We start from the raw sequence: 914,688 nt of genomic DNA, 5'->3' as shown, positions 1-914,688 counted from the left end.
TCCGCTCTGGGCGCCGAGCTCGTGCCGCTCGACGACGCCCTCGCGCGGGTGCGCATCGTCGCCGTGCACGCGCCGACGCTGCCCCAGACGCATCACCTCATCGGGCGCCGCGAACTCGCGTTGATGCCCGACGGTGCGGGACTCGTGAACACCGCGCGCTCGTGGCTCGTCGACGAGGAGGCGCTCATCGACGAGGTGCGCGCCGGGCGGCTCAGCGCGGCGGTCGACGTGTTCGACGAGGAGCCGTTGGGGGCGGAGCATCCGCTGCGATCCCTGCCCGGCGCGCTGCTCACGCCGCACCGCGCGGCCGGCACGACCGAGGGCCGGCTGCGGCAGGGGCGCATCGTGGCCGACGAGCTCGACGACTTCGCGGCGGGGCGACCGCTCTCCCATGCCATCGATCGCGCACACCTGGCATCGATGGCATGAGCACGAAGACCTCTGGGGGCTCTGGGGACTGAACCGGATGTTGCGTGACGACCGACAGGCCGCACGCCCGACCGCGGCCACGCTGCCGCAAGGAGGTACGACATGACGATCACGCACGATGACACGACCCAGTCCCTGAGCGAGGAGCGCAGCGACGCCCTTCGTCTCGCTTCGCTCGCTCAGGAACCGACGAAGGGCGCCGCGCTGCGCAGCAGGCGCATGCTGCTCGCAGGCTTCGGCGCGGCCGCCCTCGGCGGCGTGGCGGCGGTCGCGGTGCAGACGCCCGCGCAGGCCGCCGGCCCCGCAGTGCCGATGAGTTCCTCGGGCTCGAAGGACGTCGGCAACGCCGGGCTCGCCACCGACCTGTCCTCGCTCAAGGGCAAGGCGGGCGACCTCGTACGCACGAGCGGCTACGCGGCGCCCGGTGACGGCGGGCACGGCCTGTACCGCTACGTGAAGAAGGATGCGCCGGCCGCGAACGGCGGCACCGTCATCGCCGCGCGCAAGGAGGGGGCGTGGGTGCTCGTGCACCACGGCGCCGTCGACTTCCGCGTCTTCGGGATCTTCGATGCCTCGGTGAACGCCGACGATGCCCTCGACGTGATGGTGAACGATCCGAGCATCCGTCTGATCGAGGCGCACAGCGACCTCAACTTCGTGCGTCGGCACATCTTCCGCCGCTCGGGCGTCTCGTTCGACTTCGGCGGCCACCTCATGACCACCGTCGGCATCGAGAACGCGGGCAAGGACGACCCCTTCGCCGCCGTGATGTTCTTCCAGGGTGAGGTGACGGATGCCGTGCAGGAGGCTCGCCTGAACGAGCCCGTGCCCGACCTCGGCGACGTCTTCCCGGTCGCCGATTCGTCGTTCTTCACGGTCGGCGACTGGTACGCCGCCGAGGTGAACGCGCTCGCCGGCCGCTGGGAGCGCGAACTGCAGCGACTGGTGCAGGTGACGCAGATCGTCGACGGCACGCACATCCGCATCAACTACAAGAACGGCTGGCCGCTCGCCGCCGACCGCACGATGACCTGGCGCCACGTGCTGCCCGTGCAGGACGTCACGGTGTCGAACCTGAAGTTCCTCGGCACGGGGACCGACGAGTACACCGGCTCGCACCCCCTCGCCTTCGAGTACGCGGTGCGCTGCGACGTCGACCACATCGACGGAACCGGGACCTTCTGGCCGCTGATCCAGCGCCGCTGGAACACCTACTACTCGACGGTGAGCTGCACGCTCAAGAACCCGACCTCGGTGACCTGGGGCGGTGCGGGCTACCTGACGCAGCAGATCTACTGCCTCTACGGCTACGTCGCGAACTGCCACACGGCCAACGCGCGCCACCTCAACGACTTCACCGCGAGCGCCTACTGCCTCGTCGAGAACTGCCACGGCGACGGTGACGACCAGGGGCCGTTCGTCACCCACGGGCAGTACGAGCACGACCTCACCTACACCGGCAACTCGGGGCTCATGACCTTCGCGAACTCGGGGGCGGCGTGGGGCTCGGCGGCCAAGCGCATCACGGTGCGCAAGCACGTGTGCTCGTGGTTCGTCGCCCGCGTGCGCATCACCGATCTCACGCTCGAAGACGTGCAGGTGATCGGCAAACCCTCGCTCGCCGGCTCCGGCATGCTGTGGATCAACGCCGACGGGGCGCAGCTGCGCGGGTGCACGGCATCCGACACGCTCATCATCACCCAGCAGTCGGATGCCTCGTCGCGGCCGAACCTCATCGAGGGCTCGCACTTCACGTTCGTCGCCGCCGGCGGTGAACTGACGAGCGCGGCGGTCACCACCCCGGTGACCTTCGTCGACTCGGTGCTCAGCGGGGTGGGCGGGCTGAAGGTCACGGGTCCGGGCGCCGTGACCTTCCGGGGGTCGACGCTCGTGGGGGCAGACGACGCCGCCCCGATCGTGTCGCAGTCGGAGCGGCTGCGGTTCGAGGGCTCGACGCTGCGCAACGCCCGCGTGGCGGCGGCACGGGGCGAGCGCCAGACCATCGAGGTCGCCGGGACGGACGTCGTGAACGTCGGGGGCACGGGCCTGGCGCGCACCGGAGCGGGCGAGCTGCACGTGGCGCTGTCCGACAGCACGTTCCGCGCCGAGGGGGCGGCGACGCACGTGAAGATCACCACCGGCGCCACGCACTACCGCGCGGTCGGAAACCGCTTCGAGGGCGGGTCGGTCGAACTCGGCGACGGTGCCTTCGGGTCGAGTTCCACGCTCGTGCACACCGCGAACGTCGAGTCCGGCGTGACGCGCACGGCCTTCCCCGCCGCGGGCGATCGCGTCGTCGACACCGCGAACATCACGGTCTGAGGGGCACGCGTTGCGCAGGAGTTCTCGCGTTGTGCAGGAGCGGATGCGGCATCCGCTCCTGCAGAGCGCGCGTTCTCCTGCGCAGCGTGTGCGTGGGGGGCGCTTCGACAGGCTCAGCGACCCAGCTCCTTGCCCGTGGGTCCCTGAGCTCGTCGAAGGGCCCCGCCCCGCGGCATCCGCGTCAGTAGCGGGCCGAGAAGCCGCCGTCCGTGTGCAGGAGCTGGCCTGTGATCCAGCGACCCTCGGGCGAGAGCAGGAATGCGGTGATGCCGGCGATGTCGCGCGGCGTGCCCGCACGGCCGAGCGGATGCATCGGGGTCAGCGCATCGCGGATCTCGTCGTCCATCCATCCGGTGTCGATCGGCCCCGGGTTGACGACGTTCGCCGAGATGCCCTGCGGGCCGAGCTCGCGCGCCGCCGAGATCACGATGCGGTCGAGCGCCCCCTTCGACGCTCCGTAGGGGAGGTTGCCGGTGGTGTGGTCGCTGGTGAACGCCACGACAGCGCCGCCCTCGGGCCCGACCTGACGCGCGAACGCGGCGATGAGCAGCAGACTCGCGCGCGCATTGACCGCGACGTGCCGGTCGAAACTCTCGGCGGTCGTGTCGAGAATGCCCGACTCCACGTCGTGGGCATGGCTCAGGACCAGGGCCGAGAGCTCGCCGTGGTCGCGACGTACACGGTCGATCAGGGCTTCGGGTGCGGCCGGGTCGGAGAGGTCGGCAGGGTGGTCGCCGCTGTCGAGGTCGCTGGTCACGACGGTCCAGCCGTCGGCGCGCAGACGGGGCACGATTCCCGCGGCGATGCTGTTCGACCGTGCGGCTCCGGTGACGAGTGCGAGAGGCATTCCGGAAGAGTATCGAAGTCGCCGGATCCCCTACACCCCGACGAGCTCGGCGCTGCGCTGCCAGAGGGCCTCGGCGAGGGCGGGGTCGTCGACCTGCGGGTTGGTCTTCGACGACAGGGTGCGCTCGTCGTAGTACGCGCCCGAGAACCACGTCTCATCGGGCGTGCCCTCGATGAACCAGCGCAGGATCGCGCCGCCCTCCTCGGTGCTCGTGAGCAGCAGCCGGCCGAGGAAACTCCGGTAGACGAGCCGCATCAGGCTCGACGAGTCCGAGGCGAAGTTCGTCTGCACGGTGCCGGGGTGGAAGGCGACCGAGCTCAGGCCGTCGGGGTGGAACTTCGTGTGCAGGCTCTTCGTGAAGAGCACGTTCGCGAGCTTCGCGTCGCCGTAGGCCTTGTTGGCGCTGAACTTCTTCGAATTGTCGAGGTCGTCGACGTCGATGTGCCCGAAGAGGCGGTGCCCGACGCTCGACGTGTTGATCACCGCCGCCTTCGACGCCAGCAGCGTCGGCATCAGCAGGTTCGTCAGCAGGAACGGCGCGAGGTGGTTGACCTGGAGGGTCTTCTCGAAGCCGTCGACCGTGGGCGTGCGGTCGCCGAAGATGCCGCCGGCGTTGTTCGCCAGCACGTGGATGCCGTCGGCGCCCACGGCATCCGTCAGCTTCGCGGCCAGCTCGCGCACGTCGTCGAGGCGGGCGAAGTCGGCGAAGAAGTACTCGGCGCCGGTGTCGTCGGCGACGGCCTTCGTCTTCTCGGGCGAGCGGCCCACGAGGATCAGCCGGTGGTCGCTCGCGGCCAACTGGCGGGCGGCGGCCGCACCGATGCCGTCGGATGCCCCGGTGAGGACGATCGTTCTTCCGGTCATGCGTCTGCTCCTGTCGTCGGGGTGATGCGCTCGACCGCGCGGGTGATGTGCCCGGCGACGACCGTGCGCACGCGGTCGGGGTCGCCGCTCGCGAGCGCGTCGACGATCACTTGGTGGCTGCGCACGTGCTGCTCCTGCTCGTCGACGTCGAGTGCGGCGTTCGCGGCGCGGATGAACCCGGCGATGCGTCCGCGCAGCTGCGCGCTCACCTCGTCGAGGAAGCGGTGCTCCGCGAGATCGGCGAGCGTCTCGTGGAACAGCCGGTCCTGGCGCAGCACCTCGTCGACATCGCCCGGGGCGGCGGCGCCCATCGCCGCGACGATCGCCTCGAGGCGGGCCGCGGCATCCGCGTTCCACCGCTCCTGCACCCGGATCGCCATGAACTGCTCGAGCACGATGCGCAGGCTCGAGATGTCGTCGAGATCGGATGCCGTCAACTCCGCGACCCGTGCACCCCGGCGGGGTTCGCGCACGATGAGCCGCTCCTCGGCGAGGCGCGTGAGGGCTTCGCGCACCGGGATGTGGCTGACGCCGAGACGGTCGGCGAGCTTGCGCTCGACGAGGCGCTCGCCGGGGGCGAGCTCGCCGGAGTGGATCGCGGCGCGCAGCTCGTCGGCGACCTGCTCGGCGATGTTCTGGTCTGACACGGTGCGCATCGGGGGAGTCCTTCCGAACGGGCGGCGATCGACGGAGCTCGGGGTTCCGAGGTCGCACGCTCGCACCGATGCTATGGCATCGGCCGATGAGACGGTCGAACGACGGGAGCAGCGACGATGAACACCGCTCTGGGCGACAGCATCCGCATTCCGCGCAGCGCGTTGCGGGTCGGGGTGGCGCGCCGAGACATCACGCCGCCCACCGGCATCCGCGCCAAGAACTGGGGGCCCGCCGACTGGGAGCGCTCCGAGGGCGCGCATCGGCCGTTCGAGCTGACGGCCCTCGCGATGATCGGCGACGACGACCGTCCGCGTGTTCTGCTCGCGGTCGACGGCACCTGGTGGCGGCGGGTCGCCGACGAGCAGGGGGTGCGCGGGTCGATCCTCGCGGGCCTCGGGCTCGCTCCCGACCAGCTCATGCTCTCGCTCTCGCACACCCACGCGGGCGCCGTGCTCTGTGCCGCCGATGCGCATCTGCCCGGCGGTGAGCTCATCCCCGGGTACCTCGATGCGCTCGCCGCCGCGGGCATCGAGGCCGGACGCGAGGCGCTGAGCACCGCCGAGGCCGGCCTGATCGAATGGACGACCGGGCGCTGCACCCTCGCCGCCGACCGCGAACTCGATCTCGACGGGCGTGCGCTCGTGGGTTTCCACCCGGATGCCGTCGCCGACGACACCGTCGTGATCGGCCGGGTGAGCGTCGCCGGGCGCGTGCGCGCGACGCTCGTGAACTACGCCTGCCACCCGACGACGCTCGCGTGGCAGAGCCGCGAGGTGTCGCCCGACTACGTGGGCGCGATGCGCGAGGTCGTGGAGGCGGCGACCGATGCTCCGTGCCTGTTCGTGCAGGGCGCGTCGGGCGAACTCGCCCCGCGCGAGCAGTACACGGGAGATGTGACGGTGGCCGATCGTCACGGCCGCTCGCTCGGGCACGCCGTGCTCGCGGCGGTGGACGCGCTGCCGGTTCCGGGCGAGGAACTCACGCTCGATCGCATCGTCGAGTCGGGTGCGCCGCTGGCGGTGTGGGCGGGGCGCAAACGGGTCCCCGAGCGAGGAGCGGAGCGAGACGAAGGGTCTACCGCTGGCGCCGCGGCATCCGTCGCCTTGCCCCTGCGCGACCTGCCGACGCTCGACGAACTGGCGCGCGAGTGGTCCGACATCGATCCGCGCTCCCGCGAGGAGCGCCTCGGTCGCGCGCGCAACCTGCGTGACGGGTACATCGACGGTCCGACGGTCGCGCACCCCGTGTGGGCGTGGCGTCTCGGCGATGCGGTGATCGTCGGACACCCGGGCGAGGCGTACTCGCGGTTGCAGACGACCCTGCGCGCGAGGTTCCCCGAGAACCCGATCGTCGTGATGAATCTCACGAACGGACCCGGCTTCGTCTATCTCCCCACGCGCGACGCCTACGACCGCGGCGCCTACCAGGCCTGGCAGACCCCGCTCGCCCCCGGCGCTCTCGAGCTTCTCGAAGAGCACGCCGCCGACCTGATCGCGCGTCTGTTGTTCCATCCCACTAAGACCCCAGGAGAGAAATGACCCGCCTCGTCGCCATCGTCACCGGAGGTTCCGCCGGCATCGGCTGGGAGATCGGCCAGCGTCTCGCGGCCGACGGCTATCTCGTCGTCGCCGCCGATCGCGTGCCCGGACTCACCGCCGGCGAGAACCCCGCCGGCATCCTCTGGCGCGAGCTCGACGTCACCGATCATGACGGCGTCGATCGCGTGTTCGGCGAGATCGAAGCCGAACTCGGACCGATCGAAGTGCTCGTGAACAACGCCGGGATCCAGAGGCATCGCGGGATCGAAGACCTCACGTGGAGCGAATGGCAGGCGGTGGTCGACGTGAACCTGCACGGTGTCTTCTCGGCACTGCAGGCGGCCGGACGCCGGATGCTCGAGCGCGGCGACGGCCGCATCGTGAACATCTCGTCGATCTCGTCCCGCGGTTCGGCAGGACGCGCGCCGTACGCCACGACCAAGGCCGCCGTGATCGGCCTCACCGCGACCGCCGGTGCGGAGTGGGCCGCCCGCGGCGTGCGGGTCAACGCGGTCGCCCCGGGCTACGTCGACACCGGGGTGTTCCGCCAGGGCGTCGAGGCGGGCACGCTCAGCCTCGACACGATCCTGTCGCGCATTCCGGCCCAGCGGTTGGCCGAGGCGAGCGAGATCGCGGCGGCCGTGAGCTTTCTCGTGTCCGACGAATCGCGTTACATGAACGGGCAGACGCTGTACGTCGACGGCGGATTCCTCGTCGACTACGGCGTTCCCCTCGCGAAGAAGCCCGCATGACCGGCATCGCGCGCATCGACACGGCGACGGCGGTGCTCCCCCTTCCGGGGCCCCTGCACCTCGGCGCGATGACGGTGACCCGGCGCGAGTACAGCGCGGTGCGGGCATCCGACGCCGATGGTGTCTCGGGCGTCGCCTACTGCCTGTCGCGCGAGGCGCCGATGGCCGAGATCGTCGAGCGGCTCGTGGCGGGGCACGCGATCGGAGCGGATGCCGACGACCCCGCGTCGACCTGGGAGCGGATGCTGCGCGGCAGTGCGATCGTCGGCCGCGTCGGCCTTGTGCGCCGAGCGATCGGGCTGGTCGACATCGCGCTGTGGGATGTCGCGGCGCAGCGGGCGGGCGAGCCGCTGTGGCGGATGCTCGGCGCCGGCGATGCTCCGCGGGAGGCGATGCTCGTGGCCGCGTACCCCTCTCCGGAGCGTGCGCCTCGCGACGTCGCCGACGAGGTGCTCGCCCAGGCGGACGGGTGGTCGCAGGTGAAGATCTCGCGGATGCCAGATCCGGCATACATGCGGGAGCTATTGGCTCTGCTCGGCGATGAGCTGCCGTCGGGGACCGGTCTCGTCGTCGATGTCGGCTTCGGCTGGCGCGATGCTGACGAGGCGCTGGCCGAGATCGCGCAGTGGGGTGACCCGCGACTCGCCTGGCTCGAGGACCCGCTGCTGCCCGAAGACGCGGTCGGGTGCGCACGCATCCGCCGCAAGAGCGGGCTGCGCGTGTCCGTAGGCGACGAGGTGACCGACCCTGCCGTGTTGCGCGCACTGGTCGAGGTCGAGGCCGTCGACGTGCTGCGCCTCGACGTGGTGGCGATCGGAGGAGTGACACCGGCCCGCGAACTCATCGCCTGGGCGTCGGATCGCGGCGTTCCGGTGTCGGGCCACGTGTATCCCGAGGTCACGGCGCATCTCGGCATCGGCGTCGAGACCTTCGCGCGCGGCACGAACCCTTACGATCCGGCGCCGTCGTTCATCGTCGGAGGGCCGGTGTTCGCGGGGTCGGTGTGGCCGACGGTTGCCCCGGGGCTGGGCTTCACGCTGGATCCGGGTGTCTTCGAATTCGGTGCGTCGTCGGGAGCGAACGGAGATGGGTGAAGCGGTGCGCAGCGTCGTGGTGACGGGCAGTGGGAAAGGCATCGGGCGGGCCGTCGCCGAGCGATTGACGGCCGACGGGTGGATCGTGGTCGGGCTCGAACGCTCACCCGGATCGGGCACGGTCGAGGCGGGCGTCGTGGCCGAGGTCGTGCTCGGCGATGCCGCCGATCGCGCGGCGCACGAGCGTGCGGCATCCGTCGCCCGGGGTCTCGCGCCGCTGGCGGGGTGGGTCAACAACGCGGGGATCACGAAGCGCACACCGCTGCACGAGCTCGACGAACGGATCGTGCGCGAGATCCTCGACATCAACGGGTTCGGGTACATCTGGGGATGCTCCGTCGCCGTGTCGGCTTTCGTCGATCAGGGCATCGCGGGCGCGATTGTGAATATCGGGTCGATCCACGGGCGGTCGTCGTTCGTCGACCACGCGGCGTACGAGTTCACCAAAGGTGGGATCGACGCGCTGAGCCGCAGTGTCGCGGTGACGTATGGCGGTCTCGGCATACGCGCGAACACGGTCGCCCCGGGTGGCGTGCGCACCCCGCATCTGGAGGCGCAGATCGCGGCATCCGATGATCCCGTCGCGGCCGAGCGCGCCCTGGCCGAGGGGCCGCCGATGGGGCGCATCGCGCGGGCCGAGGAGGTCGCCGCGGTCACCGCGTTCCTGCTGTCGGATGCGGCGCCGTACCTCTCGGGGCAGTCGATCGCGGTCGACGGGGCGTGGACGGCATCCTTCGGCGACGTCGCCGTCGACCCCGCGCTGCGCGAGCGTTTCTCGGCTTCCGGTCCCTGAGCGAGCGAAGCGAGACGAAGGGCCGCCCCGTGATGCTTCGACAGGCTCAGCAACCCAGGGCTGTGTGTCTCGCATGACTGGGTCCCTGAGCTTGTCGAAGGGTCCCCCCGTGGTGCTTCGACAGGCTCAGCAACCCAGGGCTGTGTGTCTCGCATGACTGGGTCCCTGAGCTTGTCGAAGGGTCCCGCCCCGCAGCAACTACTACGCCTTGAGCATCGAGGCGCGCGAGATCAGCCCGTCCACCACGTCGAAGGTGGCGATGGTCTCGGTCGCGACACCGTCGTTGACGACCTGCTCCTGCGCGACGACCCAGCGGTCGCCGAACAGCACCATCCGGTCGATCACGCACGAGAGGTCGGGGTTCTGCAGCCGCGGCTCGTAGAAGTCGCGGATCGCGGCGGCGCCGACGATCGGCTCGGGAGCGACGCCGGTGATCACGGCATCCGCTGCGTAGGTCGCGACGAACGCCTCGAGGTCGTGCGCGTTGAACGCGTCGAGCTGGTCCTGCACGGTCCGCTCGGACGTGCGAAGAGAGTGGATGCTGTCAGTCAATGCGAACTCCTCCGTTGACGTCGTACGTGGCCCCGGTGATGAATCCCGCCCGCGGCGAAGCGAGGGAAGCGATGATCCAGGCCACATCGGCGGGTCGGCCGAACGCACCGAGCGGGATGGACGCCTCGAGCTTCGCGCGCCCCTCGCCCTGCAGCTGATCGGTGATGGCGCTGGCGACCGGCCCGGGCGTCACGGCGTTCACCCGGATGCCCTCCGGCGCGAGGTGCCGGGCGAAACTGCGCGTCAGCGCCAGGATCGCGCCCTTGCTCGCGGCGTAGTGCAGTCCGGTCTGCAGGGCGCCCATCTGTCCGGCGATCGACGACAGGTTGATGACGCTGCGATCGCCCGCGGCGGCGCGCAGCAGCGGCAACGATCCGCGCGTGAGCAGGAAGGCGCCGCGCACATTCGTCTCGAGTACGCCGTCCCACTCCTCGATGTCGATCTCGTCGTAGGGCGTGTAGGGGCATACGCCGCCGTTGTTCACAAGCACGTGCAGTTCGCCCCAGGCATCCGTCATCTCGGCGACGAGCGCGTCGATCGAGGCGGGGTCGCGAAGGTCGAGTCGCGAGACCCGCACATCGGATGCCCCGGCCGCGCGGCATTCCTCGGCGACCCGAGCCGCCTCGGCCTCGCGCCCGGTGTAGGTGAGCCAGACGTCGAGTCCTTCGCGGGCGAGTTCGAGGGCGGCGGCCGTCCCGATGCCGGAGCTGGCCCCGGTTATGAGTGCGCGGCGAGTGTCCATCCCTAAACGCTATAGCAAAGCATCGATTGCGCCAACCGGTGCACTCGGATGCCGCACCCTCAGCGCTCGAACACGACCTCGCCGCCGACCACCGTCGTGGTCACGTACTGCTCCGCGATGCGCTCGGGCTCGATCTCGTACAGGTCGTCGCTGAGGGCGATGAAGTCGGCCAGCATCCCGATCTTCAGGGTGCCGGTCGCGTGCTCCTGGCCGACCGCGTACGCCGACCCGTAGGTGTACGCCCGCACGGCCTCGTCGATCGTCACGCGCTCGCGCTCGCCCAGCACCTCGCCGCCGCTCGTGCGCCGCAGCACCATGTCGCGGATCGACATGAGAGGGTTGGCGTCGGAGATGGGTGAATCGGTCGAGCCGTTGATCACGATGCCGGCATCCGCCAGCGACTTCACGCGGTAGATGTCGTCTCGCCGGTCGGCGGCCACCGCGGCCGCCATGCCGTCGCCGAAGTCCGACACGAACACGCCCTGCGGCACGGGGATGACGCCCAGTCGCGCAGCGCGGGCGATGTCGTCGTCGCTCGCGAGGGCGAAGTGCTCGATGCGGTGCCGCACGTCGGGGCGCGGAGCGATGCTCTGCGCGTGCTCGATCGCGTCGAGCACGTGCGTGATCGCCCGGTCGCCGATCGCGTGGGTCGCGACCGTCCACCCGGCCCGGTGCGCGCCGACGATGTAGTCGCGCAGCGCCTCGGGCTCGTGCAGCAGCACGCCGAAGTTGTCGGCCTCGCCGTGGAAGCACGCGTGCATGGCGGCCGAGCGTCCGATGAACGATCCGTCGGCGACGATCTTCACCGGTCCGACGCGCAGCATGTCGTCGCCGAGACCGGTGCGGATGCCGAGGTCGAGGCCGAGCACGTCCTTGTCGGGGAGGTCGGTGAAGGGGTGCAGCACCGTGATGTACGGCATGAGGGTGGTGCGCACCCGCAGCTGCCGCTGCTCGACCGCCGACTGGTAGGCGTGGTAGTCGAGCGGACTGTTGCCCACCATCCGGATCTCGCCGATCCCCGGCTCGGTGACCGAGGTGAGGCCGTAGCTCAGGGCCTGATCGCTCGCGAGCCCCAGGTTGCGCTGCACCTCGTCGAGGCTCATCGGCCGCACGAGCGCGAAGATCGGGGCCATCGCCGACTCCTGCAGCAGTCCCTGCGGCCGACCGTCGGCGTCGCGGGGGATGCCGCCGCCCGCGATCTCGGGGAACCCCTCGCGTCCGGTGTACCCCGCGAGCTCGAAAGCCTTCGTGTTCGCGACCATCATGTGCCCCGAGACGTGCTCGAGGATCACGGGTCGCCCGCCCGCGACCCGGTCGAGCCCCTCGGCCGTCGGATGCGCCTCGAGGAAGTTCTGGTCGTAGCCGGAACCCCGCACCCAGGCATCCGGCGCCAGCCCCTCCGCGTGCACGCGCACCGCCTCGTACAGCTCGTCGAGCGAGTTCACCGCGCCGGGGCGCAGGTTCAGCGACGCGAGACGGAAGCCCGTGAGCGAGAGGTGGTGGTGCGCGTCGTGGAACCCGGGCAGCACGGGCTGACCGCCGAGGTCGACCACCCGGTCCGCATCGACGCCGTGCAGGTCGTCGTCGAAGCCGACGATGCGGCCGCCCAGCACGCCGATGCTGTGCGCCGCGGGGCGGTCGGCATCGAGCGTGCGGATGCGGGCGTTGGTGAAGATGGTGTCGACGCGCATGGTCTCTCTCGGTTCTCGGGGGTCGCTCGGGTGGTCGCTCGGACGGCGGGACGGATGCCGGTCGGGCCGGGGCTGCCGTCAGGCCACGGATGCCGTGGCCGTGGCCGCGGTCTCGGCCTCGACCGATCGGGTGATGCGTCGCTGGAGTCCCCAGACACCGGCGATCGTGATGAGGATCATCACCGCGTAGAACACGGCCACACCCCACACGCTGCCGCCGGTGGAGTTGAGGATCCATTGGGCCACCAGCGGGGTCGATCCGCCGAAGACGGTCGCGCACAGCTGGTAGGCCAGCGAGACGCCGGAGTAGCGGATGCGGGCCGGGAACGCCGAGGCGAGCAGCGTCGCGAGCAGTGCGTAGTACGCGGTGCTGCCGATGATCGTGGCGTAGAGGGTGACCGTGATCCACAGGGGGGAGGCGGCCTGAATGGCGAGGAAGTACGGCACCGTGAGCACGACGCTGAGGATGAGGCCCGCGAGCATCACCCGGGCGATGCCGAACCGCTCGGCGATCTTGGCGGCGATCGGCTGCCAGATGAACTGCAGGATCGCCATGCCGAGCAGGATGTTGAGCATGAGCTGCCGCTCGATGCCCAGGGATCCGGTGGTCCAGGCGAGCAGGAACGTGTTCGAGAAGTAGGCGTTCGAGATGCCCATGACCGACGCGAGCACGCCCAGGCCGATCAGCAGCGGTGCGGTGCGGATCGCGACGAGCACCGGGGCGCTCACGACCTCCTTCGACTGCTTCGCCGCTTCGAAGTCGGGCGACTCCTCGACCTTCACGCGGATGATGAGGCCCACGATCACGAGGATCGCCGACACGAGGAACGGGATGCGCCAGCCCCAGGTGATGAACTGCTCGTCGGGCAGCAGACCCACGAGGAGGAACATCACGGTCGCGAGGATGGATCCGGCGGGCGAGCCCTGCTGCACCCAGGCCCCGGCGAGGCCCTTCTTCTTGGCGGTGGCGTTCTCGGTCGACAGCAGCACCGCGCCGCCCCACTCGCCGCCGACCGCGAAGCCCTGCAGGCCGCGCAGCACGACGAGCAGGATCGGCGCGAGGATGCCGATCTGCGCGTAGGTCGGCAGCAGGCCGATCAGCGTGGTGGCGGTGCCCATCAGGATGAGGGTGAGCACGAGCACGTTCTTGCGGCCGAACTTGTCGCCGAAGTGGCCGAACACGAGGCCACCGACCGGGCGCATCAGGAAGCCGACCCAGAAGGTGGCGAACGAGGCGAGCAGCGCCGCGCCGGGTGCGACGTCGGGGTAGAACACGCGGCCGAACACGAGGGCGGCGGCCGTGCCGAAGATGTAGAAGTCGTACCACTCGATCGCGGTGCCGACGAAGGCACCCACCATCGAGCGTCGTTGCCGGGCAGAACTGATATCAGTGCGGGAAGCAGCCATCGGGAGGGCTCTCTGTCTCGGGGGAAGGAGGGGAAGTTCGGGTTCTGCCCATCCTGCGGTGATCACCCCATGCTCGTCCAATGAAGAAACCGGGGTGAGGTATACGGTTTATGTATGTACGGGGAACGCGAGCTCGAGGCATTCGTCGCGGTGCTGGACAGCGGTTCGGTCAGTCTGGCGGCAGAACGCCTGATCAGGACGCAACCGACGGTATCGCGGCAGATCGCCTCGCTCGAGCGCCAGGTGGGGGCATCCCTGTTCCGCCGGATGCCGCAGGGCATGGTCGCGACGTACGCCGGCGACCGCCTGGAGCCGATGGCGCGCGACCTCGTGCGCCGGGGTCGGCGCGCCCGCGAGGTCATGAGCGGCATCGTGCTCAAGGAGCGCTCGTTCGTCGCCGCGGCCCCCGAGATGACGAGCGTGCTCGTGCTCGCGCCCTTCATCGCGGGCGGTGGACCGATCTCCGACGTCGTGGTCGCGACGCCGGTCGAGACCTATGACCGGCTGCGCTCCGGGGCCGATCTCGCCGTGACCACGAGCCCGCCGGACTCGCGGCTGAGCAGCATCCGCATCATGAACCTGCCCCTCTACTGCCAGTTGCCGGCGTCGCATCCGCTCGCGGCCGGGGAGCGTCTTGAACTGGAGGATCTGCTGGCCGGCCCGTTCCTCACGTCGGGCAGCGGATCGGCCGCATGGACGCAGATCCAGCGGGCGGCCGAGAGCGAGGCGTGGTCGGTCGAGATGGCGAGCTTCGGAGCGGATGCCCCGATCATCCAGGCCCGGTCGGCCGCAGGCCACGGCCCCTGCGTGGTCGTCGAGCCGCCGCGCTTCGGGTTGATCTCGAAGCCGCTGCACCACCGCGGCATCCCGATGCAGTGCGCGCTGTACGCGAGTTGGGAGCGCACGCACTACGCGCGCGACGACATCCGCGGGGTGGCCGAGCAGCTCAGCGCCTTCGCCGCCGACCACGTGCTGAGCCTGTACGACGCGGAGGACTGAGTGCCGGCCGGAACTGGGTCCTGAGCGCCGTCAGGAGCTGGGTCCCTGAGCGCCGTCAGGAACTGGGTCCCTGAGCGCCGTCAGGAACTGGGTCCCTGAGCCTGTCGAAGGGCCCCACCCCGCACACATCTGCTAGATGCTATAGCATCGCACTCATGACAACGCCGTTCATCCTCGTCAGCGACTGCGACCTCCCCGGAACCGTCATCGAAGACACCCTCCGATCCGCTGGACTCCACGCCGAACGGGCGGAGTCCCCGGCATCCGACGACCTCGCAACTCTCGGGGCGGATGCCACAGGGCTCGTCGTGCAATGGGCCCCGATCACGGCCGAGGTACTCGATCGGATGCCGAACCTGCGCATCATCAGCCGCGTCGGCATCGGCTACGACATGATCGATGTCGAGGCGGCCACCGCTCGCGGCATCGCGGTCGCGAACACCCCGAGCTACTGCATCGAGGAGGTCGCCGCGCACACCATCGCGATGATCATGACCCAGGCGCGGGGGCTGCCGGCCTACGACCGTGCGGTTCGCGCCGGCACCTGGAAGGCCGTGGACGCCCGGCCCCTCGCCGTGCGTCCGTCGACGACCACGGTGTCGGTGCTCGGCTTCGGCCGCATCGGATCGATCGTGGCCCGCGGATGCCGGGCGCTCGGTTTCCGGGTGCTCGTCGCCGACCCGTACGCGTCCGCCGACGGCATCCGCTCGGCCGGGTGCGAGCCCGTCGCGATCCCGGATGCCGTGGCGCAGGCCGACATCCTCACCCTGCACGTGCCGCTCACCGAGGCGACCCGGCACCTGATCGACGCCGAGTCGATCGCGACGATGAAGCCCGGAGCCGTGGTCGTGAACACGTGTCGCGGACCGCTCATCGACGAGCGGGCGCTGGCCGACGCGCTGCGCTCCGGGCGCCTGGGCGCGGCCGCCCTCGACGTCTTCGACGGTGAGCCGCTGGCCGACGGCTCCCCGTTGCGCGACCTCGACCAGGTGCTGCTCAGCCCGCACGCGGCGTGGTTCTCGCCCGAGGCGCTCGCCGACCTGCCCGTGCACGCGGCAGAGAACGTGATCCGCTTCCTCGCCGGGGAATCAATCCCGATCGTCAATCCCGCCTACGCCGGCTGAGGTTCTCGGGTGGGGAACCCTTCGACAGGCTCAGGGACCCAGTGTCTGGTTGTGGGGAACCCTTCGACAGGCTCAGGGACCCAGCTTCCGACTGGGTCGCTGAGCTTGTCGAAGCGTCCATCCTCGCCCGACGGGAGGAGATCTCGTCTTGCGTAGGAGGCATCCGCTGTTCTGATCCTGCGCACGGTGTGTTCTCCTCCGCTCCGGCGCCCTTCGACAGGCTCAGGGACCCAGCGTCTGGTTGTGGGGAACCCTTCGACAGGCTCAGGGACCCAGCTTCCGACTGGGTCGCTGAGCTTGTCGAAGCGTCCCAACCCCGCGCGAACCCCGTCAGCCGGCGAACGCGACCACGGGCATCCCGTGCACCCCGGGCCGCACGGCGAAGAGTGATCCGGCGTCCGTGCCGTGATCCGGCCCCAGCCCCTGCGCCGAGGTCGTGATGAACAGCGTGCCGAGGTCGTCGCCGCCGAACGTGCACGCGCTCACCTGCGGCACAGGCAGTTCGATCCGGGCGATCTGCGAACCGTCCGCGGCATACCCGTGCACCGCCGACCCGCCCCAGAGCGCGACCCACACCGATCCATCGGCCGCGACGGTGAGGCCATCGGGCGCTCCCCGCTCGTCCGGGATCGTCACGAACCCGCGGCGCCCGCGCAGCTCGCCCTCGACGACGTCGAACACGTCGATCCGCTGCGTGACGGTGTCGACGTAGTACGCACGCGAACCGCCCGGAGCGAAGGCGACACCGTTCGACACCGTCACGCGAGACAGCACATCCGTCGCCGTGAGGTCGGCGCCGATCCGCAGCACGCGCCCCACGGCTCCCGCGTCGCCCGTCGCCATCGAGCCGGCCAGCAGCCGCCCGCGTGGATCGACCGTGCCGTCGTTGAACTGCGCCTCGCCCAGATCGAAGGTCGCCGCGACACGAGCGGGGCCGTCCACCGAGTCCGACAGATGCAGCGATCGCGCCCCGAACGCCACGAATCCGCCCCCCACGCGCGGGCGCACGAATGCCGCGTAGGTGTCGTCGAGGTGCAGGCGATGGATGCCGTCGTCGCGCAGCGTCACGAGATCTGCGGCGTCGCCGTCGACCCAGCGGATGCCGCCCCACGACGTCGACCAGACCGGTGCCTCGGCGTGCACGCAGATCGGGCCGGTGAGGTTCTCGGCCTTCACGGCTGCTCGTCGGTGCGGCGCAGCGGCATCCGCTCGGGTTCGGGGGCGGGCGCGGCGTCGGGCGCGGGGGTCGCACCCGGAGTCGACCCCGGCGCTGCGGGCGCCGCGATCTCGCGCGCGACCTGCTTCTCGAGCACCTGCACGGCGTCGTCCGACAGCAGGATGAGACCGTCGAGCTCTTCGCGCACGCGCTTGTAGGCGACGTTGCGCTCGGCCTGCGTGGCCGACTCGTCGACCGCGACCTTGAGCAGCTGCTGCGCGCGATCGAGGCGCTTGCGCTCGGCCTCGGTGAAGGTCGAGTCGCGCAGGCGCCGGGCATCCTTCTCGGCGATCTCGAACGCGACGGCGTACGCGCCCACCGCGTCGAGGTACTCCGACACCTGCTGCTCGGTGACCTTGGCCTCCGGCGATGCCGGGCGCAGAGCATCGGCGGTGCGCTTCGCGCGCAGGAACGCGGCCGTGAGCGGCTGGCGGCCGTCGCTCATGGCGGGGAAGGCGATGAGCTTCGCGACGTCGAGCTCGTAGTCGAGCCAGCGGGCGGTGATCTCGTCGTGCTCGGCGATCAGCCGCGCGAGCAGGTCGTTCGGAACCGGGGACGCCGTGGTGTCGACGATCGTCGCGCCGCGGTTCTTCGGCGGGTGGGTCAGCGCCCGCGCCTCGATCTGCGCGGTCTTGAGCTGCGCCTTCATGCGCAGCGTCTCGAGACGGCGCTCGTGGCGGTTCTTGGCCGACCGTTCCCACGCCTTTGCCGCGCCTCCGGCCATGCCCATGATCGGGAAGATGAGCCACCAGAAGTCGCCCGCGAAGTCCAGCAACGGTTGCATGATGTGCCCAGCCTACTGGCGCGCGGCGCCACCCGAGAGGCCCGTCTTCGAGAGGATGGAGGCATGGCAGCGCACCGTATCGGGATCGTCGGCATCGAGAACACCCACGCCGACGGGATCGTGCGCGCCCTCAACGTCGACGGAGTCGGCGACGCCCTGGTCACCGCCCTCGTCGCCGGCGACCCCGAGCGCACGGCCGCGCTCGCCGAGCTCGGCGGGATCGAGCGCATCGCGACGGCATCCGCCGAGCTGATCGGCGAGGTCGACGCCCTGATCGTGGCCACTCGCGACGGGGCGACGCATCGCGCCCTCGCCGTGCCCTTCCTCGAGGCGGGCGTGCCGGTGTGGGTCGACAAGCCGCTCGCGCTCTCGGTCGCCGACGCCGACGCGATCCTCGCCGCCGCCGGGTCGACGCCCGTCACGTCGTCGTCGACGCTGCGCTGGTTGCCCGACACGGATGCCGTCGCCGCCGCGCTCCCGTCGATCGGGGAGGTGCAGAGCCTCGCGGTGACCGGGCCGGCCGATCCCGACGGACCCTACGGCGGCCTCTTCTTCTACGGCATCCATCTCGCCGATCTCGCCCAGCGCCTGGTTCCCGGGGTGCCCGAAGAGGTCGAGGTGGAGCACTCCCCGGGGCGCGTGCGCGCCCGATACGCCGTCGGCGGGGTCGGGGTGACGCTCGATTTCGTGCGCCCGGAGGGTGAGGCGTCGGCGCCGTTCCGCGTGACCGCTGTCGGGAGCGGCGGGACGGAGGGCCGTGAGATCGTCGTCGGGTCCGACTACGTGCGTCCCGGTGTCGAGGCCTTCGTGCGCATGCTCGACTCCGGTGAGCTCCCGGTACCGCGGGAGCAGATGACCGCGACGGTCGCCGTGCTGGCCGCGGTCGTGGCCGAGAGGTCGTGAGGCGCCCTCTTCGATGACGTCAGGCGCAGGAAATCGGTTTCCCGGTGGCATTCGAACCTAGAATGTGCGCATGGTGGCGCGGGGAAGGTACGCGAAGGGTGTGGCGAAGCGGGAGGAGATCCTGCAGGTCGCGCTCGACGTGGTGGCGGAGGTCGGCTACCGCAAGGCGTCGAATCGTGAGATCGCCGCGCGGGTCGGTCTGACCCAGCCCGGGCTCATGCACTACTTCGGCTCGCGCGAAGAGCTCTACATGGAGGTTCTGCGGGCCCGCGACGAGCGCGACCTCGGCGAGTTCATGGACCCCGACCCCACGTTCGCCGGGTTCCTGTCGATCATCGAGCACAACGTCTCGGTTCCCGGTCTCGTGCGTCTCTTCGTCGAGTTCTCGGCCGAGGCCACGATGGTCGGCCATCCCGCGCACGAGTACTTCGTCGAGCGGTACGCCTGGGCGCGCGGCGTGCTCACGGGCGTGATCGACCGCGCCCAGAAGTCCGGAGAGCTCGGGTCGACGCTCGACCCGAAGATCGCGGTCGACATCGTGCTCGCCGCCGCCGACGGGCTTCAGGTGCAGTGGCTCCTCGACCCCGAGGTCGACATGGTCGAGCGTCTCTCGCGGCTGTGGGACGGCATCCGCCTGGCCTCCCGCCGCGACTGACGCTGCTCTCGCTCGGGATCAGCCGCGAGTCAGGTCCTGGGCGAGCATCACGATGATGCCGCTCGGGCCGCGCACGTAGGCGAGGCGGTAGACATCCTGGTAGTTCGCGACCCCGCGCAGCGGGTGGCACCCGTGACGAGCGGCGATCGCGAGCGACGCATCGATGTCGTCGACCGAGAAGGCGACGCGGTGCATCCCGATCTCGTTCGGGAGGGTCGGCTCGGTCTCGATCGCATCGGGGTGGATGTACTCGAACAGCTCCAGCTGCCCGTGGCCGTCGGGGGTCTGCAGCACCGCGATGCGCGCGTGATTGCCGTCGAGCCCGACGGCCGTGTCGGCCCACTCGCCGCTGATGGTGTCGCGGCCGACCACCTCCAGGCCGAGGTCGGTGAAGAACGCGATGGTGGCGTCGATGTCGCGCACGGCGATGCCGACGTTCTCGAGTCTGATGGGCATGTCTCGCATGCTCCTCCGGGCGTCGACGGAAGTCAACGCCCGAGCTTCTCGGCGCAGGCGACGCAGTACTCGGCGAACGGACGCACCTCGAGTCGGGCGGCCGGGATCGGGCGACCGCAGTTCAGGCAGACGCCGTAGGTGCCGGCATCCATGCGGGCGATCGCGTCGTCGACCTGGTGGAGTTCGGATGCCGCGGCCTCCGCGAGCCCGGTCAGACGTGACCACTCCGACGACAGCGTGACGCCCTCCGGGTCGTGTTCGTCGTCGTCGTTCGAGCCCTCACGGTCGTGGGTGAGATCGGAGAGGACCGCCGCGGTCGCCCGGACCCGGGCATCCGCCTGCGACCGCATCGCGGTGAGCAGTGCACGCAGTCGGCCGTCGTCCTCCTCCATGCGGCTACCCTACTGGGGGGGGGGGGGGGGGCTCGGGGCGGGACGCTTCGACAGGCTCAGCGACCCAGAACTGGGTCCCTGAGCCTGTCGAAGGGCCCACCGCGGAAGGGCTCAGCCCTGGAGGCGCTTGCGCTCCGCGCGCGTCTTCGGCTCGGGTGTCTCGACCGTCGGGATGCTGTCGGTGTGCACGGCGGGGTGGTCGCGCTCGAGCGCTGCACCCTCCATGTCGACGTTGGGCAGCAGGCGGTCGAGCCAGCGCGGCAGCCACCAGGCCGAGCGTCCGAGCAGGTGCATGAGGGCGGGCATGAGCAGCATCCGCACCACGAACGCGTCGAGCAGCACCCCGAACGCGAGGCCGAAGCCGATCGAGCGGATGATCGTCGATTCCGAGAAGACGAACCCGCCGAACACCGACACCATGATGAGCGCGGCGGCGATCACGACCGAGCGACCGGCGCGGAAGCCCTGCGCCACGGCATCCCGGGCCGATGCCCCGTGCACGTACGCCTCGCGCATGCCCGAGGCGAGGAACAGTTGATAGTCCATCGCGAGCCCGAACAGGATGCCGACGAGGATCACGGGTAGGAAGCTGAGGATCGGTCCGGTGCTGTGCAGCCCGATGATCTCGGCGCCCCAGCCGAACTGGAACACCGACACGATCAGGCCGTACGTCGCGAACAGCGACAGCACGAAGCCGCCGGTGGCGATGACCGGCACGAGCAGCGAACGGAACACGACGATCATGATCAGCAGCGACAGCCCGACCACGACCACGAGGTACAGCGGCAGGACTCCTGCGAGAGCCTCGGAGATGTCGATGTTGACGGCCGCCTGACCGGCGACGCCGAGCGTGATGCCGCCGTCGAGCTGCGGCAGCGAACGGATGCTCTGCACGAGCTGTTCCGTCGAGGAGCTGTTGGGGCCTTCGGTCGGCAGCACCTGGAACGCGAGGAGCGTGTTGTCGTCGGAGGTCGCGACGGGCGCGACGGCGACGACGTCGTCCTGATCGGCGAGCTTCTGCGCGACCTTGACCTGCGTGGCGAGCAGGTCATCGTCGCTGACCGCCTCGTCGAGGGTGGCCGTGACGAGCAGCGGGCCGTTGGCACCCTCACCGAACTGCTCGTTCACGGTGTGGAAGGCGCGGTAGCTGGTGGAGTCGCTGGGCTCGCTGCCGCCGTCGGGCAGACCGAGCCGCATCGACATCGAGGGGATGGCGATGATGAGCAGCCCGACGATGCTGACGAGCACCGTGACGACGGCGCGCAGGGTCGACATCTGCTTCACGGGCTTGCCCGTGGCGTGGGGCTTGCCGATGGTCGCGCGCGCCTTCTTGCCGAGCAGGCGGTCGCCGACGAGGCCGAGGATCGCAGGCGCGAGGGTGATCGCGACGAGCACGGCGACCGCGACGCACACGGCGCCGACGGTGCCCATGAGGCCGAGGAACGGCACGCCCGTGACGTTGAGGGCGAGGAGCGCGACGATCACGGTCGCACCGGCGAAGACGACGGCGGTGCCCGAGGTTCCGGTCGCGAGCCCGATCGATTCGCGCACGGGGGATCCGGCGAGCAACTGCTTGCGGTGGCGGTTGACGATGAAGAGCGAGTAGTCGATGCCGACCGCGAGTCCGAGCATCACGCCCAGCACGGGGGTGACGGATGCCATGTCGACGACGCCCGAGAAGGCCAGCGACGAGGTCACGCCGACGCCCACACCCACGATCGCGGTGATGATGGGGAGTGCCGCGCCGATCAGCGAGCCGAGCATGACGATGAGCACGACCGCCGCGAAGGCGAGTCCGATCGCCTCGCCGATGCCGAAGATCTCGGGAACGCCCTGGGCGATGTCGGTGCCGAAGTCGACCGTGGTGCCTTCGACGTCGGTGTCGTCGAAGTGCGAGATGGTTCCCTGCTTGACCTCTTCGGAGAGTTCGAGGCGCGGCTCGGTGAACGAGACGTTGACGATGGCGGTCGAGCCGTCGTCCGACACGACGCCGATGCCGTTCGCGAGGTCGAGGAGCGTCGAGCCGAGATCGGCCTGCTCGGCGTTGGCCTCGAGCTCGTCGCGGTTCTGGTCGAGCGTCTGCTGCTGGGCGTCGAGCGCGGCGAGCTGCGAAGTGAGCGCTGCCTTCTGGCCCTCGAGCACGGTGATCTGCTGCGCCGGAGCGCCGGCCGCCTGGGCCTGCGCGATGCCGGCGTCGATCTGCGCGATGCCGTCTTCGAGCTGGGTGCGTCCGCTGTCGAGCTGAGCCTGACCGGCATCCAGCTGGGTGCGGCCGTCGGCGATCTGCGCGGCGCCGTCGGTGAGCTCCTGCTCCTGGTCGGCCTGCTGCTGTTGGGCGTCGAAGGGGTCGATGACCCGGGCGACGCCGTCGAGGTCTTCGGCGCTCGCCGCGAGCGCCGAGATCTCCTTCTTCTGCTCGTCGGTGAAGGGCTCGCCGTTCTCGGTCCGGTAGACCACGGTGCCCGTGCCGCCGGCGGTGTCGGGCAGCTTGTCGGCGAGCTCGTCGATGACCTCGCCCGAGGCGGTGCCGGGGATGTCGAAGCTGTTGCTGAGCGTGCCGCCGAGCGTGAGGAAGACGCCGACACCCAGGCCGAGGATCACGACCCACGAGATGACCACCGTCCACGCCTTGCGCGCAGCGAAAGAACCCAGACGGAAAAGCAGTGAAGCCAAGACGATCTCCTTCAGACTCTTTGATCATACGGTGCGTATCGTCTAGGGATCTGTGGCTATCCTGAATGGATGGTGAACGAGCATCGAAGCGGACCCGTGCGCAGCACCGCCGCGCGCGAGGCGATCCTCGACGCCACCGCCCGACTGTTCCACAACCAGGGCTACGACCGGCTCACGATCGAGGGCATCGCGAAAGAAGCCGGGGTCGGCAAGCAGACCATCTACCGGTGGTGGCCGTCGCGCGGAGCGCTGATCGGCGACTGCCTCGTCGAGGGACGCCTCGTCCCGGTCGACTTCGACGTGCCCTACACCGGAGACCTCGCCGCCGACGTCGAGACGTGGCTGCGCAGCGTGCTCGCGATCCTCGACGAACCCCAGGGCGGCGCGCTGCTGCGGTCGCTGGTCGCGGCGGCGACCGAGGATGCCGGCGTCGGCCAGCACCTCGGCGAGAGTCTGGGCGTCGAGGAGCATCTCGGCTCGCGGCTGCGCGCCGGCATCCGCGACGGTCAATTGGCCGAGGACGCCCCCGTCGCACAGATCGGCCGCGCGATCCTCGGCGCCATCATCGTCGAGTCGCTCGGCCGCGAGAAGCGCGACCCCGAGGGCGTCGTGCGTCTCGCGCGGTTCCTCTTCGCGCGCTGACCCTTCGCTCCGCTCGCTCAGGGACCGGTTTCGAGGAACTCGGTTCCTGAGCGAGGAGCGCAGCGACGAGACGAAGGCGCCCCCACGCAGGACGGGAGGGGATCTCGCGCATCGCAGGAGCATCCGCCTGATCAGCTCCTGCCGAACGAGAGATCTCCTCCCTTGCGGGGCGGGACCCTTCGACAGGCTCAGGGACCCACTCTCTCGCTCAGGTCGGCGAGTTCGTGCGCAGGTCGGCGAGCACTGGGTCGCTGAGCCGAGAGTTGGGGCGCTGAGCCTGTCGAAGCGTCGCGGGGCGTGCGTTCGTCTCGCAGATCTGCCTCCTTCTCGCACGGATCAGCGAGAAAGATGCGAGTTCGGTGCAGATTGCCGCGAACAGCGCCGGCGAGAACCGGACGGATGCCTCAGCCGAAGAGCAGCGTGAGCACGGTCGCCCCGCCGCCGCCGAGGATCAGCGCGATGATGACCACCCACGACACGATGCGGATGCGCCGGTTGCGACGCTCGCCGAGGTCGCCGTAGTCCTCGCTGAGCTCGGGCCGGACGCTCTCGCGCCGGGCCGGCTCGTTCGGCTCGCGCCGGCTGAGGTCGCTCATCACGACACCTGTTCGGTGACGGTCGGGCCGAAGTACGACGGCAGCGTGGCGGCCGAGCGCTCGCGCAGTTCGGCGACAGGGATCGTGAAGACGTCCTGCACCTCGAGCTGCGGTTCGCTGTCGGTCACGCCGATGCGCATGACGGGGTAGCCGCGTCCCTCGCAGAGCCCGCGGAACTTCACGTCGTCCTCGCGTGGCACGGTCACGATGACGCGACCGGTCGACTCGGAGAACAGGGCGGATGCCGCATCCACACCGTCGCGGTCGATGATCTCGGTGAGCCACACACGGGCGCCGACGCCGAAGCGCATGACACCCTCGGCGAGGGCCTGGCCGAGGCCACCCTCGGAGACGTCGTGCGCCGACGAGATCAGCCACTCGTCGCGCGCGGCGGCGAGCAGACCCGCGAGGCGCTTCTCGCCCGCGAGGTCGACCTTCGGGGGCAGACCGCCGAGGTGCTGGTGCACGACCTCGGCCCATGCCGAACCCGAGAGCTCGGTCGAGGTGGTGCCGAGCAGGTAGATGTTCTGGCCCTCGTCCTGCCATCCCGAGGGGATGCGGCGCGAGACGTCGTCGATGATGCCGAGCACGCCCACGAGCGGGGTCGGGTGGATCGGCACGTCGCCGGTCTGGTTGTAGAACGAGACGTTGCCGCCGGTGACCGGGGTGCCCAGTTCGAAGCATCCGTCGGCGAGGCCGTCGACCGTCTGGCCGAACTGCCACATGACCTCGGGGTTCTCGGGGGAACCGAAGTTGAGGCAGTCGGTGATCGCCGTCGGAACGGCACCCGTGACGGCGACGTTGCGGTACGCCTCGGCCAGCGCGAGCTGCGCACCCGCGTACGGGTCGAGCTGGCAGTAGCGGCCGTTGGCGTCGGTCGAGATCGAGAAGCCGAGGCCCGACTCCTCGTCGACGCGGATCATGCCGGCGTCGTCGGGGAAGCTCAGCGCCGTGTTGCCGAGCACGTAGTAGTCGTACTGGTTGGTGATCCAGCTCGTGTCGGCCAGGTTCGGCGAGCCGACGAGCGCGAGGAACTGCTCGCGCAGGGTGTCGGCGTCGTTCGCGCGGGGCAGCAGCTCGGCGGCATCCGCCTGCAGTGCGTCGATCCACGTCGGGTAGGCGACCGGGCGGTCGTAGACCGGGCCGTCGACCGCGACCGTCGACGGGTCGACGTCGACGATGCGCTCGCCCTGCCAGTCGATGATGAGGCGGCCGTCGCCGGTCACCTCGCCGAGCACGGAGGTCTCGACCTCCCACTTGTTCACCACGGCGAGGAACGCGTCGAGCTTCTCGGGCGCGACGATCGCCATCATGCGCTCCTGCGACTCCGACATGAGGATCTCTTCGGCGGTCAGCGAGGGGTCGCGCAGCAGCACGTTGTCGAGCGACACCTTCATGCCGCTGTTGCCGTTGGCGGCGAGCTCGCTGGTCGCGCACGAGATACCCGCGGCGCCGAGGTCCTGGATCGCCTCGACCAGCTCGTCGCGGTAGAGCTCGAGGCAGCACTCGATGAGCACCTTCTCGGCGAAGGGATCGCCGACCTGCACCGCGGGGCGCTTGGTCGGGCCGCCGTCGGCGAACGTGTCGGAGGCGAGGATGCTCGCCCCGCCGATGCCGTCGCCACCCGTGCGGGCACCGAACAGCACGACCTTGTTGCCGACGCCGGTCGCATTGGCGAGCTTGAGGTCCTCGTGGCGGAGCACACCCACCGCGAGCGCGTTGACGAGCGGATTGGCCTGGTAGACGGAGTCGAAGACCGTCTCGCCGCCGATGTTCGGCAGGCCCAGGCAGTTGCCGTAGAAGCTGATGCCGCTCGTCACGCCATGCACGACGCGGGCGGTGTCGGGGTGGTCGATCGCACCGAAGCGCAGGGCGTCCATGACCGCGACCGGGCGGGCGCCCATCGAGATGATGTCGCGCACGATGCCGCCGACGCCGGTCGCCGCGCCCTGGAACGGCTCGATGAAGCTCGGGTGGTTGTGGCTCTCGGCCTTGAAGGTGACGGCCCAGCCCTCGCCGACGTCGATGACGCCCGCGTTCTGGCCCATGCCCACCATGAGGCGTTCCTTCATCTCGTCGGAGACCTTCTGGCCGAAGCGGCGCAGGTAGTTCTTGCTGCTCTTGTACGAGCAGTGCTCCGACCACATGACCGAGTACATCGCCAGCTCGCCCGAGGTGGGACGGCGTCCGAGGATTTCGCGGATCTTCGCGTACTCGTCGGGCTTGAGTCCGAGCGCCGCGTAGGGCTGCTCCTTCTCGGGCGTCGCGATCGCGTTCGAGACGGAGTCGGGGACGTGCTTGCGGGCAGGTGCAGGGGCGGTGGTCACGCACACTCCAAGAGGAAGGGGCCGGCGGGGCAGTGCCAGTCTACCGGGGCGCGGTCGGGCCGGAACCCGCGGTCGTCGGCCCCGGGGCCCTCCCGCCCGCCCCCTGCCGGCCCCCTCCCGCCTCCTCCCGGGGGCTGCGGGATCGATATGTCACGTTCCCGGGGCTTTTGGCGTGACATATCGATCCCGCAAGGCCCGGGTGGGAGCGGCGGCGAGGCGGGCCGAGAGAGCGGCGGATGCTTCGGACAGGGCCGCGGGGCCCTCGATCGTGAACGGGGCGTCGAAGCGGACGACGAAGGCGAGGATGCCGGTCCACGACCACGAGCCGACCGTGAGGCGGCAGTGCCCGGCGTCGAGCTCCTCGAGGGTCGCATCTTCGAGGTAGGGCGCGATCTCGCGGGCGGGGAGGTCGATCACGACGGTGCCGATGCAGGGCCAGCGGTCGGCGGCATCCGATCCCTTCGACCGCGCCGCGAGGAAGGTGCGGGCGTCGACCCCGCCGGGCAGCGCGCGCGGGGTGAAGGCCGGACCGGTCGGGATGCGCGGATGCAGGCGGTCGAGGCGGAAGATGCGCCAGTCCTCGCGGTCGAGGTCCCACGCGATCAGGTACCAGCGGCCCTGGCGCGACACGACGTCGTGGGGCTCGACGCGGCGGCGCGCGGCATCCGATTCCGTCGCGCCGTAGTCGAATCGCAGCACGTGCCGGTCGCGCACCGCGGCGCTCACCGCTTCGAGGACCGCCGGGTCGACGCGGTCGGCGGCCGGCGATCCCTGGAAGCGGATGCCGTCGATCCGGTGCCGCAACCGGGACGGCATGACCTGGCGCACCGTGGCGAGGGCGCGCTCGGCCCCCTCGTCGATGTCGATCCCGCTCGCCGGGATGCTCTGCAGGGCGACCGCGACGGCGACGGCCTGTTCGTCGTCGAAGAGGAGGGGAGGGAGCTCGGAGCCGGCGGCGAGCCGGTACCCGCCGTCGGGGCCCTTGATCGCGCCGATCCGGTAGCCGAGCTCGCGGAGTCGATCGACGTCGCGGCGCACCGTGCGCGGGCTCACCTCGAGACGCTCGGCGAGCACGGCGCCGGGCCAATCGCGCTGCGTCTGCAGAAGGGAGAGGAGCGCGAGCATCCGTGACGAGCTTCCGGCCATGTCTCTCATTGTGCTCCGAGTAGAGGACTGAAACTGACCTCTTCTGTCGAGAGAGTGGTCGTACGGGCATCCGCTCGGCTCATCTCTCACAGGAGGAATCATGACCGTCACCACCACGACCCACCTCAACTTCGCCGGCACCGCACGCGCGGCGCTCGACTTCTACGCCGAGGTCTTCGGCGGCACCGTCACGGCGGCGACCTATGGGGACTTCGGCATGCCTGCCGACGCGCCGGGGGCCGACAAGGTCGTCTTCGGGCAGATCGCCGGGGGTGCGATCGCTCTGATGGCCTACGACATCCCCGGGGCGACGGATGCTCCGGCCGGCGTCACCCGTCGGGAGAACGGTGTCACGATCACGGACCGTCCGTTCTTCCAGTCGCTGCGGGCGACGTCGCTCGATGAGCTCACCGGGTACTGGGAGGCGCTCGCCGTGGATGCTGTGATCGTCGAGCCGCTCGCCGCCTCGGCCTGGTCGGCCGGATTCGGCATGCTCACCGATCGGTTCGGGGTGACCTGGGTGCTCGACGTGGCGTGAGGCCGGTCGGCGCTGTACCCAACTCAGGAAGAACTGGTTGAATCGGGCCGGAAGGGCGGGTTCTTGGGCCGTTTCGGCCGACTTTTCCTGAGTTGGGTACGAGGGGCGGGCGAGTCGGCGTGCGTAACTCCGGACATTCGACGCCGAAGGGCCCCTACTCGGTGGATTCGGGGCCCTTCGCGTGTGGTTCTCCGGAGTTATGAACCGCCGGCGCGCGTCACTCGGGCCGCTGCAGGCGCTGTGCCCGCAGCGCGAAGTCGAGATGCTGCTGCGCGATCGAGCGGATGCCGACGAGCAACAGGCCGATGAACAGCGACAGTGCTCCGAACCAGAAGATGACGGTGCCGAGCTGTGTCTGGAAGATCGCCCAGTCGAAGTCGCGATCCGCGTTGATCGTGCCGAGGAAAGCGCCGATCGGCAGGAACAGCGCGGCGACGACGAACATCGTCGGTGCGAGCGCGGGCAGGGCGATCCGGTTCGGACGCACGTGGGGTGCGGGGGAGTTCGTCATGCCGCCGAGTCTAGGAGTGGCCGTCCCCGCGACACCACCGCCGGAGTCAGTCGCGGCGGGTGCGATCGATCAGCCGCCAGGTGGCGGGGAGGAGTCCGGCCATCGCGACGATCTTGATCGCGTCGCCGATAAGGAACGGCACGACGCCGAGACCGATCGCGGTGGGGATGTCGACTCCCGCGAAGGCCGCGAGCCACGGCACACCGCACGCGTAGATCGCGAGCGAGCCGAGGCCGGCGAGGCCGAGTGTCGAGAGCACGGAACGATCGGCTCGGCGGCGTGCCAGAGTGCCGACCAGCAGTGCGGCGACCACGTAGCCGAGGATGTACCCGAACGACGAGAAGGCCCAACCCGCATTGCCGCCGGCGAACAGCGGCACGCCGATCACGCCGAGAGCCAGGTAGAGGAGTGCGCTCGCGCTGCCGCGCAGGGGCCCGAGTGAGGCGCCCGTCAGTAGCACGGCGAACGTCGCGAGCGACAGCGGCACGGGCGTGAACGGCAGCGGGATCGCGATATACCCGGCGACCGTGATGAACGCGGTACCGGCGAGCGTGAGCGCGATATCCCGCACCCGCGCACCGGGAACGAGGTCGGCGAGCACCAGAGCGGGACGCGGGGAGACGGCGGATGCTGACATGGAAACTTCCTCCTGAACACTGTTCACCTGAACACTGTTCGGTACAGTAGCACCATGAACGCGGCATCCGCAGATCAGCCCGCCCCGAGGCGCAGCAAACCCGACGTCGTCGACGCGGCCATCAGCGTGCTCGCCGAGAACGGCATCGCCGGGCTGTCGATGCGCCGGATCGCCGACGAACTCGACGTGCAGGTCAGCGCGCTGTACTGGCATTTCCCGAACAAGCAGGCGCTGCTCGCCGCGGTCAGCGCGCGCATCGTCGCGGGCGCGTCGGATGCGGAACCGGATGCCGCCGCCCTCGCCGACATCGCCACGTCGCTGCGCGATCGTCTGCTCGCACACCGCGATGGCGCCGAGGTCGTGTCGAGCTCGCTCGCGCTCGGGCTGCTCGACCTGCCCGCGCGGCAGCGGCTCGTCGAGGCGGCGCTCGTCGCGGGGCTCACGGATGCCGCGGCCGAGGTCGCCGCCGACACCCTCGTGCACTACGTGATCGGCTTCACGTTCCACGAGCAGCAGCGCGTGCATGCCGCGGTGGTCGGGGCCGCGGATGCCTCGGTCGATCTCTCGCCCGCGAGCCTTGCCTCCCCCGGCGCCAGCCCGGACGAAGACTTCGCCGCCGGCCTCGCGCTCATCGTCTCCGGCATCCGCTCGGCCGCCCGCGCGGCATCCTGAGCTTCCGCGGGGCCGGACGCTTCGACAGGCTCAGCGACCCAGGTCGGCTCAGCGACCCAGCATCAAGACTGGGTCCCTGAGCTTGTCGAAGGGCCCGGCCCGAGACACCTCTCCGCACGCGAAAGCGCCCGTCCCCGGAATCCCGGGGACGGGCGCTCGCATGAATCAACCGATCAGACCTCAGACCTCGAGCCCCGGCGTCGGGCGGCGACGAACATGCCTCCGCCGACGAGCAGCACGAGGGCCAGCAGGCCGAGTGCCGTGGGCAGTTCGCCCCCGGTCTGGCTGAGCTCGCCCGAGGCATCCGGGTCGCCGGGGGTGACGGCTCCGCCACCACCGGTGCCCCCGCCGGTGCCTCCACCGTTGTCGGGGTCTTCGCCTCCGCCGGGAACCTCGGCGGCGGCGACCGCGACGGTCGCCTCCGAGGTGACCGATCCGCTGCGGAAGCCCTCGAGGGTTCCGGTGACCGTGACGCTGATACGGGCGCCCACGGCGGATGCCGGGATCACGAAGCTCGGTCCGGCATCGGCGGCGCGAGCAGCCATCAGCCCGGCGGGCTGGTCGACCGGCTCCTCCTCGTCGTCCGCGGGGACCTCGACCGGAACGCCGTCGATCGCCCACTCGTAGGTGAGGTCCGTGCCCCCGGGCCAGCCCTCGGAGGTCGCGGTCAGCGTCTCGCCGACGACGGCCTCACCCGTGATGGTCGGCAGCTCGGTCGGGGCGACGATCTCGACGACCGAGGTGTCGACCGCACACGTCTCGGCGCAGCTTCCGCCCAGGGTGAGGGGCTTCACGGCCAGCGCGAACGAGCCGCCGACGGATTCTTCGCTGATGGTCGCGTCGATGGTCAGCGACGCGCTCGTGCCGACCGCCGTGCCGACCGGGATCGGCCAGCTGAGCGTGGTGCCGTCGAGCGTGGCGCCCTCGGGCACGACCAGGTCGGCGTTCGCGAGCAGCGCGCTCACGTCGACCGACACGACCGACGAGGCCAGCGGCACGCGACCGGTGTTGAGCGCCGTGACGGTGTACGACACGGTCTCGCCCGGGTAGAGCGCGACCTCGGGGCTGCCGCCGCTGAGCGCGACCGAGTACTTGTCGGGCCAGGCGGGCTTGCCGGGCTCGAGGATCCAGTCGGTCCAGAAGGCGGTGAGGTCGAAGCCCGAGAGCTCCTCGGCCAGCGCCTTGAGGTCGGCGCCCGCGACGCTCTTGCCCGCGTTGTCGATCTGCCACTGCTTGATCAGGGTGAAGAACGCCTCGTCACCCATCGCGACGCGCAGGGCCGCCCAGAAGTGCGAGCTGCGCGTGTAGGTCTGGTAGCCGTAGAGGCTCGCGGAGTTCGTCTGAGCGCCCGGCGCGATGTTCCAGTTGGCGCTGGTCGGCGAAGCGTTGTTCCAGGCGGTGAAGTACGTCTGCTCCGAGAGAGCACCGGTGCCGAACGCCTCCGAGGAGTTGTAGTACGTCGGACCCCACGTCGCCATGCCCTCGCCCATCCAGATGTCGGTCCACGTCGACGGGGCGACGTTGTTGCCGTACCACTGGTGCACGAGCTCGTGGATGAGCGTGTTGCCCGCCACAGAGTTCGCGCTCGGGAAGAACGAGCGGTCCTGCGTCTCGAGCGCGTAGTTGATCGCGCCCGGCACCGTCTTCACGATGACGCCGGTGCTGTTGCCCGGGTAGGGGCCGTAGAGCGTCTCGAGGTTGCGGGTGATGGTCTCGAGCTGGCCGATGCGGGTGCGCACCGTCGCCTTCTGCGTGTCGGTCAGGCCGAAGTCGATGAACGACCACGACGGGATGGTGCGACCGTCCGTCAGCGTGACCGATCCCTCGACGACCTCGTACCGGCCGATGCCGATGACGACCAGCTCCGACGCCATCTGCTTCTGCTGGCGCCAGGTCCACGTGGTGCGCTCGCCGGACTGGCTGACGACCTTCGACTGCAGCTCGCCGTTGCTCGCGACGGCGCCGGGGGCGCTCACGCCCGCGGTGTTGGTGAGGGTCGACGGGGCATCCACCGTGATCGTGTAGGTGGCCTTGTCGCTGGGGGTGTTGTTGTGCGGGAAGCCGGTCATCATGCCGATGGGCTGGCCCAGCAGCATCGCGCCGTCGTTCGTGCCGCTCCAGCCTTCCTGGCTGGCGTCGGCGTCGGTGTGGAACACCGGGACGCCGCTGTAATTCACCGTGACGGTGAACTCGCCGGTGACGGGGGCCGCCGGGGTCACGATGAGCTTGTACTTGATGGCCGCCGCGTCGATGTCGCGGGTCCAGGTGGCGGGCTGGCCGTTCACGAGCACGCTGTCGACGGTCAGGCCCTCGAAGTCGAGCGAGAACGAACGCAGCGGCGCGAGGGCGCGGGCCGTCATGGTGGTGGATGCCGAGTCGAACTGGCCGGTGACGACGTTGTTCGCGACGCCGGTCGGCGACCAGGCGATGTCGATGTCGTAGTCGAGGGCGTCGTATCCGCCGTTGCCGACGTTGGGGAACATGGCGTCGCCCGAGGTGCGGGCTCCGTCGATCGGGTCGTCGGCGGCGGATGCCGGAACGGCGGTGGCGAGGAGGGAGCCGGCGAACAGCGCCGTGACCATGGTGGTCGCGAGCAGCCGCCGACGTCGGGGAGGAGTCAGTCGGGTCATGAGTGCTTTCGGGTAGGCAGGAACGAAAGGCGACCGGTCACGTCGTCGTGGTGCAGGGGGGTGGCTTGTGGCCGGGGTCGCGAATGCGGGTTGATCGCAACCTAGGGAAGTCCTATGTCGGCAATATATCGACATTATGTCGGTCAGATTGCAGGAATTTTTCCTGTCCCGTTACCTGCCGTCGAAGGATCCGGCAAGGGGGTTCTGTTCGGCGCTGTCGTCACGTAGACAGGAGACAGATCGAAGGAGAGATAGGGCATGGCTGCCGGCGACATAGTGACGTTTCACCGCAACGGAATCTGGTTCAACCGCATCGAAGGAGAGGCGGGGGTGATCGGGTCGGGGTATTTCACCGAAGCGGATGCCGTCGTCGCAGGTCGCGGTTCGGCCGCTGCGAGGCAGGTCGACCACCTCATCCACGACGAGGAACCTCCCGCCGACGCCGATGACCCGTACGCGCGGCATCCGCGTGATCGCGTCGGGGTGTCGATGCAGGGGTGAGCGGGCTGCTGAGCCCCACGAAGCATCCGGTCGCGTCCGCGCGCCCGGGCAAGGATCGAGAGCGCACCGCCACCACCCCTGGGCGGTGCGCTCTCGTGTGTGCGGGGTGGGCGCTCGGGCAAGCTCAGGGGCCAAGCTTCTTGCTCACGGCTCAGCCCTGGGTTGCTGAGCGTGTCGAAGCATCCGGGGCGGCACGCGAGCGGAGGACTTCTCGCCTTCCGCAGGAGCAAGTCCGGCATCGGCTCCTGCGCAACATGAGATCTCCTCCCGAGCGGCGTGCGGTTGTGCGGAAAAATCCCGCGGGGCCCTTCGACAGGCTCAGGGACCCAGTTTCTGCGCGCGACTGAGCCCTGGGTTGCTGAGCCTGTCGAAGCATCTCGGGGCGGCGCTGGCTACGGTGGGACCGTGATCTCGGACTACGTGCGGGCGATGCGCGAGCGCGTCGGCCACGACCTGCTGATGCTCCCGGGCGTCACGGCGGTCATCCGCGACGGCGACCGTTTCCTGCTCGCGCGCAGCGGCGGATCGAAGGTATGGAGCGTGATCGGCGGCGGAGTCGAGCCCGGCGAGCAACCCGCGGATGCCGTGGCCCGTGAGGTGCGCGAGGAGCTCGGCTCCGGCATCCGTATCGTCGGCATCGTGGGTGCCTACGGCGGTGAGCCGCTGATGGTCGAGTACCCGAACGGCGATCGCGTGGCGTATGTCACGACGGCCTACGCGTGCGAACTCCTTGACCCGATCGCACCCGACGGCGAGGAGATCGTCGAGGTCGGGTGGTTCACGGCATCCGAGATCGCCGGTCTCGATCGCGAGCCGTGGATCGATCGCGTGCTGGCGGATGCCGCGCGCTGAGGCCGCGTCGGTCACACGGGCTTCTGGATCCCGGCCTCGGCACCGTGCTGCTGCTCGAACGCGTGGCGAGCGGCGTGCGATCGCGCCCATCACCACCGGGTTGCGGGATCAAAAACGCACGCCCCAGACCTCGGGAGCGTGCGTTTGTGAACTCTCAGCGAAGCGGAGACCGGGTTACTGCACCGACCAGCCGCCGTCGGACGCCAGGATCGCGCCGTTGATGTTCACGCCGTCGTCCGAGAGCAGGAAGGTGATCGACGCGGCGAGCTGCTCGGCGGTCGCGACGGTCGGGATCGCCTGCTGGAACGGCGCGAGGCGGGCCGAGCCGTACTCCGACATGTTCGGGGGCATCGGGATGCCGGTGGCCACCCCGCCGGGCGCGACCGAGTTCACGCGGATGCCCTTCGGCCCGTACATGAACGCCGCCGACTTGGTGACGCCGATGATGCCGTGCTTGCTGGCGGTGTAGGCGTTGCCCGAGGCGTTGCCGCGCAGGCCCGCCTCGCTCGAGACGTTGAGGATCGACCCGCGTCCGGCGGCTTCCATCAGAGGCAGCACCGCGCGCATGAGCTTGAAGGGCGCGGTGAGGTTGATCGCGATGACGCGGTCCCACACGGCATCCGGGGTCTCGCCGGCGGGCGAGAAGTCGTCGTTGATGCCGGCGACGTTCGCGAGTCCGTCGATCGTGTCGCCCGCGGCGGCGATGACGGCGTCGATCGCGTCCTGCTTCGTGAGGTCTCCGGCGACGGTGACGATATCGGCATCCGGGTTCCCGGCCTTCAGGGCGTCGAGCTTCTCGGCGGCGATGTCGCTGGCGATCACGCGGCCGCCTTCACGGGCGATGCGCTCGGCGGTCGCGCGCCCGATGCCGGATGCCGCGCCCGTGACGATCACGGTCTTGCCGGCGAACCGGGCACTGGCCTCGACGGCAGGCTCGGCCTCTTCGACCGGCACGACGCCGCCGTTGGCCGCGCGCACGAGGTCGTCGACGACCGATTGCGGCATGGCGCCCTGGCTCATCGCGACGAGCTGCTGCAGGGGCAGGCCCAGCACGGGGGTGAGGAGCGACGGGTCGGCGCCGGTCTGCTCGAAGAGTCCGCGGATGAGCGGGCCGCCGGTCGGGTCGTCGAGCCATTCGCCGATGGTGGAGTGGGCGGTGAGGGCCATGTCGTGCTCCTTGTTCGGGTTCCTGCGAGTTTCGCAACGGTGCGTCTACTTATGGATCAGTGTACGCGCGAGTAGCCTCTGATGGTGCCCCGTCCTCGCAGTGAAAAAGCGCGCCAGTCGGTTCTCGACGCGATGCGCGCCGCGGTGTCGTCGGGCGCCTACGAATCGGTGACGATCGAGGGGCTCGCCGAGGCTGCCGAGGTGTCGAAGCAGACCATCTATCGGTGGTGGCCGTCGAAGGCCGCGATCCTCGGTGAGGCGCTGCTCGAGGGCTCCGTGCCCGGCGCCGATGTGTCGGTGCCGTTCACTTCTGATCTGGCGGCGGATCTCCGCGCGTGGTTCTCGGCCATGAGCCTGTCGCTGGGTGACGCCGAGGGCGTGGCGATCGCGCGGGCGCTGATCGTGGTGACGGCCTCGGATCCGGCTTTGGGGTTGTCGTTGAACGAGCGCCTGGCGGCGCCGATCCGCCAGTGGGTGCGCGAGCGGTTGGCGCTCGCGGTCGCCGACGGCGAAGTGCGATCGGATGCCGACGCCGAGGTCATCGCCGACCAGTTCGTCGCCATGGCCAGCTACGCCGCACTGCTGGGTCGGCCGCTCGGGGATGAGCGGGTCGAGGCGACGGTGCGGGTGCTGCTGCGGGGGATCGCGGCGGTTTGAGTTTCTCGCAGTGGGTGCTTCGACAGGCTCAGCAACCCAGGTGGTGGGCCCCTGAGCCTGTCGAAGGGCCGCCGCGTGAAGCTGGGTCCCTGAGCTTGTCTAAGGGCCCGCCCCGCGCACACCTGCAGGGAGAAGTCACGCGTGCAGGGAGCATCCGCCCGTTTCTCCCTGCAGATGTGATTCGTCCCTGCAGATGAGCGGGCAGGATGAGCGGATGTCGAACACCCCTTGACCCCGCACTTGTATTTTGCAAGTATGTCCGCATGAGCCTCTTCCTCACCTGTCCCGTCGCGGACGTCGAGCGAGCGACTGCCTTCTACACCGCCCTCGGGTGGACCCTCAACGCCGACATGTCGGACCACAACGTGTCGTGCTTCCAGATCGCGCCCGAGCAGTACGTGATGCTCGGCAGCAGCGAGATGTACGCGAGCGTCGGCGGCACCGAAGACCTGATCGGCGGGCCCGACACCCCGTCGAAGGTCACGGTCTCGTTCGACCTCGACAGCCGCGAGGCGGTCGACGAACTCGTCGCGCGCGCCGAAGCCGCTGGTGGTCGGGTCGGCGACACCGACGACTACCCCTTCATGTATCAGCGGCAGTTCGACGACCCCGACGGCTACCACTACTCGCCGTTCTGGATGAAGCCGGCGACCGACCAGACCGCGTGAGCGACCTCTCCGCCGCCCTCGACATCGTCGGTGCGCGCTGGGCGCTGCTCATCGTGGAGCAGCTGCTCGAGGGCCCGCAACGGTACGGCGACCTGCAGCGCGAGCTCGGGGTGCCGACGAACATGCTCGCGACGCGGCTGCGTGAGCTCGAGGCCGCGGGGGTGCTGAGGCGGTTGCCGTTGAAGCACAACACTCGCGCGTACGCGCTGACCGAGCGCGGGGAGGCGCTGCGCGGCGCGATCGATGCCCTGGGCGCGTGGGGTGCCGCGGGGCGGGATGCTTCGACAGGCTCAGCAACCCAGTAATTCCGGCTCCGCAACCCCGTAGTTCAGGCTCAGCAACCCCGTAGTTCGGGCTCAGCAACCCCGTCGTTCGGGCTCAGCAACCCCGTCGAGGGTCACTTCGTCCGTGTGAAGACGACGTTCCCGTCGGCATCCGCGGTGACGGTGCCCGCGTACGCGGCGGTGAGGGGGAAGCCCTCGCCGTCGGATTGCACGGTGAACGGGAGCGTGTACTCGACGACGCCGTCGCCGATGTCGAGCTGCCCGATGTCCGGGAACCAGGAGACGGTGGATGCGGCGACGAGAGGCCCGTCGTACGCGAGCACCTCGGGCGGGCACGACGGACCGGCCAGCGATTCGGCCACGCAGGCTTGGGTGAGACGGTCGATCTCGGCGTCGACGGCCTTGATCGTTCCCGATGGCGGAGAACTCGTGATCGACAGGCTCGCGGCGGTCACGTTCACGTCGGAGGGAAGGCCGAGGATCGGGCCGGGCACCGGGAAGGCGAGGCGGAACTCGTTCGTGCCATCGGGGTCGAGATGCGTGGTGCCGGTGCGGTCGACGTACTCGAAGTCGTACAGGCCCGGGAGCAGCGTGAGCTCCTGCGCATCGTCGCTCTGGGCGAACTCGAGCTCGTCGTTGACGACGATGCGTCCGGGCGAGCCGGGCATGATCACCGAGTACGTGGAGTACTCCCAGCCGATCGTGCGCTCGCCGTCGGTGTTGGTGACCTTGAGCTTCGCGGTCGCCGGGCGGTCGGGGTCGTCGAGCACGAACTCGACGGTGGCGGTGACGGCGTAGCTGTCGTCGCCCGTGGTCTCGACGATCTTCAGGTCTGACGGAGTGAAGCCGGATGCCGTGTAGAACTCCTCGTCGAGCGACTCCTGGGGGAAGTCGATCTCGGTCATCGCCGCGGCCTCGGTCGTCTCGCCCGCTTCGAGGTGGGCGAAGAACTCCTCGATCACGGCGGTGCTCGCCGAGACTTCTCCCGGGGCATCGACGTCGGCGCTGGCGGTGCAGCCGGCGAGGGCGAGGACGGATGCTGCGGCGAAAGCGAGCGCGGCAGCGAGGTGTCGGCGTGGTGAGGGCATGAGGGCTCCGGTCGGTCGGACGCGCAGCTTCCCCCCGCGCGAACCTGTGGCTCCACGGTAGCGGGTGCCCGTGCAGACGAGCGGATGCCGCCGGCACCCAAACGCCTCACCCTATTCACTTTTCGTTCACTCCCGCGCCGCCTGCCGGCATCCGCGATCCCTAGGTTCGGAGTCGGCGCGGCGAGACCCCTGCTCGTGCGCGCTCCGAAAGGACCCCCGCATGAGAACCCTCTCTCGTCGTGCCCGTCGGCGTGCCCTCGCGACCCTGAGCGTGGCCGCCGTCACCTCCCTCGCCCTGCTGCCCTCGATCGCGGTCGCCGAGGCCGATCCCGATCCCGCGCTGCTCGGTGAGCCGACCCCGTTCCTGATCGAGAGCCTCAGCGCTCCCGGCAAGGTGATCGAGATCGGCAACCCGAACGCGCAGACCACCGTGCCCGACAGCACCCCCGCTGCCGCCGCGGTCTTCCCCTTCGCGAAGACACCCGCCGAGCTCAGCGCCCAGGCCGTGCTCGCGTACCCGGTCGAGGGCGCGAGCAACACCTTCGTGCTCGCGAACGACGACGGCCAAGTGCTCGCCCGTCGCGCGAACGACGACCCGAACTTCCGCTACCTCACCCTCCCCGGCGTGACGCTCGACGAGGCCGCGGCGAGCCCCCTCGCGCAGTGGACCGTGAGCGACGCCGGCAACGGATACAGCTACCTGCGGGGCGTGCAGGCCTACGGCAACGGCGCGATCGCCGGCCTCGACATGTACAACTGGGCGACGGCGGCGGGCAGCGAGGTGCAGACCTACGACGCCGGCGGCGCGAACGTGCAGAAGTGGCGGATGCATCCGCTCACCGCCACCGTTGACACCCACCGGCAGCGCGTGGACACCGGCACGACACCCGCGTTCCCGACGGCGTTGACCGGCAAGTACTCGTGGGGCCTCACCGCTCCGCTCGCGAACATCGCGTGGAACGCGCCGGCATCCGACGTCTGGAACACCGACGGCACCGTGACCGTCGAGGGCACCGGCACCGGATACTTCGGCGAGACCGTGCCCATCACCGCCGAGTACCTCGTCGGCTCGCTCGGCGGCGCGGCCGACGCGACCATGTCGGGCTACGTCGGCCAGACGCTCAAGGAACTGCAGATGCACGCGCCGACCCACGTGGAGCGCACGATCTCGGGCTCGGCGACCACGGTCCGCGCGAAGGTCACGTGGGACTGGGCGGTGCTCGCGGCGGATGCCACGGCATCCGCCGGTGTCATCGAGGTCCCCGCCACCTCGGCGACCGGCTTCGAGGCCCGCCTCGTCATCACGATCTCGCCCGCCGAGAGCGTGAACATCCTGCGCGGCGCCGGCATCCACTACGACTACACGCACATGAACGGTACGAACTTCCGCCTGACCGACGGCAACCGCACGGTCACCGGATTCGACGACTGGCGCAGCGGCGGGGCGACGAACCGCGTCAACCCGAACACCGTGAGCTTCTCCTTCGACCAGCCGCGCCAGCTCACCGGGGCCGGGGTCTTCGACCTCAACGGCCTGAAGAACGTCGGCGGGGTGACGGTGCAGTACCGCGATCTCATCGGCGGCTGGATCGACATGCCCACGGATGCCGTCGCCTGGCCGTATATGAATGCGACGCCCGACCTGAGCCTCGAGTTCGAGAGCACCCCCGTGCTCGCCACCGGCCTGCGTGTGATCATCACGAACAAGGCGAGCAGCAACTGGATGAGCCTGTCCGAGATCGAGGCCTACGGGCCCGCGCTCGCCGGCTGATCCCCTCTCCCTTCTTTCCCCTTCTCCCTGAGGAAGACCATGACCTCCCCCACTTCGCGCCGCCCGTGGCGCGCTCTGTCCGCCGCGGTCGTCGCCGCCGGCCTTCTCGCTGCGTCCGTCGTTCCGGCGGCTGCCGCCGGTTCGACCGATTCGATCGGGGATGCGCTGGCGCAGGCATCCGCTGTCATCGCCGGTGAAGCGCGCTCGAGCTTCGTGCTGCCGGTGCTGCCCGACACGCAGTTCTATTCGCGGTACAGCGCCTCGCAGTTCTACCCGAAGTACGACACGAACCCGTTCGAGGTGCAGACCGACTGGATCGTCGAGCACCAGGACGACCTCAACGTGCCGTTCGTCGTGCACGTCGGCGACGTCGTCGACCAGGAGTGGGTGACGGGCGAGTGGGATGCCGCGGCCAAGGCCATGCAAAAGCTGACCGACGGCGGCGTGCCGTACTCGGTCGTGCCCGGCAACCACGACGTCGCGAACATGAGCGCGCGGTCGTCGGAGGCGAACTCGTGGCAGTACCTGCAGCGGTTCGACGCGGGGCGGATGGCGGCGCAGGGCGGCGAGACGTTCGTCGACAGCTTCCAGAACGGACTCTCGACGGCCTACATCTTCGAGGCCGAGGGGCACGAGTGGATGTCGCTCGCGCTCGCGTGGAACGCCTCGGCCGACACGTTCGCGTGGGCGCAGCGCGTGATCGACGCGAATCCGGGCATTCCGGTGATCCTGTCATCGCACGCGGTGATCAACATCGCGCTCGACCAGACGTCGCCGGCCGACTGGTGGTGGGGCGAGGAGCTGTGGAACGCGCTGATCCGCTCGAACGACGAGATCATCATGACGGTCAACGGACACTTCCACGGCACGACGATGCGCGAGCGCACGAACGACTTCGGTCACCCGGTGTACCAGGTGCTCACGGACTACCAGATGGCTGCCGACGGCGGCAACGGATACATGACGCTGTTCGAGTTCGACCTCACGAACGACCGCATCGACGTCGAGTCGGTGTCGCCGTGGGTGACCGTGAAGGACAAGGAGTCGCTGACCGCGAACGACACCCCGGTGCTGGACGGGAAGTGGCAGTCGTTCTCGATGGCGTTGGACTTCGAATCGCGGTTCGGATACTCGCCGGCTGCCGGTTCGGAGACGAAGGGCGACCTGTCGGAGCGGGCCAAGGAGATCGTCCTGGAGGGCTGGGACGGCACCGGCGTCGGCGAGCAGTGGGCTGCGGCCGGTCGGGCGGATGACTACGTCGCGGTCGACGGCACGGTGGCGCACTGGCGGTTCGGGACTGTTGCGGAAGGCGTCGTGGATTCGTCCACCGTCATCCCGGATGTCGCGGGCGACAGCCCGATGTATCGCAGCGCGATCGAGAACACGGATGCTCCCGAGAAGCTCGAAGACGTGCAGGTATCCCACTCCAACGTTCCGTTCTATTCGTCGGATCGCGGAGCCGTGTGCTTCAGCGACGTGCACCGCAACGCGAGTGGACCAGACAACATGTCGTACATCTCGACCGAGTACGGGGCTCCGGCGACGTTCGCGGACCTGTCGTCGTCGTCGGGATACACGGTCGAGGCGTTCCTGCAGCTCGACGAGGAGTGGACCGAGGCGGCCAACCGCTGGAGCGCCGCGCTGACGCGTGGGGGCGCGCGGCAGTGGATCGGGATCAACGACTCGTCCGACCCGGGTGCCGGGGCCGCGTGGCTCGGCATCTCGAGCCTGCGCGAGTACCAGTTCTCGGCGGGGGACTCTGACTCTCGGAACTCGTACACGCTCTGGTCGGGCGAGATCATGCCCGGGTCGTGGCACCACGTCGCGATCGTGAACGACCCTGCCGCGGATACCGCGATCATGTACGTCGACGGTGTGCCGGTGCTGCGCAACGCCTCGAACGTGGGCGGCATGATGGCCGCGGACTTCATGCCGTGGATCATCGGCGCCTCGACCTGGAACACCGAGGTCGAGCACGGCTGGCACGGGTGCGTGGGGGAGACGCGCGTGGTGGATCATGCGCTTTCGTCTGGTGAGTTCTTGTATCAGCGGGCCGATATTGGTTCTTCGTTCTCTGTTTCTGGTGATTTCGGTGCGGTGCTGCCGGCGGATGCTGTCGTCTCGTCGTTCTCGGGGCGCGGGTATGCGGGTTCTGCGGTGCGTGTGATGTCGGGCGCTGAGGTTCTGGGCACGGCTGACGTGCTCGCGGACGGCACCTGGAGCCTGTCGCTGTCGTCGCCGATCTCCGGTGCGGGAACGCACACGGTGTCGTTCGTGCCGTCGATCGGTACGCGTGACGCGGCTGCGGTGGAGCGGTCGATTGTGATCGGCGAGGCGCCGGGTGGCTGGACGCCGGTCGAGACGGATCTGACGGACGCGCTGGAAGGCGCGATCTCGGTCGACCCGTCGCGCTTCGCGCCGGGGTCGGTTGTGTCGGTGTCGCTGCCTGCCGGGCACGAGGGGGCGACGGTTTACGGGTATCTGTTCTCTTCGCCGGTGTCGGCGGGGTCGGGGGTCGTGGCTGATGGTGCGGTCTCGTTGACCGTGCCGGAATCGGTGCCGTTCGGTGAGCACCGGTTCGCGCTGTATGCCGCGGATGGTGCGGTCATCGGGTGGGACACGGTGACGGTGATTGATCCGACGATGCCGGGTGGCGGTTCTGGTTCCGGCGGTGGCTCTGCCGGTGGCGGATCGGATGCCGGGGGTGCTGCGTCGGATCACTCGCTCGCGACGACCGGTCTCGACGGATCGTGGATGCTGCTGTGGATCGCGCTCGGCGCGGGCACTACGGCTTGGGGGCTGACGCTCGTGCTGCGACGGCGTGGTCGCGCGCAGTGGCGTGAGATGTGAGCGTCTGAGGCGAAGTTCAGTTCTCCCTGGTCGCGCAGGCGGCTAGGGAGAACCAGTATCCGCGCCGACGAACACGACTCTTCCACGCGGAACTAACGTTCGTCGCTGACCGAGCGCGTGTTGTGACGGGAATGTCGGCGCTCAGGAATAGAGTCTATTTCGTGAACGAAACCCTCGCCGTACCCGACTCCCTGATGGATGTTGAGAGAGCCGCAGTTGCTCTCCGCGTTACCCCGCAACGTGTTCGCTCGCTAGCGCGTGCCGGGGTTTTGGCTGGACGTCAGGTGGGTAGGACTTGGCTTCTCGAAGCAGGCTCTGTCAAGCAGCACGCTGCGGAGACAGGTGTGCTGGTTCAGCCGTCCACGAGCGCGCTTGACGACGGCGGCCTGAAGGTAATGAGCTTCTTCTCTGGTGCCATGGGGCTTGACCTCGGCATGGAGCGCGCGGGTTTGGAAACTGTGTTTGCGAGTGACGTCGACGCGTGGTGCCGCGCGTCGATCCACGCTAATCGTCCGCAGATGCCCGTGATCGGTGACGTTTGGAAGTACTCGCCTGCCGAGATGCTGGAGCTTGCCGGCTTGCGGGAAGGCGAGGTGGATGTGATTGCTGGTGGCCCGCCGTGCCAGGCCTTCAGTACCGCTGGGCGTCGCAAAGGTGTCGCCGATGTTCGAGGAAATGTCTTTCTTCGCTACCTGGATATTCTCCGAGAGATAAAGCCGCGATACTTTGTCATCGAAAATGTCCGTGGACTCTTGTCGATGGCGGTGTCGCCTGGATCGAAGCATAACGACGAGGAAATTCCCGCCGAGTACCACTCGCATGCTGGAGTGATCCGCTATGTCTGCGCGGTGATGGAGCGAGCCGGGTACAAGGTTTCTTTTAACCTTTACAACGCAGCAAACTACGGTGCCCCGCAGAAGCGCGAGCGAGTCGTAATCTTGGGCACACGGGAGGGAAGTCGGATAGCGCATCTGCGCCCGACCCACGCAGAAAGCGGTCAATTAGGTTTGCCACAATGGCGCACTTTTCGTGACGCGGTAGATGGCCTGGGCGCGCACGACCATCTGGATTTTCCGGCTTCCCGTCTAAAGTACTATCGCATGCTCAAAGATGGTCAGTACTGGAAGGATCTTCCAAAGAATGTCCAACGGGAGGCGATGGGGCGGGCCTTCGACAGTGGTGGCGGTCGCACTGGCTTTTTTCGGCGCGTCGCGTGGGATCTCCCGTCACCCACATTGGTAACTTCGCCAACAATGCCCGCGACGGATCTCGCTCATCCGGAAGAACTTCGTCCACTTAGTGTGCAAGAGTACGGCCGACTTCAAGAATTCCCTGATGGATGGGAACTAGCGGGGCCCATCAAAGAGAAGTACCGCCAGCTTGGAAACGCTGTGCCGCTTTCGCTCGGCGAAGCCATCGGTCGCACTCTGATCGCCCATAGTGTTGGCGAGAGTTTGGAAGAAATCGCTGACTTCCCGTACTCGCGTTACAGGAATACCAGTGACCATGACCTGCTCGATCGGCCTCGTTAGGGGTGATCTTCCCCTCTTCCCCCTCCACGGGAAGAGGGGAAGAGGGGAGAGGATGTGAAGTCATACACTGTCTGGCGAGTCGGGAACTGACGACGGGATGTAGCCGGCATAATCCTCGGCGACGCGGCGTCCGTACTCGAGGATTTCGTCCCGAGTAACATGGCCTGCCTCGGCTGCTACTTCGAGAATTTCGGAGTAAGTCCCGCTGCCGCCTAGAGCATCCCAGTACCCACTACCGATAAGGACGGGTGCGTCGCTCGTAAAATTAAAGATGCGAGCTGCAGGAGCCCAGAAGTACTCTTTCGGTTCCTCGCCGAACGGGTTGTAATACAGACCGAAGTAGACTTTTCGTTCAGGATCCTCTGCGGCCAGGTGTAGCAGGTCGAGTTTTGCTTGGGCGGTCTGATCAATGTTGGGCTTCACCGTCTTGATGCTGGCATAGTGCTGAATGCCAGATTCCTCCCAGTAAAGGTCAGATATCACTCGTCGTGTGTCTGGTACGCCGAACGACGCTGCATCCAGCATTCTTTGGAGGTCATTCTCCCAGTTTGGGGTATAGCCAGACCCTGCCGTGCGCGCTTCGCGGTTAATTCGATCAGCTTCGTCCCACTGGGTCGTAGTCAGGGTGACAGATGTTTCATGTTGGTTGCTCGCGGGGTCCGCTCCCGCGCCGACGCATACGAGTCGTGAGATCTTCTCGATTACCGATTGTCCGAAGGACGTCGAGAAAGACCTTTCGAGGCGGCTCCAGGCGATTGCCTCGGGCGTCAGAAGGGCAGCGTGAAACGGTCGAAGCGTGTCAGTTGCTTCGAGTCGACGAAGGGTTCTGCGGATACAACTTACAAACTCTGCGCGGATTTCTGTCCTGATGGTGGGATCGATCATGGAAGTGACTATAGCGCTAAGTGGGTTCGCAAATGCGCAGCGATCGGTGCCGATGGTGGTCATCTGCTTCCTATTAGGTGCGTGGAAGAAGTGGCCCGAGCTGTCGGATGCTGTGAAGGTGGATACCGGCGTTCGATAGTTCAGTGGGGCCGAGTTTGCTCGTTCGTCCGCTTTGCCGTGGCGCGATAGATCGCTCAGTCGCAGGCGATGCCATCCCCATCGCGATCCAGGTCGTACACATCCGGCCCGACGACCTGCAACGGCCCACGCACGTAAGCGGGCCCGTTTCCGCTTCCACCTTCACAGTCGACATCCGACGCGATCGGCACGCACACCCCCGCATAGCTTCCGTGGCACTCCGCGGCGGGCTGAACCAGCGGCACCGGTGCAGGCGGGGGCGGCGGCTGGCGCGTCCCGTTCGACGTGACCTCATTCACTGGCTGAACCGTCACTGCCTCGCTGATCACGTCGCGCGAGACCTCGATACCGTCAACGTAGGTCACCCGGTATGTCGTGACCTTCGTCCCATCCGCCCCCACCGTAGTGATCGGCGCCTGGCCGATATCGACGTTGGGGTCGTCGACGGCGGTGCGCTCGAACGGAATGGCTGTCGACTCCTCGATCTCCTCGAACGTCGTGGGCTTTGGGGTTGGTGAAGGTGTCGGCTTCGCCGTCGGCGTTGCCGCGAATGGCTTGGGATCAGCTGCGGCGCCGCCCGAGTCAACCTCGCTCGAACTCGACCCGGGGCCACCCAACGCTGCGTTCGCGCCCGAGCCTGCGAACATCAGCACAAGCGCGATGCCGAGAGCGGCCAACGCGGCCCCGCGCGAACGGACGCGGAAGAGTTTCGCAGACCCCCGCACGATCCCGTAGATCGCGACGAAGAAGAGGAACAGCCCGGCGAACATCATCAGCACCCCGAGGCTCCGGGTAAGGAGCGTGATCGCGAGGATGACGCCACCGACAATCAGCCAGGTCTTGAGCTGCGATGACTTCGCCGCGGGCGCCTCGGCGACGGCCGCCGCAGGTGCCTGACCCAGAGGAGCCGTGTGCTCGCTCCACTGCGCTCCGTCCCACCACCGCTGCTGCGCTGGCTGGTGCGGGTCGGCGTACCAACCTGCGGGCATGTCGAGCATCATCGCCGTCCTTCGACTCGGGTATGCCTGAACCATACCGATATTTCGGCATCTGTATCCAGATGCATCTACGCGCACCCGTTCCTGCCAGGATGATCGCGTGAGATCTGTGAACACGGCAAGCAAGATGGGGCGAGACATCGCACGCGCGATTCCGGATCCGTGGGTGGATGATGAGCTACTTCGCAAGCATCTTCGCCGGACGATCGGCCCGAAGATCAACCTTCACCGTTCCGACGAAGACAGGTCGAGTGAGGCGTGGCAGGCGTGGGTCGCGATGTTCGTGGTTCTGGCGATCGTCGCGGCTGCCGTCACTGTCCTCCGGCTTCTGCCCGCGGACATCCCTGATTTACCCGACTGGCTCGACTCACCGCGTCAGTGGTTGGCGGAGTACCCGGCGCTTTCATTCATCGGCGTAGCGGCATCCCTCATCATCCTCGTCGCCCTGCTTTCCATCGGCTCGCGCGCCGCGTCGAAGCGCGCGAGCGCAAAGTACGACCGAACGGTGGCCGAGTTGCACGAGGCGGCTTTCCAGGGAGCGCTATCGGTGCTGGAGGGACGTCGCCGCAAAGTTGGCATGCCCATCGAGCCGTCGCGCCATCGGGCCTTCCCGCCGCCGTCCCCTCGCCCGGAAGGCGTCACCCCGCGCGGCGCGGAAGAGGTTGTCGCTCAATGGATGCGTCACCTCGGTGAGGCGGATGCCGAACTCACGAGCTACACGGGCGACGGCGGCATGGATGTTGTCGGGCAGAAGAGCTTCGCGCAGGTGAAGCACTTCTCGAAGGCGGTGGGCGTTGCGCCCATGCGCGAGCTCGCCGGTGTCGCGGCGAATGATCGCCAAGGTCGCCACGCTCTCTTCTTCACGAGCGTCGGTTATGCGTCCGGAGCGGTGGATTTCGCTGACAACGCGGGCATCGCACTCTTCGTCTACGACGTGGAGAACGCCGGACTCGAAGCGATGAACGCTCGCGCCAAGACGCTCATGTACAACGGGATTTCCTAGCGAATTCGTTGCAGGTGGGCCGACGCCGAGATGGCACTCACCCGCCTGCAGCTTCACTCTCGACGATCCGTCTCTGCCGACCAGCGAGCACGATTCTGCCGGTACCTCTTCATCATGAAGAGGTACCAGATCACCACGGGTGCGGCGCCCACGATGCCGAGCAAGGCCATCCACGGCGGATTCACGACGGACAGCACAACGCAGGCGATGAGGACGATGAAGACGGCGCACGTCGCGACGAGGTGACTCGCCGGACGAGTGATTGTCTCAAGCCACGGATCTCTCATACGCACGGCCCTCCCGAATAGTTGTCAAGAGATTGGATTGGGCACCGGCGACGATACGTACCTCGAAAGGCGATGTCTGTACGGGTTTACCCGTACAGCGCCACCGCCCGCTCCACCTGCCCCCGCAGATCCCCCGCCGAATACCCCGGCCACCCGTGCAACACCCCGACCCACTCCGCGGGCAACACCGAAGCACCCCACACCGCCCCACCCAACGCACCGGCGATCGCGGCAACGGTATCCGTATCCGCCCCGCCCCGCACGGCCCGCTCCAACGCGTCGACCAGTGACGACGCCCCAACCACCGCCGCCAACGCCCCCTGGAACGCCCGCACGACCCACCCGTTCTGCGCCATGAAGTCCCGCGGATGCGCCCCGGGAACCAGCGCCTCATCGATCAACGCACCCCAGCGCGCAGCATCCGCCGCTGGCAGCAACGACAGTTGACCCCGCACGTCGAGCTCGCCGGTGAGGATCGCGTGCCGGATCGCCGCCGACCAGAGGATGCAGGCCGAGGCGCTGTCCTGCTCCCAGTGTGTGAGCTTCGAGATCGCTTCGGCGGCGGCCGCGAGTTCCGTTGCGGGGCGGTCCAGATACCCGAGCGCGAGCGGGCCCGTGCGCATGAGCGCCCCGTTGCCTCCGCTGCGTCCGGCGCGTTCGTGCTCGGCGCGGGATGCCGCGAGCACATCGGCCTCCGTGAACGGCTGCGGAATGCGCGCGAGCACCGCGCGGGTCTGCGCGCCGACGTCTTTCGCGGTCTGCGCCCATCCGATCCAGCGGCCGACGATCTCCTCGCGCGACGCGGCATCCTCCAGCCGATCGCCGCGCGCGAGCACGTCGAGGATCGGCACGGCCATGCTCGTGTCATCGGTCCACTCGCCGACGCCATGCCCGAACTGCCCGACGCCGAACACGGGCGTCACCGCATCGTCGAGCACCGGACCGAACTCGTACTGCGACCCGAGCGCATCGCCCGCGGCCGAGGCGAGCACCGCGCCGATCGCGCGGCCGAGCTGAGGAGCGGTGAGGGGCATGGGTGGGGCCTTCCGGTCGTTCGGTCGCAGTCGAATCAGTGCGGCGGCTGGGAGGTGTGAATCACCCGTTCAGCGGCCTGCGTCCGCCTATGGCGTCAGCCTAGTAAGGCGGCTGAGCACGTGCTCCTTCACGCGGGCGGGCGGCAACGAGGCACGGCCGTACAACGCGTGGTCGAGGAGAATGCCATCGATCGTGTCGTAGATCGACACGCGCGAGAGCCGCACGTCGCCCGCTCCCGCACTTGCGTCCTTGACCGAGTCGTAAAGTGCGCGCTGCTTCCATCGCGAAGACCCATGGTCGCCGAAGACGCCATCCGGATCAGTTCCACCGAACATGCGCGTTGCCGACGGCGATGACCATCGTCGTCCTCCGGTGCCTGAATGGCGCTCGTGTTGGGTGCAATAGTCAAGATACGCAGATCGCCAGGGCAGATCGCGCGCCCACCCGCTGTCGAGAGTCGTTGCTCGGTAGCGATTGAAGTGAAACCCCTCATCGAGCTCAATCAGAATCCCATCGAAGCTCAGGTCCCACGTACCCGGACGAAGAGGTGGCTCAAGCAGAGTTCCTCCGAGGCGGTAGTAGATATCCATGACGTTGGCTGCCGCATCCGCGGTCAGAGTGGAAAGCCGCGGTGCGGGCGGCTTGCCGGTCGGTGTCATCCCCGCGCGTGCCAGTACCTTACTCAGCGCGGACGCGCGGGCTCCTGTCGTAACCACGTGTGTCCTTCCTGGCCGACACGCCTGCGCCGGAGCCTCTTGTCCGATCATGGCGGAGAGTCATCTGCCGAAGGGGGAGTTGTTCGAATCGCGCGTCGTCAATAATGCGTTCGCATGTATCACCGAAGGCGTCGATGGCTCCTCTCGTATGAGGCACCGGAGGTCTTCTCCGGTGCCAAAGATGCAAAGGAGCAACATGCGAGTCCCTGCCTACCACTCGACCAACCCCAGCGATCCTGACGTTCACCACGTCTACGACGACTGCGTCAGCGGCAAGCAGATCCCGTTGCGCAACCGGCAGCGTGGAACGAACAACTACCGAATGTGCGACCACTGCGCACGTCGATGACATGAGTGAGCGGAGCGCTCGATGAGAGCGTTCCGCTCGCCTGCCGTGGCGTGGGTCACTTCGCGAGTGTCTGGGGCCCGGCCCTTCGACATGCGTAGGGACCGGACCCAGTAGTACTCAGTCGCTGGAGTGGTGGGGCCCTTCGACAAGCTCAGGGACCCAGTTATGCGACCCTTCGTCTCGTCGCTGCGCTCCTCGCTCAGGGACCGGGGGCTGTCAACCCGCCCCACCCCCACCCGCCCCACCCGCTAACCTGGCCCCACCGACACCGACGATCCCAACCGGAGGGGACCCGCATGTCATCCGAAGCCACCACCACGTTCCACTCGAACGCCGATGCCACCACCACCGCGGCGGCCGTGCAGAAGACCCTCGCCGACACCAAGGCGAAGGTGCTCGGGCAGAGCCCCGACGGCACGCAGATCGACTTCCAGACCCGCAAGACGATGCTCAACTGGGAGCTCATCGGGCGCGCGACCGTCGTCGCCGCGGCATCCGGATCCGACGTGCACCTCTGGCTCAACGTGCACCACAACCGTCCGCCCGCAGTCATGGACGGCATGAAGAACAAGAAGGCCGTCGAGAAGCTCGCAGGTCAGATCCAGGCGAACCTCGGTTGACGGCATCCGCTGTGCCCTCTTTCGTTCAGGTCGCCGACGGCCTCGCGATCATGCAGGAGGTCGAGCGCATCCGGCGGGGCGAGCGCCGCGGGCTGAACGGACGCATCGACGTCGAGGTGCACTGGCGCGAGCTGACGCCGTGGGCGATCGTGAAGCAGCACGTCACGATCGTGCCGCTCGCGCGTTCCGACGGGTCGTCCGACGCCGACGCGCAGCTCGCCGCGCTCGCGCAGACCCTCCTGCGCGACTTCGTGCACTTCTTCAGTGGCGACGACTTCCACGCCGAGTCGCCGCTCGATCCCGACGACGGCTACGGGCGACGGCTCGGCCGGCAGAACCTGGTCTCGTTCCCGCGCTACGTCTGGCGCGTGAGCGACTACGCCGTCACGATCGTGCGCGAGGTCGATCCGCGGGCAGCGGATGCCTCGACCCTCGCCCTGCACGTCTTCCCCGCCGGCTGGCGCTTCGCCTTGCCCATCAACGACGAGACGAAGCGGGCCGCCTCGCGCCGCCGCACGATGGCGAAGCAGGCGGATGCCGCCGACCTCGACTGGATCTGGCCGGAGGATGCCGATGGCTGACCGGCATCCGTGCTGCGGTCCGTACCGCGCCGACGACCGCACCGACCCGAATGACGAGCAGCGCGCGGGGCGCGTGCGGATCGTCGAGACCTCCGAGCCCGGCTGGTCGATGGCCTACCGCGTCGAGTGCACGACCTGCGCGCGCCGCTTCACCGTCAAACAGATCGACGGCCCGGCGCTGCAGTGGAAGTGGGTGCCGCAGGGCGAGAAGCGCACGCGCTCCTGACTACGCCCGCTCCTGAATCAGCCCCGCCGCACCCGCAACCCGAACGCCACCGCCGCCAGCGCGATCACGACCACGCCATATTCGAAGCACACCGCCTCGAGCCCGACGATGCCCACGAGCAGCCCCGCAGCCACCGCCGGAATCCCGAACGCGACGTATGCCAGCACGTAGATCACGGCGAACGTGTCGGCGCGCTCGGTCGCGGGGATCTTCGGCGCCAGCGACGCGACCACCCCCGAGAACGCGGTGCCGAAGCCCATGCCCGTGACACCTGCGGCGACGAGGTAGAAGGGGAGCGACTGCACCGAGAGCGCCGCGAGCGACAGAGCGGTGCCGACGGCGAGGGCCGCCGTGCCGAACAGCACGGTGGTGCGCGCCGGCATCCGTCGCAGGGTGAAGGCCGTCACCGCGCCGACGCCCGCGAGCAGCACGACGCCCAGCCCCTGCCACACGTGCGCCTCGCCGCCGAGCTCGCCGCGCACGATGTTCGCGCCGAGCGAGAGGAACAGCCCGCCCGTCGCCCAGCCCGCGATGATCGCGGGTGCGCCGCGCCAGAGATCCGAACGGATGCCGGCGGGCACCGACAACCGGAAACTCAGCGACGCCCAGACCCCGGGCCGACGCGGCGCGGTCTCGGGGATCGCGAAGAACAGCGCGGCGAGCAGCACGTACGCCGCCGTGAGCGGAGCGAACACGTCGAGCAGTGCCTGCCCGGTGACGTCGAGCAGCACCCCCGAGACCAGGGCGCCGGTGGCGAGACCGATACCGGGGCTGAGGGAGTTCCAGAGGGCCGCGGCCTTCGGGCGTCCGGTCGGGGCGAAGTCGAGCACTGTCGCCGAGAGCGCGGAGATGAGCAGACCGCTCGCCGCGCCCTGCAGGATGCGGGCGAGGAACAGGGTGGCGACGGCATCCGCATGCCAGAACAGCACCATGCTGGCCGCGAGCAGCAGGAATCCCCCGATCGCCACCGGCCGTCGGCCGACGTGATCGGAGAGCGAACCGGCCGTGAGGAGCGTGAGCAGCAGCGCCACCGCGTACACGGCGAATACCGCGCTGATGACGATCGCGTCGAAGCCGATCTGTTGCGCGAGCACCGGGTAGAACGGCGACGGCGCGCTCGCGCCCGCCATCATCAGGATCTGCGCGACGACCGCGAGCGGGAAGCCGAGGCGGGAGCGGATGCTGCCACGGCTGGGTCCCTGGGCCTGTCGAAGGGTCCCGCCCCGCACAACCGTGATCGACTCGGTGCTGGTCATCCGCTGCTCCTCAACCGTTCGAGATTTGTCGAACCATCCGACCGTACTCGCCATCCGTCGATTGTTCAACTATTCTCGAACTATGCCTGGCGATCTTCCGCACCCGGAGCGCTCCGAGATCCAGCTGACCGACGTGCTCTTCGCGCTCAGCGACCCCGAGCGCCTCGCCATCACGCGCCAGCTCGCCGACGGCCCGCTCGACATGGCCGCCTGCCACGCCACCGACCCCAACCTGCCGAAGTCGACCAAGTCGCACTTCATGAAGGTGCTGCGCGAGGCCGGCGTCATCCGCAACGAGCCCGACGGCCGGCGTCGACGCCTGACGCTGCGCCGCGATGACCTCGACGCACGCTTCCCGGGGCTCTTGGACTCGGTGCTCGCGACCTAGCCCCACCCATTGCGTCCGCCCGCGACCTCGGGGAGGCTCGATGCATGACCATCAGCGCCGACCGCCTGCAGGACTTCTTCGGCCGCTACGCGGCGAACCTCACGAGCTTCGATGCCGAGGCATCCGCACGGCTGTGGACCGAACCCGGTGTCATCGTCGACGACCGCGCCTCGATGGTGGCGGAGTCCCGCGAGAGCATGGTCGAGGGGCTGACCATGTCGTACCCGCTGTACAAGAAGCTCGGACTCGTCTCGGTGCGTCACGAGGTGCTCGACAGCACCGACGTGTCCGAGAAGCTCGCGATCGTGCGCGTGCGCTTCGTCTTCCTCGACGCGGCCGGCGACGGGCTCACCGACACCACGAGCTACTACCTGCTGCGCGACGGCGGCTCCGGGCTGCAGGCCACGGTGTGCATCGAGACGGATGCTGCCGAGAAACTGCAGGCGCTCGCCGCGTCGCGCGGGGTGGAGCTGCCGGGCTGAGTCGCCGGCGGTTCATAACTCCGGAGAATCGGCAGTCGAGGATGGATGGGTGCGCAGTTTCGGGGCGGATCGCGACGGATCTCCGGAGTTGTGCGCGCACCCCGGTGAAGACCGGATGCCGCGGCCCGCGCTCGTCCTAGTCGTCGCCGAGTTTCCCACTGAGGAACGGGCCCAGGATCGTCGCGCCGATGAGCGCTCCGATCGCCGCCCCGGCACCGAGGCCCAGCCAGAGGTTGTCGCCGAAGACCAGCAGCCCACCCGGTGTGCCGAGCGCGGCGCCGAGGAGGCCGCCGAGCGTGGTGCCCATCGGGGTCGCCCGACGGGGAGCGGCCGGCTCCCGCGGATCTTCGGGCCCGTGCGTCACGACGCCACGCGACCCGGGGTCGCGGCATCCGCCCCGATCTCGGCCCACACGGCGTCGAGTGACAGTCCCAGAACCCCCGCGATCGCGGCGATCGTCGAGAAGGCCGGCGTCGCGACCCGGCCCGACTCGATCTTGCGCAGCGTCTCGGGCGAGACCCCGGCGTCGAGCGCCACGCCCAGCATCGAGCGCTCGCCCCGCGCGGCGCGCAGCAGGGCGCCGAGTCGCTCGCCGCGTTCGACCTCGGCGGGGGTGAGCGGCATCCGGACCATCATGATGCCAATACTAATCCCGGGATAGGATTGCCGGGATAGTTATTGGTCGCCACCCGGAAAGCACCCCATGATCGAAATCCTCACGCCCGACGAACTCGACCGCGCCCGCGCGACCGGCGCCCTCGTCGGCGACATCCTGCACGCGCTCAAGGCGAAGGCATCCGTGGGCACGAACCTGCTCGACATCGACCGCTGGGCGAAGCAGATGATCGAGGATGCGGGTGCCGAATCCTGCTACGTCGACTACGCGCCGTCCTTCGGCGACGGCCCCTTCGGCCACTACATCTGCACCGCCGTGAACGACGCCGTTCTGCACGGCATGCCCCATGACTACACCCTCGCCGACGGCGACCTGCTCACCCTCGACCTCGCCGTCTCACTGCGCGGCATCGCCGCCGACGCCGCGATCAGCTTCATCGTCGGCACCACCCGAGACCCCGAGGACGAGCGCCTGATCGCGACGACCGAGCGCGCGCTCGCCGCCGGCATCGCCGCTGCCCGCCCCGGCGCCCGCATCGGCGACATCTCGCGCGCGATCGGCACGGTGCTGAAGGCCGAGGGGTACCCCGTCAACATGGAGTTCGGCGGCCACGGCATCGGTTCGACCATGCACCAGGACCCGCACGTCGCCAACAACGGACGCCCTGGTCGCGGCTACGTGCTGCGCCCGGGCCTGCTGCTCGCGCTCGAGCCGTGGATCATGGCCGACACCGACGAGCTCGTGACGGATGCCGACGGCTGGACCCTCCGCAGCGCGACGGGTGCCCGCACCGCCCACACCGAGCACACGGTCGCGATCACCGACGACGGCGCCGAGATCCTGACGCTGCCGACGCGGTAGCGGATGCCGCGGGGCGGGGCCCTTCGACGGGCTCAGGGACCCAGTTCCGCGGGGCGGGGCCCTTCGACGGGCTCAGGGACCCAGTTCCGCGGGGCGGGACACCTGTATCGGAGGAGTTCTCGCGATACGGAGGACTGTTCTCGGCATCCGCTCCTGCGTTGCGAGAGATCTCCTCCGTTGCGAAAGGCCTCCTCCCTCGCGAAAGGTCCCGAAGGGCGCGCCCCTACGTCCGCCGCACCAGCTGCCGTGCGCGTCGCGCCGACCGCCCGGCCAGGTCGCGCAGCCCCGTGCCCGACCCCTCGCGCTGCAGCTCGACGCCGCCGCTCGAGCCGGTCGTGAGAAGCACGGCGCTGCCGGCCAGTAGAGGTGAGGATCCCGCACGCATCAGTGCGCCGGCATCCGAGGTCACGGGCACGTCGAATGTCCACCCGGCCCGGCGCACCTTCGCCATCAGGCGGAGGGTCGAGGAGGGGCCGTGGTCGGCGAACACCCTCAGCGGGTCGATCGCGACCGAGATGCCGGAGCGCGCTCGGGGTCGCTCGCTCGCGATGCGGCGTTCGTCGCCCGGCTCGTCGCCCAGGAGGAACAGTTCGATCCGGTCGTTGGTGCGCTCGCGCCCGGCGACGAGCGCCTCGGGCGGCAGGTCGGTGAGCGACTCCAGCGGCAGCGACGACAGGCGGTCGGTCTCGGTGTCGAAGACGAGCGCCTCGCGCCCGTCGCGCAGGATGCTCACGTCGATCGACAGGTGCAGCCCGCCGCCGCGCGACCAGTTCGCCGAGGTCACCGCCGCCACGCACGACAGCTCCGTCTCGAACTCCGCGAAGCGCACGAGGTCGTCGCGCAGCCCGGCACGCAGCAGTGCCGCGCGGATGCGGTGGGGGAACGAGAGCCCGGCGTCGACCCCGGGGCCGAAGCGCCTCTCGACGATGGGGGTCACCACGTCGATCAGTCGGTTCCGGTACTCGGCGGGGTAGCGCAGCATCTGTCTGCCGCTCAAGCGCTTGAGGATCTTGCCGCGGAACCAGTGCCGCAGCAGTCGGTCGCGCAGGGTGCCCGGCTCGGTGTTCGCCTCGACGACGTCGAGCACGTTCTCGAGATGCGGGTAGTACGTCTCGGGATCGATCCGCGAAGCGCTCGCGCTGCCCGGATGCTTGACCCACGCGTAGCAGGGCACGCTCGCGAGGATCGAGATCTTCGACGCCGCGAAGTACGCCTGCATCACGTACAGGTGGTCCTCGAGGCGCACGCGGCCGTCGGGGAAGCGGATGCCGTTGTCACGCAGGAACTGAGTGCGGAACAGCTTGTGCGGCGTGAGCATCTCGAGCAGCGGGTGCTCGCCGAGTACGGCATCCGGAATATCGCGACGGAAGATGCGGCTCGGCAGGGCGCGTCCGATGCCCACCTCCTTGCCGACGACGACGTCGGAGCCGTTCGCATCGGCGTAGTCGCAGAGGGCCTGGAGCGCGGTGTCGAAGAGGTAGTCGTCCTGGTCGACGAACTGCACATAGGTGCCCTGAGCGGCCGCGACGCCCTCGTTGCGCGGCGTGCCGGGCCAGCCGGAGTGAGGCAGGTTCAGCACGCGAACATGCGGACGATCCTGGGCGACGCGGTCGAGGCGCCGCTTCGTCGCCTCATCGGATCCGTCGTCGCAGAGCAGGATCTCGAACTGATCCGGGCGCAGGCTCTGCCGGTCGAGCGAGGCGATGAGGTCGCGGAAGCCATCGCCCGGGTTGAACACGGGCACGATCACACTGACCCGGATGGACGGCTTCTGGATTCCGATATACGACGACATTGACGCCAGTAGAACAGCCGTCGCTGTGACGCGCACCGGGATTGCATTTCCCCCGGGCGTGTGGTGCGCACGATCGAGGCGGGCGCATCGCGGAGACGGCCTCTCGGCGCAGGGGCCCTTCGACAGGCTCAGGGACCCGGTGTCGCGGGACCCTTCGACAGGCTCAGGGACCCAGTTTCGAGCAGGTGCCCACCCCTGGGTCGCTGAGCTTGTCGAAGCGTCGCAGGGGCGGTCTCAGGGGTTCGGCGTTGCCGGAGGCTCGGGCGGCGCTTCGGGCGAGGCATCCGTCTTCTTCTTGTTCTGCGCATCGATCGCCACGCCGATCGCGATGCCGAGCGACAGCCCGAGGCCCATACCGAGGCCGAGGTTGTCGAAGAACAGTAGGCCGGCCACCATGCCGAACGGGATGCCGAGGGCGATCCCCAGAGCGAGCCCGTTCTGGGTCTCCTTCTCGGACTTCTCTGCCTTCTCTTCGGGATCTGTCATGCCTTCGACGGTACGGAGGTCGGACGAGCGGCGCATCCCCCTCGTGGGGGACCCTTCGTCTCGCTCCGCTCGCTCAGGGACCGCCCTTCGTCTCGCTCCGCTCGCTCAGGGACCGCGAACTCCCACCCCGCACCCAGGTGAACGATATATCGTTGAGTATCGTTCACCACCCCATCTGGAGGTCATCATGAACAACGCATTCCCCTTCGGCGGAACCGGCAGCAACAGCGCCGACAACCCGCTCGGCAACATCTTCGGCACCGGCGGCCTCGGCGGCCCCAACGGTCCGGCTGGCGCGCTCTTCGACGCCTTCGACCAGCTGCGCAAGTCGTTCGACCAGCAGCGTCCGTCCGGCGGCAGCCGCATGGCCCGCGGTGATGTCCGCGCCGCGGTGCTCTCGCTGCTCGCCGAGCGCCCGATGCACGGCTACCAGATCATCAACGAGATCTCCGAGCGCAGCGGCGGCTCGTGGAAGCCGAGCGCCGGCTCCGTCTACCCGACGCTCCAGCTGCTCGCCGACGAGGGCCTGATCGAGGCTGAGGAGCAGAACGGTCGCAAGACTTACTCGCTCACCGAGGCGGGTCGCGCCGTCGCCACCGAGACGACCGAGACGAAGGCTCCGTGGGAGTCGACCTCGAAGGACGGCCACCGCAACGACCCGCGCTTCCATGCGCTGCCCAAGGCCGGTGTCGACCTAGCCGCCGCCGCCGCTCAGGTCGGCCGCAGCGGATCGCCCGAGCAGGTGCAGGCCGCGATCGACGTGCTCGACGACGCCCGCCGTAAGCTGTACAGCATCCTCGCGCAGGACTGATCCGGCCGGGATGACGCGCTTCTGCCCGCCCGGTCTCCGGGCGGGCGTTCCCGACGGCGGAGGAAGAACACGATGACGGATGCCCCGGCGCAGAGCGCCCACCGCGCTCGCTACCGTCGCATCATCTCCTTCGCCGCTCGGGAGTTCGTGAAGATCTGGTGGTTCGAGCTCGTGCTGCCGCGCTTCGGCATGAGCGGCCTCTCGGAGCGCACGCGAGCCCCGCGCATGCAGAAGTTCGCGCGCCGGTTCCACGGCCTCGCGGTGGAGCTCGGCGGACTCATGATCAAGGTCGGCCAGTTCATGTCGTCGCGCCTCGACGTGCTGCCGCCCGAGATCACGGCCGAGCTCGCCGGTCTGCAGGACGAGGTGCCGGCCGTACCGTTCGCCGAGATCCGGGTGCTCGCCGAGGCCGAGCTCGGGATACCCCTCGGGCGTGCGTTCGCGTGGGTCGACGAGACGCCGCTCGCCGCGGCATCCCTCGGTCAGGCCCACCGGGCGAAGCTGTCGGAGCAGGATGCCGCCGACACCGGGCTCGACACGGTCGTGGTGAAGGTGCAGCGCCCGGGGATCGACGGCATCGTCGCGACCGACCTCGCCGCCCTGCGCCGGGTCGGCAAGTGGCTCACGCGGGTGCGCATCGTGTCGGACCGGGTGGATGCCCCCGCCCTCGTCGAGGAGTTCGCGGCCACGAGCCTCGAGGAGATCGACTACCTGCACGAAGCGGCATCCGCCGAGCGTTTCCGGGAGGCCTTCGCCGACGACCCGCGCGTCGACGCACCGGAGATCGTGTGGGAGCGGTCGACCCGCCGCGTATTGACCCTGTCGGACGTCACCGCCATCAAGATCAACGACACCGACGCGCTGCGCGCCGCCGGCATCGACCCCGCGCAGGTCGCCGAGGTGTTCGCCGAGGTCATGTTCGACCAGGTGTTCACGCACGGCTTCGTACACGCCGACCCGCACCCCGGCAACATGTTCGTGACGCCGCGGGCGGCGGGAGTGGATGCCGGTGACCCGCCGTGGCACCTCACCTTCATCGACTTCGGCATGATGGCCGAGGTCCCGGCGAATCTGCGCGCCGGCCTGCGCACCCTCCTGATCGCGGTGACCGCGCGGGACAGCCGCGGACTCGTCGCCGCCGCGAAGGAGATCGGGGTGCTGCTGCCCTCGGCCGACACCGGCGAGCTCGAACGGGCGCTCACCGCCCTCTTCGCACGGTTCGGCGGCATGGGCTTCGCGGAGCTGTCGAAGGTCGACCCGCGCGAGTTCGCCGACTTCGCCGATGAATTCGGCGACATGGTGCGCCGTCTGCCGCTGCAACTGCCCGAGCACCTGCTGCTGCTGATCCGCGCGGTGTCGCTCACCTCGGGCATGTGCAGCGCGCTCGACCCGACGTTCAACGTGTGGGATGCGGCCGAGCCCTACGCCAACCGGCTGCTGCGCGACGAGAGCGGCAACCTCGTGCAGGACATGGCGCAGCGCGCGATGAAGACCGCCGGCATCACGATGCGCCTTCCCGACCGCATTGACGCGATCATCACGCGCGTCGACGACGGCAACGTCACCTTCGACACCTCCCGGCTCGAACGCCGGCTCGACCGGCTCGAGGGCATCGCCCGCCGCATCGGCTCGGGCGTGCTCTTCGCCGCGATGCTCGTCGGTGGCGCGCTGCTCGTCGACCCCGTGCCCGGTCTCGGCTACACGCTGCTCTGGGCATCCGCTCTGCCCCTGTTGCACTCGGTGTTCTCGGGGTTCTTCCGCCGGTAGCCGCGGGGCCGCCCTGCGACGCTTCGACAGGCTCAGCGACCCAGGTCGGGTGTCTTTGAACTGGGTCCCTGAGCCTGTCGAAGGGCCCCGCCGCGCCCGCGAGCGGAGGAGATTTCGCGTTCGGCAGGAGCATCCGCCGCTCTTGGTCCTGCGCAGCGCGAGTTCTCCTCCCGAGCGAATGGATGCTGCCGCCCTGCGACGCTTCGACAGGCTCAGCGACCCAGGTCGGGTGGGGCCGACGGAACCAGGTCGGGTGGGGCCGACGGACCCAGGTTGGGTGGGGGCGACGGGACTGGGTCCCTGAGCCTGTCGAAGGGCCTCGCCCCGCGCAAGCCCCCGTGCCGATGAACGAGCCGTGGGAGAATGGTTTCTCATGGAGACCCCCGAAGAGAAGCCTCCCCGCACGACCGCCACCAACATCGTCCCCAAGGCCACCGAGACGGGCCGCAAGATCGTCCGCGACATGTCGGCCGTCCCGCCGCGCGGACTGCACCCGGCGCTGATCCCCGGAGTGTCGGTCGAGGAGACCGGGCGCACCTATCGCACCGACCACCTCGTGTTCGGTGTCGCGCTCGCCGCGACCGTGGCGTTCATCGCCTGGGGCGTGTTCGCGGGCGACAACCTCTCGGGCACGGCGAGCAGTGTGCTCGCGTGGGTGGTCGAGTACTTCGGCTTCTTCTTCACGACGATCGCGACGGTCATCCTCGTGTTCATGCTGTTCGTCGGCTTCAGCCGGTACGGGCGCATCCCGCTCGGCCGCGATGACGAAGAGCCCGAGTTCTCGATGTTCTCGTGGATCTCGATGCTGTTCGCCGCCGGCATGGGCATCGGTCTGGTGTTCTGGGGTGCCGCCGAGCCGCTCACGTTCTTCGAGTCGCCCCCGCCCGGCACCGTCGAGGCCAACACCCTCGAGGCGATGCACACCGCGCAGGCCCAGGTGCTCTATCACTGGGGTCCGCAAGCCTGGGCGTTCTACGCACTCGTCGGCGGCGCGATCGCCTATGGTGCATTCCGCCGCGGCCGCACCCCGCTGATCTCCTCGATCTTCGCGCCGCTGCTCGGCGAGGGCCGCACGACCGGTCCCCTCGGCCGCACGATCGACATCTTCTCGATCATCGTCACGCTCTTCGGCACGGCCGCCTCGCTCGGACTCGGCGCCCTGCAGATCGGACACGGCGTCGAACTCGTCACCGGCATCGGCGAGGTCGGCAACGGCATCCTGATCGCGGTCATCGCCGTGCTCACCGCCTGCTTCATCGCCTCGGCCGTGTCGGGCGTCTCGAAGGGCATCCGCGCGCTCTCCAACACCAACGCCGTGATGGCACTGGTGCTCGCGTTCTTCGTGTTCTTCGTCGGACCGTCGATGCTCATCCTCAACGTCATCCCCTCGGTCGCCGTGCAGTTCCTCGGAGACCTGCCCACCATGATCGCCCGCTCGGCGTCGCAGGGCGCCGAGGTCGAGACGTTCCTCTCGGGCTGGACGATCTTCTACTGGGCCTGGTGGATCTCGTGGTCGCCGTTCGTCGGCATGTTCATCGCCAAGATCTCTCGCGGCCGCACGCTCCGCCAGTTCGTGTCGGTCGTGATCGTCGTGCCCTCGGCGATCTCGCTCATCTGGTTCGCGATCTTCGGCACCACGGCGATCAGTCAGCAGATGGACGGCGCTGGGCTCGTGGTCGACCCACCCGAAGAGGTGCTGTTCGGCGTGCTCGAGAACCTGCCGTTCCCGCTGATCACGAGCATTCTGCTGATCCTGTTGATCTCGATCTTCTTCATCACCGGCGCCGACTCGGCCTCGCTCGTGATGGGCACGCTGTCGCAGCAGGGTCGTCCGGAGCCCGCGCGCTGGGTCACGGTCACCTGGGGCGCGTTGGTCGGCGCGATCGCCGCCGTCGTGCTCGTGTCGGGTGAGGAAGGGAGCGGACTGCAATCGCTGCAGAACGTGACCATCATCGCGGCGCTACCGTTCGCGGTGATCATGGCGTTCATGATGGTCGCGTTCATGATCGACCTGCGCCGCGACCCCATGATCCTGCGCGACCGGTATGCCCGTGCGGCGGTGCGCCACAGCGTCATGGCCGGACTCGAGGAGTACGGCGACGACTTCGCCCTCGTGCCCGTCGAGTACGACCACTCGGGTGACGACCTCGCCTGGATCGACGAGGAGACCGTCGACGAGACGCTCTCCGAGGTCTACGAGGCGGCGACCGAGGCGATCGACATCATCCCGCAGGGAGACGTCGACGCCGCGGTGGATGCCGCGGTCGACCCCGCGCAGTCGGATGCCCCGGAGCGGCCGCGCGTTGACTGATCGGGTGTGCGGGTGCTTCGACAGGCTCAGCAACCCAGTGAGTGGCTCAGCAACCCAGTTTCGGTGCAGGATCAGCAACCCGGTACTGGGGCCCTGAGCCTGTCGAAGGGCCCCAGCGGCCCCGTCAGCCCGCGAGGCGGGTCAGACGCACGACGAGCAGGCCGACCGAGGTGATCAGCACGAAGTAGCTGAGCACGAGCCCGAGGATGGCGGCGAGGAGCATCCGGCCGCGGTGGCGCACGGCGTTGTGGCCGACGAACACCGCGGCGCCCGCGACCACGATCGACACCAGATAGCCGATCACGCCGCTCGTGAACGTGAGGAACACGATCAGCGCCACGATCCCCGCAGCCAGCGCGATGAGGTGACGGTACGGGTTCGGTTCGGCCTCGGTCATGCCCCGAGCCTATCCAGACGACGGGTGCACGCCCGGCGCTACTCCTTCGCGCCCTCGGCGGCTCCGGTGATGCGGGCGGCCATGCCGGCGAAGATCGCACCGTGGAACGGCAGCACGGCGAACCAGTAGAGCCGACCGCCGAGCCCGCGAGGGAAGAACACCGCCCGCTGCTCGTAGGTCGCTCCGCCCCCGTGCGGCAGGGCCCGCAGCTCGAGCCATGCCGACCCCGGCACCTTCATCTCGGCGCGCAGACGCAGCAGTCCGCCGCTCGCGTCGGATGCATCGGTCTGCACCCCCGGCTCCTCGACCGCCTCGACCCGCCAGAAGTCGATCGCGTCGCCGACCCGAGCCTCGGTGCGGCTGCGGCGTCCGCGGCGCAGCCCGACGCCGCCCACGAGGCGGTCCATCCATCCGCGCACGGCCCAGAGGAACGGCGAGGAGTACCACCCGTTCGTACCGCCGATGCCTTCGATCACGCGCCAGAGCTGGTCGACGGATGCCTTCGTCTCGAGCGTCCGGGCATCGGTGAACACCGTTCGCCCGGCCCAATCGGGGTCGCTCGGCAGCGGGTCGCTCGGCGCACCCGAGACTTCGGAGTCCTGCCAGCTGGTCTCGATCGTGTCGTTGTTCGAGCGGCCGATCGCGAGCGAGACGGCCCGCCGGTAGGGGGTGAGTCCGCCCGTCGGTCGGGGGATCAGGTCGTCGACGTCGCGGTTCTTCACCACGCACTCGTTCTGCAGCGAGGCGACGAGCGGGCGGGCGATCGAGCGCGGCACCGGCGTCACGAGGTTCACCCAGTGCGAGGCGAGCCCCGGGGTGAGTACGGGCAGGGCGGCGATCGCCCGCTGGGGGAGCCCGGCTTCAACCGCGTATCCGTTCATCATCTGGCCGTATCGCAGCACGTCGGGGCCGCCGATGTCGACCGCCCGGTTCACGCTCCCGTCGACCCGGGCGGCGCCGAGCAGGTAGTGCAGCACGTCGCGGATCGCGATCGGCTGGATGTGATTGCGCACCCACTTCGGCGCGGGCATGTACGGGAGGACCTCGGTGAGGTGACGGATCATCTCGAACGACGCCGAGCCCGACCCGATCACGACCCCGGCCTGCAGCACGAGCGTCGGCACGCCCGATTCGAGGAACACCTCGCCCACCCGCACGCGTGAGCGCAGGTGCGGCGAGAGCTTGACGTCGTCGGGGTGCAGCCCGCCGAGGTACACGATGCGGCGGGCTCCGGCCTTCGCCGCGGCATCCGCCACCGTCTGCGCCGCGCGCTCGTCGGCCTCCTCGAAGTCCTTGCCGGCGCCCATCGAATGGATCAGGTAGTAGACGACATCGACGTCGCGCATGGCCTCGGCCACGGCATCCGCATCGTCGGCCGATCCCTCGACGATCTCGCAGTCCGCACCCCAGGGGAAGGATGCCGCGCGCGTCGCGTCGCGCGCCAGAACCCGCACCCGATACCCGGCGTTGAGCAGGCGCGGAGTGAGGCGTCCGCCGATGTACCCGGTCGCCCCGAGCACGAGGGCCACGGGGGCGCTGCCGTCGTCTCGGGGGATCGCGCGCAGGTCGTCTTCACGTCCGGTGGGCTGGGTGAGCTCGGTCATGTCCCGAGCGTAGGTCGAAGTCGACGGAATATCACTAGGCTGGCATTTCACTAGTCAACCTAGTAATCTTTCGGACGAGGAAGGTGATTCGATGTCCCAGGCAGTGGAAACGACCCGCACGATCGGCTCCCGACGCGCCCTGCGCCGCTCGACGGCGGTGAAGCCCGTCGCAGATCTCGACCTCACGCCGCTCTCCGCCCGCCAGGCCGTGGGACGCATCTCGGGCATTCCCGCTCCCGTCGAACGCCGCTCGTTCCTCCGGTCGGCCGGCATCGTCGGCGGAGTCTCTCTCGTCGCCGCGGCATCCGCCCCGCTGATGGCGGGACTGCTGCTCGCCGGTTGATCCGGAATACCGGAACACCCCCACTGGACCACGCACGACCATCGAGAAGAAAGGAGCCCCCCATGGGACTCGACGACAAGATCAAGAACGCCGCAGAAGACATCGCCGGTAAGGCGAAGGAGGCTGCGGGCAAGGTGACCGGCAACGAGAAGCTCGAGGCCGAGGGCAAGGCCGACCAGGTCAAGGCCGACGCGAAGAAGGCCGGCGAGAACGTCAAGGACGCGTTCAAGAACTGAGCGAACGCAGGAACTTCGGGGAGGCGGTGGGTGTACCGCCTCCCCGAACTCTGTCCCGGGGCATTCGCCTCGCGACGGGAAGAAAGTGAGAACGACATGTCCGAACCCGTGAAGAGCGAATCCCTCTGGCAGCGGCTGCTCCGCCGCTTCCGACCGGCGCCCACCGAGCCACGGCGCCTCACGGTCGACGACGTGACGGTGGTCGACCGCCCCATGCTCCGACGCGCGGTCGCCGGAACCGTGGTCGGCAACGTCATGGAGTGGTACGACATCGGCGTCTACGGCTACCTGGCGGTCATCATCGGACGGGCGTTCCTGCCGGATGCCTCGGCCGGCGCGCAGTCGCTCTTCTCGCTCGGCGTGTTCGCCGTGACCTTCGTCGCACGCCCGCTCGGCGGCATCGTGCTCGGCCAGCTCGGCGACCGGATGGGTCGCCAGCGCGTGCTCGCGTTCACGCTCATCATGATGGCGGCCGCGACCTTCCTCATCGGCGTGCTGCCCGACTTCTCGGTCATCGGCGTCTGGGCGCCCATCCTGCTCATCGTGCTCAAGCTCGCGCAGGGCTTCTCGACCGGTGGCGAGTACGCCGGTGCGACGACCTTCATCACCGAGTACGCACCCGACAAGCGTCGCGGGTTCTACGCCTCGCTGCTCGACCTCGGCTCGTACATGGGCTTCGCGATCGGCGCCGCGTTCGTCTCGATCCTCCAGCTCACGCTGTCGGCCGACGTCATGCAGGGCTTCGCCTGGCGCATCCCGTTCCTGGTCGCGCTGCCGCTGGGCCTGATCGCCATCTACTTCCGACTCAAGATCGAAGACACCCCCGCCTTCCAGGAGGCGCAGGATGCCGCGGCCCACGCCGCCGACGAGGCGCAGGCCGCGGCCGATGCGCCCAAGGGCGTGATCGCTCTCATCCGCGCGTACTGGCGCGAGCTGCTCACGGCCTTCGTGCTCGTCGCCGCGGCGAACACCGTCGGCTACGCGCTCACCTCGTACATGCCCACGTACCTCACCGGAACCCTCGGTTACGACGAGGTGCACGGCACGCTGCTGACGCTGCCGGTGCTCGTGGCGATGGCCCTCTGCATCCCGCTCACCGGTCGGCTCTCCGACCGCATCGGGCGCAAGAAGGTGCTGTTCATCGGCTCGATCTCGGCGATCGTGCTCGCGGTGCCCGCGTTCCTTTTCATGATGCACGGCGAGATCTGGTCGACCGTGCTGGGCCTCGTGCTGCTCGCGTTCCCGGTGACGTTCTACGTCGCCAACCTCGCCTCCTCGCTGCCGGCGCTCTTCCCGACGTCGTCGCGCTACGGCGGCATGGGCATCTCGTACAACCTGGCGGTGGCGCTGTTCGCCGGTACCGCGCCGGTCGTGATGGAGGCGCTCGTGCAGATGACGGGCTCGTCGCTCGCGCCGGCCTTCTACGTGATCGGCACGTCGATCGCCGGGTTCATCGCCGTGGTCGTGCTCAAGGAGTCGGCGCGCCGACCGCTGCCCGGCGCGATGCCGAGCGTGCAGACCGAGCAGGAGGCCATCGAGCTCGTCGAGGGTCAGGACGACAACCCCGACCTCGACCTCGACGAGCTGTTCCCCGAGCGCGTCGAGCAGGCAGCGGATGCCTCGGGCGGCGCCGACGGCGCGGAGCCTGCGGAGCCGGCCGAGCCCGAGAAGGTCTGAGGCGGGCGGGCGATTTCGAGGATTGTCGCGACAGAAAGATAACAGCCCCGGGGCCGTTGCAGGACGCTCCGCTCGGTGCGTATACCGGCATCGATCGACCTGCTAGCTTCTCGCATATGGTGGCATATGGTTTTCGCATTCACACTCTTCAGCCTCGAGTGAGGCGCTCGCAAAAATTCTTGCGTATAGAAGATGTGTCGGAGGCCGCAGATACAGCAGACGCGTGCGAAGCCGTCTATCGGGCAGCGCAAGCATTGGAGGGGGAACTTAGCGTCGGGGCGCCAGCGTTTTATCAGGATCCCGAGTCGGAAGAGATTCGTCAGAGCGAGCTGGAGAAGTCGGACAACCTTCCGTATTTCTTGCTCAAGTCAGTCTCACTTAGTGGGCGTGTGCTCAAGTTCGTTGTGCGCACGGGGCGAGAGTCAGATCACGATGGGCTGATGAGCCGCGGGGGCGCATCTGAGTCGATGAAACAGAAAGCCGCGGTTCGGCAGCTGAGGGTGTGGATGGTGTTCCCTACCGCTGGCGACTTCGCCTTTATGATCTCGGAGACCCGAGGGCGAGGACATGCGGGAGAGCTGCTATTGAAATGGATCACGCGCACGCTGCAGAGGGAGTCCGTCACGATCAACGCCAAGGGCAAGCGGGAGGAAGCCGATTGGCTCCACTGGAAGGTAGAGCCTCGCATCGACGGATCTCGGCTCGATGGAATCCTGCAAGACTCGACAGATCATAGCCTGCGCCTGAAACGTCGCGGAGTGTCTTCCACGGGAGAACGGGGTAGCCTCGAACTCGAACTCGTGCAGTTCGGGCTGAAGCAGACGCCAATCGAGAAGATCGCAGAAGCGATCTCGAAGATGGCGGCGCGTCGGGACAGCGGGAGTCGTGCGCAACGCGAGGTTGAGGCTGCGAAGGATGTTGTTGAGCTTGTCGACTCTGATGTCGGTGGCCTCGACTTTAATGATGGAGAGATCTCCTTCAAGGAGAACGGAAAAGTACAAACGATTAATGCGGAAACCGTCGATCGCTTGTTCGTCTATCCGCTCGGGGGCAAGAGGCCCAAGGCGGATGCAATCTTCGGGGCCGGGAGTCTGGTCGTCGAAAAGATCGCACCCACGCTGGGAGTCCAGCTGACCTAGTACCAAACGGCAAGGAGCCAATCATGGCGAATCGCTTGTTTCCGTCGCAACTGTTCCGAGGGCATTGGAAGTCCCTCAGTGACTATCGAGATCGCAGGCCCACACCAGACAGGCTGACTCGAGGAATTCTATTGCTCGTACCAGTGCTGTCCGCCACCGCGGTCTGGGTATTCGGTGGCACTCTCGCGTCACCCGGCGCGCTCCTATCAGGCATAGCCCTTCTGGCGGGGGCGCTGCTCGCTGCCTTCGCGCAGGTCTCTAACCTGCGTTTTCGCCTTACCGAGCGGATGAGGGAACTGCCAGACGCCGAGCAGCTCGATAGAGATGCGTTAGATGAGACTGCGAGCCACCTGCTCGTCGCGGCATATCTTTCGGCGTTCACGGCGCTTTGGCTCGTTCTGGCTATGAACTGGGGTCTGAATGAATCCGGGGCTGTGTATGGCCCGTGGGCGGCACTCGTGGTGCTGTTCGCCGTGTACGTGCTCTTGACCTTCTTGATTGCGATCCCACGTCTGTACACGGCGTACGTCACTTACAACTCCGTGCGTGCTGAGCTAAGTGGCACGCACCGGGGCTAGGACGGTTCCGAGCCGGCCGAACCCGAGAAGGTCTGAGGTGGGCGTGCGGGCGGGCTACTCGCCCGCCGCTCCCTCTTCCTGCGACTCTTCGTGATCGCGGATCACGTCGCGCAGTTCCTGGTCGAGATCGGATGCCTCTTCGATCGCCGAGGTCATCCCAGCGAGGAAGCGGGTGACCACCGCGCGCTCCTTGTCGGACATCTCGTCGACGAGCGACAGCATCCGCCGGTGCATCGCACCGAGGGTGTGGCGCACCTCGTCATCGCTGCTGACCGTGGGGACGACGATGCCCGCACGCCGGTCGGTGGGGTGCGCCTCACGGCGGACGTGTCCGCCCTTCTCGAGGCGGTCGATGAGGGTCGTGGTGGATGCCGTCGAGATGTCGAGCATGCGGGCGATGTCGATCGAGCGCACGATGCGTCCGGCGCGCTGCTCGCGCAGCAGGAAGCGCAGGGCGACCAGGTCGGTCTCGTTCATGCGCATCGACGCGCGCGTGCGGGCGCGCATCGCGGTCTCGGCCGAGCGGTAACGGCGCAGCAGGTTGAGTACGTCGACCGTGGTCGCGGAATCGGCGTCGGGGTACCAGTAGCCCGAGCGCGTGAATTCTTCGGAACTCTCCATCACGCCACCACCTCGCCGTCGTCGCCGACCCGCGTGGCCTCGCGCTCGAGCATCTCGATCGTGCCGTCCTCGACCTCTGCCGGGACGATCTGGAGTTCGCCGCCGGTGATCGCATCGTGCTCGGCGGCGACGACCTGTTCCAGCCGCCAGACCGGGACGGCGGGGAAGCGCGCCCGCAGGCGCTCGACCATGTCGGAATACAGGATGTATCCCGCATCGTCGAGAGTGAGTCGCTCAGCCATATCATCCTTTCCGGCGGGGCGGTATTCCATCCTCTCATCCGAAAGAGCCCCTGGTCTCCATTGAAAAAGGCTAGGCAGCCTCGTAACGAGATGATCTTGTAGCATGGAGGGGTCAGGGGGTGACACATGCTGAACGAAACGACGACGATCACATCCGATCTCGTGCACAGCGTCGACGAGTTCCGTCGGGCCGATGCGCAGTACGCGCGACGCCTCGCGGCCGTGCGCGCGCCGAACGACACCGACCGCGTCGCGATGCGCTTCATCGCGGATGCTCCGGCCGATGCTCCCGTCACTCCCGGCGATCTCGCGGGGCACCTCAGCGTGAGCACGGCCGCGATCACCAGCGTCATCCGCCGCCTGCAGGAGCGGGGGCAGATCGTGATCGCCCCGCATCCGGCCGACGCGCGTTCGAAGGTCCTGCGCCCCTCGCTGCGCGACATCAATTCCCCCGCTGACGACCTGACTCGTCGGATCGAGGAGATCGCCGACGAATTCACCCCGGAGCAGACCGATGTCGTCTCCCGATTCCTGCGCCGTCTGACCGAGGAGATCGCAGACCTTCCGTAAGGCTCGAGTAACCGTTGTATCGGTTGTCGAACGATCTGGTTGGAAATTTAACTAGGTTACCTAGTAATATAAATCTCACGCAGTCTCGACCACGAGGAGAGCAGCATGGGACATCTGACCTACGGAAACACCGACGCATCGATCGATGTGGACGACGCCCTGCTCGTCCACCTCCGCGCCGTCACCGTCACGAAGCTCCGGCGCAACGAGTCGTTCGCGCTGACCGTACCCGCCGCCAACGGCGCCAACCAGACGCTGTGGATCCACGCATCGATCCCGCTTCGCTTCTCCTTCGACGGCGACCCCGCACTGCACCGCCCCCTCCTCGCGTCGATGATGGAGGCTGCGAACTCCGCGAACGGCCTCGACCTCTCCCGCGAGGAGTACGCCTCGTCGCTCGAGCAGGCGCGCGAACTCCAGGCCGTGAGCGCCTGACATGCCCGGTCGAGATCGCAAGGCGTCGCGCGCGTCCCTCGCGAGTCCGCGGCGCCGCTTCCCGCTCGTCCGTCCACCTCGCGGCCTGTGGGTCGAGGTCGAGCGCGGATTCCACGTCGGCAACGAGCGCGGGTTGTTCCTCGGCTCGGTGAAGGCCGCCGACCCCGAACCCGGTTACCACGCCTTCGGGCCGACCTCCGAGCACATCGGGTGGTTCGACGAACTCGAAGCCGCGAAGGTCGCCGTGGTCGCGGCATCCGCCGTCTCCGCGCCGGGTGAGCTGACCCACTGAGGTTTCTCTGGTGGGGCCCTTCGACAGGCTCAGGGACCCAGTGTCTGGGGCCCTTCGACAGGCTCAGGGACCCAGTGTCTGGGGCCCTTCGACAGGCTCAGGGACCCAGTGTCTGGGGCCCTTCGACAGGCTCAGGGACCCAGTGTCTGCAACTGGGTTGCTGAGCCTGTCGAAGCACCCCCCACGAGGCGCGGAAGAGGGGCCCGCAGGCGTACCTGCGGGCCCCTCTCCGTTCGCTCAGACCTGCGCGCCTCGGCGGCGGATCACCAGCCCCGCGCCGGCGAGCAGGGCCAGGATGCCGAGCATCCACAGCAGCGATGCCTCGCCGCCCGTCGCGGGCAGCGTGCCGTCACCGGCATCCGTCCCGTCTCCGGGGGCGACGGCCCCGCCGTCACCCGGCGTGCCGGGGGCACCCGTGCCGGGGTCGGTCGGATCGGCAGGCGGCACCACCGTGACCGCGCTCTGCGCGACCGCCGTCGTGCCGTAGTCGTCGGTCACCGTGTAGACGAGCGCGTACGCGCCCGCCGACGGCCCGACCATGCGCGCCGCGCTGGCCGCCTGCACCAGCTCGACCTCGATCCGGTCGGTCAGATCGACACCGTTCGCGTCCTTCGCCGAGACCCCGGCGAGCTCGTCGAACTCTTCGCCCTCGACGACGGTGCGGGTCGGCGGGACTCCACCGAACGTCGGCTCGACCGCGGTCACGGTCACCGTGCGCTCGACGACCGTCTCGTTGCCGGCCAGGTCGGTCACCCGGTAGGTGAGCGTGTAGACACCGGGCTTGGTGGTGTCGACCGCGCCCTCGACCGTGATCGCCGAGGTCACGTCACCGTCGATCTCATCGGTCGCCGAGACTCCGGCGAGCGGCTCGAACGGCTGGCCCTGCGCCACCGCTGACTCGGCGGGAAGACCCGCGAACTCCGGACCCTTCTCGTCGTTCACCGTGCGGGTGAGCGTCACCTCGTCGATCACCTTGCGATCCATCGTCTGGTAGGTCGTGAGGGTGATCGCCTCGGGCGTCACGTCGACGTCGGTGTACTGCGGCTGGTTCGACTGGTCCTTGATGGCCGCCTCGGGCGACGACGCGTCGAGACCGTAGAACTTGCTGCCGCTCGAGGAGTTGCCGGTCACGTACAGCACCTGCCCCTCCTCGGCCGCGAGCGTCACTCCCGACTTCTCCTGCGCCTCCAGGTCTCCGGCCGGCGTCGTGCCGTCCATGAGGTAGCTGCGCGTGTAGATGTGGTCGTGACCGGCGAGCACCAGGTCGATGCCCAGTTCGCTGAACACCGGCGCGAGGGCCGCACGGCGCTCCTTCACGTCCTGCTCCACGGAATGGAACGCGGCCGAGTAGAGCGAATGGTGCATGACGACGACGATCCAGTTGGCGTCGGTGCCCTGCTCCTCGACGACCTCGCGCAGGAAGGTCGCGTGGTCCTCCTCGTTCGTGCTGCGGGCGTTGGTGTTGATGTTGAGGTAGAGCACGCCGTTGTAGGTGTACCAGTAGTCGCCTCCGGCTCGCCCGTCGATGCCCTCGTACCCGTGGGTCTCGGAGCGGTTCGGGGTGAAGAAGTGCGAGTTGAACTGGTCGGACTGGTTGTCGTGGTTTCCGATCGTCGCCTGGAAGGGCACCTGCTTCAGCAGCTCGGGGGCGATCAGCGAGGCGTACTCGTCTTCGGAGCGGTGCGTCTCGATCTGGTCACCGCCGCTCACGATCATCGAGGCATCCTTCTCGTACTGGTCGATCTGACCGAGCGATGCGGCCCAGCGGTCGCGGTCGTTCTGCCAGCTGCCCGACGCACCGATCTGCGCGTCCGTCAGGTAGACGAAGCTGTACGTCTCGTCGAACGTGCCGGTCCACAGCTCGTACGAGCGCGACCATCCCATCTCGTCGTTGCCGACCCGGTACAGGTACGAGGTCTCCTCGGCCAGTCCGTCGATGACGACCTGGTTCGAGTAGCGCCCGTCGCGGGCCTGCGCGGTGGTGGCGTCGAGCGTGCGCGCCTCGGCGACCGGGAACCCGGCGCCGGTGCGTGCGGATGCCGGTGCCACCTGCACCTGCGCGGCGATCTGACGGTCGGTGTAGAACGTCAGGTTGCGCTGCGTCTCGTCGGATCCCACGTGCAGGAGCACGTCGGAGATCGCGGCGGGAGCGCCCTTCGCGGCGATGGTGAGCGAGGTCAGCTGCAGGAACACGTCGGAGCTCGTGGCGTTGGTGTTGTGCACCTGGATCGCGATGGTGTTCGCGCCCGCCTGCAGAGCGGAGGCCGGAACCGTGAACGCACCCGTCAGCGGCGCCGATCCGTTGTCACCGGCGTAGACCATGTTGCTCGGTCCGTTGCCGATGCGCGCATCCGCGAAGCCGCCGACGAGCTGCCCGTTGACGTACACGCGTGCCGCGTCGTCGTAGGCGATCTCGCCGTTCAGCTGGGTGATCTGCGCGAGGTCGGCCGCGTCGATGTCGAACGTCGCGCGGAAGAAGAACGCCTCCGTGTTGGTGGTGCCCGTCTTGTACTGGGTGACGAGGGTGGTCGGCGTGTAGCCGCCGCCCAGGTCGCCGATCACGCCGTTCTTCGCGCCGAAGCTGCCGGTGCCGGTCTTCCACGACGCGTCGTCGTAGTCGGCGGCGGTCCAGCCGGTGTGGGTCGTAAGACCCGCGGCGGGGTCGTCGGCCGTGTCGTGGACGCGCCAGACGGTGTCGGCGTTCGTGACCGCGGTGCCGTCGATGTCGATCGGCGCCTGCACGGTGGGCTCGGTCGGCTCCTGCGCGTCGGGGCGCGTCGGCAGCGCCGGCTCACCCGGTTCGGTCGTGTCGAGCGGGCGCAGTGCGACGTCGAAGACGTGCATGATGCCCTTCGAGACGTCGTTCGGCAGGGTGACGCTCTTCACGGTCTTCTTCGTGTCGAGCGGCACGACCGCCGTCGCGAAGAGGGTCGGCTTCGCGGTGTCGGAGCCGCCGCTGAGCGTGTTGCGCTTCGTGAGCGGAACCAGCCGGATGTTGCCGGGCTCGGCGCCCGAGTTGGTCCAGTCGGTGAGGCGCACGTCGACCTTCTTCGTGGAGCCGTCGGTGTACGTCACCAGCGCGGTACCCCGCGAGGGGCCGTTGGTGGCGAGACCCAGGAACGAGATCCCGGATGCCGCGACGTCGCCGAAGTCGAGGACCTGGCCGTTCGGGATCCAGTGGTCGGCCTCGCCGGCAGCCGTGTCGGGCCACGTGAACTCGACACCGGTGTCGCCGAGGGGGAGCTTCGCCCCGCCGGTGGCGCCCGCAGCCGCGAGGTCCTCGCGCGAGAGGCCGATGCCGCCGGCATCCAGCCCTCCCATGTTGACCGCGCCGTCGGAGGTGATGCCGACCGAGTTGCGGTTGTCGCTGCCCTCGCGGAACGACGGGGGCACATCGCCCTCGCCGGTGCCCCACGTCGAAGCCGTCGCGCCCATCGTGAAGTCGAGCGTTCCGCCCGAGCGCGCGAAGTCGGCGGGCAGCCATGACGCGGTCTGCGCCTGGCCGTTCACCGACAGGCCCGTCGTGTAGCGACGGTCGTCGCCGGCACCGGGGGCGTCGATCGAGATGGTGCGGTCGGAGCCGATCGAGGTGATCTCGATGTGCTCGAACATCGGAGCCGAGACCAGCAGGTCGGCGGTGCCCCAGATCGCGGGCATCAGGCCGATGTTGGCCCAGACGTACCAGGCGCTGAACGAGCCGAGGTCGTCGTTACCGGCCAGGCCGTCGGGAGCCGTGGTGAACAGCTCGTCGGCCGCGCGGTACAGCGTCTCGATCGTCTTGTGCGGAGCCTGCAGCCAGTTGTAGACCCACGGGAGGCCGAAGCTGGGCTGGTTGGCGATGTACGCGGCGTCGCTGAACGCGCCCGCGTCGAGGTCGCGCAGGATGCGGTCGAGCTGCTCGGTGGCCTTCTCGGTGCCGCCGCGGGCCTCGATGAGATCGGCCATGTTGTGCGACACGTTGAAGCCGTACTGGTAGCCGGTCGACTGCTCGAACTGCGCGCCCTGCGTGGTGAGCGAGGTGTTCAGGAAGCCGTTGCGGTTGCGGGCGTCGATGTGCCCGGTGGCCGTGTTGAAGATGTTCTTCCAGTTCTGCGACCGGGTCGAGAACTGCTCGTACGCGGCCTCGTTCCCGAGGCGCTTCGCCATCTGCGCGATCGCGAAGTCGTTCGTCGTGTACTCGATCGTGCGCGAGGTCGCGGCGCCCTGCTTGTCTCCGTCGATCCATCCATGGATGCCGTACATGACGGCATCCGATCGCCCGGTGTTCGTCATCGGCAGCGTCTGCGTCGCGAGCATGCTCTCGAGAGCTTTCGCGCGGTCGTAGTCGGTCGAGCCGAAGTCATCCGTCGCCGCGACGATGTTCTGCAGCGAGTCGCCGCTCATCTTCGTCTGGATCTGGTTGTAGGTAGGCCAGCTCGTCCACTTGCCCGACTGTGAGACCATGTCGACGATCGACTGGTTGATGTCGCTCGCGCGGTTCGGGTAGAGCAGGGCCAGCAGCTGCGACTGCCCGCGGTAGGTGTCCCAGCCCGAGAAGTTCACGTAGAAGTCGTGGCCCTCCTCGACGCTGCGGATCGTTCCGTCGTATCCCGTGTAGCGGCCGTCGACGTCCTGGAACGTGTTCGGGTGCAGCAGCGAGTGGTACAGCGAGGTGTAGAAGGTGATGCGGTCGCGGTCGGTGCCGCCGGTCGCATCGATCGATCCGAGTCCCTCTTCCCAGGTCGCGCGCGCCTGAGCGCGGGTCTGGTCGAAGTTGAGGGCGTCGGTCTCGGCCCGCGCGTTCGCTCGGGCACCGTCGACCGAGACGTAGCTCAGGCCGATCTTGGCGGTGACGTCGGCGCCGTCGGCGAACGTCAGGTAGGCGCCGGCGCCGTGCTTGGTGGCGGCGGATGCCTCGGTGCCGCCGGCCTGCACGCCCGCCGGGGTCCACGTGCCGAACGACGCGACCGGCTGGTCGAAGGTCGCCGAGAAGTAGGCGGTGTACTGCGAGCCGCCGTTGCAGACGATGTTGGCCTTCACCGAGCCGGTGAGCTCACCGGTCGCGGGGTCGAAGGCGATGTCGGAGGCGTGCACCTGGTTGTTCGAGCCGCCTGCTTCGAAGAGCAGCGTCGAGGTCGCAGCCGTCTCGTCGAAGGAGTAGCGGCTGACCGCGGTGCGGGTCGTGCTGGTGAGCTCGGCCTGCACGTTCTCGAGGCCGACGGCGTAGTATCCGGGCTCGGCGGTCTCGTCGTCGTGCGAGAAGTCGAGGAAGTAGTCGCCGATCGCGCTCGCCGGGTTGCTCGGCAGGGCGCCGTCGGTGAGGGCGCCGGTGAAGGGGATCACCGGGAAGTCGAAGCCTCCGAAGTTGGAACGGCATCCCGTGCCGGAGAGGCGGGTCATGCCGAAGCCGCGGATCTGGTCGGCGTCGTACTCGTAGCCGCCGAACTGCTGGCCGTTGCCGGTCTCGAAGGTGGTCGGGCTGGACTGCACCATGCCGAACGGCACGGTCGCGCCGGGGAAGGTGTTGCCGTAGTGGTCGTTGCCGCGGGCGTTGTTGGCGTCGTTCATCTGGGTGCCGATGAACGGGTCGACGGCCTCGAACGGGGTGAGGGTCGAGATCTCTTCGGCGTAGGCGGCGGGCGTCACGAGGACGGACGACGCCGTGAGGGCGGTGATGACTCCGACGGCCACGGCCGTGCGTCGTCTTCTCATGTGTCGGCTGGGGGATGCCGAACGCATGGGGGGCATGCGATTACCTCCGTGTGGTGGGTGGATGCGCTGCCCGCATTCTGACAACGCTGTCAGGAACACTATGGAGGTTTATGGACGCGATGTCCAACAAAAGATGAACAGAAGATGTCGGTGGGCTCGCCCGCGTCAGTTCGGGGGCCGAAAAGACAGATGTCGGATGCTTTCGGCGAAAGCATCCGACATCTGTACTTCTGTCCGACGGGCGACCCCGCGGCATCCGCTTACTGCGCGGTGTAACCGCCGTCGACGAGGTGGTAGCTGCCGGTGACGAAGCTGGCCGCGTCGCTCGCGAGGAAGGCGATGAGGTTCGCGACCTCGTCGGCCTGGCCGAGGCGGCCGATCGGGTGCTTGCTCACGAGGTACGCCTTCGCCTCTTCGCCCATGGTCGCGAGCAGCGGGGTGTCGATGAAGCCGGGGCCGACCGAGTTCACGCGCACGCCCTGCGCCGAGTACTCGAGTGCGGCCGACTTCGTCATGCCGACGACGGCGTGCTTCGCGGCGACGTAGGCGGGGGAGTTCGCGAAGCCGACGCTGCCGAGGATCGAGGCGACGTTGACGACCGAGCCGCCGCCGTTGGCGAGGATCGCGGGCAGCTGCGCCTTCATGTTGCGGAAGACGGCGTTGAGGTTGATCGAGATGACCTTGTCCCAGGCCTCATCGGTGTACTCGGCGGTGGGGGCGGATGCTCCGCCGATACCGGCGTTGTTCACGCCGATGCGCAGCGGGGCGAGCGAGTTCGCGAGCTCGACCGAGGAGGCGATCCAGGCCGGGTCGGTCGCGTTGCCGACGGATGCCTCGGCGACGCCGCCCACGGCACGGATCTCTTCGACGACCGCGTTCGCGTGCTCGGCGTTCAGGTCGTTGACGACGACCGCGGCGCCGTTCTTCGCGAGGAGGAGCGCGGTGGCCTTGCCGATTCCGCTGCCTGCTCCGGTGACGATCGCCGAGCGGTCCGAAACGTCGTACTGAGCCATGGGTGGGCTTCTTCCCGGGCGGGCACTGCTTCCGGGAGATCTTCTCGGACGGTCCGTCCTTCTCTTCAGCCTACGCCCGTTCGGGGCGGGTGGATTCGCGTGAATGGAGTTTTCGGGTGGTGTTCGGCATCCGGTGCGGGGTGGGGCGCTTCGACAGGCTCAGCGACCCGGTTCTCGGCTCAGCGACCCGGTTCTCGGCTCAGCGGCCCGGTTCTCGGCTCAGCGGCCCGGTTCTCGGGTTCATTCACGACTGGGTCCCTGAGCTTGTCGAAGGGTCCCCGCACGAAGGGCCCGAACGCGGAGAGGGCCCCCGCGAAGCGCGGGAGCCCTCTCGAGAAGCCGGTGGATCAGAAGTCGAACTCACCGATGTTGTCGGCGTCGAACACGAACGGGTCTCCGAGGAGCACCGTTCCGTCGGCTCCGACCGTGTACTCGCCCAGGTCGCCGGCGTCGAAGGTGTCGCCCTCGGCGCCGGTGATGTCGCCCTCGATCAGAGCGGCGGCGGCGAAGGCCGCGAGGTAGCCCAGGTCCTCCGGGTTCCACAGGGCGAAGGCGGTGACGGTGCCGTCCTCGACGTACTCGCGCATCTGGTTCGGCGTGCCGAGGCCGGTCAGCGCGACCTTGCCCTTGTAGTCCGAGGTCGAGAGGTAGCGTGCGGCGGCCGCGATGCCGACGGTCGTGGGCGAGACGATGCCCTTGAGCTCGGGGTGCGTCTGCAGCAGCGCCGCGGTCTTGTCGAACGAGGTCTGGTCGTCGTCGTCGCCGTAGACCGTCTCGACGAGCGTGATGTCGGGGTACTCGCTGGCGACGTACTCCTTCATCAGGTCGATCCAGGCGTTCTGGTTGGTGGCGTTGGCGGATGCCGACAGCACGGCGATCTCGCCGGCGTTGCCGATCTGCTCGGCGATGAGGTCGATCTGCACCTTGGCGATGCCCTCGGCGTCGGCCTGGTTGATGAACAGGTCGCGGCACTCGGGGTTGGTGTCGGAGTCGAAGGTCACGACCTTCACGCCGGCGTCGCGGGCTTCGTTCAGCGCGTCGCAGATGGCCTTCGGGTCGTTCGCCGAGACGACGAGCGCTCCGACGCCCTGCTGCGTGGCGGTGTTGATGTAGCTCACCTGCGCGTCGGGCGTGGCTTCGGCGGGGCCGACCTCGGCGAACGTTCCACCGATCTCCTCGACCGCGGCCTTACCGCCCTTGCTCGACGTGTCGAAGTACGGGTTGCCGAGGTTCTTCGGCAGGAAGGTGATCGCGAGGTTGTCGGACCCACCCTCCGAGCCGCCTCCACCCGAGCCCGCGCCGGTGTCGACGCAGCCCGTGAGAACGAGGGCGGCGGCCACGGCGAGAGCCGCGAACGCGCCGGCCTTCTTGGTTCCAAACTTCATTGTTCTTCCTTTCGTGGTGATCGCCGCAGGCGGATGCCGTCGGCGAGAGGCGGCCTCAGGGTGCGGAGGCGACGCGGGGGAGGGGCCCTGCTTTGGCGCGGATGCGCTGGGCCCAGGCGAGCACGCTCGCGGCGACGACCGAGAAGATCAGTAGGCCGCCGGTGATGATGTTGATGACGTCGGAGGTGACGCCCGCCAGGCGCAGTGCGCTGGAGATGACGCCGATGAGCAGAACCGCGGCGACGACGCCGTGCAGCTGACCGCGCCCGCCGAACACCGAGACGCCGCCGAGCACGACCGCCGCGATCACCTGCAGCTCGAGCCCGGTGGCGTTGTCGCCGCGGGCGCTGCCGAAGCGCAGGGTGTAGAAGATGCCGGCGAACGCGGCGACCGCTCCGGCGAGCACGAAGAGGATGAACTTCGTGCGCTCGACGTGCACGCCCGAGAACCGGGCGGCGTCCTTCGAGAGTCCGATGGCGTAGACGCCGCGGCCGAAGGGCGTGAAGTGCAGCAGGATCGCGAAGGCGACGAGCAGCACGAGGAACGGGATGATGATGTACGGGATCGTGGTGCCCGCGATCTTCGCCTTCGCGAGTGCGGTCCATGCCTCGGGGAAGTCGGTCACGGCGGTCGTTCCGAGCAGACCCACCGCGAGCCCGCGGAACAGGGCGAGCGTGCCGATGGTCACGGCGAGCGACGGCAACCCGACGACGGTCACGAGGAAGCCGTTGAACGCCCCGCCGACGACGCCGACGAGGAGGGCCGCGAGGGCGGCGACCTCGAAGGGCGCTCCGGCTTCGGTGAGGACGCCGGTCACGACCGAGGCGAGGCCGACCATGCTGCCGACCGACAGATCGATCTCGCCGGTGATCATCACGAGCGCCATCGGCAGCGCGATCAGCAGGATCGGCGTCACGTCGAGCAGGAGGTAGTTCAGGGTGATGGGCTGCGCGAACCCGCGCACCGAGGTCATCGACACGACGACCACGAGCACGAGCAGTGCGACGATGGCCGCTTCGCGGTTGATGAACAGCCGCTGCCAGAGCGAGCGGTCGTGCGCGCGGATGACGCGGATGCTCCCCGTCGTGGCGGGGGCGGGGCTAATGGTGGTCATGAGTCGTCCCTCGCCTCGATGAGCCGCCGTTTCTGCCGCACCGCGAGGACGCGGTCGAGCACGATGGCCCCGATGATCAGGGCGCCGACGACGGCGCGCTGCCAGAAGTCCGGGATGCCGAGGATCGGCAGCGCCCGGTTGATGGTCATGAGGAGGATCGCGCCGATGGCCGCTCCCCACACGGTTCCGACGCCGCCGGTGATGGCGATGCCTCCGATGACGGCCGCGCCGACGGCATCCAGCTCCCATCCGGAACCGGCCTGCGAGCTGACGGATCCGTACCGCGCGGCGTAGAAGACGCCGGCGAGGCCCGCGAGTGCGCCGGAGAGCACGAACGCGGTGAGCAGGCGGCGAGTGACCTTCAGCCCGTAGAGCTGAGCGGCGGCCGGGTCGGACCCGATCGCGTAGTACTCGCGTCCGGAGCGGGTGTTGCGCATGTACCAGGCGGCCGCGGCGAGCACGATCAGGGCCACGATCGACAGCACCGGCACGAAGAGGATCTGCTGGGTGCCGAGCGCGAGGAAGTCCTTCGGCATGTCCGAGGCGTTGACGCGGTTGCTGCCGGTCCAGAGCACGTTGATGCCGCGGTAGGCGTAGAGCGTGCCGAGGGTGATCACCATTGCGGGCACCTGCGCGAAGGCGACCAGGGCGCCGTTGATCAGGCCGAGCAGCGCGCCGAGCACGACGGCGGCGACCACGACCAGGACGATCGGGATGCCGGGGATGTCGATGAAGAGCCGTCCGGTGAGATAGGCGGTGAGGCCCATCACCGATCCGACCGAGAGGTCGACGTTGCGGGTGATGATGACGATCGCCTGGCCGACGGCCACGAGCACGAGGATCGACGGCGTCAACAGCAGGTCGCGCCAACCGTCGGCGCTGAAGAGGAAGTTGGGGTTCTTCGCCGTCGCCGCGACGACGACGAGGGCGAGGGCGACGAGGATGCCGAACTCGCGGGCCCGCCCGACGCCTCCGAGCGTCTTGCCGATCCGTACGGCCGCGGTCGTGGTCGTTGTCGTAGTCACGAGTGGATCTCCGATGCGTGGGTGGCGGCGCGCATGACGTTCTCGCTGGTGGCGTCGGCGCGGTTGATCTCGGCGGTGATGCGGCCCTCGCGCATGACGAGCACGCGGTCGGCCATGCCGAGCACCTCGGGGAGCTCCGACGAGATCATCAGGATGCCCATCCCCTCGCCGGCGAGCTGCGACAGCAACCGGTGCACCTCGGACTTGGTGCCGACGTCGATGCCGCGCGTGGGCTCGTCGATGATCAGCACCTTCGGGTGGGTGGCCAGCCACTTCGCCAGCACGACCTTCTGCTGGTTGCCGCCCGAGAGGGTCGAAGCCACGGTGTCGAGGGCGTGGGTCTTCACCTCGAGGCGGGAGGCCCACTCCTTGGCGGCGCGGTTCTCCATGCCGGTGGTGAGCAGACCGAAACGGGAGAGCTGTCGACGGATCGAGAGCGTGATGTTGCCGCCCACGCCCGACTCGATCACGAGTCCCTGTCGGCGGCGGTCCTCCGGGACGAGAGCCAGACCGCTGCGCATCGCCGCGGTGGGGTTGTTGCGCGGAACGGCGGCGCCGAGCATCCGCACCTCGCCCTCGCGATAGCCGTCGACGCCGAACACCGCGCGGGCGACCTCGCTGCGACCCGCGCCCACGAGCCCGGCCAGCGCGACGATCTCGCCCGACCGCACCTCGAAGTCGATGTCGTGGAAGACGCCGGGACTCGTCAGCCCGCTCACCTCGAGCAGCGGCTCGCCGATCACGGCATCCTGCTTGGGGAAGAGGTCGGTCACGTCGCGGCCGACCATCTGCCGCACCAGTTCGTCGACCGTGGTGTCGGCGATGGCGGTGGTGGCGATGTACGCGCCGTCGCGCATCACGGTGACGGTGTCGCAGAGGTCGAAGACCTCGTCGAAGCGGTGCGAGATGAAGAGGATCGCCCGGCCCTCGTCGCGGAGGCTGCGCGCCACGGCGAACAGGCGGTCGACCTCGACGCCGCTGAGGGCCGCGGTCGGCTCGTCCATGATGAGCACGCTGGCGTCGAGCGAGATGGCCTTCGCGATCTCGATGATCTGCTGGTCGGCGATCGACAGCCCCTCGGTGACGCGGTCGGGGTCGAGCGTGACGCCGAGGCGGCGGAAGATCTGCTCGACCTCGGTGCGCATGGCCTTGCGGTCGATGCGCCCCAGTCGGCCGGTGGGCTGGCGGCCCATGAAGATGTTCTCCGTCACCGACAGGTCGGGGAAGAGCGTCGGCTCCTGGTAGATCACCGCGATGCCGGCGGCCTTCGACTGGGCGGTGCTGGTGAAGTCGACGTCTTCGCCGTGGAAGCGGAAGTCGCCGGAGTCGCGGCGGTAGAGCCCGGCCATGATCTTGACCATCGTCGACTTGCCGGCGCCGTTCTCTCCGATCAGTGCGTGCACCGATCCCGAGCGCAGCTCGAGGCTTCCGGAGCGCAGGGCGATCACGGGTCCGAAGGACTTCACGACGCGGTGCAGCTCCAGAGCGATGCCCGGAGTACCAGGGGGGACTTCAGCGGCCACGGGGGTGCCCTCTCCTTCGAGGTTTCGCAGATTCCGGCGGTGGATTCGACGTTCTGAACTTTACATGAATCGATTCATGCTGTTTCAAGATAATGTAACCCACAGCACTCATCGGTCAAGTCCTCATCGGACAGGTGACCGAATCGTGACCCCGTCGATGGAGAGGAGGAGTCGTGCCCGTCAGCATCCGTGACGTCGCCCAGCGCGCCGGCGTGTCGGTCGGAACCGTCTCGAACGTCCTCAACCGACCCGACGAGGTCTCCGCCGACTCGGTCGAGCGGGTCAGCCGCGCGATCGACGAGCTCGGCTACGTGCGCAACGAGGCAGCCCGCAAACTGCGCGCCGGCGTCAGCGCGACGGTCGGATTCGTCGTGCTCGACGGTCAGAACCCCTTCTACGCCGATGTCGTGCGGGGCGCGGAGGACGAAGCCTCCAGCCACGGGATCGCGGTGCTCTACGGCAACACCGACGAGGACCCCTCCCGCGAGAAGGTCTATCTCGACCTGTTCCGCGAGCAGCAGGTGCGCGGGCTGCTCATCGCCCCCTACGGCGACGTCATGACACAGTTGCGGAAATTCCGGTCGAGCGGGATCGCGACCGTGCTCGTCGACCGCTTCAGCGCCGACGGCGCGTTCTCGAGCGTCTCGGTCGACAGCGTCGCCGGGGGACGCCTCGCCGTCGATCACCTCATCGACGCGGGACGACGGCGCATCGCGTTCGTCGGCGGACCCTTCGACATGCGCCAGGTCACCGACCGTCTCGCCGGCGCGCGCAGCGCCGCCGAGAACGCGGCCACCCGGGTGAGCCTCGAAGTCATCCCGACCGCCGCGATGACCGTCGAAGAGGGTGTCGCCGCCGGTGCGCGCCTGCTCGCCCGCCCGCGTCGCGAGTGGCCCGACGCGCTCTTCGCGGCGAACGATCTGCTGGCGCTCGGGCTGCTGCAGTCGCTCGTGCTCGACGGGCGCCTGCTCGTACCCGACGAGATCGCCCTCATCGGGTTCGACGACATCCCGTTCGCCGCGGCGGCGGCCGTTCCCCTGTCGTCCGTGCGGCAGCCGAGCCGGATGATCGGGCGCACCGCGCTGCGGATCCTGCTCGAAGAGGCATCCGACGCCGACAGCATCCCGAGGCAGACCGTCTTCCCGCCCGAACTCGTCGTGCGTCGATCGACCACCGGCTGACCCCGAAAGGACCCGTCATGACACGCGTCGCCTTCCGCCTGCAGGTGAAGCCCGAGATGCTCGACGAGTACGTCGCGCGCCACACGCCGGTGCCGCACGACATGCTCGCCGAGATCGCCGCCGCCGGGCGTCGCAACTACTCGCTGTTCCTCGCCGAGGGCGGGGTGCTCATCGGGTACTACGAAACCGATGACGACGAGGCCGCGCAGGCGTATCTCGCGGCATCGCCGGTCGCAGCGCGGTGGGAGGCGCAGATGGCGCCGTTCTTCGTCGGACTCGAGGGGCGCCCCGACCAGGCGGCGACCCCGCTCGCCGAGGTCTTCCATCTGGAGGACCAGCTCGGGTAGGCGCGTGGCGGGGCGCTTCGACAGGCTCAGCGACCCAGTTGGGCTCAGCGACACCAAGCCACTGGATCCCTGAGCCTGTCGAAGGGGCCCCCGCGAGGCCGCGTCAGCGGATGCGGGCGATCTGCAGCTGGATCCGCGCGCTGTCGGGGGTGTGCGCGAGAAGCGTGTCGGCGACGCGGCGCGCGGTGGCGACGCTGCTGTCGTCGACCGAGGTGGCGATGCGGGTCGAGACGACCGAGGTCCCGTCGGGTTCGGTCGAGACGAGGATGTCGGCCACCGGGCCGTCGGAATCCTTCGCGGATGCCGCCGCGACGACTTCCGGCAGGCGGGCGAGCAGCGGGCGCGCCGTGAAGACGTTCGTGACACCCGGGATCGTGCGCACATGGCGGGCGAGGTCAGCGGGCTCGTCGGGAGAGATGAGGCTCATGACACGTCCTTGATGTCGGTGTGAATGTCTTCGACGGAGATGTTCACCGCGGTGACGTTCAGATCGGTGTGCTTCGCGAGGGCCGCGTAGGCGACTTCGCGGAGCTCGTCGGTGAGCTGCTGGATCGACGTGCCGAAGCGCACGGATGCCGTCAGGTTGATCTCGACGGGCGCGCCGAGGGTCTCGGCGTCGCCGACGATCTCGGTGCGGCTGATGAAGACGCCGTCGATCGCGTCTCCGCTGTCACGGAGTAGTGCGCGCACGGCGCCCTCGGTGACGGTGATCTGCACGCGAGGGTCGGGATGGCTGATCGGCAGGCTGCGCCCGGCGTGCAACTCTTCCTGGATCGAGGTGAAGATGCGCTCGAACCACGACTCCGGCGGGGCGGGGAGCTCGGCGGCATCCGCATCGATGAGCTCGCGCGAGAGGCGACCGACGCGCTCGAGCGCCTCGAGGGCGTTCAGGCAGTCGGGGCAGCTCTCGATGTGCGGATCGGCCGGCGTGCGATCGCGGTCGAGGTAGTCCGAGAGCTCCTCGATGGTCGTGCCGCAGTCGAGGGCGTCGTCACGATCGTGTGCGGTCATCGCCAGCCCCCCATCTGGATCGCGATACTCGAACGGGCACGGGAGAGGAGTCCTCTGACCGTGCTGGGTGAGGTGTCCATTTCCTCCGCAATCTCGGTGTAACTGAGCTCTGCGACCTGCCGCAGCAGCCAGCACCGTCGTTGATCTTCGGGAAGCGTATCGAGGGCCTTCGACAGGGCTGCGAGCTGGGCGTTGCGGATCGCGATCTGCTCGGGTTGGGTGCTCTCGGTATGAGGGGCATCGTAGCCGGTGAGCGTGGCATCCGTGGGGCGTCTGCGAATGAAGGCGAAGGCCTCCCGGCTGGCGATGCGCATGAGCCAGGACTTCACGGCATCCGGATCCCGCAGCGAGTCGAGCTGGCGCCACGCCGTGACGAGGGCGTTCTGCACGACGTCGTCGGCTTCGCTCAGAGAGCCGACGATGCGAGACACGTACGCCCGCATGGAACCCGCGTACCGCCGCACGATCTCACGGAAGGCTGAGGAGTCGCCGTCGACGGAGCGATGCACCAGGACGCGATCCGAGATGACCGTCAGATCGCCGCTGCGCGGGCCTGTCGTGCGGGCCATCAGACCTCCACCAGAACTTTCTGAAACTTTTTTGTGACGGATCGCGTGATCCGCGCCTCTTACTTGTGAGCGACGTTATCGCTCCCGATCCGGATCCCCCAGGGGTTGTGATCGGCCGTCGAAAGAGATAGGACACGTCATGGCAACGCAGGATCAGAAGAACACGTCGACCAGCCCCGCTGAGAAGGAGCTGCCCGACACCACCGGCACCCCGACGCCGGCCGTCGTCGCTCCCCGCGTGGACCGTTCCGCCGGGTTCTCGACCTCGCGCATCCCGACGGACGTCGATGCCGCCGGTACGACCACGATCGCCGAGGGCGTGGTGGCCAAGGTCGCCGGTATCGCCGCTCGTGAGGTTCCCGGTGTCTACGCACTGGGTGGCGGTGGAGCACGCGCGTTCGGCGCGATCCGCGACGTGATCAACGCCACCGACCTCGCACAGGGCGTGAAGGTCGAGGTCGGAGAGACCCAGGCTGCGGCCGATCTGACCATCGTCGTCGAGTACCCCGCACCCATCCAGACCGTCGCGAACAACGTCCGCGCCGCCGTCGCCGGAGCGATCACCCGTCTCGTCGGCCTCGAGGTCGTCGAGGTCAACGTCGAGGTGAACGACGTGCACGTGCCCGGTGACGACAACGACCACGAGAACGAGGAGTCGCGCGTCTCATGAGCCCCACCACCACCGGCGCCCTGATCGGCGCACTTCTCGCCCTCGCCGCCCTGCTCTTCGGCTTCTGGGGATTCCTCCTCATGGCCGTGTTCGCAGGGGTCGGAGCGATCGTCGGACGCATCGCCTCCGGCAAGCTCGACGTCCGCGGTCTCGCCGACGTCATCACGGGGCGGCGAACCTCCTGATGCGCGTCGACCAGAACGTCATCGCCGGTGGCCACCCCACGGGGCAGGCCACCGGCGGGGAGTCCGTCCCGGGCCGCGTCGAGGTGAAGGAACGCGTCTATCGCACGGTCGCGGAACAGGCATCCGCATCGGTGATCGGCGTCTCCCGCAGTGACGTGAAGGCCGACGTCGTCGCGCGAGGTGCGGGGTTCGCCCTGCGCATCTCGTCACCGCTTCCCGTACCCGATCTCGACGACACCGCCGCGATCGCCCAGACCACCCCGGTGCTCGACCGGGCCCGCGAGTTGCAGGAGCACCTGCAGCAAGAGCTGACCGGCCTCTTCGGCCAGGAGGTCACCCGCGTCGCCCTCACCATCACCGGCGCCATCATTCCCGAAAGGAGACGAGTGCGATGAGCACCCCCGCACTGCGCCGCGTCGTCCGACGCGAGACCCACTCGCCGCGCACCGTCGCGATGTTCGTCGCGGTCGTCCTCCTCATCCTCGCCCTCGCCTACGTCGCCCTCGAGATCGTGTTGAGCCTCGCCGCTCAGCCCGCGCTCCTCGTCGGCCCGGCGGCGGCCGCGGGGTGGCTGGTCGGTCTGCCCACGCAGCCCGCCGGTCTCGTCATCGCCGGCAGCGTCGTGCTCGCGCTCATCGGCTTGGTGTTCGTCATCCTGGCGATCACCCCGGGGCGACTGTCGAAGCACACCCTCGATGCGGGCGACCGCGCGGTCGTCGTCGACAACGGCGTGATCGCGAGCGCCCTCGCCCAGCACCTCTCCGAGGAGACCGGGCTCGCGCGCGATGCCATCACCGTCGGTGTCGGCCACCGCAGCATCGACGTGACCGTGCGCCCCGGCGCCGGAGTGCCCCTCGAGCAGAGCGAGGTTCTCGCCCTCGCCGAGGCCGAGCTGCAGACGTATCGGCTGACCCGCAGCATCCGCACCCGCGTTCGCATAGAGCGCGCGATCGAGAAGGACGCCGACCTGTGAACGCCACCAACCGTGCGCTGAACCGCACCCTGCTCCTCCTCATCGGCCTGATCTTCCTGGCCCTCGGTGCCGTCGGCATCGCCCTCCTGAGCTGGCCCACCGCGGCCGACGTCTGGACGGAGGCCGGCAAGAACGCCGAGACATGGCTCGATCAGGCGGGCGCCGCGACCGCGATCGCCGGCGGAGCCGCCTCGTGGATCGGTGTCGGGGCCGTCGTCGCGATCGTCGTCGTGATCGCGTTGCTGATTCTCGCCCTCACGAGCGTCTCGGGCCGTCGGTCGAAGACCGCACTGCGCTCCTCCGGCGCGCAGAACCCGCTCGGACGCGTCACCGTCACGGAGTCGTTCGTGTCGGATGCCGTCAAGAAGTCGCTCGCGGGCCGCGACGAGATCCTCTCGGCGAGCGTGACCGCCAACGACGTGCGCCACGAGCCGGTGCTGCACGTGTCGGTCACGCCGCGGCAGAACACGGATCCGCGCGAGCTGGTCGATCACCTCGATCGGCTGCTGACCAACCTCGCCACGCTCACCGGCCGCGACACCGCCGCCTACGTGTCGATCCATACCAGCCTGCGCGCACGTCTCGCCCACGATCAGAGGCGGTTGTCGTGACGGCATCCGCCCGCTGACCGGGATCACAGACTCGCCGTCGGTCGCGCATCGGCCGACGGGAGGACGGCGGGGGCAGGACTCCGCCGCCAGAACCACCATCACGAAGGGAAACATCATGGGACTCGACGACAAGATCAAGAACGCCGCAGAAGACATCGCCGGTAAGGCGAAGGAGGCCACGGGCAAGGTCACCGGCAACGAGAAGCTCGAGGCCGAGGGCAAGGCCGACCAGGTCAAGGCCGACGCGAAGAAGGCCGGCGAGAACGTCAAGGACGCGTTCAAGAACTGAGATACCTCCCAGCCGAGCGCTGGGTAAGACCTGCTGGGGACAGTAGGAGGGGGCGGGGCCATTCGACGGCCCCGCCCCTGTTTTCGTGTGCGGGGGCGCTTCGACAGGCTCAGCGACCCAGTTTTCGGCACAGCGACCCAGTTTGCGGCGCTGGGTCCCTGAGCCCGTCGAAGGGCCCTCCGCGTGGATCGGCCCTCCCGTTCGGGGATCTGACGACCGCGTTCTCGTGGCGGTGGGCCTTCGGGATCAACATCCCGCTCGGCGTGCTGATCATCATCGGCGTCGCGCTCACGGTCGCCGAGTCGCGCAGCGATCGCACCGAGCGCATCGATGGGGTGGGGGCCCTGCTCTCGGTCGTCACGATGGGCAGCCTCGTCTTCGGTCTGATCGAGGGGCGCACCTACGGCTGGTGGGGCGTCGAGCAGCGGCCCGCGATCGGCGACTGGACCTGGCCCTTCGACATCTCGCCCATCCCGTTCGCGTTCGCGCTGGCGGTGGTCGGGCTCATCGCCTTCATCGCCTGGGGCGTGCACCGCGAGCGCGCCGGTCGCTCGACCCTCCTCGCGCTGCGGCTCTTCTCGATCACGTCGTTCCGCAACGGCAACATCGCCGCCGCGGTCGTCTCGCTCGGCGAGTTCGGGATCATCCTCGCCCTGCCGCTGTGGCTCCAGTTCGTGCTGGGCTTCGACGCGCTGCAGACGGGTCTGTTGCTGCTCTCGCTCGCCGGCGGCTCGTTCCTCGCGAGCGGCATCGCCGGGGCGACGAGCGGTCGGATCGCGCCGGTGTGGATCGTTCGCATCGGACTCCTCGCCGAGATCGTCGGTGTCGCCGGCGTCGGCCTCGCGATCGGTCCGGATGCCTCGTGGGTTCCGCTCATCCCGCTGCTGTTCGTCTACGGCGTGGGCGTGGGGCTCGCGACCGCCCAGCTCACGGGCGTCGTGCTGGCCGATGTTCCGGTGGCCGACAGTGGCGCGGCTTCGGGCACGCAGTCGACCTCTCGGCAGCTCGGTGCGGCACTCGGTGTGGCGATCCTCGGGACCGTGCTGTTCACCAGCACGGCCGGCATCCTGTCGTCGTCGCTCGATGAGCAAGGAGTGCCGGCGGCACAGCGCGATCAGGTGGTCTCGTCGGTGGTCGACAGCGCGGGGGCGGCGATCAGCGGCCTGGCGGCGAACCCCGAGACGGCGGATGCCGCGGATGCCGCGCGCGAGGCCTTCTCCGACGGCACGCGCTACGCCGCGTGGACCGCCGCGGGGTTCCTCGCCCTCGGCCTCCTCTCGACGGTGTCGCTCGGGGGCGCGGCGGCGCGGTCGGGCAGGTCGGAGGATGAGGGTCGCCCTTCGGAGTCGTGACCCCTCCGGGTGTGCGCGGGGCGGGACGATTCGACAGGCTCAGCGACCCAGTTCTCGTGCGGGGCCCTGCTGGGGCACTGAGCTTGTCGAAGGGCCCCGCCACCCTTGCCCCTGGGTCCCTGAGCTTGTCGAAGGGCTCCGCCACGAAAAGCCGCCGGCATCCGTTCGGGAGGAGAACTCACGCACAGGAGGACGGATGCCGCAGCATCCGTCCTCCCATCGCGGAGATCTCCTCCCGAACGAACGCGGGAGAGACGTCGATCAGCCGGCGGCCGGCGCGATCTCGTTGGGCGTGACCTCGAGCTCGGTGCTCGCGAGCACCTCGCCGGTGGTGAGATCGACGGCGTGCACGCTGTTCGCGGCGGGCTCGGTGACGTAGGCGATGTCACCCGCCACGACGATCGCGGGGTGGGCGTCCTGCCATTCGGCGGGGCCCTCCCACGCGTCGATCACGGGGTAGGTGTCGGTGATCTCGCCGGACTCGGGGTCGAGCACGTGGATCGCACCGTCGGATCCGAGGATGTACGCGAGCTCACCCGGGCCGCGGGCGACGTCGCGGAACGTGTACTCCGCACCCTCGGGCAGGTCGACGACCTCGTACGTCAGCGCCTCGGTGTCGATGAGGGTGACGGCGCCGAGCAGGTAGCCCTCGGCATCGGGGTCGTTCTTGTAGTCGCCGACGATGATCGGGCTGGACTCGCTCACGTAGGCGTTGCCCATGCGGCCGTAGGGCTGATCGGGAGCGGAGAGCTTCGTGATCTCACCGTCGGCGTAGACCAGAGCGCCGTCCTCGCACCCGAAGACCACGACCTCGTTCGCGGCCGTGCCCTCACCGTGCACGCCGGGGCACTGGTCCGACGTCGCGATCGTCGCGCCGGAGGCGTCGCGCACGACGATGCCGTTGCGTCCGTCGGCGTTGCCCACCGTGGTGAGGAAGGTGCCGTCCTCGAGCACGATCGAGACGCCGTGGTGCGCCTCGACGCCCGCGATCGTCTCGACCTCGGGAAGACCGTCGGATGCCGCGAGATCGGCCGTGTCGAAGATGGTGGTGTCGCTCGTGCCGTCGGCGTAGAGGATCGTCTTGCCGCCGTGGCGCACCACGTGACCGGGGGTGTCGGCCGCGAAGACCGTGTCGGTGAGCGCCGCGTCGTCCGAGGAGCCGGCGCCGGTGTCGAGCACCTGGAAGCCTTCGCTCATCGTGACCATGACGTGCCGGTCGTCACCCGCGGCGTTCAGCCGGGTGAAGGGTTCGGAGTCGAAGTCGGCGACGGTCTCGAGGGTCTCCCCGTCCAGCACCAGGATGCCGCCGTCGTACGAGATCGCGACGCGGGCGCCGGCATCCGTCGTCGAGCTCTCGCTCGCCGGGGCATCCGCAGCGGGGGGGGTCGAGCAGGAGGCGAGGGTCACGACGGCGCCGAGGGCGACGGCACCGACCAGCGCTCTGCGCAGGGGGAGTTTCTTCATGCAGGTGCTTCTTTCTCTGTGAGGGGTGGTCTCAGCGGGTGAGACCGGAAACGATGCGCTCGGTGTTAACGCGCATCATGGTCAGGTAGTCGGGGGCGCCGCCGCCGGCGTCGGTGAGCGACTCGGTGAACAGCTCGATCACGTCGACGTCGATGTCGGCCTCGTCGGCGAGTGCCCGAGCGAGTCGGTCGGGCGACGAGGACTCGGCGAAGATCGCCGGGACGCCGGTCTCCTCGACCGCGTCGACGAGGTCGGCGAGATCGGATGCCGAGGGCGCCGCGAGCGTCGTGCCGCCGGGGATCACGGCCCCGACGACCGCGAAGTCGAAGCGCTCCGCCAGGTAGCCGAAGACGTGGTGATTGGTGACGAGGGCGCGGCGGTCGGCGGGGATCGTGTCGAAGGCCGTCGTCATCTCGGCATCCAGCTCGTCGAGTTCGGCGCGATAGTCGGCGACGCTCGACTTCAGGGCATCGGGATCGATGCCGTCGATGTCGGCGAGGGCGGGTTCGAGGGCGTCGACGACCGCGAGCATCTGCGCGGGGTCGGTCCAGAAGTGCGAGTCGGGCATGCCCGCGGCGTCGCCCTCGCGGTACTCGAGCACATCGATCGCGTCGCCCGCCACGAAGGTCGGTACGTCGGTGGCGGATGCCGCGTCGAGGTGCTGCTGCAACCCCTCCTCGAGGCCGAGGCCGTTAGACACGACGAGGTCGGCGTCGCGCAGCGTCGCCGCCTCCTGCGCCGAGATCTCGAAGGAGTGCGGGTCGGCGTTCGGCTTCATGAGGGTGACGACGCGGGCCTGGTCGCCGACGAGCTGCTCGACGACGTCGCCGAGGATGTTGGTCGAGACGACGACGAGGGGGCGCGCGTCGGTCGCGGGCGGAGCGCACGCCGTGAGCGTCGCGGCGAGCAGGACGGCGGTGGCGAGGGCGGCGGCGGTCGCGGCGCGGGAGCGGAGGCGGGGCAGTCGCATGTCAGCGTCCTGTCTCGGCGACGAAGGCCGGCTCGGTGGCGGTCTCGAAGGTGCGGGCGATGCGGGCGGCATCGGCATAGTCGATCTCGAACAGCTGTCGCTCGACGGGGCCGCTGAGGTACGCCCGGTGCTGGTCGGCGACGAGCACCGGGGTCGCGCCCGCCGCGAGGGAGGCGCCGACGAGGGGCGCCGTCTCGGCGAGCAGTGAGCCGTCGGCGGCGCTGAGCACGAGCATCCGTCCGTCGTCGGCCAGCCCGAGAAGGTGACCGTCCTCGTCGTCGACCGCGGTCACGTGCACGAGCGGGGCCGGTGCCGTGAGCAGCGTCCAGGTGCGCGCCCGGGTGTCGAGCAGGCGGATGTCGGTCGGGCTCGCGAGGCCGGCGACCGTCGGTCGTCCCTCGCGGTTGTCGAACGAGGCGACCGCCCCGGTGCGAGCATCCGCCGGGTACGGGATGCGCTCGACGACGAGCTCGCCGTCGTCGACGTGGGCGAGAAGGGCGCCGTCGGCGCAGCCGATCACGGCGCCGACTCGGGTCGTGATCGTGCCCGAGGGAGAGGCGCACGCCTCGTCGAGTTCGGTCGGCTCGCCATCTGCGGTGTATCCGCCGACGCGCGCGCCGACTCCGTCGACCGCCTCGGTCACGAGGGCGAACGACCCGACGGGCACCACCAGTCCGTCGTGCGGTTCGCGCTCGAGGCGGAACTGCTCGCTGATCTCACCCTTGGAGAGGGCCTCGGTACTGAGCAGCACGGCATCCCCCGAATCGGCGAAGGAGATGCCCGTGCCCCCGGACGTCGAGCTGTTCGTCGTCGCGACCGTCGCTGCACCCTCGCCGTCGACCGCTCCGAGCAGGGCCGGGGTGGCGCGGTAGTAGTGGAAGTGGTCGACGTGGTCCCACGTCCACACCCCGCTGTCGACGATCTCGATGCCCTCGCCGACGTCGGCGAAGAGGTAGCGGCCGTCGGTGCTCATCGCCCGCGGTGCAGTGATCGCGCCGATCTCGGTCATGGTCTCGTCGAGCAGGTCGAGGTGCGTGACGGTTCCGTCGGGATCGATCGCGGTGAGGCCGAGCGGCGGTTCGGCGACCTCCTCGGCTCCGGCGATCGCGCCGTGACCGTCACCGGTGGAGGGGGCGTCGGTCGCCGTCTCGGCTGGGAGGTCGGCGGGCGCGCCGGTGCAGGCGGCGAGGCCGAGCGTGAGGGCGCCGAGAAGGGCGAGGGAGGTCGAACGGGAGTGCACGGCATCCTTTCGGGAAGAGGGGCGGGTGAGGTCGGTTCGGGCGGTCATGCCGCCACCGGTGCGGTCGTGGCGTGGCTCGTCGAGCGGAAGCCGGTGACGGCGGCGCGGGCGACCCACGAGAGGCAGGTCAGGGCGATCGCCGCGGCGGCGACGGAGGCTCCGGCGGCGGTCGCCGCGAACCACGAGGTCATGAGGCCGAGGAAGACGGCGACGATGCCGAACACGCAGGCGAGCAGCATCCGTGTGGGGATGCGCGTGGTCCAGTGGCCGGCGGCCACGGCAGGAGCGAGGAGCAGTCCGACCACGAGCATCGATCCGACCGCCTGGTAGGAGGCGACGACCGCGAGGGTCACGAGCCCGACCAGCACGGCCTGCGCGAGGCGCGGGCGCAGGCCGAGCACGGTGGCGATGCGGGAGTCGAGGGCGAGGGCGACGAACGAGCGGTGGAAGCCGGCGGCCACGGCGATGCCGAGGGCGGCGGCGATCGCGAGCAGCACGAGGTCGGCCGGTGTGATGGCGAGGATGTCGCCGAAGAGGATCGCGGTCGCGTCGGTGGCGAAGCTGCCCGAGTGGGAGATGACGATCACCCCGAGGGCGAGCATCGAGACGAAGAGCAGTCCGATGCTCGTGTCGTACGAGAGCTTCGCGCGGCGCTGGAGCGCGCCGATCCCGACGCTCATCGCGATGGCGCTCAGCGCTCCGCCGACCAGTACCGGCAGGCCGAGCACGGTGGCCAGCGCGACCCCGGGGAGCATGCCGTGGGCCAGCGCCTCGCCGAGGAACGCCATGCCGCGGATCACGACCCACGTGCCCACGACGCCGCACAGGATCGCCACGAGAGCGCCACCGAGCAGGCCGCGCTGGACGAACTCGAGCGCGAAGGGGGCGAGGAGAGGAAGGGTCACGTTGAGCGAGCCTAGGGCTTTTTGAGAATGATTATCAAACTCATAAGATGAAGCCATGAGTTCCCCGACCTCCATCGCCCCCGCCGCCCGCCTCTCCGACGTGCACGTGGCCTTCGACGGCGTGGACGTGGTGTGCGGCGTGGATCTGCACGTCGCTCCGGGAGAACTCGCGGCGATCGCCGGGCCCAACGGGGCGGGAAAGTCGACGCTGCTCGAAGTGCTCGCCGGCACGCGCTCACCGCGGCGCGGTCAGCGAGCGGTGCCCGGCGCCGTCGCCTTCGTGCCGCAGCGCGCGGCGATCCCGCCGCGCCTGCCGGTCACGGTGCGCGATGTGGTCGCCGTCGGCGCCTGGGGTCGGCTCGGGCCGTGGCGGCGGGCGGATGCCTCGGCGCACGCGGCTGTGGCGCGCTCGCTGTCGCGCATGGAGATCACCGAACTCGCATCGAGCCCGTACGCGTCGCTGTCGGGCGGGCAGCAGCAGCGCACGCTCCTCGCCCAGGGGCTCGCGCGTCAGGCCGACCTGCTGCTGCTCGACGAACCCACGACCGGGTTGGATGCCGACAGCAGCCGGCGCATCCGATCGGTGCTGCGCGAAGAAGCCGATCGCGGCGTCGCCGTGGTGTGCGTATCGCACGACGCCCCGCTGCTCGAGGCGGCGGATCGGGTGGTGCGGCTGGAGGCGGGGAGGGTGGTGGGGGCTCCTCGCACGTAGCGGAGGAGATCTCACGCAACGCAGGAGCGGATGCCGCGAACGCACCTGCGTTGCGAGGGATCTCCTCCTGCGCTGACGCCGCGGCATCCGCTCGTCTGTACGGAGCGCGCACGTCTGCACGGAGATGCGGGCGGATGCTCCGTGCAGACGTGATACGTCCGTGCAGATGAGCGGGGCGGGGCGCTTCGACAGGCTCAGCGACCCAGTTTCCGTTCAGCCGCTGCCACGGGGTCCCTGCGCTGCCACGGGGTCCCTGAGCAGCCCCTGGGTCCCTGAGCAGCCCCTGGGTCCCTGAGCCTGTCGAAGGGCCCCCGCCCGAGACGCCCTACGGCACGAACTGCGGTTCGGGCACTGCGACCTCGGGCGCGACCCGCGGGGTGCGGGCGTGGTCGACCACCGCGATGGCCGTGGCGGCGACGAGGAAGATGCTGACGGCCCAGAGTGCCCACATCGCGCCGGATGCCGGCCGGCCGGCGAAGCTCGTGTCGGAGAAGAACGCGTAGTAGATGATGAGGGCGAGCGCCATGCCGATCGCCGAACCCGTGCGCTGTGCGAACTGGATGAGCGATCCGGCCACGCTCGAGCGGTGCCCCGGGGTGTGGAGCAGCGTGCGCGCCTGGTTCGCGGGGGCGGAGAGACCCGAACCGAACGCGCTGACGCAGAGGAGCGCGGCGATGAGCGGGGGAACGGCACTCGTCGCGGCCGCGGCGAACACGAGCCCGCTCCCCGCCAGCGCGAGTGCGCCGGTGCCGGTGCCGAGCGCGACCACGTGGCCGTTCGTCGGCGAGACCCGCGTCGCGATCCAGGAGCCCAGGAGGCTCGCGGCGGCGGCCGGCAGCATCCACATCGCCGTTTCGAGCGCCGACAGGTGCGCGAGCTGCTGCAGGGCGATCGTCACGACCAGGGTGCCGGCGGTCGCCGCCGCGTGCATGCATCCGGAGATCAGCACTCCCGCCGGGAGGTGAGGCAGGTGGAACAGTTCGGGGTCGACGAGGGGTTCGCGACCGCGCCGGGTGACCCGTCGCTCGTGGGCGATGAAGGCCGCGAGGAAGGCGATGCCGAGTCCGATGCCGAGGAAGATCCACGGTGCGGGCGGCTCGGTGCCGGAGATCGCGCTGAGCGGGCCGATCGTGAGGACCACGCCGACCGCGAGCAGCACGGTGCCGATCGTGTCGTAGCCCCGGCGGCGATCGCCGGCGGGTTCGTGCACGACCACGAACGCGAACGGGAGGATGATCGCGCCGGCGACCACGGTCACGAGGAACAGCAGTCGCCAGCCGAGCTGGTCGCCCGCGACGTCCATGATGAACCCCGCGAGCACCGGGGCTCCGAGCGAGGTGAGCGATGTGATGGCGGCGAGGGCGGCGAGCGGCTTGGCGCGCTCTCCGGCGGGGAACACGCGTTGGATGAGTCCGAGCACCTGCGGCATGAGCAGGCCGGCTCCGAGGCCCTCGATCACCCGCGCCGCCACCAGCCACTCGATCGTGGGGGCGAAGGTGCAGGCGACGCTCGAGGCGACGAACACGATCATGCCGGTGAGGAACACCGTGCGACGCGGCACCACGTCGCCGATGCGGCCGGCGGGCAGCAGCATCGCGGCGTAGGCGAGGGTGTAGCCGACGAGCATGAACTGCACGGTCGCGGGGTCGCCGCCCATGTCGGCCTGGATGGCGGGGAGGGCGATGCCGAGCTTCGAGACGTCGAGGATCGTCAGCGCGGCGGCCCCGGCGAGCACGGCGAAGACCGCCCATTTCCTGCGACCGCGCGTGCCGTCGATGGTCGTCGCATCCGACACGTTGATCCTCCTGAAAGTAATACCGACGTAACGTAAAGGACTATATAACAGTATTGGACTATCAAGACACACTACGAGATTGGGTTTGACATGGGCTCGAGAACAGCGCTGATCATGATCGACATGCAGAACATGTACCTGCAGCAGGAGCGACGGAGCGCCCTGGGGTGGCCACCGATCTGGAACTTCGACGAGGTCGTGGCCGAGTGCGCCGAGCTGCTCGCGGCTGCGCGCGCGCAGGGCATGCCGGTGATCTACACGCGGCAGACGTCACGCGCCGACGGCGCCGATGCGACGCCGAGCATGCGCCGTCTGCTGGCGGCTTCGGCCGAGAGCGACGAGGAGTCGCCGATCGGCGACGACGGTGACTGGGGCTCCGAGGTGCTCGACGCGGTGCGTCCCGAGCCGGGTGACATCGTGATCGAGAAGCACCGGTGGGATGCCTTCTTCAACACCGATCTCGACCCGATCCTGCGCAACCTCGACGTCACCCGCCTCATCGTCGCCGGCCTGCAGACGAATGTGTGCGTCGAGACGACCTCGCGAACCGGCATGATGAAGAACTTCGACGTGGCGGTTCCGCTGGATGCCGTCTCGACCGACGGTGAGGCGCTGCACCGCGCCGCCCTGGACTCGCTCCGCGTGCTCTACGTCGAGGTCGCACCGTGGCGCGAACTGCTGGCCGAGGATGCCGAGTGGGATCGACGGTTCACGACGCCGGGCTACGGCCGGACGGCCGAGGATCTGGCCACGATCGGCGCCTGAGCGGCACCGCCGCAGGGCGGCTCCCGAGGGGTCGTCTCCGCACGCATCACGCGCGTGCGGGGGCGGCCCCTTCGAGTGCGTCCGGCACGGGGATCTCGGGATGCTCGAGTACGACGCGCAGTTCGTCGAGCCAGTCGAGGGTCAGCGTCGTCTGCCGCAGCCACAGCGTGTAGAGCGCGCGTCGGCTGCGCCAGACCGGGCTGTCGTAGTCCTCGCGCTCCTCCTCCCAGTTGGAGAGGAGGTGGGTCAGGCTGAACTGACGCTGGCGCTGGAAGGTCACCTCGGCGTCGAGGAGGTAGGCGGCGTCGGCGGCGTCGAGCGTCCAGAGGTTCAGCAGCCGCAGCATCGCGTCGTCGCGCACGCCGTGGTCGGGCTGATCGTGGAGCAGCCAGCGCCGGAGCTCTTCGAGGCCCTCGTCGTTGATGATGTAGCTCGTGCGGCCGCGCTGGTTGCGCTCACTGATGTCGATGAGGCCGAGCTTCTCCATCTTCGTCAGCTCGGAGTACACCTGCGAGGGGCTCGCGTGCCACGCGCGGTCGTTGACGTCGTTGAAGCTCGAGTTGAGGTCGTATCCGGTTCGAGGCTTTCCTCGCGAGAGGGCGGCCAGGATCGCGTGCCGGAGGGCCATGGGGGTCCTTTCTCTGACGGACGTCGTGCAGATTTCTTCGGACTGCGACGCGATTCTCGCGTGCCGGATGCCCGGAAACACGGGGCTCGTCCCGACGGGGACAACAGTGTCATCAATACGAAACAGTACCGAAACAGTACATCAGTGCATAATTCCAATTATGGACTACAAAGCCATCGCACAGAACCGGTTAGTGCGTCTCGTGAGCGGTCGGATCGTGATGACCGTCGTGACGGCGCTCTTCATCGCCGTCGTCGTCTTCTTCGCCATCCGCGCCATCCCCGGTGACCCCGCGCTGACGATCTTGGGAACGGACAGCAGCCCCGCCGAGCGCGAGAAGCTGCGTGAGGTGATGGGCCTCGACCAGCCCCTGATGTCGCAGTTCACGATCTGGATCGGGCAGATGCTCGGCGGCAACCTCGGCTTCTCGTACAGCCAGGGTCGCCCCGTGACCGACATCATCGGACCGGCGCTCACGAACACCCTGCTCCTGGGCGGACTCGCCAGCATCCTCGCGATCGGTCTCGCCATCGTGATGGGCAACCTCGCCACCACTCGGTTCCGCGGCGTGCGCCGCACGACCGACTGGGTCGAGTCGCTGTTCCTGTCTGCCCCGCAGTACACGGTCGCGCTCGTGCTGCTCATCGCCTTCGCGGTGGTCTGGCCGCTGTTCCCCGCCGGCGGCGTCTCGACCCGCGGCGACGGTTCGGTCGGCGACCTCGCCGCCCACCTCCTGCTGCCGGCGACCGCGCTCGCCCTCGCGCCCGGTGCCCAGATGGCGCGGTCGCTGAAGACGTCGATCTCGACGCTTCAGTCGACCGACCTGCTGCCCACGCTGCAGGCGCGCGGCCTCTCGCCCTGGCGGCTCACCGTGCACGCGCACCACAACGCCCTGCCGCCGATGATCACGGTGCTCGGCATCCAGGTCGGCACGATGCTGGGCGGCGCACTGTTCGTCGAGCAGATCTTCAGCATCCCCGGCCTCGGCGCCCTCATCGTGCAGTCGGTCAGCCTGCGCGACTACACGCTCGTCCAGGCCGTCGCCCTGATCATCGCGATGATCTTCGTCCTGGTGCTCCTCGTCGCCGACGTCGTCAACGCGGTCCTCGACCCGCGAATCAGAAAGGGACGCGCATGAGCGCACTCGCCGAACCCCCGGTCCTCACCGCCTCCGTCGCGGCGTCGGATGCCGTGCCCCGATTCCGTCGCCGATCGGTGCTCAGCCGGATGCCGCTGCGATCCGTCGTCGCGCTCGGCATCGTCGCGCTGCTCACCGCCGTCGTGCTCGCGGCTCCGCTGCTGCCTCTCGCCGACCCGCTCACGGGGTCGCTGTCCGAGCGTCTGCTCCCCTTCTTCACCGACGGCCACGTGCTCGGTACCGACACGCAGGGGCGCGATCTGCTCAGCCGACTCGTCTACGGAACCCGCACCTCTCTCATCGTCAGCGTGGTGCCCATCGTCATCGCCACCGTGCTCGGCCTCGCGATCGGCACGATCGCCGGTCTCGCCGGCAAGGTCACGAACACGATCCTGATGCGCGGGGTCGACCTGCTCTTCGCCTTCCCCGGAGTGCTGCTCGCCCTGCTGCTGGCGATCTCGTTCGGTGTCGGCCTGGGCACGCTGATCCTCGCGCTCACCCTCGTGTGGATCGCGCCGGTCGCCCGCATCGCCGAGACCGAGGTATCCCGCATCCGCGAGCTCGACTTCGTCACCGCGGCCCGTTCGAGCGGGGCGACGGGCGGCACGATCCTGCTGCGGCAGATCGTCCCGGTCACCCTCCCCGCCGTTCTCGCCTATTCGACCTCGCTCGTCGGCGCCAACGTCGCGATCTCGGGCGGTCTCGGATTCATCGGCCTCGGCGTCCCCTCGCCGCAACCCGAGCTCGGGTCGATCCTCTACGAGATGCAGGCGGCGGTCTACACGAACCCGACACTCGCGCTCGCGCCCGTGGTGATGATCCTGCTGCTCTCGATGCTCTTCCCGCTCGTCGGCGACGGCATCCGCGATGCGATCTCCGGAAAGGGACAGAAGTCATGACCGAGACCCTCCTCGCCCCTCCCGCCGGAGGCCTCGCCGACCCGGCCGCGCTGGTGCTCGACGCCACCGGCATCAGCGTGTCGTTCCCCCGCTCGGGCGGCGGCGCCAGCACCGTCGTCTCGAACCTCGGCCTCGGACTCGAGAAGCGTCAGGTGACCGTGCTGCTCGGCGAGTCCGGCAGCGGCAAGTCGGTGTTCGCCCGGGCGGTGACCGGCCTGGCGGCGCGGACCGCGACGGTGAGCGGAACGTCGTACTTCGACGGCGTCGACCTCATCGGCGCCCCGGCATCCCGTCTGCGGATGCTGCACGGCGACCGCATCGGAATGGTGCCGCAGGATCCCAACTCCTCGCTCGATCCGATGCGGCGTATCGGATCGCAGATCGTCGAGACCCTGCTGCAGCACCGCCAGTGCCCGAGTCGCGCGGCCGCCAAGCTGCGTGCGCTCGAGCTGCTCGAGCAGGTGCAGATCCGCGACGCCGAGCGGGTGATGCGCTGCTATCCGCACGAGGTCTCGGGCGGAATGCGCCAGCGCATCGCCATCGCGATCGCGATCAGCTGCGGGCCCGAGCTGATCGTCGCCGACGAACCGTCGAGCGCGCTCGACGCGGCCGTCGGCGCACACGTCGTCGGCCTGCTCGACGATCTGCGCAATCGGCTGCACACGGCGATCCTCTTCATCACGCACGACATCGGTGTCGCGACGCTCATCGCCTCGCAGGCGCAGGACCGCGTGGCCGTGATGCTGGGCGGTCAGATCGTCGAGCTGGGCTACGCGCCCGACGTGTTGCGCGCTCCCCGCCACGAGTACACCCGCGCGCTGCTCGCCGCGGAGCCCTCGGCCGGAGTGCCGCGCGGAGGGCTCGCCGTCGTTCCCGATTCCGTGCGGATGCGCCGCGACTGGGGAACCCTGCACGAGGTCGCGCGCGGCCACGCCGTCGCCGACGGAAGTGTCGTGAGCGTCGGATCCGACGGACCCGACGGAGCACAGGAGGAGGCAGCATGACCGCCGTACTGGAAGGCACCGGCATCGTGAAGCGTTTCGGCGACTTCACCGCCCTGCACGGCGTCGACTTCTCGATCGAGTCCGGGCGCACGCTCGGGGTCGTGGGTGAATCCGGCAGCGGCAAGTCGACGCTCGGGCGCATCGTGATGCGCCTGATGCGACCGGATGCGGGCACCGTGCGGCTCGATGGGCGCGATCTCTTCGCGCTGAGCGCGAAGGAGCTTCGGCAGGCCCGTCGTGACTTCCAGCTCGTGCCGCAGGACCCCCGCAACGCCCTGAACCCGGCGATGACGATCGGTGACAGCCTCGCGTTCCAGCTGCGTGCGCAGGGCATTGCCCGCCGCGAATGGGCGTCGCGTTCGGCCGATCTGCTCGCGACGGTCGCGCTCGCCGCCGACTACGTGCACGCCTTCCCGCACGAGCTGTCGGGCGGACAGGCGCAGCGCGTGGCGATCGCGCGCGCCATCGCCAGCAAGCCGAAGCTGCTGATCTGCGACGAGGCGGTGTCGGCGCTCGACAAGTCGGTGCAGGCGCAGGTGCTGAACACGTTCGCCGACCTGCAGGCGCAGCTCGGGGTGGCGATGTTCTTCATCACGCACGACCTCGCCGTCGTCGAGCACATCGCCGACGACATCCTCGTGCTCAACCGCGGCCACGCCGTGGAGTCCGGCGAGACCGCCGCCGTGCTCGCCGACCCGACCGATCCGTACACCCGAGAACTTCTGGCCGCGCGCACCCTGATGCACGCCTGAAGACCGCACCACCCCTACCCGCACCACCGCACCACCACCCGCACCACACACAGCGAACCTGAGGAGAGACATGAACACCCCATCCCCACGCCGCAGAGCGGCAATCGTTGCAGGCCTCGTTCTGGCGTCGAGTCTCGCGCTCTCTGCCTGCTCCTCCGGTGGAGCGCCGACGACCGGCGGATCCGACGGCGAGCAGGAACTGGTCATCGGCTCGCAGATGGCCTCGTTCCCGAGCCTCGACACCGGCGCGATCACGACCGCCGGCTACGAGGGCCAGCGCCTCATCGGCAACCTCGTGTACGAGGGCCTCACCAAGCGTGATGTCTCCGACCCGAACGCTCCTGCGGGCGTTGCTCCCGCGCTCGCCGAGTCGTGGGACGTCTCGGAGGACGGCCTTCAGTACACCTTCCACCTCCAGGAGGACGTCACGTTCCACGACGGCACCCCCTGGGATGCCGATGCCCTGATCTACAACATCAACCGATACACCGACGAGTCCGACCCGAACTACGACCCGGTGCTCATCACCTATTACACGGTGCTCACCTTCGTCGACTCGGTCGAGAAGGTCGACGACCAGACCGTCACGTTCACCCTGAACCAGCCGTTCGCCTTCTTCCTGGCCGATCTGTACAACGTGTACTTCGCGAGCCCCACGTCGCTCGATGAGTCGGGGGCCGCGGGCCAGGCGACGAACCCGGTCGGCACCGGCCCGTTCGTGTTCGACTCGCTCGCCCAGAACCAGTCGATCTCGTTCACCCGCAACGAGGACTACTGGGGCGATGTCGCCAAGCTCGATCGCCTCACGGTCGAGCTGATCCCCGATCCCTCCGCACGCACCGCGGCTCTGCGCTCCGGACGCGTCGACTGGATCGAGGCCGCGCTCCCCGACGACCTCGCGAGCCTCGAGGACGCGGGCTTCGTCGCCACCGGCAACCCGTTCGACTGGGAGTGGTCGTGGCAGCTCATGACCCAGGAGGCGCCGTTCGACGACATCCGCGTGCGTCAGGCGATGAACTACGCGATCGACCGCGACGCGATCGCGGAGGACCTGCTGCACGGCACCGCCGCTCCCGCCGCCCAGATGTTCGCCGAGGCGAGCCTGTACTACACCGCCGATGACGACCTCTACACGTACGACCCCGAGAAGGCCAAGGCGCTGCTCGCCGAGGCCGGCTACCCCGACGGCGTCGAGGTGACCGTGGGCTACATCACCGCCGGATCGGGCTCGATGCAGGCCAAGGCCATGAACGAGGCGCTGCAGGCGCAGCTCGCCGAGGTCGGCATCGACGTCTCGCTCGAGCCGGTGGACTTCTCGGGCATGTACGCGCAGCTCGGCGAAGGCAACACCGGATGGCAGGCCGCGAACCAGGCGTTCAGCCTGGAGCAGCCCTCCAGCTGGAAGGGCTTCTGGTTCGGCTGCGACGGCAACTTCTTCGACTACTGCAACGAAGAGGCCGAGGCGCTCTACGACCAGGCCCTGGTCACCGTCGACGACGCGGAGCGCGCCGCGCTGCTCACCCAGGTCGGACACCTCGTGACGCAGGATGCCGCGTGGCTGTTCGTCGCCAACGACACCGCGCCGCGTGCGATGTCGTCGGCCGTGCAGGGCTTCGAGCAGCCCAAGAGCTGGTGGCTGGACTTCACGTCGGTGTCGATGGCCGAGTGAACGGATCACCCCTGAGGTGACTGAGGGGAGGAGGGCGACGGGGTTCCGTCGCCCTCCTTCTGTGTGTTGCTGGGTTCGGCATCCGCCACTGGGTCCCTGACCGCTACTGGGCCCCTGAGCTTGTCGAAGGGACCCGCCCCCCTCAGCTCTCGGTCGGAGCCGGGGCCGACGGCATCCGCGGAACCGGCTCCCACACGACCAGGAAGAACGCCGCGATCGGCCCGAAGAAGAGCGTGAGCAGGAACCAGGTCCACGCCGAGCGGTTGCGCGTGCGGGCGTAGCCGCCGGCGAGGAGTGCGACGGATGTCCACATCGCCGAGACCAGGGGGAACAGGGAGTTGTAGTCCATCTGCTCGACCCTAGGTCGAGGTTCCGGGCGGTGGCGGCGCTGGTCGGGCGCGCCTCCCGATCACCTGCAGGGAGTTCTGACACGTGCAGGGAGAAACGGGCGGATGCTCCCTGCAGGTGTGTTCTCTCCCTGCAGGTGAGTCCACGCGAACCTCTTGACACGGCATCCGATCAGGCATAACATACAACCAAATGGTTGCACAACGAGAACTGAGCGAAGCGGAGGTCGACCGTGTCTTCCACGCACTGGCCACGTCGACCCGGCGCGACATCCTGCGCCGGACGATCGAGAACGAGCAGTCGGTCTCGACCCTCGCCGCCGAGTACGAGATGTCGTTCGCCGCGGTGCAGAAGCACGTCGCCGTGCTGGAGGCCGCGAACCTCATCGTCAAGCGCGCCGAAGGACGCGAGCGCCTCGTCCGCGCGAATCCCGAGATGATCGCCCGCGCCAAGGCGCTGCTGGCCCGGTACGAAGAGCTCTGGCGATCGCGCATCGCCCGCCTCGACGACCTGCTCGCCGCGCCCACCCCGACCACCGACAGCACCACGAAGAACACCGAACACACCGAACACGAACAAGGAGACTGACAATGCCTGTCACCGATGTCACGACGGATGCCGAGAACCTCACCATCACGGTCGTCGCCGATCTGGCGGCCCCCGTCGAGCGGGTCTGGGATGCCTATAGCGACCCGCGCCAGCTCGAGCGCTTCTGGGGTCCTCCCGGATGGCCCGCCACCTTCACGCACTGGGACCAGACGGTGGGCGGCAAGGCCAACTACACGATGAACGGCCCGCGGGGGGAGAAGGCCTCCGGCACCTGGGAGTTCCTCAAGATCGACGGACCACGCAGCTTCGAGGTGCTCGACTCGTTCGCCGACGAAGACGGAACGCCCAACGACGCCCTCCCCGGAATGCGCATGGTGATCGCCTTCGAGCCGACCGCCGAGGGCACGCGCATGGTCAGCACGAGCTACTTCTCGTCGGCCGAAGCGCTCGAGCAGGTCGTCGCGATGGGGGTCATCGAGGGCACGACGCTCGCGATGAGCCAGCTCGACGCGGTGCTGCAGGACCTCCGCGACTACGCGCAGGGCAAGGGCACGCGGGTCGAACTGCTCGACGACACCCACGTGCGCATCACGCGGCTCGTCGAGGGGCCGCGTGAGCTGGTCTGGCGGGCGCACAACGAGCCCGAGCTCATGAAGCAGTGGCTGCTCGGTCCGGACGGCTGGGTGATGACGGAGTGCACGGTCGCGACCGAGGTCGGTCAGGGCTACGTCAACTCCTGGGCCCCGGTCGGCGACACCGAGGGCGAACCCTTCGGATTCGAGGGCGAGGCGCTGCTGATCGACGCCCCGAAGCGGTCGGTGCAGACCGAGCGGATGATCGGGATGCCGGTCGAGACGCTCAACGACCTCAATCTCTACGAGGAAGACGGCGCGACCCTCATCACGCTGTACATCGAGTACCCCGACAAGGAGACGCGCGACATGATCCTCGCCACCGGCATGGCCGACGGCATGGAGGCCTCGTACGCCCGCCTCGAGCGGGAGCTGCTCGCGGTCTGACCGCAGCATCCGACGCAGGCGATCGCGCCGCGTCAGGCTGATTCTCTCCAGAACGGCCTGACCCGGCGCGATCGCCTGTTCTCGCGCCCTCGAATGCGCCATCCGAGCAGCCACCGTCCACCCGGGCGGGATAAAGTGGCGACACGATGAGGATCACGCGCCGCACTCTGCTTCTGGGCGCCGGGGCCGGAGCCCTTTCGGTGCTGCTCGCCTCGTGCACGCCCGAACCCGAGCCCACGCCCACGCGCACACCGACCCGTTCGCCCGAGCCGCAGCCCACGAACGGGGTGCCGCTTCCGGCCGGCAGCATCCGCTCGACCTGGACCAGCGACCAGTACGCGTTCGGCGCCGTGAGCTTCGTGCCCGCCGGCGTCGGGGCCGAGACCCGCAGCGCCCTCGCGCGTCCGGTCGACGACCGCCTCTTCTTCGCGGGAGAGGCCACCGATGAAGAGGCCCCGGCCACGATGCGCGGCGCGATCGCCTCGGGTGAGCGCGCCGCCGACGAACTGCGGGATGCCGCGGGCGACGGTGAGCGCATCGCCGTGATCGGTGCGGGCCTCGCGGGCGCCACGGCAGCCGCGCGACTGAACGATGCGGGCTTCGATGTCACCGTTCTCGAGGCGCGCGATCGCGTCGGCGGGCGCGTGTACTCGCGGGTCGACGACGCCTGGCCCGTGCCTCCGCAGCTGGGCGCGTGGCTGTTCGGCGAGTCGGATGCCGACCTCGTGCAGACCCTCGAGGCCGAGGACATCGCCGTCGTCGATCTCGCGGGCTCGCTCTGGCGCTCGCCCGAGGGAGACACGGATGCCGTCGCCACCGAGTCCCTGACCGCCGCGCTCGCCGCAGCTCAGGCCGCCCCCGTCGACAGCTCGGTCGCAGACGCCCTCGTTGCGGCTGACGTCGACACCGCCGACCCCACGACCCTCGCCCTGCTGGCGCTCCTCGCCACCACCTCCGGCGCCGAGGCCGCGAAGCTGTCGAGCTGGTTCGCACCGCCGCTCCCTCCGGCCGAGCCGCGTGCCGCCCGCGACAGTCTGCTGCCGTTCATCGAGCACACGCTCGACGGCGTGCAGGTCGGCCTCAACCAGCCGGTCACCCGCCTCGCCTACGACGACACCGGCGTGAGCGTGCGCATGGGCACCGGTGAAGCCCTGTCGTTCGACCGCGTCGTCGTGACGGTGCCGCTCGGAGTGCTGCAGGAGCAGGGCATCGAGTTCGACCCGCCGCTGCCCTTCGCCAACCGTGGCGCGATCTCGGCGCTCGCGATGGGATCGATCGAGACCGTGTGGCTGCGCTGGGACGAGCCGTTCTGGGATGCCGAAGAGGCGGTGTGGCACACGGTCGGCGGCGATGTCGGCATCCGTACCTGGATCAACCTGCTCCCCGCCACCGGCGAGAACGTGCTGGTGGGGATCGTCGGCGGCGATGCCGCGGCGAGGTTCTCGGAACTCGGCAAGGACGAGGCGGTCGCGCTCGCGCTCGAGGCGCTCGGGCCCTACGCCGCCTGAGGCGGCAGCGCGTCGACTACTCGGCCTGATCCTGCCGGAGGCGTCGGGGCAACGGCATCCGACTGATGAGCACGAGCGCGGTCGCGACGGTCGCGAACGTCGCGAGGGCGATACCCGACGACACGAGGAACTCCGCCGGTCCGCTGATCTGCCGCGGGTCGAGGAAGTAGTACGGGTACCAGCCGATGATCGGGCCGCGGATCATCGTGAACCCGCCCCACACGAGCGGGTAGATTAGCGTCGCCGGCACCACCCGCCACGGCACCGCGCGATGGCCGGGCGCGAGCGCCCAGGCGAGCGCCGCGCAGGCCGGCAGGTAGAAGTGCAGCACCTGATCCGACCACGGCACGTCGATGCGGATGCCGCGCAGCCCCGCCTGCCAGACGAGGATCGCGAACACGATCCCGGCCGTGATCGTCCAGGTGAGCACGAGGGCGAGGGTGACGGTGAGCCAGCGCGGATCGCGGGCTTTGCGGAGCGCGATGATGCCGGCGATCGTGAGCAGCACGACGAACGCGACGTTCGACTGGTTGGTCAGGTAGGCGAAGAAGTTCTGGCTCGCGACGGTGTGCGAGGCGAGCCCCCACGCGAGGCGGTGGATGAGGGCGACCAGGCAGAGCGCGGCGGCGCCGAGTCGGAGCAGGCCGAAGACGGTACGCGTCTTCACCGCTGCGTCACCCGCCGTCCACTCATCCGCCGAGTCTACTTTCGGGCGGCTCAGCGGGTCGTGGGAACGCGCCTCAGCGGCGGGTCCGGGTCGACCAGGCGGCCAGCGCGACCAGCGCCGGTTGGAAGAACAGCCGCACGAAGCGCTTCATGTCTGTGTCGAGGCCGAACCCGTCGCGCTGGTGCATCCACTGCGAGACGTTGCCCGGGAACACCGCGACGAAGAACAGCGCGGCGATCGTGCCGACCAGCCGCCGGCGCTTGCGGGCGAGCAGCAGTGCCGAGCCGAGACCGACCTCGACGACGCCCGAGGCGAGCACCGTGACGTCGGGGTCGACCGGCAGCGATTCGGGCACCTGCGCCTGGAACTCCCGGCGGGCGAACGTCAGGTGCGAGACCCCCGCGAAGACGAGCGAGGATCCGAGGAAGATGCGGCCGATCGTGCGTGCGGTTGTCGACATGAGGCGAGTGTACGCGCGTCAGATCAGACGGCGGAGCGCCGCTTCGAGCGAGATCCCCTGCGCCTCGGCGCGGTCGCGCAGGCGGGCGTGCTCGTCACCCGTGAGGGTCAGGCGCAGCTCGATCGGGTCGGCGGAGGGGGTGTCGAAGTCGTCGAACAGCGACGAGGTCTCGGCCCAGAGCGGGGCATCCGAGGGGGCGGTCGTGACGGGGTCGGAGGCGGCTGACGGGGCGTGCTGAGCCGAGGCCGCGATCGGCGCGGACGCCGCGACGGCGGCTCCGGCACCCGTGGCGAGCGTGTAGCCGGGGCCCCGGCGCGGCTCCTGCTTCGCCTGATAAGCCTTCGCCGCGGCGTTTGCCCGCTCGTCGGCGGCCTCGTTCAGTCGGTCGCCGGCGTGCCCCTTGACCCACGAGAACTCGACGTCGCGCCCGCGGATCGCCTCGTCGATGCCCTCGAGGATGTCGCGGTTGAGCACGGGGCCGCCGTCGGACTTGCGCCAGCCCTTGCGCTTCCAGCCCGGCATCCACTTCGTCACCGAGTCGATCACGTAGCGGCTGTCGCAGCGGATGAGCAGCTTCTCGTCGCTCCCGGCCGTCGCGCGCAGCAGCTCGAGCACCGCCTGCAGCTCGCCCTGGTTGTTGGTGCCGTGGGGAGACCCGCCCGCCGCCCAGTTGTCGTCGTCGATGTACCAGGCCCAGCCGTTGGGGCCGGGGTTGCCCAGGGCGGAGCCGTCTGCGGCGGCGGTGATCGTCATCCCTCCACCGTAGCCGGGGCCGCAGACGTCGCCGGGCGGGTCGCGGCTCACGAACGCGAGGGGGTGTACGGGCGCCGGGGGCGTGAGGAGTCGCAACACGCCGTTGTGGATGCCGGTCGCGCGGCGTGTCTTGACCCCTCACGAGGAAAGAGGGCGCGTCAGCGCAGGGTGCGGCGCATCCGGATCTCGCGGCGGCCGTCGGGCAGGAGGTCGCCGGGCTCGTCGAGGGTCGCGAAGCCCGCGCGCTCGTAGGCGCGGTGCGCCGTGGGGTTGTCGGGCATGACCGAGAGTTCGAGCACGGATGCTCCGCCCTCCGTCGCCCAATCGACGATGCGATCGATCAGATCGGCGGCGAGTCCCGTGCCGCGCGCCGACGGAGCGACCCACATCGAGATCAGTTCGGTGCGGGAGGGGTCGTCGGCCACCGGCATGCCGGTGATCATCCCGACGACGTGCTCGCCGTCGACCGCGAGCAGGTCGTGCGCCCCGGGAACCGACAGCCTCTCGCGCCACCGCGACTCGGGCGCCTCGATCCAGTCGGTGAGTTGCGAGCCGAAGGCGGCGGGCGACTCGCGCAGGGCTTCGAGGCGCGCGGCTCGCCACAGCATCCATTCGTCGGCCGTCACGCGGCGGACCTCGATGCCGTCGGATGCGGGGGAGGTCATGTCAGTCCTCGTCCGGTTCGCGATTCTCGGTCGACACCGCGGACGGTGCCGGGGGTGCGACGGGGAACACGATCGACCCGACCTCGGCGCCGAGGCCGATCGACAGCGGGTCGACGGCGGGCGTGGTGGCGAGCGCGTCGACGCCGTCACGTTCGAGCGGCTCGGACGGAAGCCCGGCCCACTGGTTCTCTTCTTCTTCCGGGCGGTGCTGGAACAGTCCCATTTCCCCATTGTCTCTCCGCCGCGGCTGGACGGGGCCGGATTCACACCGGATCCACGGGGCTCGCGCGGTGGCAGGCATGAGGGGTCAAGGCACGCCGCGCCAGAGGCGTCGCGTGCGGCGTGTTGTGACCCCTCGCGGGGCGAGCGAGGTGAGCGGGGTGAGCGGCGCGAGTCAGGCCGAGGCGGCGCGAGTCAGGCCGAGGCGGCGCGCACGGCGTCGACCAGGTCGCGCCAGGGGCCGGCGACAGCGCCGTCGGGCAGCTCGCGTTCGAGGTGCTCGGTGGGCGTGCGCGCTCGGATGCTCCACACGAAGCGGTCGGCGCCGCCCGAGTCGTCGAGGTTGGCGCTCCAGGGGCAACGTTCGATGAGCGCGATCCACGGTTCGGCGTCGGGGGAGTCGGATGCCGCGATCTCCACGCGCCAGCGCCGACTGATGCCCGCGATCCCGCCCGAGCGCACCACCGCGATGATGACCCCGGGATCGTTCGATCGCCCATCGCGAGCCGAGGACTCGGGCGCGGCAGAGGACTCCGCGTCAGTCGGCTGCGGGGACTCGCTCATCTTCATAGACTCCCACGGTCGTCCAGGCGCGTCGAGCGGCTGTCGCGCTGGCCTCGTCGACGTCGGATGCCGCGGCCACGGTCGCATCGGCGAAGGCCGTGAAGTTCGCCGTGCTCGAGAGGCCTCCGGTGAGCGCGCGGTACCAGACGGTGCCGGCGGTCTCCCATGCGTTGCCCCCGAGGTCTGTCGCGAAGAGGGCGAAGGCACGGTTGGGGATGCCGGAGTTGATGTGCACGCCGCCGTTGTCTTCGGTCGTGCGCACGAAGCCGCTCATGTGGTCGGGCTGGGGATCCTTGCCGAGCTCGTCGTCGTCGTAGGCCGTGCCGGGCGCGATCATCGAGCGCAGCGCCACGCCCTCGACGGCCTCGGTGAAGATCTCGGCGCCGATGAGCCAGGTGGCATCGGCGGCGCTCTGGCCCTGCGCGTACTGCTCGGTCAGGGCCCCGAACACGTCGGCGATCGATTCGTTGAGCGCCCCGGGCTGTCCCTGGTACTCGAGGTTCGCGGTGTGCTGCACCACGCCGTGAGCGAGCTCGTGCCCGATCACCGTGAGCGATCCGGTGAACCCGCGGAACACCTCGCCGTCGCCGTCGCCGAACACCATGCGCTCGCCGTCCCAGAAGGCGTTGTCGTAGTCGACCCCGTAGTGCACCGTCGCATCGAGCGGAGCGCCGGCGTCGTCGAGCGAGTTGCGGCCGAATGCCGAGAGCAGCAGCTCGAACGTCGCCCCCAACCCGTCGTAGGCCTCGTTGACCGGAGCGTCGGCAACCGGTGGATCGTCTTCGGAACGCACGACCGCGCCCGGGAGGGCTTGCGTGTTCGCCGCGTCGCTGATCGTGCGGTTCGGGGCATCCGACAGCTGTGCGACCAGGTCGCCGTTCTCGTCGATCGAGAGGTCGATGCGCGCACGGAACGGCGGTCGCCCCGCGGTGAGGGTCTGCCGCGCGGCGGCGGCCGCACGCGGGAACCGCCCCGATGCAGCCAGCCGGGCGAGCAGATAGGACGGGACGACTCCGTGACGTTCGATCTCTGCGCTCATGCAGCGACCCTACGCCGGGCCGCCGACACTCGGGCAGGGCCTTGCGTGACCACGCCATACGCCTCACATCTCACGCCGGTTCGATTCACGCCGAATCGATGCTCATCACCGTCGTGCGCAGCACCCCGCCGTCGAGTGGAACCTCGTATCGCACCGGCATGCCGGGGTGGGCGGGCGAGAACCAGTACGTCTCCACCGGGGCATCCGGCCCGTCGGAGGTGTCGTAGCGCGTGCACTCGATGCGTCCGAGCGGGATGACGATCGCCTCGGTCGTGACGGTGGTGTGGTCGGCGGGGAACGCCGCGTGGTGCTGCAGATCGGCCCAGGTGACCCGGGTCGTCACGACGTCGGCGGGGTTCTCGGCGAACCAGGCGCGGAGCGTGGCGCCCTCGGCATCCGTCTGCTCGAATCGGTTGAACCGCTCGTGCTGAGATCCGTCGGGTGACTCGACGAACAGGCGGATCGTCTTGCCGTCGCCGGTCGCCTCGCGGATCTCGGCCGCGGTGAACGGCGTCGGCAGCAGGCCGGGGCCGAGGACATGCGCATCAGTGGGCATGCAGACATTGTGCCCCCGGTGGTGGGCCCGGGTCGAGGGCGTACCCAACTCAGGAAGAAGGCGGCTACGGATGCCGATTCGGCACCGTTTCGGGTCGAGCGGCATCGTTCTTCCTGATTTGGGTACGCAGACCCGCGACGCCGCTCCGCCCCGCAGGGCACGCCCGGGTTTCTCGCGTAAAATCGGCACAATGACCGATGCGCCCCGCGACGACCTCAGCGATTCCGGCGACCTCGGCCCCGGCATCGATCCCGACGATCTCGCCACGACCCTGCGCGTGCTGAGCGAGCTGCACGAGATCGACAACGAGCACCCCGACTTCGTGGCCGTGCGCCACGCGACCGCCGCGATGTTCAAGGCCGTCAAGCGGGTGCGCCGCAAGGAGATCCGCGACGCCATCGCCGAGGCCGACAAAGCCGTCGTCGCTCGCACGGCGACCGGTGCCCCCGACCGCATCGACGACGAGACGCGCGGCCACGACCTCGCCACGAGCGTGGTCGACGCCCCCATCGCCGGCGAGCTGCTCAAGCCCCGCAACTGCTACATCTGCAAGCAGCCGTACACGCAGGTCGACGCGTTCTACCACCAGCTCTGCCCGGACTGCGCCCGCTTCAGCCACGGCAAGCGCAACGCCCGCACCGACCTGACCGGCAAGCGTGCTCTGCTCACGGGTGGCCGCGCGAAGATCGGCATGCACATCGCGCTCCGGCTGCTGCGCGACGGCGCGCACACCACGATCACCACCCGCTTCCCACGAGACGCGGTGCGCCGATTCACCGCGCTGCCCGACTCGGCCGACTGGCTGCACCGTCTGCGCGTGGTCGGCATCGACCTGCGCGACCCCGCCCAGGTGATCGGTCTCGCCGATTCGGTCGCGGCCCAGGGGCCGCTCGACATCCTCATCAACAACGCGGCGCAGACCGTCCGCCGCTCCCCGGGTTCGTATTCGCTGCTGGCGGATGCCGAGCTCCACCCGCTTCCCGACGGCCCTCTCCCCGAGATGGAGACCTTCGGGCACACCGCCGATCCGCACCCGCAGGCGCTGCAGGCATCCGTCGATGCGCACCCGCTGCTGTCGGTCGCGGCCCTCGGCGGAACCGTCGCCGAGCAGGGCGGCCAGGCGCTCACCGCCGAAGACCTCGCCCGCGTCGCGATGGCCCCCGGTTCGTCGTCGCTCGAGAAGCACGCCGACGGCACCGCGATCGACGCCGGGGGGCTCGTGCCCGACGTCAACACCGTCAACAGCTGGGTGCAGTCGATCGAACAGGTCGACCCGCTCGAGATGCTCGAGGTGCAGCTCGCCAACACGACCGCGCCGTTCCTGCTCATCAGCCGCCTGCGTGCGTCGATGGCGGCCTCGTCGGCGCAACGCAAGTACGTGGTGAACGTGTCGGCGATGGAGGGGCAGTTCTCGCGCCGGTACAAGGGGCCGGGGCATCCGCACACCAACATGGCGAAGGCCGCGCTCAACATGCTCACGCGCACCAGTGCCGGTGAGATGCTCGAGAAGGACGGCATCCTGATGACCGCCGTCGACACCGGGTGGATCACCGACGAGCGCCCGCATTATACGAAGGTGCGCCTCGCGGAGGAGGGCTTCCACGCCCCGCTCGACCTGGTCGACGGCGCCGCCCGCGTGTACGACCCGATCGTGCGCGGCGAGGCCGGCGACGACATCCACGGCGTGTTCCTGAAGGACTACGAGCCCAGCCCCTGGTGAGGCGCGGCTTTCACCCTTCCCTTCGACTTGCGAATCGCTTGACTTGCGAGTTTCGGCGCGTGGAGGCGACAGTTCGCGCGATTCGAAAGCCCGGGACGGATGCCGTCAGCGGCGCACGAGGTTGGCGGAGGCCCAGGTGCCGAGGTCGTCGAGGATCGGCAGCAGTCCCTCGCCGCCGGGCGTGAGCGCGTAGGAGACGGTGACCGGTGGACCGGCATCGACGGTGCGTGCGACGAGGCCCGTGTCGGCGAGTTCGGCGAGGCGGTCGGAGAGCACGGTGTCGCTGATGCCCGCGACCGCTCGGCGCAGGGCGACGAACGTCGAGGGGCCGCCGCCGAGGGATGACACGATCATGCCGTTCCAGCGCTTTCCGAGCACGCTGAAGGCCAGTGTGACGGCGGCGTCGCACCGGTGCAGATCGTGCTCGATCTCGGCCATGCCCCCATTCTAGCGTGCTACGTTAACCGATATCGCTAAGAAAAAACGAGCGACTACGAAAACGAGAGGTGTCATCCATGTCCCTGTTCCGCCTCGATGCGAGCATCCTTCCCGCGTCGTCCGCCAGCCGGTCGCTCGCCGACCTCGTCGAAGCCGAGTGGACCGCGTCGCACCCCGACTCCACCGTCACCCGGCGTGACCTCGCCGCCGACCCCGTGCCCGCGACCGTGTGGGCGGATGCCGTCACCGGCGGCTTCGTCGACGAGGCGCAGCGCACGCCCGGCCAGGTCGAGGCTCGCGCCCTCGCCACCTCTTTCGCCGACGAGCTGATCGGCGCCGACGCGCTGCTCTTCGCCGTGCCGCTCTATAACTACGGCGTCTCGCAGCACTTCAAGACCTGGTTCGACGTGGCCTACACCGACCCGCGCATCGACCCGACCGGCACCGCACTGCGCGGAAAGCCGGCGACCCTCGTCACGGTGCTCGGCGGCAACTACGCGCCCGGCACCCCCAAGGAGGGCTGGGACCACTCGACCGGTTGGCTGCGCCGCGTGCTCGAAGACGTGTGGGGCCTCGACCTGCGCGTCGTGGAGCGTCCGTTCACGCTCGTCGGCGTGAACCCGGCACTCGACGCCTTCGCCGACACCGCGCGCGAGCTCAAGGAGAACGCCGAGACGGATGCCCGCACCTACGGGCGCGAGATCGCGGCGCTGCGCGGCAACGTCGCCTGACGCGCGGCAGTTTCGGGAGGCGCCGGGCAGCCGCGCGCTCGTCTGCACGGAGATGTCACGTCTGCACGGAGCATCCGCCGGTTTCGTCGTGCAGGTGTGCAGATGAGACGGCGGGAGGCGCGGCACCTGGGTCCCTGAGCTTGTCGAAGGGCCCCGCCCCGTGTGCCCTGCAGGGAAGATGCCGTGTCAGCAGCCGGGGGCGGTGGGTTGTTCGGTGCAGGTGTGGGCGACGAGGGCGGTGTGGGCTTCGTAGATGCGGATGCGTTGGGTGGGTCCGGGGGTGGTGAGGGTGCCGTCGAGGGGGATCCAGCCGGTGCCGAGGTCGATCTCGGCGGTGTAGTGGATGGTGACAGTGGTGTCGTAGGTGCCGCGGTCGGTGTAGGTGTGGCTGGTTGCGGTGGGGGTGAACTGGGGTTGGCCGAGGGTGTCCCAGGTGGCGCCGCCGGTGGTGGTGTGGGCGGTGGTGCCGTCGCCGTAGGTGAAGTCGTAGCCGGTGGGGGTGAAGCGGGCGGTGAGGGGTGCGCCGAAGAGGGTGCCGGTGCGGGTGTGCACGGATGCGGTGGCGACGAAGTTCGTGGGCAGTCCGGCGATGCCGACGTTGCCGGGGTCGGCGGTCGGGGTCGCGGTCGCCGGGGTGAGGGTGACGAGGTCGGTGATCGAGATCGTCGGGGCTGCGGGGGCGGATGCCGGGGCCGGGGTTGAGGGTTCGGCGCGGCTCCGGGGCTCGAGGCAGACGCGTGCGCGGCCGGCGTCGGCGCGGCAGCGTTCCAGCTCGCTCGGGCCGGTGTCGACCGGGGTGCCGGGGGAGCCGGAGTTCGAGGGGGACCAGGAGGAGGACGGGGAGCCGGGCGACTGAGCGGCGGATTGCGTGCCGGTCACGGTGATCGATGTGCCGTCGTTTGCTACCCCGCATCCGCCAGAGACGATCGACCCTTGCGAACACCCCGCACTTGCTGAAGCCAGCAGGGGGAGTGAAATCGCGATGGTCAGAGACACGATCAGCCTTCGCATACCGTCCCCGTGCCTACCTCATACTTCGAGATCAACAATGACGAGCTTGACCCGACGAACGTGACGACGATGCTGTAGACGTCGCTCCGTTCGGCAGGGGTGACATCTTTTCCGGCAGCGTCGATCACGTGCGCCGACGTGATGTCGAGACATGCGATGCCAGTCACGGTTGCTTGCACCGCATCGATGGTCGTCTCGTCTCCGACGAACCCAAGAACGACCGTGTCTCCTTCGATGTGTAAGCCAGACGCTTCGAGTGCACGGCTGTTCTCGAGTTCAGACTCGAGAATCGTGCCGGTGAGGTAATCATGCGAGTCAGCGCTGGCATCGCCTCCATGCTCTGCATTGACGGCGTCTATGTACTCCCGATACACCTCCTCGGCGGCGGCGAACGCCTCCTCCTCACTCGCGAAGGCGGGGGTCGGAGTGGGGGAGGGCTCCGGGGCGGGCGCGCAACCGCTGAGAGCGGCGGCGGCCAGGACGAGAGCGAGGGTGGCAGCGGGGTATCGGGTCGACATCACCGCCACAAAGTAGCCCGATTCTGAGCGCACCCGCGGAAGTTATCCACAGGCCGTCATCGGGCATCACGGAGTGGGACCCTTCGACAGGCTCAGGGACCCAGTTGTGTGGGAGCGGGCCCTTCGTCTCGCTTCGCTCGCTCAGGAACCGAGTGGGGCGGGCCCGTCTCGCCGCGCTCGCTCAGGAACCGGACCGGCGGCATCCGTTTGCAGGGAATGACGACGGATGCAGGGAGGAATCGGGGTTTTCTCCCTGCAGATGTGATTCGTCCCTGCAGATGGCGCGCGCTCACTCAGGGGCGGGGCGCGGCAGCCACACCGTCACGATGAGGCCTCCGGCGGGGCGGGGCGTGAGCACGAGCGAGCCGTCGTGGGCCTGGGCGATGCGCTCGGCGATCGCGAGGCCCAGTCCGACCCCGACGTGGTCGTCGCCGCGGGCGCGCTCGGCGCCCCGCTGGAACGGTTCCACGAGCAGGTCCAGGCGATGGGCGGAAACGATCGAACCCGTGTTCTCGACCACGACCGCGAGCCCCTCGGGGAGGTCGTGGGTGCGCACGGCGACGCGTCCGTCGAAGTCGAGGTTGTGCACGATCGCGTTGTGCACGAGGTTCGTCACCAGTTGCTGCAGCAGCGCCGCCGACCCCGAGACGACCGCAGGAACCCCGCCGACCTCGATCGTGACCCCGCGTCGGTCGGCCAGGGGCAGCAGCGCCTCGACCGCCTCTTCCGACACGAGCGACAGGTCGACGGGTTCGTGCGTGAACGACCGCCGGTCGGCACGGCTCAGCAGCAGCAGCGCCTCGGTCAGTTCGATCGCCCGGACGTTGACCTCGCCCAGCCGCGAGATCAGGGCGTCGACGTCGCGATCGGGATCGGTGCGGGCGACCTCCAACAGCGTCTGCGAGATCGCGAGAGGGGTGCGCAGTTCGTGCGAGGCGTTCGCCGCGAACCGGCGCTCCTCCTCGACGTGCGCCTCGATCCGCTCGAGCATCGCGTCGAAGACGTCGGCCAGGTCGCGGAACTCGTCGCTCGGACCCTCCAACCGCACCCGGTGCGACAGCGACCCCTGGGCCGCGAGTTGTGCCACCGCACCGATGCGCGACAGCGGCGCGAGCATCCGCCCGGCCAACAGCCACCCGCCGACGAGCCCCACCGCGATCAGCCCGATCATCGCCCAGGTCGCGAACGGGGTGAACGCCCGAACGAGGTCGGAACGGTTGGGCACGAAGATGCCGTTGCCGGGGTCGATGTTCTGATCCGGCACGTACCGCAGCAGCCACAACCACACGACCGCCAGCAGCACGAAACCCGCCAGCGCCACCACCCCGGCGTAACTGACGGCGAGTCGCAGTCGGGCGCTCACCCCCCGACGCCTAGGCATCGGCATCCGCTCCGGCATCCGCCGCCGCACCTCCGGCATCCGCGCGATCCCCGGCATCCGTCGCGATCCGATACCCGACGCCCGGCACCGTCACGATCACCCAGGGTTCCCCGAGGCGCTTGCGCAGCGACGACACGGTGATGCGCACGGCGTTGGTGAAGGGGTCGGCGTTCTCGTCCCAGGCGCGCTCGAGCAGCTCCTCGGCGCTCACGACCCCGCCTGCCGCATCGACCAACACCTCGAGCACCGCGAACTGCTTGCGGGTGAGCGCGACGTACCGCTCGTCACGAAAGACCTCGCGGCGGAACGGGTCGAGCCGCAGCCCCGCGACTTCGAGCACCGGCGGGCGGGCGCGCTCGCGGCGCCGCCCCAGCGCACGCAGCCGCAGCACGAGTTCGCGCAGCTCGAAGGGTTTGGTGAGGTAGTCGTCGGCGCCGAGCTCGAACCCCGAGGCCTTGTCGTCGAGGCGGTCGGCGGCGGTGAGCATGATGATCGGGATACCGCTGCCCGAAGCGACGATCGCGCGGGCGATGTCGTCGCCCGACGGGCCCGGGATATCGCGGTCGAGCACGGCGATGTCGTAGGAGTTGATGTCGAGCAGTTCCAAAGCGACGTGCCCGTCGCCGGCGATGTCGGCGGCGATCGCTTCGAGCCGCAGCCCGTCGCGGACGGCCTCGGCGAGGTAGGGCTCGTCCTCGACGATCAGCACACGCATGGCTGCGATCCTACGCACCCGCACATATCGGGAGCATATGCAGAACCGCATACGCCCCGGCAACAGCCCGGCGACTGCACTGGGGGGATGAACAGCACCACCTCCACCACCCGCCGTGCGCGGCGGATCGTCTGGTCGGCGATCGCCTTGATCGTCGCCGTCATCGCCGCCTTCGCCGTGCAGCAGTCGCTCGCCGCCGCGGATGCCGTGCTCTCCCACAGCTTCACCGCCGGTCCCGGGCCCGATGCCTCCACCGACGACAGCGCCGCCGAGACATCGACGGGTGCCGCTTCGATCCCGCCGGGAGGATCGGTGCTCGCTCCGAGCGACGCCGACGGTGTGATCCGCGACGGCGACCAGCCGACCGTGTTCGACACCGACCGCGTGGCCGTCGGCAACCTCGACCCGGCACTGCTCGACGCGTTGCAGCGCGCGGCATCCGACGCCGACGTCACCTTCCTCGTCAACAGCGGCTGGCGCTCGGCGGCCCTGCAGCAGCACATGCTCGACCAGGCCGTGATCAGCTACGGATCCGCCGAGGAGGCCTCGCGGTGGGTCGCGACCCCCGAGACCTCGCTGCACGTGTCGGGCGAGGCGGTCGACCTCGGCGGTCTTCCGACCCTCGACTGGCTCGCCCAGCACGGCGCGGGCTACGGGCTCTGCCAGATCTACGCAAACGAGCCCTGGCACTACGAACTCCGACCGGATGCCGTAGCTCAGGGCTGCCCCGAGATGTACGACGACCCGACCGACGACCCGCGGATGCAGCGATGAGCGCGGTCATCGAGGGCGTCGCGCTCTCGCGACTGCACGCACCGACGCTCACCACTCTGCCCGCGGCGGTGGCGGCGAACGTCGCGCGCGTGCGCGCCTCCACGCACGCCGCGATCATGGCGGTCGTCAAGGCCGACGGCTACGGACTCGGGGCCGTGCCGATCGCGCGGGCCGCCGTCGCCGCCGGGGCGACCTGGCTGGGAGTGACGGATGCCGCCGACGCCGTCGAATTGCGCGAAGCCGGGCTCACGGAGCCCATCCTCGCGTGGCTGAATCCCGCGGGTGTCGATGCGCGGCTCGCGCACGCATCCCGCGCCGACATCGCGGTGGGCTCGGTCGAGGAACTGCGACAGCTGTCCGCGGATGCCGTAGCTCCCGTGCGCGTGCACCTGCACCTCGACACGGGCATGGCCCGCGGCGGATGCCCGGTCGACGACTGGGCCGAACTGCTGCGCGTCGCGCGGGCGGCGCGCGGGCGGATCGACGTCGTCGGTGTCATGGGGCATCTGCCGCGGGCCGACGCCGGCGATCCGTGCGCGAACGCGGCGGCGGTGCGGCGGCTGCGCCAGGGGAGGGATGCCGTGCTGCGGGCCGGCTTCGGGCCCCTGATCGTGCACCTCGCCGCCACCGCCGGGACACTCACCGACCCCGCGACCCATTTCGACCTGGTGCGGATCGGGGCCGGCCTCGTCGGCATCGATCCCTCCGAGACCACAGTGCTCGCCGGGGCCGCGCGGTGGACGGCATCCGTCGTGCACAGCGCGCGCGTGCCAGCGGGAACCGCGGTCGGGTACGGCGGAGACCACATCGTCGAGCGCGCGACGTGTCTGAGCGTGATCGGCGTCGGATACGCCGACGGGATTCCCCGCGAGCTGTCGCCGGCGGCGGGAGTCGCGATCGAGGGGGCGCGGCATCCGATCGTCGGGCGGGTGTCGATGGATCAGATCGTCGTCGACACGGGCGATGCCGAGGTGCCGCGCGGCACGGAGGCGGTACTGCTCGGACCCGGCGGCGGTGCCGAGCCCTCGCTGCAGGACTGGGCGCGCTGGGCCGGAACGATCCCGCACACCATCCTCACGGGCATCGGCGCGCGCGTGCAGAGGAGCATCGCATGACGGTGCACGTGCTGGTGATCGGGGGAGGACAGAACGCCGAGCACGAGGTGTCGCTCGCCTCCGCGGCGGCGGTCGCGGCGGCCCTGCGCATGGGCGACCACGCGGTGACGTGCGTCACTATCGACCGTGACGGGATCTGGCGTGCCGACGGCATCCGGGCGGGGGCCTCGGCGGCGGAATCGCTGGCGCTCGCGATGCCGCTGATCGCGCGGGCCGACGTCGTCTTCCCTGCGGTGCACGGCTCGCCCGGTGAAGACGGCGCGCTCGCGGCGCTCTGCGCGCTCGCCGGAGTGCGCGTGGTCGGCTCGGGGGTGCGCGCCGGCGCGCTCGGGATGGACAAGTGGGCGACGAAGCTGGTGGCGGATGCCGTCGGCATCCGTACTGCGCGGGGGCGGGTGATCTCGGCCGACGACATCGGCGACGTGGAGTTCGACGGTGCGGTCGTCGTCAAGCCGGTCTCGGCGGGGTCGAGTCACGGGGTCGCGCTCGTGCGCGACGAGGCCGAGCTCCTTCCCGCGCTGCGCGCGGCGGCGCGGCTCGACCGCCGCATCCTCGTGGAGGAGGTCGTGCGCGGGCGCGAGATCGACGTCGCCGTGCTGTGCGAGGCGGGCGGCATCCGCTGGGCGGCGCCGCCGCTCGAGATCCATGCCGAGGGCCTCTTCGACACGGCGACGAAGTACGACGGGACGGCGCGTTTCACGGTCCCGGCGCAGCTCGCGTCCGACGAGGTGGCGGGCCTCAAACGGGCCGCCCTGGCGATGTTCGACGCCCTCGGGTGCGGGGGTCTCGCCCGCATGGACTTCTTCCTCACCGACGACGGGCCGGTGCTCAACGAGGTCAACACCATGCCGGGGCTCACCGCCGCCTCGCAGGCGCCGCGCATGTTCGCGGCCGCCGGTGTGGCGTATCCCGACCTGGTGGCGCGGCTCGTGAAGGGAGCGAGGGTACCCGGGGCGCTGGGTCCCTGAGCCTGTCGAAGGGTCCCGCCCCCTGGCCGACTAGAGCCGGTCGACGGCCGTGACCGTCACGACGGCCTCGCCGGCCTCATCGGATGCCGCGAGGTCGACCGTCGCCGAGATGCCCCAGTCGTGGTCGCCGGCGGGGTCGTCGAAGATCTGACGTGCCGTCCACGCCGTCTCGCCGGGGGTCAGGATGAGCAGCGCGGAGCTGCGGGCATCCGCCCCGGTGAGGATCTGGTCGTGCTCGGCGAAGTAGGCGTCGAGGGCGTCGTTCCAAGCATCCGCTCCGAAGGCGGGATCGAGTTCGGCGAGGGCGTCGACGTCTTCGCGCGCGGCGAGCTGCACCCGCCGGAACAGCTCGTTGCGCAAGAGGGTGCGGAACGCGCGCACGTTGCTCGTCAGGCGCTTCGGCGCCGGCGGCACGATCTCGTCGGGGGAATCCACGCGTCCGTTGTCGATGCCGGCCCGCAGTTCTTCCCACTCGTCGAGCAGGCTGGAGTCGACCTGGCGCACGAGCTCGCCGAGCCACTCGATCAGGTCGCGGAGGTCTTCGGTCTTGAGCTCTTCGGGGATGGTCTGGGATGCCGCGCGATAGGCATCCGACAGGTAGCGCAGCACCACGCCCTCCGAGCGCGCGATCTTGTAGAAGGCGACATATTCCCCGAACGACATGGCGCGCTCGTACATGTCGCGCACGACCGACTTGGGGTGCAGTTCGAAGTCGCGGATCCACGGTTGCGCGGCGCTGAACGTCTCGAACGCGGCGGTCAGCAGCTCGTCGAGCGGCTTCGGATAAGTGACCTGCTCGAGCAGTTCCATGCGCTCGTCGTACTCGATGCCCTCGGACTTCATCGCCGCGACCGCTTCGCCGCGAGCCTGGAACTCCTGCTGGCTCAGCACCGCGCGCGGATCGTCGAGCGTGGCCTCGACGATCGAGATCATGTCGAGGGCGTAGCTGGGCGACTCCTCGCCCAAGAGCTCGAACGCCGCGAGGGCGAACGGGGAGAGCGGCTGGTTGAGGGCGAAGTTCGGCTGCAGGTCGACGGTGAGCCGCACTTCGTCTCGTCGCTGCGCTCCTCGCTCAGCAACCGGGCCTTGTGGGATCTGTTCCACCACACCGGATTCGAGCAGGGTGCGGTAGATGCCGATCGCGCGCAGAGCGAGTTCGCGCTGGCGTGCGCGCGGCTCGTGATTGTCGTATACCAGCGCACGCATATTGCCGAACACGTCGCCCCCGCGGCCGATGACGTTGAGCATCATCGCACTGGTGATCTGCATGTGCGAGGTGAGCGTCTCGGGCGTCGCGTCGATGAGCTTGCGGAACGAGGGCTCTCCCCACGACACGAATCCGTCGGGCGCCTTCTTGCGGATGATCTTGCGCTTCTTCTTCGGGTCGTCGCCCGCTTTGCGGATGGCGGCGAGATTCTCGCTCTCGTGCTCCGGCGCCTGCGCGACCACGGTGCCGGCGGTGTCATATCCGGCGCGGCCGGCGCGCCCTGCGATCTGGTGGAACTCGCGCGCGTTCAGCTGGCGCATGCGGGTGCCGTCGAACTTCGTGAGTGCCGTGAGCAGCACCGTGCGGATGGGCACGTTGATGCCCACGCCGAGCGTGTCGGTGCCGCAGATCACCCGCAGCAGACCGCGCTGCGCGAGCTGCTCGACGAGGCGGCGGTACTTCGGGAGCATCCCCGCGTGATGCACGCCGATCCCCGCCCGCAAGAAGCGCGAGAGCGTCTTGCCGAACGCCGTCGTGAAGCGGAAGGAGCCGATCAGATCGGCGATCGCATCGCGCTGCTCCCGGGTCGCGACCTTCGTGCTCGACAACGCCTGCGCCCGCTCCATCGCCGCGGCCTGCGAGAAGTGCACGATGTAGATCGGCGCCTGTCCCGTGCCCAGCAGATCGTCGATCGTCTCGTGGATCGGGGTCTGCTCGTAGAAGAAGTGCAGAGGTACCGGGCGTTCGACGCCGGTCACCGTGGCGGTGCCGCGCCCCGTGCGGCGGGTCAGGTCGGACGCGAGCTCGGTCACATCGCCGAGTGTGGCCGACATCAGGATGAACTGCGCCTGCGGCAACTCGAGCAGCGGCACCTGCCACGCCCAGCCACGGTCGGGGTCGCCGTAGAAGTGGAACTCGTCCATCACGACCTGGCCGACCTCGGCATCCGTCCCCTGCCGCAGCGAGAGATTCGCGAGGATCTCGGCCGTGCAACAGATGATCGGAGCATCCGCGTTGACCGACGAGTCGCCCGTGACCATGCCGACGTTCTCGGCGCCGAACACCTCGACCAGTGCGAAGAACTTCTCGCTCACCAGGGCTTTGATCGGCGCGGTGTAGTAGCTGCGGCGTCCGTCGAGTAGGGCGGCGAAGTGCGCGCCGATCGCGACGAGCGACTTTCCGGTGCCGGTCGGGGTCGACAGGATCAGGTTGTTGCCCGAGACGATTTCGATGATCGCCTCGTCCTGCGCGGGGTAGAGGGTCAGGCCGGTCGACTCGGCCCACTCGACGAACGCCGTGTAGACGGCATCCGCATCGGATCCGTCGGGAAGGGTGGCCGGGTCGAGGAGGGATGCCATGGTGCTTCGATCATCCCATCCGGCGCGGGCGGTCGCCGCAATCCGAGGAATTGTCCGACCGCTTGCGTACCCAACTCAGGAAGAACACGGCGTCGGCGCACGAGAACAGCCCGATCCGACCGAATCACCACCGTTCTTCCTGAGTTAGGTACAGGCCTCCGGCTCCGCCCCGAGCCGGCTCCGCCCCCAGCGGATGCCTCAGACCGAGGTCGCGGCGCGCAGCGCGATGCGGATCATGTCGCCGAACGTCTGCTCGCGCTCCTGCGCCGTGGTCTCCTCGCCGGTGACGATGTGGTCGGAGACGGTGCAGATCGCGAGCGCGCGGCGGCCGTGGAAGGCCGCGAGCGTGTAGAGGCCGGCGGCTTCCATCTCGACGCCGAGGATGCCGTGCTTCACGAAGGGCTCCGTGAGTTCGGGGCGCGTGCTGTAGAACTGGTCGCTCGAGAACAACTGGCCCACGTGCACGGCCGAATCGAGGTCCTCCGTCTCGCTCGCCTCGACCGCCGCGCGCAGCAGGGCGAAGTCGGCGACGGGGGCGTAGTCGAGTCCGTGGAAGCGCACGCGATTGATACCCGAGTCGGTGCTCGCGGCGTTCGCGATGATGATGTCTCGCACCTTCAGCTTCTCGGTCAGCGCGCCGCACGATCCGACGCGCACGATCGTCTGCACGCCGTACTCCGCGAACAGCTCGTTCGCGTAGATCGCCATCGAGGGCTGGCCCATGCCCGAACCCTGCACCGAGACGCGGTGGCCCTGCCAGGTGCCGGTGAACCCGAGCATCCCGCGGGTCTCGGAGTACAGCTCGGCGTCGTCGAGGAACGTCTCGGCGATCCACTTGGCCCGCAGCGGATCTCCGGGGAAGAGGACGATGGGGGCGATCTGACCGGGCTCGGCCGCGATGTGCGTGCTCATGCTCCCAGGGTAATCAGCCGCCGGCGCGACGCACCATCTCGCCGATCCAGATCGGGGCGAAGGGTGAGGTGCAGCCGGGAGCCGTCGGGTAGTCAGCGAGCACCTGCAGGCGGTCGCCGATCGCGAGGGCCCGCTCGCGCAGCTGCGGGTGATGAATACCGATCTGCGCGAGCGTCTCGTTCATCGACCACTGCGGCCGTGCCGGGGCATCCTTCATCTGCGCCTCGATCAGGTCGAGCAGATGATCGAGGTCGAGGCCGTCGGGGTCCTTGACGACCCGCACCGACGTGAGCGACCAGGCCGCCGCGGCGACGGTCGGATCGGCGTCGTCGAACCAGCGCAGGCGCATCTGCTCGGCGAGCGGGGTCTTCTTGGCGACGTAGTTCACGAACCAATCGTTGACCTTGGGCCGGTCGGTCTCGCGGAGCATGGCGTCGAGTTCGTCGGCGGTGAAGTCCTTCGGGCGGCAGACGAGCAGGGCGAGCAGTCGGGCGGGCGTCTCGCCCGTCGCCCACAGCTCCTGCGCGAGCGGCTGGTCGGTCTTGATCTTCTTCGCGACCGCTCGCAGCCGGCTGAGGTTCATGCCGTGGTCGTCGCCGCGCTTCTCGTTGGCCGCCCGCATCTTCGGGTCTTCGAGCGCGGCGAGCTCGGCGAGGGCCTGGTCGAGGGTGACGTCGCTCATGAGACCAGGGTAGGCGGCGCGGCGGACATTCGGACGAGCGGATGCCGTCGCCGGATCAGTCCTCGTCGACGAGCTCGCCGCGGATGCGCCGGAGGTCCTCCATGAGCGATCCGATGAGGATCCAGTGCTGGCTCGACGGCGGCCGGATCACGAGCGGTGCGGTGAGGGCCGGGATGGCGGAGGTCAGCGTCTCGGGCTCGGGGGCGACATCGGCGATCTGCACGGCGAGGCGCACGTCGTGCCCGGCTCGTCGAAGTTGCTCGGCGATCGCGATCACCGCGGGTTCCTCGCCGATCGAGTCGTCGTAGTGGTCGGCGTAGGCACGGGTCATGCCGATCACCTGGGTGACGATCGGCGAGAGCCGCTCGAGCAGCGCGCGCATCTCCCGCAGATCCGCGCGGTGCGTGGACCGTCGGGGATTGAGAGTGAGCGATTCCTCGCCTGCGGCGATCGCGGCATCCGCGGCATCCTTCATCGGGCGCAGCAGGCGGGCCTCGAGCATCAGTTCCTGCATCCGCGCCGGGGGCTGCGGGTGCGGGAGGGCGTCGGCCAGCCGGTCGAGGCTCGCCGCGAGTTCGGCGCCGAGCAGGCCGAGGTGGTGACGTGCGGGTGCGACGAGCACGGGCGGCACGATCAGGGCGTTCACCACGATGCCGATCGCGACGCCGATGAGCGTCTCGATGATGCGGGCGAACGCGTACTCGGGGCTCGACGAGCCGAGGGCGAGCACGAGCATGGCCGAGATCGCGACCTGGTTGCCGGTGCCGGGGGAGGCGCGGAAGATCCACGCCACGAGCATCGCGACGACGATCGCGAGCAGCACGATCCAGCTCGGTGAGCCGAGGAGCAGGCCCAGACCCATCGCGATCACGACTCCCGCGATCACCCCGATGCTGCGTTCGAGAGCCTTCGAGAGTGATTGGTTGACGCTCGGCTGCACGACGAGAAGCGCGGCGATCGCCGCGAACACGGGCAACTGCGAGGGGAAGACCCATCCGGCCACGAGCCAGGCCGCGATGGTCGCCGCCGCGGATTTCACGACCTGCAGCAGCGGGGATCGCTGGCTGGCGCGGATCGCGGCGGGAATGCGCATGTCCCCACGGTAGTCCCGGAGCGCCGCTGCTCGCGGCCCGCGCGGGAACGGGTGGATGCTTCGACCAATTGCTGATATACCGGCGTAACCAGTTAGTGGTTCGATGTACCCATGGACCAGGGACAACGGCTGCGCGGTGAGACCGTCGCGGTCTGGGCGACGGTCGTGTGCTTCGTGCTCGGCACCGTCGCGGGATTCGTGCTCCTGGGTCCCGAGCCTCGGATGCTCATCGGCAGCGGCTCTCTGGCGCTGCCCGCAGCCTCCGCCGCCGGTGTCATCGCCGGCGGCGCCTTCGTCGTGAGCACCCTTCGGCATCGCCGGAACGAGACCGCCCCCATGCCGCGGTGGCAGCGCATCATCACCGATATCTCGGCGATCGCTCTCACCGTGGCCTTCGCCGGTGTCGCGGGCATGGGAGTGCTCCTCGGCACCCAGGTGTTGGCGATCGGTCTGCAGGGCCTCGAGCTGACCCTCGTCGGCGGCGCCCTCGTCACCGGTTTCGCGGCAGCCGTGGGCGGACGCTTCGCCTTCGCCGCGGGCATCGGGTTGCGCACGGCCGACCTGTCGAGCATCCTGTTCGGCTATCTGGTGATCGGCACCCTCTTCGCGATGGTGACCGCCGCCGACCCCCGTTGGTGGGAGATCAACTTCTCGCAGCTCGGGATGGGCGACGATGCCTGGGCGTTCAACGGCACCCTGGTCGTCGCCGGTGCGCTGGTCGGCACGGTCGGTGCGTACATCGGCCGCGACCTGCACCGCATCCTCGGCGACCCGGCGCTCGGACGCATCGCGGTCACGTCAGGACTGTGGATCGTCACGGGGTTCGCGCTCGCCGGAGTGGGGCTGCTGCCGCTGCACCGCTTTCCCGACGCGCACAACATCGTGGCTCCCATCACCCTCCTGTTCTTCGCGGCGTCGATGACCGTGACCGCGGTCGTCGTGCCCGGGGCGCCGCGGGCGCTGAGCATCACCACGATCGGAGTGGGTGCGCTGGTCACGGTCGCGTTCGTGCTGTTCGCGGTGTTCGGGCTCATCACGATGACCGCGCTCGAAGCGATGGCGGTCGGGCTCGGACTGCTCTGGATGACGACCCTCGTGCGCGTGCTCGCGATCCTCTCGCCCGACGTGCCGCGTCCGTCGGCGCGTGCGCACCTGCTGCACGCCTAGCCCGATCGCCGGGCCACCCCTCTGCGGTCCAGCCACCCCCTTCTGCCCCGTGCAGCAGGGGGTGCTCGCGCATAAGGGGGTGGGTCGGCCGAAGATAGGGAATCCGTCCGATGCCGGGAGGGGGCCTCAGAGCGTTGTCTAGGGATATCGATAACGAGGAGGCGTCATGTACGAGCAGACCTATTCGCACCAGGTGGTCACCGCATTCGAGCAGCAGCAGCGGGAGTGGGCGATCGAGCGGCGCCGGTCGATCCGCGAGCACACCGACCAGATCGTGCCGCGCCCGGTGGGCGTGATCGGGCGGATGCTGGGGCGTCGGGCGAGTGCGGTCGCGGTTGCGCGTGGCCGGCGTGAGGCACGTGCCCCGCAGGGTCCGACGACGGATGCCGCGCCTGCGCGCAACCGCGCCGCCGGCGTGCCGCGCGAGCCGGTCGCGGCCCGGTGAACCCGGTCGTCGCGCTGCGCCGAGACCGAACCGGCGCCGGCGATCGGGCGAGCCCGGCGGATGTCGGAGGGGAGTGGCACGATGAAGGCATGTCCTCCTTCGCGCCGAGTTCCGCGATGGTCGGGCGCGATGCCGAGATCGGCCTCGTGCGCCGGCTCTTCGACGGTGCGGCCGAGGGGGTGCCGGTCGGTGTCCTGATCGACGGCGAGGCCGGCATCGGCAAGTCTCGGCTGCTGCGCGAGTTCGCGATCGAGGTCTCGACGCGTGCCGATGTGCACGTGGGCTGGTGCCTCGATCTCGGCGCGGCCCGCACCGCGTACGGGCCCCTCACGGCGATCCTGCGCTCGATCGTGGGGCATCTGGGTGCCGAACGCGTGCGCGAGGCCGTCGGCGTCGGTGCCGAGGCCCTCGGCATGCTGCTGCCTGAACTCGTCGACGAACCCGCCGACCGCGCGCGCACGAGCCCCGACCGCCTGCGCGACGCGATCGCCACGCTCATCGAGACCGCGGCCGAGGCGGCCCCGCAGGTGCTCGTGATCGAAGACCTGCACTGGGCCGACGAATCGACGCTCGCGCTCCTCTCCTTCCTTCTGCGCACCCTCGCCCGCGGACGTGTCCTCCTGCTGCTCAGCTGCCGCAGCGACGACGTGCGCCGGGGCGATGCCGTGAGCCGGTTCATCGTCGAGGCGACGCGCTCCCGCCTGATCGAGCGGGTCACGCTGCCGCGGCTCGACGGCGACGCCGTGCGCGCCCTGGCCGAGCAGCTCACCGGCCGCTCGGTGTCCGACGGCGCTCTCGCCCGCATGCAGGAGCGCGCCGAGGGGGTGCCGTTCTTCGTCGAGGAGATCGCCGACTGCACGACGGGTCCGCTGCCCGACGGCCTGCGCGACGTGCTCCTCACCCGCTTCGACCGGCTCGGAGACGACGCGCAGCGGGTGGCGCAGGTCGCTTCCGGCGCCGAGCGCCCGCTCTCGCACCCCCTGCTGTCGATGCTCGCGGGGCTGCCCGAAGACCGGCTCGATGAGGCGATCCGCGAGGCGGCGCGCGGCGGCATCCTGGTGATCGATGCCGACCTCTACCGGTTCCGGCACGCGCTGCTGCGCGAGGCCGTGCACGACGACCTCCTCCCCGGTGAGCGGTCTCGCCTGCACCGGGCCTACGCCGAGGCGCTCGAGGCGGAGCGCGACGGGACCGACGGCGTCGACACGGCGTCGCTCGCGCACCACTGGCATCTCGCGCAGGACGAACCGCGGGCGCTCGTCGCTTCGATCGACGCCATGCGCGATGCGAAGGGGCGCTTCGCCTTCGCCGCCGCCGCGCGCTTCGGCGAGCTCGCGCTCGAGATCTGGCCGAGCGTGCCCGAGGCTGCGACCGTCGCCGGGCTCTCGCACGTCGACCTGCTGCAGACGCTCGGGTCGGTGCTGCGCAACGCCGGAGACGGTGAACGCGCGCTCGCCGTGATCAGCGCGGCGCTCGACGAGATCGACCCCGCGACCGTCGCGCCGCGGCTCCACGCCCGCCTGCTGCGAGACAAGGCGCAGTACCTCGCCAACCTCGGGCGCCCCGGGGCGATCCCGCTCACCGAGCAGGCACTCGACCTCGCGGCGCGGGTCGGCGACGATGCGCTGCACGCCACGGTGCTCAACCAGCTCGCCAGCCGCTACATGGTCGCCGGCCGACTGCACGATGCGCTCCGCGTCGCCGACGAGGCCGAGCAGATCGCGAGCCGTGCGGGCGACCGCGATCAGATGTCGATCGCCGCGAACGTGCACGGCGTCTCGCTCGCGCACCTGGGCGACATCACGGGCGGCATCGTGGAGTTCGACCGCGCGCGCGACCTCGCCCGCAGCTCCAACGCCGACCTGCGCTACCGCGTCAACTACTCCGACGCCCTCACGCTGCTCGGTCGCTACGGCGAGGCCGTTCTCATCGCCGAAGAGGGCCTCGCCCTCGCGCGATCGCTGGGTGTCGGTCGCAGCTCGGGCTCGATCATGATGCAGAACATGTCGGTCGCCCTCTTCGAGCGCGGCGAGATCGAGCGGGTCGATGAGATGATGTCGCGCGATCATCGGCAGGGAGCGCTGCGGGTCTTCCGCATGTACTCGAGCATGACCCGGGTGCGCGCCCTCGCCTGGCGTGGGCGGTCGACCGAGGCCGCCGACATGCTGCGCGAGTGGCGCCCGGCCTTCGTCGAGACCGGGCAGACCGAGCGACAGATCTGGTACGACCTCATCACGATGACGGTCGCCGTGGCCGAGAGCGCCGGAGACCTGCGCGGCGCGCTCGCCGAGATCGTCACGATGCTCGACGACGACGGCCCGGTGCTGCTGCATCAGCGGCGGCTGCTGCTGCAGGCTGCGGCGATCATCGCCGAACTGCGCGCCGGGGGCGATGACACCGCAACGGTGTCGGAACGGGTGGCGGATGCCTGGACGGCGCAGCCCGCCCAATTGCTCGCCGACTCGTGGTCGCCGATCGTCGAGTCGCTGCTCGCGCCGTCCGACACCGCGTTGCAGCGGGCGATCGACCTGGCCGAGGGTGAGGACGTGCCCGTCGTGTTCCGCGTGATCACCCGTCTCGAGCGGGCACGTGTGCTGCTGCGCGCGGGCGACCGTACGGCCGCGGCGATGCTGCTGGCCGACGCCGCGACGATCGCGCGAGCCCTCGGGCACGTCCGTCTCACGACCACGGTCACGACGTTCGCGCACGCGGCGGGGCTCTCGCTCGATGCGGTCAACGGCGACGGGTCGGGGCGCGGGCACGGGGAGGCGGCGGCATCCGCGTCCGATCCCGACGCCCTCACCGCCCGTGAACGGCAGGTACTCGAGCTCCTGGCCGAAGGGCTGAGCAACCGCCAGATCGGCGAGAGACTCTTCATCAGCGTCAAAACGGTGAGCGTGCACGTCTCGGCCGTGCTGCGCAAGCTCGGTGTCAGCACGCGCACCGAAGCGGCGATCGCGGCGGGTGCGCGCGTGCCCGCCCAGGTGAACTCCCGAGCGGGCGTGATACGGTGACCTTGCTCCTCCTTCCGGGGGATCGTTCATCACCGGCCCGCGAATCTCTACGAGACGTGTGCGGCCCTCAATACGGATCCGACTTCTGCGCCGATCGGTTCGGCACGGATTCCGAAAAACTCTCAGCTCACGCCTCCAGCCGGAGTGCGACACCCTGTACCCATCGGATGCTCCGGTGCGGTGCTGCGGCCGTGCATAACAGCGGCCACATCAAAAAGAAAGAAGAAAACACATGGCCACTGGCACTGTGAAATGGTTCAACGCGGAAAAGGGCTTCGGCTTCATCGCTCCCGATGACGGCACGGACGACCTGTTCGCCCACTACTCGGCGATCACCGGCAGCGGCTTCAAGGAGCTGCGCGAGAACCAGAAGGTCGAATTCGACGCTGAGCGCGGCCCCAAGGGCATGCAGGCTGCGAACATTCGCCCCCTCTGATCCCTCGTGATCGTATGAGGCCGGTCGGCTCCTTCGGGAGCCGGCCGGCTTCTTCGTTTCCGGGTGCGGCCTGTCGTCTCGCTCCGCTCGCTCGGGAACCGGGCCGCCGAGGGGGCTCGGGGACCACTGGAATACGGGTAACGATGCGGCCTCTCGAATTGAGGTTCGCCTAACTTCGGGTTACATTAGGTCAGCCTTACCAAACCGGCGCGACTCTGCGCCTCACCCCTCCTCAACCCGAAGGGATCTGCTGTGCGCACTTCTCGTCTCCTCGCCGTCGGCGCCGCCGCGGCACTCGCGCTGAGCCTCACGGCCTGTGCGACGTCCGCCACCGAGAGCGGTTCGGATGCCGGCGCCAACCCGGCCTCCGACGACGCCTTCCCTGTCACGATCGAGCACGTCTACGGTGAGACCACCATCACCGAGAAGCCCGAGCGGGTGGCGACGGTCGCCTGGGCGAACCACGAGGTGCCGCTGGCCCTCGGCATCGTGCCGGTCGGCTTCAGCAAGGCCAGCTGGGGCGACGACGACGACAACGGCATCCTGCCCTGGGTCGAGGAGAAGCTCGACGAGCTGGGCGGCGAAGAGCCGGTGCTCTTCGACGAGGCCGACGGCATCGACTACGAGGCCGTCGCCGACACGAACCCCGACGTCATCCTCGCCTCGTACTCCGGCCTGACGCAGGAGGAGTACGACACCCTCTCCAAGATCGCTCCGGTCGTCGCCTACCCCGAGGTCGCCTGGGGCACCCCGGTCGACGAGATGATCGAGATGAACTCGAAGGCCCTGGGCCTCGAGGAGGAGGGTCAGGCCCTCATCGAAGATCTCCACGCCGACGCCGAGGCCGCCCTCGAGGCGAACAGCGCCCTCAAGGACAAGAAGGTCATCTTCGCGTTCTTCGACCCGACCGACCTGAGCCAGATCGGCTACTACACGGCCATCGACACGCGCCCCGGCTACCTGCACGACGACCTCGGCCTGCCGTTCCCGTCGCTCGTCGAGGAGACCGCCGACAGCAAGGAGTTCTACCTGTCGGTGAGCGCCGAGGACGCCGCGAAGTTCGACGACGTCGACGTGATCGCCACCTACGGCGACGAGTCGCTCATCGCGACGCTGCAGGCCGACCCGCTGCTGTCGAAGATCCCGGCCATCGCCGAGGGACGCATCGCGATCCTCCCCGACGCCACCCCGATCGCGGCATCCGCCAACCCGTCGCCGCTGTCGATCCCGTGGGGTCTCAGCGACTACCTCGCCCTGCTGGCCGCGCCGCTCGCTCAGTAATCGATCAGTCCGCTCGCGCGGAGTGACACCTCAGTGACCGCCACCACCACCATCGCACCGGGCGCCGCAGACCTGCGGCGCCCGGTGCTGGTGCGCACGCTCTGGCTTCTCGCCGGAGTCGCGCTCCTGCTCGTCCTCAGCATCCTGTCGGTGTCGTTCGGCGTGCGCGCCGTGTCTTTCGACGACATCGTCGCGGCGTTCAGCGGCCACAGCGACACGATCGAGCAGGCCGCGATCGTCAAGCGAATCCCGCGCACGGTGCTCGCTCTGCTCGTCGGCGCCGCGCTCGCGCTCTCGGGTGCCACGATGCAGGCCGTCACCCGCAACCCGATCGCCGACCCGGGCATCCTGGGCGTCTCGAACGGCGCATCGCTCGCCGTCGTCATCGGGATCGCGTTCTTCGGGCTGGCGAACCCCTACGGTCAGATGGCGTTCGCGATCGTCGGCGCGGCCGCCGCCGCCACCTTCGTCTACACGGTCGGGTCGCTCGGCCGCGGCGGTGCGACGCCCCTCAAGCTCGCGCTCGCGGGCGCCGCCACCTCGGCCGCGTTCGCCTCGCTCATCAGCGCCATCATGCTGCCCCGCGTCGATCTGCTCCAGACGTTCCAGTCGTGGCAGGTCGGTGGTGTCGGCGGCGCCGAGTGGCCGCGCATCGCCCTCACCGCCCCGGTGCTCCTCCTCGGCGCCCTCATCTGCTTCGCCAGCTCGCGGGGCATGAACTCGCTCGCGCTGGGCGACGACATGGCCAAGGGTCTGGGCGAGCACGTCTTCCGCACCCGGATGCTGTCGGCCCTGGGCGCCGTGATCCTCGCCGGCGCCGCCACCGCCATCGCCGGCCCGATCGGGTTCGTCGGCCTCGTCATCCCCCACGTCTGCCGCATGCTGATCGGCACCGACCATCGCTGGCTGCTCCCGTTCTCGGCCGTCGCCGGTGCCGCGCTGCTGACCGCGAGCGACATCGTCGGCCGCGTGATCTCGCCGTCGTCCGAAGAGATCCAGGTCGGCATCATCACCGCGATCATCGGCGCCCCGTTCTTCATCTGGATCGTCCGCCGTCAGAAGGTGCGTGAGCTGTGACCACGACCGACCGCACGAACTCCTCGGGAAACCCCGGCGCCGCCGGAACCCCCGATCACACGCTCGACCGCCCGGAGCAGACGGCATCCGCCCGCGTCGCCGCCGTCGTCGCCGGACGCCGTGCGCGCCACCGCCGCCACGCGACCGCGACGATCGTGCTCGGCGCCATCGTCTTCGCGCTGTTCGCGGTCGCGCTCATGGTCGGCAACACCTTCTACACGCCGGGCGAGGTCATCCGCGTGATCCTCGGCGAGACGGTGCCCGGGGCCTCGTTCACGGTCGGCGACCTGCGTCTGCCGCGCGCGGTGCTCGCGATCCTCACCGGTTTCGGGTTCGGCATCGCGGGTGTGAGCTTCCAGACGCTGCTGCGCAACCCGCTCGCCTCGCCCGACATCATCGGCATCTCGGCGGGGGCGGGTGCGGCGGCCGTGTTCGGCATCATCGTCCTGTCGCTCAACGGCCCCGTCGTCTCGGTGTTCGCGCTGGCCGGCGCCGTGCTCACGGCGCTCGTGATCTACCTGCTCTCGATCAAGGGCGGCTTCGCGGGCACGCGACTGATCCTCATCGGCATCGGCGTCGCGGCCATGCTGCAGAGTCTCATCTCGTACATGCTGTCGCGCGCCGCGAACTGGGACATCCAGACCGCGATGCAGTGGCTCACCGGCAGCCTCAACAACGCCTCGTGGGAGCGGGTGCTGCCGATGGCGATCGCCGCGGCCGTGATCGTTCCGCTGATGCTGTCGCAGGGGGGGGCGCTCGGTGCCCTGCAGCTCGGCGACGACTCGGCATCCGGTCTCGGCATCCGCGTGAACCTCACCCGCCTGCTGTTCATCCTCGGAGCCGTCACCCTGCTCGCGTTCGCGACCGCCGCGACGGGCCCGATCGCCTTCGTCGCGTTCATGGCCGGTCCGATCGCCGCACGCATCACCGGCCCCGGCGCGAACCTGCTGCTGCCCAGCGCCTTCGTCGGCGCCGTGCTCGTGCTCAGCAGCGACCTGATCGCCCAGTTCCTGCTCGGCACCCGCTACCCGGTCGGCGTCGTCACCGGTGTGCTCGGCGCTCCGTATCTGATCTACCTGCTCATCCGCACCAACCGCTCGGGAGGATCGCTGTGACCGTCTCGCACAGCCTGTCGGCCGAAGGGGTCACCCTCTCCTACGGCGACCGCACCATCATCGACGGCCTCGACCTCACGGTCGCGCCCGGCAAGATCACGACGATCGTCGGCGCGAACGGATGCGGCAAGTCGACGCTCCTGCGCTCGCTGGCGCGCCTGCTCTCGCCGGCCGTAGGACAGATCGTGCTCGACGGTAAGTCCGTGCACGCGCGACCCACCAAGGAGGTCGCCCGCATCCTCGGCCTGCTGCCGCAGTCGCCGGTCGCCCCCGAGGGGATCGCCGTCGCCGACCTCGTGGGTCGCGGACGGCATCCGCATCAGAAGACGCTCGCCCGCTGGAGCGCCCACGACTACGAGGTCGTCGCCGATGCGCTCGATGCCACCGGGGTGACCGAGCTCGCCGATCGCAGCGTCGACGAGCTGTCGGGCGGCCAGCGCCAGCGCGTGTGGATCGCGATGGCGCTCGCGCAGGAGACCGACATCCTGCTGCTCGACGAGCCGACCACTTTCCTCGACGTCGCCCACCAGGTCGAGGTGCTCGACCTGCTCACCGACCTCAGCGTCGCCCGCGGCACCACGATCGTGATGGTGCTGCACGACCTGAACCTCGCCGCACGCTACGCCGACGAGCTCGTCGCGATGAAGGAGGGGCGCGTGCATGCGATCGGCGCCCCGGCCGACGTCGTCACCGCCGAGCTCGTCGAGGAGGTCTTCGGCCTCCCCAATCAGATCACCATCGATCCGGTCTCCGGCAAGCCGATGGTCACACCCATCGGGAGGCACCATGTCCGTTGAGACCACCACCGCCGAGAAGCCGGCCTACATCCTCGCCCGCGCCGAGGTGCGCCGCGTCGAACGCGTCTCGCCCAACTTCGTGCGGGTCACGTTCGGCGGCGACGACCTCGACGACTTCGGGACCCCGGGCGGTGTGTTCGATGCCCGCATCAAGCTGATCTTCCCGCCGGCATCCGGCATCCTGCCCCCGCTCGAACGCGACACCCCGGACTGGTGGGCGTCGTTCCTGGCCGTGCCCGAAGATGAGCGCGGCACCATGCGCACGTACTCGATCCGCGATCTGCGGGTCGATCCGGTCTCGGGCGACACCGAGGTCGACATCGACTTCGTGCTGCACCTCGCGCCCGGGCTCACCGGTCCCGCGTCGCGCTGGGCGAGCGCGGCCGAGGCCGGGCAGGAGCTCATCATCATCGGACCGCGCCGCGGCGTGATCGCGGGCGGCGGCACCGAGTACCGACCGGGCGATGCGCCGTCGGTCGTGCTGGTGGGCGACGAGACCGCGGCCCCCGCGATCGCGCGCATCCTCGAAGACGCCCCGCGCGACCTGCGCGGCACGGCGTTCATCGAGGTTCCGTCGGCCGCCGACGAGCTCGCGATCGATGCCCCCGCCGGCGTCGAGGTGCACTGGCTGGCGCGCGACGCCGACCAGGCCCACGGACTCCAGGTCATCCCGGCGGTGCTCGCGCACCTCGGTGATGCGGATGCCTCGGACGAGATCGCGGTCAAGGACATCGAGAGCGACGATCTGCTGTGGGAGACGCCGGCGTACTCGGGGCTCGGCGAGGAGATCGCGGCATCCGATGCCCCCGGCGATCGGTACTTCTGGATCGCCGGCGAGAGCGGTGTGGTCACGACGCTGCGCCGTCACCTCGTGAAGGATCTCGGCATCGACCGCGGCCAGGTCGCGTTCATGGGCTACTGGCGACGCGGCGTCGCCATGCGCGGCTGAGTAGCCCGTCACGCACAGTGCGGGATCGATATGTCACGTCAAATACCTCTGAGGCGTGACATATCGATCCCGCAGCGGATGCCGGCGAGCCGGGCTTACTTCGCGAGGAAGTCCTTCAGGGCGGCGTTGACCTCGTCGGCGTGGGTCCAGAGGAGGCCGTGCGGGGCGCCTTCGACCTCGACGTACTCGGCCGCGGGAACCGCCTGGTGGAAGCGGCGGGCGGTGGCGTCGATCGGGAGGATGTTGTCCTTCGTGCCGTGCAGGATCAGCGTGGGCTTCGCGGCGGCGGCCACGGCCTCGACGTCGGCGCGGAAGTCCTCGATCCACGACGAGACGACGGCGTAGGCGGCGACGGGGGCGCTGCCGATCGCGACGTTCCAGCTGCCGGTGACGGCCTCCTGGCTGATGCGCGATCCGAGGTTCTCGTCGAGGTTGTAGAAGTCGTTGTAGAACTGCGTGAACCAGGCGAAGCGGTCGCCCTTGGCTGCGGCCTCGATGCCGTCGAAGACGTCCTGCGGCACGCCCTCGGGGTTGTCGTCGCGCTGCACGAGGAAGGGCTCGAGCGAGGCGAGGAAGGCGAGCTTGGCGACGCGGTCGGCGCCGTAGCGGCTGACGTAGCGGGCGAGCTCTCCGGTGCCCATCGAGAAGCCGACGAGCACGACGTCCTGCAGGTCGAGGGTCTCGAGCACGGTGTGGAGGTCGGCGGCGAAGGTGTCGTAGTCGTAACCGGCGTTCACCTTCGACGATCCGCCGAAGCCGCGGCGGTCGTAGGTGATGACGCGGTAGCCCTGGGCGAGGAGTTCGCGGGCCTGGCGCTCCCAGCTGTGGCCGTCGAGCGGGTAGCCGTGGATCAGGACGACGGGCTGACCCGAACCCTGGTCTTCGTAGTAGAGCTCGATCGGGGTGCTGTTCTCGTTCCCGACGGTGATGTAACCCATGATCCTGATCCTTTCGATGAGGTGAGAACGATCGTTCTCGCTCGATACGTCCAACATAGAGAACGATCGTTCTCATGTCAAGTAGACTTCTGTCATGACCGAAGACGAGGCACGCGAACGCATCCTCTCCGCCGCCGAGGAGCTCTACTACCGCAAGGGATACGCGGCCGTCGGCATGGACGAGCTGCGTCAGGCCGCCGGCGTGTCGCTGCGCCGCCTCTACGGCCTCTTCCCCGCGAAGAACGACATCGTCACCGCGGTCCTCACGCGCAAGCACGGTGAGTGGGAGTCCGGCCTGACGGCCGCGGTGACGGATGCCGGTGACGACCCCCGCGCCCGCCTGCTCGCCGTCTACGGGTACCTCGAGGACTGGTTCTGCACCGACGACTTCCGCGGCTGCGCCTTCATCAACGCGTTCGGCGAACTCGGCGGCACGAACCCCGAGGTCGCCGAGATCGTGCGCGCGCACAAGGCCTCGTTCCAGGAGTACATGTCGGGCCTCGTCGCGAGCACGGGAGCATCCCCCCTGCTCGCCGCGCAGCTGTCGATCCTCGCCGAGGGTGCGCAGAGCACCGCGGCCATCTCAGGCGACGCGGAGGTTGCGGTGCAGGCGCGCGGGGCGGCCGAGGTGCTGATCGACGCGGCCGTCGCCGGCTGACCTCCGAGCCCATTCGCTAGCCAGGCTAGACAATTGCCAGGCGAGAGTCAAGGGTCCTGTGCAGCGGTCGCGAGGTCGGTAGCGTGCGTCGCATGGAGACACAGACGACGGGCATCGCCCGACAGAGCCTGGTCATCGCCGCGGCATCCTTCATGCTGATCGCGGCGGCCGTCGGAGCGGGGGCATTCGGCGGAGCATCCGTCGACGACCTGCAGGACGGCGCACTCTCGGCTCAGGGGTCGTACCTCGCGCCCGCCGGCCCCGCGTTCTCGATCTGGTCGCTGATCTACATCGGCCTGCTCGCGTACACGGTGTGGCAGGCGCTGCCGGGGCAACGGGCGGATGCTCGGCAGCAGGCCGTCGGCGGATGGATCGCCGCCTCGATGGTGCTGAACGGCCTCTGGCTGGTGACCGCGCGGTTCCTGACGCTGTGGCTCACGGTGATCGTGATCGCGCTGCTGGTGGCGGTGCTCGCCCGGGTGATCGTGTTGCTCGGGAGGTTCCCGGCGAAGAACCTCGTCGACCGCATCCTCACCGACGGTGCCAACGGGCTGCACTTCGGGTGGGTGACGATCGCGACCGTGGCGAACACCGCGGCGTGGTTCACGCAGATCGCGCCCGAGAGCTGGGCGCAGCAGGCCGACATCTGGGCCGTGGCCGTGCTCGTGGTCGTGGCGGTCATCGGCGTCGCGGCGGCTCTCGTCACCGGGCGCATCGCTCCGGCGCTCGCGACCGCCTGGGGCCTGGTGTGGCTCGCGGTCGGACGTTTCACGGACGCGCCGGAGAGTGTGCCGACCGGCATCGCCGCGATCGTCGTGGCCGTGGTGCTCGTGCTCGCGGGCGTGATCGGGGTCGCGCGGGGGCGGGGCCCTTCGACAAGCTCAGGGACCCAGTAGCTCAGGGGCCCGGTGATGCGGGGGCGGGGCCCTTCGACAAGCTCAGGGACCCAGTAACTCAGGGGCCCGGTGATGCGGGGGCGGGGCCCTTCGACAAGCTCAGGGACCCAGTAACTCAGGGGCCCGGTAGCGGAAGTGGGTCGCTGAGCCTGTCGAAGCGTCCCACCCCGGGGCACCCGTCAGACGACGAGGCGGTAACCCATCCCGGACTCGGTGAGCAGGTGCACCGGGGCACTGGGCTCCTGCTCGAGCTTCTTGCGCAGCTGCGACATGTACAGCCGCAGATATCCCGAGTCCGAGACCTGTTCGCTGCCCCAGATCTCCTTCAGGAGGTCCTGCCGGGTGACGAGGGCTCCCGGATGCCGCGACAGGTGCTCGAGCATGCGCCACTCCGTCGGGGTGAGGTGCACCCGTGATCCGCCTCGCGTGACGGTCTTGGTCGCGAGGTCGACGACAACGTCGCCGAAGGTGACCGTCGACTCGCCGCCGGCCGGAACCGCCCGCCGTGACAGCGCCCGCAGGCGGGCGAGCAGCTCGTCGACCTGGAACGGCTTGGTGACGAAGTCGTCGGCCCCGGCATCCAGCGCCTCGACCTTGTCGGCGGAACCCGTGCGCCCAGAGACGACGATGATGGGCACGTTCGTCCAACCGCGCAGAGCCTGGATCACCTCGATGCCGTCGAGCCGCGGCATCCCGAGGTCGAGCATGATGAGGTCGGGATGCGTCTGGGCGGCGGCGGCGACCGCGGCGGCGCCGTCGGCCGCGACGACCACTTCGTATCCGTGCGCGGCGAGCGTGATGCGCAGCGCCCGCACCATCTGCGGATCGTCGTCGGCGATGAGGAGCTTCACTCCGTGTCCTCCGTGTCGGCGCCGGCCAGCGGCAGTGAGATGACCATCGTGAGGCCGCCTCCGGGGGTGTCCTCGGGAGTCAGGCTACCGCCCATGCCCTCGGCGAAACCGCGTGACAGGGCGAGTCCGAGACCCAATCCGGTCGTGTTGTCGGTGTCGCCGAATCGCTGGAACGGCTGGAAGATGCTGTCGCGCCGCTCGACCGGCACGCCCTCGCCGCGGTCGATGATGCGGATCTCGGCGCGCTCGCCGAGGGCGCTCGTCGACACGAGCACACGGGTTCCCTCGGGCGAGTGGCGGTGGGCGTTCGCGAGCACGTTGACGATCACACGCTGCAGCAGCACCGGGTCGGCCCGCAGGGCGGGGAGGGCGGGATCGAGGGCGAGCTCGACATCGGCGGGGCCGAGTCCGAGTTCGTCGACGGCGGCGAGGACGGGGCCCGTGGCGTCGAGGCGCGTCGACGAGACCGCGAGCACGCCCGCTTCGACCCTGCTCACGTCGAGCAGATCGGTGACGAGGGTCGAGAGGGTCGCGAGACTCTCGTCGGCCGTGGCGAGCAGTTCGGCACGGTCATCGGGTGACAGGTCGTGGGCGCCCCGCAGTCCGCCGATCGCCGCGACCGCCGAGGCGAGCGGGCGGCGCAGATCGTGGCTGAGCGCCGAGAGCAGGGCGCTGCGCACCTGGTCGGTCTCGGCCAACGCGGCGGCCTCCTTCGCGGTAGCGCGAAGCCCGGTGTGCTCGATCGCGGCCGAGAGCTGCGCCACGATCGCGTCGAGCAGGCGCCGAGCCGGGGCGTCCAGCGCATCGCCGCTGAGTTCGAGCACGGCGTGCGAGGCGCCGACCTCGACCGTCGTGGTGCGCCCGTCGGCCAGCGGCTCGCCGTCGCTGGCCAGCACCTCGCCCTCGGCGGTGAGCAGCCGCACGCCGCTGAGCCCGAACGCCTCGCGGGTGCGGCTGACGAGCGCCAGCACGGCGTTGTCGCCGCGCAGCACGTTGCCGGCGACGGCCGCGAGCAGTTCGGCCTCGGCGGTCGCGCGCTTGGCGGTGCGGGCACGGCGGGCGGCCTGGTCGACGATGATGCTCACCAGGATCGCGATCACGACGTAGAGCGCGAGGGCGAGCACGTGCAGGGGGTGCGCAACGGTGATCGTGAACAGCGGCGCGACGAAGAGGAAGTCGAGGGTGATGCCCGACAGCACGGCTGCGAACACGGCGGGACGGATGCCGCCGATCAGGGCCACCACGACCACGAGCAGTTGATACGCGAGCACCTCGGAGGTGATCGACTCGGGACTGCGGAACGCGAACATGATCCACGACAGCGAGGGCCCGAAGGCGACGGCGACCGCGAAGCCGAGCAGCTGCCGCCGCCAGCCGAGCGCCCCACCGGTGATGCGGGGGAGGGCGATGCGTCCGCCCGCCGCCGCGTGCGTGACGATGTGCACGTCGATGTCGCCCGAGCGGCGGATGACTTCCGAACCGATTCCCGGTCCGGTCAGTGCCGCCATCAGTCGCCCGCGACGGCTCACACCGATCACGAGCTGCGTGGCGTCCGCTCCCTGCGCGAACTCGACGAGCGCACCGGGGATGTCGTCGCCGATGATCTGGTGGAAGCTGCCGCCGAGCGACTCGACCAGCGCGCGTTGCGCCGCGAGGGCGCCGGGGGTCGAGTCGCGCAGGCCGTCCTGCGTCGAGATGTGCACCGCGAGCAGTTCGCCGCCCGCCGAACGCGCGGCGATACGGGCGCCGCGGCGCAGCAGGGTCTCGCCCTCCGGCCCGCCGGTCAGCGCGACGACCACGCGCTCGCGCGCCTGCCACGTGCCCTCGATGCCCTGCTCGGCGCGATAGCTGCGCAGCGCGCTGTCGACCTCGTCGGCGAGCCACAGCAGCGCGAGTTCGCGCAGCGCGGTGAGGTTGCCCAGGCGGAAGTAGTTCGACAGCGCGGCGTCGATGCGCTCGGCCGGATAGACCAGTCCTGCCGAGAGCCGGTCGCGCAGGGTCTGCGGAGCCAGGTCGACGACCTCGATCTCGTCCGCGGCCCGCACCACGGCATCCGGGATCGTCTCCTGCTGCGCGATGCCGGTGATCTTCTCGACCACCGCGTTGAGCGACTCGATGTGCTGCACGTTCACGGTCGTGACGACGTCGATGCCGGCATCCCGGATCGCCTCGACGTCCTGCCAGCGCTTCGGATGCCGCGAACCCGGAACGTTCGTGTGGGCGAGTTCGTCGACCAGGGCGATTTCGGGGCGGCGGGCGATCACGGCGTCGACGTCGAGCTCGGTGAAGGCGACGCCCCGGTGCTCGGTGGTGCGCCGCGGCACCTCGGGCAGACCGATCGTCTGGGCGAGGGTCGCGGCGCGGCCGTGGGTCTCGACGACCGCGATCACGACATCGCGGCCGTCGTCGAGCAGGCGTCGCCCCTCGGCGAGCATCTCGAAGGTCTTGCCGACGCCGGGGGCCGCGCCGAGGAGAACGCGGAGCCGGCCCCGCCGCTCTCGTGTCATTCGCCCTCCCGCTCATCGAGCGCGAGATTGAGTTCGGCGACGTTGATGCGCTCTTCGCCGAGGAATCCCAGATCCCGCCCTTGAATCCTAGACTCCACGAGCCGGCGCACCGTGCCTTCGTCGAGGTCGCGCGCTGCCGCCACGCGCGGCACCTGCAGCAGGGCGTACGCGACGCTGATGTGCGGGTCGAGTCCCGAGCCGGATGCCGTCACCGCATCGGCCGGCACCGCGGCGGGGCTCACGCCCTCGCGCTCGGCGATGGTGGCTTTGCGCTCCTCGATCGCGGCGATCAGGTCGGCGTTCTCGGGGCCGAGATTGCTGCCGCTGGAGGCTGCGCCGTCGTAACCGTCGCCGGCGGCCGAGGGGCGGGACTGGAAGTACTCGGGGAGGGCTTCGCCGTCGGCCGTGCCTGTGCTGAGCTCCGTCGAAGCAAAGGACTGGCCGATCAGCGCGCTGCCCCTGTCGTCGGCGAGGGGCGAGCCGTTCGCCTGCCAGGGCAGGAGCAACTGGCCGATGCCGGTGACGACGAGCGTGTAGCCGACGCCGAGCACGAGGGTGAGGACGAGCATCGCGCGGACGGCGACGCCCGCGGTGCGGACGGTGGTGCGGGTGGACGACATGAGGGGGGGCCTTTCGGAAGTCTTGTGGTGGGGCCCTTCGACAAGCTCAGGGACCCAGTGAGTCGCTGAGCCTGTCGAAGCGTCCCGACGCGGGCTAGAAGCCGGGGAGGAGGCTGACGACGAGGTCGATCAGCTTGATGCCGATGAACGGGGCGATCACGCCGCCGAGTCCGTAGACGAGCAGGTTGCGCTGCAGGATCTGCGAGGCGCTCGCCGGGCGGTACTTCACCCCGCGCAGCGCCAGCGGGATGAGGAACACGATCACGATCGCGTTGAAGATGATCGCGCTGGTCACGGCGGATGCCGGCGAGTGCAGTTGCATGATGTTGAGCACCGCCAGCCCGGGGAAGACCCCCATGAACATCGCCGGGATGATGGCGAAGTATTTGGCGATGTCATTGGCCAGCGAGAACGTCGTGAGCGCTCCGCGCGTGATGAGCAGCTGCTTGCCGATGCGCACGATGTCGATGAGCTTGGTCGGGTCGGAGTCGAGGTCGACCATGTTGCCGGCTTCCTTCGCCGCCGACGTGCCGGTGTTCATCGCCACGCCGACGTCGGCCTGCGCGAGCGCCGGGGCGTCGTTCGTGCCGTCGCCGGTCATCGCGACGAGACGCCCGCCCTCCTGCTCGCGCCGGATGAGGGCGAGCTTGTCTTCGGGGGTCGCCTCGGCGAGGAAGTCGTCGACCCCGGCCTCGGCGGCGATCGCCTTCGCCGTGAGCGGGTTGTCGCCCGTGATCATGACGGTGCGGATGCCCATGCTGCGCAGCTCGTCGAACCGCTCGCGCAGGCCGTCCTTGACGATGTCCTTCAGGTGCACGACGCCGAGGATGCGGGCGCCCGCGGGGTGGGACGCTTCGACAGCCTCAGCGACCCGGCTCTCGGGATCGGATTCATGGGTCCCTGAGCCTGTCGAAGGGCCCTTCACCGCGACGACGAGGGGGGTTCCGCCGCTTTCGGCCACGGCATCCGTGCGACTCATCAGCTCGGCATCCGTCTGCGCGGACCCCTCGCCCACCCACGCCCGCACGGCCGACCCGGCGCCCTTGCGGATCTGCGTGCCGTCGGCCAGGTCGAGGCCGCTCATGCGTGTCTGCGCCGTGAACGGCACGACGACGGCATCCGTCGGTTCGTCGAGGCGGATGCCCCGGCTCGCCGCCAGATCGACGATCGAAGCCCCCTCGGGGGTGGGGTCGGCGAGAGACGCGAGGGCCGCGATGCGCAGCAGCTCCTCGGCGTCGACACCCGGCAGCGGTAGCACCTCGTGGGCGCGGCGGTTGCCGTAGGTGATCGTGCCGGTCTTGTCGAGGAGGAGCGTGGTGACGTCTCCGGCGGCTTCGACCGCGCGGCCCGACATCGCGAGCACGTTGCGCTGCACGAGGCGGTCCATCCCGGCGATGCCGATGGCCGAGAGCAGGGCGCCGATCGTCGTGGGGATGAGGCACACGAGCAGCGCGATGAGCACCGGGATGCTGACGGGCGACGCCGCGTACGAGGCGATCGGGTTGAGGGCGAGCACCACGATCACGAACACGATCGACAGGCTCGCGAGCAGGATGTTCAGGGCGATCTCGTTGGGCGTGCGCTGGCGGCTCGCGCCCTCGACGAGCGCGATCATGCGGTCGACGAACGTCTCGCCAGGCTTCGAGGTGATGCGCACGACGATGCGGTCGGACAGCACGCGGGTGCCGCCGGTGACGGCGCTGCGATCGCCGCCCGACTCGCGGATCACCGGGGCGCTCTCGCCCGTGATCGCCGACTCGTCGACGGTCGCGATGCCCGCCACGATGTCACCGTCGCCGGGGATGAGCTCGCCCGCCTCGACGATCACGCGGTCGTCGCGCTGCAGTTCGGCCGACGAGACCTCGACGGTCTCGGTGCGGGCGGCGAGAGCATCCGTCACGGCGTCGTATCCGACGACCCGCCGCGCCATCGTGCTCGTGCGGGTCTTGCGCAGGCTGGCGGCCTGCGCCTTGCCGCGGCCCTCGGCGACCGACTCGGCGACGTTCGCGAAGAGCACGGTGAGCCACAGCCACACCGCGATCCCGGCCGTGAACGGTGCGGGCACGGGGGTGCCGCCCGACTCACCGGGGCCGCCGAGGAACGGCTCGGCGATCGCGAGCACGGTCGTGAAAGCGGCGCCGACCCAGACGATCAGCATCACGGGGTTGCGCACGAGCGCCGCGGGATTGAGCTTGCGCAGTGCCCCGGGCAGGGCAGCGGCGAGCTGCGGCCAGCCGAACGTGCGGTTCTTCGGGGTCTCGGGCCCTTCGACAGGCTCAGGAACCGAGGGTGTCTCGGTGGATGGGGTGATGAGTGTCATGGTCAGACGAGTCCTTCGGCGAGCGGGCCCAGGGTGAGCACCGGGAAGTAGGTGAGCGCGGTGACGATGACCGTCACGGCGAGGAGCAGGCCGACGAACTGCGGCCGGTGGGTGGGGAGAGTGCCTGCGGTCTCGGGCACCTTCTCCTGCGCCGCGAACGAACCTGCCAGCGCGAGCACCAGCACGATCGGCAGGAAGCGCCCGAGCAGCATCGCCACGCCCAGCGCGGTGTTGAACCACGGGGTGTTGGCGGTGAGGCCGGCGAACGCCGAGCCGTTGTTGTTGGCCGCCGAGGTGAAGGCATAGAGCACCTCACTCATGCCGTGCACGCCGGGGTTCAGGATGCTGGTGGCCTCGACATCCGCCCGGATGCCGGGGATCGCGAAGCTCAGCGCCGTGCCGAGGAGGACGAGGGTCGGTGTGACGAGAATGTACAGGCTCGCGAGCTTGATCTCCTTCGGGCCGATGCGCTTGCCGAGGTACTCGGGCGTGCGGCCGACGAGCAGTCCGCCGACGAAGACGGCGATGATCGCGAGCACGAGCATCCCGTACAGACCCGATCCGACACCGCCGGGGGCGACCTCGCCGAGCATCATGTTGAGCATCGGCATCATGCCGCCGAGCGCCGTGTACGAGTCGTGCATCGAGTTGACCGCGCCGGTGGAGGTGAGGGTGCTCGCGCTGCCGAACAGCGTCGAACTCAGGATGCCGAACCGCACCTCCTTGCCCTCCATCGCGGCTCCTGCCAGCTCGGGAGCGGTGCCGCGGCCGGCGAGCTCGAGGGCCGAGAGCGCGAAGGTCGAGATCAGGAAGATCGTGCCCATGACGGCGGCGATCGCGTAGCCCTGGCGGTGGTCGCCGACCATGCGGCCGAACGCGCGGGGGAGGGCGAACGGGATCGCGAGGATCAGCAGGATCTGCAGCAGGTTGGTGAAGCCGGTGGGGTTCTCGAAGGGGTGAGCGGAGTTGGCGTTGAAGAAGCCTCCGCCGTTCGTGCCGAGCAGCTTGATGGCCTCCTGCGAGGCGACGGGTCCGCCGGGGATGGTCTGCGGATTGCCCGCGACTGTGGTGATGTCGGTGAAGCCGGCGAAGTTCTGCACCACGCCGCCCGCGAGCAGGGCGAGGGCCGCGAGGATCGAGATCGGCAGCAGCAGGCGTCCGAGCCCGCGGATGAGGTCGACCCAGAAGTTGCCGATCGTGGTCGAGCCGCGGCGGGCGATGCCGCGGATCAGCGCGACCGCGACCGCGAGGCCGACCGCCGCCGACACGAAGTTCTGCACCGTGAGGCCCGCGAGCTGCACGGTGTAGCCCATGGTCTGCTCGGGCGAGTACGACTGCCAGTTGGTGTTGGCGACGAACGAGGCCGCGGTGTTGAACGCGAGGCCCTCGGGCACGGCGGGCAGACCGAGCGACTCGGGCAGGAACGCCTGCAGCCGCTGCAGACCGTAGACGAGCAGCAGACCCACGACCGAGAACGCCAGCACACTGCGGGCGTAGGCCCGCCAGGTCTGCTCGGATGCCGGGTCGACGCCGATCACGCGATACACGCCGCGTTCGATGCGCGCGTCGCGCGGGCTCGTGAACACGTGGGCGATGTAGTCGCCGAGCGGGCGGTAGAGCAGCACGAGGGCGACGATGAGCACGGCGGCCTGCAGCACGCCGAACCAGATCTCGGCGCCCATCAGATGCGCTCCGCAGCGACCAGGGCGATCACGAGGTAGACGACGGCCGCGGCGGCGAGGGCCGCGGCGATGATCTCGAAGACGATCACAGCTTCTCCACCCCCTTCGCGGCGAACGAGACGAGGGCGAACAGCGCGAGAGTCAGCGCGAGGTAGAGGATGTCGAGCACGTCACCGATACAAGTCCTTCCGCGGCGTCGTTTCCCCGTTCCTCACGGTTCCCCTACGGGGCCCGCGCCGATGCATGCGCGTTGCTCACGGCATCCGCCCGTCGAGGGCTCGGGAGATCTATGCTCACGAGGTGGGAGACAGGATCCGGCGGCTTGGAGCCGGGACGTGGGTCGTCGGCGGGCTCGCCGTGGTGGCCGTCGTGTGCGTGCTCACCGGCATGCTGCCGGGGGCGGATGCCGGAGCCCTCGGCGAGCGCATCGCGCCCGTGCTCGGGTTCGTCGTCGCGATCACGATCGTCGCCGAGCTCGCCCGCGACGCCGCCGTTTTCGACGTGGTCTCGCAGCGCCTCGCGCGCTGGGGACGCGGTCGGGTGCTGCTGCTCTGGGCGCTGGTGGTGGCGCTCGCCGTGGTGAGCACCGTCTTCCTCTCGCTCGACACGACCGCCGTGATCGTCACGCCGGTAGTGATCGTGCTGGCGCAGAGCATCGGGGTGCCGCCGATCCCGTTCGCGCTGGCGACCGTGTGGCTCGCGAACACCGCATCGCTGGCGCTGCCGGTGTCGAACCTCACCAACCTGCTCGCCGCGTCGCAGGTCGGTGGCCCCGCGGCGTTCTTCGCGCTGAGCTGGGCGCCCACCCTGGTCGGCATCCTGATCCCCGTCGCGATCCTCACTCTCGTGCACCGGCGCACCCTGTTCTCCGCCTACGAGGTGCCACCGCCGCGGCGCTCGGCCGATCCCGTGCTCTTCTGGTCGGCCACCGGCATCCTGGTCGTCCTCATGCCGCTGCTCGCTCTCACGCACGACGTGTGGATCCCGGCATCCGTCGCCGCCCTCGCGCTGATCGCGCTGTTCGCCGTGCGCCGCCGCCCTGCCCTGCGGCTCGGTCTCGTGCCGTGGCAGGCGCTCGCGCTCGCCGCGGCCCTCTTCGTGATCGTCGAGACGCTGCACGCCCGCGGCATCCTGGATTTCCTGACGGCCCCGATCGCCGGTGACGGTCCGGGCGACCTGTTCCGACTCGCCGCCCTCGGCGCGGTCAGCGCCAACGCGATCAACAACCTGCCCGCGTATCTCGTGCTCGAGCCCGCGGCCGGCGGCCCCGTCGCTCTCATGGCGTTGCTCATCGGCGTGAACCTCGGCCCGCTGATCACGCCGTGGGCGTCGCTCGCGACCCTGCTCTGGCATCACCGGATCACGGCGCTCGGCGTCGAGATCCGCTGGGGCCGGTTCATGCTCTGGGGCGCGATCGCCGCGATCCCGACCGTCGCGGTCGCGGTGCTGGCGCTGATGCTGGTGGCGTGAGTCGCGCCGCGACGGGCGGAGAACTCCCTGTGGGGCGGATGTTCTCGTCCGATTCGTCCGCCCCACGGTGAGAACTCCGCCCCACGCCGAGGGCTCCGCCTCCGAAGAGGCGCGCTCTACTCCTGCGGCGGCCCCTCGGGTCGGTGCGCGCGACGGCCCGAGACGACGACCGGGCGGCCGGCGCGCTCCTGACCGGGCAGGGGGCGCGAGCGGCGGCCGTAGATGAGCTCCGACGAGTCGAGCAGCCACGGCACGAGTGTGATCGAGACGCCGTGCACGAGCATGAGCTGATTCGCGAGGCGGCGGGCGCGGCGGTTGTGCAGGAACGACTCCCACCAGTGCCCGACGATGTACTGCGGCAGGTAGACGGTCACCACCGACGAGCCGTGCTTCTCGCGGTACTGCGTGATGAACTGCGTGACCGGTTGCGCGAACGACCGGTACGGCGACTCGACGATCACCAGCGGGATCGGCACGAGGTGGTCCTTCCAGTCCTTCTGGACGGCGGCTGCGGCATCCGCCGAGACGGCCACGTGCACGGCCAGGGTCTTGTCGTGCTTCGCGGCGATCGCGTAGTCGATCGCCTTCATGACCGGCTTCTGCAGGTGGTTGACGAGCACGATGGCGACGTCGCCGGATGCCCCGAACCGCGTCGTGTCATCGATCGCGATCTCGTGGTCGACGTCGCGGTAGTACCGCTTCACGCCGAGCATCAGGAAAGCCAGGATCGGAATCGCGAAGAACACCAGATACGCGCCGTGCGTGAACTTGGTGATCGTGACGATCAGGAGCACCAGCACGGTGAGCGTCGCGCCTGCCGAGTTGATCACGAGGCCCACGCGGGCGGATCGACGATCGGATGCCGCGGCCCCGTCGTGAGACGCCGCACCGTGCCCGCGCAGCACGCGCCGCCAGTGCCGCACCATGCCGATCTGGCCGAGCGAGAACGACACGAACACACCGATGATGTAGAGCTGGATCAGCGTCGTCAGCTTCGCCTGGAACACCACCAACACGATCATCGCGGCGATGCCCAGCAGGATCATGCCGTTCGAGAACACCAGGCGGTCGCCGCGGGTGTTGAGCGACTTCGGGGCGTAGCCGTCGCGGGCGAGCACCGCGCCCAGCAGCGGGAACCCGTTGAACGCGGTGTTGGCCGCGAGCAGCAGCACGCAGGCGGTCGCGGCCTGCACGACGAAGAACAGGATGCTTCCGCCGCCGAACGTGGCGGACGCGATCTGCGCCATGAGGCTGGGCTGCGGGTTCGTGCAGTCGAAGCCGATCAGGTCGCAGGGGTTCTCGGCGTAGTGCACGCCGGTGATGAGCGCGAGGGCGGTGAGGCCGGAGAAGAGGCAGATCGCGATCGTGCCCATCAGCACCAGGGTCGACTGGGCGTTGCGCACCTTCGGCGCGCGGAACGCTGGCACCCCGTTCGACACGGCTTCGACGCCGGTGAGGGCGGAGCATCCGCTCGAGAAGGCGCGCAGGATCAGCAGGATCACCGCCGCCTGGCTGAGGTTCTCGGCCTGCACCGAGAAGTCGGCGCTGGAGGCGACCGGCGCATCGCCGAGGAACGTGCGCACGAGGCCGGTCACGATCATCAACCCGACCGAGCCGATGAAGACGTAGGTGGGGATCGCGAAGACGAGCGATGCCTCGCGCACCCCGCGCAGGTTCACGATGATGATGAGGATCACGAACCCGACCGCCAGTTCGACGCGGAACGGGTCGAGGCCGGGCAGTGCCGAGATGATGTTGTCGACGCCGGAGGCGACCGACACCGCCACCGTCAGCACGTAGTCGACGAGCAGAGCCGCCGCGACGATCACGCCGGGGATCTCGCCCAGGTTCTTCGAGGCGACCTCGTAGTCGCCGCCGCCCGAGGGGTAGGCCTTGATGAGCTGGCGGTAGCTGAGCACGACCACGATCAGCAGCACCACGACCGCCACCGCCACGAGGGGGGTGAAGGAGAGGAACGTGAGCCCGCCGATCAGCAGGATCATCACGAGTTCCTGCGGGGCGTAGGCGACCGAGCTGAGGGCATCCGACGCGAAGATCGGCAGGGCCATCCTCTTGGGCAGCAACTGATCGTCGACCTGGGCGCTCGTCAGGGGTTCGCCGATGAGGATGCGCTTGACCGCCGGCGCATCGCCGCCCTCTCTGAATTCTTCCGACACGTCCGGCGACACTACTCCTCGCGGACGGCGTCCTGACGGCATCCTCACGGAATCCCTACGGCCCGCCGGGGCGCCCTCACGAATTCCTTACGGGGATTCGCCCCGCCGCGGCATCCAATTCGGAGGAGATCTCGCGCAACGGAGGAGCAATGGGGGCGGATGCTCCTGCGGAGGGCGAGATCTCCTCCCGCGCGGGTGTGCCCGTGGGGAGGTGCCTCCGGGCGTGCCGGCGGGCGGAGTTCTCCGTATCGGGCGGATGCTTCGAGCAGGGTTCTCCGCCCATCGGGGAGTTCTCCGCCCGACGCGGTGCACCCGACCCGCGGATGCACAGCCGTTTCCGATCACGGGTGGATAACGTCGACATCATGACCACCCTCCCCGTCGATGAGATCTCGATCCAGGAGACCAAGGCCCTGCGGGACCAGTTCCAGCGGTTCCTGCGCGAGTACGAGTTCGGCATGCGCGAGGTCGAGACGAAGATCTCGATCCTGCGCGACGAGTTCACCCACGACCACGCGTACAACCCGATCGAGCACGTGAAGAGCCGGCTGAAGTCTCCCGACAGCATCGTCGAGAAGCTCGCGCGCAAGGGCATCGATGAGCCCGACTTCGAGCTCATTCGCTCCGAGATCACCGACATCGCGGGTGTGCGCGTCACATGCAGTTTCGTCGCCGACGTCTACCAGCTGTTCGACCTGCTCACCGCGCAGGACGACATCACGGTGCGGGTCGTGAAGGACTACATCGCCACGCCCAAGCCCAACGGCTACAAGAGCCTGCACGCGATCATCGAGGTGCCGGTGTTTCTGTCGACCGGGGCGCTGTCGGTGCCGGTCGAGGTGCAGTTCCGCACGATCGCGATGGACTTCTGGGCCAGCCTCGAGCACAAGATCTACTACAAGTTCTCGAACCAGGTGCCCTCGCACCTCGTCGACAGCCTGAGCGATGCGGCCGAGGCCGCCGCCGAACTCGACACCCGCATGGAGCGGCTGCACCGCGAGGCGCACGGGGTGCCGAAGCGCCAGCTCGCGCCGCCGCCGCCCCCGCACATCGTGCAGGTCTGATCCACACGCCCCATCCGATCCCGGGGCGACTCCGAACAACACGTGGTGACTCCGATCGTCCGGGAGTACCGTCACGGGTGGACCAGGAGGAGACCATGGCCGAGCGCCGAAGTGGAAAGCGATTCATCGCCTGGGCGGCGCTCGCCGGCCTGATCAGCGGCGCGGTCTTCCTCGCCGTCGCCGAACTGTTCGCGCTGCTCGTCGCGCGCGCCGCGAGCCCGGTGCTGGCCGTCGGCGGCTTCGTCATCGACATCGTGCCGCAGCCGTTCAAGGAGTTCGCGATCGCGACCTTCGGCGAGTACGACAAGATCGCCCTGCTCGCCGGACTCGGACTGGCGGTGGTCATCGCCTCGGCGATCGCCGGCATCCTGCAACTCGTCCGCGCCCCGCTCGGCGTGATCGCACTCGGCATCGCCGGAGTGCTGTCGACCGCGGCGATCGTGACGCGCGCCGGGGTGACACCCCTGGCCTTCCTGCCTCCTGTGCTCGGCACGGTCGCGGGGGCCGTCATCCTCGTGCTGCTGATCCGTCGCCTGCGCCGCTGGCGCGAGGCCGCCCTGGCCCCGGCCGCGGCGAAGAAGCCCGCCGTCGACCCGTCGACGCCCCCGATCACCAAGCCGTCTCCGACCGACCTCCCCGCCTCCGCGACGAACGCCGGTGTCAGCCGACGCGGATTCTTCGGTCTCGCCGCGATCGCCGGTATCTCGGCCGTCGTCGTCGGGGTCGCCGCGCGCGCCGTGAGCATGACGGTCTCGTCGGTGGAGAGCATCCGCAAGGCGTTGAAGCTCCCCACCCCGGCCAGCACCGTCACCATCCCGGATGGCGCCGAGCTCGACGTGCCGGGGATCAGCCCGCTGTTCACCCCCAACGAGGACTTCTACCGGGTCGACACTGCGCTGACCGTTCCCACCATCGACCCCGACACGTGGCGTCTCGTGATCGACGGCATGGTCGACGAGCGGGTCGAGATGAGCTTCCAGGATCTGCTCGACATGGGGCTCGACGAGTACGTCATCACCCTGACCTGTGTGTCGAACGAGGTCGGCGGCGAACTCGTCGGCAACGCGAAGTGGCTTGGGGTGCCAATCCGCGACGTGCTCGCGAAGGCCGGGGTGAAGTCCGGTGCCGACATGGTGCTCTCGCGCAGTGTCGACGGTTACACCGCCAGCACGCCGTTGGAGTCACTGACCGATGACAACCTCGACGCGATCCTCGCGGTGGCGATGAACGGCGAACCGCTGCCGCTCGAGCACGGGTTCCCGGTACGGATGGTCGTGCCCGGTCTCTACGGCTACGTCTCGGCGACGAAGTGGCTCACCGAGCTCAAGGTCACGACCTTCGCCGACGATGAGGCCTACTGGACCCCGCGCGGCTACAGCGCCGAGGCGCCGATCAAGTTCTCGTCGCGCGTCGACACCCCGAAGCTCGGCGAGGCGGTCGAGGCCGGACGCATCCCGATCGCCGGGGTCGCCTGGGCGCAGTCGGTGGGCATCGACCGGGTCGAGGTCAGCATCGACAACGGCGAATGGACGCCGGTGACGCTGTCGAAGGCCATCAACGACGACACCTGGGTGCAGTGGTTCATGGAATGGGACGCGACTCCGGGCACCCACTACGTGGCGGTGCGCGCGATCAACAAGAACGGCGACACGCAGATCGAGGAGCGCGCGCCGATCGCGCCGAACGGCTCATCGGGCTGGCAGCGATCGCTCGTGCGGGTGAACTGACCGGTGCAGGCCCGCATCTCGCGGCCTAGGGTGGACGCATGACGTCGCCCTCTGCCTGCGTGATCACCGTGTCCGATCGATCGTTCGCCGGAGAGCGCGAGGATCGCGGCGGCCCCATCGCCGTCGGCCTCCTGCGCGAGGCGGGCTGGCACTGCCCTGATGCCGAGATCGTCGCCGATGGCGCCGCCTCGGTCGCCGATGCTCTGCGACGCGCACTGGCCCGCGGCGCGAAGCTGATCGTCACGACCGGTGGCACCGGCATCGCACCGCGCGACGAGACGCCCGAGGGCACCCGTCCGGTGATCACGCGCGAGCTTCCGGGGATCGCCGAGGAGCTGCGTCGTCACGGTCTCGCCGACACCCCCAAGTCAGTGTTGTCGCGGGGCCTCGCGGGCGTCGTCGATCCGTTCGGCGCCCTCGTCGTGAACCTGCCCGGTTCGACGAATGCCGTGTCGTCCGGCATCCCGATCGTGCTCACGGTCGCCGCGCACATCGTCGACCAGCTCGCCGGCGGGGACCACGGATGAACGACGTCCGCATCGCCGCGATCGTCGAACACCCGCTCGACCTCGACGCGCACCTCGCCGCCGTCGACGACCCGCGTCTCGGTGCGGTCACGACCTTCATCGGGCGTGTGCGCAACAACGACCCCGACGCCGAGACCCCGGTGATCGGGCTCGAGTACAGCGCCCATCCGGATGCCACCGTCACGCTGCGACGCATCGCCGCGGATGCCGTGGGTGAGACCGGCTCGCTCGTCGCGGTGAGTCACCGCATCGGTCAGCTGGCGGTCGGAGACGCCGCCGTCGTGATCGCGGTGGCGTCCGCGCACCGGGCCGAGGCCTTCGCCGTTTGCCGCGAGATCATCGAGGCGATCAAGCGCGACCTCCCGGTGTGGAAGCGGCAGCACGAGTCCGACGGCACCTCGTCGTGGAAGGGTATCGGCGGCTGACCCTTCGTCTCGCTGCGCTCGCTCAGGGACCGCCGAACGCGACCCGGTCCCTGAGCGAGGAGCGCAGCGGCGAGACGAAGGGCGCCGCCACGCGAAGGGCTGTGTCGTAGCGGGCTCAGCCGCCGGCGAACGGCGGGAGCACGTCGATGAGCTCGACTCCGTCGAGGGGGCGATCGTCGTCGGTGCGCACGCCGTCGACAATCACGGCGCAGCGCGGCAGGATGTCGGCGAGTGCCGGGTGCTCGGCGACCACCGCGGCCCGGAGCGCGGCCAGCGTGGTCTCGGTGCGCTCCTCGGCATCCGTCCCCGCCGCTTCGGCGGCTGCGGCGAAGTAGCGCACGCGGGTCATGCGGATGCCTCGCCGGAATCGGACTCGCCGGGGCGCACCCAGTCGCCGGAGCGCCCGCCCGACTTGGCGGTGATGCGCACGTCTTCGATGACGACCGAGCGGTCGAGTCCCTTGACCATGTCGACGACCGCGAGTGCCGTGACCGAGACGGCGGTGAGCGCCTCCATCTCGACACCGGTGCGGTCGGCGGTGCCGACGGTGGCTTCGATCTGCACGCCGTCGTCGACGATCTCGAGGTCGACGCTCGCCCGATGAACGCCGATCACGTGGGCGAGGGGCAGGAGGGATGCCGTCGACTTCGCGGCCTGGATGCCGGCGATGCGCGCCACGGCGATGACGTCGCCCTTGGGTGCGCTGCCGTCGCGCAGCGCGGCGACCACGTCGGCGCTGCAGCGCACGAACCCACGGGCGGTGGCGGTGCGGACGGTCGGCTGCTTGAGGGTCACGTCGACCATGTGTGCGTGACCGGCGGCATCCAGGTGGGTGAAGCTCATTCCACCAGCATGACATCGATCCGATCGCCGACGGCGACCGCCTCGACGTCGGCGGGAACGATCGCGAACGCCTGCGCTCGCGCGAGCCCGCCGGCCAGGTGCGATCCCGAGCCTCCGGCCGTCGCGGGGCGCACGGTTCCGGCGACGAGGTCGACCACGGCGGGAAGGTACTGGCGCCGGGCCGGAGGCGTGGTCCACGCGGCATCCGCGGTCAGAGAGGTGCGCGTGCGGTGGATCACGCTTCGCCCCTGCAGGGCCAGCAGAGCCGGGCGCACGAACACCTCGAACGACACGGCGACGCTCACCGGGTTGCCGGGCAGGCCGAAGACGAGCGTTCCCGAGTCGAGCACGCCGAAGGCCTGGGGCTTGCCGGGCTGCATCGCGACGCTCGCGAACTCGACCTCGCCGCCGCCGTCGAACGCCCCGCGCACCGGCTCGTAGGCACCGGCACTCACACCGCCGGTGAAGACGATCACGTCGGCGGCGAGGGAGACGGCCTCGGCCGTGACCGCGCGCACGGCATCCGCTTCGTCGGCCACGCGGGCGACCAGCACCACCTCGGCATCCGCTCCGGCGACCAGCAGCTCGAGGAGTGGGCCGTTCGAATCGGGGATGCGCCCCCGCGCGACGTCATCGCCGGGGGCGAGCAGCTCGCTGCCGGTCGACACCACGGCCACGCGCGGCGCGCGGGTCACGGCGACCTCGGCGATCCCGGCGGCGACGGCCGCGGCGATCTGGAACGCACCGAGTCGCTCGCCGGCGCGCACGACGGGATCGCCGGTGCCGAGGTCGGCGCCCCGGCGTCGGACGAATGCGCCCGGCTTCGCCGGCGCGCGCAGTACCTGCACCTCGCGGAGCGAGTCGGCGAGACCCCCTGCGGTGTCTTCGAAAGGGACGATCACGTCGGCGTCGGACGGCGTGGGCGAACCGGTCATGATGCGGGCCGCCTCGCCGGGAGCGAGTGTCGGGTCGTCCGAGACCCCGGCGGGCAGATCGGCGACGACGCGCAGGGTGACGGGGGCGTCGGCGGAAGCCGTGGCGACATCGGCGAACCGCACGGCGAACCCGTCCATCGCCGAGTTGTCGAACAGGGGGATGTCGTGCGCGGCGGTCGCGTCGGCGGCGAGGGTGCGCGCGGCGGCGTCACGGATCGCGCGGGTCTCGTGCGGGAGAGGGCGCACCGCATCCAGCACGCGCGCGAGCTGCTCCTCGACCGTGCGGCGGCCTCCGGACGTGGCGCTCATACCGAGGCCTCCGTCGCGATGCGTGCCGGGCCCGCTGGTCGAATCGCGACCTCGTGCTGGCGCGCCGTGAGGGCGTCGATCACGGCGAGGCGGCCCACGAGAGGGGTGCCTGCTCCGGTGACGAGCTTCACGACCTCGCCCGCCAGCATCCCGCCGACCTGCACGCACAGCGCACCGAGCACGCCGACCTGCGCGCAGCTCGGCGGCTCGCCCTCGGTGCCGATCGGGAAGAGGTCGGCCAGCACGACGGCATCCGATTCGGGCGGATCCGACCAGAAGACCGTCACCTGCGCATGCCATTCCTGCACGGCGCCCCAGACGAGCGGAACGCCCAGGGCTTCGGATGCCGCAGCAACGGCTCGACGCGTCTCGAAGGAGTCGCTCGTGTCGACGACGATGTCGGCACCGGCGAGCAGCCGTGCAGCGTTGCCGGGGTCGAGGCGCTCGGCCGCCTCGGTGACGACGGTCTGCGGCGCGAGCGCCGTGATCGCGCGCGCGGCGGATGCCGTCTTCGGCGTGCCGATGTCGTCGACGCGGTGCGCGAGCTGGCGTTGCAGGTTGGTGAGCTCGACCACGTCGTCGTCGATGACGGTGAGGGCTCCGACCCCGGCTGCCGCGAGGGCGAGCAGCACGGGGGACCCGAGTCCACCCGCGCCGACGACGGCGACGTGCGCGGCATTGAGGCGCCGCTGACCCTCTTCGCCGATGCCGGCGAGCACGGCATGGCGCGCGGTGCGCACGAGCTCGGTGGGATCGAGGGCCGGTGCGGGGGCGACGAGCGGGTGCATGGGTTCAGGGTATGCCGTCGTTCCGCTCGTGGGGTGGGTGCCGAAGGCGGTGAGGGGTCACAACACGCCGCGCGGGGGTCTTGCGTTGCGGCGTGTCCTGACCCCTCACGGCGGGGTGGTCGTGAGGGAGGTGTGCGCCGGGTCCGCGGGTGCGGATTTTTTCGGGAAACTCTTCCTTATGTGCGGTACGGTCGAGACATGCAGACCTATCGGATAGCCCGCGCCGCGCAACTGCTCGGGGTCAGCGACGACACGGTGCGCCGCTGGATCGACCAGGGGCTGCTGCCTGTGACCGACTCCACGCCGGCCGAGATCCCCGGTGACGCGCTCGCCGCCCGGGCGATCGAACTCGCCGACGAGGGGCCCGCGCAGGGCGATGTGCTCTCGAGCGCCCGCAATCGTTTCGTCGGCATCGTCACGCGCGTGCAGATCGAGGGGCTGATGGCGCAGGTCGACATCCAGGCCGGCCCCCACCGCGTCGTCTCGCTCATGTCCGCCGAAGCCGCGCGCGAGCTGCGGCTCGAGGTCGGCTCGCTCGCCACCGCCTCCGTCAAAGCGACGCAGGTCGTCATCGACGTCCCGAAGGGTTGATCATGCACCGCTCTCTGCGTCGCGCCACCGTCGTCGGCATCGCCGCGCTCGCACTCGCGCTCGCCGGCTGCGCGAGCGCCGCGCCGTCTGCGCCCGCCACATCGTCGACGGATGCCGCCGCCGACACTCTCGACGGCGAGCTCTCCGTCTACGCCGCAGCCTCGCTGGCGGGTGCCTTCGACGAGATCGCCGCGGCGTTCACGGCCGAGCACCCCGACGTGACCGTCGTGCCCGTGTACGACGGCTCCTCGACGCTCGTGACGCAGATCGGTGAGGGTGCGCCGGCCGACGTCTTCGCCTCGGCCGACGAGGCCAACATGGACAAGGCCGGCGACGCCGCCGTCGATCCGGAACTCTTCGCCTCGAACACCCTCGTGATCGCCGTTCCCGCCGGCAACCCGAAGGGCATCGCCGACCTCGCCGACCTCGCCGGCGTCACGACGGTGCTGTGTGCCGCCGAGGTACCGTGCGGCGCGGCATCCGCGAAGCTCCTCGACGCCGCCGGCGTCTCGATCGAGGCCGCGAGCCTCGAGCAGAACGTGACGGCGGTGCTCACGAAGGTCGAGACCGGCGAAGCCGACGCCGGCCTCGTCTACGCCACCGATGTGATCGGCCGCGACGACGTCGAGGCGGTCGTGCCCGAGAATGCCGACGACGTCGTGAACCACTATCCGATCGCCGCCCTCGAGGATGCCCCGAACCCGGATGCCGCGCAGGCCTTCGTCGACTTCGTGCTGTCGGATGCCGGACAGGCCATCCTCGCGGAGTTCGGATTCGGGAAGCCGTGAGCGCGACCCGCGTGCCGGGGTACGCCCCGCGCGCGCTCGCGATCCCCGCGACGGTCGGGCTCGTCTTCCTGCTGCTGCCCCTGATCGCGCTGATCTCGCGGGTCGAGTGGGCCACGTTCCTCGACGACGTGACGTCGGATGCCGCGCGTTCCGCACTCGCCCTCTCGCTCGGCACCGGGCTCGTCGCGACGCTCCTCTGCATCATCGTCGGTGTGCCGCTCGCGCTGTTCATCGCGCGCTCGGGGGCCCGCGTCGCGGCGGTGCTGCGCGCCGTGGTGACCGTGCCGCTCGTGCTGCCGCCGATGGTCGGCGGTGTCGCCCTTCTCTATCTCTTCGGGCGTGCCGGGTGGCTCGGCGGGCTCGGCCTGTCGTTCAGCACCCCGGCGGTCGTGCTGGCGCAGTCGTTCGTCGCCCTACCGTTCCTCGTGCTCGCCGTCGAGGGTGCCGTGCGCGCCTCGGGCGTCGACCACGAGCGCACGGCCGCTGCACTCGGAGCCGGACGCTGGACGATCCTGCGCCGCATCACCCTCCCCCTCGCCGCACCCGGCATCGTGGCGGGCGTCGTGCTGTGCTTCGCCCGGGCGATCGGCGAATTCGGGGCGACCGCGCTGTTCGCCGGCAACCGACCCGGCGTCACGCAGACCATGCCGCTCGCGATCTACACCGCGTTCAACGGCGCGGGGGTGACGCAGGGGGCGGCGGTCGCTCTCGCCCTGCTGCTGCTCGCCACGGCGATCATCGTGCTGCTGCTCGTGCGGGGTTGGCGTCCGGGGGCTGCGCGATGACGGCGCTGCAGGGCCGAGTGGTCGTCGCGCGCGAGCATTTCGTGGTCGATGTCGCGCTCGAGGTGGCCGCGGGCGAGACCGTCGCGGTGATGGGACCGAGCGGGGCGGGCAAGTCGACGCTGCTGCAGGCGCTCGCAGGCCTCGTGCCCCTCGGCGGCGGCGAGATCTCGGTCGACGGGCGCGTCGTCGACCGGGTGTCGTCGCCGCGCGTGCAGGTCGCCCCCATGCACCGCGGAATCGTGCTGCTCGGGCAGGACGCCCGCCTCTTCCCGCATCTCTCGGTGCGCGAGAACGTCGCCTTCGGCCCGCGGTCGGCGGGCGTCGCGGCTCGTGTTGCCCGGGCATCCGCCGACGAGTGGGTCGCGCGCGTCGGGCTGCCCGGCGCCGGCGATCGCATGCCGCACGAACTGTCGGGCGGCGAGAGCCAGCGCGTCGCGGTCGCCCGCGCGCTCGCCGCCTCACCGAAGGCCGTGCTGCTCGACGAACCGCTCGTCGCGCTCGACCCCGACACGGCGGCCGGCATCCGTCGCATGCTGCGGGAACAGCTCGACGGCGTCACGACCGTCGCCGTCACCCACGACGCCGCCGATGCGATCGCGCTCGCCGACCGGCTGCTCGTCATCGAGGCGGGACGGGTCACGCAGAGCGGGCCGGTGCGCGATGTGCTGGGCGAGCCGGCGTCGGACTTCGTGGCCAGCATCGGCGGGGTGAACCGCCTCGTCGGCGTCGCGGACGGCGGGGACTGGGTTGCCGGCGAGGTGCGACTCGCGAGTGCGGATGCCGCGTCGAGGGCGCTCGCCGCGGTCGACGGGGCGCCGCTGGCCGCGGTGTTCCGCCCGGGGGATGTGCGGCTGGTCGGGGGCGAGAGGGCGGGTGCGGACGCCTGGGCGGTCACCGTGACGGACCTGGAGCAGACCCTCAGCGGCGTGCGCGTGCGGACCGGTGTCGGGGTCGTCGACGTGCCGCTGGCGGATGCCGGGGGGCTCGCGGTCGGGGGTACGGTGCGCGTGCGGATCGACCCGGGCACCGTGCGGTTCGTGGCCGTCGACTGATTCGGCCACGGCAACCGTCCGGTGGCGTCCGCCCCACGGCCCTCCGTGCGCCCTGGCAATCCCCCGTCGATCGCCGACGCGCCCGCCCCGACCGGTATTCCACGGGTTAGTCTCGGAGGATGACGGGGACAGTGGGGCAGCGATGACGGCCGTACCGGTCGTGATCGGCCGCCGAGCGCCTGCCGACGCGCCACGCGAGCGGGCGGAGATCGATCCGCGCGGACTCGTCGACACGCATGGCCGTGTGCACCGCGACCTGCGCATCTCGCTCACTGATCGCTGCTCGCTGCGCTGCACCTACTGCATGCCCGAGCAGGGCAACGAATGGCTCGCGCGCACGAGTATCCTCTCGACCGACGAGATCGTCGAAGTCGCCGAGGTCGCCGCATCCCTCGGCATCCGCACCTTCCGCCTCACCGGGGGTGAACCGCTCCTGCGTCCCGACATCGTCGACGTCGTGCGGCGTATCTCGCGCATCCAGGGCGAGGACGGCCCGGTCGAGGTCGCGATGACGACCAACGGCATCAGCCTGGCGCAGAAGCTCCCCGCACTCATCGACGCCGGCCTCGCGCGCCTCAACATCAGCATCGACACGATCGACCGGCAGAAGTTCGCCGACCTCACGCGGCGAGACCGGCTCGACGACGTCTTCGAGGGGATCGCGGCGGCCGCGGCATCCGGTCTGCGCCCTCTCAAGCTCAACGCCGTCGCGATGCGCGGAGTGAACGACGACGAGCTCGCCGACCTCGTGGCCTTCGCGATGGAGGTCGGTGCGCAACTGCGCTTCATCGAGCAGATGCCACTCGACGCCGGGCACACGTGGGATCGCGCGACGATGGTCACGCGCGAGGAGATCCTCGAGGCCCTCGGCGAGCGGTGGTCGCTGGACCCGGTGCCGGGGCGCGGGGGAGCGCCCGCCGAGAAGTGGCGCATCGACGGCGGACCGCACAAGGTCGGCGTGATCGCCTCGGTCACCGCCCCGTTCTGCGGCGCGTGCGACCGGCTGCGGCTCACCGCCGACGGACAACTGCGCAATTGCCTCTTCTCGAACGACGAGTACGACCTCACGGGGCTGCTGCGGGGCGAAGCATCCGTTCCCGGTCAGCGCGATGACGCGATCGCCGACCTGCTGCGCTCCTGCATCCTCGGCAAGCTGCCGGGGCACGCGATCGACGACCCGTCGTTCCTGCAGCCCGCGCGCGGGATGAACGCGATCGGCGGCTGAGCGGGCCCGTCTCCGCGGTTACGCGCACGGCGGGTGGCACTAACTCAGGAAAATCTCGTCGAAACGCGCTGAAACCGGGCTCGAAGGGGCAATCTGACCCGTTCTTCCTGAGTTGGTGCACGCGTTCGCCCGGCGAGCGTCGGGGCCGGAGTGGCCGCGCGCCGACGATTTCTCCGGAGTTGTGCGCGGGGTGGGTGGCACTAACTCAGGACAAACGGGCTGAATCGCGCCGAAACGGTGGTCGGAAAGGGCGACCCGTCCCGTTCTTCCTGAGTTAGTGCACGCCCCGCCCCGGCATCAGCCGAGGAACTCCCGCGCGGCGGTCGACATCGCGGTGACCCCGACCTCGATCGTCGGGTGGATGACCGGCGCAAAGTACGGCGAGTGGTTGGTGGGGATGTCCTTGTCGAGCGTGCCGCCGGCCATCGCCGCTGCGAACGTCGCCGGGTCGACGCCACCCCAGAACCAGAACACGAGGGGCGCGCCGGTGTCGCGGGCGAACCACGAGACGTCCTCGCTGCCGGTGAACATGCCGGGATCGACGACGGATGCCTCGCCGAGAACACTCTGCAGTGCCCGGGTGACGCGCGCCGTGGCATCCGCATCGTTGATCGTGGGCGGCAGGGTGTGGTCGGTGCGGATCTCGGGCTCGCGCTCGGCTCCGGATGCCGCGGCCTCGGCGCGCACGATCCGCTCGACGCTCGCGAGCACGCGGTCGCGCATCTCGTCGTTCGGGTAGCGCAGGCTGAGCTCGAGCTTCGCCTCGGCCGGGATGATGTTGTTCTTGAGGCCGGCGTGGATGGAGCCCACGGTCACGACGGCGACGTCGCGCGGGTCGACCTCGCGTGAGGCGATGGTCTGCAGGCGCATGACGGTGGCGGCTGCCATCACGATCGGGTCGATCGTGGAGTGCGGGCGCGAGCCGTGCCCGCCGCGGCCGTGCAGGGTGACGGTGAGGCCGTCGGATGCCGCCATCTGCGTGCCGGGGCGCACACCGATCGTTCCGGCGGGCAGCGGGGTGACGTGTTGGCCGAGCACGATGTCGGGCTTCGGGGCGATGTCGAGCAGGCCGTCGTCGAGCATCGCGCGGGAGCCGGCGCCGTACTCCTCGGCCGGCTGGATGAGCACGACGAGGGTGCCCGACCAGTCGGCGCGATCGGCCACGAGCTTCTCGACGGCACCGATCATCGCGGTCACGTGCATGTCGTGGCCGCACGCGTGCATGACCGGCACCGTGTTGCCGGCGGGGTCGATGCCGGTCGCGGTGCTGGCGTAGGCGAGGCCGGTCTGCTCGCCGACGGGGAGGGCGTCCATATCGGCGCGCACCCACACGACGGGGCCGTCGCCGTTGGTCAGGATGCCGACCACACCCGTCACTCCGACGCCCTCGTGCACCTCGAGTCCGAGGTCGCGCAAATGGCCGGCGGCGATGCCGGCGGTGCGGGTCTCCTGGAAGGAGAGCTCGGGGTGCTGGTGCAGGTCGACGTAGAGCGCTTCGAGATCGATCGTCATGGCCCGAGCCTATCCGGCGGGCCGGTATGCCGCCCGGGCGTCGCCCCCGGCTCAGGCGCCGGCGACGTAGGTCTCGAGGGCGGGGCCGGGCCGCAGTACCGCGGTGACGATCGCCCGGATGGCGAAAGCGCTGGTCTCGCCGAGCTCGATGAGGTCGGGGTGCAGCAGCCACTGCAGTTGCAGGCCGTCCATGACGGCGAGGATGCTGGCGGCCGCCGCCGCGATCGTGTCGGGCTCGGTGACCCCCTCCTGTGCGCAGAGCTCGCGGAACGCCGCGGTGACCTCGCGGCGGAGGGTCGTGTAGCGCTCCTCGAAGTACTCGCGCCCGGGGTGGTGGTCGGTGACCGACTCCGATGACAGCACGGTGTACGCCTGCACGATCCCGGGGCGCAGCTCGTTCGCGAAGGCCGTGCGTACGAGGTGCAGGAAGAGTTCGGGGCCATCGGGGATGTGCTTCTCGGCGAGGTCGGCCACGTCGGCCTGGTCGCGGTAGGCGAGCACCTCGAGCAGCAGCTTCTGCTTCGACCCGAAGTGGTGGAGAACGCCGGCGTGGGTCATGCCCACCTGCTCGGCGACGTCGGCGAGCGTGCCGTTGGTCGATCCTTTGTTGCCGAAGATCTCGACGGCGGCCTGGAGGATCGACTCGCGCTTGGCGCGGGTCGCCGGGCGCACCCGCGACTTCTCGCTGCTCTCGTTCACGCGACCCCCGTCTTCGATGTTCAGGCTTGCCATCTTACTCACCAGTAGGTAACCTCACGAAAGCTTACTTTCTCGCCAGTAAGCAAATCACGACGCCGCCGAGCGACCGACCGCTCGACGGCAACGCAGCACAATGACCCGTGCCCCAAGGAGAAGCAATGAAGCTCAGAAGGTCCTTGATCGCCCTCGCGGCGGTCACCGCGCTCGGCACCACCGCGCTCGCCGGATGCTCGTCCGGTGGATCATCGGATGCCGGTGAGGGCTCCGGCTCCGCCGCCCTCACGATCGCCAAGCCGGACGGCGCGATCACCACCGAGTCGAACAACCCCTACGTCGGCGACTCCGCCGCCTCGAAGTACGGGTACGGCAAGGTCATCTTCGAGACCCTCGGGCTCGTGAACCAGACCGGCGACCGCGGAGTCACCCCGTGGCTCGCCGAGAGCATCGAGTGGAACGACGACTACACGCAGCTCACGGTCGTGCCCCGCGAGGGCGTCACCTGGAGCGACGGCGAGCCCTTCACCGCCGACGACATCGTCTTCACCTACGAGCTCGTCTCGACCCCCGCGCTCGACACCGCCGGCCTCAAGTTCGAGGGGGCGACCGTCGACGGCGACGCCGTGACCCTCACGTTCGGCGAGTCGAAGTACGTCAACCAGGCGCGCGTGCTGCACGTGCCGATCGTGCCGAAGCACATCTGGGAGAACCTCGACGAGCCCGCCACCGACCCCGTCCTCGGCGACGACCTCGTCGGCACCGGCCCGTACGCGATGTCGAACTGGTCGACCGAGTCGGTCACCCTCGAGGCGCGCGACGACTACTGGGGCGGCGACCTCGCCGTGCCCGAGCTGCACTACGTCTCGTACGGCGACAACACGGCGCTGACCACCGCTCTCGCGCAGGGCGAGGCGGACTGGGCGCAGGCGTTCATCCCGCAGATCCAGCAGCAGTTCCTCGACGCCGACCCCGAGCACAACCAGTACTTCGTGGCTCCGACCACGGGCTCGGCCACCCTGTTCATGAACCTGCAGGAGAAGCCGTTCGACGACCCGGCGTTCCGTCAGGCGCTCGCCTGGGTGATCGACCGCGACGCCTACGTCGACATCGCCCGCGAGGGCGCCAGCGAGGCCGTCTGGTCGGTGACGGGTCTGTCGTCGATCCTCGAGGACGAGATCCAGCCCGAGTTCGAGGGCCAGAACTACGAGGTGGATGCCGAGAAGGCCCGCGACCTGCTCGAGGGAGCGGGCTACACCTGGAAGGACGACGCGCTCGTCGACCCCGACGGCGCCCCCGTCTCGTTCACGCTCTCGGTGCCCTCGGGCTGGAGCGACTGGAACACCGCGCAGGAGCTCATCGCCGAGGACGTCAAGGAGTCCATCGGCGCCGAGGTCAAGATCGACATGCCCGACTGGGGCGGCTGGGCCGACCCGCGCGACAACGGTACGTTCTCGGCGATCATCCACTGGCTGGAGGACAGCGGCACGGCCTACGGCCTGTACACCTCGACCATGGATCCGCGGTGGATCTCGCCGGAGGGCGTCGCCGGATTCAACTTCGGCCGGTTCGAGGACCCCGCCGCGACCGAAGCGTTGAACACCTACGCGAACGCCTCGTCGGACGAGGAGCGCACCGCGTCGCTCGACACGCTGCAGAAGATCTTCGTCGAGCAGGTGCCGGCGATCCCGCTCGGCGCGCACCCGCTGCTGGGCGAGTTCAACACGCGCAACTATGTCGGCTGGCCGTCGGAGGACGACCCCTACGCCTCGGGTGACCCGACGCAGCAGAACATCGTGCTGATCCTCACGAAGCTCAAGCCGGCCGAGTAGACCACAACGAGGAGGCCGGGGCTTCGACAGGCTCAGCCACCCACGCGGTCCTGAGCCTGTCGAAGGCCCTCGCCCCGCCGGTACTGGGTCCCCTGAGCCTGTCGAAGGGCCCCAGTGCCGCACCCCCACGAAGGAACCCCCATGCCAGACCCCCTGCTCACCGTGCGCGACTTCTCGGTCGTGTACGACGTCGACCCGCCCGTCGCGGCGGTGAAGAACGTCACCCTCGAACTGCAGCGCGGCGAGATCCTCGGTCTCGCCGGCGAGAGCGGATGCGGCAAGACCACGCTCGCGTACGGTGTGCAGCGTCTGCTGCGGGCGCCGGCTGTGATCACCGGCGGCGACGTCACGTTCCACGACGCGTCGGGCGTCGACGTCGACATCAACTCCCTCGACGTCGATGCGATGCAGCGCTTCCGCTGGGACAAGGTGTCGATGGTGTTCCAGGGCGCCATGAACGCCCTGAACCCGGTGGCGACGATCGGTTCGCAGCTCGAGGACGTGTTCGAGATCCACCGTCCCGACATGAACCGCCGTCAGCGGCGGGCCGAGGCCGAAGAGCTGCTCGAGATCGTGAAGGTGGGGCGGCAGCGCGTGCGCTCCTTCCCGCACGAGCTGTCGGGCGGCATGCGTCAGCGCGTGATGATCGCGATGGCGCTCGCTCTGCGACCGCAGCTGATGGTGATGGACGAGCCGACCACCGCCCTCGACGTGCTGGTGCAGCGCGAGATCCTCAAGCAGATCTCGCAACTGCGGCACGAGTTCGGCTTCTCGGTGATCTTCATCACCCACGATCTGCCGCTGCTGCTCGAGATCAGCGACCGCATCGCGATCATGCGCGAGGGGGAGATCATCGAGCTCGCCACCGCCGAGCACATCTGGCGGCAGCCGCAGCAGGAGTACACGCGCACGCTGCTGTCGTCGTTCCCCCGGCTCACCGGGGAGAGAGGGGTGCTGGTGCGATGACCACCCTCGAGTTCCAGAACATCACCAAGACCTACACGGTGCGCGGCGCCGGGCAGATCACCGCGCTCGACGACGTGAGCTTCACCCTCGACTCGGGGCGCACGCTCGGCCTCGTCGGGCAGTCGGGCAGCGGCAAGTCGACGATCGCGAAGATCCTCACGCAGCTCGAGACCCCCACGGGCGGGCGGGTGCTGCTCGACGGTGCACCCGTGCCCCGCCGCGGGAAGGGCCTGCGGCGCTACCGCCAGCAGTTGCGCATGGTCTTCCAGGATCCGTTCGCCTCGCTCAATCCCTACCATTCGATCCGCTACCACCTCGAGCGGCCGATCCGCCTCGACGATGTCGTGCCGAAGAAGGAGACGGAGGACGAGGTGCGTCGCCTGCTCGCCCGGGTGCGTCTCGATGCGGATGCCGTGATCGATCGCCGCCCGCACGAGCTGTCGGGCGGCCAGCGTCAGCGCGTCGCGATCGCCCGCGCGCTGGCCTCGCGCCCGTCGATCCTGGTGGCCGACGAGCCGGTGTCGATGCTCGACGTCTCGATCCGCCTCGGCGTGCTGACCCTGCTCGCCGACCTCCAGCGCGAAGAGGGGCTCGGCGTGCTCTACATCACGCACGACCTCGCCACCGCGCGTCACTTCAGCGACGAGATCATGGTGCTCAACCAGGGGCGGGTGGTCGAGTACGGCACCGCCGACGACGTCATCCTGAACCCGCAGGACCCGTACACGCGCGAGCTGCGCGCGGCATCCCCCGATCCCGAGAAGCACTTCGCCTCGGCATCCGCGAACGGAGGCGCGCTGTGAGCACCGCATTCCCCCAGCTCGACGACAACGACCTCATCCAGCAGGACGCGCTCGAGGTCGGCACGACAGCGACGACCGCCGAGCGCGGGCGACGCCCGGTCGCCTGGCGCTTCTTCCTCGGGCGCGCGGGCTTCTACCTGTTCACCCTCTGGGCCGCGATCACGATCAACTTCTTCCTGCCGCGCTTCATGAAGGGCGATGCGGTCAGCTCGTACCTCGCGCGCAACCGCAACGTGAGCCCGGAGGCGGCGGAGTCGCTGCGCATCCTGCTCGGCATCGACAGCGACAAGTCCATCTGGCAGCAGTACGTCGAGTACTGGGGCATGCTGTTCCGCGGCGACCTCGGCATCTCGACGCTGCACGGGCTGCGGCCGGTGGGCGAGGTGCTCGCGGCCGCCCTGCCGTGGACGCTGGGCCTGGTCGGCCTCGCGACGATCATCTCCTTCCTCATCGGCACCGTCGGCGGCGCCATCGTCGGCTGGAAGCGGGGGAGCAGGCTCGACGCGCTCATCCCGATCACGACCTTCTTCAACACGATCCCGTACTTCTGGCTGGGCCTCATCGCGATCGCGATCTTCTCGTCGACGCTCAAGTGGTTCCCGTCGTCGCACGCCTACGACAAGGGGCAGTCGCCCGAGTGGAGCCTCGACTTCATCGGGCAGGTGATCATGCACGGCACGCTGCCCGCACTGACGATCATCATCGCCTCGCTCGGCGGGTGGATGCTCGGCATGCGCAACATGATGCTGACCGTGCTCGACGAGGACTACATCACCGTCGCGCAGGCGAAGGGCATGCCCAACCGGCGCGTCCTCTGGGCCTACGCTGCCCGCAACGCGGTGCTGCCGCAGATCCAGAGCTTCGCTCTGTCGATCGGCTTCATCGTCGGCGGCACGATCGTCATGGAGATGGTGTTCAGCTATCCCGGCCTCGGCAAGCTGCTGCTCGACGCCACCAACGCCAAGGACTTCGCGCTCATGCAGGGCGTCTTCCTGGTGATCACGCTCTCGGTGCTCGCCGCCAACATCCTCGCCGATGTCGTCTACGCGTACCTCGACCCGCGCACCCGCCAGACGGAGGCCTGAGATGACCGTTCCCACCACCACCGGCAGCGCTGCCCCCGACGGGTCGCCCGTCGTCTCGGGCATGCCCGAGACCGCGACGCTGCGCACCCCGGCATCCGTCCCGCCCGAGCGCAAGACCTTCTGGTCGCAGCTCGCGCAGGCGTTCGCGATGTTCCGCAACCGCAAGTCGATCGCGGGGCTCGTCATCCTCGGCGTCTTCGTGCTGATCGCGATCTTCGCCGACTGGATCGCGCCCTACGGCCCGACCCAGAAGGACCGCTCGGCGCTGCGTCAACCGCCGTCGTTCGAGCACTGGCTCGGCACGACGCACATGGGGGAGGACGTGCTCAGTCAGATCATCTTCGGCACCCGCGGCGTCATCGTGGTCGGCTTCCTCTCGGCGGCGATCGCCACGGTCATCGCGATCACGGTCGGCGTCATCGCCGGGTACGTGCGCGGCTGGAAGAGCGAGTCGCTGTCGGCGCTGACGAACGTGTTCCTCGTGATCCCCGGCATCCCGCTGATCATCATCATCGCCTCGCAGTTCGACAACCCGCCGCTCATCCTCATCGCCGCGGTGCTCGGTCTCACCGGCTGGGCGTGGGGTGCGCGCGTGCTGCGCGCGCAGACCATGTCGCTGCGCAACCGCGACTTCATCCAGGCGGCGCGCGCGAACGGCGAGCCCCTGCGCCGCATCATCACGGTCGAGATGCTGCCGAACCTCATGGCGCTCATCGCGTCGAGCTTCGTCGGCACCGTGACCGCCGCGATCCTGGGACTCACCACGCTGGCCTTCATCGGGGTGATCCCGGTGAACAACCTCAACTGGGGCACGATCCTCTTCTGGGCCCAGCAGAACGGCGCGTTCCCGCGGCTCTGGTGGTGGTACGTGCCCGCCGGACTCTGCATCGCGATCATCGGCGTCGCGCTCTCGCTCATCAACTTCGGCATCGACGAGTACGTCAACCCGCGCCTGCGCTCGGCCGGCGAGCGGGCGCGCGCGATGAAGAAGAAGGGGCTCGACGTGAACGACGCCGTCACCGCGGTGCGCAGCATCCCGATGGCGAACACCGATGCTCCGCCCAGCTCGACCCGCGACGATACGACCACGCAGAACTCATCGAACATCTCGACACGGAACGCGAAGTGATGACCTCTCCCACCCTCACAACGGCTCTGCCGTACCAGGACCCCACCCTCTCGATCGACGAGCGCGTCGCCGACCTCCTCGGACGCATGACGCTCGAGGAGAAGGTCGGGCAGATGCTGCAGCTCGACGCGCGCGACGACCTCGACGACCACGTCCTGCGCCGTCATGCCGGGTCGATCCTGCACACGTCGCCCGAGCGGATCCTGCGCGCGAACGCGTTGACCGCCGAGACGCGCCTGCGCATTCCGCTGCTGGTCGCCGAGGACTGCATCCACGGACACTCCTTCTGGCCCGGCGCGACCATCTACCCCACCCAACTCGGCATGGCCGCGTCGTGGGATGCCGGTCTCGTCGAACGGGTGGCCCGGGCCACCGCCGTGGAGGTCGCGGCCACCGGCATCCACTGGACCTTCTCTCCCGTGCTCTGCATCGCCCGCGACCTGCGCTGGGGGCGCATCGACGAGTCGTTCGGTGAGGACCCGTTCCTCATCGGCGAGCTCGCCTCGGCCATGGTGCGCGGCTACCAGGGCGACGGGCTCGACGACCCGACCGCGATCCTCGCGACCGCCAAGCACTTCGCCGGGTACTCCGAGACCCAGGGTGGGCGCGACGCCAGCGAGGCCGACATCTCGCGCCGCAAGCTGCGCTCGTGGTTCCTGCCGCCGTTCGAGCGGGTCGCCCGCGAGGGCTGCCGGGTGTTCATGCTGGGGTACCAGACGATGGACGGCGTGCCGATCACGACCAACGACTGGCTGCTCACCGACGTGCTGCGCGGCGAGTGGGGCTACACCGGCACCCTCGTCACCGACTGGGACAACGTCGGGCGCATGGTGTGGGAGCAGCATGTGCAGCCCGACTACGCGCACGCCTCGGCCGCCGCGACGCGCGCCGGCAACGACATGATCATGACCACCCCCGGGTTCTTCGAGGGCGCGCTCGACGCCGTCGAGCGCGGGCTGCTGCCGGCGGATGCCTTCGACGCCGCGGCCGCGCGCATCCTCACCCTCAAGTTCGAACTGGGTCTGTTCGAGGACCCGCGCCTGCCGCGCGACGACCTCGACGGGATCGTCGGCAGCAGCGCGCACGCCGACCTCAACCTCGAGATCGCGCGTCGATCGATCGTGCTGCTCGAGAATGACGGGGTGCTGCCGCTCTCGGCGTCCACGCCGACGAAGGTCGCCGTCGTGGGACCGCTCGCCGACGACGCGCAGACGCAGCTCGGCGACTGGGCCGGAGGGTCGGGCCAGGCCGGATGGCTCGACGGGCAGCCGCGCGAGATGATCACGACCGTGCTCGACGGGCTGTCGGGCGTCGGCGGCTGGGAGGTCTCGCACGCCCGCGGCGCCCACATCCTCACCCTCGAGGACGACCCGCAGGGCGCGCTGTTCCCCGACGGGCAGCCGCGCCCGCGCATCGTGAAGCCGTGCGCCCCGGATGAGGCACTGATCGCCGAAGCGGTCGCCGCCGCCGAGGCCGCCGATGTCGTGGTCGCCGTCGTCGGAGATCGCATCGAACTCGTCGGCGAGGGCCGCTCGACCGCCACGCTCGAACTCATCGGCGGGCAGAACGCCCTGCTCGACGCGGTGATCGCGACCGGCACACCCGTGGTGGTGGTGCTGATGGCGTCGAAGCCGCTCGTGCTGCCGGCATCCGTCTCGCAGGCCGCCGCCGTGATCTGGGCCGCGAGCCCGGGCATGCAGGGCGGGCGCGCGATCGCCGAGATCATCGCGGGCGAGGTCGAGCCCTCGGGGCGTCTGCCGATCTCGTTCGCGCGCCACGTCGGCCAGCAGCCGACGTACTACAACCAGATCCGCGGCCAGCACGGCGACCGGTACGCCGATCTCACGCAGGCGCCGGCCTGGGGATTCGGAGAGGGGCTGTCGTACACGACGGTCGCGTACTCGGACCTCGCGCTGGAGCGTTCGGAGCTCGGCCGCGACGACATCGTCGTCGGGCACGTGACGGTGACGAACACGGGTGCGCGGCCGGTGCGCGAGACGGTGCAGGTCTACGTGCGGGATGCCGTGACGAGCGTCAGCTGGACCGATCGCGAACTCAAGTCGTACCGCCAGGTCGAGCTCGCACCGGCGGAGTCGGCGCGGGTGCGGGTCGAGGTGCCCGTGGCCGACTGCACGATCGTGGATGCCGCGGGCGTGCGCGTCGTCGAGCCGGGCGAGTTCGCCCTGCTGGTGGGCCCGTCGTCGCGCGAGGAGGTGCTGCTCGGGGTGGAGTTCACGGTGGAGTGACGGCGACACGACGTCGGCGGATAACCTGGCGTCGTGCATCGATATCGCGAGATCGCCCGCGACCTCACGATCCAGATCGCCGACGGGGGTTTCGACGCCTCCGGGATGCTGCCGTCCGAAGCGCAGCTCGCGGCGACCTACGACGTCTCGCGCGGCACCGTGCGCAACGCGCTCGTGCTCATGGCGCGGCAGGGGGCGATCGCTCCCCGCCGCGGGTCGGGCTGGTTGGTGCGCACGGCAGCCCAGAGCCAACGCTTCTCGGAGATGCGGTCGTTCGCGCAGTGGGCGTCGAGCCGCGGCATGGAGCCCGGAGGGCACGTGCTCTCGCAGGTGCGTCGTCCGGCGACCGCGACCGAAGTGCGTCGGTTCCGGGGTGGTCGCGGCATCGGCGAGGTGCTGGAAGTCGTGCGACTGCGGTCATTGAACGGCCGCGTCGTCATGCTCGAGCGCACGGCCTATCCGTCGTGGATCGCCCCGATCATCGAAGAGCTCTCGCCCGACGAACCGTCCGTCGTCGGTGCGTTGGAATCGCGCGGCGTGCGGATGCTCTCCGGGGAGCAGACGATCGACGCGATCGCGGCGTCCAGCGAGGATGCCCGTCTTCTCGGCATCCGACGGTCGAGTCCGCTGCTGCGCGTGCAACGCGTCAGCTATTCCGGCGACGGGCGCGCGATCGAAGCCGGCGACGACCACTACCTTCCCGATGCCATGTCTTTCCAGATGCAGGTGTCGTTGCAGGGATCCTCGCTCACTCGCCACCCGGGCTGAGCCGGGCGCGGGCTGTACAACTGTGCATCGTGGGCTCCCGGATTCGGAGCGGATGCCGTCGCCGTCGCCGCCCGGACGAATCGCGTTCATCGTCCGGTCATCTTGCGGCTGTTCTGTCGCTGCAGGAGGCGATCACGACCTCCGAGGGGCGTCCCGTCGGGGACGCCGACACCGTTCCCGGAAGGATCACGTCAGACATGTCCTCGTCACCTCCCCGCGCGGTGCGCCCCCGTCGGAGTGCGCACCTGCTCGCCGCGCTCGCCGCAGCCGGAGCACTGCTCGTGTCGCCCCTGCTGGCCGCGTCGCCCGCCGTCGCCGCGGCATCCGGCGTCACTCTCGCAAGCTCCGACGTCGCGGTCGGGGGAACCCTCTCGGTCGCGTACTCGACGGATCGCCCGACGGCCACGAACTGGGTGGCGATCTACCCGGAGTCCACGCCCGAGCCCTGCGACGCCTGCGGCATGGCCTGGGCGTATGCGCCCGGCGCGACCGGCACGGTGCAGCTGCCCACGAGCGACCGCACCGGCAACCCGCTTCCCGCGGGGAACTATCGCGTCGAGTACCTCTACAACGACGGCTACTCCCGAGTCAGCGAGCCGACACCGTTCACCATCGCCGGCGGGCCGGTCGTCGAGGAGCCGGGTGAGGGCCCGGAGGTCGACCCGACCAAGCCGATCGACCTGTCGGTCGTGCAGCTCAACGTCTGGGGCAAGACCACCGACGCGACGATGCTCACCGAGATCGGCGCCGATCTGATCTTCGTCGAGGAGGCGCAGAGCGCGACGGCGGCCGTGGCCCGCGACCTCGGCTTCGACTACCACTCCACCGGCGGCAGCGCGGGCGTCATCTCGCGCTACCCGATCGTCGACGCGGGAGTCGTCGCGGTGCCCGGCACCCAGGGCGGTTGGACGAAGGCGATCGTGCAGGTCGGCGACACGCAGATCGCCGCGTACGGCGGCCACCTCGAGTACCGCTACTACGCCACCTACCTTCCCCGCGGATACGCGGGTGACGTGCTCGCCCCCGGGTTCCCGGCCGAGTGGCGCGGGTGGAACAAGCTCGCAGCCCCCGTCACCGACGTGCCGCAGATCCTCGCGGCCAACGAGGCGTCGGGGCGACCGGCCGCCGCCGCCGCGCTGACCGCCGACATGGCGACCGAGCGCACCGCCGGACGACTCACGATCATGGGCGCCGACATGAACGAGCCGTCGGTGCTCGACTGGACCGAGACCACGGCGAACCTCTACGACCACAACGGCGTCGTGGCCCCGTGGAAGACGACCAGCGTGCTCCGTGACGGCGGCCTCGTCGACGCGTACCGCGCCGTGTACCCCGACCCCGTGACCCACCCGGGATTCACGTGGCCGGCCGACACCCCCAACGTCAGCGTCTCGCAGCTCGCGTGGGCGCCCGAGGCCGACGAGCGCGACCGCATCGATTACATCTTCTTCGCGCCGGATGACCGCCTCACCCTGACGGGGACGCGCATCGTCGGACCGAAGGGCGACATCGTGCGCGGCGCCCGCGCCCTGCCGGTCTCGGACGAGGAGATCTTCACTCCGCAGACGCTGTGGACCAGCGACCACAAGGGTCTGCAGTCCGACTTCGTGATCTGCGGCGAGGCCTGCCAGGCGGCGGAGCCCGAGCTCGGCGAGCTCGTCGTCGGCACGCCGTCGATCACCGGAACGGCAACGGTCGGCGCCGAGGTCACCGCGGCGCCCGGCGAGTGGACCGAGGGCACCACGTTCTCCTTCCAGTGGCTGGCGGACGGCGAGGCCATCGAGGGCGCGACCTCGGCCACGTTCTCGATCCCGGCGGACCTCGCAGGCCGCGCGCTCTCCGTACGCGTCGGCGGGACCCTCGAGGGATACGTCCCGGCCGAGGCGACCAGCGCAGCGGTCACCGTAACCGCTGCGGAGGAGCCGGGTTCGGATGCTCCCGCCGTGGTTCTCGGATCGTCGACGGTGGTCGCGGGCGGAAGCCTCAAGATCAGTGGTGCCGGTTTCGCCGCCGGGGCTCAGCTGAAGCTCGACCTGCGCTCCACGCCGGTCGCCCTCGGATCCGTGACCGCGTCGGACGCGGGAGCCTTCTCGACGACCGTCACGATCCCGGTATCCGTTCCGGCCGGAGCGCACACGCTCGTCGTCATCCTCCCCGACGGCACCGAGGTGACCGCCGCAGTGACCGTGACGGCGGCACCGGGCGCCGGTGCGGGTGCGGATGCCGGTGGCGATGCGCTCGCCCAGACCGGTGGAGAGATCCTGATGCCGGCGGTGTGGGCCGCGGTTCTGGCGCTGATGTTCGGCGCGGGGCTGATGGTGCGCCGCCGGGTGCGTCGGTCGTAACGTCACATCCCTGTCAGCCGTGGCCGTCCCGGGTGATGCCGGGCGGCCACGGCTGTTCGAGAAGCGAGTGTCCGAGGCGATCGGGCGTCTCACGCCTCGAGCTGATCGAGGACCAGTTCTCCTCGCGAATTGAGCGCCTCCATCAGGCGTTCGATGCGACGGCCGTCGATCGGCGGCAGAGCCGCCTCGTCGAACGAGAAGACCAGAGGGATGCTCGGATGCATCCAGATGGTCAAACGGCCGGCCGGGTTCTTCACCTCGGGAAGCCACGTCATCATGAAGCTCTCCTGACGACGCAGCTTCGTGCCGATCACGATCTTCAGATGCGCCAGCGTCCGATCATCGATCTCGACCGGAGGACGGGCGCTGTTGTACTCCAGGGTTCCCATGGAGCAACCATACGTCTTCACCGGACTTCTCTCGCAGGGCATCCGTATTCGCGCAACCCCGATCCCGCCCGGGTCGACGCGGGCGTAGGGTTCCGGGAAGGATGGCATGCGAACGATGGAGAGAACAGAGATCCTGATCGACGGCGTCAGCGCGCACCTCGCCCAGGAACAAGACCTCGTCGAGCTCCTGCGACAGATCGAGACGGCGGCGAACGGGCCTGCGGCGTTCGTCGAGTTCGTCGTCGTCGGGAATCGGCGGGTCAAGGTTCTCATCACCCCGAGGTCCCGCGTCGTGATCTCCACCGAGACGGTGCAGCACGACCCCGTGACACGGGGAACGAAGCTTTCCCTTCGGAGGCCTCTTCGACTTCGACCCTGAACCGCTCGGCTGACCGGGGGCGCTGCGGATCGCTCGCCGATGGTGCGGGCGGGCAGGGGAGCCGAGGCGAGGGGGCATGGTGCGTCGAGCCGGGGCTCATCCGCATCGACGGGTGTGCACGGCAGCGGTGCGTCGGGGTCAGCCCGATCAGCGCCAGACGGCGACCAGCACCTTCCCCGATGCTTCCGAGTCGCGAGCCGCAGCGAACGCCGCTTCGATGTCGTCGGCGGCGAACTCGTGCGTCACGACGTCCTCGATGCGAGGCTGCGCCAGCAGCAGCGCGACGGCCGCGTCGATCTCGTCGTTGAATCGGAACGTGCCGAACCAGCGCAGTTCCTTGGAGATGAAGGGCGCGATGTTGATGGGGCGCGGCTCGTTGGGAACCATCCCGACCTGCACGACGGTGCCGGCGATACGAGCCGCCCTCAGCGCCGTCGACACGGATGGGGCGACACCGGAGCATTCGAGCACGACGTCGTAGGCGCTCTCGGGCACCTCATCGCGCGTGACGTCGAACACCTCGGTCGCACCGAGCGCCTTGGCGCGGGAGAGCGGTCCATCGAGCACATCGGTGGCGTGGACCTCCGCGGCACCCGCCGCGACCGCCGCCGCGATCGCGAGCAGACCGATGGGGCCGGAACCGGTCACCAGCACGCGCTGCCCCGCGACATCCCCGGCCTTGGCGAGTCCGTGGAGGGCCACGGCGAGCGGCTCGGCGAGCGCTGCGCGGCGTACCGGCAGCCCCTCGGGAAGCACTCGCAGCATGGCCCGGTCGACGATCAAGAACTCGGACAGCCCTCCCTGCGTGTGCGGCCAGGTCGACGCGCTACCGAGATAGGCACCACCGGGCCACAGGTGCGGCTCATCGGCGATCTTCTCGCTCGGCGTGCCGAAGGTCGCCGGGTGGACGGTGACCGGCGTGCCGGCCGCGAACTCACCGCTCGGGTCGACGTCGACGTGCCCCGACACCTCGTGGCCCGGCACGAGCGGCTCACGCACGACGAACGCGCCGTTCGCGCCCTCGTAGTAGTAGTGGAGATCCGATCCGCAGATTCCGACGTACTCGATGCGCACGCGCACCTGCCCCTCGCCGGGTTCGGGCGTGGGCACGTCGCGGATGACGATGTTCTTCGCGGACTCGATGAAGGCTGCGCGCATGAGGGCTCCCGGGAAAGAGGTGGTGATCGGATCAGACGACGGCCGTCATGCCGCCGTCGACGAAGATGTTCTGCCCCGACACGAAGCTGGACGCGTCGGAGACGAGGAAGAGGAGTGCGCCGTCGAGCTCGGCGAAGTCCCCCCAACGCCGGGCGGGGGTGCGCTCGGTGAGCCAGCCGCTGAACGCATCGTCATCGACGAGCGCGCGGTTCATCTCGGTGGCGAAGTACCCGGGCGAGAGCGCATTCACCTGCACGTTGTGTCGCGCGAGGTCGGCGGCCATGCCCTTGGTGAGCTGTGCGACGCCGCCCTTCGTGGCGGAGTAGGGCGCGATGGTCTGACGCGCGAGCTGCGACTGCACGCTCGCGATGTTGACGATCTTGCCGCTGCCGCGCTCCACCATGCCGGGCGCGACGAAGCGCGCCACGTAGAAGACACCGGACAGGTTCGCCGCGACGATGTCGTCCCAGTCCGAGACCGAGAACTCGGTGAACGGGGCGCGGCGCTGGACGCCCGCGTTGTTGACGAGGATGTCGGGTACCCCGACGGTCTCGAACAGGTCCGTGATGGCCTGCTCGACGGCCGCGGCATCCGTCACGTCGAAGACGACCGCGTGCGCGGGGCGACCACTCAGCCGTTCGGCTTCGAGTCGCGTCGCCTCGACGGCATCCGCGTCACGCCCGTGCACGACGATGCGCGCACCCGCACGAGCGAGAGCGAGTGCGAGGGAGCGACCGAGGCCGCGGGACGACCCGGTGATGAGGGCGAGGCGGTCGGTGACGTCGAACAGCTGAGACATGGGAGTCCTCTCGGAGATGATGCGGATGGAACGAGAACGGGGCGGGCCTGGCGTGTGCCCGACTCGCCCCGTTTCGCATGCCGGGCGTGCTACAGAACCGACGCGAGGCCGTAGACGCCGAGCACCAGGACGAACGCCGTGATGGATTCGATCGTCTGCTGCACGGTCCAGGTCTTCAGCGTGGTCTTCACGTCCATACCCATGAGGCGGCCGACGAGCCAGAAGCCCGAGTCGTTGACGTGACCGGCGAACACCGAACCTGCGGCGGTGGCCAGCACGATCGCGACGACCTGCAGCTCGTTGAAGTCGCCGGCGATGACGGCGGGGGCGGCGAGTCCCGCTGCCGTGACGAGCGCCACGGTCGCCGAACCCTGTGCGAGGCGGATCACCACGGCGATGATGTACGCCGCGACGATGATCGGCAGGCCGAGGTCGCTCAGCGTGTCGGCGAGGGCGTCGCCGATGCCCGACGCGCGAAGCACTCCACCGAACATGCCACCGGCGCCCGTGATCAGAATGACGGATGCCACGGGGCCGAGCGCCGAGTCGACGACCTTCTCCAGCGCGGAGCCGTTCTCGCCGCGGCGCGTGCCGAGAACGAACGTCGCGACGAGCACCGTGATGAGCAGCGCCACGAACGAGTTGCCGAGCAGCACCAGCACCTGCACCCAGAGGTCGTCACGGGAGACGACGCCGGCCGATGCCAGCGTCGTGAGACCGGTGTTGAGGAAGATGAGGAACATCGGCAGCAGAAGCAGCCAGATGATCGTCGACGCCTTCGGCGGGTTCTTCGGCTGGTCCTGGTCGATCTCGCCGAACAGCGCGGGAACCGGAAGCGGGATGCGGGTGGCGACGAACTTGCCCCAGAGGTAACCCGAGACGTACCAGACCGGGAAGACGATGACGAGGCCGACGAGCAGGACGAGGCCGAGGTTCGCGCCGTACGCTTCGGTCGCGGTGACGGGACCGGGGTGCGGCGGCAGGAACACGTGCATGACCGAGAAGGCCGCGGCTGCCGGGATGCCGAAGATCAGGACGTTGTTCTTCGAAACGCGGCGCGCGATCGCGAAGATGATCGGCAGCATCATGACCAGGCCGGCGTCGAAGAACATCGGGAAACCGAGGATCAGCGATGCGATACCGAGGGCGAACGGTGCGCGCTTCTCGCCGAAGATCTGGACGAAGCGGTCGGCGAGTGCCTTCGCGCCACCGGAATGTTCGATGAGCCTGCCGAGCATGGCTCCCAGGGCGACCAGTAGGGCCACGCCGGCGAGTGTGCCGCCGAACCCACTCGTCAGCGTTTCGCTGATCGCCGCGATCGGCACCTGCGCGACCACTGCGGTGAGCAGCGAGACGATGATCAGCGTCAGGAAGGCGTGAACCTTGAAGACGATGATCAGCAGCAGGATGAGCGCGATCGCTCCGGCTGCGATGAGGAGCAGCGGTCCGGCACCCAGCGTCTGGGTCCAATCTTCCATCGGTATCTCCGTTGATGTCGAGTAGCGGGGTCCCCGGCCTCGTAGCCGTTCGGGCGTCGCGCGTTAGGATTCGATCTACTCCTACCGAGCGTCGGTGGAGCAGTGCGAGCTTTTCACAAAAATCGTATCTTTCGCAACATGTGATCGTATCAATGGGAGACCGTCATGGCGCAGGCATCGCACGGCTCGGTGCTCGACGCCCTCGGGCTGCGCATCGCCGCGGGCGAGCTGGCGCCCGGGGCGGTCTTCACGCTCGCAGACCTCGAGGCGCAGTACGCGGTGTCGCGCACGGTGATCCGCGAGGCCGTGCGCGTGCTCGAATCCATGGGGATGCTGGCGTCCCGGCGCCGTGTCGGGCTCACCGTGCGCCCGCCCTCCGAGTGGAGCGCGCTGAACACCCAGCTCATCGGTTGGCAGCTGGCCTCGCCGCGCCGCGCCCAGCAGATCGTCGTCGTGAACGAGATGCGCTCCGCGGTCGAGCCGATCGCGGCCCGTCTGGCGGCCGTCCGCGGCAGCGACGTGCAGCGCGCCGAGATCGTCCGACTCGCGGCAGAGCTCGAGAAGCACGGGCACGCCGGTCGCGGGGCATCCGCGGCGTACCTCGAAGCCGATGTCGCTTTTCACGACCTCATCCTCGACATGAGCGGCAACCTCATGCTGGCCGCGAACAAGGCCGCGATCGCCGCCGTCATCACCGGACGCACCGATCTCGGCCTCACGCCCGCAGACCCCTACGAGGAGTCGCTGCACAATCACGTGCAGACCGCCGCGGCCATCGCGCGAGGCGATGCCGAAGCGGCTGAGCACCACACGCGCCGCTACGTCGACGCCGTGCTGTCGGAGGTCAGGGCGCTGGTGTGACGAGCCCCTCGGGCACGCCGCCCTCGATCATCGCGATGACCGCGTCGATCGACTGATCCGTCATGCGGCGCACCGCGCCGGCCGTGTGCCCTCCGGCGTGCGGTGTCGACACGACGCGGTCGTGACCGACCAGCGGCGAACTCGACGGCGGCTCGGCCTCGTACACGTCGATGGCGACGCCGTGCAGGTGCCCCTCATCGAGCAGGGCACGCGCCGCCGCCTCATCGAGCAGACCCCCTCGAGCCGTGTTGACGACGATCGCGCCCTTCGGCAGCAGCGCCAGGCGACGTGCGTCGAGGATGTGCGCGGTCTCCGGCAGGAGCGGCACGTGGAGGCTCACGACGTCGGATCGCTCGCACAGGGTGTCGAGGTCGAGTCGCTCGACACCGGCGGTCTCGAAGACGGCATCCGGCAGCATGGGATCGTAGGCGACGGGCGTCATCCCGAGCCCGCGGGCACGTTCCGCCACGAGGCGGCCGATCGCACCGAAGCCGATGAGCCCGAACACACCGCCGGTGAGCTCGCGCCCCTCCTGGCGGGGCCAGCCGCCCGAGCGCACGCTGGCGTCGAGGAACGGGATGCCGCGGGCGACGGCGAACACGAGTCCCACCGCGAGTTCGGCCACCGCGAGCGAGTTCGCACCGGGGGTGCGCGCCACGCTCACACCGTGCGCCGCCGCGGCATCCAGGTCGACCCGGTCGACGCCGACGCCGTATCGGGCGAGGGCGCGCAGCCGCGGGGCGGCATCGAACACCTCAGCGGTGTACTCGTCGAGCCCCGCCACGATCGCGTCGACGTCTCCGACCAGCGGCACGAGCTCGTCGGCGGTCAACGGACGTCCGTGCGGATTCAGCACGATCTCGTCGAACACGGCGCGAAGGCGCTGGATGCCGGGGCCGTCGGGGTCGCGGCAGAGTGAGGTCGGGGTCACGAGGATCTTCATGCGCGGGCTCCTTCCGATCCGGGGACGGTTCGGGTGTAACGGTCGAGATACCGGGCGAAGCCGGCGTCGTACTGGGCGCGGCGCTCGAGGCGCGGCGTGATCGTGCGCACCTCGGTGTCGTCGAACGCCGGATGCATCAGCGAACCGCGGGTCGCGAGCAGCCCCATCCGCACTGCGCCCACGATCGAGGTGTGCTGCTGGGTGGACACCTGCATCTCGACACCGAAGACGTCGGCGACCAGCTGCGTCCAGAACGGCGACGATAGAACTCCGCCCGAGAGGATGATGCGACGCGGCACGCCGCCGAGCGCGGTGAGCTCCTTGTAGCAGTGGAAGAGGGAGTACACGATGCCCTCGAGCACCGACTGGTACATGTCTACGCGCGAGTGCTGGGGCGAGAGATCGAGGAAGCCCCCACGGCGCTGGTCCTGCCACCCGGGGCTGCGTTCGCCGAACAGGAAGGGCATGAAGACCGGCGTATCGACGCGGTCGGCCGACAGCAACGGCTCGATCTCGGCGTAGTCGGTCGAGGCGCCGAACAGACGGTCGCGCGCCCAATCCACGCAGTTGCCGCAGCCGGAGGTCGCGGCGCCGCTGAGCGCCCCGAGCGGCGACCGGTACGACCAGGTGCTGAGAGTCGGGGAGAACGACGGATGCCGAGTGGCCACCCGCAGCGCTCCGCTCGTGCCCATCGAGAACGTCATGTCGCCGGGCTCGATGGCGAGGTCGCCCACCTGGTTGAGGCCGCCGTCGGGGCCGGGGGTCAGCACCGGGATGCCCGCGGGCAGCCCGAGCAGCGTCGCGGCCTCCGCGGTCAGCGGCGCGGTGTCGGTCGTTTCGCGCAACTCCGGAAGCCGCACGCCGCCGAGGCCGAAGCGCTCCAGCACCTCGAGGTCCCAGCCGGTGCCGTCGGCGCGCAGCATCCCGGTGCCGGAGGCGAGTGCCGGGTTCGACCAGATCTCGCCGGTCATCCGTGCGAAGTTGAGGCTCGACTGATCCATCGCGATGAGGCCGTCGTGATCGATGCCCTGCTCGCGCAGATACTGCAGCTTGAACACCGGGTAGATCGCGTTGACCATGCATCCGGTGCGCTCGTAGAACCACCAGGTGAGCTCGTCGTCTTCGCGGAGCTTCGCGCAGAGATCTTGCGCGCCCGTGTACGGCCACTCCATGACCGGGCTGACAGAGGAGAGGTCGGCGCGGCGAAGCGTCAGGCCGTGCCAGGTGCCGCTCAAGACGATGAGGTCGATCTGGTGGCCGGCCGCGCTCTCGCGCCCGAGGGCCATCAACTGCGCATAGATCGAGTCGCCTTCGCGGACGGCGGTGTCGGGTCCGTCCACCTCGAAGCGGCGGTTGCGCACGCTCATCTCGCCGGTGTCTGCGTCGAACACCATCGTTTTCGCGGAGGTCGTACTCGCTTCGAGCGCGAGGATCTTCATGAGGAGCCCATCGTCGGAGTCTCAACGGAGGGCAGGCACCCTCACCACCGCCAATAATATGATCATTTCGTCGACGTCCGACACCGTCGGAGGGGAAGCCGTCGCATTACCGGCCGAGGCTCGTCGTCTCAGAGGGGGGATCGGTTCACTCGCACCGTCGTCTCCCAGCGGCGATCGACCTTCCTGCGACTGACTCTGGTGGTGGGGCTTCGCGAGACGCAATCCGGTGGTCGTCGAGCCGAGAGGTCTGACCGTCCAGGATTAGAGTGGATCGGCCCCACTCGGGCCCTCACCCCCCTCTGGAGCATCCGTGACCTCCGTCGACGACCGCGCGCGCTATCGCGCGAATCCCTCCGTGCTGACCGCGCTGAAGAGCCCCCGTCTGCTGACGCGCGAGGTGCTCGCGGGCCTCGTCGTGGGCCTCGCCCTGATCCCCGAGGCGATCTCGTTCTCGGTGATCGCCGGCGTCGACCCGGCCGTCGGTCTGTTCTCGTCGTTCATCATGGCGATCGCGATCTCGTTCCTCGGCGGGCGCCCCGCCATGATCACCGCCGCGACCGGCGCCGTCGCCCTCGTGATCGCGCCCGTCGCCCCGACCTACGGCATGGACTACTTCATCGCCACCGTCATCCTCGCCGGGGTCTTCCAGGTGCTGATGGCGGTGCTCGGCGTCGCGAAGCTCATGCGCTTCATCCCCCGCAGCGTCATGACCGGGTTCGTGAACGCGCTCGCGATCTTCGTGTTCAGCGCCCAGGTGCCGCAGCTGATCGGGGTGCCGTGGCTGGTGTATCCGCTCGTCGCGCTCGGCATCCTCGTGATGATCTTCATGCCCAAGATCACCAAGCTGGTGCCGGCGCCCCTCGTCTCGGTCGTCATCGTCACCGCCGTCGTGCTGGTGTTCGCGATCAACGTGCCCACCGTCGGCGACCAGGGCGCCCTGCCGCGCAGCCTGCCCGAACTCTTCATCCCGAATGTGCCGTTCACGTGGGAGACCTTCACGATCATCGCGCCGTACGCACTCGGCGTCGCGCTCGTCGGACTCATGGAGTCGCTGATGACGGCGAAGCTCGTCGACGAGATCACCGACACGCACTCCCGCAAGACCCGCGAGGCCTGGGCGCAGGGCGCGGCGAACATACTCTCCGGCATCTTCGGTGGCATGGGCGGCTGCGCCGTCATCGGCCAGACGATGATCAACGTGCGCTCCGGCGCCCGCACCCGCATCTCGACGTTCTTCGCCGGCGTCTTCCTCTTCCTGCTCGTGGTCGTCTTCGGCGACTTCGTCTCGACCATCCCGATGGCCGCGCTCGTCGCCGTCATGATCATGATCTCGATCAGCGCGTTCGACTGGCACAGCATCCGTCCGTCGACCCTCAAGCGGATGCCGAAGAGCGAGACGTTCGTGATGATCGTCACCGTCGTCGCCGTGGTGCTCACCCACAACCTCGCGGTCGGGGTCGTGGCTGGGGTGATCACGGCATCCGTCCTGTTCGTGCGCCGAGTGGCGCACGTCGTCTCGGTGACTCGCACGCTCTCCGACGACGGCGCGGTCGCGACCTATGTGGTCGACGGGGCGCTGTTCTTCGCATCGAGCAACGACCTCACGACGATGTTCGAATATGCCGATGATCCCGAGCGGGTGGTCATCGACCTGTCGAAATCTCACGTGTGGGATGCCTCGACCGTCGCCGCGCTCGACGCGATCGAGACGAAGTACGCGCGGCACGGCGCGACCGTCGAGCTCGTGGGGTTGAACGAGGCGAGCGGTGCGTTCCACGGACGACTGACGGGGCAGCTCGGCGGCGAGGGGTAGCGCGCATTACGCTGCATCACGGCGACCGGCCCTCGGGGCTCCGGGGTGATTTAGCGTGAGGGTATGACTGCAGAGCCCCGCGTGTACGTGATCCACGAGAACGCCGAATGGTTCCCGCCGTTCGCCGCGGCCTTCGAGGCCGAAGGCGTGCCCGCGCAGGAATGGCTGCTCACCGACGGGTCGATCGACCTCAATGCCGAACCGCCCGCCGGCGTGTTCTGGTCGCGGCTGAGTGCCTCGGCGCACACGCGCGACCACGGCGACTCGAAGGAGTTCGGCCGTGCCGTGCTGCGGTGGCTCGAAGCATCCGGTCGCACCGTCGTGAACGGCAGCCCCGTGCTCGAGCTCGAGGTCAGCAAGGCCGCTCAGCACGCGGCGCTGCAGCGCGCCGGCATCGAGGTGCCGCGCACCGTCGCCGTCTTCGGCACCGCCGCGCTCAAGGAGCGGGCCCGCGAGTTCACCGCCCCCTTCATCAGCAAGCACAACCAGGGCGGTAAGGGACTCGGTGTTCGCCGCCACGACAGCCACGACGAGTTCGACGCCTGGGTCGACGGCCCCGACTTCGAGCCTTCGCCCGACGGCATCACGCTGCTGCAGGAGAACCTCTTCGCGGCCGCCCCGTTCGTCACCCGCGTCGAGTTCGCCGGCGGGGAGTTCGTCTACGCCGTGCGCGTCGACACCAGCGCGGGCAGCTTCGAGCTGTGCCCGGCCGAGGCATGCGCGCTGCCCGGCGCCGACGGCGTCGAGCCCGAGCCGCTGTTCCGCATCCGCGAGGAGATCACGGCGCAGCATCCGCTCGTGCAGCAGTACCTCGCGTTCTTGAAGGACGCCGGCATCACGGTCGCGGGCATCGAGTTCATCGAGACCGTCGACGGCCGCGTCGTCACCTACGACGTGAACACGAACACGAACTACAACCCCGACGTCGAGGCGGGTGCCGCCGTCTCGGGGCCGCGCACGATCGCCCAGTACCTCGGCGGGCTGCTCGCCCGCGACGCGGCACCGGTCGGGGTCTGACGCCGCTCGCGATCACAACTCCTCAGTTTCGGGCCGTCGCGCCCGCGAAAGCCCCGGGAGCCAGCGTTCCGGGGGCTTTCTTCCGGAGTTGTGCACCGGGAACTCCGTACCTAACTCAGGAAAAACCGCCTCAAAGTCGCCAGAATGCCCCCGATTCCGCGGATTCGGGGGCATTCTTCCTGAGTTAGGGCCGCGGGCCGTCGACGCCCTACCGCCCGCTGCCGGCGATCACGCCCTCCTTGACGTACCGCTGCGCGGCGAGAACCAGCACCAGCGCCGGCAGGCTGGCGATCAGGGATGCCCCCATCGTCGCCGCCCATGTGTTCATGTTCGAGTTCGCGAGCGCGTAGATGAACACGGTTACGGGGTACATGTCGGTCTTCGTGACGAGGGTGAGGCCGAACAGCAGATCACCCCAGGCGAAGAGGAATGTGAACACCCCGGCCGTGATGATCGCGTTGCGCGACAGCGGCACGACCACACGCCACAGCGACCCGACCGGTCCGAGTCCGTCGAGGGTGGAGGCCTCGATGACCTCGGTGTCGAGGCGCAGCATGAACGAGCGCAGCAGGATGATCGCGAACGGGATGCCGGCGGTAGCGTTCGCGAGGATCAGCCCGATGTAGCTGTTCAGCGCGCCCCACGTGTTGAACATCGCGTAGAAGGAGTTCGCGAGCACGATGCTCGGGATCATCTGCGCGAGCAGCAGGATGACGAGCCCGAGGCTCACTGCCCGCGACCGCAGTCGGCTGAGCGAGTAGGCGGCGGGCACCGCGACGACGAGCGTCAGCAGCACCGATCCGATCGCGGTGATCAGGCTGACGCGCAGGCCGTCGAGACCGCCGTCCTCGAACGCGGTGACGTACCCGTCGAGGGCCGGGGCGGTCGGGAACCAGGCGGTGTCGGTGGAGTTGGCATCGGGCTGGAGGGATGCCGAGATCATCCAGTAGATCGGGAACAGGTAGACGATGAGGATCGAGACCGTGAGCACGGTCCAGAACCAGCCGCGGCTGCGGCGGGGAGTGCGGGTGCTCATCGCTCGGCACGCTCCTGTCGGGCGGAGAGCCACGTGTAGACGGCGGCGAAGCCGAGGCTGATGACGAGCAGCAGCATGCCGTAGGCCCCCGCGTGCCCGAACTCGAACAGGCTGAACGCCGAACGGTACGAGAGCACGCCGAGGGTCATGGTGCTGTTGGCGGGGCCGCCCTGGGTGAGCGCGAGCACGAGGTCGACGATCAGCAGGTTGAAGACGACGCTCATGACGACGAGCACCGAGATCACCGGCCAGATGCTGGGGATGATGATGTGCCACAGGCGCTTCAACGCCCCGGCGCCGTCGAGGGATGCCGCTTCGAGGTGTTCGACCGGCACCTGCTTGAGGGCCGCGGCGAGGATCGTCGACCAGTACGGCAGGCTCGCCCACACGGTCACGATGATCACGGCGGCGAGGGCGGTGGCGGGATCGGCGAGCCAGGCGTTGCCGGGCAGGCCGAGGAACCCGAGGATGTCGTTGATCGCCCCGTCTCCCGCGAGCAGCGACTTCCAGATCGTCGCGACGACGACCGCGGGCAGCAGCCACGGGATGAGGATGAGGGCGGGCAGCCAGCGGCTGCCCGGGAAGCGCCGCGTGAACAGCAGCGCGAGTGCGAGGCCGATCACGAGCTCCGACGTCACCGCGACGACCGTGATGGTGAGGGTGTTGACGACAGCGATACCGGTGGCATCCGCGCGGAAGATGTCGATGAAGTTCTGGAACCCGACGAACGGTGCTTCGCCGGTGATGAAGGTTCCGGTCGTGAAGTCCGTCGTGCTCATGAACACGCCGTACCCGAGGGGGAACAGGAAGAACGCGGCGAAGAACACGATCGCGGGCACCAGGAAGGCCCACAGCTCGAGGTTCCGTCGCCGCACCAGGGTCAGGCCGAAGCGGCCGGAGACACGAGTCCCCGGCCGCTTCGGCGCTGTGGCAGCGGCTGTCATCAGCCCTGGTCGGCCTTGCTCAGCGCTTCCTCGGCGCTCACGCCGTTGACGGTCGCGTTCTGCAGCGCGTCGACGTACTTCGCCTGCAGGGCGCTCCACTCGGTTCCGAGCGTCGCCGGGTTGAAGGCGTTCGCGACGGGGGTGACGAAGGCCTCGGCGGCCGGAACCTCGGCGACGAAGGCCTCCTGAGCCGACGTCAGCGCCGGGACGTACCCGCCCTGCACCGCGGTGTCGATCTGGTTCTCCTCCGAGGCGCGGCACTCGATCAGAGCGGCCGCGGCCTTCTCGCGCTTCTCGTCGCCCTGCACCGGCACGGTGTAGGCGTAGCCGAGGAGTCCGACGCTGCTCTCGTCGGCGCTGGTGCCGGCCGGAACCGAGAACGTGCCGTACTCGAAGTCGAGGCTCGTGTCGACGAGGTTCCAGGGGCCCGAGACCGTGATCGCGGCCTTTCCGGACTTCCACTGGTCGATGCCGTCCCAGCCCCAGTTGACGAACTCCTTCGAGAGGCTGCCGTCGTCGACGAGGGTCTTGTAGAGGTCGACCGCCGCGACCGCCCCGTCACCGGTGAGGTCGGCCGGGTCGCCGCCCGCGCTCAGCAGGAACGGCAGGAAGTACGACGAGGTCGAGCCGTCGCCGGCGATGCCGGGCAGCGCGATGCCGTAGTGGTCGGCGGTCGTGGTGGCCTTCGCGGCGGCGATGAGCTCGTCGAACGTGGTCGGCAGCTCGGTGATGCCCGCCTCTTCGAAGTACGCCTTGTTGTAGAAGACCGAGTAGTCCTCGACCTGCGTGGGCAGACCGTAGAAGGTGTCCTCGTACTGGCCGAGGGCGGCGACCGGCTCGGCGAGTCCGTCGGTCGTGAGGCCGAGGGTGTCGAGGTCGGAGAGCACGCCCTGCGCTGCGAGCGTCGGCAGCTGGGTGTCGGTGTTGACGAGCGCGATGTCGGGTAGCGACTTCGAGCTGGCGGCCTGCAGCAGGCTGGTCGTGTAGTCGCCCGAGAGGGTCTGCGCGTCGATGGTGATGCCGAGGTCGGCGGCGCACTTCTCGAAGTACTCCTTCTGCAGCGTCTGGTACGGGTCGAAGTCGATGCTGCTCCACGATGTGAGTTCGACGCCCTCGAAGTCGTCGGCGTCGCCGGAGGTGCTCGAAGGGGCGGACGTTCCGGTGCAGCCGGCGAGGAGGACGACGGAGGCGACTCCGGCGGCGGCCGACAGCGCGACCCGGGTGGCGCGCGTGCGAGAGGTGCTCATGAGGGTGCGGGATCCTTAGCTCGACCGGGCTGTGACCGATCGTCGGGAGAAGGTCGGGCGGATGCCCGTGGCATGAGTCTCTCGGACGCGGGGGCGTGTGGTCACGGTGTCGGAAACACGGCGAAATGATGTGACGCAGATCGTCATTCCCGCGAAATCTGCGCGTTACGCGGGGGCGGTTCGGCACGCTTCGACAGGCTCAGCGACCCAGTTTTCGTAACCGGGGACGCTTCGACAGGTTCAGCGACCCAGTTTTCGTAACTGGGCACGCTTCGACAGGCTCAGCGACCCAGTTTCTGTAACCGGGGACGCTTCGACAGGCTCAGCGGCCCAGTTTCTGAGACTGGGTCCCTGAGCTTGTCGAAGGGCCCCCCCACGAAACCCCCTCAGCGCCGCCGAGCCCCGGCGGGGTGGTCGGTGCCCAGTCGGTCCGCGCCGTCGGTGCGCAGGCGCGAGCGCAGCGTGCCTTCCGACGGACGTCCGCCGAACAGCCCCCGCTCGCGCAGACGCGGTGCCAGCAGCGTCGAGAAGTCGTCGAGCGACCCGGGCGACAGGTACTGGTGCAGCAGGAATCCGTCGACCCCGGACTCCTCGACGAACTCCTCGATGTTCGCGGCGACCTCGTCGGGGGTGCCGATGAACCGGTCGTCGGCGAAGGCGGTCACCGAGGCGAAGCGGCGTCGCACGTCTCCCGCGGTGAGGGGCGGAGCATCCGACCGGGTCTCCTTCGTCTGCGTGTGGTTCGTCGACTGCTTCACGATGGGCTCGTCGTCGGCGTAGGCGGCGAAGTCGATCCCGCTCCAGCCGGCGTACGCGGCGAGCTGGGCGTCGGCGTTGTAGTGGGACTGATAGGCGTCGAGCTTCTGCTGCACCTCGATGCGGGTGGGCGCGAGCACGGGGTTCATCCCCACGACGGCGCGGATCTGCCCGGGGTCGCGGCCCAGCTCGGCGGCGCGGGCACGGATGCCGGCGAGCCCCTGTCGGATCGCCTGCGGGTCGGAGTCCCCGACGAAGATCAGTTCGGCATGGCGGGCGGCGAATTCGCGCCCGCGCGGCGACCAGCCGGCCTGGATCAGGTAGGGCGTGCGCTGCGGCGACGGCGGGCTGACGTGCGGACCGGCGACGCGGAAGTGCGCGCCCTCGTGGTCGACGCGGTGCACCTTCGACGGGTCGGCGAAGCGCCGCACCTCGCGACTGCCGACGTAGGCATCGTCTTCCCAGCTGCGCTCCCACAGGTCGTAGACGACCTCGAGGAACTCGTCGGCCCGGTCGTATCGACTGTCGTGCGCGAGCACGTCGAGGCCGAAGTTCGCGGCGGCTCCCGGCAGGTAGGACGTGACGATGTTCCAGGCGATGCGCCCGGCGGTGAGGTGGTCGAGCGTGCTGAAGCGGCGGGCGTGGGCGAACGGATGCTCGTACGTCGTCGACACCGTCGCGCCGAACGCGATGCGCTCGGTGACCGCGGCGAGAGCAGGGATGTGCAGGAGCGGGTCGTGCGCGGGCAGCTCGACGCCCCACTCGAGCGCGGTCGCGGGGCCGCCGCCGAGCGTGTCGTACATGCCGAGCACGTCCCCGAAGAAGAAGAGGTCGAACTCGGCCTCTTCGGCGCGACGGGCGAGGTCGATCCAGTAGCGCAGGTCGAGCGCGCCGAGGCGCCGGTCGTCGGGGTGGGTCCACAGGCTCACGGCCCCGGACCCGTTGCCGACGCACGCCTGCTCGTACAGGCCGAAGAAGAGGGGCTTCGGGTCGGTCATGCGCGTGCTCCCTCGAACGGGGCCCCTGAGCCCGTCGAAGGGCCCCCTGCAAGAGACGCGGCCCCTGAGTTGATCTGGGTCCCTGAGCCTGTCGAAGGGCCCCGCCCTGCAGGAACTCCGTCCCACAGCATCCGCCCGTCGACCACCGTGCCGAGCGCCTCGGGCGCCCCCTCGACGATCTCGGCGAGCGCATCGCGCGGATCAGCGGATGCGGTCGCGAACACCGCGAGGTCGGCGCGAGCGCCTGCGACCAGGGTGCCGGCCGGTGCGGGCCCGTCGGCGAGGCCGAGCGCGCGGGCACCACCGGCCGTCGCCGCGTGCAGCAGGCGTGCGTGCAGGTCGTCGGCCGAGTACCCCTGCGCGCGGGCGAGCCGGTGCAGTTCGGCGACGTCGTCGAGCACCCGCAGCGAGGGCGACGACGACAGCGAGTCGGTGCCCACCCCGATCGGATTGCCTTCGGTCAGGTACGCGGCGATGGGCGGGGCATCCAGTCCGATGACGGCGTTCGAGCGCGGACACAGCGCGACCGACACCCCGCGTTCGCGCAGCAGGGCACGGTCGGCGGCGTCGACGTAGATGCCGTGCGCGAGGTGCGAGTGCGGCGTGAGCACCCCGACCGTGTCGAGGTAGTGCACGACGCCGTTGCCCGAGCCACCTGCCGAGAGCAGCTGCATGTCGGAGTGCCCGAGGCCGCGCCAGCGCTCGGCGAGGGGTCCGGTGCCGAAGCGGGCGAACTCGTCTTCGGACGCCGACTCCGCGGCGTGGATGTGCAGACGTACGCCGTTCGCCTCGGCGAGCCGCTGGAGCTCGCGGAACACGTCGGTGTCGAGCGAGTAGATCGCGTGCGGCGAGAGGCCGGTCGCGGGAGGGGAGGGGAGCGCATCGAGCTGGGCGAGCACCCGCTCGGGCCCGTCGTGCTGCCAGGCGGCGCGCTTCCAGCCGAACACCTCCCAGAACACGACCCCGTGGAGCCCGGCGTCGTGCACCGCGCGCCCCGCCTCGGGGTCTGTGACGATCTCGGCGACCGCGGTCGTGCCCGACTCGATCGACAGGCGCACGCCCTCGGCGGCCGACGCCGCCCAGTCGTGCTCGACGCGGTAACCCTTCTCGAAGGCGAGCGCCCAGGTCTCGAAGCTCGGATACTGCCCCCGGCCCACCGCCGCCATGTCGGTGTACTGCAGGTGCGTGTGGGCGTTGACGAGTCCGGGCGTGAGGGCGCCGTCCCACTCGCGGCGCTCGCCGATCGCGTCGCCGAGCTCGGCGGTGAGGGCGTCGTGCGCGCCGACCGCCACGATGCGTCCGTCGCGCACGGCGACCGCGCCATCGGCGATCGGGGGCGCGGCGACGGGCAGCACGGTGCGCGCGCGGTGGAGGGTGATGTCGCTCATGGTCGTCTCTCGGGTGTTCGGGTCGGGTCGTTCTGGTTCAGGGAGTGACGTCGCGGGGACGCCACGAGGTCAGGTAGTCGCTCTGCGCGGACGAGACGGCATCCAGCCCGCCGCCGAAGGCGCCGAGAGCGAGCGCCGCCACCCGATCGTCGGCGCTGCGGGGCAGGATGTGCACCGCGGGCGTGAGGGTGCCGCGCCCCGCGAGCAGGTGGTCGACGGCCGAGAGCTGCACCCCGAACGACAGGTCCATGACCTGGATCGGATTGCCCTCGGCGGCGCTCACGTTGATGCAGTGGCCGTCGTCGAGCACGCGGATGCTGCGCCCGTTCGCGAGTCGCAGCACCGACACCGCGCCCCGCCGCGACGTCTCGACCGCGCCGGCATCGAGGGCCGCGAGCAGCGAGATCTCCTGGAACGCTCCGCCGCCGACCGCGACCGCCGCACCCTCGGGCAGGCGTTCGAGGTGCTCAACCGCGACGGTGTGCGCGATGCCGGTCGTCGAGATGAGCACATCGGCGTGGGCTGCGGCATCCGCCAACGGCTCGACCGCGTACCCGGCGAACGCCGCCTGCAGCGCCGCCACGGGGTCGACCTCGGCGACCGTCACGCGTGCGCCGAGGGCTGCGGCGTGGCGGGCGACGCCGCTGCCGACGCGTCCGAATCCGACGACCACGACCTCGCTGCCGGCCCATGACCGGTCGAGCAGATCGGCGACCGCCAGCACGACCGACTGGCCGGTGCCGTGCGCGTTGTCGAACAGCGACTTGGTGCGGGCGTCGTTCGCGGCGAGGATCGGGATGCGCAGGGCTCCCTCGCGCTCCATCGTGCGCAGCGGGCGCACGCCGCTCGTGGTCTGCTCGGTCGCCCCGGCCATCGACCCCAGGATGCCGGGGCGCTCGGTGTGCGCGAGCCGGATGGTCGCGGCGCCGTCGTCGACGATCACCTCGGGGTGGTGGTCGAGCAGGGCGAGCACGTTGTCGCGGTCCTCGGCGTCGGTCGCTCCGCGGTGCGCGTAGGTCGGGATGCCGGCGTGCACGAGAGCCGCGGCCACCGCGTCGTCGGTGTCGCGTCCGACGCACGACACGGCGACGTCGGCGCCCGCTTCGGCGAGCAGCAGGGCGACGGTCGCGGTCTTCGGTTCGAGCACGTCGGAGACGGCGATGCGGATGCCGCGCACCCGACCGCTCTCACGCAGCTCGGCCGCGAGTGCCGTGGTCGCGGGCATGAACTGCCGTGCCCACGCGATGCGCTCGGTGCCCTCGCGCCAGAGCGTCGGGTCGGCGATACGGCCGGTCATGCGAGGGCCGATCCGGCGAGCACCAGCCGGGCGAGATGGGCGTCGGCGGCAACGGGGCGGCTGAGCTTCGCAACTGGGTCGCTGAGCTTGTCGAAGCGCCCCTCACTCTCGGGGCGGGATCCTTCGACAGGCTCAGGGACCCAGTACGGCTCAGGGACCCCGTACGGCTCAGGGACCCAGTACGGCTCAGAGACCCGCCGGGTGAGGATCGACAGGGCGACGAGCGCATCGGCGACGGGACTCGGCTGCCCGAGCGTCTCGAACACGCCCGGGGCCTCGACGACCCAGGTGCCTTCTCCGGCACGGGTGACGAACGGACGAACCGTGTCGCCTGCCCGCGACGGCACGAGGCCGTTGGCATCCACGGACGCGTCGATCAGCACACCGGTGGCGGATGCCGGATCGACGGGGGAGTGTCCCTCGCCGGTCGCCAGCGCGAGGTCGGCCGCGGGCCACGGCTCGGTGACGAGACGCGCGCCGGCGAGGTGCGCGCGGAGGTGCGCGACCGGGTCGGAGATCCCGCGGATCACCCGACTGCCCCCGATCGTGAGCGTCGCGGCGAGACGATCGGCGAGCGGGCCGTCGCCGATCACGAGAGCGGATGCCGCGGGCAGCACGAGATTCGTGCGCCGGGCGAGCGCCCGCACGATCTGCTCGGCGCGCGCGTGCGCGAAGATCGCCGCGAAGGCGGGCAGGTCGCGGGGGTCGGGCGCAGCGGCATCCGACACGACATCGACGCCGAACGCCGAGCGCGCGGCATCCGCGACCGCCTCCGGCAGCGCCGCGAAACGCCACGACACGGGGGCCGGCGCGTCACCCGACTCAGGGAAAGGCGCCGGGAAGGCGGACGCCGCGGCCGCCGCCCACCGGAATCCCGGGGGCGTCACGGCATCCGTCGACGGGGTGCGGGAAGGGGCAGCGGTCACGGTCGTGACGCTATCCGTTCGCCGTCGCGCACCGCCGGTCTGTGACCTCTCATGACGCGCGGGCGAGCGCCGCGGGCGCGCGTTGTCTAGCGTCGGGGCAATGAGCGAAGGCATCCGTCCCGAATCCGTCCCGCACGAAGTGCTCGAACCGGTGTACGACTGGACGGGCTTCGGCTTCGACACCCGCCAGATCCATGCGGGGGAGTTCGAGGAACCCGCCCACGGGTCGCGCATCGCGCCGATCTACCTGAGTGCGGCGTTCCGCTTCGACTCGTTCGATGAGAGCACGCGCCGCTTCGGGGGCGAGGACGGGCAGATCTACTCGCGCAACCTCAACCCCACGAACGAGGTCGCCGAGCGCCGCATCGCCGCGCTCGAGGGCGGCGTCGGCGCGATCGTCGTCTCGTCTGGACAGGCCGCGATCAGCGCCGCGATCCTGTCGATCGTCGGCAACGGCGACCGGTTCGTCTCGACCGCGAGCATCTACAGCGGCACGCGCATCCTGTTCGGCCGCTCGTTCGCCCGCTTCGGCGTCGGCGTCGACTACGTGCAGGATCCGACCGACGAGGCCGAGTGGGAGGCCGCGATCGGCCCCGACACCAAGGCGATCTTCACCGAGACGATCCCGAACCCCAAGAACGACGTGGTCGACATCGCCGCCGTCGCCCGCATCGCCGAGCGCCACGGCATCCCGCTCATCGTCGACAACACGATCGGCACGCCCTACCTCGTGCGCCCGCTCGAACTGGGCGCGCACATCGTCGTGCACTCGGGCACCAAGTTCCTCACCGGCCACGGTGCCGCGATCTCGGGCATCGTCGTCGACGGCGGAACATTCGACTGGGCCGGCAGCCCGCGCTCCTACGCCGGGATCACCGACTCGCCGGCACCCGGCGTGCCGAGCGCCCTCGAGACCCACGGCCCCCGCGCCTACGAGTACTTCGTGCGCGGCGGCATCGTGAACGATCTCGGTCCGGCGCTGTCGCCGTTCCACGCGTTCCTGCTGCAGCAGGGCATCGAGACCCTGTCGCTGCGCATGGAGCGGCACGTGTCGAACTCCCGCGCGATCGCCGAGTTCCTCGCGCAGCATCCGGCGGTCGAGTACGTCGACTACGCCGGTCTCCCGGGGCATCCGCAGCACGAGATCGCCCAGCGCACCCTCGACGGCCGCAGCGGGTCGGTGTTCGCCGTCACCGTGCGCGGCGGGCGGGCCGGGGCCGAGATCTTCATCGACAGCCTGCGCGTGTTCAGCCGCATGACCAACATCGGCGACGTGCGCTCGATGGTGCTGCACCCCGCGACCACCACGCACCTGTCGTTCACGCCCGAACTGCGGGCGCAGCTCGGTATCGACGAGGGGCTCGTGCGGCTCTCCGTCGGCATCGAGACGGTCGCCGACCTCATCGCCGACCTCGACTCGGCGCTCGCCGCGGTGAGCGCGTATCTCTCCGACGGTTCGGATGCCGCGGCGGTCGCACCGTGACCGCCCGCAGCCAGTGGACCGGGGTCGCGACCCGCGAGGAGAACGCGCATTGGCGCTCCGTCGCGCAGGCGGCGGCTGCGGAACTCGCGGTCGACGTGCTCACGCGCGAACGCGCCGGCGCCGTGCCGCACGCCGAGTCGGCGCTGCTGCAGCGCTCCGGGCTCACGACCCTGCTCGACCCGGCATCGCTGGGCGGAGGAGGAGCGCACTGGTCGTCAGCATTCCTCGCGGTGCGCGAGATCGCCCGGGTGGATGCCGGCATCGCGCAGTTGCTCGGCTACCACTACGCCAACTCGGCCACGATCGCCCTGGTCGCGAGTGCCGAGGAGCGTGACGACTGGTACCGCCGGTCGATCGAGGGCACGTGGCTCTGGGGCGACTCGGTGAACCCGGTCGATCCCACGCTGTCGCTCACTCCCGATGGAGACGGATTCCGGCTGGCGGGGGTCAAGCGCTTCTCGACGGGGTCGTCGGTGGGCGATGTGATCCTCGTGAACGCGGTGGTGGATTCCGGTCCCGACGAGGGGCGGTTCGCGTTCCTGGTGCTGCCGGCGGGGCATCCGGGTGTCGAGGTGCAAGACGACTGGGACTTCCTCGGTCAGCGACTCTCGGCCAGCAATTCCGTTCGGTTCGCGGATGCTCCGGTCGGGCGCGAGCATCTGCTCGGCTTCGGCACCGACGAATGGTTCCAGGCGCTGCTCACGCCCGCCGTGCAACTGCTGTTCGGCAACCTGTACCTCGGCATCTCGCAGGGCGCGCTCGACCAGGCGCGCGAACTCACCAACGCGCGGCCGAACGCGTGGTTCCTCAGCGGCGCCGAGCGCTACCGCGACGACCCCTTCGTGCAGCGCCTCTACGGCGAGCTCGTCGCGCAGGTCGCCGCGGTCGAGGCGCTCGCCGATCGCGTGAACGAGGAGTACGACGCGGTCGTCGCGCGCGGGGACGAGGTCGACGAGCAGGCCCGCGGCGACATCGCGATCCGCGTCGCGCAGCTCAAGGTCGTGTCGAGCGAGACGGCGACCGACGTCGCGCACCGAGTGTTCGAGGCCACGGGCTCGAGCTCGACCGCGTCGAAGATCGGCCTCGACGCGCACTGGCGCAACATCCGCACGCACTCGCTTCACGACCCCATCGACTACAAGAAGCTCGAGGTCGGCGCCGACTTCCTCCTCGGCATCCGCCAGCCCCTGTCCCTCTACACCTGAGGTCGCCGAGGTTCCTCGGGGTGGGACGCTTCGACAGGCTCAGCGACCCAGGAGCTGGGTCCCTGAGCTTGTCGAAGGGCCCCACTACGTGAAGCTGTGTCGTGTGGGGGACGCTTCGACAGGCTCAGCGACCCAGTTGGAGGCTCAGCGACCCAGTTGGAGGCTCAGGGCCTGGCCCTCGAGGTCGTGCAGGCGGGTCCAGAAGTGGTGGAGACCGTGCTCCGACAGGGTGGCCGAGGCGCCGAGCGTCTCGAACAGCGCCCGAACGGCATCGCCGGCCAGCGGCACGAGACCCGCGGCCACGAGCTCGACATCGGCGACGGATGCTTCGCCCTCCGCCGCGCGACGCAGCACCGACTCCGCGGCGGCGGAAGCCACGGCCGAGCGGGCGGCGGAATCGGCGAGAACCCGCAGGAACTGGGGGTCGTCGGCTGCGCGCTCGGTGTTGCCGTGCTGCTGACGGCGGGTGCGCGCCGCGGTCTGAGCGGCACCCGCCTCGGTGACCTCGGCGATCAGGTCGGCGAGGTCGCGCACCAGCCCGGTGGCGCGGTCGGACGGCAGAGCAGAGGCGGGCATGGTTCTCCTCGGAGAAGTGAAGCGGCGGGAAGCTCCGACTGTATCGAACGGCATCCGCCCGAACGTCATGCGCGTTAACAGGGCCGACCCGACCCGTCGCCGCTGGATACGCTGAAGCCATGACCTCCCGTCCGTTCGGCTCCCTGGATTGGGCGCGGAGAACTCCCGGAATCCCGGCGCTCCTCGACGAGATCCGCCAGGCGAGCACCGCCGATGCCCCCGAGCTCCCGCAGAGCTTCTTCACTCGTCTCGCCGCCGCCGGCTTCGGCCGCATCCGCGTGCCCGTCGCCGAGGGCGGTCTGGGCGGTGACGTGCTCGACCTGCTCGACGCCCTGCTCGCGATCGCGGCGGCCGACTCGAACCTCGCGCAGGCCTGGCGCACGCATGTGCTCGCCACCGAGCGCCACGTGAAGTCGCCCGCCGGTGCCCTGCGTGACCGCTGGATCTCCCGCGTCGCCGAAGGTTCGATCATCGGCGGTGGCTGGACCGAGGCCGATGGCTCCGGTCCGAGCGTCTTCACCACCCGCCTCTCGACCGAGACCGGTGTCCCGCGTCTCACCGGCCGCAAGTTCTACTCCACGGGCAGCCGCTACGCCGACTGGCTCGAGTACAGCGCGGTCGACGACGCCGGCGACCTCGTGATCGCGGCTCTGCCGGTGGATGCCGAGGGCGTCACGCTCCTCGATGACTGGACCGGCTTCGGCCAGCGCGCCACCGCCAGCGGAACGACCGTGCTCGACGGCGCCCCCGTCGACCCCGATGACGTCGCCCCGTGGCAGACGCAGCATCTCGGTACCCCGGGCTGGCAGCAGATGATCCTGCTCGCCGTGCTCGTGGGCATCGGCGAGGGCGCTCGCGCCGCGGCATCCGATCTCGTCGATCAGATCGACCGCGCGCACGGCGGATCGCCGATCCTCGTGCTCGAGGGCTACGGCCGCATCAGCGCGCTCGTCGCCTCGGCCCGGGCCTCGCTCGGCGAGATCGGGCGGCTGAGCGAGATCGCGCACCAGGCGATCATCGCCGGAGATGCGGATGCCGAGACCCTCGCCGATGACGCCGTGAACGCCGTCTTCCAGGCGCAGGCCACGATCGTGCCGCAGGTCATCGAGGCGGCCGACAAGCTGATGACCCTGCCCGCGCTGCTCGAGGACATCGCCGAGGCGCAGAACCTGCGCCAGTCGTTGCGCCTCGACCGGTTCTGGCGCAACGCCCAGACCCTGTCGACGCACAACCCCGTGCTGCACCGCCTGCGCGCGATCGCCGACCGGGAGATCTACGCGATCGACCGCATCGCCGATCCCGCCGAGCGCGAGGTCGCGGTCGCGCAGTCGATCGCCGACGGCATCCGTCCGCTGACCGTCGTGCGGCTCGATGCCGCTCTCGCCGCCCGCCTCGCCGCCGCCCCGCGTTCGCTCGATGCGGTGGCCGCGGCGTTCGGCGGGCGCGAGCCCGTGCTCTTCCAGTTCGACGAGCGCCCCGGCGCGCACTTCGACGCGGCGGTCGCGATCGCGACCCTGCTGCACCGCCTGCCCACGGCGTGGTTCGCCGTCGGCACCGGCGATCTGTCGCTCACCGGCCACCCCTACAACCTCGCCCGGCGCATCGCCTCGCTCGAGCAGCTGTCGGGCGGACGCACCGCCTGGGTGCTCGACGACGGCGACACCGAGACCGAGGAGCAGCGCGACCGCATCCGTGTGGTGCAGCAGCTGCTGCGCACCTGGCCGCAGGAATCGATCGCCGCGGATGCCGGTGCCCGCCACTTCGCGCAGACCGAGAGCATCCGTCGCATCAACGCCGACGGCGCCTTCCCGACGGCGGGCCCGCTGAACGTGCCGAGCAGCCCGCAGCACCTGCCGGTGTTCGTGTCGTCGCGCAGATTCGACGACGTGCACCGTTACGTCGACCTGCTCGTGCGCGACGACGCCTGGGTGCTGCCCTACGCGGATGCCGCGGGCCACCCGCTCGCGACCGGCCATGCGGCGGATGACATCGACGGACTGCTCGCGATCGCGGGTGCCCTGCCGGTCATCGCCGACGGCAGTGCGGATGCGGGGTCGGATGCCGTCGCGGATGCCGCGCCCGAGACCCTGCGCGCCCGGCTGCGGCTGCCCGCGCCGGCCCTGTACGAGCTCCCCGGAGCATCCGCCCGCTTCGAGCGCGGCAGCGAGACGGAGGCATCATGAGCGACGAGAGCCGCCTGCTCACGGTCAACATCAACGTGCTCGGCGTCGGGCAGCGTCCCGCCGCGTGGCGCGCCCCCGACATCCGCCCTGACGCGATCGTCGATCTCGCGCACTGGCAGAACGTTGCCCGTATCGCCGAGCGCGGTCTGGTGGATGCGATCTTCCTCGCCGATCGCCCCGCGATCACCGACCCGCGCAGCCGCCCGGTGCAGTACCTCGACCCGGGCGTGCTCGTGCCGGCGATGGCGGCCGCGACCGAGCACCTGGGCTTCGTGGCGACGGCATCCACCACTCTCAACGAACCGGTCGAGCTCGCGCGCCGCCTGTGGGCGCTGCACACCGCGACGCAGGGGCGCTTCGCGTGGAACGCCGTCACCAGCTGGGACGTCGAGGCCGTGCGCAACTTCGGCATCACCGAGGTTCCCGAGCGCGCGGTGCGGTACGCCCGCGCCGAGGAGTTCGTCACCGTCATCAAGCGCCTGTGGGAGACCGCGGGTACTCCCGACATCGTGGATCACGACGGCTCGTTCTCGGTGCACGCCGGGCTCGAGATGGACGCCCTCGTGCCCGAGCGGCCCGCCATCGTGCAGGCCGGCGGGTCGGAGCCGGGCTGGCGCCTCGCGGGACTCGTCGCCGACGGCGTGTACTCGGTCGACCACGACCCGGCATCCGCGGCGGAGCACCGTCAGAAGATCCGCTCCTACGCGGTCGAGGCCGGTCGCTCGGCCGACGACGTGCGGGTGTTCCCGGGGCTCGCGGTCGTCATCGGCAGCACTGAGCAGGAGGCCTGGGACCGCTTCGACCATTGGGAGCACCTCGCCCCCGCGACCTACAGCCTCAACGAGCTGTCGAAGGCGCTCGGCGCCGACTTCTCGGGGCTCGACCTCGACGCGCCGGTGCCCGCGCAGATCCTCGCGGATGCCGAAGCGCAGGATGCCGGATGGTCGGCGGCGTACCGCCGGGTGCTGATCGAGGGGATCCGGTCGGAGCAGCCGACGATCCGCCGCCTGCTGCGCGACTTCGGCGGCTACGGGCAGCGGTTCCTCGCAGGCACGCCCGAGCAGATCGCCGACACGATGGAGGAGTGGTTCCGGTCGGGTTCGGCCGACGGCTTCAACATCATGCTCGACCTGTTCCCGTCCGGGCTCGAGGACTTCGTCGACCAGGTCGTGCCCGAGCTGCAGCGCCGCGGGATCTTCCGCCGCGAGTACGGTCAGGGCGGGGTGCTGGAGCGCTTCCGCCGGCCGTGAGGCGGTCGGCCCCGTCGCCTCGCGGTCAGTCCCGCCGAAGCTCCGGATCATCGGGGGCGACGTTCTTGACCCACTGCTGGATCTCGGGTCGCTCGAACCCGAACGGCACGAATCCCTCTTCGGTGGCGCGCGGGTCGTCGGCGAAGAGCGACACGTCGCCACGCGGCACCGGCACGATCTCCACCCGGATGCCGCGGTACCTGCCGAAACGCGTCATGCTCCGAGCGTATCGGCGAGCAGAGAGGAGTGGCGCTCCGCACCCGAACGGTGCGGGCGGAGATCTCACCGTCGGGCGGAGATTCTCGCCCGATCCCTCCGCCCATCACGGAGAAGTCCGCCCCACGCGATGCGGGCCCCTTTGCCGAGTGACACGACCCGGTTCCTGAGCGAGCGCAGCGAGACGAAGGACTTCAGACCTGGTCGAACCGACCCGACCCGGCGAAGGCCGGAGCTCCGGAAGCGATCGCCGCCGACGCCCCGAGGCCGAAGGCCGTACGTGCCCCGACGATGTCCTCATCGCCCTCGTCACCGATCACCGGCACCGTTCCCCACACCGGCAGCGCGGCCGCGTCGAGCACCACATCGACCCCCGGCCCCACCTGGGCCGACGGCGACAACAGCACCGTCACGGGCTTGTCCGCAACATCCACCGGCACCGTCAGCGGCCCGCCGATCGATGGGAACGCGAGATCCGAGATCCGCACGATGCGCGAATCGTCGACGTACACCCCGGCCTCGGAATCACCGACCATCGCATCGAGCGGCCACGACTCGAACAGCCGCGAGATCAGCGCCAGCACCGGTGCCGACGTCCCGGCGAGTCCGATCCGCCGTCCGTGCAGGTTCGAGAGGGTCGAGATGTTCCGGCCGAGGTTGATCGGATGCTGCCGCTCACCGATGATCGGCACCACGACGGCCCGCTGCGTGATCGCGAGAAGCGCCCCCGCGGCGGCGGTGCGGTCGGGCCCGGGGCCGGTGAGGTCGCCGAGCAGCAGCACGTCGGCCGCGGCATCCAGTTCGGCGCCGAGTGCGGCGCGCGCCGCACGGCCGGACCCCGAGCGCACGGCGAAGGAGGCGAGGGTGGCGTCGTCGACGCGCAGCAGACGGGTCATCGGCGGGCCTCTCTCATCCAGCGGGTGAACGGTTGATCGCCCGGCGAGGCGAGCAGCCCGCGCGACTTCAGCACCGGCGTCACGTGCTCGGCGAACTCTCGCAGTCCCCACGGGTTGGTGTCGAACAGCAGGTTGAAGCCGTCGGCGGCCCCGGCATCCACCCAGTCGGTCATGATGTCGACGAGCCGCTCGGGGGTGCCGACGAAGAGTTGGTGCCCGAATCCGGCGAAGTAGCGCAGGAGTTCGCGCACCGTGAGGTTGCCGGCGGCGCCGTAGGCGGCGATCGCCTTGCGGAAACCGATGGGTGCGGCCGAGGGATCGCCCGACAGTCGCTGGATCTCGCCCTCGGCCGGGGCGTCGAGGTCGAGGCGCGAGCCGTCGATGCCGAACATCGCCGTGAAGCGCTTGAGCACGTAGCCGTCGGGGCTGCGCTCGTGGATGGTCAGGAATCGGCGCTCGGCCTCTTCCTCGGTCGAACCGACGACGAGGTGGATGCCGGGGAGCACGAGAGGCGCGGGTCGCCCGAGCTCCGCCGACCGACGGCGCAGGTCGAGGCGGTTCTCGGCCGCCGTCTCTTTGACGGTTTCGGCGGCGAACACGGCTTCGGCGCTCGCGGCGGCGAGCTGACGCCCGCGCGGCGAGCCACCGGCCTGCACCACGAGGGGCGCGACGTCGGGCAGCAGGGCCCGGATCGCGGGGTCGACGCCCAGATCGGCACGACGGATGCTGTCGCCGAAGTACTCGCCCTCGTGCACGTAATCGGTGTCGCCCTGCACGGCGGCGAGGAACGCGGTGTAGGCGTCGACGAACTCCTCGGCGCGGGCGTAGCGCTCCTCGCGTCCGGGGTCGGAGGTGTAGCCGAAGTCGGTGACGGCGGGACCGGTGACACCCGTGACGACGTTCCACCCGAACCGCGAGCCGCTGAACGCGCTGACTCCGAGAAGGCGGCGAGTCAGCTCGACCGGGTCGTTCGTGCTCGACGAGACGGTCGAGATGATGCCGAGGTGCTCGGTCTCGGCGGCGACGGTGGCCAGCGCCGCGAGCGGCTCGAGGAGGCGGCTCGGACGGATCGCGGGGTTCGACGCGAGCCCCGGGGTGTCGGCGAGGAAGATCGCGTGGATGCCGGCGTCCTCCGCCGTGCGGGCGGCGTCGCGCCAGAAGTCGGAACCGAACACGCGCAACGGGTCTTCGCCCGGCGCGCGCCAGGCACCGGCATCCGTTCCGTAGTCGTAGACGTTCGCGCCGATCACGAGGGGGCGGGTCATCGGGCGGTCTCCTTCTCGGCGGTCGCGGACGCGGGCGTGGCTGCGGTGGCGGATGCCGGAGCGGCTGCGCCGAGCCGACCCGTGCCGACGTACCAGATCTCGGGCAGGTCGCTGCCGACCAGGGCGCGTTCGCCGAGCGCCCGGGCCTTGAGGTGCACGGGGTTGTGGTTGCTGAGCGTGCGGGCGTTGCGCCAGTGTCGATCGAGGGCGAGGCGGCCGTCGACGAGCGATCCGCCGCCCAGGTCGAAGACGCTCTGCGCGGCCTGCTGCACGAGCGCCGGCACGGTGATCTGCGCGCGCGTGACGGCGAGGTGCCCGTCACCGGTCTGCTCGGCGAGGGGACGTTCCAGGTCGGCTCCGAGCAGCGTGGCGGCGGTGCGCACCGACGCCACCACGGTCTGCGCGAGGCCGTCGAGCGTGCCGATGCGCTCCTGCAGCTGCGGGTCGTCGGCGGGCACGACGGTCGAGGCGTGGCTGAAGTTGCGAGTGCGTGAGCGCAGCCAGGCGATCGCGTCGTCGCGGGTGCGCAGCGCGATCCCGGCCAGCGTCGCGAGGTGCGTGAGCTGCAGCACGGCGTCGAGGTTGCCGAGTCGATCGGCGCGCGAGCCCTCGCCCACGCGCACGCGCTCCGGGTCGACGACCACGTCGGTGAACTCGACCGTGCCCGACGTGGTGAGCCGCTGGCCCACGCCGTCCCAGTCGTCGTGCAGCACGACGCCCTCGGCATCCGCAGCGACGATCGCGACCAGATGGCGGCCGTCCTCGTCGGAAGCGAGCACCGAGATCCGGTCGGCGTAGCCCGTGCCGGTCGCATAGGCCTTGCGGCCGTTCAGACGCAGGATGCCGTCGGCATCCGTGCGCAGCGTCGTGCCCACCGTGCCGATCTCTCCGGCGCCCTCGGTGGTCGCCCCGGCGAAGAGCAGGCCGGCAGCGATCTCGGCGGTCGCGGCATCCGTCTCACCACGGGCGATGGCGCGGGCGGCGCGGTCGCTGGTGGTGAAGTGCGTGCGCAGACTCTGCGTGACGTTCGCGTCGGCGCGGCCCAGGAGGATCTGCAGGTCGACGAGCTGCGGGTACGTGAGCCCCGCGCCTCCGGCGGCGACCGGCAGGCGCGCCGCCGTCAGCCCGAGGCGGGCGAGCTCGCGCACGTCGGCGCGAAGTCCCCGTTCAGGGTCGCGGTCGTGGTCGCGCGCCGGCGATTCGGCGGCGATGCGGCCGATGACCTCATCGATCTCGGCGACGTTCGGCAGGGCGACCCCGACGTCTGCGACCGAGGTGAACGCGAGCAGATCCTCCGGCATCCGTCAGACCGTTCCGCTTGCACCCGACGGGCCGGAGTTCGGCCAGCCCGCGGGGGCCGTGCGGCCGGCCGGGTCGAGCGCCGGACGCGTGCGGCCGTAGGCGAGCGCGTGCACGAAGCGGCGGCGGAACTCGGTCAGATCGAACGAGGTCACCGCCCGCGTCGAGGCGCCCTCGGGCGTTCCCCACACCAGCGGCAGGCCGTCGCTCGTGAGCGCGACCCGCGTCGCGAGCGAGCCCGCGGCCGGGGTGAAGTCGACCGGGCCCTCGATCCAGCCCGTCACGATCTCGGGCCGGTGCAGGATCACCGACGACAGTCCGTCGTGGGCGGCCGAGATCCGGCGCCCCCACTTGTACTGGTAGAAGTCGTTGTACGCGTCGAGGATCGTGCCCGCGAAGTGCGCCGCCGGCAGGTCGGAGCCGAGCAGCAGAGCCGTGACGTCCTCCTCGAGCAGCGCCTGCGAGGTCACGTTGACGCCCACCATGATCACGTTGCCGTTGTTCACGGCGCCGAACACGGCCTCGGCCGCCGCGCGGTCGTTGTTCGTGTTCGCGTCGGTCACGGTCGGGGTGCCGGGGGCGGGGTACGGACCCGCGCCGCCCATGATGACCACGGAACGGAACTTCAGGAACAGCTCCGGATCCTTCTCCAGCGCCAGCGCGATGTTCGTGAGCGGCCCGAGCGGGTGCAGGTCGATCTCACCCGGGTGCTCGTTCGCGATGCGCACGAGGTAGTCGGCCGCGGTCTCCGCTTCGAGCGTCGGCTCGGGGCGTTCGAAGCCGCGGTCGCCGAGGCCGTCGTGGCCGTGCACGAACCAGGCGATCGACGGGTCGCCGTCGAGGGGGCCGCTCGCGCCCAGGTAGATCGGGATGCGCGGGGCATCCGCCACGTCGAGCACGTACGCGACGTTGCGGGCCGAGTCCTCGACCGCGCAGTTGCCGTAGATCGTGGTGATGCCGACGATCTCGACGTCGGGCTGGGCCAGCAGGTAGAGCAGGGAGTGGGCGTCATCGATACCGGTGTCGGTGTCGACGACGATCCACTGCTTCTCGGGGGCGAAGTCGGGCATGATCCTGCTCTCAGTGCTGGTGCTGGTGCGCGGGCTCGGCGAGCTTGAACGCGAGGCGTCCGTGCGCGAAGCCACCACCGGCGCGAATCGCGGTCGCGACCCAGGCGGCCTCGGCCAGTTCGGCCTCGTCGGCACCGGCCGCGACGGCCTTCTGCGAGTGCGCGTCGATGCAGTACACGCACTGCGTGGTGATGCCCACGGCCAGCGCGATCAGCTCGCGGTACTTCAGCGGGATCGCCCGCGACTCGTCGGGAGCGAACACCGCGCTGTCGAACGCCGCGAACGCCGCGAGGATGTCGGGGGTGTGCTCCTTGTAGACCTTCGTGTAGGTCTTGTCGGCTTCGCTGTCGAAGTACGCGCTCATGCTCTGCTCTCTGCTGGTGTGCGTCGGGTGCTCCCGCCGCCGGGCGCGACGGCGCCACGGAGGAAGGAGGGTCTACCGCGACGCTAAGACCTGCGGCATCCGCCCCGCACCTCGGAGTGCAACACGAGGTCATCCGGAGCGAGCGGTCAGACCTCGTCCTCGTCGCTGAGCCGGCGGGGGCCCGCCCCGAGACTGCCGAGCGCGTCGTCGGGGTTCAGCAGACCGCACGCCTTCATCGACAGGCATCCGCAGCCGATGCATCCGGTCAGCTCGCGTTCGAGGCGCTCGATGCCCTCGCGACGCTTCTCGAGCGCGCGCTTCCAGCGGCGCGAGGCGCGCTGCCAGTCGTCGTGGCTCGGGGTCTCGGTGAGCGGTACATCGGCGAACGCGGACTGCACGTCGGCGAGCGGGATGCCGAGGCGCTTCGCCACCGCGATCAACGACACCCGTCGGATCATGTGGCGGGGGTAGCGGCGCTGGTTGCCCGGCGTGCGGAACGAGGCGATGAGGCCGATCGACTCGTAGAAATGCAGAGCGGATGCCGCGACCCCCGTGCGCCGCGTCATCTCGCCGATCGAGAGCGGCTCGTCGGCGGTGTGGGAGGTGTCGGTCTGCGCGGTCATCCCTGCCTCCGTCCCCGCTCGCCGCCCGCCGAGCCGAGGCTGGCGGATTTGACCTAAAGTGTACTTGAGGTTTTAGCGTGGAACGCTGACCCGAAGGAAGCCCCGATGACCTATGTGATCGCCCTGCCGTGCGTCGATGTCAAAGACCGCGCGTGCATCGACGAGTGTCCCGTCGACTGCATCTACGAGGGTGAACGATCGCTCTACATCCACCCCGACGAGTGCGTCGACTGCGGTGCGTGCGAGCCGGTGTGCCCCGTCGAGGCCATCTTCTACGAGGACGACCTGCCCGACGAGTGGACCGACTACTACAAGGCCAACGTCGAGTTCTTCGACGAGGTCGGATCCCCCGGGGGCGCGGCCAAGATCGGCATGATCGCGCACGACCACCCGCTCATCGCCGCACTTCCCCCGCAGGAGGGTGCCGAGTGAGCACCGCAGAATCCGGTATCCCCGTCCCCAGCGCCGTCGGCGAAGGGCTCAAGGCGGCGTTCCGCACCCACCCCGCCGGCGTCGCGATCATCACGGCGGCGACCCCCGAGGGCCCCGTCGGGCTCACGGCGTCGAGCGTGGCATCCGTCGCCGTCGACCCCGCCGCGATCGTCTTCTCGGTCACCCGGGCGACCGGAAGCGCGGGCGGACTCCTCTCGGCCTCCACCTTCGTCGTGCACCTGATCGACCACGACCACTCCGAGCTGGCGCAGAGCTTCGCGGTGAGCGGGTCGGAGCGCTTCACGCCCGAGCAGCAGTGGAGCACCCTGCCGACGGGCGAGCCGTATCTGCCCGCCGCCCGCTTCGCCCTACGCTGCCGCGCGATCCAGACCGTGCCCGTCGGCACGTCGAGCGTGGTGATCGCCGAGGTGCTCGAGGTGTTCGCGGGCCCGCAGGGCCGCCCCCTCGTGTACGTCGACCGCAAGTTCCACAGCCTTCCGCACCAGCCCTGACCGGCCCCGCGCGTACCCAACTCAGGAACATCGCCCTTCGAACGGCACTTTCCGCCGCTGAATAGGACCATCGCGCCCGTTCTTCCTGAGTGAGGTACGCCGCCCGCGGCGCACAACTCCTCAGAACCGGCCCCCGAACCGCGGTTTCGGCTCCGAACGGCCCCGGAACGCCCGTTCTCTCCGGAGTCGTGAACGCGGTTCGCCGCCCGAATCGCCTACGTTGGGGGCCATGACGCGACGATTCATCGTGAAGGCGCCGGTCGATACGGCGTTGGGTGACCGAGCCGAGGTCGATCAGGACCCGGAGCATCGCATCAACGGTCGCCCCCGCATTTCGGTCATCGACGTTGTTCTCCTTGAAATGCCGACGTCGGACATCTCGCGTCTATCGGGCGTGCACTTCCTGAGACCCGCGCTCTTCCACGCCATTCAGACGGAGGGGCTCAGTGGGCTGGAACAGCGTGGCTTCACGATGTCGTTCGATCGTCAGCAGCGAGAACTCGGTGGGCTCAGCGGATCGCAAGTGCCCGAGCTCTTCTGCGTCGAGGTGCACGGTCGTGTGGAAGCAGACGACTTCGCACACGTCGAAGGCGAGTCCGGGCTCATCGTCTCGCATGCTGCGCTCGCGGTCCTGCGGCGCTTCGACCTCACGGGCGTTCGAGTGGAGTCGTTCTGAGCAGTATGTGACTTCACCGGCGCCCCGGAGGCTCGTGCACTAATTCAGGACGGACGCCCGTTTCCCGGCCGTTCGGGCCCGATTCCGGGCCGATCGACCCCGGTTGTTCTGAGTTGTGGCCGGCCCCTCGCGCGCACAACTCCTCAGAACCGGCCCCCGAACCCCGGTTCTGGCCGAAAACCACCCCGGAACGCCCGTTCTCTCCGGAGTTGTGAACCCCGACCCGCTCACACCGCGGCGGTCGAACCCCGATCGGTGAGCACGAACGGCAGATCGGCGGGCGGGACCTCGCCCTCACCCAGCTGCGCGAGCACCGCGGCGGCCGCCCGCTCACCCTGCTGCAGCGGGAACTGATCGACCGTGGTGAGCCCGAAGATCTCGCCGAGCTCGTGCCCGTCGATGCCGACCACCGAGAGGTCCTCCGGAACGCGGATGCCGCGCTCCCGCGCCGCGAGGATCGCCCCGATCGCCATCTCGTCGGATGCCGCGAACACCGCGGTCGGCCGTGGACCGCCCCCGCCCAGCAGCTGATGCGCCGCGCGCAGACCGCCCGCGATCGTGAAGTCGGCGGCCACCACGAGCGACGGGGCGACCGGAATGCCCGCATCGGCCAGCGCCTCTTCGAACCCGCGGCGACGGTTGGTCGGCACGTGGAACTCCTCGTCGAACTCGGCGGTCGCGCCGATGTACGCGATGTCGCGGTGGCCCAGCCCGATCAGGTGCTCGGTGGCGAGGCGGGCGATGCCGAGCTCGTCGACCGTGAGGGTCTCGAGGGTCGGATGCGGTCCACCGATCGCGATGATCGGCATCCCCAGCTCGAGCAGTCGGCGCGTCTCGTCGTCGTCGAGCCGGATCGACACGGCGATCACGGCATCCACCCCCTGGCGCCGCAGGAAGGTGTCGAACACGTGCCGCCGCGTCTCGCGGTCGGGGGTGATGTTGTAGAGGGTGATGTCGAAGCCGGCGCGCATGAGCGCCGACGACACCCCCGACAGTACGGTGCTGAAGAACCAGCGGTCGAGGTAAGGGACGATCACGCCGACCGTGCGCGTGCGCCCGGAAGCGAGGCTCGACGCACGCGACGACACCACGTAGCCGAGGCTGTCGGCTGCGCCCAGAACCCGCGCGCGCGTTTCGTCCGAGACCTTGCCGCGCCCGCTCAGGGCACGCGAGACGGTCGCCGTCGAGACGCCGGCCAGCCGTGCCACGTCGTCGATGCTCGCCATCTCGCCGCCTTTCGAGGATCGTTCGAATCGAAGAAGAGAAGATCGGATGCCGGGGCCGCACGCGAGCGCGACCCCGGCCCGATCGCCGAGGGGTCAGCCCCGCGTGAACCAGACGGTCGTGTCGACGGGGAGCTCGGCCCCCGCGAACGGCTGGCTCTTCACGAGGAACGTCGCGTCGTCGGGCAGCGCGATCGGTGCGGTGCCGAGGTTCGCGACCACGTGCACGTCACCGCGGCGGAAGGCGACGGCATCCGCACCGAGGTCCTCCCACACCAGCGAGCCCGAGCCGAAACCGTGCGAACGGCGCAGCGACAGCAGTTCGGTGTAGAGCGAGAGGGTGGAGTTCGGGTCGGCCAGCTCGACGTCGCGCGCGTAGGTCGCCCATTCGTCGGGCTGTGGCAGCCACGAGAGTCCGGTGTCGTTGAAACCGAACGCCGGGGCATCCGCTTCCCAGGGCAGCGGCACGCGGCATCCGTCGCGTCCGTAGCGCTCGTGCTTCGTGCGGAACCAGGTCGGGTCCTGACGGTACTCGTCGGGGATCTCCATGGCCTCCGGCAGGCCGAGTTCCTCGCCCTGGTAGAGGTACGACGAGCCGGGCAGCGCGAGCATGAGGGTCGTCGCCGCGCGGGCGCGGGCGAGGCCGATCACGGCGTCGGGCTTGTTCGGGGTGTTCGGGCCGATGCCCTCGCCCTGCGGGTTGTCGACGGTGAGCGCGAGGCGGGTGGCGTGGCGCACCACGTCGTGGTTCGAGAGCACCCAGGTGCTGGGGGCGCCGACCGCGCCGAAGTCGTCGAGCGATTCGCGGATGACGTCGCCGAGTGCCTTCGCGTCCCACGCCGTCATCAGGTACGGGAAGTTGAAGGTCTGGTGCATCTCGTCGGGGCGCACCCACAGCGAGGTCTTCTTCAGCGTCGGCAGCCAGGCCTCGCCGCAGAGGGCGCGGTCGCCGTCGTACTCGGCGAGCAGCCGGTGCCAGTCGCGGTAGATGTCGTGCACGCCGTCCTGGCCCCAGTACGGCACGTTCGCCTCGCCGCCACCCATCGAGTCGGCATCCGTCGGCGGGGTGTAGTCGGGCAGGCCGTCGGCCTTGATCATGCCGTGGGCCACGTCGACGCGGAAGCCGTCGACGCCGCGGTCGAGCCAGAAGCGCAGGATCGAGCGGAACTCCTCGCGCACCTCTTCGTTGGTCCAGTCGAAGTCGGGCTGGGTGGCGTCGAAGATGTGCAGGTACCACTGGCCGGGGGTGCCGTCGGCTTCGGTCACGCGCTGCCACATGCCGCCGCCGAATACCGACTCCCAGTTGTTCGGGGGCAGTTCGCCGTTCTCGCCCTTTCCGTCGCGGAAGATGTAGCGGGCGCGCTCTCGGCTGCCGGGGGCCGCCTTCAGCGCCTCCTGGAACCACACGTGCTGGTCGGAGGAGTGGTTGGGCACGAGGTCGACGATCACGCGGATGCCGCGGGCATGGGCTGCCTCGAGCATGGCGTCGAAGTCGGCCAGGGTGCCGAAGAGCGGGTCGACGTCGCGGTAGTCGGCGACGTCGTAGCCGGCATCGCGCTGCGGGCTGGTCATGAAGGGGCTCAGCCAGATCGCGTCGACGCCGAGGTCCTTCAGCGAGTCCAGGCGGCCGGTGATGCCGGGGAGGTCGCCGATGCCGTCGCCCGAGGCGTCGGCGAAGGAGCGGGGGTAGATCTGGTAGATGACGGCGCTGCGCCACCACTCGGATCCGGGCGCGGCGAACTGTTCGATTTCAGGCATCCCCCGAGCCTAATGCAAGCGCTTGCATCACTCGCGCACCGCCGGCGCGGGAGTACGCTGACGGCACCATCACGAGGAGGTGTCGCATGATTCCCGAGATCAACTACTGGGCCGTTCTGCTGGCCACGCTGTCGAGCATGATCGTCGGCTCGATCTGGTACTCGCCGAAGGTGTTCGGCACGCGCTGGTCGAAGCTCGCGAACGTCGACATGGATCGCCCGGCGGCCACCGCCGTCTGGCCGATCATCACGACGGTCATCGTGAGCTTCATCACGGCCTGGGTGCTCGCCGGAGCCTCCGTCATCTCCTGGCACTTCTACGGCGGATCCTGGTTCTGGGGCGCCGTCATCACCGCGGTCACCCTCTGGGCCGGCTTCACGGCGGCCCGTTTCATCACGCACGACGCCTTCGAGGGGCGTTCGACGCAGTTGACGACCATGAACATCGCGCACGAGCTCGTGACGGTGCTCGTGATGGCGGCGATCATCGGGGTGTGGCCGCCCGCGATGACCGTGTAGGCGGCTCGCGCACCGGCCGGTTATCCACAGATTTGGGTATATCGGTCAGGGGTCTCTCCTCGTCGCTACGCTGGCCCGGCACCGGTCTGCGGTGCGCGGCGACAGGGGGTCGGGGTGAGCAGGATTCAGGCGGATGCCGGAGTCGACTATCGAGTGGATCCGGACGGGGTCCTCGGGATGATGGCGGCGCTGGACGATCTCGGTGCGGACTTCGAATCCGCGCATCGAGAGATCGACAGCGCGGCGGCCGAAGGGCCGCCGGCGCTGACCGTCGACGGGCGCACGGCGGTCGCGAACGCGTGGCGCACCTTCATGGAGGACCGCCGCGTCGTGCCCGGCGCCGTCATGTATTCGATCAGTGCGTCGGCGAAGGCGGTGGGCGACGCCACGGTGGTGATCGTCACCGGTGATGAGCAGATGGCGCAGGACCTCGTCGATGCGAGCTTCGGTGTGGACGTGATGCGGTGAGCGCGGTGCGCGGCGAGTTGCTGCTGCTGCTCGATCCGGTTGCGCTCGAGATGCTGGGCACCCAGGTGTTCACCGCCGCGAGCACGCTCGCCGATGCGGCGAACCAGGCGAACGATCAGTGGAAACGCCTGCCCGAGGTGTTCGTCGTCGAGGATGCCGGCATCGCCGAGACGATGCTCGACGGACCCGCCGAGACCGCTGCCGACTTCGTCGAGGCGATGAAGTCGGCCCGCAGGGTGCTCGACGAGTTCACCGTGACCACGATCCCTGCGCTGCAGAAGCGACGCGACGAGCTCGAAGCCCGCATCCTCACCGTGAATCAAGAGCACGAGACGGCGCAGTCGGGGCTCGAGTCGGCGGATGCCGCGTATTGGCGGTCGTACGAGACCGATCCGGCATCCGACTCGACGCGGCGGGCGGGCGAGGCGCACACCGACGCGACGGATGCCTGGCGCGACGCGCAAGATGCCGTCATCGCTCTCGAAGCCGACGTTCGCGTCTTCCGCATTGACGTCGAAGCGGCCGAGGACTTCCTGGCCTCGGATCTCAAGGGAATCAGCGGGGGAGATGATCCGCGCGGAGCGTGGGGGTGCCGGTCACCAGCACGCAGAGCTCGTGGGGTGACACGGCCGCCCCGTACCCGGGCGGCCCCGTGAGCGACGAGACATTGGCCGACCGGCTGCGTGGAGACATGTCGGATGCCGTGGCGGCCCGGATCATCGCGCTCGGCAACGGCGACCCCGACGATGCGAAGGAGTGGCTCGGGGCGCACCCGGACTTCGCCGGGACCGTCGGGTTCGTCGACGTCGAGCGCGCGGGCGACCTCTGGGATCGGCTCGTGAACGGGTCGGTACGCGGCGACGACGGTGCGTGGACGTCGGGACCGCTCGCGGTACTGCTCGGCTCGGCGCCCGCGCTCATCGGCAACCTCAACGGCATCCCGGTGGGCGCGAAGGATCAGTTCAACCGGGCGGAGCTGGGGCGGTTGCTCGACGGGGAGCTGACGGAAGATCAGCGGGCGAAGTTGGAGAGTGTGCAGGACCTGCTGCGACGCGGAGATCGAGGTGAGTACCCGCCAACGGACCTGCTCTCGCTCTTCCTGGAGACGAATGACGCAAGTCCCCGAGTGAGTCTTGGTTTCGGAGATGTGGACACGGCAGATCAAGTGACCACACTTACGCACGGGATTGCGACTGATGTCGGGCAGATCGACGACTGGGCCGACAGTGCAGTAGCGCTGAACCGTCGCGCGGCGATCGAACTGGAGAAGCGCGGATCGTCCGCGGATACCGCCGTGGTCCACTTCATGGAGTGGGACTCAGGAACCCCGGGCAACGTCTGGGAACTGGAGAGACCGAAGGAGGGCGCCGAGCGGCTCGCGCAGCTCCTGGACGGGTTCGCGGTGACGAACCCCGGTGTCCAGCTCGACCTCGGCTTGCACTCCCTCGGCACGACGATGGGAACCGAGATGATCGTGAGCAACCCGGGGCTCGTACAGAACGCCTGGCTCTACGGTTCGGCCGGCGTCACCGAGAGTACTGCGCGCGATCTGGAGAATCTCATCCGGCGCAACGAACTGAACCTGTTCGTCACACACGCCGATGACGACATCATCGCGCCGGTGGGGCGCGTGGAGCTCTCCACGCACGACGTCGACCCGCGCACGGTAGCCGGAGCTGAGGAGTTCAGCTCCGACGGCGGGGGGGTCGATGGCTACGGGAGCGGCGAGGGCGAGTGGGGTATGCGCGTCGAGGGCCACAACTCTCAGGCGAGCACGGAGTGGTACTACCGGATCGACGGCGTCGTCGTCGTGCCGCCCTCACCGATCGTTCCGGGACCGATGCTCCTTCCTCTTCTCGACGATGAGGCGATCGGATACCTCGACCCGCGCTCGGAGTCGTTCAAGCGGACGGTCGTCGAGCTCGCCGACGCGATCGTCCTTGCGGACGGAGTGCGGGGATGAGTGGGTCGAGACGCCGATCGATCGCGGCGATCATGATCGGTTCTTTGTTGATGACGAGTGGATGTGGGGCCCCGATGACGGAGGAAGAGTTGTTCGACCAGGCCCGTGAGGTGAGCTTCACCTTTAGGGCTCCGGTTGTGGACGTGCAGTTGAGAATTCTCGACAGTGAATGGCGGATCTGGGACTACGGTGATGCGCCGTCGACGTGTGCTGGCAGCGGGTACGAGTTCGAGATGAGCCGTGTCACGCCGGAGGGGTGGCGGCTCGATGGTGCCCCTTTGGAGTTGGCGGAGGAGATCGCGGCGTGGTTGGACGAGAAGGGGTGGACGGGCATCAAGACCCGGGGGTACTCGGGCGAGATCGCCGATGTCGTCGTCGAGGCGGAGTACCCGGAGAAACACGTCGATCTTCTGATCGTGGACATCAGCCCCGGAGAGCTCTTCGACTCGGTGACGGTCTCTGCGACGTCGACGTGCCAGCGCGGTGATGCGCACGACGTGTTCGAGCTCGTGTACGCGGATGGTGATCTCGAGGGTTCTCCTGTGGAGCAGTTCCCGGAACTCGAACATCCGCAAGCCGAGATGAGCTTCGGCTTCACCGAGGACGGAAAACGGAGATTCCCCGGTGCTGCCCAGTGAGATCGCGCGCAGCAAGGTCTGGCCTTGCTCTCGTCGCTCTGCTCGCGATGAGTGGATGTGGGGCCCCCATGACGGACGAAGAGTTGTTCGAGCAGGCGCGTGCGGTGAACTTCGGGTACAAGGAAGCGGTTGCGGGGGTGCAGCTGGAGATCTTGGATGCGGATTGGCAGACCAGCGCGTATGGGGATTCGCCGTGGGAGTGCCCTGGTGATGCGTCGGGGTACGAGTTCGATCTGACGCGGCGCACGCCGGAGGGGTGGCGGCTCGGCGGAGCGCCGATGGAGTTGGCGGAGGAGGTCTCTGCGTGGTTGAACGAGAACGGGTGGACGGATATCAAGACCCGGGGGTACTCGGGTGAGATCGCGGATGTCGTCGTCGAGGCGGAGTATCCGGAGAAGCATGTCGACCTCCTCGTCGTGGACATCAGCCCGGGCGAGGTCTTCGACTCGGTGACCATCTCGGCGACCAGTACCTGCGAGCCGGGTGACGCGCATACGATCTCGACGATGAGGCGGCCTGGAGACGGTGAGCGCGAGAAGCTGCCGGCGTCTGAGCATCCGACCGCGCCGCCGAGTTTCGGTCACACCGAGGACGGCAAGCGCCGCTTCTGGAAAGACAGCGAGTGACCGCACCAATGAAGCCTTTATTCATACACGAGCAGAAACTGTAAGAAATCCCCTTCCCTCTCGGCGACGGAACTGCGATGATCATCGCGTGACCTTCGGGTCGCCCGTGTGCGTTCCCCCACCGCGCACGGAGTTTGACGAGAGGTCCCCCAATGTCTCGTTCCCGTTCGCCCCGTCGTGCTGTCGGCTGGACGGTGGTCGTCGCGCTCGTCGCCACCGCCGTGCTCGCCGGCGCGGCATCCGCTGCCACCGGAGATCCCGTCCCCGCCGACGAGACCGCCGACCCGACCGCTCCGGAGCCCTCCGTGTCGATCGCCCTCGCCTACGAGTTCCTCGACGCGCGCACCGATCAGTTCTGCGACGGCGAGGGCATGTGCCTGCCGCGCAGCTACGAGGGCGGGTTCTTCACGACGCCGACCTGGGACTTCACGCCGTCGTTCGTCTACGACGACGCGCTGGTCATCATCGCGTACACCGCCCGCGGTCTTCCCGACGACATCCGCCGCGCGAAGAGCATCGGCGAGACGCTGCTCTTCGTGCAGGAGAACGATCCGATCGGCGACGGACGCGTACGCACGCACTACGAGCCCCACGCCATCCGTCAGGGCCGCATGGAGATCACCGGACCCGGCACGTTCACCGGAAACCAGGCCTGGGCCGGCCTCGCCCTCACCCGCCTCTTCCACGCCACCGGCGACCAGCGCTACCTCGACGGTGCGCTGCGCATCGCGAACTGGATCCAGACGAACACCGCCGACATGGTGCGCGCCCCCTTCGGCTACACCGGCGGGCAGACGGATGCCGGAGACCCGCTCCTCTGGAAGTCGACCGAGCACAACGCCGACATCGCCGGTTTCTTCGGGCAGCTCGCGCAGCTCACTGGTGACAGCGTCTGGGCCGACCGCGCCGCCGTCGCCGCTACGTTCGTCACCGCGATGCAGAGCCCCGACGGCCACGTCGACACCGGCACGCTGCTCGACGGCAGCACGGTCAACACTCACCCCGTCCCGCTCGACGCGCAGACCTGGACCTCGCTCGCCACCGGCGACCCCCGCTACGACGCGGCCCTCGACTGGACGCTCGCGAACCTCATCGGCACCGACGGCCCCTACATCGGCCCGGGCATCAGCAACGTCGACACGTCGAAGGTGTGGTTCGAGGGCGCCGGGCATCTGGCTCTCGCCCTGAAGCTGCGGGGGGCTGCGGGCGACGCCGCCTACGCCGAGACGTTGCTCGACAGCATCCGTCTCGGTCAGCGCGATGCCGCGAACGGCGACGGCAAGGGCATCGTCGCGACCTCGACCGACGGCCTCGACTCCGGGTTCGGCGACCTCTACTACGCGAGCCTGCACACCGGCGCGACCGCCTGGTACCTGCTGGCCGAGGCCGGCGACAACCCCTTCGCTCTCCCCGCCGACTGAGCGGCGGCAGAAACGAAGAAGGGGGACGGATGCCGAAGCATCCGTCCCCCTTCTTCGAAGAAGTTACGCGGCGACGCGGGCTACCGCGGCGATCGCGCTCGCGAAGAAGCCGATCCCGTCGATGCCGGAGCGCATGGCCACCGAGGTGTCGGGGCCGAAGCCGGCCTCGGTCGCGTGCTCGGGGTGCGGCATGAGCCCCACGACGTTGCCCGCCTCGTTGGTGATGCCGGCGATGTCGCGCAGCGAGCCGTTGGGGTTGACGCCCGCGTAGCGGAAGGCCACGAGACCCTCGCCCTCGATGCGGTCGAGGGTCTGCTCGTCGGCGATGTAGCCGCCGTCGGCGTTCTTGAGCGGGATGACGATCTCCTGACCGCGACGGAACTCGTTGGTCCACGCGGTGTCGGAGTTCTCGACCGTCAGCTTCTGATCGCGGCGGATGAAGTGCTGGTGGCTGTTGCGGATGAGGCCGCCCGGCAGCAGGTGCGACTCGACGAGCATCTGGAAGCCGTTGCAGATGCCGAGCACGGGCAGGCCCTTGGCGGCGGCATCCTTCACCTCGGCCATGATCGGCGAGAGCGCGGCGATGGAGCCGGCGCGCAGGTAGTCGCCGTAGCTGAACCCGCCGGGCAGCACGAGGGCGTCGACACCCTCGAGGTCGTGCGAGCCGTGCCAGAGGGCGACGGGCTCGGCGCCGGCGATGCGCACGGCGCGCTGCGCGTCGCGGTCGTCGAGTGAGCCGGGGAAGGTGACGACCCCGATGCGTACGGTCATTCGACGACCTCGATGCCCACGACGTCTTCGATCACGGAGTTCGACAGCACCTCGTCGGCGATGCGGGTCGCCTCGGCGAGGAGCTCGTCGGTGACCTCGCCCTCGACGGTGAGCTCGAAGCGCTTGCCGATGCGGACGTCGGAGAAGCCCTCGACACCGAGGCGTGCGAACGCTCCGGAGACGGCCTTCCCCTGCGGGTCGAGCAGTTCGGACTTGGGCATGACGTCGACGACGATGGTGGGCATGAACGGCTCCAGAAGTCGCGGGCAGGAAGGCGCGTCCAGTCTACCGCCACGCTTCGGCCCGGATTCGCCGCCGAGCGGGGCGCTGCTCAGGCGTGGAAGACGGTGTGCAGGTCGCCGATGAGGTCGCGACCGCCGAGACCGTCGATCTCGAAGAGCACCGAGATGCCCACGACGTGGCTGCCGAGCTGCTCGACGAGCTGGCGGCCGGCTGCGAGGGTGCCGCCCGTGGCGAGCACGTCGTCGATGAGCAGCACGCGCGATCCCGTCGGCAGGTCGTCGTGCATCTCGATCGTCGCGGTGCCGTATTCGAGGGCGTAGTCGACGGATGCCGCGGGGCGGGGCAGCTTGCCCGCCTTGCGGATCGGGATGAGTCCGGTGCCTGCGGCGATGGCGGCGGCGCTCGCGAGGATGAACCCGCGGGCCTCGATGCCGGCGATCACGTCGAACTGGCCGGCGAAGGGCTCGATGATGGCCTCGGTCGTGACGCGAAGGGCCTCGGCGTCGGCGAGCAGCGGCGTGATGTCGCGGAAGATGATGCCCGGCTGCGGGTAGTCCGGCACGTTGCGGATCAGCGACTGGGCGCGGACGAGGGCGGGGGAGAGTTCGGCTTCGGGCACTGAGCAAGGGTACTCCCCGTACCTAACTCAGGAAAAAGCGGTCTGCCGCCTCCGTTGCAACGATGCAACCGGCGGGCGGGTTCGGTTTGTCCTGAGTTAGGGACAGCAACCGAGGTCTTGACAACCGTGGGAGCGCTCCCATATCGTGGCCGGAACGTCGTGGGAGCGCTCCCATCGCGGAGCCCACGGCTCGGCACCATCCCGACGCACCACCCACCGCACCACCTCACAAAGGAGTGAACTGTGAACGCACGCGCCCGCCACCGGGTCCTCACGACCGCAGCCGTGGCATCCGTCTCGGCCCTCGCCCTCGCCGGCTGTTCCACCGGCGGAGGAGGCGAGGGTGGCTCGAACGCCGACGAGGAGATCACCCTCACCGTCACCACGTTCGGCACCTTCGGCTACGACGACCTGTACGAGGAGTACGAGGACGCGCACCCGAACATCACGATCGAGGCCACCAACATCGACACCGGTGGCAACGCCCGCACCGACGCCTTCACCAAGATCGCAGCGGGCTCCGGCCTCAGCGACGTCGTCGCGATCGAGGAGGGCTGGCTCGGCGCCGTCATGGACGTCTCCGACACCTTCGTCGACCTGCGCGACTACGGCATCGAGGACCGCAAGGACGACTGGGTCGACTGGAAGTACGGCCAGGCGACGGATGCCGAGGGCCGTGTGATCGGCTACGGCACCGACATCGGCCCCTCGGGCATCTGCTACAACGGTGCCGCGTTCGAGGCCGCCGGGCTCCCGAGCGACCGCGAGTCGGTGGCGGAGCTGTTGAACGGCGACTGGGAGAACTACTTCCAGGTCGGCGCCGACTACACGGCCAAGACCGGCAAGGCCTGGTACGACCACTCCGGCTTCGTCTGGAACGCCATGGTCAACCAGCTCGACGAGGGGTACTACACCGCCGACGGCGAGCTGAACGTTGAGGGCAACGCCGAGCTGCAGGAGCGCTTCGAGCTGCTCGGAGCGGCGACCGAGGGCGGCCAGTCCGCCGCGCAGACCGCGTGGGACTGGAACGGCGGCAAGTCGTTCGTCGACGGCACCTTCGCGACCTTCGTGTGCCCGGGCTGGATGCTCGGTGTCGTGCAGGGTCAGGTCGAGGCCGGTGGCGGCGACGCTTCGACCGGCTGGGACTTCGCGGACGTCTTCCCCGGTGGAGCGGCGAACTGGGGCGGCGCGTTCCTGTCGATCACCGAGTCCTCGCAGCACAAGGAGGCCGCGGCCGAGCTCGCCGACTGGCTGACGCAGCCCGAGCAGCAGGTGAAGCAGTCGGCCGCTGCCGGCAACTTCCCCTCGACGGTGAAGGCGCAGGAGACCCTCGCCGCCGACGCCACCCCGAACGCGTTCTTCAACGACGCCCCCACCGGCGCGATCCTCGCGGAGCGAGCGAAGGGCGTGGTCGCGCAGTTCAAGGGCGCCGATGACTCGGTGATCCAGGAGAACGTCTTCGGCCCGGCGCTCAGCGCGCTCGACCGCGGCGAGACCGACACGAAGGGTGCCTGGGACCAGGCGATCTCCCTCCTGAACGACCTGGTCGGCTGACCGGACCTTCGACAGCGGGTGGGCCCTTCGACAGGGTCAGGGACCCATCCGCTGTCGGCCCATCGACGGCTCCGAAGGAACCCCATGACTCTCACCGCACCGCCCGCGCAGCAGCGGGCCGCGGCATCCGCCCCTGAATCGGATGCTCCGCCGAAACGCTCCTGGCGCCATCGCGTCTCCCGCTTCGACCAGAACGCCTCGCCGTACTTCTACATCTCGCCGTTCTTCCTGCTGTTCGGTCTGGTGGGTCTGTTCCCGCTGCTGTACACGGTGTACGTCGCCGTGCACGAGTGGGACCTGCTCAAGGGCGAGGGCGGGTTCGTCGGCTTCGGCAACTTCGTCGAGATCCTCGGCGACGGGATGTTCTGGAACTCGATCTTCAACACCCTCAGCATCTTCCTGCTGTCGGCGATCCCGCAGCTCGCGGTCGCCCTGACGATCGCCTACCTGCTCGACCGCGGGCTGCGCGCCCCGACGTTCTGGCGCATGAGCGTGCTCATCCCCTTCGTGGTCACCCCGGTGGCGGTCGCGATCATCTTCTCGAGCATCTTCAACGAGGCCGACGGCCTCGCGAACAATCTGCTCAACCTCATCGGCATCGCCGACCAGCAGTGGAAGCACGACACCGCGCTGTCGCACATCGCGATCGCGGTGATGGTGAACTTCCGCTGGACCGGGTACAACGCGCTCATCCTGCTGGCCGCGATGCAGGCCGTGCCGCGCGACCTCTACGAGTCGGCGGCTCTCGACGGCGCGGGCGCCGCCCGCCGCTTCTTCTCGATCACGATCCCGACGATCCGCCCGACGCTGATCTTCGTCATCATCACGGCGACCATCGGCGGACTGCAGATCTTCGCCGAGCCGCGGCTGTTCGACGTCTCGACCGCCGGCGGCATCGGCGGCAGCGATCGGCAGTTCCAGACGACGGTGCTGTTCCTCTGGGAGCTCGCGTTCTTCCGGCGCGATCTGGGCGAAGCATCCGCCGTGGCCATCCTGCTGTTCCTGCTGATCGTCGGCATCGGCGTGATCAACTTCCTGATCTCGCGCCGCATCTCCACCGGCGACGCCCCGAAGAACCGCGCCGCGCGCCGCCGTGCCCGCGCGACCGCCGCCACCCTCGAGGAGGACGCCCGATGACCGCGACCATGGCACTGAGCGTGCCCGAGAAGATCCGCCGTCGCCGCGGGGCCACACTCGGCAACGCGGGCATCGGCAGTCGGCCCGGCTTCCTCACCTACGGGCTGCTGGCCGCGTTCATCATCGGCAGCGTGTATCCGCTGTGGTGGTCGGTCGTCGTCGCGAGCGGCACGAACGCCACGCGCGGCGAGACCCTGCCGCTCATCCCGGGCGGCAACTTCCTCGCCAACGCCGCCAAGGTGTTCGACGCGATCCCGTTCTGGCTGGCGCTGGGCAACTCGTTCCTCATCTCGGGCATCATCACGATCTCGGTCGTGACGTTCTCGACCCTCGCGGGCTACGCGTTCGCGAAGCTGCGTTTCAAGGGACGCGACGGCCTGATGGTGTTCGTGATCGCGACCATGGCGATCCCCACGCAGCTGGGCATCATCCCGCTCTTCATGCTCATGCGCGAGCTCGGGTGGACGGGCTCGATCGGGGCCGTGATCGTGCCGACGCTCGTCACCGCGTTCGGCGTCTTCTTCATGCGGCAGTACCTCGTCGACGTCATCCCCGACGAATTGATCGAAGCCGCACGCGTCGACGGTGCCAACCAGTTCCGCACGTTCCTGACGGTCGGGATCCCTGCTGCCCGCCCCGCGATGGCCATCCTCGGACTCTTCACGTTCATGACCGCGTGGACCGACTACCTGTGGCCGCTCATCGTGCTCTCGCCCTCGAACCCCACCCTCCAGACCGCGCTGAGCCAACTGCAGTCCGGTTACTACATCGACTACTCGATCGTGCTCGCCGGTGCGGTGCTCGCGACCCTTCCGCTGCTCGTGCTCTTCGTGGTCGCGGGCAAGCAGCTGGTCAGTGGCATCATGGCGGGCGCGGTGAAAGGATGACTCCATGACCCGTGCGTTTCCCCAGAACTTCCTCTTCGGCGCCGCCACCGCGGCCTACCAGATCGAGGGGGCGGCTTTCGAAGACGGGCGCACCGCGTCGATCTGGGACGCGTTCTCGCGCGTCCCCGGAGCGGTGATCAACGGGGACAACGGCGATGTCGCCTGCGACCACTACCACCGGTACCGCGACGACGTGGCGCTGATGAAGGACCTCGGGCTCCAGACCTACCGCTTCTCGACCTCGTGGTCGCGGGTGCGCCCTGACGGCGGAGCCGTGAACGCGCAGGGCGTCGACTTCTACGAGCGCCTGGTCGACGAACTCCTCGCCGCCGACATCCTGCCGTGGCTCACGCTGTACCACTGGGACATGCCGCAGGCGCTGCAGGAGAAGGGCGGCTGGACGAACCGTGACACGGTCGACCGCTTCCTCGAGTACGCGGGCACCATGCACGACGCGCTCGGCGACCGGGTGAACGTGTGGACCACCCTCAACGAGCCGTGGTGCTCGTCGTTCCTGTCGTACACGGGCGGTGAGCACGCCCCCGGTCACACGAGCGTCGCCGAGGGTCTGCTCTCGGCCCACCACCTGCTGCTCGCCCACGGCGAGACGGTGCGCGAGCTGCGCGGGCGCGATGCCTCGCTCAACCTCGGCATCACGCTCAACCACACGGTCGCCGACCCCGCCGACCCGACCAACCCCGCCGACGTCGACGCCGCGCGCCGCATCGACGGGCAGTTCAACCGCTGGTTCCTCGACCCCATCTACCGGGGCGAGTACCCGGCCGACATCGTCGAGGACATCCGGGCGGTGGATGCCGCGGCCGTCGCGACCTTCGAAGCGGCGATCCACGACGGCGACCTCGCCACGATCGCGCAGCACATCGACACCCAGGGCGTGAACTACTACCACGGCGACCTCGTCTCGGGCGCGGTGCCCGAGAATGCCGCCGTCGAGAGCGTGCCCGACACCGAGCGCAAGGTGCGTAGCCCCTACCCGTCGTTCGAGAACATCCACAACGTCGAGCGCGGCCTGCCCCGTACTGCGCAGAACTGGGAGGTGCAGCCCGAGGGACTCACCCGCCTGCTGCAGCGCGTGTGGACCGAATATGCGCAGCCCGCCGGCGCCGTGCTGTACATGACCGAGAACGGTGCCGCCTACGACGACGTCGCGGTCGTCGAAGACGGCGAGACGCGCGTGCACGACGACGACCGCGCAGAGTTCCTGCGCCTGCACCTCGCCGCCGTGCTCGACGCGGCGGATGCCGGGGTCGACGTGCGCGGGTACTTCTACTGGTCGCTGTTCGACAACTACGAGTGGGCGTGGGGCTACGACAAGCGCTTCGGCATCGTGCGCGTCGACTACGACACCCAGGAGCGCACGCTCAAGGACTCCGCGCGGGAGTACGCTCGCATCATCGCCGCTCGCTCTCTCTGAGACCGGGCGGCGAGGGCGGTCGGAGCATCCGATCGCCCCGCCGGATCGGAGGAGAGCTGTGTCGCGAGCGACGATCGAAGAGGTGGCCGCTGCCGCCGGAGTGTCACGGTCGACGGTCTCGCGCGTCGTCAACGGATCGACCGCGGTCAGCCCCGAGGCGCTCGCCGCGGTGCACGACGCGATCGAGCGGTTGAACTACGTGCCGAACCGCGCGGCGCGATCGCTCGCATCGAGGCAGACGCACGCCATCGCCCTGATCGTTCCCGAAGACACCACGCGGTTCTTCGGCGACCCGTTCTTCGCCGCGATCGTCGCCGGTATCACGGGCACGCTGCGCACCTCCGACTACCTGCTGAACCTGCTCATCGCGAGCGACGACCCCGGCGACAAAATGACGGGTTTCGTGCGCAACGGCGGCGTCGACGGCGCTCTGCTCGTCTCGCACCACACGAGCGACGCGTTCATCGACCGGATCGCGGATGCCGTTCCGGTCGTCTACGGCGGGCGCCCCGTGCGCACGCGCGAGACCGACTACGTCGTCGATGTCGACAACGTGGCCGGCGCCCGCGAAGCGGTGCGGCACCTCGTCGACATCGGCCGCACCCGCATCGCGACGATCTCCGGTCCGCTCACGATGCTCTCGTCGATCGACCGGGTGCAGGGTTTCCGCGAGGCACTGGCGGATGCCGGGCTCTCACCGTTCGCCGAGGAGGAGGGTGACTACAGCGAGGCGAGCGGCGCCGAGGCCGCCCGTCGCATCCTCGCGGCGGGGCGCCCCGACGCGATCTTCGTCGCGAGCGACCTGATGGCCCGGGGTGCTCTGACGGCGCTGCGCGCCTCCGGCATCCGCGTTCCCGACGACATCGCCCTCGTCGGCTTCGACGACTCCTCGGTCGCGCTCAGCTGCGACCCGCAGCTCACGACCATGCGTCAGCCGATGTACGCCCAGGGCGAGGCCATGGCGCAGGTGCTGCTGTCGCGGCTCGCCGGGGGAGACCCGCCCCGCACGACGATCCTGCCGACGGAGCTCGTGGTGCGGGGTTCGGCCTGACGGAGTTTCTCGGGGCGGACCCTTCGACAGGCTCAGGGGCCCAGTGTTTGCGGGCCCTTCGACAGGCTCAGGGACCCAGTGTTTGCGGACCCTTCGACAGGCTCAGGGGCCCAGTCTCGGTACTGGGTTGCTGAGCCGCTCCGCTGGGTTGCTGAGCCTGTCGAAGCACCCACCACAGGGGAATGACTCGGGTGGGTCCCTGTCGCCCCCTCAGGTACAGGAACCCACCCGAGGGTCTAGAGCCCGCCGAAGAGCGCGAGGGCGGTGACGCCCGCCGAGAGCAACAGGATGCCGGCGGTGCTCGCCACGGCCAGCACTGAGATGCCGTGGCCGCCGAGGCGCTGTCCCCGAAGCCCCACCGAGACGCCCGCGCGGGACGCGAGCTCGCCCGCCGCGTCGTCGCGGTACAGCTCGGTGCGTGCGGCGAAGCGGCGGTGGAACTCCTCGGCGAGAACGAGCGCCGCGGCCATCGTCGCGGGGCGATCGAACCGCGTGCTCCCCGGCAGATACACGTACAACCGGTCGGAGACGAGTTCGATCTCGGCGCCGCGTGCGAGGTCGAGCACGCGCGTCATCACGTCGGGCGTGAAGATGTACAGAGCGTCGGTCTGATACCCCTCCGGCACGATCAGCCGGAACACCTTCGCGAACTCGCCCTCGAGCTCCATCCGGGCGGCGCCGCGGCCGAGACCCAGCGTCGGGACGATGCTGCGTCGCCGGTTCGCGAGCACGATGTGCGGCACCGACGACGGCAGCGGCAGCTCGATGAACGCGAACGGGCGCTGCATCGTCGCGCCCTCCTGACCGCGCGAGAGGGAGTGGTGGATGCCGAGTTCGAACGGCATCCGCGGATCGTCTCCCGCGATCACCGCACGTTCCTGACCGCGCAGCACGCGGCTGAAGGGAGCGCCGGGGCGACGGGTGTGTTCGAGGCGATCCGCGTAGGCCCAGCCGTTCTGCCAGGCGAACGCCGCGATCTTCACGCGACGGCTGAGGGCCACCGCGAACCACACGAATCCGACGGCCGCGAGCAGCGTGTAGCCGATCACGAACACCGCGAGGATCGGCGCGACGGCGAGGATGTCGGTGCGTCCGAGGAACCACAGGCCCACGAGCATCGCCGCCGCGAACAGCAGCACGACCACGAGCAGGAACACGAAGCGACGGTGCAGCGGCGTCTTCGTGATCCGCTCGTAGGCGACGATGTCGCGGATGCCGGCGCTGCGCTGCAGCGGAGCGAGGTCGACGGCTACAGCGTCCACGGCAGGGTCGCCCACGGCCCATTGCGTGTCTCGGTCGCTGCGGCCTTGAAGTCCGCCCACCCGTCGCCGAACTTCTCGAACGACTTCTCGTCGACCCGTCCGTCGGACCAGTGCATGACGCGGCCGGCGATGTAGCTGAGGCCGAAGTCGGCCCACGACGAGAACGCGGGACGCGCCTCGACGTTGATCGCATGGATGATCGAGCGGGCCTCGGGCACGTCACCGTGTCCGAGGGCGACGCCCCAGGTCGCCATCGCGACGGCCTGGCCGATCGCGTACCCGTCGAGGGTCTGCACGAAAACGCCCGGCGTCACGATGTCCTTGCCGACGCGCTTGCGCACCTCGGACTCGATGTACTCGATCGCCGTGACGAAGGCCTTGGCGTCGCGCTTGTCGCCACCCTCCTCGACGATGGCCGCCAGCCACTCCTTCGCCTTCGGGGCGCGGCCGAGGCGCTCGGCGAGGGCGACGCGCACCGCGAGGTACAGCTCCCAGACCTCGCGGCGACGGCGCACCGTGGTGAGACGCTCGATGTTCGACAGCCACTCCTCACGGGTGTGCACGCCCCACTGCTCGACGAGCACCGACTTCTCCGACGGCCCGAGGTCGCTCGCGGTCGGGTCGTTCCACGGGCCCGAGGGCAGGTTGCGGATCTGCAGGAAGCCGAGCGCGATCTCGTTCGCCTCGGCATCCGTGGTCGAGAACTTCTCGGAGGGCTTCACCTTGGCCGCAGGGATGATCCAGAGGATCAGGAAGATGAGGGCCACTGCGCCCACGATCGCCCATACCCACCACTGGCCGATCAGCCATCCGACGATGGATCCGAGGTCGTTGAAATCGACGGGCGCGAAATGGCGCATGGAGGCTCCCCAGAGATAATTAAACTGAACGTACATTCAGCGAGTAATCTATAGTACGGGGACGCACGTAAGTGCACATTTGGGGGCAACGGGGAAGTGAACGTCACATGGCGCGATCGGAAGACCAGAATCGACTTGCGCGCGAACGCGCCAAAGAGGTCATCCTGCAGGCTGCGATCGAGGTGTTCGAGGAGCGGGGTGTCTCGGGTGCCAGCATCGCCGAGATCACCAAGCGCGCGGGCGTCGCGCAAGGCCTCGTCAGCTACCACTTCGGCGGCAAGGATCAACTGATCGCCGCGGTCATCGACCGCTGGTTCCTCACGATCCTCGAGCTGCCGAGCGTCGAGGGCAGCCCCGACGAGGTGCTCGCCTCGATCATCGACAGCGTGTTCCAGGCGACGGCCTACGCCGTGCCGCTGCAGCGCGTCGTGCTCGCGATCCAGCAGCAGCCGGCGACGCACCGCCTCTTCGCCGAGTCCGAGGATCGTTTCAGCGAGCAGGTCACGATGGCCGAAGACGCGGTGCGCAACCTGTTCCGCGCGCGCGGGGCAGCAGACCCCGGCCTCGAAGAGGTCATGTTCCGGAGCGTGCTCGAGGGCGTGTTCGTCAAGTACTCGGTGTACCGCGACACGTATCCGCTCGAAGACGCACGCCGCTGGGTGCGTCGGCTCTACGACCTTCCGGAGCCGACCGTGCCCCTGCCGCTCGCCGTCGCCCCGCGCGAGGGTGAACCGCGCCCACGCGCCCGCGGCGGCGTCTGCGAGGGCGCCGGTTCCGACGACTGACTCGGTCTCTCGGGCGGGGCGCTTCGACAGGCTCAGCGACCCAGCGACCCAGTTTGCGTACTGGGTCCCTGAGCTTGTCGAAGGGCCCGCCCCGCAGCAACGCAAAGGTCCCGGATGCTTCGCGCCGAAGCATCCGGGACCTCCTGTCGTGCGGGCCGGGGTCAGGCGGGGTCGCCGCCCAGCGGACCGACGGGCTCGAGCGGCTTGGGGTCGTCGGCGCCGGTCTTGCGTGCGCGGGCGATGAGGTTGCCCACGTGGTAGATCAGCAGGGCCGCGACGGTGCCGAGCACGATGCCGCCGAAGGCGAAGTCGCCCAGGTTCATCGAGAACCCGGCGATGCCGATCACGAGCGACACCGCGGCCGTGTACTGGTTCACCGGGCGCGAGAAGTCGACGCGGCTGTCGACCCAGATCTTGATGCCGATGATGCCGATGAGGCCGTAGAGCGCGGTGGTCGCGCCACCCAGCACGCCGGCGGGGATCGAGTTGAACACCTCGCCGACCTTGGGCGAGAAGGCGAGCAGGATCGCGAACAGACCCGCGACCCAGTAGACGGCGGTCGAGTAGACGCGGGTGGCGGCCATGACGCCGATGTTCTCGCCGTACGTCGTGGTTCCCGAGCCTCCGAAACCACCGGCGATGGTCGTCGCGACACCGTCGGCGATGAGCGCGCGACCGGTCTGCTTGTTGACCGTCGGGTCCTCGGTCATGGTGGCGACGCCGCGCACGTGTCCGATGTTCTCGGCGACGAGCACGAGCACGACCGGCAGGAACATCGCGATCGTCGACCAGGTGCCGGGGGCGACGAAGTCGGGGAACTGGAAGTCGGGCAGGCCGACCCAGGATGCCTCGGCGATCAGCTCGTTCGGGGTCTTGCCGCCGCGCAGCGCGTTCGGCACGTCGAACGAGCCGTTGAACGCCGCCCAGATGAAGCCGACGGCCACGCCGAGGAAGATCGAGATGCGGCCGAGGAATCCGCGGAACAGCACCGCGAACACGATGATCGCGACGAGGGTGATCGTGGCGGTGACCGGGTCGAGGTTGAAGTTGTTCCACGCGGTCGGCGCGAGGTTGAAGCCGATGAGGGCCACGATCGCGCCGGCGACGACCGGAGGCATGAGGGCGTCGACCCAGCGCAGGCCGGCGAACTGCACCACGAGACCGACGACGGCGAGCAGGATGCCGACGGCCACGACTCCCGCGAGCGCCGAACCCGTGCCGCCCGCGGCGACCGCGGCGGTGATCGGCGCGATGAACGCGAACGACGAGCCGAGGTAGCTGGGGAGGCGGTTCTTGGTGATCAGCAGGAAGAGCAGGGTGCCCACACCGCTGAACAGCAGCGTGGTCGAGACGGGGAAGCCCGTCAGCGTGGGCACGAGGAACGTGGCGCCGAACATCGCGACGACGTGCTGCGCACCGATCGCGATCGTGGCGGGCCAGTTCAGACGCTCTTCGGGGGCGACGACGGCGCCGGCTTCGACGGTGCGGCCGTTGCCGTGGATCTTCCACAGGGGCATGCGGGCTCCTCAGGGATTCGGGGTGGGGGAGTGCTGGAGCAACACTACCGATTCCTGAGTGTTCCCTGGGTGCCCGGGTTTCTCGTGGGGGACGCTTCGACAGGCTCAGCGACCCAGCCACTGGGTCCCCGCGTCACTGGGTCCCTGAGCTTGTCGAAGGGCCCCGCCCCGAGTCACCGGGTCCCGGAGTCACTGGGTCCCTGAGCTTGTCGAAGGGCCCCGCCCCGAGTCACCGGGTCCCCGAGTCACTGGGTCCCTGAGCTTGTCGAAGGGTCCCGCCCCGTGCTGGCTACGCTCCGAGGCGGTCGATCAGTTCGCGGTACCGGTCGGCCGTGCGCGAGACGATGTGCTCGGGAAGCGCGGGCGGCTCGCCCTGCTTGTCCCAGTGCGACGCCAACCAGTCACGCACGATCTGCTTGTCGAAGCTCGCCATGCGCTGGCCCGGGGTGACGCCGGTGCGCCAGGCCTCGGCATCCCAATACCGCGACGAATCGCTCGTGAGCACCTCGTCGGCCAGGCGCAGGGTGCCATCGGCATCCGTGCCGAACTCGAACTTCGTGTCGGCGAGGATCAGGCCCTTCTCCTCGGCGATGGCTGCCGCGCGCGTGTAGAGGTCGAGCGAGACGTCGCGCAGCTCGGCGGCGCGCGCCTCGCCGACCAGCTCGACGGTCTGCGCGAAGGTGATGTTCTCGTCGTGCTCACCCATCGGCGCCTTGTACGCGGGGGTGAACAGCGGCTCGGGCAGACGGTCGCCGTTCTTGAGTCCCGCGGGCAGCGGGACGCCGCAGACCGTGCCGCTCTCTTCGTATTCCGCCCAGCCGGAACCCGTGATGTACCCGCGCACGACGCACTCGACGGGCAGCATCTCGAGCGACTGCGCGAGCATGGCGCGGTCGGCGACGGCATTCGGGATCTCGCCCTCGGCGAGGTGGTTCGGGGTGTCGAGCTGCGCGAACCACCAGCGGCTCAGCCGCGTCAGCAGGGCGCCCTTCTTCGGGATGCCTGGCGAGAGCACGAAGTCGAACGCGCTCACGCGGTCGCTCGCGACGACCAGGATGCGCGTGTCGGCGGGGTCCTCCGAGGCGTACAGGTCGCGGACCTTGCCCGAGTAGAGGTGACGCCAGCCGGGGATGCTCTGGGACGTGCTGTCTGCAGGAGTGCTCACCCGCCCCATTATCCCGGTCGCGCGCGGATGCCGTGTCAAGGGGAGTGGCGGATGCCGCGGCATCCCCCATCCTCGATCCGACCGAGTGGAGGACGAGATGTCGAAAGAGCTGTCGAAGGGCGACCGGGTGAGTTGGAACACCTCGCAGGGGCGCACGCGGGGAACCGTCGAGGAGAAGCGCACGAAGGACTTCGAGTTCGCGGGGCAGAAGTTCACGGCGACGGCCGATGACCCGGCCTACATCGTGGAATCGGAGAAGAGCGGCGACCGTGCCGCCCACAAGGGGTCGGCGCTGCGGCGACTGAAGGGCTGACGGCGCGCTTCGTGAGCTTCACCTTGATGTGTCCCGCCTTCGTCCAGAGCTCGAGCTCGGAGTTCCCGTCGAGGGTGCCGGCGTTCTCGGACGACCACATGAGGATCGAGCTGTACGGAAGAGAGTAGATCTCGACCTTCTTGCCGGTGATCCCCTGCGCAATCGCGTGCAGGTCGGTGTGCTCCTCGAGCGCGCAGGGCTCGGCCCGGCAGAAGTCTGACGAGCGCGCGGCATCCGTTCGTGGCCATCCGTCGGCCGCGTGTTCGTCGCCGATCTGCAGGGAGCGATGACGTCTGCAGGGAGAAAACGGCGGATGCTCCCTGCAGAGCGTTCGTCCTCCCTGCGAATCGCGCGGGAGAACGCTGCTTGCCCATAGGTCGCGCACAGGCGTATAGTCCATGTGGACTAATCGGAGTGGAGCAGGTGATGAAGGACCCGATCGACACGCTCACGCCCATGGGCGTGATGGTGCTCGCGCTGCTGCGCGAGGGCGACATGCACCCCTACGAGATGGTGCGGCTGCTGCGCTCGCGCCACGACGACCGCCTGCTCACGATCACCAACGGCACGCTCTACCACACGGTCGCGCGCCTGCAGAAGACCGGCCTGATCGACGAGATCGGCATCGACCGCGACGGCAACCGTCCCGAGCGCACCACCTACACGCTGACGGATGCCGGACGCGACACCGTCATCGCGTGGGTGCGCCGCGAACTGCCCCGCGTCGATCGCGAGACCGACTTCCGCATCGCGCTCGCCGAATCCCACAATCTCGAGCGCGACGACGTCACCGCGCTCCTGCGCGGGCGCCGGGCCGCTCTTGTCGAGGCGCACACGATGCACCGCGACGGGCTCGCCAAGGCGCACGCCAAGGGGGTACCTCCGCAGGTCCTCGTCGAGGTCGAGCGTCAGGAGGCGCTCCTCGACGCCGAACTGCGCTGGCTCGACACCCTCCTCACCCGACTCGACGGCGACGGGCTCCGCTGGGGCCCGAACGACTTCGACGACACAGACCGCTACCTCGCTCAGCGAAAGGCTGCACAGCAATGACCGAATCCCGACAGGCCGCCGCGCCCCAGACCGGCCCCTTCGCCGCGGGGCAGGCGCCGAAGAGCCCCTGGCCCGCCCTCTGGGCGCTCGTCATCGGCTTCTTCATGATCCTCGTCGACACGACGATCGTCTCGGTCGCGAACCCCGCGATCAAGGCCGCCCTCGACCCGAACACCAACAACCTCGACAACGTCGTGTGGGTGACCAGCGCCTACCTGCTCACCTACGCCGTGCCGCTGCTGATCACCGGCCGTCTCGGCGACCGCTTCGGCCCGAAGAACATCTACCTCATCGGACTCGCGATCTTCACCGCGGCATCCCTCTGGTGCGGTCTGTCGAGCTCGCTCGAAGGCCTCATCGCCGCCCGCGCCGTGCAGGGTCTCGGCGCCGCGTTCATGACCCCGCAGACGATGGCCGTGATCACCCGCACCTTCCCGCCCGAGCGCCGCGGCGCGGCCATGGGCCTGTGGGGTGCGACCGCCGGTGTCGCGACGCTCGTCGGTCCGCTGCTCGGCGGCGTGCTCGTCGACGGCCTCGGCTGGGAGTGGATCTTCTTCGTCAACCTGCCCGTCGGTGTGATCGCCTTCGTCGCCGCGTGGATCCTCGTCCCCAAGCTCAAGACGCACCCGCACCGCTTCGACATCCTCGGCGTCGTGCTGAGCGCCATCGCGATCTTCCTCGTGGTCTTCGGGCTGCAGGAGGGTGAGAAGTACGACTGGGGCGTCATCTGGGGCCCGATCTCGGTGTGGGGCATGATCATCGCCGGCATCGTCGTGCTCGCGATCTTCATCGTGCAGCAGTGGAAGACGAAGTCCGAGGCCCTCGTGCCGCTGGAGCTCTTCAAGGACCGCAACTTCTCGGGGGCGAACGTCGCGATCGCCGCGGTGGGCTTCACCGTGACGAGCATGTCGCTGCCGCTGATGTTCTTCCTGCAGACCGCCCGGGGGCTCACGCCGACCGAGGCCGCGCTGCTGATGATCCCGATGGCGGTGCTCTCGGGTGTGCTGGCACCGGTCGCGGGCAAGATCCTCGACCGCACCGATCCCCGCATCATCCTCATCCCGGGTCTGCTCGCCGTCTCGGGAGCCCTGTTCTGGTACTCGTCGCTGGTGAACATGGACACCCCGATCTGGATGTTCCTGTTCCCCTCCGCCCTCATGGGCCTCGGCAACGCCGGCATGTGGGGTCCGCTCGCGACGACCGCGACCCGGATGCTGCCGATGCGCCAGGCCGGTGCCGGTGCGGGCATCTACAACACCACCCGCACGATCGGATCGGTCGTCGGATCGGCCGCGATCGCCACGTTCATGCAGGCCCGCCTCGAGGCGAACCTGCCGGGCATGGACGACGCCGGCGGGTCGATCGGGTCGGGCGGAACCCTCCCGGACTTCGTCGCCGAGGGCTTCTCGACGGGCATGTCGCAGGCGATCCTGCTGCCCGCCTGCGTGATCCTCGTCGCGCTCATCGCGTCGCTGTTCCTGCGCGGTGCGCCGAAGCATCCGACCGTCTGACCCTCACCGTCGCCGAGATCCCCCTCTGCGTACCAGAGACCCCCTTGCGGGCGTGGTGCAGAGGGGGATCTTGCACGTAGAGGGGGATCTCGGCGGAGGCGGGGAGACGAGGCCGCGCGCGAGGTTTGACTAAGGTAGACGGGCGGCGACCGGCCGGTCGCCACCCCGATCCGAGGAGCATCCGTCGTGATCCCACACCCCTCTTCCCTGCGCGCCCGGCTCCGCCGCCTCGCCCGCACGACCGGAGCCGCCGTGCTCGCGACCGCCGTCGCCGGCGCCGCGCTGCTCGGTGGCGCAGCCCCCGCCACGGCCGCAGACGGCGAGACGTACGTCATCGGCACCGACACGACCTTCGCGCCGTTCGAGTTCACGAACTCCGACGGCGAGCTCGTCGGCATCGACATGGACCTGCTCCGCGCGATCGCCGACGACCAGGGCTTCGAGGTCGAGATCCGCCAGCTCGGATTCGACGCGGCCCTGCAGGCCCTCCAGTCGAACCAGGTGGATGCCGTCATGGCCGGCATGTCGATCACCGAGGAGCGTCAGCAGACGTTCGACTTCAGCGAGCCGTACTTCACCAGCGGCATCCAGCTCGGTGTTCTCGAGTCGAGCGACATCGATTCGCTCGACGACCTCGACGGCAAGACCGTCGCGGTGAAGACCGGCACCCAGGGCCAGACCTTCGCGGAGGACAACCAGGACGAGTACGGCTTCCGCATCACGCCCTACTCCGACACGACCGACATGGTGGATGCCGTCAAGGCGAACCAGGCCGTCGGCTACTTCGAGGACTTCCCGGTGCTGGCGTACGGCATCCAGCAGGGGTCGGGCTTCCGCCTCGTGGGCGAGCCCGAGCTCGGCGGCGAGTACGGCTTCGCGGTCAACAAGGGCATGAACCCCGAGCTGATCGAGAAGTTCAACGCCGGCCTCGCGAACCTTCAGGAGAGCGGCGAGTACGACGAGATCGTCGACACCTACCTCAGCGCGGGCGAGGCATCCGCGCAGCCGACCGACATCATCTCCGTCGCCGTGAAGTACTGGCCGGCGCTGATGAGCGGCCTCTGGCTGACGATCCTCGCGACCCTCGTGGCGCTCGTCGCCGCGTTCGTGCTCGGCATCGTGTTCGGCTTCGGGCGCATCTCGAAATTCCTGCCGTTCCGCTGGCTCGCGACCGCCTACGTGTTCGTGTTCCGCGGCACCCCGATCCTGGTGCAGGCGTTCTTCGTGTTCTTCGCCATCCCGCAGCTGTTCCCTGGACTCACCTTCAACCCGTTCGTGGCCGGAGCGATCACGCTCTCGCTCAACACGGGTGCCTACATGACCGAGATCATCCGCGGCGGCATCCAGGCCGTCGACCCCGGTCAGAACGAGGCGTCGCGCTCGCTGGGTCTCGGCCACTGGAAGACCATGCAGAAGGTCGTGCTGCCGCAGGCGTTCCGCATCATGATCCCCTCGTTCGTGAACCAGGGCATCATCACCCTCAAGGACACGTCGCTGATCAGCGTCATCGGCCTCGCCGAGCTGACGTTCCAGTCGCGTCAGATCATCGCGTCGACGTACCTGTCGGCGCAGGTGCTGACGATCGTCGCCATCATCTACTTCGTCGTGATCACGCTGCTGACGCTGCTCGCGAACCGCCTCGAGAGGAAGTTCAACGCATGAGCAAGATCGCCGTGCAGAACCTGCACAAGTCGTTCGGGAGCAACGAGGTGCTCAAGGGCATCGACCTGACGGTCGACGACGGCGAGGTCGTCGCGGTCATCGGACCCTCGGGCTCGGGCAAGTCGACCCTGCTGCGTTGCCTCAACAAGCTCGAGGAGCCCACGTCGGGCAAGGTCGTCATCGACGGCGTCGACCTCACCGACAAGAGCGTCAAGCTCGACGAGGTGCGCCAGCGCATCGGCATGGTCTTCCAGCACTTCAACCTGTTCCCGCACATGACGGTGCTCGAGAACATCACGCTCGCGCCGATCGAGCTGGGTCGCCTGTCGAAGTCGAAGGCGCGCGAGCGCGCGCTGGCCCTGCTCGAGCGGGTGGGCCTGTCGGAGAAGGCGGATGCCAAGCCCGCTTCGCTCTCGGGCGGTCAGAAGCAGCGCGTGGCGATCGCCCGTGCGCTCGCGATGGACCCCGAGATCATGCTGTTCGACGAGGCCACCAGCGCCCTCGACCCCGAGATGGTCGGTGAGGTGCTGCAGGTCATCCGCGACCTCGCCGAGGGCGGCATGACGATGGTGCTCGTGACGCACGAGATGGGCTTCGCCCGCGAGGTCTCCGACCGCACGGTCTTCATGGACGGCGGCGTCGTCGTCGAGGAGGCCGCTCCGGCCGACCTGTTCGAGGCGCCCAAGAACGAGCGCCTGAAGGAGTTCCTCTCGAAGGTGCTGTAGTCGCGGCATCCGTCCTGTTGCCTGCGTCGAGACCCACCACCCGCGTCGAGACCCACCGGTATCGGCGTCGGGAAAGGTGGGTCTCGACGTTTGCGATGGGTTTCGACGACAGGCGGGCGGTTTGCGACCAGACGCCGCCATCTGATGGGGTGGGGCGATGACCGTGCAGCTCGTTCGACCGACCACCGACCTCTTCGACTCGTGGGCGTCGGCCGTGGCGGAGTTCGGTGACGGGCACGTCGACGGATCGGGCCTGACGGCCCCGGTGACCCCGGATCGCGCGACGCTCGACGAGCTGATCGAGAGTGCGACGCGGCTCGCCGACACGACCATCGCGCCGCCGGAAGACCGGGTGCACAACGACCTCTACTGGGTGGTCGACGGCGACGAGGTCGTCGGGTTCCTCTCGTTCCGGCACGCCCTCAACGCCTGGCTCGCCGAGGCCGGTGGGCACATCGGGTACTCCGTGCGAGCGTCGCGCCGACGGGAGGGCATCGCGTCGGCGGCGCTGCGCCTCGGCCTCGAGCGCGCCCGAGAGATCGGCCTCGATCGCGTGATGGTCACGTGCGACATCGACAACGCGGGCTCGTACCGCACGATCGAGGGTGCCGGCGGAGTGCTGCAAGACGTGAGCGACCAGTCCGAGCGCGGCATGGGGCTACTGCGCCGCTATTGGATCGCGTTGTAGAGCAGCGTTACTCCGCGACGCGGGCGGCGATGTCGGTGCGGTAGTGCGAGCCTTCGAGGGCGATGCGTCCGATCGCGTCGTACGCGCGGGCGCGGGCCGTGCCGAAATCGGATGCCGTCGCCACCACGTTCAGCACGCGGCCCCCGGTCGCGAGCAGATCGCCGCCCGGAGCATCCGGTCCCGCCGTCGCAGCGTGCACGATGCGCACACCTTCGACGGATGCGGCATCCGCGAGGTTCTCGATCGGGCGGCCGGTCTGCGGAGCCTCGGGGTACCCCTCGCTCGCGAGCACGACGGTGATCGCGACCTCGTCGCTGAAGACGGGGTCGGGCTGGTCCTCGAGGGTGCCGGATGCCGCGGCGAACAGCAGCTCCGACAGCGGCGTGACCAGGCGCGGCAGCACGACCTGCGTCTCGGGGTCGCCGAACCGGGCGTTGAACTCGATCACGCGCACACCCGAAGGGGTGAGGATGAGGCCGGCGTAGAGCAGCCCGATGAAGGGGGTGCCCTCGGCATCGAGCTGGCGGATCACGGGCAGGGCCACGTCGCGCGTGACCTCGGCGACGAACTCCTGCTCACTGCCGAACTGCTCGGCGAGCCAGGGCAGCGGCGAGTAGGCGCCCATGCCGCCCGTGTTGGGGCCGGCGTCGCCGTCGAGCGCGCGCTTGAAATCCTGCGCGGGGCTGAGGGCGCGCACGGTGTCACCGTCGCTGAGGAAGAAGAGCGAGACCTCGGGGCCGGAGAGGAACTCCTCGACGAGCACCGGGCCGGCGGGGAGGTACTGCTCGGCGTGCGCGAGGGCCTCGGCACTGTCGGAGGTGACGATGACGCCCTTGCCGGCGGCGAGACCGTCGGCTTTCACGACGTACGGGGCGCCGAGGTCGTCGAACGCCGCCTCGACCTCGGCGGTGGTCGTCGCGCGCACGGCGCGACCCGTGGGAACACCCGCGGAGTCCATGATCCGTTTGGCGAACGCCTTCGAACCCTCGAGCTGCGCGGCGGCCTTGCCCGGGCCGAAGACGGGGATGCCGCGCTCGCGCAGCGCATCGGCCACCCCGGCGACCAGGGGCGCCTCGGGGCCGATCACGACGAGGTCGATCGCGTTCTCGTTCGCGAACGCGGTGACCGCTCCGCCGTCGAGCACATCGACCGTGACCGGGGTCGCATCCTGTGCGATGCCGGCGTTGCCGGGGGAGACGAAGATCTCGTGCTCCGCCTTCTCTGCTCGCAGAGCGAGGATGATCGCGTGCTCACGTGCACCGGAACCGAGGACGAGGATCTTCACCCGCCCAGCCTATCGAGCCTCGCCGGGCGCGTTTCGGTGGATCGTCGGTGCGGGCGGGATGCGTGGGGTGGCACTAACTCAGGACGATCGCGCCCGAGAGGCGATCTCGGCCCGCAAAACGACCGAACGGGGCGATTTGTCCTGAGTTAGGTACAGCAGGGCAGGCGCAACTGGGTCCCTGAGCCTGTCGAAGGGCCCGCCGCCCACGAAACTTCAGACCGGCCGCTCGTCGGCGACGTCCCACGGCACCGTCCAGCCGGCGGCGTCGAAGAGGCCGCTGAGCACCATGGCCGTGAAACCCCACACGATCGTGCCGTCGACATCGAAAGCCGGTGCCCGGAACGTGCGGTCGCCGAACGTGCGCACCGAGGTGTACCGCGTCGCGGGGTCGAGCAGCTGCGCCACCGGCACCCGGAACACCTCCACGGTCTCGGCATGATCGACCGCTGCCACCCGTGACGGCGTGCGCCACCAGCCGAGCACCGGGGTGACGCGATGGTTGCTCGCGGCGAGCGGGATCTCGGGCAGGGTCGCCAGCACGTCGACGCCCGCGGGGTCGAGCCCGGTCTCCTCCTCTGCTTCGCGGAGCGCGGTGGCGACGGCATCCGCATCTCCCGGCTCCGTCCGTCCGCCCGGGAACGACACCTGTCCCGGGTGCGACGAGAGCGTGGGGGCGCGGCGCTGCAGCAGCACGTCGAGGTCTCGGGCGACGGCCGCATCGGGAACCACGGCGGGTTCGCGATCGAGCACGCCGAACAGGATGAGCACCGCCGCATCGTGCGCGTTCTCGGGGTCGAGCAGTGCGGGGAAGGGCCCGCCCCAGCTGTGCCCCGTGGCCGCAGCGACCAGTTCGGCGCGGGCGCCTTCGGGATGCATGCTCATGCTGCGAGCCTACGCGCGGTCGTAGGCTGGGGAGATGGCCAAGAAGATCGACATCGTCGACGGGCGGACGGCCCTTGACGTCGTGAAGCAGGCGGATGCCGCGGGCGAGAAGCCCCCCCGCACCGCCCTCGCCACGGCCGTGCGATACCTGCTGCAGCTGCTCGACGAGAAGGCACCGGGCAACAGCGTCGAGGTGCGGGTGCCGCCGTTCGGTGCGGTGCAGGTCATCCAGGGCCCGCGGCACACGCGCGGAACGCCCCCGAACGTGGTCGAGATGGATGCCGCGACGTGGCTCGCGGTCGCGCTGGGCGAGGAGCAGTGGGCGGATGCCGCGGCATCCGGTCGCATCGCCGCCTCGGGGACGCGCGCCGACCTCGTCGACGTGCTGCCGCTGCGGCCGTAGCCCCCACCCGTGTTGCGTGCGGGATCAATATGTCACGTTCCTGCGCTTCGGGAGCCGACACATTGATCCCCCACGACGCGCGGGAGGGGGAGGGGGGAGACCCGCTAGCGTCGCGCGACCACCAGCGGGACACCCGTGACGGGATGGGGGAAGACGTCGACGGGCTGCCCGTAGACCTCTTCGATGCGCTCTGCCGTGAGCACCTCGGCGGGGGTGCCCGTGGCGACCACGCGCCCCTGCGACAGCAGGGTGACGCGGTCGGCGTGCGCGAGGGCGGCGTTGAGGTCGTGCAGCACGATCGCGACGGCCACGCCGTCGGCCGCCTGCAGGGCGATGAGCCGCATGACGTCTTCGTGGTGCTTCAGGTCGAGGGCGGCGGTGGGTTCGTCGAGCAGCAGGATGCCGGTGCTCTGGGCGATCACTCGGGCCAGCGCCACGCGGGCTCGTTCACCGCCCGACAGCGAGGTGACCGAGCGGGCGCTGAGCGGCAGCACCTCGGTCGATCCCATCGAGGTCGCGACGATCGCGTCGTCGTCGTCGGCCGCGGGCGTGCGCGCCCAGGGCGAGCGCCCCATGCGCACGACCTGCTCTGCCGTGAACGGGAACGTGACGGTGTTCTCCTGCAGCAGCACCGCCCGCTGCTGCGCGAGCGTGCGCGAACGGATGCCGGTGACCGGCGCCCCGTCGAGCTCGACCCGTCCGGTCTGGGCCGTCACGTCACCCGCGAGCACGCCGAACAGGGTCGATTTGCCGGCGCCGTTGGGGCCGACGAGCGCGTGGATCTGCCCGGCGTGGATGTCGATCGAGGCGTCGTCGAGGATCGCGCGGCCGTCGCCGACGCGTACCGTGAGGCCGGCGCCCCGCAGTCTCAGGCTCATGCCCAGCCTCCCGCCCGGCGGCGCGTGCGCACGAGCAGCCACAGGAAGAAGGGGCCGCCGACGAGCGAGGTGATCATGCCGATCGGCAGGTCGGCGAGGGGCACGGCGGTGCGGGCGACGAGGTCGGCCACGGCGATGAGCAACGCGCCGCCGAACGCCGAGGCGATCACGAGCGGCAGGTGCGCCGGGCCGATGATCATGCGCATGAGGTGCGGCACGACGAGTCCGGCGAACCCGATGATGCCGGCGAACGCGACCGCCGCGCACACCAGCAACGCCACGGTGACGATGACCGTGATGCGCAGCAGTTCGACGTTGAGTCCGAGGTGCCGTGCGGTGCGCTCGCCGAGAGCGAAGAGGTCGAGGCTCGGAGCGACGATCAACGCCACGACGATGCCGATCGCGACCAGCGGTGCGACGAGGGCGACGTTCTGCCACAGCGCGCCGTTGAGCGATCCGAGCTGCCAGAACACGATCTGCTCGCGCGTCGATGTCGTGCCGATGAACGTGAGGAACGCCATCCCGGCGCCCGCGATCGCATTGATCGCGATACCCGTGAGCAGGAGGGTGACGACCTCGGTGCGCCCGCCCGAGCGGCTGATGAAGTAGACCGAGAGCACCGCCACGAGTCCGCCGATGAAGGCGAACGCGGGGGTGGTCCACATGCCGAACGAGGCGAGTCCCAGCGTGATGCTCGCGGCCGCGCCGAGGGCGGCGCCCGACGAGACGCCGACGACTCCGGCATCCGCCAGTGGGTTGCCGAAGATCGCCTGCATGAGCACGCCCGACACCGCGAGCGCGGCGCCGACGAGCAGGCCGAGCACCAGCCGCGGCATCCGGATGCTGTTGATGACGCCGTAGTCGGTGGCGTTCGCGGGTGCCCACGCGGTGTCGATGCCGATGCCGTGCAGCAGCACGCCGACGAGGTCGGTGGGGGAGAGGTCGTACTGGCCGCTCGTGATCGATGCGATGCAGGTGATCACGAGCGCTGCGAGCAAGCCGATCAGGACCAGCGCGAAGCGCAGCCCCCGGCGCGTGGTCGGCGTCGGGGTGACGACCTCCGAGGTCATTTCGCGGGCTCGGGCGCGTACAGGGCGCGGGCGAGGGCGCTGATGATCTCGGCCGAACGGGGCCCGAAGCTCAGGATCTCGCTGTCGGCCATGTCGATCACGCGGCGGTTGGCTCCGGCGGGCGTCTCGGCGACGGCGGGCACGCGCTCGATCAGACCGTCGATGCCCCCGACCGATTCGAGTCCGTCGGTCATCATCACGAGCACGTCGGGCTTCGCCGCGACGAGCGCTTCGGCGGTCATGGGCTTCATGCCCTCCCAGCCGATCTCCTCGGCGACGTCGACGCCGCCGACCGCGTCGATCAGGGAGTCGGCACCGGAGTCCTCGCCGAAGATGTAGTAGACGTTCGCGCTGCCGCGCACGTAGAGGAAGAGCATGCGGGCGCGGTCGGCCTCGTCGGTGGGCACGATCTCGGCGATCTCGGCCTCGGCGTCGTCGAGTTCCCCCGCGAGGCGCTCGATCAAGGCGGCGCCGCGGGTGGGCACACCCAGGGCGGTGGCGATCTCGGTGACGAGCTCGTCGGTGGTGTCGATGCGACGGTCGCTCGAGATGACGACGACGGCGATCCCGGCGTCGCGCAGCTGCTGGCGCACCTCTTTCGGCCCGATGGTCGTGTCGGTGAGCACGACGGTGGGGGCGAGTTCGAGGATCGCCTCGGCGTTGAGGCTGTGCCCGCTCTGGGTGACGACGGGCAGATCTTCGGTGCCCGTGAACTGGGTGGAGGCGTCGCGTCCGACGACCTGGTCGCCGAGGCCCAGGGCGAAGACGGTCGAGGCGATGGTGCCCGAGATATCGATCGGCAGGATGCGGTCAGCCGAGGCGATCGTGACCTCGCGGTCTTCGCTGTCGGTCACGGTGACCGGCAGGTCGGGGCCCGTGTCGTCGTCGATCGGGGTGATGGCGTGGCTCGACAGGCAGGCGGTCGAACCGCCCTCGACGGCGCGCACGTCATCGACGAGGTCGAGATCGGCGAGAGCGACGGATGCCTGGGGGCAGTCGTCCACAGGCGACGCGGAGGCGTCGGGGGTTGCGGCATCCGCACCGGGCTGTGCGCAACCGGCGAGTCCGATCGCGAGCGAGGCAGCGAGGAAGACGGCAAGAACGCGGCGCATAAGGCAAGGCTATCCTAAAACTTGACGCGAGCCTCGCGCACAGCCTACGCTCAGAAAAGGCGGCTGCTTAGCTCAGCCTAACCTAATCCCCTTCGCCCGATTGCATAGCGGCACCGCCGGCGTGCGTGCCCGCGCACCCCGGGGCCCGGAGAGAAACCGTGAACTCCACAGCACCCAGCACCACAGTGAGTCACCGCGTCCGCGCGGCGATAGCTGCCCTGATATCGCTCTTCCTCGTCGTGACCGGCCTCACCGTCGCTCAGCCTGCGCTCGCGGCCGACACCGTCGTGACCACCAGCGTCACCGTCGCCGACACGTCCGGTGTGACCGTGCGGACCACGGCATCCGGTCTTCCCGAGGGAACGGCCGGCGCCTACGCCGCCGTCATCGAGAAGGGCACCGAGAGCGGCGTGACCGCCGGCGGTGGATTCGCGGCCATGCAGTTCGTGCGCACCGTCACCGACGGCGGCTTCACGGTCGACCTCGCGGGCGCGGCATCCGCCTTCGACCGCACCAAGACGTACGAGGTCATCGTCTGGCAGCAGCACACGATCCCGGACGCCACCAACATCTACGCCCGCGCCGATGTCGCCATCAGCGCCGAGCAGTGGGATGCCGTCTTCCCGCCGGTGACCGAGCCGGAGACGCCGACCGAGCCGGAGACGCCGACCGAGCCCGAGACGCCGACCGAGCCGGAGACGCCGACCGAGCCCGAGACGCCGACCGAGCCGGAAACGCCGACCGAGCCCGAGACGCCGGCCGAGCCCGAGACGCCGGCCGAGCCCGAGGTTCCCGCCTCCGCCGCGATCTCCGTCTTCCTCGCCGACGGCGTCACTCCCGCAGCCGGAACCGCGCTCAAGGCCGGCGACAAGGTCGTCGTGAAGGGCACGGGCTACGACCCGACCGCCAACGTCGGCGGCCGTGGTGCTCCGATCCCCGCGAACCTGCCCCAGGGCACGTACGTCGTGTTCGGCAACTTCGCCGAGAACTGGAAGCCGTCCGCCGGTGCCGCAGCCGCGACCCGCTCGGGTTCGGTGCAGGCGTGGGCGCTCGCCGAGAGCGTGCTCGAACAGGTTCCCTCGCAGTACCAGTCCGCAGTTCGCGCGCAGTGGGTGCCCCTCACCGCCGATGGTTCGTTCACGGCGACCCTGACGCTCAAGGACACCACGGCCACCCCCGGCTCGTACGGCGTCTACACCTACGGTGCCGGTGGCGTGAACAACGCCGACCAGGAGCGCAGCGTCGCCCTCAACTACGCGCCGGCCCCGAAGGTCGCAGTTTCCGACCTCGTCGTCAGCGATGCCGGCATCACGGCGAACGTCAACGGCACGCTGTTCGGCGCCGCGACCGGCGTCTACGCGGCGGTCATCGAGACCGGCACCGAGGCGAACGTCACCGCCGGTGGCGGATTCGCGGCCATGCAGTTCGTGCGCAACGTCGCGGGCGGCGCTTTCTCGGTCGCGCTCGCGGCCCCGGCATCCGCTCTCGACCGCACGAAGACCTACGAGGTCATCGTCTGGACGCAGCACACGCTGCCGAACGCGCAGACCATGCTCGCGCGCACGCCCGTCACGATCTCGACGGCGCAGTGGGACATCGTCAAGCCGGTTCCGGCTGCTCCGTCGATCTCGGTCTTCCTGGCCGACGGCGTGACCCCGGCCGAGGGCGCCGCCCTCAAGACCGGTGACAAGGTCGTCGTGAAGGGCTCGGGCTACAGCCCGACCGCGAACGTCGGTGGCCGTGGCGTGCCGATCCCCGCGACCCTGCCGCAGGGCACGTACGTCGTGTTCGGCAACTTCGCCGAGAACTGGAAGCCGTCGGCATCCGCTCCGTCTGCGAACCGCTCCGTCGGCTCGCAGCTCTGGGCGCTCTCCGAGACCGTGCTGAACCAGGTTCCCGAGGCCTTCCAGCCGACCATCCGCAGCCAGTGGGTCGACATCGGGGCTGACGGCACGTTCACCGCGACGCTGACGCTGAAGGATTCCACGGCCAAGCCCGGTGCCTACGGTGTGTACACCTACGCCGCCGGTGGTGTCGTGAACGCCGAGCAGGAGCGCAGCGTCGCCCTCAACTACACCGAGGCCGCGGTCGCGACCGCGACGGTGAAGTCCGCGACCGCTGACGACCTGACCGTGACGGCGGGCGGCTCCAAGCTCGGTTCGATCACGGGTGCGTATGTGGCACTCATCGAGGCGGGTACCGAGGCGGATGTGACCGCCGGTGGTGGTTTCGCGGCGATGCAGTTCGTCCGCAACGTGTCCGGTGGTGCGTTCAGCGTGGATCTGGTGGCGGCGAAGGCGGGTCTTGACCGGTCGAAGTCGTACGAGGTCATCGTGTGGCAGCAGCACACTCTGCCGACGGCCTCGACGATCTACGCCCGTCAGGCCGTGACGGTGTCGGATGCGCAGTGGAACACGGTGTTCCCGCCGAGCGCGCCGTCGGTGTCGGGTTCGGTGTCGGTGGCGTCGACCGAGGGTCTGACCGTTGCGACGTCGGGCTCGAACCTCGGTTCGATCACGGGTGCGTATGTCGCGCTGATCGAGGCGGGTACCGAGGCGGATGTGACCGCCGGTGGTGGTTTCGCCGCGATGCAGTTCGTCCGCAACGTCTCGGGTGGTGCGTTCACGGTGGATCTGGTGGCGGCGAAGGCGGGTCTTGACCGGTCGAAGTCGTACGAGGTCATCGTGTGGCAGCAGCACACCCTCCCGACCGCGTCGACGATTTATGCGCGTCAGGCCGTGAACGTGACGTCGGCCCAGTGGGATGCCGTGTTCGGCTCCCTGGATGGTCCGGCAGTCAAGACCACGGTGAAGTCGGCGACCGCCCAGAACGGCCTGACCGTCACGGCGACCGGCTCGAAGCACGGCTCGATCACGGGTGCGTACGTCGCGCTCATCGAGAAGGGCACCGAGGCGGACGTCACCGCCGACGCCGGCTTCGTCGCGATGCAGTTCGTGCGCAGCGTCTCGGGCGGCGGCTACTCGGTCGACCTCACGGCGGCGGCGAGCACGCTCGACCGCACCAAGACGTACGAGGTCATCAGCTGGCAGCAGCACACGATGCCGACCGCATCGACGATCTACGCGCGCAGCACCGTCACCGTGACCGAGGCGCAGTGGGACAAGATCTTCGGACCGAAGCCGGAGACCCCGCAGCCCCCGAAGCCGCCGGTCACCCCGACCGCTCCGGTCGCGACCGTCCCCGGTGGATCGCTGCGCTGGGACGTGTCGAGCTCGTTCCTGCGCTACATCACGGGCGACATCGCCAAGGGCGCGATCGAGGTCACGGGTGGGGCCACGCGTGCCGACGGGCTGTTCCAGTTCGGACAGGCGACAGGCAGTACCTACGACCCCGCGACCGGCCTCGGCACGGTCTCGTACGTGGGCGCAGTCCGGTTCACCGGTCACGGCGGCATCCTCGATGTCACGGTCGCGAACCCGCAGATCCGCTTCACCTCGGCGAACGCGGCGACGCTCTACGTCACCAACGGCGGAAGCCAGGTGCCGTTCGCGACGCTCGACCTGTCGCGTGCGGGCAAGACCACGGCGAACGGCGCGGTCACCTACACCTCGGCCCCGGCATCCATCACCTCCGCCGGTGTCAACCAGGTGTTCCAGGGGTACTCGACGACTCTGAGCCCGGTCACGTTCACGATCGGTTCCGCAGCCGCGGCTCCGAGCGGATCGACCGGCACCGTCGCGGCGGCCGCCGCGGTCGTGAAGAAGGCGGCCCTCCCGGCCACGCCTCCGGCGACCACCGGCATCGAGATCGACGATGAGAACCTCACCGCCCTGCAGTCGGGCAAGACGGCGACGATCACGGCATCCGGTTTCGAGCCGAACGAGAAGGACATCCAGGTCGTCGTGTACTCGACGCCCGTCCTGCTCGGCACGGTGGATGCCGACGCCAACGGTGTCGCCACGTGGACCGGCACGCTGCCCGCCACGCTCGAGAACGGTGAGCACACGCTCACCCTCCAGGGCACGGTGACCCGCGGACTCGTCTTCACGCTCACCCGGGAGACCGTCGTGATCGGCGCCTGCACCGTCGAAGGCGCGAGCCTGAACTGGGGCTACAAGGAATCGTTCCGCACCTACATCGAGGGCATCGCGAAGGGCGGTTGGACGCTCACAGACGTGGTCTACCAGTACCCCGACTTCGTGTGGTCGAACGGCTCCGGCTCGTACGATGACGAGAGCGGTGCGGGCCTCGTGACCTACGGCGGCAGCATCAACTTCACGGGCCACGACGGCGCGCTGAACACGACGCTGGCGAACTTCCGCATCGAGCTCGCGGGCGACACCGGCTACATCGTGGTCGACGTCACCGGCACCACGCAGTCCGGTGAGGCCATCGACCTGAAGGACGTGCGGTTCGCGGAGTTCTCGCTGGCCGAGGTCGCACCGGTCGACGGAGTGATCACGCTCGACGGCATCCCGTCGACGCTCACCGAGGCCGGTGCCGCCGCCTTCGGCACCTACGCCGCGGGCGAGGCACTCGACCCGGTCAGCGCCGTCATCCCCGTCGGTGCGGACTGCGGAGTCGCGGCCCCGGCCGACGACGAGGAGACCGAGTCGGAGGCGACCACCGCGACCACCGCGGTCACCGCCGTCACCGAGGTCGCCGACGAGCAGGGCGGCGTGCCGGTCTGGGTCTGGATCGTCGGCGGACTCGTCGTCGTGGCCCTCGTCGGCACGGGCGGCGTGCTCATCGGACGCCGCAGCCGCTCGACGGCAGAGTCGTCCGTCACGACCACCGAGGTCTGACACCTCATCGAACCGCCCTTCCGCATCGCGCGGGAGGGCGGTTCGTCGTGGGTGGGTCGGGCGGAGTTCTCGGTGATGGGCGGAGCGACGCGGTGATGGGCGGAGTTCTCGGTGTTGGGCGGAGGTCTGGGCGAAGCATCCGCCCGACGCGGAGTTCTCCTCCCGTGACGGAGGAGACCTCGCTTTCCCGACGGAGGAGAACTCGCCTTCCGCAGGATCAGAACGGCGGATGCTTCCTGCGGAGCGCGAGTTCTCCTCCGCTGCGTGCGGGGTGGGGCCCTTCGACAGGCTCAGGGACCCAGCCTTCTGCGAGGGACCGGCCCCCGGGTCGCTGAGCCTGTCGAAGCGTCCCGCGGAGCGACGCGGTGGTGGGCGGAGTTCTCGGTGATGGGCGGAGGTTTCTGGGCGAAGCATCCGCCCGACGCGGAGTTCTCCTCCCGTGACGGAGGAGACCTCGCCTTCCCGACGGAGGAGAACTCGCCTTCCGCAGGATCAGAAGAGCGGATGCCTCCTGCCGAACGCGAGTTCTCCTCCCTTGCGGGCGGGGCCCTTCGTCTCGCTTCGCTCACTCAGGGGCCGCAGACACCCGGTTCCTGAGCGAGGAGCTGAGCGACGAGACGAAGGACGTGCCACGGCCCGCAGGGAACGGTGGGAGAATGGGGGCATGTCCTCCTCCGAGACCCCGCAGACCGTCGAAGCGACCGTGCGCCACGTGCCGCGGTACGGCGTGTTCATGGCTATCGGTGTCGTCGTGGGTGTGATCGCCGCCGGCATCCTCACTTTCACCGGCAGCTTCGAGGAGTCGCAGGCGCTCGATGTCGTCTACCCGCCCGGGCTGGTCTTCGGATTCCTGCTGTTGTGGACGGTCCCGATCGGCCTCGCCCTCGGCGGTGTCGTCGCGCTGATCCTGGAGCGCACCGGCCGTCGGCACGATCGGGTCGTACGGGTCGACCGCGAGACGATCATCGAGATCGACGACGAGGCGCCCGAGGCGCAGACGGCACCCGAGAGCGCGGCATCCGACGCACCTGCCCCCGACCGCGACTGACCCTCAGGCCAGTTCGGCGATGACCGGCCGGATGGCCGAGTCGAACGCCACGATGTCGCGGCGCAGGCCGTCGGTCACCGCGACGGTCAGATCACCGATCCACCAGATGCCGCGCTGCGAGAACGGCAGCACCTGCACGTTCAGCTCGAACGAGTGCGCCCGCCGGCCGATGTCGCGCTCGAACTCGGCGATCGCGCTGGCGTACGCCCGGTAGGCGTCGCCGCCCGTGTGGCTCTTCATCGACTTCACGTAGCGGTCGTGCGCGGCGCGCGCGTAGCGCAGAGCGGATGCCGCGTGCCCGGCGATCCCCGCCCCGAGCTCTTCCGCGCCGGAGGCGGGCAGCGCCACGAGCGTGTCGAAACCGTCGATCAGTTCGAGGGGGACTCCGGAGGGGTGCGCGCGCGGTTCGACGGTCATGTCCCAATAGTCGCGCCACTGCTTCTCGACCGCCGACGTGGCGTCGGCGGCATCCGGCGCGCGCACCGGCAGATCGCGCAGAGTCGGCAGATCGTCGGGAACGCGGATGCCGAGGGCCTGGCGCAGCGCGAGCGCCACGAGCACGGGGACGCTCGCGTCTTCGCGGATGAGCCACTGCGGCTTGTCGGCCATGGCCCCATCGTAGGGCTGTGGCCGCGCTCGGGGTGAGAATCCGGGAAGCAGTGCTAACCGCTGCCGCGCGCCGCGTCAACCCGCGCGCCCTTTCGGCCGTCGAGGCGTAGACCGGGGGAAACGGGCCATCCGCTGCCCGCGGACGAGAGGAAGAGATGATGCGCAATCAGGAGAACGAACGCACGGGCGAGGGCCCGGCAGCCGACGGCGCCGACGGAGAGTCCGGAGCGATGAGCGGGATGGAGACGGGGACCGCGCCCTGGGGCGTGACCGGCGAAGGCGACGCGCGGCACGGCGACGCCGCGGATGCCGGAGGAGAACGCGACACGACCGACGATGCCGACGGGGCTGACGACGCGCAGCGCTGACGGCGACGCCGATGCGATCGCCTCCTCCTTCGGCAGGAGCCGATCGCATCTCGGCACGCCCGGCGGGCGGTAGGCTGGACGCGTGGCTGCCTCCCCCACCAATCCCTATTCCGAAGCCGGCGTCGATACCGCTGCCGGCGACCTCGCCGTCGAGCTGATGAAGTCGTCCGTACGGGCGACGCACGGCCCCGAAGTGCTCGGGGGCGTCGGCGGATTCGCCGGTCTCTTCGACGCGAGCGCGCTGCGCGACTTCCGCCGCCCGCTGCTCGCGACCAGCACCGACGGCGTCGGCACGAAGGTCGCGATCGCGCAGGCGATCGACAAGCACGACACGATCGGGCAGGACCTGGTCGGCATGGTCGTCGACGACATCGTCGTGGTGGGAGCGAAGCCGCTCTTCATGACCGACTACATCGCCTGCGGCAAGGTCTTCCCGCAGCGCATCGCCGACATCGTGCGTGGCATCGCCGAGGCGTGCGCCGCGACGGGCACCGCGCTCGTGGGCGGCGAGACGGCCGAGCACCCGGGTCTGCTGGGTCCGCGCGACTACGACGTCGCGGGTGCGGCGACCGGAGTCGTCGAGGCCGATGCGATCCTCGGTGCCGACCGCGTGACCGACGGCGACGCGGTGCTCGCGATCGCCTCGAGCGGTCTGCACTCCAACGGCTACTCGCTCGTGCGGCACATCATCACCGGTGCCGGCATCTCCTACGGCGACAACTCGGCCGACCTCGGGGGCACGTGGGGCGAGGCCCTGCTCGAGCCGACCCGTCTCTACACGCTTCCCCTGCTGCGTCTCATCGACGCGATCCCGGGTGCTGTGCACGCGCTCAGCCACGTCACCGGCGGCGGCATCGCAGCGAATCTCGCCCGTGTGCTCCCGCAGGGCAGCTGGGCCGAGGTCGACCGCAGCACCTGGTCGCCGAGCCCGGTCTTCCGCGTGCTCAGCGACATCGCCGGTTCGTCGCTCGAGTCGGCGGAGGGCACCTGGAACCTGGGTATCGGGTTCCTCGCGGTGGTCTCCGACAGTGCGAAGGATGCCGCGATCGCGGCACTCCAGACCGAGGGCATGCCCGCGTGGCAGGTCGGCACGGTGCGCTTCGACGGGCGTCCGGCAGGAGAATTCGAACAGGGCGCCAAGGGCGTCGACGGTGGAGCGGTGCGCCTCGTGGGCGCTTACGCGGACGGAGCGAAGTAAACCCCCATGTGCGGCATCGTCGGAATGGTGGGGACGGCCCCGGTCAACCAGGACATCTACGACGCTCTCCTCCTGCTGCAGCATCGCGGCCAGGATGCGACGGGCATCGCCACGGCAGAGGCGAACGGCGTCATGCACAACGCCAAGGCGCAGGGGATGGTGCGCGAGGCGTTCCGTACCCGCGACATGCGTGCGCTGCTCGGCAACGTCGGTCTCGGTCACGTGCGCTACGCGACCAAGGGCACGGCGTCTAACGAAGAGGAGATGCAGCCGTTCTACGTGAACGCGCCGTACGGCATCATCCTCATCCACAACGGCAACCTCACCAACACGCGTGAGCTCACCGCCGAGATGGCGAAGCGCGATCGCCGCCACCTCAACTCGTCGAGCGACACCGAGCTGCTGCTCAACGTGCTCGCGGGCGAGCTGCAGAACACCACCTCGACGGTCGACCTCGACCCCGAGCGGGTCTTCGAGGCCGTCGAGCGCACGCACGAGCGCATCGAGGGCGCGTACGCCGTCATCGCCGTGATCGCCGGCTACGGTCTGCTCGCCTTCCGCGATCCCTTCGGCATCCGCCCGCTGATCCTGGGGCGTCGCCCGTCGACCGTGCCCGGCAACGAGGGCAAGGACGAGTGGGTCGTCGCGAGCGAGTCGCTGGTGCTCGAGAACGGCGACTACGAGGTCGTGCGCGAGGTCGAGCCCGGTGAGGCCGTCTTCATCACGACCGAGGGTGAGCTGCACACCAAGCAGTGCGCCGCCGAGACGCAGCTCTCGCCGTGCGCGTTCGAGTACGTCTACCTCGCGCGTCCCGACTCGGTCATGAACGGCATCTCGGTCTACGAGTCGCGTCTGCGCATGGGCGACCGTCTCGCCGACACCATCGCGAAGCACGTGCCGATGGACAAGATCGATGTCGTCATGCCCATCCCCGACTCCTCGCGCCCCGCCGCGATGGAGGTCGCACGCAAGCTCGGCATCGAGTACCGCGAGGGCTTCTACAAGAACCGCTACGTCGGCCGCACCTTCATCATGCCGGGGCAGGCGGTGCGCAAGAAGAGCGTGCGCCAGAAGCTCAACGCGATGTCGACCGAGTTCCAGGGCAAGAACGTCCTGCTCATCGACGACTCGATCGTGCGCGGCACGACGTCGAAGGAGATCATCCAGATGGCGCGCGACGCCGGCGCGGTGTCGGTGACGTTCGCCTCGGCGGCGCCCCCCGTGCGGCACCCGCACGTCTACGGCATCAACATGCCGTCGCGCCATGAGCTCATCGCGCACGGACGCACGATCCCCGAGATCGCCGAGGTGCTCGGCTGCGACCACCTCGTCTACCAGGAGGTCGACGACCTGAAGGCCGCGATCACCGAGGGGTCGGTCGTCGACGACCTCGACATGAGCTGCTTCGACGGCCGGTACGTCACCGGCACCGTCAGTGACGAGTACCTGGCCTGGGTGGAGAGTTCGCAGACCTCCTGATGAGTGAGCCCGCGCCCTTCGTCTCGCTGCGCTCGCTCAGGAACCGGGTGGGGGCGCTGCGCTCGCTCAGGAACCGGGTGGGGGCGCTGCGCTCGCTCAGGAACCGGGCGCGGTCGTGATGGGCGCACGCCCGCTCTGGCAGGGACGGGCTCTCGCGCTGATCGGGATCGTGCTCGTGGCGTTCTCGCTGCGTTCGGCGGTCGCCTCGCTGTCGCCGGTGATCGACCACATCTCCCGCGACTTCCCGGTGTCGCCCGTGATCGTCGGTCTCATCGGTGCCGCACCGCCGGTGTGCTTCGCCGTGTTCGGGCTGGTCACCCCGCTCGTCGAACGACGCTTCGGGCTCGAGCGCGTCGCGGTCGGCGCGCTCGCCCTGATGTCGCTCGGACTGATCCTGCGCGGGTTCGCGGGCGACTCGACGAGCCTGCTCGCGGCCACCGTTGTCGTCTTCGCCGGTGTCGGAGCGGGCAACGTGCTGCTGCCGCCGCTGGTGAAGAAGTACTTCCCCGACCGTCTCGGCGTCATGATGACGCTGTACTCGACCATGATGGCGGTCTCGACGTTCGTGCCGCCGCTCGTCGCCGTGCCTGTCGCCGACTCGCTCGGTTGGCGGGTGTCGCTCGGGCTCTGGGGCGGGTTCGCGGTGCTCGCGCTGCTGCCGTGGATCGCGCTGCTCATCGGCGAACGCGGCCGCGTGGATAAGGCATCCGCCCCCGCCGACGTCGTGCTCGACCCGACCGACGGGGTCGACGATCTGACGGATGCCGCGGCCGTCGCCACCGGCCCCATCGCGATCGTGCCGGCCAGCCCGCGCGCGTTCGGCCGGCTGTGGCGGATGCCGTTGCCCTGGGCGCTCGCGCTGGTGTTCGGCACGTCGTCGACCATGGCCTACGTCGCGTTCGCCTGGCTGCCGACCATGCTCGTCGACATCGCCGGCGTCACCCCGGCAACCGCCGGATTCCTGCTGTCGCTGTTCGCGCTCGCCGGTCTCCCGTGCGGTCTGCTGGTGCCGATCCTCATCGTGCGTTTCCAGGCGACGCGGCCACTGTTCCTCTTCGCGGTCGCCTGCGGCGTCGTCGGCGTCGGCGGACTGCTGCTCGCCCCGACGGCCGCCCCGGCGCTGTGGGCGATCATCTACGGGCTCACCGCGATCCTGTTCCCGCTGAGCCTCGTGCTGTTGAGCATCCGCGCGCGCACGCCCGAAAGCGCCGTCGCGCTGAGCGGGTTCGTGCAGAGCATCGGCTACGGCATCGCCGCGGTCTTCCCGCTGCTGATCGGCCTGCTGCACGAGACCACCGGTGGGTGGCAGGTGCCGTTGATCGTCATCATGGGCGTGCTCGTCGTGTCTATCCCCGCGGGTCTCGTGGCCGGGCGCCGCCGCACGATCGAAGACGAGTGGGAGGCGCGGCACGGCCGCTGGTGAGCGCGACGCTCAGAGCACGTGCACCTCGTCGCCGACGCGGATGACTCCCGCCGGCGTGCGCTCGTCGCCCCGCGGGGTGAGCGGGAGGAAGAGGCGTCCGAGCGTCGGTTCGTTCTGTCCGAGCGCGCCGGTGAGGGTCGTGAGAACCTTGACGTCGCGTTCGCCGGTGTCGGGGTTCGCGTGGGTCGCGAGGCAGCGCACGATCGGACCCTCCGTCGTCAGCGTGACGTCGCCGATCCGCACCTCGCCGTCCCAGTCCAGCTCGGCCCAGGCCTCGACACCGTCGATGACGATGTTCGAGCGGAAGCGCCGATCGTCGATCCCCGTGCCCGCCGCCTTGCCCAGTGCCTCTGCGCTGCCGCGGCTGTGCAGAGACACGTAGCCGCGGGCGCGGTCCTGGAAGCGCGAGGTCTCGCCATCGCCGACCAGCACGAGTGGGAGTCGCCCGGGACGCTCGAGGCGTCGACCCTCCCGCGTCGCGCGCACATAGGCGGTGACGGCATCCGTCAGCTCTGCGCGTCCGCCGTCGTCGAGGCCGGCCTCGACGATCACGGCCCCGTCGTGCTCGATCCGTACCCGTGCGCGGGCGTCGTCGTAGCGGGTACGCAGGGCGGCCAAGGCCGGGAAGTCCTGCAGGGCGAGGCCCTTCGCCTTCGGCCAGTGATCGAGGCCGTCACGCTCCTCCGGCGCCGCGGCATCCGCGAAACGGAACGCGAGCACGCGGTCGCCGGCGACCCGTCCGTCGGCCTGCACCGTCAGGGACTCGACCGGTTCGGGGGTGAAGCCCTTGATCGGATGGCGGTAGAGGGCGACGACATGGGGCATGCGTCGATCCTCTCAGATCGTTCGCCGACAACCCGGTGTCTCGCGGGGACGCTTCGACAGGCTCAGCGACCCAGTTTCCGCGACTGGGTCCCTGAGCTTGTCGAAGCGTCCCGCCATCCCACAGCCGGGTACGACGAAACCCCCGTAGGTCGTACGGGGGAGAAGTCGAACAGAGGGGCGGTCAGGCCTTCTCTAGTTCGTCCTCGTCTTCGTCGGCATAATCGTCGGCCCACTTGTCGACGTAGGCGTCTTCGTCGGTCGGGTGACCCAGCTCGCGCTCGAGAGCGGAGTAGTTCACCGACGGACTGTACGCCTTGAGTTCGCGGGCGATCTTTGTGTGCTTCGCCTTCTGACGGCCACGGCCCATGCGCGAGACCCCCTCACGAGTTAAGCGGCGGGTGGTCAGGTCCCGCGGCATTCACGACACCGGTTCGAAGCCGGTAAGAGTAGCATTCAGAATAGCACGCGGGTCAGACCCCCTGGCCTCAGGCGGGCTGGTGAAGGGAGCGATCATCATGACCGAGAACACCTCCACTCCGTCCGACGAGGCGGCGCAGAACGCGGCTCTGCAGAAGGCCGTGATCGTCGGAGTGCAGCCCCACCAGGACGGCCGTGTGGTCGACGAAGCCGTGCGCTACGCCCGATTGCTCGGCGCTCCCCTCGTGGTCGCCCACGTCGACGTGACGCGCTTCGTGACCTACGAGGACCCCGACGGCTACGTGCACTCGGCCCCCATCGACATCAACTTCGATGCCGGTGCCGCCGAGTTCGAGGCCGTGCAGGCGGCGGTCGCCCCGGCCCTCGACGCCTCGGGCATCACCTGGACCGCCCGTCAGCTCGTCGGCGACCCGGCGCTCGCGATCAAGCAGCTCGCGCACAAGCTCGACGCGCAACTGATCGTGATCGGCACCCGCAAGCGCGGCATCGGCGAGAGCATCCGCGAGTTCTTCACCGGGTCTGTCGCCGCCCGCCTCGCGCACCGTCAGCACCGCTCGATCCTCGTCGTGCCGCTGGGAGACCTCGTGCCCGATTCCCAGAAGGAGATCTGGCCGGAGGCTGCGGAGTAGGTCGGGATCGCCGCTCAGGCGCGGACCCAGCCGGGATCGTCGAAGAGCCGCTGAAGGTCGTCGACCAGGCGGCCGGTGTGGAAGCCGTCCGCCGCCGCGTGGTGGATCTGGATCGCCAGGGGCTGGAGCACGCGGCCGTCGCGTTCGACGTAGCGGCCGAGGGTGAAGATCGGCGGGAGATGCGTCCAGGCATCCTTGATCTGCAGTGAGAACGCAGTGAACGTCGTCCACGGCAGGCTCGAGATGTCGAAGGTGTTGGGCGGCGCGTCGGACTGCGGGAACATCTCGGTCGCCGAGCGGTGTGTGCGCAGGAGATCGACGGCGTGATCGTGGAAGGTCGCGAAGTCGGGGTCGTAGGGAGCCCACACGCTCGCGAACGTCTCGCGTTCGGGATTGAACACGGTGAATGAGGGGTGCACCACGTCCCACACCCCCGGTGCGCCGTCGTCCGTCAGCCCCATGCAGAATTGTTCGTGGCGGTTCACGACGTCGGCGAGTGCCCAGATCTGCGTCGGGTACGTCTTGCGTTCTGCCTCGCGGATGGCGGCGGCGAGTCGGGTCGCATCGAGTTCGACCGTGATCGCGTACGTGCAGGGGACCGCGTCCGAGTAATGGCGGAAGTGCTCGGCGCGCGGCCACACGTCGAGATCGATGGGACGGAGAGAAGTCATCCCGTCATCCTTTCATCGGTCGTATCGACGCTTTCCGCATCCCGACGGGGCTGACAGCATCCGCAGGCTTCTGGAATACTCGCGTCATGGCCGACTCCTCGCTTCGCGTACGTCCTCGGGTCTGGATCGGCTTCGCGATCTGGCTCGCCTACATCCTCATCGTTTTCGGCGTGCAGTCGGTGAGCGGCGTCCCGTACGACGAGTGGGGCGACAGCGGGGCCAACCTCTTCCTCGGCGCCGGCGTTTCACTGATCGTCGCCACGCTCCTGCTCGCCGTGACGGCGTCGGTCCTCGGGTGGTGGCGCCCCGCGCTCTTCGACGACGCCCGGAGTCGTCATCGGTGGCCGATCGTCGCGCCCATCCTCCTGGCGATCGTCGCGGTGTTCACGCTCACGCTGACCGACTGGTCGGCCTACGACGGGGCGTTCTTCGCCGCATCGCTCGTGCTGCTCCTCGTCGGCTTCACCGAGGAGATGACCGCTCGCGGCCTGATGGTCGTCGCGCTGCGGAGCCGCCTCTCCGAGGTCTGGGTGTGGTTCCTCAGCTCCGCCGCGTTCGGTCTGATGCACTTCATGAACTTCTTCCTCGGGCAGGATCTCGTTCCGACGATCCAGCAGGTCGGAAGCGCCTTCGCGATCGGGACGGTGTTCTACATCCTGCGCCGCACCACGGGAACGCTCATCTGGGCCATGATCCTGCATGCGCTCTGGGCCTTCTCCGTGTTCGCCGTGGGGCACGGCACGCCCAACCCGCTCGCCCAGTCGGTCGGCCTGCTGCAGATGGTGATCGGCATCCTGGCCATCGTGTTCGTCTGGTTCACCTTCCGCTCCGTGCGGGTCGGCGCGCGCGGCGAATAGCGCGCCGACTCTCCCGAGGAGGAGCCCGCGTTGACACCCGTGAACGAGCCGCGCCAGGATGAGCGTGCGTCGCCGAATCGTCGCGCGCATTCTCGGGAGGGGCGGGGCATGGCCGATTTCTGGCAGTCGAAGGACGGGTTCTGGAATCGCGGCGGATGGTGGAAGGCCCTGCTGGTCACTGTCGCCTACCTCGCCGTCTACCTGGGCATCGGTCAACTCGTCGGCCTCTGGCTCGGGCATCTCATCGACGAGGGCGGTGTCTTCGCCAGCGCCCGGAACGTCGCGATCGAGCTGCTGCTGCCGATCGGAGCGGGCGCGGTGATCATCGCCGCGTTCCTGGTCGCGATCGGATGGCTCAAGCCCGTGCTCGGACGCCAGCCGGTCCGGGGGAGGCCGTGGATGTGGATCGCGGTGGCCGTCGTCGCCTACCCGATCATCCTGCGCCTCATCGGCGTCGACTATGGAGGCTTCGCCGACGGCGTGGTCGTCGTCGCCCTCATCACGGGACTGTTCATCGGCATCGCCGAAGAGCTCGTCACGCGCGGGGCCGGGGTCGCGCTGCTGCGCAAGGCGGGGCACCGCGAGATCACGGTCGCCGTGATCTCATCGGCGCTGTTCGCGCTCATGCACCTCGTCAACGCGATCGGCACCGGTTTCTCGCTGACGATCGTCGTGTTGCTCGTCTACACGTTCTTCTTCGGCATCTGCATGTACCTCATCATGCGGGTCACCGGGAGCATCGTCTGGGCGATCATCGCCCACGGGCTGACCGACCCCACACTCTTCCTGTCCACCGGAGGCATCGACACGGCGGTCGAGGGAACGCAGAACATCTGGCTCACGGTCGCGAGCACCGGCAACTGGGCGGTCATCCTGTTCGGCCTCGTCGCACTGTTCCTCATCCGCGGTCGGATCGGCGAGCCCGCACCGGTCGCCGCCGCGGCTCCCTGAACGGCGGCGAGAATGCGCGTACCGGAGGGTTCATAACTCCTCAGACGCGGGGGTGAAGGGCCGCTTTTCGTGCCCATCGGGGCGGGGCCGGGGAGTTTCTCCGGAGTTATGGCCGGAGAGCTGAAGGTGCACGCAGAAGGTCCCGGTATCGGTGGGCGATACCGGGACCTTCTGCGGGTTGTGCGGGGCAGGGCGCTTCGACAGGCTCAGCGACCCAGTTGCGAGGTCAGCGACCCGCTTGCGAGGTCAGTGACCCAGGTGCGAGGTCAGCGACCCGCTTGTGAGGTCAGGGGTGGGTCTCCGAGATGCCGACGGTGACGGCGCGGGCGGCGGCGTCGAGGGCGTTCTCGAGATCCGTCACGACGCTCGCGGGGAGTGCACCGCCCTGCGCGACGTGGGTGCGCAGATCGGTGCGGATGCGTGCGCGGAACGCGTTGATCACGGCATCCGCCCGATGCATCTCCTCGCGACTCGTCGCGCGGGTGTCGTCGGATGCCGAACGGGGGCGGCTCTTGGCCGACTGGCGTTCGTCGTGCGCGGCGGAGGCGAGGTCGGCCCGGAGGGTCTTCATCGCGTCCTGCACGCTCTGACGCACCTCGTTCGCGATGAGGCGCACCGAGTCGGCGAGCCCCGACTCGATCCCGGCCAGGTCGTTCTCGCGGGAGGCGAGTTCGGCGCGGCCCGCGTCGGTGATCGCGTAGATCGTGGTGCGCCCGTCGACCGTCTTGGTGACGAGGCCCTCTTCTTCGAGCTTCGCGAGGCGCGGGTAGATGGTGCCGGCGCTGGGTGTGTAGGTGCCGCCGGTGCGATCGGTGAGCGCCTGGATGATGCCGTAGCCGTGCTGCGGCGACTCGGCGAGCAGCGAGAGCAGGTAGAGGCGCAGGTCGCCGTGCGAGAAGACGGCGGGGGTCATGCTTCCTCCTCCCATTCCGCGTCGTTCGTGATCGACTCGGGGGTGCGGCGCAGCACCGTGACGCCGCCCGAGACGGAGTTGACCCGCAGGTCGACGAAGCGCCCGGCGAGCTCGCCCTTGGTGCCGGTGTAGTTGCTCGGCCCCGAGGTGCTGCGCTCGATGCCGTCGATGAGGAGGCGGCCGCTCAGCGAACGGATGACGTAGTTCGCGGCGAGCGACTCGTCGAGGCGCACCGTGGTGCCGCCCGAGACGGAGTTCACCGAGATGGTGTTCACGTCGCCGGCGGCGTCGACGGTCGTCGAGCCCGAGACGATGTCGACGGTCGCTTTGCGCACGACGCCGGTGACGGCCACGTCGCCCGACACGCTGTTCGCGTTGATCGAGCCGGTGAGGCCGCGCACCTGCACGTCGCCCGAGACGGTGTTGACGGTGAGGTCGCCGATCAGGGTGTCGACGATGAGGTCGCCCGAGACGGTGCTGAGGCGGGCGTCGTTGCGGATGCCGGAGACGAGGGCGCCCGCGCTGACGACGCCGAGGTTCAGTGCGATCGAGCGGGGCACGGCCACGCTCACCTCGGCGCGCGGGCCGCCGCTGCCGAAGTTGCGGAACACCTCGAGGAAGTTGTCCCAACCCAACTGCGGGTGGTCGATCTCGACCTCGCCGTCGTGGGATTCGATGCGGAGGTCCTTGGTGGTGACGCCGTGGACCTCGATGCGGATGCCGGGTTCGTCGTGTGCGATCACGTCGACCTGTCCGCCGACGAGGCCGACCTTGAGGCGCGTCACGGATTCGATGTCGATGACGCGTTCTTCGCCGGGGGCGATGAGCCACTTCTCGGTCATGTCTGCTTCTCCTGGGTCGAGGATCGAGATATATCGTGTTCAAGGAACATAACACGATATATCTCGACATTGTCAAGAGGTCAGGAGATTCTCGGGTTGGTGGGCGCTTGACATTGACGCTGCGTCAACTTCTACGGTGGAAACATCCACACGGAAGGGGAGAAACGCATGAGCAGTCGGGACTGGTCGATCCAGGAGATCGCCCGCCTCGCCGGCACGACCAGCAGAACGCTTCGTCACTACGACGACATCGGCCTGCTGGCGCCGACGCGCATTGCGGCGAACGGCTACCGCCACTACGACGAGACCGCCCTCGTGCGCCTCCAGCGCATCCTGCTGCTGCGCGAGCTCGGGCTCGGTCTGCCGCAGATCGCGGAGGTGCTGGGCCCTTCGACAGGCTCAGGGACCCAGGGGGGAACAGGCTCAGGGACCCAGGGGGATGAGGCATCCGCCCTCGAGACCCACCTCGCGCTGCTGCGCGAGGAGCAGACCCGGCTGGCGCGGCAGATCGCGTCGGTCGAATCCACCATCGACGCACTGAGAGGAGGTGAAGAACTCATGGCAGAGAACATGTTCGACGGCTTCGATCACACGCAGTACAAGGGCGAGGTCGAGCAGCGCTGGGGCACGAAGGCCTACGCCGACGGTGACCGCTGGTGGCGGAGCATGACGGATGCCGAGCGCGCCGACTGGCAGCGCACCGTCGCCGACCTCGGTCGCGACTGGATCGCCGCCGCCGAGAGCGGCATCGACCCGGCATCCGACGAGGCGCAGGCCCTCGCCCGCCGCCACGTCGAGTGGCTGACGGGAGTGCCGGGGACTCCGGCATCCGCCCTTCGACAGGCTCAGGGACCCAGCGCTGACGTGAAGGGCTACGTGATCGGGCTCGGGGAGATGTACGTCGCCGACCCGCGCTTCGGGGCGAACTACGCCACCTCGTCGGGTGGCACCCAGGGTGCCGAGTTCGTCCGCGACGCACTCCGCGTGTACGCGGAGGCGAACCTGTAGTCCGCCCGATCGGGCCCTTCGACAGGCTCAGGAACCCAGCTTCAGCCGAAACACCCCTTTGTGTACGACCCACCCCGATGCGTGCCGTACCCAAGGGGGTGTTTCGCGCGCAAGGGGGTGGCTCGGCGGAGGAGGGGCGGGCGTATTGTCGGGTCATGACGTGGAGGCGAAGGCGGCGACGCAGCACGGCCGCACCGTTGTTCGTCGTCGCGGCATCCGCTTACGGGGCCAACGCCGCGCTCGGCACCGCCGTGGCCGCGAAGATCATCGACACGCGGAACTTCCGCTGGGTGCACCACGCCCTCTACATCGCGACGTGCGTCACCACCGGACTCGCCGTCGCCGCCGGCCTGTGGGCGCGCCCGCGCCGCGCGAGCCGACGAGCCGCCCTCGCCCTGCTCCCCGCTGCGGCACCGCTCGCGGCCATCCCCTACCTCGGCACGCACAGCGCACGGCATCCGCTCGTCGCGCTGGCCGCCGCACCCTTCATCGTCGCGGGCCTCGTGTGCTCGCGTCTGCCGTCCGCCGACCGGAAGTGACCCCATGGAACTGCTCGACGCCATCCGCCGCCGCAAGACCACGAACGGCGGATTCCTGCCCGATCCGGTGAGCGAGGAGCACCAGCGCATCCTGCTCGAAGCGGCTGGGCGCGCACCCTCGCAGCTGAACAGCCAGCCCTGGCGTTTCGTCGTGATCGAGAACCCCGACACGATCGCGCAGATCTCGCGCATCTCGGGCGAGAGCATGACCGAGGCGATGTCGAACGGCACGTTCTTCGAGCGGTACAAGCCGTACTTCCGGTTCAGCCAGGCCGAGATGGACGAGAAGCGCAGCGGGATGCTGTTCGACAAACTGCCCGCGGCGCTGCGTCCCTTCACGAGCCAGGTGTTCACCAAGCGCGGGCAGAAGCTCATGAACACGTTCGGCGTCCCCAAGACGCTGGGCGAGGAGAACCGCAAGCTCGTCGCCGGTTCGCCCCTGCTGCTGGGCGTGATGCTCGACCGCAGCGAGTACCGGCCGGGGCAGCTCTCGTCGTTCTACTCGGTGTTCAGCATGGGTGCCGCGATGGAGAACATCTGGCTGACGACGGTCGAGCTGGGCATGGGCATCCAGTTCATCTCGTTCCCGATGGAGGTTCCGGGGCGGTGGGACGAGATCGTGCGCCTGCTGCGCGTGCCCGACGAGCTCGAACTCATGGCGGTGTATCGGCTCGGCTACCTGCCGCCCGAGCAGCGTCGCCCGGCGATCGACTGGTCGAGCAGCCAGCGCAAACTCGCCTCGCAGTACGTCTTCCGCGAGGACTGCGAGACGCCGCAGCAGGGGTGGGATGCCGCGCCCCCGCACGCGGACTGATCCCACCGACGTGAGGGGTCAGGACACGCCGCGCCCGCGGCATCCGTTGGGGCGTGTCTTGACCCCTCAGCGGATGCAGGGGCGCGTCAGCGCCGCCCGGTGCGGGGGAGTTCGCGGAGGTCCTTCAGAGCCGGCCCCTCGATGCGCGTGCCGTCGGAGGCGAACCGCGAGGCGTGCAGCGGGCAGTCCCACGTGCACTCGGCGTCGTTCCAGGCGAGCACTCCGCCCAGGTGCGGGCAGACGGCGTCGACCGCGCGCGTGACGCCGTCGACGGTCGAGACGCCGACCGGGAGTCCGGCGCGGTTCGCGACGACGCCCTCGCCCTCGGCGGGGCGCGGAACCGGAACGGGGTGCGTCTCGGCATCCGTCCATCCCTTCACCGCCTCCTTGCCGACCTCGAGGCCCTCCTGCGCACCCTTCGCGAGATCGGCGGGCACCGTCATGCGCGTGGCGATGGTCGTCATCCAGTGCGGCCGCTCGCGCCAGGGCGTGCCGAGGATCTCGGAGGCCAGGCGGATCGCCGCCGCCGGGCCGTTCGACAGGCCCCACTTCGCGTAGCCGGTCGCGAAGCGGATGCGGCCGAGGCCGCGCGGCATCGCGCCGACGAAGGGGAGCTGGTTGTGCGACTGGTAGTCCTGCGCCGACCAGCGGTGCGTCTCCTCGGCGCCGGCGAAGTGCTCCTGCGTCCACCGCACGAGGTCTTCGACCGCCGCCTCCTCGCTGTCGGATCGTCCGACCGGATGCCCGTTCCCGCCCACCACGAGCTGGGCGATCCCGCCCGGGCCGTCGGCATCCGCCACCGGACGGATCGATCGGCTGGGCGAGTCCACCGAGAGGAACGTCTCGGCGGGCACTTCGCCCGGAACGCGGAACGAGACGCAGTACGACCGCATGCCGCTCGTCTTCGTGAAGTACAGCCCGCGGTCGAGGATGGCACTGCCGGTCGCCAGCACGATGTCTCGGGCGAAGATCGGTCCGACGGCGGTCTTCACGTGCGTCTCGGGGATCACTCGCACGCCGGTGGCGCGGATGCCGGTGTGCAGCGTGCCCCCCGCGGCGAGGAAGACCCGGGCCAGGGCATCCGCGACCTCGACGGGATCGATCGTCACCTGATCGTCGAGGGCGACGGCCCCGGCGATGGCGAACGGCAGCGCGTCGAGGTCGCCGGCCGCGAGCATCCGCGTCGGCAGGCCGGCTTCCTGCGCGGCGGCGTGCTGCGCCTCGAGGGTCTCGAGTCCGCTGCGGCCCTGGGCGTACGAGTGGTCGGTGCGGCGGAGGTACGACACGTCGGCGCCGTCGGCGAAGGCGGTGAGCCAGTCCATTCCGGCGCGGTTCGACTCGACGTAGGCGCGGACGAGGCCGGCGGGGTGGTGCTCGCGGATCTCGGCCAGGCGCTTCCCCTGCAGGAGGGAGAGCTTGCCGGTGTTGCCGCCGGTCGCGAGCTCGGCGACATCGCCGGATTCGATGACGGCGACGTCGAGGCCGGCGCGGCTGAGCATCACGGCGGTCGAGAGACCCGTGATCCCGGCGCCGACGATCACCACGTCATGACGCGCGCCGGGCTCGAAGGGAGTGCCGAGGGGAGCGAGGGCGTCGGACTTCCACAGGGGCTTCATGCGCGCCAGTCAACGCGGCCCGCACCGCACCGCCCACGCCCTTGACAAGAGCACGGCGGGCGCTCGCGAGGAGTAGCGTGATGGCGTGACCCTCCGCCGCCTGCTCCTCGTGCTGGCCGGCGGCACGATCGGCACCGCGGCACGGTTGGCCCTGATGCTGCTGATCCCCGATGACGAGGGGTTCCCGTTCGCGATCCTCATCGCCAACATCGTCGGAGCTTTCCTCATCGGCGTCGTCGCGGCACGGCTGCCGGGGTCGCGAGACCTGCGGGTGTTCCTCGCCACCGGCATCCTGGGCGGTTTCACGACGTACAGCACGTTCATGACGGGCACGCTTCTGCTGTCGGCGGATGCCCCGTTGTCGGGTGCGGTGTACGCCGTGGGGTCGCTCGTGCTCGGCCTCGCCGCCGCGGCGGCCGGGCTGCGATTCGGGCGGCCGCGGCGCCCGGCGGAGGTGGAGGCGTGAGCCCGCTGCTCTTCGCCGCCGCCGCGCTCGCCGGAGGCGTCGGCAGCGTGCTGCGGTACGTCGTCGATCAGAGCGTCGCCCGCTTCGCGGGTCGCCGGTATCCGTGGGGCATCCTGCTCATCAATCTCACCGGGTCGTTCGCGCTCGGGCTCGTGACGACGGCTCTTCCGGAGCAGCTCTTCCTGGTCGGCGCCGGCCTGATCGGCGGCTACACGACCTTCAGCACGGCGATGCTCGACACCGTGGCGCTGCAGCGGGGAGGCGCACGTCGAGCGGCGGCCTTCAACGCCGTCGGGATGCTGCTGCTGGGGCTCCTCGCCGCTGGCGCGGGGCTGACCCTCGGCGCGGTGCTGCGGTAGACGTCATCCGCTCCCAGGTTCCTCCCACCCCGAAAATGTACAAATGTACATGTACGGACGTACGGAAGGACCCCGATGATCACGAAAGCGCGGCGCAGACGCGACCCTGAAGCGCGCCGTCGCGAGATCGTCGAAGCGGCCGCCGAGCTGATCGTCGAGATCGGCGTCGACGCCCTCACCCACCGCAAGGTCGCCGCCCGTGCCTGCGTTCCACTCGGCGCGACCACCCAGTACTTCGACACCCTCGACGACCTGCGCGACGCCGCGCTCGGCTTCCTCGTGCGCGAGATAGAGATGCGCATCGAGGCCACCCGCCAGGCCGTCGAATCGGTCGGTGTGACGCCCGAGGCGCTCGCCCGGCTCATCACCGAGAGCCTCGCCGACGCCCGCGCCCTCGAGACCGACCGGGCCGTCGTGACCGCCGCCGTGCACGACCCGCGCGTGCGCGAGCTGGCCCGGCGCTGGTCCGACCAGGTCGTCGAGTTCATCGCCCCCGTGCACGGACCGGACCGCGCCCGGGCAGCGGCCGTCTTCATCGACGGCATACTCTGGCACGCCCAGATCAGTGACGATCCCCTCGAGGAAAGCCTCATCCGAGACGGCCTCGCCGGGATCCTCACGCCGCACACAGCATCCGATTCATCTGAACCGTACACAGCACCCGCAGCATCACCAGCACCCGCACCGACAGCATCCTGAGGAAGCAACCTTGTCGAAACTCGCCGTCCTGAGCCTGAAGAACCGCGCGCTCATCGCCCTGATCACGATCGTCGCCGCGGTCTTCGGAGGCCTCGCGCTCACGAACCTCAAGCAGGAACTCATCCCCTCGCTCGAGCTGCCCGCGCTCGTCGTGATGACCACCTACCCCGGCGCCTCGCCCGAGGTCGTCGAGAACGACGTCTCGACGCCCATCGAGGCAGCGATCCAGGGTGTGCCCGACCTCGAGTCGACCACCGCCACGAGCACCACCAACGCCTCGATCATCCAGGCGAGCTTCACCTACGGCACGAACCTCGCGACCGCCGAGCAGAAGATGCAGCAGGCGATCAACCGCATCTCGTCGACGCTGCCCGAAGACATCGACCCGCAGGTGCTCGCGATCTCGATCAACGACCTGCCGGTGATCCAGGTCGCCGTGTCGGGCTTCGACGACGCCGACAATGCGCAGGCCGAGCTCGAGACCGTCGCGATCCCCGAACTCGAAGACGTCGATGGCGTGAACGCCGCCGAGATCGTCGGCGGGGTCGGCCAGCGCATCACCATCACCCCGGACGTCGCGGCGCTCGCCGCAGCGGGTCAGAGCACCCAGGCGATCAGCGACGCCCTCGAGCAGAACGGCACGCTGTTCCCCGGCGGTGACATCACCGAGAACGGCGAGACGCTCACCGTGCAGACCGGCGCGAAGATCGCCTCGGTCGACGAGATCGCGGCCCTGCCGCTCGTCGGCACCGACCTCGCCGTCGGCGACGTCGCGACCGTCGTGCAGGAGTCCGACCCGATCAGCTCGATCTCGCGCGTCGACGGCCAGGATGCGCTGTCGATCTCGATCACGAAGCTCCCCGCCGCGAACACCGTCGAGGTGTCGGCCGGGGTCATCGCCGCGCTCGACGAGATCGGCGAAGCCTTCCCCGACGCCACCTTCACAGTGATCTTCGACCAGGCGCCGTTCATCGAGCAGTCCATCGAGACGCTCGCGGTCGAGGGCCTGCTCGGGCTCGTGATGGCCGTGCTCGTCATCCTGCTGTTCCTGATGTCGGTACGCTCGACGCTCGTCACCGCGATCTCGATCCCGACCTCGGTGCTCGTCACCTTCATCGGTCTGCAGGCATTCGGCTACTCGCTGAACATCCTCACGCTCGGTGCGCTCACGATCGCGATCGGCCGCGTGGTCGACGACTCCATCGTCGTGATCGAGAACATCAAGAGGCACTACGTCGGCGACGCCGACAAGGGCGATGCGATCCGGTTGGCGGTGCGCGAGGTCGCGATGGCGATCACGGCATCCACCATCACCACGGTCGCCGTCTTCCTGCCGATCGTGTTCGTCGGCGACATGGTCGGCGAGCTCTTCCGACCGTTCGCGATGACCGTGTCGATCGCGATGATCGCCTCGCTGCTCGTCTCGCTGACGATCGTGCCGGTGCTCGCGTACTGGTTCCTCAAGCCCGGTAAGCCGTTGCTCGACGAGAACGGCGCAGCCATCGATCCCGAGCACCAGGATGCTCCGCCCACCCGTCTGCAGAAGGCGTACCGCCCGATCCTCGGCTGGACGCTCAAGCACTCGGGCGTCACCGTCGTGCTCGCCGTGATCGTGCTGGGTGCGACCCTCGCCGCCGCTCCCTTCATGAAGCAGAACTTCCTCGGCGACTCCGGTCAGAACACCATGACCATCACGCAGGACCTCGGCCCGACGGCCAGCCTCGAGACCAAGTCGGATGCCGCGATCAAGGTCGAAGACGCGCTCAGCGGCATCGACGGCATCGAGCACGTGCAGGCGTCGATCGGGTCGAGCGGCTCCTCGGTGCGCGACGCGTTCTCGGGCGGATCCTCCGGCGTGACCTACTCGGTGCTCACCGATGAGAGCGCCGACCAGGAGAAGCTGCGCGCCGACGTGCAGGACGCGATCGACGGTCTCTCCGACGTGGGCGACGTGTCGGTCGCATCGTCGGCCGGATTCGGGTCGAGCGATATCGAGATCACGGTCTCGGCGTCGAACGGCGACGACCTCTCCACCGCCACCACCGCGGTGATGGACGAGCTCGACGGACGCGATGGCATCGGCCAGGTGAGCGACAACCTCGCCGCGGCCCTGCCCTACATCGCCGTGGTCGTCGACCGCGAGGCCGCCGCCCAGCGCGGGCTCTCGGAGGTCGCCGTCGGTGCGATCGTGTCGAACACGATGCGCCCGCAGCAGCTCGGGTCGGTCGAGATCGACGACACCGCACTCACCGTGTACCTCGTCACCCCCGAGCCGCCGACCACGGTCGAGGCGCTGCGCGAACTGACGATCCCGACGCCGCTCGGCCCGGTCGCGCTCAGCGACATCGCCACGGTCGAGCAGCGCAACGGCCCCACCTCGATCACCACCGAGCAGGGACAACGCACCGCCACGATCACCGTGCCTCCGGCATCCGACGACCTCGCCGTGGCGACGGCATCCGTCACCGCCGCGCTCGACGCGGTCGACCTGCCCGCCGGTGCGTCCGCCGAGGTCGGCGGCGTCGCCTCGCAGCAGGCCGACTCGTTCTCGCAGCTGGGTCTGGCGATGCTCGCCGCGATCCTCATCGTGTACGTGGTGATGGTCGCGACCTTCAAGTCGCTGCGCCAGCCGCTGCTGCTGCTCGTCTCGGTGCCGTTCGCGGCCACCGGTGCGATCCTGCTGCAGATCATCACGGGAGTGCCGCTCGGTGTCGCGTCGCTGATCGGTGTGCTGATGCTCATCGGCATCGTGGTGACGAATGCGATCGTGCTCGTCGACCTCGTCAACCAGTATCGGGAGAAGGGTCTGTCGACGGTCGCGGCCGTGCAGGCGGGATCCGAGAAGCGTCTGCGGCCGATCCTCATGACGGCGCTCGCGACGATCCTCGCCCTCACCCCGATGGCGCTCGGAATCACCGGGCACGGCGGATTCATCTCCCAGCCGCTCGCGATCGTCGTGATCGGCGGACTCATCTCGTCGACCGTGCTCACCCTGATCGTTCTGCCGACGCTCTACAACCTCGTCGAGGGTGCCCGCGAGCGTCGCCAGGCCCGCAAGGGCGGGGGAGCGGATGCCGCGCCGACGGGTTCGGACCCGGAGGCGCCCGAGGGGCCGGACGCGGGTTCTGCGGGTTCGGCGGGTTCTTCGGACGAGCTGGAACTCACCGAGGCCGAGGTGTCGGTCGTGGCACATGGTGCGACGCTCAGCCGCCGGGAACTGCGCGAGCGTCCGTGGCTGTCGCAGTGATACGCCGTACCTAACTCAGGAAGAAGGGCCCCGGAACCGCGCCAAAGCGTCGGATCCGGGGCCTTTCGAGCGGTTGTGCCTGAGTTGGGTACAGGGTTGCCGGGGGAGTCAGCCCAGCGAGATGCCCCAGTCGAGGGTCCAGGTCTCGCCGGGAGCGAGGCGACGGATGCCGAGGCCGCTGTTGAACGCGTCGGCGGGTGCGGTCATCGGCTCGATCGCGACGGCCAGGTCGTGGCCGGGGTAGTTGGTCGCCGTGTAGACCTGCACGAAATCGAAGCCCTCACCCTGCCAGAGCGTGAGGCGGCGGCCATCGGGCGCGGTCAGCGAGTGCCGCACGCGTCCGTCGGGGTCGCGAGCGAGATCGGTGAAGCCGGTGTCGAGCTTCGCGTCGCCCAGACGGATGCCGTCGCGCAGCGCCGCCTCGACCGGACGGGTGCCGGTGGGAAGCATCCGCTCGTCCGTCTCGAACGCGGTCGACGCCGGCACGCGCAGCACGAGGTCGTGCGCGTCGACATCTCCGATGGTCACGTAGGGATGGGTTCCGAGCGCGACCGGGGCCGCGGCATCCGATCGGTTCGTCAGAGTGTGCGTCACCGCGACCCCGTCGTCGGTGAGGGCGTAGGTGACCGAGGTCTCGATGAGATACGGGTATCCGGTCTGCGGCACGATCGTCGCGCGCAGGGTGGCCGAAGCATCCGTCTGCTCGATCCCGTAGGCCGTGAATCGCAGCAGCCCGTGGCTGGCGTTCGCGAATTTCGGCTCGGTGATCGCGAGCTGCCGAGCCGTTCCGTCGTCGTTCCACCGGCCGTCGCGGATACGGTTGGGCCAGGGTGCGAGGACGACGCCCGAGCATCCCGGAGTCGGCTGATCGAGCGGATACGGGGAGATCAGGTCGACGTCGCCGATGCGCAACGCGCGCAGCGAGGCGCCGACCTGGGCGATCTGCGCGGTGACGTCGCCGCGACGGAGGGAGACCTGGATGCCGGTGGGATTCACCTCGCCATCGTACGGCGGCGGGGGAGTCTTTCAGGTGCGACCGGTATGCTGGGGAAGTCGGCTTCGGACACCCGCGCAGCGCGCGGACGTTTTACCTGTTTGAAGTGTGAGTCCAGGGGCCGATGGTGAGCGTCCATCGACGCGCATTCAACCATCACATGAATGGCCCCGGCCCTTGAGCGTCCGGCACCCCTGATCCACGGGTGCTTTTCCGCGTGCGCCGTGCTGTTCTCGTGCGAGAACGAAAGACACACATGCCGAAGAACAAGAAGCCCCAGGGCGGCCGAGCCGCTCGCAACTTCGAGCCGCGCTACGGCGCGAACAAGACCTCCTTCCACGACCGTCACCACGGTGGTGCGTCGCGTGACGGCGGCCGCGACGAGCGCGGCGGACGATCGGATGCCGGCGACCGCCGCTCCGCTCCCGCCGCCGGCGGCTACGACCGTCGCCCCGGCAGCCGCAGTGCCGGCCACCGCGGATACCGTCCGGCCGAAGCCGAGTCGGGTGCCCCGAAGCAGCGCTGGGGTGCGCAGGAGCGTGCCGGTCGCGACGAGGCCCGCGGCATCCGCAACCGCGCCGAATCCGGCCGCCGCGAGGCGCCGCACCGTCGCGACGAGCGTCCCCGTTTCGAGGGCGGCGCCGAGCGTCCCCGCTACAACGACCGCCCGACGGCCGGCCGTCGCTTCGACGACCGTCCGCGTCGTGATGACCGTGGCGGCGCCGAGCGTCCCCGCTACAACGACCGCGGCAACGACCGTCCCCGTTTCGATCGCGATGAGCGTCCGCGTCGTGACGACCGTGGCGGCGCCGAGCGTCCCCGGTTCAACGACCGCGGCGCCGATCGCCCCCGTTTCGATCGCGACCAGCGGTCCTTCTCGCGTCCGGCTCCTGAGCGAGGAGCGCAGCGACGAGACGAAGGGCGTGGAGCACGCGACGTCGAGCGTCCCCGCTACAACGACCGCGGCAACGACCGTCCCCGTTTCGACCGCGACGAGCGTCCGCGTCGCGACGACCGTGGCGGCGACCGCCCTCGGTACAACGACCGAGCGGCATCCGAGCGTCCCGAGCGTTCGTACGACGCCGACCGTGCCCGCCGCGCCTTCGACCGCGACCGCACGCAGCGCTCCTACGACGCTCCGGGCGAGCGCAGCCGCCCCTCGACTGGTGGCGCGTACCGCACCGATCGCCCGCGCCGCGACGAGCGTCCGAGCCGTGACGCGCGCCCCGGACGCAACGACTGGAACGCTAAGCCGAAGGCGGCCTTCGAGCCGACCGACGACGTCGTGCACGAGCGCCTCGAGGCGAAGTCCGTCGCGGCCGTCGAGGTCGACGGTGTGAGCTTCGGCGACCTGGGCCTCGGCTCGAACATCGTCGAGACCCTCGCCGGTATGGGCGCGGCGACGCCGTTCCCGATCCAGGCTGCCAGCATCCCGGCCGTGCTCGGCGGACGCGACGTGCTCGCCCGCGGACGCACCGGCTCCGGTAAGACCATCGCCTTCGGCGCCCCGCTCGTCGAGCGCGTGCTGCAGTCGCAGGCCGGCAAGCGTCGTGAGTTCGGTCGGTCGCCGCGCGCGATCATCCTCGCTCCGACCCGCGAGCTCGCCCTGCAGATCGACCGCACGATCCAGCCGATCGCTCGCAGCGTCGGTCTCTTCACCACCCAGATCTACGGCGGCGTGCCGCAGGGTCGCCAGGTGGGCGCGCTCAAGAAGGGCGTCGACATCGTGATCGGCACCCCCGGTCGCGTCGAGGACCTCATCAACCAGGGCAAGCTCGACCTCTCGGACTGCCGCATCGCGGTGCTCGACGAGGCCGACCACATGTGCGAGCTCGGCTTCGTCGAGCCCGTGCAGCGCATCCTGCGTCACACCGCCGACGGCAGCCAGAAGCTGCTGTTCTCAGCGACGCTCGACCGCGAGGTCGCGGCTCTCGTCGACGAGTTCCTCGTCGACCCGGCCGTCTACGAGGTCGCCGGTGAGGACCAGGAGTCCAGCACGATCGAGCACCGCGTGCTCGTGATCGAGCACCGCGACAAGGCCGAGATCCTCACTTCGCTCGTCGACCGCGAGGGCAAGACGCTCGTCTTCGCCCGCACCCGCGCCTACGCCGACATGCTCGCCGAGCAGTTCGATGACGCCGGGATCCCCGCGGTCTCGCTGCACGGAGACCTGAACCAGGCCAAGCGCACGCGCAACCTCGAGCGTCTGACCTCGGGCCGCGTGAACGTGCTCGTCGCCACGGATGTCGCCGCCCGCGGCATCCACGTCGACGACATCGATCTGGTCGTGCAGGCAGATGCGCCCGACGAGTACAAGACGTACCTGCACCGCTCGGGCCGCACCGGCCGCGCCGGTCGCTCGGGCCGCGTCGTCACGCTCATCACGCGTCAGCGTCAGCGTCGCATGACCGAGCTGCTCGACCGGGCCGAGATCGACGCACCGTTCGAGAACGCGCGCATCGACGACGACATCATCGACGAGATCACCGGTCGCACCCCCACCGCGGAGGCGCTCACCCGCTGAGCTGAGGGTCGCGCGGGCTGAGGTTCGCGTGGGCTGAGGGGTCACGAAAGGCCGGGTCGGAAGCATCCGACCCGGCCTTTTTCGACCCCTCGCGCGGGAGTGGCCGCACAACTTCGGAGTTCTGAGGCGACACGCCGGAGTGCAGGGCTGTCTGCGCGGCGCGTCTCACCCGATCTCCGAAGTCATGTGGGCCGGTGGCGGGTGCGCGCGTTGCGAAGGAGATCGCACGATGCGCAGGAACGGATCCGCGAAAGGCTCCTGCGGAACGAGAGATCTCCTCCCGGGAGCGGAGAGTGCGGCCCGTGAGGGGTCAAGACACGCCGTATCGGATGCCGGGGGTGCGGCGTGTCTTGACCACTCACGCGCGACCGGCGGGACCTACCCGAGCTCGTGCTCGTGGATCGCGGTGGTGAGGTTGGCGCCGTTCAGGTCGAGGTAGAGCACCTGCTCGGTCACCGTGAGGGTGAGCGTGTTGCGGCGCTCGATGTGCGGAGTGACCTGATCGATGAAGCCGGGGTCGAAGCTGAAGACGCGCAGGTCCTCGGCGCGGTGGATGCGTTTGCCGGCCCAGGGGAGCATGACCTTCGCGGGGTCGCGGTGGGTGTAGACGACGGTGCGTTCGGCGAGACGGCTGCCGTAGTGCAGGCGCTCGGCGTCGGGGGCGCCGACCTCGATCCAGGCGGTGATCGCGCCGGTGAGGTCGCGGACGAGCACGGCGGGCTCATCGGTCTTCGAGATGCCCTCGCTGAAACCGATGCCCTCGGCGAACTCGAGGCCGTAAGCGAGGATGCGGGTGATCATGTAGGCGTCGGTCTCGGACGGATGCTTCGCCACGCGCAGCGAGTAGTCCTCGTAGACCCCGCGATCGGTGTCTGCGAGTTGCACGTCGAACGTGTGGATGGTGGAGCCGGTAGCCATAGTCACCGAGCCTACGGGCCTGCGGCCCTCCGCCCCGACCAGCGGATGCCGCCGTGCACCCTCAGAACAGCATGGGCTGCGCCGGGGTCGAGGTCGCCGACCCGGTCGTCCGGAAGGTGACGGCGGGGCTCGGGCGGACGGCGTTCGCGCGCCCGGCGTTCGGCATCCCGTTCTGCACACCGTCCTGCCGCCAGATCGAGTCGACGTGCCCCTGTCCCGGACGGAATCCGCGCCGGGGGTAGTCGTCTTCGTGGCGCGCGTCGAGACCGTGCACCCGGATCAGCGGCTTGACGCGCTTCGCGAGCCACTGCCGATAGGGCTTCGGCGCCTCGGCGGAGGCTCCGGGATAGAGGCCGCGGTACGACGAGACGAGGTCGGGTCGATGCTCTCCGAGCCACTGGAAGAACCATGGCTTCACGCCCGGCCGTAGGTGCAGTGCTCCGTAGATCACAGTGCGCGCGCCCGCTTCTTTGATGCGCGCGAGCGCATGCGCGATCGCCTCGACCGAGTCGGTCATGTGCGGCAGAATCGGCATGAGGAAGACGGTGACGGGGAACCCGGCATCCGACAGGGCCTTCACCGTGTCGAGCCGCGCCTGTGTACTCGGGGTTCCCGGTTCGATGGCCTTCTGCAGCTCGTCGTCGTACATCGCGATCGACATCTGCACGTCGATCGGCACGCGCTGCGCCGCCTTCACGAGCAGGGGGATGTCGCGCCGGATCAACGTGCCCTTCGTGAGGATCGAGATCGGCGTGCCCGAAGCCGCGAGGGTCTCGATGATCCCGGGCATGAGCTTGTAGCGCCCCTCGGCCCGCTGGTACGGATCGGTGTTCGTGCCGAGCGCCACGGTCTCGTGCTGCCAGCTGCCCTTGCGCAGCTCGCGCTCCAGTACCTCGACGACATTGACCTTCACGACGATCTGCGAGTCGAAGTCGGATCCACCGTCGAGGTCGAGGTACTCGTGGGTGCCGCGAGCGAAACAGTAGACGCATGCATGACTGCATCCCCGATAGGGGTTGATCGTCCAGGCGAAGGGCATGCGCGATGCGCCGGGAACGTGGTTGAGCGCCGACTTCGAGAGCACCTCGTGAAAGGTCATGCCGGCGAACTCGGGGGTCGTCACCGACCGCAGCACGCTCGACCGGTCTTCGAGGCCGGGGAGTGCCGCGGCATCCGTCTCTCCGACCGTTTGTCCCTGCCATCGCATACGCTCATTCGAACATGCATCCGAAGTTAACGCAAGCGAGGTTCGAAGAAATTGACGAAGAGGCTACGCCGTCGGTTCGGTCGCCCGTATCAACCCGCACTCGACGCACGACCAGACGACGAGGAAGCGCTCGTCGTCGAGGATCTCGAACGTCAGCGCGCCGCCGCAGGTCGGGCAGACCAGGGGGTTCTGCACGTGCGCGTTCATCCCCTCAGCCTACGGACGTCCGCCTACCCCTGGGTCGGCAGGAACGGGTCGACGCCGGTCGGCGCACCCAGCGGATGCCGTCGCTCCGACACCGGCCGCGGCCCGGCGCCGCGCACATCCGGCACCCGGATGCCGAGCTCTTCCGCCGGCGACCCCTCCCGCACGCGCAGGTCGCGCGCCGCGGCATCCACGAACAGCGGATCCGCGGTGACCGAGTGCCGGTCATGACCCAGCCGCGCCCACTCGTCGTCGAGGCGCTCGACGATCTCGAAGCCGAGCCGCCCATCCGGCCCTGTCGAGCGATCGGCGTTCGCCGCCCGCACCGCGCCGTCGAGCGGTGCCGCATCCCAGAACAGGTTCAGGTCGCTGTCGATCCCGAAGCGCCGCAGGTCGCGATGATCCGGATAGCCGACGAACGCGGGCATGCCCTCGCCCACCACGATGTTGCGGTGGAACGTGAAGGACACGTGCTCCTCGGGGCGGGTGATCGACACCTGCCCGTTGCGCCCGAAGGCCCAGACGTTGTCGCGGATGATCACCTCGCGCCCGTAGTGCTGGTGGTAGGCCTGGCTCGACACGTCGTGCACCACGTTCTGCTCGATCACCACGTGCGACGAACCCTCATCGAGGTAGATGCCCCAGCCGCCGTAGTTCGCGCACTCGATGTCGTGGATGTGGTTGCTGCGCACGACCGTGCCCGGCGCGATGCCGAGCAGGTAGACGCCGCCCATGTCGTTGAGCAGCCCCTGGCCGAGGTGGTGGATGTGGTTGCCCGCGATGAGGTTGCCCTCGGACGGGCTGTGCAGGTAGTCCCACATCCAGCCGACCGAGATGCCGGAGTAGAGGAGATCGCTGATCTCGTTGTGGGCGATCACATTGTGCGAGCCGTGCTGGAAGAGCACGCCGACGGCGTTCGGGTAGACCTGACCGCCGCGCGCGATCGTGCAGTCCGAGACCTCGTTCGCGCGGTTGTAGTCGGGGGCGAGGGCGTCGATCCCTCCGCCCGAGCGCACGGCTCCGGCCCCGAGATCGCTGAACGAGACGCCGCTCAGAAGCGCCCCGCGCGTGCCGGGTCCGAGGCTCACGCCATAGCCGCCGACGCGGGCGATGCTGCCGCCGACGATCGCGCACGATCGGGCGAAGCCGAACCGCACGGCGGCGGGAACGGTGCTCGCCGCTTGCACGTCGGCCGCATACCGGCCCACCGACGGCAGTTGCGGATCCTCGCGTACGCCGAAGGGCGGCACGGCCGGCGGCACGGCCTCGAAGTCGGCCTCCGCGAAATGCACGCCCTCGAACCGCACCTCGCGCACCGGTGCGTCGGCGGTGCCGTCGAGCGTCACGAAGGCCTCGGTCACCGGCATCCGCACGTCGAGCGCGTCGATGTCGACGCCGGGCTCCGGCAGGTACAGCACGTGCGGACCCGACGCGCCGACCAGTTCGCCGGTCGCGTCGAGGTACCACTCGCCCGCGACCTCGCCGAAGCGCTCGGCGACGTTGTCGAGCCAGTAGCGCGCGAAGAGCTCCGCGGCGTCGTCGCGCAGCGCGAAGATGCTGCGCAGCGAGCTCGTGAGGGTGCGGGTGTCGCGGTCGATCGCGGTGATCGGCATCCGCTCCTGCACCCAGTAGTGCGGCACGACGACCTCGACCGCCCGCTCCTGCGCGAGCTCGGGGATGTCGCCCTCGGCGAAGCGGAACGACGCCGACCCGTCGAACAGCGTGCCGACGAAGCTGCCCGCCGGGTCGAGGCCCTCCTGCTCCTCGACGCGCAGGAATCCCTCGCGCGGATGCCGGGGGCGCTCCGCCGCGACGCCTCCGACGTAGAGCCGCCGAGCCGCCGCCCGCGGCGAAGGCGCGGCGTAGGCCGCGACCCCGTTGATGGTCACCGGGCGCCAGCCCGTCAGGCGCAGGGATCCGCGCAGTACCGGCGGGTTCGCGGCATCCGTCGCCACCACCGCGGTGAAGGAGTCGGATGCCGTGAACGAGACGGGCTGGTGGTGCCGGTACTCGCCCCCGGCCATCCAGATCACGGCCCGCTGACCCGGCTCGCGCCGAGCCCGCACGAGGGCGAGGCCGTGCGCCAGATCGTTCGCGGGGTAGCCGTGCGAGCCGTCGGCGTAGGGCGACCCCTCCGGGTCGACGTACACCTCGATCCGGTCGGTGCTCATGGAATCAGCCCTTCGTGGCTCCGGCCGTGACGCCGGCCGAGATCTGCCGCTGGAAGATCAGGTAGACGATGATGATCGGCAGCACCGCCAGCAGCACGCCGGCGATGTACGTCGGCACGTTGTCGGGGTACTGACCGCGCAGCGCGCTCACACCGACCATGACGGTGCGGTTCTGCGGCGACTGCATGATCAGCAGGGCGATGAGGATGTCGTTCCACACGAACAGTGCGTTCAGGATGCCCATCGAGATCAGCGCCGGCTTGCCGACCGGGATCATGATGCGCGCCCACACGCCGAACAGCCCGTTGCCGTCGACGCGCGCCGCTTCGGTGAGCTCCTTCGGGATGCCCGAGTAGTAGGAGGTCATGAAGAACACGGTGAACGGCAGGAACTGCGCCACGTACGCGGCGATCAGACCGGGGAAGGTGTTGATCAGCCCCATGTCGCTGAGCACCTTGATCGTCGGCACCATGATCACCTGGAACGGGATCATCATCATCGCGAGGATGATGAGGAACGCGACCTTGCTGCCGCGGAAGGTGAGGTGGCTGAGCGCATAGCCGCACATCGACGCGAGCACGAGCAGGATCGCGACCGAGCACACGGTGACGATGATCGTGTTCGCGAAGTAGCGACCCATGTCGGCGTTGTTCCACGCGTCGAAGAAGTTCTGCACGTTGAAGGTCTGCGTGACCCCGAGACGGTCGAGGACGTAGTCCTTGCGCGTCTTGAGCGAGATGTTCAGGCCGTAGAGCATCGGGGCGATCGTGGCGATGGCGAGCAGCATCATCGGCACGGCGATGATCCACTTGCCCAGGCGTTCGCGGCGCATCATGCCTCCTTCGTGGCGCGACGCAGCACGCGGATCTGGATCAGGCCGATGACGAGCACGATCAGCAGCAGGAAGACGGATGCCGCGGATGCGAGCGCCGGGCGGGCCTCGCCGTTGAGCTTCCAGATGAGGAACTCGGGCAGGTAGCTCGCCGCCCCCGGACCGCCGGCCGTCATCGTGTACAGCAGGCCGAAGAGGCCGGTGAGCATGCCGATCGTGGTCGTGACGAACACGAACTGGATGGTCTGGCTGAGGCTCGGGATGATGACGTGCACGATCTGCTGCCAGAGGTTGGCACCGTCGATCTTCGCGGCGTCGAGCAACTCGGCGTCGAGGGTCGCGAAACCGGCGAGGAAGATCGTGAACGCCATGCCGAACGTCGCCCAGATGTGCACGACGAGCACCGAGGGCAGCGCCGTCGCGGGGAGTCCGAGCCAGTCGACGCCCGGGATGTTGATGGTGTTCAGCGCGCCGTTGATCGGACCGTTCGCGGCGAGCAGGATGTTGAAGATCGCACCGATGATGATCGGCGAGAGCACCACCGGCAGGAAGTACACGCTGCGGTAGAAGCGGTGGCCCGGGATCTTCAGGAAGACGAAGGTGGCGAGGATGCCGGCGACGAAGACCTGGATCGGCACGAAGAGCAGCACGACCAGTACGTTGCGCGCGGATGCCTGGAAGCGGGCGTCGCCGAGAAGGGTGAGGTAGTTGTCGAGGCCGACGAACTGCCCGTTGAGCTCCTTGTCTCCCGTGAACGAGTAGTTCACGCCGAGCAGGAGCGGGTAGAGACGGAAGACCGCGAGGATGAGGATGACCGGCAGCACCATGAGGTAGGGCGCGAGCCGTTCGGACGTCCACGGCTTCTTGCGCAGCGGCTGGCCGAGATCGCGGCGTGCGCCGCGTTCCCGGCGGCCGCGGCCCGGACCCTTGTTCGCGAGAACAAGGGTCCGGGTCGAGGTGGTGTCGATCGCCAAGGGATCAGCCCTCCGACGCTGCCAGCTGGGCTGCGGCGTCCTGCACGGTGACCTCGCCACCGAGCAGCTGCTGACCGAGGCGGTGCAGCAGGTCGAGGGTCTCGGCCTCGAGCGCGGTGTGCAGCAGCGGCTTGCTGCCGGCGGCATCCGCGACGATCTCGTTCGCCGACACGATGTCGGTGTCGAGCTCGATGGTCGTGTCGGACGTGATCTGACCGCCCGCGAGCGAGTACGCGGCAAGGGCGTCGTGGTCGACGGTCGCCTTGATCCAGTCGACGCCGAGATCCTTCTTGTCCTCGTTGAGCACCGCGTATCCGATGCCGCCCTCGGCCGGGAGGGCCAGGGTGGTGCCGTCGTTGACGGTGACCGGCATCATGAACCCGAGGTCCTCGCCGAGGAACTCGTCGAACTGCTTCCAGTGCGCCGTGCCGCTCATGAGGCCGATGACCATGGCCGACTTGCCGCCCGAGAACAGGTCGAACGAGTCGTTGAACATCGCGGTGGAGTTCGCGCCCTCGTTGTACCAGCCGTCGGCCGCGGTGTCGGCCCACATCTGCAGGACCTGCACCGCGTGCTCGCTCGTCCAGTCGCGGTCGCCGTCGATCCAGGCGTCGTACTCCTCGGGGGTGAAGACGCCCGAGCCGAAGCCCGAGAGGAAGAACTCGATGCCGAGGCCCTCCTTGTTGCCGAGCGCGAAGCACGAGGCGTCCGTCTTCTCGGTGATCGAGGCGCAGGCGGCCGCCAGCTCGTCCCAGGTCTGGGGCGGGTTGTCGGCGTCGAGGCCGGCCTCGGTGAAGAGGGCCTTGTTGTAGTAGATCGGGAAGCCCTGGAGGAACATCGGGGCGGAGTAGGTCTCGCCGTCGGCCTGGAAGGCGGGCCAGCCGGCGAGGGTGTCCTCGAGGTCGGCGAGCTCGTCGGTGACGGGGATGAGCGAGTCGGCGCGGCTCTTGAGCTGCGTGCCGCCGTTGAACAGGGCGACGTCGGGGCCGGTGCCGGCCTCGATCGCGCTGCCGAGCAGTGTGTAGTACTGGTCGAACGGCTGGTTGACGATCTCGACCTCGACGTCGGGGTGCTTCTCGGCGAATGCCGCCTTGACGTCTTCGGTGTACGCGGCCGCGGCCTCGTCGGCGTCGCCCCAGTTCCAGACGACGAGCTTGTCGCTCGTGCCCGAGCCTCCGCCGGTCGATCCGTTCGGCGATGCTCCACCGCATCCGGTGAGTGCCAGTGCCGCCACGCCGATGGCGGCGGGGATGGCGATCCTTCGCTTCATTGCGATCCTCTCAACATTGATAGGGAAGTTGCTGCAGGGACCCGAGGGTGCAGGCCTTGCGTCGAAACATACTACGTCTTACGAAAACGATCAAGCAAACATCACATGACTGACGTTCGTCGTCTCCGTTGCGGGCTCAATATGTCGGCTTCCGGGGCTTTCGCGGGAGTGATTTTGATCCCACCCCGGAGGCGCAGGCCGTCAGGAACGCTTTTTCGACGGCAGACGCCGACGCGACCACGAGCCGAGGATGTGCTCACTCATCGCGAGGCGCGCGGCCTCGGCGTCACCGGCCGAGATCGCCTCGAGGACGGCGGTGTGCTCGGCGAGGGTCAGCTCGAACGCGTGCGCAGGGTCGACGCCGGTGAAGCGGTCGCTGCCCACGGCGTGAGCGATGAGTACGCGCGCGATGTTCTCGGCGAGGCCGTTGTCGGCGAGCTCCATCACGGCCAGGTGGAACTGCACGTCGGCCTCGCGGAACGCGGCCGAGTCGTCGACGTGGGCGTGCATCGCCTCGAGGTTCTCGCGCAGGCGGGCTCGAGCGTCGTCGTCGACGGTGCGGGCGGCGGACGCGGCCATCGCGGCTTCGAGCGCGCCGCGCACCACGCTGAGGTCGTCGAGCACGCCGAGGGTCGAGTCGTTCTCGATCATGGCGGTGAGCACGGAGGGGTCGAGCACGTTCCAGCTCGTGGAGGGGTTCACGTGGGTGCCGCGCCCCTGGGCGACCGTGACCATGCCCTTCTCCTGCAGGCGCTTCATCGTCTCGCGGATGACGGTGCGGCTCACGCCGAACTGCACGCTGATGACGCTCTCGGGCGGCAGCAGGTCGCCCGGTGCGTACTCCCCGGTGACGATCGACTGGACGAGCTCGTTCAGTACGGTCGCGCCGATGCGATCGATGGGGGTGCGTGCGCGACCGGCGGTGGTGGCGTCTGCGGGCGGGGTCATGAACGCCACTCTATTCACCCCGTCGGTGGGTGCATCAGAGACACTCGCGAAACGACAGACATATGATGTATGTTGTTTTCACATTCGATCTCTCACACTCAAGGGCGACATGAAGATCACCGGCTACCGCACGCTGCGCACCGTCCACGACTGGGGGCGCCCCGTCGGCGACGTCAACGGGTTCATCGCATCCGGCGTCACCGACGTGCCGCTCGTGATCCTCGAGACCGACGAGGGCGTCGAGGGCGTCGGCATGGGGTCGCACGCCGACCTCGAGCGCCTGTTCCCCGCCCTCGAGGGGCAGGATCCTCGCGCCGTCACCACCCTCTACGACGCGATGCTCGCGCGGGTGTTCAAGTCGTCGCACGGCGGCGCGACCTTCGGCGGCATCGGTGCGTTCGACACCGCGCTGTGGGACATCAAGGCCAAGCTCGCTGGCGAGCCGCTGTGGCGCCTGCTCGGAGCGGGCGACCGCTTCGTGCCCGGCTACGCCTCGGGCCTCGACGCCGCCCTCGACGACGAGCAGCTCGCCGCCCTCTACCGCCGCTTCGGCGAGCGCGGCTACACCGCCGCCAAGCTCAAGGGCGGGCGAAACGTCGAGGCAGACCTGCGCCGCTTCGGCATCCTCGCCGACGTCCTCCAGGCCGGCGGCGCGGCGCCCGCCCTCATGCTCGACGCCAACGAGTCGTGGAACCTCAAGCAGGCCGTCCGGCACGTCAGCGCCCTCGAGGAGCGCATCGACCTCACCTGGGTCGAGGAGCCGCTGCGGCGGTGGGATGCCGCGGGGCACGCGCGCCTGAGCGCGGCGATCAAGGCCTCCGTCGCCACCGGCGAGAACCTCACCGGGCTCGAGCAGTACCGTCCTCTTCTCGACGCCGGCGGTGCCGACATCGTGCAGGCGGGCGCCGTCTGGGGCGTCACGCACTTCCTGCGCGTGGCGATCGCCGCGCACGCCCGTGATCTGCCCGTCAGCCCCGTCGGGCTCACCGCGAACCACACCGTGACGGCGGCCGCCGCCGCCGTGCCCAATCACCTCTCGGCCGAGGTGCAGGACCTCGGGTCGCCGTTCGGGCTCGTGCTCGACCAGGAGTTCACCGACGGCGGCGTCGTGCTCGGCGACCGCCCGGGCGTCGGCATCGAGGTCGACGAGGCGCTCATCCTCAAGGCCCGCAGCGAGGCCACCTGGCAGGAACCGGCCGGGCCCCACGTGCGCTCGAAGCGCGCAGGTCTCCGCCTGATCGACCACGGCACCTGGAGCGAATGATGCAGGTGCGTCACGGCATCCACCGCATCCAGGCGCCGCTCGGCGAGCGCTTCATCGCGATGTACCTGCTCACCGGTCCGGCGGGCGCGCTGCTGTTCGACACCGGTGTCGCCGATTCCGTACCCGGCGCCCTGCTGCCGACGCTCGAGGAGATCGGGTTCGACCTCGCCGACCTGCGCTGGGTGATCAGCTCGCACTGCGACTTCGATCACACGGGCGGCAATGCGGCGCTCGCCGCGGTCGCCCCGCGCGCCGAGTTCCTGGCCGGCCGCGCCGATGTCGCCATGACCGAAGACGTCGAGGAGCTCATCGCCGGGCGCTACGGCGAGTTCGCCGCGCGCGACGGCTTCGACGATCCGCCCGAGACGACCGCCGAGGTGCGGCGTTCGACCGGTCTCGTGCCGGTGGCGCGGGCGCTCGACGGCGGCGAGACGTTCGATCTCGGCGACCGCACGATCGAGGTGCTCGCGGTGCCGGGGCATTCCCCCGGGCACCTGGCACTGTGGGATGCCGCGAACGGCACCCTCCTCATCTCCGACGCCGTGCTCGGTGAGACGGTTCCGACGGCCGATGGTCGCGCGGCCTTCCCTCCCACCTATCGCGACACGGTCCGGTACGTCGACAGCATCCGTCGTCTGCGCGCCCTCGACGCCGAGCTGCTGCTCACGGCCCACTATCCCGTGTACGAGGGCGCGGCGGTGGCCGGGTTCCTCGACGACTCGCTCGCGTACGTGGAGCGCGTCGACCGGGTGATCGAACAGGTTCTCGCGGGCGGTGAGGAGCTCACCTCGCTCGAACTCATCCGACGCGCGGCATCCGATCTGGGGCCGTGGCCGGAAGCTGCGGCCGAGTACCTGATCTTCCCGATGACCGGCAACCTCGAGCGCCTCGTGCAGCAGGGCCGCGTCGTCGAGGGTGATCGCGACGGCACCCGCACCTGGCGGTGGCTCGCATGACCGCCGCGAAGGTGCGCCTCGGCGCGATCGGCGCCGGCTGGTGGGCGACGAGCAACCACTTTCCGCTGTTCGCGGCGCGCGACGACGTCGACCTCGTGGGCGTCTGCGGCAAGGGCGATGGGCTCGAGGCCGTGCGCGAGAAGTTCGGTTTCGGTTTCGCGACGGAGGACGCGACGGAACTGCTGGATGCCGACATCGACGCGGTCGTGATCTCCACCCCGCACGACCTGCACCATCCGCTCGCCGCTCAGGCGCTCGACCGCGGGCTGCACGTGCTGTGCGAGAAGCCGATGACCCTGCACGCCGACGAGGCGTGGGATCTCGCCGCCCGCGCCGAGCGCGCCGGCACCGTCTTCCTCGTGCCCTACGGCTGGAACTACAAGCCGTTCACGGTGGCGGCCAAGCGGATGCTCGACGCCGGGGCGATCGGCGAGATCCAGTACGCCCTCTGTCACATGGCCTCGCCCACCCGCGGACTGTTCGGCACCGACCCGACGCACATGCTCGAGCGCTGGAACTCCGACACCGCCCCCGACCCGACCACATGGTCGAGCCCCGAGCACGGCGGTGGATACGCGCACGGCCAGATCACCCACTCCTCGGCGCTGCTGTTCTGGCTCACGGGGCTGCGCGCGGCATCCGTCGCCGGTCGGGCGATCACCGCCGGGGCGCCCGTCGACCTGTACGACGCGGGCGTGATCCGCTTCGAGAACGGGGCGCTGGGCTCGCTGTCCGGGGCCGCGACGCTCGCCGACGGCGACAAGTACCAGGTCGACATCCGCCTGTTCGGCACCGAGGGCGTGCTCATGATCGACGTCGAGCGCGAGCGCGTGACCCTCAGCCGCTACGACGGCCGCCGCGAGGAACTCGTGATCCCCGAGGGGGAGGGCGAGTACGAATGCCTCGTGCCGCCCGCCCGCTTCATCGAGCTGATCACCGGCGCGAGCCGTGAGAACAACTCCGACGTGACGGTCGCCGCCCGCTCGGTCGAGCTGATCGACGCGCTGCTGCGCTCGTCGGCCGCCGGCGGCGTCGACACCGCCGTCTGATCCCGACGTCTGACAACCAGAGGAACGACATGTCCGACACCCCCACCCGCGGCATCCTCGACGGATACCGCGTCATCGACTGCTCGATCGCTATGGCCGGGCCCTTCGCCGCGCAGCGCCTCGGCGACCTGGGCGCCGACGTCATCAAGGTCGAGCCGACCGCCGGTGAATGGCAGCGCTTCGCCTCGGCCGGCGGCGCGCAGGGCAACGAGATCAACGTCTCGTTCCTCTCCCTCAACCGCAACAAGCGTTCGCTGGCCGTCGACCTGAAATCGGATGCCGGGCGCGAGGTCGTGCGCGATCTCATCGCCGGGGCCGACGTCTTCCTGCAGAACTACCGCCCGGGGGTCGCCGCGCGCCTCGGCCTCGACTACGAGAGCCTGGCGGCGATCAACCCCTCGCTCGTGTATGTCTCGATGTCGGGCTACGGCGAGGACGGCCCCTATAAGGACCGCCCGGGCCAGGACCTCATCCTGCAGGCCATGAGCGGTGCGATGCTGTCGGCCGGGCGCGCGGGCGAGCCGCCGACGCCGGCGGGCCAGTACCTGGCGGATGCCGTGACCGCGTCGACCGCCTTCGAAGCCGTGCTCGCCGCCCTGCTGCACCGCGAGCGCACCGGCGAGGGTCAGCTCGTGACCGTCAACATGCTCGATGCGCTCACCACCCTGCAGATGCAGGAGCTGAGCGTGTACACGGTCGGCGGGGTGCCGCAGAAGCGCGGCACCGAGCCGAACGCGCACGTCTACATCCGCGCACCCTACGGCGTCTTCGCGACGAGTGACGGCTACCTCGCGCTCGGTTTCGCCGATCTCGAGAAGCTCGGCGAGGTGCTCGACGAGCCCTCGTTCGCGGGGCTCGACCCCGAGGTGCACGGCTGGACGCACCGCGACGAGCTGTACGCGACGGTGGCCCGCCACCTGCGTGAGCGCTCCACCCAGCACTGGCTCGACACGCTGCTGCCCGCCGGCATGTGGGTGGGGCCGGTCTACGGTTACGAGGACCTCGTGGCCGACCCGCAGATCATCCACAACGGCACGTTCGTCGAGTACGACCACCCCACCGAGGGGCGCATCAAGACGCCCGGGTTCCCGTACCGGTTCGCGAAGACGCCCGCGCGCATCGACCGCGGCGCCCCGCTCACGGGCGAGCACACGGCCGAGATCCTCGCCGAGCTGGGAGTCTCGCCCGAGCGCACGCAGGAGCTGCTCGATGCCGGGGCGGTCGCCCAGACCGCCGTTCCGGTTCCGGTGCCGTCGTGACCGACTACGTCGGTCTGACCTGGGATCACCCGCGCGGCCGTCACGCTCTGGAGGCGGCGGCCAGAGACCTCGGCGACGGCGATACCCTGCGCTGGGAGGTGCAGTCGCTCGAGGGGTTCGAGTCCGCGCCGATCGACGAGCTCGCCCGCCGTTACGACCTGCTCGTGCTCGATCACCCGCACCTCGGCGATGCGCTCGCGAGCGGCGGCATCCGTCCTCTCGGTGAACTGTTCGACACCGCGCGGATCGCGGAATGGGCGGATGCCGCGGTCGGCCCGAGCATCGCCTCGTACACGCTCGATGGCCGGCTGTGGGCGCTGCCGCTGGATGCCGCGACGCAGGTGTCGGTGCGGCGCCGCGACCTCGTCGCCGAAGCGCCCGAGACCTGGGACGACGCGCTCGCCCTCGCCGAGCGCGGGCTCGTCGCGACGAGCCTGGCCGGTCCGCACGCGTTCCTGTCGCTGTGCTCGATCGCGGTGTCGCTCGGCGACGACCCGGGGCGCGGGGAGGGGCTGTTCGACCGCACCATCGCACGGGGGGCGCTCGACCTTCTCACGCGGCTCTCGGCTCATGCACCGGCGGGCACCGACCTGCTCAACCCGATCGGTCTGCTCGACCGGATGCGCGACCGCGGTGACATCGGGTACATCCCGCTCGTCTACGGCTACGTGAACTACAGCTCCCCGATCGTCGCCTTCGACCGCGCGCCCGCGCACGCCGGACGCATCGGATCGACGATCGGTGGCACCGGCATCGCCGTCACCCGCCGCTCCGTGCCCTCGCCCACCCTGCTCGCGCACCTGGGGCACCTGCTCAGCGACGACGCGCAGCGCGGGTTCATCCCCGCGCACGACGGCCAGCCCGGCCTGCGCGCGGCGTGGACGGATGCCGCGGTCGACCGGGCCGCGTACGGCTTCTACTCCCGCACGCTCTCGACCATCGAGGCGGCGTGGGTGCGACCCCGGATCGCCGGGTACATCCCGTTCCAGTCCGCGGCATCCGCTCTCGTGCGCGACGCGGTCGCCGGGCGCCGCAGCGCCGACGACGTGCTCGACGAGATCGAGGCGCGGTTCGCCGCGCTTTCCACCGACGCCGTGACCGCCGACAACCGTCTGCAGAAGGAGACCGCATGACCGACTCGGCCATCACCGACGAGCCGTTGATCGTCGTCACACGAGAGGGGCACGTCGCGACCGTGCGACTCAACCGCCCCGCCAAGCTCAACGCCGTGACCCAGGCCATGAGCGACGAGCTCGTGGGCATCGTGCGCCGCCTCAACGACGACCCCGAGGTGCGGGCCGTCGTCTACACCGGCACCGGTCGTGCGTTCAGCGCCGGCAGCGACATCTCGACCCTCGACCAGTACGAGACGCCGTGGGAGTTCCGCAACCGCCGCGACTACTGCGACGCGTTGCGCGACCTGCGCAAGCCCGTGATCGCCGCGATCAACGGGTACGCGTTCGGGGGCGGGCTCGAAGCGTCGCTGACGTGCGACATCCGCATCGCCGCCGACACCGCGAGCTTCGCCGCCCCCGAGATCAAGCTCGGCTGGATCGGCGGGGGAGGGATGTCGGTACTGCTGGCGAACTCCATCGGCGCGAGCAACGCCGCCCTCATGCTGCTCACCGGCGACCCGATCGACGCGCAGCGCGCGCTCGCCTGGGGCCTCATCAGTGAGATCGTGCCCGCCGATGATCTGCTCGCCCGCGCGCAGGAGCTCGCCGCGACGATCGCCGCGCGTCCGCCGATCGCGGCCGAGACCGCGAAGGCCAATCTGCGCGCCGCGTTCAACCTGCCGCAGGACCAGGCCATCGCCTACGAGCGCGAGATGCAGGGCATCACCTTCGCCACCGCGGATGCCGCCGAGGGGCGCGCCGCCTTCGCCGAGAAGCGCCCCGGCGTCTTCCACCGGCGCTGACGCCGGCTCCGATACCCCACCGACCTCCCGAGGAGAGACATGAGCGACACCTGGACCGGAGACGCCACCGGCATCCTCCCCGCCGATGCGAGCGACGCCCTGCTCGTCGGGCGCGTGCAGACGCCGGCAGGGCCGAGCGTGGTGGTGCTTCGCGACGGCATCCTGCACGACCTGTCGGCCACCTTCCCGACGATGACCGCACTCACCGAGAGCGCCGACCCGGCAGCCGCCGCGCGTGCCGCGGACGGGCCGTCACTCGGTGCGTTCGCCGACGTCTGGGCGAACACCGCGCCCGACACCCGCGGCGATGCCCACCCGTGGCTGCTCTCGCCGATCGACCTGCAGGTCGTCAAGGCCTCGGGTGTGACCTTCCCCGTATCGATGCTCGAGCGCATCATCGAGGAGAAGGCGCGCGGTGAGGCCGAGTCGGCCGACGGCATCCGCGCCACGATCCTCGACGCGCTGGGCGGCGACGTGCGCGACCTCGTTCCGGGGTCGCCCGAGGCGGCCCGCCTCAAGCAGGTGCTCATCGCCGCGGGACTGTGGAGCCAGTACCTCGAGGTCGGCATCGGCCCCGACGCCGAGATCTTCACCAAGGCACCCGTGCTCGCGACGGTCGGCGGCGGATCCGACGTCGGCGTGCTCGCCGAGTCGCACTGGAACAACCCCGAACCCGAGGTCGTGCTCGTCGTCTCCTCTCGCGGCGAGATCGTCGGGGCGACGCTCGGCAACGACGTCAACCTGCGCGACATCGAGGGGCGTTCGGCCCTGCTGCTCGGCCGCGCGAAGGACAACAACGCCTCGGCATCCGTCGGCCCGCTCATCCGCCTCTTCGACGGAGGGTTCTCGCTCGACGACGTGCGCGCCGAGTCGGTGTCGCTCTCGGTCGAGGGCGACGACGGCTTCCGCATGCGGGCCGAATCGCACATGGCGCAGATCAGCCGCGACCCCGCCGACCTCGTGCGGCAGGCGTCGGGCGACCACCACGCCTACCCCGACGGCTTCGTGCTCTACTTGGGAACGATGTTCGCCCCCACCGACGACCGCGACGAGCCCGGCCACGGCTTCACCCACCACCTCGGTGACATCGTGCGCATCTCATCGCCGCACCTCGGCGCGCTCGTCAACCGCGTGCAGCACAGCGAGCGGCTCGCCCCCTGGACCGTCGGCATCGGCGCGCTCATCACCTCCCTCGCCCAGCGGGGACTGCTCGGAAAGGCCAGTGCATGACCACCCTGACGACCACCGACCCCCGCACCGGCGCGCACTCCGACACCGGCATCGAAGCCACGGATGCCGCGGGCGTGGGCGCCGCGACCGCCGCTGCGGCATCCGCCTTCGCCGACCTACGCTCGCGCCCGCGGGCCTGGCGGGCCGGACTCCTGCGCGCCCTCGCCGACGGCCTCGAGGCCGACCGCGCCCCGCTCGTCGACGCCGCGCTCGCCGAGACCGGGCTGCCCGAGGCGCGCCTGAACGGCGAGCTCTCGCGCAGCGCCTTCCAGTTCCGCCTCTTCGCCGACGCCGTCGACGAGGGCGGCTACCTCGAGGCGATCATCGACCACGCGGGCCCCACGCCGCTCGGCCCGGGCCCGGACGTGCGGCGGATGCTCGTGCCGATCGGCCCCGTCGCCGTCTTCGGCGCCAGCAACTTCCCGTTCGCGTTCTCGGTCATCGGCGGCGACACCGCTTCGGCGCTCGCCGCGGGCAACCCGGTCGTCGTCAAGGCGCACAGCTCCCACCCGGTCACCTCGCAGCGCTCGTTCGAGTCGCTCGCGCGGGCGGCGTCGGCGTACGGGGCGCCCGAGGGCTCCTTCGGGATCGTCTACGGGCAGCAGGCGGGAGCGGTGCTCGTCGCCGATCCGGTCATCACCGCCGTCGGGTTCACGGGGTCGCTGTCGACCGGCAAGATCCTGCAGGGGATCATCGACGAGCGCGAGACGCCCATCCCGTTCTACGGCGAGCTGTCGAGCCTGAACCCGCTCGTCATCACGCCGGGGGCCGCTGTGGCGCGCACCGCGGCTCTCGGTGAGGGCCTGTTCGGATCGGTCACGGGGTCGGCCGGGCAGCTGTGCACCAAGCCCGGCATCGCTTTCGTTCCGGCAGGGGTCGAGGGCGATGCGCTCGTCGCCGACGTGGTGGCGCGGGCGCAGGATGCCGCGGCGCAGACTCTCCTGAACTCCCGGATTCACGGGGCGTTCGACGAGATCCGCGAGCGACTGATCGCCGAGGGCGGGGCGCGCAGCCTCGTCGCCCCGCGCGCCGGAGCCGACGGCTTCTCGCTGACGCCCGCGGTTCTCGAGATCGCCGCGACGGATGTGACCCCGGCGGTCGCCGAGGAGGCGTTCGGGCCCCTCGTCGTGCTCGTGCGTTACGCCTCGACGGGCGAGATCACTGCGGCGCTGCAGGCTGTGCCGCACTCGCTGACGGCCACGATCCACTCGCAGCCCGAGGAGGCCGAGGTGCGCGGCGAGCTCACCGACGCCGCACGCGACCTCGTCGGTCGCATCGTTTACGACGGGTACCCCACGGGTGTGCGGGTGTCGTGGGCCATGAACCACGGCGGCCCCTGGCCCGCGACCAACACGCAGCACACGTCGGTGGGTGTGACGGCGCTGCGGCGGTTCCTGCGTCCGCTCGCCTGGCAGGATGCCCCGGTCGATGTGCTTCCGGCCGAGCTGCGCGACGGTCCGGTCGACGTGCCCCGCCGCGTCGACGGCGTGCTGGAACTCGCCGGCGCCTGACCCTCGCGTGGGGGCCCTTCGTCTCGCTGCGCTCGCTCAGGAACCGGTTCCTGAGCGAGCGCAGCGACGAGACGAAGGGCCCTCAGCCGAAGACGCCCTCGGGGAGCAACCCGCGCGAGATCAGCACGCCCCAGAGGTCCTCGTCGACGACGGCATCCATGCGCCCGACCCCCTCGGCGACCTGGCGCGCGTCGCGGCATCCGAGCACGACCGAGGTGACCGCCGGATGCCGCAGGCTGAACTGCATGGCGGCGGTCGGCAGGTCGGTGCCGAACTCCTCGCACACCTCGGCGATCGCGTTCGCCCGGGCGATGAGCGCGGCCGGTGCCTGGACGTAGTCGTAGGTCGCGTCCGCCGCGACCCGCGGCCGCGCCAGCAGCCCGGAGTTGTAGACGCCGACGTTCACGATGCCGACGCCCGCCGCGAGCGCCGCGGGCAGCAGATCGGCCAACGGCCCCTGCTCCAACAGGGTGAAGCGCCCGGCGAGCATGACGACGTCGATGTCGGTCTCGCGCACGAACCGCGCCGGCAGCGCCGACTGGTTCATGCCCACGCCGATCGACGTGACGACGCGCTGCTCGCGCAGTTCGATCAGCGCGCCGATGCCCTCGGACGACGCCTGTTCCCAGTGATGGTCGGGGTCGTGCAGGTAGACGATGTCGAGCCGGTCGACGCCGAGCCGTTCGAGGCTCTCCTCGACCCCGCGCAGGATAGCGCCGCGCGAGAAATCGAACTCGCGGCGATACGCGGCGGGCACAGCGAATCCGCCCTCGTCGAGCTCCCCGGCCGCGTGCACCTGAGGCACGAGTGTGCGCCCCGCCTTGGTCGACAGCACGTACTCATCGCGCGGGTGCTCCGCCAACAGATCGCCCAGTCGGCGTTCGGAGTAGCCGAGGCCGTAATGCGGCGCCGTGTCGAACAGCCGCGACCCCCGCGCCCACGCCTCCTCGACCGCGCCCCGTGCCTGCTCGTCGGTGGTGACGCGGCCGAGGTTGCCGAGCTGCGCGCCGCCGAGTCCGAAACGGGTGAGCGGGGTGCCGGTGCGCAGGCGCGCACTCGGCATCGTGGAGGGGAGCATCAGCGCCCGAGCCATCCGCCGTCGACCGGCAGCACGATCCCGTCGACGTAATCGGATGCCGCCGACGAGAGGAACACGGCGGCTCCGCCGAGATCGGATGCCGCGCCCCACCGTCCGGCCGGGATGCGGGCGAGGATCGACTCCGACCGCTCGGGGTCGTCGCGGAGTGCCCGCGTGTTGTCGGTGGCGATGTAGCCGGGGGCGATCGCGTTGACGTTCACGCCGCGCCCCGCCCACTCGTTCGACAGTGCCTTCACGACCCCGGTGAGCCCCGACTTCGCCGCCGCATACCCGGGCACGTTGATGCCGCCCTGGAAGCTGAGCAGCGACGCGGTGAACACGATCTTGCCGCGTCCGCGCTCGAGCATCGATCCGCCCACGGTCTGCGCGAGGGCGAACTGGCTGGTGAGGTTGATGCGCAGAACGCGTTCGAACCACTCCATCGGATGCTCCGCCGCCGGAGCCCGCAGGATGGTGCCGGCGTTGTTGACGAGGATGTCGACCTCGGCGGCGCGCAGTTCGGCGCTGAGGTCGGCGACGGCGTCGGCATCCGACAGATCGCAACGGATCGCGCGGAACCCGCGCCCGCGCGCGGTGACGGCCTGCTCGATGTCGCTGCCGGAGGGTTCGATGCTCGTGCTGACCGCGATGATGTCGGCGCCAGCGTCGGCGAGGGCCGTGGCGATCCCGAAGCCGATGCCGCGATTCGCGCCCGTGACGACGGCGCGCTGACCGGTGAGGTCGAAGAGGCCGGTCATGCGCCGGCCTGCACGTCGACGAGGATCTTCATGGCGCGCCCGGCTTCGAGTTCGGCGAAGGCGTCGGCGGTCTCGGCGAGCGGCACGATGCGCGTGATCACCCGGTCGGTGGGGATCACGCCGTCGGCGAGCAGTTCGATCGCGGTCTCGAAGTCGGCGCGCTGGTACACCCGTGCGCCGAGCAGGCGCAGTTCGCGCCAGAACACCCGTTGCAGGTCGACCTCGCGCGGGGTGGGGTGGATGGCGACGACGACGATCGTGCCGCGCACCTTCGCGAGCGCCGTCATGCCGCGCACCGCAGCAGCGGCGCCCGAGACCTCGAACACGACGTCGGCGCCGGTGCCCGCGGTCCACTCCTCGACCCAGGCGACCTGGTCGGATGCCGAGGGGTCGAGCGTCGTGAATCCGAGCTCCTCGGCCTGGGCGCGACGCTGCGCGTCGATCTCGATCACCACGACCTCGGCACCCGTGTGGCGGGCGACGGTGGCGATGAGCGTGCCGATCGGGCCGCCGCCGATCACGACGGCCTTCTGCCCGGCGGTGAGGTCGGAGCGCCGCACGTCGTGCACGGCGACGGCGACCGGCTCGACGAGGGCGGCGTGATCGAGGGCGATGTCGGCGGGGAGCGCGAGGAGCGTGTCGGCCGGCACGTTCCAGAACCCCTGCAGCGAGCCGGGGGAGTCGATGCCGATGAAGTTCAGGTTCTGGCAGATGTGCTCGTTGCCGGCGAGGCAGGCGGGGCAGGTGCCGTCCCAGTCGAGGGGCATGACGGTGACCTTGTCTCCGATGCTCCAGCCGGTGGCCCCGGAGCCGAGGGCGTCGATCGTGCCGCTCATCTCGTGCCCGAAGACGAGTGGGCGCTCGACGCGGGAGTCCATGTTGCCGTGCAGGATGTGCAGGTCGGTGCCGCAGAGGCCGGTGTAGGCGACGCGGATGCGCACCTCTCCGTCGCGCGGGTCGGTCCGATCGGCCGTGCGCACGTCCAGTGTGCGATCGCCTACGTAGTTCACAGTCAGCACTGATTGCTCCTCTTCTCGCAGACCTCCAGATTACTCATACGTATGATGAATTTCCACCTGCCTGTGAATGCATATCGGTGACCGCGCGGCGATCGGGGCAGAATGGAGATCATGCCCGAATCGCCGCACGCTCAGCATGCGGCTCCACGCTCCCCGATCCGTGGTCCCGCCCTGCCGATCGGCGTCGCGGTGACCGCCATCGGCATCCTCCTCTCCCTCGCCTCGGCGCCGGCATCCTCCACGCCCGAGGCCTCGCGCTTGCCGGAGCCGGTCGCGGTCGTGCAGGTGCCCTCCGTCGATGTCGAATCCACCCCGGCCGCCGACCCGTGCGCCGAGGCATCCGTGCAGGAGGCCCTCGCCGCCGGTGACGACGCGGCCACCATCGCCGGCTTCGGCGGGGGCGAGGCCTTCCGCGCCGCGGTCGTGGCGGGCAACGCGCCGTGCATCTCGCTCTCCGACCCCGCGCGGGTGTGGGTCGTCGTCAACAAGGCGCGACCGCTCGACCCCGCCGACTACGCGCCCGGCGCCCTCGCCGACGTGCCTTTGCAGATGACGACGGCGTCCGGGCAGGTGCGCACCGACGTCGCGACCGCGGTCGGCGACATGGCGAACGCGGCGATCGAGGCCGGCGTCGGACGCCTCGGCGCGAACAACGGCTACCGCTCGTACGGCCTGCAGGTCACGACCTACGAGTCGCACGTGCGCGACCAGGGGCAGGCCGGGGCGGATGCCGGATCCGCGCGCCCCGGACACTCGGAGCACCAGACCGGCCTCGCGGTCGACGTCGTCGCGTGCGGCCTGGGCTGCGGCGGGCTCGACGGGTTCGGCGGCACCACGCAGAGCGACTGGGTCGCTGCCCACGCATGGGAGTACGGGTTCATCGTGCGCTACGAGGACGGGGGCTCCGGCGTCACCGGCTACGCGCCCGAGCCGTGGCACCTGCGTTACGTGGGGCGCGACCTCGCCGCGGCCTACCAGGCGGGCGGGTTCCACACGCTCGAGGAGTTCTTCGGCCTCCCGGCCGCGCCCGACTACCTGCCCTGAGCGGTGCTCGGAGGCATCCCACAATCGCGGTACCCAGTACCACGATGGGCGGGATGCATTCCCACAACGTCCTGTCGCGGCATCCGTCGTCGCTCTAGAATCGCGGGAGCAAAGACGCCGAGATGTTCAGGAGGACGCGCAATGGAACGCGACATCTATGAAGAGGATCACGAGGCCTTCCGCGACCTCGTCAAGGACTTCGTCAAGCGCCACGTGACGGGTGCCGACATCGAGCGGTGGGATGCCGCGGGCGAGGTCGACCGCGACACCATGCGTGCGGCGGGCGAGGCCGGGATCATCGGTCTGTCGGTTCCCGAGGAGTTCGGCGGGGCCGGGATGCTGCAGGACTACCGCTTCCGCGCGGTCGTGAACGAAGAGGTCATCGCCGCCGGTGCGGGCTCGCTCGCCGGGGCCTTCGGCATCCAGGACGACCTGGCCGTGCCGTACCTCGTGCACATGGGCACCCAGGAGCAGAAGTCGAAGTGGCTGCCGCGGATGGCGACGGGCGAGGTCGTCGGCGCGCTCGCGATGACCGAGCCCGGTGCGGGCAGCGACCTGCGCGGCATCAAGACCACCGCCAAGAAGGTCGACGGCGGGTACATCGTCAACGGTGCCAAGACGTTCATCTCGTCGGGCGCGACCGCCGACCTGGTCGTCACCTTCGTGAAGACAGGTGAGGGCAACCGACCGGATGCCTTCAGCCTCGTGCTCATCGAGAACGGCATGGAGGGCTTCGACCACGGCAAGAAACTGCACAAGATGGGGTTCCAGGGCCACGACACCGCCGAGCTGTCGTTCAGCGACGTGTTCGTGCCCGACGCGAACCTCATCGGCGGGGTCGAGGGCAAGGGCTTCGTGCAGCTCATGATGAACCTGCCGCTCGAGCGCCTGTCGATCGGCGTCGCGGGTGCCGCGGCCGCGCAGGCCGCCCTCGACTGGACCGTCGCCTACACGAAGGACCGCGAAGCGTTCGGCGAGCGGATCATCGACTTCCAGAACAGCCGCTTCGCGATCGCCGACATGGCCACGACCGTCGACGCGCTGTGGGCGTACATCGACCGCGCGCTGCTCGCGTACTCGCAGGGCAAGCTGTCGGCCGAGGAGGCCGCGAAGGTCAAGTTCTGGGCCACCGAGCGCGAGTGGGAGGTGCTCGATCAGGGCGTGCAGCTGCACGGCGGCTACGGCTACATCACCGAGTACCCGATCGCCCGTGCCTTCCTCGACGCCCGCGTGCATCGCATCTACGGCGGCACGAACGAGATCATGCGCGAGATCGTCGGCCGCCAGATCGCCGGCAAGCGCTGACCTCGCGGGGGTGCTGCGCGCACCGCGTCGGGCGGAGTTCTCGCCGTGGGGCGGAGATTTCGGGCGGATGCTTCCGCCCGACGCGGAGTTCTCCTCCCGTGGCGGGTGGGAGGGTCCTGGGGCCCACGCGATGTCCCGAGCGCGAATGTGAGACGGTAGCAAGAGTCTTGCTACCCGAGTAGTATCGAAGCGTGACGAACAGCAAGGTCAGCCTCAGCCTCCGTGCGAGCGACGTCGCTTTCCTCGACGCGGAGGTCTTGGGGGGAAAGTACGCCACCCGGTCGGCGGCGGTTCAGGATGCTGTGGCGCTCCTGCGCGAGAGCCGCCTGGCAGATGCCTACGCCGAAGCATTCGCGGAAGGCTACGACGACGAATGGGACACGGCTGCCAGCGACGGACTCGCGTCAGCGTGAGTGCGCCGTCGACCACGCTGCTGCGGCGCGGCCAGATCGTGCTGGTCGCCTTCGACCCGGTTGTCGGTGCCGAAGCTGCGAAGACTCGTCCTGCCGTCGTCGTCAGCAACAACACGGCCAACACCGCTGCTGTACGCAGCACGCGCGCGACGGTGACGGTCGCGCCGGTCACGTCCAAGGTCGCGCGAGTCCTCCCGTTTCAGGTTCTGTTGCCTGCGGCGGGCACCGGGCTCAGCGTCGATTCGAAGGTTCAGATCGAACAGGTCCGCACGATCGCGACCTCGCGCATCGTTCGGCCGGTGGGATGGGTGCCTACCGAACTGATGGGCGAGGTCGACGACTGCCTTCGCATACACCTCGCACTGTGACCGCTGTTCGGCGCTAGGTAGCGCGTCAGCGGCGCCCGCTGCGCAGATCGACGGCGACGGCGACGGCCGACGAGTATCGGTGCGCGGCGGTAGCGAGATGACCGGCGATCCTAGTATGGGCGGGTGAAGGTCACCACTGAACGGGCGCGAGCGGGCGGGATGCTGCGCGACGGCTCTCCGGGTCCACCGCTTCGAAGGTGGCTGACCGCCTCGCGGACAGCGCTTTTCTCGGGGATCATCTTCGCGGTGATGTGGCTCACCGTCTCCACTCAGGGTGACCTGCGCGCGTGGCAGCTCGTGTGGGGAATGACCGCGATGCTCGGCGCAGTGCTGAGCGCATGGGTTCCCCTCGTCGGCGTCTTCGTGGCCGGGACGGCCACAGCGGTCGCATGGTCCTTCGGTGTGACGGCCGATCCGTTCTTCTTGGCGGGCATCGGCGTGTTCGCTCTTGCAGAAAGTCACGGGTCGCGGCGGTTTCCCTGGTGGCTACTCCTTTCCTGGACGGGGCTCGCGGTGATCTCGCTCGTTCTGGGCAGCCCGCCTGATGCCCAAGGGTTCGAGGACTGGATGCGTGGAGCATTGTTGAGCGCCATCGTCCTGGCTGCCGCCTGGGTGCTCGGCGCGCGCACGCGCGAAGCTCGGCTCGCGGCCGCTGCCCGTGCCCGGACGGAGGAGCGGCTGCGTCTGGCGCGGGATGTCCACGACGTACTCTCACACTCGCTCGGCACCATCGGCGTCCAAGCTGGGGTGGCGGCTCATGTCACCGCTCTGGCCGAGGTCGAACTGCGCGCGACCCTTCAGGCGGTGGAGTCTCAGGCGCGCCGTTCGCTGACCGAGTTGAACAAGCTGCTGCGCAGTGAACGATCCGGGTCAACGGAGACGAGCGCCGCGTCGCTTCCGTTGACACATCTTCTTCGAGAGACTGCGCGCACGGCGGAGCGCTCCGGGCTGGACGTCGAACTCGGCAGCACGGGGGACCTCGATTCGCTACCTGCTGATGTGCGGACGACGGCTCATCGGATCGTTCAGGAGGCGGTCACGAACGCGATCCGGCACGCCGACGCGAAGACACTCCGCGTCTCGGCCACGGTGCGAGCGGAGGCCGTCGAGGTACTTGTAAGAGATGACGGCATCGGTGCGCCCGAGGGTGCGGAAGAGGGGCATGGGCTGACCGGGATGCGGGAGCGGGTGGCACTGGCCGGGGGAGAGCTGAGCGTCGAATCCACATCGACCGGATTCACGGTGAGCGCTCGCCTGCCGATACCGGGCGAGGACGAGAACGAGGCGCAGGCGTGAGCGCTATCCGGGTGCTGATTGCAGACGACAACGCCGTGATTCGTGCCTCCCTGCGGCTCCTGGTCGAGCACGAGCCGGGCATGTCGGTGGTCGGCGAGGCGACTGATGGCGAAGAAGCCGTCGATCTGGCGCGGGCGCACCGCCCCGATGTCGTGCTGATGGACGTTCAGATGCCACGAATGAACGGGCTCGAAGCGACTCGCTCGCTCTGCTCGGAGGCAGCGGGGCCGCGGGTGATCGTGTTGACGATGTTCGATCTGGATGAGTACGTGTTCGAGGCGCTGCGCGCGGGGGCCTCGGGCTTCCTGCTCAAGAACAGCCCGCCGAGCGAGGTCCTGCGCGCGATTCACGTCGCGCACGACGGGGAGGCGCTGCTCGCACCGGAGGTGACACGGCGCCTCATCGACCGCTTCGCCGGTGCGTCACGCGAGTGGAGAACCGAATCCGGGGTAGGTCGCCTCACGGAGCGGGAGCGGGAGACCCTGCAGTTGATCGGGCGGGGCATGTCGAACGGGGAGATCGCAGCCGCGTTGTTCGTCACCCCGACCACGGTGCGCACCTATGTCAGTCGCATCCTGTCGAAGCTGGGGGCGCGAGATCGTGCGCAGCTCGTCGTCGCCGCCTACGAGTCCGGACTGGTCGGCACGCTGCCATCGGGGTGAACATCTGAGGTTGTCAACTCTCGCAGACTGACGCGGCGGGGCGTTCTCGGTTGGCTGGAAGACATGATCGAAGTCAGTCACCTCGTCAAGCGTCACGGCTCGCGAACAGTCCTCGAGGATGTCAGTTTCAGCGCCGTTGCCGGGCGAATCACCGGGTTCCTCGGGCCGAACGGCGCAGGCAAGTCGAGCACGCTGCGCATCCTGCTCGGCCTCGACCGGGCCACCTCCGGTACCGCTCTGGTCGACGGCAGGCCATACCGTTCCCTGAACCGGCCATTGCTCCGAGTGGGGGCGATGCTCGACGGTCCTGGCGCGAACAAGGGGCGGACCGCCAGGGCGCACTTGCGTTGGGTGGCGCAGTCCAACGCGATCCCGGTTGCGCGCGTGGACGACGTGCTGGCTATGACCGGACTGCAGGAGGCGGGGAGGAAGCGGATCGGCGCCTTCTCGCTGGGGATGGGACAGCGACTCGGGATCGCGACCGCCCTACTCGGCGACCCGGATGTTCTGGTGCTGGATGAGCCGACGAACGGCCTCGACCCTGACGGCATCCGCTGGATGCGCCGATTCCTGCGCTCGCTCGCCGACGCGGGCAAGACTGTGCTCGTGTCCAGTCACCTGATGAGTGAGATGGAAGACACGGCGGACGAATATGTCGTGATCGCCAAAGGTCGAATCGTCGCCTCCGGCACCGGAGCTGAGGTCAAAGGCGTGCATACGAGTCTGGAAGACGCATTCTTCGCGCTAACCGATGCGCACACGGAGTATCCCGCCGAGAGCGACTACCCGGGCATCGGAGACGGCGGGCGGCAGCGATGATCGCGCTCATCCGCTCGGAATCGACGAAGCTCCTGAGCGCCACAGCGACATGGGTTCTCGCGCTCGTCACGGTGTTCGGCACACTGCCGATGGCGTGGACGAATTCGGCCTCGTCTACCGATCTGCCGACCGACAGCGACCTGCTGTTCTCTTCTGCGCCCATCCCTCTCGAATATCAGGGATTCGAGATGGCCGGGCTCGGATACGTGATGATCGTCGCCCTGGCCGCGCTGTGGTCGGGCAGCGAGTACGGCAGCGGACGACAGATCCGCACCACGCTTCTCGCCACACCGAAACGTCTTCGCGTCTTCGCCGTAAAAGCCGTACTCCTCGCCGTCGTCGTCAGTCTCATCGCGTTCGTCACGATGACGGGGTCAATCATCATCACTCACATCGCGGCCCGCACCGGGATCGACCCGTGGACCTTGACGCCCGCGATCTGGGCGCACCTCGGTGGGGTCGCTCTCGCCTGGACGCTGACCGCGCTGATCGCCTTCGCGGTCGGCACGCTCGCCCGCAACGCGATCCTGCCGCTCATCCTGATCGTGCCGCTCGTGATCGGCGTCGGCGATTTTCTCGCAGGCTTCTGGTCCGGCGCGAGATTCCTGCCCACGACTGCGGGATCCGCCATGTACGCCGATCCTGCCTCCGGTACTCTCCTCGACCCGGCGATGGGCGCGCTCGTGCAGACGGGATGGACCGTGGTCGTCCTCGCGGCAGCCGGAGTCGTCTTCACGCGCCGCGACCTGTAGGAGAGACCAATGGCCCGTATCGGTTTCCGCCATGCCCTCCGTGCCGAGTTCACCAAGACGCTCACGCTCCGTAGCATCCGAGCAACCCTCGTCGCAGCGCTCGTCGTCCCCGCCGTGCTCGCTTTTGCATCCGGGCTGACCTTCGATCCCGTGAGTGGCTCGCGGTTCTCCCTCGAATCGCACGGCTTCGAAACGGCAGGGTTCGGGCAACCGCTCGTGATTCTGCTCGCCGCCCTCATCTCCGGAAACGAGTACCTCGACGGCCAACTCCGGACCACTCTGATCGCAACGCCGAAACGCGGGCGCGTGCTCGCCGCGAAACTCGTCATCGTGACCGTTGCCGGCGCAGCCATCGGCTGGGTCGCCATCGGTTCCGCTGTGCTGATCGAACACGCGGCCCTCGGTGAGTACGGGCTCCCCCTCGCTCAGTTCACAGTCGGGATGGGCTGGAACCTCCTCGGCGTCGGCATCAACTACGCCCTGATCGCTCTGATCGCCGCAGCCGTCACCGTCATCGCGCGCACGGTCATCGTGACCCTCGTGGTGCTCGTGCCCCTCGTTCTCGGCATCACGATCTCGCTCGTCGGCACGGTCCCGATTCTGAAGTACCTCCCGGACCTCGCTGGCATACAGCTCCTCATGCCCTACCCGGGAGTCGGAGTCCTCGACCCACTTCTCGGAGGGGGCGTCATGATGCTGTGGGCGGTGGTCCTGATCGGGATAGCGTGGGCGTTGTTCCGCACCCGCGACACGCCGGCCGGCTAGCTCGGCTCAGCCCATTCACTGAGTCCCTGAGCTCGTCGAAGGGCCCCGCCGCGCACGCGCGCGGACTGCGCCTCAGCGTCGCCCGCCGACTCCGGCGCGGCGCAGGCGGTCGGCGATCAGGATGCCGAGGGCCGTCGCCCCGACGCAGCTCGCCAGGGTCAGGGCGAAGAAGCCGATCTGCACCCACAGCACCTGCGCGCCGAGCTGGAAGAAGTCCCAGGCGACGATCGGGTACACGAGCCCGAGCACGATCGCCCCGGCGTAGTGCTGCCAGGTGTACCAGTACCGCCACAGCACGATGAGGAACGGGATCTCGGCGAACGCGGCCCATGAGACATTCGACACGACGCTCATGAACCCGTATCCGGAGAACGGCATGATCACGAGCCCCGAGATGATGCCGACGAGGATGCCGACCAGCGGCTTCTTCAGCAGACGCAGCGCGATCACCGACGGCAGCAGCCACAGGCCCGCGATCGCGACCGAGAACAGGGGAGCGGTGGCCAGGATGCCGGTCGACAGCCAGTTCGCCGGCGCGAGCAGCACCGCGCCGGCGACACCGAGCGCCGCGCACGTCAGCAGCAGCGCAGTGGGAAAGCGGAAGCGCCGCGGCGCGGCATCCGTCCCGCTCATCCGAGCGGCTCCGCGGCGGCCTCGCGGGCGGCCTTCGACGTCGGCGATGCGGCGCCGATCTTCCAGTAGCCGCAGAAGCTGACGGTGTTCTTGTCGACACCGCGTTCGCCGACGAGCAGCTTGCGCACGCCCGAGGCGAGCGACTGCTCACCGGCCGCGTAGGTGTGGAACGTCTCGGCCGGCAGGTCGAGCTCGGCGACCCGCTGCAGCGCGAGCGCTCCGGGCTGCTCGTCGTGCGGGCGCAGCACCCACTCGACCGACAGGCCCTCGGGGCGGGGGAAGTCGAGGGCATCGTCGAGCGACGGCACTTCGATGATCGCGGTGCCGGTGGCGCCGGCGGGAACGGATGCCGCGATCGACGCGATCGCCGGCAGCGCCGTCTCGTCGCCCACGAGCAGCACCCGGTCGACTCCGCGCTCGGGGTTGAAGGTGAGGCCCTCGTCGATGATGAGCACGTGCTCGCCCGGGGCGCAGGTCTCGGCCCAGCGCGAGGCGGGCCCGGCAGTGCCCTCGGCGGCCGATCCGTGCAGCACGAAGTCGACGTCGATCTCGGCGCCGCGATCGCCCTCGGCCGGGCGGAAGGCGCGCACGCTGTAGTTGCGCATCACGGGGCGCTCCCCGTCGGGGATGCGCAGGAACTTCAGATACCCGAACATCTTGTTGGCCTTGGCGGGCACACGGTCGAGTCCGGCGTCGCCGCCGATCGGCAGAAACAGGCGGAACCACTGGTCGAAGCCCATCGGCCGGAACTTCTCGATCTCACCGCCACCGAGGGTCACGCGCATCCAGTGCGGGGAGAGACGCTCGGAGCGCAGCACGGTGAGGTGCACGAGCTCCTGAGTCTCGGGCTTGACGAGCTTGCTGAACGCCATCGGGGTGCCTTTCAGAGGGAGGGCGATTGCCAGGGGAAGAACACGAGGAGGATCACCGCGGATGCCGCGAGGCTCAGTGCGACGAAGATCGTGTCGCGCGTGCGGAACGGCACCAGGTGCCGTTCGGTGCGGGTGGGGTGGGCGCCGAAGGCACGGGAGTCCATCGCGAGGGCGACGCGCTCGGCATGCCGGATGGCGCCGGCGAGCAGCGGCACGATGTATCCCCAGCCGCGCGCGACGCGCGAGAACGGGCCGTTGCCGCCGTGGTGTCCGCGCACGCGGTGGGCGGCCCGGATGACCGAGAGCTCGTAGCCGAAGCGCGGCACGAAGCGGAACGCGGCCAGCGCCGTGTAGCCGATCCGGTAGGGAACCCGCAGCTGCTGCACGCTCGCCCGCACGAGGTCGGGGCCGCTGGTGGTGAGTCCGCCGATCAGGGCGAGCGAGATGATCGCGCCGAGGCGCAGCGCCGTGGCGAACCCGAGCATCAGAGCTCCGCTGTAGAGCGTCCAGTCGCCGATCCGCAGCACCGGGTTCGTGTCGCCGACGAGCGCGGTGTCGACCCAGAGCGAGAAACTCACGCCGATCACGGCCATGCCGACGGGCAGCACCGCGAGCAGCAGGAGCAGACGCCAGGTGAGACGGGCCCCGACGAGCAGCAGCACGTAGGCGAGCAGCAGGAACGCGGCCGGGGTGGCGAGATCGCGCACGAACACCAGGAAGATCATCGCGGGGGCGAAACCCGCCACCTTCGCGAGCGGGTTGAGGGCGTAGAGGAACTGATGCCGCGAGGTCGCGGTCATCCGCGCGTAGGGGTCGACGATGGTCGAGGTCATGCGTCCGCCCCCTTCGCGTGCGCCGCGAGCACCCGCTGCAGGGCGGGCAGGCGGAGTCCCGCCGAGGTGAAGGTCTGCTCGTCGCGGAAGAGGTCGGCCGTGCGGCCGCTCGCGTGCACTCGTCCGTCGGCGAGGATCAGGGTGTGCGTCGTGTGGTCGGCGACGAGCTGCAGGTCGTGGGTGACGATCACGATCGTGGTGCCCTCGGCGCGCAGGCTCTGCAGCAGCGCGAGCAGCTCGGCCGCGCGTGCGCGGTCTTGGCCGAACGTCGGCTCGTCGAGGGCGAGAACGCGGGGGCGGGTGATGAGCGCCGTGCCCACCGACAGGCGTCGCTTCTCGCCGCCCGACAGCAGGAACGGATGCACGTCGGCCTTGTGCGCGAGACCGAAGCGCTCGAGCATCTCCGTCACGCGCTCGGTGATCTCGGCATCCGCCACATTCCGCAGCCGAAGCCCGTGCGCGAGCTCGTCGAACACCGTGTGCGCGATGAACTGGTGCTCGGGGTTCTGGAACACGAAGCCGATGCGGGCGGCGAGGTCGCGGGGAGCGGCCGTGCCGGGGTCGATGCCGTCGACATCGACCTGCCGCTTCGGCGGCGGAACGACGCCCGCGAGTGCCTGGATGAGCGTCGTCTTGCCGGCCCCGTTCGCGCCGACGATCGCGGTGAGGCTGCCGGGGGTGAGATCGAGGTCGATGCCGTGCAGGATCTCGGTGCGGCCGCGGCGCACGGTGAGCCCGCGCGCACGGATGATCGCCTCGCCCGAGGGCGCGGCATCCGTCGTCGGATCGGACGCGCTCGCGGTCGCAGCCGCGCTCGCGGGATCGGATGCCGGGGGCAGCTGCGCCGCCAGCTCCTCGGGTGTCAGGGGCAGGGGGTCGAGACGGATGCCGTCCTCGCGCAGTCGCAGCGCCGCCAGCGTCGCCGCGGGCAGCCACACCCCCATCGCGACGAGTTCGTCGGTGTGCGCGCGGATGATCTCGGCGACCGGACCGTCGTACGCGACGCGTCCCTCGCGGTCGAGCACGATCGTTCGGGTGACGAATCCCATCGCGGCGTCGAGGTTGTGCTCGACGAGGAGGATCGCCCGGTCGCCCGCGGCGATCACGTCGGCGAGGGCGGCGTAGACGTCGTCGATGCCCTGCGGGTCGAGGTTCGCGGTCGGCTCGTCGAGCACGATCAACGGCGATCCCATCGCGAGGGCGCAGGCGATCGCGAGGCGCTGGCGGCCACCGCCCGAGAGCCGGTCGGGGTTGTCGTCGCGGCGCTCCCACAGCCCGACGCGGCGCAGGGCGTCTTCGGTGCGGGCGGTGACCTCGGCGACGGTCAGGCGCAGATTCTCGGGGCCGAAGGCGACCTCGTCGTAGAGGGTTCCGGTGACGATCTGAGCATCCGGGTCTTGGAAGACCATCGCGACCCGCGTGCTCAACTCGGAGGTCTGCGCGGCGGCGGTGTCGACCCCGCCCGCCTCGACCGTGCCGGTCATGGTGGCGGGAAGTGCGTGCGGGATGAGTCCGTTCAGCGCGAGGGTGAGCGTCGACTTGCCCGAGCCCGAGGGGCCGAGCAGCAGCGCGACCTCGCCGGGGTGGATGTCGAACGACACGTCGCGGGGCGAGGGGTGCGCGGCATCCGCGTGGGTGAGCGAGACATCACGCACGCGGAGAAGAGGCGCGGATGGGCGCACGGCGAGACCCCGGGTCGGTGGAACGTACGTCTTCGGTGGAGCGTACGCCTCTAACTTAGCCGAGCCTTACCTGGCCTCGCGACGTGAGATCGGCTGCCCTCGAGACCCCCCTTTGTCGCCGAGACCCCCTGTTGCAGACGTACGCAAGAGGGGGTCTCGACGATAAGAGGGGGTTTCGGCGGCTTCCCACGCGCTCAGCGACGGGCGACGCCGGCGCGGCTGAGCGCCGTGCCGACCGCGAGGCCGACGGCCGTCCAGGCGATGGGCCCGAGCACCGAGATCGTCAGGTACGTGATCTGCGCCCACAGCGGCATCGTGCCCAGGTGAGCGGCGAAGAACACGGCGACCGCCACGACGACGCCGATCAGCGCCGCCGAGATGAAGAAGCGCCAGGCACCCCACGCGCGGTAGCGGGTGAGTGCCGCGACGCCCTCCTGGATCGCGCCGAACAGCAGCGCCGTACCGATGAAGCGCAGCGCCCAGGCCGGGTTGAACGCGCTCGAGACGAGGGCGGCGATCAGGTGCGTGATGAGGGCGACGAACGGGCGCCGCAGCACCTCTTGCGCGATGATCCCCGGCAGCACGTGCGAGCCGAGCACGAGCCCGTAGAGGAAGAGCAGGGGGCTCGCGAGCAGGATCGGCGTGACCCATCCGGCGATGCCTCCGATGAGGCCGGTCGCGACGCCGATCGCGGCGCAGATGAGCAGCACGCGGGTCGGCAGGACAGGGTTTCGGGCCACGGTTCCAGCCTAGTTGCGCGCAGGATGCGCGGATGCCGAGTCGGCCGTGCAAAAGCACGGCGTCGATGGTCAGCGCAGACGTTCGGCCAGGTAGGGCGCTGTGCGGCTCGCGGAGTTCTGCGCGACGTGCTCCGGGGTCCCCGAGGCGATGACACGGCCACCCGCGTCGCCTCCCGCAGGCCCGAGGTCGATGACCCAGTCCGCCGCAGCGACGACATCCATCTCATGCTCGACGACCACCACCGTGTCTCCGGAGTCGACCAGCGCGTGCAACTGCGCGAGCAGCCGTTGCACGTCGGCCGGGTGCAACCCGGTGGTCGGCTCGTCGAGCAGATACAGAGTGTGGCCCCGACGCACACGCTGCAGCTCGGTCGCCAGTTTGATGCGTTGCGCCTCGCCGCCGGAGAGCTCGGTGGCGGGCTGTCCGAGGCGGAGGTATCCGAGCCCGACGTCGAGAAGAGCACGCAGGCTGCGCGCCGCCGCGGGGATGGAGGCCAGCGCCTCGGATGCCTGCTCGACGGTGAGGGCGAGCACGTCGGCGATGGTTCGGCCGTCGTAGGTGACCTCGAGCGTTTCCGCGTTGTACCGGGCGCCGTCGCACGTCGGACAGCGTCCGTAGCTGCCGGGGAGGAACAGCAGCTCGACCGAGACGAATCCCTCGCCGAGGCAGGTCTCGCAGCGCCCGCCGGTGACGTTGAACGAGAAGCGTCCGGCGCCGTACCCGCGCTCGCGGGCGAGGTCGGTGCGGGCGAAGGCCGCACGCACGGCATCGAACAGGCCCGTGTAGGTCGCGAGGTTCGAGCGCGGTGTGCGGCCGATCGGCTTCTGATCGACACGCACGAGACGATCGATGTGCTCGAGACCGCGCACGTCGCGCACGGTCAGGGAATCGACGCCCGCATCCGGCACGGTCGCCTCGGACGGCCGTGAGTCGTCGCCTCCGGCATCGATCGGGGCATCGTCGATCTCGTCGGGGGTGTCGTCCGCGCGCAGGTGCTCGCGCACGACATCGGGGAGCACCCGACTGACGAGTGTCGACTTGCCCGACCCCGAGACACCGGTCACGGCGACGAGGGTGCCGAGCGGCACGGATGCATCGATGTCGGCGAGATTGTGCAGGCTCACGCCCTCGACCGTGAGCCAGGCCGATGCCTCGCGGCGCTCGCGGCGCGTCTTGGATGCCGCCTGCGCGTCGGGAAACAGGAACGGCCGCGTGACGGATGCCTCGACAGCGGCGAGCCCCGGGACCGCGCCGCTGTAGAGCACGTGCCCACCGCCTTCGCCGGCACCGGGGCCGACGTCGACGATCCAATCGGCGTGCCGGACGATGTCCATGTTGTGCTCGACCACGAAGACCGAGTTCCCGGAGCGCTTGAGCTGTGCGAGCACGTCGAGCAGCTGTTCGGCGTCGGCGGGATGCAGACCCGCCGAGGGCTCGTCGAGCACGTAGACCACCCCGAAGAGTCCCGACCGCAGCTGCGTCGCGAGCCGGAGCCGCTGCATCTCACCGGGGGACAGGGTCGTAGTCGCCCTGCCCAGACCCAGGTATCCGAGCCCCAGGTCGGTGAGCACCTCGATGCGCGCGAGCAGATCGGTCGTGAGGGCGACGGCGACGTCGGTGCGCTCGCCCGAAAGAGTGGTGGGGAGCGCAGGCGTGACCTCGGTGAGCCGGGTGGTCGGGCGGATGATGTCGGCGAGGTCGGTCAGCGGGAGCGCGTTGAGCTCGGCGATCGATCGGCCGGCGAACGTGACGGCCAGGGCCTCGCGCCGCAGTCCGGTGCCCCCACACAGCGGGCACGGCCCGGAGCGGACGAACTGGAGCACCTTGGTGCGCATCATCTGGCTCTTCGAGTCGGCGAGCGTGTGGAAGACGTACTTCTTGGCGCTCCAGAACATGCCGTTGTAGGGCTTGGCCACGCGGTCGCGCTGCGGGGTGATCTGCACGACCGGCTGCTCGTCGGTGAAGAGCAGCCACTCGCGATCGGCACGGGGAAGATCCCGCCAGGGGACGTCGACGTCGTAGCCGAGCGCGATCGTGATGTCGCGCAGGTTCTTCGCCTGCCACGCGCCCGGCCAGGCGGCGATCGCACCTTCGCGGATGCTCAGCGAAGGGTCGGGCACGAGCGAGTCCTCGGTGACGGTGTGCGCGACGCCGATGCCGTGACACTCCGGGCAGGCTCCGGCGACGGTGTTGGGAGAGAACGCATCGGAGTCGAGCCGGGTCGTGAAGCCCTCCGGGAAGGTGCCCGCCCGGGAGAAGAGCATGCGCAACGAGTTCGACAGCGTCGTCACGGTTCCGACGCTCGATCGCGAGCTGGGCGCGCCGCGCCGCTGCTGCAGGGCGACCGCCGGGGGCAGGCCCGAGATCGATTCGACGTGCGGATCGTGGCCCTGCTGGATGAGCCGCCTCGCATACGGCGCCACCGACTCGAGATATCGGCGCTGGGCTTCCGTGAAGATGGTGCCGAACGCGAGCGACGACTTGCCCGATCCCGAGACTCCGGTGAACGCGACGATCCGATCGCGTGGCATGTCGACATCGACGGAGCGGAGGTTGTTCTCGTTCGCCCCGCGGACGCGGACGAACGAGTCGGGTGCGTTCTCAGAGGGGGAGGGCATTGTCGCGAGTGTATCCGCGACGTCGGACATCGCCCTGGGTGCCGTCCAGGAACGGATGCCGCGGCATCCGTTCGTCGCATCGTCGATGCCGCTCGTCGCACGGCATCCGCTCCCGCTCCTCGACCCCCGCGCCCGTTTCCTAGCGTGGGGGAACGCAATGACGCGCACCCCGAGGAGAACCCCATGACCGCACCTTCGTCGCACCGACGCGGCGCCGGAACCGTCGACGACGAGCCCATCATCGTCACCGATCCGAAACTCCCACCCGTCGCCCTCTCTCCCGAGCACGAGGAGAAGAGCCGGCGCTGGACCCTCCCGAAGATCCTGATCTGGACGGCGATCGCGCTGCTCGGCGGTGTCGCCTGGGTGATGCTCGCGATCGTGCGCGGCGAGACCGTGAACGCGATCTGGTTCGTCTTCGCGGCGGTCTGCACCTATCTGATCGGCTACCGCTTCTACTCGAAGGTGATCGAGAAGTACATCACCCGCCCCGACGACCGCCGCGCGACACCGGCCGAGGTCAAGCAGGACGGCAAGGACTACGTCCCCACCGACCGCCGCGTGCTCTACGGGCACCACTTCGCCGCGATCGCCGGCGCCGGCCCGCTCGTCGGTCCCGTGCTCGCCGCGCAGATGGGCTACCTGCCCGGCACGATCTGGATCATCGTGGGTGTCGTGCTCGCGGGCGCCGTGCAGGACTACACCGTGCTGTTCTTCTCGATGCGCCGCGGAGGCCGCACCATCGGCCAGATGGCCCGCCAGGAACTCGGGCGGATTGGCGGCACCGCCGCGATCATCGCCTCGCTGCTGATCATGCTGATCATCGTCGCGATCCTCGCGCTCGTCGTCGTCAACGCCCTCGGTGAGAGCCCCTGGGGCGTCTTCTCGGTGGCGATGACCATCCCGATCGCGATCTTCATGGGCATCTACCTGCGCTTCCTGCGCCCGGGCAAGGTCACCGAGGTCTCGATCATCGGGTTCGTGCTGCTCATGGCCGCGATCATCGGCGGCGGCTGGGTCGCCGGCACCGAGTGGGGCCAGGCGATCTTCCACCTCGACCGCACCACGATCGCGTGGGGCATCATCATCTACGGCTTCATCGCCGCGGTGCTCCCGGTGTGGCTGCTGCTGGCTCCCCGCGACTACCTCTCGACGTTCATGAAGATCGGCGTGATCGTGATGCTCGCCGGCGCGATCATCCTCGTGCGCCCCGAGATCACGGTGCCCGCCGTCAGCATCTTCGGTGAGAACGGCATGGGGCCGGTGTTCGCCGGTCCTCTCTTCCCCTTCCTCTTCGTGACGATCGCCTGCGGGGCCCTATCGGGCTTCCACGCCCTGATCGCCTCCGGCACGACACCCAAGCTCGTCGAGAAGGAGCGTCAGACGCGCTTCATCGGCTACGGCGGCATGCTCATGGAGTCGTTCGTCGCGATCATGGCGCTCGTCGCCGCGATCTCGATCGACCAGGGCATCTACTTCGCGATGAACGCGCCATCGGCGGTGACGGGCGGCACGGTCGAAGGCGCGGTCGCCTTCGTGAACTCGCTGGGGCTGACGGGGGTGAACCTCACACCCGAGATGCTCACCGGAACGGCCCAGGCGGTCGGCGAGGAGTCGATCGTCTCGCGCACCGGTGGCGCCCCCACCCTCGCGCTCGGCCTCGCGCACATCATGCAGCAGGCGCTCGGCGGGCAGGCGCTCATGGCGTTCTGGTACCACTTCGCGATCATGTTCGAGGCGCTGTTCATCCTCACCGCGGTGGATGCCGGCACCCGCGTCGCCCGCTTCATGCTGCAGGACTCGATCGGCGCCTGGTTCCCGAAGTTCCGCGACGTCTCGTGGCGGCCCGGCGTGTGGATCTGCACGGCGATCATGGTGGCCGGGTGGGGAGCGATCCTCATCCTCGGCGTCACCGACCCGCTCGGCGGCATCAACACCTTCTTCCCGCTGTTCGGCATCGCGAACCAGCTGCTCGCCGCGATCGCGCTCGCCGTGGTGATGGCGATCGTCGCCAAGCGCGGCCGCAGCTACATCAAGTGGCTGTGGATCATCGGCCTGCCGCTCGCGTTCACCGCGGTCGTCACGGTCACCGCGTCGCTCTACAAGATCTTCTCGCCGGTCCCGGCGATCGGATACTGGGCGAACCACTTCCGCTACCTCGAGGCGCTGAACACCGGCGACACGTCGCTCGGCGAACGCGAGGTGCTCGAAGCGGTCATCCGCAACACGGCCGTGCAGGGCACGCTCTCGATCATCTTCGTGACGCTCGCGCTGATCGTCATGATCGCGGCGATCGTCGTCACCATCAAGGCGATCCGCAACGGCGGCGGCGAGAACACCGAAGACGAACCGGTCGCCTCGCGCCGGTTCGCCCCGGCGGGCTTCCTTCCCAACGCCGACGAGCGCGAGCTCGAGAAGCAGTGGGAGCCGATCCTCGCCGACGAGCGCAAGGTCTCGAGCCACTGACATGGTGATCTCACGGACGGATGCCGCGGCCTCACCGCTGCGCACGGCGCTCGCCGCCGCGGCGCGAGTGGGGCGCGGCATCCGCTGGTACATGACGACGCTGATGGGCGACACGGCCTATGCGACCTACGTCGCCCATCACCGTCGCCATCATCCGGACGAGGAGCCGGTGACCGAGCGACAGTTCTGGCGGCAGCGCATGGACGACCAGGACCGCAATCCCGGCGCCCGGTGCTGCTGACCGGTGCGCGTGGGGCCCTTCGACAGGCTCAGGGACCCAGTTGTGCGTGGTGGGGCCCTTCGACAAGCTCAGGGACCCACAAGGGCTGGGTCGCTGAGCCTGTCGAAGCGTCCCCCACGAGGCACCCTGCCTAGGCTGATCCCATGACCGACGTCGTTCTCGCCGCCGTGCTGGGCGTGCTCGGCGGCATCGCGCTGACGGTGCTGCTGCTGCTCGCGCGGCGTCTCGCGCGCGGCGCGGCCGATCTCGGCAGCGAGGGCGAGCAGGCGGCTCTGCGGGCGCTACATCACGCGAGTCTCGCCGCTCCGCATCTGCGCGCGGGGCTCTCGGCGCCGGAGGTTGTGAAGGCCGCTCGGCACCTGCGCGTGCTGCTCGGCAGCGCCGCGGTCGCGATCGTCGCCGACGACGACACCGTCTCCTTCGACGGCGCGACCGACGGGCTCGACGCCGCGGCCGTGCGGATCGCGACGCGCGTACGCGAATCGGGCCGCCGACAGGTCTTCCCCTCGCAGGCCGCCGACGACCATCTCGAGGGCGTCGGAGCGCCGATCGTCGTCGACGGCCACGTGATCGGCGTTGTCGTCGCATTCGCCGCCCCGGTGCGGGCGGCGCTGGTGCGCGCTGCGGAAGAGGTCGCCGACTGGTGCGCGGCACAGGTCGAGCTGGGCGGACTCGACGCCTCGCGCACCCAGCTCGCCGAGGCCGAGCTGCGCTCGCTGCGCGCTCAGATCTCGCCGCACTTCATCTACAACGCCCTCACGGCGATCGCCTCCTTCATCACGACCGACCCCGCCCGCGCCCGCGAACTCGTGCTCGAGTTCGCCGACTTCACTCGTTATTCATTCCGGCGACAGGGCGAGTTCACGACCGTGGCCGATGAGCTCGAAAGCATCCGTTCCTATCTCGAGCTCGAGCGCGCCCGATTCGGCGAGCGCCTGCGCGTGACGCTGCAGATCGCCCCCGAGACGCTCGCGACGGTGATCCCGTTCCTCTCGGTGCAGCCGCTCGTCGAGAACGCGGTGCGGCACGGGCTCGAACCGGGCGAGGGAGGGGGAGAGATCCGGATCGTGTCGCGCGACGAGGGCACGCACACCGAGATCACGGTGGAGGACGACGGCATCGGCATGGACCCGGATGCTCTGCGCTCCACCCTCACGGCGGCCGACGACGGCCTGCACGTGGGGCTGCGCAACGTCGATACGCGTCTGCGCCAGCTCTACGGCGCGGACGGCGGTCTGGTCGTCGAGACGAACACGGGCGCGGGTACCCTGGTGCGCATGCGGGTGCCCAAGTCGCAGCCGCTGAACGACCCCGACAACGAGGTGCGGCCATGATCGACGTGCTCGTCGCCGACGACGAGAGACCGGCGCTCGACGAACTCGTGCACCTGCTGCGCACCGATGAGCGCATCGGCGACATCCTCACCGCCACGACGGGTGCTGACGCTCTGCGGCAGCTGTCCCAACGCGCGGTGCGCATCGCCTTTCTCGACATCCATATGCCCGGGCTGCTCGGCACCGAACTCGCGCGCGGACTGCTCTCGCTCGCCGAACCGCCCGCCGTGGTGTTCGTCACGGCCGACGACGCCCGCGCCGTCGAGGCGTTCGAACTGCGCGCGGCCGACTACCTGCTCAAGCCCGTGCGCGCGGCCCGTCTGCGGCAGGCCGTCGATCGGGTGATCGAGCGCGGCGACGCACCCTCGGCGGGCGACGACGAGGTGCTGCCCGTCTCGATCGGCTCGGCGGTGCGTTTCGTGCGTCGCAGTGACATCCGCTGGGTGCAGGCGCAGGGCGACTACTCGCGGCTGCACGCCGACGGCGATGCCGGGCATCTCGTGCGCATCCCGATCTCCGAACTCGAGGCGCGATGGGCGGGTGCCGGATTCCTGCGCATCCATCGCTCGACACTGGTTCGGTCATCCGCCGTCACCGAGGCCCGGCTCTCCGGCACCGATCCGTCGGTGTCGGTGGGCGAGATCGTGCTGCCGGTGAGCAGGCGTCTGGTGCCGACCGTGCGCGAAGCGCTGGTGCGCAGCGAGGGGATGCCGTGACCGAGGCGCCGAAGCGGGTCAAGGTGACAGCGGATGCCGTGCCGCGCCGCCCGACCACGGCGACGCGCGGGATCGCTCTGCCGGGCTCCCCGGTCGACGAAGCGGATGCCGTGTACGCGCGCGCCCTGATGCGCAGCCAGTTCCGACTCGCTCTCGGCACGATCGCCGGGTTCGTGCTCGTCGTGCTGGCGATGGCGCTCACGATCGCGCTGATCCCCGAGATCGACCGGATCGTGCTGTGGGGGCTGCCGCTGTCGTGGCTGCTGCAGGCGTTCGCGTTCTACCCGGTGATCCTCGTGTTCGCGCTGCTCTACGTGCGCACCGCCGCGCGCAACGAGCGCCGGTACCGGGCGCTGCGGGACCGCGAGTGAACGCGGTCCTCGATCTCATCGGGGTCGCGCTCGTGGTCGTCGCGACGCTGCTGATCGGCGTCTACGGTCTGCGGATCTCGCGTACCACGAGCGACTTCTTCGTCGCCTCGCGCACCGTGCGCCCGGTGTGGAACGCCTCGGCGATCAGCGGCGAGTACCTCTCGGCGGGCACCTTCCTCGGGCTCTCGGGGCTCGTGCTGCTCGACGGGGCGCGCGGGTTCTGGTTCCCGATCGGCTACGCGGCGGGGTATCTGCTGGTGCTCGCGTTCGTCGCCGCACCCCTGCGCCGCAGCGGGGCGTACACGATCCCCGACTTCGTCGAAGCTCGGCTGGAGTCGACCGCGGCGCGACGGGTGACGAGTGCGGCGGTGCTCATCATCGGATGGCTGTACATCGTGCCGCAGCTGCACGGGGCGGGCATCACGCTCGTCGTCGTCGCGGGGCTACCCGAGTGGGTGGGCGCCGTGACCGTGGCGGTGCTGGTCGCCGCGGCCGTCGCGGCGGGAGGCATGCGCGCGATCACCTACGTGCAGGCGTTCCAGTACTGGCTCAAACTCACGGCACTGCTGGTGCCGGTCATCCTCATCGCCTTCGCGCTGAGCGGCGGGCCGCACGACTTCGACCCCGCGCTCGTGTTCCCCGCCGAGGCCGGTCCCTCGGGATTCGACGCGTATGAGACGGCATCCCTCCTGCTCGCTCTGCTCCTGGGCACGATGGGCCTGCCGCACGTGCTCGTGCGCTTCTACACGAGCCCGACCGGGGTCTCGGCGCGGCGCACGACCGTGATCGTGATCGCGATGGTGAGCGCGTTCTACGCGGTCTCGAGCGGCATGGGGCTGCTGGCGCGCATCGCCGCCCCCGACCTCGCGGTGCCGGGCCTCGCCGACACCGTCGTGCTGCAGCTGCCGTCGCGGGTGTTCCCCGGCATCATGGGCGAGCTGCTGACGGCCCTCATCGTCGCCGGGGCTTTCGCGGCGTTCCTCGCGACGTCGGCGGGGCTCGTCGTGTCGCTCGCCGGGGTGATCAGCCAGGACGTCTTCTCGGGTTCGGTGCGCTCGTTCCGCGTCTCGGCGCTGCTGTGCGCGCTGGTGCCGCTCGCGATCGCGCTGCTCACGGTGCCGGCGGGGCTGGTCGCGAGCGTCGGCGTGGTGTTCGTCGTCGCGGCATCCACCCTGTCGCCGGTCGTGCTGCTGGGCGTCTGGTGGCGCGGGCTCACCGCGCGTGGGGCCGTGGCCGGGATGGTGAGCGGCGGGGTCGCGTGCGGGCTGGCGCTGCTCGTGCATGCGGCGATCGACGGTGTCGGAATCGCCGCACCGTATCTCGCGCAGCCCGCGGCCTGGACGATTCCGCTCGCCGTCGCGGTCACGGTCGTGGTGTCGGTGCTCGATCCGCGCGGCCCCTCGCCCCGTACCGATCGCTTCCTCGCCCGGGTGCACACCCCCGAGCGCGGGTGACGGGTCGCAGCGGCCGTCAGAGCTTGCGGCTGCGGGGCATCAGGCGCACGGGCGGCAACGGCGGCGCCGGGATGCGCACGTCGTGCCCCTCGACCTCGCCGAAGCGGGCGGATGCCGCCTCCCACTCCTCGCGCGCCTCGGCGATCTCGTCGTGCGAGCGGCCCGCGAAGTTCCACCACATGACGATCTCGTCTTCGAAGGGCTCGCCGCCGAGCACGAACAGCAGGGCGCCCTCTGTGCTCTCGACCGTGACGGTGTCGCGGGAGTCGCCCAGATAGAGGGTGTCGTTGAGCGAGAGCGGATGCTCCGCCACCTGCGCATCGCCCTCGACGAGCATCACGGCGTGCTCCCAGTCGGGGTGCAACGGCAGTCGCACGCGGGTTCCCGCGGGCACGACGATCTCGGCGCCGATGATCGGGGTGTGCACGGTCGCCGGTGAACGGACGCCGGCGAACTCGCCGAGAACGACGGTGGCCGAGGCATCCGCTCCCTGTTCGGCGGGCAGGGCGAGCCCCGGCAGCGACGTGTGCCGCTCGAAGCCGGCGGCTCCGTGCCGCGCGGACTCCGGCAGCACCACCCAGAACTGCAGGGCGTCGAGGGGGATCGGCTCGTCGCCGATCGAGTACTCGGAGTGCGAGATGCCGTTGCCCGCCGTCATGAGGTTGAGCTGGCCGCGGCGAAGATCGGCATCGCTGCCGAGCGAGTCGCGGTGGCGGATCTCGCCGACGAGCGGCCAGGTCACGGTCTGCAGGCCGATGTGCGGGTGCGGTTCGACACGCATGCGGGTGTCGGCGGGACCGAAGCGGTCGAGGAAGCACCAGGCACCGATGGTCGGCAGGTTGCGGTGCGGCAGCGCCCGCAGCACGTTCATACCCCGCACCCCGCCGAGGGGAACCTCCCGGGGCTCGAGGATGACGCGCCGCTCGCCGATCATTCGCCCGGTCGCTTCGGCCAGCGGATCTCGGCGCCCGGGATCTCGTGCGTCTCCAGATAGGAAGCGATGTAGGGGCACAGCGGAACGATCGCGGCGCCGCTCGCCGCGGCATCCGTCAGGGCGGCCTTCGCGAGCTTGCCCGCCAGCCCCTGCCCCTGGAACGCGGGGTCGATCTCGGTGTGCGTGAACCGGATCCGACCGTGCTTCGTCTCGAACGCGGCGAAGCCGGCGAGCAGGTCTCCGGTGCGGATCTCGTAGCGCGAGGCGTCGTCGTTGCGGGTGACGGTGATGTCGGTCATCGGATGCTCCTTCGGGCGTCTGGTTCAAACCTACGCCCGCGCGGGGGAGTGCGGTCCTCCCGGTGAGGGGTCACAACACGCCGCGCGCCCCGCGGCCAAGGCGGCGTGTTCTGACCCCTCAGGGTGTGGGGATGGCGATGCGGATCACGAGGTAGGCGATGAGACCGCCGACGGCCAACAGAAGAATGCCTCCCGCGGGTATCCACCACGTGCGTTCCCAGCGTTTCGCGCGCAGAACATAGACAGGCATCACCGCCGCGAACAGGATGCCGTCGAAGGCGAAGAAGGTGAGGGTCGTCCACCAGGTCGTCGTGCTCTCGCATGTCTCGCCGCACCCCGCGGCGCCGAGGTGCAGCGCGAACAAGTAACACGGGAGCAGCAGAGACATCGCAATGAAGATCGTCACCAGGGCGAGCCCGACATCGGCCTCGTCGATCCATCGTCGTCGTGCCATCACGCCGTCCAACGTAGAGGTTTCTGTGCAGGAAAAGTGGGCGTGCAGCAGAGTTGTGGATAACCGCTCCGGTGTCGGTGGCCGTCAGCAGGATCGCCTCATGACGATGACGCACGACATGGCTCCCGACGACTACCTCACCACGCTCGAAGATCTCAAGACGCACGTGCGGCAGGCGCGGGTAAGGGCTCAGCGCGTGGCGAACACGGAGCTTCTGATGCTCTGGTGGCGGATCGGTAGAACGATCCAGCAGCGTCTTGCTACAGAAGTATGGGGATCTGCGGTACTCTCGCGACTCGCGGCGGACCTGCGGGCGGCGTTCCCGGGTATGACCGGGTTTTCTCCAGCGAATCTGCGCTACATGCGCCGCTTCGCCATGGCTTGGCCCGCTCCCAATTCAATTCGCCAACAAGCCGTTGGCGAATTGCCCTGGAGCCATGTCATCCAGCTTCTCGACAAGGTCGACGACCAGGGCCTGCGCGACTGGTACGCAGCGAAGGATGCACACCACGGGTGGAGTCGAGCTGTGCTCGCGCACCAGATCACCACTCGCCTGCACGAGCGCGAGGCGGCGGCGCCCACGAACTTCGAGGGTGCGCTCGATCGGGACGATTCGGACCAGGCGCGCGAGATCACGAAGGATCCGTACGCGTTACAGTTCCTCGCGATCGATGGCAACGCATCGGAACGGGAGCTCGAGCAACGGCTGGTCGATCGCATTCTCGACACGATGCGCGAGCTCGGCCCGGGGTTCGCGTTCGTCGGTCGGCAGGTGCACTTCGACATCGATGGTGACGATTTCTTCGTAGACCTGTTGTTCTTCCACATCGAGCAACTGCGGTACGTCGTGATCGAGCTCAACACGACGAGGTTCACGCCTGCGGATGCCGGGCAACTGGGGTTCTACGTCAGTGTCGTCGACGATCGGCTCCGCGTTCCGGAGAAGCATCTCCCCACGGTTGGCATCCTGCTGGTCGCGGGGAAGAACGATACGGTCGTGCGATACGCCCTCGCGTCGACGAGCCAGCCGGTCGCCGTCAGTAGATACGAGCTCGCGGAGGAGGAACAACGGGCGCTTCCCGATGAGGAAGCCATGAGCGCGACATCCGACTCGTCCAGCCGTGTGCGTCTCGTCATCACGTCGTTGTGCGGATCTCCTCCGCTGCGGTGCGACCGCGACCCACGTGACCGACCTGTGGAGAGCACTGGGCCGGCGTCGGCGGGGGTCGTTACGCTGGAGGGATGCCGCAGACTCCCCGTGACCCGTACGCGGATCTGCCGTACGCCGACGAGCCCTACGACGACGGGTGGGAGCCCAGCGCCCCGCCCGAGCCGATGGATTGGGAGCCGCAGGGCGCCGGTTTCGAGCCGCCGCTCGACTGGGGCCCCGGCCCCACGACCCCGGTCTCCCCGGCATCCGTGCCTCGCCCGAACAGCGCCCCCATCACCCGCCGTGCCACGCCGAGCCGCTATACGACCGCACGCGAAGCGCTGCACACGGTCTTCGGCTACGACGATTTCCGCGGCGACCAGGCCGCGATCGTCGATCAGGTGATCGCCGGCGGCGACGCGGTGGTGCTGATGCCGACGGGGGGCGGTAAGAGCATCACGTACCAGGTACCCGCACTCGTGCGCGAGGGCACCGGACTCGTCGTGAGCCCGCTCATCGCGCTCATGCACGACCAGGTCGACGCGCTACGCGCCAACGGCGTCAACGCCGCCTACCTCAACTCCACCCAGTCGCCGCAGGAGCGTGCCGAGGTCGAGCGCTCCTACATCGCGGGTGAGCTCGACGTCATCTACGTCGCCCCCGAGCGTCTGTCGAACGCGCAGACCACGGCGCTCCTGCAGCGCGGCACCCTCAGCGTGATCGCGATCGACGAGGCGCACTGCGTGTCGCAGTGGGGGCACGACTTCCGCCCCGACTACCTCGCGCTGGGCGACCTGGGCGAGCGGTTCCCCGGGGTGCCCCGCATGGCCCTCACGGCCACCGCCACACGCGCCACGCACCAGGAGATCACCGAGCGCCTTCAGCTCAGCACCGCGCAGCACTTCGTCGCCAGCTTCGATCGGCCGAACATCCAGTACCGGATCGTGCCGAAGGTCGACCCGCGCAAGCAGCTCGTCTCCTTCATCAGGTCGCAGGAGTCCGCCGAGGGCGCGGCCACCGGTCCCGCCGGAATCGTCTACGCGCTCAGCCGCAAGTCGGTCGAGCAGACCGCCACGTATCTCGCCGCGCAGGGCCTCCTTGCACTGCCGTACCACGCGGGGCTCCCCGCCGAGGTGCGCGCCGCCAATCAGTCGCGCTTCCTGCGCGAAGACGGCGTGATCATGGTGGCCACGATCGCTTTCGGCATGGGTATCGACAAGCCCGATGTGCGCTTCGTCGCCCACATCGACCTGCCCAAGTCGGTCGAGGGGTACTACCAGGAGACGGGTCGAGCGGGGCGCGACGGTGAGCCGTCGGTCGCGTGGATGGCCTACGGCCTGGGCGATGTCGTGCAGCAGCGTCGCCTGATCGATCAGAGCCCCGGCGACCGCACCTTCAAGATGCGCATGGGACAGCACCTCGACGCCATGCTCGCCCTGTGCGAGACCGTCGAATGCCGCCGACAGAACCTCCTCGGCTACTTCGGCCAGGAGTCGCAGCCCTGCGGCAACTGCGACACGTGCCTCGAAGACACCGAGACCTTCGACGGCCTCGTCCCCGCCCAGAAGCTGCTCTCGACGATCGTGCGCCTCAAGCGCGAACGCAACCAGGCCTTCGGCGCGGGCCACCTGATCGACATCCTGCGGGGCGCGTCGACCGAACGCATCCGTCAACAGGGACACGACAAGCTCGCCACCTACGGCATCGGGTCCGATCTCTCGGATCAGGATTGGCGCAGCGTCGTGCGCCAACTTCTGGCCCGCGGCATTCTCATGGCGCAAGGGGAATATGGAACCCTCGCGCCCGGGGAACAGGCGGCCGGAGTGCTGCGCGGAGAGACCGCGGTGCCCCTGCGTAAAGACACGATCGGGCGCGCGACGACCACGCGCGCCCGCAAGGCGACGGCCGCCGATGCGGTGGATGCCGACGATCGGCCGCTCTTCGAAGCGCTCCGAGTGTGGCGTGCAGAAACCGCTCGTGAACTGGGCAGACCTGCCTACATGGTGTTCAGTGACGCCACGCTCCGCGCACTCACGGAGCGCCGCCCGTCGAGCCTCTCCGACCTCGACGGCATCAGCGGCATCGGAGCGAAGAAGCGCGACGACTACGGCGACGCCGTGCTCTCGGTGATCGCCACCAACTGATTCCTTCCGCCAGCGTCTCCGTCGATGACACGGGGCGAAGAGGCTGTTTGGTGAGCCTTCATATTCTCGAAATGGAATTCACTGAACGCCTAGACAACCATCGAAATCTCCCGTAGAAACACTCTTACTTGCGCCTGATCGGTAAAGATGCCGGTTCCTGGGGGGGCCTAGTGACGACGAACTCAGTTCGACATCACGGGAGGGCAAATGAGCAGTACACGAAGGAGGACTCTGCCCAAAAGCAGAATCCTCGCAGTAGCAGCAATCAGTGCAGTGGTCGTCGGGAGCGTCATCGCCCCGACAGCGGCTGTGGCAGCTCCAGGGGACGAGTCTGCCTCCAGTTCGCGATTCCTCACGGGCAGTCTTCTGCTCGGCGGGCTACCGCTCGACGACGTCGTGGCGCTGCAAGGGGTGCAGACGACCAACGACGGCTCGACCGGGCAACCGAACGTCTCGACCGGGGCGCTGAACCTCACCGCGTTGAACGCGCTGAGCATCGGCATCCCGAGCGGACTCAGCGTTCCCGCGCTCTCGAACTTCCTGTCCCTCGGGGCGGTGAACCAGTACTCCGTGTCGAATCCCGACGGTTCGAGCCGCGCCGTCGCCGGCGCGGTGGCCGACAACGGCGTGGTCGATACGACCGGCACCGGGGCCTACCCGTCGAATGCATCGCTCAACCTGCAGGGCCTTCTCGGCTCGACGGTCACCGGCGTGGTCGCCGACCTCGACGTGTCGCTCGGTGCGATCAGCGCCGAGGTGGCCCTCGCGGCAGATGGAACCGTCACCCGGGACTACAACGTCGCCGGTGGCAATGTCACGCTGCAATTGCCTGCGGTGACCGGCCTGACGAACACCCTCACCGGAACCGGCGGGGTGGTCTCCACCGTCGATGCGGCGGTCAACACGCTGACCGGGCCCAATGGACTTCTGGCCGGCGCGCTCGCGGGGCTGAACGCGGCCCTCGCGCCCCTGCTCGGCAATCCCGGGCTGAACATCACCATCACGACCCAGGTGAACACGGCGATCAACACCATCCTCGATACCCCGCTGACCGACGGTGTCGTGACGGTGAACCTGCGCACCGGTGTGGTCAGCGCCAACCTCGATGCGCTGCTGACGAGCGCCGCGGGGCACGGGCTCAACAACCTCGGCGTCAACGAGGAAGTGCTCTCGGCACCCGTGCTCAATGCGCTGATCACGCGCGTCGGGACCCTGCTCAACACGGTGCCGAACCTCGTGCGTACGACGTTGACGACGACGCTCAACGCCGCGACTCTCAACATCGGTGCGGCGATCTGCCTCGTCGGAGCGGCACCGACCTGCTCCACCGGCTTCCCCGATCTGGGTACCGGTATCACCGTCAGTGTGCCGAATCAGACGCTCGCGAGCGTCGTGGCCGGCACCGCGACGGCCACGATCTCGGTGAAGGCGGTGGGACTCCCGGTCACGATTCCGGTGGCTACGCTGCTCGGTGCTCTGGCGACGCCGATCAACAACGTCCTGCTCGGAACGGGCGGTGTCGTGAACACCGTCGTGCCGACCGTGACGACGGCGGTGGGCAACATCATCACCGCGATCGCCCCGGCGGTCAGCCTGCTCAACGGCGTCGTCTCGCTCCGCGGGAACGTGCAGCCCGACAACGGCCCGATCTACAGCCAGGAGGCGTTCGTCCTCACGGTCGGCGCGATCGCCGGCGGAGGCGGGGTGGGCACGCTCGTGCTCGCTCGAGCCGAAGCAGGGCCGAACGCGCTCGCGCCTCTGCTCGAGGCGACGAGTCCGGTGAAGCCGGGGCAGCCCACCACGCTCACCTCCGGCGGATGGCCGGCGAACACGGCCGTTAGCGTCCAGCTCGAAGACGGGGACGGTACGGCGGTCGGTGCCCCGATCACCGTGACGACGAACACCGACGGAGACTTCCCGGCCGGAACGACGCTGACGGTTCCGCCCACGGCGGCAGCCGGCGACTACACGGTCACGGCATCCGCCGGTGATCAGACGGTCGAGGCGCCTCTGGTCGTCGAGGCCTACACGCCGACGGTGTCGGCGACCGGGCCGATCACGGTCGGAGAGTCCACGACGCTCACCTCGGGCGGCTGGCCCGCTGAGGCCGAGGTCGCGTTCGAACTCGAAGACCCCACCGGCGCCGCTGTCGGCACTCCGGTGACGGTCACGACCGACGAAGACGGCAACATCCCCGCCGGCACGACGCTGACGGTTCCGGCCGGCTCCGCGATCGGCGACTACACGGTCGCCGGTGAGGACGAGTTCGGGAACACGGCCGAGGGCACCGTCACGGTGCTCGCCGTTCCGGGCACGCCGCAGCTGACGGCATCCGGTCCGGTGAAGCCGGGTCAGACGACCACGATCGCATCGGGCGGGTGGCCGGCCGAGGTCGACGTCACCTTCCAGATCGAGACCGAGGACGGCGATCCCGTCGGCGACCCGGTCACGGTGACGACCGACGTCGACGGAAACATCCCCGCCGGCACGACCCTCACGGTTCCGATCTCGACCGACCCGGGCGACTACGTCGTCACGGGTGAAGCCGAGGGCGACACGGCCGAGGGGCCGCTCGTGGTTGCTCCGTGGACTCCGACGGTCGACGCATCGGGTCCGGTGAAGCCGGGTCAGACGACCGCCATCACTTCGGGTGGATGGCCGCCGGCGACGTCGGTGACGTTCCAGCTGGAAGACGCCGAGGGTGAGCCCGTCGGTGCACCCGTGACGGTCACGACGGATGCCGAGGGCAACGTTCCCGCAGGGACCGTGCTCACGGTTCCCGTCGGCACCGAGCCGGGCGACTACACGGTCGTCGGCACGGGCGTCGAAGGGATCACCGGGGAAGCGACGGTCACGGTGGAACCGTGGACGCCGACGGTCGCGGCATCCGGTCCGGTGAAGCCGGGCCAGACGACCACGATCACCTCGGGTGGGTGGCCGCCGCTGGCGAGCATCACGTTCCAGCTGCAGGATGCGGCGGGCGACCCGGTCGGTGACCCGATCACGGTCGAGGCGGATGCCGACGGCAACATTCCCGCGGACACGGTGCTGACGGTTCCCGTTGGATCCGAGCCCGGTGACTACACGGTTGTCGGTACGGATGCCGACGGCAACACGGGTGAGGGAGACGTGACGGTGGAGGCCTGGACCCCGACCGTCGAGCTTTCGGGTCCGGTGAAGCCGGGGCAGCCCACGACGATCACCTCGGGTGGGTGGCCGCCGCTGGCGGAGATCACGTTCCAGTTGGAGGATGCCGACGGCAACCCGGTCGGTGACCCGATCACGGTCTCGGCCGACGAGGACGGCAACATCCCCGCGGACACGACGCTGACGGTTCCGGCGGATGCGGATCCGGGCACGTTGACGGTGGTCGGTACGGATGCCGACGGCAACACGGGTGAGGGAGACGTGACGGTGGAGGCCTGGACCCCGACCGTCGAGCTCTCGGGTCCGGTGAAGCCGGGGCAGCCCACGACGATCACCTCGGGTGGGTGGCCGCCGCTGACCGAGGTCACGTTCCAGCTCGAAGACGAGGACGGTGACCCCGTGGGCGAGCCCGTCATCGTCACGACCGACGAGAACGGCGACGTTCCGCCCGGAACGACGATCACGGTTCCGGCCGATGCCGACCCCGGCACGTTCACGGTCGTCGGTACCGACGAGAACGGCAATACCGGTGAGGGAGACGTGACGGTGGAGGCGTTCGCGCCGACGCTCGACGTGACCAGCCCGGTCGCGCCGGGAGCTGCGACTGACATCACCTCCGATGGGTGGCCGCCGCTGACCGACGTCACGTTCCAGATCGAGGATGCCGCGGGCGACCCGGTGGGTGCTCCCGTCACCGTCGAGACCGACGAGAACGGCGTGGTGCCTGCGGGTACGCAGCTCACGGTTCCGGGAACGGCCGAGCCGGGCGACTACACGGTCGTCGGCGAGGACGCGAACGGCAACACCGCCGAGGCCGCCCTCGTGGTCGAGGCCACCGGAACCGACACCGATCCGGTGACGGACCCCGGTACCGACACGGATACCGATCCGGGTACCGACACGGACACCGGTACCGACACGGACACCGGCACGGACACGGATACGGGTACGGACACCGACACGGGTACGGACACGGATACGGGTACGGACACCGATCCGGGTACCGACACGGACACTGATCCGGGTACGGACACGGACACTGATCCGGGTACGGACACGGACACTGATCCGGGTACGGACACCGACACCGGTACGGACACCGACACGGGTACGGACACGGACACTGATCCGGGTACGGACACGGACACTGATCCGGGTACGGACACGGACACTGATCCGGGTACGGACACGGACACTGATCCGGGTACGGACACCGATACGGGTACGGACACCGACACCGGTACGGACACGGACACTGATCCGGGTACGGACACTGATCCGGGTACGGACACGGACACTGATCCGGGTACGGACACCGACACCGGTACGGACACGGACACTGATCCGGGTACGGACACGGACACTGATCCGGGTACGGACACCGATACGGGTACGGACACCGATACGGGTACGGACACCGACACGGGTACGGACACGGACACGGGTACGGACACGGACCCGGGAACCGATACCGACACGGATCCGGGCGCTGACCCCGGCACCGACACGGGTACGGACACCGATACGGGTACGGACACCGACACGGGTACGGACACGGACACGGGTACGGACACGGACACGGACACGGACCCGGGAACCGATACCGACACGGATCCGGGCGCTGACCCCGGCACCGACACGGGTACGGACACCGACACGGGTACCGACACCGGAACCGACACGGGCACGGACACCGGAACCGATCCGGGCGCCGAGCTCGGGATCACGATCCTCTACCCGGAGCGCGCACAGGGCGAGTCCCAGTCCGCGACGGGAACCGGGTTCCGGCCGGGTGAGGTGGTGACGGGCGTCATGCAGTCCGCGCCGCTCAACCTCGGCACGCAGGTCGCGAACGCGGCCGGTCAGGTGACGTTCACCTGGACGATCCCGGCCACGCAGGATCTCGGCATCCACACCGTGACGCTCACCGGAGCGGAGTCCGGATCGGTCTCCATCCAATTCCGGGTGACCCCGTCGGGTCTGGCGACCACGGGTGCGGAATCCGGACCGTCGCTGGTCTGGGGCCTGGCATTCCTGTTGGCCGGAGCGGCCCTCGCGGCCGGCGCACGCAGGAGGCGGATGTCGGTGACGTCGAAGACGTGACCGATCGCGATCGGCGGCACCCGGGATCCCCCGGCTCGGGTGCCGCCGTACGTCTCCGCAGCAGGCCGAGCAGAGGACGCAGATGACCCACACGTCGACGAGAGCGCAGCCGATTCCGAAGGCGGCGAAGGTCGCCAGCGCGGCAGCGCTCCTCCTGGCGGCGGTCCACATCGCTCTCACCGCCGTATTCAACGTCCCGTCGACGGAGGTCAAGTACGAGGCGCTGCCCGGTCGGGCGGCGGATGCCTGGATCCGGCCCTACTTCGTGCAGGACTACCGGATCTTCGCCCCCGACCCGGCCAGCGCCGACCGCAACCTCTGGGTGCGGGCCTGGGTCGAGACGCCGGACGGCGAGCGGGTCGAGACGAAGTGGGTCGACGTCACGGCCATCGAACTCGCCGAACCGTACCGTCGCGTGCTGCGCAAGCAGCTCACGGTGATCGGCGCCGAGCAGCTCATGACCTCGTTCGGCAAGCTCACCGACGCTCAGAAGGCGGTGGTCGAGGAGAACTTCCACACGAGCCCGGATCTGGCCGAACTGAACGAGGCGCTGCTCGCGGCCGACGGCGCGAACGCGGGTGATGTGCGTTCCTTCATCCGCGCCACAAACTACACGACCTCGTATGCGACGCAGGCCGCACGAGCGCTCTGGGACGACGACGGCGAGATCCTCGCCGTGCAGACCCGGTCGGTCTACAGCCCGGTGATCCGGTGGGACGACCGCAACGACCCGGATGCCGTCCGCCCCGACTCCTCTTATACGCAACTGGGCTGGCGCCCCGTGCTCGACTGGTCGCAGCAGAGCGAAGACGCGTTCGCCCGGACGTTCCTCCACTGGGCCGAGGCCGCCGGCGTCACCGGCTCGCTCACGGGCGACGAGGAGGATGCCGGATGAACGCCGTCACCCGGCTCTGGGATTCCTTGCTCCACTGGCTGCTCGATCGCCGGCACGCGACCTACGGCCTCGCCGTGATGCGCATCGGTTTCGCGGGGCTCACGATCGTCAGCATCCTGCTCTATCTGCCGGACTACTCCTATACGTTCGGCGAGGGATCGCGCTGGGGGGAGTCGCTGTACCGGCCGAGCGGGGTGAACACCTACGTCTGGCCGATCTCGATCCTGTTCTCGCGCAGCGATCCGGACTGGTTCACCTATATAAAGGTCGCCCTGCTGCTCGCGGTCGCGGTCGCCTACCTGCTGGGGTGGCGGATGCGGATCATCGCTCCGCTCTTCGTCGTGCTGTGGCTCGGCTACGCATCGACGAACCCGCTCGTACTCAACACGGGGCACTACCAGACGTTCCGCGTGATGCTCCTCTTCCTCCTGCTCGCCGACACGTCGCAGCGCTGGTCGCTCGACGCGCGCCGTCGACGGATCACCCGCGACGAGCATCCGCTCTCGTTCCGCGGCCACGTGCTGCCACGCTGGGTGCCGGTGCTGTCGAACAACGTCGCCGTGATCCTCATCGGCGCGCAGCTGTGCATCGTCTACATCACGAGCGCACTGTGGAAGCTGCAGGGATCGATGTGGACCGAGGGCATCGCCGCCTACTATCCGCTGCGTCTCGAGCAGTTCATCCTCTTCCCCTGGTTGAACGAGATCGCCTGGCACGTGACCCCGGCGATCTTCATCGCCTCGTGGCTGAGCGTCTACATGCAACTGCTGTTCCCGCTGACGCTCCTCAACCGGTGGACGCGCATCTTCGGACTGATCGCGATCACGGGCATGCACGCGGGCATCGGCATCCTGATGTCGCTGCCGTTCTTCTCTCTCGTGATGATCTTCAGCGACATGATCTTCGTGCGCGACGTCACCTGGCGCAAGGTGCAGCTCTGGGTCCTGCGCAGGTGGAAGCGGGGCCGGACTGTGAGCAACCGACAACACGCAGAGGGCACGCCCCGACAGTCCGTTGGAGAGGATGCACAGGTGACTTCGCCCGAAGTTGTCGGAGTCCTACGATAAGAGCACTCCACCTTCTTCTCCGAGAGGAATGCTCATGGTCGACGCCGCCGTCCGCACCACGAAGACCCCGATCGTCGAGGCCACCAGCCCCGTCATCGATGTCGCCCGCGTCAACGATCTCCTGCTGGGGACCTGGGGCGACACCCGCCGCGAGGCCCGCGAGATGATCAAGGACTCCGCCTTCTGGCGGCAGGACGACCTCGGCAAGGACGAGCATCGCGAGCGCGTGCTCAGCCAGCTGCACCTGCTCGTCGAGAACAAGGCGGTGCACCGGGCGTTCCCGAAGTCGCTCGGCGGCGAGGAGAACAACGGCGCCAACATCGCGAGCTTCGAGGAGCTCGTCGTCGCCGACCCCAGCCTGCAGATCAAGTCGGGTGTGCAGTGGGGCCTCTTCGGATCGGCCGTGCTGCAGCTGGGCACGAAGGAGCACCATGAGAAGTGGCTGCCCGGCATCATGGACCTCTCGATCCCCGGCGCGTTCGCGATGACCGAGATCGGCCACGGATCGGACGTCGCCGCGGTCGGCACCACCGCGACGTACGACCCCGCCACGGAGGAGTTCGTCGTCCACACCCCGTTCCGCGGGGCGACGAAGGAGTACCTCGGCAACGCGGGGCTGCACGGCATCGCCGCGACCGTGTTCGCACAGCTCATCACCAACGGTGTGAACCACGGCGTGCACTGCTTCTACGTGCCGCTGCGCGGAGACGACGGCATCGACCTCCCCGGCATCGGCCGTGAGGACGACGGGCTCAAGGGCGGCCTGAACGGCATCGACAACGGGCGCCTGAGCTTCGAGCAGGTGCGCATCCCGCGCACCAACCTGCTCAACAAGTACGGCGACGTCGCCGCCGACGGCACCTACACCAGTGCCATCGACAGCCCCGGTCGCCGCTTCTTCACGATGCTCGGCACCCTCGTGCAGGGCCGCGTCTCTCTCGACGGCGCGGCATCCTGGGCATCCGCCCTCGGACTGCACATCGCGATCACGTACGCGACCCAGCGTCGCCAGTTCGACGGCGTCGACGGGCAGGAGGTCGTGCTGCTCGACTACGGCAAGCACCAGCGCCGCCTGCTGCCGCGCCTCGCCACGACCTACGCGCAGATCTTCGCGCACGACGAGTTCCTGCGGAAGTTCGACGGCGTCTTCTCGGGGCGCACCGACACCCCCGACGACCGCGAAGACCTCGAGACCCTCGCCGCGGCGCTCAAGCCGCTGTCGACCTGGCACGCACTCGACACGCTGCAGGAGGCCCGCGAGGCGTGCGGCGGGGCGGGCTTCATGTTCGAGAACCGTCTCGTCGGGCTGCGCGCCGACCTCGACATCTACGTCACCTTCGAGGGCGACAACAACGTGCTGCTGCAACTCGTCGGCAAGCGCCTGCTCACCGACTACGCGAGCCAGTTCAAGGGCAAGGATGCCGCGGCCCTCGCCAAGTACGCGGTCGGGATGACCGCCGGCAAGCTGTTCCACGGAGCCGGGCTGCGTCAGTTCGGGCAGTCGGTCGCCGATCTCGGGCAGGTCTCGCGGTCGGTCGAGAACGGACTGCGCGAGGAGCAGCAGCACCAGCTGCTCACCGAGCGCGTGCAGCAAATGGTCGCCGACATCGCGAACCGGCTGCGCCCCGGTGCGAAGGACAAGGCACTCGGCGCCCGTCTGTTCAATGAGAACCAGGCCGAGCTCATCGAAGCCGCCCGTGCCCACGGCGAGCTGCTGCAGTGGGAGGCGTTCACCGACGCCGTGCACACCGTCGATGACGAGCAGACGAAGGCCGTGCTCACGTGGCTGCGCGACCTCTTCGGGCTGCAGCTCATCGAGAAGCACCTCGCCTGGCACCTGATCAACGGGCGTCTGTCGATGCAGCGCGCTGCGGCGGTGTCGAGCTACATCGACCGGCTCTGCGCCCGTCTGCGCCCGCACGCGCTCGATCTCGTGAACGCATTCGGCTACGAACCCGAGCACGTGCGAGCGCCGATCGCCTCCGGTGCCGAGAAGGCGCGCCAGGACGAGGCTCGCGCGTACTACGCCGATCTCGAGGCCTCCGGTGAGGCCCCGATCCAGGAGAAGGCGCTGCGCGCCGCGAAGAAGCACTGAGTCGCGGTTCACAACTCCTCAGAACTGCACGGAGAAGGGCCCGATCGGCGAGATCGGGCCCTTCTCTCGTCAGATCTCCGGAGTCATGAACCGGTCGGCCCGGTGCCCGGCGCCGGCGGGTAGGTCGGGATCGCCGGGGAGTGCGAGGCGGGACCCATCCCCGTCCCCGGGAAGTACTGCGCGGGCGACGGCGGGTAGATCGGATGCTGACCCTGGAGCTGACCGAACGGCGGCGCGACCGGGGCTGCGGGGGCTTGCTGCGCCCGCGCGCGCACCCGGCGCAGCACGAACGTATAAGAGAGGTACAGGACTGCCGTCGCGGTGCCGGTTCCGAAGAGCAGAAGGGCCGGGAGCGTGCTGCTGATCTCCCGCGGCAGCTGGAACAGCGCGGGGAAGAGCACGTCGGGGAGGAGCACGAGCGCGTTCACGACGAGCAGCACCAGCGCGGGCAGTAGCAGAGCGAACGGCGACCAGCGCGTCACCGCGATCCCGATCACCACGAGGATCGTGCCGCCGAGCACGGCGGCCACGGCGATCGGCTGCACCGTCATCTCGAAGCGCTGATAGGCGTACAGCATCCCGGTGCCGATCCCCCAGGCGAGCAGCCCCACGCCGAAAGCGAGCAGGACGGGGGAGAGGATGCCGCCGACGAGGCCGAGCGCAGGGCCCTTCGGCTCGGGCCGGCGGCGTACGAGCGCGAGCACGACGCCCATCGTGCCGAGCACGGGGAAGAGCACGAGCGGCACCCCGTAGATGATGCCGTCTGTCCACTCCAGGGGCAGGCGCACGGCGCGCTGCGTGGCGATCAGCGCCGCCGGGAACATGGCGAAGAACACCGGTGCGAGGGCGAGAACGCCGACGGCGATCAAACCGGCCGAGCTCCAGATGCCGGTGACGACGACGGCGACGAGCAGCAGGATGCCGAGTGCCTGCAGCGCGGCCGGACCGGCCAGCTCCGCGAGGTCGACCTCGCGGGCGTATTGGAACACCGTGTACATCCAGACCCGGCCGCCTCCGGCGAGGAGTCCGGCGCCGACGGGCGCGAGAACGATGGCGATGATCACCGTGATGATGCGGGCGAGCGTGGACGAACGACGCATGGGACCTCCCCCTCCAGGGTCTCGTGCCCACCGTATCGACTCGGTGGGGGTCGGGGAAGACGGGATAATCGTCGGCATGAGCTTTCTCTGGCGGCACTTCCGGCGCGAGGTCGACTACTCGTCGCTCGAGGACGGTACGCCCGACGACGACGCCGACGCTCCGCTCCCGGCGCCCTCCCGGGCCAAGCGGGTTCTCGCCTGCGCGGGGGTGATCATGTTCGGCGCGATCTTCCTCGTCGCGGCGGTGGCCGTCGGCATCCGCGTCGACTGGGTGCTCACCGACACGATCCCCTGGCGCAACACCGAGATCTGGGGCTGGCCGCCGATGGTGTTCTGCGCTGTCGTCGGCCTCGCGGTGACGTGCTTCGGGGTGCATCTGCTGGCTCGGGCGGTGCGCGCTCCGCGACTCTGAGAAGAGGGGACAGACGGCGCGGGTAACGTCGTCTGCATGACCCGCGTGAACGCCTATGCCGCCCCGTCCGAAGCCGCCCCCCTCGAGAAGACCACGATCGAGCGCCGCGAACTCGGCCCCCACGACGTCCTGATCGACGTCGCCTTCGCGGGCATCTGCCACTCCGACATCCACACGGTGCGCGGCGATTGGGGCCACCGGGAATACCCCCTCGCGCCGGGACACGAGATCACCGGCACGGTCGCGGCCATCGGTGCCGAGGTCACGAAGCACGCGGTCGGCGATCGCGTCGGCGTCGGCTGCATGGTCAACTCCTGTGGGGAGTGCGACCAGTGCCGGAGAGGCGAGGAACAGTTCTGCCGCAACGGTGCCGTCTTCACCTACGGCAGCGTCGACCGCGACGGCACGATCACCCAGGGCGGGTACTCCGAGAAGGTCGTGGTGACGGAGGGCTTCGTCGTGCGGATCCCGGATGCGCTCGCTCTCGATGTCGCGGCGCCCCTGCTGTGCGCGGGCATCACGACCTACTCGCCCCTGCGGCACGCGCAGGTCGGGCCGGATTCGCGGGTGGCGGTCGTGGGCCTCGGCGGGCTCGGCCACATGGGTGTGCAGATCGCTCACGCGCTCGGAGCGGAAGTCACCGTCCTCTCGCAGACGCTGAGCAAGAAGGACGACGGGCTGCGCCTCGGCGCCGACCACTACTACGCGACGAGTGACGACGACACGTTCCGTTCACTGCGCGGGTCGTTCGACATGATCCTCAACACGGTCAGCGCGCCGATCGACCTGCGGTCGTACCTGGGGATGCTCGACGTCGACGGGGCGATGGTGTGCGTGGGGATGCCGTCCGATGCGCTTCCGCTGTTCGTCGGATCGCTCATCGGCGGACGCAAGTCGATCTCCGGCTCGAACATCGGCGGCATCCGCGAGACGCAGGAGATGCTCGACTTCTGCGCCGAGAAGGGCATCGCCGCCGAGATCGAGGTGATCCCGGCATCCGAGATCAACGCGGCCTACGAGCGCGTGCTCGCCTCGGACGTGCGGTACCGCTTCGTGATCGACGCCGCGACCTTCGCCGACTGAGCGTCTCGGGGGCGGGATCCTTCGACAGGCTCAGGGACCCAGTGCTTTGGGTCGCTGAGCCTGTCGAAGCGCCCCACCGCGAGGGGCCGTGTCGGTGGCCGCCGCTAGCGTGGGGGCATGAGCTCGTTGATCACCGGTCCCGACGAACGTGCGCGCTGCGGCTGGGTGGGTGACGACGTCGAGTACCGCCGCTACCACGACGAGGAGTGGGGCACCCCGCTCCACGGCAACAGGGCCCTCTTCGAGAAGATGGCGCTCGAAGGCTTCCAGGCCGGTCTGTCGTGGATCACGATCCTGCGCAAGCGCCCGCGATTCCGCGAGGTGTTCGCGGGATTCGACCCGGCGGTCGTCGCGGAGTTCGGCGACGACGACGTCGAGCGCCTGATGGGCGATGCCGGCATCATCCGCAATCGGGCGAAGATCCTGGCGACGATCGGCAATGCGCAGCTCGTGCGCGACATGGCCGAGGGCGAGCTCGACGAACTGATGTGGTCGTTCGCGCCCCCGGCATCCGACACCCGCCCGGCGTCGTTCGCCGACGTGCCGGCGGTGACCGCGGAGTCGACCGCGATGAGCAAGGAGCTGCGCAAGCGGGGGTTCCGCTTCGTCGGTGCGACGACCATGTACGCGCTGATGCAGTCGGCGGGAATGGTCGACGATCACATCGAGGGATGCTGGCGGGCCTGAGCGCGTCGCCGGTCGCGGTTATACTCGTGCGCGGGGGAACCCGCGGTGCGCTCGTGCCGCGGCGCTTTCGATGCGACCCCCGTCGATGACAATTCCCGGGGGAGGGCGAGTGGCGAAGCGGATTGCCTCCACGCCTCCGGTGCTGTCGGGCTACAGCTATGTGCGCCCGTTGGGCTCCGGTGGGTTCGCCGACGTCTTCCTCTACGAGCAGGACATGCCGCGCCGCGTCGCTGCGGTGAAGGTGCTGCTGGCGGATGCCGTGAACTCCGACGTGCTGCGAGCGTTCAACGTCGAGGCCGACATCTCGGCCCGACTCAGCGCGCACCCGTCGATCGTCACGATCTATCAGGCGTCGATCTCGTCGGACGGCCGCCCGTACTTCGCGATGGAGTACTGCCCCGACACGATGAGCGCCCGCTACAAGAAGGCGCCGCTGCCGCTCGCCGAGGTGCTCGACATCGGCGTGCGCATCGCCGGCGCGCTCGAGACCGTGCACCGCGCAGGGCTGCTGCACCGCGACATCAAGCCCTCGAACGTGCTCATCAACTCGCTCGGGGCGCCGGTGCTCGCGGACTTCGGCATCGCGGCGGCAGTGCTCGACGAGGGCGACTCCGAGACCATCGCGATGTCGATCCCGTGGAGCGCGCCCGAGGTGCTGCAGGAGAAGGTGTCGGGCTCGGTGCCCAGCGAGGTCTGGAGCTTCGGGGCGACGCTGTACACGCTGCTCTCCAGCCGCAGCCCCTTCGAGCGCGACGACCGTGCGTCGAACACGCGTGAGCTGCTCACGCAGCGCATCGTGAAGGCCAAGTACACACCGCTGCCGATCGCGGGCATGCCGAAGGTCATCGACGAGATCCTCGCGACGGCGATGGAGAAGGATCCGTCGCGCCGGTTCCCGAGCATGGCGGCGTTCGCGGATCGTCTGCGCCATGCGCAGTACGAGCTCGGCATCGCGCCCACCGCCTTCGAGGCGGCATCCGCCGAGTGGGCCGCGGCGTCGCCGGTCAGCTTCTCGGATGCCGCGCCCCGCGGCCCCGTCGTCACCACCGTCGCTCCCGACTCCCGCCGCGCCGCACGCGCCGCGAAGCAGCAGGGCGCGGCCCGTGACCGCGACGACCTCCCGGTCGCGACCCGTGCCCCATCGCGTTCTCCGCTCGTCGCCGGAGTGGTGGGCGCGCTCATCGGTGCCGTGGTGATCGCGGGCGTCGGCGTCGGCATCCTGTTCCTCACCGGGGTCCTGTGATGGCGATCGGCGACCGCGACCGCACCGCGACGAAGCCCCGCTCCCGCGGACGCCTCATCGCCGCGATCTCGGGCGTCGCTGCTCTCGCCGTGGTCGTCACCCTCGCCGTCACGGCGCAGGGCTACCAGTCGCAGGAAGTTCCGCGGCTGGAATCGGCCGTGTGGGTCATGCGCGACAGCGGCCAGTATGCGCGGGTCAACACCGACCTCGCCGAGATCGACACGGTGCGCAACGTCGATGACCCCGAAGCCGTGTGGCAGAGCGGTTCTTCGGCCGTGCTCTACGCGCAGGGCAACCGCCAGCGCTGGGATCTCGATCCCGCGAGCCCCGGAGATCTGATCGCGGATGCCGGCGACGAGGGCACTCCTCTCGCCTCCGAACCGACCCCCGCGGGAACCCGCGAGATCGTGTCGGCCGGTGCGTACGTGGCCTATCGCACCGACACCGGACAGGTCTCGGTCACCACCCTCGATGCCGGAGCGGGCACCGCTCTGGTCGACCCCTTCGCCGCGGTCGAGGTCGAGGAGGGCGAGGACCCGCCGTCGTACACGGCCGATGCGATCGGCCTCTCGCCCGAGGGCGTGCTCGCGCTCTACTCGGCCGAAGAGGGAGCGGTGCGCCGGTTCGACATCGATGAGCACCGCTTCCTCGGCGACGGTGCCGAGGTGTCCGACGCCCCCGAGGGCGGTGACGGTATCGAGCTCACCGTGGTCGGCGATCGCTGGGCGATGCTCCAGGCCGCGGAAGGGCGACTCTGGACGTCGGGCGCCGACGCCCCGATCACGATCGACGTCGCCGAGGGCGCGCGACTGCAGGCGGGCGCGGCATCCGGTGACGACGTCGTGGTCGCCGATGCCGATGGTCTCGTCTCGGTGGCTCTCGCCTCGGGTGACGAGGAGCGCATCGCCGAAGCATCCGGCGTCCCTGCGCGCCCGGTCGTGGTCGGCACGACGACCTACGCGGCCTGGCTCGACACCGGGTCCGGCACCCTGTGGGCCGGCGGCGAGACCACGTCGCTCTCCGTCCCCGACGACGCCCTCGAGTCCGCGACCATCGACCCGGTCTTCCAAGGCAACGGCGACCGCGTCGTGCTCAGCGAGATCGGCACCGGTCTGCTCTGGACGGCGCCGGACGGCGTGCTCATCCCGCTCGAGCAGTGGGCGATCGACGACGACACCGAGCAGCAGGAGGGCACGATCATCGTCGAGGACGTGGCGGAGCAGATGCCGCCCGTCGCCGTCGACGACTCGTTCGGCGTGCGGGCGGGCGAGCAGGTCCTCCTGCCCGTGCTGCTCAACGACCACGACCCGAACAAGAAGGACGTCCTGACGATCGACCCCGAGTCGGTGTCGGCCGGGCTCGGCGATTCCGGTTTCGGTCGGCTGTCGCTCGTGTCCGACGGGCAGGCGCTCGTCGTCGACGTGACCGCGACGAGCGGGCAGACCTCCTTCACGTATGCCGTGACCGACGGTGCCGCGGTGTCGCCGCCCGCGACCGTCACGCTCACGGTCGTGGATCCCGAAGTGAACTCCGCCCCGGTCTGGTGCGGCGTCGACGCCTGCCAGCAGGAATGGCCGGCGCCGCAGCTGCTCCCGGGCGGCAGCACGGTCGTCTCGGCGCTGTCGGGTTGGGTCGACCCCGAGGGCGATCCCTTCGTGCTCGTCGACGCCTACGAGACCGACTCCGCCGCTCCCGTGATGGTCGTTCCCATGGCCGACGGTCGGGTCGCCATCCGCCACACCGATCCGAACGCCTCGGATGCCGTCATCCCCGTGACCGTCGTGGTCGAAGACGTGCACGGTGCGCGCGCCGAGAAGACCCTCGACGTGCAGGTCACCGGCAGCCCCGCGCTGCTCGCCTCGCCGGTCGCGCTGACCGCGCGGGTGGGGGAGGCCCAGTCGATCCGCATCTCCGATCACCTCTCGGGCGGCTCCGGGTCGTATCGTCTGGTCGACGCCGTGCAGACGGCGGCGACGGCGGCGGGCCTCGAAGTCGCGCCGAACCTCGCCTCCGGCGACGTCGAGCTCACGGTCGCGGAGCCCGGTCAATACGTCGTGACGTACACCGCGCAGGATGCCACGACGCAGGCCGAGCAGTCGGCCGTGATCCGCATCACGGCAGTCGACGGCGCGGCTCCCCTCGCGATGGCTCCGCTCACGGCGTTCGTGCGCGAGGGCGAGGACAGCACGGTCGACGTGCTCAGCGCCGTGCAGAACACCACGGGCCGCGTGCTCATGCTCTCGGGAGCCGTGAGCTCGTCGCCGCAGTTGAGCGTGCGCGTCGTCAACAACGAGAGCATCCGCGTCAACGGCACGACCGACGACGGCGAGCCGGGTGTGATCGGCCGCGCACGCGTCACCGTCGCCGACGGCTCGGGTGCGGCCGTCGAGGGCACGGTCACCGTCTTCCTCACGCCGCCGTCGACCGTCACCCGTCCGATCGTCTTCCCCGACGCGATCACCGTGCGGGCGGGATCGCTCACCCGCATCAACGTGACCGCCAACGACGTGGCACCGCGCGGCGAGCCCCTCGTCGTGCAGCCCGAGGTGACCGGTTCGGGTGAGGCAGGAGAGCTCGTCTTCGCCGACGGCAACGCGCTCCGCTATCTCGCGCCGTCGACGCCCGGCACCTACCGGCTCACGTACTCGGTGTCGCTCGAGCGCAACCCCTCCCTCTCCGACGACGGCGCCGTGACGGTGACCGTCGTGCCGCCGGGGACCAATCGTGCCCCCACGCCCACCACACTCACGGGACGGGTGCTGAGCGGGCAGACCGTCTCGCTGTCGGTGCCCGCGACCGGCATGGACAGCGACGGCGACCGCGTCGTGCTCGCCGGCATCGATCAGCCCGGCAAGGGCGCCGGCACCGCCACGATCTCGGCGCGCGGCGACGCGATCGTCTATCGCGCTCCGGCCGGTGGCGTCGACGGTGGCCAGGCGACGTTCCGCTACACGGTGCGCGATCCACAGGGAGAGACGGGAACCGGACTCGTGCGGATCGGCGTGCTCGACGCCGACATCGACGATGCGGCCCCGGTGACCTTCAGCGACTACGTGCGCGTCGAGGCCGGGTCGTCGACGCCGATCGTGCTCGACCCCCGTGCGAACGACCTCGACCCGGCGCAGGGCGACCTCGAGATCACCGAACTTGTGCCCAATGCCCCGCCCGTCGCAGGCAACCCGCTCTACGAGCGGCTGAAGTCGCTGATCGACCCCGACACCTCGCTCGACGACGGACGCGTCGTGCTGCGCGCGGGCGACGTCGCGGGAACGAACTCCTACTTCTACACGGTGACGTCGAGCCGCACGCAGAGCACCGCGCAGGGCCTCATCGTCGTGTCGGTGACCGATGGCGCCGTGACCGACCAGCCCACGGTCGCCGACACGGTGCTGACCGCCCGGGACCGCGACGATCTCGCCGACCGCGGCATCGACGTCGTCACCGACCGGGTCAGCTGGCCGTCGGGTGACGCCAGCGCGCTGAAGCTCAGCCTCTGGGGCGACCAGCCCGGCTTCTCGGTGCAGGGCGACCGCATCGTCGGCGCGGCCCCGGCCGAGGGCACCCTCGTGCCCTTCCAGCTCACCGGGACCGCCGCGGGCGGGCGCGACGTCGTCGCCTACGGGTTCCTGCACATCCCCGCGTTCGACGACATGCAGGTGCAGATCACGCCCGGCGCGACCCCGGTCGTCGTCGACGAAGACGCCGAGGCGACGTTCACCGTGGCCGACTACCTCGACCTCGCGGCGACCGACGCGGTCGAGATCGGATCGGGCGAGTTCACCGCGCAGCGCGCCGCGGCGGTCTGCCTCCCCGCAGGCGGGGGAGAGGCGACCTATCGCGCCGGCCGCGAATCGCCCTGGTCCGACACGTGCCTCGTGCCGGTGCGGCTCCAGGGCCAGGAGCGCTGGTCGTACATCGACGTGCCCGTCAGCATCCGTCCCGCCGAGCCGCAGCTGCTGCTGTCGTCGATCGCCCACACCGTCGCTCCGGGCGCGAGCGCGGACTTCGACCTCTACGCCAACATGGCGAGCTGGGAGGGCGGCCGCGAGGGCGACGCCCGTTCGCTCGACTTCCGCACCGTCTACAGCGGCGCCTCGTTCACGGTCACGCAGAACGGCCCGACGCTCACCGTCGAGGCGCACGCCGATGCGCGCCCCGGCACCGCCGAGGCCGTCGAGGTGACCGTCTCGCAGTACGGCGAGGCCGCGGCATCCGTGCGCCTGGTCGTCGGGGCGGCGCCGCCGGATGCTCCGCGCGGGGCGACCTTCACGAAGCAGTGCGTCGTGACCAGCCCCAGCTGCGCGATCGACGTCGTCGACATCGCCGGCGAGTACGACCCGTTCGCGGGCAAGCAGGGCTCCGGATTGAAGCTCGTCTCGCTCGGTTCCGGCGCCCGGTGCGACGTCGCTTCGCTCGCCGCCTCCGGCGACCGCGCGATCACCGCGAGCTGGCCCGGCGGCGGGCAGGCTCCCGGCGGCCAGTGCGTGGTGCCGTTCGTCGTGGCGGATGCTCAGGGGCGCACCGGCACGGGAACTCTCACCCTCGACCTGCAGGGGTACCCGCAGGCGCCGGCGAGCGTCACGACCGTCGGATACACGCGCTCGACCGTCGTGCTGGAGGTGCCGCTGGGTGAGGCCGGACGCGCGCACCCCTCGGTCACCGGCGTGACGATCCAGCAGGACGGTGCCGCCGCGAACGCCTCGTGCGGGCCGGCCGGTGGCGGCCTGTACCGCTGCACGGTGAACGGCCTGGTCAACGGCGAGAGGCATGCGTTCACGGCATCCGCGGTCAACTCGGTGGGTGCCTCGGCGCCGACCTCGGCGCACACCAGCTGGGCGTACGCAGCGCCGACCGTGTCGAATGCGACGGCGACGCCGGTGTACCGCCAGGGGGTCACCGATCGCACTCGTGCCGCGGTCGATCTGTCGATCGACGCGCCGGACGACGCGCGCTCGTTCCGCGTCGAGGAGACCGGGCAGGTCATCGAGCGCAGCGGTGGCACGACGAAGGCTCAGCTCGCGCTCGCGCCCGGCGCGCAGACCCTCACGATCGTGCCGGTCAGCCAGTTCCAGCCGCCCACGGGCGACGGGGGCAACGAGGGCGGGGCCTTCCGCACCCAGGTGACCGCGGCGGGCACGGTGTTCTTCGATCCCGCCGGTACGGATGCTGCGGCCTCCTCGAACACGTCGATCAGCATCTCGGCACCCGGTACGGGGGCGGCACAAGCGAACGGCAGCGACCGTGGCGTGAGCATCGTCTATGTCGCCTGGCGCTCCGGCAACGTTTCGTGCACGGCCAGCCCGACCGGTGAACTCCAGGTATCCGGAGACGAGAAGCGGTCCTCCTCGCCCTCGCTCGACGGCTTGGCCGAGTACCAGCTCTATAACGTCAAGGCGTGCGCCTCGAACGGATACGGTGTCGCAGAGACCTACCCGAAGCAGGTCTTCACCTTCACGTCGGTCGAGGGCCCCGGCGGCGAAACGAGCTACCGCGTCGCGACCACTCCGAGCCAGAGCGGCACGACGTACAACTACCCGCTCGAGCGCGGTCCGTCGATCTCGGTGCGCAACGGTTTCGTGGTCTGGTACAACATGTACGGCACACGGCAGCAGGACTTCTCGCTCAGCCGTGACGCCGCGCCGGGCCAGATCACCGCCCAGGGCTGTCACTCCGTCGTCCCCGGGTACTGCTCGGCGGCCGTGCAGATCTCTGCCGAGACCGCGCCCACTATCGTCGATGCGACCTTCGGACAGTGCCTTCCCGAGAACCCCGGTGACGTCGTCACCGTCTCGGGCGCGGCGCGCGGCTCCTACTCGCTCGGCACCCCGGTGGAGATCCCGGGCGCGACCGTGGACGACCCGCCCTCCTACGACGTCACGCTCACATGGACCGGGGCCTACTCCTCGCTCGCCCCGATCACGCATCGCGTCCCCGCCGCCTGCACCCCGACCCCCTGACCCCGTCCGAGACCATCGAGAAGAATACTGTTGCTCCTATGCCTGCTTCCTCCGCTGCACCCGTGACCATCGCCCCCGAACAGGCTGCCTGGTTCGCCGAGACGTTCTCGATCCTCACCGGCAACGTCGAGCAGGTCGTGCTCGGCAAGCGCCACATCGTCGAGCTCGTGCTCGCGGCGGGCATCAGCGGTGGGCACGTGCTGCTCGAGGACTACCCGGGCACCGGCAAGACCGCGCTCGCCCGCGCGATCGGCCAGACCATCTCGGGCACGAGCACGCGCATCCAGTTCACCCCCGACCTGCTCCCCGGCGACGTCACGGGCATCACCGTGTACGACCAGAAGGAGGGCACGTTCGAGTTCCACGCGGGTCCCGTGTTCGCGAACATCGTGCTCGCCGACGAGATCAACCGGGCGAGCCCGAAGACGCAGTCCGCGCTGCTCGAGGTCATGGAGGAGGGCACCGTCACGGTCGACGGCGTCACCCGCCCGGTCGGCTCGCCGTTCCTCGTGATGGCGACGCAGAACCCGATCGAGCAGGGCGGTACGTACCGTCTGCCCGAGGCGCAGCTCGACCGCTTCATGATCAAGACCTCGATCGGCTACCCCGACGACGCGGCGACCATGCGCATCCTGCAGGGTGCGGCGCAGCCGACCCGCGTGCTCGACGGCATCGTCGGCACCGACACCATCCTCACGATGACCGAGATGGCGCGCGGCGTGTATGTGAACCCGCTCGTCTCGGACTACATCATGCGCATCGTCGACGCCACGCGTCGGGCATCCGAGGTGCGTCTGGGCGCCAGCGTGCGCGGCGCGATCGCGCTGTCGCGACTTGTGATGACCTGGGCCGCGAAGAACGGCCGCACCTACGCCACCCCCGACGACGTGCGCGAGCTCGCCGTCGTCGCGCTGGCGCACCGTCTCGTGCTCGAGCCCGAAGCCGAGTTCGACGGCGTGACCGCGGTGGCCGTAGTCGGCCAGATCCTGCTCGACGTCGAACCCCCGCGCGAGAACGGCACTGCGTGAGCTTCAACACCGAATCGCGCCTGACCCGCACGACGGCGCACACGTCGACCTCGACGCGTACGGCGACGGTGACGCGGTACGCGCAGACGCGCCGCGGCCCCGTGCGCGGGGCGGTGTTCGGCATGCGTCGAGCCGGGCGCACGATCGCCCGAGCGGCGCGCCGCACGGCCGGTTGGGTGCGCGAGACGGTGACGGCTGCGGGGCTGCTCGTGGCCGCGGCCCTGGTGCTCGGCGTCGTCGCGGGGGTGCTCTTCGGCTGGGTCGAGGCGTGGGCCGTGGCGGCGATCGCGCTGGTGCTCCTCATCGTCTGCGTGCCTTTCGTGCTGGGCGCCCACGACTACCGCATCCATCTCACGCTCGACCGGGATCGTGTGGTCGCGGGGGCCGAGATCGGTGCGGTGCTCGACGTGCGCAACAACGGCACCCGCCTGTCGCTCCCCGGCGTGGTCGACGTTCCGGTCGGCGAGGGCCTCGTCGAGGCGCACGTGCCGCTGCTGCGACCCGACGGACATCATCGCGAAGAGCTCACGATCGCGGCGCACCGTCGCGGCGTGATCGACGTCGGTCCGATGACGATCACGCGCGGAGATCCGATCGGCATCCTCCGCCGCGAGATGCGCTGGCCCGAGGTGCAGCGCATCCACGTGCACCCCGTCACGGTGCGCATCCCCAGCACGAGCGCGGGGCTCATCCGCGACCTCGACGGCACCCCGAGCACGACGCTCGTCGACGCCGACCTGTCGTTCCACGCCGTGCGCGAGTACGTCGTGGGCGACTCGCAGCGCCACGTGCACTGGAAGTCGACCGCCAAGACCGGCACGCTCATGGTGCGGCAGTACGAGGAGTCCCGGCACGCCCGTATCGCGATCATCCTCGACCTCGACGCCGAGTCGTACGACAGCGACGACGAGTTCGAGAACACTGTGAGTGCCGCGGCATCCCTCGCGCTGCAGGGTGTGCGCGACGGCCGCGACGTGCTGTTCTCGGTGAGCAACGAGATCCCCGAGCACAGTCGCACCGAGGTGCTGTCGATCCGCACCCTGCCGACCGCCACGCCGAAGGCGATGCTCGACGCGACCTCGACGCTCGACGCCTCCGACCGGGTCATGCGTCTCGAGGCGGTGGCGGCGTTGACCGTGCAGTCGTACCCCGACCTCTCGATCGGCTTCCTGCTCACCGGATCGCGCACGCCGCTCGAGCGACTGCGGCACGCCGCGGTGAAACTGCCCGCGCAGGTCGACGCCGTCGCCGTGCGCAGCGAGCTCGGCGAACAGCCCACGATGCGCACGGCCCGCGAACTGTCGGTCATGACCCTCGGAGCGCTCGGCGATCTGCCGCAGATGCTCGCCAGAGGAGCGCTTCGATGAGCGGCACGCGCACGCGTCTCCGGGGCGCGAACGGCTCCGCGCTCCGGTTCTCGGCCCTCACGTTCTGGGCGCTCGGTTTCGTGACGGTCGGCATCGCGCTCGCGACGGCCGCCGCCTGGCCCGTGTACGAGTCGCCCCGCGCGCTCGTCGTCGGTTTCACTGGTGGCCTGCTCGGCATGGGCGTCGCGGTTCTTGCTCGGTTGCTGCGCTGGGGTGCGCTTCTCGCCGCGCTCGCGGCGGCCGCGATGTACCTGATCGTCGCCGTGCCCTTGGCGATCCCGTCGGCGCTGTCGTCGGTGCCCGCGTTCCTCGGCGGCCTGCGCGATGCCGTGTTCGGTGTCGTGCTGGGGTGGAAGCAGATGCTGACGCTCGCGCCGCCGCTCGGCGAGTACCAGGCGGTGCTCATCCCGTTCCTCGTCGTGATGCTGTTCGGCGGATTCCTCGCGACCTTCCTCGCACTCCACCCGGGGCGTCGCGCCCTGGCGGCGGTCCCCGTCGTCGCCGTGATGAGCGTCTTCGGGATCGCCTTCGGATTGAGCGCGACCAGTTCATCGATCGCCGTTCTCGGTATCGAGATCCCTGCTCCGCGCGAGTGGCTGATCGGCGTCGGCGTGTTCGCCGCCGCTCTGGTCTGGGTGATCGGTCGGGCGCGCATCGAGCGGGCCCAGGCGCTGCGCATCGTCGCGGCGACCGGCGTCTCCCGCCGGGCGGCACCGGTGTGGCTCAGCGTCCGTCGGCACCTGCTCGCGGGCGCGCTCGTGGTCGTCGCCCTCGTCGCCGGCGTCGCGGCGGCGCCCGTCGCCGCCGGCTGGACCGACCGCTCGGTGCTGCGCGACGAGGTCGAGCCGATGATCGTCGTGCAGCAGCAGACCAGCCCGCTCGGTTCCTACCGTGCCTGGTTCGCAGGAGATCGCCTCGGCGAGACGGTGTTCGGGGTGCAGGGCGATCCCGGTGCCGTCGATCGCATCCGTCTCGTCACGCTCGACGCCTACGACGGCAACGACTTCCACATCGCCGAGGACGACCGCTTCAGTCGGCTCCCGCGCACCGCCGGCCCGGGCCAGAACCGGGTCGCGCTCGACATCACGGTGGGCGATGCCTACCGCGGCATCTGGGTTCCGACCCCCGCCGGACTCGCCGAGGCGCCGGCGTTCGCCGGATCACGGGCGGATGCTCTCGCCGACGGGTTCCACATCGACGCCGACGGCGACACGGCGATCACGATCGCGGATGCTCCGGGCGGCGGCAGCGGGCTGGTGCCCGGCGATCGTTACTCGGTACTCGTCGATGTCCCGGCCACCGGCGACGGGATCGCCACGCTGCAGGGCGGCGAGTCGACGCTCGACGCCGACGCGTTCCCCGCGCTCGTCGAGTGGGCCGAGATGCAGGAGCAGCCGCGCACGGGCGCCGGCTTCGTCGAGCTGATCGACCGGCTGCGCTCGCGCGGCTACCTCAGCCATGCGTTGCTCGACGACGCGGCTTCCGCCGGCTGGATCGCGGCGCTCGAGGGCGCCGAGGGCTACGGTTTCGCGTCGAGCTACGCCGGCCACTCGGCAGCCCGCATCGAAGAGGTCTTCACCGCGATGGTCGAGCAGGAGCGCCGGGCGGGAGCGGATGCCGCACCCGAACTGCTCGTGTCGGCGATCGGTGACGACGAGCAGTTCTCGACCGCCGCCGCACTGCTCGCCGAGCACTGGGGTCTCGAGTCGCGCGTGGTCATCGGGGCGCGTCTCGCGGGCGCAGAGGAGGTGCCCGGCATCCCGGCGTGTACCGAGGTCTGCACGGGTGAGAGCATGAGCGCCTGGGTCGAGGTGCGGTCCACCGGCGGCGAATGGATGCCGATCGACGTCACGCCGCAGTACGCGATGCTGCCGAGTGCGATCACCGAGGGTGAGCAGCTGCCCGAGCATCCGACCGTTCCGGAGCAGCCGCGCTCGGAGGCGCTCGATCCGCCGCAGGCGCAGAGCGACTCCAACGACGATGCTCCGCCGCTGGAGGCCCCCGAATCGGAGTTCCTGGCCGTTCTGCTGCCGATCCTGCGCGCGGTCGGTCTGGGCGTTCTCGCGCTCGTGCTGCTGACGCTTCCGCTGCTGGTGCTGCTGATCGCGAAGGGGCGCCGGGCGCGTGCACGGCGCGATGCCGCCGACCCCGAGGTGCGGCTCGCCGGCGCCTGGGAGGAGCTCGTCGACCTGTACACCGACCACGATGTGGTCATGCAGACGCAGGGCACGCGTGTGCAGCGCGCCCGCTCGGCCGACCGGTCTGCGGCCGTGCGGTTGGCGGTGCTCGTCGACCGCGGCATCTTCGCGGGGCATCCGCCCACCGATGCGGATGCCATCGCCGCCTGGCAGATCGTCGACGACGAACGAGCCGCGCTGTCGGCGGCCGACAGCCGCTGGCGGCGTCTGGTCGCGCGGGTGCGCCTGACCTCGTTGCTGAGCCGTGCGAGGCCGACGAGCGGCCCTCGTTTCGCGGGTCGCCGTCCGGTGATCGGTACGCTCGCAGTAGCCGGTTCGCCCCACGACCGGCAGAAGGAGACCCCATGACACCGTCAGCAGAGTCCGGACTGCTCTCGATGCTCCTCATCGGATGGGGTGTCGGCCTGCTCCTCGGCCTCGGCATCTACGTCTGGTACGCGGTGGCGCTGTCGCGCCTGTTCCCGCGGCTCGGGGGAGAGGCGTGGAAGGGCTGGGTGCCCATCCTCAACGAGGCCGAGATCCTCGCGCGGGGAGGCGTCGCCGCCTGGAAGGTCGTGTTCTACCTGATCCCGATCGTGCAGATCTACGGCATCTATCTCAAGGTGATCGCGACGCATCGGATCAACCAGCAGTTCGGTCGCGGTGCCGGGTCGACGGTGCTCGCGATCCTGCTGCCTCCCGTGTGGGCGACGATCCTCGCCGCCGGGGCGCCGCCGTACCCGGAGGGCGACCGCCTCGCGGCCCTGCAGCCGGGGCCGCGCCGCACGCCCCAGCCGCTGCTCGAGCCGACCACCGGCGACACCCGCGACTACGCGCTCCCGGCTTTCGCGCCGCAGCGCCCCGCCTCGGCGCACGCCGGTGTGGCGCCGACCGGGGGATTCATCCCGGCTCCGCGCTCGACGAGCGGCGGGTCCGAGGCATCCGCCACGCCCGCCGCCGGCAACGCCGGCATCCCGGCCGAGTGGCAGGCGTTCGCCCCGGCCCCGCAGGCTCCCGCAGCCGCACCTCAGCCGCCGGCACCGCAGCCCCCCACGGCCGCTCCGCAGTCTCCGGCCCCTGCCCCGCAGCCGCCGGCTCCGTCCTTCGCTCCGCCGACCGCATCCGCTCCGCAGTCGCCGGTCGTGCCCGCTCCGGCCGCGCCGCCCGCCGCGCCGCCCGCCGCGCCGCCCGCCGCGCCGTCTGCCGCTTCTCCGGCCCCGGCATCCGCTCCGCTGCCCCCGGCCGCACCCGTCGCGCCGGCTGCACCCGCCGAAAAGTTCCCGCTGCCGGCCGCCTTCGCTCCGACCCCGCCCGTCTTCACGCCCCCGGCGCCGCCGGCTGCGGCGCCGACGTCACCGGCTGAGACGGAGCTCCCGGCGGCTCCCGGCATCCCTCCCGTCCCCCTGGTCGCCACGCCCCCGGCCGCTCCTGCCGCCCCGCCCGTCGCCGAGGCTCCGCTCACGCAGGACGCCGAGTCCGATGACCTCCTCGCCGACGACCTCGCGCAGACGATCATCAAGCCCCGGCAGGTCGCCGTCGAGGACGACCTCGAAGCGACCGTCGTCGTCGCCCGCAAGCGCGGGGTGCGTCGTTCACTGGTGCTCGACGACGGCCGCAGCTTCGCACTTTCGGGCGCGAGCGTCGTGATCGGCCGCAACCCGACCGGCGACCCGGGCGAGCAGCGCCTGTCGATCACCGACGCCACCCGCACCCTTTCGAAGACCCACGCGCGTCTCGTCGTGACCGACGACGAGTGGCGTCTGACCGACCTGCACGCGACCAACGGCGTCGTCGTCGTGGCCGAAGACGGCACCGAGGTGCTGCTCGACCCGGGCGAGAGCGTCGTCGGCACCGGGCGCTTCATCCTCGGTGAGGTCGGGATGCACGTGATCGCGGAGCGCGATTCGTGACCGTCGACCAGGTCGTGCTCAACGTCGCGTCGCTGACCGACACCGGTCTCAAGCGCGCCGCGAACGAGGACTCCCTGCTCACCGCGGCCCCCGTGTTCCTCGTGGCCGACGGCATGGGCGGGCACGAGGCCGGCGACCGGGCGAGCGCCGCCGTGGTCGCCGCCTTCGAACCGCTGCGGGGAACGGCGGTCACGATCGACGACGTTCGCCTGGCGCTCGGCCGCGCGACCGCCGTGGTCGAGTCGATCGCCGCCGCACACAAGCAGGGCGCCGGCAGCACGGTCTCGGGTGTGGCCCTGGTCGAGCACGAGGGGCTGCCGCACTGGCTCGTCTTCAACGTCGGCGACTCGCGCGTCTACCGCCATCACGCCAACGACCTCGTGCAGCTGACGATCGACCACTCCCTCGGGCAGGAGATGGTCGACGCAGGAGAGATGCGTCCCGAGGATCTCGCGACCTTCGCCCAGCGCAACATCATCACGCGTGCGATCGGCGCGGCCGACAGCGAGGCCGACAGCTGGCTGCTGCCCGTGATCGACGGCGAACGCCTGCTGCTCTGCTCCGACGGCCTGAGCGGAGAGGTGAGCGACGAGGCGATCCGCGCGACCCTGACGATGTGCGGTCGCCCGGAGACCGCGGCATCCGCTCTGGTGCGCCGAGCGCTGCAGGCGGGCGGACGCGACAACGTCTCGGTCGTCGTGATCGACGTCGTCGCCGGCGGCCTGCGCGCCGGACGCGACGACGATACGGCCGGCCGGATGGCGGTGTCGGTCGGCACCGACTCGATGCTCGAGGGCACGACGATCCCGGTGCGCGCGCGATGACCGAGGAGATCGACGAAGAGACCGTCATCGTCACGCGACGCGACCGTCGGCGCGCGGTGCAGGCGGAGTCGGTGCAGGCGGATGCCGAGACGCAGTCCGCGTCGTCGCAGATGGATGCCGAGGTGCACGTCGAGGACGACGAGGCGCACATGGACGACAACGAGGCGACCGTGGTCGTCGGGCGCTCGCGCCCCGCGGCATCCGACATCGACGAGGCGACGATCGTCGTCGACCGCACCCGCGGCACATCGTCGGACGATGACCACGAGCCGACCGTCGTGGTCGACCGCGCGCGCCCGGCATCGTTCGAGCTGGACGAATCGACGGTCATCGTTGATCGCTCGGGTGGCACTGCCGTCGCGCCGTCGGGTCTCGAGGAGACGATCGTGCGTCCGCGGCGCGGCCTGCGTCGTCGGCGGAACACGGTGTTCGACCCTCCCTCCTCGCTCGAAGACACGATTCCTCGGAGCGCGGTCTCGTTCGAGCGCCCGACCGAGCCCGAGCCACCGGCGATCTACAAGCCGCGCCCCGCTCCGCTCGTGCCGAAGGCCCCACCCGCAGTCGGCGGTGGTCCGGCATCGACACGCGTCGAGAACCCGGCGCTCCCGTCGGTGGCGCGGCAGGGAGTGCGTCGCAGCCGCGCAACGCTGCTCACCTTCGCCGGTGCGTGCGCGGTGTCGCTCGCGGGGCTCGTGACGCTCGGCTTCGTCGTCTTCGCCTGACTCGGCGAGACATCCCCGGGCCGCTTTCGTTTTCCATCTCTGACCTCGATTTTTGGTGTGCTGATATATCAAGTCGAGATCGTCTCTTCGTCGGTGATTCGTGGCTTACGATCGACCGCGGACGCACGACGTTTCGGTCGGCGCGTGCGGGATTCGGAGGGGGTCCGATGGGGATTTTTGTCGAGCTGGGTGACGGGGCGTCTGGTCGGCTGACGCTCCGTTCGCGTGAGGGGCGTGGCCGTGGGCGGCGGCCACTGATGCGCGGTCGTGCGCTGGGCGCCGTGGCGATGGCGGGTGCGCTGGTGCTGGGTATCGCGGCGCCGTCGAGCGCTTCTTCATCCGAGGACCTGGAGTCCGGGCTGTGGTACTTCGAGCGGGGCCATGTGCAGGACGCGCACGACGCCGGTTTCGACGGCACGGGTGTGACGGTCGCGGTGATCGACACCCAGATCAATCCGGACGTGATCGGGCTGCGCGGAGCGAACATCGAGGTACGCGAGCCGTCGTATTGCTACGACGAGGCGGGTGAGCCGTATCCGGCGACCTCGACGGACTACATCGCCGCGCATCACGGCACGAACGTGGCATCGATGATCGTCGGATCGGGCGAGGCGCCGGCCGGTGGCGTGCCGATCAAGGGAGTGGCGCCGGGTGCATCTCTTCTGTACTACGACGCTTCCGTTCCCGCCGACCCGACAGACCCGATGAGCACAGAAATCGAATGCACGCAGGCCAATGGTGCACCTCTCCGAAGCGAGGACGACCTCACAGGACAAGGCGCGGCGATCTTGGATGCGATCGACGCAGGTGCCGACATCATTTCCATCTCGAGCACGTTTGACTTCATGAACACAGACACGATCGCGAAAGCCCATGCGGCTGGCGTCGTTGTCGTCGTCGCGCTGGTGAACGATCAACTGAGCCAAGTGCAGGTTGTCCCGAACGGAGCTGTCGGGGTCCAGTCGTTCGATGCGGACGGAATGATCCAATCGACAACGACGTGGGAGGGAACCGAGCAGCATGCGAACAATGATGACCAGGTTGTCGCCTCGGGTCCCGGCGTCGGAGTTCTCTTGCAAGGGACGCGGGAGTCGTGGGACGCGCAGAGCCTGAGCGGGGGGACGTCGTTCGCCACCCCGATCGTCGCAGGCTTCCTGGCGGTCGTGAAGCAGAAGTATCCGGACGCGACGGCGGGGCAGCTGATTCAGAGCCTCATCCACAACACGGGCACGAAGGGTGAGCACGAGCCCGAGTGGAACAGCAGCACGGGCTACGGTGCCGCGTCGTTGACGGGCATGCTGGCGGTGGATCCGACGAAGTATCCGGATGTGAACCCGATCTTCGATGCGGACGATGAGTTCGGCTCTCCGTCCACAGCGGACGTGCGCGAGGCAGAACGCGAACTCGAGGCCGCCGAGAGTCCCGCGCCGACAACGGGACCGGACAAAGAGACGGCCGCGCAAGAGAGCGCCTCGACTGCCCTTCCCGCATGGCTGCCCTGGGCGATCGGCGGCGGCATCGTCGCTGCACTCCTCATCATCGGCGGCGTGATCCTCGCCCTGGTCCGCGCCCGCACGTCCCGGCGCAGGAACGCCGAGCCCGAAGAGCGCGCATGAAAGGGAGAGCGAAAGCGTCGACGTGAGCGGCGATATCAGCCGTGATGTCGCAGGCGACATGATCATCACGATCGACCTCTCGGCTCCGGCGCGCTGACTGTCTGGGGGCTCCGGAGGCTCCGGGGCCCCACCGCACTGCATGGGGAACTCTCCCCATGCAGTGGCATTCCAGCACGCGGTTAGGATGTTCAGGTGCGCCGTGCGGCCCCGGGCCGCTCGGCAACAGTCGAGCACGGACCTGTGGGGGGAACACGGAATGAAGGCGCTGTCCTGGATGCGGGCACGACCCAAGACCCTGGCCTCCGCTGCCGGGGTCACGGTCGGTGTGATCGCGATCACCACCATGGCCTTCACCTACGAGGGTTTCCCCACCACGAAGGTCGACCTGAACGACGGCGGGGTCTGGATCACCAAGACGTCGAGCCTGCTGGTCGGTCACTTCAACCACGAGTCCACGGTGCTCGACGGCGGCCTGCGCACGACGGGTGAGAACTACGACATCCTGCAGGACGCCACGAACATCCTCGTCGTCGACGAGAGCGCCTCGACGATGACCGCGGTCGACCCCGCCCGCGTCGCCCTCGGTGACTCGGCCGCGATCCCCACCGCCTCCAAGGTCGCCCTCGGCAACCGCACCGCCGCGATCCTCGATCAGAAGACGGGTGAGCTGTGGGTCGTGCCCGTGCAGGGTGTGCCCGGGTTCGAGCCCGAGGTGCAGGACCCGGTCGCCGAGCTCGGCGCCGACGCCGACGTCGCCGTCGGCACGGACGGCACCGTCTACGGTCTGTCGGCCGAGCGCGGAGAAGTCGTCACGGTCCCCGTCGACGCCGAAGGCGAGGCAGGCGACCCCTCGGCCGCCTCGGTCGGCGAGATCGACACCTCTGCGCGGCCCACCATCACCGCCGTCGGCACCACCCCGGTCGTGCTCGACGCCGCAGCCGGCATCGTCACCTCGCCCGGCGGCTTCCGCACCGAGCTCCCCGGGGCGAACGAGGCGGTTCTGCAGCAGGCATCCGCAGAGACGGATGCCGTCGCCATCGCCACCCCGGATGCTCTCGTGCGCCTGCCCTTCGACGGCAGCGAGCCGAGCACCACCCAGGCCGGCGGCACCGGAACTCCGACCGCGCCGGTCTGGCTGCGCGGTTGCACCTACGGCGCCTGGGCGGGGACGGCGACGTTCATCCGTGAATGCCCGGGCAGCACCAACGACGTCAACGCGACCGTCGAAGGCGCCGAAGAGTCGCAGAGCCTGGTGTTCCGCGTGAACCGCGACGTCATCATCCTCAACGACGCCGTGGGCGGAGCAGCCTGGCTGGCCGACGAGAGCCTGCAGCGCGTCGACAACTGGAACGACCTCACCCCGCCCGAGGGCGAGACCGAGAACGAGGACGACTCCACCGAGGAAACCGTCGAGACGACTCTGCCCGAGCGCAAGGAGGAGAACACCCCTCCGATCGCCGAGGACGATTCGTTCGGCGTTCGCCCGGGCGTGACGACCATGCTCCCGGTGCTCGACAACGACAACGATCCCGACGGTGACGTGCTGGTCGCGACCCTGGCCGAATCCCAGCCGTCGATCGGCGAGATCCAGCAGGTGCAGAACGGTGGTTCGCTCCAGATCGCCGTCGCCGAGGATGCGAAGGGCTCGACGACCTTCACCTACGAGGCCGACGACGGCCGTGGCGGCAAGGACACGGCGACCGTCACGCTCACGGTGTACGACGACAGCATCAACACCGCCCCCGTGCCCAAGCGCAAGACGAGCCTCACGATCGAGACCGGCGGGACGGTCTCGTACAACATCCTCCCGGACTGGATCGACCCCGAAGGCGATGACGTCTACCTGAAGGACGTCGTTCCCGCTCCCGGCGACGAGGTCGACTTCAGCACCGACGGCCAGATCACGTACAAGGCCACCGCGAGCCTGCAGGGCCGCAAGGAGGTGCAGGTCACGGTCGCCGACGGATACGGCGAGAGCGCGACGGCATCCCTCACCCTCGACGTGCGCCCCGAGGGATCGACGAAGCCGAAGACCAACGCCGACCATGTCGTGACGCGCGTCGGCGAGCAGGTCACGGTCGCCCCGCTCGCGAACGACACCAGTTCGGGTCGTGAGCCGTTGCGCCTCGGCCGGGTGAGCGAGGTGCCCGGCGCCACCGTGCTGCCCGACGCACCGAACAAGACGTTCACCTTCACCGCCGACAATCCGGGCACCTACTACGTGCTGTACCTCGCGACCGCCGGTCCTGAGAACGGCGAGGGGATCGTGCGCGTCGACGTGCTCGAGGCGACCGAGACCGATCTGCCCCCGGTCGCCGTGCGCGATGTCGCGCTGCTGCCCACGGGCGGCGACGTGCTCGTGGGCGTGCTCGCCAACGACGTCGACCCCGCCGGCGGCATCCTCGTCGTGCAGTCGGTGTCGATCGAGGAGGACTCCGGCATCTCGGTGTCGGTCATCAACCACGAGACGCTGCGCATCACCGACCAGGGCGCGCTGACCGATCAGGCGCGCATCACGTACCGCATCTCGAACGGCTCGAAATCGGCCGAGGGCGAGGTCGTGGTGATCCCGATCCCGGCACCCGACAAGCTGCTCCAGCCGGTCGTGAACGACGACACCGCGACCGTGCGCGCCGGTGACGTCGTCACGATCCCGGTGCTCGACAACGACACCCACCCGAACGACGACGTGCTGCACGTCGTGCCCGAGCTCGTCGAGCCGCTCGTCGACCCCGAGGACGGCGAGGCCTTCGTGTCGCAGGACACGGTGCGCTTCAAGGCCGGTCCGGTCGCGAAGACCGTCTACCTGACCTACGAAGCCGTCGATTCGCGTCAGCAGAAGGACGCCGGGTACGTCACGATCCAGATCCTCCCGATCGACGAGGAGACGAACGCGGCCCCGCGTCCGCAGGACCTCGTGGCACGCGTGCTCGCCGGATCGACCGCCAACATCGCCGTGCCGCTCGACGGCATCGACGCCGACGGAGACTCGGTCGAGCTGATCGACATCGCGTCGAACCCGACCAAGGGCCGCATCACCGAGACCGCGCAGAACTACTTCACCTACGAGGCCTTCGACGGCTCGGCCGGTGTCGACGTGTTCAAGTACCGGGTGCGCGATCGCCTCGGCAAGGAGGGCATCGCGACGATCCGCGTCGGCATCGCCCCCGCCGAGAAGGTCAACCAAGCGCCCTATGCGGTGAAGGATGCCGTCGTCGTGCGGCCCGGTCGTGAGATCGCTGTGCCCGTGATGGAGAACGACTCCGACCCCGAGGGCGACAAGATCGTCCTGGTCGAAGACGGACTCGAGGTGCCCACCGAGACGGGCATCGAGGCCCGCGTCTCGGGCGACCGCGTGCTGGTGCAGGCGCCCGACCGCGCGCTCGAGACCTCGCTGCAGTACACGATCCGCGACACTCGTGGCGCGACCGCGACCGCCGCGCTGCAGATCACGGTCGATGAGGACGTGCCCCTGCAGGCGCCGATCGCCCGCGACGACCGCGTGCGACCGACCGACCTCACCGAGGGCACGTTGGATGCCGACATCGACATCCTCGTCAACGACGAAGACCCCGACGGCACCACCGACCGGCTCGAGGTCACCCTCGGCGAGGGCGCGACGCAGCTGGAGAACGGGATGGTGCGGGTCACCGTCACCGAGGAGCTCCAGCTCATCCGCTACACCCTCACCGATCAGGACGGGCTCGAGGCATCCGCCTTCATCTTCGTCCCGGCCGAATCCGATCTGCGCCCGATCCTCGACTCCACCGAGCCGCTCGAGGTCATGAGCGGGGAGACCAAGGAGGTCCCGCTCGCCGACTACGTGACCGTCGCCGGAGGCGGCACGGCGCGCATCACCGAGCACGCCCGCGTGAGCGCCGTTCACGCGAACGGCGCCGACCTCGTGCAGGACGAGACGACGCTGGTCTACACCTCGGCCGACGGCTACTTCGGGCAGGACGCGCTCACCTTCGAGGTCACCGACGGCACCGGGCCCGACGACCCCGAGGGGCGCAAGGCCACGCTGAGCATTCCGATCAACGTCCTGCCGCCCGACAACCAGCAGCCCGAGTTCATCGGCACCGAGATGGTCGTCGCGGCCGGTGAGGACGCCACACGCCTCGACCTCGTGCCGCTGACGACCGACCCCGACCCCGAAGACGCCGGCGTGCACACGTACACGTACGTGAGCGGCGCGGGCGACGGCATCAGCGCGCGCATCGACGGACAGGAGCTGCTCGTCGAAGCCGGATCCGACGTCGAGAAGGGCACCGTCGCCTCTCTCAAGCTCGAGATCTCCGACGGCACGACCGAGCCCGTCGAGGGCACCGTCACGGTGCGCGTCGGGGCGTCGACCCGGCCGCTCCCGGCCGCGAACACCGACACGATCTCGGAGGCCGACCAGGGCAAGAGCATCACGGTGCCCGTGCTCGCGAACGACTTCAACCCGTTCCCCGAGACGCCGCTCAAGCTCATGAACGCGTCGACCGAGTCGGGGTCGGGCGGTGCCGAGGTGCAGGGCGACGAGGTCGTGGTGACCCCCGCCGCTGACTTCGTCGGCACCATGGTCGTGCGCTACCGCATCCAGGACGCCACGAAGGACCCCGACCGCGAGGCCAACGGCCAGATCATCGTGACCGTGCAGGGCGTGCCGGATGCCCCGGGCACCCCCACCGTGTCGAGCGTGCAGGATCGCACGGTCGTCGTCTCGTACGGCGCGCCGTCGAACAACGGCGCCGAGATCACGAAGTACACGGTGCGCTCGGTGACCGGCAACCCCTACTCGAAGGAGTGCGGCTCGACGACCTGCACCCTCGACGGCCTCACCAACAACGTCGAGTACTCGTTCCAGGTCACGGCCACCAACCGCGTCGGCGAGTCCGAGCCCTCGGGCGGCTCGGCGATCGCGCGGCCGGACGCGCGTCCCGACACCCCGAACCCGCCGACCCTGAAGTTCGGCGACAAGTCGCTCGACGTGAGCTGGCAGACGCCCACCACCCCGGGGTCGCCGGTCGAGAGCTACACCCTCGAGATCTCGCCCGCGCCGCCGTCCGGCGTGACGCAGAAGCAGGTCACGGGCAATTCCATGACCTGGGAGGGCCTCGAGAACGGCGGCAACTACCAGGTGCGTGTGCAGGCCCACAACCGCGCGCCCGAACCGTCGAGCTGGAGCGGATGGTCGGCATCCGAGATCCCGGCCGGGCCCCCGATGCCCGCCGCCGCTCCCACGACCGCCGAGATCCAGGGCGTCGGCAACCAGGCGCAGATGCAGGTCTCGTGGGAGCCCGGCAGCGCCAACGGCGACGCGATCGACTCCTTCCAGCTCGAGGTGTGGGAGGGCGGCACCCTCCGCAACACCCTCACCCCGAACGCCGGAGCGCGCTCGCAGGCCGTCACCGTCGCGACCTCGGAGACGCCGTACACCTACCGCATCCGCGCGATCAACAAGGCGGGCTGGGGCGAGTGGAGCCCGATGTCGGCCCCACGCCGAGGGGTCAACAAGCCCAGCGCGCCGTCGTTCTCGTCGGTCGCCGACGGCGACCGTGCACTCACGCTCTCGTGGACGGCGGGCGCGCGCAACGGCGCCCGTGAGAACGAGGTGCAGTACCAGTACTCGCTCAACGGCGGGGGGAGCTGGGCAGGCATCCCGGGCAACAACGTGATCTCGGGCCTCACCAACGGCACGACCTACAACGTGGTGCTGCGCGCGGTCGCGACCGTCGACGGCACGACCTACGCCAGCGAGGGCTCTGCCACGCGTTCGGGTCGGCCGTACGGACCGCTCAGCCAGCCGGGACTCTCGTCCCAACAGAACGCCACCAGTGTGACGTTCTCGTGGAACGGTAACCAGTCGGCGAACGGCCGCGAGATCAGCTCCGTGCAGATCCGGATCAACGGCGGCGGATGGGAAGGCGTGGCCGCGAACGGATCGCGCACGGTCGGCAACGGCTACAGCCAGTCGCACTCGATCACGGTGCGCGTGACGGACTCCGCCGGTCAGACGGTCGAGCGTTCCACCAGCGAGACCTCCGGCTCGAAGCCGCCGCCCAAGGCCTGGGTCACCTCGAGCGGTAACGCGAACGGTCAACCCAACTGCAACGACGGCACCTGCTCGTACTTCTACGTCACGATGCGCGACTTCCCGCCCAACAAGACGATGTACCTGCAGTGCGCGAGCAACGCGCCCGCGCCGTACGGCGGCACGTTCGGCGGTCGCAACGTGACGACCGACGGCAACGGCAACTACGAGGAGCGGATCGGCTGCTACCTCGGCATGCGCCGTGGCACGATCGAGGCCTGGGTCGTCATCGACGGCACGGCCTACGAGCGCAGGACCTGGCAGTGATCCGGTACGACACCTCTGCACGCGAAGACACCCCACGAGAACAGGGAACGACACACTCATGACCATGACTCCCGAGCAGGCCACCTGGTTCCAGGGCACCTTCCACCGTCTCGTCGAGAACGTCGACAAGGCGGTGCAGGGGAAGCAGGAGATCGTCGGCCTGGTGATCTCCGCGATGCTCGCCGAGGGGCACGTGCTGCTGGAGGACGCCCCGGGCACCGGCAAGACGAGCCTGGCGAAGGCGCTCGCCGCCACCGTGCAGGGCACCAGCGCGCGCATCCAGTTCACGCCCGATCTGCTGCCCTCCGACGTGACCGGCGTCACGATCTACGACCAGCAGCAGCACCGGTTCGAGTTCCACAAGGGACCGATCTTCGCGTCGATCGTGCTCGCCGACGAGATCAACCGCGCCTCGCCCAAGACCCAGTCCGCGCTGCTGGAGGTCATGGAGGAGTCGCGCGTCACGGTCGACGGCGTCACGCACGAGACCGGGCGCCCGTTCCTCGTGATCGCGACGCAGAACCCGATCGAGCAGGCCGGAACGTACAAGCTCCCCGAGGCCCAGCTCGACCGCTTCCTCATCAAGACGTCGATCGGCTACCCCGATCTCGCCGTCACCGAGAGCATCCTGGCCGGTGCATCCGACCGCAACCCCTCCGCCGGCCTGGCCGCGATCATCACCACCAGCGCGGTCGCCGATATGGCCGACCTCGCCGCGACGGTGCACGTCGAGCCCGCCGTGCTGCGGTACACCGCCGAGCTCGCCGAGGCGACCCGCACCGACTCGGCGACGCGTCTCGGGGTCTCGGTGCGCGGAGCGATCGCGATGATCCGCATCGCGAAGGTGTGGGCCGCCGCGCACGGCCGCCACTTCGTGCTGCCCGATGACATCAAGGTCCTCGCGCGCCCCGTCTGGCAGCACCGCATGCTGCTCGACGCCGAGGCCGAGTTCGCCGGCACGTCGAGCGAGACCGTGATCGCCCGGGTGCTCGACTCCGTGGCGGCGCCGCAGGCGCGAACGGCGGCCTGATGACCACGGAGGCCCTGCAGAGCACGCAGCCCACGATCGACCGCGACGCCGGCTGGCGCGACATCGCGGCGGTCGTCGGTGTGCGGATGCTCGCGCGCCTCCGTCTCATCGCGCAGGCCGTGCGTCCGCTGGCGTGGGTGCTGATCGGTCTCGCGGTCGGATTCTGGATCCTCGGGCAGATCGCCGGGTGGGCGGAGTTCACGATCACCGCCCTCGTCATCGCGATCGCCGTCGCGCTGTGCGCCCTGTTCCTCATCGGACGCACCGCCTACGACGTCTCGCTCGACCTCGCCCGCACCCGCGTCGTCGTGGGGGAGCGGGCGATCGGTGCCCTGAAGCTCGCGAACCTCGGAACGCGGGCGATCCTGCCCTCGCGCGTCGTGCTGCCGGTCGGCGCGGGGCGCGGGGAGTTCGGCATCCAGCGCCTCGCTCCGGGCGCCGAAGCCGAGGAGCTCTTCGCGATCCCCACCCAGAAGCGAGGCGTCGTGAAGGTGGGCCCGGTGAGCGTCGTGCGCGGTGATCCGCTCGGCCTGTTCGAGCGCGCCCGCCGCAGCGACGACCCTGTCGACCTGTTCGTGCACCCGCGCACGATCCTCTTCGACGGCCAATCGCTCGGATTCCTCCGCGACCTCGAGGGGATGCCGGCGGCCGACCTGTCGCGCGACGACGTCTCGTTCCACGCCCTCCTCGAATACCAGCCGGGCGACGACCTGCGTCACGTGCACTGGAAGTCGACCGCGCGCACCGGCACCATGATGGTGCGCCAGTACGAGGAGACCCGCCGATCGCACTTCGTGATCGGCCTGTCGCGCTCGACCGGCGACTACGCCCGCGACGAGGACTTCGAGCTCGCGATCTCGGCTGCCGGATCGATCGGCCTGCGCGCCCTGCGCGATTCGCAGCGCGTCGACATGCGGGTGCAGGGCAGGGAGCTGCCGTCGAGCACCGGCAAGCAACTGCTCGACTCGCTCTCGGCCGTCGAGAACTCCAAACCCCGAGAGGGCGGCATCGCCGAACTCGCCGGGGTGCTCGCCGCGAGCATGCCGCTCGCCAGCATCGTCGTGCTGGTGTGCGGATCGAAGGTGCGCACCGAGGACCTGCGGCTCGCGTGCGCGCGCCTGCCCTTCGGCGCGCGGGTTCTCGCGATCGTCACCGACTCCACGCTCTCGTCGCCCGAGCTGCGCCGCATCGGCGACGCCGACGTCGTCACGATCGGCGCGCTCGAGCAGATCCCCCTCGCTCTGCAGAAGGTGCTCGCATGACCGCGCCCGCGATCCCGGCCGCGCCGATCGCCCTTCCGCTGCGCCGCTGGATCCTCGATCTCGTCGCCACGGCTCTGGTCGTCGGCGCCGTGCTCCTCGGCTTCTGGCCGACGTTCGCCGGCGGGTCGTTCCTGCCCGCGGCGATCGGCGGCCTCGTCCTCGGCCTCGCGATCGCCGGTGTCTCGGCTTGGCGGCGCTGGGGCATCCTGATCATCACCGGTCTCACGATCGCCGTGTACTTCGTCTTCGGTGGGGCGCTCGCTCTCCCCGCCACGACCATCGCCGGCGTCGTGCCCACGTTCGAGACGCTGCAGAAGCTCGCGCTGGGCGTGGTGACGTCGTGGAAGCAGATGCTCACGACCGTCGCCCCGGTCTCGGCCGCCGACGGACACCTGCTCGTGCCGTTCCTGCTGGCTCTCGTGGCGTCGACCGTCACGGCCTCGCTCGCGCTGCGGCTGTCGAACGTCGCGTGGGCGCTGATCCCCGCGGGCACGCTGCTCGTGCTGGTGATCGCGCTCGGCACCCCCGAGACGGCGTTCCCCCTCGTGCAGGGCCTCGTGTTCGCGGTCGTGGCCATCGCCTGGCTGGCGCTGCGGCAGCTGTGGGCGCCGCAGAACTCGGCCATCTCGGTGAGCGAGGTCGACCCGTCGCGAGCGGCTCACATGCGCCTGCGCCGGCTGCTGGCCGGTGCGGCCGTGCTCGCGATCGCCGCGGGAGCGGGCATCGCATCGTCGGCCATCGCCGCCCCCGCCGAGACCCGCCACGTGTTCCGTGACGTGATCATCCCGCCGTTCGACATCCGCGACTACCCGAGCCCGCTGCAGGCGTTCCGCAAGAACGTGCGCGATGAGAAGGTGAAGACGCTCTTCACCGTGCGGGGCCTGCCCGAGAACGCGCGCATCCGCATCGCGGTCATGGACCAGTTCGACGGCATGGTCTACAACGTCACCGACGGGGGACCGGGGTCGTCGAGCGCATTCACGCCGCTGCGCTCCGACATGTCGCCCGAGGCCGAGGGGATCCCGGTCACGCTGCAGGTCGAGATCGCCGAGTACAGCGGGGTGTGGGTGCCGGATGCCGGTGCCGTCTCCGAGATCGAATACACGGGCGACCGCGCCGAAGAGCTGCGTCGCGGCACGTTCTACAACACCGAGACCGGTACCGCGGTGGCGACGTCGCGACTCACGACCGGAGACACGTACACGGTCGACACCGTGATCCCGAACGAGATCGATGACGACCGCCTCGCCGAGGTCGCGTTCGGCAACGTCACCCAGCCGAAGCAGAGCAACGTGCCCGAGGAACTCACGGCGCTCGCCGCCGAGACCGTGGCGGATGCCGAGTCCCCGATCGAGCAGGTGCGTGCGCTCGAGACGATGCTGGCCGACGGCGGATTCTTCAGCCACGGCCTCGAGGGCGAGGTCATCTCTCGCGCCGGCCACACGGCGGAGCGTATCTCGACGCTCGTCGGCGGCGACCAGATGATCGGCGACGACGAGCAGTACGCGGTCGCGATGGCGCTGCTCGCCCGTGAGGTCGGCATCCCCGCCCGCGTCGTGATGGGGTACTACCCCGACGAGGAAGACGCGAAGGCCGCCGAGTTCGCCGCCACCGGCGACGACGTGCACGCCTGGGTCGAGGTGAACTTCGAGGGCGTGGGATGGCTGCCGTTCACCCCGACCCCGCCCGAGGATCAGGTGCCGAACGACCAGAACACCAAGCCGCGCGTCGACCCCAAGCCGCAGGTGCTGCAGCCGCCGCCCCCGCCGCAGGAGCCGGTCGACCTGCCTCCGACGCTGCCCGACGACCGCAAGTCCGAGGACGAGACCCTCAACATCCTCGGCATCCTGGGCACGATCCTCGCGATCGGCGGCATCACGCTCGCGATCCTCGCCCTCCTCGCCTCGCCGTTCATCGTGATCGGTGCGTGGAAGGCGGCCAAGCGCCGTGCGCGCCGCAGCGCCGCGCGCACCTCCGACCGCATCAGCGGCGGCTGGGACGAACTCACCGATCGCGCGACGGACTACGGTGCCCGGATCGCGCCGGGCGGCACGCGCGTCGAGGATGCCGCGACCGTCGTCGCCACGCTCGACGTACCGAAGGCGGCCGTGCTGGCGCAGCGCGCGGATGCGGAGATCTTCGGCCCGACCGATCCGACGCCGGCGGATGTCGAGGCGTTCTGGAGCGAGGTCGACGACATCGTCGGCGGCCTGGGCAAGGATGCCGGCTTCTGGAAGCGGTGGAAAGCGCGGGCGAATCTGCGCTCGCTCCTCGGCGGAACGGCCCTGTCGAACGGCTTCCAAGGCTTGAAGGACGCCGCCGCCGCACGCGTCGCCGATTCGGCGGACGCGCGCGCACGCCGCGAACCTGGCACCATCGAGAACAACGACCGCACCACCGCCCCCGAGAGCGAGACCCCATGACCCAGCTCCCCTTCGGTCAGATCGCCCCGATCTCCCGGCGCGCGGTCGCGTACCTCATCGACGCGCTGATCGCCGGCGGCCTGGCGATCGTGCTCAGCGTCGTGCTCGGCATCGCCACCGCTCTCTCGGGCGGGCTCGAGGCGTCGTTGATGACGGTGACCATCGGCGGGCCTCTCGTCGGTCTCGTGCTGCTGGGCTGGTTCGTGTTCTACACGAACATGCAGGCCGGTGCGGGATCCATCGGCATGCGCGCCCAGGGTCTGCGCCTCGTGTCGGAGACCGACGGCTCGTCGATCGGTTTCGGTCGCGCCCTCCTGCGCAACATCATCTTCGGCCTCGCCGCCGGCATCGTCGTGGGGTACTTCACGCCGCTGTTCGACGGTTCGGGCCGTTTCCAGGGCTGGCACGACAAGGTCGGTCGCTCGCTCATGCTCGACGCCCCCGCCGAGGGCGGGATCGTGCCGATCGTGGCGCCGTCGACCACGGCGATGCCGATCGTCGACGGTGCGTCGCCGTCGTACCCCGCGCCGACCGCTCCGTCGCAGCCGCCCGCGATCCCGGGTCTGCCCCACCCCGGATCGTACGGAGCCACGCATGCCCCGGCCCCGCACGCACCGGCCCCGCAGGCCGCGGTCTCGCCCTACGCACCGCCGACCGCTCCCGGCCAGGCGCCCGCTGCTCCTCCCGCGCCCACGGCGTCCCCGCAAGCCCCGCCCGCTCCGGCCGAACCCTACGCGCCGTCGGCGCCCGTGTTCCCCGCCCCGGCGACACCGGTGGCGCCGGCCGCGCCGATCGGCGAGGGCGGCGACCTGATCGCCTTCGTCCCCGGCGTGACGCAGGATGCTCCGCCCCGCCCGCCGCAGCCCTCGGCTCCGACACCCGACGAGGCCGAGCCCGCAGCGCCGGCCCCGCCCGCGTCCTCGGCACCGGTCTCCGCACCGGCGCCTGTTGCGCCCGCGCCGGCCGCCCCGGCCGCGCCCGCGCCGGTGGCGCCCGCCGCGGCGCCTCTCGTCGAAGACCCCGACGTCGAGTCGACCCGCATCAGCATCCCCGGTCACCGGCTCATCTTCACGTGGGACGACGGCACCCGCGTCTCGGTCTCGCGGCGCACGGTCTTCGGTCGCAATCCGGGCCCGGAGGAGGGCGCGGCGACCGTGGCGGTGCGCGATGAGACGCTCTCTCTGTCGAAGACGCACTTCGAGGCCGCCGCCGAGATCTCGGGCGGATGGGTGCTCGACCGCCACTCGACCAACGGCACCACGATCGTGCGCGAGGGCCAGCGCATCGCCTGCCCGCCGGGTCAGCGCGTGCCGGTCAGGCTCGGCGACGCGATCGAGATCGGTGACCGCATCGTCACGGTCGGGGGCTACGCATGAGGCCCGGACTGGTCGTCTCGTCGGGTGCGGCGACGCACGCGGGCCTGCGCCGGCCGCTCAACGAAGACGCCTACCTCGCCACCTCGCCCGTGTTCGTCGTCGCCGACGGCATGGGCGGGCACGAGGCGGGGGAGCGCGCGAGCGCGGCCGTCATCGCCGAGTTCGCTTTCTCGATCGGGCGCACGGCGCTCGAACTCGACGACGTGCGGCGGGCGCTGGCGACGGCTCGCGACCGCGTCGAGGAGCTGTCGACCTCGGGCAACGGACGTGCGGGCACGACCCTCAGCGGTGTCGTGATCGCCGATGTCGACGGCATGGGGTACTGGCTCGCGGTGAACATCGGCGACTCGCGCACCTATCGCTTCGCCGACCGCGAGCTCGAGCAGATCAGCGTCGACCATTCGGTCGTTCAGGAGCTCATCGAGGCCGGCGAACTCACGCCGCAGGATGCGCTCACCGACCGTCGGCGCAACATCATCACCCGTGCGATCGGCGCCTCCAGCACCGGCGACGCGGACTACTGGATGTTCCCCGCCGAGCTGGGCGATCGGATGCTGGTGTGCTCCGACGGCCTCACCTCGGAGGTGTCCGACGAGCGCATCCGGGACATCCTCGGTACGATGCCCGACCCGCAGCGGGCGGCCGACGCGCTCATCGAGGCGGCCGTGGCCGCCGGCGGGCGCGACAACATCACCGTCGTCGTCGCCGACGCAGTCTCGGTCGCCTCGCGCCCGGGCACGCTGCTCGCGACGGACGACGATATCGACATGAACACGCGTCCGCGTGAAGCCGCAGCAGGAGGGGGTCGCTGATGCAGACCATCTATCGCCCGGGCCAGTGGAATCTCATCGTGATCCCCGGCGCGCTGGTCGCGCTGCCGCCGGATGCCCCCACCGAGGTCGTGTCGACCCTCTGGGAGCGGCTCCCGGCGCACAAGACGCTGGCGACGGTGGTCGACGTGCTCACCACACAGGCGGGCGGGTCGTTCACCGCGCTGCCGCCGTTCGTCGCGGCGGTCGCCGAAGGTTCCGATGTGCGCATCGCGCTGCGCGGCGGGGTCACCGCGCGCGTGACCGCGACCGATGGCGCGCATGAACTCTCCGGCGCCGAGGTGACGACGTGGAGCGAGCGCTTCGTCGGCGGCGCCACACGCATCGAGATCACCGTCGAGACGGTCGAGGGCGAAGCGAGCCTCCCGGTGCATACCGGCATCGTGCGCGCGGCAGCGGTGAGCGCCGACCTCGAATCCGACGACGCCGCTCCGTTGACGGGTGCGCTCGGGCCCGCGCCGATCGTCGTCGCCTCGCACGACGGCGCCTCGGCATCGGCACTCGCCGCCGCCCCCGTGCCGCTCGCTCTCTTCGGGGGAGCGGGGCTCGGAGCGGATGCCGCGATCAGCGCCCCGCTCGTCGGCACCGTGCCGGTGCCCCCGGTCGTGACGCCCCCGCCCGTCGTCGCGCCGCCGGTGGTGGCACCGGTATCCGTATCGTCGCCGCCGGTCTCCGTCGTGCCGATCATCCCCGCGCCGCCGGCCGCGCCGGAGGATGGCGCAGCCGAGGAGGGCGCGGCCGAGGAGGCAACGCCCGAGCCCGCAGAGGCCGCCCCCGCGTCCGACGCGGCCCCGGTCACCGAGGAGATCGCCGAGCAGCCGGCGGAGTCGGGACCGGTGCCGGTCATCGAGGGCGTCACCCTCGTGCCCGCCGAAGACACGATCACGCCGGACGACGACGACATCTTCGACCAGCTCTTCGGAGCGACGGTGCACACCGCTCCGGCGCCGGCCGACGCCCCGCCGGTGCCGCCGCTCCCCGCTCAGGGCGACCACGACGGCGCGACGATCTCCGCCGCCGAGTTGCGCGCCCTGCGCCAGCAGCCGGCATCGGCCGATGAGACGCCGACCGCCGTGCTGCCCGTCGCCGGGGCATCCGACGGCCCGACCACCGGCCGTCTGCGGGTGTCGAGCGGGCAGGTCGTCGAACTCGATCGCACCGTGATCATCGGTCGTCGTCCGCGCTCCACGCGGGCCAGCGGGGCGAGCCTTCCACACCTGATCGCCGTCGAGAGCCCGCAGCAGGACATCTCCCGCAGCCACCTCGAGGTGCGCCCCGAGGGCGACACCGTGGTCGTGATCGACCTGCACACCACCAACGGATCGACGCTGCTGCGCCCGGGCGCGGACCCCGTGCGTCTGCACCCGGGGGAGCAGACGCTCGTGCTCACCGGCGACGTGATCGATCTCGGCGACGGGATCACCGTCGCCTTCGAGGACCTGCCGTGAATCGTCGCCCGTCACCGCCGCCCGTCCTTCCCGGCTTCACGTACGTGGAGCCGCTGGGTACGGGCGGCTTCGCCGACGTCTTCCTCTACGAGCAGGAGATGCCGCGCCGTCGGGTCGCCGTGAAGGTGCTGCTCGCCGACCGCATCTCGAGCGGATCCGCCCAGGAGTTCGCCGACGAGGCCAACGTCATGGCGATGCTCTCGACGCACCCCGCGATCGTCACGATCTACCAGGCAGGTGTCGCGGGCGACGGGCGCCCGTACCTCGTGATGGAGTACTGCCCGCGTCCGAACCTGCAGCTGCGCGCGCGCAAGGAGTCGTTCTCGGTCGCCGAGGCGCTCCGTGTCGGTGTGCAGGTCGCCGGTGCCGTCGAGACGGCGCATCGCGCCGGGGTGCTGCACCGCGACATCAAGCCCGCGAACATCCTCGTGACCGAGTACAACCGTCCGGCCCTCACCGACTTCGGCATCGCGTCGACCACGGGTGCGACCACCGAGGCGTCCGGCATGTCGATCCCGTGGTCGCCGCCCGAGTCGTTCGCCGAGCCGCCCACGAGCGGCCCGCGCACCGACGTCTGGGCCCTCGGAGCGACGCTGTTCACCCTGCTCGCCGGGCGCTCGCCGTTCGAGCGGCCGGGCGAGCGCAACTCCAGCGCCGACCTCATCGAGCGCATCGAGCGTGCGGCCCTGCCGCAGCTCGGCCGCCCCGACTCGCCGGAGAGCCTGCAGCGGCTGCTCGAGCGGGCGATGGCGAAGAACCCCGACGACCGCTTCCCGAGCGCGGTCGCGTTCGCGCGTGCGTTGCAGAAGGTCCAGATCGAGCTGTCGCACTCGGTCACCCCGATCGACATCGTCGACGAGCATCCGTCCGCCGACGAGATCCGCGACGACGACGACGGACTGACCCGGGTGCGCGAGCTCGTCAGCATCGACCCCGACATGGCGACGTCGACGCGGCCCTCGGCGACGACCCAGCGCCACACCCCGCCCCGCACGCCCGAGGTGCCCCGTTTCGACGCACCGGTCGCGCCCTCGGCGTTCGAGCAGACGCAGCTGCGTCCCTCGGCCGCGCCCGTGCCGCCGCCCGCGTACGACGACGAGCACACCCTGCTGCGCGCGCCGCAGGTGGTCGCGCCCGAGACCCCGGCCTTCGTCCCGGCACCGCCGGCGCCCGGCGGCCCGACGGCTCCCGCACCGGCGGCGACGGATGCCCGGCGCTCGCGCACGGGTCTCTGGATCGGCCTCGCCGCCGCAGCCGTGGTGCTCGTGATCGGCGGCATCGTCGGACTCAACCTGCTCGTCGCCGGTCTCGAACCCGAACCCGCACCGCAGGCATCCGAAGACGCGCAGCCGCAGGACGTGGTTCCCGACGTGGTGCCCACGCTCGCCGCACCGACCGGCACGCGCGAGGGGTCGACCGTCACGTTCACCTGGACGAATCCCTCCCCGCAGGAGGGCGACAGTTACCTCTGGAACCAGGTGCGCCTCGATGACGTGGGCGAGCAGAAGCAGACCGCGGAGACGACGGTGCAGGTCGAGAGCCCGGCGGGCGATATCGTGTGCATCGATGTGATGCTTCGGCGCGAGGACGGAAGAGCCTCGGAGCCGGTACGGGGGTGCGTGGAGTGAGCGGTACGACCGGAGTGACCGTCGAGTTCGCCGGGGAGTACTTCCCCATCGAGCACGGGGGACGATTCATCGTGGGGCGGGAGGGGGATCTCGAGCTCGACGACAACCTCTTCCTGCATCGGCATTTCCTCGAGATCACGGATGCCGACGGGCTGTGGTGGCTGTCGAACGTCGGCACGCGCCTGACGGCGACCGTCACCGACTCGGCCGGCGGGGTGCAGGCCTGGCTCGCGCCCGGCGCGCGACTGCCGCTGGTGTTCGAGAAGACGACGGTGGTCTTCAGCGCGGGGCCGACGACCTACGAGCTCACCCTGCACGCCGCCGAGCCCGCGTTCCGGGCGACCCGGCGCGACCACGACGACGGCGGTGCGTCGACCATCGGCGACGTGCCCCTGACCCTCAGCCAGAAGCTGCTGATCCTCGCGCTCGCCGAGCCGCAGCTGCGGCGTGACGGCACCGGCATGAGTGACATCCCCACCTCGGTGAAGGCCGCCGAGCGCCTGGGCTGGACCGTCACCCGCTTCAACCGCAAGCTCGACAACGTGTGCGACAAGTTCGACCGCGTGGGCGTGCCCGGCATGCGGGGCGGGCAGCGCAGCTTCGCCACGAACCGCCGTGCCCGGCTCGTCGAGCACGTGATCGCGTCGCGTCTGGTCAGCCGTGAGGACCTCCCGCTGCTCGACATCTCGCACGCCGACGAAGTCGAAGGGGAGCAGGAGTGATCTGGGAGATCGACGACGGCGCGTCCGCCGTCGAGGGACTCGACGCGCACGGACGCCCTGATCCCGCCTACGCCGCATCGCTCGGCCTGCTACCCGCCCGCAAGGGGTCCCGCGTGCTCGCGTCGCTCCTCGAAGCCGCGGTCGCCGTGCTCCTCGCGCTGCCCGCGCTGATCGTGCTGCCGCCGATCCTCGCCGACATCGCGTCCGGCGGTTTCGACGTCGACGCGTTCTTCGCCCGTGGCGACCTGGTCTGGGTGATCGTCGCGCTGGCGGTCTCGCAGGTGCTGACCCTGGCCTACGTGATCGTGCAGTTGGTGATGCACGGACGCAAGGGAGTGACGCTGGGCAAGGCCGTGTGCGGCATCCGCTCGGTGAACGTGCGCACCCTCGAGCGCCCGAAGTTCTGGCGCGGAGCGGTCGTGCGCTACCTCGTCGCCTACGCCTCGCTCATCGTGCCCGTGATCGGCCCGGTGCTCGTGATCGCCCTGTCGCCGCTCTTCGACATCGAGCGTCGTGGGCGCGGATGGCTCGACCTCGCCGCCGGCACCTGGTTCGTCGATGTGCGCCGCGGGCTCAACCCCTACGACCAGAAGCGCATGCGCATCGCCCGCAAGAGCGTCAAGATCTCGGAGCACGAGGAGAAGGCGCCGCTGCCCTCGCTCGCCACCCCGATCGACCGAGACGCGCCCGCCGAGTACGTGCCGAGCGCGCGTCTCTCGGGCGGGGTCATCGGCGCGCACCGGTCGCAGACGCCGCAGACGCCGCAGACGCCGCAGCCGGACAAGACGGATGCTCCTGCTCCGGGTTCGATGGTCGCTGCGGTGCCGCCGTCGCTCGCGACCGGTGCCCCTCCCGCCTTCCCGGTCGCACCGGCCGTGGCGGCGCCCGCTCCGGCCGTGCCCTCGCCCGCGCCGCCCGCCTCGGCGCCGGCCGCGCCCGTCGTGCCGCCGCCCCAGGCGCCGGCGGCCCCGGCTCCGGGACCGGCCGTCGCGCCACCCGCCGCCCCGGCTCCGGCCGAGCCCGCTCCCGCGGTCGCGGCACCTGCGGCGCCCGCTCCGGTGGCCGAGCACGCCCCCGCGGTTGCTTCCGACGTTGCGGCCGCCACGGCGGCTGCCGCTCCGGCGACATCGTCGGCCGCGGCATCCGCTCCTCGCGTCGATGCGACCGACGGCATCCGCGCCGTGCTCGTGCTCGACTCGGGCGCGCGCGTCGAGGTGCGCGGAACCACGCTGTTCGGCCGCGCGCCCGCCGCCGCGGCCGGTGAGGGCGAGGCGCAGCTGATCCCCGTTCCCGACGAGACCCGGTCGGTGTCGAAGACCCACGTGGCCGTGATGCCCGCCCGCCGCGGCGTCTTCGTGGTCGACCGCGCGTCGACCAACGGCAGCGCGATCATCCGCGACGGAGCCGAGACGCCGCTCGTCGCCGGACACCCCGCCGAGCTGCGCACGGGCGACACCGTGCGCTTCGGCGACCGCACGATGCGGGTGGAACACGCATGACCGGGGCCGTGCGCCCCACCGCCGGAAGACGTGAGACGCGCCCCGGGCGCGGTGAGGATCGACGATGAGAGTCAAGCTGACCCTGCGCCGCCCGGCGGCGCCCCTGACCGACATCGTCGTGATGGCCGACTCGACCGCGACCGTGGCCGACGTCGCGCGCCAGATCGCGTCGACCGACCCGATGCGCAGCATCCCGGCCTCTCCGGCAGACGTGCTCACGCTGTCCGTCGCTCCGCCGACGAGCGAGCAGCTCACCATGCTCACCCCCGACCTCCTCGTCGGTGATGCCCCGATCGGTTCCGGCTTCCTCGCCGAGGTCGTCAACCTCGGTTCGAACCGGGCGTCCGTCGGCACCGCCGGTGCGCGCCCCGCCGCCGTGCTCACGGTGGTCGCCGGCCCCGCGAAGGGCCAGGAGTTCGCCCTGCCCCTCGGGCACTTCCTCATCGGTCGCGACGCTGCGAACGACGTGACGATCGCCGACCCGCTCGTCTCCAAGCGCCACGCGCGCATCGAGGTCGCGACGACCTTCGTCGAGATCGTCGACCTGAACTCCGCCAACGGCATCCTGGTCGACGGCGGCCTCGTGCAGCGCCTGCGCGTGATCCCCGGGCAGCGCTTCACCCTCGGCGACTGCGAGTTCGTCGTGCACCTCGTGAGCGACTTCGACGGCTCCGCCGCCGGCGACCCCGTGCTCGAGCGCGGGGGAGCGCTGCTGTTCAACCGCAGCCCGCGGGTCGAGGCGCGATTCACCGGCGAGGAGCTCGACGAGCCCCGTTACCCCCGCGACCAGGTGCAGCGGCTCTTCCCGTGGCCCATGCTCGTCGCGCCGATCCTGCTGGGGGCGGCGATCTTCGCGATCAGCGGCAACCCGCGCTCGCTGCTCATCGTCTTCATGTCGCCGATGATGATGTTCGGAAACTTCATCTCGCAGAAGACGAACATCGGCCAACGCCTGCGCAAGGAGGTCGAGAAGTTCGAGGAGCACTTCGAGCGACTCGAGGAGAAGCTCTACCTCGCTCAGCCGCGCGAGCGCGAGGTGCGCCAGAACGAGGTGCCCGCCGTCGCCGTCGTCTTCGACGAGGCGATGCGCCTCGGGCCGCTGCTGTGGACGCGGCGCCCGGAGCACTGGAACTTCCTCGCGCTCAGACTGGGGTCGTGCACCGACGAATCGCGCACGCGGATCAAACGCGCCGACATCCCCGAGGCGCTGCCCGAGTACATCGAGCGCGTCGACCGCCTCGAGGAGCGGTACAAGATGATCGACGACGTGCCGATCCTCGAGTCGCTGCAGAGCTCGGGGTCGATCGGTGTCGCCGGGCCCACGTCGCTCGCCAGCGATGCGCTGCGGGGGCTGGCGGTGCAGCTTTTCGGGATGCACTCGCCGAACGAGCTCGTCGCCGTCGCCCTCACCGAACCCGGGTGGGCGAACGAGCTCGACTGGCTCAAGTGGCTCCCGCACACCTCCAGCGAGCGCAACCCGTTCAAGGACGTCGCGCTGGCCGACTCCGCCTCGACGGGAACGGCCCTGCTCAACGGTCTCGAGGAGATCGTGCTCCGTCGCTCGCGCGAGGCGAAGTCGCAGCGCCCGCCCTATGGCGACGACTGGGACCCGATGTACTACGGCACCGACGTCAAGCGCGCCGCCGAAGAGGCGACGTTCCCCGGCCAGACCGCGATCCTCGTGATCGTCACCAACGACGCACCGGTCGACCGTGCACGCCTCACGCAGATCCTCGAGCGGGGAGCGGATGTCGGTGTCTATGGCCTCTTCGTCGCCCCGGTCGTCGAGTCGCTGCCGGCCGCGTGCCGCTCGTTCGTCGACGTCAGCGCGGGCCTCGAGCACGCGCGGGTCGGCACGGTGCGCAACGGCGTCGCCTACGAGGACGTGCGCGTCGAGGGCGTCTCGCACTCCTACATGACGATGCTCGCCAAGCGCCTCGCACCGGTCGTCGACTCGAGCACCGTGATCGAGGACTCCTCCGACATCCCGAACTCGGTGATGTTCCTGTCGCTCGTCGGCGGCGAACTGGCCTCCGACCCGAATGCGGTCATCGACCGCTGGCGCCAGAACAACACGATCCTCGACCGCTCCGGCGCCCCACAGTCGCGCCTGAAGAAGGCGGGCAACCTGCGCGCGATCATCGGGCAGTCGCAGACGGATGCCATGACCCTCGATCTGCGCACGCAGGGGCCGCACGCCCTCGTCGGCGGAACCACCGGCGCCGGTAAGAGCGAGTTCCTGCAGGCGTGGGTGCTCGGCATGGCCGCGGCGCACAGCCCCGACCGGGTGACGTTCCTCTTCGTCGACTACAAGGGTGGTTCGGCGTTCGCGGACTGCGTCGATCTGCCGCACTGCGTGGGCCTGGTCACCGACCTGAGCCCGCACCTCGTGCGCCGTGCGCTCACGAGCCTCCGCGCCGAGCTGCACCACCGCGAGCACCTCTTCAACCGCAAGAAGGCGAAGGATCTCCTCGAGCTCGAGAAGCGCCGCGACCCCGAGACCCCTCCCGCCCTCGTGCTCGTGATCGACGAGTTCGCGGCGCTCGCCGGAGAGGTTCCCGAGTTCGTCGACGGCGTCGTCGACATCGCGCAGCGCGGTCGCTCGCTCGGCATCCACCTGATCATGGCGACCCAGCGGCCCGCCGGCGTCATCAAGGACAACCTGCGCGCCAACACCAACCTGCGCGTGGCGCTGCGAATGGCCGACGAGTCCGATTCGAAGGACGTCGTCGACGACCCGGTGGCGGCGTCGTTCCCGCCCTCGCTCCCCGGTCGGGGCATCGCGAAGACCGGCCCCGGTCGTCTCGTGCCGTTCCAGTCCGCGTACGCCGGTGGGTGGACGAGCGACGAGGTTCAGCAGGCCGAGGTCAAGGTCGCCGAGCTCCGGTTCGGATCGATCCAGACGTGGGAGGCCGATCAGGCACCCGAGTCCGACTCGCACGACGAGGACCTGGGGCCGAACGACCAGAAGCGCATCGTCTCGTCGCTCGTCGCGGCATCCTCGATCGCCGGCATCCCGGCTCCGCGCCGTCCGTGGCTCGACGACCTCGAGCGCGCGGTCGACATCCGCGACCTGCCGGTGCTCGGTGACGGGCAGATCCTGCTCGGCAGGATGGACGTGCCCTCCCGGCAGAAGCAGGAGCCCGCGTACTTCGTTCCCGACAAGGACGGTTCGCTCCTCGTCTACGGCACGAGCGGCTCGGGCAAGTCGACCGTGCTGCGCACCGTCGCGATCGCGGCCGGGTTCCATGCAGGGCACTCCGACGTCGAGGTCTACGGCCTCGACTTCGGGTCGGGTGCGCTGAAGAGCCTCGAGATCCTCCCGCACGTCGGGTCGATCATCGGCGGCGACGATGCCGAGCGCGTGCAGCGCATCCTGCGCTCGCTCGCGCGCGTGCTCGACGATCGCGGCAAGCGCTTCAGCGCCGCGAACGCCTCGAGCCTCACCGAGTATCGAGAGATCACCGGGTCGCGCGAGCCGCGCATCCTGCTGCTCATCGACGGCTTCCCGCAGTTCCGCAGCGAGTGGGAATCGACCACCGCGCGGATGCCGTTCTACCAGACCTTCATGCGCATCCTCGGCGAGGGTCGCCCGCTCGGCGTGCACGTGATCGCGAGTGCCGACCGCTCGGGTTCGGTGCCGACGGCGGTCAGCGCGAACGTGTCGCGCCGCGTGGTGCTGCGCCTCTCCGACGACTCCGGCTACGCGATGCTCAACGCCCCGAAGGACGTGCTCGACGAGACGTCCGCCCCGGGCCGTGCGATCGTCGACGGCCTCGAGACGCAGATCGCGACGCTCGGCGGCACCCCGAACGTGGCCGAGCAGACCAAGCTTCTCGAACAGCTCGCGGCGCAGCTGCGCGGCGCGGGGGTGCGCGAGGTCGAGGAGATCGGCGCATTGCCCACCCGCCTCTCGGTGCGCGATCTGCCCGATCGGCTGGGCGAGTTCCCGGTGCTCGGCGTGGCGGAGGACACCCTCGCCGCGCGCGACTTCGATCCGGTCGGCACGTTCGTCGTCGCAGGACCCCCGCAGTCGGGTAAGACCACGGCGCTCAAGGGCCTCATCGCGTCGATGCGGCGGCTCGACCCGTCGGTCAAGCTGTTCCACTTCGGCGGACGGCGGGCGCAGCTCAAGGGCTACGCCGATTGGACGCGCAGCGCCACCACGCCCGAGGAGGCGAAGGAGCTCGCGAAGGAACTCGTCGAGCTCGTCGCCGACGAGACGCTCGGCGTGCGCATCCTCATCGTCGTGGAGGACGTGCCGCAGTTCGCCGACTCTCCCGCCGAGCGCGAGATGAAGGCGCTCTTCCAGGCGATCAACCGCAGCGACCACCTCATGATCGGCGACGCCGACGTGACGCAGGTGACGAGCGGCTTCGGGTTCATCGGCGACTTCAAGGCCGGGCGCAAGGGCATCATCCTCAAGCCCGATTCGTTCGACGGTGACGCGGTGTTCAAGGTGCCGTTCCCGAAGGTCAAGCGCACCGACTTCCCCGAGGGCCGAGGCATCTTCGTGCAGGCAGGCCGCCAGGTCACGGTGCAGATGCCGCTGGTGGAGGGTGACCGGGTCGGGTGATCGCTCCATGGGGAATGCTCCCCATGGAGCGTGTGGAGGACTCGCCCTAAAGTGATGAGGGGTCGCAGACCAGGAGTCCGCGAAGCGCGATCGGAGGAGGAGTGACATGGGCCAGGACATCAACATCCCGATGTCTCAGTTGGAGAGTCTGAACACGTCGCTGAGCAACATCATCGCGGAGTTCGAGGACGCGGGATCCCGGAGCGATGCTCTGGAGTCCGCGATCGGCGCTCCCCACGGGGAGACCGCTCTCCGCAGCGAGGTCAGCCGCTTCGAGAGCGACTGGAACGACAAGCGCGACACCCTGAAGGACAAGCTCGTGACCGCCAAGGAACGGGTCGTCGATTTCGTCGCGGCGTGGACGGACTTCGATCTCGAGGCCGCGCGGAACCTCGACACGACTGAGAACCCGGCGCAGGTCGCGCCGCCGGAGGTACGTTGACATGGACCGCACACCCACCGCGGGAAAGCACTACGAGATCCTTCCGATCGCCGGTGAACCGTCGACGATCGAGTTGCGCGGCATCGAGATCGAGAGCCTGGGCGACCAGATGCTCGCCGCCGCCGGCCTGCTCGATTCGATCGACCTCGGCGCCGAGTGCCGCGGCAAGAGTCTTGACGCACTGAAGGGAGACGTCACCGACGTGCGGGAGGACCTCCGCAAGGCCGGAGAGCGCTACCAGCCCAGTGGCACGCACATCGCGGAGTACGCGCGGACGCTCGACGGCGTGCAGACCACCCTGAGCTCGCTGATCCCCGACCTCGAGGCGCTGTGGAGCACCTATCAGACGACGGCGGGCAGCTTCGAGGACGACTCCCGCCTTCCGGAGCCGGAAGAGGGCGAGTCCACCGACGACCGCACCTCGGCCGCGGACGTCGAGGGCGACCACGACGCGTGGAAGGCGCGGGCGGTCGAGTACGAGACGGCTTACGACACGTGGTGGGATGCCTACGAGCGAGCGCGCTCCGGCATCCAGGCGGCCAACGACGACGGCGTCAGCGACTCGTGGTGGGACGATCAACTGCCGTGGCTGGAGACTCTGGGCACGATCCTCTCCTACGCAGGCATCGTCCTGGCCGTCGCGGCGTGCATCCTGGGTGGACCGTTCATCCTCATCGCGGCGATCGTGGGGCTCGCCGCGCTGGCGGTCACCGTGTGGAAGGTCTCCTGCGGGCGTGGCAACGGGTGGGACATCGCCATGGCCGCGGTCGGGGTCTTCCCCTTCGGCAAGGCGTTCTCGCTGTTCAAGGCCATGCGCGCGGCACCCGGGCTCGCCACGCTGGGTCGCGGGCTGCTCGGCATGGGCGGAGACATGATCGGCGCAGGATGGCGTGGCGGGTCACGCCTGACCGGTCTGCTCGGCGAGGGTCGCCTCGGTCAGGTCTTCCACGCCGGTGGAGACCTCAACCGTCACGGCACATCCGTGATGCGGAACTTCTTCAATGGGCTGGAATCCCCCTCGATGCTCAGCCGCCTGCTGCGCGGCGGCGACGGTGCGTGGGCGGGCGCCATCGGCGATGGGGCATCCGGACTGTCGAACGCGGCCTTCAACAACCTGCGGTCGTTCCTGGGGAACGCTCCGGGCGGCGCCATCATGGACGACATGCTGTCGGGAGGGAATGCCGCCCTCGATTTCATCGACAACCTCGGTAAGGCCGGTGCCGGCTTCGCCTACGACCGCTCGCAGGGCGGATGGAGTTGATGCGCGGCGTGGAGATCGAGCTCGACGATCGATGGCTGCTGCCGGTTCCCGCCGGCAGCGACCTCGGAGTGTGGGCGCGCGAGCAGGTGGCGACGCTGCAGTCGGAAGCCGATCGTGATCCCGAAGACACGGTCGCGGCGCTCGTCGCCCTGGCGGAGGGCGCCGATCCCACGGCGTTCGCCACGATGCTGTTCTGCCCGGACGGTCTCCCGGGTCGCGCCCTCGTGGCGGTCTACGCGTCGCAGAGCGAGCTCTCGTCACTCGACGACCTCCCGGAGGCGGCTCCGGCGTCGCTCCCGCGCCAGATCCTGCCGCTGGGCGAGTTCGACGCCTCCGTCGGCCGGGTCATCTCCACGCTCACCCAGGTTCCCGATCTCGGTATCCTGGGAACACTGCAATACGAGCTGCTGCGCGACGGCGCACTCCTGGAGGTCGTCGTGACGAGCCCGAGTCTTCCGCACCTGGGTGCGGGCATGCCGTTGTTCGAGGAGCTCATCCAGCGGATCGTCGTCGCGCCTGCGGGCGGAGGTGAGCGTGTCACTGCGTGAGGAACTGCTCGGTCTCGCGCCCGCTGTGCCCCGCTTCCGTATTCTGCTGCCGCCCGAATGGGCCAGTTTTCCCGTGACGCCCGAACTCGGCGGTCAGTTCGAGCAGAAGGCGCGCGAGGTGTTCGCGCGCGCAGGCCGACCCGACCTCGACGGTGTCTTCAGCGCCCAGCTCGCCCGCGCGATGAGAGGGCTGCAGGAAGCCGGCGCGAAGTACGTCTTCCTGCCGTCCGAGCGGACCCCGGGAAAGGATCCGTTCGCTCTCTCGATGGTGGCGACGTACATCGACTCGCCCGACGGCCCGCTCGACGGGTGGATCACCGCACGTGTCCGCGCCGGAGCGGAGATGCTCGATCCCGAGGGGCGAATCGTGTTCTGGAGGGATCGTGGTCCCGGCCTGGACGGCGAGACGCACAAGTCGCAGAGCACCTACGTGATCGCGGTGCCCGGCTCGAACCGGCGCAAGGCGCTGATGCTCACCGGAAGCACGATCGTCGGAGCGGAGACAGATGACGATGACGAGTACGCCGTCGCCGTGAGGATGATCTTCGACGCAATGGCCGCGACCGTCACCTGGATCGCCGATGATGCCGAGGGCGCCGTATGAAGCCGGTCGTCCGTCTCGCCGGCGACGACGCGAGCGTCACTGCGGTCGCGAAGGAGGCCGTGGAGGTGCTCCGCGCACAGCCGCAGGCGGCATCGGCGCTGTTCTCCCGCCTGTGGAACCTGCATCAGCGTCGGCGGCGCTTCGTCTCGGCATCCGCGGCGCCGGCCATCGCCGCCGCGACCGCACCGGCGCGGGCGCGATCGAGTGCGGGGTATCGAGCGGTGTGGGGAACACTGCTCGGCCTCGGGCTGACTGCCGCGCTGACCTCGGCGGTGATGCTCGGTCCGTCGGACCGCAGGAACGCATTCATGAATCCCGAGCTCGCCATGTCGACCGCTGTCATCGCCGGCGCGATTGCCATCCCCGTTCTTCTGATCACGCTCCTCCTCAAGGTGCCGGACGTTCGGAGCGCCCGCATCGGTGAGACGTTCTCGGTGCTGGTCGGTCTGCTGTGCGTCGCGATGCTGGTGGTGCGCCTCATCCTCGGTACCGGCGACGACCGGGGGTTCACGCCGGACGACCTCGCGATCTGGCTGCCGATGACGGCGGTGATCGCCCTCCTCATCGCGGGAGTCGCGATCCGGAGCGACCTCGTGCGGCGACAGGATGCTGCGCCGTCGACCGGCGCGAGAACATCCGTCGATCCGGGCGATCTGCGCCAGATGCGGCGTGATGCGGAATGGGCGGCGTCGTCGTCCTCTCCGACGCCCACCGACAAGGCCGAGTGGTCCCGTCGACTCGACGCTCTGGCGAGCGCGGGAATCGACGCCACGACCATCGCCCAGGCGCGCACGCTCGCGCCGGCTGCCTGGGTCGCGTGGCTCGCCTACGACGGCGAGCTCGACATCGCCGGCGTCATCCCCCGGCCCTGATTCCGGTTCTTCGCGCGGTTGGCTCGGGATGGGGAGGTCTCCCCATCGACGGGTGTGCGGCTTTTTCGTATGGTTGGTATATCGGGCCGGAGGGGTCCGGTTCATTCGATTTCCGGAGGTGTGGACGATGGCCGATTTCGGTGCGTCTTATGCAGAGATGGAGCAGGTGGCGTCGTCGCTGTCGCAGGCTCGTGATGACATTCAGGGTCAGTTGGACACGCTGAAGGGTCAGGTGGACACCCTTCTGGGTGAGGACTTCAAGACGCAGCATGCGTCGGGCAAGTTCGGTGAGGGTTACACGGAGCTGACGACGGGTCTGAAGACCGCGGTCGATGGCATCAACGACATGTCGGAGTCGCTGCTGGGCATGATGCGTGCCATTCAGGACCTCGACACGCAGCTCGCCGGCAGCTGACCGAGCGTTCTTCGTGGGGCGTCGACCGATCGGGTCGACGCCCCCTTTCGACCGGTGACCAGGGGAGGGGACACGTATGCCTGATGTGAGTATCGACTACTCGGCCATGGAGGCGAGCAAGACCGCGTACGCGAACATGCGCACGTCGTTGGACGCCGCGACCAGCGCTCTCGGCAGTGTCTCGGGCTCGGCCGTTCCGCAGCAGGAGCTGCGACGCCGTCTCGAAGACCTCCACGATTCGTGGGGCGGCGGCATCGACAAGCTCGGCCGCTACGCCGAAGACGCGAGCGCCGGCCTGCAGGGCATCCTCGAGGCGTTCCGCGGGCTCGATTCCGAGCTCGCCGCCAGCATGGAACCCGAGGAAGGGGCATCCGCATGACTTCGTTCCCCGCGCTGGGATTCGATCCCGCTCCCGGCAACCTCGGCGAGCTCGAAGGCTTCGTTCTCGGGCTCTCGACCGGCTGCGACAGCGTCGACGACGCGGTCGCGATGCTGAACGGCGACGATGACGCCGCGTGGACCGGCGAGGCCGCCGTGGCGTTCCGCGCCGCGATGAGCGAGGACTTCCGTCCGCACCTGGTCGACACGGGTTCGGCCCTGCGCACCTCCCGCGATGCGCTCAGCACCTGGGTGACGCAGCTGACCGGCTACCAGCAGCGCGCCCGCGAGCTCGAGGAACGGGCGGCCACCGCCGCCGCGTCGGTGAGCAGCAAAGCGACCGCGAAGGACAAGGCGGTCGACGGCGCCGACGCCGAGGATGCCGACCCCGACGCCGTCTCGAACGCGACCACGGCGCTGGCGACGGCGCAGGGCGCGCTCGACGACGTCATCGCCGAGGCGCAGCGCCTCAAGATCGAGGTCGACGACGACGCGGCGATCGCCGCGCAGTACCTCGTGAGCGCGAGCGACACCCTCAACTCCTATGCGGGGAACGCATTCTCGAACTTCCTCGAGGGGGCGGGCGACTGGCTGGCGGATGCCGGCGAGTGGCTCATGGACAACGTGGTGCCGATCCTGGAGGACATCCTCCGCGCGGCACTTCCGATCATCGCCATCCTCTCGATCTTCATCCCGGTGCTCGGCACTGTGGCGCTCATCATGTCGATCGCGCTCGTCGCGATCGACGGTCTCCAGGCGCTCACGGGCCGCGGGTCGTGGGCCGACTTCGCGATCGGCGCAGTCGGCCTCCTCGCCGGCGGTCTGCTGGGCGTTGCGGCGAAGACTCTCATCGGCCCCGGTGGTGCGGTGCTCATTCCGTCGATCCAGCGCATGACGCCGGCGCTCGCCGGTGGCGGCACGGCGGCCGGAACCCTCGCCGTGACGCTGAACATCAACATGAGCAACATGGTGGCCAACACGTACTGGATGTTCAACACCGCCAAGGACGCGCACGACAAGGGCCAGGACTTCACCGACAGCCTGTTCGGCCCGTGGCAGAACCTCGCCGAGCGGGTCGACAACACGGTCCACGGCAACGGCCCGAAGACGGACGCCGAGCTGTGAGCGTCGAGCAGGTCACCGGCCACCGGGTGTGGCAGCGGATGCCGCAGGGCTGGATCGAGTTCCGAGCCCTGGGCGAGCGCGCGCCGGACGAGTGGCTGGAGCGCTATCTCGAGGGCGGCAAGGGCTGGCTCCCGGACGAGGCGCGTGAGGCGATCGTCGCCGGCTTCCATGAGGGTGTGCGCACCTTCGCCGATACCGGATTCGATTTCGCCGGGGTGTCGATCGTTCTCGGTGAGCGGCCGGCGGTGTCGTTCCTGTGCACGAACGTGGTCGTGACGCGTCCGGAGGACACTGCGGATGCCGTCTCGCTGCACCGCCTTCTCCCGCTCGGTCGCTTCGGCGACGACGCGACGGCCGAGACCTTCGCGTCGCCCGACGGGCGGGTCGGCACCGTGACGAGCGGGCTGGTCTCGCGCGGAGGCCTGGACACGGTCATGACGGTCGGCGAGATCCGCCTCCCCGACGAGGTGGGAACCGTGGTCGTCATGGGGCTATGCTCCGACCCGGCGCAGCGGCAGGAGCTGGCGGTGATGACGGCCTTCGCGTTGTCGATGACGCAGTACCTGCCCGAGGGGGTCGAGCCGGAGCTGCCGGAGGGCGCGCGATTCGAGACCCCGCTCGACGACGACCTAACCTGAAGACATGCCCTTCGCTCTCATCCTCCCGGCTTCGCGTCCGCTGATCGCCGAGGCGGGATCCGACGACGCTCGTCCGCTCGAGGCCGACCGCGCCGCCGCGGCCCTGCGCGCGGACTTCGAGCGCTGGTCCCGGTGGGGTTTCGGCATCCTGGGTTTCGTGCTCGCCGCGGCGGGCTCGTTCGTGGCGGTCGGTCTGATCGAGACGGTGCGGATGCTGGGTGGCACACCGGCCGGCATCGACCTGGTGGCGATCGTGGTCGCCGCCGTCGTCGCTCTCGCGGGCCTCGCCCTGCTGGTGCTGCTGTGGTGGTCGGGGCGGCGGCTCCTCTCCGCGGCGACCTGGTGGATGCGCCTGCCGTACGCGCGCGGAGGACGCCAGCGCCGGGCCGGCGGCTGGCTGCAGGCTCGCACCGTGAACTTCGAACCGCGGGTGTTCGCGCGCATCGTCACGGCGACCCTGGCGCTGCTGATCGCGGTGGGCGGGATCGCGCTTTTCGTCCGCGACCTCATCGAGGGGACGACGTCGATGACCGTGGCGGCGGCGACGATCGGTCTTGTCGGTGCCGTCTCCGGGATCGGCCAGATCGGCGGGGTGATGCGGATCGTGTCCGGTCTCTCGGAGCGCGACCCGCTCTGGGTGCGGATCCGCTCGGGCTTCGTCCGTCGCTGAACCGCCGGCGCTGCTCCGCCGCCCGTGAGAACCGGGATGGGGAGGTCTCCCCATCGACGGTGGGGGTGGGGGTTGTTAGGTTTGTGGGTATCGGGCCGGAGGGGTCCGGTTCATTCGATTTCCGGAGGTGTGGACGATGGCCGATTTCGGTGCGTCTTATGCAGAGATGGAGCAGGTGGCGTCGTCGCTGTCGCAGGCTCGTGATGACATTCAGGGTCAGTTGGACACGCTGAAGGGTCAGGTGGACACCCTTCTGGGTGAGGACTTCAAGACGCAGCATGCGTCGGGCAAGTTCGGTGAGGGTTACACGGAGCTGACGACGGGTCTGAAGACCGCGGTCGATGGCATCAACGACATGTCGGAGTCGCTGCTGGGCATGATGCGTGCCATTCAGGACCTCGACACGCAGCTCGCCGGCAGCTGATACGCCAGCACGGATTTCGAGGGGTCGACGGTTCGCCGTCGGCCCCTTCGTCGTGTCCCCGACCCCGCCGCCGGCACAGGGAGGATGGGGAGTCCTGCCCATCGTGGCATCCCGATATGCCCCGCTAGGGTGAAACCAGAGAGCACCGGGGGGTGAAGATGTCGGACGTCGAGATAGACAAGGCCGCGCTCGAAGGAGCGATCCTGCAGATCGACTTCTCGATCGGCAACTACGTCGCGTACGCGAACGACATCTGGGCGCGAGACACCGGGGTCGGCAACCCGGTCGGGCGCACGAGTCTCCGGGTCATGCTCGAGAACGCGCTCGGTCAGGCGTCGATGGAGGCGAAGGCGCAGCACCTCGACGGCATCGCGATCAGCGACCGCCTCAAGAGCATCAATGATTCGTTCGACGACCTCGACGTCTCGCTCGGCGCCGGATGGGATTCCGACTATGTCGCTGACTTCGCCTAACCGCGGCTGGACGCTCGAAGAGATCGAGTACGACAGCGGCTCCCTCGAAGGCATCCATCGTGACCTGGAGACGTTGATCGATGAGGGCGGCAACGCCCGGATCGTGCTGCGCAACATCGACGGCGGGCTCGAGGGGCGCGGCGAGAGCATCGATCGCGTGCAGACCGAATCGGGCGCGCTCGCGAGCCGGATGAACCCGACGATCCTCACCCTCGGGCGCATCGCCGATGTCGTGCGCGCCTACGGCGAGGCCGTGGCGCAGCATGCGAAGGCGGCGAACGACCTCATCGACGACATCCAGACGGCCCACGCCGCGAAGGAGACGGCCGCAGCCGATCTCGAGTCCGCGGAACTCGCCCAGCGCCAGTGCACGCCCGACGACACCGCGCAGACCCGCAACGCGGCAGAGCAGGACGTCACGGATGCCGAGAGTGGTCTCGCCTCGGCCACCAGCACCCTCGACGATCTGTGGGAGCAGTGGGAATCGTCGTACTCGCTGTGGGACGAAGCCTACGGGGCAGCGATCGCGGGCCTGGTCCGCTCCGATGGTACGACGCTCAGCGACTCGACGCTCTCGGCGATCGATGCGCTCGCGAATGCCGACAGCCCCGCCGAGGTCGCCGAGATCTGGGACAGCCTCACCGATGCCCAGCGCGCGGCGTTGGCCCGTACCTACCCGGAGTTCGTCGGCAACCTCGAGGGCGTTCCCTACCTCGACCGCTTCCTCGCCAACAAGGCCGCCTACGACCGGGTGATCGAAGGTGGCCCGTATGGCGAGCCGCTCGACACCCAGCTCGAGAGCCTCGGGCTCGAACTCACCGACTTCGACGGTCAGCTGCTGATGTTCCACCCCTTCGAGCATCCGCAGGCGACCGCCGCGGTGATGTACGGCGTGCGGATCGTCGACGACGAGGGCAACCCGGTCGATCCGATGGATGGCATCACCAACGTCAACGTCCTCGTCGGCGGCATGTTCTCGAGCCTCGAGGACCTCGAGGCGTGGGGGCAGAGCGCACGTGATCTCAACACCTTCGCCGATGCATACGGCGGGGGAGTGCGGTCGGCGACGATCGCCTGGTACGGCTACGACTCCCCGAACATGCTCAGCGAGCACACGATGGGCAGCGCGACCGAGGGGGCCGCGACGCTCAGCTCGACGCTGCGCGGACTCGACAACGAGGTTCCCTCGCAGGTCACCACGTCGGTGATCGGACACTCCTACGGCAGCACCACGGCGTTCCTCGCGGTGGGCGGCTCGTCCGACAACCTCGGCGTCGACAACCTCATCGCGGTCGGATCGGCGGGCGTCCCCGACGGCTACCACCAGAGCTGGACCGGCGATGCGCCGATGGACTACTCCGGAACGCAGATCTACGCTTCGCGCGCCCCGGGTGATTGGATCGCGCGGTACGGCGAGCACAGCTCGTTCGGCCACGGCACCAACCCCGAGGAGCTGCCGGGAGCCGTCAGCTTCGAGAGCGACGGTGGGCAGGTGCCGAGCGTCGACGGCGGCACCGAGATGGGGCTCGGGACCCCCGGCCACGCGGCGCACGACGGAGGCAACTCGGTGTGGGGGTGGTGGGAGGAGGACAACGGCTACCTCGCCCGCGACTCGGAGTCGTTCCGTAACATTGCCAACATCGTCGCCAACGGAGAGCCGCTGTGATCGTCGCAGCGCGTGGCTCCGCTCGTGCGACAGGTGGAGGAAGATCGATGACGAAGCGCTGGCGCGCCACTGCAGCCGTCGCGGTACTGGCGCTCGCCTTCACAGGGTGCGCGAACGAAGGAGATGCAATGGCCATTCCCACCGGTAGCGAGCTCGTCGCGCAGGCGGAGCAGCACTACCTCGACTACCGCCGTGTGACGAACGACGTGCAGGCGCTGATCTTCGACGGCCCGTGGCAGACCGAGATCAGCGCGTTCGGCATGCAGCCGTCGGGTGCCGGATGCGGCGACGACGCCTACAAGTTCGACCTGACCCGCACCACGCAGATCGACCCGGGCGAGCAGGATGCTCTGCGCGACGAGGTAAGTCGTCACCTCACCGACGCAGGCTTCGAGGTGGAGGGCCAGGAGCTCGGTTCCGGGAAAGCGCAGTCCTCCGACGTGATCGTGCGCGAGCAGGGCGACTTCTCGCGGCTCATGGTGACCTTCATCGCCAACGGGTCGGTGCTCGTCACGGCGACCACGAAGTGCTGGCCCGGAGACCGCGCCGAATTGAGCAAGCTGATCTTCGGGGGAGTGACGCTCTCCGAGGGCTATCTTCCGCGCGAGGAGTCGCCGAGCGATCCGCTCTTCTTCGGCGTCACGCCGGGTGAGCCGGCGTTCGGTCCGACGCCCTCACCGTAGGCTGCGCGGGATCCGGGCTCAGCGCGCGAGATCCGCCAGGTGGCGCGCGTCGTGGTTGAGAACCTTCACGATGATGCCGCGGCGACGGAGGTCTGCGACCGTGCGCGACTCCTCTTCGCCGTCGCGCCCGAGGGCGTGCGTGTTGGCGACGACGAGCACGTCGCCCGTGTGCAGGGTGTCGATGAGGCGGGCGAGGCGATCGCCCCAGCTCTCGAGGATGTCGGGTGCGGGGTGACGGAACCCCTCGATCGGAACGCCGAAGCGGGTGAGGTCGTCGCGCTGCTGCACGACCGGAGGCATGCCCTCGCGCGAGACCACGAGCCCGACGAGGCGTGAACCGTCGGGGCGAGCGAGCCAGAAGTCGCGGTTCTGCTGCAGTTCGGTGAAGCACTTGGGGCACTCCGCCGCGGCATGCGGCAGGTGCAGCGGGCTCGTCAGCGCGTCATCGACCGATGCCGTGCCGGTGGTCCGGTCTGTCGTGTCGCTCATGGGCGCACCTCCGGACTCCATTCTGCCCTGTCGGTGCCGAATCCGTATCGACTCCGTCGACGGGATCGGATGCCGCTCAAAGCTGTTGCAGGCGACGGGGAGGCCCCTCGAGCCGGGCGATCGTGATCTTCACGTCGACCAGTTCGTGTTCGACGCCGAGGAGACGTTCTTCCACCCGGTCGATGCGGGCGTCGACGCGATCGAATCGGGCGTCCACCTGGTCGAAGCGGCGATCGACCTGCTCGAACCGGGCGTCGACCTGCTCGAACCGGGCGTCGACCTGCTCGAACCGGGCGTCGATCCGCGCATCCATCTGTACGAATCGCGCGTCCAGGCCTCGCGTCTGGTGGGCGAGCATCGCGCCCACGCCGCTGAGCACCGTCGCCGTGAAGGCGAAGAGCGCGATGATCATTCCGATCGTGTCAGGAGACAAGGTCACCGGTCCATTCTGCTCCGTGGAGCGTCGTCAGTCCAGCAACCATATGTCGGCTAATCGTTCACGTGTGGGGACAGTGGATAAGCCGATTATCCACACGTTCGTGCCGGAGGAGTGGGTCAGATCAGGCCGAGCGCCCGCACTGCATCGCGCTCCTCGACGAGCTCGGCGACCGAGGCGTCGATCCGCCGCCGTGCGTCCTCGCCGATCTCCAGACCCTCGACGATCTGCCACGCACCGTCGACCGCGCGCACGGGGAACGACGAGATCAGACCCTCGGGCACTCCGTACTCACCGTGCGAGACGACGCCGGCCGAGGTCCAGTCCTCGGTGCCGCGCACCCAGTCGCGCACGTGGTCGATCGTGGCGCTCGCCGCCGAGGCGACGGACGACGACCCGCGCACTTGGATGATCTCGGCACCCCGCTTCGCAACCCGCGGGATGAAGGTCTCGTCCAACCATGTCGGCACGTCGCCGACGATCGCGGCGAGAGCATCCGCCGCAGGTTCGCCCGCCACGGTCGCATGCGACACGTCGGGGAACTGCGTCGCGGAGTGGTTGCCCCAGATCGGCAGGCGCCCCACCGTCGCGACAGGAACGCCCAGCGTCTGTGCGAACTGCGCCCTGGCACGGTTCTCGTCGAGGCGGGTCAGCGCCGTGAACCTCTCGGCCGGCACGCCGTCGGCGGACGCCGCGGCGATGAGCGCGTTCGTGTTCGCGGGGTTCCCGACCACCGTGACCCGCACGCCGGGTGCCGCGTTCGCGGCGATCGCCGCTCCCTGCGGGCCGAAGATGCCACCGTTCGCTGCCAGCAGGTCGCCCCGCTCCATGCCCGGTCCGCGCGGGCGCGCGCCCACGAGCAGCGCGAGGTCGGCACCGTCGAACCCGACCGCCGCGTCATCCGTCACCTCGACGTGCTCGAGCAGTCCGAAGGCGCCGTCCTGCAGCTCGAGCGCCGCGCCCTCCGCCGCTCCGATCCCCTGCGGGATCTCGAGCAGTCGCACTCGCACCTTCTCGTCCGGTCCGAGCAGGTCTCCCGCCGCGATGCGGAACAGCAGCGCGTAGCCGATCTGTCCGCCCGCGCCCGTGATGGTGATCGTCGTGGTCATATCCCGAGCCTACGACCGTCCGAGGGGCGGAGTACCCTCGGAGCCATGACGTTCAATCCCGACGCCGACCTGTCGACCAACACCACGCGCCGCCGCGGTCGCAATGCCGCGATCGCGGGTGGCGCAGGCGTCGGTGTGCTCGGCATCATCGCCCTGATCGCGGGGCCGCTGCTCGGGATCGACCTCACCGGTCTCCTCGGCGGCGGCACGGCACCGAGCGGCTCCGGAACGGGCGGCTCGGTCATCGAGGACTGCAAGACCGGGCAGGATGCGAATGAGGACGTCGACTGCCGCATGGCCGGTGCGCAGGTCGCGCTCGACGCGTTCTGGGCCGAGAACGTCGAAGGCTACGTCGAGCCGACCCTCACCGTGGTCGATGGGTCGACCCCGACGCAGTGCGGCACCGCCTCCAATGCGGTCGGCCCCTTCTACTGCCCGCCCGAGCAGGGCGTCTACGTCGACCCCACGTTCTTCGACCTCATGCAGCAGCAGTTCGGAGCATCTGCCGGCAACCTCGCCCAGCTCTACATCGTGGGGCACGAGTGGGGCCACCACATCCAGAACATCGTCGGCACGATGGACCAGTATCCGAACAACGGCACCGGTCCCGGCACGAACGGCGTGCGCATGGAACTGCAGGCGGACTGCTACGCGGGCTCGTGGATCGGGCGCATGACCGACCAGACGGATGCCGATGGTGATCCGTACCTCATCAAGCCCACCGAGGCCGAACTCGAAGATGCCCTGAACGCCGCCTTCGTCGTGGGAGACGACCACATCCAGGAGATCTCGGGTTTCCAGAACCCGGAGAGCTGGACGCACGGGTCCAGCGAACAGCGGCAGTACTGGTTCGCGCTCGGCTACAGCGAGGGCCTCGGGGTCTGCGGCGAGGCGTTCACCCGTTCGGTCGATGATCTCGACCCCTGACCCCTCGCGGATGTGATCAGGCGCGCAGCGCCGCGAGCAGGGTCTTCACGAGGCCAGGCACCGAGCCTTTCACCCGGAAGCGCGTGAGCCCCTCGCTCACCTCGGCACCGGTGCGAGAAGTCACGAACCACGGCGGCGTCGGCAGGATGGTGACTCGGCCGCCCCCATTGAGGCCGGGCGCCGAACGCGGGAACGGTCGGAACGGCCCGCGCAGCACCGATCGCTCGACCCGATCGAGCAGCAGGGCGTTGTGCACCACTCCGATGCCGCTACCGACGTCGTCGATCGTGCTACCGGGGAACGCGCCCCAGGTCAGTGTCGGGGTGATGAACGCGAAGCCGGTCCAGCCGTTGATCGCGATCGACCCGTACCGAAGATCGGCGATCGCCCGCTCGAACCCGGTGCCGAGCGACTTCTCGGTCGCCGGGTCGATGAGCAGGTTCGCTCCGAGTGTGCCCTGCAGCTCGTCATTCGCGTACGCGACGGCGGCGTCGAGGAACTCCTGGCCCCTCCCGGCGACGCTCACGACGCCGAGCACCGGCGCGAAGTACTCGGTGCTCTGCAGGGCTGCGGCATCGTCGTCGTCGTCGATCTCCACGAGCAGCCGGTCGCCGAGCACGAGGGCATCGGGGTACGCCTCGGATGCCTGGTGCATGCGGTTCGTCGACCCCGGGTACCAGGTGGGGCGCTCGGGCGCACTCGCGTAGGCCCGACGGAGCGCGGCGCGGAAGGCATCCGCCTGGTCCCAGTCCTCCGACAGGATCACGACCTGGCCGGCGATGCAGTTGTGACCGCTGTTCTGCAGCCGCATGGTCGCGACGTGCTCGGCCTGGTAGCGCAGGTCGGCGTCCGACCATTTGCCGGGCACCACGATGATCGGCGAGACCCCGCCGAGCTCGGCCGTGATCGGCTTCGACATCGACGGCTTCTTGCGGCGAGCACCTCGGGCGGTCTTCGGGCCCCAGACGATCGCGTCGAACGTCGCCGCGGAACCGGTGATGTGCACGTGGGAGAGGTCGGGATGCGCCGTGAGGTACGCACCGATCGCCGGGCCTCCGCGCACGATACGCAGGAACCCCGGCTCGATGAGCGGGGCGAGCGCGCGCTTGTAGATCGGCACGAGCGGGTCCTGCGTCGGGTTCACCTTGAGCAGTGCGGTGCGGTTCGACGCGAGCAGTTCATAGAGCACGTCGAGCACGGGGATCGAGGTGACGTTGCCGGCGCCGAGCACGAGCCCCACTCCGCCGGAGACGGTCGGGGTGCGCTGGCCGAGCCCGGCGGCGGCACGGGCCGCGCGTGGCGTCGTGCCGGGTTCGAGCCAGACCTCCCCGGTGAATCCCGACAGCAGGAAGCGGTCGATGCCGGTGAGGGGGAACGCGTGCACGCGCGTGCGGCCTCCCGGGGCACGGTCGATCGCGACACCGTCGAGCGGGTTGGCGCCGCGGGCGAGCCGTGAGAGCGTCTCGATGTAGGCGTCGAGGGCGCCGAGCACCCCGTAGGGCCCGCTCAGCCACTCCTCGCCTCGGAGCGGATGCCGCGCATCGAGCCCCTTCGTCGCCGCGGCGGTCGTGGCCCAGTCCTCGGCGGTCGCGGCCACGCTCGTGCGCACCTGACGCAACAACGTCACGCGCTGCGCGACGGTCAGTGCCGACCACACGCGGGCCCCCGTCTGCAGGTCGTCGATCGCCGTGTCGAGCCGCGCGTGCTCGCTCTCGCCGATCTCGGGCGTGGTCGTGGCGACGGGCGTGGAGGTCACAGGCGGCTCCTTCGAACGGGATCCCAGCTTAGGCGTCGATGTCGTGGCGGCGCAGGCGGTAGCGGCGCAGGGGCAGGAGACTCGCGAGCATGATCAGTGCGGGAAGGATGCTGAAGCTGAGCACGATGCCGGTGATCGCGGCATCCGGCTGCTCGACCGCCGCACCGGCGACCGTCGAGACGTACCCGGTCAGGGCGAGGGTGAGCGACACGGTCGTCGCGCCGAGTGCGAACCCGACGGTCTCCCCGGCGGTCCAGATGCCGGTGAAGGTGCCCGCGCGTCCGCTGCCGTGGGTGCGCTCGTCGTGCGAGATCACGTCGGGCAGCATCGCCATCGGCAACGACTGCAGCCCCGCGTAGGCGACTCCGGCCACCGCGACCGAAGCGTAGATCCAGGCGCCGGGCGCCCAGACGGCGATCGTGAGGGAGGCCGCGGCGAGGGCGAACAGCACGCTCGCGATCCCGAACGCGCGTTCCTTGCCGACCCGCCGGGCGATGACGGTCCAGGCGGGCGTCGCGATGAGCGCGGGTCCGACGAGCGCGACGAACACGAACGTCACGGCATCCTCCGAGCGCAGCACCCACGTCGCCACGTACTGCGCTCCGGCGAGCATGGTGCCGGTGGCGAGCGCCTGCAGCAGGAAGGTGCCCAGTAGCGCACGGAACGGCTGGCTGCGCCGCAGCGCCCGGAACCCCGAGGCGTACTGCTCGCGGATGCCGGCGGCCGGTGTCGCCCCGTCGCCGACGCGACGGGCGGACGTGGCATCCGCTGTGCGCGTCGCGACGAGCATGCCGATGCCGATCGCGAGACCCGCGACGATGCCCATCAGCAGGTATCCGAGCACGGGGTCGTCGCCGGCCTTGCGCAGTGCCGGGCCGCCCGCGCCGAACAAGAGGATGGATGCCGTCAGCACCACGACCCGCCAGCCGAGCAGGCGCGTGCGCTCGTCGTAGCCGTCGGTGAGCTCGGCGGGCAACGCGACGTACGGCACCTGGAACAGGCTGAACGACGTCGCCGTGGCGAGGAAAGCGAGCAGCACGCACACCGCACCGGCGATCGGCCCCCACGACGGCGGCACCGCGAACGTCAGTGCGAAGAAGAGGGGGAGCGTGACGGCGCCGAGCACCATGAACCCGCGACGCGAGCCGGTGCGCGCGAACTGACGGTCGGAGGCGGCGCCGATCAGCGGGTCGATCACGACGTCCCAGATCTTGGCGGCCGTCACGATGACCCCGGCGGCCAGGGCGGCGACGCCGAGGTTGTCGGTGAGGAAGTACGTCAGCACCAGCCCGGGCAGCGTGGCGTATCCGCCGGTACCGACGGACCCGATCGCGTACAGCACGATCGTGCGCGCGGACAGGCGGACGGATGCTCGTTCGGGCCGAGCCTCTGTGCTCATCGCGCCAGTGTAGCGGTGGGCGTCTTTCGTCTCGTCGCCTGGTGGGGGACGCTTCGACAGGCTCAGCGACCCAGTCTCAAGAAGCTTGGGTCCCTGAGCCTGTCGAAGGGGCCTGCCCTGCGCGGTGTCAAGAAGCTTGGGTCCCTGAGCCTGTCGAAGGGGCCTGCCCTGCGCGGTGTCAAGAAGCTTGGGTCCCTGAGCCTGTCGAAGGGTCCTGCCCTGCGCGGTGTCAAGAAGCTTGGGTCCCTGAGCCTGTCGAAGGGGCCTGCCCCGCGACGGGCTCAGATGAGGGAGAGCTCGCGCAGCTTCGCCTCGACGTCGGCGTTCGACGGCTCGACGTGGTGCGAGGAGTCGGGGTAGAGGACGACGGGGATGTTGGTGCGACCCGAGATGTCCTTCGCGACGTCGGCACCCGAGGGGTCGGCGACGAGATCGACGTAGGTGTACTCGACACCCAGGTCGTCGAGCTGCTTCTTGGTGCGGATGCAGTCGCGGCACCAGTCGGCGCCGAACATCGTGATGGTGGATTCAGCAGGAGAAGTCATGAGACAAGCGTAGAACGCCCTGGCGGGGAGAGGGCCGAGAGGGGCTTGTCGGTAAGGGTAGCCTTACCTATAATCGAAGCCATGAACAACGCGAGCGAGCACCTGGACGACCCCGACTGGGAGAACATCGAGGGCGCTGTGCTCGTCGCCGGAGATGCGGCCGACGCCGGAGTCATCGCCGGGATCGCCGCCCGACTGCCGTGGGACGCGACCGGCGTCATCCTGCTCGAAGCGGCCGCGCGCATCCAGATGCGTCACATCGACGTGCCCGACGGTGTCTCGGTGCGCTGGCTCGTGCGCAGCGACGGCATCCGCGCGCACACCAAGGGCGAGCGCCTCGCCAACGCCGTGCACTCGTGGTGCGTCGAGTGGGCGTGCAGCGAGCCCCCGGCGCAGTGGACCGTCTGGCTGGGGCCGCACACGCCACCCCACGTGGCGCGCATGGCCCGCAGCCTGCTCGGCGTCGCGAACTGACTCCGTCGCGAACTGACTCCGTCGCGAACTGACTCCGTCGGCGAACTGACCCGTCAGCGCGCGAGCGCCGGAGCCCCCGCACCCGCGGTGATCGCATCGAGCGCCCGCCGCAGCGACGAACTCGAGGTGTGCGCCGTGTACGGGAAGTACACGACTTCGACGCCGACGCGCGCGAAATCGCGCTCGAGCCGCAGGCCCTTCTCGGTGCCCCGCCAGTCGTCGCCCTTGAAGAAGTGCGTGAAGTGCACGTCTTCCCAGGCGTCCAGCTTCGACGGTGTCGTCTCGACGTGCACGTCGTCGACGAACGAGATGTGCCGCACGATCTCCGCGCGCTCCGCCGTCGGGATGACGGGCTCGATGCCCTTCACCTCGCGCAGCATCTCGTCGCTCACGACGCCGGCGATCAGAATGTCGCACTGCTGCTTGGCGTGGCGCAGAAGGTTCAGATGCCCCACGTGGAACAGGTCGAAAGCTCCCGCGGCATAGCCGATACGCGTCCCCATGATCTCCCCAGATCAGTGATTCCCCAGTAGGCGGATCCCCATCCACCTGCGACTCCCACAGCCGCACGGGTCAGTCTAAGCCTCGCGAGCCGCAAAGCGCGACCCCGAATCGTGGTTGCGGTCGCACCGGGCCAGGTTTCGAGCGCATAGCAACCCGTGGCACGATGAGATGCCGCACAGCGGCGCGCGCAGAGGGGGCGACATGAACGCGAAGGTCACGGTCATCGTGCCGACCTTCAACGAACGCGACAACGTCGCCGAGCTCGTCGCCCGCACCGCCGCCGCGCTGGCCGCGTACGACGCCGAGATCCTCTTCGTCGACGACAGCAGCGACGACACCGCCGACGAGGTCGCACGGGTCGCGGCGGATGCTCCGTTGCCCGTGCGTGTGATCCACCGTGCCGAGAACACGGGTGGGCTCGGCGGCGCCGTCGTGGTCGGGCTCGAGGCCGCGGCATCCGCTCTCTGCATCGTCATGGACGGCGACCTGCAGCATCCGCCCGAACTGCTGCCCTCTCTGCTCGCACGGCAGGCCGAGGGGGATGCCGACGTCGTCGCCGCGTCGCGCTACATCGGCGGGGGCGACACGAGCGGGCTCGGTACCGCGGTGCGTTTCGGCGTCTCGCGTGCGGCGACCTGGCTGACCCGGGCGATGTTCCCGATCCGCCTCGCCCGCAGCACCGACCCGATGACCGGGTTCTTCCTCGTCGACCGGAGCCGGCTCGACCTCGCGACGCTGCAGCCGCAGGGTTTCAAGATCCTGCTCGAGATCCTCGCGCGCACCGATCTGCGCATCGCCGAGGTGCCGATGGAGTTCGCGGAGCGGCGGCACGGCACGTCCAAGGCGAGCCTGCGCCAGGGCGGCACGTTCATCGCGCACCTGGCACGCCTGCGATTCGGCAAGATGTCGCTGTTCGCCCTGATCGGTGCGGTGGGCGCCGTCGCGAACCTCGCCATCATGTGGCTGCTGACGGCGGCCGGGGTGCCGTACATCTGGGCGGCGATCATCGGGGCGGTCGTCACGATCGTCGGCAACTTCCTGCTGCAGGAGCGCTTCGTCTTCGCCGACATGCGCACGAACGCCCGCGGGGTCTGGCAGCGCTTCGCGGCGTCGTTCGCGTTCAACAGCATCGAGGCGACGCTGCGCATCCCGGTGATGGCGCTGATGGTCGAGACCTGGCACATCTCGAGCGTCCTCGCGACCGGGCTCTCCCTGATCGTCGCGTTCTTCGCACGCTTCCTCTTCCACTCGCTGGTGGTCTACGCGCCCCGGCGCCGGGGACGGAGCGGCGAGCCGAAACCCGACACGGCTGCCCTGCGCGTCATCCGCGCGATCGACGAAGAGGCGATGCGTCCGGGCGAGCTCTGAGCTCCTTCGTCTCGCGACGAGACGCCCATCCCGCTACGGGGATCGCCGTGAGCGCGAAGAGCAGCGCCAGGGTGCGCGATGAGGTCAGCAGGGGACTGAAGAACGTGTCCCAGGCTCCGAGCAGGACCAGCCACACCGTGATCCCGGCGGCGGCTTTGAGGGAGACGCTGCGCGCGACGGCGTAGATCGCGCACCCGATCAGCGCGATGGCGAAGATCGCCGCGACCGGTCCGAAGCGCAGCCACAGGTCTCCGACCACCGAGTGCACCTCGTACTGGCCGCCGAACATGTATCCCTCGACGTAGCCGTTGTCGGGGTCGTAGTTGAGCTCGCTCATGCCGGTCTTCGCGACCCACACGTCGTGCGAGACGGGGAGCACTCCGCTGCCGAACCCCTGCGGCCGTTCGGCGACGAGGGCGGTCGCCGCTCCGAGCTCCGGCCGCCCGCCGGCGATGAGCGATCCCGAGGTGTCGATCTGCGCCTGGGTGCGCTGCTGGGCGGCGTCGCCGAGCGCGCCCTCCAGGATCAGCGCCTGCAGCAGGCTGAAGGCCGCGAGGCTCAGCACGCCCAACAGCACGAGCGTCTGCAGCGGGCGCGGTCGCCGGGTTCCCGGCGGCATGAACATCTGCCAGAGCACGATGACGGCGGACAGCAGCAGGAACGAGGTCATCGACCGGGAGTCCGATGCGAGACACACCACCGCGAGCGCACCGAGGGCGAGCAGGTCGAGCCAGCGTCGTCGGCTCGTCGCGGTGAGACCCAGCACGATGATGATCACGGGCACCGCGAGCGAGTACTTCCAGAGGTTCGCCGGGTTGCCGCCCGTGAGCACCACGTTCGCCAGCGCCCCGACGCCGAACGCCACGGCGGTGCCGCCGAGACCGATCTGCGTGCGCGCCCACAGCAGCACGCCGATGCCGCCGGCGAGTGACAGCAACGTGAAGGTCTGCTCGAGCATGAGGCTCGTCGACACCGGGCGCATGGTCTCGAACAGTGTGAGCACCCCGCCCCACACGGCGGCGATCGCGGCGAGAGCGAGCAGCAGACGGGCGAAGCGGAATCTCGCCAGCACCTGCCACCATACCGGCAGCAGCACGATGGCGGCGATCAACGACAGGCTCACGCCCGGGCCGAACTGGTACCGGACCGCGGTCGCCGCCGCAGCGGCCGCCGCGACGATCGAGGTGGTCGTGTACCGCTCGGCGCGCCCCATGCCGGGTGCGCCGATCAGCGCAGGTCTCCGCGGAACACGGCGACCTTGGCGCCGAACAGGTAGTCCACGGTCAGGGTGACGTCGTCGCGGTCGGCCTCGGGAACCGAGAACAGGTAGGTGCCCTCGGCGGAGTCGCCGGGGGCGACGGTGCCCTCGAACGGTGCGCCGCCGGGCTGGGTGAGGGTGCCGGCCGGGGCGCGGTCCTCGCCGATGTACGCGTTGACCGCGACGTACTCGAGGTCGAGCGGCTCGTCACCGGTGTTCGTGATGCGCACGGTCCCGCGGATAGCGGGCCCGGAGGTCTCACCCGCGAGGGTGGCCTGGCCGTCGACTGCCTGCAGCGACGACAGCGAGATCTCGATCCCCTCTTCGGTGACGATCGTCTGATCGGGGGCCACCGGGCTGAGTTCGGCGAACGGCTCGTCGGTCGCTCCGGCCGCGGGCGTCGGCGTCTGCGTCGGTCGCGGGGCATCGGGATCGACGATGTCGCGCGGAGGCGTGGTGGGAGTGGCGGATGCCGAAGGCTCGGTGCTCGGCGTTCCGGCGAGCAGCGGCGGCACGAAGATCGCGCCGAGGACCGCGAGCGCGATCACCACGACCAGTGCCGACAGTGTGATCCAGACGCGCCGACGATTCGGCTGCGTCTCTTCGGTTGCGTCCATCGCAGACCCCCTGCTCCCCGTGTCTCCCCATCCGGCGCCGCGAAGACGGCGGCCGGTGATGAGAGTTTAGACCGCGTGCCTCCGCTCCGAACCAGCCTGTGCAAGAAGTCGTCGTCCGTCGCGCACGCCGCGCCAGGCCGCGCGCAGCGGAGCGATCGGTCGGAGGAACTGACGACGTCCCCCGCGCAGCAGCACCTGGCGCGCATTGCTCCAGGCGGTGCGCGACCAGGCCGCGGCATCCGCTCCGTCGAGCAGCAGGCCCGCGAAGAGCAGCCGGTTGCGGATGTTGTAGTAGTAGTACAGCTCCGACTTCGCCTCGGGCCGCTGGGTGCTCGCGCGATGCGTCCCGCCCTCGTCGTGCACCGCGAGAGCGTCGTCGACGACGAGCAGGCGCGCCCCGGCGCGTGCCGCGCGCACCGAGATGTCGACGTCCTCCCAGTACAGGAAGTACGCGTCGTCGAAGCCGCCCGTGAGGTCCCAGGCTTCGCGGGTGAACCACAGGCACGCGCCGCTGAGCCACGGCAGGCGGCGGGCATCCGTCTGCTCGCGGCGGCGACGCGGCCCGCCCATCGAGCCGTCATCGAGGTACACGTCCATGCCGGCGAACCACACCCGGCCCGCCGCGTCCTCGACGCGCGGCGAGGCGACGCTCGGCCCTTCCGCCGTCGCCGCGGCCAGAGCGGCGACCGAGCGCGCGTCGATCCGGGCATCCGGATTCAGGAGCAGGATGTCGGTGACCCCGAGCTCGTCGAACGCCACCGCGGCTCCGGCGTTCACGCCGCCGCCGAACCCCGCGTTGTCGTCCATCGGCACCAGCCGCCACCCGTTCGCGACGCTCAGCGCCTCGACGCGTGCGCGCTCCTCCGGGGTCGAGCGGTTGTCGACGACGACGATCCGCGCGTACGGCACGGCCGCAGCCGTCGCGGTCAGGTTCTCGGCGAGCAGGCCCGCCGAGGCGTAGTTGACGACGATGATCCCCAGCATCCGTCGTGCGTCCATCCGTGCATCCTCCCCGTCGTCACGAAACCCACGGACCCGTGCGAGGGCACCTGTGGCTATAGTGAAGGCTACATTTGACGCCACCTGGGGAGATGTCGTGTCAGAGATTCGTGGGGCGATGCTGCGTCTGAGACAGGCGCAGAAATCATCGAAGGGCGCGGCGGCATACTCGCGCTACGTGAACCGGCCTTTGGGGCGCCCGCTCGCGGCGACGGCCTACGCGTGGGGGATGACCCCGTCGCAGGTCACCATCGTGAGCGCGCTGTGCACCCTCAGCGGGGTCGCGCTGATCGCGCTGCTCGCTCCGACCGTCTGGTCGTCGGTGCTGGTGGCGGCGCTGCTCGTGCTCGGTTACGCGCTCGACTCGGCCGACGGGCAGCTCGCGCGGCTCACCGGAACGGGCTCGCTCGCGGGGGAGTGGCTCGACCACTTCTTCGATTCGCTGAAGCTCGCCACCATCCATCTCGCCGTGCTCGTGTGCTGGTTCCGGTTCTACGATCTCGACGACCTGTGGCTGCTCGTGCCGCTGGCGTTCGCCGCGATCGCGAACACGTTCTTCTTCGGCATCATCGCCGCGGACTTCCTGCGACGCATCCACCGGCTGCAGTCCCCCGTCGAGACCGAGGAAGCACCCCGTGAGGCATGGCGCTCCGGCTCGCTGTACTCGCTCGCGGTGATCCCCAGCGACTACGGATTCCTCTGCCTCGCCTTCGCGCTGCTGTGGTGGCAGCAGGGCTTCGTGGTGATCTACACGGCGCTCGCCGCGATCAACGCGCTGCTCCTGCTGCTCGCAGCTCTCCGCTGGTACCGCTCGATCAAGGGTCTGCAGTCCGATGGCTGAGCGCCCGGGGCCGGTGCGCGTCATGCAGTCGTTCGGGGCGCCGCGCGTGACGACGAACCCCTACATCACGATGCTCGATCGGGCGCTCGCCGACTGCGACGAGGTCGATCACCTCCGCTTCTCGTGGCGCGGCGCGATCCTCGGCCGGTACGACGTCTTCCACTGGCACTGGCCCGAGGTCAAGCTGCACGGCGGCAGCACCGTGTCGTCGGTGGGCAAGTACGTGCTCACCGCGCTGCTGTCGCTGCGGCATTCGCTGTCGCGGCGGATCGCCGTCGTGCGCACGGTGCACAACCTCGAGCTTCCCGACGACAACGCCGCCCGGCTGTGGCTGCTGCGACGCATCGAGCACCAGGCCGATCACCGGATCGTCCTCAACGAGACCACGCTGCTGCCGGAGGGAACCGCGCGCTCGGTCATCCTGCACGGGCACTATCGCGACTGGTACGCGCCGCAGCCCCGGGCCGACCGGGTGCGCGGGCGCCTCGCAACCTTCGGCGGCGTGCGCCGCTACAAGGGTGTCTCGGGATTCGTGGATGCCTACGCCGAGGCCCGCGGCGATGACGGCGAGCTCAGCATGACGATCGGCGGCAAGGCCTCGACGCAGGAGCTGGCCGACGATCTGCGCGCGCGGGTCGAGGGTCTTCCCGGGGTGACGTTGCAGCTCGCATTCCTCAGCGATGCCGAGCTGGTCGAGCTGGTGACGGCATCCGAGCTGGTGGTTCTCGCCTACCGCTTCATGCACAACTCCGGCAGCGTGCTCGCCGCGCTGTCGCTCGATCGGCCGGTGCTCGTGCCGCGCAACGAGCCGAACGAGGCGCTCGCCGCCGAGGTGGGCACGGAGTGGGTGCAGATGTACGAGGGCGAGGTCGACGGTCGCGCGCTGCTCGAGGCGCTGCGCGCGGTGCGGCGGATCGAGGCCGAGCGACCGGATCTCTCCCGCCGGGAATGGGCGGATGCCGGGGCCTCGCACGCGGCCGCCTACCGGGCGGCGCTGCGCAGCCGTTGGCTCGGCGCGCAGCCCCGAGGGGTCGACGCATGATCCGCGAAGCGGCGTTCCGCCTGAAGACCGCGATCGGCGGACGGTCGAGCATGGAGGCCTACCGGTCGTTCCTGCAGATGGACGCGCTCGCGCCCGAGGAGATCGCCGACATCAGTGCGCGCCGTTCGGCGGAGCACGCCCGGTTCGCCTTCGCGCACAGCCCCTTCTATCACGATCTCTACTCGTCGCACGGGTTCACCGACGACGACCTGCGCGACCCCGCGTCGTTCTCGTCGCTGCCCATCGTCGACAAGGCGATGCTGCGCGAGAACTTCGACGGCATCCGCACCGATGAGGCCGACGATCGCACCAGTGTGGTGTCGAAGACGGGCGGCAGCACGGGGCTGCCGTTGCACCTGCTGCGCGATCTGCGCTTCCCGGCGCGGGCGCTGGAGTGGCGCCTGTTCGAGTGGTGGGGCGTGACGCCGTGGGACGACCGGGGCATCGTCACCCGGCACGTGCTCACGGGAGCCGCGCGGCTGCGGCACGATCTCGGATGGTTGCCCTCGCGGCGCGTGCAGCTCGATGCCTTCCAGATCACGGATGAGGCGGTGACGGAGTTCGCTCGCGAATGGAACCGCGTGAAGCCACGGTTCCTCATCGGCTACGGCGGCGGGGTGCTCGACACCGTGCGCCGCCTGCGGCGTCTGGGCCTGGAGGTGCATCGTCCGCAGGCCATCGCCGTGACCGCGGCTCCGCTCACCCCCGGCACGCGCGCCGAGATCGAGGCGGCCTTCGGCGCCCCCTGCTACGACCACTACCGCTCCGCCGAGATCCCCTGGATGGCGGGGGAGTGCGGTCACCAGAGCGGCCTGCACGTGTTCGCGGACGAGCGGCGGATCGAGATCGTCGACGCCGCGGATGCCCCCGTGCCCGACGGGGTCGAGGGCGAGGTCGTCGTCACCGATCTGAGCAACCGGGTGTTCCCGGTGGTGCGCTACCGCCTCGGCGACATCAGCAGCTTTCTGCCCGGAACCTGCGCCTGCGGGCGCGGCCTGCCGAGGCTGGGTGCGATTTCGGGACGGTCGTCGGATGCCGTGCGTCTTCCCGACGGCACGACCATCGCGGGTGCGCTCGGCCACATCTTCGACGATGCGCCGCTGTCGATCCGGCAGTTCGAGATCGTGCAGGATGCCGATTACGCCGTCACTCTCCGGTGCATCCCGAGCGATGCGCCGGATGCGCAGGCCGGCATCGATGCGGCCGTGGCGAAGCTGCGCTTCGCCACCAAGGGACTGGTTCCGGTGACCGTGGAGCGGGTCGACGGCATCCCGCAGGTGGGCGGCAAGATGCGCTTCATCCGCAGCGCTGCGCCCGTCTCTCCCGCGTGATTCCGGGCCTTCGGGCTTCCGATATATTTCAGTTTCGCAACGATCTTCCAGTGGGGCTGTGTACACTGACCCCTGGCCGCCGCCCTCCGGGTAGGCGGTGCGTACCGAAACTGCACACCATCTCGCCCGGAGGGGGCAAGTTGGAGGGGCGCGGTGTACGCGGGCTGAAACCCCTAGGAGAACCCTGTTGCGTCTTCGACGTCACCATCACCGTCCCGATCCCTCCCCTCGTCTGGCGACCACCGGTGCCACCGCTGCAGTCGCAGCCGTGACGCTGCTGCTCGGCCTGGTCGGCGCTCCCGCTTCGGCGGCTGAGACCCCGGCACCCGAGCCGACGACGACCGAGACCCCGGCCCCATCCCCGGAGCCGCAGCCGAGCACGAGCGAGGTGCCGGCTCCCGATCCGGCGTCGCCCGATCCCGCGCCCGGCGACGCTCCGGCCACGGACGCTCCCGCGCCCGAAGCCCGCAGCACGACGGCCGCCGCGCCGACCGTGCTGCTCGCCGACGAGTTCGACCGCACCTCGCCCGCGGGCTGGGGCAGCTCCGACAACGGGCTGGCCTACACCTCGTGGTCGTCGCGCGCCGGTGTCGCGAGCATCGCCGACGGCGCCGCGACCATCGCGCTGAAGCCGGGCGAGTCCGCCTACCTCACCCCGCGTGCCCTGCAGGCGAAGGACGTCCGGCTCTCCGCCGACGTGCGCCTCTCGTCGACGGGCGGTCGCGGCTACTACGCCTACACGACCCGCGTGCAGAGCGACGGGGCCTCGTACCGCGTGCGCCTGCTCACCGACGCGAAGGGGCAGGTGCAGCTCTCGGTGCTGCGCACCCAGGGCGGGAAGGACACCGAGCTGAAATCGGCGTCGGTGCCCCTCAGCATCCTCGGTGATTCCTGGTACACGTTCGACGCGACCGTCACCGGAACGGATGCCGTCACCTTCGAGGCCCGCCTCACGCCGAAGGGCACCACCCCCGGTGCGCCGCAGCTGACCGTCACCGACTCCTCGTCGAGCAAGCTCAGCGGTGCCGGCGGATTCGCGCTGTGGGGCTATGCCTCCAGCAGCGGCGCCTCGGCATCCGCCCTGCAGATCGACGCCCTCGAGGCGATGGTCGCCACAGGGCCGCTGAGCAGCGAGGTCGTCACCGACCCGGAGCCCGAGCCGCAGCCGGAACCCGAGCCGCAGCCCGAACCCCAGCCGGAACCCGAGCCGCAGCCCGAGCCCGAGCCGCAGCCGGAACCCCAGCCCGAACCGCAGCCCCAGCCGGGCACGGGTCTCGAGGCGCGGGGCTCCGCCCCGGTCGGTACCGCGTCGTACGCCGTGCCGCAGGGCGCCGTGTTCGTCAACGGTTCGTCGAGCGCGCAGACCCAGAACGGCACGGCCGCGGCGCCGTACCGCAGTGTGCAGAAGGCGGTCGACTCCTCGCCCGCCGGTTCGACGATCGTCGTGCGCGCCGGTGAGTACCACGAGTCGGTCGAGGTGCCCTTCAACAAGACCATGACCATCCAGGCCTACCCGGGCGAGGCGGTCTGGTTCGACGGATCGACCCGCGTGACGTCCTGGACGAAGTCCGGCTCGTCGTGGGTGAGCGGCGGGTGGACCGCCGAGTTCGACGACGACATGCTGAACGGCAACGCGAGCTGGTTCGTCGACCCGAACTACCCGATGGCGAACCACCCCGACATGCTGTTCATCGACGGAGTGGCGCAGAAGCAGGTGGCCTCGGCATCCCAGGTCACAGCCGGCACCTTCGCGGTCGACTACGCAGGCGACCGGCTGATCCTCGGCACCGACCCGAGCGGCAAGCAGGTGCGTGCCAGCGATCTCGGGCAGGCGTTCAACGTGCGCTCCGCGAACTCGCAGCTCAAGGGCCTCGGCGTCCGCCGCTACGCGACCTCGTACGACGTGCTCGGCACCATCCGCATGCACAACGTCGGCGTCACGCTGCGCGACCTCGTCATCGAGGACAACGCCACGATCGGACTCTTCGTGGGCAACGACCGTGCGACGGTCGACAACCTCACGATCCGCCGCAACGGCCTGCTCGGCATGTCGTTGACCACGGCGTACGACTCGACGGTGTCGGACTCGCTCATCACCGATAACAACAACGAGCGATTCAACGGCTCGCCCGTCGCCGGCGGCATCAAGGTCACGCGCTCGCGCGGGGTCGACATGACCAACGTCGACACGAGTCGCAACGTCGGCAGTGGAACGTGGTTCGACGAGTCCTGCTACGACGTGAACATCGTCGACGTCACGTCGAACGACAACACCGAGATCGGCATCCACGCCGAGCTCTCGTCGAAGGTCACGATCGCCCGCAGCCAGGCCTTCGACAACAAGGAGGGCATCCGGATCTTCGACTCCGAGGGCGTTCTCATCACGAACAACGACCTCGGTAACAACTCGCGGCACGACATCAACCTCATGCAGGATGAGCGCCGTCAGGCCACCCACAAGGTCGGGCGCGATCCGCGCGTGACCGGTGCCGACCCGACGGTGACGTGGATCACCCGCAACATCACGATCCGCAACAACGTGTTCGGCGCGGGCGGACCGCGGGCGATCTTCGCTCACGACACCCAGACCGGGCGGGCCGTCGACACGTGGAACCTCACGATCGACGGAAACCTCTTCAGCAGTTCGAAGGGCGGACCGTCGATGGTCACCTGGGGTGGCTCGGGCAACGTGTACGAGACGTTCTCGACACCGCTCGCGCTCGCCTCGGCGAAGAACACCGGATGGCGCAATGCGATGACCACCACAGCCGAGCCCTTCTCGGGCATGGCCGACGAGATCGCCGCCAACAGCGGCATCGCACGTCCGCTCACCGGCGCGGCCGCGACCCTTCTCGGGGTCGGCAGCGGCACGGTGCTGTTGGGCAGCGGCCGCTGACACCCGCCCCCACCGAATCCGCCCGCCGCGTCCGAGACGCGGCGGGCGGATGGGTGGTGGGGGCGCGGCGAGCGGCCGTGCCGTGCAGAATGGTCGGGTGACAGCCGACACCCGCCGCCCGCATCTGCTCGTGCACGCCGGGTGGGAACTGTTCGGTTCCGACCGGATGCTCCTCGAGAGCGCACGGGGCCTGCGCGACGCGGGGGAGCGCGTCGTCGTCGCGCTTCCCGCGGCAGGGCCGCTGGTCGGCGAGCTCCAGGCCGCCGGCGTCGAGGTCCTGATCCCGCCGACCTTCGCGTTGCGCAAGTCGGCGCTCCGCCCGCGCAACTGGCTGCGCTCCCTGCGCGATGCGATCCGCGGGTTGGTCGCCGCGGTCGTGATCACCCGTCGCCTGCGGCCCCGGACCCTCTACGTGAGCACGATCGTTCTGCCGCTCTGGCCCCTTGTCGGTCGCCTGCTGCGGGTGCCCACCGTGACGCACGTGCACGAGGCCGAGGCATCCGCCGCCCGCATCGTCAACACGGTGCTCTATGCGCCGCACCTCGCCTCGCACCGCATCATCGCGAACAGCGAGTTCACGATGCGCACGGTGGCCTCGGTGATCCCGGCGCTCGGGCGTCGTGCGACGCTCATCCCCAACGGGGTCGACTCCCCGGCTTCGGTGCCGGAACCGCGTGCGGTGATCGATCGTCTGCGCATCGCCTATGTCGGTCGCATCTCGCACCGCAAGGGCCCCGATGTGGCCGTCGAAGCCGTCGCCCTCCTCGGCGATGCCGGGATCGAGGCGGAGCTCGATCTCATCGGCGCCGTGTTCGAGGGCAATGAGGCGTACGACGAGACCCTGCGGCGCCGCACCGACGAGCTGGGCGTCGCGCACCTCGTGCAGCACCACGGCTTCCGCTCCGACGTGTGGCCGGTGCTCGGTGCGGCCGATGTGCTGGTGGTGCCGTCACGACAGGACGAATCCTTCGGCAACACGGCCGTGGAGGGGATCCTCGCCGGGCGTCCCGTCGTGGCGAGCGAGATCCCGGGCTTGCGCGAGGCGGTCGGGATCTACGGGTCGGCGGCCTTCGTCGCCCCGGGCGACGCCGCGGCACTGGCGGATGCTCTCGCCCACGTCGTCGCGGACTGGTCGGCGCTCCGTGTGACGGCGCTCTCCGATCGGGACCGGGCGAAGGAGCGGTTCGCCCCGGAGGTGTACCGGGCGACGATCGCCGGCTTCCTCAGCGACCTCGCTCGGGGGCGCTGAGTTCGAGAGCGCTGGGGTCGGGGGCGCTGAGGTCGAGGGCGCTGAGGTCGGAGACCGCTCGGGTCAGCGCGAACCCGCAGCCGAGTCGAGGAACGCCGCAGCCTGACGCAGGAACTGCACGACCTCGGCCGACGTCGAGGTCAGCATGGCGCGGTGCTCGCGCGTCGAGTCGTGGTGCGCGTCGGCGATGTCGAACGGGTTCCGGCGGCGACCGAACAGCGTGCGGCTCGTCTTCGGCGGTGCGGTGAAGCCACGACGGGCGTGGAGCGCCTCGGCGTATCGGGCCAGGCCCGTGGTGCTCGCGGCATCCGCATCGAACTCGGCGATGATCTCGAACTCGCGCGCATCGACGGGCTCGGCTCCCAGATGGATCGCCTCGCGCAGCGTGAATGCGCGGGAGCGGGCTTCGGGCGCGGCGGCGGCCACGGCCGAGCGCTCGGCGCGACTCGCGGTGAGGATCAGATCGGCGGCGCGCAGCTCCGCGGCATCGATCGCCTCCGAGCGGTGACCGGCGGCGAGGATCGGCGTCTCGGCATCGCCCGCGGCCTCGGCGATCTCGGCCGAGGTCACGCACATGCGATTGCCTGCCGTGCCCACGCGGGTACCCGCGCTCGAGATCTGCCACCCGGCCGCATCGCCCTGCGCGCGGAGCACCAGCTCCATCAGCGGCGACCGGCAGATGTTCGCCTCGCAGACGAAGATCAGTCTGTGCGTCACGTGTTCCCCCGTCGTGCCCCGCAGAGATCTCTGCGGTCCGATCCTCCAACATAGGTGATAATGGTCGCGGGGAAGGCACCGTGCGAGACACTGAGGCACGTCGAGGTGCCGAGGGGATACGGGGACACATGACACTGCAGGACTATTTCCAGTCGCTCAGGAGCCACTGGATCGTGATCGTCGTGCTGATGGTGCTCGGCGCGGGTTCCGCGTACGGGTACTCGCAGTTCATCGACCCCGAGTACCGCGCCGAGTCGCAGGTGATCGTGATCCCGACCCGGGGCGAGAACACCAGCGAGCTGGTGCAGGGCTCCAACTACGTGCAGAGCCTGGTGCAGACGTACACGCTCCTCGTGAAGTCGCCGACCGTGCTCGACCCGGTCATCGATGACCTCGGCCTCGACGAGACCGCCAACCGTCTGGTGCGGCGGGTCGACGTCAACGTGCCCCTGAACACCGTCGTCATCGAGATCGGGGTGACGGATGCCAGTGGCGAGAGCGCCGCCGAGACCGCGAACGCGATCGCTCAGGAGCTCGCGACGGCCGTCGCGGGCGTGTCTCCGGTCAGCGCCGACGGTGAGCCAGCCGTGCGCGTCGACACGATCTCCGCCGCGCGCACTCCGACGGTTCCGATCTCCCCGAACACCCGCCTGAACGTGATGGTGGGCGCAGTCGCCGGAATCGCACTCGGTGTCGTGTTCGCGCTGCTCCGACGCCTTCTCGCCACCCGCATCACGACCGCGCGCACGCTGAGCGATGCCACCGAGGTCGCCCTCCTCGGTGAGATCCCCGAAGCATCCGACACCCACACGATCGCCCGCATCATCCGCTCCCAGCCCGACGGCCGCGTCGCCGAGGCGATGCGGCAGGTCGCCGCGAGCCTCAAGTTCGTCGACGTCGACAAGAACCGTCGCGTCATCCTCGTCACCTCGTGCTCGGCGCAGGAGGGCAAGTCGTCGGTGAGTCTCGGCCTCGCGCTGACCCTCGCCGAGGGCGGGCGCTCGGTGCTCTTCATCGAGGCCGACCTGCGTCGGCCGAGCACCGCCCGGTACACCCAGCTCGAGGGCTCCGTCGGACTGACCACCGTGCTGATCGGCGACGTCGAGCTCGCCGACGCCGTGCAGCAGTGGGGGCGACCCGGACTCGACATCCTCACCGCCGGAGCGCAGCCCCCGAACCCCGGCCAGCTGCTGTCGAGCGGCGGACTGCACCGCATCGTCGACGAGGCACGCGACACCTACGACTACGTCATCATCGACACCGCGCCGGTGCTGTCGGTCAGTGACGCGCTGTGGCTGTCGACGATGGCCGACGGCACTCTGTTCGTCGTGCGGTCCAACCGCACAAAGGCCGCCGATCTCACGCGCGCCCTGGGCTCGCTCGAGTCGACCAGGACCCCGGTGCTCGGAATCGTGCTGAACGGTGTGCGCGGCGCGGCGAAGAGCCCGTACTACACGGACGAGCCGCGACGCGGCGTCCGCCCGCGCCTCGTCGCCCGCGCCACGCGCTGACACGGTCATGAACTCGCTCCTGGCCCTCGGTGCCCGTGCGCTGACGATGGTCGTCTCGCTGGTCTGCGGGGTCATCACGACCCGCATGATCCTCGGCGAGACCGACATCCAGCACTACGCCCTGTACTCGTTGCTCATCACGATCCCGTCGCTGCTCACGTTCACCGACCTCGGCAGCGGCGCGGTGCTGGTGAACGCCGTCGCGACCAGCGACGACATCCGCACCGATCGTCGGCTCCGCCTGCAGGTCACCTCGGTCGGCCGCATCCTGCTGATGTTCGCGACCGGGCTCATGCTCATCAACACCGTGCTGCTCGTCACGGGCGGATGGCGCGCCCTCTTCGGCGACGCCGGTGCGATCCCGGGGGCGGCGCTCGCCGCCTTCCTCTGCATCACGCTGTTCAGCCTGTCGATCACTCTGGGCGTATGGTTCCGCATCCTGCTCGGTCAGCGCCGCAACCACCTGGTGATCCTGGTGCAGGGCCTCATCTCGCCGGTCACCCTCGGCGGTGTCTGGCTGATGCTCCACCTCGGCGGGCGGGATTTCGATTCTTATCTCGCGATCGCCTCGTACGGCGCCTCGCTGCTGTCGGCGGTCATCGGCTTCCTGCTGGTGACGCGGTCGACGCGGCCACTCATCCCGGATGCTCTGCGGATGCTGTTCCGGTGGCGCAGCATCTCCGGGGTGAGGGTCATGGACGTGGGCTGGCCGATGCTCGCGCAGATGATCACCTATCCGATCGCCGTCGGGTCGCAGCGCTACGTGCTCGCCCAGTTCGGCACGCCCACCGACGTCGCCGAGTACGGCGTCACGGGTCAGGTCTTCTTCGCCCTCAACGGCCTCGTGATGGCGGCGGGCGTCGCACTCTGGCCCCAGTTCGCCCGCCTGCGGCACAGGGGCGAGTTGAAGCGCGGACCGTATCTGCTGTCGCTGCTCTTCGCCGGCGCGGTCGCCGCCGCCACCGCGTTCGTCTGGCTGATCGCTCCGTGGCTGTTCGAGTTCATCACGCAGGGCGAACTCGACGTGCGCACCTCGACGATCCTCGCCTTCGGCACGATGATCATGCTCACCGCCGCCGTGTACCCGCTGGGGATGTTCATCATGGACAAGCCCGGCATCCGCTTCCAGGTCATCCCGACCCTGGCGATGGCGGCGGTCAGCATCGTGCTCTCGGTCGTGCTGACGCCGGTGCTCGGCATCGTCGGCCCGCTCCTCGGAGTGAGTTTCGCGCTGATCGTGTGCCAGGTGATCCCGTACGCGATCTACATCCACCGCCATCGGGATCGACTGCTGAAGAGCGAACCCGATGCCGCGGCCGAGACCGCGGTCGACGCGGTCTAGCCGGGCCACTCCGTCTCTGCGCGATGCGCACGGCGAGCGAGCGGATGGATGCTGTCGCCGGCCACCAGGCGTCGGGCGAGGTCTTCGTAGGTCGCGGCGACGTCGTCCCACGAGAACGCATCGGCCGCGCGACGCCGGGCGGCAGCGGATGCCGCGGCCACCGCTTCGGCATCCGACTCCGCCGCGTCGACCGCTGTCGCGACGTCCGCCGGCGTGCGGAAGAACCAGCCCTGCTCGTCGAGCACCTCGCGGTTGAAGACGACGTCGAACGCGATCACCGCCGTGCCCGCGCCCATGGCGCGCAGCAGCGAGGGGTTCGTGCCGCCGACCGAGTGGCCGTGCAGATACGTCGAGGCGTGGTGGTACAGCGCGTCGAGGAGGCTCTGGTCGTAGACGGCGCCGAGCAGACGGATGCGCGGATCGGCGGCGGCGATCCGGTCGATCGCGGCCGTGTACTCGGCGGCGTAGGGGGCGGAGCCGACCACGACGAGCGGCTTCGTCGCCCGCGACACCGCATAGCCCTCGACGATCTCGCGCACGTGGTTCTCGGGCTCGAAACGGGCGACGACCAGGTGGTAGCCCCCGGGCTCGAGACCGAGCTCGCGGATGCCGTCGGTCGGAGCGTCGTCGAGCAGCGGGGCGCCGTAGCGGATCAGCTCGCTCGCGACCCCGAACTGGTGGTCGTAGTAGTCGGCGATGCCGGGGGCGTCGGCGATGATCGCGTCGGCCTGACGTACCCCGAAGGACTCGGCGGCACGGTAGTACGCCTTGCCGCGCGGACCCCACTTCGAGCGCCGCCACTCCAGCCCGTCCATGTGGAGGGCGACGGGGATGCGGCGGGCGCGCAGCAGCGGGAGGAAGGGCGAGTTGGCGGCGTTGAAGACGAACGCGGCATCCGGTCGGGCCTTCGTGACCGCGTGCACCGTCGACAGTGCGGTGTGGCTGAGGGTCTCGAGCGCCTTCTGGCGGACCGCCGGCAGGGTCACGCGGCGCATGCCGAGGTGCACGTCGCCCGCCGTGCCGGCGTCGCGCCCGTAGACCAGCACGCGGTGCCCGCGCTCGACGAGTCTCCGCCCGACCTCCTCGACGGCGGTCTCGAATCCGCCGTAGGCGGCGGGGATGCCGCGCGTGCCGATGAGGGCGATGCGCAGGGACGTCGACGACGGAGCGGAGGCGGTCTGCATCGCATCAGTATGCCCGAGGCGACCGACAACGACGGAAGACCGCGGGCTATCCTGGGGCGGTGTCCACGCCGCCGCACGAACGTCGCCCGCTGATCTGGGGATTCCCCGCCGAGCAGTCGGTGACGCGCTGGGAGCGTCGGCACTCCGCGGGCGAGGTGCCGAGCGTGTGGCCCTACGGTCTCGACGGCCTGTGCGAGTACGCACCTGTCGCGGTGCTCGACCTCCCGGCCCCCGGGCGCCTCTCGCGGCTGCGGTCGCGCGTGGGGATCGGCCCCCGGCCGCGCGCCCAGACCGCGTTCACGTGGGACGAGAACGCGGCGTTCCGCATGCAGGTCGCGAGCCCCTACGAGCGGTTCGCCTCCGGAGTCATCTGGCTGACCGACATGATCGATCGCGGGGCCGACACCGGGCGCCTTGTCGAGGTGCTCCGGGGCGCCGAGACGCTGTGGGTGCTCAGCGAGGCGCAGGTCGAGCCGCTGCGCGCCCTCTTCGGAAGCGCGGGGCCGCGGATCGTCGCGGTGCCGTTCGGCGTCGACGCCGAGTTCTTCTCGCCCCGCCCGTACCCCGAGCGCCCGCGCATCGTGAGTATCGGCAACGACCGCGACCGCGATCCGCAGACGCTGTTCCGCGCACTGGCGCGCGTGCACGAGCAGCGCCCGGAGGTCGAGCTCATCGTCCAGTCGTCGGCGTCGCAGGCGGATGCCCCGACCGGCGTCGAGGTCGTGCAGCGGATGAGCCACGGGGAGCTGCACGAGCTCTACGCGACGGCATCCGTCATCGCCACCGCGACCAGGCCGAATCTGCACGTCTCGGGCATGACGGTGACGCTCGAGGCGTTCGCGACCGGGAGGCCGGTCGTGAACACCGACACCCCCGGCATGTCGCAGTACGTCGCGGAGGGACGCACCGGCCATCTCGTGCCGCTCGGCGACGACGAGGCGCTGGCGCAGCGGCTGATCGGCCTGATCGATGATCCGCAGCGCGCGGCGGAGATGGGCCTGGCGGGTCGTCGCGACGTCGAGGAGCGCTTCACGACGCGCGAGATGTGCGCCCACCTCGCGCAGATCCTGGTCTGACACCAGGGTGATCTTTCCGGCTCGAGACGCCTGATCCGGGGTGTCGCGGGACCGTCGCGAAACTTCTTCTGGTATCCGGCGCGGTTGTGCGCTATCGTTACCGCGGATGCGTCTATGGGGGACGCGGGGGAATCCACTTCTTTTGCCGATCACTCGGCAGCCGCCTGGGGAGGCGCTATGCGAGTCCGTCGACTCGACGCGATCGAAAACGATCACGATTCGAATTCACGTCCATTCCGTCGTATCGCACTGGGGATCGTCACCGTTCTGGTGACAGCGATGCTCGGTGCCGCACTGACGGCTCCTGCCGCGCAGGCCGATACGGTTCCGACCGATCCGGCGCTGCCCGTCACCATGAGCGCCGATCCGCTGCCGACCGTGCAGATCAACGGCATCGTGTGGGCTCAGGCCGTCGCGGGCAACAAGGTCTTCGCGGGTGGCCAGTTCACCAGCGCCCGCCCGGCCGGCGCCGCAGCCGGCACGAACGAGACGGCGCGCTCGAACCTGCTGGCGTACAACCTCGCGACGGGTGTGCTCGACACGTCGTTCAACCCGAACGTGAACGGTCGCATCCTCGCGGCCGCCGTCTCGCCCGACGGCTCCCGCCTCTACATCGGCGGCGGTTTCACGGCCGTCGACGGGCAGAACCGCTACCGTCTCGCCGCGTTCAACACCGCGACCGGTCAGCTCATCTCGACCTGGACCCCCGGGACGAACACGATCGTGCAGGGCATCGTCGCCACCGACACGACCGTCTACGTCACCGGTGAGTTCTCCAACATCAACAACGTCGCCCGCACCGGTGTCGCCGCGCTGAGCGCATCGACCGGCGCCGTGCTCGACTTCAACCCGCAGCTCGCGGGCGGCTACGGCGTGCGTGCCGTAGTGGTGTCGCCCGACAAGTCGAAGGTCGTCATCGGTGGTTCCTTCACCTCGACCAACGGCTCGACCAACCCCGGTCGCGGCATGGCCGCCCTCGACGCGGTCACGGGCCAGAGCCTGCCGTGGGCGATCAACAGCGTGATCCGCAACGCCGGCACCGGCGCATCGATCTACGCGCTCGCCTCCGACGGCGACAGCGTGTACGGCAGCGGCTACGACTTCGGCGGCTCCAAGACCGAAGACGACTTCGAGGGCGCATTCCGCGCGAACTGGAGCGACGGATCGATGGCGTGGATGGAGGACTGCCACGGCGACACGTACTCGATCTTCCCGACCGGGGGCGTGCTCTACACGGCATCCCACACGCACTACTGCGGCAACATCGGTGAGTTCCCGCAGCTCGACCCGTGGAACTTCAACCACTCGCTCGCGTTCGACAAGAACCCGTCGAGCCGCACCATCACGCCCGACCCCTACGGCTACCGCAGCTTCACCGGCAACCCTGCCGCCAAGCTGCTGCACTGGTACCCGAAGTGGCAGCCGGGCTCGGTCTCGGGCATGGACCAGGCCGGATGGTCGGTCACGGGTGCCGGCGAGTACCTGATCTACGGCGGCGAGTTCACGGCCGTCGGAGGCGTCGCCCAACAGGGCCTCGTGCGTTTCGCGAAGCCGTCGACCGCGCCGAACAAGGTCGGCCCGACCATCCAGGGCGGGGCCTACCAGATCAGCACGCAGTCGTTCCGCGCCGGTCAGGTGCGCATCGCCTGGTCGGCCAACCACGATGCCGACAACGCGAAGTTGACCTACGAGGTGTTCCGCCGCGATATCGCGCAGCCGATCTACACGACCACGGCCGAGTCGACGTACTGGGTGCGTCCGCGCCTGACCTACTCCGACAACGCGGTCACCGCGGGCCAGACGTACCAGTACCGCGTGAAGGTGACCGACCCGAACGGCAACTCGACGACGTCCGACTGGACCTCGGCGACCGTGGCCGCGACCGGCACCGAGAACGCCTACAACATCGCCGTGCTCGATTCGCAGCCGAAGTACTACTGGCCGCTGAACGAAGCGTCGGGAACATCGGCGATCGACTGGATGGCGGGCAACGACGTCACCCTCGCCGGCGGGACGACCCGCGGCCAGGCCGGCCAGGTCATCGGAGCGGCGTCCTCGTCGACGGCGTTCAACGGCTCGAACGGCACGGGGGCATCCTCGGTGTCGGAGGTCGGACCCAACACCTTCTCGGTGGAGGCCTGGTTCCAGACCACCAGTACGAGCGGTGGGAAGATCGTGGGCTTCGGAAACAACGCCACCGGCAACTCCGGCAGCTACGACCGGCACATCTACATCAACAACACCGGCCAGGTGTCGTTCGGTGTCTACCCGGGCACGACTCGGGCGGTGACGAGCAGCGCCGGTTTCAACGACGGGCAGTGGCACCAGGTGGTCGGCACGATGAGCTCGTCCGGCATGGTGCTCTACCTCGACGGCAAGCGCGTCGGGTCGCGGTCCGACACCACGACGGGTCAGAGCTACTCCGGCTACTGGCGCATCGGCGGTGACTCGCTGGGCAGCTGGCCCTCGGCCGGAAGCTCCGGGTACCTGAACGGCAGGATCGCCGACGTGGCGGTCTACAACACCGCGATCACCCGCGACGTCGTCGATGCCCACTGGGTGGCCTCCGGACGGACGTCGGCTCTGCCGGCGGCGCCGGCGGATGCCTACGGCAAGGCGGTCTACGACCTCGACCCGACCCTCTACTGGCGTCTGGGCGAGACCACGGGAACCGTGGCGGCCGACTCCGGGCGCGACGGCAGCACCGGCACGTACAAGACCAGCGGCAGCGCGTCGATCCAGAAGGGTGAGACCGGAGCGCTCGCCGGCGTGACGAACAAGGCGATCCGGTTCACATCGTCGCGTCTCGGCAGCACCTGGAACAACCGGCAGAACGTGATCAGCGATCGTCAGTACGCGGCATCCGACGTCTACTCCATCGAGACGTGGTTCAAGACGACCACGACCGGCGGCGGCAAGATCGTCGGGTTCGGCAACAGCAACTCGAACAACGCCAACGCCAGCTCGAACTACGACCGCCACATCTACATGGACACGGTGGGCCGCCTGAAGTTCGGCACCTACAACGGGGGGACGAACATCCTCACCGCGCCGAGCACCTACCGCGACAACCAGTGGCACTACGTCGTGGCGCAGCAGTCTCCGAGCGGCATGCAGTTGTACGTCGACGGTGAACTGGTCGCATCGAACTCGGTGTCCAACGCCGAGGACTACGCCGGATACTGGCGGGTCGGCGGTGACTCGACATGGGAGGGCGACCCGTTCTGGGTGGGCTCGGTCGACGAGGTGGCGATCTACTCCGCCCCGCTGTCCGCGAGCCAGATCCTGCAGCACTACCAGCTGGGCAAGACCGGACAGGGCAACGAGCTCCCGGTCGCGCAGTTCACGACCACGCCGACCGATCTGTCGGTGGCCTTCGACGCCTCGAGCTCGAGCGATGTCGAAGGGCCGATCGCGGACTACAGCTGGAACTTCGGTGACGGCGAGACCGGCACCGGGGTCGCGCCGACCCACGCCTACACGACGGCCGGCACGTACACCGTCACGCTGACGGTGCGCGACAGCGGATCGTTGACCTCCTCGGTCAGCCACGACGTGGTCGTGCGCAACCCGAACGTGCTGCCCACATCGGCGTTCACCGCGAGTGCCGAGTTCCTGGCGCTGTCGGTCGACGGATCGGCCAGCGCCGACCCGGACGGCACCATCGCGAGCTATTCGTGGAACTTCGGTGACGGAGCTTCCGCGACCGGCGCGACGGCCGCGCACACCTACGGCGCGAGCGGCACCTACGCGGTCTCGCTCACGGTCACCGACGATCGCGGCGGCTCGGCGACGAGCACGCAGCAGGTCGTGGTCGAGGCGGCGAACGTGCCGCCCAAGGCCGTGGCCAACGTCGTGCGGGGTGCCGACGGAATGACCGTCTCGGCTGACGGCAGCGGGTCGACCGACACTGATGGCACGATCACGGGCTACGCCTGGAACTTCGGTGACAGCGCGACCGCGACCGGACCGACGGCCAGCCACACCTACACGACCGCCGGCACGTACACGGTGACCCTGACGGTCACCGACAACCGCGGTGCGACGCACCAGGCGACCTCGTCGGTCGTCGTGGCTCCGGCCTCGACCGAAGACGTGATCGCTCGCGACGCCTTCGCACGGTCGGCCAGCGCCTCGTGGGGCAGCGCCGATGTCGGAGGCGCCTGGACGGCGACCGGCGGCGCCGCGGCCTTCTCGGTCGCGGACGGCGTGGGAAAGATGGCCCTGGGCGTCGGACAGACCCGCGAGGCCCGCCTCGCCGCTGTCAGCTCGACGAACACCATCACCTCGTTGACGATCTCGTCGAGCAACGCCACCTCGGGCGGCGCCTTCAACCTCACGGTCAACGGCCGTCAGGTCGGAAGCGACGTCTACTCGGGCCGCATCAAGGTCGAGTCGACCGGAGTGATCCGTCTCTACCTGCTGCGCAACGAGACGGCGATCGGCAACAGTGTGGCCCTGCCCGGCAACTACGTCGCGGGTGAGAGCCTGTCGGCCGTGCTGTCGGTGCGGGGAACCTCGCCGACCAACCTGTCGCTCAAGGTCTGGCGCACGGGAACGACCGAGCCGACCGCCCCGCAGCTGCAGACGACCGACACCACGGCCGCCCTGCAGCAGGCAGGGTCGGTGGGACTGAAGATGGCCGTCAGCTCCGTCTCGACGGTGTCGACCGTGATCAGCATCGACGACTACAAGGTGGTCTCCGGTGCGGTCGTCGCACCGCCGAACCAGGCGCCGGTCGCCGCATTCGTGTCCTCGACGACGGGCCTCACGGCCAACGTCAACGCGAACGGCTCGAGCGACTCCGACGGCACGATCGCGTCGTACGCCTGGAACTTCGGAGACGGAGCGACGGGCGCCGGCGTCACGGCCTCTCACCCCTACGCCACGGCCGGCACCTACACGGTGACGCTCACGGTGACCGACGACGACGGAGCGACGCACACCGTCACGGCCCCTGTGACCGTGACCGCGCCGCCCGTCGACCCGCCGGCGGGGCCGACTCCGCTCGCGACCGACGAGTTCAACCGCACGCTCACCGGAGGGTGGGGGACGTCGGATCTCGGCGGAGCCTGGGCGACCTCGGGCGGTAACGCCGCCTTCGGTGTCGCCGGCGGTCAGGGAACGGTGACCCTGGCACCCTCGCAGACCCGTGAGGCCCGTCTGGGTGTCTCGGCGACGAACATCGTGCTCGACACGCTGTTCTCGTCCGACGTCGCCTCGACCGGCGGCACGGCGAGCGTGACGGTGCTCGGACGCACGGTCGGAACCTCCAACTACTCGGCCCGCGTGCGGTTCGAGCCGGCCGGGGTCATCCGTCTCTACATCCTGCGCGACGAGACCGCGATCGGGAACAGCTACGTGCTGCCGACCGCGTACACGCCGGGGCAGGTACTGCACACCAAGCTGTCTGTCACGGGCACGAACCCGACGACGATCGCCGCGAAGGTCTGGGTCGAAGGTCAGCCCGAGCCCACCGCGTGGCAGCTGCAGGGCACCGACACGACGGCGGCTCTGCAAGCGGCAGGCGGTGTCGGGATCAAGACGTCGATCAGCTCGGCGTCGACCAACCCCGCGACCAAGCTGTCGTTCGATCGCATCGCCGTGGTGGTTCCGCAGTAGACACGGTGCGGGGAGGGCCAGGCCAGGCCCTCGCCCTCCCTGCATCTGGGCGATCCGGGAGTGCCCGATACGCTCCCGTCGCTGGAAGGCCCGGCATCCTCAGGGATGCCGGGCCTTGTCCGTGCGGACGAACCTCCGTGAGGGGTCACAACACGCCGCGCCCGAGGTGCCCGGCAGGGCGTGTCTTGACTTCTCGCGACCGCACGCGAGACGAATGCACGTGCTCGGGCGCCCTCGCGGACGGTTATGCCGAGGCGGGCCCGGGCTTCGGGGGTCGCGCGTACTCGGGCGTCACGTGTCCGACGGCGCCGAGGATGCGGCCCTGCGCGAACCACGTGCGACGCTGCAGCACGGCATGGGCCGTGACGTCTCCTCGTAGACGCGCGAGCGAACCGCGCGCGGAGAACACGATCAGTCGCGCGACGCCGCCGAGAAGGTGCACGCCACGCAGGAGCATTCGTCGTGGCATCGAAGAAGTACGGGTGAGCAGGCGCGTGCGCATCTGCCCCTGCGAGATCGTCCGACGGCGCACGAACTCCCGCGTCGTCCGGGCCACGGGAACCTCGTCGCGCACGACGGAGTCGGCGGAGGCGATGATCGACCCTCCCGCCGCGAGGATCGCGCGCCCGAACAGCATGTCCTCACCACCCGCCAGCCCGAGGCCCGTGTCGAAGGAGACACCGAGGCGCCGCACCTGTGCGGCATCGACCAGCACGTTCCCGGTGGCGAGAGCGTCGAGGCGCTGCCCGGTGACGCGCCGTCGGCGTCGCATGAAGCCGCCGGCGACGATCCACGGGTCCGTGCCCTCGGGCCATACGTACTCGACGTAGCCCATCACCACCGCGGGGTGCTCCGCCGCCCAGACGCGCAGGAGGGCGTCGAGCCACCCGGGCTGCGGCACGACATCGTCGTCGACCATCGCGACGAGCTCGTCGGCGCGGGCGGAATCGAGCGCAGCCTGACGAGCTGCCGCGATCCCGGGTGTGGGCTCCGAAACGTAGTCGACGCCGAGCTCGGCGGCGACCGCGGATGCCGATCGCTCCGGGTCGTTGTCGACGAGCGCGACCCGCATCCGGGTGCCCGCGTCTCCCGCGGCGTCTCGGATCGCTGCGACCAGCGGTGGCAGCAGCTCGGTGCGCTGGAAGGTCGTCACGGCGACAAGGACGGCAGGGCCCTCGTCGGGCGTGGCGGCGCTCATGCGTTCAGTATGCCCCGCTGGGCTGCACCATGACCTTCGCCGTACGCCACATGATCTGCAGGTCGTTCATGACCGACCAGTTCTCGACGTAGCGCAGGTCGAGACGCACGCTCTCGTCCCACGACAGGTCGCTGCGACCGGAGACCTGCCAGAGGCCGGTGATGCCGGGCTTGATGTAGAGGCGGCGGAACACCGTGCCGTCGTAGGCGGTGACCTCGGTCGGCAGCGGCGGACGGGGCCCGACGACGCTCATGTCGCCGACGAGCACGTTCCAGAACTGCGGCAGTTCATCGAGCGACAGCTTGCGCAGCACGCGCCCGACGCGCGTGACACGGGGGTCGTCCTTCATCTTGAACAGGAGGCCCGAGCCCTCGTTCTGCAGCTTGAGCGCCGCGAGCTTCTGCTCGGCATCCGTCGCCATCGAACGGAGCTTGACCATCTTGAAGCGTCGGCCGTCGCGACCGACCCGTTCCTGGTGGAAGAACACGGGACCGGGGGAGTCGAGCTTGATGAGAAGCGCGAGAGCCGGGAGCACCAGGCCGATCGGGATCAGCGCGAGGGTCGCGACGACCACGTCGAGCGCGCGCTTGAGTACGTGCTTGCCGCCCTCGTAGGTCGGGATCTGCACCTGGATCAGGGGCAGTCCCTCGACCGAGGCGAACGAGATGCGGGGCCCGGCGACGTCGGTGAGCCGGCTCGACAGCACGAGCTCGGCGGCCGTGCCCTCGAGCTGCCAGCTGAGGTGCTTGACGAAGTCGGGGTCCCGCTCCGGACGGCTCGCGACGATGATCGTGTCGGCGCCGAGCTCGGTGGCCACGGTCGCCACCGAGTTCGAGTTGCCCAGCACCGGGAAACGGATGTCGTCGATCTCGACGTCGCGGGCGTTGCCGTCGAGCAGCGTCGCCCCGACCACCTGGTAGCCGGAGGCGCCGATCGGGTGCAGCGTGCGGATGACGTACTCGACGTCGTCGCGGTTACCGACGACGAGCGTGCGGGAGGCGAAGCGCCCGTGGCGCCGCTCGCCCTGCAACCAGTGCCGCCATCCCCAGCGCGCGACGAGCAGTGCGAGAAGTCCGACCGGCAGGCCGACGACCAGCATCAGCTGCATCGACTCCCAGGCCAGCAGTACGTCGATGATCGCGACCAGGCCGAATGCGAGTCCGCTCGCGTTCGCGACGCCGCGGTACTCGGTGGCGCTCGCCTGGAACAGCGCGGCATCACGGGTGTGGAGCGCCCCGAGCATGAGGAACCACAGCACGGCGAGCGGCGCACTCGCGCGTAGCACCTCGAGCACCGTGAGGCCGATGGATAGCTGGATCGCCGCCGTCAGTGCGACGGCGAGCAGGATGACAGCCGCATCCGTCGTCCGCAGTCGCATTCGATATCGCCGCTCCCACTGACGGCGGCGTTCCAGCGTTGCGGAGACGCGTGGTGAGACCACCGAGCGCGGCACCGACTTGACGGCTCGCGGAGCGGCAACCGGCACGAATGCCGTACCTGCGCGAGTGATGCTCACGGCATCCTCTACGGAGGTCATGCCGAGGCTCCTCGAGCCGGTGATGTACGCAAAAATCCCCAGTGCGCCATTGTTTCCCCAGATATTCCCCATACCGCCAGCCCCACGCTCGCGGTGTCGTCTGCATTCCCGACCCCTCGGGTCCCTCTGACGTTCCGTGATCCCACATCACGGGCGAGCAGACACCGTCCCACACGGTGAATGCATACAGAGGGCACTGCAGACTCCCGTCAGCATAGCCCACGGCGGTCGCGTTCGGTAGGTTCTCCGTGCAACGATCCGAAACGATATTCCGGCGGCTCGGCACGCCGTGACGACAGCGGGTCTAGTCTGGCGCGGTGACACCGAACGACACCCCGCCGAGACTGCGTCTCACCCGCATGATTCCGCGCGACGCCGCCCAGCCGCACCGGGTCGCCAGCTCACTCGAGCTGTTCTTCGACCTCGTCTTCGTCGTGGCCGTGAGCATCGCCTCGGCGCAGCTCCACCACGCCCTCAGCGAGGGGCATCTGCAGCGCGGCATCATCTCGTACGCGATGCTCTTCTTCGCGATCTGGTGGGCGTGGATGAACTTCACCTGGTTCGCGACCGCGTTCGACACCGACGACTGGCTGTACCGCGTCACCACGATCGTGCAGATGAGCGGCGTGCTCGTGCTCGCCGCCGGCATCCCCAGCGCGTTCGAGCACGGCCACTTCACGCTCGTGGTCATCGGGTACGTCGTGATGCGCATCGCCATGGTCGCGCAGTGGTTGCGGGCCTCGCGGGCGGCGGGGCCGCTGCGCGAGGCGACCCGGCGCTACGCCCTCGGCATCGCGTCGGTGCAGGTGCTCTGGATCCTCTTCCTGCTGGTGCCGGAGGGACCCTTGCAACTCGTCGCCTTCGTCGCGTTCGCGCTGCTGGAGATGTCGATCCCGGTGTTCGCCGAGCACAAGCGGCAGACCCCGTGGCATCCGCACCACATCACCGAGCGCTACGGCCTGTTCACCCTGATCGTGCTCGGCGAGAGCCTGCTGGCGTCGGCGAACGCGATCATCGAGGCGCTGCACGAGGCCGAGTCCTTCGCGCCCTTCATCTCCATCTCCGTGCTCACACTGGTGGTGACGGCGTCGCTGTGGTGGATCTACTTCTGGCCGGAGCACCATCGTGCGGTCGGGTCCTTCGGCAGTTCGCTGCGCTACGGCTACACGCACTATCTGATCTTCGCGGCCGCGGCCGCCTTCTCCGCCGGCATCGAGGTCGAGCTCGACGTGCTCACGGGCAAGAGCGAGCTCTCGAGCACGGCGGCCTCCTTCACGGTGACCATTCCGATCGCCGTCTTCCTGCTCGGTGTGTGGTGGGTCGCCATCCGGTGGAGCGCCGACCGTGTCGTCAACACGGTCGTACCGATCGGTGCGGTGCTCGTGCTCCTCGACCCGATCCTGCCGGTCCCCGTGGCGCTCACCGCGGTCATCATGGTGATCATCGTCGTGTTCCTGGTGCTCCGCCCTCCGGTTCCGGAGAAGCCTGCGAAGAAGGCCGCCGTCATCGAGAACGCATAGCCCGCGCAGGGGCGGCGCATCGATCGCCGGGCGACCATGGATGCTCCGACCCGCACACGAGGAGCGCGACCATGACCCGGATCCCCGAGCCCGACCGTACGCCCGAGGGCCCCGCCTACGAAGGACGCCTTCTCGATCGCCCCGACGAGGAGGTCGTCGACCAGGGTGCTGCCTTCGACCTGCGCACCCTCCTGACCCGCCGCGGCGTGCTGAGCCTGGCCGGGATCGGTGTCGGCGCTGTGGTGCTCGCGGCCTGCGCGCCGTCGGTCTCGGCATCCGGTTCTCCCTCCCCGACCGCGACGCCCAGCCCGACGCCCAGACCCACGTCGACACCGGATGCCGTGGCCGCCGACGTCTCGGAGATCCCCGAGGAGACCGCGGGGCCCTACCCGGGCGACGGCTCGAACGGCCCGGACATCCTCGAGGACTCCGGGATCGTCCGGCAGGACATCCGCTCGTCCATCGACGGAGCCGCGACCGCCGGGGGAGTGCCGCTCGTGTTCGAGCTGCAGATCGTCGATGTCAGAAGCGGCGCGCCCGCCGAGGGCGTCGCCGTCTACGCCTGGCACTGCACGGCCGAGGGCGAGTATTCGATGTACTCCTCGGGACTGGAGGACGTCACCTACCTCCGGGGCGTGCAGGTGGCGGATGCCGCGGGCACGGTGTCGTTCACCTCGATCTTCCCCGGCTGCTACGCCGGGCGCTGGCCGCACATCCACTTCGAGGTGTACCCGGACGTCGCGTCGATCACCGATGCGAGCAACGCGATCGCGACCTCCCAGCTGGCGCTGCCCGAAGCGGAGTGCGCGGCGGTCTACGCGACCTCGGGGTACGACGGATCCGCGCGGAACCTCTCGCAGATCACGCTCGCGAGCGACAACGTGTTCGGGGAGGATTCGGCCGCGTCGCAGCTCGCGACGATGTCAGGGGATGCGTCCGCGGGGTACCGCGCGGTGCTGGCCGTGGGTGTGAACTCCTGACACGGACGCCGCAAGTCTGCTAGTCTATTTACGCAACGTGTGTGCACGCCCCTCTCGGCGCCCACGTCGCCACTGATCAGGGCCATTCCGGACCACGCACATCGACGCGCGCGGCATCCGCCCACGATCTTCCATCGCGGAGCGCCGACGCGCGCCCGCCACACAGCAATGATGAGCATGACCATGAGTACGACAACATTTCCTCCGTCCGACCCGTTGACCTGGAAGCAGGCCGACCTCGACGTGCACGTCGCCACCCGCGACGGCGAATTCGCCGGCTTCGTCGAGTTCGACGGCACCGGCCACCTGGTTCGCGATGCGCGCGGCGGCGACCTCGGCAGCTTTGCCGATCTCGACCGCGCTCAGCAGGCTCTGGAGTTCTCACACGAACCCCACAGCAAGCGCCGGAACCTTGGTTTTCCCGCGGTTTCCGCCGCCGCCCGCGGCGCGCACGCGCCTGAACGACACCGCCCCTCCGGAATTACATGCCGGAGGGGCTTTCGTATGCCCTCCCGCGTATGCGGGCAGGGTTAGCCTGAGGTCAGCGATCGGCATCTGCCCTTGGCTTCTGAAGCTCAAGGGCTCCCGATCGGAAGGAGAGCATCATCTCCACTTCTCAGCTCGAATCCACCGCTTCCACTCTCGGTCCCATCCGGCAGACGTATTCCGGCAACGCCGACTTCCCGCCGATGGCCAAGGCGTATCGCGACGTGCAGCAGGTGGTCAAGGAGACCGGCCTGATGCAGCGCACCCCGGTCTTCTACTCCCTCGTCGCGGGGGCACTCGCCCTCTGCTTCGGTGGTGCGATCACCGGTTTCATCCTGCTCGGCGACAGCTGGTTCCAACTCCTGATCGCCGGAGCCCTCGGCATCCTCTTCACGCAGGTCGCGTTCCTCGCCCATGAGGCCGCCCACCGCCAGATCCTCGCGTCCGGGCCCGCGAACTTCCGCCTGGCACGCCTCCTCGCGGCCGGCGCCGTCGGCATGAGCTACCACTGGTGGGACTCGAAGCACACGCGCCACCACGGCAACCCGAACCAGGTCGGCAAGGATCCCGACATCCAGGTCGACACGATCTCGTTCCTCGAGACGGATGCCGCGCAGTCGCGAGGACTCGTGCGCCTGATCACGCGTAAGCAGGGGTGGCTGTTCTTCCCGCTGCTCACGCTCGAGGGGATCAATCTCCACTACATCAGCCTCAAGCACCTCACCACGCAGAAGAACGTGAAGGGCCGCTGGACCGAGCTGAGCCTGATCGCGCTCCGCCTCGCGCTGGTCATCGTGCCGGTCTTCCTCTTCCTCCCCCTGGGCATGGCCTTCGCGTTCATGGGCGTGCAGCTCGCCGTCTTCGGTGTCTACATGGGCGCGTCCTTCGCTCCCAACCACAAGGGCATGCCGGTCATCGCGCCCGATGCCAAGCTCGACTTCTTCTCGAAGCAGGTGCGCACCTCGCGCAACGTCAACGGCGGCTGGTGGGCCACCTGGTTCATGGGCGGGCTCAACCACCAGGTCGAGCATCACCTGTTCCCGAACATGTCGCGCCTGCACCTCTCGAAGGCGCGCGGAATCGTGCGCGACTACTGCGCGGCCAACAGCATCCCCTACACCGAGACGAGCCTGTGGCGGTCGTACGCGATCGTCATCGCCTACCTCAACCGCGTGGGGCTCGCCGCGAGCGATCCGTTCGACTGCCCGGCCGCATCGCAGATGCGCCGCGCATAGGCGACGACCATGACGAAGGCCCGAGCGGAATCCGCTCGGGCCTTCGTCATGCAGGGGTGTGTCAGCGTGCCGAGTCGTCGTCGCTCTCGACGACCTCGATCGTGATCTTCTCGAGCGGACGCTCGTCGTCGATCGCCTCGTCGTCGAGCACCTCGTCGCCCAGGAACTCCTCGGCGGGCTCGTCGTCGATCGTCGCGACCTCGCCGAGCGAGGCGGTCGCGCCGCCCTCGTCGGAGAAGACGCCGTCGGGGCGGATGAGCTCGCGCACCTCGGCCATGAAGCTGGTCAGCTGCTGCTGCTGCCAGCGCAGCTGGCGCGTGCGGTCCTCGGCATCCCGCAGCACCGTGTTGGTGTGCGTCGTGACGGCGTCGACGATCTTCTGCGACTTCACACGTGCGCGGTCGAGGGTCTCGCGGGCGCGCACCTGGGCGTCGGCTTCGATGGACTGGGCCTGCGAACGCATGAGGCGCTCGTAGTCGTCGGCCTTCGCCGAGATGCGCTGGGCGTGATCGAGCGACGACGAGACCTGCTCGTTCGCATCGCTCGTGATGCGCTCGGCGTGCGCGACCGCCTGGTTGTGCAGCACGAGGAACTCCTGCTGGGCGTCGTCCTGACGGCGGGTCAGCGTCTCTTCGAACTCGAGCACGCGGGCGTTCATCTCGCGCACGTCGCGCTCGGCGTCGGCACGCAGCTGCGTGGTCTCGCGGGTGACGAGAGACCGCAGTGCGGCGGCGCCCTTCTCGGCCTCGGTGCGGATGGCCGTGGCCTCCTGCGAAGCCTGGTTGACCTTCTCGGTGGCGTGGGCGCCCTCGCGCTCGATGCGCGCCTCGTGCGCGGTGTACTCGGTCTCCATCTTGAGACGGATCTGGTCGGCGTCGCGCTCGGCCTGCGAGATGATGCGGGCGGCATCGGCGTCGGCCTCTGCGCGCTGACCGGCGACCTCTTCGCGGGCGGCGGCCATGAGGCGGTCCGCCTGCACAGCGGCGTTCTGGATCAGGACGTTCGCCTGCTCCTCGGCCACGCGCAGGATCGCCTCGAACTGCTGGCGCGACGGCGCCTCTTCGCCGTCCGGCGCCGGGGCGTCGACGAGCTCGGAGGTCAGGGTCGCGACCTGCTGCTCGGTCTCGGCGATCTTGGCCTTCAGCGCGGTGAGCTCGCTCTCGAGCTCTTCGCGGGTGCTGCTCTCATCCGACTTCAGCGCGTCGAGTGCGTCGGCGTGACGCACCTCGGCGTCGGCCAGGTCGGCGTTCGCCTGCTGGAGCTGGTTGCGCAGCGTCGACAGGGCGGAGTCGACCTCGGCCTTGTCGTAGCCGCGGAAGCCGATCGTGAACGCCGACGAAGACGAGGACGAACCAGAAGACGACGAGGAGGGCGTCGGCGGCGTTGTCTCGATCAGCTGGTCGAAGAAGTCGGGGGAGCGGTCGCCGCTGCGGTCTTCGGGCTCGGAGGATTCGCTCATGGTTCGTGCCTTTCTGGGGCAGGTCCGTGAGGACCGGGGAGGGATCGTGAAGGACCGATGCCGTGACAGCCGCTGCGAGCCGCTGTCGCCGTCGGAGTCCAGCCTAGTTGCGTCGGGCGCGAGTTGCGTGCCCGGTTGCCCGGCACGAAGGGCGAAGCCGCCCCGGGGCGAGCGGTGATCAGGCGTCGAGTGCCCAGCGGGCATTCTTGGGGTCGAGAAGGTGCCCGCGGAGGTATTCGAGGTGCGGCCCTTCCGACACGGTGACGCCGCGCGCTGCGGCGGCGGTCGAGATGCGCGCACGCAGGTCCTGCCAGAACGAGACGGTCTGCGGGAAGCCCATGTACTCGCGGAAGGTCTCGACCTGCACCCGCGTGCCGGCCGGGTCGGGCACCAGGCGCACGATCGTGTCGTCGGGTTCGGCGAAGCGGATGCCGAAGCCGCCGTCCGCGCGCTCGGGGAAGTCCTTGGGCTTCTTGCCCGCGGCTTCGGCGACGATCTCGCGCGCCGCGTCTTCGGGAGCGTGGACGACGATGGTCGTTCCGAACTCGACGAGCACGTTCACCAGTTGCTTCGCGGCGAACTTGCGTCCGGCGTTCTCGCCGGCCGCTGCGGCCTTGCGATTCGCCCAGCCCTTGATGAAGGGGCCGCCGATGATGAGCACGAGGACGAGGATGCCAAGAAGGATGATTGTCGGGTCCACGGCCACAGCGTAGCGGGTGCGCGTCAGCGCGACGCGCCCGCCAATATTTCGGCTAGCTGGACAGGACGTTGTCGAGCACCAGCTCACCGCTGGCATTCAGGTGCTGCATCAGCTCGGCGATCCGCTGCGGGTCGACGGGGGGCGGGAGTTCCTCGTCGAAGCCGAACTGCAGGGGGATAGCGGGATGTATCCAGACCGTCGCGCGGCGGTTCACGCCACTGTCGCGGGGAACCCACGTCATCATGAAGCTCTCCTGTCGGCGCAGCTTCGTCGCGATGATGATCTTGAGATGCGCGAGCGTCACGTCCTCGATGATGATCGGGTCGGAAGTGCCGTCGTACCTGAGCCTGCCCATACAAGAACCGTACTTCTTATTCGGGGAACATCACGCCGATGTCCGCCACGAAATCCTGTCGCGCTGATACCGTGACGGCGGGGGACATCATGTCCGCTGGGGCCGAACGACCACGGGAGAGCGCGACATGAAGCGACAGTCACGCTTGCGGCGTGCCCGAGTCGGTGTTCTGGCACTCCTGGCGGTGATCCTCGCCTCCTTCTTCCCGTCGCTCACGACGTCGGCACCGGCATCCGCTGCCACCGACGGACAGATGGTCGTTCCCTCCTCCGGGAACATCCAGTCCAAGGTCGGCGACGGATGCCGCAACAACTACCGCAAGCACGACGGCATCGACATCGGCGGCGGCGGCGGAACGCCGATCCTCGCCGCCTACGACGGCGTCATCAAAGCGCGCACCGCGAACAGCGGGTACGGCAACTACGTCGACATCGAGCATCCGGGCGGTTACGTCACCCGTTACGGGCACATGGCCGCCCCCGGCCTGCAGGCGGCCGGCACGCGCGTCAGCCGCGGCCAGCAGATCGGCGTCGTCGGCAAGACCGGCGCCACCGATGCGTACCACCTGCACTTCGAGGTGTGGCGCAACGGCAGCGTGTACAGCGCGATCAACAACGGCTTCACGTGCCTCTCGAACGTCAGCCGAGGCAACTTCATCCCGATGAACTTCCCCGGCCTCGGAACGCCCGTCAACCCCAAGGTGCTGACCGCCGACTACAATCGCGACGGCAAGGCCGACCTCGTCGGTGTGGCCGCCGACGGCGATCTCCACTTCCTCGGCGGGAACGGCACCGCGGCGCTCAAGCCGCGCGTCGTCATCACGTCGGGGTGGGCGGGCCGCGGACAGATCGCGCACGGCGACCTCAACAACGACGGCCACTCCGACCTGATCGTGGTCCGCAACGACGGAACGCTGGAGTTCTACGGCGGCAGCCCCGCGGCGGGAGGCGGGTTCGCCTCCCAGCGCGACATCGCGACCGGGTGGGGCGGGCTGCTGCATCTCATCTCCGGGGCCGACTACACCGGAGACGGCCTCCACGACGTCATCTCCGTCCGACCGGACGGCAACATGACGATCCATCTCGGTGACGGCAAGGGGGGATTGTCGGGTCAGACACGTCCGGGTGGACCGGAGTGGAATTCGATGGTCTACCTCGTGGGCGGAGATTTCGATCGCGACGGGCGGGGCGACCTCATCGCCATCGACGCGGGCGGCACCCAGTACTTCTACCCGGGCATCCCCAACGGCTTCGCCGCGCGGCAGATCGTCGGGCGTGGATGGACCGGGTTCACGGCGATGACGGGCGGCGTCGACTACAACGGCGACGGGCGTCCCGATCTCGTGGCGCGGATGGCGAACGGCGACCTGCGCGTCTACCCCGGCGGCGGGAACGGCGGGTTCGGCGCCTCGTACGTCATCGGCACCGGCTTCGGCTCCTACCTGCAGATCGAGTGACCGCGACCCGCGTCAGCCGAGAAGCAGCATGATCAGGAGCAGCGCGGGCAGGCATCCGATCGTCGTCAGGAAGACGGTGTCACGGGAGATCGCCTCGCCGACGCCGTAGCGCTGCGAGTAATTGAACACGTTCTGCGCGGTCGGGAGAGCTGCGAGCACCGTGACGATCAGTACCTCGTGCGCGGTGAGCCCGAACACGAACTGGGCGAAGACCCACGCGACCAGCGGCATGACCGCCAGCTTCAGGATGCTCGCCACGACGACGTCGCGTCGATGCCCCTGCGTGCCGAGAACCCGCTGGCCGTGCAACGACATGCCGTAGCTGATGAGGAGCACCGGCACCGCGGCATCCGCGATCAACTGCGCGGGCGCGAGCACGATCTCGGGAAGCTGCAGGCCCGTGACCGAGACCAGGGTACCGAGCAGGGCGCCGATGATGATCGGGTTCGTCGCTGTGCGCAGCAGCGTGCGGCGCAGGGAGGTGCGCTCGGCCGTGGTCGCGTCGAGGACCGTGAGCGAGACCGGCGTGAAGACCAGGAGCTGCAGGAGGATCACCGGCGCGGGGAAGGCCGCGCTCCCCAGCAGATAGAGCGAGAGGGGCAGGCCGATGTTGTTCGAGTTGACCTGTCCGGCCGAGAGCGCGCCGATCGTCGTCTCGGCCACTGACCGACGCCAGGCGAAGCGCGCGACGAGGGTGTGGATGAGGATCACGACGACCGCGGCGATCGCCGACACGGGCAGCAATGACGAGAACAGCATCGTCGCATCGGCGTGCGCGAGAACGGTGAAGAGCAGGAACGGCGAGAGCACGAAGAAGACCAGGCGGCTCAGCACGGGACGGGCGTGCTCGCCGAGCAGATCGATCCGGGCCAGCACGTAGCCGACGATGATCGCGACGCCCACCACGACGAATCCGGTGAGTGTCTCGAGCATTCCTCGAGCGTATCGAGGTGCCGCGGGGCGGACGAATCCGGGGGCGCACGGGGAAACACGTCGGGCGGTGCGAGCCGAGGCCCGCACCGCCCGACGGCGATCAGATCAGAATCGGATCAGAGGGTGTTGCGCGTGCGCATCCGACGGACCATCAGCAGGGCTGCGCCGAGGAGGAGCAGGCCCGCCGCCGTCACCACGTACGGCGTCGGGTCGGTCATACCGGTGTTGGCGAGCGAACCGGGAGTGTCACCTGCGCCGCCCGCGCCGCCGCCGGTGGCCGGGGCCTCGGCGACCGCGTACGCGACCGTGGTGCTGTTGCTCTGGCCGTTGACGGTCTGCGTGACGACGAGTGAGAACTCGCCCGCCTGAGCGGTGAGCGGAAGGCTCCATGCGCCGTCGGCGACGGTGGTCGAACCGGCGTCCGCACCGTTCAGGGTGGCGCTGATCGCGGCATCCTCGAGGCCCGTTCCGGTGGCGGCCGTCGGGGCGCTGGCGAAGGCGTAGGCGCCGCCGGCCAACGGTGCGTCGACGATCGGGGCCGTCGGGATCACGGCGAAGGCCGAGGTCGCCGATGCCGAGGTGATGCCGTCGAGCTCCTGCGTGGCGCTGACCGAGTAGGCGTCGATGCCGAGGTCGACGGCGACACTCCAGGTGCCGTCCTCGCCGACCGTGGCCTCGTCGGTGACATCGCCGGTCAGGCTGACCGTCGCGCCGATCTCGCCGGTTCCGGAGATCTCGGTGACCTCCGACACGATGCGGTCACCGTTCGCCGGCGACGTGAAGACCGGGGCTGCCGGAACGACCTCGACCTCGAAGGCTGTGGTGTCGGAGGTGTTGAAGCCCGAGGTCGCGTATGCGGTGTAGGCGTACGTGCCGACTTCAGGAGCGGGGAACGTCCAGTTGCCGGCGGGGTCGACAGGTACGTCGACCTCTGCCCCGCCGTCCTGCGAGACCTTGAGCGTGGAGTTCGCCGGACCGGTGCCGGTGATCAGGCTTCCTGCGCCGAGAGGCGAGGTGGAGGTCACGACCGGTGCGTCGAGGTACAGCGCGACGGTGTAGCCGCCGGTGAGCGAGAGCGCGTTCTGCAGGTCGGCCGCGAACATGATCGGCCCGTCGGGGGTGGTGGTGCCGCCCGAGAGGATGCCGACGGCGGTGTTGCCCTGGAAGACCGCGCCACCGGAGTCGCCCTCGGAAGACTGGACGTTCGTCATGAAGCCGTAGACCTGGCGTCCGCTGACGTTGGCCCAGCCGCCGACGGCCAGAACCTGTCCCGAGGTGAAGCCGGTGGTGCGTCCGGACTTCGTCACGGCTCCGTCGACCACGGCCGTGCCGACGGCGCGAACCGGAACGGTGGCCGTCGAGAGGTCCTCGGAAGCCGAGGTCGTCCAGTTGGTGATCTCGGGCAGCGCCGTGAGGTCGGGGTTCACGATGTCCCAGGTCGAAACGTCGCTGGACGTGAGGTCACCGGAGGCGCCGGGGGTGTTGCCGGGGCCACCGTACTGCGAGAACGCGAGCTCGGCGAGGCCATAGGTCAGTTCGACGTCTTCGTTCTCGACGTCGCCCCCACCGGCCGGGTCGCCGCTCGGGAGAGTGAGGGCGCTCACCGAGTACAGGCCGTCGCCCGTGCAGTGACCGGCCGAGACGAGAGCGGGGTCACCGGCGGGCGTCCACGCGGAGAAGCCGACCGAGCACAGGCCACCGGGGCCCGTGGGGTTCGACGGGTCGAACGCGAAGTAGCCGGCGCCGCCGACGACGTCGGTGTCGGCGTGGGACTCGAACGGAGCGTCGATGACCTCGACGACGACGTTCGAGTGGCCCTCGACGAAGGCATCCGCTTCGCCCGCCAGCGCGTCTTCGGTTGCCGTCGTGTAGACGACGACCTGCCCTGCGGCGTTCGTGGCGACGGCTTCGACGCCGTCGGTCGTGAGCAGCTGCTTGGCGTTCGCGTCGAACGACGCGCCGCTCGTCGGGGCCGCGACGTCTTCGTCGGCCGTGGCGGCCGTGGGGATCAGCGCGCCGGACAGCGCGAGGATGATGGCCGCGGTGGTACCGCCGGCCAGCACTCGTCTCTTGTTAGGGGTCATCTTCTCGTCTCGATATTTCGCGGTGCAGGTGATCGACGGCGCGCGCGAAAGCGCTTGCGCGTGCCCGGGGACACGCCCAACCTAACCAACCTGTGAGCGCGCTGTATGTGATCAGGGCGAGGTCTTGCGCGAATTGTCATTGGGGAGAAGTCCCCATGACAGGCGACGAAACAGCCGGTCAGCGACGAGTACGTGCGCGCGTCTTCGTGACGCTGCCGAGGGTCGCGCGCACCGGAGTGCCGAGGTACAGGCCGAGCGACGCCCCCGAGGCGAGGCCGATCCCGATGACGGCCGCGTCGATCAGCGAGCCGCCCGCGCCGACGACGCCCATGCTCGTACCGCCGTTGTGCACCATCTCGAGCAGGCCCTGGAAGACCGCCACTCCGGGCACGAGGGGCACGATCGCCGCGGTCGTCACCGCGACCGACGGGACATGCAGGTTGTGGGCGATCAGCACGCCGACGAAGCTCGCGAGCAGGGCGCCGATCGCGCTCGCCGCGGCCGGGTGCAGGTTGAGGGCGACGGATGCCGTGTACCCGGCGATCGTGATGGCACTGAGCAGGGCGCTGACGAGGATGATGCGGATTCCGGCGCCGTTGAAGACGGCCACGGCGACGGCGATGATGATCGCCCCGGCGAAGACGCCGAGCAGGGGGCCGAACGGGGCGGGGTCGTCGGGCAGGTCCATCGTGAACCCGAGCACGCTGCCGAGCTCGAGTCCGACGAGGATGCCGATCACCACGCCGAGGGTCTGCATCGTGAGGTCGAGGATGCGGCCGCCGGCGGTGAGCGCGAACCCGTCGATCGCATCCTGTGCCGCGCCGACGACCGTGAGCCCGGCGAGCATGAGCACGATGCCCGAGGCGACGATGATGGAGGGGCGGATGCCGACGAACGGCTCGATCCCGGCGGACCCGAGCGCGGATACGGCGACTGCGACCACGGTGGTGACGAACCCTCCGGCGATCTGGCTGAAGAAGAGGGGAACCCGCACGCGCGCGAGGCCGGCCTGCGTGAGGGCGGCGGCGAGAGCCGCGATGAAGGTGAGGCCCACGATGATCGGCGAGGCGCCGAGGAGGATGCTGACCCCCACCGCGAGCAGGGCGCGGGCGACGACGACCACGGACTGCTGGTAGCGGAACGGCACGCGCCGGATCACGCGGAACGCGGTGCGTGCGGACTCGAGGTCGAGCCCCGCTTCGATCTCGGCGACGAGTGCCTGCACGCGCTGCAGTTTGGCGTGGTCGGGGGCGGCGACGCGCACGACGCGCAGCAGAGTCTCGGGCCAGACCTCGCCGCTCAGGTGGAACGAGACGGTCACCGAGTTGTAGGTGACATCGACCTGCACGCCCTTGAGGGCGTAGGCCTCGCAGACGCGGGTGATCGCGAGCGTGACCTCGTGGGCGGAGGCGCCCACCGCGAACATCGATTCGCCGATGCGCGTCGCAAGGTCGAGCACCCGGGGCACCGTGCGCTCGTCGATGATCGGCATGGCCTCGGTGTGGGCGACGTTCGAGGGATCATTGTGCAGGATCCGCTGCATCGAGGCGAGCAGTCGCCGGCGCGAGTTCGGGGACATGCCTCCATCCTCGCGCCCGAGTCAGGCGAATGAGGAGAGCGCGCGCCGATATGCCACGCTGTCGGCTCGCGTGCGGGCCGTGACCATGAGGGCGTTGTCTCCGACACGGCGGGTGTGTTCGCCGCGGCAGGGGATGGTCACGATCGTCGTGAGTCCCGCCCGCCAGGCGGGGATGAGCGCCTCGAGGTCTCGGTGCTCGGGGTTGTCGGCGAGGGAGTGTGGACGCGCGGCGGCGCGCTCTTCGGGCGTCGAGCGTTCGCGGTCGGTGTAGGAGGGGTCGTCGAAGGCGCCGTCGCCGAACTCGTCGCGCCAGGTCGGGCCGATCATTTCGCGGAGGAGCGGTTCGCGATCGGGATCGCCGGGCGGCATCGTCAGGAGTCGGGCGAAGCCATCGTGATCCTGCTCCTGACCCGCGTGAGCGGATGCTGCGTGCCAGAGTCGCGCCCACGCGCTCTCCCAGTGAGCGCGGGTGTCGGCGTCGAGCACGGCTGCAGCCGGCGCCGGAGTCCGGACGAGGAGCGGCGGAAGGTCGTCGCCGGTGGGGTGGAGCCCGTACGCCTCGCGCAGCCAGAGGAGCTCGAAGAGCGCATGCGGCGCATCCTCGATGCGGATGCTCATGTCGTGTGGCCAGGGGTTACCGGGGATCGGATTCACGGATCGCATCGGAGAAGTACACCCGAGATGCGCGCCGGGCGAAAGACCTCCCGGGGCTATTGCGCTCCAGGTCAACGGTTGCCGGGGCAAAGCAAAACCCCCGCCATGTAGAAGCTAGGCGAGGGTTTCTGGGCTGATTGTAATGATCAGCCTTGTGGCTCCGACCGGCATCGATCCGGTGACCTTTCGATTTTCAGTCGAACGCTCTACCAACTGAGCTACAGAGCCGCGCGACCGGCGAACCTGTCGCGTCCTATACGAAGAGCCCTCTCCGAAGAAAGAGCTCATCGCACGGAGCGACCCTGACGGGACTTGAACCCGCGACCTCCGCCGTGACAGGGCGGCACGCTAACCAACTGCGCTACAGGGCCATACTTGTTTTCAATTATATCGGACGTGGTGACCCCAACGGGATTCGAACCCGTGCTACCGCCGTGAAAGGGCGGCGTCCTAGGCCGCTAAACGATGGGGCCGAGTCAGTCCCGGGGGACTTCCTTGCCGACGCTCAAGCATAAGCGATAGTCGGGGCAAATCGCGAATCGAGGGCGAGTCAGCGCGCTCCCGGGCGTGTTCCGGGGGACGATGTACCCGTCAGCATGCCCTTCGACCGACCCGCGCGCCCTGGTGCGCATGTGAAAGTTGTTGTTACTGTGACATGTGTGAAACCGGCGGAAGGGGCCGTGTGAACGACCAGATCACGAAGGATGCCGCAGCCGCTGCAGCATCCGAGGAATGCGGCTGCGCGCCCACGCCCGCCGAGCGCGACGCTCTCTGGAAGCAGAGCTTCAGCCGTCGCAGCGCGCTCGGGCTCGGCGCGCTCAGCGTCGTCGCCCTCAGCGCCTTCGGGGTCACCTCCGGCGTCTCCGCCGCCTACGCCGCGTCGTACCCGAGCTGGGACGACGTGCAGAAGGCCAAGAACAACGAAGCAGCCAAGGGCGCCGAGATCCAGCGCATCGAGGGCCTGATCCAGTCCCTCACGCAGAAGGTCGCGCAGACCCAGGCCGCCGCCAAGACCGCCTCCGACGAATACTTCACGGCCCAGCAGGAGTTCTTCGCCGCGATCGCCGAAGCCGACACGCTCCAGGCGAAGGCCGACGAGCAGGCCGGTGTCGCCGACGCCTCGGCTCGCAAGGCCGGTCAGGTCGCCGCGCAGATCTACCGCAACGGCGGCGACGACACCTCGCTCGAGCTGTTCTTCGCCGGCTCCGCCGCGAACGCCGATGAGCTGCTCTCGCGCCTCGGCACGATGGACAAGCTCCTCGAGTACAACCAGTCGGTCTACGACGATGCCGTCGCCGCGCGCAACTCCGCCCAGTCGCTCAGCGACCAGGCGAAGGTCGCCCGCGACGAGCGCGACCGCCTGCAGAAGATCGCCGAGCAGAAGATGGTCGCGGCCCAGCAGGCAGCGGATGCCGCGCAGGCCGCCCTCGACGAGCAGTCGGCGAACCTCAACACCATGCAGGCGCAGCTCGCCGCCCTGAAGGACGCGACGACCAAGACGGTCGCCGGCTACCAGGCCGGCGTCGCGGCTCGCGAGGCCGAGGAGAAGAAGCGCCGTGAGCGCGAGGCCGCCGAAGCTGCGGCGAACGCCGGCGGCAACAGCGGCGGCGGAGGCGCCCCCGCCGGAAGCGGCAGCGGGTGGGTGCGCCCGCACGGCGGCTACCGCAGCTCGGGCTACGGCCCCCGGTCGCAGCAGTGCAACGCGAACGGATGCTCGTCGAGCTGGCACTACGGCATCGACCTCGCCAACGGTTGCGGGGCGGCGATCTACGCCGCGTACGCCGGTGTCGTCGACGCTGCGTTCTACAACGGCGGGTACGGCAACTACGTCCGCATCCAGCACGGCACCGGCGTCGCGACCGGCTACGCGCACATCCGCGACGGCGGCTTCGCGGTCAGGGCCGGCCAGCAGGTACAGGCCGGTCAGATCATCGCCTACGCGGGCAACACCGGCGGATCCTTCGGCTGCCACTTGCATTTCGAGGTCTACATCAACGGGTACTACACGAACCCGGCCGACTTCATGGCCGCGCGGGGCATCTCGATCTGAGCATCCGCCCGCGACATGCAGAAGACCCCCGGCCGCTGAGCGGAACCGGGGGTCTTTCGCTTCGAGCGTTCAGCGAGGGGTCAGTGACCCTGCTCGCCGAAACGGACGATCGCCTCGTCGAGGATGCGCTCGGCCTCGGCCTTGTCGCCCCACGCGTCGACCTTGACCCACTTGTTGGGCTCGAGGTCCTTGTAGTGCTCGAAGAAGTGCGCGATCTCCTTCTTCGTGTACTCGGCGATGTCGTCGATGTCCTGGATGTGCGCCCAGCGCGGGTCCTTCGACAGCACGGCGACCAGCTTGTCGTCGCCGCCGGCCTCGTCGCTCATCTTGAGCACGGCCACGGGACGCACCTCGACGACGACGCCCGGGTAGATGGCGTGGTCGAGCAGCACGAGCACGTCGAGCGGGTCGCCGTCCTCGCCGAGCGTGTTGTCGAAGTAGCCGTAGTCGGCCGGGTAGCCGAAGGTCGTGTAGAGCACGCGGTCGAGGTGCACTCGCCCGGTCTCGTGGTCGACCTCGTACTTCACGCGGCTGCCGCGCGGGATCTCGATGACGGCGTCGTGTGCGCCCATGCGTGTGCTCCTCAGGAGAAAAATCGGTTGGATGCCGCGGACAAGCCTACTCGGCAGGTCCGGGCGTCTGAACGTCGGAGTCGCGCGAACGCCCGCGAGACAGTCGATCGACCAGCCGGGAGACGGGGGCGTTCAGCAGCAGGAGGAACAGGGCGGCGTACCCGATCTCGGGAACGAGCACGGCGACGAGCAGTGCCGCAGCGAACAGGATGATCGCGGCCAGGTCGCCGAGCACCCCCTCGCGGTAGGTCGAGGGCGGCGCGGTCGAGAGCTCCGGGCGCCGTCCGAGATAGATGCCGCCGGCCAGCGTCGCGAGCTGCGTCGCGATCAGCGTGCCGATGTACACGACCTTCTGCAGGGGGTCGGTGTCGATCTGCCCCAGCATGGCCGTCGGCACGGGCAGCCACACGATCGTGGCCATCCAGGCCACGTTGATCCAGATGAGCGGTGTGGTGATCCGCTCCACATCGCGGTACTGACTGTGGTGCCCCATCCAGAACGTCGCGATGAGCAGGAAGCTCAGCGCGAAGCTCAGCAACTGCCCCGAGTGCTCGTGGAAGAACTCCGCGGTCGTGAGCTTGCCGGACGCGGCGTCCGACACCGCCTCCATGAGCGGCAGGATGAGCAGCGTCATCGCGATCGCGACGACGGCGTCGACGAACGCCTTGAACCGCTCGGTGCGGAACGGCGCGGTGCGGTGCGGTGCGGTCACGGCGTCAGGATAGCCCCGCCGCCGGGGCGGGCGCACGCCCCGCGGATGCCGTGCCCTAGCGTGGAGGGATGCCGTCACTCGACCCCGCCATCGCCGAGATCCGTCGCGCCGTGCGCACCGCACTGGCCGATCTGCCCGAGGGCGCCGCCGTCGTGGTCGCGCTGTCCGGGGGAGCGGACTCCCTGGCTTTGGCCGCCGCCGTCGCCTTCGAGGCGCCGAAGCTCGGCATCCGAGCGACCGCCGTCACCGTCGATCACGCCCTGCAGACGGGATCGGATGCCGTCGCCGCCCGAGCCGCCGAGCAGGCCACGACCCTCGGTCTCGAAGCCCGCGTCGTGCGCGTCGAGGTCGACGACGCGACCGACGATGGCCCCGAGTCGGCGGCGCGGGACGCACGCTATCGGGCACTGCGGGATGTCGCCGACGAGGTCGGCGCGCGAGCGGTGCTGCTCGGCCACACGCTCGACGACCAGGCCGAGACCGTGCTGCTCGGGCTGGCGCGCGGCGCCGGAGCCGCGAGCCTGCAGGGCATGGCGCCCGTGCGGGAGGACGACGACGGCGTGCGCTGGATGCGCCCTTTGCTGGCGGTGCGTCGGACGACGACGCGCACCTTCTGCGCGGCATCCGCTCTCGACGTCTGGGACGACCCCCACAACCTCGACGATCGTTTCGCCCGGGTGCGGGTGCGCGAGCGCGTGCTCCCCGTGCTCGAGACCGAGATCGGGCCGGGAATCGCCGAGGCCCTCGCGCGCACCGCCGAACAGCTGCGCGAAGACGCCGAGGCGTTCGACGAGATGATCCACGAGACCATCGAAGACATCGTCGAGCACGCCGAAGCCGGCATCTCGGTGAGCGTCGCGGCGCTCGCGGCGAACCCCGCGGCCCTGCGCAATCGCGTGATCCGCCTCGTGGTCGACAGCGAGTTCGGGGTGAGCCTCACCCGGCTGCAGACGCTGGAGGTCGCGCGCCTGGTGACCGACTGGTCGGGTCAGGGCCCGATCGACCTGCCAGGGTGCGCCGCCGCCCGCCACGGTGGGCGCATCGTCTTCACGGCGCGCACCTGACCTGCGGCGGGCGGCGCCCGTTACTTCTTGCCGCCGAAGAGGCCGCCGACGATGCTGCCCAGGTCGATGCCGCCGTCGCCCGACTTGTTGCCGCCGCCCAGCAGCCCGCCGATGATGTCTCCGACGCCACCACCACCGGAGTTGCCGTTGCCGCCGCCGAGCAGACCGCCGATGATGTCGCCGATCCCGCCGCCGCCCTGCGACTCGGTCGAGGCGGAGCCGCTCTTGCCCTTGCCGGCGTTCGCGATCAGACCCATCACGATCGGCGCGAGGATCGGCAGGAGCTTGCCGAAGTCGATGCCCGCGGTCTTGTCTGACTGCGTGAGCTTCTCGGTGACCTTCTTCTTCTCCTCGGCTCCGAGGATGTGCGTGACGATCTTGTCGCCGTCGGCCTGATCGATGTCCTTGATCGAGGCGGCGCTGCCCGTGCCCTCGTGCTTCTTGAGCGCCTTCTGGATCGCCGCCGAGCCCTCGTCGGTCGAGGCGTTCTTCGCGAGCCCGCCCAGCAGCACCGCCCCGCCCTGCTCGACCGCGGTCTTCGCGACGTCGGGTGAGACGCCGAGCTGCTTCGCGATGTCGTCGATCGGGACCTGCTTCAGGATGTCGTCGAGAGCCATGGGAATCCTTCCGTCGGTGGGCGTCCGCCCGTCTCACGGCTCAGAGTAGTGCGGATGCCGTGACAGGGGGAGAGCAGCGTCATCGATCGCCTAAAATCGATCCATGCGCGCCACGGAAATCCAGGCTGACCTGTCCGAGATCCTCGTCACCGAGGAGCAGATCCTCGCCAAGCTCGACGAGCTGGCACTGCGGGTCGCCGATGATTACGCGGGTAAGGACCTCATCCTGGTCGGCGTGCTCAAGGGCGCGGTCATGGTGATGGCAGACTTCGCGCGGGCGCTGCCCTTCCATGCTCCGATGGACTGGATGGCCGTGTCGAGCTACGGCGCGAGCACGAAGTCCAGCGGTGTCGTGCAGATCCGCAAGGACCTCGACACCGATCTGAACGGCAAGCACGTGCTCATCGTCGAGGACATCATCGACTCGGGCCTCACGCTGAGCTGGCTGCTCGAGAACTTCGAGTCGCGCGGTGCCGAATCGATCGAGGTGCTCGCCCTTCTCCGCAAGCCGGAGGCGGCCAAGGTGGTCATCGACTGCAAGTACGTGGGCTTCGACATCCCCACCGATTTCGTCGTCGGCTACGGCCTCGATTTCGACGAGCGGTACCGCAACCTGCGCGACGTCGCGGTGCTCGCCCCGCACGTCTACTCCTGACGCGCTACGCCGTGGGTGAACGCACAGCAGGCGCCTAGTACGCGCGCGATACGCTGATCCGATCATGGATGTGAAGAAGCTCGGCAAGAATCCGCTGATCTACGTACTGGTGATCGGCCTGCTGCTGATCCTCGGGTTCGTGCTGGTCTCGAACATCGCGGCACCCAAGCAGATCACGACGCAGGAAGGTCTGAAGCTGCTCGGCGGCTCGACCGTCACCGAGGTGGTCAACACCGACGGCGACCAGCGCGTCGACCTGACGCTGTCGAAGCCCTTCGAGGGCGCCGACAAGGTGCAGTTCTACTATGTCGACGCCCGCGCCGACGAGGTGGTCACGGCGATCAACGACGCCGACCCCAAGGAAGGCTTCAACGACGCCGTGCCGCGCGCGACGTGGTTCGACGGCTTCCTCTCGCTCCTGCTGCCGCTCGTGCTCCTGGGCCTGCTGTTCTGGTGGCTCCTGTCGTCGATGCAGGGCGGCGGCAGCAAGGTCATGCAGTTCGGCAAGTCGAAGGCCAAGCTCGTCAACAAGGAGACCCCGACGGTCACCTTCGCCGACGTCGCCGGCGCCGACGAGGCGATCGAAGAGCTCCATGAGATCAAGGAGTTCCTGCAGGACCCAGCCAAGTTCCAGGCGATCGGTGCCCGCATCCCGAAGGGCGTGCTGCTGTACGGCCCTCCCGGAACCGGTAAGACCCTGCTCGCCCGCGCCGTCGCCGGTGAGGCCGGAGCCCCCTTCTACTCGATCTCGGGTTCGGACTTCGTCGAGATGTTCGTCGGCGTCGGAGCCTCCCGCGTGCGCGACCTGTTCAACCAGGCCAAGGAGAACTCGCCCGCGATCATCTTCATCGACGAGATCGACGCCGTCGGTCGTCACCGCGGCGCCGGCATGGGCGGCGGCAACGACGAGCGCGAGCAGACGCTCAACCAGATGCTCGTCGAGATGGACGGCTTCGACCCGAACGCGAACGTCATCGTGATCGCGGCGACGAACCGCCCCGACATCCTCGACCCGGCGCTGCTGCGCCCCGGCCGTTTCGACCGCCAGATCGGTGTGGACGCTCCCGACCTCAAGGGTCGCCAGAAGATCCTCGAGGTGCACAGCAAGGGCAAGCCGCTCTCGCAGAGCGTCGACCTCGAGGTCGTCGCCCGCAAGACGCCGGGCTTCACGGGTGCCGACCTCGCGAACGTGCTGAACGAGGCGGCGCTGCTCACCGCCCGATCGAACGCGCAGTTGATCGACAACCGCGCGCTCGACGAGGCGATCGACCGCGTCATCGCCGGTCCGCAGCGTCGCACCCGCGTGATGAAGGACCGCGAGAAGCTCATCACCGCGTACCACGAGGGCGGGCACGCGCTCGCCGCCGCGGCCATGAACTACACCGACCCGGTCACCAAGATCACCATCCTTCCGCGCGGCAAGGCCCTCGGCTACACGATGGTGCTGCCGCTCGAAGACAAGTACTCCGTCACGCGCAACGAGCTGCAGGACCAGCTCACGTACGCGATGGGCGGCCGCGTCGCCGAGGAGATCGTGTTCCACGATCCGACCACCGGCGCCTCGAACGACATCGAGAAGGCGACCTCGATCGCCCGCAAGATGGTCATCGAGTACGGCATGACGACCGAGGTCGGTCCGGTCAAGCTCGGCTCCGAGGGTGGCGACATGTTCGTCGCGCGCGACATGGGTCGCGGACGCGAGTACTCCGAGAAGGTCGCCGAGCGCGTCGACGCCGAGGTGCGCGCGCTCATCGAGCAGGCCCACGACGAGGCCTACGAGGTGATCAGCGCGAACCGCGACATCCTCGACCGTCTCGCCCTGGCGCTGCTCGAGGAGGAGACCCTCGACCACAACCAGATCGCCGAGATCTTCACCGAGATCCGCAAGCTCCCCGAGCGCCCGCTGTGGCTGTCGAGCAGTGACCGCCCGGTCTCGGACGTGCCGCCGATCGAGGTTCCGAAGAAGGTCGTGCCGGTCGCGGCATCCGTCGAGGAGCCCGCGGCGACCGCCCGCGCGCAGGAGCCGTCAGGAGCCACGAACCCGCGTCCCGCGACGGCCTGATCGTGAGCGTCGACAGGGCGCGGATCGAGCGGCTGACGCGTGAGCTGCTCGAGGCGATCGGCGAAGACCCCGATCGTCCGGGCCTGCGCCAGACGCCCACGCGCATGGCCGAGCTGTACGCCGAGTTCTTCGGCGGTGTGGGTGAGGATGCCGCGGCTCCGCTCGAGCGCACGATCAGCGTGACCCGGGGGCCGGCCCCCGACACCCTGCCCTCGGGCGCCGTGCTGCTGCGCGACATCCGCTTCCGCTCGGTGTGCGAGCACCATCTGCTGCCCTTCGCCGGTCGCGCCCACCTCGCCTACCTCCCGGGGGAGCAGGTCGTGGGGCTCGGTGCGCTGGTGCGCGTCGTCGAGATCCTCGCCGCGCGCCCGCAGGTGCAGGAGCGGCTGGGTGAGCAGATCGCCGACACGATCGCCGAGAACCTCGACACCCGAGGCGTGCTCGTCGTGCTCGACGCCAGCCACGGCTGCGTGACGATGCGCGGCGGGCGCCAACCCGAGGCATCGACCCTCACCATCGCCGCCCGCGGCGTGTACGAGGATCCGATCGCGCGCGCCGAGCTCATCGCCCTCATCGGTACGTCGTCCGGCGCGCTCTCGTGACCGGCATCTGGGGCATCGTCAACGTCACGCCCGACTCGTTCAGCGACGGCGGCCGCTATCTCGACGTGGATTCGGCGGTCGCGCGGGGACTGAAGCTGCGCGCCGACGGCGCCACCGTGCTCGACATCGGAGGGGAGTCGACGCGTCCCGGTGCGGAGCGGGTGGATGCCGCGACCGAGCAGGCTCGGGTGATCCCGGTGATCGAGCAGCTGGCCGCGGCCGGTGTCGCCCTCAGCATCGACACGATCAACGCCTCGACGGCGGCGGCGGCGGTGCGCGCCGGCGCCCGCATCGTCAACGACGTGTCGGGCGGGCTCGCCGACCCCGAGATGCGCGCGGCCGTCGCCGAGTCCGGGGCCGACTACGCGATCGGGCACTGGCGCGGCTTCTCCGACGACATGTACGCCCGTGCCGACTACCACCGCATCGCACGCGAGGTCGCCGGGGAGCTGCAGGAGCGCATGGGCGAAGCGGCGGCGGCGGGCATCGCGCCGTCGCGGGTGATCCTCGATCCGGGCATCGGGTTCGCGAAGACGGGCGCGCAGAACTGGGACCTGTTGCGGGGACTCGACGACATCGTCGCGCTCGGGCCGCGCGTGCTGATCGGAACGTCGCGCAAGCGGTTCCTGGCCGAGACGCTGGGGCAGGCGGATGCGGACGTCACCGAGCGACGTCGAGATCTCGCGACCGCCGTCACCAGCGCCCTCGCGCTGCGCGCCGGCGTGTGGGCCGTTCGGGTGCACGACGTGGCCGCGACCCGTGACGCCCTCGCGATCGCGCACGCCTGGGAAGGGCGCTGAGCGCCGGCCGCTGCGCCGTCGGTGCTCCCGCGTACGCTGAGGGGATGGACTTCCTCGACGAGATCGTGCTGACCGGGCTGACGGTCTTCGGTCGGCACGGCGTGTACGACCACGAGCGGGCCGACGGGCAGGAGTTCACGATCGACGTGCGTCTGCGTCTCGATCTGGCCCCGGCCGCGGCATCCGATGACGTGGTCGACACAGTGCACTACGGCGAGCTGGCAGAGAAGGTCGCGGCGATCGTCGCCGGCGAGCCGGTCGACCTGATCGAGACGCTCGCCTCGCGCATCGCCGATGCCGCCCTCGCCGACCAGCGCGTGCACGATGTCACCGTCACGGTGCATAAGCCGCACGCCCCGATTCCGCTCACCTTCGCCGACGTCTCGGTGACACTCACCCGCGGTCGCTCGAGCGTGGAGGCGGTCGCATGAGCCGCAACCTGACTCGCCCGCCCGAGGTGCCGCTGCCGGGCCCCGGCCGCGAACCCGTCACGGCCGTCGTCGCCCTCGGCGCGAATCTCGGCGACCGGCACGCCACGATCACCGCAGCTGCCGAGCGCATCGCCCGCCTTCCGCTGGTCAGCGACGTGCGACTCTCTCCGCTGCACGAGACAGTCGCCCTCCGCCTCGACGGGCCCGACCCCGACGCGCCGGGCTACGTGAACGCGGTCGCCCTGGTGACCACGCGCCTCGCCCCCGAGATCCTGCTCGGCATGCTGCACGCCATCGAGGACGAGAACGGGCGCGAGCGTCACGAGCGCTGGGGCGACCGCACCCTCGATCTCGACCTCATCGCGTACGGCGACGTGGTCTCCGGCGACCCGCGCATCGTGCTGCCGCACCCGCGTGCGTTCGAGCGGCTCTTCGTGCTCGACCCCTGGCTCGACCTCGACCCCGACGCCGAGCTCCCAGGGCACGGCCGCATCGCCGACCTCGCCGCCGCGCTGCGCGCTCAGGGGGAGTGATGCAGCGCACCTCCGCCGGGCTCCTCGTCATCCTCGCCGTCGTCGGCGCCGGTCTCGGGTTCCTCCTCGATCAGCTGCTGACGGCGATGGGGCGCGCGACCTTCACGCCCTCGGTCTTCCTCCCCGTGCTGCTCGTGCTGATCGCCGCCGCGGCGCTCGCCGTCGCCTGGCCGGTGCGGCGCAGCGTGCGCACCGGCATCCGCATCGATCCGTTCCGCGCGCTCCGCGCCGCGACGCTCGCTCGCGCCTCGAGTCTGCTCGGAGCCCTGCTCGCGGGCTTCGGCGCCGGTCTCCTGGGCTTCCTCCTGACACGGCCGATCGATCCCCCGGTAGGGTCGACAGTGGCGATGATCGCCCTGATCGCGGGAGCCGTCGTGCTCGTGATCGCGGCTCTCGTCGCCGAACAGTTCTGCACCCTGCCGAAGGATCCTGATGACTCAGAGCCCAGAGAACGCGCCCCTGAACCCGGCCGAGGGCACTGACCTCGCCGCCCTCGATCAGGGGGTGTACACCTCTCTCCGCACGGCGCGCAGCGAGGCTCGCCTCGAACTCGACGGCACCTGGCACCAGATCTCGCCGCGCTACGCCATCTCGCAGTTGCTGCAGAATGCGCTCCTGCTCGTCGTCGTGATCGTCGCCGCCGTCGTGCTCGCCCTCGTGCTGCATCAGAACTGGGTGTGGATTCCCGGCGCCGCCCTGACCCTGCTGATCGTCGTGACGATGATCATCCTGCCGCGGCAGGCGCGGGCGATCGGTTACATGTTGCGCGCCGACGACATCGTCTTCCGCAAGGGCATCCTCTGGCAGCGCATGATCGCGGTGCCCTACGGGCGCATGCAACTCGTCGACATCACGCAGGGGCCGGTCGACCGCGGCTTCGGCATCTCGCAGCTCAAGATGGTCACCGCCGCCGCGACCACCGGCGTCCAGATCCCCGGCCTCACGCAGGCCGCGGCCGAGGCGCTGCGCGACACGCTCATCGAGGTCGCCGAGACCCGCCGGACCGGCCTGTGAGCGAGCCGCAGTTCCCCGCCCCGCCGACGCCGGCGGACGCCGCGCCCGCCGGGAAGGCGGATTCGTCGAACCTCGCCGACGGCGAATGGCACCGGATGCATCCGCTCACGCCCCTGTTCAAGGGCGGGCTCGTACTGCTGATCGTCGCGGGCATCACGGTCGCGAACTTGCGCGACCGGGTGATCGCCTGGTTCGTGAACATCACGACGCCGAGCGACACGCACTACAGCGATTACTCCTCGGGCGACCCGGTCGACTGGGTGCTGGAGAACAACCTCATCCTCATCGCCCTGCTGGCGGTACTGGGCCTCCTGGTCGTGCTGGTCGCGATCTTCTGGTTCGTCTGGCGTTTCCAGCAGTTCCGCATCACCGGCGACCACGTCGAGGTGCGTAAGGGCATCATCTTCCGCTCGCACCGCCGCGCCCCGCTCGACCGCGTGCAGGGCGTCAACCTCACCCGGCCGTTCCCGGCGCGCATCATCGGCCTCGCCAAGCTCGAGGTCGTCGGCGCGGGAACCGACGCGAACGTCGAGCTCGAGTACCTCGCCACCCCGCGGGCCGAGGCCGTGCGCGCCGACATCCTGCGGCTCGCCTCCGGCGTGCGTGCGGCGAGGCAGGCCGCGGCATCCGGCGCTCCCGCCGGGCCGACGACCACCCGCGCCCAGCTCGTCGACTCGATGAACCACGGAGTCACGGGACTCATCGCCGGCGTCGACCTCGAAGACGTGGCACCCGAGAGTGTCGTGAAGATCCCGACCGGACGCCTGGTCGGCTCGCAGCTGCTCGCGGGCGTGCTGTGGTTCGTCTTCTTCGCGGTGATCTTCGGCATCACGATGGGCTTCATGTTCTTCGGTGCCCTCCTCGACGGCGACGTGGGAGGCAGCTTCATCTCGCTGGGACTCGCGCTCGGCATCGGCATCCCCCTCGTCATCGCCGTCGTCGGTATCACCTGGGCGCAGATCTCGAAGTCGCTGCGGTACTCGATCGCGCCGACACCCGACGGCGTGCGCATCACCTACGGTCTGCTCACGACCGTCACCGAGACGCTGCCCCCGGGGCGCATCTTCGCGGTCGAGGTCACGCAGTCATTGCTGTGGCGCCCGTTCGGCTGGTGGTCGATCAAGATCAATCGCATGAGCGGCAAGAGCGCCGCGCAGCAGTCGTCGGGCAGTGCCCAGCAGTTCAACATCGTGCTGCCGGTCGGTAAGCGGGCAGACGTCGAGCGGGTGCTCGGGCTGATCCTGCCCGACGTGCCGGCGGCCGACATCCCGCTCATCTGGGAGCACGGCATCCTCGGACCGGTCGAGGGTGATCCGTACCGCACGATGCCGCGTCGTGCCGGATGGCGTCGCCCCCTCTCATGGAAGCGCCACGGCTACACGGTCACCGACTTCGGGTTGATCCTGCGTCGCGGCGTCATGTGGCGCAAGCTCGCGGTGTTCCCGCTCGCGCGGCTGCAGGGCGTCTCGCTCTCGCAGGGTCCGATCGATCGTGCGCAGCGCGTCAGCGGCGCGCAGGTGCACACGGTTCCCGGTCCGATCCACGGCATGCTCTCGGGCCTCGAGCGCGACGACGCCCTCGCCCTGATCGGCGATGTGTCGAGCCGGGCCGCCGCCGCGGCTGCGCGCGACACCTCGCACCGCTGGAGCGAGCACGCGCGAGAAGCGGATGCCGCGGCGACGGGTGCGTTCGCGCCTCTGCCCGTGCCTCCGCCGTACGCGCCCGTGTCTCCGCCGTATGCAGGTCGGCCCGGCGCCGGTGCGGCGCCGATGGCGCCGCCCGCTCCGCCGGTACCTCCCGTACCCCCGGCTTCGGCGGCTCCGCAGCCGCCAGCGCCGCCTTCGCACCCCGCGCCTCCCGCCCCGCCGGCGCCTTCCTCGTCGACGGAGGAGTGACGTGGTGGAGCGCGACGGACGCCTCGGCGTCGGCATCATCGGCGCGGGCCTTGTGGGGCCCGTCATCGGCGCGGCCCTCGGTGGCGCCGGGCACGCGGTCGTGGGGATCACGAGCGGTTCAGACGACGAGCGCGCGTCGGCCGTGCTGCCCGACGTGCCCGTGCTCGACGCACTCGAGGTCGTGCGTCGCGCCGAGCTCGTGGTGATCGCGGTGCCGCACGACCAGCTGGAATCACTCGTCGCCGGCATCGCCGAGGTCGGCGGGTGGCAGATCGGCCAGCTCGTGCTCCACACCGATCCGGCCTTCGGCATCGAGGCGCTGCGTCCGGCGGCCGAGAAGGGGGCGATCCCGCTCGCCGTGCACCCCGCGATCACGTTCACCGGCACGTCGATCGATCTGCGTCAGTTGCAGGCGGGATTCGCGGCGGTCACCGCGCCGGCGGCCGTCCTGCCGATCGCCCAGGCTCTCGCCGTCGAGATCGGCTGCGAGCCCGTCGTCGTCGCCGAAGCGGATCGCGCCGCCTACGCCGACGCCATCCAGACGGCGACCGAGTTCTCGCGATCGATCATCGGGCAGGCCACCGGCCGCCTCCGCGAGATCGGCATCGACAACCCCGGCGGTTACCTTTCGGCCCTCGTGCAGTCCACGGTCGAACGGGCGCTGCGCGAAGCATCCGATCCTCCGCCCCTGCTCTGACCGGCGGACCGTCGTCTGCGGGGACGCTTCGACAGGCTCAGCGACCCAGGTCCACGGCGCCGAGCATGCAAAGGAGTGGATCCCGGAGCCTGTCGAAGGGTCCCCCCTGGACGCGGTTTCGAGCGCCGCACCCATTCAGGTGAGAGGTCACAACACGCCGTAAGCGACGGGTGGGGTGCGGCGTGTCTTGACCCCTCACCGCGGAGGGGCGAGGCGGGGTCAGCGACCGCCGGAGAACCCTCCGCCACCTCCGCCGCCCGAGAACCCCCCGCTGCCCGAGCCGCCGAAGCTCGACGAGCTACCGGTCGAGGGGGACGTGTACGACGAGGCCGACGCCGTGGAGACGGCGAAGGCCGCGAGCGAGGTGCTCAGATACGGTGAGCGGCCGTCGCCGATCCAGCCGGGACCGCGCTGCTCGTACGTGTAGGCATGCTCGAGTACCTTGCCCCATTCGTCTTCCATGCCGAAGAGCATCGCGTAGGGGAGCAGGCGCTCGTAGAGCACGATGACGTTCGCGCTGCCGTCCTGCCGCCGCTCCGCCCCCGTGTACGACTGCAGCATCTGCAGACGGTCGGCCTCGGCGACGCGGATGAACTCGCGCACTCCCTGCAGGTACTCGTACTGCCGTGCGCCCTCGGGAGTGAGCATGACGTGCTTCGAGAAGGCATAGAGGCTCGCGAGGAGCACGAAGAAGGCGCCGAAGGCGACGACCACGAGCGCCGGAATCGCTCCGACACGACCGGTCGCGACGCCCCAGATCGCGACCGCCAGACCGATCGCGGCGACGGCGATCGCGATCCACTGCAGAATCACGGCGCCCCGGGCACGCGCACGGACGGTGAGCTCTCGGGCCTCGGCCTGTTTCGTGCCCAGCGCCTGCAGCACGCTCATGCGTGCGGCGAAGGTCTCGCTGGCGGCGGGGATGTCGACCACGCCGGTGCCGTCGGTGCCCAGGAACAGGTTGTCGACGGCATCCGCGTCGAGCTGGTCGGGGAGGCGTCCGTCGGGAAGGCGTCGCAGCCGCGGGCGATCCGGCTCGGCCCCCTCCTCGATCCGGAGAACGCCGCGGACGGCGAGGTGCACGATCTCGGCGGGGATCACGGCTTTCGCGCCGGGCAGGATCGCGGCCGCGAGGAGCGGAGGCATCGCATCCGGCACGTCGTACTGGGCGACGACGATCCCGGTGGCGGTGCGCCGGCGCTTGCGGACCGCCGAGACGGCGAACCAGCTCGCGACGGTCAGACCCAGCCCCCCGGCGGCGGCGAACATCGGTGCGATGTCGGTGACCGGGTTCGGGGTGCGGGCAGAGGGTTGCGTGACGGTGCCCGCGTCGAAGCCGATCGCGACGGTCACGCCGTCGCCGGCGGCGCGCTCGCCCGATTCGACGTGGAAGAGCGCGCCATCGGGGGTGTCGGTCGGGCCTTCGACGACGCATGTCTCGGACGACCCGGAGTACCCCTCGTAGCAGCGGCTCTCGCCGGTGAGAGCGGCGGTCAGGGCGTCGTCGAACAGGATGTCGGCACGGAAGGACTCGATCGCCTGCGTGCTGTCGAGGGGGAGGAGGTCCCAGTAGAACTCGTCGACCCCGGTCTCGGCGGCGAGCACGATGTCGCGCATCTCGTATTCGATGACGTAGGTCTGAAGCCCTTGCACGTAGTCGTCGTCGCCGGTGAGCACGTAGAGCACGCCGTCGTCGGTGTCGGTCTCGTAGGGCACATCGGCGCCTGTCGCGTCGGTGACGGAGAGGATGCGGGTGTCGATTCCCGCGTTCTCATAGGAGGTGGCCAGACCGCGGACGATCCCACGGTTCTGGTCGAAGTCGGGGAACCGCGCGACGAGCTCCTCGGTGACGTGCATGCTGGCTCTGCCCTCGCCGTCGACGCCCACCGTGTAGGTGGCGTCCCACGAGGCGTAGGAGAAGTCATCGACGTCCGCGGAGACGGATGCCCGAGCGCTCGCGGGGCTCGATGCGAGCAACACGAGACCGGCGACGGCGGTGGTGGTGGCGAGGGCGCGGAGGATCCGTGGGGCGGCCATTCTTCGAGGCTACCCAGCCCCGGCCTCGGATCGGCCCACGGCCTCGGTAAACTGGAACGACTTTTCCAAGGAGCCCCGAATGACCGACGCGTCCGCCGCGCCCGCGCAGAACCCCACCGACCCTTCGATCACGGAGCTCGGCGACGACGAGATCCACGAGCAGAAGGCCGTGCGTCTCGCCAAGCGCGAGCGTCTGATCGCGAAGCGGGCGGATGCCGGTGGCGGGGCGTTCCCCGTCGGCGTCCCGGTCACGCACACGATCCCGGCGCTGCGCGCCCAGTACGGCGAAGGCGCAGCCGACGCGCTCGAGGCGGGTGCCGAGACCGGCGTCATGGTCGGTGTCGCCGGGCGCGTCGTGTTCAGCCGCAATACCGGCAAGCTCTGCTTCGCGACCCTGCAGGCGGGCGACGGCTCGCGCATCCAGGCGATGATCTCTCTCGCGAACGTCGGCGAGGAGTCGCTGGCGGACTGGAAGGAATACGTCGACCTGGGAGACCACGTGTTCGTGCACGGCGAGGTCATCTCGAGCCGCCGCGGCGAGCTGTCGATCATGGCCGACGGCTGGGAGATCGCATCGAAGGCGATCCTGCCCCTGCCGAACGCCTACGCCGAGCTGAGCGAGGAGGGCCGCGTCCGCAGCCGCTATCTCGACCTGATCGTGCGCGAGCAGGCCCGCCAGACCGTGCGCGCCCGCGCCGCGGTGAACGCGAGCCTGCGGGCCACGTTCACCGGTCACGAGTACCTCGAGGTCGAGACCCCCATGCTGCAGGTGCAGCACGGCGGGGCATCCGCTCGCCCGTTCGTCACGCACTCGAACGCGTTCGACACCGAGCTGTACCTGCGCATCGCCCCCGAGCTGTACCTGAAGCGTGCCGTCGTCGGCGGTATCGAGCGCGTCTACGAGATCAACCGCAACTTCCGCAACGAGGGCGCCGACTCGACGCACAGCCCCGAGTTCGCGATGCTCGAGGCGTACCAGGCCTACGGCGACTACGACCAGATGGCCGCGCTCACCCAGGAGCTCGTGCAGAACGCGGCGATCGCGGTCGCCGGTTCCACGACCGTGACCTGGGCCGACGGTACCGAGTACGACCTCGGCGGCGAGTGGGACCGCATCTCGATGTACGAGTCGCTGTCGACCGCTGCCGGACGCACGTTCACCCCGCAGGACGCCGTCGAGGACCTCATCGCCTTCGCCGAGGCCAACGGTGTCGATCTGCCCCCGCAGGCGACCCACGGCAAGCTCATCGAGGAACTGTGGGAGCACTTCGTGAAGGGTGACCTCGTGCGCCCCACGTTCGTCATGGACTTCCCCGTCGACACGTCACCCCTCGTGCGCGAGCACCGGTCGATCGACGGCGTGGTCGAGAAATGGGACCTGTACATCCGCGGCTTCGAACTGGCGACCGGATACTCCGAGCTCGTCGACCCCGTGATCCAGCGTGAGCGTTTCGTCGAGCAGGCGAAGCTGGCCGCGCGCGGCGATGTCGAGGCGATGCCGATCGACGACGAGTTCCTGCGGTCGCTCGAGCACGGTATGCCGCCGTCCGGTGGCATGGGCATGGGTATCGATCGCCTGCTCATGGCGATCACGGGTCTCGGCATCCGCGAGACCATCCTCTTCCCGCTGGTCAAGTAATCCGCCCCGCGGTGCGCCGGAAGGTCCATTCCGGCAGCACCGCGGCGTCGATCAGCGATCCCACGAGCGCGGCAAGTCCGTAGTCGGGGTCGATCTCCCGCACCAGGTCGAGGTAGTGCGCCGCGTGCGTGGATCGGCCGAGCGCCCACGAGAGCCACGCCGCCGCGGTGAGCGGGGCCGGGCGGGCGCCGCGCGGCGCCCGCGATGCGGCGGTGCGCACGACGTCGAGGGCGAAGCTGAGCCGGTCGGGATCGGGTGTGGGGCCGTGGCCGAGGAAGATGTCGCCGAGCTCGTCGGGTATCGACCGGCCGTGCTGCGCGAAGTCGAGCTGCGCGCTGAGGGATCGTCGACCGGAGGCATGATCCGACGCCCACTGCAGCAGCGCCACGTCTCGGTAGACGGGGCGCTCGAGGCACCACAGCAGCGCGGCGACCGCGAAGGGTGGCAGATCGCCACGGGTGTCGATCAACTGCTCGTAGAAAGCGGGCACGTCGTCGAGGATCGCGAGCGCTGCGAGGGCCTCGGCGTTCTCGCCGTCGGTCAACGACGATGCCGGGCGCCCGAGCAGCTCGGAGAGATCGCGCAGGGCCCGCCCGACGCGCTCCTTCTGCGCGAGATCGGCGACGGGGAGCACAGCGCCGGAGTTCTGATCGCCCGAGACGTCTCCGATGCCCGGCACCTTCTCTGCACGCACCGGCTCGACGGGATGCAGCAGGGGCTCCTCTTCGAGGTAGCTCGCCCATCCGCCGGGCGTGACGCACAGGGCGTCGACGATGCGGAGACCGGCGTCCTCGGCACGACCGAGCAGTTCGTCGAGGGCGACGGCGTGGGGGAGGACCCAGCCGTCCGGTGTGCTCTGGGCCGCCTCGTCGACGTAGGCGATGACGGCGACCGCGTCGATCGCGGCGACGCGCGAGACGAGGCCGATCGCGGTATCCGCATAGTGATCGAGCGGCACGTCGTCGCGGGGAAGGTCGATGCGCATCGCGCCGTAGGCGCGGGAGCCCTGGAAGGGGAGCAGCACGATGCTGCGTCGGGGCGTGAAGCCGGCGAGGAGGGGGACGATGCCGAGGAACTCGGCGGAATCTGCGGCACGGAGGACGGTGTTCATGAGGCGAGTGTGCCCGGTGGGAGGATCCGCTCGTTCCGGAAAACCAGGCCTGTGGAGAGATTGCCCTGACTTCGTCGTCGGCGCAGGAGGAGTGAGGTCGCGTACCATGGGGGCATGGACAACTTCTGGGTCGCCGCCGCGTGGTCGATCCTTCCGACCCTCGGGGTCAGCGCCATCTTCTTCATGGTGCTCCGCGGCATCCTGCGATTCGACCGCACCGAGCGCAAGGTGCACGCGCAGATCGAGGCGGAGGAGCGCGCAGCCCGCGGTCTCCCCCCTCGCTCCTGAGGCACTGTCCCACCCATCCGCTACTGTGAAGCGAACACCGCCAGACGGTGATGCGCGACGGAGTCCTTCATCGGCGAGGCCCGTCAGGAAGAGAGCAGTATGACCGCGGAGGGTGTCGCCTGGGCGATCACGGCGTTCCTCGTGGTGCTCGATCTGACCATCCGCATCACGGCGATCATCGTCATCCCGCGCAACCGTCGGCCCACGGCCGCGATGGCCTGGTTGCTGGCGATCTTCTTCATCCCGTTCGTCGGCGTCTTCCTCTTCCTCGTGATCGGAAACCCGCGTCTGCCGCGTGCACGCCGCCGCAAGCAGGACCAGATCAACGAGTACATCGCCGCGACCAGCGAGCACCTGCACTTCGGAACCCTCCGTCCGCACGCGCCGGACTGGTTCGGTCCGCTGGTCGAGATGAACCAGCGCCTCGGCGCTCTGCCGCTCTCGGGCGACAACGGAGCGCACCTGATCTCCGACTATCAGGAGTCGCTCGACGCGATGGCCGATGCCATCCGCGAGGCGAAGGACTACGTGCACGTCGAGTTCTACATCCTGCAATCGGATGCCTCGACCGACAACTTCTTCCGTGCGCTCGAAGAGGTCGCGGCGCGCGGAGTCTCGGTGCGGGTGCTGCTCGATCACTGGGCCAACCGCTGGAAGCCCCGCTACAAGCAGACGATCCGCCGACTGAACGACATGGGCGCCGACTGGCACCTCATGCTGCCGGTGCAGCCGTTCAAGGGGCGGATGCAGCGGCCCGATCTGCGCAATCACCGCAAGCTCCTCGTGGTCGACGGCGTGACGGCCTTCCTCGGCTCGCAGAACGTCACCGACTCCACCTACAACCTGCCGAAGAACATCAAGCGCGGCCTGCACTGGGTCGACCTGATGGTGCGCCTCGACGGGCCCGTCGTGCTCAGCGTCAACGCGATCTTCCTCAGCGACTGGTACAGCGAGACCGACATCGTGCTGGAGGAGATCGACATCGCCCACGCCGACATCGGCTCGGGCGACCTCGATTGCCAGGTCGTCCCCTCGGGCCCCGGTTTCGAGGTCGAGAACAATCTGCGTCTCTTCCTCGGTCTGCTGTATGCGGCGAAGAACCGCATCATGATCGTGAGCCCGTACTTCGTGCCGGACGAGGCCCTGTTGCTCGCCGTCACCGCGGCCGTCGACCGCGGCGTCGAGGTCGAGCTGTTCGTCTCGGAAGAGGGAGACCAGGCGATGGTCTACCACGCGCAGCGCAGCTACTACGAGGTGCTGCTCAAGGCGGGCGTGCGCATCTGGATGTACCGCAAGCCGTACATCCTGCACACCAAGAGCCTGACGGTCGACGACGAGGTGGCGGTGATCGGCTCGAGCAACATGGACATGCGCTCGTTCGGTCTGAACCTCGAGGTCTCGATGCTCGTGCGCGGCGAGGAGTTCGTCGCCGAGATGCGCGAGGTCGAAGACACCTATCGGTCGCTCAGCCGCGAGCTCACCCTCGAGGAGTGGATGCAGCAGCCGCTCCGCTCGACCGTGCTCGACAACCTGGCGCGCCTCACCTCCGCTCTGCAGTGATCGCTCCGGACTTCCGATGGAATATCGCCACCGGTACCCTGAGACCATGGCCACTCCCTCGCGCATCGTCGCCGTCCTCTCCGCCTTCGCCGCGGCGCTGCTGATCGCCGGGTGCACCGCCACCCCCGGCTCGTCGTCGCCCACGAGCACGCCCGGCGCCTCGAACGCGCCCGGCGCAGGCGATGACGATTTCGCCGACGTCGAGGCCGCCCTGCTCGACGAGGGCCGCATGTTCGCCGTCGTCACCTGGGGCTCCTCGACCTGTGTTCCGCAGGTCGACACCGTGACCGCCGAGGGCCAGACCGTCTCGGTGGCGCTCGTCGACGGAGCAGCCGACCAGGTCTGCACGCAGGACATGGTGCAGCGCGCCAGCATCGGAGGTCTCCCCGCGGGCGTGGACCCCACGAAGGACATCACGCTGCAGGTCACCTATGGCGATATCTCGGACGACGCCGAGATCGGCGGGGCACCCGTCACCGGCGTTCCCGGCGAGTCGACGGAGTACCAGCCCTCCGCCGGATGGTTCGACGACGGCAGCCTCGTGCTCCTCACGTGGGGATCGTCGGGATGCCCGCCGGTCGTCGAGTCGCTCGAGGGGGCGGGCAACACCGGCACGGTGACCTTCGTCACCGATGACACCCAGATCTGCACCATGGACATGGCGCCGCGCGCGACGATCCTCGCGTTCGGAGACGACGCGGTCGACGACGACGGCTTCACCCTCACCCTGGTGGGCGGTGGCCTCGACGGCACGGTGTCGGTGCTCGCCGACTGACACCGCGGGCGCGACGCCGGGACGAAGTCCTCAGAGCGCGTCGACCGGATGCCCCTCCGGTAGCGCGAGCAGGAGCGCGCCCGGATCGACGCGGCACGTGATGCGCACGGCGTCGCCGAACTCGTCGCCGTCGAGCTCGACAGGCGTCGGCACCGATGTCGCGGCCTCCGCGACGAGGCCCTGGAAGTAGTGCACCGCGGCATCCTTCCCGCGGCGCTCGAGAATGCGCCTGCCGGCGGCGAAGCGGCGCAGGACCGAGTTCTCCCACCAGATCCTGCGCCACACGTTGAACCAGCCGAACGCTCCGGACGGCCGGATCACGGCGACGTCGAGGGTGCCGTCGGAGATCGAGGCATCCGGCACCAGGGCGATGCCCGCGGGCAGGGTTCCGCAATTGGCGAAGAGGATGCTGTGCACCTTCGTCGAGTGCAGGCGACCGTCGTCGATCTGGTACACCGAGCGGAAGGGCGAGGCGTTGGCGAGCGAACGTGCAGCGCCGTCGACGTAGGCGATCCACCCGACGGACTTCTTCAGGTCGGGGCGGGTGTTCGCGATCATGTCGGCGTCGAGTCCGATGCCGGCCAGCACCACGAAGGCGTGCTCGCTCTCGTCGCCGCTCTCGCGGGTGATTCGCGCCCACCCGATGTCGATCGCGTGGCGCGATCCGGTCAGCGCCGCGCGGATCATGTCGTCGGGCGATCCGAGCGGCAGCGCAAGGTTGCGCGCGAGCAGGTTGCCGGTGCCGCTCGGCAGGATCGCGAGGGGTACGCCGGTGTTCGCGACGGCCTCGGAGACCGCTCGCACGGTGCCGTCGCCGCCGGCGACGAGCACGACATCGACCCCGCGGGCGAGCGCCTGCGCCGTGGCCCCCTGCCCGGCATCCTGGATCGTCGTCGGATAGAACGCCGGATGCTCCCACCCTTCGGCCTTCGACAACTCGCGCACGGCCGCTCGCAGTTTCTTCTCGTCGACCTTGATGGGGTTGTAGACGAGCGCCGCCTGTCGTCTCGCGGCCGGGGGCTTCGTCATGGCGATACTCTATTCCCGGCATGTGTCGTGCAGGCGACACGGGGACGGATGCCCGAGCGCTCTGGGGAGGGGCCGGTATGGGTGCGCAGCCGAACAGCGAGTCGATCGACGACGCGCGTGCACTGCTGACCGAGATGATCACGGACGAGCCCGATCGGCTGCGGCGCCGCAGCATTTCGCTCGGTGTGCCCGTGGACGATGCCGACGATGCCGCCCAGATGGCTCTGCTGCGTGCCTGGCGATCGGTCGCGCACCTCGAGACTCCCGCGCCGGGGCGGGTGTGCTCGTGGCTCGACGCGATCGCCAGGAACGTCGCGATCGATCTCTCCAGGCAGAAGGCCCGCCGTCCGCAAGCCGAGCTCGACGACGAGATGCCCGATGCCGTGAACGTGGCAGGTCACGCCGAGATCCGCGTGATCCTCGACGGGGCGCTCGCCGCACTGCACGACCTTCCGGATACCTTGCGGGAGCCGTTGCTGCTCACCGCCGTCGACGGACTCTCGGCCTCGGAGGCGGCGGAACGGTTGGGCATCGATCCCGCCGCCGTCCGCCAGCGCGTCGCCCGAGCGCGCAAGGCGCTCGGTGCCTGCCGGCAGAGCGGGATGGGAGCCGACTAGGGGAGGCCCCACGACTGCGTGACCTCCCCGCCGGCTGCGCGCTGCGGGTCAGACGGTGCCGAAGGGGTTGTCGACCGCGTAGCGCCAGCCGTGCGCCTCGTCGAAGACGGCCACGTCGGCGGTCGTGCCGGCGAGGGCGATCTCGGACCCGTCGGGACCCGTGCCCGTGATCGTCCAGTCGGCGATCGCGAGGCCGGTGCCGGCGCTCTCGAACACGTGGCGGACGGTCATCGAGATCGGCAGGTTGAGGCCGAGGAACTGCTCGAGCGCGCCGCGGACGGCCGCCTCACCGGTGACCGGGGTGCCGGGAGCCGGGACGAAGACCACGTCGGCGGTGTTCAGAGCCATCAGGCCGTCCAGGTCACGGGCGTTGAAGCGGTCGGCGAAGGCCAGGTTCAGCTGGTCGAGCGAGGTGACACGAGTGGTCATGGGTATTCCTTTCACAGCGGCGATCGGCCGGATGCCGAACACCGAGGAGAAAGACGATGCGCGGCCCCGAGTGTGACATCCGGCGAGCCTGCGGGGGTGGGAGACCCCCGTAGAATCGTGGAATGATCGACCTCGCTCTTCTCCGCGACCACCCTGATCTCGTCCGCCGCTCGCAGGCCGCACGCGGCAACGACCAGGCCACCGTCGACATCGCACTCGAGGCCGATCGATCGCGCCGCGCGGCGCTCGCCGCGTTCGAGGAACTGCGGGCCGAGCAGAACGTGTTCGGCAAGGTCATCGCGAAGGCGCCGAAGGAGGAGAAGCCCGCGCTCGTCGCACAGGGCAAGGAACTCGCCGAGCGCGTCAAGCAGGCGCAGCAGGTCGCGAACGACGCCGGAGAGGCAGCATCCGCCGCCCTGGCCCGCATCGAGAACGTCGTGATCGACGGCGTGCCCGCCGGTGGCGAGGCCGACTTCGTCGAGCTGCGCCGCGTCGGCGACGTGCCCTCGTTCGACTTCGAGCCGCGCGACCACCTCGAGATCGGCGAGATCCTCGGGGCGATCGACATGGAGCGCGGGGCGAAGGTCTCGGGCGCCCGCTTCTACTTCCTGCGCGGCATCGGCGCCCGCCTCGAGATCGCGCTCATGAATCTCGCGCTCGACAAGGCGCTGCAGAACGGCTTCGTGCCGCTCATCACCCCGACGCTCGTGCGCCCCGAGATCATGCAGGGCACCGGCTTCCTCGGCGAGCACGCCGACGAGGTCTACCACCTCGACAAGGGTGACGACCTCTACCTGGTCGGCACCAGCGAGGTCGCCCTCGCCGGGTACCACAAGGACGAGATCGTCGATCTCTCGGATGGCGCGCTGCGCTACGCAGGCTGGTCGACCTGTTACCGCCGCGAGGCGGGCTCGCACGGCAAGGACACCCGCGGAATCATCCGCGTGCACCAGTTCAACAAGCTCGAGATGTTCGTCTACACGGATGCGGAGGATGCCGAGGCCGAGCACCTGCGCCTCGTCGCGCTGCAGGAAGAGATGCTGACCTCGCTCGGCCTCGCCTACCGCGTGATCGACGTCGCCGCGGGCGACCTCGGATCGAGCGCCGCGCGCAAGTACGACATCGAGGCCTGGGTACCCACGCAGGGCGCCTTCCGCGAGTTGACGTCGACGTCGAACTGCACCACTTTCCAGGCTCGCCGGTTGGACGTGCGCCACCGTCCCGCGGCCGATGAGGCGGCCCAGGGGGGTTCGGCACCGAAGACCCAGCACGTCGCGACGCTCAACGGCACGCTCGCGACCACCCGCTGGATCGTGGCGCTGCTCGAGACGCACCAGCAGGCCGACGGCTCGGTGCGCGTGCCTGAGGTGCTGCGCCCTTACCTCGGAGGGCTCGAGGTTCTGACGCCGGAGAACACGAAGGCGACGCCGAAGGTCACCGCATGACCGCGCCCTGGCTCGTCGCGCTCGACGTCGACGGCACGATCCTGCTCCAGGACGAGACGATGAGCCCGGGCGTTCCCGAGGCCGTTGCGCGCCTGCGCGATGCCGGTCACGTCGTGACGATCGCCACCGGCCGCAGCTGGATGGCCACCCGTCGCTACGTCGAGCAGCTCGAACTCGACGCCGAGTACGTCGTGTGCTCGAACGGCGCCGTCACGATGCGCCGCGTCGGCGACGAGTGGGAGCGCTGGAACGTCGAGACCTTCGATCCCTCACCCGCGCTCGCCCTTCTGCGCGAGCGCCTGCCGGACGCCCGCTACATGGTCGAGCTCGCCTCGGGCCAGCGGCTCTTCACCGACCAGCTCGACGACTGGACGCTCGACGGCGGTCGGCGGGTGAGCTTCGAGGAGCTCGCGGCCGAGCCCGTGTCGCGCATCGTCGTGGTCTCGCCCGGTCACGATGAGGAGGATTTCCATCGGCTGGTGGCGGATGCCGGACTCAACGAGGTCTCGTACGCGATCGGCTGGACCGCCTGGCTCGACATCGCCCCGCAGGGCGTCGACAAGGGCACCGCGCTCGAGCGCGTGCGCGAAGAGCTCGACCTCGTCGGTGAGCGCGTGCTCGTCGCGGGCGACGGACGCAACGACATCGGCATGTTCGGGTGGGCGCGCACGCTCGGCGGGCGCGCGGTCGGCATGGGGCAGGCGCCGGCCGAAGTGAGGGATGCGGCATCCGAGATCACCGACGACGTCGTCGACGGCGGGCTGGCGCGTGCGCTGAATACGCTTCCAGCGCCCGCCCAGGTCAGCGCGGGAGAATAGAACTCGGCTAGACTCACGGCTTGTCGGCAGATCCGTCTGTCGGGAGGGTTGTCCGAGCGGCCGATGGAGCTGGTCTTGAAAACCAGTGGGCAGAGATGTCTCGTGGGTTCGAATCCCACACCCTCCGCTTCCTGAGCCCGGTGCCCCCTCACCGCAGGCAGAACCGAAAGGCACCGTGTGACCGAGAACACCCGACGCCGTCGAACGATCGCGCGCCACGGCCAGTTGCACTCGCCGGGACCCCTCAGCCAGCTGCTGAAGTTCATCGCGATCGGACTCGCGGTGGTGCTGGTGAGCGGTGTGGGCGTCGCGGCGTACGTCGTGTACGACCTGCGCAGCACGCAGCTCGCGAACTCCGTCGAACTCGAGGGCCAGTCGGCCGATGCCGTGCCGCCGGACATCAGCGAGTACGAGGGTGGATTCAACTTCGTGCTCGCGGGTGTCGATACCTGTGAAGAGGCGTACGCCGGATACTTCGGCGACCGCTGCAGCGGAAACGACTCCGAGGGCAACCTCAACGACGTCAACCTGCTCGTGCACGTCTCCGACAATCCCCGTCGCATCACGGTCGTCAGCTTCCCGCGCGACCTCATGATCCCCATCCCCGAGTGCACCGACGACGAGGGCAACGTGCACTCCGCCATGAGCAAGCAGCCGCTCAACGTCGCCTACAGCGACGGCGGACTCAACTGCGTCGCGAAGACGATCTCCGAGCTCACCGACCAGGAGGTGCAGTTCGCGGCATCCGTCACCTTCGGCGGCGTGATCGAGATCACGAACGCGATCGGCGGCGTCGACGTGTGCCTCGCGAACCCGATCCGCGACCGCTACACGGGCCTCGACCTTGCGGCGGGCACTCACACGGTGCAGGGCCTCGAAGCACTGCAGTTCCTGCGCACCCGTCACGGTGTCGGCGATGGCAGCGACCTGGGCCGCATCGGCAACCAGCAGCAGTACATGTCGAGCCTGGCGCGCAAGCTCATCAGCGGCGAGACCCTCGGCAACGTGGGCACCATGCTGAAGCTCGCGAACGTCGGTCTCAGCAACCTCGAGACGAGCACCACGCTGAACGACCCGATGACGATCGTGCAGATCGCCCTCGCGGTCAAGGAGGTGCCGTTCGAGGACATCGTGTTCGTGCAGTATCCGACGGGCACCGACTCGCAGAACGCCAACAAGGTCGTACCGAACTACACGGCCGCCGGCGAGCTCTTCGCCGCGATCGAGGCGAACGCGCAGCTGCAGATCACGCACCAGAACACCAGCAACGACGGTGTGATCGTGCAGGAGCCGACGACGGCCGAGACCCCCACCGAAGAGACGGCTCCCACCGAGGAGGCTGCTCCGGAGGAGGGCGCCGAGCCGACCGAGCCGGCCACGCCCGACAACGTCGTGGCGCTCCCCGACAGTATCAAGGGTAACTCGGCCGCGCAGCAGACCTGCTCGAACGGCAACGTTCGCTGAGCGGCGTCGTCGAAGCCCACCGATAGCGCCGAGACCCCCGAGTAGCCACGCGGCTACTGGGGGGTCTCAACGTTACGGGTGGGTCTCGACGGTCAGGTGCGTCTCGACGGTCAGGTGCGTCTCGACGGTCAGGTGCGCGGAGTGAAGCGCACCGGGGCGTGCGTCGCGGCCACGAGGGCGCGCAGCTCTTCGAGGCTCGCGGGCGCGGCGCCGAGCGCCCGCGCCTGCACGAGCACGTTGCCGAGCGCTGTGGCCTCGACGGGACCGGCGAGCACCGGGAGCCCGGTGCGGTCGGCGGTCGCCTGGCACAGCAGGGTGTTGAGCGACCCGCCGCCGACGATGTGCACGACGTCGAGGCGGCGCCCGGTGAGAGCGGATGCCGTCGTCACGGCATCCGCGAACGCCACCGCGATCGATTCCACGATGCTGCGTGCGAACGCGGGTCGGTCGGTCGGGGCCGTCTGCCCACTCGCGGCGAGCAGGGTGCGGATGCGGGCCGGCATGTCGCCCGGCGCCGAGAGCGAGGGGTCGTCGGCGTCGAAGGTCGGCACGGGTGCGGTGGCAGCGGATGCCGCGGCCAGCAGCGCGACCAGATCGATCGGTGCGCCGTCCTCCGCCTCCCACGCCCGCACGGTCTCGCTCAGCAGCCAGAGGCCCGCCACGTTGTGCAGGAATCGGAATCGCCCGTCGACACCGCGCTCGTGCGTGAAGTTCGCCGTGCGGGCGGCATCCGTCAGCACGGGCTCCGCGAGCTCGACGCCGACGAGTCCCCACGTGCCGCACGAGATGTACGCGGCGGAGGGTGAGGTCATCGGCACCGCAGCGACGGCGGAGGCGGTGTCGTGCGAGCCGACGGCGATCACCGGGAGGTCGGCGCCGACACGGCGGGCGATCTCCGGACGCAGGGTGCCGATGATCGTTCCCGGATCGACGAGGGTGGGGAGGAGCCCAGGAGCGATACCGAGTCGGGAGGCGAGGTCGGTGTCCCACTCCCCGTCGTCGACCCGGAGGAGCCCGGTCGTCGAGGCGTTCGTGCGCTCGGCCACGCGGGCGCCCGTGAGGAGGAAGGCGAGCAGATCGGGCACGAGCAGCGCGCTCTCGGCCTCGGCAGCGCGGTCGTCGACACGCAGCTGATAGAGCGTGTTGAACGGCAGGAACTGCAGGCCGTTGCGACGGTAGAGCTCGTCGAACGCGACGATCTCGTGCACCTCTGCGACGCCCCGGGCGGATCGCTCGTCGCGGTAGTGGAACGGCTCGGCGAGCAGCGACCCACCGGCGATCAGCGCGTAGTCGACGGCCCAGGAGTCGATGCCGATGCTATCGATCGTCGGCTCCCGGCGCACCGCTTCGGCGAGGCCGTCGAGCACGTTCTCGTAGAGCGCCTCGAAGTCCCAGTGCAGGCCGTCGGCGCGTTCGACGGGCCCGTTCGGGAAGCGCGAGACAGGCTCGAGCTCGAGAATTCCGTCACCGACGCGACCGATCATCACCCGACCGCTGGTCGCGCCGAGATCGACGGCCGCGACCGCGCGCGTGCTCATCGGGCGTCCTTCGTCTCGTCGCTGCGGTCCTCGCTCAGGAACCGGGGGTGATTCTCGGTCCCTGAGCGAGCGAAGCGAGACGAAGGGCGCTCGGCGCGCGTGCTCATCGCAGGAAGGCGGCGGCGACGCCGGAGTCGACGGGGATGTGCAGCCCCGTGGTGCGGCTCAGCTCGGGGCCGGTGAGCACGTAGACGGCATCCGCCACGTTCTCGGGAACGACCTCGCGCTTGAGGATCGTGCGGTTGGCGTAGAACTGGCCGAGGTCCTCTTCGGCGACGCCGTAGGTCGCGGCGCGGTTGGCGCCCCAGCCCGAGGCGAAGATGCCCGAGCCGCGCACGACGCCATCGGGGTTGATGCCGTTGACGCGGATGCCGTACTCGCCGAGCTCGACCGCCAGCAGCCGCACCTGGTGCGCCTGGTCGGCCTTGGTCGCCGAGTACGCGATGTTGTTCGGGCCGGCGAAGACGGAGTTCTTCGACGAGATGTAGATGATGTCGCCGCCGAGCTTCTGGTCGATGAGTACGCGCGCGGCGGCCTTCGACACGAGGAACGAGCCCTTCGCCATAACGTCGTGCTGCAGATCCCAGTCCTTCTCGGTGGTCTCGAGCAGCGGCTTCGAGAGCGAGAGGCCGGCGTTGTTGACGACGAGGTCGACGCCGCCGAACGCGAGAACGGCGTCGTTCAGCGCCGCCTGGATCGCGTCGGCATCCGCGACGTTCGCCGCGACGCCGATCGCGACGTCGGTGCCGCCGAGTTCGGCGGCCGCGGCCTGCGCCTTCTCGAGGTCGAGGTCGGCGATGACGACGCAGGCACCCTCGGCCGCGAGACGGGTGGCGATGGCCTTGCCGATGCCGGACGCGGCGCCGGTCACGAATGCGATGCGCCCCTGGTGCGACTTCGGCTTCGGCATCCGCTGCAGCTTGGCCTCCTCGAGGGCCCAGTACTCGATGTCGAACTTCTCGGCATCGGAGATGGGGGAGTAGGTCGAGAGCGCCTCGGCTCCGCGCATGACGTTGATCGCGTTGACGTAGAACTCGCCGGCGACACGCGCCGTCTGCTTGTTCGCGCCGTACGAGAACATGCCCACGCCGGGAACGAGCACGATGAGCGGGTCGGCGCCACGGATCGCGGGGGACTCGGCGGTCGCGTGTGCGTCGTAGTACGCCTGGTAGTCGGCACGGTACTCGGCGTGCAGCTCGTGCAGGCGCGCGATCTGCTCCTCGGCGGATGCCGTCGCCGGCAGGTCGAGGATCAGCGGCTTGACCTTGGTGCGCAGGAAGTGGTCGGGGCAGCTCGTGCCCAGTGCGGCGAGGGCCGGGGCCTTCTCGGAGGCGAGGAAGTCGAGCACCTCTGCGGCATCCGTGAAGTGGCCGACCATCGCGCGGTCGTGCGAGGCGAGGCCGCGGATCGTTCCGGCCAGGGCGGCGGCGCGCTCGCGGCGCTCGCCCGCCGGCAGTGCCTCGAAGCCCGCGCGGATGCCGCCGAACGGGTCGGTCTTGCCGTGCTCGGCGATGTAGGCGGCGGCGGTGTCGATGATCCACAGCGAGTTCGCCTCGGCCTCCTCGGAGGTGTCGCCCCACGCCGTGATGCCGTGACCGCCGAGGATGCAGCCGATCGCCTGCGGGTTCGCCGTCTTGATCTCGGCGATGTCGAGTCCGAGCTGGAAGCCGGGGCGGCGCCACGGCACCCACACGACCTTCTCGCCGAAGATCTTCACGGTCAGCGCTTCGCCGTCCGCGGCGGTCGCGATCGCGATGCCGGAGTCGGGGTGCAGGTGGTCGACGTGCGCGGCATCCACGAGTCCGTGCATGGCCGTGTCGATCGAGGGGGCGGCGCCGCCCTTGCCGTGCAGGCAGTAGTCGAAGGCTGCGACCATCTCGTCTTCACGGTCGATGCCGGGGTACACGTCGACCAGCGCGCGCATGCGGTCGAGACGCAGCACGGCCAAGCCCTTCTCGGTGAGAGTCCCCAGGTCGCCGCCCGAGCCCTTCACCCACAGCAGCTCGACGGGCTGCCCGGTCACGGGGTCGATCTCGGTGCCCTTGGCGGAGGTGTTGCCGCCGGCGTAGTTGGTGTTCTTCGGGTCGGCGCCCAGGCGGTTGCTGCGCGCGATCAGGTCAGCGGCGGTCGGGTTCGTCATGAGTGGTGTTCCTTGATCGAGGGGTCGAGGGACGGCGCGCTCAGGCGCCCCAGCCGGCCTGCACGCCACCGACTCGTTCTGCGGCGATCTTCTGCTGGTAGCCGGATGCCGCGTACGCGGCCATCGGGTCGGCGGCGAGGCCGCGCGACTCGCGCCACTCGGCGAGGGCGGGGCGCACGTCGGTGTAGAACGCGTCCATGAAGATCGCGTTCGCGGCGAGAACGTCACCGGACTTCTGCGCGGCGGTGAGGGCCTCGCGGTCGACGAGCAGCGCGCGGGCGGTCATCTCCTGCACGTTGAGCACCGAGCGGATCTGGCCGGGGATCTTGTCTTCGACGTTGTGGCACTGGTCGAGCATGAACGCCACGTCGGGGTTGTTCAGACCGCCGCCGCGCACGACCTCGAAGAGGATGCGGAAGAGCTGGAACGGATCGGCAGCGCCCACGATCAGGTCGTCGTCGGCGTAGAAGCGCGAGTTGAAATCGAACGATCCGAGCTTGCCGAGGCGCAGCAGCTGCATGACGATGAATTCGATGTTCGTGCCGGGGGCGTGGTGGCCGGTGTCGAGGCAGACGGACGCCTTGTCGCCGAGCGAGACCACCTGCGCGTAGGACGTGCCCCAGTCGGGAACATCGGTGTGATAGAACGCCGGCTCGAAGAACTTGTACTCGAGGACAAGTCGCTGGTCGTCGCCGAGGCGGGCGTAGATCTGCTGGAGCGATTCCTGCAGGCGGTCCTGGCGGCCGCGCAGGTCGGCCTGACCCGGGTAGTTCGACCCCTCGGCGAGCCAGATCTTGAGGTCGCGGCTGCCGGTCGCATCCATGACGTCGATGCACGCGAGGTGGTGATCGATCGCCTTCCGGCGGATCGCGGCGTCTTCGTGGGTGAGCGCCCCGAACTTGTAGTCGTCGTCCTGGAACGTGTTGGAGTTCACCGTGCCGAGCGTCACGCCGAGGTCTTCGGCGTGCTTGCGCAGGTCGGAGAACGAGTCGACGAGGTCCCACGGGATGTGCAGCGCCACGCTCGGCGCGAGAGCCGTGTAGGTGTTGACCTGTGCGGCATCCGCGATCTTCTCCCACGGGTCGCGCGGTGTGCCGGGAGTGCCGAACACCTTGAAGCGCGTGCCGGAGTTGCCGAAAGCCCAGCTGGGAAGCTCGATGCCCTGCTTCTCGAGCGCGGCGAGGTGGTCAGGGGTGAGGACGGACATTGTCGCTCGCTTTCTGTAAAGATGAATCGTTTCATAAGTTACGGCACGAGCAACTCGCCGTCAACCCATCGGATACCCGGCCTTTTTATCGGCTAGTATTTCGGCTTGATTCTCGGCTACTATTAATTCATGCAGACAATCTCGGTGAGCGAGGCCAAGGACAAGCTTTCGCAGCTGGTCGAATCGATCGACACGACCCATGAGGCGGTGACCATCACCCGGCATGGCCGTCCGGCGGTGGTGATGCTCAGTGTCGTCGATCTGGAGGCGCTGCAGGAGACTCTGACGTTGCTGTACGACCCGCAGCACAAGGTGGAGGTCGAGGAAGCCGACGAGGACATCGCCGAGGGGCGCACGCTGAGCCTTGCCGAGGTGCGCGAGCAGTTGGCGCGTCGGTGACGTCGAAGTCCTACGACGTTCAGGTCGCCCGCCCCGCGTTTCGAGCTCTGCAACGACTCGAGCCGAAGTTCGCCGATGCGGTGCTCCGTTTTCTCGACGGACCGCTTTCGGAGAACCCCCGGCGAGTGACGAAGCCGCTCGGTGCAGAGCTCGAAGGTCAGCACAGCGGATACGTCGGAATCGCGTATCGCGTCGTCGTGCGGATCGATGACGATGCCCGAGTCGTCTACGTCCTGCGCATCGCTCACCGCGCCGACGTCTACCGTCGCACCTGACCCGCCCGCCCCGCACCGCCCCGCACGCTCTCGAACAGCCCGTCGTCGCCGACCTGGCCGCCCTTGAGGAGCAGTTCGGTGCCGTCGACGGCGGGGTCGTCGCTGCGGGCGCGCAGCACGACGACGTTCGCTCCCGGGTTCGCGGCGATCGAGAGACTCCTGATGCCGAGCGCGCGCACGACGCGGCTCGAGGTGTCACCGCCGCACACGATGAGACGGCGGGTCGCTCCGGATCGGAGGGCTTTCCCGATGGCGGTCGTCGCCGCCTCCGCTATGCCCGCCAACACGTCCGGGTGGTCAGCGAACGCGGGGACATCTTCTGAGGAGAGGGCGACGCTGCGCCCCGATGCCAGCAGATCGACGATCTCGGCGTGGATCGCGGCATCCGGCGACAGCGGCAGTACTGCCCACCCGGCGTCGCGGGCCGCGGCGATCTGGCGCCGGGTCTGCGGCGAGCGGCTGCCGGAGACCGCGAGCACCGGGCCGTCAGCCGAGCGCTCGTCGGCCAGCGCGGATGCCGGACGCCCGAGCGCGAGGGCCCTGCTGAGTCCGCCCGACCCGATCGCGAAGAGCGGATGCCGTTTGCCGCTCAGCTCGTCCAGAGCCCCGCCGATCAGCGCGAGATGCGCGTCGTCGAGGGCGTCGAGCACGAGAGCCGCCGTGGGGGAGTCGTCGATCTCTGCAGCGAGCGACGACGCCGTCGAGTACCGAGTGAGCGGCACGCCGTCGATCGCCAGAGCGGTCTGCCGCGAGAGGTGCGCCGCGAGGTCGGAGTCGTCCATCGGGGTCGACGGATGCTGCGACATGGTCGGCTGGCGGTCGAGCCGGTGCACGGTGCCGCCCTCGGCCGCGAAGTGGTGGCCGAAGACCGTGTAGCGCCCGAAGTCGGGCTGGGCGAAGAGCACCGGAACGGTCAGTGAATCGAACACTTCCCTGCCGATCTCGATCACCCGGCCGAGGCTCCCGACGGTCGGAGAGGAGTCGGCCGTCGAGCACGCCTTGTACTGGACGATGCGGGGCGACAGATCGCGCAGGGCCGTGAGAGCGGGGCGCACTTCGGCATCCAGCGCATCCGGCGGGAGCGAGCGGGCGATGCCGGCGATGCCGACCACCTCATGGGAGCCGGCGGCATCCGCGAGCGCCGCGGCCGAGGGCGTGCCGATGAACAGGCATCCGCGCACCCCGTGCCGGGCGAACTGCAGCAGCACGTCGACGCTGCCGGTGACGTCATCGCCGTAGTAGCCGACGGCCGGTGCGACGGGAGGCGAATCAGTCACGGACCGCCCCGAAACGCTCGGTCGCCCGACGGAGCTCGGGCGATGCCGCCAGCGCCTGTGCGGTCGTCTCACCGCGCTCGGCCGAGGCCCACGCGGCGCGCATGCTCTCGACGCCCGCCGCGGCACCGTCGGGGTGACCGTGGATGCCGCCGCCCGCGAGCACGAGCAGATCCGACGACCCGACCGCGCGCCGGGTCGCATGCGCGAGTCCGCCCCACTGGCCCGACGACAGCACCGGCACCGTGTCGCCCACACCGTCGAGGGGCGTGCGCACATCGGCGATCGACGCGAGAACCTCGTCGTCGGACTCGTAGAACTTGTTCGAGATGCCGTTGGTGTGCAGATGGTCGGCGCCGCTGAGCCGCGCGAGCTTCTGCCAGGCCCGGAACGAGAAGCCGACCTGCGGGGAGCGGCTGATCGCGCCGAACATCGCGCGGTGGCCGTGGATCGGCACCTGCGTGAAGCGCCGCACGTGCGCGAGGCCCGCGAGGCCCACCATGTTGATGCACACCATGACGCAGGTGCCCCCGGCGGCGACCACGAGGTCGTGATTCTGCTCGAGCAGGTGGATGTCGTCGGTGATGTTGAACGCGTACATCGGCATGCGCCCGGTGCGGTCGGCGTAGCGCTTCAGCACCGGCATCACGGCGGCCACTCGCTCGGCGAGCGGCGCGGTGGGGCCGTTGCCCTGCAGCTCGTCGTCCTTGATGAAGTCCACGCCTGCTTCGGCGAGCTCGCCCACCACCTCGGCGAGATCTGCTGGCGAGAGACCGATGCTCGGCTTCACGATCGTGCCGATCAGCGCGCCGTCCGGGCGTGCCATCCGCTCGCGCGTGCCGGTGAGTCCGAAGCGGGGGCCGCCGTAGCGCTCGCCGAAGGCGGCGGGCAGGTCGAGGTCGACCAGCTTGACGGCCGCGAGCTCCTTGATCTCGAACAGGTTGCCGGCGACGGCCGCCTGCAGGTTCGGGATCGACGGCCCGAAGTTGTCGAGTGGGAAGCGCAGACGCATCCGTGCGCGCCGACGCTGCGCCGGGTCGCCGACCGTGCCGGGCAGGGCGCTGTCGCCGGTCAGGGGCAGTTCCTTCAGGTCGACGACCTGCGCCGCGAAGCGGGCACGCAGATCGTCGGACTCGCGCTCGACCCGCACGAAAGTGCCGGTCGACTGCTCCCCGGCGAGGGTCTCGGCCGCCTGCTGCAGCGGCAGCGAGGTCTCGATGACGTAGGTCGCGGTGACATGAGAGGCGGTGACATGGTCGCTCATCGGATCACCAGACGATCGGGAGCCAGACCGACATCTCGCCCGGGCCGCGATTGCCCCACGCGAAATACGGCACGAGCCGGGTCGGGATCTCGACGAGCGGCGCCGCGTCGATGTCGGCGTAGAGGGCGTCGTCGGACGTGCCGGGAATGACCTGGAGCGTCGTCGTCACGGCGAGAAGGCGTTGCCCGTCGATCTCGATCCGTTCGGTGCCGAACGTCGCACCGCGGCGCAGCGCCGCCTGTTCGAGCAGAACGTCGTCGGGGAGGTCGGCCTCCTCGACGCAGTAGACGACCGGACCCCGCTGCACGGCGACCTGGTTCGCGGCCTCCTCGGCCAGGCGGTGGGCGCGCAGCACCCGCACCGGCATCGGCAGATCGAGCACGATCTCATCGCCGACCGCGAGGGGCCGATCGATCCGCGTGTAGGTTCCGGGAGCGCTCGCCGCGACGGGTTCGCCCGCGACCGTGAGCGCGGCATCCGACGACCATCCGGGGATGCGCAGGTGCACGGGCAGTCCGCCCGCTTCGACCGCGGTGACGGTGAAGACGATCCGTCCGTCCCACGGGTAGTCGCTGTGTTCGGTGAGCGTGAGCATCCGCCCGTCGTCGAGCGCGGCGCGCAGTTCGCTGCCGCCGTACTGGTGCACGTGCAGGCCGGCGACCGAGAGGGATGCCGCGCGCTCGTGCCACCGCGAGAGTGTCCTGGCCGTGTTCGGCGGGCAGCAGAAGCAGCTGAGGTACCGCTCGCGCAGGCGCTCGTCGGACTTCGGCGGTGCGGGTACCGGGTGCAGGCCCGTGTCGCCCGCGCGGCGCAGCTCGAAGGGCAGCTCGCGCACCTGCCGCAGCGGGTTGGTGTAGAAGTACGCGGTGCCGTCGAGGCTGATCCCGGCGAGCAGCGCGTTGAAGGCGATCTGCTCGATCACGTCGGCGAATCGTGCCTCTCCGGTGAGCGCCAGCATCCGTTCGGCCCACAGGATCATGCCGATGTTCGCGCACGACTCCGCATGCGCCGTGGTGTGCGGCAGCTGGTACGCGCGGCCGTAGGCCTGGTGCACGCGGCTGATCTGCTCCTGCCACGGATGCCCGTCGGGCGAGGCGCCGTCGTAGAGCGCGCCGCAGCCCCCGGTGATGTAGAGCTTGGTGTCGATCACGTCGTCCCAGAGCCGCGTGAGAACCTCGACGATGTCGGCATCGCCGGTCTCGAGGGCGAGGTCGGCGAGACCCGCGTAGAGGTAGTTCGCCCGCACGGCGTGCCCGGCGACCACGTACTGCTCGCGCACGGGAAGGCGGTCCTGGTTGTCGTCGCCGCCCTGGAAGTCGTCGCGCACGCGCAGGAACGACTGGGCGAGCCCGAGCCAGCGACGGTCATCGGTCGCGCGGTACAGCTCGATCACGGCCATGTAGTGAGAGGGGCAGATCGCGCTGCGGGCGAGTTCGACAGGCTTGTTCTCGGCGAGGTCCTCGAGGTACCCGGCGGCGCGCACGGCGACGTCGAGCAGCAGCGGCGATCCGGTGACCTCGTGGTGCCGCACGCACATCGTGATCAGATGGCCGAGGTTGTAGGTCTCGAAGTGGAACCGGTCGGCGAGGTCTGTGGCCGCCGCCGGCCCGAGCGCCGCGATCAACGTGGGCGTGTGCAGGTACCCGTCGGCGCGCTGCACCGAGGCGATGAGTCGCGCCAGTTCGTCGATCGTCTCGGCGAGTCCCGGATCGGAGCGCACCTCGAGCTGGGCGATCGCGGCTTCCATCCACTTGTAGAAGTCGCCGTCCATGAAGGGCGGTCCGACATGCTCGCCCTGCTCGAGGCCGGCGGCGATGCGGAAGTTGCGCAGCCCCGCGCTCACGGAGGGATCGCGGAGAGAGTCCCACATCGTCGGAACGGTGACGTCACGGGTGCGCTCCTGCACGGCGCCCCAGAAACCGCTCGCCCAGCGAGCGTGGTCGGGACCGAGCGGAGTGAGTGCGCGCGGTCGCGTGCCGGTGGTCATCGGGCGTCTCCCTGCGTCGTACGGTCGTGGGTCAGCAGCTCGGCGAGCCGCTCTATTCCCGGGCGGATGCTGGTGAGCACCGGCACGGCGACCCGGGCGGTCTCGGCCGCCGAAGCCATCGACGCCTGGGCGAGCACCACGACGTCGGCGTGGGCGGCCAGTCGTTCGATCGCAGCGGCGACGAGTGCGTCGTGCTGCGGGCGATCCCCTCCCGAGACCGCGGCGAAGGCTCCGTCGACGACCTCGTCGAGGATCGTCGGTTCGGCACCGGCGATCGCGGCGCGCTCGCGCAACAGTGCGACGGTCGGGGCGAGGGTGGTCGGGAGGGTGGCGATCACGGCGATCCGTTCGCCCGTGGCGACGGCCCGATCGGCCATCGCCTCGTCGATGCGCAGCACGGGGATGCCGACGCGCTCGGCCGTGGGGGCCGCGTAACCCGAGATCGACGAGCACGTGAGCATGACGACATCGGCCCCGGCATCGCGCGCAGCGCCGGCGAGGTGTGCGAGACGGTCGGCGACGGATGCCGCGCGCTCCGCGTCGCCCAGATCGGCGACGATCCGGTCGTCGAGGTAGTTCACGAACGTCGCGTCGGGGAGGGTCGCGCGGGCGGCGTCGATGACCGGGGCGATCACGACGGCCCCGGTGTGCAGGAAGGCGACGCGGGTCATGCGGTCACCTCCGCGGCGGAGTCGGTGGCGTCGGCATCCGCCACATCCGCGGCGTCGAGCGCGACCGAGCGGGTGTGCGTGCCGTGCCCGACCTCTTCCTCGGGCTGACCCGGGAGGGCGAGCACGCCGGTGGTGCCGACGGGCAGCTCGGCGGTGACGTGGAGCACGCCGGCGTCGATCCGCCACGAGACCGCGGCCTCGCCGAACGGGGTGCGATGCCGGGCCGATGCCGAGGTGAGCCCGCCGCCGGGGCGCGGGGCGACGCGGATCCGTCGGTAGCCGGGGGCATCGGCGGCGAGGCCGGCGACGACGCGGTGCATCCAGTCGACCACGGCGCCGAGCGCGTAGTGATTGAAGGAGGTCATCGACCCGGGGTTCACCGAGCCGTCGGGGCGCATCGAGTCCCAGCGCTCCCAGACCGTCGTCGCACCCATGCCCACCTGGTACAGCCACGACGGGCACTCCTTCTCGAGGAGCAGGTCGTAGGCAGCCTCGAGCTGACCGTTCGCGCTGAGGGCGTCGGTGACGAGGGGCGTGCCCACGAACCCGGTGCCGATGCGGTTGCCCCCAGCCCGCACGAGAGCGGCGAGCCGGGCAGCAGCGGGGGCGCGCAGCTCGTCGGGGAGCAGGTCGAACTCGAGAGCGAGAGCGTAGGCGGTCTGCGCGTCGGAGGTCATCCGCCCGTCGTCGCCCACATAGGCGCCGATGAACGCCGCCTTCGCCTCGGCGGCGAGGGCGGTGTAGTGCGCGGCATCCGCTGTCTCGCCCAGCGTCGCGGCCATGTCGGCGACCAGCCGTGCCGAGTACGCGAAGTACCCCGAGGCGACGAGGTAGCGATCGGTGAGGGCGTCGGCCGGGTCGTGCGGGGGAGCCGCCGGGTCGAGCCAGTCGCCGAGCTGGAAGCCGGTGTCCCACAGCCGTGAGGGGCCCGCGATCTCGGCCTGCAGGTCGACCCAGGCGCGGGCGCTGTCGAACTGCGCGCGCAGCACGCCCTCGTCGCCGAAGCGGCGGTGCAGGGTCCACGGCACGATGGTCGCGGCATCGCCCCACGCGGCGCCGGGGCGCTGCGGGGTCCACATGGTGTCGGCCGGGATGACGGGCACGTACCAGGGCACGGTGCCGTCGGGCAGCTGCTCGGCCTCGAGGTCGCGCAGCCAGCCGGCGAGCATGCCGGAGGAGTCGTAGAGGAAGGATGCTGCCGGCGCGAACACCTGGATGTCGCCGGTCCATCCCAGGCGCTCGTCGCGCTGCGGGCAGTCGGAGGGGATGTCGACGAAGTTGCCGCGCATGCCCCAGACGACGTTCTCGTGCAGGCGGTCGAGCTGGGGGTTCGAGGACTCGAACCAGCCCGTGCGCTCCATGTCGGTGTGCAGCACGCGGGCGACGAGAGCGCCGGCCGCGGCATCCGCATCGATGTCGCCGGGCCATCCCTCGACCTCCACGTAGCGGAAGCCGTGATAGGTGAAGCGCGGCTCCCACTCCTCGCCCTCGGTGCGGCCGGCGAACGTGTAGACGTCGGTCGAGACCGCGTCGCGCAGCGGCCGCGTGTAGAGCTCGTCGTCCTGCAGCACCTCGGCGGTGCGGAGGGCCACGGTCGTTCCTGCGGCGGCCGTGGCGCGCAGGCGCACGACGCCGACGAGGTTCTGCCCGAAGTCGAGTACGCGCTTGCCGGCCGGGGTGCGCAGCACGGTGACCGGGTGCACCTCCTCGGTCACCCGCACGGGCGGGCCGGTCGGCGCCACGAGCGTCGCGGGGTCGCGGCGGCGCAGCTGCACGCGCTGCCAGTCGCCGTCGTCGTATCCCGCGCGGCTCCAGCCCGGCAGCTCCTCGCGGGCGTCGTAGGTCTCGCCGTCGTAGATGCCCGAGTGCAGGATCGGGCTCGGCGCAGACTTCCATCGGGTGTCGGTCGCGACGGTCTCGACCGTGCCGTCGGCGTAGGAGAGTTCGAGCTGGCCGATGAAGGAGAGGTCGTCGCCGAAGACGTTGCGGAAGCCGCCGCGCCATCCGAGGCGCCCGCGGTACCAGCCGTCGCCGAGCCACGCGCCGATCGCGTTCTCGCCCTCGGCGAGCAGGTCGGTCACGTCGTAGGTGTAGTAGCGCAGGCGTTCGCGGTACACGGTCCAGCCGGGGGAGAGCACGTCGGTGCCGACACGCTCGCCGTTGATCTCGGCCTGGTAGAGGCCGTGGGCCGACGCGTAGAGGCGGGCACGCACGAGGCCGGGGCGCACGGTGAAGTCGCGGCGGACGAGCGCGGGCCGGCGGTCGTCGCGCATCGGGTTCTCGTTCCAGATCGCACCGATGGGGCCGGCGGTCCAGTCCTCGGGGTGCAGCAGTCCGGTCTCGACCGTGGCCCAGGGGCTCGGGTCGCTCCATTCGCCGTCGGAGCCGCGCACCCGCACGCGGACGGATGCCCGGGCGCGCGAGTCGAGTGCCCGACCCGGCCACGGCACGAGCACCTGCGCGTCGGAGTCGATCTCGAAGGTGTCGACGGCGCCATCCGTGTCGATCTCGATGCGGGAGGCGGCCTGCGTCCATCCGGTGGGAGCGGTGTCGACGACCCACGACAGGCGCGGGCGTGACTCTCCGATGCCGAGGGGCTCGCGGTGATGCTCGAAGCGAACGGCGGATACGGTGGCCGGCATTGGACACTCCCAAGATTTCGAAACGTTTCAGAGACGCAGACAAGGCGCTGTCGTGGCGAATCACGTTAGAATTGTGACGTTTCAATACTACGGCATGAAGGTCGACGAGGTCGATCACCTGCCAGACTCGGACGCGGAGGTCCCCATGGTCATTGCGGTCACAGGAAGCAGCGGCACGCTCGGTCGCGCGACGGTCGAACGGCTGCGCGCCGGGGGAGCCGAAGTCATCGGCTTCGACCTCGCGGGCCCCGCCGGGGCGGGCTTCACGCGCGTCGACCTCACCGACTACGGGCAGACGCTCGACGCGCTGCTCGGGGTGACCGCGCGCCACGAGGGCATCGACGCCCTCGTGCACCTCGCCGCGATCCCGGTGAACGGGCTCGTTCCCGATGCCGCGACCTTCGAGAACAACGTGCGGGTCTCCTCGCATGTGCTCCTCGCCGCGCATCGCGCCGGCATCCGCACCGTCGTGCTCGCGTCGAGCATCACGGCCATGGGCTTCCCCTTCGACGTCGCGCCGCCGTCGCTCCCGGTCGACGAGACCTACACGCGCGCGTTCAACACCTACGGCCTCGGAAAGGTCGTCGAAGAGGCGATGGCCGCGCAGCTGGTCGGATGGCATCCGGATGCTTCGATCACCGCGCTGCGCTTCACCAACGTCGTCGCGCCCGAGGCCTACGACACCTTCGCTGCGGCATCCGAGCCCGACTACCGCCGTGACCTTCTGGGGTCGTGGGTCGATGCGCGCGACGGAGCCGAAGCCGTGGCGCTCGCGCTCGAGGCGGCGACCCCCGGGTTCCGGGTCTACAACGTCGCAGCTCCCGAGTCGGGCAATGCGGCGCCCTCGCGCGAGGTGGCGGAACGGTGGTTCCCCGGCGTTCCGGTGGCCGACGATCTCGCCGAGTTCGGATCGCTCATGTCGACCCGCCGCATCCAGGACGAGCTCGGCTTCCGCGCGCGCTACGACTGGCGCTGAGGTGTCTCTCGGGCGGGGACGCTTCGACAGGCTCAGCGACCCGCTCTTCGTAACTGGGTCCTGAGCCGCTGGGTCCTGAGTCACTGGGTCCCTGAGCTTGTCGAAGGGTCCCGCCCCGAGGTGCTCAGCCCCCGCGCAGCGACCGCACCATGCCCTGGAGCAGCTGGAACGCGACCTGCTGATCGTCGGCGCCCATGCCCGACAGCATCCGCTTCTCGACCGCGCGCACGGCGGCGGTCGCCTGTGCGAGCAGGTCGCGTCCGGCCGGTGTGAGGTCGGTGGGGAGTGCCTTGCCGACCGGGGCTTCGGATGCCCGCACGACGAGCCCCTCGCGTTCGAGCTGCTGCAGCAGCACGTTCATCGACTGTCGGGTGACGAAGGCGCCGCGGGCGAGGTCGGAATTCGAGAGGCCGGGGCGCTGCGCGAGCAGTTCGAGGCAGGAGTAGCGCGTGATGGTCATGTCGAGGGGGCGCAGGGCCTCTTCCATCGCGAAGCGCAGGGCGCTCGCGGCCTCCTTGAGCAGGTAACCGAGGGAGGTCGGCAGGTGGATGCCGTCTTGACTCATGTCAGTATTCTGACATAGATTGGTGCATGTCAGAAAACTGACACGTATCGAAGGAGCATCCCATGCCCGTCACCGGCCCCGACTTCATCTCGCTGCAGACGCGCGACCTCGACGCCTCCCAGGCGTTCTACGAGACCTACCTCGGCCTCGTGCGCTCGCCCGCCGGGCCTCCGCACGCCGTCGTCTTCACGACCACGCCGATCGCGTTCGCGCTGCGCGACATCGTGCCCGGAACCGATCTCGCGGCAGCGGCGCAGCCCGGCATCGGCGTCGCCCTCTGGCTGCACGCGACGGAAGTGCAGAGCATCCACGACGCCCTCGTCGCCGATGGGCACACCATCGTCACGGCCCCCGTCGACGGGCCGTTCGGGCGCACCTTCACCTTCGCCGACCCCGACGGTTACCACGTCACTCTCCACGACCGCGCCTGACGGGGTGCCCCTCACGCGCGGGTCCAGCGCGGGGAGGTTCCGGGGACTGCACGGTTCGGGAGGAAGCCTCACCCAGGGGAGGAGCGTTTCGCGGATTCGCTCCTCCCGAGCGCGAGTTCTCCTCCGTTAGTGCGCGGACGGGACGCTTCGACAGGCTCAGCGACCCACCCATGCGCGAGGGGTCAAGACACGCCGTTGGCGCTCGGCCGCGCGCGGCGTGTTGTGACCACTCACCACCCGGGTGGGACGCGAAAGGGGGCGGATGCCGCAGCATCCGCCCCCTTCGTCGTCGCGGGTCTCAGCCCTTGACCGCGCCGGCCGCGAGGCCCTTCATGATGCGCTGGTTGAGGAAGAGATACATGATCAGGATGCCGAACACCGTCACGCAGATCGCGGCGAACAGCGGGCCGTAGTTGATCGCGCCGTACTCGCCCGAGAAGTTGAGGAGCCCGACCTGGATCGTGTTGAGGCTCTTCTTACCGCCGAAGACGAGGGCGATGAGCAGGTCGTTCCAGATGAGGAAGAACTGCACGATCGCGACCGTGAAGATCGCGTTCTTCATCATCGGCAAGCCGATCGCGAAGAAGGAGCGCAGCATCGAGGCGCCGTCGATCGTCGCCGCTTCGAAGATCTCGCGGGGGATCGCGCGGAAGTACGTCGCCATCATGAACACCGTGAGCGGCAGCCCGCCCGCGACGTAGATGAGGATCATCGGCAGATACGAGCCGCTGAGGCCCATCTTCGAGAAGGCGTTGAACAGCGGCAAGATGATCATCTGGCCGGGGATCATGATGCCCGCCAGGAACAGCAGCAGCACCGAGGCGCGGCCCTTGAAGACCATGATCTCGAGCGCGTAGCCCGCCGCGGTGCCGAGCAGCACGATGAACACGAGCGACGGCACCGTGACGATCAGCGAGTTCGTGATCGTGGTGGCGAGGTTGCCGGTCTCCCAGGCGACGGCGTAGTTGTCCCAACGCCAGTTCTCGGGGAGCGTGTACGAGGGGTTGTTGAGGAACTCGTTGTTCGACTTCAGCGAGTTGATGAACATCCAGAACAGCGGGTAGGCCGTCACGATGACGAGCACCGCGATGGTCAGCCAGGTCGGGATCTTGCGCAGGATGCCGAGGGCGATCGCTGCGGGACCGCGGCGGTGCGGAACGAACGCCTTCGCGCTGGGAACGGCCGTCGTGTCGAGTGTGGTGGTCATGATGCTGTCCTCAGACGGTGTTGTCGCGACGCGACGAGCGGAAGATGACGAGCGTGATCAGCAGGCACATGATGGTGAGCACGAGGGCGACGGTCGAACCGTAGCCGAAGTCGCTGTACTGGAACGCGGTGCGGTACATGTACATCGTCAGCGGGGTGGTCGCGTTGCCGGGGCCGCCGCCGGTGAGGGCGAAGACCGAGTCGAAGACCTTGATCGTGCCGTTGATGCTGAAGATCATCGAGGCGAAGAGGATCGGCAGCGACATCGGGAGCACGATGTAGCGGAAGAGGCTGAACGACTTGGCGCCGTCGAGGCGGGCCGACTCGATGATCTCGTCGGGGATGTCGAGCAGCCCGGAGAAGACGAGGATGCCGTAGAAGCCGGCGGAGCGCCAGACGTCCATGATGACGATGACGACGAAGGCGGTCGCGCCGTCGCCGAGCCAGTCGATGTTGCTGAGGCCGACGTTCACGAGCAGCTCGTTGACGAGGCCGTCGCCGGGGGCCGACTGGAAGAGCTTCTGGTAGAGGATGCCGATCGCGACGGTCGGGAGCACGACGGGGAAGAACACCAGCGTGCGGACGATGACCGAGGAGCGGCGGAGCACGAAGTGGTAGAGGAGCGCGAGGCCGAAGCCGAGCACGACCTGGAACAGGGTGGTCAGCAGCGCGTAGCGGATCGTGAACCAGAAGGCGTCGGCGACGTACTGGTCGGAGAAGAGCCGCTGGAAGTTCTCGATGCCGTTGAACTCGAAGCCTTCGAGGATGCTGCCGGTGAAGAACGTGAGGCCGAACGACCAGAGCACGGGGACGATGGTGATGAGCGTATAGATGACCAGTGCCGGCAGGAGCAGCAGCAGGATCGTCTTCCGGTCGCCGAGGACGGACTTCATGCGTGGCGGCCTTTCGGGTGTAGAGGGGGTGAGACGAGAGAACCGGCTCCGCGCACTCCGGGTACGAGTGCGCGGAGCCGGTGCGGATCAACCGGCGTCGAGCGCGTCCTGGACGAGGGTCATGAACTCCTCGGCCGAGAGCTGGCCCGTGACGAGCAGCGCGGCGTTGGTCGACGAGATGTTGCTCGCCTTCGCGTTGAAGAGCGCCTCGAACCACAGCACGCTGTCGGTGCTGGTGGAGATCTCGTCGGCGATCGTCTGCGAGATCGCGGGCAGCTCGACGTCGGCGTCGTCGGCGATGAAGCCGGTGATCTGGCCCTGCTCGAGCGCCTCATTGCCGTAGTTCTCGGCGATGCAGCCGAGCCAGGCGCCGGTGCCCTCGTTGTAGGCGGCGTTGCTCATCGTGGCCGGCAGGCCGACGTTCGACGGGTAGGCGTCGGGCGTGCCCTTACCGCCCTCGACGGCCGGGAAGTTGAAGAACCCGACGTTGTCGGCGCCGATCTGGTTGCCGTCTCCGTTGATGTTGCCGAGGATCCAGCTGCCCATGTAGATCATGGCGGCCTTGCCCGTGAGGAACTCGTTGTAGGAGCTGTCGATGTCGAGCGAGGTGACGTTCGCGTCGAAGTAGCCCTCGGCGCCGAGGTCGGCGATCGCCTGTGCGGCGGCCACGTACTCGGGGTCGGTCAGCTTGGCGTCGCCTGCGGCGACCTTCTCGAGCGCGTCATCACCGACCGAGCGGAAGAGGTAGCTCGAGATGAGGCGGGTGATGGGCCAGCCCTGCTCACCGGATGCCGTGAACGGGGTGTACCCCGCGGCCTTGGCCTCGGCGGCGATGGTGGTGAGGTCGTCCCAGTTCTCGGGGACGTCCCAGCCCTGCTCCTCGAAGATCTGCTTGTTGTACCAGATGCCCTCGATGTTGTACTGGAACGGCAGGAAGTTGAACTCGCCGCCGTAGAGCTTCTTGATGGTCGACACGGCGCCTTCGGCGATCTTGTCGCGCACGCCGAGCTCGGTGAGCTTCTCGTCGAAGTCGACGAGGTAGCCGCCCTTGGCGAGCTTCGCGCCCTCGGAGGGGTTACCGCCGGCCGAGAAGATCGGGGGCAGTTCGTCCTGCGTGGCGAGCAACTGCACCTGCGCGTCGAGGTCGGCCTGCGGCGCCGAGTTGAACTCGAGGGGCATGGCCTCTTCTTCGGCGGCGCACTGGTCGCCGGCGAGGGCTTCGAGCACGGGCTGGGTGGTGGTGTTCTCGGAGTTCTTCAGGAACTCGAAGGTGGTCGCACCCGATCCGCTGTCACCGGCGCAGCCGGAGAGGACGAGAACCCCGGCGCTGGCCAGAGCGGCAACGCTGAGGAGCGGCTTGCGAAGGCGCCGCCGTTCTGCTGTGAACACATTTCCTCCTTGAAAGTGATATCTCGTTATTGAGACGTTTCAAAACTGATGTTAGGGGGAGATTTGTGGCCTGTCAAACGAAAACTGCTCTGAGCCGCGGTGAGGAAGTTCGGCGGGTGTCGGGTGGATGCGCAAGGATGAATCCATGAGTATTGAAACGTCACAATCGGCTGCGGTCGACGACGAGGTGGTCGACGACGACGCGGTCGATCGACTCGTCGCCGGGATGACGCTCGCGCAGAAGACGGCCCAGCTCGTGGGGCTGTGGGCGGGCGCCCGTCGCGACGACAATGCCGCCCCGATGCAGGACCAGCTGATCGCCGACGGCGTGCACGTCGAGGAGTTCGCCGCGCACGGCCTCGGTCAGCTCACGCGCCACTGGGGAACGACGCCGATCACGGTCGAGGCGGGCACGGCCGAGCTGCGACGACGCCAGGCCGCTCTCACCGAGCGCACCGGCATCCGCGCTCTCGTGCACGAGGAGTGCCTCACCGGCGTTCTCGCCTGGGGAGCGACGACCTACCCGACCCCGCTGGCCTGGGGCGCCGCGTTCGACCCGGAGCTCACCGAACGCCTCGGCCGCCGGATCGGCGACGACCTGCGCGCCCTCGGCGTGCATCAGGGATTGGGCCCCGTGCTCGACGTCGTGCGCGATGCCCGCTGGGGTCGGGTCGAGGAGTGCATCGCCGAAGACCCGTTCACCGTCGGCGTCGTGGGCAGCGCCTATGTGCGCGGCCTCGAGTCGGCGGGGGTGGTCGCCACCCTCAAGCACTTCGCCGGGTACTCCGGGTCGCGCGCCGGCCGCAATCACGCGCCGGTCTCCGTCGGGCCGCGCGAGCTCGCCGATGTCTACCTGCCTCCGTTCGAGCGGGCGATCCGTGTGGGGGCACGCTCGGTCATGAACGCCTACAACGATGTCGACGGGGTTCCGGCTGCGGCATCCGCCGACCTGCTCACCGGCATCCTGCGCGACCGCTGGGGCTTCGACGGAACCGTCGTCGCCGACTACTTCGCCGTGCGGTTCCTCGAGACGATGCACGGAGTCGCCGCCGATGGCGAAGACGCGGCGGTGCTCGCGCTCTCGGCCGGCATCGACGTCGAACTTCCCACCGGCTCCGACTACCTCGCGCCGCTCGTCGCCGCGGTCGAGAGCGGACGGATCGACGAGTCGCTCGTCGACCGCGCCCTGCGCCGCGTGCTGCGGCAGAAACGCGACCTGGGGTTGCTGGGGCCGGCCGAGCCCGAGGGAGACCCCGCCGTCGACCTCGACTCCGCGGCCAACCGCGCGCTCGCGCGCGAGGTGGCGGATGCCTCGATCGTGCTGCTCCAGAACGACGGCGCCCTGCCGCTCGATGCGGGGCGCACCCCGCGGCTCGCGGTCGTCGGTCCGAACGCCGACCGCTTCGGCGCGGTGTTCGGGTGCTACTCCTTCGTGAAGCACGTGCTGCCTCGGCATCCCGAGGTCGATCCGCTGATCGCCGCGCCCACGGTGGCCGAGGCTCTGCGCGCACAGTGGCCGGGCGAGGTCGACGTCGTCGAGGGCTGCACCGTGATGGACGACGACGTCTCAGGGGTCGACGCGGCGGTCCAGGCCGCGCGCGCCGCCGACGTGGTGGTGGCGGTGATGGGCGACGACTCCGGGATGTTCGGACGCGGCACGTCGGGTGAGGGGTGCGACCGCGAGGACCTGAGCCTGCCCGGGGTGCAGGAGCAGTTGCTCCAGGCGCTCGTCGACACCGGTCGCCCGGTCGTGCTCGTGCTGCTGACCGGTCGCCCCTACGCGCTCGGCGCCGCCGCCGACCGGTGCGTCGCCGTCGTGCAGGCGTTCTTCCCCGGGCAGGAGGGTGGTCCGGCGATCGCGGACGCTCTCCTCGGGGTCACCTCGCCCTCGGGGCGTCTGCCCGTGCAGATGCCCCGGCCGGGCACGCCACAGCCGGGCAGCTACCTCGCTCCGAAGCTCGGATCACTGACCGGCGTCAGCTCGGCCGACCCGACGCCGCGGCATCCGTTCGGTCACGGCCTCGGGTACACGACCTTCGTGCGGGACGGGCTGAGCGTCGCAGAGAACCGCGTCGCCGTCGACGGGGCCGTCGAGGCCGAGATCACAGTGCGCAACTCGGGCGATCGCGAGGGAGCCGACGTGCTGCAGGTCTACGCGAGCGACCCGACAGCGCAGGTCGTGCGTCCGCTCCGCCAGCTCGTCGCCTTCCGCAAGGTGCCGTTGGCCGCGGGAGAGGCGCAGACGTGGCGGGTGCGCATCCCCGCCGCAGCCTTCGCCTTCACCGGCGTCGCGGGGCATCGCATCGTCGAACCCGGCCGCATCGTGCTGCGTGTGGCCGCGGATGCCGCCGACGACGGGGAGTCCGTCGAGATCGACCTGGTCGGCGAGGTACGGCGCGTGGACACCATCGCCGACGAACCGGTCTGGGAACGCCGTGGCTGAGCGCGCGTGTGCCGCTCCGGGTGCGGCGCAGAGGAGCCGGTAAAGTGACTGATCGATCACCGAGCCGAAGGAGGCCGCGCATGGCCCGAGTCGGAATCCGTGACGTGGCGGTGCTCGCGGGTGTGGCCGTGGGTACCGTGTCGAACTACCTCAATCATCCCGACCGCGTCTCGGCCGACAAGGCCGAGCGCATCCGCGCCGCGATCGACTCGCTCGGGTTCGTGCCCAGCAATGCCGGCCGACAGTTGCGCCTCGGGGTGAGCAGCGCGATCGGCTACATCGCGCCCGACGTGAGCAACCCGTACTTCGCCGAGATCGCCGAGAGCGTCGAGTTGCGCGCCAGCGAGCTCGGTTTCACCGTCTTCCTCGCGAACTCGCACCGCAACCGCGACCGCGAGAACGACTACATCCAGCTCTTCGAGCAGTACCGCGTGCAGGGGCTGCTCATGTCGTCGCACCTGCCCGTCGAAGACCGCCTCGCGCAGGTGCGCCGTCGCGGAACGCCCTCGGTGCTGGTCGGCCAGCGCGGGCAGTCCGACGAGCAGCCCTCCGTCTCGCTCGACGAGGTCTCGGGCGGGCGCCAGGCGATGCAGCACCTGATCGAGATCGGATGCCGTCGCCTGCTGTTCGTCGGTGGCCCGCTCGACATCCCGCAGGTCTCGGGTCGTCTGGCCGGTGCGGGCGAGGTCGTGCGTGAGTTCGGGGCGGCGACGCTCGAGGTGATGGACGAGCCCGATCGCACGGTGCGCGGCGGCAAACGGATCGGAGCGGCGCTGCTCTCGCGCCCGGCGGACATGATGCCCGACGGCATCTTCGCCGCGAACGACCTGCTCGCGCTCGGCATCATGAACGCGCTCGTCGCCGGGGGCGTCGAGGTTCCGCGGCAGACCGCGATCGTCGGCTACGACGACATCGAGTTCGCCGAAGCCTCGCTCATCCCGCTCACGACCGTGGCGGGCCGCCACGACGGCTTCGGCATCGCCGTGGTCGACCTGCTCTTCGATGCGATCGGCGGCAACGCGATCGCCGCGCCGCATCGGATGTTCGAACCCCAGCTCGTGGTGCGCGCGAGCACAGGAAGGGGCTGACCGTGGCCGCGAGCATCCGCGACGTCGCCGACCGCGCCGGGGTGTCGGTGGGCACGGTCTCGAACGTGCTCAACCACGTCGACCGCGTCAAGGAGGACTCCGTCCGGCGCGTGCACGAGGCGATCACCGAGCTCGGGTACGTGCGCAACGACGCCGCCCGCCAGCTGCGCGCCGGTCACAGCCTGATGGTGGGTCTGGTGGTGCTCGACGTGCGCAACCCGTTCTTCACCGAGCTCGCCCGCGGGGCCGAGCGCGAAGCCGCGCGGCACGGACTCTCGGTGGTGCTCGCCAACAGCGACGAGGACGTCGCACAGGAGGCCCGGCACATCGACCTGTTCGAGCAGCAGCGGGTGCGCGGCATCCTGCTCTCGCCCTACCAGGAGGCGGGACCGCGCCTGCGCCGGATGCGCGACCGAGGCATCCCCGCTGTGCTCGTCGACCGGCGCGGCGCCGACGACTCGTTCAGCAGCGTCTCGGTCGACGACGAGACCGGCGGGTACCTCGCGGCCCGTCATCTGCTCGACACCGGGCGACGCCGCATCCTCTTCGCCGGAGGTCCGCTCGACATGCGGCAAGTGGAAGACCGTCTCGGCGGTGCGCGCCGCGCGGTCGCTGAGGTTCCCGGTGCCGTTCTCGACACGCTCCCTTCGACCGCATCGACCGTCGACGCAGGCCGTCTCGCGGGTGATCAGGTCGCCGCGCTCGCCGCGTCGGAACGCCCGGACGCGATGTTCTGCGCCAACGACCTCGTGGCGCTCGGAGTGTTGCAGGGACTGTTGACCCACGGCATCCGCGTGCCGCAGGACGTCGCCCTGATCGGCTTCGACGACATCGACTTCGCGGCGGCTGCGGCCGTGCCCCTCTCGTCGGTGCGGCAACCGAGCAACCTCATGGGCGAGACGGCGATGCGCCTGCTGCTCGAGAGCGCCGACGACCCGGGTCGGCCGCCCGAGCACATCGTGTTCCAGCCCGAGCTCGTCGCGCGCGCCTCGACCGCGTGACCCTCTGTGCGTCGGACCCGGCGTACCCAACTCAGGAAGATCGGGGCCGATCGATATCGAACAGGCCAGATCGGTGCCCGCCACGCTCGTTCTTCCTGAGTTAGGTACGCCCTACCGCCCTGCCGCTCAGAACTCCGCGACGACCGGGCGCCCGTCCAGGTACGCGATGAGGTTGAGCACCAGGAAGTTCCAGTTCTGGAAGTTGCGGGTCATGATCGCCTCCCCCGTGTCGGGGTTGTAGAACTCGTGCAGGCATCCGGTCGTGGCGAGGTCGCGGCCGAACAGCTCGACGGTCTGCTCCGCCAGCTCGCGGGCGTCGTCGGCGAAGCCGTACTTCTCGAGGCCCCGGAAGACGAGGTAGTTGCTGATTCCCCACACCGGTCCGAGCCAGTTGGAGGGGTTGTTCGAGGCGCGCAGGTTGTAGGGCTTCTCGAGGCGGGAGAGCGTGCGCACCCCGAAGTTCGCCCGGAACGTGCGAGTGTCCTGCAGGCGCTCGCGCATCCGCTCGGCCTGCTCCTGCGACGCGAAGCCGGCCCACAGTGGAAGGAAGCTCGACCAGTTGTCGACGCGCAGCAGCAGCGTCGACCACGACCGCGGAGCGCCGCTGTGCAGCCAGTCGTCGCCGTCGATCTCGCGGAAGGCCAGGTCGGCGCTGTAGTAGGTGCCGTCGCGCTCGTCCCACAGATGCGTGTTGATCGCATCGGCGAGGTCCTGCGCGCGCCCGCGCCAGCGATTCGCCTCGGGGAGGCGATCGAGGTCTTCGAGCAGCGATCCGAAGGCCAGCAGCTCGCGGTAGAGCAGCGAGTTGAGGTATATCGAGGCGGTGCTGCGGTCGGGCCGGTAGTAGACCGAGGGGTCGTTGTCGACGCCGATCGCGAAGTCGGTCTGCCAATACGCCAGGCCCGTTTCGGCGTGGATGTGGCTCTCGAGGTAGCGCTCGAGGAACGACTGGATCACCGGGATGCCGTCACTGATCCACTCGGCGCTGCCCCGGCGGCGGCTGAGCAGTGCGGCCTGCTGGGCGATGATCGGCTTGTGCATGTTCTGCGAGAACCCGGCGGCGCGTGAGGGGTCGCCGTGCAGCAGCGGACCCTCGGGCTTGAGCAGCAGCGGCATCACGCCGTCGGCGTCGGTGTGGTCGAGGAAGTTGCGGATCGTGCCCTCCTCGTAGGCGCCGAAGCGTCCCGCCTCGCCGGTCTCGAGCTCGACCTGCCCGAGCACGACGCTGATGAACCAGGAGTCCCAGTCCCACAGCGCGTTCGAGTAGTAGGGGGAGTCGGGCGAGCTGGGCACCGTGTACGGGTGGGCGAGCACGCCGGAGGGCTCGCGGGTCATCTGCGTCGCGTGCTCGGTGACGTAGGTGCGGAGGTCGGACTTCCAGGTGTCGATCATGCGTGCGGGTCCTCGGTGCGGGGGAGGGAGATGCGAGTGAAGGTGGAGGGGGCGAGCGCGACGGCTGCTTCGCCGCGGTCGGTCGAGACGTGCAGGGAGCGCGGCTCGTCGGCGATGTTGGCCACGAGGATGTCGTCGGTTGCGGCGGTGCGGGAGCCGATCGCCCACAGGAGCCCGTCGGGGCTGGGGCCGGTGAGCGATGTCGCGCCGTCGCGCGCCGCGAGGACGGCGAGTGCGCGCAGGGCGGATGCGACGGGCAGGTCCTCCCCGTCGCGCGAGCGGATGCCGCGCGGTCCCCACTCCTCGAACCACACGAGGGAGGCGACCCCGGGAACGGCCAGGGCCGCGGCGCTCGCGATCGTCCAGGCGGCGAGTTCGGGCGCCTGCTGACGGTCGTCATCGGTGCCGGTGAACTGCGGGCCATAGCCGTCGCGCAGGTCGTCGTACGGCGAGAGCGGCTGCGGGGAGGCGGCGACGTCGTTGAAGCGCGGGCGGAGGGAGACCGGGCCGATGTGCACGGGGCGCCCGGCCGCGCGCGCGACGGTCTCTTCGGCGACGAGGCGCTGCATCTCGACGGACTCGACGATCTGCTCGGTGTCGACGGAGTGGAACAGCGGGGTGACGGTGACCGCGATTCCGTCGAGGTCGTGTGGCAGCCGGTGGAGCTCGCGGTTGAGCTCGGTGAAGTGCGAGCGGCTGCCGCCGATCACCGCGGGTGTGCGGCCGTGTGCGGCGAGGGCGGCACGCAGCAGGTCGATCGCCTCGCCGTCCGAGACGTGCCGGGCATCGCTGACCTGGTGGAAGGCCGTGGCACGCGCGAGGTCGATGCCCGCGAGGACGGCGACGGCATCCGATATCTTCTCGGGCGCCGCCGGGTCGAGCACGAAGCGCACATCGAGGGGGAGACCGGAGGTGGCGGCCCGGGCGATGGCCGCCCGCCAGTCGCGACTCGCGAGGTCGAGTTCGACGAGCAGGGTCGTGCCGACCGGGTCGACGGTCGGGGCGGGGTCGGGGGCGGATGCCGCGGCGACCCCGACCGACGGGAAGGGGCCGGCAGGGGTGAGGTGGATGATGTCGGAAGCGATGCGGATCTCGACATCCGTCGTTTCCTGAGCCTGGATCCGGAGGGTCTGCACGACATGCTCGCCGGCGGAGACGCGATAGGGGAAGGGGAGCGAGAGCGGCCGGTTGTAGGTCTTGAACGAGGCATCCGTCCAGTTGCGCTGGTCTTCCATCTCGAATACGTCGCCGTCGAACGCCAGGTCGATCCCGGCGCCGTCATGCGTCCAGCCGAGGGTTGTGATGTCGAAGACCGGCTGGTGCGCACTGATGCGTCCGGGGAACGCGGTCTGCTCGGTCGTGCCGTCGGAGTGGCCGACCTGCAGGGCGGCTCCCGCGACCTGGGGTGGATGCAGCACGACGAGTCCCGTGCGGTTAGTGTCGACATCTCGCGTCGCCCGCAGATCGAGGGCGACGACGAGTTCGGCGGCGTCGGCCGTGGCGCGGAGGACGCCCTCGAACGCGGGCTCGGTCGTGCGCACGGCGATCTCGAGGCGCGAGTCATCGCCGGTGATCTCGCCGACGGTCAGGGGGAGCGTGTTCCAATCGCCGTCGCGCACCACAGCGCGGATGCTGCGGAGCACCTGATGTCCGCGCCACTGCAGGTCGGCGAGCTCATCGTCGCGGCGCTCGATCTTCCAGTCCCCGAGGGTGCGCTCGTCGCGTTCGGGGCGGTTCCACGTCATGATGCGTCCTTGCACGGGGTGGGCCGAGGCCCGGATTGGTACGTTTCAATCCTGCCGTACGTGCCGGGTGTCGGGCAAGGCGAGCGGGGGAATCCGGCGGGGATCGGACCGGGTTCGGTCCCGGTTCGTGGGATGCCGCGGAATCCGTTACGATGGCTAGGTGCATCCGAGCTTTCGGGCGAGGATGCCTGGAGACGTCGCATAGTCCGGCCTAGTGCACCACCCTGCTAAGGTGGAGACCTCTTTAAGGGGTCCAGGGGTTCAAATCCCCTCGTCTCCGCCACGAAGCCCCCGAGTGGTCGGGGGCTTCTTCGGCTCAGATCCAGTAGGTGTTCGGGCGGTTCTCGCGAACGTGAGCATGTCCCGCCACGGCAAGTGGTGCTGCCAAATGTTCCTCTACATGGGTGCAGGTGGCGAGCCAGTCCGCCGCATCATTACAAAAGAGCGTGGCCAACGTCGCCACGTCGTCTATCGCAGACACCGTCGACTGACGTTTCTGATTTCCGCTAGCGTCCTGCTCGCCCGGCTGATGGATGCCGAATACAACGGACTCGTGATGGGCCACTCGGTTCCGGAGGCGCCTCACCCTGCGCACGAGCGCGGCTGCACTCTGCCTGCTGAGCTGCTCCGAGGCGAACAAGGTCTCCAGGTGCCCACTCCACAAGTCTCGCTCGTAGTCTGCGCGACCCGCGAGCGCGTTCGCGCCGCCTTCTGACGTGGCTCCAACTTCTAAGAGCTCTCCCCACCCGCCCAGACTGATCTCGGCGATTACTCGGGCGGGAGTCACGGCGCTCCCGGAAAGGCGGGCTTCTGCTTCGCGGAACCTGCTTCGTGTTCGATCGTCGAGGATGACCCTCTTCCCGCGGAACCAGTGCTCGCCGTATGCGCTCGAAAGGGTGCGGTGGAAGGCGTCGCGCATCGCAACCTCCACGAAATGAATCCGCTCGAGGACGGACCCGCGCAGTTCCGCATCGAGAATATAAAGGCGCGCGGCATCGAGGAGTGATCCGCTCGCTGCCTTCGTGTACGGCTGAAAGCGCAGCCGAGGAACGACGAGCTGCAGGGCCTTCGCATCAGCGGTCGAGCGTATTTGACTGAGCATGCGTCCAACGTTAGTCTGTAAAGGAATTCCTCCTTTGTGAGGTTGGGACGCCACTTCTCTCAGTGCTCAGATGCTGAAGCGGTGGCGTTCGTCTTTTTTCCGGAGCGCGCGCACGTACTCGGGTAGTCTCGCGGGCATGGCAACCGCAACGGCGCAGACCCCGAAACGTGAAGCCTTCGGCTCGAGGAACGTCTTCATCCTGTCGGCGATCGGCTCCGCCGTCGGTCTCGGCAACATCTGGCGCTTCCCGTACGTCGCCTACGAGGGCGGTGGGGGAGCATTCCTCATCCCGTATCTGTGCGCGCTGTTGACCGCCGGCATCCCCCTGCTGTTCCTGGACTACGCGATCGGCCACCGCTTCCGCGGCTCCGCGCCGCTCGCTTTCCGTCGCATGCACCGCGCCGCTGAGCCGCTGGGCTGGTGGCAGGTGCTCATCTGCGTCGTCATCTCGGTCTACTACGCGGTGATCGTCGCCTGGGCGGCGATGTACACCTGGTTCTCGGCGCAACTCACCTGGGGGCCGGGCAACGAGAACGACTTCTTCTTCGTGGACTTCCTGCAGTCGGCCGATGTCGCCGAGGTGGGCGTCTCGGCGGACTTCGTGCCGCAGGTGGGAATCCCGCTCGCGGTGGTCTGGCTGGGCGTCATCGCGATCATGGCCCTGGGGGTCAAGCGCGGGATCGGCCGGGCGAACATGATCCTCATGCCGTTGCTCACCGTGATGTTCGCGGTGCTCGTCGTGCAGTCGCTGTTCCTTCCCGGGGCGATGGACGGGCTCAACGCGTTCTTCACGCCCAACTGGGAGGCGCTCGCCGACCCGGGTGTGTGGGCATCGGCCTACGGCCACATCTTCTTCTCGCTGTCGGTGGCTTTCGGCATCATGGTGACGTACTCCTCCTATCTCAAGCGCAAGACCGACCTCACGGGGTCGGGTCTGGTCGTCGGGTTCGCGAACTCCGGCTTCGAGATCCTCGCCGGGATCGGCGTGTTCGCGGCGCTCGGATTCATGGCGCAGGCGCAGGGAACGGATGTCGCAGGCGTCGCCTCATCCGGCATCGGTCTCGCGTTCGTGGCTTTCCCGACGATCGTCTCGCAGGCGGCGGGCGGATCCATCATCGGCGTGCTGTTCTTCGGTGCGCTGGTCTTCGCCGGGGTGACCTCCATGATCTCGATCCTCGAGGTGATCGTCGCGGCGCTCCAGGACAAGCTCGGCTGGGGGCGCCTGCGCACGACGCTCACCGTGTCGATCCCGCTCGCGGTCATCTCGATGGCCCTGTTCTCGACGACCACCGCACTGTCGGTGCTCGACACGACGGATGCTTTCGTCAACGCCTTCGGCATCATGGCCGTGGCGCTGGTCGCCGTGGTCGTCGTCGCGTGGGTGCTGCACAAGCTCCCCGCGTTGCAGGAGCACCTCAACCGTCGGTCGAGCTTCCGGGTGGGGTTCATCTGGAAGCTGCTGATCGGCGCCCTCGCCCCGATCGTGCTGGGCTACCTGCTCATCAGCGAGCTGATCACCAAGATCTCCGAGCCCTACAGCGGCTACCCGGACTGGTTCCTCGCGGTGTTCGGCTGGGGCATGGTGATCGCGCTGGTCGTGATCGGCGTGCTGCTCTCGCTCGTTCCCTGGAGCCGCCGTTCCCACGCGAAGGACGATCCCGAGTACGACGAGTTCCTCGATCAGGAGGAGTACGAGCCAGACCTCGAGACGGGGATGCTCCCGGTGCAGGGCGCGAAGGATGAGGAGGCCCGCGCATGACTCCCGTGGCGATCGTCATGATGATCATCGCGATGGTGACGGTCTGGGGAGGCCTGATCGCCGCTGTCGTGAATCTCGCCCGTCACCCGGAGGAGCCCGACGCCGAACCGGCTCCGCCGATCGAGCTCTGACGCTCAGCGCCCGGTGCGCCGGCGCCGCGCGCGTGCCCCGAAGGCATCCAGCGCGTCGAGGATCTCTGTCGCCTGCCAGTGCCGGTTGCGTCGTCCACTGCTCGACTGGGTGAGGATGCCGGCGTCGACCAGTTTCTCGACGGATGCACGGGCGGCGGGCTCGCTCACCTCCAGTTCGCGGGTGGCGACGCCGAGAGTGATGACCGGTTGGCGGAGGAGGAGGCGTTTCAGTGCGTGCACGGAGGAGTCTCGGCGCGCGCTGACACGTTCGTCCCACATCGATGAGACGCGCAGAACGTCGCTCTCGAGCTGTCGCCCGTTGGCGATCGCTGCGAAGGAAGCCTCCGACAGTGCTTCGATGATCGGCCGGGCGTCCCCCTCGCGATAGGCGGTCAATGCGCGGAAGTAGCCATCGGTGTCGCCCAAGAGTCCTGCAGAGACGGGCACGGTGACGCTCTGCGTGACCCCGGCTGCTCTGAGCATCCCTTGCACGAATGCCCGTCCCGTGCGCCCGTTGCCGTCCGGGAAGGGGTGGATGGTCTCGAACTGCGCATGCGCGATCGCGATCTGGGCGATCGCCGGCAGATCGGCGCGCCGCGCGAAGCGCATCACATCGTCCATCAGCTCGGGGACCCGCTCATGATGAGGGGGGATGAAGGTCGCGTTGTGCGGCGATATCGCACCCCCGCCGATCCACACCTGCTCATCACGCCAGTGCCCGACGATGCGAGGAGCCGAGCGCTCGAGGAGCGCGCGGTGCATCGTCAGGATCGCCGCGGGATCGAGATCATCGGCGAGTGAGATCGCGGCGGACATCGCGGCCACGTTCCCGACCACCAGTTGTGCGTTGGCCGAGCGTGCATCCCCGATCTCGGCCAGGGCGAGCTGTTTCGCGCTCGCCGTGACGTTCTCCACCTCGGAACTCGACGCGCTCTCGGTGCGCAACAGGATCGACGCGAAAGGTGCAGTGAGAGCCCCCGATTCGGCGTCGAAGCGTGCGAGTTCTCGCCCGGCATCCTCGGAGGCCGCGATGAGATCGGCGGGCAGTTCGACGGCCATGTCGGCGATCAGGGGTGGGACCGATGCGCGGTACGGCCCGACGGCGGCGCGCAGTCGCGCACGCGAGGCGACCTCATCGCCCGAGCGCAGCCACGGGCGCTCCTCGAAGCGGACCGAGGGCCATGCGGCGGGAGGGGGAGCTGTCATGATCACATCCATTCTCTCTCCATACCAAAGGATAAACGATTATCCTTTGGTATGGAGATCGATGGAGTCGATCGAATCCGTCCGGAATGATCGGGCGGGTGCACCCCGCCGCGCGAAAAGCTGGAGACCCTTCACTGAGGAGGACCGTGCGAGCTCTGGTTGCCGGTCGAAGAGGCGTGACCGGGTCGGCGCCGCGCGTCAGCGCTCCGATGCGCCGAGCGCGGTGATCAGCTCCGTCGTCGTCGTCACCTCGGCCATCAGGGGAGCGATCTGCGCGAGGTGCGCCGCTCCCACGTCCGGGCGGAAGTCCATGACGGCATCCGTCGGGAGCGCCACCGAGTAGCCGAGCGCATAGGCGTCACGTGCGGTCGATTCCACGCCGATGCTGGTGGCGACACCGGTGACGACCACCTGCGTCACGCCGCGGCGGGCGAGCTCGTCGTGCAGGTCGGTGCCGGCGAAGGCGCTCCAGGGTGCACGGCTGACGAGGATATCGGCGGCATCCGTCACCAGTGCAGCGAGCGGTGCGTCACCACCGGCGGGCACCGTCGAGACGCCGTACGCCTTCGTCATCTCGGTGCGCCCGGGCACAGACCCACTGACCGTGGCGATGGCCACGGTCAGCCCCGATGTCCGGAACGCGGCCGCGAGCGTGTTCGTGTTCGCGACGACCCGCTCGAGGGTGTCCTGCTCCATGCGAGGTGCGGTGGCGACCTGGAGGTCGACGACGATCAGCGCGACGTTCTCGTCGAGGAGTGCGAGCGGCATCAGTCGTTCTCTCCGCCGAAGGTGACGACGACCTTCTCGGCCTGCCCGGGCGTCGCGGCGAGGGTGAGTGCTTCCTGCACGCGCTCGAAGGGGATCTCGTCGCTGATGATCTGCGCGTACTTCTGCCAGTTGTCGATGATGTCGTCGGTCACCTCGAAGATCTCGGTGGGGTATCCCATCGACAGGCGGATATCGAGCTCGGTGGTCAGGAGCCCGCCGAGGTCGATCTCGACCGGAGCCTTGTGCACGGCGACGACACTGAGCACGGCGCGCTTACCGGCGACGCCGAGCACGGTCTGGATCACCTGCGGCGCACCCGCGGCGTCGATGTATCCCTCGGTCGAGGAGCGCTCGCCGCGCAGGCCGATGCCCGTCGACCGGCCGTGCAGCTCGATCAGCCGTGCGGGCACGTCTTCGGTGCGGGAGTCGATGACGGCATCCGCTCCGAGCGCCAGTGCCTTCTCGAGGCGGTTGGGCACGATGTCGATGACGACGACGTGCGCGACGCCGCGGCGCTTGAGGCTGAGCAGGGCGCCGAGACCGATCGGGCCGGCGCCGAAGATCGCGACCCGGTGCTCCGGTGCCGGGTCGAGGCGGTTGACCGCGTGGCGGGCGACCGCCATCGGTTCGTTGAGCGCGGCGACGGCGAATGGTACGTGCGGCGGGACGACGCGGAACTGCTCGCCCGGCTTCGCGTCGAGTAGCACCACGTACTCGCTGAGCGCGCCCTGCGCGCCGCCGGAGCCGAGTAGACCATCGATGGTGGCCATGACGTTGATGACGACGTGGTCGCCGACGGCGACGCCCTCGATCTCGGCGCCGACCTCGACGACCTCGCCTGCCGGTTCGTGCCCGAGCGGCGTCGCGCCCTGGCGCGGAGGTATGCCGCCGTAGGTCGTGTACATGTGGTCGGAGCCGCAGATGCCGCAGGCGCGCACGCGCACGAGAACGTCGCGCGGGCCGGCGGTGGGGGCGTCGACGTCGACGACGGTCGTCTCGCCGGGGCCGGTCACCAGTACTGATCTCATCGGGGGCTCCATTCGGGTCGGAAGTTCACGCGGCACTTATGTTACACATGTCACATAAGTGGCGGAACACCTTCGGTACTCTCGACTCATGGCGGAATCTCGGATCGGGCGGCCCCCGGATCAGCGCACTCGCGTGGCCGCGCTCCGCGCCACCCGCGAGCTCCTCCTCGCCCGTGGCTACGAGGGCGTCGCGATGAGCGACATCGCCGCCGCAGCCGGCGTGCCGCGCCAGACGCTCTACCGCCGCTGGCCGACGAAGCAGGCGCTCGTCGCCGACTGCGTGCTCGACGACGTGCTGCCGGTCGAACTGGTCGTCGTCGCCGCGACCGGCGACCTCCGCGCCGACATCGATCTCTGGCTGCGGAGCTCGATCGCCTCGATCGAAGCGGATGCCGACGCCGCACTGTTCCGGGCGCTGCTCGTGGCCTCGGCATCCGATGAATCGGCGCGGAAGCGCATGGTCGAGCACTTCCTCGCTCCGCTGCGGAATGCGATCGAGCGTTCGTTCGCGGCGGCGGGGCGTGAGGGGCACGAGCTCGTCGCGGATGCGCTGCTCGGGGCGATGGTCGCGGCGATCGTCTCCCGCGATGCCGAGGCGCTGCGCCGCGTGCGGGACCTCGGCGACCTGCTCACCCGCGGATGACGGAAGGACTCGCGATGCCGGCCACCGATCTGAAGAAGACACTCGATTCGTACCAGGCGAAGCGCGGGGTGTTCCGGCTCGTCGACGTGCCGCCGATGCAGTACCTGATGATCGACGGTGCGGGTGATCCGAACGTGTCGCAGGCCTACGCGGATGCCCTCGCCGCGCTGTATCCGATCGCTTACGGGGTCAAGTTCGCGAGCCGCGCGCAGCTCGGCGTCGACACCGTCGTGATGCCGTTGGAGGGACTCTGGCATGCCGAGGACATGGCGTCGTTCACGTCGCGCCGCGACAAGTCGACGTGGCTGTGGACGATGATGATCATGGTTCCCGACCATGTCACCGCCGAGATGGTCGAGGCGGCGCGCGACAAGGCCGCGGCGAAGAAGGATGCGTCGCCGAGCCTGTCGGCGGTGCGGCTCGAGACCTTCGACGAGGGTCTGTGCGTGCAGACGCTGCACGTGGGGTCGTACGACGACGAGGCGCCCGTGCTCGAGGAGCTGCACCACCGCTTCATCCCCGGGAACGGGTTGAAGATGCGCGGCATCCACCACGAGATCTACCTCAGCGATGCGCGCCGGGTCGAGCCGGCCAAACTCCGCACGATCCTGCGGCAGCCGGTCGCTCCCGCCGGTCCCTGAGCGAGCGAAGCGAGACGAAGGGCCACCGCCCGCGCTCACGCCGTCGCGGGCTTCTCGCTCCACAGCAGCAGGAAGGCTCCGAGCCCGATCATCATGCCGCCACCGGTGGCCGACATGGTCGAGAGGCGGCGTGGTGAGCGGCCGAACCAGTCGCGGGCCGCGCTCGCGAGCAGCACCCAGATCGCGTCGCAGCTGACGCCGATCGCGACGACGATGACGCCGAGTACGAAGAGCTGCAGCGGCACGGAGCCCGCGTGCAGGTCGACGAACTGGGGGAGGATCGCGAGGAAGAACGCGATCGACTTCGGGTTGGTGAGCCCCACGATGAAGCCTTCGAAGAGCAGCCGGGTGCCGGACTTGCGCGTGGCTGGCGCGGTCGCGGCTGCGGCGGCATCGTGCCGGTGCCGGATCGCCTGGATGCCGAGGAACACGAGGTAGCCGGCGCCGAGCACCTTCACAATCGTGAACAGGATCACGGACTGCGCGATCACCGTGCCGACGCCGAGGGCCACGGCGAGCACCAGCACGATCGATCCGACGGCGGTGCCGAGGATGCTGAGGAACCCGCCGACCCGGCCGAGAGCGATCGAGCGCCCGATCGTGAACAGCACCGTCGGCCCCGGGATCACGACCATGATGAACGCCGCAACGACGAACGCGAGCAGCGTCTCGGGAGCGAACATGAGCCGATCCTAAAGGCATATCGGCATGCTCTCCACAGATGTGGTTTATATGTCTTCACATGGGGTCGAACTGTCGTAATCTCCTTTCGAGATCGGAGGTTCGAATGGTTGATGATGGGTGGTCGGTATCGCCCGAACAGGTGTCGGTCGTGCTGCAGAACGTGGACGTCGCGGGGGAGCCTCTGGGGCAGGCGGTGAAGGATGCCCAGGCTCTCGCCGAGCGTCGCTCCGACCTCATCGTGACCGGGCGCACGACTCTCGCCGAGGCATGGGACGACTTCCTCGACGTGCGCGCACTGGTGCCGGGGAAGGCGATCACCGCGGTGTCGAATGCGGCGGCCGCAGTGGTGGAAGGCGTGCTCGCGATCACGGCGGGGGATGACGCAATGGCCGCATCGTGGCGTTCGGAGAATCCCGGCCTGTTCGAAAGGCAGGTGCAGCAGGGATGACCACGTTCGTATCGCACACGCTCCGCGAGGTTCTCCCGGGCGAAACCTTGACTGCGCTCGGCAAGACCGCCGAGACCCTCGGCGCGCTCGTGGTCGAGACCCTGGAGGCGGTCGGCGTTCAATGGGCGCCCCTGGAGTCGGCCTTCACGCTCGTCCCACCGGCAGACATGTCTCGAGCGCTCGTCACACCGACCGAATCGATCGGGGACTTTCGCGACGCGTTGGGAGAAGCGAAGAAAGCGCTCGATGACGCCGGCGTGAACGTCTTCCCGGCGCTCGCGCAAACGCGGACCGATCTGCAGGGAACTATCCAGAACCTCAATGAGCGCCACTATTCGTACGCAATGATCCTCGATCAGGAGGTCGCCGAGTTCCAGGCCGATCCCGAGAACGACCCCATCATCAACGCGCGGAACCATCCCGAGACGACGGTCTACACGAATGCGAAGGCGAATCTCGGTGTGCTCGACCAGGAGGCCGAACGCCTCGCGTTGGACGTCGAGATGTTCAACCGCGCGGTCGATCAGGCGGAGCAGGATCTCGCGGACAAGATCCGAGGCATCTCGGGCGGCGACAGCGTCTTGCAGGCGCGGGGGTCCGCGGTGACCGCAGCGCAAACAGCATGGGGCCTCACCCCGCCGGGGCCGCCGGCAGGCCCAGGCGAGACACCTCCTGCGGTGTCGCTCGGTGACTACCTCGATCTCGCCATCACCAGGGCGGCAGCTGATCGGATCAATTGGTTCACGACAGCGGGCGAGAAGGACGTCTCTGACTGGATGGCCGCGCACCCCGAGTTCTTCGCGGCCATCGGGCTCATTCCGCCTGCGCAAGCGAACGCGATCCTGGATCGGCTCCGCAACCGATCGACAGCGGATGCCTCGGGCAAATGGGTCACCGGCCCGTTGGCCACTCTGTGGGATCGAGCGCCTGGGTCGATCGGGAATCTCAACGGTGTCAAGACGGCGGATCGCGTGCCGTGGTCGACGCGCGCACTGGAGCTACTGCTTGACGATCCGGCGCTCACGGATGACCAGCGGGCAAAGCTCACGCTGCTCGCCGACCAAGAGCGGCTGGGGCTCAAGGTCCTTTCCGTTTTCCTCGACCAGAACGGTGCCCCTCGGGCGTCCCTTGTGCTGGGTGATCCCGACACCGCTCAACAGGTCATCACGGTCACCCACGGCATCCAGACGGATCTCGCGACTTTGGAGGAATGGGGAAAGGTCGCCTATGACATCTATAGCGGAACCAACCAGCAGATCGATTTCCGCAACATCGATTCCGAGACCGCGGTCGTCCTCCAAATGGAATGGGACTCGGGCTGGGTGGGCTCCGTTTGGGGAGAGGACCTGCCGTCTCGGGGAGCGAGCCGGACCGTCGCACTGGTCGAAGGGCTGCGGCACATAAACCCCGATGCCTGGCAAGAGGGCTGGGCGCATTCCCTTGGCACCACGTCGACTGCGGTCGCATCTGAGCAGTCAGCGGGGGTGTTCGACCACCTAACGCTGTTCGGTTCGGCGGGACTCACCCCAGAGGCGAATGCCGCGTTGGAAGATGCCATCGCGAATGATGGGGTATCCGTCTCCGTGGCTGACGCCGATACCGACTGGATCCGTGGATTCGGCATGGTGCCGGGCGGCTCAACGCACCCGATCGATCCGGCGGGCAGCGTCGGTGTGGACATCATCGGAGCAGACGGTGGCGCTGTGCCGGACTACATTTCACCCGACGGTCAGCCGGTGATCGGGCTGCCCGTCGGTGGTCATAACGCCGGCGCCTCCACTGACATTCTGTATCGACTGCCGCGTTCGCCCGGCTGGAACCCGGTTCTGTTCCCGATGGCGGGGCCGCTTGGAGCGCTTTCGCTCATGCCGGAAGACAGCGTCGGTTACATGGACCCGCGAGGGCAGTCCTATCTCCAAGCCGTTGCAGATCATGCGGAACGTGTCGAGGAGCGCCGATGAACGTTATTCGTGCCAAGCGGTCGATCTTGGAGTGGGTGTGCGCCGCCGCGATATTGGGAGTAATCATGACAACAACCGGATGTGCGCCGAACGGTTCCGACCTATACAACGAGGCACGTGATGTTCACTCCTCGATGAACAGGCAGATCGCGAAACTGCAGCTTCACGTCTTCGACGGCGAGTGGGATATCGGCGGGTGGGGAGTGGCGCCGGCGCGATGCGGCTCCAATGGGTATCGATTTTCCTTTTATCGTTCGACACCTCTCGATGATGGTTGGTGGTTACCGCAACCAACGGCCGAAGGTAAGGCGAAGGCGCTAATGACGTGGCTCGACGAGCACGGGTGGAGTGAGATCCGCTTGCGGACGTACACGGGCGGCGTGAGTTCAGTGACAATCGAGGCCCGAAAGCCTTCTGCGTACATCGACGACCTCTTGATCACCGTCTCCGCGGGAACAGCGAATGACATCGTCAATCTCCGAGTCGTCGGAACTTGCGAGCCAGGAGACCAGGCGGAATTGCGTGAGCTCATGTTCCCGAACGGAACCCACGGGGACGAGATTCCCGAGCGTGCGCACCCGTCCGTGCTGCCGCCGTTCGGACTTCCAGCTCCGAGCCCGACTCCGACTCCGACTCCGACTCCGACTCTTGAATCATGAGCCACGACAGTGCAGGTGTGCCGCCCATCGCACCCCTTCAACGACCGCCGGCAGCGAAGAGGAAGCGCGACAAAGCCGAGACCTTCGGCGCGATCGTGGTGTTCACGCCACTGATCGTGACTGCGGTGTCGTTCATCATCTTGACCGTGCCGGTATACGGCATCATCGGTTTCGTCCTCTTCGGCTATCTCGCGATGGCCTGGTGGGTGTTCGGGGTGGCCTCGCTGTTGGTTCTGTTCTTCGCGCTGTGGGGCAACCGACAGGCGGCGCTCTATGGGGCGCTCGGAATGCTCGAATCGCTCGTGCTGGGCATGATCTACTCGCAGTTCCCGGGCGCATGAGCGACGACATCGAGCACGCGACCGAGCCCACGCATCCATATGTCCCGAACTGGGCGCAGCGAGAGCGAGCACGCGCTGCGGCCTGGATGACAATGGTCGCGGCGGGTGCACTCTGGATGGCGTTCCCGCTCTGGACGATCTGGTCCGTGTACCTGAACTTCGTCCCGATCTGGCAACACCTGCAGTACGGGGTGTCAATCGTGCTCGCCGCGTTCATCTACAAGAACGTGCACTTCCGTACTCGATTCGGATCGCTCGCGACCAAGATCTTCGGCGCGACGGGAGCGCTCGCCATCGCGGCGCTCGGTCCCGTCCTGCTCCTCTACATGCTCGAGCACCCGTGGGGGTGGTCATGAATGGTTTGGATCGGACTGTGTATAACTTCCAATGGTGTGCCCGGATCGCGGACACACTGTTCCGATGCGCATGAGAGATCGGATTCTTCTCGTGTCCGCCAAGCGGACGGAGGTGCCAAGTCGGCGCGGCCTCCGGGGCCGGGCGATCATCGCTTTGGTTGGGCTGTTGCTGGCGGTGCTGTCCATGGCGGGATGTGCGCCATCGGGTATAGCTCTGTACGACCAAGCGCGAAGTGTCAACTCCTCAGTCAAACAAGAGATCTCGTTACTGCAACTGAGGATCCTGGACGGTGAATGGGATGTGCAGAAATACGGCGACATTCCGAGCAAGTGCGGCAGCGACGACTACCGATTCGCGTTCGGCCGCTCGACGCCCCAGAACGATGGCTGGCGCTTGCCCGACGGTTCACCCGACCAGACGATCGATGCCCTTTCTGAGTGGTTCGGTGAGCACGGATGGTCCGGAATCGGAGTGCGTACATTCTCCTGCGACGTGCAAGACCTCGTTCTGGAAGCGCGCAAGCCTTCTGCGCACATCGAACTAGTCGTCATCACCGTTGCGACTGGAAAGTCACGGGACTGGATCGACATCGACGTCACGAGTACCTGCGAGCCGGGAAGCGAGGAAGAGCTCGTCGACCTCATGTGCCCGGACGGGCTGAACGGGCGGGACTGGTCGCAGCCGGAGCATCCGTCGGCTGAGCCGAAGTTTGGCTTCGCCACTCCGACTCAGACTGCAACTCCATGATGCGCGAACGCCACCCGACGAGCGAGCCGTTCATCTGTGCTGCACCGCCGCCGCGGTCGCATCTCGCCGCCGCGTGGGTCGAAGACGGCCCGCTTCTCTTGGCGAGGATCGTCTGGTTCACCCCACTCATCGCGCTGGCAAGCGTCGTCCTGATGCTGATCCTCCCGGTAACCGGTTTCGTCGCGCTCTTCGTGCTCACGGTTCTCATCAAGACCTGGTGGATCGAGGGAATCCTGGCGATGCTGGTGATCCTGCTCGCGGCCCGCCGCGACGCTCGCGCCGCAGGACTCGGCCGCATGGCACTGGCGCTTTCGCTCGCTTTCGCCGCACTCGGCTTCCTCATCTTCCGGTGACGGCGCCCACCGAGCATCCGTCCGCCACGCGCCGCCGCCATCGCCCCACAGAGCGGAACCGAGACGAGCCGAACCCGAGCGCATCGTTCAGGCCGTCGGCGGGCGACAGTCTGTCGGGCATGGTCTCCTCTTCTCCACGCGGAGCGCGGTCGTTCCCACTCGCTCTGACCGGGCAGTGGGGCGATCTGCGACACGACGGGCCGCCACGAGCGACCGCCGATGCTAGCCACAGATATGCCGAAATGGCAATGGCATTCTCCGATTCTCCGTGCGCGCCTATCGTCGGCAGCACAAACAGAATCACAGGAGCCCGCATGACTGCACAGACCCGCACATCCCCCGGCTCCGCGTGCGGAGGCGACGAGCCGAGCGCCGTCCAGAACTCCGCCGTCGGCACTCCCATCGCCCCCGAAGAATCGACGGGGCCCACCTACGAGCGCGTCGACCCCGACCGCTACGTCGTGCTGCACGACGGCCCGGTCGGCTTCGTCGAGGTCGTGTCGCCCGTCTTCGTCTGCTACGTCGGCCACCCCTACGCCCAGGCGAGCGAGATCGCCCAGGTCCACGACTTCCACCGCGCCGTGGAGATCGTCACCGAAACAGCCGCGTCATCGCGTGCGCCTAAGATCACGGCATGAGCCTCGAGATCTGGCCGGGAACGCCCTACCCCCTGGGGGCCACCTATGACGGACAGGGAACCAACTTCGCCCTCTTCAGCGAATGCGCCGAGAAGGTCGAGCTGTGCCTGTTCGACGCCGACGGCACCGAGCAGCGTGTCGAGCTGACCGAGGTCGACGCGTTCGTCTGGCACGGTTACCTGCCGGCGGTGCAGCCGGGGCAGCTCTACGGCTATCGCGTGCACGGCCCCTACGACCCCACCGAGGGTCAGCGGTTCAACCCGAACAAGCTGCTGCTCGATCCCTACGCCAAGGCCGTCGCGGGTGAAATCGACTGGGGGCAGTCGCTCTTCGGCTACGACTTCGGCGACCCCGACTCGCGCAACGACGAGGACTCCGCCGCGTCGATGGCGAAGGGCGTGGTCATCAACCCGTTCTTCGACTGGGCAGGCGACCGGCTGCTCAAGACGCCCTACGCGCAGACCGTGATCTACGAGGCGCACGTGAAGGGCCTCACCGTTCAGCATCCCGACGTGCCCGACGACCTGCGCGGAACCTACGCAGGCATCGCGCATCCCGCCATCATCGACCACCTCGTGCGCCTCGGGGTGACGGCGATCGAGCTCATGCCTGTGCACCAGTTCGTGCACGACTCGGTGCTCCAGGACAAGGGCCTCACCAACTACTGGGGTTACAACACGCTCGCATTCTTCGCGCCGCACAACGACTACGCCTCGAACGGCCAGCAGGGTCAGCAGGTGCAGGAGTTCAAGGCGATGGTCCGCGCCCTCCACGCCGCGGGCATCGAGGTCATCCTCGACGTCGTCTACAACCACACCGCCGAGGGCAATCATCTGGGACCGATGCTCTCGATGCGCGGGATCGACAACCGGGCGTACTACCGGTTGGAGGAGGACAAGCGGTACTACACCGACTACACCGGCACGGGCAACAGCCTCAACGCCGGCAGTCCGCACGCGCTGCAGCTGATCATGGACTCGCTGCGCTACTGGGTGACCGAGATGCACGTCGACGGGTTCCGCTTCGATCTCGCCTCGACCCTTGCTCGCGAGTTCTACGACGTCGACCGGCTCGCGGCGTTCTTCGAGCTCGTGCAGCAGGACCCGATCGTCTCGCAGGTGAAGTTGATCGCCGAGCCGTGGGATGTCGGCCCCGGCGGCTACCAGGTGGGCAACTTCCCGCCCCAGTGGACCGAGTGGAACGGCAAGTACCGCGACACGGTCCGCGACTTCTGGCGCGGAGAGCCGCAGGCGCTCGGTGAGTTCGCGTCGCGCCTGACCGGCTCGGCCGACCTCTACGAGCACTCCGGCCGTCGCCCCGTGGCCTCGATCAACTTCGTCACCGCGCACGACGGCTTCACCCTGCGCGACCTCGTGTCGTACGACGAGAAGCACAACGAGGCCAACGGCGAAGACAACAACGACGGCGAATCCCACAACCGCTCCGACAACAACGGGGTGGAGGGGCCGACCGACGACGCCGATGTCAACCGCCGCCGGGCGCGCCAGCAGCGCAACTTCCTGGCGACGCTGCTGCTCTCGCAGGGTGTGCCGATGATCGCGCACGGCGACGAGTTGGGCCGCACGCAGGGCGGCAACAACAACGGCTACGCGCAGGACAACGAGATCACCTGGGTCGATTGGGATGCCGCCGACCGGCCTCTGATCGAGTTCACCGCATCCGTCGCCCGACTGCGGCACGAGCATCCGACGTTCCGACGCAGCCGCTTCTTCGACGGGCGTCCCGTGCGCGACGAAGACGGCGAGCGCGTGCCCGACGTCGTCTGGCTGCGGCCGGACGGACGCCCGATGAAGCCCGAGGACTGGGACTCCGGATTCGGACTCTCGGTCGGAATGTTCCTCAACGGCTACGGCATCCGCGAGAAGGACGTGCGCGGGCGCCCCGTCACCGACGTGAACTTCCTCGTCTACTTCAACAGCGGGGATGCCGCGGTCGACGCCGTTCTGCCGCCGGCCCGGCTCGCGAAGGGCTGGGAGATCGTCGTCGACACGGCGGGTCAGTCGATCGAGGGCGCGACCCTGCGTCCGCGCGACGACCTCATCCTCGAGGCGCAGTCGCTGCTCGTGCTGCGCGAGCGCCCCGAGGCGGAGATCGACACCGACGACTCCGTCGAGGCATCGCTGCGCGCGCAGACCGAGCACGTCGAGGCGGTGGAAGCGGCTGCGGTCGAGGCGGCTGCGGCCGCATCCGCCGCCGAGGCCGATGACGCTCCGACCGAGGCACCGGACGAGGAGAACCCGTGACCCGTCGCCCCCTCTCGACGTACCGCCTGCAGATCACCTCGCGCCTCACGCTCGACGAGGCGGCGCGCGTCGCGCCGTACCTCGCCGCGCTCGGTGCGGACTGGGCATATCTCTCGCCGTTGCTCGCCGCGACTCCGGGATCCGACCACGGCTACGACGTCGTCGATCACTCGAAGGTCGATCCGAGCCGCGGGGGAGCGGAGGGACTCGAGCGCTTCGCGGCCGCGGCGCACGACGCGGGCCTCGGCATCCTTATCGACACGGTCCCGAACCACATGGGAGTCGGCGTTCCGCGCGCGAACCCGTGGTGGTGGGACGTGCTGCGCCTTGGGCGGTCGTCGTCGCACGCGGTCGCGTTCGACATCGACTGGCGACGGGGCGACGACCGGGTGCGCCTGCCGATCCTCGGTGCGGCTCCCGCCGACGTGGTGGCTTCGGGCGACCTCGTGGTCGATACGACTTCGCAGACGGATGCTCCGGACGGCACCCTCTCCTACTTCGAGCACGTTCTCCCGCTGGCCCCCGGCACGGCCGCGCTCGCCGACGATCTGCCGGCCCTCCTCGCGGCGCAGCACTACGAGCTGCGGTTCTGGGAAGACCAGAACACCGAGCTCAACTACCGGCGATTCTTCGCGGTGCCCGAGCTCGCCGGCATCCGTGTCGAGCTCCCCGACGTCTTCGCGTCGTCGCACCGAGAGATCGTCCGGTGGATCACCGAGGGCCTCGCGGACGGTCTCCGGGTCGACCACCCCGACGGTCTGTCGGATCCTGGCGGGTACCTCGAGAACCTGGCGGATGCCACGGGTGGGGTGTACGTGCTCGTCGAGAAGATCCTCGAGCCGGGCGAGGCGCTGCCCGACTGGTGGCGCACCGACGGCACCACGGGGTACGACGCCCTGGGTGAGATCGACCGGGTGCTCATCGACCCGGCCGGCGTCGCGGCGCTCGACGCGCTCGACTCCCGTCTGCGTGCCGACACCGGCCTGTCCGAGGCGGAGTCCTGGCACGACCTGACGCACACGACGAAGCGGATGATCGCCGAGTCGATCCTGCAGTCCGAGGTGCGGCGCCTCGTGCGCATTCTGCCGTTCGGCATCGTCGATGCGGACGACGCGCTCACCGAGATTGTGGCGTGCTTCCCGCTCTACCGCCCGTATCTGCCCGCGGGCCGCGAGCACCTGGACGGGGCGCTCGCCGAAGCCTCCCGGCGCCGACCGGATCTCGCGGGGTCGATCGCCGAACTCGCCCCGCTCCTCGCCGACGCGGCGCTCGAGATCGCCGACCGCTTCCCGCAGCTGAGTGGCGCGGTGATGGCCAAGGGCGTGGAGGACACGGCGTTCTACCGCTACACACGACTCGGTACCCTGACCGAGGTCGGCGGCGACCCGTCGATCGCGACGCTGACTCCGGCCGAGTTCCACGCGGCTCAGCAGGACCGCCTCGCGGCCTGGCCGCACTCGATGACGACGCTCTCGACGCACGACACCAAGCGCTCGGAGGACGTGCGGGCGCGGCTTTCGGTCCTCGCCGAGATGCCGCAGCGCTGGGCCGATGCGCTCGCCGATCTGCGCGCGATCGCCTCGACCGGTCACGGCCCCCTGGACTCCCTGCTGTGGCAGGCGGCGGTCGGTGCGTGGCCGATCACCTCCGAACGCCTGCGCGACTACGGCCTCAAGGCTGCGCGCGAGGCGGCCGAATCGACGACCTGGCAGCACCCCGACGAGGAGTTCGAGCGGGGCGTGATCGCCATCGCGGATGCCGCGAACGGAGCCGCCCGCGAGACGCTCGAGGGGTTCGTCGCCGAGATCACCGGCTTCGGTCGGTCGAACTCGCTGTCGGCCAAGCTGCTCCAGCTCACCGGCCCCGGCGTGCCCGACGTCTATCAGGGCAGCGAACTGTGGGATCTGTCGCTCGTCGACCCCGACAACCGACGCCCGGTCGACTTCGCCGCGCACGCGCAGCTGCTCGGCGCGCTCGACACCGACGTGGCGCACGGGCTCCTCCCGGCGGTCGACGGCACGGGTCTCGCCAAGATGCTGGTCACCTCGCGCGCCCTCCGGTTGCGCCGCGACCACTCCGAGCTGTTCACCCGCTACCGTCCGGCCGAGGTCGTGGGCGACGCATCCGCCCACGCCGTCGCGGTCGACCGCGGCCGTGTCACCGTCGTCGCGACCCGCTTGCCCGTAGGGCTCGCGGCCCGTGGCGGCTGGGGCGACACGCTCCTGATGCGCCCCGACAGTGCGGCCACCGATGTGCTCACCGGCCGCCGCATCGACCCGGGCCCCGTGCGCCTGGCCGAGCTGCTCGACACCTATCCCGTCGCCCTGCTGATGGAGGCGCGATGATCGAGGTCTGGGCGCCGCGGGCGCAGCGACTGCGGCTGCGCCGCTGGACGGATGCCGCGGCATCCCCTCACGACACCGAGCTGGCCTCGGCATCCGACGGCTGGTGGCGCGCCGACGTGGCGCTCGCCGAGGGCGACCGCTACGGCTTCGTGATCGATGACGCCGACGAAGCCCGCCCCGACCCGCGCTCGCGTCGTCAGCCCGACGGCGTGCACGGCCCGTCGGCGGCATTCGACGCGTCGACCTTCGCCTGGACGGATGCCGCGTGGACCGGCCGCCCCCTCGCGGGCGGCGTGATCTACGAGCTGCACGTCGGCACGATGACCCCCGACGGCACCCTCGACGCGCTGATCCAGCGGCTCGACCACCTCGTGGATCTCGGCGTCACCCACATCGAGCTGCTGCCGGTCAACGCCTTCAACGGCCTCTGGAACTGGGGCTACGACGGTGTGCTCTGGTATGCGGTGCACGAGCAGTACGGCGGCCCGCGCGCCTACCAGCGGTTGGTGGATGCCGCGCACGCCCGCGGTCTCGCCGTCATCCAAGACGTCGTCTACAACCACCTCGGTCCGAGCGGCAACTACCTGCCCGAGTTCGGTCCGTATCTGCGCGACGGTCAGCGCAACACATGGGGCGACTCGATCGACCTCGATGAGCCGGCGGTGCGCGAGTACATCATCGAGAACGCGCTGATGTGGCTGCGCGACTTCCACGTCGACGGGCTCCGCCTCGATGCGGTGCACGCGCTGCACGACGAGCAGCCCGTGCACATCCTGCAGGAGCTGGCCGAGCGGGTCGATGCGCTGTCGGCGCATCAGCAGCGGCCGCTCACTCTGATTGCCGAGTCGGACCTCAACGACCCCACGCTCATCCTCCCGCGCGAGGCGGGCGGCTACGGGCTCACGGCCCAGTGGTCCGACGACTGGCACCACGCCGTGCACGTGGCCCTGACCGGTGAGACGGCGGGCTACTACGAGGACTTCGCCGCGGCGGATGCCGTCGCCAAGGTCACCCGCGGAGGGTTCTTCCACGACGGCACGTTCTCGTCGTTCCGCGGGCGTCCGCACGGACGGCCGATGCCCGACACGGTGCCCGCCTGGCGACTGGTGACCTTCGCGCAGGATCACGACCAGATCGGCAACCGGGCAGCGGGCGACCGGCTTTCGCAGACCCTGTCGCCGGGGCGGCTCGCGGTCGCGGCCGTGCTCACGCTCACCGCTCCGGGTACGCCGATGCTCTTCATGGGGGAGGAGTGGGGAGCCTCGACCCCCTGGCAGTTCTTCACCTCGCACCCCGAGCCCGAACTCGGTCGCGCGACCGCCGAGGGCCGCATCGCCGAATTCGCCCGCATGGGCTGGGACCCCGATCAGGTGCCCGACCCGCAGGACCCGGCGACCTTCGAGCGCTCCCACCTCGACTGGGCCGAGCTCGACAAGCCGTCGCATGCCGGGCTGCACGCGCTGTACCGCGATCTGATCGCGCTGCGACGCGCCCGGCCGGAACTCACCGACCCCGATTCGTCGCGCAACCGCGTGACGGTCGAGGTGAGTGCAGACTCGGCCGGCAACGCACCCGACGCCCGCGTCTACCGGATCGACCGCGGTGCGCTTTCGGTGCTGGTGAATCTCTCGCCCGAGCCCGCGTCTTTCACGGTAGGCGCCGGTGACGAGGTGCTCCTGGCGACGGGCGAGGCGCGCATCGCCGACGGGCAGATCACGATCCCATCCGAGTCGGCGGTCATCGTCGCTCCTCAGGAGGGCCCGGGGGCCGCCGCGGAGTGAGAAGCTAGAAGGATGAGCACGTCGTCCCTCACCGCCCCGGCCACCCCGCTGAGCGATGACGAGGTGCGTCGGCTGCGCGAGGACTTCCCGATCCTCGCGAGCGCGGTGAACGGGCATCCGCTCGCCTATCTCGACTCGGGGGCGACCTCGCAGCGGCCCTTCGCGGTGCTCGACGCCGAGCGCGAGTTCGCGACCACGTTCAACTCCGCCGTGCACCGCGGGGCGCACACCCTCGCCGCCGAGGCCACGGAACTCTTCGAAGACGCGCGCGCCACCGTCGCGCGCTTCATCGGGGCCGACGACGACGAGATCGTCTGGACCTCGAACGCCACCGAGGCGCTGAACCTCGTCGCCTACTCGCTCTCGAACGCCTCGATCGGGCGCGGGGGCGCGGCGGCCGAGCCCCTGCGACTGCGCGCGGGCGATGAGATCGTCACCACCGAGATGGAGCACCACGCCAACCTCATCCCGTGGCAGGAGCTCGCTGCGCGCACCGGCGCGACCCTGCGCGTGATCCCGCTCGACGACGACGGGGCGCTGCGCCTCGATACCCTCGCCGAGCACATCACCGACCGCGCGAAGCTCGTCGCCGTCACCCACGTCTCGAACGTGCTCGGCGTGATCAACCCCGTCGAGCAGGTGATCGCGCGCGCCCGCGAGGTCGGCGCGCTCGTGATGCTCGATGCCTGCCAGTCGGCCCCGCACCTGCCGCTCGACGTGCGCGCCCTCGACGTGGACTTCGCCGTGCTCTCCGGCCACAAGATGCTCGGACCCACCGGTGTCGGCGCGCTCTACGGGCGCCGCGAACTGCTCGAGATCATGCCACCGTTCCTCACCGGCGGATCGATGATCACCACCGTCACCACCACCGAGGCCGAGTACATGGCCCCGCCCCAGCGCTTCGAGGCCGGCACGCAGCGGGTCTCGCAGGCGATCGCGCTGGCCGCCGCGGTCGACTACCTGACCGAGGTCGGGATGCCACGGATCGCCGCCCACGAGGCCCAGCTCGGTGCCCGCCTGCTCGCTGGACTCGGTGCGATCGACGGGGTGCGAGTGCTCGGCGCGGGCATCGCCCTGCCGCGCGTGGGTCTCGCGAGCTTCGACGTCACCGGCATCCATTCGCACGACGTCGGCCAGTTCCTCGACGACCGCGGCATCGCCGTGCGCGTCGGCCACCACTGCGCCCAGCCGCTGCATCGCCGTCTGGGCGTGACCTCGTCGACCCGGGCGAGCACCTACCTCTACACGACCGACGCCGAGGTGGATGCCGTGATCGACGGCGTCGCCGCGGCCATCGACTTCTTCGGAGCACGCTCATGACGTCCGGCGACCTGCAGAACCTCTACCAGGAGCTCATCCTCGATCACTCGCGCACGCCGCACGGCTTCGGCCTGCGGGGCGAGATCCTGGCGCAGTCGCACCAGGTCAACCCGACCTGCGGCGACGAGGTCACCCTGCAGGTGCATCGCGCGGCCGACGGCTCGGTCGAGGCGATCGCCTGGGAGGGGCACGGCTGCGCGATCTCGCAGGCCTCCGCCTCGCTGCTCGCCGAGCTCGCCGAGGGACTCTCGGTCGACGACCTCGAAGTGCGCATCGCAGCCTTCCGCGAGGCGATGCGCTCGCGCGGCAAGATCGAGCCCGACGAGGAGCTGCTCGGCGATGCCGCGGCTCTCGGCGGGGTGTCGAAGTACGTGGCGCGCGTGAAGTGCGCGATGCTCGCGTGGGTCGCCGCGGAGGACGCCCTGCAGAAGTCGACGCTGTCGCCGTTGTGAGCTGTCGCCGTCATCCGGCGACTTCTCGGAATACCCGCGGGCGTTGGGCGTTGGCCCCTGCATGACCACTATCGGAATCATCGGTGCAGGAAACATCGGCGCCCAGGTCGCTCGCGCGGCCGTCGCCACCGGCTACGACGTCGTGATCGCGAACTCGCGCGGACCCGAGACCCTCACGGATCTCATCGACGAGCTGGGTCCGAAGGCGAAGGCCGCGACCGCCGTCGAAGCGGGCACGGAGGGCGACGTCGTCGTCGTGACGGTGCCGCTCAAGGCGATCGGTGAGGTGCCGGTCGAGCCGCTCGCCGGCAAGATCGTGCTCGACACGAACAACTACTACTTCGAGCGCGACGGCCACATCGAGGCGCTCGACAAGGGCGAGACGACGACCTCGGAGATCGTACAGGCGCATCTGCCGACCTCGCGCATCGCCAAGGCGTTCAACCACATCTACGCCAGCGAGATCACGACCGACGGCACCCCGACCGGGACTCCCGACCGCCGCGCACTCGCGACCGCGGGCGACGACGAGGCCGTGGCGTTCCTCACGAAGTTCTACGACGAGATCGGCTTCGACACCGTCAACATCGGCCCGCTCAGCGAGTCGTGGCGGGTCGAGCGCGACCGTCCGGCGTACGTCGTTCGACAGAACGCGGCCGAGCTCGAGGCGAACCTGGCGAAGGCGAATCGCCTGCCCTGAGCCGAGATCGATTTCATGAAGAGGGGCGGAGGCTGCGGCATCCGTCCCCTTTTTATGCGGCTGCATATTATTACGGTGGGATACCAAAGTTGGCGATTTCGCTCTCCGAGTGCAAGACTGCCGGAATGACGGGGGCGGGGGCTACCGGCGAATTGGAGTCGGTGCGAGTGACGCGCATACTGCGCGATGACATCGTGCTGGGTCGGCGCGCCCCGGGATCGCGACTCGTCGAGCGTGACATCGCCGCCGAGCTGCACGTCTCGCGGCTGCCGGTGCGCGAGGCCATCCGCGTTCTCGTGTCGGAGGGCGTCGTCGTCGCACGGCCGCGTACGTGGGCCGTGGTGCGCGAGTTCACGCACCAGGACATCCAGGACTTCGCCGAGGTGCGCGAGGCGATCGAGACCCTGATCTTCGTGTTCGCCGCCGAGCGCCACGACGAGGACGGCATGGAGCGCATCCGCCTCGCCTACGAGCGCGAGATGGCGGCGGCCCTCGCGGGCGATGCCGAGGGAGCCCGGATCGCCGCGGGCGAGTTCCACGAGATCGCCGCGCACCTCGCCGGCAACGACATGCTCAACGAGCTGATCTCCGTCTTCCTCACGCGGCTGCAGTGGCTGTTCGGTCAGCACGACGACCTCGTGGCGATGGCCGAAGAGCACCGCATCATTCTCGAAGCGATCGAGGCCCGCGATTCCGACGCCCTGCGCACGTTGATCCCGCAGCACCTCGCGAGCGGGCGGCTCGCGGCCGAGCGGCGGTTGGCGCGCGGCGTCGAGGTCTGAGGGGCGGGGCGGTGCGCCGGTTCGGTCTCTGTGCGTGGCCCTAACTCAGGACGACCGGCCCCTGAAATCGGTATCTTCGCCCTCCGGACCCGGATCCGGCCCGTTCTTCCTGAGTTAGTGCACGCGGATCCGCCGCACTTCGCCCTCGCACGGCCCCGGCACACCGCTATATTGGGCCTGTTGGGTGTGTTCGCGTTCTCTGGGGAGCGGTATGCGAGGCGTAGCCGTCGTCGTCGGGGGTCTGTTGTTGATCGGGGGAGCGACGATCGTCGTGCTCGCAGACCAGCAGCGCGCGTCCGAGGTCGCCCAGCTCCACGAGCGCGTCGAGCAGACCACCGAGCGCGTCGATGAGATCGGTGTTGACAACCTCGACCTGGCCGCCCAGCTGACGGCCCTGCGTTCACAGATCGCTGAGCAGGATGCCGCGCTCACCGACACCACGGGATTCATGCAGTGATCCGACGCGCGATGGCGGTGACGATCGCTGCGGCGATCCTGGTGGGCGGCGCCGTGGTCGATCGAGCCGCCACCCTCGAGGCGGAACGCGCCGAGACTGTCGCCGAACTGATCGCCGTGACCGAGCAGGCGAACACCTCCGCCGCGCGCACCGCCTATCTCGAAGGGGCCGTCGAACGCGCCGAGGAGGATGCCGCCGACCGCGACGCGGTGCTCGAGGTGCGCCCCGCCTTCGTCGAGGAGATCGCCGCGCTCTCCACGGCGTTGGAGGGGGCGGACGGCAAGGTCGACACGGCGGCGCACCGGGCATCCGCTCTGGACGCGCAGCAGACCGTGCTCGCCGAGCGATCGGATCCCGCGGTGGTCGTCGCGGCCACCGCCACGGTCCACGCGCTCACCGAGAAGGTGGGCGAGGAGGTCGCCGACTGGCAGACGGCGCAGATCGTCACCGCGGGTCCGGCCGGGCCGGCCTGGAGCACGAGCGGACCCGGCGGGTACGCGCGCGTGCGCGCCGCCCTCGACCAGGTGGGCGGGGCGGGCGTCGGCCTGTACGAGTCGTCGTCGTGCGCGGGCGGCACGGCGCCGGCCTGCGCGAACAGCGGCGGCTACATCAAGTACCGCGCCGACATCGCGAACTGGAGCACCGGCCGCCTGCAGTGGGCCATGGCGCACGAGCTCGCGCACATCTACCAGTTCCAGGTGTGGGGTGCGCTCAACGCCTCGGGCTCTTACCAGTCGATGTTCGGGGGAGACCCCGAGTTCCTCGCGAACTGCATGGCCGTGGTGCGCGGGTACCCGGGCGATGTCGGGTGCAACGGCGACCAGCAGGCGTGGGCGTCGGGAATCTGGGTCGGCGCGGTGCGCTGACGGCCGGTCGCTGGCTCAGTCGATCGCTCAGTCGATCGGCGTCGTCGTGTCGATGGCCTCGCGCAGCGGCCCGCGCATGACGCGCCAGTAGCCGGTGGGGGAGAGGCGCGTGAGCACGTCGATGAGCCGGGCCTCGCGGCCGATCATGGTGCGCGCCCGGCGGTGGACGGTCGCACGCACGATGCGCGCCGCGGCATCGGCGGGTTCGGTGTGGTACATCGCGGCCTGCGCGGCGGCGGCCCGATCGGCGATGGCCGACGGGATCGCGGCGGCGTACCGACCGTGCAGGATGATGCCCGTGCGCACGCCCGCCGGATACACCGCGCCGACCGACACCGTGCTGCCCTGCAGCTCGTGCCGCAGGGCCTCGGAGAACCCGCGCACGGCGTACTTGCTCAGCGCGTAGGGGATGCGACCGGCCGGGGCGGCGAGGGCGTAGACGCTCGCGAGGTGCGTGATGTGGGCGGCGGGTGCGCGGCGCAGCGCGGGCAGGAGCGCCTTCGTGATCGACACGGTGCCCCAGAGGTTCACGTCGGTGAGCCAGCGCATCTCCTCCATCGTGAGCTGGTCGATGTCGCCGAGCATCGACGACCCGGCGCAGGTGATGAGCGCGGTGATCTGCGGGTGGGCGGCGGTGATGTCGGATGCCGTCGCGAACACCGCGTCGTCGTCGCGCAGGTCGACCACGTGGATGGTGACGGGTGGCGCGCTCGGGTTGCGCGGGCCCGCGAGTTCGGTCGAGAGGGCCTGCAACGCCTCGGCGTTGTGGTCGATGAGGGCGAGGTGCGCTCCGGTGGCCGCGAGCTGGCGGGCGACCTCGGCCCCCATGCCGCTGGCCGCGCCGGTGATGACGGTCGTGCTTCCGGGCAATGTCAGTGGCCGCATGCATACTCCTCGAGGGTGAGCCGGGCGGGCTCTTGCCCATTCTGGCCGAGGCTGCGCGCGGGCGATACGGGTACGCTCGAAGGGAGGAGGTTCCGGTGGGACGAACAGCGGATGCCATCGCCGAAGGCGTCGCGATCGCGACCGCTGCGGCGCGCCTCGCGATCAAGAACCACATCCTCGTCGGCACGATCGCCGAGGGAGGCGCCTTCGACACCGAGAAGTACATCGCCGACGCGCGCGAGGCGTTGCGAGCGATGGCCGAGGAGTCCGAGGCGGCGGCGTCGAACGTGACGGCGTTGCGGAAGCGCGCCCGCGGCCGGCACTCCGATCCGCGCGGCACGCACGACTACCGCGACCGCGACGTGCGCAATCTGCGGCGGCGGGCGAAGCAGTCGAGCGGGGTCGCGGCGAAGCTGCGCGAGATGATGGACGACCCCGAGCAACTCCGCGCGATGGTCGAAGAGGCGCGTGAGGGTGCGTGGTCCGACGTGCGGCACAACCTCGACCGTCGACTGCGGGTCGAGGGCATGCGCCCCGATCAGGATCCCGATTACTCCCGCATGCGCGAAGCGCGGATGCAGGCGCTACGGCTGGTCGATCTGCAGGCGCTGTCCTCGCGGCAGCGCGCCAAGGCGAAGCTCCGGAAGAAGCAGGACGACGCCGAGAACGGGGCGGACGAGGCCGGCTGATCGGCTCGTTTCGCTTTCGCGTCGAGTCTCATGTAGGCTATTCCACGGCCCGCTGAGCGGGCTGGGCGCCCGTAGCTCAATGGATAGAGCATCTGACTACGGATCAGAAGGTTAGGGGTTCGAGTCCCTTCGGGCGCACAGCAGGTGAAACCCCCGTCGCGAGAGCGGCGGGGGTTTTCTCGTACCCGGGGTGTGTCTCGTGGGGGACCCTTCGACAGGCTCAGAGACCCAGGTCTGTCATCCGACTCGGGCGCCGAGCTTGTCGAAGTGCCCCGTCCTGCACTGGTATGGGGCGTGCGTCCGGCGCCGATACCTCTCCGCGCCCGTCGCACTTTCTGTCGGTCTGAGCGGTTGATGGCGACAGAAAGTGCGACGGGAGCAAAGAAAAGAGGCGGATGCTTTGACGGCGGCGTGACGAGAGAAGCACGCTTCCGATACACCAATGTGCAAATGGGGCACGGTGGGATAGCGCTCGTGCTACCGCCAAGACGAGGCAACTCGCGTTTCATGACGCGAGAACGGGTTCTTTTCGACTCTCCGCGGCAAGGTGATCGAAGCAGCGGCTGGGAAGGACGGATCCATGGTTTTCGCCCTACCCAGAGGTGGTTGAGTACCTGGGGTGCGCGGAGGTGAGGAAACGCCTGGGTGCGAAGACCTGGGACTGCCTAGAGCGGCGGACGCCGAGATCGCTCGACCGTTGACTCGGGCAACGGCCCTCGGCGATATATCTCCCGAACTCGCGTGATGTTCGGCCGATTGCGGCGTCTCCTCTGTGACGGGCGCACCCGAGCGCCCCGACGACGGGAAGGACGCCACATGGCCGAGCCGAAATACCTCCAGGACAGTCGCTCCGCGACGCGCGACGATTCCGGATGCCGCGCATGACCCGGTCGGCAGTCGCATCTCTCGTCGTACTCTCCACCCAGACGCCGCCCGAGGCGATCACGCAGACGCTCGGAGTCGCGCCGACCAGCGTCGTTCCCCGGGGCTCCGCCCTGCGTTCCGGGCAGACGCAGGAGTTCCACGTGTGGAGCGTCGACTCCGGTCGGCTGCCCGACGCCCCGGGCGACCGCACCGGCACCGCTGCCCTGCGATGGTTGCTGGAGTTCTGCCGCGCAGCCACCGGCAAGGCGGCAGATCTTCCGGCCGACTGCGAGGCGCGTATCTGGTGGTCATCCGGATCCGACTCGCCCGACGACTTCGTGGTGCCCGAGGATCTCGCCGCCCAGGTCGCCGCCCTCGGCGTCGACATCCACACGGCGACGTCTCTCGACGACCGCGCTTGAGCGCTACTCCACCAGGCTCGTGATCGCCGGGTCACGCCGCGCGACCTCGACCGCGGTCGCCACGATCACCTTCCGCATGGCAGACACGGCGATCGCCGGCCGCACGTCCGAGCGGTGTGCGAGGCTCACCGTCCTGGTCATCATGGGGTGCGACAGACGCATCGACCGCAGGCCGGGCTGGTCGAGCAGCACCATCGCGGGCACGACGGCGACGCCGAGGCCGCGTTCGACGAAGCGCAGCACGGCGTCCATCTCGGCGCCGGCGAGCACGGGTGTGGGTTCGAGGCCCTCGCTGCGGAACGCGGCATCCGTCGTCGCCCGCAATTCGTATGTCTCGTCGAACACGATGAGCGGCAGGGTGGCGAGTTCGTCGAGGTCGATGGCGGATGCCGTCGACACCGGCGGCTGGGATGCCGACGACACGACGACCAGTTCTTCGGCGAGCAGCGGCATCCGCGTCAGGCTGACGCCCGCGGGCGGTGGGCCGGCCGACTCGGTGATGAGCGCCATGTCGACCGCGCCGACGGCGACCTGCTCGACCAGCGCGCGCGATCCCGCCTCGGCGAGCTGCAGTTCGACGCCGGGGTGCGACACGTGGAACGCGGCCAGCGCCTCGGCGACGAGGCTCATGCAGAGCGTGGGCGGGGCGCCGAGGCGCACGCGCCCGCGACGGATGCCGGCGAGTTCACCCATCTCCTCCTTGATCGCCTCGGCCTCGGCGAGCATGCGCTGCGCGCGGGGGAGCAGGGTCTCGCCAGCGGTGGTCAGGGCGATGTGGCCGCGGGCGCGGTGGAAGAGTTCGGCGCCGAGTTCGCGTTCGAGCGTCGAGATCTGACGGCTCAGCGACGGCTGTGCGAGATGCAGGTGCTCCGACGCTCGGGTGAAGTGGCCGAGGCGGGCGACCTCGACGAACCCGCGGAGTTGCTCGAGGTTCATGCTCATAGCGTACCTACATGGTTCAAAGAGAAACTATGCATTGGAGTTATTAGGATGACCTAACTAGCGTCGATGGCATGAGTATTCGCGAACGTCAGATCTCCACCACGATCCTCGTCATCGGCACCGGCGGATCCGGGCTGCGCGCGGCGATCGAGGTCGCCGAACACGGCATCGACGTGCTCGCCGTCGGCAAACGCCCGAGGCAGGACGCCCACACCTCTCTCGCCGCCGGTGGCATCAACGCCGCTCTCGGCACCATGGACTCCGACGACACCTGGCAGCAGCACGCCGCCGACACCATCAAGGAGAGCTACCTGCTCGCCAACCCCCATACGGTCGAGATCGTCACGCAGGGTGCCGAGCGCGGCATCCGCGATCTCGAGCGCTGGGGCATGGACTTCGCCCGTGAAGACGACGGTCGCATCTCGCAGCGCTTCTTCGGCGCCCACACCTTCCGCCGCACCGCCTTCTCGGGCGACTACACGGGCCTCGAGATCCAGCGCACCCTCGTGCGCAAGGCCGAGCAGCTCGAGGTGCCCATCCTCGACAACGTCTACATCACCCGTCTGCTCGTGCGCGACAACGTCGTCTTCGGCGCCTACGGCTTCGACCAGGCCGACGGCACGCGCTACCTGATTCACGCGGATGCCGTCATCCTCGCCGCCGGTGGCCACAACCGCATCTGGCGCCGCACCTCCTCGCGCCGCGACGAGAACACGGGCGACTCCTTCCGCCTCGCGGTCGACGCCGGCGCCCGGCTACGCGACCCCGAGCTCGTGCAGTTCCACCCGTCCGGCATCATCGAGCCCGAGAACGCCGCCGGCACCCTCATCTCCGAGGCCGCTCGCGGCGAAGGCGGAATCCTGCGCAACGCCCTCGGCGAGCGGTTCATGCCGAAGTACGACCCCGAGCGCATGGAGTTGTCGACCCGCGACCGCGTCGCGCTCGCCGCGTACACCGAGATCAAGGAAGGGCGCGGCACCGAGAACGGCGGCGTCTGGCTCGACGTCTCGCACCTGCCGCGCGAGACGATCATGACCCGCCTGCCCCGCGTCTACCAGACGATGATGGAGTTGCAGATGCTCGACATCACCACCGACCCGATCGAGATCGCGCCGACCGCGCACTACTCGATGGGCGGCGTGTGGGTGCGGCCCGAAGACCACCAGACCGACGTCGACGGCCTCTACGCCATCGGCGAGGCCTCGAGCGGACTCCACGGCGCCAACCGTCTCGGCGGCAACTCGCTCATCGAACTGCTCGTCTACGGACGCATCGTCGGCCAGTCCGCGATGGAGCACGCGGCCTCCCTCGAGGCGCAGAAGAGGTCAGCGGATGCCGTCGCCGGCGCACGAGCCGAGATCGACGACCTCCTCGCCGCCGACGGACGCGAGAACGTGCGCGCCCTGCAGCGCGCGATCCGCAACACCATGACCGAGCACGCCGGCGTCGTGCGCTCGGAGGAGGGGCTGCGTCAGGGTCTCGCCGAACTCGACCTCATCGAGGGGCGCATGGAAGACATCGGCATCCACCCCGACATCGCCGGGTTCCAGGACCTCGCGCACGCCTTCGACCTCAAGGCCTCGGCGCTCGCGGCGCGGGCGACGATGGAGGCGGCGCTCGAGCGTCGTGAGACCCGCGGATGCCACAACCGCAGCGACTTCCCCGACACCGACCCGACGCTGCAGGTGAACCTCGTCTGGTCGCCGCGCGACGGCGTCACGCGCGAGGCGATCCCCGAGATCCCCGAGGAGATCGCTGAGCTCATGCGCGAGGTCGACACGGCGGGCAAGCTCGTCGAGTAGGGCGGGGTTTCTGCGCGGCGGCGCGCTTCGACAGGCTCAGCGACCCAGCATCGGCTGGCGACCCAGGTACGCACTGGGTCCCTGAGCTTGTCGAAGGGTCGTCTAGAGCTGGGTCCCTGAGCTTGTCGAGGGTCCCCGCCGGAGCAGCCTCAGTCCTCGGTGTCGACGACCCCGATCCCGACCGCCTCATGGTCGGGTTCGGGCTCGTCGCGCTTCGGGGCCTTGGGCTCTTCTCCCGGATCCTTCTCGGTGCTCGGCTCCTGCAGGTCCTCGGTGCTCGGCACCTCGCTCGGATCGGCGTTTTCGGGTGACTCGGCCGCATCCGGCGTGGTCACTTCGCCCTCGGTATCCGATGCCGGAGTCGGCGTGGGCGTCTGCGCCTCGGCGGAGAGGTCGTCGGTGGGTTCGGGGGTGCTGCTCGTCATGATCGCTCCCTTCGCGATGTCTGACGTTCAGGATGCCGTCGCCGCCGCCTCGTCTGAAGGGGCTTGACGCGCGCTCAGAAGTGCATCTGCTGGAGCGTGCCGTACTTGATGACGATCTCCTCGACCTCGGGCTGGGCATCCGCCGGCTGCAGGCGCACGGTCTTGCCGGCGCCGTCGAGGAGCACCAGGTCGGGTCCGTTCGAGAACCGCAGGGTCGACCAGGGCGAGGTCCAGACGATCGAACTGTTCGCATCGAGGGCCGTCACGCCCGCGGCATCCATCGTCACCGCCGTGGTGCCGTGGTCGCCGCGCACGGGGAAGCGCGCGGGGAACTCGCTGTTCTCCCACTCGCGGAAGTACACCGACAAGCCGATCTTCGCCTGCGGGAACCCGGCGCGGAGGCTGCGGCCGATGCGCGAGATGTGCACGGTGCGGTCGTCGGGCTCGTCATCGGAGGCGATCTGCAGCGAGCCGCCGATCTCGTAGGTGAGGCGGAACAGCTCTTCCTGGCGCTTGTCGTCGAGGGCGAGGTCGCTGCTCTCGAGGAATGGCTGCGTGCCGATGCGGCCGGAGCGCACCGTGAACGTGCGGGTGGTCGCCTTCTTCTTGCGTCGCGAGCTCAGCACGCCGAAGAAGACGATGCCGATCACGACGAGAACGCCGACGGCGAGGAAGATCAGGATTCCGGTGTCATCGCTCACCCGCTCACAGTACTGAATCGGTGGGTTAACGAAGGTGAACCGAAACCGACGATTCGGCGTAGCCTGGAGGGGTGACAGCGTACGTCTCGGCCTTCGACCTCTTCTCCATCGGAGTGGGGCCCTCGAGCTCCCACACGGTCGGACCGATGCGGGCGGCTCTCGACTTCGCGCAGCGGCTCGCCGCCGCAGGATCGCTCGCTCGCGTCTCGCGCCTCGGGTGCACTCTCTTCGGCTCACTGGGCGCGACCGGCATCGGCCACGGAACCCCGGATGCCGTCGTCGCCGGCCTCCGCGGACTCTCACCCGAGACCTGCGACCCCGCCGCCGTGCGCTCGGCCTGGAGCGACTACCCCGCGGGGGCGCCTCTCACCATCGCCGGCGCGCACGAGGTCGCCTTCGCGAAGGACGACATCGTGTTCACCCCGCGCACGCGGCTGCCCGGGCATCCGAACGCGATGACGCTCACGGCGTGGGCGAGCGACGGCGAGGCGGTGGCGGAAGAGACCTACTACTCCGTCGGCGGTGGGTTCATCCGTCGCGAGGGCGAGGAAGCCGCGCTCGCGACCTCCGGATTCCCCTATTCCTATGCGGATGCCGCATCGCTGCTCGCGCTCTGCGACGAGCACGGCCTCTCGATCGCCGAGGTCGCGCGACTCAACGAGACCTCCCTGCGCAGCGAAGAAGAGGTCGCCGCGGGACTCGACGCGATCTGGGATGCGATGGCCGGATGCGTCGACGCCGGCCTGCACGCCGACGGTGTGCTGCCCGGCATCCTCAAGGTGAAGCGACGTGCCGGGGTGATCCGCGGGCAGCTCGACGCCTCGGAGGCCGACGGCCACCGCGAACTCCCGGGCGAATGGCTCGGCGCTTTCGCGCTCGCCGTCAACGAGGAGAACGCCGCGGGCGGGCGCGTCGTCACCGCCCCGACGAACGGTGCCGCCGGCATCCTGCCCGCCGTCGCCATGTACTGGTGGCGGTTCCTCGCCGACTCCGGCCTGGGCGCGGGCAACGCCGTCACCCCGTACGGCGAGCTGGTCGGCAGCGCCCTGCTGGGATTCGAATCGGATGCTCGAGCGCTCGCCGCCTCCGACGCGCTGGACGAGGAGCAGACCGCCGAGGCGAACCGCCGCCGAGGCATCCGTCGTTTCCTGTTGACCGCCACCGCTCTGGGGTCGCTCTTCAAGGCCAACGCGTCGATCTCGGGCGCCGAGGGCGGGTGCCAGGCCGAGGTCGGGTCGGCCTGCGCGATGGCCGCCGGCGGACTCACCGCCGTGATGGGCGGCACCAACCGTCAGATCGAGAACGCCGCCGAGATCGCGATGGAGCACCACCTCGGACTCACGTGCGACCCGATCGGGGGCCTCGTGCAGATCCCCTGCATCGAGCGCAACGCGATCGCCGCCTCGACCGCCGTCACCGCAGCCCGACTGGCCCTGCGCGGCGACGGCAGCCACTACGTCTCACTCGACGCGGTCGTCGAGACCATGCGCCAGACCGGACTCGACATGTCGACCAAGTACAAGGAGACGAGCGAGGGCGGCCTCGCGGTCAACGTCATCGAGTGCTGAGGGGTGGCTCGGGCATTCCTGCCGGAGCATAATCGCACCATGAGCGGTTCGGTGGGCGGCGAGGGAGCCGCGGTCGAGATCACGGGGCTGCGTGTGCGGCGCGGCGCGGTCCACGTCTTCGACGGGATCGATCTGACGATCCCGCGCGGCCAGATCACCGGGCTGCTCGGCCCGTCGGGCTGCGGCAAGACCACGCTCATGCGCGCGATCGTCGGCGTGCAGCGCATCGATTCCGGTCACGTCACGGTGCTCGGAGAGCCGGGCGGATCGCCGCAGCTGCGCCACCGCGTCGCCTACGGCACCCAGGGCGCCGCGGTCTACGCCGACCTCACGGTGCGGCAGAACCTCGCGTACTTCGCCTCCCTGCTGAAGGCCCCGAAGGGCGATGTCGATCGCGTGATCGCCGAGGTCGGGCTGCGCGCGCAGGCCGGGCAGCTCGTCGAGTCGCTCAGCGGCGGACAACTGAATCGGGTGTCGCTCGCGATCGCCCTCATCGGATCGCCCGACGTCGTCGTGCTCGATGAGCCGACGGTCGGCCTCGACCCGGTGCTGCGCGCCGAGCTGTGGACGCTGTTCCGCGGCCTCGCCGATCGCGGCGTGACGCTCATCGTCTCGAGTCACGTCATGGACGAAGCCGCGCGCTGCGACCGACTGCTGCTCCTGCGCGACGGCCGGATCATCGCCGACACCACCCCGCAGGGACTCCTCGATGAGACCGGTGCCCCCGACGCCGAGGCGGCGTTCCTCACGCTGATCGAACGCGATCAGGCCGCGGCATCCGCTCCTGCTGCCGGTCCCGCCGGCGCCGGCGACACCCGACGATCGCGCCGCGCCCGCGGGACGGAGGACCCGCTATGAACGGCGCACGGATGCTCGCCACCGCGGGCCGCGTGCTCGCCCAGCTGCGCCACGACCCGCGATCGATCGCCCTCATGCTCATCGCCCCGAGCCTGCTCGTCGGGCTCTTCGCGTGGCTGTTCAGCGACCAGGACGGCGTGTTCGACCAGTTCGGCGGGGCGATCCTGGCACTGTTCCCGTTCATCGTGATGTTCCTGATCACCTCGATCACCACACTGCGCGAGCGCCGATCGGGCACGCTCGAACGGCTCATGACGACGCCGCTCGGCAAGGCCGACTTCATCCTCGGGTACGCACTCGCCTTCGGAGTCATGGCCCTGCTGCAGGCGGTGATCACCGTGGCGTTCGCGGTGGGGGTGTGCGGGCTCGACGTCGAGGGGCCGCTCTGGCAGCTCGGGCTCGTCGCGATCGTCGACGCGCTGCTCGGCACCGCGCTCGGACTGCTCGCGAGTGCGTTCGCGCAGACCGAGTTCCAGGCCGTGCAGTTCATGCCGCTGCTCGTCTTCCCGCAGATCATCCTCGGCGGCCTGTTCATGCCCCGCGACCAGATGCCCGACGTGCTGTTCGCGATCTCGGACTGGCTGCCGCTCAGCCACGCGATCGACACGATCAACGCCGTCGCCGCGGGAGACGAGGGGTGGGACGTGTTCGGGCCGCTGCTCATCGTGGTGGCGTTCGCGATCGGCGCGCTCGTGCTCGCCTCGCTGACGCTGCGCCGGCGTACGCGCTGACCGCGGCGACCGGCCTCAGCGCGCGGCGCGGTTCTTCGTGTGTCGGGTCGGGGCAGCCGCCCAGGGATCCTCGGGCCACGGATGCTTCGGATAGCGGCCGCGCATCTCGGCCCGCACCTGCGCATAAGGGCCCGACCAGAACGAAGTCAGGTCATCGGTGACGGCGAGCGGGCGCCCGGCGGGGGAGAGCAGGTGGAAGAGCACCGGCACGCGCCCGTCGACGAGCCGGGGAGTCTCTGCCCAGCCGAAGCACTCCTGCAACTTCACGGCGACGACCGGCCGGGCGTCGGGATCGTCGAGGGTCGGATACGCGATGCGCACGCGGGAGCCGCTCGGCACCTCGAGCCGTTCGGGCACGAGCTCGTCGAGGCGCCCTGCCTCGGGCCACGGGAGCAGCCGCCGGAGCGCGGAGGTGAGGTCGAGCCTCGCTGCGGGGGTGCCGCTGGCCAGTGAGTCGAGCTCGGGTGCGAGCCAGGTGTCGAGGGCGGAGAGGAGACCGGCATCCGAGACGTCCGGCCACGGCGCCCCCCGCTCGCGGTGCAGCAGCGCCAGCCGGCTCCGCAGTTCGACGGCGGATGCTGACCAGGTGAACATGCTCAGCCCCTCGCGCTGAAGCGTGCGGCGCACGGCATCCCGACCCTCGTCGGCCGACGCGCGCACCGGAGCCGAGGATCGAAGGATGGCGCCCACCCGCCGCTCGCGACGCGCCTGGATGCGGCCGCCGACGAACTCCGCCTCGACGCGGTCGGTGAGCAGATGGCTCGCTGCCCGCTCCATCTGCTCCTCGGTGAGTATCGCTGCCGATCGGACGACGGCACCCGAGCCGGCGGCGGCGCGCCCGGACGCACGCGTGACATCGGCGATCGCCAGCCACTCGACCGCCGCGAGCGATCCGCTCACGCCGGCGCGGGTGCCCGAGGCCAGCAGGAACGTCGCCCCGTTCGCGGTGCGGTCGACACGGCGGGCGATCCGCTCGGGGAACGCCAAGGCGATCACCAGGCCGACACCGTCGAGATCGGAGCGCACACCGGGCGCGGACGTGGTCATGCGCTCGAGGCGATCCGCGTCGCTGCGCCAACGACGGGCCTCCGGGGTTCGTCCGCCGCGCAGGGTGATGAGGGCCTGCGCGACGTCGGAGTCGGCCGTGCGCACGTCGCCTCCCAGCAGCGCGACCACTTCGGCGGCGAGGCGCGAACCCACCACCGGGCTCCCGTCGCGCAGCGCGCGGGCGAGGCGCGGATCGGTCGGGATGCGCGCCAGGGCTCGCCCCTCGGACGTCGCGCGACCCTCGTCGTCGATCGCGCCGAGGCCATGCAGCACCGTGAGGGCGTCGGCCAGACTCTCGGAGGGTAGAGGGTCGATCAATCGCAGACCCTTCCCTCCCGGTGCTCCCCAGCAGGCGAGCAGCAGAGCGGCGTCCGCCAGATCGGTCGAGGCGATCTCGGGAGACGGCCGCGCGGGCGCCGTGGCGTAGGTGCGTTCGTCGACGCAGCGCACCACGGTGCCCGCCCCTTGGCGGGTGGCGCGACCGGCGCGCTGCACGCTCGACGAACGAGAGGCGACGGTGGTCACGAGCCCCGTCATCCCGCGCCCGGCGTCGCGCTGCGGGGTCCGGGCCAGGCAGGTGTCGACGACCAACCGCACGCCCGGCACGGTCAGCGCGGACTCCGCGAGTGAGGTGGTCACGATGATCCGGGGTGCGTCGGTCGGGCCGCGGCCGCGGATCACGGCATCCTGTTCGGCCGGAGGCATCCGACCGTGCAGCTCCCGCACGTCGAACACCTCGCTCGCGTCTCGGATGCGCCGGGCGACCTCCGACACCTCGCGTGCGCCCGGCGCGAAGACCAGCACATCGGCCGCGGGATCATCGCGGTGCAGATCGAGAGCAGCGGATGCCGCAGTGCGCGCGACGTGATCGAGGAACGCCCAGGTCACCCCGCGCTCGTCGAGGCGCGGAGCGGGGCTCGGCGCCCACCGCTCGGTGAGGGAGAAGGCGGGCACCGCGTGGTCGACGATCGGAGCGGGCCGGTCGTCGGTGCCGATCACGGCGGCGATGCGTTCGGCATCCAGCGTTGCCGACATGGCGATGAGGACGAGGTCGTCGCGCAGCTCGCGCACCTCCGAGAGCAGGCCGATCAACAGGTCGGTCTCGAGTGCGCGCTCGTGCACCTCGTCTATGATCACCGCATCCACGCCGGCCAGATCCGGGTCGTCGAGCAAGCGTCGCAGCAGCACACCCGCCGTGACGAACTCGACCCGTGTCTCGGGCCCGACCGTGCGCTCGCCGCGCACCGTGAAACCGACGCGCGTGCCGAGCGGCGAGCCGTCGAGCTGGGCGAGCCGGCGCGCTGCGGCCCGGGCGGCCACGCGGCGCGGCTGTGTGACGATCACGCGGCCGACGGATCGCGAGGCGAGCAGCGGCGGCACGAACGTGGTCTTGCCCGTGCCGGGAGGGGCGCTCACGACCACCGACGCACTCGTGTCGAGCGCCGCCTGGAGCTCGTCGATCGCGGAGGCGAACGAGAGCCCTGCGCCGATCGCGGCAAGGTCGAAGGCGGCGGAGGTCATGCCTCCAGTCTGCACGCGTCGAGAAGAGCGAGTAGACGTGGCGGGGCCGCGGCGGGTGTACCTAACTCAGGAAAACCAGCCGGGATCGGCCTGGATCGGGGAGGAAACAGGCTGCGCGGCCGAGTTCTTCCTGAGTTGGGTACGGCGGAAACGACAGATGCCGCGACCTGATCGGCCGCGGCATCCGCTGAGTGTTGCTGGTGACTACTCCGCGTCGTCGGCGGGGGGCGGGGGAGTCGTCGGGTTCGGCACGCGCTGCGTCGGCGCGGCAGGGGCTGCGGCGGCGGATGCTTCGGCCACTCCGGCACCGAAACCGCGGCCCACGGCCTGGCCCTGGATGATGCCGGCGAGGTCGAGACCGGTCGCCGACTGCACGCTGTCGAACACCGAGCGCAGTGCCTTCGCGCTGTCGGCGCCGACGACCTGCGAGGCGCCGTCCTCGCCGGAGCCGCCGATGATCGACACGTTGCCGATCGCCGAGTAGCCCTTGGCGAACTCGGCCATGATCGACGGCAGCACGTCGAGCACGCGCTGCGAGAGGAAGGCGTCCTGGTTGGAGGCGATGGCCTTCGCTTCGGCCTCGACGGCGGCGGCGCGGGCTTCACCCTCGGCGCGGATCGCGTCGGCTTCGGCGATGGCGATCAGGCGGCGGGCGTCGGACTCGGCCTCTGCCTTCGACCGCAGCGCTTCGGCCTCACCGGTCGCGCTGGCGACCGCGGCTGCGGCCTCACCGTCGGCACGGGCCTTGTCGGCCTGCGCCTGCTGTTCGGCGATGCGGGTGCGGGCCTCGGCCTGCTTGACCTGCTCGATCGCAGCGGCCTCGGCGGCGCGCTCACGCGTGTAGAGCTCGGCCTGGGCGCGGGTCTCGGCCTCGTACCGCTGCGCGTCGGCGACGCGCTTGACGTCGGCGTCGAGCTGGGCCTGCTTGTTCTCGGCCTGCTGCTGCAGAACGGCCTGCTGGGCCTGCTCGCGGGCGAGGTTCTCGGCCTGCTCCGCCTCGGCGCGCGCGCGACCGATGCCGGCGTTCGCGTTGGCGGTGTTGGTGTCGAGGGCGGTCTGCTCGACCAGGTTCGCTTCCTGGTTGGCGATGAACTTCTGGTTGATCGCACGGTCGGCGTTCGTCTGCGAGATCTCGGCCGACTGGCGCTTCGCCTGGATCTCGGGAGCACCCAGCGACTGGATGTAGCCGACCTTGTCGGTGATGCCCTTGATCTGGAACGAGTCGAGGATCAAGCCCTGCTCGGCGAGCTCCTGCGAGACGTCGGCGGCGATCTGGTCGGAGAACTTCTTGCGCTCGCGCATGAGCTCGACGACCGACAGCGTCGCCACGATGCCACGCAGGGCGCCCTCGAGCTGCTCGGTGGTGAACTGCTCGATGGCCTTGTCCTGCGAGGCGAAACGCTCGGCGGCGCGGCGCACGAGGATGGGGTCGGAGCCGATCTTGACGATCGCGACGCCGTCGACGTTGAGCGTGACGCTGTCGAGCGACTGCGCCTCGGCGTTCAGCGACACCTGGCGCGAGCGCAGCGAGATGATCTCGTGGCGCTGCGTGATCGGGTTGACGAGCGACTTGCCGTTCACGATGACGGTGACCGGCGACTCCGACATCTCGGGGCGGCTGGTGCCGTCGGCGCCGATCACGGCGCGTTGCACCTTCTGCTTGCGTCCCGAGATCACCAGCGCCTCATCGGCGCGGGCGACCTTGATCCAGCTGCGTGCGAACAGCAGCAGGATGAGCAGGACGACGACGACGATGACGACGGCGATGCCGACGATGACGAGGATGCCGACGAGTCCGGCGAGCTCCATGGGTGACCTCCCTGATCCCCCGAAGGGGAAGTCTGCGTTCCCGCGGCGTGCGGGACTCAGCTCCCACCCTGCCAGATCACAGGAACGGATGCCGAGGGGAGAAGTCCCCGTGTGGACAACCGTCGGTGTCGGGAGGTGCTGTCAGGAGCGGCGCAGTTTGTCGGAGAGTGCGCGAAGCGTGCGCAGCTCGTCGTCGTCGAGGGCCGACATGCGTTCGGCGATGGATCGCCCGTGCACGGTGGCGACCGCACGGAACGCGCGCGCACCGGCATCCGTCGCGGTGATGAGAGACCCTCGACCGTCGTCGGGGTCGGCGCACTTGGTGACCAGGCCGTTCGTGACCATCCGGTCGACGAGGCGCGAGACGCTCGGCTGACTGATCAGCATGTTCGCGGTGATGTCGCGCAGCCGCGCGGTCATGTCGGGGGAGCGGGTCACCGTGAGCATGACGTCGTACTCGGCCTGACTGATGTCGGTGCCGTCGAAGTCGGCGAGCATGTCGTGGAAGACCTCGTGCTGAGCGCGGAACAGGCTCTCCCAGGCGGCGAGGGCGAGCTTGCGATCGGTCATTCCTACAGGATACCGGCCCGGGGGGCAGCAGTAAGGGCCGATCGGAGAGGCTCCCGACCGGCCCTTGTCCCTTGCACCAAGAGTGTCCTGCAATCACATTCGGTGAGTGCCACAGCAAACATTCACCGTGTGATCACTGTATAACGGCGAGGTAACGAATGCAACGGTTTGATCACGGAATCTCGTTCGGGAATGCCAGTACGATCAGTCCGGTACCACCGCTCCGCCCCTGTCGCCACCGGAAGCAGTGAATGAAGTTCGTCGAAGTCCCCATGCTCCCGATCGTGATCCCCCTCGGCGTCGTGATCTTCCTCGTGCTCATCAAGGTGCTCCGCTCCCGCGGGCGCGTGACGCTGGCGCGGGCGAGCGTCGCCGCGGTGCTCGCGATCTACGCGGGCGGAGTGGTCGCCAACACGATCTTCCCGATCTTCCTGCGCATCGGGACGGGCTTCTACGACGGGCCGCGCCCGTTGGCGCTCTACCTCGTGCCCTTCGCCGACTACGGGCTCGAAGACGCTCTCATCAACGTCGCGGTGTTCGTGCCCCTCGGCATCCTCATCCCCCTGCTCGTCGCGCGACCCAGCTGGTGGAAGGTGGTGGTGATCGTCGCCGGAGCGAGCCTGGCCATCGAACTGACGCAGATGGCCGCCGCGGCTCGCCTCGACCGGACACCTCGCAGACATCAACGACTGGATGACGAACATCCTGGGCGGGGTCATCGGCTACGGACTGTTCCTCCTCGTCACGCGCTCCCGGACGATCGCCGGATTCGTCGAACACTTCCGGTGGCCGGTGAAGGTCGACCGACGCCCGTCGTCACAGGCGGCCCTCTGACGCGTCTTTCTTGTGGCAGGGACCCCAGGGAATCGGCGCACTCGGAAACCCGCCGTCCGCGCGCCGTTCACCGAACGGATGCTTCTCAGACAGCATCCGGGTCAGCAGCGTCTCTAGCGTGGGCGAGTTCCCCCACTCGAGACTCGTCAAGGAGTTCCCTTCCGTATGTCTGTTTCGTCCCCCACTCGCCGGCGCGTCTGCGCCGCGATCCTCGCCGCGACGATGGCCTCCGGTGCCGTCGTCGCGCTCGGAGGCTCCGCCGCCACCGCGGCCGAACTGCCCGAGACCTTCCTGAGCACGGCCGCCACCACGTGGTCGTACTCCGATGACAACACCGACCCTGCGGCCGGTGCCGCCGACCGCCTGGTCTGGACGCAGGCCGCCTACGACGACTCCACGTGGAAGACCGCCACGGGCGCGTTCGGCGCGAAGAACGGTCAGCCGACCGGCATCGGCTCGGGCTTCCCGATCACCACGCTGCTGAACCAGTACATCGCGGGCACGACCGACGACGTCCCCACCTTCCACTTCCGCACCGCGGTCGACATCGATGCCGAGCAGCTGGAGGCGATCGACGGTCTCTCCGCCACGCTCACCTACGACGACGCCGTGCAGGTGTTCGTCAACGGCGAGAAGGTTGCCGGATTCGTCGACGAGAAGGTCGAAGCGGCTCCCGAGGCTCAGCGCAACCTGTTGTACGCAGGCAACAGCGGCGGCGATCCCGTCACCTCGACGTTCACGATCGACGCCGACGACCTCGTCGCCGGCGAGAACACGATCGCCGTCGCGCTCTACCAGGACCGCATCACGAGCTCCGACATCTACTTCGACTTCCAGAGCCTCACCCCGAAGATCGCGGGCGTCGAGCCCGTGGCATCGTACGACGACGTGGTCCTCACGATCGGCGCCGACGAGTCGGCCCGCAACGTGACCTGGTACACGAACGTCGACTCGGCTCAGGAGCTGCAGTACGCACCCGGCACCGACACCTCGTCGTTCCCGGCATCCGGCGTCACCACCGTCGCCGCCACCGGCGGCCTCACGAGCAGCAACGAGTACAACCGTCGCGCCGCGCTCCAGGGCCTCGCCGAGAACACCACCTACCTCTACCGCGTGGGCTCCGAGGCCGGCGGCTGGTCGGACGTCCGGTCGTTCTCGACCGCGTCGTTCTCGGGCGACTACGGCTTCCTCTTCTTCGGTGACCCGCAGATCGGCGCCTCCGGCAACGCGGAGCGCGACGGTCAGGGCTGGGCCGACACGCTCGACATCGCCGAGCAGACCTACCCCGACAGCGAGCTGCTCTTCTCGGCCGGCGACCAGGTCAACACGGCATCCAGTGAGACCGAATACGGCTACTACCTCGCGCCCGACCAGCTCTCGAGCATCCCCACCGTGCCGGTCAACGGCAACCACGACGTGGGCTCGAAGGCGTACGCGCAGCACTACACGGTGCCCAACCTCGATGAGACCGCGGGCTCCGCGAGCAGCGGCACCTCGTCGGGCGGCGACTACTGGTTCATCTACAAGGACGTGCTCTACGTCGTGCTGAACACGAACAGCAACGACGACCAGAGCCACATCGACTTCATGGAGAAGGTCGTGGCCGAGCACGGTGCCGACGCGAAGTGGAAGGTGCTCGCGTTCCACCACTCGATCTACTCGGTCGCGTCGCACGTGTACGACACCCAGATCGAGCGCCTGCGCAACGCGCTGCCGACCGCGATCTCCGACCTCGGCTTCGACCTCGTGCTACAGGGCCACGACCACAGCTACACCCGCACGTACCTGATCAAGGACGGCGAGCTCGCCGACGCGACCGAGGTGCCCGGCCAGTCCGAGGTCTCCGCCGCTGAGGGCGAGGTGCTGTACGTCACCGCCAACTCCGCCAGCGGATCGAAGTACTACGACGTGAAGGCACCCGACGCCTGGTACGGCTCGGTCATCAACCAGGAGAAGGTGCGCAACTACTCGCACATCGAGGTCACCGACGACTCCATCACCGTCACCACCCTGCGCAGCCAGGCGAACGGCACGGCGTCGCCCGTGAACAGCGTCGTCGACGAGGTCACTCTCGTGCGCGACGACGTCACCGCACCCGAGATCGCCTTCCCGGCCGAGTCGGAGGTCGTGCAGGGCGAGAAGTTCGACGCCCTCGCCGGAGTCACCGCCACCGACGAGCGCGACGGTGACGTCACTGCGTCGCTCGAGGTCGAGGGTTCGGTCGACACCGCGGTGCTCGGCTCGTACGACCTCGTCTACACGGCGACGGATGCCGCGGGCAACATCGCGACCGCCGACCGCACGGTGACCGTCGTCGAGGCGCCGGTCACCGCTCCCGCGAAGCCTCGCGTCACGGTCTCGGGAGAGGCCGTCCAGGGTGGCAAGATCACGATCGCGGGCACCGGGTTCACCCCCGGTGACACCGTGTCGGTCGTCGTGCACTCCGACCCGGTCGACCTGGGTTCGTTCACGGTCGCGGCCGACGGCACGCTGGCCGCGACCTGGACGATCCCGACGACGTTCGAGGCCGGAGCCCACACGATCGTGGTGACCCTGCCCGACGGTTCGACGGTCGAGACCGCTTTCACGATCGCCGCCGCAGCGGCATCCGGAGCCGGTTCCGACGCGCTCGCCACGACCGGCGGAGAACTGCCCCTCGCGATCGGCGGCATCGCTCTGCTGCTGCTCGTGGTCGGCGGTGTGCTCGTCGCCCGTCGTCGCCTGGTCGCGAACCGCGACTGACGATCACGGATGCCCCGGGCTCTCGAGCCCGGGGCATCCCCGTACTTCCCGAGGAACCCATGAAGTGGTCAGCGCCCGCCGTCGGCCTCCTGCTCGCGATCGCGCTCGTCGGCTGCACGCCCGCCGTCGACGCGTCGGGCCCGCCGACCCCGACGCCGAGCGCCTCGGCATCGACGCCCGCCGAGCTCGTGCCGGGCTCGACCCTCGAGCGATCGGCGGTCACGGCCGCGGTACCGGACGGTGCCGCCCTCTCGGTGGTCGTGCCATCGGATGCCGGGGAGGAGGAGAACGCGGCGCTCGCCGCCGTGCAGGACGCGGCCGCCCGCCACGGAGCCACCGTGCGAGTGCACGCGGACACCGACGCCGTCGCGGCCGTGACAGCCGCTCTTGCCGATCGCCCTGATGCGGTCGTCGGCATCGGACCCGCGCTCGTCGGAGTGCTCGATCGAGCCTCCGCCGCCAACCTCGACGTGTCGTTCCTCGTGCTCGGCACGCAGCTCGCCGAGCCGACCGGCAACGTCATCGCCGTCACCTGGCCCGGGGCCGAGGAACGCGCTGTCTTCGCCGACGATCCGGCTTCCTTCTCCGGTGGCGCCGACTACGCCGGCGAGGCGCTCGAAGTCGGGCTCGCCGCGTTCGCCTCCGGCCTCGACGGGCACGTCATCGCGCTCGATTGAGGCGTTGCACGGCTCCGACCCCCCTGGTCGTACCGGCGACGCAGCTAGATCCGACCGGGCGCCACCCGATCGAGATCGGCGCGCACCTCGACGGGCTCCTCGCCCAGCGGCAGGTTGTCAACATCGTGGGCGCCGTCGATCCCGGTGTCGGGGTCGAGGGCGGCGAACAGCGGATCGAGGTCGGTCTGCGCCGGGCCCCGCTCGGCCACCAACTCGAACGTCTTGTTCGTCGCGGCATCCGATGTCAGCGATGCGACGAGCACCTCGGCGATCTGCGCACGCGCGATCACGCCGTCGGCCGGACTGCCGGCGGTTCGGGTGTCGCCCTGCAGGAAGTGCAGCTCGTGCTGGTCGTCGTCGTTGTAGTCGAACCAGCTCGGGCGCACGATCGTGTACGGGTGCCCGCTCGCGCGGACGAGGCGCTCGCCGCGGCGCTTCCAGTCGTGCGCATGGCTCGACCGGTTGTACGACCCGTCCCGATACGTGACGCCGATCGCGGTCATCAGCGCGATGCGCACGGGGCGATCGCCGATCGCTGCGAGGACGCTGCGCACACCGCCGTAGTCGACGTCGCGGAAGCCCTCCTCGCCGCCGTGGGTGCCGTGGGTGAACACGACTGCGTCGATGCCGTCGACCGCGTCGGCGAGTGTGGAGGGATCGGTGAGGTCGCCGCGCACCGTGCCCTCGCCGTTCGCGCGACGGCTGAGCACGCGGACCCGGTGGCCCGCGTCGGCGGCGACCCGGGCGACATGCCGACCGATGCTGCCGGTGCCGCCGACGAGGAGGATGTTCAGGGATGTCATGGTTCTCCGTATGCGTCAGGCTCTCGCCGCGTCCTTGATCTCGGCCAGAGCGTTCATGAACCCCTCGGAGCAACCGCTGGCTCCGGCCAGGCGGTCGAGGGCGATGGTGTCGATGTCGCGGCCGATGATCTCGTCTCCGAGCGCTGCGGCGAACCGCCGCTGGTGCTCGAGGGACGTCGGATCCTCGGCCGGTGTGGTGATGGCGACCTCGGTGACGCGGTCATCCTCGATGGTCAGCGTCACGTCCTGATGGGAGGGCAACGAGCCGTACCACCCGGTCGCCTCGTAGCTGCCGTCACGGTAGTCGACGGCATCCGTCGGTGCGGCGGCGCAGCCGGTCAGGCCCGCTGCCACCAGCGCACCCATCGCTCCCGCTGCGCCCGCCGCACGATGAGTCATGCTTCGGGGATCTCGCGGCTGAAGGTCTCGAGCGTGACGTCTTCGGGCTCGGGGCCCCGGCGCACATCGGTGTCGAGCGCGTCGATCGCGGTGAGCTGGTCGGCCGTGAGCTCGAAGTCGAAGACGTCGAAGTTCTCGGCGATGCGCGTGGGACGCACCGACTTCGGCAGCGCCGAGCGCCCCTGCTGCAGGTGCCAACGCAGCATCACCTGCGCGGGAGACTTGCCGTGCTCGGCACCGATCGCCTGCAGCGTCTCGTCGTCGAACGCGGATGCGCCATTCGGGCGGTACGCGGTGATTCCGCCGATGGGCGACCAGGCCTGCGTGACCGTGCCGGCCGCGGCATCCGCCTTCTGCACGTCGCGCTGCTGGAAGTACGGGTGCACCTCGATCTGGTTGATCGCGGGCACGACCGAGGTCTCACCGGCCAGGCGATCGAGGTGGCGGCGCATGAAGTTGCTGACGCCGATGGCGCGCACGCGTCCGTCGGCGAGCAGCGTCTCGAGAGCCTTGTAGGCGCCGACCGTCAGATCGAAGCGCGAGGGCAGGGCCTGGTGCAGGATGAGCAGGTCGAGCGTGTCGACGCCGAGCTTGCCGGTCGACTTCTCGAACGCGTGCAGGGTCTCGTCGTAGCCGAAGTCGTTGATCCAGACCTTCGTCTCGATGAAGATCTCGTCGCGCGCGATGCCCGAGCGGCGGATCGCCTCGCCGACCTCGCGCTCGTTGCCGTAGGCGGCGGCGGTGTCGATCAGGCGGTAGCCGGTCTCGAGGGCCGAGGTCACGGCCGCGGTGGTCTCATCGGGCGCGGCCTGGAACACGCCGAAGCCGAGCGCGGGCATCGTGACGCCGTTGTTGAGTGTGAGATTCATGGTCATACCTCCAGTGTGGGAGCGGATGCGGGGGAGTGGGAGGGGCTGGTGTTACCTCCCTGCACCCCGGCCGAACGGCGGCCGGGGACGATCAGAACGAGCGCCAGCGTCAGCGCGATACCGAGGAGCACAGCGGCTCCGGTGAGGGCAGCCGACACCTCGGCGGAGAGGGCGACCGCCGGGTCGGCGCCGGGAACATCGGATGCCGCGGCCACCGCGACGAGGATCCCGAGGCCCAGCGACATGCCCACCTGATGGAAGGTGTTCACGGCGCCCGAGGCGGCCCCGGCGTCCGACGCGGATGCTCCGGCGATGCCGAACGAGGTCATCGGGGCGAACGCCAGACCCTGACCTGCGCCGATCAGGAGCATCGGCAGGGCGACACCCGTGACATAGGTGCTGTGGGCGCCGAGCTGGCCGAGCCAGAGCATCCCGGCCAGCGTCAGCAAGATGCCGACGACGAGCGGCCACGTGCCGCCGATGCGACCCACGAGTCGCGGGATCGCGAGTGCGACGACGAAGTTCACCAGCGTCATCGGCAGGAAGGCGAGCCCCGCCTGCAGAGCGGTGAAACCTAGCACGCCCTGCAGGAACTGCGTCGTGAAGAAGAAGAACCCGATCATCGCGCCGAGGTAGGTGAGGCGCACGAGATATGCACCGGTGCGCGTGCGGCTGCGGAAGAGCCGCAGCGGCAGGATCGGCTGCGCGGCCCGGGCCTCGGCGAACACGAAGACGATGAGGAGGGCGACCGCGGCGGCGAACGAGGCCAGGGCGATCGGGTCGGCCCATCCGGCCTCCGACCCGTGCAGGAGCCCGAAGACCAGCGCGCCGATGCCGAGCGTCGACGTGAGGGCGCCCACGACGTCGAAGCGTCCGCGCGCCGTCTCGGTCTCGGGCAGGAACCGCGGGGCGAGGAGGATCATCGCGGCGCCGATCGGCACGTTGAGCCAGAAGCCCGCGCGCCAGCTCAGCAACGTGGCGGCTGCTCCACCCACCAGCATCCCGAGGCTCGCTCCGATGCCCGCCGTCGCGGCGTACCAGGCGACCGCACGGTCGCGCTCGGCGCCCTCGAAGCTCGCCGTGAGCAGTGACAGGGCCGACGGTGCGACGATCGCCGCGCCGACTCCTTGCAGCGCCCGTGCGGTGATGATCCACCACGCGGCGGGCGCGACGGCGATGAGCAGGGAGGCGATCGCGAACACCGCGAGTCCGAACACGAAAACCCGCCGTCGACCGAGCAGATCGCCGGCCCGGGCCCCGAGCAGCAGAAGGCCGCCGAACACCAGCGTGTAGGCGTCCTGCACCCAGGCGAGCTGAGACGGCGACAGCCCGAGCTCGGACTGCAGGCTCGGCAGCGCGGTGAAGATCACCGAGTTGTCGAGCAGGATCATGAAGTAGCTGACGAGGATGATCGTCAGGATCGCCGCTCTGTGCCGTGTCGAGGTCATGCCTCCATCACACGCCGGTCGCGCCATCCGGAGCAGTGACGGTCCTCCCCGGTACTGCCAGTACCTCCCTTCGCCGCGCTGCGAGGCGTACGGTCGGAGCATGGACACCCGCAGCGAAGCACGCGAGTTCCTCTCGACGAGGCGCGCACGCATCACCCCCGACCAGGCCGGACTCCCGGCGTTCGGGGGCAACCGTCGCGTGCCGGGGCTGCGTCGGGAGGAGGTCTCGCTGCTCGCCGGCGTGAGCGTCGACTACTACACGCGTCTGGAGCGCGGCGACCTCTCGGGCGTCTCCGACAGCGTCCTCGACGCGCTCGCGCGGGCACTGCAGCTCGACGACGCCGAGACCGCGCACCTCTTCGATCTCGCCCGCGCGGCCAACGCCTCACCCGTCGCGCGCAAACCGCGCAAGAAGACCGAGGCCATCCGCCCCAGCATCCAACGTCTGCTCGACGCGATGACGGGTGCACCCGCCCTCGTGAGCAACAACTACTTCGACTACCTCGGCGCGAACGCGCTGGGGCACGCGCTGTACGCGCCGCTGTGGTCCGAACCGAGCCCGAACAGCGCCCGATTCGCGTTCCTGAACCCCGCGGCGCAGGAGTTCTACATCGACTGGGACCGCAATACGCAAGACCTCGTCGCGGCCATGCGCGGCGAAGCCGGGCGCAACCCCTACGACCGCAAGCTCAGCGACCTCGTCGGCGAGCTGTCGACGCGCAGCGATCGGTTCCGGATGCTGTGGGCCGCCCACAACGTGCGCTACCACCGCAGCGGCACCAAGCGACTCAACCACCCGGTCGTCGGCGAGATCGAACTCGTCTACGAGGCCTTCGAGCTGCCGGCCGACCCGGGACTGCGGATGGCGACCTACACCGCAGAGCCGGGCACCCCCTCCGAGGACAAGCTCAAGATGCTCGCCAGCTGGGTCGCGACCGAAGCCGAAGGGGCCGACGCTCCTCGACCGTCGTCGGGCGCGAAGTCCACTCCCGCCCGCGACGCCTAGTCGTCTTCGAGCACGTAGGCGCCGGAGGCATCCGTGAACAGCGCCGTCTGGCCGGGCAGGGCCTTCTGCGCGAAGTCCGCGATCCACGGGAACCGGGCAAGGTACGAGTCGACCGACCACACCTCGTGGTTCGCGGAGTCGTTCATGTAGGCATCCGATTCGAGTCCGGTGACCGACTGCAGGTGCGCGCCCGTGAACGTGACCCAGCGGGGCGGATGCTCGGCGTGCAGCTTCGAGAGGAACACGGGGCGGTTGCCGGCGATGCCCGCGGGCGTGGCCACCATGTCGTCGCGGGTCACGTCGAGCAGCGCGTCGAGGGAGCCGGCCTCGGCGACCAGCGCATCCCAGCCGCGTGCCGCGGCGAACGCCGCCTCGGTATCGGTGAGCAGGCGCAGCGTGCGCACATGGCCGACGACTGCACCCTCGTGCCGCACCTCGTCGAACGAGCCGCCCCACCGAGAGCCCGTCGCCATGATCGCCGTGATGCGCGTGCCCGAGAGGAACGGCTCGGTATTGCGCCAGGGGGCGCCGACCGGAGGTACCCGGCGATTGCGGGCGATGTCGTCGCAGACGATCTCGATCGCGGCGAGAGCGGCGCCCTGCTGCCCGTCGATTACCTCGACCGCCAATTCGACCTGCTCACCGGTGTCGGTCGGCAGGCGCGAGGCGCCCAGCGTCATCACCGTCACCGGCGCGTCGGTCGGGCGCTTTTCGACCACACGGACCGACCCGCCGATCAGCTCGGGGAAGACCGTCGGCGCGACCCCCAGCGAATCGAAGACGTGTTCGGGGAAGCCGTGATCCGAGGTCATCGCCCGAGTCTTCCAGTCGCCGTGGGGCGAGGCAACGGGGGTGGGTACCGCCTCAGGCCTCGACGTACTCCTGGCGGACGGCGCCGTCGGTCGCCCGCTCGATGAAGCCGAAGTCCCGATCGGAGTTCAGGATGACCGCCTGATTCGCGACAGCGTAGGCGGCGATGAGGCAGTCGAATGCTGCGGCGGCGCGCACCAGGCCCGAATCCCAGAGCGCCTGCTGGATGGCGAGAGCATCGTGTTCGGATGGATGATCCCACGCCGGGAGGAGTCCCTCCATGTCCTCGCGGAGTTCGCGGTACTCCTGAGGTGTTCTCGCCGAATGGCAGTACTCGAGGACCTGCGGCGGACACGTGAGGATGAGATCCTGCGGGGCGATCTCCCGCAGCCGTCGAGCGATCACGTCGCTCGAACCCGCTTTCTGCCAGATGCTGTTGTCAATGAGGTATGTCGTCACGACGCGGCGGGCGAGGGCGTGATCGTCGGAGCATCGATCTGGTCGGCCTCGAACCGCCGAGCGATGATGCGCTCGACGGCGACCGGCTGTCGACGCACGGCGATCAGCGTGCGCAAGGCGAGGTCGACGGTTTCCCGGTTGGATGACGTGCCGGCGAGTTCCTTCGCCCGACGAAGTTCCTGCGGATCGATGTCGATAGATGTGACGGTCACGTCGCCCCCTTCGCTATATAAGCAAGTATATAACGAAGATCCATGTTCCGTCTAGGTCGAGCCGATGAGGCTGCGCTGCTCGATGAGCGGGCAGGTGAAGACGTCGCGCTCGCCGAGTCCGACCCGGTTGATGTAGCGCACGACGATCGCATACGAGGTGAGCAAGCCCACGGAGGTGTACGGCACGTCGTGCGTGCGGCAGTACTCGGCGATCATCGGCGCCGCACGGCGGAGGTGCGGGCGGGGCATCGACGGGAAGAGGTGGTGCTCGATCTGATAGTTCAGTCCGCCCATCACGACGTCGAGCAGGCGAGTGCCCCGCACGTTCCGGCTCATCATCACCTGACGCCGCAGGAAGTCGAGCGTCATGTCGCGCGGCACGACCGGCATCCCCTTGTGGTTCGGAGCGAAGGCGATCCCCATGTAGAAGCCGAACAGGCCGAGCTGCACGGCCAGGAAGACGAAAGCGATACCCGGCGACAGCACGAGGAAGACGAGCGTCAGAAAACCTCCGAGGCGGATGCCGAGGAAAGCGATCTCGACCCATCGCCGTTCGAGACGACCGCGCGCGAACACCCGGCGCACGCCCGAGGCGTGCAACGACAGCCCTTCGAACAGCAGGATCTGGAAGAAGAACACGCCCTGATGACCGCGCGTCCAGGTGAGCACCGGACCGCGATGCTTCGCCGCCGTCTCGGCCGTGACGGCGATGACGGGGAGTTCGATGTCGGGGTCGGATCCCAGCTTGTTCGGGTTGGCGTGGTGGCGGGTGTGCTTGTGCTGCCACCAGCCGTAACTCATGCCGACGAGCAGGTCGCCGAGGATCAGGCTGATCCAGTCGTTCCAGCGCCCCGAGACGAAGATCTGCCGATGTGCGGCGTCATGACCGAGGAAAGCGACCTGAGTGAAGACGATCGCGAGCGCGGCGGCCGTGAAGAGCTGCCACCACGACTCGCCGATCCAGACGAACGCCGCGAGGCACAGGGAGACGACCAGCGGCGCGGCGATGAGCTTCGTCCAGTAGTACCCGTATCGGCGGCGCAGCAGGCCCTGGTGGCGGACCTGCTGCGCCAGCTCGGTGAACGCGCGCGTCGCGCGCGCGGTGCCCTCGCGCGGACGGGTGCGGATGGTCGGGCGGATGTCGTCCATGACGACCTCCTTCTCCGGCGTCGCCGCTAGCTGCGGACTGCGCCTCCTTCTTCGACCCAGTCCTCGATGCGGGAGTCGTCGTCGTCGGACGACCGATCGCTTGTGGAGGGAGGGGTGAACACGACCGCGTCGCGATCAGCCTTGCGCGTGGACACCGCTGCGACGGCGTAATGGTCGGGGGCGTCGGTGGTCATCGGTGCGGCGGGAAGCGAACCGACGAGGACGGACCCCAGGCCCAGCAGTTCAGGGCTCTGCCCTGCGATCTTCAGTTGTACGTTCATTTCCCGACCATAGGCCCGGGGCGCGGGCGCGGGCAGGGCGTTGACTCCGCGGAACATGCGTGCGCGCGAATATGGCGCGCACGTACGGCATGCGCGGATCAGCCGTGCGCGAGCACCTGCAGGCCGATGACGGCGAGGCCGAGCGCCGCTTCGGCTCCGAGCGCGATGAGACGCTGGAGCCACGTCAGTGGCATCCGTCGAACCGCGATCCAGCCGATCACGATCAGCGAGAGGAGCAGGGCGATCGCGCTGGCGCGTAGCGCGGCATCCGTCGACCAGGCGTCGAGAGCGGCGAATCCCAGGAACACGAACGGCAGCACGACCGTGCCGAGAGCTCCGAAGCTCGACGCGAGGGCGTGCCGCAGTTCGGATCGAGTGAACAGACGCTCGTGCACGACGAGGTGCGAGATCAGGTCGGCGGTGAAGACGGCGAGCAGGGTGCCCATCACCGTGACGATGAGCGTCGTCGCCGCCTCGCCGGCGCTCACGTGGCCGTGGGCCGAGAGCGTGATCACGACGGCGAGCGCGGCGAACGTGAGGTAGATCCGCTCCTTGAGGTGGGCGGCGCGGGCGGCGCGTTCGGCCTCGTCGATCTTTTCGGCCATGGGACTCCTGGTTCGCTCTGCGGGTGTGCTGACCAGGCTACGTCGCCCCGCGGGAGACGTTGTGCCGCCCTCGACTGGTTGTTACGGTCGTCGGATGCTTATCGCCGGGCTTCTCGTCTCCACCGCCGGTCTCGCGCTCTTCCTCGCGTCGCTGATCCGAGTCGTGCGCGCCAACCCCGGGCGGCGGGTGCCGTACTGGCGTGAGGCGGAGATCACGCCGAAGTGGGCGATCGCGATGCGCGCAGGAGCTGCTGGTCTCCTCGTTCTCGGGGTGGGGCTGGCCTCCACGGCCGCCGACGTGGCCTGGCCGTGGGGAGCTCTTCCCCTGCTGCTGGTATGGGTCGCACTGACGATCGCCGTGATCGCCACGCACAACGCGCGCATCCGCCGCTGACGGCATCCGTTCAGGTCGCACGAGAGGTCGGTATCCGCTGCGATACCGGCCTTTCGTGCGCCCGGAACGAGGAAGCGCTCGGGGGAGACGTCGGATGTTCGGGTTGCGCATCGGCCTCGGCGGTGTTTATATTACGACGTAAAGTAATTCTCCCAAGAAGGTAGATATGACGCTCACCGTCGAGCACGACCTCCCCGCCGCGGCAGCGGCGGCTCCGGTGGAACGGCCGAAACGGCAGTCCCGGTTCCGCCGAAGCTTGCGCCGCTACTGGCAGCTGTACCTCCTGCTGCTGATCCCCATCATCTGGTTCATCGTGTTCCGCTACATCCCGATGGCCAATGCGGTCATCGCGTTCAAGAACTACAACCCGATCGACGGCGTCTGGGGGAGCCCGTGGGTGGGGTTCGACAACTTCGCGAACCTCTTCCGCAATCCCGTCTTCCCGCGCCTGGTCGGCAACACGTTCATCCTCGCCGCGTACACCCTGCTCGCCAGCTTCCCGCTGCCGATCATCCTCGCCCTCGCGCTCAACGAGGTGCGCCTGCGCTTCTTCAAGCGCACCGTGCAGATGGTCACCTACGCGCCGTACTTCATCTCGACCGTGGTCGTGGTGTCGATGACGATCCTGCTGCTCTCGCCGCGCGTCGGGCTGCTCGGCCGCACCTTCAGCTTCTTCGGCGCCGGGCAGGTCGATCTGCTCGCCAGCGCCGACTTCTTCCGGCACATCTACGTCGCCACCGACATCTGGACCACGACCGGATACTCGGCCGTCATCTATCTCGCGGCCCTCGCCTCGGTCGACACCTCGCTCTACGAAGCCGCCAAGATCGACGGCGCCAGCAGGCTCCAGAAGATCTGGAACGTCGACATCCCGGCGCTGCTGCCCACGGCATCCATCATCCTCATCCTGGGGGTCGGCAACATCATGGCGATCGGATTCGAGAAGGCGTTCCTCCTGCAGAACGCGCTCAACCTCTCGACGTCCGAGATCATCCCGACCTACGTGTACAAAACCGGCATCCTCAATGCGAACTTCAGCCTCGGAGCGACGATCGGGCTCTTCAACGCCGTGATCAGCCTCGTGCTGCTGCTCGTGGTGAACACGGTGTCGAAGCGAGTGACGGGAAACGGACTGTGGTGACCACGATCAACACCGAGGCGCTCCTGACCGAAGAGGTCGTCGTCGCGAAGAACAAGAAGCGTCGACCGAAGCGCGACCCGCTCACCCGCGGCGTCAAGGTCAAGGAGACCAAGACCGACCGCGTGTTCATCGCCGCGGCCTACATCCTGCTCACCGTCTTCCTGCTGGTCGTGCTGCTGCCGCTGCTGAACATCCTCGCGAGCTCGGTCTCGAGCCCGCAGGCCGTCTCGGCGGGACGCGTGCTGTTCTGGCCCGTCGACTTCACTCTCAAGGGCTATGAAGAGGCGCTCGGCAACCCCGCGATCCTCCGCGGGTTCGGCAACTCGATCTTCTACACCGTCGTCGGCACGCTCATCAGCGTGCTCGGCACCGTCGCCGTCGCCTACCCGCTCTCGCGGACCCAGCTCTTCGGACGCAAGGTCATCACCGGTGGCGTCGTGTTCACGATGCTGTTCAGCGGTGGCGTCATCCCGATGTACCTCGTCGTGCAGTCCCTCGGCCTGCTCGACACCCGCTGGTCGATGCTGCTGCCCAACGCGATCGGCGTCTGGCAGGTGATCATCGCGATCGTGTACTTCCGCTCGGCCGTGCCCGATGAGGTGTACGAGGCGGCACAGCTCGACGGGGCATCCGAACTGCGCATCCTCTGGACCATCGTCGTGCCGCTCGCGAAACCCCTGCTCGCCGTCATCGCCCTGATGTACGCGATCATGCAGTGGAACTCGTACTTCGACGCCCTGCTCTACCTGCGCAACGCCGACCTGCAGCCGCTCCAACTCGTGCTGAGGGGACTCCTGATCCTCAACGACTCGGGCGGTGGCGGCGATGTCGCCGAGCAGCTGCGACGCCGTGAACTCGCCGACCTCATGCGGTACTCGACCGTCGTCATCGCGACCATCCCGATGCTCGTCGCCTACCCGTTCGTCGCGAAGTACTTCAACAAGGGGATCATGGTCGGCGCCGTCAAGGGCTGACACCTCTCACAGACCCACCACCACACACCCCCATTACCCGGGCAAAGGAGATTCCGGCAATGAGACACAGCATCATCCGAGGAGCGGCGGCCGTAGGCGCCCTCGCTCTCGCCGCAGGAGCGCTGGCGGCGTGCACGTCGCCCAGCGACGACAACGGCAAGCTCGTCGCGTTCGGCCCGCAGGGCGACAACGGCTCGCTCAAGGACAACGCGTTCACGAAGCTGCTCGAGGAGAAGTTCGACATCGACTTCGACTGGCAGACCACCACCTACGACGGCAGCGTCGCCGGAGAGAAGCGCCAGGTGTCGCTCGCCAGCGGCGACTACCCCGACGCGTACTTCCTCGTGCCGTGGGTCGACGCCTTCTCGCGCAGCGAGGTGCTCAAGTACGGGCAGCAGGGCGTGCTCGTGCCCCTCGAAGACCTCATCGACGAGTACGCGCCGAACCTCAAGGAGCGCTTCGAGGAGAAGCCCGACTGGAAGCAGTCGGTCACCGCGCCCGACGGGCACATCTACGCGATCACCCAGTGGACCGAGTGCTTCCACTGCAGCTACCCGTCGAAGCTCTGGGTCAACACGACCTGGCTCGACAAGCTGGGGCTCGAGCAGCCGACCGACACCGAGGAACTGCGCGAGATGCTGCGCGCGTTCAAGAACGACGACCCGAACGGCAACGGCAAGGCCGACGAGGTCGCGCTCAGCGCCTCGTCGGGCGAACCGGTCATCAACTACTTCATGAACGCCTTCACCTACGCCCCGTACGGTTCGCCTACGAGCCCGCCGCCGATGGTGCTCGACGGTGACGAGGTCACGCTCTCGGCGACCACCGACGGATGGCGCGAAGGCCTGAAGTACATCTCGTCGCTCGCCGACGAGGGACTCATCGACACCGCGTCGTTCACGCAGAACGGCGAGTCGCTGCGCGCGCTGGGCGACAACGCCGAGGCCGAGATCCTCGGCGCTGCGGCGGTGCTGCACCCGTACGAGATCGTCACTCAGGATTCACCCGACGGGCGCGACACGCACTACGACGCGGTGCCACCGGTGAAGGGCCCCGACGGCACGCAGTTCGCGACCTACCGTTCGCCGATCAGCTCGCTGGGCATGTTCGCGCTCACGAACAAGTCGACCGAGGAGGAGCGCATCCAGGCGATCAAGGCGATCGACTACCTCGTGACCGACGAGGGCGACAAGCTCGGCGCCATGGGCCCCGAGGGCGAGGCGTGGGTTCCGGCCGAGCCGGGCGATGTCGCCCTCGACCCCGAGCTCGAGCCGACCTTCAAGCCGCTCACCTACGACGAGACGTCGAACGCCTCCTGGCGCTCGATGGGGCAGTACTGGGACTCGCTCGAGTTCCGCAACTCGCAGGTCGTTCCGGAGGACATCTACGCCCCCGACGGGTACGAGCGTCGTCTGCTCGAGGCTACGAACCTCTACGAGCCTTTCGCTCCCGACGAGAGCCTCGTCTTCCCGTCGGAGAAGCTGTGGCCGAACCCCGACACCTCGGCGGAGATCGCCGAGCTGCAGACGAACATCGCGACCTACATCACGCAGGCGCAGGCGGAGTTCGTCACGGGGCAGCGCGACATCAACGACGACGGCGCATGGCAGTCGTACATCGACGACCTGAACGGCCTGGGCGTCGACCGCTATCTCGAGCTGCAGCAGGAGCTCTACGACGCACTGTGATCGAGTGAACAGGAACTGCCCGGCGGATGCTTCCGCCGGGCAGTTCTGCGTGTGGTGGGTTGCGACGCTTCGGCAGCCGCAGTTCCGAACTGGGTCCCGGAGCCTGTCGAAGGGTCCCGCCCCGCAGGCTGGATTCGGAGCTGCGATGCTTCGACGGACGAGCTCAGCGCACGAGCGACTGGATCGCGGCCGCGGCGGCCCCGCGGGCCCAGTCCTCGAAGGTGTGCGGGCGTGCGACGATACGGCAGCGCGCCGCGGCGCCGAACGCGTGCGCCTCGAAGGCGCTGCGCAGCGTCTCGTCGAAGAGATCGAAGTTCGACACGCCCTCGCCGCCGATGATGACGAGCTCGGGGCCGGTGAGGTTCACGAGCGTGGCGATGGCGGTGCCGACGATCTCGGCAGCCTCGCGGAATGCTGCCTCGGCCGCGGGGTCTCCGTCGTGGGCGAGGCGCACGGCCTCGTCGATGCCGATGATCCGCCCGTGCGCGGCTGAGACCGCTGCTTCGATGGCGGGCGTCGCGGCCACGGCTTCGACGCAACCGTTGCGTCCGCACGGGCATACGCGTCGCGGGTCGGCGAGGGGCAGGTGCCCGATCTCGCCGGCGACGCCGTAGGCGCCGCTGACGACCTGGCCGTTCACGTGCAGGCCGCTTCCGATGCCACGGCCGATCGTGACGATCGCGAACGAGGCGGTGCCCAGGCCGATGCCGAACCAGTGCTCGCCGACGGTGAGCGCGTGCACGTCGTTCTCGAGAGTGACCGGCCGGCCGATCCGGTCGCGAAGCCGCGCGGCGAAGTCCTCGTCGGTCCAGCCCATGATGGCCGACTCGCGAACGATGCCGTGGCGGCTGTCGACGTCGCCTGAGATCGAGACGCCGAGCCCGGCGATCGCGGCGGAGCGCGGCCCGAGTTCATTCTCGAGAGACCCCACGACAGCGACGATGGCCTCGAGCACGGCATCCGGGTCGTGGGCCGCGAGCGCACGGTGCTCGGAGGCGAGCACGGTGGTCGTGAGGTCGGTGGCGACGGCGATGACTTCGTCGACGTTCACCTTCACGCCGAGCATGATCATCGCCTCGGGCACGATCGACACCGGGGCGACGGGCCGCCCGGGGTTGCCGTCGCGGTGCTCGGCGGGCGGTGCATCCACGAGTCCGGCCGCGACCAGCGGCGAGACGGCCTTGGTGACGGCGGCCTGCGACAGGCCGGTGTGCCGCGCGATCTCGATGCGGCTGATCGGGCTGCGCGTGAGGATGGTCGCGAACACCTTCGATCCGGCATCCGATGCGGATCGGATGAGGGTGGTGCGCGTCGACGTGTCGTGGTCCATCAATTCCTCGTTCGTTATCGGCAACCGTAGCGAATCACGGGCGCAGACGGGCGGCGGCGAACTCGAGGGCGTTCTCCTCGTCGAGGTCGCCACCGGCCTCGTGGCCGTTGTCGGGCCAGAGCACGACGTGCTTCTCGCCGCCATACGCAGTGAAGGCGGGGAGCACGGATGCCGGGGGCGTGACCCCGTCGCGCAGCCCGGTGCTCAGGAGCGCCGGAGCGTTCGCGCGCTTCGCGTGGTTCACGGCGTCGAAGTAGCGGAGGGTGTCGAGAGCTGCTGCTCGATCGAGCCGGCGGTCGGCGAAGTACTGGGTGAGCAGGGCGTAGGGCGCCTCGTCGCTGAGGTCGGCGGCGCGATTCAGTTCGCTGAGGAAGGGGGCCTGGATGATCGCGACGGCGAGGTCGGGTACGAGTCCGGCCATGGCGAGCGCGATGCCGCCGCCCTGGCTGGCGCCGACGACGCCCACGCGTGATGCATCGACCAGGTCGAGCGACCGGAGGGCCTCGACCGCCCGCACCGCGTCGGCGTAGACGCGACGGTAGTAGTACTCGTGCGGCGAGCGCAGACCGCGGGTGAGGAACCCGCCGGCCGAGGGGCCGCCATCGGGGTGGTCGTCGTCGGTGTCGCCGTGCCCCTGCCCGCGGGCGTCGACCACGAGGTGAGCGTAGCCGGCGGCGGCCCAGCGCAGGTCGCGCAGGGCGTGGCCGCGGCCGTTGCCGTATCCGAAGAACTGCACGAGCCCGGGGAGCGGTGCGGTGGTGCCGTGCGGCACGCGCAGCCAGGCGCGGATCTGCGTGCCGCCGAATCCGGCGAACGTCACCTCGTACACGTCGATGGCCGTCATCAGGGCGGGGTGCGGCTCGATCGTGACTCCGAGCGGATGCTGTCTGGTCTCGTCGAGCGTCTCCGCCCAGAAGGCGTCGAAGTCGGCGGGCTCGGTCTGCGTGGTCGGGGTGTCGACCGTCACGAACTCACCGCGCATCGGAGGCTCCGCTCAGAGAAGAAGCGCCGACCGGCACAGCGAGGGTGCCGCCCGCAGGCACGGTCAGCGTCACACGGCGCCCATCGTGCTCGACCTCGACCGTGCGGTCCTCGGCGAGCCGGTTGTGCAGCTGCGCTTCGGTGAGGTGCCCGTCCGACCAGGCGACGTCGGCGACGAGACCGGTGCGCACACCGATGCCCTGCACCTCACCGGTCGTCCAGGCGACGGGCAGCGCGGGCAGCAGCCGCACGACGCCGCCGTGGCTCTGCACGAACATCTCGGCGATCGCGGCGGGGAAGCCGAGGTTCGCGTCGATCTGGAACGGCGGATGCGTGCTGAAGAGGTTCGGCAGCAGGCCGCCCCACTCCGAGCCGTCGACCGGGCCGTGGCGCGTGGCATCGCCGTCGAACGGGGTGAGCGCTTCGTCGAGCAGCGAGGCGGCGGTCTCGCCGTCGCCGATGCGGGCGCGCAGCGCGATCTTCCATGCCCACGACCACCCCATCGCTCCGGGGCCGCGCGCATCGAGCAGGCGGATGCCGGCATCGAACAGCTCGGGGGTGCGCTCGCGCGTCGTCACCTCGAGCGGATACATGCCGAGCACGGGGGTGAGGTGGCGGTGCAACGGCTCGACCTCGACCACGTCGGCCGACCACTCGCTGATGCGCCCGTCGGCACGGATGCCGACCGGGGCGAGGGCGCCGAGCGCGCTCGTGATCTCGGACGCGAGCGTCGGGTCGTCGAGGTCGAGGGCGTCGATCGCCTGAAGGGCCCGCTCGAGCAGCCCCTGGACGAGCAGCAGATCGGATGCCGACGTCAGGCCGATCGCGGTGCCCTCGCCGTCGGAGGCGAAGAACGAGTTCTCCGGAGATGTGGACGGCGAGGTGCGCAGGCGTCCGTCGGCGTCGGGCACGAGCCAGTCGAGGCAGAACTCGACGGCACCGCGCAGCACGGGCCAGATGCGCGCGCGCAGAAGGTCGCGGTCGCCGCCGAACTCGTAGGCGTCCCAGAGGTTGTGGGTCAACCAGACCCCGCCCATCATCCAGATCGCCCAGCTCGGGGCGCCGTGGCCGTCGCCGACCGGCAGTGCCCAGCCCCACACATCGCTGTTGTGGTGGGCCACCCAGCCGCGAGCCCCGTAGAGTTCGCGGGCCACATCGGCGCCGTTCTCGGCGAGCTTCTCGACGAGCGCGAGCAGCGGCTCGAAGGAGTCGTCGAGACCGAGCACGGGAGCAGCCCAGTAGTTCATCTCGGTGTTGATGTTGATCGTGTAGTTCGACGACCACGCGGGGCGCAGCTCGGCGTTCCAGATCCCCTGCAGGTTCGCGGCCGGGCTGCCGGCGCGCGAGCAGGAGAGGAGCAGATACGCGCCGAACTCGGCGATCACGGTCGTCTTGAGGGCGAGGTCGTCGCCGCGCAGCAGATCGCGCTCGACGTCCCAGGTGCCCTCGCGCCGCCCGCCGATCGCGAACCGCGCCCGCGAGAGCGCGCGTCGGTCGGCGACGTGCTCGTCGAACAGGATGGATGCTTCGCGGCGAGCGGCGGCATCCGCCTGATCCGCCGCGCGGTTCCGGATCGTCTCGCGCGAGACATTCCGCCACTCCTCCTCGCTCGCGCCGGCCCACCACGACGCGGCGCGAGACGAGGAGGAGAGGAAGATCAGGAGGCGCCGGGCGCCGTGGATGGCGACACCATCGGCGGTCGCCTCGACACGGCCGTCGGTGCTCCACGCGACGGAAGCCGCGGCGAAGGCGTCGTAGCCCTCGTCGTCGGCGTACCGCAGCGGAGTCTGCAATGGTCCTTCGTGCAGAGGTGCCCCGTCGATGGGTGCGACCACGCCGAGCGTCATCCCGCCGTCGCGGACGTCGAGGCCATCGGTGTGCAGGGGAGTGGTCAGCGCGACGGATGCCGTGAACTCGGCGTCGGCCTCGATCTCGATCACGAGCACCTGCGCGGGCGCCGAGACCCACGACCGGCGACGCAGAGTGCCGCCGGGAATGCGCAGCGTCTCGAGCAGCACGGCGTCGTCGAGGTCGAGGATGCGCGCGGGGTGGACGGGCTCGGCGTCGGCGATCCGCACGTGCAGGTCGCCGAGCGGCAGGTACTCCTGCGAATAGGGCCCCTCGAACGCCATGAGGAGGTCTTCGGCGCGGCGCACGTCGTCGGCGTCGAGCGCCGCGCGCACCTCGGCCAGGCGTGCGGGGCCGGCGCCCGCGGCGATCACGTCGCGCAGCGCGCGGGCGGGGCCGTCGGGCGTCCCCGACCAGAGAGTGGAGTCGTTGAGGGCGTAGCGCGCGTCGGCGCCGCCGAAGGTCATCGCGCCGATCCGCCCGTTGCCGAGCGGGGCCGCTTCCTCCCATCGGGTCGCCGGGGCAGCCCACGAGAGCCGGAGATTTCCGGCCGCGGACGAGGGGTTTTCTGCTGCGGAGAGCGACATCGATCTTCCTGTCAAAACCTCGGATGTTTGCTTGCGGTCTCAGCGTATTCATGATTAATTACCGGTGTCAAGTAATTGGCCGGGCCGTCGGGCCCGGCTCTTTCCTGGGGACAACGCGACGGAGCGCCTGGGGTTTCACCGTCGAAACCACCGAGAGGAAATCATGTTCGACACCATCCGTTCGACAACACGGTTGCGATGGACGGCGGGCTTCGCCGTCGGCGCACTCGTGCTCGGAGCAGGTGCCGCCACGGCATCCGCAGCATCCGCCACCGAGGTCCCCGCGACCCCGGTCACCGCAGCGCTCGCGGCGAGCATCGTCGCCGCCACGAACACCGACGAGGAGACCCTCGCAGACAAGCCCTACATGGGCTGGAGCAGCTACAGCATGCAGGTCTACGCCGGCAACGGGCAGGCCTGGATCAGCGCCGACCAGATCATCGCCCAGTCCGACGCCATGCACGAGAAGCTGCAGAGCCACGGCTACGAGTACATCAACATCGACGCCGGCTGGAACGGCAGCAACGACGAGTACGGCCGCCCGATCCCGAGCGAGACGCTGTACCCGAACGGCCTGCAGGCCGTGATCGACCACGTGCACGGCAACGGCCAGAAGATCGGCCTCTACTTCATCCCCGGCATCTCGGAGTCGGTCTACGAAGCCGCGTATCCCGTCTACGGCGCCCCCGAGTGCACGACCGCCGACGTCGTCAAGCGGCCCGTTCAGCAAGCCGACTACTGGGGCATCGGGCACCGCATCGACTTCTCCACCCCCTGCGGTCAGGCCTACATCGACTCGATCGCCGACATGCTCGGCGAGTGGGGCATCGACTTCGTCAAGTTCGACAGCGTGACCCCGGGGTCGGGCGTCGGCGACCTCTCGCTCGATGCCCGCGACGACGTCGCCGCGTGGTCGCGGGCGCTCAAGCGCAACAACATCTGGTTCGAGCTCTCCTGGGCACTCGACATCCGCTACGCCGACTACTGGAAGGAGCACGCCGACGGGTGGCGCATCGACTGGGACGTCGAGTGCTACTGCGAGAACGAGGCCCTCACCACCTGGGACAACATCGCGCGGCTCTTCCCGAAGGCCGCGGAATGGTGGCGGCACGCAGGGCCGAACCCGGGCTGGAACGACTTCGACTCACTCAACGTCGGCAACGGCAAGATGGACGGCCTCACCAAGGACGAGCGCCGCACCGCGGCGACGTTCTGGGCGGTGTCGTCGGTACCGATGTACGTCGGCAACGACATGACGAACCTCGACGACTACGGTCTCGAGCTGCTCACCAACGACGAGGTCATCGCCGTCAACCAGGCCGGGCGCCCCGCTCACCCCGTCTCGACCGGCTCGTCGCGCCAGACGTGGTTCTCGACCCACCCCGACGGCTCCGTCACGGTCGCGGTCTTCAACCTCGGACGCACGGATGCCGACATCACCGTCTCGCTCGCCGACCTCGGCGTCGAGGGTGAGGTCAAGGTCCGCGACCTCTGGAAGAAGAAGAACCTGGGCAAGGCGACCGGCGAGTTCGTCGCGACCGACGTGCCCGTGCACGGCACCCGCCTGTTCACCTTCACCCCGGCGAAGAACAGCACGCTCACCCTCAACGACGACGACGCGCGGCTCACCTACGAGGGTGCGTGGACGCGCAACGGCCGCGCCGAGGTGCCCGCCCGCGCCCAGGCGCTGACCGTCTCGTCGTTCGACTCGTCGCAGGGCGGAACGGCTCCCGAGCCCGGCCCGTCGAACGTGCGCACCATCAACAACAACGACCCCGGCATCGTCTACAGCGGCACGTGGAGCCAGAGCGGCGGACGCGGCATGGGCGACTACCAGGACGACGTGCACTACGCCGAGGCCAACGGGTCGGCGTTCGAGTACTCGTTCGTCGGCACCGGGATCGACTGGTTCACCGAGACGCACTCCTCGCAGGGCGAGGCCGAGATCTATCTCGATGGCGTGCTGGTCGACACGGTCGACACCTTCCAGGCCGACGGCCGCGGGGTGCAGCAGCAGGTGTACACCGTGCGTGATCTGCCCAACGGTTCGCATGCGCTGCGCGTGGTGAAGAAGTCGGGCCAGTTCATGCTGAACGACCGCCTCGACATCGTGCAGGAGGGCGTCATCGACGTCGACCACCTGGCGTTCGACCGGGCGGCCCCGGCGGATGCCGTCGTCACGCTGCTCCGTGACCCGAGCGAACTGCTCGGCATCTCGCGCGACGGCACGGCTCTCGTCGACGGCACGGACTACACGATCACGGGTGACGAGATCACGTTCGCGAGCGGGTTCCTCGGCGCGCTGCCCGATGGCGACACGGGGCTCGAGCTGCGGTTCCGCGGCGACTTCCGCGACGACGTGCACGCCACGGCCGACGACGGAGCGGCAGTCTCGTTCACGTTCAGCGGCAAGAAGCTGACGCTGACCGGCGCGACCGGACCCGATCAGGGCACCGCCGAGATCTATCTCGACGGCAACCTGATCGAGACGGTCGACCTGCACAGCGACACCCGCCTCACGCAGCAGGTGCTCTTCACGCTCGAAGACGTGAAGAAGGGGGATCACACGATCAAGATCGTGAAGACCTCGGGCGACCTGCTCCGCTTCGACAGCCTGTCGTACGTGACGCGGTAGTGCTTCCGGAGTCGGGCGGAGTGTGTGCCGCCCGTCTCCGGCAACGCGGAGACGCCCCACCGGGCCCGACCGGTGGGGCGTCTTTCGTTCCCGTGCGAGGCGGATGCCGTCAGGCGGCGTCGGGCGTGATGACCAGCCGCGTGCCCCACGGGTCGGCGAGGCGCAGGGCGCGGCCGTCGTCGGCTGCGTCGACGCCGTGCGAGCGGATGCGGTCGGTGAGTGCCTCGACGTCATCGCGGGTGGGCACGACGATGCGCACATCGCCGAGGCCGAGCGACGCTGCACGCGGGCCGGCGCCGGCGCTCTGCCAGGTGTTCATCCCGATGTGGTGGTGGTAGCCGCCGGCCGAGACGAACAGGGCGCTGCCGAGATCGGCCGTCACATCGAACCCGAGCACTCCGGCGTAGAACGCCTTCGCCGAGGGGATGTCCCCGACCTGCAGGTGCACGTGACCGATGGCCGCCGTGTCGCCGGTGGTCGCGGCATCCGTCGTCAGCCACTGCTGCAGGAACGCGTTCGGGTCGAGGGCGAGCGAAGCCATCTGCACCCCGCCGTCGGGCAGGATCGTCCACTCGTCGCGCGGACGGTCGTGGTACAGCTCGAGGCCGTTGCCCTCCGGGTCGGTGAAGTAGAACGCCTCGCTGACGAGGTGGTCGGCGGAGCCGGTGAACGTCTGCGGAACGCGCTCGGCCATCGACAGGATGGATGCCGCGAGCTGGTGCTGATCCTGGAACAGGATCGCCGTGTGGTAGAGCCCGGCTCCGCGCGGATTCGCGTTCGGCAGGTCCTTCTCCTGGCGGAGCCGCATGATCTTCTGGGTGCCGCGGCCGAGGGTGGCGGTGGCTCCGGACTGGTCGAGCACGTCGAGCGTGACGGCCTGCTGGTAGTACGCGGTCATGGCGTCGAGATCGCGCACGAGCAGTTCGACGGTGTCCATGCGGGTGTCGTCGGGCGCCGCACCCGTCGTGGCGACGGATGCCGCGCGCCAGGCGCCGGCGGACGGTGCACTGCTCATCGGATGCTTCTTCCTTCGGTGATGGTTGACATTTCAACTAACGCATCGACCCCTCCGCGCATTCCTCTCGGCACTTCGGCGGGAAGCATCCGCTCGCATGCTTTATAGTGGGACGTACCAAGGGGAGTACTCCGCCACGGTGGTTTCGTCATTACGGATGCGTTCGCATCCCGGGCCGCCGGTTCCTGATCGTAGGAATGGAGAAGACTTTGGCGCTGCCGCCGCATACGCCGAGTCTGGAGTCCTCATGGATGTCACCCCCCTGATCTGGATCATCACGATCGCCGTGACGATCGCGTTCTTCGTGTACGAGTTCTTCGCGCACGTGCGCACACCGCACGAACCGACCATCGGCGAATCCGCGCGCTGGTCGATCTTCTACATCAGCCTCGCGCTGCTCTTCGGCGTCGGCATCGGCGTCGTCTCGGGATGGACCTACGGCGGTGAGTACTTCGCCGGGTACCTGACCGAGAAGGCGCTGTCGATCGACAACCTGTTCGTCTTCCTCATCGTGATGACCGGGTTCGCCGTGCCGAAGAAGTACCAGCAGAAGGTGCTGATGATCGGCATCGTCATCGCCCTGATCCTGCGCGGAATCTTCATCGCCGTCGGCGCGACGCTCATCGAGAACTTCTCGTGGATCTTCTACCTGTTCGGCGCGCTGCTGCTCGTGCTCGCCTACCGTCAGGCGTTCAGCAACCACGAGAGCAACCCCGCCAACGGCCGGTTCATGACGTTCGTCCGCCGCCACCTGCCGGTCAGCGACGAGTACAACGGAGACAAGCTCACGGTCGTCAAGAACGGCAAGCGCTTCGTGACCCCGATGCTGCTCACGATCATCGCGATCGGCTTCATCGACCTCGTGTTCGCCGTCGACTCGATCCCCGCGATCTACGGGCTCACCGACCAGGCGTACATCGTCTTCACCGCCAACGCCTTCGCGCTGATGGGTCTTCGCCAGCTGTACTTCCTGATCGGCGGCCTGCTCGAGCGTCTCGTGTACCTCGCACAGGGGCTCGCGGTCATCCTCGCCTTCATCGGCGTGAAGCTCGTGTTCCACGCCCTGCACGTCAACGAGCTGCCCTTCATCAACGGCGGCGAGCCCGTGCTCTGGGCGCCGGAGATCCCGATCTGGTTCTCGCTGCTCTTCATCGGTGCGACCATCGCCGTCGCCACCGTCGCCAGTCTCATCAAGACGCGCCGCGATCCCGCGGCCGTCACCCCCGCCGCCGATCTCACCGATCACGACAAATAAGGAGACCTCCTTGAACGCCCACTGTTCTGACTCTTCGGACTCTGACAGTACGAGCGCCCGGTTCACCCCGGGCGCGCACCCCTCGACCTCGCAGGTGACCCGCTGATGGGCGACCTGCTCTGGAACATCGCCCTGGTCTTCGCGTTCGTCCTGATCGGCGGTGTCTTCGCAGCGACGGAGATGGCGCTCGTCACGCTGCGCGAGAGCCAGATCAACGCGATCTGCCTGCGCGGCAAGCGCGGGGCGAAGGTCGCGGCTCTGGCCCGCAACCCCAACACCTTCCTCTCGGCGGTGCAGATCGGCGTGACGGTCGCCGGCTTCGCATCGGCGGCTTACGGTGCGACCTCGATCGCCCCGTCCGTCGCGCCGCTGTTCGAGTCGTGGGGCATGGACCCGGCGATCTCGCTCACGATCGCGACGATCGTGCTGACGCTCGTGATCGCCTACCTGTCGCTCGTGCTCGGCGAACTCGTGCCAAAGCGCCTCGCGATCCAGCGCAATGCGCAGTTCGCGTATGCCGTGGCGCCCGCGCTCAACGGCTTCGCGATCGTCATGCGGCCGGTGATCTGGCTGCTCTCGATGTCGACCAACGCGCTCGTGCGTCTGCTCGGCGGAGACCCGAACAAGACGGGTGAAGAGCTCAGCGACGAGGAGGTGCGCGACATCGTCGCCTCGCATCAGGGCCTTCCCGATGACGAGCGCCGCATCCTCGACGACGTGCTCTCGCTGCGCGGGCGCCAGATCAGCGAGGTCATGCGGCCCCGCCCCGAAGTGGTCGCGCTCGATGAGACCGCGACGGCCGCCGAGGCGATGGCCCAGGTGCGCGATCTGCCGTTCTCGCGGTACCCCGTCGCCGACAAGTCGATCGACGACATCATCGGCTTCGTGCACGTGCGCGACCTGTTCGAGGCGGCGGGCGATGACCCCTCGCGCCCGGTGATGACGCTGCTGCGCGACATCCCGTACATCCCGTCGACTGCCCGCGTGCTGCCGACCCTCACGCGCATGCGCGCCGACGGGCACCACATCGCGGTCGTCGTCGACGAGTACGGCGGCACCGACGGGCTCGTCACGCTCGAAGACCTGGTCGAAGAGGTCGTCGGTGAGATCTTCGACGAGTACGACACCGCCGAGTTGGACCTTCCGGGCGGAGCGATCGACGGGCGCCTGAACCTGCAGGACTTCGAGGAGGCGACGGGTCTCGAGCTGCCGCGCGGCTCGAGTGACACGATCGCCGGTTTCATCACCGAACAGCTCGGACGCCTCGCGGTGGTCGGCGACACGGTCGAGGTCCCGGGCGCGACGATTCAGGTCGCCGAGCTCGACCGCCGCCGCATCGCCCGCGTGCGGGTGACCCCGCGCGCGGAGGAGGAGCCGGCCCCGGCCGTCTGATCGCCGCTCTCTCTTCTCGCCGAGATCCCCCTTTCCGTACGAGCTGCCCCTTTATGGGCAGCGCGGATAGGGGGATCCCGTCCGTAAGAGGGGATCTCGGCGAACAGGACGAAGCGGATGCCGCGGCGCCGGGCGAGGGAACGCGCCGTGATCGTCGCATGTCGATACGCTGGCCGCGACATCGATACGGGGGACACTTCCATGCGCACTTCTCGACTCGCTCTTCTCACCGCCGGCCTCGGCCTTTTCGCCGCGGCGCTCACGGGCTGCACCTTCTCGGCATCCGCCACCGCCTCGCCCGACGAGATCGCGACCCTCGCCGAAGACGCGCTCGAGGCCGAGATCGGACAGCGCCCCGAGATCGACTGCGGCGACGACAGCATCCCGCTGAAGGAGGACTCGGTCGTGCCGTGCCTTCTCACCGATCCGGCCAGCGGTGCCGAGTTCGACGCCGACGTCACCCTCACGAAGGTCGACGGCACGAATGTCACGGTTTCGGTGCAGGTCGCGGATGCCCCGAACAACGCTCCCGCACCCGAACCGAGCGAGAGCCCCGCGGCCGACGCCGGTGGAATCCTGACGCTGACCGCCGAGGAGATCGGCGTCACCGCTGCGCGGGCGCTGACCGATGCGGGCGTGCTCCCGAGTCCGAGCGTGCTCTGCCCGGGCGGATCGCACGAGGTATCCAACGGCTACAGCCTCGAATGCACCGCGATCCAGGGCGGCGATCAGTACGCCGCGACCGTCACGATCTCCGAGATCGAGGGGTCGTCGTACTCCGTCAACGTCGTGATCCCGGAGCTCGCCGGCTGATCCCGCTCGCCGGCTGACCACGCTCGCGGGCTGATCGTTCAGGCCGGGAAGACCACCCCGGTCGCCGCATCGGCGGCCGCCCACAGCGCCGCACCCGTCGCGCGTGAACGCACGGCATCCGAGGCGGCGACTCGCTTCGGTGCTCCTCGGAACTCGAGCAGGCCGCCCGGTCCCCAGTAGTCGCCGCTCGCGGCATCCGGTGCCGTCGCCGCGTGCACGATCGGCAGAGCGCCGGCGTCCTTCCCCTGCACGAGCGCGCGCGTCGGCCGGGCCAGCGCCCGCACGAGGCGGGAGCCGGAGGCGAGACCGGGCCGTTCGGGCGTGAGCGGGTCCACCGCGTAGCCGGGGTGCGCGCAGAGCACCGAGCGCCCCGATCCGGACCACCGACGGTCGAGCTCGAACGCGAATGCCATCAGTGCCGCCTTCGAGCGGCCGTACTGGCGCAGGGATGATCCACGCCAGGGAGCGGTGAGGCGCGCGGGATCGAGCTGCGCGAAACGGTGCGCGAGCGAGCCGACCGCCACGACCCGGGCGTCGGGCGCGAGTACCGGCTCGAGCTGTGCGATCAGCGCGAAGTGCCCGAGGAAGTTCGTGCCGACCATGAGGTCGAGCCCGTCGGCGGTGCGGGCATCGGGTGTCGCCGCCTTCACGCCGGCGTTGCAGATCACGGCGTCGAGTGTTTCGCCGACCTCGGATGCCGCGACCGCGACGCTCTCGAGCGACCCGAGGTCGAGGGGCAGCACGCGCAGATCCGCGTCCGGTACCTGCCCGCGTACGGCGTCGACCGCCGTCGCCGCGCGCTCGGCGGAGCGGCATCCGAGCAGCACCCGCGCCCCACGCGCCGCGAGCTGCTCGACGCACCAGTAGCCGATGCCGGCATTCGCCCCGGTGACGAGGATCGTGCGGCCGCGCAGATCAAGAGCATCCATTCCCCCAACCTACGCGGCCGCACTCTCACACCGGGCGTCGGGATACGAGACCCGCCACCACGTCGATCAGCACGAAGCCCACGAGGGTCCAGCCGACCAGCGGCAGCCACAGCCCCACGACCGCGCCGACCGCGGCGACCGCGGCCAGTCCCCACCACGGGGCATCGCGCAGCACCCCGCGCGCGGGTGGCGAGCCCCCGAGCCTCCGTGCCGACCGCGGCGGTCGCCGCTTCCACCACATCACGTACCCGAGCACGACCATCCCGGCGATCGCGAGGGCGATCACGAACAGCGCGATCTGGTTCGCGAGACCGAACATCACCCCCATGTGCAGGTCGATTCCCCACCGCGCGAGCTTCGCCGGCAGCGAGAACTCGGCGAAGTCGACCCGGTCGACGACCTGCATCGTCGTGCCGTCGATCGCGACGGAGTCGACCTCGGTCGGGTAGCTCGTCTTGATCCCGCGCACGACCCATGCCGAGCCCGGCGCGGCGGGAGGGGTGATCTCCACGAGCCCGGTGTCGACGTTGGTGCGCTGAGCGATCGCGAGCACCGCGTCGAAGGTGGCGGGATTCGCCGCACCGGTCGGAGCGGAGACCGCACCGTGATGCCCGGCATGCTCGTCGGCCGGGGCATCCGCTCCGTCGAGCACGGTCGTGAGCTGCGGCGTTCCCCAATCCAGCGAGGCGCGCAGGTTCGACACGTTCGCACCCGCGAACTGCGACCAGGTGATACCGGTCGCCGAGAGGAACAGTGCCCCGAGCACCACCCAGACCCCGAGCGAGGCATGCCAGCCGAAGGCCCGCCGATACCCGGTGTGCCTCGGGTTCGGGCGCAGCAGATCGCGCTTCGCGCGCGCCCTGCGGATCCGGATGATCCACAGCGCGAGGCCCGCCACGACGACGATGCCCAACCACGACGCGGCGAGTTCGCTGTAGTACCGGCCGACCTCGCCGAGCTGCAGGTTGCGGTGCAGATTGTCGATCCAGGTGCGCAGCGGCAGCGCGCCGCTCGTGCCGTAGACGGTGAGGTCGCCACGGATCTCGCCCGTGCCGGGGTCGATGAACACGGCGCGGGATTCGCTCGCGGCGAGCCCGTCCTGCGCGAACAGGATGCGCGAGGTATCGCCCGGCTCGGGTGCGGGGCGCACCGCCGACAGCGTCGCCTCGTCACCGACGTGCTCCTCGGCGATCCCGATCTGCTCGGCGAGGCTGAGCGACGTCGACGATTCCGGCGCGTGCAGCTCGTGCGCGTAGACGACCTGCTCGAGCGTCGGGGTGAGCGCGTAGAGCGCACCGCTGAGCGCCGCCACCAGGATGAACGGCCCCACCAGGATGCCGGCGAAGAAGTGCAGCCGCAGCATCAGGGCTCCGAACCACCGGGGCCCCTTCGCACGGCCCGGTCGAGCAGCGGGCCGCGGCGCGGCCTCCGTCACCGTCACGACGCCCCGCCCAGCAGAGTCTCCCCGATGAAGCCGCCCTCGCGGCATCCGGGCGGGATGGCGAACACGGCCGAGCCGATCGGCGTCGTCCACTCGTTGAGCAGATCGAGGTCGGCGAGCCGTTGCTGCATCGGCGTGAACTGCCGGTCGATGTCGGCCTGGAACGACACGAAGATCAGGCCGGACTCCGACACGCTCGCGCCCGCCGGGCGCTCGTCGTAGTTGTAGGCGCGACGGAAGATCTTCTCGCCGTCGTCGCCGCGGGCGCGGCGCATGTGCGCGAACTGGGGGATCACGGGGAAACCCACCGCGGTGGTCGCGTCGAAGTCCGGTTCGTCGAACTCCTTCGTGCCGGTGAGCGGTGCGCCGTTCGCGAGCGTGCGACCGACGGACGCTTCGCGCCCGCTGCGATCCAGACGATCCCATTTGTCGAGGTCCATGCGGGTGCGACGCACGACCATCCCGGTGCCGCCGGCCAGCCATCCGTCCTCGATCCACACGACGGAGTCGAACTCGGTCGTTCCCGGTTCGGGGTTGGCGGTGCCGTCGACCTGGCCGAACAGGTTGCGCATCGTCGTGCCCGGGCGCTCGGTGCCGTAGGCGCGGCGGAAGCCCTGCTGGCTCCAGCGCAGCGACGCGAAACTGCGGGCGTCCTTCAACAGCATCCGCGCCGCGTGCGCGACGGTGAGCGGATCGTCGGCGGCGATCTGCAGCAGCAGGTCGCCGCCGGAGAACTCGGGCTGCAGACGATCGATCGAGAACGCAGGCAGGGGAGCGAGCCACTCCGGCGCCACGCCCGCCGCGCGCGCGACGAGTCCCGGGCCGAAACCGAACGTGACCGTCAGGCGTGCGGGGGCCGCAGCGAGCTCCGGTTCGGAGTCCGCGAGCGCTGCCTTCCCCTGTGTGAGCCGGGCGGCATCATCGGTGAGGATGCGCAGCAGCCGGGTGAGGCCATCACGATCCGTCGTGTCGAGCAGGTCGAGCGCGAGGAACAGTCCGTGCGCCTGTGCGGCGGTGTCGACCCCCGCCTGGTGCGTGCCGTGGAACGGCACGGTCTCCTCGCCGTTCATCGGCGTCGAAGCGGGGGCTGCGGTGCCGGCATCCTGCCGGTTCAGGGCGTAGTCGACCCCGATCGCCGCGACCGCGCCGACACCGGCGACAGCCCCTCCGAGGAGGAACTGCCGCCGGGTCGACCCGGAGCGATCGGAGCGCGCACCCTCGGTGCGCGGGGGCATCAGTGGTCCATGCCCTCGTGGTCGTCGCCCTCGTCACCCTCGTAGTTCTCGTTGGCGCCCGAGTAGTCCTTCACCGGAGCGGTGAAGGCGTATGTCGAGTCGTCCGAGAACGTGAGGGTGACGGTGACCTCGTCGCCCGCGCTGAGCGCGCCGGTGAGCCCCATGAGCATGATGTGGTCGGCACCGGGCACGAGCTCCAGCGAGCCGCCGGCGGGGATCGAGAATCCGCCCTCGATCTCGCGCATGACCATCTCGCCGGCCTCGTTCTCGACGGTCTCGTGCAGCTCGACCATGCCGGCGGCGGCGGTCTCGGCCGACACGATCGTGACAGCATCCGTGCTGCTGTTGGTCAGCGTGCCGAAGGCCGCCGACATGTCCTCGTCGGTCGCCTTGACCCAGGCGTCCTCGATGGCGACGGACTCGCCCGCGGGCGCCGTCTCGGTAGGCGTCTCGGCAGCGGCGCATCCCGTGAGGGCGAGCAGCGAAACCGCGACGAGCGCGGTCAGACGGGACAGGTTCTTCGTAGGGGTGTTCATGGAAATGCCTTTCACTTCTCTTCCGCGGCGTCGCCCTCGGCGGACGCGGCGGGTGCCGTCTTCGGACGGCGGAGGATTCGATACAGGACGAGGGCGACGACGGCGATCGCCGCGCCCGCGCCGCCGACGAGCAGCGCACGCAGGCCGCCGTCGGTCTCGTTCGGGGTCTGATCCGAGGCGTCCGGAACGTACGCGGGAGCATCGGCATCCGTCGGTGCCTGCGTCGTCATCGGTTCGGCGTCACCGATCGTGAAGGGGACGATGCCCGAGATCGGATGCCCGTCCTCCGAGACCACCTGCCAGCGCACCTGGTACCCGGCATCGGGCATCCCGGGCTCGACCGCGGCGGTGACGGTGTTGCCCGAGACCTCCACGTCGCCGGTCGCCCAATCGCGGCCGCTTTCATCGATCACGAGCACGACCGCGCCCTGGGTGGAATCGCCCAGCACGAGCAGCTCGCCCGAGTACGTCAGGGTGATGCTCTCGGGCGCCGTGGTCAGACTCTCGTCGGCTTCGGGCGTGCTGTGGACGAGCGAATCATGGGCGGATGCCGGCACGGCCGTCGCGAACACCGCGACAGCCGCCACCGCCATCCCGACCGCGAATCTGCGGACAGGGGACATGGATGACAGACCTCTCAACAGGCGCCGGGAAGCCGACGCCGCATGTGCGTTCGGATGCCCGCGCGGCAGCGTGCCGGCGCAGGCGTGATCACCTGCCGGCGCAGAGGCCGGAGGTGCGGATCAGATCGCGGGGGAGAGGGGCGGCGCTCGACCGCGCAGGGTCGACAGCAGCAGGCCATCGCGCAGGGCGACGGCGAAGGAGACGACGGCGGGAGCCGCGTGCGGGCGCGTCAGCGGCACGAACGTCGCGGACGCGACGCGGCGCTGCACCCAACGGATGCTCTGCTGCGCGAGGTCGCGCAGACCGAGCAGCAGCCTTTCGCCGCGGTGCAGAGCGGCGATCGTGAGGACGGCGGCGACCAGATGCCCGATCCACATCGTGCCGTCGGCGACGACGGCATCCGGGATCGCGCCTGCGGCCGGGAGCACCAGCGGGGCGCCGTGCACGTGCGGGGCGACGACGCCCGACGGTGTGATCGTGCCGAGCACGAAGAGCACGTGGAAGAGGAACTGGCTGACGGCCACCGAGATGCTCAGGCGGATGACCGAGAGTCGGCGCCCGGCGAGGAGCACGCACACCATGAACGAGAGCATCCACGGCACGAGGATTCCGAGCGGCCCCGGCATCGCGCCGCCCGCGGTGACGTGCCCGGCCAGTGCGACGAAGATCGCCACGGCGGATGCCGCGAACCCGCGCAGGACGGCGGGTCTTCTGGACGGGTGCACGCGTCCATTCTGTCAGGTCGGGTCCGCCCTCCATCGCGCATGCCGTACCCCGAACGAGTGACCGTAGAAAATCTGACGATTTCCCGATCCGCCCCGATCTCGCGTAACGAATCGACCGATCGTTCGTCTATCTCGGTGGGGGATGGGTGCGCGGCAACGGGCTCCGCACTGGGGAGGAGAAAACATGTACGAGAAGAAGAACCGTCGAATCGTCTGGGGTGGAGTGGCCGTCGGACTCGCGCTGGCGGTGGCGGTCCCGGCCGCAGGATGGGCGGCGGTGGCCCCGGATTCCGGTCCGACCGCCGGCGGCACGACCGTCGAGATCGACTGCGGCGTCGTCCCGTCGATCGACCTGTTCACCGCGGGAGGCATGAACGCGATGATCGTCACCGATGACGATGCCGTTCTCACCTGGGGCGAGGACCGCTGGGGGTCGACGGCGCAGGGTGGGAACAGCGCCCCGTCGACGATCACCCGTGGCGAGATGCCCGCGGATGCCGATGTCGTCTCGGTCGCCTACGGCCAGCACACCGGCTACGCCGTGACCGCCGACGGAGAGATCTACGCCTGGGGGATGAATGCGTCCGGCGAGGTCGGGATCGGGTCGTTCGTGCAGTGGGAGTACCCGACCCCGGTGAAGGTGCATCCGGGGGCGATCCCCGCGGGTGTGAAGGCGACCGAGGTGATCTCCGGCTCCGGGCACGTCTCGGTGCTCGCAGACAACGGCTGGGTGTACAGCTGGGGTGAGCCGTCGAGCGGCGACGGCACGAACAACTGGCAGACGGAGCCCGTCGCGCTCTCGCAGGGGCAGATCCCCGCCGGTGTCACCATCACGCAGATCGCCGAGGGCAACGGCAACGGCTACGCCCTGGGCAGTGACGGATGGGTCTACGCGTGGGGGTCGAACTTCCTCGGCGCGACCGGTGACAGTAGCGGCAACGCGTCGACTCCGACCGTCCGCACGACACCGGTGCGCATCAGCCAGGGCGCCGTGCCCGCGGGCGTCACTTTCACCCAGATCGCCGCCGGGTCGTACAACGCCTACGGCATCGGCACCGACGGACACGTCTATTCGTGGGGCAACAACGGTAACGGGGCGCTCGGCATCGGCGACACCTCCGTGCCGTTCGTCACCGAACCCGTGCTCATGAGCGCGGGGGAGATCCCCACCGGTGCCAAGGTCACGAAGGTCGTGTCGAGCGAACTGCACGCGATGCTGCTCGCCGATGACGGCAACACGTACAGCATCGGTCTCAACTCCTCGGGTCAGCTGGGCGATGGTGGCACGACGAACGCCGCAGCCCCTGTGCGCGTCGACATGACGGATGTCCCGTCGGGGGTGACCTTCACCGACCTCGCGATCAACTACCGCGCGTCCTATGCGCTGGGGAGCGACGGACGCCTCTACACCTGGGGTGCGCTGGGCGCGGGTGAATCGACACTGCTCGGCAGCATCGCGACCGCGGGCACGACGCGGCCCGCGCTGGCCGTCAGCTTCGGCGTCACCGAGGTCACCTTCGACGGCATCCCCGGCACCGATCTCGACACGTCGGGATGCCCGATCACCGTCGTGACCCCGCCGCACGTCGACGGGCCGGTCGACGTGGTCGTCACCGCGGGGCTCGTCGCCGGCACGACACCCACGAACTACCAGGTCCCGACGACCTACCCCGGCGGCTTCACGTACACCGAGCCGCCGGTGATCGTCACGCTGAGCCTGCCCGGCGACACGGTCGGTCACGGCTACTCGCAGACGGCTGAGGCGACGGGGCCCGGCCCGATCACCCTGACGGTCACCACGGGAGAGCTGCCGCCGGGCCTCGCTCTCGACCCCGCGACGGGGGTCGTGTCGGGCACACCGACGACCGCGGGCACCTACACGTTCACCGTGACCGCGACCAACCAGTACGGCACCGACACGCAGGAGTACACGATCGTCATCGACGAACTCGACGTTCAGCCGACCGCGACGCCGACTCCGACCACGACGTCGCACGACGGGACGCCGAGCCCGTCGGCCGGCGGATCGACCGGCGGATCGACGAGTGCCGGCGGTGGCCTCGCCATCACCGGTGGCACGCTGGCCTTCGCCGGGATCGCCGGCCTGATCGGAGCGCTCCTCACGATCGGTGCCAGTGCTTACCTGCTGGTCTCGCGTCGGCGGGCTCGCGCGGGTTCCTGACACCTCTGAGAAAGGGTGAACGAGGGGCGTCAGATTTCCTGACGCCCCTCGTTGCTCTAGACGGGCCCTTCCCCAGGGCCCATGTGATCTCCCCGATCACGTCGGTGCTTCGGGCACCACACCCGAGGGGCGGCGGTCCCCACATGCCGCCCCTCATCTCCCTCCGGGGATCCCGAGTCAGGCGATGACGTGCACGGCGCCGCCGACGATGATCGTCAGGAGCGTGGTCCAGGCGACGATCGCGAGTCCCTGCCAGAAGAGGATCCGCGCCTTGCTGACGCCGGTCGCGGCGAGCATCGTGGCGGTGAACTGCGTCGGCAGCAGCAGCGGGCCGAGCAGACTCACCCCGGGGACCCCGTAACGATCGAGCGCGCTCTGGAACTTCTGCTTGCGGGGGCTCGCCGGCTCGGGTGCCTCGATCGCCGACGCATCCCCACCGGCCGCGACGAGCTTGCGGGCCTGGTTGCGCTGAACGATCGCCTGCCGTGCACCGGAGCTGGCGAGCACCAGGACGAGTACGCAGAGGAAGTTGCCGACGATGCCGGCGATCGCCGCGACGATCGGGTGGATGCCGCCGATGATGCCGATCGACGCGGCGCCCTCGCCCTCGATGAACGGGATGGCACCCGCGAGTGCGACGATGAGGGGCTGAACGAGCTCGGGCACCTGGGCGACCAGATTCTGGAAGGTCTCGATGAGGTTCATGGTGTCCTCCGGGTCTGTGCGGCAACGGTCTCTCCGTTGCGATGTATCCAGTTCATCCGCTTCCCTCCGATCGCGGCAGTGCCGCGATGTCACCGGAATCCACGCGCTCTGCACGGCCGAGGGGTGACAACTGTCACGGCTCTAGGGTGGTGGGGTGAGCACCCCCTCGACGCCCGGAGCCCGCCAACTCGCGCGCGGCATCATCGCCACCTGGTGGTACACGGTGTCGGGTGTGCTGTTCCTCGAGCTCATGCTGGTGTTCTTCTGGACGGTGCTCGCCTTCGCGGAACCCGAGAGCATCGTCCCCGGCATGATCGTGGCCATCGGTGGCCTGATCTGGTGGGCCTCCACGGCCCTCCTGCTGCGCGACTACCGGTATCGCGTCGACGCCGAGCCGGGCGTCGCGTGGCGGAGCATCCTGCTGCCGATGTCCGTCGCTGTGGTGTTCGGTGTCGTCGCGGGCATCGCGCTCGGCAGCTGGCAGCTCGCGCTCATGCCGATCGTGCAGTCGCTCGCGCTGCTCAATTGGCCCGCCGGGGTGAGGTACCGCGTCACCATCGCCGCGGTCCTGGTCATGGGCGTGCTCGGATTCATCGACGCGCATGACGAAGCGGCGGCCGTCTGGTGGATGCCGATCTTCTACACCGCGCTGCTGCCGATCATGACGGTGAGCACGCTGTGGTGGTGGGACGTGCTGAACACGCTCGACCGCGCCAGGGCGTCGGAGGTCAAGCTCGCCGCGACCCAGGAACGACTGCGCGTCGCGACCGACGTGCACGATCTGCAGGGGCACCACCTGCAGGTGATCGCGTTGCAACTCGAACTCGCGGAGCGCCTCATGCCGGTCGATGCGGATGCCGGCATGGAGCAGCTGCGCGCGGCCCGCGGCAGCGTCGATGACGCCCGGCAGGGGACGCGCGACCTCGCCACCCGCTTCCGCTCCGTGCCATTGGGCGATGAGCTCGCGAACGCCCGCGACCTCCTCACCGCCGCCGGCCTCGAGGTCGAGGCGCGGATCGCTCCCGATGCGGCACTCGCCCCGGCATCCGCTCTCGGACCCGTGATCCGCGAGACGACCACCAATGCGCTGCGCCATGGCGGCGGCGCGCGGGCCCGGCTCGCCCTGGAGCGCGACGGATCCCACTGGCGCTACGTCATCGCGAACGACCGTCTACCCGGCGAGGAGTCGGATGCCGAGGGGTCGGGCCTCGACGGCATCCGACGCCGCCTCGCCGAGGTCGGCGGAGCGCTCGACGTGCACGACGACGGCGAGGAGTTCGTCGTCACCGCGACCGTCCCCGCGGAGGACGCGCGATGATCCGCGTGCTGCTGGCCGACGACGAGGGCATGATCCGATCGGCGCTCGCCGCATTGCTGCGCCTCGAAGACGACATCGACGTGGTGGCGGAGTGCGGTGACGGCGACGAAGCGGTGGCCGAGGCGCTGCGCCTCGAGCCGGACGTCTGCCTGCTCGACCTCGAGATGCCGGGACTCGACGGCGTGCAGGTCGCCGAGCGGCTGAATCGCGCCATCGCGACCCGCTGCGTGGTGGTCACCCGTCACGCCCGTCCCGGTGTGCTGCGTCGTGCGCTGGCATCGGGGGTGTCGGGTTTCCTGCCCAAGTCCCGCGGCGCGAACGAGGTCGCAGCGGTCATCCGCAAGGTCGCGGCCGGAGGCAAGTACGTCGATCCGGAGATCGCCGCCGACGCCCTCAGCGACGAGCGCTCGCCGCTGACAGACCGCGAGCTCGACGTGCTGCGGGCCGGGCGACGCGGCGAGACGACCGGTCAGATCGCGCGGATCCTCTCCCTCGCCCCGGGAACCGTGCGCAATCACGTCTCGGCGATCCTCGGCAAGCTCTCGGTCGCCACCCGTCAGCAGGCGGTGCTGCTCGCCGAGGAGCGCGGCTGGATCTGAGCCGCCTATCCTGGGGTTCATGCCCTCTGAATCCGTGAAGCCCTCGGTTCTGTTCGTCTGCGTGCACAATGCCGGCCGCTCGCAGATGGCCGCCGGTTTCCTGCGCGAGATCGCGGGGGACCGCATCGAGGTGCGCTCGGCCGGATCGATGCCCGCCGACGCGATCAATCCGGTCGCGGTCGAGGCGATGGGCGAACTCGGCATCGACATCACCACCGAACAGCCGAAGGTGCTCACGACCGAGGCCGTCCAGGCATCCGATGTCGTCATCACGATGGGGTGCGGTGACGCCTGCCCGTTCTTCCCCGGCAAGCGCTACGAGGACTGGACGCTCGAGGATCCGGCCGGTCAGGGGATCGACGCGGTGCGCCCGATCCGCGACGAGATCCGTGCCCGCATCGAGAGCCTCGTCGCGGAACTCGTCTGATCGGGTCCGCGGGTCTGCGGCCGGAGGAGGTTCGACGAGTGTCGTGGTTCGCGACGATGCCGACGCCGGTGGGTGTCATCGGTGTGGTCAGCGACGGCGAAGCCGTCACGCGCGTCACGTGGATCACCGATGCCCCGTCCGGGGTCGACCTCGGTACGGAACCGCTGCTGACGGAGGCCCTCGGTCAGCTGGATGCCTACTTCGCCGGTCGGCTGACGCGGTTCGACCTGCCCATCGACCTCGGCGAGCAGACCGTCGCGACCCGTGCCGTGTTGACGGCGCTGTACGAGACGGTCGGTCACGGCGAGACCCTCACCTATGGCGGCCTCGCGGCCCGCAGCGGCACCGACGTGCCCGCCCGGGGGATCGGATCGATCATGGGCGCGAACCCGCTGCCGCTCATCGTGCCGTGCCATCGGGTGGTGGCCGGCGACGGCCTCGGCGGGTACTCGGGCGGCGCGCCCGGCCACGGTCTCGAGACCAAACGCTGGTTGCTCGAGCACGAGGGCGCGCTTCCCGCGTCGCTGTTCTGACGGATCGCTCCGCACTCATCGACGGGGCATCCGTCATCGCGTCATCGACGCGCCCGACGTCCTGCGAGAATGGACGTGCCGAAGTCCCGAGCCGAGGAGCCAACGTGCAGTTCATCTCCACCCGCGGCGGCATGCAGCCGCAGCCGTTCAGCGAGACGCTGTTGGAGGGCCTCGCGCCCGACGGAGGGCTCGCGGTCCCGGCCGAGATGCCGACCGTCGACACCGAGACGCTCGAGCGCTGGCGGGCGCTGACCTACCCGCAGCTCGCGACCGAGGTGCTCGGCCTCTTCGCCACCGACATCCCGCGCGAAGACCTCGCCCGGATGACCGAGGCGGCCTACGCGCCGTTCCCGGGCAACGTCGTGCCGCTGCGCTCGATCGGCGACGGCCTCACGCTCGTCGGCCTGTCGGAGGGACCCACGCTCGCCTTCAAGGACATGGCGATGCAGTTCCTCGGGCAGGTGCTCGAGTACGCGCTGGAGCGCAAGGGCTCGGTGCTCAACATCCTCGGAGCGACCTCGGGCGACACCGGGTCCGCCGCCGAGCACGCGCTGCGCGGCAAGGACCGCGTCTCGGTCTTCATGCTCTCGCCGCAGGGCCGCATGAGCGCGTTCCAGCGAGCGCAGATGTTCTCGCTCGATGACGCCAACGTGCACAACGTCGCCGTCGAGGGCGTGTTCGACGACTGCCAGAACCTCGTCAAGCACCTCGCCGGAGACCTCGACTTCAAGCGGGCGCAGAACCTCGGCGCCGTGAACTCCATCAACCTCGCGCGCATCACCGCACAGGTCGTCTACTACTTCTGGGCGTGGCTGCGGGCCACGGATGCCGACGGCCCGACCGAGGTGTCGTTCACCGTTCCCTCGGGCAACTTCGGCAACATCCTCTCCGGGTTCTTCGCGAAGCAGATGGGGCTGCCGATCCGCCGCCTCGTGCTCGCCGCCAATGAGAACAACGTGCTCGACGAGTTCTTCCGCACGGGTGTCTACCGGCCGCGCAATGCGGCGCAGACGCTCGCGACGTCGAGCCCGTCGATGGACATCTCGAAGGCGTCGAACCTCGAGCGCTTCATCTTCGAACTCGTCGGTCGCGATCCCGAGCGTGTCGTCGGCGCGTGGCGCGACCTCGACGAGCAGGGCTACTTCGACTTCGCCGGCGACCAGCCGCGCTTCGCGCTCGAGTACGGGATCGTCAGCGGTACGTCGACGCACGCCGACCGCCTCGAGACCATCCGTTCGGTGTACGCCGCGACCGAGGAGATCATCGACCCGCACACGGCCGACGGCGTGAAGGTGGCGCGTCAGTACGTGGAGGAGGGCGTGCCGATGCTCGTTCTCGAGACCGCGAAACCGCACAAGTTCGCCGAGACGATCAACGAGGCCATCGGCGTCGAGCTCGACTACTCCAAGGAACTCCGCGAGATGCTCGGCGCACCCCAGCACGTCACGGAGATGGCCGACGACGAGCACGCGCTGCGCGCCTTCATCGAGGCGAACGCTCTGCGCTGACCCGCTCGGTCCCGCGGACCCCGCGACCGCTGGGTCCCTGAACCTGTCGAAGGGCCCCACGAAGTGCGACCGCTGGGTCCCTGAGCCTGTCGAAGGTTCCCAGCACTGACGAGACGATCACTCCTCGGGGTCGCCGTGCAGCATCCAGTCGATCCCGAAGCGGTCGACGAGCATGCCGAACGTGCCGCCCCACGGCGGAACGTCGAGCGGCATGGTGATCGTCGCGCCCTCGGCGAGCTTGTCCCAGACCTCCTGAGTGCGCGCCTGCGTGTTGCCGCTGAGCGACACCGAGATCCCGGCGGGCTTCTCGTACGGCATCCCGTCGGGGGTGTCGGATGCCATGAGCACCAGGCCGTCGGGCGTGGTGAGCTGCGCGTGCATGATCAGATCCTTCTGGCTCGGATCCTGCACCATGTCGGGGAAGTCCCCGAAGACGCTGATGTCGAGGTCTCCGCCGAGCACGCTCTGATAGAACTCCATCGCCTGGCGGGCGTCGGTGCGGAACGACAGATACGGGTTGAGATTCGCCATGACTGCTCCTGGTGAGAGGGGTGCCCCGGGGCTCGAGACACGCCCAGTCTGCGTCCGTCGATGACCCGGCACAAGAGGAGACCTGCGGACCCGTCGCGGGTCAGGCGGGGAGAGCGCGAACCGCGGCGGTGAGCACCTGCGGAACGGTCGGCACGCCCTCGGCGCGGAAGACCGTCTCGCCACTCGCGGCACGGATGATGACCGTCGGGGTGAAGCGGATGTCGAGGGACTCCGCCGCGTCGGGATCGCGTGCCACGTCGATCTCGGTGACGGTCGCATCCGGCAAGAACCGCACGGCGTCGGCGAGGACAGCGCGAGTGCGCGCGCACGCACCGCAGAACGCCGATGTCACGAGCGTCAGCTCCATGTGCGTCTCCTCTCGGCGGATGCCTCCACCGATGCAACCGCCGTGCGCGGGTTCGTGTTCCCACCGCCAGGACTCGGTCGCGAGGCGCCGCGCTCAGAACGCGGTGCGCTTGACGAGGCCGCGATTCCTGCGGATGTGCTCGTAGTCCCACTGGATCGCGCGCGACTCCGCGAGCCAGGCGGCGACCGCGTCGGTGTCGACGTCGTCGGATTCGAGGTACAGTACATCGGCCGCCTGGAACGACCCGGATGCCGTGAGGCCCGGCGTGGCGAACGACTGGCCGCTCCAGAACATCAGCCGCATTCCGTCCTTCAGCCAGCTGTAGCCGACGATCGGATTGCCGTCGAGGAACCAGACGGGATGCGCGTGCCAGACCTTGCCAGCGGCTTCGGGAAGACCTCGTTCGATCTGCGCGGCGAGCAGATCGGCGATCTCGCGATCGGCCGGAGCGAGGCGTGCGTGGTACTCGTCCATAGCGGCCTCGCGCGTCATGTCGGTCACTCCCTGTCCAGGCCGAAGTTGCGCTTCACGAGCGCCTGCACGTCGCGGTCGAGCCCGTCGATGCGAGTGGACACCGCGTCGAATCGAGCTTCTACGGCGACGAATCGAGCATCGACGGTTTCGAACCTCGAGATCATCTCGGCGCGCAGTCCACCGATCTCGGCGCGCATGACCCGAGTGATGTGCGTCGACATGATCGTCATCATGCCGAACATCAGAGCGATGAACGCGCCGATCATCGTCCACGTCTGTGCTTCGGTCAAAGCGATCATCCTCCTATTGTGAGTGGCGATCCTCATCCTGCCAAGGTCCGGATCGCCTCGCGGCTCGCTACTCACGATCGGTGGAAAACTCGCTCAGGTCGTCATCTGTGGAGGGAAGCGCGCCCTCACACATCCCTCGCCGCCCGCGGATGCAGCACGCCCGAGGCGGCCCCGAGCACCGCGCCGACGATCGTGTCGACGATCCGCTCGCCCGCGACGTCCAGCGACCCGATGCTTCCGGTCGCCGCTCCCGTCAGCAGCAGCACGAGTGGGGTGATGAACACGAGGGCGAGAGCGTAGTGGCGCACCACGACGAGCTCGATCGAGAACTGCAGCAGCCCCAGCAGCAGGGCCAGCCAGATACCGGCCGGGTGCAGGAGGGCGAGCAGGATGTAGACGCCCGCGCCCACCACGGTGCCGAGCATCCGATGCAGTCCGCGCTGGAAAGCGGCACGTCGCGCGGCCGCGACTCCGATCACCGCGACGGCCGAGCCGACGATCCAGTAGGTGCGCTCGGGGTCGACCACGAGGCCGAGCAGCACGCCCACGATCGCGACGATCACGACGCGGAGCAGGAGCATCCGGGAATCCGCGTTCCAGGCCGGTCCGGGCAGGAGTTCCCGCAACGGTCTCGCCCGGATCCGCCGGATGCGGGGGAGCGCGAGCGGCGCGAGGGCGACGAGGTACGAGAACACGCAGCCTCCGGCGAGCGCGACCAGGTAGACGAACGGCGCGATCGCTCCGGAGGCCACGACGTGGGCGGACAACCCGTAGAGCAGCACGAAGAACAGAGGTCCGGGAGGACCGAGCCGGAAGCCGAACGCCAGAGCCGCGCTCACGGTCGCGACCACCACGACACCGATGCTCACGACGAGGGTGTTCCCCGCGACGAGGATGCCGAGGGCGGCGCTCAGGAGCAGCGAGACGGCCACGATCGGCAGCACGCGCGCACGATCGACCACCGGAGCGGAGCCCGCGTAGAGCACCGTGAAGGCGCCGGAGGCGGCGACGTAGCCGAGCGGCGCCTGACCGAGGACGGTCATCACGGCGATCGGTGCCGCGATGCCGATCGCGGCCTGGAGGGCGAGGGGCCACCGCGGTCCACGGGAAGGGGCGAAGGCGAAGAGGCTCACCCGTCCATTCTCCTCCTCGCCCCTGCGGCGACGGACGCGGTCGATACGATGGCGAACGTGACCCCCACCGTGCGCCCCGGCATCGACGAACGCCTCTCGCGGATGATCCAGCTCCCGACCGTCTCGGCCGAGCTCGACGAGCGTGGGAAGGAGCCGTTCGAGGCCTTCGTCGCCCTGATCGCCGAGCTCTACCCGTTGACGCACGAGCATCTGGCGCTCGAGCGCCACACCGATTTCGGCCTCCTCTTCCACTGGCGCGGGAAGGCGGAGGCATCCGACGGTCCGGTCGTACTGATGGCGCACTACGACGTCGTCCCGGTCGACGAGAGCGACGCCTGGACGCATCCTCCCTTCGCCGGTGTGATCGCCGATGGCATCGTGTACGGGCGGGGCGCGCTCGATGACAAGGGCCCGCTGATCGTCGTCCTCGAAGCCGTCGAGAACCTGCTCGCCGACGGCTTCGTGCCCGCGCGCGACGTCTACCTGTCGTTCGGCGGCAACGAGGAGACGTACGGGCACGCGGCGCAGGAGATCGCCGGAGTCTTCCGCGACCGCGGGATCGTGCCCTGGCTCGTCGTCGATGAGGGAGGAGCGGTGGTCGACGCGCCTCTGCCGTTCGTGCCCGGGCGCGCGGCGATGATCGGCGTCGGCGAGAAGGGCGTGATGACCGTGCGGCTCTCGGCCCGCGGGGACGGCGGCCATGCCTCCGCCCCACCGGCGCTCACGGCGGTGCGGCGCATCGCACGCGCGGTCGATCGGCTGGGGCCCACGACATTCCGGCCGCGGGCGTCGACCGCGATCCTCCGGATGCTGTCGCGCCTCGCCGATCAGACGCCCGGGTCGGCGCGGCACCTGCTCCGGTTGCTCGGTTCCGCGCCCCTGCTCACGGGGCGGGTCTTCGCCGCGCTCGGGGGAGAGCCGGCGGCGCTCGTCCGCACGACCGTCGCGCCCACGATGCAGTCCGGCGGGACCGCGGCGAACGTGCTCCCATCGCAGGCATCCGCCACCGTCAATCTGCGTATCGCGCTGGGCGAGACGACGCAGCAGACGGTCCTGCGCGTGCGTCGGCGTGTGCGCGATCCGCTCGTGAAGGTCGAGGTCATCGAGGCGAGCGAACCATCTCCCGAATCGTCGACCGAGAACGCGCAGTTCGCCCTGCTCGCCGCGGCGCTCGAGGTCTCCCATCCGGGGGTTCCGGCCGTGCCCTACGTGATGATGGCCGCCACCGATTCCCGCCACTTCCACCGCTTCTCCCCGGCGGTGTACCGCTTCGCTCCTCTGGAGATGTCGAACGCCCAGCGTGCATCGATCCACGGCGTCGACGAGAACGTCGAGATCGCCGCCCTCGCGCGGGGAGAGCGGTTCCATCGCGCCCTCCTCGAACGGCTAGTGTGATCTCAGTCGCCCCTCGATGGGTCCGGGGGCCCCACGAGAAGCAGGAGTCGCGATGACGCGCACGCGCACACTGGGCACTCTCGCCGCCGTTGTCGGCTATCTCGCGTTCGTCGAGTTCACGAGCGGCGTGCTGCAGGGGTACTACACCCCGATGCTCACCGACATCGCCCGGCATCTCGGCATCCACGATGCCGACGTGAACTGGCTCGAAGGCACGCAGCTCATGCTGTCGGCCCTCGTGGTGCCCGCCTTCGCGAAGCTCGGCGATATGGTCGGCCACAAGCGGATGCTGTTGATCTCGACGGCCCTCACCGCAGCCGCCGCACTCGTGCTGCCGTTCACCGACTCGTTCGGGGTCTTCCTCGTTGCCTGGACGCTCATGGGCTTCTACGTCGTGTGGCTTCCGCTCGAGATCGCCCTGATCTGGTCGCGGTCGCGTCGGATGGAGGGGCGCTCGACGATCACCGCGAAGGCCGCGGGTCTCCTCGTCGCCGCTCTCGAGGGTGGCGCGATCCTCGGCGCGCTCGCCGGAGGCGCGCTCGTCGACGTCCTGCCGTTGACGGTCGTGCTCCTCGTGCCGGCGACCCTCATCGTCGTCTGCTTCTTCGTGATCCTGTTCGGGGTGAAGGAATCGCCCGATCCCACGGGCGGCGCGTTCGACACGGTAGGGCTCATCCTCATCTCGCTCGCCCTCGTGTGCTTCACCGGGGGACTCAGCCTCCTGCGCCTCGAGGGCGGTCTCGTGAATCCGTGGTCGTGGGCGGTGGTGCTGCTCGGGATCGTGCTGGTCGTGCCGTTCGCGCTCTGGGAGCTCCGCCGGGACGACCCGCTGATCGATGTGCGCATGTTCCGCTCCCCGGCGCTCGGCCCGGTGTTCCTCACCGCCGGTCTCTTCGGTGTCAGCGTGCTCGGCGCGCAGGCCCCGCTGTCGACCTTCGCCCGCACCGATCCCGCCGTGCACGGATACGGACTGGGCACCTCGGGGTTCCAGACCTCGCTGATCATCGGGCTCTACCTGATCGCGATGATCGCCGGCGCTCTCCTGTTCCCACTGATCGCCCGTCGCACGACGCCCCGGCTCACACTGATGGGCGCGTCGCTCCTCGTGGGGATCGGGTTCCTGCTGTTCCTGCCGTTCCACGACACGTATGCGCAGGTCGTGACCAACATGGTGATCGCCGGGCTCGGCTCCGGCGCGCTCGTGGCTGCGCTTCCCGCGGCCGCGGCATCCGGTGCACCCGCGACGCAGACGGGTGTCGCGACCGGTCTGACGAACTCGGTCAAGACGGTGGGCGGGGCGATCGCCTCGTGCGTGTTCGGGATCGCGCTGCTGAACGGTGTGGCCGAATCGGCCGGCGCCGCGGCCGACGGCACCGCCGGGTCGCTCGCCGGGTACTTCACGGTGTGGATCGTGTGCGGTGTCACGGCCCTGGTGGCGGCCGTCACTCTCGTCTTCGTGCCGAAGACGGCGTTCACCGATCGTCCCGCCGAAATCGAGGCGTCGCCGGTCGTCTGAGCCCGGCACGCGCGAAGCGGTCAGTCGCGGTCGAGCCCGAACGTGCGCTTCACGATCGCCTGCACGTCTCGATCGAGCGCGTCGATCCGTGTGTTGACGGCGTCGAAGCGAGCGTTCATCTCGCTGCGCAGGCCACCGATCTGGCCGTTCATCTCGCTGCGCAGGCCACCGATCTGGCCGTTCATCTCGCTGCGCAGGCCACCGATCTCCGCTCGGACCACCCGGATGAACAGCGTCGAGACGACCGTGAGCATGCCGAACATCAGAGCCGTGAAGGCCCCGATCATGGCCCAGATCTGCGCGTCGTTCATGAATGCCATCCCCACATGCTCGCATCGTTCCGAGCAGTCTGCCAGCGTCGGCGGGGTGAGATTTCCGCGGGGGACGTGACCCGTGGATTACCCACGAATCACGTCCCCGGTGCAGGAGAGATCAGTCCCCCTTGACGTTCACGATCTGCCGCAGCGTGTGTCGGATCGCCACGAGGCTCTCGGCATCCGCCATGACCCGATCGATCGGCTTGTACGCCTGCGGGATCTCGTCGATGAACGCATCCGTGTTACGGAACTCGATCCCGACCATCGCCTCCCGCAACTGCTCGTGCGTGAACGTGCGCCGCGCCGCCGACCGGGAGTACTCCCGTCCTGCGCCGTGCGGCGAGGAGTTCAGCGACAGCGGGTCGCCCTTCCCCTCGACCACGTACGATGCCGTGCCCATCGAACCGGGGATGAGCCCCGGCCGACCGACGTCGGCCTGGATCGCACCCTTCCTCGACACCCACACCCGCTTGCCGAAGTGCTTCTCGGACTCGGTGAAGTTGTGGTGGCAGTTGATCCGCTCTTGCTCGTCGACCTGCGCTCCGACGAAGTCGGACATCTGCCGGATCAGCCGGTCCATCATCTCCTCCCGGTTCAGCAGCGCGAAGTGCTGCGCCCACCGGAGCTCCCGGATGTACCGCGTGAACTCCGGCGTCCCTTCGACCAGGTAAGCCAGGTCGGGGTCGGGAAGCTCGATCCACCACTGCTTCGCCATCCGCTGCGCCACGGAGATGTGGTGGCCGGCGATCCGGTTGCCGACGCCCCGCGACCCCGAGTGCAGGAAGAGCCACACCCGATCGAGTTCATCCAGCGAGACCTCGATGAAGTGATTCCCCGAGCCGAGGGTGCCGAGCTGCAGCCGCCAGTTCTTCGCGTACGAGGCGGGATCGAATCCGCTCTTCTCCGCGAGCGCCTCGAGCTCCGCGACGCGGGGCTCGGCCGTGGCCACGACCTTGTTGTTGTAGCGGCCGGCGGAGAGCGGGACGGCCCTCTCGACCTGCTCTCGCAGAGGGGCGAGGTCGCGCCCCGACACGTCGTCCTTCGTGAACTGCGTGCGGACGGCGATCATGCCGCAGCCGATGTCGACACCGACGGCGGCGGGGATGATGGCTCCGAGCGTCGGGATCACCGAGCCGACCGTCGCCCCCTTGCCGAGGTGCGCATCGGGCATGAGCGCCAGGTGCGGGTGGATGAACGGCATGCGTGCCGTGGTGTGCGCCTGATCGAGGGTCTTCTCGTCGATCAGCGACGCCCACGACAGCAGCCGCGCGGAGAGCTTCTCCATGGTTCCTTTCCTTCGTGATGGTTCAGTCACAGGTCAGGAACTCATGAAAAAAGCCCCGGACCTGACGGTGCGGGGCAGGGGACAGCGGATGCGGTCACACGGCGCGCGCCGGAGGGTACGACTCGTAGCGGTCGTGGCGCTTCTGCGGAAGCGCTGCGACCGCGGCGATGGGCTGATTCCGCAGGGCGGTCATCTGTCGTCTCCTCGGCTGAGTGCTGCGCCCGTCGGCACAGCCTTGCCAACGTAGGGGGTCGACGGGCGAGGTGTCAAGCGTCGCGCGGCGGGTTGTGCATGAACTCGATGCGGATGCCGCCGTCGTCCTCGACGAACGACGCGTAATAGCGCTCGGTGAAGCGCGGGTACTCCTTGGGCGCACGCACGGGCGTCCAGCCGGCTGTGACGGCGATGGCGTGCAATCGCTCGACCTCGTCGCGGGAGTCGACGGCGAAGGCGAGGTGCTGCCAGCCGACGCGTCCGTGGCGGTGCGGTTCGGGGTCGTCGTCGCGCGGCGCCATGAGGATCAGCTCGGTCTCGTCATCCTTGTTCCAGGAGAGCGAGTGATCGTCGCCGTACCCGATCGCGAAGCCGAGCGCGGCGAGCACCGGGGCGAACTGGGCGCGCCCGCGCTCGAGATCGGCGACCGTGATGCCGAGATGATCGAGGAGGGGCATCAGAGCTCGATGCCGTGGTCCTCGTCATTGACGCCGGCGTTGTGCCCGCGCCGCGACTCGTAGCCGAGGAACCACCCGATCCACACGATGGCGGCGAGCAGCACGCCGAGCCAGACGTTCTGGAAGATCAGGCCGATCACGACGCCCAGCACCAGCAGGCCGATTGTGACGATCAGGCGGAGCGCGAGTCGACGACGAGACGGGTTCATGGTCACAGCCTAGGGCTAGCGGGCGCGGTGGTCCTCGGGGGCGAGGCGCGGGCCCCGGCGCGGCTCCTGCACGCCGCTGGCATGGATGAGACGGAGCACCCGCTGGCGATGTCCCGTCCATGGGGCGAGGAGTGCGAGCATCCCGTCGTCGTCGGTGCGTCGGCCGGTCAGCGCGTAGCCGACCTGGTGGGCCAGGTGGTAATCGCCGACGCTCACCGCATCCGGGTCGCCGAGCGCGCGGATGCGAGTCTCGGCCGAGGTCCAGAGACCGACGCCCGGCAGGCTGGTGAGCACGCGGTCGCGGTCGACGCCGGTCTCGGCGGCGCGTGCGGCGCGTTCGATGCTGTCACCGCGCTGGGCCGCACGCACGATGGTCTTCGACTGCGGGGGCTCGACGCCGGCGCGCTGCCAGATCCAGGAGGGGATCGTGCGCCACACCGAGTGCGGGGGAGCGGCGTGCATCGGGCGGGGAGTCGGGCCGGGTGCGCGCTCGCCGTGGCGTGCGACGAGGAAACGCCATGCGCCGAAGGCCTGCATGCCCGTGACCTTCTGCTCGATGATCGCGCAGGCGAGCGCGTCGAACACCTCGTCGGTGCGCGTGAGCCGCAGGCCGGGGTGACGGTGGGCGGCATCGGCGATCAGCGGATGCTGCGCCGGATCGAAGCCCTCGGCGTCGTCGTCGGCCCCGCAGAGCCGGGGGACCCGGTCGAGAGCATCGCCGGCTCCCGGGCCCCAGGCGGTCGCCCGCACCTCTCCCGAGGAGGCGCGGAGTGCGATCGTCGCGATGCCGGAGGGGGTGCGCAGCGCGCGCCAGATCACACCGCCGTCGATGACGGTCGTCGGATCGTTCCGCCCGCGGCGCAGCATGCCGACGGTCCGCAGCAGATCCAGGGGGTGGCCCGGTCGGTACACGAGCTCGAGCGGAGGGCCGGAACGCGCGGCCTCGGCCGCACCGGCATCCGCTGTCATCGTCATGCGCCCACCCTACGTCGGGCGTCCGACAGAGTGGCGGGCCTGCGGGTCAGAAGCGGTCGGGCGAGGGAGTGCCGTGTCCGTAGCGGATGACGACGTCGGCGTGGCGATCGAAGCGGTAGCCGATGCCGCGCACGGTGCGGACGATGTCCTCGTAGCGGCCGAGCTTGGCGCGCAGGCGGCGCACGTGCACGTCGATCGTGCGCTCGCCGGGAGTCTCGTCGTCCTGGGCCTGCCACAGAGCCGAGACCAGCTCGGAGCGTTCGATCGTGCGGCCCTCACGGAGCACGAGGTACTGCAGCAGCTCGAACTCCTTGTAGGTGAACGCGGCGGACTCGCCGTCGATGAGCACGCGCTTGCGCGAGATGTCGACGGTCACGCCGCCCTCTTCGTCGACGGCGTCGTCCTCCGCCGCGGCCTTGGTGCGGGCGATCGCACCGGGCTCGTGCAGGGCGAGGCGCACCACGTCGAGGTCCTTGCCGCCGGAACCGTGCGGCGCGAGGGCCACCGTGGCGTGCGTCTCGGCGCCGGGCGCGAGCTCGGCGAGGGTGCGGCGGAGGGCGTCGACGAGCAGCGGAAGGGTCACGCCGGCCTCGGCGGCCTTGATCTCGTCGAGACCGACGTACAGGGCGAAGCCGCGCGGCGAACGGGCGGCGGGAAGGTCGGCGGCGGTGTTCAACGGTGCGTCTGCCTCGGTGCGTGCGGGAACGGTGCGCAGCGGGGCGGTGGCGGGACGCTCGAGAAGTGCGATGTTCGACATGATGATGAAGTCCTCAGGACGTGAGCCGATGGGCTCTGATGCGTTGCATGAATGACCGGGGCGAGCCGGGAAACGAGCAAAGGGTGGATGCTCGGGGACCCCTGCCTCGGAGATCGCGAGGGACGGGGTCGGGCGGGTGGCTGTTCGTTCAGCTGCACATTCGGCAACACATGCCAACGCGACCGGGCATCATCATCCCGGCAGTCCCGTTCGCCTCCTGGGCGGACAAAGGGCGTGCGTTGGTGGTCATGGGGGGATTATGTCCGATCGTGTCGGCCCGTGTCAAAACGACCACACGATCGCGCGGCGGGCGTAACGTGGTTCCGATGACGAAATCGACGCTCGCCTCCGGCTTCATCCTCACCGACGAGAAGGACGCCTCCCGCTACACGCTGACCCGAGACGGACAGCTCGTGAGCGTGCTCGACTACCGTGACGACGGAAGCACCATCGCCCTCACCCGGGCCTTCACGATCCCGTCTTTCCGCGGGCACGGGTACGCGGGGACGGTTGTCGAGGGCGCGATCGCCGAGATCGAGGAGCGCGGAGACCGCAAGGTCGACGCGGTGTGCTGGTACGTCGCCGACTGGTTCTCGGCGCACCCCGAGAAGGCCTCGCTGCTGCGCGCGCGATGACCGTGTCGTCCGTGACGTTGTGTTACGACGTCGATTTGGAAGGATGGGACGCATGAAACTCGCCGAGGCACTCACCGCACGGGCCGATCTGCAGCGACGGATCGAGCAGCTCCGTGCACGGATCACCGCGAACGCCCGCTTCCAGGAGGGCGAGGAACCGTCCGAGGACGCGAACGCGCTTCTCGTCGATGCCGAGGCGGATCTCGCACGGCTTCGCGACCTGATCCGCCGGATCAACGCCACGAACGCTCGACTCGATCTGGGGGCGGACGGCACGATGACCGACGCGCTCGCGACGCGGGACGTGCTGCGGCTCCGGCATTCACTGCTGGCGGATGCCGCGGCATCGGCGTCCGGCAACACGCAGTTCCCCAGGCAGATGCGCTCGGAGCTGCGACAGATCTCGGCGCTCCCCGTGGCGGAGCTGCGGGCGAACGCGGATCGGGTCGCGCAGGAACTGCGCGAGCTCGACAACCGGATCCAGCAGGCGAACTGGACGAACGATCTGGAGGAGTAGCGGAAGTCGGTAGTCACGACGAGGCGGGCACAACCCCCGCCGGGAGGGGCAAGTCCCGGCACCTGTGGGCGGAGGGCAGCCCTGATCTCGCATCGCGCAGCCCCGCACGCCGCACAGGTGATCGCGCACCGCGCATCTCGCATCACCGCGTGCCGATCGTCGTGACGAGGGTGGGTCAGGGGACCTTCCGCTTACGAACCTCTCGATCGACTTGTTATAGTCGAGCTCTGCTCAGCCCCGTCGGCTGAGGTGGTCAGGCGCCCGCGGCGCGCTGGTCCGAGGCTCGAAACCTCCGGCATCCTTCACCAGACACCGGAGGTTTTTCCATGTCGTCATCCCTGCGCGCCCGCCCTCAGACCCGATGGTGGGCGCTCGTCGTCCTCTCGTTGACCCAACTGGTCGTCGTCCTCGACGGCACCATCGTCAACATCGCCCTGCCCCGTGCTCAGGCAGCTCTCGATCTCAGCGACGTGCAGCGCCAGTGGGTCGTGACGGCCTATGCCCTCGCCTTCGGAGCGCTCCTGCTCCTGGGCGGCCGGATCGCCGATTTCATCGGACGCAAGCGGGCGTTCCTGATCGGAATGCTCGGCTTCGGAGCCGCCTCCGTCTACGGCGGTCTCGCTCAGCAGGGCTGGGAGCTGGTCCTCGCGCGAGGCCTGGAGGGCGTGTTCGCCGCCCTCCTCGCGCCGGCGGCCCTGGCGTTGTTGACCGTGACGTTCCCGACTGGACGGGAGCGCAACACCGCCTTCGCCGTGTTCGGCACGGTCGCCGGCACCGGCGCGGCCATCGGCATGCTGCTCGGCGGCGTCCTGACCGAATTCGCCGACTGGCGTTGGTGCCTGCTCGTCAACCTCGTCTTCGTCGTGATCGGCGTGGCCGGTGGGGCGATCGTGCTGACCGAGAGCGCGGCTGAGGGCAGCAAGCGCCTCGACATCGCGGGTGCCTTGAGCGTCACCCTCGGACTCGGGTCCCTCGTCTACGGGTTCAGCCTCGCCGAGGGCGGGTGGGCGCAGCCCCTGACGATCGGCTTCCTCGTGCTCGGCGGCGTGCTCCTCGGACTCTTCGTCTGGGTCGAGAGTCGGGTCGCGCACCCGCTGCTCCCGTTGCGTGTGGTCGCCGACCGCGTGCGCGGCGGCGCGTTCCTCATCCAGGGTGTCGCCGGCGCGATCATGATCGGCGCGACCGTGTACCTGACGTTCCACCTGCAGTTCGTTCTCGGCATGGGAGCGCTCCAGGCCGGGCTCGCGAGCCTCCCGCTCCCGATCGCGACCATGGTGCTCGCGCCGATCGCGACCAAGCTGTTGCCCGTGATCGGCCCGCGCCCGATGCTCGTGGTCGGGCCGCTGATCGCTGCGGTCGGCCTGTTCACGCTCTCGGGAATCACACCGGACGGTGCGTACGTCGTTCAGATCGCCCCGGCGCTGGTGCTGCTGGGGATCGGGATGGGCTTCGTGTTCATCCCTCTGCAGAACCTGGCGCTCTCGGGGGTCGCGCCGCACGACGCCGGGGTGGCGTCGGCGGTCGCGAACTCGGCGATGCAGATCGGCGGGTCGATCGGGTTGTCGGTGTTCACGGCGGTCTACGCGGCCGCGGTCGGTGGACACGCGCAGACGGAGGTCGGTCCGGAGCGGCTCACGGATGCCTACGGCTGGACGTTCATCGCCGCATCGGTCTTCATGGTCGCCGCCTCGGTGATCGCGGCGACCATGGTTCGCGGATCGAAGAGCGAGCTGCTGCCGTCGCTCGGAGAGGCCGTCCCCTCCGCGCACTGAGCGGAGCCGGTCGCCCATCGGGCGGCGGATCGACGATCGGCCCCGTCGATCCGCCGCCGGGGAACGGCTGCTGCGGCACGCCTCGGACGGAATGTCGGTGGCCCTTCGTACCGTGTGATTATGCGCATCCTGCACACCTCCGACTGGCACATCGGCCGCACCTTCCATGGCAACTCGACCATGGACGCGCTGGCCGAGGTGCTCGGAGCGCTCACGGCGCAGGTGAGTGAGCACGCGGTCGACGTCGTGGTCGTGGCGGGCGATGTCTTCGACTCCGCGACGCCATCGGGTCCCGCCTACACCCTGCTCGGCGATGCGCTGGTCGCGCTGCACGACACGGGGGCGAGCGTCGTCGTGACGAGCGGCAACCACGACTCGGCGGCCCGACTCGGTTTCCAGGCCCGGCTGCTGCGCGAGGGCATCCACGTGCTCACCGATCCGCTGGCGATCGGCACGCCGGTGACGATTCACGATGTCGACGGTCCGGTGAACTTCTTCGGGATCCCGTACCTCGAGCCCGCGATCGTGCGCCAGCACTGGCCCGAGGGCGATGCCGAGGGGCGCCAGCTGCGCACCCAGGCGCAGACGATGGCGCACGCCATGGACCTCGTCCGTACGGGCATGGCGCAGCACGAGGGGCGCTCGGTCGCGATCGCCCACTGCTTCGCCGCCGGAGTCGATGCGACGACGGGGCTCGAGCGGGAGGTGCGCCAGGGCGGACTCGACGTCGTGCCGCTCGAGGTGTTCGACGGCCCCGATTACGTCGCTCTCGGGCACATCCACGGCCGCAACCGCCTGAGCGACCGCGTGCGCTATGCCGGAGCGCCGCTGCACTACAGCTTCGGCGAGCAGAGCAAGCCGCGCGGTTCCTGGCTCGTCGAGATCGGAGAGAGCGGGCTCGCCAGTGTCGAGTGGCTCGACCTCCCGGTTCCGCGCCGGCTCGTCACTCTGACGGGCACCCTCGACGAGATCCTCTCCGACGACAACGTCGCGGCTCACGCCGAGGATTGGGTGTGCGCGACCTACACCGACGCGCTTCCGCAGACCGAGCCGATGCGCCGCCTCCGCGAGCGCTTTCCGTTCTGCGCACTGGTGCAGCACATGCCGGCGACGACGGTCGAGAGCGGTGAGGGGTCGTACGCGGCGCGTCTGCGCGAGGCCGTGAGCGACGACGAACGCATCGCCGCCTTCCTCGAGCACGTGCGCGAGGGGCACGGTCCCACGACGCGCGAGCTCGAACTCATTCGAGAGGTGCTCGACGACCGGGTGCGCGCAGAGGCGCTCGTCTAGATGCGCCTGCACCGGCTGGAGGCCGAAGGATTCGGCCCGTTCCGCGCGCGCCAGGTCGTCGACTTCGACGCATTCGCCGACGACGGGATCTTCTTGATCGCCGGTCGCACCGGCGCGGGCAAGTCGAGCATTCTCGACGCCGTGTGCTTCGGGCTGTACGGGGGAGTGCCGCGCTACGAGGGCGGTGAGAAACGGCTGCGCAGCGATTACTGCGAGCCCGACGACATCTCCGAGGTCTCGATCGAGTTCAGCACACCGGTCGGTCGCTACCGGGTCACGCGCTCGCCCGAGTATCTTCGCCCGGCCAAGCGCGGAGGCGGTCTGACCAAACAGGCACCGGCGGTGGCTCTCGAGGAGCACACGGAGTCGGGATGGGTCGGACGAGCGGCGCGCGCCGTCGATGTCGCACATGAACTCGACGAGATCCTGCAGCTGAGCCGCGAGCAGTTCCTGCAGGTGATCCTTCTCGCCCAGAACCGGTTCTCGGAGTTCCTGCTCGCGAACAGCAAGGATCGACAGGCGCTCCTGCGGAGGCTCTTCGGTACCGAGCGCTTCGACGACGTCCAGTCGCGCTTCGACGAGCGGCGTCGAGCGTCGGAGCGCGCACTCGACCTGCGTCTGGCGACGATCGGAGCGCGGCTCGACGAGGCCGAGGCGCTCGTCGATCGAGAGGGGCTGGGCGCGGATGAGCACGCGCACACCGCAGAGTCCGAGGCGTCCGGAGAGTCCGCGGCGTCCGGAGACGCTGCGGCGGCGGATGAGCCGTTCGCTTCCGAGCCCGTCGGCGCTTCCGGCGGTGGGCCGACACCCGGAGCCGCGGCGTCGCGGGACGTACCCGCCGCCGACACGAGCGGACGCCTCGACGACCTTCGCCGCGCCGAGGCGCGAGCCGCGTATCGCAGCGAGCGCCGCCGTGCCGAACGCGACGATGCCGAGCGCGCACTCGCGGCGGCGGATGCCCGACTCGCCGAGGTTCGTGAGGAACGCGCGTCGCAGAGTGAACGCGACCGTTCGCGTGCCGCGCTCGCGATACTGGACGCCGAGCAGCCGCAGATCGACGAGGATCGGGTCGCGCTCGCGTCCGCGCGCAGCGCCGAGGCCCTCCGCGCAGTGATCGATGCCGCCGAACGGGCCGCACGCGCCGCAGAGTCCGCGGCGGAGTCGGCGCGGATCGCGGAGGACGAGTGGGGCGCCGTCGATGCGGGTCTCGACGCCCCCACCGTTGACCTGCTGAACGACTGGGTTGCCGAGCGTCTGAGCGAGCGCGGCGCATGGGAGCAGGCCGCTCTGCTAGAGGAGGGTTCCGCTTCCCGCAACGCGGATATCGAACGCGCGCGTGCCGCGGCGAGTGAGGCCGCCGCGCGCGTCGCCGAACTCGTGCGGGAGCAGGGCGACCTGCCCGCCGAGCTCGCCAGGGAAACCCACGCGCGTGACGAAGCGAGGCGCACCGCTGACCGTCTCGACGACCTCACCCGACGGCGCGACCAGGCGATCACCCGCGCGGAGGCCGTGCGTCGTCGCGAAGAGCTGCGGGAGCAGAGCGACGCGGCCGAGCGTGCGCTCGCGGAGGCGACCGACGAGCTGGCGACGGCTCAGACCGCGCTCGCGCTCCTGCGTCGACGGCGCCTCGACGGCTTCGCGGGAGAACTCGCCTCTACTCTCACGGCTCAGGAACCGTGCCCCGTGTGCGGGTCGCGCGAGCATCCGGCTCCCGCCGTGCACGCCGACCCGGTGTCGGCAGACGACGTCGAGGCGGCCGAGGCCGTGCGTGACCTGGCTGCTCGACGGGAACGTGCCGCCTCCGAGCATCACGTGTCGCTCCGCGAGAAGATCGCCGGAGCGGAGGCCGCCGCTGAGGGCCGTACGGCAGAGACGGCGCTGGCCGAACTCGAGGCGCTCGAGACCGAGCGGCGATCCTCGATCGAAGCGCAGAGCGCTCTCGCCACCTATGACGCCGCCATCGCAGCGATCTCCGCGCGAGCGGACGCCCTCGACGACGAGCGCGCCGCCGCGGAGGCGGCAGTGGGGGCGGCACGCGAGACGCTCGCCGCCCAGGAGCAGAGTGCCCGAGAAGCCGAGGCGCGCATCATCGAGGCACGAGGTGAATTCCCTTCGGTCGCATCGCGTATCGCGATCACCAGCGACGGCATCGCCGCTGCAACGGCGCTGGCCTCCGCGCTCCGCGACCTCGAACAGCGGGAGCTCGCTCGCGCCGAGGCCGAGACGGCTCGACGGAGCGCACTCGCCGACTCGCCCTTCGAGACGATCGATGACGCCCGCGCCGCACTGCGCTCGCCGCGCGAGTGCGACGCGCTCGAGGAGAAGATCACGCGGCACGCAGTCAGCCGCGAGAAGGAGAAGAGCATCCTCCTGCCGCTCGAGATGCGCGCGCTCCCCGACGAACCGATCGACATCGCACCGTTCGAAGCATCCGCTGCCGAGGCGCGGGCCGGATGGATCACGGCGGTTTCCGTCGCCGGTGCCGCGGCGAGCGTGCTCGAACGGCTGGGCTCGCTCATCGCCGCTGCCGCAGACGAGAACGATCGCAGTGCTGACGAATTGGCCGAGCACGCCGTGCTGCAGAATCTCGCCGATTCGATCGCCGGTCGGGGGCCGAACACGCGCAAGATGACGCTCGAGACCTTCGTGCTCGCCGCCGAGCTCGAAGAGATCGTCGAAGCGGCCAACCGTCGGCTGGGCGATATGTCCACGGGTCGCTACCAGCTCCGGCACTCCGACGCCCTCGCCGCACGCGGCGCCGCATCGGGGCTCGGCATCGTCGTCCACGACGCCTTCACCGGGCAGACGCGTCCCGCACAGTCGCTCTCGGGCGGCGAGACCTTCCTGAGTTCTCTCGCACTCGCGCTCGGACTCGCGGAGGTGGTCACGGCCCGGGCCGGCGGCATCCGTCTCGACACGCTCTTCATCGACGAGGGCTTCGGGTCTCTCGATGCCGACACCCTCGACGTCGCGATGCGCACGCTCGACGAACTGCGGCAGGGCGGTCGAACGGTCGGCGTGATCAGTCACGTCGAGGCGATGCAGGATCAGATCCCGGCGCAGCTCCGGGTGCGTGCGACGAGCGCCGGGCCCAGCGTCATCGAGACGCGCTGACGCGGCATCCGCTCAGGCGTGCAGACGCGGCATCCGCGCACATGCGCGGACGGCGGCGCCGTTCAGACGCCGTACTCCTGCCGGATGACCTCGCGCAGCTGGACGCTGCACCGGGCGATCGCCGCCCGGAAATCGACCAGCGCGCCCTCCTCGGCGCGATCCGAGATCGCGCGGAACGCCCGGATCGGCACCCCGAACTTCTCGGCGACCCAGATGTACGCGTAGGTCTCCATGTCGACGAGTCCGGCCCCGGACGGGCGGATGACCGCCGTGATGCCGGCATCGCCCACGAAGCTGTCGCCGGTCGCGATCAGCACGCCCTCGCGACCCGTCGACACGCGTGCCGGAAGGGAGACGTGCTGGCCCGCGATGCCGTCGAGATCGAACACATCGTGCTGCAGGGCGCTCCCGACCTCGTGGACGCTCGCGTCGAGATCCGGATCGATCCCGCCCGCCGTGCCGACGACGACGACCTCGTCGTAGGGCTTCGCGTCGAGCGCACGTGTGAGGGCGTACGTCGCCTGCATCTTGCCCTCGCCGGTGACGAGCTGATCGAATCCTTCGAGGTTCTCGGGGAACGCTTCGAGTTCGGATGCCATGGCGGCGACGAGAAGTTTCACCTCGCCATCCTGCCAGGTGCCGGCGGGCGACGCGAAGCCGCGCGGTATCCGCGATGCGTCATCCCTCCGTAACAGGACCGGGAGATACTGGGAGAAGGAAGAGTGGAGGAACCCGTGTCCCTGCAGAAGCAGATCTCCGATGCCCTCGGTGTTCGCGCCGAGATCGATCCCGAGTCCGAGGTCGAACGGCGGGTGCAGTTCCTCGCCGACTACCTCCGCACCACCGGCGCCCGCGGCTACGTGCTCGGGATCTCGGGTGGTCAGGACTCGACGCTCGCCGGTCGCCTCGCACAGCTCGCGGTCGAGCGCGTGCGTGCCGAAGGCGGAGAAGCCCGTTTCCTGGCCGTGCGCCTTCCGTACCGGGTGCAGCACGACGCAGCGGATGCCGAGGCGGCACTCGCCTTCATCGCCGCCGACAGCTCGGTCGAGGTCAACATCCAGAACGGCGTCGACGGCGTCGAAGAGGACATCGAGTTCGCCGTGACCAGCGACATCAGCGATTTCAACCGGGGCAACATCAAGGCCCGAGTGCGCATGGTCACGCAGTACGCGCTCGCCGGGCACGAGGGAGCCCTCGTCATCGGCACCGATCATGCCGCCGAGGCCGTGACCGGTTTCTATACGAAGTTCGGTGACGGGGCCGCCGACATCCTGCCGCTCTCCGGCCTTTCGAAGCGACAGGGGCGAGCTCTGCTGCAGTTCCTCGGCGCGCCCGACCGGCTCGCGTTCAAGGTGCCGACCGCCGACCTGCTCGACGGTCAGCCCGGCCGTGCCGACGAGGACGAGCTCGGCCTCACCTACGAGCAGATCGACGACTTCCTCGAGGGCCGCCCCGTCGACTCCGATGTCGCCGGCCGGATCGAAGCGCGCTACCTCGCGACCCAGCACAAACGTAACCTCCCCGTGACGCCCGACGACTCCTGGTGGCGCTGAACCGGGCCTCCTGAGCGGCGGCGATGTCGGATGCCGCGGCTAGTGTCGAAGCACGACGAAATGGAGCATCGTGCGGATTGACACTCAGGCGCAGCGCGTCATCTGGAGCGCCAGCGACCTCAAGGCCGCAGCCGAATGCGAGTTCGCCTGGAGCCGCGCGATCGACGCCAAGCTGGGCCGGGTTCCGGCGGTCGAGGAGCCCGAAGACGCGACGCTCGCGCGTGCGGCACTGCTCGGTGACGTCCACGAGCAGAACGTGCTCGCGCGCTACGTCGCCGAGCTCGGTGACGACGCTGTGCGCCAGATCGCGAAGGTGTCATCGACGGATGCCGCGGCGCTGAGCGCTGCGGTCGATGAGAGTCTGGCGGCCCTGCGTTCGGAGGCGGAGGTCGTCTTCCAGGCGGCGTTCGCGACCGAGGAGTTCGTGGGCTTCGCCGACTTCCTGCGTCGCGATGTCGATGGTCGGTGGCGGGTGCAGGATTCGAAGCTCGCCCGCAAGGCGCGGGTCACCGCTCTGATGCAGCTCGCGGCATATGTCGATCAGCTCGATCGGCTCGGAGTGCCGCGGGCCGACGAGGTCGACCTCATCCTCGGCGACGGCACGCTGAGTACCCACGCCGTCGACGACCTCCTGCCGCTCTTCCAGGTGCGTCGTGCCCGACTGCGCGCACTGATCGCCGACCGGAGCATCGAGGCGGGGGAAGCCGGAGATCCGCTCGCCTGGGGTGATGATCGCGGCGATCTGCAGGTCGTCGCGTGCGGCCGCTGCGCGACGTGCGAAGAGCAGGTGATCGCGCACCGCGACCTGTTGATGGTCGCGCGCATGCGACCCGTTCAGCGTGCACGGCTGCGCGAGGCGGGCATCACCACGATCGATGAGCTCGCCTCTGCGCACACCGCACCGGAAGGGATGAACGTCGACTCCTTCGCGGGACTCCGTGCGCAGGCGGCTCTGCAACTGCGCGCCGATGCCGACGGCACTCCGACGTTCGACGTGCACTACGCACCGGCGATCCACACCCTTCCCGTGCCGAGTCACGGCGATATCTTCTTCGATTTCGAGGGCGACCCGCTCTACACCGAGCCTGCTCCGATCGGGGAGTCTCACTGGGGCATCGACTACTTGTTCGGCTGGGTCGACAACGCGGATCATTACACCGCACTGTGGGCGCACACGTTCGCCGACGAACGACGGGCGTTCGAGACGTTCCTCGACTTCGTCGCGGTGCGTCGGGCCGCCCACCCCGGCATGCACATCTACCACTACGCGCCGTACGAGACCTCGCACCTGGTGGCGATGGCGGCACGGCACGGGGTCCGCGAGGGCGAGGTCGATCGTCTTCTCCGAGAGGGCGTCTTCGTCGATCTCTACCCTCTGGTGCTGCGCACGGTCCGCGTCGGTTCGCGCTCGTACTCGATCAAGAAGCTCGAGCCGCTGTACATGGGCGACGACGTGCGCACGAGCGACGTGCAGAAGGGCGACGACTCGATCGTGCAGTACGTCGCCGCGCGCGAGCTCGCGGCAGCGGGCGAGCAGAGCGAGGCCGATGCGGTGCTCGCCGATCTCGCCGACTACAACCGCTACGACTGCGTCTCGACGCGGCGTCTGCGCAACTGGCTGATCGAGATCGCCCGGCAGAAGGGTGTCAGCCCCGCCCCTCCCGACGCTGCCGACCAGGTGATCTACGAGCCGTCCCCGCGCTCGGTGGCGCTCCTCGCCGATGCGGAGCGCGCCGTCGACGCGGGCCAGGACGGCCAGGTCCACCGCATCGCCGCGGCGGCGATCGACTACTTCCCGCGCGAGGCCAAGAGCTTCTGGGTATCGCACTTCCAGCGGCTCCGCGAGCCCGTCACGATGTGGGAGGGCACGCGCGACGTGGTGCGTATCGATCCCGCCTCCTCGGTCGTGCGACGCGAATGGAGCGTCGGCGAGGGGCGTCGGGTGATGTCCCGCGACATCGAGATCCGCGGGGAGGTCTCGCCGGGAACGACGCTGGGCGTGGGGGCGCAGCCGTTCGCACTCTACGAGGCGCCGGCCCCGTTCGACGTCGACGTCCCCTCCCGTGCGGTGCACGTGCCGCACGTCGTGACGGTGGCCGAGGTTCTCGACGACGGGTTCCTCCTCACCGAGACGGCGATCCAGGGGCAGACCTGGGACGAGATCCCGCTCGCGCTGACGCCGGCCGCACCACCGCGCGTGGTGTCCCTGCAGGGCGCGATCGACGAATGGGCCGACGCCGTCCACGCCGCGGCCCCGGGGTTCCCGGAAGACCCGGCGACCGACATCCTGCGCCGGATCCCGCCGCGGACCCGCTCGGGCGCGCCGCTTCCCGCGGTGGATGCCGCCGCCGTGGATGCCGCCGCCGGGGATGCTGCTGTCGGGGGCGACCCCATCGACGCCATCGTCCGTGGGGTGCTCGACCTCAACCGCAGCTATCTCGCAGTACAGGGACCTCCCGGCACCGGCAAGACGTACACGGGCTCACGGGTGATAGCCCGGCTCGTGAACGAGCACGGGTTCAAGATCGGCGTCGTCGCGCAGTCCCACGCCATCATCGAGACGCTGCTCGCCCGTGTCGTCGCCGACGGCGTGGCGCCCGCGCAGGTCGCGAAGGCGCCGAAGGACCCCGACTCCGACCCTGCGTACACGGTGATCCCGAAGAGCGGCATGGCGGCGTTCCTCGCCGAGCACGCCGATGAAGGCGTCGTCGTCGGGGGCACCGCGTGGGACTTCAGCAACACCACCCGTGTCGAGCGTGGTGGTCTCGATCTGCTCGTGATCGACGAGGCGGGGCAGTTCTCGCTCGCCTCGACCATCGCAGTGGCGGCGGGCGCGAAGCGTCTGCTGCTCCTCGGCGACCCGCAGCAACTGCCGCAGGTCAGCCAGGGGGCGCATCCCGAACCCGTCGACACCTCGGCGCTCGGGTGGGTCATGGACGGCGACGCGGTCGTGCGCCCCGAGTACGGATACTTCCTCGCGCGCTCCTGGCGCATGCATCCGTTCGTCGCCGCACCGGTGTCGAAGCTCGCCTATGCCGGCAAGCTCGCGTCGGCTCCGGGAACGGAGAAGCGATCCGTCGACGGCATCGATCCCGGGCTCCACGTCGTGCCGCTGAGACATCGCGGCAACGCGACGCAGTCGCCCGAAGAGGCCGCCGAGGTCGTGCGCATCGTGCGCGATCTCGTCGGGCGCGCGTTCACCGACAACACCGGCACCGACAACGACGAGAACGCGACGACCCGCCCGCTCGCTCCGACCGACATCATCGTCATCACGCCGTACAACGCTCAGCGCCAGCTCGTGCACGATGCGCTCGCGGCCGCAGGCTTCGCCGATGTGCCGGTGGGAACGGTCGACAACTTCCAGGGCAAGGAAGCCGTCGTCTCGATCACGTCACTCGCCGCATCCAGCGGGCGTGACGCGCCACGGGGCCCCGAGTTCCTGCTGCTGCAGAATCGCCTGAACGTCGCGATCTCGCGCGCGCAGTGCGTGGCCTACCTGATCCACTCGCCGGCGCTGCTCGACGATCTTCCCTATACGCCCGAAGGCGTGGCGCGACTCAGCGCCTTCGCCCGACTCGTCGGAGCAGCGGAGGAGGCGCCCCGGTGAGAACCTCCGGCGAGAACCCGAGGCGGGCTCAGACCGTGCCGTAGAGGCGGTCGCCCGCGTCGCCGAGACCGGGCACGATGTAGCCCTTCTCGTTGAGGCGCTCGTCGAGGGCGCCCAGCACGAGAGTCACATCGCGGTCACCTACGAGAGCTTCGATCGCCGCGACGCCCTCGGGGGTGCCGAGCAGGCAGATCGCTGTGACGTCCTTCGCCCCGCGATCGAAGAGGAACTGGATGGCGGCGGCGAGCGAGCCGCCCGTCGCGAGCATCGGGTCGATGGCGAAGCACTGCCGGTCGCTCAGGTCGTCGGGCAGGCGTTCGGCGTAGGTCGTGGGCTCGAAGGTCTCCTCGTCGCGCACCATGCCCAGGAAACCGACCTCGGCGGTCGGGAGCAGCTTGACCAGACCCTCGAGCATGCCGAGACCGGCTCGCAGGATCGGGACGACGATCGGCCGGGGCTCCGAGATCTTCACGCCCATCGTGGTCGTGACAGGAGTCGTGATCTCGATCGGAGAGACCTTGACGTTGCGGGTCGCCTCGTACGCGAGGAGCGTCACGAGCTCCTCCGTCAGCTGGCGGAACACCGGCGACGGGGTGCGCGCATCGCGCAGCACCGAGAGCTTGTGGGTGACGAGAGGGTGGTCGGCGACGTGAACACGCATGGAATACAGGCTAATGCGCCGAGCGGCCCCGCACGACATCGAATGCTCCGCGCGCGGCGGAGCGGCACGCCCCTGTCGTAGGCTCGACCCGTGACCGCCGCCGACCTGCCCGCGATGCACCGCGCGCTCGCGCTCGCAGCGGACGCGAGTGCGGCCGATGAGATCCCGGTCGGCGCCGTGGTCATCGATCCCGCAGGTCGCATCGTCGCCGAAGGCCGCAACACCCGCGAGGAGACGCACGATCCGACGGGTCATGCCGAGGTCGAGGCGCTGCGCGGGGCGGCGGCATCCGTCGGCTCCTGGAATCTCGAGGGGCACACTCTCGTCGTCACGCTGGAACCGTGCCTCATGTGCGCCGGAGCGATCCTGCAGGCGCGCATCGGGAGGGTCGTCTTCGGCGCGTGGGACGACAAGGCGGGAGCCGCGGGCTCGATGTACGACGTCCTGCGCGACCGCCGCCTGCCCTACCGAGCCGAGGTCGTCGGGGGAGTCGAAGCGGACGCCGCGACCGCTCTGCTGCGCGACTTCTTCGCGCGCAAGCGCTGACCGTCGTGCCGACGTCCTAGCCCTCCGGGGTCGGGTCGCTCAGTCCGACGACTTGAGCACGAACGCGTCGGTCGGGGGCTCCGGGTCGAGGGCCGGCCGGTAGACGTCGGGCTCGATGTAGATCACGCGGGCGGCGGGAACGGCCTCGCGGATGCGGGCCTCGATCTCATCGATGTCGTCGGCGGCCTCGCGCACCGACTTGTCGGCGGTCAGTGCGATCTTCGCCGCGACCATGAGCTCGTCGGGGCCGAGGTAGAGGGTCTTGATGTGGATGAGCTTCTCGACCTCGTCGCCGGCGGCGATCGCGTCGACGATGCGGTCGAGGTCGGCGGTGGTCGCACCCTCGCCGACGAGCAGGCTCTTGGTCTCGATGCCCAGCACGATCGCGATGAGCACGAGCAGCACGCCGATCATGAGTGTGCCGATCGCGTCGAACACCGAGTTGCCGGTGATGACGGTGAGCCCGACGCCGAGCAGCGCGAAGCTCAGACCCGCCAGCGCGCCGGTGTCTTCGAGCAGCACGACGGGCAGTTCGGGCGCCTTGGCGCGGCGCACGAACGACACCCACGACTGCCCCTTCTCGCGCACGAGGTTGCTCTCCTTGATCGCGGTGCGCAGCGAGAAGCTCTCGAGCCCGATCGCGATGACGAGCACGACGATCGGCAGCCACCACCACACGGGGTCGAGTTCGTGCGGGTGCGTGAGCTTGTCGATGCCCTCGTAGATGGCGAAGAGGCCACCGAGCGAGAACAGGATGATCGATACGACGAACGCCGAGACGTAACGCTCGCGGCCGTAGCCGAAGGGGTGCGCGCGGTCGGCCTCTCGGCGGGACTTGCGTCCGCCGAGCAGGAGCAGCAGTTGGTTGCCGGAGTCGGCGATCGAGTGCACGGCCTCGGCGAGCATCGACGCGGAGCCCGAGAGCAGCCAGGCGACGAGCTTCGCGAGCGCGATGCCCATGTTCGCCAGGAACGCTGCGATGATCGCCTTGCCGCCGCCGGATGCACTCATGGGTCGAGTCTAGATCGCCCCCTCTGGGGATCGCAGGTGCGCCCGCCGTAGGATGACGACATGGCTGACTCTCTCCCCGCTCTCGCGTTCCTCGGTGCCGGTTCGATGGGAGGGGCGATCCTGCGCGGCGTCGTCGCCTCGGGTGTCGCCGTCGACGGGGGCATCACCGCCACGAACCGCTCGCGGGTGAGCGCCGCCGACCTCGCCGACCTTCCCGGCGTCACGACCATCGCCCTCGAAGAGCGCCCCGACGGCAACCGTGAGGCCCTGGCCTCGGCCCGGATCGTGCTCGTCGGTGTGAAGCCCGGAATGGTGCCGGATCTGCTGCGCGAGATCGCCCCGCACCTCGCCCCGGACGCCATCGTGGTGAGCCTCGCCGCCGGTGTGACGCTGGCCACGTTCGCCGATGCGCTGGGCGCCGATGCGCACGTCATCCGCTCGATGCCCAATACCCCGGCGACGGTCGGAAAGGCGGTCACCGGCCTCGCGGCCGGCTCGGCATCGACGCCCGACGACATGACGCTCGTGCGCCGCCTCTTCGAAACGGTCGGCGCGGTGATCGAGGTGCCGGAGTCGCAGATCGACGCCCTCTCGACGATCTCTGGTTCGGGTCCCGCCTACGTCTTCCTGCTCATCGAGGAGTGGACGAAGGTCGGCCTCGGGCTCGGCTTCAGTGAGGCCGACGCCCGCCTGATGGCGGAGCAGACGTTCATCGGCTCGACGGCGCTGCTCGACGCGTCGGGGGAGACCCCGACCGAGATGCGCCGACGGGTCACGAGCCCGAAGGGCACCACCGAGCGGGCGGTCGCGGTGCTGCAGGACGCGCACCTCGAGAAGACGTTCGCGGATGCTTCGGCAGCCGCGCTCGCGCGCGCCAGGGAGCTCGCCGCAGGGGCCTGAGCATGCAGCTGCGATTCTCGGGTGAGATCTGGTTCTGGCGCGGACCCGCGCCGTTCCACTTCGTGACCGTGCCCGAGGTCGAGGCCGCGATGATCGGTGAGATCGCGGCGGTCGTCACCTACGGGTGGGGGATGATCCCGGCATCCGTCACGATCGGCGGAACCCGCGTGACGACGTCGCTCTGGCCGAAGGACGGCGGCTACATCGTCCCGATCAAGAAGGCTCTGCAGGACGGCGAGGGCATCGCCGTCGACGACGTCGTCGACATCACTCTCGACATCGACGCCTGACGCCTCGCCCGACCCGAACGAGCCGCGTACGTCAGCGGTCGAGGGCGGCGAAGCGCTCGATGTCGCTGTTGGTGCCCGACACGATGATGAGGTCGTGATTCGTGACGATCGTGTTCGCCTCGGCGTAGCGGAACGGCTTGCCGGGGCTCTTCACGCCGACCACAGTGACGCGGTACTTCGTGCGCACGCCGGACTCGTTCAGACCGACGCCGCGGATGAACTTGGGCGGGTACATCTTCGCGAGCACGAAGTCGTCGTCGAAACGGATGAAGTCGAGCATGCGACCGCTGACGAGGTGGGCGACGCGCTCGCCGGCCTCGCGCTCGGGGTAGATGACGTGGTTCGCGCCGACGCGGGCGAGGATCTTGCCGTGCGACTGCGAGACGGCCTTGGCCCAGATCTGCGGGACCTTGAGGTCGACGAGGTTGGCGGTGATGAGGACGGATGCCTCGATCGACGAGCCGACGGCCACCACGGCGACCTGGAAGTCGCGCGCGCCGATCTGGCTCAGCGCCTCGATGTTGCGGGCGTCGGCCTGGACGGTGTGCGTCACACGGTCGGACCACTTCTGCACGAGCTCGAGGTTGTCGTCGATCGCGAGCACCTCGCGGTCGAGGCGGTCGAGTTCGCCTGCGCAGGCGGCGCCGAACCGGCCGAGACCGATGACGAGGACGGGAGCGTCGCCCCGGAGGACTTCAACCAACGATCGGCCTTTCCACGGGCAGTGAGTAATACTGCGATCGCGACGTCGCGGCGACTGCCGCGGCGAGAGTCACTGTACCAATGCGCCCCATGAAGATGGTCACGGCGAGGACGTACGAACCGGCATCGGGGAGCTCTGCCGTGAGCCCGGTCGAGAGCCCGACGGTGGCGAAGGCGGAGATCACGTCGAACAGCACGTGGCTGATGTCGGCCTTCGTGATCTGGGCGATGATGATCGTCGAGAGCGCGACGATCGTCGCACCCCAGGCGACGACGCTGAGCGCGACGCGCTGCACGTCGCTGGGGATGCGCCGGCCGAACACCTCGACGGACTGGCGCCCCTTCGCCTCGGACCACACCGCGATCGCGAGGACCGCGAGGGTGGTGACCTTGATTCCACCGGCGGTCGACGCCGATCCTCCACCGACGAACATGAGCATGCTCGCTGCGACGAGTGAGGAGCCATTGAGGTCGGCCATGTCGATCACGTTGAACCCGCCCGAGCGGGTCATCGCCGACAGGAAGAAGGCCTGGAACGTTGTGTCGGCGGCATCCATCGAACCGAAGGTCTTCGGGTTCTGGTACTCGAGGATGAGGAAGACGGCGGCTCCGAGCACGAAGAGCAGCACGGTCGTCACGAGCGTGAGCTTGGTGTGCAGCGACCAGCGCTTGACGTGCCAGACGTGCTTGGCCAGCGAGTAGATCACGGGGAAGCCGATGCTTCCGAGGAAGACGCCGACCATCAGCAGGGAGAGAACCAGGTAATCGTCGGCGAACACCGCAACGCCGCCGTCGTTCGGCGCGAAACCCGTGTTCGTGAACGCCATCGCGGCGAAGTAGGGGGCTTCCCAGAGTGCGGCGATCGGACTCACCCCGGCCATCACCAACCCGGGGTAGAGGAGCACGGCGAGTGCGCCCTCGATGATGAGGGCCGAGAAGGCGACGGTGCGCAGCAGCTGGCCGACCTCGCCGAGGCGGACCGTCTGGCTCTCGTTGACGACGCCGCCGTGCGCGCGCATCGGGTTGGTGTCGCCCGCGGCGAGGAGCTTGGCGCGAAGCCCGAGGCGCTTCGAGATCACCATGCCCATGAGCGAGGCGAGGGTCAGAACGCCGAGACCGCCGATGTTGACCCCGACGAAGATGAGCACGTGCCCGAACGGCGACCAGTGGTTGGCCATGTCGACGGTCGCGAGGCCGGTGACGCAGATGGTCGAGACCGCCGTGAACAGCGCGTCGCTGAGCGGGGTGACGGTGCGATCGGCCGCAGCGATCGGCAACGAGAGCAGCACCGTGAACACGAGGATCAGCAGGGCGAAGACGACGATCGCGAGACGCGAAGGCGAGGAGGTGAGGATGTGGCGCCCGTGGGCGGCGACATTGCGCAGGCGTTGCTTGGGGGACGACGCAGACACGATGCCCGACATCGCGTCCCCTTTCGTCTGCCTCCGCCGCAGATCGGCGCCGACTCGGCGCCTGCGACCGAGCCCTCGTCATGGTACTCCGTGCCGGGGACGACTACCCTGAACACATGACCGACATCTTCGACGTGATCGCAGACGGTACGAGGCGAGACATCCTCCAGCTCCTCCTGCGGCGCACCACCGAAGGAGAAACGGGCACGAGCGTCAGCCAGATCGTCGCCGACCTCGGCATCAGCCAGCCCACGGTGTCGAAGCACCTCAAAGTGCTCCGCGATGCCGAGCTGGTCACCGTGCGCGAAGACGGTCAGCGTCGTTTCTACAGCCTCGCGGTCGAGCCGCTCGAGGTCGTGGACGACTGGCTGGTGCCGTTCCTCGTCGACGCGTTCGGCGATGACGCCCCCGACATCGATTACCCGGGGGCACCGATCCCCGAGAGCGCGGCTCACGCGGCCGAGGTGGTCGGGCGGGCGGCGGCATCCGCGAAGCACGTGGTCGCGACCGCGCTCAAGCGCCTCGGCGCCTGATACCCCGCCAGACGCAGCTCGCCCCCGACGACCGGGGGGCTGTCGTCGGGGGCGATGCCGCGGGCCCCAGCCCGCGTGTCCCGGGGCGGTGCCTGCCCCGGTCCTGCGTTGAGTGTGACACTTCCGGCTGAGTGAACCTCGGAGAGAGGCTATGCCTCTCCTGTGATGAGCGTCAGTGCCTCGAGTCCCACTGTTCACACCGGCCCCAAGGGTTTACACGCGTCACTGCCAACCCATAGAGTGTGCTCATTCGAGAAAGGGGTATGTGGGATGCCCGAAGTTCCTGACGTCCGGTTCCTCACAGTTGCTGAGGTGGCCGGGATCATGCGCGTGTCGAAGATGACCGTCTATCGACTCGTGCACTCCGGCGACCTGCCGGCCATCCGTTTCGGACGCAGTTATCGCGTGCCGGAGTCCGCCGTGGCGGACGCCCTCCAGCGCCCGATCGCCGACGTCGGCTGACCGCGAGGATGCCCGTGTCGTCGGTGTGACGGCGCAGGCCCGACGGTTTGCTAGACTGATCCGAGGCATTTTTCCGTGCCCGTACCCGGGCGTCCGATCATCGCGACGCCCAACCCCCTGACTTAGTGAGGTTTCCGTGGGTTCTGTCATCAAGAAGCGCCGCAAGCGCATGGCGAAGAAGAAGCACCGCAAGCTGCTTCGCAAGACTCGCCACCAGCGCCGCAACAAGAAGTAAGCGGCCAAGACACGAGCGCCCCCGACAGCTCTCCGGAGCATGTCGAATGGGGGCGCTTTGTGTCTCTGCCGCAGGTCCGAGCAGCTCGAAGGAAGCCATGAAGTCGATCACCGTCACCGAACTCGCCGACCGCACGGGCACGCCGCTCATCGACGTGCGTGAGAAGGACGAGTTCGCAGCGGGCCACGTGCCCGGCGCCGTCAACATCCCGATGTCCGAGATCGGCAACCGGCTCGAAGAGCTGCCGGCCGAGTCGTTCGACGTGATCTGCCAGGCAGGCGGCCGCTCGGCACGCGTCGTCGAGGCGCTCGAGTCGCGCGGCTACGACGCGACCAACGTCGAGGGTGGCACGGGCGAATGGATCGCCCAGGGACGCGCGGTCGAGGTTCCGTCGGCGTGACCACGCTGACCCTCATCGGCAAGCCCGACTGCCACCTCTGCGACGTCGCCTCCGAGGTCATCGACGCCGTCGTCGCCGAGCTGCCGGATGCCGCAGCCGAGCAGATCGAGATCGTCGAGGCCTCGATCGCCGACGACCCCGCCCTGTTCGATCTGTGGTGGGAGAAGATCCCCGTCGTCCTGATCGACGGCGAACTGCACGCGCACTGGCGACTCTCGCCGGACCGACTGCGCACCGCCCTCGAGGAGGCCCTGAAGTGACCATCCGCCATGTCGTGTCCTGGAAGCTCGCCGCGGAGGACGCCGACGAGCGCGCCGCTCAGGCTGCCGAGGTGGCTCGCCGCCTCAACGCTCTCGACGGTGTCGTGCCGCAGTTGCTGTCGATCTCGGCGGGCGCGAACGTCGTGCTGCCGGAGTCGAACTGGGACGTCGTGCTCGTCGCCGACTTCGCCTCGGTCGAGACGCTCGAGGAGTATCAGGTCCACCCCGCACACGTCGAGGCGTCGGGCTACATCCGCTCCGTCGTGAGCGCACGGGTCGCTGTCGACTTCGAGATCTGAACCCCGCACGCGTAACGCACCGAAACAAAACCGTAATCCTGGATCGGGCACTCTTAGTAGGGCATCCACCCGGCACGTGCCAGGATGTTCACCTATCAGCCCACTTCGGTGGGCTTTACCCTGCCATCGACTCTCAGGAGCTGTTATGCACCGTCGCACTACCTTCGCCGGCCTCGCACTCGTGGCTGCCGCAACCCTCGCGCTCGCAGGCTGCGCCGGCGGAACCGACTCCGGATCCAGCGAACCCGCCGCTGGTGACGAGTACGGACTTGTCACGGCCGGCACGCTCACCGTGTGCTCCGACATCCCTTACGCTCCGTTCGAGTTCGAGGGCGGCGACAACGGAACCGGCTACACCGGCTTCGACATCGACCTGCTCGACGCGATCGCGAAGAAGCTCGACCTCGAGCTCTCGGTGCAGGACGTGGGCTTCGACGCGCTGCAGTCCGGAACGACCCTCGCCGCCGGCACGTGCGACATCGGCGCTTCGGCGATGACCATCACCGACGAGCGCAAGGCCAACATCGACTTCTCCGACCCGTACTACGACTCGCTGCAGTCGCTCCTCGTGCGCACCGACTCGGGCATCACGGGCATCGACGACCTCGCCGGCAAGAACGTGGGCGTCCAGCAGGGCACCACCGGTGAGACCTACGCGACCGAGAACGCCACGGGCGCCGAGCTGGTGCAGTACCCCTCGGACGGCGAGCTGTGGCCGGCCATGCAGTCGGGCCTCATCGACGCGATCCTGCAGGACCAGCCGGTGAACCTCGAGCACGAGAAGGCCGACAGCGCCTACGAGATCGTCGAGACGTACAACACCGACGAGTCGTACGGCTTCGCCTTCGCCAAGGGTGAGAAGGACGCGCTGCTCGCGGCCGTCAACGACGCTCTGCAGGAGCTGCGCGACGGTGGCGAGTACCAGACGATCTACGACACCTACTTCACGGCCAACTGAGCTGTGCGTCGTAGTCGTCTCGGAGGTCCTTCACAATGGCGTTGAAGCGAACTACCAAGAGCAAGCTGTACCGCTACATCGTCTACGCGGTCCTGATCGCCATCGTCGTCTGGGCGGCGGTCGGGACCAACTGGGCGAAGATCGGTCCGCTGTTCTTCAACCCGGAGATCGCGGTCAAGATGTTCCCCGGGATCATCACCACCGCACTCGTCAACACGCTGTGGTTCACAGCCGTCGCCTTCATCCTCGGACTGGTGCTCGGCGTGATCCTGGCGCTGCTGAAGATGTCGTCGATCCTCCCGTTCCGGTGGATCGCCACGGCGTGGATCGAGCTGTTCCGCGGGCTTCCCGCGATTCTGACGATCTTCGCCGTGGCCTTCATCCTGCCGATCGCGTCGGGGGTCCCCGGCAAGGACCTGGGCGGCCCCGTCGTCCTCGGCCTGATCGGTCTGATCCTCGTCGCCTCGGCCTACATGGCCGAGACGATCCGCGCCGGCATCCAGGCGGTCCCGAAGGGGCAGACCGAGGCGGCTCGTTCGCTCGGTATGTCGCCCATGAAGACCACGTTCTGGATCGTCGTGCCGCAGGGGTTCCGCATCATCATCCCGCCGCTCACGAACGAGTTCGTGCTGCTCCTGAAGGACACCTCGCTGCTGTTCATCGCGGGGACGTTCATCTGGTCGAAGGAGCTCACCAACTTCGCCCGTGATGCGGCGACGCAGAACTCCAACGCGACACCGCTGATCATGGCGGCGATCCTGTACCTGATCGTGACGATCCCCCTCACGCGCTTCAGCGCGTGGCTCGAGCGAAGGATGGCGAGGCAGCGATGATCACCGACCTGATTGATGTCCATGCCCCGGCGATCGACGTGCAGGGCCTCGTCAAGACCTTCGGCGACAATGAGGTGCTCAAGGGCATCGACCTCACCGTCACCAAGGGCGAGGTCGTCTGCGTCATCGGGCCCTCGGGCTCGGGGAAGTCGACGCTGCTGCGCTCGGTCAACCTGCTCGAGGAGCCGACCGGCGGCAAGGTGCTGATCGAGGGGATCGACATCACCGACCCCGAGACCGACATCGACCGTGTGCGCACCCGCATCGGCATGGTCTTCCAGAGCTTCAACCTGTTCCCGCACCTCGACGTGCTCGGCAATCTCACGATCGCCCAGCAGCGCGTCAAGAAGCGGGGCAAGGCGGAGTCCGAGAAGATCGCGCACGAGATGCTCGAGCGCGTCGGTCTGGCCGAGAAGGCGAAGGCGTTCCCGGGGCATCTGTCGGGTGGGCAGCAGCAGCGCGTCGCGATCGCGCGTGCGCTGTGCATGAACCCCGACATGATGCTGTTCGACGAGCCGACGTCGGCGCTCGATCCCGAACTGGTCGGCGAAGTGCTGCAGGTGATGCGCACGCTCGCCGACGAGGGCATGACGATGCTCGTGGTCACCCACGAGATGGGCTTCGCCCGTGAGGTCGGCTCGCGCCTGATCTTCATGGACGGCGGCCACATCGTCGAGGAGGGTGACCCGCGCGAGGTCATCGGCAACCCGCAGCACCAGCGCACGAAGGACTTCCTCTCACGCGTGCTGTGACACGCATACGACGAAGCCCCCGGAGTGTACGCTCCGGGGGCTTCGTCGTATGAAGGTGAGGATCAGACCTCGACGACTTCGGCGTCGGGGGCGTTGGTGCGTACCGACTCGATCCCGTTCTCTGCGGCGGACTTCGAGGAGTAGCCCTCGCTCGTCGCGATGACCTGGCCGTTTCCGGCCTTGAGGCGGAACCGGTACTCGCCGGACCTGTCGGTGTAGAGCTCGAACTTGCCTGCCATGAGGCATCCTCTCTGTGGTGTCTGCGAGGCGGAAGGCCTCTCGTGCATCACGGTAGCGCCCGACCGCGTGCGGCGGTAGGGCGGGATTCAGGCGCGAGGGTGCACGGCCACCGGCTCGGGCGCGACCGCGATGCGGACCCGATCGCCGAAGGCGGGGTGGATGCCGGGGGCGTGCTGCACCCGGACGACCTCTCCCGCTTCGGTGCGCACGAGCGTGCGACGCATGCTGCCGAGGAAGGTGCTCTCCTCGACGATCGCGTCGGTCGCGGCATCCGCCTCCGAGGCGAAGTACACGTTCTCGGGACGCAGGTATACGTCGACCGGGCCGTCGGCGGGCGTCTGCAGCGGCAGCCGCTGCCCCCACACGACGACGTGGTCGCCATCGGCGACTCCGGCGACGATGCTCGAGAGACCCACGAACGCGGCCACACCGGCGGTCGACGGTGTCGTGTAGAGCTCCTCCGGCGAGCCGATCTGCTCGATCCGGCCCGAGTTCATCACGGCGATCCGGTCGGAGACGGCGAGTGCCTCCTCCTGGTCGTGCGTGACGAACACGGTCGTGATGCCCAGGCGCAGCTGGATGCGGCGGATCTCATCGCGCAGCTGCACGCGCACCTTGGCGTCGAGCGCCGACAGCGGCTCGTCGAGGAGCAGCACCTTGGGCTCGGTGACCAGGGCGCGCGCCAGCGCCACGCGCTGCTGCTGACCGCCCGACAGCTGGTGCGGGTAGCGGTCGGCGAAGTCGGCGAGACCGACCAGAGCGAGAGCATCCTTCGCGCGCTTGGCGGATTCGGATGCCGACACCCCGCGGCGGCGCAACCCGAAGGCCGTGTTCTCGGCGACGCGCAGGTGCGGGAACAGCGAGTACGACTGGAAGACCATGCCGATGTCGCGCTTGTTGGTCGGGACGCGCGAGACGTCCCGACCGCCGAGCAGCACCGCGCCCTCGTCGGAGCCCTCGAGGCCCGCGAGCACGCGCAGGAGCGTGGTCTTGCCGCAGCCCGACGGCCCCAGCAGCGAGACGAACTCACCCGCGGCGATGTCGAGGTCGACGCCGTGCAGCACGCGGTTGCCCGCGTAGCTCTTCACGATGCTCTGCAGCTGCACCCGGGTGCCCTCGCCCGCCTCGGCGAGCAGCAGGTTGTCCTGGGTGCGGGGGAGTGCGTGATCGATGGTCATGAGTGGGCCTTTCCGTTGCCGCGTGCGACGCGACCGATGAGGAGGAGAAGGAGGAACACGAGCGCGAGTGCCAGCAGCGTGAAGATCGCCGGCGCGTACGGGTCCTGCTTCTGCACGACGACCATCGCCGTCTGGAACACCTGCCGGTTCAGCAGCGAGGCGATGGTGAACTCGCCGAGCACCACCGCGATGGAGATGAGCGACGCGGCCAGCAGGCCCTGGCGCAGGTTGGGCGCCAGCACCTTGAGCACGACCGTCGGCCAGCTCGCCCCGAGCGATCGTGCGGCCTCGGAGAGCGTGCGCAGGTCGGCGGCGTCGATCGATGCCTGGATCGAGCGGTAGGCGAAGGGCAGCACGGTGATGCCGTACGCGAACGCGAGGGTCCACGTGCCGGTGCCCACCGAGCGGCCGATCTGCAGGTAGATCGGGGCGAGACCGACGACCAGCACGATCGCCGGGATCGAGATCGGCAGCAGCACCGCGAACTCGAAGATCGGCTTGAGCTTGCTGAAGCGCAGGTTCACCAGGATCATCGTCGGCGTGAGCAGGAACAGCACGATCGCGACGGTGACGACGGCGAGGATGAGCGAGTTGCCGAGACCGGTCCAGATCGGCTTGATCGCCGCGGAGGCGGCGGGGTCGAACAGCGCGATCCAGTGGTCGAACGAGAGTCCGCTCTCGGTGTCGCGCAGCGTGTAGAGGAATGTCGACACGAGAGGGATGGCGAAGAACAGGCCGACGAGGATGCCGATGACCCAGCGGGTCGTGAGTGAGGGGGCGAGACGGTTCACGACTGCCACCTCGCAGCCCGACGCTGGATCAGCGAGTACAGGGCCATCACGACGCCGACCACCACGATCATCCCCAGCGCGAGCGCACCCGCGAGGTTCTCGCGACCGAGCACGGTCTCGCTCGTCAGCGCGGTGCGGATCTGCAGCGGCACGATCTGCGAGCCCTGGCTCGCGAGAGCGGCGGCCGTGGCGTACGACGAGAACGAGTTCGCGAAGAGCAGCAGCAGGCTCGCGAGGAACGACGGGGCGAGCACCGGCAGTCCGATGCGCAGCCAGAAGCTCGTGCGGGTGCCGCCGAGGGTGAGGTTCGCCTCGGCCCACTGCGGCTTGAGCGCGGCGAGGGCTGGCATGAAGGTGATGACCATGAGGGGGATCTGGAAGTAGATGTAGGGCAGGATGAGGCCGGGCAGCTCGTAGAGCCATGTGCCGTTCTCGTAGATGTTGATGCCGAACGTGTCCTTGAGGAACACGGTCAGCACGCCCTGGATGCCGATCGTCGCGATGAAGGCGAACGCGAGCATCACGCCACCGAACTGGGCGAGAACGCCGGCCGCGGCGTCCACCGACGAGCGGATCGCGCCATCGGGGTTCATGCCGAGCAGGGCGTAGCAGACGAGCGCACCGACGACGGCGCCGACGACCGCGGTCAGGATCGAGAGCCAGGCGGAGTTGGCGAACGTGTTCAGCACGACGGGATCGCCGAGAGCCGACACGTTCGTCCAGGTGAACGAGCCGTCCTTGGTGAAGAAACCGGAGCCGATCGCGAGCAGCGTCGGCACGGCCAGGAACAGCACGATATAGGCCGCGAAGGGTACGAGACCCAACCAGGCCCAGGAAGGCGCGGACCGCCGGGCCCTCGCATCGTGCGAGGACCCGGCGGGGGTGACGGGGGCGGATGCCGGAGCATCCGCCCCCGTGTCGACCAGAGTCGTCACTGGACCGCCGCTGCCCACTTCTCACCGAGCAGCGTGCCGGCGCCTGCGGACTGCTCCTCGGTCGGGACGACCGTCTCCTCGGGAACCTCGGGCAGAGCCGCAGCGAGGTCGGCGTCGATCGTGCCGGCCTCGGTCATGGCCTCCATGCGTACGGGGCGAGCGCCGCCGCCGAGCCACAGATTCTGCACCTCGTCGCTGTAGAGGAACTCCTGCCACAGGCGCGCCGCAGCCGGGTGCGGGGCGTCGACGTTGACCGCCTGGTTGTAGTAGCCCGCGTAGCCGGTGCCGTCGAAGACCACGACCTCCCAGTTGGGGTTGTCGGCCTTGTGCGAGGCGTTCAGGTAGTCCCAGTCGAAGACGACGGGGGTCTCGCCGCTCGCGACGGTCGCCGTGGTCACGTCGACCTTGAGCAGGTTGCCGGCCTTCTGCAGCTCCGAGAAGAAGTCGATGCCGGGCTGGAAGTCGTCGAGCGTGCCCTCGGACTGGACGGTCGCGAGACCGACCGCGGCGAACGCGGCGCCGGCCTGGGTCGGGTCGCCGTTGATCGCGACGGCACCCTTGTAATCGGCCGAGAGCAGGTCGGCGAGCTCGGCGGGAGCGTCGAACTTCGAGGAGTCGTAGCCGACCGACATGTATCCGCCGTAGTCACCGACGAAGAGGCCGGTCGGCTCCTTGAGCTCGGCGGGGATGTCGTCCCAGGTCTGCACCTTGTAGGGGGCGAAGTAGTCGGTGTTCTGGAGCGCGACCGTGAGGCCGATGTCGAACACGTCCGGTGCGGTGTCGAGGCCCTTGTTGGTCTCGGCGGCCTGGATCTCCTCGGCGCTGGACACGTCGGGGGAGGCCTCGTTGATGGTGATCTCGGGGTACTTCTCGGCGAAGAGGTCGAGGATCTCGCCGTAGTTCGCCCAGTCGCGCGGCAGCGCGATGACGTTGAGCTGGCCCTCCGCCTTGGCGGCGGCCTCGAGGTCGGCGAACGTGCCGAAGTCGGCGACGGACGTCGCGGTCGCGGCGTCGGTCGAGCCCTCGCCGGCGTCGGTCGCGTCGGCGGCGCCGGAGCAGGCGGTGAGTGCCAGGGCGGCGGTGGTGACCAGTGCGATACCGGCGCCGATGCGCGCGCGGCGGGTGAAGCGTGCCATGAGTGTCCTCTCGGGTGACCGGCGGTGCGCCGGTTCGGGTTGCGAGAGGAAACTATGGGCCGTGAGTTACCGGCCGGAGCGGCGTGGGTGAACGGAGGGTGACCGGGTGGTGGCGGGGTGGGGTGTGCCGCGTCCTGGCGCGGAGTTCAGGCGGTCTCGACCGTGTATTTGAAACCGAGATGTGACCCGATATACCCCAACTTCTCGTAGAAGCGATGGGCGTCGGTGCGCGCGGCATCCGAGGTGAGCTGCACCATCGCCGCTCCGACCGCGGGTGCGGCCTGCTCGCCGACCCAGCGAATCACGGCCGATCCGATGCCCGACGACCGCAGGTCGCTCCGCACCCGCACGGCCTCGACCAGCAGCCGCCGGGCGCCCCGACGCGCCATGCCCGGGATCGAGGTGAGCTGCAGCGTTCCGACGATCGCGCCGTCGAGCTCGACGACGAGCAGGTCGTTCGACGGCTCGGCGAGGATCTCGAGAAGCGCCTCGGCGTACGCGGGCCGGTCGTCTGCCGAGGCGACATCGCCGCGCGCCGCGCTGATCGGGTCGTCGGCGAGCAGGGCGATCACGGCATCCGTGTCGTCGGCGGTCGCGCGGCGCAGCACCGCGCGCCCCAGGCGTGACGCGAACGGGTACGGCAGGGGGAGGGCCTCGATCATGCCTCCAGTCTGCCCTGCATGCCGCCGAGATCCCCCTTGCCGCACGAGCACCCCCTGTGCAGACGCGCGACAGGAGGGGATCTCGAACGAAACGGGGGATCTCGGCGCGGCACGACGACCGCCGAACGTCTGGAATCATGGCCAGGTGGATATCGGCGCCGTGCTCGGACTGGAGCAGCTCACCTGGGGGATGCTGCTGCTCGTCGTCATCGCCGCCTTCGCCGCGGGCTGGATCGACGCCGTCGTCGGGGGCGGAGGGCTGTTGCAACTGCCCGCGCTGCTGCTCATCCCCGGGATCGCGCCGATCCAGGCGCTCGCGACCAACAAGCTCGCCTCGGTGTTCGGCACCGCGACCAGCAGCGTCACCTACTACCGGCGGGCGAAACCCGACATCCGCACCGCGATCCCGATGGCCGTGATCGCGCTCGCCGGGTCGTTCGGCGGCGCGGCGGTGGCGACCCTGCTGCCCGCGGCGGCCTTCAAGCCGATCATCGTCGTCGCCCTGCTCGCCGTGGCGCTCTTCACCGCCTTCCGACCGCAGATGGGCGCCGCGACCATGCTGCGCTTCCACGGGCACAAGCACCACATCATGGCCGGCGCGGCCGGTCTCGTGATCGGCTTCTACGACGGAATGATCGGGCCGGGAACGGGAACGTTCCTCGTGATCGCGCTCGTCGCACTGCTCGGCTACGACTTCCTGCAGGCCAGCGCCAAGGCCAAGATCGTCAACCTCGCCACGAACCTCGGTGCGCTGCTGCTCTTCATCCCGCACGGCTCGGTGCTGTGGGTGCTCGGCGGGATCCTCGCGGTCGCCAACGTCGCCGGCAGCTACCTGGGGTCGCGCATGGCGATCTCGCGCGGCACGAAGTTCATCCGCGTTGTCTTCCTCGTCGTGGTGATCGCTCTGATCGCCAAGCTCGGCGTCGATGTGTGGAACGAGAACGTGGCGCCCGCGCTCGGGCTGGCGTCGTAGCGGCGGGCGACGGCATCCGTTTGCAGGGAGCGATGACGGTTGCAGGGAGGAATCGACGATTTCTCCCTGCAGATGTGTTTTCTCCCTGCGGATGAACCGTGCAACGCGGCACGCTTGCACGGAGCGCGCACGTCTGCACGGAGATACGAGCGGATGCTCCGTGCAGGTGTGACTCGTCCGTGCGGGTGTGCGGGGCGGGGCGTCGACAGGCTCAGGGACCCAGCTCATGTTGAACCCCGGGTATGCGACAGGCCCAGCACCCGGAACCGGGTTGCTGGGCCTGTCGACGCATCGCCGCAGGGGCCGAGGGTCAGGCCTCGTCGTCCTCCGGCTCGAAGTCGACGCCGGCCTCGGCGCGCTGCTCGGCCGAGATCGGTGCGGGCGCGGCCGTGAGCGGGTCGTAGCCGTTGCCCGACTTCGGGAACGCGATGACCTCGCGGATCGAGTCGGTCTTCGTGAGGTGCTGCAGCACGCGGTCCATGCCCAGCGCGATGCCACCGTGGGGCGGTGCGCCGAACTTGAACGCGTCGAGCAGGAAGCCGAACTGCTCATCGGCCTGCTCGTCGCTGATACCCATGACCTGGAAGACGCGCTTCTGGATGTCTTCGCGGTGGATACGGATCGATCCGCCGCCGAGCTCGGAGCCGTTGCACACGATGTCGTACGCGTAGGCGAGGGCCGATCCGGGGTCGGTGTCGAACGTCGCCTCGAACTCGGGCTTGGGGCCGGTGAACGCGTGATGCACGGCGGTCCAGGCTCCGGCGCCGACGGCCACGTCGCCCGAGGCTACGGCATCTGCCGCAGGCTCGAACATCGGGGCGTCGACCACCCAGGTGAAGGCGAACTCGTCGGGGTTCAGGTAGCCCAGGCGGCGACCGATCTCGACGCGCGCGGCGCCGAGGAGGGCGCGGCTCTCCTTCGTTGCACCCGCGGCGAAGAACACGCAGTCCCCGGCCTCGGCGCCGACGAGCTCGGCGAGACCCGCCTGCTCGGCCTCGGACAGGTTCTTGGCGACGGGGCCGCCGAGCGTTCCGTCCTCGTTGAAGAGCACGTAGGCGAGACCGCGGGCGCCGCGCTGCTTCGCCCAGTCCTGCCAGGCGTCGAGCTGCTTGCGAGGCTGACCCGCACCGCCGGGCATGCGCACAGCACCGACGTATTCGTTCTGGAAGACGCGGAACGTGGTGTCGGAGAAGTACTCGGTCGCCTCGACCAGCTCGAGGCCGAAGCGCAGGTCGGGCTTGTCGGAGCCGTACTTCGCCATCGCATCGGCGTAGGTCAGGCGCGGCAGCGGGGTCTGCACCTCGACGCCGATCGTCTTCCACATGGCGACGACGAGCGACTCCATCAGGCGGATGACGTCTTCCTGGTCGACGAAGCTCATCTCGATGTCGAGCTGCGTGAACTCGGGCTGACGGTCGGCGCGGAAGTCCTCGTCGCGGTAGCAGCGCGCGATCTGGAAGTACTTCTCGACGCCGCCGACCATGAGCAGCTGCTTGAAGAGCTGCGGCGACTGGGGCAGGGCGTACCAGCTGCCCGGGCTCAGGCGCGCGGGAACGAGGAAGTCGCGGGCGCCCTCGGGCGTCGAGCGGGTGAGCGTCGGGGTCTCGACCTCGGTGAAGTCGTCGGCGTGCAGCACGTCACGGATCGCCTTGTACACGTCGGAGCGCAGGCGCAGGGCGGATGCCGGGGCCGGACGGCGCAGGTCGAGGTAGCGGTACTTGAGGCGTGCCTCTTCGCCGACGGTCTCGCTGTCGGCGAGCGCGGTCGAGACCTGGAAGGGCAGGGGAGCGGACTCGTTGAGCACCTCGACGGTGGTCGCGATGAGCTCGATCTCGCCGGTGGGCAGGTTCGGGTTGGCGTTGCCCTCGGGGCGGCGCGACACCTCGCCCGTGACCTTGAGCACGAACTCGTTGCGCAGCGGGTGGGCGATCTCCTCGTCGCGGATGACGACCTGGGCGATGCCCGACGCGTCCCGAAGATCGATGAACGCGACTCCTCCGTGATCACGACGGCGATCGACCCACCCCGCGAGGGTGACGGTCTGACCGATGTGCTCGGCTCGCAGTGAGCCTGCCGAGTGGGTGCGAAGCACGGAGTATTCCTTCTGTTCTGTGAACGGGCGAACCCGCCCATTCTACGGGGGCGCGCGGCGTGTCTCCGGCGGGCGGAGGGGATCAGTAGGGTGGCAGGGAAAAGGAAGGTGCTCCTATGGAACTCGCCCTCGTCCCCGCCGCCGATGTACCGGTCGTCCCCGACTTCGTCTCCGCGTTCTTCTCGGGAACCACCAGCATCATCGGCATCATCTTCTACGTCCTGTTGGCGATCGCCTGGTGGAAGGTGTTCACGAAGGCCGGCTACCCCGGCATCCTGGCCCTGATCCCCGTCGTCAACGCGATCTTCCTGCTGCGCATCGCCGGGATGTCGGGCTGGTGGGTACTGCTCTACCTGGTGCCGATCGCCAACGTCATCCTCGCGATCGTCGTCGCAGTCAAGGTCGGCGATCGCTTCGGCAAGGGCGGCGCGTTCTCGTTCTTCCTGCTGTTCCTGATCCCGTTCATCGGGTACTTCATCCTCGGGTTCGGGGACTCCCGCTACCGCAAGGCCTGACGTGCCGGCGTCCCGTCTGCACCTCGTCCGTCACGGCGAGGTCCACAATCCCGGCCGCGTTCTCTACGGCCGTCTGCCCGACTTCCACCTCAGCGACGACGGGCAGCGCATGGCGATCGCCGCGGCCGAGCATGTCGCCGGTCTCGGCCGCGACGTCGAGGCCCTGCGGTGCTCGCCGTTGGAGCGCACGCAGGAGTCGGCGGCCCCGTTCGCCGAGCGCTTCCACCTCGAGCCGGTTCTCGACGAGCGGGTCATCGAGCCGACCAACGTCTTCGAGGGCACGCAGATGCGCCGCTCGCTGATGAACCCCCTGAACTGGTGGCATCTGCGGCAGCCGTCCGTGCCCAGCTGGGGCGAGCCGTACGTCTCTGTCGCCGAGCGCATGCGCGCCGCGATGGACGACCTGTGGCACACCACCGAGGCGGGGGACGCGGTGATCGTGTCGCACCAGGCGCCGATCTGGATCACGCACCTCTCGGTGGCCGGCCTCCCGCTGCGGCATGATCCGCGCACCCGGCGCTGCGCCCTGTCGAGCGTGACCTCGTTCGAGCGGGTCGGCGACGTCTGGCGCGAGATCGACTACGCCGAGCCCGCGGCGACCGGTGGCGCGGTCGATGTCGGCGCCGTCTGACTAGACTCCCTCGGCCATCAGCGACTGGATGTGGCCCACGGCGGCGAGCTGACCCGCCGCGACCGCCAGGGCGACCGCGGCCATCGCGCCGGGCAGCGAGGCGCGGTGCGCGATATCGCCCGCCGCTGAGACCCCGGCGAGGGACGTGCGGCCGAAGTCGTCGATCTCGATCGCGCCCGAGGGCAGCATCGCGAGGCCGAGCTGCTCGGCGAACGGCGCGCGCTGACGTGAGACCATCGAGGCGACGAAGACGCCGGCGACGGATGCTCCGCCCTCCGCCGTGGTCAACGTCACCGTCTCGCCATCCCGCGCGATCGACAGGGGAGCAGAGGGGGCGACGGTGGCGCCGAGCCCCTCGACGGTCGCGCGATCCTCGTCGGAGAACGAACCCGCGGCGGGGAAGACCGTGATCGACGACACGATCCGGCCGAGCAGTCCGATCAGGTGGGCGGCGCGGGCGGCCTCGCCGATCACGGCGATCGGTTTACCCGCGTGCTCGTGCCCATCGCAGAACGGGCAGCTGAACGCACCGACGCCCCACAGCTCCTGCAGCCCGGGGATCGCGGGCAGCTCGTCGGCCATGCCGGTCGCCAGAACGATGCGTCGTGCCTCGACCGTGCCACCGTCGGCGAGTGCCACGGTGAACGCCCCCTGCTCTCCGGCGATCCGCTCGACGCGGGCATCGCGCACCTCGACGTCCGCGTACTCGACGAGCTGGGCGCGGGCGGTCGCTCGGAACTCGGCGGGTGGGGTGCCGTCGTTCGCCGCGACGTTGTGCATGTGCTGCACCGTGCCGTTGCGGTACTCGCCCGAGTCGAGCAGCAGTGCAGAGCGATGCATCCGTCCCAGCGTCAGCGCCGCCTGGAGGCCCGCGGGGCCCGCGCCGATCACGATCACGTCGTACATGAGAGGTCCTTCCGACCGGTGGATCTTGCGTTCGCGATCAGTCTGTGACTTCATGTTAGGATGAAGTCAAATGCCGAGCATCCGTGGTCCGTCGGTGATGTCGCGGCCCGTGTGGACCTTATCAATCGGCTCGCATTGTGCGCCGTTTTCACCTTCAACCTGCGCTCGCGCCACCCATGTGACCTAACGCGCACTACTTGATCCTTGTTTTTCCGCGGATCCCGCACTTCGTCATCGAAAGGTCCTCATGGCCAAGTCTGAACGCCTGCCACCCGCAGAATTGACTGAGGAGTGGCCGAACACAGTCTCACCCGATGTGGCGGGGGAGACAGCTCGTCGTCTCGCCGTCAATCTACGTCGATCAATGGGCGATGCGAGCATACGATCCACCGCCGACATTGCGGGTGTTGACGAAGGCACGATCCGGAAGTTGCTGTCTGGTGCTCGGTGGCCGGATCTGCGGACGATTGTTCTGCTCGAGCAGGCCGTGGGGAGGCCACTCTGGCCTGCGAGCTATGGTGAGGGGACTGACCGGTGAAGCTCATGGACATCGGGGAGGTTGCGCATGAGATGGGGCTACCTACCAACGTTCTTCGGCACTGGGAAACGGTGGGGTTGGTCCTCCCGGAACGTGATGCTGCAGGTCGACGGAAGTACAGCGAGGACCAGATCGTGCGGATCGCTGTCGTTCAACGCAGCAAGAGCGCTGGAATGACGTTGAAGCAGATCGCGGTGATGCTCGACGAGGGGGCGAGAGAACGCCATCAAATCCTTCAGCAGCACCTCGACGACATTGACCGGCGCATGGAAGACATGCGACGCTCTCGGGCTATGACGGAGCACGCGATGAACTGTAGATCTCATGACATCGCGACGTGCCCGCGTTTCAGAGCCGGTGTCGAGGACGTCATGACCCGCTTCTAACCGCCTCGAGGGCGCTACGCCCATCGCTGACAACAGGTCACGTTGTGGCATGGAATCTGTTGCGTGACGACATTGGCGTGCCTGAGGAGAACCGCGCCATGTCTATTCATCCCGATAGAGTCAACTTCAGGGTGACGACAGGGGGAACGGCGAAAATGCAGGTGCTCAGCGCAGAGGATCTCGTACCGGATGAGCCGCTCGGTGCGAGGGCTTCGGGTATCGGCGAGAAGGACGATCTGCTGCACCACCGCGTGCTCGCCCGGCGAACAGCGGAACTGGCGGTATCCTCCCCCGGTAACGCGAACATCGCTTTGTTTGGACCCTGGGGGTCGGGCAAGAGCAGTTTCAACGCATTGTTGCGTGAAGAGCTCGGCAAGCAGTCGACCAAGACGCAACACATCACCTTTGACGCATGGAAGAACGCGGGCTCCGGTTTCCGCACGAATTTTCTCTCTGAGGTCGCCGCGCAACTCGATGCGGACGTGAAGATCTCAGACAAGCTCTTCCAAGCCACTACCTCCGTCCAAGGACCGCTCTCCGACCGGAAGTGGAGCCCACGTGCACGATTCTTCATCCTGATTGGTGTCCTCCTCGGGGTCTTCTTTGGCCTGCCTGCGCTGTGGACAGGTGTGCAACTTCTGTCCGGCATCAAACGCACGTACTTCAGCCTTTTCGTCGAGAACATCGGTGGGTTTGCGAACATGGCGGCGGGCGGCACCCTCATCGTCGTCGTGGCGCTGGCGATTATCGAGTTGTCGAAAGTGACTGTGTCGAAGTCGACGCCGAGTCACGTCGCGCAGTTCGGCAAGCTATTCGAAGAGATCCTTGAGACGAAGAAGAAGCATCGCTTCGTCATTTTCGTCGATGAACTCGACCGCTGCACGCCTGCGGACGTGATGGCGACTCTGGAAGGGCTCCGCACCTTCCTCGGCCACAAGGAGTGTGTCTTCGTCGTAGCATTCGACCGCGAGGCGGTGGCCGGCGTTATCGCCAGTCAGCTGAAGGAGAGCGCACCTCGTGACAACGCGGCGCCGTACTACCGCACTAGCGGGGAGTACCTCGACAAGATCTTCCAGTTCCAGTTGGCGCTCCCTCCTCAGCCTGTGCACACGTTTCGACGCTTCGCCAGTTCTCTGGTTCGGGAGCGAGGAGGGGTGTGGGCTCAGCTTCGATCTCACGACGCCGACCTTCTCGACCGGGTCGTGAACATCCTTTCGCCGATGCACCTCGCCAGTCCTCGACGAACAAAAGTGCTCCTGAATGACTTCGCGGTGAACGCGAGAATCTACGAAGGCATGAACTTCAAGTGGCTGGAGCGAGCCGAGGAAATCGCGGTTCTCACTGTCCTCCAAACCGAGTTTCCTCGCCTGGCAGCTGACCTGGAACGCGAGCCGGCTCTCATGCGATACCTCTATCACCAAGACACTCCCAAGCCCACCCGCCCGTCCCTGCTCAATCTCGTAAATCAGTACGTCGGCGAAGACAAGCGCGACACCGCTCTCGACGAGGTTGTGGGTGAAGACGATGCGGGTGAGGTGAAGGAGCAACTTGAGGAGAACCTCGAACGCTATCTGCGGCTGCTGAGGGAGCGGAACGTTCCCGAGCCTCGTGCAGACCTGATCATGATGCACACGGACGGCTCGCTCCTGGCATTCGACGATCCCGGGGTCTACCACGAGCTTCTCTCTGCCGCTGATATGCCCCGAGCTGATCTCCTCAACGGGCTTAATGAGGCCAGTGACCGCGATCTCGGAGAGGCGATTCGCTACCTTCTTGATCAGACAGAAAAGGAGACGCGAGACGTTTCGGACCGACTCGTCGTGCTGGCGGGTGAGATCGCAGCCGAGCTTGTCGAAGTCGGCCCCGACATTGCGCGCCTGCTGGGCGGCCGAGTCTCAACAGGTATCAGCGGCATGACTGTTCAGAGCCTTCAGGGCTACGGCAGAGCCGTCGCGGCCCCTTATATGCGTGGGGAGATGCACACAGTTCTCGCCGTCGCCCAAGAACAGACTGGCGTTGGTGTCGCAAGGGTCATCTGGTTCGTTCAAGGCACGATCCGGGACGAGGACTGGCCCAAAGCCCGCGCAGACATGCTGCCGGCGGTCCTCAAGCACGCTGTTGCGGAGCCGGATGTGGCATCTGCATTCTTCGTCAAGTTCTCTGAGGATCTTGAGGCGAGCCTCACCTTTGACCAGATCAAGCAGTTTGCAACCTCGCTCTCTGCGACTGCTCCCGAGCCTGTGGAACCCAGCGCGGCGACAGCCGCGGCGAAAGCTGTGGCGGACGAACAAGACGCGGAGAACAAGGCAGCCTACGAGCAACAGCGGGAAGCATATCGAGGCATCGCGGCGGAGATCACCTCCGGCTGGACAGAGATGGCCCTCGAATCGACGCTTCGACGGGACCTTCTGCGTGTCCTTCGACGGGTGGACAACTTCAGGGGCTTCCTTGACCTTCACGACTCGCTGATTGACCAAGACATCGAACGGGGGCAAGTGAGCGAAGCGAACTCGCTCCTACTAGACGCGATCTACAGAGCTCCCGCCCGTGCGAGGGCGCGATGGGCTGGCAGGCTGGACGGGAGTGTGACCGTATCGGCGTCATCGAAGCATGATGCTTTGCACGCCGTCATCAAGCTCGTCGTGGAAAGCGAGAATGAGGCGCTTCGTGAAGGTGGCGCTACCGTTGCCCAGAAGGTTGCAAGCCTTCCGTCTGACGAGTTTGACCTAGTTGAGATTGTCGAGTTGGTTCGAGGCGATCTCGAGGTGGACTGGGACGAGTACTCTGACTCGCGGTTCGAGACCCAGTTGCGGCTGCTTTCAATACTGGACGCCCTCGGCAGTGATGCGGTGACCATTGATGAGCTTCGCGAGGAGCTCTACCTGACTGCTGTCCAGTCCGCCCAAGCAGAGGCGGCGGCAGTGGACGTCATCGTCGCTTCGCTCGAATCCGAGAAGCCTGCTTCCGCGGAGCGAATCGCTGCTGCCATGATTTCGGAACAGCCGTGGGAGGACGCCAACCCGGAGCTTGCATTGCGCGTGCTGCTTACTGCGCATCATCGCGCACTTTCGGGCGGCATGGCTATCGTCCATCTACCTGTCGCGGCCCTATCTGCGGTGAGCGATCCGAAGACCGTTCGTTCCCTCAGGGCCTCCTGGTTGTCGTCGGCTCCTCCGGTCACCGACATCGAGCAGCTGCCTAGCGTGACGACTCTCCCTCAGGATGCGTGGCGTCGATTCGGGCAGAATGCTGACGAGATCCAAAGGGGTCAAGCCTGGAGACTCCTTGTGAAGCACGATTCGCACATAGGAGACCTGCGCGCGCTTAGCGAATCCGGCCAGGGCCTCGATGTCTACGAGGAGGTCGGAGCCAAAGTCCGTACAGCGAAGACGATCTCGCTACGAGAGCGTGCGGTGAAGGTCTTCCTCGCACTTCCCGTTCGCCGCGAGGCCGGGGATGAGGTCCGCGCCATGGTTAAGGTGATGGCACAGGACAATAAACGCGGAGAGTTGGCTCTAGGGATCTTGCTCCTGAAGGCTTACGCGGGAACACTTCCCGCGTCAGCGGTCAGGTCGCTCCGTCCCCTTGTGACCCCGTGGGCGGAAGAGGGGGAGGGGCTTGTCGCTAAGCGTGACATCTCCTGGCTTGTGAATCATGGTTTCGCAACGAGGAGTTCCTCGCTTTGGGAGGTTGTGCGGAAGATGTCCAAACGCTGACCGGTGATGCCTACGCTCCGCTGAACACCACGTTCGGCATACCGCTCCTCGGGAACCACTCCGGCGGCGTGACGCTGAGCGGGAAGTTCGACGTTCTGTGGAACGAGCGCTGGTCGACGCCGCGGTGGCGGGGAGAGCATCAAGCGTGTTCACCGGCGTCTTGGTCGAGTTCAGAACGGTAAGCTCCGGGAAGACCTGCTGGGCGATGTAAGCCACCGCATCCCACGCACGGACTTCCTGCTCTTCGGCAAGCGAGGATAACTTCGAGCTGGGTGCAGGCGTACTCGAACCGAAGCTCGCCGTCGGACGTGCGTAGGGCGTCGACGTTCTCCCGCTCCGAGAGGTGGATTGCCTCGTGAATCTCTTCGAATCCGAGGTCAGGGGCCAGTGCTCGGATGGGGATGCGGTGACGGCCGATGCGGAGCGTCTCGTCGAGCGGAACACCGGGCAGGTAAGCGGCCACCTCCTCGTAGGTAAGGAAGAGGGGGAAAGGGGTGCTGTTGAGGATGGTCATGCACCCTCTATGCGCGGCGACGAAGAGCGTGCCGCCCTGGCCGGGGCCCGCGCATTTGGCCCGAGCGTCCCACGCACCATAGGGGTACTCATCTCGGCGCCGACCCAGTTGACAGGGCCGATGCTCACCGCTTTTCTGTTGGACGCCCGCGCCACGGTCAACACGTTGGCCTCCGTCACGTTCAACCCGTTCTCGTGGGCACTCAGCGGAATCGGCGACGACGACGCGCTCGGCAGTACCGGTTGGTTGGATGTCACTGAATGGCTCCTGTACGAGGATGACCGTGAAGCTCACGACCTCAGGTTCCTGACTCCGCGTGGCTTGCCGGTCACGCCCGCGGTACTGCATCAACCGTCGAATCAAGGCATGCAGATGTACTCCGCCGAAATCACACCGATCTTCCTTGGCCGACTTCCGGGCTACCGTCCCAGTATCTGAGTCGCGGGCGGTGACGCTTGCGGTTAGACCTTGAACAGTTGCTTGCCGCTGAGCTCGTTTATGGCAGCGTGAATGTTCTCGTCGAACGTAAGTGCCGCCTTGCTAAAGAGATCGAGTCCGGCCTCGACGATCTTCAGCGTCGACTCGATGTCAGGGGCCACGTTTGACCGTCCTATCCCAACGCTGATGGAGCGTGACGTGCCGGAGATTGACACCGATGATGCCTTCGGAGTGCCGCCGTCGACCGTCTGCGGGCGCCACCGATGGAATCCCACGTTGCGAAGGTCGAGCAGCGCGGTCCAGCGTTGGTCGCCGAGAAGCGCAGAGAGCTCTGTCGCTGCGATGACCGCGGCAGGTGACCCAGAAACCACGGCAGCTTTCCGTGTCGCTTTCAGAATGGTCCGCTCGAAAGACACCCACGCGGCCTGGTCTTCACTGAACGGAGGGAACCCGTTCGCCGTCGGGCGAGCGTCGTTGACCACTTTCGCGGCATCCGGGTTCAGCAAAAGCATTCGCACGAGAGCGTTCGCCAGACCGTGTGCCGCGCTCAGGGTCCACATGGCCGCCATCTCCGCCTGAGCTCGAACTGCCATGGTCGCGAACTGGACATTCCATCCTGAAGCGTCAGGCGCAGTCCACCTGCGAGCGTCCCTGTTCGTGGCGAGGGCAATCGCGAGCTGCTCTCCCGCAGAGCCGACGCGCCCCAGGATCTCGGTGACCCGGTCCACCCACTCTGGGCCGAGGTGAACGAAGACGAACGCGCCGGTGGTGTCGGGGGCGCCTCCCGTCTTCTGAAGCTCTAGTGCGGTCGTTGAGATGTACTCTTCTCGGGGCGTCGGTGGTAGCGGTGTGACCGGGACCAATGTGGGCGGGACGAGCGCGATGGTGGTAGACGGCGCCTCTTCTGTCATGCGTCAGACGTTATCGGTACGCGAGGATCACCGGGCCTGGGGCATCGAACTCGAGACGCTAGCCTGAACGAAGGCGGGCCGCTCGGAGCCCACGAAGGACGGTTACTGCATGACGAGAGCCCGCAAACGACCCGTGTACGTACTCGGCGCCGGCTTCTCCCGAGCCATCAGTGCGTACATGCCCCTGACGGATGAGCTCGGCGACGAGCTCGGCCGACGTCTGCGCCTGGACTGGGCTAAGGGGGACGCCGTGTCATTCGAAGAGCGTTTGACGGTCCTGTCTACGCCGCTGCCGTTCTTGCAGGGGTACGAGAACACTCAGCGGCGGGCTGAGGCCGAGCGGATCACGGCAGCCATCGCAGATGTCCTCGACCGGAGGGTCGGATCCGCGACCAAGGGCGCACCGCCGTCCTGGCTACTGCAGCTTGTTGCGCTGTGGCACGTCGAACAGGCAATTGTTCTCACGTTCAACTACGACACGCTCGTGGAGAGCGCCTTCGGATCGCTCGGCGTCGTGCGACCGAACTATGACAACGGCGTCAGTTACGAGCTCGACGGGCGGCAGGTCGTATATCCGGCTCCGAGGTCCAGCGGAGCAGGTGGGTGGCAGGACGCGGCCTCCCCGGACGACACTTCCTTTCAGTTGCTGAAACTGCACGGCTCGCTGTCTTGGTATTGGTCATCTGGCGACGGATCGACCGTCGTGCAGGACAGCGTCCTCCCCATGTTCGAAAAGAAGCCGCGCGGTTCGTCCTCGGGAGTGTCCGGGATCAGCACGCTCGACCGTTTCCTCATACCGCCCGTTCTCAGCAAGGACAGCTACTACAACGTCAACATCGCCCACATGCTGTGGCGGACCGCACACGAGGCGATTGCAAACGCCTCACACGTAACGATCCTTGGCTATTCTCTACCCGCGGGTGACCGCATCACCGCTGAGCTTCTTCGCAGGATACCGAGCGGTATCCCGGTGGACATCGTCAACCGCGACGTAGGGGATTCTACGGATCCGACCTCACCGCTCGGACGCGCGGCAGCGTTGCATCTCAGCGTGACCGGCAACTGGAATGGTGATGACGCTGTCGCGTCGTACGTGAAAAAGCGGCTACTCGAGCGAATGACGGGTATCGAGGAGGCGCTCGTCGGATATGAAGACGAGGCTGTCATAGCGACCGTGAGCCTCCATGAGGCCCGAACAGACCCCGGTACTTTCCTGCTCCGGTCGTATGACGGGAAGAACGACGGCATCGAAGTGGATACCGTCGCCATCGGTCAGTCACCGAATCATCCGCACATTGCGGCGAAAGATTCCGTCCGTGCGTTCAGCGGCGAGGACGACTTCTACACCGTGAAGAAATTCAGAGACCTTGTCAGAAAGTCGGTCTTCCACGTCCAGCTCGCAGGCCGACGATACATCGCCATCGGAGCACGCAGAGCGCGAGTCGGCCAGTGGAAGGTTGTTGAGGTCCAGCTGTCGCCGGCGGGGGACTGGTGATAGGTGCTCAGCGTTCTTTACCGCGGACGCGACGTTAGCGGTACAGATCGTACGGCCAAACGAGATACGAGAAGACCCCGACTAGGCTCCAGGATGTGCTGGCGAGTTAAGCGCCAGGAGTGGACTATGGATCTTCCGTAAGCGATGAGCTCACGTGCCACGCTCTGGGGTTCCGCTCGGGACGGAGTGAAGGGCCGGCTCCGCACGTCACGTTCCGGGAAAGCTGAAGGTGTCCTACAGCGCCTGCAAAGGAAAGGGAGAGACGGTGCCAACTCAGAACGAACAGAAGGTCACCGTAGGGCGTCTGTTGTTGCTTGAGGACGCGCTATGGTTTGGCGACATCCTCACCAGCGCTCAACGACACCGTGGTCCAGCGCAGGCGATGGTTCCGCTCCTGCTCTCAGGGCACGCCGCACGGATTGTCTACGAAGGCCGCGCGCTGCTGACATCACCGAACGAAGACGTTGCGCTGCCCGATGTCGCCGAACTTCTTCCGAACGACATCCACCCCTCAATAGCTCCCGCGCGTCATGCGACGAAGATGCTCGACAATGCAGTCAAAAGAGGGCGTCCCGTCAACGAGTTCGAGCTGGACATCCACGAAGCATGGATGGCGCAACGCAAGGAACTGATGTCAACTGTTCGACGGGGATTCTCCTGGCTGCAGCCAGATCTCGGTTTCTACACTCTTCGTGGCGACGTCGTCGGCGCTACGATCCCTCTCCATCTGAGATTCCGACTCGATGATGTTCCGGTGGCGGAACGCAAAGCGTATTTTCGCAAGTTCGGCGAAGACCTCTACTCGTCGCTGCACGTTTTCAGTTGCCTGTCGGGCAAGGACGACGCCATCGTCTCGACCCTGGACCTCGCCGCCGTCGACTCGATCCAAGACAACGACCGTTCTGTGACCCGATATCTGAAGCGCGGCTTCGACGGCGTTGAGAGTATGGATCAGAAGCTGCTGCTTCTGCTCATCGAGTCGGAGGTAAACGCGGCGGCAACGCTGATCCCGCTGGTCACCGGGCTGCACGTCGCGGCTGCGTTCCGCGCGCGTCTCATCAGTCTCTGGCACGCTCTGTCTTCGGTGAGGAAGATACTCTCCTCTGAACCTCTGCTCACCTCACCTACTGCGGTACGAGTCCGCGAGGTTGCGGATTCGGCCAACGCGAGTCGTCTGTCTGCCCAAGGGATGGACGTGGTGAGGAACCGCAGCATGCACTACGAGATCAGAGGGAAGACGGAGTTCTCGTTCTCGAACGGCCCCATGTTCGGGATCATCGAGAGCGCTTCAAGCGAGACGTTCGAGAGCCTTGACAGCGTCGTCCGGGATGTAAGCGAAGACTTGAGTCACGCGCTACGCGAGTGGCGGACCTCCTGACCGCCACTCCTGATTTATCGCCGCTCACCTCAGTCGCTTCACCGCGGAGAGACCATCGAATCGAGGAGGAAACGCGGACTTTAGTCCGTGAAGTTGGTAAGCTCTGGCCTCAACGGAGGGACGGAGTGAGATGGACGCGCTTGAGTACGCGGACCGCATCGCGCTGGACGACGAACGTGTCGCAGTATGCGGTGACTGGCACGGCAACGTCGGCTGGGCAAGAACACTGGCCCGTATCATCCCTGCGTTAGCCCCTGATGTGACGACCATCTTCCAGCTCGGCGATTGGTGGATGCCGCCGGATACGGTCGACGAGATCTTCGCCGAAACCAACATCGACCGCATCTACGTCACACTGGGCAACCATGAGCCATGGCCCGAGATCACGCCGCTTTTCGATGAACGTCCCGGAGTCGCTGTGCGCGTCTCGACGACCACCTGGTTGCTGGCGCGGCCGGCTCGCCTTGTCATCGGTGGACGCTCGGTCCTTTCCCTCGGGGGTGCGGCATCCGTTGACCGACTATGGCGCATCAGCGGTGCAGGGTGGTGGCCGGACGAGGCTATTACCGACGAACACGTCGCGGCGGCCATCGCGGGAGGACCCGCCAGCCTGATGTTGACGCATGAGTCGCCGGCGCACACGCCTGTGCGCGCGGTTCGGGACGTGCTGCGAACCAACCCGATGGGTTTCCCCGACGAAACGCTGGCGGAGTCGAAAGGGTCGCGTGCTCGAGTGGCGCATATATGGGATGCGGTGCGTCCGGAACTGCTGATCCATGGACACATGCACGTCGCTGGCGGTGGGGCGACCGAAGATGGACGCCGGGTGGCGAGCCTCGGGCGCGATACGCAGGCGGGGAGTCTCGCCTTTCTCGACCTGCGCACGCTGCGCTTGGAGACGCCGAGCCTGCACCAGATGCGGACGGCGGCGTTTCCTGATGCGTGACGACCGCCTGGACCATTCACGGCAGCAACGACTTAGCGGTGTCCTTGAGGCCTTCCACTCTTGCTGGCTCGACGGCTTGAAACCGACTAGTGCGGCCATTCGTGACGGCTGGGACTACATCGAGGGGCGCCGAACCCTCGACGAGCTCATTGAAGACGTCGTTCGACGGCACACGCGGACAGGCCATGACCGACGAGACTGAGGTGAACTCTTGGGCTGAGCTCGTCGGCCCTTGTTACACCGCCGCGGGGATGGCAGACACGCTCGGTTGGACCGAGGCCGAGGTCGTACGGGCCGCAGACAGTCTTCTATTTCTGGCCGTGCGTACCTCTGACGGTGTCGTCCTGTACCCGGCCTTCCAGCTGCACGGCGGTCGAGTTGTCGACGGACTGCATGAGGTTCTTCGGATTCTGCGAACTGGAACGGCTGGTCGGTGGACGTGGGTGCAGTTCCTCAACGTCGCCATCCCCGGGGAGGTGCGGCAGATCGAGAACCTTTATGAAGGGCGCCTCGAAGATGTTCTTCGTGATGCTCGGCACGAGGCCGCCGCTTGGCGTTCGTGATTGCGGAAACGGCGTCAGGTCGAGGATGAAGTCGAGCGCCCAGATGCACCTCCTGCCATTCTCGCTTGCTCTCGCGGAACATCGATGCGCGCAGTCGCTGTCTCAGTGCGCCCAGCATGTGCGTCGGTTGCACGCATGGCGTCTCCTGTCAGTCAGTGGGGCGGTCGGTGGTCGCTGTTGCTTTCTACCCTGCGGCAGGTGAAAGTCTCGCGCTTGCAGGCGGTCGAGTGACATTTCTTTGCTCAGCGCCATTCGGATGTTCTTGGATGAATCATCGCGCCACAAACGTCGACGTTCACGCCAGCGACGGTCGCGCAGACCGGTTTCGGCCGAGAAGTCCATGTTTTCGTCCAAAACGCCAAGCTTCTGCCAAGGTCACCTTGGCTGGAGTTTGCTCTACTCCCGACTGGGATCGAGGAGCGCTGGCAAGGTTGCCAAGTAGTAGATAGTTCTTGTGAAGAAAAAAAAGAGAGATAGATATAGAGGGACAGCACTCTCTCGCTCCCCATAGGGATACATGTAGTGCTTGGCGCACTTGGCAATGTGAAAGAGTTTCAACTTCTGAACAGGTATAAGTTCAGTTTCTCACCTTGGCAAAACGAGCCGTGGCGTTGGCAGGTAGCCAAGCGGACCAGTCTCGTCGGGTCGTTCGCCGCAGGGTAGGCGTCGAGAGGCGGGTGCGGCCCTCGAACTAACAACTCCACAGCGAAACAACGAAGCAATCAGACCTCGGCGGTTCCGTGATGAACGTGAACGAGCGTCGCGAGATTTCGACTTGTCCGACAGGAGCGACCGAGGACGGGCGCAGGTCGGTTTGCGCGACGCGAACTCTGTGACCACCCATGCGGTGACAGTGACCACCGCGTACCCGGCCGTGATCTCGGGAAGCGAGATACCGCGGCTGCGGCGGGAGGAAGTGCTCTGGACCGAGGAGAGGCCGGGCGCGTGGGGCGACCCCCGGCCTCGTATGTCGGCTAGGCGGATTGTGCTACACGTTCCCGCTCGACGGCGCGCGGCTGGTCGCCCTTCGGCGCTGTGATGGCGTCGGCGGGTATGCACAGGGCGATAAGTGCGGCGACCACGGACACCCCTGCTCCGATGATCAAAGCGACTTGGAATCCAAGCTGAGAGGGGACGAGTGATCCGCCAAGCGGCGTGGTGAGCTGGGCAAGAATGACCCCGATGACAGCGGCGCCGATGGTCGTGCCGAGGGAGCGCATAAGTGCGTTGAATCCGTTCGCGGACGCTGTCTCCGAGAGGGGCACTGAGCCCATGATGAGGGCGGGCATCGCCCCGTAGGCGAGTGCCACGCCACTGTTGATGACGATGCCGGACGCGAGGATGCCCCAAGTGCTTACCATCCCGAAAAGGCCGACCGCGTAACCGACGGCGAGGATGCTGATTCCGAGAACAAGGGTGAACTTCGGACCCCGCGCGTCGGTGAGTTTCCCGCCCACCGGCGACAGTGCAAGCATCATCAGGCCAGCCGGTGCCATCCACAAGCCGGCAGCAAGAATTGACTGGCCGAGACCATATCCAGTCGCCGAACTCAACTGCAACACCTGCGGCATCACAAGCATGCTGGCGTACATCCCGAATCCGACGAAGACGGATGCAACATTGGTGAGGAGAACCCGAGGCCGAGCAGTCGTTCGGAGGTCTACCAACGGGTCCTTCGTCCGGGTCTCCCACACGCCCCACGCGGCGAAGGCGACAACGGCCAGGGCGAGTAGGCCGAGAGTCAGCGGTGACACCCAGCCCCACTCCGCACCCTTGGAGATGGCGAGAATGAACGACACCAGGCCGACGGCAAGCCCGAGAGCTCCGAGCCAATCGAATCGCTGTCCAGCGGCGCCGGCGATTGTCGACGGCACAACGAGACAGATTGCAATGAGTGCGAGCGCAGTGACCGCAGCACCAGACCAGAACAGAACGCGCCAGTTGGAAAACTCAATGATGGCAGCGGCCAGCGGCATTCCGATGGCGCCGCCGACTCCGAGGGTGGCGCTGACGGTTGCGATGGCCGACGAGAGCCGTTCGCGCGGCACGACGTCGCGGAGCAAGGCGATGCCCAACGGCACCAAGCCGGAGCCGACCCCCTGCAGCGCGCGTCCCGCAACCATGACCTCCACCGATGGCGCGAGGGCGCAGATGACGCCGCCCAGCATGAGCGGAACCGTCAGGATTACGAGCATCCGCTTCTTGCCAAACAGGTCACCGAGGCGACCCGAGATCGGCACCGCAACCGCTGCCGCAAGCAGTGTTGCGGTGACCACCCACGCCGTGTTGCCCGCCGATGTGTCGAAGATGCCGGGAAGCAGTGCGATGAGGGGCGTCACCATCGTCTGCGTGATGGATGCCGCTATGCCTGCGAACGCCAGGACTGCGACGATCAGTCGAGGGTGGCGCGTGGACGTCGTGGATTGCAATTCATTGTCCTTCACGGGTGTGGGCGATGTGCATCATGCATATGCAGAATACACATCTAAGATGGATGTGAGGTCAGGAGTCGCATGCGAAGACGAATCGCGGACATCGAGTACGAGCAAATGCTGCTCAGTCGTTACACCATTGCCCAGCACCGCAGTGACGACGGACTGGACCGAAGTGTCTACCTCGTGCTCGGCCGGATCCACGTCGATGGGCCGATGTCTATCGCAGAGCTCAGCGAGGCATTTCGGCTTGATGTCTCCACGCTGCAGCGGCAGACTGGCGCGGCGCTGCGAGCGGGTTTTGTCGAGCGCATCGCAGACCCCGACGGCGGACCTGCGCGGAAGTTCTCCTTGACTGACGCCGGACGCGAGCGGCTCACAAATGTGCGCGAGCGCTCGGTTGCGGCGCTCGAGCTCATTCTCGACGATTGGTCGGAAGAAGATGTGGGTCAGTTCGCCGACTATCTTCGTCGCTTCAATGCATCTATCGAGTCGTATAGCGCGGGCGAGCGTGGGAGAGGTTAGGCCTCACTCCAAGATGGAGGAGCCTTCATCTCGCGGTTGATGGCGCGGAGTGCGGTGACGAGCGCATCCAACTCGTCCTGTGACAATCCATCCAGGACATCGCTGCCCAGTTCAGGGCGAGCGGCGACCACGCTGCCAACCACGTCACGGCCGAGCCCTGTCGGCAGTAGCCGCTTGACGCGGTGATCCTGAGTGTCGGTCACTCTTGCCACGAGTCCCTGTGCGACGAGACGATCTGCGATCTTCGAGACGGCGGCTAGCGACGTTTTGAACTCTGAGGCGAGCGCGCTGATTGTCGCACCGTCGTTCACCACGATGGTCGTGAGGATCTTCAGCTGCTGAATTGTGAGGTTAGTTTCCAGCAGTGAGCCAAGGATGAGCGGTACAGATCGCACGGAGATCGCGATAGTCAGCGCCTCGATGCTCTCCCTTGCCTTGCGCGCGTCATCGTTCACACGCTCACGCTAGTCGTTCCCAGCTAGTCCTCAAGAAAATGGTTTCCATGAGGTTACGCTTTTCTCGAATGATCCGATCCGGTGTCGTGTTGGGCTACTCGGTGACTTCCTGTGTCAGCTCGACCCACCACTCTTTGGAGGAGAGCATGAACCAGCCCGCGAACAACACCGTCACTCTCGAGGAGCTCGCACTGCTTCGCGAGCACTATCGGCATGAACGCGACCGCCGGACCCGGCCAGACGGCGCGAGGCAATATCGACGCGCGGCCGGCGAGTTCAAGTACTACGTCACAGACCCCTACACCGACCGCGAGGATCGTGCGCCCAAGCAAGATCGCGTTGAAGTGCTCATCATCGGGGCCGGATTCGGCGGATTGCTCACAGGCGCTTTTCTGAGGGAATCTGGAGTTGCATCTGTCCGGCTGATGGATGAGGCCGGCGACGTGGGGGGCACCTGGTACTGGAACCGATATCCCGGAGTGCGCTGTGACATCGAGTCGTATGTTTACATGCCGCTGCTTGAGGAAACAGGATTCATGCCCACCGAGCGCTACGCGACGGGCGAAGAGATCCGACAGCACGCCGTGCGCATCGCCAACCACTACGACCTCTACCGCGACACGCTCTTTCAGACTCGGGCGACTTCGCTCACCTGGGACGAGATCGAAAATGAATGGAATGTCGTCACTGACCGCGGCGACGAGTTCCGTGCTCGCTACGTCATCACATCGTCCGGAACATTGACTCAACCGAAGCTGCCCGGCGTGCCTGGGATCGACCGCTTCCAAGGGCACACGTTCCACACCAGTCGTTGGGACTACGGCTACACCGGGGGATCACCAGCCGAGCCGATGACCAACCTCGCAGACAAACGGGTGGCTGTGGTCGGAACGGGAGCCACTGGCCTCCAGGTCATCCCCCAGCTTGCTGAGGCCGCGAAGGAGCTCATTGTTCTGCAGCGAACCCCGTCCACGGTGGACGTGCGCGACAACCGACCGACCGATCCAGATTGGGTGAGTTCGCTCGCGCCGGGATGGCAGCAACGTCGCATGGATAACTTCTTGAACGTTCTCGCGGGGGAGCCCGTCGATGAAATGCTCGTCACAGATGGTTGGACCCGGACCCCCTCCCTGCAGCGACACATCATCTCTGGCGCGGTGGACGATTCTCTCGAGGATGCGGAACGAGATCTTCGGGACGAACTAGACGACGCCGCGACCATGAATCGCATCCGTGACCGAGTCAACGAAGTAGTAACCGACCCTGCAACTGCCGAGGCGCTGAAGCCCTGGTATCGGTACATGTGTAAACGCCCAGGCTTCAGCGACACCTACCTCGAGACGTTCAATCGTCCCAACGTGACTCTCGTTGACACGGCCGATTTCCGCGGGATCACCGGGATGACGGAGACGGCAGTCCTTGTGGGAGACGATGCTTACGAGGTCGACTGCATCATCATGGCGACAGGCTTTGAAGCCGGCGTATCTGGAGTCATATCCGGTACCCTCCCCGTGTATGGGCGGGGAGGGACGCAACTTCTCCAGGCATGGGCGAAGGGTCCGCGGACGTTGCACGGGTTCTTCACCCACGGATTCCCGAACCTCTTCCAACTTGCTGCTATCCAGAACGCGAACAGCGTGAACTTCGTCCACATCCTCCAGGAGCAGGCTCGGCACATCGCCGCAATCATCACGCGCGCAACATCAACTGGAGCGGCACGCGTCGAACCGACCGCACAGGCGGAAGCAGATTGGGTCCTCACCGTGCAGCAGACCGCACGCGATGTCGCTGCCTTCCAGGCAGAGTGCACGCCGGGCTACTACAACGCCGAAGGAACTCAAGCAATTACCGGGTTCACTTACGCCCCCGGTCCCGTCGCCTTCCACCAGATTTTGCGCGAGTGGCGAGAGGGGGACATGAGCGACGTGTTGGTGCGCGATGACGACGACCTTCGAGCCCGCGATTCTGTTCTGAGCGGAGCGAACGCTTGAGCCTACGAACGCGCGCGTCGGCTGCGGTGGCCGTCGTCGGACTACTCGCCCTCACGGGGTGCTCGGCGGCACCTGACACGGCATCAGTGGCAGCCTCCGACGACTCCGCGGTGCAGACAGCGAAAGAAGTGGTGAAAGCGACAAGCGTGCATGAGGCCACTGGCGGAACTTTGCTCGAAGGGCCGACCTTCGGCGGAGACGGTCGACTGTACTTCGTTGACGTCATGGCGCCGGCGGGCGAAGCGAAAGTGCTCGCTCTAGATCTGGAATCCAGGAACGTTGCGGAAGTGTTCACTGACGGCGCTAGTGCCTTCACTTCGGCTCAATTCGGCCACGACGACAGGCTCTACCTCACAGACATCGCCTCGGGTTCTGTGCTCTCCCTCGAAGCCGACGGGAGCGACCCGCAGACCGTGTTCACGGGCGAGGTGGAAGGGAGCGTAGTGCTTCCTGATGACCTCGCGTTCGATGGCGACGGTTCGATGTTCGTCACAGACACGCGAGGCATGCAGGATCCCGGATGGCAGGCGCCCGGACGAGTCATCCGCATCGACAGCGACGGTGTTGCTTCTGTTCTTGCCCGCGATCTGCCATCCCCCAACGGAATCTCGTTCGACGAGCAGGGCGACGGGCTGTGGGTGGCGCAGTACAACGCCAACAGGCTCGACTACTACGCGCTGAATGAAGACCGAACTGCCGTTAAAGAGGCGTACCCCGGCATCTACGTCGACGCGGGTCGCGCCCGCGTCGACTCGACCGCGGTGGATTCCGACGGCAACATCTATCAAGCGTTCCATGGGCTCGCGCAGATCAATGTCTACAGCAACGACGGGAAGCTCATCCAGATCATCGAGGTTCCTGGTGAGAATCTGGAGTCTGCCACAAACGTGGCTATTCGTCCCGGCAGCACCGAAGGCTACATCACCGTCAGCGGATCCGCCGGCGGATACATCTATTCGTTCGACGCGCTAGGGGAGGGCACGCGTCAGTCGAACGGCGGGTAACGCGAGCGAGGGGGATGGGACTGCAACCCCACCCCCCTCGTTCGTCGTGCCCTCAGGAAACAAGCTCGACGCGCTTCTTGTGCAGGCGGCGATGCTCCACGCTCTGCAAGGCGACTCGGTGCGCCGATTGTTGACACAGGTTAGCGCTCGAACATAGGCTCAGTAACACGTGATACTGAAGGAGGGGCACTCGATGTTGAGCGACCGAGCTGGAACAGATGCCTGATGCGCACCAAATTCAATGACGGATGGAGCTACCGAGCGAAAGCGACGGCCTTTCAAGAGATCGGTGGTGCGGCGGACTCCGAGTGGAGCGAGGTCATGCTGCCCCATGACGCGGTCCTTCATACGTCGCGTTCAGCGGATGCCCCTCGAGGGGAGACAACCGGGTACTTCCACGGTGGGGCGTTCGAGTATCGACGCACCCTCTTCGTTTCCGAGTCCGAGCGCGGACGATTGCTAGCGCTTGAGTTCGACGGCGTGCACCGCCAGGCCAATGTCTACGTCAACGGTGCTCTGGTCGGCCAGGACGCGTTCGGATATTCGCGATTCGTGGTTCGCATCGACCCGTACGTGAAATTCGGCGCTGACAACGAGATCCGGGTTGATTGCCGAACACACCTGGACTCACGGTGGTACACGGGTGCGGGCATTTACCGAGAGGTTCATCTCATCTCGAAGGATCCGATCCACTGCGCTGTCGATAGCCTCACCGTCACTACCGTGGATGTCGACGATGAATGGGCGACCATCGAGGTCTCCGCGGCCGTCACGAATCTGAGTTCGACGACCGTGACCAGCCGGGCCGAGGTCACAGTCACCTCCCCGACAGGCGAAGACGTGGCGACCGGAGTGGTGCCGGTGACGGTCCTCCCTCAAGGTCAGGAAGCTTGGAGGCAGGTGCTTGTCGTGCCCCGCCCGAAGCGGTGGAGCGTGGATGCGCCCGCGCTGTACCGTGCGCGTGTGGACGTGTCGACAGGCGACCACAGCGATGTGACTGAGGCGATCTTCGGCATTCGAACGATTCAGGTAGACCACGTGCGAGGGTTGAGGATCAATGGCGAGCTCGTGAAGCTACGGGGTGCGTGCATCCATCACGACAACGGCCCACTCGGCTCGGCGGCGTTCCCTGATGCCGAGGAACGCAAGATTCGACTTCTCAAGAACGCGGGATTCAATGCAATCCGCAGCGCCCACAATCCGGCGAGCACCGCACTTCTCGACGCGTGCGACAAACTCGGGATGCTTGTGATGGATGAGATGTTCGACATCTGGACACAGGCAAAGTCATCTTTCGACTACAGCTTCGACTTCGCCAACTGGTGGGAGCGAGACATCGAACGCCTCGTGGCAAAAGACCGAAACCATCCCTCCGTGATCTTCTACTCCATTGGGAACGAGATCCCCGAGGCCGGTGACCGGTTCGGCGCGAGATGGGGTCGAACGCTTGCCGAAAAGATCCGCGGTCTTGACTCCGCGCGCCTGATAACCAACGGCATCAATGGCTTCGTCGCGGTACTCGACATGGTGCTTGAGGGGCGCCGGCAGAGTTCGGGTAATGAAGCCCCCGCTGCTCAGGGCGGCGTCAATGGAATGATGGGCGCCATCGGGGCGATGATGAACCGGATCCAGACGTCACAGGCCGTGACTGAGCGGACTGAGGAGTCGTTCGCTGTACTCGATGTCGCCGGGATGAACTACGGGGTCGCGCGGTATGAGATGGACCGCGAACTTTTCCCGAATCGGGTCATCGTCGGCACTGAGACCTGGCCCGGAGATATCGACGCGAATTGGCAGTTGGTCCTCGAGAACTCACACGTGCTCGGAGACTTCACTTGGACCGGATTCGACTACCTCGGCGAGGCCGGAGCAGGTGTGCTGCGCTACAAAGAAGCCGGCGCAGATGAGCTTCGATCCAGCTTTGCCACCGACTTCCCCGGCCTCACGGCATTCACTGGCGATCTCGACATCACCGGAGATCGTCGCACCGTCTCCTTCTATCGCGAGACCGTCTTCGGTCTCCGGACCTCCCCATATATCGCCGTTGAACGCCCGTATCGCCACGGCCAGGAAATCGCCGCAGCTACCCCCTGGTCGTGGAGCGACACCGTCGCGAGCTGGTCGTGGGCAGGGTCGGAGGGCCGGACAACGGGCGTCGAGGTGTACAGCGACGCCGAGGAGATCGAGCTCATCCTCAACGACGAGTCTGTAGGGCGCGCGCAGGTCGGCGCCTCCCGGGCGTTCCGAGCTGATTTTGAGGTCGAGTATCAGCCCGGTCAATTGATCGCAGTCGCGTATTCACAAGGGAACGAAACCGGCCGCACGTCGCTGACTTCTGGCAGTCCAGAGATCGTACTAGCTCTGCGCCCTGAAGTGGCTAACTCGGCGAAAGAGCTCAGTTTCGTCTGGGTGCAATTCGAGGATGAACAGGGCGTCGTGCAGGTGACCGCTGACAGGCTCGTTGCGCTTTCCCTGAGTGGACCGGGTGAGCTTCAAGGGTTCGCCAGCGGACTCCACACCACAGAAGAAGCCTTCGTGGACGCCCATCACACGACCTACGACGGAAAGGCGCTAGCGGTTATTCGGCGTACGGGGCCAGGGGAGCTCAGCCTCCGCGCGGAGGCCGACGGGGTCACGCCAGCTGAGGTGCTCTTGCACGCCAATTGAGCGTCAGCCTGAGGCGTGCCGAGAAGCCTCAGGCTGATTCGCCTCGTACGAGCGTGAAGCCTGTGCGCGCCGAACGGTCGACCAGTTCACTACCGCCGAGAAGGTCCCGGAGCTCTTCAGCAATATCGTCAACCATCCCGATAAGGTCCGTATCGACGGTGGTGAGCCGCGGCGACCACATCTGCCCAACGGGGGAGTTGTCGACGCCCACCACGGCGAGTGTCTGTGGCACCGTCACATTCATGTCCCGTGCTGCCGCGAGCAGGGTGAGGGCGACGTCATCGTTGTAGCAGGCTACTCCAGCAGGTGTGGCCTGCTGGAGTATCGTCCCCAGTGCGTGCTTTCCGCTGTCGAGCGTCAAGTCGAGTGCAACGAGTTCTGCCCCGCCGAGGCCAGCGGTCTGGCTAACCTCTTTCAGCGCTTGGTGACGGCTAGGCACATACGGGTCGCGCTGGTAGTTGAGGGGGACCGCGAACCAAAGACGCTTCGGGTCGTGATCGAGCAATGCGGAGGCCTGAAGCTCAGTAATTCCGCCATCGCGAGCCGAGTGCGACTTCGCCTCGGTGAGGGACGGGACGATAAGAGTGCCCCGTGCCTCGAGCCATGTTCGTTCTTCGAGGCTCAAGACGCCGAAGTCGACGACCGCGAGCGGGCGAAGGACCGCGATGGCCTCAGACGTCGCGCGTGGGTTCTCGCCCGCGAGGCGAATGACGACGTTCCGCCCGATCTGCCGCGTGTTCCGCGCGACTCGTTCGACCGCGTCCTGGAAGTGCGCAGCAAAGCCAGCGTTCGCAACGAGAACCACAATGGTGTCTCCGCGGCCGCTGACAAGAGACCGCCCGGCCACGGAGGGCTGGTATTCGAGTTCTCGAGCGGCTTCGAGAACCCGCTTCCTGGTCCGTTCCGGGAAGCGCTCGTCATTGCCGTTCAGGATGTTGCTGACCGTCGACCGCGAAACGCCTGCGCGTTGCGCGACGTCAGCGCTCGTGGCCGGCCGCCCGAAATGTGGTGCTGCGGTCATCTGGCCATCATGACACGCACTGACACGTGTCACGATGACCGAAATGTTGTGCGTGTTCACAACTCATTCGAGGTACGGTAACACGTGTTCCTAGCACTGTGACCCGCGTTAGTATCACTCACCCTTCGCTGCTACTTGCTGATGGACGGGACCATCAGCACACTGCCCGACGAAGGAGTCCAAGAGTGTCTATTACATTGCGCATGAAAGTTGTGTGGGGGGGGGAGTCGCGGTCGCCGCTCTCGTCCTATCCGGCTGCGGCGGAAGCCGAGGGGGTGAGTCCCACACAACCTCCGGAGACGACCACACGTCCCGGCTTGCACTCACACACGTCCCGGCTTGCACTCAACGCGCCGCCGTCGATGTCCTCTATTGGCGCATGGTCCGGCGGAGACGCGACACTCCTCCTCTCAGTCTGTGCCACGCTCTTCCACCGTGAAGTCGATGGCCAGCTCACCGGCGGAATCGCTGAGCAGTGGGAGTACAAGGACGCCCTCCCGTAAGTGACTCTGCAGATTCGCGAAGGCCAGGAGTTCACAAGCGGAGACGTGCTGAACGCGCAGGCAGTTGCTGAATCGCTCGAAGCCGCTCGTCAGGGACCGTCAACGGCTGCTTCGTTGTCCGCCATCGCGTCCGTTGAGGCGCCAGACCCGTCCACGGTGACTCTCAAGCTGTCCAAGCCAGATGCGGCGCTAGTTCCCCTGTTCAGCTGAGTAGCAGGTGGGACCCCGAGCGTGCTGACTGATGAGAGCTCGAAGCTCGTCAGTGTCGGATCCGGCGCATACACGTTGAGTGACAAGTCAGTAGCAGGGTCCAATTGCGTGCTTGAGCGAAAAGGCGGCTACTACGGCTTGGACGCGTACCCGTACAACGCCGTGGAAGTTCAGATCCCCCAGGCCCGACTGCTGCACAGAACGCTAGATCTTTGACTCAGCCGCTTCGAACGGACCGAGGGCTGCCGGCTGACTCTCCGACTCGTCTAGGCCCAAGCTGCTCAGAAGGTAGCTCATGCGCTGGCATACATCGAAGGAATGGTCGTAGAGCCACTGAGACTGCAATCCGTCGAACGCTGCGGCGATGATCGCGGCTGCTGCGTCTGGGTCACCGTGCGCCGGGAACTCTCCGCGGGATTGCAGCTCACGGATCGCTGTCGCGGCGACTCGCCGAAACTCGACGTAGCGGTTGGCGATGAAGTCGTGAGCGACATGCTCAACCTCGCTCCCGGCCGCCGAAACGCTTAGCATGAGCTGGCTGATGCCGGCGGCCTCCAAACTGCCGATCAGAGCGTTGAGGATCCGCTCACGAAATCCGACGGCGAAGTCCGCATGCTCTGCATCAATCTGCACGGCGACCGATTCCTCATGATGGCGGAGGATCTCTACAAACAGGTTGTCCTTCGATTCGAAGTAGTGGAGCAGTCCGTTCTGGGACAGCCCGACTGCGTCGGCCAGCTGTTTCACGGTTGCTCCGCTGTATCCGTTCTGAGCGATCACTGTGAGTGCAGTGTCAAGGATCTCGGCGCGCTTTGCGACGCCCTTCGCGTACGGACCTCGTGATGCCATAACCGCATAATATGCGGCTTTGCTCTTGCGTGCTTGAATACCGCATGTCATGCTGGATTCAATCGCCGCCGATCCGTGAGGACATGGCCGTTCCGATGGCAGCGAGACATCACTGACGATGGGGATACCCGCATGAGTAACAACACAGCAGTTGAGCCCGGCCCGAAGCCGAAGAACGTCGTCCTGGATCCCGCGCAACCAGGGACGTCGCCGATCCTGGTGAGAGGCAAACTGTCTCGCAGGTACCTGACCTGGTACACGATTCTCACCCTTGCAATCACCGCGGTGTGGGGCGCCGTCCTGGGAATCCTCCTTCCGAACCAGGTGCAACTCCTCGAGTTTGGCAATTTCTTCACTGGTGCCGATGCTGGCCTCGACCTCCAGCAGCTCGCGCTTCTCCAGCAGCAGATCGACCTGGGTAGTGTGACGGCGACGCCCGAGCAGGCCCGGCAACTCGAGCTGTTGAGCGGATTCAACGCCGCTCGTGCGCAGTCTCTCGCAGTCATCACGTCCATTGGGGTCGTCTTGACCATGCTGATCCAGCCGCTGGTCGGCGTTGCTTCCGACCGCACTCGCACGCGCTTCGGTCGCCGTGCCCCGTACATCCTGTTCGGCACTCTGGCCGGTGCGGTGATGCTCGCCGGGCTGCGATTCGCGCCGTCGATCCTTGTCCTCGCGATTGTGTTCATGCTCGCCCAGGCGCTGATCAACGCCGGACTCGGACCGCTCACTGCGACGGTTGCAGACCGCATGCCGGAGGACCGCCGCGGTATGGCCTCTGCCCTCGGCGGGTTCGGCAACTTCTTTGGTGGCGTCATGGGCGGTGTTCTCGCTGGATCGTTCTTCGCGTTGCTCGGACTCGACCTGTACTTCGCCGTCGCCGCGTTCGTCGCCTTCGCAGGAGTGATGTTCGTCCTCTTCGCTCGCGACGGGTCGTCGAAGGACCTGAAAGTCGAGAAGTTGAACTGGAAGGAGTTCATGCTCGGCTTCACCATCGCCCTGCGATCCAAGAACTACCGTTGGGTCTGGGTGGCACGTATCCTACTGACCTTCGGCTACACCGTGTCCACAGCGCTGGCTCTGTACATGCTGCAGAGCTACATCCGCCCCGCGCTTAGCCAGGCAGAAGCGACGCAACTGGCCCCTCTTCTCGGCCTGGTGGGTATACCTTTCATCGTCATCGCCCTCTTCGTGGCCGGGAAGCTGTCCGACAAGCTCAAGAAGCGCCGCTCCTTCGTGATCTTCGCCTCCGTGCTGATGGCCGCCTCGATGTTCATTCCGGTGATCTCCCCGACGCTCCCCGCACTTTTCATCCAGGCGGTCGTCTCAGGCATCGCGTTCGGAACCTACCTGCCCGTTGACCAGGCGCTCTTCATCGACGTGCTTCCAGACCACAACGCGGCAGGGCGTGACCTCGGAGTCGCGGCCCTCGGATCGAACTTGGGGCAGGCGTTGGGACCGATACTCGCCGGTGTCGTCGTTGCCGCAACCGGTGGCTATTTCGGAGTTTGGATTGCCGCCGCAGTCTTGGTCATCCTCGCTGCCGTTGCGCTGATCCCCCTCAAGGGCGTTCGCTGAGCCTGACGGAGTCGCGCGACCTGACCGCGCGACTCCGCAGGGCCCCTCCTGCAGGCAAGTAGCTCCGCCTCAAGCCGCCGTCCGACGCCCGCCGTGCCCCTTCAAGGAGAACAAACGTGACGCATCACTTCACAGCCAGGATGATCACCGCCGCCGCCGACACTGGAACCGCCCCCTACCTGCGGGGCGAGTTCACCGTCGATCAAGGGCACGGAGAAGTGGTCGAGGCAGTCCTTCGTGCGACGGCGCTGGGAGTGGTGGAAGCCAGCATTAACGGCGAAGCCGTATCGCCGGATCTGCTCACGCCAGGATGGTCCAGCTACGAGTGGCGGCTGCGATTCGCCGAGTGGGACGTTACCGCGCTTCTCGAACCCGAGAACGTGATCGGTCTGCTCGTAGGCAACGGCTGGCACACGGGACATCTGGGTTTCGCTGGGGGGAAAGCCCTGTACGGCACCGAGCGAGCAGCACTCGGCGAGCTGCAAATCCGATTCAGCGACGGGCACGTACAGGTCGTCGCTACCGACACGAGCTGGCGTGCTGGATCTAGCGCCGTGCTCGCCGACGACCTGTACCACGGCGAAACAATCGATGCGCGTCTGCGTGATGACGCCTGGATGATGGCGGGCGCAGACCTGTGTGACTGGGGTGCCGTACGCGAAGTGCCGTTTGATCTCGGCCGCCTCACCCCCTATGTTGGCCCTCCCATCCGCCGGCAAGAGAGCATCAAGCCCCTCAAGCTCTGGACGTCCCCGTCTGGGGCGACACTCGTTGATTTCGGCCAAAATCTCGTCGGCTGGGTGCGACTAAGCATCACTGGTGAGTCCGGGCAAGAGATCGTGCTCAAGCACGCCGAGGTGCTCGAACATGACGAACTCGGCACCCGTCCACTTAGACTCGCCAAAGCCACCGACCGGTTCATCCTCTCTGGGCTGGACGATGTGTTCGAGCCCACGCTGACCTTCCATGGGTTTCGGTACGTCCAGGTCGACGGATGGACGGGATCCCACGATGACCTCCGCGCCGCGATCACTGCGCAAGTCATCGGTTCTGATCTGCGACGTACTGGAACATTCGAATGCTCCAATCCGCTGCTCAACCAACTGCACTCCAACATCGTCTGGGGCATGCGTGGCAACTTCGTCGACGTCCCGACGGACTGCCCCCAGCGCGACGAACGCCTGGGCTGGACCGGAGACCTCTCGGCGTTCATCGACACTGCGACATACCTGTACGACGTCGACTCATTCCTCCGGGACTGGCTCCTGGACCTCGCGGCCGAGCAGACCCATGCGGACGGGAACATCCCAGTCGTGGTCCCCGACAACATCAAGTACGAAGCGGTCACCGGACTGATCCCTGGCACGGACGCGGATATCCAACTCATCGCGCTCTGGAACGACGCCGCCTGCTGGGTACCGTGGGGGCTTTGGCAGGCATATGGCGACATCGCGGTGCTCGAGCAGCAGTACGAGTCAATGGCTGCGTACGCACGCCGGATCCGTTCCGCGCTGTCTGAACGAGGGCTCCTCGAAGCGGGCATCCAGCTCGGAGATTGGCTCGATCCGACGGCGCCCGCCGACGCTCCCTTCCAGGGCAAAGCGGACCCCTTCGTGGTGGCGACCGCATGCGTCTACCGGTCTGCAGACATCGCCGCACGGAGCGCAGAGCTTCTCGATAACCCCGTCGATTCTCGTGAGTTTCGTCTCCTTGCCGACCAAATCAGGGACGCCTTCAACACCCATTACGTTGCGGACGGAATTATCAAGAGCGACGCTGCCGCGGTCTACTCGCTCGCGATCTGTTTCGGCCTCCTCGACAAGGCCGCCAGTAGCACTGCAGGGGACCGGTTGGCAGAGCTTGTGGCCGAGAGCGGCTACACGATCACGACCGGATTCGCCGGCACCCCCTTCATCAACGCGGCGCTTACGGCTACGGGACACCTGGACACGGCGTACCGACTGCTGCTCCAGACCGGCTGCCCCTCCTGGCTTTACCCCGTGACCATGGGAGCGACAACCGTGTGGGAACGCTGGGACTCGATGCTCCCCGACGGGACCATCAACCCCGGGGAGATGACGAGCTTCAACCACTATGCCTTTGGTGCGGTCGCCACCTGGATGCATCAGGTCATCGGCGGTCTCTCGGCCCTTGAGCCCGGGTACTCCCAGATTCTGATCTCCCCGCAGCCCGGAGGCGAACTGACGTGGGCACGAGCCTCACTCGACACGCCCCACGGCAATGCGTCCGTGAACTGGCAACTCGAGGACTCCGAACTAGTCATCGAAACCGAGATCCCTGCTGGCGCGACCGGGGTGGTGCGCCTTCCCAACCGCGCGGATCGCACCCTACCTGCGGGCCACCACACCTTCCGAGTCACCCACGACCCGACCTCCGTCACCAATCGAGAGCGAGTTCAGGCATGAACGCCCCCGTACCCTCCACTGCAAGCACACTCGTTGATTCGCCGTGGACCTTGGATCTGACCGATCCGTACTTCACGGAACCATACGTGGACGTCGACGAGTGGCGCGAGACTCCGGTTGGCCACCGCCACGTGCATGGCGGATTCCGCGGAACTGACACCCGCTTCTCCTTCTACTTCCCTGAGGCGGATCGGTACGAAGGTCGGTTCTTCCAACATGTCACCCCGGTGCCGCAGAGCGAGAACCTCGCCCCGACCTCCGATGGCGAATACAACAAGATCGTGTTCGCCACGGACAGCGGCGCCTACTTCATCGAGACCAACGGCGGGGGCCCCGACGCCGCGAACCCGTTCTCGGGGATGGACCCGAGCATCGGCGCCTATCGCGCTAGCGCGGCCTCTGCCCGTTTCTCTCGCCATGTAGCGGCAGCGATCTACGGAGCGCATCGCCCCTACGGCTATCTGTACGGAGGCAGTGGCGGCGCTTATCGCACCATCGGTTCTTCTGAGAACACCAACGGTGTCTGGGACGGATTCGTGCCTTATGTTCCTGGGAGTCCGATGTCGATTCCGAACGTCTTCAGCGTGCGGATGCATGCTCAAAGGATTCTTCGAGACAAGTTTCCCGCAATCGTCGATGCTTACGATGTCGGCGGCGATCCCGCGTCTCTACACCTGACTCCCGAGGAGGCAGAGGCGTTGGAGGAAGTCACTCGAATGGGATTCCCGCCGCGGTCCTGGTTCGGCTTCAAGACAATGGGCATGCACGCGTTCAGCGTCCTCTACCCCGGGATGATGGCTGCTGACCCGAACTACGCTGACGACTTCTGGGCGGTCAAGGGGTATCTCGGAGCCGACCCCACCTCCTCCGCGCACCGTGACCGTGTCCGGCTGGACAGCACTATTGCGGAGCTGATCACAGGCGCCTCGACCGTTGGTGAGAAACTCGTCTCCGGGGGCGTTGACGAGTCCTTCTTGCACGTCGCGTCCGACAGTGGGATTGCCTCGGGCATCCGGCTCTCAAGCATTCCCGAGGGATGGGTGCTTGGCGCGCAATTGATCGTGAAATCAGGAGCTGGCGCGGGGTCGGTTCTGCGATTGTCTGGCGTCGAACACGATGTACTGACTCTCGAACCTGGGCAAGACGAAGCTGCAGAACTTCTGGCCGTCGGAGACGAGATCACCCTCGACAACTCCACCTTCCTCGCGGCGCAGACTTATCACCGCCACCAGGTTCCTGGCCCGGAGTACGCCGTGTGGGACCAGTTCCGCGACGATGACGGTGAACCGGTGTACCCGCAGCGGGGCATGCTGCTCGGCCCCATGTTCACTGTCGGCGCGGCAGGCACCGTCCCCACTGGCCAGATCAGTGGAAAGATGATCGCCGTCGCCTGTCTCCTGGACCGCGAAGCATTCCCTTGGCAGGCCGACTGGTATCGCTCACGGGTCGAGGAACACCTCGGTGAACAGGCGAATGACCGGTTTCGCCTGTGGTTCGTTGACAACGCCGTTCATGGCGATGATGACCCGCAGGAGTTTCCCGACCGCACAGTCACCTACGTCGGGGCTCTCGAAGCTGCGTTGCGACAGCTCGCGGCATGGGTCGAAGCCGGCGTGGAGCCGGCGCCCACCTCGACCTACCAGGTCGTCGACGGGCAGGTCACGCAGCCTGACACTGCGGAGGAGCGCGGTGGCGTACAGCCGGTCGTATCGATCTGTGTCAACGGATCCCCGAGCGCGGTGGTACGAGCGGGGGAGTCTGCCGTCGTCACCATCACCGCCGTGGCCCCCGGAACTGGCGTCATCGCTTCCGTGGATGTCGATCTGACAGGATCCGGTAACCCTGATACTGCTGTTCCCGTGCCAGCGGAGAATCAGGTCACCGTAGAACGCGTGCAAGCCTTCTCCGATCCCGGTACCTACTTCCTCTCCGCTCGAGTCGCCGCCCAGTCCGCGGGGGACGCAACCGACCCTCATGCGCGGGTACCCAACGTGGCACGGGCGAGGGTGGTTGTCATTGCCTGACGGGTGATCGGCACCCCGCCTTTGCAACCAGCTCCCGCTTCTGCCATTGAAGTCCTAGGCGGTGGCCGTCCTGATAGTCACTCGCGTCCACTCCGTCCTCTGACGGTCTCTCCTGGCACTACAGCAATAGAGGAATACTGATGACTGACCGCTTGTACCGGGACAGCACGCGACCCATTCGTGACCGCGTGGAAGATCTGCTTGGTCGCCTCACGCTCGAAGAGAAGGCGGGGCAACTCACCCAGTACTTCTACATGGGCGTAGCGATGAACCTCCCCGCCGACTTCGACTTCACCACAGTCCCCGAAGAGCAGCGCGCGTTCCTGCAGCAGCCACGAATGGTCGAGGCGGCCATCAAGTCCGGAACCGCCGGCGCCGTCCTGTTCGCGAAGGACCCTGCGACCATCAACCACCTGCAGCGCATTGCGGTCGAGGAAAGCCCGCACGAGATACCCCTGCTTGTCGGGTACGACATCGTGCACGGGCTGCGCACCATTTTCCCCGTCCCGATTGCCCTCGCCGCCTCCTGGTCGCTCGGCACCGCGGAGGCCGTACAGGCGGCTGCTGCGCGTGAAGCTCGCGCGGTCGGAATCAACTGGACGTTCGCGCCGATGATTGACATCGCTCGCGATGCTCGATGGGGGCGCATGGTCGAAGGCGCGGGCGAAGACCCTGTTCTCGGCGCGGCCCTGGCGGCCGCGCAAGTGCGCGGTTTTCAAGGAGACCTCAGCAGAACTTGTGTGATCTCCGGACCCAAACACTTCCTCGGCTATGGTGCTTCCCGAGGAGGACGCGACTACGACGACGCGGAGATTTCCGACTCGGAACTGTGGAACGTTCATCTACCTCCGTTCCGCGCCGCTGTCGAGGCTGGAGCTCTGAGCATCATGAGCGCCTACATGGACCTCAACGGCATCCCGGCGTCCGGCAACTCCTGGCTTCTCACGGAGCTCCTCCGCGACGAACTCGGTTTTGACGGCTTCGTCGTCTCCGACGCGAACGCCGTCCGGTCCATGGAAACTCAGCACTTCGCGAAAGACCTCACCGACGCAGCGACACGTGCCGTCGAAGCCGGACTCGACATGGAGATGGTCATGTTCGACCCCGCCTTCGACACGCTCCCGGACGCAGTGAACGCCGACCTGGTGCCCCTGCCCGTCATCGACCGAGCAGTGCGACGCGTGCTGACTGCCAAGTTCCGACTTGGCCTGTTCGAGAACCCCTACGTCGATGCCGCCGCCGCCGTAGCAGAGCTCAACTCCCCGGCGAGACGCGATCTCGCCCAGGAAGCCGCCGAGGCCTCCTTCGTTCTCCTCAAGAATGAAAACTCCGCACTGCCGCTGCACACGGACTCCCTCTCCGCCGTCGCGGTCATCGGGCAACTCGCCGCCAGCCAGCGAGACACGCTCGGCCCATGGGTGTTTGACCATGACACCGCCGAAACCGTCACCATCTTGGAGGGGATTCGCGCCCGAGCCGGCGATCAGCTGCGCGTTGACCACGCGCCCGGCGCAGCAATCACCGAGCGGCTGTACCCATCCCCGTTCGACAGGATGGATGCCACCGTCGAAACCACACCGGAGGGCTACGACGACGACATCGAGATCGACCGCGCTGTCGCCCTGGCTGCTGCCGCGGATGTGGCCATTGTCGTCATCGGGCAGCGGCAGAACCAGAGCGGCGAGAAGGCATCCGTCCCGACCCTCGACCTTCCCGGACGGCAGCTCGAGCAACTGCAGCGCATCGTCGCTACAGGCACTCCCGTGGTTGCCGTAGTCATGAGCGGAAGGCCGTTGGATCTGCAGTGGGCGGACCAGCACGTCCCCGCTATCCTTCAGGCGTGGTATCCCGGCACGCGAGGCGGTGATGCAGTCGCCGCTACGCTCTTTGGCGATGTCTCGCCTGCCGGACGACTTCCCTTCACATGGCCCCGTCACGTCGGACAAGTGCCGATGATTTACGCCCACAATCGTACTTTCGCTCCTCAGGATCAGGGGGAGCGCTACATAACCGAGCCCAGCACGCCCCTCTATCCCTTCGGGCACGGCCTCTCGTACGCTGAGTTCACCTACTCGAACCTGACACTCGACCGGAAGGTCATCGAAGTCGGAGAGGAATGTGTCGTCTCCGTGGACGTCACGAACACGTCGGACCGGACCGCAGACGAAGTGGTGCAGTTGTATATCCACCAGCGACACGGATCCGCCAGCCGCCCAGTCCGCGAGCTCAAGGATTTCGAACGACTCACCCTTGACGGAGGAGCCACGTCGACCGTTCAGTTCAAAATCCTCCCCGACGAACTCCGATACTGGAACGCCGCCACCCGGGCCTATGTCCAGGACGTCACCGTATTCGACATCTGGATCGGGGGATGCTCCACGGCCGACCTCGGCACGGTTCTCTCGGTCGAACGGGGTGACTCGTGATGGCCATGGGATATCCGAAGGAGATCTTCGAAGTCACCGACGACATCATCACCAACTGGGACAAGTACCAGGTGATCATCAGTGACACGTTTACTTTCGAAGACGTGCAGACCGCGCTAATCACTGCGGCGACCCCGCGCGCAGCCGACAGGGTTGTCGTTGTTTTCGACTAATAACACATCCGGCCAACATCGCAATTTTGAGGATCAATACAATGACTGAACTCGACGTGACCGCTCCCTCTTCTCCTGCCGGCGAACGCGCACCGCGAGGCGCCACCGCCCAATGGTTCGCCACGACACCAGGAGGCGCATGGCAGGAGCAGTCGCTTCCCGTGACGGGGATGGTCGCGATGCCTGATGTAATCGCGAAGATGGATGACCCGAAACAGGTAGTCGAAGGGTTTGGTGCGAGCTTTAATGAACTCGGGTGGACATCTCTCGGCAAACTCAACGACGCGCAGCGAGAAGAGATCTTTCGGGAGCTGTTCGCACCACGCGTTGGCGCCAGTCTCAACCTCTGCCGCATGCCTATCGGAGCGAACGACTTCTCACGCGACTGGTACTCATACGATGAGATCGACGGCGACTTTGCGCTGGACCAGTTCAGTATTAGCAACGATCTTGAGACGCTCGTCCCCTTCATTCGCGCCGCACAGAAGCACCACCCTGAGCTCCGTTTGTGGGCATCCCCGTGGAGCCCGCCCACGTGGATGAAAACGAACCACCATTACGCTGGTGCTCAACCCCACCCATTCATGAATGCCGCTCCGAATGGGCTGAGTGAGGATCAGATCGGGCATGAAGGTACGGACATGTTCCGTCTGGAGGAACCCTACCTGCGCGCCTACGCCGACTACTTTGGTCGGTTCATCGATGCCTATCGGGAACTCGGGATAACGATCAGCATGGTGATGCCCCAGAACGAGTTCAACTCGCCTCAAGTGTTCCCCAGTTGCACTTGGACCCCCGAGGGACTCGCGCGGTTCCTCAGCCACCTCATTCCCACAATGAGTTCCCGCGGAGTTGAAGTCTTCCTCGGAACCCTCGAGCGCGGCGACGAAGGGCTTGTCAGCGCTGTCCTCGGTGACCCCGTTGCGGCGGCGTCTCTGGCCGGGGTCGGGGTTCAGTGGGAAGGCAGACGTGCTGTGGCTGCGCTGCACACCCGCTACCCGGCGCTGCGGTTGTACCAGACGGAGCAGGAATGCGGCGACGGATCCAACGACTGGCGTCAGGCCCGACATGCCTGGTCGCTGATGAAGCACTTCTTCGATAACGGTGCGAACGCCTACATGTACTGGAACGTCTCTCTGCTCGACGGCGGTCTAAGTCGGTGGGGATGGACGCAAAACTCCCTCATCACGGTGGATGCCGAGGCGGGTACGTACAAATACACGCTTGACTACCAGGTTCTGAAGCACGTCAGCAGGTTCGTGATCCCTGGCGCGCGAGTGATTCACACCTGGAGCCTCGCTGGGTACGACAATCAACTCGTTTTCCTGAACCCGGACGGAAGCATCGTCCTCGTCATCGAAAACGACACCGTCGAAGACATGACGATCAACGTCAGCCTGGGTGAGCGGATGGTCAGCCCAACACTCGCTCCGCATTCCTTCAACACCATCGTGCTTGAGAAGCCCTAGTGCGTAGCCCGGACTTGGATCGAGAACGTTGACCGTCGCGTCGATACTCGGTCTGGATACCGTTGGGTCAGTGCGTGCGGGCTCAGACCACCCGACTCTAGAGAGTCTTCTGAGTGAGCGCGCGTCGTCGGCAGAGCTTGCGGTATTAGAAGGTTCAGCTCCGAGCGACCGAACGGGTCGTGGAGCGCCGCACTCGTTTATGAGGCCTGGGAGGGACCTACCCCTACCTTGTGGTGATGCGGGCGTGATTCACGCCAACTTTGCAGCGTTTCGCCTGCCGGGCCTCTCAACCGGGATATTGACACGGGTGCACATGCGTGGTCAGATGGACATGTCGGTAACACGTGTTACCGACATGTCTTGCAGTTTCTCTAACTGCCTCCTAGGGAGACGTGATGTCCTCGTCCATTGACCGCGCCGCCGTCGTCGCTCGCCATCGGATTCGTCTCACCTCACCAGACCCGCAGCATGTACTCACCGTGGGAAACGGTGACTTCGGGTTCACGTCAGACATCACCGGCTTGCAGACGTTCGCGAACTTCCATGATCCGGAGCGCGCGATGGGTGTCGGCGCCGTCGCCGTCAATACGGCGACGATGAGTAACTGGGGTTGGCACGAGATGCCGAACCCTGAGGGATACACGCTCGACGACGCCACAACTACGTACGAAACGGAACGTGGGCCGGTCAGGTACGCCGACAAGCACGACATGATGAGCGCGATGAGCGGCACCATCCCAAAGGAGTTCCAAGCCGGCGCGTGGCTGAACGCTAACCCTCAGCGCGTCGACCTCGGACGAATCGGCTTCGAACTCAGAAGCTCGGCGTCGGCGTCTCCCGCAACGGACCCCTCCGTTCTGTCGGACACGGAACAGACTCTTGACCTGTGGACGGGGGTGGTGGACAGTTCCTTCCGCTTTTCTGGAGAGGAGGTGCGAGTGCGCACGCTTGCAGCGCCCGACGAATCAACACTCGCGTTCCGGGTCGTTTCGCCGCTTCTGCGAGATGGACGAGCTCGGGTCGTGATCCGCTTCCCGTACGCGAGTGACGGCTTCTTCAAGACGGACGACTGGCACGCCGTCAACAAACACCAGTCCGAGTTGGACGAATCCGGCCGAATCCGGCGAAAGCTCGATGACTTCGAGTACGTCGTGGAGACATCGCTCAGCGGGGCAACGTTGGAGGCGACGGCCGAGCCCCACGTGTTTGTCCTTCTCGCGGACGGCGACGAGATCGATGCGGTGGTTCGGTTCTCAGCACTTCCAAGCACTCAACCAACGCGTAGTTTCGATGAACTCGAACAAGCCGCTGCGTCCGATTGGGAGCAGTACTGGACGACCGGCGCAATGGTCGATCTCTCGGGAAGTGCTGACTCCCGAGCGCACGAGCTAGAACGCCGGATTGTTCTGTCGCAATACCTCACCCGTGTGCATGGCTCAGGTCACCTTCCTCCGCAGGAGACGGGGCTCGTCACCAACAGTTGGCAGGGCAAGTTCCACCTGGAGATGCATCTATGGCATGCCGCCCACTTCGCAGTGTGGGGTCGGCCGGAACTGCTCGAGCGAAGCCTTCGCTGGTACCTCAGCATTCTTGGTCAAGCACGCCAGACGGCCGCCATGCAGGGGTACCCGGGCGCCCGCTGGCCGAAGCAAACGGCGCCGGATGGTCGTGAGAGCCCTAGCGATATCGGCGCTCTGCTCGTGTGGCAGCAACCCCATATTCTGCACATGCTTGAGCTGGTCTGGCAGGCCAGTGATGTGTCGGAGCGAACTCGATTGGTAGCCGTTTACGGTGAGTTGGTGGATGCCACGGCTGAGTTCATGGCGGCGTTCGCGAATGAGAAGGCGGGAACATTCCACCTGGGCCCGCCCATAATGCCGGCGCAAGAGTTTTACGATGCGCGTACCACCGTCGATCCGACTTTCGAGCTTGCGTACTGGTGGTGGGGGCTTGACGTTGCGCAAGCGTGGCGGGAGCGTGCGGGACTTCCAAGGAACACTGAGTGGCAGCGCGTGCAAGATGGCCTTGCCAGTCCCGGAGTTGCCGATGGCAAGTACACGGCGGTTGCAACGAGCGAACCTCTTCGTCGCGACGACCACCCGTCGCTGCTCATGGCTTACGGAGTGGTCCCCGGTACGCCCATTATTGACCCTGCCCTCATGCGCACCACCTTCGATGATGTGTGGGGGAACTGGGAATGGCCCACTGCGTGGGGATGGGACTTCCCAGCAATGACGATGACCGCGACGCGCCTCGGTGACACCGCCCGCGCTATCGACGCGCTGCTCCGAAACGAGGAGAAAAATCAGTACACCGCGGTAGGGCACAATCCGCAGATGCGCGGAGTTCTCCCTCTGTACCTGCCCGGGAACGGAGGCCTCCTCCTTGCTGTGGCGCTTCTAGCCCAGGAAGAGGCGAGCCTTCCTGATGGATGGGTGTGGCGAGTTGAGGGCTTTCGTCCCTTCCCTGCTGGAGTGGCAGAAGACCCACAGCGGCACCCCCAGGAGATTACGTTCAGCACTCCCGAAGCCAAGGCTCCGGCAGAACTGACGGCAGAAACGAGCATTGGCGACTGGCTCGACGACCCGGTCGGCGGCGAAGTTCTTCGAGGGTTCCTCGCAAAGACCGGAACGTCTGCTGAGAACCTCACGCAACTCCGAGGAGTGCCGCTGCAGCAACTAGTCGCGCTGAGCCAGGGGCAGATGCCCCAAGCGGCTATTGAGGCTCTCGTGTCCGCCGTGATCTGCGCCGGTTCCCCCGACTGAGGCGCAGCAGCAGTAGACCTTCATACGAGAGGTGAGGGGCGTCGGAAATCGCTGCCGACGCCCCTTTCTGCTTCCGGCCGAAGCATAAAGAGGGCGGCGCGCTACGCGTCGTCTCGCCATCGATGATTCTGAGACGCAGATCTTTCACGGGCACGGAATGCTCGTGCGGGAGATCGGCGAGCGGCGCTCGCAAGGCCTTCGCCTGGTGCCACACGAGCCTCCAGCCTGACTGTCCGTCGCAGGAGTATGCGGAGCAGTTCGCCCGCGACCTCAGCTGGACGGACCGACCGTTTGAGCCTACTCGCGAGAGCCTCATCGCCTCACAGACATCGAAGGCTCTCCACGTTGGTACCTACGAAGCCGCTATCGAGAACATGCTCCGACGCGTGGATGACCAGGACGACGGGACCTCCAAGTTCTACCTCTACCGGGTCGCTCTGCGTCTCGACTCAACTCTCGTCAACTCCGAGTTCCGTTACGAGAACCACGAAGACGCCGCTGATATCAGCGTTTACGAACTCGACCTCCGGAAGCTCTCGGCAGTGCGGTATCGCAACGCCCACGAAGCTATCGGGTCATTGTCGCTGGCGATCCGGCCGCGTTCAATCGCAGCCGTTCAGGGCATCGCCATCCCGCTGCAGGATCTCTCGGCGAACATCGACGTCAGCGCCATCGCGGCTGCGCTTGAGGAGACGAAGAAGACCGTTCGGAGCACGCCGACTCAGTGGCGCGCCTCGGTCTGAATCTTCGGGAGGTCAATCCGACGGCGCTGGGACTGCGCCCGGACCGGGGCGGGGCGGCGAAGAAGCACAAGGCGACAAAGCATCGGTACTACGCCCAACTGCGAGAGCTGGAGAAGGTCCTAACGGACCAGTGCCTGCCGAACGTCGGGGCGCTCGTTCGACGTAACTTCGTCGACGCCATCACGCAGCTCCGGACAGATGACGTCGACGCGTTCGTCGCGCAATATCGGCTCCACGCCACACTGCTCGCGCGTCCGGATCTCGTCCGCGACCGGCTCGTGACAACGCCGTGGCGCGTTGTCACGAGCGCCGCGTAGCGCGCGCGGTGCACACTGCGTCGACGCGGGCTACGCGAGGTCAGCAGCGATCTGCAAGTCCTCGCGCACGTCGCGCGGCTCCTCGTCCAGCGGCATGTTCGCGGCATCACTGGCGCCGTTGATCCCATCGTCGGGGCTGAGCGCTGCGAACAGAGGCTCGAGATCGATCTGAGCGGGTCCCTCCTCGGCCACCAGCTCGAAGGTCTTTCCCGTAGCGGCCGGCGAGGTCAGCGATGCGACGAGGACCTCGGCGAGCTGAGCCCGGGAGATGACCCCGTCCGCGGGGCTGCCGGCCCAGCGGGTGTCGCCTTGGAGAAAGTGCAGTTCGTGCTGGCTGGGCGAGTTGTAGTCGAACCAGGACGGACGGACGATGGTGTACGGGTGGCCGCTGGCCCGCACGAGGCGCTCGGAGCGACGCTTCCAGTCGTGGTAGCCGCCGGCGCGGTTGGTGACGCCGATGGCGGTCATGAGCGCGATCCGGACGCGGCGCTTCCCGATGGCCATGAGGATGTTGAGGACTCCGCCGTAGTCCACGTCCCGAACGAGGGGGCTTTGGTATGCGGCCCCGTGGGTGAACACCACCGCGTCGATGTCGGCCACGGCTGCGGTCAAGGTGGAGGCATCGGTGAGGTCGCCGGTGACAGCGACAGCACCAGCCGGAACGTTCGCGTTGCTGCGACGCGTGAGAACGCGGACATGGTGACCCGCAGCGGCTGCTCGGGCTGCGGCGAGGCGCCCGATGCTGCCGGTCCCTCCGACGAACAGGATGGTGAGTGACTCGGTCATGACTGGTTTCCTTCGTTGCTGGCTTGTTCTCTGATGTCGGCGAGTGCCGCCATGAACCCTTCCGAGCATCCGCTCGAGCCGGCCAGACGGTCGACACTCACGGTGCTCAGGGGCTGTCCGATGACGGCGTCGGGAAGCGCCTCCGCGAAGCGCTGCTGGTACTGCAGCGATGTGGGGTTCTTCGCAGGAGTGGTGATGTCGACGGAGACGACGATGCCGTCTTCGATGCCGAGGGTGACGTCATGGTGGGACGGCTGAGATCCGTACCACCCGACCGCGCCGTAGACGCCGTCAGCGTATGAGGTTGCCGGTGCGGTCTGCCCTGGCGTGGGTGTCTGCGTCGCGGTTGCGGCGGGTGTCGGTTGTTCGGCCGCGGCGCATCCAGCGACGCTCGCTCCTGACGCTGCGAGCAGCATCGCCGCAGCTGCTAGGCGCCGTTCAGCCATCCGCCCGCCGGCGAGCGGTCGGGGTGAGCTCGTGCGCCCCGTAGCTGTTGTCGTCCGGGTTGACGGTGACGCCGGGGGCGACGAGCTCGTCGATTCGGTCGAGGATCTCGGTCGAGAGGGTGATGTCCGCGGCGGGAAGGTACGACTCGAGCTGCTCCATCGTGCGCGGACCGACGATGGCGGAGGTGACGCCGGGGTGGGCGATGGCGAACGCAATGGACATCTCGATGAGTGTCATGTCATTGGCTTCTGCGAGGAGGGCGAGCTCCTCGACGATGTCGAGCTTGCGCTGATTGGCGGGGGAGGACATATCGAACCGCGCGGACGGGCGCGCCGACGAGGTCGGAGCGGCTGCGGCATCCTTCCTCCACTTTCCCGACAGCCATCCTCCCGAGAGTGGGCTGTACGTGAGTGTCCCCATGCCGTGCCGCTGCGTCGTGGGCAGCACGTCTTCCTCGATGCCGCGGACGAGGATGGAGTAGGGCGGCTGCTCGGTGACGAACCGTTCGAGGTGCCGGTCTCGGGCGGCCCACTGGGCCTCGACGATCTGGGATCCGGAGAACGACGACGAGCCGATGTAGCGCACCTTGCCCTGGTGCACGAGGTCCGAGAGCGCGCCGAGCGTCTCTTCGATGTCGGTGTCGGGACTGGGGCGGTGCACTTGGTAGAGGTCGATGTAGTCGGTGTCGAGACGACGGAGCGAGTTCTCCACCTCTCGGATTATCCATCGACGCGATCCGCCACGGTGGTTGAGGTCGTCGTCCATGGGCATGAAGAACTTCGTCGCGAGGAAGACGTCGTCGCGTCGTCCGGCGAGGGCCTTGCCCGTGATCTCTTCCGAGACCCCAGCGGAGTACACGTCGGCGGTGTCGACGAAGTTGATGCCCGCGTCGAGTGCGGTGTGGATGATGCGGATGCTGTCGTCGACGTCCTGGTTGCCCCAGGGGCCGAACATCATCGTGCCCAGGCAGAGCGGGCTCACCTTCACGCCGGTGCGGCCGAGAGCGCGGTAGTCCATGATGGTTTCCTTCTTTTCGCGGGTTGCGGGGTCAGGCTTCGTCGATGACGACATCGAAGAACGCGTCGCGGGGCTGGTCAGGGTCCGGACCGCCGCGCACGCCGGTGTCGAGAGCGTCGATCCGGGCGAGCTCATCGGTGGAGAGCTCGAAGTCGAACACGTCGAAGTTCTCGGCAATGCGCGTCGGGTTGGTGGACTTCGGGATCACGGAGCGGCCCTGCTGGACGCCCCAGCGGAGCATGACCTGTGCCGGGCTCTTCCCGTGCGTCTGTGCGAGCTCGGCGATGGTCGGGTCATCCAGCACGCTGCGCTTGCCATCGCCCCAGCCGGGGTAGAACGTGATGCCACCGATGGGCGACCACGCCTGGGTGAGGATGCCGTGCGCGGCATCCGCCTTCTGCACGTCCTGCTGAGTGAAGTAGGGATGCAGCTCCACCTGGTTCACCGCGGGGATGACGTCCGTGTCCTGCAGGAGTCGCTCGAGATGGTGCGGCATGAAGTTGCTCACGCCGATGGCGCGCACGCGGCCATCGGCGAGCAGGGCTTCCAGGGCCTTGTACGCCGCGATGGTCTTCTCGAAACGGGTCGGCACGGGCTGGTGCAGGATCAGCAGGTCGAGCGTGTCCACGCCGAGCTTGCCGGTTGACTTCTCAAACGCATGCAGCGTCTCGTCGTACCCGTAGTCCGACACCCAGACCTTGGTTTCGAGAAAGACATCGGCGCGGTCGACTCCGGAGCGGCGAAGGCCCTCGCCGACCTCACGCTCGTTGCGGTACGCCGCCGCCGTGTCGATGTGGCGGTAGCCGATCCGCAGCGCTTCGGCGACGGCCGCAGCGGTCTCTTCCGGGGCGCTCTGGAAGACGCCGAGCCCGATGGCCGGCAGGGCGACGCCGTTGTTGAGGGTGAGATCGGTCATGACTGATTCTCCTGTTCCGTGTCCTGACGTTCGGCGAAAACCCGTTTGGCGACGGTGACGGCGCTCATCGCGCGAGGCCAGCCGGCGTAGAAGGCCAGGTGGACGATGACCTCGGTGAGTTCCGCCTGAGTGAGTCCGTTCTGCTGCGCGATGCGGAGGTGACCGACGAGCTGTTCGATGGAGCCGTTGGCGATGAGCGTCGCTACGGTGATGAGGCTGCGGTCGCGAGGCGACAGGTCGCGTCGCTCCCAGACATCTCCGAAGAGGACGTTGTCGGTCAGATCGACGAGCTTGGGTGAGAAGCCACCGATAGCGCGTTGTGCCGGGGTGAGGTTGTCGGTCATCGCTGTTCCTTTCGGACGTCGTGGGCGGTTACGGGCGGACGAGAACTTTCAGGGCTTCGCGGTCGGCCATGGCCTGGTAGCCGGCGGGGACGCCGTCGAGATCGACGGTGCGGTCGAATACGCGGCCGGGGTTGATGGTGCCGTCGAGCACCAGCGGGAGCAGCGTCGGGATGTAGGCGCGGGCTGGCGCCACACCGCCGGTGAGGGTGATGTTGCTCATGAACTCTGGGAAGCCAAGGGGGACCTCAGAGAACTGAGGAGCGCCGACACGGCTGACTACGCCGCCTGCGCGGACGACGGCGAATGCGGTCTCGAGTGCGGGCTTGAGGCCGACGGCTTCGAGGACGATGTGGGTGCCGTCGCCTCCGGTGAGCTCGCGCACACGCGCGATGCCCTCGTCACCGCGTTCTGCGACGACGTCGGTGGCTCCGAACTCCACGCCGAGGTCTGTGCGTGACTTGTGGCGACCCATCAGGATGATCTGTGATGCGCCGAGAATCTTCGCGGACAGCACGGCGGACAGACCGACCGCGCCGTCACCGATGACCGTGACGGTCGATCCTTCCTTCACGCCGCCGGCGACGGCGGCGTGGTAGCCGGTGGACATGACATCGGACAGGGCGAGGAGGGAGGGAATGAGTGCGTCGTCGAAGCCGGCGGGGACGACGACGAGGGTGCCATCGGCGAGCGGGACGCGCACACGCTCGCCCTGTCCGCCATCATCCTGGCCGCCCCAGTGGGCGCCGTGTCGGCAGGAGGTCTGCAGACCTTCGAGGCAGAAGTCGCAGGTGCCGTCCGAGGCGACGAACGGGGCGATGACGAAGTCGCCGACTGCGATGTCCTTCACGTCGCTGCCGATCTCCTCGACGACGCCGACGAATTCGTGACCCATGCGGTTGCCGTGCTCGGAGTGGTCCATCGACGCGAAGGGCCAGAGGTCGGATCCGCAGATGCATCCGGCGACGACTCGCACGATGGCGTCGGTCGCGTCCTTGACGAGCGGGTCCGGGACGGTGTCGATGCGGACGTCTCCGGCTCCGTACATGACTGCTGCACGCATTGTGTTGCTCCTTGTTGTTCGAACCGTGGGTGGGTTCGAGGTTGGTGGTGTGTTGAAGTGGTAGTTCTATCCCAGTCCGGGAGGGGAGTGCGAGGAAGGTTCTGTTGGTACCTCCCTCATAGCCGGTCTTGGCGGATGTCAGATCCCTGTTGACTCGACCTGGACTGGGGCCTGGCTCGCCGTACGCGCATCCGCGGTCGCTGCGGGTGCGATGAGAGCGAGAACGGCGACGAGCGACGCGAGGAGGAACACGCTCGCGGTCGTGAGAGCCGCGGACGCCTCCGCTGTGATGGCCAGGGCTTGGTCGGCGCTGGTCCCGGCCGCTGCGGCACCAACAGCGACGAGGACACCGAGTCCGAGCGACGACCCGACCTGGTGGAAGGTGTTCACGATGCCTGAGGCTGCTCCGGCGTCGCGGGCGGTGGCTCCGCTGATTCCGAAGTTGGTCATCGGGGCGAAGGCGAAGCCTTGGCCGGCACCGATGAGAAGCATGGGCAGGGCAACCGCTGTGAGGTAGTCGCTGTCGACGGAGATGCGGCTGAGCCAGACCATTCCCGCGAACGTCAGAGTCGCACCGACGATGAGTGTGAGTGTGTCGCCGAACCTGCGAGTGATGCGAGGTATGAGCATCGCGACGGCGAAGTTCACCAGCGTCATCGGCAGGAATGCCAGTCCCGCCTGCAGCGGCGTGAATCCGAGCGCTTCCTGCAGGAACTGGCTGGTGAAGAAGAAGAACCCAATCATCGCCCCGAGATACAGCAGGCGGGTCACGTACGCGCCGGTGCGGATGCGGCTCGCGAACAGGCGCAGCGGCATGATGGGCTGCGTCGCGCGCGCCTCGGCGAACACGAACGCGGTGAGGACGACGGCCGCGAGGATGAAGCCGACGATGGTCTGGATAGTTCCCCATCCGAACTCTGCGGCATAGAGGATCGCGAACACGAGGGACCCGACGCCGACGGTCGAGGTGATGGCTCCCGCGATGTCGAACCGTCCGGGAAGCTTCGGGGTGTGTGGAAGGAACTTCGGCGCGAGGAGGATCATCGCCAAGCCGATGGGGACGTTGATGAAGAACCCCGCGCGCCAGGAGAACCAGGATGCGGCGGCGCCGCCGACGACGAGACCGAGGCTGGCACCGATACCCGCGGTTGCGGAATACCAGGCGACTGCTCGCGTGCGTTCCTCGCCTTCGAAGCTGACGGTTATGAGTGACAGTGCGGACGGGGCGACGATGGCCGCTCCGACACCTTGCAGCGCACGAGCCGAGATGATCCACCAGCCCGCAGGTGAGAGAGCGATGAGAAGCGACGCGACGGCGAAGACCACGAGACCGAAGATGAACACCGGCTTGCGTCCCAGGAGGTCGCCGGCGCGAGCGCCCAGCAGCAACAGGCCGCCGAAGACCAGGGTGTAGGCATCCTGCACCCACGCGAGCTCTGCGGATGAGAGGTTGAGGTCGGCCTGGAGGCTTGGCAGCGCGGTGAAGATCACCGAGTTGTCTAGCAGGATCATGAAGTAGCTCACCAGGACGATGGTGAGAATCGCGCCCTTGTGGAGCGGCGCCGTGCGAGTGGTGTCTGTCATGGGATTTCCTTCCGACATCAATGCCACCACCGAACGGTGGACTGTGACAGGGGCCGGTGTCCCAGGTACTGGCAGACCCTCCCACCAGGTGCGTGCTCGGCGTAACGTCAAGGCCATGGATCACCGCAGCGAAGTTCGCGAGTTCCTCTCCACCCGCAGAGACCGCATCACCCCCGACCAGGCCGGACTCCCCGCCTACGGGGGAAACCGGCGTGTACCTGGACTGCGACGTGAAGAAGTCGCGCTCATGGCAGGCGTCAGCGTCGACTACTACACCCGCCTTGAACGTGGCGACCTCTCGGGCGTCTCGGACAGCGTGCTCGACGCCCTAGCGCGCGCCCTCCACCTCGACGACGCGGAGACGGCCCATCTTTTCGACCTGGCCCGCACCGCCAACGCGTCCCCAGTGTCGCGAAAGCCGCGGAAGCGCGCCAACGAGATCCGGCCCAGCATCCAACGACTGCTCGATGCCATCACCGATGCACCCGCGATGATTCGCAACAACTACTTCGACTACGTCGCGTCGAACCAGTTGGGTCGAGCGCTCTACTCGCCCGTGTTTGCCGATCCCGCCCCGAACAGCGCACGCTTCGCGTTCCTTAACCCCGCTGCTCCTGACTTCTACGTGGAGTGGGAGAAGAACACGCAGGAGCTCGTTGCCACGATGCGCGGAGAAGCCGGCCGAAACCCCTACGACAAGCGTCTGTCGGATCTCGTCGGCGAGCTCTCTACTCGCTCGGAACGGTTCCGCACACTCTGGGCGGCACACAACGTCCGATATCACCGCACGGGCGTGAAGAAGCTCCATCACCCCATCGTGGGAGACCTCGAACTCACTTACGAAGCATTCGAGCTACCAGCGGACCCCGGCCTCACCCTGTCTACATACACGGCGGAACCCGGCAGTGCGTCCGCCGACGCATTGCGCATGCTGGGCAGCTGGGCCACCACACAGGATTCGCCCTCTCCCTCGACCTCGAAGATCTGATCTTGACGATGTTGAACACCGATAGCCGGCGTGCAGCCACTGCTCTGCCGTCGAATGCGGGATCAGAGGTGCTTCACACACCGCGCGTCCTCGCGTTCCACTTCCATCATCAGTTCGTTGTTCGACTCTTCATTGAGAAAGCATCATGACCGCCAGTGACCGCGACGCGCGAGGACAGGTCCTCGCAGCGTTCCATGACATGTGCGAAGCGATGGTGGACGCGGACACGTCTGCGCTGACGTCGCTCCTGAGCTCCCACTACACGCTCACGCACATGACAGGATACGTCCAGCCACGTACGGAGTGGTTCGAGGAGATAGAACGCGGGAGCATGACCTACCACGCGGTCACAGACGTTTCCGTGGACGTCGAGGTGAACGGTGACATCGCGACTCTGGATGCTCGCACGCACACGGATGCGACGATCTGGGGAAGTCACGCCCGCTGGCGTCTTCGCCTGGAAACGGCCTATGTGCGGTCCAATTTCGGCTGGGTCGCCGAGCACACGGTCGCCTCTACTTGGTGATTCCGTCCGCGCTAGTGCCGAGGGCGCGTCACCTCATGGATGTTGACGATGAGCCGGAGGGTCCTCAGGTTTGGGCACAGCCGCCTTACGAGCTCCACGCCCACGCGTCGTGTCTCGCCTCGAGGAGCACGTCCTCTAAGCGTCCTGCGAGCAGCATCTCGATGACGTTTGGCACCTCTGCGTGCTACCTACCTCGTTCGAGGTCGCTGTCCGCTGGGACAAGAGTGCCATGATGTCAACTCGCTACGCCTGCGCCGCCATCCGGCGGGCGCAGTGCACGGGGCCTCTAGTTGACGCTGATGATGTCGTGCGTGGCACTTCTCACGATGTCGGCTAGGTCGCGAAGTCCTCCGCTTCGAACACGGAATCGAGCATCGCGATGCTGTGGATCTGTACTGCCGGCAGCGACACAACATGCGGTTTGCCGCTAGCGCTTTCGGATTGCAGAACTGATATCTCGCGTCTGGTCGTGAGCCCGACGACTCGCTGCGTGATCCATCGGTGCGTAGTCTCGGGTGATTTCCGCTCCACCACATTTCTTGGATTGGAACCGAACTCGGACTTCTCGGCGATCCTCAATTGATGGGTGCTCCTCGCGGTCAGACCTAATCGCTGCCGGAACGCGGGGTGTTAGGTCTCGACCGCCTGGCCGAAGGAGGTGCGTGCCTCGGTGGCGATGATTGGTTCGGACGTGGGCTTCCGCCCTCGAATTGCACGGTGGAGGAGCGCTAGCGCAACGGCTATCGGATAGTTCTCTCTCGAGATCCGGGTGAGACGGGCCGGCGATGGCGCGGAGCGGATGCTTGCACCTGTGTCATACGCGGACTAAAGTCCGCGTATGACACGCCGCTCTTCCGGAACATTCCGCTCGCTCGCCTCAGGTGTATGTCGTTGCGTTCGAGATCCACGAATCCACCAGAGCCGCACCAAGCAGTCGTCGCAGGTGCCCGATGTCCTCAAGCTGCATGACCGTCTGCCCGTTCAGCATCCGCTGCACTCTCGGATACGGCATGTCCAGCCTCTCCGCGAGTGCGGTAATCGTGCGGATTTCCGAGGTCGGCAGGAACTCCTCCAGGACGCCGTAAGCCACCTGATGCTGCAGCTGAGCGGCATCGAGTTGAGCTACTTCCTTCTGCGACCAGGTGGAGTCCGGCTTTCGCCACTCGGCGCGCTGGCGACGCCCGAAATCGCGCGGTGGGAGCACGAAGGAACGGGGGAGGTAACGCGGATTGGACACGTCTAACAGCCTATATGTACGCGCTAAAAGATAAGTTCTTACGAAAAAGATGACAACTGCCAAGAAAGATGCTTTACTCGCTGAAGTTGATCCAAACGGAGGACAAGATGAGCAAGCTCAAAGGTTCGATTGCCCGCGGAGGGGATGGCGTGGAACGCATCGCCTGGTACGGGGCGAAGGAACGTCCGCAGCACACGCGCGTGTCCAACGTTCAGCGTCTGTACGAGATGGCGCCCACCAGAAGGGCGCGGAAAGCTCCGAAGTACACAGGGCAGCTCAGCTACCAAGGGCACTACTGGTTCGCGGGAGTCCAGCAGCTGATCTGGCACGAGTCGATGCTTGAGCACACCGGGCTCATGTTGATCGACCATCTCAGGGAAGTCCGCTCTGTTACTGCGCAACCGTTTCTCATCCAGTTCGCGGACGGCACCACTCACGTCCCGGACTACCTCGTCCTTGGCCGCGACGGAACACGCAGCATCTTCGACATGCACCTCAGAGCTCTCACATCAGAAGCTGACGAGCGTGCGTTCGCGGCGACGGAGCGAGTGTGTGACTCGCTCGGCTGGGAACACATCGTGATGGACCAGTTGGCAGACGTAACTGCATGGAACCTCGAAATGCTGGCGCGCTACCGGCATCCGATGTTCGAACCGGACGTGGACGTGCAAGACAAAATCCTGGCGCTGGCGCGCGAGACCCGGAGGTTCGGAGACCTGCGTCGAGCTCTGGCGACCGACAAGCCGGGGGAGCTTATACCAGCGATCACGCATCTGATGTGGCGTCGAGAGCTCGTCTTCGATATTGAGAAGCCCTTCACCGATCTCACTCTCATCACCGCGATCTGAACGACCTGAACAGGAGAACACCATGAAGAAGCCACGCACCATCAAGATCGGCCAGACCATCCAGCTCACGTCCGGACCCCGAATCGTCACGGGGTACGGCAAAGGCGTGTTCCGCCTTCGAGACGACGCCACCGGTGACATCGAGCTCATGCACTATCGAGAGCTCTCACGCCAGCTCCTCCCGGGGGAGTCTGTAGAGACGGAAGAAGCCCCGTCCCCGACCCTCGCTGAGACCATGGAGCATCTGAGCAACGAGGCTCGATTCCTCGCCCCGCACATGCAGGAACTCATTGACGGAACGCCTGCCGTCGGCACCGAGCCGCGACCTGAGTATGACGATTCCCTCCCTATGAGCCGGCGCCTGGCGAGCAAGGTCAGCGAGCTTAAGGCGCTCGGTATCGAGAAGATGTCAGAGCCGACGCTGAAAAGGCGTCTCGCGCGGTACCGCCAACTCGGCATGGCTGGTCTGACCGACCTTCGGACGGTCAGACCCACGAACCCGCTCTCGCGCGTCGACAAGATCATCCGAGAGACCATCGGCGAGCTGCTCGACGACTACGTCGGTCACTCCACCATCACGTATACAAAGGTCCGCGCAGACCTGCGGAGAGTCCTCCGCGAGCGCTTTCCGAACGCTGAGGAGCGACCAGCGCTGCCGTCGCTGTCCACCGTGATGCGTATCGTCAAGAGCGACTCCGGCGACCAGAACCCGACCAGAGCCGCGGCTCGACGCCAGACAGACGACCTCGTCCCCAAGCGATCCTTCAAACCTCGAGGAGCAGCCGCTCCAGGAGACGAATGCCAGGTCGACACAACGATGTTCGACGCGTTGGTCCGGATGCCCGATGGACGCATCGAACGCCCGCATCTCACGGTCCTCATCGACAAGAAGACCCGCAGCATCATCTCCCACGCATTCACCGTCGGAGCCCCGAGCGGGTACGACCATGCACTGCTGCTCGCAAACGCGTTGGTTCCGCGCCGCCTGCGTTCCTGGAGCAACAACTACGACCTGCACGGCCTGGAAGAGATGCCCTGGGCTGCCCACCTAGACGACCATCAGCGTGCGGCCTTCGATACCCATCGGCCGTACATCTTCCCGCGCCGGATCCTGATTGACAACGGCCAGGATTACAAATCGCTCGTCTTCCGCGCGGCTTGCGAGCGGTACGGCATCAGCATCACGGAAGCGCCCCCGCAGAGCCCCACCACGAAAGGCCATGTCGAGCGGATCTTCGGAACGATCTCCACGAAGTTCGCCCAGTTCCTGCCCGGATACGTCGGTGGGAGTGTCGCAACTCGGGGACAGAATGCCGTTCGAGCGAACGTGATGAATCTGCGTGACGTCGACGAGCTGTTCGACCGCTGGGTAGCGATTGTGTGGCAGAACCGCGAGCACGCAGGGCTCAAGGACTACGACGATCCTGCCTTCCTCCACACACCGAACACGATGTACATGGCATCCCTCGAACTGACCGGCCACTTCACAGTTGCCCTGGAGGAAGACGACTTCATCGCCCTCATGCCGTCAGAGCGTCGAGCTGTCCAAACGGACGGCATCAGCTTCCACAGCCGCACCTACGACAGCCCGCACCTGCTGCCTTACCGTCGACTGCGCAACATCGACGGATCGCCAGCTCATGTCGTCGTCCACTACGACCCGACCGACAAGAACCAGGTCTGGGTCCGAGGAAAGGACAACAGGTGGATCACCTGCGCGTGGACTGCCCTCCCCGGGATGCGACGTCCTCTCGACAGTGAACTCATGCGTCGGGCCGCCGACTTCTCTCAGAAAACGACCAAGTTCGACGACGAGACGTCAGACGAGCTCGTGACCGAGCTCCGCGATGCCGTTGCGAGCGAAGCGACGGATCGAGAGGCCGAAGTGAAGCGACAGCAACGCTCTGATCGGCTCGCCGTTCGGCGCGCGGCGAAGCGCGCCGAACGGGCGGCCGAGATCGACGACGACGATGACGACGACTTCATTCTTGAAGCCGGCTGATCAGCACGCGCAAACACAAGGAACGAGGACATCATGACCATCTTCACGGCTGCGGTAACTGACGACGGCCACTTCGACCGAGCGAAGACACTGATCAGGCTGCTCGAGAGTTATGTGCCATCGACCCCTGAAAAGGTGTCTGCCGAGACGTTCAGTGGCTGGAACGCAGCTGAGCAGGAACGCTTCAACGAGCAGAAAACCGCGCGGATTGCTGGCGGTATCGTGCTCATCACCGACGAGATCAAAGACCTGAATCTCGAAATCCGACGAGCTGAGAGGTTCGCCGCGCGCGACATCGGGCGCACCGGGGTCATCGTCAATGGCCCGCCCACGGTTGGAAAGACGACGGCCGCCTTCAACGCGATGGTCGCAGCGTTCCAACGGCACGCAGACCGATACCCGAACTGGAAGCGCGACAAGCACATCCCCGTCGTCTACGTGGAGGTCCCTCCCGGTTCCACCGCCAAAGGGATCATGGGGCGTTTCCTGCGGTTCTTCGGAGTCTCCTTCATCGAAAAGATGACGCTGGAAGAGCGGACGCGTCTTGTCACCAAGCACCTTCAGCGTGCTCGCCCTTCCCTCATCGTCATCGACGAGATGCAGAACCTCTCACGAGTCAACAACGGCGCCTTCGAATCCGCGCAAGCGATTAAGAACCTCCTCAACGCTGTCAAGAGTGTGCCGCTCTACGTCGGCTTCAACCTCGACCGGCTGCTCTCGCATGACGACCTGGGCAGACAGTTCGCGGCTCGTTCGACGGTCGTGAACCTGGAGCCCCTGAAGTCACGAACGACCCAAGGAAAGAAGATGTGGAGAGCGCTCATCCGGGGCTTCGAAGCGCAGTTCGCGCTCTTCAGCCACCCCGCCGGAACGCTGATCCCGCACGCCGACTATCTGTGGCAGCGAACGAACGGATCAATCGCGGCGCTATCCCGGCTGCTCACGGTGGCCGCACTCGAACTCATCGACGCGCCGCCAGAGAAACAGATCATCACTGTCCAATTGCTGAAAACCATCAAACTCGATCTCATCACCGAGCAAGGTGATGACAACCCCACGCTGGATCGTGAGCGCCGTGCTGCCTGATCTCGAAGCGCTACCTGTCCGCGTTCGCCCTGCGCCGCACGAAACCATCGACAGCTACGCCGACCGGCTGAGGGAAGAGAACTTCCTGCCCGTGAGGCGCTGGCGTAACGGACTACGCAGCGCACAAAGTGCGGGGACTGACACGGTCGCCAGCCTTGAGTCCGCCGTCGAGACCCTCGGCGAGCTTCGAGGCGGACACTTCGCAGCCGAGCGAATCTCACTTCCAGCTCACGAGGACGGCGTTACCTGCGCCAAGTGCACGACTGGTCTTGAGCTGCGATTCGGGTGCACGCGATGCACCGGAGGAGCTACCGCCCGACAGTCGGCGCACGACGGTAGTCGCGTGTGCCGAAAGCATCGTCGATGGATCGGGCCGGGAACGCCGGCTGACGAGCAGTACCAGGTCGGGGCAGAGGCCATCCGGGATGACGATGCGTATCGGAGGCTCCGGCGGGATGGCGTACTCGATGCGCACCGCCTCGCCGAGCTACTCGGCTCCATTGACTACTGGTGCCGTGCCGAAGTGGACGCGCAGATCGATCCCGCAACGAAGTTCGGCTACGCGATCTCTTTTGCCAAGCGCGTGCTCGCACCCCTGAAGAGCGGGCGACTGTGGGCGAGGACTGAAGTACCGTCTGAGCGCTATTCCGTGCTGGCTGAGATCGTCTTCTCGGTGGCTGGTGCTGCTTGCATCACCCTCGTCGACGCAATCTGGACCATGATTCGGACGGCGGAACATCAGGCCGACGACGATGCGCACCGCATCATCGTCCATCCCACTGCACAAAGCACCACAAGCCCGGATGACCTTGAGCCAATGCGGTCGTCCGCGTACCCGCAAGTGCGGCACAGACACCTCATCCAGTTCGTCAGCTCCGCCGAACCGGGCACACGCTTCGATCTCGCTCGGCTCTCATTCAAGGAACACGACTACGTCTGCGCATTGGGGCATCGATTCTCCACTTCCACCCGGACGATCTCTGGATACAGGGCGTCTGATGGCTGCAAATTTTGCGCACGACGCGCGCCGCTCGCCGGGTTCAACACACTCGCGGATACTCACCCTCACCTCGCGGCCGAGTGGCACCCCGTTCGCAACAAGGACCTTCGACCGGAGCACGTCCTGTCTGGTTCCTCGTGGACTGTGCACTGGCTATGCCCCAGCGGGCATTCCTACCCAAAGACCGTGGTTGAACGAACACGTGGAGTGAACTGCGGCGTCTGCGCGAACTACCTCGTCGATCCCCACACAAACTCTTTGGCTGTGACGCACCCGGAACTTGCCTCCCAGTGGCATCCCACCAAGAATGGTGAAACCACCCCCATGATGATCACGGCGGGCAGTAACGACGAGTACTGGTGGCTGTGTGCTGATGGCCACGATTTCTCGCTTCGCCCCATCATCCGGAAGCGCGGAAAGGGCTGTACCGTCTGCAACGGGCGGGCGCTCCATCGCACTACAACCCTGAAGGCCACCCACCCCGCGGTCGCAGCGCTCTGGCACCCGTCGCTGAACGGAGACATCGGGCCCGACGACATCGGTGCCGGATCGGGGAAACGAACCTACTGGTTGTGCGAACGGGGCCACGTCTCGCATCGGGTCGTGCGAAGCGTGGTCGGTCGGCCGACATGCGAAGAATGCGTGGATCGAGTCGATGATCCGGCCGAGTCAATGAGCGTCACCCATCCCCATCTCGCTGCCGAGTTCCACCCGACGCGAAACGGGTCGATCACGCCGGAGAAGATTCTGGCCGGCACGCGACTGAAGCTGTGGTGGCGGTGCGCGCGCGGCCATGAATGGCCAGCGACGGGAAAGAAGCGCGTAACTGGAGCCGGCCGTTGTCTGGTGTGCGCGAACCGCCGGGTAGTTCCCGGAGAGAACGACATGGCAACCACTCACCCTGCACTTGCGCAAGAGCTCCATCCTTCGAAGAATCACGGACTCTCGGCAACGAGCATCGTCGCGGGTACCAACAAGAAGCTCTGGTGGCGATGCGCGAAAGGGCACGAATGGCCGGCGACGGGCAACGCGCGGGTGGGGGGACGCGGCTGCCGGGAATGCGTCCACAAGTGCGTCAGTGGACTGAATGACCTGTCGACGACTCACCCCGCTATCGCGCGCCACTGGGATGGCAATCGAAACGGGAACCTCCTCCCGAGTGCAGTGCTGGCTACGACTGAAAGGAAGCGCTGGTGGATGTGCGAGCGAAGCCATGCGGCGTACGAGTCAGCAAAGGTCCGGGTTGAGCGCGGTGGGTGCGCGGAGTGCTAGGTCAGAAGTGTCGCCGAGGCTCCGCGCTGCCGGCGACTTCTACCTGCCAGCGGAGGCTCGGGTGCCGCGGGGCGATGGCTAGGATTGAGCTCCGCTTGCAGCAGCGGCTTGTGGAAGGAATGCTTCACAGAAGTGATGAGCAGCCAACAGATGGGAGCCTTGAGTGTGGATTACCGGGGACGTTGAGATCCCACAGCCGGTCGTCGACGCTCACGCCAACGGTGACCTGGTTTTCTTCGTCGGCGCCGGAGCATCCATGGGTCCGCCATCGCGTCAACCCTCGTTCAAGGGCCTAGCCGAGGCCATGGCGGAGGAAGCGGGAGAACCGTTCTCGAACGACGGCGGGCTCGATTTCTTCCTCGGTTCGCTTCCCGACGGGTTCGACACTCGACGGCACGTGCGCGACAAGATCCTTAGCGGTCCGCCGAAGTTCAGCCCGACCCACACTGCCATCGCCCAGTTGGCGGCGACGAGTGGAAGGTTCCAGGTCGTCACCACCAACTTCGACCTGCACCTTGAGAACGCCGCGAATGCGGCTGGTGTCAGCCCCGCAGACGTCTGGCACAGCCCCGCGCTACCTATCGGTTCGAACTATGCCGGCCTCGTGTACTTGCATGGGTCTGTACGTCGTCCGCCTGAGGAGCTGATTGTCACGGATCGTGACTTCGGACGCGCCTACCTCACTGAGGCGTGGGCCACGCGGTTCCTGTTGCCGATGTTCGACAACCGCACGGTGGTTTTCGTCGGCTACAGCCATGAGGACACCATCATGCGGTACCTAGCCCTCGGGCTCCCATCCAACACCCGCCGATATGCGTTCACCAGCGATGGGGACGATCCGAAGTGGGAGCACCTTGAGATCACCCCCATTCCGTACACGCTCCGCGGAAAACACGACCACGGCAATCTCGAGTACGCGCTGACCACGTGGGCCAATCGCGCCAAGATGGGAGCACTCGAGCACGATGCTCGCGTCAAAGAGATCATCGACGGCGAGTCCACAACCCTCCCGCTACCCGAGCGCGACTACCTCATCTCGCAAATCGAGACCGAGGAAGGAGCGCGCCGATTCGCAGCGAGCGCGACAGAGCATCGCTGGTTGCGTTGGCTAGAAGGCACGGACGTCTTCAAGGGTCTCTTCAATGGTGCAGCGGTTTCCGACCCGAGCGCCGTGCTCGCGCGGTGGTACGCAACGTTCATTGAGAACCCCGAGACGAGCGATCTCGCCCTCCACACGGTGCAGCGCCTCGGGCGGCGATTCTCAGACAATCTCCTCTTCTCTGTCGCCGTCGCGACTGAAGCGCTCTTCCGCATCGACCCCGACCGTGGCTCACGATGGCGCGTGCTCCTGATGACGTCAATCGAAGGCCGCACCGCGCCGGGGAATCCGGGCTCCGCTCTTCGCTTCGGGCGCGGGGGAATGTCCAACGAACGTGCTGTCGTCCGGTCCGTGCTGCGCCCATATCTGTCCCTGGAGCGAGGTTGGCTCCTTTATGACGATAAGAACAATCCGCCAAGCGCCAACCTCCAGTGGGCCGTGAGCCCGCGAGATCTGCATAAGATCGTGACCGAGCACGCGGAATCTACGGCTGGCGACGACACTCGAACCCTCAGCTTCTTCGAAGAGGCGCTCCACAGCGCCTACGACCTCATCGCGGCATACAACGGAGCGACAGAACACGCCAGCTTCCGTTTCAGCCGAAGCCGGATCGAGGAGCAGCCGCGGCATTCGAGGAACCACGTCGACGCAGTTATTGACGGTCTCCGTATTGTCGGCGAGCGTCTGATCCACGAGATGCCCGATTTGGCAGGTCGATGGTGGCAGTTCGAGCGCGTCCTGTTCCGCAGGCTGGCTCTTCATCTCATCGCCGAGGACACCAACCTCTCCGCCGACGACAAGATCGCGTGGCTGACGGCTCGTCAGGCCGTCTTCCTCGGCGGTCTGAAGCACGAAGTCTTCCGCATCCTCGCGGACACCGTAACTGCGGCAAGCGATGGGGCGCGGGAAGCGATCCTCGAAGAGATACGTCGCGGGCCGCAGTTCCCCGGTGGAATTGAAGACGCCGAGCGGCACATCGCGTACAGCAAGTTCAACGTCCTTGTCTGGCTCCTTCGTGCGGCACCCGACTGGGCGGAGGCGGCGGCCGATGTTGCCGCGATTCGAGCCGAGTTCGACTTCGCGGAGCGAGACGAACCTGACCAGGATTTCACGGTCAGCACCGGCACATGGGGCGGGGTCCTTCCCATGGAACCCGATGCGTTTATCGGCGCCGTCGCTGCCGACGGGGCAGAAGCCGCTCTGGGTTCCGTCGTCGCTCGCGACTACTCTGAGCGCAACTTCGATGAGCCCACCTGGGACGACGCCCTCGATCTGTTCCGCCGTGTGGCACGCGAAGACGCAGCATCCGGGCTTCAAGTCTTGCAGGTACTGGCGGCGCTCGACGATGAGAAGCGAGGAGAGATTCGGAACGCGACTATCTCCGGCTGGGCAGACGCAGTCGTGGACGAGGTCACACGGGTCAGCATTATCGACGCGATCTCTCAAGAAAGGACACTCGAAGGCTCTCCACGGCCAGTGGCGCAGTTCCTGCTCGGCCAGATCCGCCAGGTTGTAGACGATGGCGCATCGGCGTCCGCGGCCGGTCTGCGAAACCTCGCGCGAGACCTGCTCGCGAGGAACCAACACGACGAGAATGCGCTCCCCGCCGGCTACGACGGGCCGATGCTTGCGTTGAACTCCTGGCCGGGCGAGCTCGCAACATATTGGCTGGTCGAGATCGACCGGCGCTGGCGCAGCGACCGCGACGGCTGGGACGGCTTGAACGACGACGAAGAAGCCGCGCTCGGCACACTGCTCGCGCTGCCGACCTTCGCTCCAGCGACTGCGCCCGCCTTAGCCAGCCAACTCTTCTTCCTCTTCGCTGCCGACGAAGCATTCACCACAGAGAACGTCATCCCGCTCTTCATCGACTCGACCGCGATGGTGGGAGTCTGGAAGGCCTACCTCTACGGGGCTCGCGTCAACGACCGGATGCTGAAGAACGGAATGTTTGCCGCGTTGCTGAGCATGTGGGATCGGTTGTCGACTCTCGACGACGACGCGCTGGGTCGGCGTTTTCTCTCACTAGCCGCGTCCATCGCCTCGTACTCAGGGATCTCCGCGGCCGAGCGCAGACAGCTGTGTTTCAAGAGCGTCACGGCGGAAGGCGGCGCGCATGCGGCTCGCTTCGCCGAGGAGGTCGGCAGCGACCTGACTTCGGGTGCCGACGATGGAGAATCCGTCTGGGACACCTGGTTGCGAGATCATTTGGAGGATCGCCTCAACGGTGTGCCCCGCGAACCCGAGGGCGCGGAATTGGCTGCGTGGGCTGACGCTGTCCCCCTGCTCGGGGCGCGGGTTCCAGACGGGATCGCCCTATTCCTCGGTCGCGCACCGGGGCTGGGTCCGGAAAACGTCAATGTCGACATTCCCGCCGAGGCGCTCGACGCTTACGGATCGGGGCTTGTTGGATTCCTGGCGGAGCGGGTGACGAACAGCGAGCCGAACAACATGATGCTCGCGTACCAGCTCAACGACCTCATGGAAAGTTTGGCCGAAACACTCTCTCAAGCAGACCTCGAGCCGCTGCTGATGGCTGCCCGCGCGAAGGGCTATCTCCATCGCGAAGGTTGAGCGCAGCTAACACGATGGAGGCTCGATTTCCCAGGGGAATCGGGATCTCGCCTAGCCCTTGCGTTGCTGGCGCGCGGCTCTGGCAAGGTAAAGCAAACGGAGGAGCGCGAGATCCCCGCCCTGCGCATTGTCATGTGAGTGAACGTCCGCTCGCGCAGACCAGGTGGTCGTACACTCGGCGCGTAGAAAGAGTTTGGGAGATGCTCGCGTCCATCTCCCGTGGTCTTCGCAAGATCGGATCAACCGTTGCGACGAAAGTGCTGACGCGTCCTGGCCATGCACTGCACATTCTCGCGGATCATGTGTATCGCGAACGATCCAGGGTGGTCGACGGCTGACAGACCTGCCCACCAACGTGCTGCGCCACTGGGAGTCGGTCGGTTTGCTGACCCCCGCCCGCGACGACGCCGGCCGCCGCCGGTACGGCGAGGACGACGTCGTGCGCATCGCCGTGATCCAGCGCAGCAAGGCCGCGGGCATGACGCTCGACCAGATCGCCGTGCTGCTCGACGACAGCAGTTGGGGTCGGCATCAGGTGCTGCAGTCGCACATCGACGACATCGATCGCCGCATGGAGGAGATGCGCCGCTCGCGCGCGATGACCGAGCACGCCCTGCGCTGCCGCTCGCACGACATCGCCACCTGCCCGCGCTTCCGGGCGGGTGTCGACGACGTACTGTCGAGGTTCTGAGGGGCATCAGTAGCAGCGCTCGCATCCGGCCTAACCATAGGAACCTCGGCGTAAACTCGTAACCGTGCCACTCGCCTCGAGGATTCACCCGATCCGCAGCGGCCGCCCCTCCCGCACTCGCCGTTCCCGGCGTGCGGTCGGAGCCGCGCTCGCCGCGGTGCTTGCCGTCGGCCTGACCGCCTGTGCTCCGGATGCCGTGAGCGAGTCGTTCCTGAGCGGCGAGAACACCGGCTACGTCGCCGCCGATGGCGCGATCCAGGAGATCCCCGTCGCCGAGCGCGGCGAGCCGATCGACTTCTCGGGCGTCACCGAAGACGGCGAGGCCTTCGACAGCGCCGACATCGCGGGCCAGGTCACCGTCGTCAACTTCTGGTACGCCGGCTGCGCCCCGTGCCGGGTCGAAGCGGGAGACCTCGAAGCCGTCTGGCAGGAGTACGAGGATCAGGGCGTGTCGTTCGTCGGCATCAACACCCGCGATCAGGCCGACACCGCCAAGGCCTTCTCGAACGAGTTCGAGATCACCTACCCGAGCCTGATCGACGTCGACACCGCGCAGGCCAAGCTCGCCTTCGCGGCCGAGACGCCCATCCAGGCCACCCCCACCACTCTCGTGCTCGACAAGCAGGGCCGCGTCGCCGCCCGCATCATCGGGCCCATCGATGGGACCTCGATCCTGTCCACGCTCGTCAAGGACGCGCTCGCGGAGAGCGCGTGAATCCCCAGGACATCATCGGTTCGGGAGCGCTCTGGCTGGCGATCCCGGTCGCCCTGCTCGCCGGACTCATCTCGTTCCTGTCGCCCTGCGTGCTGCCGCTCGTGCCGGGATATCTCGGCTTCCTCGGCGGGTCCGTCGCTCCGCGGCCGGGCGCGGGCACGGGGGATGCCGTGGCCCCGGGCCGCGGTCGCCTCGTCGTCGGCGTGCTCCTCTTCATCGCCGGGTTCAGCGCCGTCTTCGTCGCGATCACCTCTCTCGGTGGCGTCGCGAGCGTGTTCCTGATCCAGTGGGGTGAGGTCATCACGCGCATCCTCGGTGTCGTGATCATCCTCATGGGGCTCGTCTTCCTCGGGCTGTTCGGCTTCGCGCAGCGCGAGCTGCGCTTCCACGTCGACGGCAAGTACGGCGTGATCGGGGCGCCGCTGCTGGGCATCGCGCTCGGGATCGGCTGGGCGCCCTGCCTCGGCCCCACGCTGACGGCGATCTTCGCCCTCTCCTTCAACGCCGGTGACCCGGTGCGCGCGGGCGCCCTCGGCCTCGCCTACTCGCTCGGCCTCGGCATCCCGTTCCTGCTCGTCGCCCTCGGCTTCGGCTGGGCGACGACGGCCATCGGATTCCTGCGCCGCCACATCCGCGTCGTCAACATCATCGGCGGCGTGCTGCTGATCGCCCTCGGCGTGCTGATGGTGACGGGGCTCTGGACCGACATCATGTCCCGACTGACGGCGGTGATGAGCAGTGTCATCCTCCCGCTCTGATCGCGAGACGTCCGAGAAGAAAACCCGGAAGAACGAGAGTGCCGTGAGCAGCAAGACGCCCAGGTCCAGCGATCCGCTGCGGCCGTCCGACCACGTCGACGGCGACGACTCGATCACGCAGCCGCGCCTCGGTTTCGTCGGGTGGCTGCGCTGGGGCTGGCGCCAGCTGACCTCGATGCGCACCGCGCTGATCCTGCTGCTCGTGCTCGCGGTCGCCGCGATCCCCGGATCGATCTTCCCGCAGCGCATGGCCGACCCGAACGGCGTCACGCAGTGGGAGCGCGATAACCCCGACCTCTTCCCGATCCTCGACGGCCTCAAGCTCTTCGACGTCTACCTGTCGCCGTGGTTCTCGGCCATCTACCTGCTGCTGTTCACCTCGCTCGTCGGCTGCGTGATCCCGCGCATCCGGCACCACTGGAAGGCGCTCCAGGCTCGCCCGCCCCGCACGCCCGCGCGTTTGCAGCGGCTCGACGACTTCCGGGCGGTCACCCGCGACCTCTCCTCGACCGCGGAGAACGGCGAGAAGACGGATGCCGAGGCCGCGGCATCCGCATCGATCGCCGTCGCGACCAAACAGCTCAAGGCCCTCGGCTATCGCGTCGAGCGCTACGACCGGGGCCGTACCTTCTCGGTGTCGGCCGAGCGCGGCTACTGGCGCGAGACCGGCAACCTGCTCTTCCATCTCGCCCTCGTGGGCGTGCTGGTCACGGTCGCCATCGGCGGCGGCTTCGCGTATACCGGTCAGCGGGTGCTGGTCGAGGGCGAGACCTTCGCGAACACGCTCGTCGACTACGACTCGATGAACCGCGGACGCTTCGTCGCCGACGACGCCCTCGCGCCGTACTCGATGCGCCTCGACACCTTCGATGTCTCCTACACGCCGTTCGGCGAGGCGGGTTCCGGCCAGGCCGGCGACTTCTCGGCCAACGTGACGGTCAAGGAGAACGGTGAGGAGCGCACCGGCTCCATCAAGGTCAACGAGCCGCTGCCGGTCGCCGACGACGACATCTTCCTGCTCGGCAACGGCTACGCGCCCACCATCACGGTGCGCAACGCCGACGGCGACGTGGTGTTCACGAACAGCGTGCCGTTCCTGCCGCAGGACACCAACATGACCTCGCTCGGCGTGATCAAGGTCACCGACGGACTCCCCGAGCAGCTCGGCCTGCTGGGCTTCTTCTACCCGACGACCGCCGTGCTCGACACGGGCGCGTTCTTCTCGGCCTACCCCGCGCTCACCAACCCGACCCTCACGCTCGACGTGTACTCGGGCGACCTCGGCATCAACGACGGCACCCCGCGTTCGGTGTACGTTCTCGACACCACAGACCTCACCCAGCTCACCGGTCGCGCGGTCGACAAGGACTCGATCGAGCTCGCCCCGGGCGAGACCGCCGACCTGCCGAACGGCATGGGAACGGTCACCTTCGAGGACGAGTCGCCCGAGGGCGCGACGGACGCCACGCAGTCGGTCAAGCGCTTCGCCTCGCTGCAGATCCACCGCGACGAGTCCGGCGTCTGGGTGCTCGGCTTCGCGGTGCTCGCGCTCGGCGGCCTCATGCTCGCGCTGTTCGTGCCCCGCCGACGCATGTGGGTCAAGGCCACGGCAGAGGGCGACGCCGTCTCTCTCGAGTACGCCGGTCTCGCCCGCGGCGAGGACCCGACGATCGCGGTCGCACTCGACGACATCGTCGCCGGCCACGGCCGTCTGCTCGATGCGGCCGGGGGCACGGTCGCCCGCGAACCCGCCGCCGACGACCTCGCCGACGACCTCACCGAAGATCTTGCGGACGCCGACCCGACGGCATCCGACTCCCCGAAAGTAGACTGACACCATGTTCGACCTCGAAGTGATCTCGCCGGTCCTGCTCTGGACCGCGATCGCGATCTACGCCGCGGCTTTCATCGCGTTCGCGTTCGACCTCGCTCGCCGCTCGCAGATCTCCGCCGATGCGCAGACCGTGCGCGAGGCCGAGCTGGTCGGCGCCGGCGCGCGCGGGGGAGCGACGCTCACCGCCACCGGAAAGCCCATCGAGCCGAAGCCGCAGCGCTTCGTCATGGCGCGCATCGGCACGTCGCTCACCGTGCTCGCGTTCATCTTCCACCTCGGCGCGACCCTCACCCGTGGTTTCGCGGCCGGTCGCGTGCCGTGGGCGAACCTCTACGAGTTCGCGATGATCGGCACGCTGCTCATCATCGCCGTCTACCTGATCGTGCTGATCAAGGTCGACCTGCGCTTCCTCGGCACGTTCATCACCGGCCTCGTGGTGGTGCTGCTGGGCCTGTCGTCGACGAACTTCTATGTCGAGGTCACGCCGCTCATGGACCCGCTCAAGAGCGTGTGGCTCGTGATCCACGTCTTCGTCGCCTCGCTGGGCACGGCTTTCTTCGCCCTCGCCTTCGCGCTCTCGGTGATCCAGCTCATGCAGTCGCGGCGCGAGCGCCTCGTCTCGGAGGGTGCGGCCAAGACCGGCCCCGGTTTCCTGCGCACGTTCCCGTCGGCGGAGCGCCTCGAGAGCATGGCGTATCGCTTCACGATCATCGGGTTCATCCTCTGGACCTTCACCCTCATCGCCGGGTCCATCTGGGCGTACTACGCGTGGAGCCGCTTCTGGGGCTTCGACGTGAAGGAGACCTGGACCTTCGTGATCTGGGTGCTCTACGCCGGATACATCCACGCCCGCGCGACCCGCGGCTGGCGGGGCAACCCCTCGGCCTGGCTCGCGATCGTCGGCTTCACGGCCGTGCTGTTCAACTTCACGATCGTCAACGTGTTCTTCAAGGGTCTGCACGCCTACTCCGGCATCAGCTGAGGCATCCGCCCTTTATCGACGACGCCCCGCTCCTCTTCTCGAGGGGCGGGGCGTTTTCGCGCGGCTGGGGAGTGCAGGGCATCCGGAGGGGAGAGAACGGAGACCGGATGCCGTCGGCCCGGCGTGTCCGTCGGTGGCGCGCCGTGCGGGCCGCCGGTGGTCTCCGTTTTCGCGCACTCATCCGCACAACTTCGGAGTTTCGGCACGGCGCGCCGTGGGGGACGGGGTGGTGGCGGCGTGTCGCGTCAGGACTCCGAAGTTGTGCGGATGGGGTGCGCGAACGAACGGGCGGATGCCGCGGCTCAGGTCGCGAGCACGACCTTCGCCGAGGTCGTGCGGCGGAGCGCCACCGCGAGGGTGGTCGCGATGAGGGCGAGCACACCCCACACGACGAGACCGGCGACGGCGGAACCGTTCCCGGCGATCAGGCCCGTGAACGCCGGCGAGGTGGGGAGCGCGGCACCGAGGCCCGCGAGCCAGTCCGGCACGGTCGAGATCAATCCGGTCGCGACGGCCAGCGCGCCGATCAGGGCGCTGACCCAGCGTCCGACTCCGCCGAAGATCGCGACGAGCGCCTGGTTCACCGCGGCGAAGACGACGCCCGCGAGTACGGCGGTGCCCGCGAAGGTCCACCAGGCGGCCGCATCGTACGAGGCGACGAACTGCACGATGATCGACACCAGCAATCCCTGTCCGGCACCGATCAGCCCGGCGGGCCAGAAGGCGCGCAGCGTGAGCGTCGGCGACGAACGGCGCGACGTCAGGGTGCGGGCGGTGTGCGCGCGCATCACGATGAACGATGCGAGGCCACCGAACCACAGCACCACCGCGGCGAGCAGCGGGATGGCGGTCGGGCCGAAGATCGTGTCCATCGACGAGGTCGACTCGACCGGGTCGGCGATCACCGAGGCGATCGACGTCGACTCGGAGTCGCTGAACGAGGGGAGCGAATCGGTTGCCGTGCGCAGACCGCCGGCGAGGTCGCCCGCACCGGTCGCGAGGGTGTCGAGGCCGGTCGCGAGTTCGGTGGCTCCGGTCGCGAGTTCGGTCGCGCCGCTGGAGAGCTGGCCCGCGCCGGTCGCCAGAGCACGGGCTCCCGCAGCGGACTGGTCGACGCCCTCGGTCGCGAGCTGGTTGAGACCAGCGGAAATCTGGGTGGCGCCGGTTCCTGCATCGCTCATGCTTGTCGACAGGGTGGAGGCCGCGGCCGGGAGGCCCGTGGCCACGGGGGTGAGGTAGGCCGATGCCTTACCGGCGGCGGTGGCGGATGCAGCACCGGAGGTGGCGGCCTTCGCCACGTCCTCGCAGAAGTCAGTGTTCGCTCCCGACTCCGCACAGGTCGCAGCGAGCGTGCCCAGCTGAGTGGCAGTCGAGGCCGACTCGGAAGCGGCGGTGGCGAGGAAGGGGGCCCCGCCCTGCGCGGCGCCGACCAGCTGGGCGAAGGCACCGTTCGGATCGGTCAGCGCAGCGGCCCCACCGGTCAGCCCGGCTCCGAGCTCGCCCGCACCGGCGGCGAGCTGCCGCGTGTTCGCGGCGATCGTGTCGAGGCCGGTCGCCAGCGACGTGGCTCCGGTGCCGAGGTCGCCGGCGCCGGTCGCGAGCTGGGTGGCGCCGTCGGGGATCGCGGCGGCACCGGTCGCGGCATCCCGAGCACCGTTCGCGAGGTCGAGCGCACCGGATGCGGCCTCGCCGATCTGATCGCCGATCGTCGTGAATCCGACGAGGATGTTCTCGGTCGTGGCCTCCGACAGAGTCGTGCCGAGCGTGGACGCCGCGACGTTCGCGATCTGCCCCGTGATGAGGTCGTCGGCGACGAGGCCGTCGTCCGGGGTGGTGACCTCGATCGTCGCCTTCTCGGGCGTGCCCTCGCCCTCGGAGATCGTGCGCCCGGCGGAGGTGGCTGCCGATGAGAAGTCCTCGGGGATGGTGATGACCGCTTGGTAGTCGCCGTTCGCGAGTCCTTCGGCGGCGTCGTCCTCGTTGGAGATCACCCAGGTGAGGTTCGAGTCGAGGTCGTCCGACCCCTCCACGAGTCCGGACGCGAGTTGACGCCCGAGGGGTGTGACCTGTCCGTCGATCTCGACCGGCTCGTCGAGGTTCACGATCGCGGCGGTCATGGAGTCCAGGCGCTCGGTCGGGTTCTGGAGAGCGGTGACGAGGATGCCGCCGATCGCCGCCGGCAGCAGCAGGATGCCGAGGATCGTCAGCCACGTGATGGGCTTGCGGGAGCGTGCGCGCTCGATAGGGAGGGTCATGCGGTCACCTCGGTGGTTGCGGTCGCCCGTCGCGGGGCGCGGGTGTCGAGAAGGTTCGCGTCGGGCCAACCGGCCTCCGCGAGGATCGTGCGGGCGGTCGCCGCATCGGATGCCGTGGCGAAGACGGCCAGGGAACGGGTGGCCGCGGCATCTCGCAGCATCGCCGTCACCTGGTCGCGTCGACCGCCGGACAGTCGGTCGATGCCGTCGACGACCACGATCTCCGAGCGCCCGCGCAGAGCTTCTGCGAGGTCGTCGAGCGCGGCATCCGCATCGTCGACGATCACACAGCCGACGTGCGCGCGCACCCAGGCGGCCCGGCCGGGGAGCAGGTGCCCGGCGACGCGGAGCCGCCCGTCGTCGGCGGAGACGCGGCCGGCGACGGCCAGAGCGAGGGTGCGCCGTTCGCGGGCGTCTCCACCGGTCGCGATCAGCGCCTCGCCCGGAGCGACCCGGAACGACAGAGCAGCGACGATCGGGGCGTCCGCGCTGACTGCGAGGTCGTCGGCCGCGACGACCGAGCCGTCGCCCGGCCACTCGGCCAGGTGCCGTTCGCGCTCGACGGCTTCGCCCTCGATGTCGACGCGGGGGAGGATGCGCTCGAGCCAGGCCGGGATCTGCCAGGCGCGCTCGCCGAGGATCGCCATGAGCGCGGGGATGAGCGTCATGCGCACGAGGAACGCGTCGATCGCGATACCGGCGGCGAGGCCCAGCGCGATCGGCTTGAGAGACGAATCGCCCTCCGGTACGAACGCGACGAACACGGCGAACATGATGAGACCCGCGGCGGTGACGACCTTTGCCGACCCCGTGAAACCGCTGCGGACGGCGCGCAGCGCGGCGGCCCGGCGTTCGGCCCGCGAGGCGGAGCGCGAGGCGCGATCGTGCACGAAGTCCTCGCGCATGCGGGAGACGAGGAAGACCTGGTAGTCCATCGCGAGTCCGAAGAGCACGCCCATGAGCACGATCGGCATGAAGCTGATGATCGGGCCGACCTTCGCGACGTGGAGCAGATCGGCGAACCAGCCCCACTCGAAGACCGCGCCCACCACGCCGAACGCGGCGACGATCGAGAGCAGGTAGCCGAGCGCCGCCGTCACGGGCACCCACAGCGATCGGAACACGATGGTGAGGAGCACGAGCGACAGTCCGATCACGAAGATCCCGAAAGGCAGCAGAGCGCCTCCGAGCTGGTCGGAGATGTCGATCCCGACCGCCGTGAAGCCGGTGACCTTGAGATCGATACCGAACTCATCGAGCCACTCGTCGTGGTGCGAGCGAAGCTCGCGCACGAGGTCGGCGGTGGCGGGGTCGTCGGGCGCGGTCTCGGGGATGATCTGCACGATGCCGGTGTCGGCCGTCTCGTTCGGGGTCGAGAGCGCGACGTCCTTCACCCCGTCGATCTCCGCGACCGCGTCACCGAGGTCGTCCATCAGCCCGACCGGGTCGGTGGAGGTGACGATCGTGCCGGTGAGGATGAGCGGGCCGTTGAAGCCGGGGCCGAACTCCTCGCCGACGATGTCGTAGCTCTGCCGGGCTTCGGAGTCCTTCGGCAGCACGCCGGCGTTGGGCAGGGCGAGGTCGAGGCTGAGGGCGGGAACGGCCACGATGCCGAGGCCGAGCACGACGGCGATCGACACGAGCACCGGATGCTTCGTCACCCCGCCGACCCAGCGCTCGCTGAAGGCGCGGCGCGGGGCGCGTGCGGAGCCGTCCTTCTTCGTCGCGGCGCGCTCGCGGCGGGGGCGGCCGACGATGCGGCCCTTCATGAAGCCGAGTACGGCGGGGGTGAGGGTGACCGCGATCATCACGGCGATCGCGACGGCGACGGAGGCGGCGATGCCCATCGTCGTGAGGAACGGGATGCCGGCGAAGCCGAGCCCGATCAAGGCGATGAGCACGGTGATCCCGGCGAAGACCACGGCCGATCCGGCGGTGCCGACGGCGCGGGATGCCGATTCCTCGGGGTCGATGCCGGCGCGCACCTGATCCTGATGTCGGGCCATGATGAACAGCGCGTAGTCGATGCCGACGGCCAGACCCAGCATGAGGGCGAGCAGCGGGGTGGTCGACGAGACGGTGGCGAAGGCGGTGGCGGCGAAGATGCCCGCCATCGAGATGCCGACGCCGAGGATGGCGGTGAGCAGGGGGAGACCGGCTACCACGAACGAGCGGAACGTGACGATGAGCACGAGGAGCGCGATGATGAGGCCGACCGCTTCGGTCGGCGTGATGCCCGGGATCTCGGTCGCGAAGAGATCGCCGCCGAGTGCGGTCTGCGAGCCGTCCGGGAACGCCTCTCGGAGGTCCTCGACCACGGCGCTCAGCTCGTCCTTGGTCGCATCCGAGACGTCGGTCGACTGACCGTCGAACTGCAGGCGCACGATCGCGGCGGTGTCGTCGTCGTTGACCATGCCGTCGACCATCTCGTCGTAGGGCGATGTGACGGCGAGCACGTCGTCGATGCCGCCGAGTTCGTCGACGGCGTCCTCGATGTGCGCGCGATAGTCGTCGTCGGTGACCTGATCGCCGTCGGCGGCGACGACGACGAACTGCGCGTTCGTGCCGCTCACCTGGGGGAACGAGCGGGAGAGCTGCTCGAGGCCGGCCTGTGATTCGGTGCCGGGGATCGAGAACGTGTTGTCCGTGCCGGAGCCGAGTACGAGTGCCCCGGTACCCGCGAGGCCGAGCACGAGCAGCCACGAGCCGAGCACGCGCCAGGGGTGCCGGAACGACCAGCGACCGAGTGAGGACAGGAGAGTGGACACGCGGGTTCCTCCGGAAGATGGGGGATGAGGTGGATACACAGATGTATCCAATACATAGATGTATCGTAAGGTGATCCGCATTCGGAAATCTGTGTGCGGGGTGTGAGAATCGTCACGATCGCGAACACTGCACGATCGCGAACACAGGAGGTCTCGATGTCGATACCGGCTACTCGCAGTCGCGAGAACACGCGCGCCCGCCTGCTCGAGGCGGCCGAGCAGCTCTTCGCCGAGGTCGGCCTCGACGGCGCCTCGGTCGAGGCCGTCTGCGAGCGCGCCGGTTTCACGCGCGGTGCCTTCTACTCGAACTTCGAGTCGAAGGACGAGCTCTTCCTGATGCTCGCCGGTCGTGTCGCCGAGACGCGTGTGAACGCGGTGCGCGAGCGCGTGACCGAGATCACCGCCGAGGGGGGCCTGGTGCCCGGCTGCGATCCGACCGACCTGCTGCAGAAGGTGATGGATTCCGGCAGCGACGACCGCATGGGCGTGATGCTCATGAGCGAGATCCGCATCCGCGCGCTCCGCGACGCCCAGTTCGGAGCCGCGTACCTGGCGCAGGAGCGTGAGATGGTCGGCAGCATCGCGCAGATCGTCACCGACATCGTCGACGCCGGGAAGCTGCAGTTGCGGGTGCCGGCCGAGGTCGCCGGACGCATCCTCATGATCGTCTGGGAGGGCATGACCGTGCGTGGCGCGATGGCCGGGCAGGACGACGCCCAGCTGCGGCGCGCGGGCAGCGAGGAGCTCGGCCGACTGGTCGATCTGCTCCTGGTCTGACGGGTCTCAGCTCTCTTCGAGCACCCGATAGCTGCGCTCGAGGCGGGCGAGCCACCAGGCGCGGCGCTCGTCGGAGGCGGCGAGGCGGTCGAGCGCCGCGCCGTCGGGGGTGACGCGGTCGGCGGGGATCACCCCGTCGCGGGGTCGGCGATCGGCGACATCGTCGAGGAAGAGCGATGCCGTGCCGAGACCGCAGTCGTAGTCGAGGTGGGGGAGGGCGGCGGCGAGGACTGCGCCCTGCGAGAGCCCGATCGCGGTGTCGAGAGCGCTCGACACGACCGCCGGGAGCCCGGTGGCGGCGATGAGCTGCAGGGCGTGGGTCACCCCGCCGAGCGGCTGCGCCTTCACGACGATCAGATCGGCGGCGCCGGCACGCGCCACCGCCAGCGGGTCGGACGACTTGCGGATGCTCTCGTCGGCGGCGACCGGGATGCCCAGGTACTTCACGCGGGTGCGCAGTTCGGCGAGCTCCTCGACCGTCGCGCACGGCTGCTCGACGTATTCGAGATCGAACTCGTTGAGCGCATGCACGGCGTGCTCCGCTTCGTCGACGTTCCAGAGGCCGTTCGCATCGACACGGATGCGGCCCTCCGGCCCCATCGCCTCGCGCACGGCGCGCACGCGGGCGATGTCGTCGGCGAGCGTCTGCCCGGGTTCGGCGACCTTCACCTTGGCGGTGCGGCATCCGGAGAACCGCACGAGCACGTCGGGCACGCGCGCGGCCTCGACCGCGGGGATCGTGGCGTTGACGCGGATGCCGTCGCGCAGGGGCGCGGGCTGCGGGCGCCAGGCGAAGTCGATCGCCGCGGCGAGCCAGGTGGCGGCCTCGGCATCCGCGTACTCGGTGAAGGGCGAGAACTCGGCCCATCCCTCGGGGCCCTCGAAGAGGAGCGCCTCCCGGGTGTCGACGCCCCGGAATCGCGTGTGCATCGGCAGGGTGACCACGCGTGCGGTGGAGAGGATCTCGCTGAGTTCGGGCGTCATGGGTCTCATTCTCATCTCCCGCCGCCGTTCTCGTCGCACTTTCTGTCGGTCCGGCCGGATCTTTCCGACGGAGAGTGCGACGGGAGCGGCAGTGCGCGCGGGAATAGGGTGGAAGCGTGACCAGCGCATTCGTCTCCGACCTGTTCGACCCCGCCGAGTGGCAGCTCGCGCCCGGCGCCGAGGACTACACCGACATCACGGCCCACGTCTCGAACGACGGAGGCATCGCGCGCATCGCCTTCCACCGGCCGGAGGTGCGCAATGCCTTCCGCCCCCACACGGTCGACGAGCTCTACCGCGCGCTCGACATCGCCCGTCAGGACCCGCGCATCGGCGCGGTGCTGCTCACGGGCAACGGCCCCAGCGCGAAGGACGGCGGATGGGCGTTCTGCTCGGGCGGCGACCAGCGCATCCGGGGGCGCGACGGGTACAAGTACTCCGACCCTTCGACAGGCTCAGGGATCGAGGGGGGAGGCTCAGGGGCCCCGGCTTCTCCGTCCCCCGCCTCGTTGGGCCGCCTGCACATCCTCGAGGTGCAGCGTCTGATCCGCTTCATGCCGAAGGTCGTCATCGCGGTCGTGCCCGGATGGGCGGCGGGTGGCGGGCATTCGCTCCACGTGGTCTGCGACCTCACGATCGCCAGCGCCGAGCACGGACGCTTCAAGCAGACGGATGCCGACGTCGGCAGCTTCGACGCCGGATACGGTTCCGCGTACATGGCCCGCCAGACCGGGCAGAAGATCGCCCGCGAGGTGTTCTTCCTCGCCGAGGAGTACTCGGCGCAGCGCGCCTACGAGATGGGCGCCGTCAACCGGGTGGTGCCGCACGCCGAGCTCGAGCGCGAGGCGCTGGCGATGGCCCGCACCGTGCTGACCAAGTCGCCGACCGCCATCCGCATGCTCAAGTTCGCATTCAACGCCGTCGACGACGGACTCGTCGGGCAGCAGGTCTTCGCGGGCGAGGCGACGCGTCTCGCCTACGGCACCGACGAGGCCGTCGAGGGGCGCGACTCGTTCCTCGAGAAGCGCGACCCCGACTGGTCGTCGTTCCCCTGGCACTACTGAGGCACCGTCATGACCGCGCTGATCCCCATCGAGGCCGATGACCCGCAGCCGCTGGGTCTCGCGTTGCGCCGGGCGCTCGACGGCGGTCCGGCGCTGGGCTTCGGGATGCTCGCCGACGTGCCCGATCGGGTGCCTGTGGGCACGGCCGTCGTGATCGCGACCTCCGGGTCGAGCGGCATCCCCAAGCGCGTGGCGCTGAGTGCCGAGGCGCTGCGCACGAGCGCCGAGGCGACCGCCGACCGCATCGGGTCCGGCCGCTGGCTGCTCGCCCTCCCGACGGGGTACGTCGCGGGGCTCCAGGTGCTCGTGCGGTCGATCCTCGCGGGCACCGAACCCGTGGCGCTGTCGGGCAGGTTCTCGCCCGAGGCGTTCGCGCACGCCACCCTATCGATGCTGCGACACGGCGACGAGGCGCTGTACACCTCGCTCGTGCCGGCGCAGGTGGCGACCCTGCTCGACGCAGCCGACGACGTCGCGGTGCGCGCTGCACTGCAGGCCTACCGCTCGATCCTCGTCGGCGGGCAGTCCCTTCCCGAGCCGCTGCGGGAGAGGGCATCCGATCTGGGCGTGCGCCTCGTGCGCACCTACGGCTCCACCGAGACCAGCGGTGGATGCGTGTACGACGGCGTCCCCCTCGAGACCGTCTCGGTGCGCACGGTCGACGGCGAGCTGCGCATCGCGGGCCCCATGCTCGCCGACGGCTATCTCGGCGACGACGAACTGACCTCCCGGGTGTTCGTGCGCGACGAGCACGGCATCCGCTGGTATCGCACGGGCGACCTCGGCCTAGTCGACGACGGGGCCGTGCGCGTGCACGGGCGCGCCGACAACGTGATCGTGTCGGGCGGCATCAACATCTCCCTCGATCGCGTCGAACGGATCGTGCGACAGGTGCCGGGCCTGCATCAGGCCGTCGTGGTCGGTGTCGCCGACGAGCGCTGGGGCGAGGCATCCGTCATCGTCGCCGCGCGCGGAGAGGTGCTGCGCCGCAGCGAATCCGACCAGCTCGTGCACGCGCGCGACGCGGTCGCCGAGGCGCTCGGCAAGCACGCGCGCCCGGCGAGCCTGATCCTCGTCGACGAGATCGCGACACTCGCTTCGGGCAAGCCCGATCGTGAGGCGATCCGCCGCATCGTCGCCGAACTGCACTGACCGGGGCGCCGGCGCGGCCCGTGCCAGACTGGGGCATGGCCACGTACACGCACGGACATCACGAGACCGTCCTCCGCTCGCACAGCTCCCGCACCATCGCGAACTCCGCGGAGTACCTCCGCCCGCACCTCGATCCGGCCACCCGACTCCTCGACGTCGGCGCGGGCCCGGGCAGTATCACGGCCGAGTTCGCGACGGTGGTCGCGCAGGTGACGGCCACCGAGATCGATGAGAACGCCCTCGCGCTGTCGCAGAGCCTCATCGCGGATCGCGGTCTCACGAACGTCGACTTCTCGATCGAAGACGTGCACGCGCTCTCGTTCGCCGACGACAGCTTCGACGTCGTGCACACGCATCAGGTGCTGCAGCACGTCGGCGATCCCGTGCAGGCTCTGCGCGAGATGCGCCGGGTCACGGTGCCCGGCGGCGTCGTCGCGGCGCGCGACGCCGACTACGCCGGATTCATCTGGTTCCCGCTGCTGCCCGAACTCGACGAGTGGCTGCGGCTCTACCGCGCGGCGGCCCGGGCGAACGGTGGCGAGCCCGATGCCGGGCGGCGCCTGCTCTCGTGGGCGCGCGCCGCGGGCTTCGACGACGTCATGGCGACGGCCTCCACCTGGTGCTACGCGACCCCCGAGGAGCGAGCCTGGTGGGGCGGCATGTGGGCCGACCGCATCCTCGAATCGGCGCTCGCGCGCCAGCTCGTCGACAGTGGTCTCGCGGGCCCTTCCGAGCTGCAGGCGATCAGCGACGCCTGGAAGCGATGGGCGGATGCCGGCGACGGCTGGTACCTCGTGCCGCACGGCGAGATCATCGCCCGGGCCTGATCCCGGTCCTGATCCGCTCTGCGCCTCGAGATGCACGGGGATACATCGCGAGACGGACGCGGCCGCCGAGCCGCTCGCGTAGCGTGAAGGAGTGATTCGCCCCATCTCCCGCGTCTGGCTCGTCGTCGACATCGTCGGTGCGGTCGTCGGCTTCGCCATCACGACGCCGCTGACGTTCATCATGGGGGCGGCGGGGCTCAGCGCGTGGATCCCGGATGGGGCCGCCGCGATGGTCGCCTACGTGATCGTGGGGCTCATCCTCTGGGGCGCCGCCGCGATCGCCCGCCTGTCCCCGGCTCTGGCGCTGTGCATCGCCTGGTTCGGTGCCGTGGTGCAGATGGCGCTCGGTCTGCCGCCCGCGGCCTACGACATCGGCATCCTGGTCGTGCTGTTCGCGACGGCCGCGTGGGGCACCACCCGGCTGCTGTGGATCGGCGGAGTCTCGGCCCTCGGCGGTGGCCTGGTGGGCGGCGCCTACTTCGGTGTCGTGTGGTCGGGCGAGCTGCTGACCGATGCCGCCAGCGCGCTGCGCGCCGCACTCATCGCCGCGCTGCTCGCCTCGGTCTTCGTGCTGATCATGGTGATGTCGTGGGGTGCAGGTTTCCTCTGGCGGGTGATCCTGTCGGGCCGGGCCACGCAGGTGGCGCGCGCGCAGGCCGAGACCGTGGCCGCCGAGGAGCAGGAGCGTGTGCGCATCGCCCGCGACATGCACGACGTGGTCGCGCACTCGCTGGCCGTCGTGATCGCGCAGGCCGACGGCGCGCGGTACGCCGCCGCCGCGAAGCCCGAGATGGCGACCGAGGCGCTCGGCACGATCGCGCAGACCGCCCGCGGTGCGCTGTCCGACGTGCGGATGCTCCTCACCCAACTGCGTCACCGTCAGGGCGACGGACCGCAGCCCACGCTCGCCGACCTCGAGGCGCTCTTCGCACAGGTGCGGCACGCGGGCATCGAACCCCGGATAACGGTCGATCCCATGCCTCCGGGCGAGCCGCCCGCGGCCATCCAGCTCGCGGTCTACCGCATCCTGCAGGAGGCCCTCACGAATGCGATCCGCCACGGCGACGGGGCGGTCGACGTGCACCTCGCGTGGTTGCCCGATCGGGTGGAGATCCGAGTGGCGAACACCGTCGCGCCGGGGTCCGCTCCCGTGCAGCTGGGGCAGGGTGGGCACGGCCTCATCGGTATGCGCGAGCGCGCCCAGCTGGTCGGCGGTAGTCTGCATGCCGAGCGCCGGGGAGCGCAGTTCCACGTCGACGGCATGCTGCCGATCGGACGCCCCGCGTGATCAGAGGAGTCCCGTCATGATCAGAGTCGTCCTCGTCGACGACCAGTCGCTGTTCCGCGCCGGTGTGCGGATGCTGATCGCCTCGCAGCCCGACCTCGAGGTCGTCGGCGAGGCCGGCGACGGGCGCGAGGCGCTCGACGTCGTGCAGCAGACCCGCCCCGACGTCGTGCTCATGGACATCCGGATGCCGGTCATGGACGGCCTCACGGCGACCGCCGAGATCCTTCAGCGCCCCGACGCGCCGCGCATCGTGATGCTGACGACCTTCGACCTCGACGAGGCCGCGGCCCGGGCCATCCGCCAGGGCGCGAGCGGGTTCCTGTTGAAGGACGCCGACCCCGAGTTCCTGCTCGCCGCCGTGCGCACCGTGCACGCGGGATCGAGCGTGATCGCGGCATCCGCCACCCGGGAGCTGTTCGCGCACTTCGCGGATGCACCGACCCCGGTCCCGCCGCAGTTCGCCGATCTCACCGACCGCGAACGGGAGATCTTCGCGCTCGCCGCCCGCGGTCTCTCGAACGGCGAGATCGCCACGCGCGAGTTCCTCAGCGAGGCGACCGTCAAGACGCACATCAGCCGCATCCTCTCCAAGCTCAGCCTGCGCGACCGCGTGCAGCTCGTCGTCTTCGCGTTCGAGCACGGCCTCGCCTGAGCACGGTTCACCCGGCATCATCCCCGCGGCATCCGCGGGATCATCCTCCAGGGGGAGGCGGATGCATCCGCCGGGCGACGACCGCGACGGCACCTGCTCCGTAGCGTCGGAGACATGGAGATCACGACCACCGACCTGGGCCTCGCCGCCCGCGTCCAGCACCTGAAGAAGACCTACGGTTCCGGCGAGGGAGTCGTGCGGGCGCTCGACGACGTCAGTGTCGGCATCCGCCGCGGTCAGTTCACCGCGATCATGGGCCCGTCGGGCTCGGGCAAGTCGACGCTCATGCACATCATGGCCGGCCTTGACACCCCGACCGAGGGGCGCGCGTTCATCGGAGACACCGAGATCACGGGTCTCGGCGACCTCGACCTCACTATCCTGCGCCGCCGACGCGTGGGGTTCATCTTCCAGGCGTTCAACCTGGTGCCCACGCTCGATGCGCTCGGCAACATCCTGCTGCCGTTCGAGCTCGACGGGCGCCGGCCGAGCGCGCTGGAGCGTGCGCGTATCGACGGACTCATCGAGACTCTCGGCCTGGGCTCGCGACTGCGTCACCGCCCCCACCAGCTCTCGGGCGGGCAGCAGCAGCGCGTGGCGATCGCCCGGGCGCTCGCCACCGCGCCGGACCTCGTCTTCGCCGACGAACCCACCGGCAACCTCGACTCGAAGACCGGACGCGAGGTGCTCCAGCTGCTCCAGGCAGCCAGCCGCGAGCACGGGCAGTCGATCGCGATGGTCACCCACGACGCGATCGCGGCAAGCCACGCCGACCGTGTGCTCTACCTCGGCGACGGTCGCATCGTCGCCGACCACCCGCGTCAGACCGCCGAGGAGATCTCGGCCTACATGCTCGCCGCCGAGGTGTCCGCATGAGCGCCGTCGGCACGGCATCCGCGATCGGCACCGTCGTGCCCGAGACGACCGCCACGGCCCCGCGCCTCGCGTGGCTGCGCGACCGGGGCATGGGCGCCAGCATCCTGGTCGCCGCGCTGTCGGCGGCGTTCGGGGTGATCCTCGTCGAGGTGACGGCGTTCATCGGCACGGTGCTGCAGGCAGATCCGTTCATCGGCGACAGCGAGACGCTCGCGATCGTCGTCGCCATCCTCTCGGTGCTGCTCACGGCGGTCGCGATGTACGTCGCCGCGATCGTCACCGCCAACACGTTCTCGACCATCATCGCGGGGCGCACCCGTCAGATCGCGCTGATGCGCCTGATCGGCGCGACCGCGCGCTCTCAGCGGGCGGAGGTCGGGCGGCAGGGACTCGTCGTCGGCGTGATCGGCGCGCTCACCGGCGTGATCGTCGGCGTCGCGGTCGCCGCGCTCGGCGTGCAGATCGGGGGGATGCTCCTCTCGAACGTGCCCTCGGACTTCTCGCTCGCGCAGCCGTTCCTGCTGCTGCCCGCGGTGGGCGTCGCGCTCACGACCTGGGTCGCGGCGTGGGTGGGCTCGCGCCGCGTGCTCACGGTGACGCCCCTGCAGGCGATCGGCGGATCGGTCGAGCGCGCCCACGACGAGGTGTCAGGCCGGGCCGGCCGTCACGTCGGTGCCTGGGTACTGCTCATCGCCGGTGCCGCGCTGCTCGCGGGAGGTGTTCTGGTCGGACTCGTGACGCCGCTCGGGGTCGTCGTCGCCTTCATGGGAGGCCTGCTCTCGTTCACCGGACTCGCGCTCGGCTCGGTGCTGTTCATGCCGCCGGTGCTGCGCCTGGTCGGGCGGATGTTCGGCTCCAGCGCCACTGCGCGCCTCGCCGCCGAGAATGCGCTGCGGTACCCCGAGCGATCGTCGCGCATGGCGATCGGCGTCGTGATGGGGGTGACCCTCGTGACGATGTTCGCGGTCGCATTGGAGTCGTCCAAGCGACTGATGATGAACCAGACCTCCGAGGAGGTGCCGCCGGAGTTCTTCGCCCCGTTCGACGCCTTCGCCTCGATCATGATGGTGCTCGTCGCCGTCTCGGCCGTGATCGCCGCCGTCGGTCTCGTCAATCTGCTCACGATCGGGGTGGTGCAGCGCCGGCGCGAGCTCGGTCTGCTGCGGTCGATCGGGCTGTCGAACGCCCAGGTGCGCCGGATGGTGCTGCTCGAGGCCACGCACATCACGGTGGCCGCGACGCTCACGGGGCTGGTGCTCGGCGTCGCCTACGGCTGGATCGCCGCGCAGTCTCTGCTCGGCTCGGTGCCGGTGCTGCCGGACTTCACACCCGCCGGGCTCGTCGCCCCGCAGGTGCCGTGGGTGCCGGTCGTGATCATCGTCGTCGCCACGGCGGTGCTGACGCTGGTGGCGGCCGCGACGCCGACCCGTCTCGCGACGCGTGTCGCGCCGGTCGAGGCGCTGGCGGCCGACTGACCGTGAGGGGTCCCAACACGCCGCGCGCTCGGGGGAGCGTGCGGCGTGTCTTGACCCCTCACGGTGCGGAATAGGCTGGACGGATGCCGTCGCCGTTCGATCAGTCCACCTACCAGGTCCGCCTCGACTGGGGTCTCGCCGGCCTCGCGCGGCTCGCCGAGGCCGACGTGGTCGTGATCGTCGACGTGCTGCACTTCTCCTCGAGACTGGCGGATGCCGTCGCCGACGGTGCTGCGATCGAACTGGCCGAGGCGGCCGTGTGGTCGACGGACTCCGTCGCCCCGGCGCTCGCGGTGACCGCGGCCGCCGGAGGAGCGACGGTGCTGGTCGGAGGCATCCGCAACGCCACCGCCGTCGCACGCACCGTGCAGCACATCCAGGAGGGCCGGCGGGCGCGCACCTCGGTCGCCCTCATCGCCGCGGGGGAGCGCGACGGCTCGAACGACGTGCGCTTCGCGGTCGAAGACCACCTCGCCGCCGGAGCGATCATCGCGGCGCTCACCGATCTCGGCATCGATCACACGGCGCCCGACGCGGCGGTCGCGGCCGAGGGTTTCCGTGCTCTGCGCCGTGCGCTCGGGCACCTGGTGTCGGCGAGCGGTTCGGCCCGCGACGCCGCCGATGCCGACGCGGTCGCCGCGGCATCCCGTCTCGACGCCGTCTCGGCGGTCCCCGTGCTCCGCGACCGGGTGTTCACGGCCTTCGCCTGAGATACTCAGCGGCATCTCGCAGATCTGCACCCGTTTCGCACCGATCGAGGCGACTCGATGCGAGGCCCGGGCAGATCTGCGAGATCCGGCACGCGCAGGATGCTCCCGCGGCACGCCCAGGGGCAGCACCGTGTGCGTGGGGCACGAGCGTAGGGTCGGGGCATGAGGTTCCTCCCCGCAGTCATCGTCGACGCCGTGCTGGTTCTGATCTTCGCCGTGATCGGCCGTGCCTCTCACGACGAGAGCCCCGCCGGATTCCTGCTCACGGCCTGGCCGTTCCTGGTCGCGATGCTCGTCGGTCACGCGCTCGCCGCATTGCTGCCCGGTCGCCCGCGCCGGCCGTGGTCGGTGCTGTGGGGCGTGGTCGTCTGGGTCGTGACCGTCGCCGGCGGCATGCTGCTGCGCGTGGCGACGGGGGACACCGCTCAGCTCGCGTTCATCATCGTCGCGACGCTGACCCTCGGCGTGCTGCTGGTGGGGTGGCGCGCGGTCACGGATCTCCTGCGACGCGGGCGCGCCTCGCGGGCAGCGGCCGACGGTCAGCAGGGCGCGACCCTCTCGCACGACGACCCGGAAGAAACGGCCTCCTCGGAGAACGCGAGCGACGGCCCGCGCACGCTCTAGAGCCCGGCGCCCTAGCGCGGTGACTGCGCGGCGAGCTTCACGTCGGCCGTGATCTCGCGCCGCGTCCACGTGAAGAGGTAGCGCTGGTCGAAGGTGCGCGAGCACTGCGCGCACGAGGTGGCCCGGGTCGGACGTCGATGCCGGAACGTCTCGTGCCCGGCGGGGCACCGTCCGACCCACGGCGCGAGTTCGACGGCGGTCTCGCCGCGATGCGTGGTGCCGCCGACGTAGCCCAGGTCACGTGCCACGCGCTTCCAGGCCGGGCCGTGCGCAGCGGCGTGCCCGGCGAGGGCATGGGCGACCTCGTGCAACAGCACCTGATGGATCTCGTCGTCGTCGAACCGTGCCGCGAGGTAGCGCGACACGGTGATGCGCTTCTTCGTGTAGTCGCACTGCCCGGCACGACGCTTCGCATGGTCGAAGCCGAACGACCAGGAGTCGTCGAGGTACATCGTCAGAAGCGCGTCACCCCAGATGCGCACACGGTCGAGATCCGCCATGCGCTCAGGCTAAGCCATGCCGCCGACACCGGGGCGAACGGCTCGTGCGCGGATCAGCCGGCGACGAGCTGCGACGGACGACGGCGCTCGGCCGCGTCGATCGCCAGCAGGGTCACCTCGAGCTCGCGGTCGGCCGCTCCGGCCTCGCGGCGCAGGAACAGCGACTGCTTGAAGCTCTCACGTGCGGTGTCGAAATCCTCGGCGTCGAAGGCGTTCTTGCCGCGGTGCTGGTGGGCGAACGCGGCGATCGTGATCCAGCCCTGGCCCTCGGCCTCCTCGGCGCACGCGACGAGTTCCTGCTCGGCGGCGGCGTGCGCTCCACGGAACTGCTGCACGGTCGCACGCAGCACACGCGCACGCAGCACGTCTTTGCGCGTGCCCGCCATGCGAGCCTGTCGCACCGTCGTCTCCGCGAGGGCGAGCGCCTCGTCGAGGCGTCCCAGCACCTTCAGCAACCACACGCGCTCCAGCAGAGCGGGAAGGCTGCGCTGATCCTCGATCTCTTCGAGCCGTACCGCGCACTCGTCGATATCGACCAGCTCGCGGAGGTTCTCCCGGTCGTATCCCCGGATGAAACTCATTGCTCTCCTTCCGCAGCGTCCCCCTCCAGTCTGCATGCCGTTCACGCGGTCGTCGGGTCGGCACGCCCGCGCGCCCGCATCCCGGACGCGGATCAGCGCAGGAAGAGCGACGCGTCGGGTCGCGGAGAGGCCACGGCATCCGCATCGGTGACGATGTGCGCGCCCTGCACGAACGTCTTGACTTCGGCGCCCTGGGCGATCTTCGCCGGATGCGGGCCCGCGGCGAGCAGACGGGGGAGCCACTCGGTGGGCAGGGGAGAGGCGGATGCCGCGACGACGAGGTTGCCGAACCGGCGGCCCTTGAGCACCTGCGTGTCGGCGAGCACCGCGACCTCGGGCAGCACCGCGGCGACGGTCGCGACCTGCCGGCGGGCGAAGGCGAGCCCTGGGCCGTCGGCGACGTTGATGAGCAGCACCCCTCCCGGGGAGAGCAGCTGAGAGACCTCGCGGTAGAACTCGACGCTGGTGAGGTGCGCCGGGGTCTGCGCGCCGGAGTAGACGTCCGAGACGACGAGATCGCACGCGCCGGTGAGGGCTGGGGGGAGCTTCTGCACGCCCTCGCGCGCATCCCCGATGCGGAGGCGGATCGACGCGCCCTTCGGCAGGGGAAGATGCTCGCGCACGAGCGCCGCGAGGGGCGCCTCCCACTCGATCACCTGCTGCCGCGAGCCCGGGCGGGTCGCATCGATGTAGCGGGGCACGGTGAGCGCACCGGCGCCGAGGTGCACGGCGGTGAGCGGTCCCGCGGGCAGCTGGTCGATCACGGCGCCCATGCGCACGATGTACTCGAAGTGCAGGTGCGTCGGGTCGTCGAGGTCGACGTGCGACTGCGGGGTGCCGTCGACGATGAGCTCGAAACCGCTCGTGAACTCCGAGGGGGCGATGGTGGCGACGCCGCCGTGGTCGAGCTTCGCCTGCGGATGCTCGGTGTCGCGTGCGCGCATCCGTCCCATGCCTGCGAGCCTACGCGCTCGTGCCGTGCCGGTCAGCGCTGGCGGCCGTTGGTGCAGGTCTCCTGTTCGGCGGTCTGACCCGAGATGCTCGGGTCGAGCGTGGCGCGGGGCGCAGGGGTCTCGGTCGCCGGGGCATCCGTCGAGGGGGTGGTGCCGGGGTCGGTCGTGGTGCCGGGGTCGACGACCTCGACGCCCTCGTTGTTGGTGGCATCGCCCGTGAGCTGGACGGGCTGCCCTGCCGCGAGCGCCGACCAGAGCGTCTCCGCGGCGTCGTAGTTCGGCACCACGCGATTGCTGTTATCGGGATCCTCGAACACGGGGTACTGCACGAACACGAAGTCGCTGAACGGCACGTCCTTGACCGAGAGGGCGAGCTGTGCGATCCGCACGGGGTTGCCGAGCTCGGTGCTGGGTGTGATGTTGTCGACGGCCGTGTTCGCGAGCCCGAGCACCTTCGCGGGATCGCTGAGCACCTCGTCGCTGAGGATCTTCTTCACCAGTCGCGACATGTACTGCTGCTGGTTCGATACGCGCGCCATGTCGCTGCCGTCGCCGACGCCGTAGCGCGTGCGGATGAACTGCAGCGCTTCGTAGCCCGAGACGGTGCGGGGGCCGGGGGCCCAGTAGTCGATGCCGGCCTGCTCGTCGCTGATGCCGTCACCGCCGATGCAGACCTCCACGCCGCCGATCGCGTCGGTGACAGCCATGACGCCGTCGAAGTCGATCTTCGCCGCGAACGGGATCTCGACGCCGCTGAGGTCGGTGATGGTCTTGGCGACGCACGAGACGCCGGCGTTCTGGTAGATCGAGTTGATCTGCGTCTTGCTGGTCGCCGAGGCGATCGACCCGTCGTCGCGCGTGCACTCGGGCGTCTCGATCATGAGGTCGCGCGGCAGCGAGACGACGGTGACGTTGCGGGGCTCGGCGGAGACGTGCACGAGCAGGTTCACGTCGTTGAGGATGCCGCCGTCGGCCTCCGAGCAGCGCTCGCCGAGGAGGCCGCTCGACACCTCGCCGCACTCGTCGGTGCCGACGAGCAGCACGCTGAACTCGCCCGGGTACGCGCTGATCGCCGGGGGCTCGACCTCGGGCGCGCCTTCCAGAGCGACCGCGTCGGCATTGAAGCGGTTGATGTAGTCGACGACGACGAAGGCGCCGACGGCGATGGCGGAGACAAGGATCACGCCGAGGCTGATCCCGGCGATCTTGAGGAAGCCCTTCATCGGCCCCGGGGTGGGGAGGGGAGCGTGGCGGGCCACGGTGGATCGATCCTTGTGGCGGGAGCGAGGCATCCCGAGAGCATAGTCAGGGCCCCGGGAGGATGCCTGTGAAGGCCCCACGGAAACGATTGTCACAAGCATGTGACGATCGTGTGAAAAACTTGCAGGCAATTAGTTAGTCGTAGATACTTATTCGACAGGGCGAGCACCCACTCGTCCATTCCCAGGACGTTTCAAAGAGGAGATCCACTGATGCACAAGCGCATTCTTCCGGTCGTGGCGCTCGGCGCCGTGGCTTCGCTCGCGCTGGCCGGCTGCGCCGGCGGCGACAACGGCGGAGCAGCAGACGGAGAGGGCCAGGAGCTCACCGTCTGGATCATGAAGGGCACGAACCCCGATTCCACCGCCTTCTACGACAAGGTCTCCGCGGCCTTCGAAGAGGAGACCGGAGCGACGGTCAACATCGAGGAGATCCAGTGGGCTGACGCGCACGATCGCTTCGTCACCTCGATCGCCGGCGGCACCACCCCCGACATCGCCGAGACCGGCACCACCTGGACCGCCGAGTTCGCCGACGCCGGCGCCCTCCTCCCGCTCGACGAGTACGTCGACGCCGAGGACGGCCTGCGCGACGACCTCGTCGAGGGTCTCGAGGTCGCGGGCACCTACGACGACGAGCTCTACGGCATGCCGTGGTACGCCGGCGTGCGTTCGCTCGTCTACCGCGCCGACGTGTTCGAGGAGCTCGGTCTCGAAGCTCCGAAGACGTGGGACGACATCGTCGCCGCGGGTGACGCCATCAAGGCCGCCAAGCCCGACATGCTCCCGTTCCCGGTTCCCGGTGACGCCGAGTTCCAGGTCTACCCCTGGGTCTGGGGTGCGGGCGGAGAGATCGCCACGAAGGACGGCGACACCTGGACCAGCGAGCTCGACAGCACCGAGTCGCAGGCCGGCATCGAGTTCTACACCGGTCTCGCGACCGAGCACGGCTTCTCCTCCGCAGGTGCCACCACCTGGAAGGAGACCGACCTTCGTGACGCGTTCACGCAGGGCAACGTCGCCATGATGCTCTCGGGCTCGTGGACGCCGAAGTCGCTCATCGAGGCGAACCCCGACCTCGAGGGCAAGATCGGCGCGGCGGTCATCCCCGGCGAAGACGGCGGCATCGCCCCGTCCGTGCTCGGCGGATCGCACCTCTCGGTCTTCAACACGACCAAGAACGCCGACCTGGCGTGGGAGTTCGTCAAGCTCATGACCACCGGTGAGTTCGCCGAGCAGTGGTCGAACGAGACCGGCTACTTCCCGGGCGTCCAGTCCGCGATGGAAGAGGCCCTCGCCTCGACCGACCCGCTCGTGGCACCGTTCGCCGAGCAGATGGTCGACGGCGGAGCATCCGTCCCGGTCACCCCGAACTTCGGCGCCGTCCAGGCGAAGAAGACGACCAACTCCATGATCCAGGCCATCCTCAGCGGGCAGAAGGACGTCGCGACCGCGACGAAGGATGCCGCCGCTGAGATGACGGACCTGCTCAACCAGTAAGGAAGCACTCCTTCCATGTCGATGGTGCAAGCGCCACTGCCGGCCACGAAGGCGGAGTCCCCCTCCGCCTCCGTGGCCGGCGGCCGGAAGCGTCGCGGTCTCTCGATCGTCACGGCCCGCCCCTGGCTCCTCCTCGCGCCCGGGCTGATCATCCTCGCGGTGCTCATGCTCTGGCCGCTCATCCAGGTGTTCATCTACTCGCTGCAGGACTATGGTCTGCGCGAGATCAACACCGGGGAGAACAACTGGATCGGCTTCGACAACTACGTCGAGGCGCTCACCAACCCGACCCTGTGGACGGTGGTCCTGCCCAACACCGTCGGGTTCGCCGCGGTGGCGGTCTTCGTCACCGTGGCGGTCGGCACGCTCGTCGCCCTGCTGCTGGCCCGCCTCGGCACCACGTGGCGCGTCATCGTCTCGAGCTGCATCATGGTCGCGTGGGCGATGCCCGCCGTGACCGGCACCTACGTCTGGACCTTCATCTTCGATGCCGACCGCGGCATCTTCAACTCGGTACTGCGCGACATGGGCCTCATGGACCAGTCGATCAACTGGTTCACGAACCAGTGGTCGTTCTACGCGATCGTGCTGCTGAACGTCGTGCACCACGGCTTCCCGTTCGTCGCGATCACCGTGCTCGCCGGACTCCTCGGCGTCTCGAAGGAGATGCTCGAAGCCGCAGCCCTCGACGGTGCCGGCGCCTGGCGCCGCTTCTGGAAGATCATCTTCCCGACCCTCAAGCCCGTCTTCTCGGTCGTGATCATCCTGTCGACGATCTGGGACTTCAAGGTCTTCGCCCAGGTGTACCTGATGCCCGGCGGTGGCGGCGGCAACCGCCAGGTGCTCAACCTCGGCGTCTGGTCGTACGTCGAATCGTTCGGTCAGAACCGCTACGGCTTCGGTGCGGCACTGGCCGTGCTGCTGACCCTCGTGCTGATCGGCATCACGATCGTGTACATCCGATCCCTCATGAAGGAGGACGAGCTGTGAACCCGCGCGCATCCCTCCGCTCCCGCATCGGTATCGGGATCGCCGTCGCGGCCGTCCTGATCTTCACCCTGTTCCCCGTCTACTGGATGGTCTCCAGCGCCTTCGACAAGAAGGCGTCGAGCGGCGGGCAGTCGCTGCTGCCGCAGGAGTTCACCTTCGACAACTTCGCCTTCGTCCTGACCGAGGGCGGGTTCGGCACGTTCCTGCGCAACTCGGCGATCGTGGCGATCGTCACCGTCGTCGTGAGCGCGCTCGTGTGCCTCCTCGCCGCCGTCGCGGTCGCCCGCTTCAAGTTCAAGTTCCGCACCACGATCCTCATGATGATCCTCGTCGTGCAGATGGTGCCGCTCGAGGCGCTCGTCATCCCGCTGTTCCTCCAGGTGAAGAGCCTCGGGCTGCTCAACAGCATCCTCGGCCTGATGGTCGTGTACGTGGCGCTCTCGCTCGCCTTCGGCATCTGGATGCTGCGCGGATTCGTCGCGGCCGTCCCGGTCGAGCTCGAAGAGGCCGCCTACATCGACGGTGCGAGCTGGTGGCGCATGTTCCGCTCGATCCTGCTGCCGCTGGTCATGCCGGGCCTGGTCGCGACGAGCATCTTCAGCTTCATCACCGCGTGGAACGAGTTCATCTTCGCGATGACGATCCTCGGCGCCCAGACCGACCAGTACACGGTCTCGATCGGTCTCAAGTCGTTCTTCGGCCTGTTCGCCAATGACTGGGGCAGCATCATGGCCGCGTCGACGATCATCACCCTCCCGGTCATGATCTTCTTCGTGATCGTTCAGCGTCGTCTGGCCTCGGGCATGGTGGCGGGAGCCGTGAAGGGATGACCGACGACCTCGAGCGCCTCGCGAACGGCGTGCTCTGGCCGGGCTTCTTCGGCACGGAGGCGCCCGCCTGGCTGACCTCCGAGCTGCGCGACGGCCTCGCCGGCGTGGTGTACTTCGGCCAGAACGTGGGTGAGGGGCTGCCGGCGCTGAGCGCCGAGATCCTCGCCGCGAACCCGGATGCCCTGATCGGCGTCGACGAGGAGGGCGGCAGCGTCACCCGCCTCGAGTCGGCCACCGGATCGACGCTCCCCGGAGCCGCTCAGCTGGGTACGCTCGACGACCTCGTCGCGACCGAGCGGACCGGTGCCGAGCTCGCCCGCCGCGTGCGCGCGGTCGGCGCGAACGTCGTGCTGGGGCCCGTCGCCGACGTCAACACCGATCCGCGCAACCCCGTGATCGGCGTGCGCGCGTTCGGCTCCGAGGAGCCGCTCGTGACGCGCCACGTGATCGCCGCGGTCGACGGCATCCAGGACGGCGCGGTGGCCGCGTGCATCAAGCACTTCCCGGGGCACGGCGACACGCATCTCGACTCGCACCACGCGCTGCCCGAGATCGCCCTCGACATCGACGAGTACGAGCGGGTGCACCTCGCGCCGTTCCGCGCCGCGGTCGAGGCCGGGGTCGACAGCATCATGACCGCCCACATCGTCGTCCCGGCGTGGGGCGACCAGCCCGCCACCCTCAACCCGCGCGTGCTCGGCATGCTGCGCGAGTGGGGCTTCGAGGGCGTCATCATCACCGACGCGCTCGACATGGCGGCCATTCGCGAGACCGTCGGGATCGGCGGGGGAGCGGCGCAGGCCCTCGCCGCCGGTGCCGATCTGCTCTGCATCGGCAACCCGACCAACCCCGGCGACGACGCCCTCCCCGACCAGGACGAGCGCGACTTCCGCGCCGCGCGCGACGGCATCGTCGCAGCGCTGCGCGACGGGTCGCTCTCCCGTGATCGCGTCGAGGAGGCCGCCGCTCGTGTGGCCGCGCTCGCGCGCAAGCTCCGGGTGGCCGCCGCAATGTCGGAGGGCGTCGACGAGTTCGACGCGACCGACGTCGTGCGTCGTGCGATCAGCGTCGTCGGAGACGCCCCCGCTGCGGCATCCGCTCTGTCGGTCGTCGACGCGCGCCGCCGTTCGACGCTGGCCGTCGACAGCGCCTCGGCGTACGTCTCGGCGACGCTCGCCGACGACGGACGCCGTGTGCGCCTCGACGTCGCGCACACCTCGGTAGAGGAGCAGGATCGGGTGCTCGATGACGCGGTGTCGACGGAGGGCACGACCGTGCTGCTCATCGACCGCCCCGACGCGGATGCCGCGCAGCGCGCACTCGTGGAACGCGCCGCCGTGCGCGACCCCCACGCCGTCGTCGTCAACGTGGGCCTCGCCGCACGCACGGCGCTCCCGCTGCCGACGATCGAGGTGGGCGCCGCCAGCAGGCTGGGCGCGCAGATGGCTCGAGAGCGGTTGGTCGGCGCCGCCGGCTGAGACGGGTGCGCACGATGGACGACGACGTTCTCGCGCTGGTCCGCCGCTCGGTCCCCAAGCTGAGTGCGGCCGAGACGCGGGTGGCCGAGCGGATCCTCGACGACCCGATGCTCGTGGTCGACCTCGCGATCACCGATCTCGCCGAACTGTGCAGCACGTCGCTGTCGACCGTCGCGCGCTTCGCGCAGTCGCTGGGTTTCAGCGGCTATCGCGAGCTGCGCGTGGCGGTCGCGCGGTCGGTGACCCTGGCCCAGGCGCAGCAGGCACGTTTCGGCTTGGATTCGACCACGATCTCGGCCGTCGACGGGCCCGCCACGATCGCCGCGAAGCTCGCGGCCCAGCAGATCGACGCGATCGAGAAGACAGCGCACGGGCTCGATGCGGCGACCCTCGATAGGGCGGCGCTGGCCATCGTCGACGCCCGGCACATCGACCTCTTCGGGCAGGCGGCCTCCTCGCTCGCTGCGCAGGATCTGCAGCTGAAGCTCTCGCGCATCGGCAGCGCGGTCTCGCACTCCGCCGATCCGCACCTCGCGCTGACCGCGGCCGCGCTGCGCACGTCGGACGACGTGGCGATCGCCTTCTCGCACAGCGGGGAGACGGTCGAGACGCTGCGGGCGCTGGAGGTGGCGAGGGATGCCGGTGCGCTCACCGTCGCGGTGACCGGGGTCGCCGATTCGTCGCTCGCGCAGACCGCCGAGCTGGTGCTCCTCACACACGCTTACGAGTCGCCGTTCCGGATGGCGGCGATGTCGAGTCGGATCGCGCAGTTGGCGCTCGTCGATGTGCTCTTCGTGCGCGTCGTGCAGCACCGGGGAGAGCCGGTGTCGATCCCGCTGCGGCTCACGCACGACGTCGCGGTGCACCACCGGCGCTGAGACCCGGAACCGGGGATCGCGATACCGGATCGCAACACTCTCGTAACGCGAGAGTCTTGGCATACCAACATCCACTGAGTAGCGTCGAGGGAATCACCATGCGGGCGACGATGCCCGCATGCGCAGCGAAACGCCCCACAGGGAAGGTTCATCCATGCACCAGTCACCACTTCGACGACGCGGTCTCGTCGCCATCACAGGGGCGACGATCGCCGCCCTCGCCCTCGCGGGTTGTGTCGCGAGCGAGCGCGGCGACAACGATTCGGAAGGTTCCGGCGACGTCGACGGCACCTTCGTGTTCGCCGCATCGTCCGACCCGGCCAGCCTCGACCCCGCCTTCGCGCAGGACGGCGAGAGCTTCCGGGTCTCGCGCCAGATCTTCGAGGGCCTCGTCGGCACCGAGCCGGGAACGGCCGACCCCGCCCCGCTCCTCGCCGAGAGCTGGGAGTCGTCGGAGGACGGCATGAGCCACACCTTCACCCTCAAGGAAGACGTGACCTTCCAGGACGGCACGCCGTTCAACGCCGAGGCCGTGTGCGTCAACTTCGACCGCTGGTACAACTGGACCGGTCTCGCCGCGTCCGAGGCCTTCGGCTACTACTACAACAAGCTCTTCAAGGGCTACGCCGACACCGCAGTGGATGCCGTCTACAAGTCGTGCACGCCCGACGGCGACTACTCCGTCACGATCGAGCTGAACAAGCCCTTCGCCGGTTTCGTGGCCTCGCTGTCGCTGCCGTCGTTCGCGATGCAGAGCCCCTCGGCGATGCAGGAGTTCGGCGCCGACGAGGTGGGCGGATCCGCCGAGGCTCCGCAGCTCTCGGAGTACGCCATGGGACACCCGGTCGGCACCGGTCCCTACTCCTTCGAGGAGTGGGCACCGGGCGAGCAGGTCACGCTCAAGGCCTACGACGGCTACTGGGGTGACGCCGGACAGATCGACGAGATCATCTTCCGCACGATCGACGACCCGACCGCTCGCCGCCAGGCGCTCGAGTCCGGCTCGATCGACGGTTACGACCTCGTCGGCCCGGCCGACACGAAGGCTCTCGAGGACGACGGCTTCACCATGGTGTCGCGCCCGCCGTTCACGATCCTCTACCTGGCGTTCAACCAGGCGATCCCCGAGCTGCAGGACCCGAAGGTCCGTGAGGCGCTGTCGTACGCGGTCGACAAGGACGCACTGATCAGCCAGGTGCTCCCCGAGGGCACCGAGAAGGCGATCGAGTTCGTTCCCGAGGTCGTCAACGGCTACAACCCCGATGTCACGACGTTCGACTACGACCCCGAGAAGGCCAAGGCGCTGCTCGCCGAAGCCGGCTACGACGAGGCCAACCCGCTGAAGCTCACCTTCAACTACCCGGTCAACGTCTCGCGTCCGTACATGCCGGACCCCGAGCAGATCTTCACGGTGCTGTCGTCGCAGCTCGCAGACGTCGGCGTCGAGACCACCCCGGTCTCGGAGGAGTGGGTCGAGTACCTCGACCGCACCACCGGCACGTCGGACCACGGCATCCACCTCCTCGGGTGGACCGGTGACTACAACGACACCGACAACTTCGTCGGCGTCTTCTTCGGCCAGCAGAGCTCCGAGTGGGGCTTCGACAACCCCGAGCTGTTCCAGAAGCTGAACGAGGCGCGCGGCGTCTCGAACCTCGAGGACCAGACGGCTCTGTACGAAGAGATCAACGAGATGGTCGCGCAGTTCATCCCCGGTGTTCCGCTCGCGCACCCGGCGCCCACGCTCGCGTTCGATCCGCGCGTCGAGAGCTACCCGGCCAGCCCGGTGAACGACGAGGTCTTCACGGACATCGTCCTCACCAAGTAGGCCCGACCGACGCGCACCCTTCGTCTCGTCGCTCCGCTCCTCGCTCAGGGACCGGCCTCCCGGTCCCTGAGCGAGCGGAGCGAGACGAAGGGTGTGCGCCCGATCTACGGAGATCTCTGTGCTGCGCACCATCGGCGGGCGACTGCTGTTCCTCATCCCCACTCTGATCGGCCTCAGCATCCTGCTGTTCGCCTGGGTCAGAGCCCTCCCCGGCGGCCCGGCCGTCGCCCTTCTCGGTGAGAAGGCGACCCCCGAGGCCATCGAGAGGGTCAACGAACTCTACGGATTCAACAAACCGCTCATCGAGCAGTACTTCGTCTGGGTGACGAGGCTGCTCCAGGGCGACTTCGGCACCTCGATCCAGACCAACCGGCCGGTCGTCGAGGAGTTCTTCCGCCGCTTCCCGGCCACCATCGAGCTCAGCGTCGTCGCGCTCATCTTCGCGGTCGGCGTCGGCATCCCGCTCGGCTACTGGGCGGCGCGCCGCCACGGCAAGTTCAGCGACCACGCCTCGGTGGTGCTGAGCCTGATCGGCATCACCATCCCGGTGTTCTTCCTCGCGTTCATCCTGAAGTACATCTTCGCCGTGCAACTGGGCTGGCTGCCCTCCGACGGTAGGCAGAATCCGAGGATCGATGCCACGCATCCCACGGGGTTCTACGTGTGGGACGGCCTCATCACCGGCGAGTTCGATGCCGCGTGGGACGCGATCCTGCACCTGATCCTCCCGGCGCTGGCGCTGGGCACGATCCCGCTCGCGATCATCGTGCGCATCACGCGTGCGAGCGTGCTCGAGGTGCAGAACGCCGACTACGTGCGCACCGGGCGAGCGAAGGGCGTCGGATCCTCGACGCTGCGCAACCGCTTCATCCTGCGCAACGCCATGCTGCCCGTCATCACGACGATCGGTCTGCAGACGGGCCTGCTCATCTCGGGGGCGGTGCTCACCGAGACGGTGTTCGCCTTCCCGGGGATCGGGTCGTTCCTGGCCCGAGCGATCTTCACCCGGGACTTCCCGGTGCTGCAGGGCTTCATCATCTTCATCGCGATCGCGTACGCGCTGATCAACCTCGCGGTGGACGTCTCGTACAGCTTCATCGACCCGAGAGTGAGGGTCCAATGACGACCATCACCGGCATCCGGAAGGGGGCGATGTCATGAGCGTCGCACTCCCACCCGCCCAGGGCGGCGGCGTCATCGACACCGTCGCGATCGCCCAGGCCGGCATCAAGGAAGGACCCGGCGGGTTCTGGCGCGACGTCTTCCGACGTCTGCGTCGCAACCCCACGGCGTGGATCGGCGCGATCATCGTGCTGCTCTTCCTGCTCGTGGCGGGCCTGGCCCCGCTGCTCGCCCCGTATCCCGAGACCGCGCTCCCCGGGGCGAAGTTCATCACACCGACCTACATCCCGGGGCCGGGGGAGCTGCCGCAGTTCCCGCTCGGGCTGGATCGGTTCGGCGGCGACGTGCTGTCGAAGCTCATCTGGGGCGCGAGGGCGTCACTGCTCGTCGGTGTCATCTCGACCGCGATGGGACTCGTCGGCGGCATGCTGCTCGGTCTCGTCGCCGGTACCTTCGGCGGCTGGGTCGACACCGTGATCATGCGGTTCGTCGACATCATCCTCTCGGTGCCGAACCTGCTGCTCGCGGTCTCGATCGCGGCGATCCTCGGTCAGACGCCGTTCGCGGTGATGATCGCGATCGGTGCCTCGCAGGTGCCGATCTTCGCCCGCCTGCTGCGCGCCTCGATGCTGCAGCAGCGATCGAGCGACTACGTGCTCTCGGCGCAGACCCTCGGTCTCGGTCGAGGCCGCATCACGATGTCGCACGTGCTGCCGAACGCGATCGGCCCCGTGATCGTTCAGGGCACGCTCACGCTCGCGACCGCGGTGATCGACGCCGCAGCGCTGTCGTTCCTCGGTCTCGGCGGCGGTCGCCCCGAGACGGCCGAGTGGGGCCGCATGCTCACCTACGCGCAGGCGGAACTCTCGATCGCGCCGTGGCTCGCCTTCCTGCCCGGCATCTGCATCGCGGTCACCGCGCTCGGCTTCACCCTGTTCGGTGAGGCGTTGCGCGAGGCCATGGACCCGAGGACGCGTGCCCGATGAACGCCCAGGAGAAGAAGATGAACGACGCTCCGCTGCTCTCCGTCGAGGGACTCGCGGTCGACTTCACCACCATGGACGGCATCGTGCACGCCGTCGAGGGGGTCGACCTCGAGATCTCGGCCGGTGAGACGGTCGCGATCGTCGGTGAGTCCGGTTCGGGCAAGTCGACGACGGCGATGGCCATCATCGGCCTCCTCGCGGGAGGGGGCAGGGTCGCCAGCGGCAGCATCCGTCTCGACGGGCGCGACATCGCGCACGCCGGCGAGAACGAGCTGCGCACTATCCGCGGACGCGACATCGGTCTCGTTCCGCAGGATCCGATGTCGAACCTCAACCCGGTGGCGAAGGTCGGAACCCAGGTCGCCGAGACCCTGCTCGCCCACGGACTCGCCACACGGCAGAACGTGCAGCAGAAGGTCGTCGAGGCCCTCACGGCCGCGGGACTGCCGGATCCGGAGAAACGGGCGAAGCAGTACCCCCACGAGTTCTCGGGCGGCATGCGGCAGCGTGCGCTGATCGCGATCGGACTGGCCTGCAAGCCGCGCCTGCTGATCGCCGATGAGCCGACGAGTGCGCTCGACGTCACGGTGCAGCGCACGATCCTCGATCAGATCGGTGCGATGACGCGCGAGCTCGGCACGGCCGTGCTGCTCATCACGCACGACCTCGGCCTCGCCGCCGAGCGTGCGGAGCGCGTCGTGGTGATGCACCGCGGCAAGGTGGTCGAACAGGGGCCCGCCCGCCAGATCCTCGAGGATCCGCAGCATCCCTACACCCAGTCGCTCGTGAAGGCCGCCCCCTCGGTGGCGGCCGCGCGTCTGCGGCCGGAAGCCTTCCATGTCGAGGAACGAGCGGATGCCGCGACCGACGCGTCCGCGACCCCGGACGGCTCCGCGTCGGCGACCGACAACATCGTCGAGATCGAGGGCCTCACCAAGGTGTACCCGGTGCGCGGACGCGGCGAGGACTTCGTCGCGGTGAACGACGTGTCGCTCGCGATCCCCCGCGGCGAGACGGTCGCGATCGTCGGGGAGTCGGGGTCGGGCAAGACGACGACGGCGCGGATGCTGTTGAAGCTGATCGAGCCGACCAGCGGTCTGATCCGTTTCGAGGGCAAGGACGCCGCCTCGCTCAGTCGTGCCGAGACGCGCGACTTCCGCCAGCGCGTGCAGCCGATCTTCCAGGATCCGTACTCGAGCCTGAACCCGATGTTCACGATCGAGCGTCTGATCGCCGAGCCCCTCGAGTTCTACCGCCGGGGGAGCGGGGCCGAGCGTCGTGCGCGCGTGCGCCAGCTGCTCGACGACGTGGCGCTGCCGCAGTCGATGCTCGGGCGGTACCCGTCGGAGCTGTCGGGCGGTCAGCGCCAGCGCGTCGCGATCGCGCGTGCGCTCGCGCTCTCGCCCGACCTCATCGTGTGCGACGAGCCGGTCTCGGCCCTCGACGTGCTGGTGCAGGATCAGATCCTCACCCTGCTCGGCGATCTGCAGAGCGAGTACGGGCTCAGCTATCTCTTCATCTCGCACGACCTCGCGGTGGTGCGACTCATCAGCGACTACGTGTGCGTGATGAAGGACGGCAGCCTGGTCGAGGCCGCGTCGTCGGAGGAGATCTTCACGAACCCGCGCGACCCGTACACGCGGCGTCTGCTCGCCTCGATCCCGGGGAACGAGCTCGACATCGCGTCATGAGGGGTGGGCGGCGGTTCTCCACAGGGGGACCGCCGCCCGGCCCGCGATGTCGCCGGCAGTCGATAGCATGGCCCGCATGCGCACTCCTCTTCGATCCGCTGCCCTGCTCGTCGCCGCCGCTCTCACGCTGACCGGGTGCTCGACGCTGATCCCGACCGAGCAGGAGACGAGCGGGTCGTCGTCGCAGGCCGAGACCGAGACCGGGACCGAGGAGACGACGGCGGGCGAGCTCGATGCCGCGCCCGCGACGGGAGCCACGATCGCCGGTGACGGCTACACCTTCAAAGCCCCCACCGGGTGGGACGACCCGCAGCAGGAGATCCCCGGGTTCGATCCCGACAGCTTCGCCGCGAACCTCCAGGACACCGACGGCTTCGCCGACAACGTGAACGTACTCAAGTCCCCGGTCGGCGTCGTGACGCCCGACCAGGTCGAGACGCTGGGGCTGAAGGAGCTCGAGACCGTGGGCGCCACTGACGTCGTCGTGCACGACCGCGTCGTCGTCGCCGGTTCGGAGTCCGCGCACATCTCCGCGGCCATGTCGAGCGAGGGCGTCTCGTACGTCGTCGACCAGTACTACGTCAGCAGCGCCGACCAGACGTACGTCGTCACCTTCTCCTTCAGTGACACGGTGCCGGCGGCCGAGCGCCAGCAGATCGCCGAGTCGGTGCTCGTCACCTGGGCCTGGGTGTGACGCCCGGAACTGCTCGATGACGGATGCCAATACCGCAGCATCCGAAAATGGTCAAGGACTCCGCTTGCCATGTCGCAGATTCGTGTCTATAGTTAGTAGTTGCGCTCGCTTCTCCATGCCCTCATATGGTGGTCGGCATTTCGTTGAGCTTCTGAGCGCACACTCCACCTGACGACAAAGGAATCGAGAAGCCCTGCGGGGCTCACGGAGGTTATTCCCTTGGCTGCTGCTCGCAACGCATCCACATCCACCACCACCAAGAACGGACGCGGAGCTTCCCGCCTCTCGTTCGCCAAGATCTCCGACACGCTGACGGTCCCTGACCTTCTCGCCCTCCAGACCGAGTCCTTCGGCTGGCTCGTCGGTAACGACGACTGGAAGGCCCGTGTGGCCGAGGCCAAGAAGGCCGGCCGCACCGACGTCAACGAGATCAGCGGTCTCGGCGAGATCTTCGAGGAGATCTCCCCGATCGAGGACCTCGGCGAGACGATGCAGCTCTCGTTCACGAACCCGTACCTCGAGCCCGAGAAGTACTCGATCGAGGAGTGCAAGGAGCGTGGCAAGACCTACGCCGCTCCGCTGTACGTCGAGGCCGAGTTCATGAATCACCTCACCGGTGAGATCAAGACCCAGACGGTCTTCATGGGCGACTTCCCGCTCCAGACCGGCAAGGGAACCTTCATCATCAACGGTTCCGAGCGCGTCGTCGTCTCGCAGCTGGTGCGCTCGCCCGGTGTCTACTTCGACAAGACGCCCGACAAGACGTCCGACAAGGACATCGTCTCGGCGCGCGTGATCCCGAGCCGTGGTGCATGGCTCGAGTTCGAGATCGACAAGCGCGACCAGGTCGGTGTGCGCATCGACCGCAAGCGCAAGCAGTCGGTGACCGTCTTCCTCAAGGCCCTCGGCATGACGAGCGAAGAGATCCTGGCGGAGTTCGCCGGCTTCACCTCCATCGAGGAGACGCTCGCGAAGGACACCATCGTCACGAAGGAAGATGCGCTCCGCGACATCTACCGCAAGCTGCGTCCGGGCGAGCAGGTCGCCGCCGAGGCCGCGCGTGCGCTCCTCGACAACTTCTACTTCAACCCGAAGCGTTACGACCTCGCGAAGGTGGGTCGTTACAAGATCAACCACAAGCTCGGTCTCGACGCTCCGCTGTCGGACTCGGTCCTGACGGTCGAAGACATCGTCGCGACGATCAAGTACCTCGTGCGCATCCACGCGGGCACCGAGACCTTCCCCGGCATCCGTGGCGGCAAGAAGGCCGAGATCCGTCTCGCGACCGACGACATCGACAACTTCGGCAACCGTCGCATCCGCGCGGTCGGCGAGCTGATCCAGAACCAGGTCCGCACCGGTCTGTCGCGCATGGAGCGCGTCGTCCGCGAGCGCATGACCACGCAGGACATCGAGGCGATCACGCCGCAGACCCTGATCAACGTGCGCCCCGTCGTCGCCGCGATCAAGGAGTTCTTCGGAACGTCGCAGCTGTCGCAGTTCATGGACCAGAACAACCCGCTCGCCGGTCTGACGAACAAGCGTCGTCTCTCGGCGCTCGGCCCGGGTGGTCTCTCGCGTGACCGCGCCGGCGTCGAGGTCCGTGACGTCCACCCGTCGCACTACGGCCGCATGTGCCCGATCGAGACCCCGGAAGGCCCGAACATCGGTCTGATCGGTGCTCTCGCGACCTTCGCGCGCATCAACTCGTTCGGTTTCATCGAGACCCCGTACCGCAAGGTCGAGGGTGGCGTCGTCACCGAGCACATCGACTACCTCACCGCCTCCGAAGAGGTCGACTTCAACATCGCGCAGGCCAACGCCCCGCTCGATGCCAAGGGTCGCTTCATCGAGAGCCACGTGCTCGCCCGCCCCAAGGGTGGTAGCGGCGAGGTCGACATGTTCCTCCCGGAGGACATCGGCTACATCGACGTCTCGCCTCGCCAGATGGTGTCGGTCGCGACCTCGCTCGTGCCGTTCCTCGAGCACGACGACGCGCAGCGCGCCCTCATGGGTGCCAACATGCAGCGTCAGGCCGTGCCGCTGCTGCGCAGCGACTCGCCGCTCGTCGGAACCGGTATGGAGGGCTACACGGCCATCGACGCCGGTGACGTGCTCACCGCCGAGAAGGCCGGTGTCGTCTCCGAGGTCTCCGCGGACCGTGTCGTCGTCATGCTCGACGAGGGCGGCACGCAGGAGTACCACCTGCGCAAGTTCGACCGCTCCAACCAGGGCACGTCGTACAACCAGAAGGTCGTCGTCACCGCCGGTGAGCGCGTCGAGGTCGGAGAGGTCATCGCCGATGGCCCCGCCACCGAGAACGGCGAGCTGGCCCTCGGAAAGAACCTCCTCGTCGCGTTCATGACGTGGGAGGGCTACAACTTCGAGGACGCGATCATCCTGAGCCAGGACCTGGTGAAGGACGACACCCTCTCCTCGATCCACATCGAGGAGTACGAGGTCGACGCGCGCGACACCAAGCTCGGCAAGGAGGAGATCACCCGTGACCTCCCCAACGTCAGCCCGGAGCTGCTCAAGGACCTCGACGAGCGCGGCATCATCCGCATCGGCGCCGAGGTCCGCCCCGGCGACATCCTCGTCGGCAAGGTCACGCCGAAGGGCGAGACCGAGCTGTCGGCCGAGGAGCGTCTGCTCCGCGCGATCTTCAACGAGAAGAGCCGCGAGGTTCGCGACACGTCGCTGAAGGTCCCCCACGGTGAGCAGGGCACGATCATCGCCGTCAAGGAGTTCAACGCCGAGGACGGCGACGACGAGCTCGGCTCGGGCGTCAACCGCCGCGTCGTGGTCTACATCGCTCAGAAGCGAAAGATCACCGAGGGCGACAAGCTCGCCGGCCGTCACGGCAACAAGGGTGTCATCGCGAAGATCCTCCCGATCGAGGACATGCCGTTCCTCGCGGACGGAACCCCGGTCGACATCGTCCTGAACCCGCTCGGTATCCCGGGTCGAATGAACTTCGGCCAGGTGCTGGAGACCCACCTCGGGTGGATCGCCAAGCAGGGCTGGAAGGTCGAGGGCACCCCGGAGTGGGCCGCTCGTCTGCCGGAGCAGGCTTTCGAGGCCGCTCCCGGCACGAAGGTCGCCACCCCGGTGTTCGACGGAGCGTCGGAGGAGGAGATCGCCGGTCTCCTCGACGTCACGCTCCCGACCCGCGACGGTGTGCGCCTGATCGACTCGACCGGAAAGACGCAGCTGTTCGACGGCCGCTCCGGTGAGCCGTTCCCGGCGCCGATCTCGGTGGGCTACATGTACATCCTGAAGCTGCACCACCTGGTCGACGACAAGATCCACGCGCGTTCGACGGGTCCGTACTCGATGATCACGCAGCAGCCGCTCGGTGGTAAGGCGCAGTTCGGTGGACAGCGCTTCGGTGAGATGGAGGTGTGGGCCCTCGAGGCCTACGGCGCCGCGTACGCCCTCCAGGAGCTCCTCACGATCAAGTCCGACGACATCCTCGGCCGCGTCAAGGTCTACGAGGCGATCGTCAAGGGCGAGAACATCCAGGAGCCCGGCATCCCCGAGTCGTTCAAGGTGCTCATGAAGGAGATGCAGTCGCTCTGCCTGAACGTCGAGGTCCTCTCGGCCGACGGCACGCTGGTGAACCTCCGCGACACCGACGACGAGGCGTTCCGCGCCGCGGAAGAGCTCGGTATCAACATCTCCAGCCGCTTCGAGGCCGCCTCGATCGACGAGATCTAATCCTTCGGACGGGCCCGGGACGCAACTCCCGGGCCCCCCGAAGCAGACTTCTCAAAAAGAATTTCCGACACAGGAGAACTAGTGCTCGAGTCCACAACTTTCGATGAGCTTCGCATCGGCCTGGCGACCGCAGACCACATCCGCGCGTGGTCCTACGGCGAGGTCAAGAAGCCCGAAACCATCAACTACCGCACCCTGAAGCCCGAGAAGGACGGTCTCTTCGGAGAGCAGATCTTCGGACCGTCCCGCGACTGGGAGTGCGCCTGCGGAAAGTACAAGCGCGTCCGCTTCAAGGGCATCGTCTGCGAGCGCTGCGGCGTGGAGGTCACCAAGAGCTCCGTCCGTCGTGAGCGCATGGGTCACATCGAGCTCGCCGCTCCGGTCACCCACATCTGGTACTTCAAGGGTGTTCCCTCGCGTCTGGGCTACCTGCTCGACATGGCGCCGAAGGACCTCGAGAAGGTCATCTACTTCGCCGCGTACATGGTCATCTCGGTCGACGAGGATGCTCGTCACCGCGACCTGGGCACGCAGGAGAACAACGTCCGTCTCGAGCTGAAGACGCTCGGCGACCGCCGCGACTCCAAGATCGCCGAGCGCCTCGCTCGTCTCGAGGAGGAGCTCGCTGCTCTCGAGGCCGAGGGTGCCAAGGCCGACGCCAAGAAGAAGGTCAAGGACGCCGCCGAGAAGGAGATGTCGCTCATCCGCAAGGGTGCCGACGAGGCGATCGCCAAGCTCGAGCGCGTGTGGGAGGACTTCCGCACGCTCGAGGTCGGTGCACTTCGCCCCGAGGACGACGTCTTCCACGAGCTGCAGGACCGCTTCGGTCAGTACTTCGAGGCCTACATGGGCGCCGAGTCGATCCAGCGTCGTCTCGCTGCGTTCGACCTCGCGGCCGAGGCCGAGAACCTGCACCTGCAGATCGCCGAGGGCAAGGGCCAGCGCAAGATCCGTGCGATCAAGCGTCTCAAGGTCGTCAACTCGTTCCTCGAGACCGGCATGAGCCCGGCGGCGATGGTCCTCGACGTCGTCCCGGTCATCCCGCCGGAGCTGCGTCCGATGGTGCAGCTCGACGGTGGCCGCTTCGCGACCTCCGACCTGAACGACCTGTACCGCCGCGTGATCAACCGCAACAACCGTCTTCGTCGTCTGATCGACCTCGGTGCCCCCGAGATCATCGTCAACAACGAGAAGCGCATGCTGCAGGAGGCCGTCGACGCTCTGTTCGACAACGGTCGCCGTGGTCGTCCCGTCACCGGTACCGGCAACCGCGCCCTGAAGTCCCTCAGCGACATGCTGAAGGGTAAGCAGGGTCGTTTCCGTCAGAACCTGCTCGGAAAGCGCGTCGACTACTCGGGCCGTTCGGTCATCATCGTCGGACCGCAGCTCAAGCTGCACCAGTGCGGTCTGCCCAAGCAGATGGCTCTGGAGCTCTTCAAGCCGTTCGTCATCAAGCGCCTGATCGACCTGGGTCACTCGCAGAACATCAAGGCTGCGAAGCGCGCCGTCGAGCGCACCCGTCCCGAGGTCTGGGACGTGCTCGAGGAGATCATCCGCGAGCGTCCCGTGCTGCTCAACCGTGCGCCCACGCTGCACCGTCTCGGCATCCAGGCGTTCGAGCCGCAGCTCGTCGAGGGCAAGGCCATCCAGCTGCACCCGCTCGTCTGCGCGGCGTTCAACGCCGACTTCGACGGTGACCAGATGGCCGTGCACCTGCCGCTGTCGGTCGAGGCTCAGGCCGAGGCCCGCGTGCTGATGCTCGCGTCGAACAACATCCTGAAGCCGTCCGACGGCCGCCCGGTGACCCTGCCCTCGCAGGACATGATCATCGGTCTGCACCACCTGACCACGGTCAAGGAGGGCGCAGCCGGTGAGGGCCGTGCATTCGGTTCGGTCGGTGAGGCGATCCTGGCGAAGGACGAGGGAACCCTCGACCTGCAGGCCAAGATCCGCATCCGCATCCCGGGTCTGACGTTCCTCGAGGGCGAAGCGCCCGAGGGCTACGAGCGTCACGGTCTCGTGGACGCCTCGCTGGGTCAGGCGATCTTCAACGACGCGCTGCCGAAGGGCTACCCCTTCGTCCGCGAGCAGGCCGACAAGGGCAAGCTGTCGCAGATCGTCAACAAGCTGGCCGAGGAGTACCCGAAGGTCGAGACGGCTGCGTCGCTTGACCGCATCAAGGACGCCGGTTTCTACTGGGCCACGCGCTCCGGTGTGACCGTCGCCCTGAGCGACATCCTGACGCCGCCGAACAAGGCCGAGATCGTCGCGGGCTACGAGAAGCAGGCCGCGAAGGTCCAGTCCCAGTACGAGAAGGGCCTCACGACCGACGCCGAGCGTCGCCAGGAGCTCATCAAGATCTGGACCGAGGCGACCGACGAGGTCCAGGCCGCGATGAAGGCGCACTTCCCGGAGGACAACACCATCAACCGCATGGTGTCCTCGGGCGCCCGTGGTAACTGGCTGCAGATCCGCAACATCGCGGGTATGCGTGGTCTGGTGAACAACCCCAAGGGTGAGATCATCCCGCGTCCGATCATCTCCTCGTACCGCGAGGGTCTGTCGGTGGCGGAGTACTTCATCGCGACGCACGGTACCCGTAAGGGTCTGGCCGACACCGCTCTGCGTACCGCCGACTCGGGTTACCTGACCCGTCGTCTGGTGGATGTCTCGCAGGACGTCATCATCCGCGAAGAGGACTGCGGCACGTCGAAGGGCCTCGAGCTCCCGATCGCCGCTCCGAACTCGCAGGGTGAGCTCGTCCGCGACGCGAACGTCGAGAACTCGGTGTTCGCCCGTACGCTCGCCTCGGGTGTCGTCGACAGCAAGGGCGAGGTCCTCGCCGACGCCGGTGACGACGTGGGTGACGTGCTCATCGACAAGCTGGTCGCGGCGGGTGTCGAGACCATCAAGGTGCGCTCGGTCCTGACCTGCGACTCCGCCGTCGGTGTCTGCGCTCAGTGCTACGGCCGTTCGCTGGCGACGGGTAAGACCGTCGACATCGGCGAGGCCGTCGGCATCATCGCGGCCCAGTCGATCGGTGAGCCCGGTACCCAGCTGACGATGCGTACCTTCCACACCGGTGGTTCCGCGTCGGCCGATGACATCACGCAGGGTCTTCCCCGTGTGCAGGAGCTGTTCGAGGCTCGTACCCCCAAGGGTGCGTCGCCGATCGCCGAGGCCGATGGCCGCATCACGATCGACGAGACGGACAAGGCCAAGAAGGTCATCCTGACGCCCGACAACGGCGACGAGCCGGTCATCTACCCGGTTCTGCGTCGTGCGACGCTCCTGGTCGAGGACGGGCAGCACGTCACGGTCGGTCAGCCGATCCTGGTCGGCACGCTCGACCCCAAGGAGGTCATGCGTGTCATGGGTGCCCGCGAGGTGCAGCGTTACCTCGTCAACGGCGTCCAGGGCGTGTACCGCTCGCAGGGTGTGCCGATCCACGACAAGCACATCGAGGTCATCGTCCGCCAGATGCTCCGCAAGGTCACCGTCGTCGATCACGCCGACACGACCCTGCTGCCGGGTGAGATGGTCGACCTCAAGCGCTACCAGGCGATCAACCGCGAGGCCGTGGCCGAGGGCAAGCGCCCCGCGTCGGGCCGTTCGGAGCTGATGGGTATCACGAAGGCGTCGCTCGCGACGGAGTCGTGGCTGTCGGCCGCCTCCTTCCAGGAGACGACCCGCGTGCTCACCGAGGCTGCGATGCAGGGCAAGCGCGACCCGCTGGTCGGTCTCAAGGAGAACGTCATCATCGGAAAGCTCATCCCCGCCGGAACCGGTCTCTCGAAGTACCGCGACGTCACGGTCGAGGCTACGGAAGAGGCCAAGAGCGAGCGCTACCCGAACCGGATCTTCGCATCCGACGGTGCGTACGCCGACGGTGACTTCGGTTACGTCGACTTCGACGCGTTCTCGACGGACGACATCACGCCCGGAACCTATAACTGAGTGTGAGTGAACGAAGGCCCCGGGGTTCTCCCCGGGGCCTTCGTCGTACCCGGCCCGGCATCGGGCGGGCGGGGCGGATGCTTCAGTCGAAGATGCTCGCGATGATGCTGGCCGTGTAGCCGGTCGGTGCGAGGTTGGAGTACTGGGTGTCGATGAGGATGTCGTCGCGCCAGAACAGGGTGCGCCCGTCGGTCACGGGGTACTGCTCGTTCTGCCAGGTCTTCTCGCAGCGGGTGCCGCCGTCGGGCGTGAAGCAGCTGAACCCTTCGGTGTCGGCGAGCTGATTGAGCAGATCGAGCGCGGGGCCGCGGTTCATGCGCTCGATCGTCGTGACGAGGCCGGTGGTGTCGGCGCCGGGGTCGCGCCAGATGCACGTGAGGGTTCCGTCGGCGCCGACGCCCGACGGCCCGAACGCGGCGTCGTTCAACGGCGTCTCGCCGAGCTGCGACAGCACGTCGTCCGAGAGGATCGCGCGGCAGTCGGTCGGCAGCGCCACGGCAGCGGCCGTCGGCGTCGGTGACGGGGTGGGGGAGGCGGATGCCGACTCCGTGGGCGATTCCGATTCCGAGGGCGATGGCGAGGCCGAGGAGCCGCCGTCTTCGTCGGAGGCGGCGCCGCAGCCCGTGAGGCCGGCGATGAGCAGGAGGGCCGCGACGGCGGCAACGGAGCGTGCCTTCATAGCCACACCGTACTCCTCGGTCATCGCGAGTCGCGCGAGCCGACGATGACGGCGGGGCGCGGTAATGTCGGGCGGGTGAGCACAGAGACTTCTTCCCGATCCGCGGTCGTCATCGGAGACGCCCTGATCGACGAGATCCGCGATGAGGCGGGCATCCGCGAACTGGTGGGTGGCGCCGCGCTGAACGTGGCCGTGGGCCTGCGCCGATTGGGCGTGCCGACGACGTTGATCGCCATGGTGGGCGACGATGCGGCCGGCGAGCACATCCGCGAGTACCTCGCCGACCACGGGGTGACGCTGATCGCCGAGCCGGCCCCGCACGGCTCCTCGCGCGCGATCGTGCAGCGCTCGGCCGGCGGCGAGCCGGAGTACGTCTTCAACGAGGCGGCGCAGCGGCGCAGCATCCGCTACTCCGATGCCGCGCGGCAGGCGATCGCCGACTCGGATCTCGTGGCGATCAGCTGCTTCCCGTTCGATGTTCCAGCCGAGGTCGATGCCCTGGCGGATGCCGTCGGCGACGCGCGCCTCGCGATCGATCCCAATCCGCGCTCGGGCATGCTCAGCGACCGGGAGGAGTTCGTGCGCGGCTTCGAGCGTCTCGCCGCGGCGACCGAGATCGTCAAGGTCGGCGCCGATGACGCGACGCTGCTGTACGACGGAGACCTCGACGCGCTGCGCGCGCGACTGCGGTCGCTCGGTGTGAAGGCCGTGCTGGCGACGGCGGGCTCCGATGGGGCGGTGATCGAGACGGATGCCGCGACGATCTCCGCGCCGATCGCGACGCTGCCGGGACCGATCGTCGACACGGTCGGAGCAGGGGACGCGACCCTCGCCTCGGTCGCTGCGGGGCTGGTCGGGGCGCGTCCTGAGGCGGCGGAGGAGTGGCGGACGCTGCTGCATCGGGCGATGGACATCGCGGCGGCCACGTGCCGCGCCGAGGGCGGTCTGCTGCGCACTCCCGAGTCGCTCGCGGAGTCGGCGCGCGGCGTCCAGGGCAGCTGACAGCTCGATTTCATCCACCGGCGTTCGGCGGGTACTATAAATACTCGTGCCCCCGGTTGGCTGTTCAAGTTGGACGGGTGCGCTCTGGCGAGTTACCCAAGCGGCCAAAGGGATCTGACTGTAAATCAGACTGCACTGCATTCGGGGGTTCGAATCCCTCACTCGCCACCAGAAAGGCCCCGCGATCGCGGGGCCTTCTTCGTTCCGGGGTCGCGTTCTCGTCCGCTCACCGCAGGTACGACGCCCCGTTGAGATCGAGTACCGCCCCCGACGCCCACTGCGCCTCGGGCGACGTGAGATAGACGACCGCGGCGGCAACCTCCTCGGGTGTGCCGACGCGGCCGAACGGACTCTGCGCACGCACGGAGTCCCCTTCGGCGCCGGCGAGCTTCGGCTGCTGCCGTTCGGTCCCGACGAAGCCGGGGGAGACGGTCGCGACGGCGATGCCGTGCGGGGCCAGTGCGACGGCCAGCGACTGACCGAGCGCGTGCAACCCGGCCTTCGCGGCACCGTAGGCGGGGAAGTCGGGCTCGCCGCGCACGGCGCCCCGCGATCCGACGTTCACGATCGACCCCGGAGCTCCCGTGCGGATGAGTGCATTCGCGACGAGATACGAGACGTTGGCGGCGGCGAGCAAATCGACGTCGAGCATCCGCGTCCAGACCTGCTGCCAGGTCGCGTAGTCCACGGCATCCACCCGATGGAAGGTCGCCGGGCTCGGCGCGATCGCGGCGTTGTTCACCACCACATCGATCGCACCGAGGGCATCGATCGCCCGCGCGACGACTGCCGCCGCGGCATCCGGATCCGCCAGATCGCCGCCCACCAGGTGATGCCCATCACCATGCAGCAGGGCGAGCGTCTCGGCGGCGGAGTCCCGGTCACTGCCGTAGTGCACGACGACGCGATCGCCGCGGGCGCTCAGCGCGATCGCGGTGGCCCGGCCGATGCCGCGGGATGCTCCGGTGACGAGTGCGTGTGCCATCCCGCCACTCTACGAGCCGCCTGCGCTCCATGACTTCCTAGACTGGGACGATGCGAGCGCTCACCGAAGCAGACGTCCGGGCATCGTTCGTCAATGCGGATGCCGACGAACTCCGAGTCATGGAGATGCCGCACGACTTCGTGCTGGTCGACTGGGACTACCTCGACTTCTTCGCGTGGCGCGACCCGGGCGCCGGTCGTCGCGGGTATGTGCTTATCCCGCACGACGGCGAGATCGTCGGCATCGTCCTGCGCGCCTCCGACCCCGGTCGCGGCCGATCGGGCATGTGCGACATCTGCCGCACCATGCAGCCGGGCAACCAGGTCACGCTGTTCTCGGCGCGGCGGGCGGGGGAGGCGGGACACCGGGGCGACTCGTTCGGCACCTACATCTGCGCCGATCTCTCCTGCCATGAGAATGTGCGCCTTGCGCACCCACTCGCACCGAACGAGGTCCTGGCCGACGGACAGGTCGATTTCCGCCTCGACGGCACGCGCCGCCGTATGGAGTCGTTCGTCTCGCGGGTGTGGCAGTACGCCTGACCGCGATTACGCTGGACGCAACGTCCTGTGCTCGAAGGAGAAGCCATGAGCGATGCCATCCTGTTCTCGGTCGATGAGGGGATGGCTCGGCTCACGCTGAACCGCCCGGCTCGGCTCAACGCCTTCAACGCCGATCTCGCGCACGCGTGGCGCGACGCCACGGGCGAGGCGACATCGCGTTCCGATGTGAAGGCGATCCTGATCGATGCGGCGGGGCCCGCGTTCTGCGCCGGCGGCGACGTGATCGACATGGCGACCACCATGGGTTCGGGCGACGAGATCACGGCCCTTGCGGAGGTCATCAATACCGGCATCCGCTCGCTGACCGAGTCGTCGGTGCCGGTCGTCGCGGCTGCGCACGGCACGACCGCGGGCGGCGGGCTCGGGATCCTGCTCAGCAGCGACTACGCGGTGGTCGGCTCGCGATCACGGCTCGGCAGTCTCTATGCGAACATCGGCCTGACGCCCGACCTGTCGGTCTCGGCACAGCTCGCCCGCGCGGTCGGGCAGAGGCGTGCGCTCCAGCTCGTGCTGCAGGACCGACTGCTCACGGCCGACGAAGCCGTGGAATGGGGGCTCGTGGCCGAGGCGGTTGCGGGAGAGGACTCGGCGGCCGAGGCGGCACTCGTGCGGTCGCGTGGCGAGGAGATCGCGCGCTTCTGGCTCGCCGGAGCCGCGGATGCCTATGGGCAGGCGAAGCACCTGGTGCGCGCGCAGCCCGAGCGCAGCTTCGTCGAGCAGCTGTCGGCGGAGGCGCTCTCGATCGGCGCCGCGATGCAGACGCCCGACGCGCAGGCCCGGATCGCGGCGTTCGCGGCGGCTTCCGCGAAGAAGGGCGGCTGACTCGGACTGCACCGACGTCGGCTTTCGGGTGTTTGTGCACATCCGGGGCGCAGGGACAGTGCCCGCCCTGCGCGCATGGCAGGATGAGGGCAACGCCGCTAGAGGGGGAGGGTCGTCATGTCCCAGCCGGAGACCGTGACCGAAGAGAAGAAGAACATGTCGCTCCTGATCAGGGGAGCCATCTGGATCGCCATCGGGGCTCTGATCGCCGCAGCGCTCGTCTGCGTCGTGTGGGTGCTGATCGGTGACCAGGACGGCCTGATCGGCCGGGCATTCCTGACGATCCTGCTGTTCGCCGGATTCGCGGGCATCGCGATCCTCGAGGCGGGTCTCGCGCCCAAGCGCCCCGACTGGCTGGCGCTCACCAGCATGGTGACCTGGATCATCGCGCTGATCGTCGGCGCCTTCAAGATCTGGCTGCCCGAAGACGACTACTACTTCAACGGAGCGGCGCGGTTCTTCCAGCTCCTCCTCGTCGTCGGAATCCTGCAGCTCGCGCTTCTGCACGTGCGACTGTTCACTCCGGCCGCGCAGCGGCACCCCACCACGTTCAACCGGGTGATCTACATCGTCACGGTCGTCTTCCTCGGCGGTCTCGTCGCGATGCTCGTGTTCTACCTGACCTTCCCCGACTCGTTCGAGTACGTCGAGCTGTACTGGCGCATCGTCGTCGCGCTGACGATCCTCGCCGCTGTGGGAACGACGCTCGTCCCCCTGCTCAACGCGCTCTTCGCACCGAAGAAGCCCGCTCAGCAGGCGCCTCCGGCCAGCGCGTTCCTCTCGTGGCCGACGTTCGCCGACGGTGTGACCCCGTTGCCCGCACTGCCCGACGGTAGCCCCGACTGGAACGCCTATTACACGGGACAGCCCACGGCCTACGTCCCGCAGGCCGCGCTACCGGCCACGTCGTTCCCGGTGGCTCCCGAGCCGCAGGCGCCCGCGGTTCCCGGGGTTCCTCCGGTGCCGACCGCTCCCGCCGAGCCCGGATTCGCGTACCCGAGCGCGCCCCCGCAGCCCGCTCCTCCGCAGCAGTCCGCGCCCCCTCAGCCCGCACCGCCGCAGTCCGCGCCCTCGGCTCCGCACACGCAGGAAGCCTTCCCGCCGCCGCCTCCCGCCCCGCGTCCTCCGCAGTGAGCAACGAGATCGAGGTCGAGCTCGCCGAGCTCGCGCAGGAGATCGCACGGGAGGCCGGCGAACTCGCGCAGCGCCGGCGGCGTGAGGGGGTCACCCTCGCGGCGACCAAGACCACGCTGGCCGACATCGTCACCGAGGCCGACCGCGAGGTCGAGGCCCTGATCCGCACCCGGCTCGATGTCGCGCGGCCGGGTGACGGGTTCCTCGGCGAGGAGTCCGAGGCGGCGCAGAGCGAGACCGGTATCACGTGGGTCGTCGACCCGATCGACGGCACCGTGAACTACGCCACCGGCATCCCCGCCTACAACGTCAGCATCGCCGCCGTACGCGGAACGGCCGACCCGTCGAGCTGGGAGCATCTTGCCGGAGTCGTGTTCGCGCCGGCCCTGGGTGAGCTCTTCTCCGCCGCGCGCGGGCACGGCGCCTGGCTGGGCGACGAACGCCTCGCGGTCACCGACGAGACGCCCGCGGGTGCGCTCCTGGCGACCGGCTTCGGTTACGACCCCGCCACGCACGACGGCGACATCGAGACGGTCCGGCGCGTGATGCCGATCGCTCGTGACCTGCGACGGATGGGAGCGGCGGCACTCGACCTCGCCTACGTCGCCGCCGGACGCCTCGACGGATACTTCGAGCGCGGTCTGAAGCCCTGGGACTTCGCGGCGGGAGCCCTGCTCGTGCGCGAGGCCGGAGGCGAGCTCTCCCGCTTCGACGTCGACACTCCGCGCCCCCTGATCGTCGCCGGCGGGAGCGCCGTCCACGCACGCCTGATCGAACGGATCGGCGTGAAAGATGAATGACTCATGGCTTTCCCAGCCGAGTCGAGGTAGTGTTTATGCGATCGTTATTTCCGCCGCCCGAAGGCGGAAGATGAGTAAGCGCCCCCGAGCTTGACGTACGACCCCGAGAGAATCGTTTTGCCCTTCGAGAATCCCCAGGCTGCATCTGCGCCCACGCGCCGCTCCAGCCGACTCCGCACTCAGGCCCACGAGGCCACCGCGGTGGGAGAGACGGCGACAGCCTCTGCATCCCCCGCGGCCCCCGAGACCTCCGCGCCCCTGTCCCGTCGCGCCGCCCGCATGCTGGCGGCCGAGGCCATCGCCTCCGGCGAGTCCGTCGAGAAGATCGCTGCGCCCGAAGAGGTCGTCTCCGAGCTCGGCGAATCGACGCCGAAGCCGGCCAAGGTCCCGATCGTCGTGAGTGACGAGCCGATCATCATCGACGGCCCCGCCATCCCCGCGCCGACCGAGAACCTCATCGACGCGTTCGAGCAGGCCTCTCAGGCGTTCAAGGGATCGGCCTTCCACCGCGCGACCGCCTCGGTGCCCGTCGAGAAGTCCTCGATCGAAGAGATCGTGCACCTCGCCCCGCGCCGCTCCGGCCGCATCCGCAAGGTCGTGACCGTCGGAGCCTCCCTGGGTGTCATGAGCCTCGCCGGGCTCCTCGCGGTGTCGATGACGCTCCCCGCCGAGGCTCTCGCCGCCGTACAGGGCACCTCGACCGCCGCCACGTCGCTCGTCGCTCCCGCGGCTGCCGACGAGAAGTCCGCGGCATCCGATGAGATCCAGGCCTTCGTCACGTCCTCCGACGTGCAGAACGAGGCCCTCGACCGCGGCGACGACTTCAGCACGATCTCCCTCGTCGAGGTCGCGGCCGAACAGGGCATCAACTACTCCAACGAGGTCTTCACCAACGACCCCGAGGCGGCCATCCAGTGGCCGTTCCTCGTCGGCGTCGGCATGAGCTACGGCTACGGCATGCGCAGCGGCCGACTGCACGAGGGCATCGACTTCGTGCCCGGCAACGGCGCACCCGTCCAGGCGATCGCCGACGGCACCGTCCGCCTCGCGACCGAGCAGGGCGGCGCCTACGGCGTCACCGTGTACATCGACCACGTCATCGACGGCGAGGTCATCACGAGTCACTACGCGCACATGCAGTACGGCTCGCTGCAGGTCAAGACGGGCGACAAGGTCACCGTCGGAACCGTCGTCGGAAAGACCGGCAACACCGGTCGCTCCTACGGCGCGCACATGCACTTCGAGCTCATCGTCAACGGATCGACCATCGACCCGCTGCCGTGGTTGCGCGAGAACGCCGGTCGCTACGAGTATTGACCGGCTCGATTTCATGAGGACGCCACAGTGATGGTATTCTCGTGTGGTTGCCCCGCGAGGGGCAGCACGCCCCGATAGCTCAGTGGCAGAGCACTTCCATGGTAAGGAAGGGGTCGTCAGTTCAATCCTGACTCGGGGCTCGCAGCATTCGTCTCTGCAGAACGCGGATGCGTCGCGGCAGGGTAGCTCAGCTGGTCAGAGCGCACGACTCATAATCGTGAGGTCGCGGGTTCAAGCCCCGCTCCTGCTACAGGAATTCACCCCGGTCCTCGGACCGGGGTTTTCTGTTCTCTACCGCACTTCGGCCGACGAGGAGTCGGCGGGCGGCCGGCCGAGGATCAGGATGCGACGCAGGTGCATCGCCGTGAGCACACCAGGTCCGATCGACTGACGCAACTCGATCGTGCGGTCGTCGACGGTCTCGAGCAGCAGACGCACGGCACGCGTCGCCTCTCCACGGACGCGATGAGCGTCGGGCGAATCGGCGTCCTGCAGGGCGATCACCTCGGCGACCGCGTGGCAGGCGCTGGTCAACGGTGCGGGAAGGGCGGGATCGAGATCGATCGCCCCCGGCCGGCCCCAGATGGTGTCTGCGATCGTGTCGGAGACATCGCGGATGTGCTGCGCGATGCGCTCCAGCGCCTCCAGCTGCGCGTGCGCCTCGTCCGTCGCCGCCCGCTTCCCCCATGCGCGTGGGTTGCCGCGACGGCTCTCGTCGGCCTCGACGAGAGCAAGGCGCAGCTCGCTCGCGGTATCCGAGAGCGATGCGGCGTCCTCGGCCCACTGCTCTTTCTCGGGCGGCCACGAATCCGAGACGGCGTCTCCGACGTCGTGCAGATGCGTCGCCAACTTCCTGCGAAAGACCTCGAGGTTCGCCGTCGCCTCCGCAGTGAGGGGAGCGGGGGCGACGGCGAGGTTCACGACGAGTCCCACGACCACGCCCACGGTCATCTGCGCGAGATAGCCCAGAGAGTAGTCGTCGGCGTCCTGTCCGCCGACGATCAGCACGAACAACGCGGCCATCGGCACATACTCGCGACCGACCCCGAACCAACCGGTTCCGGAGAGGAGAACGCCGATCCCGACGATGATCGGGATCGACCACCACGTCGGCCCCACCGTCAGCACGATGACCGACGCCAGTCCGATCCCGACCGCGAGGCCGAGGATCGTCTGGAGTCCCGATTTCACCGATCCCATCAGCGTCGGGTACATGCTCACGAGAGCACCGAGCGGGGCGTAGTACGGATACTCCTGCGTGACGCCCGGCATGTACCGGGCGATGAACCACGCGATCCCCACGGCCAGTGCGGTCTTGGCGACCAGCAGCAATCGTGCGGGTCGTGTCGCCGCCTGCAGCGCGGAGCGGAAGGGAGGGCGTCGCATCAGTCGTCGGTGCGGAACCCGGCGGGCTTGTGCGTGCCGTCGCAGAACGGTTTGATCGCCGACAGCCCGCATCGGCACAGCGCGACGGTGCGTCGACGCTGTTCGATCGGCGCTCCGTCGGCGTCGACGAGGTCGACGGCGCCGCGCACCAGCAGGGGCCCGTCGGGATACGCGGTGATGGTCGGATGCTCGTCGTGCACGCTCATACGTCCACCCGCTCTCGGAGCGAGGACTCGTCCCGCGACCAGGCGTCGAGGACGTGCTCTCCGACCCAGCCGTCGACCGCGAGGCACGCGGCGGCTCCGAACATGATGTCCGGCAGCAGATCCGGTCGGTCCTCCGCGAGTCCGCCGGCGAGATCGCGTGCCGCGATCTGCTCGTGCACGGCATCCGCCTCTACGTGCTCGTCGAAGTAGTCCGTGACATCCTCGCCGTAGCCGAGTCGGCGCAACCCGTCGGCGTAGAGCTTGTTGGGGATCGACGACGTCATCTCGAAGGCCGCCAGATGACCCACGATCGCACCGACCAGTCGACGGTTCAGCCCGAACATCGACATCATGTTGTGCGACGCGAGAGTGATCGCCGGCACATCGTCGACGTAGGCGCCGTACGTGTCGTCGAGATCTGCGCCGCGCATCGCGGCGGCGAAGATCTCCGCGTGCACACGCTCCGGGCGCCCACCGCCGTACTCGTCGGACTGGATCTCGACGAGCGCCGCCTTCGCCCGCCCGGTGAGCCGCGGGATCGCCCATGAGTGGGGATCGGCCTCGCGCAGCGTGTAGACGGAACGCTGCAGGAAGAACTCGCGTGCCTGCTCAGGCGTCGCCTTCCGAGCGAGGTAACGCGAGAGGCTGGGGCCGTCGTCGCCCGCGGCGAGGGCGAACAGCGCGCGCCCGACGGCATCGACGGTGGGGGCCGGGATCTCCGGCATCGGCACGACCTCGCGCAGGCGCTGCTCGAAGGCCGTCTCCAGCACGCCGCGGACCGCGATCAGCTCGGGGTCCCACTCCAGGCGAGGATCCAGCCCGGGGAGCGAGCCGTATGCGGAGGCGTAGAGCAGGAAGAGCGCCAGCTGCACGTCATCGTCGTGCAGGAGATCGGATGCGGCGGCCACCGCGGCTTGCGCGCTCCGCACGGTCACGGCATCGGCTTCGCCGGTCAGGCGCTTCCGCACCGCCTCGCCGAGCGGTCCGCGCGGAGTGGGGAGCGGAGCGGGGGAAGTGAGGAGGGGGGAGGTCATGTGCTTCTCCGATCAGTGGGGCGGATGCAGTCTTCCGCGGTGCCGGTGAGTGCGTCAGGGTCTTGACGGCCGGCTCTGGGTGGCGCTACTGGCTGGAGGTCAGCGAGCACGTCCCTCGGCGAGGTATGCCAGGCGGTGCAGGGTCTCCGCGTTGCGGAGTCGCAGCAGCGGCGTGGTGATCAGGCTCGGGAGCAGTGTCGCCGGCCCCTTCACGGGTTCTTCGTCGATGCGCACCAGGGCACCGCCGTCCCGCGCGCGCACGCGCAGCGTGACGCGAGCCTCTCCGATCGGCCATCCCTTCGCGCGGATGATCATGCGGTTCGGGGGTGACCACTCCTCGACAACAGTGGTGTCATCGAGGAGGGCGGGCCAGACACCGACCGAGTGGTGCAGCCGCGATCCCTCGGCGGGCCAGCTCTCATCGACCTCGCGCATCCGTGACGCGCCGACGACCCAGGCCGGGTACAGCCAGCCGTTCTCGAGCACCTCGAAGACATCCGCCGGGGTGCATCGGAGCGTGCGCACGTTCTTCGCCATGCGCCCACCATCGCGCGCCGAACGCTACGCGCCCAGGGGCTTGACGTGGCGGCGGTTCGTCTCAGCGCGAGAGGTGCGCGCGCAGCGCCTCCACGACCAGAGCGTGGTCGGCGTGCATCTCGAGGCCGCTCACGCCGATCGCGCCGGCGAGCGTGCCGCCGATCCGGATCGGGAACCCGCCGCCCGCCGCCGCGTACAGCGCGGGGTCGAGGCGGGACGACCGCGTGAAGTCCTCTCCCCGGGAGAGGAAGTCATAGTGCACACCCAGGGAGGAACGTCCGAAGTGCTCGACGACACGGAACTTGCGCTCCAGCCACGCGTCGTTGAGGGCGCTCGTTTCCGGCGCCGCCATGTGGAAGGCGCGCTGGCCGCCGAGGACGACCGAGACGACGATCGGCAGCGCATCGGCGACGGCACGTGCGCGCAGCAAGGAACCCACGTCCCAGGCATCCGTCACCGTGAAACGAGCGAAATCCAGCCCCCGCTCCTCGGCGGTGATCGCGTCGAGGGCGGCCTGTGCATCGATGCTCATACTCGCGAGACTAGCGGCCGGCCTGCATCCGAGCGCAGAAAAGCCCGGAATCCGCGAAGGACACCGGGCTGTCTGCGACGCGAGCGTCGGACGGGTCACGCCAGCGGGCGGAGGCCCTCCACGAGCGGAGTGGTCGGGCGGCCGATCAGGCGCGCGAGCGTGCCGTCGGTGTCGGCCAGCGCGCCATCACGGATGCCGGCGTCGAGCGCGGTGACGAACCCGATGGTTCCCGCGTCGAGGCCCGCGGACTCCAGAGCTGCGGCGTGCTCCTCGGCGGTCAGTGCGCGGTACTCGACGGGGCTACCGATGACCGCGGCGATCGCGGCGGCGAGGTCGTCGTAGGTCCCTGCGACGTCGCCACCCAGCTCGTACGCCTGGCCGAGGTGGCCGTCTTCGAGCAGCACGACCGCTGCGGCATCCGCGAAGTCCTTGCGGCTCGCCGAGGCCACGCGGCCGTCGCCGACGCTGGCGGCCACGACGCCGGTGTCCCGGGCCTGCGCGATGTTGGCGGCGTAGTTCTCGGTGTACCAGTTGTTCCGCAGGATCACGGAGGGGATGCCGGACACGGCGATGAGCTCCTCGGTCGCCTTGTGCTCGGGCGCGAGCACGAGGTTGCTCGTCGGGGCCTTCGGTGCACTCGTGTAGACGAGCTTGCTCACACCGGCAGCCTTCGCCGCGTCGATGACCGCCTGGTGCTGCGCGGTACGGCGACCGACTTCAGAACCCGAGATCAGGAGCACCGAGTCGACGCCCTCGAGGGCTGCGGCGATCGTGGCGGGCTGGTCGTAGTCGACGACCGCGGTGCGCACGCCCTGGGCGGAGATGTCGGATGCCTTGGCGAGATCGCGCACGCCCGCGACGATCGACGACGGCTCCGCGCCGCGCTCGAGGAGGCTGTCGATGACGAGGCGGCCGAGCTGTCCGGTGGCGCCGGTGACGAGAATGGTCATGAGGGTCCTTTCGTGGGGATGACATCTTCGACAACCCGGCGCTGATTCAAAACCTTCCAACATGTGGGTACCCACTTTGAAGTAAGGTACCTACATGACGGTGAGTTATGCGCAGATCCGCGAGAGCACTCCGCTCGTCTTCGAGCAGGGGTGCAGCACTCGCGTGATCCTCGACCACGTGATGAGCAAGTGGGGCGTCCTCGTACTGTCCTCTCTGTCGGACGGAACGCTGCGCTGGGGCGAGCTGCGCCGAGAGGTCGACGGCATCAGCGAGAAGATGCTCGCCTCCACGCTGCGCACCCTCGCCGACGACGGCCTCGTGCACCGCGAGTCGTTCCCGACGGTGCCCCCGCACGTCGAGTACAGCCTGACCCCGCTCGGGCGCGACCTCATGGAGCGGATGCTGCCGCTGATGGCCTGGATCGCCGACCATGCCGACGGGATGCTCGGACGGAACTGAACTGCGGATTTCGTCGCGTGCGTATCCATTCGCGGATGGAATCAGTCGTTCAGAGAAAGTCATTGACGCGATAACCGCAATGGCCCTACTGTCTGACCATGGCAGCTACGACGCCCATCCACCTTGAACGGCCCGACGGCAAGGGGTTGGCGGCCGGCACACTCGGGCTCTGGGGTTCGACCGTCATCGGTCTCGCCTCCACCGCGCCCGTGTACTCGCTCGTCGCGACGCTCGGCTTCGTGGTCCTCGCGGTCGGCGCGCAGGCGCCCATCGCCTTCATCATCGCGTTCGTGCCGATGCTTCTCATCGCCTTCGCGTACCGAGAGCTCAACAACGCCGTGCCCGACTGCGGCACGACGTTCACCTGGGGCACCAAGGCGTTCGGCCCGTGGGTGGGCTGGATGGGCGGCTGGGGTGTCGCCGTCGCGGGCATGGTGGTGCTCGCGAACCTCGCGCAGATCGCCTCGGTCTACTTCTGGTCGCTGATCGGGCAGGACCTCGCGAACAACGATTGGCGTGTGGTCGTGGTGGCCGTCGTCTTCATCGCGGCGATGACGTGGGTGAGTTGGCGCGGCGTCGAGATCGGCGAGCGCATCCAGAACATCCTGCTCGGCATCCAGTACCTCGCCCTCGGCATCTTCATCGTCACCGCTCTGTGGCAGTTCTTCGCGGGAACGGCTCCGAACCCGACGCCCTTCGACATGGAGTGGCTGAACCCGTTCGCCTTCACCGACTGGTCGGGCTTCACCGAGGCCATCCTGCTCGCCCTCTTCATCTACTGGGGCTGGGACACCTGCCTCGCCCTGAACGAGGAGACCAAGGACCCGAAGCGCATCCCGGGTCGCGCGGCTCTGCTCACCACCGTCATCCTGCTCTTCACCTACGTCGCGGTCACGATCGCGGCCATGATGTACGCGGGCCTCGGCGAGACGGGCACGGGACTCGGCAACGAGGCCAATGCCGACGACTTCTTCCTGGCGATCAAGGACGGGCTGCTCGGGCCGTTCGGGTGGGTGCTCGTGGTCTCCGTGATCATCTCGGCGATCTCCTCGACGCAGACCACGATCCTCCCGACGGCGCGCGGCACGCTCGCGATGGGCGTCTACCGCGCGCTTCCGGCGAAGTTCAAGGACGTGCACCCGAAGTACAAGACTCCGTCGTTCTCGACGATCGTCATGGGCGTGGTCGCCTCGGTCTACTACATCGGCATGACCCTCATCAGCGACAACATCCTTCAGGACTCGATCCTGTCGCTCGGTCTCGCCATCGCGTTCTACTACGCGATCACCGGCTTCGCCTGTGTCTGGTACTTCCGCCGCGACATCTTCCGCTCGCCGCGCGAGTTCTTCTTCAAGGGTCTCTTCCCCCTGCTGGGTGGACTGATGCTCACGGGAGCGTTCGTGCAGTCGGCGATCGACATGTGGGACGTCGACTACGGCTACACCGTGCTGTTCGGCATTGGCGGCACGTTCGTGATCGGCATCGGATCGCTCGCGTTCGGTCTCGTGCTGATGTTCGTCTGGTACCTGTTCCCGCGGTCTAAGCGGTTCTTCCGCGGTGAGAGCCTGAACCGCGACACCCAGGTGATGGTGCCGGATGAGCCGGCGACCACCATCCGATCGATCGACGGCGGCATCTGACCTTTCCCGGATCGCGACGACGGCCCCGGCATCCGCGGATGCTCCGGGGCCGTCGCCGTCGGTGACCTAGGCTTGTCGACGTGCGCATCCGGCTCGACATCGCCTACGACGGAACCCACTTCCGCGGGTGGGCCCGGCAGCCGACGCTGCGCACCGTGCAGGGCACGCTCGAAGAGGCGCTGGCGCGGATCGTCGGTTCCGACGTGCGGCTGGTCGTCGCCGGACGCACGGATGCCGGGGTGCACGCCTCCGGCCAGGTCGCGCACGTCGACCTCGACGACGCGCAATGGGCGCGCATCGAGTCACGGCACGGACGCGCAGCCCTCGACCCGGCCGCCTCGATCGCCGGACGGATGCGCGGCGTACTCGGCGCCTATTCGGATGTGGCGGTGCATCGCACCTCGCTCGCGCCCGAGGGCTTCGACGCGCGGTTCTCCGCTGTCTGGCGCCGCTATCGCTACCGGCTCGCCGACGAGATCGCCGGATTCGACCCGCTGCGCCGCCTCGACACGACGAGCGTGCGGGGCCGGCTCGACGCCCCGGCGATGGATGCCGCGGCGCAGACCCTCATCGGCCTGCACGACTTCGCCGCCTACTGCAAACCGCGCGACGAGGCCACGACCATCCGCACGCTGCTCGACTACCGGTGGACTCGCGACGCCGAGGGAGTCCTGGTCGCCGAGGTCAAGGCCGATGCGTTCTGCCACAGCATGGTGCGCGCGCTCGTCGGTGCCTGCGTGGCCGTGGGGGAGGGGCGACTGGACGTCGGCGACCTCGTGGTGCTGCGCGATGCGCTCACCCGCACGAGCGAGTTCAAGGTGCTGGCGGCCCGGGGGCTGATCCTCACCGAGGTCGGCTACCCGGCCGACGATCTGCTCGCCGCCCGTGCCGAGCAGACGCGGGCACGCCGCGACAGCGAGTGAATCAATAACAGACCCGCGCGGCCGAGACAACCCGGAGCCGACCCATAGCGGCCGGGGGTAGCGTGGCAACGGTCATGAAGGTCATCTCGTACAACCTCCGCAAGCACCGGGCCGCCACCGAGCTCGTGGCTCTGGTCAGCGCGCACGATCCCGACATCCTGTGCCTGCAGGAGTGCGACGTGCAGCACCTGCCCGAGAGCATCGGCGGCCTCGTGCTCGCCGATGCGACGCAGGGCAACCGGTTGGGCCTGGCCCTCTACTACCGTTCGAGCACGTTCCGTCTGCGCGAGATCCGGGCGATCGGGCTCAAGAAGTCGCTGCACGACCGCATGCTGAAGCCCGCGCACGAGCGCATCCTCGCCGCGCGATTGGTCGACATCGACGAAGGGCGCGAGATCATCGTGGGATCGTTCCATGCGGCTCCGCTCACGGCGCTGAACTCGCTCCGTCGTCATCAGATCCGCGCGGCGCTGACATCGCTGGCCGCCCTCGGCGAGGGCCTGCCGCAGCTCATGGTCGGGGACTACAACTACCCGGTTTTCAAGGAGAACCTGGGGCAGGCCGTGCGTGATCACGGTTATGCTCTCACCCTCAGCGACGACCACACCTACACGCGCTACCGCGTCTTCCGCGGCCACTACGATTTCGCCACCTCGGTCGGGTTCGAGATCGAGCGGATCACGACCCTGCCGCAGGGGACGAGCGACCACCGTCCGATCCTCGTCTCGGCGCATCCGAACTGACGCGGCGGGCGCAGATGCCGCAGACTCGAAGCATGACGACGATCTCCGCAGTCCTGGTCGGTGGACCGACGCTGTACTTCACCTACGCCGGCTTCGGCTTCCTCACCGATCCGACATTCGACGAGCCCGGCGTGTACGAGGGCGGTTCCCGTCTGCGCAAGCTGACCGGTCCGGCCGTGCGCCCCTCCGCGCTCGGCCCGATCGATGTGGTGCTGCTGTCGCACGACGAGCACGCCGACAACCTCGACAACGCGGGCCGGGCACTGCTGCCCGAGGTGCCGCTGGTGCTCGGGACGGCGGAGTCGGCGACGCGGATCCCGCAGGTCATGGGTCTGGTGCCGTGGCAGGAGCATCGGATCGGCGACGTCACCGTGACGGCGGTGCCCGCGTTGCACGGCCCCGAGGGAGCGGAGGCCGTGGTCGGATTCGTCACGGGCTTCGTGCTCGAGGCACCCGGCGAGCCCACCGTCTACGTCTCGGGCGACAACGCCTCGGTCGACCTGGTGCGGCGCATCGCCGAGCGGTTCCCGGCGATCGACATCGCCGTGCTGTTCGCCGGGGCCGCGAACGTCGGAGCCTTCGGCGACACCGACCTGACCCTCAACGCGCGGACGGCGCTCGAGGCCGCGGGCGTGCTGGCGGATGCCGTCATCGTGCCGGTGCACGCGGAGGGCTGGTTCCACTTCTCGGAGACCCTCGAGCGGTTGATCGGGATGTTCGAGCACGCGGATCAGGGGCACCGGCTGCGTGTACTCGCCCCGGGGGAGCGGATCGATCTCGCGTGAGACGGGTTTGATAGGCGGCGCCCGGTAGCGTATGCTGTCTCTTTGGTGTGCCCGTGCCGTTCGTCGGTAGGGGGCATCATCCGAACGTGAGCCCTCCACTGGCGTGTTCTTCCCCCTCGGGAAGAACCACCCCGGAGTGGGATTCACGAACTTCTCCGTTCGACACAAGAAAGCAGCACTATCGTGACGCGCACTTACACCCCGAAGGCCGGCGAGGTCCAGCGTGACTGGGTCGTCATCGACGCCACCGACGTCGTTCTCGGCCGTCTCGCCTCGCACGCGGCAACGCTCCTGCGTGGCAAGCACAAGCCCACCTTCGCCAACCACATCGACTCCGGTGACTTCGTCATCATCGTGAACGCCGACAAGGTGGCTCTCACGGGTCAGAAGCTCCAGAAGAAGCTGGCCTACCGTCACTCGGGTTACCCGGGTGGTCTGAAGTCGGTCACCTACGCCGAGCTTCTCGAGAAGAACCCGGTCCGCGCCGTGGAGAAGGCCATCCGTGGCATGCTCCCGAAGAACAGCCTCGGACGCCAGCAGCTGTCCAAGCTCAAGGTGTACGTCGGTGCCGAGCACCCGCACGCCGCGCAGCAGCCGCAGACGTACACCCTCGACCAGGTCGCCCAGTAAGCGCCGTACAGACTTAAGGACATACTCGTGGCTGACATCCAGGACACCACCGAAAACCCCCAGAGCTTCTCGACCTCGACCCCCGAGAGCGACGCAGTCGAGGCGGCTCCCCGCCCCGTGCTGAGCGTTCCGGGCGCCGCAGTCGGTCGTCGCAAGCAGGCCATCGCCCGCGTGCGCATCGTTCCCGGCTCGGGCACGATCACGGTCAACGGCCGTACGATCGAGGACTACTTCCCGAACAAGCTGCACCAGCAGCTGATCAACGACCCGTTCACCGTGCTGAACCTCGCCGGTGCGTACGACGTCATCGCGCGCATCTCCGGTGGTGGCCCCTCGGGCCAGGCCGGTGCGCTGCGTCTCGGCATCGCCCGTTCGCTGAACGGCGTCGACGAGGAGAACAACCGTCCGACCCTGAAGAAGGCCGGCTTCCTGTCGCGCGACGCTCGCGTCAAGGAGCGCAAGAAGGCTGGACTCAAGAAGGCCCGCAAGGCGCCTCAGTACTCGAAGCGTTAAGGTCCACTGCTCCGATGCCGATCTTTGGCACGGACGGTGTGCGGGGGCTTGCCAACGGCATCCTCACCGCCGACCTCGCGCTCACCCTGGCCCAGGCGACTGCTGTCGTCCTGGGCCAGGGCCGTACTGCGGAGGCACGCAAAGCCGAAGGCAAGCGTCTGACCGCAGTCGTGGCTCGCGACCCTCGGGTCTCGGGACACTTCCTGACCGCTGCGGTCGCCGCCGGTCTCGCCTCCTCGGGCGTAGACGTGCTCGAGGCGGGCGTCATCCCGACCCCGGCGCTGGCGTTCCTCGTCGCCGACCGTGATGCCGACTTCGGTGTCATGATCTCGGCGTCGCACAACGCGGCGCCCGACAACGGGATCAAGATCTTCGCGCGCGGCGGCGTCAAGCTGCCCGACGTCGTCGAGCAGCGCATCGAAGCCGCCATGTCCGGCGAGATGCTGCGCCCGACCGGCGAGGGCGTCGGCCGCATCGATCGGTTCTCGGATGCCGAGGACCGGTACGTCGTGCACCTTCTGGGCTCGCTGCCGAACCGGCTCGAAGGCATCAAGGTCGTACTGGACTGCGCCCACGGCGCGGCCTCCGGCGTCTCGCCCGAGACGTTCCGCGACGCGGGTGCCGATGTCATCGTCATCGGTGCGGAGCCCGACGGCCTCAACATCAACGACGGCGTCGGCTCGACGCACCTCGACAACCTCGCGGAGGCGGTCGTCCGTCTCGGCGCCGACATCGGAATCGCCCACGACGGCGACGCGGACCGCTGCCTCGCGGTGGATGCCGCGGGCAACGTCATCGACGGCGATCAGATCATGGCGATCCTCGCGGTGTCGATGAAGCAGCGTGGTCACCTCACCGAGGACACGCTCGTCGCCACCGTCATGAGCAACCTGGGTCTGCACGTCGCCATGCGCGAGCACGGCATCACGGTGCGCCAGACCGCGGTCGGCGACCGCTACGTTCTCGAAGACATGAACGCCGGCGGCTTCGCCCTCGGCGGCGAGCAGTCCGGTCACGTGATCATGAGCGAGTTCGCCACCACGGGCGACGGCCTCCTCACCGGTCTGCATCTGGTCGCCGAGATGGCGCGCCAGGGCAAGACGATCGCCGAGCTCGCGGCCGTGATGACCGTCTACCCGCAGGTGCTCATCAACGTGCGCGGTGTCGACAAGGACCGTGTCGATGACGACGAGGTCGTCCAGACCGCCGTCCGCGCGGTCGCGACCGAACTGGGCGACACCGGGCGCGTGCTGCTGCGCAAGTCCGGCACCGAGCCGCTCGTGCGCGTCATGGTCGAGGCTGCCGATGCGGACTCCGCTCAGGCCTACGCCGAGCGTCTCGAAGGCGTCGTGCGCGAGCGCCTCGCGCTCTGAGCGTCGCACTCCTCGACGAGTCTGATCCCCGTCCTGAGCATCGGTCCGCGCCCGCGTGGCCGGATGCTCAGGACGCGGGCTGACCCAACTGCTCGATATAGCGCAGGAGTACGCCCTCGCGGAGCGCCCACGGTGAGACCTCGAGCTCGTCGACCTTCAGCACGGTCATCGCCGTGTGCAGCGAGACCGCGGCGGCGACGATCTGGAACGTGCGATCGGGCGTGATACCCGGCAGCTCCTGCCGGGCCGACGCGGGCAGGCGCGCGAGGCGCGGGATCCAGGACCCCAACGACGCACGGGGGAGCAGCATCCGCTCGGACCCCGACCACCCGGGCACCGGGTAGCCCACGAGTCGCGCCAGCGAGCGGATGGCCTTCGACGAACCGACCACGTGATCGGGCCGGGGGAGGGCCGCGAAACGGGGCAGTACCTCTTCGAGAGTCTCGCGGGCGTGCGCGCGCAACAGCTCGACGTCGTCCTCTCCGGGCGGATCGTTCGGCAGGAACTGCACGGTCATGCGCCCGGCGCCCAGAGGAACGGATGCCGCGGCATCCGGGAGTTCCTCGCCGCCGGCGGCGATCTCGAGAGAGCCGCCGCCGATGTCGAGGAGCAGGATCTGCCCCGCGGACCATCCGAACCAGCGCCGTACCGCCAGGAACGTCAGCTCGGCCTCGGTCTCGCCGTCGAGGACCTGCAGGGGCTGCCCGAGCGCGGCCTCGATCCGGGCGATCACGTCCGCACCGTTCGCGGCATCGCGCACCGCGCTGGTCGCTGTCGCCAGCAGGGCGTCGACGCGCTCCTCCTCGGCGACCCGGCGAGCCTGCGCGACCGCGTGCTCCAACGCCTGCACGCCGTCTTCGGAGATCGCGCCGTCCGGCAGCAGATAACGCATGAGGCGCAGCACCGAGCGGTCGCTCGTCGTCGCGAGGGGGCGCCCACCCGGCCGCACGTCGGCGGCGAGCATGTGGACGGTGTTGGAACCGATGTCGAGGACTCCGAGGCGCACGGGTAGAGACTACCGTCGCCCCGATACGATGGTCGGGTGACCACTGCCGACCCCACGCAGCCCCTCTCGCCTTACCGAGAGATCGGGCGGGCGGAATGGGCGCGACTGGCAGCCGACCTCGACCAGCCGCTGAGCGAGACCGAGGTCGTCGAGATTCGCGGCATCGGCGATCGCCTGAGCCTCGACGAGGTGCGCGAGGTCTACCTGCCCCTCAGCCGTCTGCTCAGCCTGTACGCGACGTCGACGAAGCGTCTCGGCGCGGCGACCAGCTCGTTCCTCCAGGAAGAGGACTCGACGACTCCGTTCGTGGTCGGTGTGGCCGGCTCCGTCGCGGTCGGTAAGTCGACGATCGCTCGTCTCCTGCGCGAGCTGATGAGCCGCTGGCCCGGCACGCCGCGCGTCGAGCTCGTGACCACCGACGGGTTCCTCTACCCGAACGCCGAGCTCGAGCGTCGCGGGCTGATGGAGCGCAAGGGCTTCCCGGAGTCCTACGACCGGCGCTCGCTCATCGAGTTCCTCACCGAGGTCAAGAGCGGGGCGGCCGAGGTGCGCGCACCCTTCTACTCGCACATGCGCTACGACATCGTTCCCGACGCGCACGTCGTGGTGCGTCGCCCCGACGTCGTGATCGTCGAGGGGCTCAACGTGCTCCAGCCGCCGGCCGCGCCGAACGACGTCGCGGTGAGCGACCTGTTCGACTTCTCGATCTTCGTCGACGCCGACACCGACCACATCGCGAACTGGTACGTCGAGCGGTTCCTCGCGCTCCGCGAGGGCGCCTTCAGCAACCCGTCGTCGTACTTCAACGTCTTCGCGCACCTCACCGATGAGGAAGCGATCACGACCGCGCTCGGGTACTGGAACGAGATCAACATGCCCAACCTCGTCGAGAACGTGATGCCGACCAAGCATCGCGCCCGTCTGGTGCTGAACAAGGGCGCGGATCACTCGGTCGAGAGCGTGCTCCTGCGCAAACTCTGACCCGCCGGGGCGGGGTCGATTGTTCGGACGGCTCGCAAAAAAACGCGCCTATTCTTGACGGCATGTGTGGAATCGTCGGATACGTGGGCCCGCGCCCCAGCCAGGACATCCTTCTCGCCGGTCTCGCCCGCCTCGAGTACCGCGGATACGACTCCGCGGGTGTCGCGGTCATCGACGGCGACGGAGCGCTCGGCATGCGCAAGAAGGCGGGCAAGCTCAGCGCTCTGCGCGACTCGCTCTCCGATGCCCCGCTGCCCGACGGCACGACCGGCATCGGGCACACCCGCTGGGCGACGCACGGCGGCCCGACCGACGTCAACGCGCACCCGCATCTCGCCGACGACGACAAGCTCGCGCTGATCCACAACGGCATCATCGAGAACTTCGCCTCGCTGCGCGACGAGCTCGTCGCCGCCGGCGTCGCGTTCCGCAGCGAGACCGACACCGAGGTGGCGGCCGCGCTGCTCGGCCGCGAGTACGCGCAGAACGGCGGCGACCTGCAGCTCGCGTTCCGCAGTGTCGTCAACCGTCTCGAGGGCGCGTTCACGCTGCTGGCCGTGCACCAGGACCACCCGGGGCTCGTCGTGGGCGCCCGCCGCAACTCCCCGCTCGTGATCGGCCTCGGCGAGGGCGAGAACTTCCTCGGCTCCGATGTCGCCGCGTTCGTCGAGCACACCCGTCACGCCCTGGCGATCGGCCAGGATCAGATCGTCTCGATCACGCCCGACGCCGTCACGGTCGTCGACTTCGACGGCACGCCGGTCGAGCCCGAGCCCTTCGAGGTCTCGTGGGACGCCGCCGCCGCCGAGAAGGGCGGATGGCCGAGCTTCATGGCCAAGGAGGTCTCCGAGCAGCCCGAGGCCGTCGCCAACACGATCCGCGGTCGCATCCACGACGGCCAGGTCGTGATCCCCGAGCTCGACGGACTCGACGATCTCTTCCTCGGCATCAACCGCGTCATCATCACCGCGTGCGGCACCGCCTCGTACGCGGCGCTCGTCGGCAAGTACGCGATCGAGCAGTGGGCGCGCGTCGCGGTCGACGTCGAGCTCGCGCACGAGTTCCGCTACCGCGACCCGGTGATCGGCGCCGACACGCTCGTCGTCTCGATCAGCCAGTCGGGCGAGACGATGGACACGCTGATGGCCGTCAAGTACGCCCGCGAGCGCGGAGCGCGCACGCTGTCGATCTGCAACACGCAGGGCGCGACGATCCCGCGCGAGTCGGATGCCGTCGTCTACACGCACGCCGGCCCTGAGGTCGCCGTCGCGTCGACCAAGGCTTTCTCGGCGCAGATCACTGCTCTCCTCCTTCTCGGTCTGCACATGGGTCGCGTGCGCGGTTCGGTCGCCGACGCCTCGACCGACGTCGACGAGCTCAGCGCTCTGCCCGACAAGATCGCCCGGGTGCTCGCCGACGAGAACGAGCACGTCGCCCAGCTCGCGGGCTGGATGGCCGACACCCGCTCGGTGCTCTTCCTCGGTCGCCACGTGGGCTACCCGATCGCGCTCGAGGGTGCGCTCAAGCTCAAGGAGATCTCGTACATCCACGCCGAGGGCTTCGCCGCCGGTGAGCTCAAGCACGGTCCGATCGCCCTGATCGAGCCCGGTCAGCCGGTGTTCGTGCTCGTGCCGTCGCCCCGCCACTCGGCGCTCGTGCACTCGAAGGTCGTCTCGAACATCCAGGAGATCCGCGCCCGCGGAGCCCGGGTCATCGTGATCGCCGAAGAGGGCGACGCCGCGGTGCTGCCGTTCGCCGACGAGGTCATCCGCATTCCGCTCGCCGGCGCGATGTTCGAACCGCTCCTGGCGGTCGTCCCGCTGCAGATCTTCGCCATGGCGCTCGCCACGGCGAAGGGGCTCGACGTCGACCAGCCGCGCAACCTCGCGAAGTCCGTCACCGTCGAATGAGGCGTGTTCGCGGTGCACGGGTGAGACCGTGCGCCGCGAGTAGGCTGGAACGGTGATCATCGGGACCGGCATCGACCTCGTCGACATCCCGCGATTCGAGCGGACCCTCGAGCGCACCCCTCGTCTCCTGGAGCGTCTCTTCGCGCCCGCCGAGCGGAGCCTCCGGCTTCCGTCGCTCGCCGCCCGCTACGCCGCGAAAGAGGCCTTGATCAAGGCGCTCGGCGGCTCGGACGGTGTGCACTGGACCGAGATCGAGATCGCTTCGGAGGAGTCGGGGCGGCCGTACTTCGTGCTGTCGGGATCGACGGCCGACGTGATCGTCGAGCGCGGGATCGCGACCCTGCATCTCACGATGAGTCATGACGCGGGACTCGCGACCGCGTTCGTCGTCGCCGAGGGAGGCCCGCTGTGACCGTTCCGTTCCGTGAAGCATCCGTCGACATCGATGCGATCGCCGACAACGTCCGCCACTTCCGCCGTCTGACCGGAGTCGAGGTCATCGCGGTCGTCAAGGCCAACGCCTACGGCCACGGTGCGGCCGCTGCCGCCGTCGCTGCACTGGCCGGCGGCGCTACGCGGTTCGGCGTCGCCGAGATCCCCGAGGCGCTCGATCTGCGCCGGCAGGGCATCACCGCGCCGATCCTCGCGTGGTTGCACGCGCCGGGCGAGCGGTTCGACCGCGCCGCGGCCGAGAACATCGAGCTCGGCATCTCCTCGTTCGATCAGCTCGAGGCCGCCGCGGCCGTCGCGAGCGTCGACCGCCCCGTCGCCGTGCACCTGAAGTTCGAGACCGGGCTGTCGCGCAACGGCATCGCCCCGGCGGACTGGGCGCGGGTGCTCGCGGAGGCGGCCCGGCACGAGCGCATCGGGCGACTGCGCGTGGTGGGACTCTTCAGCCATCTCTCCAACACCTCGCTCGACGACGATCGCGCAGCGCTCGCGAAGTTCGAGGAGGGGGTCGCGGTCGCGGCATCGTTCGGCATCCATCCCGAGATCCGGCACATCGCCGCCACCGCGGCAGCGATCGACCGACCCGAGATGCGTCTCGATGCGGTGCGCATCGGCGTCGGCATCTACGGGCTCTCGCCGTTCGACGACCGCACCTCCGCCGAGCTCGGCCTGCGTCCGGCGATGACGCTGCGCGGCGCCGTCGCCGCGGTGCGAAGGGTGCCCGCCGGCACCGGCGTCTCGTACGGTTACGACCACCGCACCGATCGCGACACGACCCTCGCGCTGGTGCCCCTCGGATACGCCGACGGCGTGCCCCGGCACGCCTCCGGCCGGCTGCCGGTTTCGATCGGCGGGCACCGCTTCACCAACGTCGGCCGCATCGCCATGGACCAGTTCGTGGTCGATGTGGGCGATACCCCGGTCTCGATCGGCGACGAGGTCGTGCTGTTCGGCGATCCCACCCTGGGCGTGCCCTCGGCCGCCGACTGGGCGGATGCCGCGAGCACGATCAACTACGAGATCGTCACCCGCATCGGGGCGCGCGTTCCCCGGAGGACGACGTGAGCGTCGATCCTGCCTTCCTCGGGCGCCGTGAGGTCGCCTCCGCCGACGACATGGAGCGCCTGGGATTCCTGATCGGCGAGCAGCTCGAGGCGGGCGACCTGCTGATCCTCACAGGTCCCCTCGGCGCCGGGAAGACGACGTTCACGCGCGGTCTGGCCGAGGGCCTCGGCGTGCGGGGACCGGTGCAGAGCCCGACGTTCGTGATCGCGCGCACGCATCCGTCGCTGGTGGGCCGGGCGCCTCTGGTGCACGTCGACGCCTATCGTCTCGGGTCCGGAGCGGAGCTCGACGACCTCGACCTCGACCTCGCCCGCTCGGTCGTCGTGATCGAGTGGGGTCGCGGTATGGCCGAGGACCTCGCCGATTCCTGGTGGGACATCGAGCTCGAGCGTCCGGTCGGCGGAGACGGCGGCGAGATCGATGCCTCCGAGCTCGACGCCGATGCGCCCCGGTTCTTCACGATGACGCGCGTCGAGGGCTGAGCCCCCTCCGTTCCGGCGCGACAGCCCGACCGGCGGGCACCCGTCATCGGCGACTACCCTGGAGAGGTGATCCTCGCCGTCGACACCTCCCTGGGCAGCGCCGTCGCGCTGATCGATCCCGACGGCGCACGCCGCGCCGAGGCGGGAACCGGCGACCCGCTCGGTCACGCCGAGGTGATCGGCGATCTGCTCGTCGAGACGCTGGCCGCGTCAGGCGGCGATGACGTCTCGCAGGTCGTCGCAGGCATGGGCCCCGGGCCCTTCACCGGACTCCGCATCGGGATCGCGGCCGCTCGGGCGTTCGCGCTCGGCCGGGGCATCCCCGTGATCCCCGTTCCCAGCCATCATGCGGCCGCGCTCACGGCGATCGAGACGGATGCCATCACCGGGCCATTCGCGATCGTCACCGATGCGCGACGACGCGAGGTCGCGATCACGGTCTTCGACGGCACCGATGCCGAGGGTCTCCCGCGTGTGCTCGCCGACACCGTGCTCGTACCGGCCGTCGACGCGGACACGCACCTCGACGGCATCCGCCGGATCGATGTGGCCGCGCTGTCGGCCGTCGATCTCGCTCGCGTCGGCGCCCGGGCTCAAGCCGCCGGCCGCGAACTCGCAGATTCCGAGCCCCTCTACCTCCGCCAGCCCGACGTGAAGCAGCCGGCCGCCCCGAAGCGGGTGGGGCTGTGACCCTGCGCGACGCGACCGCCGATGACCTCGATGCGATCATGGGGATCGAGCGGCGTTCGTTCCCGACCGACGCGTGGAGCGCCGAGGCGATGGCCGCCGAACTCGTCAGTGAGCACGGGCGCTACTTCGTCGACGACGAAGAGGGTTCGGTCATCGGCTACGGCGGTGTGCGCGCGCTGCGCGGCAGTGCGGATGCCGACATCCAGACCATCGCGTTCGACGCCGACCACCGCGGGGCAGGGCGCGGGCGGGCTCTGCTGCGCGCCCTGCTCGACGCGGCGCGCGAGCGCGGGGCGCGCGAGGTGTTCCTCGAGGTGCGAGCCGACAACCCGTCTGCGGAGGGGTTGTACCTCTCAGAGGGTTTCGAGGAGATCGGCCGCCGCCCCCGCTACTATCAGCCGGATGATGTGGATGCGATCGTGATGCGCCTCGTGCTGCGCCGGCCGTCCGGGAACGACTCCGACACGGCGAGCGAGGTGAGCGCATGAGCGAACCGCTGGTGCTGGGGATCGAGACGAGCTGCGACGAGACGGGCATCGGGATCGTGCGCGGGCGCACCCTGCTGTCGAACACGATCGCGTCGAGCATGGACGAGCACGCCCGCTACGGCGGAGTGGTGCCCGAGGTCGCCGCTCGGGCGCACCTCGAGGCTCTGCAGCCCGCCATCGAGGCTGCTCTGGCCGAGGCGGGCGTCGGCCTCGCCGATCTCGACGCCGTCGCCGTCACGAGCGGCCCCGGTCTCGCGGGCGCGCTCATGGTCGGCGTCGGGGCGGCCAAGGGCCTCGCCGTCTCGCTCGACAAGCCGCTCTACGCCGTCAACCACCTCGTCGGGCACATCGCCGCCGACATCCTCACGGCAGACTCCGACCCTCTCGAGTATCCGACGATCGCGCTGCTCGTATCGGGCGGGCACACGTCGCTCCTGCATGTGCGCGACCTCACGACCGACGTCGAGCTCCTCGGCGAGACGATGGACGACGCGGCGGGAGAGGCGTTCGACAAGGTCGCCCGTCTGCTCTCGCTGCCGTACCCCGGAGGGCCCGAGATCGACCGGGCCGCGGTCGACGGAGACCCGAACGCGATCCGCTTCCCGCGCGGGCTGTCCCGCGCCTCCGATCTGGCGAAGCACCGCTACGATTTCTCGTTCTCAGGGCTGAAGACGGCGGTCGCGCGCTGGGTCGAGAAGTGCGAGGCCGATGGCGTCGAGGTGCCGGTGGCCGACGTCGCGGCGAGCTTCCGCGAGGCGGTCGTCGATGTGCTCGTCACGAAGGCGCTCGCCGCGTGCGCGGATCTCGGCGTGCCCCGACTGCTGCTCGGCGGGGGAGTGATCGCCAATCGCCGCCTGCGCGATGTGGCCCTCGAGCGCGCAGCCGCGGCCGGCGTGACGGTGCGCATCCCGCCGCTCTCCTTGTGCACCGACAACGGCGCCATGATCGCGGCGCTCGCCGCCGAGCTGATCGCCTCCGGCAAGCAGCCTTCCACGCTCGCCTTCGGCGCCGATTCGACGCTCCCGGTGACGGAGATCCAGGTCGCGGAGGCGGTCGCGGTATGACCGACCCCACGGAGCCGACGTCCCCGCCGCCCACACCCCCGCCGAGTCCGCGCATCGACCGGCCGAGCGGAGAGGTCGAGAGCCCGGCGGGTTCCGCGCGACTCCCCGGAGCACGCCGTGACGGATACACGCGGCTACCGACCGGTCCCGTGGGCATCGAGCCGGTGGTCGCGAGCGGTCCGGATGCGGACGACCCCACCGGCCGCACCGCGTGGGCGCCCGCCGAGACCGAGATGGTCGTCGACGACGCTCGTCTCGCGCCGTGGGCGCTGCTCGCCGCGATCGTCGCCCTCGGCGCCTCGTTCTTCGTCGGCTGGGGTCTGCCGGTGGGGGTGGTCGCCGTCATCGCGTCGATCATGTCGCTGCGCCGACCGGTCGAGAGTCGGGCGATGGGTCGCTGGGCGCTCGTGCTCGGGCTGACCGCGACGGTCTACAGCCTGGGGTGGCTCGTCTGGGCCGGCATGCAGTTCGAGAGACTGGGCTGACGCCGGATGCTCGACGCCGAGGAAGCCGTCGAACTGCGCGCCCTGCAGGCGCGCGCGTACGGGCGCGAGGGTGCACTGACCACCGAGGAGAGCCGGCGACTCGCGGAGTTGAACGCGAAGCGCGCAGAAGCCCCGTCTGAAGTGGAACGCGTTCGACCGGAGAGCGACGAGACACCGCGCGAGGAAGCAGTCGCTCTGCGAGGCGACCAGGGGCGGACGGCGTCGACGGCCCTCGGGGCGACATCGGCCCCCGCACCGCCTCCGGCGTCGGCTCGCCGGCCGCGCTGGCCGCTGATCGCCGCTGCTCTTCTCATCGTCTTCGCGCTGGGCGCGACCGCCGGATGGGTGCTGACGCGCCCGTCGGAGCACGAGGTGGACCTCACTCCGGCGCAGGCGGCATGGCAGCAGGAACTCATCGACGGTGGCGAGTACGACGCTGGATCGATCCGAGCGATGGCGGTCGAGGACGGCATGGTGGTTTGGGCGGCCACGCAGAGTCGGGGACTGACGACGTGTCTCGTGCTGGGGGACGCCGAGGAACGCGTGCCCTCGTGCATCTCGACGGAGATCGTGCGATCGTCGGGGTTCGATACGGTGCGCACCGTCGATGTCGATGGGGAGCTCAAAAGGCAGGTGTCCGCGCAGGTCTTCCTCACTCCCGATAACGCTCCCGCCGTCGTCGTCGGCAGTTTCCTCTTCGCTCCGCCCGACGAATTCGGCGCGTCGTACGGAAGCGACGAGGAAGAAGCCTTCGCCGAGGCGCTGGTGGAGCATGGGTTGGAACGCACCAGCATCTGGATCGTCGGCTACGACGGCGAGACGCCGATCTGGACGGGGATCAAAACGTCGACCGGGCAGACCTGCGTCGCCTACGACTCGTCCGACCCGGAGCCGTTCTTGTTCTGCGAGGAGTTCGCGTCGGCGGGTAGTGCAGCACAGCGCGGGCTCGGCTTCGATCACGTCGATCCCGAGACCGGCGATTCTTCCTTCATCCAGTTCACTTTCGGAGATGGCCCGTCCTACCTCCAGATCACGCGGGAGCACGCATCAGGAGACGCGGAGTGAGCGCCGAGGACGAGTTGCGCGCCCTGCAGGCGCGGGCGTACGGGCGCGAAGGTGGTCTCGACGCGCAGGATGCGGAGCGTCTCGAGGAGCTCATGCGGGGGGCGGAGTCCGGAGCGGAAACGCCTCCGCCGCGGCCTGCACCGCGCCGCCCTCGCTGGGCGGTTCTCGCTGCCGTTCTCGCCGTCGGCATCGTGCTCGGAGCGACGGGGAGTTGGGCCGTACTCGCCCTCGGAAGGGCGGAGGCGCCGCTTCTCTCCGCCGAACAGCAGGGGTGGCAGGATGTCGCCTTCGCCGAGGACGGGTTCGACGCGGGTTCGGCGAAGCCGCACGCCGTCGTCAACGACGTGGTCACCTGGACCGCGACCAAGGGCGGCGGCGAGTGGACGTGCCTCGTGCTCGGACACGCGGAGCACACGGTGGCGGCGTGCAACCCGACGGACCTCGTCCGCGAGGCCGGCCTCTCCGCCTCGCTCACGACCGGGGAGGAGCCTGGCGAGCGTACGCGCGTCGCCGCAGATCTCGATTACACCGCGAGCGGAGAGCCATCGATCCGGGCCACGGCCACCGATCGAGCGCTCGAGCCGGGTGCCGGCCCCTGGTCGGCGGATGAATCTCAGGTTGTCGACAATCTCGTCGCTCACGGACTCGACCGCAGCAGCCTGCGGATCGTCGGCCGCGACGGATCGGTTCCGCTGTGGGTCGGGGAGAACGCGCAGACCGCGGAGACCTGTCTGATCGTCGGTGGTGCGGGGGAGCCGGAGATGATGTGCGATGAGTTGGGCCAGGGCGAGCGAAAAGGATTGAGCCTGGCCGCACGCGCGGCCGACGGTGGAATGAACGCCACCTATGGCTACGCGATCGACGCGGGCGGGGAGTCGCTCGTCGTGACACGTCAGCAGGCAGGCGGCGGGCCCGGATGAGCGATCTCGACGAACTGCGCTCACTGCAGAGCAAGGCGTACGGGCGCGAGGGCGGGCTGACGCACATCGAAGCGGCACGTCTGCGCGAGCTGCAGGAGGCACGATCGTGGGCGGCCCTGCCGGCTGTCGCCCCCGAGGTGATGGAGAGCGGCTCCGCGGCATCCGTGTCGGCGCCGGCCGCGGCATCCGATCGTCCGCCCGACAGCCTGCCGACCCTCGAGGAGTCCCTCGGACTCGACACGGGCGAAGAAGAGGCGGATGCCACGGATACCGCCACCACCGACGCGCGAGAACCGGACGCGGCTCCGGCGATGCGCACGGTGCTGCGGAGGCACTGGCGGTTCGCGACGGTCTCGTCGGTGCTGCTGCTCGCGCTGGGTCTCGGGATCGGCTGGGTCGTCTTCGCGCCGCCGTCCGATGCGATCGCGCTGACCGCGGAGCAGCAGGAGCGGCGTGCGCTCCTCGAAGACGAATCCGACTTCGATCCCGGCACGCTGCGCGCGGTCGGGCAGGATGACGATTCGGGCGCCATCGTCTGGCTCGGCACCAAGGGCGAGGGGGATCTGACCTGCGCCGTCATCGACGTCGACGAGGCGACGCAATCGCAGTGCCAGCGCACGTCGGACTTCGAGGACTTCGGCATCAACGTCTCGGTCATGCGCCCCGGCGAGAGCGTCGACGAGGTGACCGCGACCTTCACGACGGTCAACGCCTACATCGTGCTCGCCACCGATGGACAGCCGATCGCATCGATGCAGCAGTGGGACTCGTCGTCGTCGATCCTCGCCCAGTTCGTCGGTGACGAACGCACGCGGGCCGAGGAACTGGTCGCGCAGGGCTTCGAGATGAACCTGAGCGTCGTCGGGTACTTCCAGGAGAAGCCGGTGTGGATGGCGAACCGATACGGCGAGACGGTCGAGCCCGAGACCTGCCTGATCGTGGATGCCGCACAGCTGGACGCGGTCTGCCTGCCGTCCACGACGGCGATCGATGTCGGTCTGTCCTCCTTCGTCTCGGACGACGGATCGGGGTCCGGCCCCGGCTCGGCGCTCACCCTCGCCTTCACCGCCAGTCAGACGCCCTACCTGACGATCACCGCCGTCGGAGCGGGCTGAACCTCACTCGGCGGAGGAGACCCGGTCGGCGAGGATCGCGCGGCGCTGGTCTCCGACCCGCACCAGGATCAGCGTGGCCGCGGCACCACCGCGCAGCGTGAGCTTCTTGCGGAACTGCGCCGGGTCGATATCGACCCCGCGCTTCTTGATTTCCAGCGTGCCGATGTCATTGGCCTTGAGTACGGCATTGATCGCCTTCGGGTTCGCGGCCATCGTCTCGCGCACGCGGAAGGACTGCACGAACGGGCTGGTCAGCGCGGCGTCCGAGGTCAGATAGGCGATCTTCTCGTCGAGCATGCCGCCATCGAGGCTGCGAGCGACGTCGCCGATCAGACGCGCGCGGATGACCGCCCCGTCGGGTTCGTGCAGGAAGGCGCCGAGCGGGCGCACCTCGGCGTCGACGGCGTCGGCTCCGGCTGTGAGCTCGTACGAGCGCTCGCCGCGGATCACGAGCGCGGCGCGTCGCACGCCCTCACGAGCCAGGGCGCCGGTCCACAGTACGAGTTCGACGACACTGCCGTCGGCACTCACCCATTGCGCCTCGGCATCGGGGGGTAGCGCATCGCGATCGTGCGCGGGGCCGAGCTTGATCCCGGTCGGTACACGGGAGGCGAGTGCGAAGGCCCAGTCGAGCGAGGGCGAGTAGTCGTCGGGGGAGACACGGCGGGTCTCGCTGTGCCCGGCCGTGCGCCGCGCGGGGTCCATCCACACCGCGTCGCGGCCGTCGAGATCCGTGCTCTCGGCGGTGCCGTGCTGCACGGTCGCGTTCTCGCCGAAGGGCGCGAGGTTGTACGCCGCGATCGCTGCGGTGACCGGATCGGCGTCGACCGCGAGCACGTCGAGACCGGCGCCGGCGAACGCGAGAGCATCGCCGCCGATGCCGGAGCCGAGATCGGCGATTCGCTTCAGTCCGGCGCTACGCACGCGCTGCGCATGACGAGCGGCGACCCCGAGACGCGTAGCCTGTTCGAGGCCCGCGCGGGTGAACAGCATCCGCTCGGCGAACGGTCCGAACTTGGCTCCCGCCTTCGCGCGCAGGTGCGCTTGGCCGACCACGGCCGAGACGAGTTCGGGGGAGTGGCCGTCGACCCGCAACCGAGACACGGCGCGGGCGACCTCGTCGGTCGACTCGACCGTGCCGAGCGCATCCAGCAGCTCCAGCCCGACGGGGGTCAGCAGTGCTTGCAGCTCAGACATCTCCACCCGCACAGCCTACGCGGGCGGTGGGCGCTGGCACTCGCGTTGCATGAGTGCCAGCGGAGCGCCTACACTGGCGTTAGCACTCTCGGGTTGAGAGTGCGAACAAGTCTTTCGTGTCAGCGTCAAGAAAGAAGAGGTAGACCGTGTCGGTTTCCATCAAGCCGCTCGAGGACCGCATCGTCATCAAGCAGGTCGAGGCCGAGCAGACCACCGCGAGTGGCCTGGTCATCCCCGACACCGCCAAGGAGAAGCCCCAGGAGGGCGAGGTCGTGGCGGTCGGCCCCGGTCGCATCGACGACAACGGCAACCGTGTTCCGCTCGACGTCGCCGTCGGCGACCGCGTGCTCTACAGCAAGTACGGCGGCACCGAGGTCAAGTTCGGTGCGGACGAGTTCCTCGTCCTGTCGGCTCGCGACGTCCTGGCGGTCGTCGTCCGCTGATCCAGCGTGCCTGAGAAGGGGCCCGGATGCTTCGGCATCCGGGCCCCTTCTGCGTTCAGTGCGCGGCGGGGTCGTCGTCGTGCCCACGACGTCGGAGCCACGACGGTCGGGGAAGTCGCAGGGCACGCGCCGCGGAGGTGAGGCGCGATCCGATCTTCCACGACGTGCTCGTCTCGATCTCGTGCAGTCGGGCGCGTGCCTGAGCGAGCTCCGTCTGCGCGGCGCGGCGGGCGCGACGCTGCTCGTCACGATCACCCGCGAGCCGGAGTGCTTCGGCGGCTCGCTCCTTGCCGGAGCGAACCGCCTCGGCATGCTCGTGTTCGAGTCGCATGGCCGCGATCTGGAGCTGCGCGACCTCATCGATGCGGATGGCGAGTGCGTCGTTCTCCGACGCGTTGTCCGCGTCCGTGAAGACCGCCAGGGCGTCGACCACGCTCGTCCGCGCGGAGTCCGCGAGGGTTGCGGCATGCGCGGCATCCGGCTCGCGTTCGAGCGCTGCGGTCACGGCGGCAGGGAGGGTCGAAGGCTCGATGCCGAACGGGAAGTCCGCGTCCCAGGTCTCGGCGTAGACGTCGACCTTCGGCTTGGCGATGCTGAGCCTCTTGGTCCCGTAGGCGCACGCGAGGATGCGGCCGTGCAACGAGCTGCCGATCCAGAGGGAGGCCGTGGCGATCTCGCGCACGCGGTCGTCGATCGAGCGTGCGTCGCTGAGAGCGATGTCCCAGTCCGGGCGCTCGGTCGAGACCCGGTCGATGAGCTCGCGGTACAGCTCGATCGAATCGTGCGCGGGCGCGGAGCCGGCGACGAAGAGCCGGAGCGGGCGATCTCCGAGCTCCGAGCAACCGACGATGGCGGAGGTCCAGGCTTCGATGCCGTACGTGCGGATGTGTCCTTCCGAGAGCTGGATGAGCACGGCCCGGTTGCGCGGCGCATCGATCGGCAGAACGGACGCGATCGTGTGGACGAGATCGGGCGCGAGCCGGTGGGGGATACCGAGCCGGTCGAGCAGCGCCGAGGATTTCGGGTCGCGGACCGAGATGTAGTGCGCTTCGCGCAGGGCGCTCGTGGCGACGGCCGCACGCCAGGGAGTGAGGCCACCGATTCCCGAGACGCCCACGGAGTTGAGCACCAGGCGTGCCGCGCGGTTGCGCGGGAAGGCGCTCGGCCGCGGCACGTACGGCGATTCCATCCGCGCGTTCATGACCTCGTCCAGCAGTACGTCCTGCTCGGACGCGTCGAGCGAGGAGAACCGCTCCCACTCGTCGTCATCGACGGCTGTCCGGTAGACGTACTCGCGTTGCGTGGAGCCGACCTCGCCACCGACGGTCCAGATGCCCGTGGTGGCCTTCTCGGTGAGGGTCGTGCCGGTCGCGGTGATCTGCCGCCCGAGGAGAGCGGTCATGTCGACGGCGATCGGGGCGGTGTACTCGACATCGACGACCTCGCGCGCGAAGTGGTCGGCGACGACGAGAAAGAGCAGATCGCCGAGATTGTCGCGTTCGTAGGCGCCGCACGCGACGACCAGGGGGAGCGTGTGCGGGGGCACGGCACGTCCTTCGGGATACCGCCGCCGTCGGGTGCGGAGGCGGGGCTGTCCGCGACGGGAAACCGCGGAATCGCGAGGGCTCAGGCGACGCCGATCAGTATACCGATCGGCGTTTTCGGGCCGCAGGAGTGAAGTGCGGCATCCGCCACCCGGCATCCGATTCCTGCCAAACCTCCGCCCAGGCGCCTGAACCGCCAGTGGACGCGCGCCGCGGGCATAGGGTTGTCCGGTGAGTCCCGTCCCCCGCGCTTCGTCGAGCCAGACCTCCGGAGTCGCCTACGCGGGCGGTGCCTACCTGCTCTGGGGCGTGCTGCCGTTGTACTTCCTGCTCCTGGTGCCGACGGGGCCCTGGGAGGTCGTCGCCTGGCGGGTGCTGCTGTCGTTCGTCTTCTGCCTCGTGCTCCTCACCGTCATGCGGGGCTGGACGGCGTTCCTGGCGATCATCCGGCGGCCGAAGCTCCTCGCGTGGACGGCCCTCGCGGGTCTGCTCATCTACGTCAACTGGCAGGTGTTCCTGATCGGGACCCTGACGGGGAACGTCGTCGAAACGAGCCTCGGGTACTTCATCAACCCGATCACCACGGTGCTCCTGGGTGTGTTCGTTCTGCGCGAGCGGATCCGCCGGCTCCAATGGGCGGCCATCGCGATCGCCTCCGTCGCCGTCGTCGTGATCATCGTGGCCCACGGCGAGTTCCCGTGGATCGCGCTCTCGCTCACGGCATCCTTCGGTCTGTACGGCCTCATCAAGAAACAGATCGGTCCGGCGGTGGATGCCGTCAGCGGTCTGACCCTCGAGTCCTTCTGGCTGATCCCGATCGCCGTCGTGCAGCTCATCCTGGTGGCTCAGACCCCGGCGGGCCTCACGATGGGCGCGAACGGCGGATGGCACGCGGTGCTGCTGGCCTGCGCCGGGATCGCGACGGCCGTGCCCCTGCTGCTGTTCGCTGCCGGTGCGCGCCGGATCGATCTCACCGTCATCGGGATGATCCAGTTCATCACCCCGGTGATGCAGTTCGTCATCGGCGTCGTCTTCCTCCACGAACCCATGCCGGCCGAACGCTGGGCCGGTTTCGTGATCGTCTGGATCGCGATCGTCGTGTTCGTCGTCGACCTGCTGCTCGCCGCGCGACGAGGGCGAAGGACCGCTCCCACGCCCATCGTCTGAAACCGGTATTCCACCGCGTAGCGGATCGTTAACGCACCGAAACACTTGCGACCCCTACGGAGCGCTTCTGCGCCCTAGGGTTAGAGCACTCGACTGTGGTCACGTCCACTCTCAGTTACGCAAGGGAGCATTATGAAGGCACTGAAGGGTTCGCGCACCGCGAAGATCTTCGCAGGCATTGCGCTTGTCAGCGCGTCTGCCCTCGTCATCGCGGGTTGCAGCAGCACCCCGTCCGATGACTCGTCCGACGGCGGCGCGCCCGCCACCGATCTCACCCTCAAGCTCGGGTCTCTGCTGCCCAAGACGGGTTCGCTGGCGTTCCTGGGGCCGCCCATGGAGTCCGGCGTCGGACTCGCGGTCGAGGAGGTCAACGCGGCCGAGGCCGGCATCACCATCGACCTCACCGCTGAGGACGAGGGCGACACCGACACCAAGGCGTACGAGACGTCGATCGAGAAGCTGCGCAACGCCGACGTCAGCGCGATCGTCGGTGCGGCCGCCTCCGGCGTCTCGAAGCTGGTGCTCGACGGAAACGTGAGCGCGGGGATCCTCCAGATCTCGGCCTCGAACACGTCGCCCGACTTCACCTCCTGGGACGACGACGGACTCTACTTCCGCACCGCACCCAGCGACCTGCTGCAGGGCGAGGTGCTCGGCAACCTGATCGCCGAGGACGGTGCCAAGACGCTCGGCATCATCTACCAGAACGACGCCTACGGCACCGGCCTGAACGACGCTCTCACCACGACGTTCGAGGGCACCGGCGGCGAGGTCGTCGCGTCGGTCTCGTACAACGTCGGCGATTCGTCGTTCGACGCGCAGGTCGAGTCGATCAAGGCGCAGAACCCCGACGCCGTCGCGATCGTGTCGTTCGAGCAGTTCAAGACGATCGCCCCGCTGCTGGTCAACGCCGGCATCTCGGCCGACAAGTTCTACATGGTCGACGGAAACCTGTCCGACTACGGTGACGAGGTCGGAGTCTCGCTCGAGGGTGCGCAGGGCACGAAGGCGGGCCCCGCGCTCGAGGACGACTTCACGGATCGTCTGCAGGCGTCGTGGACGGCTGCCGGCAACCCCGAGGTCAAGGACTTCACCTACGCGGCCGAAGCCTACGACGCCGTGATCCTGGTGGCGCTCGCGTCGCTCGCGGCGGGTTCGACCGAGGGCGCCGACATCGCGGCCAAGATGCAGGAGGTCTCGGGTGGTTCCGGCGACGGTGAGAAGTGCACCAGCTTCGCCGAGTGCGCCGAGATCATCAACGGCGGCGGAACGGCCGACTACGACGGCTACTCCGGCGACGTGACGTTCGACGAGAACGGCGACCCGCAGGGCGCCACGATCGGCATCTACAAGTACGTTGCAGGCAACACCATCGAGCGCACCAACTGATCGCACCGATGAGTTGATCGACCGATCACTCGGAAGGCCCCGGATGCTCGCATCCGGGGCCTTCCCCGTGCGCTCGAGCATCGGCCGTGAACGGCGAGCGCATGCAGAAGGGGCGGGATGCTTCACGCATCCCGCCCCTTCTGGTACGGCTCAGGCGACGTCGTCGGCGAGAGTACCGAGGTACAGCCCGATGACCTTCGGGTCGTTCAGCAGCTCGCGTCCGGTGCCCTCGTACGCGTCCTTGCCCTGGTCGAGCACGTAGCCGCGGTCGCAGATCTGCAGGCAGCGACGGGCGTTCTGCTCGACCATGATCGTCGTGACGCCCGCCTTGTTGATGTCGGAGACGCGGATGAACGCGTCGTCCTGGCGCACGGGGGAGAGGCCGGCCGAAGGCTCGTCGAGCAGCAGCACCGACGGGTCCATCATGAGCGCGCGCGACATCGCGACCATCTGCCGCTCGCCGCCCGAGAGCGACCCGGCGCGCTGCTTGAGCCGCTTGCCGAGTTCGGCGAAGATGCTCGTGACGAACTCGAGACGCTCCGCGTAGATCTTGGGGTTCTGAAAGAGCCCCATCTGCAGGTTCTCCTCGATCGACAGCGAGGGGAAGACGTTGTTCGTCTGCGGCACGAAGGCCACACCGCGCTTCACGAGCTTGTCGGCCTTGAGTCCCACGATGCTCTCGCCGTTGAGCGTGATCTCGCCGTCGCGCACGTTGACGAGACCGAACATCGCCTTGAGCAGCGTCGACTTGCCCGCGCCGTTCGGTCCGATGATGCCGATCAGCTCGCCCTGACGAGCGACGAGATTGGCTCCGTTGAGGATGTTCACGCCGGGAAGGTAGCCCGCGTAGACGTCCTTGAGTTCGACGACGATGTCATCCGTGCTCATGCGTTGTCCTTCGTCTCGGGATCGACCGGGTCGGTGGCGGCGAGCTCCGCTTCGGCCTCGGCCTCGATCTGCTCGCGGATGCGCGCTGCCTCGGCGTCGGCCACGACCGGAATGCGGCCGGTGACGGCACCGAGGTCGACGTCCTGGTGGGCGCCGAGGTACGCGTCGATGACCGCGGGGTCGTCAATCACCTGGTCGGGCGGACCTTCGGCGACGACGCGGCCCTCGGCCATGACGACGACCCAGTCGGCGATGTGGCGCACCATGTGCATGTCGTGCTCGACGAAGAGCACGGTCATGCCCTGGTCCTTGAGATCGAGGATGTGGTCGAGCAGCGACTGCGTGAGGGCTGGGTTCACACCGGCCATCGGCTCGTCGAGCATCACCAGCGTCGGGTCGCTCATGAGCGCGCGTGCCATCTCGAGGAGCTTGCGCTGCCCGCCCGAGAGCGCGGCGGCGAAGTCCTTCTCTTTCGCGTCGAGCTTGAAGCGGGCGAGCAGCTCGCGCGCCTTGACCTCGATCTCCGCGTCCTGCGAACGCCAGAGGAAGGGGAACAGACTCGACCAGAAGCCCTCGCCGCGCTGGCCGGTGGCTCCGAGCTTCATGTTCTCGAGCACGGTGAGCAGCGACAGCGACTTCGTCAGCTGGAACGTGCGCACCTGACCCATGCGGGCGACCTTGAACGAGGGGATGCCCGACAGGTTCTTGCCGTCGAACGACCAGGTGCCGCTGTTGGGCTTGTCGAAGCCGCAGAGCAGGTTGAACAGCGTGGTCTTGCCGGCACCGTTCGGTCCGATGAGCGCCGTGATGGCGCCGCGGGGGATCTCGAGGTGGTCGACGTCGACGGCGGTCATGCCGCCGAAGCGTCGCTGCACGTCGTCGACGACGAGGATCGGGTCGACCTTGGCGACGCCGGGCTTGACCTCGCCCTTCGTCAGACCGGTGGTCTTCGGACGCTTGATGCTTCCCGTTGCCGGCGCTGCGGCCGGCTCGGGGGTCAGTTCACTTGACAAAGGTCATCTCCCTCTTGTCTCCGAGGATGCCCTGGGGGCGGAAGATCACGAGCAGCATGAGTGCCACGCCGACGACGATGAAGACGACGGTCGCCGCCTGCTTGTCCGTCATCGGCAGCAGACCGGCGTTCGCCATCTGCGGCAGCAGGCTCGCCAGGAACGCGTTGACCACCCAGAACAGAACCGCTCCGAGCGTCGGGCCGAACACGGTGGCCGCGCCGCCGAGCAGGAGGATCGTCCACAGGAAGAACGTCAGCGAGGTGGAGTAGCTGCCAGGGACGACCGCCGACGGGAGAACGAAGACGATTCCGCCCGCCGCACCGATCACGCCACCGACCACGAGGGCCTGCATCTTGTACGCGAAGACGTTCTTGCCGAGCGAGCGCACGGCGTCCTCATCCTCGCGGATGCCCTTGAGTACGCGTCCCCAAGGGCTGCGCATGAGTGCCCAGACGAGAAGGATGGCGAGTGCGAGGACGATGAGTCCGAACACGCGGTTCCACAGGTCGTTGGCCGTGTACGTCCACGGGCCGAAGCCGTACGTACCCGGAGGGAACGGGTTGGCATCGCGGAATCCGCCGTTGTACTGGGCGAGGCCGTCGGCCGAGTTCGTGAACTCGTCGAAGACCTGCGTCGTGAAGAGCAGACGCACGATCTCGCCGGCCGCGATCGTCGCGATGGCGAGGTAGTCGGCGCGCAGGCGCAGGGTCGGGATGCCGAGGAGCACGGCGAACACTGCGCCGCCCAGCAGGCCGATGAGCATGCCCACGAACCAGGGCAGGCCGAAGCTGAGCACCGAGATCGCGTAGCCGTAGCCGCCGATCGCCATGAAGGCCGCCATGCCGAAGTTGAGCAGGCCGGCGTACCCGAAGTGCACGGCGAGACCCGTAGCTGCCAGCGCGTAAGCCAGAGTGATCGGGCTGAACAGGTACGCGGCCGTGTTGGTGAAGATGGATCCGAAGTCCATGATGATCAGCCCAACCTTTCCTTGCGGCCAAGCAGGCCCTGCGGTCTGACGAGAAGGATCACGATCAGGATGACCAGCGCGCTCGCGTACTTCAGGTCGGAGGGGATCCAGAGTGTGGATACCTCGACGGCCATGCCGACGATGAGCGAGCCGACGAGGGCGCCGAAGGCCGTGCCGAGACCGCCGAGGGTGATGGCGGCGAAGATGAGCAGCAGCATCTGCATGCCCATGTTCCACGTCACGCCGGGGCGGAAGTAACCCCACAGCACGCCCGAGATCGCGGCGAGCGTTCCCGCGAGGATCCAGACGTACCGGATGACTCGGTCGACATCGATGCCGGATGCGGCGGCGAGCTGCGGGTTGTCGGAGATCGCCCGCGTCGCCTTGCCGATGCGGGTGCGGGTGAGGAAGAACGCCACGCCGATGATGACGACGATGCTGACGCCCATCGCGATCATGTCGATGTACGACAGGGAGATCGGTCCGAGTCGGATGGGCTCGGGACTCGCTCCCGGGAGCTGGTAGGTGCCGCCGCCGATCAGATACTGGAAGAAGTACCGGAGGGCGAGGGAGAGGCCGATGCTGACGATCATCAGTTGAACGACGCCCAGCCCGCGGCGGCGCAGTGGGCGCCAGAGGCCGGCATCCATTGCCCAACCCAGCAGAGCGCCGCCGACCACGGCGGCCGCGATGCCGATCCAGGGCGGGAGCATCCACATGGAGGTCGTGACGACGGCGACGAGGCCACCCCAGGTGACCATCTCCGCGTGTGCGAAGTTCGACAGCCGCGTCGTGCCGTAGATGAGCGCGGCACCCATCGACGCGAGCGCGAGGAGCAGACCGAAGTTCAGGCCGCCCACGAGTCGCGACGCCAGCTGATCGATGAAGCCGACGGTGATGCGCTCGCCCTCACCGAGGAAGAGGTTGAGGATCTTGGTGCCGGTGAGACCGAACTGCACCTCGAACGACGCCGTCGTGCCGGAGATCGGCTGGGTGCCCTCGGGGAGGAGCGACGCGTCGACGATCACACCGTCGGGGAGCGTCTCCTCGTTCACCGTGATCGTGTACGTCTCCTTCTCGGGGACGTACAGGCGCCACTTGCCCTCGGCATCCGTTTCGGTCTCACCCTCGAAGCCGCTGCCGGAGACCGAGAGCTCGACGCCCTCGACCGGCTCGTCGTCGAAGGTGATGACCCCGCCGAAGTAGAAGTCGGTGACCTCTTGCCCATCGTCTGTCGTCTCTGCCGAGGCGGCGAGCGGCGGCTGCATCAGGATCGCGCTGAGTGCGAGCAGCACTCCGATGAACGCGACCAGCCACGGCTTCTTCCGGTGGACGGCGATTGTTGTGGATCCCACGCAACCTCCAGTGTGAGTGCACCTTCGCACAGACTTCGACCGTCTCGGGTTGGACGACGCACTTGACTGTAGTGTGCGATCTGCGTTTCGCCTACACCTTTAATCTGATCGAAATGAGAGCGGTACCAATACACCGGTGGGCCACTCGGGGTCGTCACGGTGCCCGGCTCCGGGAATGTTCTCGGCCGCTCTCCGCTTAGAATCTTCTTACGGTTTCCCGGCCGGATCCGGCCGGCCCCACGAACTCGGCGTCGCGCGACACGCGCAGGAGGAGCATCCATGGAACAGCACGATCCCTTCGGTTTCGTCGGACTGACGTACGACGACGTTCTGCTGCTCCCCGGGCACACGGATGTCATCCCCAGCGAGGCCGACACCTCCTCGCGCGTGACCCGTCGCATCTCGGTCGCCACTCCTCTTCTCTCCAGCGCGATGGACACCGTCACCGAGGCGCGCATGGCGATCGCGATGGCGCGCGAGGGCGGCATCGGCATCCTGCACCGCAACCTGTCGATCGCCGACCAGGCGTCGCAGGTCGACCGCGTGAAGCGAAGCGAGTCGGGCATGATCACAGACCCGATCACCACGACCCCCGACGCGACCGTCGAAGAGGTCGACGCGCTGTGCGCCCAGTACCGCATCTCGGGCCTGCCCGTCGTCGACGGCGACGGGCGTCTCGTCGGCATCATCACGAACCGCGACATGCGCTTCGTCTCGGGCTTCGAGCGCCAGTCGACCCTCGTGAAGGACGTCATGACGTCAGAGGGGCTCGTCACCGCGTCGGTCGGCGTGGCTGCCGGCGAGGTCATCTCCCTCTTCGCGAAGCACCGCGTCGAGAAGCTCCCGCTGATCGACGCCGACGGCAAGCTCGCCGGTCTCATCACGATCAAGGACTTCGACAAGAGCGAGAAGTATCCCCTCGCCACCAAGGACGACCAGGGTCGTCTGCGCGTCGGCGCGGCGATCGGCTTCTTCGGCGACGCGTGGGAGCGCGCCGAGGCTCTGCGCGACGCCGGTGTCGACGTGCTCGTGGTCGACACGGCCAACGGTCAGTCGCAGGGCGTCATCGACCTCGTCAAGCGCCTCAAGGCCGACGAATCCTTCGCGCACATCGACATCATCGGCGGCAACGTCGCGACGCGTGAGGGAGCGCAGGCGCTCGTCGACGCGGGAGTCGACGCGGTCAAGGTCGGCGTCGGTCCCGGCTCCATCTGCACCACCCGCGTCGTCGCCGGCGTAGGCGTGCCGCAGGTGACCGCCGTGTACGAGGCCTCCCTCGCCGCCCGCCCCGCGGGCGTGCCGGTGATCGCCGACGGCGGCCTGCAGTACTCGGGCGACATCGCCAAGGCGCTCGTCGCCGGTGCGGATGCTGTCATGCTCGGATCGCTCCTCGCCGGCACCGACGAGTCTCCGGGCGAGATCGTCTTCCAGTCCGGGAAGCAGTTCAAGCAGTACCGCGGTATGGGCTCGCTCGGCGCGATGCAGACCCGTGGCAAGCAGACCTCCTACTCGAAGGACCGCTACTTCCAGGCCGACGTCCCCAGCGACGACAAGCTCATCCCCGAGGGCATCGAGGGGCAGGTCCCGTACCGCGGACCGCTCGCGGCCGTCGCGTACCAGCTCGTCGGAGGACTGCGGCAGTCGATGTTCTACGTCGGCGCTCGCACGATCGAAGAGCTCAAGTCGCGCGGCAAGTTCGTGCGCATCACCTCGGCCGGGCTCAAGGAGTCGCACCCGCACGACGTGCAGATCGTCGTGGAGGCGCCCAACTACAAGAAGTGATCCGCACGCGCGGATGAGAAGAGGGACGGATGCCGCGGCATCCGTCCCTCTTTCTCTGCGGCGTGTCCTTTCTCCGCGTGGCGTCGCGCGCCGTCGGGCGAAGGGCGTGTGCCACAATCGTGAGGAACCTGCTCGCCCTTTCCCGCGTGCTTCCGGTGGCGAACGCATCGGTGGCATACCGCCCCCCAACGGTCGGGAATCTCCCCAAGGAGAGCCGAATTGTCCGTAGATGCCATCCGCGTCCTCGTCGTCGATGACGACCAGGACGTCTCCCTGCTCGTGAAGACGGTGCTCGAGCGTCGAGCCGGCTGCATCGTCGACCTCGCGCCCGACGGTCTCGTCGCGGTCGAGAAGGTCGCCGAGATCCGTCCCGACGTCGTCATCACCGACATCGAGATGCCGGGCCTGAGCGGACTCGAGCTCCTCGCCGAGCTGCGCCGCAAGGTACCGGCGGTGCCCGTCGTCGTCATGACCGCTCACGTCTCGGTGGAGTACGCGGTCTCGGCGCTCCGTGCCCAGGCCGACGAGTTCCTCACCAAGCCGCTCGACAACGCGCGTCTCGTCGAGGTCGTCCGCAACCTCGCCGAGGAGGGGCGCCGCCGTCGCGAGGAAGGTCGCCGCAAGGAGATCGTGCTCGCGGTCGGAGCCCACCCCGACGATGTCGAGATCGGTGTCGGCGGAGTGCTCGCCGCGCACGCCGCCGCGGGCGACGAGATCACCATCCTCACCCTGTCCCGCGGTGCGCGCGGGGGCGATGCCGACAGCCGTCAGAGCGAATCGCTGGCCGCCGCCGAGCTGATCGGCGCCCGTCTGTTCCTCAAGGACCTGGTCGACACGGAGATCTCCGGTGGCGGATCGACCGTGCGCCTGATCGAAGAGGTGGTCGAGCAGATCCAGCCGACCATCGTCTACACGCACTCCGCGCACGACCGTCATCAGGACCACCGCGCCGTGAACGAGGCGACCACCGTCGCCACGCGTCGCGTCGGCACCGTCGCCTGCTATCAGAGCCCCTCCTCGACGATCGACTTCCGGCCCACGCGCTTCGTGAGCATCGACGGCTACGTCGACCAGAAGCTGCGCCTGCTCGACTGCTTCGGATCGCAGACCGCGAGTCGCGCCTACCTCGAGCCGGAGTTCGTGCGGGCGACCGCACGCTACTGGTCGCGCTTCGGCGGCGGCGTGGCCGTGGAGCCGCTCGAGATCGTCCGCGAGACGGCGGCTTTCATCGGCGCCCATGAACTCACTCGACAGGAGGGCTGACATGGCCCGCGTCCTCGTGACCGGAGCCGGTGGCCCCGCCGGCGTCGCCGTCATCCGATCGCTGCTGCGCCGACCGGAGCTGACCGTCTTCGCCGCCGACATGGACGGTTGGGCGGCAGGTCTCTACCTCGTGCCCGCCGAGCAGCGGCGGCTGGTACCTCCGGGCAAGGCCGACGATTTCGTGCCGGCGCTCGCGCAGATGGTGGCCGATGACCGCCTCGATCTCGTGATCTCGACCGTCGACGTCGAGCTCATCACGCTCGCCCGCCGACGCGAGGAGCTCGCCCCCGCCGTCCTCGCCGCGCCTTCGGCAGACACGCTCGACACCGCGCTCGACAAGCTGCTGCTCGCCGAGCGCTGCGCTCCCACCGGACGTGCACCGCGAACGGTGCTGGCCGGAGCAGACGCGCTCGCGATCGAGTGGGCGTTCCCCGTCTTCGCCAAGCCCCGCCAGGGTGCGGGGAGCCGCGGCATCCGCCTGGTGCCCGATCGGGCGGCGCTCGAAGCCCTCCCGCTCGACGAGGGACTCATCGTGCAGGACTTCCTGCCCGGTGAGGAGTACTCGGTCGACGTCATCGCCGACGCCGCGGGGAGGGTCGTCGCCGCCGTGCCGCGCACCCGCGCCCGTGTCGATTCCGGTGTCGCGATCGCCGGACGCACCGTGCACGATCCCGAGCTCGAGGAGACCGCCGCCGAGATCGCCCGAGCCATCGGGCTCGTGGGCGTCGCCAACGTGCAGCTCCGCCGCGATCGCACCGGCGCGGCCGTGCTGCTCGAGGTGAACCCGCGGTTCCCCGGAGCGCTGCCGCTCACGATCGCCGCCGGCGTCGACATCCCCTCGCTCGTGGTCGACCTGTTCCTGGGCGCGGAACTGCCCGCGCGCCTGCCGTTCCGCGAGCTCGCCTCGGTGCGCTTCCTCGAGGACATCATCGTCGAGATCGACGACGTGCTCGTCTCGGAGCACGCCGGCCATCAGGAGGGGGCGTGAGCATCGACATCCTCCGCGGCGACCACCACGTCCACTCCACCTTCTCCGACGACGCCGTCTCGACTCCGGAGGAGAATGTCGCGGCCGCCGTCGCTGCGGGTCTGGAGACCCTCCGCATCGTCGATCACGTGCGCCGCGACACCACCTGGGTGCCCGAGTACGTCTCCGCGATCGCAGCCCTCCACGCGCCGGACGGGCTGGCCGTGCTCACGGGTGTCGAGGCCAAGATCCTCGACACCTCGGGAACCCTTGACATCCCGGAGCTGCCGGCGGGGATCGACCGCATCCTCATCGCCGACCACCAGTTCCCCGGGGTCGACGGGCCCCTCGGCCCGACCGCCGTGCGCGAGCGCATCGCCGACGGATGGGCGACGGTCGACGTGCTGGACGACTTCGTGACCGGAGTCATCGCCGCGATGGAGCGACACCCGGGCAACCAGCTCGCCCACTGCTTCTCGCTGCTGCCGAAGATCGGCCTCGCCGAGAGCGACCTGGGCGACGAGCGCCTCACGGCGTGGGCGCAGGCCGCTGCCCGCACGGGCACGCTCGTCGAGGTCAACGAGAAGTGGGGATGCCCCGAACCCGCCGCGCTTGCCGCGCTCCGTACCGCCGGTGCGGACCTGGTGGCCTCCACCGACAGCCACGATGCCCGTGACGTAGGACGGTACGCCCGCGTGCGCGACCTGCTCGGAGCGGAGGCGCTGTCATGATCGACCAGCTCGAATGGTGGCAGACGGCGATCGTCATCGTCCTCATCCTCTGCATCCTCGTCGGCACGCTGCCCGTCATCAATACGGGACTGCAGTTCCTGTCGCTGCCGATGCACGCGTTCCGCAACCACTACGCGAAAGCCGCCCCGCATCACCCGAACGTCGCGGTGATCATCCCCGCGTGGAACGAGGGGCTCGTGATCGGGCCCGCGATCGAACGCCTGCTGCAGCTGCAGTACCCGGAGGAGCGGCTACGGATCTTCGTCGTCGACGACGCGTCCACCGACGACACCCCCGACATCGTGCGCGCCAAGGCCGCGCAGCACCCGGGGCGCGTGGAGCACCTGCGGCGCGAGGTCGGCGGCCAGGGCAAAGCCCACACGCTGAACCACGGACTCGACATCGCCCTCGCCGACCCGTGGACCGAGGCCGTGCTGATCATGGACGCCGACGTCATCTTCGCCCGCGATGCCCTGCGCAAGCTCACCCGGCACCTCGCCGACGAGAAGGTCGGCGCAGTGACCGCATACATCGCCGAGGGCAGTCGCGATCGCAACTACCTCACCCGGTTCATCGGGGTGGAGTACATCATCGGCCAGCTCTCCGCCCGACGCACCCAGAACGTGCTCGGAGCGATCGCCTGCCTCGCGGGCGGGGCGCAGCTGCACTCGCGGGCGAACCTCGAAGCGATCGGCGGACGCATCCCCACCGGGACCCTCGCCGAAGACACCATGACCACCTTCGAGGGCCAGCTGAAGGGGCGGCGTGCGGTCTTCGAGCCCTACGCGGTGGTGCTGGCCGAGGAGCCGCGCACGATCGACGCGCTCTGGAAGCAGCGTCTGCGGTGGGCGCGCGGCAACGTGCAACTGACGTCGATCTACAAGCACCTGTGGTTCCGACCGAGCCCCGACCACCAGCTGGGCAGCTTCTCGTTCGGGCTCGCGTGGTTCACGATCCTGCTGCTGCCGGCCTTCATGCTGGTCGCGGCGACCGCGCTCGTGATCCTGCTGATCTTCCACAGCGACATCGCGGAGTTCGTCTTCCGGTTCATGTGGATCGCGGCCGCGTGCATCTATCTGTTCTCGATGCTCTACTCCGTGCAACTCGACGGACGCATCGGTCGGCACTCCTGGCGCGAAGCCATCATGTTCCCCGGCCTCGGTGCGCTCATCCTCATGGCCATCGCGCTGTTCCCCTGGGCGTTCGAAGACGCCGTGATCGCCCTCGGCGGGTCGGTGAACGACGACTCCCTCTTCGTCTGGGCGCTCGTCTTCTACCTCTGGGGCCCGATCTCGATGCTGGGCGTCTGGCTGGCCCGGGCCGTCGAGAAGCTGCCGGGCGGGCGGTTCTTCGCCGGCCTCCTGCTCTACATCTGCGGATACGGCTCGTTGCTGTGCGCCATCACCGTGGATTCCTACATCAAGGAGTGGCGTCGTGCGGACGCCTCTTGGATCAAGACCGAGAAGGTCGGACGGGTCGACTCATGACCGAGATGCCCACGCCCCAGGCCGAGGCCGACGAGATCGAGCAGGACGCGCGGTCCGAGAAGCGGCTTGTCTGGCAGGCTCTCGCGGCCATCGTCGTCGTCGTCGTGGTCGTCGTCGTCCGCGAGATGTTCCTTCGATGAGCGCACGGCCGTTGGCCCTCGTGGTCGAGGACGATCTCGACCAGATGTCGCTGTTGCGTCGTCATCTCGACCGCGAGGGCTTCGACGTGTTCTCCGCCGGTGACGCCGAGTCGGCGATCTCGGCCTTCCCGCACATCGACCCTTCGCTCGCGGTGCTCGATCTGCTGCTCCCGGGTATCTCCGGCACCGAGTGCGCGCGCCTGGTGCGAGAGACGTTCCCGCGGTGCTTCCTCGTGATCAGTTCCGTGCTCGACGTGGCGTCGTACCCGAAGGCGGATGCCGCGCTCCCCAAGCCCGTGCGCGGAGCAGCGTTGCGCAACGCCGTCGCCGGAGTCCGCCGATGAACCGCTACGAATCCCTCGGCACGGCGGCCGCCCCCGCGCCCCCGCAGCGTGGATGGCAACGGTACTTCGACGACCCCACACCACTCATCAAACAGGGCCCCACCGCCATCGCCGTCGGCATCGCGGGGCTCCTCGTGGTCGTGGTGCCGGGCATCGAGGCGACGAACCCGCCGGCGGCGATGGTCGGCATCGCCCTGGTGGCTCTGGTCACCGTCCTCGCTGCGGTCCTCGCGGCTCGGGGTGTGCACGACGGCTGGATCGTGCTGCTCATCCCCGCCGTCGACATCCTCGCCATCGGCGCTCTGCGGCTCGGCACCGGGGGAACCGCGTCGCTGTTCTCGTCGTTCGTCCTGCTCCCGGTGATCTGGCTCGCCGCCGCACCGGGATTGAGACCTGTCTTCCTGATCGGCATCCTGACGTCGATCGCCTTCCTGATGCCGATCGCGCTCGACCCGGCATCCGGCGATCTCGCCTGGCTCCGCGGCGTGATCAGCCCCCTCGTCTTCGCGGTGGTCGGCGCGATCGTGAACGAGCTCTCGCGTCTGCAGCGCCTGCGCACCGCTCAAGCGGAGGCGCTCGTCGTCGAGCGCACGGCGGCGCTCTCGGCGAACCTCTCGATGGTCCAGCAGCTCCAGGCGAGCGAGAAGCAGTATCAGTTCCTCCTGGAATCGTTCAGCAGCCTGTGGAGCTCGATCACCTCCCAGGCAGTGATCGCCACAGACCGTCAGGGCGTCGTGATCGCCTGGAATCCCGGGGCGGAGCGCCTCATCGGGCTCTCGGTCGACGAGGCGCTCGAAGGCGTGACCGTCGATCGCTTCTTCGACCCGGCCGCGCTGGCGCTGTTCGCAGATCCCTCCACGCCTCGAGCGGTCGACGACGAGTCGAACGGGATGCGTGCGCTGCTCGACGAGGTGGACGCGGGCCGGACGGTCGAGGCCGATGTCGACATGACCACCGCCGGGGGCTCCATCGTGCCGGTGCGTCTCACCCTGTCGCTGTACCAGGGCACGGACGGCGCTCGGCGCGGTTACCTGCTCGTCGTCACGGACGAGACGAAGGCCGTCGAGGTCGCGCGCCTCAAAGACGAATTCGTCGGCATGATCTCGCACGAACTGCGCACGCCGCTGAGTGCGATCATCGGCTTCCTCGATCTGCTCCAGAACGACCCGGAACAACCGTTGACCGACGACCAGCAGGACTTCGTCGCCGTGATCGAGCGCAACGCGAAACGCCTTCTGAACCTCGTGGGTGATCTGCTCTTCACGGCACAGGCGGAGTCGGGTCGATTCCCCCTGGAGAAGGCGGACACCGACCTCTCTGCTCTCGTGCGCTCCGCCGTGGAGTCAGCGGGACCGCACGCGCAGAAGAACGACATCGAACTCATCTCGGACATCCCCGCGGATCCGATTCACCTGGTCGTCGACGCCGGCCGGATCGGTCAGGCCGTCGACAACCTCCTCTCAAACGCGATCAAGTTCACCCCGCGCGGCGGACGCGTCACGGCGCGCCTGGAGATGTCGGACGGCGAGGTGCGCATCTGCATCGAGGACACCGGCCTCGGAATCCCGGAAGAGGAGCAGGGAATGCTGTTCACGCGGTTCTTCCGTGCATCGACGGCGACCCGGAACGCCGTGCCGGGCGTGGGCCTCGGCCTGACGATCACCCGTGCGATCGTGGTCGCCCACGGCGGGAGCATGAGCATGCGCAGCGAGGTCGGGGAGGGGACCGAGTTCTGGTTCACCCTTCCGGTCGCTTTGCGCACGGAGGCGCTGCGTCTGCCGGACCTGCTCAACGGGTGACCTCCCGGTGAGGGGCCACGACTCGCCGCGTGCGGATGCCGCCGTGCGGCGTGTCTCGACTCCTCAGCGCGCGGCGGGGAGGCGGAACGGCTCGGCGGCTCGCGCCGACTCGTCGAGCGCGAGATCCGCGAGCGTCGCCCCGATCCCGGTCGCGAACTTGAAGCCATGGCCGGAGAAGCCCGCACCGACGACGATCCGCCCGCGTCGATCGAGCACGAAGGCGCCGTCGTCGGTCGACGTGTAGGTGCAGCTGATCGGCACCGCGCTCGCCGCATCGAGTCCGGGCATCCACTCGCGCACGTACGCCGCGAGAGCGTCGAGATGCGTGGGGACGTGCGGGCGGGCGTCGGGGTCGACCTCGTCGCCCACGCGGTGGAAGCCGACCTTCACACCCTCCCCGGGGGTGGGCATGCCGTAGACGGTCGCCGGGTACATGACCGGATCGACGTAGTGGTTGAACGACGGCCAGGCGGCGTCATCGTTCGGAAGGAAGTGCGCAGGCGTTTCCTCGGTGACCCTGAGCCGGGGGAGTCCGAGCCCTCCCGCGAGTGTCGTGCTCCAGGCGCCGACGGTGATCACGACGGTCTCGGCGCGAAGGCGCGAGCCGTCGGCGAGGACGATGTCGACACCGTCGTCGCCGTCGTCGCGGTCGTCGATCGACGCGACCGGTGTGTTCCAGCGCACGTCCCCGCCGGCGGCGAGGATGCGACGCTCGAACTCGACCAGGGCGTCGGATGCCCGGACCACGCCGGCGTCGTCGGACCACAGCACATCGCCGTCGAAGTGCATGCCGGACCAGCGGCGGTGCGCCTCGCCCGCCGACAGCACCTCGGCGGGGATCCCGCGCGCGGCCAGGCGCTCGTGGATCCGCCGGAGGTCGATATCACCGTGCGTGACGAGGCCGTGCAGCCGCAACAGGGGAGCGCCGCCGACATCGCCGAGGGCGTCCCATCCCTCTCGCGCACGCACGAGGAGGTCGAGGTAGTGCTCCTCGTCGTAGGCGTTGTTGAAGTTGCGCGTGGCTCCGTGCGAGGCCCCCTCGCGGTGGCCGCGGGCGAACCGCTCCAGCACGACGGGGCGCTTCCCCCGTCGTGCGAGTTCCCAGGCGGTGGCGAGTCCCATGACCCCGCCGCCCACCACGACGACCTCTGCGGCATCCGCTCCCATGCATCCTCCCGATGTCGCTCCCAGTCTCCCAGCCATCGACCGGCTCCGCGCCCGGGTAGTCTGGAGTGGTGACCATGGAGATCGAGCTCGGCCGAGGAAAGCGCGCGCGTCGCGCGTACACGTTCGATGACATCGCGGTGGTGCCCTCGCGGCGCACGCGCAACCCGGAGGACGTGTCCACCGCCTGGACGATCGACGCGTTCGGTTTCGGCATCCCCGTGCTGGGTGCGCCGATGGATTCCGTGGTGAGCCCGCAGACGGCGATCATGCTCGGGCAGCTGGGCGGCCTCGGCGTGCTCGACCTCGAGGGCCTGTGGACCCGGTACGAGAACCCCGAGCCGCTGCTCGCCGAGATCGCCGGCCTCAGCGACTCCCAGGCGACCGTGCGCATGCAGCAGCTGTACTCCGAGCCGATCAAGCCCGCGCTCATCACGCAGCGCCTCGCCGAGATCCGCGAGGCGGGCGTCACCGTCGCCGGCTCCCTCACCCCGCAGCGCACCCAGGAGTTCTACGACACGGTCGCCGCGGCCGGTGTCGACCTGTTCGTGATCCGCGGCACCACGGTGTCGGCCGAGCACGTCTCGAGCGACATCGAGCCCCTCAACCTCAAGAAGTTCATCTACGACCTCGACGTGCCCGTGATCGTGGGCGGCGCGGCCACCTACACGGCCGCCCTGCACCTCATGCGCACGGGCGCCGCCGGTGTGCTCGTCGGCTTCGGCGGGGGAGCGGCGTCGACCACGCGCGCGACCCTCGGCATCCACGCTCCGATGGCGACCGCCGTCTCCGACGTCGCCGCGGCGCGTCGCGACTACCTCGACGAGTCGGGCGGACGCTACGTGCACGTCATCGCCGATGGCGGCGTCGGCACCTCGGGCGACATCGTGAAGGCGCTGGCGATGGGGGCGGACGCCGTCATGCTCGGCGTCGCACTGGCCCGCGCCACCGATGCGCCCGGTCACGGCTACCACTGGGGCCCCGAGGCCCACCACCCGAAGCTGCCGCGCGGTCGTCGCGTGCAGGTCGGAGGGATCGGCACGCTCGAGGAGATCCTGTACGGCCCCGCTCCCGTGGCCGACGGCACCGCGAACCTCATCGGCGCGTTGCGCAAGTCCATGGCGACCACCGGATACTCCGACCTCAAGGAGTTCCAGCGGGTCGAGGTCGTCCTCGCCCCGTACGAAGCCTGATCGACCGCTCCGCCACCATGTCGTCCGCTCCGCTGTTCCCGCCGACCCTCCGTGAGGTGATGCTGCGCGGGCGCTGGATCGGCATGCTGCTGTTCTGCCTGTTGGTGGCCGGCGTGTTCGCCTGGCTCGGCCAGTGGCAGCTCGAACGGGCGATCGAGACGGACCCGCCCGAGCCGGGGGCGACCGAACAGGTGCAGCAGCTCGACGAGGTCGTGGTACCGGGGCAGTACCTTCCCGAGCCGCTCGTCGGCCAGCGGGTCGAGACCTCGGGCACCTGGGTGCCCGGCGACTTCCTCGTCGTCTCGCAGCGGTACAACGACGGCGTCGAGGGCTACTGGGTGACCGGTCAGCTGCGCGTCGCCGAGCGCACCTCGATCGCCGTCGCGATCGGATGGGCACCCGACCGCGAGAGCGCGGACGCCGCGATCGACGAGCTGAACGGCGACGACGGCGGAACCGTCGAGATCGCCGGTCGCATCATCTCCGACGAGGGGCCGGTCCCGCCGCCGCACGACCAGCCCGACCGGATGAACCGGATGTCGACGGCCGCGCTCCTCAGCGTCTGGCACGACACCGACCAGCTCGACGTGTACCGGCCGTATCTCGCCGCGACCGAGGCATCCGCCGGGCTCGTCGACATCGACTCTCCCGCGCCGAACGAGATGTCGCCGGTCAACTGGCTCAACGTCTTCTACGCCGCCGAGTGGGCGATCTTCGCGGGCTTCGCGTTCTACCTCTGGTACCGCCTGGCGAAGGACGCGTGGGAGCGCGAGGTCGAGGAATTCGAGGACGCCGCAGCGGCGTCCGCCTGATCGCCACCCTCGCCGCGCGGGGCTGCGTGTCGCCGGTGAGCACTCGGTGACCAAACGGCGAACACCATTGAGGATGTCGGACCCTCTCCGTAGGGTCGAAGACATGCGCGCGTCCGGACACACGCTTCGGGCGCTCGCACGACAGGCCCCACAAGGGCCCGACGTCACCGAAATCCACAATGTCGAGGAGACCGTTCGCATGTCAGCCCCCCACGACGACGCCCGCACGGGAGTCGATTCGTCAGAATTCCGGAAGCGGGGGCGCACCGGCGCTCTCGCTCTGACCACCGCCGTCGCGTTGACCTTCGGGTCGCTCGCCGCGGCCCCCGCCTTCGCCGAGGAGCCCGTCGATGCCCCCGCATCGTCGAGCACCGAGACGGAGGCTCCGGCGACCCCCGCGCCGGACGACACCGCATCCCCCGCACCGGAGGAGACCCCGTCGACGCCGCCCGCCACCGAGGACGAGGCCGACGACGCGGCGGAAGCGCCCGCGCCCGAAGAGGCTCCGGCTACCCCCGCGGAAGACGCAGCGGCCGCCAGTACGCCGGCCACGCACACGATCGCCGAGGTGCAGGGCACCGGTGACGTCTCTCCCGTGAACGGCCAGACCGTCACGGTCGAGGGCATCGTCACCGCGGACTACCGCACCGGTGGCTACAAGGGCATCGTGATCCAGACGCAGGGCTCCGGCGGTGCCGAGCACGCGACGCCCGGTGCCTCCGACGGTGTGTTCGTCTTCCTGAACGCGCTCGCCCCTACGCTCGAGATCGGCGACCTCGTCTCGGTCACGGGCCGCGTGAGCGAGTACTTCGGCCAGACCCAGATCTCGCCCACGGCTCTCGCGGGTGTCGAGGTCGTCACGGCCGATGCCGGTCTGCCCGAGGTGACCCCTCTTCCCGACACCGTCGTGGGCGCCGACCGCGAGCAGTACGAGAACATGCTCGTCGCCCCTGCCGGCACCTACCGTCTCGCGTCGAGCCACCAGCTCTACAACTTCGGCACCCTGTGGCTGAACGCCGGTGAGGACCTCAACGTCAAGAGCACCGAGACGACGCGTCCGGGTGACGACGCCGCCGCGATCGCGGCCGCCAACCGGGCGAACCGCATCCTGCTCGACGATGCGTGGTCTCTGCAGGTCAACAACAACAACCACCCGGGTCAGCAGCCGTACTTCACGACCGACCAGGTCGTGCGCACCGGCGACGTCGTCGACTTCAGCGACGCCGGCTACATCCTGCAGTGGGGCTTCGATGACTGGCGGCTGCAGCCGACCGTGCCGATCGACGACTCCTCTCCCGCCGAGCTCAAGGTCGGCTTCGAGCAGACCAACCCGCGCCCCGAGACCGCTCCGGACGTGGGCGGTGACGTGCAGGTCGGGTCGTTCAACGTCTTCAACTACTTCACGACGCTGAAGAGCGAGAACTCCGACGCGCGCGGCGCGGCGAATGCGGAGCAATTCGCGATCCAGAAGTCCAAGATCGTCGCGGCGATCAACGGACTCGATGCCGACATCGTCTCGCTCATGGAGATCGAGAACTCGGTCAAGCTCGGCAAGCCGATCGACACGGCGCTCGCCGACCTGGTCGACGGGCTCAACGACGCGGCGGGCAGTGAGGTGTGGGCGTTCGTGCCGACGCCCGAGGCCCTGAACGACGCGGCGACGACCGACTACATCACCAACGCCATCATCTACAAGAAGGATGCCGTCTCACCGGTCGGCGACAGTGCGACCGTGACCGACGAGTCGGTGTGGGGCAACGCCCGTGAGCCGATCGCGCAGGCGTTCGACATCGACGGACGGGTCGTGACGGTCGTCGCGAACCACCTCAAGTCGAAGTCCCCGCCCACCGGCGCCGGTGCGGAGCCGGCCGACGGCCAGGGATTCTTCAACGCCGACCGCGTGGCGCAGGCCGAGGCGATCCTCGACTTCGCCGGCGACCTCGAGGAGTCGACCGGGAGTAGCGACCTGCTGCTGATCGGCGACTTCAACGCCTACGGCAAGGAAGACCCGATCGACGTGTTCACGTCGGCGGGCTGGAGCGATCTCGTCGCCGACAAGACCGACGGACAGTACACGTACTCGTTCGACGGTGAGCTCGGTTCGCTCGACCACGTGATCGCGTCGCCGTCGCTGGCCTCCTCGATCACCGGAGCGGGCGTCTGGGGCATCAACTCGCCCGAGTGGAGCGACCGCGGCTACGCGTTCGGCGCCACCGAGGCGGGTACGCCCTACCGCTCGAGCGACCACGACCCGATCCTGGTCGGCGTCTCCTCGGAGATCCCGCCGGTGAGCATCGACGTCGTCACGGTGAACGACTTCCACGGACGCATCGAGGCCGACGGCGCCGCCGCCGGTGCCGCGGTGCTCGCGGGAGCCGTGCAGCAGTTCCGCTCCGAGAACCCGAACACGATCTTCGCGGGAGCGGGAGACCTGATCGGTGCATCGACGTTCACCTCCTTCATCAACGACGACAACCCCACGATCGACGCGCTCAACGCGGCCGGTCTCGACGTGAGCTCGGCGGGTAACCACGAGTTCGACCAGGGCTGGGAGGATCTGCGCGATCGTGTGCAGGATCGCGCGGACTGGGAGTACATCGCGTCGAACGTGTTCGTGACCGAGACCGGCGAGCCCGCTCTGGCACCCGCCTGGGTCAAGGAGCTCGACGGCGTCAAGGTCGGCTTCATCGGAGCCGTCACCGAAGACCTCGACTCGCTGGTCTCCCCGGAGGGGATCGCCGACCTCGAGGTGCGCAGCATCGCCGACTCCGTGAACGCGGTGGCCGACGATCTGCGCGACGGCGACGAGTCCAACGGCGAGGCCGACGTCATCATCCTGCTCGTGCACGAGGGCGCCGAGAGCACCGATGTCGCGGCGGTCACGCCCGACTCTCCGCTCGGCGAGATCGTGTACGGCGTGGACGGCGACGTCGATGCGATCGTCTCGGCGCACACCCACCTCGCGTACAACCACGTCATCGACGGCCGCCCGGTCGTCTCGGCGGGGCAGTACGGCGAGAACCTGGGGCTGATGAACATCCAGGTCGACCCGACCACGAAGGACCTGATCTCGATCGCCAACGAGATCAAGCCGCTCACCGCCAACGGACAGCCGCTCTACCCGGCCGTGCCCGAGGTCGCCGAGATCGTCGCGAAGGCGAAGGCCGAGGCCGACGTGCTCGGTGCGGTCGAGGTCGGACAGATCACGGCGGACTTCAACCGGGCGCGTCAGGCGAACGGTGCGGAGAACCGCGGTGGCGAGTCGACGATCGGCAACTTCGTCGCCGACGTGCAGAAGTGGTCGACGGATGCCGACATCGCCCTCATGAACCCGGGCGGTCTGCGCGCGAACCTCGCGTACGCGTCGAGCGGGGCATCCGATCCTGACGGCAACGTCACTTACCGAGAGGCGGCGAACGTGCAACCGTTCGCCAACACGCTCGTGACGCTCACCCTGACGGGGGAGCAGCTCAAGGGCGTGCTCGAGGAGCAGTGGCAGCCTGCGGGAGCGGCGCGTCCGTTCCTGAAGCTCGGCGTCTCAGAGGGACTCGTCTACACGTACGACCCCACCGCGGCGCAGGGCTCGCGGATCACCTCGATCACGCTCGATGGAACTCCGATCGACCCGGCGGCCGAGTACACCGTCGCAGCGAACTCGTTCCTCGCGGCGGGCGGCGATAACTTCGTCACCTTCCGGGAGGGCACGGGCAAGCGCGACACCGGCAAGATCGACCTGCAGTCGATGGTCGACTGGTTCGACGCGAACGGCACTGCGACGCCCGATCAGGCGCAGCGCGCCGTCGGCGTCACGGTCAGCCCGGCGGATGCCGACGGCTACAGCGCGGGCGATCAGGTGACCGTCGCGCTGTCGTCGCTCGCGTTCAGCGCGGGTGAGCCGGCGCCGGGCGAGGTGACGCTCTCACTGGGCGACACCCAGCTCGCCGCGGGTGCGGTCGACCCGGCGATCGTCGACACGACCGACGAGGCCGGGCGGGCGACGCTCACCTTCACGGTTCCCGCGGGAGTGACGGGCGAGCAGTCGCTCACCGTGTCGGTCCCCTCGACGGGTACGACGGTGCAGGTGCCGTTCACGATCACGGGTGAGGCGGAGTTCGCCGGCACGATCGACCTGGGCTCCTCGAAGGTGACGGCAGGCAAGAAGCTGCAGATCACCGGTGAGGGATACGAGCCGGGCGAGACCGTGACCGTGCAGCTGCGACCGAAGAAGGGCACGACGATCGAGGTCGGCACGATTCAGGTCGCGGGCGACGGCTCCTTCGACGGCTCGGTGACGGTTCCGAAGAACACGAAGGCCGGGGACTACACGGTCGCAGTGTCGCAGGCGGACGGAGACGAGGCCACGGCATCCGTCACCGTCAAGAAGGCGAGCACGATCGGCGGGATCATCGGCGGCATCATCGATTGGATCCTCGACCTGATCGGCGGATGGTGGTGACTCCACCCCGCTGATCGAGGCGGAGGCCGCCGGGAGTGATCCCGGCGGCCTCCGTCGTCGTCAGGTCGCCGTCAGGGGACGAGCACCTGCACATCGGCCTGCGCGAGTGCTGCGGCGATGCGCGGGGTCGGCGGGGCATCCGTGATCAGGTAGTCGGCGCGCTCGAGCTGCGCGATCTGCGCGAAGAACCGGCGCCCGATCTTCGAGGAGTCCGCCAGGATCGCCGTGCGCTCGGCGCGCTGCATCATCTCGGACATCATCGCGGCGTCGCCGAGGTTGGAGGCCGAGTACCCGCCCTCGTCGACCGCCCCGACGCCGATCAGTGCGAGGTCGCAGCGGATGTCGACCTCGGGTCCTCCGGGTGTCATCGTGAACGTCACGGGGCCGGTCGTCGCCTGGGTGATCGATCGCACGGCGCCGCCGAACACGTACAGATCGCGGAACGCGGTGGGCGCGATCTCGGCCGGTATGCGCAGATTGTTCGTCGCGATCGTCAGGTCCTGGTGGTTGCGGAGTGCGCGGGCGACCGCCAACGTCGTCGTCCCGGCGTTCAGCATCACCACCGAGCCGTCTTCGATGAGTCCGGCGGCGATACGGGCGATGCGCTCCTTCTCCTCCGTCTGCACGCGCATGCGCACGTCGAGGGCGCGGTCCTTGAGCGGTCCGGTCGCGGAGCTCACGGCGCCGCCGTGGGTGCGCACGAGTACACCCTCGCGGTCGAGTTGATCGAGATCGCGGCGGATCGTGTCGATCGAGACGCCGAAGTGCTCGGCGAGATCGCCGACCGTGACCTGTCCCGTCTGCTCGACGTAACTCGCGAGATCGGCCTTCCTTCCCGCGGGGAGGCGACGACGATGTGCCGGTGCGGATGCTTCCATGCAGACATCTCTAGCACATGAAAGCGTCGAACACCGCAGACTCGTGCAGAAAACGGCATATCGATTGCGCGCCTGTTTTCTGGGGAAAGGAGGCCCAGATCGCAGAAATCTGTAACGACATCTTCAGATTTACCCTTGACGTCTCAGCAAATGCGGGCATAACATGGCTCAAAACCGCATGAACAAGCATTGAAGCGCGTGATGCGGCACGATCTCGAAGAGGAGAAGTGATGAGCACAGTGCGACTGGGGCAGCGACGCACCCGGAACTTCGTCGGAGCCGCTGCGGCGGCCGTGACCCTTCTGGCGGTGGCGGGCTGCGCGCCCAGCACCGGCGGCGACAGCGGTGGCGACGGCGGCGACGTGACGATCGAGTTCGCCCAGTGGTGGGAGCCGGAACTGCCCGACGGCGAGTTCCGCGCCCTCATCGACGAGTTCGAGGCGGCGAACCCCGGGATCACGGTCGATCTCGTGAGCGGTCCGTACGCTTCCACCAAGGAGCAGCTGTTCGCGGGCGCCGCGTCCGGCACCATGCCCGATGTCGTCGGTCTCGACGGCGCGTGGGTCAACGACTTCGCCTCGCAGGGCGTCGTCGCAGACCTCAGCGCGCTGATGGAGGAGTACGACTACGACGACAGCGAGCTCGCGAGCCAGATCCAGGTCGACGGCAGCACGTACATGATTCCGGTCGTCAACTTCGTGTATCCGATGTTCACGAACGACGCGCTCCTCGCCGAGGCCGGTGTCGACGCTCCGCCCGCCACCCGCAGCGAGTTCGCGGATGCCGCGGAGAAGGTGTCCGCCCTCGGCGGCGACGTCTCCGGGTGGGTCCTCCCGCTCTCGCTCGAAGCGCCGAACGGTGTGCAGAACGACGTCATGTCGTGGGTCTGGGCATCCGGCGGCTCGATGCTGAAGGACGGGCAGCCCGATCTCACCAACGACGACGTGACCTCCGCGGTCGAGTACATCGGCGAGCTGTGGGACGCGGGCGTGATCGCCTCCGGTTCGTTCACGATGAAGGAGCAGGACAAGGTCGAGGAGTTCACCAACGGCCGGGCCGGGATGATGATCGACTCTCTCGCGCACATCAACCTCATCCGCGAGACGAACCCCGACCTCGAGTTCTCGATCTCGGCGATCCCCGCCGAAGACGGATACGAGGGCGAACGCGGCATCCCCTACGCCTCGTGGGGCATCGGCGTGGCCGAGAACTCCGAGCACAAGGAGGCGGCGTTCAAGCTCGTCGAGTTCCTCATGAGCCAGGAGACCAACTCCACTCTGTCGACGATGGCGAAGGCGTTCCCCGGCAACTCGACCTCGGTTCCCGACTTCGTGAACGACGACGAGCTGTTCAAGCAGGCATTCGACATCTACCAGGCCGGCTACCCCGCCAACGAGTTCACCGGGCTGCCGGTGGCGGAGGAGCTCATGCGCCAGCTCGGCGAGCAGCTGCAGTCCGCTTTCGACGGGCAGCAATCGATTCCCGACGCGCTCAAGGCGGCGCAGACGTCCTGGGAAGCGGAGTTCTGAGCTCCTCGCCTCCCGCCTGAACGGGGTGCCGCATCGCCGATGATGCGGTGCGGCACCCGACCAACCTAGGAGCCTGCACCTCATGAGCCTGAGAACGACCGACGACACCGAGGTGATCGTCACCGGGGTGCCGCACTCGCGGCGCCGACGGCAACTGCGCAAGACCACCGAGTCGTACGCCTTCCTCTCTCCGACGATCATCCTGCTGTTCGTCCTGATGATCGTGCCGATCGTGATGGTGATCGGCTACTCGTTCCAGGACAACGTGATCCTGAACAAGTCGCCGGAGTTCGTGGGAATCGGCAACTACGTCGAGATCCTCTCGGACCCGCGCTTCTGGAAGGCCACCGGCAACACGATCCTGTTCACGGTCGCGAGCGTGCTGGCTCATCTGGTGCTCGGACTCGCGTTCGCGATGATGCTGAACAGCCCGCTCCTCGGCCGGGTCTCGCGCTCCCTGTTCCGGGCCCTCTACGTTCTGCCGTGGCTGTTCACGGTCGCGGTGATCGCGGTGCTGTGGCGCATGCTCCTCGCCCCGAACGGCGTGATCAACTTCCTGCTCAACACCGACATCGAATGGCTCGCCTCTCCGCAGCTGGCATTGGGCACCATCATCTTCATCAACATCTGGGCCGGATACCCGTTCTTCATGGTCAGCCTGCTCGCCGGGCTCCAGGGCGTTCCGGCGGAGCTGCACGAGGCGGCCACCGTCGACGGCGCCAGCAACGTGCAGCGCTTCTGGAACGTCACGATCCCGCAGTTGCGGCCGATCATCGTGAGCCTCGTGCTGCTCGACCTGATCTGGACCTCGCAGCAGTTCGCCCTCATCTGGATGACCACCGGCGGGGGTCCGATCGACGTCACCGAGGTGCTCAGCACCTTCACCTACAAGCTGGCCTTCGCCAAGTACGACTTCTCGCTCGCCGCCACCTCGGCCGTGCTCGTGCTGCTGATGTCGATGGTGCTCGCCGTGTTCTACGTCCGTCACCAGAAAGCGAGGGACTGATCATGGCGCTCACCGTCAAGAACCGCCGCATCGTCGCGAAGGGTTCGCTGATGATCGGACTGATCATCGGAGCCGTCTTCGCCGCCGGACCCGTGCTCTGGATGCTCTCGAGCTCGTTCAAGTCCAACACCCAGATCTTCGAGCTGCCCCCGCGGCTCGTGACCGACACGTTCTCGTTCGACGCGTACATCGCGATCTTCACGAACGCCGAGACGGTGCGGTTCTTCCTCAACAGCTACATCGTCGCGGGGTCTGTCACGATCCTCACCCTCATCGTCGCGATCCAGGCGGCCTACGCCTTCAGCCGCTTCGACTTCCGGGGCAAGCGCATCCTCAACGTGGTGATCGTGAGTGTGCAGGCCGTGCCGCCCATCACGTTGCTGATCCCGTACTTCGGCCTCATGGTCGCCCTCGGCCTCTACAACTCCTACGCCGGGCTGATCCTCACCTACATGGTGTTCACCCTGCCCTACGCGATCATCATGATGACCGGGTACTTCAACACCCTGCCGCGCGAGCTCGACGAGGCCGTCCGCGTCGACGGTGCGGGGTCGTTCACGGCGCTGTGGCGGATCCTCGTACCGATCTCGGTGCCGGGCATCGTCTCGGTGGGCATCTACACGTTCATGATCGCGTGGAACGAGTACCTGTTCGCCCTGACCCTCACGCGCACGATCGACATGCGCACGGTGCCCATCGGCATCCAGCTCCTGATGGGCCAGCACTCCTACGAGTGGAACCAGATCATGGCCATGAGCGTGCTCGGGTCGATCCCGGTGCTCATCCTCTTCCTCTTCTTCCAGCGCTACTTCATCAGCGGCCTCACGGCCGGTTCGGTGAAGAGCTGACAGCCACCCCGTCCGGGGTCCTCGACCATCACGAAAACAGGAGAAACACGTGCTCTACACCGGAAAATCCATCCTCGACGTCGCCAACGCGCACAACTTCGCGATCCCGGCGTTCAACATCAGCGACTGGGCGATGTTCAACGGAGTCATGGACATCAGCGAGGAGAAGAACGCGCCGGTGATCATCGCGATCCACCCGGACGAGGTCTCGCACATCACGACCGACCTGATCGCGGCGATGCACTCGCGGGCGCACCGCTCGAGCGTTCCCGTGGCGATCCACTGGGACCACGGCGGCAGCTACGAGCAGATGATCACGGCGATCAAGGCCGGGTTCACCTCGGTCATGATCGACGCGTCGCTGCTGCCGTTCGACGAGAACGTCGCCCTCACGCGCAAGGTCGTCGAGGCCGCGCACGCGGTGGGCATCCAGGTCGAGGGCGAGCTCGGCACGATCGGTGCGAACGACAGCTACGGCGAGTCCGGCGCTGCGGAGATCATCTACACGAACGTCGACGACGCCGTCCGCTTCGTCGAGGAGACGGGCGTCGACAGCCTCGCGATCGCGATCGGCACCTCGCACGGGCTGTATCCGGCCGAGAAGAACCCCGAGCTCCGCCACGACCTGCTCCAGGAGATCAAGGCCGCGGTCGGCATCCCGCTCGTGCTGCACGGCGGATCGGCGAACCCGGACTCCGAACTGCGCCGCGCCGTCGAGCTCGGCATCAACAAGATCAACATCTCCAGCGACATCAAGGTCTCGTACCACAACCGCATGCGCGAGATCCTCGGCACCGACGAGCGTCTGCGCGAGCCGAACGCGATCCAGCCCGAGCCGATCGCCGCCCTCAAGGCGACCGCGGCTGAGAAGATCGAACTGTTCGGTGCGGACGGCAAGGCCGACCTGTACTGACCGGCACGGATCTCGACGGGGAGGACGATCGACGGATGACGCGTGATGTGGACGGTCGGCTTGTGCTGGGGCTCGGCGGAACGGTCGACTTCGAACTGCGGTGGGATTCCGCCGTGGTCGGTCGGTTGGCTCGGGAGCATCGCATCCGGCGGCACGAGCTGACCGCCACGGCGCCGATCGTCGACGAGCGCTCGCTCCTGGTGGCCGTGCTCGCGTTCGTCGCGGCCGGCACCGGAGCCGAGCGCTTCGTCGAGTCCTCCGCCGTGATCGAGCACTTCGCCGCGCACTTCGACGTGGCGGTGACCCTCGGGGGCACGGGGGTGCGGGCGGGGCTCGTGCTCGACAGCCTCGGCATCCCGAGCGTGCAGCATCTGGTGAGCATCGACGACAACGTCCGCCGTCTGCTGCCGGAGCGCGTCTCGTACGTGTCGTCGGCCGAGCACGACACCCTCGATCCGCACCTGATCGTGCAGTACCCGGTCGGGGCGCACGTGCGACTGATCGACGGTGAGATCGTCTCCCCGAGCGCGAACCGCCTGATCTTCGCGAACGACCCGCCCAATCGTGAGATGCGGCTCGCCGACGATCTGCCGACGGCCCTGGCCCGAGCATCCGTCTTCCTCGTGTCGGGCTTCAATACGATGCAGGACCACGATCTGCTCGAGCGCCGGCTCGACGAGCTTCTCGCGGCGCTCGCGTCACTGCCCGACGACGCGCTGGTGTACTACGAGGACGCCGGGTTCTACACGCGGGCCTTCTCGCACACGGTTCGTGACCGGCTGCTCTCCCGCATCGACGTCTACGGCATGAACGAGGACGAACTGCAGGAGTATCTGGGCCGATCCGTCGACCTGCTCGATCCGACCGACGTGATCGCCGCGCTCGCCGCGATCGCCCGGCTGATCCCCGCGCCCGCCCTCGTCGTGCACTCCCGGCACTGGGCGATCGCCGTCGGATCGGATGCCGTGCGCCACCGTGCAGCGCTCGAGAGCGCGGTGCGGGTCGCGGCCACGCGCTACCGGCTCGGCGATGGATTCTCGTCATCGGATGCCGAGGAGACCGCCGGCATGGCGCGCAGCCGACGAGGCGCCGAATTGGTCGCCGCCGTCGAGCGCGTCGTACCCGGCGCGGTCGGTGTGCCGGCCTTCGCCCTCGACATCGTGGAGCCGACCACGATCGGTCTCGGCGACACGTTCGTCGGTGGATTCCTCGCCGCGCACGCCGACGGGGACGCCGCGCACGCCGACGGGGACGCCGCGCACGCCGATACGGACGCCGTGCACGCCGAAGTGAATGGAGAACCCCGATGACCCCGATCTCCCTCGCCCCGAACCGCCCGGCGGAGCGCTTCTACCGCGGTGGTGAGCGCCTCCGCGCGTTCCGCGGCGATCAGGGGTCCGCATCCCGCGAACCCGAGGACTGGGTCGGATCGGTGACGACCGTCCGCGGCGAGGAGACCCTCGGCCTCAGCACGCTGCCCGACGGGCGGCTGCTGCGCGAGGCGATCGCCGAGGATCCGATCGTCTGGCTGGGGAAGGAGCACGTCCGCCGTTGGGGTGACGACGCGCGCCTGCTCGTCAAGCTGCTCGATGCGGGGGAGCGGTTGCCGGTGCACGCGCATCCGCACGACGACTTCGCGGCCGGGCATCTCGGCCGCGCGCACGGCAAGGCCGAGGCCTGGTACATCCTCGAGGGAGGGACGGTGCACGTCGGCCTGCGGGAGGACGTGACGGCGGATGCTCTCGCCGACCTGGTCGCGCGCCAGGATGTGGCCGCGCTCCTCGGTCTGCTGCACGCGATAGAGGTCGGGCCCGGCGATGTGGTGTGGGTGCCTCCGGGGGAGCTGCACGCGATCGGCGCGGGTGTTCTCCTGCTCGAACTGCAGCAGCCCGAGGACCTCTCGATCCTGCTCGAGTGGGACGGGTTCGCGATCGACGGCCCCGCCGAGGGGCATCTGGGTCTCGGGTTCGATCTCGCCCTGACGGCGGTGAACCGCGCCGGGCGTGACCGGACACAGCTCGACGGGCTCGTACGCGCGGCACCGCGATCGGGGTCGGCGTTCCCGGCCGCCGCCGACGAGTACTTCCGCCTCGATCGGGTTCCGGTCGACGGAGAGCCCGTGGTGCTCGATCCCGGGTTCGCGATCGTCGTCGTGGTCGACGGCGAGGTCGCACTGGGTGGACAGGGGTTCCCCGCGGGGTCGACGGTGCTCGTTCCCGCCGCGGCATCCGAGCGCGCGCTGACGGGTCACGGCGAAGCGCTGGTCGCCCGGCCGCCCGCGCCGTGAGTGCGTCGCGAGCGGGTGATCCACGCCGGATCGAGCGGTCCGGCGCGCCGACTAGACTGGACGCATGCCCGAACCGAAAGTCGCCAACTTTCCGGCGATCCGCGGTGCGCTGAAGTTCTACCAGATCGCGTCGATCATCACCGGAGTCATGCTGCTCCTGCTGCTGGCCGAGATGGTGCTGAAGTACACGCCGATCCACCTCGAACTGTTCGCCGGAGGATCGGGGGGAGCGCTCTGGTTCGCGGGAGTCCTCGCCGGGCCCGACTGCCAGTGGTGGTCGCTGTTCGCCCCGATGACGAACTCCTGCGAGATGACCTCTCTCGGCGATGGGTTCAACCTGTCGACGGCGATCCTCGTCGCGCACGGCTGGTTCTACGTCGTGTACCTCTTCGCGTGCTTCCGCATGTGGAGCCTGATGCGCTGGCGCTTCCCGCGCTTCATCCTGCTCGCGCTCGGCGGCATCATCCCGCTGCTGTCGTTCTTCATGGAGGCCGTCGTGGCCCGTGAAGTCAAGACCTACCTCGCCACCCGAGAGGCCGCCGAGGTCTCCGCTCCCGCCCCGGAAGGTGCCCGTTGACCGAACAGTCCGAGACCCAGCAGCGCCCCGCGCTCGTCGTCGACTTCGGCGCGCAGTACGCGCAGCTGATCGCCCGTCGTGTGCGCGAGGCCGGCGTCTACAGCGAGATCGTGCCGCACACCGCGACCGCCGCCGAGATCGCCGCCAAGAACCCCGTCGCGATCATCCTCTCCGGAGGCCCCTCGTCGGTGTACGAAGAGGGGGCGCCGCGCCTCGACCCCGCGGTGTTCGACCTCGGCGTGCCGACGCTCGGCATCTGCTACGGCTTCCAGTACATGGCTCAGACCCTGGGCGGCGAGGTCGCGAACACCGGCCTGCGCGAGTACGGGGCGACGGATGCCGTCATCACGGGCGACGGCGGAACGCTGCTGGGTGGCCAGCCCGTCGAGCAGAACGTGTGGATGAGCCACGGCGATCAGGTCGCCCGCGCTCCCGAGGGTTTCGACGTGCTCGCGACGACGGACGCGACCAAGGTCGCGGCGTTCGCGAACGAGGACCGCGGCTTCTACGGCGTGCAGTGGCACCCGGAGGTCAAGCACTCCGACCACGGCCAGCGCGTGCTCGAGAACTTCCTGCACAAGGGGGCGGGCCTCGCCTCCGACTGGAACAGCGGCAACGTGATCGCCGAGCAGATCGAGCGCATCCGCGAGCAGGTGGGCGACGCCCGCGTCATCTCGGCGCTCTCCGGCGGCGTCGACTCCGCGGTCTCGACCGCCCTCGTGCACAAGGCGATCGGTGACCAGCTCACCGCCGTGTTCGTCGACCACGGGCTCCTCCGCAAGGGCGAGCGCGAGCAGGTCGAGAAGGACTACGTCGAGTCCACCGGCGTGCGTCTGATCACGGTCGACGCGGCGGACACGTTCCTCGGCCACCTGAAGGGTGTCACCGACCCCGAGGAGAAGCGCAAGATCATCGGGCGCGAGTTCATCCGCGCCTTCGAGAAGGTGCAGCTCGACCTCGTCGCCGAGGCGAAGGCCTCGGGCGGCGCCCCGGTCAAGTTCCTCGTGCAGGGCACGCTCTATCCCGACGTCGTCGAGTCCGGCGGCGGCGCGGGCACCGCGAACATCAAGTCGCACCACAACGTGGGCGGGCTGCCCGACGACCTCGACTTCGAGCTGATCGAGCCGCTGCGCGCGCTGTTCAAGGACGAGGTCCGGGCGATCGGGCGCGAGCTCGGCATCCCCGAGGCGATCGTCGGTCGCCAGCCGTTCCCCGGCCCCGGCCTCGGCATCCGCATCATCGGCGAGGTCACGGCCGACCGTCTGGAGATCCTCCGCGAAGCCGATGCCATCGCCCGTGAGGAGCTCACGAAGGCTGGGCTCGACCAGGAGATCTGGCAGTGCCCCGTCGTGCTCCTCGCCGACGTGCGCTCGGTGGGCGTTCAGGGCGACGGCCGCACCTACGGGCACCCGATCGTGCTGCGTCCCGTCTCGAGCGAAGACGCGATGACGGCCGACTGGACGCGTCTGCCGTACGACGTGCTCTCCAAGATCTCGAACCGCATCACCAACGGTGTTCGCGACGTCAACCGCGTCGTGCTCGACGTCACGTCGAAGCCGCCGGGGACCATCGAGTGGGAGTAGGGGAGACGATGCTCCCCGAGTCGGCGCCGGCCCTGCCGGACGCCGAGTACCTGGTGCTGTCGAGCCGGCTGATCCCCGACCTCGACGGCGGCTACACGATCGCGACGCTGTCGCGCGCCCGGCAGCTGGCCGGTGCGGGCGTGGCCGAAGGGCGCGGGCCCCAGCTGCTCACCTTCGACCCGGGAACCGCGGCCGACCACGCGCAGCATCGGGAGACGTTCGTCTCGCGCGGTGCGCTGGTCGACGCCTCCCGCCTGCGCAATCTCTTCGACGAGGCCGTCGACGACGGCGGAGGAGCGGCAGCCTGGCTGCGCTCCGTCGCCGACCACGCCCTGGTCGCGAACCCGGGGGTCGAGTACCGCACGATCGCGGATGCCGAGGGTCGGCCGTTCGTCGCGCTCCCGGTGATCCCGGGTAATCCCGACTGGCACCTGAGCGTCGAGCCGGTGCAGATCTTCGACGCGGACGGCGAGGTCGTCGGCGGCGTCGCCGGTTTCGGCGGACTGTACCGCTCCTGGCTGTCGCACCTGGCCGCGGGCCTCGGAGACCGCCCGATCGTCGTCATCTGCGAATCGCGCCAGCTCGGCGAGCTCATCGTGGGGTGGCGGGACCCGCGCGTGCGCATCCTCCACACGATCCACACCATCCACCTCGAGGCGCCCTACACGGCGGATGCCCCGACGAATGCGCTGTGGACTCGCTGGTTCGCCCTCTCCGACCGCTTCGACGCCGTGATCTGGCCGACGGCCACGCAGCGCGACGACGTCGTGGCCCGCTTCGGTGCGGCCGCGCGGAACGAGACCGTGCCGAATCCGATCGCCGCCGTCGCGCGCCGCGACGATCTGCGGGAGCCGGGACTGGTCGTGGTGCTCGGACGCCTGGCGCCGGGCAAGCGCGTCGATCAGGCCATCCGCGCGTTCCTCGCGGCCGACGTGCCCGACACTCGTCTCGAGGTCTGGGGCGGGGGACCGGAGCAGGAGCGACTGGCCGCGCTCATCGCGGAGCTCGGTGCGGGCGACCGTGTCGTGCTCGCCGGGTACACCGATGACCCGGGGCGCGTGCTCGACCGGGCCTCGGTCGTCCTCACCGCCACCGCCTTCGAGGGGCAGCCGCTGTCGATCGTCGAGGCGCTGCTGCACGGAGCGCCGGTCGTGTCGTACGACGTGCGATACGGCATCCGCGATGTTCTCGGCACGGGCGGAGGAGTGCTCGCTCCGAGCGGCGACGTCGAGGCGTTGGCAGCCGCCCTGCGCGGGGTGCTGGCCGACCCCGCTCTGCTCGCGCGGCTGAGTGCCGAGGCCCCGGAGGTGGCCGCGGCGTGGAGCCCCGAGAAGTCGCTGAACGCGCTCACCGCCGTGATCGATGCCGCCGTGCGTCGGCCGCCGCGCCGCTGAGCGCGCCCGTTCGAGAACGCTCGCGAGAAGAAATATCGGAGAATTCCGGATCGTGTGTCGATCCGACGCATTCCCGTTCGACGTCTTTGATGAGAGGGTCGAGACACGATCCCATCGATCAAGGAGAACACCATGAAGTACATGCTCATCATGCGCGCGACCGACGAGGCCGTCGAGGCGTACAAGGAGATCCCCTTCGAGCAGGTCATCGAGGCGATGGGGAAGTACAACGAGTCCATGATCAAAGCCGGCGTGCTGGCCGCGGGCGAGGGACTCACCGATGCCGCGGAGGGCTTCGTCGTCGACTTCAGCGCCGAGACCCCGCTCATCACCGACGGCCCCTACGGCGAGACCAAGGAGCTGTTCAACGGCTTCTGGATCCTCGAGGTGTCGAGCCGTGAGGAGGCCGCCGAGTGGGCGAGCCGTGCACCGCTCGGACCCGGGTCGTTCCTCGAGGTGCGCCGGGTGACCGACGCCTCCGATTTCCCCGCCGACAACGAGTGGATCGAGAAGGAAGCCGGCTGGCGCGAGGAGCAGGCGCAGCGCGCCCAGCAGTGAGATGACTCCCTCCTCCGACGACGCGACGGTGCGTCCCCTCCCCTCGCCGGGGTCGGTGGAGCGCACCGTCGCCGCGGTCTGGCGCATCGAGTCGGCGAAGATCGTCGGCACGCTCGCCCGCATGGTCGGCGACTTCGGGTGGGCGGAGGATCTCGCCCAGGAGGCATTGCTCGATGCGCTGCGGCAGTGGCCGGTCGAGGGTGTGCCCCGCAACGGCGCCGCCTGGTTGACGGCGGTCGCGAAGCGCAAGGCGATCGACGGATGGCGGCGGCAGGAGCGCCTCGACGATCGCATCGCCGTGCTCGCCCACGATCTCGAGCGCGAGCAGGCCGAGGGTACCGATGCGGCGCCCTGGGACCCGGATGCCGTCGACGACGACGTGCTCCGGTTGATGTTCATCGCCTGCCACCCGGTGCTGTCGCGGGAAGCCCAGGTGGCGCTGACTCTGCGCGTGGTCGCCGGGCTGTCGAGCGAGGAGATCGCGCGTGCCTTCCTGGTTCCCACGGGCACCGTGCAGCAGCGCATCGTGCGGGCGAAGAAGACGCTGGCCGCAGCTGCTGTTCCCTTCGAGACGCCTCCGCGCGAGGAGCACACCGCCCGGCTCGGGGCGCTCCTCGGCGTCGTGTACCTGATCTTCAACGAGGCGCACGCGGCGAGCAGTGGACCGGAGTGGATGCGGCCCGACCTCGCCGACGAGGCGATCAGGCTGGGCCGTGTGCTGGTCGGGCTGATGCCCCGGGAGCCGGACGCCCTCGGGCTGCTCGCCCTGATGGAGCTCACCGCGGCGCGATTCCCGGCGCGGATCGACGCGCACGGCGATCCGGTGCTGCTCGGCGACCAGGACCGACGGCTGTGGGACCGCAGCCGGATCACGCGCGGCCGCGCGGCGCTGGCGCGGGCGGATGCCGTCGGCCGGGGCCGGGGCGCCTACGGGCTGCAGGCGGCGATCGCCGAATGCCACGCGCTCGCGCCGTCGATCGAGGAGACCGACTGGGATCAGATCGTCGTGCTCTACGAGGCGCTCGGGCGGCTCGCGCCGTCGCCCGTCGTCGAACTCAACCGCGCGGCGGCCGTCGCGATGGCCACGGGGCCCGCCTCGGCACTGAAGGTACTGGATCAGTTGGAGGCATCCGGAGTTCTGCGCGGCTACCACCTGCTGCCGGCGACCCGAGCCGAGATGCTGCGCCGCCTCGGACGGGAGGACGAAGCGCGCAGCGAGTTCGCGACGGCCGCCGCCCTCGCCGGGAACGACCGCGAACGCGCGCTGCTCGAGGCGAAGTCGCGCGGCGACCGGACATGACTTCGCCCCCACCGGGAGCCGGAGGGGGCGAAGCGCCGCGATCAGCGCACGGAGCGGTGATCAGGCCTTGCTGCGGCTGCCTCGACCGACGATGAGGCCGTAGATCAGCAGCACGATGATCGATCCGCCGATGGCGAGGAGCCACGTGCCGAGATCCCAGAACTCGGTGAGCGGGCGGTTGAGGATCAGCGAGCCGAGCCACCCGCCGAGCAGGGCGCCGACGACACCCAGCAGGAGCGTGATGAACCATCCACCGCCCTGCTTGCCGGGAAGGATCAGTTTCGCGATGGCCCCGGCGATGAGACCGAGAAGTAGAAAGCCGAGAAAGCTCATGGTGACCTCCTGTATGCAGACGGGGTTCGTCTGGTCGTGACGATTCTGCGCTCTCAGGAAGCTTTCAGGAAACCCCTTGCGCTGGCGAGCGGAACATGACAAGAGGCCCGCCTCCGAAGGGAGACGGGCCTCTCGACCGACAGGCGTCGGATGTCAGTTGTTGCCGCGGACGATCGCGATGATGCGCAGGATCTCGACGTACAGCCAGACGACCGTGACCATGATGCCGAAGGCACCGAGCCAGCCGTAGACGCGGGGAGCACCGTTGCGCACACCCTGCTGGATCTGGTCGAAGTCGAGCACGAGCGAGTACGCGGCCATGATGACGACGAGCACACCGATGATCAGGCCGAGCGGGATGCCCATGATCTCAGCGCTGTAGAGGCCGAAGGCCTGGCTCGGGGGCAGGACGCCCGTCCACATGAGCACGAGGTTGAGCAGCGAGAAGACGAGGTAGCCGACCATCGCGACCATGAAGATCTTGGTGGCCTTCTTCGACGCGCGGATCTTGCCGCTGGCGAAGAGCGCGAGGGTCACACCGACGACCGAGATCGTGGCGAGAGTCGCCTGCAGCACGATGCCCGGGTAGAGCACCTCGAAGAACGCCGAGATGCCACCGATGAACAGACCCTCGAGGGCCGCGTAGGCGAAGATCAGCGCCGGACGCACCTTCTTGCGCGAGGTGAAGGTGATGACCATCGCCAGGACGAAGCCGCCGAGCGCGCCGATCATCCACGGCACGAGCGAGACGGTCGAGAACGAGTTGATGTCGGTGCCGCCGAGCGTCCACACCCAGCCGATGGCAGCGGTGACGAGGAGGATGCCGAACAGGCCGGCCGTCTTCCAGACGGTGTCCTCGACGGACATGCGGTCGGTCTCGATCGAGCCCGCCGGGGGAGCCGCGTACATGCCCTCGAGCTGCGCGTTGGCCGCGGCGTCGACGGTGGCGTGCTGGAACGATGCGGCCTGGGCACCCTGAGCACCCTGCGGTGCGCCGGGGTAGGTCGCGACATTGCGCGGATCCTGCTGCTTGAAAGCAGGGTTGTTGAATGCGAAGTTGCTCATGGTGGGCCTCACTCCAGAAGGGTGTCGTAGGTCGCTTTCCTCCACGATACCGGGGCGGGGCGTGCTGCGGGGTGTTCTACGCTGAGAGCGTGCCCAGGAAATCGCCCCTCGTCATCGGACACCGGGGCGCGCCCGGCTATCGCCCGGAGCACAGCCGCTCCTCGTATGAGCTGGCACTCGCGATGGGGGTGGATGCCGTCGAGCCCGACGTCGTCGCGACGAAGGACGGCGTGCTGGTCGTGCGCCACGAGAACGAGATCTCGGGCACGACCGATGTGGCGGAGCATCCGGAGTTCGCCGATCGCCGCACCACCAAGCGGGTCGACGGGCAGGCGCTGACGGGCTGGTTCACCGAGGACTTCACGTGGGACGAGCTCTCGACGCTCCGCGGGCGAGAGCGCCTGCCGGAGGTGCGCGCCACGAGCGCGAGCTTCGACGGCGGCCAGCCGATCCTGCGTCTCGTCGATCTGCTCGAACTCGTGCGGAGCGGATCGATCGAGCACGGGCGCGAGATCGGTGTGGTGCTCGAGGTCAAGCACGCCACGTACTTCGCGAGCATCGGTCTCGACCTCGTGCCCCTGATCGAGCGCGATCTGCGCGCGGCGGGGTGGGCCGACGGCGAACTGCCGCTGATCATCGAGTGCTTCGAGCAGACCGTGCTGGGTCAGCTGCGGGCCCGCGGCATCCCGGCCTCTTACATCTACCTGATCGAGTCGTCCGGCCGGCCCTACGACCAGCTCGTCGCCCACGGCAAGAAGGCGCTCACCTACAAGGCGACGGTCGCACCGCGGGGCCTCAACGGCCTGATCGGCGTGGTCGACGGCATCAGCGTGAGCAAGAAGATGCTGCTCGCGCACGGCAACACGATCGTCGCCGACGCGCATGCGCGGGGTCTCAAGGTCTTCACCTGGACGTGCCGGCCGGAGAACGCCTTCCTCGCGCCCGAGTTCCGCGGAGACGGGGGCAAGGGCGCCTTCGGCGACTACGAGGCGGAGTGGGGCGTGATCGCGCGACAGGGGATCGACGGCGTCTTCGTCGATCACCCCGACCTCGGCGTGGGGTTCTTCCGCAGCTGAGCGGGAGCGTCGCCGGAAGGCCCGGCCTCAGAGCGGGCCGAGCACCTCGGTGACGTCGCGGTCGAGCACCAGCGCGCGCAGCGGGGCCAGGATCTCGCGCTCCTCGAAACGGAAATGCGACTCCATGATCGCTCGGATCCCTTCGAGGTGCCGCCCGATCGTCGCGGTGTCCTCCTCGCGCTCGGCGGCGGTGCGCAGCGCGCCGAGCAGGTGCGAGAGCATCGAATGATCCTGCATGAGCTTGTCGATCGTGTCGCCGAGCTCGGGATGCTCGCGCCGGAGCTCCGGGAAGAGTGCGCGGTCCTCGCCGCGGTGGTGTCCGTCGAGGGCCGAGCAGAAGCCGATGCAGAAGAGCAGCAGATCGGACGCGGCATCCGCCGGGCCGTCGCCGTCGTCGAGCGCCTGCCGGGTCGCAGCCAGAGCCGCCCGGAGACGGGTGTGCGCCGCACGGAGCTCGGCGTCCCAGGCGATCAGACGGGCGGCATCCATCGGCTCAGTGTAGGACGGCGGTGCGCGACGCGCGCGTCGGAGGGGGATGCCAGACTTGCCCGCATGAGTGGAATCGTCGTGGAAGACGTCAGTCGGGCCTTCGGGACGGTGCAGGCCGTCAGGTCGGCCACACTGCACGCCGAACCGGGGCGGGTGACCGGACTCGTCGGGCCGAACGGCGCGGGCAAGACGACTCTGCTCCTGATGCTGGCCTCGTTGCTCGCCCCCGACACCGGCACGATCCGCATCGGCGGCGTCGACCCGATGGTCGATCCGCTGGCCGCCCGCAGGCTGCTCGGGTGGATGCCCGATGCGCTCGGCGCCTGGCCCTCGCTGACCGCCCGCGAGACGCTCGTGACGACGGGCCGCCTGTACGACATCGCCCCGGCGGATGCCGCGCATCGGGCCGCCGCGCTGCTCGACCTCGTCGGGCTCACCCCGCTCGCCGATTCTCCCGCGAAAGTGCTCTCGCGCGGGCAGAAGCAGAAGCTCGGGCTCGCCCGGGCGCTCGTGCACGACCCGCAGGTGCTGCTGCTCGACGAGCCCGCCTCGGGACTCGACCCCGAGGCCCGTGTGCAACTTCGTGTGCTGCTGCGCCGTCTCGCCGCCGAGGGACGCACCGTTCTCATCTCGAGCCACATCCTCTCGGAGCTCGAGGAGGTCGTCGACGACGCCGTCTTCCTGGTCGCCGGGGCGGTGGTCGACGCGGCACCGGCACAGGCCTCCGTTCGGGCGTGGCGCATCCGGCTCGTCGGCGCCTCGACCGAGCGGTTGGCCGCCGACGCCTGGCAGGTCGCGTCGGCGCTCGGGGTGGCGCCGGATTCGCTCGGCGCCGACCGCGGCGCCGTGCTGATCGGTTTCGAGACCGAGGAGTCCGCCGCGCACGCGCTGCAGCGACTGGTCGCCGCGCAGATCCCGATCTCGGAGTTCGCCCCGGCGCAGAGCGCGCTCGAGCACACCTTCCTGCACCTGAACCCGACGGTCGTGCCCCCGCCGCCGCACGCGGCCCAGTCCGGAACGGAGGCCGGAGCATGAGCATCGCGCACATCGGCACCATCGCCCGTCTCGAACTGACCCAGCGCCTGCGGAGCGTCGGCTGGTACGTGCTGCTCGGCGTCTTCGCCGCGGTGCTCCTCGGCGTCACCGCGCTGTCGTTCGCCGTCTACTCCTACGGAGATGCCCCGGGTGCGGGCGTCTTCTCGATCGTCGTCAACATGGTGCTCCTGCTCGTCGTGCTGGTGTCGCCCACGCTGAGCGGCAATGCCATCAACGGCGATCGCGAATCGGCGACCCTCGCCGCGATCCAGGTGACCGCGGTCTCGACGGGCGACATCATGCTCGGCAAACTCGTCGCCGCCATCGCGACGGGTGGGGCGTTCCTGCTCGTCGCACTGCCGTTCCTCGCCTTCTCGCTGCTCGGCGGGGGCGCGGACCCGCTGGTACTGCTCATCTCGATCCTCGTGCTGGCCGCCGAGATCGTCATCGTCGCGGCCATCGGGGTGGGGCTGAGCGGTCTGATCGCGCGTCCGCTGTTCTCGGTCGCCACGACGTACCTCGTCGTCGCCGGCCTGGTGATCGGCACGCTCATCGTCTTCGCGCTGGGCGGGCTCGCCGTGCGGGGAGAGGCGACGAACTACAGTCGCCCCTACGACGAGAACGGTCCGATCTGCGACCAGTGGGAGGAGTACACCTACGAGGTGCCGCGCTTCGATCTCGTGTGGTGGGCGCTCGCCGCGAACCCCTTCGTCGTGCTCGCCGACGCCACGCCCACCGAGTACGGGAGCGGCGGGTACCCGGTCGACCTGTTCGGGCAGATCAAGTACGGGGTGCGCAGCGCGCAGCTGTCGCCTCTCGAACAGCGCTGGGACGACTGCGCGGTGGGGAGCCCGGGTCCGACGCCGGAAGAGGTGATCGACTCCACGGTGCCGAGCTGGTTCGTCGGGCTCGGCGTGCAGGTCGTGATCGCGGGGTCGCTGTTCGCCGGGGCCTGGTCGCGCACGCGCACACCCGCACGGATGCTGCCACCGGGCACGCGCATCGCCTGAGCCCGGTCACCCGTGGAGCGAGGCGCAGGCGGCGGCGGTGTCGGTGGCGCCGCCTAGACTCGTAGAGCCATGACCGAAGCTCCTCTCATCGTTCCCGGAACCGCCGGCCCGCAGGGTCAGGACGACCTCCTCGACGGCCTCAACCCGCAGCAGCTCGAAGCCGTCACCTATCGCGGCTCTGCGCTGCTCATCGTCGCGGGTGCCGGATCGGGCAAGACGAGCGTGCTCACGCGACGGATCGCCTCGCTGCTGCGCAGCCGCGAGGCCTGGCCGAGCCAGATCCTCGCGATCACCTTCACCAACAAGGCGGCGGGCGAGATGCGCGAGCGCGTCGAGGGCCTGATCGGCGACGCGGCACGCGGGATGTGGATCTCGACCTTCCACTCGGCGTGCGTGCGCATCCTGCGGCGCGAGGCACAGCAGTTCGGGTTCACCAAGTCGTTCACGATCTACGACTCCGGCGACTCGCGCGCGCTCATCAAGCGTCTGGTCAAGGAGCACGAGGCCGACGCGTTCGGCCTGACCCCGGCATCCGTGCAGTCGCGCATCTCGAAGCTCAAGAACGAGCTGTCGGATGCCGAGTCCTACGCGCGGCAGGCCAACATGTCCGACCCGGCCGAGCGGATCTTCGTCGAGGTCTTCGCCGACTACCAGCGTCAGCTCCAGAAGGCGAACGCCTTCGACTTCGACGACCTGATCGGGCAGACGGTCTACCTGTTCCGCGCGTTCCCCGAGGTCGCCGACACGTATCGCCGCAGGTTCCGGCACATCCTCGTCGACGAGTACCAGGACACGAACCACGCGCAGTACGCACTCATCCACGAGCTCACCCGGCCTCTCGCATCGTCGACGGCACCCGACCCGTATGCCTCGAACGGCATGATGATCTTCGAACCCGAGCCCGAGCCGAAGAACGCCGACACCGCCGGAGCCTCGCTCACCGTCGTCGGCGACTCCGACCAGTCGATCTACGCGTTCCGCGGCGCCGACATCCGCAACATCAGCGAGTTCGAACGCGATTTCCCCGGCGCGCGTGTGGTGCTGCTCGAGCAGAACTATCGCTCGACGCAGAACATCCTCTCGGCGGCCAACGCGGTGATCGGCAACAACTTCGACCGCAAGGACAAGAAGCTCTGGAGCGACCGGGGCGAGGGCGACAAGATCATCGGTTTCACCGGCTACTCGCAGCACGACGAGGCGCAGTTCGTCGCCGACGAGGTCGAGGCGCTGCACCGCGCCGGCATGCCGTACTCGGAGATGGCGGTCTTCTACCGCACGAACTCCCAGTCGCGCGCACTCGAGGAGATCTTCATCCGGTCGGCCGTGCCCTACAAGATCATGGGCGGCACCAAGTTCTACGAGCGCGCCGAGATCAAGGACGCACTGGCGTACCTCGTTGCGGTCGCGAACCCCGCCGACGAGATGGCGGTGCGCCGCATCCTCAACAAGCCTCGCCGAGGCATCGGCGATGTCACCGAGACGGCGATCGCCCGCTTCGCGGAGGAGCAGGGGATCACCTTCCGCGACGCCCTCTCGATGCCGGCGCAGCTCGGCTTCGGCCCCAAGATCCAGGGGGCGATCGCGCAGCTCGACGCCGTGCTCACCGAGGCGACGGCCATCATGCTGCCGTCGACGGGCGAGGTACCGGCTCCGACGTCCGTGGCCGACGGCCTGAGCCTGCTGCTCGCCAAGAGCGGTTACCTCGACGCGCTGCGCGCCAGCCGCGACCCGCAGGACGAAGCGCGCGTCGAGAACCTCGACGAGTTCGTCGCCGTTGCGCGCGACTTCGCACGCAACAACCCCGAGGGCACGATCGTCGACTTCCTCACCGATGTCGCGCTCGTCGCGGATGCCGATGACCTCGACGACGAGTCGGGGTCGGTGTCGCTCATGACGATGCACACCGCCAAGGGACTCGAGTACGACGCGGTCTTCGTCACGGGCGTCGAGGAAGACCTCATCCCGCACCGCATCTCGGCCGGAGAACCCGGTGGTCCGCAGGAGGAGCGCCGGCTCTTCTACGTCGGGATCACCCGCGCGCGCAAGCGTCTGCACCTGTCGCTCGCGATGACCAGGGCGCAGTTCGGCGAGGTGACCGTCGCGATGCCGAGCCGCTTCCTGCAGGAGATCCCCGTCGCACTGATCGACTGGCGCCAGTCGCCGGGCGACGTCAATTCCCGCGGCGGCATGCAGTCGCGCGCTCTCAACGCACGCCGCGCGGGCGGATTCGGTGGTTCGGGATCGGGCTCCGGCTCCGGCTCCGGCGATCGTTTCGGCGTCAAGCCGCTCCCCGGCCGCGATTCGCTCAAGCCGCTCTCGACCGCCATGGATCGATTCCCGAACCGTGTCACCGCCAAGGTGCGCGACAACGGCGACCTCGAGCTCACCGCGGGCGACCGCATCCGCCACGTCGACTTCGGCGAAGGCCGCGTCGACGCGGTCACCGGTGAAGGCGCCAAACGCATCGCGCACGTGCGCTTCGACACGGCGGGGCAGAAGAAGCTCCTCATCAAGGTCGCACCGATCGAGAAGATCTGACGGCACCGGGTCTGCGCCGCAGAGTCCGGAGCCGCAGAGTAGGGAGCCGCAGAGGGTTAGGCTGGCTCATATGGCCCTCTTCTCCCGCCGCAAGAAGTCCGCTGACGACGCCGTCTCGACTGCATCCGACTCCACGGAGGCGGTCGACACCCCGACGGACGAGACGGCAGTGAGCGACGCAGTAGTGAGCGACGCAGCGTCGAACGAGGCGTCGTCTGAGCCCCCGGTCACCGCCGCGGAGGAAGCCCCCGCGGCACCGTCGATCGGCATCTCGGTGCAGGCGTTCCGCGGCGTCGGCGCCGAAGCGGGCCCCGAGGTCTCGCTTCCCGACCCCGACGCGAAGCCCGCGCCTGCGGTGCAGGCCGCGCCCGCGGCACCCGCCGCCCCTGCTGCTCCGGCCGCCGAGCCGCGTCTGCCGCTCGCTCCGGCGTCGCCGCCCGAGCAGACCGAGTCCGTTCCCGGCATGAAGGACAACGTGCTGCTGCGCGAAGCCCTGAAGCAGGTCGAGAAGGGCGCGACCAACGAGCAGCTGCTCGGCGTGATGCGCCAGGCACTGCAGGGACACCTCTTCATCCGTGTCAACGGCGACGCGCGTGCGCAGATCGCCGAGGGCAAGCCCCTCGCCGTCGCCGTGGTGCGCGACGAGGAGCGCCAGTTCATGCTGGCCTTCAGCTCGGCGGCCGCCGTGCGCGACTCGGTGAAGCTCGAGGCCGACCCGTCCGCGACCTCGGCCGTGGCGCAGCCGTCGACCTCGGTGATGCAGCAGGTCGTCGCCGGCGACTTCGCGGGCCTCATCATCGACAACGCCTCGGCACCGCACCGGGTCGTGTTCCCGACCGAGCTCCTGCAGAAGACGCTCGATCAGGCCGACGCCGAGATGACGGTCAAGGCCATCGTCGCGGCGCCGCGCGAGCAGGACTCCGCGACCCGCGCCGGCGAGGCTCTCGCCGAGACCCGCATGTGGGTGGCCGTGAACGACGGTGGCGCCGACGGTCAGGTCGGCATCGCCGAAGCGCAGACGACCGACGGCAAGCGTTTCCTTCAGCTGTTCTCGCACCCGCTCGAGGTCATCGCCCTCGGCCGCGGCGACCGCCCGCTGCCCTTCGAGCCCACGCAGCTCGCGAAGGTGCTCGCCGGGCACGCCGAGATGGCGGGCGTCGTGATCGATCCGGCGGGTCCCACCCTCATCGTCGAGCGCGACGCTCTCACGCGCGTGCTCGAACTCGCCCCGGCGACCGAGGACTGACGACCCGGCGACTGAGACGCGCAGCCGCGGCACCCTTCCGTGGGCGACGGCCGCGCTCTAGGGTCGTTGCATGGCCTCCGAACGCGTGCCCGTGACCGTGTCCGACCCCGAGGGGGAGCGCGAGGTCGTGCTCTCCAGCCCCAACCGGGTCGTGTGGCCGGAGGTCGGGATCACGAAGGCGGAACTGGCCGAGTACGTGCAGCGCGTCTCCGAGCCCTTCCTCGCATCCAACGGCGACCGCCCGGTCTCGCTCGAGCGGTTCCGCGACGGCGTGGGGAGCGAGGGCTTCTTCTCGAAGAACCCGCCGAAGGGCACGCCCGACTACGTCGACGCCGTGACGGTGACGTACAACAGTGGGCGTCGGCATCCGCAGATCGTCCTGAACCGACCCTCGGCGATCGTCTGGGCCGTGCAGATGAACACGATCGTCTTCCACCCCTGGGCCTCGCTCGCGACCGATCCCGACAATCCCGTCGAACTGCGCATCGACCTCGATCCGCAACCGGGCACGGACTTCGCGGATGCCGTCACCGCCGCGCACGGTCTGCGCGAGGTGCTGAGCGAGGCGGGACTCGAGGCGTTCGCCAAGACGAGCGGCAACCGCGGACTGCACGTGTTCGCGCCGATCGAATCCACCCACGAGTTCCTCGACGTGCGGCACGCGGTCATCGCCGCGGGTCGCGAGCTCGAACGCCGCATGCCCGATCGGGTCACGATGAGCTGGTGGAAGGAGGAGCGCGGAGAGCGCATCTTCATCGACTTCAACCAGGCGAACCGCGATCGCACGATGGCCGGCGCCTACAGCCCGCGCGCTCTGCCCGGCGCGACCGTGTCGACCCCGGTGCACTGGGACGAGCTCGACGGCCTCGATCCGACGCGGTTCACGGTGCGCACCGTTCCACAGCGCCTCGACGATATCGGCGATCCGTGGGCCGACAAGCAGCAGACGCCGGGACGAATCGACACCCTGCTCGCCTGGTGGGAGCGTGACGTCGCCGACGGCCTGGGCGAACTGTCGTTCCCGCCCGAGTTCCCCAAGATGCCCGGGGAGCCACCACGCGTGCAGCCCAGCAAGAAGGTGGCCGCGCACTGGGATGCCGACGGGGAACCTGCCGCGAAGGAGTGACTCAGCCGATCACGTCGGCGAGGTCGTAGCCCGCGACCGTGTCGAGCTGCGCGTAGGTGCACGATCGCGCCTCACGATCGGGCCGCCAGCGCTCGAACTGCACGGTGTGGCGGAAGCGTGCACCCTCGAGTTGGTCGTAGCGCACCTCGAGCACGCGCTCGGGGCGCAGGCGCACGAAGGAGACGTCCTTCGATCCGGTGAAGCGAGATCGCTCGCCCTCGCCGGTGACGGCGTCTCCGGAGTCGTCGCGCTCGACCAGTGGCGCCAACTCTTCGACGAGCTCGCGGCGCCGCGCATCGCTCCACGCGGCGACGCCGCCCACCTGGCGCAGCGTTCCCTCGTCGTCGTAGAGACCGACGAGGAGCGAACCCACACCTGCGCCCGACTTGTGGATGCGGTAGCCGAGGGCCACGACGTCGGCCGTGCGGGCGTGCTTGATCTTGATCAGCGTGCGCTTGCCGGGGGCGTAGGGCTGGTCGAGGGGCTTCGCGACGACGCCGTCGAGGCCTGCGCCCTCGAACTCCGCGAGCCAGCGCACGGCGGCATCGTGATCGCGAGTCGTGCGGGTGATGTGCAGCGGATGCGGCACACCCGCCAGGAGTGACTCCAGCCGGGAACGCCGCTCGGAGAACGGGCGGTCGAGCAGGTCGTCGTCGCCCTCGGCGAGCAGGTCGAATGCGATGAACATCGCCGGGGTCTCGGCGGCCAGGCGGGTCACGCGCGAGGCGGCCGGATGGATGCGCTGGCTGAGTGCCTCCCAGTCGAGACGCTGCGCGCCCTCCGCGCCCGTCGCGACGACGATCTCGCCGTCGAGGAGGCACGGGCGGGGGAGAAGCCGTGGAATGGCCTCCACGAGTTCGGGGAAGTACCGCGTGAGGGGCTTCGCCCCGCGGGACCCGATCTCGACCGTCTCGCCGTCCCACGCGATGAGTCCGCGGAATCCATCCCACTTGGGCTCGAAGAGCAGGCCGCCGGGCGCCTTCGCCGGATCGGGCACGGTCGCCGCGGCCTTCGCGAGCATCGGGGTGGGGATGTCGTAGCGCATGCCTCCATCCTGGCGAGCACGCGCGCGCGGCGGAAGGGGACGTGAGGAGTCACGACATGCCGCGCTGGCGCCGCGAGGCGCGGCGTGTCCTGACCCCTCACGGGAATGGGGTGTCAGGGGAAGAGGTCGACGAGCTCGTGCGGTTCGCCGGCATCGGCGAGGGCCGTGCGGGCGGCGAGCCAGCCCGACATGCCGTTGACGCCGGGGCCGGGCGGGGTCGCGGCGGAGGCGAGGTAGACGCCGCGCATCGGCGTGCGCCAGGGGGCCGCGGAGAGCGTCGGCCGCTGCAGCGCCTGCCGCATCGTGAACGCCCCGCCGAGCACATCACCCTGGATCTCAGCCGGGTTGACGGCCTCGCGGGCGGATGCCGGCACCGAGCGGTGCGCGAGGATGCGGTTGCGGAACCCCGGGGCGAAGCGCTCGACCTGTCGGGTGATGAGTTCGGTCGCGTCGAGGTCGGAGTCGAGGGGCACGTGGATGTACGTCCAGAGCACGGCCTTGCCCTCGGGTGCGCGGGTCGGGTCGAAAACCGAGGGCTGCACCGCGAGCACGTAGGGGCGCTCGCTGACCCGCCCCCGCGCGACGGCGTTCTCACTGGCCCGTACCTCGTCGCGGGTGCCGCCGAGGTGCACGGTGGGTGATTGCGCGACGTCGGCGTTCGCCCACGGCACCGGTCCGTCGAGCTCGAAGTCGACCTTCGCCGCGGCGGGCCCGTACCGGTAGCGGGAGAGGGCGCGAGCGTACCCGGCGGCGATTCCCGGGTGGGTCAGGGCGAGACGCGGCGAGGTGTTCAGAACGAGCAGGTCTCCGCGTGCGGGATCGCCCCAGTCGAGGATGCCGAGGTCGCGCACGTGCAGGCCGGTCTCGATGCCGCCGCCGTGCGCTTCGAGGTCGGCGACGAGGGCATCGGCGATCCGCTGCGCGCCCCCGCGCGGGTACATCCACCCCTGCGCATGGCCGAGCGCGGCGAGCAGCAATCCGGCAGCGGCCCCCGGAAGCGACGGCACGGGCGCGTTGGCGTGCGCGAGCACACCCGTCAGCAGCGCCGCGGCCTCTTCGGTGCGGAAGGCGTGCGACGCGAGCGGGGTGCCCTGATCGAGCATGCGCAGGGCGTATCGCGCGGCGGTGAGCGGCTCGTGCGGCCAGCGCGGGATCTGATGGCCGGTGAAGTCGACGACGCCGTCGATGTGCTCACTGAGCGGCCGTAGCCGGGCGAGCCACGCACCCCGATCGGCGCCGAGGCCCGCTGCCGTGCGTTCGATGTCGCGCCAGGCGATCGCCGCCCGGCCCCCGTCGAGCGGGTGCGCGTACGAGATCTCCGGACGGATCCAGTCGATGCGGTCGGCGAGGCCGAAGGCCTGGAAGAAGGGCGAGGCGAGGGCGGCGGGATGCACGGCCGAGCACACGTCGTGGCGGAAGCCGGGAAGCAGACCGTCGGTCGTGCGCACGCCGCCGCCGATCGTGTCGGATGCCTCGAGCACCCGCACTTCGTACCCCGCCCGCGCGAGCGACACGGCACTCACCAGGCCGTTGGGCCCGCTGCCGATGATCGTCGCCCGCACCATGCCGCCAGTCTTGCACGCGGATCACCGCCGGGCCCGGAGCGGATGCGGTCGAGGCGGCTCCGGGATCGTGCGATCCTGGAAGGGATGAACGAAGTACAGGGCCCGACCCCGACCGGCACCTCCCGTCCCTACCGCTCCCTCGCGGAGGCGCTGCGCGCGCACCGCATCGACCCGGTGAACCACGAGTTCATCGGTGCGATCGTCGATGCCGTGGGTGTGACCTCGTTCATCGACCGTGGCCGGTACATCGAGGCCCTGCGCCGCGGCGACCGCGCCTCGCTCCACATCGGGCGCACCTACACGAACGGGTTCGCCGAGGACGAGACCGTCGTCGTCGGCTCCACTCCGCTGCGCCTGCAGCCCAGCGAGGGGCGCGCGCCGTACTTCTACGTCACCCACCCGAGCGAGTACGCGCCCTCCGTCCCCGCGCGTGCAGCGAAGCGCTCGTCGACGCCGCGCACGCCGTCGGTGCCGCGCGAGAAGGCGCCGAAGCCCGTGACCGAGCGCGACTACGGCGTATGCGACGTGTGCTTCATGGTCAAGACGCCCTCGGGCGGCTGCGGCTGCGACTGAGCGCCGCTCCGCCGGCATCCGCCCGCCGGCATCCCTCGTCCGTCGTCAGGCGAACGCGCTCATCCCGGTGATGTCGCGACCGAGCAGCAGCGCCTGCACGCTCTCCGTGCCCTCGTAGGTGTGGATCGCCTCGATGTCGGCGAGGTGCTGCATCACGCCGTTCTCGAGCAGGATGCCGTTGCCGCCCAGCAGGTCGCGGGCGGTCGAGGCGATGCGGCGCGCGGCGCGGGTGTTGTGGAACTTCGCGAGCGACGCCTGCGTCGGGCGCAACGCGCCCGCCGCCTCGAGGTCGGCCATCCGGCGGCAGTAGAGCTGCATCGCGGTGAGGTCCTCGAGCATGTGGGTGAGGCGCTCCTGCACCATCTGGAACTTCGCGAGCGGCTTGCCGAACTGCACGCGCTGGGTCGCGTACGCCAGGGCGGCCTCGTAGCAGGCGGTGGCGTGACCGAGTGCCGACCAGGCGACGCCGGAGCGGGTCGCGTAGAGCACGACCGACGCGTCCTTGAAGCTGTGCGTTCCGGGGAGCACGGCATCGAGAGGAACGCGCACGTCTGCGAGCCGGATGTGCGCCTGGTGGATCGCACGCAGCGACGCCTTTCCGCGGATGACGGTGCCGGTGTATCCGGGGGTGTCCTGCTCGACGAGGAAGCAACGCACGGCACCGTGCTCGTCGGCGGACTCGTCGTCGACGCGCGCCCAGACGAAGGTGATCCCGCCGGACGCCCCGTTGCCGATCCACTTCTTCGTGCCGCTGATCACCCAGGCGTCCCCGTCGCGGCGCGCGACCGTCTCGAGCGAGACCGAGTCCGATCCGTGGTCGGGCTCGGTGAGGGCGAAGGAGCCCAGCACGCTCGCATCGGCGAGAGAGGTCAGCCATTTCTCCTGCTGTGCGGGCGAGCCGAACAGAGCGAGGGTGCGGAGGGCGAGGCCGCCCTGCACCGCGAGGATCGTGCCGAGGGAGCCGTCGCCGCGAGACACCTCCATGTTGACCAGGCCGGCGGCGAGGGGGGAGAGACGCGTGAGGGCGGGGTGCTCGACACCGTCGACGACCAGATCCATCTCACCCATGCGGCGAGCGGCGGTCAGCGGGTACTCGGCGCGGTCCCAGGCATCCGCCATCTGCGGAGCGACCTCGTCGACGTAGGCCTGCGCGCGCTCCCAGGCCGACCGGTCGGCATCCGGGATGTCAGCGAACACGGCGTAGTAGTCGCTGCCCTGCCGTCCGGTGATGTCGTACGACGAGACGCGCTCGCCGGGCAGGGGGGAGGAATCGATGCTCATGGGGCTCCTTCGTGGCACCAGGTATCGTACTCCTAGAAACTGAGTTCCACGACTCCGGGTATGCAGGAGCGGAGCCCCGCCGCACCGCGCTCAGTCCAGCTGCGAGCGCAGGCGCCGGGTGACCTCGGCGACCGGCATCGACCGCGGGAACACGGCGACGACGACATCGTCGGGAGCGCTCGCCGAGGCATCCGCCGGCACGCCGTAGCGACGGCGCACGTCGGCCAGCGCCGCCTGCAGGGTCGCCAGGGGCACCTTCTTCGTGCCACGCAGCAGCTGGCGCAGCACGTGGTTGTGCACCGCGGTCACCAGAGCCGCGAACCCGACCGCGTCGAGCGGGTCGACTCCCGGGAGCGCCCCGCGCAGGTAGTCGTCGAACAGGCGCTCGTAACGGAAGACCGTGATGATCTCGCGCTCGCGCAACACCGGAACCTCACGCACGATCCGATAGCGGCGGCGGGCGAGGTCGGGATCGTGGGCGAAGTGCGAGAAGACCGATTCGGATGCCGCGCATACCGCGCCCCACGGATCGTCGTGCCCCTCGGCGAGGAACACCCGCAGGCGCTCCAGCAACGCCTCGTGGTCGGCGAAGACGACGTCCTCCTTGCCGCCGAACTGGCGGAAGAAGGTCGATCGCGAGACGCCCGCCGCCTTCGCGATCTGCTCGACCGAGGTCTGATCGAAGCCCTGCGTGTCGAAGAGCTCGAGGGCAGCGGCCACGACGCCGGTGCGCAGTTCTGCGGATTCGTGCATGGCACGAGCCTAGACCTCGCACTGTCGAGCATGCGGACGGTGTGACGCGGACGGGGCCCGAGGGAGCATTCGGGCCCGCAGGAGCGTCCAGTCCGAGGTAGTAGGCTGGGGGACTGGTCGATGTCTCGACATCGAGAGAATTACCAGACAGCAGCCCAGTGAAGGAACCACAGTGGATCTGTACGAGTACCAGGCACGAGACGTTTTCGAGAAGTACGGAGTGCCGGTTCTCGCCGGCATCGTCGCCGACACCCCCGAGGAGGTGAAGGCAGCCGCGGAGAAGATCGGCGGCGTCGTCGTCGTCAAGGCGCAGGTCAAGACCGGTGGTCGTGGCAAGGCCGGCGGCGTCAAGGTCGCGAAGACGCCCGAAGAGGCCTACGAGGCGGCCAAGGCCATCCTCGGCCTCGACATCAAGGGCCACATCGTCAAGCGCGTCATGGTCGCCCAGGGCGCCCGCATCGCCGAGGAGTTCTACTTCTCCGTGCTGCTCGACCGCGCCAACCGCTCCTACCTGAGCCTCTGCTCGGTCGAGGGCGGCATGGAGATCGAAGAGCTCGCCGTCGAGCGCCCCGAGGCCCTCGCCCGCGTCGAGGTCAACCCGCTCACGGGCATCGACAAGGAGAAGGCCGTCGAGATCGCGCGCGCCGCGAACTTCCCCGAGGACCTCGTCGAGAAGGTCTCCGACGTCTTCGTCAAGCTCTTCGACGTCTACAAGGGCGAGGACGCGACGCTCGTCGAGGTCAACCCGCTCGTGCGCACCGAAGAGGGCGACATCATCGCACTCGACGGCAAGGTCACCCTCGACGACAACGCGTCGGAGATCCGTCACCCCGAGCACGAGGCTCTGGAAGACAAGGATGCCGCCGACCCGCTCGAGGCCAAGGCCAAGGCATCGGGCCTCAACTACGTGAAGCTCGACGGCGAGGTCGGCATCATCGGCAACGGCGCGGGACTCGTCATGTCGACGCTCGACGTCGTCGCCTACGCCGGTGAGAACCACAACGGCGTCAAGCCCGCCAACTTCCTCGACATCGGCGGCGGCGCCTCGGCCGAGGTCATGGCCGCCGGCCTCGACGTCATCCTCGGCGACCCGCAGGTCAAGAGCGTCTTCGTCAACGTGTTCGGCGGCATCACGGCGTGCGACGCCGTCGCCAACGGCATCAAGGGCGCGCTCGAGACGCTGGGTGCCGCGGCATCCAAGCCGCTCGTCGTGCGCCTCGACGGCAACCGCGTCGACGAGGGTCGCGCGATCCTCGCCGAGTACGCGCACCCGCTCGTGACCCTGGCCGCCACCATGGACGAGGGCGCCGACAAGGCCGCCGAGCTCGCCAACGCTTGAGACTGAAGGACTAGAAGAATGTCGATCTACCTCAACAAGGACTCCAAGGTCATCGTCCAGGGCATCACCGGCGGCGAGGGCACCAAGCACACGGCGCTCATGCTCAAGGCCGGCACCCAGGTCGTCGGCGGCGTCAACGCCCGCAAGGCCGGCACCACGGTGTCGCACACCGACAAGGACGGCAACGCCGTCGAGCTGCCCGTCTTCGGCTCGGTCGCCGAAGCCATGAAGGAGACCGGCGCCGACGTGTCGATCGCCTTCGTGCCGGGCGCCTTCACCAAGGACGCGATGGTCGAGGCCATCGACGCCGAGATCCCGCTGCTCGTCGTGATCACCGAGGGCGTGCCCGTCGGCGACTCGGCCGAGGCCTGGGCCTACGCCCAGAGCAAGGGCAACAAGACCCGCATCATCGGGCCGAACTGCCCCGGCATCATCACCCCCGGTGAGGCGCTCGTCGGCATCACGCCGGCGAACATCACCGGCAAGGGACCGATCGGCCTCGTGTCGAAGTCGGGCACCCTGACCTACCAGATGATGTTCGAGCTGCGCGACCTGGGCTTCTCGACCGCCATCGGCATCGGCGGCGACCCCGTCATCGGCACGACGCACATCGACGCGCTCGCCGCGTTCGAGGCCGACCCCGAGACGAAGGCCATCGTCATGATCGGCGAGATCGGCGGCGACGCCGAGGAGCGCGCGGCCGAGTACATCAAGGCGCACGTCACCAAGCCGGTCGTCGGCTATGTCGCGGGCTTCACGGCTCCCGAGGGCAAGACCATGGGCCACGCCGGTGCGATCGTCTCCGGTTCGGCCGGAACCGCTCAGGCCAAGAAGGAGGCCCTCGAGGCCGCCGGGGTCAAGGTCGGCAAGACGCCGTCCGAGACCGCCGACCTGATGCGCGCGATCGTCGAAGCGCTCTGACGCGTTAGACTGTAGGAGAAGGCCCCGGGCTCCACCCCGGGGCCTTCTTTCATGCCCGGGGGCATCCGGCATCTCGTTCGGACAACGGCATCCGTTCGTCTTGCTGTCTTCGGTGCGGGGGCCCTGGGGACACATGTCGGACGCGGATGCCGATTCGGTCCGACAACTGTCCTCTCAGCCCCCGAACTGACGGGGCTCGTTTCGAGCAAGAGGCGTCGGTGACGCGAAAGAGGGGGCGGATGCCGCAGCATCCGCCCCCTCTCGTCGTCTCGGTGTCAGATCCCGACGCCGAACAGCGCCTCGATCGGTCCGCGGGCGAAGAAGATCACGAAGCCCGCGCCGACCACCCACAGCAGCGGGTGGATCGTCTTGGCGCGACCCGAGAAGGCGTTCACGACGATCCAGCTGATGAAGCCGGCTCCGATGCCGTTGGCGATCGAGTAGGTCATCGGCATGACCGTGGCGGTGAGGAACACCGGCAGCAGCACGCGGAAGTCGCTGAGATCGATGTTCTTGATCTGGGCGAGCATCATCGCACCGACGAGCACGAGCGCGGCGGCCGCGACGGCTCCGGGCACGAGCGAGGTCAGCGGGGTGAAGAACATCGCGACCAGGAACATCGCACCCGTGATCAGGGTGGCGAAACCGGTGCGTGCGCCCTCGCCGATGCCGGCGCCCGACTCGACGAACACCGTCGCCGACGACGAGGAGGTGCCACCACCGGCGATCGCGCCGATGCCCTCGACGACCAGCGCCGACTTGATGCGCGGGAAGTCGCCCTTCTCGTCGGCCAGGTCGGCCTCCTTCGCGAGGCCCGTCATGGTGCCCATGGCGTCGAAGAAGTTCGAGAACAGCAGGGTGAAGACGAACATCACGAGGGCGACGATGCTGACCTTCTGCAGGTCGAAGCCGAAGTCGACCTGGCCGACCAGGCTGAGGTCGGGGAGGCCCACGATCGATCCGGTGAAGCCGAAGTCGAGGCCGAACGGCCAGATGAGGTTGACGATGCCGCCGAGCACGGTGCCGCCGACGAGGGCGATCAGGATCGCGCCCTTGACGCGCAGCGCGGTCAGCACGCCGCCGATCAGCAGGGTGACGACGAAGAGCAGGGTCGGGATGGACGCGACGGATCCGCCGATGCCGAGGTCGACGGGCGGCGAGGCGTTGCCGGTCGCGGTCACGAAGCCGGCGTTCACGAAGCCGATGAACGCGATGAAGAGGCCGATGCCGACCGTGATCGCGAGCTTGAGCTGCACGGGGACGGCGTCGAAGATCATCTTGCGCAGGCCGGTCGCGGCGAGCAGCACGATGATGACACCGTTGATCATGACGAGCGCCATGGCTTCGGGCCAGGTCACCGAGCCGACGACCGAGAAGGCGATGAAGGCGTTGATGCCGAGGCCGGCGGCGAACGCGAACGGCAGACGCGTGATCACGCCGAACAGGATCGTCATCACACCGGCGGTGAGTGCGGTGGCGGCGGCGACCGCGGAACCGGACAGGACGTTGCCGTCGACGTCGGGCGTCGCGAGGATGATCGGGTTGAGGATCACGATGTACGCCATCGTGACGAACGTCACCAGGCCACCTCGGATCTCGGTGCCGAAGGTGGAACCGCGCTTGGTGATCTCGAAGAAACGATCCAGGGCGTTCTTCGGCTCAGCGGCGGTGGGTGCGGGGGACGGGGCAGTTGTCATTCGGGTGAACCTCCGGATGAGACGATATCGTCTCTCCCGCGCCGCGCGCGCCCACCGGCATCCGTCCGGGTTCTCGTCGTAGTCTCGAAAGGCTATGCAACGCCTTCTCGTCGCCCTCCTCGCCGCGTTCGACGCCGCCATCGCGGCCGCCGTCGGACTCGCCGTGCTGCTGGCGCCGCTCACCCTGCTGTGGACCCTCGCCTTCGGCGCCACGGCCGACTGGGGCGCGCTCTGGCCGCTGACCGGCACGCTGTGGGCGTTCGGGCACGGGGTGCCGCTCGACATCACGATCGCGGACGCGGCACTGGTCGCGGTGGGTGTTCCTGCCGCGGCGGCGTCGTTCACCGTGTCGGTCGCCCCGCTGGCCCTCCTGGTCTTCACCCTGCTGTTCGCGGCGCGCTCGGGCGCGCGAGCCGCGAACGCCGGCTCGTGGGTGACCGGTGTGCTCTCGGGCACGGTCGTGTTCGCCGTGATCGCCGCCGGCGTCGGCCTCACCTCGCGGCTCGATGCCGCGAAGACCTCCCTGCTCCTCGCGATCCTCCTGCCCGCGGCCGTCTACCTCACGGGTGCGGTGTGCGGGGCCGTGCGCGTGGTCTGGGAGGACGGCGACGGAGGGCCGATCGACGCGATCCACGACCGGCTGGATGCCTGGACCGAGTGGACACCGGTGCCCGCGGCCATCGTGCGGGGAGCGGCGTTCGCCCTCATCGCCGTGCTCGGCGTCTCGGCCGCGGCGCTCGCCCTCCTCACACTCTTCCGCGGCGGGGAGGTCGTCGCCCTCTTCCAGGCGGCACGGGTCGACGTGCTCGGCGCGGTCGTGATCACCCTCGCCCAGTTCCTCTACCTGCCGACGCTCCTCGTCTGGACGGCATCGTGGATCGCCGGCCCCGGATTCGCCGTGGGCGTCGGCACCGCGGTGTCTCCGGCTGGCACGCAGCTCGGCGTCGTGCCCGGCATTCCGGTGCTGGGGTTGCTGCCCGAGAACAGTTCGATCTGGATGCTCATCGTCGTGCTGCTGCCGGTCGCCGCCGGTGCCGTGGCCGGCTGGGCCGTGCGCTCTCGCCTGGTGTGGGAGGGGACGCCGCTGCGGATGCTGCCGCGCGCCGTGATCGCGGTCGGCATGGGTGCCGTGACCGCGGGTGTCGCCGCCCTCGCCGCGCTGCTCACCAGCGGGTCGATCGGTCCGGGGCGTCTCGCCGAGACCGGCCCGTCGGTCGGCGTCTTCGCCCTCGCCCTCGGGGGAGAGGTGCTGCTGGGCGCCGCGATCCTGCTGCTGTCGCCGCGCAACCGCGACGAGCTCGCCGAGGAGCGCACCGATCGCTGGGTCGCCGAGATGACGGCATCCGATCTCGACGAGACGGCGCCGCACTCCTTCGACGAGACGGCCCCGCAGCCCTTCGCGGAGACGGCGCCGCTCGACGACGTCACCGGGGAAGGGCGCCCTCCCGCGCCCCGGTAGACTGGGCGCGTGCTCACGGTCGCCGTTCTCATCTCGGGCACCGGCTCGAATCTTCGTGCCCTCCTCGAGGCCGCCCGCCACCCGGACTTTCCCGCGCGGGTGGTCGTCGTGGGCGCCGATCGCGAGGCCGATGGCCTGGCCCACGCCGAGGAGTTCGGCATCCCCAGCTTCACCGTGCCGTGGCACGAGCACGAGAGCCGAGAGGCCTGGGGCGAGGAGCTCGGACGCCAGCTCGCGGTCTGGAACCCCGACCTCGTCGTGCTCAGCGGTCTCATGCGTCTGCTGCCCGCCTCGCTCGTGGCGCAGTTCTCCCCGCGTCTCGTGAACACCCACCCGGCCTACCTGCCGGAGTTCCCGGGCGCGCACGGGGTGCGCGACGCGCTCGCCGCCGGCGTCGCCGAGACGGGCGCGAGCGTGATCGTCGTCGATGACGGCGTCGACACCGGGCCGATCCTCGCCCAGGAGCGCGTGCCGATCCTCGACGGCGACACCGAGCACACCCTGCACGACCGCATCAAGCCCGTCGAGCGCCGCCTGCTGATCGATGTCGTGCGGCGCATCGCGACCGGCGAGCTCGCACTCGACGCCGCTTCCTGATCCTCTTCCTCCCCTCTCTCACGCACGACGCACGAAGGAGCACCACCATGGCCGGCCCCCGCCACGACCCCTCGCTGTACCGCGATCGCGACACGGTGCCGATCCGCCGGGCGCTCGTCTCGGTCAGCGACAAGACCGATCTGCTCGTCCTCGCGAAGGCGCTCGCCGACTCCGGCGTGCAGATCGTGTCGACCGGTTCGACCGCCGCGACGATCCGCGAGGCGGGCTTCGAGGTGACCGACGTCGCCGCGGTGACCGGTGTCGCCGAGATGCTCGACGGTCGCGTCAAGACGCTGCACCCGAAGATCCATGGCGGCCTGCTCGCCGACCTGCGCCTCGAGGACCACGAGCGTCAGCTCGCCGACCTCGACATCGCACCGTTCGAGCTCGTCGTGGTGAACCTGTACCCGTTCGTCGAGACGGTCGCCTCGGGCGCCCAGGGCGACGACGTCGTGGAGCAGATCGACATCGGGGGCCCCGCCATGGTGCGCGCCGCCGCCAAGAACCACGCGAACGTGGCGATCGTCGTCTCGCCGCAGTCGTACCCCGGGATCATCTCGGCGATCGCCGAGGGGGGCACCTCGCTGTCGCAGCGCCGCGAGCTCGCGGCCCGCGCGTTCGCGCACACCGCCGCCTATGACACCGCGGTCGCATCGTGGTTCGCCGAGGGCACCCTGCAGGACGACGGCGACCTGCCGGCGCACCTGACGATCCAGGCCGAGCGCCTCGCGACGCTCCGCTACGGCGAGAACTCCCACCAGCGCGGCGCCATCTACACCCGCGCGGGCGGTCACGGCATCGCCCAGGCCACGCAGCTGCAGGGCAAGGAGATGTCGTACAACAACTACGTCGACGCGGATGCCGCACTGCGCGCCGCGTACGACATGATCAAGCCGGCCGTCGCCATCATCAAGCACGCGAACCCGTGCGGCATCGCGACCACCGCTCCGAACGCCCTCGACCCCATCGCCAGCGCGCACCTGCGCGCGCACGAGTGCGACCCGGTCTCGGCGTACGGCGGCGTGATCGCCGCGAACGGCACCGTGACGCTCAAGATGGCCGAGAACCTCAAGGACATCTTCACCGAGGTCATCGTCGCTCCCGCGTTCGAGCCCGCCGCCCTCGAGGTGTTCAAGGCGAAGAAGAACCTGCGCCTGCTGCAGCTCCCGGAGGACTGGCAGCAGGAGCGCATGGACGTGCGTCTCGTCTCGGGCGGTCTGCTGCTGCAGGACGCCGACCGGTTCCCCGACGACATCGTCTCGGTCGCCAAGAACTGGGAGCTCGTCTCCGGTGAGCGCCCCAGCGACCTCGAGATGGAGAACCTGATCTTCGCGTGGAAGGCGTGCCGCGCGGTGAAGTCGAACGCGATCGTGCTCGCGAAGGACAACGCCACGGTCGGCGTCGGCATGGGCCAGGTCAACCGCGTCGACTCGTGCCGACTCGCGGTCGAGCGGGCGGGGGAGCGCGCGGCGGGTTCGGTTGCGGCATCCGATGCGTTCTTCCCGTTCGCCGACGGCGCCCAGGTGCTCATCGACGCCGGTGTCACGGCGATCGTGCAGCCCGGCGGCTCGGTGCGCGACGAGGAGGTCGTGGACGCAGCCCGCAAGGCCGGCGTCACGATGTTCTTCACGGGGGAGCGTCACTTCTTCCACTGAGCATCCGCACAGTCTTCTCGAGGCCCCCATCCGCAGACCGCGGGTGGGGGCCTCGGTCCGTTCGCTCGCTCTGCGATGGACGTGAGGAGTCACGACACGCCTTCTCGCGCGGCGCGGATGCGGCGTGTCCTGGCTCCTCACCGTGATGTCCGATTTCCGCCAGTCGATGTCGGAGGCCCGTGACAGCATGGAGTCATGAGCCTCCCCGTGACCGACTTCGACGAGCGGTACCGCGCGATCGACGCACGCGACACCCGTTTCGACGGGCAGTTCGTGACCGCCGTCCGTTCGACGGGTATCTACTGCCGGCCGAGCTGTCCGGCGCGCACGCCGAAGCCCGAGAACGTGACGTTCTATCCGACCAGCGCTGCCGCGCACGAAGCGGGCTACCGGGCCTGCAAACGCTGCCTTCCCGAGGCGGCACCGGGGTCGCCCGCCTGGAATCTGCGCGGCGATGCCGCGGCCCGCGCGATGCGACTCATCTCCGCCGGTGTGGTGGAACGCGAGGGCGTGTCCGGCCTCGCCGCGCGGCTCGGGTACTCGAGCCGGCATCTGAACCGCGTGCTGGTGAGCGAGCTCGGCGCCGGGCCGCTGGCCCTCGCCCGGGCGCACCGCGCGCACACCGCGCGCATGCTGCTCGTCGGCACCGACATGCCCGTCTCCGACGTGGCGTTCTCGGCGGGGTTCGCCAGCATCCGGCAGTGCAACGACACGATCCGCGAGGTCTTCGCCCTCACGCCCAGCGAGCTGCGCGCGCGACGACGGATGCCGATGGCCGCTGCCCCCGGCACGATCGACCTCGTGCTGCCCTTCCGTGGGCCGCTCGACGCCTCGGGCCTCTTCGCCTGGATGGCGGCTCGCGCGTTGCCCGGTGTCGAGGTCGCCACCGAGACGTCGTTCGCCCGGCACCTGCGCATGAGCGGAGGGCCGGCGTGGTTCGAGGTGCGGCAGGACGCCGCCGAGCGACTGCATCTGCGCGCGCGGGTCACGCAGCTGGGTGATCTCGCGCCCCTGGTGAGCACGGTGCGACGCCTGTTCGATCTGGACGCCGACCCGCGGGCCGTCGATGACGCGCTCGGTGCGCACCCCGAACTCGCGCCGCTGGTCGCCGCGACCCCGGGTATCCGGGTGCCGGGAGCGGCCGACCCCCACGAGATGCTCATCCGCGCGATGGTCGGTCAGCAGATCACGGTCGTCGCCGCGCGCACGGCGCTGACCGCGCTCGCCGACGCTCTGGGAGAGCGCACCGACGACGGCGTGCTCTTCCCGACGATGACGGCGATCGCCGAGCACGGCGCCGAGGTGCTCCGGGGGCCCGCCGCGCGCATCCGCGCGATCACGGGTGCCGCAGCCGCGCTGGCCGACGGCTCGCTCACCCTCACGGTCGGCGACGATGGGGCCGAGCAGCGCGCCGGTCTGCTCGCTATGCCGGGCATCGGACCGTGGACTGCCGATTACGTGCGCGTGCGCGTTCTCGGTGACCCCGACATCCTGCTCCCGGGCGACGTCGCGATGCGAGCGGGAGCCGCAGCCTCCGGTCTCCCGGGCGAACCGCGTGCCCTGACGGCGTGGGCGGAGCGGACGGCTCCGTGGCGGAGCTACCTCACCGCGCACCTCTGGCGCGCGGCCCCCGTGCGTGTGGCGAAGAGCGCCGCGAAGGCATCGAGCACCACGGCATCGACCACGACGGCATCGAGCACGACAGCATCGAGCACGACGACATCGAGCACGAAGGAGACCCGATGACCGCCCTCATCCAGACCATCGACACCCCGGACGGGGCATTCACGATCCTCGCCGACGACGAGCAGCGCGTGCTGGCCTCCGGGTGGACGGCCGACCACGGCGCGATCCTCGGAAGGCTCGCGGCGGCCGTGCGCCCGGCAGAGGTGCGCGAGGGCGAGACCGACGCAGCGTCGGCCGTGCAGGCGTACTACGCGGGCGACCTCGCGGCGATCGACTCCGTGCCCGTGCAGCAGACCGGCACCGTGCTGCAGATGTCGGGGTGGGCCGCACTGCGGCAGATCGTCCCCGGCGAGCCGCTGACCTACACCTCGTTCGCCGCGGTGCTCGACAATCCTCGCGCCGTGCGGGCCGCGGCATCCATCTGCGCACGCAACGCCCCGGCGCTGTTCGTGCCGTGCCACCGGGTGCTGCGCACCGACGGCAGCCTCGGCGGCTTCGCCTGGGGTCTCCACGTGAAGGAGCGCCTGCTCGCGCGCGAAGGCACCATGCGCTGAGAGGCCGGAGACGGCGGGATACGCAGAGGAAAGGGGAATTCCTCTTGCGCACAGCTTGTTCACAGCAATAGGCTGGAGGGCTGTCGCACCAACCGGACGACACCGCCGAGCCCTGAGGAGGACACCATGACCACGATCCTGGTCACGCAGATCGCAGCGCTCGGCACGACCCCGGTGGACACTTTCCACTAGAGCCGCACCGCGCTCCGCGCCCCGCCTCTTCCCCGCCGGACGCCGGACTCGTCGAGTCCACTGCACGCACCGAGACCGCGCCGCGTCCGCCTGCTCCGCAACCTCTTCCGCACGAACCGTCTGAGAGACATGTCTTCCTCGCAGAATCCCCCCGCTTCCTCCCTGTCGACCGTCGCAGCGCTGTGGCGTCTCAAGCCCTTCGTCCGCCCCGTCATCTGGCGCCTCGCCGGCGGGGCCGTGAGCGCGCTCGCCGCGGCCATCATCGCGCTGATGATCCCGATCGTCCTCGAACAGATCATCCAGGGTCCCGTCCAGACCGGCGAGTTCGGAGCCATCGCCTGGGGCGCCGTCGCCGTGCTCGGCCTCGCCCTCGGCGAAGCCCTGATGGTGTTCCTGCGCCGGCAGTTCGTGCTCAAGCCCTCGACCGAGGTCGAGTACCGCATGCGCACCGATCTCTACGCGCGCCTGCAGACCCTGCCCGTCGCTTTCCACGACCGCTGGCAGTCGGGTCAGCTGCTGAGCCGCATGATGCAGGACATCGGCCTCATCCGCCGCTGGCTCGCCTTCGGCCTCGTGCTGCTCGTGGTGAACATCCTCACCATCATCATCGGAGCGGCGCTCCTGTTCCGGTGGCACTGGCTGCTGGGCACGATCTTCATCGTCACCGCCATCCCGCTGTGGATCCGCGGCTACCTGTTCGAGAAGCGTTACGGCGCCCTCACCCGCCGCAGCCAGGACCAGGCGGGGGACCTCGCCACGAGCGTCGAGGAGAGCGTGCACGGCATCCGTGTGCTCAAGGCGTTCGGGCGCGGCAAGCATGCACTGAGCCGCTTCAGCCGCCAGGCCGAGACGCTGCGCGAGACCGAGATGAGCAAGGCCGGGGCGATCGCCTCGATCTGGTTCTGGCTCGACCTCATGCCGCAGATCGCCTTCGGCCTCAGCCTCATGTCGGGGATCTGGCTCATCTCACAGGGCGCGATCGACCTGCCCGAACTGTTCGCGTTCTTCGCGATGGCGACGGTGCTGCGCTGGCCGATCGAGTCGATCGGCTTCCTGTTCTCGTTCATGCTCGACGCCCGCACGGCGACCGACCGCGTGTTCGAGATCTTCTCCGAGACGAACACGATCACCGACCCCGAGAACCCCGTGCACATCGAGAACCCGCGGGGCGAGCTCGCCTTCCAGAACGCGCACTTCCGCTACCAGGACGCCGGGGCGCAGGAGCGCGATCTGCTCGACGGCATCGACCTCGTGCTGCGGCCGGGCGAGACCATGGCACTGGTCGGTCTCACCGGTAGCGGCAAGACCACCCTGACGACCCTGCCGACCCGCCTCTACGACGTGACCGGCGGCTCGGTGACGCTCGACGGCGTCGACGTGCGCGACCTGCCGCTGGCCGAGCTGCGCCAGCACATCGCGATGGCGTTCGAAGACGCGACGCTCTTCTCGGCGACCGTGCGCGAGAACGTGCTGCTGGGTCGCGCCGAGCTCGACGTGCACAGCGACGAGGCGGAGCGCGTGCTGCGCGAAGCCCTCGACGTAGCTCAGGCGTCGTTCGTCGACGCGCTGCCCGACGGGGTGGAGACGGTCATCGGCGAAGAGGGGCTGAGCCTCTCGGGCGGTCAGCGTCAACGACTCGCGCTCGCGCGCGCGGTCGCCGCGAAGCCGAAGGTGCTCGTGCTCGACGACCCCCTCTCGGCGCTCGACGTCGACACCGAGGCGCTCGTCGAGGAGGCGCTGCGCCACGTGCTCGCCGACACGACCGCGATGATCGTCGCGCACCGGCCGTCGACCGTCGCCCTCGCCGACCGCGTGGCGCTGCTCGAGGCCGGGCGCATCACCGCCGTCGGCACGCACAGCGAGCTGCTGCGCAGCAGCCGCCATTACCGTCACGTCATCTCCAGCCTCGAAGCCGAGGAAGCGGCCCGCACCGGTGCGATCCCCGTGATCCGCGACGAGGAGGCCGACGACGCACACGACATCGAGGCGGGCATCCGAGCCCAGAGCGGCGAGCAGCCCGACGAAGATCTGATCACCGAGAAGGAGGTGCGGTCATGAGCGCCCTCATCGGAACGCAGGACGAAGACCGCTCCCGGTACACGAAGGAGGAGAGCAGGGCCATCCGGCAGCGCTCGCTGCGCCTGCTCGGCTCGCTCGTGAGCCCGCTGAAGGCGCGCATCGTGCTGGCAGCCGTCGTGCTCGTCATCTCCACCGCGCTGCAGGTCGCCGGCCCGATCCTCATCAGCATCGGGCTCGACCGGGCGCTGCCCGCCGTGCTCGAGCACTCCGACTGGGTGCCGACGTTCATGATCGGCGGCGTCTACCTGCTCGCCGGCGCCGTGGCTGCGGTGCTGATCGCGTGGTACGTCATCATCGCCGCGAAGCTGACCCAGGCGGTGCTGCTCGATCTGCGCAAGCGGATCTTCCTGCACACCCAACGTCTGAGCCTCGAGTTCCACGAGTCGTACACCTCCGGGCGCATCATCTCGCGTCAGACGAGCGACCTCGACTCGATCCGCGAGCTGCTCGACGGCGGCCTCAATGAGCTCGTCTCCGGCGTGCTCTTCGGCCTGTTCACGTTCATCGCGCTGTGCATCTGGGACTGGCAGTCCGGACTCATCCTCGCGATCGCGGGTGTTCCGTTGTTCTTCCTCATGCGCTGGTTCTACTCGCGCTCGCAGCTCGTCTACCGCGAGTCGCGCGTGATCAGTGCGCAGGTGATCGTGCAGTTCGTCGAGACCATGACCGGCATCCGCGCCGTCAAGGCGTTCCGCAAGGAACCCCGTAACGATGTCGCGTTCCAGAAGATCTCGGGGGAGTACCGCGACGTCAACCGCCGTTCGCTGATGTTGTTCGGCACCTTCGAGCCCGGCCTGATGGGTGTCGCGGCGCTCACGCTCGGCATCGTCGTGCTCTGGGGCGGCGTGCGCGTCGCCGAGGGTGCGCTGACCGTCGGCGTGCTGCTGTCGGCCGTGCTGTACGTGCGCAACTTCTTCGCGCCCATGCAGGAGATCGCGATGTTCCTCAACTCCTACCAGTCGGCCACCGCCGCGCTCGAGAAGGTGTCGGGCGTGCTCGAGGAGGTTCCGACGGTGCCGGACCCCGAGAAGCCGGTCGACCTGTGGGAGTCCCGCGGGCACGTCGAATTCGACGAGGTGACCTTCGGGTACAACGGCGAGAAGACGATCCTCCCGAACTTCTCGCTCGACATCCCCGCGGGGCAGACGATCGCGCTGGTCGGCACGACCGGCGCGGGAAAGTCGACGCTCGCGAAGCTCATCTCGCGGTTCTACGACCCGTCGAAGGGCACGGTCACGCTCGACGGCGTCGACCTGCGCTCGCTGCACCCGAAGGACCTCCGCCGCGCGATCGTCATGGTCACGCAGGAGGCCTACCTGTTCAGTGGCACGGTCGCCGACAACATCGCGCTCGGCAAGCCCGACGCTTCGCTCGATGAGATCCGCGCGGCCGCGCGGGCCGTGGGCGCCGACGGGTTCATCGAGGCGCTGCCCGACGGCTACGGCACCGACGTCAACAAGCGCGGCGGTCGTGTGTCGGCGGGGCAGCGTCAGCTGATCTCGTTCGCCCGCGCGTTCCTCGCGGACCCCGCGGTACTGATCCTGGATGAGGCAACGGCGTCGCTCGACATCCCCTCGGAGCGGTTGATCCAGGATGCCCTGCAGACGCTGCTCGCCGACCGCACGGCGATCATCATCGCGCACCGCCTCTCGACCGTCGCGATCGCCGACCGGGTGCTCGTGATGGAGCACGGCGAGATCATCGAGGACGACACCCCCGATGCCCTGATCGGCGGCACGGGCAAGTTCGCCCAGCTGCACGCGGCATGGCAGGAGACGCTGGTCTGACGCGACGGACGTCGCGTACGGAGCATACGAAGAACGGCGCACCCCGGGAGATCCCGAGGTGCGCCGTTCTCGTGTGCAGGGCGCCCGCGACTAGGCCTGGATGAACGCCAGGATGTCGGGGTTGATCACGTCGGCGTGCGTGGTGAGCATGCCGTGCGGGTAGCCCTCGTAGATCTTGAGTTCGGAATTCGGAAGGAGCTCGTGCTGCTTCAGCGCGGCGTCCTTGTAGGGGACGACCTGGTCGTCGTCGCCCTGCAGCACCAGCACCGGGACCGTGATCGACTTCAGGTCCTCGGTCTGGTCGGTCTCGGAGAACGCCTTGATGCCCTCGTAGTGGGCGAGCGCGCTGCCGGTCATCCCCTGGCGCCACCAGTTGGCGACGACGGGCTCGGAGACGGCCGCGCCCTCGCGGTTGAACCCGTAGAAGGGACCGGAGGCGACGGCCTGGAAGAAGTCGGCGCGGTTCGCTGCGAGCGCTTCGCGGAAACCGTCGAAGACCGAGATCGGCGTGCCCTCGGGGTTCGCCTCGGTCTGCACCATCAGCGGCGGAACGGCCGAGACGAGCACGGCCTTCGCGACGCGCCCCTGGGGCTGGCCGTACTTGGCGACGTAGCGGGCGACCTGGCCGCCTCCGGTCGAGTGGCCGATGTGCACGGCGTTCCGCAGGTCGAGGTGCTCGACGACCGCCGACGCGTCACTGGCGTAGTGGTCCATGTCGTGGCCGGTGCCGATCTGCGAGGAGCGTCCGTGACCGCGACGGTCGCTGGCGACGACGCGGAAGCCCTTCGACAGGAAGAACAGCATCTGCGCGTCCCAGTCGTCGGACGACAGAGGCCAGCCGTGGTGGAACATGATGGGCTGGGCGTCGCGGGGACCCCAGTCCTTGAAGAAGATCTCCGCGCCGTCTTCCGTGGTTACGAATTCCATGAGGGCCTCCATCGTTCGTGCCGGGCCGGATCGTGATCGGTCCGACTGCGGGGGTTGTGCGCCCATCGGAAGCGACGAGCAGGATCAACGTAACCCCGCGCGACCGGTCGAAACAGGGGATTCCGGAAGGATTCGACACCTGTTCAGTGAGGTTCCCTCCCCGGTCCTGCTCAGCGCCCCGGCCACCGGCTCGATAGCATCGGAGGATGGACCCGTTGATGCTCCTCGGGGAGTGGTGGTGGATCGCGGCGGTCGGTGCCGGCGGTGTCACCGCGGGCGCCGTCGGGCTGCGGCGACGCAGCACGCGCAGCGGTCGGCGCCTCGCCGTCGATGCCGCACGCCACGATCTGCGGGCGGCGAAGGTCGCGGTGGTCGAGAAGCGCGCCGCCGTGAAGGTCGCGCGCGCCGATCACACCCGTATCGCCGCCGAGCGCACCGCGCGCCGCGCATCGGCGGAGCACGTGGCCAGCGCCAAGCGGATGCTGCGCGACGCCGAGCGGGATGCGAAGGCTGCCGCGGCCGATGTGCGCGCGAAGCAGGTGCGGCTGAACGCGGCCCGCGCCGCGCTCCCCGCAGCATCCGCCCCGCGCCCGTTGGAGCGGTTGCGCGCCGACCACGATGCGATCGTGGCGCGCTGGATGACCTACGAGACCGACCCCGGGCTGCAGATCGCGTACCCGGCGATGTCCGACGTCAAGCAGCCGGCGACCGCGGCCTATTTCCGCGCCGCGAATCGTGCGGCCGAGGCGCGGCGCACGGCGGGGGAGCGCCCGACTCCCGCCGAGTTCGGCGACTATCGCGACGCCGTCGACGCTCTGGCTCGCGCCTTCGAGATCGCCGAGTACACCGCCCGAGGCCGAGGAGAGACGACGACGGCGGCGGGGTGGCAGGACGCCGCGCAGGACGCGATCTCGCGCTCCGCCGAGGCGATCGATCGGGCGGCGGGGGCAGCGGCATCCGCTTTCGCCGCGTGGTCTGCCCGCAAGCGCCCGCGCGGTGACGACAGGGAGGGCCACGACGACCGCGAGAGGTGAGGACCGGCGGGAATCCGCGGCGCCTCACCTCACCCGGTCAGGGAGCGATCGTGCGACTGCGCACCAGCTCGCGGTACCAGTGCCCGGAGTCCTTCACCGTCCTCTCGAGCGTGTCGAAGTCGACGCGCACGATGCCGAACCGCTTGGCGTAGCCGTAGCCCCACTCGAAGTTGTCGAGCAGCGACCACAAGAAGTATCCGCGCAGGTCGACGCCGCGTTCGATGGCCCGGTGCGCAGCGGTGAAGTGCCGGCGCAGGTAGTCGGTGCGCTCGGGGTCGGGCACGGTGCCGTCGGCCGCGATCTCGTCGTCGAACGCGGCGCCGTTCTCGGTGACCATGAGCGCCTGCTCCGGGAACTGCTCGGACAGCGAGACCAGCAGCTCTTCGAGTCCCTCGGGCGCGATGTTCCAGCCCATCGCCGTGTACGGACCGGGCTGCTCGACGAACTCGACGAGCTGATCGCTCCCGGGCCAGGCCGTGCCGCCTTCGGTGCCCTTGTGGCCGTCGTTCTGCTGCTTCGGCGAGACGCCGTCCCAGAGCCGGACGGTCGCGGTCGAGTAGTAGTTGACGCCGAGCACATCGATCGGCTGGTGGATGGCCGCGAGGTCACCCTCCTGCACGAATGACCAGTCGGTGACGGAGGAGGTGTCGTCGAGCAGATCGGCGGGGTACTCGCCGCGCAGCATCGGACCGGTGAACGCGCGGTTCGCGAGGGCGTCGATGCGCCGCGTCGCTTCGGCCGCGCCATCGCCCTGACCGCGCAGCACGTGGAAGTTCAGCGTGACCGAGTAGTCCGGGTCGCCCGTCGAGGTCGCCCGCAGCGCCTGCACCGCGCGTCCGTGCGCGAGGTTGAGGTGGTGCACGGCCGACAGGGCGGATGCCGGTTCGTGGCGCCCCGGTGCATGCCCGCCCTGACCGTAGCCGAGGTAGGCCGAGCACCACGGCTCGTTGAGCGTGGTCCACGTGTGCACGCGGTCGCCGAGCGCCGAGCCCATGATCTCGGCGTACCGCTCGAAGGCGTCGGTCGTGGCGCGGGCGGTCCAGCCGCCGGCATCCTCGAGGTACTGCGGCAGGTCCCAGTGGTAGAGCGTGGCGACGGGACGGATGCCGCGGGCGAGCAGCCCGTCGACGAGACGAGAGTAGAAGTCGACGCCGGCTTTGTTGACCTCACCGGACGCCGTGGGGACGATGCGGGGCCACGCGATCGAGAACCGGTAGGCCTGCAGCCCGAGGTCGGCCATCAGGTCGAGGTCCTCCTCGGTGCGGTGGTAGTGGTCGCAGGCCACGTCTCCCGTGTCGCCGTTCCACACCTTGCCGAGGGTCTTGCTGAACGTGTCCCAGATCGAGGGGGTGCGCCCGTCCTCGGCCGCGGCGCCCTCGATCTGGTACGACGCGGTCGCCGACCCGAACGTGAAGTCCGCGGGGAAGACGAGTCCCGAGCCCCGGTAGTCGTCGCGGGGCGTGAGCAGCGTGGTCATGCGGTGATCTCCTCGAGGTCGGCCGTGTAGGTCTCGGTGCGACCGTCGGGATTCGTGACGGTGACGGCCGCGGTGCCGGTGCCGCCCGCGAAGACGCGCAGCTGCAATCCGTCATGGTAGTCGTAATCCGGCCGGTCGACCCGGGCACCCCAGGGGAGAACGGTGCCGGGGCGCACGTACAGCGGCAGCGAGTCGAAGCAGTGCGTCTCACGCCGCCAACCGCCGCCGGTCACGGTCTCGCCGGTCAGCAGCGAGGTCCACTCGCCCGCGGGCAGGTAGAACTCGACCTCGCCCTCCTCGGTGAACACCGGGGCCACGAGAAGGTCGGAGCCGAGCATGTACTGCCGATCGAGGTATGCCGTCGCCGGATCATCGGGGAACTCGAGCACCATCGGCCGCATCAGCGGCACACCCGTCGAGGCCGCCTCCAGACCCTGCTGGTAGAGGTAGGGCATGAGGCGCATCTTGAGGTGCGTGAACTGGCGCGTGACGTCCACGGCCTCGTCGTCGAACGCCCACGGCACTCGGTACGAGCTCGAACCGTGGAAGCGCGAGTGCGAGCCGAGCAGCCCGAACGCGGTCCAGCGCTTGAAGACCCCGGCATCCGGCATCCCCTCGAATCCACCGATGTCGTGGCTCCAGAACGCGAAGCCTGAGAGGGCGAGCGACAGGCCGCCGCGCAGGGTCTCGGCCATCGAGGTGTAGGTCGACGTCGAGTCGCCGCCCCAGTGCACGGGCATGCTCTGCCCGCCCGCGGTCGCCGATCGGGCGAAGAGCACGGCGTCCCCCTCGCCGCGCGCCTCGGTGAGCACGTCGTACACGGCGCGGTTGTAGAGGTCGGTGTAGAGGTTGTGCATGCGCTCGGGGTCGGCACCGTCTGCCCAGACCACGTCGGTCGGGATCCGCTCGCCGAAGTCGGTCTTGAAGCAGTCGACGCCCTGCGCCACGAGGGCGCGCAGCTTCGACTGGTACCAGGCCGTCGCGGCGGGGTTCGTGAAGTCGACGAGACCCATGCCCGCCTGCCAGAGGTCCCACTGCCACACCGACCCGTCGGCGCGCTCGACCAGGAAGCCCTGGTCGGCCGCCTCACGGAACAGCGGGGAGCGCTGGGCGATGTAGGGGTTGATCCACACGCAGACGCGCAGGTCCTTGTCGTGCAGGCGGCCGAGCATGCCCTCGGGGTCGGGGAACACCCGCGGGTCCCACTCGAAGTCGCACCAGTTGAACTCGCGCATCCAGAAGCAGTCGAAGTGGAAGACCGACACGGGCAGCTCGCGGGCGGCCATCTCGTCGAGGAACGCGGTGACGGTCTGCTCGTCGTAATCGGTCGTGAAGCTCGTCGACAGCCACAGGCCGTACGACCAGGCCGGCACCACGGGCGGGCGTCCGGTGAGCGCGGTGTAGCGCCCGAGCACATCCTTGGGAGTGGGCCCGGCGATGACGAAGTACTCCAGCTGCTCGCCCGACACCGAGAACTGCACGCGCTCGACGGCCTCCGAGCCGATCTCGTACGACACGTGACCGGGGTCGTTGACGAGCACGCCGTAGCCCCTGCTCGACAGGTGGAACGGCACGTTCTTGTACGCCTGCTCGCTCGAGGTGCCGCCGTCGGCGTTCCACACGTCGACCGTCTGACCGTTCTTGACCAGCGGACCGAAGCGCTCGCCGAGTCCGTAGATCTGCTCACCGACGCCGAGGTCGAGCTGTTCGTGCACGAAGGCGGATGCCGTCGGCATCCCGCCGCCCTGACGCGCGTTGCTCACGATCCCCGGGTCGACCTGCGCGCCCTCGGCGAGCTGGACGTAGCCCTGGGCCTTGTGGCCGCTGCCGGTGACCCGGCGGCCGTCGACCGCGAACGACAGATCCCACGGTGCGCCCGGGGTGACCGTCGCCACGAGGGAGCCGGCGTCGAGGACGCCGCCGGCATCCGACACCGACACGGATGCCACGGCCCCACCCGCTCCGGGGAGGGAGAACCCGCCGTGCCACCGTCGGCCGGTGTGGTGGGCGATCCGCACCCGGATCACGCCCTCGGCGGGGGAGGAGAGGGTGGTCGTGAGCACGGGGCGGTTGAGGGTGTCGCCGCGCTTGGAGATCACCATCGTGGGGGCCGTGATGACGAGGCCGGCGCCGTCGGGGGTGTCGGTGGTCTCGGCGATGTCGTACGCCTCCTGCGCGTACAGCGCGGTGACGCCGGGGCGCAGCTGCCAGAACCCGTCGGTGAACTTCATTACTTGACTGCTCCTGCCGTGATGCCCCGGGTGAGGGTGCGCTGGAAGATGAGGAAGAAGATGAGCGTCGGGATGATGCCCAGCAGGGCCGAGGCGCTCGTGGTGGTGACGTCCATGAGCCGGTCGCCCTGCAGCACGCTGATCGCGACCGGGACGGTCTGGTTCGCGTTCGACGCGAGGAAGGTCAGCGGGATGAGGAACTCGTTCCACGTCCAGATGAAGAAGAAGATGAGCAGCACCGACAGCGTCGGGCGGCTGATCGGGAAGACGACGCGCCACAGGATCTGCCAGCGGGTCGCGCCGTCGAGCGAGGCGGCCTCGAGGATCTCCTTGGGGAAGGTGCCGTACACCGACGACAGCAGGTACGTGCCGAACGCGGCCTGGATCACCGTGAACACGATGATGACCGACCAGACGTTGTCGTACAGTCCGACCGATTTGAACATGTAGTACAGCGGGTACAGCAGCGCCTCCTGCGGCAGCAGGTTCGCGAGCAGGAAGAGCAGCACGATCCAGGAGCGTCCGCGCACGCGTCCGATCCCGATCGCGAAGGCGTTGAGCATCGAGATGACGACCGCGAGCACCGAGACGATCCCGGCGATGAAGATCGAGTTCCACACCTTCTCGGGGAAGTTCACGCGCTCCCAGAACTTGATGATCCCGCCGAAGTCGAGGGTCTCGGGGAACGCGAGGGGGCCGGAGGTCGCATAGTCGAGCGGCGACTTGAAGGAGTTCACGAGCACCAGGTAGAACGGTGCGATCACGAGCAGAGCGCCGACGATGACGAGGGCCAGCAGGAGCCAGTCGACGGGACGCTTCTTGGTCATGCCGCCGCGCGGGCGGCTCGCGGCCTTCTTGCCGGTGACGATGGCGGTGGTGGCGTGCATCACAGACCCGCCCTTTCCTTGCGCTCGAGCGAGTTCTGGACGCGGATGAAGATGATCGACACGATGACCACGACGATCGTGAGCACGGTCGCGATCGTCGCGCCGTAGCCGACGTTCCGCTTCGTGAAGAACTCCTGGTAGGCGTAGTACGCCGGGACGAGGGTCGACCCCGCCGGTCCGCCGCGCGTGATGATGTACACCGGTCCGAAGACCTTGAGCGCGGCGATGGTGCACGTGAGGGTGACGACGAAGATCTCGGGGCGGATGATGCTCATCGTGATCGCCGAGAAGCGCTGGAACCAGTTCGCACCGTCGAGCTCCGCGGCCTCGTAGAGCTCGGGGTCCACGCGCTGCAGCGCGGCCATGAACACCACGACGGGGTAGCCGAGCTGCACCCAGACCATCACGACCATCAGCACGATGAGCGCGGAGGGCATCTGTCCGAGCCAGTCGTAGGCGGGGATGCCGAACCAGGCGAGGATCTGGTTGAGCGCGCCGTCGCCGCCGGGGCGCACGATCCAGCCGATCACGATGCCGGCGACGGCGATCGGAAGGATCTGGGGGAGGTAGTAGGTGGCCCGCAGGAAGCTGCCGACCTTGCCGCCGAACTTGCGTCCGACGACGTCGAACAGGAGGGCGGCGACCATGAGGCCGATGATCGTGGGCACGACGACCATCGCGAGGATCATCCACACCGAGTTGGTGAAGGAGGTCCAGAAGTCGCTGTCGGTGAGGATCTTCTGCCAGTTCTCGAGCCCGATGAACTCGGGCGTGCGCACGCCCTTCCACTTCGTGAAGGTGAGGTACACGTTCCAGATCAGCGGGACGATGACGACCACGAGCAGCAGCACGAAGCCGGGGAGCAGGTACATCCAGTAGGCCCCGGTCCCACCGCTGCGCTGCGGGATCGACGGTTCTTCGGGCGGCAGCTTTGTGCGGCGGCCCTCGCGGGTGGCGAGTGACATGTTCATCTCCAGGAGGGTGCGGGGGCGGCGCCGGTCGGACGCCGCCCCCGCGGGCGGATCAACGGAATTCGGCGGTGCCCTCGTCGTACTGCTCGCCGAGGTTCGCGTTCGTGGTCTCGGCATCCTGCACGCCGGTGACCAGACCCTGCAGCTCCTGCACGATCACGTCGTAGAAGCCGGGTGCGGGCCAGTCCGGGTAGAACGACAGGCCGTCGGCGTCGAGCACGCCGTTGAACGTCTCGATGAGCGCGGCGCTCTTCTCGTCGGTGATGTCGGCGGTGTCGGCGGCGACGGGGAGACCGCCGTTGTTGCCGATGATCGCCTGGATCTCGGGGCGCATGGTGATGTCGATGAACTCGTACGCGAGCTCCTTGTTGGCGGCGTTCTCGGGAACGACCCAGAGGTTGCCCGAGGAGCCGAGCGAGAGGTCGGCGCCCGGGAAGGCGTTCATCGTCCACTCGAAGCCGGTGGCCTCGGCGACGAAGCGGCCGAACCACCATGAACCCGACACGAAGATCGGCGAGGTGCCGTTGATGAACGAGACACCGGCGTCCTCGGCCTTGACGGAGGACACATCGGAGGCGATGTAGCCCTTGTCGACGTACTCCTTCAGGGTCTCGGTCGCGGAGGTGATCTCCGGACCCTGCCAGTCGACCTCTCCGTCGTAGAGCTGGTACGCGTCGACGAAGCTGCGATCGCCCTCGAGCAGGGCGAGCTGGTACCAGAGCTGTCCGAGCGGGTACTCGGCGCCGGCCTCGGCCAGCGGCGTGACGCCCTGCGCGACGAAGGCGTCGAGCACGTCGACGAACTCCTCGTACGTGGTGGGGATCTCGAGCCCGGCCGCGGCGAAGGCGTCCTGGTTGTAGTAGACGCCGACGAACTCGCCGTAGTTCGGCACGCCGAACCATGTGTCGCCGCCCATCACGCCGTCTTCGGAGTACTTGGCCGTGGTCTGCAGCGACGGGGCGAGCTTCTCGTCCCAGCCGTACTCCTCGACGGCGTCGGAGATGTCGGAGATGAGGCCGGTCGAGGCCAGGAAGCCCGCCGTCGCGTTGCCCTTGTTGAACTCCATGAGGTCGGGGGCGGCGTCGGTGTCGAGCACCTGGCTCGCGGTCTTCTGGATCTGCTCGAACGACTTCTCCTCGAACTCGACCGTTGCACCGGTCTCCTCTTCGAAGATCTTGATCGCTTCGTCCCAGGCCTTGCCCATGGCGCTGTCGGCGCCCTCGTAGTGCCAGAGCTTGAGGGTCTGGCTGTCTCCGCCGTCATCTGACGCTCCGGCGGTGCAGCCGCTCAGCGCGATACCGGTCGCGGTGAGGGCTGCCAGGGCGGTGAGCGTCTTCGTCCTGCGTGTCGTGCGTGCCATCGTCGGCACTCCTTTCTCGGTGGCCCCGGAGGGCCGAACACTGCATCGGTGGGGTGTTCAGTTGTGGCGATCGCGTGATCGTCGAAGCGTTTCGATCTTGGCGATACAGGGAGGAGGTCTAGGGGGAGGTCAGTCCCGGGGTGGGCGGACGGAACCCGCGCCGCGGTACTCGGGCGCGATGAGGTGGATCTCGGGCGGGACGTTCGTCTCGTCGAGGTGGCGCACGGCGATGTCGACCGCGAGCTCGCACGACTGCTGCGGCACCAGCGGGATGGTGTCGATCGGTGCCGCGAGTACGGAGGTGTCGAACGAGGCCGCGGCCGAGATGACCGAGACGTCGTCGCCGAGCGCGAGGCCGCGCTCGCGCAGTACGTCGAGGAGCACGTCGTGCACGTCGCCGACGGCGTGCACGACGAACGCGCGGATGCCGTCGTCGAGAGCCGTTTCCGCCGATCGCCGCACGAGAGCGGGGTCGGTGGTCGAATCGCCGGTCGCCGTCCAGCTCAGGACGATGCCGCGGTCGGTGGCCCGCTCCTCGACCCCGCGGAGGAGGCGCCGGGGGAAGTTCGACTTCCGGTACGACACCTCGGTCTGGCCGAGGAGATGCACCGCGGTGTGCCCGGCATCGGCGAGGCGGTCGATCGCGAGGTGGCCGGCGGCCTCGAAATCGAGGTCGACGCAGGTGAGGTCGCGCTGATCGTCGGGGAGGCCGATGAAGATCGTCGGCGTGCGCACCGAGCGGGCGATGTCGACGCGCTCGTCGTCGGGCGCCACGTCGAGCACGAGGATCGCATCGACGAGGTTCGATGCGGCGACGCGGTTCATGCCGTCGGAGGTCTGCTCGTCGGTGAGGAGGAGGATGTCGTAGCCGCGGCGACGGGCGGCGACCGCGGTGGCGAGCACGAACGCCATGTGCGTGGGGGCGTGCGTGTCGGCGCGCAGCGGCTCGGTGAGCGCGAAGATGTGGGTGCGGCGGCCCGCGAGCATCCGGGCGCCGGCGTCCGGCTGGTACCCGAGCGTCTGAGCGGCGTCCTCGATGCGGCGGCGCGTCTTCTCCGACACGGGACGCTTGCCGCTGAGCGCGTACGACACGGTGCTGATCGAGACACCGGCGGCCGCGGCCACCTCGTGGATCGTCGTCATCGTGACTCCATCGTCGCTCTGGATGAGATTGTCGAAGCGCTTCGCTCAGGCTTCTTCAGCGATGATAGACACGGTTTGTGGTTCAGCGCAACATATTTCTGTCACGCGGATCGACACGCACGTGGGCACGGTCGCTCGACGCCCCGGCCGAAGGCGACGGGGTCTCGATGGGGGAGGGGATTCGAGACCCCGCCGCCGGCTTCAGGACGTTATGCGGATCGAGGCGATGACCTCGGCGTACTCCGTCTCGCCGACGGGCGTGAAGCCCACCCGCAGGAAGAACGCCTCGGGGCCGTCGTCGCCGGCCTCGTAGATCACGTCGACATGGTCGAGGCCGCGTGAGCGGGCCTCGTCGATCAGTTTCTCGACCGCGAACCGGCCGACGCCACGACCCTGGTCATCGGCGTCGACGTTGATGCGCCACAGCACCGAGCGGAAGTGATCCTCCGGGGCCTCGGGATCGAAGTTGGCGCTCACGAAGCCCACGACGGCATCGCCGTCGAGGACGACCCGCTGCCACGACGTGGCCGGGTTGATGACGGTCGCCGCGATCCCGTAGGAGACCGGAGCGAGGAACTGCTCCTGCCCGGGCTTGAGCGACATGTTGTTCACGGCGACGATCGTCGCAGCGGAGAGTTCGACCATGCGCAGTTCGGACATGACCCCAGGCTAACCCCTCGCGCGCACGCGCACACTCGATCGGGTCGAGATTTCTCCCACAGCGTTGCGGGTATCTTGGTATCGAGACAAATCGCCCTTGTGAACGGAGATCATCCGGTGACTGACGACGCCATCATCTACACCTACACCGACGAGGCACCGGCGCTCGCCACCGCCTCCCTCCTGCCGATCATCACGGCCTACACCGGTCAGGCGGGCATCGAGGTCGAGACCAGGGACATCTCGCTCGCCGGTCGCATCCTCGCGGCCTTCCCGCAGAAGCTCACGCCCGAGCAGCAGGTCGGCGACGCGCTCGCCGAGCTCGGTGGCCTCGCCACGCTGCCCGAGGCGAACATCATCAAGCTGCCGAACATCTCGGCATCCATCCCGCAGCTCAAGGCAGCGATCGCCGAGCTGCAGAAGGCCGGATACGACATCCCGGACTTCCCCGACGACCCCACCTCGCTCGACGAGAAGGACGTGCGCGCGCGCTACGACCGCATCAAGGGCTCCGCCGTGAACCCGGTGCTGCGCGAGGGCAACAGCGACCGCCGTGCGCCCCTCGCGGTGAAGAACTACGCGAAGAAGCACCCGCACCGCAACAAGGCCTTCGCCGAGGGCTCGAAGACCCGCGTCGCGACGATGGGTCACGACGACTTCAAGTCCAACGAGAAGTCCTGGGTCGCGGCATCCGACGACGTGCTGAGCATCCGCCACACGGCCGCCGACGGCACCGTCACCGTCCTCAAGGAGGGCCTCAAGGTCCTGCCGCGCGAGATCATCGACGCGACCTTCCTCTCGGCGACCGCGCTCGACGCGTTCCTCGCCGAGACGCTCGAGCAGGCGAAGTCCGAGAACGTGCTCTACTCGGTGCACCTCAAGGCCACGATGATGAAGGTCAGCGACCCGATCATCTTCGGTCACGTCGTGAAGGCCTTCTTCGCCGACGTGTTCGCGACGTACGGCACACAGCTCGCCGAGGCGGGTCTGCGTCCGAACGACGGCCTCGGCTCGATCCTCGCGGGTCTCGCCGGTATCGCCGACGGAGCCGCGATCACCGCGGCGTTCGAGAAGGCCATCGCCGAGGGCCCGCGCCTGTCGTACGTGAACTCCGACAAGGGGATCACGAACCTGCACGTTCCGAGCGACGTGATCGTCGACGCGTCGATGCCCGCCCTCGTGCGCAACGGCGGCAAGCTGTGGGGTCAGGACGGCGGCGAGGACGACACGATCGCGGTCATCCCCGACTCGTCGTACGCCGGCGTGTACCAGGCCGTCATCGACGACGTGATCGCGAACGGTCCGCTCGACCCCGCCACGATCGGCACCGTGCCGAACGTCGGCCTCATGGCGCAGGCGGCCGAGGAGTACGGCAGCCACGACAAGACCTTCGAGATCGCCGCGGCCGGTGTCGTGCAGATCCTCGACGGCGAGGGCAACGCGCTCATCGAGCACGAGGTCGAGGCCGGAGACATCTGGCGCGCGACGCAGACCAAGCACATCGCGGTCATGGACTGGGTCAAGCTCGCGGTCACCCGCGCCCGCGCGACCGGTGACCCCGCGGTCTTCTGGCTCGACGCGAACCGCTCGCACGACGCCCAGATCATCGCCAAGGTGCACCAGGGTCTCGCGCTGCTCGACACGCACGGCCTGACGCTGACGATCCTCGCCCCCGAGGAGGCCACGCGCTACACGCTCGCGCGCATGCGTCACGGACTCGACACCATCTCGGTGACGGGCAACGTGCTGCGCGACTACCTCACCGACCTGTTCCCGATCCTCGAGGTCGGCACGAGCGCCAAGATGCTCTCGATCGTGCCCCTGCTCGCGGGCGGTGGCCTGTTCGAGACCGGTGCCGGTGGCTCCGCGCCCAAGCACGTGCAGCAGCTCGTCGAGCAGAACTACCTGCGTTGGGACTCGCTCGGCGAGTTCTTCGCGCTGGCGGCCTCGCTCGAGCACTTCGCCGACCGCACGGGCAACGAGAAAGCCCGCGTGCTCGCCGAGACCCTCGACGCCGCGACCGGCACCTTCCTCGAGGAGGACCGCTCGCCGGGCCGCGCGCTCGGCACGATCGACAACCGCGGCAGCCACTTCTACCTGGGGCTGTACTGGGCGCAGGAGCTGGCGAAGCAGACGAAGGATGCCGAGCTCGCGGCCGCGTTCGCACCGGTCGCCGCAGCACTCACGGAGAACGAGCAGACCATCGTCGCCGAGCTCAACGCGGTGCAGGGCTCGCCCGTCGAGATCGCCGGGTACTACCGCCCCGACGACGCGCTCGTCGCGGCGGTCATGCGTCCGTCGGCCACCCTGAACGGGATCATCGACGCGCTGAACTGATCGCAGACACGACGAAGGGGCGGATGCTTCGGCATCCGCCCCTTCGTCGTTCCCGGAAGAGCCGGGGATCAGTCCTGGACCGAGCAGGTCAGTTGTGGACCGAGACCTCGAGGCCGACCGGCGACCAGTCGTAGACGTACTTCGCGAGGTCGATCGGCAGGTTGACGCAGCCGTGGCTCATCCGGTTGCCGTAGTTGTTGTGCCAGTAGGTGCCGTGGAACCCGATGTTGGTCGTGAACCAGGTGATCCACGGCACGTCCTCGGTGCAGTACGGGGCGCCCTCGTAGCAGCCCATGTCCTGCATGCGGGTGTGCGCGAAGACCTTGAACTCGCCGGTCGGGGTGGGGGTGCCGGGAAGACCCGTCGACACCAGCCAACTGTTGACGACCTGGTCGTTCTCGTAGAGTGTGGCGCGCTGCGTGCTGAGGTTGATGTCGATGTGGCGGTAGAGGTTCACCGACTCGAAAGGCACCTCGGAGACGGCGAGCGGGAACACTCCGTCGCCCGCTTCGATCTTGGCGGCGACGTCGTCGGCGATGCCGGTCGTCTCGCCGATCGTGCGACCGGTGACTCCCTCGGTCTCGGAGCGGAGCACGTTGCCTGCCGAGTCGACGATGTTGCTCGCGTTCACGGGCGCGCGGTCGACGATCCCGGGCAGCAGGTCGACCGTCTTCTGGATCTCGGCGGCGTCGGCTGCAACCGCCAGCTGGCCGCCCTCGTCGGTGACCGTGAGCCACGAGGCGACGACGTCGGGCGTGAGCGGCACGGTGCGCTCCTCGCCCACGTAGAACCCTGCGGTGCCGAGCAGCGTGTTCAGCGAGGCGGCGGTGGTCGCGGCGTCGTCGTCGGTGACGGCGGCCGCGGCCTCGGTCGGGTCGCCCGAGAAATCGACGTTCGAGCCCCCGGCGGCGACGGTGTCGATGATCGCGGCCGTGAGGGCGTCGACATCGATCGCGGTGCCCGCTTCGGCGGGCGTCGTGACGTACGTTCCGCTGGCGGCGTCGAAGGTGACGCCCGCATCGGTGGGGTCGACGAAGCTGGAGGGCACGGCGGCGCGCAGGGCGCTGGTGGCCGTCGCGGTGTCGAGCGTGATGTCTCCCGCGATCGGCTCGCCCATCCAGGCACCGAGGTTCCACATCGGACGCTCGGCGAAGGCCTGGTTGCTGAGGGCTTCGCCGTCGAGGGCGATACCCAGGTCGCTGCCGCTGAGGACGGTGCCGTCTCCGGCTCCGGTGAGTGTGATCTGCGTGTCGGCGAGGTGCGACTCGATCGCATCATTCGCCGCTCCGGGCGTCATCCACCCGACGTTGATGCCGGCGACCGTGGTGCCGGGAGCGATGAGGATCATCGAGGCCGCGCCGGCGCCGAGGGCGACGACGCCGAGACCGAGGCCGATCCAGAGGCCCAGGCGGCGCTTCTTGGGGGCCGGTTCGTTGGGGGCCCAGGCGAGGGGCTGCTCGCCCGTGGGCGGCTCGGACTCCGCTGCGGCGGGCGCTCCGTCGAGCGCTTCTGTTGCAGCTTCGTGAGTCGAGATCACATCCGTCACGAACTTCACCCCCCGGATATCAAACGTGCCGTCTTTGACAAGAGTACCGGAGAGCGTATAACGGGGAGGCAACGGTCGCCCGTGGCCTCCCCGTGAGAATCACTCGACGATGGCGATGCCGTCGATCTCGACCAGCATCTCCTCGCGGGGCAGGCCCGTGAAGACGGTGGTGCGCGAGGGCAGCACGCCGCTCGTGGTGTGCGCGGTGACGAACGCTCCGTAGGCGTCGTTCATGATCGGGAAGTCCTCGCGCTTGGTGAGGTACACGCGCAGCATCACGACGTCGTCGAACGTCGCGCCGGAGGCCTCGACGATCGCCTTGACGTTCTCGAGGGTGCGGGTCGTCTGCGCCGCGACGTCACCCGGGTAGAGGTACTCGTTGGTCACGGCGTCGACCGGGCCCTGGCCGGAGACCTGGACGAAGGGGCCCTTGCGCACGCCCTGCGAGAAGGTGTGGGCGGGAGCGGGGGCGGCGTCGGTGGAGATACGGGTCTTCGCAGTCATGAGGCCAGCCTAGTAGCCTTGTTAGATGCCTCAACAAATTGCGGATGCCGTGGTCGGAGCCCCCGACGAGGCCCTGGTGCTCAGCGCCGAGAAGGCCGCGGACGGTCGGGTGCGCGTGTACCGCGGCGCGACCGTGGTCGACGGCACGGGTGCGGATCGTTTCGTCGCCGACGTGGCGGTCGAGGGGGCGCGTGTGGTGGCGGTCGTGCGGGAGGGCGCGGACTCGCCGTCTTCGGTGCTCCCCGAGGGAACGGTCGAGGTCGACGCGCGCGGACTCGTGCTCGCACCGGGCTTCATCGACATGCACGCCCACAGCGACCTCGCGGTGCTCACCGGCGCCGCGCACGACGCGAAGATCCTGCAGGGGGTCACGACCGAGGTCATCGGCCAGGACGGGCTCGGCTACGCACCGCTCGACGATGCGACCGCTCCCGTGATCGCGGCGCAGATCGCGGGCTGGAACGGGCCGAGCACCGCTCCGTGGCGCACCGTCTCCGACCTGCTCGACGCGATCGATCGGGCATCCGTCGCCAACGCCGCGATGCTGGTGCCGCAGGGCAACCTGCGGATGATCGTTGTCGGCCACGAGAACCGTCCGGCGACGACCGACGAGATCGATCGGATGTGCGCGCTGCTCGCCGAGTGCCTCGACGCGGGCGCCTTCGGCATGTCGAGCGGTCTCACGTACACGCCGGGGATGTATGCCGACACCGACGAGCTCGAGGCCCTGTGCCGGGTCGTCGCCGAACGCGGCGGCTACTGGGCCCCGCACACGCGCAGTTACGGCGGATCCGCGCTCGACGCGTACCGCGAGGCTCTCGACATCGGACGGCGCACCGGGTGCCCGATCCACCTCACGCACGCCACCATGAACTTCGCGCCGAACCGGGGGCGCTCGGCGGAACTGCTCGACCTCATCGACCGGGCGATCGCCGACGGTGTCGATGCGACGCTCGACACGTATCCCTACCTGCCGGGGGCGACGACGCTCGCCGCGCTCCTGCCGAGCCGGCTCTCCGAGACCGGCTCGCTGCTGAAGACGCTCGCGGATCTCGACGACGTCGGACGCGAGCGCGTGCGGGTCGAACTCGAGGAGATCGGCTGCGACGGATTCCACGGGGAGCGCGCGGACTGGAGCCAGATCCAGATCTCGGGCACTGCGAACCCGGAGTTGGCCGACCTCGTGGGCCGCACCATCGCCGAGATCGCGACGGCCGACGGTCGCCGCGCGGTCGACGTGGTGCTCGACACGATCATCGCGGATGCCGGGGCCACGGGCATCCTCATGCACATCGGCGACGAGGCCAACGTGCAGGCGATCATGCGGCATCCGCGCCACACGGCGGGGAGCGACGGCATCCTGATCGGTGCGCGACCTCACCCGCGGGGACGCGGCACCTTCGCCCGCTATCTCGGTCACTACGTGCGCGAGCTCGGCATCCTCACGCTCGAGGAGGGCGTGCGGCATCTGTCGGGTACACCCGCGCAGCGCCTCGGCCTCGACCGCGGCGATGCGCCCCGAGGCGTGATCCGCGAGCGGGCGACCGCCGACCTCGTCCTCTTCGACGCGCGGACGATCGCCGCGGGTGCCACGTTCGAGTCTCCTCTCGAGCCGCCCGTGGGCGTGGTCGAGGTGCTGGTCGGGGGAGTGCCGGTCGTCGCGGACGGTGCGGTCACGGGAGCCACCCCCGGTCGGGCGCTGCGCATGGCGCCGCCCGCCCACCGCGCGACCGTTCCGCGGATCGCCGCACGCATCGACGCGAGCGCCGCGGGATTCGCCTGGTCCCCGCGCACCCCGATCGTCGGATCCGCCGACCTGGTCGCCGCGATCCGGCGCCTCGGCGGCGGGGGGCGGGCGGAGGAAATGGGCGCGAACGTCTCCGCCATCCGACTCCGCGTCGACTCCGCGCTCGCCGAGGAAGCTGATTCCGAGGGGCGCATCGGCGCCGAAGCCTTCCGCCTGTCGGTCGGCGCCGGGGGCATCGAGATCGTCGGCGCGACGCCGGCCGGTGTCTTCCGAGGCGCGACCGTGCTGCGTCAGCTGCGCGACCCCGATACGGCGGCGGAGGCGGATGCCGTGATCCCCGCGGGCGTCTGGGAAAGTGCTCCGGCCTACGGTTGGCGCGGGGCGATGCTCGATGTCGCGCGGCACTTCCGGCCCGCCGAGGACGTGCGTCGCCTCATCGACCTGCTCGCCGATCACCACCTGAACGTGCTCCACCTGCACCTCACCGATGACCAGGGCTGGCGCTTCGAGGTGCCGGGCTTCCCCCGCCTCACCGAGGTCGGCGCGCGGCGCGAGGCCACGCAGCGCGGTCACGGCCCGCTCGCGACCGTGGAGCCGGGCGTGCACGAGGGCTTCTACACGCAGGCCGAGCTGCGCGAACTCGTCGCGTACGCGGCCGAGCGCTTCGTCACGCTCGTGCCGGAGGTCGAGCTGCCCGGTCACATCCAGGCGGCGCTCGCCGCCTACCCGGAACTCGGGAACACCGACGTCGGGGAGCCGATCACCGGACCGTGGGAGCGCTTCGGCGTGAACCCGCGCACGCTCGCGCCGACCGAGGCGTCGCTCGCCTTCGGGCGGGCCGCCATCGATGCGCTGTGCGACGTGTTCGACGCGGAGTGGATCGGCATCGGCGGCGACGAGGTGCCGGTCACGGAGTGGGCGGAGAGCCCAGCGGCGCAGGCGCGCATGGCCGAGCTCGGACTCGCCGACCCGCACGACGTGCAGCCCTGGTTCACCGCGCACTTCGCCGCCCATGTGCGCCGTCGCGGTCGCACTGCGCTCGCCTGGGACGAGGTGCTCGAGGGCGATGTTCCCGAGGGGGTGCGCATCCTCGCCTGGCGCGGGCCGGTCGCGATGCGCGAAGCGGTGCGCCGCGGCATCCCGGTCATCGCCTGCCCCGACCTCGAGGTGTACCTCGACTACGCGCAGGCGGATTCGACCGAGGAGCCGATCCGCGTCGGGCCGCCGCTGACCATCGAGCGCAGCTACACGCTGCGGATCGAGGAGGGCGCGGTCGGCGGGCAGGCGAACGTCTGGACCGAGCACCTGCCCACGCGCGATCGTGTGGACTTCGCGATGTTCCCGCGCCTCTCGGCGATCGCCGAGAGGCTCTGGGAGGGCGGGGACCCCGGCCCGTTCGACGACTTCGCGCGTCGCCTCCCCACGCACCTGCGCCGCCTCGCGGCCGCCGGGGTGCGGTACCGTTCCCCTGACGGGCCCTCGCCCGCGCAGCGACGACCCGGCGTACCCGGTAAACCGATGACGATCGAGGCTCGCGAGCGGATCGTCGAGGGTCTCGTGGCACGTCTCGTGGAGCGGGCGGAAACGGCCCCCGACGAGGTCGTCACACAGAAGTAACGTTTCGGTAACCTCGCGGACTCGCTCGGCGAGCGGGGTTGCGTAAATTATGTTCGTAAGGTCTACTAACAAACATGTCCGTGTCGGATGAACAGCGCACCGCATCGTCGTCGGAGTACGTCGATGCGAACACGCACGCCTTCGGTCCCGGCCGTCACCTGCGCTCGCGGTCCAAGGTCCTCCCCGAGCACGCGCGCGGCCACAACCGCGCCCTCGTGCTGCAGACGCTCTACCACGCGGGAGCGATGAGCCGCGCCGATCTCTCGCGCGAGACGGGTCTCACCCGCGTCACGATCTCCGACCTCGTGGCCGAGTTCATCGCCGACGGCATCGTCATCGAGATGGGCGTGCGCGAGACCGCCGGCCCCGGTAAGCCGCCGATCCTCATCGACATCGACCGCGTCGGTCACCAGATCATCGGGCTCGACCTCTCGGGCCCGCACGCGTTCATCGGAGCCGTGCTCAGCCTCGACGGCGACGTGCTCGAACGCCGCGAGGTGCCCCGGCCCGAGTCCGCCGACGGCGACGCGGCCTACGCCGCCACGCTGGAACTCGCACGGTCGCTGGTCGCCGCCTCCACGCGCCCACTCCTCGGCGTGGGTATCGGCACCCCCGGTGTCGTGCGCCCCGACGGCATCGTGCTGAGCTCGCCGAACCTGGGCTGGACGAGCTTCCCACTCGAGGCCAAGCTCGGCGCCGACCTCGACCTGCCCGTGCTCGCCCGCAACGACGCCAACGCCGCCGTGCTGGCCGAGTACACCTTCGGCGAGGCGAAGGCCGACTTCATGCTCATCAAGATCGGCCGCGGCGTCGGCGCCGGTCTCATCACCGGCAGCCAGCCGCTGCTCGGCAGCCGCTTCGCCGCCGGCGAGATCGGTCACGTCACGGTCGGCACCGACGGCGGTCCGCGCTGCGCCTGCGGCAAGGACGGATGCCTGGAGGCTTGGCTCAGCGAGACGCGCCTCAGCGAAGCCGTCGCCGCCGACCCGTCCGCCCGCGACGAGATCCTCCGCGACGCCGGCACGCGCATGGCGATCGCCATCGCCCCGATCGTCGCCGCCCTCGACCTCTCGGAGGTCGTGCTCTCGGGCCCCGCCGACCTGCTCGACGGCATCCTCATCGACGCGGCCGTCGAGACCCTGCACGCCCGCACGCTGGAAGGCGTGTTCGAGGACGCCCTCATCCGCCTCACCGTGCAGGACGACATCGTCCTCCGGGGAGCCGCGGTGATGGTGCTCTCGGGCCAGCTGGGAGTCTCGTGACCCGCACGACCCCGAGCCCCGGTATCCCGGAGCTCTCGACTCGTCGAGGCGCCGGCGAGTCCGCCGGCCGCGCCGTACGCGTCGGACTCGACGTCGGCGGTACCAAGATCGACGCCGTCGCGGTCTCGCCGTCGGGCGAGATCATCGGTCGTCTGCGGCGTCCCACCGGCTGGGGAGATGCCGCCGTGGTCGAAAGCATCGTGCTCGCCGTGCGCGCGCTGGCCGCGGAGAACGCGATCGCGATGACCGACATCGGCTCGGTGGGCATCGGCATCCCTGGTCTCGTCGACGTCGAGAGCGGGCGCGTGCTGCACGCGGTCAACCTCGGCGTCGAGTCGCTCGACCTCGCCGCCCGCGCCCAGGCCGAGCTCGGCATCCCCTTCCGCGTCGAGAACGACGTCAAGGCGGCAGCCCTCGGCGCCGCCGTGCTGCGCGGTGCGACCGGATCCATGGCCTACCTCAACCTCGGCACCGGCGTCGCCGCCGGTATCGTGATCGACGGTCGCATCCACCGCGGTTCCCGTGGCACCGCCGGGGAGGTGGGGCACATCTCCGTCGACCCCCGCGGACGCGTGTGCGGATGCGGGCAGCGCGGCTGCATCGAGACGCTCTGCGGCGGCGGTGCGCTCGCCAAGGCCTGGGGCAGGCCCGGAGCGCTCCCGGTCAAGGACATCCTCGAGGCGGCAGACGCCGGCGACGCCGACGCGCTGCGCCTCCGCGCCGACCTGCACCACGGGGGAGCGGCCGCCGTGCGCGTGCTCGTGCTCTCCGCCGACGTTGACACCGTCATCATCGGCGGCGGTCTGACCGCTCTCGGCCCGCGCCTGGAGGACGGCATCCGCTCAGCTCTGCAGGCGGATGCCGAGACGTCGCCGTTCATGCGATCGCTCCACCTCGATGAGCGCATCGAGATGCTTCCCGCGGGGTCACCCGCTGCCGCCTTCGGCGCCGCGCTCGTCGGCGCCGCCGTCCCCGAGAAGGAGATCGTCTTCCATGGCTGAGGTCGTCATCGTCGAGAGCAAGGAAGCCGCCGGCTCCCTGGTCGCCACCGAGATCGTCGAGCTTCTCGACACCCGCGCGGACGCCGTGCTGGGTCTCGCCACCGGGTCGACCCCGCTCCCCGTGTACGAGGCGCTGCGCGTGCAGCTCGCCGGTCGCGATCTCTCGCAGGTGCGCGGCTTCGCGCTCGACGAGTACGTGGGCATCGACCCGCAGCACCCCGAGAGCTACCGCTCGGTCATCACGCGCGAGGTCGTCGAGCCGCTCGGCCTCGACCCCCGCCGCATCCACGTGCCGAACGGCGCGAGCGAGACGATCCAGCACGCCGGCGACGACTACGAGGCCGCGATCGCCGCCGCGGGAGGCGTCGACCTGCAGATCCTCGGCATCGGAACCGACGGCCACATCGGCTTCAACGAACCCGGCTCGTCGTTCGCCTCGCAGACCCGGGTGAAGACGCTCACGGCACAGACCCGCGAGGACAACGCGCGCTTCTTCGACTCGATCGACGACGTGCCGATGCACTGCATCACGCAGGGGCTCGGCACGATCCTGAAGGCGCGCCACCTCGTGCTGCTCGCGTTCGGCGAGGGCAAGGCCGAGGCCGTGGCCGCCGCCGTCGAGGGTCCGCTCACGGCGTCGCTGCCGGGGTCGGCGATCCAGCTGCACCCGCACGCGACCGTCGTCGTCGACGAGGCGGCCGCGTCGCGTCTCGCCCAGGCCGATTACTACCGGTACACGTTCGCGAACAAGCCGGCCTGGCAGGGTATCTGAGCACGGCCGGGCGGGCCTTCGTGCCCTCACCGGTGTCGAAGCGACGTCAGCGCCGAAGGGTGTTCACCCCAGGCGGCCCAGAGCGGGCCACGCCAGCGGGAGCAGGTGCTCGACGCTGAGGGGCGCGAGGGGGAGCCCGGGCACGTCGTCGGGCGTGATCCAGCGCAGCTCCTCGAGTTCTGCCTGCACGCTCGCCTCGCTCGGGTCGATCGTCGCGCGGAACGCGTCGGCGACCACGCGGTGACCGGGTTCGTTCGCCGCCGCTGAGACGAACCGCCCGAGGGGCTCGATCGCGTTCTCGTCGAGCACGAGTCCCAGTTCCTCGTGCAGTTCGCGCAACAGGGTCTGTGCAGGCGTCTCGCCGTGCTCGGGCTTGCCGCCGGGCTGCATGAAGCGCGTGGTGCCGCGCTTGCGCACGACGAGCACGCGTCCGGCGCCGTCGTCGATGATCGCCGCGCTCACATGGATGTCAGGCATCGGGCGCGAACACCTTTCCCGGGTTGAGGATGCCGAGTGGGTCGAACACCTGCGCGATCTGCCGCTGCAGCTCCCACTGGTCGTCGCCGAGCTCGTCGGCGAGCCAGCGGCGCTTGAGGGTGCCGATGCCGTGCTCGCCGGTCAGCGTGCCCCCGAGGGCGATCGCCGCGCGGAACAGGTCGTCGGCCGCCTGCCACACGTGCGCGGGCGTCTCGGCGCCCTCGAAGAGGAAGTTCGGGTGCAGGTTGCCGTCTCCCGCGTGCGCGACGGTGGGGATCGTGAGTCCGTACTGCCGCTCGATGCGCGCGATCTCGTCGAACATCGCCGGCATCGCGCTGCGCGGCACCGAGACGTCCTCGATGAGGGCGGTGCCCAGCGACGCCATCGCCTGGTGCATCGACCGGCGGATCGCCAGCAGGCGCTCGCCCTCGACGGGGTCGTGCGTCACGGCGACGGTGCCGGCGTTCGCACGCAGGATCTCGGCGATCGCATCGGCCTCCTCCTCGGAGGCGGGCCCGTCTGTCTGGATCGTGAGCTGCGCGGCACCCGGCGTGGGGGCGGGGAGGTCGAGGACGGCGTGCACGGCGGCGAGGCTCGCGGCGTCCATCAGCTCCATGATCGCGGGCTGCGCGCCCGAGGCCGTGACGGCGGCGGAGGCGGTCGCGGCGCTGCGGACGTCGGGGAACGTCGCGGCGATCGTGCAGACCGTGCCGACCACGCGGCGGCGCAGCTTGAGCGTCGCGCCGACGACCACGCCGAGGGTGCCCTCCGAGCCGATCACGAGCGAGGTCAGGTCGAGGCCGGTGACGCCCTTGACGCTGCGGTGTCCGAGCTGCAGCAGGCGACCGTCGGCCAGGACCAGGTCGATGCCCAGTACGGCATCGCGCACCACGCCGTACTTGGCGCACAGCAGACCGCCCGCGCCGGTGGCGATGTTGCCGCCGACCGTCGAGATCTCGCGGCTCGCGGGATCGGGCGCCCACCACACGCCGTGCTCGGCGAGGAGACGGTTGAGGTCGGCGTTCAGGATGCCGGGTTCGACCACCGCGAGGAGGTCGTCGGGACGCACTTCGAGCACCGCGGTCATGCGGGCGGTGGAGAGGACGATCTCGCCGTCTCCGGCGTTCGCGGCTCCGGCGAGGCCGGTGCCGGCACCCCGCACGACGACGGGGGTACGGGTGGCGGTCGCGATGCGCATCGTCTCCTGCACGTGCGCGACGGTCTCGGCGTGCACGATGGCGAGCGGACGCCCCTCGGCGGCGTGCCCGGAGCGGTCGGCCCTGGCCTCCTCGAGCGCAGTGACGCGAGTATCGACGAGATCGCCGAGGGCCGCCGTCAGCTGCGCGAGGACGCTCATCCGAGTGCGCGTCGTCCGCTGATCAGACCGGTGACGATCGCGACGAGGGCGAAGGCCGACCCGATCAGCGCCTGATCCATCGACCACCAGGCGATCGTGACGCCCACGTAGATGAGCAGCTCGACCGCGGCGCGCAGGAACGGGTGCACGCGCAGCACGGGACGAGGTGAGAGGAACAGTGCCCAGACGAGGATCACGACGACCGGGGCGCCGATGCCGACCACGATGTTCCAGGGGAGGTCCCAGGTCGCGAAACCCCACAGGGCGAGAGAGGCGACGGCCACCACCAGCACGACGGCACGGATGACGTCGATGACCGTGATGACGGGGCGCTCGACGCCGGGTACGGGGGTGGGATCCTGGGGCATGGATCCAGTCTATTCGGCGGGAACCGGCTCCTCGTCCGGTACCACGACGACCTCGGGGGTCACGGCGGCGTCGACACGGGCATCCGTTTCGGCGGGAGCGGTCTCCGCCGTCGGCTGCTCCTCGACCGGTGCCGGCGCCGGTTCCTCGACGGGCGCGGGCTGCTCGACCGGAGCCGGCTGCTCGGCAGGAGCGGGCTGCTCTTCTGGTGCCGGCTGATCGGCTGCGGGCTCATCGAGCAGAACCACATCGACGGAGCACTCAGCGAGCGACCGCGCGGGGATGTCGAGAACGCCGACCGGCTCGCTCGGAGTACCCTGCTGCTCACCCAGCGTGTACATGATCGAGACGCCCGCGTTGTCGAGAAGCTGGTCGAACGTCGGGCGCAGCTCGACGGTCCCCGTGCCGTTCGCGTCGAGCGTGCCACCCGTCGTGCCGGCGGTCGAGCCGTCGAGCAGAGGCTGCACCTCTGCTTCCGGCTCTCCGTCGATGGTCAGCGTGTAGCGAGTGACGAATCCACGATCGATGCAGATCTCGGCGGACACGATCGTCGGTGATCCCTCGGGCAGAGCAACGGGATCGGTCGGGTCGGTGGGATCGGTCGGATCGGTCGGGTCGGTGGGATCGGTCGGATCCGTGGGGTCCGTCGGGTCGGTGGGGTCCGTGGGATCCACCGGACCGGTGCCCGGGTCGGTTCCGGGGTTCTCTCCGGGGGTCTCGCCGGGGTCGGTTCCCGGGTTCGTCCCGGGACCCGAATCGCCGCCCGAGCCCGGAGCCGGATTCGCCGGAGTCGTGACGACGGGGGCCGCGGGGACGTCCGTGCCGGTGTCGGCATCCGTCTCGTCGTCGGCCACCGGGGGAACGGTCTCGTCCTTCGGCTTCTCGACGGGCTCGTCGAGCTCGTCATCCACGGGTTCGGTGCTCATCGAGGCGTCCGGTCCGACGTCCGAGGAGATCGACGACGAATCGGAGTCGCCGGCACTCGGCAGCGACGTCGACGGGTTCGCCCCGGCGAGGCCGGGGATGATCGTCGCCGCGGCGACGACACCGGCCACCACGAGAGCGGCCGAACCGGCGCCGACGAGGGCGCCCATGCCCGACAGCATCCCGCCGGATGCTCCGGCCGAACCGCCGGCACCGCCACCGGCCGATCCGCCTGCTCCACCGGCTCCGCCCGCACCGCCAGCTCCCGCGCCACCGGCGGTCGTTCCCGCCGTGAGGGCTCCGGAGCCGCCGTCGCCGGCGACCACGCCGCCGGGGATGCTGGAGGGCATCGCCGCGAGCGCGACGATCGGTGCGCCGCCGCCCTGCAGGGTCGCGAGGTATCCCGCGGCACCCGTGACGCCGAGCACGAGGGGGAGCAGCACGAGCGCGAGGCGCTTGGAGACGTCCTTCGCCTCGGCGGCCACGATCATGCAGCGCGCGCACTCGTCGAGGTGCGCCTCGATGCGCCGGTGATCACGCGATCCGAGGTTGCCACGCGAGTAGGCGCCGAGGTGCTCGATCGTCCACTGGCACTCCGAGCCCGGGGCCGAACTGCGCAGGTGCGCCTGGATCCACGCCTCGCGCAGACCTTCACGGGCGCGGAACGCGAGCTGCGAGACCGCGCCGGACTTCATGCCCAGGAGCGGAGCGACCTCCTGCGGGCGCATCTGCTCGATCTCGGTGTACCAGAGCACTTCCTGCCAGCGCGTGGGAAGGCTGCGGAACGCCTGCGCGGTGAGGCTCCGGTCGAGGGCGTCGTTCGAGGCCTGGTCGGTGCTGTCGGGGTCGGCGACCGTGTCGAGCTCGTCCATCGCGTCTTCGCGACGCGAACGCCCCCAGGCGGCGGCGGTGTTGCGGATGCTCGTGAAGAGGTAGGCGCGGAACGAGCCGTTGGGCCCGCCGCCCTTGATGATCGCCTGATAGATGCGCGTGTACGACTCCTGCACGAGGTCGTCGGGATCGATCGACGAGGTGACCGAGCGCGCGACCGCGATCCCCGAGGGGTAGTGACGACGCCAGAGTTCTCCGAAGGCCCCCGTGTCACCCGAGCGGGTACGGAGGATGAGGTCTGCATCGGCGATCGTGTCGCCCAGGTGAGGAGTGTTCTCTTCGTGCACGGTGATCCCTCGGTCGTGGGGCACGGATATGTGCCTTCACAGAGTGAGACGCGCGATGGGCCGGATCATCACGCGGGTTCTCCATTCTCTCTCGGAACTCGTTCCAGGGCCAGCCCTCGCGGGAGTCCGCCGACGAAAAAGTTTGAAAAAGAAAATCCCGGTCAACGTGGATTATTCACGAGTCTCGGAACTTTTCTCAGATTTTTTCCCAGGTTCGCGTAATGAATCGGCCCTCACGTCGTCTCATCTGTAGAGACAGCCACGACGAACTCCACCGGGGGGCGGGGTTCGGGCTCCGATGCAGGGGGTTCGCGCATCGGTCGGGCGGGTCGGGAGCCTCGGGGGAGGAGTTCTCGGCCCCCCTCTCTACGTGGGGGAACCCGAGGGTGCCGATCCGGGGGGATCGGCACCCTCCACTCTCCCCGCGCGAAGGGACCGGAGCCGCACGCGCTGCGCGGCGGCGCGCGGTGGAAGGAACTAGGCCCTGCGCGGGCGCTCCCCGACCCACACGCGCGCCACGCGTAGTTCGGCATCGAGCAGCACGGCATCCCCCACCATCCCGGTGCGCAGCGCGCCGAGCTCCGACGCGAAGCCCACGGCCCCGGCCGGCGTCTCGGTCAGCGCGCGCACGGCGTCGGCGAGTGCGACGCCCGCGGCGACCGCGCGTCGCAGAGCCTCGTCCTGCGTGAGCGTCGAACCGGCGATCGCCCCGGTCTCGACGGTCCGCGCGACGCCGTTCTCGACCGTCACGCGCACCGCGCCCAGGTCGTAGCGACCGTCCGCGCTGCCCGCGGCGGCCATGGCGTCGGTGATCAGGGCCACGCGCGCGGGGGCGGCGTCGAACACGAGCTTGACGACGTGCGGGTCGAGGTGCACGTCGTCGGCGATCGCCTCGAGCACCACCCGGTGATCGGCCGCCGCGGCGAGCACGGGACCCGGAGCGCGGTGGTGGATGCCGGGCATCGCGTTGAACGCATGGGTGAGGATCGACGCCCCCGCCTCGAATGCGGCGACGGCCATGGCGGCATCCGCATCGGTGTGCCCGACGGCGGCCGCGGAGCCTGCCGCGACGATCCGGCGGATCGCGTCGAGCCCTCCCGGAAGCTCCGGGGCGATCGTGATCTGGCGGATCGTGCCGCGACCCGCAGTGAGCAGCAGGTCGACGTCGTCTCGCCGCGGTTCGCGCAGGAGGGACGGGTCGTGGGCACCGTGGTGACCCGGATCGAGGAACGGCCCCTCGAGGTGCGAGCCGAGGATGTCGGCATCCGTCTGCATGAGGTCGGCGATCTGCGCGGCACTGCGCGCGAGGTCGTCGAGCGGCGCCGTCACCAGCGATACGACCGCCCGGGTCGTGCCGTGTGCGCGGTGCAGGTCGCGGGCGATGCGGATGGAGTCGACGCCGTCGTCGAAGGAGGCTCCCGCTCCGCCGTGGCCGTGGATGTCGACGAAACCCGGCGTGAGAAGCGCCCCGGGGCCGGCGACGGATGCCGCGTCGACGACCTCGTCGGCGGGCGTCCAGTCGGCGCCCGTTCCGCGCGCGGAGATTCGGCCGGCCTCGACGCGCACCCAGGCGTCGTCGACGATCTCCCCGCGGTCGACGACGCGTGCGGAGTGGACGACCAGGCTTCCGGTGGCTGCGGGGTGGACGCTCATCGGTCGCTCCAGGGGATGTCTGCGGCGGGGTGGAATCGGGTCCCCTCAGCCTTCCACAGCGGCGCGAGCGTGCCGAGCCGCTCGCGGAACGACGACCACTCGCGTCCGTCGCCGTGCTGCGGCGACCAGGCGATCTCGGCCTCGGCTGCGGCCCGCGGGAAGACGAGCAGCTCGACGTCGTCGATCGTGCGCGTCGTCTCGGACCACAGCGGTGCCTCGGTGCCGAGGATGGCGGCGTCCGGAACGTCGAGTACGGCGGTGGGCTCCCACTCGTACGCCGTGCGCACGTCGATCACGGCGGCCCAGGTGAGGCCGAGCGGGTAGTCCTCGTCGTACTTCATGTCGAGGTAGGTGGCATCGGCGGCCGACATGATCAGTGCGCCGCCGCGTTCGACGAAATGCTCGGCCTCGGCGGCGTGCGTACCCGTGGGTACCTTCATGCCCCAGTACTGGCCGATCGTTCCCTCGGCGATGCCGGCGGCGGCACCCATCTCGTGCCAGGCGACGGGGATCTTCCCGGCATCCACGACGATCCGCGTCGCGCGCTCGGCGAAGTGGTCGAAGTCCTCCTGCGAGGTGCCCAGGGACTCGTCACCGCCGATGTGGAGGTACGGACCCGGGGTCATCTCGGCGAGCTCGCGCACGACGTCGCGTACGAAGTCGTAGGTGCGCTCCTCGCGGATGCGCACGCTCGAGTGACCGACGCCCCAGCCGAGGTACGTCTCTCCGGCGACGGGCAAGGGCTGCCCCAGCGTCTCGGACTGCGCGACGAGGGCGTCGTTCAGCACGGGCGCCTCGACGAGCTCGGGGTAGGCGACGCCGACCGCGTGGGTGTGCCCGGGCAGGTCGATCTCGGGGACCAGCACCATGTGCCGGGACGCGGCATGGGCGACTATCTCGCGGTAGTCGTCCTTCGTGTAGAAGCCGCCGGGGTCGCCGCCGGCGGACGTCGCCGAGGACCGCTCGGTGAGCAGCGGCCAGGAGTCGATGTGCACCCGCCACCCCTGATCGTCGGTGAGGTGCAGGTGCAGGCGGTTGAACTTGAGTGCGCTGGTCGCGTCGATGAACCGCTTCACCTCGGCGACGTCGAAGAAGTGGCGCGCGACGTCGAGCATGACTCCGCGGTGCATGAAGCGCGGGGAATCGTCGATCTCGACGTGCGGGAGGCTCCAGCCCTCGCCATCCTCGCGGAGCAACTGCAGCAAGGTCTGCACACCGTAGAAGAGGCCGGCCTCGTCGGCGCCGGCGATCTCGACGTGTGTGCCGACCGACAGGCGATAGCCCTCGGATGCCGCGGCCTCGGGGTCGATGCGCAGCACGATGTCGCCGGGGGCCGGGGCCTGCTCCGGCTCGTCGGCGGGCGTGAGCCGAGGGGCACCGCGTCGTGCGGCAGCGGCCGTCAGGACGTCGATCGCGGGGGAGGAGCCGTGCACGCGCGTCGTCGCGGTGATCGGCATCCGTCCGTCGTGCACGACGGCTGCGGCGGGCACCGGGACGAGGGGGAGCTGATGTGTAAAGACCATGAACAAACCCTAGCCGCGCAGCGGGGAGCCGACCAGGGGGAATCCGCTATGCTCGTTCTGTCGCGACTGGCGTCTGGGTGGGTTACCACCGGGGAGCGACCGACCACGGAATTCGACCGCGCGCCTGGGCCGATGAGAACACCCTTCGAATCCGTCGTCAGAGGAGCCCGTCATCATGACCGACCGTTACTTCAACGCCCCGCTCGCCGAGGTCGATCCCGAGATCGCCGAGGTGCTCGACCGCGAGCTGAAGCGTCAGCAGACGTTCCTCGAGATGATCGCATCCGAGAACTTCGTGCCCGTCTCGGTGCTGCAGTCGCAGGGCTCCGTGCTCACGAACAAGTACGCCGAGGGCTACCCCGGCCGCCGTTACTACGGTGGCTGCGAGGAGGTCGACGTCGCCGAGGAACTCGCGATCTCGCGCGCCAAGAGCCTGTTCGGAGCCGAGTTCGCCAACGTCCAGCCGCACTCCGGTGCCTCGGCCAACGCCGCCGTGCTGCATGCGATCGCGCGCCCCGGCGACACGCTGCTCGGCCTCTCGCTCGACCAGGGTGGCCACCTCACGCACGGCATGAAGATCAACTTCTCGGGCCGCCTCTACGACATCGTCGCCTACGGCGTGAACCCCGAGACCTCGGTCATCGACATGGACGAGGTGCGTCGCCTCGCCATCGAGCACAAGCCGAAGGTCATCATCGCCGGCTGGTCGGCGTACCCCCGCACGCTCGACTTCGCGGCGTTCCGCGCGATCGCCGACGAGGTCGGCGCGCTGCTCTGGGTCGACATGGCGCACTTCGCCGGTCTCGTGGCCGCGGGCCTGCACCCGAACCCGGTGCCGCACGCCCACGTCGTCTCGTCGACCGTGCACAAGACGATCGGTGGCCCTCGCTCGGGCTTCATCCTCACGAACGACGCCGACATCGCCAAGAAGATCAACACGGCCGTGTTCCCGGGCCAGCAGGGCGGTCCGCTCATGCACGTGATCGCCGCCAAGGCGACCGCGTTCAAGCTCGCCGCGACCCCCGAGTTCGCCGAGCGTCAGGAGCGCGTGCTGCGCGGCGCATCGCTGATCGCCGAGCGCCTCTCGCAGCAGGACGTGAAGGATGCCGGCATCGCCGTGCGGTCCGGCGGCACCGACGTGCACCTCGTGCTCGTCGACCTGCGCGAGGCCGAGATCGACGGCAAGCAGGCCGAAGACCTGCTGCACGACATCCACATCACGGTCAACCGCAACGCGGTGCCGAACGACCCGCGTCCGCCGATGGTCACCTCGGGTCTGCGCATCGGTACGCCCGCGCTCGCCACCCGCGGTTTCGGCGACGCCGAGTTCACCGAGGTCGCCGACATCATCGCGCTGGCGCTGCAGCCCGGTGCCGACGTCGAGGCCCTCCGCGCCCGCGTCGACGCGCTCGCCGCCGGCTTCCCGCTCTACCCGGACCTGCAGCAGTGACCGCGGTCGTCCTCGACGGCAAGGCGGCGTCGGCCGAGATCAAGGCCGAGCTGACCGAGCGCGTCGCCGCACTGCGCGCCCGCGGCATCACCCCGGGCATCGCCACGGTGCTCGTCGGAGCGGACCCCGCGTCGCAGCTGTACGTGGGCATGAAGCACCGCCAGTCCGAGGCGATCGGCATGAACTCGATCCAGCGCGAGCTGCCCGCCGATGCCACGCAGCAGCAGGTCGAGGCGCTGATCGACGAGCTCAACGCCGATCCCGACTGCCACGGCTACATCGTGCAGCTGCCGCTGCCGAAGCACCTCGACACCGATGCGATCCTCGAGCGGATCGACCCGGCGAAGGACGCCGACGGCCTGCACCCGACGAACCTCGGTCGCCTCGTGCTGAACGTCAACGGCCCGATCCACACGCCGCTGCCGTGCACGCCGCGCGGTGTGATCGAGCTGCTGCTGCGCAATGATTACGACCTGAAGGGCAAGCACGTCGTGGTCGTCGGTCGCGGTGTCACGATCGGCCGCTCGATCGGGCTGCTGCTCACGCGCCGCGACATCAACGCGACCGTGACGCTCACCCACACGGGCACGGTCGACATGCCGCGCTACCTCCGCGAGGCCGACGTGATCGTGGCCGCCGCGGGCGTCGCGCACCTCATCCGCGCCGAGGACGTCAAGCCCGGTGCGGCCGTGCTCGACGTGGGTGTGACCCGCACGACCGACCCCGAGACGGGCAAGAGCGTCGTCTCCGGCGACGTTCACCCCGACGTGGCCGAGGTCGCCGGCTTCATCTCGCCGAACCCGGGCGGCGTCGGACCGATGACCGTCGCGCTGCTCATGACGAACGTGGTCGAGGCGGCAGAGCGCCTCGCCTGAACGAAGACGCTGACGGCATCCCGCTCGACGGATGCCGTCAGCGTCGGCGCACCCGTGCCTGCACGGTGTCGTACACCTGGGCGGCCTTCGCCTGCAGCTTGTCGTCCACCTGGTCGTAGATCATCCAGCCGATCAGCAGCAGGAACGGCGGGATGACGTAGCCCCAGAAGCCGTGTGCGTTCACGCCGCTCAACCACACGGTGAGCGCCCAGACGATCAGCTCGACGATGTACACGAGCACGTACTGGACGACTTTCTCGCCCGCCTTCGTGCGGTCGGCGGCCGACTTCGCGGCAGATCGGCGAAAGGCGGCGGCGAGCGTCGGCTTCACGAACAGCGCGGCGAGGGTGAGGATGATCGCCGCCCAGAACGCGTGCCATCCCACGGAGACGCCCCGCAGCAGCAGTCCGATCAGCAGCAGCACCACCACGTTGAACACGTAGAGCGAGCCGAACCGCACGATTGCCTTCTTCATGGGATCAGAATCCCACAGCCCGTGCGGAGTGCGCATCCCCGGAGCGACCGGGACTGATGTCAGCTCTGGCCGCCGAGCGAACTCTGCACGTTCGAGATGCGGGCGTGCTCGTCGAAGCTGAAGGTGGCGGAGCCGGTCGCGTCGACCACGGTCGCGCCCGAGAAGGCCTCATCGGTCCAGGTGAGGGTCCAGCCGGCGAGGCGCGCGAGATCCCACACCGAGGTGCGTGCGTCGGGCAGGGACACGCTCGCGAGCATGCGTGGCATCACGATCATGGCGTCGGCCACGGTGAGCTGCGGCAGCGGAGCGTCGAGCAGGAAGACGGCGCGGGTACCGCCGCCGACCGGGGCGGAGTAGTACGGGGAGCGACCGGTGAGTTCGACGGCGACGCCGCCCACGGTATGCGCCGCCGCGGCGATCCAGTCCTCGTCGCCCGAGGCCTCGGCGGGGAAGGGGACCTCGGCGGAGGTGAGTTCGGCGATGCCGTGCTCCTCGCCGTAGGCGCGCAACTGCGCGGCGACACCCTGCGCGTCGCCCTGCGGATGCGCCCACGCCCAGAGCATCGAGCGCGGTCCCGGAGCGATCGTCGCGATCAGGTGCGCACGCGTCACGAGCTGGCGCGAGGGGTCGGCGTTCGCGGTGAACGTGAGGGTGCCCGCCGTCATGTCGGCGTCCCAGCGATGCTCGCCCAGCGCATCGGCAGCGGCCGAGAGCTGATCCTGGCGGATCACGGAGTAGAGGGCGGCACGATCGGCGAGAGGCTGGAGCGCAGCGAAGGTCATGCGAACAGTTTCGTGGCTGAGCCTATGAATCCGCCAGTCAGTAGCTCTGTTTCTCACCACGGTTCGGTGCGTCCGGGGCATCCGCGGCGATGAAGCGCGCGGCGAGGGCTTCGGATGCGCGGGCGAGCAGCGCCACATCGGCGCCGACCGCCACGAAGTCGGCGCCGGCGGCGAGGTACGCCTCCGCGGCCACCGGATCGAAGGCGTTCACCCCGACGGGGGTGCCGGCCGCCTTCGCCGCGGCGAACACCCGCTCGACGGCGGCCACGACATCCGGATGGGTCTGCTGACCCAGCAGGCCCATCGAGGCGGAGAGGTCGGAGGGTCCGACGAACACGGCATCCACCCCGTCGACGGCCGCGATCTCGCCCGCCGCCTCGACGCCCGCCGCGGTCTCGATCTGCACCGTGAGCGACGTGTGCTTCGCCGAATCGCGCAAGTAGCCGTCGACGCGGTTCCAGCGCGCACTGCGGGCGAGGGCGCTGCCGACGCCCCGCACGCCCTCCGGCGGGTAGCGGGTGGCGGCGACCGCGGCCCGCGCCTCGTCGGCGGACGATACCATCGGCACGATCACGTTCTGCGCGCCGAGGTCGAGGATCTGCTTGAGGGCCACGACGTCGTTGGCCGGCGCACGCACGACCGGCGTCACCGCATACGCGGCGACCGCCTGCAACTGCAGGAGCACCGACTCGAGCGTGTTGGCCGAGTGCTCCATGTCGATGAGTAGCCAGTCGAGGCCGGAGCCCGCGGCGACCTCGGCGAGCAGCGGGCTGCCCGAGCACACCCACATGCCCACGAGCGGGCGATCGGATGCCGCGAGCCGGTCGCGGAACGGCGGATCTAGATGAAGCGGCATGCGATCGTTCCCATCGGTCCGTAGTCGCACAGCACGTCGTCGCCGCGCGACACCCACATCGGGCGTGTGAACGATCCTGCCAGGATGATCTCCCCGGCCTCCAGGCGCGCGCCGTGCTGGTGGAACTTGTTCGCGAGCCACGCGACGCCGGTCGCCGGGTGACCGAGCACGCCCGCGGCGACGCCGGTCTCCTCGATCTCGCCGTTGCGCGACAGCACGCCGGGCACCCAGCGCAGATCGATCTCGTCGGGACGCTTGCGCACCGAGCCGAGCACCATCGCCCCGTAGGCGGCGTTGTCGCTGATCGTGTCGACGATCGTGCGACCCTCCAGCTCGATGTGCGAGTTGAGCACCTCGAGCGCGGGAACCGCGTAGTCGATAGCCGCGAGCGCGTCGTCGAGCGTGCAGTCGGGGCCTTCGAGCGGATGCTTCAGAACGAACGCGAGTTCGACCTCGATGCGCACGTTGGAGAAGTGATCGACCGGGATCTCGGCGCCGGATTCGTAGACGGTGTCGTCGAACATCACGCCGTAGTCGGGTTCGGTGATTCCCGTGGCCTGCTGCATCGCCTTCGAGGTCAGGCCGATCTTGCGGCCGACGAGCGTGCGGCCCGCCGCGATCTGCGTGTCGCGCCACACGCCCTGGATCGCGTAGGAGTCCTCGATCGTCGCCTCGGACCAACGCGCCGTGATCCGGGGGATCACCGTGTGCTCCCGGTCGGCCTCGGCCAATTCGGCGGCGATCTGCGCGATCACCTCTGCTGACAGCATCCGCATCTCCTACAGCTGGTGGCCGAGCTTGTACTCGCCCTGCTTGTACTCGGGCATCGACTCGTCGTCGCCGGGGCGCGTGTACGAGAAGCCGTCGGCGCCGATCGTCACCGCCATCTCGCTGGAGTCGGTGCGGGCGATCACCGGCTGCGGGTTGCCGTCGAGGTCGAGTACGAGCGACGCCTCGGTGTACCAGGAGGGCACGACGGGGTTGCCCCACCAGTCGCGGCGCTGGTTGTCGTGCACGTCCCACGTGATGACGGGGTTGTCGGGGTCGCCGGTGTAGTAGTCCTGCGTGTAGATCTCGACGCGGTGTCCGTCGGGATCGCGCAGGTACAGGTAGAAGGCGTTCGAGACGCCGTGGCGGCCGGGGCCGCGCTCGATCGCGTCGGAGCGGCGCAGGGCGCCGAGCTTGTCGCAGATCGCGAGAATGTTGTGCTTCTCGTGGGTCGCGAACGCGACGTGGTGCATGCGGGGGCCGTCTCCGCCGGTCGCCGCGGTGTCGTGGACGGTGGGCTTGCGGCGCATCCACGCGGCGTACACGGTGCCCTCGTCGTCCTGGATGTCCTCCGTGACGCGGAACCCGAGGTCCTGATAGTGGCGCACCGCGCGGGGCACGTCGGGGGTGACCTGGTTGAAGTGGTCGAGGCGCACGAGCTCGCCCGGGGTGTGCAGGTCGTAGCGCCACGACAGACGCTCGACATGGGTGGTCTCGAAGAAGAACTCGTAGGGGAAGCCGAGCGGGTCGACCACGCGCACCGAGTCGCCGATGCCCTGCACGAAGCCGTTCGGCTCGCGGCGCACGTCGCAGCCGAGCTCGGTGTAGAACGCGACGGCGCGGTCGAGATCCGCCGCGCTGCGCACCCGGTACGAGAACGCGGCGACCGCGGCTATCGGCCCGCGACGCAGCACGAGGTTGTGGTGGATGAACTCCTCGGTCGAGCGCAGGTAGATCGCGTTCTCGTCCTCAGCGGTGACATAGAGCCCCAGCACGTCGACGTAGAACTGGCGCGAGGCGGCGAGGTCGGTGACCACGAGTTCCATGTAGGCGCAGCGCAGGATGTCGGGCGGGGTGCTGGTCGGTGTCGCGACCGGGTTGTCGGAGTGGATCGGTGCCTCCTGCGACACGTAGTAGCCGGAGGAGGTGAGCGTCTTCTGCGTCTTGTCGGTCATGTCAGCGTCCTTGCTGTCGATTCCTGCGTGACAGGAGGGGGTCAGTTCTTGCCGAAGGTGGGGTTGTGGGCGCCGCCGAGCGTGATGTGCACGCTCTGCTGGTCGGTGTAGAAGTCGATCGAGCGATAGCCGCCCTCGTGGCCGAGGCCCGAGGCCTTCACACCGCCGAACGGGGTACGCAGATCGCGCACGTTGTTGCTGTTCAGCCACACCATGCCCGCTTCGACGGACTGCGCGAAGTTGTGGGCGCGCTTCAGATCGTTGGTCCAGATGTAGGCGGCGAGGCCGTACTTCGTGTCGTTCGCGAGCGTGAGCGCCTCCTCGTCGGAGTCGAAGGGGGTGATCGCGACGACCGGGCCGAAGATCTCCTCCTGGAAGATGCGCGCGTCGGGGGCGACGTCGGCGAAGACGGTCGGTGCGACGAAGTTGCCCTCGTCGAAGCCCTCGGGGCGGCCACCGCCGGCGACGAGTCGGCCTTCGGTCTTCCCGATCTCGACGTAGCTCATCACCTTCTCGTAGTGCTCGGGGTGGACGAGAGCTCCGACCTCGGTCGTCGGGTCGTGCGGGTAGCCGACCTTCACGCGCTTCGCCTGGGCGGCGTAGCGCTCGACGAACTCCTCGTAGATCGATCGCTCGACGAGGATGCGCGAGCCCGCGGTGCAGCGCTCGCCGTTGAGCGAGAAGACGCCGAAAATCGTCGCGTCGACCGCGGCTTCGAGGTCGGCGTCGGCGAAGACCACGGCCGGCGACTTGCCGCCGAGCTCCATCGACAGGCCCTTGAGGAAGGGGGCGGCGTTGCCGAAGATGATCTGCCCGGTGCGGCTCTCGCCGGTGAATGAGATGAGGGGGACGTCGGGATGCTTCACCAGGGCGTCACCGGCATCCTCGCCGAGTCCGTTGACGAGGTTGAAGACGCCCTGCGGCAGGCCGGCCTCCTCGAAGATCCCGGCCCAGAGCGAGGCCGACAGGGGAGTGAACTCGGCGGGCTTCAGCACCACCGTGTTGCCGGTCGCGAGCGCGGGGCCGAGCTTCCACGACTCGAGCATGAAGGGCGTGTTCCACGGGGTGATCAGACCCGCGACGCCGATCGGTTTGCGGTTGACGTAGTTCATCTGTCGACCGGGCACCTTGAAGGCGTCGTCGGACTGCGCGACGATCAGGTCGGCGAAGAAGCGGAAGTTCTCGGCCGCTCGGCGGGCCTGGCCCAGCGCCTGCGTGATCGGGAGACCCGAGTCGTACGACTCCAGTTCGGCGAGGCGGGCATCGCGCGACTCGACGATGTCGGCGATGCGGTGGAGCACGCGCGAGCGCTCACGGGGGAGCATGCGCGGCCAGGGGCCCTCGGTGAACGCGCGGCGGGCAGCGGCGACGGCCAGCTCGATGTCGGCCTTCTTGCCCGCGGATGCCGTCGTGTAGGTCGTGTTCGTGACGGGGTCGAGCACGTCGAAGGTGTCGCCGTCGACCGAGTCGACGAAGGCGCCGTCGATGTAGTGCTGGATGTGGTCGGGCAGGTCGGCGGGGATGCGCGGATCGGTCATGACTGTCCTCCGGTCGTGGGGGCGGTGCGAGTGTGCAGGGCGTCGAGGAACGCGTCCATCGTGCGCCAGCGGTGGTTGCGGGCGGCGAGTTCGATCTCGAGCGGATCGGCGCCCGCCCGGATGAGGTCGAGGATCTCGGTGTGCTCCTCGACGGAGTGCTGGGCGCGGCCGGGGATCGACGCGAAGGTCGAGTCGCGGATGCCGGAGAGCCGCGACCACCCGCGATGCACGAGGTCGAGCAGATGCGGGTTCGGGCACGGCTCGAACAGCACCGAGTGGAACTGCCGGTTGAGCTCGGTGAAGGCGTGGGCGTCGAGGTGGTCGAGCATCCTCGCCATGCGGTCGTTGATGCGGGCCGCCTCGTCGAGGGCGTCGTCGTCGAGCAGCGGGGCGGAGAGCGCGGTCGCCGAGCCCTCGACGATGCCGAGTGTCTGCATCGTGTGGGCGTACTCGCTCTCGTCGACCAGCGTGACTCGGGCGCCGACGTTGCGCTCGAAGGTGACGAGTCCCTCGGCCTCGAGTCGGCGGATTGCCTCGCGCACGGGCACGACGCTCATCTTCAGGTCGTCGGCGATCGATCCGAGAACGAGGCGGTAGCCGGGACTGAACATGTGTCCGGTGATGCGCGAGCGGATCCACTCGTACGCGACCTCGGACTTGCTGACGGCGGTGGTCGTCATGCGCTCGTGCCCGTCTCGTTCTGCGCAGTGGTCTCGTTCTGCGTGGGGGTCTCGTTCTGCGTGGCGGTCTCCGCCTCGTAACGGGCGCGCCAATCGGCGTTCAGGGGGAACAGGCCGTCGACGGGATGCCCCGCTTCGACCTGCGTCGCGATCCACGCATCCTCGTGCTCCTGCGCGATCGCGGCATCCGCGATCTCCTCGGCGAGGGCCGGCGGGATCACGATCACGCCGTCTCCGTCGCCCACGACGATGTCGCCGGGCTGCACGGTCGCCCCACCGCAGGCGATCGTGACGTCGACCTCCCAGGGCACGTGCCGACGACCGAGCACCGAGGGGTGCGCGCCCTGCGAGAACACGGGGAGCCCGATCTCTGCGACCTGGTCGAAGTCGCGCACGCCGCCGTCGGTGACGACGCCCGCTGCACCGCGCGTGCGGGCTCGCAGGGCGAGGATGTCGCCGAGCGTGCCGGTCGTGGCGTCGCCGCGGGCCTCGATCACGATGACCTCGCCCTCCGCGACGGCGTCGAACGCGCGCTTCTGGGCGTTGTAGCCGCCGCCGTGGCTCGCGAAGAGGTCTTCGCGGAAGGGGACGAAGCGCAGGGTCTTCGCGGTGCCCACGATCTTCGAACCCGGGATGTTCGCGGAGACGCCGTCGATGAAGCAGGAGTGGTGGCCGCGCTTGCGCAGCTGGGCCGAGAGCCCGGCCGTCGGGGCGTCGAGGAGCTTCGCGCGGAGGGCCGGGGAGAGTGAAGGGCCCGCCACCAGACCGGCGGCCTCGGCGGAGCCCCACGCTTCGGTGCGCTGCAGGTCGTCGACGGAGGGGAGTGACCCGATCGTCTCGTCGAAGGGGACATCGCCCTGCGTGACGGTAGTGACGAGCCGGCCCGAGGTGGGAGAGCCTGAAGCGTCGGGAGCATCCACCTCGATCTCGACCACGTCGCCCGGGACGATGACGGATGACCCGGCCGGAGTGCCGGTGAGGATCACGTCGCCGGGCTCGAGCGTGAAGTGCTGCGACAGGTCGGCGACGAGCTGCGCGAGCGGGAAGATCAGCCCGGCCGTCGTGTCGTCCTGGCGGAGCTCGCCGTTGACCCAGGCGCGCACGCGCAGTGCTGTCGGGTCGACCGTGCTCGCGTCGATGAGGTGCGGGCCGAGGGGCGTGTAGCCGTCGCCGCCCTTCGATCGCACGTTCGAGCCCTTGTCGTTCGCTCGCAGGTCGTAGAGGCCGAGGTCGTTCGACGCCGTGACGTGGGAGACGTGCGCCCAGGCATCCGCCATCGCCACCCGCCGGGCGGGGGTGCCGATGACGAGCGCGATCTCGCCCTCGAACGCGAGCAGCTCGGTGCCCGCGGGACGTTCGACCGTGCCGCCCGAGACCCCGACGGAGCTCGACGGTTTGAAGAAGTACGAGGGGGCGGCGGGGCGGCGGCCGCGCTGATCGGCGCGGGAGGCGTAGCTCAGATGGATCGCGATGATCTTGCCGGGGCGGGCGATGGTATCCGTCACGGGGCGCCTCCTCGCGCATTCTCCGACACCTTGTGCGTCGTATCCGAAATCATATATCATCGCTTCCACCCCCGGCAAGCACCTCCGACCGAGACTCGGATGCACGCCGTGACAATGCAGTCACGAACAAAGGAGACACCGCATGAGCGGTCAGTCACAGGCGGGTTTCACACCCACCGGAACCATCGCGACGGCGGCCGACCGTCGCCGCGTCGTCTTCGCCACGGTGGTCGGGACCACCGTCGAGTGGTACGACTTCTTCATCTACGCCACGGCCGTCGGCCTCGTCTTCGGGCAGCTGTTCTTCGCGCCGCTCGGCGCCGACAGCGCCCTGATCGCGTTCGCCACGGTCGGCGTGAGCTTCCTCTTCCGCCCCCTCGGCGCGTTCCTCGCAGGCCATTACGGCGACAAGCTCGGACGCAAGACCGTGCTCATGTGGACGCTCATCCTCATGGGTCTCGCGACCGCACTGATCGGTCTGCTGCCGACCTACGAGACGATCGGCATCACGGCCCCCGTACTGCTCGTGCTGCTGCGCATCCTGCAGGGCATCTCGGCCGGTGGCGAGTGGGGCGGCGCGGTGCTCATGGCCGTCGAGCACGCCCCTCGCGCCAAGCGCGGCATCTTCGGTGCCTCGCCGCAGATCGGCGTTCCGCTCGGTCTGCTCCTCGCCTCGGGCGTCATGGCGCTCATGACGGTGATCGCGCCCGGCGACCAGTTCCTCGCGTGGGGCTGGCGCGTGCCGTTCCTGCTCAGCGTCGTGCTGATCCTCGTGGGCTACTACGTGCGTCGCCGCGTGGAGGAGAGCCCGGTCTTCGCCGAACTCGCCGAGCGCAAGGAGAAGGCGAAGATGCCGATCGTGCAGCTGTTCCGCAAGCATGCGCTGCTCGTCATCATCGCCGCGCTCGTGTTCGCGGGCAACAACGCCGTCGGCTACATGACCACCGGCGGCTACATCCAGGGTTACACCACCAACCCCGAGGGCCCGATCGGGCTCGAGCGCGGACCGGTGCTCTGGGCCGTCGCGGGCTCGGCGGTCACCTGGCTGATCAGCACGCTCGTCGCGGGCTGGATCTGCGACCGTATCGGCCGCCGCACGACCTACATCATCGGCTGGGTGCTGCAGCTCGGCGGCGTGTTCGCGCTGTTCCCCCTCGTGAACACCGGGGAGATCGGGCTCGTCTTCGCGGGTCTCGCGATCCTCACGATCGGCCTCGGCTTCACCTACGGTCCGCAGGCGGCGCTGTACACGGAGCTGTTCCCGGCCAGCATCCGCTTCTCGGGCGTCTCGATCTCGTACGCGATCGGTGCCATCGCCGGCGGCGCGTTCGCCCCGACCATCGCGACCGCCATCGTCGCGGCGACCGGTTCGACGCAGGCCGTCACCTGGTACCTCGCGGGCATGACCGTGATCGGGCTCATCGCGACGCTGCTGCTGCGCGACCGCTCCGGCATCCCGCTCGGCCCGGATCACGAGGAGGAGCAGGCCGTGAGCCCGATCCACGGACTCGCCCGGGCCTGATCCGCGGATCCTTCCCGTCGCACTCTCCGTCGGCTCGGTGCGCCAGGGCCGACGGAAAGTGCGACGGGAGCGCAGAAACCGCGCACAATGAGAGAAGTTCGGAAGGAATCGACGACGATGCAGTTCCACCACCACGGCTATGTCTCCGGCGACCCGCGCGTGCAGGATGCCGCGGGCACGGGTATCGAGCGACCCGATGACCTGCCCGACGAGGTCGACGTACTCATCGTCGGATCGGGGCCGGCGGGCATGCTCCTCGCGGCGCAGATGTCGCGGTACCCGGGCGTGACGACGCGCATCATCGAGAAGCGCGACGGACGGCTCGTGCTGGGTCAGGCCGACGGCATCCAGCCGCGCAGCGTCGAGACCTTCCAGGCGTTCGGGTTCGCGGAGCGCATCACGGCCGAGGCCTACAACATCGGCTGGATGAACTTCTGGGGGCCCGATCCCGATGACCCCGCCGGCATCGTACGCACGGCGCGCACCGCCGACTACGCCTACGACATCTGCGAGTTCCCGCACCTGATCGTCAACCAGGCCCGCGTGCTCGACTACTTCGCCGAGGCCGCCGCCGACGGGCCGGCACGCATCGTGCCCGACTACGGGGTCGCGTTCGAGGGGCTGACCGTGCACGACGAGGGCGAGTACCCGGTCGAGGTGCGGGTGCAGCACGTCGCGGGGGAGCGGGCGGGGGAGGAACGGATCATCCGGGCGAAGTACGTCGCCGGGTGCGACGGTGCTCGCAGCCGGGTACGCGAGGCGATCGGTCGCACCCACGTCGGCGACATGGCCGCACACGCCTGGGGCGTCATGGACGTGCTCGTGAACACCGACTTCCCCGATTGGCGCACCAAGTGCGCGATCAACTCGCGGGCGGGGAACATCCTCCACATCCCACGGGAAGGCGGCTACCTCAGCCGCATGTACATCGATCTCGGCGAAGTGGCGGACGACGACGACCACCGCGTGCGGCAGACGCCGATCGAGGAGATCATCCGCCGGGCGAATGCAATCTTGCATCCGTACACGCTCGACGTGCGTGAGGTGGCGTGGCACAGCGTCTACGAGGTCGGCCATCGCGTGACCGACGGATTCGACGACGCCCCCGAGGATTCCGGGCGCTCGCCGCGGGTGTTCCTGACCGGCGACGCCTGCCACACGCACAGCGCCAAGGCCGGCCAGGGCATGAACGTTTCGATGCAGGACGGCTTCAACCTCGGGTGGAAGCTCGGGTCGGTGCTCACCGGCCGCGCGCCCGAGGCGCTGCTCGCGACGTACGGCGCCGAACGGCGGCCCGTGGCGCAGCAGCTCATCGACTTCGATCGCGAGTGGTCGAGCCTCATGGCGCGCAAGCCCGAGGAGATCTCGGACCCGCAGGAGCTCGCGACCTACTACCTCGCGACGGCCGAGTTCCCATCGGGGTTCATGACGCAGTACTCGGCATCGATGATCACCGGGACGGATGCGCATCAGGCGTTGGCGTCGGGCTTCCCGCTCGGGAAGCGGTTCAAATCCGCGGAGGTCGTGCGGGTGGGGGACGGAAACGTCGTGCACCTCGGTCACCACGCCCGGGCCGACGGGCGGTGGCGCGTCTACGCCTTCGGCGACACGTCAGGGGCTGCCGCCGGCGGGCGGCTGGCGGAGTGGGCCGAGGCGGCAGCGCCGGTGTTCGAGCGATTCACCCCGGCGGATGCCGATGCGGATGCCGTGTTCGATGTGAAGGCCGTGTACCCGCAGCCCTTCGAAGACGTCGAGGTGACGACCGCACCGGCGCTGTTCCAGCCGCGGACCGGGCCGCTCGGCCTGATCGACTGGGAGAAGGTGTACGCGGCGGGGCCCAGCAAGTGGACCGATGTCGACATCTTCGCCGAGCGGGGGCTGTCGCGCGACGGAGTCGTGGTGGTGGTGCGGCCCGACCAGTACGTCGCCGCGATCCTGCCGTTGGATGAGGCGGGCGTGCGGGAGCTTGCGGAGTTCCTGGCCGAGGGGATGCTGCCGGCGCGGTGAGGCTGAGGTTCTTCTCCCGCCTGCTCTGGCGAATGTCGGTGGCCCGGCCTACCGTGGACGCGAAAGGGCGATGGCGCCCGCCGTGACCTGAGGAGTGGCGTGATGGACTGGAAGATCGAACTCATCTTCGTGCCGGTGTCGGATGTCGACCGAGCGAAGGACTTCTACGTGAAGATCGGCTTCAACGCCGACCACGACCAGACCCCGACCGAGGGGCTGCGGTTCGTGCAGATGACGCCGCCGGGCTCGGCGTGCTCGATCGCGTTCGGCACCGGGCTGGGCCTCGATCTCGAGCCGGGTCAGCAGAACACGATCCAGGTCGTCGTGCCCGACGCCGATGAGGCGCTCGCTCAACTGCGGGGCCTCGGGGTCGATGCTCGCGGCGTCGAAGATCTCGACTGGGGGCGGTTCGTGTCGTTCGACGACCCGGACGGCAACACGTGGACGCTGCAGGAGCTGCCCGACTACGGTGCGCAGGGCTGACGAGATCAGATCTCGTCTGCGACGATCTCGACCTTGAAGCCGGCGGCGTTCTCCAGCCATCCGGCGTAGTGGTCGGGGCCACCGGCGTGGGGATAGCGCTCGTGGTAGAGCGGGTGCCAGCCGTTCTCTTCGGCGGATGCCATGATGCCGTCGACGGTCGATTCTTCGCCGCCGTGGAAAGCGAAGTGGTTGACGCCGGGTCGACGGCGGTCGTGGCCTCGTTCGTCGATGCGTGGGGGCGACGTGATCGTGAGGTAGGGCCCGCTGTCGGCAGCCCAGGTCTGGCCCTCCGGCCATTCCTGCTGCAGCGAGAATCCCAGCCGAGGGAGGAGCCACCCCCAGTCGCGGCGAGCGGAATCGGGGTCGGCGACCCATACTTCGACGTGGTGGAGACCGGGCATGTCATCGATTCTGGCAGGGGCAGGGGCAGGGGCAGGGGCAGGGGCAGGGGCAGAGGCAGGGGCAGGGGCAGGGCAGGGGAAGGGGAAGGGGAAGGGGGCTGACGTGCGCCCAAGACGACGCGGGGGGTTCAGGCGTGGCGGGCCCGTGCTCGTTCTTGGGTGACCCGTCGCCGATCGCCACGCTGTGTTCATGCGCGGATCGGTCGTGCTCGGCGCGCCGGGGTGGTGTGGCGCGTGGTGTGGCGTGTGGTGGGTCGTGGTGTTCGCCATTTCTGGTGGGGGTCCCACCAGGCGGGTCCGCGGATCTCGGGTGTGCCGTTGTGCATGCGGATGTGCCAGCCCGAGGTGTCGAGGGTGCGGTGGTGGTGCCAGCAGAGGGTGACGCCGTTGTCGGTGCTGGTGGGGCCGCCGCGGGCGTGCTCTATGACGTGGTGGATCTCGCACCAGCTCGCGGGCACGTGACATCCGGGGATGATGCACTCCCTATCGCGGAGCGTGATCGCACGACGTTGGTGGGCGGTGAACACCCGGTCGGTGGTCTCGATCCCGATGATGCGCCCTGCCGGGTCGGAGGTGACGCGTTGGATGCTGCCGCCGCAGGCGGTGTGCCGGGCGGTCGCGAGGGAGACAGGGGCGTCGTCGACGCCATCGACGTGCGCCCAGCCCCGCCCGGTCGCATAGTCCTCCACAGTCACCGACACGACCAGGGTCGGGGCGGCACCGCCGAGGGAGGGCATGTCGTGGTGGCGGGCGGCGATCCCGAGGGCGGCGGCGAGGGCGTCGTGCTGCTTCTGCGCACGGGATCGGTTATCCAGCATCCCGCCGGGATCGCCGGAGGGGAGGACACCATCAGACGGGAGGACGCCGTCGTCGAGAGGGCGGAGGGGGTCGGCGAGGAGGCGGTGCGTCTCCTCGTTCAGTGCATGCTCATCCGCACCGAGCGATGCGCCGTCGGCGGAGGGCACGAACCGCACCCCGCTGGCCTCGCCCACATCAGGCAGCGGGATCGCCGGCACGGGCGGCCCGTCGACTTTCGGGTTCAGGTACGCGTCCCAGATCCGCTGCAACTGCCCCGCCGTCTCTGGGAGGAGCGACCCGCGGATCGGGATCACCCCGTCTTTCACTCGGCCGAGCACGATTCCCCGCGCACGCATCGCGCGTTCTTCGGCGGGTTCCGCGCCGTCGGGGTCGAGGTACGTCACGATCACCCGCGACAACAGCCTCAGGTCCTCCGGCGTGGCCGATGGACCTCCTTCGACACGATGCTCCGTGCCGGCATCGGCATCGCCGCTCTCATCGGAGTCCCCGTCATCGCCGCCGTCACCGTCACCATCGGCTAGTCCACGCGCGTATTCGGCCAGCTCGGCATCGGCACGCAACCGGTCCGCCGCACCGATGCGGGGCCCGGCCTGCTCGACCGGCCCGGTCGCCGCCAACAGTCCCGCCACCCCGACCGCCCCGTCCAGCAACGTCTCCCGCAGGGCCGGCCAGCGGGCCGGCAGCAGCGCACCGGACGAGTAGTCCAGCTCCCGCCGCACCACCTTCCCCGCTTTCACGACCCGTGCAGCCCCGGCCGCGTCCGTGCGCAGCACCCGTTGGACGAGTTCATTCATCGTCCGGCATCCGAACCTCCCACAGAACGCCAGCTCCCCCGACCCGGCCGGGCGCTGATCCACCGACCCGACCGTCTCCACGATCACCGCATCCACCCGGCGGGCGACTTCACCGGCGGCGCGGAGGATCTGCATCTTCTCCGCATCCGACAGCCCCGCCACGACATCTGCGCGCAGCACCGTGGTCAGGTCGGCGGCGACCCGATCCAGGAGTTCGGCGGTGCTGTTCATGTTACTCAGTCCACCAGGGGCCACCGACATTCGGACGCGAAAAGACCAGGCCACAGGCACTATCGGCGCGAATGGTGGAGAACTCGTAACAACACGACGGCGGTGCAGAACGAGTGCACGCGGGGCGGGGCCCTTCGACAAGCTCAGGGACCCAGCTATGAGACGCGGCGGCCCTTCGTCTCGCTGCGCTCGCTCAGGAACCGGAAGTGCAGGCGGAGTGCGGCCCTTCGTCTCGCTGCGCTCGCTCAGGAACCGGGACTGCGCACCGGGCGCGGCCCTTCGTCTCGCTGCGCTCGCTCAGGGACCGAGAGTCTCGCTCCGCTCGCTCAGGAACCGTCGGCGGGGAGCGCGAAGGCGCCGCCCGAGACGACGATGCCGCCGGACGCCGGGATCGTGACGATCAGCTCGCTCGGACGCCCGACATGCGTGCCCTGGCGGATGCGGATCGTCGTGCCCGCGTATCCGTGCTCCCGCAGGTACGCGCCGGTCGATGCGGCCGCGGAACCCGTCGCCGGATCCTCGGTGATGCGTCCGACCGGGAACAGATTGCGCGCCTCGAACTCGGCGGAGTCGTGGGCGTACACCACCGTCACGGTTCCGAGCCAGCCCTGTGCGCGCATCAGAGCGGCGACATCGTCGGGCCGGAAGCGGAACTGATGGAACAGCTCCCGATCGGCGATGAAGACGATCGGATGCCAGTTTCCGGCGAACGACTCCTGCACGGGGAACCGCGGATCGACGTCGGCCACGGTGAGACCCAGCAGGTCCAGCAGCCGGTCGCGCACCGCCGGGTCGAGCTCGCGCACCTGCGGCTCGACGCTCGTGAAGGACACGGTGATCGCGCCCGCGGCATCCGCCACCGACTCCAGGGTCACTGAACCCGCTGCCGTCTCGAACACGACCGTTCCCACTCCGTCGCGTTCGGCCAGGGCGACGGCCGTCGCCACCGTGGCGTGACCGCAGAACGGAACTTCAGCTCCCGGCGAGAAGTACCGCACCCGGTGGTGCGGCACCCCCTCCACCTCGGAGCGCCCCGTCAGGAACGCGGTCTCGGAGTATCCGACGTCGGCGGCGATCCGCAGCATCCGTTCGTCGTCGAGACCTGCTGCGTCGAGCACGACCCCTGCCGGGTTGCCGCCCTCGGGCGTCGCGGCGAACGCACTGTAGCGCAGGATCTCGGGGCTTTCGGGCATGGATCGGAGCCTAACGGAGAGGAACCGACGGGCGGGAACGACGGATGCCGCGCCTACGAGTTCACGCGGATGATCTCCTGCTGATACGGCGCGATCACGTCACCCGAGATACGCAGATCGAGCAGCAGGAAGCGCCGGGTCGTCGGGTCTTCGGTGGCCCACGACTCCAGTCGATCGAGATCTGCGAGCGTGCGAACGACGACGCCCTCGGCGCCGACCGCTGCGGCGAAGGCGGCGAAGTCGACCTCGGGAATGCGCATCGGCGCGTCGGCGAGACCCTTCAATCCATACAGGTTGACCTCGGCGCCATAGGCGGCGTCGTTCCAGATCACCGCGATCCCGCGACCGGCGGCCGCACGCACCGCGGACTCGAGGTCGGCGATCGCCATCAGGCCCCCGCCGTCACCCGACGTGAGCACGACGGTGTCATCGCGCCGGGCGAGAGCGGCACCGACGACGCTCGGCCAGCCCTGTCCGATCGATTGGAAAGCCGTGCCGATCATCATCATGCGGTCGGGCGCGGCGACCGGCCAGTACATGTTCGCCCAGCCGATGAAGTGCCCGCCGTCCGAGACGACCACGCGGTCCTCCGGCAGCAGCGCGGCGATGCGCCGGGCCGCGGATCGGGGGTCGAGACGCCCGTCGGGGGCGAGGTCATCTCCGTCGTCGTACGCCCGCGCGGCGGCGACCTCGACGACCTCGCGCCAGGGCGCACCCGCAGAACCCGCCGCCCGCGGCACCCGCTCCACCAGCGCCTCGGCTGCGAGACGCGCGTCGGCGCGCACGAAACCGCCGACGTGGGCGTGCGTGGCCGCCGGTGCGATGTCGATCTGGAAGACCTTCGTGCCCGGTGCGAACAGCGCGCCGAAGCGCATCGTGAACTGGTTCAGTCCCGCGCCGAACACGACGGCGACATCGGCCTCGCGGATCAGCTCCATCGCCCCCTCGGCCCCGAAACCGCCCGTTACGCCCAGGTCGAAGCGCGTGTCGGGAAAGACTCCGCGGCCGAGTGCGGTGGATGCCGTGAGCGCGCCGGTGGACGCTGCGAGCTCGCCCAGCGCCGCGCTCGCCCCGGACAGCCAGGCGCCGCGGCCGGCCAACAGGAACGGCCGCTCGGCGGTGGCGAGGGCGTCGGCGATCTCGTCGAGCATGCCCTCGGCGAACTCCCCGCGCGGGGCGAGCGGTGCCGGCACCCGCGGCTCCGGCGCCGGCGGGACGGACCCCGCCTCCAACGCTGCGACGTCGTAGGGGATCGCCAGCACGACGGGCACGCGGTAGGTGAGGGCGTGCTCGATCGCGATGACGGTCGTCGCCGCGGCATCCGCACGTCCGACCGTGTAGGTGCGTGCGCCGACGGCCGAAGCCAGCGCGATCTGATCGACGTCCCACGGGCGCGGTCCGGACGTGGGCTCGTCACCGACGACGAGCACCAGCGGCACATGCGCCTGCACCGCCTCAGCCAGCGCCGTGAGGGTATTCGTGAACCCGGCACCGTAGGTCGAGGTGCCCGCGGCGATGCGACCCGAAGCGCGGAAGTGCGCGTCGGCCGCGACCACGGCACCCTGTTCGTGGCGCACGGCGGTGAACACCGCATCGGTCTGCGTCTCGATCGCGTCGAGGAAGTAGGCGTTGCCGTTGCCCATCACGCCAAAGACGGCGTCGATGTGCTGGGCGAGGGTGAGCGCGACGTGCGCGGAGACGGAGGGCATGGCGAAGCCTTTCGAGACAGGGACGGAGAACGACGTTCCGTATGTGTCTCGCACCCGCGTCGGCGAGGAGTGCTTCGTGCCTCTTTTTCAGGCACCGGTCGCAGGGCGGCCGGACGTGGTCAGTCTATCGCCGCGATGGAGGACAATGGATCGGGTGACTGATGCATCGAACGAGCGCGAGACGCTCACCTGGGACGGCTTCGGCGCCGCCACCCGCGACCTTGCCCGTGACATCCTCGCCAGCGGCTTCGAGCCCGAGGTCGTCGTCGCGATCGCCCGCGGAGGGCTCCTGCCCGCCGGCGCCATCGCCTACGGTCTCGGCGCGAAGAACTGCGGCGCGATCAACGTCGAGTTCTACACCGGCATCGGCACCGTGCTCGACGCCCCCGAGGTGCTCCCTCCCGAGCTCGACATGGCGTACCTCGACGGCCGCCGCGTGCTGCTCGTCGACGACGTCGCCGACTCGGGCCGCACCCTCGCCCTCGCGGTTCAGCTGCTGAAGGACAAGGGTGCCGACGTGCGCTCGGTCACGATCTACACCAAGCCGTCGACCATCATCCAGCCCGACTACGCCTGGAAGGACACCGATCTCTGGATCAACTTCCCGTGGTCGTTCCAGGGAACCGTGCGCGAAGAGGACCTCGGGCTCGCGCCTTCGGCCTGAGCGGATGCCGCAGAGCGCGCTGTTGCCGCAGCCGATGCTTGCGACGCGAGATCACTCCCGCAGCAGAGTTCGGAGTGTCTGGATCGTATCGGCCTCGGCCGGCGCCTTGTCGGGGCGGTAGCCCTTGACGCGCGCGAAGCGCAGCGCGATACCCCCGGGATAGCGAGGGGAGCGTTGAACGCCGTCGATCGCGATCTCGACGACCAGTTCGGGCCGAAGGAAAACGGTGCCCTGCGTGCGGCGGGTCTCGAGCGTCGGGAACGTGGCGGTCTGCCAGCGCAGCAGCTCGTCGGTGAGCCCCTTGAAGGTCTTGCCCACCATGACGAGACCGCCGGGTTCGCCGAACTCTCCGGCGGGATCGAGCGCCCCGAGGTGCAGGTTCGACAGCAGTCCCTGACGGCGCCCCGAGCCCCACTCGGCCGCGAGCACCACGAGGTCGTAGGTGAGCACGGGCTTGACCTTGACCCACGACTTGCCCCGGCGGCCCGCGGCATAGGGCGAATCGATGGCTTTGGCCACGATCCCCTCGTGGCCGGCTGCGAGGGCATCGCGCGAGACCTGTTCGGCGGCGCCGGCATCGGCCGTCACCGTGCCCGGGATGCGCCACGGCGAGGCGACCCGATCGAGCTCCGCGAGCCGCACGACCAGCGGCTCGTCGATGAGGTCGCGGCCGTCGACGTGCAGCAGATCGAAGAACCAAGGGCGAAGGGCGAGCTCGCGCGCCGCGTCGGCCCCGAACCGCGACATCGTCTCCTGGAACGGACGCGGCCCACCGTCTTCGTCGAGGGCGAGCGTCTCGCCGTCGAGGATGAGGTCGTGCGCCGGGAGTCCGCGCACGATCTCGACGAGCTCGGGCACGCGGTGGGTGATGTCGGCGAGGCTGCGGGTGTACACCGATACCTCGTCGCCGTGGCGGTGCACCTGGATACGGGCGCCGTCGAGCTTGTACTCGACCGAGGCCTCACCCGTGATCCCGAGGGCGTCGGTCGGCGTCGCGGCGGTGGCGGCGAGCATCGGCAGCACGGGACGGCCGACGCGGAGCCTTACCTCGTCGAGCGATTCGGCGCTTCCGGTGAGCGCGATCAGCGCCGTCTCTCCGAGGTCGCCCGACAGCATCGCCGCCCGGCGCACGGCGGGTACCGGCCGATCGGATGCCCGGGCGATCGCGTCGAGCAGCACGCCGCCGAGCGCTCCGGTGCGCAACTCGCCCAGCATGGCGCGAGTGAGGAAGTCCCACTCCGCCGCGGTCGCTCGCGCGGCCAGCGCCTGCAGGGTGCTGCTGCGCACGCTCGCCGAGCCGGTTCCGGATGCCGCGGCGAGCCGCTCGAACGCCTGATCGACGTCGGTGATCGCGAGTGTCGAGGCGTCGGCGTGGACGACCTCCAGTGCGGCGATGCCGCGCCAGCCCACGCCGAGGCGCCCCTGCCGCGGGGTCGCCAGGAGGAGCCCGGTCAGCGGCGCGATCTCATCGGCATCGACCTGCGCGAGCAGCCGGGCCAGCGCGTCGATCTTGGACAGGCGCGACGACGTGGCGGCGACCTCCTCGGTCGTCGAGACCAGCTGCGAGAGCATCATCTCCGAAGTGTGACACCGGGTACCGACATCCGGCAGAGCGTTGACATCCCGGTGCCTACCGATTCATCTGCTCAACGGATCACCGCCCGACTCACCGCCCGCGGAACCGCGGCTTGCGCTTCTGCTGGAACGCCGCGAAGCCCTCGCGGTAGTCATCCGTGTCGCTGAGCGCCGCCTGCGCCGCGTTCTCCAGCTCGACCGACTCCCAGAGAGCCAGCCGCTCGTCGCGGATGCGCGCCACGAGGCGCTTGCTGGCGAGGAACGCGGCCGTCGGTCCGAGGGCGGCCGTCGCCGCGGCATCCGTCGTGGCCCCGTGCGCCTCGTCGTCCGGCAGCACCCGGGAGAAGAGCCCCGCGCTCACGGCCTCGACGCCGGTCATCAGGCGTCCCGTGTAGATGAGGTCGAGGGTGCGGTGCGCGCCCAGGCGATCGAGGAAGAGAGCATGCCCGCCGGAGTCGAGGGTCGCACCGAGAGCGGCGAACGGCGAGCCGATCTTCGCCGACTCCGCGACGTACACGACGTCGGTCGCGATCAGCAGACCGAGGCCCACGCCGAGGCAGGCGCCGTGGGCTGTGGCGAACGTGGGGGCGGGGAAGCGTGACATCCGCTGCAGGAGCGGGGTGACGAGTCCGCCGAGATATCCCACGACGTCGTCGTCGCGCGGATCGACGCCGGAGATGTCGCGGCCGGCGCAGAACGCGCGCCCCTCACCACCGAGCACGAGGGCGCGCACTCCCGCCGTCTCCGCCTCCGCGTAGGCGGCGTCGAGCCCGTGGAGAGCCTGCTCGTCGAGGGCGTTGAGCCGCTCGGGAGCGCGCAGGGTGACATGGGCGACGTCGTCGGCGATGCGGAGATCGATCATGGGGTGCGTTCTCCCTCACACGTCGTAGTCGACGACGACGCGGTCGCTGGTCGGATGGGACTGGCAGGTGAGCACGAACCCGCGCTCGATCTCGTCGGGCTCGAGCGCGTAGTTCTCGGTCATCGTCACACTGCCCTCGACGACCCGTGCCCGGCAGGTGCCGCAGACGCCGCCCGCGCACGCGAAAGGAGCGTCGGGACGCACGCGCAGCGCCGCGTTCAGCACCGACTCGTGCGCATCCACGGGGCTCTCGACCGTGGAGGAGACGCCGTCGAGCGTCACCTCGATCGTCGTCGTGCGCTCGCCCGCCCGCACCCGCACCGGTCGGGCGGCACGAGCAGGCTCGTCACCGGTCGTGAACAACTCGAAGCGGATGTGCTCGCGGCCCACGCCGACGTCGGCGAGCACCTCGCGGCAGAGGTCGACCAGGGCGAGCGGCCCGCACAGGAACCACTCGTCGACGTCGTCGGGCGGGAGGAGGGTCGTGAGGATCGTGCGCAGTTTCGGTTCGTCGATGCGGCCCGACAGCACCGGCGCAGTACGCTGCTCGCGCGACAGCACATGGTGCAGCGTGAGGCGCGTGGGGTAGCGGTCCTTCAGATCGGCGAGATCCTCGAGGAACATCACGTCGAGGGTCGACCGGTTCGTGTAGAGCAGGGTGAACCGCGCGGTGTCCGACCGCGACAGCACCGTGTGCGCGAGCGCCATCAGCGGCGTGATGCCGGAGCCGGCCGCGATGCCGACGACGTGTCGGTGGTCGAGGTCGGGCAGGGCCGAGGTGAACGTGCCCTGCGGACTCATCACGTCGATGCGGACCCCGGGTCGCAGCCCGGTCTGCGCCCAGGTCGAGAACCGTCCGCCCTCATCGCGCTTGACGGCCACACTCAGCCGGGCGTCGGAGCCATCGGTACGGTGCTCGGGAGCGCGACACAGGGAGTAGGAGCGCCGCACCTCGACCCCGTCGAGCTCGGTGCGCAGCGCGACGTACTGACCGGGCAGATGATCGTACTCGCCGGCGAGTGCGGCCGGCACCGTGAAGGTCACCTCGACCGCGTCGTCGGTGAGCGGGCGCACGGCTTCGACGACGAGCGTGTGGAAGCGGGCCCGTCGGCGGGCCTTCGGCACCTCGCGGGGCGGGGCCGGCGGAGCGGATGTCGTGGCCGGCGCGAACAGCGACATCAGTGCACCTTGAAGTGGTCGAAGGGCTCGAGGCAGGCGCGGCACTCGAACAGCGCCTTGCACGAGGTGGAACCGAACCGCGACACCTCCCGGGTGTCGAGCGATCCGCATCGCGGGCAACGCACGCTCAGCGTGAGAGGGATCGGGCCGTCATGCACCGCCGCACGCCCGGTCGGAGGGGCGATGCCGTACCGCTCGAGCTTGCGTTTGCCGGCATCCGACATCCAATCCGTCGTCCACGCCGGGGCGAGCACGAGTCGCACCTCGACGTCGTCGAAGCCCGCCGCGGTGAGCGCCAGGATCACGTCGTCGCGGATCGTGTCCATTGCGGGGCATCCGCTGTAGGTGGGCGTGATGTCGACGCGCACGCGCGCACCGTCGGACTCGACCGCACGCAGCACGCCCAGGTCCTCGATCGTCAGTACCGGGACCTCGGGGTCGGCGACGGCGGCGGCGATCCGCCAGGCATCCGTCGTGATCGTCGTCACCATGTCGCCCCCGGGTACCGTCGCGCGAGCACCTGCATCTCGGCGAGGATGTGCCCCATCGGCGTGGCGTGGGACCCGTGCCGTCCGCCCGCGGACGATGCCGCGATCTCGGGCACCGCGAGGTCGGCCTGCGCGAAGATCGTCTCGATGACGGCATCGAAGCCCGCGCGCAACGACGACGGACGGGCGGCCGCCTCGCCGAGCCGGTCGACCAGCGGGTCGTCACGGAACAGCTCGTCGACGAACGGCCAGACGTCGCCCACGGCGCGGATCATCCGCGTGCGCGACTCCTCGGTGCCGCCCGCGAGCCGCAGCGTCCACTGCACCGCGTGGTCGCGGTGGTAGTCGACTTCTTTGAGCGCCTTCTCGGCGACGGCCGCGAGGGTCTCGTCACTGCTCGATCGCAGCGCCGCGTAGAGCTCGACCATGTACGTCGAGACGACGAGCTGCCGCGCGATGGTCTGCGCGAAGTCGCCGTTGGGCTGCTCGACGATCCACGCGCTGCGGAATTCGGGCTCGTCGCGGAAGAACGCCAGATCATCTTCGCTGCGTCCGTCGACGGAGCCGGCGTAGCGCAGCAGCGAGCGGGCGTGGCCGAGCAGGTCGAGGGCGATGTTGCCGAGCGCGACGTCCTCCTCGAGCTCCGGAGCGCGCGAGATCCAGGCGCCCAGCTGCTGCGACAGGATCAACGCGTCGTCGCCGAGGCGCAGCGCGTATTCGGCGATGTCGGCGGATGCCGCGCGCTCACCGGAGCCCGCGAGCTCCTGCGCGAGGTGCAGCTCCTCGACGGTGACGTCACCGTGCGTGCTCATAGGTGCGGCACCCCCTCGGAGGCCGTGTAGTAGACGGCGTGCCGATAGTTCTTGCCCGCGGAGCTCTCGAAGTACGCGCCCTTCGCATCGGGGTCGCTCGTCGTGATGGCCTCGGCGGGCACCGCCCAGATCGAGACGCCTTCGCCGCGCCGGGTGTAGAGGTCGCGGGCGTTGCGGATCGCCATCTCGGCATCCGGTGCGTGCAGGGAGCCGACGTGCACGTGGCTGAGCCCACGGTTCGCACGCACGAAGACCTCCCAGAGCGGCCACGCCCCACCGTGGGTCCCTGAGCCTGTCGAAGGGTCGGTGCCGGAGCTCGCCATCAGGCCACGTCCTTCTCGACTACCGAGGCGAATGCCTGCTTGCGGGCGTACTCCGCCGCGGCCTCGCGCACCCACGCGCCGTCCTCGTGGGCGGTGCGCCGTCGCTCGATCCGCTCGGTGTTGCACGGGCCGTTGCCGCGGAGCACCTGGAAGAACTCGTCCCAGTCGATCTCGCCCATCTCGTACCGCCCGGATGCCTCGTCGAAGCGCAGCTCGGGGTCGGGGAGGGTGACGCCGAGGATCTCGGCCTGCGGAACGAGCATCCCCACGAACCGCTGGCGCAGCTCGTCGTTCGAGAAGCGCTTGATCTTCCAGGCCATCGATTGCGCGGAGTTGGGGGACTGGTCGTCCGGCGGGCCGAACATCGCCAGGCTCGGCCAGTACCAGCGGTCGACGGCATCCTGCGCCATGCGCCGCTGCTCCTCGGTGCCCTGCATGAGGGTGAGCAGGATCTCGAAGCCCTGGCGCTGGTGGAACGACTCCTCCTTGCAGACCCGCACCATCGCGCGGCCGTAGGGTCCGTACGAGGCGCGGCAGAGCGGGACCTGGTTGCAGATCGCGGCGCCGTCGACCAGCCAGCCGATCGCGCCCATGTCGGCCCAGGTGGGAGTCGGGTAGTTGAAGATCGAGGAGTACTTCGCCCGCCCGTCGATGAGCTGCTGCATCATCTCGTCGCGGGTGATGCCGAGGGTCTGCGCCGCGGAGTAGAGGTAGAGGCCGTGACCGGCCTCGTCCTGTACCTTCGCCATCAGGATCGCCTTGCGTTTGAGGCTGGGTGCGCGCGTGATCCAGTTGCCCTCCGGCTGCATGCCGATGATCTCGGAGTGCGCGTGCTGCGAGATCTGACGGATGAGGGTCTTGCGATAGGCCTCGGGCATCCAGTCGCGGGGTTCGATGCGCTGCTCGTTCGCGATGAGCTCGTCGAAGAGGCGTTCCTCGTCGGAGAGCGCTGCGGAGATTTCTTCGCTGATCGCGAGGTCTGCGGGGGCGTTCATCGTGACTCCTCCCGGTCAGCATCTTTACTGACCGATCGTTAGGTAATTCTGTCACGGTGCGACGGGATCCTCAAGACGGGAGCGCCCGCCTCTTCGGTCAGTGGGAGCGCGAGACCAGCTCCAGCAGTGCGCGGCCGTACGCCTCGGCGGGGTCGGGATGCTCGAACGACAGGTCTTCCCCCGAGATCTCCACGCGCACGCGGAAGGTGTCGTCGAGGCGCTCCAGCGTACGGAAGGTTCCGCGCAGCAGCTCGCGCAGCTGATCCTCGCGGGGGAGCCACACGGCATCCGCGAGGGTCACGGCGTCGAGCGCCCACTCGGTCGTGCCGTTGAAGGCGAGGTCGGTGCCGCTCGGCGTCTGCCGCGCCTCGATCGTCATCCCGCTGACGGTGAACACGTCGGCCTCGGATTCGAGCTCCACGTCGTTCGGGAGGTCGAGCTGGAAGCGGTCGCCCTCGATCGGATGCCACACGAGGCCGGCGGCCCGGAGGGCGACGGCCAGGTCTCGGGTGATCACGCCTTCCACGCTAGACGACCGATGGCACGGCGGGGCCGGTGCGCCGACGTCGAGATCGCGGTGTCGGAGGGGTGGGGCAGAGTGGGGGGATGACCTCCGAACCCTCCGTCGGCACCCGCGCGGCCGCTCTCGCCGCCCTCCGCGAGCTGGTCGGACGCTCCGATGCCGACTTCCACGATGGGCAGTACGGGGCCATCGAGGCGCTCGTCGACGGTCGTCGCCGGGCTCTCGTCGTGCAGCGCACGGGGTGGGGGAAGTCCGCGGTCTACTTCGTCGCCACACGCTTGCTGCGGAGCCAGGGTGCAGGTCCGACCGTCCTGGTCTCGCCGCTGCTGGCCCTGATGCGCGACCAGATCGCCGCCGCCTCCCGGGCCGGGGTGCGCGCGGTCGCCATCGACTCGACCAACGCCCACGAGTGGACCGACGTCCTCGCGCAGCTCGATCGCGACGAGGTCGACGTGCTGCTGGTGTCGCCCGAGCGCCTCAACAATCCGAGCTTCCGCGAAGAACGGCTGCCGGCGCTCGTGAGTCGCATGGGGATGCTGGTGGTCGACGAGGCGCACTGCATCAGCGACTGGGGGCACGACTTCCGCCCCGACTACCGACGGCTGCGCGACCTCATCGCCGAGATGCCGACCGACGTTCCGGTGCTCGCCACGACGGCCACGGCGAACAGCAGGGTCATGGTCGACGTGGCCGAGCAGCTCGGCGCGAGCGCCGGGACCGCCCGCCCCGATGCGGGGGTGCTGACGATTCGCGGGCCCCTCGCGCGCACGTCGCTGCGTCTCGGGGTGCTGCGTCTGCGCGACTCCGCGAGCCGCCTGGCCTGGCTGCTGAGTCACCTCGACGACCTCCCCGGCTCGGGCATCATCTACACGCTGACGGTCGCGGCGGCGGTCGACACGGCCCGCCTGCTGCGCGACCACGGCCACGACGTGCGGGCGTACACCGGGCAGACCGACACCGAGGAGCGCGCCGAATCCGAAGGGATGCTCAAACGCAACGAGGTGAAGGCGCTCGTGGCGACCAGCGCGCTGGGCATGGGGTTCGACAAGCCCGACCTCGGCTTCGTGCTGCACCTCGGCGCGCCCTCATCTCCCGTCGCGTACTACCAGCAGGTGGGTCGCGCGGGACGCGCCAGCGAGAGCGCTGACGTGCTGCTGCTCCCGGCTGTGGAGGACCGCGACATCTGGCACTACTTCGCGACCGCGTCGATGCCCGACCGCGAACGTGCGGAACGGGTGATCGGGGCACTCGGCGACGCGCCGATATCGACGCCGGCTCTCGAGGCGATGGTCGACATCCGTCGGACCCCTCTCGAACTGCTGCTGAAGGTGCTCGACGTCGACGGCGCGGTGCGACGCGTGCAGGGCGGGTGGGTCGCGACCGGGGCGCCCTGGAGTTACGACGCCGAGCGGTACGAGCGCATCGCGGGGGAGCGCGTCGCCGAGCAGGAGAACATGATCGCGTACGAGCAGACCGACGGATGCCGGATGGAGTTCCTGCAGCGCGCCCTCGACGACGACACGGCGAAGCCCTGTGGGCGGTGCGACAACTGCGCGGGCGAATGGTTCCCGCGCGAGATCGGCGCGGCGGCCACCACGCAGGCCTCGGAGTCGCTCGACCGGGTCGGGGTGCCGATCGAGCCGCGCCGCGCGTGGCCGACCGGGGCCGACCGGCTCGATGTCCCGGTCAAGGGGCGCATCGCCGCCGACGAGCAGGCGGGCGAGGGGCGGGCGCTGGCGCGATTGACCGACCTCGGGTGGGGTGGCACGCTGCGCACGCTGTTCGCCGCGGGGGCACCGGATGCCGTGGTGACGCGACAGGTGCTCGACGGCTGCGTGCGCGTGCTGGCCGGGTGGGAATGGTCGCAGCGCCCCGTCGCGATGGTCGCGCTTCCGTCGCGCTCGCACCCCCAGCTCGTCGGCAGCCTCGCGCGCGGGCTGGCCGAGATCGGCCGGCTCCCGTACCTGGGCGAGCTCGGTCTCGTCGGCGGCGGTCCGAGCGGTCAACCAGGAGGCAACAGCGTCTTCCGGCTCGGCGGCCTCTGGGATCGGTTCAGCGCCGACCACCTCGAGATCCCCGAGGGCCCGGTGCTGCTCGTCGACGACCTCGCCGACAGCAGGTGGACGCTCACGGTCGCCGCGCGCACCCTTCGACGCGCCGGTGCGAGCGAGGTGCTGCCGTTCGTGCTCGCCCTGCGCGGGTGAGGCGGAGGCGTCGAGGAAGGTCGAAGCGGTGAGTCCGCGGGCCGGATCAGAGGTTCGATCTTGACAAGTCCCGTCGTCCCGAGCATGTTCGACAGTGACGGCGGTGTCGCCTGTTCCCAGGTCGCCTGCTTTCGCGACGTCGGCCATGCGGCCGGCATCGACACCCGACGGAAGAGATCGAAGGAGATCGGACGATGAAGAAGCTCATCAACGCCCCGGAGGACGTGCTCGTCGAATCGCTCAAGGGAGTCGCGCTCGCGCATCCTGAGCTGTCCGTCGACCTCGAGACGCACGTCATCACGCGGGCCGAGCCGAAGGCGGAGGGCAAGGTCGCGATCGTCTCCGGCGGCGGGTCGGGGCACGAGCCCCTGCACGGTGGCTACGTCGGCGTCGGGATGCTCGACGCCGCGGTCGCGGGCGAGGTCTTCACCTCGCCGACGCCCGACCGCGTGCAGGCCGCGACGAAGGCCGTCGACCGGGGGGCCGGCGTGCTGCACATCGTCAAGAACTACACCGGCGACGTGCTCAACTTCGAGATGGCGGCGGAGCTCGCCTCCATGGAGGGCATCGAGGTCGGCACGGTCGTCGTCGACGACGACGTCGCGGTGCAGGACTCGCTCTACACGGCCGGACGACGTGGCGTCGGCCTCACCGTGCTGCTCGAGAAGATCGTCGGCGCGGCCGCGGAGGAGGGACAGGACCTCGCCGCCGTCGTCGCCCTCGCACAGCGCGTCAACGGCCAGGGGCGCTCCATGGGCATGGCCCTCACCAGCTGCACGGTGCCGGCCGCCGGCAAGCCCACCTTCGACCTTCCGGACGACCAGATGGAGATCGGCATCGGCATCCACGGCGAGCCCGGACGCCACCGGGAGCCCCTGGCGCCGGCATCCGACATCGCCCGTCAGCTCGTCGAGCCGATCCTCGCCGACCTCGACTTCGCGGGACCCGCGATTGTGATGGTCAACGGCATGGGCGCGACCCCGCAGATCGAGCTCTACCTGATGTACGCCGAGGTCGCGGCCCTGCTGGAGGCGGCGGGCGTGCAGGTCGTGCGCAACCTCGTCGGCAACTACATCACCTCTCTCGACATGGCCGGATGCTCGGTCACGGTGCTGAAGGTCGACGACGAACTGCTGCGGTTGTGGGACAGCCCGGTCGTGACCCCCGGTCTGCGGTGGGGCGCCTGATGGCCGCGGATACCGTCTCGGTCGCCACCCTGCAGGACTGGATCACCCGCTTCGGTGCGGCCATCGCCGAGAAGCGCGAATGGCTCACCGAGCTCGACTCCGCGATCGGCGACGCCGACCACGGCGCCAACATGTCGCGGGGCATGAGCGCCGTCACCGAGAAGCTCGCCGCGAGCGCTCCGGCTGCGGCGGACGACCTCTTGAAGACCGTCGGGATGACGCTCGTCAGTTCGGTCGGCGGAGCCAGCGGCCCGCTCTACGGCACGTTCTTCCTGCGGATGGGGATGACGACCGGCGCGGTCCAGGATCTCGACGCCGCAGCCCTCGCCGCCGCGCTGCGCGCCGGGCTCGAGGGAATCGTCGCACGGGGCAAACCCGAGGCGGGTGACAAGACGATGTTCGACGCCATGTCACCGGCGGTCGACGCGCTCGACGCGGCCACCGCGGGAGGTGCCGACCTCGACGAGGCGACGCAGGCCGCGGCCGTCGCCGCCGCGACGGGACGCGACGCCACGCTGCCGCTCGTGGCCCGTAAGGGCCGGGCCAGCTACCTGGGTGAACGCAGTGCCGGGCACCTCGACCCCGGTGCCGCATCGACCACCCTGCTCTTCGAGACGCTCGCCGCGGCGATCGCGGCGAGCTGATGATCGGCATCGTCGCCGTCTCCCACAGCGCACGACTCGGGGAGGCGGCGCTCGAGCTCGCCCTGCAGATGGTGCAGGGCCCCGGGGTGCGGGTGCGCGTCGCCGCCGGCGCGGGGACGGATGCCGACGGCATCCCGATCCTGGGCACGGATGCCGTGGCCGTGGCCGGAGCGATCGACGAGCTCGCCGCCGACTGCGACGGTGTGCTCGTGCTCATGGACCTCGGGTCGGCCGTGCTCAGCGCTGAGCTCGCACTCGAACTGCGTCTGAGCGACGTGCCGGTCAGGCTCGCCCCCGCACCGTTCGTCGAGGGGCTGCTCGCCGCCGTGGTCTCGGCGGCGGCCGGGGGAGACCTCGATGCGGTCGCGGCGGAGGCGTCCGCGGCGCTCGGTGCGAAGACGGGGCAACTCGGTGCGGAGGAACCGGCACCGGAACCTGCCGCCACTTCTTCCCGCGCCGACGAGATGCAGACCCGCCATGTGCACGTGCGCAACCCCCAAGGTCTCCACGCGCGTCCCGCGGCGCTGATCGCCGAGGCATCCGGTGGCGTCGATGTGCGCCTGCGGCGGCTGCCCGACGGTCCGGAGGCTTCCGCGGCGAGCCTCTCGCGCCTGCTGACCCTCGGCGCGCGTCAGGGAGATGAGATCGAGATCTCGGCGCACGGGGTGGATGCCGCTGCCGCTCTCGAGCGGATCGCGGCGCTCTTCGATGACGGCTTCGGGGAGGGGACGGACGTGCTCCCCGGCGCGGCTCCGGACACGGAGTCGGCGCCGGTCGCGCCGCAGCCCGATCCTCCGCTGGCTCCTGCGGTCCCGGTGGCCCCGGGCGAGGTGCTGCGCGGACGCGGCGTGAGCCCCGGGGTCGCCGCGGCATCCGTCGTGCACCTCGCTCCCGCGCTGCCCGAGCCCGATGGCGGAATCGTCGTCGCCGAGAGCGAGCGCGCCGCCGAGGTCTCGGCGGTCGAGCGCGCGACGGTCGCCGTCGCCGAGCACCTGCGTGCGCGCTCCGCGGAGTCGGCGGGGGAGGCGCGGGACATCCTGGATGCAGCCCGCCTCATCGCGTCCGATCCCGAACTGCTCGCCGATGCCCGCGCGCTCGTGCTCACGCAGGGCCGCACGGCCGCGCGCGCGGTATGGGAAGCGGCCCGATCGCACGCGACGGCCCTCGGGGCGCTCGGGGGGCGGATGGCCGAGCGCGTCGCCGACATCCGCGACGTGCGTGATCGCATCGTCGCCGAGATCCTCGGAGTCGACCTCCCGGGGGTCCCCGAGCGCGAGGAATCGTTCGTGCTCGTCGCCGTCGACCTCTCGCCCGCCGATACGGCCGCGCTCGGCGGCGGGCGCTGCGTCGCGCTCGTCACCGAGCAGGGCGGTCCCACCTCGCACACGGCGATCATCGCTCGCTCGCTCGGGCTCCCGGCGGTCGTCGGCGTCACCGGTGCCACGGGCATCCGTGAGGGGGAGACCGTGCTCGTGCACGGTGATCGCGGCACTGTCGAGGTCGGCCCGGATGAGGAGCGAGTGGCGTCCGCGCGTGCGGCCGCCGCCGTCGTCGAGTTCGACGGGCAGGGCCACCTGGCGGATGGCCATCCGCTCGCATTGCTCGCCAACGTCGGAGGCGCGGCGGATGCCTTCGCCGCGGCGGAGGCGCGCGCCGAGGGCGTGGGGCTGTTCCGCACGGAGTTCTGCTTCCTCGGGCGCACGGATGCTCCGTCCATCGATGAACAGGTCATCGCGTATCGCGGGGTGCTCGCCGCGTTCCCCGGATGCAAGGTGGTCGTGCGCACGCTCGACGCGGGGAGCGACAAGCCCCTGCCCTTCGCGAACGCCGACGACGAGGAGAACCCGGCGCTCGGTGTGCGGGGTCTGCGGATCGCGCGTCGCAGCCCGCGTCTGCTCGACGAACAGCTGCGCGCACTCGCGCTCGCGGCAGAGGCCGAGTCGGCCCTCGTCGAGGTCATGGCACCGATGGTGGCGACCGTCGACGAGGCCAGGGGATTCGCCGAGCGAGCGCGGGCCGCGGGGATGAAGCGTGTCGGGATCATGATCGAGACGCCGTCGGCCGCCCTGCTCGCCGCCGAGCTCTTCGAGGTCGTCGACTTCGTCAGCCTCGGCACCAACGACCTCGCCCAGTACACGCTCGCCGCCGATCGGCTCCTCAGCGAGCTGGGCGATCTCAACGATCCGTGGCAGCCTGCGGTGCTGCGGCTCATCGGCGCGGTAGGCGCCGCGGGGCGCGCGGCGGGGAAGCCGGTCGGGGTGTGCGGCGAGGCCGGGGCCGACCCCGCGCTCGCTCCGGTGCTCGCAGGGCTCGGAGTCACTTCGCTCTCGATGGCGCCGCGCGCGCTCGGGCGGGTCGGCGCGGCGCTCGCGGCCGTCGATCAGGACGCGTGCCGACGTGCGGCCGATGCGGCCCTCGCAGCGCCGACCGCGGCGGCGGCGCGGGAGGCAGTGGGCGCCGTTCTGGCGGACGTGAGCGGGCTCTGACACCTTCCGTCGCGGCATATATGCGCCAGCGGGCATGCGATTCGTATCGTTCTGATCTCGACCGGCGGTCGGGGCGGGCGGGATGCCCGGAGCGACCGCTACGCTCGCCCTAGGGGAGGCGTCGGCTGGCGGCGCAGCGGATCATCGGAGGGTCATATGCCGCACGCGCGGTCGTTCACGAATCTCATCTTCGGCCTGGTCACGGTCGGGGCACTGCTCGGACTCTCGGCGTGCGCGCCCGAACCCGACCCGACGCCGGATCCCACCCCGACGGCGGCCCCCGAGACTCCGGAGCCCGCGGCCTACGACGGACCGCTCCACTTCGTCGGCGACGAGCTCGACTGGTTCCTGCCGTCGGAGGAGGAGATCCGTGCGCTCCTGCCGGGCATCGCGGAAATGTCCGAACCGTCGAGCGCGTTGGAACAGATCTCCGACGGGGGTGGGCCGGTGCCCGTGCCCTCGATCTGCGGCGCGCTGTCCGCAGAGATGTCGTTGGGCTCCGTCGGGGCGCGAACCCTCACCTGGACGCTCGAGGGGAGTGATAACGCCGTCGGGCGCCTTCACGTGCTGCAGCTCGCCGACGAGGCGCAGGTCGCCGCCCGCATGGACCAGCTCCGAGCGGCGGCGGAGCAGTGCGGCTCCTACGTGCTCGAGCGGGATTCCGGGTTCGACGCGGAGATCGTCGGAGAGAGCGACGGCGCGCAGGCGATCGCCGGAACGCTGACCGAGGGGTTCATCGACGGCGAGTGGCGATATCACAAGGGCTACGCGTCGATGGGCAACGTGATCGTCGAGCTGTTCCAGACCGGCGTCGACGGATCGACGATCGACGCCGCGGCCGTGGCGGAGATGCTCCGCGAGCACAGCCGCTCCGCTCGCGATGCCCTCATCGGGGAGCTGACGGCGAATCCGCCGACTCCGTCGGAGACACCGACGGCGGCCGACCCGTCGGCGCCGTGGAGCGCGTGGGAGATGAGCACCGCGGCCGTCGGTCCGATCGTGCTCGGCAGTGATCTCGATGCTGCCCTGGCCGCTGTACCGGGTGCTCGGGCGGTCGAGCCGGAATGGTCGGGGAGCCCGTGGTGGCTGACCGCAGCCGACGGATCCGCCTCGGTCGGGATCTGGACCGATGAGAGCGGCGAACGCGTCGAGAGCGTGACGGTCGGAGTGTCGAACGTGTACGGCGAACCGGTCCACCCGGGAGGCTCCTTGCCCTCTGCCGGCGGAGTGCGCGTGGGGGATCCCGTGAGCGCGGCCATCACGGCGTTCCCGCAAGGGACTTTCGTGACCGTCGTCGCCTCCGGTGAGTACTTCTACGAGTCGGCCACACGAGACGGCGGATTCGTGCGGTTCCGCTCCGACCGCGACCCCGCCGATCCGGCAGCGGTCGTGACGGGCATCGGCGTGGAGGATGCGACGTTGCGCGCGCCGCTGGTGTTCGGATGAACGGGCGGACGGTGCCGCCGACGCGGTCGTTCACGAGGCTTCTGGTCGGCATGGTCGCTGCCGGATCGCTGCTCGGGCTCTCGGCGTGCGCGCCCGAACCCGAGCCGACGGCGGATCCCGCTCCGACGGCGGCTCCCGAGACTCCGGAGCCCGCGGCCTATGACGGACCGCTCCACTTCGTCGGTGACGAGCTCGACTGGTTCCTGCTCTCGGCCGACGAGATCGCCGCGGTCGTCCCGGGTGCGGCGGACTTCTCCGAGCCGTCGGCCTCGCTGCTGCAGGTCGCCGACGGGTACGGCGCGATGTTCGATCCGGAGACCTGCGGCGTGTTCTTCCTGGAAGCGTCGCTCGGTTCGATCGGAGCGCGGAGCATCACCTGGCAGGCGGAGAACGAGCGGCAGGGGCGCTTGAGCGTGCTGCAGTTCGCGGACGAAGGACAGGCCGAGAGACGGATGGACGACTACGTCGCCGCGTCGGAGCAGTGCGCGACGTTCACGTTCGACCAGAGCGCGTCCTCGTTCGACAGCGCGGCGATCGACGAGGACGGTGTGCGCACCGTCGTCGGATCGATCGAGCTGGGCACGCCCGACAGCGGCTTCCGGCACTATTTCGGGATCGCATCCGCGGGGAACGTGCTGGTGGAGTTCTGGCACTCGTACACCGGGGATTCGGTCATCGACGCCGACGCGACTGCCCGCGCTCTGCATGCCCGCGCCGACCAGGCGCAGGAGCTCCTGATCGGCGAGCTGACGGCGAACCCGCCGGCGCCGCCGACCGAGCCCCCCGCCGCTGACGCTGCGGCGGCCTGGTCGGACTGGACGATCGGTTTCGACGGCGTCGGTCCGCTCCGCCTCGGGGACGACATCGATACGGCCGTGGCGACGGTGCCCGACGCCGAGGTCTCCGCCTCGGAGTGGGCTCCGGACCAGCGCACGCTGACGAGCCCCGATGGATCCGCGAGCCTGCAGGTCCAGGCTCAGGAGGGCGGGAAGGCCGTCGCGACGATCCTTGCGGGGAAGATCGCGCTGTACGGTGAACCGCCCGTCGACGGTGCCGTGCTTCCTCGCGCCGGAGAGATCAGGATCGGCGATCCGATCGAGAACGCCATGACGGCGTTCCCGGAGGGCACCTCGGTGCGTGTCGTCGCCGCCGGACTCCACTTCTACGAGGTAGCGACGCGCGGGGGCCGGGTGTTGCTCTTCCACGCCGATCGCGACATCGCGACGCCGGGAGCCACCGTCATCGGGATCACCGCCGAAGACGGCACACTGCGTCGCGAGTACACGATGGACGCTCTCCGGAGTCAGGCGGAAACCGACTCGCCCTGAAGCTGCTTGCTCACGAGCGTGAGCACGTCGTAGGTCGCGACGGTCTCGTCGCGCTGATTGCGGATGACTGCGTCCCAGCGCACCTCGCCGTAGTCATCGGTCTCGCGCGGTGTGATCTGCTTCGCGGTCAGTTCGACGCGGATCTCATCACCCGGTGACACCGGCGTGACGAAGCGCAGATCTTCGAGGCCGTAGTTCGCGAGCACGGGACCGGGCTCGGGATCGACGAAGAGTCCCGCCGCCCACGACACGAGCAGGTAGCCGTGGGCGACCCGCCCCGGGAAGAACGGATTCGCCGCCGCCGCGGTCTCGTCCATGTGGGCGTAGAAGGTGTCGCCGGTGAAGCGGGCGAACGTCTCGATGTCGTCGAGCGTCACCGTGCGCGAGTGCGAAGCCACCTGGTCGCCGACCCGCAGTTCGGCGAGCGATCGCCGGAACGGATGCCGTCCGTCGCTGCGCACGGCGGCGCCCGCATGCCAGACTCCGGTGAGCGCCGTCAGCATCTCGGGCGACCCCTGCACCGCGGTGCGCTGCATGTGATGCAGCACCGCCCGGATCCCGCCCAGCTCCTCGCCGCCCCCGGCCCTCCCCGGCCCACCGTGCACGAGGTTCGGGAGCGGGGATCCGTGTCCGGTCGACGAGCGCGCATCGTCGCGGTCGAGCACCAGCAGCCGCCCGTTGAACGGTGCGATGCGGGTCGCGAGCGCCACCGCCTGCACGGGGTCGTGCGTGGCGATGCTCGTCACCAACGAACCGCCGCCACGGGTGACGAGGTCCGCGGCCTCCGCGATGGTCGAGTAGGTCAGCAGCGAGGCGACCGGGCCGAACGCCTCGACCTCGTGCACGGCATCCGCCCGGGCGTCGTCGAAGCGCAGCAGCATCGGCTCGACGAAGGCCCCCTCCGGGACCTGCCCCGTGGTCCCGTCGGCGCACCGCACATCCGGCGTCCCGGCCGTGCCGATCACCAACCGCCCGCCGGCATCCTGCAACGCCGCGACCTGCCGGAGCACCTCGTCGCGCTGGGCGAGCGAGGCGAGGGGGCCCATGGTCACGCCCTCGGCGAGGGGATCTCCGAGCACCGTGCGCCCCGCGAGGCGGGACCGCACCGCCTCGATCACGGCGTCCGCCGACCCCTCCGGCACGATGGCGCGACGGATCGCGGTGCACTTCTGCCCGGCCTTCGTCGTCATCTCTGTGACGAGCTGGCGCACGTAGGCGTCGAACTCGGGCGTGCCGGCCGTGGCATCCGTGCCGAGCACCGAGGCGTTGATCGAGTCGGTCTCGGCCGTGAAGCGCACACCTCCGGTCTGCACCGAGGCGCTCCGGCGCAGCGACTCGGCGGTCGAGGCGCTGCCGGTGAATCCCACGAGGTCGCCGAGGAGCAGGTGGTCGAAGAGACCGGGCACGCTCCCGCTCACGAGCTGCAGCGTGCCCTCGGGCACGAGACCCGACTCGATCAGGATGCGCACCATCGCCTCCGCGAGGTACCCGGTCGGCGTCGCGGGTTTGATCAGCGTCGGCATGCCCGCGAGGAAGGCCGGGGCGAACTTCTCGAGTGCACCCCACACGGGGAAGTTGAAGGCGTTGATCTGCACGGCGACGCCCGGCAGCGTCGTGTGCACGTGGCGCCCGAGGAAGGACCCGTCCTTCGAGAGGGGTTCGACCGGGCCGTCGATGCGCACGGTGCCGTTCGGGAGTTCGCGTCGTCCCTTGCCCGAGTAGGAGAACAGCACCCCGACACCGCCGTCGATGTCGACCCACGAGTCGGCGGTCGTCGCCCCCGTGCGGGCCGAGATCGCGTAGAGCTCGTCCTTGCGGGCGGTCAGCGCCAGAGCGAACTGCTTGAGCAGCACGGCCCGCTGGTGGAACGTGAGCGCTGCGAGGCTCGCCTGCCCGACCGTGCGGGCATGCGCGAGGGCCGACGCGAGGTCGAGACCCGTGGTCGACACACGGGTCACGAGCTCGCCGGTCGATGCGTCGCGCACCTCCGTCGAGAGTGATCCGGCCGCGGGCGTCCACCAGGCGCCCTCGATGTAGCTGGGCAGGTACTCGGTCATCGCGTCTCCTTCGGAGAGTCGGGGTGGGTCCAGTCGTAGAAGCCCGCGCCGCTCTTGCGCCCCAGTCGCCCCTCGGCGACCATCCGGCGCAACAGGGCGGGTGGCTCGAAGCGCTCGCCCAACTCGCGGGCGAGCTCCTGGGCGATCCCGAGGCGTACGTCGAGCCCCACGAGGTCGGTCGTGCGCAGCGGCCCCACCGGATGCCGGTACCCCAGGGTCATGGCGGCGTCGATGTCGGATGCCGACGCGACGCGCTCCTCGAGCATCCGGATGGCTTCGAGCCCGAGCGCGACGCCGAGGCGCGACGACGCGAAGCCGGGGGAGTCAGCGACCACGATCGGCGTCTTGCCGAGCAGGGCGACCCACTCGCGCGCCGCGTCGACCACGGTCGGGTCGGTGGCCGAGCCCCGCACGATCTCGACGAGCGCCGACGAGGGCACCGGGTTGAAGAAGTGGAGGCCGAGGAATCGCTCGGGCCGACGGCGGGCGAGGGCGAGGTCATCGATCGAGATCGACGAGGTGTTCGAGGCGAGCACGGCGTCGGCCGACAGCACCTCGTCGACCCGGGAGAGCGCGTCCTCCTTGAGCACGCGGTCTTCGGGCACGGCCTCGACGACCAGCGCGGCATTCGCGCACGCGCCGACGTCGGTCGTGAGCCGGAGGCGCGCGGCGCACTCGCCCGCATCGAGGCCGGGGGCGCGGTCGGCGGAGCGGCGGAGGGTCTCCTCGACGCGGTGCGCCGCGGCATCCGCGCTCGCCGCATCGCGCTCGACGACGATCACGCTCGATCCCGCGAGCAGGAACGCGTGCGCGATGCCCGCGCCCATGCGTCCTCCGCCGATCACACCGACGACGGCCGGGGCGCTCACGAGCGGGCCTTGCGATCGAGGAAGGCGGTCATGCGGCGCTCCTTCTCGGGGCTCTCGAACAGTTCGGCCTGCAGTTCCCCGTCGAGGTGCGGGTGCTCCGCGCGCGGAGCGCGAAGGGCGCGCTTGGTGTGCCGTGTGGCGAGCGGGTCGTTCGCGGCGATGCGATCCGCGATCGCGTGCGCGGCCGGCAGCAGCTGCTCGGACGGATGGATCGCCGAGACGAGGCCCCAGGCGAGGGCGTCGTCCGCTCCGAGCGCACGGCCGGTGAGCAGCAGATCGGCGGCGCGGGCGTGCCCGACGATCTCGGGCAGGCGCCAGGTCGCCCCGGCGGCGGCCAGGATGCCGAGCCCGGTCTCGGGGTTGCCGATCCGCAGCGACGCGGTGGCGATGCGGATGTCGGCGGCGTAGGCGAGTTCGGCGCCGCCGCCCAGCGCGTAGCCGTCGAGGGCGGCGATGACCGGCATCGGCAGTTCGGCGATCCGGATGAACGCCGAGGCGTTGATGCCGCGGCGCGCATCGTCGGCGCGCCGCTCGCGGAGCTGGGCGATGTCGGCACCGGCCGCGAAGTCGCCGCCCGCACCCGTGAGGATCAGTGTGCGAGGCTCGGCTTCCAGCTCGTCGCAGAGCTCGTGCAGGGCCTCGATGGTCGCGAGGTCGATGGCGTTGCGGCGCTCGGGTCGGTTCAGCGTGGCGAGAACGCGGTCGTCGCGTCGTTCGATCAGCACCGGGTCGCTCATGCGACCCGCTCCAGGATCATCGCGGTGCCCTGTCCGACGCCCACGCACATCGTCGCGAGGCCGAGACCTGCTCCCTCGCGCTCCATGCGTCCGAGCAGCGTGACGACGATGCGGCACCCGCTCGACCCGAGCGGGTGCCCGAGCGCGATCGCTCCGCCGTCACGATTGACGCGCTCCGGGTCGAGTCCGAGACGGCGGATCGAGGCGAGCGACTGGGAGGCGAACGCCTCATTGAGTTCGACGGCGCCGATCGCATCGACCGCGAGGCCGGTGCGCCGCAGCGCCTTCTCGGTCGCCGGCACGGGACCGAGACCCATGATCTCCGGGGCGAGTGCGGCGGAGGTCGCCGTGACGATGCGGGCACGGGGTGTGAGGCCGTAGCGACGCACGGCCTCACCCGAGGCGACGATCACGGCGGAGGCCCCGTCGTTCAGCGAGCTGGAGTTGCCGGCGGTGACGACCAGGCCGCCCTCCACGACGGGACGCAACGCCGCGAGCGCGCCGATGTCCGTGTCGCGGCGCGGCCCCTCGTCGACGTCGACCGTGCCGGCGCGCGTGGGCACGGCGACGATCTCGTCGGCGAAGCGTCCGGCGTCGATCGCGGCGGTCGCGCGTCGGTGGCTGCGGAGCGCGAAGGCATCGGCATCCTCGCGCGTGATCCCGTCGCGTCGGGCGACCTCCTCGGCGGTCTCGGGCATCGAGAGCGTGGTGCCCTCGCGCGCCGAGAGGCGCGGGTTCGTGAACCGCCAGCCGATCGAGGTGTCGACGACGGCGCCCGGTTTCGCCCACGCCCGCTCGGGCTTGGCCTGCACCCAGGGAGCGCGGGTCATCGATTCGACGCCGCCGGCCACCAGGAGATCGGCGTCGCCCGCGCGGATCGCCTGGGCCGCCACGGCGATGGCCGACATCCCCGAGGCGCAGAGCCGGTTCACGCTCAGGCCCGGGATGTCGTCGGGGAGCCCCGCGAGCAGCACGGCCATGCGTGCGACGTTGCGGTTGTCCTCCCCTGCCTGGTTCGCGGCCCCCAGGATCACCTCGTCGATCGCGGCATCCGGCACCCCGGCGCGATCGACGACGGCGCGCACGCTGAGGGCGGCGAGGTCGTCGGGACGGATGCCGGAGAGGGCGCCGCCGTAGCGCCCGATCGGGGTGCGGACCCCGCCGATGAGGAACGCCTCGGTCATGTCGGCCTCCTCACACGCGCCCGTAAGCGCGCAACGGCTGTTCGATCAGCGCGACCAGTCGCCGCAGGAAGCTCGCGGCGTAGCCGCCGTCGCAGACGCGGTGGTCGAACACCAGCGACAGCTGAGCGATGCGGCGCGCGACGATCTCGCCGTCGACGACCCAGGGGCGCTCGAGCACGCGTCCGATGCCGAGGATCGCCACGTCGGGGTGGTTGATGATCGCAGCCGACCCGTCGACGCCGAGCCCGCCGTAGTTGTTGAGGGTGAAGGTCGAGCCGCGCATCCGCTCGGGCGGCATCGCCCCGGCCCGGGCGGTCTCGGCGAGCTCGCGCAGCGCGGCGTCGAGTTCGGCGACGCTCAGGGCGTGGGCGCGGGGGACGACCGGCACGAGCAGTCCGCGCTCGGTGTCGGTGGCGACCCCGAGATTCACCCCCTCGAAAGCGATGATCTCGTCGCAGTCCTCACTCAGGCGCGAGGCGAGCACGGGGTGGTCCTCGAGGGCGAGCAGGGCGAAGCGGGCGAACAGCGCGGTCAGCGACGGTGCGCGCTCGCCGGTCGCGGCGATCTCGCGCCGCAGATCCCAGAGGCGGGTCGCGTCGACGTCGACCCAGACGGTCGCCTCGGGGATCTCGGTGCGACTGCGGCTCAGACGCGTGCTCACGGCCCGGCGCAGCGGGGACAGGCGGTCACGGGCGCGCACCCGCAGGCCGTCGATCCCCTCGCCCGGGGACGACGATCCAGCGGATCCCGGTGCGACCGTGCCATCGACGGGGCCGTCGACGGCATGATCGACCGCGGCCCGCAGCACGTCGGCCCGCGTCACGGCGCCGTCGGCCCCGGTCGCGGGGATCGCGTGCACGTCGAGACCGAGGTCGCGGGCGAGTCGACGCACGATCGGCGAGCGTACGGCGACGGTGCGGGTGGAGGGCGCCTCCGGTGTCGGTGTCGGTGTCGGTGTCGGGGCCGCACCCTGCGTCGCCGAGGGGCGACGGCGTCCGCTCCCCGCGCGTTCGCTGGTGCCGTAGCCGATCAGTACGTTGCCCGAGCCGGCTCGTTCTTCGGCTCGATAGCCCTCGTGCGCAGCACTCTGAGCCGCGGCATCCGCCACCTCCAGCACCGCGGCATCCGCCACCTCCAGCACCGGGGCGCCGACGGCGATGGTGTCGCCGGCCTCGCCGTGCAGAGCGGTCACCACACCCGCGAACGGGGAGGGGAGTTCGACGATGCTCTTCGCCGTCTCGACCTCGGCGATCGCCTGGTCGACGGTGATCGTGTCGCCGACCGCCACGAGCCACTGCACGAGACCGGCCTCGGTGAGGCCCTCGCCCAGATCGGGCAGCCGGAAGACGTGCGCGGTGAGGGTGCTCACGATTCGTCCTCCCAGTGCAGCGTGTCGATCGCGTCGAGCACGCGGTCGACGTCGGGCAGATACCAGTGCTCGAGCTTCGGCGGGGCGTAGGGGATGTCGAATCCCGTCACCTTGCGCACCGGCGCTTCGAGGTGCTCGAAGCAGCGCTCGAACACCCGCGACTGGATCTCGGAGGCGACGCTCGCGTATCCGGGGGCCTCGGCGATCACGACCGCCCGCCCGGTGGCGCGCACGGCAGCCGTGACCGTGGCGTCGTCGAAGGGCGAGAGCGAGCGCACGTCGACGACCTCGACGCTGCGTCCTTCGGCGGCCGCGACATCGGCGGCTTCCAGCGCGAGCGGCACGGCCGCGCCGTAGGCGAGCAGCGTCACGTCGGTGCCGGCGCGCGCGACCCGGGCGCTGCCGAGCTCGACGCGGTGCGCGGTGTCGACCTCGCCGCGCGTCCAGTACAGCTTCTTGGGTTCGAGGAACACGACGGGATCGGGTGACTCGATCGCCGCCCGCAGCAGCGAGTAGGCGTCCTGCGGGGTCGACGGACACACGACCGTGAGGCCCGGGGTGTGCGCGTAGTACGCCTCCGACGAGTCGCAGTGGTGCTCGACCCCGCCGATGCCGCCGCCGAACGGGATGCGGATGACCAGCGGCATCCGCACCCCTCCGCGCGTGCGGTTGCCGTACTTCGCGACGTGGCTCACCACCTGCTCGAACGCGGGAAGAGCGAAGGCGTCGAACTGCATCTCGACCACGGGGCGCATGCCGTTCATCGCCATGCCCACCGCCGTGCCGACGATCCCGGATTCGGCCAGGGGGGTGTCGAAGCAGCGGTCCTCGCCGAAGCGCGCGGTGAGTCCGTCGGTGACCCGGAAGACCCCGCCGAGCGCCCCCACGTCCTCCCCGAACACGACGACCTCGGGGTCGTCGGCCAGGGCATCGACGAGGGCGAGATTCAGTGCCGCGGCCATCGTGAGGGTCGCGGGCGCGCGGCCGGTCGCATCGCTGTCGAGGCGGATGTCGTCGTGCGCGATCGTCATCGGGATGCTCCTTCTCGAGGGGCGGACTCCGCCTGGCCGGATGCCGCCGCCGTGCGCTCGATCTCGCCCCGCAGCATCGACCATTGCTCCTCGAGCTGTGGGGAACGGGTCGTGGTCACGAACCGGAAGAGATCCTCGGGGTCGAGGCCGGGGTCGGTGTTCAGGGCGGTGCGCAGCTCGGTCGCCAGGGTCTCGGCGTCCGCGGCGAACCGGGCCTCGATCTCGTCGTCGAGTGCTCCGACCGCGCGGAGGTGCGTGCGCAGCCGCAACAGCGGATCGCGCTCGACCCAGGCCTGCACCTCGGCGCGTTCGCGGTAGCGGGTGTCGTCGTCGGCGTTGGTGTGCGCCTGCATCCGATAGGTGTGCGCCTCGACGAGCGAGGGGCCGCCGCCCGCACGCGCACGATCGACGGCGGCACCGAGAACCGAGAGCACGGCGGCGACGTCGTTGCCGTCGACCCGCTGCCCCGGCATCCCGTAGCCGATCGCCTTGTGCGCGAGCGAGGGCGCCGCGGTCTGGCGCGAGAGGGGCACCGAGATCGCGAAGCCGTTGTTCTGCACGAAGAAGACGACCGGCACGCGGAAGACCGAGGCGAAGTTCATCGCCTCGTGGAAGTCGCCCTCGCTGGTGGCACCGTCGCCGCACAGGGCGAGCACGACCGTGTCGTCGCCCCGGCGTTTCGCGGCGTACGCGAAACCGACCGCGTGCAGCAACTGGGTCGCGAGGGGCGTGGACTGCGTCGCGACGCGGTGTGCGCGCACGTCGTACCCCGAGTGCCAGCCGCCCGCGAGCAGCACCATCGTCTCCGCGGGCGAGACGCCGCGCCCGATGATGGCGACGGCATCGCGGTAGGTGGGGAACAGCCAGTCCGCCGCGCCGTCGAGCACCCGCGCGGCCGCGACCTGGCAGGCCTCCTGCCCGTGCGACGAGGGGTAGACCGCGAGGCGGCCCTGGCGCACCAGCGCGCTGGCCTGGTCGTTGACGCGGCGTCCCTCGACGAGTCCGCGGTACGCGTCGATCAGTGTGCCGCGGTCAGGGAGCGGATAGTCCGCGTCCTCGGTGAGCGTGCCGTCGGGGGCGATGAGCTGCACCGCCTCGTCGCGGGGGAGCATGTCGTCGTTCATCTGGTCGCCTTCCTCGCCGAACCTGATGACGACAGCATGCGCTCTCGCGCGCAGTCGTCCAAGAGGTGCGGCCGAATGCTGGACGATTGCATGATCGTTGCCCTCGCGCTCGCCGAAGTGTCAGAATTCGAAGCGGGACGAAGGAGTGCCATGACCACGCTGGATGACATCGACCGCGCGATCCTCGACGAGCTGCGACGCGATGCGCGGGCGTCGATGACCGCGCTGGCGGATGCCGTGCACATCTCTCGGGCGGGCGCCCATGCCCGCATCCGCCGGCTCACCGATGCCGGGGTGATCACGGGGTACACGGTGCGCACGGACCCCGCCAAGCTCGGCCATCATGCGAGTGCCTACGTCACCCTCGCGATCGAACAGGCCAGCTGGCAGCTCGTGCAGGAACGGCTGCGGGCGATCCCCGAGATCGAGCACATGGCGCTGGTCGGTGGGGACTTCGACGTGATCCTGCTCGTACGCGCGAACGATGCGCGAGACCTCCGCCGGATCGTGCTCGAGGACATTCAGGCGATCCCGTCGATCCGCACGACCCGCACGACCCTGATCTTCGAGGATTTCGAGCGCTGAGCGGCCACCCCTCGTCGCGCGGCCCGCGTGCCAGACTGGGGCGATGAGCGCAGCCGACCCCGTTCGCCGCGGGCGCCCCGGGTACGACCGGCGGGGTCTGCTCGACGCCGCGGTCGCGGTGTTCAACGAGTCCGGCTACGACGGCACCTCGGTCGCGGCCCTCGCCGCCCGGCTCGGGCTGTCGAAAGCCGCGCTCTACCACCACTTCGCCTCGAAGGAGGAGATCCTCGAGACAGCCCTCGACGAGGCGCTCGACGGTCTCGAGGGCGTGCTGGCCGCGACGGATGCCGTGCGCCCCGGCGATCGTCTGGCCGCGGTGCTCGAGGGCGCCGTCGGTGTGCTCGTGGCGCACCTGCCCTCGGTCACGCTGCTGCTGCGGGTGCGAGGGAACAGCGAGGTCGAACGGCGTGCGCTCGAGCGTCGGCGCGCCTTCGATCAGGCCGTGACCGCGATCGTGCGCGCGGCGCAGGAGGAGGGCGCGGTGCGCGCCGACGTGGATGCCTCGGTCGCCACGCGCCTGCTCTTCGGCATGGTCAACTCGCTCGTCGAGTGGTACCGCCCGACTGGCGCCGAGGGGGCCGAGGCGCTCGCCCGCGACGTGCTGGCCGTGGCGCTCGACGGGCTCCGCACGCGCTGAGCCGCGGCATCCGTCCCTCCGAAGCGGGCGGCGCCGGGCGTCAGCCGATCGTGAGCGTGAATCCGTCGTCGGTCGCCGTCACGGCGACGCGGGTGAGGTCGTCGACCTGCACCTCGGGGGAGTGCGCGTGAGCGTGCGGTCCGACGCCGACCACCCGCATGCCGGCGGCATGCGCGGCCTGGATGCCGGCGCCCGAGTCCTCGAACACGATGCAGTCGGCGGGAACGATGCCGAGCTCCGCCGCGGCGCGGAGGAAGCCCTCGGGGTCGGGCTTCGACGCCGACACGCTCTCAGCGGTGATCGTCAGCGCGGGAAGCGAGAGCCCCGCCGCGCCCATGCGCGCGGTCATCAGTTCGACGTTCGCCGAGGTCACGATCGCGTGCGGGTGGGGGCGCAGCGCCTCCAGCAGCGCGGCGGCGCCGGTGATCTCGACCACGCCGGCGACATCGCTGCTCTCGTTCGCCAGCATGACGGTGTTCTCGTTCAGGTTGATCGCGTGATCGCGCTCGGGCAGCAGGATCGACATGCTCTGGTGGCCCTGGCGGCCGTGGATGACCCGCAGCACCGTGGCGGGGTCGAGCCCGTGCGGCTGAGCCCACTCGAGCCAGAGGCGTTCGACGACGGCGGTCGAGTCGACCAGGGTCCCGTCCATGTCGAGGAGGACGGCGCGGGCGTGGAGGGTCTCGGTCACCCCTCCAGGCTAGCGGCGCAGCGCCGCGGCATCCGCCCCCACCGGCGAGCGCCGCGACCCTAGGATGGCGGCGGGAGGTGCAGCATGCACGCGATCGCCGAACGGGTCCGTCAGGTGCTCCGACAGGTGCGGGGACCGGCGCGCGACGACGCCGTGCTCGAGGCCGCTGCACTGATCGTCGGGGCGCTCTTCCTCGTGATCGGGTTCCTGGTCGCGTTCCCGGTGTTCTTCGGTCATGAGATGGCGATCAGCGGCACGGGATCGATCGGCAACTTCGCGGCGTACGGCGGAGCAGCCACCGCGGCCCTCGCCTTCGCGCTCGGTCGTCTCGTCGCGCGCCCGGAGGAGGCCGATCCGGATGCCGTGCGCGACGGGTTCAGCGTGCCGGGCGACCGTCTGCGCTGGTACGACCTGCTCGCGATCGCGTTCGCCCACGCGGCGATCGCCTATCTCGGCTGGCTCGGAATCGCGAAGCTGCTCGAGCAGAGCTTCACCGATGCGCCCGTGTTCGCCTTCCCCGGGGCGGTGCTCATCGGCGTCGCCTTCGCGCTCACCGCGTACGTGTCGTTCCTCAGCTCCGTCGCGCTCACCCCGATGACCCTGTCGCTGGTGCTCGCGGTCTTCCTCGTGATCGGCGCCTTCGCGAGCATGCTCGCCTCGAGCGATCCGCACTGGTGGCGCGACAACCTCTCGGCGTTGGGCATGAGTTCCAACAGCGCCTCGTACGCCTTCAACATCACCCTGATCATCGCGGGCGTCATGGTCACGACGATCTCGCGCTACGCGACCGCGGGCCTTCCCGCGACCGACCCGGTCGATCGGCGCGGCCGCACGATCGTGCGCACGGGGCTCATCCTCATCGGGATCTTCCTGGCGTGCGTGGGGATCTTCCCCGTCGACGAATTCTTCGCGGTGCACAACACCGTCGCCACGGGGATGGCGGTGGCCTTCGCCGTGATCGTCGTCGGACTTCCCTGGTTCCTGCGTACCATCCCGCGCGTCTTCGTGCTGCTGGGGTGGGCCTACGTGCTGGTGATCGTGCTGCTCGCGGTGTTCTTCGCGACCGGGTACTACAACCTCACTGCCGTCGAGCTGATCGCCGCGGTGCTCATCTTCAGCTGGATCATCGTGTTCCTGCGCACGGCGGGCTCGATCCACGAGCGGGTGCCGGAGCCCGCGGCGGTGCCGGCCGCCGACGTCGCCTGACGAACGATCACTCGCCCCGCAGCGCCCGGGTCGCGGCGGCGCTGCGCTCGAGCGCGTCGACCGCGACCTCGCGCCGCAGCTGCGCCGCTCCGATGAAGAGGCAGTCGACGAGGGCGAGCTGAGCGATGCGGCTCACCATCGCGCCGGCGCGGAAGCGCGATTCGCGTGCGTGGGTGAGGAGGAGGTGGTCGGAGGCGCGAGCGAGGGGAGAGGTGCCGGATCCGGTGATGCCGATCGTGGTGGCACCGGTCTCGCGGGCGGCCTGCAGGAAGAGCACGGCTTCGGTGGTGGTTCCCGAGTTCGAGAAGCCGATCGCGACGGTGGGCGAGGTGCGCAGTGCGGCGGCGGCACTCGCCTCGTGCGCATCGTCGAGGGCGATCGCGTTGTGGCCGATGCGCAGCAGCTTGTGGCCGAGGTCGGCGGCGGCCAGGCGGCTCGCGCCGATCCCGAACAGCAGGATGCGCCCCGAGCCCTCGATGGCCTCGGCGGCGGTTCCGAGCGCGTCGTAGTCGAGGCGCTCGACGGTCTCCTCGATCGCGAGACGTTCGAGAGCGGCGAGCTTGCGGGCGGCGTCGCGCAGGCTGTCGTCGGCGGCGATCTCGGCGCCGAATCCGCTGTTCGTGCCGAAGTTGACCGACTCGCGCCCGAGCTCGGCGGCGAGCGTGCGGCGCAGGGCGGCGTATCCGCTCACGCCGATCACGCGGCAGAAGCGCACGACCGAGGCGACCGAGGTGTCGCACGAGGCGGCGAGCTCGGTGATCGTGCTCTCGATCACCTGCGTGGGGTTGTCGGCGACGGCGCGGGCGATCCGGGCGAGGGAGGGCGGCAGGGTATCGACCGATGCCGCGATCGTCGTCTGGATGCTCATGCCGTTCCTTCTTCTCGCTGTGAATAATTCTTTCAGGTCGACGCCGAAACGCGTAGACTATTTTTATGACCTCGATGCCCCGCGTGCTCGCCGTCGACCTCGGCAAGTCGCGCTGCCGACTGGTGGTCGCCGATCCGACACGCCGGCCTGCACATGAGGGTACAGGTGCGCCGGGGCTCGCCGCCGCCGACGGTGTCAGCGCCGCCCTCGCGGCGCTCGAGACCGTGCTCGCCGAGGTACCGGACGGGACGATCTCGGCCCTCTCGATCGGGGCGGCAGGTGCATGGGCCGCGCCCGCCGCCGCGCAGCGTCTCGCCGGTCTCCTCGCCGCCCGGGTGCTCGCGCCCGTCGCCGTGACCTCCGACGTCGTCACCGCCCACGCCGGCGCGCTCGACGGTCATCACGGCGTCCTGCTCATCGCCGGCACGGGCGCCGCGGCCCTCGGAACGGATGCCGCCGGCGCGCGTCTCGTCGACGGCTGGGGCCCCGATGTCGGCGACCTCGGAAGCGGCTCCTGGCTCGGCCGCGAGGTGCTCCGCGCCGTCCTGCGCGCGGCCGACGGTCTCGGCCCCACGACCTCTCTCGCGGAGGCGATCGCGGAACCCGTGGGCGCGGCATCCGACATCATTCCGTGGCTCGCCCACGGCGACCCGCTCGCCCGCCGCCTCGCGACCCTCGCCCCGCTCGCCCTCGATGCCGCCGAGGCCGGAGACGAGGCCGCCGGGGCGATCGTCGCCGAGGCGACCCGCCTGCTCACCGCCTCCGCCGTCGCGGCATCCACGACGCCCGACGTCGTGCTGCACGGCGGACTCACCGACCACCCCTGGTTCCGCGCGCAGCTCACCGCCGCGCTCGCCGCCGCCGGCCGCCGCGTGCAGCCGCCGGTCGGCGACGCGATCGACGGCGCCCTGCTGCTCGCCACCCGCTTCGATCTCCCTCACGAAAGGTTCGTGCACCGTGCCGAATGACGACACCCGACTCACCGCTCTGATCGAGGAGCTGTCGAAGCTCGACACCGAGGCCGCGACCACCGAGCGCGGCGACCTCGATCTGCTGACGAGCGCACAGCTCGTCGAGCGCATGAACGCCGAGGACGCCCGGGTGGCGGGAGCGGTGGCCGCGGAGGCCGCGCAGATCGCCGCCGCCGTCGACGGCATCACCGAGCGGTTCCGTCGTGGAGGGCGCCTCATCTACATCGGTGCGGGGACGGCCGGTCGCATCGGCGTGCTCGACGCGAGCGAGTGCCCGCCCACCTTCGGTACCGACCCGTCACTCGTGGTCGGCATCATCGCGGGTGGTGAGACGGCGATCCGCTCGGCCGTCGAGAACGCCGAGGACGACGCCGACGCCGCGGCCGCATCACTGGCGGAACTGCAGCTCACCGCAGCCGACACGGTCGTCGGCATCTCGGCCTCGGGCCGCACGCCCTACGTGATCGGCGGGCTCGACTACGCCCGCGGTCTCGGCGCACTCACGGTCGCGATCGCGTCGAACCGGGCCTCCGCGATCGGTGCCGCCGCCGACATCGCGATCGAGGTCGTGACGGGCCCTGAGTTCATCTCGGGGTCGACGCGCCTGAAGTCGGGCACCGCGCAGAAGCTCGTGGTCAACATGCTCACGACGCTCTCGATGATCAAGCTCGGCAAGACCTACCGTGGCGTGATGGTCGATCTGCTCGCCACCAACGAGAAGCTGCACGCGCGGTCGATCCGCACCGTGTCGCACCTCGCCGGGGTCGACACCGACGAGGCCGCACGGGCGCTCGCCGCCGCCGACGGCTCGGTGAAGCTCGCGGTGCTCATCCTCGCGACGGGCGCGACGCCCGCGGACGCGGCCTCCGCGCTCGACGCCGCCGACGGCCTGCTGCGCGAGGCGATCGCGGCACTGAGCACGAGCTGATTCGAGCGGTGCTGAGGCGAGCGGTGCTGAGGCGAGCGGTGCTGAGGCGAGCGGTGCTGAGCCGCAGCTTCAGTGCCCGAACTCGATCAGTGCGACACCGACCGCGATGAGCGCGACGCCCGCGGCCATCATCGCCGAGAAATGGTCCTTGAAGAGGACGCGGCCCATGACGGCGGTGATCGCGACGCCGGCGGCGGCCCAGATCCCATAGGCGACGCCCACGGGCATTCCCATCGCCAGGATCGCGCCCAGCAGCGAGAACGCGGCGAGGTAACCGACGACGATCACGGGGATCCAGCGCCTGCGGCGCAGGCCCCCGGAGGCGCGCAGGCTCAGCGTGGCGGTGACCTCGCTGGCGATCGCGAGCACGAGCAGCAGCCAGATCATGAGGCGACCTCCGCCGTCGTCGTGCGGGCGTGCGACCCGAGCTCGACGAGCAGCACGCCGATCACGATCGCGCCGACCCCGATGATCTGCACCGTTCCGAGCGTCTCCCCGAACAGCACGGTGCCGAGCACGGCGGTGAGCACGACGCCGATCGCCGACCAGATGCCGTAGGCGACGCCCACCGGCATACCCCGGTCGAGCACGATCGACAGCAGCCAGAGCGACCCGGTGTACCCGGCGACGACCACGATCAGCCAGAGCGGATGCGTGAAGCCCTCGGCCGCGCGGAGCGACAGCGTCGCCGTCACCTCGAGCGCGATCGCGATCAGCAGCGGAGGCCACGGCGAGCGGCGGGGGAGGTCTGTCATCGAGGGCCTTTCGGAAGCGGCGACGCCGACGGCGGATACCGGGGACTCGTGCGCCGCAGGGGAGAACGCGTCGGATGCTCGCAGGATTCCCTGTCCGGCAGGTGAACGGGTGTCGGAGGAACGGGTGTCGGAGGCACCGGGCATCATGGGGACATGAACCGCACATCGTTGCGCCGCGAACGTCTCCGCTCGCATCGGCTCACCGCCCGCGCCGCGTCGGTGGTCGAGGCGGCGCGCCACATGCTGGCGGTGCAGAGCCAGGACTTCGCCGCCGGGCGCTGGACGCTGGCGGCCCGCACGCGCGGCACCGTCACTCTGGGAACGGTCGATCGAGCCTTCGATCGCGGCGATCTCGTGCGCGCCTGGACGATGCGCGGCACCCTGCACACGATCCCGGCACGAGATCTGGGGTGGGTTCTGTCGGTCACCGGGGCGCGTCAGCTGGCGGCAGCCGCGACGCGCCATCGCGATCTCGCTATCGACGACGAGCTGCTACGACGCGCGGCCCGGATCATCGACCCGGTGCTCCGCGATGGCGGCTGCTCCCGCGCCGAGGCCTTCGCGCGATGGGCGGATGCGGGGATCGACCCGCGCGATCAGCGCGGCGTGCACCTGCTCGGGGCGCTCGCGATGCGGGGCGAGATCTGCCAGGGTCCGGTCGTGTCCGCGACGACCTCCGCGGGGATCGCACGTGAGCAGCGCTTCGTCGCGACCGATGCGTGGATCCGTGATCCGATGCGGCCCGACGATCCGCTCGCCGAACTGTTCGTGCGCTACGTCGACGGCCACGGGCCGGTGCGGGTCGAGGACTTCGCGTGGTGGTCGGGGCTCACCCTCGGTGCATCCCGCGAGGCGGTGGCGCGCGCGGGGGGACGCGTGGTCGAGGTCGAGGAGGGCGTGTATGCGGCGATCGCGCCGCCGCGTCGCTCACCGGGGGCATCGCGGGTGCAGGTGCTCGGCGCTTTCGACGAGTACTACATCTCCTACGCGGATCGCACCCTCGTCTGTCCGCCCGAGGGGCTGGCCGCGGTCGGTCCGGGCAAGAACGGGATGGTGCGCCCGGTCGTGGTCGTCGACGGCGAGGTGGTCGGGGTGTGGCGCCTGCCCCCGGCATCCGGACGCGAGGGTGGCGAGGCGGTCATCGAGCTTTTCTCCGCGGGGGAGCGGTCGCCCCTCGAGCCGGCGATCGACGAGCAGCTGCGCGCCGCACTCGCCCGGCATACGGCGTTCCTCGGGGCGGCTCAACCGACCGCCGGGCGACCCCGCGAGTGATCGCCGAGGATCACTCCTCGGCGTGACGTCCGAGGAACTCGTAGACCTCGCTGTCGTCGACGCCGGGGAAGGCGCCGCGCGGCAGCGGCGAGAACATGTGAGTATGCACGCGGGCGCTCGGCCAGGACTTGCCGTTCCAGCGCTCCCTCAGCTCCGATGACGGGCGTCGGCAGCACGATTCGTCGGGACAGTTCGACACGGCGCGATCCGTCGTCTCGCGCCCGCGCCACCAGCGCGCGTCGTCGAAGGGGACGCCCACCGTGATCGAGAACTCGCCGTCGGCCGACGATCCGGTCTGCGTCGAGCACCAGAACGTGCCCGAGGGAGTGTCGGTGTACTGGTGGTGCTCGGTCGTGCGGTTCTGCTGGCCGAAGGCCGCGCGGGCCTGGAAGTTGCGGCACACGCGCTGGCCCTCCACGGCCCCGGTGACGTCCATGGGCAGGGGCAGGTCGTCGTTCTCGTAGACGCGGGTGATCGCGCCGTCGGAGTCCACGCGCAGGAAGTGCAGCGACATCCCCAGGTGCTGGGTGAGGAGGTTGGTCATGCGCATGCCCGCGGCCTCGTGGGTGACGCCGAAGGCATCGCGGAAGTCCTCGACCGCGAGGTTGCGATCCTTCTTGGCCTGCTGCAGGAAGGCGACGGATGCCGTCTCGGGCAGCAGGCAGCAGGCGCCGAAGTAGTTGATCTCGAGGCGCTGCTGCAGGAAGTCGGCGTAGTCGGTGGGCGGGGTGTGACCCAGCAGGCGATGTGCCATCGCCTGCAACGCCATGGAGCGCAGACCGTGGCCGCCGGGGATGGAAGCGGGCGGCAGGTAGATGCGCCCGTTCTCGAGGTCGGTGACCGAGCGGGTGGAGTGCGGCAGGTCGTTGACGTAGATGAGCTCGAAGCCGAGGCGCTCGGCCATGATGCTCACGGTGCGGTGGCTGAGCGCGCCCTGCACGTGACCGGCGGCCTTCAGCTGCTTCTCGGCGAGCTTCTCGATGTCGGCGAGGTAGTTGTTCTGGGCGCGCATGCGCAGCCGCAGCTCGGTGTTGGCGCGGCGGGCCTCCTCGGGCGTCGCGATGGCCTCGCGCTCGCGGCGCTGGAGCTCGCGGTGCAGGCCGAGCACCGACTCGATCGTCTCGTCGCTCATGCCCTTGCTCACGCGTACGGGGGAGATGCCGAGCTGGCGGAAGACCGGACTCTCCTGCGCGCGGTCGAGCTCGATCTCGAGCGCGGCGCGGCGGTTCGGCGGCTCGCCCGAGATGAGGTCGGTGACCTCGGTGCCGGTCGCCTGGGCGATGGCCTGCAGCAGCGACAGCTTCGGTTCGCGCTTGCCGTTCTCGATCAGGCTGAGCTGGGATCCGGCCACGCCTACGAGCGCTCCGAGCTCGTCGAGGGTGAACCCCTGCGCCTGCCGGTGGTGCCGGATGCGATGGCCGAGGGTCGTGAGGTGGATGCCGGAGGACGCCATTCCTTGATCTTAGACGAAAGAATCGCAATATTTACGACCAGAATCGTCGAAAAGTCGAGAGGAATGCCGAAGAAGATGGGTTCAACGCCCCACACTTCAAAGGAGCAGTCCATGGCCATCGCCGAAGTCTTCACCCCTCGCACCTCGCCCGTCGCCGCCGCGCGCACCTTCGGCGCGGTGCCGGCCTATGACACTCCCGCGATGGCGGAGCTGGTGGCCTGGGTCGACGGGATGGCGGAGCTGACGCAACCGGATTCCGTGCACTGGGTCGACGGGTCGCGCGCCGAGAACGACTGGCTGCTGCGCGGCCTCGTCTCCGAGGGCAAGCTCATCAAGCTCAACCCCGAGTGGCGTCCCGGCTCGTACCTCGCCCGCTCGCACCCCAGCGACGTCGCCCGCACCGAGGGGCGTACGTTCATCTCCTCCGAGAAGGAGGAGGACGCAGGGCCCACGAACAACTGGGCACCGCCCGCCGAGATGCACGAGAAGATGACAGGCCTCTTCGCCGGGTCCATGCGCGGACGCACGATGTACGTCGTGCCGTTCTCGATGGGTGCGGTCGGCGGCCCGCTCTCGCACATCGGGGTGCAGATCACCGACAGTGCGTACGCGGTCGCCTCGATCGGGATCATGACCCGCGTCGGCGATGCCGTCACCCGGCAGATCGCCGACGGCGCCCCGTGGGTGCGTACCGCGCACACCGTCGGTGCCCCGCTCGCGCCGGGACAGGCGGATGCCGAGTGGCCGTGCAACGACGAGAAGTACATCGTGCACTTCCCCGACACCCTCGAGGTGTTCTCCTACGGCTCGGGGTACGGCGGCAACGCGATCCTCGCCAAGAAGTGCTTCGCGCTGCGCATCGCCTCGGTGATCGCCCGCGACGAGGGCTGGCTCGCCGAGCACATGCTGCTCATCCGCGTGATCGATCCGCAGGGCCGTGCGTTCCACGTCGCCGCGGCGTTCCCCTCGGCGTGCGGCAAGACGAACCTCGCGATGCTGCGTCCCACGGTCCCCGGCTGGAAGGTCGAGACGCTCGGCGACGACATCGCGTGGATCCGTCCGGGTGAGGACGGGCGCCTCTGGGCGATCAACCCCGAGGCCGGCTTCTTCGGCGTCGCTCCGGGCACGGGCGAGGCGACCAACGTCACGGCGGTCGAGACGCTGTGGGGCAACACGATCTTCACGAACGTCGCGCTGCGCCCCGACGGCGATGTGTGGTGGGAGGGGCTGACCGACACCGCTCCCGCCGAGCTCACCGACTGGGAGGGCAATGCCTGGACCCCGGACTCCGGTCGCCCGGCCGCGCACCCGAACTCCCGCTTCACGGTCTCCGCGGCCCAGTGCCCGCAGATCGCGGAGGACTGGGAGGAAGCCGTGCCCCTCGACGTCATCCTGTTCGGCGGGCGTCGCGCCAGCAATGTGCCGCTCGTCGTTGAGGCGACCGACTGGACCCACGGCGTCTTCCTCGGATCGAACATCTCGTCCGAGCGCACCGCTGCGGCCGAGGGCACCCTCGGCGAGCTGCGCCGCGATCCCTTCGCGATGCTCCCGTTCTGCGGCTACAACATGGGCGACTACTTCGGCCACTGGTTGAAGGTCGGTCGCGGGCTGCGCTTCGATCGTGCGCCGCGCATCTTCCAGGTCAACTGGTTCCGCCGCGGTGACGACGGCCGCTTCCTGTGGCCCGGGTTCGGCGACAACTCGCGGGTCGTCGACTGGATCATCCGCCGGATCTCCGGCGAGGTGCCGGCTGTCGACAGTCCGATCGGACGCCTGCCGCGCACGCAGGACCTCAACCTCGATGGGCTCGACATCCCGCAGGCCGACCTCGACGAGCTGTTCGAGGTCGACCCCGCGGCGTGGCGGGTCGAGGCCGATCGCACCGAGGAGTTCTACGACACCTTCGGCGACCGACTTCCGGCCGCCCTGCGTGCCGAACTGGCGTCGCTCCGGTACCGCCTCGAGAAGGTGTGACCGGAGCGCAGGGCCAGGTGCCGGTTCGGGGGAGCCGGCACCTCCGAGTCCCCGTCAGGGGGCTCGCATCAGACCCGCGACGGCGGGATGTCGGAGACGAACCCATGGCTGAGTGGTCTCCGGCATCCCGCCTTCGCGTTGTTCGCGTGCGCGCTGCGTGTCAGGCGAGCAGCTGGTGGCGGGCGAGGTCGCGGTACAGCGGCGTCGACTCGACGAGCTCCGCGTGCGTGCCCTGACCGACCACCGCGCCGTCCTGCAGCACGACGATGAGGTCGCTGTCGACGACCGTCGAGAGGCGGTGCGCGATCACCACGAGGGTGCGGTCGGTCGAGACGGCGTCGATCGCCTCGCGCATGCGCTGTTCGTTCACGCCGTCGAGCGAGGAGGTCGACTCGTCGAGCAGCAGGATCGGTGCGTCGGTGAGCAGAGCGCGGGCGATCGCGAGGCGCTGGCGCTCGCCACCCGAGAGCATCACGCCGTCCTCGCCGACCGGTGCCGCGAGGCCCAGGGGGCTGCGCTCGAGCACGTCGCCGAGGTTGACCGCGCGCAGGACCCGTTCGCAGTCCGCATCGGATGCCGAGGGAGAGGCGAGTCGCAGGTTGTCGGCGAGCGTGCCGGCGAGGGTCGGAGCATCCTGCTCGACGTAACCGAAGTGCGCGCGCAGCTCGTCGCGCGGGTAGGTGCGGGCGTCGTGCCCGTGCACGCGGATCGATCCGCCCGTCGGGTCGTAGAAGCGCTCGACGAGCGAGAGGATCGTGCTCTTGCCGGCGCCACTCGGGCCGACGAGCGCGACGCGCGCCCCGCGCGGAACCGCGAACGAGACGCCGCGCAGCACCTCGCGGTCGGGGGTCTCGGTTGCGGCGGTAGCTTCGGGGGTCGTATCCGGCTTCTCGACGTGGGCGTCTTCGAGCAGCGTCCGGGCGGCCTTCGCTGCCGCCTCGCGCGCAGCGACCACGTTGTCAGGGTAGCGGAAGTGCACGTCGCGGAACTCGATCGCCGGGGCATCCGCGGCAGGCTCGGTGCGCAGGATATCGGCGGCGATCCGCTCGTCGTCCTGCGTCTCGGTGGGCAGGTCGAGCACCTCCTGGATGCGCCCGAGCGCGCCGAGCGCTTGATTGACGGAGGTGATCGCCCCGAACGTCGTCGCGAGAGGCATGACCAGCAGGAACAGGAACATGATGAACGCGATGAGCGAGGCGATCGAGAGCGCGCCGGCCGCGACGCGGAACCCGCCGACGCCGAGCACGACGATCAGCGACAGCTGCAGGGCGATTCCCGCGACCGGCACCACGAGCGAGGAGATCTTCGCGATCCGCACGCCGATGCCGTAGGCCTCGTCGGCCGTCTCCGACACGGTCGCCGTCTCTCGCTCGGTTGCACCGGATGCGCGGATCGTGCGGATGGATCCCACTGCGCGCTCGACCCCGGAGGCCAGCTCGCCGACCTTCTGCTGCTGCGCGGTCGAGGCCGTGCGGATGCGACCGCTGAGCGTCACGACGACGACCACGGAGACGCCGATCACGAGCACGATCAGCAGCAGGAGGATCGGGTCGATCACGAGCATGGCGATGAGGGCACCGACGAACAGCACGGCGCTGCCGACGGCATCCGCCAGTCCCTGCGTGAGCACGGCGTAGAGCAGGGTCGTGTCGGTGCCGACGCGCGAGACGAGGTCGCCGGTGCGGCGCGCATCGAACTCCGAGGTCGGCAGGTGCAGGATGCGGGCGATGAGCTTGCGGCGGCTGGAGAGCACGACCGCAGTACCCGTGCGCTGCAGTAGGTAGTGCTGAAAGCCGGAGATGATCGACGACACGATCACGAACCCGATCAGCAGCCACACCAGGATCCCGAGCGTGCCGCCGGACTGCACGGCCTCGATGACCTGTCCGACGAGCAACGGTTGCACCAGCGAGGTCGCCGCACCGAAGACGCTGAGCACGGCCACGACGACGAGCGTGCGCTTGTGCTCGAAGAGGAAGGGGAGGAGCTGGCGGAACGTGGCGCGCGGACCGTCCTGCTGCGCGCCGCGTCCGCGTCGGCGCGGTGTCGCCGTCCGGGACATGGAAGACCTCGTTCTGAGAAAAAGGGAGTACTACGACCGTACTTCGTGCGGAGGGGGTGTGCGGTCGCTCAGGAACGCCCGAACCGGCGGTGGGCAGCCTGCTTCGAGACGCCGAGGGCGCTGGCGATGGCCTGCCAGGAGTAGCCGCTGTTGCGGGCCCGGCGCACCTGCGCCTCCTCGGCGCGCGAGATCTCGCGGCGGAGCGCCGTGAGCCGGTTCAGCTCGGCGAGGGGCTCGCCCTCGGGGTCGGTCGCGATCGCGGTGCGGATGCTCATGCGTCAACGGTAGTTGACGCAGTCTCGAAACGTCAACTCGTCTTGACGCGTACGCGTCTCCGCTCCCGGCACGAGAAACGCCCCCGTCCCCTCGCGAAGCGAGGGCCGAGGGCGTTCCCACGGGTGCCGTTACGGCTGCGGGGTCGCCGCCACGCCGAGGTCGTCCTCGTAGTCGACGTCCTTCGTCTCCTTCGAGAGCAGCAGCGCGATGAACGTCAGCGCGCCCATGGCGGAGAGGTACAGGCCCACGAGCCAGGGTTCGCCGCCCCCTGCCTGCCACAGCCACACCGCGATCAGCGGAGCCACAGCGGCGCCGAGGATCGACGAGACGTTGTACGAGATCGCCGAGCCCGAGTAGCGCACGTTGGTCGGGAACAGCTCGGGCAGCAGCGCGCCCATCGGGCCGAACGTCGAGCCCATGAGCATGAAGCCGAACACGAGGAAGGCCTGCGTCAGCGCGCCGCTGAACTTCGGGTCGATCGTCGGCAGCAGGAACGCGTTGAACGACAGGCCGAACACGATGATGAGTCCGGTCACCCAGAGGAGCAGCTTGCGGCGGCCGATCCTGTCGGCGATCGGACCCGACAGCAGCGTGAAGATTCCGAAGAACACGACGCCGATGATCTGCATGAGCACGAAGTCGGTGTACCCGAACCCGAGGCCCGGGTAGAACTGGGCGGCGAACGCCGAGGCGTCGAAGTCCTTGCCTGCCGCCTCCGCAGCGGCCTGGGCGGCAGCGGAGGCCGTCTCCAGCGATGCGGGCTTCGTGCCGTACGTGAGCGTGAAGTTCGTCATCAGGTAGAACAGCACGTACGTCGCCAGCATGATGAACGTGCCGAGGATGAGTTGCTTCCAGTGGTGGCGGAAGACGGTCGCGAGCGGGAGCTTGCGGATCGTGCCCTTCGTCTCGGCCTTCTTGAAGGTGTCGGACTCGACGAGCTTCAGTCGCACCCACAGGCCGATGATGACCATCACCGCCGAGAACAGGAACGGGATGCGCCAGCCCCACGAGAGGAACGCCTCGGACTTCAGCGCCGGGTTCTCGGCGTGGGGGAGCAGCCAGTTGATGCTGAGGAACAGCAGGTTCGCGATGATGAAACCGAGCGGGGCGCCCAGCTGCGGGAAGGTGCCGTACCAGGCGCGCTTGCCCTTGGGCGCGTTCTCGGTGGCGACCAGAGCCGCACCCGACCACTCGCCGCCGAGCGCGAAGCCCTGCGCGAGACGCATGATCAGCAGCAGGAGGGCGGCCACCCAGCCGATCTGCTGGAACGTGGGGAGGAGCCCGATGAGGAACGTCGCGATACCCATCGTGAGCAGCGAGGCGACGAGCGTTGCCTTGCGGCCGTACTTGTCGCCGAAGTGTCCGAAGACGACCGCGCCGATCGGGCGGGCGACCATGGCCGCGCCGAAGACGCCGAACGAGGCGAGGAGGGAGGTGGTGTCGTTGCCGGTCGGGAAGAAGAGGACCGGGAACACGAGCACGGCCGCCGTGGCGTAGGCGTAGAAGTCGTAGAACTCGATGGTCGTGCCGACCAGGCTCGCGGTGATGACACGCGAGCGGGGATTCGCCGGCGCTGTGGTCGTACTCATGCTGCTCCTTAGGAATAAGCGCCCCGGTATACCGAGGCACTCGGGCGAGTTTACGCCTTCCTGAGTGTTCGCTGGACGCCGGGCGGCGTCGGAGGGAGTTGTGTGACGCGATGCGTAGAGTCGGGCCGTCGAGGGGACATCTTCATGGCGACCGAAATGCCCGTCTACCGGGCCCCGATGCGCTCGCGTGACGACTCCGTGCCGCGGGGTGTCGGAGCCGAGCGGGCGCTCGCACTCGGGATCTGCGGCATCGGCGGCCGAGTGTCGCCGACGCCGACGGTGCTGGAGGACGCGCTCACCCGCGCCGACGAGCAGAGCGGCATCCGTTTGGCGTGGAAGATCGAGCGCTTCGCCAAGGCGCCGATCGGGGCGTACGCCTGGACGCGCGACATCGACGGCCTGAGCTATCTCGGCCGGCTCACGGGACCGTGGACTTACGACGCCTCGGCGGAGGCGCTCGCTGCGGATCTCGTGCACGTGCGCCGGTGCGACTGGATCCTCGAGCCGATCCCGGACGGTCTCGTCCCGGCTGCCGTTCAGGCGGCGTTCGGCCGCGGCGGGCGCAACTGGCAGCGCATCCGGGCCGAGGGGGTCACTCCACCGACCGCTGCCGTGTGGCAGCGGTATCGCGACGAGGAGTGACCCGCCGGCGTGGTGTCGGCTACTCCTCGGTGTCGCCGAGGCACAGTCCGCGCACGAACTCGGCGCGCGGCGAGAGCAGTTCCTCGAGTTCGAGCACGACGACGCGGTTCGCCCCGGCGCGGGTCGCCGGTGCCGGCACGAACAGTGTGCGCTGCGGCCCGTTGCGCCAGTAGCGTCCGAGGAAGAATCCGTTCACGAACGCGTATCCCTTGCTCCACGCGCCGGTGTCGAGGAAGAGGTCGGCTGGCGCATCCAGCGCGAGGACTCCCGTCCAGGCGCGGGGTCCGTCGCCGGGGCGGGGGACGCTACTGCTCGCGATGTCGTCGGCGATGGCCTGCACATCGAGCGGAGTCGACGTCCACCCGGTGAGGGGCGCACCGTCGAGCGTCGGGGCGCCGATCAGGCCCTTCTCCTCGCCGAGACGGTGGTCGTAGTTGACGCGGCCCTGTTCCTCGACGAGGATGCTGAGGGTTCGGCCGGCGGGGATCCGCAGCGCCTGATCGTGCCGCGTGCGCGACAGAGTGCCGACGGGCTGGCCGTCGACGCTCACCCAGGCGAGATCGCGCACCTCCTCGACCGTGAGCAACCCGGGGCCGCTCATCGCCGGCAGGGCGACGTCGTAGCGTACGAGGGCGCTGAGGTGTCCGAGCTCATCGAACGTGGCGGGGAGCGCGGAGGAAGAGGTGGATGCCGCGGCATCCGCCCATGCGCCGGCGGGCGTGAGCTCGATGCTCGCGACCGGGGCGGAGGCCCGTGGCGCGGGCAGCTCATCGGGAACGGGCGCGTACTTCGCGATCACGTCGCGGAAGGCGAAGAACTTCGCCGTCGGATCGCCGGCTTCGTCGAGCGGGGCGTCGTAGTCGTACGACGTGACGATCGGGAGGTAGCGGCCCTTGTGGTTCGCGCCGTTCGTCAGGCCGAAGTTCGTGCCACCGTGGAACATGTAGATGTTCACCGATGCCCCTGCGGCGAGCAGGGCGTCGAGATCGGATGCCGCGGCCTCCACGCCGGTCGTGTGGTGGACCCCGCCCCACCAGTCGAACCATCCGTCCCAGAACTCGGAGCACATCAGGGGGCCGGTGGGCTGGTGCGCGCGCAGGGTCGCGAGTCGCTCGGTGCTGCGCGATCCGAACGAGCCGGTCTTGTGGAGCTCGGGCAGGCTGCCGTCGGCGAGCATCTGATCGGTGGGCTGATCGACGGTCGTGAGCGGCACCGTGATCCCGGCCTCGCGGGTGAGCGCCACGAGGGCTTCGAGGTAGGCCTTGTCGGAGCCGTAGGCGCCGTACTCGTTCTCGATCTGCACGAGCACGACGGGCCCTCCGCGATCGATCTGTCGCGGGACGACGATCTCGTACACGCGGCGCAGGTAGGCGCTGATGTCGGCGAGGAACGCCGGTTCGGAGGAACGCAGCGCGCGGTCGCCGGCGGTCAGCCAGGTCGGCAGGCCGCCGTTGTGCCACTCGGCGCAGATGTACGGCCCTGGTCGCACGATCGCGTCCATGCCCTCGGCGTGCACGAGGTCGAGGAAGCGGCCGAGGTCGTTCCATCCGGTGGCATCCCACTCGCCGCGCCGCGGCTCGTGCGCGTTCCAGGCGACGTAGGTCTCGATCGTGTTGAGACCCATCAGACGTGCCTTGCGGATGCGGTCCTGCCACTGGTCCGGGTGGATGCGGAAGTAGTGCAGGGCGCCGGCGATCACCTGGTGCTTCTGTCCGTCGCGGAGGAAGTCGGTGTCGCCGATGGTGAAGGAGGTCACGATGTGGAGTGCTTTCGGTAGAGAAGCGGCCGGATCGGTCCCTGAGCCTGTCGAAGGGCCCGATCCGGCCACCGTGTTACTTGTTGACGCTGAAGCCCTGCGAGTTGCCGTACTCGACCAGCGCGTCCTGCCAGGCGATGAGGCCCTCGTTCAGATCGGTGCCGTTCTGGTAGGCCTGGCCGACGGTGTCACCGAAGATGCTGATGCCGTAGACCTGGTAGGGGAGGTAGCTCCAGTCGGGTACGACGTCCTCGGCCGCTGCGGCGAGCACCTCGTTGATCTTCTGGCCGCCGAAGTACTCGGGGGCGTCGGCGAGGAACTCCTCGCTCGACAGCTCGGCGGAGGTCGACGGGAAGCCGCCGCTCTCGAGGAACAGCGAGATGCTGTCCTCGGAGTTGTTGAGCCACCACAGGAATCCGGCCGCGAGCTCGGGGTTCTCGCTCTGCGTGGTGACGGCCTGGCCGCCGCCGCCGTTCTCGGCGCTGGCGGGGGTGCCGTCGTAGGTCGGCATCGGGGCGACGCGCCAGTCACCGGCACCGTCGGGCGCACCCGAGATGAGGTTGCCGGGCATCCAGGCGCCGATCACGAGGGTCGCGATGCTGCCGTCGCCGAGGGCGCGGAACCACTCGTCGCTCCAGCTGCTGACCGGGGCGACGAGGTCCTCCTCGACGAGGCGGTTCCAGTTCTCGGTCCACTTCTTCGAGCCCTCGTCCTGCAGGTCGATCGTGACGTCGGTGCCGTCGGTCGAGAAGGGCTGGCCGCCGGCCTGCCAGATCATCGACGTCGCGAAGCCCGCGTCGCCGGTGTCGTTGGTGATGTAGGCGTCGGGGTTCGCGGCGTGGATCGCCTTCGCGGCCTCGTAGTACTCGTCCCACGTGGTCGGCACGGCGATGCCGGCGGCGTCGAAGACGGACTTGTTGTAGAACAGCGCCATGGGGCCCGAGTCCTGGGGGAGGCCGTAGATGGCGTCGCCCGAGGTGACCGAGTTCCAGGTCGAGGCGGTGTAGTCGTCCTCGAAGTCGCCGAAGCCGTACTGCGACAGGTCGACGAAGGCATCCGTGAGGGCGAACTGCGGGAAGGCGTAGTACTCGACCTGCACGACGTCGGGTGCACCGGAGCCCGCCTTGATGGCGTTCTGCAGCTTGGTGTACTCGTCGGTGTTGGTGCCGGCGTTGACGACGTTGACCTTGACGTTCGGGTACTCCTCCATGAACGCCGCGGCCTGGGCTTCGGCGGAGGGGGTCCACGACCAGTACGTGATCTCGCCGCCCTTTTCGAGCGCGGCCTCGACCGAGTCGAACGAGCCGTCGCCCGAGGCGCTACCGCCGCCGGAGCCTCCGGTGCTGCAGCCGGCCAGTGCGAGGGCTGCGACGGTGCCGACCGCGAGCACCGTCAGGGTGCGGCGCGCAGCGGGGTGAGGAAGGTGCTTCATTGCTGTGTCCTTTCGGGGGTGCGATCCAGCATCGGATCGACGTTTTCTGCGATGCGAGGTGCGGGGAGCGGGGTGCTTACTGCTTCACGCTTCCCGCGGTGAGACCTGACTGCCAGAACCGCTGCAGCAGCAGGAAGGCGATCACGATCGGGATGATCGTGAGCAGCGAGCCCATGATCACCAGGTTGTAGATCGGCTGTGATCCGGCGCCGATAGCCTGCGAGCTCCACTGGTTCAGGCCCACGGTGAGCGGGTACCAGGCGGGGTCGGAGAGCATGATCAGGGGCAGGAAGTAGTTGTTCCATGTCGCGACGACCGTGAAGAGGGCGACGGTCACGATGCCGGGTGCGAGCAGGCGCATCGAGATCGTGAAGAAGGTGCGGAACTCCCCGGCACCGTCGATGCGCGCCGCTTCCAGCAGTTCGGTCGGTATGGATTCCGAGGCGAACACCCAGATGAGGTAGAGCCCGAAGGGGCTGATGAGCGACGGGATGATGACCGCCCAGGGAGTGTTCGTCAGACCCAGCTCGCTGAAGAGCAGGAAGGTCGGCACCGCGAGCGCCGTGCCGGGCACCGCGACCGCGCCGAGCACGATCGCGAAGACGGCGCGACGGCCGGGGAAGCGGTACTTCGCCAGGCCGTAGCCGGCCATGGTCGCGAGCAGCGTCGCGCCGCCTGCACCGACCACGACGTAGAGCAGGGTGTTGCCCAGCCAGCGCAGGAAGATGCCGTCGCGGAACGAGAACGTCGCGACCAGGTTGTCGATGAACGCGAAGTCGTCGGCGAACCAGAGGCCGAACGAGCTGAAGAGCCCCGACTGCGTCTTGGTCGAGCTGAACAGCAGCCAGACGAGCGGTACGAGCGTGTACAGCGCGTAGACGACCATCACGATGAGCAGCGTCTTCGACGACCGCGGGTTCATCGGGTCATTGCGCTTGCGTGTGGAGCGGGCAAGGGGGAGTGCCATCTCAGCGCACCTCCGACTTCGAGCCGCGCAGTTGCACGACGTAGGCGATCACGGCCGTGATGATGCCCATGATGATGGCGATCGTCGCGGCGTAGTTGAACTGCTGGCCGGCGAACGAGAGGTTGTACGCGTACATGTTCGGGGTGAAGTACGTCGTGATCACGTTCGGGGCGAGGGGGCGCAGGATGTTGGGCTCGTTGAAGAGCTGGAAGCTGCCGATGATGGAGAAGATCGTGGCGATGACGAGCGCGCCGCGCACGGAGGGGATCTTGATCGAGAAGATCGTGCGCCAGGCGCCGGCGCCGTCGAGCGATGCCGCCTCGTACATCTCGGTGGGGATCGTCTTGAGCGAGGAGTAGAAGATCAACATGTTGTAGCCGACGAACTGCCACGTCACGATGTTTCCGATCGAGACGAGGATCCACTCCCGCGCGAACGGGGTGATGAGGTCGCTGCCGAGGAAGTCGTTGAAGTTCGACGTCAGGCCGAACTGGTCGCCGTAGATGTAGCCCCACATGAGCACGGCGACGACGGCGGGGACCGCGTACGGCAGGAAGATCAGGATGCGGAAGAACGAGGCGCCGCGCAGGCGTGCGCTGTCGAGGGCCAGGGCCGCCCCGAGCGCGAGGGCGAGCATGATCGGCACCTGCACGACGAGGAAGATCAGCACCCGGCCGAACGCCTCCCAGAACTGGGGGTCGGTGAGGGCGCGCACGTAGTTGTCGACGCCGACGAACGCGGTGCCGCCGATGAGCTTCTCCTGGAAGAAGCTGAGGTACAGCGCGTACGCGAGCGGGGTGAGGAACACCAGCGCGAACACGAGCATGAACGGGCCGACGAAGGCCCATCCCTTCCAGTCGCGCTTCTCGCGACGGCGGATGCCGGCGGCTCCGGGGGCCGCAATGATTTCAGTCGTCATCGACGAGACCTTCTCCATGTCCAGGCGCTCACTGCGCCGTGTGTCAACGTCAACATATGCGATCCACTGCTAGTGTGTCAACGTCAACACATGAATGGATGATCAATCGTGTCCCTGGAATCCTCGACAGAGCAGTCGCCGCGCCGGCGAGACCCCTCGATGGAGGACGTGGCGCGCGAGGCCGGCGTCTCCGGCCAGACCGTCTCCCGCGTGGTGAACGCGCGCGGCTATGTCGGTGCGGCGACCAGGGAACGCGTCGAGCAGGCGATGCAGCACCTCGGCTACCGGCCCAACAGTGCGGCCAGGGCCCTGCGATCGGGACGCTTCCGCGCCATCGGCGTGATCATGTTCTCGTTCAGTTCCTACGGCAATCAGCGCACGCTCGACGCGATCGCCGTGCGCGCCTCGCAGATGGGGTACGCGCTCACTCTGATCCCCGTGGAGTCCAGCGCCCGCGAGACCGTGGCGGGCGCGTTCCGCCGCCTCGAGGAGCATGCCGTCGACGGCATCATCATCGTGGTCGAGGCGCATCAGCTCGACGAGGCCGAGGTCGAGATCCCCGACGGGTTGCCGATCGTGCTCGTCGACTCGAACCGTGGTTCGACGCATCCGTTCGTCGACACCGACCAGGCGCAGGGCGCCCGCCTCGCCACCGAGCACCTGCTCGACCTCGGTCACGAGACGGTCTGGCACGTGTCGGGTCCGACCGAGTCGTACTCCGCCGAGCGTCGTCGCGAGGCCTGGCGGTCGACGCTGGAGGCGCAGGGTCGCCGTGTTCCCGAGATGATCCCGGGGGACTGGAGCGCTGCCTCCGGCTACCGGGCCGGTGTCGAGTTACGCGATCGCGACGACGTCACGGCCGTGTTCGCCGCGAACGACCAGATGGCGATCGGCGTGGTGCGCGCGTTCCGCGAGGCGGGCCGAGATATCCCCAGCGATGTCAGCGTGGTGGGCTTCGACGGACTGCCCGATGCGGCGCAGATCTGGCCGCCGCTCACGACGGTGCAGCAGCACCCCGAGAAGGTCGGCGCGCTCGCGGTCGACGCGCTGCTCGCCGAGCTCGACGGGGGAGAGGTCGCCCAGACGCCCCTCGTCGGAACCGAACTCGTCGTCCGCGAGAGCACGGCACCCCCGCGCCCCGCCGAACGGGCTCCCTGAGCTTGTCGAAGGGTCCCGCCCCGCGACCCTGTGGATAACTTCCGGGGGTGCGCTCAGAATCGGGCTACTTTGTGGCGGTGATGTCGACCCGATACCCCGCTGCCACCCTCGCACTCGCCCTAGTCGCCGCCGCGGTCAGCGGCTGCGCGCCCGCCCCGGAACCCTCGCCCACCCCGACGCCCGCCTTCGCGAGTGAAGAGGAAGCGTTCGCTGCCGCGGAGGAGGTGTACCGGGCGTACAACGAGGCGGGGAACGCGCGGATCGCAGGTGAATCGTCCCCCGACCCGCAGGACTTCCTGATCGGCGAGGCGTTAGAGGCCGACATCGACGGGGTGCGCTTCCTCCAGGAGGAAGGTCTGTTCCTATCGGGTGTCAGTGCTCTGACCTCGTTCACGGGCGTTGACGTTGCGGATCTGAGCGGAGATCCGACCGTTCGCGCTCGTATTTGCCTGAATGGGAGAGAGCTTCGGGTACTGAATTCGAACGGGATGGACGTCACACCCCAAGATCGGAATGAAGTAGTCGCTCAGCTCGTCACATTTGTGCGCGTCGATGACCAGCTGATGATCACGACAGAGTCCGACGCACCGGCGGAAGAATGTTGAGGACGATGAGAGGAGCGAGCACGGCACTTGCCCTCGTTCTCGTCCTGCTTCTCGCTGCATCTCCAGCACACGCAGCCGCTCAGGAATGCTCTCCGGCGATCAAGAACGCAGGCCTCTGCGGCTCGACCAACGGTTCCTCTGTCACCGTCACCGGCACCCAGCCAGGCCCGCAGTATCCCGGGTCATCGCCATACCCGGGCGCGAACCCCGGGTCTTCGAACTCCGAAACGTCCGGTCCGCGCTACTCCCGCCCGCAGCAGAACTACGACACCGACGACTGCCGCGGCGTCTCCGACCTCCGATGCGTGCGTGGCGCGGAACCGGATCTAGCGCCGGAGCCCCCGGCATCCGCCCCCGCAGCCCCGACGATCTCGATCACCGACCTCGTCACCCTCACCCCGGCGACCGCGACCCCGACCGCCGACCCCGGCAACGTCGGCATCGCCGGACTGCCCACGAACTTCGTCGCCACCGCATCCGTGCACACCCGCACCGGCACCCTCTTCGGCGCACCCCTCACCGCCCGCTTCACCCCCACCGGCTACGACTTCACCTACGGCGACGGCACCACCGCCCACACCGCCACCGGCGGCGCCACCTGGGACACCCTCGGCCAACCCCAGTTCACCCCCACCGCAACCAGCCACACCTACACCGACCGCGGCACCTACGACACCACTGTCACCATCCACTACACCGCCGAGATCGACCTCGGCACCGGCTGGATCCCCCTCGACGGCACCCTCACCACCCCCGGACCCACCCAACGCATCCGCATCTACGAAGCCCACACCGCCCTCGTCGCCCACACCTGCACCGAACAACCCACCGCCCCCGGCTGCTGACACAGCATCTTCCCTGCAGGGCACACGGGGCGGGGCCCCTTCGACAAGCTCAGGGACCCAGGTACCGCGCCTCCCGCCGTCTCATCTGCACGGCTCGATCACACCCGCACGGCGAACCCGGCGGATGCTCCGTGCAGACGTGACACCTCCGTGCAGACGTGCACGGACGCAGCGAAACGACGCGACAGACGCGAGTCTCGCGTCGACTCAGCGCCAGATCGCGGCGATGGCGGCGTTCGCCGCAGTGAGGATGCCGACCAGCCAGAACATGATCGGGGGTACGGATGCTCCGCGCTTCTGCCGCGCGGTGCCGATGCCGAGCAGTGCGCCGATGACGAGCAGCAGCACGAGCTTCACGCCGATCTTGACGTAGTTCAGCTCGTACGAGATGCCCCACGGGGCGGCGAGAGCGAGACCGGCGACCGCGGCGATCGCCATGCCGATGCTCATCAGCCGCGTGAAGACGCGCTTACCGCCGAAGGCCTGCGCCGCCCACGCCCCGAAGAGCACGGCGAAGCCGATCAGGTGGACGAAGAGAACGATGTGGCGCAGGGTCTCCATGATCCTCACCGTACGAGTCCGAGCCTTCCCTCCGCTACGAAGGGAAGGCTGGCCTCAACGCACCGTCAGCCGCGCAGCTCCTTGATGACGAGGGCGGTGCGCAGCGCGGCATCCGCTGCCTCGGCGCCCTTGTCCTCCTTCGATCCTTCGAGACCGGCACGGTCGAGGCCCTGCTGCTCGTCGTCGAGGGTGAGAACGCCGAAGCCGACGGGCTTGCCGGTGTCGAGCGAGACGCGGGTGAGTCCGTCGGTCGTCGCCGCCGAGACGTACTCGAAGTGCGGGGTGCCGCCGCGGATGATCACGCCGAGCGCGACCACCGCATCCGCGCCACCGGCGAAGGCGGCCTGCGCGGCGACGGCGAGTTCGAACGACCCCGGCACGCGCACGAGGCGGTGCGTGGCCTGCGCCTCGTTCAGCACGCGCTCGGCCCCGGAGATGAGGCCGTTCGTGATCGTGTCGTGCCAGGTGCCCGCGATGATGACGACGTTCACGCCGCGTCCGTCGATGTTCCCGGTCGTGGGTGCTCCTGCGCCGCTCATGCGTCGTCCTTCCGTCCTGCGAGGGCGGCCTTGAGCTCGTCCTCGCCGATGATGTGACCCATGCGGTCACGCTTGGTCTCGAGATACTGGTGGTTGTTGGGTCCGACGCCGACGATCAGCGGCACCTGCTCTACCACGTCGAGCCCGAGTTCGCGCAGCTGGTTCACCTTGTCGATGTTGTTCGTCAGCAGGCGCACCTTCGATACGCCGAGGTCGGCGAGGATGCCGGCGGCCGCTGCGTACTCGCGCGCATCGGCGGGCAGCCCGAGCGCGAGGTTCGCGTCGACCGTGTCGAGCCCCTCCTCCTGCAGGCTGTAAGCCCGGAGCTTGTTGATGAGCCCGATCCCGCGCCCCTCGTGCCCGCGCATGTAGATGACGATGCCGCCGTCCTGCTCGATCGCGTCGAGCGCGGCGTCGAGCTGCGGGCCGCATTCGCACTTGAGTGAACCGAAAGCCTCGCCGGTCAGGCACTCGGAGTGCACCCTCACGAGCGAGGTCTCCTGCGGTTCGCCCGAGACGACGGCGATGTGGTCGGTGCCGGTGACGCGATCCTTGTAGGCGAGGAACCGGAAGGTGCCGTGCGTCGTCGGCACGGTCGCATCGGCGCGCAGGCTCACGCGACGGTTGCGCACCGGGCCGTTGTCGCCCTGCGGGTCGACCTCGTTGAGGTGGTCGATCAGCTGCTCGATCGTGATGACGGGAACGCCGTCGCGGGCACCGAGCTCGAGGAGCCCCGGCAACCGCATCATGCTGCCGTCCTCGGCGACGACCTCGGCGATCGCCCCCACCGGCTGCAGGCCCGCGAGGCGCATGAGGTCGACGGCGGCCTCGGTGTGGCCGCTGCGTTCGCGCACACCGCCGTCGACGGCGCGCAGCGGAAGCACGTGTCCCGGGCGGATGATGCTCGTGGCCGTCGACGCGGGGTTGGCGAGCACGTTGAGCGTGTGTGCGCGGTCGTGCGCGCTGATGCCGGTCGTGACGCCCTCGGCGGCGTCGACGCTCACCGTGTAGGCGGTGGCGCGCGCGTCTTCGCTCGCGGCGACCATCGGCTGCAGGTTGAGGTCGTCGGCGCGGTCGGCGGGCATCGGCGCGCAGATGAATCCGGACGACCAGCGCACGGTCCACGCGACCCACTCGGGGGTGGCGAGCTCGGCCGAGAGGATGACGTCGCCCTCGTTCTCGCGGTTCTCGTCGTCGGCGACGAGGACGGGGCGCCCGGCGCGCAGGGCGTCGAGGGCGTCGGCGATCGTGGAAAGGCTCATCGCGAGCCTCCTTCCGGTGCGGTCCGGAACGCGAGCAGGCGCTCGACGTGCCGGGCGAGGATGTCGGTCTCGAGGTTGACGCGGTCACCGACGGTGCGGGTGCCGAGCGTCGTCGCCACGAGGGTCTCGGGGATCAGGGAGATCTCGAACCACGGGTCTGCCGCGGACGGATCGCTGACCGCGCTGACGGTGAGCGAGGTGCCGTCGACCGAGATCGATCCCTTGTCGACGACGAGCGGGGCGAGATCGGCGGGAAGAGCGATGCGCAGCACGCTCCACTGGGCTCCCGGTCGCACCTCGACGACCGTGCCGACGCCGTCGACGTGGCCCTGCACGATGTGCCCGCCCAGGCGCGCGCCGACGGGCATCGCCTTCTCGATGTTGACGCGGGTGCCCACGGCGGCATCACCGAGCGCCGCCACGTCGAGGGTCTGCTTCATGACGTCGGCGTCGAAGGAATCGGCATCCGAGGCGACGACGGTCAGGCAGACACCGGAGACGGCGATCGACTCGCCGTGCACGGCGTCGGTGGCGGCCTTCGGAGCGCGCACGGTCAGACGCCAGCCGTCGCCCGATGGCGAGATGGCGGTGATCTCGCCGATCTCCTCGATGATCCCGGTGAACATCAGACGGCTCCTTCGGTCGACACGGTGGGGAGAGAGGTGGGGAGGGAAGCGGGGTGGGCGATCGCGAGCAGATCGGCACCGAGAGGCACCCACTCGTCGATCGTCAGGCGATGCGCCTCGCCGATGGACGAGACGCCGATGTCGGTGAGGGCGAGGCGGCTTCCGCCCAGCAACACGGGGGCGACGTAGGCGAGCACGCGGTCGGCGAGTCCCGCCGCGACGAACGCGCTCGCAAGGGTCGGGCCGCCCTCGACGAAGACGCTCTGGATCCCGCGTCCGTGCAGGTCGGCGAGCACCGCGTGCAGGTCGTGCCCGTCGAAGAAGAGGGGAGTGTGCGGATGCCGGCGCACCGCCGCATCGGGCGGCGTGGGGCGCGAGCCGATCACCACCGGGACGGGCTGGTCGGGCAGCAGTGCATCGCCGTCGCGCGCGGTGAGGGACGGGTCGTCGGTCAGCACGGTTCCGGTGCCGACGACGATGGCATCGGATGCCGCGCGGCGGCGGTGCACGTCGGCACGGGCCGCGGGACCGGTGATCCACTGGCTCGATCCGTCGTCGGCCGCGGCGCGTCCGTCGAGGCTCTGCGCCCACTTCACGGTGACGTGCGGGCGGCCGAGGCGCTGTGCGGTGAGCCATCCGTCGATCACGGCGTGCGCGGCATCCGCCTGCTCGCCGGCCTCGACGCTGACGCCCGAGGCCCGCAGGCGCTCGGCGCCTCCACCCGACACGGCGCCGGGATCGTCGAGCGCGTAGACGACGCGGCTCACGCCGGCGTCGATCAGGGCGAGCGCGCAGGGGCCGGTGCGTCCGGTGTGGTTGCAGGGTTCGAGAGTCACGACCGCCGTCGCACCGCGGGCGGCGCCGGGGGCGAGCTTCGACAGGGCGTCGACCTCGGCGTGCGGGGTGCCGGCGCCGTGGTGCCAGCCCTCGGCGAGGATCGTGCCGTCGGGGGAGAGGATGACCGCGCCGACCTGCGGGTTCACGCCGCGGGGGCCGAGCGCCGCGAGCGCGAGAGCACGGCTCATCGCCTCGCGCTCGGTCTCGTTCACTGCCATCCGTCGTCCTTCTCTGAAGGCTCCGGGGGAGGACGGACGGCGCGCACGGCGGCGCATCGTGCTGCCTCCCTTCCGGACTAGCGGGATCTCTCCCGCATCACCGTCGGTCCCGGATTTCCACCGGATCGGCACCTCGGTCGAAACCGAGACGCTCGCGGACTGTCACCGCCGGTTCGGATTCCCACCGACCCCGGAGCACGTTGATGTTCTGAGTGTACTCAACGCGCCCGCGCAGAATTCATTCCTCGTCATCCGGCGACGTCTCGGCTCATTTCAGCAGCCGCGACAGGCGCCGATCGGCGAGCACCTTTCCGCCCGTCTGGCAGGTGGGGCAGTATTCGAGAGAGCGGTCGGCGAAGAACACGCTGCGCACGGTGTCGCCGCAGACCGGACAGGTCTCGCCGCGGCGGGCGTGCACCTGCATCCCTCGGCGCTTCGCGTCCTTCAGGTCGGCGGGTGGTTTGCCGGATGCCTCGGCCAACGCCTCGCGCAGCGTCGCCTGCATCGCGGTGAACAGGGAGTCGATCGCCGCATCATCGAGCGTCGCGGCGATCGCGTAGGGCGACATGCGCGCGGCGTGCAGGATCTCGTCGGAGTAGGCGTTGCCGATGCCGGCGATCACCGCCTGGTCGCGTAGCAGACCCTTGATCTGCGTGCGCTTGCCGTCCAGGAGACCGGCGAACACGTCGCGGGTGAAGGCGTCGTCGAGAGGATCCGGGCCGAGACGGGCGATGCCCGGCACCTCGGCGGGATCGCGTACGACGTACACCGCGAGGGACTTCTTCGTGCCCGCCTCGGTGAGGTCGAATCCGCTGCCGTCGTCGAGCGCGACGCGCAGGGCGATCGGCGTCTTACCGGGCTTGATGATCGTGGTGGGCAGGGTCTCGTACCACCGCAGCCAACCCGCCTTCGCGAGGTGGAAGACGAGATGCAGATCGTCGCCGCAGGAGAGCACGATGAACTTGCCCCGCCGCGAGGCGCCGCTGATCACGGCACCGTGCAGGGCCGTGTTCGGCGGGTCGTAGGTCTTCAGCGCCGCGATCGCCGCGACGCTCGTGCGCGTGATCGTGCGCCCCACGACGCGCTCGCCGAGGAAGTCGACGAGCCCCTGCACCTCCGGCATCTCGGGCATGCGAACATCCTGCCACCGGCATCCGACATCGTCACCCCGGTACCGGGAAGGAGACGGTTCAGAGCACGGGCCAGGCCACCGGGGCCCGGTCATCGGTGGGGAGGAGCCCCGCCACCCAGCCGTCGTCGCGGCCGCGCGGGCCGGTGAGCAGCTGACGCTGGAGACCCTCGTAGCGGAAGCCGAGCGCGCGGGCGGCGCGGGCCGAGGGGACGTTCCCGACAACGGCGCGCCAGGTGAGGCGTGCGAGACCCAGCTCGTCGAAGCCCCAGTCGATGACGGAGCGGGCCGCCTCGACGAGATATCCCCGACCGCGGGCGGATGCCGCGACCCAGTAGCCGAGTTCGGCGTGGCCACCCGCATCGTGCGGGGTGATGTGGTGCAGCCCGATCGAGCCCACGAGCTCCTCGCCCGCGTGCATGCTCCAGACCGCCTGCGACCCGTCGTTCCACCACTCTCCGGTCAGACGCACGTAGTCGGCGGCGTCGTCGCGCGAATAGGGCGAGGGAACGGTGGTCCAGCGCGGGATCTCCGGGTCCTGGCACGCGGCCGTGATCGCCTCGATGTCGGCGTCGGTCGGCGCCGCCAGCACGAGGCGCTCGGTTTGAAGTCGTACAGCTTCCATCGGCCCAACGTAACGCCTGTCCTCTCCTTCCGCCGAGCTCCCCCTTTCTGCGCGACATCTCCCTCTGCGCACCGTGCGCAGAGGGGGTGCTCGTGCGCAGAGGGGGAGTTCGGCACCGGGACGGCGGATGGGACGGGCGGAAGCCGGAGCCGATGTCGGAGGCGGCGGCTAGTCTTGTCCGGTGACTGTTCCAGGGATTCTGCGCGCCTTGGAAGAGGCGTCTCTGTACCGTGAAGCGCTCGGCTGGGCTCAGACCGATGCCGACCTCGGGCTCGTCGACGGACTGGATGCTCCGGCCCTCGCGGGACTCCTCGCCAAGCGCGCCGCCGCGGGGCATCCGCAGGCGTTGCTCGCCGTCGTGCCCACGGGCCGTCGCGCCGAGAGCCTGGCGCAGGCGCTCGGCTCCTACATCCCCGACGCCGAGGTGCTCACGTTCCCGGCCTGGGAGACGCTGCCCCACGAGCGCCTCAGCCCGAGCCCCGACACGGTGGGTCTCCGACTGCAGACTGTGCGCCGCATCCGCGAGTGGGCGGGTGATCATCCGCTCGTCGTCGTCGCCTCCGTGCGCGCGGCCCTGCAGCCGATCGCCGGCAACCTCGGCGAGATCGAGCCGCTCGAGCTTGCGATGGGCAGCCGCGGCCTCGAACTCGACACCGTCGCCGCCCGTCTCGTCGAGCGCGCCTACTCGCGTGTCGACATGGTCTCGCGCCGCGGTGAGTTCGCGGTGCGCGGCGGCATCCTCGACGTGTTCCCCGCGATCTCCGAGCACCCGTACCGTGTCGAGTTCTTCGGCGACGAGATCGACCAGATCCGTGCGTTCTCGGTCGCCGATCAGCGTTCCCTCCCCGGAGACATCGGTGCCGTCGATCTGCCGCCCAGCCGCGAGCTGCTGCTCACCGACGACGTGCGCGACCGCGCGCGTGCGCTGATCGGTGGCTTCCCGGCGATCGCGGGCATGCTCGAGAAGATGGCCGAGGGCATCCCGGTCGAGGGCATGGAGTCGCTCCTGCCCGCGGTCTCCGGACCCCTCTCGTCGCTCGCCGAGTACCTCCCTGCGGGGGCGGCGACCGCCGTGGTCGACCCCGAGCGCTCGAGCGCCCGAGCCATCACCCTCGGCGAGACCAACCGCGAGTTCCTCGACGCGGCGTGGAGCGCAGCGACCTCGGGTGCCTCCGCTCCCATCGATCTCGGCGCGGGCGATTTCCTCACGATCGCCCAGCTGCGCGAGGTCGTTCGCGACCGTGGCGGCGTGTGGTGGCGGCTCAGCCCCTTCGGCGCGGGCCTCGGCGAGGACGACGCCGAGGCGGCGAACCTCGACGCCACCGTGATCCCGTCGTTCCACGGCAACGTCGACGGCGCGATCTCGTTCGTCGCCGGGCGCATCGCCGAGGGCTGGCGCGTCGTGGTCATCGCCACCGGTTCGGGTCTCGTCGATCGCGCCCGTGACGTGCTCGCCGATCGCGGCATCGCCGCTCGCATCCTTCCCGAGCTGAACGATGCGCCCGAGCCCGGCGTCGCGACCCTGCTCACCGGCTCGGTCGAGGCCGGATTCCAGGTGCCGGAGGCGAAGCTCGCCGTCCTCACCGACAACGAGTTCTACGGTCGCACGATCGGCGGCGACCAGCGCGTCGTCAAGAAGCTCGCCTCCCGCCGCAAGAACGTCGTCGACCCGCTGCAGCTCAAGCAGGGCGACTTCGTGGTGCACAACACCCACGGCATCGGACGCTTCGTCGAGATGACGAAGCGTGAGGTGTCGACCGGCGGCCGCAACGCCACGAAGTCGGTGCGCGACTACCTCGTGCTCGAGTACGCGCCGTCGAAGCGGGGCTACCCGGGCGACAAACTCTACGTGCCCACCGACCAGCTCGACCTGCTCTCGAAGTACGTCGGCGGCGAGGGGCCGACCCTCTCGAAGATGGGCGGCAGCGACTGGTCGCAGGCCAAGGGCAAGGCCCGCAAGGCCGTGCGCGACATCGCCGTCGAACTCGTCAAGCTCTATTCGGCGCGCATGAGCGCGAAGGGCTACGCCTTCGGCCCCGACACCCCCTGGCAGCGCGAGCTCGAGGAGGCGTTCCCCTTCGCCGAGACGGCCGATCAGCTGCAGACGATCGACGAGATCAAGGCCGACATGGAGCGGCCGATCCCGATGGACCGTCTGCTCTCGGGCGACGTCGGCTTCGGTAAGACCGAGGTCGCCGTGCGCGCCGCGTTCAAGGCCATTCAAGACGGCAAGCAGGTCGCGATGCTCGTGCCGACGACGCTGCTGGTCAAGCAGCACCTCGAGACGTTCACCGAACGCTTCGCCGGGTTCCCGGTGAAGGTGCGCCCGCTCTCGCGCTTCCAGACCGACAAGGAGGCCCGCCTCACGCTGCAGGGTCTGCTCGACGGCACGGTCGACATGGTCATCGGCACGCACCGCATCCTCACCGACCAGGTGATGTTCAAGGACCTCGGTCTGATGATCATCGACGAGGAGCAGCGGTTCGGCGTCGAGCACAAGGACACGCTCAAGAAGATGAAGACGAACGTCGACATCCTCGCCATGAGCGCCACCCCGATCCCGCGCACGCTCGAGATGGCGGTCACCGGCATCCGCGAGATGTCGACGCTGGCCACGCCGCCGGAGGATCGGCATCCGATCCTGTCGTTCGTCGGTCCGCGCAGCGACAAGCAGATGGCCGCCGCGATCCGCCGCGAGATCCTGCGCGAGGGCCAGGTCTTCTTCGTGCACAACCGGGTGCAGTCGATCCAGCGCGTCGCCGCGCAACTCGCCGAGCTCGTGCCCGAGGCGCGCATCGCGGTCGCGCACGGGCAGATGGGCGAGCATGCTCTGGAGCAGGTCGTCGACGACTTCTGGGAGCGCAAGTTCGACGTGCTCGTCTCGACGACGATCATCGAGACCGGTCTCGACATCTCGAACGCGAACACGATCATCATCGACCGTGCCGACCGTTACGGCCTCAGCCAGCTGCACCAGCTGCGTGGACGCGTGGGCCGTGGTCGCGAGCGCGCCTACGCCTACTTCCTGTACGACGAGATGAAGCCGCTCAGCGAGACGGCGGCCGACCGACTGCAGACGATCGCCGTGAACAACGACCTCGGTTCGGGCATGCAGGTCGCGCTCAAGGACCTCGAGCTGCGCGGCGCGGGCAACCTGCTCGGCGGCGAGCAGGCCGGTCACATCGCCGGCGTCGGGTTCGATCTGTATCTGCGCATGATCGGCGAAGCCGTCTCGACGTTCCGCGGCGAGGAGGTCGAGTCCGGCCAGGAACTGCGTCTCGAGTTGCCGCTCGACGCACGCATCCCCGAGTACTACATCGACAGCGAGCGTCTGCGGCTCGAGGCCTATCAGAAGCTGTCGGCAGCCTCGATCGCGACAGCGAAGGACGACGCGATCGATCTGGTGATCGACGAACTCACCGACCGCTACGGCACGCCCCCGGCCGAGGTCGAGGGGCTCATCGCGATCGCCCGCCTGCGCCGCCGTGCGGCCCGTGCCGGGCTCGCCGATGTCGTCGTGATGGGGTCGAACCTGCGTATCGCTCCGGCTCGCCTCGAGGATTCGATCAAGGTGCGCCTGCAGCGCCTCTACCCGAAGGCGAAGCTCGTCTCCGGAGGCGAAGCGCTGGTCGTGCCGATGCCCACGGTGCCGGCCGCGGTGGGGGTCGGGCTCGAACCCCTCCCAGATGCCGAGCTGCTCGAGTGGGTGGGACAGCTGTTCACCGCGATCTTCCCGGAGCCCGTGAAGGCGGAGACCGCGTAGCCCGAGCGACCGCATAGCCCGCGAGACTGCGTAGCCCGCTAGACCAGCAGAGGGCGCGCGTCAACGGGGTGTGGCACCTGTGCAGGGCGGCGGATGCTGAAGCCATGTGGATTCTCCTGATCATCCTGCTCATCGTGTGGGCCGGCCTCGCCGTCTTCGGCTTCGTGGTCAAGGGCCTCGTCTGGCTCGCCGTCCTCGGCATCGTGCTGTTCCTCGCGACCCTCGTCATCGGCATGCTCCGACGCACAGCAGCCACCAAGGAGTGACCGAGGCGCGACCGAGGAGGAGGCCTCCCACCGCGCGCTCCCGCGCCACTACGCTGTGAGCATGTTGTACGAGCACCTCGGGGCTCGGCCCCGGATCCACGACACTGCCGTCATCGCTCCCACCGCCGTCGTCTCCGGCGACGTCGAGATCGGAGAGGGCTGCCAGGTGCTGCACGGCGCCGTGATCACGGCCGAGGGCGGGCTGATCACGCTCGGCGCGCACGTGATCGTGATGGAGAACGCCCTCGTGCGGGCGACCGCCGCGAACGCCGTGCACATCGGCGATCACACCCTCGTCGGCACGCTCGCGAGCATCGCCGGCGCCACGGTGGGCGAGGAGGTGTTCCTCGCCTCGGGTGCGCGGATCTTCAACGGCGCGGTCGTGGGCGCGCGCAGCGAGGTGCGCGTCAACGCGATCGTGCAGCGCCGCGCGCGCGTTCCCGAGGGCACGGTCGTGCCGATCGGCTGGGTGGCGGTGGGCGATCCGCTCCAGTTGTTCTCGCCGGATCGCGATGCCGAGATCGCCGCGGCCCAACCCGACCTGGACTTCCCGGGGCACGTGTTCGGCGTCGATCGCGACACCCCGGATCTGATGGTGCAGCTCACCGAACGGTACGGTTCTTCGCTGGCGCGGCACGCCCATGACCTCCCGCTCGGCGACGTCCGTGGCTGAGGCCGGCGCAGGGCTCGTCCGGCCGGACCTCGACGAGGGCGACGCCGCACGCATCGCCCGCGATCTCTACGGCGTCGAGGTCGTCGCGAGCGAGCTCGGCAGCAACCAGGACCGCAACTTCCTGCTCACGGAGGCCGGCGGCTCGCGCAGCGTCCTCCGCATCGACAACCCGGTGTTCGGCGACGAGGCGCGCGAGGCCCAGCACGCCGCCCTCGAGGCCTACCGGGCGGCGGGTGTGGCGGTGCCGGCGGTTCTTCCGGGCCTCGACGGGGCGCTGACCCAGCGCTGGCGAGGATTCGCCGTGCGCCGCAGCGAGTTCGCCGTCGGGGAAGAGGTCGTCGACGCCGGATATCTCGCGCCGGTCGTGCTCGCCGAGTTCGGAGCACTCGCGGCGGCATCCGTGAACGCGCTCGCGCCCCTTCGGCATCCGGGGCTCGATCGCCCGCACATGTGGGACATGCGCGTGGCCTTCGACGAGACGGCGAAACTGGCGGACTCGATCACCGACGACGCGCTGCGCGGGCGCGTGCTCGCGGCGTCCGGGGAAGCCCGGGTGGCGCTCGCCGCGGTCGAGGGCGACCTTCCGATCCAACCGATCCACGGCGATCTCACCGATGACAACGTCATGGGCCGACGAGGCGCCGACTCCCGCCTGCACCCGCACACCGTCCTCGACCTCGGCGACCTGGCTCTCGGATGGCGCGTGGCCGAGCTCGCGGTGTGCGTGTCGTCGATGCTGCATCACGAACCCGATCGCCCGTTGCGCGTGCTCGACACGGTCGCCGCCTTCCACGCCGATGCGCCGCTGAGCGAGGCGGAGGCCCGCGCGGTCTGGCCGCTCGTGGTGCTGCGCGCCGCGCTCCTCGTCGCCAGCGGGTGGCGGCAACTCGAGATCGACGGCGACAACGACTACGCCCGCGAACGGATCGCGGGGGAGCAGGCGATCTTCGACGCGGCGACGCTCCTGTCGCTCGCCGAGATGTCCGAGCACGTGCTCGAGCGACTCGGCGTCGAGGCCCCGCAGTTCTCGGGTCGGGCAGAGGGCGCGCCGCTCACCGCGCTGCTCCCGGACTTCGCCGGCGCCGTCGAGGTGGTCGATCCGGGCGTCGAGTCGGACGCCCTCGACGCCGGACGCTGGCAGCGAGCGGATGCCGATGCGGCCCTGGTCGTGTCGGCGCTGGCCGCGGGAGCCGGGGCGGCCGTGCTGCCGTACGGGGTGTTCCGGCTGACCCGCACGCGCATCGATGTCGCGGATGCCGCACCCACCTGGCCCGTGCACACGGAGATCCATCTCGGGCCCGGTCCTCGGCTGCGCGTGACGAGTGCCGTCGATGGAGCGCTGCGGGCGAGTCGCGAGGAGCCGCGCATCGTCCTCGACGGGTGGGTCGTCGACCTGCGCGGTGTGGAGATCGACGACCGGGCGGCGATGCGCGTGTCTGCGGGCGACATGGTGGGGTGGCTCCCGGCATCAGACACCGACCGCGTTCTCACCCTCGGCCTCCGGCGGTCGGATGCGCCGGAACGGCCTCCGCGCGCTCCCGGCGCCGCGCTGGTCGAACCCGCGCGCGTGCCGGCCTGGCGGCGTCTCACGGCCGATCCCGCGCCGCTGCTGGGCATCCCGTCCCTCGCACAGCACGACGAGTCCGCCGAGGAGCTCGCGCGGCGCGAGCGGATCTTCGCGGGTGCGCAGGAGCGCTACTACGAGCATCCGCCGCAGATCGAGCGCGGCTGGCGTCACCATCTCGTCGACACGACGGGTCGCTCCTACATCGACATGGTGAACAACGTCGCCGGTCTCGGGCACGGCCACCCGGGGGTCGCCGCCGCGGCCGATCGGCAGCTGCGCACGCTCGGCACGAACTCGCGTTTCCTCTTCCGCGAGCTCGCGGAGTACAGCGAGCGCCTGCTCGCACTGATGCCGGAGGGGAGCGGTCTCGATACCGTGCTGCTCGTCAACAGCGGCTCGGAGGCGGTCGACCTCGCGATCCGTCTCGCGCAGGCGGCGACCGGGCGTCGCACGGTCGTGGCGCTGCGCGAGGCGTATCACGGCTGGACGATGGCGAGCGATGCGGTGACCACGAGCGCCTACGACAACCCGTTCGCCCTCGAGACGCGGCCCGACTGGGTGCACGTCGCCGACGTGCCCAATCGGTATCGCGGCACGTACCGGGGCGATGGCACGGCGGGGTGGTATCTCGACGACCTCTCGTCCGATCTCGTCGCCCTCGATCGCGACGGCCGCGACGTCGCCGCCTTCCTGTGCGAATCGGTGCTCGGCAACGCCGGGGGAGTGCTCCTGCCCGAGGGGTACCTCGCGGGCGCCTACGATCGTGTCCGCGCCGCGGGCGGTCTGTGCATCGCCGACGAGGTGCAGGTGGGCTTCGGCCGCCTGGGATCGACGTTCTGGGGATTCGAGCAGGCGGGCGTCGCACCCGACATCGTCACGATCGCCAAGCCCATGGGCAACGGCTTCCCGATCGGCGGGGTGATCACCTCGAAGCGCATCGCGGATGCTCTCGCCACGCAGGGGCAGTTCTTCTCGTCGGCCGGGGGCAGCACACTGAGCTGCCGCGTCGGACTCGCCGTGCTCGACGCGATGGTCGAGGACGACCTGCAGCGCAATGCCGAGAACATCGGCGCGCGGCTGGCCGCCGGGCTACGCGCGCTCGGCGACGAGCATCCGATGGTGGCCGTCGTGCACGGCACCGGGCTGTATCTGGGCGTCGAGCTCGTGCGCGACCGCGAGACCATGGAGCCAGCGGATGCCGAGGCCGCGGCGATCTGCGAACGGATGCGTGAACTCGGGGTCGTGGTGCTGACGACCTCGGAGCGGTCGAACGTGCTGAAGATCAAGCCGCCGCTGTGCCTGACGGCGGAGAGCGCCGACCATGTCGTCGCGATGCTGGGGCGGGTGCTGCGCGAGGGCTGGTGACCCCGTGATCTTCGAATCACGCGCATTTTCGTCATGTTAAATGCGTATTTCGAATCGAAATTGGGGGTCGCGCTGAGGAATACCTGTGCTCCATACTGATCCTCAACCGCCGGCCGACCCGAGTCCGGCCCCTGGCGCTGTTCCAACGAGGAGTACCCATGGCACTGAAGACGAAGCCGCTCGCGCAGGGCGGCGGAACGCTCAGACGGAATCTCGGCCTCTGGGCCATCGTCGGTCTGGGACTCGGATACATGACGCCCACCGTGGTGTTCGACACGTTCGGCATGGTCGCGCGGGACACGAACAACGTCGTTCCCGCCGCCTATCTCGTCGCCCTCGTCGTGATGGTGTTCACGGCCATCAGCTACGGCAAGATCGCCGGGGCCATCCCGAGCGCCGGTTCCGCGTACACCTACGTGCGCGAATCGATCCACCCGAACCTCGGGTTCATGGTCGGATGGACCTCGTTGATCGACTACGTGCTGCTGCCGATGGTCAACTGCCTCATCATCAAGAGTTACCTCGAGGCGATGTTCCCCGAGGTCCCGGCCTGGATATGGGTCGTGCTGTACTGCATCCTCGTCACGAGCATCATCTACATGACCATGCGCGGCACCTCGAATCTCAACGTGATCCTGCTGATCTTCTCGATCATCGTCATGGTCGTGTTCGTGGTGCTCGTGGTCGCGCAGCTGCTGCGCGGCGACGGAGCGGCGACCATCCTCTCGGTCGGCGCGTTCCTGCACGACGACGTCACGTTCACCGCCGTGCTGACGGGTGCGACCATCGTCTGCTTCTCGTTCATCGGCTTCGACGCGGTCACGATGTACGCCGAGGAGGCGAAGGACCCGAAGACCATGCCGAAGGCGATCCTGCTCACCGTCCTGATCGGCGGCGGCATCTTCCTCGTCTCCTCCTACGTCTCGCAGCTGCGGTTCCCGGACTGGAACGAGTTCGCCCCCGGTGGCGACATGCAGTTCGTCGAGGACTCGACGCTGCCGATCATCGGCGACCTCGTCGGCGGCAACGTCTTCATGGCGGTGCTCACCGCCGCCGGCTTCTGCGCCACCCTCGCCTCGGGTCTCGCGTCGCATGCCTCCGTCTCGCGCATGCTGCTCGTGATGGGCCGCAACAACGTGCTGCCGCAGAAGGCCTTCGGCTACATCAACCCGCGCACCCACACGCCCACGTTCAACATCGTGCTCGTCGGCGTGATCTCGCTGCTCGCGATCCCCTTCACGCTCGAGCTGATCGCCGCGTGGATCAACTACGGCGCCCTGATCGCGTTCACCTTCGTGAACATCTCGGTGATCGCCTGGTTCGCCATCCGCAAGGGCCGCCGCAAGACGCCGGCCGACATCTTCAACTACATCGTGATGCCGACGATCGGCATGCTGCTCACCGGGCTGCTCTGGGTCAACCTGCACCAGGACGCGCTCATCGGCGGTCTCACCTGGACCGCGATCGGATTCGTCTACCTGCTCGTGATCACGCGCGGCTTCCGCAAGAAGGTCGCAGCCTTCGACGAGAACCAGGCCGTGACCGGGTTCAACAAGGTCGTGAAGGTGCCGGTCGACGAGAGCTGAACGCGCCCGCGCGCACGAAGGGCCGTCTCCCGAGGGTCAGGGGAGACGGCCCTTCCGCAGGGGTCAGATGACGCCCTGCGCGAGCATCGCCGCAGCGACGCGTTCGAAACCGGCGATGTTCGCGCCGGCCACGTAATCACCCTCGACGCCGTAGCGCTCGGCCGCGTCGAAGGACGCACGGTGGATGTCGCCCATGATCTCGCGCAGCTTGTTCTCGCTGTCGCCGAACGTCCACCGCTGACGCGAGGCGTTCTGGCTCATCTCGAGGGCCGAGGTGGCGACGCCGCCGGCGTTCGCCGCCTTGCCGGGGGCGAAGAGCACGCCCGCCTTCTGGAACGCCTCGACGGCCTCGGGCACGCACGGCATGTTCGCGCCCTCGGAGACCGCGCGCACGCCGTTCGCGATGAGGGCCTGGGCGTCGGCGAGGGAGACCTCGTTCTGCGTCGCCGAAGGCACGGCGATGTCGACCGGCACCTCCCAGACGCTGCCACCCTCGACGAAGCGAGCGCTCGGGCGACGGTTCGCGTACTCGACGATGCGAGCGCGCTCGACCTCCTTGATCTGGCGCAGCAGATCGACATCGATGCCGGCGTCGTCGACGACGTAGCCGGAGGAATCGGATGCCGTCACCGGAACGGCGCCGAGCTGGGTCGCCTTCTGGATCGCGTAGATCGCCACGTTGCCCGAGCCCGAGACGCCGACGCGCTTGCCCTCGAAGGAGTCGCCCTTCACGACGAGCATCTCCTGCGCGAAGAAGACGGCACCGTAGCCGGTGGCCTCGGTGCGCACCTCGGCACCGCCCCAGCCCGTGCCCTTGCCGGTGAACATGCCCGACTCGTGGCGGTTGGTGACCTTGCGGTACTGGCCGAAGAGGTAGCCGATCTCGCGGCCGCCCACGCCGATGTCGCCCGCGGGCACGTCGGTGTGCTCACCGAGGTGGCGGTACAGCTCGTTCATGAACGACTGGCAGAAGCGCATGACCTCGGCGTTCGAGCGGCCGTGCGGGTCGAAGTCCGAACCGCCCTTGCCGCCGCCGATGCCCTGGCCGGTGAGCGCGTTCTTGAAGATCTGCTCGAAGCCGAGGAACTTGATGATCGAGAGGTTGACCGAGGGGTGGAAGCGCAGGCCGCCCTTGTACGGCCCGAGCACCGACGAGAACTGGATGCGGTAGCCGCGGTTGACCTGCAGCTTGCCCGAGTCGTCGACCCACGGCACGCGGAAGAGGATCTGCCGCTCCGGCTCGACGAGACGCTCGAGGATGCCGCCGTCGACGTACTCCGGGTGCGCCGCGAGCACCGGTGCGATCGACTGCAGCACCTCGTGCACCGCCTGGTGGAACTCGGGTTCGTGCGGGCTGCGGGTGAGCACCGTGTCGAACACGGGCTGCACGGCGGCGTCGAGCGGGTGGAAGGCGGCAGGGGAGAGTGCGGTCACGCGAAAGACTTTCTGGGGTGGGGGAGGGTGGTGCAGGCGATCGTGTCGCGTGAGGCTTCGCCGGATCAGGCGCGAGATTTCACTCTAGCGCGCGTGCTCCGCACGCCGTCCCGCCCCCACGATGACGCGCGGTCACCCGGTGTTCTGCAGACCCGCCGCGACACCGCTGACCGACAGCAGCAGCAGTCGCTGCTGCTCGGCATCGGCTCCGGAACCCGTCGCCTCGGCATCCGCCGGCGCACGCAGCGCACGCAGCGCGCGCAGCTGGAGCAGCGAGAGCGCGTCGACGTACGGGCTGCGCAGCTGCACCGCGCGCTGAAGAACGGGCTTGTTCTCGAGGAGTCCCTCACCACCGGTGAGACGGATGACCCACTGGCGCGTGAGGGCCAGTTCGTCGAGCACGAGAGCGGCCAGGTCGTCGCGATCGCCGAGCGCGAGGTACTCGCGGGCGATGCGCTCGTCGGTCTTGGCGAGGCTCATCGCGACGTTGTCGATCATCGTGCGCAGCAGCGGCCACTCGCGGTAGGCCTCGGCGAGCAGGGCCTCGTCGCCGACGGCCTCGAGCGCGGTGCCGAGACCGAACCAGCCGGCGAGGTTGATGCGGGCCTGCGTCCACGCGAACACCCAGGGGATGGCGCGCAGGTCTTCGAGCGACTCGACCGAGAGGCCGCGGCGCGCGGGGCGCGAACCCAGGGCC

825 protein-coding genes, 9 tRNA genes, 5 pseudogenes and 1 riboswitch (2 of these 840 only partly in view) are annotated in these 914,688 nt (G+C 69.1%); of the genes and pseudogenes, 483 read left to right on the top strand and 356 right to left on the bottom strand.

The genetic code is table 11. The features are described from left to right. A protein-coding gene (locus ACIQTT_RS09725) for a hydroxyacid dehydrogenase (RefSeq protein WP_402788963.1) crosses the window boundary here: on the top strand, positions 1-429 show its 3' end. 570 nt of this gene lie to the left of the window's left edge; the window shows 429 of its 999 coding nt (coding positions 571-999); its start codon lies off the left edge, out of view; its stop codon occupies positions 427-429. Between the two features lie 102 nt (positions 430-531). Beyond that, positions 532-2,751 carry a peptidase C14 gene (locus ACIQTT_RS09720; protein ID WP_402788961.1) on the top strand — a complete coding sequence of 740 codons (2,220 nt, stop codon included), beginning with the start codon at positions 532-534 and terminating at the stop codon, positions 2,749-2,751. Between the two features lie 181 nt (positions 2,752-2,932). Here ACIQTT_RS09720 and ACIQTT_RS09715 read toward each other — a convergent pair whose 3' ends face one another. The 3 genes from ACIQTT_RS09715 to ACIQTT_RS09705 are packed head-to-tail and all read right to left on the bottom strand — an operon-like array spanning position 2,933 to position 5,118. Further along, a complete protein-coding gene (locus ACIQTT_RS09715; protein ID WP_402788959.1) occupies positions 2,933-3,598 on the bottom strand; it encodes an SDR family oxidoreductase in 666 nt (221 codons plus the stop codon). 30 nt (positions 3,599-3,628) lie between these two features. Next, positions 3,629-4,462, bottom strand: a complete 834-nt coding sequence (locus ACIQTT_RS09710; RefSeq protein ID WP_402788957.1) for an SDR family NAD(P)-dependent oxidoreductase — start codon at positions 4,460-4,462, stop codon at positions 3,629-3,631. Further along, positions 4,459-5,118 (bottom strand): GntR family transcriptional regulator, encoded by a 660-nt coding sequence (locus ACIQTT_RS09705; protein ID WP_402788955.1) that lies wholly within the window; start codon positions 5,116-5,118, stop codon positions 4,459-4,461. The genes ACIQTT_RS09710 and ACIQTT_RS09705 overlap by 4 nt, the downstream gene beginning before the upstream one ends. A 117-nt stretch (positions 5,119-5,235) precedes the next feature. Between ACIQTT_RS09705 and ACIQTT_RS09700 the strand changes: the two genes are divergently transcribed. The 4 genes from ACIQTT_RS09700 to ACIQTT_RS09685 are packed head-to-tail and all read left to right on the top strand — an operon-like array spanning position 5,236 to position 9,296. Next, on the top strand, positions 5,236-6,657 hold the full coding sequence (locus ACIQTT_RS09700) for a hypothetical protein (protein WP_402788953.1): 1,422 nt from the start codon (positions 5,236-5,238) through the stop codon (positions 6,655-6,657). Continuing rightward, a complete protein-coding gene (locus ACIQTT_RS09695) occupies positions 6,654-7,409 on the top strand; it encodes an SDR family NAD(P)-dependent oxidoreductase (protein WP_402788951.1) in 756 nt (251 codons plus the stop codon). Before ACIQTT_RS09700 ends, ACIQTT_RS09695 begins: the two co-directional genes overlap by 4 nt. After that, positions 7,406-8,503: an enolase C-terminal domain-like protein gene (locus ACIQTT_RS09690; RefSeq protein ID WP_402788949.1), complete on the top strand. Its 1,098-nt coding sequence runs from the start codon at positions 7,406-7,408 to the stop codon at positions 8,501-8,503. The genes ACIQTT_RS09695 and ACIQTT_RS09690 overlap by 4 nt, the downstream gene beginning before the upstream one ends. Continuing rightward, positions 8,496-9,296, top strand: a complete 801-nt coding sequence (locus ACIQTT_RS09685; RefSeq protein ID WP_402788947.1) for an SDR family NAD(P)-dependent oxidoreductase — start codon at positions 8,496-8,498, stop codon at positions 9,294-9,296. Before ACIQTT_RS09690 ends, ACIQTT_RS09685 begins: the two co-directional genes overlap by 8 nt. Positions 9,297-9,497: 201 nt before the next feature. Here ACIQTT_RS09685 and ACIQTT_RS09680 read toward each other — a convergent pair whose 3' ends face one another. From ACIQTT_RS09680 to ACIQTT_RS09665, 4 genes are all read right to left on the bottom strand, one after another. After that, entirely contained in the window at positions 9,498-9,848 is a 351-nt protein-coding gene (locus tag ACIQTT_RS09680) for a nuclear transport factor 2 family protein (protein ID WP_402788945.1), read from the bottom strand. Next, the gene (locus ACIQTT_RS09675; RefSeq protein WP_402788943.1) at positions 9,841-10,590 is read right to left on the bottom strand and encodes an SDR family NAD(P)-dependent oxidoreductase; all 750 of its coding nucleotides are present in this window, start codon (positions 10,588-10,590) and stop codon (positions 9,841-9,843) included. Before ACIQTT_RS09675 ends, ACIQTT_RS09680 begins: the two co-directional genes overlap by 8 nt. Before the next feature lie 59 nt (positions 10,591-10,649). Next, complete coding sequence (locus tag ACIQTT_RS09670; RefSeq protein WP_402788941.1) at positions 10,650-12,281, bottom strand: amidohydrolase; 1,632 nt, start codon at positions 12,279-12,281, stop codon at positions 10,650-10,652. A 78-nt stretch (positions 12,282-12,359) separates the two neighbouring features. Then, positions 12,360-13,640, bottom strand: a complete 1,281-nt coding sequence (locus ACIQTT_RS09665) for an MFS transporter (RefSeq protein ID WP_402788939.1) — start codon at positions 13,638-13,640, stop codon at positions 12,360-12,362. 162 nt (positions 13,641-13,802) lie between these two features. Here ACIQTT_RS09665 and ACIQTT_RS09660 point away from each other — a divergent pair, with 162 nt between their 5' ends. Together ACIQTT_RS09660 and ACIQTT_RS09655 are read left to right on the top strand one after the other, a co-directional pair. Next, positions 13,803-14,687 (top strand): LysR family transcriptional regulator, encoded by an 885-nt coding sequence (locus ACIQTT_RS09660; protein ID WP_402788937.1) that lies wholly within the window; start codon positions 13,803-13,805, stop codon positions 14,685-14,687. 155 nt (positions 14,688-14,842) lie between these two features. Beyond that, positions 14,843-15,811 (top strand): C-terminal binding protein, encoded by a 969-nt coding sequence (locus tag ACIQTT_RS09655; RefSeq protein ID WP_402788935.1) that lies wholly within the window; start codon positions 14,843-14,845, stop codon positions 15,809-15,811. Positions 15,812-16,141: 330 nt separating this feature from the next. Here ACIQTT_RS09655 and ACIQTT_RS09650 read toward each other — a convergent pair whose 3' ends face one another. Together ACIQTT_RS09650 and ACIQTT_RS09645 are read right to left on the bottom strand one after the other, a co-directional pair. Further along, positions 16,142-16,987: an SMP-30/gluconolactonase/LRE family protein gene (locus ACIQTT_RS09650; protein ID WP_402788933.1), complete on the bottom strand. Its 846-nt coding sequence runs from the start codon at positions 16,985-16,987 to the stop codon at positions 16,142-16,144. Continuing rightward, positions 16,984-17,811 carry a hypothetical protein gene (locus tag ACIQTT_RS09645; RefSeq protein ID WP_402788931.1) on the bottom strand — a complete coding sequence of 276 codons (828 nt, stop codon included), beginning with the start codon at positions 17,809-17,811 and terminating at the stop codon, positions 16,984-16,986. The genes ACIQTT_RS09650 and ACIQTT_RS09645 overlap by 4 nt, the downstream gene beginning before the upstream one ends. Before the next feature lie 63 nt (positions 17,812-17,874). Here ACIQTT_RS09645 and ACIQTT_RS09640 point away from each other — a divergent pair, with 63 nt between their 5' ends. After that, positions 17,875-18,714 carry a Gfo/Idh/MocA family protein gene (locus ACIQTT_RS09640; protein WP_402788929.1) on the top strand — a complete coding sequence of 280 codons (840 nt, stop codon included), beginning with the start codon at positions 17,875-17,877 and terminating at the stop codon, positions 18,712-18,714. Between the two features lie 70 nt (positions 18,715-18,784). Continuing rightward, positions 18,785-19,369: a TetR/AcrR family transcriptional regulator gene (locus ACIQTT_RS09635; RefSeq protein ID WP_402788927.1), complete on the top strand. Its 585-nt coding sequence runs from the start codon at positions 18,785-18,787 to the stop codon at positions 19,367-19,369. An 18-nt stretch (positions 19,370-19,387) separates the two neighbouring features. Here the strand turns inward: ACIQTT_RS09635 and ACIQTT_RS09630 are convergent, their stop codons facing one another. From ACIQTT_RS09630 to ACIQTT_RS09620, 3 genes are all read right to left on the bottom strand, one after another. Continuing rightward, positions 19,388-19,825 carry a VOC family protein gene (locus ACIQTT_RS09630; RefSeq protein WP_402788925.1) on the bottom strand — a complete coding sequence of 146 codons (438 nt, stop codon included), beginning with the start codon at positions 19,823-19,825 and terminating at the stop codon, positions 19,388-19,390. Between the two features lie 32 nt (positions 19,826-19,857). Beyond that, positions 19,858-20,217, bottom strand: coding sequence for a TraR/DksA family transcriptional regulator (locus ACIQTT_RS09625; RefSeq protein WP_402788923.1), 360 nt, complete (start codon positions 20,215-20,217; stop codon positions 19,858-19,860). 111 nt (positions 20,218-20,328) lie between these two features. Beyond that, positions 20,329-22,890: an MMPL family transporter gene (locus tag ACIQTT_RS09620; RefSeq protein ID WP_402788921.1), complete on the bottom strand. Its 2,562-nt coding sequence runs from the start codon at positions 22,888-22,890 to the stop codon at positions 20,329-20,331. A 69-nt stretch (positions 22,891-22,959) separates the two neighbouring features. On the opposite strand from ACIQTT_RS09620, the gene ACIQTT_RS09615 reads away from it, so the two are divergent. After that, complete coding sequence (locus ACIQTT_RS09615; RefSeq protein WP_402788919.1) at positions 22,960-23,532, top strand: TetR/AcrR family transcriptional regulator; 573 nt, start codon at positions 22,960-22,962, stop codon at positions 23,530-23,532. A gap of 404 nt (positions 23,533-23,936) precedes the next feature. On the opposite strand, the gene ACIQTT_RS09610 is transcribed toward ACIQTT_RS09615, so the two are convergent. The 3 genes from ACIQTT_RS09610 to ACIQTT_RS09600 form a co-directional block, all read right to left on the bottom strand. Next, a complete protein-coding gene (locus tag ACIQTT_RS09610; RefSeq protein ID WP_402788917.1) occupies positions 23,937-24,128 on the bottom strand; it encodes a hypothetical protein in 192 nt (63 codons plus the stop codon). Then, positions 24,128-26,455, bottom strand: coding sequence for a phosphoribosylformylglycinamidine synthase subunit PurL (purL, locus tag ACIQTT_RS09605; protein WP_402788915.1), 2,328 nt, complete (start codon positions 26,453-26,455; stop codon positions 24,128-24,130). Before purL ends, ACIQTT_RS09610 begins: the two co-directional genes overlap by 1 nt. Before the next feature lie 150 nt (positions 26,456-26,605). Further along, complete coding sequence (locus ACIQTT_RS09600) at positions 26,606-27,601, bottom strand: helix-turn-helix transcriptional regulator (protein ID WP_402788913.1); 996 nt, start codon at positions 27,599-27,601, stop codon at positions 26,606-26,608. 100 nt (positions 27,602-27,701) lie between these two features. Here ACIQTT_RS09600 and ACIQTT_RS09595 point away from each other — a divergent pair, with 100 nt between their 5' ends. Continuing rightward, positions 27,702-28,139 (top strand): VOC family protein, encoded by a 438-nt coding sequence (locus ACIQTT_RS09595; RefSeq protein WP_402788911.1) that lies wholly within the window; start codon positions 27,702-27,704, stop codon positions 28,137-28,139. A gap of 217 nt (positions 28,140-28,356) precedes the next feature. Here ACIQTT_RS09595 and ACIQTT_RS09590 read toward each other — a convergent pair whose 3' ends face one another. Both ACIQTT_RS09590 and ACIQTT_RS09585 read right to left on the bottom strand, forming a co-directional pair. Further along, complete coding sequence (locus tag ACIQTT_RS09590) at positions 28,357-28,650, bottom strand: hypothetical protein (protein WP_402788909.1); 294 nt, start codon at positions 28,648-28,650, stop codon at positions 28,357-28,359. Between the two features lie 46 nt (positions 28,651-28,696). Further along, positions 28,697-29,287 carry a biotin transporter BioY gene (locus tag ACIQTT_RS09585; protein WP_402788907.1) on the bottom strand — a complete coding sequence of 197 codons (591 nt, stop codon included), beginning with the start codon at positions 29,285-29,287 and terminating at the stop codon, positions 28,697-28,699. Between the two features lie 54 nt (positions 29,288-29,341). On the opposite strand from ACIQTT_RS09585, the gene ACIQTT_RS09580 reads away from it, so the two are divergent. Beyond that, positions 29,342-29,959, top strand: coding sequence for a TetR family transcriptional regulator (locus ACIQTT_RS09580; protein ID WP_402788905.1), 618 nt, complete (start codon positions 29,342-29,344; stop codon positions 29,957-29,959). A gap of 173 nt (positions 29,960-30,132) precedes the next feature. On the opposite strand, the gene ACIQTT_RS09575 is transcribed toward ACIQTT_RS09580, so the two are convergent. Further along, positions 30,133-32,589 carry a M1 family metallopeptidase gene (locus tag ACIQTT_RS09575; protein WP_402788903.1) on the bottom strand — a complete coding sequence of 819 codons (2,457 nt, stop codon included), beginning with the start codon at positions 32,587-32,589 and terminating at the stop codon, positions 30,133-30,135. A gap of 258 nt (positions 32,590-32,847) precedes the next feature. On the opposite strand from ACIQTT_RS09575, the gene ACIQTT_RS09570 reads away from it, so the two are divergent. Next, positions 32,848-33,090 carry a hypothetical protein gene (locus ACIQTT_RS09570; RefSeq protein WP_402788901.1) on the top strand — a complete coding sequence of 81 codons (243 nt, stop codon included), beginning with the start codon at positions 32,848-32,850 and terminating at the stop codon, positions 33,088-33,090. Between the two features lie 405 nt (positions 33,091-33,495). Then, the gene (locus ACIQTT_RS09565; protein ID WP_402788899.1) at positions 33,496-33,942 is read left to right on the top strand and encodes an NUDIX domain-containing protein; all 447 of its coding nucleotides are present in this window, start codon (positions 33,496-33,498) and stop codon (positions 33,940-33,942) included. Positions 33,943-34,116: 174 nt separating this feature from the next. On the opposite strand, the gene ACIQTT_RS09560 is transcribed toward ACIQTT_RS09565, so the two are convergent. Further along, positions 34,117-35,109 (bottom strand): SDR family NAD(P)-dependent oxidoreductase, encoded by a 993-nt coding sequence (locus ACIQTT_RS09560; RefSeq protein ID WP_402788897.1) that lies wholly within the window; start codon positions 35,107-35,109, stop codon positions 34,117-34,119. Between the two features lie 84 nt (positions 35,110-35,193). On the opposite strand from ACIQTT_RS09560, the gene ACIQTT_RS09555 reads away from it, so the two are divergent. The 3 genes from ACIQTT_RS09555 to ACIQTT_RS09545 all read left to right on the top strand — a co-directional run bounded on the left by ACIQTT_RS09555 (position 35,194) and on the right by ACIQTT_RS09545 (position 36,739). After that, positions 35,194-35,766, top strand: a complete 573-nt coding sequence (locus ACIQTT_RS09555; protein WP_402788895.1) for a TetR/AcrR family transcriptional regulator — start codon at positions 35,194-35,196, stop codon at positions 35,764-35,766. Positions 35,767-36,029: 263 nt separating this feature from the next. After that, positions 36,030-36,434: a VOC family protein gene (locus tag ACIQTT_RS09550; RefSeq protein WP_402788893.1), complete on the top strand. Its 405-nt coding sequence runs from the start codon at positions 36,030-36,032 to the stop codon at positions 36,432-36,434. Continuing rightward, entirely contained in the window at positions 36,431-36,739 is a 309-nt protein-coding gene (locus ACIQTT_RS09545; RefSeq protein ID WP_402788891.1) for a winged helix-turn-helix transcriptional regulator, read from the top strand. Before ACIQTT_RS09550 ends, ACIQTT_RS09545 begins: the two co-directional genes overlap by 4 nt. Before the next feature lie 92 nt (positions 36,740-36,831). On the opposite strand, the gene ACIQTT_RS09540 is transcribed toward ACIQTT_RS09545, so the two are convergent. Next, the gene (locus tag ACIQTT_RS09540; protein ID WP_402788889.1) at positions 36,832-37,806 is read right to left on the bottom strand and encodes a hypothetical protein; all 975 of its coding nucleotides are present in this window, start codon (positions 37,804-37,806) and stop codon (positions 36,832-36,834) included. A gap of 220 nt (positions 37,807-38,026) precedes the next feature. Between ACIQTT_RS09540 and ACIQTT_RS09535 the strand changes: the two genes are divergently transcribed. From ACIQTT_RS09535 to dcm, 3 genes are all read left to right on the top strand, one after another. Continuing rightward, the gene (locus ACIQTT_RS09535; protein WP_402788887.1) at positions 38,027-39,577 is read left to right on the top strand and encodes a hypothetical protein; all 1,551 of its coding nucleotides are present in this window, start codon (positions 38,027-38,029) and stop codon (positions 39,575-39,577) included. A 39-nt stretch (positions 39,578-39,616) separates the two neighbouring features. Further along, positions 39,617-42,427 (top strand): LamG-like jellyroll fold domain-containing protein, encoded by a 2,811-nt coding sequence (locus ACIQTT_RS09530; protein ID WP_402788885.1) that lies wholly within the window; start codon positions 39,617-39,619, stop codon positions 42,425-42,427. A 161-nt stretch (positions 42,428-42,588) separates the two neighbouring features. Then, positions 42,589-43,959, top strand: a complete 1,371-nt coding sequence (gene dcm, locus ACIQTT_RS09525; protein WP_402788883.1) for a DNA (cytosine-5-)-methyltransferase — start codon at positions 42,589-42,591, stop codon at positions 43,957-43,959. Between the two features lie 60 nt (positions 43,960-44,019). Here dcm and ACIQTT_RS09520 read toward each other — a convergent pair whose 3' ends face one another. Beyond that, the gene (locus ACIQTT_RS09520) at positions 44,020-44,844 is read right to left on the bottom strand and encodes a TdeIII family type II restriction endonuclease (RefSeq protein ID WP_402788881.1); all 825 of its coding nucleotides are present in this window, start codon (positions 44,842-44,844) and stop codon (positions 44,020-44,022) included. 194 nt (positions 44,845-45,038) lie between these two features. Then, a complete protein-coding gene (locus ACIQTT_RS09515; RefSeq protein ID WP_402788879.1) occupies positions 45,039-45,983 on the bottom strand; it encodes a G5 domain-containing protein in 945 nt (314 codons plus the stop codon). Between the two features lie 97 nt (positions 45,984-46,080). On the opposite strand from ACIQTT_RS09515, the gene ACIQTT_RS09510 reads away from it, so the two are divergent. Further along, on the top strand, positions 46,081-46,983 hold the full coding sequence (locus ACIQTT_RS09510; RefSeq protein ID WP_402788877.1) for a restriction endonuclease: 903 nt from the start codon (positions 46,081-46,083) through the stop codon (positions 46,981-46,983). A 373-nt stretch (positions 46,984-47,356) separates the two neighbouring features. Here ACIQTT_RS09510 and ACIQTT_RS09505 read toward each other — a convergent pair whose 3' ends face one another. Together ACIQTT_RS09505 and ACIQTT_RS09500 are read right to left on the bottom strand one after the other, a co-directional pair. Continuing rightward, positions 47,357-48,304, bottom strand: coding sequence for an ADP-ribosylglycohydrolase family protein (locus tag ACIQTT_RS09505; protein WP_402788875.1), 948 nt, complete (start codon positions 48,302-48,304; stop codon positions 47,357-47,359). A gap of 87 nt (positions 48,305-48,391) precedes the next feature. Then, the gene (locus tag ACIQTT_RS09500) at positions 48,392-49,021 is read right to left on the bottom strand and encodes a hypothetical protein (RefSeq protein ID WP_402788873.1); all 630 of its coding nucleotides are present in this window, start codon (positions 49,019-49,021) and stop codon (positions 48,392-48,394) included. A gap of 645 nt (positions 49,022-49,666) precedes the next feature. On the opposite strand from ACIQTT_RS09500, the gene ACIQTT_RS09495 reads away from it, so the two are divergent. The 3 genes from ACIQTT_RS09495 to ACIQTT_RS09485 are packed head-to-tail and all read left to right on the top strand — an operon-like array spanning position 49,667 to position 50,797. After that, a complete protein-coding gene (locus ACIQTT_RS09495) occupies positions 49,667-49,990 on the top strand; it encodes a hypothetical protein (RefSeq protein WP_402788871.1) in 324 nt (107 codons plus the stop codon). An 11-nt stretch (positions 49,991-50,001) separates the two neighbouring features. After that, positions 50,002-50,571: a hypothetical protein gene (locus ACIQTT_RS09490; RefSeq protein ID WP_402788869.1), complete on the top strand. Its 570-nt coding sequence runs from the start codon at positions 50,002-50,004 to the stop codon at positions 50,569-50,571. Next, entirely contained in the window at positions 50,564-50,797 is a 234-nt protein-coding gene (locus ACIQTT_RS09485; protein ID WP_402788867.1) for a hypothetical protein, read from the top strand. Before ACIQTT_RS09490 ends, ACIQTT_RS09485 begins: the two co-directional genes overlap by 8 nt. Before the next feature lie 17 nt (positions 50,798-50,814). On the opposite strand, the gene ACIQTT_RS09480 is transcribed toward ACIQTT_RS09485, so the two are convergent. Next, positions 50,815-52,053, bottom strand: a complete 1,239-nt coding sequence (locus tag ACIQTT_RS09480) for an MFS transporter (protein ID WP_402788865.1) — start codon at positions 52,051-52,053, stop codon at positions 50,815-50,817. A gap of 82 nt (positions 52,054-52,135) precedes the next feature. Between ACIQTT_RS09480 and ACIQTT_RS09475 the strand changes: the two genes are divergently transcribed. Further along, positions 52,136-52,441 (top strand): ArsR/SmtB family transcription factor, encoded by a 306-nt coding sequence (locus ACIQTT_RS09475; RefSeq protein WP_402788863.1) that lies wholly within the window; start codon positions 52,136-52,138, stop codon positions 52,439-52,441. Between the two features lie 44 nt (positions 52,442-52,485). Beyond that, positions 52,486-52,923 carry a hypothetical protein gene (locus ACIQTT_RS09470; RefSeq protein ID WP_402788861.1) on the top strand — a complete coding sequence of 146 codons (438 nt, stop codon included), beginning with the start codon at positions 52,486-52,488 and terminating at the stop codon, positions 52,921-52,923. 136 nt (positions 52,924-53,059) lie between these two features. Here ACIQTT_RS09470 and ACIQTT_RS09465 read toward each other — a convergent pair whose 3' ends face one another. Further along, positions 53,060-53,230, bottom strand: a complete 171-nt coding sequence (locus ACIQTT_RS09465) for a hypothetical protein (RefSeq protein WP_402788859.1) — start codon at positions 53,228-53,230, stop codon at positions 53,060-53,062. A gap of 53 nt (positions 53,231-53,283) precedes the next feature. Then, complete coding sequence (locus ACIQTT_RS09460; RefSeq protein ID WP_402791160.1) at positions 53,284-53,556, bottom strand: helix-turn-helix domain-containing protein; 273 nt, start codon at positions 53,554-53,556, stop codon at positions 53,284-53,286. Between the two features lie 70 nt (positions 53,557-53,626). Here ACIQTT_RS09460 and map point away from each other — a divergent pair, with 70 nt between their 5' ends. After that, entirely contained in the window at positions 53,627-54,400 is a 774-nt protein-coding gene (gene map / locus ACIQTT_RS09455; RefSeq protein WP_402788857.1) for a type I methionyl aminopeptidase, read from the top strand. 223 nt (positions 54,401-54,623) lie between these two features. Here the strand turns inward: map and ACIQTT_RS09450 are convergent, their stop codons facing one another. Both ACIQTT_RS09450 and ACIQTT_RS09445 read right to left on the bottom strand, forming a co-directional pair. Beyond that, entirely contained in the window at positions 54,624-56,195 is a 1,572-nt protein-coding gene (locus ACIQTT_RS09450) for a glycosyltransferase family 2 protein (protein WP_402788855.1), read from the bottom strand. A 234-nt stretch (positions 56,196-56,429) separates the two neighbouring features. Next, positions 56,430-56,681, bottom strand: coding sequence for a hypothetical protein (locus ACIQTT_RS09445; protein ID WP_402788853.1), 252 nt, complete (start codon positions 56,679-56,681; stop codon positions 56,430-56,432). A gap of 187 nt (positions 56,682-56,868) precedes the next feature. Here ACIQTT_RS09445 and ACIQTT_RS09440 point away from each other — a divergent pair, with 187 nt between their 5' ends. From ACIQTT_RS09440 to ACIQTT_RS09430, 3 genes are all read left to right on the top strand, one after another. Next, positions 56,869-57,492, top strand: a complete 624-nt coding sequence (locus tag ACIQTT_RS09440) for a PadR family transcriptional regulator (RefSeq protein ID WP_247623808.1) — start codon at positions 56,869-56,871, stop codon at positions 57,490-57,492. A gap of 72 nt (positions 57,493-57,564) precedes the next feature. Next, positions 57,565-59,259 carry an ABC1 kinase family protein gene (locus ACIQTT_RS09435; RefSeq protein ID WP_402788850.1) on the top strand — a complete coding sequence of 565 codons (1,695 nt, stop codon included), beginning with the start codon at positions 57,565-57,567 and terminating at the stop codon, positions 59,257-59,259. A gap of 373 nt (positions 59,260-59,632) precedes the next feature. After that, complete coding sequence (locus ACIQTT_RS09430; RefSeq protein WP_402788848.1) at positions 59,633-61,570, top strand: BCCT family transporter; 1,938 nt, start codon at positions 59,633-59,635, stop codon at positions 61,568-61,570. Between the two features lie 124 nt (positions 61,571-61,694). On the opposite strand, the gene ACIQTT_RS09425 is transcribed toward ACIQTT_RS09430, so the two are convergent. Both ACIQTT_RS09425 and ACIQTT_RS09420 read right to left on the bottom strand, forming a co-directional pair. Then, positions 61,695-61,967, bottom strand: a complete 273-nt coding sequence (locus ACIQTT_RS09425; protein ID WP_402788846.1) for a hypothetical protein — start codon at positions 61,965-61,967, stop codon at positions 61,695-61,697. 38 nt (positions 61,968-62,005) lie between these two features. After that, entirely contained in the window at positions 62,006-63,571 is a 1,566-nt protein-coding gene (locus tag ACIQTT_RS09420; protein WP_402788844.1) for an SDR family oxidoreductase, read from the bottom strand. Positions 63,572-63,662: 91 nt separating this feature from the next. Between ACIQTT_RS09420 and ACIQTT_RS09415 the strand changes: the two genes are divergently transcribed. From ACIQTT_RS09415 to ACIQTT_RS09395, 5 genes are all read left to right on the top strand, one after another. Continuing rightward, complete coding sequence (locus ACIQTT_RS09415; protein ID WP_402788842.1) at positions 63,663-63,914, top strand: hypothetical protein; 252 nt, start codon at positions 63,663-63,665, stop codon at positions 63,912-63,914. A 62-nt stretch (positions 63,915-63,976) separates the two neighbouring features. Further along, entirely contained in the window at positions 63,977-64,150 is a 174-nt protein-coding gene (locus tag ACIQTT_RS09410; protein ID WP_402788840.1) for a CsbD family protein, read from the top strand. Between the two features lie 96 nt (positions 64,151-64,246). Further along, positions 64,247-65,827: an MFS transporter gene (locus ACIQTT_RS09405; RefSeq protein WP_402788838.1), complete on the top strand. Its 1,581-nt coding sequence runs from the start codon at positions 64,247-64,249 to the stop codon at positions 65,825-65,827. A gap of 194 nt (positions 65,828-66,021) precedes the next feature. Beyond that, complete coding sequence (locus ACIQTT_RS09400) at positions 66,022-66,966, top strand: hypothetical protein (RefSeq protein WP_402788836.1); 945 nt, start codon at positions 66,022-66,024, stop codon at positions 66,964-66,966. 23 nt (positions 66,967-66,989) lie between these two features. Further along, positions 66,990-67,544, top strand: coding sequence for a hypothetical protein (locus tag ACIQTT_RS09395; RefSeq protein ID WP_402788834.1), 555 nt, complete (start codon positions 66,990-66,992; stop codon positions 67,542-67,544). 54 nt (positions 67,545-67,598) lie between these two features. Here the strand turns inward: ACIQTT_RS09395 and ACIQTT_RS09390 are convergent, their stop codons facing one another. Together ACIQTT_RS09390 and ACIQTT_RS09385 are read right to left on the bottom strand one after the other, a co-directional pair. Next, positions 67,599-68,165, bottom strand: a complete 567-nt coding sequence (locus tag ACIQTT_RS09390) for a MarR family winged helix-turn-helix transcriptional regulator (protein WP_402788832.1) — start codon at positions 68,163-68,165, stop codon at positions 67,599-67,601. After that, positions 68,165-68,407: a hypothetical protein gene (locus ACIQTT_RS09385; RefSeq protein ID WP_402788830.1), complete on the bottom strand. Its 243-nt coding sequence runs from the start codon at positions 68,405-68,407 to the stop codon at positions 68,165-68,167. The genes ACIQTT_RS09390 and ACIQTT_RS09385 overlap by 1 nt, the downstream gene beginning before the upstream one ends. A 126-nt stretch (positions 68,408-68,533) precedes the next feature. Between ACIQTT_RS09385 and ACIQTT_RS09380 the strand changes: the two genes are divergently transcribed. The 3 genes from ACIQTT_RS09380 (at position 68,534) to ACIQTT_RS09370 (ending at position 69,704) form a co-directional block, all read left to right on the top strand. After that, positions 68,534-68,977 (top strand): MarR family winged helix-turn-helix transcriptional regulator, encoded by a 444-nt coding sequence (locus ACIQTT_RS09380; protein ID WP_402788828.1) that lies wholly within the window; start codon positions 68,534-68,536, stop codon positions 68,975-68,977. Positions 68,978-69,082: 105 nt separating this feature from the next. Next, positions 69,083-69,412: a hypothetical protein gene (locus ACIQTT_RS09375; RefSeq protein WP_402788826.1), complete on the top strand. Its 330-nt coding sequence runs from the start codon at positions 69,083-69,085 to the stop codon at positions 69,410-69,412. A gap of 1 nt (position 69,413) precedes the next feature. After that, positions 69,414-69,704, top strand: coding sequence for a hypothetical protein (locus ACIQTT_RS09370; RefSeq protein WP_402788824.1), 291 nt, complete (start codon positions 69,414-69,416; stop codon positions 69,702-69,704). A gap of 237 nt (positions 69,705-69,941) precedes the next feature. Here ACIQTT_RS09370 and ACIQTT_RS09365 read toward each other — a convergent pair whose 3' ends face one another. From ACIQTT_RS09365 to ACIQTT_RS09340, 6 genes are all read right to left on the bottom strand, one after another. Beyond that, complete coding sequence (locus ACIQTT_RS09365) at positions 69,942-75,431, bottom strand: GH92 family glycosyl hydrolase (protein ID WP_402788822.1); 5,490 nt, start codon at positions 75,429-75,431, stop codon at positions 69,942-69,944. 224 nt (positions 75,432-75,655) lie between these two features. After that, positions 75,656-76,408: an SDR family NAD(P)-dependent oxidoreductase gene (locus ACIQTT_RS09360; RefSeq protein WP_402788820.1), complete on the bottom strand. Its 753-nt coding sequence runs from the start codon at positions 76,406-76,408 to the stop codon at positions 75,656-75,658. Between the two features lie 347 nt (positions 76,409-76,755). After that, the gene (rhaS, locus tag ACIQTT_RS09355) at positions 76,756-77,793 is read right to left on the bottom strand and encodes a rhamnose ABC transporter substrate-binding protein (RefSeq protein WP_402788818.1); all 1,038 of its coding nucleotides are present in this window, start codon (positions 77,791-77,793) and stop codon (positions 76,756-76,758) included. A 55-nt stretch (positions 77,794-77,848) separates the two neighbouring features. Next, positions 77,849-78,907: an ABC transporter permease gene (locus ACIQTT_RS09350; RefSeq protein ID WP_402788816.1), complete on the bottom strand. Its 1,059-nt coding sequence runs from the start codon at positions 78,905-78,907 to the stop codon at positions 77,849-77,851. Then, positions 78,904-79,932 carry an ABC transporter permease gene (locus tag ACIQTT_RS09345; RefSeq protein ID WP_402788814.1) on the bottom strand — a complete coding sequence of 343 codons (1,029 nt, stop codon included), beginning with the start codon at positions 79,930-79,932 and terminating at the stop codon, positions 78,904-78,906. The genes ACIQTT_RS09350 and ACIQTT_RS09345 overlap by 4 nt, the downstream gene beginning before the upstream one ends. Beyond that, positions 79,929-81,455 carry a sugar ABC transporter ATP-binding protein gene (locus tag ACIQTT_RS09340; RefSeq protein WP_402788812.1) on the bottom strand — a complete coding sequence of 509 codons (1,527 nt, stop codon included), beginning with the start codon at positions 81,453-81,455 and terminating at the stop codon, positions 79,929-79,931. The genes ACIQTT_RS09345 and ACIQTT_RS09340 overlap by 4 nt, the downstream gene beginning before the upstream one ends. A gap of 173 nt (positions 81,456-81,628) precedes the next feature. On the opposite strand from ACIQTT_RS09340, the gene ACIQTT_RS09335 reads away from it, so the two are divergent. Together ACIQTT_RS09335 and ACIQTT_RS09330 are read left to right on the top strand one after the other, a co-directional pair. Further along, complete coding sequence (locus tag ACIQTT_RS09335) at positions 81,629-82,636, top strand: LacI family DNA-binding transcriptional regulator (RefSeq protein WP_402788810.1); 1,008 nt, start codon at positions 81,629-81,631, stop codon at positions 82,634-82,636. A gap of 17 nt (positions 82,637-82,653) precedes the next feature. Next, on the top strand, positions 82,654-82,983 hold the full coding sequence (locus ACIQTT_RS09330) for an L-rhamnose mutarotase (RefSeq protein ID WP_402788808.1): 330 nt from the start codon (positions 82,654-82,656) through the stop codon (positions 82,981-82,983). Between the two features lie 103 nt (positions 82,984-83,086). Here the strand turns inward: ACIQTT_RS09330 and ACIQTT_RS09325 are convergent, their stop codons facing one another. From ACIQTT_RS09325 to ACIQTT_RS09315, 3 genes are read right to left on the bottom strand one after another with little or no spacing between them, the layout of a single operon-like run. Continuing rightward, positions 83,087-83,410, bottom strand: a complete 324-nt coding sequence (locus ACIQTT_RS09325) for a hypothetical protein (protein WP_402788806.1) — start codon at positions 83,408-83,410, stop codon at positions 83,087-83,089. Continuing rightward, positions 83,407-83,994 carry an Asp23/Gls24 family envelope stress response protein gene (locus ACIQTT_RS09320; protein ID WP_402788804.1) on the bottom strand — a complete coding sequence of 196 codons (588 nt, stop codon included), beginning with the start codon at positions 83,992-83,994 and terminating at the stop codon, positions 83,407-83,409. Before ACIQTT_RS09320 ends, ACIQTT_RS09325 begins: the two co-directional genes overlap by 4 nt. Next, positions 83,991-84,563 (bottom strand): RNA polymerase sigma factor, encoded by a 573-nt coding sequence (locus tag ACIQTT_RS09315; RefSeq protein ID WP_402788802.1) that lies wholly within the window; start codon positions 84,561-84,563, stop codon positions 83,991-83,993. Before ACIQTT_RS09315 ends, ACIQTT_RS09320 begins: the two co-directional genes overlap by 4 nt. A 139-nt stretch (positions 84,564-84,702) precedes the next feature. On the opposite strand from ACIQTT_RS09315, the gene ACIQTT_RS09310 reads away from it, so the two are divergent. The 7 genes and pseudogenes from ACIQTT_RS09310 to ACIQTT_RS09280 form a co-directional block, all read left to right on the top strand. Next, positions 84,703-85,233 (top strand): Asp23/Gls24 family envelope stress response protein, encoded by a 531-nt coding sequence (locus ACIQTT_RS09310; protein ID WP_402788800.1) that lies wholly within the window; start codon positions 84,703-84,705, stop codon positions 85,231-85,233. Further along, complete coding sequence (locus ACIQTT_RS09305) at positions 85,230-85,418, top strand: DUF2273 domain-containing protein (protein ID WP_336641222.1); 189 nt, start codon at positions 85,230-85,232, stop codon at positions 85,416-85,418. The genes ACIQTT_RS09310 and ACIQTT_RS09305 overlap by 4 nt, the downstream gene beginning before the upstream one ends. After that, positions 85,418-85,813, top strand: a complete 396-nt coding sequence (locus ACIQTT_RS09300) for a hypothetical protein (RefSeq protein WP_402788798.1) — start codon at positions 85,418-85,420, stop codon at positions 85,811-85,813. Before ACIQTT_RS09305 ends, ACIQTT_RS09300 begins: the two co-directional genes overlap by 1 nt. Further along, positions 85,810-86,391: a DNA/RNA endonuclease G gene (locus tag ACIQTT_RS09295; RefSeq protein WP_402788796.1), complete on the top strand. Its 582-nt coding sequence runs from the start codon at positions 85,810-85,812 to the stop codon at positions 86,389-86,391. The genes ACIQTT_RS09300 and ACIQTT_RS09295 overlap by 4 nt, the downstream gene beginning before the upstream one ends. Next, a complete protein-coding gene (locus ACIQTT_RS09290) occupies positions 86,388-87,002 on the top strand; it encodes a hypothetical protein (RefSeq protein WP_402788794.1) in 615 nt (204 codons plus the stop codon). Before ACIQTT_RS09295 ends, ACIQTT_RS09290 begins: the two co-directional genes overlap by 4 nt. A gap of 115 nt (positions 87,003-87,117) precedes the next feature. Next, positions 87,118-87,291 carry a CsbD family protein gene (locus ACIQTT_RS09285; RefSeq protein WP_400442138.1) on the top strand — a complete coding sequence of 58 codons (174 nt, stop codon included), beginning with the start codon at positions 87,118-87,120 and terminating at the stop codon, positions 87,289-87,291. Positions 87,292-87,494: 203 nt separating this feature from the next. Next, a pseudogene (locus ACIQTT_RS09280) lies at positions 87,495-88,643 on the top strand (MFS transporter); the annotation flags it as partial. Between the two features lie 261 nt (positions 88,644-88,904). Here the strand turns inward: ACIQTT_RS09280 and aztD are convergent. From aztD to aztB, 4 genes are read right to left on the bottom strand one after another with little or no spacing between them, the layout of a single operon-like run. After that, a complete protein-coding gene (gene aztD / locus ACIQTT_RS09275) occupies positions 88,905-90,107 on the bottom strand; it encodes a zinc metallochaperone AztD (protein WP_402788792.1) in 1,203 nt (400 codons plus the stop codon). Between the two features lie 31 nt (positions 90,108-90,138). Continuing rightward, complete coding sequence (gene aztC, locus ACIQTT_RS09270; protein WP_402788790.1) at positions 90,139-91,077, bottom strand: zinc ABC transporter substrate-binding protein AztC; 939 nt, start codon at positions 91,075-91,077, stop codon at positions 90,139-90,141. A gap of 1 nt (position 91,078) precedes the next feature. Then, positions 91,079-92,365, bottom strand: a complete 1,287-nt coding sequence (locus tag ACIQTT_RS09265) for an ABC transporter (protein WP_402788788.1) — start codon at positions 92,363-92,365, stop codon at positions 91,079-91,081. After that, positions 92,362-93,222: a zinc ABC transporter permease AztB gene (gene aztB / locus ACIQTT_RS09260; RefSeq protein ID WP_402788786.1), complete on the bottom strand. Its 861-nt coding sequence runs from the start codon at positions 93,220-93,222 to the stop codon at positions 92,362-92,364. Before aztB ends, ACIQTT_RS09265 begins: the two co-directional genes overlap by 4 nt. Before the next feature lie 55 nt (positions 93,223-93,277). Between aztB and aztA the strand changes: the two genes are divergently transcribed. Continuing rightward, the gene (gene aztA / locus ACIQTT_RS09255) at positions 93,278-93,934 is read left to right on the top strand and encodes a zinc ABC transporter ATP-binding protein AztA (RefSeq protein WP_402788784.1); all 657 of its coding nucleotides are present in this window, start codon (positions 93,278-93,280) and stop codon (positions 93,932-93,934) included. 325 nt (positions 93,935-94,259) lie between these two features. On the opposite strand, the gene ACIQTT_RS09250 is transcribed toward aztA, so the two are convergent. Beyond that, a complete protein-coding gene (locus ACIQTT_RS09250) occupies positions 94,260-95,729 on the bottom strand; it encodes an MFS transporter (protein WP_402788782.1) in 1,470 nt (489 codons plus the stop codon). 90 nt (positions 95,730-95,819) lie between these two features. On the opposite strand from ACIQTT_RS09250, the gene ACIQTT_RS09245 reads away from it, so the two are divergent. Next, the gene (locus ACIQTT_RS09245) at positions 95,820-96,494 is read left to right on the top strand and encodes a cysteine hydrolase family protein (RefSeq protein ID WP_402788780.1); all 675 of its coding nucleotides are present in this window, start codon (positions 95,820-95,822) and stop codon (positions 96,492-96,494) included. A 46-nt stretch (positions 96,495-96,540) separates the two neighbouring features. Here ACIQTT_RS09245 and ACIQTT_RS09240 read toward each other — a convergent pair whose 3' ends face one another. Beyond that, positions 96,541-97,122, bottom strand: a complete 582-nt coding sequence (locus tag ACIQTT_RS09240; RefSeq protein WP_402788778.1) for a PadR family transcriptional regulator — start codon at positions 97,120-97,122, stop codon at positions 96,541-96,543. 160 nt (positions 97,123-97,282) lie between these two features. Between ACIQTT_RS09240 and ACIQTT_RS09235 the strand changes: the two genes are divergently transcribed. The 5 genes from ACIQTT_RS09235 (at position 97,283) to ACIQTT_RS09215 (ending at position 102,584) form a co-directional block, all read left to right on the top strand. Then, a complete protein-coding gene (locus ACIQTT_RS09235) occupies positions 97,283-98,260 on the top strand; it encodes an ABC transporter permease (protein ID WP_402788776.1) in 978 nt (325 codons plus the stop codon). Beyond that, positions 98,257-99,159, top strand: a complete 903-nt coding sequence (locus tag ACIQTT_RS09230; protein ID WP_247623767.1) for an ABC transporter permease — start codon at positions 98,257-98,259, stop codon at positions 99,157-99,159. The genes ACIQTT_RS09235 and ACIQTT_RS09230 overlap by 4 nt, the downstream gene beginning before the upstream one ends. After that, positions 99,156-100,163, top strand: coding sequence for an ABC transporter ATP-binding protein (locus ACIQTT_RS09225; RefSeq protein WP_402788774.1), 1,008 nt, complete (start codon positions 99,156-99,158; stop codon positions 100,161-100,163). Before ACIQTT_RS09230 ends, ACIQTT_RS09225 begins: the two co-directional genes overlap by 4 nt. Beyond that, entirely contained in the window at positions 100,160-100,915 is a 756-nt protein-coding gene (locus ACIQTT_RS09220) for an ABC transporter ATP-binding protein (RefSeq protein ID WP_402788772.1), read from the top strand. Before ACIQTT_RS09225 ends, ACIQTT_RS09220 begins: the two co-directional genes overlap by 4 nt. Before the next feature lie 70 nt (positions 100,916-100,985). Next, positions 100,986-102,584 carry an ABC transporter substrate-binding protein gene (locus ACIQTT_RS09215; RefSeq protein ID WP_402788770.1) on the top strand — a complete coding sequence of 533 codons (1,599 nt, stop codon included), beginning with the start codon at positions 100,986-100,988 and terminating at the stop codon, positions 102,582-102,584. A 142-nt stretch (positions 102,585-102,726) separates the two neighbouring features. Here ACIQTT_RS09215 and ACIQTT_RS09210 read toward each other — a convergent pair whose 3' ends face one another. Beyond that, positions 102,727-102,933: a hypothetical protein gene (locus tag ACIQTT_RS09210; protein WP_402788768.1), complete on the bottom strand. Its 207-nt coding sequence runs from the start codon at positions 102,931-102,933 to the stop codon at positions 102,727-102,729. Between the two features lie 191 nt (positions 102,934-103,124). Here ACIQTT_RS09210 and ACIQTT_RS09205 point away from each other — a divergent pair, with 191 nt between their 5' ends. The 3 genes from ACIQTT_RS09205 to ACIQTT_RS09195 all read left to right on the top strand — a co-directional run bounded on the left by ACIQTT_RS09205 (position 103,125) and on the right by ACIQTT_RS09195 (position 106,008). Further along, positions 103,125-103,520 carry an ArsR/SmtB family transcription factor gene (locus tag ACIQTT_RS09205; protein WP_402788766.1) on the top strand — a complete coding sequence of 132 codons (396 nt, stop codon included), beginning with the start codon at positions 103,125-103,127 and terminating at the stop codon, positions 103,518-103,520. A gap of 2 nt (positions 103,521-103,522) precedes the next feature. After that, positions 103,523-104,500, top strand: a complete 978-nt coding sequence (locus ACIQTT_RS09200; protein ID WP_402788764.1) for an SRPBCC domain-containing protein — start codon at positions 103,523-103,525, stop codon at positions 104,498-104,500. Positions 104,501-104,646: 146 nt separating this feature from the next. Then, the gene (locus tag ACIQTT_RS09195) at positions 104,647-106,008 is read left to right on the top strand and encodes an FAD-dependent oxidoreductase (RefSeq protein ID WP_402788762.1); all 1,362 of its coding nucleotides are present in this window, start codon (positions 104,647-104,649) and stop codon (positions 106,006-106,008) included. Between the two features lie 16 nt (positions 106,009-106,024). Here ACIQTT_RS09195 and ACIQTT_RS09190 read toward each other — a convergent pair whose 3' ends face one another. The 8 genes from ACIQTT_RS09190 to ACIQTT_RS09155 form a co-directional block, all read right to left on the bottom strand. Then, the gene (locus tag ACIQTT_RS09190; protein ID WP_402788760.1) at positions 106,025-106,675 is read right to left on the bottom strand and encodes a Pr6Pr family membrane protein; all 651 of its coding nucleotides are present in this window, start codon (positions 106,673-106,675) and stop codon (positions 106,025-106,027) included. Positions 106,676-106,748: 73 nt separating this feature from the next. Next, positions 106,749-107,135, bottom strand: a complete 387-nt coding sequence (locus ACIQTT_RS09185; RefSeq protein ID WP_402788758.1) for a DoxX family membrane protein — start codon at positions 107,133-107,135, stop codon at positions 106,749-106,751. Positions 107,136-107,153: 18 nt separating this feature from the next. Continuing rightward, positions 107,154-107,888, bottom strand: coding sequence for a ribonuclease H (locus ACIQTT_RS09180; protein WP_402788757.1), 735 nt, complete (start codon positions 107,886-107,888; stop codon positions 107,154-107,156). A gap of 158 nt (positions 107,889-108,046) precedes the next feature. Continuing rightward, positions 108,047-108,553 carry a GNAT family N-acetyltransferase gene (locus tag ACIQTT_RS09175; protein WP_402788756.1) on the bottom strand — a complete coding sequence of 169 codons (507 nt, stop codon included), beginning with the start codon at positions 108,551-108,553 and terminating at the stop codon, positions 108,047-108,049. Between the two features lies 1 nt (position 108,554). Further along, entirely contained in the window at positions 108,555-108,776 is a 222-nt protein-coding gene (locus ACIQTT_RS09170; RefSeq protein ID WP_402788755.1) for a hypothetical protein, read from the bottom strand. A 191-nt stretch (positions 108,777-108,967) separates the two neighbouring features. Continuing rightward, positions 108,968-109,336, bottom strand: a complete 369-nt coding sequence (locus ACIQTT_RS09165) for a protealysin inhibitor emfourin (RefSeq protein ID WP_402788754.1) — start codon at positions 109,334-109,336, stop codon at positions 108,968-108,970. Further along, the gene (locus ACIQTT_RS09160) at positions 109,311-110,375 is read right to left on the bottom strand and encodes a M4 family metallopeptidase (protein WP_402788753.1); all 1,065 of its coding nucleotides are present in this window, start codon (positions 110,373-110,375) and stop codon (positions 109,311-109,313) included. Before ACIQTT_RS09160 ends, ACIQTT_RS09165 begins: the two co-directional genes overlap by 26 nt. 85 nt (positions 110,376-110,460) lie before the next feature. Next, positions 110,461-110,931, bottom strand: coding sequence for a hypothetical protein (locus ACIQTT_RS09155; protein WP_402788752.1), 471 nt, complete (start codon positions 110,929-110,931; stop codon positions 110,461-110,463). 190 nt (positions 110,932-111,121) lie between these two features. Here ACIQTT_RS09155 and ACIQTT_RS09150 point away from each other — a divergent pair, with 190 nt between their 5' ends. After that, positions 111,122-112,651: an SDR family NAD(P)-dependent oxidoreductase gene (locus ACIQTT_RS09150; RefSeq protein WP_402788750.1), complete on the top strand. Its 1,530-nt coding sequence runs from the start codon at positions 111,122-111,124 to the stop codon at positions 112,649-112,651. A gap of 105 nt (positions 112,652-112,756) precedes the next feature. On the opposite strand, the gene ACIQTT_RS09145 is transcribed toward ACIQTT_RS09150, so the two are convergent. Beyond that, positions 112,757-113,089: a winged helix-turn-helix transcriptional regulator gene (locus ACIQTT_RS09145; protein ID WP_402788749.1), complete on the bottom strand. Its 333-nt coding sequence runs from the start codon at positions 113,087-113,089 to the stop codon at positions 112,757-112,759. A gap of 77 nt (positions 113,090-113,166) precedes the next feature. On the opposite strand from ACIQTT_RS09145, the gene ACIQTT_RS09140 reads away from it, so the two are divergent. Continuing rightward, positions 113,167-113,820 (top strand): FMN-dependent NADH-azoreductase, encoded by a 654-nt coding sequence (locus ACIQTT_RS09140; RefSeq protein ID WP_402788747.1) that lies wholly within the window; start codon positions 113,167-113,169, stop codon positions 113,818-113,820. A 186-nt stretch (positions 113,821-114,006) separates the two neighbouring features. Here the strand turns inward: ACIQTT_RS09140 and ACIQTT_RS09135 are convergent, their stop codons facing one another. The 4 genes from ACIQTT_RS09135 to ACIQTT_RS09120 form a co-directional block, all read right to left on the bottom strand. Continuing rightward, a complete protein-coding gene (locus tag ACIQTT_RS09135) occupies positions 114,007-114,699 on the bottom strand; it encodes a hypothetical protein (RefSeq protein WP_402788745.1) in 693 nt (230 codons plus the stop codon). A 119-nt stretch (positions 114,700-114,818) separates the two neighbouring features. Further along, positions 114,819-115,382 (bottom strand): hypothetical protein, encoded by a 564-nt coding sequence (locus ACIQTT_RS09130; RefSeq protein WP_402788743.1) that lies wholly within the window; start codon positions 115,380-115,382, stop codon positions 114,819-114,821. A 256-nt stretch (positions 115,383-115,638) separates the two neighbouring features. Further along, positions 115,639-116,712, bottom strand: coding sequence for a sensor histidine kinase (locus ACIQTT_RS09125; protein ID WP_402788741.1), 1,074 nt, complete (start codon positions 116,710-116,712; stop codon positions 115,639-115,641). A 10-nt stretch (positions 116,713-116,722) separates the two neighbouring features. Continuing rightward, positions 116,723-117,445: a response regulator transcription factor gene (locus tag ACIQTT_RS09120; protein ID WP_402788739.1), complete on the bottom strand. Its 723-nt coding sequence runs from the start codon at positions 117,443-117,445 to the stop codon at positions 116,723-116,725. 87 nt (positions 117,446-117,532) lie between these two features. On the opposite strand from ACIQTT_RS09120, the gene ACIQTT_RS09115 reads away from it, so the two are divergent. Genes ACIQTT_RS09115 through ACIQTT_RS09105 form a run of 3 tightly spaced genes read left to right on the top strand, consistent with a single transcriptional unit; the run spans position 117,533 to position 120,302 of the window. Beyond that, entirely contained in the window at positions 117,533-118,219 is a 687-nt protein-coding gene (locus tag ACIQTT_RS09115; RefSeq protein ID WP_402788737.1) for a M15 family metallopeptidase, read from the top strand. After that, complete coding sequence (alr, locus tag ACIQTT_RS09110; protein ID WP_402788736.1) at positions 118,216-119,334, top strand: alanine racemase; 1,119 nt, start codon at positions 118,216-118,218, stop codon at positions 119,332-119,334. The genes ACIQTT_RS09115 and alr (ACIQTT_RS09110) overlap by 4 nt, the downstream gene beginning before the upstream one ends. Further along, complete coding sequence (locus ACIQTT_RS09105; RefSeq protein WP_402788734.1) at positions 119,331-120,302, top strand: D-alanine--D-alanine ligase; 972 nt, start codon at positions 119,331-119,333, stop codon at positions 120,300-120,302. The genes alr (ACIQTT_RS09110) and ACIQTT_RS09105 overlap by 4 nt, the downstream gene beginning before the upstream one ends. A 30-nt stretch (positions 120,303-120,332) precedes the next feature. Here the strand turns inward: ACIQTT_RS09105 and ACIQTT_RS09100 are convergent, their stop codons facing one another. The 4 genes from ACIQTT_RS09100 to ACIQTT_RS09085 all read right to left on the bottom strand — a co-directional run bounded on the left by ACIQTT_RS09100 (position 120,333) and on the right by ACIQTT_RS09085 (position 125,554). Beyond that, positions 120,333-122,867, bottom strand: coding sequence for a DEAD/DEAH box helicase (locus ACIQTT_RS09100; RefSeq protein ID WP_402788732.1), 2,535 nt, complete (start codon positions 122,865-122,867; stop codon positions 120,333-120,335). A gap of 198 nt (positions 122,868-123,065) precedes the next feature. Then, on the bottom strand, positions 123,066-123,779 hold the full coding sequence (gene deoD / locus ACIQTT_RS09095) for a purine-nucleoside phosphorylase (protein WP_402788730.1): 714 nt from the start codon (positions 123,777-123,779) through the stop codon (positions 123,066-123,068). A gap of 13 nt (positions 123,780-123,792) precedes the next feature. After that, complete coding sequence (locus tag ACIQTT_RS09090) at positions 123,793-124,461, bottom strand: DNA alkylation repair protein (RefSeq protein WP_402788728.1); 669 nt, start codon at positions 124,459-124,461, stop codon at positions 123,793-123,795. Between the two features lie 55 nt (positions 124,462-124,516). Continuing rightward, entirely contained in the window at positions 124,517-125,554 is a 1,038-nt protein-coding gene (locus tag ACIQTT_RS09085; RefSeq protein WP_402788726.1) for an aromatic acid exporter family protein, read from the bottom strand. A gap of 111 nt (positions 125,555-125,665) precedes the next feature. Between ACIQTT_RS09085 and ACIQTT_RS09080 the strand changes: the two genes are divergently transcribed. From ACIQTT_RS09080 to ACIQTT_RS09040, 9 genes are all read left to right on the top strand, one after another. Continuing rightward, entirely contained in the window at positions 125,666-126,721 is a 1,056-nt protein-coding gene (locus tag ACIQTT_RS09080; protein WP_402788724.1) for a DUF998 domain-containing protein, read from the top strand. A 166-nt stretch (positions 126,722-126,887) separates the two neighbouring features. Continuing rightward, entirely contained in the window at positions 126,888-127,166 is a 279-nt protein-coding gene (locus ACIQTT_RS09075) for a hypothetical protein (RefSeq protein ID WP_402788722.1), read from the top strand. An 89-nt stretch (positions 127,167-127,255) separates the two neighbouring features. After that, a complete protein-coding gene (locus ACIQTT_RS09070; RefSeq protein WP_402788720.1) occupies positions 127,256-130,180 on the top strand; it encodes an AAA family ATPase in 2,925 nt (974 codons plus the stop codon). A 232-nt stretch (positions 130,181-130,412) separates the two neighbouring features. Further along, positions 130,413-130,616: a cold-shock protein gene (locus tag ACIQTT_RS09065; protein ID WP_247623732.1), complete on the top strand. Its 204-nt coding sequence runs from the start codon at positions 130,413-130,415 to the stop codon at positions 130,614-130,616. A 252-nt stretch (positions 130,617-130,868) separates the two neighbouring features. Beyond that, complete coding sequence (locus tag ACIQTT_RS09060; protein ID WP_402788717.1) at positions 130,869-131,897, top strand: iron-siderophore ABC transporter substrate-binding protein; 1,029 nt, start codon at positions 130,869-130,871, stop codon at positions 131,895-131,897. A gap of 33 nt (positions 131,898-131,930) precedes the next feature. Then, positions 131,931-132,974: a FecCD family ABC transporter permease gene (locus tag ACIQTT_RS09055; RefSeq protein ID WP_402788715.1), complete on the top strand. Its 1,044-nt coding sequence runs from the start codon at positions 131,931-131,933 to the stop codon at positions 132,972-132,974. Further along, positions 132,971-134,089 carry a FecCD family ABC transporter permease gene (locus ACIQTT_RS09050; RefSeq protein ID WP_402788713.1) on the top strand — a complete coding sequence of 373 codons (1,119 nt, stop codon included), beginning with the start codon at positions 132,971-132,973 and terminating at the stop codon, positions 134,087-134,089. Before ACIQTT_RS09055 ends, ACIQTT_RS09050 begins: the two co-directional genes overlap by 4 nt. Beyond that, on the top strand, positions 134,086-134,886 hold the full coding sequence (locus ACIQTT_RS09045) for an ABC transporter ATP-binding protein (protein WP_402788711.1): 801 nt from the start codon (positions 134,086-134,088) through the stop codon (positions 134,884-134,886). Before ACIQTT_RS09050 ends, ACIQTT_RS09045 begins: the two co-directional genes overlap by 4 nt. After that, positions 134,876-135,835: a siderophore-interacting protein gene (locus ACIQTT_RS09040; RefSeq protein ID WP_402788709.1), complete on the top strand. Its 960-nt coding sequence runs from the start codon at positions 134,876-134,878 to the stop codon at positions 135,833-135,835. Before ACIQTT_RS09045 ends, ACIQTT_RS09040 begins: the two co-directional genes overlap by 11 nt. Positions 135,836-135,930: 95 nt before the next feature. On the opposite strand, the gene ACIQTT_RS09035 is transcribed toward ACIQTT_RS09040, so the two are convergent. Continuing rightward, positions 135,931-136,773, bottom strand: coding sequence for an alpha/beta fold hydrolase (locus ACIQTT_RS09035; protein ID WP_402788707.1), 843 nt, complete (start codon positions 136,771-136,773; stop codon positions 135,931-135,933). A 94-nt stretch (positions 136,774-136,867) separates the two neighbouring features. Between ACIQTT_RS09035 and ACIQTT_RS09030 the strand changes: the two genes are divergently transcribed. Next, on the top strand, positions 136,868-137,431 hold the full coding sequence (locus tag ACIQTT_RS09030; protein WP_402788705.1) for a TetR/AcrR family transcriptional regulator: 564 nt from the start codon (positions 136,868-136,870) through the stop codon (positions 137,429-137,431). 92 nt (positions 137,432-137,523) lie between these two features. Continuing rightward, the gene (locus tag ACIQTT_RS09025; RefSeq protein ID WP_402788703.1) at positions 137,524-138,327 is read left to right on the top strand and encodes a tryptophan-rich sensory protein; all 804 of its coding nucleotides are present in this window, start codon (positions 137,524-137,526) and stop codon (positions 138,325-138,327) included. A 179-nt stretch (positions 138,328-138,506) separates the two neighbouring features. Here ACIQTT_RS09025 and ACIQTT_RS09020 read toward each other — a convergent pair whose 3' ends face one another. The 6 genes from ACIQTT_RS09020 to ACIQTT_RS08995 form a co-directional block, all read right to left on the bottom strand. Next, complete coding sequence (locus tag ACIQTT_RS09020) at positions 138,507-139,178, bottom strand: response regulator (RefSeq protein WP_308194251.1); 672 nt, start codon at positions 139,176-139,178, stop codon at positions 138,507-138,509. Further along, entirely contained in the window at positions 139,175-141,685 is a 2,511-nt protein-coding gene (locus ACIQTT_RS09015; protein WP_402788700.1) for an ATP-binding protein, read from the bottom strand. Before ACIQTT_RS09015 ends, ACIQTT_RS09020 begins: the two co-directional genes overlap by 4 nt. Then, positions 141,682-142,305 (bottom strand): potassium-transporting ATPase subunit KdpC, encoded by a 624-nt coding sequence (gene kdpC / locus ACIQTT_RS09010; RefSeq protein WP_402788698.1) that lies wholly within the window; start codon positions 142,303-142,305, stop codon positions 141,682-141,684. Before kdpC ends, ACIQTT_RS09015 begins: the two co-directional genes overlap by 4 nt. Positions 142,306-142,399: 94 nt before the next feature. Continuing rightward, complete coding sequence (gene kdpB, locus ACIQTT_RS09005) at positions 142,400-144,625, bottom strand: potassium-transporting ATPase subunit KdpB (protein WP_402788696.1); 2,226 nt, start codon at positions 144,623-144,625, stop codon at positions 142,400-142,402. A 2-nt stretch (positions 144,626-144,627) separates the two neighbouring features. Then, a complete protein-coding gene (gene kdpA / locus ACIQTT_RS09000) occupies positions 144,628-146,307 on the bottom strand; it encodes a potassium-transporting ATPase subunit KdpA (protein WP_402788694.1) in 1,680 nt (559 codons plus the stop codon). Further along, positions 146,307-146,396: a potassium-transporting ATPase subunit F gene (locus tag ACIQTT_RS08995; RefSeq protein ID WP_247623718.1), complete on the bottom strand. Its 90-nt coding sequence runs from the start codon at positions 146,394-146,396 to the stop codon at positions 146,307-146,309. Before ACIQTT_RS08995 ends, kdpA begins: the two co-directional genes overlap by 1 nt. Positions 146,397-146,607: 211 nt before the next feature. Between ACIQTT_RS08995 and ACIQTT_RS08990 the strand changes: the two genes are divergently transcribed. Continuing rightward, entirely contained in the window at positions 146,608-147,777 is a 1,170-nt protein-coding gene (locus ACIQTT_RS08990; RefSeq protein ID WP_402788692.1) for an SLC13 family permease, read from the top strand. A gap of 116 nt (positions 147,778-147,893) precedes the next feature. On the opposite strand, the gene ACIQTT_RS08985 is transcribed toward ACIQTT_RS08990, so the two are convergent. Continuing rightward, positions 147,894-149,996: an APC family permease gene (locus tag ACIQTT_RS08985; RefSeq protein WP_402788690.1), complete on the bottom strand. Its 2,103-nt coding sequence runs from the start codon at positions 149,994-149,996 to the stop codon at positions 147,894-147,896. Positions 149,997-150,319: 323 nt separating this feature from the next. On the opposite strand from ACIQTT_RS08985, the gene ACIQTT_RS08980 reads away from it, so the two are divergent. The 4 genes from ACIQTT_RS08980 (at position 150,320) to ACIQTT_RS08965 (ending at position 153,697) form a co-directional block, all read left to right on the top strand. Continuing rightward, positions 150,320-151,018 (top strand): GTP pyrophosphokinase family protein, encoded by a 699-nt coding sequence (locus ACIQTT_RS08980; RefSeq protein ID WP_402788688.1) that lies wholly within the window; start codon positions 150,320-150,322, stop codon positions 151,016-151,018. A 95-nt stretch (positions 151,019-151,113) separates the two neighbouring features. After that, positions 151,114-152,745, top strand: a complete 1,632-nt coding sequence (locus ACIQTT_RS08975) for a molybdopterin-dependent oxidoreductase (protein ID WP_402788686.1) — start codon at positions 151,114-151,116, stop codon at positions 152,743-152,745. A 38-nt stretch (positions 152,746-152,783) separates the two neighbouring features. Further along, the gene (locus ACIQTT_RS08970; protein ID WP_402788684.1) at positions 152,784-153,272 is read left to right on the top strand and encodes a molybdenum cofactor biosynthesis protein B; all 489 of its coding nucleotides are present in this window, start codon (positions 152,784-152,786) and stop codon (positions 153,270-153,272) included. After that, positions 153,269-153,697, top strand: a complete 429-nt coding sequence (locus ACIQTT_RS08965) for a molybdenum cofactor biosynthesis protein MoaE (protein ID WP_402788682.1) — start codon at positions 153,269-153,271, stop codon at positions 153,695-153,697. Before ACIQTT_RS08970 ends, ACIQTT_RS08965 begins: the two co-directional genes overlap by 4 nt. Positions 153,698-153,812: 115 nt before the next feature. On the opposite strand, the gene ACIQTT_RS08960 is transcribed toward ACIQTT_RS08965, so the two are convergent. Genes ACIQTT_RS08960 through ACIQTT_RS08945 form a run of 4 tightly spaced genes read right to left on the bottom strand, consistent with a single transcriptional unit; the run spans position 153,813 to position 156,572 of the window. Continuing rightward, on the bottom strand, positions 153,813-154,046 hold the full coding sequence (locus ACIQTT_RS08960; RefSeq protein ID WP_402788680.1) for a MoaD/ThiS family protein: 234 nt from the start codon (positions 154,044-154,046) through the stop codon (positions 153,813-153,815). Beyond that, positions 154,043-154,540: a cyclic pyranopterin monophosphate synthase MoaC gene (gene moaC / locus ACIQTT_RS08955; RefSeq protein WP_402788678.1), complete on the bottom strand. Its 498-nt coding sequence runs from the start codon at positions 154,538-154,540 to the stop codon at positions 154,043-154,045. The genes ACIQTT_RS08960 and moaC overlap by 4 nt, the downstream gene beginning before the upstream one ends. Further along, on the bottom strand, positions 154,537-155,784 hold the full coding sequence (gene glp / locus ACIQTT_RS08950; protein WP_402788676.1) for a gephyrin-like molybdotransferase Glp: 1,248 nt from the start codon (positions 155,782-155,784) through the stop codon (positions 154,537-154,539). Before glp ends, moaC begins: the two co-directional genes overlap by 4 nt. Continuing rightward, complete coding sequence (locus tag ACIQTT_RS08945; protein ID WP_402788674.1) at positions 155,781-156,572, bottom strand: HesA/MoeB/ThiF family protein; 792 nt, start codon at positions 156,570-156,572, stop codon at positions 155,781-155,783. The genes glp and ACIQTT_RS08945 overlap by 4 nt, the downstream gene beginning before the upstream one ends. Before the next feature lie 198 nt (positions 156,573-156,770). Here ACIQTT_RS08945 and ACIQTT_RS08940 point away from each other — a divergent pair, with 198 nt between their 5' ends. From ACIQTT_RS08940 to moaA, 5 genes are all read left to right on the top strand, one after another. After that, on the top strand, positions 156,771-157,163 hold the full coding sequence (locus tag ACIQTT_RS08940; protein ID WP_402788672.1) for a molybdopterin-binding protein: 393 nt from the start codon (positions 156,771-156,773) through the stop codon (positions 157,161-157,163). Positions 157,164-157,165: 2 nt separating this feature from the next. Next, positions 157,166-157,951 carry a molybdate ABC transporter substrate-binding protein gene (gene modA / locus ACIQTT_RS08935; protein ID WP_402788670.1) on the top strand — a complete coding sequence of 262 codons (786 nt, stop codon included), beginning with the start codon at positions 157,166-157,168 and terminating at the stop codon, positions 157,949-157,951. After that, on the top strand, positions 157,948-158,736 hold the full coding sequence (gene modB, locus ACIQTT_RS08930) for a molybdate ABC transporter permease subunit (protein WP_402788668.1): 789 nt from the start codon (positions 157,948-157,950) through the stop codon (positions 158,734-158,736). The genes modA and modB overlap by 4 nt, the downstream gene beginning before the upstream one ends. After that, a complete protein-coding gene (locus tag ACIQTT_RS08925) occupies positions 158,733-159,788 on the top strand; it encodes an ATP-binding cassette domain-containing protein (RefSeq protein ID WP_402788666.1) in 1,056 nt (351 codons plus the stop codon). Before modB ends, ACIQTT_RS08925 begins: the two co-directional genes overlap by 4 nt. 142 nt (positions 159,789-159,930) lie before the next feature. Continuing rightward, complete coding sequence (moaA, locus tag ACIQTT_RS08920) at positions 159,931-161,013, top strand: GTP 3',8-cyclase MoaA (RefSeq protein WP_402788664.1); 1,083 nt, start codon at positions 159,931-159,933, stop codon at positions 161,011-161,013. A 297-nt stretch (positions 161,014-161,310) separates the two neighbouring features. On the opposite strand, the gene ACIQTT_RS08915 is transcribed toward moaA, so the two are convergent. Both ACIQTT_RS08915 and ACIQTT_RS08910 read right to left on the bottom strand, forming a co-directional pair. Continuing rightward, positions 161,311-162,525, bottom strand: coding sequence for an amidohydrolase (locus ACIQTT_RS08915; protein WP_402788662.1), 1,215 nt, complete (start codon positions 162,523-162,525; stop codon positions 161,311-161,313). Positions 162,526-162,576: 51 nt separating this feature from the next. Further along, positions 162,577-163,257 (bottom strand): TetR/AcrR family transcriptional regulator, encoded by a 681-nt coding sequence (locus ACIQTT_RS08910; RefSeq protein ID WP_402791157.1) that lies wholly within the window; start codon positions 163,255-163,257, stop codon positions 162,577-162,579. A gap of 125 nt (positions 163,258-163,382) precedes the next feature. On the opposite strand from ACIQTT_RS08910, the gene ACIQTT_RS08905 reads away from it, so the two are divergent. The 8 genes from ACIQTT_RS08905 to ACIQTT_RS08870 all read left to right on the top strand — a co-directional run bounded on the left by ACIQTT_RS08905 (position 163,383) and on the right by ACIQTT_RS08870 (position 174,392). Further along, positions 163,383-165,050 (top strand): ABC transporter substrate-binding protein, encoded by a 1,668-nt coding sequence (locus ACIQTT_RS08905; RefSeq protein WP_402788660.1) that lies wholly within the window; start codon positions 163,383-163,385, stop codon positions 165,048-165,050. A gap of 141 nt (positions 165,051-165,191) precedes the next feature. Then, on the top strand, positions 165,192-166,016 hold the full coding sequence (locus ACIQTT_RS08900; RefSeq protein WP_402788658.1) for an ABC transporter ATP-binding protein: 825 nt from the start codon (positions 165,192-165,194) through the stop codon (positions 166,014-166,016). Beyond that, positions 166,013-166,819, top strand: coding sequence for an ABC transporter ATP-binding protein (locus ACIQTT_RS08895; RefSeq protein ID WP_402788656.1), 807 nt, complete (start codon positions 166,013-166,015; stop codon positions 166,817-166,819). Before ACIQTT_RS08900 ends, ACIQTT_RS08895 begins: the two co-directional genes overlap by 4 nt. Beyond that, positions 166,816-167,904 carry an ABC transporter permease gene (locus ACIQTT_RS08890; RefSeq protein ID WP_402788654.1) on the top strand — a complete coding sequence of 363 codons (1,089 nt, stop codon included), beginning with the start codon at positions 166,816-166,818 and terminating at the stop codon, positions 167,902-167,904. The genes ACIQTT_RS08895 and ACIQTT_RS08890 overlap by 4 nt, the downstream gene beginning before the upstream one ends. 1 nt (position 167,905) lies before the next feature. Further along, entirely contained in the window at positions 167,906-169,033 is a 1,128-nt protein-coding gene (locus tag ACIQTT_RS08885) for an ABC transporter permease (RefSeq protein WP_402788652.1), read from the top strand. Continuing rightward, a complete protein-coding gene (locus ACIQTT_RS08880; RefSeq protein ID WP_402788650.1) occupies positions 169,033-171,279 on the top strand; it encodes a glycoside hydrolase family 3 N-terminal domain-containing protein in 2,247 nt (748 codons plus the stop codon). The genes ACIQTT_RS08885 and ACIQTT_RS08880 overlap by 1 nt, the downstream gene beginning before the upstream one ends. Before the next feature lie 33 nt (positions 171,280-171,312). Continuing rightward, on the top strand, positions 171,313-172,047 hold the full coding sequence (locus ACIQTT_RS08875; RefSeq protein ID WP_402788648.1) for a GntR family transcriptional regulator: 735 nt from the start codon (positions 171,313-171,315) through the stop codon (positions 172,045-172,047). Positions 172,048-172,244: 197 nt separating this feature from the next. After that, on the top strand, positions 172,245-174,392 hold the full coding sequence (locus ACIQTT_RS08870; protein WP_402788646.1) for an endonuclease/exonuclease/phosphatase family protein: 2,148 nt from the start codon (positions 172,245-172,247) through the stop codon (positions 174,390-174,392). An 89-nt stretch (positions 174,393-174,481) separates the two neighbouring features. Here ACIQTT_RS08870 and ACIQTT_RS08865 read toward each other — a convergent pair whose 3' ends face one another. After that, on the bottom strand, positions 174,482-174,781 hold the full coding sequence (locus ACIQTT_RS08865) for a hypothetical protein (RefSeq protein ID WP_402788644.1): 300 nt from the start codon (positions 174,779-174,781) through the stop codon (positions 174,482-174,484). 115 nt (positions 174,782-174,896) lie between these two features. Here ACIQTT_RS08865 and ACIQTT_RS08860 point away from each other — a divergent pair, with 115 nt between their 5' ends. Beyond that, entirely contained in the window at positions 174,897-175,160 is a 264-nt protein-coding gene (locus ACIQTT_RS08860; RefSeq protein ID WP_402788642.1) for a hypothetical protein, read from the top strand. 147 nt (positions 175,161-175,307) lie between these two features. Here ACIQTT_RS08860 and ACIQTT_RS08855 read toward each other — a convergent pair whose 3' ends face one another. From ACIQTT_RS08855 to ACIQTT_RS08845, 3 genes are all read right to left on the bottom strand, one after another. Then, positions 175,308-176,318 carry a zinc-binding dehydrogenase gene (locus ACIQTT_RS08855; protein ID WP_402788640.1) on the bottom strand — a complete coding sequence of 337 codons (1,011 nt, stop codon included), beginning with the start codon at positions 176,316-176,318 and terminating at the stop codon, positions 175,308-175,310. Between the two features lie 31 nt (positions 176,319-176,349). Continuing rightward, positions 176,350-177,117, bottom strand: coding sequence for an SDR family oxidoreductase (locus ACIQTT_RS08850; protein ID WP_402788638.1), 768 nt, complete (start codon positions 177,115-177,117; stop codon positions 176,350-176,352). An 89-nt stretch (positions 177,118-177,206) separates the two neighbouring features. Beyond that, positions 177,207-178,595, bottom strand: a complete 1,389-nt coding sequence (locus ACIQTT_RS08845; RefSeq protein ID WP_402788636.1) for a GntP family permease — start codon at positions 178,593-178,595, stop codon at positions 177,207-177,209. Positions 178,596-178,760: 165 nt separating this feature from the next. On the opposite strand from ACIQTT_RS08845, the gene ACIQTT_RS08840 reads away from it, so the two are divergent. After that, positions 178,761-179,456, top strand: coding sequence for a FadR/GntR family transcriptional regulator (locus ACIQTT_RS08840; RefSeq protein ID WP_402788634.1), 696 nt, complete (start codon positions 178,761-178,763; stop codon positions 179,454-179,456). Here the strand turns inward: ACIQTT_RS08840 and ACIQTT_RS08835 are convergent. Together ACIQTT_RS08835 and ACIQTT_RS08830 are read right to left on the bottom strand one after the other, a co-directional pair. Continuing rightward, positions 179,440-180,399: a phosphoglycerate dehydrogenase gene (locus tag ACIQTT_RS08835; RefSeq protein ID WP_402788632.1), complete on the bottom strand. Its 960-nt coding sequence runs from the start codon at positions 180,397-180,399 to the stop codon at positions 179,440-179,442. The two genes, ACIQTT_RS08840 and ACIQTT_RS08835, sit on opposite strands and share 17 nt — an antisense overlap. After that, positions 180,396-181,838, bottom strand: a complete 1,443-nt coding sequence (locus tag ACIQTT_RS08830) for a gluconokinase (protein WP_402788630.1) — start codon at positions 181,836-181,838, stop codon at positions 180,396-180,398. The genes ACIQTT_RS08835 and ACIQTT_RS08830 overlap by 4 nt, the downstream gene beginning before the upstream one ends. 310 nt (positions 181,839-182,148) lie before the next feature. On the opposite strand from ACIQTT_RS08830, the gene ACIQTT_RS08825 reads away from it, so the two are divergent. Next, entirely contained in the window at positions 182,149-183,651 is a 1,503-nt protein-coding gene (locus tag ACIQTT_RS08825; protein WP_402788628.1) for a SulP family inorganic anion transporter, read from the top strand. A gap of 63 nt (positions 183,652-183,714) precedes the next feature. Further along, positions 183,715-184,668: a RimK family alpha-L-glutamate ligase gene (locus ACIQTT_RS08820; RefSeq protein WP_402788627.1), complete on the top strand. Its 954-nt coding sequence runs from the start codon at positions 183,715-183,717 to the stop codon at positions 184,666-184,668. 208 nt (positions 184,669-184,876) lie between these two features. Here the strand turns inward: ACIQTT_RS08820 and ACIQTT_RS08815 are convergent, their stop codons facing one another. The 7 genes from ACIQTT_RS08815 to ACIQTT_RS08785 all read right to left on the bottom strand — a co-directional run bounded on the left by ACIQTT_RS08815 (position 184,877) and on the right by ACIQTT_RS08785 (position 193,260). After that, complete coding sequence (locus ACIQTT_RS08815) at positions 184,877-185,704, bottom strand: carbohydrate ABC transporter permease (protein ID WP_247623679.1); 828 nt, start codon at positions 185,702-185,704, stop codon at positions 184,877-184,879. Further along, complete coding sequence (locus tag ACIQTT_RS08810; RefSeq protein ID WP_402788624.1) at positions 185,701-186,648, bottom strand: carbohydrate ABC transporter permease; 948 nt, start codon at positions 186,646-186,648, stop codon at positions 185,701-185,703. Before ACIQTT_RS08810 ends, ACIQTT_RS08815 begins: the two co-directional genes overlap by 4 nt. Then, entirely contained in the window at positions 186,648-187,895 is a 1,248-nt protein-coding gene (locus ACIQTT_RS08805) for an extracellular solute-binding protein (protein WP_402788622.1), read from the bottom strand. The genes ACIQTT_RS08810 and ACIQTT_RS08805 overlap by 1 nt, the downstream gene beginning before the upstream one ends. 386 nt (positions 187,896-188,281) lie before the next feature. Next, positions 188,282-189,649, bottom strand: a complete 1,368-nt coding sequence (locus ACIQTT_RS08800; RefSeq protein WP_402788620.1) for an NtaA/DmoA family FMN-dependent monooxygenase — start codon at positions 189,647-189,649, stop codon at positions 188,282-188,284. Next, positions 189,646-191,037, bottom strand: coding sequence for an amidohydrolase family protein (locus ACIQTT_RS08795; protein WP_402788618.1), 1,392 nt, complete (start codon positions 191,035-191,037; stop codon positions 189,646-189,648). The genes ACIQTT_RS08800 and ACIQTT_RS08795 overlap by 4 nt, the downstream gene beginning before the upstream one ends. Positions 191,038-191,074: 37 nt before the next feature. Then, positions 191,075-192,334, bottom strand: coding sequence for an adenosylhomocysteinase (locus ACIQTT_RS08790; RefSeq protein ID WP_402788616.1), 1,260 nt, complete (start codon positions 192,332-192,334; stop codon positions 191,075-191,077). Beyond that, on the bottom strand, positions 192,331-193,260 hold the full coding sequence (locus ACIQTT_RS08785) for a hypothetical protein (protein ID WP_402788614.1): 930 nt from the start codon (positions 193,258-193,260) through the stop codon (positions 192,331-192,333). The genes ACIQTT_RS08790 and ACIQTT_RS08785 overlap by 4 nt, the downstream gene beginning before the upstream one ends. A gap of 100 nt (positions 193,261-193,360) precedes the next feature. Between ACIQTT_RS08785 and ACIQTT_RS08780 the strand changes: the two genes are divergently transcribed. Together ACIQTT_RS08780 and ACIQTT_RS08775 are read left to right on the top strand one after the other, a co-directional pair. Further along, positions 193,361-194,743: an O-acetylhomoserine aminocarboxypropyltransferase/cysteine synthase family protein gene (locus ACIQTT_RS08780; RefSeq protein ID WP_402788612.1), complete on the top strand. Its 1,383-nt coding sequence runs from the start codon at positions 193,361-193,363 to the stop codon at positions 194,741-194,743. Beyond that, positions 194,740-195,948 carry an acyl-CoA dehydrogenase family protein gene (locus tag ACIQTT_RS08775; RefSeq protein ID WP_402788610.1) on the top strand — a complete coding sequence of 403 codons (1,209 nt, stop codon included), beginning with the start codon at positions 194,740-194,742 and terminating at the stop codon, positions 195,946-195,948. Before ACIQTT_RS08780 ends, ACIQTT_RS08775 begins: the two co-directional genes overlap by 4 nt. Before the next feature lie 144 nt (positions 195,949-196,092). On the opposite strand, the gene ACIQTT_RS08770 is transcribed toward ACIQTT_RS08775, so the two are convergent. Beyond that, positions 196,093-196,524: a hypothetical protein gene (locus ACIQTT_RS08770; RefSeq protein ID WP_402788608.1), complete on the bottom strand. Its 432-nt coding sequence runs from the start codon at positions 196,522-196,524 to the stop codon at positions 196,093-196,095. Between the two features lie 119 nt (positions 196,525-196,643). On the opposite strand from ACIQTT_RS08770, the gene ACIQTT_RS08765 reads away from it, so the two are divergent. Both ACIQTT_RS08765 and ACIQTT_RS08760 read left to right on the top strand, forming a co-directional pair. Then, on the top strand, positions 196,644-198,707 hold the full coding sequence (locus ACIQTT_RS08765; RefSeq protein WP_402788606.1) for an acyl-CoA dehydrogenase family protein: 2,064 nt from the start codon (positions 196,644-196,646) through the stop codon (positions 198,705-198,707). After that, entirely contained in the window at positions 198,704-199,957 is a 1,254-nt protein-coding gene (locus tag ACIQTT_RS08760) for an LLM class flavin-dependent oxidoreductase (RefSeq protein ID WP_402788604.1), read from the top strand. The genes ACIQTT_RS08765 and ACIQTT_RS08760 overlap by 4 nt, the downstream gene beginning before the upstream one ends. Positions 199,958-199,982: 25 nt before the next feature. Here the strand turns inward: ACIQTT_RS08760 and ACIQTT_RS08755 are convergent, their stop codons facing one another. The 7 genes from ACIQTT_RS08755 to soxR all read right to left on the bottom strand — a co-directional run bounded on the left by ACIQTT_RS08755 (position 199,983) and on the right by soxR (position 205,690). After that, positions 199,983-200,174, bottom strand: a complete 192-nt coding sequence (locus ACIQTT_RS08755; RefSeq protein WP_402788602.1) for a hypothetical protein — start codon at positions 200,172-200,174, stop codon at positions 199,983-199,985. Positions 200,175-200,367: 193 nt separating this feature from the next. After that, positions 200,368-201,069: a hypothetical protein gene (locus tag ACIQTT_RS08750; RefSeq protein WP_402788600.1), complete on the bottom strand. Its 702-nt coding sequence runs from the start codon at positions 201,067-201,069 to the stop codon at positions 200,368-200,370. Then, complete coding sequence (locus ACIQTT_RS08745; protein ID WP_402788598.1) at positions 201,066-202,334, bottom strand: LLM class flavin-dependent oxidoreductase; 1,269 nt, start codon at positions 202,332-202,334, stop codon at positions 201,066-201,068. Before ACIQTT_RS08745 ends, ACIQTT_RS08750 begins: the two co-directional genes overlap by 4 nt. After that, positions 202,331-203,635, bottom strand: a complete 1,305-nt coding sequence (locus ACIQTT_RS08740) for a hypothetical protein (RefSeq protein WP_402788596.1) — start codon at positions 203,633-203,635, stop codon at positions 202,331-202,333. The genes ACIQTT_RS08745 and ACIQTT_RS08740 overlap by 4 nt, the downstream gene beginning before the upstream one ends. Before the next feature lie 3 nt (positions 203,636-203,638). Further along, positions 203,639-204,703, bottom strand: a complete 1,065-nt coding sequence (locus ACIQTT_RS08735) for a nucleoside hydrolase (RefSeq protein WP_402788594.1) — start codon at positions 204,701-204,703, stop codon at positions 203,639-203,641. A gap of 10 nt (positions 204,704-204,713) precedes the next feature. Then, on the bottom strand, positions 204,714-205,067 hold the full coding sequence (locus tag ACIQTT_RS08730; RefSeq protein ID WP_247623661.1) for a carboxymuconolactone decarboxylase family protein: 354 nt from the start codon (positions 205,065-205,067) through the stop codon (positions 204,714-204,716). A gap of 146 nt (positions 205,068-205,213) precedes the next feature. Further along, positions 205,214-205,690 carry a redox-sensitive transcriptional activator SoxR gene (soxR, locus tag ACIQTT_RS08725; protein WP_402788592.1) on the bottom strand — a complete coding sequence of 159 codons (477 nt, stop codon included), beginning with the start codon at positions 205,688-205,690 and terminating at the stop codon, positions 205,214-205,216. A 105-nt stretch (positions 205,691-205,795) separates the two neighbouring features. Here soxR and fdxA point away from each other — a divergent pair, with 105 nt between their 5' ends. The 3 genes from fdxA (at position 205,796) to ACIQTT_RS08710 (ending at position 207,310) form a co-directional block, all read left to right on the top strand. Beyond that, positions 205,796-206,122, top strand: coding sequence for a ferredoxin (gene fdxA, locus ACIQTT_RS08720; protein WP_402788590.1), 327 nt, complete (start codon positions 205,796-205,798; stop codon positions 206,120-206,122). Then, a complete protein-coding gene (locus tag ACIQTT_RS08715) occupies positions 206,119-206,634 on the top strand; it encodes a flavin reductase family protein (protein ID WP_402788588.1) in 516 nt (171 codons plus the stop codon). The genes fdxA and ACIQTT_RS08715 overlap by 4 nt, the downstream gene beginning before the upstream one ends. A gap of 247 nt (positions 206,635-206,881) precedes the next feature. Next, positions 206,882-207,310: a hypothetical protein gene (locus ACIQTT_RS08710; RefSeq protein ID WP_402788585.1), complete on the top strand. Its 429-nt coding sequence runs from the start codon at positions 206,882-206,884 to the stop codon at positions 207,308-207,310. Between the two features lie 227 nt (positions 207,311-207,537). Here ACIQTT_RS08710 and ACIQTT_RS08705 read toward each other — a convergent pair whose 3' ends face one another. After that, positions 207,538-208,536: a LacI family DNA-binding transcriptional regulator gene (locus ACIQTT_RS08705; protein ID WP_402788583.1), complete on the bottom strand. Its 999-nt coding sequence runs from the start codon at positions 208,534-208,536 to the stop codon at positions 207,538-207,540. 93 nt (positions 208,537-208,629) lie between these two features. Continuing rightward, entirely contained in the window at positions 208,630-210,291 is a 1,662-nt protein-coding gene (locus ACIQTT_RS08700; protein WP_402788581.1) for a glycoside hydrolase family 13 protein, read from the bottom strand. Positions 210,292-210,377: 86 nt separating this feature from the next. Between ACIQTT_RS08700 and ACIQTT_RS08695 the strand changes: the two genes are divergently transcribed. The 7 genes from ACIQTT_RS08695 to ACIQTT_RS08665 all read left to right on the top strand — a co-directional run bounded on the left by ACIQTT_RS08695 (position 210,378) and on the right by ACIQTT_RS08665 (position 215,925). Further along, a complete protein-coding gene (locus tag ACIQTT_RS08695; protein WP_402788579.1) occupies positions 210,378-210,809 on the top strand; it encodes a DUF1761 domain-containing protein in 432 nt (143 codons plus the stop codon). Between the two features lie 114 nt (positions 210,810-210,923). Next, positions 210,924-211,277: a hypothetical protein gene (locus ACIQTT_RS08690; RefSeq protein ID WP_402788577.1), complete on the top strand. Its 354-nt coding sequence runs from the start codon at positions 210,924-210,926 to the stop codon at positions 211,275-211,277. Further along, positions 211,274-211,933, top strand: coding sequence for a hypothetical protein (locus ACIQTT_RS08685; RefSeq protein WP_402788575.1), 660 nt, complete (start codon positions 211,274-211,276; stop codon positions 211,931-211,933). The genes ACIQTT_RS08690 and ACIQTT_RS08685 overlap by 4 nt, the downstream gene beginning before the upstream one ends. Next, entirely contained in the window at positions 211,930-213,240 is a 1,311-nt protein-coding gene (locus ACIQTT_RS08680) for an alpha/beta hydrolase (protein WP_402788574.1), read from the top strand. The genes ACIQTT_RS08685 and ACIQTT_RS08680 overlap by 4 nt, the downstream gene beginning before the upstream one ends. Positions 213,241-213,314: 74 nt before the next feature. After that, the gene (locus ACIQTT_RS08675) at positions 213,315-213,878 is read left to right on the top strand and encodes a hypothetical protein (protein ID WP_402788572.1); all 564 of its coding nucleotides are present in this window, start codon (positions 213,315-213,317) and stop codon (positions 213,876-213,878) included. A gap of 68 nt (positions 213,879-213,946) precedes the next feature. Continuing rightward, a complete protein-coding gene (locus ACIQTT_RS08670) occupies positions 213,947-214,504 on the top strand; it encodes a hypothetical protein (protein WP_402788571.1) in 558 nt (185 codons plus the stop codon). Positions 214,505-214,656: 152 nt separating this feature from the next. Beyond that, entirely contained in the window at positions 214,657-215,925 is a 1,269-nt protein-coding gene (locus ACIQTT_RS08665) for a hypothetical protein (RefSeq protein WP_402788570.1), read from the top strand. 63 nt (positions 215,926-215,988) lie between these two features. Here the strand turns inward: ACIQTT_RS08665 and purQ are convergent, their stop codons facing one another. The 3 genes from purQ to ACIQTT_RS08650 form a co-directional block, all read right to left on the bottom strand. Beyond that, on the bottom strand, positions 215,989-216,696 hold the full coding sequence (gene purQ / locus ACIQTT_RS08660) for a phosphoribosylformylglycinamidine synthase subunit PurQ (protein ID WP_247623654.1): 708 nt from the start codon (positions 216,694-216,696) through the stop codon (positions 215,989-215,991). After that, a complete protein-coding gene (purS, locus tag ACIQTT_RS08655) occupies positions 216,693-216,941 on the bottom strand; it encodes a phosphoribosylformylglycinamidine synthase subunit PurS (RefSeq protein WP_247623653.1) in 249 nt (82 codons plus the stop codon). The genes purQ and purS overlap by 4 nt, the downstream gene beginning before the upstream one ends. 86 nt (positions 216,942-217,027) lie before the next feature. Beyond that, entirely contained in the window at positions 217,028-217,558 is a 531-nt protein-coding gene (locus ACIQTT_RS08650; protein ID WP_402788568.1) for an adenine phosphoribosyltransferase, read from the bottom strand. A gap of 243 nt (positions 217,559-217,801) precedes the next feature. On the opposite strand from ACIQTT_RS08650, the gene ACIQTT_RS08645 reads away from it, so the two are divergent. The 5 genes from ACIQTT_RS08645 (at position 217,802) to ACIQTT_RS08625 (ending at position 223,622) form a co-directional block, all read left to right on the top strand. Further along, positions 217,802-219,112 carry an ABC transporter substrate-binding protein gene (locus ACIQTT_RS08645; protein ID WP_402788567.1) on the top strand — a complete coding sequence of 437 codons (1,311 nt, stop codon included), beginning with the start codon at positions 217,802-217,804 and terminating at the stop codon, positions 219,110-219,112. Between the two features lie 84 nt (positions 219,113-219,196). Further along, positions 219,197-220,249 carry a carbohydrate ABC transporter permease gene (locus ACIQTT_RS08640; protein ID WP_402788565.1) on the top strand — a complete coding sequence of 351 codons (1,053 nt, stop codon included), beginning with the start codon at positions 219,197-219,199 and terminating at the stop codon, positions 220,247-220,249. Continuing rightward, positions 220,246-221,136, top strand: coding sequence for a carbohydrate ABC transporter permease (locus ACIQTT_RS08635; RefSeq protein ID WP_402788563.1), 891 nt, complete (start codon positions 220,246-220,248; stop codon positions 221,134-221,136). Before ACIQTT_RS08640 ends, ACIQTT_RS08635 begins: the two co-directional genes overlap by 4 nt. A gap of 4 nt (positions 221,137-221,140) precedes the next feature. Next, positions 221,141-222,571, top strand: a complete 1,431-nt coding sequence (locus tag ACIQTT_RS08630) for a GH1 family beta-glucosidase (RefSeq protein ID WP_402788561.1) — start codon at positions 221,141-221,143, stop codon at positions 222,569-222,571. Between the two features lie 58 nt (positions 222,572-222,629). Then, complete coding sequence (locus ACIQTT_RS08625; protein WP_402788559.1) at positions 222,630-223,622, top strand: LacI family DNA-binding transcriptional regulator; 993 nt, start codon at positions 222,630-222,632, stop codon at positions 223,620-223,622. A 236-nt stretch (positions 223,623-223,858) separates the two neighbouring features. Here the strand turns inward: ACIQTT_RS08625 and ACIQTT_RS08620 are convergent, their stop codons facing one another. Further along, positions 223,859-224,884 (bottom strand): hypothetical protein, encoded by a 1,026-nt coding sequence (locus ACIQTT_RS08620; protein ID WP_402788557.1) that lies wholly within the window; start codon positions 224,882-224,884, stop codon positions 223,859-223,861. Further along, the gene (locus ACIQTT_RS08615; protein ID WP_402788555.1) at positions 224,872-225,744 is read right to left on the bottom strand and encodes a DUF1266 domain-containing protein; all 873 of its coding nucleotides are present in this window, start codon (positions 225,742-225,744) and stop codon (positions 224,872-224,874) included. The genes ACIQTT_RS08620 and ACIQTT_RS08615 overlap by 13 nt, the downstream gene beginning before the upstream one ends. 107 nt (positions 225,745-225,851) lie before the next feature. Here ACIQTT_RS08615 and ACIQTT_RS08610 point away from each other — a divergent pair, with 107 nt between their 5' ends. Next, positions 225,852-226,529 carry a TetR/AcrR family transcriptional regulator gene (locus tag ACIQTT_RS08610; RefSeq protein WP_402788553.1) on the top strand — a complete coding sequence of 226 codons (678 nt, stop codon included), beginning with the start codon at positions 225,852-225,854 and terminating at the stop codon, positions 226,527-226,529. A 161-nt stretch (positions 226,530-226,690) separates the two neighbouring features. On the opposite strand, the gene ACIQTT_RS08605 is transcribed toward ACIQTT_RS08610, so the two are convergent. Then, a complete protein-coding gene (locus ACIQTT_RS08605; RefSeq protein WP_402788551.1) occupies positions 226,691-228,046 on the bottom strand; it encodes a uracil-xanthine permease family protein in 1,356 nt (451 codons plus the stop codon). 289 nt (positions 228,047-228,335) lie between these two features. Continuing rightward, positions 228,336-229,220, bottom strand: coding sequence for a phosphoribosylaminoimidazolesuccinocarboxamide synthase (locus tag ACIQTT_RS08600; protein WP_402791154.1), 885 nt, complete (start codon positions 229,218-229,220; stop codon positions 228,336-228,338). Positions 229,221-229,308: 88 nt separating this feature from the next. Between ACIQTT_RS08600 and ACIQTT_RS08595 the strand changes: the two genes are divergently transcribed. Next, complete coding sequence (locus tag ACIQTT_RS08595) at positions 229,309-229,524, top strand: DUF2945 domain-containing protein (protein WP_402788549.1); 216 nt, start codon at positions 229,309-229,311, stop codon at positions 229,522-229,524. On the opposite strand, the pseudogene ACIQTT_RS08590 reads toward ACIQTT_RS08595, so the two are convergent. Then, positions 229,424-229,684, bottom strand: a pseudogene (locus ACIQTT_RS08590) (PH domain-containing protein); the annotation flags it as partial. The gene ACIQTT_RS08595 and the pseudogene ACIQTT_RS08590 sit on opposite strands and share 101 nt — an antisense overlap. Before the next feature lie 266 nt (positions 229,685-229,950). On the opposite strand from ACIQTT_RS08590, the gene ACIQTT_RS08585 reads away from it, so the two are divergent. The 5 genes from ACIQTT_RS08585 (at position 229,951) to ACIQTT_RS08565 (ending at position 235,160) form a co-directional block, all read left to right on the top strand. Then, on the top strand, positions 229,951-230,574 hold the full coding sequence (locus ACIQTT_RS08585; protein WP_402788547.1) for a PadR family transcriptional regulator: 624 nt from the start codon (positions 229,951-229,953) through the stop codon (positions 230,572-230,574). Next, positions 230,571-232,085, top strand: a complete 1,515-nt coding sequence (locus ACIQTT_RS08580) for a DHA2 family efflux MFS transporter permease subunit (RefSeq protein ID WP_402788545.1) — start codon at positions 230,571-230,573, stop codon at positions 232,083-232,085. The genes ACIQTT_RS08585 and ACIQTT_RS08580 overlap by 4 nt, the downstream gene beginning before the upstream one ends. 186 nt (positions 232,086-232,271) lie before the next feature. Further along, entirely contained in the window at positions 232,272-233,747 is a 1,476-nt protein-coding gene (locus ACIQTT_RS08575) for an amino acid ABC transporter substrate-binding protein/permease (protein ID WP_402788543.1), read from the top strand. Beyond that, a complete protein-coding gene (locus ACIQTT_RS08570; protein WP_247633069.1) occupies positions 233,744-234,472 on the top strand; it encodes an amino acid ABC transporter ATP-binding protein in 729 nt (242 codons plus the stop codon). The genes ACIQTT_RS08575 and ACIQTT_RS08570 overlap by 4 nt, the downstream gene beginning before the upstream one ends. Before the next feature lie 157 nt (positions 234,473-234,629). After that, positions 234,630-235,160 carry a GNAT family N-acetyltransferase gene (locus tag ACIQTT_RS08565; protein WP_402788540.1) on the top strand — a complete coding sequence of 177 codons (531 nt, stop codon included), beginning with the start codon at positions 234,630-234,632 and terminating at the stop codon, positions 235,158-235,160. A 7-nt stretch (positions 235,161-235,167) separates the two neighbouring features. Here the strand turns inward: ACIQTT_RS08565 and purD are convergent, their stop codons facing one another. Further along, the gene (gene purD / locus ACIQTT_RS08560; RefSeq protein ID WP_402788538.1) at positions 235,168-236,445 is read right to left on the bottom strand and encodes a phosphoribosylamine--glycine ligase; all 1,278 of its coding nucleotides are present in this window, start codon (positions 236,443-236,445) and stop codon (positions 235,168-235,170) included. Positions 236,446-236,658: 213 nt separating this feature from the next. Continuing rightward, the gene (locus ACIQTT_RS08555; RefSeq protein WP_402788537.1) at positions 236,659-237,327 is read right to left on the bottom strand and encodes an NUDIX hydrolase; all 669 of its coding nucleotides are present in this window, start codon (positions 237,325-237,327) and stop codon (positions 236,659-236,661) included. A 34-nt stretch (positions 237,328-237,361) separates the two neighbouring features. On the opposite strand from ACIQTT_RS08555, the gene ACIQTT_RS08550 reads away from it, so the two are divergent. Further along, a complete protein-coding gene (locus tag ACIQTT_RS08550; protein ID WP_402788535.1) occupies positions 237,362-237,730 on the top strand; it encodes a sterol carrier family protein in 369 nt (122 codons plus the stop codon). Positions 237,731-237,834: 104 nt separating this feature from the next. On the opposite strand, the gene ACIQTT_RS08545 is transcribed toward ACIQTT_RS08550, so the two are convergent. Genes ACIQTT_RS08545 through ACIQTT_RS08535 form a run of 3 tightly spaced genes read right to left on the bottom strand, consistent with a single transcriptional unit; the run spans position 237,835 to position 240,790 of the window. Continuing rightward, positions 237,835-238,608 carry a heme ABC transporter ATP-binding protein gene (locus ACIQTT_RS08545; protein WP_402788533.1) on the bottom strand — a complete coding sequence of 258 codons (774 nt, stop codon included), beginning with the start codon at positions 238,606-238,608 and terminating at the stop codon, positions 237,835-237,837. Then, positions 238,605-239,678 (bottom strand): FecCD family ABC transporter permease, encoded by a 1,074-nt coding sequence (locus ACIQTT_RS08540; RefSeq protein WP_402788531.1) that lies wholly within the window; start codon positions 239,676-239,678, stop codon positions 238,605-238,607. The genes ACIQTT_RS08545 and ACIQTT_RS08540 overlap by 4 nt, the downstream gene beginning before the upstream one ends. Further along, positions 239,675-240,790 carry a hemin ABC transporter substrate-binding protein gene (locus ACIQTT_RS08535; protein WP_402788529.1) on the bottom strand — a complete coding sequence of 372 codons (1,116 nt, stop codon included), beginning with the start codon at positions 240,788-240,790 and terminating at the stop codon, positions 239,675-239,677. The genes ACIQTT_RS08540 and ACIQTT_RS08535 overlap by 4 nt, the downstream gene beginning before the upstream one ends. A 158-nt stretch (positions 240,791-240,948) precedes the next feature. Here ACIQTT_RS08535 and ACIQTT_RS08530 point away from each other — a divergent pair, with 158 nt between their 5' ends. Together ACIQTT_RS08530 and ACIQTT_RS08525 are read left to right on the top strand one after the other, a co-directional pair. After that, positions 240,949-245,556, top strand: coding sequence for an HtaA domain-containing protein (locus tag ACIQTT_RS08530; RefSeq protein ID WP_402788527.1), 4,608 nt, complete (start codon positions 240,949-240,951; stop codon positions 245,554-245,556). A gap of 664 nt (positions 245,557-246,220) precedes the next feature. Then, positions 246,221-246,604, top strand: coding sequence for a potassium transporter Trk (locus tag ACIQTT_RS08525; RefSeq protein WP_402788525.1), 384 nt, complete (start codon positions 246,221-246,223; stop codon positions 246,602-246,604). Positions 246,605-246,607: 3 nt separating this feature from the next. Here ACIQTT_RS08525 and ACIQTT_RS08520 read toward each other — a convergent pair whose 3' ends face one another. Beyond that, entirely contained in the window at positions 246,608-247,213 is a 606-nt protein-coding gene (locus ACIQTT_RS08520; protein WP_402788523.1) for a zinc-binding alcohol dehydrogenase, read from the bottom strand. A gap of 158 nt (positions 247,214-247,371) precedes the next feature. Between ACIQTT_RS08520 and ACIQTT_RS08515 the strand changes: the two genes are divergently transcribed. The 4 genes from ACIQTT_RS08515 to ACIQTT_RS08500 all read left to right on the top strand — a co-directional run bounded on the left by ACIQTT_RS08515 (position 247,372) and on the right by ACIQTT_RS08500 (position 251,681). Continuing rightward, positions 247,372-247,581, top strand: a complete 210-nt coding sequence (locus tag ACIQTT_RS08515) for a hypothetical protein (protein WP_402788521.1) — start codon at positions 247,372-247,374, stop codon at positions 247,579-247,581. An 82-nt stretch (positions 247,582-247,663) separates the two neighbouring features. Continuing rightward, the gene (gene purM / locus ACIQTT_RS08510; protein WP_402788519.1) at positions 247,664-248,779 is read left to right on the top strand and encodes a phosphoribosylformylglycinamidine cyclo-ligase; all 1,116 of its coding nucleotides are present in this window, start codon (positions 247,664-247,666) and stop codon (positions 248,777-248,779) included. 6 nt (positions 248,780-248,785) lie between these two features. Further along, a complete protein-coding gene (gene purF, locus ACIQTT_RS08505; protein WP_402788517.1) occupies positions 248,786-250,258 on the top strand; it encodes an amidophosphoribosyltransferase in 1,473 nt (490 codons plus the stop codon). 118 nt (positions 250,259-250,376) lie between these two features. Further along, a complete protein-coding gene (locus ACIQTT_RS08500) occupies positions 250,377-251,681 on the top strand; it encodes a CynX/NimT family MFS transporter (RefSeq protein WP_402788515.1) in 1,305 nt (434 codons plus the stop codon). A gap of 9 nt (positions 251,682-251,690) precedes the next feature. Here the strand turns inward: ACIQTT_RS08500 and ACIQTT_RS08495 are convergent, their stop codons facing one another. Continuing rightward, positions 251,691-252,506 carry an MOSC domain-containing protein gene (locus tag ACIQTT_RS08495; RefSeq protein ID WP_402788513.1) on the bottom strand — a complete coding sequence of 272 codons (816 nt, stop codon included), beginning with the start codon at positions 252,504-252,506 and terminating at the stop codon, positions 251,691-251,693. Positions 252,507-252,687: 181 nt separating this feature from the next. Further along, positions 252,688-252,873, bottom strand: coding sequence for a DUF3073 domain-containing protein (locus ACIQTT_RS08490; protein ID WP_029259537.1), 186 nt, complete (start codon positions 252,871-252,873; stop codon positions 252,688-252,690). A 148-nt stretch (positions 252,874-253,021) separates the two neighbouring features. On the opposite strand from ACIQTT_RS08490, the gene ACIQTT_RS08485 reads away from it, so the two are divergent. Next, entirely contained in the window at positions 253,022-253,573 is a 552-nt protein-coding gene (locus ACIQTT_RS08485) for a universal stress protein (protein ID WP_402788511.1), read from the top strand. Positions 253,574-253,587: 14 nt separating this feature from the next. Here ACIQTT_RS08485 and ACIQTT_RS08480 read toward each other — a convergent pair whose 3' ends face one another. Beyond that, on the bottom strand, positions 253,588-254,244 hold the full coding sequence (locus ACIQTT_RS08480) for a CatA-like O-acetyltransferase (RefSeq protein WP_402788509.1): 657 nt from the start codon (positions 254,242-254,244) through the stop codon (positions 253,588-253,590). 86 nt (positions 254,245-254,330) lie between these two features. Here ACIQTT_RS08480 and ACIQTT_RS08475 point away from each other — a divergent pair, with 86 nt between their 5' ends. Beyond that, complete coding sequence (locus tag ACIQTT_RS08475; RefSeq protein WP_402788507.1) at positions 254,331-255,101, top strand: CPBP family intramembrane glutamic endopeptidase; 771 nt, start codon at positions 254,331-254,333, stop codon at positions 255,099-255,101. 108 nt (positions 255,102-255,209) lie between these two features. Further along, positions 255,210-256,052, top strand: a complete 843-nt coding sequence (locus ACIQTT_RS08470) for a CPBP family intramembrane glutamic endopeptidase (RefSeq protein WP_402788505.1) — start codon at positions 255,210-255,212, stop codon at positions 256,050-256,052. Between the two features lie 286 nt (positions 256,053-256,338). Here the strand turns inward: ACIQTT_RS08470 and ACIQTT_RS08465 are convergent, their stop codons facing one another. After that, positions 256,339-256,965 (bottom strand): PadR family transcriptional regulator, encoded by a 627-nt coding sequence (locus tag ACIQTT_RS08465; RefSeq protein WP_402788503.1) that lies wholly within the window; start codon positions 256,963-256,965, stop codon positions 256,339-256,341. After that, positions 256,962-257,807: a DUF4097 family beta strand repeat-containing protein gene (locus ACIQTT_RS08460; protein WP_402788501.1), complete on the bottom strand. Its 846-nt coding sequence runs from the start codon at positions 257,805-257,807 to the stop codon at positions 256,962-256,964. The genes ACIQTT_RS08465 and ACIQTT_RS08460 overlap by 4 nt, the downstream gene beginning before the upstream one ends. Positions 257,808-257,975: 168 nt before the next feature. On the opposite strand from ACIQTT_RS08460, the gene ACIQTT_RS08455 reads away from it, so the two are divergent. The 3 genes from ACIQTT_RS08455 to ACIQTT_RS08445 all read left to right on the top strand — a co-directional run bounded on the left by ACIQTT_RS08455 (position 257,976) and on the right by ACIQTT_RS08445 (position 260,168). Next, positions 257,976-258,815, top strand: coding sequence for a MerR family transcriptional regulator (locus tag ACIQTT_RS08455; RefSeq protein WP_402788499.1), 840 nt, complete (start codon positions 257,976-257,978; stop codon positions 258,813-258,815). A gap of 155 nt (positions 258,816-258,970) precedes the next feature. Then, on the top strand, positions 258,971-259,354 hold the full coding sequence (locus ACIQTT_RS08450; protein WP_402788498.1) for a hypothetical protein: 384 nt from the start codon (positions 258,971-258,973) through the stop codon (positions 259,352-259,354). A 4-nt stretch (positions 259,355-259,358) separates the two neighbouring features. Next, entirely contained in the window at positions 259,359-260,168 is an 810-nt protein-coding gene (locus ACIQTT_RS08445; protein WP_336641086.1) for a nitroreductase family protein, read from the top strand. A gap of 86 nt (positions 260,169-260,254) precedes the next feature. Here ACIQTT_RS08445 and ACIQTT_RS08440 read toward each other — a convergent pair whose 3' ends face one another. Next, on the bottom strand, positions 260,255-261,784 hold the full coding sequence (locus ACIQTT_RS08440; protein ID WP_402788496.1) for an FAD-dependent oxidoreductase: 1,530 nt from the start codon (positions 261,782-261,784) through the stop codon (positions 260,255-260,257). Positions 261,785-261,869: 85 nt separating this feature from the next. On the opposite strand from ACIQTT_RS08440, the gene ACIQTT_RS08435 reads away from it, so the two are divergent. From ACIQTT_RS08435 to ACIQTT_RS08420, 4 genes are all read left to right on the top strand, one after another. Next, positions 261,870-262,250, top strand: a complete 381-nt coding sequence (locus ACIQTT_RS08435) for a fluoride efflux transporter FluC (protein ID WP_402788495.1) — start codon at positions 261,870-261,872, stop codon at positions 262,248-262,250. Beyond that, positions 262,247-262,609 carry a fluoride efflux transporter FluC gene (locus tag ACIQTT_RS08430; protein WP_402788493.1) on the top strand — a complete coding sequence of 121 codons (363 nt, stop codon included), beginning with the start codon at positions 262,247-262,249 and terminating at the stop codon, positions 262,607-262,609. The genes ACIQTT_RS08435 and ACIQTT_RS08430 overlap by 4 nt, the downstream gene beginning before the upstream one ends. A 75-nt stretch (positions 262,610-262,684) precedes the next feature. Then, positions 262,685-263,308 carry a TetR/AcrR family transcriptional regulator gene (locus ACIQTT_RS08425; protein ID WP_402788492.1) on the top strand — a complete coding sequence of 208 codons (624 nt, stop codon included), beginning with the start codon at positions 262,685-262,687 and terminating at the stop codon, positions 263,306-263,308. Between the two features lie 10 nt (positions 263,309-263,318). Continuing rightward, positions 263,319-266,555, top strand: a complete 3,237-nt coding sequence (locus ACIQTT_RS08420; RefSeq protein WP_402788490.1) for an efflux RND transporter permease subunit — start codon at positions 263,319-263,321, stop codon at positions 266,553-266,555. A gap of 108 nt (positions 266,556-266,663) precedes the next feature. Here ACIQTT_RS08420 and ACIQTT_RS08415 read toward each other — a convergent pair whose 3' ends face one another. Further along, complete coding sequence (locus ACIQTT_RS08415; RefSeq protein WP_402788488.1) at positions 266,664-267,551, bottom strand: aldose 1-epimerase family protein; 888 nt, start codon at positions 267,549-267,551, stop codon at positions 266,664-266,666. 254 nt (positions 267,552-267,805) lie between these two features. Here ACIQTT_RS08415 and ACIQTT_RS08410 point away from each other — a divergent pair, with 254 nt between their 5' ends. Next, entirely contained in the window at positions 267,806-270,073 is a 2,268-nt protein-coding gene (locus ACIQTT_RS08410; protein WP_402788486.1) for a DEAD/DEAH box helicase, read from the top strand. A 378-nt stretch (positions 270,074-270,451) separates the two neighbouring features. Here ACIQTT_RS08410 and ACIQTT_RS08405 read toward each other — a convergent pair whose 3' ends face one another. The 8 genes from ACIQTT_RS08405 to ACIQTT_RS08370 all read right to left on the bottom strand — a co-directional run bounded on the left by ACIQTT_RS08405 (position 270,452) and on the right by ACIQTT_RS08370 (position 278,597). Further along, the gene (locus ACIQTT_RS08405; RefSeq protein ID WP_402788484.1) at positions 270,452-270,991 is read right to left on the bottom strand and encodes a YaeQ family protein; all 540 of its coding nucleotides are present in this window, start codon (positions 270,989-270,991) and stop codon (positions 270,452-270,454) included. Between the two features lie 61 nt (positions 270,992-271,052). Then, a complete protein-coding gene (locus tag ACIQTT_RS08400; protein WP_402788482.1) occupies positions 271,053-272,198 on the bottom strand; it encodes an Rv2578c family radical SAM protein in 1,146 nt (381 codons plus the stop codon). A gap of 63 nt (positions 272,199-272,261) precedes the next feature. Then, positions 272,262-272,405, bottom strand: coding sequence for a hypothetical protein (locus ACIQTT_RS08395; RefSeq protein WP_402788481.1), 144 nt, complete (start codon positions 272,403-272,405; stop codon positions 272,262-272,264). Between the two features lie 23 nt (positions 272,406-272,428). Next, entirely contained in the window at positions 272,429-274,573 is a 2,145-nt protein-coding gene (locus ACIQTT_RS08390) for a right-handed parallel beta-helix repeat-containing protein (RefSeq protein WP_402788479.1), read from the bottom strand. Positions 274,574-274,577: 4 nt separating this feature from the next. Further along, positions 274,578-275,405 carry a carbohydrate ABC transporter permease gene (locus ACIQTT_RS08385; protein ID WP_402788477.1) on the bottom strand — a complete coding sequence of 276 codons (828 nt, stop codon included), beginning with the start codon at positions 275,403-275,405 and terminating at the stop codon, positions 274,578-274,580. After that, complete coding sequence (locus tag ACIQTT_RS08380) at positions 275,405-276,379, bottom strand: carbohydrate ABC transporter permease (RefSeq protein WP_402788476.1); 975 nt, start codon at positions 276,377-276,379, stop codon at positions 275,405-275,407. The genes ACIQTT_RS08385 and ACIQTT_RS08380 overlap by 1 nt, the downstream gene beginning before the upstream one ends. Before the next feature lie 4 nt (positions 276,380-276,383). Beyond that, positions 276,384-277,649 (bottom strand): ABC transporter substrate-binding protein, encoded by a 1,266-nt coding sequence (locus ACIQTT_RS08375; protein ID WP_402788475.1) that lies wholly within the window; start codon positions 277,647-277,649, stop codon positions 276,384-276,386. A gap of 201 nt (positions 277,650-277,850) precedes the next feature. Continuing rightward, on the bottom strand, positions 277,851-278,597 hold the full coding sequence (locus ACIQTT_RS08370) for a FadR/GntR family transcriptional regulator (RefSeq protein ID WP_402788473.1): 747 nt from the start codon (positions 278,595-278,597) through the stop codon (positions 277,851-277,853). Positions 278,598-278,706: 109 nt separating this feature from the next. On the opposite strand from ACIQTT_RS08370, the gene ACIQTT_RS08365 reads away from it, so the two are divergent. Genes ACIQTT_RS08365 through ACIQTT_RS08330 form a run of 8 tightly spaced genes read left to right on the top strand, consistent with a single transcriptional unit; the run spans position 278,707 to position 287,784 of the window. Beyond that, entirely contained in the window at positions 278,707-279,861 is a 1,155-nt protein-coding gene (locus ACIQTT_RS08365) for a mandelate racemase/muconate lactonizing enzyme family protein (protein ID WP_402788471.1), read from the top strand. Beyond that, complete coding sequence (locus ACIQTT_RS08360) at positions 279,861-280,817, top strand: MBL fold metallo-hydrolase (protein ID WP_402788470.1); 957 nt, start codon at positions 279,861-279,863, stop codon at positions 280,815-280,817. The genes ACIQTT_RS08365 and ACIQTT_RS08360 overlap by 1 nt, the downstream gene beginning before the upstream one ends. Beyond that, on the top strand, positions 280,814-281,866 hold the full coding sequence (locus ACIQTT_RS08355; protein ID WP_402788468.1) for a Gfo/Idh/MocA family protein: 1,053 nt from the start codon (positions 280,814-280,816) through the stop codon (positions 281,864-281,866). The genes ACIQTT_RS08360 and ACIQTT_RS08355 overlap by 4 nt, the downstream gene beginning before the upstream one ends. 29 nt (positions 281,867-281,895) lie before the next feature. Next, the gene (locus ACIQTT_RS08350; RefSeq protein WP_402788466.1) at positions 281,896-283,125 is read left to right on the top strand and encodes a CaiB/BaiF CoA transferase family protein; all 1,230 of its coding nucleotides are present in this window, start codon (positions 281,896-281,898) and stop codon (positions 283,123-283,125) included. Then, positions 283,122-284,258 carry a hypothetical protein gene (locus tag ACIQTT_RS08345; protein WP_402788464.1) on the top strand — a complete coding sequence of 379 codons (1,137 nt, stop codon included), beginning with the start codon at positions 283,122-283,124 and terminating at the stop codon, positions 284,256-284,258. Before ACIQTT_RS08350 ends, ACIQTT_RS08345 begins: the two co-directional genes overlap by 4 nt. Continuing rightward, a complete protein-coding gene (locus tag ACIQTT_RS08340) occupies positions 284,255-285,043 on the top strand; it encodes an enoyl-CoA hydratase/isomerase family protein (RefSeq protein ID WP_402788462.1) in 789 nt (262 codons plus the stop codon). The genes ACIQTT_RS08345 and ACIQTT_RS08340 overlap by 4 nt, the downstream gene beginning before the upstream one ends. Before the next feature lie 39 nt (positions 285,044-285,082). Continuing rightward, positions 285,083-286,273 (top strand): fumarylacetoacetate hydrolase family protein, encoded by a 1,191-nt coding sequence (locus tag ACIQTT_RS08335; RefSeq protein WP_402788461.1) that lies wholly within the window; start codon positions 285,083-285,085, stop codon positions 286,271-286,273. Then, entirely contained in the window at positions 286,270-287,784 is a 1,515-nt protein-coding gene (locus tag ACIQTT_RS08330) for an aldehyde dehydrogenase (NADP(+)) (protein ID WP_402788459.1), read from the top strand. The genes ACIQTT_RS08335 and ACIQTT_RS08330 overlap by 4 nt, the downstream gene beginning before the upstream one ends. 82 nt (positions 287,785-287,866) lie before the next feature. On the opposite strand, the gene ACIQTT_RS08325 is transcribed toward ACIQTT_RS08330, so the two are convergent. Genes ACIQTT_RS08325 through ACIQTT_RS08315 form a run of 3 tightly spaced genes read right to left on the bottom strand, consistent with a single transcriptional unit; the run spans position 287,867 to position 290,639 of the window. Further along, entirely contained in the window at positions 287,867-288,862 is a 996-nt protein-coding gene (locus tag ACIQTT_RS08325; protein ID WP_402788457.1) for an aldo/keto reductase, read from the bottom strand. After that, positions 288,862-289,620, bottom strand: coding sequence for an SDR family oxidoreductase (locus ACIQTT_RS08320; protein WP_402788455.1), 759 nt, complete (start codon positions 289,618-289,620; stop codon positions 288,862-288,864). The genes ACIQTT_RS08325 and ACIQTT_RS08320 overlap by 1 nt, the downstream gene beginning before the upstream one ends. Next, on the bottom strand, positions 289,617-290,639 hold the full coding sequence (locus ACIQTT_RS08315) for a zinc-binding dehydrogenase (protein ID WP_402788453.1): 1,023 nt from the start codon (positions 290,637-290,639) through the stop codon (positions 289,617-289,619). The genes ACIQTT_RS08320 and ACIQTT_RS08315 overlap by 4 nt, the downstream gene beginning before the upstream one ends. Positions 290,640-290,750: 111 nt before the next feature. Here ACIQTT_RS08315 and ACIQTT_RS08310 point away from each other — a divergent pair, with 111 nt between their 5' ends. From ACIQTT_RS08310 to ACIQTT_RS08270, 9 genes are all read left to right on the top strand, one after another. Then, positions 290,751-291,683, top strand: a complete 933-nt coding sequence (locus ACIQTT_RS08310) for a M15 family metallopeptidase (RefSeq protein WP_402788451.1) — start codon at positions 290,751-290,753, stop codon at positions 291,681-291,683. Positions 291,684-291,824: 141 nt separating this feature from the next. After that, positions 291,825-292,988 (top strand): acyl-CoA dehydrogenase family protein, encoded by a 1,164-nt coding sequence (locus tag ACIQTT_RS08305; RefSeq protein ID WP_402788449.1) that lies wholly within the window; start codon positions 291,825-291,827, stop codon positions 292,986-292,988. Between the two features lie 191 nt (positions 292,989-293,179). After that, positions 293,180-293,401, top strand: a complete 222-nt coding sequence (locus ACIQTT_RS08300) for an antitoxin (RefSeq protein ID WP_402788447.1) — start codon at positions 293,180-293,182, stop codon at positions 293,399-293,401. Continuing rightward, positions 293,398-293,769, top strand: a complete 372-nt coding sequence (locus ACIQTT_RS08295; RefSeq protein ID WP_402788445.1) for a type II toxin-antitoxin system PemK/MazF family toxin — start codon at positions 293,398-293,400, stop codon at positions 293,767-293,769. Before ACIQTT_RS08300 ends, ACIQTT_RS08295 begins: the two co-directional genes overlap by 4 nt. A gap of 123 nt (positions 293,770-293,892) precedes the next feature. Next, a complete protein-coding gene (locus tag ACIQTT_RS08290) occupies positions 293,893-295,065 on the top strand; it encodes a sensor histidine kinase (RefSeq protein ID WP_402788443.1) in 1,173 nt (390 codons plus the stop codon). Further along, positions 295,062-295,727 (top strand): response regulator, encoded by a 666-nt coding sequence (locus ACIQTT_RS08285; RefSeq protein ID WP_402788441.1) that lies wholly within the window; start codon positions 295,062-295,064, stop codon positions 295,725-295,727. Before ACIQTT_RS08290 ends, ACIQTT_RS08285 begins: the two co-directional genes overlap by 4 nt. Positions 295,728-295,790: 63 nt before the next feature. Then, positions 295,791-296,546, top strand: coding sequence for an ABC transporter ATP-binding protein (locus ACIQTT_RS08280; RefSeq protein WP_402788439.1), 756 nt, complete (start codon positions 295,791-295,793; stop codon positions 296,544-296,546). After that, entirely contained in the window at positions 296,543-297,298 is a 756-nt protein-coding gene (locus tag ACIQTT_RS08275; RefSeq protein WP_402788437.1) for a hypothetical protein, read from the top strand. Before ACIQTT_RS08280 ends, ACIQTT_RS08275 begins: the two co-directional genes overlap by 4 nt. Before the next feature lie 9 nt (positions 297,299-297,307). After that, entirely contained in the window at positions 297,308-298,063 is a 756-nt protein-coding gene (locus ACIQTT_RS08270) for an ABC transporter permease (protein WP_402788435.1), read from the top strand. A gap of 72 nt (positions 298,064-298,135) precedes the next feature. Here the strand turns inward: ACIQTT_RS08270 and ACIQTT_RS08265 are convergent, their stop codons facing one another. The 6 genes from ACIQTT_RS08265 to ACIQTT_RS08240 form a co-directional block, all read right to left on the bottom strand. Then, a complete protein-coding gene (locus tag ACIQTT_RS08265) occupies positions 298,136-298,696 on the bottom strand; it encodes an ECF transporter S component (RefSeq protein ID WP_402788433.1) in 561 nt (186 codons plus the stop codon). Further along, positions 298,693-299,568 carry a siderophore-interacting protein gene (locus ACIQTT_RS08260; RefSeq protein WP_402788431.1) on the bottom strand — a complete coding sequence of 292 codons (876 nt, stop codon included), beginning with the start codon at positions 299,566-299,568 and terminating at the stop codon, positions 298,693-298,695. The genes ACIQTT_RS08265 and ACIQTT_RS08260 overlap by 4 nt, the downstream gene beginning before the upstream one ends. Before the next feature lie 11 nt (positions 299,569-299,579). Next, positions 299,580-300,401 (bottom strand): energy-coupling factor transporter transmembrane component T family protein, encoded by an 822-nt coding sequence (locus ACIQTT_RS08255; RefSeq protein WP_402788429.1) that lies wholly within the window; start codon positions 300,399-300,401, stop codon positions 299,580-299,582. Beyond that, positions 300,398-302,083: an ABC transporter ATP-binding protein gene (locus ACIQTT_RS08250; RefSeq protein WP_402788427.1), complete on the bottom strand. Its 1,686-nt coding sequence runs from the start codon at positions 302,081-302,083 to the stop codon at positions 300,398-300,400. The genes ACIQTT_RS08255 and ACIQTT_RS08250 overlap by 4 nt, the downstream gene beginning before the upstream one ends. A 194-nt stretch (positions 302,084-302,277) precedes the next feature. Then, a complete protein-coding gene (locus ACIQTT_RS08245) occupies positions 302,278-302,823 on the bottom strand; it encodes an ECF transporter S component (RefSeq protein WP_402788426.1) in 546 nt (181 codons plus the stop codon). A gap of 69 nt (positions 302,824-302,892) precedes the next feature. Further along, the gene (locus ACIQTT_RS08240) at positions 302,893-305,442 is read right to left on the bottom strand and encodes an ABC transporter (protein WP_402788424.1); all 2,550 of its coding nucleotides are present in this window, start codon (positions 305,440-305,442) and stop codon (positions 302,893-302,895) included. A gap of 183 nt (positions 305,443-305,625) precedes the next feature. Between ACIQTT_RS08240 and ACIQTT_RS08235 the strand changes: the two genes are divergently transcribed. The 6 genes from ACIQTT_RS08235 to ACIQTT_RS08210 all read left to right on the top strand — a co-directional run bounded on the left by ACIQTT_RS08235 (position 305,626) and on the right by ACIQTT_RS08210 (position 312,024). Next, a complete protein-coding gene (locus tag ACIQTT_RS08235) occupies positions 305,626-307,908 on the top strand; it encodes a carbon starvation CstA family protein (RefSeq protein ID WP_402788422.1) in 2,283 nt (760 codons plus the stop codon). A 1-nt stretch (position 307,909) separates the two neighbouring features. Next, positions 307,910-308,149, top strand: a complete 240-nt coding sequence (locus tag ACIQTT_RS08230; RefSeq protein ID WP_402788420.1) for a YbdD/YjiX family protein — start codon at positions 307,910-307,912, stop codon at positions 308,147-308,149. Positions 308,150-308,292: 143 nt separating this feature from the next. Continuing rightward, the gene (locus ACIQTT_RS08225; protein WP_402788418.1) at positions 308,293-309,483 is read left to right on the top strand and encodes a sensor histidine kinase; all 1,191 of its coding nucleotides are present in this window, start codon (positions 308,293-308,295) and stop codon (positions 309,481-309,483) included. Further along, positions 309,480-310,199: a LytR/AlgR family response regulator transcription factor gene (locus tag ACIQTT_RS08220; RefSeq protein WP_402788416.1), complete on the top strand. Its 720-nt coding sequence runs from the start codon at positions 309,480-309,482 to the stop codon at positions 310,197-310,199. The genes ACIQTT_RS08225 and ACIQTT_RS08220 overlap by 4 nt, the downstream gene beginning before the upstream one ends. Next, positions 310,196-310,570 (top strand): heavy metal transporter, encoded by a 375-nt coding sequence (locus ACIQTT_RS08215; protein WP_402788414.1) that lies wholly within the window; start codon positions 310,196-310,198, stop codon positions 310,568-310,570. Before ACIQTT_RS08220 ends, ACIQTT_RS08215 begins: the two co-directional genes overlap by 4 nt. Beyond that, a complete protein-coding gene (locus tag ACIQTT_RS08210) occupies positions 310,567-312,024 on the top strand; it encodes a cation acetate symporter (protein ID WP_402788413.1) in 1,458 nt (485 codons plus the stop codon). The genes ACIQTT_RS08215 and ACIQTT_RS08210 overlap by 4 nt, the downstream gene beginning before the upstream one ends. Before the next feature lie 16 nt (positions 312,025-312,040). On the opposite strand, the gene ACIQTT_RS08205 is transcribed toward ACIQTT_RS08210, so the two are convergent. The 3 genes from ACIQTT_RS08205 to ACIQTT_RS08195 form a co-directional block, all read right to left on the bottom strand. Continuing rightward, on the bottom strand, positions 312,041-312,958 hold the full coding sequence (locus tag ACIQTT_RS08205) for a pirin family protein (protein WP_402788411.1): 918 nt from the start codon (positions 312,956-312,958) through the stop codon (positions 312,041-312,043). After that, complete coding sequence (locus ACIQTT_RS08200; RefSeq protein ID WP_402788409.1) at positions 312,955-313,257, bottom strand: GNAT family N-acetyltransferase; 303 nt, start codon at positions 313,255-313,257, stop codon at positions 312,955-312,957. Before ACIQTT_RS08200 ends, ACIQTT_RS08205 begins: the two co-directional genes overlap by 4 nt. Positions 313,258-313,375: 118 nt before the next feature. After that, positions 313,376-313,711 (bottom strand): hypothetical protein, encoded by a 336-nt coding sequence (locus tag ACIQTT_RS08195; RefSeq protein WP_402791204.1) that lies wholly within the window; start codon positions 313,709-313,711, stop codon positions 313,376-313,378. On the opposite strand from ACIQTT_RS08195, the pseudogene ACIQTT_RS08190 reads away from it, so the two are divergent. The 6 genes and pseudogenes from ACIQTT_RS08190 to ACIQTT_RS08165 form a co-directional block, all read left to right on the top strand. Next, positions 313,650-314,717, top strand: a pseudogene (locus tag ACIQTT_RS08190) (YhcG family protein); the annotation flags it as partial. The gene ACIQTT_RS08195 and the pseudogene ACIQTT_RS08190 sit on opposite strands and share 62 nt — an antisense overlap. A 236-nt stretch (positions 314,718-314,953) precedes the next feature. Then, entirely contained in the window at positions 314,954-317,005 is a 2,052-nt protein-coding gene (recQ, locus tag ACIQTT_RS08185; protein ID WP_402788407.1) for a DNA helicase RecQ, read from the top strand. 309 nt (positions 317,006-317,314) lie between these two features. After that, entirely contained in the window at positions 317,315-322,255 is a 4,941-nt protein-coding gene (locus ACIQTT_RS08180; RefSeq protein ID WP_402788405.1) for a choice-of-anchor G family protein, read from the top strand. An 82-nt stretch (positions 322,256-322,337) separates the two neighbouring features. Further along, positions 322,338-323,150: a DUF5819 family protein gene (locus ACIQTT_RS08175; protein WP_402788403.1), complete on the top strand. Its 813-nt coding sequence runs from the start codon at positions 322,338-322,340 to the stop codon at positions 323,148-323,150. Then, on the top strand, positions 323,147-324,217 hold the full coding sequence (locus tag ACIQTT_RS08170) for an HTTM domain-containing protein (protein WP_402788401.1): 1,071 nt from the start codon (positions 323,147-323,149) through the stop codon (positions 324,215-324,217). The genes ACIQTT_RS08175 and ACIQTT_RS08170 overlap by 4 nt, the downstream gene beginning before the upstream one ends. 34 nt (positions 324,218-324,251) lie before the next feature. Further along, positions 324,252-326,312, top strand: coding sequence for an acyl-CoA dehydrogenase (locus ACIQTT_RS08165; RefSeq protein WP_402788400.1), 2,061 nt, complete (start codon positions 324,252-324,254; stop codon positions 326,310-326,312). A gap of 83 nt (positions 326,313-326,395) precedes the next feature. On the opposite strand, the gene ACIQTT_RS08160 is transcribed toward ACIQTT_RS08165, so the two are convergent. Then, complete coding sequence (locus tag ACIQTT_RS08160) at positions 326,396-327,412, bottom strand: hypothetical protein (RefSeq protein WP_402788398.1); 1,017 nt, start codon at positions 327,410-327,412, stop codon at positions 326,396-326,398. A 76-nt stretch (positions 327,413-327,488) separates the two neighbouring features. On the opposite strand from ACIQTT_RS08160, the gene ACIQTT_RS08155 reads away from it, so the two are divergent. From ACIQTT_RS08155 to ACIQTT_RS07975, 37 genes are all read left to right on the top strand, one after another. Then, a complete protein-coding gene (locus ACIQTT_RS08155; protein WP_402788396.1) occupies positions 327,489-327,824 on the top strand; it encodes a hypothetical protein in 336 nt (111 codons plus the stop codon). Between the two features lie 36 nt (positions 327,825-327,860). Next, positions 327,861-328,907, top strand: coding sequence for an NAD(P)-dependent alcohol dehydrogenase (locus tag ACIQTT_RS08150; protein ID WP_402788394.1), 1,047 nt, complete (start codon positions 327,861-327,863; stop codon positions 328,905-328,907). A gap of 117 nt (positions 328,908-329,024) precedes the next feature. Next, on the top strand, positions 329,025-329,594 hold the full coding sequence (locus ACIQTT_RS08145) for a DNA-3-methyladenine glycosylase I (RefSeq protein ID WP_402788392.1): 570 nt from the start codon (positions 329,025-329,027) through the stop codon (positions 329,592-329,594). Positions 329,595-329,703: 109 nt separating this feature from the next. Then, positions 329,704-330,837, top strand: coding sequence for a serine/threonine-protein kinase (locus ACIQTT_RS08140; protein WP_402788390.1), 1,134 nt, complete (start codon positions 329,704-329,706; stop codon positions 330,835-330,837). Next, on the top strand, positions 330,837-336,794 hold the full coding sequence (locus ACIQTT_RS08135; RefSeq protein WP_402788388.1) for an Ig-like domain-containing protein: 5,958 nt from the start codon (positions 330,837-330,839) through the stop codon (positions 336,792-336,794). Before ACIQTT_RS08140 ends, ACIQTT_RS08135 begins: the two co-directional genes overlap by 1 nt. A gap of 38 nt (positions 336,795-336,832) precedes the next feature. Beyond that, positions 336,833-337,822: a MoxR family ATPase gene (locus ACIQTT_RS08130; RefSeq protein ID WP_247632997.1), complete on the top strand. Its 990-nt coding sequence runs from the start codon at positions 336,833-336,835 to the stop codon at positions 337,820-337,822. Further along, complete coding sequence (locus ACIQTT_RS08125; protein ID WP_402788386.1) at positions 337,819-339,189, top strand: DUF58 domain-containing protein; 1,371 nt, start codon at positions 337,819-337,821, stop codon at positions 339,187-339,189. Before ACIQTT_RS08130 ends, ACIQTT_RS08125 begins: the two co-directional genes overlap by 4 nt. Further along, complete coding sequence (locus tag ACIQTT_RS08120; RefSeq protein ID WP_402788384.1) at positions 339,186-341,735, top strand: transglutaminase domain-containing protein; 2,550 nt, start codon at positions 339,186-339,188, stop codon at positions 341,733-341,735. Before ACIQTT_RS08125 ends, ACIQTT_RS08120 begins: the two co-directional genes overlap by 4 nt. After that, positions 341,732-343,276 (top strand): DUF5684 domain-containing protein, encoded by a 1,545-nt coding sequence (locus tag ACIQTT_RS08115; RefSeq protein ID WP_402788382.1) that lies wholly within the window; start codon positions 341,732-341,734, stop codon positions 343,274-343,276. Before ACIQTT_RS08120 ends, ACIQTT_RS08115 begins: the two co-directional genes overlap by 4 nt. Next, positions 343,273-344,100 carry a PP2C family protein-serine/threonine phosphatase gene (locus ACIQTT_RS08110; protein ID WP_400441593.1) on the top strand — a complete coding sequence of 276 codons (828 nt, stop codon included), beginning with the start codon at positions 343,273-343,275 and terminating at the stop codon, positions 344,098-344,100. The genes ACIQTT_RS08115 and ACIQTT_RS08110 overlap by 4 nt, the downstream gene beginning before the upstream one ends. Then, positions 344,097-344,822 (top strand): hypothetical protein, encoded by a 726-nt coding sequence (locus ACIQTT_RS08105; protein WP_402788380.1) that lies wholly within the window; start codon positions 344,097-344,099, stop codon positions 344,820-344,822. Before ACIQTT_RS08110 ends, ACIQTT_RS08105 begins: the two co-directional genes overlap by 4 nt. Before the next feature lie 257 nt (positions 344,823-345,079). Beyond that, a complete protein-coding gene (locus ACIQTT_RS08100) occupies positions 345,080-346,438 on the top strand; it encodes a S8 family serine peptidase (RefSeq protein WP_402788378.1) in 1,359 nt (452 codons plus the stop codon). A gap of 256 nt (positions 346,439-346,694) precedes the next feature. Then, entirely contained in the window at positions 346,695-352,784 is a 6,090-nt protein-coding gene (locus ACIQTT_RS08095) for an Ig-like domain-containing protein (RefSeq protein WP_402788376.1), read from the top strand. Positions 352,785-352,842: 58 nt separating this feature from the next. Continuing rightward, positions 352,843-353,814 carry an AAA family ATPase gene (locus ACIQTT_RS08090; protein ID WP_402788374.1) on the top strand — a complete coding sequence of 324 codons (972 nt, stop codon included), beginning with the start codon at positions 352,843-352,845 and terminating at the stop codon, positions 353,812-353,814. Beyond that, positions 353,814-355,076 (top strand): DUF58 domain-containing protein, encoded by a 1,263-nt coding sequence (locus tag ACIQTT_RS08085; RefSeq protein ID WP_402788372.1) that lies wholly within the window; start codon positions 353,814-353,816, stop codon positions 355,074-355,076. Before ACIQTT_RS08090 ends, ACIQTT_RS08085 begins: the two co-directional genes overlap by 1 nt. Next, positions 355,073-357,499: a transglutaminaseTgpA domain-containing protein gene (locus tag ACIQTT_RS08080; protein ID WP_402788370.1), complete on the top strand. Its 2,427-nt coding sequence runs from the start codon at positions 355,073-355,075 to the stop codon at positions 357,497-357,499. Before ACIQTT_RS08085 ends, ACIQTT_RS08080 begins: the two co-directional genes overlap by 4 nt. Then, positions 357,496-358,875 carry an RDD family protein gene (locus tag ACIQTT_RS08075; RefSeq protein WP_402788368.1) on the top strand — a complete coding sequence of 460 codons (1,380 nt, stop codon included), beginning with the start codon at positions 357,496-357,498 and terminating at the stop codon, positions 358,873-358,875. Before ACIQTT_RS08080 ends, ACIQTT_RS08075 begins: the two co-directional genes overlap by 4 nt. Then, positions 358,872-359,687, top strand: coding sequence for a PP2C family protein-serine/threonine phosphatase (locus tag ACIQTT_RS08070; RefSeq protein WP_402788366.1), 816 nt, complete (start codon positions 358,872-358,874; stop codon positions 359,685-359,687). The genes ACIQTT_RS08075 and ACIQTT_RS08070 overlap by 4 nt, the downstream gene beginning before the upstream one ends. Continuing rightward, entirely contained in the window at positions 359,687-361,153 is a 1,467-nt protein-coding gene (locus ACIQTT_RS08065; protein WP_402788364.1) for an FHA domain-containing protein, read from the top strand. Before ACIQTT_RS08070 ends, ACIQTT_RS08065 begins: the two co-directional genes overlap by 1 nt. After that, complete coding sequence (locus tag ACIQTT_RS08060; RefSeq protein ID WP_402788362.1) at positions 361,150-362,781, top strand: serine/threonine-protein kinase; 1,632 nt, start codon at positions 361,150-361,152, stop codon at positions 362,779-362,781. The genes ACIQTT_RS08065 and ACIQTT_RS08060 overlap by 4 nt, the downstream gene beginning before the upstream one ends. Beyond that, positions 362,778-363,503 (top strand): hypothetical protein, encoded by a 726-nt coding sequence (locus tag ACIQTT_RS08055; protein ID WP_402788360.1) that lies wholly within the window; start codon positions 362,778-362,780, stop codon positions 363,501-363,503. The genes ACIQTT_RS08060 and ACIQTT_RS08055 overlap by 4 nt, the downstream gene beginning before the upstream one ends. Next, positions 363,500-365,002: an RDD family protein gene (locus tag ACIQTT_RS08050; RefSeq protein WP_402788358.1), complete on the top strand. Its 1,503-nt coding sequence runs from the start codon at positions 363,500-363,502 to the stop codon at positions 365,000-365,002. The genes ACIQTT_RS08055 and ACIQTT_RS08050 overlap by 4 nt, the downstream gene beginning before the upstream one ends. A 64-nt stretch (positions 365,003-365,066) precedes the next feature. After that, positions 365,067-369,578 (top strand): FtsK/SpoIIIE domain-containing protein, encoded by a 4,512-nt coding sequence (locus ACIQTT_RS08045; RefSeq protein ID WP_402788356.1) that lies wholly within the window; start codon positions 365,067-365,069, stop codon positions 369,576-369,578. A 106-nt stretch (positions 369,579-369,684) separates the two neighbouring features. Beyond that, positions 369,685-370,020 carry a hypothetical protein gene (locus ACIQTT_RS08040; protein WP_247632982.1) on the top strand — a complete coding sequence of 112 codons (336 nt, stop codon included), beginning with the start codon at positions 369,685-369,687 and terminating at the stop codon, positions 370,018-370,020. Between the two features lies 1 nt (position 370,021). Continuing rightward, positions 370,022-371,281 carry a hypothetical protein gene (locus ACIQTT_RS08035; RefSeq protein ID WP_402788354.1) on the top strand — a complete coding sequence of 420 codons (1,260 nt, stop codon included), beginning with the start codon at positions 370,022-370,024 and terminating at the stop codon, positions 371,279-371,281. Further along, positions 371,272-371,829 carry a hypothetical protein gene (locus ACIQTT_RS08030; protein ID WP_402788352.1) on the top strand — a complete coding sequence of 186 codons (558 nt, stop codon included), beginning with the start codon at positions 371,272-371,274 and terminating at the stop codon, positions 371,827-371,829. Before ACIQTT_RS08035 ends, ACIQTT_RS08030 begins: the two co-directional genes overlap by 10 nt. Continuing rightward, on the top strand, positions 371,816-372,433 hold the full coding sequence (locus ACIQTT_RS08025; protein WP_402788350.1) for a hypothetical protein: 618 nt from the start codon (positions 371,816-371,818) through the stop codon (positions 372,431-372,433). The genes ACIQTT_RS08030 and ACIQTT_RS08025 overlap by 14 nt, the downstream gene beginning before the upstream one ends. After that, complete coding sequence (locus ACIQTT_RS08020; RefSeq protein WP_402788348.1) at positions 372,430-373,305, top strand: hypothetical protein; 876 nt, start codon at positions 372,430-372,432, stop codon at positions 373,303-373,305. Before ACIQTT_RS08025 ends, ACIQTT_RS08020 begins: the two co-directional genes overlap by 4 nt. A 127-nt stretch (positions 373,306-373,432) precedes the next feature. Further along, positions 373,433-373,720 carry a WXG100 family type VII secretion target gene (locus tag ACIQTT_RS08015; RefSeq protein ID WP_247623521.1) on the top strand — a complete coding sequence of 96 codons (288 nt, stop codon included), beginning with the start codon at positions 373,433-373,435 and terminating at the stop codon, positions 373,718-373,720. A gap of 76 nt (positions 373,721-373,796) precedes the next feature. After that, the gene (locus tag ACIQTT_RS08010) at positions 373,797-374,099 is read left to right on the top strand and encodes a hypothetical protein (RefSeq protein ID WP_402788346.1); all 303 of its coding nucleotides are present in this window, start codon (positions 373,797-373,799) and stop codon (positions 374,097-374,099) included. After that, positions 374,096-375,223 (top strand): hypothetical protein, encoded by a 1,128-nt coding sequence (locus ACIQTT_RS08005; protein ID WP_402788344.1) that lies wholly within the window; start codon positions 374,096-374,098, stop codon positions 375,221-375,223. Before ACIQTT_RS08010 ends, ACIQTT_RS08005 begins: the two co-directional genes overlap by 4 nt. Continuing rightward, on the top strand, positions 375,220-375,861 hold the full coding sequence (locus tag ACIQTT_RS08000; RefSeq protein WP_402788342.1) for a hypothetical protein: 642 nt from the start codon (positions 375,220-375,222) through the stop codon (positions 375,859-375,861). The genes ACIQTT_RS08005 and ACIQTT_RS08000 overlap by 4 nt, the downstream gene beginning before the upstream one ends. A 4-nt stretch (positions 375,862-375,865) precedes the next feature. Then, complete coding sequence (locus ACIQTT_RS07995; RefSeq protein WP_402788340.1) at positions 375,866-376,531, top strand: hypothetical protein; 666 nt, start codon at positions 375,866-375,868, stop codon at positions 376,529-376,531. A 136-nt stretch (positions 376,532-376,667) separates the two neighbouring features. Beyond that, on the top strand, positions 376,668-376,955 hold the full coding sequence (locus ACIQTT_RS07990) for a WXG100 family type VII secretion target (protein WP_247623521.1): 288 nt from the start codon (positions 376,668-376,670) through the stop codon (positions 376,953-376,955). A 152-nt stretch (positions 376,956-377,107) separates the two neighbouring features. Further along, positions 377,108-377,428, top strand: coding sequence for a hypothetical protein (locus tag ACIQTT_RS07985; RefSeq protein WP_402788338.1), 321 nt, complete (start codon positions 377,108-377,110; stop codon positions 377,426-377,428). Beyond that, on the top strand, positions 377,409-379,094 hold the full coding sequence (locus ACIQTT_RS07980) for an alpha/beta hydrolase (RefSeq protein ID WP_402788336.1): 1,686 nt from the start codon (positions 377,409-377,411) through the stop codon (positions 379,092-379,094). Before ACIQTT_RS07985 ends, ACIQTT_RS07980 begins: the two co-directional genes overlap by 20 nt. Positions 379,095-379,222: 128 nt before the next feature. Next, complete coding sequence (locus tag ACIQTT_RS07975; protein WP_402788334.1) at positions 379,223-379,777, top strand: hypothetical protein; 555 nt, start codon at positions 379,223-379,225, stop codon at positions 379,775-379,777. An 18-nt stretch (positions 379,778-379,795) separates the two neighbouring features. Here the strand turns inward: ACIQTT_RS07975 and ACIQTT_RS07970 are convergent, their stop codons facing one another. The 3 genes from ACIQTT_RS07970 to ACIQTT_RS07960 all read right to left on the bottom strand — a co-directional run bounded on the left by ACIQTT_RS07970 (position 379,796) and on the right by ACIQTT_RS07960 (position 381,811). Next, positions 379,796-380,266 (bottom strand): recombinase family protein, encoded by a 471-nt coding sequence (locus ACIQTT_RS07970; protein ID WP_402788332.1) that lies wholly within the window; start codon positions 380,264-380,266, stop codon positions 379,796-379,798. 76 nt (positions 380,267-380,342) lie between these two features. After that, positions 380,343-380,705, bottom strand: a complete 363-nt coding sequence (locus ACIQTT_RS07965; RefSeq protein WP_402788330.1) for a response regulator — start codon at positions 380,703-380,705, stop codon at positions 380,343-380,345. A 116-nt stretch (positions 380,706-380,821) separates the two neighbouring features. Then, on the bottom strand, positions 380,822-381,811 hold the full coding sequence (locus ACIQTT_RS07960) for a malate dehydrogenase (RefSeq protein WP_402788328.1): 990 nt from the start codon (positions 381,809-381,811) through the stop codon (positions 380,822-380,824). A gap of 45 nt (positions 381,812-381,856) precedes the next feature. On the opposite strand from ACIQTT_RS07960, the gene ACIQTT_RS07955 reads away from it, so the two are divergent. Then, positions 381,857-382,738 carry a neutral zinc metallopeptidase gene (locus ACIQTT_RS07955; RefSeq protein WP_402788326.1) on the top strand — a complete coding sequence of 294 codons (882 nt, stop codon included), beginning with the start codon at positions 381,857-381,859 and terminating at the stop codon, positions 382,736-382,738. A 16-nt stretch (positions 382,739-382,754) separates the two neighbouring features. Here the strand turns inward: ACIQTT_RS07955 and ACIQTT_RS07950 are convergent, their stop codons facing one another. From ACIQTT_RS07950 to ACIQTT_RS07940, 3 genes are all read right to left on the bottom strand, one after another. After that, the gene (locus ACIQTT_RS07950) at positions 382,755-384,494 is read right to left on the bottom strand and encodes an aldehyde dehydrogenase family protein (protein ID WP_402788324.1); all 1,740 of its coding nucleotides are present in this window, start codon (positions 384,492-384,494) and stop codon (positions 382,755-382,757) included. Positions 384,495-384,522: 28 nt separating this feature from the next. Beyond that, positions 384,523-385,893, bottom strand: a complete 1,371-nt coding sequence (locus tag ACIQTT_RS07945) for an MFS transporter (RefSeq protein WP_402788322.1) — start codon at positions 385,891-385,893, stop codon at positions 384,523-384,525. A gap of 281 nt (positions 385,894-386,174) precedes the next feature. Beyond that, positions 386,175-386,438 (bottom strand): glutaredoxin domain-containing protein, encoded by a 264-nt coding sequence (locus ACIQTT_RS07940; protein WP_402788321.1) that lies wholly within the window; start codon positions 386,436-386,438, stop codon positions 386,175-386,177. Positions 386,439-386,519: 81 nt separating this feature from the next. Here ACIQTT_RS07940 and ACIQTT_RS07935 point away from each other — a divergent pair, with 81 nt between their 5' ends. Beyond that, positions 386,520-386,912, top strand: coding sequence for an SIP domain-containing protein (locus tag ACIQTT_RS07935; RefSeq protein ID WP_402788319.1), 393 nt, complete (start codon positions 386,520-386,522; stop codon positions 386,910-386,912). Between the two features lie 53 nt (positions 386,913-386,965). On the opposite strand, the gene ACIQTT_RS07930 is transcribed toward ACIQTT_RS07935, so the two are convergent. Further along, positions 386,966-387,415: an adenylyltransferase/cytidyltransferase family protein gene (locus ACIQTT_RS07930; protein WP_402788317.1), complete on the bottom strand. Its 450-nt coding sequence runs from the start codon at positions 387,413-387,415 to the stop codon at positions 386,966-386,968. 202 nt (positions 387,416-387,617) lie between these two features. Here ACIQTT_RS07930 and ACIQTT_RS07925 point away from each other — a divergent pair, with 202 nt between their 5' ends. Further along, positions 387,618-388,784 carry a glycosyltransferase gene (locus ACIQTT_RS07925; RefSeq protein ID WP_402788315.1) on the top strand — a complete coding sequence of 389 codons (1,167 nt, stop codon included), beginning with the start codon at positions 387,618-387,620 and terminating at the stop codon, positions 388,782-388,784. Here the strand turns inward: ACIQTT_RS07925 and ACIQTT_RS07920 are convergent. The 3 genes from ACIQTT_RS07920 to ACIQTT_RS07910 all read right to left on the bottom strand — a co-directional run bounded on the left by ACIQTT_RS07920 (position 388,738) and on the right by ACIQTT_RS07910 (position 391,658). After that, the gene (locus ACIQTT_RS07920) at positions 388,738-389,997 is read right to left on the bottom strand and encodes a hypothetical protein (RefSeq protein ID WP_402788313.1); all 1,260 of its coding nucleotides are present in this window, start codon (positions 389,995-389,997) and stop codon (positions 388,738-388,740) included. The two genes, ACIQTT_RS07925 and ACIQTT_RS07920, sit on opposite strands and share 47 nt — an antisense overlap. A 14-nt stretch (positions 389,998-390,011) precedes the next feature. Next, positions 390,012-390,659 (bottom strand): DUF4232 domain-containing protein, encoded by a 648-nt coding sequence (locus ACIQTT_RS07915; RefSeq protein WP_402788311.1) that lies wholly within the window; start codon positions 390,657-390,659, stop codon positions 390,012-390,014. A gap of 66 nt (positions 390,660-390,725) precedes the next feature. After that, positions 390,726-391,658: a glycosyltransferase family 2 protein gene (locus ACIQTT_RS07910; protein ID WP_402788309.1), complete on the bottom strand. Its 933-nt coding sequence runs from the start codon at positions 391,656-391,658 to the stop codon at positions 390,726-390,728. 97 nt (positions 391,659-391,755) lie between these two features. On the opposite strand from ACIQTT_RS07910, the gene ACIQTT_RS07905 reads away from it, so the two are divergent. The 5 genes from ACIQTT_RS07905 (at position 391,756) to ACIQTT_RS07885 (ending at position 399,017) form a co-directional block, all read left to right on the top strand. Further along, positions 391,756-392,499 (top strand): CDP-alcohol phosphatidyltransferase family protein, encoded by a 744-nt coding sequence (locus ACIQTT_RS07905; RefSeq protein WP_402788307.1) that lies wholly within the window; start codon positions 391,756-391,758, stop codon positions 392,497-392,499. Beyond that, the gene (locus ACIQTT_RS07900) at positions 392,492-393,541 is read left to right on the top strand and encodes a glycosyl transferase (RefSeq protein ID WP_402788305.1); all 1,050 of its coding nucleotides are present in this window, start codon (positions 392,492-392,494) and stop codon (positions 393,539-393,541) included. Before ACIQTT_RS07905 ends, ACIQTT_RS07900 begins: the two co-directional genes overlap by 8 nt. Continuing rightward, complete coding sequence (locus ACIQTT_RS07895; RefSeq protein WP_402788303.1) at positions 393,538-394,872, top strand: phenylacetate--CoA ligase family protein; 1,335 nt, start codon at positions 393,538-393,540, stop codon at positions 394,870-394,872. Before ACIQTT_RS07900 ends, ACIQTT_RS07895 begins: the two co-directional genes overlap by 4 nt. A gap of 187 nt (positions 394,873-395,059) precedes the next feature. Further along, complete coding sequence (locus tag ACIQTT_RS07890; protein WP_402788301.1) at positions 395,060-397,768, top strand: right-handed parallel beta-helix repeat-containing protein; 2,709 nt, start codon at positions 395,060-395,062, stop codon at positions 397,766-397,768. A 97-nt stretch (positions 397,769-397,865) separates the two neighbouring features. Continuing rightward, positions 397,866-399,017: a glycosyltransferase gene (locus tag ACIQTT_RS07885; protein WP_402788299.1), complete on the top strand. Its 1,152-nt coding sequence runs from the start codon at positions 397,866-397,868 to the stop codon at positions 399,015-399,017. 63 nt (positions 399,018-399,080) lie between these two features. On the opposite strand, the gene ACIQTT_RS07880 is transcribed toward ACIQTT_RS07885, so the two are convergent. Further along, entirely contained in the window at positions 399,081-399,734 is a 654-nt protein-coding gene (locus tag ACIQTT_RS07880; RefSeq protein WP_402788297.1) for a hypothetical protein, read from the bottom strand. 128 nt (positions 399,735-399,862) lie between these two features. Here ACIQTT_RS07880 and ACIQTT_RS07875 point away from each other — a divergent pair, with 128 nt between their 5' ends. Beyond that, positions 399,863-401,245: a polysaccharide biosynthesis tyrosine autokinase gene (locus tag ACIQTT_RS07875; RefSeq protein ID WP_402788295.1), complete on the top strand. Its 1,383-nt coding sequence runs from the start codon at positions 399,863-399,865 to the stop codon at positions 401,243-401,245. 7 nt (positions 401,246-401,252) lie between these two features. Then, the gene (locus tag ACIQTT_RS07870; RefSeq protein ID WP_402788293.1) at positions 401,253-402,587 is read left to right on the top strand and encodes a hypothetical protein; all 1,335 of its coding nucleotides are present in this window, start codon (positions 401,253-401,255) and stop codon (positions 402,585-402,587) included. Here the strand turns inward: ACIQTT_RS07870 and ACIQTT_RS07865 are convergent. Continuing rightward, on the bottom strand, positions 402,584-403,771 hold the full coding sequence (locus ACIQTT_RS07865; RefSeq protein WP_402788291.1) for a DUF1972 domain-containing protein: 1,188 nt from the start codon (positions 403,769-403,771) through the stop codon (positions 402,584-402,586). The genes ACIQTT_RS07870 and ACIQTT_RS07865 overlap by 4 nt on opposite strands. A gap of 59 nt (positions 403,772-403,830) precedes the next feature. Between ACIQTT_RS07865 and ACIQTT_RS07860 the strand changes: the two genes are divergently transcribed. Together ACIQTT_RS07860 and ACIQTT_RS07855 are read left to right on the top strand one after the other, a co-directional pair. Next, a complete protein-coding gene (locus ACIQTT_RS07860) occupies positions 403,831-404,847 on the top strand; it encodes a glycosyltransferase family 4 protein (RefSeq protein ID WP_402788289.1) in 1,017 nt (338 codons plus the stop codon). Positions 404,848-405,126: 279 nt separating this feature from the next. Next, positions 405,127-410,469, top strand: a complete 5,343-nt coding sequence (locus ACIQTT_RS07855; RefSeq protein WP_402791151.1) for a PKD domain-containing protein — start codon at positions 405,127-405,129, stop codon at positions 410,467-410,469. A gap of 244 nt (positions 410,470-410,713) precedes the next feature. Here ACIQTT_RS07855 and ACIQTT_RS07850 read toward each other — a convergent pair whose 3' ends face one another. Beyond that, on the bottom strand, positions 410,714-411,667 hold the full coding sequence (locus tag ACIQTT_RS07850; RefSeq protein WP_402788287.1) for a glycosyltransferase: 954 nt from the start codon (positions 411,665-411,667) through the stop codon (positions 410,714-410,716). Positions 411,668-411,671: 4 nt separating this feature from the next. Continuing rightward, complete coding sequence (locus ACIQTT_RS07845) at positions 411,672-413,204, bottom strand: sugar transferase (protein ID WP_402788285.1); 1,533 nt, start codon at positions 413,202-413,204, stop codon at positions 411,672-411,674. A 359-nt stretch (positions 413,205-413,563) separates the two neighbouring features. Between ACIQTT_RS07845 and ACIQTT_RS07840 the strand changes: the two genes are divergently transcribed. The 4 genes from ACIQTT_RS07840 (at position 413,564) to ACIQTT_RS07825 (ending at position 417,425) form a co-directional block, all read left to right on the top strand. After that, entirely contained in the window at positions 413,564-414,724 is a 1,161-nt protein-coding gene (locus ACIQTT_RS07840; RefSeq protein WP_402791148.1) for a low temperature requirement protein A, read from the top strand. A 71-nt stretch (positions 414,725-414,795) separates the two neighbouring features. Next, positions 414,796-415,704: an intradiol ring-cleavage dioxygenase gene (locus ACIQTT_RS07835; protein WP_402788283.1), complete on the top strand. Its 909-nt coding sequence runs from the start codon at positions 414,796-414,798 to the stop codon at positions 415,702-415,704. A 177-nt stretch (positions 415,705-415,881) separates the two neighbouring features. Continuing rightward, a complete protein-coding gene (locus ACIQTT_RS07830) occupies positions 415,882-416,238 on the top strand; it encodes a hypothetical protein (protein ID WP_402788281.1) in 357 nt (118 codons plus the stop codon). 155 nt (positions 416,239-416,393) lie between these two features. Next, entirely contained in the window at positions 416,394-417,425 is a 1,032-nt protein-coding gene (locus ACIQTT_RS07825; protein WP_402788279.1) for a fatty acid desaturase family protein, read from the top strand. A 61-nt stretch (positions 417,426-417,486) separates the two neighbouring features. Here the strand turns inward: ACIQTT_RS07825 and ACIQTT_RS07820 are convergent, their stop codons facing one another. The 3 genes from ACIQTT_RS07820 to ACIQTT_RS07810 form a co-directional block, all read right to left on the bottom strand. Next, entirely contained in the window at positions 417,487-418,884 is a 1,398-nt protein-coding gene (locus ACIQTT_RS07820; RefSeq protein WP_402788277.1) for a cell division initiation protein, read from the bottom strand. 178 nt (positions 418,885-419,062) lie between these two features. Next, a complete protein-coding gene (locus tag ACIQTT_RS07815; protein ID WP_402788276.1) occupies positions 419,063-419,584 on the bottom strand; it encodes a hypothetical protein in 522 nt (173 codons plus the stop codon). A 52-nt stretch (positions 419,585-419,636) separates the two neighbouring features. Further along, positions 419,637-419,939, bottom strand: a complete 303-nt coding sequence (locus ACIQTT_RS07810; RefSeq protein ID WP_402788274.1) for a hypothetical protein — start codon at positions 419,937-419,939, stop codon at positions 419,637-419,639. 127 nt (positions 419,940-420,066) lie between these two features. On the opposite strand from ACIQTT_RS07810, the gene ACIQTT_RS07805 reads away from it, so the two are divergent. Further along, the gene (locus tag ACIQTT_RS07805) at positions 420,067-421,395 is read left to right on the top strand and encodes a peptidoglycan DD-metalloendopeptidase family protein (protein WP_402788272.1); all 1,329 of its coding nucleotides are present in this window, start codon (positions 420,067-420,069) and stop codon (positions 421,393-421,395) included. A gap of 12 nt (positions 421,396-421,407) precedes the next feature. Here the strand turns inward: ACIQTT_RS07805 and ACIQTT_RS07800 are convergent, their stop codons facing one another. The 7 genes from ACIQTT_RS07800 to ACIQTT_RS07770 form a co-directional block, all read right to left on the bottom strand. Further along, positions 421,408-422,328, bottom strand: coding sequence for an AEC family transporter (locus tag ACIQTT_RS07800; protein ID WP_402788270.1), 921 nt, complete (start codon positions 422,326-422,328; stop codon positions 421,408-421,410). Positions 422,329-422,444: 116 nt separating this feature from the next. Beyond that, on the bottom strand, positions 422,445-424,412 hold the full coding sequence (locus tag ACIQTT_RS07795; protein ID WP_402788268.1) for a S1 family peptidase: 1,968 nt from the start codon (positions 424,410-424,412) through the stop codon (positions 422,445-422,447). Positions 424,413-424,590: 178 nt separating this feature from the next. Next, positions 424,591-425,991, bottom strand: coding sequence for a threonine/serine exporter ThrE family protein (locus ACIQTT_RS07790; protein ID WP_402788267.1), 1,401 nt, complete (start codon positions 425,989-425,991; stop codon positions 424,591-424,593). Between the two features lie 21 nt (positions 425,992-426,012). After that, positions 426,013-426,609 (bottom strand): hypothetical protein, encoded by a 597-nt coding sequence (locus ACIQTT_RS07785; protein WP_402788265.1) that lies wholly within the window; start codon positions 426,607-426,609, stop codon positions 426,013-426,015. Positions 426,610-426,800: 191 nt separating this feature from the next. Continuing rightward, positions 426,801-426,873, bottom strand: a tRNA-Phe gene (locus tag ACIQTT_RS07780). A gap of 69 nt (positions 426,874-426,942) precedes the next feature. Further along, positions 426,943-427,016, bottom strand: a tRNA-Asp gene (locus ACIQTT_RS07775). 26 nt (positions 427,017-427,042) lie between these two features. Beyond that, a tRNA-Glu gene (locus tag ACIQTT_RS07770) sits at positions 427,043-427,118 on the bottom strand. A gap of 209 nt (positions 427,119-427,327) precedes the next feature. On the opposite strand from ACIQTT_RS07770, the gene ACIQTT_RS07765 reads away from it, so the two are divergent. Beyond that, positions 427,328-428,695 (top strand): peptidoglycan DD-metalloendopeptidase family protein, encoded by a 1,368-nt coding sequence (locus ACIQTT_RS07765; RefSeq protein WP_402788263.1) that lies wholly within the window; start codon positions 427,328-427,330, stop codon positions 428,693-428,695. A gap of 80 nt (positions 428,696-428,775) precedes the next feature. Here ACIQTT_RS07765 and ACIQTT_RS07760 read toward each other — a convergent pair whose 3' ends face one another. Together ACIQTT_RS07760 and ACIQTT_RS07755 are read right to left on the bottom strand one after the other, a co-directional pair. Next, positions 428,776-429,267, bottom strand: coding sequence for an inorganic diphosphatase (locus ACIQTT_RS07760; RefSeq protein ID WP_045254862.1), 492 nt, complete (start codon positions 429,265-429,267; stop codon positions 428,776-428,778). 46 nt (positions 429,268-429,313) lie between these two features. Next, on the bottom strand, positions 429,314-429,979 hold the full coding sequence (locus ACIQTT_RS07755) for a TMEM175 family protein (RefSeq protein ID WP_336641007.1): 666 nt from the start codon (positions 429,977-429,979) through the stop codon (positions 429,314-429,316). A 68-nt stretch (positions 429,980-430,047) separates the two neighbouring features. On the opposite strand from ACIQTT_RS07755, the gene tilS reads away from it, so the two are divergent. Next, positions 430,048-431,043: a tRNA lysidine(34) synthetase TilS gene (gene tilS, locus ACIQTT_RS07750; RefSeq protein WP_402788260.1), complete on the top strand. Its 996-nt coding sequence runs from the start codon at positions 430,048-430,050 to the stop codon at positions 431,041-431,043. 20 nt (positions 431,044-431,063) lie between these two features. Here tilS and ACIQTT_RS07745 read toward each other — a convergent pair whose 3' ends face one another. After that, entirely contained in the window at positions 431,064-431,660 is a 597-nt protein-coding gene (locus ACIQTT_RS07745; protein ID WP_402788258.1) for a DUF937 domain-containing protein, read from the bottom strand. A gap of 103 nt (positions 431,661-431,763) precedes the next feature. On the opposite strand from ACIQTT_RS07745, the gene hpt reads away from it, so the two are divergent. The 10 genes from hpt (at position 431,764) to ACIQTT_RS07695 (ending at position 440,349) form a co-directional block, all read left to right on the top strand. Then, the gene (gene hpt, locus ACIQTT_RS07740; RefSeq protein WP_247623476.1) at positions 431,764-432,315 is read left to right on the top strand and encodes a hypoxanthine phosphoribosyltransferase; all 552 of its coding nucleotides are present in this window, start codon (positions 431,764-431,766) and stop codon (positions 432,313-432,315) included. Positions 432,316-432,379: 64 nt separating this feature from the next. Further along, positions 432,380-434,377, top strand: a complete 1,998-nt coding sequence (ftsH, locus tag ACIQTT_RS07735; protein WP_402788256.1) for an ATP-dependent zinc metalloprotease FtsH — start codon at positions 432,380-432,382, stop codon at positions 434,375-434,377. Positions 434,378-434,379: 2 nt separating this feature from the next. After that, the gene (folE, locus tag ACIQTT_RS07730; protein WP_402788254.1) at positions 434,380-434,979 is read left to right on the top strand and encodes a GTP cyclohydrolase I; all 600 of its coding nucleotides are present in this window, start codon (positions 434,380-434,382) and stop codon (positions 434,977-434,979) included. Next, positions 434,976-435,779 (top strand): dihydropteroate synthase, encoded by an 804-nt coding sequence (gene folP, locus ACIQTT_RS07725; RefSeq protein WP_402788252.1) that lies wholly within the window; start codon positions 434,976-434,978, stop codon positions 435,777-435,779. Before folE ends, folP begins: the two co-directional genes overlap by 4 nt. A gap of 44 nt (positions 435,780-435,823) precedes the next feature. Further along, positions 435,824-436,210, top strand: a complete 387-nt coding sequence (gene folB, locus ACIQTT_RS07720) for a dihydroneopterin aldolase (protein ID WP_402788250.1) — start codon at positions 435,824-435,826, stop codon at positions 436,208-436,210. After that, positions 436,207-436,743 (top strand): 2-amino-4-hydroxy-6-hydroxymethyldihydropteridine diphosphokinase, encoded by a 537-nt coding sequence (folK, locus tag ACIQTT_RS07715; protein ID WP_402788248.1) that lies wholly within the window; start codon positions 436,207-436,209, stop codon positions 436,741-436,743. The genes folB and folK overlap by 4 nt, the downstream gene beginning before the upstream one ends. After that, a complete protein-coding gene (locus ACIQTT_RS07710) occupies positions 436,743-437,225 on the top strand; it encodes a DUF3180 domain-containing protein (protein WP_402788246.1) in 483 nt (160 codons plus the stop codon). The genes folK and ACIQTT_RS07710 overlap by 1 nt, the downstream gene beginning before the upstream one ends. Continuing rightward, positions 437,176-437,757, top strand: coding sequence for a PH domain-containing protein (locus tag ACIQTT_RS07705; RefSeq protein ID WP_402788244.1), 582 nt, complete (start codon positions 437,176-437,178; stop codon positions 437,755-437,757). The genes ACIQTT_RS07710 and ACIQTT_RS07705 overlap by 50 nt, the downstream gene beginning before the upstream one ends. After that, positions 437,754-439,652 (top strand): PH domain-containing protein, encoded by a 1,899-nt coding sequence (locus ACIQTT_RS07700; RefSeq protein WP_402788242.1) that lies wholly within the window; start codon positions 437,754-437,756, stop codon positions 439,650-439,652. Before ACIQTT_RS07705 ends, ACIQTT_RS07700 begins: the two co-directional genes overlap by 4 nt. Positions 439,653-439,656: 4 nt before the next feature. Further along, positions 439,657-440,349 (top strand): DUF2520 domain-containing protein, encoded by a 693-nt coding sequence (locus ACIQTT_RS07695; protein ID WP_402791145.1) that lies wholly within the window; start codon positions 439,657-439,659, stop codon positions 440,347-440,349. 219 nt (positions 440,350-440,568) lie between these two features. Here ACIQTT_RS07695 and ACIQTT_RS07690 read toward each other — a convergent pair whose 3' ends face one another. Further along, positions 440,569-442,386, bottom strand: a complete 1,818-nt coding sequence (locus ACIQTT_RS07690) for a DUF2207 domain-containing protein (RefSeq protein WP_402788240.1) — start codon at positions 442,384-442,386, stop codon at positions 440,569-440,571. A gap of 79 nt (positions 442,387-442,465) precedes the next feature. On the opposite strand from ACIQTT_RS07690, the gene lysS reads away from it, so the two are divergent. After that, the gene (gene lysS / locus ACIQTT_RS07685) at positions 442,466-444,025 is read left to right on the top strand and encodes a lysine--tRNA ligase (protein WP_402788238.1); all 1,560 of its coding nucleotides are present in this window, start codon (positions 442,466-442,468) and stop codon (positions 444,023-444,025) included. On the opposite strand, the gene ACIQTT_RS07680 is transcribed toward lysS, so the two are convergent. Further along, complete coding sequence (locus tag ACIQTT_RS07680; RefSeq protein WP_402788236.1) at positions 444,018-445,136, bottom strand: DUF4192 family protein; 1,119 nt, start codon at positions 445,134-445,136, stop codon at positions 444,018-444,020. The genes lysS and ACIQTT_RS07680 overlap by 8 nt on opposite strands. 114 nt (positions 445,137-445,250) lie before the next feature. Here ACIQTT_RS07680 and ACIQTT_RS07675 point away from each other — a divergent pair, with 114 nt between their 5' ends. The 3 genes from ACIQTT_RS07675 (at position 445,251) to ACIQTT_RS07665 (ending at position 447,759) form a co-directional block, all read left to right on the top strand. Beyond that, complete coding sequence (locus ACIQTT_RS07675) at positions 445,251-445,424, top strand: hypothetical protein (protein WP_247623465.1); 174 nt, start codon at positions 445,251-445,253, stop codon at positions 445,422-445,424. A 99-nt stretch (positions 445,425-445,523) separates the two neighbouring features. Next, on the top strand, positions 445,524-446,984 hold the full coding sequence (gene cls / locus ACIQTT_RS07670) for a cardiolipin synthase (protein WP_402788234.1): 1,461 nt from the start codon (positions 445,524-445,526) through the stop codon (positions 446,982-446,984). Between the two features lie 46 nt (positions 446,985-447,030). Beyond that, a complete protein-coding gene (locus tag ACIQTT_RS07665) occupies positions 447,031-447,759 on the top strand; it encodes a hypothetical protein (RefSeq protein ID WP_402788232.1) in 729 nt (242 codons plus the stop codon). A 30-nt stretch (positions 447,760-447,789) separates the two neighbouring features. Here ACIQTT_RS07665 and ACIQTT_RS07660 read toward each other — a convergent pair whose 3' ends face one another. Beyond that, the gene (locus tag ACIQTT_RS07660) at positions 447,790-448,788 is read right to left on the bottom strand and encodes a diacylglycerol/lipid kinase family protein (RefSeq protein ID WP_402788230.1); all 999 of its coding nucleotides are present in this window, start codon (positions 448,786-448,788) and stop codon (positions 447,790-447,792) included. A 77-nt stretch (positions 448,789-448,865) separates the two neighbouring features. Between ACIQTT_RS07660 and ACIQTT_RS07655 the strand changes: the two genes are divergently transcribed. Beyond that, complete coding sequence (locus tag ACIQTT_RS07655; RefSeq protein WP_402788228.1) at positions 448,866-449,405, top strand: RNA polymerase sigma factor; 540 nt, start codon at positions 448,866-448,868, stop codon at positions 449,403-449,405. 48 nt (positions 449,406-449,453) lie between these two features. Here ACIQTT_RS07655 and ACIQTT_RS07650 read toward each other — a convergent pair whose 3' ends face one another. Further along, positions 449,454-449,834 (bottom strand): YybH family protein, encoded by a 381-nt coding sequence (locus tag ACIQTT_RS07650; RefSeq protein WP_402788226.1) that lies wholly within the window; start codon positions 449,832-449,834, stop codon positions 449,454-449,456. 122 nt (positions 449,835-449,956) lie between these two features. Here ACIQTT_RS07650 and serS point away from each other — a divergent pair, with 122 nt between their 5' ends. From serS to ACIQTT_RS07630, 4 genes are all read left to right on the top strand, one after another. After that, positions 449,957-451,279: a serine--tRNA ligase gene (serS, locus tag ACIQTT_RS07645; protein ID WP_402788224.1), complete on the top strand. Its 1,323-nt coding sequence runs from the start codon at positions 449,957-449,959 to the stop codon at positions 451,277-451,279. Beyond that, on the top strand, positions 451,276-452,097 hold the full coding sequence (locus tag ACIQTT_RS07640) for an HAD family hydrolase (RefSeq protein WP_402788222.1): 822 nt from the start codon (positions 451,276-451,278) through the stop codon (positions 452,095-452,097). Before serS ends, ACIQTT_RS07640 begins: the two co-directional genes overlap by 4 nt. Positions 452,098-452,139: 42 nt before the next feature. Beyond that, a tRNA-Ser gene (locus ACIQTT_RS07635) sits at positions 452,140-452,224 on the top strand. Positions 452,225-452,274: 50 nt separating this feature from the next. After that, complete coding sequence (locus ACIQTT_RS07630; protein ID WP_402788220.1) at positions 452,275-453,561, top strand: LCP family protein; 1,287 nt, start codon at positions 452,275-452,277, stop codon at positions 453,559-453,561. A 128-nt stretch (positions 453,562-453,689) separates the two neighbouring features. Here ACIQTT_RS07630 and ACIQTT_RS07625 read toward each other — a convergent pair whose 3' ends face one another. From ACIQTT_RS07625 to rhaI, 3 genes are all read right to left on the bottom strand, one after another. Further along, complete coding sequence (locus ACIQTT_RS07625) at positions 453,690-455,099, bottom strand: rhamnulokinase family protein (protein WP_402788218.1); 1,410 nt, start codon at positions 455,097-455,099, stop codon at positions 453,690-453,692. Between the two features lie 103 nt (positions 455,100-455,202). Next, positions 455,203-457,239: a bifunctional aldolase/short-chain dehydrogenase gene (locus ACIQTT_RS07620; protein ID WP_402788216.1), complete on the bottom strand. Its 2,037-nt coding sequence runs from the start codon at positions 457,237-457,239 to the stop codon at positions 455,203-455,205. 40 nt (positions 457,240-457,279) lie between these two features. Beyond that, positions 457,280-458,446 (bottom strand): L-rhamnose isomerase, encoded by a 1,167-nt coding sequence (gene rhaI / locus ACIQTT_RS07615; protein WP_402788214.1) that lies wholly within the window; start codon positions 458,444-458,446, stop codon positions 457,280-457,282. Positions 458,447-458,575: 129 nt separating this feature from the next. On the opposite strand from rhaI, the gene ACIQTT_RS07610 reads away from it, so the two are divergent. Beyond that, entirely contained in the window at positions 458,576-458,845 is a 270-nt protein-coding gene (locus tag ACIQTT_RS07610; RefSeq protein WP_402788212.1) for a type II toxin-antitoxin system Phd/YefM family antitoxin, read from the top strand. Beyond that, positions 458,842-459,120: a type II toxin-antitoxin system RelE/ParE family toxin gene (locus tag ACIQTT_RS07605; RefSeq protein WP_402788210.1), complete on the top strand. Its 279-nt coding sequence runs from the start codon at positions 458,842-458,844 to the stop codon at positions 459,118-459,120. Before ACIQTT_RS07610 ends, ACIQTT_RS07605 begins: the two co-directional genes overlap by 4 nt. Here the strand turns inward: ACIQTT_RS07605 and ACIQTT_RS07600 are convergent. Genes ACIQTT_RS07600 through ACIQTT_RS07580 form a run of 5 tightly spaced genes read right to left on the bottom strand, consistent with a single transcriptional unit; the run spans position 459,105 to position 466,958 of the window. After that, positions 459,105-460,397: a four-carbon acid sugar kinase family protein gene (locus ACIQTT_RS07600; protein WP_402788208.1), complete on the bottom strand. Its 1,293-nt coding sequence runs from the start codon at positions 460,395-460,397 to the stop codon at positions 459,105-459,107. The genes ACIQTT_RS07605 and ACIQTT_RS07600 overlap by 16 nt on opposite strands. Continuing rightward, on the bottom strand, positions 460,390-461,658 hold the full coding sequence (locus ACIQTT_RS07595) for a RuBisCO large subunit C-terminal-like domain-containing protein (protein ID WP_402788207.1): 1,269 nt from the start codon (positions 461,656-461,658) through the stop codon (positions 460,390-460,392). The genes ACIQTT_RS07600 and ACIQTT_RS07595 overlap by 8 nt, the downstream gene beginning before the upstream one ends. A gap of 4 nt (positions 461,659-461,662) precedes the next feature. After that, positions 461,663-463,645: a glycoside hydrolase family 127 protein gene (locus tag ACIQTT_RS07590; protein ID WP_402788205.1), complete on the bottom strand. Its 1,983-nt coding sequence runs from the start codon at positions 463,643-463,645 to the stop codon at positions 461,663-461,665. Continuing rightward, entirely contained in the window at positions 463,642-464,316 is a 675-nt protein-coding gene (locus ACIQTT_RS07585) for an aspartate/glutamate racemase family protein (RefSeq protein WP_402788203.1), read from the bottom strand. Before ACIQTT_RS07585 ends, ACIQTT_RS07590 begins: the two co-directional genes overlap by 4 nt. After that, positions 464,313-466,958, bottom strand: a complete 2,646-nt coding sequence (locus ACIQTT_RS07580) for a family 78 glycoside hydrolase catalytic domain (protein WP_402788201.1) — start codon at positions 466,956-466,958, stop codon at positions 464,313-464,315. Before ACIQTT_RS07580 ends, ACIQTT_RS07585 begins: the two co-directional genes overlap by 4 nt. A 73-nt stretch (positions 466,959-467,031) precedes the next feature. Between ACIQTT_RS07580 and ACIQTT_RS07575 the strand changes: the two genes are divergently transcribed. Further along, a complete protein-coding gene (locus ACIQTT_RS07575; protein ID WP_402788199.1) occupies positions 467,032-467,934 on the top strand; it encodes an NAD-dependent epimerase/dehydratase family protein in 903 nt (300 codons plus the stop codon). 124 nt (positions 467,935-468,058) lie between these two features. Here the strand turns inward: ACIQTT_RS07575 and ACIQTT_RS07570 are convergent, their stop codons facing one another. After that, entirely contained in the window at positions 468,059-468,499 is a 441-nt protein-coding gene (locus ACIQTT_RS07570) for a MarR family winged helix-turn-helix transcriptional regulator (protein WP_402788197.1), read from the bottom strand. Between the two features lie 62 nt (positions 468,500-468,561). Here ACIQTT_RS07570 and ACIQTT_RS07565 point away from each other — a divergent pair, with 62 nt between their 5' ends. Continuing rightward, the gene (locus ACIQTT_RS07565; RefSeq protein WP_402788195.1) at positions 468,562-468,930 is read left to right on the top strand and encodes a VOC family protein; all 369 of its coding nucleotides are present in this window, start codon (positions 468,562-468,564) and stop codon (positions 468,928-468,930) included. Positions 468,931-469,228: 298 nt separating this feature from the next. Here the strand turns inward: ACIQTT_RS07565 and ACIQTT_RS07560 are convergent, their stop codons facing one another. The 3 genes from ACIQTT_RS07560 to ACIQTT_RS07550 all read right to left on the bottom strand — a co-directional run bounded on the left by ACIQTT_RS07560 (position 469,229) and on the right by ACIQTT_RS07550 (position 472,418). Further along, positions 469,229-470,137 carry a carbohydrate ABC transporter permease gene (locus ACIQTT_RS07560; RefSeq protein WP_402788193.1) on the bottom strand — a complete coding sequence of 303 codons (909 nt, stop codon included), beginning with the start codon at positions 470,135-470,137 and terminating at the stop codon, positions 469,229-469,231. A 10-nt stretch (positions 470,138-470,147) separates the two neighbouring features. Next, entirely contained in the window at positions 470,148-471,029 is an 882-nt protein-coding gene (locus tag ACIQTT_RS07555) for a carbohydrate ABC transporter permease (protein ID WP_247623443.1), read from the bottom strand. Between the two features lie 87 nt (positions 471,030-471,116). Next, positions 471,117-472,418, bottom strand: a complete 1,302-nt coding sequence (locus ACIQTT_RS07550; RefSeq protein ID WP_402788190.1) for an ABC transporter substrate-binding protein — start codon at positions 472,416-472,418, stop codon at positions 471,117-471,119. Positions 472,419-472,563: 145 nt separating this feature from the next. On the opposite strand from ACIQTT_RS07550, the gene ACIQTT_RS07545 reads away from it, so the two are divergent. From ACIQTT_RS07545 to ACIQTT_RS07535, 3 genes are all read left to right on the top strand, one after another. Beyond that, the gene (locus ACIQTT_RS07545; RefSeq protein WP_402788188.1) at positions 472,564-474,861 is read left to right on the top strand and encodes a beta-glucosidase; all 2,298 of its coding nucleotides are present in this window, start codon (positions 472,564-472,566) and stop codon (positions 474,859-474,861) included. An 80-nt stretch (positions 474,862-474,941) separates the two neighbouring features. Continuing rightward, the gene (locus ACIQTT_RS07540) at positions 474,942-475,949 is read left to right on the top strand and encodes a LacI family DNA-binding transcriptional regulator (protein ID WP_402788186.1); all 1,008 of its coding nucleotides are present in this window, start codon (positions 474,942-474,944) and stop codon (positions 475,947-475,949) included. Beyond that, positions 475,946-476,950: a LacI family DNA-binding transcriptional regulator gene (locus tag ACIQTT_RS07535; protein WP_402791142.1), complete on the top strand. Its 1,005-nt coding sequence runs from the start codon at positions 475,946-475,948 to the stop codon at positions 476,948-476,950. The genes ACIQTT_RS07540 and ACIQTT_RS07535 overlap by 4 nt, the downstream gene beginning before the upstream one ends. Before the next feature lie 126 nt (positions 476,951-477,076). Here ACIQTT_RS07535 and ACIQTT_RS07530 read toward each other — a convergent pair whose 3' ends face one another. Beyond that, entirely contained in the window at positions 477,077-478,342 is a 1,266-nt protein-coding gene (locus tag ACIQTT_RS07530; protein WP_402788184.1) for an MGH1-like glycoside hydrolase domain-containing protein, read from the bottom strand. Beyond that, positions 478,339-480,087, bottom strand: coding sequence for a hypothetical protein (locus ACIQTT_RS07525; RefSeq protein WP_402788182.1), 1,749 nt, complete (start codon positions 480,085-480,087; stop codon positions 478,339-478,341). The genes ACIQTT_RS07530 and ACIQTT_RS07525 overlap by 4 nt, the downstream gene beginning before the upstream one ends. 190 nt (positions 480,088-480,277) lie before the next feature. Between ACIQTT_RS07525 and ACIQTT_RS07520 the strand changes: the two genes are divergently transcribed. Next, positions 480,278-480,370: transfer RNA gene (locus ACIQTT_RS07520), tRNA-Ser, on the top strand. A 33-nt stretch (positions 480,371-480,403) separates the two neighbouring features. Here ACIQTT_RS07520 and ACIQTT_RS07515 read toward each other — a convergent pair. Continuing rightward, entirely contained in the window at positions 480,404-481,189 is a 786-nt protein-coding gene (locus ACIQTT_RS07515; RefSeq protein ID WP_402788181.1) for a hypothetical protein, read from the bottom strand. 136 nt (positions 481,190-481,325) lie between these two features. Here ACIQTT_RS07515 and ACIQTT_RS07510 point away from each other — a divergent pair, with 136 nt between their 5' ends. Together ACIQTT_RS07510 and ACIQTT_RS07505 are read left to right on the top strand one after the other, a co-directional pair. After that, a complete protein-coding gene (locus tag ACIQTT_RS07510; protein WP_402788179.1) occupies positions 481,326-482,948 on the top strand; it encodes a sodium-dependent transporter in 1,623 nt (540 codons plus the stop codon). After that, positions 482,945-483,079, top strand: a complete 135-nt coding sequence (locus ACIQTT_RS07505; protein WP_402788177.1) for a methionine/alanine import family NSS transporter small subunit — start codon at positions 482,945-482,947, stop codon at positions 483,077-483,079. Before ACIQTT_RS07510 ends, ACIQTT_RS07505 begins: the two co-directional genes overlap by 4 nt. A gap of 3 nt (positions 483,080-483,082) precedes the next feature. Here the strand turns inward: ACIQTT_RS07505 and ACIQTT_RS07500 are convergent, their stop codons facing one another. From ACIQTT_RS07500 to ACIQTT_RS07490, 3 genes are all read right to left on the bottom strand, one after another. Beyond that, complete coding sequence (locus ACIQTT_RS07500) at positions 483,083-484,285, bottom strand: Fic family protein (RefSeq protein WP_402788175.1); 1,203 nt, start codon at positions 484,283-484,285, stop codon at positions 483,083-483,085. 198 nt (positions 484,286-484,483) lie between these two features. Next, positions 484,484-485,053, bottom strand: coding sequence for a cysteine hydrolase family protein (locus tag ACIQTT_RS07495; protein ID WP_402788173.1), 570 nt, complete (start codon positions 485,051-485,053; stop codon positions 484,484-484,486). Continuing rightward, a complete protein-coding gene (locus tag ACIQTT_RS07490; RefSeq protein ID WP_402788172.1) occupies positions 485,053-486,081 on the bottom strand; it encodes a zinc-binding dehydrogenase in 1,029 nt (342 codons plus the stop codon). Before ACIQTT_RS07490 ends, ACIQTT_RS07495 begins: the two co-directional genes overlap by 1 nt. A gap of 88 nt (positions 486,082-486,169) precedes the next feature. Between ACIQTT_RS07490 and ACIQTT_RS07485 the strand changes: the two genes are divergently transcribed. Together ACIQTT_RS07485 and ACIQTT_RS07480 are read left to right on the top strand one after the other, a co-directional pair. Then, complete coding sequence (locus tag ACIQTT_RS07485; RefSeq protein ID WP_402788170.1) at positions 486,170-486,724, top strand: TetR/AcrR family transcriptional regulator; 555 nt, start codon at positions 486,170-486,172, stop codon at positions 486,722-486,724. Between the two features lie 14 nt (positions 486,725-486,738). Further along, complete coding sequence (locus ACIQTT_RS07480) at positions 486,739-487,365, top strand: GyrI-like domain-containing protein (protein ID WP_402788169.1); 627 nt, start codon at positions 486,739-486,741, stop codon at positions 487,363-487,365. Between the two features lie 35 nt (positions 487,366-487,400). On the opposite strand, the gene ACIQTT_RS07475 is transcribed toward ACIQTT_RS07480, so the two are convergent. Continuing rightward, positions 487,401-488,048, bottom strand: a complete 648-nt coding sequence (locus ACIQTT_RS07475; RefSeq protein ID WP_402788166.1) for a LysE family translocator — start codon at positions 488,046-488,048, stop codon at positions 487,401-487,403. A gap of 104 nt (positions 488,049-488,152) precedes the next feature. Between ACIQTT_RS07475 and ACIQTT_RS07470 the strand changes: the two genes are divergently transcribed. The 17 genes and pseudogenes from ACIQTT_RS07470 to ACIQTT_RS07390 all read left to right on the top strand — a co-directional run bounded on the left by ACIQTT_RS07470 (position 488,153) and on the right by ACIQTT_RS07390 (position 504,520). Further along, on the top strand, positions 488,153-488,497 hold the full coding sequence (locus ACIQTT_RS07470) for a hypothetical protein (protein ID WP_402788163.1): 345 nt from the start codon (positions 488,153-488,155) through the stop codon (positions 488,495-488,497). Next, on the top strand, positions 488,494-490,458 hold the full coding sequence (locus ACIQTT_RS07465) for an alpha/beta hydrolase (RefSeq protein ID WP_402788160.1): 1,965 nt from the start codon (positions 488,494-488,496) through the stop codon (positions 490,456-490,458). The genes ACIQTT_RS07470 and ACIQTT_RS07465 overlap by 4 nt, the downstream gene beginning before the upstream one ends. Continuing rightward, on the top strand, positions 490,455-491,117 hold the full coding sequence (locus ACIQTT_RS07460) for a hypothetical protein (protein ID WP_402788157.1): 663 nt from the start codon (positions 490,455-490,457) through the stop codon (positions 491,115-491,117). The genes ACIQTT_RS07465 and ACIQTT_RS07460 overlap by 4 nt, the downstream gene beginning before the upstream one ends. Further along, positions 491,114-491,458, top strand: coding sequence for a hypothetical protein (locus tag ACIQTT_RS07455; protein WP_402788154.1), 345 nt, complete (start codon positions 491,114-491,116; stop codon positions 491,456-491,458). Before ACIQTT_RS07460 ends, ACIQTT_RS07455 begins: the two co-directional genes overlap by 4 nt. Next, positions 491,455-491,814 carry a hypothetical protein gene (locus ACIQTT_RS07450; protein ID WP_402788151.1) on the top strand — a complete coding sequence of 120 codons (360 nt, stop codon included), beginning with the start codon at positions 491,455-491,457 and terminating at the stop codon, positions 491,812-491,814. The genes ACIQTT_RS07455 and ACIQTT_RS07450 overlap by 4 nt, the downstream gene beginning before the upstream one ends. A gap of 64 nt (positions 491,815-491,878) precedes the next feature. Then, positions 491,879-492,562 carry a hypothetical protein gene (locus ACIQTT_RS07445; RefSeq protein ID WP_402788148.1) on the top strand — a complete coding sequence of 228 codons (684 nt, stop codon included), beginning with the start codon at positions 491,879-491,881 and terminating at the stop codon, positions 492,560-492,562. Then, complete coding sequence (locus ACIQTT_RS07440) at positions 492,559-492,915, top strand: hypothetical protein (RefSeq protein WP_402788145.1); 357 nt, start codon at positions 492,559-492,561, stop codon at positions 492,913-492,915. Before ACIQTT_RS07445 ends, ACIQTT_RS07440 begins: the two co-directional genes overlap by 4 nt. 314 nt (positions 492,916-493,229) lie before the next feature. After that, positions 493,230-493,553, top strand: coding sequence for a hypothetical protein (locus ACIQTT_RS07435; RefSeq protein WP_402788142.1), 324 nt, complete (start codon positions 493,230-493,232; stop codon positions 493,551-493,553). Beyond that, positions 493,550-495,817 (top strand): glycogen debranching protein GlgX, encoded by a 2,268-nt coding sequence (gene glgX / locus ACIQTT_RS07430; RefSeq protein ID WP_402788139.1) that lies wholly within the window; start codon positions 493,550-493,552, stop codon positions 495,815-495,817. Before ACIQTT_RS07435 ends, glgX begins: the two co-directional genes overlap by 4 nt. Continuing rightward, positions 495,814-498,162, top strand: a complete 2,349-nt coding sequence (gene treY, locus ACIQTT_RS07425; protein ID WP_402788136.1) for a malto-oligosyltrehalose synthase — start codon at positions 495,814-495,816, stop codon at positions 498,160-498,162. The genes glgX and treY overlap by 4 nt, the downstream gene beginning before the upstream one ends. Beyond that, positions 498,159-499,943 carry a malto-oligosyltrehalose trehalohydrolase gene (treZ, locus tag ACIQTT_RS07420; RefSeq protein WP_402788133.1) on the top strand — a complete coding sequence of 595 codons (1,785 nt, stop codon included), beginning with the start codon at positions 498,159-498,161 and terminating at the stop codon, positions 499,941-499,943. Before treY ends, treZ begins: the two co-directional genes overlap by 4 nt. 12 nt (positions 499,944-499,955) lie before the next feature. Next, entirely contained in the window at positions 499,956-501,263 is a 1,308-nt protein-coding gene (locus ACIQTT_RS07415; RefSeq protein ID WP_402788130.1) for a cysteine desulfurase, read from the top strand. Further along, positions 501,260-501,715, top strand: coding sequence for a Fe-S cluster assembly sulfur transfer protein SufU (sufU, locus tag ACIQTT_RS07410; RefSeq protein WP_402788127.1), 456 nt, complete (start codon positions 501,260-501,262; stop codon positions 501,713-501,715). The genes ACIQTT_RS07415 and sufU overlap by 4 nt, the downstream gene beginning before the upstream one ends. Then, positions 501,699-502,415 (top strand): annotated as a pseudogene (locus ACIQTT_RS07405) (NADPH-dependent F420 reductase); the annotation flags it as partial. The gene sufU and the pseudogene ACIQTT_RS07405, both read left to right, overlap by 17 nt. Positions 502,416-502,582: 167 nt before the next feature. Continuing rightward, positions 502,583-503,197, top strand: a complete 615-nt coding sequence (locus ACIQTT_RS07400; RefSeq protein WP_402788124.1) for a GntR family transcriptional regulator — start codon at positions 502,583-502,585, stop codon at positions 503,195-503,197. 211 nt (positions 503,198-503,408) lie between these two features. After that, positions 503,409-503,654: a hypothetical protein gene (locus ACIQTT_RS07395; RefSeq protein ID WP_402788121.1), complete on the top strand. Its 246-nt coding sequence runs from the start codon at positions 503,409-503,411 to the stop codon at positions 503,652-503,654. Next, positions 503,651-504,520, top strand: a complete 870-nt coding sequence (locus ACIQTT_RS07390) for a hypothetical protein (RefSeq protein ID WP_402788118.1) — start codon at positions 503,651-503,653, stop codon at positions 504,518-504,520. Before ACIQTT_RS07395 ends, ACIQTT_RS07390 begins: the two co-directional genes overlap by 4 nt. Positions 504,521-504,547: 27 nt before the next feature. Here ACIQTT_RS07390 and ACIQTT_RS07385 read toward each other — a convergent pair whose 3' ends face one another. Next, a complete protein-coding gene (locus ACIQTT_RS07385) occupies positions 504,548-505,405 on the bottom strand; it encodes an SDR family NAD(P)-dependent oxidoreductase (protein WP_402788115.1) in 858 nt (285 codons plus the stop codon). A gap of 95 nt (positions 505,406-505,500) precedes the next feature. Between ACIQTT_RS07385 and ACIQTT_RS07380 the strand changes: the two genes are divergently transcribed. The 3 genes from ACIQTT_RS07380 to ACIQTT_RS07370 all read left to right on the top strand — a co-directional run bounded on the left by ACIQTT_RS07380 (position 505,501) and on the right by ACIQTT_RS07370 (position 507,380). Further along, positions 505,501-506,094 carry an asparagine synthase gene (locus ACIQTT_RS07380; RefSeq protein WP_402788112.1) on the top strand — a complete coding sequence of 198 codons (594 nt, stop codon included), beginning with the start codon at positions 505,501-505,503 and terminating at the stop codon, positions 506,092-506,094. A gap of 65 nt (positions 506,095-506,159) precedes the next feature. After that, positions 506,160-506,232, top strand: a tRNA-Arg gene (locus ACIQTT_RS07375). Between the two features lie 743 nt (positions 506,233-506,975). After that, entirely contained in the window at positions 506,976-507,380 is a 405-nt protein-coding gene (locus ACIQTT_RS07370) for a DUF4279 domain-containing protein (RefSeq protein WP_402788109.1), read from the top strand. Between the two features lie 3 nt (positions 507,381-507,383). Here ACIQTT_RS07370 and ACIQTT_RS07365 read toward each other — a convergent pair whose 3' ends face one another. Continuing rightward, on the bottom strand, positions 507,384-508,316 hold the full coding sequence (locus ACIQTT_RS07365; protein WP_402788107.1) for a LysR family transcriptional regulator: 933 nt from the start codon (positions 508,314-508,316) through the stop codon (positions 507,384-507,386). A gap of 77 nt (positions 508,317-508,393) precedes the next feature. Between ACIQTT_RS07365 and ACIQTT_RS07360 the strand changes: the two genes are divergently transcribed. Continuing rightward, a complete protein-coding gene (locus ACIQTT_RS07360) occupies positions 508,394-510,124 on the top strand; it encodes an L-aspartate oxidase (RefSeq protein WP_402788104.1) in 1,731 nt (576 codons plus the stop codon). Between the two features lie 149 nt (positions 510,125-510,273). On the opposite strand, the gene ACIQTT_RS07355 is transcribed toward ACIQTT_RS07360, so the two are convergent. Together ACIQTT_RS07355 and ACIQTT_RS07350 are read right to left on the bottom strand one after the other, a co-directional pair. Next, positions 510,274-510,549, bottom strand: coding sequence for a hypothetical protein (locus ACIQTT_RS07355; protein WP_402788101.1), 276 nt, complete (start codon positions 510,547-510,549; stop codon positions 510,274-510,276). Between the two features lie 74 nt (positions 510,550-510,623). Then, positions 510,624-511,250, bottom strand: a complete 627-nt coding sequence (locus ACIQTT_RS07350; protein WP_402788098.1) for a hypothetical protein — start codon at positions 511,248-511,250, stop codon at positions 510,624-510,626. Between the two features lie 71 nt (positions 511,251-511,321). Here ACIQTT_RS07350 and ACIQTT_RS07345 point away from each other — a divergent pair, with 71 nt between their 5' ends. Genes ACIQTT_RS07345 through ACIQTT_RS07335 form a run of 3 tightly spaced genes read left to right on the top strand, consistent with a single transcriptional unit; the run spans position 511,322 to position 514,407 of the window. Continuing rightward, positions 511,322-512,818 carry an L-serine ammonia-lyase, iron-sulfur-dependent, subunit alpha gene (locus ACIQTT_RS07345; protein ID WP_402788095.1) on the top strand — a complete coding sequence of 499 codons (1,497 nt, stop codon included), beginning with the start codon at positions 511,322-511,324 and terminating at the stop codon, positions 512,816-512,818. 39 nt (positions 512,819-512,857) lie between these two features. Then, positions 512,858-513,676, top strand: coding sequence for an ABC transporter ATP-binding protein (locus tag ACIQTT_RS07340; RefSeq protein ID WP_402788092.1), 819 nt, complete (start codon positions 512,858-512,860; stop codon positions 513,674-513,676). After that, entirely contained in the window at positions 513,673-514,407 is a 735-nt protein-coding gene (locus ACIQTT_RS07335) for an ABC transporter permease (RefSeq protein ID WP_336640950.1), read from the top strand. The genes ACIQTT_RS07340 and ACIQTT_RS07335 overlap by 4 nt, the downstream gene beginning before the upstream one ends. 15 nt (positions 514,408-514,422) lie before the next feature. Here the strand turns inward: ACIQTT_RS07335 and hrpB are convergent, their stop codons facing one another. The 3 genes from hrpB to ACIQTT_RS07320 all read right to left on the bottom strand — a co-directional run bounded on the left by hrpB (position 514,423) and on the right by ACIQTT_RS07320 (position 519,354). After that, on the bottom strand, positions 514,423-516,975 hold the full coding sequence (hrpB, locus tag ACIQTT_RS07330; RefSeq protein WP_402788087.1) for an ATP-dependent helicase HrpB: 2,553 nt from the start codon (positions 516,973-516,975) through the stop codon (positions 514,423-514,425). Between the two features lie 204 nt (positions 516,976-517,179). Further along, on the bottom strand, positions 517,180-518,784 hold the full coding sequence (locus ACIQTT_RS07325) for an SPFH domain-containing protein (protein WP_402788085.1): 1,605 nt from the start codon (positions 518,782-518,784) through the stop codon (positions 517,180-517,182). A 141-nt stretch (positions 518,785-518,925) separates the two neighbouring features. After that, positions 518,926-519,354: a MarR family winged helix-turn-helix transcriptional regulator gene (locus ACIQTT_RS07320; RefSeq protein ID WP_247623366.1), complete on the bottom strand. Its 429-nt coding sequence runs from the start codon at positions 519,352-519,354 to the stop codon at positions 518,926-518,928. A 251-nt stretch (positions 519,355-519,605) separates the two neighbouring features. Between ACIQTT_RS07320 and ACIQTT_RS07315 the strand changes: the two are divergent. The 4 genes and pseudogenes from ACIQTT_RS07315 to ACIQTT_RS07300 all read left to right on the top strand — a co-directional run. Further along, positions 519,606-519,959: pseudogene (locus ACIQTT_RS07315) on the top strand (VanZ family protein); the annotation flags it as partial. Between the two features lie 88 nt (positions 519,960-520,047). Beyond that, positions 520,048-520,188: a hypothetical protein gene (locus tag ACIQTT_RS07310; protein ID WP_402791201.1), complete on the top strand. Its 141-nt coding sequence runs from the start codon at positions 520,048-520,050 to the stop codon at positions 520,186-520,188. A 165-nt stretch (positions 520,189-520,353) separates the two neighbouring features. Next, positions 520,354-522,930: a fibronectin type III domain-containing protein gene (locus tag ACIQTT_RS07305; RefSeq protein WP_402788081.1), complete on the top strand. Its 2,577-nt coding sequence runs from the start codon at positions 520,354-520,356 to the stop codon at positions 522,928-522,930. 59 nt (positions 522,931-522,989) lie between these two features. After that, a complete protein-coding gene (locus ACIQTT_RS07300) occupies positions 522,990-523,607 on the top strand; it encodes a hypothetical protein (RefSeq protein WP_402788079.1) in 618 nt (205 codons plus the stop codon). A gap of 44 nt (positions 523,608-523,651) precedes the next feature. On the opposite strand, the gene ACIQTT_RS07295 is transcribed toward ACIQTT_RS07300, so the two are convergent. The 4 genes from ACIQTT_RS07295 to ACIQTT_RS07280 are packed head-to-tail and all read right to left on the bottom strand — an operon-like array spanning position 523,652 to position 527,126. Further along, entirely contained in the window at positions 523,652-524,410 is a 759-nt protein-coding gene (locus tag ACIQTT_RS07295; protein ID WP_402788077.1) for an SDR family oxidoreductase, read from the bottom strand. 15 nt (positions 524,411-524,425) lie between these two features. Then, positions 524,426-524,809, bottom strand: a complete 384-nt coding sequence (locus ACIQTT_RS07290) for a hypothetical protein (RefSeq protein WP_402788074.1) — start codon at positions 524,807-524,809, stop codon at positions 524,426-524,428. Continuing rightward, complete coding sequence (locus tag ACIQTT_RS07285; RefSeq protein WP_402791139.1) at positions 524,806-525,678, bottom strand: aldo/keto reductase; 873 nt, start codon at positions 525,676-525,678, stop codon at positions 524,806-524,808. Before ACIQTT_RS07285 ends, ACIQTT_RS07290 begins: the two co-directional genes overlap by 4 nt. Positions 525,679-525,680: 2 nt before the next feature. Beyond that, complete coding sequence (locus ACIQTT_RS07280) at positions 525,681-527,126, bottom strand: MFS transporter (RefSeq protein ID WP_402788071.1); 1,446 nt, start codon at positions 527,124-527,126, stop codon at positions 525,681-525,683. A gap of 100 nt (positions 527,127-527,226) precedes the next feature. Between ACIQTT_RS07280 and ACIQTT_RS07275 the strand changes: the two genes are divergently transcribed. Continuing rightward, positions 527,227-528,132: a helix-turn-helix transcriptional regulator gene (locus ACIQTT_RS07275; protein ID WP_402788068.1), complete on the top strand. Its 906-nt coding sequence runs from the start codon at positions 527,227-527,229 to the stop codon at positions 528,130-528,132. Here ACIQTT_RS07275 and ACIQTT_RS07270 read toward each other — a convergent pair. From ACIQTT_RS07270 to ACIQTT_RS07245, 6 genes are all read right to left on the bottom strand, one after another. Continuing rightward, positions 528,129-528,944, bottom strand: coding sequence for a 3-octaprenyl-4-hydroxybenzoate carboxy-lyase (locus ACIQTT_RS07270; protein ID WP_402788065.1), 816 nt, complete (start codon positions 528,942-528,944; stop codon positions 528,129-528,131). The genes ACIQTT_RS07275 and ACIQTT_RS07270 overlap by 4 nt on opposite strands. Positions 528,945-528,996: 52 nt before the next feature. Next, complete coding sequence (locus ACIQTT_RS07265; RefSeq protein WP_402788062.1) at positions 528,997-529,401, bottom strand: VapC toxin family PIN domain ribonuclease; 405 nt, start codon at positions 529,399-529,401, stop codon at positions 528,997-528,999. After that, positions 529,398-529,613, bottom strand: a complete 216-nt coding sequence (locus ACIQTT_RS07260; RefSeq protein ID WP_402788059.1) for a type II toxin-antitoxin system VapB family antitoxin — start codon at positions 529,611-529,613, stop codon at positions 529,398-529,400. The genes ACIQTT_RS07265 and ACIQTT_RS07260 overlap by 4 nt, the downstream gene beginning before the upstream one ends. Before the next feature lie 51 nt (positions 529,614-529,664). After that, positions 529,665-530,762 (bottom strand): fatty acid desaturase family protein, encoded by a 1,098-nt coding sequence (locus ACIQTT_RS07255; protein ID WP_402788056.1) that lies wholly within the window; start codon positions 530,760-530,762, stop codon positions 529,665-529,667. A gap of 26 nt (positions 530,763-530,788) precedes the next feature. Continuing rightward, positions 530,789-531,043, bottom strand: coding sequence for a hypothetical protein (locus tag ACIQTT_RS07250; protein ID WP_402788053.1), 255 nt, complete (start codon positions 531,041-531,043; stop codon positions 530,789-530,791). Between the two features lie 98 nt (positions 531,044-531,141). Further along, positions 531,142-531,648, bottom strand: a complete 507-nt coding sequence (locus tag ACIQTT_RS07245) for a hypothetical protein (RefSeq protein ID WP_402788050.1) — start codon at positions 531,646-531,648, stop codon at positions 531,142-531,144. Positions 531,649-531,742: 94 nt separating this feature from the next. Here ACIQTT_RS07245 and ACIQTT_RS07240 point away from each other — a divergent pair, with 94 nt between their 5' ends. From ACIQTT_RS07240 to ACIQTT_RS07225, 4 genes are all read left to right on the top strand, one after another. Continuing rightward, complete coding sequence (locus ACIQTT_RS07240; protein WP_402788047.1) at positions 531,743-532,042, top strand: hypothetical protein; 300 nt, start codon at positions 531,743-531,745, stop codon at positions 532,040-532,042. Positions 532,043-532,208: 166 nt separating this feature from the next. After that, the gene (locus ACIQTT_RS07235; RefSeq protein WP_402788044.1) at positions 532,209-533,183 is read left to right on the top strand and encodes an ABC transporter permease; all 975 of its coding nucleotides are present in this window, start codon (positions 532,209-532,211) and stop codon (positions 533,181-533,183) included. After that, positions 533,180-534,157 (top strand): carbohydrate ABC transporter permease, encoded by a 978-nt coding sequence (locus ACIQTT_RS07230; RefSeq protein WP_400441184.1) that lies wholly within the window; start codon positions 533,180-533,182, stop codon positions 534,155-534,157. Before ACIQTT_RS07235 ends, ACIQTT_RS07230 begins: the two co-directional genes overlap by 4 nt. Positions 534,158-534,216: 59 nt before the next feature. After that, complete coding sequence (locus ACIQTT_RS07225) at positions 534,217-535,845, top strand: extracellular solute-binding protein (RefSeq protein ID WP_402788041.1); 1,629 nt, start codon at positions 534,217-534,219, stop codon at positions 535,843-535,845. 163 nt (positions 535,846-536,008) lie between these two features. On the opposite strand, the gene ACIQTT_RS07220 is transcribed toward ACIQTT_RS07225, so the two are convergent. From ACIQTT_RS07220 to ACIQTT_RS07210, 3 genes are read right to left on the bottom strand one after another with little or no spacing between them, the layout of a single operon-like run. Then, the gene (locus tag ACIQTT_RS07220; RefSeq protein ID WP_402788039.1) at positions 536,009-537,175 is read right to left on the bottom strand and encodes an ROK family protein; all 1,167 of its coding nucleotides are present in this window, start codon (positions 537,173-537,175) and stop codon (positions 536,009-536,011) included. Positions 537,176-537,209: 34 nt separating this feature from the next. Then, positions 537,210-538,157, bottom strand: coding sequence for an acetylxylan esterase (locus ACIQTT_RS07215; protein WP_402788036.1), 948 nt, complete (start codon positions 538,155-538,157; stop codon positions 537,210-537,212). Next, positions 538,147-540,591, bottom strand: coding sequence for a glycosyl hydrolase family 95 catalytic domain-containing protein (locus tag ACIQTT_RS07210; protein ID WP_402788033.1), 2,445 nt, complete (start codon positions 540,589-540,591; stop codon positions 538,147-538,149). The genes ACIQTT_RS07215 and ACIQTT_RS07210 overlap by 11 nt, the downstream gene beginning before the upstream one ends. Before the next feature lie 163 nt (positions 540,592-540,754). On the opposite strand from ACIQTT_RS07210, the gene ACIQTT_RS07205 reads away from it, so the two are divergent. Continuing rightward, a complete protein-coding gene (locus tag ACIQTT_RS07205) occupies positions 540,755-543,226 on the top strand; it encodes a X2-like carbohydrate binding domain-containing protein (protein ID WP_402788030.1) in 2,472 nt (823 codons plus the stop codon). Between the two features lie 109 nt (positions 543,227-543,335). Here ACIQTT_RS07205 and ACIQTT_RS07200 read toward each other — a convergent pair whose 3' ends face one another. Next, a complete protein-coding gene (locus ACIQTT_RS07200) occupies positions 543,336-544,241 on the bottom strand; it encodes a VOC family protein (RefSeq protein ID WP_402788027.1) in 906 nt (301 codons plus the stop codon). A 247-nt stretch (positions 544,242-544,488) separates the two neighbouring features. Between ACIQTT_RS07200 and ACIQTT_RS07195 the strand changes: the two genes are divergently transcribed. The 3 genes from ACIQTT_RS07195 to ACIQTT_RS07185 all read left to right on the top strand — a co-directional run bounded on the left by ACIQTT_RS07195 (position 544,489) and on the right by ACIQTT_RS07185 (position 547,701). Continuing rightward, on the top strand, positions 544,489-545,496 hold the full coding sequence (locus tag ACIQTT_RS07195; RefSeq protein ID WP_402788024.1) for a TerC family protein: 1,008 nt from the start codon (positions 544,489-544,491) through the stop codon (positions 545,494-545,496). Positions 545,497-545,601: 105 nt separating this feature from the next. Beyond that, positions 545,602-546,888: a hemolysin family protein gene (locus ACIQTT_RS07190; RefSeq protein ID WP_402788021.1), complete on the top strand. Its 1,287-nt coding sequence runs from the start codon at positions 545,602-545,604 to the stop codon at positions 546,886-546,888. 201 nt (positions 546,889-547,089) lie between these two features. Further along, positions 547,090-547,701, top strand: a complete 612-nt coding sequence (locus ACIQTT_RS07185) for a hypothetical protein (RefSeq protein ID WP_402788018.1) — start codon at positions 547,090-547,092, stop codon at positions 547,699-547,701. A 38-nt stretch (positions 547,702-547,739) separates the two neighbouring features. Here ACIQTT_RS07185 and ACIQTT_RS07180 read toward each other — a convergent pair whose 3' ends face one another. The 6 genes from ACIQTT_RS07180 to ACIQTT_RS07155 all read right to left on the bottom strand — a co-directional run bounded on the left by ACIQTT_RS07180 (position 547,740) and on the right by ACIQTT_RS07155 (position 553,191). Beyond that, the gene (locus tag ACIQTT_RS07180; protein WP_402788015.1) at positions 547,740-548,630 is read right to left on the bottom strand and encodes an SDR family NAD(P)-dependent oxidoreductase; all 891 of its coding nucleotides are present in this window, start codon (positions 548,628-548,630) and stop codon (positions 547,740-547,742) included. A gap of 25 nt (positions 548,631-548,655) precedes the next feature. Beyond that, positions 548,656-550,119, bottom strand: coding sequence for a PepSY-associated TM helix domain-containing protein (locus ACIQTT_RS07175; protein WP_402788012.1), 1,464 nt, complete (start codon positions 550,117-550,119; stop codon positions 548,656-548,658). Beyond that, on the bottom strand, positions 550,068-551,306 hold the full coding sequence (locus tag ACIQTT_RS07170) for a Dyp-type peroxidase (RefSeq protein WP_402788009.1): 1,239 nt from the start codon (positions 551,304-551,306) through the stop codon (positions 550,068-550,070). The genes ACIQTT_RS07175 and ACIQTT_RS07170 overlap by 52 nt, the downstream gene beginning before the upstream one ends. Next, on the bottom strand, positions 551,306-551,842 hold the full coding sequence (locus ACIQTT_RS07165; protein ID WP_402788006.1) for a copper chaperone PCu(A)C: 537 nt from the start codon (positions 551,840-551,842) through the stop codon (positions 551,306-551,308). Before ACIQTT_RS07165 ends, ACIQTT_RS07170 begins: the two co-directional genes overlap by 1 nt. Before the next feature lie 11 nt (positions 551,843-551,853). Next, on the bottom strand, positions 551,854-552,435 hold the full coding sequence (locus tag ACIQTT_RS07160; RefSeq protein WP_402788003.1) for a copper resistance protein CopC: 582 nt from the start codon (positions 552,433-552,435) through the stop codon (positions 551,854-551,856). Positions 552,436-552,585: 150 nt separating this feature from the next. Beyond that, on the bottom strand, positions 552,586-553,191 hold the full coding sequence (locus ACIQTT_RS07155) for a hypothetical protein (RefSeq protein ID WP_402788000.1): 606 nt from the start codon (positions 553,189-553,191) through the stop codon (positions 552,586-552,588). Between the two features lie 184 nt (positions 553,192-553,375). Between ACIQTT_RS07155 and ACIQTT_RS07150 the strand changes: the two genes are divergently transcribed. After that, a complete protein-coding gene (locus ACIQTT_RS07150; RefSeq protein ID WP_402787997.1) occupies positions 553,376-555,373 on the top strand; it encodes a putative Ig domain-containing protein in 1,998 nt (665 codons plus the stop codon). A gap of 177 nt (positions 555,374-555,550) precedes the next feature. Here the strand turns inward: ACIQTT_RS07150 and ACIQTT_RS07145 are convergent, their stop codons facing one another. Continuing rightward, entirely contained in the window at positions 555,551-556,078 is a 528-nt protein-coding gene (locus ACIQTT_RS07145; RefSeq protein WP_402787994.1) for a small multidrug efflux protein, read from the bottom strand. Between the two features lie 154 nt (positions 556,079-556,232). Here ACIQTT_RS07145 and ACIQTT_RS07140 point away from each other — a divergent pair, with 154 nt between their 5' ends. From ACIQTT_RS07140 to thrC, 5 genes are all read left to right on the top strand, one after another. After that, entirely contained in the window at positions 556,233-557,396 is a 1,164-nt protein-coding gene (locus tag ACIQTT_RS07140; RefSeq protein WP_402787991.1) for a sensor histidine kinase, read from the top strand. Next, positions 557,393-557,995 carry a response regulator transcription factor gene (locus ACIQTT_RS07135; protein WP_336640923.1) on the top strand — a complete coding sequence of 201 codons (603 nt, stop codon included), beginning with the start codon at positions 557,393-557,395 and terminating at the stop codon, positions 557,993-557,995. The genes ACIQTT_RS07140 and ACIQTT_RS07135 overlap by 4 nt, the downstream gene beginning before the upstream one ends. A gap of 19 nt (positions 557,996-558,014) precedes the next feature. Further along, on the top strand, positions 558,015-558,422 hold the full coding sequence (locus ACIQTT_RS07130) for an arsenate reductase ArsC (protein WP_402787987.1): 408 nt from the start codon (positions 558,015-558,017) through the stop codon (positions 558,420-558,422). 38 nt (positions 558,423-558,460) lie between these two features. Continuing rightward, positions 558,461-558,955, top strand: a complete 495-nt coding sequence (locus ACIQTT_RS07125; RefSeq protein ID WP_402787984.1) for a methylated-DNA--[protein]-cysteine S-methyltransferase — start codon at positions 558,461-558,463, stop codon at positions 558,953-558,955. 104 nt (positions 558,956-559,059) lie between these two features. Beyond that, a complete protein-coding gene (gene thrC, locus ACIQTT_RS07120) occupies positions 559,060-560,463 on the top strand; it encodes a threonine synthase (protein WP_402787981.1) in 1,404 nt (467 codons plus the stop codon). Positions 560,464-560,580: 117 nt separating this feature from the next. On the opposite strand, the gene ACIQTT_RS07115 is transcribed toward thrC, so the two are convergent. From ACIQTT_RS07115 to ACIQTT_RS07095, 5 genes are all read right to left on the bottom strand, one after another. After that, entirely contained in the window at positions 560,581-560,994 is a 414-nt protein-coding gene (locus tag ACIQTT_RS07115) for a VOC family protein (RefSeq protein ID WP_402787978.1), read from the bottom strand. Between the two features lie 100 nt (positions 560,995-561,094). Beyond that, positions 561,095-561,361 (bottom strand): glutaredoxin family protein, encoded by a 267-nt coding sequence (locus tag ACIQTT_RS07110; protein ID WP_402787975.1) that lies wholly within the window; start codon positions 561,359-561,361, stop codon positions 561,095-561,097. Between the two features lie 93 nt (positions 561,362-561,454). Then, positions 561,455-561,853: a hypothetical protein gene (locus ACIQTT_RS07105; protein ID WP_402787972.1), complete on the bottom strand. Its 399-nt coding sequence runs from the start codon at positions 561,851-561,853 to the stop codon at positions 561,455-561,457. Positions 561,854-561,858: 5 nt separating this feature from the next. Further along, positions 561,859-562,134, bottom strand: coding sequence for a hypothetical protein (locus tag ACIQTT_RS07100; RefSeq protein WP_402787969.1), 276 nt, complete (start codon positions 562,132-562,134; stop codon positions 561,859-561,861). Between the two features lie 116 nt (positions 562,135-562,250). Then, entirely contained in the window at positions 562,251-563,258 is a 1,008-nt protein-coding gene (locus tag ACIQTT_RS07095; protein WP_402787966.1) for an FUSC family protein, read from the bottom strand. Between the two features lie 48 nt (positions 563,259-563,306). Here ACIQTT_RS07095 and ACIQTT_RS07090 point away from each other — a divergent pair, with 48 nt between their 5' ends. Both ACIQTT_RS07090 and ACIQTT_RS07085 read left to right on the top strand, forming a co-directional pair. Next, the gene (locus ACIQTT_RS07090; RefSeq protein WP_402787963.1) at positions 563,307-564,653 is read left to right on the top strand and encodes a M20/M25/M40 family metallo-hydrolase; all 1,347 of its coding nucleotides are present in this window, start codon (positions 563,307-563,309) and stop codon (positions 564,651-564,653) included. Positions 564,654-564,705: 52 nt separating this feature from the next. Further along, positions 564,706-566,169: an MFS transporter gene (locus ACIQTT_RS07085; RefSeq protein ID WP_402787960.1), complete on the top strand. Its 1,464-nt coding sequence runs from the start codon at positions 564,706-564,708 to the stop codon at positions 566,167-566,169. A gap of 20 nt (positions 566,170-566,189) precedes the next feature. Here the strand turns inward: ACIQTT_RS07085 and ACIQTT_RS07080 are convergent, their stop codons facing one another. From ACIQTT_RS07080 to ACIQTT_RS07055, 6 genes are all read right to left on the bottom strand, one after another. After that, entirely contained in the window at positions 566,190-566,489 is a 300-nt protein-coding gene (locus ACIQTT_RS07080; protein WP_402787957.1) for a hypothetical protein, read from the bottom strand. 112 nt (positions 566,490-566,601) lie between these two features. Next, positions 566,602-567,771, bottom strand: a complete 1,170-nt coding sequence (locus tag ACIQTT_RS07075) for an RtcB family protein (RefSeq protein ID WP_402787954.1) — start codon at positions 567,769-567,771, stop codon at positions 566,602-566,604. Between the two features lie 266 nt (positions 567,772-568,037). Next, positions 568,038-568,442 (bottom strand): VOC family protein, encoded by a 405-nt coding sequence (locus tag ACIQTT_RS07070; RefSeq protein ID WP_402787951.1) that lies wholly within the window; start codon positions 568,440-568,442, stop codon positions 568,038-568,040. Next, a complete protein-coding gene (locus ACIQTT_RS07065) occupies positions 568,442-568,651 on the bottom strand; it encodes a hypothetical protein (RefSeq protein WP_402787948.1) in 210 nt (69 codons plus the stop codon). Before ACIQTT_RS07065 ends, ACIQTT_RS07070 begins: the two co-directional genes overlap by 1 nt. A 15-nt stretch (positions 568,652-568,666) precedes the next feature. Continuing rightward, positions 568,667-569,626, bottom strand: coding sequence for a DNA-3-methyladenine glycosylase family protein (locus ACIQTT_RS07060; protein WP_402787945.1), 960 nt, complete (start codon positions 569,624-569,626; stop codon positions 568,667-568,669). Between the two features lie 46 nt (positions 569,627-569,672). Next, positions 569,673-570,383 (bottom strand): winged helix-turn-helix domain-containing protein, encoded by a 711-nt coding sequence (locus ACIQTT_RS07055; RefSeq protein WP_402787942.1) that lies wholly within the window; start codon positions 570,381-570,383, stop codon positions 569,673-569,675. A gap of 326 nt (positions 570,384-570,709) precedes the next feature. Between ACIQTT_RS07055 and ACIQTT_RS07050 the strand changes: the two genes are divergently transcribed. The 5 genes from ACIQTT_RS07050 (at position 570,710) to ACIQTT_RS07030 (ending at position 577,711) form a co-directional block, all read left to right on the top strand. Next, positions 570,710-571,018, top strand: a complete 309-nt coding sequence (locus ACIQTT_RS07050; RefSeq protein WP_402787939.1) for a GNAT family N-acetyltransferase — start codon at positions 570,710-570,712, stop codon at positions 571,016-571,018. Positions 571,019-571,070: 52 nt separating this feature from the next. After that, a complete protein-coding gene (locus ACIQTT_RS07045; RefSeq protein ID WP_400441089.1) occupies positions 571,071-571,535 on the top strand; it encodes a DIP1984 family protein in 465 nt (154 codons plus the stop codon). A 326-nt stretch (positions 571,536-571,861) separates the two neighbouring features. Continuing rightward, on the top strand, positions 571,862-573,307 hold the full coding sequence (locus tag ACIQTT_RS07040) for an MFS transporter (RefSeq protein WP_402787936.1): 1,446 nt from the start codon (positions 571,862-571,864) through the stop codon (positions 573,305-573,307). A gap of 120 nt (positions 573,308-573,427) precedes the next feature. Then, the gene (locus ACIQTT_RS07035; protein WP_402787933.1) at positions 573,428-574,597 is read left to right on the top strand and encodes an exonuclease SbcCD subunit D; all 1,170 of its coding nucleotides are present in this window, start codon (positions 573,428-573,430) and stop codon (positions 574,595-574,597) included. Next, positions 574,598-577,711, top strand: coding sequence for an AAA family ATPase (locus ACIQTT_RS07030; RefSeq protein ID WP_402787930.1), 3,114 nt, complete (start codon positions 574,598-574,600; stop codon positions 577,709-577,711). 62 nt (positions 577,712-577,773) lie between these two features. Here ACIQTT_RS07030 and ACIQTT_RS07025 read toward each other — a convergent pair whose 3' ends face one another. After that, positions 577,774-578,331, bottom strand: a complete 558-nt coding sequence (locus ACIQTT_RS07025; RefSeq protein WP_402787927.1) for a nucleoside phosphorylase — start codon at positions 578,329-578,331, stop codon at positions 577,774-577,776. Positions 578,332-578,445: 114 nt separating this feature from the next. Between ACIQTT_RS07025 and nadE the strand changes: the two genes are divergently transcribed. Together nadE and ACIQTT_RS07015 are read left to right on the top strand one after the other, a co-directional pair. Further along, entirely contained in the window at positions 578,446-579,264 is an 819-nt protein-coding gene (nadE, locus tag ACIQTT_RS07020) for an ammonia-dependent NAD(+) synthetase (RefSeq protein WP_402787924.1), read from the top strand. Positions 579,265-579,334: 70 nt separating this feature from the next. Beyond that, entirely contained in the window at positions 579,335-582,874 is a 3,540-nt protein-coding gene (locus tag ACIQTT_RS07015; RefSeq protein ID WP_402787921.1) for a TM0106 family RecB-like putative nuclease, read from the top strand. A gap of 28 nt (positions 582,875-582,902) precedes the next feature. Here ACIQTT_RS07015 and upp read toward each other — a convergent pair whose 3' ends face one another. Further along, entirely contained in the window at positions 582,903-583,535 is a 633-nt protein-coding gene (gene upp / locus ACIQTT_RS07010; protein ID WP_247623271.1) for a uracil phosphoribosyltransferase, read from the bottom strand. A gap of 114 nt (positions 583,536-583,649) precedes the next feature. On the opposite strand from upp, the gene ACIQTT_RS07005 reads away from it, so the two are divergent. Further along, positions 583,650-584,081: a nucleoside deaminase gene (locus ACIQTT_RS07005; RefSeq protein ID WP_402791136.1), complete on the top strand. Its 432-nt coding sequence runs from the start codon at positions 583,650-583,652 to the stop codon at positions 584,079-584,081. A 39-nt stretch (positions 584,082-584,120) separates the two neighbouring features. Here the strand turns inward: ACIQTT_RS07005 and ACIQTT_RS07000 are convergent, their stop codons facing one another. Then, positions 584,121-585,092: a cation diffusion facilitator family transporter gene (locus ACIQTT_RS07000; protein ID WP_402787918.1), complete on the bottom strand. Its 972-nt coding sequence runs from the start codon at positions 585,090-585,092 to the stop codon at positions 584,121-584,123. A gap of 60 nt (positions 585,093-585,152) precedes the next feature. On the opposite strand from ACIQTT_RS07000, the gene proC reads away from it, so the two are divergent. Then, entirely contained in the window at positions 585,153-585,992 is an 840-nt protein-coding gene (gene proC / locus ACIQTT_RS06995; RefSeq protein WP_402787915.1) for a pyrroline-5-carboxylate reductase, read from the top strand. A 2-nt stretch (positions 585,993-585,994) separates the two neighbouring features. Then, on the top strand, positions 585,995-586,282 hold the full coding sequence (locus tag ACIQTT_RS06990; RefSeq protein ID WP_402787912.1) for a DUF1905 domain-containing protein: 288 nt from the start codon (positions 585,995-585,997) through the stop codon (positions 586,280-586,282). A gap of 31 nt (positions 586,283-586,313) precedes the next feature. Here the strand turns inward: ACIQTT_RS06990 and ACIQTT_RS06985 are convergent, their stop codons facing one another. Both ACIQTT_RS06985 and ACIQTT_RS06980 read right to left on the bottom strand, forming a co-directional pair. Continuing rightward, the gene (locus ACIQTT_RS06985; RefSeq protein WP_391476855.1) at positions 586,314-586,985 is read right to left on the bottom strand and encodes a potassium channel family protein; all 672 of its coding nucleotides are present in this window, start codon (positions 586,983-586,985) and stop codon (positions 586,314-586,316) included. Next, positions 586,978-588,408, bottom strand: a complete 1,431-nt coding sequence (locus ACIQTT_RS06980; RefSeq protein ID WP_402787907.1) for a TrkH family potassium uptake protein — start codon at positions 588,406-588,408, stop codon at positions 586,978-586,980. Before ACIQTT_RS06980 ends, ACIQTT_RS06985 begins: the two co-directional genes overlap by 8 nt. A gap of 104 nt (positions 588,409-588,512) precedes the next feature. Here ACIQTT_RS06980 and ACIQTT_RS06975 point away from each other — a divergent pair, with 104 nt between their 5' ends. The 9 genes from ACIQTT_RS06975 (at position 588,513) to ACIQTT_RS06935 (ending at position 593,128) form a co-directional block, all read left to right on the top strand. Further along, entirely contained in the window at positions 588,513-588,929 is a 417-nt protein-coding gene (locus ACIQTT_RS06975) for an ArsR/SmtB family transcription factor (protein ID WP_402787904.1), read from the top strand. 270 nt (positions 588,930-589,199) lie between these two features. Further along, positions 589,200-589,391 (top strand): helix-turn-helix domain-containing protein, encoded by a 192-nt coding sequence (locus ACIQTT_RS06970; protein ID WP_247623263.1) that lies wholly within the window; start codon positions 589,200-589,202, stop codon positions 589,389-589,391. 136 nt (positions 589,392-589,527) lie between these two features. Continuing rightward, the gene (locus ACIQTT_RS06965) at positions 589,528-589,626 is read left to right on the top strand and encodes a 30S ribosomal protein bS22 (RefSeq protein WP_003792170.1); all 99 of its coding nucleotides are present in this window, start codon (positions 589,528-589,530) and stop codon (positions 589,624-589,626) included. A 97-nt stretch (positions 589,627-589,723) separates the two neighbouring features. Continuing rightward, on the top strand, positions 589,724-590,026 hold the full coding sequence (locus ACIQTT_RS06960; RefSeq protein WP_402787899.1) for a rhodanese-like domain-containing protein: 303 nt from the start codon (positions 589,724-589,726) through the stop codon (positions 590,024-590,026). Then, on the top strand, positions 590,023-590,286 hold the full coding sequence (locus ACIQTT_RS06955; RefSeq protein WP_402787896.1) for a glutaredoxin family protein: 264 nt from the start codon (positions 590,023-590,025) through the stop codon (positions 590,284-590,286). Before ACIQTT_RS06960 ends, ACIQTT_RS06955 begins: the two co-directional genes overlap by 4 nt. Beyond that, positions 590,283-590,585, top strand: a complete 303-nt coding sequence (locus tag ACIQTT_RS06950; protein WP_402787893.1) for a Dabb family protein — start codon at positions 590,283-590,285, stop codon at positions 590,583-590,585. Before ACIQTT_RS06955 ends, ACIQTT_RS06950 begins: the two co-directional genes overlap by 4 nt. 145 nt (positions 590,586-590,730) lie before the next feature. After that, on the top strand, positions 590,731-591,543 hold the full coding sequence (locus ACIQTT_RS06945; protein WP_402787890.1) for a basic amino acid ABC transporter substrate-binding protein: 813 nt from the start codon (positions 590,731-590,733) through the stop codon (positions 591,541-591,543). 35 nt (positions 591,544-591,578) lie between these two features. Next, positions 591,579-592,376: an amino acid ABC transporter permease gene (locus ACIQTT_RS06940; RefSeq protein WP_336640901.1), complete on the top strand. Its 798-nt coding sequence runs from the start codon at positions 591,579-591,581 to the stop codon at positions 592,374-592,376. Next, positions 592,373-593,128 (top strand): amino acid ABC transporter ATP-binding protein, encoded by a 756-nt coding sequence (locus ACIQTT_RS06935; protein ID WP_402787886.1) that lies wholly within the window; start codon positions 592,373-592,375, stop codon positions 593,126-593,128. The genes ACIQTT_RS06940 and ACIQTT_RS06935 overlap by 4 nt, the downstream gene beginning before the upstream one ends. Positions 593,129-593,190: 62 nt before the next feature. Here ACIQTT_RS06935 and ACIQTT_RS06930 read toward each other — a convergent pair whose 3' ends face one another. The 6 genes from ACIQTT_RS06930 to ACIQTT_RS06905 all read right to left on the bottom strand — a co-directional run bounded on the left by ACIQTT_RS06930 (position 593,191) and on the right by ACIQTT_RS06905 (position 598,070). Continuing rightward, positions 593,191-593,367 (bottom strand): YegP family protein, encoded by a 177-nt coding sequence (locus ACIQTT_RS06930; RefSeq protein ID WP_402787883.1) that lies wholly within the window; start codon positions 593,365-593,367, stop codon positions 593,191-593,193. An 87-nt stretch (positions 593,368-593,454) separates the two neighbouring features. Then, entirely contained in the window at positions 593,455-594,546 is a 1,092-nt protein-coding gene (locus ACIQTT_RS06925) for an ABC transporter ATP-binding protein (protein ID WP_402787880.1), read from the bottom strand. Further along, positions 594,543-595,337 carry an ABC transporter permease gene (locus tag ACIQTT_RS06920; RefSeq protein WP_402787877.1) on the bottom strand — a complete coding sequence of 265 codons (795 nt, stop codon included), beginning with the start codon at positions 595,335-595,337 and terminating at the stop codon, positions 594,543-594,545. Before ACIQTT_RS06920 ends, ACIQTT_RS06925 begins: the two co-directional genes overlap by 4 nt. Further along, positions 595,334-596,290, bottom strand: a complete 957-nt coding sequence (locus tag ACIQTT_RS06915) for an ABC transporter permease (RefSeq protein WP_402787874.1) — start codon at positions 596,288-596,290, stop codon at positions 595,334-595,336. Before ACIQTT_RS06915 ends, ACIQTT_RS06920 begins: the two co-directional genes overlap by 4 nt. Then, on the bottom strand, positions 596,269-597,408 hold the full coding sequence (locus ACIQTT_RS06910) for an ABC transporter substrate-binding protein (RefSeq protein ID WP_402787871.1): 1,140 nt from the start codon (positions 597,406-597,408) through the stop codon (positions 596,269-596,271). Before ACIQTT_RS06910 ends, ACIQTT_RS06915 begins: the two co-directional genes overlap by 22 nt. 146 nt (positions 597,409-597,554) lie before the next feature. After that, positions 597,555-598,070, bottom strand: a complete 516-nt coding sequence (locus ACIQTT_RS06905; RefSeq protein ID WP_402787868.1) for a GNAT family N-acetyltransferase — start codon at positions 598,068-598,070, stop codon at positions 597,555-597,557. Between the two features lie 190 nt (positions 598,071-598,260). On the opposite strand from ACIQTT_RS06905, the gene ACIQTT_RS06900 reads away from it, so the two are divergent. After that, positions 598,261-599,043, top strand: coding sequence for a sulfite exporter TauE/SafE family protein (locus ACIQTT_RS06900; RefSeq protein ID WP_402791133.1), 783 nt, complete (start codon positions 598,261-598,263; stop codon positions 599,041-599,043). 310 nt (positions 599,044-599,353) lie between these two features. On the opposite strand, the gene aspS is transcribed toward ACIQTT_RS06900, so the two are convergent. Beyond that, complete coding sequence (aspS, locus tag ACIQTT_RS06895) at positions 599,354-601,135, bottom strand: aspartate--tRNA ligase (RefSeq protein ID WP_402787865.1); 1,782 nt, start codon at positions 601,133-601,135, stop codon at positions 599,354-599,356. A 116-nt stretch (positions 601,136-601,251) separates the two neighbouring features. On the opposite strand from aspS, the gene ACIQTT_RS06890 reads away from it, so the two are divergent. Both ACIQTT_RS06890 and ACIQTT_RS06885 read left to right on the top strand, forming a co-directional pair. After that, positions 601,252-601,650: a DUF5684 domain-containing protein gene (locus ACIQTT_RS06890; RefSeq protein WP_402787862.1), complete on the top strand. Its 399-nt coding sequence runs from the start codon at positions 601,252-601,254 to the stop codon at positions 601,648-601,650. Position 601,651: 1 nt separating this feature from the next. After that, positions 601,652-602,281 (top strand): histidine phosphatase family protein, encoded by a 630-nt coding sequence (locus ACIQTT_RS06885; protein ID WP_402787859.1) that lies wholly within the window; start codon positions 601,652-601,654, stop codon positions 602,279-602,281. Here the strand turns inward: ACIQTT_RS06885 and ACIQTT_RS06880 are convergent, their stop codons facing one another. Then, positions 602,282-603,241, bottom strand: coding sequence for an NAD(P)/FAD-dependent oxidoreductase (locus tag ACIQTT_RS06880; RefSeq protein WP_402787856.1), 960 nt, complete (start codon positions 603,239-603,241; stop codon positions 602,282-602,284). 489 nt (positions 603,242-603,730) lie between these two features. On the opposite strand from ACIQTT_RS06880, the gene ACIQTT_RS06875 reads away from it, so the two are divergent. From ACIQTT_RS06875 to ACIQTT_RS06865, 3 genes are all read left to right on the top strand, one after another. Continuing rightward, entirely contained in the window at positions 603,731-604,111 is a 381-nt protein-coding gene (locus tag ACIQTT_RS06875) for a MerR family transcriptional regulator (protein WP_402791130.1), read from the top strand. 77 nt (positions 604,112-604,188) lie between these two features. Next, positions 604,189-607,827, top strand: a complete 3,639-nt coding sequence (locus ACIQTT_RS06870; RefSeq protein WP_402787853.1) for a P-loop NTPase fold protein — start codon at positions 604,189-604,191, stop codon at positions 607,825-607,827. 355 nt (positions 607,828-608,182) lie between these two features. After that, a complete protein-coding gene (locus ACIQTT_RS06865) occupies positions 608,183-608,779 on the top strand; it encodes a hypothetical protein (protein WP_402787850.1) in 597 nt (198 codons plus the stop codon). Positions 608,780-608,802: 23 nt separating this feature from the next. On the opposite strand, the gene ACIQTT_RS06860 is transcribed toward ACIQTT_RS06865, so the two are convergent. Beyond that, positions 608,803-609,690, bottom strand: a complete 888-nt coding sequence (locus ACIQTT_RS06860; protein ID WP_402787848.1) for a hypothetical protein — start codon at positions 609,688-609,690, stop codon at positions 608,803-608,805. Positions 609,691-609,799: 109 nt separating this feature from the next. Between ACIQTT_RS06860 and ACIQTT_RS06855 the strand changes: the two genes are divergently transcribed. The 5 genes from ACIQTT_RS06855 (at position 609,800) to ACIQTT_RS06835 (ending at position 614,072) form a co-directional block, all read left to right on the top strand. Next, positions 609,800-611,185, top strand: a complete 1,386-nt coding sequence (locus ACIQTT_RS06855; RefSeq protein WP_402787845.1) for a hypothetical protein — start codon at positions 609,800-609,802, stop codon at positions 611,183-611,185. Between the two features lie 265 nt (positions 611,186-611,450). After that, entirely contained in the window at positions 611,451-612,563 is a 1,113-nt protein-coding gene (locus tag ACIQTT_RS06850; protein ID WP_402787842.1) for a hypothetical protein, read from the top strand. Positions 612,564-612,693: 130 nt separating this feature from the next. Continuing rightward, positions 612,694-613,509: a metallophosphoesterase gene (locus ACIQTT_RS06845; RefSeq protein WP_402787839.1), complete on the top strand. Its 816-nt coding sequence runs from the start codon at positions 612,694-612,696 to the stop codon at positions 613,507-613,509. Continuing rightward, on the top strand, positions 613,502-613,711 hold the full coding sequence (locus ACIQTT_RS06840; protein ID WP_402787837.1) for an antitoxin VbhA family protein: 210 nt from the start codon (positions 613,502-613,504) through the stop codon (positions 613,709-613,711). The genes ACIQTT_RS06845 and ACIQTT_RS06840 overlap by 8 nt, the downstream gene beginning before the upstream one ends. Beyond that, positions 613,695-614,072, top strand: coding sequence for a hypothetical protein (locus ACIQTT_RS06835; RefSeq protein WP_402787834.1), 378 nt, complete (start codon positions 613,695-613,697; stop codon positions 614,070-614,072). The genes ACIQTT_RS06840 and ACIQTT_RS06835 overlap by 17 nt, the downstream gene beginning before the upstream one ends. Before the next feature lie 974 nt (positions 614,073-615,046). Here the strand turns inward: ACIQTT_RS06835 and ACIQTT_RS06830 are convergent. Further along, positions 615,047-616,516 (bottom strand): MFS transporter, encoded by a 1,470-nt coding sequence (locus ACIQTT_RS06830; protein ID WP_402787831.1) that lies wholly within the window; start codon positions 616,514-616,516, stop codon positions 615,047-615,049. A 69-nt stretch (positions 616,517-616,585) separates the two neighbouring features. Here ACIQTT_RS06830 and ACIQTT_RS06825 point away from each other — a divergent pair, with 69 nt between their 5' ends. Further along, complete coding sequence (locus ACIQTT_RS06825) at positions 616,586-617,029, top strand: MarR family winged helix-turn-helix transcriptional regulator (RefSeq protein ID WP_402787828.1); 444 nt, start codon at positions 616,586-616,588, stop codon at positions 617,027-617,029. Here the strand turns inward: ACIQTT_RS06825 and ACIQTT_RS06820 are convergent. Next, positions 617,026-617,484, bottom strand: coding sequence for a MarR family winged helix-turn-helix transcriptional regulator (locus tag ACIQTT_RS06820; protein WP_402787825.1), 459 nt, complete (start codon positions 617,482-617,484; stop codon positions 617,026-617,028). The genes ACIQTT_RS06825 and ACIQTT_RS06820 overlap by 4 nt on opposite strands. Positions 617,485-617,630: 146 nt before the next feature. On the opposite strand from ACIQTT_RS06820, the gene ACIQTT_RS06815 reads away from it, so the two are divergent. The 3 genes from ACIQTT_RS06815 (at position 617,631) to ACIQTT_RS06805 (ending at position 623,146) form a co-directional block, all read left to right on the top strand. Beyond that, on the top strand, positions 617,631-619,475 hold the full coding sequence (locus ACIQTT_RS06815; RefSeq protein ID WP_402787822.1) for a flavin-containing monooxygenase: 1,845 nt from the start codon (positions 617,631-617,633) through the stop codon (positions 619,473-619,475). Positions 619,476-619,561: 86 nt separating this feature from the next. After that, entirely contained in the window at positions 619,562-620,479 is a 918-nt protein-coding gene (locus ACIQTT_RS06810) for an SMP-30/gluconolactonase/LRE family protein (protein WP_402787819.1), read from the top strand. 225 nt (positions 620,480-620,704) lie between these two features. Then, the gene (locus ACIQTT_RS06805) at positions 620,705-623,146 is read left to right on the top strand and encodes a glycoside hydrolase family 2 TIM barrel-domain containing protein (protein WP_402787816.1); all 2,442 of its coding nucleotides are present in this window, start codon (positions 620,705-620,707) and stop codon (positions 623,144-623,146) included. Positions 623,147-623,174: 28 nt separating this feature from the next. On the opposite strand, the gene ACIQTT_RS06800 is transcribed toward ACIQTT_RS06805, so the two are convergent. After that, entirely contained in the window at positions 623,175-624,167 is a 993-nt protein-coding gene (locus tag ACIQTT_RS06800) for a LacI family DNA-binding transcriptional regulator (protein WP_402787813.1), read from the bottom strand. A 503-nt stretch (positions 624,168-624,670) separates the two neighbouring features. Between ACIQTT_RS06800 and ACIQTT_RS06795 the strand changes: the two genes are divergently transcribed. Beyond that, positions 624,671-624,880 carry an ABC transporter substrate-binding protein gene (locus ACIQTT_RS06795; protein ID WP_402787810.1) on the top strand — a complete coding sequence of 70 codons (210 nt, stop codon included), beginning with the start codon at positions 624,671-624,673 and terminating at the stop codon, positions 624,878-624,880. A 204-nt stretch (positions 624,881-625,084) separates the two neighbouring features. Here ACIQTT_RS06795 and ACIQTT_RS06790 read toward each other — a convergent pair whose 3' ends face one another. After that, on the bottom strand, positions 625,085-625,729 hold the full coding sequence (locus ACIQTT_RS06790; RefSeq protein WP_402787807.1) for a TetR/AcrR family transcriptional regulator: 645 nt from the start codon (positions 625,727-625,729) through the stop codon (positions 625,085-625,087). A gap of 132 nt (positions 625,730-625,861) precedes the next feature. Here ACIQTT_RS06790 and ACIQTT_RS06785 point away from each other — a divergent pair, with 132 nt between their 5' ends. The 9 genes from ACIQTT_RS06785 to ACIQTT_RS06745 all read left to right on the top strand — a co-directional run bounded on the left by ACIQTT_RS06785 (position 625,862) and on the right by ACIQTT_RS06745 (position 639,650). After that, the gene (locus tag ACIQTT_RS06785; RefSeq protein ID WP_402787804.1) at positions 625,862-627,307 is read left to right on the top strand and encodes an MFS transporter; all 1,446 of its coding nucleotides are present in this window, start codon (positions 625,862-625,864) and stop codon (positions 627,305-627,307) included. 116 nt (positions 627,308-627,423) lie between these two features. After that, on the top strand, positions 627,424-629,733 hold the full coding sequence (locus tag ACIQTT_RS06780; protein WP_402787801.1) for a family 78 glycoside hydrolase catalytic domain: 2,310 nt from the start codon (positions 627,424-627,426) through the stop codon (positions 629,731-629,733). Beyond that, a complete protein-coding gene (locus ACIQTT_RS06775) occupies positions 629,730-631,757 on the top strand; it encodes a hypothetical protein (protein WP_402787798.1) in 2,028 nt (675 codons plus the stop codon). Before ACIQTT_RS06780 ends, ACIQTT_RS06775 begins: the two co-directional genes overlap by 4 nt. Before the next feature lie 140 nt (positions 631,758-631,897). Next, the gene (locus tag ACIQTT_RS06770; protein WP_402787795.1) at positions 631,898-634,183 is read left to right on the top strand and encodes a glycoside hydrolase family 3 N-terminal domain-containing protein; all 2,286 of its coding nucleotides are present in this window, start codon (positions 631,898-631,900) and stop codon (positions 634,181-634,183) included. After that, a complete protein-coding gene (locus ACIQTT_RS06765) occupies positions 634,183-634,356 on the top strand; it encodes a hypothetical protein (RefSeq protein WP_402787792.1) in 174 nt (57 codons plus the stop codon). The genes ACIQTT_RS06770 and ACIQTT_RS06765 overlap by 1 nt, the downstream gene beginning before the upstream one ends. A 41-nt stretch (positions 634,357-634,397) precedes the next feature. After that, a complete protein-coding gene (locus tag ACIQTT_RS06760; protein WP_402787789.1) occupies positions 634,398-635,825 on the top strand; it encodes a glycoside hydrolase family 30 beta sandwich domain-containing protein in 1,428 nt (475 codons plus the stop codon). A gap of 395 nt (positions 635,826-636,220) precedes the next feature. After that, entirely contained in the window at positions 636,221-638,590 is a 2,370-nt protein-coding gene (locus tag ACIQTT_RS06755) for a hypothetical protein (RefSeq protein ID WP_402787786.1), read from the top strand. Positions 638,591-638,976: 386 nt separating this feature from the next. Beyond that, positions 638,977-639,333, top strand: coding sequence for a hypothetical protein (locus ACIQTT_RS06750; RefSeq protein WP_402787783.1), 357 nt, complete (start codon positions 638,977-638,979; stop codon positions 639,331-639,333). Next, complete coding sequence (locus ACIQTT_RS06745; protein WP_402787780.1) at positions 639,315-639,650, top strand: hypothetical protein; 336 nt, start codon at positions 639,315-639,317, stop codon at positions 639,648-639,650. Before ACIQTT_RS06750 ends, ACIQTT_RS06745 begins: the two co-directional genes overlap by 19 nt. Before the next feature lie 30 nt (positions 639,651-639,680). Here the strand turns inward: ACIQTT_RS06745 and ACIQTT_RS06740 are convergent, their stop codons facing one another. The 7 genes from ACIQTT_RS06740 to ACIQTT_RS06710 all read right to left on the bottom strand — a co-directional run bounded on the left by ACIQTT_RS06740 (position 639,681) and on the right by ACIQTT_RS06710 (position 645,804). Further along, a complete protein-coding gene (locus ACIQTT_RS06740) occupies positions 639,681-640,436 on the bottom strand; it encodes an SDR family oxidoreductase (protein WP_402787778.1) in 756 nt (251 codons plus the stop codon). Then, entirely contained in the window at positions 640,433-640,852 is a 420-nt protein-coding gene (locus ACIQTT_RS06735) for a hypothetical protein (RefSeq protein WP_402787775.1), read from the bottom strand. Before ACIQTT_RS06735 ends, ACIQTT_RS06740 begins: the two co-directional genes overlap by 4 nt. Before the next feature lie 22 nt (positions 640,853-640,874). Beyond that, a complete protein-coding gene (locus ACIQTT_RS06730; protein WP_402787772.1) occupies positions 640,875-641,900 on the bottom strand; it encodes an aldo/keto reductase in 1,026 nt (341 codons plus the stop codon). A gap of 31 nt (positions 641,901-641,931) precedes the next feature. Next, positions 641,932-642,816, bottom strand: a complete 885-nt coding sequence (locus ACIQTT_RS06725; RefSeq protein WP_402787769.1) for an aldo/keto reductase — start codon at positions 642,814-642,816, stop codon at positions 641,932-641,934. Next, the gene (locus tag ACIQTT_RS06720; protein ID WP_402787766.1) at positions 642,813-643,160 is read right to left on the bottom strand and encodes a carboxymuconolactone decarboxylase family protein; all 348 of its coding nucleotides are present in this window, start codon (positions 643,158-643,160) and stop codon (positions 642,813-642,815) included. Before ACIQTT_RS06720 ends, ACIQTT_RS06725 begins: the two co-directional genes overlap by 4 nt. 28 nt (positions 643,161-643,188) lie before the next feature. Then, positions 643,189-644,220 (bottom strand): zinc-binding dehydrogenase, encoded by a 1,032-nt coding sequence (locus ACIQTT_RS06715; protein WP_402787763.1) that lies wholly within the window; start codon positions 644,218-644,220, stop codon positions 643,189-643,191. A 138-nt stretch (positions 644,221-644,358) separates the two neighbouring features. After that, positions 644,359-645,804: an MFS transporter gene (locus tag ACIQTT_RS06710; protein ID WP_402787760.1), complete on the bottom strand. Its 1,446-nt coding sequence runs from the start codon at positions 645,802-645,804 to the stop codon at positions 644,359-644,361. A 115-nt stretch (positions 645,805-645,919) separates the two neighbouring features. Here ACIQTT_RS06710 and ACIQTT_RS06705 point away from each other — a divergent pair, with 115 nt between their 5' ends. Both ACIQTT_RS06705 and ACIQTT_RS06700 read left to right on the top strand, forming a co-directional pair. Continuing rightward, positions 645,920-646,792 (top strand): helix-turn-helix transcriptional regulator, encoded by an 873-nt coding sequence (locus tag ACIQTT_RS06705; protein WP_402787757.1) that lies wholly within the window; start codon positions 645,920-645,922, stop codon positions 646,790-646,792. Between the two features lie 145 nt (positions 646,793-646,937). After that, positions 646,938-647,318, top strand: a complete 381-nt coding sequence (locus ACIQTT_RS06700) for a nuclear transport factor 2 family protein (protein ID WP_402787754.1) — start codon at positions 646,938-646,940, stop codon at positions 647,316-647,318. Between the two features lie 877 nt (positions 647,319-648,195). Here ACIQTT_RS06700 and ACIQTT_RS06695 read toward each other — a convergent pair. Next, complete coding sequence (locus ACIQTT_RS06695; protein ID WP_402787751.1) at positions 648,196-648,555, bottom strand: hypothetical protein; 360 nt, start codon at positions 648,553-648,555, stop codon at positions 648,196-648,198. Positions 648,556-648,662: 107 nt separating this feature from the next. Between ACIQTT_RS06695 and ACIQTT_RS06690 the strand changes: the two genes are divergently transcribed. The 10 genes from ACIQTT_RS06690 to ccsB all read left to right on the top strand — a co-directional run bounded on the left by ACIQTT_RS06690 (position 648,663) and on the right by ccsB (position 663,416). After that, positions 648,663-649,403 (top strand): TnsA-like heteromeric transposase endonuclease subunit, encoded by a 741-nt coding sequence (locus tag ACIQTT_RS06690; RefSeq protein WP_402787748.1) that lies wholly within the window; start codon positions 648,663-648,665, stop codon positions 649,401-649,403. 22 nt (positions 649,404-649,425) lie between these two features. Continuing rightward, positions 649,426-651,405: a Mu transposase C-terminal domain-containing protein gene (locus tag ACIQTT_RS06685; protein WP_402787745.1), complete on the top strand. Its 1,980-nt coding sequence runs from the start codon at positions 649,426-649,428 to the stop codon at positions 651,403-651,405. 33 nt (positions 651,406-651,438) lie between these two features. Further along, positions 651,439-652,491, top strand: a complete 1,053-nt coding sequence (locus tag ACIQTT_RS06680; RefSeq protein ID WP_402787742.1) for a TniB family NTP-binding protein — start codon at positions 651,439-651,441, stop codon at positions 652,489-652,491. Further along, positions 652,472-654,763 (top strand): zinc-ribbon domain-containing protein, encoded by a 2,292-nt coding sequence (locus tag ACIQTT_RS06675; protein ID WP_402787739.1) that lies wholly within the window; start codon positions 652,472-652,474, stop codon positions 654,761-654,763. Before ACIQTT_RS06680 ends, ACIQTT_RS06675 begins: the two co-directional genes overlap by 20 nt. A 304-nt stretch (positions 654,764-655,067) precedes the next feature. Next, positions 655,068-658,436, top strand: a complete 3,369-nt coding sequence (locus ACIQTT_RS06670) for an SIR2 family protein (protein WP_402787736.1) — start codon at positions 655,068-655,070, stop codon at positions 658,434-658,436. A 316-nt stretch (positions 658,437-658,752) separates the two neighbouring features. Further along, on the top strand, positions 658,753-659,127 hold the full coding sequence (locus ACIQTT_RS06665; RefSeq protein ID WP_402791127.1) for a MerR family transcriptional regulator: 375 nt from the start codon (positions 658,753-658,755) through the stop codon (positions 659,125-659,127). Positions 659,128-659,191: 64 nt separating this feature from the next. Next, positions 659,192-659,842: a TlpA family protein disulfide reductase gene (locus tag ACIQTT_RS06660; RefSeq protein ID WP_402787733.1), complete on the top strand. Its 651-nt coding sequence runs from the start codon at positions 659,192-659,194 to the stop codon at positions 659,840-659,842. Next, positions 659,839-660,600, top strand: coding sequence for a cytochrome c biogenesis CcdA family protein (locus ACIQTT_RS06655; RefSeq protein WP_402787730.1), 762 nt, complete (start codon positions 659,839-659,841; stop codon positions 660,598-660,600). Before ACIQTT_RS06660 ends, ACIQTT_RS06655 begins: the two co-directional genes overlap by 4 nt. 43 nt (positions 660,601-660,643) lie before the next feature. Then, positions 660,644-662,434: a cytochrome c biogenesis protein ResB gene (locus tag ACIQTT_RS06650; RefSeq protein WP_402787727.1), complete on the top strand. Its 1,791-nt coding sequence runs from the start codon at positions 660,644-660,646 to the stop codon at positions 662,432-662,434. 4 nt (positions 662,435-662,438) lie between these two features. Then, on the top strand, positions 662,439-663,416 hold the full coding sequence (ccsB, locus tag ACIQTT_RS06645) for a c-type cytochrome biogenesis protein CcsB (RefSeq protein ID WP_402787724.1): 978 nt from the start codon (positions 662,439-662,441) through the stop codon (positions 663,414-663,416). Positions 663,417-663,718: 302 nt separating this feature from the next. On the opposite strand, the gene ACIQTT_RS06640 is transcribed toward ccsB, so the two are convergent. Beyond that, positions 663,719-665,671, bottom strand: a complete 1,953-nt coding sequence (locus tag ACIQTT_RS06640) for a YhgE/Pip family protein (protein ID WP_402787721.1) — start codon at positions 665,669-665,671, stop codon at positions 663,719-663,721. Further along, complete coding sequence (locus ACIQTT_RS06635; protein ID WP_402787718.1) at positions 665,668-668,439, bottom strand: efflux RND transporter permease subunit; 2,772 nt, start codon at positions 668,437-668,439, stop codon at positions 665,668-665,670. Before ACIQTT_RS06635 ends, ACIQTT_RS06640 begins: the two co-directional genes overlap by 4 nt. A gap of 156 nt (positions 668,440-668,595) precedes the next feature. Between ACIQTT_RS06635 and ACIQTT_RS06630 the strand changes: the two genes are divergently transcribed. Next, positions 668,596-669,216 carry a TetR/AcrR family transcriptional regulator gene (locus tag ACIQTT_RS06630; protein WP_402787715.1) on the top strand — a complete coding sequence of 207 codons (621 nt, stop codon included), beginning with the start codon at positions 668,596-668,598 and terminating at the stop codon, positions 669,214-669,216. A 6-nt stretch (positions 669,217-669,222) separates the two neighbouring features. Here ACIQTT_RS06630 and ACIQTT_RS06625 read toward each other — a convergent pair whose 3' ends face one another. Next, a complete protein-coding gene (locus ACIQTT_RS06625; protein ID WP_402787712.1) occupies positions 669,223-670,200 on the bottom strand; it encodes an o-succinylbenzoate synthase in 978 nt (325 codons plus the stop codon). Positions 670,201-670,316: 116 nt separating this feature from the next. Here ACIQTT_RS06625 and ACIQTT_RS06620 point away from each other — a divergent pair, with 116 nt between their 5' ends. The 9 genes from ACIQTT_RS06620 to ACIQTT_RS06580 all read left to right on the top strand — a co-directional run bounded on the left by ACIQTT_RS06620 (position 670,317) and on the right by ACIQTT_RS06580 (position 678,868). Next, on the top strand, positions 670,317-671,264 hold the full coding sequence (locus tag ACIQTT_RS06620) for a 1,4-dihydroxy-2-naphthoyl-CoA synthase (protein WP_402787709.1): 948 nt from the start codon (positions 670,317-670,319) through the stop codon (positions 671,262-671,264). Between the two features lie 9 nt (positions 671,265-671,273). After that, the gene (locus ACIQTT_RS06615) at positions 671,274-672,416 is read left to right on the top strand and encodes an AMP-binding protein (RefSeq protein ID WP_402787706.1); all 1,143 of its coding nucleotides are present in this window, start codon (positions 671,274-671,276) and stop codon (positions 672,414-672,416) included. Positions 672,417-672,451: 35 nt separating this feature from the next. Then, on the top strand, positions 672,452-673,243 hold the full coding sequence (locus ACIQTT_RS06610; RefSeq protein ID WP_402787703.1) for a class I SAM-dependent methyltransferase: 792 nt from the start codon (positions 672,452-672,454) through the stop codon (positions 673,241-673,243). Between the two features lie 91 nt (positions 673,244-673,334). After that, positions 673,335-674,531 (top strand): sensor histidine kinase, encoded by a 1,197-nt coding sequence (locus ACIQTT_RS06605; RefSeq protein WP_402787700.1) that lies wholly within the window; start codon positions 673,335-673,337, stop codon positions 674,529-674,531. 16 nt (positions 674,532-674,547) lie between these two features. After that, on the top strand, positions 674,548-675,183 hold the full coding sequence (locus ACIQTT_RS06600; RefSeq protein WP_247623233.1) for a response regulator transcription factor: 636 nt from the start codon (positions 674,548-674,550) through the stop codon (positions 675,181-675,183). A gap of 114 nt (positions 675,184-675,297) precedes the next feature. Next, complete coding sequence (locus tag ACIQTT_RS06595; RefSeq protein WP_247623232.1) at positions 675,298-676,059, top strand: ABC transporter ATP-binding protein; 762 nt, start codon at positions 675,298-675,300, stop codon at positions 676,057-676,059. Beyond that, positions 676,056-677,534 carry an FtsX-like permease family protein gene (locus tag ACIQTT_RS06590; RefSeq protein ID WP_402787696.1) on the top strand — a complete coding sequence of 493 codons (1,479 nt, stop codon included), beginning with the start codon at positions 676,056-676,058 and terminating at the stop codon, positions 677,532-677,534. Before ACIQTT_RS06595 ends, ACIQTT_RS06590 begins: the two co-directional genes overlap by 4 nt. Positions 677,535-677,617: 83 nt before the next feature. Next, positions 677,618-678,244, top strand: a complete 627-nt coding sequence (locus ACIQTT_RS06585; RefSeq protein WP_402787693.1) for a 2-phosphosulfolactate phosphatase — start codon at positions 677,618-677,620, stop codon at positions 678,242-678,244. 162 nt (positions 678,245-678,406) lie between these two features. Next, the gene (locus ACIQTT_RS06580) at positions 678,407-678,868 is read left to right on the top strand and encodes a DUF3054 domain-containing protein (RefSeq protein ID WP_402787690.1); all 462 of its coding nucleotides are present in this window, start codon (positions 678,407-678,409) and stop codon (positions 678,866-678,868) included. An 11-nt stretch (positions 678,869-678,879) separates the two neighbouring features. Here ACIQTT_RS06580 and ACIQTT_RS06575 read toward each other — a convergent pair whose 3' ends face one another. The 4 genes from ACIQTT_RS06575 to ACIQTT_RS06560 all read right to left on the bottom strand — a co-directional run bounded on the left by ACIQTT_RS06575 (position 678,880) and on the right by ACIQTT_RS06560 (position 682,194). After that, entirely contained in the window at positions 678,880-679,368 is a 489-nt protein-coding gene (locus ACIQTT_RS06575) for a SprT-like domain-containing protein (protein ID WP_402787687.1), read from the bottom strand. A 53-nt stretch (positions 679,369-679,421) separates the two neighbouring features. Next, a complete protein-coding gene (locus tag ACIQTT_RS06570; protein WP_402787684.1) occupies positions 679,422-679,949 on the bottom strand; it encodes a hypothetical protein in 528 nt (175 codons plus the stop codon). A gap of 92 nt (positions 679,950-680,041) precedes the next feature. Then, the gene (locus tag ACIQTT_RS06565; protein WP_402787681.1) at positions 680,042-680,902 is read right to left on the bottom strand and encodes a spermidine synthase; all 861 of its coding nucleotides are present in this window, start codon (positions 680,900-680,902) and stop codon (positions 680,042-680,044) included. A 32-nt stretch (positions 680,903-680,934) separates the two neighbouring features. Next, a complete protein-coding gene (locus tag ACIQTT_RS06560; RefSeq protein ID WP_402787678.1) occupies positions 680,935-682,194 on the bottom strand; it encodes an LCP family protein in 1,260 nt (419 codons plus the stop codon). A 180-nt stretch (positions 682,195-682,374) separates the two neighbouring features. Here ACIQTT_RS06560 and ACIQTT_RS06555 point away from each other — a divergent pair, with 180 nt between their 5' ends. The 12 genes from ACIQTT_RS06555 to rpoC all read left to right on the top strand — a co-directional run bounded on the left by ACIQTT_RS06555 (position 682,375) and on the right by rpoC (position 701,835). Next, positions 682,375-683,661, top strand: a complete 1,287-nt coding sequence (locus ACIQTT_RS06555) for a sugar ABC transporter substrate-binding protein (RefSeq protein WP_402787675.1) — start codon at positions 682,375-682,377, stop codon at positions 683,659-683,661. Between the two features lie 15 nt (positions 683,662-683,676). Beyond that, on the top strand, positions 683,677-684,651 hold the full coding sequence (locus ACIQTT_RS06550; protein WP_402787672.1) for a carbohydrate ABC transporter permease: 975 nt from the start codon (positions 683,677-683,679) through the stop codon (positions 684,649-684,651). Then, positions 684,648-685,481, top strand: coding sequence for a carbohydrate ABC transporter permease (locus tag ACIQTT_RS06545; protein ID WP_247623222.1), 834 nt, complete (start codon positions 684,648-684,650; stop codon positions 685,479-685,481). The genes ACIQTT_RS06550 and ACIQTT_RS06545 overlap by 4 nt, the downstream gene beginning before the upstream one ends. Beyond that, positions 685,478-686,959 carry a glycoside hydrolase family 3 N-terminal domain-containing protein gene (locus ACIQTT_RS06540; RefSeq protein ID WP_402787668.1) on the top strand — a complete coding sequence of 494 codons (1,482 nt, stop codon included), beginning with the start codon at positions 685,478-685,480 and terminating at the stop codon, positions 686,957-686,959. The genes ACIQTT_RS06545 and ACIQTT_RS06540 overlap by 4 nt, the downstream gene beginning before the upstream one ends. Before the next feature lie 14 nt (positions 686,960-686,973). Beyond that, positions 686,974-687,837 (top strand): MurR/RpiR family transcriptional regulator, encoded by an 864-nt coding sequence (locus ACIQTT_RS06535; RefSeq protein ID WP_402787665.1) that lies wholly within the window; start codon positions 686,974-686,976, stop codon positions 687,835-687,837. 154 nt (positions 687,838-687,991) lie between these two features. Further along, positions 687,992-689,665 carry an ABC transporter substrate-binding protein gene (locus ACIQTT_RS06530; protein ID WP_402787662.1) on the top strand — a complete coding sequence of 558 codons (1,674 nt, stop codon included), beginning with the start codon at positions 687,992-687,994 and terminating at the stop codon, positions 689,663-689,665. A gap of 118 nt (positions 689,666-689,783) precedes the next feature. Continuing rightward, a complete protein-coding gene (locus ACIQTT_RS06525) occupies positions 689,784-690,788 on the top strand; it encodes an ABC transporter permease (protein ID WP_247623218.1) in 1,005 nt (334 codons plus the stop codon). Positions 690,789-690,822: 34 nt separating this feature from the next. Beyond that, positions 690,823-691,773: an ABC transporter permease gene (locus ACIQTT_RS06520; protein ID WP_402787657.1), complete on the top strand. Its 951-nt coding sequence runs from the start codon at positions 690,823-690,825 to the stop codon at positions 691,771-691,773. Next, on the top strand, positions 691,770-693,464 hold the full coding sequence (locus tag ACIQTT_RS06515; RefSeq protein WP_402787654.1) for an ABC transporter ATP-binding protein: 1,695 nt from the start codon (positions 691,770-691,772) through the stop codon (positions 693,462-693,464). Before ACIQTT_RS06520 ends, ACIQTT_RS06515 begins: the two co-directional genes overlap by 4 nt. 76 nt (positions 693,465-693,540) lie before the next feature. Further along, positions 693,541-694,158 (top strand): hypothetical protein, encoded by a 618-nt coding sequence (locus tag ACIQTT_RS06510; protein WP_402787651.1) that lies wholly within the window; start codon positions 693,541-693,543, stop codon positions 694,156-694,158. A 219-nt stretch (positions 694,159-694,377) separates the two neighbouring features. Next, complete coding sequence (locus ACIQTT_RS06505; protein WP_402787648.1) at positions 694,378-697,878, top strand: DNA-directed RNA polymerase subunit beta; 3,501 nt, start codon at positions 694,378-694,380, stop codon at positions 697,876-697,878. Between the two features lie 81 nt (positions 697,879-697,959). Next, the gene (gene rpoC, locus ACIQTT_RS06500; RefSeq protein ID WP_402787645.1) at positions 697,960-701,835 is read left to right on the top strand and encodes a DNA-directed RNA polymerase subunit beta'; all 3,876 of its coding nucleotides are present in this window, start codon (positions 697,960-697,962) and stop codon (positions 701,833-701,835) included. An 82-nt stretch (positions 701,836-701,917) separates the two neighbouring features. On the opposite strand, the gene ACIQTT_RS06495 is transcribed toward rpoC, so the two are convergent. After that, positions 701,918-702,514 carry a hypothetical protein gene (locus ACIQTT_RS06495; protein ID WP_402787642.1) on the bottom strand — a complete coding sequence of 199 codons (597 nt, stop codon included), beginning with the start codon at positions 702,512-702,514 and terminating at the stop codon, positions 701,918-701,920. Positions 702,515-702,589: 75 nt separating this feature from the next. Here ACIQTT_RS06495 and ACIQTT_RS06490 point away from each other — a divergent pair, with 75 nt between their 5' ends. Both ACIQTT_RS06490 and ACIQTT_RS06485 read left to right on the top strand, forming a co-directional pair. Continuing rightward, positions 702,590-703,516, top strand: a complete 927-nt coding sequence (locus ACIQTT_RS06490) for a carbohydrate kinase family protein (RefSeq protein ID WP_402787639.1) — start codon at positions 702,590-702,592, stop codon at positions 703,514-703,516. 86 nt (positions 703,517-703,602) lie between these two features. Then, a tRNA-Tyr gene (locus tag ACIQTT_RS06485) sits at positions 703,603-703,687 on the top strand. A 55-nt stretch (positions 703,688-703,742) separates the two neighbouring features. Here the strand turns inward: ACIQTT_RS06485 and ACIQTT_RS06480 are convergent. Beyond that, the gene (locus tag ACIQTT_RS06480; protein WP_402787636.1) at positions 703,743-704,501 is read right to left on the bottom strand and encodes an SDR family NAD(P)-dependent oxidoreductase; all 759 of its coding nucleotides are present in this window, start codon (positions 704,499-704,501) and stop codon (positions 703,743-703,745) included. A 50-nt stretch (positions 704,502-704,551) separates the two neighbouring features. Here ACIQTT_RS06480 and ACIQTT_RS06475 point away from each other — a divergent pair, with 50 nt between their 5' ends. From ACIQTT_RS06475 to ACIQTT_RS06445, 7 genes are all read left to right on the top strand, one after another. Continuing rightward, positions 704,552-705,043, top strand: coding sequence for an FBP domain-containing protein (locus tag ACIQTT_RS06475; RefSeq protein WP_402787633.1), 492 nt, complete (start codon positions 704,552-704,554; stop codon positions 705,041-705,043). A gap of 45 nt (positions 705,044-705,088) precedes the next feature. Next, positions 705,089-705,886, top strand: coding sequence for an enoyl-CoA hydratase/isomerase family protein (locus tag ACIQTT_RS06470; RefSeq protein WP_402787630.1), 798 nt, complete (start codon positions 705,089-705,091; stop codon positions 705,884-705,886). Between the two features lie 117 nt (positions 705,887-706,003). Further along, positions 706,004-707,020: a hypothetical protein gene (locus ACIQTT_RS06465; protein ID WP_402787627.1), complete on the top strand. Its 1,017-nt coding sequence runs from the start codon at positions 706,004-706,006 to the stop codon at positions 707,018-707,020. Continuing rightward, the gene (locus ACIQTT_RS06460) at positions 707,017-707,820 is read left to right on the top strand and encodes an inositol monophosphatase family protein (RefSeq protein WP_402787624.1); all 804 of its coding nucleotides are present in this window, start codon (positions 707,017-707,019) and stop codon (positions 707,818-707,820) included. Before ACIQTT_RS06465 ends, ACIQTT_RS06460 begins: the two co-directional genes overlap by 4 nt. Positions 707,821-708,021: 201 nt before the next feature. Beyond that, positions 708,022-709,137: a M23 family metallopeptidase gene (locus ACIQTT_RS06455; RefSeq protein WP_402787621.1), complete on the top strand. Its 1,116-nt coding sequence runs from the start codon at positions 708,022-708,024 to the stop codon at positions 709,135-709,137. Positions 709,138-709,205: 68 nt separating this feature from the next. Further along, positions 709,206-709,277, top strand: a tRNA-Thr gene (locus ACIQTT_RS06450). 36 nt (positions 709,278-709,313) lie between these two features. Next, positions 709,314-709,387: transfer RNA gene (locus tag ACIQTT_RS06445), tRNA-Met, on the top strand. A gap of 41 nt (positions 709,388-709,428) precedes the next feature. On the opposite strand, the gene ACIQTT_RS06440 is transcribed toward ACIQTT_RS06445, so the two are convergent. From ACIQTT_RS06440 to ACIQTT_RS06415, 6 genes are all read right to left on the bottom strand, one after another. Next, positions 709,429-710,523: an aromatic acid exporter family protein gene (locus ACIQTT_RS06440; protein ID WP_402787618.1), complete on the bottom strand. Its 1,095-nt coding sequence runs from the start codon at positions 710,521-710,523 to the stop codon at positions 709,429-709,431. Continuing rightward, a complete protein-coding gene (locus tag ACIQTT_RS06435; protein WP_402787616.1) occupies positions 710,523-710,729 on the bottom strand; it encodes a CDGSH iron-sulfur domain-containing protein in 207 nt (68 codons plus the stop codon). Before ACIQTT_RS06435 ends, ACIQTT_RS06440 begins: the two co-directional genes overlap by 1 nt. Next, positions 710,726-711,763, bottom strand: coding sequence for an iron-containing redox enzyme family protein (locus ACIQTT_RS06430; protein WP_402787614.1), 1,038 nt, complete (start codon positions 711,761-711,763; stop codon positions 710,726-710,728). Before ACIQTT_RS06430 ends, ACIQTT_RS06435 begins: the two co-directional genes overlap by 4 nt. A 99-nt stretch (positions 711,764-711,862) precedes the next feature. Continuing rightward, the gene (locus ACIQTT_RS06425) at positions 711,863-712,300 is read right to left on the bottom strand and encodes an SRPBCC family protein (protein WP_402787611.1); all 438 of its coding nucleotides are present in this window, start codon (positions 712,298-712,300) and stop codon (positions 711,863-711,865) included. Positions 712,301-712,361: 61 nt separating this feature from the next. Further along, positions 712,362-712,832: a heme-degrading domain-containing protein gene (locus ACIQTT_RS06420; RefSeq protein WP_402787609.1), complete on the bottom strand. Its 471-nt coding sequence runs from the start codon at positions 712,830-712,832 to the stop codon at positions 712,362-712,364. 95 nt (positions 712,833-712,927) lie between these two features. Next, positions 712,928-713,782 carry an SDR family oxidoreductase gene (locus tag ACIQTT_RS06415; protein WP_402787607.1) on the bottom strand — a complete coding sequence of 285 codons (855 nt, stop codon included), beginning with the start codon at positions 713,780-713,782 and terminating at the stop codon, positions 712,928-712,930. A 94-nt stretch (positions 713,783-713,876) separates the two neighbouring features. Between ACIQTT_RS06415 and ACIQTT_RS06410 the strand changes: the two genes are divergently transcribed. From ACIQTT_RS06410 to glmM, 8 genes are all read left to right on the top strand, one after another. After that, positions 713,877-714,242 (top strand): helix-turn-helix domain-containing protein, encoded by a 366-nt coding sequence (locus ACIQTT_RS06410; protein ID WP_247623198.1) that lies wholly within the window; start codon positions 713,877-713,879, stop codon positions 714,240-714,242. Positions 714,243-714,340: 98 nt separating this feature from the next. Then, positions 714,341-715,882 (top strand): APC family permease, encoded by a 1,542-nt coding sequence (locus ACIQTT_RS06405; RefSeq protein ID WP_402787605.1) that lies wholly within the window; start codon positions 714,341-714,343, stop codon positions 715,880-715,882. 80 nt (positions 715,883-715,962) lie between these two features. After that, positions 715,963-716,805 (top strand): tRNA pseudouridine(38-40) synthase TruA, encoded by an 843-nt coding sequence (gene truA / locus ACIQTT_RS06400; RefSeq protein ID WP_402787603.1) that lies wholly within the window; start codon positions 715,963-715,965, stop codon positions 716,803-716,805. Positions 716,806-716,879: 74 nt separating this feature from the next. Next, positions 716,880-717,548: an endonuclease/exonuclease/phosphatase family protein gene (locus ACIQTT_RS06395; RefSeq protein ID WP_402787601.1), complete on the top strand. Its 669-nt coding sequence runs from the start codon at positions 716,880-716,882 to the stop codon at positions 717,546-717,548. A 32-nt stretch (positions 717,549-717,580) separates the two neighbouring features. After that, entirely contained in the window at positions 717,581-718,333 is a 753-nt protein-coding gene (locus ACIQTT_RS06390; RefSeq protein ID WP_402787596.1) for an MBL fold metallo-hydrolase, read from the top strand. Positions 718,334-718,516: 183 nt separating this feature from the next. Continuing rightward, the gene (gene rplM, locus ACIQTT_RS06385; RefSeq protein WP_167946044.1) at positions 718,517-718,963 is read left to right on the top strand and encodes a 50S ribosomal protein L13; all 447 of its coding nucleotides are present in this window, start codon (positions 718,517-718,519) and stop codon (positions 718,961-718,963) included. A 27-nt stretch (positions 718,964-718,990) separates the two neighbouring features. Further along, complete coding sequence (rpsI, locus tag ACIQTT_RS06380; protein WP_402787593.1) at positions 718,991-719,476, top strand: 30S ribosomal protein S9; 486 nt, start codon at positions 718,991-718,993, stop codon at positions 719,474-719,476. A gap of 14 nt (positions 719,477-719,490) precedes the next feature. Further along, a complete protein-coding gene (gene glmM / locus ACIQTT_RS06375; protein WP_402787590.1) occupies positions 719,491-720,849 on the top strand; it encodes a phosphoglucosamine mutase in 1,359 nt (452 codons plus the stop codon). A 67-nt stretch (positions 720,850-720,916) separates the two neighbouring features. Here the strand turns inward: glmM and ACIQTT_RS06370 are convergent, their stop codons facing one another. Next, entirely contained in the window at positions 720,917-721,855 is a 939-nt protein-coding gene (locus ACIQTT_RS06370) for a Ppx/GppA phosphatase family protein (RefSeq protein WP_402787587.1), read from the bottom strand. Positions 721,856-721,891: 36 nt separating this feature from the next. On the opposite strand from ACIQTT_RS06370, the gene coaA reads away from it, so the two are divergent. The 12 genes from coaA to ACIQTT_RS06310 all read left to right on the top strand — a co-directional run bounded on the left by coaA (position 721,892) and on the right by ACIQTT_RS06310 (position 732,570). Beyond that, a complete protein-coding gene (gene coaA, locus ACIQTT_RS06365) occupies positions 721,892-722,836 on the top strand; it encodes a type I pantothenate kinase (protein ID WP_402787584.1) in 945 nt (314 codons plus the stop codon). Positions 722,837-722,898: 62 nt separating this feature from the next. Continuing rightward, complete coding sequence (gene glmS, locus ACIQTT_RS06360) at positions 722,899-724,746, top strand: glutamine--fructose-6-phosphate transaminase (isomerizing) (protein ID WP_402787581.1); 1,848 nt, start codon at positions 722,899-722,901, stop codon at positions 724,744-724,746. 52 nt (positions 724,747-724,798) lie between these two features. Then, positions 724,799-725,158, top strand: coding sequence for a holo-ACP synthase (locus tag ACIQTT_RS06355; RefSeq protein WP_402787578.1), 360 nt, complete (start codon positions 724,799-724,801; stop codon positions 725,156-725,158). Continuing rightward, entirely contained in the window at positions 725,155-726,261 is a 1,107-nt protein-coding gene (alr, locus tag ACIQTT_RS06350; protein WP_402787576.1) for an alanine racemase, read from the top strand. The genes ACIQTT_RS06355 and alr (ACIQTT_RS06350) overlap by 4 nt, the downstream gene beginning before the upstream one ends. Then, on the top strand, positions 726,258-726,743 hold the full coding sequence (gene tsaE / locus ACIQTT_RS06345; RefSeq protein ID WP_402787573.1) for a tRNA (adenosine(37)-N6)-threonylcarbamoyltransferase complex ATPase subunit type 1 TsaE: 486 nt from the start codon (positions 726,258-726,260) through the stop codon (positions 726,741-726,743). The genes alr (ACIQTT_RS06350) and tsaE overlap by 4 nt, the downstream gene beginning before the upstream one ends. 66 nt (positions 726,744-726,809) lie before the next feature. Next, positions 726,810-727,433, top strand: coding sequence for a tRNA (adenosine(37)-N6)-threonylcarbamoyltransferase complex dimerization subunit type 1 TsaB (tsaB, locus tag ACIQTT_RS06340; protein WP_402787570.1), 624 nt, complete (start codon positions 726,810-726,812; stop codon positions 727,431-727,433). Continuing rightward, positions 727,430-727,921 (top strand): ribosomal protein S18-alanine N-acetyltransferase, encoded by a 492-nt coding sequence (rimI, locus tag ACIQTT_RS06335; protein ID WP_402787567.1) that lies wholly within the window; start codon positions 727,430-727,432, stop codon positions 727,919-727,921. The genes tsaB and rimI overlap by 4 nt, the downstream gene beginning before the upstream one ends. Next, a complete protein-coding gene (gene tsaD, locus ACIQTT_RS06330; protein WP_402787564.1) occupies positions 727,918-728,985 on the top strand; it encodes a tRNA (adenosine(37)-N6)-threonylcarbamoyltransferase complex transferase subunit TsaD in 1,068 nt (355 codons plus the stop codon). The genes rimI and tsaD overlap by 4 nt, the downstream gene beginning before the upstream one ends. After that, positions 728,982-729,470, top strand: coding sequence for a hypothetical protein (locus ACIQTT_RS06325; protein ID WP_402787561.1), 489 nt, complete (start codon positions 728,982-728,984; stop codon positions 729,468-729,470). The genes tsaD and ACIQTT_RS06325 overlap by 4 nt, the downstream gene beginning before the upstream one ends. A 6-nt stretch (positions 729,471-729,476) precedes the next feature. Beyond that, positions 729,477-730,535, top strand: coding sequence for a hypothetical protein (locus ACIQTT_RS06320; protein ID WP_402787558.1), 1,059 nt, complete (start codon positions 729,477-729,479; stop codon positions 730,533-730,535). Then, on the top strand, positions 730,532-731,455 hold the full coding sequence (locus tag ACIQTT_RS06315; protein ID WP_402787555.1) for a hypothetical protein: 924 nt from the start codon (positions 730,532-730,534) through the stop codon (positions 731,453-731,455). The genes ACIQTT_RS06320 and ACIQTT_RS06315 overlap by 4 nt, the downstream gene beginning before the upstream one ends. Next, positions 731,452-732,570: a hypothetical protein gene (locus ACIQTT_RS06310; protein WP_402787552.1), complete on the top strand. Its 1,119-nt coding sequence runs from the start codon at positions 731,452-731,454 to the stop codon at positions 732,568-732,570. Before ACIQTT_RS06315 ends, ACIQTT_RS06310 begins: the two co-directional genes overlap by 4 nt. A 3-nt stretch (positions 732,571-732,573) precedes the next feature. Here ACIQTT_RS06310 and ACIQTT_RS06305 read toward each other — a convergent pair whose 3' ends face one another. Continuing rightward, positions 732,574-733,773: an SAM-dependent methyltransferase gene (locus ACIQTT_RS06305; protein WP_402787550.1), complete on the bottom strand. Its 1,200-nt coding sequence runs from the start codon at positions 733,771-733,773 to the stop codon at positions 732,574-732,576. A gap of 140 nt (positions 733,774-733,913) precedes the next feature. Between ACIQTT_RS06305 and groES the strand changes: the two genes are divergently transcribed. Then, complete coding sequence (gene groES / locus ACIQTT_RS06300; protein WP_017203655.1) at positions 733,914-734,210, top strand: co-chaperone GroES; 297 nt, start codon at positions 733,914-733,916, stop codon at positions 734,208-734,210. 55 nt (positions 734,211-734,265) lie between these two features. Here groES and ACIQTT_RS06295 read toward each other — a convergent pair whose 3' ends face one another. Further along, the gene (locus ACIQTT_RS06295) at positions 734,266-735,756 is read right to left on the bottom strand and encodes a polysaccharide pyruvyl transferase family protein (protein WP_402787547.1); all 1,491 of its coding nucleotides are present in this window, start codon (positions 735,754-735,756) and stop codon (positions 734,266-734,268) included. A gap of 229 nt (positions 735,757-735,985) precedes the next feature. On the opposite strand from ACIQTT_RS06295, the gene rarD reads away from it, so the two are divergent. Both rarD and ACIQTT_RS06285 read left to right on the top strand, forming a co-directional pair. After that, the gene (rarD, locus tag ACIQTT_RS06290) at positions 735,986-736,921 is read left to right on the top strand and encodes an EamA family transporter RarD (protein ID WP_402787544.1); all 936 of its coding nucleotides are present in this window, start codon (positions 735,986-735,988) and stop codon (positions 736,919-736,921) included. A gap of 132 nt (positions 736,922-737,053) precedes the next feature. Next, entirely contained in the window at positions 737,054-738,310 is a 1,257-nt protein-coding gene (locus ACIQTT_RS06285) for an ABC transporter substrate-binding protein (protein WP_402787541.1), read from the top strand. 150 nt (positions 738,311-738,460) lie between these two features. Here the strand turns inward: ACIQTT_RS06285 and ACIQTT_RS06280 are convergent, their stop codons facing one another. Genes ACIQTT_RS06280 through ACIQTT_RS06265 form a run of 4 tightly spaced genes read right to left on the bottom strand, consistent with a single transcriptional unit; the run spans position 738,461 to position 742,446 of the window. After that, positions 738,461-739,198, bottom strand: coding sequence for an ABC transporter ATP-binding protein (locus ACIQTT_RS06280; RefSeq protein ID WP_402787538.1), 738 nt, complete (start codon positions 739,196-739,198; stop codon positions 738,461-738,463). Further along, complete coding sequence (locus ACIQTT_RS06275; protein WP_402787535.1) at positions 739,195-740,211, bottom strand: ABC transporter ATP-binding protein; 1,017 nt, start codon at positions 740,209-740,211, stop codon at positions 739,195-739,197. Before ACIQTT_RS06275 ends, ACIQTT_RS06280 begins: the two co-directional genes overlap by 4 nt. After that, a complete protein-coding gene (locus ACIQTT_RS06270; protein ID WP_402787532.1) occupies positions 740,201-741,178 on the bottom strand; it encodes a branched-chain amino acid ABC transporter permease in 978 nt (325 codons plus the stop codon). Before ACIQTT_RS06270 ends, ACIQTT_RS06275 begins: the two co-directional genes overlap by 11 nt. A 5-nt stretch (positions 741,179-741,183) precedes the next feature. Then, positions 741,184-742,446 carry a branched-chain amino acid ABC transporter permease gene (locus ACIQTT_RS06265; protein ID WP_402791124.1) on the bottom strand — a complete coding sequence of 421 codons (1,263 nt, stop codon included), beginning with the start codon at positions 742,444-742,446 and terminating at the stop codon, positions 741,184-741,186. A gap of 366 nt (positions 742,447-742,812) precedes the next feature. Between ACIQTT_RS06265 and guaB the strand changes: the two genes are divergently transcribed. The 8 genes from guaB to ACIQTT_RS06225 all read left to right on the top strand — a co-directional run bounded on the left by guaB (position 742,813) and on the right by ACIQTT_RS06225 (position 751,046). Then, entirely contained in the window at positions 742,813-744,315 is a 1,503-nt protein-coding gene (gene guaB, locus ACIQTT_RS06260; RefSeq protein ID WP_402787529.1) for an IMP dehydrogenase, read from the top strand. Between the two features lie 219 nt (positions 744,316-744,534). After that, entirely contained in the window at positions 744,535-745,578 is a 1,044-nt protein-coding gene (locus ACIQTT_RS06255; RefSeq protein WP_402787526.1) for a response regulator, read from the top strand. 1 nt (position 745,579) lies between these two features. Further along, positions 745,580-746,566, top strand: a complete 987-nt coding sequence (locus ACIQTT_RS06250) for an ATP-grasp domain-containing protein (protein ID WP_402787523.1) — start codon at positions 745,580-745,582, stop codon at positions 746,564-746,566. Further along, positions 746,563-747,276, top strand: a complete 714-nt coding sequence (locus ACIQTT_RS06245; RefSeq protein ID WP_402787520.1) for a PHP domain-containing protein — start codon at positions 746,563-746,565, stop codon at positions 747,274-747,276. The genes ACIQTT_RS06250 and ACIQTT_RS06245 overlap by 4 nt, the downstream gene beginning before the upstream one ends. Then, on the top strand, positions 747,273-748,763 hold the full coding sequence (locus ACIQTT_RS06240; protein WP_402787517.1) for a glycosyltransferase: 1,491 nt from the start codon (positions 747,273-747,275) through the stop codon (positions 748,761-748,763). The genes ACIQTT_RS06245 and ACIQTT_RS06240 overlap by 4 nt, the downstream gene beginning before the upstream one ends. Continuing rightward, complete coding sequence (locus ACIQTT_RS06235) at positions 748,760-748,903, top strand: hypothetical protein (RefSeq protein WP_402787514.1); 144 nt, start codon at positions 748,760-748,762, stop codon at positions 748,901-748,903. Before ACIQTT_RS06240 ends, ACIQTT_RS06235 begins: the two co-directional genes overlap by 4 nt. Beyond that, complete coding sequence (locus tag ACIQTT_RS06230; RefSeq protein WP_402787511.1) at positions 748,900-749,247, top strand: response regulator; 348 nt, start codon at positions 748,900-748,902, stop codon at positions 749,245-749,247. Before ACIQTT_RS06235 ends, ACIQTT_RS06230 begins: the two co-directional genes overlap by 4 nt. Continuing rightward, positions 749,244-751,046, top strand: a complete 1,803-nt coding sequence (locus tag ACIQTT_RS06225; RefSeq protein WP_402787507.1) for an ATP-binding protein — start codon at positions 749,244-749,246, stop codon at positions 751,044-751,046. Before ACIQTT_RS06230 ends, ACIQTT_RS06225 begins: the two co-directional genes overlap by 4 nt. Before the next feature lie 63 nt (positions 751,047-751,109). Here ACIQTT_RS06225 and ACIQTT_RS06220 read toward each other — a convergent pair whose 3' ends face one another. Then, positions 751,110-752,249, bottom strand: a complete 1,140-nt coding sequence (locus ACIQTT_RS06220; RefSeq protein ID WP_402787504.1) for an FAD-dependent oxidoreductase — start codon at positions 752,247-752,249, stop codon at positions 751,110-751,112. Positions 752,250-752,287: 38 nt separating this feature from the next. On the opposite strand from ACIQTT_RS06220, the gene ACIQTT_RS06215 reads away from it, so the two are divergent. The 3 genes from ACIQTT_RS06215 (at position 752,288) to ACIQTT_RS06205 (ending at position 758,671) form a co-directional block, all read left to right on the top strand. Then, complete coding sequence (locus tag ACIQTT_RS06215; protein WP_247624720.1) at positions 752,288-753,403, top strand: GuaB3 family IMP dehydrogenase-related protein; 1,116 nt, start codon at positions 752,288-752,290, stop codon at positions 753,401-753,403. Between the two features lie 17 nt (positions 753,404-753,420). Continuing rightward, on the top strand, positions 753,421-754,215 hold the full coding sequence (locus tag ACIQTT_RS06210) for an SURF1 family protein (protein ID WP_402787501.1): 795 nt from the start codon (positions 753,421-753,423) through the stop codon (positions 754,213-754,215). Positions 754,216-754,414: 199 nt separating this feature from the next. Next, the gene (locus ACIQTT_RS06205; RefSeq protein ID WP_402787498.1) at positions 754,415-758,671 is read left to right on the top strand and encodes an ExeM/NucH family extracellular endonuclease; all 4,257 of its coding nucleotides are present in this window, start codon (positions 754,415-754,417) and stop codon (positions 758,669-758,671) included. 71 nt (positions 758,672-758,742) lie between these two features. Here the strand turns inward: ACIQTT_RS06205 and ACIQTT_RS06200 are convergent, their stop codons facing one another. Then, a complete protein-coding gene (locus tag ACIQTT_RS06200; protein ID WP_402787495.1) occupies positions 758,743-759,549 on the bottom strand; it encodes a DeoR/GlpR family DNA-binding transcription regulator in 807 nt (268 codons plus the stop codon). Between the two features lie 230 nt (positions 759,550-759,779). On the opposite strand from ACIQTT_RS06200, the gene ACIQTT_RS06195 reads away from it, so the two are divergent. The 11 genes from ACIQTT_RS06195 to ACIQTT_RS06145 all read left to right on the top strand — a co-directional run bounded on the left by ACIQTT_RS06195 (position 759,780) and on the right by ACIQTT_RS06145 (position 771,544). After that, a complete protein-coding gene (locus ACIQTT_RS06195; protein ID WP_402787493.1) occupies positions 759,780-761,078 on the top strand; it encodes an ABC transporter substrate-binding protein in 1,299 nt (432 codons plus the stop codon). Positions 761,079-761,160: 82 nt separating this feature from the next. After that, the gene (locus tag ACIQTT_RS06190; RefSeq protein ID WP_402787491.1) at positions 761,161-762,084 is read left to right on the top strand and encodes a carbohydrate ABC transporter permease; all 924 of its coding nucleotides are present in this window, start codon (positions 761,161-761,163) and stop codon (positions 762,082-762,084) included. A 2-nt stretch (positions 762,085-762,086) separates the two neighbouring features. Further along, entirely contained in the window at positions 762,087-762,932 is an 846-nt protein-coding gene (locus ACIQTT_RS06185) for a carbohydrate ABC transporter permease (protein ID WP_402787488.1), read from the top strand. A 49-nt stretch (positions 762,933-762,981) separates the two neighbouring features. Further along, a complete protein-coding gene (locus tag ACIQTT_RS06180) occupies positions 762,982-763,845 on the top strand; it encodes a ketose-bisphosphate aldolase (protein WP_247623160.1) in 864 nt (287 codons plus the stop codon). 35 nt (positions 763,846-763,880) lie between these two features. Then, entirely contained in the window at positions 763,881-765,155 is a 1,275-nt protein-coding gene (locus tag ACIQTT_RS06175; RefSeq protein WP_402787485.1) for an ADP-dependent glucokinase/phosphofructokinase, read from the top strand. Beyond that, positions 765,152-766,132, top strand: a complete 981-nt coding sequence (locus tag ACIQTT_RS06170) for a class I mannose-6-phosphate isomerase (protein WP_402787482.1) — start codon at positions 765,152-765,154, stop codon at positions 766,130-766,132. The genes ACIQTT_RS06175 and ACIQTT_RS06170 overlap by 4 nt, the downstream gene beginning before the upstream one ends. Before the next feature lie 64 nt (positions 766,133-766,196). Continuing rightward, a complete protein-coding gene (locus ACIQTT_RS06165) occupies positions 766,197-766,709 on the top strand; it encodes a DUF3817 domain-containing protein (RefSeq protein ID WP_402787479.1) in 513 nt (170 codons plus the stop codon). Further along, positions 766,706-768,292 (top strand): glutamine-hydrolyzing GMP synthase, encoded by a 1,587-nt coding sequence (gene guaA, locus ACIQTT_RS06160; protein ID WP_247623156.1) that lies wholly within the window; start codon positions 766,706-766,708, stop codon positions 768,290-768,292. Before ACIQTT_RS06165 ends, guaA begins: the two co-directional genes overlap by 4 nt. 8 nt (positions 768,293-768,300) lie before the next feature. After that, positions 768,301-769,686 (top strand): glycosyltransferase, encoded by a 1,386-nt coding sequence (locus ACIQTT_RS06155; RefSeq protein ID WP_402787477.1) that lies wholly within the window; start codon positions 768,301-768,303, stop codon positions 769,684-769,686. A 132-nt stretch (positions 769,687-769,818) separates the two neighbouring features. Continuing rightward, the gene (locus tag ACIQTT_RS06150) at positions 769,819-770,244 is read left to right on the top strand and encodes a YciI family protein (protein WP_402787474.1); all 426 of its coding nucleotides are present in this window, start codon (positions 769,819-769,821) and stop codon (positions 770,242-770,244) included. Between the two features lies 1 nt (position 770,245). Continuing rightward, positions 770,246-771,544 (top strand): RNA polymerase sigma factor, encoded by a 1,299-nt coding sequence (locus ACIQTT_RS06145; protein ID WP_402787472.1) that lies wholly within the window; start codon positions 770,246-770,248, stop codon positions 771,542-771,544. A 60-nt stretch (positions 771,545-771,604) separates the two neighbouring features. Here the strand turns inward: ACIQTT_RS06145 and ACIQTT_RS06140 are convergent, their stop codons facing one another. Continuing rightward, a complete protein-coding gene (locus tag ACIQTT_RS06140) occupies positions 771,605-771,877 on the bottom strand; it encodes a GlsB/YeaQ/YmgE family stress response membrane protein (protein ID WP_247623152.1) in 273 nt (90 codons plus the stop codon). Between the two features lie 153 nt (positions 771,878-772,030). Next, on the bottom strand, positions 772,031-772,942 hold the full coding sequence (locus ACIQTT_RS06135) for a Bax inhibitor-1/YccA family protein (RefSeq protein ID WP_402787469.1): 912 nt from the start codon (positions 772,940-772,942) through the stop codon (positions 772,031-772,033). Between the two features lie 89 nt (positions 772,943-773,031). Here ACIQTT_RS06135 and ACIQTT_RS06130 point away from each other — a divergent pair, with 89 nt between their 5' ends. Next, the gene (locus ACIQTT_RS06130) at positions 773,032-774,018 is read left to right on the top strand and encodes a glycerophosphodiester phosphodiesterase family protein (protein WP_402787466.1); all 987 of its coding nucleotides are present in this window, start codon (positions 773,032-773,034) and stop codon (positions 774,016-774,018) included. 27 nt (positions 774,019-774,045) lie between these two features. On the opposite strand, the gene ACIQTT_RS06125 is transcribed toward ACIQTT_RS06130, so the two are convergent. Beyond that, positions 774,046-774,507 (bottom strand): hemerythrin domain-containing protein, encoded by a 462-nt coding sequence (locus ACIQTT_RS06125; RefSeq protein WP_402787463.1) that lies wholly within the window; start codon positions 774,505-774,507, stop codon positions 774,046-774,048. A 63-nt stretch (positions 774,508-774,570) separates the two neighbouring features. On the opposite strand from ACIQTT_RS06125, the gene ACIQTT_RS06120 reads away from it, so the two are divergent. The 5 genes from ACIQTT_RS06120 to ligD all read left to right on the top strand — a co-directional run bounded on the left by ACIQTT_RS06120 (position 774,571) and on the right by ligD (position 781,462). Continuing rightward, the gene (locus tag ACIQTT_RS06120) at positions 774,571-775,542 is read left to right on the top strand and encodes an ABC transporter ATP-binding protein (protein WP_402787460.1); all 972 of its coding nucleotides are present in this window, start codon (positions 774,571-774,573) and stop codon (positions 775,540-775,542) included. Next, the gene (locus tag ACIQTT_RS06115; protein WP_402787457.1) at positions 775,539-776,552 is read left to right on the top strand and encodes an ABC transporter permease; all 1,014 of its coding nucleotides are present in this window, start codon (positions 775,539-775,541) and stop codon (positions 776,550-776,552) included. Before ACIQTT_RS06120 ends, ACIQTT_RS06115 begins: the two co-directional genes overlap by 4 nt. A 69-nt stretch (positions 776,553-776,621) precedes the next feature. Continuing rightward, positions 776,622-779,090, top strand: coding sequence for an ATP-dependent helicase (locus ACIQTT_RS06110; RefSeq protein ID WP_402787454.1), 2,469 nt, complete (start codon positions 776,622-776,624; stop codon positions 779,088-779,090). A gap of 70 nt (positions 779,091-779,160) precedes the next feature. Further along, on the top strand, positions 779,161-780,336 hold the full coding sequence (locus tag ACIQTT_RS06105; protein ID WP_402787451.1) for an SseB family protein: 1,176 nt from the start codon (positions 779,161-779,163) through the stop codon (positions 780,334-780,336). Between the two features lie 70 nt (positions 780,337-780,406). Further along, positions 780,407-781,462, top strand: a complete 1,056-nt coding sequence (ligD, locus tag ACIQTT_RS06100) for a non-homologous end-joining DNA ligase (protein WP_402787448.1) — start codon at positions 780,407-780,409, stop codon at positions 781,460-781,462. 1 nt (position 781,463) lies between these two features. Here ligD and ACIQTT_RS06095 read toward each other — a convergent pair whose 3' ends face one another. Beyond that, the gene (locus ACIQTT_RS06095) at positions 781,464-782,507 is read right to left on the bottom strand and encodes an ATP-dependent DNA ligase (protein WP_402787445.1); all 1,044 of its coding nucleotides are present in this window, start codon (positions 782,505-782,507) and stop codon (positions 781,464-781,466) included. 113 nt (positions 782,508-782,620) lie between these two features. Next, a complete protein-coding gene (locus ACIQTT_RS06090) occupies positions 782,621-784,072 on the bottom strand; it encodes a phytoene desaturase family protein (RefSeq protein ID WP_402787442.1) in 1,452 nt (483 codons plus the stop codon). A gap of 84 nt (positions 784,073-784,156) precedes the next feature. Between ACIQTT_RS06090 and ACIQTT_RS06085 the strand changes: the two genes are divergently transcribed. Beyond that, entirely contained in the window at positions 784,157-784,645 is a 489-nt protein-coding gene (locus tag ACIQTT_RS06085) for a hypothetical protein (RefSeq protein ID WP_402787439.1), read from the top strand. Positions 784,646-784,690: 45 nt separating this feature from the next. On the opposite strand, the gene ACIQTT_RS06080 is transcribed toward ACIQTT_RS06085, so the two are convergent. Next, entirely contained in the window at positions 784,691-785,926 is a 1,236-nt protein-coding gene (locus ACIQTT_RS06080; protein ID WP_402787436.1) for an acyl-CoA dehydrogenase family protein, read from the bottom strand. A 90-nt stretch (positions 785,927-786,016) separates the two neighbouring features. Then, positions 786,017-786,679 carry a TetR/AcrR family transcriptional regulator gene (locus ACIQTT_RS06075; RefSeq protein ID WP_402787433.1) on the bottom strand — a complete coding sequence of 221 codons (663 nt, stop codon included), beginning with the start codon at positions 786,677-786,679 and terminating at the stop codon, positions 786,017-786,019. A 172-nt stretch (positions 786,680-786,851) separates the two neighbouring features. Between ACIQTT_RS06075 and sucC the strand changes: the two genes are divergently transcribed. Beyond that, positions 786,852-788,018, top strand: coding sequence for an ADP-forming succinate--CoA ligase subunit beta (sucC, locus tag ACIQTT_RS06070; protein ID WP_402787430.1), 1,167 nt, complete (start codon positions 786,852-786,854; stop codon positions 788,016-788,018). A gap of 18 nt (positions 788,019-788,036) precedes the next feature. Next, positions 788,037-788,939 carry a succinate--CoA ligase subunit alpha gene (gene sucD, locus ACIQTT_RS06065; RefSeq protein WP_402787427.1) on the top strand — a complete coding sequence of 301 codons (903 nt, stop codon included), beginning with the start codon at positions 788,037-788,039 and terminating at the stop codon, positions 788,937-788,939. A 275-nt stretch (positions 788,940-789,214) separates the two neighbouring features. Here the strand turns inward: sucD and ACIQTT_RS06060 are convergent, their stop codons facing one another. Then, complete coding sequence (locus ACIQTT_RS06060; RefSeq protein ID WP_402787424.1) at positions 789,215-790,636, bottom strand: NCS2 family permease; 1,422 nt, start codon at positions 790,634-790,636, stop codon at positions 789,215-789,217. A 94-nt stretch (positions 790,637-790,730) separates the two neighbouring features. Here ACIQTT_RS06060 and ACIQTT_RS06055 point away from each other — a divergent pair, with 94 nt between their 5' ends. From ACIQTT_RS06055 to ACIQTT_RS06025, 7 genes are all read left to right on the top strand, one after another. Beyond that, positions 790,731-792,095 (top strand): DUF6350 family protein, encoded by a 1,365-nt coding sequence (locus ACIQTT_RS06055; RefSeq protein ID WP_402787421.1) that lies wholly within the window; start codon positions 790,731-790,733, stop codon positions 792,093-792,095. A gap of 9 nt (positions 792,096-792,104) precedes the next feature. Next, a complete protein-coding gene (gene purN / locus ACIQTT_RS06050) occupies positions 792,105-792,692 on the top strand; it encodes a phosphoribosylglycinamide formyltransferase (protein WP_247623134.1) in 588 nt (195 codons plus the stop codon). Positions 792,693-792,739: 47 nt separating this feature from the next. After that, on the top strand, positions 792,740-794,347 hold the full coding sequence (gene purH / locus ACIQTT_RS06045) for a bifunctional phosphoribosylaminoimidazolecarboxamide formyltransferase/IMP cyclohydrolase (protein WP_247632718.1): 1,608 nt from the start codon (positions 792,740-792,742) through the stop codon (positions 794,345-794,347). Between the two features lie 195 nt (positions 794,348-794,542). Beyond that, positions 794,543-796,093, top strand: a complete 1,551-nt coding sequence (locus ACIQTT_RS06040) for a DNA-3-methyladenine glycosylase 2 family protein (protein WP_402787416.1) — start codon at positions 794,543-794,545, stop codon at positions 796,091-796,093. Then, positions 796,090-796,587: a methylated-DNA--[protein]-cysteine S-methyltransferase gene (locus ACIQTT_RS06035; RefSeq protein WP_402787413.1), complete on the top strand. Its 498-nt coding sequence runs from the start codon at positions 796,090-796,092 to the stop codon at positions 796,585-796,587. The genes ACIQTT_RS06040 and ACIQTT_RS06035 overlap by 4 nt, the downstream gene beginning before the upstream one ends. Positions 796,588-796,908: 321 nt before the next feature. Next, positions 796,909-798,837 carry an ABC transporter ATP-binding protein gene (locus ACIQTT_RS06030; RefSeq protein ID WP_402787410.1) on the top strand — a complete coding sequence of 643 codons (1,929 nt, stop codon included), beginning with the start codon at positions 796,909-796,911 and terminating at the stop codon, positions 798,835-798,837. Next, positions 798,834-800,645 (top strand): ABC transporter ATP-binding protein, encoded by a 1,812-nt coding sequence (locus tag ACIQTT_RS06025; protein WP_402787407.1) that lies wholly within the window; start codon positions 798,834-798,836, stop codon positions 800,643-800,645. The genes ACIQTT_RS06030 and ACIQTT_RS06025 overlap by 4 nt, the downstream gene beginning before the upstream one ends. A 90-nt stretch (positions 800,646-800,735) precedes the next feature. Here the strand turns inward: ACIQTT_RS06025 and ACIQTT_RS06020 are convergent, their stop codons facing one another. After that, entirely contained in the window at positions 800,736-801,572 is an 837-nt protein-coding gene (locus tag ACIQTT_RS06020) for an alpha/beta fold hydrolase (RefSeq protein ID WP_402787404.1), read from the bottom strand. A 206-nt stretch (positions 801,573-801,778) separates the two neighbouring features. On the opposite strand from ACIQTT_RS06020, the gene ACIQTT_RS06015 reads away from it, so the two are divergent. Then, positions 801,779-802,606, top strand: coding sequence for a hypothetical protein (locus tag ACIQTT_RS06015; protein ID WP_402787401.1), 828 nt, complete (start codon positions 801,779-801,781; stop codon positions 802,604-802,606). A 37-nt stretch (positions 802,607-802,643) separates the two neighbouring features. Here ACIQTT_RS06015 and ACIQTT_RS06010 read toward each other — a convergent pair whose 3' ends face one another. From ACIQTT_RS06010 to ACIQTT_RS05980, 7 genes are all read right to left on the bottom strand, one after another. After that, the gene (locus ACIQTT_RS06010; RefSeq protein ID WP_402787398.1) at positions 802,644-804,083 is read right to left on the bottom strand and encodes a GH1 family beta-glucosidase; all 1,440 of its coding nucleotides are present in this window, start codon (positions 804,081-804,083) and stop codon (positions 802,644-802,646) included. Next, on the bottom strand, positions 804,080-806,314 hold the full coding sequence (gene yicI, locus ACIQTT_RS06005) for an alpha-xylosidase (RefSeq protein ID WP_402787395.1): 2,235 nt from the start codon (positions 806,312-806,314) through the stop codon (positions 804,080-804,082). The genes ACIQTT_RS06010 and yicI overlap by 4 nt, the downstream gene beginning before the upstream one ends. Beyond that, positions 806,314-807,201, bottom strand: a complete 888-nt coding sequence (locus tag ACIQTT_RS06000) for a carbohydrate ABC transporter permease (RefSeq protein WP_247623124.1) — start codon at positions 807,199-807,201, stop codon at positions 806,314-806,316. Before ACIQTT_RS06000 ends, yicI begins: the two co-directional genes overlap by 1 nt. Continuing rightward, complete coding sequence (locus ACIQTT_RS05995) at positions 807,201-808,166, bottom strand: carbohydrate ABC transporter permease (RefSeq protein ID WP_247624718.1); 966 nt, start codon at positions 808,164-808,166, stop codon at positions 807,201-807,203. Before ACIQTT_RS05995 ends, ACIQTT_RS06000 begins: the two co-directional genes overlap by 1 nt. A 58-nt stretch (positions 808,167-808,224) precedes the next feature. Then, the gene (locus ACIQTT_RS05990) at positions 808,225-809,532 is read right to left on the bottom strand and encodes an ABC transporter substrate-binding protein (protein ID WP_402787392.1); all 1,308 of its coding nucleotides are present in this window, start codon (positions 809,530-809,532) and stop codon (positions 808,225-808,227) included. A 129-nt stretch (positions 809,533-809,661) separates the two neighbouring features. After that, positions 809,662-810,675 (bottom strand): LacI family DNA-binding transcriptional regulator, encoded by a 1,014-nt coding sequence (locus tag ACIQTT_RS05985; RefSeq protein ID WP_402787389.1) that lies wholly within the window; start codon positions 810,673-810,675, stop codon positions 809,662-809,664. A 201-nt stretch (positions 810,676-810,876) separates the two neighbouring features. Beyond that, on the bottom strand, positions 810,877-811,335 hold the full coding sequence (locus ACIQTT_RS05980) for a GNAT family N-acetyltransferase (protein WP_402787386.1): 459 nt from the start codon (positions 811,333-811,335) through the stop codon (positions 810,877-810,879). 117 nt (positions 811,336-811,452) lie between these two features. Here ACIQTT_RS05980 and ACIQTT_RS05975 point away from each other — a divergent pair, with 117 nt between their 5' ends. Continuing rightward, the gene (locus ACIQTT_RS05975) at positions 811,453-813,672 is read left to right on the top strand and encodes an NADP-dependent isocitrate dehydrogenase (RefSeq protein ID WP_402787383.1); all 2,220 of its coding nucleotides are present in this window, start codon (positions 811,453-811,455) and stop codon (positions 813,670-813,672) included. Between the two features lie 88 nt (positions 813,673-813,760). On the opposite strand, the gene ACIQTT_RS05970 is transcribed toward ACIQTT_RS05975, so the two are convergent. Both ACIQTT_RS05970 and ACIQTT_RS05965 read right to left on the bottom strand, forming a co-directional pair. Continuing rightward, on the bottom strand, positions 813,761-815,227 hold the full coding sequence (locus ACIQTT_RS05970) for a L,D-transpeptidase family protein (RefSeq protein ID WP_402787380.1): 1,467 nt from the start codon (positions 815,225-815,227) through the stop codon (positions 813,761-813,763). Between the two features lie 90 nt (positions 815,228-815,317). Continuing rightward, positions 815,318-815,722 carry a RidA family protein gene (locus ACIQTT_RS05965; RefSeq protein ID WP_402787377.1) on the bottom strand — a complete coding sequence of 135 codons (405 nt, stop codon included), beginning with the start codon at positions 815,720-815,722 and terminating at the stop codon, positions 815,318-815,320. Positions 815,723-815,747: 25 nt separating this feature from the next. On the opposite strand from ACIQTT_RS05965, the gene ACIQTT_RS05960 reads away from it, so the two are divergent. The 4 genes from ACIQTT_RS05960 (at position 815,748) to ACIQTT_RS05945 (ending at position 822,121) form a co-directional block, all read left to right on the top strand. After that, the gene (locus ACIQTT_RS05960; RefSeq protein ID WP_402787374.1) at positions 815,748-819,086 is read left to right on the top strand and encodes a family 20 glycosylhydrolase; all 3,339 of its coding nucleotides are present in this window, start codon (positions 815,748-815,750) and stop codon (positions 819,084-819,086) included. 74 nt (positions 819,087-819,160) lie between these two features. Beyond that, entirely contained in the window at positions 819,161-820,348 is a 1,188-nt protein-coding gene (locus ACIQTT_RS05955; protein ID WP_402787371.1) for an ROK family protein, read from the top strand. 23 nt (positions 820,349-820,371) lie between these two features. Further along, positions 820,372-821,349 carry an ROK family protein gene (locus ACIQTT_RS05950; RefSeq protein ID WP_402791120.1) on the top strand — a complete coding sequence of 326 codons (978 nt, stop codon included), beginning with the start codon at positions 820,372-820,374 and terminating at the stop codon, positions 821,347-821,349. Further along, positions 821,342-822,121 carry a glucosamine-6-phosphate deaminase gene (locus ACIQTT_RS05945; protein WP_402787368.1) on the top strand — a complete coding sequence of 260 codons (780 nt, stop codon included), beginning with the start codon at positions 821,342-821,344 and terminating at the stop codon, positions 822,119-822,121. The genes ACIQTT_RS05950 and ACIQTT_RS05945 overlap by 8 nt, the downstream gene beginning before the upstream one ends. A 63-nt stretch (positions 822,122-822,184) precedes the next feature. Here the strand turns inward: ACIQTT_RS05945 and ACIQTT_RS05940 are convergent, their stop codons facing one another. From ACIQTT_RS05940 to ACIQTT_RS05915, 6 genes are all read right to left on the bottom strand, one after another. Then, positions 822,185-822,598 (bottom strand): NUDIX domain-containing protein, encoded by a 414-nt coding sequence (locus ACIQTT_RS05940; protein ID WP_402787365.1) that lies wholly within the window; start codon positions 822,596-822,598, stop codon positions 822,185-822,187. Then, positions 822,591-823,955, bottom strand: a complete 1,365-nt coding sequence (locus ACIQTT_RS05935; RefSeq protein WP_402787362.1) for an FAD-binding oxidoreductase — start codon at positions 823,953-823,955, stop codon at positions 822,591-822,593. Before ACIQTT_RS05935 ends, ACIQTT_RS05940 begins: the two co-directional genes overlap by 8 nt. Beyond that, on the bottom strand, positions 823,952-824,323 hold the full coding sequence (locus tag ACIQTT_RS05930) for a YrdB family protein (protein WP_402787359.1): 372 nt from the start codon (positions 824,321-824,323) through the stop codon (positions 823,952-823,954). The genes ACIQTT_RS05935 and ACIQTT_RS05930 overlap by 4 nt, the downstream gene beginning before the upstream one ends. A gap of 9 nt (positions 824,324-824,332) precedes the next feature. After that, positions 824,333-826,447: a sigma-70 family RNA polymerase sigma factor gene (locus tag ACIQTT_RS05925; RefSeq protein WP_402787356.1), complete on the bottom strand. Its 2,115-nt coding sequence runs from the start codon at positions 826,445-826,447 to the stop codon at positions 824,333-824,335. Between the two features lie 453 nt (positions 826,448-826,900). After that, positions 826,901-828,076 (bottom strand): N-acetylglucosamine-6-phosphate deacetylase, encoded by a 1,176-nt coding sequence (gene nagA, locus ACIQTT_RS05920; protein ID WP_402787353.1) that lies wholly within the window; start codon positions 828,074-828,076, stop codon positions 826,901-826,903. Then, complete coding sequence (locus tag ACIQTT_RS05915; protein WP_402787349.1) at positions 828,073-829,599, bottom strand: family 20 glycosylhydrolase; 1,527 nt, start codon at positions 829,597-829,599, stop codon at positions 828,073-828,075. The genes nagA and ACIQTT_RS05915 overlap by 4 nt, the downstream gene beginning before the upstream one ends. A gap of 52 nt (positions 829,600-829,651) precedes the next feature. Beyond that, a riboswitch (ZMP/ZTP riboswitch) is annotated at positions 829,652-829,736 on the top strand. Between the two features lie 38 nt (positions 829,737-829,774). On the opposite strand from ACIQTT_RS05915, the gene glyA reads away from it, so the two are divergent. Further along, on the top strand, positions 829,775-831,049 hold the full coding sequence (glyA, locus tag ACIQTT_RS05910) for a serine hydroxymethyltransferase (protein ID WP_402787346.1): 1,275 nt from the start codon (positions 829,775-829,777) through the stop codon (positions 831,047-831,049). Continuing rightward, the gene (locus ACIQTT_RS05905) at positions 831,046-831,924 is read left to right on the top strand and encodes a bifunctional methylenetetrahydrofolate dehydrogenase/methenyltetrahydrofolate cyclohydrolase (RefSeq protein ID WP_402787343.1); all 879 of its coding nucleotides are present in this window, start codon (positions 831,046-831,048) and stop codon (positions 831,922-831,924) included. The genes glyA and ACIQTT_RS05905 overlap by 4 nt, the downstream gene beginning before the upstream one ends. A gap of 37 nt (positions 831,925-831,961) precedes the next feature. On the opposite strand, the gene ACIQTT_RS05900 is transcribed toward ACIQTT_RS05905, so the two are convergent. Genes ACIQTT_RS05900 through ACIQTT_RS05865 form a run of 8 tightly spaced genes read right to left on the bottom strand, consistent with a single transcriptional unit; the run spans position 831,962 to position 839,703 of the window. Then, entirely contained in the window at positions 831,962-832,399 is a 438-nt protein-coding gene (locus ACIQTT_RS05900; protein WP_402787340.1) for a hypothetical protein, read from the bottom strand. A gap of 59 nt (positions 832,400-832,458) precedes the next feature. Further along, complete coding sequence (locus tag ACIQTT_RS05895) at positions 832,459-833,181, bottom strand: DUF6882 domain-containing protein (protein WP_402787337.1); 723 nt, start codon at positions 833,179-833,181, stop codon at positions 832,459-832,461. Positions 833,182-833,218: 37 nt separating this feature from the next. Beyond that, positions 833,219-834,037 (bottom strand): HpcH/HpaI aldolase/citrate lyase family protein, encoded by an 819-nt coding sequence (locus tag ACIQTT_RS05890; RefSeq protein ID WP_402787334.1) that lies wholly within the window; start codon positions 834,035-834,037, stop codon positions 833,219-833,221. Further along, on the bottom strand, positions 834,022-834,807 hold the full coding sequence (locus ACIQTT_RS05885; RefSeq protein ID WP_402787331.1) for a fumarylacetoacetate hydrolase family protein: 786 nt from the start codon (positions 834,805-834,807) through the stop codon (positions 834,022-834,024). The genes ACIQTT_RS05890 and ACIQTT_RS05885 overlap by 16 nt, the downstream gene beginning before the upstream one ends. Before the next feature lie 9 nt (positions 834,808-834,816). Beyond that, positions 834,817-835,980, bottom strand: a complete 1,164-nt coding sequence (gene hpaD, locus ACIQTT_RS05880; protein WP_402787328.1) for a 3,4-dihydroxyphenylacetate 2,3-dioxygenase — start codon at positions 835,978-835,980, stop codon at positions 834,817-834,819. Between the two features lie 41 nt (positions 835,981-836,021). Next, positions 836,022-837,518 carry a 5-carboxymethyl-2-hydroxymuconate semialdehyde dehydrogenase gene (hpaE, locus tag ACIQTT_RS05875; RefSeq protein WP_402787325.1) on the bottom strand — a complete coding sequence of 499 codons (1,497 nt, stop codon included), beginning with the start codon at positions 837,516-837,518 and terminating at the stop codon, positions 836,022-836,024. Then, positions 837,515-838,198, bottom strand: coding sequence for a GntR family transcriptional regulator (locus ACIQTT_RS05870; RefSeq protein WP_402787322.1), 684 nt, complete (start codon positions 838,196-838,198; stop codon positions 837,515-837,517). The genes hpaE and ACIQTT_RS05870 overlap by 4 nt, the downstream gene beginning before the upstream one ends. Then, positions 838,195-839,703 carry a fumarylacetoacetate hydrolase family protein gene (locus ACIQTT_RS05865; RefSeq protein ID WP_402787319.1) on the bottom strand — a complete coding sequence of 503 codons (1,509 nt, stop codon included), beginning with the start codon at positions 839,701-839,703 and terminating at the stop codon, positions 838,195-838,197. The genes ACIQTT_RS05870 and ACIQTT_RS05865 overlap by 4 nt, the downstream gene beginning before the upstream one ends. A 142-nt stretch (positions 839,704-839,845) precedes the next feature. Between ACIQTT_RS05865 and ACIQTT_RS05860 the strand changes: the two genes are divergently transcribed. From ACIQTT_RS05860 to ACIQTT_RS05850, 3 genes are all read left to right on the top strand, one after another. Further along, positions 839,846-841,225 carry an MFS transporter gene (locus ACIQTT_RS05860; protein WP_247632688.1) on the top strand — a complete coding sequence of 460 codons (1,380 nt, stop codon included), beginning with the start codon at positions 839,846-839,848 and terminating at the stop codon, positions 841,223-841,225. A 117-nt stretch (positions 841,226-841,342) separates the two neighbouring features. After that, positions 841,343-843,232 (top strand): FAD-dependent monooxygenase, encoded by a 1,890-nt coding sequence (locus ACIQTT_RS05855; protein WP_402787315.1) that lies wholly within the window; start codon positions 841,343-841,345, stop codon positions 843,230-843,232. Between the two features lie 102 nt (positions 843,233-843,334). Beyond that, positions 843,335-843,715 (top strand): VOC family protein, encoded by a 381-nt coding sequence (locus ACIQTT_RS05850; protein WP_402787312.1) that lies wholly within the window; start codon positions 843,335-843,337, stop codon positions 843,713-843,715. 5 nt (positions 843,716-843,720) lie between these two features. Here ACIQTT_RS05850 and ACIQTT_RS05845 read toward each other — a convergent pair whose 3' ends face one another. The 4 genes from ACIQTT_RS05845 to ACIQTT_RS05830 form a co-directional block, all read right to left on the bottom strand. Next, on the bottom strand, positions 843,721-844,116 hold the full coding sequence (locus ACIQTT_RS05845) for a VOC family protein (protein ID WP_402787309.1): 396 nt from the start codon (positions 844,114-844,116) through the stop codon (positions 843,721-843,723). Between the two features lie 188 nt (positions 844,117-844,304). Further along, positions 844,305-845,960 (bottom strand): DUF222 domain-containing protein, encoded by a 1,656-nt coding sequence (locus ACIQTT_RS05840; RefSeq protein WP_402787306.1) that lies wholly within the window; start codon positions 845,958-845,960, stop codon positions 844,305-844,307. Positions 845,961-846,286: 326 nt separating this feature from the next. Beyond that, a complete protein-coding gene (locus tag ACIQTT_RS05835) occupies positions 846,287-847,153 on the bottom strand; it encodes a PhzF family phenazine biosynthesis protein (protein ID WP_402787303.1) in 867 nt (288 codons plus the stop codon). A 53-nt stretch (positions 847,154-847,206) separates the two neighbouring features. Next, positions 847,207-848,862: a thiamine pyrophosphate-binding protein gene (locus tag ACIQTT_RS05830; protein WP_402787300.1), complete on the bottom strand. Its 1,656-nt coding sequence runs from the start codon at positions 848,860-848,862 to the stop codon at positions 847,207-847,209. A 145-nt stretch (positions 848,863-849,007) separates the two neighbouring features. Between ACIQTT_RS05830 and ACIQTT_RS05825 the strand changes: the two genes are divergently transcribed. Then, entirely contained in the window at positions 849,008-849,526 is a 519-nt protein-coding gene (locus ACIQTT_RS05825) for a phosphoribosyltransferase (protein WP_247623091.1), read from the top strand. A 51-nt stretch (positions 849,527-849,577) separates the two neighbouring features. Here the strand turns inward: ACIQTT_RS05825 and ACIQTT_RS05820 are convergent, their stop codons facing one another. From ACIQTT_RS05820 to ACIQTT_RS05785, 8 genes are all read right to left on the bottom strand, one after another. After that, the gene (locus ACIQTT_RS05820; protein WP_402787297.1) at positions 849,578-851,101 is read right to left on the bottom strand and encodes an ATP-dependent DNA ligase; all 1,524 of its coding nucleotides are present in this window, start codon (positions 851,099-851,101) and stop codon (positions 849,578-849,580) included. Between the two features lie 91 nt (positions 851,102-851,192). Beyond that, a complete protein-coding gene (locus ACIQTT_RS05815) occupies positions 851,193-851,963 on the bottom strand; it encodes an enoyl-CoA hydratase/isomerase family protein (RefSeq protein WP_402787294.1) in 771 nt (256 codons plus the stop codon). Positions 851,964-851,978: 15 nt separating this feature from the next. Then, on the bottom strand, positions 851,979-853,142 hold the full coding sequence (paaE, locus tag ACIQTT_RS05810; protein ID WP_402787291.1) for a 1,2-phenylacetyl-CoA epoxidase subunit PaaE: 1,164 nt from the start codon (positions 853,140-853,142) through the stop codon (positions 851,979-851,981). Then, positions 853,142-853,633, bottom strand: a complete 492-nt coding sequence (paaD, locus tag ACIQTT_RS05805) for a 1,2-phenylacetyl-CoA epoxidase subunit PaaD (protein ID WP_402787288.1) — start codon at positions 853,631-853,633, stop codon at positions 853,142-853,144. Before paaD ends, paaE begins: the two co-directional genes overlap by 1 nt. Then, on the bottom strand, positions 853,627-854,442 hold the full coding sequence (gene paaC, locus ACIQTT_RS05800; RefSeq protein WP_402787285.1) for a 1,2-phenylacetyl-CoA epoxidase subunit PaaC: 816 nt from the start codon (positions 854,440-854,442) through the stop codon (positions 853,627-853,629). Before paaC ends, paaD begins: the two co-directional genes overlap by 7 nt. After that, entirely contained in the window at positions 854,439-854,765 is a 327-nt protein-coding gene (paaB, locus tag ACIQTT_RS05795; RefSeq protein ID WP_402787282.1) for a 1,2-phenylacetyl-CoA epoxidase subunit PaaB, read from the bottom strand. Before paaB ends, paaC begins: the two co-directional genes overlap by 4 nt. Continuing rightward, positions 854,765-855,760, bottom strand: coding sequence for a 1,2-phenylacetyl-CoA epoxidase subunit PaaA (paaA, locus tag ACIQTT_RS05790; protein WP_402787278.1), 996 nt, complete (start codon positions 855,758-855,760; stop codon positions 854,765-854,767). The genes paaB and paaA overlap by 1 nt, the downstream gene beginning before the upstream one ends. Before the next feature lie 97 nt (positions 855,761-855,857). Then, a complete protein-coding gene (locus ACIQTT_RS05785) occupies positions 855,858-856,277 on the bottom strand; it encodes a pilus assembly protein CpaE (RefSeq protein ID WP_402787275.1) in 420 nt (139 codons plus the stop codon). An 89-nt stretch (positions 856,278-856,366) separates the two neighbouring features. Between ACIQTT_RS05785 and ACIQTT_RS05780 the strand changes: the two genes are divergently transcribed. The 6 genes from ACIQTT_RS05780 to ACIQTT_RS05755 all read left to right on the top strand — a co-directional run bounded on the left by ACIQTT_RS05780 (position 856,367) and on the right by ACIQTT_RS05755 (position 865,578). Continuing rightward, positions 856,367-858,487 carry a RecQ family ATP-dependent DNA helicase gene (locus ACIQTT_RS05780; protein WP_402787272.1) on the top strand — a complete coding sequence of 707 codons (2,121 nt, stop codon included), beginning with the start codon at positions 856,367-856,369 and terminating at the stop codon, positions 858,485-858,487. 194 nt (positions 858,488-858,681) lie between these two features. After that, positions 858,682-859,674 carry a dihydroxyacetone kinase subunit DhaK gene (dhaK, locus tag ACIQTT_RS05775; protein ID WP_402787269.1) on the top strand — a complete coding sequence of 331 codons (993 nt, stop codon included), beginning with the start codon at positions 858,682-858,684 and terminating at the stop codon, positions 859,672-859,674. Then, a complete protein-coding gene (gene dhaL, locus ACIQTT_RS05770) occupies positions 859,674-860,318 on the top strand; it encodes a dihydroxyacetone kinase subunit DhaL (protein WP_402787266.1) in 645 nt (214 codons plus the stop codon). The genes dhaK and dhaL overlap by 1 nt, the downstream gene beginning before the upstream one ends. After that, positions 860,318-862,804: a phosphoenolpyruvate--protein phosphotransferase gene (gene ptsP / locus ACIQTT_RS05765; protein ID WP_402787263.1), complete on the top strand. Its 2,487-nt coding sequence runs from the start codon at positions 860,318-860,320 to the stop codon at positions 862,802-862,804. Before dhaL ends, ptsP begins: the two co-directional genes overlap by 1 nt. Before the next feature lie 156 nt (positions 862,805-862,960). Next, positions 862,961-864,250, top strand: a complete 1,290-nt coding sequence (locus ACIQTT_RS05760) for a hypothetical protein (RefSeq protein WP_402787260.1) — start codon at positions 862,961-862,963, stop codon at positions 864,248-864,250. Next, positions 864,247-865,578 (top strand): hypothetical protein, encoded by a 1,332-nt coding sequence (locus ACIQTT_RS05755; RefSeq protein WP_402787257.1) that lies wholly within the window; start codon positions 864,247-864,249, stop codon positions 865,576-865,578. The genes ACIQTT_RS05760 and ACIQTT_RS05755 overlap by 4 nt, the downstream gene beginning before the upstream one ends. On the opposite strand, the gene paaZ is transcribed toward ACIQTT_RS05755, so the two are convergent. Genes paaZ through ACIQTT_RS05720 form a run of 7 tightly spaced genes read right to left on the bottom strand, consistent with a single transcriptional unit; the run spans position 865,554 to position 873,949 of the window. Next, positions 865,554-867,635: a phenylacetic acid degradation bifunctional protein PaaZ gene (gene paaZ, locus ACIQTT_RS05750; RefSeq protein ID WP_402787254.1), complete on the bottom strand. Its 2,082-nt coding sequence runs from the start codon at positions 867,633-867,635 to the stop codon at positions 865,554-865,556. The genes ACIQTT_RS05755 and paaZ overlap by 25 nt on opposite strands. Then, positions 867,632-868,504: a 3-hydroxyacyl-CoA dehydrogenase family protein gene (locus ACIQTT_RS05745; protein ID WP_402787251.1), complete on the bottom strand. Its 873-nt coding sequence runs from the start codon at positions 868,502-868,504 to the stop codon at positions 867,632-867,634. Before ACIQTT_RS05745 ends, paaZ begins: the two co-directional genes overlap by 4 nt. After that, on the bottom strand, positions 868,501-869,241 hold the full coding sequence (locus tag ACIQTT_RS05740) for an enoyl-CoA hydratase/isomerase family protein (RefSeq protein ID WP_402787248.1): 741 nt from the start codon (positions 869,239-869,241) through the stop codon (positions 868,501-868,503). The genes ACIQTT_RS05745 and ACIQTT_RS05740 overlap by 4 nt, the downstream gene beginning before the upstream one ends. Then, positions 869,238-870,425: a thiolase family protein gene (locus tag ACIQTT_RS05735; protein WP_402787245.1), complete on the bottom strand. Its 1,188-nt coding sequence runs from the start codon at positions 870,423-870,425 to the stop codon at positions 869,238-869,240. Before ACIQTT_RS05735 ends, ACIQTT_RS05740 begins: the two co-directional genes overlap by 4 nt. A gap of 10 nt (positions 870,426-870,435) precedes the next feature. After that, positions 870,436-871,794, bottom strand: a complete 1,359-nt coding sequence (locus ACIQTT_RS05730; protein ID WP_402787242.1) for a dihydrolipoamide acetyltransferase family protein — start codon at positions 871,792-871,794, stop codon at positions 870,436-870,438. Beyond that, positions 871,791-872,825 carry an alpha-ketoacid dehydrogenase subunit beta gene (locus ACIQTT_RS05725; RefSeq protein WP_402787239.1) on the bottom strand — a complete coding sequence of 345 codons (1,035 nt, stop codon included), beginning with the start codon at positions 872,823-872,825 and terminating at the stop codon, positions 871,791-871,793. The genes ACIQTT_RS05730 and ACIQTT_RS05725 overlap by 4 nt, the downstream gene beginning before the upstream one ends. Further along, a complete protein-coding gene (locus tag ACIQTT_RS05720; protein WP_402787236.1) occupies positions 872,822-873,949 on the bottom strand; it encodes a thiamine pyrophosphate-dependent enzyme in 1,128 nt (375 codons plus the stop codon). Before ACIQTT_RS05720 ends, ACIQTT_RS05725 begins: the two co-directional genes overlap by 4 nt. 150 nt (positions 873,950-874,099) lie before the next feature. Between ACIQTT_RS05720 and ACIQTT_RS05715 the strand changes: the two genes are divergently transcribed. Both ACIQTT_RS05715 and ACIQTT_RS05710 read left to right on the top strand, forming a co-directional pair. Continuing rightward, positions 874,100-874,534 carry an Lrp/AsnC family transcriptional regulator gene (locus tag ACIQTT_RS05715; protein ID WP_402787233.1) on the top strand — a complete coding sequence of 145 codons (435 nt, stop codon included), beginning with the start codon at positions 874,100-874,102 and terminating at the stop codon, positions 874,532-874,534. A 43-nt stretch (positions 874,535-874,577) separates the two neighbouring features. Next, entirely contained in the window at positions 874,578-875,171 is a 594-nt protein-coding gene (locus ACIQTT_RS05710; protein WP_402787230.1) for a TetR/AcrR family transcriptional regulator, read from the top strand. A gap of 40 nt (positions 875,172-875,211) precedes the next feature. Here ACIQTT_RS05710 and ACIQTT_RS05705 read toward each other — a convergent pair whose 3' ends face one another. Next, a complete protein-coding gene (locus ACIQTT_RS05705; protein ID WP_402787227.1) occupies positions 875,212-875,862 on the bottom strand; it encodes an HAD-IA family hydrolase in 651 nt (216 codons plus the stop codon). 84 nt (positions 875,863-875,946) lie between these two features. Here ACIQTT_RS05705 and ACIQTT_RS05700 point away from each other — a divergent pair, with 84 nt between their 5' ends. Further along, the gene (locus ACIQTT_RS05700) at positions 875,947-877,068 is read left to right on the top strand and encodes a DUF998 domain-containing protein (RefSeq protein ID WP_402787224.1); all 1,122 of its coding nucleotides are present in this window, start codon (positions 875,947-875,949) and stop codon (positions 877,066-877,068) included. Between the two features lie 7 nt (positions 877,069-877,075). Here ACIQTT_RS05700 and ACIQTT_RS05695 read toward each other — a convergent pair whose 3' ends face one another. Further along, positions 877,076-877,936 (bottom strand): MurR/RpiR family transcriptional regulator, encoded by an 861-nt coding sequence (locus tag ACIQTT_RS05695; protein ID WP_402787221.1) that lies wholly within the window; start codon positions 877,934-877,936, stop codon positions 877,076-877,078. Between the two features lie 65 nt (positions 877,937-878,001). On the opposite strand from ACIQTT_RS05695, the gene ACIQTT_RS05690 reads away from it, so the two are divergent. Next, a complete protein-coding gene (locus ACIQTT_RS05690) occupies positions 878,002-878,904 on the top strand; it encodes an N-acetylglucosamine kinase (protein ID WP_402787218.1) in 903 nt (300 codons plus the stop codon). Beyond that, entirely contained in the window at positions 878,894-879,835 is a 942-nt protein-coding gene (gene murQ / locus ACIQTT_RS05685) for an N-acetylmuramic acid 6-phosphate etherase (RefSeq protein WP_402787215.1), read from the top strand. The genes ACIQTT_RS05690 and murQ overlap by 11 nt, the downstream gene beginning before the upstream one ends. Before the next feature lie 69 nt (positions 879,836-879,904). Here murQ and ACIQTT_RS05680 read toward each other — a convergent pair whose 3' ends face one another. Beyond that, positions 879,905-880,222: a DMT family transporter gene (locus ACIQTT_RS05680; protein ID WP_402787212.1), complete on the bottom strand. Its 318-nt coding sequence runs from the start codon at positions 880,220-880,222 to the stop codon at positions 879,905-879,907. Continuing rightward, the gene (locus ACIQTT_RS05675; RefSeq protein ID WP_402787209.1) at positions 880,219-880,590 is read right to left on the bottom strand and encodes a DMT family transporter; all 372 of its coding nucleotides are present in this window, start codon (positions 880,588-880,590) and stop codon (positions 880,219-880,221) included. Before ACIQTT_RS05675 ends, ACIQTT_RS05680 begins: the two co-directional genes overlap by 4 nt. Positions 880,591-880,743: 153 nt before the next feature. Here ACIQTT_RS05675 and ACIQTT_RS05670 point away from each other — a divergent pair, with 153 nt between their 5' ends. Further along, on the top strand, positions 880,744-881,862 hold the full coding sequence (locus tag ACIQTT_RS05670; protein WP_402787206.1) for a winged helix DNA-binding domain-containing protein: 1,119 nt from the start codon (positions 880,744-880,746) through the stop codon (positions 881,860-881,862). A gap of 10 nt (positions 881,863-881,872) precedes the next feature. On the opposite strand, the gene ACIQTT_RS05665 is transcribed toward ACIQTT_RS05670, so the two are convergent. Further along, positions 881,873-883,315: a helix-turn-helix domain-containing protein gene (locus tag ACIQTT_RS05665; RefSeq protein ID WP_402787203.1), complete on the bottom strand. Its 1,443-nt coding sequence runs from the start codon at positions 883,313-883,315 to the stop codon at positions 881,873-881,875. A gap of 111 nt (positions 883,316-883,426) precedes the next feature. On the opposite strand from ACIQTT_RS05665, the gene ACIQTT_RS05660 reads away from it, so the two are divergent. Further along, complete coding sequence (locus ACIQTT_RS05660; protein WP_402787200.1) at positions 883,427-885,289, top strand: phosphoenolpyruvate carboxykinase (GTP); 1,863 nt, start codon at positions 883,427-883,429, stop codon at positions 885,287-885,289. 160 nt (positions 885,290-885,449) lie between these two features. Here ACIQTT_RS05660 and ACIQTT_RS05655 read toward each other — a convergent pair whose 3' ends face one another. The 3 genes from ACIQTT_RS05655 to ACIQTT_RS05645 form a co-directional block, all read right to left on the bottom strand. After that, positions 885,450-887,351: an ABC transporter ATP-binding protein gene (locus ACIQTT_RS05655; protein WP_402787197.1), complete on the bottom strand. Its 1,902-nt coding sequence runs from the start codon at positions 887,349-887,351 to the stop codon at positions 885,450-885,452. 68 nt (positions 887,352-887,419) lie between these two features. Further along, complete coding sequence (locus ACIQTT_RS05650; protein ID WP_402787194.1) at positions 887,420-887,626, bottom strand: AsnC family protein; 207 nt, start codon at positions 887,624-887,626, stop codon at positions 887,420-887,422. 129 nt (positions 887,627-887,755) lie between these two features. Beyond that, positions 887,756-889,216, bottom strand: coding sequence for an MFS transporter (locus tag ACIQTT_RS05645; RefSeq protein WP_402787191.1), 1,461 nt, complete (start codon positions 889,214-889,216; stop codon positions 887,756-887,758). Between the two features lie 144 nt (positions 889,217-889,360). Between ACIQTT_RS05645 and ACIQTT_RS05640 the strand changes: the two genes are divergently transcribed. Further along, positions 889,361-889,858 carry a GAF domain-containing protein gene (locus ACIQTT_RS05640; protein ID WP_402787188.1) on the top strand — a complete coding sequence of 166 codons (498 nt, stop codon included), beginning with the start codon at positions 889,361-889,363 and terminating at the stop codon, positions 889,856-889,858. Positions 889,859-889,877: 19 nt separating this feature from the next. On the opposite strand, the gene ACIQTT_RS05635 is transcribed toward ACIQTT_RS05640, so the two are convergent. From ACIQTT_RS05635 to ACIQTT_RS05620, 4 genes are all read right to left on the bottom strand, one after another. Continuing rightward, positions 889,878-891,614 carry a beta-galactosidase family protein gene (locus tag ACIQTT_RS05635; protein ID WP_402787185.1) on the bottom strand — a complete coding sequence of 579 codons (1,737 nt, stop codon included), beginning with the start codon at positions 891,612-891,614 and terminating at the stop codon, positions 889,878-889,880. A gap of 76 nt (positions 891,615-891,690) precedes the next feature. Continuing rightward, positions 891,691-893,046: an ABC transporter substrate-binding protein gene (locus ACIQTT_RS05630; protein WP_402787182.1), complete on the bottom strand. Its 1,356-nt coding sequence runs from the start codon at positions 893,044-893,046 to the stop codon at positions 891,691-891,693. Positions 893,047-893,122: 76 nt separating this feature from the next. Next, the gene (locus tag ACIQTT_RS05625; protein WP_402791118.1) at positions 893,123-893,968 is read right to left on the bottom strand and encodes a carbohydrate ABC transporter permease; all 846 of its coding nucleotides are present in this window, start codon (positions 893,966-893,968) and stop codon (positions 893,123-893,125) included. Between the two features lie 46 nt (positions 893,969-894,014). Further along, positions 894,015-894,932 carry a carbohydrate ABC transporter permease gene (locus tag ACIQTT_RS05620; RefSeq protein ID WP_402787180.1) on the bottom strand — a complete coding sequence of 306 codons (918 nt, stop codon included), beginning with the start codon at positions 894,930-894,932 and terminating at the stop codon, positions 894,015-894,017. Positions 894,933-895,091: 159 nt separating this feature from the next. Here ACIQTT_RS05620 and ACIQTT_RS05615 point away from each other — a divergent pair, with 159 nt between their 5' ends. The 3 genes from ACIQTT_RS05615 (at position 895,092) to ACIQTT_RS05605 (ending at position 897,540) form a co-directional block, all read left to right on the top strand. Continuing rightward, the gene (locus ACIQTT_RS05615) at positions 895,092-896,090 is read left to right on the top strand and encodes a LacI family DNA-binding transcriptional regulator (RefSeq protein ID WP_402791115.1); all 999 of its coding nucleotides are present in this window, start codon (positions 895,092-895,094) and stop codon (positions 896,088-896,090) included. A 47-nt stretch (positions 896,091-896,137) separates the two neighbouring features. After that, positions 896,138-896,695 (top strand): hypothetical protein, encoded by a 558-nt coding sequence (locus ACIQTT_RS05610; protein WP_402787177.1) that lies wholly within the window; start codon positions 896,138-896,140, stop codon positions 896,693-896,695. A gap of 305 nt (positions 896,696-897,000) precedes the next feature. Beyond that, positions 897,001-897,540: a hypothetical protein gene (locus tag ACIQTT_RS05605; protein WP_402787174.1), complete on the top strand. Its 540-nt coding sequence runs from the start codon at positions 897,001-897,003 to the stop codon at positions 897,538-897,540. A 207-nt stretch (positions 897,541-897,747) separates the two neighbouring features. Here ACIQTT_RS05605 and ACIQTT_RS05600 read toward each other — a convergent pair whose 3' ends face one another. From ACIQTT_RS05600 to ACIQTT_RS05570, 7 genes are all read right to left on the bottom strand, one after another. After that, on the bottom strand, positions 897,748-898,101 hold the full coding sequence (locus tag ACIQTT_RS05600) for a Fe-S protein (RefSeq protein ID WP_402787171.1): 354 nt from the start codon (positions 898,099-898,101) through the stop codon (positions 897,748-897,750). Positions 898,102-898,166: 65 nt separating this feature from the next. Beyond that, entirely contained in the window at positions 898,167-898,640 is a 474-nt protein-coding gene (ribH, locus tag ACIQTT_RS05595) for a 6,7-dimethyl-8-ribityllumazine synthase (RefSeq protein WP_402787168.1), read from the bottom strand. Continuing rightward, complete coding sequence (gene ribA / locus ACIQTT_RS05590) at positions 898,637-899,902, bottom strand: GTP cyclohydrolase II (protein ID WP_402787165.1); 1,266 nt, start codon at positions 899,900-899,902, stop codon at positions 898,637-898,639. The genes ribH and ribA overlap by 4 nt, the downstream gene beginning before the upstream one ends. Further along, positions 899,899-900,528 carry a riboflavin synthase gene (locus tag ACIQTT_RS05585; protein ID WP_402787162.1) on the bottom strand — a complete coding sequence of 210 codons (630 nt, stop codon included), beginning with the start codon at positions 900,526-900,528 and terminating at the stop codon, positions 899,899-899,901. Before ACIQTT_RS05585 ends, ribA begins: the two co-directional genes overlap by 4 nt. Then, the gene (gene ribD, locus ACIQTT_RS05580) at positions 900,528-901,583 is read right to left on the bottom strand and encodes a bifunctional diaminohydroxyphosphoribosylaminopyrimidine deaminase/5-amino-6-(5-phosphoribosylamino)uracil reductase RibD (protein WP_402787159.1); all 1,056 of its coding nucleotides are present in this window, start codon (positions 901,581-901,583) and stop codon (positions 900,528-900,530) included. The genes ACIQTT_RS05585 and ribD overlap by 1 nt, the downstream gene beginning before the upstream one ends. Positions 901,584-901,851: 268 nt before the next feature. Then, positions 901,852-902,715, bottom strand: coding sequence for an Fpg/Nei family DNA glycosylase (locus ACIQTT_RS05575; RefSeq protein WP_402787156.1), 864 nt, complete (start codon positions 902,713-902,715; stop codon positions 901,852-901,854). Between the two features lie 58 nt (positions 902,716-902,773). Further along, positions 902,774-903,337 carry a GNAT family N-acetyltransferase gene (locus ACIQTT_RS05570; RefSeq protein WP_402787153.1) on the bottom strand — a complete coding sequence of 188 codons (564 nt, stop codon included), beginning with the start codon at positions 903,335-903,337 and terminating at the stop codon, positions 902,774-902,776. Between the two features lie 181 nt (positions 903,338-903,518). Between ACIQTT_RS05570 and mfd the strand changes: the two genes are divergently transcribed. The 5 genes from mfd to ACIQTT_RS05545 all read left to right on the top strand — a co-directional run bounded on the left by mfd (position 903,519) and on the right by ACIQTT_RS05545 (position 912,557). Then, on the top strand, positions 903,519-907,100 hold the full coding sequence (mfd, locus tag ACIQTT_RS05565) for a transcription-repair coupling factor (protein ID WP_402787150.1): 3,582 nt from the start codon (positions 903,519-903,521) through the stop codon (positions 907,098-907,100). A gap of 104 nt (positions 907,101-907,204) precedes the next feature. Further along, positions 907,205-907,366 (top strand): hypothetical protein, encoded by a 162-nt coding sequence (locus ACIQTT_RS05560; protein ID WP_402787147.1) that lies wholly within the window; start codon positions 907,205-907,207, stop codon positions 907,364-907,366. A 61-nt stretch (positions 907,367-907,427) separates the two neighbouring features. Further along, positions 907,428-908,039, top strand: a complete 612-nt coding sequence (locus tag ACIQTT_RS05555) for a gamma carbonic anhydrase family protein (protein ID WP_402787144.1) — start codon at positions 907,428-907,430, stop codon at positions 908,037-908,039. After that, a complete protein-coding gene (locus tag ACIQTT_RS05550) occupies positions 908,032-910,971 on the top strand; it encodes an aminotransferase (RefSeq protein WP_402787141.1) in 2,940 nt (979 codons plus the stop codon). The genes ACIQTT_RS05555 and ACIQTT_RS05550 overlap by 8 nt, the downstream gene beginning before the upstream one ends. Positions 910,972-911,129: 158 nt before the next feature. Further along, positions 911,130-912,557, top strand: coding sequence for an APC family permease (locus ACIQTT_RS05545; protein WP_402787138.1), 1,428 nt, complete (start codon positions 911,130-911,132; stop codon positions 912,555-912,557). Between the two features lie 63 nt (positions 912,558-912,620). Here the strand turns inward: ACIQTT_RS05545 and gdhA are convergent, their stop codons facing one another. After that, positions 912,621-913,991, bottom strand: coding sequence for an NADP-specific glutamate dehydrogenase (gene gdhA / locus ACIQTT_RS05540; protein ID WP_402787135.1), 1,371 nt, complete (start codon positions 913,989-913,991; stop codon positions 912,621-912,623). A 132-nt stretch (positions 913,992-914,123) separates the two neighbouring features. Then, positions 914,124-914,688 carry the final stretch of a phosphoenolpyruvate carboxylase gene (locus ACIQTT_RS05535; protein WP_402787132.1) on the bottom strand. 2,132 nt of this gene lie beyond the right edge of the window, so the window shows 565 of its 2,697 coding nt (coding positions 2,133-2,697); the start codon falls outside the window, past its right edge — the gene reads right to left on this strand; it ends in the stop codon at positions 914,124-914,126.

It is taken from the genome of Microbacterium sp. NPDC090225, from assembly GCF_044772365.1.
Taxonomy (GTDB): domain Bacteria; phylum Actinomycetota; class Actinomycetes; order Actinomycetales; family Microbacteriaceae; genus Microbacterium.
This window is presented reverse-complemented; position numbering and strand designations above follow the sequence as displayed.

Coding starts and splice junctions, on each gene's coding strand:
- ACIQTT_RS09575 (WP_402788903.1), bottom strand. CDS start 32,589: ATGACCCGACTGACTCCTCCCCGACGTCGGCGGCTGCTCGCGACCACC.
- ACIQTT_RS09560 (WP_402788897.1), bottom strand. CDS start 35,109: ATGGCCCTCACCGCCCACTCCACCATCGGCGAATGGCTCGACGACCCG.
- ACIQTT_RS06740 (WP_402787778.1), bottom strand. CDS start 640,436: ATGACCGAGTCACTCACCATCCTGTTCGTCGGAGGGACCGGCAGCATC.
- ACIQTT_RS07855 (WP_402791151.1), top strand. CDS start 405,127: ATGCTCGGTGCCGCACTGACGGCTCCTGCCGCGCAGGCCGATACGGTT.
- ACIQTT_RS09105 (WP_402788734.1), top strand. CDS start 119,331: ATGACGGTGCACGTGCTGGTGATCGGGGGAGGACAGAACGCCGAGCAC.
- ACIQTT_RS08695 (WP_402788579.1), top strand. CDS start 210,378: ATGATTCCCGAGATCAACTACTGGGCCGTTCTGCTGGCCACGCTGTCG.
- ACIQTT_RS07460 (WP_402788157.1), top strand. CDS start 490,455: ATGAACGTTATTCGTGCCAAGCGGTCGATCTTGGAGTGGGTGTGCGCC.
- ACIQTT_RS05980 (WP_402787386.1), bottom strand. CDS start 811,335: ATGTCCGAACTGCGCATGGTCGAACTCTCCGCTGCGACGATCGTCGCC.
- paaD (WP_402787288.1), bottom strand. CDS start 853,633: ATGGTGACGACGATCACGACGGATGCCTGGCGGATCGCCGCCGCCGTC.
- ACIQTT_RS06015 (WP_402787401.1), top strand. CDS start 801,779: ATGGACCCGTTGATGCTCCTCGGGGAGTGGTGGTGGATCGCGGCGGTC.
- ACIQTT_RS09360 (WP_402788820.1), bottom strand. CDS start 76,408: ATGGCTCAGTACGACGTTTCGGACCGCTCGGCGATCGTCACCGGAGCA.
- ACIQTT_RS07650 (WP_402788226.1), bottom strand. CDS start 449,834: ATGACCACTCGTGTCACCTCGCTCGACCAGCTGAACCTGGCCTTCGCC.
- ACIQTT_RS09615 (WP_402788919.1), top strand. CDS start 22,960: ATGGTGAACGAGCATCGAAGCGGACCCGTGCGCAGCACCGCCGCGCGC.
- ACIQTT_RS09120 (WP_402788739.1), bottom strand. CDS start 117,445: ATGCGTGTGCTGATCGTCGAGGACGAGCCCTACCTCGCCGAGGCCGTC.
- ACIQTT_RS08865 (WP_402788644.1), bottom strand. CDS start 174,781: ATGGGAACCCTGGAGTACAACAGCGCCCGTCCTCCGGTCGAGATCGAT.
- ACIQTT_RS07620 (WP_402788216.1), bottom strand. CDS start 457,239: ATGACGAACCCGACCGCCGCTGACCTGATCGCGCGCAGCAACCGCCTG.
- hpaE (WP_402787325.1), bottom strand. CDS start 837,518: ATGACCGATCCGCGCATCCCCGCCGACCTGCCCGACCACATCCAGCAC.
- ACIQTT_RS08500 (WP_402788515.1), top strand. CDS start 250,377: ATGGGCGCACGCCCGCTCTGGCAGGGACGGGCTCTCGCGCTGATCGGG.
- ACIQTT_RS08470 (WP_402788505.1), top strand. CDS start 255,210: ATGGCCGATTTCTGGCAGTCGAAGGACGGGTTCTGGAATCGCGGCGGA.
- ACIQTT_RS08700 (WP_402788581.1), bottom strand. CDS start 210,291: ATGCCTGAAATCGAACAGTTCGCCGCGCCCGGATCCGAGTGGTGGCGC.
- ACIQTT_RS09165 (WP_402788754.1), bottom strand. CDS start 109,336: ATGAGCGAGTCCCCGCAGCCGACTGACGCGGAGTCCTCTGCCGCGCCC.
- ACIQTT_RS07930 (WP_402788317.1), bottom strand. CDS start 387,415: ATGGGGACGCGTATCGGCTATGCCGCGGGAGCTTTCGACCTGTTCCAC.
- ACIQTT_RS09220 (WP_402788772.1), top strand. CDS start 100,160: ATGACCGCCGTACTGGAAGGCACCGGCATCGTGAAGCGTTTCGGCGAC.
- ACIQTT_RS08925 (WP_402788666.1), top strand. CDS start 158,733: ATGACGGCGCTGCAGGGCCGAGTGGTCGTCGCGCGCGAGCATTTCGTG.
- glyA (WP_402787346.1), top strand. CDS start 829,775: ATGACCGACCGTTACTTCAACGCCCCGCTCGCCGAGGTCGATCCCGAG.
- ACIQTT_RS05820 (WP_402787297.1), bottom strand. CDS start 851,101: ATGATGCTCTCGCAGCTGGTCTCGACGACCGAGGAGGTCGCCGCCACG.
- ACIQTT_RS08915 (WP_402788662.1), bottom strand. CDS start 162,525: ATGACGATCGATCTCGAAGCGCTCTACGTCGACCTGCACCAGCACCCC.
- ACIQTT_RS08610 (WP_402788553.1), top strand. CDS start 225,852: ATGGCGCGATCGGAAGACCAGAATCGACTTGCGCGCGAACGCGCCAAA.
- ACIQTT_RS06710 (WP_402787760.1), bottom strand. CDS start 645,804: ATGACAGACACCACTCGCACGGCGCCGCTCCACAAGGGCGCGATTCTC.
- ACIQTT_RS05840 (WP_402787306.1), bottom strand. CDS start 845,960: ATGAACAGCACCGCCGAACTCCTGGATCGGGTCGCCGCCGACCTGACC.
- ACIQTT_RS05825 (WP_247623091.1), top strand. CDS start 849,008: ATGGATCGGGTGACTGATGCATCGAACGAGCGCGAGACGCTCACCTGG.
- ACIQTT_RS07705 (WP_402788244.1), top strand. CDS start 437,176: ATGACTCAGAGCCCAGAGAACGCGCCCCTGAACCCGGCCGAGGGCACT.
- ACIQTT_RS09540 (WP_402788889.1), bottom strand. CDS start 37,806: ATGCCCTCACCACGCCGACACCTCGCTGCCGCGCTCGCTTTCGCCGCA.
- ACIQTT_RS06785 (WP_402787804.1), top strand. CDS start 625,862: ATGAGTAACAACACAGCAGTTGAGCCCGGCCCGAAGCCGAAGAACGTC.
- ACIQTT_RS05995 (WP_247624718.1), bottom strand. CDS start 808,166: ATGTCACTCGCCACCCGCGAGGGCCGCCGCACAAAGCTGCCGCCCGAA.
- ACIQTT_RS07415 (WP_402788130.1), top strand. CDS start 499,956: ATGAGCACGTCGTCCCTCACCGCCCCGGCCACCCCGCTGAGCGATGAC.
- ACIQTT_RS06875 (WP_402791130.1), top strand. CDS start 603,731: ATGGACATCGGGGAGGTTGCGCATGAGATGGGGCTACCTACCAACGTT.
- ACIQTT_RS05690 (WP_402787218.1), top strand. CDS start 878,002: ATGACCTCGATGCCCCGCGTGCTCGCCGTCGACCTCGGCAAGTCGCGC.
- ACIQTT_RS07110 (WP_402787975.1), bottom strand. CDS start 561,361: ATGGAGCTGACGCTCGTGACATCGGCGTTCTGCGGTGCGTGCGCGCGC.
- ACIQTT_RS08980 (WP_402788688.1), top strand. CDS start 150,320: ATGACCACCCTCCCCGTCGATGAGATCTCGATCCAGGAGACCAAGGCC.
- ACIQTT_RS06630 (WP_402787715.1), top strand. CDS start 668,596: ATGTCGATACCGGCTACTCGCAGTCGCGAGAACACGCGCGCCCGCCTG.
- ACIQTT_RS07940 (WP_402788321.1), bottom strand. CDS start 386,438: ATGACTTCTCCTGCTGAATCCACCATCACGATGTTCGGCGCCGACTGG.
- ACIQTT_RS05735 (WP_402787245.1), bottom strand. CDS start 870,425: ATGACCGAGGCGTTCCTCATCGGCGGGGTCCGCACCCCGATCGGGCGC.
- moaA (WP_402788664.1), top strand. CDS start 159,931: ATGACGGCCGTACCGGTCGTGATCGGCCGCCGAGCGCCTGCCGACGCG.
- ACIQTT_RS06135 (WP_402787469.1), bottom strand. CDS start 772,942: ATGAGCAACTTCGCATTCAACAACCCTGCTTTCAAGCAGCAGGATCCG.
- ACIQTT_RS05935 (WP_402787362.1), bottom strand. CDS start 823,955: ATGAGCGTCCTCGCGCAGCTGACGGCGGCCCTCGGCGATCTCGTCGAT.
- ACIQTT_RS06600 (WP_247623233.1), top strand. CDS start 674,548: ATGATCAGAGTCGTCCTCGTCGACGACCAGTCGCTGTTCCGCGCCGGT.
- ACIQTT_RS08845 (WP_402788636.1), bottom strand. CDS start 178,595: ATGGAAGATTGGACCCAGACGCTGGGTGCCGGACCGCTGCTCCTCATC.
- ACIQTT_RS09025 (WP_402788703.1), top strand. CDS start 137,524: ATGGAGACACAGACGACGGGCATCGCCCGACAGAGCCTGGTCATCGCC.
- ACIQTT_RS08985 (WP_402788690.1), bottom strand. CDS start 149,996: ATGCCGTCAGGACGCCGTCCGCGAGGAGTAGTGTCGCCGGACGTGTCG.
- ACIQTT_RS06220 (WP_402787504.1), bottom strand. CDS start 752,249: ATGGCTGGGAGACTGGGAGCGACATCGGGAGGATGCATGGGAGCGGAT.
- ACIQTT_RS07910 (WP_402788309.1), bottom strand. CDS start 391,658: ATGGACGCACGACGGATGCTGGGGATCATCGTCGTCAACTACGCCTCG.
- ACIQTT_RS06735 (WP_402787775.1), bottom strand. CDS start 640,852: ATGCTGCTCGCAGCGTCAGGAGCGAGCGTCGCTGGATGCGCCGCGGCC.
- ACIQTT_RS07045 (WP_400441089.1), top strand. CDS start 571,071: ATGAAACTCGCCGAGGCACTCACCGCACGGGCCGATCTGCAGCGACGG.
- ACIQTT_RS07560 (WP_402788193.1), bottom strand. CDS start 470,137: ATGACCACCACACTCGACACGACGGCCGTTCCCAGCGCGAAGGCGTTC.
- ACIQTT_RS08945 (WP_402788674.1), bottom strand. CDS start 156,572: ATGCACCCGCTCGTCGCCCCCGCACCGGCCCTCGATCCCACCGAGCTC.
- ACIQTT_RS09630 (WP_402788925.1), bottom strand. CDS start 19,825: ATGCCCATCAGACTCGAGAACGTCGGCATCGCCGTGCGCGACATCGAC.
- ACIQTT_RS07490 (WP_402788172.1), bottom strand. CDS start 486,081: ATGAGATCAGTACTGGTGACCGGCCCCGGCGAGACGACCGTCGTCGAC.
- ACIQTT_RS08670 (WP_402788571.1), top strand. CDS start 213,947: ATGACGGACGAAGAGTTGTTCGAGCAGGCGCGTGCGGTGAACTTCGGG.
- ACIQTT_RS06580 (WP_402787690.1), top strand. CDS start 678,407: ATGAGGTTCCTCCCCGCAGTCATCGTCGACGCCGTGCTGGTTCTGATC.
- ACIQTT_RS06390 (WP_402787596.1), top strand. CDS start 717,581: ATGACGACGATCTCCGCAGTCCTGGTCGGTGGACCGACGCTGTACTTC.
- ACIQTT_RS06555 (WP_402787675.1), top strand. CDS start 682,375: ATGCACAAGCGCATTCTTCCGGTCGTGGCGCTCGGCGCCGTGGCTTCG.
- ACIQTT_RS05900 (WP_402787340.1), bottom strand. CDS start 832,399: ATGAAGAAGGCAATCGTGCGGTTCGGCTCGCTCTACGTGTTCAACGTG.
- ACIQTT_RS06310 (WP_402787552.1), top strand. CDS start 731,452: ATGAGCGATCTCGACGAACTGCGCTCACTGCAGAGCAAGGCGTACGGG.
- ACIQTT_RS06790 (WP_402787807.1), bottom strand. CDS start 625,729: ATGGCATCACGAGGTCCGTACGCGAAGGGCGTCGCAAAGCGCGCCGAG.
- ACIQTT_RS07975 (WP_402788334.1), top strand. CDS start 379,223: ATGGCCATTCCCACCGGTAGCGAGCTCGTCGCGCAGGCGGAGCAGCAC.
- ACIQTT_RS06760 (WP_402787789.1), top strand. CDS start 634,398: ATGACTGAACTCGACGTGACCGCTCCCTCTTCTCCTGCCGGCGAACGC.
- ACIQTT_RS07055 (WP_402787942.1), bottom strand. CDS start 570,383: ATGTCGAACATCGCACTTCTCGAGCGTCCCGCCACCGCCCCGCTGCGC.
- ACIQTT_RS07955 (WP_402788326.1), top strand. CDS start 381,857: ATGACGTTCAATCCCGACGCCGACCTGTCGACCAACACCACGCGCCGC.
- ACIQTT_RS07485 (WP_402788170.1), top strand. CDS start 486,170: ATGGCGGAATCTCGGATCGGGCGGCCCCCGGATCAGCGCACTCGCGTG.
- ACIQTT_RS09305 (WP_336641222.1), top strand. CDS start 85,230: ATGAGCCCCACCACCACCGGCGCCCTGATCGGCGCACTTCTCGCCCTC.
- glmM (WP_402787590.1), top strand. CDS start 719,491: ATGCCGATCTTTGGCACGGACGGTGTGCGGGGGCTTGCCAACGGCATC.
- ACIQTT_RS07370 (WP_402788109.1), top strand. CDS start 506,976: ATGACCCGGTCGGCAGTCGCATCTCTCGTCGTACTCTCCACCCAGACG.
- ACIQTT_RS09660 (WP_402788937.1), top strand. CDS start 13,803: ATGTACGGGGAACGCGAGCTCGAGGCATTCGTCGCGGTGCTGGACAGC.
- ACIQTT_RS07340 (WP_402788092.1), top strand. CDS start 512,858: ATGAGCGGTTCGGTGGGCGGCGAGGGAGCCGCGGTCGAGATCACGGGG.
- deoD (WP_402788730.1), bottom strand. CDS start 123,779: ATGAGCACGCACATCGCGGCCGAGCCCGGTCAGATCGCCCCCATCGTC.
- ACIQTT_RS06840 (WP_402787837.1), top strand. CDS start 613,502: ATGCGTGACGACCGCCTGGACCATTCACGGCAGCAACGACTTAGCGGT.
- ACIQTT_RS05620 (WP_402787180.1), bottom strand. CDS start 894,932: ATGACGACTGAAATCATTGCGGCCCCCGGAGCCGCCGGCATCCGCCGT.
- ACIQTT_RS09225 (WP_402788774.1), top strand. CDS start 99,156: ATGACCGAGACCCTCCTCGCCCCTCCCGCCGGAGGCCTCGCCGACCCG.
- ACIQTT_RS06410 (WP_247623198.1), top strand. CDS start 713,877: ATGACGGTGAGTTATGCGCAGATCCGCGAGAGCACTCCGCTCGTCTTC.
- ACIQTT_RS09185 (WP_402788758.1), bottom strand. CDS start 107,135: ATGTCGACAACCGCACGCACGATCGGCCGCATCTTCCTCGGATCCTCG.
- ACIQTT_RS08970 (WP_402788684.1), top strand. CDS start 152,784: ATGACGTCGCCCTCTGCCTGCGTGATCACCGTGTCCGATCGATCGTTC.
- ACIQTT_RS07545 (WP_402788188.1), top strand. CDS start 472,564: ATGAGTATTGAAACGTCACAATCGGCTGCGGTCGACGACGAGGTGGTC.
- ACIQTT_RS06190 (WP_402787491.1), top strand. CDS start 761,161: ATGAGCCTGAGAACGACCGACGACACCGAGGTGATCGTCACCGGGGTG.
- ACIQTT_RS05990 (WP_402787392.1), bottom strand. CDS start 809,532: ATGGCACGCACGACACGCAGGACGAAGACGCTCACCGCCCTGGCAGCC.
- ACIQTT_RS08475 (WP_402788507.1), top strand. CDS start 254,331: ATGGCCGACTCCTCGCTTCGCGTACGTCCTCGGGTCTGGATCGGCTTC.
- ACIQTT_RS08135 (WP_402788388.1), top strand. CDS start 330,837: ATGGCGATCGGCGACCGCGACCGCACCGCGACGAAGCCCCGCTCCCGC.
- ACIQTT_RS08090 (WP_402788374.1), top strand. CDS start 352,843: ATGACCATGACTCCCGAGCAGGCCACCTGGTTCCAGGGCACCTTCCAC.
- ligD (WP_402787448.1), top strand. CDS start 780,407: ATGGCCTCCGAACGCGTGCCCGTGACCGTGTCCGACCCCGAGGGGGAG.
- ACIQTT_RS08755 (WP_402788602.1), bottom strand. CDS start 200,174: ATGACGCGTTTCGGCAGGTACCGCGGCATCCGGGTGGAGATCGTGCCG.
- paaA (WP_402787278.1), bottom strand. CDS start 855,760: ATGAACGCCCCCGCAGACCTCGCGATCAGCGAAGAAATCTCCGCAGCG.
- ACIQTT_RS06530 (WP_402787662.1), top strand. CDS start 687,992: ATGCACCAGTCACCACTTCGACGACGCGGTCTCGTCGCCATCACAGGG.
- ACIQTT_RS07840 (WP_402791148.1), top strand. CDS start 413,564: ATGATTCCGCGCGACGCCGCCCAGCCGCACCGGGTCGCCAGCTCACTC.
- ACIQTT_RS06880 (WP_402787856.1), bottom strand. CDS start 603,241: ATGAAGTCACAGACTGATCGCGAACGCAAGATCCACCGGTCGGAAGGA.
- ACIQTT_RS08495 (WP_402788513.1), bottom strand. CDS start 252,506: ATGCCCCATGTCGTCGCCCTCTACCGCCATCCGATCAAGGGCTTCACC.
- ACIQTT_RS07065 (WP_402787948.1), bottom strand. CDS start 568,651: ATGAACCCGTCTCGTCGTCGACTCGCGCTCCGCCTGATCGTCACAATC.
- ACIQTT_RS06165 (WP_402787479.1), top strand. CDS start 766,197: ATGCCCGAACCGAAAGTCGCCAACTTTCCGGCGATCCGCGGTGCGCTG.
- ACIQTT_RS08730 (WP_247623661.1), bottom strand. CDS start 205,067: ATGAGCGCGTACTTCGACAGCGAAGCCGACAAGACCTACACGAAGGTC.
- ACIQTT_RS09655 (WP_402788935.1), top strand. CDS start 14,843: ATGACAACGCCGTTCATCCTCGTCAGCGACTGCGACCTCCCCGGAACC.
- ACIQTT_RS09710 (WP_402788957.1), bottom strand. CDS start 4,462: ATGACCGGAAGAACGATCGTCCTCACCGGGGCATCCGACGGCATCGGT.
- ACIQTT_RS06905 (WP_402787868.1), bottom strand. CDS start 598,070: ATGATCGAGGCCCTCCCCCTGCCGTACCCGTTCGCGTCACGCCTGGGG.
- ACIQTT_RS06940 (WP_336640901.1), top strand. CDS start 591,579: ATGGCGTTGAAGCGAACTACCAAGAGCAAGCTGTACCGCTACATCGTC.
- ACIQTT_RS05740 (WP_402787248.1), bottom strand. CDS start 869,241: ATGAGCGACCCGGTGCTGATCGAACGACGCGACGACCGCGTTCTCGCC.
- ACIQTT_RS08860 (WP_402788642.1), top strand. CDS start 174,897: ATGGAGAGAACAGAGATCCTGATCGACGGCGTCAGCGCGCACCTCGCC.
- ACIQTT_RS05835 (WP_402787303.1), bottom strand. CDS start 847,153: ATGCCCGAAAGCCCCGAGATCCTGCGCTACAGTGCGTTCGCCGCGACG.
- treZ (WP_402788133.1), top strand. CDS start 498,159: ATGATCGAGGTCTGGGCGCCGCGGGCGCAGCGACTGCGGCTGCGCCGC.
- ACIQTT_RS06510 (WP_402787651.1), top strand. CDS start 693,541: ATGCGCACTCCTCTTCGATCCGCTGCCCTGCTCGTCGCCGCCGCTCTC.
- ACIQTT_RS09435 (WP_402788850.1), top strand. CDS start 57,565: ATGACGGATGCCCCGGCGCAGAGCGCCCACCGCGCTCGCTACCGTCGC.
- kdpA (WP_402788694.1), bottom strand. CDS start 146,307: ATGGGCGCCGAGATCTGGTTCGGCGTGCTGCAGGCCGCCGTGCTCATC.
- paaB (WP_402787282.1), bottom strand. CDS start 854,765: ATGGCGAGCTCCGGCACCGACCCTTCGACAGGCTCAGGGACCCACGGT.
- glgX (WP_402788139.1), top strand. CDS start 493,550: ATGAGCCTCGAGATCTGGCCGGGAACGCCCTACCCCCTGGGGGCCACC.
- rhaI (WP_402788214.1), bottom strand. CDS start 458,446: ATGTCCGTCCTCACCCCTGACCACCTCGCCGCGCTCGAGAAGCAGGGC.
- ACIQTT_RS09625 (WP_402788923.1), bottom strand. CDS start 20,217: ATGGAGGAGGACGACGGCCGACTGCGTGCACTGCTCACCGCGATGCGG.
- kdpC (WP_402788698.1), bottom strand. CDS start 142,305: ATGTCGTCCACCCGCACCACCGTCCGCACCGCGGGCGTCGCCGTCCGC.
- ACIQTT_RS07165 (WP_402788006.1), bottom strand. CDS start 551,842: ATGAACACCCCTACGAAGAACCTGTCCCGTCTGACCGCGCTCGTCGCG.
- ACIQTT_RS05890 (WP_402787334.1), bottom strand. CDS start 834,037: ATGCCGCTTCATCTAGATCCGCCGTTCCGCGACCGGCTCGCGGCATCC.
- tilS (WP_402788260.1), top strand. CDS start 430,048: ATGCCGTCACTCGACCCCGCCATCGCCGAGATCCGTCGCGCCGTGCGC.
- ACIQTT_RS09245 (WP_402788780.1), top strand. CDS start 95,820: ATGGGCTCGAGAACAGCGCTGATCATGATCGACATGCAGAACATGTAC.
- ACIQTT_RS06465 (WP_402787627.1), top strand. CDS start 706,004: ATGTCCCAGCCGGAGACCGTGACCGAAGAGAAGAAGAACATGTCGCTC.
- dhaK (WP_402787269.1), top strand. CDS start 858,682: ATGAAGAAGCTCATCAACGCCCCGGAGGACGTGCTCGTCGAATCGCTC.
- ACIQTT_RS09690 (WP_402788949.1), top strand. CDS start 7,406: ATGACCGGCATCGCGCGCATCGACACGGCGACGGCGGTGCTCCCCCTT.
- ACIQTT_RS05600 (WP_402787171.1), bottom strand. CDS start 898,101: ATGGAGACCCTGCGCCACATCGTTCTCTTCGTCCACCTGATCGGCTTC.
- ACIQTT_RS09590 (WP_402788909.1), bottom strand. CDS start 28,650: ATGACGAACTCCCCCGCACCCCACGTGCGTCCGAACCGGATCGCCCTG.
- ACIQTT_RS09115 (WP_402788737.1), top strand. CDS start 117,533: ATGAACAGCACCACCTCCACCACCCGCCGTGCGCGGCGGATCGTCTGG.
- ACIQTT_RS08275 (WP_402788437.1), top strand. CDS start 296,543: ATGATCGCGCTCATCCGCTCGGAATCGACGAAGCTCCTGAGCGCCACA.
- ACIQTT_RS09550 (WP_402788893.1), top strand. CDS start 36,030: ATGAGCCTCTTCCTCACCTGTCCCGTCGCGGACGTCGAGCGAGCGACT.
- ACIQTT_RS07270 (WP_402788065.1), bottom strand. CDS start 528,944: ATGACCTCGGATCACGGCTTCCCCGAACACGTCTTCGATTCGCTGGGG.
- ACIQTT_RS06970 (WP_247623263.1), top strand. CDS start 589,200: ATGCCCGAAGTTCCTGACGTCCGGTTCCTCACAGTTGCTGAGGTGGCC.
- ACIQTT_RS08805 (WP_402788622.1), bottom strand. CDS start 187,895: ATGAGCACCTCTCGCACGCGCGCCACCCGGGTCGCGCTGTCGGCCGCC.
- ACIQTT_RS07505 (WP_402788177.1), top strand. CDS start 482,945: ATGACTCCCGTGGCGATCGTCATGATGATCATCGCGATGGTGACGGTC.
- ACIQTT_RS07920 (WP_402788313.1), bottom strand. CDS start 389,997: ATGGGGCGCGCCGAGCGGTACACGACCACCTCGATCGTCGCGGCGGCC.
- ACIQTT_RS09465 (WP_402788859.1), bottom strand. CDS start 53,230: ATGGGCACCACGCTCGGCGGCCTCCTCGGCGCCGCGCTCGGCACACCG.
- ACIQTT_RS07105 (WP_402787972.1), bottom strand. CDS start 561,853: ATGACGCGCGAGGCCGCTATGGACGAGTACCACGCACGCCTCGCTCCG.
- ACIQTT_RS08310 (WP_402788451.1), top strand. CDS start 290,751: ATGCCCGAATCGCCGCACGCTCAGCATGCGGCTCCACGCTCCCCGATC.
- ACIQTT_RS06930 (WP_402787883.1), bottom strand. CDS start 593,367: ATGGCAGGCAAGTTCGAGCTCTACACCGACAGGTCCGGCGAGTACCGG.
- ACIQTT_RS06550 (WP_402787672.1), top strand. CDS start 683,677: ATGTCGATGGTGCAAGCGCCACTGCCGGCCACGAAGGCGGAGTCCCCC.
- ACIQTT_RS07825 (WP_402788279.1), top strand. CDS start 416,394: ATGGCCAAGGCGTATCGCGACGTGCAGCAGGTGGTCAAGGAGACCGGC.
- ACIQTT_RS07005 (WP_402791136.1), top strand. CDS start 583,650: ATGCACCGCGCGCTCGCGCTCGCAGCGGACGCGAGTGCGGCCGATGAG.
- ACIQTT_RS05845 (WP_402787309.1), bottom strand. CDS start 844,116: ATGCCCGGTCTCCACCACGTCGAAGTATGGGTCGCCGACCCCGATTCC.
- ACIQTT_RS07335 (WP_336640950.1), top strand. CDS start 513,673: ATGAACGGCGCACGGATGCTCGCCACCGCGGGCCGCGTGCTCGCCCAG.
- ACIQTT_RS07660 (WP_402788230.1), bottom strand. CDS start 448,788: ATGACGAAGCCCCCGGCCGCGAGACGACAGGCGGCGCTCGTCTACAAC.
- ACIQTT_RS09140 (WP_402788747.1), top strand. CDS start 113,167: ATGTCCCTGTTCCGCCTCGATGCGAGCATCCTTCCCGCGTCGTCCGCC.
- ACIQTT_RS06020 (WP_402787404.1), bottom strand. CDS start 801,572: ATGGAATTCGTAACCACGGAAGACGGCGCGGAGATCTTCTTCAAGGAC.
- ACIQTT_RS06990 (WP_402787912.1), top strand. CDS start 585,995: ATGCAGCTGCGATTCTCGGGTGAGATCTGGTTCTGGCGCGGACCCGCG.
- ACIQTT_RS09235 (WP_402788776.1), top strand. CDS start 97,283: ATGGACTACAAAGCCATCGCACAGAACCGGTTAGTGCGTCTCGTGAGC.
- ACIQTT_RS07150 (WP_402787997.1), top strand. CDS start 553,376: ATGTACGAGAAGAAGAACCGTCGAATCGTCTGGGGTGGAGTGGCCGTC.
- ACIQTT_RS08175 (WP_402788403.1), top strand. CDS start 322,338: ATGACCCACACGTCGACGAGAGCGCAGCCGATTCCGAAGGCGGCGAAG.
- ACIQTT_RS06240 (WP_402787517.1), top strand. CDS start 747,273: ATGATCGACCAGCTCGAATGGTGGCAGACGGCGATCGTCATCGTCCTC.
- ACIQTT_RS08015 (WP_247623521.1), top strand. CDS start 373,433: ATGGCCGATTTCGGTGCGTCTTATGCAGAGATGGAGCAGGTGGCGTCG.
- tsaD (WP_402787564.1), top strand. CDS start 727,918: ATGAGCGAACCGCTGGTGCTGGGGATCGAGACGAGCTGCGACGAGACG.
- ACIQTT_RS06935 (WP_402787886.1), top strand. CDS start 592,373: ATGATCACCGACCTGATTGATGTCCATGCCCCGGCGATCGACGTGCAG.
- ACIQTT_RS09705 (WP_402788955.1), bottom strand. CDS start 5,118: ATGCGCACCGTGTCAGACCAGAACATCGCCGAGCAGGTCGCCGACGAG.
- ACIQTT_RS08395 (WP_402788481.1), bottom strand. CDS start 272,405: ATGAACGCGCACGTGCAGAACCCCCTGGTCTGCCCGACCTGCGGCGGC.
- ACIQTT_RS07355 (WP_402788101.1), bottom strand. CDS start 510,549: ATGACGAGCAGCACCCCCGAACCCACCGACGACCTCTCCGCCGAGGCG.
- ACIQTT_RS05655 (WP_402787197.1), bottom strand. CDS start 887,351: ATGTCCCGGACGGCGACACCGCGCCGACGCGGACGCGGCGCGCAGCAG.
- ACIQTT_RS08615 (WP_402788555.1), bottom strand. CDS start 225,744: ATGCGCCATTTCGCGCCCGTCGATTTCAACGACCTCGGATCCATCGTC.
- ACIQTT_RS08305 (WP_402788449.1), top strand. CDS start 291,825: ATGGAACGCGACATCTATGAAGAGGATCACGAGGCCTTCCGCGACCTC.
- ACIQTT_RS09685 (WP_402788947.1), top strand. CDS start 8,496: ATGGGTGAAGCGGTGCGCAGCGTCGTGGTGACGGGCAGTGGGAAAGGC.
- ACIQTT_RS06670 (WP_402787736.1), top strand. CDS start 655,068: ATGGCGGAGGAAGCGGGAGAACCGTTCTCGAACGACGGCGGGCTCGAT.
- ACIQTT_RS09515 (WP_402788879.1), bottom strand. CDS start 45,983: ATGATGCTCGACATGCCCGCAGGTTGGTACGCCGACCCGCACCAGCCA.
- ACIQTT_RS06230 (WP_402787511.1), top strand. CDS start 748,900: ATGAGCGCACGGCCGTTGGCCCTCGTGGTCGAGGACGATCTCGACCAG.
- ACIQTT_RS06435 (WP_402787616.1), bottom strand. CDS start 710,729: ATGAGCGTGCACGACGAGCATCCGACCATCACCGCGTATCCCGACGGG.
- ACIQTT_RS08580 (WP_402788545.1), top strand. CDS start 230,571: ATGACCGAATCCCGACAGGCCGCCGCGCCCCAGACCGGCCCCTTCGCC.
- ACIQTT_RS07465 (WP_402788160.1), top strand. CDS start 488,494: ATGACCACGTTCGTATCGCACACGCTCCGCGAGGTTCTCCCGGGCGAA.
- ACIQTT_RS07385 (WP_402788115.1), bottom strand. CDS start 505,405: ATGCGGCCACTGACATTGCCCGGAAGCACGACCGTCATCACCGGCGCG.
- ACIQTT_RS08675 (WP_402788572.1), top strand. CDS start 213,315: ATGACGGAGGAAGAGTTGTTCGACCAGGCCCGTGAGGTGAGCTTCACC.
- yicI (WP_402787395.1), bottom strand. CDS start 806,314: ATGAAGTTCACCGACGGGTTCTGGCAGCTGCGCCCCGGCGTCACCGCG.
- ccsB (WP_402787724.1), top strand. CDS start 662,439: ATGTTCGACCTCGAAGTGATCTCGCCGGTCCTGCTCTGGACCGCGATC.
- ACIQTT_RS07440 (WP_402788145.1), top strand. CDS start 492,559: ATGATGCGCGAACGCCACCCGACGAGCGAGCCGTTCATCTGTGCTGCA.
- ACIQTT_RS08265 (WP_402788433.1), bottom strand. CDS start 298,696: ATGAGCGGGACGGATGCCGCGCCGCGGCGCTTCCGCTTTCCCACTGCG.
- ACIQTT_RS07060 (WP_402787945.1), bottom strand. CDS start 569,626: ATGACGATGACAGCGGATGCCGGTGCGGCCGAGGCCGCGCGTTCCGGC.
- ACIQTT_RS08070 (WP_402788366.1), top strand. CDS start 358,872: ATGAGGCCCGGACTGGTCGTCTCGTCGGGTGCGGCGACGCACGCGGGC.
- ACIQTT_RS07745 (WP_402788258.1), bottom strand. CDS start 431,660: ATGGCTCTCGACGACATCCTGAAGCAGGTCCCGATCGACGACATCGCG.
- ACIQTT_RS08205 (WP_402788411.1), bottom strand. CDS start 312,958: ATGATCGGCGAGCGGCGCGTCATCCTCGAGCCCCGGGAGGTTCCCCTC.
- ACIQTT_RS08225 (WP_402788418.1), top strand. CDS start 308,293: ATGACCGACGTCGTTCTCGCCGCCGTGCTGGGCGTGCTCGGCGGCATC.
- ACIQTT_RS08605 (WP_402788551.1), bottom strand. CDS start 228,046: ATGCCCCTGTGGAAGATCCACGGCAACGGCCGCACCGTCGAAGCCGGC.
- ACIQTT_RS09410 (WP_402788840.1), top strand. CDS start 63,977: ATGGGACTCGACGACAAGATCAAGAACGCCGCAGAAGACATCGCCGGT.
- ACIQTT_RS07130 (WP_402787987.1), top strand. CDS start 558,015: ATGCCCTCTGAATCCGTGAAGCCCTCGGTTCTGTTCGTCTGCGTGCAC.
- ACIQTT_RS09180 (WP_402788757.1), bottom strand. CDS start 107,888: ATGACGATCACCGCCGCCGCAGACGGCTCCGCCCTGGGCAACCCCGGC.
- ACIQTT_RS08595 (WP_402788549.1), top strand. CDS start 229,309: ATGTCGAAAGAGCTGTCGAAGGGCGACCGGGTGAGTTGGAACACCTCG.
- ACIQTT_RS09375 (WP_402788826.1), top strand. CDS start 69,083: ATGGGACATCTGACCTACGGAAACACCGACGCATCGATCGATGTGGAC.
- ACIQTT_RS08480 (WP_402788509.1), bottom strand. CDS start 254,244: ATGACTTCTCTCCGTCCCATCGATCTCGACGTGTGGCCGCGCGCCGAG.
- ACIQTT_RS08105 (WP_402788380.1), top strand. CDS start 344,097: ATGACCGAGGAGATCGACGAAGAGACCGTCATCGTCACGCGACGCGAC.
- ACIQTT_RS06575 (WP_402787687.1), bottom strand. CDS start 679,368: ATGGCGGATCTCGACCGTGTGCGCATCTGGGGTGACGCGCTTCTGACG.
- alr (WP_402788736.1), top strand. CDS start 118,216: ATGAGCGCGGTCATCGAGGGCGTCGCGCTCTCGCGACTGCACGCACCG.
- ACIQTT_RS08895 (WP_402788656.1), top strand. CDS start 166,013: ATGACCACCCTCGAGTTCCAGAACATCACCAAGACCTACACGGTGCGC.
- ACIQTT_RS06560 (WP_402787678.1), bottom strand. CDS start 682,194: ATGCCTCGCTCCCGCCACAAGGATCGATCCACCGTGGCCCGCCACGCT.
- ACIQTT_RS09395 (WP_402788834.1), top strand. CDS start 66,990: ATGGCGAATCGCTTGTTTCCGTCGCAACTGTTCCGAGGGCATTGGAAG.
- ACIQTT_RS05695 (WP_402787221.1), bottom strand. CDS start 877,936: ATGAGCATCCAGACGACGATCGCGGCATCGGTCGATACCCTGCCGCCC.
- ACIQTT_RS06755 (WP_402787786.1), top strand. CDS start 636,221: ATGTCCTCGTCCATTGACCGCGCCGCCGTCGTCGCTCGCCATCGGATT.
- ACIQTT_RS06040 (WP_402787416.1), top strand. CDS start 794,543: ATGAGCCTCCCCGTGACCGACTTCGACGAGCGGTACCGCGCGATCGAC.
- paaE (WP_402787291.1), bottom strand. CDS start 853,142: ATGTCGCTGTTCGCGCCGGCCACGACATCCGCTCCGCCGGCCCCGCCC.
- ACIQTT_RS06775 (WP_402787798.1), top strand. CDS start 629,730: ATGAACGCCCCCGTACCCTCCACTGCAAGCACACTCGTTGATTCGCCG.
- ACIQTT_RS06825 (WP_402787828.1), top strand. CDS start 616,586: ATGCGAAGACGAATCGCGGACATCGAGTACGAGCAAATGCTGCTCAGT.
- ACIQTT_RS08370 (WP_402788473.1), bottom strand. CDS start 278,597: ATGACCCCGCCCGCAGACGCCACCACCGCCGGTCGCGCACGCACCCCC.
- ACIQTT_RS07875 (WP_402788295.1), top strand. CDS start 399,863: ATGACACTGCAGGACTATTTCCAGTCGCTCAGGAGCCACTGGATCGTG.
- ACIQTT_RS09100 (WP_402788732.1), bottom strand. CDS start 122,867: ATGGCATCCCTCCTCGACCCGGCCACCCTTCCCGACGGATCCGATGCG.
- ACIQTT_RS07610 (WP_402788212.1), top strand. CDS start 458,576: ATGCAGACAATCTCGGTGAGCGAGGCCAAGGACAAGCTTTCGCAGCTG.
- ACIQTT_RS08080 (WP_402788370.1), top strand. CDS start 355,073: ATGACCGCGCCCGCGATCCCGGCCGCGCCGATCGCCCTTCCGCTGCGC.
- ACIQTT_RS07895 (WP_402788303.1), top strand. CDS start 393,538: ATGATCCGCGAAGCGGCGTTCCGCCTGAAGACCGCGATCGGCGGACGG.
- folB (WP_402788250.1), top strand. CDS start 435,824: ATGGACTTCCTCGACGAGATCGTGCTGACCGGGCTGACGGTCTTCGGT.
- ACIQTT_RS07215 (WP_402788036.1), bottom strand. CDS start 538,157: ATGCGCGGTGAGTTCGTGACGGTCGACACCCCGACCACGCAGACCGAG.
- ptsP (WP_402787263.1), top strand. CDS start 860,318: ATGATCGGCATCGTCGCCGTCTCCCACAGCGCACGACTCGGGGAGGCG.
- ACIQTT_RS08550 (WP_402788535.1), top strand. CDS start 237,362: ATGGCCAAGAAGATCGACATCGTCGACGGGCGGACGGCCCTTGACGTC.
- ACIQTT_RS05665 (WP_402787203.1), bottom strand. CDS start 883,315: ATGGCGTCCTCCGGCATCCACCTCACGACCCTCGGCCATCGCATCCGG.
- ACIQTT_RS08750 (WP_402788600.1), bottom strand. CDS start 201,069: ATGACCCGTCTGCTGCGCGTCGACGACGCCACCCTCGCCTCCTTCGCC.
- ACIQTT_RS08960 (WP_402788680.1), bottom strand. CDS start 154,046: ATGACCCGCGTGCGCTACTTCGCCGCAGCCGCCGAAGCGGCGGGGACG.
- ACIQTT_RS07915 (WP_402788311.1), bottom strand. CDS start 390,659: ATGGACGCAACCGAAGAGACGCAGCCGAATCGTCGGCGCGTCTGGATC.
- ACIQTT_RS07830 (WP_402788281.1), top strand. CDS start 415,882: ATGACCATGAGTACGACAACATTTCCTCCGTCCGACCCGTTGACCTGG.
- ACIQTT_RS07220 (WP_402788039.1), bottom strand. CDS start 537,175: ATGGACCACGACACGTCGACGCGCACCACCCTCATCCGATCCGCATCG.
- ACIQTT_RS06890 (WP_402787862.1), top strand. CDS start 601,252: ATGGAACTCGCCCTCGTCCCCGCCGCCGATGTACCGGTCGTCCCCGAC.
- ACIQTT_RS05675 (WP_402787209.1), bottom strand. CDS start 880,590: ATGACAGACCTCCCCCGCCGCTCGCCGTGGCCTCCGCTGCTGATCGCG.
- ACIQTT_RS07690 (WP_402788240.1), bottom strand. CDS start 442,386: ATGGCCGCCCCACGGATCCTCCGCGCCCTCGCCACCACCACCGCCGTC.
- ACIQTT_RS08405 (WP_402788484.1), bottom strand. CDS start 270,991: ATGGCTACCGGCTCCACCATCCACACGTTCGACGTGCAACTCGCAGAC.
- ACIQTT_RS08195 (WP_402791204.1), bottom strand. CDS start 313,711: ATGGCACGACGACGATGGATCGACGAGGCCGATGTCGGGCTCGCCCTG.
- ACIQTT_RS08790 (WP_402788616.1), bottom strand. CDS start 192,334: ATGACCGGCCGTATCGCCGACCCGACGCTCTGGCGCGAGGGCACCGAG.
- ACIQTT_RS09495 (WP_402788871.1), top strand. CDS start 49,667: ATGTCATCCGAAGCCACCACCACGTTCCACTCGAACGCCGATGCCACC.
- ACIQTT_RS05860 (WP_247632688.1), top strand. CDS start 839,846: ATGAGCGGTCAGTCACAGGCGGGTTTCACACCCACCGGAACCATCGCG.
- ACIQTT_RS08115 (WP_402788382.1), top strand. CDS start 341,732: ATGACACCGTCAGCAGAGTCCGGACTGCTCTCGATGCTCCTCATCGGA.
- ACIQTT_RS05945 (WP_402787368.1), top strand. CDS start 821,342: ATGGCTGAGGTCGTCATCGTCGAGAGCAAGGAAGCCGCCGGCTCCCTG.
- ACIQTT_RS06405 (WP_402787605.1), top strand. CDS start 714,341: ATGGCAGCTACGACGCCCATCCACCTTGAACGGCCCGACGGCAAGGGG.
- ACIQTT_RS08815 (WP_247623679.1), bottom strand. CDS start 185,704: ATGAGCACCCGCACTCCCCGCCGCAGCCGCGGCTGGTTCTGGACCGTG.
- ACIQTT_RS06420 (WP_402787609.1), bottom strand. CDS start 712,832: ATGAGCATCGATGCACAGGCCGCCCTCGACGCGATCACCGCCGAGGAG.
- ACIQTT_RS08355 (WP_402788468.1), top strand. CDS start 280,814: ATGACCGCCGCGAAGGTGCGCCTCGGCGCGATCGGCGCCGGCTGGTGG.
- cls (WP_402788234.1), top strand. CDS start 445,524: ATGACCGCGGAGGGTGTCGCCTGGGCGATCACGGCGTTCCTCGTGGTG.
- ACIQTT_RS09380 (WP_402788828.1), top strand. CDS start 68,534: ATGCTGAACGAAACGACGACGATCACATCCGATCTCGTGCACAGCGTC.
- ACIQTT_RS07785 (WP_402788265.1), bottom strand. CDS start 426,609: ATGAGCATCCGCATCGAGGATGCGCCGCATGCGCTCTTCGAGCTCCTC.
- ACIQTT_RS05570 (WP_402787153.1), bottom strand. CDS start 903,337: ATGGAAGCTGTACGACTTCAAACCGAGCGCCTCGTGCTGGCGGCGCCG.
- ACIQTT_RS09470 (WP_402788861.1), top strand. CDS start 52,486: ATGACCATCAGCGCCGACCGCCTGCAGGACTTCTTCGGCCGCTACGCG.
- ACIQTT_RS07250 (WP_402788053.1), bottom strand. CDS start 531,043: ATGAACGTACAACTGAAGATCGCAGGGCAGAGCCCTGAACTGCTGGGC.
- dhaL (WP_402787266.1), top strand. CDS start 859,674: ATGGCCGCGGATACCGTCTCGGTCGCCACCCTGCAGGACTGGATCACC.
- ACIQTT_RS07665 (WP_402788232.1), top strand. CDS start 447,031: ATGGCCACTCCCTCGCGCATCGTCGCCGTCCTCTCCGCCTTCGCCGCG.
- ACIQTT_RS08485 (WP_402788511.1), top strand. CDS start 253,022: ATGACCGAGAACACCTCCACTCCGTCCGACGAGGCGGCGCAGAACGCG.
- ACIQTT_RS08540 (WP_402788531.1), bottom strand. CDS start 239,678: ATGACCTCGGAGGTCGTCACCCCGACGCCGACCACGCGCCGGGGGCTG.
- ACIQTT_RS05700 (WP_402787224.1), top strand. CDS start 875,947: ATGCACGCGATCGCCGAACGGGTCCGTCAGGTGCTCCGACAGGTGCGG.
- ACIQTT_RS07710 (WP_402788246.1), top strand. CDS start 436,743: ATGCAGCGCACCTCCGCCGGGCTCCTCGTCATCCTCGCCGTCGTCGGC.
- ACIQTT_RS06060 (WP_402787424.1), bottom strand. CDS start 790,636: ATGACAACTGCCCCGTCCCCCGCACCCACCGCCGCTGAGCCGAAGAAC.
- moaC (WP_402788678.1), bottom strand. CDS start 154,540: ATGAGCTTCACCCACCTGGATGCCGCCGGTCACGCACACATGGTCGAC.
- ACIQTT_RS08085 (WP_402788372.1), top strand. CDS start 353,814: ATGACCACGGAGGCCCTGCAGAGCACGCAGCCCACGATCGACCGCGAC.
- purF (WP_402788517.1), top strand. CDS start 248,786: ATGTGCGGCATCGTCGGAATGGTGGGGACGGCCCCGGTCAACCAGGAC.
- ACIQTT_RS06540 (WP_402787668.1), top strand. CDS start 685,478: ATGACCGACGACCTCGAGCGCCTCGCGAACGGCGTGCTCTGGCCGGGC.
- ACIQTT_RS08570 (WP_247633069.1), top strand. CDS start 233,744: ATGAGCAAGATCGCCGTGCAGAACCTGCACAAGTCGTTCGGGAGCAAC.
- ACIQTT_RS07835 (WP_402788283.1), top strand. CDS start 414,796: ATGACCCGGATCCCCGAGCCCGACCGTACGCCCGAGGGCCCCGCCTAC.
- ACIQTT_RS09700 (WP_402788953.1), top strand. CDS start 5,236: ATGAACACCGCTCTGGGCGACAGCATCCGCATTCCGCGCAGCGCGTTG.
- ACIQTT_RS08155 (WP_402788396.1), top strand. CDS start 327,489: ATGAGCTTTCTCTGGCGGCACTTCCGGCGCGAGGTCGACTACTCGTCG.
- guaB (WP_402787529.1), top strand. CDS start 742,813: ATGGAACAGCACGATCCCTTCGGTTTCGTCGGACTGACGTACGACGAC.
- ACIQTT_RS07455 (WP_402788154.1), top strand. CDS start 491,114: ATGAGCCACGACAGTGCAGGTGTGCCGCCCATCGCACCCCTTCAACGA.
- ACIQTT_RS09370 (WP_402788824.1), top strand. CDS start 69,414: ATGCCCGGTCGAGATCGCAAGGCGTCGCGCGCGTCCCTCGCGAGTCCG.
- ACIQTT_RS08835 (WP_402788632.1), bottom strand. CDS start 180,399: ATGAAGATCCTCGTGACCCCGACCTCACTCTGCCGCGACCCCGACGGC.
- ACIQTT_RS06170 (WP_402787482.1), top strand. CDS start 765,152: ATGACCCCGATCTCCCTCGCCCCGAACCGCCCGGCGGAGCGCTTCTAC.
- ACIQTT_RS08810 (WP_402788624.1), bottom strand. CDS start 186,648: ATGACAGCCGCTGCCACAGCGCCGAAGCGGCCGGGGACTCGTGTCTCC.
- ACIQTT_RS06000 (WP_247623124.1), bottom strand. CDS start 807,201: ATGCACGCCACCACCGCCATCGTCACCGGCAAGAAGGCCGCGAGCCGC.
- ACIQTT_RS09065 (WP_247623732.1), top strand. CDS start 130,413: ATGGCCACTGGCACTGTGAAATGGTTCAACGCGGAAAAGGGCTTCGGC.
- ACIQTT_RS08465 (WP_402788503.1), bottom strand. CDS start 256,965: ATGACCCCCGCCGTCTTCTCGCACGGCGACCTGCGCCTCTACCTGCTC.
- ACIQTT_RS07255 (WP_402788056.1), bottom strand. CDS start 530,762: ATGGACGACATCCGCCCGACCATCCGCACCCGTCCGCGCGAGGGCACC.
- ACIQTT_RS08535 (WP_402788529.1), bottom strand. CDS start 240,790: ATGCGCCGCGTTCTTGCCGTCTTCCTCGCTGCCTCGCTCGCGATCGGA.
- ACIQTT_RS09645 (WP_402788931.1), bottom strand. CDS start 17,811: ATGCAACCGTTGCTGGACTTCGCGGGCGACTTCTGGTGGCTCATCTTC.
- ribD (WP_402787159.1), bottom strand. CDS start 901,583: ATGGCAGTGAACGAGACCGAGCGCGAGGCGATGAGCCGTGCTCTCGCG.
- ACIQTT_RS05940 (WP_402787365.1), bottom strand. CDS start 822,598: ATGCCTGACATCCATGTGAGCGCGGCGATCATCGACGACGGCGCCGGA.
- ACIQTT_RS06815 (WP_402787822.1), top strand. CDS start 617,631: ATGAACCAGCCCGCGAACAACACCGTCACTCTCGAGGAGCTCGCACTG.
- ACIQTT_RS05965 (WP_402787377.1), bottom strand. CDS start 815,722: ATGACTGCGAAGACCCGTATCTCCACCGACGCCGCCCCCGCTCCCGCC.
- ACIQTT_RS06615 (WP_402787706.1), top strand. CDS start 671,274: ATGACCGCGCTGATCCCCATCGAGGCCGATGACCCGCAGCCGCTGGGT.
- paaZ (WP_402787254.1), bottom strand. CDS start 867,635: ATGACCGAGTACCTGCCCAGCTACATCGAGGGCGCCTGGTGGACGCCC.
- ACIQTT_RS08365 (WP_402788471.1), top strand. CDS start 278,707: ATGAAGATCACCGGCTACCGCACGCTGCGCACCGTCCACGACTGGGGG.
- ACIQTT_RS06515 (WP_402787654.1), top strand. CDS start 691,770: ATGAACGCCCAGGAGAAGAAGATGAACGACGCTCCGCTGCTCTCCGTC.
- ACIQTT_RS09610 (WP_402788917.1), bottom strand. CDS start 24,128: ATGAGCGACCTCAGCCGGCGCGAGCCGAACGAGCCGGCCCGGCGCGAG.
- ACIQTT_RS06470 (WP_402787630.1), top strand. CDS start 705,089: ATGAGCGATGCCATCCTGTTCTCGGTCGATGAGGGGATGGCTCGGCTC.
- ACIQTT_RS08630 (WP_402788561.1), top strand. CDS start 221,141: ATGACCCGTGCGTTTCCCCAGAACTTCCTCTTCGGCGCCGCCACCGCG.
- ACIQTT_RS05850 (WP_402787312.1), top strand. CDS start 843,335: ATGGACTGGAAGATCGAACTCATCTTCGTGCCGGTGTCGGATGTCGAC.
- ACIQTT_RS07170 (WP_402788009.1), bottom strand. CDS start 551,306: ATGCCCCCGCGCACCGAGGGTGCGCGCTCCGATCGCTCCGGGTCGACC.
- ACIQTT_RS09035 (WP_402788707.1), bottom strand. CDS start 136,773: ATGGGTTACATCACCGTCGGGAACGAGAACAGCACCCCGATCGAGCTC.
- ACIQTT_RS06590 (WP_402787696.1), top strand. CDS start 676,056: ATGAGCGCCGTCGGCACGGCATCCGCGATCGGCACCGTCGTGCCCGAG.
- ACIQTT_RS08965 (WP_402788682.1), top strand. CDS start 153,269: ATGAACGACGTCCGCATCGCCGCGATCGTCGAACACCCGCTCGACCTC.
- ACIQTT_RS07845 (WP_402788285.1), bottom strand. CDS start 413,204: ATGACCTCCGTAGAGGATGCCGTGAGCATCACTCGCGCAGGTACGGCA.
- ACIQTT_RS08585 (WP_402788547.1), top strand. CDS start 229,951: ATGAAGGACCCGATCGACACGCTCACGCCCATGGGCGTGATGGTGCTC.
- ACIQTT_RS06705 (WP_402787757.1), top strand. CDS start 645,920: ATGGATCACCGCAGCGAAGTTCGCGAGTTCCTCTCCACCCGCAGAGAC.
- ACIQTT_RS07870 (WP_402788293.1), top strand. CDS start 401,253: ATGAACTCGCTCCTGGCCCTCGGTGCCCGTGCGCTGACGATGGTCGTC.
- aztD (WP_402788792.1), bottom strand. CDS start 90,107: ATGAAGAAACTCCCCCTGCGCAGAGCGCTGGTCGGTGCCGTCGCCCTC.
- ACIQTT_RS08705 (WP_402788583.1), bottom strand. CDS start 208,536: ATGGCGAGCATCGACGACGTGGCACGGCTGGCCGGCGTCTCGACGGCG.
- ACIQTT_RS08235 (WP_402788422.1), top strand. CDS start 305,626: ATGACCGCACCTTCGTCGCACCGACGCGGCGCCGGAACCGTCGACGAC.
- ACIQTT_RS08745 (WP_402788598.1), bottom strand. CDS start 202,334: ATGACCCGCCCCCTCGTGATCGGCGCGAACGTCTACGACTACGGAACG.
- glmS (WP_402787581.1), top strand. CDS start 722,899: ATGTGTGGAATCGTCGGATACGTGGGCCCGCGCCCCAGCCAGGACATC.
- ACIQTT_RS08735 (WP_402788594.1), bottom strand. CDS start 204,703: ATGCCCGACTTCGCCCCCGAGAAGCAGTGGATCGTCGTCGACACCGAC.
- ACIQTT_RS07190 (WP_402788021.1), top strand. CDS start 545,602: ATGGGCGACCTGCTCTGGAACATCGCCCTGGTCTTCGCGTTCGTCCTG.
- proC (WP_402787915.1), top strand. CDS start 585,153: ATGGCTGACTCTCTCCCCGCTCTCGCGTTCCTCGGTGCCGGTTCGATG.
- ACIQTT_RS07145 (WP_402787994.1), bottom strand. CDS start 556,078: ATGAACCTCATCGAGACCTTCCAGAATCTGGTCGCCCAGGTGCCCGAG.
- ACIQTT_RS06595 (WP_247623232.1), top strand. CDS start 675,298: ATGGAGATCACGACCACCGACCTGGGCCTCGCCGCCCGCGTCCAGCAC.
- ACIQTT_RS05585 (WP_402787162.1), bottom strand. CDS start 900,528: ATGTTCACCGGGATCATCGAGGAGATCGGCGAGATCACCGCCATCTCG.
- ACIQTT_RS09420 (WP_402788844.1), bottom strand. CDS start 63,571: ATGACCGAGCTCACCCAGCCCACCGGACGTGAAGACGACCTGCGCGCG.
- ACIQTT_RS09205 (WP_402788766.1), top strand. CDS start 103,125: ATGGTTGCACAACGAGAACTGAGCGAAGCGGAGGTCGACCGTGTCTTC.
- ACIQTT_RS09300 (WP_402788798.1), top strand. CDS start 85,418: ATGCGCGTCGACCAGAACGTCATCGCCGGTGGCCACCCCACGGGGCAG.
- ACIQTT_RS06835 (WP_402787834.1), top strand. CDS start 613,695: ATGACCGACGAGACTGAGGTGAACTCTTGGGCTGAGCTCGTCGGCCCT.
- ACIQTT_RS06770 (WP_402787795.1), top strand. CDS start 631,898: ATGACTGACCGCTTGTACCGGGACAGCACGCGACCCATTCGTGACCGC.
- ACIQTT_RS09440 (WP_247623808.1), top strand. CDS start 56,869: ATGAACAACGCATTCCCCTTCGGCGGAACCGGCAGCAACAGCGCCGAC.
- ACIQTT_RS08255 (WP_402788429.1), bottom strand. CDS start 300,401: ATGACCTCGACCATCGTCGACCCCTACGCGCGGATGACCGCGACCTCG.
- ACIQTT_RS07760 (WP_045254862.1), bottom strand. CDS start 429,267: ATGGGCGCACACGACGCCGTCATCGAGATCCCGCGCGGCAGCCGCGTG.
- ACIQTT_RS07810 (WP_402788274.1), bottom strand. CDS start 419,939: ATGGGCAGGCTCAGGTACGACGGCACTTCCGACCCGATCATCATCGAG.
- ACIQTT_RS05560 (WP_402787147.1), top strand. CDS start 907,205: ATGTGGATTCTCCTGATCATCCTGCTCATCGTGTGGGCCGGCCTCGCC.
- ACIQTT_RS08665 (WP_402788570.1), top strand. CDS start 214,657: ATGTCTCGTTCCCGTTCGCCCCGTCGTGCTGTCGGCTGGACGGTGGTC.
- ACIQTT_RS09040 (WP_402788709.1), top strand. CDS start 134,876: ATGTCCGTTGAGACCACCACCGCCGAGAAGCCGGCCTACATCCTCGCC.
- ACIQTT_RS06860 (WP_402787848.1), bottom strand. CDS start 609,690: ATGACAGAAGAGGCGCCGTCTACCACCATCGCGCTCGTCCCGCCCACA.
- ACIQTT_RS07325 (WP_402788085.1), bottom strand. CDS start 518,784: ATGGAGCTCGCCGGACTCGTCGGCATCCTCGTCATCGTCGGCATCGCC.
- ACIQTT_RS09570 (WP_402788901.1), top strand. CDS start 32,848: ATGGCTGCCGGCGACATAGTGACGTTTCACCGCAACGGAATCTGGTTC.
- ACIQTT_RS06960 (WP_402787899.1), top strand. CDS start 589,724: ATGAAGTCGATCACCGTCACCGAACTCGCCGACCGCACGGGCACGCCG.
- ACIQTT_RS07470 (WP_402788163.1), top strand. CDS start 488,153: ATGGTTGATGATGGGTGGTCGGTATCGCCCGAACAGGTGTCGGTCGTG.
- ACIQTT_RS06085 (WP_402787439.1), top strand. CDS start 784,157: ATGAACGAAGTACAGGGCCCGACCCCGACCGGCACCTCCCGTCCCTAC.
- ACIQTT_RS06570 (WP_402787684.1), bottom strand. CDS start 679,949: ATGAGTTTCATCCGGGGATACGACCGGGAGAACCTCCGCGAGCTGGTC.
- ACIQTT_RS06685 (WP_402787745.1), top strand. CDS start 649,426: ATGAAGAAGCCACGCACCATCAAGATCGGCCAGACCATCCAGCTCACG.
- ACIQTT_RS09585 (WP_402788907.1), bottom strand. CDS start 29,287: ATGTCAGCATCCGCCGTCTCCCCGCGTCCCGCTCTGGTGCTCGCCGAC.
- ACIQTT_RS06585 (WP_402787693.1), top strand. CDS start 677,618: ATGCCGTCGCCGTTCGATCAGTCCACCTACCAGGTCCGCCTCGACTGG.
- ACIQTT_RS09215 (WP_402788770.1), top strand. CDS start 100,986: ATGAACACCCCATCCCCACGCCGCAGAGCGGCAATCGTTGCAGGCCTC.
- ACIQTT_RS07935 (WP_402788319.1), top strand. CDS start 386,520: ATGAACAACGCGAGCGAGCACCTGGACGACCCCGACTGGGAGAACATC.
- ACIQTT_RS09485 (WP_402788867.1), top strand. CDS start 50,564: ATGGCTGACCGGCATCCGTGCTGCGGTCCGTACCGCGCCGACGACCGC.
- ACIQTT_RS09240 (WP_402788778.1), bottom strand. CDS start 97,122: ATGGCCCTCCGGCACGCGATCCTGGCCGCCCTCTCGCGAGGAAAGCCT.
- ACIQTT_RS07235 (WP_402788044.1), top strand. CDS start 532,209: ATGACGCTCACCGTCGAGCACGACCTCCCCGCCGCGGCAGCGGCGGCT.
- sufU (WP_402788127.1), top strand. CDS start 501,260: ATGACGTCCGGCGACCTGCAGAACCTCTACCAGGAGCTCATCCTCGAT.
- ACIQTT_RS06280 (WP_402787538.1), bottom strand. CDS start 739,198: ATGAGCACGGATGACATCGTCGTCGAACTCAAGGACGTCTACGCGGGC.
- ACIQTT_RS07050 (WP_402787939.1), top strand. CDS start 570,710: ATGACGAAATCGACGCTCGCCTCCGGCTTCATCCTCACCGACGAGAAG.
- ACIQTT_RS08800 (WP_402788620.1), bottom strand. CDS start 189,649: ATGACCGACCCGAAGCCCCTCTTCTTCGGCCTGTACGAGCAGGCGTGC.
- ACIQTT_RS06090 (WP_402787442.1), bottom strand. CDS start 784,072: ATGGTGCGGGCGACGATCATCGGCAGCGGGCCCAACGGCCTGGTGAGT.
- ACIQTT_RS05615 (WP_402791115.1), top strand. CDS start 895,092: ATGGAGGACGTGGCGCGCGAGGCCGGCGTCTCCGGCCAGACCGTCTCC.
- ACIQTT_RS05755 (WP_402787257.1), top strand. CDS start 864,247: ATGAACGGGCGGACGGTGCCGCCGACGCGGTCGTTCACGAGGCTTCTG.
- ACIQTT_RS08900 (WP_402788658.1), top strand. CDS start 165,192: ATGCCAGACCCCCTGCTCACCGTGCGCGACTTCTCGGTCGTGTACGAC.
- ACIQTT_RS09295 (WP_402788796.1), top strand. CDS start 85,810: ATGAGCACCCCCGCACTGCGCCGCGTCGTCCGACGCGAGACCCACTCG.
- ACIQTT_RS06035 (WP_402787413.1), top strand. CDS start 796,090: ATGACCGCCCTCATCCAGACCATCGACACCCCGGACGGGGCATTCACG.
- purQ (WP_247623654.1), bottom strand. CDS start 216,696: ATGACCGTACGCATCGGGGTCGTCACCTTCCCCGGCTCACTCGACGAC.
- ACIQTT_RS05575 (WP_402787156.1), bottom strand. CDS start 902,715: ATGCCCGAGATGCCGGAGGTGCAGGGGCTCGTCGACTTCCTCGGCGAG.
- ACIQTT_RS06140 (WP_247623152.1), bottom strand. CDS start 771,877: ATGAGCTTTCTCGGCTTTCTACTTCTCGGTCTCATCGCCGGGGCCATC.
- ACIQTT_RS07525 (WP_402788182.1), bottom strand. CDS start 480,087: ATGACGTGGAACCGCCCCGAACGCGACGAGCGCACCCTCGGGGACTGG.
- ACIQTT_RS08795 (WP_402788618.1), bottom strand. CDS start 191,037: ATGAGCGACATCACCCTCCACCGCGCGCGCACCGTGCTGCCCGTCGCC.
- ACIQTT_RS05645 (WP_402787191.1), bottom strand. CDS start 889,216: ATGAGTACGACCACAGCGCCGGCGAATCCCCGCTCGCGTGTCATCACC.
- ACIQTT_RS07240 (WP_402788047.1), top strand. CDS start 531,743: ATGCTTATCGCCGGGCTTCTCGTCTCCACCGCCGGTCTCGCGCTCTTC.
- ACIQTT_RS08390 (WP_402788479.1), bottom strand. CDS start 274,573: ATGAGCACCGACCGGATCGAGGTGTACGTCGACCCGGAGGGGTCGCCC.
- ACIQTT_RS07565 (WP_402788195.1), top strand. CDS start 468,562: ATGCCCGTCACCGGCCCCGACTTCATCTCGCTGCAGACGCGCGACCTC.
- hrpB (WP_402788087.1), bottom strand. CDS start 516,975: ATGACCTCCGCCGCCTTCGACCTTGCCGCGATCGGCGCAGGGCTCTCG.
- ACIQTT_RS09310 (WP_402788800.1), top strand. CDS start 84,703: ATGGCAACGCAGGATCAGAAGAACACGTCGACCAGCCCCGCTGAGAAG.
- ACIQTT_RS07500 (WP_402788175.1), bottom strand. CDS start 484,285: ATGACAGCTCCCCCTCCCGCCGCATGGCCCTCGGTCCGCTTCGAGGAG.
- ACIQTT_RS08075 (WP_402788368.1), top strand. CDS start 357,496: ATGACCCAGCTCCCCTTCGGTCAGATCGCCCCGATCTCCCGGCGCGCG.
- ACIQTT_RS07625 (WP_402788218.1), bottom strand. CDS start 455,099: ATGAGCACGCGCGCGGTCGCGGCCGTCGATCTCGGCGCGACCAGCGGT.
- ACIQTT_RS08400 (WP_402788482.1), bottom strand. CDS start 272,198: ATGCGATGGCAGGGACAAACGGTCGGAGAGACGGATGCCGCGGCACTC.
- ACIQTT_RS07450 (WP_402788151.1), top strand. CDS start 491,455: ATGAGCGACGACATCGAGCACGCGACCGAGCCCACGCATCCATATGTC.
- ACIQTT_RS05885 (WP_402787331.1), bottom strand. CDS start 834,807: ATGCTGTCAGCAGAGGTGATCGCGCAGATCGCCGCCGAATTGGCCGAG.
- ACIQTT_RS06495 (WP_402787642.1), bottom strand. CDS start 702,514: ATGAAGGCACGCTCCGTTGCCGCCGTCGCGGCCCTCCTGCTCATCGCC.
- ACIQTT_RS06235 (WP_402787514.1), top strand. CDS start 748,760: ATGACCGAGATGCCCACGCCCCAGGCCGAGGCCGACGAGATCGAGCAG.
- ACIQTT_RS08065 (WP_402788364.1), top strand. CDS start 359,687: ATGCAGACCATCTATCGCCCGGGCCAGTGGAATCTCATCGTGATCCCC.
- ACIQTT_RS06805 (WP_402787816.1), top strand. CDS start 620,705: ATGCGCACCAAATTCAATGACGGATGGAGCTACCGAGCGAAAGCGACG.
- ACIQTT_RS09150 (WP_402788750.1), top strand. CDS start 111,122: ATGACCGATGCGCCCCGCGACGACCTCAGCGATTCCGGCGACCTCGGC.
- ACIQTT_RS07480 (WP_402788169.1), top strand. CDS start 486,739: ATGCCGGCCACCGATCTGAAGAAGACACTCGATTCGTACCAGGCGAAG.
- ACIQTT_RS08545 (WP_402788533.1), bottom strand. CDS start 238,608: ATGAGCCTGAGACTGCGGGGCGCCGGCCTCACGGTACGCGTCGGCGAC.
- ACIQTT_RS09720 (WP_402788961.1), top strand. CDS start 532: ATGACGATCACGCACGATGACACGACCCAGTCCCTGAGCGAGGAGCGC.
- ACIQTT_RS09285 (WP_400442138.1), top strand. CDS start 87,118: ATGGGACTCGACGACAAGATCAAGAACGCCGCAGAAGACATCGCCGGT.
- ACIQTT_RS09460 (WP_402791160.1), bottom strand. CDS start 53,556: ATGGTCCGGATGCCGCTCACCCCCGCCGAGGTCGAACGCGGCGAGCGA.
- ACIQTT_RS05855 (WP_402787315.1), top strand. CDS start 841,343: ATGCAGTTCCACCACCACGGCTATGTCTCCGGCGACCCGCGCGTGCAG.
- ACIQTT_RS06690 (WP_402787748.1), top strand. CDS start 648,663: ATGAGCAAGCTCAAAGGTTCGATTGCCCGCGGAGGGGATGGCGTGGAA.
- ACIQTT_RS06800 (WP_402787813.1), bottom strand. CDS start 624,167: ATGACCGCAGCACCACATTTCGGGCGGCCGGCCACGAGCGCTGACGTC.
- ACIQTT_RS05710 (WP_402787230.1), top strand. CDS start 874,578: ATGAGCGCAGCCGACCCCGTTCGCCGCGGGCGCCCCGGGTACGACCGG.
- ACIQTT_RS09160 (WP_402788753.1), bottom strand. CDS start 110,375: ATGAGCGCAGAGATCGAACGTCACGGAGTCGTCCCGTCCTATCTGCTC.
- ACIQTT_RS07090 (WP_402787963.1), top strand. CDS start 563,307: ATGGCGAACGTGACCCCCACCGTGCGCCCCGGCATCGACGAACGCCTC.
- ACIQTT_RS05715 (WP_402787233.1), top strand. CDS start 874,100: ATGACCACGCTGGATGACATCGACCGCGCGATCCTCGACGAGCTGCGA.
- map (WP_402788857.1), top strand. CDS start 53,627: ATGATCGAAATCCTCACGCCCGACGAACTCGACCGCGCCCGCGCGACC.
- ACIQTT_RS06765 (WP_402787792.1), top strand. CDS start 634,183: ATGGCCATGGGATATCCGAAGGAGATCTTCGAAGTCACCGACGACATC.
- ACIQTT_RS09635 (WP_402788927.1), top strand. CDS start 18,785: ATGGTGGCGCGGGGAAGGTACGCGAAGGGTGTGGCGAAGCGGGAGGAG.
- ACIQTT_RS06325 (WP_402787561.1), top strand. CDS start 728,982: ATGACCGACCCCACGGAGCCGACGTCCCCGCCGCCCACACCCCCGCCG.
- ACIQTT_RS07540 (WP_402788186.1), top strand. CDS start 474,942: ATGGCCCGAGTCGGAATCCGTGACGTGGCGGTGCTCGCGGGTGTGGCC.
- ACIQTT_RS09155 (WP_402788752.1), bottom strand. CDS start 110,931: ATGCCCACTGATGCGCATGTCCTCGGCCCCGGCCTGCTGCCGACGCCG.
- ACIQTT_RS09430 (WP_402788848.1), top strand. CDS start 59,633: ATGGAGACCCCCGAAGAGAAGCCTCCCCGCACGACCGCCACCAACATC.
- ACIQTT_RS06535 (WP_402787665.1), top strand. CDS start 686,974: ATGGACGACGACGTTCTCGCGCTGGTCCGCCGCTCGGTCCCCAAGCTG.
- ACIQTT_RS07510 (WP_402788179.1), top strand. CDS start 481,326: ATGGCAACCGCAACGGCGCAGACCCCGAAACGTGAAGCCTTCGGCTCG.
- ACIQTT_RS07195 (WP_402788024.1), top strand. CDS start 544,489: ATGGATGTCACCCCCCTGATCTGGATCATCACGATCGCCGTGACGATC.
- ACIQTT_RS08460 (WP_402788501.1), bottom strand. CDS start 257,807: ATGACCGAGAAGTGGCTCATCGCCCCCGGCGAAGAACGCGTCATCGAC.
- ACIQTT_RS07970 (WP_402788332.1), bottom strand. CDS start 380,266: ATGAGCGACACGACAGACCGGACCACCGGCACGGCATCGGTCGATGAC.
- ACIQTT_RS06855 (WP_402787845.1), top strand. CDS start 609,800: ATGACGAGAGCCCGCAAACGACCCGTGTACGTACTCGGCGCCGGCTTC.
- sucD (WP_402787427.1), top strand. CDS start 788,037: ATGTCGATCTACCTCAACAAGGACTCCAAGGTCATCGTCCAGGGCATC.
- ACIQTT_RS08975 (WP_402788686.1), top strand. CDS start 151,114: ATGGCCGAGCGCCGAAGTGGAAAGCGATTCATCGCCTGGGCGGCGCTC.
- ACIQTT_RS09425 (WP_402788846.1), bottom strand. CDS start 61,967: ATGACCGAGGCCGAACCGAACCCGTACCGTCACCTCATCGCGCTGGCT.
- ACIQTT_RS06075 (WP_402787433.1), bottom strand. CDS start 786,679: ATGCACGAATCCGCAGAACTGCGCACCGGCGTCGTGGCCGCTGCCCTC.
- ACIQTT_RS08410 (WP_402788486.1), top strand. CDS start 267,806: ATGCCGAAGAACAAGAAGCCCCAGGGCGGCCGAGCCGCTCGCAACTTC.
- ACIQTT_RS08045 (WP_402788356.1), top strand. CDS start 365,067: ATGAGAGTCAAGCTGACCCTGCGCCGCCCGGCGGCGCCCCTGACCGAC.
- ACIQTT_RS08360 (WP_402788470.1), top strand. CDS start 279,861: ATGCAGGTGCGTCACGGCATCCACCGCATCCAGGCGCCGCTCGGCGAG.
- ACIQTT_RS05680 (WP_402787212.1), bottom strand. CDS start 880,222: ATGATCTGGCTGCTGCTCGTGCTCGCGATCGCCAGCGAGGTCACCGCC.
- ACIQTT_RS08850 (WP_402788638.1), bottom strand. CDS start 177,117: ATGTCTCAGCTGTTCGACGTCACCGACCGCCTCGCCCTCATCACCGGG.
- ACIQTT_RS06610 (WP_402787703.1), top strand. CDS start 672,452: ATGGCCACGTACACGCACGGACATCACGAGACCGTCCTCCGCTCGCAC.
- ACIQTT_RS08870 (WP_402788646.1), top strand. CDS start 172,245: ATGTCCTCGTCACCTCCCCGCGCGGTGCGCCCCCGTCGGAGTGCGCAC.
- ACIQTT_RS09145 (WP_402788749.1), bottom strand. CDS start 113,089: ATGGCCGAGATCGAGCACGATCTGCACCGGTGCGACGCCGCCGTCACA.
- ACIQTT_RS08565 (WP_402788540.1), top strand. CDS start 234,630: ATGACCGTGCAGCTCGTTCGACCGACCACCGACCTCTTCGACTCGTGG.
- ACIQTT_RS07205 (WP_402788030.1), top strand. CDS start 540,755: ATGTTCGACACCATCCGTTCGACAACACGGTTGCGATGGACGGCGGGC.
- ACIQTT_RS09365 (WP_402788822.1), bottom strand. CDS start 75,431: ATGCCCCCCATGCGTTCGGCATCCCCCAGCCGACACATGAGAAGACGA.
- ACIQTT_RS08335 (WP_402788461.1), top strand. CDS start 285,083: ATGAGCGACACCTGGACCGGAGACGCCACCGGCATCCTCCCCGCCGAT.
- ACIQTT_RS08350 (WP_402788466.1), top strand. CDS start 281,896: ATGTCCGACACCCCCACCCGCGGCATCCTCGACGGATACCGCGTCATC.
- ACIQTT_RS09480 (WP_402788865.1), bottom strand. CDS start 52,053: ATGACCAGCACCGAGTCGATCACGGTTGTGCGGGGCGGGACCCTTCGA.
- ACIQTT_RS08340 (WP_402788462.1), top strand. CDS start 284,255: ATGACCGACTCGGCCATCACCGACGAGCCGTTGATCGTCGTCACACGA.
- ACIQTT_RS07135 (WP_336640923.1), top strand. CDS start 557,393: ATGATCCGCGTGCTGCTGGCCGACGACGAGGGCATGATCCGATCGGCG.
- ACIQTT_RS06200 (WP_402787495.1), bottom strand. CDS start 759,549: ATGGAAGCATCCGCACCGGCACATCGTCGTCGCCTCCCCGCGGGAAGG.
- ACIQTT_RS06150 (WP_402787474.1), top strand. CDS start 769,819: ATGAAGTACATGCTCATCATGCGCGCGACCGACGAGGCCGTCGAGGCG.
- ACIQTT_RS07595 (WP_402788207.1), bottom strand. CDS start 461,658: ATGAGCGACCATGTCACCGCCTCTCATGTCACCGCGACCTACGTCATC.
- ACIQTT_RS08035 (WP_402788354.1), top strand. CDS start 370,022: ATGGACCGCACACCCACCGCGGGAAAGCACTACGAGATCCTTCCGATC.
- ACIQTT_RS08425 (WP_402788492.1), top strand. CDS start 262,685: ATGATCACGAAAGCGCGGCGCAGACGCGACCCTGAAGCGCGCCGTCGC.
- ACIQTT_RS09450 (WP_402788855.1), bottom strand. CDS start 56,195: ATGTCGTCGTATATCGGAATCCAGAAGCCGTCCATCCGGGTCAGTGTG.
- ACIQTT_RS07655 (WP_402788228.1), top strand. CDS start 448,866: ATGGGTGCGCAGCCGAACAGCGAGTCGATCGACGACGCGCGTGCACTG.
- ACIQTT_RS08760 (WP_402788604.1), top strand. CDS start 198,704: ATGAGCGACGAGAGCCGCCTGCTCACGGTCAACATCAACGTGCTCGGC.
- ACIQTT_RS07070 (WP_402787951.1), bottom strand. CDS start 568,442: ATGCCCCTCCTCGATCATCTCGGCATCACGGTCGCCGATCTCGAGCGC.
- ACIQTT_RS05930 (WP_402787359.1), bottom strand. CDS start 824,323: ATGCCCCAGGATCCCACCCCCGTACCCGGCGTCGAGCGCCCCGTCATC.
- aztA (WP_402788784.1), top strand. CDS start 93,278: ATGAGTTCCCCGACCTCCATCGCCCCCGCCGCCCGCCTCTCCGACGTG.
- lysS (WP_402788238.1), top strand. CDS start 442,466: ATGACCGACGCGTCCGCCGCGCCCGCGCAGAACCCCACCGACCCTTCG.
- aztC (WP_402788790.1), bottom strand. CDS start 91,077: ATGCGACTGCCCCGCCTCCGCTCCCGCGCCGCGACCGCCGCCGCCCTC.
- ACIQTT_RS08940 (WP_402788672.1), top strand. CDS start 156,771: ATGCAGACCTATCGGATAGCCCGCGCCGCGCAACTGCTCGGGGTCAGC.
- nagA (WP_402787353.1), bottom strand. CDS start 828,076: ATGAGCGTCCACCCCGCAGCCACCGGAAGCCTGGTCGTCCACTCCGCA.
- ACIQTT_RS06195 (WP_402787493.1), top strand. CDS start 759,780: ATGAGCACAGTGCGACTGGGGCAGCGACGCACCCGGAACTTCGTCGGA.
- ACIQTT_RS07580 (WP_402788201.1), bottom strand. CDS start 466,958: ATGCCGGCCACCGTATCCGCCGTTCGCTTCGAGCATCACCGCGAGCCC.
- ACIQTT_RS08230 (WP_402788420.1), top strand. CDS start 307,910: ATGGTGATCTCACGGACGGATGCCGCGGCCTCACCGCTGCGCACGGCG.
- ACIQTT_RS07865 (WP_402788291.1), bottom strand. CDS start 403,771: ATGCAGACCGCCTCCGCTCCGTCGTCGACGTCCCTGCGCATCGCCCTC.
- ACIQTT_RS06925 (WP_402787880.1), bottom strand. CDS start 594,546: ATGACCATCGATCACGCACTCCCCCGCACCCAGGACAACCTGCTGCTC.
- ACIQTT_RS05725 (WP_402787239.1), bottom strand. CDS start 872,825: ATGACGATCGCGCACGACGACATCCGCCTCGACAGCGATGCGACCGGC.
- ACIQTT_RS07995 (WP_402788340.1), top strand. CDS start 375,866: ATGCCCTTCGCTCTCATCCTCCCGGCTTCGCGTCCGCTGATCGCCGAG.
- ACIQTT_RS09070 (WP_402788720.1), top strand. CDS start 127,256: ATGTCCTCCTTCGCGCCGAGTTCCGCGATGGTCGGGCGCGATGCCGAG.
- hpt (WP_247623476.1), top strand. CDS start 431,764: ATGCGCGCCACGGAAATCCAGGCTGACCTGTCCGAGATCCTCGTCACC.
- ACIQTT_RS07800 (WP_402788270.1), bottom strand. CDS start 422,328: ATGCTCGAGACACTCACCGGATTCGTCGTGGTGGGCGTCGCGATCATC.
- ACIQTT_RS08880 (WP_402788650.1), top strand. CDS start 169,033: ATGACCTCTCCCACCCTCACAACGGCTCTGCCGTACCAGGACCCCACC.
- ACIQTT_RS07275 (WP_402788068.1), top strand. CDS start 527,227: ATGGACACCCGCAGCGAAGCACGCGAGTTCCTCTCGACGAGGCGCGCA.
- ACIQTT_RS08770 (WP_402788608.1), bottom strand. CDS start 196,524: ATGCCCGCCTCTGCTCTGCCGTCCGACCGCGCCACCGGGCTGGTGCGC.
- ACIQTT_RS07960 (WP_402788328.1), bottom strand. CDS start 381,811: ATGACCACGACGATCACCATCACGGGCGCGGGCGGACAGATCGGCTAC.
- ACIQTT_RS06715 (WP_402787763.1), bottom strand. CDS start 644,220: ATGCGTGCAGCAGTCATGTACGGAGCCGGAGACGTCCGCATCGACACC.
- ACIQTT_RS09085 (WP_402788726.1), bottom strand. CDS start 125,554: ATGCGCATTCCCGCCGCGATCCGCGCCAGCCAGCGATCCCCGCTGCTG.
- ACIQTT_RS07585 (WP_402788203.1), bottom strand. CDS start 464,316: ATGACCCGCGTCGCCTTCCTGCACACCGGGGCCGTCGTGATCGCCCCG.
- ACIQTT_RS09675 (WP_402788943.1), bottom strand. CDS start 10,590: ATGGACACTCGCCGCGCACTCATAACCGGGGCCAGCTCCGGCATCGGG.
- ACIQTT_RS08555 (WP_402788537.1), bottom strand. CDS start 237,327: ATGAGCATGCATCCCGAAGGCGCCCGCGCCGAACTGGTCGCTGCGGCC.
- ACIQTT_RS08885 (WP_402788652.1), top strand. CDS start 167,906: ATGACCGTTCCCACCACCACCGGCAGCGCTGCCCCCGACGGGTCGCCC.
- ACIQTT_RS08280 (WP_402788439.1), top strand. CDS start 295,791: ATGATCGAAGTCAGTCACCTCGTCAAGCGTCACGGCTCGCGAACAGTC.
- ACIQTT_RS06175 (WP_402787485.1), top strand. CDS start 763,881: ATGACGCGTGATGTGGACGGTCGGCTTGTGCTGGGGCTCGGCGGAACG.
- ACIQTT_RS08160 (WP_402788398.1), bottom strand. CDS start 327,412: ATGCGTCGTTCGTCCACGCTCGCCCGCATCATCACGGTGATCATCGCC.
- ACIQTT_RS07515 (WP_402788181.1), bottom strand. CDS start 481,189: ATGCTCAGTCAAATACGCTCGACCGCTGATGCGAAGGCCCTGCAGCTC.
- ACIQTT_RS08165 (WP_402788400.1), top strand. CDS start 324,252: ATGGTCGACGCCGCCGTCCGCACCACGAAGACCCCGATCGTCGAGGCC.
- ACIQTT_RS07925 (WP_402788315.1), top strand. CDS start 387,618: ATGAACGCGAAGGTCACGGTCATCGTGCCGACCTTCAACGAACGCGAC.
- ACIQTT_RS05555 (WP_402787144.1), top strand. CDS start 907,428: ATGTTGTACGAGCACCTCGGGGCTCGGCCCCGGATCCACGACACTGCC.
- ACIQTT_RS09230 (WP_247623767.1), top strand. CDS start 98,257: ATGAGCGCACTCGCCGAACCCCCGGTCCTCACCGCCTCCGTCGCGGCG.
- ACIQTT_RS06320 (WP_402787558.1), top strand. CDS start 729,477: ATGCTCGACGCCGAGGAAGCCGTCGAACTGCGCGCCCTGCAGGCGCGC.
- ACIQTT_RS06030 (WP_402787410.1), top strand. CDS start 796,909: ATGTCTTCCTCGCAGAATCCCCCCGCTTCCTCCCTGTCGACCGTCGCA.
- ACIQTT_RS09320 (WP_402788804.1), bottom strand. CDS start 83,994: ATGACCGCACACGATCGTGACGACGCCCTCGACTGCGGCACGACCATC.
- ACIQTT_RS08260 (WP_402788431.1), bottom strand. CDS start 299,568: ATGGCGTTCAGCAAGCTCGTCAAGCCCGAGACTCAGGAGCTCGTGCAC.
- ACIQTT_RS08385 (WP_402788477.1), bottom strand. CDS start 275,405: ATGCGCCGCGAACGCCTGGGCAAGTGGATCATCGCCGTGCCGATGATG.
- ACIQTT_RS08635 (WP_402788563.1), top strand. CDS start 220,246: ATGACCGCGACCATGGCACTGAGCGTGCCCGAGAAGATCCGCCGTCGC.
- paaC (WP_402787285.1), bottom strand. CDS start 854,442: ATGAGCACGCACGGTGACGTCACCGTCGAGGAGCTGCACCTCGCGCAG.
- ribH (WP_402787168.1), bottom strand. CDS start 898,640: ATGAGCGGCGCAGGAGCACCCACGACCGGGAACATCGACGGACGCGGC.
- ACIQTT_RS09080 (WP_402788724.1), top strand. CDS start 125,666: ATGGACCAGGGACAACGGCTGCGCGGTGAGACCGTCGCGGTCTGGGCG.
- ACIQTT_RS08640 (WP_402788565.1), top strand. CDS start 219,197: ATGACTCTCACCGCACCGCCCGCGCAGCAGCGGGCCGCGGCATCCGCC.
- ACIQTT_RS09600 (WP_402788913.1), bottom strand. CDS start 27,601: ATGGCCGGAAGCTCGTCACGGATGCTCGCGCTCCTCTCCCTTCTGCAG.
- ACIQTT_RS08010 (WP_402788346.1), top strand. CDS start 373,797: ATGCCTGATGTGAGTATCGACTACTCGGCCATGGAGGCGAGCAAGACC.
- ACIQTT_RS08525 (WP_402788525.1), top strand. CDS start 246,221: ATGTCCTCCTCCGAGACCCCGCAGACCGTCGAAGCGACCGTGCGCCAC.
- ACIQTT_RS09580 (WP_402788905.1), top strand. CDS start 29,342: ATGAACGCGGCATCCGCAGATCAGCCCGCCCCGAGGCGCAGCAAACCC.
- ACIQTT_RS09030 (WP_402788705.1), top strand. CDS start 136,868: ATGACCGAAGACGAGGCACGCGAACGCATCCTCTCCGCCGCCGAGGAG.
- ACIQTT_RS05870 (WP_402787322.1), bottom strand. CDS start 838,198: ATGACGACCACCGCCGTCAGCAAGTCCGAGGTCGCGTACGAGTGGATC.
- ACIQTT_RS09670 (WP_402788941.1), bottom strand. CDS start 12,281: ATGCGCGTCGACACCATCTTCACCAACGCCCGCATCCGCACGCTCGAT.
- ACIQTT_RS08020 (WP_402788348.1), top strand. CDS start 372,430: ATGAAGCCGGTCGTCCGTCTCGCCGGCGACGACGCGAGCGTCACTGCG.
- ACIQTT_RS09535 (WP_402788887.1), top strand. CDS start 38,027: ATGAGAACCCTCTCTCGTCGTGCCCGTCGGCGTGCCCTCGCGACCCTG.
- purH (WP_247632718.1), top strand. CDS start 792,740: ATGGCCGGCCCCCGCCACGACCCCTCGCTGTACCGCGATCGCGACACG.
- folK (WP_402788248.1), top strand. CDS start 436,207: ATGAGCCGCAACCTGACTCGCCCGCCCGAGGTGCCGCTGCCGGGCCCC.
- ACIQTT_RS08455 (WP_402788499.1), top strand. CDS start 257,976: ATGAGCAGTCGGGACTGGTCGATCCAGGAGATCGCCCGCCTCGCCGGC.
- ftsH (WP_402788256.1), top strand. CDS start 432,380: ATGGATGTGAAGAAGCTCGGCAAGAATCCGCTGATCTACGTACTGGTG.
- ACIQTT_RS06640 (WP_402787721.1), bottom strand. CDS start 665,671: ATGACCCTCCCTATCGAGCGCGCACGCTCCCGCAAGCCCATCACGTGG.
- kdpB (WP_402788696.1), bottom strand. CDS start 144,625: ATGACACTCATCACCCCATCCACCGAGACACCCTCGGTTCCTGAGCCT.
- ACIQTT_RS07200 (WP_402788027.1), bottom strand. CDS start 544,241: ATGAGCAGTGCACCGTCCGCCGGCGCCTGGCGCGCGGCATCCGTCGCC.
- ACIQTT_RS08910 (WP_402791157.1), bottom strand. CDS start 163,257: ATGGCAAGCCTGAACATCGAAGACGGGGGTCGCGTGAACGAGAGCAGC.
- ACIQTT_RS05720 (WP_402787236.1), bottom strand. CDS start 873,949: ATGAACGACGACATGCTCCCCCGCGACGAGGCGGTGCAGCTCATCGCC.
- ACIQTT_RS05955 (WP_402787371.1), top strand. CDS start 819,161: ATGTCCGTGTCGGATGAACAGCGCACCGCATCGTCGTCGGAGTACGTC.
- ACIQTT_RS08170 (WP_402788401.1), top strand. CDS start 323,147: ATGAACGCCGTCACCCGGCTCTGGGATTCCTTGCTCCACTGGCTGCTC.
- ACIQTT_RS09015 (WP_402788700.1), bottom strand. CDS start 141,685: ATGACACGAGAGCGGCGGGGCCGGCTCCGCGTTCTCCTCGGCGCGGCC.
- ACIQTT_RS08450 (WP_402788498.1), top strand. CDS start 258,971: ATGACGTGGAGGCGAAGGCGGCGACGCAGCACGGCCGCACCGTTGTTC.
- ACIQTT_RS05960 (WP_402787374.1), top strand. CDS start 815,748: ATGCCTCAACAAATTGCGGATGCCGTGGTCGGAGCCCCCGACGAGGCC.
- serS (WP_402788224.1), top strand. CDS start 449,957: ATGATCGACCTCGCTCTTCTCCGCGACCACCCTGATCTCGTCCGCCGC.
- ACIQTT_RS09175 (WP_402788756.1), bottom strand. CDS start 108,553: ATGACCTCCCCCGCATCCGACGGCATCGAGGTCCGCCGCGTGACGGCC.
- ACIQTT_RS06730 (WP_402787772.1), bottom strand. CDS start 641,900: ATGGACTACCGCGCTCTCGGCCGCACCGGCGTGAAGGTGAGCCCGCTC.
- ACIQTT_RS07280 (WP_402788071.1), bottom strand. CDS start 527,126: ATGACCTCGACACGGCACAGAGCGGCGATCCTGACGATCATCCTCGTC.
- ACIQTT_RS07300 (WP_402788079.1), top strand. CDS start 522,990: ATGAAGTGGTCAGCGCCCGCCGTCGGCCTCCTGCTCGCGATCGCGCTC.
- ACIQTT_RS07100 (WP_402787969.1), bottom strand. CDS start 562,134: ATGATCGCTTTGACCGAAGCACAGACGTGGACGATGATCGGCGCGTTC.
- ACIQTT_RS05895 (WP_402787337.1), bottom strand. CDS start 833,181: ATGACCTTCGCTGCGCTCCAGCCTCTCGCCGATCGTGCCGCCCTCTAC.
- ACIQTT_RS06270 (WP_402787532.1), bottom strand. CDS start 741,178: ATGGACTTCGGATCCATCTTCACCAACACGGCCGCGTACCTGTTCAGC.
- ACIQTT_RS07320 (WP_247623366.1), bottom strand. CDS start 519,354: ATGACCGATCGCAAGCTCGCCCTCGCCGCCTGGGAGAGCCTGTTCCGC.
- ACIQTT_RS08855 (WP_402788640.1), bottom strand. CDS start 176,318: ATGCGCGCAGCCTTCATCGAGTCCGCGAAGAACATCGTCATCCGCGAC.
- ACIQTT_RS09385 (WP_402788830.1), bottom strand. CDS start 68,407: ATGGCTGAGCGACTCACTCTCGACGATGCGGGATACATCCTGTATTCC.
- ACIQTT_RS07590 (WP_402788205.1), bottom strand. CDS start 463,645: ATGACCACCGGCACGCGACCGCGCGCACTCACTCCGCTCGGTCCCGAC.
- ACIQTT_RS09595 (WP_402788911.1), top strand. CDS start 27,702: ATGACCGTCACCACCACGACCCACCTCAACTTCGCCGGCACCGCACGC.
- ACIQTT_RS06725 (WP_402787769.1), bottom strand. CDS start 642,816: ATGACCGATCTCACCCTCAACAACGGCGTCGCCCTGCCGGCCATCGGG.
- ACIQTT_RS08325 (WP_402788457.1), bottom strand. CDS start 288,862: ATGCTCCCCTCCACGATGCCGAGTGCGCGCCTGCGCACCGGCACCCCG.
- ACIQTT_RS06720 (WP_402787766.1), bottom strand. CDS start 643,160: ATGACCGACAACCTCACCCCGGCACAACGCGCTATCGGTGGCTTCTCA.
- ACIQTT_RS09405 (WP_402788838.1), top strand. CDS start 64,247: ATGTCCGAACCCGTGAAGAGCGAATCCCTCTGGCAGCGGCTGCTCCGC.
- ACIQTT_RS07795 (WP_402788268.1), bottom strand. CDS start 424,412: ATGACCCCTAACAAGAGACGAGTGCTGGCCGGCGGTACCACCGCGGCC.
- ACIQTT_RS08490 (WP_029259537.1), bottom strand. CDS start 252,873: ATGGGCCGTGGCCGTCAGAAGGCGAAGCACACAAAGATCGCCCGCGAA.
- ACIQTT_RS09350 (WP_402788816.1), bottom strand. CDS start 78,907: ATGACCACCATTAGCCCCGCCCCCGCCACGACGGGGAGCATCCGCGTC.
- ACIQTT_RS06095 (WP_402787445.1), bottom strand. CDS start 782,507: ATGCGCTACGACATCCCCACCCCGATGCTCGCGAAGGCCGCGGCGACC.
- ACIQTT_RS05760 (WP_402787260.1), top strand. CDS start 862,961: ATGCCGCACGCGCGGTCGTTCACGAATCTCATCTTCGGCCTGGTCACG.
- ACIQTT_RS06900 (WP_402791133.1), top strand. CDS start 598,261: ATGCTGCTGCTCGTCGTCATCGCCGCCTTCGCCGCGGGCTGGATCGAC.
- ACIQTT_RS08005 (WP_402788344.1), top strand. CDS start 374,096: ATGACTTCGTTCCCCGCGCTGGGATTCGATCCCGCTCCCGGCAACCTC.
- ACIQTT_RS06425 (WP_402787611.1), bottom strand. CDS start 712,300: ATGGCGAAGAACGTGCGCACGCTCCGATGCACCCCGGCGGATGTCTTC.
- ACIQTT_RS05630 (WP_402787182.1), bottom strand. CDS start 893,046: ATGAAGCACCTTCCTCACCCCGCTGCGCGCCGCACCCTGACGGTGCTC.
- ACIQTT_RS08240 (WP_402788424.1), bottom strand. CDS start 305,442: ATGCCCTCCCCCTCTGAGAACGCACCCGACTCGTTCGTCCGCGTCCGC.
- ACIQTT_RS05640 (WP_402787188.1), top strand. CDS start 889,361: ATGGCGACCGAAATGCCCGTCTACCGGGCCCCGATGCGCTCGCGTGAC.
- ACIQTT_RS07395 (WP_402788121.1), top strand. CDS start 503,409: ATGCGAGGCGTAGCCGTCGTCGTCGGGGGTCTGTTGTTGATCGGGGGA.
- glp (WP_402788676.1), bottom strand. CDS start 155,784: ATGAGCGCCACGTCCGGAGGCCGCCGCACGGTCGAGGAGCAGCTCGCG.
- ACIQTT_RS09315 (WP_402788802.1), bottom strand. CDS start 84,563: ATGGCCCGCACGACAGGCCCGCGCAGCGGCGATCTGACGGTCATCTCG.
- ACIQTT_RS05915 (WP_402787349.1), bottom strand. CDS start 829,599: ATGGTCTTTACACATCAGCTCCCCCTCGTCCCGGTGCCCGCCGCAGCC.
- ACIQTT_RS07555 (WP_247623443.1), bottom strand. CDS start 471,029: ATGAAGTCCGTCCTCGGCGACCGGAAGACGATCCTGCTGCTGCTCCTG.
- ACIQTT_RS05625 (WP_402791118.1), bottom strand. CDS start 893,968: ATGAACCCGCGGTCGTCGAAGACGCTGCTCATCGTGATGGTCGTCTAC.
- ACIQTT_RS05830 (WP_402787300.1), bottom strand. CDS start 848,862: ATGCCCTCCGTCTCCGCGCACGTCGCGCTCACCCTCGCCCAGCACATC.
- ACIQTT_RS07980 (WP_402788336.1), top strand. CDS start 377,409: ATGTCGCTGACTTCGCCTAACCGCGGCTGGACGCTCGAAGAGATCGAG.
- ACIQTT_RS07365 (WP_402788107.1), bottom strand. CDS start 508,316: ATGAACCTCGAGCAACTCCGCGGGTTCGTCGAGGTCGCCCGCCTCGGC.
- ACIQTT_RS06285 (WP_402787541.1), top strand. CDS start 737,054: ATGAAGGCACTGAAGGGTTCGCGCACCGCGAAGATCTTCGCAGGCATT.
- ACIQTT_RS08030 (WP_402788352.1), top strand. CDS start 371,272: ATGGAGTTGATGCGCGGCGTGGAGATCGAGCTCGACGATCGATGGCTG.
- ACIQTT_RS06440 (WP_402787618.1), bottom strand. CDS start 710,523: ATGCGACGCCCTCCCTTCCGCTCCGCGCTGCAGGCGGCGACACGACCC.
- ACIQTT_RS08270 (WP_402788435.1), top strand. CDS start 297,308: ATGGCCCGTATCGGTTTCCGCCATGCCCTCCGTGCCGAGTTCACCAAG.
- ACIQTT_RS07675 (WP_247623465.1), top strand. CDS start 445,251: ATGGACAACTTCTGGGTCGCCGCCGCGTGGTCGATCCTTCCGACCCTC.
- ACIQTT_RS09445 (WP_402788853.1), bottom strand. CDS start 56,681: ATGACAGATCCCGAAGAGAAGGCAGAGAAGTCCGAGAAGGAGACCCAG.
- ACIQTT_RS07305 (WP_402788081.1), top strand. CDS start 520,354: ATGTCTGTTTCGTCCCCCACTCGCCGGCGCGTCTGCGCCGCGATCCTC.
- ACIQTT_RS07030 (WP_402787930.1), top strand. CDS start 574,598: ATGCGCCTGCACCGGCTGGAGGCCGAAGGATTCGGCCCGTTCCGCGCG.
- ACIQTT_RS08740 (WP_402788596.1), bottom strand. CDS start 203,635: ATGCCGGAGGATCTGCTCGCGTTCACCTCGGTCGCAGACGTCGGGGTC.
- ACIQTT_RS08100 (WP_402788378.1), top strand. CDS start 345,080: ATGCGCGGTCGTGCGCTGGGCGCCGTGGCGATGGCGGGTGCGCTGGTG.
- ACIQTT_RS07035 (WP_402787933.1), top strand. CDS start 573,428: ATGCGCATCCTGCACACCTCCGACTGGCACATCGGCCGCACCTTCCAT.
- hpaD (WP_402787328.1), bottom strand. CDS start 835,980: ATGACCGACAAGACGCAGAAGACGCTCACCTCCTCCGGCTACTACGTG.
- ACIQTT_RS06565 (WP_402787681.1), bottom strand. CDS start 680,902: ATGGGACGGATGCGCGCACGCGACACCGAGCATCCGCAGGCGAAGCTC.
- ACIQTT_RS07085 (WP_402787960.1), top strand. CDS start 564,706: ATGACGCGCACGCGCACACTGGGCACTCTCGCCGCCGTTGTCGGCTAT.
- ACIQTT_RS07640 (WP_402788222.1), top strand. CDS start 451,276: ATGACCGCGCCCTGGCTCGTCGCGCTCGACGTCGACGGCACGATCCTG.
- ACIQTT_RS06145 (WP_402787472.1), top strand. CDS start 770,246: ATGACTCCCTCCTCCGACGACGCGACGGTGCGTCCCCTCCCCTCGCCG.
- ACIQTT_RS08840 (WP_402788634.1), top strand. CDS start 178,761: ATGGCGCAGGCATCGCACGGCTCGGTGCTCGACGCCCTCGGGCTGCGC.
- ACIQTT_RS06945 (WP_402787890.1), top strand. CDS start 590,731: ATGCACCGTCGCACTACCTTCGCCGGCCTCGCACTCGTGGCTGCCGCA.
- ACIQTT_RS07075 (WP_402787954.1), bottom strand. CDS start 567,771: ATGGAGAAGCTCTCCGCGCGGCTGCTGTCGTGGGCGTCGCTGATCGAC.
- ACIQTT_RS09415 (WP_402788842.1), top strand. CDS start 63,663: ATGTCCCAGGCAGTGGAAACGACCCGCACGATCGGCTCCCGACGCGCC.
- ACIQTT_RS08040 (WP_247632982.1), top strand. CDS start 369,685: ATGGGCCAGGACATCAACATCCCGATGTCTCAGTTGGAGAGTCTGAAC.
- ACIQTT_RS08220 (WP_402788416.1), top strand. CDS start 309,480: ATGATCGACGTGCTCGTCGCCGACGACGAGAGACCGGCGCTCGACGAA.
- purS (WP_247623653.1), bottom strand. CDS start 216,941: ATGCCCACCATCGTCGTCGACGTCATGCCCAAGTCCGAACTGCTCGAC.
- ACIQTT_RS07210 (WP_402788033.1), bottom strand. CDS start 540,591: ATGTCGCTCTCCGCAGCAGAAAACCCCTCGTCCGCGGCCGGAAATCTC.
- ACIQTT_RS08440 (WP_402788496.1), bottom strand. CDS start 261,784: ATGAAGCCCCTGTGGAAGTCCGACGCCCTCGCTCCCCTCGGCACTCCC.
- ACIQTT_RS06680 (WP_402787742.1), top strand. CDS start 651,439: ATGACCATCTTCACGGCTGCGGTAACTGACGACGGCCACTTCGACCGA.
- ACIQTT_RS07175 (WP_402788012.1), bottom strand. CDS start 550,119: ATGCCGCGAGGGCGGCTTCATCGGGGAGACTCTGCTGGGCGGGGCGTC.
- ACIQTT_RS08905 (WP_402788660.1), top strand. CDS start 163,383: ATGAAGCTCAGAAGGTCCTTGATCGCCCTCGCGGCGGTCACCGCGCTC.
- ACIQTT_RS09475 (WP_402788863.1), top strand. CDS start 52,136: ATGCCTGGCGATCTTCCGCACCCGGAGCGCTCCGAGATCCAGCTGACC.
- ACIQTT_RS08150 (WP_402788394.1), top strand. CDS start 327,861: ATGACCCGCGTGAACGCCTATGCCGCCCCGTCCGAAGCCGCCCCCCTC.
- ACIQTT_RS09325 (WP_402788806.1), bottom strand. CDS start 83,410: ATGAGCCTCATCTCTCCCGACGAGCCCGCTGACCTCGCCCGCCATGTG.
- ACIQTT_RS08330 (WP_402788459.1), top strand. CDS start 286,270: ATGACCACCCTGACGACCACCGACCCCCGCACCGGCGCGCACTCCGAC.
- ACIQTT_RS07115 (WP_402787978.1), bottom strand. CDS start 560,994: ATGGCGAATCTCAACCCGTATCTGTCGTTCCGCACCGACGCCCGCCAG.
- ACIQTT_RS08515 (WP_402788521.1), top strand. CDS start 247,372: ATGCGCAATCAGGAGAACGAACGCACGGGCGAGGGCCCGGCAGCCGAC.
- ACIQTT_RS09090 (WP_402788728.1), bottom strand. CDS start 124,461: ATGAGCGACGTCACCCTCGACCAGGCCCTCGCCGAGCTCGCCGCGCTC.
- ACIQTT_RS06215 (WP_247624720.1), top strand. CDS start 752,288: ATGGAGATCGAGCTCGGCCGAGGAAAGCGCGCGCGTCGCGCGTACACG.
- ACIQTT_RS08765 (WP_402788606.1), top strand. CDS start 196,644: ATGACCTCCCGTCCGTTCGGCTCCCTGGATTGGGCGCGGAGAACTCCC.
- ACIQTT_RS09330 (WP_402788808.1), top strand. CDS start 82,654: ATGACACGCGTCGCCTTCCGCCTGCAGGTGAAGCCCGAGATGCTCGAC.
- ACIQTT_RS08200 (WP_402788409.1), bottom strand. CDS start 313,257: ATGACCGACATCACCGTCACCCGCAACGACGACGCCTCGCGCTACGAG.
- ACIQTT_RS08375 (WP_402788475.1), bottom strand. CDS start 277,649: ATGAAGCGAAGGATCGCCATCCCCGCCGCCATCGGCGTGGCGGCACTG.
- ACIQTT_RS07185 (WP_402788018.1), top strand. CDS start 547,090: ATGCGCACTTCTCGACTCGCTCTTCTCACCGCCGGCCTCGGCCTTTTC.
- ACIQTT_RS07570 (WP_402788197.1), bottom strand. CDS start 468,499: ATGAGTCAAGACGGCATCCACCTGCCGACCTCCCTCGGTTACCTGCTC.
- ACIQTT_RS08320 (WP_402788455.1), bottom strand. CDS start 289,620: ATGACCGGCCTCTTCGACCTCACCGGTCAGCGCGCCGTCGTCACGGGC.
- ACIQTT_RS06225 (WP_402787507.1), top strand. CDS start 749,244: ATGAACCGCTACGAATCCCTCGGCACGGCGGCCGCCCCCGCGCCCCCG.
- ACIQTT_RS05815 (WP_402787294.1), bottom strand. CDS start 851,963: ATGATCGATCTCCGCATCGCCGACGACGTCGCCCATGTCACCCTGCGC.
- ACIQTT_RS06480 (WP_402787636.1), bottom strand. CDS start 704,501: ATGGCACACGCACTCGTCACCGGAGCATCCCGCGGCATCGGCCGGGCC.
- ACIQTT_RS07495 (WP_402788173.1), bottom strand. CDS start 485,053: ATGCCGCTCGCACTCCTCGACGAGAACGTCGCGCTGATCGTCGTCGAC.
- ACIQTT_RS09520 (WP_402788881.1), bottom strand. CDS start 44,844: ATGATCGATCCCACCATCAGGACAGAAATCCGCGCAGAGTTTGTAAGT.
- ACIQTT_RS09665 (WP_402788939.1), bottom strand. CDS start 13,640: ATGGTGGGTGCCTTCGTCGGCACCGCGATCGAGTGGTACGACTTCTAC.
- ACIQTT_RS06080 (WP_402787436.1), bottom strand. CDS start 785,926: ATGAGCATCGATTCCTCCCCCCTGCCCGGCGAGCGCGTCTCGTCGTAC.
- ACIQTT_RS09195 (WP_402788762.1), top strand. CDS start 104,647: ATGAGGATCACGCGCCGCACTCTGCTTCTGGGCGCCGGGGCCGGAGCC.
- modA (WP_402788670.1), top strand. CDS start 157,166: ATGCACCGCTCTCTGCGTCGCGCCACCGTCGTCGGCATCGCCGCGCTC.
- ACIQTT_RS08145 (WP_402788392.1), top strand. CDS start 329,025: ATGAGCTCGTTGATCACCGGTCCCGACGAACGTGCGCGCTGCGGCTGG.
- ACIQTT_RS08120 (WP_402788384.1), top strand. CDS start 339,186: ATGAGCGGCACGCGCACGCGTCTCCGGGGCGCGAACGGCTCCGCGCTC.
- ACIQTT_RS09390 (WP_402788832.1), bottom strand. CDS start 68,165: ATGGAGAGTTCCGAAGAATTCACGCGCTCGGGCTACTGGTACCCCGAC.
- rhaS (WP_402788818.1), bottom strand. CDS start 77,793: ATGAAGTTTGGAACCAAGAAGGCCGGCGCGTTCGCGGCTCTCGCCGTG.
- ACIQTT_RS06010 (WP_402787398.1), bottom strand. CDS start 804,083: ATGACCACGCTGCTCACGCCCCGCGACGACTACCGGGGCTCGGGACTC.
- ACIQTT_RS07475 (WP_402788166.1), bottom strand. CDS start 488,048: ATGTTCGCTCCCGAGACGCTGCTCGCGTTCGTCGTTGCGGCGTTCATC.
- ACIQTT_RS06110 (WP_402787454.1), top strand. CDS start 776,622: ATGACCGAAGCTCCTCTCATCGTTCCCGGAACCGCCGGCCCGCAGGGT.
- ACIQTT_RS09210 (WP_402788768.1), bottom strand. CDS start 102,933: ATGGACTACAACTCCCTGTTCCCCCTGGTCTCGGCGATGTGGACATCC.
- ACIQTT_RS06185 (WP_402787488.1), top strand. CDS start 762,087: ATGGCGCTCACCGTCAAGAACCGCCGCATCGTCGCGAAGGGTTCGCTG.
- ACIQTT_RS06910 (WP_402787871.1), bottom strand. CDS start 597,408: ATGGCACGCTTCACCCGCCGCGCGCGCATCGGCGCCGGTATCGCACTG.
- ACIQTT_RS07850 (WP_402788287.1), bottom strand. CDS start 411,667: ATGAGCGCCGCCACGCCCGACGAGGGCCCTGCCGTCCTTGTCGCCGTG.
- ACIQTT_RS06475 (WP_402787633.1), top strand. CDS start 704,552: ATGCGAGCGCTCACCGAAGCAGACGTCCGGGCATCGTTCGTCAATGCG.
- ACIQTT_RS08600 (WP_402791154.1), bottom strand. CDS start 229,220: ATGGGGCGGGTGAGCACTCCTGCAGACAGCACGTCCCAGAGCATCCCC.
- ACIQTT_RS07990 (WP_247623521.1), top strand. CDS start 376,668: ATGGCCGATTTCGGTGCGTCTTATGCAGAGATGGAGCAGGTGGCGTCG.
- ribA (WP_402787165.1), bottom strand. CDS start 899,902: ATGAGCCTTTCCACGATCGCCGACGCCCTCGACGCCCTGCGCGCCGGG.
- ACIQTT_RS09505 (WP_402788875.1), bottom strand. CDS start 48,304: ATGCCCCTCACCGCTCCTCAGCTCGGCCGCGCGATCGGCGCGGTGCTC.
- soxR (WP_402788592.1), bottom strand. CDS start 205,690: ATGACCGCGCAGACCGACACCTCCCACACCGCCGACGAGCCGCTCTCG.
- ACIQTT_RS07245 (WP_402788050.1), bottom strand. CDS start 531,648: ATGGCCGAAAAGATCGACGAGGCCGAACGCGCCGCCCGCGCCGCCCAC.
- ACIQTT_RS07290 (WP_402788074.1), bottom strand. CDS start 524,809: ATGACTCATCGTGCGGCGGGCGCAGCGGGAGCGATGGGTGCGCTGGTG.
- ACIQTT_RS09640 (WP_402788929.1), top strand. CDS start 17,875: ATGGCAGCGCACCGTATCGGGATCGTCGGCATCGAGAACACCCACGCC.
- ACIQTT_RS08820 (WP_402788627.1), top strand. CDS start 183,715: ATGACTGCAGAGCCCCGCGTGTACGTGATCCACGAGAACGCCGAATGG.
- ACIQTT_RS07295 (WP_402788077.1), bottom strand. CDS start 524,410: ATGACATCCCTGAACATCCTCCTCGTCGGCGGCACCGGCAGCATCGGT.
- ACIQTT_RS09695 (WP_402788951.1), top strand. CDS start 6,654: ATGACCCGCCTCGTCGCCATCGTCACCGGAGGTTCCGCCGGCATCGGC.
- recQ (WP_402788407.1), top strand. CDS start 314,954: ATGCCGCAGACTCCCCGTGACCCGTACGCGGATCTGCCGTACGCCGAC.
- ACIQTT_RS06250 (WP_402787523.1), top strand. CDS start 745,580: ATGGCCCGCGTCCTCGTGACCGGAGCCGGTGGCCCCGCCGGCGTCGCC.
- ACIQTT_RS06415 (WP_402787607.1), bottom strand. CDS start 713,782: ATGACCATTCTCGTCACCGGCGCCACCGGACAGCTCGGCCGCCTCGTC.
- ACIQTT_RS06105 (WP_402787451.1), top strand. CDS start 779,161: ATGGCCCTCTTCTCCCGCCGCAAGAAGTCCGCTGACGACGCCGTCTCG.
- ACIQTT_RS07360 (WP_402788104.1), top strand. CDS start 508,394: ATGAGTATTCGCGAACGTCAGATCTCCACCACGATCCTCGTCATCGGC.
- ACIQTT_RS07000 (WP_402787918.1), bottom strand. CDS start 585,092: ATGAGTGCATCCGGCGGCGGCAAGGCGATCATCGCAGCGTTCCTGGCG.
- ACIQTT_RS07530 (WP_402788184.1), bottom strand. CDS start 478,342: ATGATCGACACCTGGAAGTCCGACCTCCGCACCTACGTCACCGAGCAC.
- ACIQTT_RS09530 (WP_402788885.1), top strand. CDS start 39,617: ATGACCTCCCCCACTTCGCGCCGCCCGTGGCGCGCTCTGTCCGCCGCG.
- ACIQTT_RS09170 (WP_402788755.1), bottom strand. CDS start 108,776: ATGGGACTGTTCCAGCACCGCCCGGAAGAAGAAGAGAACCAGTGGGCC.
- ACIQTT_RS07310 (WP_402791201.1), top strand. CDS start 520,048: ATGACGAACATCCTGGGCGGGGTCATCGGCTACGGACTGTTCCTCCTC.
- ACIQTT_RS07040 (WP_402787936.1), top strand. CDS start 571,862: ATGTCGTCATCCCTGCGCGCCCGCCCTCAGACCCGATGGTGGGCGCTC.
- ACIQTT_RS07790 (WP_402788267.1), bottom strand. CDS start 425,991: ATGTCCCCGAACTCGCGCCGGCGACTGCTCGCCTCGATGCAGCGGATC.
- ACIQTT_RS06700 (WP_402787754.1), top strand. CDS start 646,938: ATGACCGCCAGTGACCGCGACGCGCGAGGACAGGTCCTCGCAGCGTTC.
- ACIQTT_RS07900 (WP_402788305.1), top strand. CDS start 392,492: ATGGCTGAGCGCCCGGGGCCGGTGCGCGTCATGCAGTCGTTCGGGGCG.
- ACIQTT_RS07445 (WP_402788148.1), top strand. CDS start 491,879: ATGCGCATGAGAGATCGGATTCTTCTCGTGTCCGCCAAGCGGACGGAG.
- ACIQTT_RS08445 (WP_336641086.1), top strand. CDS start 259,359: ATGGAACTGCTCGACGCCATCCGCCGCCGCAAGACCACGAACGGCGGA.
- ACIQTT_RS05650 (WP_402787194.1), bottom strand. CDS start 887,626: ATGAGCATCCGCACCGCGATCGCGACCGACCCCGAGGGCGAGCCCCTC.
- ACIQTT_RS06975 (WP_402787904.1), top strand. CDS start 588,513: ATGACCGACATCTTCGACGTGATCGCAGACGGTACGAGGCGAGACATC.
- ACIQTT_RS08780 (WP_402788612.1), top strand. CDS start 193,361: ATGAGCGAAGGCATCCGTCCCGAATCCGTCCCGCACGAAGTGCTCGAA.
- ACIQTT_RS07225 (WP_402788041.1), top strand. CDS start 534,217: ATGAGACACAGCATCATCCGAGGAGCGGCGGCCGTAGGCGCCCTCGCT.
- ACIQTT_RS06625 (WP_402787712.1), bottom strand. CDS start 670,200: ATGACGCCCGAACTCAGCGAGATCCTCTCCACCGCACGCGTGGTCACC.
- ACIQTT_RS06055 (WP_402787421.1), top strand. CDS start 790,731: ATGCAACGCCTTCTCGTCGCCCTCCTCGCCGCGTTCGACGCCGCCATC.
- ACIQTT_RS08130 (WP_247632997.1), top strand. CDS start 336,833: ATGCCTGCTTCCTCCGCTGCACCCGTGACCATCGCCCCCGAACAGGCT.
- ACIQTT_RS05780 (WP_402787272.1), top strand. CDS start 856,367: ATGACCTCCGAACCCTCCGTCGGCACCCGCGCGGCCGCTCTCGCCGCC.
- ACIQTT_RS06395 (WP_402787601.1), top strand. CDS start 716,880: ATGAAGGTCATCTCGTACAACCTCCGCAAGCACCGGGCCGCCACCGAG.
- upp (WP_247623271.1), bottom strand. CDS start 583,535: ATGCGTGTTCACGTCGCCGACCACCCTCTCGTCACCCACAAGCTCTCG.
- ACIQTT_RS05670 (WP_402787206.1), top strand. CDS start 880,744: ATGAACCGCACATCGTTGCGCCGCGAACGTCTCCGCTCGCATCGGCTC.
- ACIQTT_RS08830 (WP_402788630.1), bottom strand. CDS start 181,838: ATGAAGATCCTCGCGCTCGAAGCGAGTACGACCTCCGCGAAAACGATG.
- ACIQTT_RS09200 (WP_402788764.1), top strand. CDS start 103,523: ATGCCTGTCACCGATGTCACGACGGATGCCGAGAACCTCACCATCACG.
- ACIQTT_RS07285 (WP_402791139.1), bottom strand. CDS start 525,678: ATGAATCTCACACTCAACAACGGCGTCACGATGCCCGCGCTCGGCTTC.
- ACIQTT_RS05985 (WP_402787389.1), bottom strand. CDS start 810,675: ATGACGACGATCCACGAGGTGGCCGCGGCCGCCGGTGTCTCGATCAGC.
- ACIQTT_RS09715 (WP_402788959.1), bottom strand. CDS start 3,598: ATGCCTCTCGCACTCGTCACCGGAGCCGCACGGTCGAACAGCATCGCC.
- ACIQTT_RS08520 (WP_402788523.1), bottom strand. CDS start 247,213: ATGGCCGACAAGCCGCAGTGGCTCATCCGCGAAGACGCGAGCGTCCCC.
- fdxA (WP_402788590.1), top strand. CDS start 205,796: ATGACCTATGTGATCGCCCTGCCGTGCGTCGATGTCAAAGACCGCGCG.
- ACIQTT_RS08095 (WP_402788376.1), top strand. CDS start 346,695: ATGAAGGCGCTGTCCTGGATGCGGGCACGACCCAAGACCCTGGCCTCC.
- ACIQTT_RS06520 (WP_402787657.1), top strand. CDS start 690,823: ATGAGCGTCGCACTCCCACCCGCCCAGGGCGGCGGCGTCATCGACACC.
- ACIQTT_RS09265 (WP_402788788.1), bottom strand. CDS start 92,365: ATGACCGCCCGAACCGACCTCACCCGCCCCTCTTCCCGAAAGGATGCC.
- ACIQTT_RS07180 (WP_402788015.1), bottom strand. CDS start 548,630: ATGGATGCTCTTGATCTGCGCGGCCGCACGATCCTCGTCACCGGGGCG.
- ACIQTT_RS06125 (WP_402787463.1), bottom strand. CDS start 774,507: ATGGATGCCGCCCGTCTGATCGCCTGGGACGCCGAGCTCCGTGCGGCG.
- ACIQTT_RS07160 (WP_402788003.1), bottom strand. CDS start 552,435: ATGGCGGTGGCGGCTGTCGCGGTGTTCGCGACGGCCGTGCCGGCATCC.
- ACIQTT_RS05660 (WP_402787200.1), top strand. CDS start 883,427: ATGGCCATCGCCGAAGTCTTCACCCCTCGCACCTCGCCCGTCGCCGCC.
- ACIQTT_RS06265 (WP_402791124.1), bottom strand. CDS start 742,446: ATGCAGCCGCCGCTCGCCGCCTCGGCAGAGACGACAGACGATGGGCAA.
- ACIQTT_RS07435 (WP_402788142.1), top strand. CDS start 493,230: ATGACTGCACAGACCCGCACATCCCCCGGCTCCGCGTGCGGAGGCGAC.
- ACIQTT_RS06115 (WP_402787457.1), top strand. CDS start 775,539: ATGAGCATCGCGCACATCGGCACCATCGCCCGTCTCGAACTGACCCAG.
- ACIQTT_RS07680 (WP_402788236.1), bottom strand. CDS start 445,136: ATGAACACCGTCCTCCGTGCCGCAGATTCCGCCGAGTTCCTCGGCATC.
- ACIQTT_RS07820 (WP_402788277.1), bottom strand. CDS start 418,884: ATGAGCGAATCCTCCGAGCCCGAAGACCGCAGCGGCGACCGCTCCCCC.
- ACIQTT_RS07945 (WP_402788322.1), bottom strand. CDS start 385,893: ATGAGCACAGAGGCTCGGCCCGAACGAGCATCCGTCCGCCTGTCCGCG.
- ACIQTT_RS07080 (WP_402787957.1), bottom strand. CDS start 566,489: ATGGCATTCATGAACGACGCGCAGATCTGGGCCATGATCGGGGCCTTC.
- ACIQTT_RS06430 (WP_402787614.1), bottom strand. CDS start 711,763: ATGACCTCCCCCCTCCTCACTTCCCCCGCTCCGCTCCCCACTCCGCGC.
- ACIQTT_RS07805 (WP_402788272.1), top strand. CDS start 420,067: ATGAAGCGACAGTCACGCTTGCGGCGTGCCCGAGTCGGTGTTCTGGCA.
- ACIQTT_RS06025 (WP_402787407.1), top strand. CDS start 798,834: ATGAGCGCCCTCATCGGAACGCAGGACGAAGACCGCTCCCGGTACACG.
- ACIQTT_RS05545 (WP_402787138.1), top strand. CDS start 911,130: ATGGCACTGAAGACGAAGCCGCTCGCGCAGGGCGGCGGAACGCTCAGA.
- ACIQTT_RS09075 (WP_402788722.1), top strand. CDS start 126,888: ATGTACGAGCAGACCTATTCGCACCAGGTGGTCACCGCATTCGAGCAG.
- ACIQTT_RS06205 (WP_402787498.1), top strand. CDS start 754,415: ATGTCAGCCCCCCACGACGACGCCCGCACGGGAGTCGATTCGTCAGAA.
- ACIQTT_RS06210 (WP_402787501.1), top strand. CDS start 753,421: ATGTCGTCCGCTCCGCTGTTCCCGCCGACCCTCCGTGAGGTGATGCTG.
- ACIQTT_RS06120 (WP_402787460.1), top strand. CDS start 774,571: ATGAGTGGAATCGTCGTGGAAGACGTCAGTCGGGCCTTCGGGACGGTG.
- ACIQTT_RS06980 (WP_402787907.1), bottom strand. CDS start 588,408: ATGTCGGGCATCGTGTCTGCGTCGTCCCCCAAGCAACGCCTGCGCAAT.
- ACIQTT_RS06845 (WP_402787839.1), top strand. CDS start 612,694: ATGGACGCGCTTGAGTACGCGGACCGCATCGCGCTGGACGACGAACGT.
- ACIQTT_RS06155 (WP_402787477.1), top strand. CDS start 768,301: ATGCTCCCCGAGTCGGCGCCGGCCCTGCCGGACGCCGAGTACCTGGTG.